The 911981-nt window shown below is 65.9% G+C and carries 834 protein-coding genes, 14 tRNA genes, 2 other RNA genes, 1 pseudogene and 1 riboswitch (2 of these 852 only partly in view); of the genes and pseudogenes, 451 read left to right on the plus strand and 400 right to left on the minus strand.

The features are described 5' to 3' along the window. Positions 1–823 carry the 5' portion of a hydroxymethylglutaryl-CoA lyase gene (locus tag ACZ1I2_RS12170; RefSeq protein WP_465173953.1) on the minus strand. 134 nt of this gene lie to the left of the window's left edge, so only the first 823 of its 957 coding nucleotides appear in the window; its start codon is at positions 821–823; the stop codon falls past the left edge of the window. Between the two features lie 106 nt (positions 824–929). Here ACZ1I2_RS12170 and ACZ1I2_RS12175 point away from each other — a divergent pair, with 106 nt between their 5' ends. From ACZ1I2_RS12175 to ACZ1I2_RS12190, 4 genes are read left to right on the plus strand one after another with little or no spacing between them, the layout of a single operon-like run. Further along, positions 930–2111: a CaiB/BaiF CoA transferase family protein gene (locus ACZ1I2_RS12175; RefSeq protein WP_465177060.1), complete on the plus strand. Its 1182-nt coding sequence runs from the start codon at positions 930–932 to the stop codon at positions 2109–2111. A gap of 2 nt (positions 2112–2113) precedes the next feature. Further along, positions 2114–3517: a 3-isopropylmalate dehydratase large subunit gene (locus ACZ1I2_RS12180; RefSeq protein ID WP_465177059.1), complete on the plus strand. Its 1404-nt coding sequence runs from the start codon at positions 2114–2116 to the stop codon at positions 3515–3517. After that, on the plus strand, positions 3514–4140 hold the full coding sequence (gene leuD, locus ACZ1I2_RS12185) for a 3-isopropylmalate dehydratase small subunit (protein ID WP_465177058.1): 627 nt from the start codon (positions 3514–3516) through the stop codon (positions 4138–4140). The genes ACZ1I2_RS12180 and leuD overlap by 4 nt, the downstream gene beginning before the upstream one ends. A gap of 23 nt (positions 4141–4163) precedes the next feature. Further along, positions 4164–4718 carry a cysteine hydrolase family protein gene (locus ACZ1I2_RS12190; RefSeq protein ID WP_465177057.1) on the plus strand — a complete coding sequence of 185 codons (555 nt, stop codon included), beginning with the start codon at positions 4164–4166 and terminating at the stop codon, positions 4716–4718. A gap of 80 nt (positions 4719–4798) precedes the next feature. Here ACZ1I2_RS12190 and ACZ1I2_RS12195 read toward each other — a convergent pair whose 3' ends face one another. Then, positions 4799–6496, minus strand: coding sequence for an ArnT family glycosyltransferase (locus ACZ1I2_RS12195; RefSeq protein WP_465177056.1), 1698 nt, complete (start codon positions 6494–6496; stop codon positions 4799–4801). 28 nt (positions 6497–6524) lie between these two features. Here ACZ1I2_RS12195 and rfbF point away from each other — a divergent pair, with 28 nt between their 5' ends. Beyond that, positions 6525–7298 carry a glucose-1-phosphate cytidylyltransferase gene (gene rfbF / locus ACZ1I2_RS12200; RefSeq protein ID WP_465173859.1) on the plus strand — a complete coding sequence of 258 codons (774 nt, stop codon included), beginning with the start codon at positions 6525–6527 and terminating at the stop codon, positions 7296–7298. Next, positions 7295–8374 carry a CDP-glucose 4,6-dehydratase gene (gene rfbG / locus ACZ1I2_RS12205; RefSeq protein ID WP_465177055.1) on the plus strand — a complete coding sequence of 360 codons (1080 nt, stop codon included), beginning with the start codon at positions 7295–7297 and terminating at the stop codon, positions 8372–8374. Before rfbF ends, rfbG begins: the two co-directional genes overlap by 4 nt. Here the strand turns inward: rfbG and ACZ1I2_RS12210 are convergent. From ACZ1I2_RS12210 to ACZ1I2_RS12250, 9 genes are read right to left on the minus strand one after another with little or no spacing between them, the layout of a single operon-like run. Next, positions 8350–8811, minus strand: a complete 462-nt coding sequence (locus ACZ1I2_RS12210) for a GtrA family protein (protein WP_465177054.1) — start codon at positions 8809–8811, stop codon at positions 8350–8352. The genes rfbG and ACZ1I2_RS12210 overlap by 25 nt on opposite strands. Further along, positions 8796–10616, minus strand: a complete 1821-nt coding sequence (locus tag ACZ1I2_RS12215) for a thiamine pyrophosphate-binding protein (protein WP_465177053.1) — start codon at positions 10614–10616, stop codon at positions 8796–8798. The genes ACZ1I2_RS12210 and ACZ1I2_RS12215 overlap by 16 nt, the downstream gene beginning before the upstream one ends. Continuing rightward, positions 10613–11626 carry an NAD-dependent epimerase/dehydratase family protein gene (locus tag ACZ1I2_RS12220; RefSeq protein ID WP_465177052.1) on the minus strand — a complete coding sequence of 338 codons (1014 nt, stop codon included), beginning with the start codon at positions 11624–11626 and terminating at the stop codon, positions 10613–10615. The genes ACZ1I2_RS12215 and ACZ1I2_RS12220 overlap by 4 nt, the downstream gene beginning before the upstream one ends. Then, positions 11623–12921 carry a hypothetical protein gene (locus tag ACZ1I2_RS12225; RefSeq protein ID WP_465177051.1) on the minus strand — a complete coding sequence of 433 codons (1299 nt, stop codon included), beginning with the start codon at positions 12919–12921 and terminating at the stop codon, positions 11623–11625. The genes ACZ1I2_RS12220 and ACZ1I2_RS12225 overlap by 4 nt, the downstream gene beginning before the upstream one ends. After that, entirely contained in the window at positions 12918–13901 is a 984-nt protein-coding gene (locus ACZ1I2_RS12230) for a glycosyltransferase family 2 protein (RefSeq protein ID WP_465177050.1), read from the minus strand. Before ACZ1I2_RS12230 ends, ACZ1I2_RS12225 begins: the two co-directional genes overlap by 4 nt. Beyond that, positions 13898–15007, minus strand: a complete 1110-nt coding sequence (locus ACZ1I2_RS12235) for a capsule biosynthesis protein (RefSeq protein ID WP_465177147.1) — start codon at positions 15005–15007, stop codon at positions 13898–13900. Before ACZ1I2_RS12235 ends, ACZ1I2_RS12230 begins: the two co-directional genes overlap by 4 nt. Before the next feature lie 2 nt (positions 15008–15009). Beyond that, positions 15010–16884, minus strand: a complete 1875-nt coding sequence (locus ACZ1I2_RS12240) for an SLBB domain-containing protein (protein ID WP_465177049.1) — start codon at positions 16882–16884, stop codon at positions 15010–15012. Beyond that, positions 16881–17678 carry an inositol monophosphatase family protein gene (locus ACZ1I2_RS12245; RefSeq protein ID WP_465177048.1) on the minus strand — a complete coding sequence of 266 codons (798 nt, stop codon included), beginning with the start codon at positions 17676–17678 and terminating at the stop codon, positions 16881–16883. The genes ACZ1I2_RS12240 and ACZ1I2_RS12245 overlap by 4 nt, the downstream gene beginning before the upstream one ends. 37 nt (positions 17679–17715) lie before the next feature. Continuing rightward, a complete protein-coding gene (locus ACZ1I2_RS12250) occupies positions 17716–18525 on the minus strand; it encodes an aldolase/citrate lyase family protein (RefSeq protein ID WP_465173850.1) in 810 nt (269 codons plus the stop codon). A 146-nt stretch (positions 18526–18671) separates the two neighbouring features. Here ACZ1I2_RS12250 and ACZ1I2_RS12255 point away from each other — a divergent pair, with 146 nt between their 5' ends. The 5 genes from ACZ1I2_RS12255 to ACZ1I2_RS12275 all read left to right on the plus strand — a co-directional run bounded on the left by ACZ1I2_RS12255 (position 18672) and on the right by ACZ1I2_RS12275 (position 24419). Next, positions 18672–19319, plus strand: coding sequence for a M23 family metallopeptidase (locus tag ACZ1I2_RS12255; RefSeq protein WP_465173849.1), 648 nt, complete (start codon positions 18672–18674; stop codon positions 19317–19319). Positions 19320–19417: 98 nt separating this feature from the next. Then, a complete protein-coding gene (locus ACZ1I2_RS12260) occupies positions 19418–19930 on the plus strand; it encodes an RNA polymerase sigma factor (RefSeq protein WP_465173951.1) in 513 nt (170 codons plus the stop codon). Positions 19931–19984: 54 nt separating this feature from the next. Continuing rightward, positions 19985–20914 carry a FecR family protein gene (locus tag ACZ1I2_RS12265; RefSeq protein WP_465173848.1) on the plus strand — a complete coding sequence of 310 codons (930 nt, stop codon included), beginning with the start codon at positions 19985–19987 and terminating at the stop codon, positions 20912–20914. Further along, positions 20898–23351 (plus strand): TonB-dependent receptor, encoded by a 2454-nt coding sequence (locus tag ACZ1I2_RS12270; RefSeq protein WP_465177047.1) that lies wholly within the window; start codon positions 20898–20900, stop codon positions 23349–23351. The genes ACZ1I2_RS12265 and ACZ1I2_RS12270 overlap by 17 nt, the downstream gene beginning before the upstream one ends. A 144-nt stretch (positions 23352–23495) precedes the next feature. Then, a complete protein-coding gene (locus ACZ1I2_RS12275) occupies positions 23496–24419 on the plus strand; it encodes an HPr kinase/phosphorylase (RefSeq protein WP_465173846.1) in 924 nt (307 codons plus the stop codon). Positions 24420–24425: 6 nt separating this feature from the next. On the opposite strand, the gene ACZ1I2_RS12280 is transcribed toward ACZ1I2_RS12275, so the two are convergent. Genes ACZ1I2_RS12280 through ACZ1I2_RS12290 form a run of 3 tightly spaced genes read right to left on the minus strand, consistent with a single transcriptional unit; the run spans position 24426 to position 31551 of the window. Then, the gene (locus ACZ1I2_RS12280) at positions 24426–24707 is read right to left on the minus strand and encodes a PqqD family protein (RefSeq protein WP_465173845.1); all 282 of its coding nucleotides are present in this window, start codon (positions 24705–24707) and stop codon (positions 24426–24428) included. Between the two features lie 16 nt (positions 24708–24723). Next, the gene (locus ACZ1I2_RS12285; RefSeq protein ID WP_465173844.1) at positions 24724–24876 is read right to left on the minus strand and encodes a hypothetical protein; all 153 of its coding nucleotides are present in this window, start codon (positions 24874–24876) and stop codon (positions 24724–24726) included. A gap of 36 nt (positions 24877–24912) precedes the next feature. Beyond that, on the minus strand, positions 24913–31551 hold the full coding sequence (locus ACZ1I2_RS12290; protein ID WP_465177046.1) for a beta strand repeat-containing protein: 6639 nt from the start codon (positions 31549–31551) through the stop codon (positions 24913–24915). A gap of 163 nt (positions 31552–31714) precedes the next feature. Here ACZ1I2_RS12290 and ACZ1I2_RS12295 point away from each other — a divergent pair, with 163 nt between their 5' ends. Further along, positions 31715–32047: a DUF6481 family protein gene (locus tag ACZ1I2_RS12295; protein WP_465177045.1), complete on the plus strand. Its 333-nt coding sequence runs from the start codon at positions 31715–31717 to the stop codon at positions 32045–32047. 41 nt (positions 32048–32088) lie between these two features. Here ACZ1I2_RS12295 and ACZ1I2_RS12300 read toward each other — a convergent pair whose 3' ends face one another. Then, entirely contained in the window at positions 32089–34137 is a 2049-nt protein-coding gene (locus ACZ1I2_RS12300) for an NAD(+) synthase (protein WP_465177044.1), read from the minus strand. Between the two features lie 45 nt (positions 34138–34182). Beyond that, entirely contained in the window at positions 34183–34692 is a 510-nt protein-coding gene (locus tag ACZ1I2_RS12305; protein ID WP_465177043.1) for a homogentisate 1,2-dioxygenase, read from the minus strand. Positions 34693–34793: 101 nt separating this feature from the next. On the opposite strand from ACZ1I2_RS12305, the gene ACZ1I2_RS12310 reads away from it, so the two are divergent. Then, entirely contained in the window at positions 34794–36197 is a 1404-nt protein-coding gene (locus tag ACZ1I2_RS12310; RefSeq protein WP_465177042.1) for a M20/M25/M40 family metallo-hydrolase, read from the plus strand. A 12-nt stretch (positions 36198–36209) separates the two neighbouring features. Beyond that, positions 36210–36656 carry a hypothetical protein gene (locus ACZ1I2_RS12315; RefSeq protein WP_465177041.1) on the plus strand — a complete coding sequence of 149 codons (447 nt, stop codon included), beginning with the start codon at positions 36210–36212 and terminating at the stop codon, positions 36654–36656. 142 nt (positions 36657–36798) lie between these two features. On the opposite strand, the gene ACZ1I2_RS12320 is transcribed toward ACZ1I2_RS12315, so the two are convergent. After that, on the minus strand, positions 36799–39345 hold the full coding sequence (locus ACZ1I2_RS12320) for a TonB-dependent receptor (protein ID WP_465177040.1): 2547 nt from the start codon (positions 39343–39345) through the stop codon (positions 36799–36801). A gap of 116 nt (positions 39346–39461) precedes the next feature. Then, positions 39462–40100: a TetR/AcrR family transcriptional regulator gene (locus ACZ1I2_RS12325; protein ID WP_465177039.1), complete on the minus strand. Its 639-nt coding sequence runs from the start codon at positions 40098–40100 to the stop codon at positions 39462–39464. A gap of 90 nt (positions 40101–40190) precedes the next feature. Here ACZ1I2_RS12325 and ACZ1I2_RS12330 point away from each other — a divergent pair, with 90 nt between their 5' ends. Continuing rightward, positions 40191–40856 (plus strand): O-methyltransferase, encoded by a 666-nt coding sequence (locus tag ACZ1I2_RS12330; RefSeq protein ID WP_465177038.1) that lies wholly within the window; start codon positions 40191–40193, stop codon positions 40854–40856. A 216-nt stretch (positions 40857–41072) separates the two neighbouring features. Here ACZ1I2_RS12330 and ACZ1I2_RS12335 read toward each other — a convergent pair whose 3' ends face one another. Continuing rightward, positions 41073–41675, minus strand: coding sequence for a TetR family transcriptional regulator C-terminal domain-containing protein (locus tag ACZ1I2_RS12335; protein ID WP_465173834.1), 603 nt, complete (start codon positions 41673–41675; stop codon positions 41073–41075). A gap of 102 nt (positions 41676–41777) precedes the next feature. On the opposite strand from ACZ1I2_RS12335, the gene ACZ1I2_RS12340 reads away from it, so the two are divergent. After that, positions 41778–42977 carry an aromatic ring-hydroxylating oxygenase subunit alpha gene (locus ACZ1I2_RS12340; RefSeq protein ID WP_465177037.1) on the plus strand — a complete coding sequence of 400 codons (1200 nt, stop codon included), beginning with the start codon at positions 41778–41780 and terminating at the stop codon, positions 42975–42977. Positions 42978–43075: 98 nt separating this feature from the next. Continuing rightward, entirely contained in the window at positions 43076–44689 is a 1614-nt protein-coding gene (locus ACZ1I2_RS12345; protein WP_465177036.1) for a phytoene desaturase family protein, read from the plus strand. Here the strand turns inward: ACZ1I2_RS12345 and ACZ1I2_RS12350 are convergent. Next, on the minus strand, positions 44661–45974 hold the full coding sequence (locus ACZ1I2_RS12350) for an amino acid permease (protein WP_465177035.1): 1314 nt from the start codon (positions 45972–45974) through the stop codon (positions 44661–44663). The two genes, ACZ1I2_RS12345 and ACZ1I2_RS12350, sit on opposite strands and share 29 nt — an antisense overlap. A gap of 70 nt (positions 45975–46044) precedes the next feature. On the opposite strand from ACZ1I2_RS12350, the gene ACZ1I2_RS12355 reads away from it, so the two are divergent. The 3 genes from ACZ1I2_RS12355 to ACZ1I2_RS12365 all read left to right on the plus strand — a co-directional run bounded on the left by ACZ1I2_RS12355 (position 46045) and on the right by ACZ1I2_RS12365 (position 54518). Continuing rightward, on the plus strand, positions 46045–47661 hold the full coding sequence (locus ACZ1I2_RS12355) for a tetratricopeptide repeat-containing sulfotransferase family protein (protein WP_465177034.1): 1617 nt from the start codon (positions 46045–46047) through the stop codon (positions 47659–47661). A 114-nt stretch (positions 47662–47775) separates the two neighbouring features. After that, entirely contained in the window at positions 47776–50352 is a 2577-nt protein-coding gene (locus ACZ1I2_RS12360) for a TonB-dependent receptor (protein WP_465173829.1), read from the plus strand. Positions 50353–50747: 395 nt separating this feature from the next. After that, positions 50748–54518: a LamG-like jellyroll fold domain-containing protein gene (locus ACZ1I2_RS12365; protein ID WP_465177033.1), complete on the plus strand. Its 3771-nt coding sequence runs from the start codon at positions 50748–50750 to the stop codon at positions 54516–54518. A 7-nt stretch (positions 54519–54525) separates the two neighbouring features. Here the strand turns inward: ACZ1I2_RS12365 and ACZ1I2_RS12370 are convergent, their stop codons facing one another. Next, positions 54526–55422, minus strand: coding sequence for a LysR family transcriptional regulator (locus tag ACZ1I2_RS12370; protein WP_465177032.1), 897 nt, complete (start codon positions 55420–55422; stop codon positions 54526–54528). A 104-nt stretch (positions 55423–55526) separates the two neighbouring features. Here ACZ1I2_RS12370 and ACZ1I2_RS12375 point away from each other — a divergent pair, with 104 nt between their 5' ends. Then, complete coding sequence (locus ACZ1I2_RS12375; protein ID WP_465177031.1) at positions 55527–57140, plus strand: family 43 glycosylhydrolase; 1614 nt, start codon at positions 55527–55529, stop codon at positions 57138–57140. 6 nt (positions 57141–57146) lie between these two features. Here ACZ1I2_RS12375 and ACZ1I2_RS12380 read toward each other — a convergent pair whose 3' ends face one another. From ACZ1I2_RS12380 to ACZ1I2_RS12410, 7 genes are all read right to left on the minus strand, one after another. Continuing rightward, positions 57147–58142 (minus strand): alpha/beta hydrolase, encoded by a 996-nt coding sequence (locus ACZ1I2_RS12380; protein WP_465177030.1) that lies wholly within the window; start codon positions 58140–58142, stop codon positions 57147–57149. A gap of 76 nt (positions 58143–58218) precedes the next feature. Beyond that, the gene (locus ACZ1I2_RS12385; RefSeq protein WP_465181455.1) at positions 58219–61086 is read right to left on the minus strand and encodes a TonB-dependent receptor; all 2868 of its coding nucleotides are present in this window, start codon (positions 61084–61086) and stop codon (positions 58219–58221) included. Between the two features lie 349 nt (positions 61087–61435). Further along, entirely contained in the window at positions 61436–62989 is a 1554-nt protein-coding gene (locus tag ACZ1I2_RS12390; protein WP_465177028.1) for a carboxylesterase/lipase family protein, read from the minus strand. After that, positions 62976–63983: a sugar kinase gene (locus ACZ1I2_RS12395; RefSeq protein WP_465173823.1), complete on the minus strand. Its 1008-nt coding sequence runs from the start codon at positions 63981–63983 to the stop codon at positions 62976–62978. Before ACZ1I2_RS12395 ends, ACZ1I2_RS12390 begins: the two co-directional genes overlap by 14 nt. Positions 63984–64050: 67 nt before the next feature. Continuing rightward, positions 64051–64809, minus strand: a complete 759-nt coding sequence (gene kduD / locus ACZ1I2_RS12400) for a 2-dehydro-3-deoxy-D-gluconate 5-dehydrogenase KduD (protein ID WP_465173822.1) — start codon at positions 64807–64809, stop codon at positions 64051–64053. A gap of 104 nt (positions 64810–64913) precedes the next feature. Then, the gene (gene kduI / locus ACZ1I2_RS12405) at positions 64914–65753 is read right to left on the minus strand and encodes a 5-dehydro-4-deoxy-D-glucuronate isomerase (protein ID WP_465177027.1); all 840 of its coding nucleotides are present in this window, start codon (positions 65751–65753) and stop codon (positions 64914–64916) included. Between the two features lie 90 nt (positions 65754–65843). Continuing rightward, positions 65844–66863 (minus strand): LacI family DNA-binding transcriptional regulator, encoded by a 1020-nt coding sequence (locus ACZ1I2_RS12410; protein ID WP_465173820.1) that lies wholly within the window; start codon positions 66861–66863, stop codon positions 65844–65846. 177 nt (positions 66864–67040) lie between these two features. Between ACZ1I2_RS12410 and ACZ1I2_RS12415 the strand changes: the two genes are divergently transcribed. Together ACZ1I2_RS12415 and ACZ1I2_RS12420 are read left to right on the plus strand one after the other, a co-directional pair. Continuing rightward, positions 67041–67835 (plus strand): 2-keto-4-pentenoate hydratase, encoded by a 795-nt coding sequence (locus ACZ1I2_RS12415; RefSeq protein ID WP_465181456.1) that lies wholly within the window; start codon positions 67041–67043, stop codon positions 67833–67835. A gap of 22 nt (positions 67836–67857) precedes the next feature. After that, positions 67858–69165 (plus strand): MFS transporter, encoded by a 1308-nt coding sequence (locus ACZ1I2_RS12420; RefSeq protein WP_465177025.1) that lies wholly within the window; start codon positions 67858–67860, stop codon positions 69163–69165. Positions 69166–69168: 3 nt separating this feature from the next. Here ACZ1I2_RS12420 and ACZ1I2_RS12425 read toward each other — a convergent pair whose 3' ends face one another. Beyond that, on the minus strand, positions 69169–70299 hold the full coding sequence (locus tag ACZ1I2_RS12425) for a nucleotidyltransferase domain-containing protein (protein ID WP_465177024.1): 1131 nt from the start codon (positions 70297–70299) through the stop codon (positions 69169–69171). Between the two features lie 262 nt (positions 70300–70561). Here ACZ1I2_RS12425 and ACZ1I2_RS12430 point away from each other — a divergent pair, with 262 nt between their 5' ends. The 9 genes from ACZ1I2_RS12430 to ACZ1I2_RS12470 all read left to right on the plus strand — a co-directional run bounded on the left by ACZ1I2_RS12430 (position 70562) and on the right by ACZ1I2_RS12470 (position 78873). After that, complete coding sequence (locus ACZ1I2_RS12430; RefSeq protein WP_465173949.1) at positions 70562–70855, plus strand: TrbC/VirB2 family protein; 294 nt, start codon at positions 70562–70564, stop codon at positions 70853–70855. A gap of 3 nt (positions 70856–70858) precedes the next feature. After that, positions 70859–71143: a VirB3 family type IV secretion system protein gene (locus ACZ1I2_RS12435; protein WP_272627477.1), complete on the plus strand. Its 285-nt coding sequence runs from the start codon at positions 70859–70861 to the stop codon at positions 71141–71143. Further along, a complete protein-coding gene (locus ACZ1I2_RS12440; protein WP_465177023.1) occupies positions 71122–73494 on the plus strand; it encodes a VirB4 family type IV secretion/conjugal transfer ATPase in 2373 nt (790 codons plus the stop codon). The genes ACZ1I2_RS12435 and ACZ1I2_RS12440 overlap by 22 nt, the downstream gene beginning before the upstream one ends. Beyond that, complete coding sequence (locus ACZ1I2_RS12445) at positions 73494–74759, plus strand: TrbL/VirB6 family protein (protein WP_465177022.1); 1266 nt, start codon at positions 73494–73496, stop codon at positions 74757–74759. Before ACZ1I2_RS12440 ends, ACZ1I2_RS12445 begins: the two co-directional genes overlap by 1 nt. Next, entirely contained in the window at positions 74756–75607 is an 852-nt protein-coding gene (locus tag ACZ1I2_RS12450; protein ID WP_465177021.1) for a VirB8 family type IV secretion system protein, read from the plus strand. Before ACZ1I2_RS12445 ends, ACZ1I2_RS12450 begins: the two co-directional genes overlap by 4 nt. Further along, on the plus strand, positions 75604–76299 hold the full coding sequence (locus tag ACZ1I2_RS12455) for a TrbG/VirB9 family P-type conjugative transfer protein (RefSeq protein ID WP_465177020.1): 696 nt from the start codon (positions 75604–75606) through the stop codon (positions 76297–76299). The genes ACZ1I2_RS12450 and ACZ1I2_RS12455 overlap by 4 nt, the downstream gene beginning before the upstream one ends. Next, a complete protein-coding gene (locus ACZ1I2_RS12460; protein WP_465177019.1) occupies positions 76299–77417 on the plus strand; it encodes a TrbI/VirB10 family protein in 1119 nt (372 codons plus the stop codon). The genes ACZ1I2_RS12455 and ACZ1I2_RS12460 overlap by 1 nt, the downstream gene beginning before the upstream one ends. A 62-nt stretch (positions 77418–77479) precedes the next feature. Next, positions 77480–78412: a P-type DNA transfer ATPase VirB11 gene (gene virB11, locus ACZ1I2_RS12465; RefSeq protein ID WP_465177146.1), complete on the plus strand. Its 933-nt coding sequence runs from the start codon at positions 77480–77482 to the stop codon at positions 78410–78412. A gap of 50 nt (positions 78413–78462) precedes the next feature. Further along, entirely contained in the window at positions 78463–78873 is a 411-nt protein-coding gene (locus ACZ1I2_RS12470; protein WP_465177018.1) for a hypothetical protein, read from the plus strand. A 330-nt stretch (positions 78874–79203) separates the two neighbouring features. Here ACZ1I2_RS12470 and ACZ1I2_RS12475 read toward each other — a convergent pair whose 3' ends face one another. Continuing rightward, the gene (locus ACZ1I2_RS12475) at positions 79204–79581 is read right to left on the minus strand and encodes a hypothetical protein (protein ID WP_465177017.1); all 378 of its coding nucleotides are present in this window, start codon (positions 79579–79581) and stop codon (positions 79204–79206) included. On the opposite strand from ACZ1I2_RS12475, the gene ACZ1I2_RS12480 reads away from it, so the two are divergent. Next, positions 79580–80362 (plus strand): DJ-1/PfpI family protein, encoded by a 783-nt coding sequence (locus ACZ1I2_RS12480; protein ID WP_465177016.1) that lies wholly within the window; start codon positions 79580–79582, stop codon positions 80360–80362. The two genes, ACZ1I2_RS12475 and ACZ1I2_RS12480, sit on opposite strands and share 2 nt — an antisense overlap. A gap of 40 nt (positions 80363–80402) precedes the next feature. Then, positions 80403–80606 (plus strand): hypothetical protein, encoded by a 204-nt coding sequence (locus ACZ1I2_RS12485; RefSeq protein WP_465173808.1) that lies wholly within the window; start codon positions 80403–80405, stop codon positions 80604–80606. 182 nt (positions 80607–80788) lie between these two features. Here the strand turns inward: ACZ1I2_RS12485 and pncB are convergent, their stop codons facing one another. Next, entirely contained in the window at positions 80789–82093 is a 1305-nt protein-coding gene (gene pncB, locus ACZ1I2_RS12490) for a nicotinate phosphoribosyltransferase (protein WP_465173807.1), read from the minus strand. Between the two features lie 58 nt (positions 82094–82151). On the opposite strand from pncB, the gene ACZ1I2_RS12495 reads away from it, so the two are divergent. From ACZ1I2_RS12495 to ACZ1I2_RS12520, 6 genes are all read left to right on the plus strand, one after another. Next, positions 82152–82736, plus strand: coding sequence for a cysteine hydrolase family protein (locus ACZ1I2_RS12495; RefSeq protein WP_465177015.1), 585 nt, complete (start codon positions 82152–82154; stop codon positions 82734–82736). Positions 82737–82834: 98 nt separating this feature from the next. Then, a complete protein-coding gene (locus ACZ1I2_RS12500; RefSeq protein WP_465173805.1) occupies positions 82835–83158 on the plus strand; it encodes an ArsR/SmtB family transcription factor in 324 nt (107 codons plus the stop codon). Next, entirely contained in the window at positions 83155–83565 is a 411-nt protein-coding gene (locus ACZ1I2_RS12505; RefSeq protein WP_465177014.1) for an SRPBCC family protein, read from the plus strand. Before ACZ1I2_RS12500 ends, ACZ1I2_RS12505 begins: the two co-directional genes overlap by 4 nt. Before the next feature lie 30 nt (positions 83566–83595). Continuing rightward, positions 83596–83805, plus strand: coding sequence for a hypothetical protein (locus ACZ1I2_RS12510; protein ID WP_465173803.1), 210 nt, complete (start codon positions 83596–83598; stop codon positions 83803–83805). A gap of 13 nt (positions 83806–83818) precedes the next feature. Further along, positions 83819–84220 carry a DUF1801 domain-containing protein gene (locus ACZ1I2_RS12515; RefSeq protein WP_465177013.1) on the plus strand — a complete coding sequence of 134 codons (402 nt, stop codon included), beginning with the start codon at positions 83819–83821 and terminating at the stop codon, positions 84218–84220. Positions 84221–84371: 151 nt separating this feature from the next. Then, positions 84372–85520, plus strand: a complete 1149-nt coding sequence (locus ACZ1I2_RS12520) for a VWA domain-containing protein (protein WP_465177012.1) — start codon at positions 84372–84374, stop codon at positions 85518–85520. Positions 85521–85591: 71 nt separating this feature from the next. Here ACZ1I2_RS12520 and ACZ1I2_RS12525 read toward each other — a convergent pair. After that, a tRNA-Arg gene (locus tag ACZ1I2_RS12525) sits at positions 85592–85668 on the minus strand. Between the two features lie 84 nt (positions 85669–85752). Between ACZ1I2_RS12525 and ACZ1I2_RS12530 the strand changes: the two genes are divergently transcribed. Both ACZ1I2_RS12530 and ACZ1I2_RS12535 read left to right on the plus strand, forming a co-directional pair. Further along, complete coding sequence (locus ACZ1I2_RS12530) at positions 85753–86496, plus strand: queuosine precursor transporter (protein WP_465177011.1); 744 nt, start codon at positions 85753–85755, stop codon at positions 86494–86496. Beyond that, on the plus strand, positions 86489–86830 hold the full coding sequence (locus tag ACZ1I2_RS12535) for a hypothetical protein (RefSeq protein WP_465177010.1): 342 nt from the start codon (positions 86489–86491) through the stop codon (positions 86828–86830). The genes ACZ1I2_RS12530 and ACZ1I2_RS12535 overlap by 8 nt, the downstream gene beginning before the upstream one ends. Before the next feature lie 14 nt (positions 86831–86844). Here ACZ1I2_RS12535 and ACZ1I2_RS12540 read toward each other — a convergent pair. From ACZ1I2_RS12540 to purS, 3 genes are all read right to left on the minus strand, one after another. Then, positions 86845–86916 (minus strand) — tRNA-Cys (locus ACZ1I2_RS12540). Positions 86917–87237: 321 nt separating this feature from the next. Further along, on the minus strand, positions 87238–87906 hold the full coding sequence (gene purQ, locus ACZ1I2_RS12545; protein WP_465177009.1) for a phosphoribosylformylglycinamidine synthase subunit PurQ: 669 nt from the start codon (positions 87904–87906) through the stop codon (positions 87238–87240). Continuing rightward, complete coding sequence (gene purS / locus ACZ1I2_RS12550; protein WP_465173797.1) at positions 87903–88133, minus strand: phosphoribosylformylglycinamidine synthase subunit PurS; 231 nt, start codon at positions 88131–88133, stop codon at positions 87903–87905. The genes purQ and purS overlap by 4 nt, the downstream gene beginning before the upstream one ends. A 143-nt stretch (positions 88134–88276) precedes the next feature. On the opposite strand from purS, the gene ACZ1I2_RS12555 reads away from it, so the two are divergent. Then, positions 88277–88426, plus strand: coding sequence for a hypothetical protein (locus tag ACZ1I2_RS12555; protein ID WP_465173796.1), 150 nt, complete (start codon positions 88277–88279; stop codon positions 88424–88426). 18 nt (positions 88427–88444) lie between these two features. Here ACZ1I2_RS12555 and purC read toward each other — a convergent pair whose 3' ends face one another. The 5 genes from purC to ACZ1I2_RS12580 form a co-directional block, all read right to left on the minus strand. Next, positions 88445–89224 (minus strand): phosphoribosylaminoimidazolesuccinocarboxamide synthase, encoded by a 780-nt coding sequence (gene purC / locus ACZ1I2_RS12560; RefSeq protein WP_465173795.1) that lies wholly within the window; start codon positions 89222–89224, stop codon positions 88445–88447. Positions 89225–89323: 99 nt separating this feature from the next. Further along, positions 89324–90121 (minus strand): DUF4349 domain-containing protein, encoded by a 798-nt coding sequence (locus tag ACZ1I2_RS12565; RefSeq protein ID WP_465181457.1) that lies wholly within the window; start codon positions 90119–90121, stop codon positions 89324–89326. Positions 90122–90275: 154 nt separating this feature from the next. Further along, a complete protein-coding gene (gene kynU / locus ACZ1I2_RS12570) occupies positions 90276–91490 on the minus strand; it encodes a kynureninase (RefSeq protein ID WP_465173793.1) in 1215 nt (404 codons plus the stop codon). Beyond that, positions 91487–92380 carry an alpha/beta hydrolase family protein gene (locus ACZ1I2_RS12575; RefSeq protein ID WP_465177007.1) on the minus strand — a complete coding sequence of 298 codons (894 nt, stop codon included), beginning with the start codon at positions 92378–92380 and terminating at the stop codon, positions 91487–91489. Before ACZ1I2_RS12575 ends, kynU begins: the two co-directional genes overlap by 4 nt. A gap of 46 nt (positions 92381–92426) precedes the next feature. Continuing rightward, positions 92427–92609, minus strand: a complete 183-nt coding sequence (locus ACZ1I2_RS12580) for a hypothetical protein (RefSeq protein WP_465177006.1) — start codon at positions 92607–92609, stop codon at positions 92427–92429. Between the two features lie 113 nt (positions 92610–92722). Here ACZ1I2_RS12580 and gcvA point away from each other — a divergent pair, with 113 nt between their 5' ends. Both gcvA and parC read left to right on the plus strand, forming a co-directional pair. Beyond that, on the plus strand, positions 92723–93622 hold the full coding sequence (gene gcvA, locus ACZ1I2_RS12585; protein WP_465173790.1) for a transcriptional regulator GcvA: 900 nt from the start codon (positions 92723–92725) through the stop codon (positions 93620–93622). A gap of 55 nt (positions 93623–93677) precedes the next feature. Then, the gene (gene parC, locus ACZ1I2_RS12590; RefSeq protein WP_465177005.1) at positions 93678–95930 is read left to right on the plus strand and encodes a DNA topoisomerase IV subunit A; all 2253 of its coding nucleotides are present in this window, start codon (positions 93678–93680) and stop codon (positions 95928–95930) included. Between the two features lie 18 nt (positions 95931–95948). On the opposite strand, the gene ACZ1I2_RS12595 is transcribed toward parC, so the two are convergent. The 4 genes from ACZ1I2_RS12595 to ACZ1I2_RS12610 are packed head-to-tail and all read right to left on the minus strand — an operon-like array spanning position 95949 to position 98857. Continuing rightward, complete coding sequence (locus ACZ1I2_RS12595; protein WP_465177004.1) at positions 95949–97154, minus strand: CCA tRNA nucleotidyltransferase; 1206 nt, start codon at positions 97152–97154, stop codon at positions 95949–95951. Further along, positions 97142–97744, minus strand: a complete 603-nt coding sequence (locus ACZ1I2_RS12600) for a CoA pyrophosphatase (protein ID WP_465177003.1) — start codon at positions 97742–97744, stop codon at positions 97142–97144. Before ACZ1I2_RS12600 ends, ACZ1I2_RS12595 begins: the two co-directional genes overlap by 13 nt. Then, positions 97741–98307, minus strand: coding sequence for a DUF1285 domain-containing protein (locus ACZ1I2_RS12605; protein WP_465177002.1), 567 nt, complete (start codon positions 98305–98307; stop codon positions 97741–97743). The genes ACZ1I2_RS12600 and ACZ1I2_RS12605 overlap by 4 nt, the downstream gene beginning before the upstream one ends. Positions 98308–98344: 37 nt before the next feature. Continuing rightward, a complete protein-coding gene (locus ACZ1I2_RS12610) occupies positions 98345–98857 on the minus strand; it encodes a GNAT family N-acetyltransferase (protein ID WP_465177001.1) in 513 nt (170 codons plus the stop codon). Between the two features lie 91 nt (positions 98858–98948). On the opposite strand from ACZ1I2_RS12610, the gene ACZ1I2_RS12615 reads away from it, so the two are divergent. From ACZ1I2_RS12615 to ACZ1I2_RS12625, 3 genes are all read left to right on the plus strand, one after another. After that, positions 98949–99581, plus strand: a complete 633-nt coding sequence (locus ACZ1I2_RS12615) for a glutathione S-transferase family protein (RefSeq protein ID WP_465177000.1) — start codon at positions 98949–98951, stop codon at positions 99579–99581. A 61-nt stretch (positions 99582–99642) separates the two neighbouring features. Beyond that, a complete protein-coding gene (locus tag ACZ1I2_RS12620) occupies positions 99643–100014 on the plus strand; it encodes a dihydroneopterin aldolase (protein WP_465173783.1) in 372 nt (123 codons plus the stop codon). After that, positions 100011–100352 (plus strand): Rossmann fold domain-containing protein, encoded by a 342-nt coding sequence (locus ACZ1I2_RS12625; protein ID WP_465176999.1) that lies wholly within the window; start codon positions 100011–100013, stop codon positions 100350–100352. Before ACZ1I2_RS12620 ends, ACZ1I2_RS12625 begins: the two co-directional genes overlap by 4 nt. On the opposite strand, the gene ACZ1I2_RS12630 is transcribed toward ACZ1I2_RS12625, so the two are convergent. Continuing rightward, positions 100349–101188 (minus strand): hypothetical protein, encoded by an 840-nt coding sequence (locus ACZ1I2_RS12630; protein WP_465176998.1) that lies wholly within the window; start codon positions 101186–101188, stop codon positions 100349–100351. The two genes, ACZ1I2_RS12625 and ACZ1I2_RS12630, sit on opposite strands and share 4 nt — an antisense overlap. 224 nt (positions 101189–101412) lie before the next feature. On the opposite strand from ACZ1I2_RS12630, the gene ACZ1I2_RS12635 reads away from it, so the two are divergent. From ACZ1I2_RS12635 to ACZ1I2_RS12655, 5 genes are all read left to right on the plus strand, one after another. Then, positions 101413–102072 carry an energy transducer TonB gene (locus tag ACZ1I2_RS12635; RefSeq protein WP_465173780.1) on the plus strand — a complete coding sequence of 220 codons (660 nt, stop codon included), beginning with the start codon at positions 101413–101415 and terminating at the stop codon, positions 102070–102072. Positions 102073–102158: 86 nt separating this feature from the next. Further along, positions 102159–102941 carry a MotA/TolQ/ExbB proton channel family protein gene (locus ACZ1I2_RS12640; protein ID WP_465173779.1) on the plus strand — a complete coding sequence of 261 codons (783 nt, stop codon included), beginning with the start codon at positions 102159–102161 and terminating at the stop codon, positions 102939–102941. Positions 102942–103033: 92 nt separating this feature from the next. After that, positions 103034–103519: an ExbD/TolR family protein gene (locus tag ACZ1I2_RS12645; RefSeq protein ID WP_465173778.1), complete on the plus strand. Its 486-nt coding sequence runs from the start codon at positions 103034–103036 to the stop codon at positions 103517–103519. A 27-nt stretch (positions 103520–103546) separates the two neighbouring features. After that, on the plus strand, positions 103547–103975 hold the full coding sequence (locus ACZ1I2_RS12650) for an ExbD/TolR family protein (RefSeq protein ID WP_465173777.1): 429 nt from the start codon (positions 103547–103549) through the stop codon (positions 103973–103975). 185 nt (positions 103976–104160) lie between these two features. Further along, positions 104161–104517: a tetratricopeptide repeat protein gene (locus ACZ1I2_RS12655; RefSeq protein WP_465173776.1), complete on the plus strand. Its 357-nt coding sequence runs from the start codon at positions 104161–104163 to the stop codon at positions 104515–104517. 28 nt (positions 104518–104545) lie between these two features. Here the strand turns inward: ACZ1I2_RS12655 and dcd are convergent, their stop codons facing one another. The 5 genes from dcd to ACZ1I2_RS12680 form a co-directional block, all read right to left on the minus strand. Further along, a complete protein-coding gene (dcd, locus tag ACZ1I2_RS12660) occupies positions 104546–105100 on the minus strand; it encodes a dCTP deaminase (RefSeq protein WP_465173775.1) in 555 nt (184 codons plus the stop codon). Positions 105101–105225: 125 nt separating this feature from the next. After that, positions 105226–105564 carry an RcnB family protein gene (locus ACZ1I2_RS12665; RefSeq protein ID WP_465176997.1) on the minus strand — a complete coding sequence of 113 codons (339 nt, stop codon included), beginning with the start codon at positions 105562–105564 and terminating at the stop codon, positions 105226–105228. Between the two features lie 265 nt (positions 105565–105829). Further along, positions 105830–106288 carry a cytidine deaminase gene (locus ACZ1I2_RS12670; protein WP_465173773.1) on the minus strand — a complete coding sequence of 153 codons (459 nt, stop codon included), beginning with the start codon at positions 106286–106288 and terminating at the stop codon, positions 105830–105832. Further along, positions 106285–106974 (minus strand): glycoside hydrolase family 25 protein, encoded by a 690-nt coding sequence (locus tag ACZ1I2_RS12675; RefSeq protein ID WP_465176996.1) that lies wholly within the window; start codon positions 106972–106974, stop codon positions 106285–106287. Before ACZ1I2_RS12675 ends, ACZ1I2_RS12670 begins: the two co-directional genes overlap by 4 nt. A gap of 4 nt (positions 106975–106978) precedes the next feature. Next, positions 106979–107461 carry a UPF0262 family protein gene (locus ACZ1I2_RS12680; RefSeq protein ID WP_465173771.1) on the minus strand — a complete coding sequence of 161 codons (483 nt, stop codon included), beginning with the start codon at positions 107459–107461 and terminating at the stop codon, positions 106979–106981. Between the two features lie 126 nt (positions 107462–107587). Between ACZ1I2_RS12680 and ACZ1I2_RS12685 the strand changes: the two genes are divergently transcribed. Beyond that, positions 107588–109078 carry a replicative DNA helicase gene (locus ACZ1I2_RS12685; RefSeq protein WP_465173770.1) on the plus strand — a complete coding sequence of 497 codons (1491 nt, stop codon included), beginning with the start codon at positions 107588–107590 and terminating at the stop codon, positions 109076–109078. A gap of 143 nt (positions 109079–109221) precedes the next feature. On the opposite strand, the gene ACZ1I2_RS12690 is transcribed toward ACZ1I2_RS12685, so the two are convergent. From ACZ1I2_RS12690 to ACZ1I2_RS12735, 10 genes are all read right to left on the minus strand, one after another. Next, entirely contained in the window at positions 109222–109977 is a 756-nt protein-coding gene (locus tag ACZ1I2_RS12690; RefSeq protein WP_465173769.1) for a phosphoadenylyl-sulfate reductase, read from the minus strand. Then, positions 109970–110395, minus strand: a complete 426-nt coding sequence (locus ACZ1I2_RS12695; protein ID WP_465173768.1) for a DUF934 domain-containing protein — start codon at positions 110393–110395, stop codon at positions 109970–109972. Before ACZ1I2_RS12695 ends, ACZ1I2_RS12690 begins: the two co-directional genes overlap by 8 nt. Before the next feature lie 122 nt (positions 110396–110517). Further along, positions 110518–112149 carry a nitrite/sulfite reductase gene (locus ACZ1I2_RS12700; protein WP_465173767.1) on the minus strand — a complete coding sequence of 544 codons (1632 nt, stop codon included), beginning with the start codon at positions 112147–112149 and terminating at the stop codon, positions 110518–110520. Between the two features lie 172 nt (positions 112150–112321). Then, entirely contained in the window at positions 112322–112618 is a 297-nt protein-coding gene (locus ACZ1I2_RS12705) for a DUF2849 domain-containing protein (protein WP_465173766.1), read from the minus strand. Continuing rightward, positions 112615–113403: a uroporphyrinogen-III C-methyltransferase gene (gene cobA, locus ACZ1I2_RS12710; RefSeq protein ID WP_465173765.1), complete on the minus strand. Its 789-nt coding sequence runs from the start codon at positions 113401–113403 to the stop codon at positions 112615–112617. Before cobA ends, ACZ1I2_RS12705 begins: the two co-directional genes overlap by 4 nt. A gap of 68 nt (positions 113404–113471) precedes the next feature. Beyond that, positions 113472–114800 (minus strand): glycoside hydrolase 5 family protein, encoded by a 1329-nt coding sequence (locus tag ACZ1I2_RS12715; protein WP_465176995.1) that lies wholly within the window; start codon positions 114798–114800, stop codon positions 113472–113474. Positions 114801–114866: 66 nt separating this feature from the next. Next, positions 114867–115526, minus strand: coding sequence for a DUF998 domain-containing protein (locus tag ACZ1I2_RS12720; RefSeq protein ID WP_465176994.1), 660 nt, complete (start codon positions 115524–115526; stop codon positions 114867–114869). After that, positions 115523–116038 carry a hypothetical protein gene (locus ACZ1I2_RS12725; RefSeq protein WP_465176993.1) on the minus strand — a complete coding sequence of 172 codons (516 nt, stop codon included), beginning with the start codon at positions 116036–116038 and terminating at the stop codon, positions 115523–115525. The genes ACZ1I2_RS12720 and ACZ1I2_RS12725 overlap by 4 nt, the downstream gene beginning before the upstream one ends. Continuing rightward, positions 116035–116628, minus strand: a complete 594-nt coding sequence (locus ACZ1I2_RS12730; RefSeq protein ID WP_465176992.1) for a hypothetical protein — start codon at positions 116626–116628, stop codon at positions 116035–116037. Before ACZ1I2_RS12730 ends, ACZ1I2_RS12725 begins: the two co-directional genes overlap by 4 nt. 4 nt (positions 116629–116632) lie before the next feature. Further along, positions 116633–117913 (minus strand): hypothetical protein, encoded by a 1281-nt coding sequence (locus ACZ1I2_RS12735; RefSeq protein WP_465176991.1) that lies wholly within the window; start codon positions 117911–117913, stop codon positions 116633–116635. Positions 117914–118068: 155 nt separating this feature from the next. On the opposite strand from ACZ1I2_RS12735, the gene ACZ1I2_RS12740 reads away from it, so the two are divergent. Continuing rightward, positions 118069–119232: a helix-turn-helix transcriptional regulator gene (locus ACZ1I2_RS12740; RefSeq protein WP_465176990.1), complete on the plus strand. Its 1164-nt coding sequence runs from the start codon at positions 118069–118071 to the stop codon at positions 119230–119232. A 69-nt stretch (positions 119233–119301) separates the two neighbouring features. After that, on the plus strand, positions 119302–120945 hold the full coding sequence (locus ACZ1I2_RS12745) for a hypothetical protein (RefSeq protein ID WP_465176989.1): 1644 nt from the start codon (positions 119302–119304) through the stop codon (positions 120943–120945). 29 nt (positions 120946–120974) lie between these two features. Here ACZ1I2_RS12745 and ACZ1I2_RS12750 read toward each other — a convergent pair whose 3' ends face one another. Continuing rightward, the gene (locus tag ACZ1I2_RS12750) at positions 120975–122159 is read right to left on the minus strand and encodes a cytochrome-c peroxidase (protein WP_465176988.1); all 1185 of its coding nucleotides are present in this window, start codon (positions 122157–122159) and stop codon (positions 120975–120977) included. A 715-nt stretch (positions 122160–122874) separates the two neighbouring features. On the opposite strand from ACZ1I2_RS12750, the gene ACZ1I2_RS12755 reads away from it, so the two are divergent. From ACZ1I2_RS12755 to ACZ1I2_RS12765, 3 genes are all read left to right on the plus strand, one after another. After that, positions 122875–123477, plus strand: a complete 603-nt coding sequence (locus ACZ1I2_RS12755; RefSeq protein ID WP_465176987.1) for a response regulator — start codon at positions 122875–122877, stop codon at positions 123475–123477. After that, complete coding sequence (locus ACZ1I2_RS12760; RefSeq protein WP_465176986.1) at positions 123474–125267, plus strand: ATP-binding response regulator; 1794 nt, start codon at positions 123474–123476, stop codon at positions 125265–125267. The genes ACZ1I2_RS12755 and ACZ1I2_RS12760 overlap by 4 nt, the downstream gene beginning before the upstream one ends. A 73-nt stretch (positions 125268–125340) precedes the next feature. Further along, positions 125341–125493: a hypothetical protein gene (locus ACZ1I2_RS12765; RefSeq protein WP_465176985.1), complete on the plus strand. Its 153-nt coding sequence runs from the start codon at positions 125341–125343 to the stop codon at positions 125491–125493. Between the two features lie 311 nt (positions 125494–125804). Here the strand turns inward: ACZ1I2_RS12765 and ACZ1I2_RS12770 are convergent, their stop codons facing one another. The 4 genes from ACZ1I2_RS12770 to ACZ1I2_RS12785 form a co-directional block, all read right to left on the minus strand. Further along, complete coding sequence (locus ACZ1I2_RS12770; protein WP_465176984.1) at positions 125805–128030, minus strand: ATP-binding protein; 2226 nt, start codon at positions 128028–128030, stop codon at positions 125805–125807. A gap of 245 nt (positions 128031–128275) precedes the next feature. Next, positions 128276–128815 (minus strand): DUF5681 domain-containing protein, encoded by a 540-nt coding sequence (locus ACZ1I2_RS12775; protein ID WP_465176983.1) that lies wholly within the window; start codon positions 128813–128815, stop codon positions 128276–128278. A gap of 425 nt (positions 128816–129240) precedes the next feature. Next, the gene (locus ACZ1I2_RS12780) at positions 129241–131655 is read right to left on the minus strand and encodes a TonB-dependent receptor plug domain-containing protein (protein WP_465176982.1); all 2415 of its coding nucleotides are present in this window, start codon (positions 131653–131655) and stop codon (positions 129241–129243) included. Between the two features lie 99 nt (positions 131656–131754). After that, positions 131755–133125, minus strand: a complete 1371-nt coding sequence (locus ACZ1I2_RS12785) for a protein adenylyltransferase SelO (RefSeq protein ID WP_465173752.1) — start codon at positions 133123–133125, stop codon at positions 131755–131757. Between the two features lie 37 nt (positions 133126–133162). Here ACZ1I2_RS12785 and ACZ1I2_RS12790 point away from each other — a divergent pair, with 37 nt between their 5' ends. The 11 genes from ACZ1I2_RS12790 (at position 133163) to queE (ending at position 143915) form a co-directional block, all read left to right on the plus strand. Then, positions 133163–134053 carry an alpha/beta fold hydrolase gene (locus ACZ1I2_RS12790; RefSeq protein ID WP_465176981.1) on the plus strand — a complete coding sequence of 297 codons (891 nt, stop codon included), beginning with the start codon at positions 133163–133165 and terminating at the stop codon, positions 134051–134053. A 34-nt stretch (positions 134054–134087) separates the two neighbouring features. Beyond that, positions 134088–134846, plus strand: coding sequence for an SDR family oxidoreductase (locus ACZ1I2_RS12795; RefSeq protein ID WP_465176980.1), 759 nt, complete (start codon positions 134088–134090; stop codon positions 134844–134846). Beyond that, positions 134843–135958: a glycoside hydrolase family 130 protein gene (locus ACZ1I2_RS12800; RefSeq protein WP_465176979.1), complete on the plus strand. Its 1116-nt coding sequence runs from the start codon at positions 134843–134845 to the stop codon at positions 135956–135958. Before ACZ1I2_RS12795 ends, ACZ1I2_RS12800 begins: the two co-directional genes overlap by 4 nt. Before the next feature lie 48 nt (positions 135959–136006). Further along, positions 136007–137143: a glycosyltransferase gene (locus tag ACZ1I2_RS12805; protein ID WP_465176978.1), complete on the plus strand. Its 1137-nt coding sequence runs from the start codon at positions 136007–136009 to the stop codon at positions 137141–137143. 66 nt (positions 137144–137209) lie between these two features. Then, positions 137210–138613, plus strand: a complete 1404-nt coding sequence (locus ACZ1I2_RS12810) for an NAD(P)H-dependent flavin oxidoreductase (RefSeq protein WP_465176977.1) — start codon at positions 137210–137212, stop codon at positions 138611–138613. 128 nt (positions 138614–138741) lie between these two features. Then, the gene (locus ACZ1I2_RS12815) at positions 138742–139914 is read left to right on the plus strand and encodes an acetylornithine transaminase (protein ID WP_465176976.1); all 1173 of its coding nucleotides are present in this window, start codon (positions 138742–138744) and stop codon (positions 139912–139914) included. After that, positions 139892–140839, plus strand: coding sequence for an ornithine carbamoyltransferase (gene argF / locus ACZ1I2_RS12820; RefSeq protein ID WP_465176975.1), 948 nt, complete (start codon positions 139892–139894; stop codon positions 140837–140839). The genes ACZ1I2_RS12815 and argF overlap by 23 nt, the downstream gene beginning before the upstream one ends. A gap of 126 nt (positions 140840–140965) precedes the next feature. Continuing rightward, positions 140966–141880 carry an Hsp33 family molecular chaperone HslO gene (hslO, locus tag ACZ1I2_RS12825; RefSeq protein WP_465173745.1) on the plus strand — a complete coding sequence of 305 codons (915 nt, stop codon included), beginning with the start codon at positions 140966–140968 and terminating at the stop codon, positions 141878–141880. A 95-nt stretch (positions 141881–141975) separates the two neighbouring features. Continuing rightward, positions 141976–142410, plus strand: coding sequence for a DUF3617 domain-containing protein (locus tag ACZ1I2_RS12830; RefSeq protein WP_465173744.1), 435 nt, complete (start codon positions 141976–141978; stop codon positions 142408–142410). A 172-nt stretch (positions 142411–142582) separates the two neighbouring features. Beyond that, entirely contained in the window at positions 142583–143272 is a 690-nt protein-coding gene (gene queC / locus ACZ1I2_RS12835; RefSeq protein WP_465173743.1) for a 7-cyano-7-deazaguanine synthase QueC, read from the plus strand. A 10-nt stretch (positions 143273–143282) separates the two neighbouring features. Further along, the gene (queE, locus tag ACZ1I2_RS12840) at positions 143283–143915 is read left to right on the plus strand and encodes a 7-carboxy-7-deazaguanine synthase (RefSeq protein ID WP_465173742.1); all 633 of its coding nucleotides are present in this window, start codon (positions 143283–143285) and stop codon (positions 143913–143915) included. A 9-nt stretch (positions 143916–143924) separates the two neighbouring features. Here queE and ACZ1I2_RS12845 read toward each other — a convergent pair whose 3' ends face one another. From ACZ1I2_RS12845 to lipB, 3 genes are all read right to left on the minus strand, one after another. Beyond that, positions 143925–144608 (minus strand): hypothetical protein, encoded by a 684-nt coding sequence (locus tag ACZ1I2_RS12845; protein WP_465173741.1) that lies wholly within the window; start codon positions 144606–144608, stop codon positions 143925–143927. Between the two features lie 161 nt (positions 144609–144769). After that, positions 144770–145021, minus strand: coding sequence for a hypothetical protein (locus ACZ1I2_RS12850; RefSeq protein ID WP_465173740.1), 252 nt, complete (start codon positions 145019–145021; stop codon positions 144770–144772). Positions 145022–145110: 89 nt separating this feature from the next. Beyond that, positions 145111–145791, minus strand: a complete 681-nt coding sequence (lipB, locus tag ACZ1I2_RS12855; protein WP_465176974.1) for a lipoyl(octanoyl) transferase LipB — start codon at positions 145789–145791, stop codon at positions 145111–145113. A 117-nt stretch (positions 145792–145908) separates the two neighbouring features. On the opposite strand from lipB, the gene ACZ1I2_RS12860 reads away from it, so the two are divergent. Beyond that, a complete protein-coding gene (locus tag ACZ1I2_RS12860) occupies positions 145909–146724 on the plus strand; it encodes a hypothetical protein (RefSeq protein ID WP_465176973.1) in 816 nt (271 codons plus the stop codon). Continuing rightward, positions 146721–147467 carry a hypothetical protein gene (locus ACZ1I2_RS12865; RefSeq protein ID WP_465176972.1) on the plus strand — a complete coding sequence of 249 codons (747 nt, stop codon included), beginning with the start codon at positions 146721–146723 and terminating at the stop codon, positions 147465–147467. Before ACZ1I2_RS12860 ends, ACZ1I2_RS12865 begins: the two co-directional genes overlap by 4 nt. On the opposite strand, the gene ACZ1I2_RS12870 is transcribed toward ACZ1I2_RS12865, so the two are convergent. From ACZ1I2_RS12870 to ACZ1I2_RS12880, 3 genes are all read right to left on the minus strand, one after another. Beyond that, on the minus strand, positions 147434–148030 hold the full coding sequence (locus tag ACZ1I2_RS12870) for a GNAT family N-acetyltransferase (RefSeq protein WP_465176971.1): 597 nt from the start codon (positions 148028–148030) through the stop codon (positions 147434–147436). The two genes, ACZ1I2_RS12865 and ACZ1I2_RS12870, sit on opposite strands and share 34 nt — an antisense overlap. A 4-nt stretch (positions 148031–148034) precedes the next feature. Further along, entirely contained in the window at positions 148035–148895 is an 861-nt protein-coding gene (gene hemF / locus ACZ1I2_RS12875; protein WP_465173735.1) for an oxygen-dependent coproporphyrinogen oxidase, read from the minus strand. A gap of 128 nt (positions 148896–149023) precedes the next feature. Next, positions 149024–149476 (minus strand): tRNA (cytidine(34)-2'-O)-methyltransferase, encoded by a 453-nt coding sequence (locus tag ACZ1I2_RS12880; RefSeq protein ID WP_465173734.1) that lies wholly within the window; start codon positions 149474–149476, stop codon positions 149024–149026. A gap of 46 nt (positions 149477–149522) precedes the next feature. On the opposite strand from ACZ1I2_RS12880, the gene ACZ1I2_RS12885 reads away from it, so the two are divergent. From ACZ1I2_RS12885 to ACZ1I2_RS12910, 6 genes are all read left to right on the plus strand, one after another. Beyond that, the gene (locus ACZ1I2_RS12885) at positions 149523–149660 is read left to right on the plus strand and encodes a hypothetical protein (protein ID WP_465173733.1); all 138 of its coding nucleotides are present in this window, start codon (positions 149523–149525) and stop codon (positions 149658–149660) included. After that, complete coding sequence (petA, locus tag ACZ1I2_RS12890) at positions 149661–150245, plus strand: ubiquinol-cytochrome c reductase iron-sulfur subunit (protein WP_465173732.1); 585 nt, start codon at positions 149661–149663, stop codon at positions 150243–150245. 10 nt (positions 150246–150255) lie between these two features. Then, complete coding sequence (locus ACZ1I2_RS12895; protein ID WP_465173731.1) at positions 150256–151545, plus strand: cytochrome b; 1290 nt, start codon at positions 150256–150258, stop codon at positions 151543–151545. A gap of 15 nt (positions 151546–151560) precedes the next feature. Then, positions 151561–152406, plus strand: coding sequence for a cytochrome c1 (locus ACZ1I2_RS12900; protein WP_465173730.1), 846 nt, complete (start codon positions 151561–151563; stop codon positions 152404–152406). Continuing rightward, a complete protein-coding gene (locus ACZ1I2_RS12905) occupies positions 152381–152968 on the plus strand; it encodes an adenine phosphoribosyltransferase (RefSeq protein ID WP_465173729.1) in 588 nt (195 codons plus the stop codon). Before ACZ1I2_RS12900 ends, ACZ1I2_RS12905 begins: the two co-directional genes overlap by 26 nt. A gap of 131 nt (positions 152969–153099) precedes the next feature. Then, positions 153100–153474 (plus strand): hypothetical protein, encoded by a 375-nt coding sequence (locus ACZ1I2_RS12910; protein WP_465173728.1) that lies wholly within the window; start codon positions 153100–153102, stop codon positions 153472–153474. Between the two features lie 19 nt (positions 153475–153493). Here the strand turns inward: ACZ1I2_RS12910 and ACZ1I2_RS12915 are convergent, their stop codons facing one another. The 5 genes from ACZ1I2_RS12915 to ychF all read right to left on the minus strand — a co-directional run bounded on the left by ACZ1I2_RS12915 (position 153494) and on the right by ychF (position 158228). After that, on the minus strand, positions 153494–153943 hold the full coding sequence (locus ACZ1I2_RS12915; RefSeq protein WP_465173946.1) for a MaoC family dehydratase: 450 nt from the start codon (positions 153941–153943) through the stop codon (positions 153494–153496). 2 nt (positions 153944–153945) lie between these two features. Next, positions 153946–155181 (minus strand): alkaline phosphatase family protein, encoded by a 1236-nt coding sequence (locus tag ACZ1I2_RS12920; RefSeq protein ID WP_465176969.1) that lies wholly within the window; start codon positions 155179–155181, stop codon positions 153946–153948. Positions 155182–155300: 119 nt separating this feature from the next. After that, positions 155301–156713 (minus strand): hypothetical protein, encoded by a 1413-nt coding sequence (locus ACZ1I2_RS12925; RefSeq protein WP_465176968.1) that lies wholly within the window; start codon positions 156711–156713, stop codon positions 155301–155303. Positions 156714–156766: 53 nt separating this feature from the next. After that, complete coding sequence (locus ACZ1I2_RS12930) at positions 156767–157087, minus strand: hypothetical protein (RefSeq protein ID WP_465173725.1); 321 nt, start codon at positions 157085–157087, stop codon at positions 156767–156769. 40 nt (positions 157088–157127) lie between these two features. Continuing rightward, a complete protein-coding gene (gene ychF / locus ACZ1I2_RS12935) occupies positions 157128–158228 on the minus strand; it encodes a redox-regulated ATPase YchF (RefSeq protein WP_465176967.1) in 1101 nt (366 codons plus the stop codon). A gap of 182 nt (positions 158229–158410) precedes the next feature. Here ychF and ACZ1I2_RS12940 point away from each other — a divergent pair, with 182 nt between their 5' ends. Then, positions 158411–159010, plus strand: a complete 600-nt coding sequence (locus ACZ1I2_RS12940) for a hypothetical protein (RefSeq protein ID WP_465173723.1) — start codon at positions 158411–158413, stop codon at positions 159008–159010. A 13-nt stretch (positions 159011–159023) separates the two neighbouring features. On the opposite strand, the gene ACZ1I2_RS12945 is transcribed toward ACZ1I2_RS12940, so the two are convergent. From ACZ1I2_RS12945 to ACZ1I2_RS12960, 4 genes are all read right to left on the minus strand, one after another. Further along, a complete protein-coding gene (locus tag ACZ1I2_RS12945) occupies positions 159024–159629 on the minus strand; it encodes a TIGR02466 family protein (RefSeq protein ID WP_465173722.1) in 606 nt (201 codons plus the stop codon). Next, positions 159626–160201, minus strand: a complete 576-nt coding sequence (pth, locus tag ACZ1I2_RS12950; RefSeq protein ID WP_465173721.1) for an aminoacyl-tRNA hydrolase — start codon at positions 160199–160201, stop codon at positions 159626–159628. The genes ACZ1I2_RS12945 and pth overlap by 4 nt, the downstream gene beginning before the upstream one ends. Before the next feature lie 93 nt (positions 160202–160294). After that, a complete protein-coding gene (locus ACZ1I2_RS12955; RefSeq protein WP_465176966.1) occupies positions 160295–160999 on the minus strand; it encodes a 50S ribosomal protein L25/general stress protein Ctc in 705 nt (234 codons plus the stop codon). A gap of 232 nt (positions 161000–161231) precedes the next feature. Continuing rightward, positions 161232–162134, minus strand: coding sequence for a TraB/GumN family protein (locus ACZ1I2_RS12960; RefSeq protein ID WP_465176965.1), 903 nt, complete (start codon positions 162132–162134; stop codon positions 161232–161234). A 230-nt stretch (positions 162135–162364) separates the two neighbouring features. On the opposite strand from ACZ1I2_RS12960, the gene ACZ1I2_RS12965 reads away from it, so the two are divergent. The 3 genes from ACZ1I2_RS12965 (at position 162365) to ppdK (ending at position 168477) form a co-directional block, all read left to right on the plus strand. Then, on the plus strand, positions 162365–163204 hold the full coding sequence (locus tag ACZ1I2_RS12965; RefSeq protein WP_465177145.1) for a glycine--tRNA ligase subunit alpha: 840 nt from the start codon (positions 162365–162367) through the stop codon (positions 163202–163204). A 199-nt stretch (positions 163205–163403) separates the two neighbouring features. Beyond that, complete coding sequence (gene glyS, locus ACZ1I2_RS12970) at positions 163404–165731, plus strand: glycine--tRNA ligase subunit beta (RefSeq protein WP_465176964.1); 2328 nt, start codon at positions 163404–163406, stop codon at positions 165729–165731. A 79-nt stretch (positions 165732–165810) separates the two neighbouring features. Next, a complete protein-coding gene (ppdK, locus tag ACZ1I2_RS12975) occupies positions 165811–168477 on the plus strand; it encodes a pyruvate, phosphate dikinase (RefSeq protein ID WP_465176963.1) in 2667 nt (888 codons plus the stop codon). A gap of 143 nt (positions 168478–168620) precedes the next feature. On the opposite strand, the gene ACZ1I2_RS12980 is transcribed toward ppdK, so the two are convergent. The 7 genes from ACZ1I2_RS12980 to ACZ1I2_RS13010 all read right to left on the minus strand — a co-directional run bounded on the left by ACZ1I2_RS12980 (position 168621) and on the right by ACZ1I2_RS13010 (position 175859). Continuing rightward, positions 168621–169607 carry a type II secretion system F family protein gene (locus ACZ1I2_RS12980; RefSeq protein ID WP_465173716.1) on the minus strand — a complete coding sequence of 329 codons (987 nt, stop codon included), beginning with the start codon at positions 169605–169607 and terminating at the stop codon, positions 168621–168623. Positions 169608–169629: 22 nt separating this feature from the next. Further along, positions 169630–170604 (minus strand): type II secretion system F family protein, encoded by a 975-nt coding sequence (locus tag ACZ1I2_RS12985; RefSeq protein ID WP_465173715.1) that lies wholly within the window; start codon positions 170602–170604, stop codon positions 169630–169632. A 102-nt stretch (positions 170605–170706) separates the two neighbouring features. Further along, complete coding sequence (locus ACZ1I2_RS12990; RefSeq protein WP_465176962.1) at positions 170707–171993, minus strand: pilus assembly protein CpaE; 1287 nt, start codon at positions 171991–171993, stop codon at positions 170707–170709. A gap of 1 nt (position 171994) precedes the next feature. Beyond that, positions 171995–172621, minus strand: coding sequence for a CpaD family pilus assembly protein (locus ACZ1I2_RS12995; protein ID WP_465176961.1), 627 nt, complete (start codon positions 172619–172621; stop codon positions 171995–171997). A 20-nt stretch (positions 172622–172641) separates the two neighbouring features. After that, positions 172642–174318: a type II and III secretion system protein family protein gene (locus tag ACZ1I2_RS13000; RefSeq protein ID WP_465176960.1), complete on the minus strand. Its 1677-nt coding sequence runs from the start codon at positions 174316–174318 to the stop codon at positions 172642–172644. A gap of 1 nt (position 174319) precedes the next feature. Next, entirely contained in the window at positions 174320–175336 is a 1017-nt protein-coding gene (gene cpaB, locus ACZ1I2_RS13005) for a Flp pilus assembly protein CpaB (RefSeq protein WP_465173711.1), read from the minus strand. 49 nt (positions 175337–175385) lie between these two features. Further along, positions 175386–175859 carry an A24 family peptidase gene (locus ACZ1I2_RS13010; RefSeq protein ID WP_465173710.1) on the minus strand — a complete coding sequence of 158 codons (474 nt, stop codon included), beginning with the start codon at positions 175857–175859 and terminating at the stop codon, positions 175386–175388. A gap of 48 nt (positions 175860–175907) precedes the next feature. Here ACZ1I2_RS13010 and ACZ1I2_RS13015 point away from each other — a divergent pair, with 48 nt between their 5' ends. From ACZ1I2_RS13015 to ACZ1I2_RS13035, 5 genes are all read left to right on the plus strand, one after another. After that, entirely contained in the window at positions 175908–176849 is a 942-nt protein-coding gene (locus ACZ1I2_RS13015) for an alpha/beta fold hydrolase (protein ID WP_465176959.1), read from the plus strand. 19 nt (positions 176850–176868) lie between these two features. Beyond that, positions 176869–177960 carry an NAD(P)/FAD-dependent oxidoreductase gene (locus ACZ1I2_RS13020; protein WP_465176958.1) on the plus strand — a complete coding sequence of 364 codons (1092 nt, stop codon included), beginning with the start codon at positions 176869–176871 and terminating at the stop codon, positions 177958–177960. Between the two features lie 47 nt (positions 177961–178007). Then, positions 178008–178181, plus strand: a complete 174-nt coding sequence (locus ACZ1I2_RS13025) for a YegP family protein (protein ID WP_465173707.1) — start codon at positions 178008–178010, stop codon at positions 178179–178181. A 229-nt stretch (positions 178182–178410) separates the two neighbouring features. Then, positions 178411–178812 carry a transposase gene (locus ACZ1I2_RS13030; RefSeq protein WP_465172448.1) on the plus strand — a complete coding sequence of 134 codons (402 nt, stop codon included), beginning with the start codon at positions 178411–178413 and terminating at the stop codon, positions 178810–178812. Next, positions 178809–179717, plus strand: a complete 909-nt coding sequence (locus ACZ1I2_RS13035) for an IS3 family transposase (RefSeq protein WP_465176237.1) — start codon at positions 178809–178811, stop codon at positions 179715–179717. Before ACZ1I2_RS13030 ends, ACZ1I2_RS13035 begins: the two co-directional genes overlap by 4 nt. 284 nt (positions 179718–180001) lie before the next feature. On the opposite strand, the gene rnhA is transcribed toward ACZ1I2_RS13035, so the two are convergent. The 3 genes from rnhA to ispH all read right to left on the minus strand — a co-directional run bounded on the left by rnhA (position 180002) and on the right by ispH (position 182637). Then, positions 180002–180454 carry a ribonuclease HI gene (rnhA, locus tag ACZ1I2_RS13040; RefSeq protein ID WP_465176957.1) on the minus strand — a complete coding sequence of 151 codons (453 nt, stop codon included), beginning with the start codon at positions 180452–180454 and terminating at the stop codon, positions 180002–180004. Then, positions 180451–181407, minus strand: coding sequence for a homoserine kinase (gene thrB / locus ACZ1I2_RS13045; protein ID WP_465176956.1), 957 nt, complete (start codon positions 181405–181407; stop codon positions 180451–180453). Before thrB ends, rnhA begins: the two co-directional genes overlap by 4 nt. 273 nt (positions 181408–181680) lie before the next feature. Next, entirely contained in the window at positions 181681–182637 is a 957-nt protein-coding gene (gene ispH, locus ACZ1I2_RS13050; RefSeq protein ID WP_465173704.1) for a 4-hydroxy-3-methylbut-2-enyl diphosphate reductase, read from the minus strand. A gap of 166 nt (positions 182638–182803) precedes the next feature. Here ispH and ACZ1I2_RS13055 point away from each other — a divergent pair, with 166 nt between their 5' ends. From ACZ1I2_RS13055 to ACZ1I2_RS13090, 8 genes are all read left to right on the plus strand, one after another. Then, positions 182804–183409 (plus strand): hypothetical protein, encoded by a 606-nt coding sequence (locus ACZ1I2_RS13055; RefSeq protein ID WP_465177144.1) that lies wholly within the window; start codon positions 182804–182806, stop codon positions 183407–183409. Then, positions 183406–184053 (plus strand): MOSC domain-containing protein, encoded by a 648-nt coding sequence (locus ACZ1I2_RS13060; RefSeq protein ID WP_465176955.1) that lies wholly within the window; start codon positions 183406–183408, stop codon positions 184051–184053. Before ACZ1I2_RS13055 ends, ACZ1I2_RS13060 begins: the two co-directional genes overlap by 4 nt. A gap of 78 nt (positions 184054–184131) precedes the next feature. Continuing rightward, positions 184132–184264: riboswitch (glycine riboswitch) on the plus strand. 170 nt (positions 184265–184434) lie between these two features. Further along, entirely contained in the window at positions 184435–185562 is a 1128-nt protein-coding gene (gene gcvT / locus ACZ1I2_RS13065; protein WP_465176954.1) for a glycine cleavage system aminomethyltransferase GcvT, read from the plus strand. 1 nt (position 185563) lies between these two features. Next, positions 185564–185935, plus strand: coding sequence for a glycine cleavage system protein GcvH (gene gcvH, locus ACZ1I2_RS13070; RefSeq protein ID WP_465177143.1), 372 nt, complete (start codon positions 185564–185566; stop codon positions 185933–185935). 132 nt (positions 185936–186067) lie between these two features. Beyond that, the gene (gcvPA, locus tag ACZ1I2_RS13075) at positions 186068–187426 is read left to right on the plus strand and encodes an aminomethyl-transferring glycine dehydrogenase subunit GcvPA (RefSeq protein WP_465173701.1); all 1359 of its coding nucleotides are present in this window, start codon (positions 186068–186070) and stop codon (positions 187424–187426) included. Further along, on the plus strand, positions 187423–187551 hold the full coding sequence (locus ACZ1I2_RS13080) for a hypothetical protein (RefSeq protein ID WP_465176953.1): 129 nt from the start codon (positions 187423–187425) through the stop codon (positions 187549–187551). Before gcvPA ends, ACZ1I2_RS13080 begins: the two co-directional genes overlap by 4 nt. Then, on the plus strand, positions 187548–189116 hold the full coding sequence (gcvPB, locus tag ACZ1I2_RS13085; RefSeq protein ID WP_465173699.1) for an aminomethyl-transferring glycine dehydrogenase subunit GcvPB: 1569 nt from the start codon (positions 187548–187550) through the stop codon (positions 189114–189116). Before ACZ1I2_RS13080 ends, gcvPB begins: the two co-directional genes overlap by 4 nt. A 64-nt stretch (positions 189117–189180) precedes the next feature. Next, positions 189181–189696, plus strand: coding sequence for a CcdC protein domain-containing protein (locus ACZ1I2_RS13090; protein ID WP_465173698.1), 516 nt, complete (start codon positions 189181–189183; stop codon positions 189694–189696). On the opposite strand, the gene ACZ1I2_RS13095 is transcribed toward ACZ1I2_RS13090, so the two are convergent. Together ACZ1I2_RS13095 and ACZ1I2_RS13100 are read right to left on the minus strand one after the other, a co-directional pair. After that, the gene (locus ACZ1I2_RS13095) at positions 189693–190160 is read right to left on the minus strand and encodes a methyltransferase family protein (protein ID WP_465176952.1); all 468 of its coding nucleotides are present in this window, start codon (positions 190158–190160) and stop codon (positions 189693–189695) included. The genes ACZ1I2_RS13090 and ACZ1I2_RS13095 overlap by 4 nt on opposite strands. A 64-nt stretch (positions 190161–190224) precedes the next feature. Continuing rightward, positions 190225–191118: a DMT family transporter gene (locus ACZ1I2_RS13100; RefSeq protein ID WP_465176951.1), complete on the minus strand. Its 894-nt coding sequence runs from the start codon at positions 191116–191118 to the stop codon at positions 190225–190227. An 83-nt stretch (positions 191119–191201) separates the two neighbouring features. Here ACZ1I2_RS13100 and proS point away from each other — a divergent pair, with 83 nt between their 5' ends. Further along, positions 191202–192737, plus strand: coding sequence for a proline--tRNA ligase (gene proS / locus ACZ1I2_RS13105; RefSeq protein ID WP_465176950.1), 1536 nt, complete (start codon positions 191202–191204; stop codon positions 192735–192737). A gap of 644 nt (positions 192738–193381) precedes the next feature. Here proS and ACZ1I2_RS13110 read toward each other — a convergent pair. Next, complete coding sequence (locus ACZ1I2_RS13110) at positions 193382–193948, minus strand: hypothetical protein (RefSeq protein WP_465176948.1); 567 nt, start codon at positions 193946–193948, stop codon at positions 193382–193384. 238 nt (positions 193949–194186) lie between these two features. Between ACZ1I2_RS13110 and ACZ1I2_RS13115 the strand changes: the two genes are divergently transcribed. From ACZ1I2_RS13115 to ACZ1I2_RS13130, 4 genes are all read left to right on the plus strand, one after another. After that, positions 194187–195344 (plus strand): DNA cytosine methyltransferase, encoded by a 1158-nt coding sequence (locus ACZ1I2_RS13115; RefSeq protein ID WP_465176947.1) that lies wholly within the window; start codon positions 194187–194189, stop codon positions 195342–195344. A 4-nt stretch (positions 195345–195348) separates the two neighbouring features. Further along, complete coding sequence (locus tag ACZ1I2_RS13120) at positions 195349–195765, plus strand: very short patch repair endonuclease (RefSeq protein WP_465176946.1); 417 nt, start codon at positions 195349–195351, stop codon at positions 195763–195765. A 64-nt stretch (positions 195766–195829) separates the two neighbouring features. Next, positions 195830–197164 (plus strand): ATP-binding protein, encoded by a 1335-nt coding sequence (locus tag ACZ1I2_RS13125; protein ID WP_465176945.1) that lies wholly within the window; start codon positions 195830–195832, stop codon positions 197162–197164. Positions 197165–197166: 2 nt separating this feature from the next. After that, on the plus strand, positions 197167–198120 hold the full coding sequence (locus ACZ1I2_RS13130) for an O-methyltransferase (RefSeq protein WP_465176944.1): 954 nt from the start codon (positions 197167–197169) through the stop codon (positions 198118–198120). A 256-nt stretch (positions 198121–198376) separates the two neighbouring features. Here the strand turns inward: ACZ1I2_RS13130 and hmgA are convergent, their stop codons facing one another. The 5 genes from hmgA to ACZ1I2_RS13155 form a co-directional block, all read right to left on the minus strand. Then, on the minus strand, positions 198377–199660 hold the full coding sequence (gene hmgA, locus ACZ1I2_RS13135) for a homogentisate 1,2-dioxygenase (RefSeq protein WP_465176943.1): 1284 nt from the start codon (positions 199658–199660) through the stop codon (positions 198377–198379). Positions 199661–199852: 192 nt separating this feature from the next. Then, entirely contained in the window at positions 199853–200926 is a 1074-nt protein-coding gene (gene hppD / locus ACZ1I2_RS13140; RefSeq protein WP_465176942.1) for a 4-hydroxyphenylpyruvate dioxygenase, read from the minus strand. 90 nt (positions 200927–201016) lie between these two features. Continuing rightward, positions 201017–201397 (minus strand): DUF427 domain-containing protein, encoded by a 381-nt coding sequence (locus ACZ1I2_RS13145; protein ID WP_465176941.1) that lies wholly within the window; start codon positions 201395–201397, stop codon positions 201017–201019. A 52-nt stretch (positions 201398–201449) separates the two neighbouring features. After that, the gene (locus tag ACZ1I2_RS13150) at positions 201450–202199 is read right to left on the minus strand and encodes an SDR family NAD(P)-dependent oxidoreductase (protein ID WP_465176940.1); all 750 of its coding nucleotides are present in this window, start codon (positions 202197–202199) and stop codon (positions 201450–201452) included. Between the two features lie 159 nt (positions 202200–202358). Next, entirely contained in the window at positions 202359–202937 is a 579-nt protein-coding gene (locus ACZ1I2_RS13155) for a TetR/AcrR family transcriptional regulator (protein ID WP_465176939.1), read from the minus strand. A gap of 82 nt (positions 202938–203019) precedes the next feature. On the opposite strand from ACZ1I2_RS13155, the gene ACZ1I2_RS13160 reads away from it, so the two are divergent. The 6 genes from ACZ1I2_RS13160 to ACZ1I2_RS13185 all read left to right on the plus strand — a co-directional run bounded on the left by ACZ1I2_RS13160 (position 203020) and on the right by ACZ1I2_RS13185 (position 212087). Then, on the plus strand, positions 203020–203472 hold the full coding sequence (locus tag ACZ1I2_RS13160; protein ID WP_465173685.1) for a MarR family winged helix-turn-helix transcriptional regulator: 453 nt from the start codon (positions 203020–203022) through the stop codon (positions 203470–203472). A 71-nt stretch (positions 203473–203543) separates the two neighbouring features. Further along, the gene (locus ACZ1I2_RS13165) at positions 203544–205631 is read left to right on the plus strand and encodes a malate synthase G (RefSeq protein WP_465176938.1); all 2088 of its coding nucleotides are present in this window, start codon (positions 203544–203546) and stop codon (positions 205629–205631) included. A gap of 81 nt (positions 205632–205712) precedes the next feature. Continuing rightward, positions 205713–207209: a flavin-containing monooxygenase gene (locus tag ACZ1I2_RS13170; protein WP_465176937.1), complete on the plus strand. Its 1497-nt coding sequence runs from the start codon at positions 205713–205715 to the stop codon at positions 207207–207209. A 541-nt stretch (positions 207210–207750) separates the two neighbouring features. After that, entirely contained in the window at positions 207751–209109 is a 1359-nt protein-coding gene (locus ACZ1I2_RS13175) for an EAL domain-containing protein (protein WP_465176936.1), read from the plus strand. A gap of 62 nt (positions 209110–209171) precedes the next feature. Beyond that, positions 209172–211634 (plus strand): ATP-binding protein, encoded by a 2463-nt coding sequence (locus tag ACZ1I2_RS13180; RefSeq protein WP_465181458.1) that lies wholly within the window; start codon positions 209172–209174, stop codon positions 211632–211634. A 63-nt stretch (positions 211635–211697) separates the two neighbouring features. Further along, entirely contained in the window at positions 211698–212087 is a 390-nt protein-coding gene (locus tag ACZ1I2_RS13185; protein WP_465173680.1) for a response regulator, read from the plus strand. Positions 212088–212099: 12 nt separating this feature from the next. Here the strand turns inward: ACZ1I2_RS13185 and ACZ1I2_RS13190 are convergent, their stop codons facing one another. Then, positions 212100–212942, minus strand: coding sequence for a class I SAM-dependent methyltransferase (locus tag ACZ1I2_RS13190; RefSeq protein WP_465173679.1), 843 nt, complete (start codon positions 212940–212942; stop codon positions 212100–212102). 44 nt (positions 212943–212986) lie between these two features. On the opposite strand from ACZ1I2_RS13190, the gene ACZ1I2_RS13195 reads away from it, so the two are divergent. The 5 genes from ACZ1I2_RS13195 (at position 212987) to ACZ1I2_RS13215 (ending at position 215580) form a co-directional block, all read left to right on the plus strand. Further along, positions 212987–213721 (plus strand): double zinc ribbon domain-containing protein, encoded by a 735-nt coding sequence (locus ACZ1I2_RS13195; RefSeq protein ID WP_465173678.1) that lies wholly within the window; start codon positions 212987–212989, stop codon positions 213719–213721. 31 nt (positions 213722–213752) lie between these two features. Then, positions 213753–214010: a glutaredoxin 3 gene (gene grxC, locus ACZ1I2_RS13200; protein ID WP_465173677.1), complete on the plus strand. Its 258-nt coding sequence runs from the start codon at positions 213753–213755 to the stop codon at positions 214008–214010. Then, positions 214007–214831 carry a carbon-nitrogen hydrolase family protein gene (locus ACZ1I2_RS13205; protein WP_465173676.1) on the plus strand — a complete coding sequence of 275 codons (825 nt, stop codon included), beginning with the start codon at positions 214007–214009 and terminating at the stop codon, positions 214829–214831. Before grxC ends, ACZ1I2_RS13205 begins: the two co-directional genes overlap by 4 nt. Beyond that, positions 214828–215274: a DUF1178 family protein gene (locus ACZ1I2_RS13210; RefSeq protein WP_465176934.1), complete on the plus strand. Its 447-nt coding sequence runs from the start codon at positions 214828–214830 to the stop codon at positions 215272–215274. The genes ACZ1I2_RS13205 and ACZ1I2_RS13210 overlap by 4 nt, the downstream gene beginning before the upstream one ends. Before the next feature lie 229 nt (positions 215275–215503). Beyond that, positions 215504–215580, plus strand: a tRNA-Arg gene (locus ACZ1I2_RS13215). Positions 215581–215626: 46 nt separating this feature from the next. Here the strand turns inward: ACZ1I2_RS13215 and ACZ1I2_RS13220 are convergent. After that, complete coding sequence (locus ACZ1I2_RS13220; RefSeq protein ID WP_272627362.1) at positions 215627–215899, minus strand: SWIB/MDM2 domain-containing protein; 273 nt, start codon at positions 215897–215899, stop codon at positions 215627–215629. 246 nt (positions 215900–216145) lie between these two features. Continuing rightward, positions 216146–218758 carry a TonB-dependent receptor gene (locus tag ACZ1I2_RS13225; RefSeq protein WP_465176933.1) on the minus strand — a complete coding sequence of 871 codons (2613 nt, stop codon included), beginning with the start codon at positions 218756–218758 and terminating at the stop codon, positions 216146–216148. Between the two features lie 230 nt (positions 218759–218988). Here ACZ1I2_RS13225 and folE point away from each other — a divergent pair, with 230 nt between their 5' ends. The 5 genes from folE (at position 218989) to ACZ1I2_RS13250 (ending at position 222665) form a co-directional block, all read left to right on the plus strand. Further along, positions 218989–219609, plus strand: coding sequence for a GTP cyclohydrolase I FolE (folE, locus tag ACZ1I2_RS13230; protein ID WP_465173942.1), 621 nt, complete (start codon positions 218989–218991; stop codon positions 219607–219609). Positions 219610–219615: 6 nt separating this feature from the next. Continuing rightward, positions 219616–220392, plus strand: a complete 777-nt coding sequence (locus ACZ1I2_RS13235; RefSeq protein ID WP_465176932.1) for an SDR family oxidoreductase — start codon at positions 219616–219618, stop codon at positions 220390–220392. Next, positions 220385–220762 carry a dihydroneopterin aldolase gene (locus tag ACZ1I2_RS13240; RefSeq protein ID WP_465173672.1) on the plus strand — a complete coding sequence of 126 codons (378 nt, stop codon included), beginning with the start codon at positions 220385–220387 and terminating at the stop codon, positions 220760–220762. The genes ACZ1I2_RS13235 and ACZ1I2_RS13240 overlap by 8 nt, the downstream gene beginning before the upstream one ends. Positions 220763–221303: 541 nt before the next feature. Continuing rightward, the gene (locus ACZ1I2_RS13245) at positions 221304–222101 is read left to right on the plus strand and encodes a phytanoyl-CoA dioxygenase family protein (protein ID WP_465176931.1); all 798 of its coding nucleotides are present in this window, start codon (positions 221304–221306) and stop codon (positions 222099–222101) included. A 72-nt stretch (positions 222102–222173) separates the two neighbouring features. Beyond that, positions 222174–222665, plus strand: coding sequence for a DUF3237 domain-containing protein (locus tag ACZ1I2_RS13250; protein WP_465176930.1), 492 nt, complete (start codon positions 222174–222176; stop codon positions 222663–222665). A gap of 114 nt (positions 222666–222779) precedes the next feature. On the opposite strand, the gene ACZ1I2_RS13255 is transcribed toward ACZ1I2_RS13250, so the two are convergent. Then, positions 222780–223625 carry a hypothetical protein gene (locus ACZ1I2_RS13255; RefSeq protein WP_465176929.1) on the minus strand — a complete coding sequence of 282 codons (846 nt, stop codon included), beginning with the start codon at positions 223623–223625 and terminating at the stop codon, positions 222780–222782. 177 nt (positions 223626–223802) lie between these two features. On the opposite strand from ACZ1I2_RS13255, the gene ACZ1I2_RS13260 reads away from it, so the two are divergent. From ACZ1I2_RS13260 to paoC, 5 genes are all read left to right on the plus strand, one after another. Then, positions 223803–226217, plus strand: a complete 2415-nt coding sequence (locus ACZ1I2_RS13260; RefSeq protein ID WP_465176928.1) for a S8 family serine peptidase — start codon at positions 223803–223805, stop codon at positions 226215–226217. Between the two features lie 117 nt (positions 226218–226334). After that, positions 226335–227507 (plus strand): (R)-mandelonitrile lyase, encoded by a 1173-nt coding sequence (locus ACZ1I2_RS13265; protein ID WP_465176927.1) that lies wholly within the window; start codon positions 226335–226337, stop codon positions 227505–227507. Between the two features lie 151 nt (positions 227508–227658). Beyond that, complete coding sequence (gene paoA, locus ACZ1I2_RS13270; protein ID WP_465173666.1) at positions 227659–228288, plus strand: aldehyde dehydrogenase iron-sulfur subunit PaoA; 630 nt, start codon at positions 227659–227661, stop codon at positions 228286–228288. Further along, positions 228285–229241 (plus strand): FAD binding domain-containing protein, encoded by a 957-nt coding sequence (locus ACZ1I2_RS13275; RefSeq protein ID WP_465176926.1) that lies wholly within the window; start codon positions 228285–228287, stop codon positions 229239–229241. Before paoA ends, ACZ1I2_RS13275 begins: the two co-directional genes overlap by 4 nt. Continuing rightward, positions 229238–231439, plus strand: coding sequence for an aldehyde oxidoreductase molybdenum-binding subunit PaoC (gene paoC / locus ACZ1I2_RS13280; RefSeq protein WP_465176925.1), 2202 nt, complete (start codon positions 229238–229240; stop codon positions 231437–231439). Before ACZ1I2_RS13275 ends, paoC begins: the two co-directional genes overlap by 4 nt. Before the next feature lie 18 nt (positions 231440–231457). Here the strand turns inward: paoC and ACZ1I2_RS13285 are convergent, their stop codons facing one another. The 8 genes from ACZ1I2_RS13285 to miaA all read right to left on the minus strand — a co-directional run bounded on the left by ACZ1I2_RS13285 (position 231458) and on the right by miaA (position 239674). Continuing rightward, positions 231458–231769: a hypothetical protein gene (locus tag ACZ1I2_RS13285; RefSeq protein WP_465181459.1), complete on the minus strand. Its 312-nt coding sequence runs from the start codon at positions 231767–231769 to the stop codon at positions 231458–231460. Between the two features lie 116 nt (positions 231770–231885). Further along, the gene (gene leuA, locus ACZ1I2_RS13290; RefSeq protein ID WP_465176923.1) at positions 231886–233544 is read right to left on the minus strand and encodes a 2-isopropylmalate synthase; all 1659 of its coding nucleotides are present in this window, start codon (positions 233542–233544) and stop codon (positions 231886–231888) included. Positions 233545–233703: 159 nt separating this feature from the next. Continuing rightward, a complete protein-coding gene (locus ACZ1I2_RS13295; protein ID WP_465173661.1) occupies positions 233704–234342 on the minus strand; it encodes a TMEM175 family protein in 639 nt (212 codons plus the stop codon). Continuing rightward, the gene (locus ACZ1I2_RS13300) at positions 234339–234950 is read right to left on the minus strand and encodes a YceI family protein (RefSeq protein WP_465176922.1); all 612 of its coding nucleotides are present in this window, start codon (positions 234948–234950) and stop codon (positions 234339–234341) included. The genes ACZ1I2_RS13295 and ACZ1I2_RS13300 overlap by 4 nt, the downstream gene beginning before the upstream one ends. Before the next feature lie 269 nt (positions 234951–235219). Further along, a complete protein-coding gene (gene ilvC, locus ACZ1I2_RS13305) occupies positions 235220–236239 on the minus strand; it encodes a ketol-acid reductoisomerase (protein ID WP_465181460.1) in 1020 nt (339 codons plus the stop codon). A gap of 153 nt (positions 236240–236392) precedes the next feature. Then, positions 236393–236908 carry an acetolactate synthase small subunit gene (ilvN, locus tag ACZ1I2_RS13310; RefSeq protein WP_465173658.1) on the minus strand — a complete coding sequence of 172 codons (516 nt, stop codon included), beginning with the start codon at positions 236906–236908 and terminating at the stop codon, positions 236393–236395. Further along, a complete protein-coding gene (locus ACZ1I2_RS13315; RefSeq protein ID WP_465176921.1) occupies positions 236908–238656 on the minus strand; it encodes an acetolactate synthase 3 large subunit in 1749 nt (582 codons plus the stop codon). Before ACZ1I2_RS13315 ends, ilvN begins: the two co-directional genes overlap by 1 nt. Positions 238657–238735: 79 nt before the next feature. After that, the gene (gene miaA / locus ACZ1I2_RS13320; protein WP_465176920.1) at positions 238736–239674 is read right to left on the minus strand and encodes a tRNA (adenosine(37)-N6)-dimethylallyltransferase MiaA; all 939 of its coding nucleotides are present in this window, start codon (positions 239672–239674) and stop codon (positions 238736–238738) included. 1 nt (position 239675) lies between these two features. Here miaA and serB point away from each other — a divergent pair, with 1 nt between their 5' ends. Beyond that, complete coding sequence (gene serB, locus ACZ1I2_RS13325; protein WP_465176919.1) at positions 239676–240557, plus strand: phosphoserine phosphatase SerB; 882 nt, start codon at positions 239676–239678, stop codon at positions 240555–240557. A 15-nt stretch (positions 240558–240572) separates the two neighbouring features. Here the strand turns inward: serB and ACZ1I2_RS13330 are convergent, their stop codons facing one another. Further along, the gene (locus ACZ1I2_RS13330; protein WP_465176918.1) at positions 240573–241025 is read right to left on the minus strand and encodes a DoxX family protein; all 453 of its coding nucleotides are present in this window, start codon (positions 241023–241025) and stop codon (positions 240573–240575) included. 58 nt (positions 241026–241083) lie between these two features. Further along, positions 241084–241362 (minus strand): BufA1 family periplasmic bufferin-type metallophore, encoded by a 279-nt coding sequence (locus ACZ1I2_RS13335; protein WP_465176917.1) that lies wholly within the window; start codon positions 241360–241362, stop codon positions 241084–241086. Between the two features lie 229 nt (positions 241363–241591). On the opposite strand from ACZ1I2_RS13335, the gene ACZ1I2_RS13340 reads away from it, so the two are divergent. The 8 genes from ACZ1I2_RS13340 (at position 241592) to ACZ1I2_RS13375 (ending at position 247816) form a co-directional block, all read left to right on the plus strand. Next, complete coding sequence (locus tag ACZ1I2_RS13340; RefSeq protein ID WP_465176916.1) at positions 241592–242128, plus strand: sigma-70 family RNA polymerase sigma factor; 537 nt, start codon at positions 241592–241594, stop codon at positions 242126–242128. Continuing rightward, complete coding sequence (locus ACZ1I2_RS13345) at positions 242125–242766, plus strand: DUF1109 domain-containing protein (RefSeq protein ID WP_465173651.1); 642 nt, start codon at positions 242125–242127, stop codon at positions 242764–242766. Before ACZ1I2_RS13340 ends, ACZ1I2_RS13345 begins: the two co-directional genes overlap by 4 nt. Before the next feature lie 92 nt (positions 242767–242858). Then, positions 242859–243122 carry a BufA2 family periplasmic bufferin-type metallophore gene (bufA2, locus tag ACZ1I2_RS13350; RefSeq protein WP_465173650.1) on the plus strand — a complete coding sequence of 88 codons (264 nt, stop codon included), beginning with the start codon at positions 242859–242861 and terminating at the stop codon, positions 243120–243122. A 191-nt stretch (positions 243123–243313) separates the two neighbouring features. Beyond that, positions 243314–244144 carry an MNIO family bufferin maturase gene (gene bufB / locus ACZ1I2_RS13355; RefSeq protein ID WP_465176915.1) on the plus strand — a complete coding sequence of 277 codons (831 nt, stop codon included), beginning with the start codon at positions 243314–243316 and terminating at the stop codon, positions 244142–244144. Then, positions 244141–244899 (plus strand): HvfC/BufC N-terminal domain-containing protein, encoded by a 759-nt coding sequence (locus tag ACZ1I2_RS13360; protein ID WP_465176914.1) that lies wholly within the window; start codon positions 244141–244143, stop codon positions 244897–244899. The genes bufB and ACZ1I2_RS13360 overlap by 4 nt, the downstream gene beginning before the upstream one ends. A 159-nt stretch (positions 244900–245058) precedes the next feature. Further along, entirely contained in the window at positions 245059–245775 is a 717-nt protein-coding gene (locus tag ACZ1I2_RS13365; protein WP_465173941.1) for an AAA family ATPase, read from the plus strand. Positions 245776–245779: 4 nt separating this feature from the next. Then, a complete protein-coding gene (locus ACZ1I2_RS13370; RefSeq protein ID WP_465176913.1) occupies positions 245780–246448 on the plus strand; it encodes a hypothetical protein in 669 nt (222 codons plus the stop codon). 21 nt (positions 246449–246469) lie between these two features. Further along, positions 246470–247816 (plus strand): SPOR domain-containing protein, encoded by a 1347-nt coding sequence (locus tag ACZ1I2_RS13375; RefSeq protein ID WP_465176912.1) that lies wholly within the window; start codon positions 246470–246472, stop codon positions 247814–247816. Between the two features lie 3 nt (positions 247817–247819). Here ACZ1I2_RS13375 and ACZ1I2_RS13380 read toward each other — a convergent pair whose 3' ends face one another. Continuing rightward, a complete protein-coding gene (locus tag ACZ1I2_RS13380; protein WP_465176911.1) occupies positions 247820–249670 on the minus strand; it encodes an alpha/beta fold hydrolase in 1851 nt (616 codons plus the stop codon). A gap of 286 nt (positions 249671–249956) precedes the next feature. Here ACZ1I2_RS13380 and ACZ1I2_RS13385 point away from each other — a divergent pair, with 286 nt between their 5' ends. Together ACZ1I2_RS13385 and ACZ1I2_RS13390 are read left to right on the plus strand one after the other, a co-directional pair. Beyond that, entirely contained in the window at positions 249957–250862 is a 906-nt protein-coding gene (locus ACZ1I2_RS13385; protein WP_465176910.1) for a diiron oxygenase, read from the plus strand. A gap of 22 nt (positions 250863–250884) precedes the next feature. Next, complete coding sequence (locus ACZ1I2_RS13390) at positions 250885–251448, plus strand: OsmC family protein (protein ID WP_465176909.1); 564 nt, start codon at positions 250885–250887, stop codon at positions 251446–251448. A 237-nt stretch (positions 251449–251685) separates the two neighbouring features. Here the strand turns inward: ACZ1I2_RS13390 and ACZ1I2_RS13395 are convergent, their stop codons facing one another. Both ACZ1I2_RS13395 and ACZ1I2_RS13400 read right to left on the minus strand, forming a co-directional pair. Beyond that, a complete protein-coding gene (locus ACZ1I2_RS13395; RefSeq protein ID WP_465173642.1) occupies positions 251686–252912 on the minus strand; it encodes a dihydroorotase in 1227 nt (408 codons plus the stop codon). Next, positions 252909–253898 (minus strand): aspartate carbamoyltransferase catalytic subunit, encoded by a 990-nt coding sequence (locus ACZ1I2_RS13400; RefSeq protein WP_465173641.1) that lies wholly within the window; start codon positions 253896–253898, stop codon positions 252909–252911. The genes ACZ1I2_RS13395 and ACZ1I2_RS13400 overlap by 4 nt, the downstream gene beginning before the upstream one ends. Positions 253899–254338: 440 nt before the next feature. Here ACZ1I2_RS13400 and ACZ1I2_RS13405 point away from each other — a divergent pair, with 440 nt between their 5' ends. Together ACZ1I2_RS13405 and ACZ1I2_RS13410 are read left to right on the plus strand one after the other, a co-directional pair. Next, on the plus strand, positions 254339–254857 hold the full coding sequence (locus ACZ1I2_RS13405) for a hypothetical protein (RefSeq protein ID WP_465181461.1): 519 nt from the start codon (positions 254339–254341) through the stop codon (positions 254855–254857). Positions 254858–255105: 248 nt separating this feature from the next. Further along, positions 255106–256011, plus strand: a complete 906-nt coding sequence (locus ACZ1I2_RS13410; protein WP_465176907.1) for a helix-turn-helix domain-containing protein — start codon at positions 255106–255108, stop codon at positions 256009–256011. 137 nt (positions 256012–256148) lie between these two features. Here the strand turns inward: ACZ1I2_RS13410 and ruvX are convergent, their stop codons facing one another. Both ruvX and ACZ1I2_RS13420 read right to left on the minus strand, forming a co-directional pair. Then, positions 256149–256613 (minus strand): Holliday junction resolvase RuvX, encoded by a 465-nt coding sequence (ruvX, locus tag ACZ1I2_RS13415; RefSeq protein ID WP_465176906.1) that lies wholly within the window; start codon positions 256611–256613, stop codon positions 256149–256151. Positions 256614–256755: 142 nt separating this feature from the next. Further along, positions 256756–257862: a DUF3089 domain-containing protein gene (locus ACZ1I2_RS13420; protein WP_465176905.1), complete on the minus strand. Its 1107-nt coding sequence runs from the start codon at positions 257860–257862 to the stop codon at positions 256756–256758. 129 nt (positions 257863–257991) lie between these two features. Between ACZ1I2_RS13420 and gatC the strand changes: the two genes are divergently transcribed. The 6 genes from gatC (at position 257992) to ACZ1I2_RS13450 (ending at position 264022) form a co-directional block, all read left to right on the plus strand. Continuing rightward, positions 257992–258279 (plus strand): Asp-tRNA(Asn)/Glu-tRNA(Gln) amidotransferase subunit GatC, encoded by a 288-nt coding sequence (gene gatC, locus ACZ1I2_RS13425; RefSeq protein ID WP_465173637.1) that lies wholly within the window; start codon positions 257992–257994, stop codon positions 258277–258279. Beyond that, positions 258276–259757: an Asp-tRNA(Asn)/Glu-tRNA(Gln) amidotransferase subunit GatA gene (gene gatA, locus ACZ1I2_RS13430; protein ID WP_465176904.1), complete on the plus strand. Its 1482-nt coding sequence runs from the start codon at positions 258276–258278 to the stop codon at positions 259755–259757. The genes gatC and gatA overlap by 4 nt, the downstream gene beginning before the upstream one ends. A 128-nt stretch (positions 259758–259885) precedes the next feature. Further along, positions 259886–261358 carry an Asp-tRNA(Asn)/Glu-tRNA(Gln) amidotransferase subunit GatB gene (gene gatB, locus ACZ1I2_RS13435; protein ID WP_465176903.1) on the plus strand — a complete coding sequence of 491 codons (1473 nt, stop codon included), beginning with the start codon at positions 259886–259888 and terminating at the stop codon, positions 261356–261358. Between the two features lie 119 nt (positions 261359–261477). Next, positions 261478–262221, plus strand: coding sequence for a hypothetical protein (locus ACZ1I2_RS13440; protein ID WP_465176902.1), 744 nt, complete (start codon positions 261478–261480; stop codon positions 262219–262221). Between the two features lie 138 nt (positions 262222–262359). Then, positions 262360–263403 carry a M48 family metalloprotease gene (locus ACZ1I2_RS13445; RefSeq protein ID WP_465181462.1) on the plus strand — a complete coding sequence of 348 codons (1044 nt, stop codon included), beginning with the start codon at positions 262360–262362 and terminating at the stop codon, positions 263401–263403. Positions 263404–263413: 10 nt separating this feature from the next. After that, positions 263414–264022 (plus strand): hypothetical protein, encoded by a 609-nt coding sequence (locus tag ACZ1I2_RS13450; protein WP_465176900.1) that lies wholly within the window; start codon positions 263414–263416, stop codon positions 264020–264022. Positions 264023–264028: 6 nt separating this feature from the next. Here ACZ1I2_RS13450 and ACZ1I2_RS13455 read toward each other — a convergent pair whose 3' ends face one another. Continuing rightward, on the minus strand, positions 264029–264235 hold the full coding sequence (locus ACZ1I2_RS13455; RefSeq protein ID WP_465176899.1) for a hypothetical protein: 207 nt from the start codon (positions 264233–264235) through the stop codon (positions 264029–264031). 12 nt (positions 264236–264247) lie between these two features. Next, positions 264248–264424: a hypothetical protein gene (locus ACZ1I2_RS13460; protein ID WP_465173632.1), complete on the minus strand. Its 177-nt coding sequence runs from the start codon at positions 264422–264424 to the stop codon at positions 264248–264250. A 95-nt stretch (positions 264425–264519) separates the two neighbouring features. Between ACZ1I2_RS13460 and ACZ1I2_RS13465 the strand changes: the two genes are divergently transcribed. Then, positions 264520–264604, plus strand: a tRNA-Leu gene (locus ACZ1I2_RS13465). 78 nt (positions 264605–264682) lie between these two features. Beyond that, on the plus strand, positions 264683–266323 hold the full coding sequence (gene tig / locus ACZ1I2_RS13470) for a trigger factor (RefSeq protein ID WP_465176898.1): 1641 nt from the start codon (positions 264683–264685) through the stop codon (positions 266321–266323). 57 nt (positions 266324–266380) lie between these two features. Here tig and ACZ1I2_RS13475 read toward each other — a convergent pair whose 3' ends face one another. Continuing rightward, the gene (locus ACZ1I2_RS13475; RefSeq protein ID WP_465176897.1) at positions 266381–266974 is read right to left on the minus strand and encodes a DUF4328 domain-containing protein; all 594 of its coding nucleotides are present in this window, start codon (positions 266972–266974) and stop codon (positions 266381–266383) included. Between the two features lie 105 nt (positions 266975–267079). Between ACZ1I2_RS13475 and ACZ1I2_RS13480 the strand changes: the two genes are divergently transcribed. From ACZ1I2_RS13480 to ACZ1I2_RS13505, 6 genes are all read left to right on the plus strand, one after another. Further along, a complete protein-coding gene (locus ACZ1I2_RS13480; RefSeq protein ID WP_465173629.1) occupies positions 267080–268033 on the plus strand; it encodes a glycosyltransferase in 954 nt (317 codons plus the stop codon). A 62-nt stretch (positions 268034–268095) separates the two neighbouring features. Further along, positions 268096–268797 (plus strand): ATP-dependent Clp endopeptidase proteolytic subunit ClpP, encoded by a 702-nt coding sequence (clpP, locus tag ACZ1I2_RS13485; RefSeq protein WP_465173628.1) that lies wholly within the window; start codon positions 268096–268098, stop codon positions 268795–268797. Further along, entirely contained in the window at positions 268797–270377 is a 1581-nt protein-coding gene (locus ACZ1I2_RS13490; RefSeq protein WP_465176896.1) for a hypothetical protein, read from the plus strand. Before clpP ends, ACZ1I2_RS13490 begins: the two co-directional genes overlap by 1 nt. A gap of 154 nt (positions 270378–270531) precedes the next feature. Continuing rightward, complete coding sequence (gene clpX / locus ACZ1I2_RS13495; RefSeq protein ID WP_372854985.1) at positions 270532–271800, plus strand: ATP-dependent Clp protease ATP-binding subunit ClpX; 1269 nt, start codon at positions 270532–270534, stop codon at positions 271798–271800. A 203-nt stretch (positions 271801–272003) separates the two neighbouring features. After that, complete coding sequence (locus ACZ1I2_RS13500) at positions 272004–272606, plus strand: GNAT family N-acetyltransferase (RefSeq protein ID WP_465173626.1); 603 nt, start codon at positions 272004–272006, stop codon at positions 272604–272606. Between the two features lie 3 nt (positions 272607–272609). Then, entirely contained in the window at positions 272610–273227 is a 618-nt protein-coding gene (locus ACZ1I2_RS13505; RefSeq protein WP_465176895.1) for a DUF4240 domain-containing protein, read from the plus strand. Positions 273228–273500: 273 nt separating this feature from the next. On the opposite strand, the gene ACZ1I2_RS13510 is transcribed toward ACZ1I2_RS13505, so the two are convergent. From ACZ1I2_RS13510 to ACZ1I2_RS13560, 11 genes are all read right to left on the minus strand, one after another. Continuing rightward, the gene (locus ACZ1I2_RS13510; protein ID WP_465173624.1) at positions 273501–273836 is read right to left on the minus strand and encodes an ArsR/SmtB family transcription factor; all 336 of its coding nucleotides are present in this window, start codon (positions 273834–273836) and stop codon (positions 273501–273503) included. Next, complete coding sequence (locus ACZ1I2_RS13515; protein WP_465173623.1) at positions 273833–274300, minus strand: SRPBCC family protein; 468 nt, start codon at positions 274298–274300, stop codon at positions 273833–273835. The genes ACZ1I2_RS13510 and ACZ1I2_RS13515 overlap by 4 nt, the downstream gene beginning before the upstream one ends. 57 nt (positions 274301–274357) lie before the next feature. Next, the gene (locus tag ACZ1I2_RS13520; protein ID WP_465173622.1) at positions 274358–275827 is read right to left on the minus strand and encodes an NCS1 family nucleobase:cation symporter-1; all 1470 of its coding nucleotides are present in this window, start codon (positions 275825–275827) and stop codon (positions 274358–274360) included. Positions 275828–275887: 60 nt separating this feature from the next. Then, entirely contained in the window at positions 275888–277918 is a 2031-nt protein-coding gene (locus ACZ1I2_RS13525; RefSeq protein WP_465176894.1) for an elongation factor G, read from the minus strand. 135 nt (positions 277919–278053) lie between these two features. After that, positions 278054–279055 (minus strand): LacI family DNA-binding transcriptional regulator, encoded by a 1002-nt coding sequence (locus tag ACZ1I2_RS13530; RefSeq protein WP_465176893.1) that lies wholly within the window; start codon positions 279053–279055, stop codon positions 278054–278056. A gap of 72 nt (positions 279056–279127) precedes the next feature. Beyond that, the gene (locus ACZ1I2_RS13535) at positions 279128–280258 is read right to left on the minus strand and encodes an esterase-like activity of phytase family protein (RefSeq protein ID WP_465176892.1); all 1131 of its coding nucleotides are present in this window, start codon (positions 280256–280258) and stop codon (positions 279128–279130) included. Continuing rightward, positions 280258–282642, minus strand: a complete 2385-nt coding sequence (locus ACZ1I2_RS13540) for a TonB-dependent receptor (RefSeq protein WP_465176891.1) — start codon at positions 282640–282642, stop codon at positions 280258–280260. Before ACZ1I2_RS13540 ends, ACZ1I2_RS13535 begins: the two co-directional genes overlap by 1 nt. A gap of 182 nt (positions 282643–282824) precedes the next feature. Beyond that, entirely contained in the window at positions 282825–283112 is a 288-nt protein-coding gene (locus ACZ1I2_RS13545) for a phytanoyl-CoA dioxygenase family protein (protein WP_465176890.1), read from the minus strand. Between the two features lie 108 nt (positions 283113–283220). Beyond that, positions 283221–283430, minus strand: coding sequence for a hypothetical protein (locus ACZ1I2_RS13550; RefSeq protein ID WP_465176889.1), 210 nt, complete (start codon positions 283428–283430; stop codon positions 283221–283223). Positions 283431–283492: 62 nt separating this feature from the next. Further along, positions 283493–284095: a methyltransferase family protein gene (locus ACZ1I2_RS13555; protein ID WP_465176888.1), complete on the minus strand. Its 603-nt coding sequence runs from the start codon at positions 284093–284095 to the stop codon at positions 283493–283495. A 10-nt stretch (positions 284096–284105) separates the two neighbouring features. Next, positions 284106–285824 carry a M1 family metallopeptidase gene (locus ACZ1I2_RS13560; RefSeq protein ID WP_465176887.1) on the minus strand — a complete coding sequence of 573 codons (1719 nt, stop codon included), beginning with the start codon at positions 285822–285824 and terminating at the stop codon, positions 284106–284108. A 132-nt stretch (positions 285825–285956) separates the two neighbouring features. Between ACZ1I2_RS13560 and lon the strand changes: the two genes are divergently transcribed. The 5 genes from lon (at position 285957) to ACZ1I2_RS13585 (ending at position 293604) form a co-directional block, all read left to right on the plus strand. Further along, entirely contained in the window at positions 285957–288353 is a 2397-nt protein-coding gene (gene lon / locus ACZ1I2_RS13565; RefSeq protein ID WP_465176886.1) for an endopeptidase La, read from the plus strand. A gap of 159 nt (positions 288354–288512) precedes the next feature. After that, complete coding sequence (locus ACZ1I2_RS13570) at positions 288513–288785, plus strand: HU family DNA-binding protein (RefSeq protein WP_272627303.1); 273 nt, start codon at positions 288513–288515, stop codon at positions 288783–288785. 143 nt (positions 288786–288928) lie between these two features. Next, positions 288929–289003: transfer RNA gene (locus ACZ1I2_RS13575), tRNA-Val, on the plus strand. Positions 289004–289240: 237 nt separating this feature from the next. Further along, positions 289241–290809, plus strand: a complete 1569-nt coding sequence (locus ACZ1I2_RS13580) for a hypothetical protein (RefSeq protein ID WP_465176885.1) — start codon at positions 289241–289243, stop codon at positions 290807–290809. Between the two features lie 77 nt (positions 290810–290886). Continuing rightward, positions 290887–293604, plus strand: coding sequence for a TonB-dependent receptor domain-containing protein (locus tag ACZ1I2_RS13585; RefSeq protein WP_465176884.1), 2718 nt, complete (start codon positions 290887–290889; stop codon positions 293602–293604). Between the two features lie 115 nt (positions 293605–293719). Here the strand turns inward: ACZ1I2_RS13585 and ACZ1I2_RS13590 are convergent, their stop codons facing one another. After that, positions 293720–294403, minus strand: coding sequence for a prolyl hydroxylase family protein (locus ACZ1I2_RS13590; RefSeq protein WP_465173611.1), 684 nt, complete (start codon positions 294401–294403; stop codon positions 293720–293722). Positions 294404–294539: 136 nt separating this feature from the next. Here ACZ1I2_RS13590 and ACZ1I2_RS13595 point away from each other — a divergent pair, with 136 nt between their 5' ends. The 14 genes from ACZ1I2_RS13595 to ACZ1I2_RS13660 all read left to right on the plus strand — a co-directional run bounded on the left by ACZ1I2_RS13595 (position 294540) and on the right by ACZ1I2_RS13660 (position 306999). Beyond that, positions 294540–295406, plus strand: a complete 867-nt coding sequence (locus tag ACZ1I2_RS13595) for a type II secretion system protein N (RefSeq protein ID WP_465173610.1) — start codon at positions 294540–294542, stop codon at positions 295404–295406. Then, entirely contained in the window at positions 295403–297598 is a 2196-nt protein-coding gene (gene gspD / locus ACZ1I2_RS13600) for a type II secretion system secretin GspD (RefSeq protein WP_465173609.1), read from the plus strand. Before ACZ1I2_RS13595 ends, gspD begins: the two co-directional genes overlap by 4 nt. Then, positions 297598–299184, plus strand: coding sequence for a GspE/PulE family protein (locus ACZ1I2_RS13605; protein WP_465173608.1), 1587 nt, complete (start codon positions 297598–297600; stop codon positions 299182–299184). Before gspD ends, ACZ1I2_RS13605 begins: the two co-directional genes overlap by 1 nt. Continuing rightward, on the plus strand, positions 299177–300403 hold the full coding sequence (gene gspF, locus ACZ1I2_RS13610; RefSeq protein ID WP_465176883.1) for a type II secretion system inner membrane protein GspF: 1227 nt from the start codon (positions 299177–299179) through the stop codon (positions 300401–300403). The genes ACZ1I2_RS13605 and gspF overlap by 8 nt, the downstream gene beginning before the upstream one ends. 19 nt (positions 300404–300422) lie before the next feature. Continuing rightward, positions 300423–300905 carry a type II secretion system major pseudopilin GspG gene (gene gspG, locus ACZ1I2_RS13615; RefSeq protein ID WP_465176882.1) on the plus strand — a complete coding sequence of 161 codons (483 nt, stop codon included), beginning with the start codon at positions 300423–300425 and terminating at the stop codon, positions 300903–300905. Beyond that, positions 300906–301418: a GspH/FimT family pseudopilin gene (locus ACZ1I2_RS13620; protein WP_465176881.1), complete on the plus strand. Its 513-nt coding sequence runs from the start codon at positions 300906–300908 to the stop codon at positions 301416–301418. Continuing rightward, positions 301418–301825 (plus strand): type II secretion system minor pseudopilin GspI, encoded by a 408-nt coding sequence (gspI, locus tag ACZ1I2_RS13625; protein WP_465176880.1) that lies wholly within the window; start codon positions 301418–301420, stop codon positions 301823–301825. The genes ACZ1I2_RS13620 and gspI overlap by 1 nt, the downstream gene beginning before the upstream one ends. Next, entirely contained in the window at positions 301822–302478 is a 657-nt protein-coding gene (gene gspJ, locus ACZ1I2_RS13630; RefSeq protein ID WP_465176879.1) for a type II secretion system minor pseudopilin GspJ, read from the plus strand. Before gspI ends, gspJ begins: the two co-directional genes overlap by 4 nt. Further along, entirely contained in the window at positions 302468–303454 is a 987-nt protein-coding gene (gspK, locus tag ACZ1I2_RS13635; protein ID WP_465176878.1) for a type II secretion system minor pseudopilin GspK, read from the plus strand. Before gspJ ends, gspK begins: the two co-directional genes overlap by 11 nt. After that, entirely contained in the window at positions 303451–304545 is a 1095-nt protein-coding gene (gene gspL / locus ACZ1I2_RS13640) for a type II secretion system protein GspL (protein ID WP_465176877.1), read from the plus strand. Before gspK ends, gspL begins: the two co-directional genes overlap by 4 nt. Next, positions 304542–305021 carry a type II secretion system protein GspM gene (gene gspM, locus ACZ1I2_RS13645; RefSeq protein ID WP_465176876.1) on the plus strand — a complete coding sequence of 160 codons (480 nt, stop codon included), beginning with the start codon at positions 304542–304544 and terminating at the stop codon, positions 305019–305021. The genes gspL and gspM overlap by 4 nt, the downstream gene beginning before the upstream one ends. Next, positions 305018–305746 (plus strand): type II secretion system protein N, encoded by a 729-nt coding sequence (locus ACZ1I2_RS13650; protein WP_465176875.1) that lies wholly within the window; start codon positions 305018–305020, stop codon positions 305744–305746. Before gspM ends, ACZ1I2_RS13650 begins: the two co-directional genes overlap by 4 nt. Positions 305747–305844: 98 nt before the next feature. Beyond that, positions 305845–305921, plus strand: a tRNA-His gene (locus ACZ1I2_RS13655). Positions 305922–305946: 25 nt separating this feature from the next. Then, positions 305947–306999 carry a Glu/Leu/Phe/Val family dehydrogenase gene (locus ACZ1I2_RS13660; RefSeq protein ID WP_465176874.1) on the plus strand — a complete coding sequence of 351 codons (1053 nt, stop codon included), beginning with the start codon at positions 305947–305949 and terminating at the stop codon, positions 306997–306999. 130 nt (positions 307000–307129) lie between these two features. On the opposite strand, the gene ACZ1I2_RS13665 is transcribed toward ACZ1I2_RS13660, so the two are convergent. Continuing rightward, positions 307130–308083, minus strand: a complete 954-nt coding sequence (locus tag ACZ1I2_RS13665; protein WP_465176873.1) for an amidohydrolase family protein — start codon at positions 308081–308083, stop codon at positions 307130–307132. A gap of 233 nt (positions 308084–308316) precedes the next feature. On the opposite strand from ACZ1I2_RS13665, the gene ccmC reads away from it, so the two are divergent. The 7 genes from ccmC to ACZ1I2_RS13700 all read left to right on the plus strand — a co-directional run bounded on the left by ccmC (position 308317) and on the right by ACZ1I2_RS13700 (position 313212). Beyond that, positions 308317–309039, plus strand: coding sequence for a heme ABC transporter permease CcmC (gene ccmC, locus ACZ1I2_RS13670; RefSeq protein WP_465176872.1), 723 nt, complete (start codon positions 308317–308319; stop codon positions 309037–309039). Further along, the gene (gene ccmD, locus ACZ1I2_RS13675) at positions 309036–309143 is read left to right on the plus strand and encodes a heme exporter protein CcmD (RefSeq protein WP_465173595.1); all 108 of its coding nucleotides are present in this window, start codon (positions 309036–309038) and stop codon (positions 309141–309143) included. The genes ccmC and ccmD overlap by 4 nt, the downstream gene beginning before the upstream one ends. Continuing rightward, positions 309140–309574 carry a cytochrome c maturation protein CcmE gene (ccmE, locus tag ACZ1I2_RS13680; protein WP_465173594.1) on the plus strand — a complete coding sequence of 145 codons (435 nt, stop codon included), beginning with the start codon at positions 309140–309142 and terminating at the stop codon, positions 309572–309574. Before ccmD ends, ccmE begins: the two co-directional genes overlap by 4 nt. Beyond that, a complete protein-coding gene (locus ACZ1I2_RS13685) occupies positions 309571–311538 on the plus strand; it encodes a heme lyase CcmF/NrfE family subunit (RefSeq protein WP_465176871.1) in 1968 nt (655 codons plus the stop codon). Before ccmE ends, ACZ1I2_RS13685 begins: the two co-directional genes overlap by 4 nt. Then, positions 311535–312062 (plus strand): redoxin family protein, encoded by a 528-nt coding sequence (locus tag ACZ1I2_RS13690; RefSeq protein WP_465176870.1) that lies wholly within the window; start codon positions 311535–311537, stop codon positions 312060–312062. Before ACZ1I2_RS13685 ends, ACZ1I2_RS13690 begins: the two co-directional genes overlap by 4 nt. Before the next feature lie 98 nt (positions 312063–312160). Continuing rightward, a complete protein-coding gene (locus ACZ1I2_RS13695) occupies positions 312161–312565 on the plus strand; it encodes a cytochrome c-type biogenesis protein (RefSeq protein WP_465176869.1) in 405 nt (134 codons plus the stop codon). Then, positions 312565–313212: a tetratricopeptide repeat protein gene (locus ACZ1I2_RS13700; RefSeq protein WP_465181463.1), complete on the plus strand. Its 648-nt coding sequence runs from the start codon at positions 312565–312567 to the stop codon at positions 313210–313212. The genes ACZ1I2_RS13695 and ACZ1I2_RS13700 overlap by 1 nt, the downstream gene beginning before the upstream one ends. A 174-nt stretch (positions 313213–313386) precedes the next feature. On the opposite strand, the gene ald is transcribed toward ACZ1I2_RS13700, so the two are convergent. After that, positions 313387–314493, minus strand: a complete 1107-nt coding sequence (gene ald, locus ACZ1I2_RS13705; RefSeq protein ID WP_465176867.1) for an alanine dehydrogenase — start codon at positions 314491–314493, stop codon at positions 313387–313389. Positions 314494–314622: 129 nt separating this feature from the next. Here ald and ACZ1I2_RS13710 point away from each other — a divergent pair, with 129 nt between their 5' ends. The 4 genes from ACZ1I2_RS13710 (at position 314623) to ACZ1I2_RS13725 (ending at position 317759) form a co-directional block, all read left to right on the plus strand. Further along, the gene (locus ACZ1I2_RS13710) at positions 314623–315063 is read left to right on the plus strand and encodes an Lrp/AsnC family transcriptional regulator (protein WP_465173589.1); all 441 of its coding nucleotides are present in this window, start codon (positions 314623–314625) and stop codon (positions 315061–315063) included. 198 nt (positions 315064–315261) lie between these two features. After that, positions 315262–317130 (plus strand): potassium transporter Kup, encoded by a 1869-nt coding sequence (locus ACZ1I2_RS13715; protein ID WP_465173939.1) that lies wholly within the window; start codon positions 315262–315264, stop codon positions 317128–317130. Continuing rightward, positions 317127–317636 (plus strand): 2'-5' RNA ligase family protein, encoded by a 510-nt coding sequence (locus ACZ1I2_RS13720; protein ID WP_465176866.1) that lies wholly within the window; start codon positions 317127–317129, stop codon positions 317634–317636. Before ACZ1I2_RS13715 ends, ACZ1I2_RS13720 begins: the two co-directional genes overlap by 4 nt. 46 nt (positions 317637–317682) lie before the next feature. After that, positions 317683–317759: transfer RNA gene (locus tag ACZ1I2_RS13725), tRNA-Met, on the plus strand. A gap of 33 nt (positions 317760–317792) precedes the next feature. Here ACZ1I2_RS13725 and ACZ1I2_RS13730 read toward each other — a convergent pair. Then, a complete protein-coding gene (locus ACZ1I2_RS13730; RefSeq protein WP_465176865.1) occupies positions 317793–318257 on the minus strand; it encodes an NUDIX domain-containing protein in 465 nt (154 codons plus the stop codon). Positions 318258–318420: 163 nt separating this feature from the next. Between ACZ1I2_RS13730 and ACZ1I2_RS13735 the strand changes: the two genes are divergently transcribed. The 3 genes from ACZ1I2_RS13735 to trxB all read left to right on the plus strand — a co-directional run bounded on the left by ACZ1I2_RS13735 (position 318421) and on the right by trxB (position 321442). Continuing rightward, complete coding sequence (locus ACZ1I2_RS13735) at positions 318421–319533, plus strand: S-(hydroxymethyl)glutathione dehydrogenase/class III alcohol dehydrogenase (RefSeq protein ID WP_465176864.1); 1113 nt, start codon at positions 318421–318423, stop codon at positions 319531–319533. Then, positions 319533–320369, plus strand: a complete 837-nt coding sequence (fghA, locus tag ACZ1I2_RS13740) for an S-formylglutathione hydrolase (protein WP_465176863.1) — start codon at positions 319533–319535, stop codon at positions 320367–320369. The genes ACZ1I2_RS13735 and fghA overlap by 1 nt, the downstream gene beginning before the upstream one ends. A 107-nt stretch (positions 320370–320476) precedes the next feature. Then, positions 320477–321442 (plus strand): thioredoxin-disulfide reductase, encoded by a 966-nt coding sequence (gene trxB / locus ACZ1I2_RS13745; RefSeq protein ID WP_465176862.1) that lies wholly within the window; start codon positions 320477–320479, stop codon positions 321440–321442. 37 nt (positions 321443–321479) lie between these two features. On the opposite strand, the gene ACZ1I2_RS13750 is transcribed toward trxB, so the two are convergent. Beyond that, positions 321480–321752, minus strand: coding sequence for an acyl carrier protein (locus ACZ1I2_RS13750; RefSeq protein WP_465173583.1), 273 nt, complete (start codon positions 321750–321752; stop codon positions 321480–321482). Positions 321753–321858: 106 nt separating this feature from the next. Here ACZ1I2_RS13750 and ACZ1I2_RS13755 point away from each other — a divergent pair, with 106 nt between their 5' ends. Then, a complete protein-coding gene (locus tag ACZ1I2_RS13755) occupies positions 321859–323511 on the plus strand; it encodes an acyl-CoA ligase (AMP-forming), exosortase A system-associated (protein WP_465176860.1) in 1653 nt (550 codons plus the stop codon). After that, on the plus strand, positions 323508–324728 hold the full coding sequence (locus ACZ1I2_RS13760) for a pyridoxal-dependent decarboxylase, exosortase A system-associated (protein ID WP_465176859.1): 1221 nt from the start codon (positions 323508–323510) through the stop codon (positions 324726–324728). Before ACZ1I2_RS13755 ends, ACZ1I2_RS13760 begins: the two co-directional genes overlap by 4 nt. Here ACZ1I2_RS13760 and ACZ1I2_RS13765 read toward each other — a convergent pair. The 3 genes from ACZ1I2_RS13765 to ACZ1I2_RS13775 form a co-directional block, all read right to left on the minus strand. Next, positions 324725–325153, minus strand: coding sequence for an MAPEG family protein (locus ACZ1I2_RS13765; RefSeq protein ID WP_465176858.1), 429 nt, complete (start codon positions 325151–325153; stop codon positions 324725–324727). The genes ACZ1I2_RS13760 and ACZ1I2_RS13765 overlap by 4 nt on opposite strands. 165 nt (positions 325154–325318) lie before the next feature. Beyond that, positions 325319–326368, minus strand: a complete 1050-nt coding sequence (locus tag ACZ1I2_RS13770) for a 1,9-bis(guanidino)-5-aza-nonane synthase (RefSeq protein ID WP_465176856.1) — start codon at positions 326366–326368, stop codon at positions 325319–325321. A gap of 137 nt (positions 326369–326505) precedes the next feature. Next, positions 326506–327726 carry a type III PLP-dependent enzyme gene (locus ACZ1I2_RS13775; protein ID WP_465173578.1) on the minus strand — a complete coding sequence of 407 codons (1221 nt, stop codon included), beginning with the start codon at positions 327724–327726 and terminating at the stop codon, positions 326506–326508. A gap of 134 nt (positions 327727–327860) precedes the next feature. On the opposite strand from ACZ1I2_RS13775, the gene ACZ1I2_RS13780 reads away from it, so the two are divergent. Next, a complete protein-coding gene (locus ACZ1I2_RS13780; protein WP_465176855.1) occupies positions 327861–328829 on the plus strand; it encodes a threonine ammonia-lyase in 969 nt (322 codons plus the stop codon). 2 nt (positions 328830–328831) lie between these two features. Beyond that, positions 328832–329032 (plus strand): hypothetical protein, encoded by a 201-nt coding sequence (locus ACZ1I2_RS13785; protein ID WP_465176854.1) that lies wholly within the window; start codon positions 328832–328834, stop codon positions 329030–329032. Between the two features lie 126 nt (positions 329033–329158). On the opposite strand, the gene ACZ1I2_RS13790 is transcribed toward ACZ1I2_RS13785, so the two are convergent. Then, a complete protein-coding gene (locus ACZ1I2_RS13790; RefSeq protein WP_465176853.1) occupies positions 329159–329815 on the minus strand; it encodes an alpha/beta hydrolase in 657 nt (218 codons plus the stop codon). Positions 329816–329924: 109 nt separating this feature from the next. On the opposite strand from ACZ1I2_RS13790, the gene ACZ1I2_RS13795 reads away from it, so the two are divergent. From ACZ1I2_RS13795 to ACZ1I2_RS13835, 9 genes are all read left to right on the plus strand, one after another. Then, entirely contained in the window at positions 329925–330995 is a 1071-nt protein-coding gene (locus tag ACZ1I2_RS13795; protein WP_465176852.1) for a cysteine desulfurase family protein, read from the plus strand. Beyond that, positions 330992–332086: a cysteine desulfurase family protein gene (locus ACZ1I2_RS13800; RefSeq protein ID WP_465177142.1), complete on the plus strand. Its 1095-nt coding sequence runs from the start codon at positions 330992–330994 to the stop codon at positions 332084–332086. The genes ACZ1I2_RS13795 and ACZ1I2_RS13800 overlap by 4 nt, the downstream gene beginning before the upstream one ends. After that, the gene (locus tag ACZ1I2_RS13805; RefSeq protein WP_465177141.1) at positions 332083–332415 is read left to right on the plus strand and encodes a 2Fe-2S iron-sulfur cluster-binding protein; all 333 of its coding nucleotides are present in this window, start codon (positions 332083–332085) and stop codon (positions 332413–332415) included. The genes ACZ1I2_RS13800 and ACZ1I2_RS13805 overlap by 4 nt, the downstream gene beginning before the upstream one ends. Before the next feature lie 44 nt (positions 332416–332459). Further along, positions 332460–332687: a hypothetical protein gene (locus ACZ1I2_RS13810; protein WP_465173570.1), complete on the plus strand. Its 228-nt coding sequence runs from the start codon at positions 332460–332462 to the stop codon at positions 332685–332687. A gap of 39 nt (positions 332688–332726) precedes the next feature. Then, positions 332727–332897, plus strand: a complete 171-nt coding sequence (locus tag ACZ1I2_RS13815; RefSeq protein ID WP_465173569.1) for a hypothetical protein — start codon at positions 332727–332729, stop codon at positions 332895–332897. Positions 332898–332936: 39 nt separating this feature from the next. After that, positions 332937–333034, plus strand: an RNA gene (ffs, locus tag ACZ1I2_RS13820) — signal recognition particle sRNA small type. 75 nt (positions 333035–333109) lie between these two features. Next, positions 333110–334762, plus strand: coding sequence for a DNA polymerase III subunit gamma/tau (locus tag ACZ1I2_RS13825; RefSeq protein ID WP_465173567.1), 1653 nt, complete (start codon positions 333110–333112; stop codon positions 334760–334762). Beyond that, positions 334759–335082, plus strand: a complete 324-nt coding sequence (locus ACZ1I2_RS13830) for a YbaB/EbfC family nucleoid-associated protein (RefSeq protein ID WP_465176851.1) — start codon at positions 334759–334761, stop codon at positions 335080–335082. Before ACZ1I2_RS13825 ends, ACZ1I2_RS13830 begins: the two co-directional genes overlap by 4 nt. A 54-nt stretch (positions 335083–335136) precedes the next feature. Then, entirely contained in the window at positions 335137–335376 is a 240-nt protein-coding gene (locus tag ACZ1I2_RS13835) for a hypothetical protein (protein ID WP_465173565.1), read from the plus strand. 121 nt (positions 335377–335497) lie between these two features. Here the strand turns inward: ACZ1I2_RS13835 and mtgA are convergent, their stop codons facing one another. The 4 genes from mtgA to ACZ1I2_RS13855 all read right to left on the minus strand — a co-directional run bounded on the left by mtgA (position 335498) and on the right by ACZ1I2_RS13855 (position 339550). Then, the gene (gene mtgA / locus ACZ1I2_RS13840) at positions 335498–336193 is read right to left on the minus strand and encodes a monofunctional biosynthetic peptidoglycan transglycosylase (protein WP_465176850.1); all 696 of its coding nucleotides are present in this window, start codon (positions 336191–336193) and stop codon (positions 335498–335500) included. A 150-nt stretch (positions 336194–336343) separates the two neighbouring features. Beyond that, entirely contained in the window at positions 336344–337633 is a 1290-nt protein-coding gene (locus tag ACZ1I2_RS13845) for a flavin monoamine oxidase family protein (protein ID WP_465181464.1), read from the minus strand. Between the two features lie 3 nt (positions 337634–337636). Then, positions 337637–338542 (minus strand): RNA polymerase sigma factor RpoH, encoded by a 906-nt coding sequence (gene rpoH / locus ACZ1I2_RS13850; protein WP_465173562.1) that lies wholly within the window; start codon positions 338540–338542, stop codon positions 337637–337639. Between the two features lie 57 nt (positions 338543–338599). Next, on the minus strand, positions 338600–339550 hold the full coding sequence (locus ACZ1I2_RS13855) for an RluA family pseudouridine synthase (RefSeq protein WP_465173560.1): 951 nt from the start codon (positions 339548–339550) through the stop codon (positions 338600–338602). Positions 339551–339651: 101 nt separating this feature from the next. Here ACZ1I2_RS13855 and ACZ1I2_RS13860 point away from each other — a divergent pair, with 101 nt between their 5' ends. After that, positions 339652–339966, plus strand: coding sequence for a Mov34/MPN/PAD-1 family protein (locus tag ACZ1I2_RS13860; RefSeq protein ID WP_465181465.1), 315 nt, complete (start codon positions 339652–339654; stop codon positions 339964–339966). A 309-nt stretch (positions 339967–340275) separates the two neighbouring features. Here ACZ1I2_RS13860 and ACZ1I2_RS13865 read toward each other — a convergent pair whose 3' ends face one another. Further along, the gene (locus ACZ1I2_RS13865) at positions 340276–340680 is read right to left on the minus strand and encodes a hypothetical protein (RefSeq protein ID WP_465176847.1); all 405 of its coding nucleotides are present in this window, start codon (positions 340678–340680) and stop codon (positions 340276–340278) included. Positions 340681–340911: 231 nt separating this feature from the next. On the opposite strand from ACZ1I2_RS13865, the gene ACZ1I2_RS13870 reads away from it, so the two are divergent. Continuing rightward, positions 340912–341709, plus strand: coding sequence for a DUF4198 domain-containing protein (locus ACZ1I2_RS13870; RefSeq protein WP_465176846.1), 798 nt, complete (start codon positions 340912–340914; stop codon positions 341707–341709). Here ACZ1I2_RS13870 and ACZ1I2_RS13875 read toward each other — a convergent pair. Then, positions 341706–342248: an MEKHLA domain-containing protein gene (locus tag ACZ1I2_RS13875; RefSeq protein ID WP_465176845.1), complete on the minus strand. Its 543-nt coding sequence runs from the start codon at positions 342246–342248 to the stop codon at positions 341706–341708. The genes ACZ1I2_RS13870 and ACZ1I2_RS13875 overlap by 4 nt on opposite strands. A gap of 67 nt (positions 342249–342315) precedes the next feature. On the opposite strand from ACZ1I2_RS13875, the gene ACZ1I2_RS13880 reads away from it, so the two are divergent. The 13 genes from ACZ1I2_RS13880 to ACZ1I2_RS13940 all read left to right on the plus strand — a co-directional run bounded on the left by ACZ1I2_RS13880 (position 342316) and on the right by ACZ1I2_RS13940 (position 354191). Next, positions 342316–343098, plus strand: a complete 783-nt coding sequence (locus ACZ1I2_RS13880) for a bestrophin-like domain (RefSeq protein WP_465176844.1) — start codon at positions 342316–342318, stop codon at positions 343096–343098. Positions 343099–343307: 209 nt separating this feature from the next. Further along, on the plus strand, positions 343308–343955 hold the full coding sequence (locus tag ACZ1I2_RS13885; protein WP_465173554.1) for a histidine phosphotransferase family protein: 648 nt from the start codon (positions 343308–343310) through the stop codon (positions 343953–343955). Positions 343956–344073: 118 nt separating this feature from the next. Continuing rightward, positions 344074–346377: a chemotaxis protein CheA gene (locus ACZ1I2_RS13890; protein ID WP_465176843.1), complete on the plus strand. Its 2304-nt coding sequence runs from the start codon at positions 344074–344076 to the stop codon at positions 346375–346377. Continuing rightward, a complete protein-coding gene (locus tag ACZ1I2_RS13895) occupies positions 346377–346808 on the plus strand; it encodes a chemotaxis protein CheW (RefSeq protein WP_465176842.1) in 432 nt (143 codons plus the stop codon). The genes ACZ1I2_RS13890 and ACZ1I2_RS13895 overlap by 1 nt, the downstream gene beginning before the upstream one ends. Before the next feature lie 74 nt (positions 346809–346882). Continuing rightward, on the plus strand, positions 346883–347248 hold the full coding sequence (locus ACZ1I2_RS13900) for a response regulator (protein WP_465173551.1): 366 nt from the start codon (positions 346883–346885) through the stop codon (positions 347246–347248). Between the two features lie 14 nt (positions 347249–347262). Next, positions 347263–348336: a chemotaxis protein CheB gene (locus ACZ1I2_RS13905; RefSeq protein WP_465176841.1), complete on the plus strand. Its 1074-nt coding sequence runs from the start codon at positions 347263–347265 to the stop codon at positions 348334–348336. Further along, entirely contained in the window at positions 348330–349181 is an 852-nt protein-coding gene (locus ACZ1I2_RS13910) for a CheR family methyltransferase (RefSeq protein ID WP_465176840.1), read from the plus strand. Before ACZ1I2_RS13905 ends, ACZ1I2_RS13910 begins: the two co-directional genes overlap by 7 nt. Positions 349182–349225: 44 nt before the next feature. Beyond that, positions 349226–350131, plus strand: coding sequence for a DMT family transporter (locus ACZ1I2_RS13915; RefSeq protein WP_465176839.1), 906 nt, complete (start codon positions 349226–349228; stop codon positions 350129–350131). Next, on the plus strand, positions 350128–350817 hold the full coding sequence (locus tag ACZ1I2_RS13920) for an N-acetylmuramoyl-L-alanine amidase (RefSeq protein ID WP_465176838.1): 690 nt from the start codon (positions 350128–350130) through the stop codon (positions 350815–350817). The genes ACZ1I2_RS13915 and ACZ1I2_RS13920 overlap by 4 nt, the downstream gene beginning before the upstream one ends. 49 nt (positions 350818–350866) lie before the next feature. Next, positions 350867–351231, plus strand: an RNA gene (rnpB, locus tag ACZ1I2_RS13925) — RNase P RNA component class A. Between the two features lie 64 nt (positions 351232–351295). Beyond that, positions 351296–353260 (plus strand): hypothetical protein, encoded by a 1965-nt coding sequence (locus ACZ1I2_RS13930; protein WP_465173546.1) that lies wholly within the window; start codon positions 351296–351298, stop codon positions 353258–353260. Positions 353261–353343: 83 nt separating this feature from the next. Further along, positions 353344–353886, plus strand: coding sequence for a J domain-containing protein (locus tag ACZ1I2_RS13935; RefSeq protein WP_465173545.1), 543 nt, complete (start codon positions 353344–353346; stop codon positions 353884–353886). Then, the gene (locus ACZ1I2_RS13940) at positions 353868–354191 is read left to right on the plus strand and encodes a hypothetical protein (protein ID WP_465173544.1); all 324 of its coding nucleotides are present in this window, start codon (positions 353868–353870) and stop codon (positions 354189–354191) included. The genes ACZ1I2_RS13935 and ACZ1I2_RS13940 overlap by 19 nt, the downstream gene beginning before the upstream one ends. A 180-nt stretch (positions 354192–354371) precedes the next feature. On the opposite strand, the gene ACZ1I2_RS13945 is transcribed toward ACZ1I2_RS13940, so the two are convergent. The 11 genes from ACZ1I2_RS13945 to ACZ1I2_RS13995 form a co-directional block, all read right to left on the minus strand. Then, complete coding sequence (locus tag ACZ1I2_RS13945; RefSeq protein ID WP_465176837.1) at positions 354372–354779, minus strand: SufE family protein; 408 nt, start codon at positions 354777–354779, stop codon at positions 354372–354374. A 226-nt stretch (positions 354780–355005) separates the two neighbouring features. Further along, positions 355006–355248 carry a hypothetical protein gene (locus tag ACZ1I2_RS13950; RefSeq protein ID WP_465173542.1) on the minus strand — a complete coding sequence of 81 codons (243 nt, stop codon included), beginning with the start codon at positions 355246–355248 and terminating at the stop codon, positions 355006–355008. Between the two features lie 17 nt (positions 355249–355265). Beyond that, positions 355266–355535, minus strand: a complete 270-nt coding sequence (locus ACZ1I2_RS13955) for a hypothetical protein (protein WP_465173541.1) — start codon at positions 355533–355535, stop codon at positions 355266–355268. A gap of 169 nt (positions 355536–355704) precedes the next feature. Next, positions 355705–355959 (minus strand): hypothetical protein, encoded by a 255-nt coding sequence (locus ACZ1I2_RS13960; protein WP_465173540.1) that lies wholly within the window; start codon positions 355957–355959, stop codon positions 355705–355707. Positions 355960–355991: 32 nt separating this feature from the next. Further along, positions 355992–356309 (minus strand): hypothetical protein, encoded by a 318-nt coding sequence (locus ACZ1I2_RS13965; protein WP_465173539.1) that lies wholly within the window; start codon positions 356307–356309, stop codon positions 355992–355994. An 11-nt stretch (positions 356310–356320) separates the two neighbouring features. Further along, complete coding sequence (locus tag ACZ1I2_RS13970) at positions 356321–356620, minus strand: hypothetical protein (protein WP_465173538.1); 300 nt, start codon at positions 356618–356620, stop codon at positions 356321–356323. Between the two features lie 26 nt (positions 356621–356646). After that, positions 356647–356937, minus strand: coding sequence for a hypothetical protein (locus tag ACZ1I2_RS13975; protein WP_465173537.1), 291 nt, complete (start codon positions 356935–356937; stop codon positions 356647–356649). 29 nt (positions 356938–356966) lie between these two features. After that, positions 356967–357347 (minus strand): envelope stress response membrane protein PspC, encoded by a 381-nt coding sequence (gene pspC, locus ACZ1I2_RS13980; RefSeq protein WP_465173536.1) that lies wholly within the window; start codon positions 357345–357347, stop codon positions 356967–356969. Position 357348: 1 nt separating this feature from the next. Next, positions 357349–357615, minus strand: a complete 267-nt coding sequence (gene pspB, locus ACZ1I2_RS13985; RefSeq protein WP_465173535.1) for an envelope stress response membrane protein PspB — start codon at positions 357613–357615, stop codon at positions 357349–357351. Between the two features lies 1 nt (position 357616). After that, positions 357617–358288 (minus strand): phage shock protein PspA, encoded by a 672-nt coding sequence (gene pspA / locus ACZ1I2_RS13990; protein WP_465173534.1) that lies wholly within the window; start codon positions 358286–358288, stop codon positions 357617–357619. A gap of 100 nt (positions 358289–358388) precedes the next feature. Further along, a complete protein-coding gene (locus tag ACZ1I2_RS13995; RefSeq protein WP_465173533.1) occupies positions 358389–358535 on the minus strand; it encodes a hypothetical protein in 147 nt (48 codons plus the stop codon). Between the two features lie 175 nt (positions 358536–358710). On the opposite strand from ACZ1I2_RS13995, the gene pspF reads away from it, so the two are divergent. Both pspF and ACZ1I2_RS14005 read left to right on the plus strand, forming a co-directional pair. Beyond that, entirely contained in the window at positions 358711–359754 is a 1044-nt protein-coding gene (gene pspF, locus ACZ1I2_RS14000) for a phage shock protein operon transcriptional activator (protein WP_465173531.1), read from the plus strand. 89 nt (positions 359755–359843) lie between these two features. Beyond that, positions 359844–360452, plus strand: a complete 609-nt coding sequence (locus tag ACZ1I2_RS14005) for a superoxide dismutase (protein WP_465173530.1) — start codon at positions 359844–359846, stop codon at positions 360450–360452. A 330-nt stretch (positions 360453–360782) separates the two neighbouring features. Here the strand turns inward: ACZ1I2_RS14005 and ACZ1I2_RS14010 are convergent, their stop codons facing one another. From ACZ1I2_RS14010 to mtaB, 3 genes are read right to left on the minus strand one after another with little or no spacing between them, the layout of a single operon-like run. Continuing rightward, the gene (locus tag ACZ1I2_RS14010; RefSeq protein ID WP_465176836.1) at positions 360783–361400 is read right to left on the minus strand and encodes a septation protein A; all 618 of its coding nucleotides are present in this window, start codon (positions 361398–361400) and stop codon (positions 360783–360785) included. Then, positions 361390–362331: a signal recognition particle-docking protein FtsY gene (gene ftsY, locus ACZ1I2_RS14015; protein ID WP_465176835.1), complete on the minus strand. Its 942-nt coding sequence runs from the start codon at positions 362329–362331 to the stop codon at positions 361390–361392. The genes ACZ1I2_RS14010 and ftsY overlap by 11 nt, the downstream gene beginning before the upstream one ends. Beyond that, positions 362328–363575: a tRNA (N(6)-L-threonylcarbamoyladenosine(37)-C(2))-methylthiotransferase MtaB gene (mtaB, locus tag ACZ1I2_RS14020; protein ID WP_465176834.1), complete on the minus strand. Its 1248-nt coding sequence runs from the start codon at positions 363573–363575 to the stop codon at positions 362328–362330. Before mtaB ends, ftsY begins: the two co-directional genes overlap by 4 nt. A gap of 23 nt (positions 363576–363598) precedes the next feature. Here mtaB and ACZ1I2_RS14025 point away from each other — a divergent pair, with 23 nt between their 5' ends. Further along, positions 363599–364180 carry a DUF924 family protein gene (locus tag ACZ1I2_RS14025; protein ID WP_465173526.1) on the plus strand — a complete coding sequence of 194 codons (582 nt, stop codon included), beginning with the start codon at positions 363599–363601 and terminating at the stop codon, positions 364178–364180. On the opposite strand, the gene ACZ1I2_RS14030 is transcribed toward ACZ1I2_RS14025, so the two are convergent. Then, positions 364155–365795 carry a putative bifunctional diguanylate cyclase/phosphodiesterase gene (locus ACZ1I2_RS14030; protein ID WP_465173525.1) on the minus strand — a complete coding sequence of 547 codons (1641 nt, stop codon included), beginning with the start codon at positions 365793–365795 and terminating at the stop codon, positions 364155–364157. The genes ACZ1I2_RS14025 and ACZ1I2_RS14030 overlap by 26 nt on opposite strands. A gap of 257 nt (positions 365796–366052) precedes the next feature. Here ACZ1I2_RS14030 and ffh point away from each other — a divergent pair, with 257 nt between their 5' ends. From ffh to rimM, 3 genes are read left to right on the plus strand one after another with little or no spacing between them, the layout of a single operon-like run. After that, a complete protein-coding gene (gene ffh, locus ACZ1I2_RS14035; RefSeq protein WP_465173524.1) occupies positions 366053–367555 on the plus strand; it encodes a signal recognition particle protein in 1503 nt (500 codons plus the stop codon). A gap of 27 nt (positions 367556–367582) precedes the next feature. Further along, the gene (gene rpsP, locus ACZ1I2_RS14040) at positions 367583–368284 is read left to right on the plus strand and encodes a 30S ribosomal protein S16 (protein ID WP_465173523.1); all 702 of its coding nucleotides are present in this window, start codon (positions 367583–367585) and stop codon (positions 368282–368284) included. Next, positions 368284–368763: a ribosome maturation factor RimM gene (gene rimM / locus ACZ1I2_RS14045; RefSeq protein ID WP_465176833.1), complete on the plus strand. Its 480-nt coding sequence runs from the start codon at positions 368284–368286 to the stop codon at positions 368761–368763. Before rpsP ends, rimM begins: the two co-directional genes overlap by 1 nt. Here the strand turns inward: rimM and ACZ1I2_RS14050 are convergent. Further along, positions 368753–369664, minus strand: coding sequence for an NAD(P)/FAD-dependent oxidoreductase (locus ACZ1I2_RS14050; protein ID WP_465176832.1), 912 nt, complete (start codon positions 369662–369664; stop codon positions 368753–368755). The genes rimM and ACZ1I2_RS14050 overlap by 11 nt on opposite strands. A gap of 104 nt (positions 369665–369768) precedes the next feature. Between ACZ1I2_RS14050 and ACZ1I2_RS14055 the strand changes: the two genes are divergently transcribed. Genes ACZ1I2_RS14055 through rplS form a run of 4 tightly spaced genes read left to right on the plus strand, consistent with a single transcriptional unit; the run spans position 369769 to position 371530 of the window. Further along, positions 369769–370041 carry an AbrB/MazE/SpoVT family DNA-binding domain-containing protein gene (locus ACZ1I2_RS14055; RefSeq protein WP_465176831.1) on the plus strand — a complete coding sequence of 91 codons (273 nt, stop codon included), beginning with the start codon at positions 369769–369771 and terminating at the stop codon, positions 370039–370041. Next, the gene (locus tag ACZ1I2_RS14060) at positions 370034–370411 is read left to right on the plus strand and encodes a PIN domain-containing protein (protein WP_465173519.1); all 378 of its coding nucleotides are present in this window, start codon (positions 370034–370036) and stop codon (positions 370409–370411) included. The genes ACZ1I2_RS14055 and ACZ1I2_RS14060 overlap by 8 nt, the downstream gene beginning before the upstream one ends. After that, positions 370408–371139: a tRNA (guanosine(37)-N1)-methyltransferase TrmD gene (gene trmD / locus ACZ1I2_RS14065; RefSeq protein ID WP_465176830.1), complete on the plus strand. Its 732-nt coding sequence runs from the start codon at positions 370408–370410 to the stop codon at positions 371137–371139. The genes ACZ1I2_RS14060 and trmD overlap by 4 nt, the downstream gene beginning before the upstream one ends. A 1-nt stretch (position 371140) precedes the next feature. Beyond that, positions 371141–371530, plus strand: a complete 390-nt coding sequence (rplS, locus tag ACZ1I2_RS14070; protein WP_465176829.1) for a 50S ribosomal protein L19 — start codon at positions 371141–371143, stop codon at positions 371528–371530. 613 nt (positions 371531–372143) lie between these two features. Here rplS and ACZ1I2_RS14075 read toward each other — a convergent pair. After that, complete coding sequence (locus ACZ1I2_RS14075) at positions 372144–372653, minus strand: lipocalin-like domain-containing protein (RefSeq protein WP_465176828.1); 510 nt, start codon at positions 372651–372653, stop codon at positions 372144–372146. 85 nt (positions 372654–372738) lie between these two features. Here ACZ1I2_RS14075 and ACZ1I2_RS14080 point away from each other — a divergent pair, with 85 nt between their 5' ends. Next, a complete protein-coding gene (locus ACZ1I2_RS14080; RefSeq protein ID WP_465173515.1) occupies positions 372739–373335 on the plus strand; it encodes a CGNR zinc finger domain-containing protein in 597 nt (198 codons plus the stop codon). Here the strand turns inward: ACZ1I2_RS14080 and ACZ1I2_RS14085 are convergent. The 10 genes and pseudogenes from ACZ1I2_RS14085 to ACZ1I2_RS14130 all read right to left on the minus strand — a co-directional run. Continuing rightward, positions 373336–373479 (minus strand): annotated as a pseudogene (locus tag ACZ1I2_RS14085) (VOC family protein); the annotation flags it as partial. A gap of 68 nt (positions 373480–373547) precedes the next feature. Then, positions 373548–375209 (minus strand): carboxylesterase/lipase family protein, encoded by a 1662-nt coding sequence (locus ACZ1I2_RS14090; RefSeq protein WP_465176827.1) that lies wholly within the window; start codon positions 375207–375209, stop codon positions 373548–373550. After that, on the minus strand, positions 375206–376492 hold the full coding sequence (locus ACZ1I2_RS14095; protein WP_465173513.1) for a spinster family MFS transporter: 1287 nt from the start codon (positions 376490–376492) through the stop codon (positions 375206–375208). The genes ACZ1I2_RS14090 and ACZ1I2_RS14095 overlap by 4 nt, the downstream gene beginning before the upstream one ends. A 22-nt stretch (positions 376493–376514) precedes the next feature. Beyond that, positions 376515–377399: a 3-hydroxyacyl-CoA dehydrogenase family protein gene (locus ACZ1I2_RS14100; RefSeq protein ID WP_465173512.1), complete on the minus strand. Its 885-nt coding sequence runs from the start codon at positions 377397–377399 to the stop codon at positions 376515–376517. After that, the gene (locus ACZ1I2_RS14105; protein WP_465176824.1) at positions 377380–378987 is read right to left on the minus strand and encodes an AMP-binding protein; all 1608 of its coding nucleotides are present in this window, start codon (positions 378985–378987) and stop codon (positions 377380–377382) included. The genes ACZ1I2_RS14100 and ACZ1I2_RS14105 overlap by 20 nt, the downstream gene beginning before the upstream one ends. A gap of 90 nt (positions 378988–379077) precedes the next feature. Continuing rightward, positions 379078–381735 carry a TonB-dependent receptor plug domain-containing protein gene (locus ACZ1I2_RS14110; RefSeq protein WP_465176823.1) on the minus strand — a complete coding sequence of 886 codons (2658 nt, stop codon included), beginning with the start codon at positions 381733–381735 and terminating at the stop codon, positions 379078–379080. 113 nt (positions 381736–381848) lie between these two features. Continuing rightward, positions 381849–382955 carry an AraC family transcriptional regulator gene (locus ACZ1I2_RS14115; protein WP_465176822.1) on the minus strand — a complete coding sequence of 369 codons (1107 nt, stop codon included), beginning with the start codon at positions 382953–382955 and terminating at the stop codon, positions 381849–381851. Positions 382956–383137: 182 nt separating this feature from the next. After that, on the minus strand, positions 383138–386317 hold the full coding sequence (locus ACZ1I2_RS14120; RefSeq protein WP_465176821.1) for an efflux RND transporter permease subunit: 3180 nt from the start codon (positions 386315–386317) through the stop codon (positions 383138–383140). 3 nt (positions 386318–386320) lie between these two features. Next, the gene (locus tag ACZ1I2_RS14125; RefSeq protein ID WP_465176820.1) at positions 386321–387451 is read right to left on the minus strand and encodes an efflux RND transporter periplasmic adaptor subunit; all 1131 of its coding nucleotides are present in this window, start codon (positions 387449–387451) and stop codon (positions 386321–386323) included. Between the two features lie 78 nt (positions 387452–387529). Continuing rightward, a complete protein-coding gene (locus ACZ1I2_RS14130; RefSeq protein ID WP_465173506.1) occupies positions 387530–387862 on the minus strand; it encodes a hypothetical protein in 333 nt (110 codons plus the stop codon). A gap of 248 nt (positions 387863–388110) precedes the next feature. On the opposite strand from ACZ1I2_RS14130, the gene ACZ1I2_RS14135 reads away from it, so the two are divergent. The 7 genes from ACZ1I2_RS14135 to ACZ1I2_RS14165 all read left to right on the plus strand — a co-directional run bounded on the left by ACZ1I2_RS14135 (position 388111) and on the right by ACZ1I2_RS14165 (position 396261). After that, positions 388111–389433 (plus strand): DUF418 domain-containing protein, encoded by a 1323-nt coding sequence (locus tag ACZ1I2_RS14135; RefSeq protein ID WP_465176819.1) that lies wholly within the window; start codon positions 388111–388113, stop codon positions 389431–389433. 38 nt (positions 389434–389471) lie between these two features. Further along, positions 389472–389984, plus strand: a complete 513-nt coding sequence (locus ACZ1I2_RS14140) for a DNA-3-methyladenine glycosylase I (protein ID WP_465181662.1) — start codon at positions 389472–389474, stop codon at positions 389982–389984. 168 nt (positions 389985–390152) lie between these two features. Further along, a complete protein-coding gene (locus tag ACZ1I2_RS14145; protein WP_465173503.1) occupies positions 390153–390695 on the plus strand; it encodes a hypothetical protein in 543 nt (180 codons plus the stop codon). Between the two features lie 93 nt (positions 390696–390788). After that, positions 390789–393032, plus strand: coding sequence for a S9 family peptidase (locus tag ACZ1I2_RS14150; protein ID WP_465176818.1), 2244 nt, complete (start codon positions 390789–390791; stop codon positions 393030–393032). Between the two features lie 360 nt (positions 393033–393392). Further along, the gene (locus ACZ1I2_RS14155; RefSeq protein WP_465176817.1) at positions 393393–394721 is read left to right on the plus strand and encodes a DUF418 domain-containing protein; all 1329 of its coding nucleotides are present in this window, start codon (positions 393393–393395) and stop codon (positions 394719–394721) included. A 72-nt stretch (positions 394722–394793) separates the two neighbouring features. Then, a complete protein-coding gene (locus ACZ1I2_RS14160) occupies positions 394794–395822 on the plus strand; it encodes an aspartate-semialdehyde dehydrogenase (RefSeq protein ID WP_465176816.1) in 1029 nt (342 codons plus the stop codon). 52 nt (positions 395823–395874) lie between these two features. After that, complete coding sequence (locus tag ACZ1I2_RS14165; RefSeq protein ID WP_465181466.1) at positions 395875–396261, plus strand: GFA family protein; 387 nt, start codon at positions 395875–395877, stop codon at positions 396259–396261. A gap of 173 nt (positions 396262–396434) precedes the next feature. Here the strand turns inward: ACZ1I2_RS14165 and ACZ1I2_RS14170 are convergent, their stop codons facing one another. From ACZ1I2_RS14170 to ACZ1I2_RS14180, 3 genes are read right to left on the minus strand one after another with little or no spacing between them, the layout of a single operon-like run. Continuing rightward, positions 396435–397970: a DHA2 family efflux MFS transporter permease subunit gene (locus ACZ1I2_RS14170; protein ID WP_465176815.1), complete on the minus strand. Its 1536-nt coding sequence runs from the start codon at positions 397968–397970 to the stop codon at positions 396435–396437. After that, positions 397967–399073, minus strand: a complete 1107-nt coding sequence (locus tag ACZ1I2_RS14175) for an HlyD family secretion protein (RefSeq protein WP_465176814.1) — start codon at positions 399071–399073, stop codon at positions 397967–397969. The genes ACZ1I2_RS14170 and ACZ1I2_RS14175 overlap by 4 nt, the downstream gene beginning before the upstream one ends. Further along, positions 399066–399512 (minus strand): MarR family winged helix-turn-helix transcriptional regulator, encoded by a 447-nt coding sequence (locus ACZ1I2_RS14180; RefSeq protein WP_465173496.1) that lies wholly within the window; start codon positions 399510–399512, stop codon positions 399066–399068. Before ACZ1I2_RS14180 ends, ACZ1I2_RS14175 begins: the two co-directional genes overlap by 8 nt. Positions 399513–399594: 82 nt before the next feature. On the opposite strand from ACZ1I2_RS14180, the gene ACZ1I2_RS14185 reads away from it, so the two are divergent. The 3 genes from ACZ1I2_RS14185 to ACZ1I2_RS14195 are packed head-to-tail and all read left to right on the plus strand — an operon-like array spanning position 399595 to position 402651. Then, positions 399595–400038: a GFA family protein gene (locus ACZ1I2_RS14185; protein WP_465176813.1), complete on the plus strand. Its 444-nt coding sequence runs from the start codon at positions 399595–399597 to the stop codon at positions 400036–400038. After that, the gene (locus ACZ1I2_RS14190; protein ID WP_465176812.1) at positions 400019–400780 is read left to right on the plus strand and encodes an alpha/beta fold hydrolase; all 762 of its coding nucleotides are present in this window, start codon (positions 400019–400021) and stop codon (positions 400778–400780) included. Before ACZ1I2_RS14185 ends, ACZ1I2_RS14190 begins: the two co-directional genes overlap by 20 nt. Positions 400781–400839: 59 nt before the next feature. Then, positions 400840–402651, plus strand: coding sequence for a M2 family metallopeptidase (locus ACZ1I2_RS14195; protein WP_465176811.1), 1812 nt, complete (start codon positions 400840–400842; stop codon positions 402649–402651). A 136-nt stretch (positions 402652–402787) separates the two neighbouring features. Here ACZ1I2_RS14195 and ACZ1I2_RS14200 read toward each other — a convergent pair whose 3' ends face one another. The 4 genes from ACZ1I2_RS14200 to ACZ1I2_RS14215 all read right to left on the minus strand — a co-directional run bounded on the left by ACZ1I2_RS14200 (position 402788) and on the right by ACZ1I2_RS14215 (position 405700). Then, the gene (locus ACZ1I2_RS14200; RefSeq protein ID WP_465181467.1) at positions 402788–403231 is read right to left on the minus strand and encodes a hypothetical protein; all 444 of its coding nucleotides are present in this window, start codon (positions 403229–403231) and stop codon (positions 402788–402790) included. Positions 403232–403330: 99 nt separating this feature from the next. Then, complete coding sequence (locus ACZ1I2_RS14205) at positions 403331–404785, minus strand: AMP nucleosidase (protein ID WP_465176809.1); 1455 nt, start codon at positions 404783–404785, stop codon at positions 403331–403333. Between the two features lie 95 nt (positions 404786–404880). Next, positions 404881–405102 carry a hypothetical protein gene (locus ACZ1I2_RS14210; RefSeq protein WP_465176808.1) on the minus strand — a complete coding sequence of 74 codons (222 nt, stop codon included), beginning with the start codon at positions 405100–405102 and terminating at the stop codon, positions 404881–404883. Positions 405103–405220: 118 nt separating this feature from the next. Beyond that, positions 405221–405700: a redoxin family protein gene (locus ACZ1I2_RS14215; protein WP_465173489.1), complete on the minus strand. Its 480-nt coding sequence runs from the start codon at positions 405698–405700 to the stop codon at positions 405221–405223. Between the two features lie 152 nt (positions 405701–405852). On the opposite strand from ACZ1I2_RS14215, the gene ACZ1I2_RS14220 reads away from it, so the two are divergent. The 3 genes from ACZ1I2_RS14220 (at position 405853) to ahcY (ending at position 409702) form a co-directional block, all read left to right on the plus strand. Next, positions 405853–406413: a YqgE/AlgH family protein gene (locus tag ACZ1I2_RS14220; protein WP_465173488.1), complete on the plus strand. Its 561-nt coding sequence runs from the start codon at positions 405853–405855 to the stop codon at positions 406411–406413. 97 nt (positions 406414–406510) lie between these two features. Continuing rightward, positions 406511–408061, plus strand: coding sequence for a TolB family protein (locus ACZ1I2_RS14225; RefSeq protein WP_465176807.1), 1551 nt, complete (start codon positions 406511–406513; stop codon positions 408059–408061). Between the two features lie 180 nt (positions 408062–408241). Further along, positions 408242–409702, plus strand: coding sequence for an adenosylhomocysteinase (gene ahcY / locus ACZ1I2_RS14230; RefSeq protein WP_465176806.1), 1461 nt, complete (start codon positions 408242–408244; stop codon positions 409700–409702). A 53-nt stretch (positions 409703–409755) separates the two neighbouring features. Here ahcY and ACZ1I2_RS14235 read toward each other — a convergent pair whose 3' ends face one another. Together ACZ1I2_RS14235 and ACZ1I2_RS14240 are read right to left on the minus strand one after the other, a co-directional pair. Then, positions 409756–411516, minus strand: coding sequence for a tetratricopeptide repeat-containing sulfotransferase family protein (locus tag ACZ1I2_RS14235; protein WP_465176805.1), 1761 nt, complete (start codon positions 411514–411516; stop codon positions 409756–409758). A gap of 133 nt (positions 411517–411649) precedes the next feature. Further along, positions 411650–414763 carry a TonB-dependent receptor domain-containing protein gene (locus ACZ1I2_RS14240; protein WP_465176804.1) on the minus strand — a complete coding sequence of 1038 codons (3114 nt, stop codon included), beginning with the start codon at positions 414761–414763 and terminating at the stop codon, positions 411650–411652. A 326-nt stretch (positions 414764–415089) separates the two neighbouring features. Between ACZ1I2_RS14240 and ACZ1I2_RS14245 the strand changes: the two genes are divergently transcribed. From ACZ1I2_RS14245 to trxA, 9 genes are read left to right on the plus strand one after another with little or no spacing between them, the layout of a single operon-like run. Next, positions 415090–417417: a sensor histidine kinase gene (locus tag ACZ1I2_RS14245; protein WP_465177140.1), complete on the plus strand. Its 2328-nt coding sequence runs from the start codon at positions 415090–415092 to the stop codon at positions 417415–417417. Between the two features lie 54 nt (positions 417418–417471). After that, on the plus strand, positions 417472–417726 hold the full coding sequence (locus ACZ1I2_RS14250) for a type II toxin-antitoxin system CcdA family antitoxin (protein ID WP_465173483.1): 255 nt from the start codon (positions 417472–417474) through the stop codon (positions 417724–417726). Then, positions 417726–418025, plus strand: a complete 300-nt coding sequence (locus ACZ1I2_RS14255) for a CcdB family protein (RefSeq protein WP_465176803.1) — start codon at positions 417726–417728, stop codon at positions 418023–418025. The genes ACZ1I2_RS14250 and ACZ1I2_RS14255 overlap by 1 nt, the downstream gene beginning before the upstream one ends. A gap of 1 nt (position 418026) precedes the next feature. Continuing rightward, complete coding sequence (tsaE, locus tag ACZ1I2_RS14260; RefSeq protein WP_465176802.1) at positions 418027–418473, plus strand: tRNA (adenosine(37)-N6)-threonylcarbamoyltransferase complex ATPase subunit type 1 TsaE; 447 nt, start codon at positions 418027–418029, stop codon at positions 418471–418473. Then, positions 418470–419441 carry an aminoglycoside phosphotransferase family protein gene (locus ACZ1I2_RS14265; RefSeq protein WP_465177139.1) on the plus strand — a complete coding sequence of 324 codons (972 nt, stop codon included), beginning with the start codon at positions 418470–418472 and terminating at the stop codon, positions 419439–419441. Before tsaE ends, ACZ1I2_RS14265 begins: the two co-directional genes overlap by 4 nt. Next, positions 419438–420199 carry a nucleotidyltransferase family protein gene (locus ACZ1I2_RS14270; protein ID WP_465176801.1) on the plus strand — a complete coding sequence of 254 codons (762 nt, stop codon included), beginning with the start codon at positions 419438–419440 and terminating at the stop codon, positions 420197–420199. Before ACZ1I2_RS14265 ends, ACZ1I2_RS14270 begins: the two co-directional genes overlap by 4 nt. Beyond that, the gene (addB, locus tag ACZ1I2_RS14275) at positions 420192–423161 is read left to right on the plus strand and encodes a double-strand break repair protein AddB (RefSeq protein ID WP_465176800.1); all 2970 of its coding nucleotides are present in this window, start codon (positions 420192–420194) and stop codon (positions 423159–423161) included. Before ACZ1I2_RS14270 ends, addB begins: the two co-directional genes overlap by 8 nt. Beyond that, positions 423142–426582 carry a double-strand break repair helicase AddA gene (addA, locus tag ACZ1I2_RS14280; protein WP_465176799.1) on the plus strand — a complete coding sequence of 1147 codons (3441 nt, stop codon included), beginning with the start codon at positions 423142–423144 and terminating at the stop codon, positions 426580–426582. Before addB ends, addA begins: the two co-directional genes overlap by 20 nt. A 50-nt stretch (positions 426583–426632) precedes the next feature. Continuing rightward, entirely contained in the window at positions 426633–426956 is a 324-nt protein-coding gene (gene trxA / locus ACZ1I2_RS14285) for a thioredoxin TrxA (RefSeq protein WP_465176798.1), read from the plus strand. A 397-nt stretch (positions 426957–427353) separates the two neighbouring features. Here the strand turns inward: trxA and ACZ1I2_RS14290 are convergent, their stop codons facing one another. Together ACZ1I2_RS14290 and argJ are read right to left on the minus strand one after the other, a co-directional pair. Further along, positions 427354–427965 (minus strand): glutathione S-transferase family protein, encoded by a 612-nt coding sequence (locus tag ACZ1I2_RS14290; protein ID WP_465176797.1) that lies wholly within the window; start codon positions 427963–427965, stop codon positions 427354–427356. 146 nt (positions 427966–428111) lie between these two features. Then, positions 428112–429341, minus strand: coding sequence for a bifunctional glutamate N-acetyltransferase/amino-acid acetyltransferase ArgJ (argJ, locus tag ACZ1I2_RS14295; protein ID WP_465173474.1), 1230 nt, complete (start codon positions 429339–429341; stop codon positions 428112–428114). A gap of 111 nt (positions 429342–429452) precedes the next feature. Here argJ and ACZ1I2_RS14300 point away from each other — a divergent pair, with 111 nt between their 5' ends. From ACZ1I2_RS14300 to secA, 3 genes are all read left to right on the plus strand, one after another. After that, entirely contained in the window at positions 429453–430055 is a 603-nt protein-coding gene (locus tag ACZ1I2_RS14300; protein WP_465176796.1) for an energy transducer TonB, read from the plus strand. Between the two features lie 64 nt (positions 430056–430119). After that, positions 430120–430386 (plus strand): hypothetical protein, encoded by a 267-nt coding sequence (locus ACZ1I2_RS14305; protein WP_465176795.1) that lies wholly within the window; start codon positions 430120–430122, stop codon positions 430384–430386. Between the two features lie 97 nt (positions 430387–430483). Continuing rightward, positions 430484–433228, plus strand: coding sequence for a preprotein translocase subunit SecA (gene secA / locus ACZ1I2_RS14310; protein WP_465176794.1), 2745 nt, complete (start codon positions 430484–430486; stop codon positions 433226–433228). Between the two features lie 38 nt (positions 433229–433266). On the opposite strand, the gene ACZ1I2_RS14315 is transcribed toward secA, so the two are convergent. After that, positions 433267–433842, minus strand: coding sequence for a CC0125/CC1285 family lipoprotein (locus ACZ1I2_RS14315; RefSeq protein ID WP_465176793.1), 576 nt, complete (start codon positions 433840–433842; stop codon positions 433267–433269). Between the two features lie 204 nt (positions 433843–434046). Here ACZ1I2_RS14315 and ACZ1I2_RS14320 point away from each other — a divergent pair, with 204 nt between their 5' ends. Next, positions 434047–434400 (plus strand): ArsR/SmtB family transcription factor, encoded by a 354-nt coding sequence (locus ACZ1I2_RS14320; RefSeq protein WP_465176792.1) that lies wholly within the window; start codon positions 434047–434049, stop codon positions 434398–434400. Beyond that, positions 434397–434852, plus strand: coding sequence for an SRPBCC family protein (locus ACZ1I2_RS14325; RefSeq protein WP_465173469.1), 456 nt, complete (start codon positions 434397–434399; stop codon positions 434850–434852). The genes ACZ1I2_RS14320 and ACZ1I2_RS14325 overlap by 4 nt, the downstream gene beginning before the upstream one ends. Positions 434853–434873: 21 nt before the next feature. On the opposite strand, the gene ACZ1I2_RS14330 is transcribed toward ACZ1I2_RS14325, so the two are convergent. The 5 genes from ACZ1I2_RS14330 to ACZ1I2_RS14350 form a co-directional block, all read right to left on the minus strand. After that, a complete protein-coding gene (locus ACZ1I2_RS14330; protein ID WP_465173468.1) occupies positions 434874–436079 on the minus strand; it encodes a hybrid sensor histidine kinase/response regulator in 1206 nt (401 codons plus the stop codon). Beyond that, positions 436076–436651, minus strand: coding sequence for a chemotaxis protein CheB (locus ACZ1I2_RS14335; protein ID WP_465176791.1), 576 nt, complete (start codon positions 436649–436651; stop codon positions 436076–436078). Before ACZ1I2_RS14335 ends, ACZ1I2_RS14330 begins: the two co-directional genes overlap by 4 nt. Next, positions 436648–437472, minus strand: coding sequence for a CheR family methyltransferase (locus tag ACZ1I2_RS14340; RefSeq protein WP_465176790.1), 825 nt, complete (start codon positions 437470–437472; stop codon positions 436648–436650). The genes ACZ1I2_RS14335 and ACZ1I2_RS14340 overlap by 4 nt, the downstream gene beginning before the upstream one ends. A gap of 8 nt (positions 437473–437480) precedes the next feature. Continuing rightward, positions 437481–440918: a response regulator gene (locus tag ACZ1I2_RS14345; RefSeq protein WP_465176789.1), complete on the minus strand. Its 3438-nt coding sequence runs from the start codon at positions 440916–440918 to the stop codon at positions 437481–437483. 166 nt (positions 440919–441084) lie between these two features. Then, on the minus strand, positions 441085–442065 hold the full coding sequence (locus ACZ1I2_RS14350; protein WP_465176788.1) for a LysR family transcriptional regulator: 981 nt from the start codon (positions 442063–442065) through the stop codon (positions 441085–441087). A gap of 188 nt (positions 442066–442253) precedes the next feature. Between ACZ1I2_RS14350 and ACZ1I2_RS14355 the strand changes: the two genes are divergently transcribed. From ACZ1I2_RS14355 to ACZ1I2_RS14380, 6 genes are read left to right on the plus strand one after another with little or no spacing between them, the layout of a single operon-like run. Then, positions 442254–444761 carry a GcvT family protein gene (locus tag ACZ1I2_RS14355; protein WP_465176787.1) on the plus strand — a complete coding sequence of 836 codons (2508 nt, stop codon included), beginning with the start codon at positions 442254–442256 and terminating at the stop codon, positions 444759–444761. Positions 444762–444766: 5 nt separating this feature from the next. Beyond that, positions 444767–446014, plus strand: a complete 1248-nt coding sequence (locus tag ACZ1I2_RS14360) for an aromatic ring-hydroxylating oxygenase subunit alpha (protein ID WP_465176786.1) — start codon at positions 444767–444769, stop codon at positions 446012–446014. After that, positions 446011–447264: a sarcosine oxidase subunit beta family protein gene (locus tag ACZ1I2_RS14365; RefSeq protein WP_465176785.1), complete on the plus strand. Its 1254-nt coding sequence runs from the start codon at positions 446011–446013 to the stop codon at positions 447262–447264. The genes ACZ1I2_RS14360 and ACZ1I2_RS14365 overlap by 4 nt, the downstream gene beginning before the upstream one ends. A 1-nt stretch (position 447265) precedes the next feature. After that, positions 447266–447580: a sarcosine oxidase subunit delta gene (locus ACZ1I2_RS14370; RefSeq protein WP_465176784.1), complete on the plus strand. Its 315-nt coding sequence runs from the start codon at positions 447266–447268 to the stop codon at positions 447578–447580. Then, the gene (locus tag ACZ1I2_RS14375; protein ID WP_465176783.1) at positions 447577–450438 is read left to right on the plus strand and encodes a 2Fe-2S iron-sulfur cluster-binding protein; all 2862 of its coding nucleotides are present in this window, start codon (positions 447577–447579) and stop codon (positions 450436–450438) included. The genes ACZ1I2_RS14370 and ACZ1I2_RS14375 overlap by 4 nt, the downstream gene beginning before the upstream one ends. Continuing rightward, positions 450431–450934 carry a sarcosine oxidase subunit gamma gene (locus ACZ1I2_RS14380; RefSeq protein WP_465173458.1) on the plus strand — a complete coding sequence of 168 codons (504 nt, stop codon included), beginning with the start codon at positions 450431–450433 and terminating at the stop codon, positions 450932–450934. The genes ACZ1I2_RS14375 and ACZ1I2_RS14380 overlap by 8 nt, the downstream gene beginning before the upstream one ends. 200 nt (positions 450935–451134) lie before the next feature. On the opposite strand, the gene eutC is transcribed toward ACZ1I2_RS14380, so the two are convergent. The 3 genes from eutC to ACZ1I2_RS14395 are packed head-to-tail and all read right to left on the minus strand — an operon-like array spanning position 451135 to position 455708. Next, positions 451135–451881, minus strand: coding sequence for an ethanolamine ammonia-lyase subunit EutC (gene eutC / locus ACZ1I2_RS14385; protein ID WP_465173457.1), 747 nt, complete (start codon positions 451879–451881; stop codon positions 451135–451137). Continuing rightward, positions 451874–453274, minus strand: a complete 1401-nt coding sequence (locus tag ACZ1I2_RS14390) for an ethanolamine ammonia-lyase subunit EutB (protein WP_465173456.1) — start codon at positions 453272–453274, stop codon at positions 451874–451876. The genes eutC and ACZ1I2_RS14390 overlap by 8 nt, the downstream gene beginning before the upstream one ends. Positions 453275–453332: 58 nt before the next feature. Continuing rightward, positions 453333–455708, minus strand: coding sequence for a TonB-dependent receptor (locus ACZ1I2_RS14395; protein ID WP_465173455.1), 2376 nt, complete (start codon positions 455706–455708; stop codon positions 453333–453335). Positions 455709–456014: 306 nt separating this feature from the next. Between ACZ1I2_RS14395 and ACZ1I2_RS14400 the strand changes: the two genes are divergently transcribed. The 3 genes from ACZ1I2_RS14400 to ACZ1I2_RS14410 are packed head-to-tail and all read left to right on the plus strand — an operon-like array spanning position 456015 to position 459615. After that, on the plus strand, positions 456015–458075 hold the full coding sequence (locus tag ACZ1I2_RS14400) for a phosphocholine-specific phospholipase C (protein ID WP_465176782.1): 2061 nt from the start codon (positions 456015–456017) through the stop codon (positions 458073–458075). Next, positions 458072–459124, plus strand: a complete 1053-nt coding sequence (locus tag ACZ1I2_RS14405) for an HAD family hydrolase (RefSeq protein ID WP_465176781.1) — start codon at positions 458072–458074, stop codon at positions 459122–459124. Before ACZ1I2_RS14400 ends, ACZ1I2_RS14405 begins: the two co-directional genes overlap by 4 nt. Then, the gene (locus tag ACZ1I2_RS14410) at positions 459121–459615 is read left to right on the plus strand and encodes a prolyl-tRNA synthetase associated domain-containing protein (protein WP_465176780.1); all 495 of its coding nucleotides are present in this window, start codon (positions 459121–459123) and stop codon (positions 459613–459615) included. The genes ACZ1I2_RS14405 and ACZ1I2_RS14410 overlap by 4 nt, the downstream gene beginning before the upstream one ends. 6 nt (positions 459616–459621) lie before the next feature. Here ACZ1I2_RS14410 and betA read toward each other — a convergent pair whose 3' ends face one another. Then, positions 459622–461280, minus strand: a complete 1659-nt coding sequence (betA, locus tag ACZ1I2_RS14415; RefSeq protein ID WP_465176779.1) for a choline dehydrogenase — start codon at positions 461278–461280, stop codon at positions 459622–459624. A 12-nt stretch (positions 461281–461292) separates the two neighbouring features. Continuing rightward, entirely contained in the window at positions 461293–463263 is a 1971-nt protein-coding gene (gene betB, locus ACZ1I2_RS14420; protein ID WP_465181468.1) for a betaine-aldehyde dehydrogenase, read from the minus strand. Positions 463264–463518: 255 nt separating this feature from the next. Between betB and choW the strand changes: the two genes are divergently transcribed. Both choW and choV read left to right on the plus strand, forming a co-directional pair. Next, positions 463519–465279, plus strand: coding sequence for a choline ABC transporter permease subunit (gene choW, locus ACZ1I2_RS14425; protein WP_465176777.1), 1761 nt, complete (start codon positions 463519–463521; stop codon positions 465277–465279). Next, positions 465276–466478, plus strand: a complete 1203-nt coding sequence (gene choV, locus ACZ1I2_RS14430; protein WP_465176776.1) for a choline ABC transporter ATP-binding protein — start codon at positions 465276–465278, stop codon at positions 466476–466478. The genes choW and choV overlap by 4 nt, the downstream gene beginning before the upstream one ends. Positions 466479–466610: 132 nt before the next feature. On the opposite strand, the gene betC is transcribed toward choV, so the two are convergent. Continuing rightward, positions 466611–468131 carry a choline-sulfatase gene (betC, locus tag ACZ1I2_RS14435; protein WP_465176775.1) on the minus strand — a complete coding sequence of 507 codons (1521 nt, stop codon included), beginning with the start codon at positions 468129–468131 and terminating at the stop codon, positions 466611–466613. A gap of 215 nt (positions 468132–468346) precedes the next feature. On the opposite strand from betC, the gene eat reads away from it, so the two are divergent. Then, complete coding sequence (eat, locus tag ACZ1I2_RS14440; protein WP_465176774.1) at positions 468347–469714, plus strand: ethanolamine permease; 1368 nt, start codon at positions 468347–468349, stop codon at positions 469712–469714. A 95-nt stretch (positions 469715–469809) separates the two neighbouring features. Beyond that, complete coding sequence (locus ACZ1I2_RS14445) at positions 469810–472137, plus strand: TonB-dependent receptor (protein WP_465176773.1); 2328 nt, start codon at positions 469810–469812, stop codon at positions 472135–472137. A gap of 49 nt (positions 472138–472186) precedes the next feature. On the opposite strand, the gene ACZ1I2_RS14450 is transcribed toward ACZ1I2_RS14445, so the two are convergent. The 3 genes from ACZ1I2_RS14450 to moaA all read right to left on the minus strand — a co-directional run bounded on the left by ACZ1I2_RS14450 (position 472187) and on the right by moaA (position 474093). After that, positions 472187–472261: transfer RNA gene (locus ACZ1I2_RS14450), tRNA-Asn, on the minus strand. A gap of 52 nt (positions 472262–472313) precedes the next feature. Next, complete coding sequence (locus ACZ1I2_RS14455; RefSeq protein WP_465173444.1) at positions 472314–473087, minus strand: NAD kinase; 774 nt, start codon at positions 473085–473087, stop codon at positions 472314–472316. A 10-nt stretch (positions 473088–473097) separates the two neighbouring features. Beyond that, positions 473098–474093 carry a GTP 3',8-cyclase MoaA gene (moaA, locus tag ACZ1I2_RS14460; protein WP_465176772.1) on the minus strand — a complete coding sequence of 332 codons (996 nt, stop codon included), beginning with the start codon at positions 474091–474093 and terminating at the stop codon, positions 473098–473100. Positions 474094–474297: 204 nt separating this feature from the next. Here moaA and ACZ1I2_RS14465 point away from each other — a divergent pair, with 204 nt between their 5' ends. From ACZ1I2_RS14465 to ACZ1I2_RS14475, 3 genes are read left to right on the plus strand one after another with little or no spacing between them, the layout of a single operon-like run. Then, the gene (locus tag ACZ1I2_RS14465; protein ID WP_465176771.1) at positions 474298–475947 is read left to right on the plus strand and encodes a putative bifunctional diguanylate cyclase/phosphodiesterase; all 1650 of its coding nucleotides are present in this window, start codon (positions 474298–474300) and stop codon (positions 475945–475947) included. Then, on the plus strand, positions 475944–476378 hold the full coding sequence (locus ACZ1I2_RS14470; RefSeq protein ID WP_465176770.1) for a YybH family protein: 435 nt from the start codon (positions 475944–475946) through the stop codon (positions 476376–476378). The genes ACZ1I2_RS14465 and ACZ1I2_RS14470 overlap by 4 nt, the downstream gene beginning before the upstream one ends. 21 nt (positions 476379–476399) lie before the next feature. Beyond that, a complete protein-coding gene (locus ACZ1I2_RS14475) occupies positions 476400–476564 on the plus strand; it encodes a hypothetical protein (protein WP_465176769.1) in 165 nt (54 codons plus the stop codon). Positions 476565–476864: 300 nt separating this feature from the next. On the opposite strand, the gene ACZ1I2_RS14480 is transcribed toward ACZ1I2_RS14475, so the two are convergent. Together ACZ1I2_RS14480 and ACZ1I2_RS14485 are read right to left on the minus strand one after the other, a co-directional pair. Further along, entirely contained in the window at positions 476865–477293 is a 429-nt protein-coding gene (locus ACZ1I2_RS14480; protein ID WP_465173439.1) for an acyl-CoA thioesterase, read from the minus strand. Between the two features lie 14 nt (positions 477294–477307). Next, complete coding sequence (locus ACZ1I2_RS14485) at positions 477308–479011, minus strand: AMP-binding protein (RefSeq protein ID WP_465176768.1); 1704 nt, start codon at positions 479009–479011, stop codon at positions 477308–477310. A 139-nt stretch (positions 479012–479150) separates the two neighbouring features. Here ACZ1I2_RS14485 and ACZ1I2_RS14490 point away from each other — a divergent pair, with 139 nt between their 5' ends. Further along, on the plus strand, positions 479151–479714 hold the full coding sequence (locus tag ACZ1I2_RS14490; protein ID WP_465173437.1) for a TetR/AcrR family transcriptional regulator: 564 nt from the start codon (positions 479151–479153) through the stop codon (positions 479712–479714). A 30-nt stretch (positions 479715–479744) separates the two neighbouring features. Here ACZ1I2_RS14490 and mfd read toward each other — a convergent pair whose 3' ends face one another. Both mfd and ACZ1I2_RS14500 read right to left on the minus strand, forming a co-directional pair. After that, entirely contained in the window at positions 479745–483203 is a 3459-nt protein-coding gene (gene mfd, locus ACZ1I2_RS14495; RefSeq protein WP_465176767.1) for a transcription-repair coupling factor, read from the minus strand. A 158-nt stretch (positions 483204–483361) separates the two neighbouring features. Continuing rightward, positions 483362–483628 carry an FAD assembly factor SdhE gene (locus ACZ1I2_RS14500; protein ID WP_465173435.1) on the minus strand — a complete coding sequence of 89 codons (267 nt, stop codon included), beginning with the start codon at positions 483626–483628 and terminating at the stop codon, positions 483362–483364. Positions 483629–483700: 72 nt separating this feature from the next. Here ACZ1I2_RS14500 and recG point away from each other — a divergent pair, with 72 nt between their 5' ends. After that, complete coding sequence (gene recG, locus ACZ1I2_RS14505; protein WP_465176766.1) at positions 483701–485761, plus strand: ATP-dependent DNA helicase RecG; 2061 nt, start codon at positions 483701–483703, stop codon at positions 485759–485761. A gap of 4 nt (positions 485762–485765) precedes the next feature. Here the strand turns inward: recG and ACZ1I2_RS14510 are convergent, their stop codons facing one another. From ACZ1I2_RS14510 to serS, 5 genes are all read right to left on the minus strand, one after another. Beyond that, entirely contained in the window at positions 485766–486086 is a 321-nt protein-coding gene (locus tag ACZ1I2_RS14510) for a PilZ domain-containing protein (protein ID WP_465173433.1), read from the minus strand. Between the two features lie 127 nt (positions 486087–486213). Continuing rightward, a complete protein-coding gene (tyrS, locus tag ACZ1I2_RS14515) occupies positions 486214–487449 on the minus strand; it encodes a tyrosine--tRNA ligase (RefSeq protein ID WP_465173432.1) in 1236 nt (411 codons plus the stop codon). A 36-nt stretch (positions 487450–487485) separates the two neighbouring features. Further along, complete coding sequence (locus ACZ1I2_RS14520; RefSeq protein WP_465176765.1) at positions 487486–488613, minus strand: peptidoglycan DD-metalloendopeptidase family protein; 1128 nt, start codon at positions 488611–488613, stop codon at positions 487486–487488. Between the two features lie 7 nt (positions 488614–488620). Continuing rightward, the gene (gene surE, locus ACZ1I2_RS14525; RefSeq protein WP_465173430.1) at positions 488621–489385 is read right to left on the minus strand and encodes a 5'/3'-nucleotidase SurE; all 765 of its coding nucleotides are present in this window, start codon (positions 489383–489385) and stop codon (positions 488621–488623) included. Next, positions 489385–490662, minus strand: a complete 1278-nt coding sequence (gene serS / locus ACZ1I2_RS14530) for a serine--tRNA ligase (protein ID WP_465176764.1) — start codon at positions 490660–490662, stop codon at positions 489385–489387. The genes surE and serS overlap by 1 nt, the downstream gene beginning before the upstream one ends. A 90-nt stretch (positions 490663–490752) precedes the next feature. Between serS and ACZ1I2_RS14535 the strand changes: the two genes are divergently transcribed. Continuing rightward, a complete protein-coding gene (locus ACZ1I2_RS14535) occupies positions 490753–491193 on the plus strand; it encodes a host attachment family protein (RefSeq protein WP_465173428.1) in 441 nt (146 codons plus the stop codon). Here ACZ1I2_RS14535 and ACZ1I2_RS14540 read toward each other — a convergent pair. Beyond that, positions 491180–491323 carry a hypothetical protein gene (locus tag ACZ1I2_RS14540; protein ID WP_465181469.1) on the minus strand — a complete coding sequence of 48 codons (144 nt, stop codon included), beginning with the start codon at positions 491321–491323 and terminating at the stop codon, positions 491180–491182. The two genes, ACZ1I2_RS14535 and ACZ1I2_RS14540, sit on opposite strands and share 14 nt — an antisense overlap. Before the next feature lie 74 nt (positions 491324–491397). Between ACZ1I2_RS14540 and dksA the strand changes: the two genes are divergently transcribed. After that, the gene (gene dksA, locus ACZ1I2_RS14545) at positions 491398–491862 is read left to right on the plus strand and encodes an RNA polymerase-binding protein DksA (RefSeq protein ID WP_465173426.1); all 465 of its coding nucleotides are present in this window, start codon (positions 491398–491400) and stop codon (positions 491860–491862) included. 96 nt (positions 491863–491958) lie between these two features. On the opposite strand, the gene ACZ1I2_RS14550 is transcribed toward dksA, so the two are convergent. Continuing rightward, on the minus strand, positions 491959–492114 hold the full coding sequence (locus ACZ1I2_RS14550) for a YdcH family protein (protein WP_465173425.1): 156 nt from the start codon (positions 492112–492114) through the stop codon (positions 491959–491961). Positions 492115–492290: 176 nt separating this feature from the next. Between ACZ1I2_RS14550 and ACZ1I2_RS14555 the strand changes: the two genes are divergently transcribed. After that, the gene (locus ACZ1I2_RS14555) at positions 492291–492488 is read left to right on the plus strand and encodes a YdcH family protein (RefSeq protein ID WP_465173935.1); all 198 of its coding nucleotides are present in this window, start codon (positions 492291–492293) and stop codon (positions 492486–492488) included. An 87-nt stretch (positions 492489–492575) separates the two neighbouring features. After that, positions 492576–493025, plus strand: a complete 450-nt coding sequence (locus ACZ1I2_RS14560; protein WP_465176763.1) for a DUF1465 family protein — start codon at positions 492576–492578, stop codon at positions 493023–493025. A 10-nt stretch (positions 493026–493035) separates the two neighbouring features. Here ACZ1I2_RS14560 and ACZ1I2_RS14565 read toward each other — a convergent pair whose 3' ends face one another. Both ACZ1I2_RS14565 and ACZ1I2_RS14570 read right to left on the minus strand, forming a co-directional pair. Next, a complete protein-coding gene (locus tag ACZ1I2_RS14565) occupies positions 493036–493512 on the minus strand; it encodes a DUF2141 domain-containing protein (RefSeq protein WP_465181470.1) in 477 nt (158 codons plus the stop codon). Between the two features lie 121 nt (positions 493513–493633). Next, positions 493634–495136, minus strand: coding sequence for a hypothetical protein (locus ACZ1I2_RS14570; protein WP_465176761.1), 1503 nt, complete (start codon positions 495134–495136; stop codon positions 493634–493636). A gap of 297 nt (positions 495137–495433) precedes the next feature. Between ACZ1I2_RS14570 and ACZ1I2_RS14575 the strand changes: the two genes are divergently transcribed. From ACZ1I2_RS14575 to ACZ1I2_RS14595, 5 genes are all read left to right on the plus strand, one after another. Then, positions 495434–496306 (plus strand): glycosyltransferase family 2 protein, encoded by an 873-nt coding sequence (locus ACZ1I2_RS14575; RefSeq protein WP_465176760.1) that lies wholly within the window; start codon positions 495434–495436, stop codon positions 496304–496306. After that, entirely contained in the window at positions 496281–497084 is an 804-nt protein-coding gene (locus ACZ1I2_RS14580) for a ChbG/HpnK family deacetylase (protein ID WP_465176759.1), read from the plus strand. Before ACZ1I2_RS14575 ends, ACZ1I2_RS14580 begins: the two co-directional genes overlap by 26 nt. Before the next feature lie 63 nt (positions 497085–497147). Then, positions 497148–497660 (plus strand): RNA polymerase sigma factor, encoded by a 513-nt coding sequence (locus tag ACZ1I2_RS14585; protein ID WP_465181663.1) that lies wholly within the window; start codon positions 497148–497150, stop codon positions 497658–497660. Then, on the plus strand, positions 497650–498588 hold the full coding sequence (locus ACZ1I2_RS14590) for a FecR family protein (RefSeq protein WP_465176758.1): 939 nt from the start codon (positions 497650–497652) through the stop codon (positions 498586–498588). The genes ACZ1I2_RS14585 and ACZ1I2_RS14590 overlap by 11 nt, the downstream gene beginning before the upstream one ends. Before the next feature lie 13 nt (positions 498589–498601). Continuing rightward, entirely contained in the window at positions 498602–500917 is a 2316-nt protein-coding gene (locus ACZ1I2_RS14595) for a TonB-dependent receptor (RefSeq protein ID WP_465176757.1), read from the plus strand. 39 nt (positions 500918–500956) lie between these two features. Here the strand turns inward: ACZ1I2_RS14595 and ACZ1I2_RS14600 are convergent, their stop codons facing one another. After that, entirely contained in the window at positions 500957–501919 is a 963-nt protein-coding gene (locus tag ACZ1I2_RS14600) for an NAD(P)H-dependent flavin oxidoreductase (RefSeq protein ID WP_465173416.1), read from the minus strand. A 121-nt stretch (positions 501920–502040) separates the two neighbouring features. Between ACZ1I2_RS14600 and ACZ1I2_RS14605 the strand changes: the two genes are divergently transcribed. The 3 genes from ACZ1I2_RS14605 (at position 502041) to ACZ1I2_RS14615 (ending at position 506418) form a co-directional block, all read left to right on the plus strand. Further along, positions 502041–504629: a M1 family metallopeptidase gene (locus ACZ1I2_RS14605; RefSeq protein ID WP_465176756.1), complete on the plus strand. Its 2589-nt coding sequence runs from the start codon at positions 502041–502043 to the stop codon at positions 504627–504629. A 71-nt stretch (positions 504630–504700) separates the two neighbouring features. Further along, positions 504701–505876 carry an RsmB/NOP family class I SAM-dependent RNA methyltransferase gene (locus ACZ1I2_RS14610; RefSeq protein ID WP_465176755.1) on the plus strand — a complete coding sequence of 392 codons (1176 nt, stop codon included), beginning with the start codon at positions 504701–504703 and terminating at the stop codon, positions 505874–505876. Between the two features lie 32 nt (positions 505877–505908). Continuing rightward, positions 505909–506418 carry a tetratricopeptide repeat protein gene (locus tag ACZ1I2_RS14615; protein ID WP_465173413.1) on the plus strand — a complete coding sequence of 170 codons (510 nt, stop codon included), beginning with the start codon at positions 505909–505911 and terminating at the stop codon, positions 506416–506418. A 39-nt stretch (positions 506419–506457) separates the two neighbouring features. Here the strand turns inward: ACZ1I2_RS14615 and rsmA are convergent, their stop codons facing one another. From rsmA to ACZ1I2_RS14635, 4 genes are all read right to left on the minus strand, one after another. After that, positions 506458–507285: a 16S rRNA (adenine(1518)-N(6)/adenine(1519)-N(6))-dimethyltransferase RsmA gene (rsmA, locus tag ACZ1I2_RS14620; protein WP_465176754.1), complete on the minus strand. Its 828-nt coding sequence runs from the start codon at positions 507283–507285 to the stop codon at positions 506458–506460. Beyond that, positions 507282–508277 (minus strand): 4-hydroxythreonine-4-phosphate dehydrogenase PdxA, encoded by a 996-nt coding sequence (gene pdxA / locus ACZ1I2_RS14625; protein ID WP_465176753.1) that lies wholly within the window; start codon positions 508275–508277, stop codon positions 507282–507284. Before pdxA ends, rsmA begins: the two co-directional genes overlap by 4 nt. A 12-nt stretch (positions 508278–508289) precedes the next feature. Next, positions 508290–509654 (minus strand): peptidylprolyl isomerase, encoded by a 1365-nt coding sequence (locus ACZ1I2_RS14630; RefSeq protein ID WP_465173410.1) that lies wholly within the window; start codon positions 509652–509654, stop codon positions 508290–508292. Between the two features lie 132 nt (positions 509655–509786). Further along, positions 509787–512024: an LPS-assembly protein LptD gene (locus ACZ1I2_RS14635; RefSeq protein ID WP_465173409.1), complete on the minus strand. Its 2238-nt coding sequence runs from the start codon at positions 512022–512024 to the stop codon at positions 509787–509789. Between the two features lie 160 nt (positions 512025–512184). Between ACZ1I2_RS14635 and ACZ1I2_RS14640 the strand changes: the two genes are divergently transcribed. From ACZ1I2_RS14640 to ACZ1I2_RS14655, 4 genes are all read left to right on the plus strand, one after another. Beyond that, on the plus strand, positions 512185–513651 hold the full coding sequence (locus ACZ1I2_RS14640; RefSeq protein ID WP_465176752.1) for a leucyl aminopeptidase: 1467 nt from the start codon (positions 512185–512187) through the stop codon (positions 513649–513651). Positions 513652–513691: 40 nt separating this feature from the next. Then, positions 513692–514132, plus strand: a complete 441-nt coding sequence (locus tag ACZ1I2_RS14645) for a DNA polymerase III subunit chi (RefSeq protein WP_465176751.1) — start codon at positions 513692–513694, stop codon at positions 514130–514132. A 90-nt stretch (positions 514133–514222) separates the two neighbouring features. Then, positions 514223–514645: a nucleoside-diphosphate kinase gene (gene ndk / locus ACZ1I2_RS14650; RefSeq protein WP_332718605.1), complete on the plus strand. Its 423-nt coding sequence runs from the start codon at positions 514223–514225 to the stop codon at positions 514643–514645. Position 514646: 1 nt separating this feature from the next. Then, complete coding sequence (locus ACZ1I2_RS14655; RefSeq protein ID WP_465176750.1) at positions 514647–515165, plus strand: GNAT family N-acetyltransferase; 519 nt, start codon at positions 514647–514649, stop codon at positions 515163–515165. An 83-nt stretch (positions 515166–515248) separates the two neighbouring features. Here the strand turns inward: ACZ1I2_RS14655 and ACZ1I2_RS14660 are convergent, their stop codons facing one another. The 4 genes from ACZ1I2_RS14660 to purM form a co-directional block, all read right to left on the minus strand. Continuing rightward, entirely contained in the window at positions 515249–515935 is a 687-nt protein-coding gene (locus tag ACZ1I2_RS14660; RefSeq protein WP_465176749.1) for a hypothetical protein, read from the minus strand. Beyond that, positions 515932–516309 carry an MmcQ/YjbR family DNA-binding protein gene (locus ACZ1I2_RS14665; protein ID WP_465176748.1) on the minus strand — a complete coding sequence of 126 codons (378 nt, stop codon included), beginning with the start codon at positions 516307–516309 and terminating at the stop codon, positions 515932–515934. The genes ACZ1I2_RS14660 and ACZ1I2_RS14665 overlap by 4 nt, the downstream gene beginning before the upstream one ends. Then, positions 516306–516827 carry a phosphoribosylglycinamide formyltransferase gene (gene purN, locus ACZ1I2_RS14670; RefSeq protein WP_465181664.1) on the minus strand — a complete coding sequence of 174 codons (522 nt, stop codon included), beginning with the start codon at positions 516825–516827 and terminating at the stop codon, positions 516306–516308. The genes ACZ1I2_RS14665 and purN overlap by 4 nt, the downstream gene beginning before the upstream one ends. 81 nt (positions 516828–516908) lie before the next feature. Continuing rightward, positions 516909–518003, minus strand: coding sequence for a phosphoribosylformylglycinamidine cyclo-ligase (purM, locus tag ACZ1I2_RS14675; RefSeq protein WP_465176746.1), 1095 nt, complete (start codon positions 518001–518003; stop codon positions 516909–516911). Positions 518004–518336: 333 nt separating this feature from the next. Between purM and ACZ1I2_RS14680 the strand changes: the two genes are divergently transcribed. From ACZ1I2_RS14680 to ACZ1I2_RS14695, 4 genes are read left to right on the plus strand one after another with little or no spacing between them, the layout of a single operon-like run. Further along, positions 518337–519596 carry a heavy-metal-associated domain-containing protein gene (locus ACZ1I2_RS14680; protein WP_465173401.1) on the plus strand — a complete coding sequence of 420 codons (1260 nt, stop codon included), beginning with the start codon at positions 518337–518339 and terminating at the stop codon, positions 519594–519596. Next, complete coding sequence (locus tag ACZ1I2_RS14685; protein ID WP_465176745.1) at positions 519593–520228, plus strand: HdaA/DnaA family protein; 636 nt, start codon at positions 519593–519595, stop codon at positions 520226–520228. The genes ACZ1I2_RS14680 and ACZ1I2_RS14685 overlap by 4 nt, the downstream gene beginning before the upstream one ends. After that, complete coding sequence (locus ACZ1I2_RS14690; protein WP_465173399.1) at positions 520225–522402, plus strand: RNA degradosome polyphosphate kinase; 2178 nt, start codon at positions 520225–520227, stop codon at positions 522400–522402. Before ACZ1I2_RS14685 ends, ACZ1I2_RS14690 begins: the two co-directional genes overlap by 4 nt. Before the next feature lie 5 nt (positions 522403–522407). Beyond that, positions 522408–523904 (plus strand): Ppx/GppA phosphatase family protein, encoded by a 1497-nt coding sequence (locus ACZ1I2_RS14695; protein ID WP_465173398.1) that lies wholly within the window; start codon positions 522408–522410, stop codon positions 523902–523904. A 17-nt stretch (positions 523905–523921) separates the two neighbouring features. Here ACZ1I2_RS14695 and ACZ1I2_RS14700 read toward each other — a convergent pair whose 3' ends face one another. Both ACZ1I2_RS14700 and rnd read right to left on the minus strand, forming a co-directional pair. Then, positions 523922–524209: an I78 family peptidase inhibitor gene (locus ACZ1I2_RS14700; protein WP_465176744.1), complete on the minus strand. Its 288-nt coding sequence runs from the start codon at positions 524207–524209 to the stop codon at positions 523922–523924. Beyond that, on the minus strand, positions 524206–525384 hold the full coding sequence (gene rnd / locus ACZ1I2_RS14705) for a ribonuclease D (protein ID WP_465176743.1): 1179 nt from the start codon (positions 525382–525384) through the stop codon (positions 524206–524208). The genes ACZ1I2_RS14700 and rnd overlap by 4 nt, the downstream gene beginning before the upstream one ends. A 103-nt stretch (positions 525385–525487) precedes the next feature. Between rnd and aspS the strand changes: the two genes are divergently transcribed. Together aspS and ACZ1I2_RS14715 are read left to right on the plus strand one after the other, a co-directional pair. Further along, positions 525488–527308: an aspartate--tRNA ligase gene (gene aspS / locus ACZ1I2_RS14710; RefSeq protein WP_465173396.1), complete on the plus strand. Its 1821-nt coding sequence runs from the start codon at positions 525488–525490 to the stop codon at positions 527306–527308. A gap of 87 nt (positions 527309–527395) precedes the next feature. Next, complete coding sequence (locus ACZ1I2_RS14715; RefSeq protein ID WP_465176742.1) at positions 527396–528172, plus strand: polyphosphate kinase 2 family protein; 777 nt, start codon at positions 527396–527398, stop codon at positions 528170–528172. 13 nt (positions 528173–528185) lie between these two features. Here the strand turns inward: ACZ1I2_RS14715 and ACZ1I2_RS14720 are convergent, their stop codons facing one another. Next, complete coding sequence (locus ACZ1I2_RS14720) at positions 528186–528815, minus strand: carbonic anhydrase (protein ID WP_465176741.1); 630 nt, start codon at positions 528813–528815, stop codon at positions 528186–528188. A 65-nt stretch (positions 528816–528880) separates the two neighbouring features. Here ACZ1I2_RS14720 and lipA point away from each other — a divergent pair, with 65 nt between their 5' ends. Next, positions 528881–529816 (plus strand): lipoyl synthase, encoded by a 936-nt coding sequence (gene lipA, locus ACZ1I2_RS14725; RefSeq protein ID WP_465173393.1) that lies wholly within the window; start codon positions 528881–528883, stop codon positions 529814–529816. Continuing rightward, positions 529816–530289, plus strand: coding sequence for a type II toxin-antitoxin system RatA family toxin (locus ACZ1I2_RS14730; RefSeq protein ID WP_465176740.1), 474 nt, complete (start codon positions 529816–529818; stop codon positions 530287–530289). Before lipA ends, ACZ1I2_RS14730 begins: the two co-directional genes overlap by 1 nt. Here ACZ1I2_RS14730 and ACZ1I2_RS14735 read toward each other — a convergent pair. Both ACZ1I2_RS14735 and ACZ1I2_RS14740 read right to left on the minus strand, forming a co-directional pair. Next, positions 530235–530750 (minus strand): CinA family protein, encoded by a 516-nt coding sequence (locus ACZ1I2_RS14735; protein WP_465177137.1) that lies wholly within the window; start codon positions 530748–530750, stop codon positions 530235–530237. The genes ACZ1I2_RS14730 and ACZ1I2_RS14735 overlap by 55 nt on opposite strands. Positions 530751–530752: 2 nt before the next feature. After that, positions 530753–531907 carry a bifunctional 2-C-methyl-D-erythritol 4-phosphate cytidylyltransferase/2-C-methyl-D-erythritol 2,4-cyclodiphosphate synthase gene (locus tag ACZ1I2_RS14740; protein WP_465176739.1) on the minus strand — a complete coding sequence of 385 codons (1155 nt, stop codon included), beginning with the start codon at positions 531905–531907 and terminating at the stop codon, positions 530753–530755. An 86-nt stretch (positions 531908–531993) separates the two neighbouring features. Between ACZ1I2_RS14740 and dusB the strand changes: the two genes are divergently transcribed. The 7 genes from dusB (at position 531994) to hflX (ending at position 541074) form a co-directional block, all read left to right on the plus strand. After that, on the plus strand, positions 531994–532995 hold the full coding sequence (gene dusB / locus ACZ1I2_RS14745; RefSeq protein ID WP_465176738.1) for a tRNA dihydrouridine synthase DusB: 1002 nt from the start codon (positions 531994–531996) through the stop codon (positions 532993–532995). Between the two features lie 4 nt (positions 532996–532999). Continuing rightward, the gene (locus ACZ1I2_RS14750) at positions 533000–534064 is read left to right on the plus strand and encodes a two-component system sensor histidine kinase NtrB (protein WP_465176737.1); all 1065 of its coding nucleotides are present in this window, start codon (positions 533000–533002) and stop codon (positions 534062–534064) included. Between the two features lie 10 nt (positions 534065–534074). After that, positions 534075–535529: a nitrogen regulation protein NR(I) gene (gene ntrC / locus ACZ1I2_RS14755; RefSeq protein WP_465176736.1), complete on the plus strand. Its 1455-nt coding sequence runs from the start codon at positions 534075–534077 to the stop codon at positions 535527–535529. 52 nt (positions 535530–535581) lie between these two features. Further along, positions 535582–537798 carry a sensor histidine kinase gene (locus ACZ1I2_RS14760; protein ID WP_465177136.1) on the plus strand — a complete coding sequence of 739 codons (2217 nt, stop codon included), beginning with the start codon at positions 535582–535584 and terminating at the stop codon, positions 537796–537798. A 3-nt stretch (positions 537799–537801) separates the two neighbouring features. After that, positions 537802–539175, plus strand: coding sequence for a nitrogen assimilation response regulator NtrX (gene ntrX / locus ACZ1I2_RS14765; RefSeq protein WP_465173384.1), 1374 nt, complete (start codon positions 537802–537804; stop codon positions 539173–539175). Positions 539176–539293: 118 nt separating this feature from the next. Then, a complete protein-coding gene (gene hfq / locus ACZ1I2_RS14770; RefSeq protein ID WP_443025211.1) occupies positions 539294–539785 on the plus strand; it encodes an RNA chaperone Hfq in 492 nt (163 codons plus the stop codon). Continuing rightward, a complete protein-coding gene (gene hflX / locus ACZ1I2_RS14775) occupies positions 539782–541074 on the plus strand; it encodes a GTPase HflX (RefSeq protein WP_465176735.1) in 1293 nt (430 codons plus the stop codon). The genes hfq and hflX overlap by 4 nt, the downstream gene beginning before the upstream one ends. 29 nt (positions 541075–541103) lie before the next feature. On the opposite strand, the gene ACZ1I2_RS14780 is transcribed toward hflX, so the two are convergent. From ACZ1I2_RS14780 to metG, 6 genes are all read right to left on the minus strand, one after another. Beyond that, positions 541104–541733: a hypothetical protein gene (locus ACZ1I2_RS14780; RefSeq protein ID WP_465173382.1), complete on the minus strand. Its 630-nt coding sequence runs from the start codon at positions 541731–541733 to the stop codon at positions 541104–541106. Positions 541734–541825: 92 nt separating this feature from the next. Continuing rightward, positions 541826–542545: a nucleoside triphosphate pyrophosphohydrolase gene (mazG, locus tag ACZ1I2_RS14785; protein WP_465181665.1), complete on the minus strand. Its 720-nt coding sequence runs from the start codon at positions 542543–542545 to the stop codon at positions 541826–541828. A gap of 151 nt (positions 542546–542696) precedes the next feature. Continuing rightward, positions 542697–542903, minus strand: a complete 207-nt coding sequence (locus ACZ1I2_RS14790) for a hypothetical protein (protein ID WP_465173380.1) — start codon at positions 542901–542903, stop codon at positions 542697–542699. Further along, on the minus strand, positions 542900–543664 hold the full coding sequence (locus tag ACZ1I2_RS14795; protein WP_465173379.1) for an MBL fold metallo-hydrolase: 765 nt from the start codon (positions 543662–543664) through the stop codon (positions 542900–542902). The genes ACZ1I2_RS14790 and ACZ1I2_RS14795 overlap by 4 nt, the downstream gene beginning before the upstream one ends. A gap of 10 nt (positions 543665–543674) precedes the next feature. Continuing rightward, a complete protein-coding gene (locus ACZ1I2_RS14800) occupies positions 543675–544451 on the minus strand; it encodes a TatD family hydrolase (protein WP_465173378.1) in 777 nt (258 codons plus the stop codon). Continuing rightward, positions 544451–545983, minus strand: coding sequence for a methionine--tRNA ligase (gene metG, locus ACZ1I2_RS14805; protein WP_465176733.1), 1533 nt, complete (start codon positions 545981–545983; stop codon positions 544451–544453). The genes ACZ1I2_RS14800 and metG overlap by 1 nt, the downstream gene beginning before the upstream one ends. 348 nt (positions 545984–546331) lie before the next feature. On the opposite strand from metG, the gene ACZ1I2_RS14810 reads away from it, so the two are divergent. Beyond that, on the plus strand, positions 546332–548785 hold the full coding sequence (locus ACZ1I2_RS14810; protein ID WP_465176732.1) for a TonB-dependent receptor: 2454 nt from the start codon (positions 546332–546334) through the stop codon (positions 548783–548785). Between the two features lie 145 nt (positions 548786–548930). Here ACZ1I2_RS14810 and ACZ1I2_RS14815 read toward each other — a convergent pair whose 3' ends face one another. The 4 genes from ACZ1I2_RS14815 to ACZ1I2_RS14830 all read right to left on the minus strand — a co-directional run bounded on the left by ACZ1I2_RS14815 (position 548931) and on the right by ACZ1I2_RS14830 (position 551849). After that, on the minus strand, positions 548931–550262 hold the full coding sequence (locus ACZ1I2_RS14815) for a HAMP domain-containing sensor histidine kinase (RefSeq protein WP_465176731.1): 1332 nt from the start codon (positions 550260–550262) through the stop codon (positions 548931–548933). Next, entirely contained in the window at positions 550262–550939 is a 678-nt protein-coding gene (locus tag ACZ1I2_RS14820; RefSeq protein WP_465176730.1) for a response regulator transcription factor, read from the minus strand. Before ACZ1I2_RS14820 ends, ACZ1I2_RS14815 begins: the two co-directional genes overlap by 1 nt. 200 nt (positions 550940–551139) lie before the next feature. Next, positions 551140–551523, minus strand: coding sequence for an antibiotic biosynthesis monooxygenase family protein (locus tag ACZ1I2_RS14825; RefSeq protein ID WP_465176729.1), 384 nt, complete (start codon positions 551521–551523; stop codon positions 551140–551142). Further along, complete coding sequence (locus ACZ1I2_RS14830; protein WP_465176728.1) at positions 551520–551849, minus strand: NIPSNAP family protein; 330 nt, start codon at positions 551847–551849, stop codon at positions 551520–551522. The genes ACZ1I2_RS14825 and ACZ1I2_RS14830 overlap by 4 nt, the downstream gene beginning before the upstream one ends. A gap of 137 nt (positions 551850–551986) precedes the next feature. On the opposite strand from ACZ1I2_RS14830, the gene ACZ1I2_RS14835 reads away from it, so the two are divergent. Beyond that, complete coding sequence (locus tag ACZ1I2_RS14835) at positions 551987–552706, plus strand: ArsR/SmtB family transcription factor (RefSeq protein WP_465176727.1); 720 nt, start codon at positions 551987–551989, stop codon at positions 552704–552706. A gap of 109 nt (positions 552707–552815) precedes the next feature. Here ACZ1I2_RS14835 and ACZ1I2_RS14840 read toward each other — a convergent pair whose 3' ends face one another. The 4 genes from ACZ1I2_RS14840 to ACZ1I2_RS14855 form a co-directional block, all read right to left on the minus strand. Continuing rightward, on the minus strand, positions 552816–553796 hold the full coding sequence (locus tag ACZ1I2_RS14840; protein ID WP_465176726.1) for an AAA family ATPase: 981 nt from the start codon (positions 553794–553796) through the stop codon (positions 552816–552818). Next, positions 553793–554422, minus strand: coding sequence for a dTMP kinase (tmk, locus tag ACZ1I2_RS14845; protein WP_465181471.1), 630 nt, complete (start codon positions 554420–554422; stop codon positions 553793–553795). The genes ACZ1I2_RS14840 and tmk overlap by 4 nt, the downstream gene beginning before the upstream one ends. Then, positions 554419–555588, minus strand: coding sequence for a D-alanyl-D-alanine carboxypeptidase family protein (locus ACZ1I2_RS14850; protein ID WP_465176724.1), 1170 nt, complete (start codon positions 555586–555588; stop codon positions 554419–554421). The genes tmk and ACZ1I2_RS14850 overlap by 4 nt, the downstream gene beginning before the upstream one ends. A 127-nt stretch (positions 555589–555715) precedes the next feature. Continuing rightward, positions 555716–556762 carry a lytic murein transglycosylase gene (locus tag ACZ1I2_RS14855; protein ID WP_465176723.1) on the minus strand — a complete coding sequence of 349 codons (1047 nt, stop codon included), beginning with the start codon at positions 556760–556762 and terminating at the stop codon, positions 555716–555718. Between the two features lie 93 nt (positions 556763–556855). Between ACZ1I2_RS14855 and ACZ1I2_RS14860 the strand changes: the two genes are divergently transcribed. Further along, positions 556856–556945 (plus strand) — tRNA-Ser (locus tag ACZ1I2_RS14860). Between the two features lie 139 nt (positions 556946–557084). Here ACZ1I2_RS14860 and rpmE read toward each other — a convergent pair. The 14 genes from rpmE to ACZ1I2_RS14930 form a co-directional block, all read right to left on the minus strand. Further along, complete coding sequence (gene rpmE / locus ACZ1I2_RS14865) at positions 557085–557315, minus strand: 50S ribosomal protein L31 (RefSeq protein ID WP_465173366.1); 231 nt, start codon at positions 557313–557315, stop codon at positions 557085–557087. Between the two features lie 92 nt (positions 557316–557407). Next, complete coding sequence (gene fabZ, locus ACZ1I2_RS14870; RefSeq protein ID WP_465181666.1) at positions 557408–557830, minus strand: 3-hydroxyacyl-ACP dehydratase FabZ; 423 nt, start codon at positions 557828–557830, stop codon at positions 557408–557410. A 50-nt stretch (positions 557831–557880) separates the two neighbouring features. Continuing rightward, the gene (locus ACZ1I2_RS14875; protein WP_465173364.1) at positions 557881–558585 is read right to left on the minus strand and encodes an OmpH/Skp family outer membrane protein; all 705 of its coding nucleotides are present in this window, start codon (positions 558583–558585) and stop codon (positions 557881–557883) included. Next, positions 558585–561335: an outer membrane protein assembly factor BamA gene (gene bamA / locus ACZ1I2_RS14880; protein WP_465176721.1), complete on the minus strand. Its 2751-nt coding sequence runs from the start codon at positions 561333–561335 to the stop codon at positions 558585–558587. The genes ACZ1I2_RS14875 and bamA overlap by 1 nt, the downstream gene beginning before the upstream one ends. 64 nt (positions 561336–561399) lie before the next feature. Beyond that, on the minus strand, positions 561400–562533 hold the full coding sequence (gene rseP, locus ACZ1I2_RS14885) for an RIP metalloprotease RseP (RefSeq protein WP_465176720.1): 1134 nt from the start codon (positions 562531–562533) through the stop codon (positions 561400–561402). Continuing rightward, positions 562530–563687, minus strand: a complete 1158-nt coding sequence (locus tag ACZ1I2_RS14890; RefSeq protein WP_465176719.1) for a 1-deoxy-D-xylulose-5-phosphate reductoisomerase — start codon at positions 563685–563687, stop codon at positions 562530–562532. Before ACZ1I2_RS14890 ends, rseP begins: the two co-directional genes overlap by 4 nt. Then, positions 563684–564478 carry a phosphatidate cytidylyltransferase gene (locus tag ACZ1I2_RS14895; RefSeq protein ID WP_465176718.1) on the minus strand — a complete coding sequence of 265 codons (795 nt, stop codon included), beginning with the start codon at positions 564476–564478 and terminating at the stop codon, positions 563684–563686. Before ACZ1I2_RS14895 ends, ACZ1I2_RS14890 begins: the two co-directional genes overlap by 4 nt. Then, complete coding sequence (locus ACZ1I2_RS14900; RefSeq protein WP_465177135.1) at positions 564475–565200, minus strand: isoprenyl transferase; 726 nt, start codon at positions 565198–565200, stop codon at positions 564475–564477. Before ACZ1I2_RS14900 ends, ACZ1I2_RS14895 begins: the two co-directional genes overlap by 4 nt. A gap of 14 nt (positions 565201–565214) precedes the next feature. Continuing rightward, complete coding sequence (frr, locus tag ACZ1I2_RS14905) at positions 565215–565772, minus strand: ribosome recycling factor (protein ID WP_372854200.1); 558 nt, start codon at positions 565770–565772, stop codon at positions 565215–565217. Beyond that, positions 565759–566502, minus strand: coding sequence for a UMP kinase (pyrH, locus tag ACZ1I2_RS14910; protein ID WP_465176717.1), 744 nt, complete (start codon positions 566500–566502; stop codon positions 565759–565761). The genes frr and pyrH overlap by 14 nt, the downstream gene beginning before the upstream one ends. A 206-nt stretch (positions 566503–566708) precedes the next feature. Continuing rightward, entirely contained in the window at positions 566709–567629 is a 921-nt protein-coding gene (gene tsf, locus ACZ1I2_RS14915) for a translation elongation factor Ts (RefSeq protein WP_465176716.1), read from the minus strand. A gap of 86 nt (positions 567630–567715) precedes the next feature. Continuing rightward, positions 567716–568597: a 30S ribosomal protein S2 gene (gene rpsB, locus ACZ1I2_RS14920; protein ID WP_465173357.1), complete on the minus strand. Its 882-nt coding sequence runs from the start codon at positions 568595–568597 to the stop codon at positions 567716–567718. 400 nt (positions 568598–568997) lie between these two features. Next, positions 568998–569852, minus strand: a complete 855-nt coding sequence (locus ACZ1I2_RS14925; RefSeq protein ID WP_465173356.1) for a CDP-alcohol phosphatidyltransferase family protein — start codon at positions 569850–569852, stop codon at positions 568998–569000. A 10-nt stretch (positions 569853–569862) separates the two neighbouring features. Then, positions 569863–570594 (minus strand): phosphatidylserine decarboxylase, encoded by a 732-nt coding sequence (locus ACZ1I2_RS14930; RefSeq protein WP_465176715.1) that lies wholly within the window; start codon positions 570592–570594, stop codon positions 569863–569865. A 157-nt stretch (positions 570595–570751) separates the two neighbouring features. On the opposite strand from ACZ1I2_RS14930, the gene ACZ1I2_RS14935 reads away from it, so the two are divergent. Then, on the plus strand, positions 570752–571972 hold the full coding sequence (locus ACZ1I2_RS14935) for an NADP-dependent isocitrate dehydrogenase (RefSeq protein WP_465173354.1): 1221 nt from the start codon (positions 570752–570754) through the stop codon (positions 571970–571972). A gap of 145 nt (positions 571973–572117) precedes the next feature. Next, positions 572118–573893: a cation:proton antiporter domain-containing protein gene (locus ACZ1I2_RS14940; RefSeq protein WP_465173353.1), complete on the plus strand. Its 1776-nt coding sequence runs from the start codon at positions 572118–572120 to the stop codon at positions 573891–573893. Here ACZ1I2_RS14940 and ACZ1I2_RS14945 read toward each other — a convergent pair whose 3' ends face one another. Then, positions 573894–575633: an alpha/beta hydrolase family protein gene (locus ACZ1I2_RS14945; RefSeq protein ID WP_465176714.1), complete on the minus strand. Its 1740-nt coding sequence runs from the start codon at positions 575631–575633 to the stop codon at positions 573894–573896. 122 nt (positions 575634–575755) lie between these two features. On the opposite strand from ACZ1I2_RS14945, the gene ACZ1I2_RS14950 reads away from it, so the two are divergent. After that, complete coding sequence (locus ACZ1I2_RS14950; RefSeq protein ID WP_465173932.1) at positions 575756–576517, plus strand: NRDE family protein; 762 nt, start codon at positions 575756–575758, stop codon at positions 576515–576517. Between the two features lie 9 nt (positions 576518–576526). Here the strand turns inward: ACZ1I2_RS14950 and alaS are convergent, their stop codons facing one another. Both alaS and ACZ1I2_RS14960 read right to left on the minus strand, forming a co-directional pair. After that, positions 576527–579184 carry an alanine--tRNA ligase gene (gene alaS, locus ACZ1I2_RS14955; RefSeq protein WP_465176713.1) on the minus strand — a complete coding sequence of 886 codons (2658 nt, stop codon included), beginning with the start codon at positions 579182–579184 and terminating at the stop codon, positions 576527–576529. A gap of 258 nt (positions 579185–579442) precedes the next feature. Beyond that, on the minus strand, positions 579443–580663 hold the full coding sequence (locus tag ACZ1I2_RS14960; RefSeq protein WP_465173931.1) for a M24 family metallopeptidase: 1221 nt from the start codon (positions 580661–580663) through the stop codon (positions 579443–579445). A gap of 133 nt (positions 580664–580796) precedes the next feature. On the opposite strand from ACZ1I2_RS14960, the gene ACZ1I2_RS14965 reads away from it, so the two are divergent. Beyond that, the gene (locus ACZ1I2_RS14965; RefSeq protein WP_465176712.1) at positions 580797–582089 is read left to right on the plus strand and encodes a dicarboxylate/amino acid:cation symporter; all 1293 of its coding nucleotides are present in this window, start codon (positions 580797–580799) and stop codon (positions 582087–582089) included. A gap of 368 nt (positions 582090–582457) precedes the next feature. On the opposite strand, the gene ACZ1I2_RS14970 is transcribed toward ACZ1I2_RS14965, so the two are convergent. The 3 genes from ACZ1I2_RS14970 to recA all read right to left on the minus strand — a co-directional run bounded on the left by ACZ1I2_RS14970 (position 582458) and on the right by recA (position 585247). Further along, the gene (locus ACZ1I2_RS14970) at positions 582458–583090 is read right to left on the minus strand and encodes a glutathione S-transferase family protein (RefSeq protein ID WP_465176711.1); all 633 of its coding nucleotides are present in this window, start codon (positions 583088–583090) and stop codon (positions 582458–582460) included. Positions 583091–583103: 13 nt separating this feature from the next. Further along, positions 583104–583937, minus strand: coding sequence for a class I SAM-dependent methyltransferase (locus tag ACZ1I2_RS14975; RefSeq protein WP_465176710.1), 834 nt, complete (start codon positions 583935–583937; stop codon positions 583104–583106). Positions 583938–584152: 215 nt separating this feature from the next. After that, positions 584153–585247, minus strand: coding sequence for a recombinase RecA (gene recA / locus ACZ1I2_RS14980; protein WP_465176709.1), 1095 nt, complete (start codon positions 585245–585247; stop codon positions 584153–584155). 173 nt (positions 585248–585420) lie between these two features. Here recA and ACZ1I2_RS14985 point away from each other — a divergent pair, with 173 nt between their 5' ends. Next, the gene (locus ACZ1I2_RS14985) at positions 585421–586431 is read left to right on the plus strand and encodes an adenosine deaminase (protein ID WP_465176708.1); all 1011 of its coding nucleotides are present in this window, start codon (positions 585421–585423) and stop codon (positions 586429–586431) included. Next, positions 586428–586943 (plus strand): phosphoribosyltransferase, encoded by a 516-nt coding sequence (locus ACZ1I2_RS14990; RefSeq protein WP_465176707.1) that lies wholly within the window; start codon positions 586428–586430, stop codon positions 586941–586943. Before ACZ1I2_RS14985 ends, ACZ1I2_RS14990 begins: the two co-directional genes overlap by 4 nt. Positions 586944–587073: 130 nt before the next feature. Here ACZ1I2_RS14990 and ACZ1I2_RS14995 read toward each other — a convergent pair whose 3' ends face one another. The 6 genes from ACZ1I2_RS14995 to mutL all read right to left on the minus strand — a co-directional run bounded on the left by ACZ1I2_RS14995 (position 587074) and on the right by mutL (position 595500). After that, the gene (locus ACZ1I2_RS14995; RefSeq protein ID WP_465176706.1) at positions 587074–587427 is read right to left on the minus strand and encodes a response regulator; all 354 of its coding nucleotides are present in this window, start codon (positions 587425–587427) and stop codon (positions 587074–587076) included. A 37-nt stretch (positions 587428–587464) separates the two neighbouring features. Beyond that, on the minus strand, positions 587465–589861 hold the full coding sequence (locus tag ACZ1I2_RS15000; RefSeq protein ID WP_465176705.1) for a hybrid sensor histidine kinase/response regulator: 2397 nt from the start codon (positions 589859–589861) through the stop codon (positions 587465–587467). 41 nt (positions 589862–589902) lie between these two features. After that, entirely contained in the window at positions 589903–591954 is a 2052-nt protein-coding gene (locus ACZ1I2_RS15005; protein WP_465176704.1) for a M13 family metallopeptidase, read from the minus strand. A gap of 84 nt (positions 591955–592038) precedes the next feature. Beyond that, positions 592039–592548: a DUF2062 domain-containing protein gene (locus ACZ1I2_RS15010; RefSeq protein ID WP_465177134.1), complete on the minus strand. Its 510-nt coding sequence runs from the start codon at positions 592546–592548 to the stop codon at positions 592039–592041. Positions 592549–592594: 46 nt separating this feature from the next. Further along, positions 592595–593077: an SsrA-binding protein SmpB gene (gene smpB / locus ACZ1I2_RS15015; protein WP_372854156.1), complete on the minus strand. Its 483-nt coding sequence runs from the start codon at positions 593075–593077 to the stop codon at positions 592595–592597. Positions 593078–593685: 608 nt separating this feature from the next. Then, positions 593686–595500, minus strand: a complete 1815-nt coding sequence (gene mutL / locus ACZ1I2_RS15020; protein ID WP_465176703.1) for a DNA mismatch repair endonuclease MutL — start codon at positions 595498–595500, stop codon at positions 593686–593688. Positions 595501–595658: 158 nt separating this feature from the next. Between mutL and ACZ1I2_RS15025 the strand changes: the two genes are divergently transcribed. From ACZ1I2_RS15025 to ACZ1I2_RS15050, 6 genes are all read left to right on the plus strand, one after another. After that, complete coding sequence (locus ACZ1I2_RS15025; RefSeq protein ID WP_465173339.1) at positions 595659–596705, plus strand: rod shape-determining protein; 1047 nt, start codon at positions 595659–595661, stop codon at positions 596703–596705. A 56-nt stretch (positions 596706–596761) separates the two neighbouring features. Further along, entirely contained in the window at positions 596762–597631 is an 870-nt protein-coding gene (mreC, locus tag ACZ1I2_RS15030) for a rod shape-determining protein MreC (protein WP_465176702.1), read from the plus strand. Next, on the plus strand, positions 597628–598140 hold the full coding sequence (mreD, locus tag ACZ1I2_RS15035; protein WP_465173337.1) for a rod shape-determining protein MreD: 513 nt from the start codon (positions 597628–597630) through the stop codon (positions 598138–598140). Before mreC ends, mreD begins: the two co-directional genes overlap by 4 nt. Continuing rightward, positions 598137–600224 (plus strand): penicillin-binding protein 2, encoded by a 2088-nt coding sequence (gene mrdA / locus ACZ1I2_RS15040; RefSeq protein ID WP_465173336.1) that lies wholly within the window; start codon positions 598137–598139, stop codon positions 600222–600224. Before mreD ends, mrdA begins: the two co-directional genes overlap by 4 nt. Beyond that, the gene (gene rodA, locus ACZ1I2_RS15045; RefSeq protein ID WP_465173335.1) at positions 600221–601333 is read left to right on the plus strand and encodes a rod shape-determining protein RodA; all 1113 of its coding nucleotides are present in this window, start codon (positions 600221–600223) and stop codon (positions 601331–601333) included. Before mrdA ends, rodA begins: the two co-directional genes overlap by 4 nt. A gap of 103 nt (positions 601334–601436) precedes the next feature. Continuing rightward, a tRNA-Lys gene (locus ACZ1I2_RS15050) sits at positions 601437–601512 on the plus strand. 42 nt (positions 601513–601554) lie between these two features. Here ACZ1I2_RS15050 and ACZ1I2_RS15055 read toward each other — a convergent pair. After that, complete coding sequence (locus tag ACZ1I2_RS15055; protein WP_465173929.1) at positions 601555–602007, minus strand: Lrp/AsnC family transcriptional regulator; 453 nt, start codon at positions 602005–602007, stop codon at positions 601555–601557. Between the two features lie 112 nt (positions 602008–602119). Here ACZ1I2_RS15055 and phhA point away from each other — a divergent pair, with 112 nt between their 5' ends. From phhA to ACZ1I2_RS15080, 5 genes are all read left to right on the plus strand, one after another. Then, the gene (phhA, locus tag ACZ1I2_RS15060; RefSeq protein ID WP_465173334.1) at positions 602120–602986 is read left to right on the plus strand and encodes a phenylalanine 4-monooxygenase; all 867 of its coding nucleotides are present in this window, start codon (positions 602120–602122) and stop codon (positions 602984–602986) included. Further along, positions 602983–604200, plus strand: coding sequence for an amino acid aminotransferase (locus ACZ1I2_RS15065; protein ID WP_465176701.1), 1218 nt, complete (start codon positions 602983–602985; stop codon positions 604198–604200). Before phhA ends, ACZ1I2_RS15065 begins: the two co-directional genes overlap by 4 nt. Positions 604201–604207: 7 nt before the next feature. Then, on the plus strand, positions 604208–605524 hold the full coding sequence (fahA, locus tag ACZ1I2_RS15070; protein ID WP_465176700.1) for a fumarylacetoacetase: 1317 nt from the start codon (positions 604208–604210) through the stop codon (positions 605522–605524). Between the two features lie 86 nt (positions 605525–605610). Next, positions 605611–605925, plus strand: coding sequence for a Rieske (2Fe-2S) protein (locus tag ACZ1I2_RS15075; protein WP_465181472.1), 315 nt, complete (start codon positions 605611–605613; stop codon positions 605923–605925). Continuing rightward, positions 605903–606196 (plus strand): 4a-hydroxytetrahydrobiopterin dehydratase, encoded by a 294-nt coding sequence (locus ACZ1I2_RS15080; RefSeq protein ID WP_465176698.1) that lies wholly within the window; start codon positions 605903–605905, stop codon positions 606194–606196. The genes ACZ1I2_RS15075 and ACZ1I2_RS15080 overlap by 23 nt, the downstream gene beginning before the upstream one ends. A gap of 5 nt (positions 606197–606201) precedes the next feature. Here the strand turns inward: ACZ1I2_RS15080 and ACZ1I2_RS15085 are convergent, their stop codons facing one another. The 11 genes from ACZ1I2_RS15085 to ACZ1I2_RS15135 all read right to left on the minus strand — a co-directional run bounded on the left by ACZ1I2_RS15085 (position 606202) and on the right by ACZ1I2_RS15135 (position 619058). Further along, on the minus strand, positions 606202–606657 hold the full coding sequence (locus ACZ1I2_RS15085) for an acyl-CoA thioesterase (protein ID WP_465176697.1): 456 nt from the start codon (positions 606655–606657) through the stop codon (positions 606202–606204). After that, positions 606650–607234, minus strand: coding sequence for a carboxymuconolactone decarboxylase family protein (locus tag ACZ1I2_RS15090; protein ID WP_465176696.1), 585 nt, complete (start codon positions 607232–607234; stop codon positions 606650–606652). Before ACZ1I2_RS15090 ends, ACZ1I2_RS15085 begins: the two co-directional genes overlap by 8 nt. 1 nt (position 607235) lies before the next feature. Next, positions 607236–607988 carry an SDR family oxidoreductase gene (locus tag ACZ1I2_RS15095; protein ID WP_465173327.1) on the minus strand — a complete coding sequence of 251 codons (753 nt, stop codon included), beginning with the start codon at positions 607986–607988 and terminating at the stop codon, positions 607236–607238. After that, a complete protein-coding gene (locus ACZ1I2_RS15100; protein ID WP_465173326.1) occupies positions 607985–609763 on the minus strand; it encodes a hydantoinase B/oxoprolinase family protein in 1779 nt (592 codons plus the stop codon). The genes ACZ1I2_RS15095 and ACZ1I2_RS15100 overlap by 4 nt, the downstream gene beginning before the upstream one ends. 3 nt (positions 609764–609766) lie before the next feature. Beyond that, positions 609767–611821 carry a hydantoinase/oxoprolinase family protein gene (locus ACZ1I2_RS15105; protein ID WP_465173325.1) on the minus strand — a complete coding sequence of 685 codons (2055 nt, stop codon included), beginning with the start codon at positions 611819–611821 and terminating at the stop codon, positions 609767–609769. Position 611822: 1 nt separating this feature from the next. Further along, entirely contained in the window at positions 611823–612755 is a 933-nt protein-coding gene (gene kce / locus ACZ1I2_RS15110) for a 3,5-dioxohexanoate:acetyl-CoA acetone transferase (protein WP_465173324.1), read from the minus strand. 19 nt (positions 612756–612774) lie between these two features. Further along, a complete protein-coding gene (locus ACZ1I2_RS15115) occupies positions 612775–614100 on the minus strand; it encodes an MFS transporter (RefSeq protein ID WP_465173323.1) in 1326 nt (441 codons plus the stop codon). Then, positions 614100–614867 carry an SDR family NAD(P)-dependent oxidoreductase gene (locus ACZ1I2_RS15120; protein ID WP_465173322.1) on the minus strand — a complete coding sequence of 256 codons (768 nt, stop codon included), beginning with the start codon at positions 614865–614867 and terminating at the stop codon, positions 614100–614102. The genes ACZ1I2_RS15115 and ACZ1I2_RS15120 overlap by 1 nt, the downstream gene beginning before the upstream one ends. Then, a complete protein-coding gene (locus ACZ1I2_RS15125) occupies positions 614864–616003 on the minus strand; it encodes a serine hydrolase domain-containing protein (RefSeq protein ID WP_465173321.1) in 1140 nt (379 codons plus the stop codon). Before ACZ1I2_RS15125 ends, ACZ1I2_RS15120 begins: the two co-directional genes overlap by 4 nt. Before the next feature lie 2 nt (positions 616004–616005). Then, a complete protein-coding gene (locus ACZ1I2_RS15130; RefSeq protein ID WP_465176695.1) occupies positions 616006–618105 on the minus strand; it encodes a TonB-dependent receptor in 2100 nt (699 codons plus the stop codon). A gap of 200 nt (positions 618106–618305) precedes the next feature. After that, entirely contained in the window at positions 618306–619058 is a 753-nt protein-coding gene (locus ACZ1I2_RS15135; RefSeq protein ID WP_465176694.1) for a GntR family transcriptional regulator, read from the minus strand. A gap of 88 nt (positions 619059–619146) precedes the next feature. On the opposite strand from ACZ1I2_RS15135, the gene ACZ1I2_RS15140 reads away from it, so the two are divergent. Together ACZ1I2_RS15140 and ACZ1I2_RS15145 are read left to right on the plus strand one after the other, a co-directional pair. Continuing rightward, complete coding sequence (locus ACZ1I2_RS15140) at positions 619147–620634, plus strand: AMP-binding protein (RefSeq protein WP_465176693.1); 1488 nt, start codon at positions 619147–619149, stop codon at positions 620632–620634. Positions 620635–620637: 3 nt separating this feature from the next. Continuing rightward, a complete protein-coding gene (locus tag ACZ1I2_RS15145) occupies positions 620638–621849 on the plus strand; it encodes a malonyl-CoA decarboxylase (protein WP_465176692.1) in 1212 nt (403 codons plus the stop codon). A gap of 68 nt (positions 621850–621917) precedes the next feature. Here ACZ1I2_RS15145 and ACZ1I2_RS15150 read toward each other — a convergent pair whose 3' ends face one another. Next, a complete protein-coding gene (locus ACZ1I2_RS15150) occupies positions 621918–622691 on the minus strand; it encodes a response regulator transcription factor (protein WP_465173316.1) in 774 nt (257 codons plus the stop codon). A 407-nt stretch (positions 622692–623098) separates the two neighbouring features. Between ACZ1I2_RS15150 and ACZ1I2_RS15155 the strand changes: the two genes are divergently transcribed. The 23 genes from ACZ1I2_RS15155 to ACZ1I2_RS15265 are packed head-to-tail and all read left to right on the plus strand — an operon-like array spanning position 623099 to position 655100. After that, complete coding sequence (locus ACZ1I2_RS15155; RefSeq protein ID WP_465173315.1) at positions 623099–623443, plus strand: hypothetical protein; 345 nt, start codon at positions 623099–623101, stop codon at positions 623441–623443. After that, positions 623443–624036 carry a Pvc16 family protein gene (locus tag ACZ1I2_RS15160; protein WP_465176691.1) on the plus strand — a complete coding sequence of 198 codons (594 nt, stop codon included), beginning with the start codon at positions 623443–623445 and terminating at the stop codon, positions 624034–624036. Before ACZ1I2_RS15155 ends, ACZ1I2_RS15160 begins: the two co-directional genes overlap by 1 nt. After that, entirely contained in the window at positions 624033–624926 is an 894-nt protein-coding gene (locus ACZ1I2_RS15165; RefSeq protein WP_465176690.1) for a hypothetical protein, read from the plus strand. The genes ACZ1I2_RS15160 and ACZ1I2_RS15165 overlap by 4 nt, the downstream gene beginning before the upstream one ends. Positions 624927–624941: 15 nt before the next feature. After that, positions 624942–627227, plus strand: coding sequence for a phage tail sheath family protein (locus ACZ1I2_RS15170; RefSeq protein ID WP_465176689.1), 2286 nt, complete (start codon positions 624942–624944; stop codon positions 627225–627227). 12 nt (positions 627228–627239) lie between these two features. Beyond that, positions 627240–627695, plus strand: coding sequence for a phage tail protein (locus ACZ1I2_RS15175; RefSeq protein WP_465173311.1), 456 nt, complete (start codon positions 627240–627242; stop codon positions 627693–627695). Between the two features lie 3 nt (positions 627696–627698). After that, entirely contained in the window at positions 627699–630530 is a 2832-nt protein-coding gene (locus ACZ1I2_RS15180; protein ID WP_465176688.1) for a phage tail sheath C-terminal domain-containing protein, read from the plus strand. After that, entirely contained in the window at positions 630530–631006 is a 477-nt protein-coding gene (locus ACZ1I2_RS15185; RefSeq protein ID WP_465173309.1) for a phage tail protein, read from the plus strand. The genes ACZ1I2_RS15180 and ACZ1I2_RS15185 overlap by 1 nt, the downstream gene beginning before the upstream one ends. Next, a complete protein-coding gene (locus ACZ1I2_RS15190; RefSeq protein WP_465176687.1) occupies positions 631003–631830 on the plus strand; it encodes a CIS tube protein in 828 nt (275 codons plus the stop codon). Before ACZ1I2_RS15185 ends, ACZ1I2_RS15190 begins: the two co-directional genes overlap by 4 nt. Positions 631831–631840: 10 nt before the next feature. Then, positions 631841–631993, plus strand: coding sequence for a hypothetical protein (locus tag ACZ1I2_RS15195; protein WP_465173307.1), 153 nt, complete (start codon positions 631841–631843; stop codon positions 631991–631993). Positions 631994–631996: 3 nt separating this feature from the next. After that, positions 631997–633064 carry a phage late control D family protein gene (locus ACZ1I2_RS15200; RefSeq protein WP_465181473.1) on the plus strand — a complete coding sequence of 356 codons (1068 nt, stop codon included), beginning with the start codon at positions 631997–631999 and terminating at the stop codon, positions 633062–633064. Next, positions 633061–633786 carry a phage baseplate assembly protein V gene (locus tag ACZ1I2_RS15205; protein WP_465173305.1) on the plus strand — a complete coding sequence of 242 codons (726 nt, stop codon included), beginning with the start codon at positions 633061–633063 and terminating at the stop codon, positions 633784–633786. Before ACZ1I2_RS15200 ends, ACZ1I2_RS15205 begins: the two co-directional genes overlap by 4 nt. Continuing rightward, entirely contained in the window at positions 633783–635867 is a 2085-nt protein-coding gene (locus ACZ1I2_RS15210; RefSeq protein ID WP_465176686.1) for a hypothetical protein, read from the plus strand. Before ACZ1I2_RS15205 ends, ACZ1I2_RS15210 begins: the two co-directional genes overlap by 4 nt. Then, a complete protein-coding gene (locus ACZ1I2_RS15215) occupies positions 635864–636253 on the plus strand; it encodes a GPW/gp25 family protein (protein WP_465176685.1) in 390 nt (129 codons plus the stop codon). The genes ACZ1I2_RS15210 and ACZ1I2_RS15215 overlap by 4 nt, the downstream gene beginning before the upstream one ends. A 10-nt stretch (positions 636254–636263) precedes the next feature. Continuing rightward, complete coding sequence (locus tag ACZ1I2_RS15220) at positions 636264–638531, plus strand: baseplate J/gp47 family protein (protein ID WP_465176684.1); 2268 nt, start codon at positions 636264–636266, stop codon at positions 638529–638531. Next, positions 638531–641293, plus strand: a complete 2763-nt coding sequence (locus ACZ1I2_RS15225) for a phage tail protein (RefSeq protein ID WP_465176683.1) — start codon at positions 638531–638533, stop codon at positions 641291–641293. The genes ACZ1I2_RS15220 and ACZ1I2_RS15225 overlap by 1 nt, the downstream gene beginning before the upstream one ends. A gap of 60 nt (positions 641294–641353) precedes the next feature. Next, a complete protein-coding gene (locus ACZ1I2_RS15230) occupies positions 641354–642619 on the plus strand; it encodes a hypothetical protein (RefSeq protein WP_465173300.1) in 1266 nt (421 codons plus the stop codon). Next, complete coding sequence (locus tag ACZ1I2_RS15235; RefSeq protein ID WP_465176682.1) at positions 642616–643890, plus strand: hypothetical protein; 1275 nt, start codon at positions 642616–642618, stop codon at positions 643888–643890. The genes ACZ1I2_RS15230 and ACZ1I2_RS15235 overlap by 4 nt, the downstream gene beginning before the upstream one ends. Positions 643891–643908: 18 nt before the next feature. Next, on the plus strand, positions 643909–645195 hold the full coding sequence (locus ACZ1I2_RS15240; RefSeq protein WP_465173298.1) for a hypothetical protein: 1287 nt from the start codon (positions 643909–643911) through the stop codon (positions 645193–645195). 46 nt (positions 645196–645241) lie between these two features. Next, a complete protein-coding gene (locus ACZ1I2_RS15245; RefSeq protein ID WP_465176680.1) occupies positions 645242–647386 on the plus strand; it encodes a hypothetical protein in 2145 nt (714 codons plus the stop codon). An 8-nt stretch (positions 647387–647394) separates the two neighbouring features. Further along, positions 647395–649176, plus strand: a complete 1782-nt coding sequence (locus ACZ1I2_RS15250) for a hypothetical protein (RefSeq protein WP_465176679.1) — start codon at positions 647395–647397, stop codon at positions 649174–649176. Further along, complete coding sequence (locus ACZ1I2_RS15255) at positions 649173–651125, plus strand: ATP-binding protein (RefSeq protein ID WP_465176678.1); 1953 nt, start codon at positions 649173–649175, stop codon at positions 651123–651125. The genes ACZ1I2_RS15250 and ACZ1I2_RS15255 overlap by 4 nt, the downstream gene beginning before the upstream one ends. Before the next feature lies 1 nt (position 651126). Beyond that, positions 651127–654510: an eCIS core domain-containing protein gene (locus ACZ1I2_RS15260; protein ID WP_465176677.1), complete on the plus strand. Its 3384-nt coding sequence runs from the start codon at positions 651127–651129 to the stop codon at positions 654508–654510. Next, positions 654426–655100, plus strand: coding sequence for a GAD-like domain-containing protein (locus ACZ1I2_RS15265; protein ID WP_465173293.1), 675 nt, complete (start codon positions 654426–654428; stop codon positions 655098–655100). The genes ACZ1I2_RS15260 and ACZ1I2_RS15265 overlap by 85 nt, the downstream gene beginning before the upstream one ends. 18 nt (positions 655101–655118) lie before the next feature. Here the strand turns inward: ACZ1I2_RS15265 and ACZ1I2_RS15270 are convergent, their stop codons facing one another. Next, entirely contained in the window at positions 655119–656216 is a 1098-nt protein-coding gene (locus tag ACZ1I2_RS15270) for a ComEC/Rec2 family competence protein (RefSeq protein WP_465176676.1), read from the minus strand. Between the two features lie 297 nt (positions 656217–656513). Between ACZ1I2_RS15270 and ACZ1I2_RS15275 the strand changes: the two genes are divergently transcribed. Continuing rightward, a complete protein-coding gene (locus ACZ1I2_RS15275) occupies positions 656514–656867 on the plus strand; it encodes a c-type cytochrome (protein ID WP_465176675.1) in 354 nt (117 codons plus the stop codon). Positions 656868–656917: 50 nt separating this feature from the next. On the opposite strand, the gene ACZ1I2_RS15280 is transcribed toward ACZ1I2_RS15275, so the two are convergent. Continuing rightward, on the minus strand, positions 656918–658648 hold the full coding sequence (locus ACZ1I2_RS15280; protein WP_465176674.1) for an outer membrane protein assembly factor BamB family protein: 1731 nt from the start codon (positions 658646–658648) through the stop codon (positions 656918–656920). 435 nt (positions 658649–659083) lie between these two features. Between ACZ1I2_RS15280 and ACZ1I2_RS15285 the strand changes: the two genes are divergently transcribed. The 4 genes from ACZ1I2_RS15285 (at position 659084) to ACZ1I2_RS15300 (ending at position 665726) form a co-directional block, all read left to right on the plus strand. Further along, on the plus strand, positions 659084–662005 hold the full coding sequence (locus ACZ1I2_RS15285) for a TonB-dependent receptor domain-containing protein (protein WP_465176673.1): 2922 nt from the start codon (positions 659084–659086) through the stop codon (positions 662003–662005). A gap of 161 nt (positions 662006–662166) precedes the next feature. Beyond that, the gene (locus tag ACZ1I2_RS15290) at positions 662167–664092 is read left to right on the plus strand and encodes a pyrroloquinoline quinone-dependent dehydrogenase (protein ID WP_465176672.1); all 1926 of its coding nucleotides are present in this window, start codon (positions 662167–662169) and stop codon (positions 664090–664092) included. 464 nt (positions 664093–664556) lie between these two features. Next, on the plus strand, positions 664557–664922 hold the full coding sequence (locus ACZ1I2_RS15295) for a hypothetical protein (RefSeq protein WP_465173287.1): 366 nt from the start codon (positions 664557–664559) through the stop codon (positions 664920–664922). A 69-nt stretch (positions 664923–664991) separates the two neighbouring features. Next, entirely contained in the window at positions 664992–665726 is a 735-nt protein-coding gene (locus ACZ1I2_RS15300) for a GDSL-type esterase/lipase family protein (RefSeq protein WP_465176671.1), read from the plus strand. A gap of 110 nt (positions 665727–665836) precedes the next feature. On the opposite strand, the gene ACZ1I2_RS15305 is transcribed toward ACZ1I2_RS15300, so the two are convergent. After that, complete coding sequence (locus tag ACZ1I2_RS15305) at positions 665837–667378, minus strand: glucuronyl esterase domain-containing protein (protein ID WP_465176670.1); 1542 nt, start codon at positions 667376–667378, stop codon at positions 665837–665839. 163 nt (positions 667379–667541) lie between these two features. Between ACZ1I2_RS15305 and ACZ1I2_RS15310 the strand changes: the two genes are divergently transcribed. Then, positions 667542–668066 (plus strand): gamma carbonic anhydrase family protein, encoded by a 525-nt coding sequence (locus ACZ1I2_RS15310; RefSeq protein ID WP_465176669.1) that lies wholly within the window; start codon positions 667542–667544, stop codon positions 668064–668066. 9 nt (positions 668067–668075) lie between these two features. Here ACZ1I2_RS15310 and guaB read toward each other — a convergent pair whose 3' ends face one another. Beyond that, positions 668076–669533 (minus strand): IMP dehydrogenase, encoded by a 1458-nt coding sequence (guaB, locus tag ACZ1I2_RS15315; RefSeq protein WP_465173283.1) that lies wholly within the window; start codon positions 669531–669533, stop codon positions 668076–668078. A 173-nt stretch (positions 669534–669706) separates the two neighbouring features. Here guaB and ACZ1I2_RS15320 point away from each other — a divergent pair, with 173 nt between their 5' ends. Both ACZ1I2_RS15320 and ACZ1I2_RS15325 read left to right on the plus strand, forming a co-directional pair. Further along, on the plus strand, positions 669707–670681 hold the full coding sequence (locus ACZ1I2_RS15320) for an SPFH domain-containing protein (protein ID WP_465173282.1): 975 nt from the start codon (positions 669707–669709) through the stop codon (positions 670679–670681). After that, the gene (locus ACZ1I2_RS15325; protein WP_465173281.1) at positions 670678–671127 is read left to right on the plus strand and encodes an NfeD family protein; all 450 of its coding nucleotides are present in this window, start codon (positions 670678–670680) and stop codon (positions 671125–671127) included. The genes ACZ1I2_RS15320 and ACZ1I2_RS15325 overlap by 4 nt, the downstream gene beginning before the upstream one ends. Positions 671128–671466: 339 nt before the next feature. Here the strand turns inward: ACZ1I2_RS15325 and ACZ1I2_RS15330 are convergent, their stop codons facing one another. From ACZ1I2_RS15330 to ACZ1I2_RS15350, 5 genes are all read right to left on the minus strand, one after another. Beyond that, positions 671467–672375 (minus strand): IS3 family transposase, encoded by a 909-nt coding sequence (locus ACZ1I2_RS15330; protein ID WP_465176237.1) that lies wholly within the window; start codon positions 672373–672375, stop codon positions 671467–671469. Beyond that, the gene (locus ACZ1I2_RS15335) at positions 672372–672773 is read right to left on the minus strand and encodes a transposase (RefSeq protein WP_465172448.1); all 402 of its coding nucleotides are present in this window, start codon (positions 672771–672773) and stop codon (positions 672372–672374) included. The genes ACZ1I2_RS15330 and ACZ1I2_RS15335 overlap by 4 nt, the downstream gene beginning before the upstream one ends. A gap of 209 nt (positions 672774–672982) precedes the next feature. Beyond that, complete coding sequence (locus ACZ1I2_RS15340; RefSeq protein WP_465173280.1) at positions 672983–673342, minus strand: hypothetical protein; 360 nt, start codon at positions 673340–673342, stop codon at positions 672983–672985. A gap of 38 nt (positions 673343–673380) precedes the next feature. Further along, positions 673381–673833 carry a hypothetical protein gene (locus ACZ1I2_RS15345; RefSeq protein ID WP_465176668.1) on the minus strand — a complete coding sequence of 151 codons (453 nt, stop codon included), beginning with the start codon at positions 673831–673833 and terminating at the stop codon, positions 673381–673383. 39 nt (positions 673834–673872) lie between these two features. Beyond that, complete coding sequence (locus ACZ1I2_RS15350) at positions 673873–675480, minus strand: phosphoenolpyruvate carboxykinase (RefSeq protein WP_465173278.1); 1608 nt, start codon at positions 675478–675480, stop codon at positions 673873–673875. A 194-nt stretch (positions 675481–675674) separates the two neighbouring features. Between ACZ1I2_RS15350 and ACZ1I2_RS15355 the strand changes: the two genes are divergently transcribed. The 9 genes from ACZ1I2_RS15355 (at position 675675) to ACZ1I2_RS15395 (ending at position 685077) form a co-directional block, all read left to right on the plus strand. Then, entirely contained in the window at positions 675675–676382 is a 708-nt protein-coding gene (locus ACZ1I2_RS15355; RefSeq protein ID WP_465176667.1) for a response regulator transcription factor, read from the plus strand. Beyond that, on the plus strand, positions 676351–677919 hold the full coding sequence (locus ACZ1I2_RS15360; RefSeq protein ID WP_465176666.1) for a sensor histidine kinase: 1569 nt from the start codon (positions 676351–676353) through the stop codon (positions 677917–677919). The genes ACZ1I2_RS15355 and ACZ1I2_RS15360 overlap by 32 nt, the downstream gene beginning before the upstream one ends. Beyond that, complete coding sequence (locus ACZ1I2_RS15365) at positions 677916–678338, plus strand: HPr kinase/phosphorylase (protein WP_465173275.1); 423 nt, start codon at positions 677916–677918, stop codon at positions 678336–678338. The genes ACZ1I2_RS15360 and ACZ1I2_RS15365 overlap by 4 nt, the downstream gene beginning before the upstream one ends. Beyond that, on the plus strand, positions 678335–679303 hold the full coding sequence (gene rapZ / locus ACZ1I2_RS15370) for an RNase adapter RapZ (protein ID WP_465173274.1): 969 nt from the start codon (positions 678335–678337) through the stop codon (positions 679301–679303). Before ACZ1I2_RS15365 ends, rapZ begins: the two co-directional genes overlap by 4 nt. Beyond that, positions 679300–679707 (plus strand): PTS sugar transporter subunit IIA, encoded by a 408-nt coding sequence (locus ACZ1I2_RS15375; protein WP_465173273.1) that lies wholly within the window; start codon positions 679300–679302, stop codon positions 679705–679707. The genes rapZ and ACZ1I2_RS15375 overlap by 4 nt, the downstream gene beginning before the upstream one ends. Further along, positions 679707–679979, plus strand: coding sequence for an HPr family phosphocarrier protein (locus ACZ1I2_RS15380; RefSeq protein ID WP_465173272.1), 273 nt, complete (start codon positions 679707–679709; stop codon positions 679977–679979). Before ACZ1I2_RS15375 ends, ACZ1I2_RS15380 begins: the two co-directional genes overlap by 1 nt. A 7-nt stretch (positions 679980–679986) precedes the next feature. Then, a complete protein-coding gene (locus ACZ1I2_RS15385; protein ID WP_465173271.1) occupies positions 679987–680796 on the plus strand; it encodes a TrmH family RNA methyltransferase in 810 nt (269 codons plus the stop codon). A gap of 60 nt (positions 680797–680856) precedes the next feature. Next, positions 680857–681561, plus strand: a complete 705-nt coding sequence (locus tag ACZ1I2_RS15390; protein ID WP_465173270.1) for an META domain-containing protein — start codon at positions 680857–680859, stop codon at positions 681559–681561. 147 nt (positions 681562–681708) lie between these two features. Then, positions 681709–685077 (plus strand): PAS domain S-box protein, encoded by a 3369-nt coding sequence (locus tag ACZ1I2_RS15395; RefSeq protein ID WP_465176665.1) that lies wholly within the window; start codon positions 681709–681711, stop codon positions 685075–685077. 16 nt (positions 685078–685093) lie between these two features. On the opposite strand, the gene ACZ1I2_RS15400 is transcribed toward ACZ1I2_RS15395, so the two are convergent. Next, positions 685094–686491, minus strand: coding sequence for a DNA recombination protein RmuC (locus ACZ1I2_RS15400; RefSeq protein WP_465173268.1), 1398 nt, complete (start codon positions 686489–686491; stop codon positions 685094–685096). A 158-nt stretch (positions 686492–686649) separates the two neighbouring features. Here ACZ1I2_RS15400 and ACZ1I2_RS15405 point away from each other — a divergent pair, with 158 nt between their 5' ends. Next, positions 686650–688314, plus strand: a complete 1665-nt coding sequence (locus ACZ1I2_RS15405; RefSeq protein WP_465177132.1) for a formate--tetrahydrofolate ligase — start codon at positions 686650–686652, stop codon at positions 688312–688314. Positions 688315–688335: 21 nt separating this feature from the next. Here the strand turns inward: ACZ1I2_RS15405 and def are convergent, their stop codons facing one another. Both def and recR read right to left on the minus strand, forming a co-directional pair. After that, entirely contained in the window at positions 688336–688866 is a 531-nt protein-coding gene (def, locus tag ACZ1I2_RS15410) for a peptide deformylase (protein ID WP_465176664.1), read from the minus strand. Positions 688867–688897: 31 nt separating this feature from the next. After that, complete coding sequence (gene recR / locus ACZ1I2_RS15415) at positions 688898–689494, minus strand: recombination mediator RecR (RefSeq protein WP_465173266.1); 597 nt, start codon at positions 689492–689494, stop codon at positions 688898–688900. Positions 689495–689547: 53 nt separating this feature from the next. Between recR and fmt the strand changes: the two genes are divergently transcribed. Next, on the plus strand, positions 689548–690453 hold the full coding sequence (gene fmt / locus ACZ1I2_RS15420; protein WP_465176663.1) for a methionyl-tRNA formyltransferase: 906 nt from the start codon (positions 689548–689550) through the stop codon (positions 690451–690453). Then, positions 690450–691190 (plus strand): tRNA pseudouridine(38-40) synthase TruA, encoded by a 741-nt coding sequence (gene truA / locus ACZ1I2_RS15425; protein WP_465176662.1) that lies wholly within the window; start codon positions 690450–690452, stop codon positions 691188–691190. The genes fmt and truA overlap by 4 nt, the downstream gene beginning before the upstream one ends. On the opposite strand, the gene ACZ1I2_RS15430 is transcribed toward truA, so the two are convergent. The 7 genes from ACZ1I2_RS15430 to ACZ1I2_RS15460 form a co-directional block, all read right to left on the minus strand. After that, positions 691187–692371: a class I SAM-dependent RNA methyltransferase gene (locus ACZ1I2_RS15430; protein WP_465176661.1), complete on the minus strand. Its 1185-nt coding sequence runs from the start codon at positions 692369–692371 to the stop codon at positions 691187–691189. The two genes, truA and ACZ1I2_RS15430, sit on opposite strands and share 4 nt — an antisense overlap. Beyond that, positions 692368–693759, minus strand: a complete 1392-nt coding sequence (locus ACZ1I2_RS15435; RefSeq protein WP_465173262.1) for an NAD(P)H-hydrate dehydratase — start codon at positions 693757–693759, stop codon at positions 692368–692370. Before ACZ1I2_RS15435 ends, ACZ1I2_RS15430 begins: the two co-directional genes overlap by 4 nt. Positions 693760–693804: 45 nt before the next feature. Further along, complete coding sequence (ilvD, locus tag ACZ1I2_RS15440; RefSeq protein ID WP_465173261.1) at positions 693805–695526, minus strand: dihydroxy-acid dehydratase; 1722 nt, start codon at positions 695524–695526, stop codon at positions 693805–693807. A gap of 7 nt (positions 695527–695533) precedes the next feature. Next, positions 695534–696268, minus strand: a complete 735-nt coding sequence (locus tag ACZ1I2_RS15445) for an N-formylglutamate amidohydrolase (RefSeq protein ID WP_465176660.1) — start codon at positions 696266–696268, stop codon at positions 695534–695536. Between the two features lies 1 nt (position 696269). Next, positions 696270–697097 (minus strand): 4-(cytidine 5'-diphospho)-2-C-methyl-D-erythritol kinase, encoded by an 828-nt coding sequence (locus ACZ1I2_RS15450; RefSeq protein ID WP_465176659.1) that lies wholly within the window; start codon positions 697095–697097, stop codon positions 696270–696272. Continuing rightward, positions 697094–698575 carry a tetratricopeptide repeat protein gene (locus tag ACZ1I2_RS15455; RefSeq protein WP_465176658.1) on the minus strand — a complete coding sequence of 494 codons (1482 nt, stop codon included), beginning with the start codon at positions 698573–698575 and terminating at the stop codon, positions 697094–697096. The genes ACZ1I2_RS15450 and ACZ1I2_RS15455 overlap by 4 nt, the downstream gene beginning before the upstream one ends. Positions 698576–698690: 115 nt before the next feature. Next, a complete protein-coding gene (locus ACZ1I2_RS15460; protein ID WP_465176657.1) occupies positions 698691–700346 on the minus strand; it encodes an electron transfer flavoprotein-ubiquinone oxidoreductase in 1656 nt (551 codons plus the stop codon). A 116-nt stretch (positions 700347–700462) separates the two neighbouring features. On the opposite strand from ACZ1I2_RS15460, the gene ACZ1I2_RS15465 reads away from it, so the two are divergent. From ACZ1I2_RS15465 to moaB, 3 genes are read left to right on the plus strand one after another with little or no spacing between them, the layout of a single operon-like run. Then, positions 700463–701203, plus strand: coding sequence for a uracil-DNA glycosylase (locus tag ACZ1I2_RS15465; RefSeq protein WP_465173256.1), 741 nt, complete (start codon positions 700463–700465; stop codon positions 701201–701203). After that, on the plus strand, positions 701200–702996 hold the full coding sequence (locus tag ACZ1I2_RS15470; RefSeq protein WP_465173255.1) for a lytic transglycosylase domain-containing protein: 1797 nt from the start codon (positions 701200–701202) through the stop codon (positions 702994–702996). Before ACZ1I2_RS15465 ends, ACZ1I2_RS15470 begins: the two co-directional genes overlap by 4 nt. Continuing rightward, entirely contained in the window at positions 702986–703513 is a 528-nt protein-coding gene (gene moaB, locus ACZ1I2_RS15475; RefSeq protein WP_465176656.1) for a molybdenum cofactor biosynthesis protein B, read from the plus strand. Before ACZ1I2_RS15470 ends, moaB begins: the two co-directional genes overlap by 11 nt. A gap of 245 nt (positions 703514–703758) precedes the next feature. On the opposite strand, the gene ACZ1I2_RS15480 is transcribed toward moaB, so the two are convergent. Beyond that, complete coding sequence (locus ACZ1I2_RS15480; protein ID WP_465176655.1) at positions 703759–704295, minus strand: YbjN domain-containing protein; 537 nt, start codon at positions 704293–704295, stop codon at positions 703759–703761. A 42-nt stretch (positions 704296–704337) separates the two neighbouring features. Then, a complete protein-coding gene (locus tag ACZ1I2_RS15485; RefSeq protein ID WP_465176654.1) occupies positions 704338–704682 on the minus strand; it encodes a VOC family protein in 345 nt (114 codons plus the stop codon). 63 nt (positions 704683–704745) lie between these two features. Here ACZ1I2_RS15485 and ACZ1I2_RS15490 point away from each other — a divergent pair, with 63 nt between their 5' ends. Further along, a complete protein-coding gene (locus ACZ1I2_RS15490; RefSeq protein ID WP_465176653.1) occupies positions 704746–705843 on the plus strand; it encodes a PA0069 family radical SAM protein in 1098 nt (365 codons plus the stop codon). A gap of 15 nt (positions 705844–705858) precedes the next feature. Here ACZ1I2_RS15490 and ACZ1I2_RS15495 read toward each other — a convergent pair whose 3' ends face one another. The 6 genes from ACZ1I2_RS15495 to rutB all read right to left on the minus strand — a co-directional run bounded on the left by ACZ1I2_RS15495 (position 705859) and on the right by rutB (position 711218). Next, a complete protein-coding gene (locus ACZ1I2_RS15495; protein ID WP_465176652.1) occupies positions 705859–706668 on the minus strand; it encodes an EF-hand domain-containing protein in 810 nt (269 codons plus the stop codon). Positions 706669–707060: 392 nt separating this feature from the next. Further along, entirely contained in the window at positions 707061–708128 is a 1068-nt protein-coding gene (locus ACZ1I2_RS15500) for an SGNH/GDSL hydrolase family protein (RefSeq protein WP_465176651.1), read from the minus strand. Between the two features lie 14 nt (positions 708129–708142). Continuing rightward, positions 708143–709210: a pyrimidine utilization protein A gene (gene rutA / locus ACZ1I2_RS15505; RefSeq protein WP_465176650.1), complete on the minus strand. Its 1068-nt coding sequence runs from the start codon at positions 709208–709210 to the stop codon at positions 708143–708145. Between the two features lie 4 nt (positions 709211–709214). Continuing rightward, complete coding sequence (gene rutD, locus ACZ1I2_RS15510) at positions 709215–709988, minus strand: pyrimidine utilization protein D (protein WP_465176649.1); 774 nt, start codon at positions 709986–709988, stop codon at positions 709215–709217. Further along, entirely contained in the window at positions 709988–710371 is a 384-nt protein-coding gene (locus tag ACZ1I2_RS15515) for a Rid family hydrolase (RefSeq protein ID WP_465173247.1), read from the minus strand. Before ACZ1I2_RS15515 ends, rutD begins: the two co-directional genes overlap by 1 nt. A gap of 118 nt (positions 710372–710489) precedes the next feature. Then, entirely contained in the window at positions 710490–711218 is a 729-nt protein-coding gene (rutB, locus tag ACZ1I2_RS15520) for a pyrimidine utilization protein B (protein WP_465181474.1), read from the minus strand. 142 nt (positions 711219–711360) lie between these two features. Here rutB and ACZ1I2_RS15525 point away from each other — a divergent pair, with 142 nt between their 5' ends. Further along, the gene (locus tag ACZ1I2_RS15525) at positions 711361–712056 is read left to right on the plus strand and encodes a cyclic nucleotide-binding domain-containing protein (protein ID WP_465176647.1); all 696 of its coding nucleotides are present in this window, start codon (positions 711361–711363) and stop codon (positions 712054–712056) included. Here the strand turns inward: ACZ1I2_RS15525 and ACZ1I2_RS15530 are convergent. Next, positions 712035–713627: a long-chain fatty acid--CoA ligase gene (locus tag ACZ1I2_RS15530; protein ID WP_465176646.1), complete on the minus strand. Its 1593-nt coding sequence runs from the start codon at positions 713625–713627 to the stop codon at positions 712035–712037. The genes ACZ1I2_RS15525 and ACZ1I2_RS15530 overlap by 22 nt on opposite strands. A gap of 154 nt (positions 713628–713781) precedes the next feature. Further along, positions 713782–717405, minus strand: coding sequence for a DNA polymerase III subunit alpha (gene dnaE / locus ACZ1I2_RS15535; protein WP_465176645.1), 3624 nt, complete (start codon positions 717403–717405; stop codon positions 713782–713784). Positions 717406–717500: 95 nt separating this feature from the next. Here dnaE and ACZ1I2_RS15540 point away from each other — a divergent pair, with 95 nt between their 5' ends. Next, positions 717501–717974, plus strand: a complete 474-nt coding sequence (locus tag ACZ1I2_RS15540; protein ID WP_465176644.1) for a MarR family winged helix-turn-helix transcriptional regulator — start codon at positions 717501–717503, stop codon at positions 717972–717974. Positions 717975–717978: 4 nt separating this feature from the next. Here ACZ1I2_RS15540 and ACZ1I2_RS15545 read toward each other — a convergent pair whose 3' ends face one another. Continuing rightward, positions 717979–718872 (minus strand): LysR family transcriptional regulator, encoded by an 894-nt coding sequence (locus ACZ1I2_RS15545; protein WP_465176643.1) that lies wholly within the window; start codon positions 718870–718872, stop codon positions 717979–717981. 123 nt (positions 718873–718995) lie between these two features. Between ACZ1I2_RS15545 and ACZ1I2_RS15550 the strand changes: the two genes are divergently transcribed. The 3 genes from ACZ1I2_RS15550 (at position 718996) to ACZ1I2_RS15560 (ending at position 721272) form a co-directional block, all read left to right on the plus strand. After that, complete coding sequence (locus ACZ1I2_RS15550) at positions 718996–719400, plus strand: (R)-mandelonitrile lyase (RefSeq protein WP_465176642.1); 405 nt, start codon at positions 718996–718998, stop codon at positions 719398–719400. Between the two features lie 109 nt (positions 719401–719509). Next, positions 719510–720499 (plus strand): aldo/keto reductase, encoded by a 990-nt coding sequence (locus tag ACZ1I2_RS15555; RefSeq protein ID WP_465176641.1) that lies wholly within the window; start codon positions 719510–719512, stop codon positions 720497–720499. 32 nt (positions 720500–720531) lie between these two features. After that, complete coding sequence (locus ACZ1I2_RS15560; protein WP_465176640.1) at positions 720532–721272, plus strand: SDR family oxidoreductase; 741 nt, start codon at positions 720532–720534, stop codon at positions 721270–721272. A gap of 41 nt (positions 721273–721313) precedes the next feature. On the opposite strand, the gene ACZ1I2_RS15565 is transcribed toward ACZ1I2_RS15560, so the two are convergent. The 4 genes from ACZ1I2_RS15565 to ACZ1I2_RS15580 form a co-directional block, all read right to left on the minus strand. Continuing rightward, positions 721314–721793 (minus strand): glutathione peroxidase, encoded by a 480-nt coding sequence (locus ACZ1I2_RS15565; protein WP_465176639.1) that lies wholly within the window; start codon positions 721791–721793, stop codon positions 721314–721316. Between the two features lie 48 nt (positions 721794–721841). Next, positions 721842–722516: an ABC transporter ATP-binding protein gene (locus ACZ1I2_RS15570; protein WP_465173236.1), complete on the minus strand. Its 675-nt coding sequence runs from the start codon at positions 722514–722516 to the stop codon at positions 721842–721844. After that, positions 722509–723759, minus strand: coding sequence for a lipoprotein-releasing ABC transporter permease subunit (locus tag ACZ1I2_RS15575; protein ID WP_465176638.1), 1251 nt, complete (start codon positions 723757–723759; stop codon positions 722509–722511). Before ACZ1I2_RS15575 ends, ACZ1I2_RS15570 begins: the two co-directional genes overlap by 8 nt. 355 nt (positions 723760–724114) lie before the next feature. Beyond that, positions 724115–726628 carry a TonB-dependent receptor gene (locus ACZ1I2_RS15580; RefSeq protein ID WP_465176637.1) on the minus strand — a complete coding sequence of 838 codons (2514 nt, stop codon included), beginning with the start codon at positions 726626–726628 and terminating at the stop codon, positions 724115–724117. A gap of 256 nt (positions 726629–726884) precedes the next feature. Between ACZ1I2_RS15580 and ACZ1I2_RS15585 the strand changes: the two genes are divergently transcribed. Further along, on the plus strand, positions 726885–727355 hold the full coding sequence (locus tag ACZ1I2_RS15585) for an Hsp20 family protein (RefSeq protein WP_465173233.1): 471 nt from the start codon (positions 726885–726887) through the stop codon (positions 727353–727355). A gap of 187 nt (positions 727356–727542) precedes the next feature. Further along, a complete protein-coding gene (locus ACZ1I2_RS15590) occupies positions 727543–727725 on the plus strand; it encodes a hypothetical protein (RefSeq protein WP_465176636.1) in 183 nt (60 codons plus the stop codon). Positions 727726–727776: 51 nt separating this feature from the next. On the opposite strand, the gene ACZ1I2_RS15595 is transcribed toward ACZ1I2_RS15590, so the two are convergent. Together ACZ1I2_RS15595 and secG are read right to left on the minus strand one after the other, a co-directional pair. Beyond that, a complete protein-coding gene (locus ACZ1I2_RS15595; RefSeq protein WP_465173231.1) occupies positions 727777–729411 on the minus strand; it encodes a CTP synthase in 1635 nt (544 codons plus the stop codon). 87 nt (positions 729412–729498) lie between these two features. Beyond that, positions 729499–729861, minus strand: coding sequence for a preprotein translocase subunit SecG (secG, locus tag ACZ1I2_RS15600; protein WP_465173230.1), 363 nt, complete (start codon positions 729859–729861; stop codon positions 729499–729501). A gap of 217 nt (positions 729862–730078) precedes the next feature. On the opposite strand from secG, the gene ACZ1I2_RS15605 reads away from it, so the two are divergent. The 8 genes from ACZ1I2_RS15605 (at position 730079) to eda (ending at position 737451) form a co-directional block, all read left to right on the plus strand. After that, on the plus strand, positions 730079–730399 hold the full coding sequence (locus ACZ1I2_RS15605; RefSeq protein ID WP_465173229.1) for a MarR family transcriptional regulator: 321 nt from the start codon (positions 730079–730081) through the stop codon (positions 730397–730399). A 118-nt stretch (positions 730400–730517) separates the two neighbouring features. Next, on the plus strand, positions 730518–730709 hold the full coding sequence (locus ACZ1I2_RS15610; protein WP_465176635.1) for a hypothetical protein: 192 nt from the start codon (positions 730518–730520) through the stop codon (positions 730707–730709). Beyond that, a complete protein-coding gene (gene argC / locus ACZ1I2_RS15615) occupies positions 730706–731635 on the plus strand; it encodes an N-acetyl-gamma-glutamyl-phosphate reductase (protein WP_465176634.1) in 930 nt (309 codons plus the stop codon). The genes ACZ1I2_RS15610 and argC overlap by 4 nt, the downstream gene beginning before the upstream one ends. 86 nt (positions 731636–731721) lie before the next feature. Further along, on the plus strand, positions 731722–733182 hold the full coding sequence (gene zwf / locus ACZ1I2_RS15620) for a glucose-6-phosphate dehydrogenase (protein WP_465176633.1): 1461 nt from the start codon (positions 731722–731724) through the stop codon (positions 733180–733182). Between the two features lie 171 nt (positions 733183–733353). Further along, complete coding sequence (gene pgl / locus ACZ1I2_RS15625; protein ID WP_465173225.1) at positions 733354–734064, plus strand: 6-phosphogluconolactonase; 711 nt, start codon at positions 733354–733356, stop codon at positions 734062–734064. Further along, a complete protein-coding gene (gene edd / locus ACZ1I2_RS15630) occupies positions 734061–735878 on the plus strand; it encodes a phosphogluconate dehydratase (protein WP_465176632.1) in 1818 nt (605 codons plus the stop codon). The genes pgl and edd overlap by 4 nt, the downstream gene beginning before the upstream one ends. Before the next feature lie 2 nt (positions 735879–735880). After that, positions 735881–736849, plus strand: a complete 969-nt coding sequence (gene glk, locus ACZ1I2_RS15635; protein ID WP_465177131.1) for a glucokinase — start codon at positions 735881–735883, stop codon at positions 736847–736849. Further along, complete coding sequence (gene eda, locus ACZ1I2_RS15640; RefSeq protein WP_465173222.1) at positions 736846–737451, plus strand: bifunctional 4-hydroxy-2-oxoglutarate aldolase/2-dehydro-3-deoxy-phosphogluconate aldolase; 606 nt, start codon at positions 736846–736848, stop codon at positions 737449–737451. Before glk ends, eda begins: the two co-directional genes overlap by 4 nt. A gap of 317 nt (positions 737452–737768) precedes the next feature. On the opposite strand, the gene mltG is transcribed toward eda, so the two are convergent. From mltG to fabD, 6 genes are all read right to left on the minus strand, one after another. Further along, on the minus strand, positions 737769–738737 hold the full coding sequence (gene mltG / locus ACZ1I2_RS15645; protein ID WP_465173221.1) for an endolytic transglycosylase MltG: 969 nt from the start codon (positions 738735–738737) through the stop codon (positions 737769–737771). A gap of 6 nt (positions 738738–738743) precedes the next feature. Beyond that, complete coding sequence (fabF, locus tag ACZ1I2_RS15650) at positions 738744–740003, minus strand: beta-ketoacyl-ACP synthase II (RefSeq protein WP_465173220.1); 1260 nt, start codon at positions 740001–740003, stop codon at positions 738744–738746. Between the two features lie 159 nt (positions 740004–740162). Beyond that, positions 740163–740399 (minus strand): acyl carrier protein, encoded by a 237-nt coding sequence (locus tag ACZ1I2_RS15655; RefSeq protein ID WP_272627031.1) that lies wholly within the window; start codon positions 740397–740399, stop codon positions 740163–740165. A 106-nt stretch (positions 740400–740505) separates the two neighbouring features. Then, a complete protein-coding gene (gene fabG, locus ACZ1I2_RS15660) occupies positions 740506–741243 on the minus strand; it encodes a 3-oxoacyl-[acyl-carrier-protein] reductase (protein WP_465173219.1) in 738 nt (245 codons plus the stop codon). A 1-nt stretch (position 741244) separates the two neighbouring features. Further along, complete coding sequence (locus ACZ1I2_RS15665) at positions 741245–741670, minus strand: GxxExxY protein (RefSeq protein WP_465176631.1); 426 nt, start codon at positions 741668–741670, stop codon at positions 741245–741247. Between the two features lie 144 nt (positions 741671–741814). Continuing rightward, positions 741815–742750, minus strand: coding sequence for an ACP S-malonyltransferase (gene fabD / locus ACZ1I2_RS15670; RefSeq protein WP_465176630.1), 936 nt, complete (start codon positions 742748–742750; stop codon positions 741815–741817). Positions 742751–742923: 173 nt separating this feature from the next. Here fabD and ACZ1I2_RS15675 point away from each other — a divergent pair, with 173 nt between their 5' ends. From ACZ1I2_RS15675 to rplI, 4 genes are all read left to right on the plus strand, one after another. After that, complete coding sequence (locus tag ACZ1I2_RS15675; protein WP_465173217.1) at positions 742924–743331, plus strand: RcnB family protein; 408 nt, start codon at positions 742924–742926, stop codon at positions 743329–743331. A gap of 166 nt (positions 743332–743497) precedes the next feature. Continuing rightward, positions 743498–743920, plus strand: a complete 423-nt coding sequence (gene rpsF, locus ACZ1I2_RS15680) for a 30S ribosomal protein S6 (protein ID WP_465173926.1) — start codon at positions 743498–743500, stop codon at positions 743918–743920. 14 nt (positions 743921–743934) lie between these two features. After that, positions 743935–744159, plus strand: a complete 225-nt coding sequence (rpsR, locus tag ACZ1I2_RS15685) for a 30S ribosomal protein S18 (protein WP_034158365.1) — start codon at positions 743935–743937, stop codon at positions 744157–744159. Between the two features lie 12 nt (positions 744160–744171). Further along, positions 744172–744780 carry a 50S ribosomal protein L9 gene (gene rplI / locus ACZ1I2_RS15690; protein ID WP_465173216.1) on the plus strand — a complete coding sequence of 203 codons (609 nt, stop codon included), beginning with the start codon at positions 744172–744174 and terminating at the stop codon, positions 744778–744780. 101 nt (positions 744781–744881) lie between these two features. Here rplI and ACZ1I2_RS15695 read toward each other — a convergent pair whose 3' ends face one another. Continuing rightward, complete coding sequence (locus tag ACZ1I2_RS15695) at positions 744882–745136, minus strand: hypothetical protein (protein ID WP_465173215.1); 255 nt, start codon at positions 745134–745136, stop codon at positions 744882–744884. A 31-nt stretch (positions 745137–745167) separates the two neighbouring features. Between ACZ1I2_RS15695 and ACZ1I2_RS15700 the strand changes: the two genes are divergently transcribed. Then, entirely contained in the window at positions 745168–745821 is a 654-nt protein-coding gene (locus tag ACZ1I2_RS15700; RefSeq protein ID WP_465176629.1) for a CAP domain-containing protein, read from the plus strand. Between the two features lie 9 nt (positions 745822–745830). Here the strand turns inward: ACZ1I2_RS15700 and ACZ1I2_RS15705 are convergent, their stop codons facing one another. Together ACZ1I2_RS15705 and dapA are read right to left on the minus strand one after the other, a co-directional pair. Next, entirely contained in the window at positions 745831–746325 is a 495-nt protein-coding gene (locus ACZ1I2_RS15705; RefSeq protein ID WP_465176628.1) for a hypothetical protein, read from the minus strand. Between the two features lie 4 nt (positions 746326–746329). Further along, positions 746330–747211, minus strand: coding sequence for a 4-hydroxy-tetrahydrodipicolinate synthase (gene dapA, locus ACZ1I2_RS15710; protein ID WP_465176627.1), 882 nt, complete (start codon positions 747209–747211; stop codon positions 746330–746332). Positions 747212–747300: 89 nt separating this feature from the next. On the opposite strand from dapA, the gene ACZ1I2_RS15715 reads away from it, so the two are divergent. From ACZ1I2_RS15715 to ACZ1I2_RS15725, 3 genes are all read left to right on the plus strand, one after another. Further along, entirely contained in the window at positions 747301–749292 is a 1992-nt protein-coding gene (locus ACZ1I2_RS15715) for a lytic transglycosylase domain-containing protein (protein WP_465176626.1), read from the plus strand. Positions 749293–749400: 108 nt separating this feature from the next. Next, positions 749401–749883 carry a GreA/GreB family elongation factor gene (locus ACZ1I2_RS15720; RefSeq protein WP_465173211.1) on the plus strand — a complete coding sequence of 161 codons (483 nt, stop codon included), beginning with the start codon at positions 749401–749403 and terminating at the stop codon, positions 749881–749883. 77 nt (positions 749884–749960) lie between these two features. Further along, a complete protein-coding gene (locus ACZ1I2_RS15725; protein ID WP_465173210.1) occupies positions 749961–750341 on the plus strand; it encodes a DoxX family protein in 381 nt (126 codons plus the stop codon). Here ACZ1I2_RS15725 and ACZ1I2_RS15730 read toward each other — a convergent pair whose 3' ends face one another. After that, positions 750342–751304, minus strand: a complete 963-nt coding sequence (locus tag ACZ1I2_RS15730; protein ID WP_465176625.1) for a hypothetical protein — start codon at positions 751302–751304, stop codon at positions 750342–750344. It abuts the gene before it with no gap. Position 751305: 1 nt separating this feature from the next. After that, positions 751306–751983, minus strand: coding sequence for a DUF3108 domain-containing protein (locus ACZ1I2_RS15735; RefSeq protein WP_465176624.1), 678 nt, complete (start codon positions 751981–751983; stop codon positions 751306–751308). 263 nt (positions 751984–752246) lie between these two features. Between ACZ1I2_RS15735 and ACZ1I2_RS15740 the strand changes: the two genes are divergently transcribed. After that, positions 752247–752513, plus strand: a complete 267-nt coding sequence (locus ACZ1I2_RS15740) for an acylphosphatase (protein ID WP_465173207.1) — start codon at positions 752247–752249, stop codon at positions 752511–752513. 9 nt (positions 752514–752522) lie between these two features. Here the strand turns inward: ACZ1I2_RS15740 and ACZ1I2_RS15745 are convergent, their stop codons facing one another. From ACZ1I2_RS15745 to ettA, 3 genes are read right to left on the minus strand one after another with little or no spacing between them, the layout of a single operon-like run. Next, positions 752523–752969, minus strand: a complete 447-nt coding sequence (locus ACZ1I2_RS15745) for a nucleoside deaminase (RefSeq protein WP_465176623.1) — start codon at positions 752967–752969, stop codon at positions 752523–752525. 49 nt (positions 752970–753018) lie between these two features. Further along, a complete protein-coding gene (locus tag ACZ1I2_RS15750; protein ID WP_465176622.1) occupies positions 753019–753558 on the minus strand; it encodes a CYTH domain-containing protein in 540 nt (179 codons plus the stop codon). Further along, positions 753558–755237, minus strand: coding sequence for an energy-dependent translational throttle protein EttA (gene ettA, locus ACZ1I2_RS15755; protein ID WP_465173204.1), 1680 nt, complete (start codon positions 755235–755237; stop codon positions 753558–753560). Before ettA ends, ACZ1I2_RS15750 begins: the two co-directional genes overlap by 1 nt. Positions 755238–755480: 243 nt before the next feature. Between ettA and ACZ1I2_RS15760 the strand changes: the two genes are divergently transcribed. Together ACZ1I2_RS15760 and ACZ1I2_RS15765 are read left to right on the plus strand one after the other, a co-directional pair. Continuing rightward, on the plus strand, positions 755481–756812 hold the full coding sequence (locus ACZ1I2_RS15760; protein WP_465177130.1) for a M20/M25/M40 family metallo-hydrolase: 1332 nt from the start codon (positions 755481–755483) through the stop codon (positions 756810–756812). A 130-nt stretch (positions 756813–756942) separates the two neighbouring features. Then, the gene (locus ACZ1I2_RS15765; RefSeq protein ID WP_465173203.1) at positions 756943–757179 is read left to right on the plus strand and encodes a hypothetical protein; all 237 of its coding nucleotides are present in this window, start codon (positions 756943–756945) and stop codon (positions 757177–757179) included. Positions 757180–757557: 378 nt separating this feature from the next. Here ACZ1I2_RS15765 and mgrA read toward each other — a convergent pair whose 3' ends face one another. From mgrA to ACZ1I2_RS15785, 4 genes are all read right to left on the minus strand, one after another. Then, on the minus strand, positions 757558–758601 hold the full coding sequence (gene mgrA, locus ACZ1I2_RS15770) for an L-glyceraldehyde 3-phosphate reductase (RefSeq protein WP_465177129.1): 1044 nt from the start codon (positions 758599–758601) through the stop codon (positions 757558–757560). Positions 758602–758696: 95 nt separating this feature from the next. Further along, positions 758697–760148: a tryptophan halogenase family protein gene (locus ACZ1I2_RS15775; RefSeq protein ID WP_465181475.1), complete on the minus strand. Its 1452-nt coding sequence runs from the start codon at positions 760146–760148 to the stop codon at positions 758697–758699. Positions 760149–760167: 19 nt separating this feature from the next. Beyond that, complete coding sequence (locus ACZ1I2_RS15780; protein WP_465176620.1) at positions 760168–760902, minus strand: DUF6445 family protein; 735 nt, start codon at positions 760900–760902, stop codon at positions 760168–760170. Between the two features lie 157 nt (positions 760903–761059). Further along, positions 761060–764218, minus strand: coding sequence for a TonB-dependent receptor (locus ACZ1I2_RS15785; RefSeq protein ID WP_465177128.1), 3159 nt, complete (start codon positions 764216–764218; stop codon positions 761060–761062). Positions 764219–764491: 273 nt separating this feature from the next. Between ACZ1I2_RS15785 and ACZ1I2_RS15790 the strand changes: the two genes are divergently transcribed. Genes ACZ1I2_RS15790 through ACZ1I2_RS15815 form a run of 6 tightly spaced genes read left to right on the plus strand, consistent with a single transcriptional unit; the run spans position 764492 to position 773219 of the window. Beyond that, positions 764492–766042, plus strand: coding sequence for a tryptophan halogenase family protein (locus ACZ1I2_RS15790; RefSeq protein WP_465173199.1), 1551 nt, complete (start codon positions 764492–764494; stop codon positions 766040–766042). An 11-nt stretch (positions 766043–766053) separates the two neighbouring features. Beyond that, the gene (locus ACZ1I2_RS15795) at positions 766054–767556 is read left to right on the plus strand and encodes a tryptophan halogenase family protein (protein WP_465176619.1); all 1503 of its coding nucleotides are present in this window, start codon (positions 766054–766056) and stop codon (positions 767554–767556) included. Next, the gene (locus ACZ1I2_RS15800) at positions 767553–769088 is read left to right on the plus strand and encodes a tryptophan halogenase family protein (RefSeq protein WP_465176618.1); all 1536 of its coding nucleotides are present in this window, start codon (positions 767553–767555) and stop codon (positions 769086–769088) included. Before ACZ1I2_RS15795 ends, ACZ1I2_RS15800 begins: the two co-directional genes overlap by 4 nt. Next, positions 769085–770593, plus strand: coding sequence for a tryptophan halogenase family protein (locus ACZ1I2_RS15805; protein WP_465176617.1), 1509 nt, complete (start codon positions 769085–769087; stop codon positions 770591–770593). Before ACZ1I2_RS15800 ends, ACZ1I2_RS15805 begins: the two co-directional genes overlap by 4 nt. Position 770594: 1 nt before the next feature. Continuing rightward, positions 770595–772427: a glycoside hydrolase family 9 protein gene (locus ACZ1I2_RS15810; protein ID WP_465176616.1), complete on the plus strand. Its 1833-nt coding sequence runs from the start codon at positions 770595–770597 to the stop codon at positions 772425–772427. Further along, a complete protein-coding gene (locus ACZ1I2_RS15815) occupies positions 772428–773219 on the plus strand; it encodes a 3-keto-disaccharide hydrolase (RefSeq protein ID WP_465181476.1) in 792 nt (263 codons plus the stop codon). It begins immediately after the preceding gene. A 74-nt stretch (positions 773220–773293) separates the two neighbouring features. Here ACZ1I2_RS15815 and ACZ1I2_RS15820 read toward each other — a convergent pair whose 3' ends face one another. The 3 genes from ACZ1I2_RS15820 to ACZ1I2_RS15830 all read right to left on the minus strand — a co-directional run bounded on the left by ACZ1I2_RS15820 (position 773294) and on the right by ACZ1I2_RS15830 (position 776440). After that, on the minus strand, positions 773294–774202 hold the full coding sequence (locus ACZ1I2_RS15820) for a hypothetical protein (RefSeq protein WP_465181477.1): 909 nt from the start codon (positions 774200–774202) through the stop codon (positions 773294–773296). A gap of 46 nt (positions 774203–774248) precedes the next feature. Beyond that, positions 774249–775286 carry a cupin-like domain-containing protein gene (locus tag ACZ1I2_RS15825; protein WP_465176613.1) on the minus strand — a complete coding sequence of 346 codons (1038 nt, stop codon included), beginning with the start codon at positions 775284–775286 and terminating at the stop codon, positions 774249–774251. Between the two features lie 77 nt (positions 775287–775363). Beyond that, on the minus strand, positions 775364–776440 hold the full coding sequence (locus ACZ1I2_RS15830; RefSeq protein WP_465173192.1) for a LacI family DNA-binding transcriptional regulator: 1077 nt from the start codon (positions 776438–776440) through the stop codon (positions 775364–775366). On the opposite strand from ACZ1I2_RS15830, the gene ACZ1I2_RS15835 reads away from it, so the two are divergent. The 4 genes from ACZ1I2_RS15835 (at position 776361) to ACZ1I2_RS15850 (ending at position 780703) form a co-directional block, all read left to right on the plus strand. Next, entirely contained in the window at positions 776361–776573 is a 213-nt protein-coding gene (locus tag ACZ1I2_RS15835) for a hypothetical protein (protein WP_465174042.1), read from the plus strand. The two genes, ACZ1I2_RS15830 and ACZ1I2_RS15835, sit on opposite strands and share 80 nt — an antisense overlap. 77 nt (positions 776574–776650) lie before the next feature. Continuing rightward, positions 776651–777859, plus strand: a complete 1209-nt coding sequence (locus ACZ1I2_RS15840) for an endo-1,4-beta-xylanase (RefSeq protein WP_465176612.1) — start codon at positions 776651–776653, stop codon at positions 777857–777859. A 39-nt stretch (positions 777860–777898) separates the two neighbouring features. Further along, positions 777899–778504 carry a hypothetical protein gene (locus ACZ1I2_RS15845; protein WP_465173190.1) on the plus strand — a complete coding sequence of 202 codons (606 nt, stop codon included), beginning with the start codon at positions 777899–777901 and terminating at the stop codon, positions 778502–778504. A 39-nt stretch (positions 778505–778543) separates the two neighbouring features. Further along, positions 778544–780703, plus strand: coding sequence for a beta-glucosidase (locus tag ACZ1I2_RS15850; RefSeq protein WP_465176611.1), 2160 nt, complete (start codon positions 778544–778546; stop codon positions 780701–780703). A 342-nt stretch (positions 780704–781045) separates the two neighbouring features. Here the strand turns inward: ACZ1I2_RS15850 and ACZ1I2_RS15855 are convergent, their stop codons facing one another. After that, a complete protein-coding gene (locus ACZ1I2_RS15855; protein ID WP_465173188.1) occupies positions 781046–781396 on the minus strand; it encodes a winged helix-turn-helix transcriptional regulator in 351 nt (116 codons plus the stop codon). Between the two features lie 95 nt (positions 781397–781491). Between ACZ1I2_RS15855 and ACZ1I2_RS15860 the strand changes: the two genes are divergently transcribed. Next, complete coding sequence (locus ACZ1I2_RS15860; protein WP_465173187.1) at positions 781492–782271, plus strand: SDR family oxidoreductase; 780 nt, start codon at positions 781492–781494, stop codon at positions 782269–782271. Between the two features lie 81 nt (positions 782272–782352). On the opposite strand, the gene ACZ1I2_RS15865 is transcribed toward ACZ1I2_RS15860, so the two are convergent. Further along, positions 782353–783384 carry an oxidoreductase gene (locus tag ACZ1I2_RS15865; RefSeq protein WP_465173186.1) on the minus strand — a complete coding sequence of 344 codons (1032 nt, stop codon included), beginning with the start codon at positions 783382–783384 and terminating at the stop codon, positions 782353–782355. Positions 783385–783396: 12 nt separating this feature from the next. Then, positions 783397–783900 carry a hypothetical protein gene (locus tag ACZ1I2_RS15870; RefSeq protein WP_465173185.1) on the minus strand — a complete coding sequence of 168 codons (504 nt, stop codon included), beginning with the start codon at positions 783898–783900 and terminating at the stop codon, positions 783397–783399. A gap of 159 nt (positions 783901–784059) precedes the next feature. On the opposite strand from ACZ1I2_RS15870, the gene ACZ1I2_RS15875 reads away from it, so the two are divergent. Both ACZ1I2_RS15875 and ACZ1I2_RS15880 read left to right on the plus strand, forming a co-directional pair. Beyond that, positions 784060–785331, plus strand: coding sequence for an MFS transporter (locus ACZ1I2_RS15875; protein ID WP_465176610.1), 1272 nt, complete (start codon positions 784060–784062; stop codon positions 785329–785331). After that, complete coding sequence (locus ACZ1I2_RS15880) at positions 785328–786962, plus strand: glycoside hydrolase family 43 protein (RefSeq protein WP_465176609.1); 1635 nt, start codon at positions 785328–785330, stop codon at positions 786960–786962. Before ACZ1I2_RS15875 ends, ACZ1I2_RS15880 begins: the two co-directional genes overlap by 4 nt. Before the next feature lie 64 nt (positions 786963–787026). Here ACZ1I2_RS15880 and ACZ1I2_RS15885 read toward each other — a convergent pair whose 3' ends face one another. Together ACZ1I2_RS15885 and ACZ1I2_RS15890 are read right to left on the minus strand one after the other, a co-directional pair. Then, positions 787027–787629, minus strand: coding sequence for an NADPH-dependent F420 reductase (locus ACZ1I2_RS15885; RefSeq protein ID WP_465176608.1), 603 nt, complete (start codon positions 787627–787629; stop codon positions 787027–787029). A 62-nt stretch (positions 787630–787691) separates the two neighbouring features. Further along, the gene (locus tag ACZ1I2_RS15890) at positions 787692–788426 is read right to left on the minus strand and encodes an SDR family NAD(P)-dependent oxidoreductase (protein ID WP_465176607.1); all 735 of its coding nucleotides are present in this window, start codon (positions 788424–788426) and stop codon (positions 787692–787694) included. A gap of 179 nt (positions 788427–788605) precedes the next feature. Between ACZ1I2_RS15890 and ACZ1I2_RS15895 the strand changes: the two genes are divergently transcribed. Together ACZ1I2_RS15895 and ACZ1I2_RS15900 are read left to right on the plus strand one after the other, a co-directional pair. Further along, positions 788606–789502 carry a LysR family transcriptional regulator gene (locus ACZ1I2_RS15895; RefSeq protein WP_465176606.1) on the plus strand — a complete coding sequence of 299 codons (897 nt, stop codon included), beginning with the start codon at positions 788606–788608 and terminating at the stop codon, positions 789500–789502. A 137-nt stretch (positions 789503–789639) separates the two neighbouring features. Then, positions 789640–790620 (plus strand): DUF808 domain-containing protein, encoded by a 981-nt coding sequence (locus tag ACZ1I2_RS15900; protein WP_465176605.1) that lies wholly within the window; start codon positions 789640–789642, stop codon positions 790618–790620. On the opposite strand, the gene ACZ1I2_RS15905 is transcribed toward ACZ1I2_RS15900, so the two are convergent. The 9 genes from ACZ1I2_RS15905 to ACZ1I2_RS15945 all read right to left on the minus strand — a co-directional run bounded on the left by ACZ1I2_RS15905 (position 790602) and on the right by ACZ1I2_RS15945 (position 801101). Then, the gene (locus ACZ1I2_RS15905; RefSeq protein WP_465176604.1) at positions 790602–791216 is read right to left on the minus strand and encodes a ParB-like protein; all 615 of its coding nucleotides are present in this window, start codon (positions 791214–791216) and stop codon (positions 790602–790604) included. The genes ACZ1I2_RS15900 and ACZ1I2_RS15905 overlap by 19 nt on opposite strands. Next, entirely contained in the window at positions 791200–792849 is a 1650-nt protein-coding gene (locus ACZ1I2_RS15910; protein WP_465176603.1) for a SulP family inorganic anion transporter, read from the minus strand. The genes ACZ1I2_RS15905 and ACZ1I2_RS15910 overlap by 17 nt, the downstream gene beginning before the upstream one ends. 51 nt (positions 792850–792900) lie before the next feature. Beyond that, positions 792901–792977, minus strand: a tRNA-Pro gene (locus tag ACZ1I2_RS15915). A gap of 49 nt (positions 792978–793026) precedes the next feature. After that, positions 793027–793770 (minus strand): SDR family oxidoreductase, encoded by a 744-nt coding sequence (locus ACZ1I2_RS15920; RefSeq protein WP_465176602.1) that lies wholly within the window; start codon positions 793768–793770, stop codon positions 793027–793029. Positions 793771–794057: 287 nt separating this feature from the next. Further along, positions 794058–795203, minus strand: a complete 1146-nt coding sequence (locus tag ACZ1I2_RS15925; RefSeq protein ID WP_465176601.1) for a hypothetical protein — start codon at positions 795201–795203, stop codon at positions 794058–794060. Continuing rightward, positions 795200–796078, minus strand: coding sequence for a DUF4437 domain-containing protein (locus ACZ1I2_RS15930; protein ID WP_465176600.1), 879 nt, complete (start codon positions 796076–796078; stop codon positions 795200–795202). The genes ACZ1I2_RS15925 and ACZ1I2_RS15930 overlap by 4 nt, the downstream gene beginning before the upstream one ends. Positions 796079–796184: 106 nt before the next feature. After that, entirely contained in the window at positions 796185–797297 is a 1113-nt protein-coding gene (locus ACZ1I2_RS15935; protein ID WP_465176599.1) for a DUF4437 domain-containing protein, read from the minus strand. Then, complete coding sequence (locus ACZ1I2_RS15940; protein ID WP_465176598.1) at positions 797294–799483, minus strand: TonB-dependent receptor; 2190 nt, start codon at positions 799481–799483, stop codon at positions 797294–797296. The genes ACZ1I2_RS15935 and ACZ1I2_RS15940 overlap by 4 nt, the downstream gene beginning before the upstream one ends. A 301-nt stretch (positions 799484–799784) precedes the next feature. Then, a complete protein-coding gene (locus tag ACZ1I2_RS15945; protein WP_465176597.1) occupies positions 799785–801101 on the minus strand; it encodes an MFS transporter in 1317 nt (438 codons plus the stop codon). A 216-nt stretch (positions 801102–801317) separates the two neighbouring features. Here ACZ1I2_RS15945 and ACZ1I2_RS15950 point away from each other — a divergent pair, with 216 nt between their 5' ends. Next, positions 801318–802091: a GntR family transcriptional regulator gene (locus ACZ1I2_RS15950; RefSeq protein WP_465173171.1), complete on the plus strand. Its 774-nt coding sequence runs from the start codon at positions 801318–801320 to the stop codon at positions 802089–802091. A 142-nt stretch (positions 802092–802233) separates the two neighbouring features. Here the strand turns inward: ACZ1I2_RS15950 and ACZ1I2_RS15955 are convergent. Continuing rightward, positions 802234–802310: transfer RNA gene (locus ACZ1I2_RS15955), tRNA-Ile, on the minus strand. A gap of 78 nt (positions 802311–802388) precedes the next feature. Next, a complete protein-coding gene (locus ACZ1I2_RS15960; RefSeq protein WP_465176596.1) occupies positions 802389–804125 on the minus strand; it encodes an ATP-binding protein in 1737 nt (578 codons plus the stop codon). A gap of 224 nt (positions 804126–804349) precedes the next feature. Between ACZ1I2_RS15960 and ACZ1I2_RS15965 the strand changes: the two genes are divergently transcribed. Beyond that, the gene (locus ACZ1I2_RS15965) at positions 804350–804817 is read left to right on the plus strand and encodes an Lrp/AsnC family transcriptional regulator (RefSeq protein ID WP_372853614.1); all 468 of its coding nucleotides are present in this window, start codon (positions 804350–804352) and stop codon (positions 804815–804817) included. A 56-nt stretch (positions 804818–804873) separates the two neighbouring features. On the opposite strand, the gene ACZ1I2_RS15970 is transcribed toward ACZ1I2_RS15965, so the two are convergent. Both ACZ1I2_RS15970 and ACZ1I2_RS15975 read right to left on the minus strand, forming a co-directional pair. Further along, entirely contained in the window at positions 804874–806166 is a 1293-nt protein-coding gene (locus tag ACZ1I2_RS15970; RefSeq protein ID WP_465176595.1) for a tetratricopeptide repeat protein, read from the minus strand. 53 nt (positions 806167–806219) lie between these two features. Then, entirely contained in the window at positions 806220–807473 is a 1254-nt protein-coding gene (locus ACZ1I2_RS15975) for a tetratricopeptide repeat protein (RefSeq protein WP_465176594.1), read from the minus strand. A gap of 182 nt (positions 807474–807655) precedes the next feature. On the opposite strand from ACZ1I2_RS15975, the gene yaaA reads away from it, so the two are divergent. From yaaA to ACZ1I2_RS16010, 7 genes are all read left to right on the plus strand, one after another. Next, positions 807656–808408, plus strand: a complete 753-nt coding sequence (yaaA, locus tag ACZ1I2_RS15980) for a peroxide stress protein YaaA (protein ID WP_465176593.1) — start codon at positions 807656–807658, stop codon at positions 808406–808408. Continuing rightward, positions 808405–809091, plus strand: coding sequence for an SDR family NAD(P)-dependent oxidoreductase (locus ACZ1I2_RS15985; protein WP_465176592.1), 687 nt, complete (start codon positions 808405–808407; stop codon positions 809089–809091). The genes yaaA and ACZ1I2_RS15985 overlap by 4 nt, the downstream gene beginning before the upstream one ends. 109 nt (positions 809092–809200) lie before the next feature. Then, the gene (gene gyrA / locus ACZ1I2_RS15990; protein ID WP_465176591.1) at positions 809201–811969 is read left to right on the plus strand and encodes a DNA gyrase subunit A; all 2769 of its coding nucleotides are present in this window, start codon (positions 809201–809203) and stop codon (positions 811967–811969) included. A gap of 71 nt (positions 811970–812040) precedes the next feature. Further along, positions 812041–812220, plus strand: a complete 180-nt coding sequence (locus ACZ1I2_RS15995; protein ID WP_465176590.1) for an antitoxin — start codon at positions 812041–812043, stop codon at positions 812218–812220. Next, positions 812208–812492, plus strand: a complete 285-nt coding sequence (locus ACZ1I2_RS16000; protein WP_465181478.1) for a type II toxin-antitoxin system RelE/ParE family toxin — start codon at positions 812208–812210, stop codon at positions 812490–812492. The genes ACZ1I2_RS15995 and ACZ1I2_RS16000 overlap by 13 nt, the downstream gene beginning before the upstream one ends. Before the next feature lie 60 nt (positions 812493–812552). Beyond that, on the plus strand, positions 812553–812897 hold the full coding sequence (locus ACZ1I2_RS16005) for a DUF952 domain-containing protein (RefSeq protein WP_465173162.1): 345 nt from the start codon (positions 812553–812555) through the stop codon (positions 812895–812897). Positions 812898–812928: 31 nt separating this feature from the next. Next, the gene (locus tag ACZ1I2_RS16010) at positions 812929–813600 is read left to right on the plus strand and encodes a GNAT family N-acetyltransferase (RefSeq protein ID WP_465176588.1); all 672 of its coding nucleotides are present in this window, start codon (positions 812929–812931) and stop codon (positions 813598–813600) included. 9 nt (positions 813601–813609) lie between these two features. Here the strand turns inward: ACZ1I2_RS16010 and ACZ1I2_RS16015 are convergent, their stop codons facing one another. Genes ACZ1I2_RS16015 through ACZ1I2_RS16030 form a run of 4 tightly spaced genes read right to left on the minus strand, consistent with a single transcriptional unit; the run spans position 813610 to position 815509 of the window. Further along, positions 813610–813996, minus strand: a complete 387-nt coding sequence (locus ACZ1I2_RS16015) for a VOC family protein (protein ID WP_465173160.1) — start codon at positions 813994–813996, stop codon at positions 813610–813612. An 18-nt stretch (positions 813997–814014) separates the two neighbouring features. Further along, positions 814015–814446 (minus strand): DUF488 domain-containing protein, encoded by a 432-nt coding sequence (locus tag ACZ1I2_RS16020; protein ID WP_465173159.1) that lies wholly within the window; start codon positions 814444–814446, stop codon positions 814015–814017. Further along, on the minus strand, positions 814421–815086 hold the full coding sequence (locus tag ACZ1I2_RS16025; RefSeq protein WP_465173158.1) for a lysoplasmalogenase family protein: 666 nt from the start codon (positions 815084–815086) through the stop codon (positions 814421–814423). The genes ACZ1I2_RS16020 and ACZ1I2_RS16025 overlap by 26 nt, the downstream gene beginning before the upstream one ends. Positions 815087–815128: 42 nt before the next feature. Beyond that, the gene (locus ACZ1I2_RS16030; protein WP_465176587.1) at positions 815129–815509 is read right to left on the minus strand and encodes a VOC family protein; all 381 of its coding nucleotides are present in this window, start codon (positions 815507–815509) and stop codon (positions 815129–815131) included. A 105-nt stretch (positions 815510–815614) separates the two neighbouring features. On the opposite strand from ACZ1I2_RS16030, the gene ACZ1I2_RS16035 reads away from it, so the two are divergent. The 5 genes from ACZ1I2_RS16035 to trmFO all read left to right on the plus strand — a co-directional run bounded on the left by ACZ1I2_RS16035 (position 815615) and on the right by trmFO (position 820405). After that, positions 815615–816163 carry a GbsR/MarR family transcriptional regulator gene (locus ACZ1I2_RS16035; RefSeq protein WP_465173157.1) on the plus strand — a complete coding sequence of 183 codons (549 nt, stop codon included), beginning with the start codon at positions 815615–815617 and terminating at the stop codon, positions 816161–816163. 321 nt (positions 816164–816484) lie between these two features. Further along, positions 816485–816865 (plus strand): hypothetical protein, encoded by a 381-nt coding sequence (locus ACZ1I2_RS16040; RefSeq protein WP_465176586.1) that lies wholly within the window; start codon positions 816485–816487, stop codon positions 816863–816865. Further along, positions 816862–817311: a hypothetical protein gene (locus ACZ1I2_RS16045; protein ID WP_465176585.1), complete on the plus strand. Its 450-nt coding sequence runs from the start codon at positions 816862–816864 to the stop codon at positions 817309–817311. Before ACZ1I2_RS16040 ends, ACZ1I2_RS16045 begins: the two co-directional genes overlap by 4 nt. A 76-nt stretch (positions 817312–817387) precedes the next feature. Beyond that, on the plus strand, positions 817388–818221 hold the full coding sequence (locus ACZ1I2_RS16050; protein WP_465176584.1) for a helix-turn-helix domain-containing protein: 834 nt from the start codon (positions 817388–817390) through the stop codon (positions 818219–818221). An 867-nt stretch (positions 818222–819088) separates the two neighbouring features. After that, positions 819089–820405 carry a methylenetetrahydrofolate--tRNA-(uracil(54)-C(5))-methyltransferase (FADH(2)-oxidizing) TrmFO gene (gene trmFO / locus ACZ1I2_RS16055; RefSeq protein ID WP_465176583.1) on the plus strand — a complete coding sequence of 439 codons (1317 nt, stop codon included), beginning with the start codon at positions 819089–819091 and terminating at the stop codon, positions 820403–820405. A 289-nt stretch (positions 820406–820694) separates the two neighbouring features. Here the strand turns inward: trmFO and ACZ1I2_RS16060 are convergent, their stop codons facing one another. Together ACZ1I2_RS16060 and ACZ1I2_RS16065 are read right to left on the minus strand one after the other, a co-directional pair. Beyond that, positions 820695–821159: an EF-hand domain-containing protein gene (locus ACZ1I2_RS16060; protein ID WP_465173150.1), complete on the minus strand. Its 465-nt coding sequence runs from the start codon at positions 821157–821159 to the stop codon at positions 820695–820697. 41 nt (positions 821160–821200) lie between these two features. Beyond that, the gene (locus ACZ1I2_RS16065) at positions 821201–821878 is read right to left on the minus strand and encodes a squalene/phytoene synthase family protein (RefSeq protein WP_465176582.1); all 678 of its coding nucleotides are present in this window, start codon (positions 821876–821878) and stop codon (positions 821201–821203) included. A gap of 169 nt (positions 821879–822047) precedes the next feature. Between ACZ1I2_RS16065 and ACZ1I2_RS16070 the strand changes: the two genes are divergently transcribed. The 3 genes from ACZ1I2_RS16070 to ACZ1I2_RS16080 all read left to right on the plus strand — a co-directional run bounded on the left by ACZ1I2_RS16070 (position 822048) and on the right by ACZ1I2_RS16080 (position 825264). Then, positions 822048–822719 (plus strand): TadE/TadG family type IV pilus assembly protein, encoded by a 672-nt coding sequence (locus ACZ1I2_RS16070; RefSeq protein ID WP_465176581.1) that lies wholly within the window; start codon positions 822048–822050, stop codon positions 822717–822719. Then, a complete protein-coding gene (locus ACZ1I2_RS16075) occupies positions 822692–823387 on the plus strand; it encodes a TadE/TadG family type IV pilus assembly protein (protein WP_465173147.1) in 696 nt (231 codons plus the stop codon). Before ACZ1I2_RS16070 ends, ACZ1I2_RS16075 begins: the two co-directional genes overlap by 28 nt. A gap of 95 nt (positions 823388–823482) precedes the next feature. Beyond that, on the plus strand, positions 823483–825264 hold the full coding sequence (locus ACZ1I2_RS16080; RefSeq protein WP_465173146.1) for a pilus assembly protein TadG-related protein: 1782 nt from the start codon (positions 823483–823485) through the stop codon (positions 825262–825264). A gap of 61 nt (positions 825265–825325) precedes the next feature. Here the strand turns inward: ACZ1I2_RS16080 and ACZ1I2_RS16085 are convergent, their stop codons facing one another. Together ACZ1I2_RS16085 and pdhA are read right to left on the minus strand one after the other, a co-directional pair. After that, positions 825326–826726, minus strand: coding sequence for a pyruvate dehydrogenase complex E1 component subunit beta (locus ACZ1I2_RS16085; protein WP_465173145.1), 1401 nt, complete (start codon positions 826724–826726; stop codon positions 825326–825328). Further along, positions 826726–827769, minus strand: a complete 1044-nt coding sequence (gene pdhA / locus ACZ1I2_RS16090; protein WP_465173144.1) for a pyruvate dehydrogenase (acetyl-transferring) E1 component subunit alpha — start codon at positions 827767–827769, stop codon at positions 826726–826728. The genes ACZ1I2_RS16085 and pdhA overlap by 1 nt, the downstream gene beginning before the upstream one ends. A 150-nt stretch (positions 827770–827919) precedes the next feature. Between pdhA and ACZ1I2_RS16095 the strand changes: the two genes are divergently transcribed. The 3 genes from ACZ1I2_RS16095 (at position 827920) to ACZ1I2_RS16105 (ending at position 831713) form a co-directional block, all read left to right on the plus strand. Beyond that, positions 827920–829203, plus strand: coding sequence for an MFS transporter (locus ACZ1I2_RS16095; protein WP_465176580.1), 1284 nt, complete (start codon positions 827920–827922; stop codon positions 829201–829203). Then, positions 829200–830120 (plus strand): cysteine synthase A, encoded by a 921-nt coding sequence (cysK, locus tag ACZ1I2_RS16100; protein ID WP_465176579.1) that lies wholly within the window; start codon positions 829200–829202, stop codon positions 830118–830120. Before ACZ1I2_RS16095 ends, cysK begins: the two co-directional genes overlap by 4 nt. A gap of 240 nt (positions 830121–830360) precedes the next feature. Next, positions 830361–831713, plus strand: coding sequence for a cell wall hydrolase (locus ACZ1I2_RS16105; RefSeq protein WP_465176578.1), 1353 nt, complete (start codon positions 830361–830363; stop codon positions 831711–831713). 144 nt (positions 831714–831857) lie between these two features. Here ACZ1I2_RS16105 and ACZ1I2_RS16110 read toward each other — a convergent pair whose 3' ends face one another. From ACZ1I2_RS16110 to hisI, 4 genes are read right to left on the minus strand one after another with little or no spacing between them, the layout of a single operon-like run. Beyond that, a complete protein-coding gene (locus ACZ1I2_RS16110; protein WP_465176577.1) occupies positions 831858–833660 on the minus strand; it encodes an acyl-CoA dehydrogenase C-terminal domain-containing protein in 1803 nt (600 codons plus the stop codon). Positions 833661–833664: 4 nt separating this feature from the next. Then, complete coding sequence (locus tag ACZ1I2_RS16115) at positions 833665–834093, minus strand: MerR family transcriptional regulator (RefSeq protein WP_465173139.1); 429 nt, start codon at positions 834091–834093, stop codon at positions 833665–833667. Positions 834094–834131: 38 nt separating this feature from the next. Further along, entirely contained in the window at positions 834132–834644 is a 513-nt protein-coding gene (locus tag ACZ1I2_RS16120; protein ID WP_465176576.1) for a hypothetical protein, read from the minus strand. Then, complete coding sequence (gene hisI / locus ACZ1I2_RS16125) at positions 834641–835003, minus strand: phosphoribosyl-AMP cyclohydrolase (RefSeq protein WP_465176575.1); 363 nt, start codon at positions 835001–835003, stop codon at positions 834641–834643. Before hisI ends, ACZ1I2_RS16120 begins: the two co-directional genes overlap by 4 nt. Positions 835004–835134: 131 nt before the next feature. Between hisI and purF the strand changes: the two genes are divergently transcribed. Together purF and ACZ1I2_RS16135 are read left to right on the plus strand one after the other, a co-directional pair. Continuing rightward, positions 835135–836592, plus strand: coding sequence for an amidophosphoribosyltransferase (purF, locus tag ACZ1I2_RS16130; RefSeq protein WP_465173136.1), 1458 nt, complete (start codon positions 835135–835137; stop codon positions 836590–836592). Positions 836593–836725: 133 nt separating this feature from the next. Next, positions 836726–837436: an SDR family NAD(P)-dependent oxidoreductase gene (locus ACZ1I2_RS16135; RefSeq protein WP_465176574.1), complete on the plus strand. Its 711-nt coding sequence runs from the start codon at positions 836726–836728 to the stop codon at positions 837434–837436. 95 nt (positions 837437–837531) lie between these two features. Here the strand turns inward: ACZ1I2_RS16135 and ACZ1I2_RS16140 are convergent, their stop codons facing one another. The 4 genes from ACZ1I2_RS16140 to ACZ1I2_RS16155 form a co-directional block, all read right to left on the minus strand. Next, positions 837532–838839: a dicarboxylate/amino acid:cation symporter gene (locus ACZ1I2_RS16140; protein WP_465181479.1), complete on the minus strand. Its 1308-nt coding sequence runs from the start codon at positions 838837–838839 to the stop codon at positions 837532–837534. A 95-nt stretch (positions 838840–838934) separates the two neighbouring features. Beyond that, positions 838935–840092 (minus strand): serine hydrolase domain-containing protein, encoded by a 1158-nt coding sequence (locus ACZ1I2_RS16145; RefSeq protein ID WP_465176572.1) that lies wholly within the window; start codon positions 840090–840092, stop codon positions 838935–838937. Between the two features lies 1 nt (position 840093). Beyond that, positions 840094–841365: a class I SAM-dependent methyltransferase gene (locus tag ACZ1I2_RS16150; RefSeq protein WP_465176571.1), complete on the minus strand. Its 1272-nt coding sequence runs from the start codon at positions 841363–841365 to the stop codon at positions 840094–840096. A 46-nt stretch (positions 841366–841411) separates the two neighbouring features. After that, positions 841412–842785, minus strand: a complete 1374-nt coding sequence (locus ACZ1I2_RS16155; RefSeq protein ID WP_465176570.1) for a cryptochrome/photolyase family protein — start codon at positions 842783–842785, stop codon at positions 841412–841414. Positions 842786–842928: 143 nt separating this feature from the next. Between ACZ1I2_RS16155 and ACZ1I2_RS16160 the strand changes: the two genes are divergently transcribed. Next, positions 842929–844101, plus strand: a complete 1173-nt coding sequence (locus ACZ1I2_RS16160; RefSeq protein WP_465176569.1) for a JmjC domain-containing protein — start codon at positions 842929–842931, stop codon at positions 844099–844101. 9 nt (positions 844102–844110) lie between these two features. On the opposite strand, the gene fdxA is transcribed toward ACZ1I2_RS16160, so the two are convergent. The 4 genes from fdxA to ACZ1I2_RS16180 all read right to left on the minus strand — a co-directional run bounded on the left by fdxA (position 844111) and on the right by ACZ1I2_RS16180 (position 848501). Continuing rightward, entirely contained in the window at positions 844111–844452 is a 342-nt protein-coding gene (fdxA, locus tag ACZ1I2_RS16165) for a ferredoxin FdxA (protein ID WP_465176568.1), read from the minus strand. A gap of 17 nt (positions 844453–844469) precedes the next feature. Beyond that, positions 844470–845504, minus strand: a complete 1035-nt coding sequence (locus tag ACZ1I2_RS16170; protein WP_465176567.1) for a 2-oxoacid:ferredoxin oxidoreductase subunit beta — start codon at positions 845502–845504, stop codon at positions 844470–844472. Further along, the gene (locus ACZ1I2_RS16175) at positions 845501–847492 is read right to left on the minus strand and encodes a 2-oxoacid:acceptor oxidoreductase subunit alpha (RefSeq protein WP_465176566.1); all 1992 of its coding nucleotides are present in this window, start codon (positions 847490–847492) and stop codon (positions 845501–845503) included. The genes ACZ1I2_RS16170 and ACZ1I2_RS16175 overlap by 4 nt, the downstream gene beginning before the upstream one ends. A 94-nt stretch (positions 847493–847586) precedes the next feature. After that, positions 847587–848501 carry a histone deacetylase family protein gene (locus ACZ1I2_RS16180; protein ID WP_465177127.1) on the minus strand — a complete coding sequence of 305 codons (915 nt, stop codon included), beginning with the start codon at positions 848499–848501 and terminating at the stop codon, positions 847587–847589. Positions 848502–848558: 57 nt separating this feature from the next. Between ACZ1I2_RS16180 and ACZ1I2_RS16185 the strand changes: the two genes are divergently transcribed. The 10 genes from ACZ1I2_RS16185 to ACZ1I2_RS16230 all read left to right on the plus strand — a co-directional run bounded on the left by ACZ1I2_RS16185 (position 848559) and on the right by ACZ1I2_RS16230 (position 858799). Next, positions 848559–849533 (plus strand): alpha/beta hydrolase, encoded by a 975-nt coding sequence (locus ACZ1I2_RS16185; RefSeq protein ID WP_465176565.1) that lies wholly within the window; start codon positions 848559–848561, stop codon positions 849531–849533. Further along, the gene (locus ACZ1I2_RS16190) at positions 849530–850009 is read left to right on the plus strand and encodes an RNA pyrophosphohydrolase (protein WP_465176564.1); all 480 of its coding nucleotides are present in this window, start codon (positions 849530–849532) and stop codon (positions 850007–850009) included. Before ACZ1I2_RS16185 ends, ACZ1I2_RS16190 begins: the two co-directional genes overlap by 4 nt. Before the next feature lie 2 nt (positions 850010–850011). Further along, the gene (locus ACZ1I2_RS16195) at positions 850012–850935 is read left to right on the plus strand and encodes a DUF481 domain-containing protein (protein WP_465176563.1); all 924 of its coding nucleotides are present in this window, start codon (positions 850012–850014) and stop codon (positions 850933–850935) included. 356 nt (positions 850936–851291) lie between these two features. Next, positions 851292–852500 (plus strand): hydrolase, encoded by a 1209-nt coding sequence (locus tag ACZ1I2_RS16200; protein WP_465176562.1) that lies wholly within the window; start codon positions 851292–851294, stop codon positions 852498–852500. After that, complete coding sequence (locus tag ACZ1I2_RS16205; RefSeq protein WP_465173122.1) at positions 852497–853513, plus strand: arginine N-succinyltransferase; 1017 nt, start codon at positions 852497–852499, stop codon at positions 853511–853513. Before ACZ1I2_RS16200 ends, ACZ1I2_RS16205 begins: the two co-directional genes overlap by 4 nt. Continuing rightward, the gene (locus tag ACZ1I2_RS16210) at positions 853514–854767 is read left to right on the plus strand and encodes an N-succinylarginine dihydrolase (RefSeq protein ID WP_465176561.1); all 1254 of its coding nucleotides are present in this window, start codon (positions 853514–853516) and stop codon (positions 854765–854767) included. A 65-nt stretch (positions 854768–854832) separates the two neighbouring features. Continuing rightward, on the plus strand, positions 854833–855051 hold the full coding sequence (locus tag ACZ1I2_RS16215) for a hypothetical protein (protein ID WP_465176560.1): 219 nt from the start codon (positions 854833–854835) through the stop codon (positions 855049–855051). Positions 855052–855117: 66 nt separating this feature from the next. Beyond that, positions 855118–856020, plus strand: coding sequence for a sulfate adenylyltransferase subunit CysD (gene cysD / locus ACZ1I2_RS16220; RefSeq protein ID WP_465173119.1), 903 nt, complete (start codon positions 855118–855120; stop codon positions 856018–856020). A 101-nt stretch (positions 856021–856121) separates the two neighbouring features. Further along, complete coding sequence (cysN, locus tag ACZ1I2_RS16225) at positions 856122–858065, plus strand: sulfate adenylyltransferase subunit CysN (RefSeq protein ID WP_465176559.1); 1944 nt, start codon at positions 856122–856124, stop codon at positions 858063–858065. Then, positions 858062–858799, plus strand: a complete 738-nt coding sequence (locus ACZ1I2_RS16230; protein WP_465173117.1) for a 3'(2'),5'-bisphosphate nucleotidase CysQ — start codon at positions 858062–858064, stop codon at positions 858797–858799. The genes cysN and ACZ1I2_RS16230 overlap by 4 nt, the downstream gene beginning before the upstream one ends. Before the next feature lie 161 nt (positions 858800–858960). On the opposite strand, the gene ACZ1I2_RS16235 is transcribed toward ACZ1I2_RS16230, so the two are convergent. The 6 genes from ACZ1I2_RS16235 to kdpF all read right to left on the minus strand — a co-directional run bounded on the left by ACZ1I2_RS16235 (position 858961) and on the right by kdpF (position 866482). After that, a complete protein-coding gene (locus ACZ1I2_RS16235; protein ID WP_465176558.1) occupies positions 858961–860976 on the minus strand; it encodes a TonB-dependent receptor plug domain-containing protein in 2016 nt (671 codons plus the stop codon). 155 nt (positions 860977–861131) lie between these two features. Next, a complete protein-coding gene (locus tag ACZ1I2_RS16240; RefSeq protein WP_465176557.1) occupies positions 861132–861821 on the minus strand; it encodes a response regulator in 690 nt (229 codons plus the stop codon). Between the two features lie 8 nt (positions 861822–861829). Beyond that, the gene (gene kdpC, locus ACZ1I2_RS16245; RefSeq protein ID WP_465173114.1) at positions 861830–862414 is read right to left on the minus strand and encodes a potassium-transporting ATPase subunit KdpC; all 585 of its coding nucleotides are present in this window, start codon (positions 862412–862414) and stop codon (positions 861830–861832) included. Between the two features lie 77 nt (positions 862415–862491). Continuing rightward, positions 862492–864522 (minus strand): potassium-transporting ATPase subunit KdpB, encoded by a 2031-nt coding sequence (gene kdpB, locus ACZ1I2_RS16250; protein WP_465176556.1) that lies wholly within the window; start codon positions 864520–864522, stop codon positions 862492–862494. Between the two features lie 155 nt (positions 864523–864677). Continuing rightward, positions 864678–866381: a potassium-transporting ATPase subunit KdpA gene (gene kdpA / locus ACZ1I2_RS16255; protein WP_465176555.1), complete on the minus strand. Its 1704-nt coding sequence runs from the start codon at positions 866379–866381 to the stop codon at positions 864678–864680. A gap of 11 nt (positions 866382–866392) precedes the next feature. Beyond that, positions 866393–866482 (minus strand): K(+)-transporting ATPase subunit F, encoded by a 90-nt coding sequence (gene kdpF / locus ACZ1I2_RS16260; protein ID WP_465176554.1) that lies wholly within the window; start codon positions 866480–866482, stop codon positions 866393–866395. 473 nt (positions 866483–866955) lie between these two features. On the opposite strand from kdpF, the gene ACZ1I2_RS16265 reads away from it, so the two are divergent. Then, positions 866956–869553, plus strand: coding sequence for a DUF4118 domain-containing protein (locus tag ACZ1I2_RS16265; RefSeq protein ID WP_465176553.1), 2598 nt, complete (start codon positions 866956–866958; stop codon positions 869551–869553). Between the two features lie 61 nt (positions 869554–869614). Here ACZ1I2_RS16265 and ACZ1I2_RS16270 read toward each other — a convergent pair whose 3' ends face one another. Together ACZ1I2_RS16270 and ACZ1I2_RS16275 are read right to left on the minus strand one after the other, a co-directional pair. Beyond that, positions 869615–870145, minus strand: a complete 531-nt coding sequence (locus ACZ1I2_RS16270; RefSeq protein ID WP_465176552.1) for a dihydrofolate reductase family protein — start codon at positions 870143–870145, stop codon at positions 869615–869617. A 209-nt stretch (positions 870146–870354) separates the two neighbouring features. Continuing rightward, positions 870355–870431: transfer RNA gene (locus ACZ1I2_RS16275), tRNA-Arg, on the minus strand. A 92-nt stretch (positions 870432–870523) separates the two neighbouring features. Here ACZ1I2_RS16275 and ACZ1I2_RS16280 point away from each other — a divergent pair. Next, a complete protein-coding gene (locus tag ACZ1I2_RS16280; protein WP_465173109.1) occupies positions 870524–871024 on the plus strand; it encodes a hypothetical protein in 501 nt (166 codons plus the stop codon). A gap of 426 nt (positions 871025–871450) precedes the next feature. Here ACZ1I2_RS16280 and ACZ1I2_RS16285 read toward each other — a convergent pair whose 3' ends face one another. The 4 genes from ACZ1I2_RS16285 to hemB form a co-directional block, all read right to left on the minus strand. Further along, positions 871451–873682 carry a spermidine synthase gene (locus ACZ1I2_RS16285; RefSeq protein WP_465176551.1) on the minus strand — a complete coding sequence of 744 codons (2232 nt, stop codon included), beginning with the start codon at positions 873680–873682 and terminating at the stop codon, positions 871451–871453. Next, positions 873682–874215, minus strand: a complete 534-nt coding sequence (locus tag ACZ1I2_RS16290) for a GNAT family N-acetyltransferase (RefSeq protein ID WP_465173108.1) — start codon at positions 874213–874215, stop codon at positions 873682–873684. Before ACZ1I2_RS16290 ends, ACZ1I2_RS16285 begins: the two co-directional genes overlap by 1 nt. Continuing rightward, positions 874212–874688 (minus strand): GNAT family N-acetyltransferase, encoded by a 477-nt coding sequence (locus ACZ1I2_RS16295; RefSeq protein WP_465181480.1) that lies wholly within the window; start codon positions 874686–874688, stop codon positions 874212–874214. The genes ACZ1I2_RS16290 and ACZ1I2_RS16295 overlap by 4 nt, the downstream gene beginning before the upstream one ends. Positions 874689–874750: 62 nt before the next feature. Next, complete coding sequence (hemB, locus tag ACZ1I2_RS16300; RefSeq protein WP_465181481.1) at positions 874751–875743, minus strand: porphobilinogen synthase; 993 nt, start codon at positions 875741–875743, stop codon at positions 874751–874753. Between the two features lie 133 nt (positions 875744–875876). On the opposite strand from hemB, the gene ACZ1I2_RS16305 reads away from it, so the two are divergent. Then, a complete protein-coding gene (locus ACZ1I2_RS16305) occupies positions 875877–876692 on the plus strand; it encodes an SIMPL domain-containing protein (protein WP_465176548.1) in 816 nt (271 codons plus the stop codon). A gap of 9 nt (positions 876693–876701) precedes the next feature. Here ACZ1I2_RS16305 and ACZ1I2_RS16310 read toward each other — a convergent pair whose 3' ends face one another. From ACZ1I2_RS16310 to ACZ1I2_RS16345, 8 genes are all read right to left on the minus strand, one after another. Further along, positions 876702–878162 carry an MATE family efflux transporter gene (locus ACZ1I2_RS16310; RefSeq protein WP_465176547.1) on the minus strand — a complete coding sequence of 487 codons (1461 nt, stop codon included), beginning with the start codon at positions 878160–878162 and terminating at the stop codon, positions 876702–876704. A gap of 106 nt (positions 878163–878268) precedes the next feature. Beyond that, entirely contained in the window at positions 878269–880929 is a 2661-nt protein-coding gene (locus tag ACZ1I2_RS16315; protein WP_465176546.1) for a valine--tRNA ligase, read from the minus strand. A gap of 127 nt (positions 880930–881056) precedes the next feature. Continuing rightward, complete coding sequence (locus tag ACZ1I2_RS16320; protein ID WP_465176545.1) at positions 881057–883108, minus strand: S9 family peptidase; 2052 nt, start codon at positions 883106–883108, stop codon at positions 881057–881059. Between the two features lie 56 nt (positions 883109–883164). Continuing rightward, positions 883165–883677, minus strand: a complete 513-nt coding sequence (locus ACZ1I2_RS16325) for a DUF2497 domain-containing protein (protein ID WP_465176544.1) — start codon at positions 883675–883677, stop codon at positions 883165–883167. Positions 883678–883717: 40 nt separating this feature from the next. Beyond that, positions 883718–885226, minus strand: a complete 1509-nt coding sequence (locus tag ACZ1I2_RS16330; RefSeq protein ID WP_465176543.1) for a TolC family outer membrane protein — start codon at positions 885224–885226, stop codon at positions 883718–883720. 15 nt (positions 885227–885241) lie between these two features. Next, positions 885242–885910 carry a protein-L-isoaspartate O-methyltransferase family protein gene (locus ACZ1I2_RS16335; protein WP_465176542.1) on the minus strand — a complete coding sequence of 223 codons (669 nt, stop codon included), beginning with the start codon at positions 885908–885910 and terminating at the stop codon, positions 885242–885244. 464 nt (positions 885911–886374) lie between these two features. Continuing rightward, the gene (locus ACZ1I2_RS16340; protein ID WP_465173099.1) at positions 886375–888057 is read right to left on the minus strand and encodes a flotillin family protein; all 1683 of its coding nucleotides are present in this window, start codon (positions 888055–888057) and stop codon (positions 886375–886377) included. Positions 888058–888080: 23 nt separating this feature from the next. Further along, complete coding sequence (locus tag ACZ1I2_RS16345) at positions 888081–888710, minus strand: OB-fold-containig protein (protein ID WP_465176541.1); 630 nt, start codon at positions 888708–888710, stop codon at positions 888081–888083. Between the two features lie 136 nt (positions 888711–888846). Between ACZ1I2_RS16345 and ACZ1I2_RS16350 the strand changes: the two genes are divergently transcribed. Then, positions 888847–888920, plus strand: a tRNA-Cys gene (locus tag ACZ1I2_RS16350). 78 nt (positions 888921–888998) lie between these two features. Here the strand turns inward: ACZ1I2_RS16350 and gdhA are convergent. Then, positions 888999–890354 carry an NADP-specific glutamate dehydrogenase gene (gdhA, locus tag ACZ1I2_RS16355; protein WP_465176540.1) on the minus strand — a complete coding sequence of 452 codons (1356 nt, stop codon included), beginning with the start codon at positions 890352–890354 and terminating at the stop codon, positions 888999–889001. Positions 890355–890525: 171 nt separating this feature from the next. Between gdhA and ACZ1I2_RS16360 the strand changes: the two genes are divergently transcribed. The 7 genes from ACZ1I2_RS16360 (at position 890526) to ACZ1I2_RS16390 (ending at position 904354) form a co-directional block, all read left to right on the plus strand. Next, the gene (locus ACZ1I2_RS16360; protein ID WP_465176539.1) at positions 890526–892172 is read left to right on the plus strand and encodes an acetolactate synthase large subunit; all 1647 of its coding nucleotides are present in this window, start codon (positions 890526–890528) and stop codon (positions 892170–892172) included. 92 nt (positions 892173–892264) lie between these two features. Next, entirely contained in the window at positions 892265–893698 is a 1434-nt protein-coding gene (locus tag ACZ1I2_RS16365) for an aldehyde dehydrogenase family protein (protein ID WP_465176538.1), read from the plus strand. Between the two features lie 138 nt (positions 893699–893836). Further along, on the plus strand, positions 893837–895228 hold the full coding sequence (locus tag ACZ1I2_RS16370) for a multiheme c-type cytochrome (RefSeq protein ID WP_465176537.1): 1392 nt from the start codon (positions 893837–893839) through the stop codon (positions 895226–895228). After that, positions 895225–897189 carry a heme-binding protein gene (locus tag ACZ1I2_RS16375; RefSeq protein ID WP_465176536.1) on the plus strand — a complete coding sequence of 655 codons (1965 nt, stop codon included), beginning with the start codon at positions 895225–895227 and terminating at the stop codon, positions 897187–897189. Before ACZ1I2_RS16370 ends, ACZ1I2_RS16375 begins: the two co-directional genes overlap by 4 nt. A gap of 135 nt (positions 897190–897324) precedes the next feature. Beyond that, positions 897325–899145: a hypothetical protein gene (locus ACZ1I2_RS16380; RefSeq protein WP_465176535.1), complete on the plus strand. Its 1821-nt coding sequence runs from the start codon at positions 897325–897327 to the stop codon at positions 899143–899145. Continuing rightward, positions 899145–903095: an LVIVD repeat-containing protein gene (locus ACZ1I2_RS16385; RefSeq protein ID WP_465176534.1), complete on the plus strand. Its 3951-nt coding sequence runs from the start codon at positions 899145–899147 to the stop codon at positions 903093–903095. Before ACZ1I2_RS16380 ends, ACZ1I2_RS16385 begins: the two co-directional genes overlap by 1 nt. A 302-nt stretch (positions 903096–903397) precedes the next feature. Continuing rightward, positions 903398–904354, plus strand: coding sequence for a glycosyltransferase (locus ACZ1I2_RS16390; RefSeq protein ID WP_465176533.1), 957 nt, complete (start codon positions 903398–903400; stop codon positions 904352–904354). On the opposite strand, the gene ACZ1I2_RS16395 is transcribed toward ACZ1I2_RS16390, so the two are convergent. From ACZ1I2_RS16395 to ACZ1I2_RS16410, 4 genes are read right to left on the minus strand one after another with little or no spacing between them, the layout of a single operon-like run. Beyond that, a complete protein-coding gene (locus ACZ1I2_RS16395; RefSeq protein WP_465176532.1) occupies positions 904318–905685 on the minus strand; it encodes a hypothetical protein in 1368 nt (455 codons plus the stop codon). The genes ACZ1I2_RS16390 and ACZ1I2_RS16395 overlap by 37 nt on opposite strands. Beyond that, positions 905672–906526 carry a hypothetical protein gene (locus ACZ1I2_RS16400; RefSeq protein WP_465176531.1) on the minus strand — a complete coding sequence of 285 codons (855 nt, stop codon included), beginning with the start codon at positions 906524–906526 and terminating at the stop codon, positions 905672–905674. The genes ACZ1I2_RS16395 and ACZ1I2_RS16400 overlap by 14 nt, the downstream gene beginning before the upstream one ends. Continuing rightward, complete coding sequence (gene lanM, locus ACZ1I2_RS16405; protein WP_465176530.1) at positions 906527–909427, minus strand: type 2 lanthipeptide synthetase LanM; 2901 nt, start codon at positions 909425–909427, stop codon at positions 906527–906529. Continuing rightward, positions 909349–909996, minus strand: coding sequence for a Nif11-like leader peptide family natural product precursor (locus ACZ1I2_RS16410; RefSeq protein WP_465176529.1), 648 nt, complete (start codon positions 909994–909996; stop codon positions 909349–909351). The genes lanM and ACZ1I2_RS16410 overlap by 79 nt, the downstream gene beginning before the upstream one ends. 39 nt (positions 909997–910035) lie before the next feature. Here ACZ1I2_RS16410 and ACZ1I2_RS16415 point away from each other — a divergent pair, with 39 nt between their 5' ends. Continuing rightward, positions 910036–911343: a hypothetical protein gene (locus ACZ1I2_RS16415; protein WP_465176528.1), complete on the plus strand. Its 1308-nt coding sequence runs from the start codon at positions 910036–910038 to the stop codon at positions 911341–911343. 42 nt (positions 911344–911385) lie between these two features. Here ACZ1I2_RS16415 and ACZ1I2_RS16420 read toward each other — a convergent pair whose 3' ends face one another. Further along, positions 911386–911981, minus strand: partial view of a phosphodiesterase gene (locus ACZ1I2_RS16420; RefSeq protein WP_465176527.1) — the 3' portion only. 253 nt of this gene lie beyond the right edge of the window; 596 of the gene's 849 nt are visible here — the last part of the coding sequence; its start codon lies off the right edge, out of view; the stop codon is at positions 911386–911388.

The raw sequence follows: 911981 nt of genomic DNA on the forward strand, positions 1-911981 counted from the left end.
CGATATCGATGCCGGTGCGCAGGCCCATCGCCTCGAGCATGAAGACGAGATCCTCGGTGACGATATTGCCGGATGCGCCCGGCGCAAAGGGACAACCGCCCAGGCCACCGAGCGACGAATCGAGCGTGGTGAGGCCGCATTCGAGCGCAGCGAGCGCGTTGGCAAGGCCGAGGCCGCGCGTGTTGTGCAGGTGAATGCCGGTGACGGCATCACCGCCGACGGCATTCCGCACCAGCGCGATCAGCCGCTTCACCGCCGCGGGATCGGCATAGCCAGTGGTGTCGGAAATGCCGACCTCGTCGCAGCCAGCCGCCATCAGCCCCTCGGCGAGGCGGGCGATCTGCGCATCCGGAATCGGGCCTTCGAGCGTGCAGCCGAACGCGGTCGACAGGCTCCCTTCGAAATGCGGACGGCGCCCCGCCGGCAAGGCAGCGATCATCGCGGCGATTTCCCTGGCACCGGCCAGCACCTGTTCGTGCGTGCGGCGCAGATTGGCCAACGAATGCGTTTCGGATACCGACAGCGGCAGGGTGATCTTGTGCGCGCCGGCCTCGATCGCGGCCTGCGCGCCGCGCACGTTGGGAACCAGCACCGCGACGGTCAGGCCCGGGATGGTAAGCGCGTGGGCGACGATCTCTGCGGTGTCGGCGAGCTGGGGCAGGACGCTGGCCGGCACGAAGCTGCCGACCTCGATCTCGCGCACGCCGGCTGCTGCTTCAGCGCTGATCCACGCCTTCTTTGTCTCGGTCGGCATGATCGGCGAGATGCTCTGCAACCCGTCGCGCGGGCCCACCTCGCTGACCAGAATGTCGATGCCGTCCATGACGTTCACTGGAGGACCTTTCGTTGCCCGTTGCGTTATTTGTCTTACGTCTATATCAAATGAAACGCGCCATTCAAGGCGTGCTTACAGCAATATCGAGATACGAATGAAGCAGAGCGCCTTACCGCTGGCCGGCCTGAAAGTCGTCGAATTCACCCATATGGTGATGGGGCCGGCGGTCGGCGTGATCCTGGCGGACCTTGGTGCCGAGGTCGTCAAGGTCGAGCCGATCGGCGGCGACCAGACGCGCGAGCTGCTGGGTTCCGGCGCGGGCTATTTTCCGATGTTCAACCGCAACAAGCGCAGCATCTGCCTCGACCTGAAGAGCGAAGCCGGGCTGAAGGTGGCGCGCCAGCTGGCCGTCGACGCCGACATCCTGATCGAGAATTTCCGCCCCGGCACGCTTGCGCGGCTGGGCCTGTCCTACGAATCGCTGAAGGCGGAAAATCCCGGGCTGATCTATTGCTCGGCCAAGGGATTCCTTGCCGGCCCCTATGAGAACCGCACGGCGCTCGACGAAGTGACTCAGATGATGGGCGGGCTCGCCTATATGACCGGGCCTCCCGGCCGGCCGCTTCGCGCGGGTTCCTCGGTAATCGACATCACCGGCGGCATGTTCGGCGCGATCGGCATCCTTTCCGCGCTGGAACGTCGCCACCACACCGGGGAGGGGGGTGAGGTGCGCTGCTCGCTGTACGAGACCACTGCCTTCCTGGTCGGCCAGCATATGGCACAGGCGGCGGTGACCGGGCAGGCGGCGCGGCCGATGCCGGTGCGCATCTCGGCCTGGGCGATCTACGACGTGTTCGATACCGCCGTGCCGGACGAGCAATTGTTCGTCGGCGTGGTGAGCGACGCGCAATGGGTGGCGTTCTGCGCCGCGTTTGGACTGGACGCGCTGGGGGCCGATCCGCGCTTCGCCAAAAACAACCAGCGCGTGCTGGCGCGCGACGAGATAGTGCCGCAGATTCGCGCCTTGTTCGGCGCGATGCCGCGCGCCGAGCTGATCGCGAAAGTGGAAGCGATCGGCCTGCCGTTCGCCCCGATCGCGCGGCCCGAGGATCTGTTCGACGATGCGCATCTGAATGCGGGCGGGCTGATCGAGCTGACTCTGCCCGATGGCCGCACGACCAAGCTGCCGGGCCTGCCGGTCGAGCTGGACGGCGCGCGGCTTGAGCTTCAGCGCGACATTCCCCGGATCGGTGCCGACAGCGATGCCGTGCTGGCCGAGCTTGGCTATGGGGCGCCGGCGATCGCCGAGTTGCGGGCGAACGGCGGAGTCGCCTGACCATGGGCCGTACGCTGTTCGACAAATTATGGGACCCGCACACCATCGCCGATCTGGGGGAGGGGACCGACCTGCTCCTGATCGACCGGATATTGCTGCACGAACGCACCGGCAGCGTCGCGCTGGAGAGCCTTGCCGAGGCGGGCCGAGCGGTAGCCGTGCCGGCCCAGGTATTCGTGACGATGGACCATATCGTCGATACGCTGCCGGGGCGGGGCGATCGCACGATCATGCCGACCGGCACGCAGTTCATCACTGCCACGCGCAAGGCCGCGCTGGACGCCGGGCTGACCCTGTTCGACATCGGCGACCCGCGGCAGGGCATCGTGCATGTGATCTCGCCCGAGCAGGGCATCGTGCTGCCGGGCCTGTCGCTGGTCTGTCCGGACAGCCATACCTGCACGCAAGGGGCGCTTGGCGCGCTGGCCTGGGGCATCGGATCGACCGAGGCCGAACATGCGCTGGCGACTGCGACGCTGCGGGTGCGCAAGCCGAAGACGATGCGGATCACCGTCCGCGGGCGGCTCGGCACGGGCGTGACGGCGAAGGACCTCGCGCTGCACATCGTCTCGCGGTTCGGATCGGCCGGGGCGAGCGGGCATCATCTCGAATATGCCGGTGAGGCCGTTCGCGCGCTCGACGTCGAGGGGCGGCTGACCCTGTGCAACATGGCGACCGAGCTCGCTGCCTTTTCCGCCATCATCGCGCCGGACGAAGTGGTGTTCGCCTATCTGCGGGGGCGCAGCTATGCGCCCGACGCCGCGGCGTGGGACGGAGCGGTGGCATTCTGGCGCACGCTGAACTCCGACGAGGACGCGGTGTTCGACGCAGATCATGTCATCGACGCGGCCGATGTGCCGCCGATGGTGTCCTGGGGCACCAGCCCGCAACAGGCGCTGGCGCTGGGCGAGCCGGTGCCGGCCTTCGATGCGCTGGCGTGCGGCACCCAGGCGGCGCATGATCGCGCGCTCAGCTATATGGGGCTTAAGCCCGGCGACCGGCTGGAGACGCTGCCAATCGATGCCGCGTTCATCGGATCGTGCACCAATGCCCGTATCTCCGACCTGCGGCGCGCGGCGGACATCTTGCGCGGGCGCAAGGTGGCCGCAGGCGTGAAGGCGATCTGCGTGCCGGGCTCGACCGCCGTCAAAGCCGCGGCCGAAGCCGAGGGGCTGGACCGGGTGTTCCGCGACGCCGGGTTCGAATGGCGCGAGGCAGGGTGCTCCATGTGTTTCTTCGCCGGGGGCGAGAGCTTCGGTTTCAGGCAGCGTGTAATCACGTCGACCAACCGCAATTTCGAAAGCCGGCAGGGGCCGGAGACCCGATCGCACCTCGCTTCGCCGGAGACGGTGGCGGCCTCGGCGATCGCCGGGCATATCGCCGACCCGCGGGTGCTGGCGGCATGAGCGCGGCCCCGTTTCGCTCGCTCGCCGCCGTCGCGCTGCCGCTGGTGCGCGACAATATCGATACCGACGCGATCATCCCGTCGCGCGAGATGAAATCGGTATCGAAGAAAGGGCTGGCGGACGGACTGTTCGCCGGGTGGCGCTATACGGCGATCGGCGGGCGCGAACCCGAGCCCGGTTTCGTGCTCAACCGGCCTGAATTTGCGAACGCGCGGATTCTGATTGGCGGTGCGAATTTCGGTTGCGGATCGAGCCGCGAACATGCCGCCTGGGCGTTGGCCGAATATGGTTTCCGCGCAGTGATCGCGACGAGCTTCAACCCGATCTTTCGCGGCAATTGCGTACGCAACGGCATCGTGCCGGTCGAACTGACCGAGGAGGCGGTGCGCGTGATCGCTGATATAGTCGAGGCGAGCGCTGGCGGCGAACAGGTCACGATCGATCTGGAGGCTCTGCGCGTGACGGTGGCGGATCGCGACTGGACCTTCCGGATCGACGACGAGGCGCGGCGGATGCTGTTGTTCGGCATCGATGCGATCGACCTGACGCTCGAACGCGGCGCCGACATCGCAGCGTTCCAGGCGACCGACCGGGCGCTCAGGCCCTGGGCCTATCTCGGCTGACCCGGCCCAACAGGAGTTTCCCCATGTCGAACGCCCGTACCGCCTTGCTACTGATGGATTTCCAGGCCGACATCGCCGAGCATTCGCGCGCGGCCGGCACGGTGCAGGTCGCGCTCGACGCGTTGGCGGCGGCGCGGGCCAGCGGTGTGAGAGTGATCTTCGTCAAGGTGGGCTTCCGCGACGGCTATCCGGAAATCGGCGAGGAGACTCCGGTCTTTTCCGGGGCGAAGGCGGCGGGCCGGTTCAGCGGCGCATCGTCGCGGCTGCTGGAGGAATTCGTGCCGCAGGAAGGCGAGCCGGTGATCGACAAGCGCCGCTTCAGCGCCTTTGCCGGCAGCGGCCTGGAACTGGTGCTGCGCGCGCACGACATCCGCGATCTGGTGCTGGCCGGCGTATCGACGGGTGGCGTGGTGCTCTCGACGCTGCGCCAGGCGTTCGACATGACCTATCGCATGACCGTGCTGTCCGACGGCTGTTTCGATCCGGACGCCGAAGTGCACGACGTGCTGGTGCGGAAGATATTCCCGCGGCAGGCCAGGGTGGTTTCGGGCGCCGAATGGACGGCTGGCCTGGGATGAACCGGACGACATGGTCGACCCGCCGCGATGGATCGCCGGATCGCTGATCCGGTCGAGATCGCGGGAGTCGCGATCAATCGCTACCGTGTGGGTCCAGCCCGTCTCGGTGAATTCGGGTGCCTGAACGTGGTTTGCGTGCGGGCCAGGCGCATGATCCGCACGACCGGCCCAGTGCGCGAGCCGGGTTGCGGGCGGAAAACGGCCAATTGCCTGCCTCCCCGAAGCAACAGCGCGTAGCGACTCAGTTCATCCTGGAAAAGCGCTGGATCGGCCCGATAGCCGTCATAATGGGACAGGATTGCGATATCGGCATGGCAGGTCGGGATCTGTGCCGCATCCACATGCGCCAGATCGACCACGGCGCGCCCCGATCGCACGGTCTCGACCTTCGAATAGCGGATTTGCCCCGCGAGGATGGCGCGGGCATCGACACAGCCGAGCGAACCGAGCGGGAAGAGGAAGCGCCATGGCCCCTGCAGCAGATCGAAGGCGGCAGGTTCCGTCACGATCGTGCTGCCGCGCGGGACGTTGGCGCGGATCCAGGCGCTGGCGACCTGGCGCGTGTCCTGCGCGCGCTCGACCGCGCCCACCCGCGCGGCTTGCAGCATCGGGATCAGCAGCAGCAGCGCCGCTGCAGCGTCGAGAAAGGGCAAGGGGCGATTCAGCCGGGCCCGCGCCCAGTCGGCCAGCCAGCAGAGCGCGGCCGCGGCGGCGAGCGCGGCGAACGGCAGCATCGGCACGATCCAGCGCTCCCATAACAGGGCCTGTCCGCCGATCACGATCATGAAGGCGAGGCCCCCCGGCAGGACCGCCGCGGCGATCCGGGGGCGGGACAGCGCGCCCAGGGTGCCGGCCCCGACCAGCGCTAGCCCCACCGGGCCGAAGGAGCTCCGCAGCGGGTGCCAGACATACCAGACGAGATTGGCGAGGAAGCCGCCGCCCGTGGCGCCCGGATGGGCCGTACGTGCTTCTCCGGCAAGGTTGTGCAGCATCGTTGCGTGATCGAGCACCAGATAGGGCGAGGCGATCAACAGGGCGGCGAGCGCGGCCGCGGGCAGCAGCGCCAGGCGGTGCAAATCGCGGCGATCGGACATAGCGCGATAGAGGCCGGCGCAGAGCGGATTGAGGATGATGATCACCGCGGGCCATTTGGTCGCGCAGGCAAGGCCGGCCCAGACGCCCGCCAGCACATAGTCGCGCGGGCGGCCCTTGCGGGCGATCGCCACGGCCGATTGCGTGCACAACAGCATGAAGATGGTGGCGTGCACGTCGGTGCGGATGATCTGCGAATACTGGATATGGACGGCATTCACGGCGAGGAAGGCGGCAGCGATCAGGCCGAGGCGCGGCCCGCCCAGCTTCCTGCCGAGCGACCAGAGCAGCCCCACACAGGCAATGCCGCACGCGACGATGAACAGTCGCCCGGGCAGGAACAGGATGCCGGGATCGGCATAGGCCGCCGCCATCAGCGCCGGGCCATCGGCAAAGCGGCCCGTGGCGATGCCGATGCCGCCGACCGCTAGGCTGACCAGCGCGAGGCAATAAAGCGTGGTCGTGCCGGGATGGCCGAACCAGCCCGGATTGAGGCTGTGGTTCCGCAGCATCTCGAGCGCGGTCATCATGAACAGCGGCTCGTCCGGGTCGTTGAGCGAGGGCAGGCCGAAGTCCACGCCGTGAATCCTGAGCGTAGCCGCCACCGCGAGAATCAGCACCAAGGCGCCCTTTTCGGCCCATCCATGGGGTCGCCCGTTACGGGCCGGGGCGATCGGTTTCGTCATGCTGGTGAAGACATGACGTGGAGCGACGATGCGAACCGTAATCCTGGCTGGCGGATTGGGCACCCGGCTCGGCGAAGAAACAAATGTGCGGCCGAAACCGATGGTCGAGATCGGCGGCATGCCGATCCTCTGGCACATCATGAAGATCTATTCCGCGGCCGGATTCAATGACTTCGTCATTTGCCTCGGCTACAAGGGCTATCTGATCAAGGAATATTTCGCGAATTATTTCCTGCACACGTCGGACGTCACGATCGACCTGCGCGGGGGCAACGGCATGGAAGTGCATTTCGCCCGCAGCGAACCGTGGCGCATCACCCTGGTCGATACCGGCGCGGAGACGATGACCGGCGGCCGGCTGGCCGCGATCCGCCACCACCTCGATCCCGACGAGCCCTTCTGCCTGACCTATGGCGACGGCGTGGCGGACATCGATGTCGGCGAACTGGTGCGCTTCCACAAGGCGCATGGCCACCGCGCAACGATCACCTCGGTCACGCCGCCGGGCCGCTTCGGCGCGCTCGAGTTCGACGGCGATCTGGTGACCGATTTCCGCGAAAAGCCGGCGGGCGATGGCGGGCGGATCAATGGCGGCTTCTTCGTTGCCGACCCCTCGGTGCTCGATCTGGTCGACGGGCCGGAGACCGTGTGGGAATCCGGCCCGCTCGAACAGCTGGCGCGGCGCGGGGAGCTGATGAGCTATCGGCATGACGGCTTCTGGCAGCCGATGGATACGCTGCGCGACAAGATGCAGCTCGACGAATTGTGGCGCGCCGGCAACGCGCCGTGGAAGCGCTGGTGAGCGGCGCGTGGCGCGGTCGCCGGGTGCTCGTCACGGGGCATACCGGCTTCAAGGGCAGCTGGCTCAGCCTGTGGCTCCACATGATGGGCGCCGAGGTCACCGGCTTCGCGCTGGCGCCGCCGACCGGGCCGAGCCTGTTCGAGGCAGCGCGGATCGGGGGGGTGGTCAGGCATGTCGAAGGCGATGTGCGCGATCTCGCCGCCATGCGCGCGGTGGTCGAGGCGACCCGACCGGAAGTCATCTTCCACCTTGCTGCCCAGCCGCTGGTCCGGCTGTCCTATGCCGAGCCCGTGGAGACCTACGCGACCAATGTGATGGGCACGGTGCACCTGCTGGATGCAGCGCGGCGCACCCCCGGCGTGAAGGCAATCGTCTGCGTCACCAGCGACAAATGCTATGAGAATCGCGAATGGATCTGGCCCTATCGCGAGAGCGACCCGATGGGCGGGCACGACCCTTATAGCAGCAGCAAGGGCGCGGCCGAACTGGTCGTGGCGGCCTGGCGCCGCTCCTTCTTCGACCATGGCGGGCCGCTGCTCGCGTCGGTCCGCGCGGGCAATGTCATCGGTGGCGGCGACTGGGCGGCAGATCGCCTGTTGCCCGATCTGGTCCGCGCCTTCGAGACGGGCGTGGCGCCGCTGATCCGCGCGCCCGATGCGGTGCGGCCATGGCAGCATGTGCTCGAAGCGCTGGGCGGCTATCTGACGATCGCCGAGCGGCTGCTCGCCGGCGAGCGGCAGTTCGCTGACGCCTGGAATTTCGGTCCGTCCGACGAGGATGCCCGGCCGGTGTCCTGGATCGTCGAGCGGATGCGCGCGGCCTGGGGCGGCGGCGCGGCGGATGCGCTGCCCGATACCGGCCCACGGCCGCATGAGGCGGGATTGCTGCGGCTCGATTGCTCAAAGGCGCGCGCCGCGCTTGGCTGGCACCCGGCGCTCGCGCTGGACGAAGCGCTCGACTGGATCGTGAACTGGCACAAGGCCGTCGCCCGCGGTGCCGATGCGCGCGCCGTCACCCGCGGGCAGATTGCCGATTATCAGGCCACCACTGGCTACGCGATCCGATCGGCCGCCTGAGCGGGCCTCGGTTCCGCCGCCTTCCGCTCGTCCGTCCGGCGGAAGGTGACGTGATTGTGCCAGAACCAGCTGCCAACGATCAGCACCGCGGTAAAGCCGAGCTGTGCCAGTACCGGCGGCAGGCCGGCGACCTCGACCAGCAGCGGCAGGGTGGCCCAGTTGGCGGCATAGTTGAACAGGTAGAAGCTGGAGAAACTGCCGAATTCGCGCAGGATGTTGCCGCGCGTGCGGAAGACGCCGAGCTTGTAGGTCGTAAAGGCGAAGCACAGGCTGACCGCCTGGGCGATGCCGAGCGCGATCAGATAATGGCGGTGGAGCACAGGCGAGCTCCACAGCAGTAGCGGATAAATGGCGAAGCCGAACGCCGTGTTCGCCGCGCCCGCCACAAGGAAGCGCAGCGGGCGCCGCGCCCCGCCCGCGATCACGATTCTTCCCATAGCGGGATTCGCATATTCTCGCGCAGCACCTCGCGCGGCAGGAAGGGCGACAGATCCTCCAGCGCAGGCGAGGTGATCCGCCCGTCGGGATGCGCCTTTGCGCCGAGCTTGGGCGCGAAGGAGACATGCTCGTCGACGAACAGCTCGCACAGTACCGGGCCTTCGGTCGCCAGCGCCGTGGCGATGGCACCGGGCAGTTCGTTATGCGTGTCCGCCCGGAAATAGGCGAAGCCGAACGCGCCGGCGACCTTGGAGAAATCGGGAAAGGTCACGTTGCTCTTGGGCCCGCCGCCCACTTCCACACCGTTGAAGAAGTTGCGGTGAGTCTGGAAGATCGAGACATAGCCACTGTTGTTGATCAGGAAGATCTTCACCGGCAGGCCGTAACCCGCGATCGTCTGCAACTCCTGCAGGTTCATCATGATGCTGCCGTCGCCGGCGATGGCGATCACGCGCTGCTTGCCACCGGTCGCGGCGCACACGCCGATCGCTGCGGGCAGCTCGTATCCCATCGTGGCGCAGCCCGAATTGGTCCAGAGCCGCTGGCCGCGCTTGATCTCCGCCGCCTGGAAGCTGACGACGCAGGCGCTGCCATTGCCGGTGACGACCAGATCGTCCTCGCCCAATTGCCGGAACAGCGCGTCCATCGCGACATAGGGGTGCATCAGCGGCCCATGGTCATGATATTCCGGCAGCACGACCGGGAAGCGCCGGACCCGCTCGCGCGCCCACTCCATCCATTCGCGGTGATCTTCATTGGGGCCGGCATAGGGCTGGTCGAGCAGCGCCGGGATCAGTCCGGCAAGGTCGGCGACCACGGGCATGTCGGGCACGACATTGGGCTTGCGCAGTTCCACGGGGTCGATGTCGACCCAGATCTTGAACGCCGCGCGCGCGAAGCTCTGCCAGTTATAGCTGACCTGGCGGATGTTGAGCCGGCTGCCGAGTACCAGCAACAGGTCCGCGCTCTGCGTGACCATATTGCCCGCGCGGTCGCCCACCGTGCCGGGGCGGCCGGCATAGAGCGGGTGATCGTTCCACAGCACGTCATGCGCGTTCCACCCGGTGACGACGGGCACGCCGAGCTTCTCGATCAGCTTCAGGAAATCGTCATAGGCGCCCGACAGCCGTACGCCGCCGCCGGCGAACACCACTGGGCGTTCGGCGCCGCGGATCAGGTCGAGGATCGTGCCCGCGACGGCTGAGTGGTCGATATCCGTCCAGGGTTCGTCCAGCTCGGTCGGGTCGAAGCCCGGCAGCGTCTCGGGATCGATCTTCGACGCCTGCACGTCGAGCGGGATGTCGAGCCAGACCGGCCCCGGCCGCCCGCTGGTCGCGAGATGAAGCGCCTTTTCGAGATGATAACGGATCGTCTGCGGATCGTTGACCATCGTCGCGTACTTCGTGATCGGCCGGATCAGCTCTTCGATGTCGAGCTCCTGGTCGCCATATTGCCGCAAGGGCAGGCCCGTCGCGCGCACCGTGGTCTCGCGCTTCACCTGGCCCGACAGCACCAGCATGCCGATCGAATCCACATAGGCGCCGTACACCCCGGTGATCGCATTGGTGCCGCCCGGCCCGGAGGTCACGTTCACCACCGCCAGCCGATTGGTCAGCCGGTAATAGGCCTCCGCCGCCATCGACAGCGCCTGCTCGTGATGCGTGAAGGTCGTGGCGAGATCGGGATGCGTGCCGAGCGAGTGGTTGAGGTGCATCGCCCCGCCGCCGGTGAGCATGAAGACATGCTCGATGCCATGCCGGGCCAGCCGTTCGGCCACCCAGTCGGAGAGTTTCATCAGGGTCATGGTGTCCATCCGTTCGAAAGCGCGGTGCGCCGGATCGCCTCGTCGAGGCCAATCATGGGGGTAAGGCCGAGCGCGCCGCGGATCGCTGCGGTCGATGGCACGTAGCGGCCGGGGTTCCAGCCGGGATCGGGCCGGCCGAGAATCTCGACATCGGGCGCGCCGAGCAGGGCGGCGGTGCGCGTCGCCAGATCGGCGATCGAGACGGCTTCCTCCGACCCGACATTGAAGACCGCGCCGTGCTCGCCGGCGATCAGCAATGCCCACAGCCACACCGTCAGGTCGGCGGCATAGAGATAGGATCGTACCGCGGTGCCCGCGCCCTCGACCCGAATGGTCCGGCCGGCGATCGCATCGCGGATGAAATTGCCGGCGGCGAAGTGGATGTCGAGCGAGAGGAGCGGGCCAAGCAGCGCGAAGATGCGGGCGTTGACCGTCTCGAGCCCGAACTGCTTGCCGTAGATGGCGCAGAGCATCTCGGCGGCGCGCTTGCCCTCGCCATAGGCGGAGCGTGGATCGCGCGGATCGGGGCCGCCCATCCAGTCCTCGCTCACATGCGTGATGTCCCCGGGCTGCGCGCCATAGACCGCGCCCGAGCTGAGGAAGAAGAAGCGCTCTGCGCCGCGGTCGACCGCGAAGTCGAGCGCGCGGCGGGTACCGGTGACGATCGTGTCGAACATGCGGCGCGGATCATTGGCGTTGAGCGCGGCGCTGGCGTCGGTCGCGGCGTGGATCACATGCGTGAACCGGCCGCCGGGCGGCGCAAAGTCGGTGACGTCGCCCGCGACGAGCTGGAAGCGCCGCGCGAGATGCGGCACCCTGGCGGCGAAAGAGGCCGGGTCGCGGCTCAGGAGGGTCACTTCGATATCGGTCTCGGCGCGGGCCAGTGCTTCGAGCATCCAGCGGCCGATGAAACCGGTGCCGCCCGTCATGAAGATGCGCGCGCCGGCGAGGCGCCACCAGAACGGCGCGAGCGCAGTGTGCACCGCATCGAGATCCTGCTCCAGGATCATGCCGGCATCAGCCCGAGCGAGGGGCGGTGAAGCGCGTGCGCGCGGACCACCCGGGCGATGCTGTCGAGCGCGAGCGACCAGAGGATCAGCGCGACCAGGCCCGGCCGGACGAAATGCCCGATGGCGAGGCCGAAGCTCGGGCTCACCGGACGCCCGCCGAGCCAGCTGTCGAGCGACAGGTCGAGCACGGTCGACAGCGGCCAGTCGGCGACCAGGCAGAGCAGATAGGCGCAGACGATCGCGGTGATCCGCCCAACACCGCGCCAAGGCTCGAGCAGCACGAGGAACAGCAGGAACGCCTGGGTATAGCCACCCGGCGACTGCGTCACGAGGAACGCGCCGAGCAGGATCGTCGCGATCCGGTGCGGCGGCAGCGCGCGGGGCTGAAGCCAGGCGGCGGCCAGTGCTAGGACCGCGACGCCCTGGCTGGCGCGGATCAGGAGCGGCACGATCCGTTCGATCGTCTCGACCGTGCGCGACGGCACGAAGTCGAGCACCGGGATCTGCGCGTTGCGGACCTGGAGCAGCGGCGCATAGCTGGTCGAATAATGGATCTCGTTCCACACCTGCCCGCCCTGGAAGACGACCCAGTTGGCGGTGTTCGCCGCGATCTCACCCGGCGTGCCGCTGCCGATGAGTGCCAGCGTGACGAGATAAAGCGCGATAGTGGCGAGACCCGCCAGTTCGAGGCCGCGCCAGTCGCGCTTCACTGCCTGGGCCAATACCGGGAGCAGCAGATAGGGTTTGAAGTTGATCGTCGCGGCGGCCGCGAGCGCGCGCCACGCGCTCGATCGGACGAGTGGCCCGTGTGCAATGATGAAACAGGGCAGGGCGACCAGGATCAGGTTGCCGCGCTCCAGCGTGAACAGCAGCGGCAGGCCGAGACCGAAAGCGATCGCGCGGATCGGCGCGGTGCGCGGATCGGCGCGGTGGAAGCTCCACCAGACCAGCACCACATCGAGCAGATAGAAGCCGATGATCGTCGAGCGCGCGAACCAGTCGCAGTCGCGCGCGTAAAAGGGCGACTGGAGATAGCAGCCGGGCAGGCTGAACAGGTCGAGGAACACGAAGGACAAGGGCGGATAGACCGTCCGCCACACCGAGAAGGCGCCGGGATGATTCGCCCAATAAGCGGTGTTGAACCAGTCCATGAACGTGTCGTTGGTGTCGAACACGAAGGGCTGGGGCAGAAAGCCCGTCTCGCGGAACTGCATTGCGGTCCACGCGACGCTTGCCACCACGGCAAGCGCCAGAGCGATCTCGGGCAGCAGGGAAAGCCGCGTCCGGGTGCTCATGGCCCGCGCACCAGCGTCCGCGCGGCGGGCCGGGCGCGGGCGGCGGGGAAGTTGAGCCGTTCCTCCTCGATCACCAGCGGCACGTTGCGGCTGCGCTCGGCGAGCATGCGCACCTGTTCGCCGATCAGGCCGAGGAACAGGAGGATGATCGCGAACATCGCGGTGGCGATCGTCAGGCCGAACAGCGGCCAGGCGCTACCGCCCATGATCGCGGTTGCCACCGCGCCCGCCGCAAGCGGCACGACTGCTGCGGCCGCCAGGAAGGCAAGCGGGATCGGCAGACGCAGCAGCGACTTGGCCGATCCGGCAAGGCCGGACAGCGCGAAGGAATACAGCGCGGAGAGATTGTTCTTGGTCTCGCCCGCCGCGCGTTCTGGCCGGTCGAACGGCAGGATCGCCAGGCGGTACCCGCTCTCGACCAGCATGCCGCGGAAGAACGGCTCGGGCTCGTTCCACGCCGCGAGCGTGTCGACCACCTCGCGCGCATACAAGCCGAAGCCGGTCGCGCCGGGGATCACCGGATAGTCACCGTAACGATTGAGCAAGCCGTACCCCAGCCAGCGCGCAGCCGTCAGCAAAGGCGGCGTCCGCTCCGATCGCCGCTGCGCCAGCACCACCTGAGCGCCCGCACGCCATTGCTTGACGAAGGCCCCGATCATCTCCGGCGGATCCTGGAAATCGGCGCACATGCCGATCACCGCCGCGCCCTCGGCCTGGTAGATGCCATAGGTCGGCGATCGCATCTGGCCGTAATTGCGGTTGTTGAAGATCACCCGGATGCGCGGGTCCTCGGCGCAGAGATGCCGCATCAGCAGGCGGGTGCGATCCGTCGAATCATTGTCGATCAGGATGATCTCGTGCGACCGCACATGGCGTTCCGCCTCCGCCGTCACGGCGGCGCAGATCGCCAGGACATTCTCCTCCTCATTGTAACAGGGGATGACGATCGAGAGCTCGATCCCCCCATCGCTCGAGGTCATCGCGCACCATCCTCGCGGCGTTTCAGGCCCAGGTCGATGCCGGTCGCTGGTGCGTAGATCTCGGTGAACAAGGCCGCCAGGATCGTCAGGACAAGCAGGGCAACCGCGGAGATGTTGTACTTGCGATCGGCATCGAGGCGCGGCGCCTCGATCACCTGCACGTCCGACGCGGTCTCCGAGGCGAGCGTCTCGACCGCCACTTCCTCGGACGACCGGGCATAGACCTCGTACAGCGCCTGGGCGAAGCGATAGTCGCGATAGAGGTTGAGATATTCGCCCGAGACCTGCGACAGGCCGGCGACGTTCGGTCCCGTGACCCCGACCTTCGCTTCGGCCGTACGCGCGATCTGGGCGCGGATCGAGGCGACTTCCGACTGGACCGACTGGAGCTGCGGATTGTCCGGCCCCTGGAAACGCTGCAGCGTCTCCAACTCGACCAGCTTGGCTTGGAGCTGTGCTTCGAGCCCGGCGCGCAGCGACAGCGCGGAGCCGAGCTGCGCTTCCGGCTCGGCCAGGTTGTTGCGCCGGCGGAAGCCGTTGAGCGCCGCTTCGGCGGTGGTCACGCGCGTGGCGGCTTCCTTGAAGCGGTCCTGCACCACGTCGCGCTTGCGGCGGACCCGGTCGCGGCCCAGCGCGATGATCCGATCGCTGATCGCCTGGACATAAGCGCCGGTCAGCGCCTGCGCTTTGGCCGGGTCGTGCATGCGGACCTCGACCTCGACGATGCCGCCGGTCAGCGAATGCACGTCGACCTTTTGGGCCAAAGCGAGCCGAGCCGCATCGGCGCTGGCATAACCCTCTGGCCCGACCAGCTTCAGGCGCCGGATCACGTCGTCGGTCACTTCGGTGCCGCGCGAGATGGCGAGATACATGTCGATCGGCTGCTTGGCGCCGCCGAGCAAGGCGGCGAACCCCTGGAGCTGGCCGCCGAGCGCGTTCATCATCGATCCCAGCCCGACACTGTTGCTGTCCTGCGGCACCAACTTCGCCCGGGCGACATAGGGGCGCGGGAAGACGCACAGCGCCGCCAGCAGCAGCGCCAGCACCATATAGCCGAGGCGCCGCGAGCGCGGATCGCGCACCGCGTCGGTCACGCTCGCGATCATCGTCAATTTGCCAGTCCCTTGATCGACGCCGCACCGACCAGGCCGCCGAACAGGCTGCCCGTGATGTCGCGCAGCCGCGCCCAGAACTCGCCGCGATTGGCGTCGATCGGCACATAGACCAGGTCGCCCGGCAGCGCCGGCGCGTGCACTATCTTCTTGCCGTTCGCCAGCACGGTGCCGTTGGCGCGCACCACGAAGATTTCGCTCTTGTCGCCGAGTTGCTGCACGCCGCCGGCCGACCGGATGAAGTCGCCGATCGAACTGCCGTCGCGATAGGCGAAGGAGGCGGGGCTCGGCACCGCGCCGAACACGCCCACCGTCACCGGCCGCGGCGGCACATAGATGGTGTCGTTATTCTCGACGATCACCTCGCCGGGCAGCGCGGGCGCGGTGACCGGCAGGTCGAACACCAGCCGTCCGCTCGGCTCGCGCGTGCGGAGTTGCTCGACGATCGAATGGACCAAAGCGAGATTGCCTGGCTGGGCCAGCTGCGCGCGATTGGCCGAGACGACCGGCTGGGCCGTGAGCTGAAACTCCATGTCCTTGATCGCTCGGTCGAAGCTCAGCTTCTGCTGCGCCTTCACACTCTCGCGCGTGATCACGCTGGCATAGGGAAAGGCCTGGGAGGTGAGGCCGCCGGCCTGAGTCACCACGTCTTCGAGCCTGGTGCCCGGACGGAAATAATAGCGGCCCGGTCGCGCCACTTCGCCGCTGATCGTCACCAAAACGGGTTGCTGGTCGATCGGGCGGGCGATGCCGACATCGGACAATACCCGTACGATATCGCCGCGCCGCGCCTTGCGGCTCCGCGCCTCGGTGGCGGTGACCTGCCGCCAGCCCGATTCCGACTTGCCGAGCGAATCGAGCACCATCAGCCGGCTGTCGTCGGCCACGGTGTTGACGCCGCCGGCATAAAGGACGGCATCGTTGAGCGTCTCGCCTGGCGCGATCTCGAAAATGGCTTCGCGATTGACGCTGCCGATCACGGCGACCTGCTCGCCGGCCGGTGCGACATGGATGACGTCGCCATTTTGCAGTGCCGCGTCGCCGGTTTTGTCGCCCTTGAGCAGCAGGTCGTAGAGGTCGAAGTCGGAGACCAGTTTTCCGTCGCGGCGAAGCTGGATCGAACGGAAGCTGCCGCCCGAGGAAGGTCCCCCGGCCGCGAGCACGGCATTGACCAGGGTCGACAGGCTGCTGACGGTATAGGAGCCCGGCGTCGCCGCGAAGCCCGTCACGTAAACGGTGATGCCGTGGAGCCGCCCGGCCGACACCTGCAGATCGAATCCGCGATACTGGCGCGAAACCTGGCGCGCGATCACGTCGCGGACATCGCCATAGCGCATGCCGCCGACCGTGATCGCGCCGACGCGCGGCACGAAGATCCGGCCTTCCTGGTCGATCGTCAGCCGCAGATCGGCGGCCTGCACTGATCCGGTCAGGCCGAGCAGCAACTCGTCGCCGGGGTTGAGGCGGTAATCCGGCGGCACGGTGGTGGTGGGCGCAACCGTGAAGTCGCGCGCGCCGGGCACCAGCAACTCGGCCCCGAAGCGGCGCAGCGGCTTGCCCGCCGCCTCGGAGACGAAGGCCTCGAACTCGTTCGCTACTCGAGGTCCCGGTTGCTTCTTCGTCACGACATCGGCCGCGCTGTCGGGCGGCGGCGCGCCGGGCCGGCTGTCGATGACGGTCGGCTCGTAAGGCCGGACTTCCGCCTGCGGCACGGCGACTTGCCCAGCGGCCGCCCCGCGCGAGATGGCATCGGCGCCACCCTGTTGCCCGGTGGACGACACGGGCGGGGAAAGCTGCGCGCCCGCCTCGGCCGGGATCAGCGGCAGCGCGAACACGCAGCCGAGCAGCACTCGCTTCCAGGACGTCATCATATGGGGCAATCTTCTCTTTCGATCAGGCCGGCCGCCGGCCCGAGCAATATCTCGGCACCGGTCGCCCAGAGCCGCTCGTCGGCGGCGGCAAGGATGCCGCGGCCGCTGCCGACCCGGTACGGCGTGCCGTTCCAGTCAGTGACGAAGCCGCCCGCTTCGGTCAGGAACAGCGCGCCTGCGGCATGGTCCCAGGGCAGGGTGCGCTGGAACAGCGTCAGGTCATTCTCGCCGAGCACCAGTCGTGGATAGCTTTCGGCGGCACAGCGCGGCACGGGCACGCGCTCGAACCGCGTATCGGCGAGATCATGGACGCGCTCGCGACGTTCCGGCGTCATGAAATGCGTGCCCAGCGCCGCGACCGGCATGGCATTGCCCGTCGGCCTGCTGCGCACGGGCACGCCGTCGCAGGTAGCGCCGGCACCCCTTGCGGCATGGCACATCCGCCCGCTGAGCGGGTCGAGGATCCAGCCGGCGAGCGGCACGCCTTCCTCGACCAGCGCCACCATCATGCCGAAGGGCGCGCGGCCCGCGGCGAAATTGGCGGTGCCGTCGAGCGGGTCGATCAGCCAGACCAGCCCCTCGCCGATGCCGTCGAGCAGCTCGGGCTGGTGCTCCGCCGCTTCCTCGCCGACGATGCGGGCGGGGATACCGATCAGCTCCAGTCCTTCGTGCAACAGCCGCTCGGCCTCGCGGTCGACGCTGGTGACGATCTCGCCCGGGCTCTTCTCCGCGATCTCGCTGGCAGCGAGCGTGCGGAAACGCGGCGTCACCGCGGTCGCGGCAACGCCTCGCATCAAGGCGGCAACTTCCTCCTTCAGCGACATGTCCGGATCAGGCAGCGACGCTGGCCAGCCGACCGCGCGCGACGACGGCCATGCGATCCTGGATCATCCGGATTCGCGACTGGTCCTCGTCGGCGATGGTGCGATAATAATCGCGCTTGTTCTCCAGCCAGGCGAGCTCGAACGCGACCGCATTGCTGATCGCCGCCTCGAAGCCGGGCATGTCGGCGGCGCTGCCGTCGAAGATCACCTTGCGCGTCTCGAACCGGTCGAGGCGGATGCGGCGCATCTCGCGCAGCGCGGGCCCGGATTCGACCGCGACCGACCCGCCGACCACCAGTTCCAGCCCGTGCTCGGCGCAGGACCTGGCGACGGTGAGCACCGCGTCAGTGATCCCGCGATCGTTGATCGCGCCGCGCGGCAGGCCGCGCGACAGGGTGAAGTCGACCCGGCCGAACACCACGCCATCCAGCGCCACCTTCGCGAGCGGTAGCATCGCTTCGAGATTGCGCAGCGTCGTTTCGGTCTCGAGGTTGAACAGAAACTGCGTGTCGCTGTCGTCGCCATAGACCTTGGCCTTGGCCTCGACGAACTTCGACAGGGCATAGGGCGTCTCGACCATCGGCGCGATGATGTAATTGGCGCCGTAGAGTTTCGAGGCGAGCAGGTCCGACACCGCTTCGCAGCCACCGATCTTGAGCGCGACCTTCAGGTCGGCGCGATAGGCGAGCTCGAGCAGGCGCAGCAGCTCGTCGGGACGCGTGCCTTCCGCTTCGAATTCCGCCTTCACCGCGACGACGCCGAAGCGGTCGCGGCCTTTCTTGAGCATGTCGAGCATGCGGCGTTCGGTCGAATTCACCCTTCGTCTCCTGAGTGCAGCCGTTGTTGGTGAACTGAGGGACGGAGCGCCGCGGCCATTCCCGCAGCCGAAACGGGACCGCAAAAAATAATTGAATCAGGCTTACGGGACGGGCGGAAGGTCTCCGTCCTTCAGACATAATGCCAGTGCTTTCCGCCCTTCCGCTGACCGGTGCCTTGTGGCTTTTGGGCAGCTCGGGGATGGCGGCGGCCGATAACGACAGGCTACCCGGCGGGCATGACGCGGTTCTGCACGAGCCTGTGGCCGAGTCCGCGGCCTTGCCGGAAATGCCGGTCTCGGCGCCGAAAACATCGGTACCGGTCGACCTGCCGCGCTTGTCCTCCGGGTTCGGCTGGCGCGTTGATCCGATCCTGGGCCGGCCCGCCCTGCACAGCGGCATCGACATACCCGGGCCGCTCCGTTCCCCCGTGCTGGCGGCCGCGGGCGGCGTGGTGCATTTCGCCGGCAAGGCGGGTGGCTATGGCAACATGATCGAGGTCGATCACGGCGGCGGGCTGGTGACGCGCTACGCGCATCTTTCCCGGTTCATGGTTGGGCCCGGCATGCACGTCGAGCGCGGTCAGGAGATCGCGATGATGGGCTCCACCGGCCGCTCGACCGGCAGCCATCTCCATTTCGAGGTGCGGCTGAACGGCCAGCCGACCGGCCCGCTTGCATGGCTCAGCGGGGAGCCGGCGGCGGCGCGGGTTTCGCTGGGTGGGGGGGAGCCCCATATCTCCGCTTTTGCCCGCGCTCGCGCGGAAACGGAGTCAGTGGTTGGAGCAGGTCTCTGATGCTTGTCGGGGGACCGGTCCCGACGTCGCGACAGGCTGGCCCTGCCGCGCGGCAACCGGGCTTGGCAAGCCCCTCCCCGGATGCTTTGCGTAACGCCATGGAGGGTGAGTCGATCGACGGCCTGCAGCGCGTCATCTTGAACGAGCGTGCGCGGCTTTTGCGCTTCCTCGCCGCGCGCGGCGCCGGCGACGAAGCGGAGGATGTGCTGCACGACCTGTGGCAGCGCGTCGCCATCGCGCCCGGACAGCCCGTGGCTGATCCTGTCGCCTATCTGTTCCGTGCCGCCGAGAATCTGATGCGCGATCGCCGCCGCTCGCTGGTCAGCCGCGAGCGTCGCCAGATGGACTGGCACGACGCCGGCCCGACCCCCGAGGACGAGCCGCTGGGCGAGCGCGTGCTGATCGCGCGCGAACGTGTCCGCCAGGCCGAAGCGATGCTGGCCGGGCTCGGCCCGCGTGTCGAGCAGGTGTTTCGCCGCTATCGCCTCGACGGCGTCGGCCAGGCCGCGATCGCCCGCGACCTGGGGGTCAGCCTCAGCTCGGTCGAGAAGGATCTGCAAAAGGCCTATCGCGCCCTCGCCGAACTCAAGGAACAGTTCGATGCGGAATAGCGAAAGCGAGTCCGTCATGTCAGTGAGGTGGGCATGATGGAACAAGGGTCTGGTATGATTGGAGAAACAGCGCGGCTCTGGGCGATCCGTGCCCATGACGCGTCCTTCGCCGATTGGGACGGGCTCACCGCATGGCTGGAGAGCGATCCCCGCCACCTGACCGCTTATGAGGTGGCTCTGGAAGACGATTCCTGGGCGGCCCAGCTCTTCGCCGCATCCCCTGTTGCGGCGTCGACAGCGCCCGCGCACTCCCCCCTGCGCGGGCGCTGGTTTGCCGCCGGCGGCGCGATCGCGGCGGCGCTGGTGGCAGTGGTCAGCGGGACGGTGATGCTGCGCGATGCGCCCGTGCACGAAGTCGCGACGGCGCAGGGCGAGCACCGGACGATCGATCTCGCCGATGGCTCGCGCGTCATGCTGAACGGCGACACGCGCGTATCGTTCGATCCCGATGCGCCGCGCCAGGTCACATTGGCCCAGGGCGAAGCGCTGTTCGACGTGAAGCATGATGCGAAGGACCCGTTCGTCGTGGTCGCCGATGGCACGCGGCTCGTCGATATCGGCACTGTCTTCAACGTGGTGCGGAGCGGTGATGCCCTTGACGTGGCGGTCGCTGAAGGCGCTGTCGACTATGAGGCAGGCAAGCAGCGCATCCGGCTCAACCAGGGCGACGCGCTGTCCCGGGCCGACCGTGATGCCGCGCCGGCGCTACGCAGGGCCAGCCCGGAAGGAATCGGCAGCTGGCAATCGGGCCAGCTCCAATATGACGATGCGACGCTCGATCAGGTCGCGCGCGATCTCTCCCGTAATACCGGACGCTCGATTCGGGTCGCAAACGGGGCAGCACGCCTTCGCTTCACCGGTACGCTGGTGTTGCGAGGGCCTCCGCGCGAAGTGCTGGCGCGCGCGGGCCCGCTTCTCGGCGTGACCTTTGCCGAGCGGGGCGATAGCTGGACGATGACCCCAGCCAATGTCCGGCGGCACTAACACCGCTCTCTCCCTTCCCCTGATCGCCGCAGTCCTGCTGATCGGCGCGCCTGCGCATGCCCAGGAGCAGGCGGCGGATATCGACATTCCCGCTGCCCGGCTCGACCAGTCGATCCGGCTGCTCAGCCGTCAGAGCGGCACCAGCATCGGCTTTCGCGACTCCCGGCTGGCGACGCAGCGGGTGAAGGCCGTGCGCGGCAAATTCACCGCGGCCCAGGCGCTCGAGCGGATATTGCTTGGCACCCGCCTCGCCGCCCGGCGGGTCGCGACCAACACCTTTCTCATCGAATATGTGCCGCTCCCGCCGCCACCCGTACGCGTCGCGCGCGGGGCGCCGCGGCAACCGGTCACCGTGCCGGACGAGACCGCCACAGCGGAAATCGTCGTGACGGGATCCAAGCGCAGCGTGCCGCTCAGCGTCTATCCCGGTGGGGTGCAGATCATCGACGGCGACACCGTGTCGAAGGCAGATGGCGCGCGCGGCACCGACGCGATCGGCGCGCGCGTCGCCAGCGTCGTCTCCACGCATCTTGGCCCCGGCCGCAACAAGCTGTTCATCCGCGGCATCGCCGATTCCAGCTTTGTCGGTCCCACCCAGGCCACTGTCGGCCAATATTGGGGCAATAGCCGGATCACCTACAGCGCGCCCGATCCCAGCCTGCGCCTCTACGACATCCGCAGCGTCGAAGTGCTCGAAGGACCGCAAGGCACGCTCTATGGCGCGGGGTCACTCGGCGGCGTCGTCCGCGTGGTGCCGCGCGCGCCCGATCTGAACCTGACCGGCGGCACGATCTGGAGTGGCGCACAGGCCGTGCAGCATGGCCAGGCCGGGGTCGATGGCGGGCTCATCTTCAACGTGCCGATCGTCGACGACCGGCTCGCCTTTCGCGCGCTTGCCTTCGGCTCCGTCGACGGCGGCTATATCGACGATACCGGCCGCGGACTGAAGGATGTGAACGACGTCCGCACCATCGGCGGCCGCGCCGCCCTGCGCTTCGTGCCGGCGGACGATTGGACGATCGACCTCAGCGGCGTCGGCCAGCGCATCGACGGTGCCGACAGCCAATATGCCGAACGTGGCGGCGACGGCCTTACCCGCAGCAGCGACGTGGCGCAGCCCTATCGCAACGATTACTGGCTCGGCGACCTGGTCGTGCGCAAGCAATGGGGTAATCTCGAGCTGACCTCGTCGCTCGGCTATGCCCATCAATATGTCTTCGAGCAGTTCGAAGGTGCGGCACTGGCGGACCCGCTCGACCCGGTGGTGAAGCCGGTCGTGGACGCCGCGGCCGCCGCCTATATCCAGACCGACCGCATCTCGATGATTACCGCCGAGACCCGGCTCGCGCGCCGGGGCCCGGACGGGACGGGGTGGGTGATCGGTCTCAGCGTGCTCCACAATGAGGCACGGGTGAACCGCCTGATGGATGTCGGGCCGCTCACCGCGATGCTGACCGGCGTGCGCAACCAGGTGGACGAACAGACGCTCTATGGCGAGACGTCGGTCGAGCCGGTCGACCGGCTGACGCTGACATTCGGCGGGCGGCTAACCCATTCCCGTCTGGCGGGCGATTCCGAGGATGCGCTCCGCGCCGTCGCCTTGAGGGTCGATCCGGGCGCGAACAGCGACCGATCGGAAACCCGGTTCCTGCCCTCCGCCGCGCTCGCCTGGCGCGCGACCGACCGGCTGACGCTGTTCGCCCGCTACCAGCAGGGCTTTCGCCCTGGCGGGATCGCGGTGCGGCAGGATTTCGTGCAGCGCTTCAAGGGCGATCGGGTCGCCACCACTGAAGGCGGCGCTCGCTATAGCGGCGATACTTTCAGCCTGTCGCTGAATGCGTCCTGGTCGCGCTGGAACGATATCCAGGCCGATTTGATCGATGGCTTCGGCTTCCCCACCACGGCCAATGTGGGAGATGGCCGCGTCCTGTCAGTCGGGCTGTCGGCACGCTGGCAACCGCTTCACGGCCTGTCGTTCGACGCGTCGATCTATCTCAACGACAGCAAGGTGACGACGCGCGATCTGAGCAGCTTCGTGATCGTCGGCGGGACGACCACCTTGCCGGCCGATCTCGCCCAGACGAATTTCGATCGCCTCCCCAATGTCGCCGATGCCACCGGCCGGCTCGGCTTCGCTTATGCCACGCCGCTGTCGGACAAGCTCGATTTCGAGGTGAACGGCTATGGCCGCTATGTCGGAAAATCGACGCTCGGGATCGGCGCGATCCTCGGGCAGCTCCAGGGCGATTATCTCGATACCGGCCTCGAATTCAGGGTTGGCAACGCAAAGCGCGCGGTGACATTGTCGCTGACCAACCTGCTCGACGCCCGCGGCAACCGCTTCGCGCTCGGGTCGCCTTTCCTGGTCCGGGACCGCAACCAGATCACCCCGCTTCAGCCGCGCAGCATAAGGCTTGGCTTCGACGTCGCATTCTAGGGTCGCGTTGATTGTGTCTGAATGCGCGGGGGATTTTCCAAGCGCTGGTCTCATCCTGTCCGCCACCTCATTCAGGGCGAGTCGACAAGTGACGCGGCGGCGCATAGCAGGGCCGGGTTTGGACCAGGGAGTGCGCGCCGGACCATGACGGACCTTCCCGGCGACCGGCTCGTTTATCGCTATGCGCTGTTCGGCCTGACCATCAGATCGGAAATGGCGCTGCCCGAACTTCACCCCGCGCCGGGCGAAGGTGCCGATGTCTCTATCCGTTTCGCCGATCTGGGCGTTGCGCGTTCCGACGTCCAGGAGCTGGTGGTGAGCGGGAAGGGGGCCGTGCTCCATGTGCCCGGCATCGCGCGCTACGGCATCGAACAGGGTTGCCGGATCCTCGTCGACCCAGTCGACGGCGCTTCGCCGCGCAACATTCGCCTGTTCCTGCTGGGCTCCGCGTTCGGCGCGTTGCTGCATCAACGCGGCCTGATGCCGCTCCATGCCAATGCGGTGGCGATCGGCGACCGGGCGATCGCGTTTACCGGCGCCTCCGGTGCCGGCAAGTCGACCCTGGCGTCGCTCTTCCACGACCGCGGCCATGCGCTGTTGTCGGACGATGTGTGCGTGATCGGGGCCGACGATGCCGGCAGGCCGGTCGCTTATGCCGGCATTCCGCACATGCGGCTCTGGCGCGATTCGCTCGAGCGGTCCGGCCGCACCACTGACGGCTTCGAACGGGCGCTTGACGGGCGGGATAAGTATAACGTGCCCGCGCGTCGGGACGGCGCACCCGCGCAGATGGAGCTTGGTGCCATCTTCGTGCTCAGGCGCGCCGAGGAGGCGCGGCGCGTGGCCATCAGGCGGCTGCGCGGCGCGGAGGCGCTGAACGCGGTGCTCGCGAATACCTATCGCGGCCGCTACATCGCCACGCTTGGCCATACGCGACGCCATTGGGTCGCCTCCGTCGAACTGATCGGCAGGGTACCGGTGCTTGAATTGGAGCGGCCGTGGAGCCCGGACTGGTTCGCGCCGACGCTGGACGCGGTGCAAGCCCATCTGGCCGCGGACATCGATTGACCGGCGTCAGGCGGGGCCGGTCTCCAGCACGGCAAGGCCATCCTGTTCCAGGTCACGGAGCATGAGCAAGACCTGTTCCCCGCAGGTGGCGGGATCGATGTCGAATTCGGTGGCCAGGGCGTTGCAGATATCGGCGACGCTCCTGGGGCGATCGAGCAGTGCCCAGATACGCGCCGCGGTCGCGTTGAAGCTGTAGCAGGTGCCATTCTCGATATGGAGCGCGACGAGCTCGCCATCGACTTCCGCCTCGACCACTCCCGGCAGACGCCGCGCCACGAGCGCGTTCATCGCGGCACCCGGCGGATCAGGAGCCGAAGCTGAGTGCGCCGTCCGGGATGATCGGATCGAAGCTGTTTTCAGCGTCGCCGGCCTTCATCTTCTCGACTCGCGGAGCCACCCAAACGCGTCGCGGCTGCAAGGCGGGCTGCGTCCCGGTTGGCTTGACGACCTGCTTCATCCGAGTTTCCCCTGTAAAACCGTGACGATCTGCCACCTATAAGACAAAATCGCTCCCCGTGAAGCTGTATGCGCCAAGTGTCGTGACGGCGATCGCGAAATCGGCGATGCCATCCCCGTCCACATCGCCCTCGACCGTCCAGCTGGTGCCGGAGCCCGACACGCGAAGCTCGCCCGCGACATGGTTGAATGCGCTGCCCCCGATATAGGAAAAGGCGTCGTTGCCGCCGGCCGCGGTGCTCGCGTCGATCACCGAAAGATCGATATGATCGCCGGCATTGAAGTCGGTGATCTGATCCATCGCGCCGGTGGTCGATTCAGTGATGGCGCGGAAATAGAAGGTGTCGTTGCCGCCGCCGCCGGTCATCACATCCTGGCCGAGCCTGCCCCAGAACTGGTCGGCATTCGCGCCGCCGGTCATCGAGTCGTTGCCGGCGCCCATCATGAAGCGGAAGGAGCCGTCGGTCTCGGCCGAGCCGTCGAACGCCACGTCCTCGCCGGCTTTTAGCGCATTGGCGGAAATGGTCAGCACCTTTCCGGCGCCGACATTCGCGTCGTCGAGCTTGATATCGTAATCGAACGCCGTGCCCGGCGCCGCGAACCGCGCATCGGTCGCCGATATCAGCACCAGCGTTTCGATGTTGGTCATGGTCGTGGCGAGGAAGGTGACTCCGCCCGAATAATCGCCGCGCAGACCAAGCTGGTCATCCAGGCCTCCCTGGCCGTCGACCTGGTCAGCCGCCGTGAAGCGCCCGTCATCGCCGAAGAAGAAGGCGTCGCTACCCTGGCCGCCGGTCAGGTCGTCCTGGCCCTGGCCGCCATAGATCAGGAAGGAGCCGTCGGTTTCCGCCGCGCCGTCGAAGGTCAGGTTCTCACCGGCCTGCAGCAAATTGGCGTTGACCGTGAGTGTCTTGCCCGCCTCGACATTGGCGTCGATCGTGGTCAGGTCGTAGCTGTACTGGCTGCCGCTCGTGTCGCCGAAGCTCGTCGTGTTGCCGGAGAAGATCACCAGCGTTTCGATGCCGACCAGGTTGTTCGCGCCGAAGGTCAGCGCGTTCGGGCCAGTATAATCACCCTGCAACCCGACCTGGTCGTCCGTGCCGGCGCCTCCATCGACATTGTCGGTCGAATCCAGCGCGGCACCGAAATAGAAGCCGTCATTGCCGCCGCCGCCGGATGCGCTGTCGGTGCCGCCATGCTGGAGCATGTAGAGGTCGGCAGTGCTTCGGCCGAGAAGCACATTGGCGCCGGTATCGCCGGCCAGCCGGTCGTCGGCGGAACTCACGCCGTTGATGGTCACCGAGACCGTGCCGGTGTCGCCACCGTCCAGCGTATAGGAGAAGCTGTCGATCGCGCTGGTGTTGACCGCGCCGGTCGCGGTCGCGGTTGCGAGGTCGATCAGGCTGTTGAACGCCCCATGCGGATCATAGGTCAGCGTGCCGTCGCTGTTGAGCGACACCCGCGCGCCCGATGCCAGAGTGGTGAAATCACCGGGGTTTACGAGCGTCGCGCCATTGACCGTCGCCAGCACGGGCGCCGGACTGTCCACATCCGTGTCGTTGGCCAGCACGTCGACGATCACGGTCGCGTTCTCGAACAGAGTGAAGCCGGTATCGTCCGTCGCCACCCCGGCATCGTCGACCGGATCGACGGTAATGCCGACAATGGCCGAGACGCCTGAGCCGCCCGGACCGCCGATGCTGTTGTTGTTATAGGCGCTGAGCGTGCCGTCCAGCATATTGGCGACGATGATGTCCAGGTCGCCATCAGCATCGGGATCGCCCAGGGCGATCCCGACCGGCATCCCGTCGCTGCCGAGATCGACCGGCGCCTGGAACGTGCCGTCGCCATTGCCCGCAAGGATCGAGATCGTGCCCGGATCATTGCCGTTGGTGACGACCAGGTCGATGAACCCATCCCCATTGAGGTCGGCCGCGACGATCTGGGCGGGGGTGCCGTCACTGGTGGTGGTATAGCCGACCGCGGCGGCGAAGCTGCCGTCGCCATTGCCCAATGCCACCTGCACCCCGCTGATCGAACTCGGATCGGACGGGTCGGCGATCGAGGAAAAGGCGATGTCGAGCGCGCCATCTCCGTTGAAATCGCCAAGCACCAGATCGGTGATATGGGAAGCGCCGCTCAATATCTGGGTCGCCGATCCAAAGGTACCGTCGCCATTGCCGAGCAGCAGATCGATCGCGCCCGGCGGCGTCATGCCGGGCAAGGTGCCGGCACTGCCCGCGAGCAGGTCGAGAAAGCCGTCGCCATTGACGTCGCCGACCGCGACCGAAGCGATGAACTGGCTGGTCGTCGTCGAATAGGCCGGCGGCTGGAAGACGCCGGGCGCGCTTTGCAGCATCACGCCGACACGGCCATTGTCGGCATCGGTGACGATCAGGTCGGTCAGGCCATCGCCGTCCAGATCGGCCGCCACGAGGTCGAAGGCATAGGGGACCGCCGCGATCGTCTCGGTGTCGCCGGTGATCGACGAGACATAGCCGACATAGCCGCCGCTGCCCGCGCCCTCGCTGGAGAATGCGATATCGGTCACCCCATCGCCGTCGAAATCGCCAAAGGCGAAGGCGCGAGGCGAGCCCTCGGGTATCCCGAAGCCGCCACTGAACGTGCTGCCGAACACGATGATGCCGCCCTCGACTCCGATCACGATCTCGGCGGCGGAATCGCCGTCAAGGTCAGCGAAGCCGAGCGCGGTGGGCGGAGTGCCGACGGGCAGCGACGGGAAGGGCGTGAAGGAGATGGGCGCGCCTGAATTGACCGCGACGGCGGAGATGTCGAGCTCGTCAGGCCCGTTATAATCCTGATCGCCGAGATAGGTCAGGCCGTTCGCCGCCGCGAGCGTCGCGTTGATCTGATCCTGGGTACCGGTGAGGGTGATGGTGTTCGAACCGTCGGCGCCGCCGGTGATGGCGCTCGCGTCGATGCCGCCCGCCACGTCGGTGCGGATGTCGAGCGTGCCATGCGCAACCTCAAGGGTGACCGTCACCAGGCTGGCCGTCGGGTCGGCTGCGACGCCGTCGACGACGATGCCGGTCAGCGCGATCGCTATGTCCTCGTCGCCGGTCACGTCCGGGCCGGTCAGGATCTCGGCATAAGGGAGGACGTCGAGCGCGACGGTCGCGCTGGCGGTCTCGGCGCCGTCGACGAAGCTGAACGTCACGTCGCGCGTGCTGGCGGCGGTGAGATCGTCGATATTCTCGTAGAGGATGCTGGCGGCGAGCAGTTCGATCGCGCAGGCGCAGGCATCGGCGTTGAAGGTGACGACCAGCGGGGCGCCATTGACGCCGCCGCTCCACGTGCCGACCACATCGCCTTCATAGGTGATGTTCGATCCGTCGACACCGAGCTCGCCGGGGCCAGTGCCGACATCCTCGATGGTCAGCTGATCGCCAGCGGTCGCGCCGGCGATCGAGATGGTCATCGTCGCGCCGTCCCACTCTTCATTGTCGTCGTCGAACACCGCGTCGAAGGCGAGATAGACCGGTCCGTCGCCTTCCGTGAAGGTGGCGACGGCATTGTTGCCCGAGGCGAAATAATCGAGATCGAGCTGAGGCGCGTCGTTGATCGCGGTGATGACGATATTGGCGGTCGCGCCGCCGCTCTGCTCGCCGCCGTCGCCGCTGTTGCCGCCATCATGGATGTCGAGCATCAGCGTGGCGCTCGACGGCGGGAAATCGTCGTCGGCGGTGTAGGTCACGACGCTGCTGGCGTCGCTGTTGAGCAGGGCGTTGATCTCGTCGATCGTGCCGGTCAGCGTCACCTGCCAGCTGTCATTGTCCGTGATGACGACGCTCGTGCCGCCCGCCTCGACATGCAGCACGCCGTAGTCGACGCCGAGGGTCACCGTCACCTCGCCGGTGCCGGCATCGGGGTCGGCGACCGAAAGGCCGCTATTCTTGATGTCGAGCGCGACCTGCTCGGTGGCGGCATAATCGGTCAGGGGCGCGGTCGCGGTCGGCGCGTCGTTGATCGCCACCACGTCCAGCACGACCTGCGCGCTGCCCGTATCGAATCCGCCGAGATCGGTGCCGCCGCCATCCAGCAGGCTGAAGTCCAGGGTGCGCTGGTCAGTCGTGGGCGTATCGGAACTGGTGAAGAAAGCGATGTTCTGCATCGTCGCCTGGACCGCGCAGCCACACGCATCGGCATTGAACACCACGATCAGCGGGCCACCATTGGTGCCGCCGTTGAGCGTGCCGACGATCGTGCCCTCATAGCTGAGGGTGAGGCCTGACACGCCGATTTCACCCGGCCCAGCCCCGACGTCATTGACGGTAAGCTGGTCGTCGGCCGTGCCGTTGTTGCTGATGGTCACGGTCAGCGTGGCGCCGTCATAGCTCGTATTGTCGTCGGTGAGGGTCGCAAAGGGCGCCAGGCCGGTCAGCGGGTCGCCCTCATAATAGGTCGCGACCGCGTCGTTGCCGGCTTCGAAGACATCGAGATCGAGGACCGGCGCGTCGTTCACCGCCGCGACGGCGACGGTAACGCTGCCCGTATCGGTAACCCCGGCGCCATTGCGCGTGACATAGTCGAAATGGGCGTCACCGACGAAATCGGCATCGGGCGTGAAGGTGACGCTGCCGTCCGCATTAAGCACCGCGCTACCGCCCGATATCGCGGTGACGCTGTCGATCGCCAGCGTTTCTCCGCTGGCGACGCCGTCATTGCCGAGAATGTCGGCAGCGGCGAAGGTGATCGGGGTGTCCTCGGTTGCAGCCAGCACGTCATCGATTGCCTCGACCGCCGGGTCGACAACAAGCAGAACGGCATAGGTGCTCGAGGTCTCGGTCGCGGATGGGTCAGCGGTCTCGACGCTGGTCGCATTGAGCTCCAGCTGAAGGCCGCCGCTGAAATCGGCGGCTGCCGTTATGGCCAGATGCGCGGTACCGGCGGCCAGCGCATCGAGAAACGCCGCATCGCCCGGGTCGCTGCGATCGATCACCCAGGCGCTGGTGGGATCGCCGCTGTCCGCGCGATGCCCTGCCGACAGCGTGAAGTTTTCGGGAAGCTGGCCGATCGTTACCAGGTTCAGCATCTCCGACCCGTCCTGATCGGCGAGCGTGATGGTGGTCGGCAACTCGACCGTGTCTCCGGCCCGGACGTGAATAAACTCCGGGGTCGGATCGAAGTGACGGATGAAGATGTCCTGGTCGGTGCCGCCGCTGGCGCGGAGCTGCAGCCAGCCGACGGTGAAGGTGCCGTCGTCATTGACGGTGATGGTCGGCTGCGCGTCCTGGATCGGCTGACCCGAACCGTTCATGCCGGTGTTGCTGACGTTCACCGCGCCCCCCGCCGCCGGAGTGCCATTTCCTGAGAAGACCTGTGTGAAGATATCGTTGGTGCCGTCGACGCCGTTATTGCCGATCCAGGCAAGGACGAACCGGCCGTCGGGCAGGCCGGCGACATCGACCGAGAATTCTGCGGAAGAGGCCAGGTTGAGCGGGGTGAAGTCGAGCACCGCCGCGGTGCCGTCCCAATGGAACAGGGTGACGTGCAGTTCCTCGCTGCCCGAGCCGTCGTCCTGCTGCCACACCACCACGAAATCGCCGTTCGCCAGTCCGGTCACGGCCGGCAGCGTTCCGCCGCTGCTGTTCGCCGGGGTTTGCGGGCCGGGGGTGTCGGTCTCGTCGACTCGCGTCGCGACGATCATCCCGCCGCTCTGGGCCGCGACGACAAAGGCGCCGTCATCCCCCACCGCCGCGACATGGTGCGCCGGGGGATCGAAACTGGATCCGGAGTTGAAGCCGGGATCAGCACCGGTCATGACCAGGAAGGGGCCGCCATCGGTGGTGCCGTCCGCCTCATAACGCTGGGCATAGATGTCGGCCGCACCGGCATTCTCCACTGCCCAGGTGACGACGAAGCCGTCACCGACCGCCGTCACGGTCGGATCGGCCTCGCGTCCCGTGCTGCTCGCCGCCGTCGTCACGACAAGCGCCGGCGTCGTCGTTCCGGCGTCGTAGAAAGACGTGACGATGTCGCCGCCGCCGGTCGACCCGCCATCGACGACCCAGGCGATGGCGAAGCTGCCATCCGGCCGCCCGGCGGCGGATGGCTGGATCTCGTTGACTCCGCCGCTGGCGGTAACGGCAAAGGCAGCGCCTTCGGGCGCTCCGCTCGCATCATATATGCGTGCGCTGACGCTGCCGGGGAACAGGCCCTGCTGCCAGACGACGAGCGTGCGACCGCCGTCGAGCGCGGTGACGATCGGGCCATTCTCCTGGCTGGACGTGCCGGTCACGTTCTCGGCCGGCCCGAGCACGTCGGGCTGATCGTTGATATTGACGTCGATCAGCGGCGCGTCGGCGACGGGATCCGCCGTGATCGTCGCGGTTGACGGAGCGGAGACCTCCGAATCGCTATCGACCGCGACATAGTGAAAATCAGTGACGCCGCTCCAGTCGAGATCGGGCGTGAAATAGAGCACGACGGTCCAGAGCCCGGTATCGGGTTCCAGATAGTCGGCAACGTAATCCGCCCCGACGGTTACGGGATTGCCCAGGTAATCCGTGAGCGTGCCGTTGGCCGGCAGGTCGTCCAGGCGGAAAATGGGGGGAGTCGAATCGCCATCGTCCTGATCATAGGCCCGGAGAGTGACGAAGATGATTCCATCTTCCGTGCCGACCGCATCGATATCGTCCGATACTGGCGTTGCCATCGACTATCCCCCGCATTGGCGATCCGCCCCCGCGGATTCGTCTCCACATCGTATAATCAAATTACGTCAATACGTCATGAAAATTAATGGCATTCATCGTGCCAATATAATCTTCAATTCCTGTGGCATTTCCTATCGCGCGAAAAGTCTCTAAGGGGCGCCGATGGCATCGTATAAAGAACCCTCCTTCAAGGACCGCGCCGCGCTTTCCGCGCAGGCCAAGCAGGCTGCTCTCGAAAAACTGAAGGCGAAACCGCCGGTCGACCCGGCTGTCGCCGCCGAGCGTGCCGCCGCCCGCGCGGCCAAGGAAGCCGCCGAAGCGCAGAAGCGCGCCGACAAGAAGGCCGCGATGGAGCAGGCCCGGCTCGACAAGATCGCCAAGGCCGAAGCCGCGAAGGCCGAGGCCGAGCAGGCCGTTGCCCGCTCGCAGATGACCGAAGCCGAGAAGAAGGCGGCGCGCGATGCGCGCTACGCCGCGCGCAAGGCGCGCAAGTAGCTCTTCGGCAGACGGCCCGCGGGGCCGCTGCTACTTCCACGCTAGGGCAGATTCTTCGCCAGCTCGTCGAGCCACGGCTTCGCCGTGCCGTCCGACGGCGCACGCCAGTCGCCGCGGGGGGAAAGCGCGCCGCCGGCCGAGACCTTCGGCCCGTTCGGGATGGCCGAACGCTTGAACTGGCTCGTCACGAAGAAACGGACGAGGAATTTCTCCAGCCAGCCGCGGATCGTCGCCAGATCATAGGCATGGCGCGATGCCGGCGGGAAGTCGCGCGGCCAGCGGCCCGCCGCGGCGTCGCGCCACGCATGGAGCGCCAGGAAAGCGATCTTCGACGGCGCCATGCCGTGCCGCACGACATAATGCAGGAAGAAATCGTTGAGCTCGTACGGCCCGATCCGCGCTTCGGTGCTCTGCATCGCGCCGTCGGCGCCGGCCGGGACCAGCTCGGGCGAGATTTCGGTCGCCAGGATCGCCTCGAGGATCGCATCGGTCTCGCGGTCATACTGATCGGTCCGGATGCACCAGCGGATCAGGAACTGGATCAGTGTCTTGGGTACGCCCGCATTGACCGCATAATGGCTCATCTGGTCGCCGACGCCATAGGTGCACCAGCCAAGCGCCAGCTCCGACAGGTCGCCGGTGCCGACCACCAGCCCGCCGCGCTGATTGGCGAGGCGGAAGAGATAATCGGTGCGCAGGCCCGCCTGGACGTTCTCGAAGGTCACGTCATAGACCGGTTCGCCCTCCGCGAAGGGATGGCCCATATCGGCGAGCATCTGCCTGGCGGCGGGGCGGATATCGATCTCGTCGCCGTCGACGCCCAGGGCGCGCATCAGCGCCCAGGCGTTACTCTTGGTATGCTCGCTGGTGGCAAAGCCCGGCATGGTGAAGGCGAGGATGCGGTTGCGGGGTAGCTCGAGCCGGTCCATCGCCTTGGCCGCGACGATCAGCGCATGAGTCGAATCCAGCCCGCCCGACACGCCGATCACCAGCCGCTCGGCCCTGGCCGCCTCGAAGCGCTTGAGCAGTGCCTCGACCTGGATGTTGAACGCCTCGTAGCAATCGGCGTCGAGCTTTTCCGGGGTGTTGGGCACGAAGGGGAAGCGACGAATGTCGCGCTTCAGCCCGATATCGGCATAGTCGGGCTTGTGATCGAAGGCGATGCGGCGGAAGCGCGTCTCGGGATGCCCGGCCAGCACCGCTGAATCGTTGAACGTGCCGGTGCGCATCCGCTCCTGACGAATGCGGCCGCAATCGACATCGGCGATCAGCATGCCCGGCTTTTGCGGAAAACGCTCTGATTCGGCGAGCAGCTCGCCCAGTTCGTGCACCATGCCCTGGCCGTCCCAGGACAGGTCGGTGGTGCTTTCTCCCGGCCCGGCCGCCGAGAAGACATAGGCGCAGACGGCGCGCGCGCTTTGCGAGGCGCAGAGCAGCGCCCGCTCGCGCGCCTTGCCGACGACGATGTTGGAGGCCGAGAGATTGCAGCACACCAGCGCCCCGGCGAGCGCGCCCATGGTCGAGGGCGGGGTGGGCGACCAGAAATCCTCGCAGATCTCGGCATGGAAGACGAAGTGGGGCAGGTCGCTCGCCGCGAAGATCAGGTCCGGGCCGAACGGTGCCGTCTGCCCGGCGATCGCGATCTCGCCGGACTGGCCCGCGCCGCTCGCGAACCAGCGCTTTTCATAATATTCGCGGTAGTTCGGCAGGAAGGTCTTGGGCACGACACCCAGCACCTGTCCGCGCGCGATGACCACCGCGCAATTGTAGAGCCGGTTGTTGCGCGGGATCGCCGCGCCGACCAGCAGCACCGGGCGCAGCCTGGCGCTGGCCGTGACCACGGATGCCAGCGCGTCCATCGTCGCGCGCTGCAACGCATCCTGCAGATGCAGGTCGTCGATCGCGTAGGAGCTGATGTTGAGCTCGGGGAAGACGAGCAGGTCGGCGCCGCTTTTGTGGCCCTGCTTCGCCAGCGCGATCGCTGCCTCGGCATTGGCCATGGGATCGCCCACCGTCGCGCGGGGCGTGCAGGCACCGACGCGGATCAGCTCATGGCTGTGGATCGAGTGGAACGGATGTGCCTTCGCCATGGCAAGCGCTTAGCGAGCTTTGGTTGCCAATGCCATGTTCGCCGCTCAGGGCAGTCTGGCGATCAGGACGCCGGCCACAGCATCCTTGCCGCCTTCGATCTGCAGCACGTAATTGCCCGGGGTCAGCGCGAAATCGACCATCTTGCGGATGCCGGTGCAGCTCAGCTTGTGCGTGTGGGCGGTGGACGCGAGGAATTTCCCGTCCTGCGCGATATTGATCCAGGCGCTGGTGCCGAGCGCCACGCGATAGGTACCGGCGCTCGCCACGCTGAAGATCGCCATGCCGCTATGAGTGGTGAGGGCCGGGGCCTTGTTCGGCATGGTGGCGAAGGTCACCTCCGGGGTCGGCGCCAGCGCCAGGTCGGTGCGGCTGCCGATCTTCACCAGCGCCTTGGCCAGCCCGCCGGGCGTGGTAGCCGCGGCAAGCGGGGTGCCGTTCGCCCAGCCGGCGAGTTCGGCGGGCAGGGCGGGGCAGGGGGCAGGGCTTGCTTCCTGCGCCATGGCGGGGAGCGCCGCGAAGGACAGAGTCAGCGCGAACAGGGCGGCAATTTTCACGGGTCACCTCGCAATCGATCGATCATCATAACGCCCCGCCGCCCGCTTGACGACCCGGAGCGCGCCGTTACGCACATGTTTCAAGCAATTGGAGTCGGGCGATGAACATGAAGCGGGCAGCAGCGATACTGGCACTGGGCACTGCCTGCACGATCGGCACCGGCGCGGCGGCGAAGACCGTGGCGCACCCCCAGGCCGAGGCGCAGGCGCTAGACCTGGCGAAGAAGGCCATCGCGCTGCGCTCGGTGCGCGGGCCGGGCAATGAGACCGACAAGGTTGCAGCCCTCTACAAGGCCGCCCTGGTCGAGGGCGGTTTCGCTGACGGCGATGTCGAGATCACGCCGGTCGAGGACACCGCCTATCTGATCGGGCGCTGGCGCGGTTCCGATCCCAAGGCCAAGCCGCTGGTGATTTCCGGCCATATGGACGTGGTCGAGGCCAAGCCGTCCGACTGGCAGCGCGATCCGTTCACCCCGGTGGTCGAGAATGGCTATCTGTTCGGCCGCGGCGCGACTGACATGAAGCTCGACGGCACCATCGCCATCGCCGCGCTGATCGAACTCAAGCGCTCGGGCTACAAGCCGAAGCGCGACATCGTCATCGAATTCTCGGGCGACGAGGAAACGACGATGAAGACCTCGGGCATCATCGCCGACAAGCTCTCCAATGCCGAGATCGTGCTCAACATCGATGGCGGCGGCGGGCTGCTCGACGAGAAGACGGGCAAGCCGGTGCTGTGGACCTGGCAGGGCGCCGAGAAGACCTATGCCGATTTCGAACTGACCGTGACCAATCCGGGCGGCCACAGCTCGGCGCCGCGCAAGGCCAATGCGATCAACCAGCTCTCGGCGGCGCTGGCGCGGATCGGCGACTATCAGTTCAAGCCCGAGGTCAGCGACCTGACCCGCGCCTATTTCGTCGAGGCAGCGAAATATGAGGATGCCGAGACGGCGGCGGCGATGCGCGCCTTTGCCGCCGACCCGACCGACAAGGCGGCGATCGCCACGCTGACTGCCAACCCGGCGACGATCGGCAAGATCGGGACGACCTGCGTCTCCACGATGGTCAGCGGCGGCCATGCGCTGAACGCGCTGCCGCAAAAGGCGACCGCCAACATCAACTGCCGCATCTTCCCCGGCCACAAGCCTGCCGACATCATGGCCGAGCTGCAAAAGGTCGCGGCCGAGCCGGCGGTGACCTTCAAGGATGTGACCGAAGGCTCGGTCGCCACCGACGCCTCGCCGATGCGGCCCGATTTTATCGCGGCGGTGAACAAGGCGATGAAATCGGTCTATCCCGGCGTGCCGGTATTCCCGAGCATGGCGTCGGGCGCCAGCGATTCCATGTGGTTCCGCTACAAGGGCGTGGACAGCTATGGCGCGAGCCCGACCTTCAGCAAGGATTCGGACGATTTCAGCCATGGCCTGAACGAGCGGGTCCTGGTGTCGAACATCGCGCCGGGGATCAGCTATTATCTGTCGCTGTTCACCGACCTGTCGAAATAGGGAGCGAGGAGAGTGGCGGAGCAGGGCGCGATCACGGACGATCCGGTCGTCGCCCGGCTCCTTCGCCACCCGAGCGGGCTCAAGGCGGGCGGCCTTCCCTCGGCGCATGAGGTGCTGGCGACCTATTGGTTAGCGGCGGGGGCAGCATCGTTCGCCTTTTGCCGCCACGGGTTGTTGCTGAATCCGGGCGCGGCGGAACGATATATCCCGTTCGTCGAGATCGATGATGCCGGCTATTACAACCGCGAGATGATCGAGCGGGCAAAAAGGGCCAGGGTCGATGGCGGCCCGGCCAACCTCGTCATCCGCTTGCGCTCTGGCGAGAGCATCGAGCTTACCCTGGAACGGCGTGGCGAGAAGAGGCCGGACTTGCCGACGATCGCCGGGCTTGTGCATCAGCGCGTGGTGATTCACCGTGCTGAGCAGGAGAGGGCCTCCCGGCCGAGCGATCCCGCATGAGGATCACCGAACAAATGATCGCGGGTTACCGGGCGGGCGATTTACTCGGTTTCGTGCCGCTCGATGGGTCTCCGCTCTCACTCAGCGGCAGGCGAGGCCTCGATGAACGAAACCTCGCCTGCCGTTCGAGTTCCCACCGGGGTCAGTAAGCGGCCGACAATGTCAGGAACCACTGGCGCGGCGCGATCGGATAGGCGGAATAGCTGTTGGTCGCCGATCCGATCGACAGGGTCGATACCCCCTTCTTGTCGGTCAGGTTGGTGACGTTGAGCGCAAGCTCCACCTTGCGCAGCGGCACGATGTTCTCCGGAAGCCGTGCGGCGAGGCGCAGCGACGTCAGGAAATAGGATGGCACGCTGGCGTCGTTGGTGAAGGTGCTGAAGCGGCGGCCGACATAGTCGCCGATCAGTTGTGCCTCGATCGGGCCGACCGATACCGTCGCGACCGTCTTGTTCATCCATTTCGGCGTGCCGGGCAGTTGCTTGCCGCAGGTCGGCACGACGCCGGCAGTGACGATATAACCGCCAATGCAGCTGTTGGTGGCGTTGCCGATGCCGAGCGCCGCCGAAGTATAGTCACTCTGATATTTGGACAGATTGTACGAGGTCGCATTGTAGAGCGAGAAGGCGCGTCCGACGCGGAGCGTGAAGGCGGCATCGACACCGTCCGTCTTGACGTCGCCGACATTGACCAGGATCGAGGTGCCGCCGGTGATGTTGCCGCCTGCGATGCCGCCCGGGTTCGTCGAGATCGCCAGAAGGCGGTCGTTGAACACGACGTGGTAATAGTTGATCTGCGCGTCGAACCCGATGTCGCCGGAGAAATTGCGGCGAGTGCGCAGGCCGCCTTCATAGGTCCAGCTGCTCTCTGGCTTGCCCTGGTCGGCAAAGGCGTCGAATGCCGCCTGGCTTCCCGTGAACCACGGGCCGCCACCGCCGGCCAGATATGCCTGATATTGCCGCAGGTTCTTCTGGACGTTGAAATAGACCTCTTCATGGCCGTTGAAGTCATAGGTCGCGCCGATCGCCGGCAGGAACCAGCGCAGCGTATTGATCTTGCCCTGCGGCAGGCCGCCCGACAGGCCCGACAGGGACCCGGCCTTGGGCTGGACTGGGAAGCGCCCGTCCGCCCATTGCGCGCTGGTCTTCACGCCGCCCTGGACGATCAGCCGGTCGGTGACTTGCCACGTGTCCTGGATATGCAGCTGCAGCTGGTTGATGCTCGCCTCGCCCTGATATTGGGTGAACAGCGGCGTCGCGACCTCAAGCGGGCGGATATAAGGCGTGCTCGATGCCGGATTGTTGACGTCGACGCCGTACCACCGGCGCCACTGCGTGGTGCTGTTATGCTCGAACCAGCCGCCCAGCTCGATCTTGTGGTTGCCGACATCGAGATTGAGCGCGGAGATCACGCCTTCGCGGTCGATGCGATATTCCGTGGTGCGGGTGATCAGGCCCGAGCCACCCGTCGCCTTGACCAGCGCGGCACCGGCCGCGGCCGCCTGGGCATCGGTCAGCGCCGTGCAGGCGGTGGGCCGGATCCCGTTGGCGTTGGCGCCGAAACGGCAATTGGCCGGGAGCGTCGCGTAATTGGGGTCGAGATAGGGCTGGGCCGTCGTGATCGACTGGCCGAGCGGACCGGCAACCACGCCGGCGCCGTCATTGTGATGGAAATAGGCGGTCGTCGACCAGGCGACATGGTCGGAGAATTTCGCGTCGTAGCGAAGATAGCCGAGATAGTCGGTCCGCTGCGCATCCGAATAATAGTTGCGATAATTGCTGCCCTGGGCGGCCGGGGAATTGCCCATCGCGCTTAGATAGGAGGTCCGGTACCCGTCGAAACCCGGATAGAAGAACGGCTTGGTATAAGGAGTATAGAGCTGGACCGGGGTCGCCGTGGCGCCAGCGGAGGGCTTGAAGAAGACGGTCGCGTCTTCGTTCGGCTGAGTCATGTCGTTATAATCGAAATACAGGGTCAGCTTGCCGATCGCGCCGTCGTGCACGAACTTGGCGTTCGCCTGGTAACCACCCTGCGTACCGTTGAAGTCCCAGGCCTTGGCATGCTGGCGCGCCGCCGAGATATAGCCCGACGTCGTGCCGCCGCCGAAGGTGCCGGTGTCGATGCGGACAAAGGTGCGCGAGGTATCGTAGCTGCCGAAGGTCTGCGCGGCCTGGACGCCGAAACTGCTCAGCGGGCTCGACGAAAAGGTCTCGACGGTGCCGCCGAGATTGCTGTTCGAGGCCGTGGCGAGATCGCCGGCGCCGGTCGACACGACGACGCGGCCGACATTCTCCGAAATCACCGCGCGTTGCGGGGAAAGGCCGTTGTAATTGCCATAGCTCTGGTCGCCCAGCGGAATGCCGTCCATCGTGTAGCCGAGCTGGTTCGCCGCGAAGCCGTGGATGAAGATCTGGGCGTTCTGCTCGTTGTAACCCCAGGGATCGGCGGTGATGTACAGCACGCCGGGCAGCGTCTGGATCGCCTTCAGCGGCGACACGCCCGGCAGGATCTTCTGGATCTCGCTCTGGGGGATCGCGGTCGACGAGCGCGTCGATTTGGCGGCGGTGACGACGATCGTCTCGTCCGACTGGCTGTCGCTCGAATCGACGACGGCCGTCTGCGCACAGGCTGCGTTGGCGTAGAAAAGCGCGCCCGCGAGCGCGAGCAGGCTGGAAGTATGTCGAATCACGGCAGGGCCCCCTTGGTGCAGTCGTTGCTGCGATGCAGCGACGCGCCCTGTGCGCCCGGACCATGCCAGTTTCGCGACGTTTCGGTTGCGATGGTGTGACAGTGGCCGATCTGGTCTTAACTGCCCGCGACTCCCAGCCGCTCGAGATAGGCGCACAACATGTCCGCCAGCGCGTCAGCATAGGCATGGATTTCCTCCGCCGTGCGCGGCGTGGCGGAAAAGCTGCTGCCCACCTCGCTCAAGGTCGTCTCGACGAGATCGCCCGTCAGCGATCGCCTGCTCTCGGTGGCGTCGGGCAGCAGTTCCTGCAGGAAGGACTGGAAGGCCTGCGCGCTCGACGCATGGACATCGATCGCCTCGGGCGCGTCGCGATACAGGGGGGCTGCGTCGTTGAGCGCGCCGCGGATCTCCGCTTCTTCGCATTCCGAGCGGATGAACATCTGCACCAGGGTGCGGACGCGTTCGAGCGGCGGCTTCGTGCGATCCTCCAGAATGTCGCGCATCAGGTCGCTGGTGGCCCGCCACTCGTCGCTCTGCAGCCGGAACAGGATCGCCGCCTTGTTGGGAAAATATTGGTAGAGCGAGCCGACGCTCACCCCCGCGCGCTCGGCGACTCGGGCCGTGGTGAATCGCTGCGCGCCCTCGGTCCTCAAAACCTGAACAGCGGCATCGAGGACCGCTGCGACAAGGTCGTTGGAGCGGGCCTGTTTGGGCTGTTTGAGCAAGGAGACACGGGCACTTCGTCGGGTCGTCATCTGCGGTTTCGCCAATGCGAATAGGAAAGCTGACGAACTAGTCGTATTTTTGACGGCGAGCAAATAGCTGCTCGAAACCGGAGAAAATCGATGACCATCCTTACCAGCGCGCCGGTGGCGCCGCTGCTCGATCGCCTGTTCGCTGAAGCCGAGGCTGCGCACCCGTCGATGAGCCCCGTCTTCGCGTCCTTCTCTGTGGAGGAGCGACGTCGAGTCATGATGAGCAAGACCGATTATCGCGAGCTGTATGACAGGCTGAAGGACTTCGCGCTTCCCGTCTCGCGCGAGACGGGCAAGCTCCTCTATCTACTGGCGCGGGCGGGCAATGCCCGATCGATCGTCGAGTTTGGCACCTCGTTCGGCCTCTCGACCTTGCATCTTGCGGCGGCGCTACGGGAAAATGGCGGTGGACGACTGATCACCAGCGAGTTCGAACCGTCGAAGCTCGCCAGGGCCAGGGAGAACCTAGCGGCCAGCGGTCTGGCTGACCTGGTCGAGTTCCGCGAAGGCGACGCGCTGGACACGCTGGCGTCGGATCTGCCCGAGACGATCGACCTGCTCCTGCTCGATGGCGCCAAGTCGCTCTATCTGGACGTGCTGGCGTTGGTGGAGAGCCGGTTGCGGCCGGGCGCGGTGATTATCGCCGACAACACCGATTATTGCCCCGACTATCTCGAACGCGTCAGCTCGGTCGCGAACGGCTATTGGTCGATGTCGTTCACGGACGACGTCGAACTGTCGATCCGGCTCGCCTGAGGCGCCTCGATGTCACCGGCGACTGACATTTTGTTCAGTCGCCGATGACGCGATTTCACATAAGTATCTTAAAAATATAAAAATAATTAACACACCTTGTCGGGTAAGCGCAAAATGTCAGCGACCCTCATGACATTCCAACAGACGGTCGATTCAATCGCCGCCCGGCAGGCGCTATCGAGGCGATCGCGGCGGCGATCACCGCCTGGCTCTTTCTCAGCGCTGGAGAGGTAGTAGCGCGTCGATATGGCGCTCGGCGATCGCGCTCGCCTCGGCTGGGGTGAAGGCGTCGGGGGCGAGGCAGAGTTCCAGCCACAGGCCATCCACGATCGCACTGATGCCGATCGCGGCGAGGCGGCGCTCCGGCCCGGGCATGTCGCAGGCGGCGAGCAGGGTTTCGAGATCACGCCGGTACGCGCCGTAAAGGTCGCGGTGCAACCGGGCGATGTCGTCATTACTCTTCACCAGGCTCCAGAAGGCGATCCAGGTCGAAAGCAGGCCGGGATCGGCGATCGGCCTGGCGAAGCTGGCGGTGACATGCGCGAGCAGGCGCGCGCGCGGCTCCGGTCCGGCGGCGGCCATGGCGGCCTCGAAGGCAGTCGAGACCTGCGCGTCGACATGCGCATAGGTCGCCGCGATCAGCGCATCGATACCGTCGAAATAATGGCCGAGCAAGCCGGGCGACACGCCCGCCTCGGCCGAGATGGTACGCACCGACACGCCCGTCGCGCCGTGGGTGGCAAGCACGCGCGCGGTTGCCTCGATCAGGCTCAGGCGGCGCGCATCTGGCTCGGCGCGGGTGAAGGCGGGTTTGTGCACATGCCCCTTCTCCCGTTCGTGTCGAGCGAAGTCGAGACACATTCGCGTTGCGCCTCCGCCTTTCTTGTTATACGATCGTTCAACAAGGAAACGGAGGCCGGCATGGCGCATCGCTACGCGGACACTGGCGAAGGCAAGGGGGCGGAAGGGCATGATCCCGACGCCGACTTCAGCCTGCCGGGCTGGCTCTACACCGATCCCGAATATTTCGACGTCGAGGTCGCGCGGGTGATCCGGCCGTCATGGCAGATCGTCTGCCATGTCAGCGACATCCCGAAGCCGGGCGACTATCACACGCTCGATTATATCGGCGAAAGCGTGATCGCGGTGCGCGGCGAGGACGGCACGGTGCGCGCTTTCGCCAATGTCTGCCGCCACCGCGCGATGCGGCTGGTCGAAGGGCCGGCGGGCTGCGCGAAGAAGCTGGTCTGCCCCTATCACGCCTGGGCCTATGAGCTCGACGGGCGGCTGACCGGCGTGCCGATGAAGGGCGATTATCCCGCGCTGGACATGGCGAAGAACGGCCTGGCGGCGGTCGATCTCGAGATCTGGAACGGCTTCGTGTTCGTGCGGCTCGAGGATGACGGCGGCCCGTCGGTCGCCGGGATGATGGCGCCGTACGAAGCCGAGATCGCGCCTTATCGTTTCGAGGAGATGCGCACGCTCAGCCCGGTGCGGCTGCGCGAGCGGGCGGTGAACTGGAAGAATGTCGGCGATAATTATTCCGACAATCTGCACATCCCGGTCGCGCATGCCGGGCTGACCCGGCTGTTCGGCAAGAGCTACGCGATCGAGGCGCAGCCCTGGGTCGACAAGATGTCAGGCTACCTCGCCGACAAGCCGTCGAACGACCGGTGGGAGCGGCTGTACCAGGCCCATCTGCCGCGCGCGGAGCATCTGCCCGAGGCGCAGCAGAAGCTGTGGCTCTATTACAAGCTGTGGCCGAACATGGCGTTCGACATCTATCCCGATCAGGTCGATTTCATGCAGTGGTTGCCGCTCTCGCCCACGACCTGCGTGCTGCGCGAGATGGCCTTTGCGCTCCCGGATGACCGGCGCGAGATGAAGCTGGTGCGCTACGCCAACTGGCGGATCAACCGCACGGTCAATGCCGAGGACACCTGGCTGATCACGCGGGTGCAGCAGGGCATGGCGTCGCAAAGCTACACGGTCGGCCCGATCGGCGCGAGCGAAGTGTGCCTGCGCAGCTTTGCGAAGAAGATCCGGCGGCTGATCCCCGAGGCACGGCTGCACAAGGCGCCGGCGCCGGGGTGGAGCCGGCGACCGCGCCCGGTGGACTGACGATCCCACCGCCGTTCGTGTCGAGCGAAGTCGAGACACGGCCACGGACGCGCCAGATGCGGTTTCTCGACTTCGCTCGAAACGAACGGGTGGTTTGAATGACGAAAAAATACGACGCGCTCATCATCGGCGGTGGCCATAACGGCCTGGTCTGCGCCTTCTATCTCGCGCGCGCCGGCCTCAAGGTCCGGGTACTGGAACGCCGCGCGATCGTCGGCGGCGCGGCCGTCACCGAGGAGTTCTACCCCGGTTTCCGCAACTCGACCGCGAGTTACACGGTCAGCCTGCTCCGCCCCAAGGTGATCAGGGACATGCGGCTGCACGAACGCGGCTGGCGCATCATCGAGCGGACGATCTCCAACTTCTTCCCCAACGAGAAGGGCTATCTGAAGCTCGGCGGCGGCGAGGATCGCACCCGCGCGGAGTTCGCGCGCTATTCGCAGAAGGACGCAGACACCTTCCCGAAGTACGAGGAAGCGCTCGAGCGTGTCGCCGAGGTGCTGCGCGACATGGCGCTGAAGACTCCGCCCAACGCCGGCGGCGGCATCCGCGCGCTGATCGCGGCGGCAGCGCAGGGCAGGCGGCTCGCCGGCATGGGCATCGAGGCGCAGCGCGACGTGATGGACCTGTTCGTCAAGTCGGCGCGGGACTTTCTCGATAGCTGGTACGAGGACGAATATGTGAAGGCCGCGTTCGGCTTCGACGCGGTCGTCGGCAATTATGCCAGCGTCGACACGCCGGGCTCGGCCTATGTGCTGCTCCACCACGTCTTCGGCGAAGTGAACGGCAAGAAGGGCGCCTGGGGCCATAGCGTCGGCGGGATGGGCGCGATCACCCAGTTCATGGCGGAGGCCTGCACCGACATGGGCGCCGAGATCAGCCTCGAGACCCCGGTCGCGAAAGTACTGGTCGACGGCAATCGCGTGACGGGCGTGACGCTGGAAAGCGGCGAGGAGATTGCCGCCGATATCGTCGCGGCCAATGTCGGCCCGGCGCTGCTGTATCGCCAATTGGTCGACCGCAGCGACATGACCCCGGAATTCGCGCGGCGGATGGACAATTTCAAGACCGGCTCGGGCACCTTCCGGATGAACGTCGCCCTCTCCGAACTGCCCGACTTCACCGTGCTGCCCGGCAAGGACGTGGCCGAGCATCACACCTGCGGCATCATCATCTCGCCGACGCTCGATTATATGGACAAGGCCTTCACGGACGCGAAGGCCAAGGGCTGGTCGGACGAGCCGATCGTCGAGATGAAGCTGCCCACGTCGATCGACGACAGCCTGGCGCCCCCGGGCATGCACATCGCCAGCCTGTTCTGCCAGCAATTCGCGCCGGAACTGCCCGACGGACGCTCATGGGACGACGAGCGCGAAAAGGCGGCGGACCTGATCATCGACACGGTCACCAGGCACGCGCCGAACTTCAAGGGCGCGGTCATCGCGCGGCAGATCCATTCCCCGCTCGACCTGGAGCGCAAGTTCGGGCTGATCGACGGCGACATCATGCACGGGCATATGTCGCTCGATCAGCTCTGGGCGTCCCGGCCGGTGCTCGGGCATGGCGCCTACCGGTCACCGATCAAGGGCCTTTATATGTGCGGTGCCGGCACCCATCCGGGCGGTGGCGTCACTGGCGCGCCGGGCCATAACGCAGCGCACGAGATCATCGCCGATCGCGGCATCATGGGGCGGTGGCGGCGCTGGAAGTGACCCGCTCGCGGTGGACCATCCAATAAACCGGCAGGCCGAGCAGCAGCAGCACAAGGCCCCATAGATCGGCCTTGAGACCAAGGCCGTAGACCATCCAGACCACGAACGCCGCGGCGATGGCGGCCGCCAGCTTGAGAGGAACATCGTCGGGCAGCAGCCGGATCGCCGCCAGCGCGCAGGCGAGATAGGCAAGCATGCCCGACGCCAGCGAGATCGAGGCGATGTCCTGGAACAGCTGCCCCATCGATCCGGTATAGTTCATCAGGGTCACGATGGTGACCAGCACGCCCGAGACGAGATGGGCGCGAGCCGGGGTGCCGCGGCTGCTTTCCTTCGCCAGCCAGGCGGGAAACACGCCGCCGCGCGCCATCGCCCAGGGCACTTCGCCCTGCAGCAGGATGAAGCCGTTGAGCGCACCGAACGCGCTGATCGCGGCGAACAGCGCGACGACCTCGGCGGTGCCCGATCCGAAGCCGCGACCCAGGAATTCAGCGATCGGGGAAGGGGAAGCGGCCGTGATCGCGGCGGGCATCAGGAACATCGTGGCGGCGGAGACCAGCACATAGACGAGGCCGGTCAGCACCGTGCCGATCAGGGTCACGCGCGGCACGATGTGCGCCGCATTCTCCACCTTGTCGGCCGGGACGGTCGCCGATTCGACGCCGAGAAAGCCCCAGAAAGTAATCGCGGCGGCTCCGGCGATCGAGCCGACACCGAGCGGTACCGGCGTATAGGGCGCGATGGCGCCGCTGCCGTCACGCAGCAACAGCCAGGCGGCGAGCAGGATCACGCCGACCAGCGGCAGCAGCTTCAGGACGGTGGTGACGAACTGGACCTTGCCCGCCAGCGCCACGCCGCGGATATTGACCGCGATCAGCGCCCAGATCGCGACCAGCGCAGCGATCGCGGGCAGCCCCGGTGTCGACCCGAGCGCGGGAAAGATCAGGCTGAGCGCGCTGACCACGGCGACCGCGACCGCGGCATTGCCGCACCAGATCAGCACCCAATAGCTCCAGGCCACTGCGAAGCCGGCAGCGGGCCCGAACGCGGCCCGGGTAAAGGCATAGGGCCCGCCGGCACAGGGCAGCTTCGCGCCGAGCCGGGCAAAGACGAAGGCGAGGCACAACGCGCCGCCGATCGTGACGAACCAGCCGATCATGCCGTTCCAGCCGAGCGGCGCGAGCGTCGCCGGGAGCATGTAGACGCCCGATCCGATCATGTTGCCGACCACCAGCGCCAGACAGGTCCAGAACCCCAGGGCGGCGCGTGACGGCGATGTGGACATAGGCGATCTCCCCGATAACGCACTCTACGGCTTGATCGGCGGCGCGCACCATGTTTCTTGGGCGCACCTCATGGCAAGCATTCCCCCCTCGCAATCCTCCTGGCAGCCCGAGAGCAGCCGCTGGCCGCCCCGGCTGATCGATGCGGCGCTCGCGCTGCACGACAATGCGCTGTCGGTCGCCGAGCCGCTGCTGCGCGCGCATCTCAAAGAGGATCCGTTCGACGTCGCCGCGATCCGCATGCTCGCCGAGCTGGCCGGGCGGATCGGGCGTTACAAGGATGCCGAAACGCTGCTGCGCCGCGCGCTGGAGCTGTCCCCCGCATTCACCGCCGCGCGCGCGAACCTCGCCATCGCGCTCTACCGGCAGAATCGCCCGACCGAGGCGATCGCCGAACTCGATCTGGTGCTCGACGACGAGCCGGACAATCCCGGTCATGCCAATCTCAAGGCCGCGGCGCTCGGCAGGATCGGCGGGTTCGACGAAGCGATCGAGCTGTACGAGGCAGTGCTGAAGAGCGCGCCGACACAGCCCAAGGTCTGGATGAGCTATGGCCATATGCTCAAGACGGTCGGGCGCCAGGCGGACGGCGTGGCCGCCTATCGTGAGGCTATCGCGCTGAAGCCCGAAATGGGCGAGGCATGGTGGAGCCTCGCCAATCTGAAGACCGTCAAGTTTGACGAGGCGGATATCGCGGCGATGCAGGCGGCCCTGGCGCGCGACGACATATCGGACGAAGACCGGTTCCATCTTGATTTCGCGCTGGGCAAGGCGTTCGAGGATCGCAGACAGGCGCCCGAAGCGTTCGATCATTATGCCGCGGGCAATGCGCTGCGCCGGACGAAGATCGACTATGACGCCGACGAGACCGGGACGTTCGTCGACCGCAGCATCAAGCTGTGCACGCCCGCTTTTTTCGACGCGCGGGCGGGGCAGGGCTGCGATGCGCCCGACCCGATCTTCATCCTCGGCATGCCCCGCGCCGGATCGACCCTGGTCGAGCAGATCCTGTCGAGCCACCCGTTGGTCGAGGGCACCTCCGAACTGCCCGACATCCCCGCCCTCGCGCTGGCCGTGTCCAATTACCCGCAGCGGCTCGAGGCCCTGGCGCCGGAGCGCCTCGAGGCGCTGGGCGCTGAATATCTGCGCCGCGCCAGCGTGCAGCGGCGCACCGACCGGCCCTATTTCATCGACAAGCTGCCCAACAACTGGGCGCATTTGCCCTTCATCCACCTGATCCTGCCCAACGCGAAGATCGTCGACGCACGGCGGCATCCGCTCGGGTGCTGCTTCTCCAACTTCAAGCAGCATTTTGCGCGCGGCCAGGCGTTCAGCTATTCGCTCGAGGATATGGGCCGCTATTACCGCGATTATGTGCGGCTGATGGCGCATATCGATACGGTGCGACCGGGCCTCGTTCATCGCGTGATCTATGAGCGGATGGTGGATGATACCGAGGCGGAAGTGCGGGCGCTGCTCGTCGCGTGCCGTCTGGAATTTGATCCCGCATGCCTCGATTTCCACAAGACCGAGCGCGCCGTGCGCACCGCCAGCTCGGAACAGGTGCGTCAGCCGATCTTCCGCGAGGGCACGGAAAGCTGGAAGCCGTTCGAGCCATGGCTCGATCCGCTCGAGACAGCTCTGGGCGATGTCCTCGACGCCTATCCGGAAGCTCCCGCCTTCCACTGAACGTTGCAAAACTGTCACGATGCGGCGGCGAAATGATTTCGTGTGCTGCGCCCGATTGACGGATGTTGCGAGTGCGAACAGCATCGCTCCAGATACATAACATCGGGGGCTACGATGCTCGTCACCAAGCGTAAACTCGCCGTCACTGCCCTGCTGGCGTCCGTTGCCGGCATCGCGACACCTGCCTTCGCGCAGTCGACCGACACCCAGGCGGCGCCCGCCGAGCAGGACGACATCATCGTCACCGCGCAGAAGCGCGAGGAGAATATCCAGAACGTACCGATCAGCATCCAGGCGATCGGCACCAAGAAGCTGGATCAGCTCAACATCGCCAACTTCGCCGAATATTCCCAGCTGTTGCCGTCAGTGTCGTTCCAGGCGCTTGGCGGCACGCCCGGCACCAACGTGGTCTATATGCGCGGCGTCGCCTCGGGCGGCGACGGCAACCATTCGGGCTCGCTGCCTTCGGTCGGCGTCTATCTCGACGAACAGCCAGTCACCACGATCGGCGGCAATCTCGACGTGCATGTCTACGACATTGCCCGCATCGAGAGCCTCGCCGGCCCGCAGGGCACGCTCTACGGCGCCTCGTCCGAGGCCGGCACGATCCGCATCATCACGAACAAGCCCGACACGAGCGGCTTTTACGGCCGCGTGGATGGTGAGGTGAACTCAGTCAACAAGGGTGGCGTCGGCGGCAAGGCGGAAGGGATGATCAACATCCCGATCTCGCCCGACATCGCGTTCCGTGCGGTCGGCTTCTACCAGAAGGACGCCGGCTATATCGACAATGTGCCCGGCTGCCGCAGCTTCCTGCCCGAGACCAATCCGCTGGGCTGCACCGCGACCAATGGCGGTATCACGGTCAACAATTCGAAGTTCGTGAAGAAGGATTATAACGATACCGAGCTGTGGGGCGGCCGCGCCGCGCTGAAGATCGATCTCGACGAGAACTGGACGGTCACGCCGACCGCGATCTACCAGGATACGCGCTCGCACGGCAGCTATGGCTATGATCCGCGGCTCGGCGACCTGAAGGTCCAGCATTTCTTCCCGGAATATCGCCGCGACCGCTTCATCCAGGCGGCGCTGACGATCGAGGGCAAGCTCGGCAACTGGGATCTGACCTATGCCGGCGCTTATCTCGACCGGAAGACCTTATCCTCGAGCGATTATACCGACTACGCCGAGGCTTATGATACTCTCTACCAGTCGTACCACGGCATCAGCAGCTACTTCTATTTCCACGATGCGGCCGGCAACACGATCGACCCGCGCCAGAAGGTGATCGGTAGCGATCACTTCAAGAAGATGAGCCAGGAATTCCGCGTCGCCTCACCGCAGGGTGAGCGGTTCCGGGTGGTGGCCGGTGCTTTCTACCAGCGCCAGAGCAACGAGATTCACCAGGATTATCAGGTCGCTGGTCTCGCGCCCGAACTGTCGGTGAACGGTTCCCCGGGCACGCTCTGGCTGACCCAGCAGCACCGCGTCGACAAGGATTACGCGGTGTTCGGGGAGGCGGCGTTCGACATCCTGCCGAACCTGACTCTGACCGCCGGCGGCCGCGCCTTCATCTATGACAACTCGCTGATCGGCTTCTTCGGCTTCGGACGCAATCCGGGCAATGGCTTCTCGGACGGGCCGCCCAACGCGGCGGGCAGCAACCGCACCGGTGTTGCGCAGTGTTTCACCACGTCCGGTCAGCGGCTCTACGACCGCGATACCGATACCTATAGCAGCTCGCTCACCCTGCTGCCGGCGGCGGTCGCGGGCAGCCCCTGTACCAATCTGGCGGTCTATGCGGTCGGGCGCGGCTTGCAGCCCGTCAACACTCAGGGCCAGGGTTTCACGCACAAACTCAACCTGACGTGGAAGCCGGTCGAGGACGTGCTGCTGTACGGCACCTGGTCGCGCGGCTTCCGGCCGGGCGGCATCAATCGGCGCGGTACCATCCCGCCCTATGCCGCCGACTTCCTGACCAACTACGAGATCGGCTGGAAGACGACGCTGGCGGGCGGCAAGCTCCGTTTCAACGGCGCGATCTATCAGCAGGAATGGAAAGCGTTCCAGTTCGCCTTCCTCGGCCAGAACAGCTTCACCGAAATCCACAATGGCCCCGATGCGCGCATCCGCGGTGTCGAAATGGACGCCAATCTCAATCTCGGCCCGCTCGTGCTGACGGCGGCGGGCTCCTACACGGACGCCAAGACCAAGAACAATCTGTGCCTGTATGACGATCCGACCTTTGCCTGCACACTGCCGGGGCCGGGCGGACAGGATAATTTGATATCGGCACCTGCCGGCACCAGGCTTCCGGTTACGCCACGCGTCAAGGTCAACGGCACGGCGCGCTATACCTTCGACCTCGGCACGCTGAAGCCCTATCTCCAGGGCGTGGTCGCCTACCAGAGCTCGGCCTCGTCCGATATCCGCACTGCGGTCATCCAGGCGGGGACGTTCGCGGTGGTCAATCCAGCCGCGCTGCAGGGACGCCTGCCGGCTTACACGACCGCGAATTTCGCGATCGGCGCCGAATTCACCAACTACACGCTCGAACTGTTCGTGCAGAACGCGTTCGACGAGCGCGGCCAGCTGTCGCGCTTCCAGGAATGCGGAAGCTGCTCGCAGCGGCCTTATATCGTGCCGATCAATCCGCGCACGATCGGGGTGAGGGCCGGCGCCAAGTTCTGATGAAAGGCGGCGGGCCGTGTCCCGCCGCCGCTTTATGAACTTGATATCCGTTTGAATCTAAGTACCTGAAATTAATTGGAATAACGGAGATCTAGGCGATCGGGAGCCGTAGGGAGATATGAGACACATGGTGTCCCATATCTCTCGCCGCTCGTCTCCCATTCGCGCTCTGCAGCGCTTCGATTCAACTCATATCGTTCCCGCGTTATCCCGATCTCGATCATCGACAGTGGTAAGGGGACAGCGCCAATGCGTTTTCTCGGCAATGACACGGCGTTCGCCTGTTTTGGCTAGGAGAGCGCTCCAGATACTCGAACGCACGTTGATACCGGTGTCATTGACTGCCATAGTAGCGATAGGAAGGCGGATGTAACCGCCTCCATTGGAGAGCGCGTGTGACATTGGGGCTTCGTACATCCTGGATCGCCTTGGGAATTGCGCTGGCCGCGGGCAGCGCGCACGCTCAGGGAGCGCCCGACCCCACCGGCCTGCTGTTCCGCGCTCCCGCCGACAAAAACCTGATCGCCGAGCCTGCCGGGGGTGAGGCCGAGCCCAATTTCCAGAGCAACGTCGCGATCGTGCCCACCGGCAAGTCGGGCGGAGCGATCCAGTGGGAGGATGACGGTTATGTCGCCTGGCGCGCGCCGGGCAACATCCTGGCGCAGCGGGGCACGCTCTCCTTCTTCTGGCGGCCCCGCACGCCGGTGGGTGAGGCACCGTTCGCGATCTTCCGCGTCGGCTTCGCCGATCATTCGAGCTGGGACATGGCGTTCCTGCGGATCGACTGGAACGGGCACGGTTTCGATGCCTTCGTTACTGACGCCAATCTGGCGCGGAGCCGGGTGTCGTTCCGCCTCGACCCGCTTCCGGCGGCGGACCGGTGGAAGCATATCGCCTTTTCCTGGGACGAGGGCGTCGGCGTGCGGCTGTTCGTCGACGGCAAGGAGGTCGCGCGCAAGGACGGCAAGGCCGATCTCGATGCCGGGCTCGACCAGTTCGGCCTGGCCGGGCGCGTCCTGTCGCCGCATCAGGTGCAAAGCCGCTACAATTTAATGCGCGGCAGCGATGTCGACGAGATTCGCGTCTATGACCATATGCTCGGCGCGGCCGAGGTGGCCGCGCTGGCTGACAATGCGGAGCCGGCCGCCGCGCCCGCACCTTCCGAAGCATCGCGCCACGCCGCCTGGCTCCACCGCTTCGGCTGGGACACCGCGTCGCCGCCCGCGCTGACCGGCGACACCACCAGCATCCGCAAGGTCGAGTTCGCCGATGCGAAGGACCTGAAGCAGTGGAACTGGAAGGGCGTGGACGGGATCCCCGAGACGACCTGGCCGGGCGTCTACAACCGCTCGCGACTGGCCGGGCGCGACGATTATTTCATCCTGCCCGACTGGAACACCTATGTGGAGGGCGGCAAGGCCTATGATCTGGCCGTGCCGGCTGGCGTGTCGTTCAACCGCGTCGAGATCCGCGGTGCGGCCTATGGCGCGCTGAGCTGGTCGGCGGATGGCGGTTCCTGGGCGACGCTCGCGCGGCGGCCGCAGGGCGAGGTGCGCAGCGTCGACAGTTTCGGGCGGAAGACCGGGGGCCGGCTGCGCTTCGCCAATACGGCACAGGAAACCCCGATCCAGGAAATCTGGGCCTATGACATAACCGATGCGGCAGAGCCCGCGGGCAGCTTCAAGCTGAGCTACACGGTGCAGGCCAATGCGGCACCGGCTTTCGCCACGCTCGCGTCGCTCAACGATTACATCGCCGGCCGTTACGCACCCGACGAACGCACTACGGTGGTCGCCCTTCCGGCGGGCGCGCGGGCCGCCGCCGGCGCGGGCAATGCCGCGGCCACGACCGCGATCGAGCATCGCGCCGATGCCGCCCCGATCGTCCATGTCCTGATCCCGTCCGGCTTCGGCGAAGCCTTTCCCGGCAAGCCATCCGCGCGGTCGTGGAATTATGGCTGGGAGAATGTCCATGACGGGCTCGACGGCATCGCGATCGACATACCCGCCCTGAAGGCGACGCCGGGCGCGGATGGGCTGATCCCGCTCAACATCCGGGTGAAGGACCCGATCTGGCCGGGCCGCGACATGATCGATGTGTCGGTGTCGGTCAGGCCGGGGCAGAAACGCACGGTCTGGCTCGACCTGCGCGACCGAATCCTGACCGATGACAGCCTGTTCCTGAGCATCGCTTCGGCCGCGCCCGATTTCGGCGCGGCGTCGCTGGACGGGATGCAAATTCGGCTGGTGTTCAAGGATCGCGCGGCGGCGCTGCCCGAGCATATCGCCGACCGGTTCAACCAGGTGAAGGACAATTGGGGTTTCCTGGTCGAGGAACATACCTCGTCGAAGCGCGCTGGCCTCTATCGGCGCCTCTATGGCGATATCTCCGACCTGCTCAGGGTCGATCCCGACAATGTCGAGGGGCGGCGCTATTGGGCCGACATCAGCTATGGCGAGCAGAATCTCCCGGCCTTCACGCAGCCCCAGGCGCCGGCTGGCGTGCCGCTCTGGGCGTTCCGGCAGCTCGAGGACCTGAAGCTGGTCCGCCAGTTCGTCACCTGGTGGATCGACAACCGGCAGGTGCCATACGGCGATTTCGGCGGCGGCATCTCCGACGATACCGATCTGGTGCAGCAATGGCCGGGCCTCGCGCTGATGGGCGTGGAGCCCGACAAGATCAACGCGTCTGTCCGCGCGCTGTCCGATGCGGCCCATGCCAATGGCATGATCACCAACGGACTGGGCACGATCACCACCGACGAACTCCACGCCTATGAGGAGGGGCTGAACAGCGACGCCGAGCGGCTCTACCTCAACTGGGGCGAGCCAAAGGCAGTCGAACGGCTGATGGCGACGACCCGGGCGCTGGGCGGCGTGATCCTGAAGAACCCGGCCGGGCACCTGCATTTCGCCAGCAACTGGTATGGCGGGCAGAAAATGTACCGCGAGGGACCATGGGAATGGCAGAAACCCTATAGCTTCACCGTGATGCACGGCCCGATCCTGATGGGTCTCTATAACGGCAATCCGTCGGCCCGGGGGCTCGTGACCGGCGTGGTCGATGGCTGGATGGCGCATGGCCGGCAGGACAAGGACGGCAACTGGGCCTATCCCAATGAGATCAACTGGCGCACCGATGCCGAGCGCGTGGGTGATGGTGGCGGGGTGGCGACGCCGCTGCAATCGGCCTGGGCGGCGTGGCGCTTCACTGGCAACGAGACTTATCTCCGGCCGATCCTGGCGCGGACCGCGAAGAGCGGTCCGGGCTCGCTTGCCGATATCAACGAGAATGCGGTCGACGCGCTTGGCCGGGGGAAGGACTGGGGCAAGGCATTGACCGCCAGGGCGGGCGGCGGCGGGGCGTTCGAGCGCTATGCGGCGTGGAACGCGACCGGCGACACCAAATGGCTCGACGCGCTGCATGCGGATGCCATCGCCGACAAGGCGCAGCATCAGTATATGTACACCGAGGGGCATTGGTGGTCAGACCGGGTCGATCAGCCCAATGAGATCCTGCAGCGTGAACGGCTGGGCGGGGTGGCCCTGCGCCGCAACCAGAACTGGCCGGGCAACAGCGTGAGCTGGCGTTTCGCAGAGCCGGGCGCGGCGGAGCAGGTCGCGATCCTGGTGCCGGGCGCGACCATGGGCAGGTTCAAGGTGATCGCCTGGAACGCCAGCGGCCGCCCGCAGAGCGTCGCCATGACGGCGTGGAACGTGACCGCCGGGCGCTGGACGATGAGCGGGCCGGCCGGCGCGTGCGAGGTCGCGCTCGAACGCAGCGCGTCGATCCCGCTGGTCTTTGCGCCGGGCGAGAATGTCTTCGAGTTCGCGCTGGCGACGCCGGGCCTGCCGACGGAGCGGCGCGCCGATCTGGGTATCGGCGTCGACGATGTGGTGGTGGCGAAGCGGGCGGTGACGGTGACCGTGCACAGCCTCGGCGCGATCGACGCGGTGGGCGGGACGGTGTCGCTCGAGGATGCGGGCGGCAAGATGCTGGCCACGGCACCAATACCCCCGCTCGCCGCGCCGCTGGATCTTCAGCCGAAGACCGCGAAAGTGAAACTGGCGCTGCCCGCTGGTGCGGTGCGGGTCCGCGTCGCACTGGCGGGCAATGCGCCGGAGACGACCTTGCTCAACAATGTCGTCGTGCTCCCGGTCAAATAGGCCCGTGTCAGGTCAGGCTGGCCCAGAAACGCTCCGCCGCGGCGGCTTGCGGCGCGATCGGGCGGAACAGGCCGATCTCGATCGGCACATCCCAGTCCGGCCCGCCGGCGCGAACCAGCATGCCGCTCGCCATTTCCTTCGCCGCAAGCCCGGCGGGAAGCCAGGCGATGCCACGGCCCTCGCGCGCCTTGCCGAGCAGGGTGGCGGCAAGCTGCGCGGCGAAGACGCTTTCCAGCGCGGGCACGCGATCGGTGATGCCATGCGCGGCGACGATCTGGCCGAGCCCGGATTCCGCGGTGTAGGACAGCAGGGGCAGGGTGCCCGTCGTCCTGTCCAGCGACCAGCGGGGCGACCCGGCCGGATCGGGCGCCACGAGCGGCACCAGCGAGTCCATGCCGACCACGATCGAGGTGAACTGGCTTGGCTCGAACCGGCTCGTCGCCAGTGCGTGGCGGTGACAGAGCAGGAATTGCGCCTGGCCCTGCAGCATCAACTCCTCGCACGCGGCAAGGCTGTCGGAAAACAACCGCATGGGGCCGATCGGTGCGCGCTGTTCGATCTGCCGGATCCAGCCCGGGAAGAAGGAGAAGGCAAGCGCGTGAGTCGCGGCGAAATGCAGCGTGGTGGTATCGCTGTCGCGCGCCTCGCCCACTTGCCGCGCGTCCCGCCGCAGCCGATCGATCGTTTCGATCAGGCCGGCCGCGCCGCGTTCGAACTCGAGGCCGGCGGCCGTCATCGTCACGCCGCTGGACGAGCGGATGAACAAGGCGGTGCCGATCCACTCCTCGAGCGCGCGGATGTGGCGGCCAAGGGTAGGTTGTGCGACACGGCGTGCCTCCGCCGCCCGCGAGAAACTGCCGCTTTCGGCAAGCGCGACGAAATCCTCGATCCACGCCAGTTCCACGCCGTTCCGACCTCGCCTTGCCCCGATCGGAAGTGGAATAGCAGGATGCGGTACGGAGGCCTAACGGTGCTGAAAGCGCGCGCTGCGGACATGGGAGCCCGATGATGACGGACGACACTGGCGGCGGGATCAACCGGCGCGACATGTTCGGCACGGCCTTGGCCGGTACCGCGGTCGCGCTGATCGGCCCGGCTGGGGCAGAGGCCGCGACCCGGAAGCCGGCGGTGCCTGACTGGCGGCGCGGCTATGATCGTCAGCGCGTCGCTGACCTGGGCGACGAGCGCTTCCTCAATCCGCTGCTGGCCGGCGACCATCCGGATCCGGCGATCCTGAAAGACGGCAGCGACTATTACATGACCTTTTCCAGCTTCGATTCCTATCCGGGGCTGACCATCTGGCATTCGCGCGACTTGGTGAACTGGCAGCCGCGCACCGCTGCGCTGACCCGCAATATCGGGTCGGTATGGGCCGTCTCCCTGGAGAAGCATGAGGGGCGCTATTTCCTCTACATCCCGGTCAAGGCGACCCCCAATTCGATCTGGGTGATCTGGGCCGATCATGTCGACGGCCCATGGAGCGATCCGGTCGATCTGGGGCTGCACCGCCATATCGACCCCTGCCATGCGGTGGGCGAGGACGGATCGCGCTGGCTGTTCCTGTCGGGCGGCGACCGCATCCGGCTGAGCGCCGACGGCCTGTCGACGGTCGGTGAGGTCGAGCATGTCTATGACCCATGGCACTATCCCGACGATTGGGATGTGGAGGGCTTTTCGCCGGAGGGACCCAAGCTGGTCCGCCATGGCGGCTGGTTCTACATGATCACAGCAGTGGGCGGCACCGCCGGCCCGCCGACCGGACATATGGTGATCGCGGCACGGTCCCGCTCGATCCACGGCCCATGGGAGAATTGCCCGCACAACCCGCTGGTCCGCACCGTCGACAATGAGGAGAAATGGTGGTGCCGCGGCCATGCTTCACTGGTCGAGGCGCCCGACAAGAGCTGGTGGTCGATCTATCACGGCTATGAGAACGGCTTCTGGACGCTCGGCCGGCAGGCGTTGCTCGACCCGATCGAATGGACTGCCGATGGCTGGTTCCGGATGAAGGGCGGCGATCTCTCCGCGCCGATCGCCAAGCCGAAGGGCGGTCAGGCGCTGCCGCATGGCCAGCCCCTGTCCGACGATTTCAGGACGCTCGCGCTCGGCGGTAAATGGAATTTCTTCAAGCCGGGGCCCAAGGAAAGCATCCGCGCCCGGGTCGAGAACGGAACGCTGATCCTCACCGCGAGCGGCGTGGCGCCCGTCGATTCATCGCCTTTGCTGCTGATCGCGGGCGATCTCGGCTATCAGTTCGAATGCGATATCGAAATCGCGCCGGGCGGCACGGCCGGGCTTGTGCTGTTCTACGACGAGAAGCTCTATTGCGGCCTCGGCTTCGACCAGGATCGCTTCGTCACGCACCAATATGGCATCGAGCGCGGCAGGCCGGCCAATCCGCACGGGCGCAGGATACGGATGCGGATCTCCAACAAGCGCCATATCGTTGCGATCCACACCAGCGGGGACGGGGGAAGGACCTGGGCACGCTTCGATCGCGGCATGGAGGTGTCGGGATACCACCATAATGTCCGTGGCGGTTTCCTGATGTTGCGGCCCGGCCTCTATTCGGCCGGAGCTGGTGAGGCGCGCTTCTCCAACTTCACCTATCGAGCGCTGTAGTCACCATCAGGCGAAGCCCTGAGTCCTGGCCCAGTCGACGAACAGCTCGGGCCATGCCGCGACCGGCTTGCCGATCGTCTTGCGCAGCCCGAAGCCGTGGCCGCCATTGGTGAACAGGTGAGTCTCGACGGTCACGCCCTGCGCCTTCAGCGCGGCGCGGAACATCAGGCTGTTCTCGACCGGCACCGTCGGATCGTCCTCGGCATGGAGCAGGAAGCAGGGCGGGGTCTGTTTCGTGACATTGTCCGCGGGCGTGTGCGCCCTTTCCAGTGCCGGACTCGCGTCCTTGCCGATCAGTTGCTCGCGTGAGCCCGCATGGGCGACCGGCAGGCTCATCGACTGCACCGCATAGATCGGCGCGGCGAGGAACGGGCGCGCGCTGAGCCGGTCGGCGGCATCGACCGGATCATAGGTCTTTGCCGCAAAGCGCGTGGCGAGATCGCAGCACAGATGGCCACCGGCGGAAAAGCCCATCGCTGCGACGCGCTCGGGATCGATCGCGAACTCCCGCGCGCGCGACCGGATCAGCCGCATCGCGCGCTGCGCATCCGACAGCGCGACGTCAGGTCCGGCCTTCCATCCGTCGCCCGGCAGGCGATAGAACAGAACGAACACCGTATAGCCGCGTGCGCTCAGCCAGCGGGCGATCTCATACCCTTCCTTGTCGACCACGATGCGGACATAGGCGCCGCCCGGCATTGCGAGCACGGCGGCGCCATTGGGGATGCGCGGCCTGAACACGACCAGGCGCGGGCGCGTGATGCCGCGGACCGCACGATCGGGAAGGTCGGGATCGGTGCTGCGCTGATCGACCGCCTCGACCGGCGGCGTGGCGGGCATGCCCGGTGCGCCCTTCGGCCATAGATCGATCGTCTCCACTGGATCGGGCAGACCGGGCACCGGCGCGTCTCCCGCCTTGGCCGGGGGCGGGGTCTGCGACCGCGCGCTGGCTGCCATGCTTGCGGCAAGAGTCCCGAGGATCAGGTCGCGACGATCGAACATGGAACCTCCAAAGAAAAAGAAACGGACGCTGCCCGTATAGGCAAGCGTCCGTCAGGATAGTCCAGGGGAGGCGGACTTACATCTTCACGCGCGCGCCAACCAGGATCGTGCGCCCGAAATGGTTGTTCTCGTAACTGCGGTTTGCGTCGTTGTCGTTGTAGCGATAGCGATATTCGTCGGTCAGGTTCACGCCTTCGACTGACATTTCGAGCCATTCGGTAAAGCGATAGCGCACCGAGGCATCAATGTTGATCGTCGAGCCATAGCCTTCGAATAGGTTGCCGTTGGCGCTGCCCTGATCGACATACGGACCGCGGTAGCTGACCGAGCCGCGTGCGCTGAACTTCTTGTCTTCATAATAGAGCGTGCCGTTTATGGCGGTCTTGGACAGTCCATACAGAGTCGTCGAGCGTGTGGTCGCGACGTTCGGCCCGAACGCGCCGGTCGCGGTCTTCACCACAACCACTGGGCCAGCCAGTGTGTAGGATGCGCTCGATTCGATAAACGTGGCGTTGGCGATGCCGCCGAAGTTCGAGAGGAAGCCAGGCAGGAATTTGAAAGGCGCCTGGATCGACAATTCGATGCCTTTCAGGCTCGCGCCCGACCCGTTCACGTTGCCGGTAATCGTGTAGATCTGGTTTGGATCGAAGTTGATATAGGCCGGTGAACTGGTCGGCAGCACCGACTTCGGGAGGCCAGTAGACGCGAACGTCCCGCTATAGGTTTGCGCAACCGGGAAGCTATCAACATTCTTCTTGAAGACCGCGACCGACGCGATCGACTGCGGCGCGAAATACCATTCGAGCGCGAGGTCGTAGGCGGTCGCCCGGAACGGATTGAGCAGCGGATTGCCGAAGGTGATGCGATAGTTGAACCCGTCGACCGAACCGCCCGGTGTCAGATTGCCCAGAGTTGGGCGCGTGATGACCCGCGAGATCGCGCCGCGCAACACGACGCTTTCGGTCGGAAATAGCGCGACGTTCACCGACGGCAGCCAATCGTCATAATCGCGCGTGACCGTTACGCCGGTTCCGCTGTTCAGGCCGAACGAAGACTGGTCGGTATGGGCATAACGAACGCCGGCATTGGCCGCATAGCGCAGGCCGAAGAGATCGCCCTTCACATCGACCTGGAAATAGCCGCCCTTCACCGTCTCGGTCACGCTTCGGGTATTGCCCGCGTCGACCAGTGGTGTGCGGCTGTACAGCTTGGTCAGGTTCGCCGCGGCGTCGATATTGGGAACGAGCCAGGTCGTGGTGGTGCCCGCTGGCTGGCCGGCATCGCCCAGTTTGACGGTGTCGGACAGCGCCGATGTCGCCTGGAAGCCGTAGATCGCGCTTGGACCGAACACCGTGTTCGCCGAACAGGTCAGGGTGCCCAGCACCAGGTCGGCACCGCCATTGCCGCACACTGCGGTGTCGCGCAGGAACCCGGCGGTGTTGAAGCTGAAGCGGCGATAGACCCCGCCCGCCTTGAGTGTGAAGCCCTCCGTCACGTCCCACTCCGTGCGCAGCTGAGCGGTGCGGAACTTGTTGGTCGTGTTCGACGGGCGATCGCGGATTTCGGCGAGCTGGAAGTTGGCCGGATCTGTCACGCTCGTGCCGAAGGTCAGCACCGGGGTGGCCATGTTGCTGTAATCATATTTGTACCCGGCGGCGTCCCGGTCGTCATAGACGAAGGTCGTCTCCACCGGGATGTCCGCGCTGGACTTCGAGAAGCCGCCGAGCAGGGTGAAGCGGAAGCTGTCGGTGACGTCCTGATCCCAGGTGCCGCCGAGCTGGTAGAATTCGGTCTGCGACTTGCGCAGATAATGTTCGGTGCGGACCCAGGCGTCGTTCAGCGTCGCCGAGATCATGTTATTGTTGCCGTCATAGACGGGGTTGAGCACGTCGATCGAGCGTTCGTTGCTGCGCAGCAGGACCTCCGCCCATTTCTCTTCGCGCTCCTCCTTGAAGCGCGAATAGAGGCCGTCGATCGAGATCTTGGTCGAATCCGTGGGCGCGAACTGGACGCTGGCGGTGATGCCGAGGCGCTCGCGGCGGTGATCGACCACGCCGTAGCGCGGGATACGCGGATGGAAGGCGAGCGCCGCCTTGTCGCAAGCCGCGTTCTGGAAATAGGTGCCGCCGGTATTGGTCTTGGCGGTCGTCGGGGCGCCGGCTGCATTGGTGTTGAAAAAACACGGCGTGCCATCGACCGAGTCGAAGCGGGCCTGCGCCCAGCGAACCGAGTTGTTGCCGAGCTCTAGCGTGTTGATCTTCGAATAGGCGGCGGAAACCGATGCACCGAAGGTGCCGGCATCGTTGCGCCACGACAGCAGACCGGCAAAGCGCGGACCGACATTGTTGCTGAGATCGTTATACGACGCCTGGGCGGAGAGGGCGCCGGTAAAGCCGACCTTGCCGGCAAGCGGGTTGCCGGTGTTCAGGTCGACCACGGCGCCGAGCGAGCCCTCGTCAAGCGAGGCCTCGGCCGTCTTGTGGACGACGAGCGAGCTGAACAGCTCCGAGGCGAAGACGTTGAAATCGAAGGCGCGGTCGCGGTTGGCGCTGGCGCCGTCGGTCGAGGTGGCGACCGTCTCCATGCCGTTGACGCGGACTCGGGTGAATTGCGCGCCGAGACCGCGCACCGTGATCGCGCGGCCTTCGCCGCCGTCCCGCTGGATGGTGATGCCCGGGATTCGCTGCAGCGACTCGGCCAGGTTCTGGTCGGGGAACTTCGCGATATCCTCGGCAACGATCGCGTCGACGGCGGAAATCGAGTCGCGCTTCAGGGTCAGCGCTTGTTCGAGCGAGCGGCGGAAGCCGGTGACGACGATATCCTGTTCGTCGGTCGCGGGCACGTCCTGCGCCGCGGCATCCTGCGCGGCGACCGGCTGGGCCGTGGCTGGAACGGCCGCTGGTTCGGCTGGCTTGAGCTCGGCCGCGAAGGCCGCCGCCGGCATCAACAGGCCGATCGCCAGCGCGCCAAGCGAAGCGCCTGCAATATTGCGAGAAATCGCGCCTCGCGAGGCCCGGACTGCATTCCCCATTTACCCACTCCCCATCTGCGTCGCTTTGCGACGTTGCTGACACCGGTAGCCGGAGAGAGCAGTTCAGCTGCTCGTCCGGGCCGTCGGCACGTCAGGAGAGGGGAGGCCATAATGTGGCCAGCGATTCGCCCTCTCCTTCGGTGACCAATCTCCGTTGATCTTCCTCGGCCCCAACTTGTCGCCTTTGGTAACCGGTGTCAATGGCCAGAGACAATGATCTGCGTCAGTCGATAACGGGCGATGTTGACCGGCTGCGAAGGGTTCAGGTTCCCGGCTGGATATAGGGAATGCGCGCAAACAGCTCGCGCTGCCATTGGCGCGGGTCATTCCCGACCCGGCTGCGCGCGTCGAAGATCATCGTCGGACGGCGGACCAGGTCATAGACCGGCCATTTCGGCAGCCCGGCATGGTTCGGATTGCCGGTCTTGGTGAAGGCGACGAAACTTTCCTGCATCGCGGCCGAGGCGGCGCGGGCATCGGCCGCGGTGCCGGTCTGCGAGCCCTTCGCGCCGAGCGTACCGAAGACCAGCGCGATATCGAGGGAGTGATAGGCGCCCCGCCGCGGATCAGTGCGCGAGGTGAAATCGAGTTGATAGACCCAGGCATTCGTCTTCGCCCGGGCTCGCTCCTCCGCCTCGATCACCTGGCCGCGCCAGCTCCGTCCGGCGGTGGTCGCCCGGTAGAAGATCTCGGTCGGCGACCAATCGGGGAATTTCGCGCGATATTCGGCAACCACCCATTCAGGCAGCACATCGATCCGCAACTCGGGTGCGATACGTTCGGCGAGATTGTCCCAGTTCAGCGTCTGCACCCGGGGCGAATCGGGCGAGATGAAAGCGCGCGTTTCGTCATGGGTATTGCCGAGGATCATCGGGATCGCGTTCGACTGCGGATTGGCATCGGGCCAGAAAGGGTGACGGACCAGCCATTTCATATCGAGCACCGGCCCGAAATAGACGCCGCCGCCGAGGATCGGGTCAGTCGCGTCGAGCGCGTCGACCAGCTTTCCGGCCGGCATGGCCAGAAGCGTGGAGAGATCGGCAGTGCCGAGCTTCGCGAGATAGGCCTGGGCGCGGCGGGTGGCGTTGAGCGGGCCGGAGGCGGTGACCTGCTGGCCGCTCATCGTCGCGGCGCGGTGGAACAGGCCTTTGGCGGCGGGCATGCCCATCATCGTCGCGATCTTCGCGCCGCCGCCCGACTGGCCGAACACCATCACGCGCGAGGGATCGCCACCGAACGCCGCGATATTGTCGCGCACCCATTGCAGGGCGAGGATCAGGTCGAGCTGGCCGTTATTGCCGCTGTCCGGGAAACGCGGGTCGAGCCGCGCGAGATAGAGATAGCCGAAGGCGTTGAGCCGGTGGTTGACGGTGACGACCACGACATCGCCGCGCGCGGCCAGCACCTGCCCGTCGTTCAGCGCATCGGTGCTGCTGCCGTTCGAATAGGCGCCGCCATGAATGTAAAGCATGACCGGCTTCTTCGCGGCCGGCCCGGCCTCCGCGGTCCAGATATTGAGGAACAGGCAGTCCTCGCTCTGCGCGCCGTAGCGATCGTCCTTTTGCGGCGCGACCGGGCCAAAGGCCCGAGCGGTGATGGTCTCGCCCGGGCGCGATACCGGGCGGGGCGGCTGGAAGCGCTCGGCAGTGCCGTAGCGGATACCGCGAAAGACGAGTACGCTGCCCTCGGTCGATCCAACGAAATTACCTGACGGCGCCCGAACGCTGGCCGATGGGGCAGCCCGAGCCGAGCCGGCAAGGATCAGCGCCGCGCCGGCGCCGATCACGCCGCGTCGGGAGACGTCAGCGGCGGACATCGAGCCCGCCGGAGAGATAGGCGTCGATATCGGCCTGGCGGAACAGGCTGGCATCGCCGGGCAGCGAATGCTTGAGCGCGGTAAGGGCGAGCCCGGTACGCGCGGCCTCAGTGATATCGCCCCCCGACCGGAGCGCATGAAGCACACCGACGGCGAAGGCGTCGCCCGCGCCGATCCGGTCGACGATCCCGGCGAGCAGCACTTCGTCGGTCTGGGCATGCTCGGTGCGGCCATCGATCCGGGCCGAGAGGCGGTGCCGGTCGGCATCTTCGACGTGACGCGCGGTGGAGGCGATCAGCTTGAGCTTGGGGAAGGCGGCAAAGGCCGCCTCGGCCGAGGCGAGGCGCCGATCCTCGCCGTCGCCGCCGAAATCCTTGCCGAGCAGCAGCGCGACGTCGCGGTGGTTGCCGAACATGATGTCGGCATGCTGCACCAGCCTGGTCAGCACGCCGCGCGGATCGCTGTCCCAGCTTTCCCAGAGGCGCGCGCGGTAATTGCCGTCGAACGAGATCGGCACGCCGCGGGCGCTCGCGGCTTCGGCGGCGGCGATGGCGGCTTCGGCCGGAACCGGGCCAAGGGCAGGGGTGATGCCGGAGAGATGCAGGCGGTCGGCGCCTGCGAGCAGCGTGTCCCAGTCCCAGGCGCTGGCGGGCGCCTCGGCGAAGCTGGAGCCGGCGCGGTCGTAGACGACGTCGGTCGCGCGCATGCCGGCGCCGCTGGTGACGAAATACAGCCCCATGCGATCGCCACTGAACTGGATAGCCGAGCAATCCACGCCGTTTGCCCGCAGGCCGGAGATGGCGGCGCGGCCAAGATCATTGTCGGGGACGGCGCTGACCAGGCTGACATCATGGCCGAGGCGGGCAAGGCCGCTCGCCACATTGGCTTCGGCGCCGGCGATCCACACGTCGAACCTGGGCGTCTGGAGCAGCAATTCCCGCCCCGGAGGCGAGAGGCGCAGCATGATTTCACCAAAGGCGACGAACTTACCCATTATCCACCTGCTGCTCCGTTCGGACCGAGCCTGTCTAAGCCCTTCTCTTCGGCGGAAGTGCAAGAGTTCATCGCGCCAGCCAACCGCCGTCGACCGCGAGGATATGGCCCTGGACATAATCCGCGCCGGCCGATGCGAGGAAGACCGCCGCACCGCCAAGATCGCTTGCATCGCCCCAGCGCCCGGCGGGAATGCGTTCGAGGATCGAGCGGTTGCGCGTCTCGTCGGCCTGAAGTGCGGCCGTGTTGTTGGTCGCGATATAGCCGGGCGCAATCGCGTTGACGTTCACGCCCTTGCCCGCCCACTCATTGGCGAGCAGCTTGGTGAGTCCGCCGATGCCCGATTTGGAGGCGGTATAGCTCGGTACGCGGACGCCGCCCTGGAAGGTGAGCATCGATGCGATGTTGATGATCTTGCCGTGACCCTGACCGATCATGTGGCGGCCGGCCGCCTGGCACAGGAAGAAGACCGATTTCAAATTGGTGTCGACCACCGCATCCCAATCCTCCTCGGTGAAATCGACCGAATCAGCGCGGCGGATGATGCCGGCATTGTTGACCAGAATGTCGAGGCCGCCGAGCTTCTCCAGCGTTTCGTCGATGACGCGCTGGACCGGCTCGATGGTGGAGAGATCGGCGGAGACGATTGCTGCCCTACGGCCCAGGGCGCGGGCCTTCTCAATGGTTTCCTCCGCAGGCGTACGGCCGACCGCCGCGATATCGGCACCGGCGGCGGCAAGGGCGAGCGCGATCGCCTGGCCGATGCCGGTATTGGCGCCAGTGACGATGGCGACCTTGCCGGTGAGGTCGAAGGGGTTGGTGGGCATCCTAAATCCGTTCGTTTCGAGCGAAGTCGAGAAACATGTCCTGGCGCGCCGTCACAGTGTCTCGACTTCGCTCGACACGAACGGAGAAGGGATTCCTTCCAGCGTTACGCCAGCTGGCAGATATCCAGCACGTTCATGTCGGTATAATCCTGGTTCTCGCCCGCCATCGCCCAGATAAAGGCATAGGCCTTGGTGCCGGATCCCATGTGGATCGACCAGGGCGGGCTGATCACCGATTCCTCGTTGGCGACGACGATGTGCCGCATCGCCTCGCCTTCGCCCATGAAGTGCATGACGCGGTCATTGGGACCGTCGAGTTCGAAGTAGAAATAGATCTCGCTGCGGCGCTCATGGATATGCGGCGGCATGGTGTTCCACACGCTGCCGGGCTTGAGCACGGTCAGGCCCATGACGAGCTGCGCCGAATCGCACACGCCGGGGATGACGAGCTGGAAGATGGTGCGCTCGTTCGATTCCTCCAGGCTGCCGCGCTCCAGTGCATTCGCATCGGCGATCGAGAGTTTGCGCGTGGTGAAGCCCTTATGCGCCGGGCAGGAGGCGAGATAGAAACGCGCGCCGGCGCCGGAGAAGACGACCTCCTTCGCGCCCATGGTGACGTAGAGGCAGTCCTTGTTGCCGAGCGTGAAGCTCTCGCCATCGACGAGGACCGTGCCATCCACCTTGCCGACATTGACGATCGCCAGCTCGCGGCGTTCTAGAAAGGGATGGCCGACGGCTGAGGCAGGCTCGGTCTGGTCGGGCAGTTTGACCGGCGTCTCCGCCACCTCGACCCCGCCGATCACGAAGCGGTCGGCATGGGTATAGTTGAGTACGCACTCGCCAGCGCGGAACAGGCCCTGGATCAGATAGCGGTCGCGCAGCTCGTCGTTCGAGACGCACTCCATCATGTCGGGGTGCGTGGCGTAATAGGTACGATCGAACATCAGGGTCCCTCCAGCTGCGCCTTCGCAGCGCATGATTCTTCGACACGCGGGGTAACCGGTGTCAGCCCCTTTCGCAATATCAGTCGCGGATCAATCGCGGGGCGGTGCGACGGAACCGCGGCGAATGAGCGTCGAGCGGAACATCGACGGTTCCTCGACCACCTCGTCACCGTCCGCGGTGAGCTTCAACGCGGCGGAGCGGGCCATGGAAATGATCGGCCAGCGCACCGTCGTCAGCGGCGGCCAGATATGCGCGGCGATCGGCGTATCGTCGAAACCGATGATCGACAGGTCGCGCGGCACCTCGATCCCGCGCTGGCGCGCGGCATGGAGAACGCCCGCCGCCATCTCGTCATTGCAGGCGAAGATCGCGGTCGGGCGCGGCATCAGGTCGAGCAGGCGATCGGCCGCCATCACGCCGGATTCGAAGGTGTAATTGCCCTCCGCGATCATCGAGCGGGGCAGGGTGATCTTCGCGGCGTTCAGCGCCTGCTCGAAGCCCTGGCGCCGTTCGCGCGCGGAGCGGAAGCCGTGCGGGCCGAGCACCAGGCCGATGCGCTTATGGCCCTGGTCGATCAGATAATCGACCGCTGCCGTCACCGCCTCGCAGTCGTTGGACGCCACCATATGCGCGGGGTCGTCAAGCTCGGCCGATCCCATGCGGACATAGCGGCAGCCGATATCGTCGCACAGCTTGGCAAGCTGATTGTTCTCGCTGACCGGGGGCAGCAGGACGACGCCGAATAGCCGTTGCCGCTCGAGAAAGTTGCGGACATCGTCGAGCATCGTCGCCGATCCGCGGTCGATCGGGCGGACGACCAGTTCGAACTCCGTGCCGTGCAGCGATTCGAGAATGCCCTGCTGGACGTTCATCACCATCTGCGCGTTCGGATTGTCGTGGATCAGCCCGATCAGGAAATTGCGCCGTAGCGCGAGCGCGCGCGCCTGGGGATTGGGGACATAACCGAGCCCGCTGATCACCCCTTCGACATGCTTGCGCGTGTCGTCGCTGAGCAGCGGCGACCGGTTGATCACCCGGCTGACCGTCTTCTTCGAGACGCCCGCGATGCGCGCGACGTCGTTGATCGTGGGAAGGCCCGTTTTACGCATCATGAGAGGGCATAGCGCCTATCCCGGCAAATCGCCAAATGCGCGTCGCAACCGCAACAATCCGCGCTGTCGGAAGGGCGATGGCGAAACAGCCAGAACCGGTCCTTGTCATTGACACCGGTTTACCTTAGGGTCCTATATGAAAGCGTCGGGAGCGCGTGCGGGAGGGTTACCAGGGTGGATTCCACCGATTTCGCCCATGAAGTGGGTCATATTGCTCAATCATTCGTCGAGGCGCGCCGCGCCGGGCGGTCCTTGCCGGACTATCCCGGCACCGTGCCGGTCGCCCTGGCCGATGCCTATGCCGTGCAGGACGCGGCGATCGCGCTGAACGAGGCCGAGATCGGCGGCTGGAAGGTCGGCCGGATCAATCCGCCGATCGACGGCGTCGACCGGCTCGCCGGCCCGATCTTCACCAGCCAGATCGTGGCAGCCACTGACGAGCCCGTGGCGATGCCCGTGTTCGTCGGCGGTTTCGCCGCGGCCGAGGCCGAATTCCTGCTGCGGATCGGTGCCACGCCGCCTGCCGGCAAGACTCGCTTCACGCATGCGGAAGCAGCCGCGCTGATCGATGCGGTACATGTCGGGATCGAGATCGCCAGTTCGCCGCTGGCGGCGATCAACGATCTGGGCGCCGCGGTGACGATCTCCGATTTCGGCAACAATAACGGCCTCGTCATCGGGGCCGCGATCCCGGACTGGCGCAACGCGGATATCGATGGCTGGCCGCTCGCGGTGGCGATCGATGGCGACGTCATCGGCACCGGCAAGGCGGCGGACATGCTCGACGGCCCGGTCGGCGCGGCGCGATTCCTGTTCGAGCTGATGGCGGCGCGAGGCATCGCCCTTAAACCCGGACAATGGATTTCCAGCGGCGCGGTAACCGGCGTACACGCGGTGAAGATCGGCGAGCGGATCGAGGCGCGTTTCGGTGCGGATCTCGCGGTGGAATGCACCATAAAGGCCTCGTGAAGGGGCTGTTCGGGAGAGAGTGATGGCTGAATCGGCGATGCCGGAGATGACTGGGCCGGAGGTCGCCGACGCGGCGGCAAGCCGGATGGGCCGGTATCGCTGGGTGATCTGCGGGCTGCTCTTTGCGGCCACCGCGATCAACTATGTCGACCGGCAGATGATCGGCGTGCTCAAGGCGCCGATCTCGCAGGATCTCGGTTGGAACGAGACCGACTTCGCCACCGTGATCATCTGGTTCCAGGCGGCCTATGCCCTCGGCTATGTCAGCTTCGGCTGGTTCATCGATCGGCTCGGTGCGCGCATCGGTTATTCGGTCGCTTTCATCATCTGGACGCTCGGCCATACCTTGTGCGGCTTTGCCGGCAGCGCGGCGCAATTCTCTGCGGCACGGTTCGTGCTCGGCATCGGCGAATCGGGGAACTTCCCGGCCGGCATCAAGGCGGTGTCCGAATGGTTCCCGGCGAAGGAACGCGCGCTCGCCACCGGCATCTTCAACGCGGGCGCCAATATCGGCGCGATCGTGACGCCGGCGGTCGTGCCATTCATCGTCGTGTCGATGGGGCTCGGCTGGCGCATGGCCTTCATCATCACCGGCGCGGCCAGCCTGGTGTGGCTGGTCGCCTGGATCGCGATCTATCGCCGCCCACGCGAACAACCGCGCGTCTCCGCCGCCGAGCTTGCCTATATCGAAAGCGATCCGGCGGATCCGCCGGAGAAGATCGGCTGGGGCCGCCTGCTCGGCTATCGCGAGACCTGGGCCTATGCGCTGGGCAAGTTCCTGATCGACCCGATCTGGTGGCTCTTCCTGTTCTGGACGCCCGATTTCCTGTCCAAGACCTATCATCTCGACCTGAAAAGCTTCGGGCCGCCGCTGATCGTGATCTATCTGATCTCCGATCTGGGCAGCGTCGCCGGCGGCTGGTCGTCCTCGACGATGATGAAGCGCGGCTTCTCCGCCAATATGGCGCGCAAGCTGACCATGCTCGCCTGCGCCTTTCTGGTGATGCCGATCTTCTTTGCGCAATATGTCGACAATCTGTGGCTCGCGGTCGGTATCGTCGGGCTGGCGACGGCGGCGCACCAGGCATTCTCCGCCAACCTCTACACTATCCCGTCGGACATGTTTCCGCGCGGGGCGGTAGGGTCGGTTGTCGGCATCGGCGGCACGGTCGGCGCGATCGGCGGCATGGGGATGGCCTGGTTCACTGGCTATATCCTGCAGACCACCGGCAGTTACACGCTGATCTTCGCGGTCGCGGGCAGTGTCTATCTGATCGCCGTCGGGGTAGTGCACCTGTTGTCGCCGAGGCTCGCCCGGGTCCAGCCCTGAGGATCAGGCGGGCCGTTTGCGGGGCGACCAAGGGGATCTTTTCCAGATCCACAGCGGCAGCCGCAGCACCGGATAGAGAATGCCGAGCCCCGCCGGCAGTCGCAGCAGTGCCACGTCCTCGGCGGGAATCGCGATTCGCCGGAGATGCGCCCAGGCATCGCGCCAGCGCGACAGGGTCAGCAGCGTCGCGCTTGGCTCCACCACTGAGTTCCACGGTGTGTCGGCCAGCTCGCGCGCACCGCCGCCGGCCGCCATTACGCGCAGGGCAAGCGCGTTCAACAGCCTGAGCCGGATCGACCCGGGCTCGACGAAATTCGGGGGCAGGGGCGTGCCGAACACGGCATTGGCCAGCATGATCGCCGAGGCAGCCGGCCGCGCAGCGCCGCCGGCCTGCGCTGCCGCCCATAGTTCCGTGCCGCCGTCCTGGCTGGTGCCGAGCAACGCGGCGATGTCGGCCAGCCATTTCAGCCGTGCCCAGGCATGGCCCGAACCATGCACGCACAGATAAGCGAACAGCGGAGGGTCGGCGAGCGTGCGCAGCGCGCCGGCACCCGGTATCGTGACCATTTGGTGCTCGCTTGCCGGGGGCATGCCACGATCGCCGGCAGCATCGGAAAGCCGCCAGTGGAGCTCGATCGACACCTTGCGCTCGCGGTGACGATGCGCGCTGTCCTTCGAGATCGCCTGATAGGTTCTGAGCGCACCGGGCGGGAGCGGCCGGGCCGGCGCGGTCATCACATAGCCGGCCTGGTCGAGCACCTCCCAGGCGCGGGCGACGTCGGCGGATGGCACGACCATGTCGATATCGATCGAATCGCGGACGGCGATCGAGCCATAGGCGCGTACCGCCAGCGCAGACCCTTTGAGGAACAGCGGCTCGATCCCAGCCCGTTCGAGCAGGCCCTGAAGCCGCAGGGCCTCGCCCGTATTTCGCAGTGCCGCTGCCATGGTCCGGTACGCGCGTTCGGTGATGCCCGGCGGCACGGCAAGGCCGGCATTGGCCAGGCCTTCGCTGACCAGGCCGGCCACGCGGTGGCGCGCGGCGATGCGCTCGACAAATCCCCAATCCACCCCGGCCGCCGCCATCGCGACGATGCGGTCAGTGCGCTCATCCGAGAACGGTCGAATGACCAAAGCGCATACAAGCGCGAATTCGGGGGATGTATCGAGGCGAATTGTACGTGCTGCCTGATCTTGCGACGGGGTGGGTAGCGTCTAGCATCGCCGCTGAAAAAGGGCGATTGGCAATCTTCCGGGACGGTTTCGCCATCAGAAACCCGTCGCCGAAAGCTGTTGGCAAGTGCCAAGCCAGCGCGCAAAGTCGAAATCGGGCGAATCAGACTGTTACGCGGGGATGTAAGGGTTGAACGGCAAGAAAGTACGCGGCGGTGGCTGGTTGGCCGCTGCCTGGGCGACGATCCAGTCAAGTGCCGCACTGGCGCAGGATTCGCTCGCCGACCCGCAAGGCTCGGGCGCGATCGTCGCTGCCGTGCGCTGGCTTCAGGGCACCTTGCTCGGCACGGTCGCGACGGTCGTCGCGGTGATCGCGGTCGCCTCGGTCGGTTTCCTGATGCTGACCGGACGGATTAACTGGCGTTACGGCGCGACCGTGATCCTGGGCTGTTTCATCCTGTTCGGGGCGGCCAGCATCGTCGCCGGCATCCAGTCCACCGCCAGCGCCGGATACTGAAGCATGAACGGGCTGGAGCGGGACCCGCTGTTCGTCGCGCTCACCCGGCCACAGATGTTCGCCGGCGTCACCTATAGCTATTTCGTGTTCAACGCGGTCATCGCGACCGAGCTGTTCCTGATCTTCCACGCCTTCTGGGTGCTGGGCGTTGCCCTGATCGTGCATCTGGTCGGTGTGGTGTTGTGCGTGCGGGAGCCGCGCATCTTCGACCTGTGGCTCACGCGCCTCGGCCGCTGCCCGCGCGTGCGCAATCACAAGATCTGGCGATGCAACTCCTACCGCCCCTGACATCCGACCCGCGGGCGGTCGCCCGCGAGAAGTCAGCGGGATCCCATCTTCCCTATGCACGGCACGTCGACGATCACACGATCGAGACGCGCGACGGGCTGCTCATGCAGTTCATCCATCTGCGCGGGCTGTTGTTCGAGACGGCGGACACTGACGAGATCAATTACCGCAAGGTGCTGCGCGACGCGATGTTGCAGGCGATCGGGTCGTCGCGCTTCGCGCTCTACCACCACGTCATCCGCCGCCAGGCCGAGGTGGAACTGCCGGCCAAGTTCCCGGACGCGTTCTCCGGCCGGCTCGACGCCGCCTGGCGGGCGCGGCTGGCGGGCAAGCAGCTTTACGTCAACGACCTGTTCCTGACCCTGATCCGCCGGCCGCTACAGGGGCGAGTGGGGGTCGCCGATCGGGTGCGCGGCATGTTCGGGCGGGCAACGACCACGTCGGAGGCGGTGTCGGCCAACGAACTGCGCCAGCTCGACGGTGCACGCGACGCCTTGTTGGCGCAGCTCGGCAGCTACGCGCCGCGCCTGCTCGGGGTGTATGAGACCAAGCAGGGCGTGTGCTCGGAACCGGTCGAATTCCTGTCCGCGCTTTATAATGGCGAGATGCGGCCAGTGCTGATGCCGATGCAGGATGCCGGCAGCTATATTCCCTATCGCCGTATCAGCTTCGGCGAGGAGACGGTCGAACTCGGGCCGGCGGGCAACACGCAGCGCGGATTTGTCGGCATGGTCTCGATCAAGGATTACCCCGCGCAGACCGCGCCGGGCATGCTCGACGAGTTGCTGCGGTTGCCGTTCGAGTTGACCGTATCGCAATCCTTCGGTTTCGTCGATCGCCAGGCGGCGCTGGGCAAGATGAACCTCGCGCTGCGCCGCATGCGCTCGGCCGAGGATGAAGCAGTGAGCCTGCGCGGCGAGCTGTCGAGCGCCAAGGATGACGTCGCGGCCGGGCGTGCGGGTTTTGGCGAGCATCACATGACGGTCGCGGTGCGTGGTGATTCGCCGGCCGCTGTCGATGCGGGCGTGGCCGAGGTTCAGGCGTCGCTGGCCGATCTCGGCATCATCGCGGTGCGCGAGGAGATTGCGCTGGAACCGGCCTTCTGGGCGCAGTTCCCGGGCAACTTCAAATATATCGCGCGGCGCGGGCTGATCTCGACCGGCAATTTTGCCGGGTTCGCCAGCAGCCATAATTTCCCGCTCGGGCGTGCCGAGGGCAATCACTGGGGCGACGCAGTGACGTTGCTCGAGACGACCGCGGCGGGGCCTTATTATTTCAACTTCCACCAGGGCGATCTGGGCAATTTCACCGTGATCGGACCGTCGGGCTCGGGCAAGACGGTGGTGCTCAATTTCCTGCTCGCCCAGGCGCGGAAATTCCATCCGCGCGTGATCTTCTTCGACAAGGATCGCGGGGCCGAACTGTTCATCCGCGCGATCGGCGGGCGCTACGATCTGTTGCGGCCGGGCGAGGCATCGGGCCTCAATCCGCTGCAGATCGAGGATACCCCCCCCAACCGCCAGTTCCTGATCGACTGGGTCCAGCAGCTTGCGGGCGGCGCGGACATCGATGAGGTCGCGAAGATCAAGGATGCGGTCGACGCGAACTTCGCCCAGCCGCGCGAGCATCGCCGGCTGCGCCATTTCGCCGAACTGTTCCGCGGCGGGCACCGCCCGCACGCCGCCGATCTCTGGGCGCGGCTGCGGCCGTGGTGGGGCGAGGGCGAGCGCGCCTGGCTGTTCGACAATGACGAGGATCTGACCGATCTGTCCGCCGAGGCGGTCGGCTTCGACATGACCGCGATCCTCGACGATCCCGCGGTGCGCACGCCGGCGATGATGTATCTGTTCCACCGCGTCGAGGAACGGCTCGACGGGACGGCGGCGATCATCGTCGTCGACGAGGGGTGGAAGGCGCTGGACGACGAGGTGTTCGTCCGCCGCATCAAGGATTGGGAGAAGACGATCCGGAAACGGAACGGCATCGTCGGCTTCGCGACCCAGAGCGCGCAGGACGCGCTGGAGAGCAGGATCGCCAGCGCGATCATCGAGCAGGCCGCGACTCAGATCTTCATGACCAACCCGAAGGCGCGGGCGGCGGATTATGTCGACGGCTTCGGCCTGACGCCGCACGAATATGAGATCGTGCGGACCTTGCCCGACGACGCGCATTGCTTCCTGATCAAGCACGGCACCGACAGCGTGGTGGCACGGCTCAACCTGTCGGGCGAGCGCGATATCCTGACGATCCTGTCGGGCCGCGAGCGCACCGTGCGGCTGCTCGACGAGATCCGCGCCGAGAGCGGCGACGATCCGCAGAGCTGGATCCCGCGTTTGCTGGAGCGTGCCTGATGGCATGCCCGTCGATCTCGCCCGGCGGCCCCTTTCTCAGCGGCGTGCTGAGCTATGTCGATTGCCAGGCCCAGACGATCGGCGAGAATGGCTATCACGCGCTGACCGCGCCGGGATCGACCGTCGCGGTGCTGCTGACCGGGCTGCTGACGATCTTCGTCGCGCTGTTCGGCTATCGCATGATCCTGGGCCAGACGCCCGGCACGCGCGAGGGCGTGATGGCGCTGGTCAAGATCGGCGTGGTGCTGGCGCTGGCGACGAGCTGGCCGGCTTTCCGCACGCTGGCCTATAATGTCGCGATGCATGGCCCGGCCGAGCTGGCGGCGAGCATCGGTGGTTCGGCGGGCCTGCCCGGTTCGGATGGTGGTCTGGTCGGGCGGCTGCAGGGGGTCGACAATGCCCTGGCCGAACTCCAGCGGATCGGCACCGGCAAGCCGGCGGATGCGGAGGAGATTGTCGGGCCGACCCAGCCGCTGACGCCGCAGCAACAGCAGCGGGAGTACTCGCGGCTGCAGCAGCTCCAGCAGAAGCCGCGCTGGGACCCGACGCGCGATGCGACGATGCTCAGCGAGTCGCGGACGCTGTATCTGACGGGGGCGATCGCGTCCTTTGCCTCGGTGCGGGTGGTGGCCGGGCTGTTGCTGGCGCTCGGGCCGTTGTTCGCGTTGTTCCTGCTGTTCGATACGACGCGCGGGCTGTTCGAGGGCTGGGTGCGCGGGATCGCCGGCGCGGCGCTGGGCGCGCTGTCGACATCGATCGTGCTCGGCGTCGAACTGGCGCTGATGGAGCCATGGCTGATCCAGATCCTGGAGCTTCGGCGTCAGAATATCTCCACGCCGTCAGTGCCGACTGAGCTGCTGGCGCTGACCCTGGTGTTCGCGCTGACCCTGCTCGCGGCGCTGATCGCCACGGCGCGGGTGGCGCAGGGGTTCCGGATGCCGGCGGCCGTGCGCAGCGCCGCGTCGCGCTGGGCCGAGGCGATCAAAGAGCGCGCGCCGCAGCCCGCGCTTGCTGGCGCAGGACAGCACGAGATCGCCGATCCGCGGACGCGCGCGCATTCAGTCGCCGATGCCGTCGCCGCCAGCCAGCGGCGGGAGGCGGGCATGTCGCCGCCGCCCTCGGCGCAACTTGCCCATCAGGGGACAACCCAGGCGGTATCGCGTGATATTCCGGTGGCGGCGCCGGTGCCGCTCGGCCAAAGCTATCGGCGCCGCACGCGCGGGCGCGTATCGGCCGGCGCGTCCCGGCGGGACAGGAACGCATGAAGAAGACCTCACGAGACTCGCTCGACGCTTATTACCGGGAGGCGGAAAGCTGGGCGAGCGACCGGCAGGACCTGCTGCGCGCTTCGCGCCGCACTGCCTGGATCGTTGCCGCGTCGGCCTGCACGATCGCGGTGTGCGAGGCGATCGCGCTGATCGTGCTGATGCCGCTCAAGACGGTCGAGCCCTATACCTTGCTGGTCGATCGCCACACCGGCTTCGTCGAGGCGCTGAAGCCGCTCGATGCCAATACGATCGCGCCGGATAGGGCGCTGATTCAGTCTTTCCTCGTGCAATATGTCATCGCGCGCGAAAGCTTCGACATCGCCGCGCTGCAGGCGAATTATCGCAAGACGACCCTGTGGTCGGCCGATCCGGTCAAGGCGCAATATGTGGCGAGCGTTCAGGTGTCGAACCCGGCCAGCCCGCTCGCGCGCTATCCGCGTTCCACCATCGTTTCCACGCGGGTGAAAAGCGTAACGCCGCTGGGTGGCAATTCTCAACTCGTCCGCTTCGATACACAACGCCAGGATGCCGGTGGCCGTGTCCTGCCCGCCCAATCCTGGGTCGCGGTGATCCGGTATCGCTTCTCGGGCGAGCCGATGACGCGTGAGGACCGGTTCGTGAACCCGCTCGGCTTCCAGGTGACCGGCTATCGCCGCGACGCCGAGGACGTGACGCCGGTCGAGCCTGCGGCGCCGGCCACGACGGTGATCGATTCCTCGACCACCACGACCACGACGACCACCGAGGTCCCGGTGCGGAATGGCGTGCCGGCGACGGCGCCGCCCAGTTTCCCGCCGCCGCAGCGGGTGCCGAACCGACCCTCGCGTCCTGAGGTCGAGCTTTGAGAATCGCGACGATCCTGCTCGCGCTGCTCCTGCCGGTGGCGGCGACGGCGCAGGTGCGTCCGACGGCCGGGCCGGGCGACCCGCGCATCCAGACCGTGCCCTATGATACCAACCAGGTCGTGCAGCTCCAGGTGGCGACCGGCTATCAGCTCACCGTCGAGTTCGCGCTGGACGAGCGGATCGAGAATGTCGCGGTCGGCGACAGCGGCGCGTGGCAGGTCACGTCGAACAAGCGCGGCGATCACCTGTTCATCAAGGCAGTGCAGCCGGGCGTCACCACCAACCTGACCGTGCTGACCGACGCGCGCAGCTATATGTTCGATCTCGCGCCGCTCTACGGCCCGCTGCCCGACATGGCCTATACGGTGCGCTTCACCTATCCGCCGACCGCGGTGGCGACCGTCGCCGATGCGGCGCCGGTCGTGGAACCGGGCCGCTACAAGCTCGGCGGGACGCGCGCGATCCGCCCGTCGCAGATCGATGACGATGGCGAGAAGACCTATATCGTCTGGCCGGCCGACAAGCCGCTACCGGCGGTCTTCGCGATCGATGAGAAGGGGCGGGAGATGCTGGTCGACGGGCATATGCGCGACGGCGAATATGTGATCGACAGCGTCAAGCCGAAGCTGCTGTTTCGGCTCGACAAGGATCTCGCAAGCGCCGTGCGCGTGAAGCCGAAGGCGAAGCGCTGATGGCGAGTTCGCTCCCGGCCAATGGCGGCGATCCGCGGATCGGCCCCGATGGTGAAGCCAGCGTCCGGCCGGTCGTCGCCCTGCCGTCGGCGGGCATGCCCTGGTGGGTGTTCGCGATCGGGCTGGGTGTCTTCGCGATTCTCCTGTTCAGCTTCCTCGACATGCGTCGCCGCGCGCTGACCGCGCCCCCGACCAAGCCGGGCTTCGCAGAAAGTCTCGGCGGGGCGGCGCCCCAGCCCGCGCCGCTGTTCATCCCGCCCGAGCCGGCACCGCCGCCGGTAGCGGTGGAAACTCCGGCACCTCCGCTGCCGCCCCCGCCACCGCAGCGGATCCAGCAGCCGCAGATCGTCTATGTGCCGCAGCCCATGCCGCAACCGCCCATGGCGGCCCCGCCGCCGGCCCCGTCGCGCGCGACCGGCGATCCGGCGCTGATCATCGATACGACGACGGGCGAGGCGGTCGCATCGCCCGTTGCCGCCGATGGCGCGGCGGGCGCCACCGCGACCGGCGACAGTGGCGGCGCGGCGCTTGCCACGCGTGCCCGGGCGACGGTGATGCGCCACCGCCCGACCACGGTGCCGCAGGGCACGCTGATCCCCGCCGTGCTGGAGACGGCGCTCGATTCGACCCGGCCCGGCCTGGCGCGCGCGCTGGTCCAGCGCGACGTGCGCGGCTTCGACGGCAGCAAGGTGCTGATCCAGCGCGGCAGCCGGCTGATCGGTGAATATCGCGCCGATCTCCAGCCCGGCCAGAATCGCGCGACGGTGATGTGGACCCGGCTCGTTCGTCCGGACGGGGTGACCATCGCGCTTGGTTCGCCCGCGGCCGATCCGCTTGGCCGGGTCGGCATCAAGGGCAAGGTCAACAGCCATTTCTTCGAGCGATTCGGCTCCGCGATCCTGCAGTCGACGCTCGATGTCGGCGTCAATCTCGCCTCGCGCATCGGCAATTCCAATTCGCCGGTGATCGTCGCGTTGCCGAGCACTTTGCAGAATGCGACGGGCGGGCTGACCCAGACTCAGCAGATCCAGCCGACCCTCAAGGTGAAGCAGGGCACCGCGATCAGCGTGTTCGTCGCGCGCGACCTGGATTTCACCGGCGTCGAGACCAAGCGGTGAGCGCGCCGGCGCGGGACGACCGCCCGGTCTATCTGCGCAGCTATCTGTCGCCGCTGGCGGGCATGCTCGAGCGCGCCGATGTGACCGACATCTATGTCAACCGGCCGGGCGAGATATGGGTCGAAACGACCGGCGGCACGATCGAACGGCACGAGGCGGCCGGGCTCGACGAGGCGACGCTGTCGCGGCTCGCGCGCCAGATCGCGGCCTTATCGCACCAGGGCATCAGCCGAGAGCATCCGCTGCTCTCGGCGACCCTACCCGATGGTGCGCGCGTCCAGGTGGTCGGGCCGCCGGCGACGCGCGGGCCGCTCGCGCTCGCGATCCGCAAGCATGTCTCGCCCGATCTGTCGCTCGGCGATTATGTGTCGAGCGGCGCTTTTGCCGAGACGCGGCATGGCGAGGAAGACACGTCGGACATCGACCGGGTGCTGACGATGATGCTCGACGCCGGTGATATCGCGGGCATGCTCGCGACAGCGGTGCGGGCGCGCAAGAATATCCTGGTGTCGGGCGGCACCTCGACCGGCAAGACGACTTTCCTCAACGCGCTGATCCGCGAGATCCCGGCGGACGAACGGCTGATCCTGATCGAGGACACGCCCGAGCTCCATCTCCGCCACGACAATGCCGTCGGCCTTCTCGCCGCGCGCAGCGCGCTGGGTGAGGCGCGGGTGAGCGCCGACGATTTGCTCGGCGCATCCCTGCGCATGCGGCCCGACCGGATCATCCTGGGCGAGCTGCGTGGCGAGGAAGCCTATGCCTTTCTGCGCGCGGTCAATACCGGCCATCCGGGATCGATGACCACGGTCCACGCCGACAGCGCGGAGCGCGCGGTCGAGCAGATCGCGCTGCTGGTGTTGCAGACCGGTACCCGGCTCAATCGCGACGACGTGCTCCACTATGTCCGCAGCACGGTCGATGTGTTCGTCCAGCTCGCCCGCGCGGGCGGGCGGCGGCATGTCGCCGAGGTGGTGCTGCGGCGGCGGGTTTAAGGATTTTCCGTTCATGTTGTGGTCGGGTTGCGCCGGTCTATAAGGCAGGGATGACCCGTTTGATTTCGCTGCGCTATCGCGCGCTCCCGATCGCACTTGCCCTTGGTGCGGGAGCCTCCTGCCTGTCGACGGCGTGCTTCGCGCAGTCCGCGCCGGCTCCCGAGTCGGCGCCTGCACCGACAATGGCGCAGCCGGTGCGTCCTTCGACCGGTGACACGATTCGCCTGACGGACGAGCAGCGGGACGCAATACTGAACAACAATACGGTCGAAAGTGCCGCCGCCGCACGTGGCGAACTGAGGGACTCGGAAATCGCCAGGCCGGGTATCCATGGCGAGGTCGGCGTCATGATCGGATCGCAGGGCGCGCGCGGCGTCTATGGCACCGCGGACATTCCGCTGGGCGAAAACGCAGGGGCCACCGTGTCGTTCGAAAGCAGCAGCTTCGGGCATCGGCGATAGGCGGCATCGCGAGACCGGCGCTCGATGGTCAAATTCCCTGTTATTGCCGATTAACAGGGAATTTCTTTTTCTTTGGCCTTTTTCGGCGATTCTGCGGCACTATTTCCTTATATATCTGTGCCTTGCAACGAATTCCCTGTTATCGAAGAACAGGGAATTTGAATCAAGGAACAGGGAATGTCACAACCCGAGCAGGGAAAATTCCTGCGGAACAGCGAAATTCGATATCGATCACCAATGAGAAAAAGCCTGGACGGAAGCGTTCGCCCGACGGGACCCTGCGCCTTTTTTCGCGCCGTTTGAATCGATCTCGGGCGCGCGGGGCCGGGATCAGGCTTCGGCGCGGCTCCGGCGAGGGCGCAGCGGGTTGCGCGGCCGCAGGATATGCGCGCAGGCGGCATGGCCGTTCGCCTTGTCGGACTCGTCGCCGGGGATCCGGCCCGTATCGGGGATCGCCATCCAGGTGATGCCCTGCGCGGTGCAGACCTCGACGAAATGCGCCGCGGGGCCGGTCGCCTGAACCGGGGAGGCGGACAATGTCAGGAGCGCAGGCCCGACCAGCAGGAGACCCGTCCGCTCGCCGGAAGGGCGGCGGCGCACATGGCTCGCCTCCTCGTCGCAATGAGTCTCTTCCCCGGCCGGCACGCAAGGCCCTTTCCCGAAACGGCGGCGATCCGCGGTCGCCGCGCCGCTGACCGGCGTCACCATGAAGCGCTTTGCGCCGTTCTACGACCGCAAAAAGCCTCGATATGGCGTCAACGTCGCACCGGCCGGGCCGGCAAGGCGCTATGCTTTGCCGGTCAGGGTGGAGGATGCGGTGATGGACGCCAAGGGCAGCAAGCCGATCATCGGCATACCGGTATATGATTCAGTCGACATGCTCGACGTCTGCGGGCCGTATGACATGTTCGTCTGGGCCGGGTTCCAGGTCGAGCTGGTCGCGGCGGAAAGCCGCATGCATTGTTTCCGCGAAGGCTTTCGCTTCGAGGTGGTCAAGAGCTTTGCCGAGGCGAGCCCCGACTATGCGGCCTTGTGGGTGCCCGGTGGCGACCCGACCGCGCTGAACGCGCAGATGAAGAACGAAACCTATCTCTGTTTCCTGCGCGACAAAGCGGCCGTCACGCCCTTGGTCGCGTCGGTGTGCGAAGGTGCGATGCTGCTCGCTGCGGCGGGGCTGCTCGACGGCTATGAGGCGACGACTCACTGGGCCTTTATTCCGTGCCTCAAGCGCTTCAAGCATGTGAAAGTGGTCGAGGGCCATCCGCGTTACCATCTCGACCGCGACCGGCTGACCGGCGGCGGCATCTCCTCCGGGCTGGACGAAGCATTGCGGCTGATAGAGTTGCTGATGGGGACCGCCGCCGCAGAGCAGGTCCAGCTCACGACTCAATATTTCCCGTGCCCGCCGGTGGGCGGAGTAATTCCTGACACCAGGGATTGTCCGCTCGATGAGGCCGGCGACCAGGTGCCGCTGTGCATTCCCTGCTGACGGGCTTGCGATCGGCCGGCGCGCGCCGCATCAAGCGCTGATGCGAACCACCTCCGACAGCGTTTCCGTGCGCCTGTATCATCTGTCCGACGGCCATGACGGGGGAGGGGCGTCGACCCTGTTCTACGGGCCGCTCGGCGAGGCGATGGCGATCGCCGCGGCTCAGCCGGAGGAAGTGCAGGAGGGGCTTTTCCTGGCGACCGACAATGACGTGGTGGCGTATCTGGATCTGATCGAGGGGTAGGTCGTCCTCGGCTGAGATCAGTCGCTTGTCTGCACCCTTTGGCTTACCCGGCGAAGGCCGGGGCCCAGTCGGGGGACGATCGTGGCAAGGTGCTGTGTGTCGTTACAACTACCTTTCCAGCTGGGCCCCGGCCTTCGTCGGGGAGCGGGAAGTGGCGGTCGCATCGGCGCGGCGCGGCCCGACTAGACGACAACCTCACTCTCGACGCGGCCCGCATCGCCGAACACGCGCAGATAGCGCGCGATCTCGGCCGGATCGCCGGTCGCCTTGGCGGGATTGTCGGAGAGCTTGACCGCCGGGCGGCCATTGGCGCTCGTTACCTTGCACACCAGGGAGATCGGCTCGAGCCCTTCATTGCCGCGCGGATCGCAGCCGCGGAAATCATTGGTCAGGTTGGTGCCCCAGCCGAAGCTCATGCGCGCCCGGCCGTGGAAATGGCGATAGGTGCGCTCGATCGAGTCCACGTCCATCCCGTCGGAGAAGATCAGCAGCTTCTCGCGCGGATCGACGCCGTGGCGTTGCCACCAGGCGATGATCTGCTCGCCGGCCTCGATCGGCGGGGCGCTGTCGGGGCGGAAGCCGGTCCAGTCGGCGACCCAGTCGGGCGCATCGGCCAGGAAAGCGGTCGTCCCGAAGGCGTCGGGCAGCACGATCAGCAGGTTGCCGGCATAATGCTGGCGCCATTCCTCCAGCACACGATAGGGCGCGGCGGCGAGCTCGGCATCGTCGCGGGCGAGGGCGGCGGCGACCATCGGCAATTCATGCGCGTTGGTGCCGATCGCCTCGAGGTCGCCATCCATCGCCAGCAGCACGTTGGAGGTACCGATGAAGCGATCGCCGAGCCCTTCCTTGAGCGCCTCGACGCACCAGCGCTGCCAGAGATGGCCGTGGCGCCGCCGCGTGCCGAAATCGGAAAGCACGAGATCGGGCAATTGCTTCAGCCGCTCGACCTTGTCCCAGAGTTTCGCCTTGGCGCGGGCGTAAGTGACGTCGAGCTCGAAGCGGCCATGGTTGCGCAGGGTCGCGCGCGAGCGAAGCTCGTTGATGATGGTGAGCGCCGGGATTTCCCACATCGTCGTATGAGTCCAGGGCCCGGCGAAGCGCAGCTCGTACTGGCCGTCGACGACATGGAGCTCATAGGGCGGCAGCCGGAACTCGGCGAGCCAGGCGATGAAGTCCGGCGCGAACATCCGCTCCTTGCCGTAGAAACTGTTGCCGGCGAGCCAGATCAGCTCCTTCTTGCCGAAGCGCACGGTGCGGGCATGGTCGAGCTGGGCGCGCAATTCGCCTTCGTCGATCGTATCGGCCAGCCTGATCGTCTTCGTCCGGTTGAGGACCGAGAAGGTCACCTCTACATCGGCATGCAGATGCCGGATCATCTGCAGCATGAGCAGCTTGTAGAAATCGGTGTCGAGCAGGCTGCGCACGATCGGATCGAGCCGCCAGCCGTGATTATAGGTGCGCGTCGCGATATCGGTCAGGACCATGACAGGCTTTTCCCGGCAAATGCCGCGGGCGTCTACCCAACAAATGCCGGAGCATGAGATGAAGAAGATCGTGATCGTCGTCGATACCCAGGCCGATTTCATGAACCCGGACGGTGCGCTCGCGGTGGCCGGCGCCGATATTCTGGCCGGACCGATGAACGCCTGGCTCGGCGCGCTGCGGCCTGACGACACAGCTTCGGTGCTGTTCACCTTCGACACGCATTTCGCCGATACCTATCCGCTGTCGGAAGAAGCGAAGGAATTCCCCATTCACTGCGTTCGCGAAACACCCGGCTGGCGCAATGTGCTCGACCCGGGCCTGGTCGATCCGGCGATCCCGACCTGGCGGCTGGAAAAGGGCGTGTTCGCGATGTGGCAGGAGGATGGGCTGAGCGTCGAGCCGATCGGCGGCGGCGCGCCGGTGGATCGCGATGCCTTTTTCCGCGACCTGAAGGCGTCCGGCGTCGAGGAAGCGACCGTGATCGGCGTGGCCGCCGATTATTGCGTGCGCTGGGCGATCGACGGGCTGGTCGAGCGCGGTTTTCGCGTGACCGTGCCGGAAGCCCTGACGCGCGGCATTGCCCGCCCGATCAATCAGGTGCTGGCCGAGGATTTCGCGGGGAAGGACGTCGCCCTGGCTTGACGGCGGCAACGGCGCGCCCGGCCGGCCGTCCCGCGCTTGACTCATTCATAGCCCGGCAGTTATGCGTCAATCAATAGCCACGGGGTTATCGATTGCGGATGACGGACGCGCAGGACATGCTTTTCAGGACGCTCGCCGATCCGACGCGTCGCGCGCTGTTCGAGCGGTTGTGCCGCGACGGGGAGCAGACCGTGCGGGCGCTGACGGCGCGCGCGGGGGTCTCGCAGCCGGCGGTCTCCAAGCATCTCGGTGTCCTGAAACAGGCCGGGCTGGTGCGCGACCGGCCCGATGGGCGTCTGACGCATTATAGCGCCCAGCCTGGCGCGCTGGCGCCGCTGATCGACTGGACGAGCCAGATGGCCGGATTCTGGCAAAGCCGGTTCGACGACCTCGAAGACCTGCTCAAAAGGATGGACCAATGACCGATACCGCGATTGAAACGCGCACCGTCACCGTCGAGCGCGACATCGCCTATCCGCCGGAAAAGATCTGGCGCGCGCTCACCCAGCCGCATCTGATCGAGGAATGGCTGATGAAGAACGACTTCAAGCCCGTAGTCGACCATCGTTTCCATCTCAGCGCCGACTGGGGCGGCGTCGACTGCCGGGTGCTCGAGGTCGAGCCCAACCGGACATTGTCCTACACCTGGGATGGAATGGGCCTCGAGAGCGTGGTCACCTGGACGCTCAGCCCCATAGCGACCGGCACGCGCCTGCGCATGGAACAGACCGGCTTCAAGCCGGACCAGCAACAGGCCTATTTCGGCGCCAAGGCCGGGTGGCCGCGCTTCTTCGGCAATCTGGAGCAACTGCTGGCCCGGGCCGACTGAGGTCGGCGCCGTGCTTCGAAAGGAGACGCCATGTTGAGCATGTGGATCCGCCAGGCCCATCGCTGGCTGTCGATCATCTTCACCGCGACGGTGATCGCCAATTTCGTCGCGATGGCATTGGGCACGCCGCCGCCCTGGATCGTCTATTCCCCGCTGCTGCCGCTTTTCCTGCTGCTGTTCAGCGGCCTGTACATGTTCGTGCTGCCCTATGCCCGGCGGCGTGGCGGACGAGCGGCATGAGGAGGAACGGACGATGAGCGCGAGCGAAACCGAGGGCGCCGATCCCTCCCGCCTGATCGACGCGCGGATAACGGAGCTTGGCGACTGGCGGGGCGAGATGCTCGCCCGGCTGCGCCGCCTGATCCTTCAGGCCGATCCCGGCATGGTCGAGGAATGGAAGTGGCGCGGCGTGCCCGTGTGGTATTGCGGCGGCATGATCTGCACCGGCGAGACCTACAAGAAAGTCGTGAAGCTGACCTTCGCCAAGGGTGCGTCGCTCGATGACCCGACTGGCCTGTTCAATGCGAGCCTGGACGGCAATGTCCGGCGCGCCATCGATTTCCAGGAAGGCGATACGGTGAACGAGGCTGCGCTTACGGCGCTGGTCAAGGCCGCCGTTGCGCTGAACGCATCGGCCGCGAAGCCCCGGCGTTAGCCCGCTGCGCCGGGGGAACGCTGACGCGGCGGTTCCATGTCTGCAGGCGGGTGTCTCTGCTCCATTGCCGCCTGACACATCTACGCAGTGCGCACGGGCCGCACCCGATTCCGATCCAGCGGCGTTATTGTCGGTTGTTTAGGGAAACGTCATGCCTCGCTTGATTCATGCCCGATCGGCTGCACTGCTTGCCCTGGCGCTCGCGCTCTGCGCTTGCAGCGGCAAGAAGGACACGGACTCCGCGAAATCCCAGGCCGCGACCGATACCGCGCCCGCCGATCTCCACGCGGCCGCGCGCGCCTATGTCGACAGCTTCATTACCGAAGACCCGGACCGTTGTTTTGGAAAGGTCGAGCTGGAGCACGCGGTGCTGGAGGGACGTCGAAGCTCGATCGGCCCGACCGTGCCGCCGACCCGCGTGATCATCGCGATCGACGGGTCGGGCTCGATGGCCGGCCGGATCGGCGGCCAGACCAAGCTGGAGCTGGCGCGGCAATCAGCGCTGGGCTTCATCGACGGCCTTCCGTCCACCGTGCAGGCCTCGCTGCTGGTGTTCGGCCAGCAAGGCGACAACAGCGAGGCCGGCAAGGCGAAGTCCTGCCGGGGCGTCGACATACTCGCGCCGATGTCGACCGATCGGGTGGGGCTTGCCGCGGCGGTGAAGCAGGTTCGCGCCACCGGCTGGACGCCGCTCGCCGCCGGGCTCGAGCGCGCGCAGTCGCTGCTCGGGACCGCGGCCAAGCCGGGCGAACAGGTTATCTATGTCGTCTCCGATGGCGAGGAGACCTGCGGCGGCGATCCCGTCGCCGTCGCGCGGCGGATCAACGGAGGCACCACGCGCGCGGTGGTGAATGTCATTGGCTTCGGACTGCCATCAAAAGCAGCGGCGGCGCTCAAGGGGGTCGCCGATGCCGGGGGCGGCGGCTTCGTCAACGTCTCGACCCGCGCGGACTATGATCGGACCATCGACACGGTGCGCGACTCGAATCGCCGGGCGGCCAACATCGTTCGCACGAGCGACGCGATTGCCCACAACGCGGTCAATAGTTCCGACGTGAGTGCCCATGCCTCGACGTGCGTCAGCGATCTGCTGGATGGTGAAAGCAAGCGCATGAGCGATGATCTTTCGGTTCGATGGAAGCGCGGCGAGAAAGTGCCGTTCGCGGGCGAGGCGCTGACGCTGCAACGGCAGCGCCATCGCGCGCTGCTCGACCGCGGCATGGCGTTCTCGAAGCAGCTGAGCGGTGACGCGGACGCGGCCCGGGACCAAATGGATGCGGCAGCGAACGCGGTTCGCTGAAATGTGATGGAGCCGGCTTTCACCGAGCGGAAGCGCGCTCTGGCGCAGGTCTCGTCCATCGATTGAAGAACTGGCGCGCCCGGCAGGAGTCGAACCTGCGGCCTCAAGATTAGAAGTCTCGTGCTCTATCCAACTGAGCTACGGGCGCGCGATGGCGCGGGGATTAGCGCGGATTGCGCGGAGGCGAAACCGGCTTCATAAAATGCCTGCACGAACTTGGGGGAAAGCCGGCATGGCGGATGGTGGCGGGCTGAAGGCGGTCAGCGCGGGGGAGGTGGCCGGAGGCCATTTCCGCTATTATGATTTCGTGATGGCCGCCTTCGTCGCGATCATCCTGCTGTCCAACGTGATCGGCGCGGGCAAGGTCGCGGTGATCGACCTGCCCGGTATTGGCCTGTGGCCGTTCGGGGCCGGCATCCTGTTCTTTCCGATCAGCTACGTCATCGGCGATGTGCTGACCGAGGTCTATGGCTATGCCCGGGCGCGCCGCGTGATCTGGGCGGGTTTCGTCGCGGTCGCCTTCATGGCCTTCATGTCCTGGGTCGTCGTCGCGCTGCCGCCGTCGCCCGACTGGAAGAACCAGGCGGCCTATGAGGTGATCTTCGGCCAGGTGCCGCGCATCGTGTTCGCCTCGATGATCGCCTTCTGGGCGGGCGAGTTCGTCAATTCCTATGTCCTCGCCCGGATGAAGGTCTGGACCGGGGGCAGGCATCTGTGGACCCGCACGATCGGCTCGACGATCGTGGGGCAGGGGGTGGACAGCCTGATCTTCTATCCACTGGCCTTTCTGTATGCCGAGGGCTGGACCAACGACCTGGTGCTGAAGGTGCTGGTCACGCAATGGGTGCTGAAAGTGTCCTGGGAAGTGCTGCTGACGCCGGCCACCTATCTCGTCGTCAATTTCCTGAAGCGTCGCGAGGGCGTCGACGTGTTCGACGACGGCACCGATTTTACGCCGTTCAAAGCGCGTGTTTGATCATCTCAGCGCCTTCCAGCAAGGCAAGCTCTGGCTGACCAACCATACCGGCCTCTCCAAGGATGCGCTGCACGTCTATATCGGCCTGCTGATCCTGCTCGGCGCGGCGCGGCTGTTCAAATGGCGCGTGGGCGACTGGCGCCCTTTTCTGGTCGTCGCCGCCCTCGCTCTGGCTGGAGAGGCCTGGGACCTGCGCGACCTGCTCGTGATCAATGCCAGGCCCGATTTTCCGGCGAACTGGCACGATATCTGGAATACCTGCTTCTGGCCGGCCGCGCTCACGCTGATGCTGCGATACACAAACCTGTTCCATCGCCAGGAATTAACCGAATAGGTTCCGTGCAAGGGAGTCCGAGGCCGGGATCGAACCGGCTCATGGCGGAGTTGCAATCCGCTGCGTTCCCATTTCGCCACTCGGACGGCTGCTGCCCTCAGGAGTGACCGGTGGGATTTGCACCCGCTAGCACCGGAATCACAGACCGGCCGCGCACTCTATTGCGTTCGGCCACGCCTGAAGGCAGCAGAATTCAGGGGTTTTTTGAAGATCGGGATGGAGATGCGAGGTGTCGCTGGCGAAGCGCTATCCCAATCCCGCCACGGCCCGGAAAATGGGCGCGGCTATGCGAGCGTCAATGTCGACAGCTGGCGGGGCGCGGTTGCGCGAAAATCATGGTGATAGCCATGGCGTGGCTATGCCAGTAGGCAATCCGGAATGCAAGAGCCTATTTGGCTAAATCGGCCTCAAGCCCCGACCGTTTCCAACAGGCCCTCGAACAGCCGCCGGCCGTCCACGCCGCCATGCGCCGCTTCGATCCGGCGCTCCGGATGCGGCATCATGCCGAGCACATTGCCCGCGGCGTTGAGCACGCCGGCGATCTTCCGCGCGGAACCGTTGACCTGGCCGGCATAGCGGAAGGCGACGCGGCCTTCGCCCTCGAGCCGGTCGAGCGTCTCGGCATCGGCGAAATAATTGCCATCATGATGCGCCACGGGGACGGTGATCGTCTCGCCCTGGCCATAGCGGCTGGTGAAGGTCGACTGGGCGTTGGCGACGGTCAGTTCCACGTCGCGGCAGACGAAATCCAGGCCCTCGTTGCGCATCAGCGCGCCGGGCAGCAGGCCCGCCTCGGTCAGCACCTGGAAGCCGTTGCAGATGCCGAGCACCGGCAGGCCGCTGTCCGCCGCCTCGATCACCGCGCGCATGATCGGCGATCGCGCGGCGACTGCGCCGGAGCGGAGATAATCGCCATAGGAGAAGCCGCCGGGCAGCGCGACCAGCCCGGTGCCGTCGGGCAGGCTGGTCTCGCCATGCCACACCATGGCCGGCTTCACGCCGGTCACGGCTTCCAGCGCGACGGCGATGTCGCGGTCGCAATTGGAGCCCGGAAAGACGATGACCGCTGTCTTCATGCCCGTTCCACCCGGTAGTTTTCGATCACGGTGTTGGCGAGCAGCTTGCGGCACATCTCGTCGATGCTCGCGTCGCTGGTGCCGTCGTCCACATCGAGCTCGATCAGCTTGCCGGCGCGGACATCGTTGATCCCGGCAAAGCCGAGGCCGTCCAGCGCCTTGTGGATCGCCTTGCCTTGCGGATCGAGCACGCCGTTCTTCAGCGTGACGAAGATGCGAAGCTTCATGAGCGTTTCCTGGGCTTGGGAGTGGTTGGCGACCCTATGGCGAGCGCAACGCCCTGCCGCAAGCTTCATGGAAAATTTACGTGAGTAGCCCAGCCTTTCGGCGGCGCTCTCTCTGGGGCGGGGCGCGACAAGGAGTTTCGGCCATGGCCGGTCTGGCAATGATCATGTTCATCACGCTGTTCGCGTTCGGCGGGCAATATTTTGGCTGGAGCGATCCGGGCGGTCGCGTCCAGCTCGCCCTGTTCAGCGCCTATGTGTTCGGCATCATCTGCGGGTACCGCGTGAAGGGCTGAAGCCCGGACGGCCGGGGCTTATTTGCCCTTGCTGAGCCGGTGCTTTTCGAGATCGAGGACCGCGCCGTCGGCGCCTTCGGGTAGCAGGCCGAGGCGGCGCGCGACCTCTTGATAGGCCTCGACTTCACCGCCGAGATCGCGGCGGAACCGGTCCTTGTCGAGCTTCTCGTTGGTTTCCATGTCCCACAGGCGACAGCCATCGGGGCTGATCTCGTCGGCCAGGATCACCCGGGCATATTCATTGTCCCAGAGACGGCCGAATTCCAGCTTGAAGTCGACCAGCCGGATGCCGATCCCGGCGAACAGGCCGCACAGGAAATCGTTCACGCGAATGGCGAGGTCGGCGATGTCGTGCATCTCCTCCTGGCTCGCCCAGCCGAACGCGGCGATATGCTCGTCGGTGATCATCGGATCGTTGAGCGCATCGTCCTTGTAATAATATTCGATGATCGTGCGGGGCAGCTGCGTGCCCTCCTCGATGCCGAGGCGCGTCGACAGCGACCCCGCCGCAACGTTGCGGATCACCACTTCGACTGGGATGATCTCGACCTGACGGATCAGCTGCTCGCGCATGTTGAGGCGGCGGATGAAATGGGTCGGCACGCCGATATGGCCGAGCAGGGTGAAGATATGCTCGGAGATGCGGTTGTTGAGCACGCCCTTGCCGCTGATCGTGCCCTTTTTCTGGGCGTTGAACGCGGTTGCGTCGTCCTTGAAATACTGGATCAGCGTGCCGGGTTCGGGACCCTCGTACAGGATCTTGGCTTTGCCTTCGTAAATCTGGCGGCGGCGAGCCATGATGGCGTTACCCTCGGAAAATGAGCAGCCCCGGCGGCGCGGAAGCGCAGGCCGGGGCCGGAAGACCGGCGCTATATCGGAAGGGGGACGGTGGTGCAATCAGCTTGGCGGCGGCTCCGCCCTCGATCCTCGCCCGAAAGACCGGGGCATGCGCGCGCCAAGCCGCCGCCATAGCCACCATCCCAGTGCGGCGAGGACCAGCCAGGGGGCGAGGAAGATGAGCAGGCGCAGGATTGCGCCGATTCCGATCAGGAAAGCGCTGGCTGATGCGACGAAGGTGTCGCCGATCCCGTTGCCGACATGGCCCGCCGCCGCAGCAGCAGCACTATACTCGATATCGATCGTCGACATCGCGACCCGGCCCTGTAGCTCGGCAAGCCAGCCGCGCGCCTGGTCGATCTCCTCCTGGGCCGCAGCGACGCTGCGTTCCGCCTCGACCAGTTCGGCGACACTTCCCTTGCGGGTGCGCAAGACTTCGGTCAGCCGCTCGACCAGCATTTCGCGTTGCCGCAGCCGCGCCTGCGTGTCCGACAGGGCCTTCGACACATCCTCGGCCGCGATCGACTGGCTGACCGCGCGACCGCCGGCTCCCGAAACGGCCTTTTCGAGCGCGGCGCCGAACTGACGGGCCAGGGCGCTCGCCACGCGAATCTTGAGGGTCGCCTGGGAGATGCTTGCGTCGGCGGCCTGATTGTCGAGCGCGAGAACCTGACACCGCGCCGCGCCAAGTTGGTCGCAGAGCGCGACATGGGCTTGCTGGGCTTTCGCGATGGACGTTCCGGGCAGGACGAACGCATATTTGTAGCTGTATGCCATCTTCGGAACGGACACCGCGATGGCTGCGGGCGCCCCCGATGCGGCGGATTTGGCAACTGCTGCCGTTGCCGGTTCAGCCACGTCATGGCTACTCGCAGCCTGGTCCGGGGCGTCGGACGGTTTGGAACAAGCGCCGAGGCACAGCGCCAACAAGATCACGTACCGCATCGCCGCTCTCCCGATCGACTGTTACACTGTCACATCGATAGAATATTGTGTCAATGCCGCCGCGGCATCAGGTCACTGCGTTCCGATTCGAAAAGACCGGGTCGCGATAGGTGCCGGTTATGAGCAGGTCGCGCAGTTGATCTCCTGCGCGCGCGATGTCCTCGAAACCGAGATAGAGCGGGGTCAGCCCGAACCGCAGGATATCGGGATCGCGAAAATCGCCGATCACGCCACGGGCGATCAGGGCCTGGCACAGCGCATGGGCCTCGGGATGACGAAAGCTGATATGGCTGCCGCGCTGCGCCGCATTGCGGGGCGAGACGCACTCCAGCCCGAGGTCGTCGCCGATCGCGGCGAAGGCGTCGAACAGCGCGGCGCTTTTGGCCCAGACCCTGTCGGCCGGCACGGCGGACCAGATGTCCACGCCGGCCTCCAGCGCAGCGAGGCCCAGGATCGGCGGCGTTCCCGTCAGCCAGCGAGTCATGCCTGGCGCCGGGCGATAGCCGTCCTCGAACTGGAACGGCGCGGCATGGCCCATCCAGCCCGACAGGGGGTTGGTCAGCCTTTCCTGCCATTGGCGGTTCACATGCAGGAAGGCGGGCGCACCGGGACCGCCGTTCAGATATTTATAGCCGCAGCCGACCGCGAGATCGGCGCCGGCCCCGTTAAGGTCGACCGGTACCGCCCCCGCGCTATGGCTGAGATCCCACAGGACGAGCGCGCCGGCGGCGTGCGCGCGCTCGGTCCAGGCGGCCATGTCGAACCGCTCGGCGGTCTTGTAATGGACATGGGTGAGCAGCAGCAGCGCGGTGTCGTCGCCCAACGCCGCGCCGATCGCCTCGCGCGGCACCGCCTTCAGGGTCGCGCCGGGCACGCAGGCAACCGCGCCTTCCGCGATGTGCAGGTCAGTCGGGAAATTGCCGAGCTCGCTCACCACCACGCTGCGCGCCGGGTCGAGCCTGAGTGCCGCGACGATCAGCCGGAACAGATTGGCCGAGGTCGAATCGGCGACGATCACTTCGTCCGCCTCGGCGCCGATCAGCGGGGCGATCTTCGCGCCGATCCGGCGCGGTGCCTCGATCCAGCCCTCGTTCCAGCTCCGGATCAGCCGCTCGCCCCATTGCCGCTCGACCATGTCGTCCAGCGCCGTGATGGTGGCACGGGGCAAGGGGCCGAGCGAATTACCGTCGAGATAGATCACTCCCTCGGGCAGCGCGAACCGGTCGCGGAACCCGCGCAGGGGATCGGCGGCGTCACGCGCCAGCGCATCGTCCAGCGTCACTGGTCGAACGCCGCGCGGATCAGCCGGCGGGTTTCGAGCCAGGCCGACGTGTCGGGCGTCACCAGCTCGACATGGCCAGTCGCGGGCACGAAATGCAGCGCGACCGGATCGCCGGCCTGTCTCGCCCGGGCTTCATAGCCGGTGGCCAGCCTGAGCGGAATGATGCGGTCCTCGCGGCCATTGACGAGGTCCTGCGGTACCCCGATCGGCAGCAGGCGTGGAACCGAGGTGTCGGCATAGACGTCAGGCCGGGTGCCCGGCGCGCCGACGAGCTGGGCCACGACATCGACGCCACAGCCATTGTCGGGGCTTGCGGCGGTCGCTTCGAGATCGGGAAGGCCGCCCAGGCTGATGACATGCGCGATCGGGAGCGGCGCGGCGTTCCGTAGCGGGCTGGCCTTGGACAGCTTAGGCCGCGCAGCGAGCCACAATGCGAGATGGCCGCCGGCGGAATGCCCGACCGCGACGATACGCCTGGTATCGAGGTGAAAGCGTTCGGCGTTCGCGGCGAGCGCGTCGGCCGCCGCGGCCGCATCCAGAAAGGTGCCCGGATAACCGCCGCCCGGACGGTCCACGCCGCGATAATCGATGTTCCACACCGCGATCCCGTGATTGCGGAGATCGCCGGCGATCCAGTTCATCAGGCTGCGATCGGCGATGCTCGTCGTCCAGCAGCCACCATGAACCATCAACACCGTCGGAAAGGGGCCTTTGCCGGCGGGCAGCCAGACATCGACCTTCTGCATCTCGTCGCCACCATAGGCGATCGTCGCGTCGGGTTTGGGTCGGGGACGGGCCGAAAGATCGTCCCAGGTGAGCAGGGGAGGGTCGGTCGCGGTCATCACCGCGGGGATCAACGCGAGAAGCGCGATCGAGGCAAGCCGTAACATGCTCCCCCGATACGCGCTTCACACCATACTGTCCAAGCCGGTCGCCTCAGGCGGCATGCTCGCACGCTGCCTTGTCGCGCTTGCTCCGGCGGACGAGCCAGGGCGCCTCGAACTGATAGGCGGTGAGCTTGTCGAAGGTCTCGGCCACAGCGCGAACCAGCTTATGGATCGTACTGCTCAGCTGGCGGTGATTTTCGGCCCAGGCCTGGCTATGGAAATCGTCGCGCATCGCCATTCTCCTCTTTGCTCTGGCGTTGACCACAGGATGGCTATGCGTCCGTTCGTAACGCGACGCCAACAAATCGTTGGACATGATCCATAAGGCTGCCTTATCCGTCGGACATGCGCCGCATCCCCCCTCTCTCCGCCGTTCGCGTGTTCGAGGCCGCCGCTCGGCACGAGAATTTCACGACCGCCGCGGCCGAACTCGGCATGACTCAGGCAGCCGTCAGCTATCAGGTGAAGCTGCTCGAGGAGCGGCTCGGCGTGCCGCTGTTCCGCCGGGAAAAGAAGCGCGTCGTCCTCACCGAGGCGGCACGGCGGATCGCGCCACAGGTCGGCCGCGCCTTCGATGCGCTCGATTCGGCCTTCGCCACGATCCGGGCGGAGGATGAGGGGCTGCTGACCGTCTCCACCTCCAACACATTCGCCAATACCTGGCTGGCCTGGCGGCTCGGCAGCTTCCAGATGGCGCACCCCGACATGGCGGTGCGCCTGCTGACCAGCGACGCCCTGTCCGATTTCGCCACTGACGATGTCGATATCGCGATCCGCGCCGGCCGCGGCCCCTGGCCCGATCTGTCGCAGGATCTGCTGCTCCCGATCGATTTCACCCCGATGTGCAGCCCCGGTTTCCTCCGGCGCCATGGCCCGAGCTTCGAGCCGGCGGATCTGCTGCGCCTGCCGCTGATCAGCCCGCACGACCCCTGGTGGTCGCATTGGCTGAGGGAGGCCGGTGTCGATGCGCCGGACACGCTCCCGCGGCCCGGCGTCAGGCTCGATTCCCAGGCGCATGAGGGGCACGCCGCGATGGCGGGGCAGGGCATGGCGATGCTCACGCCCTTTTTCTGGCGCAACGACCTGGCCGAGGGGCGGCTGGTGCGGCTGTTCGACCAGGTCTCGACCCGTGGCTACGCCTATTGGCTGGTCTGCCCGGAACCGCGGCGCAGCGTGCCCAAGATCAAGCGATTCCGCGAATGGCTGCTCGCGGAGCTTGCCCGCGACCTCCCCAGTCCAGTCTGACGACGATCGCGTGTGACGGTAGCGTCAGCGGACTCGGCCTGCTAACCGGGGGCCAATGCCTACCGACATCCTAGAGCCCGATCCCTTCAATGCCATTGTCGACGCGCCGTTCGACAGCGCCTTGTCCGAGCGATATCTCGTCTATGCGCTGTCGACGATCACCGCGCGCTCGCTGCCGGATGTCCGCGACGGGCTGAAGCCGGTGCACCGCCGCCTGTTATGGGCGATGCGGCTGCTGCGGCTCGATCCGGCGCAGGGCTACAAGAAATGCGCGCGCGTCGTCGGCGACGTGATTGGTAAATATCATCCGCATGGCGACCAGTCGGTCTATGATGCGATGGTCCGCCTCGCCCAGAGCTTCGCCATGCGCTATCCGCTGGTCGACGGTCAGGGCAATTTCGGCAATATCGATGGCGATAACGCCGCTGCCTATCGCTATACCGAGGCACGGCTGACTCAGGTCGCGATCGACCTGATGGACGGCCTCGACGAAGACGCCGTCGATTACCGCCCGACCTATAATGGCGAGGAGCAGGAGCCCGAGCTGTTCCCGGGCATGTTCCCCAACCTGCTCGCCAATGGCGCGGCCGGCATTGCAGTGGGCATGGCGACGAGCATCCCGCCGCACAATGCCGCTGAATTGTCCGAGGCGGCGATCCTGCTGATCGACCAGCCCAATGCGAGCGACGCGCAGGTGCTGGAGCATGTCACCGGCCCCGACTTCCCGACCGGCGGCCTCGTCGTCGACAGTGCGTCGGCGATCGCCGAAGCCTATGCCACCGGGCGCGGCGGTTTCCGCGTCCGCGCGCGCTGGCATGTCGAGGATCAGGGGCGCGGCACCTGGAACGCGATCGTAACGGAAATTCCGTACGGCGTGCAGAAGGGCAAGCTGATCGAGCAGATCGCGACGATCATCAACGACAAGAAGCTGCCGATCCTCGCCGATGTCCGCGACGAATCCGATTCCGAGGTCCGCATCGTCATCGAACCGCGCAGCCGCACGGTCGACGCGACGATGCTGATGGAAAGCCTGTTCCGGATGAGCGACCTGGAGAACCGGGTCAGCCTGAACCTCAACGTGCTGGACGCGCGCCGCACGCCGCGCGTGATGTCCCTGCGCGAAGCGCTGCTCGGCTGGGTCGATCACCAGTTTATCGTGCTCCAGCGCCGCACCGCGCATCGGCTTGCCAAGATCGCCGACCGGATCGAGCTGCTCGACGGCTATATCATCGCTTTCCTCAATCTCGACCGGGTGATCGCCATCATCCGTACCGAGGACGAACCCAAGCCGGTGATGATCGCCGAGTTCGAACTCAACGACCGCCAGGCCGAGGCGATCCTCAACATGCGCCTGCGCTCGCTGCGCCGGCTCGAGGAAATGGAGCTGCGCAAGGAACGCGACGGACTGGAAACCGAGAAGGCAGGACTGGAAGCCTTGCTCGGCAGCGACGCGCGCCAGCGCACCCGGCTCAAGCGCGATTTTGGCAAGCTGCGCGACCGCTATGGCCCGGAGACAGTGCTGGGCAAGCGCCGCACCACGATCGAGGAAGCCGCGCCCGCCCGCGAGATTCCGCTCGAGGCGATGATCGAGCGCGAGCCGATCACTGTGATCCTGTCGCAGCGCGGCTGGATCCGGGCGATGAAGGGCCATATCGAGCCCACCGCCGCGGCCGAACTGAAGTTCAAGGAAGGCGATGCGCCCTTCCTGCATTTTTCGGCGCAGACCACCGACAAGATCCTGCTCGCGGCCGAGAATGGGCGTTTCTACACGCTGGCGGCGGACAAGCTGCCCGGCGGACGCGGCTTTGGCGAGCCGGTGCGCGCGATGATCGACCTCGACGGCGATGTCGGGATCGTCGAGCTGATGCCGGCGAGCCGGACGGAGAAGCTGCTGGTCGTCGCGACGGACGGGCGCGGCTTCATCGTCAAGACGGCGGATACGATCGCCGAGACGCGCAAGGGCAAGACGGTCGTCACGCCGCGCCTCGGTGCGAAGCTCAAGGTCGTCCGGCCGGTCGATCCCGAGGCGGACTATGTCGCGGCGATCGGTGACAATCGCCGGATGCTCGTCTTTCCGATCACCGAGCTGGCCGAACTGGCCCGCGGCCAGGGCGTCCAGTTGCAGCGTTATCGCGACGGCGGCCTGTCCGATGCGATCACCTTCATCTTCGCCAATGGGCTGAGCTGGGCGATGGGTGGCGAGACCGGGCGGACGCGGACCGAGACCGATCTCGCGCCGTGGCGCGCGGCGCGGGGCGCGGCGGGGCGCATGCCACCCACCGGTTTCCCGCGCGACAATCGCTTCTGAGGCAAAGGAGCCGCGCGCTTATCCGCTGCCGGCGGAGCGCAGGGCTTCCTCGGCCGCCGCGTCGGCGATCTGATTGACGCGCGCGGCATCGGGGAAGCCCTCCGCGATCCACTGCTCTTCCACCAGACGGAGCGTTCTCGCGACCTCGGGCCCCTTGCTCAGCCCCCGTTCGACCAGCGCCCCCCCCGTCAACGGCAGGGAAGGGGCCTTCCATTCGATCAGTGATGCAGCCTCGTCCTCGGGCCGATCCGACAGCAACAGCCGGTCGATCGCCAGATCGGCGCCGATCCGATAGCCGATCACCGTCGCTGGTTCGGTTCCGGCCGGTTCGGTGGCGCTGATCAAGCGGCGCCGCTCGACCTTGGACAGCTTCAATCTGGCACCGATATCGTCCGCCACCCGTGCGTCGGCCGGAATCAGCGCCGCCAGCCGACGGATCGGGTCAGGCGCGATTCCCGCCGCCGCTTCGCGCTCGGCCAGTCGTTCCAGTCGCCGGACGCTGGTGATCTCCGGCAATACGGGCACGAAGATGCCGCGGTCGATCATCAGCTCGACCACCCGTATTGCGTGCACCGCGACCAGCAGACGCAGCAGTTCGGCGGCGATCCGTTCGCGCGAGAGCGCCATCAGATCGTTCGCCCGCGCGGAACAGGCGTTGAGCCCGGCCGCATCCGGCGCGTCGCCGAACCGCGCATGGAACCGAAAATAGCGCAGGATGCGCAAATGATCCTCGGCGATGCGTTTCAGCGGATCGCCGATGAAGCGGACCCGCCGCGCCTCGAGATCGTCGATCCCGCCGAAATAATCGAAGATCGCGCCGGTCAGCGGATCGGCATAGAGCGCATTCATCGTGAAATCGCGCCGCGCGGCATCTTCCTTCCAGTCGTCGGTGAACGCGACGGTGGCATGCCGCCCGTCCGTCGCGACGTCGCAGCGCAGCGTCGTCACCTCGATCGGCCCGCCCGGCAGCACCACCGTCACCGTGCCATGCGCCAGGCCGGTCGGGACCACCTTGATGCCCTTGTCCTTGAGCAGCGCCATCACCTGTTCGGGCGAATAGGTTGTCGCCAGATCGACATCGGCCACGTCGATCCCCAGCAACGTGTCCCGCACCGCGCCGCCGACGAAGCGCACCTCGCCCTCCGCCGCGCCGAGAACCCGGCAAAGGTCCGTCAGCCCTTCGCGCGTCCGCCATCCGGCGTGGGGTAGGGTCACCCGTTCCATCGCAGCCGCCGGGAAAGGTTGACGATCATCGCGGCGGTCGCGCCCCAGATGCGGTGCCCGGCCCAGTTGATCTCGTAATAATGCCGGTTGCGGCCCTGCCATTCGACAGTCGCCTCGACATGGTTGGCGGCATCGAGCACGAAATCCAGCGGGACCTCGAACACCTGCGCCACTTCGCCGGCACTGGGCACCAGGATCAGGTCGGGCGGGACGATGCCGATCACCGGGGTCACCTCGAATCCGGTGACGGTGCGATAGCGGTCGGCCTCGCCGATCACGATCACCCGGTCGCGCGGCAACGCGATCTCCTCCTCCGCTTCGCGCAAGGCCGCGTCGATCGCGCCGCTGTCGCCGGGATCGATCCGGCCGCCGGGAAAGGCGATCTGGCCGGGGTGGCGCGACAGGGTATCGGTACGCTGGGTCAGAATCACGCCGGGCTCGGGCCGGTCGGTCACGGCGACCAGCACCGCCGCGTTCATCAGCGGCGCGGACTGGTCGAGCTCGAGATCGCGGTGATCCCCGGTCAGCAGCACCGTGTCGATGCCATGCCCGGTCTCGAGCGCGTGGCGGAGGCGATCGGCAAGGCTCATTCGGACGGCTCCAGCGGGAAAAAGGCGCCGTTGCTCCACACGCCTGGCGGCACATCGTCGTGCGCCAGCGCCATCGCGGCGAGATCATAATAGACGGAACGCGCGACCAGCGCCTCGAGCCCGCCGCGAACATGCAGATAGGGACGGGGACCGTCCTCGCGCTCCTCGAAGCGCAGCGGATGGTCGCCACCGGCGGTCACCAGGTCGCCGGTGTTCAGCCGGAACGCCAGCCGGGTATCGCGCCCTTCGCCTTCGGCTTTCATCTCGACCGCGACAAAAGGGGCGTCCTCCACCGCGATGTCGAGCTTCTCGACCGGGGTGACCAGCACATAGCTGCCATCCGCCTCGCGCCGCAGGATCGTCGAGAACAGCCGGACCATCGCCTGGCGCCCGATCGGCGATCCCTGATGGAACCAGGTGCCGTCGCGCGCGATGCGCATCTCGCTGTCGCCGCAATGCGTTGGGTTCCAGTGTTCGACCGGGGGAAGCTTCCGCTCCTCGGCCAGGCGCGCGATATCGGCGAGCGACAGCGCGGCAAGATCGGGAAGCGGGTCCATCGGCATTGGTTCGCGGTAGGACAGCCCCGCCCGGGCGTAAAGCTCAGGCGAGCGCGGCGACGCGCGGGCCGAGCATCCCCGCGCCCGTCGGCACCGAATCGCCCAGCGCCAGCAGCCGGCGCTGCTCGACTGGCCCCGGCACGCGCCATTTGGCGGTCCGGTCGGCGGTGAAACCGAAGAAGCGGCCATAATATTCCGGATCGCCGATCAGCATCAGCGACTCCGCCTCGCCCGTGGCGACCGCTGCGTTCAGCGCGCAGAGCATCAAGTCGCGCCCGATGCCGTCGCGCTGCCGCGCCGGCTCGACCGCGACCGGGCCGACCATCACCAGCGGCACGTCGCGGCCGTCATCGCCGCTGAACAGGATCGGCCAGCACTGGATCGTGCCGACGAGCGCGTCCTGCTCGAACGCGGCGAAGCTCAGCCGGGGAATCGCGGGCATGCCCTCGCGAATCCGATAGGCGGTTCGCTCGTGCCGGTCCGTGCCGAACGCGCGGTCGAGCAACTGCTCCACCGCTTGCGGTTCAACTTCGGAAATCGGCGCGATCCTGATCAATGGAGTGGCTCCTGCGAGTCCCGGCATGGACGCACGGGGCCGCGCGCTTTAGCCTCCGTCAGCCTGAACGCAAGCCGAATTGAGTCGTCCGATGAAGCTGTACGATGCCGAATTCGCCCCAAGTCCGCGGCGCGTGCGCATCTTCCTGGCCGAGAAGGGCATCGAGATCGAACGCGTGATGGTCGATCTGCGCCGGAACGAGCAGCTCGCCGATCCCTATCTCGCGGTCAATCCACGCGGCGCCGTGCCCGCGCTGGAGCTCGACGATGGCGAGGTCATCTGCGAATCGGCCGCGATCTGTCGCTATTTCGAGGCGGTGCAGCCGGCGCCCGCGCTGTTCGGCACCACGCCGCTCGATATCGGGCGAATCGAATCCTGGACCAGGCGAATCGAATCGGACGGCTATGCCGCCGCCGTCTATGCCTTTCGCAATGCGCATCCCGCCTTCCAGGATCGCGCGGCGCCCGGCAAATGGCCGGCCATGCCGCAAATCCCGGAGCTGGGCGCGCGGGGCCTCATCATGTGGGGCGCCTTTATCGACTCGCTCGACGCGCGGCTGGCGGATCGCGAATGGATCGCGACCGACGCCTTCAGCTTTGCCGACATCACGGCGCTGGTGACGATCGATTTCGCCCGCGCCGCCAAATTCAAGGTGCCCGAGGGCTGCCGGGCGGTCGCGCGCTGGCATGCGGCGGTGAGCGGCCGGCCAAGCGCCACCGCCTGACGCGGCTTTCCACCGCGCCGCCATCTGCTATGGCGCCCGCCAAATTATGAAAGGTCCGCGCTTGGACGATCGTCTCAGCCTTGAAGTGCATGATCTCGAGGTACCGGTCCTGACCGGCATCTATTCCGAAGAAACCCATTTGCCGCAGCCGCTGCGCATCTCGCTGACGGTCGATCTCGATTGTCCGGCGCATTTCGCTCCGGATTCGCCGCTCGGCGCGACCAAGAACTATCTCGACCTGAAGCGCGCGGCGACGACGGCGCTGCCCCCGGGCGTGCATTTCACCCTGGTCGAGGGCGTCGCCGATCATATCGCCGAGACATTGTTCCTGCAGGACCGGCGCGTCGCGCGGGTCAAGGTGAAGATCGTCAAGCTCGCGATCGCCGAGGACGGCGAATCGATCGGCATCACGCTCGTCCGCCACCGGAAATGATCCTGGAGGAAGCCGTTCGCGATTCGCTTGCGACGGTTTCCGGCGCCACCCTGGTCAGCGCCCGGGCCGGGCAGGCGGGGGAGGTCGTCGAAATATTGCGCGGGGCGGAGGGTGAAGTCATCCTGTTGCTGATCGATTCGTCGATCGCGCCGATCGAGCGTGCCATGCTGCTCGCCGCGATCGGCGCGCTCGCGGTCGAGCTGGCGCCGGATGCCCGAATCGGCGCGATCGACGTGGCGGCTGGCGCCGCGCCGGACGACGTGATCGCCGCGGTCCGGTTTCTCGCCACGGCGCGCTCCACCACGGGCCAGGTGCTGACGGTCGCGGGGTCAGCCTAGCGAGTGCACGGACCGAGCGAGCGAAGCACCAGGCGATAATCCTCGCGCGCGATGGCGGCGTCGCTTTCAGCCAGCGATGCGAGGCTGGCGGCGGGCAGGGCCGGCGGCAGCGCGCAGGCGAGGCGGTACCACAACAGCGTATCGCGCGCCGGCGGGCCTGCGCCGTCGCCCACCAGCTCGCTCAGTGCCACGGACCAGCGCGGCGGCTCGCCCTGAGTGCGCTGGATGCCCAGCGAAACGGGCCGTCCGTCAGCGGTGGTGAGGAATATCTGAGTCTCGCCCGAGCCGGGCAGGTCACCCGTCACATGGAAGGCGTTGCCGATGCCCGTCACCTTGGGCGGGGCATCGGGGCTGAGCGTTTCCTGAATGATTCGCCGGGTCAGCGCGTCGGCCGTGGGCGTCCAGTCGCGCTGAGCGTCAGGCCGTACCAGCTGGACGAGCGCCGGATTGCCCGCGACCGGCCGGGCGAACAGCAATACCCGCAGCTTGCGCAATTTGGGCAGCTGCCCGCGCGCGTTGACCGGCACGTCGAGGACATAGGCGATTCGCTGCGGCGATGCTGCAGCGCCGCGAATCAGTGCCAGGACATCGGCCTCTATATAAAGTCGGGCACTGCCGGTCGCGACGCCTGCCGCATCCGGGCCTTTCAGCCGGGTGGCGCTGCGGATGGTCGCGTCGACGATCGTCGGGGACGCCAGGACGAGATCGGCATAGTCCGCGTAAGGTGGTGTAATTACCACCGAATCGGCGGGAATCGGCGGGCGCTGCTGGGCCGGGGCTGCGGTTGCGACGACCGCGAGGGCCACCGCGAGGGCGATTTTGGGAACGGGAATCATCGGCCAAGAGTTAGGCTTTTGTACCGATTTTATACAGAAATAATTCTGCCACGTTGGGTTTGTACGTTTGTTGCGTGAGACAAAGCGTTTGCGTCAGGGTTTGGGGGGTCATATAGGATCGCCCCTGTCCAAGGATACATCAGCCCATGACAGGCGGATCGAACGAACGGACGTTACGGATCGGCGATACGCGTCGTGTACGGATAGAGGAGTTTCGTTTCTGAATGGCTTATGCTGACCGTAATGTAAGCGGCAACCGCGTGGTGGCGATCGTGATCGTGTCGGTGATCGTCGCCGTCATGGGTTACGCCTTCGTCACCGGTCTCACGTACAAGTACGTGAAGGCTATGTCGGAGAAGTTAAAGACCTTCGACGTCGAGGAGCCGCCGCCCCCGCCGCCCGATGAGCCGCCGCCCCCGCCGCCAGATCAGCCGCTCGAGCCGCCCCCGGTCGTCTCGCCACCGCCGATCGTGACGACGAACGCGCCGCCGCAAGTCGTCATCCAGACGGTGCAGACTCCGCCGCCGGTATTCGTGCCGACGCCGGTCGCTGCGCCACCGCCACCGCCGCCGGCCCCGCCACGCGTTTCGCAGGCAGCCGGACTCAAGGGTAACCCGGGCCAGTTCTTCAACAATGATTCCTATCCGTCGGAAGCGATTCGCGCCGGTGCCCAGGGTCGTGTTGTTGCAAGGCTGACCGTCGGTACCGATGGCCGTGTGACCGCGTGCACGATCTCCACCTCGAGCGGTAACAGCTCGCTGGACGATACGACGTGCCGCATCGCGCGGAGCAGGGTGCGCTACACCCCGGCAAAGGACGAGAATGGCCAGCCCATGGTCTCGACCGCCAATCTGCCGGTCAAGTGGGTGCTGCCCGAGGATTGAGGGTAAGAGTCGGCCCGGCGCGTCGTGCCGGGCCGTTTCTCGATGATATGACAGTTAAAAATACAGCCTAGAGGAAACCAACCAAAATGCTCACCACCATCCTTGCGGCCGGCGCCGCAGCAGCCGCCCCCAAGGGCGACAACCCGTACGGCCTGGTCCCCGCCCTTCGTGAAGGCGGCCTGATCTCGCAGACCGTGTTCGGCATTCTCGTGCTGATGCTTTTCGTCTCGCTCTACATCCTCTTCACCAAGCTGTTCGAGCAGCAGAAGGTGATCAACCAGCACAAGCGCGTCAGCGGTGGCTTCTGGAACGCCAGCAGCCTGCGTGAGGCTTCGGCGAAGCTCGAGAAGAACTCGGCCTACAAGCAGATCGTCGATGACGGCCTGTCGGCTCAGGAGCAGCACACCCGCCTGACCGATCCGGTCGAGGCTCATGACTGGCTGCACGGCTCGCTGGCGCGTTCGGAAGCGTCGATCAACTCGCAGCTGAACTCGGGCCTGGCGTTCCTCGCGACCGTCGGCGCGACCGCACCGTTCATCGGCCTGTTCGGTACGGTTATCGGCATCTACCGCGCGCTCATCAAGATCGGCGCTGCCGGTCAGGCATCGATCGACGCCGTCGCCGGCCCGGTCGGTGAGGCGCTGATCATGACCGCTCTCGGTCTCGTCGTCGCCGTTCCGGCGGTGCTCGCCTACAACTGGCTGCAGCGTCGCAACAAGTCGATCGCCGAAGACCTGAACGCGTTCTCGAACGACGTGCTTGGTTACCTGGCGTCGGACGGCGCGGTTCGCCCGGCGGTTGCAGTCCGCAAGGGTGCGGCAGCTCCGGCAGCGAAGCCGGCCGCTGCGACCACCACGGCAGCACGCTGATGACGGGGCGGGGCGGCGCTCATTGGCGTCGCCCCGCCTCCTCGCCGCCGGAGTTTCCCGGTGGCGCAGTTGCAAGGATAGGATAGTCCTCAATGGCAATTAGCGTTGGCGGCGACGGCGCCGAAGAAAAGCCGATGTCGGACATCAACACGACTCCCATGGTGGACGTCATGTTGGTTCTGCTCATCATCTTCCTGATCGCGGTGCCCGTCGTGTTGCAGTCGGTGAAGCTGAAGCTTCCCGATATTCGTTACGACCCCACGACCACGAAGCCCGAGAATGTATCGCTCTCGATCCTGCAGAAGCCCGATGGCACCTGCGGCATCTATTGGGGTACCTCGCCGGTGACTCATACGGAACTGCTCGATCGCGCGGTGGCGAAGCTGAAGGCTGAGATTGCGCGCCAGGGCGGCGTCGGCAATCCCGATCTCGAACTTCCCGAAGCGCATATCCGCGGTGACGTGAACACGCCGTATCGCTGCGTTGGCGGTGCGATCTACACGATGCAGATGGCAGGCTTTGCCAAGGTCGGCTTCATTTCCGAGCCCCCGCCCGGCGGCAACGCCGAGCGGATGTGACCGGTCAGAGCTTAGGAGTAATTTGATATGGCAATGAGCGGTGGCTCCGATGACGGCCAGCCGATGATGGATCTGAACACGACGCCGCTTATCGACGTCATGCTCGTGCTCCTCATCATGTTCATCATCACCATTCCGATCCAGACGCATGCGGTGAAGGTCGATCTTCCGATCAACGACCCGAACAACCAGCCGCCGCCGATCGATCCGCAGAAGAACAAGGTCACGATCGATCCGGCGGGCACGATCGCCTGGAACGGCGCGCCGGTCGACAAGGTCACTCTCCAGCAATATCTGGAAGCGACCAAGGGCATCAACCCGGAGCCGGAGCTGCATTTCCAGCCGGATCCCCAGGCGCGTTACGCGCGGGTTGACGAAGTTCTTGCGGTCATCAAGCGCTCCGGCGTGACCAAGCTCGGGTTCATCGGCAACGAGCAGTATCGCAACGACTTCTGATCGATCTGATCGGACGAAAACGGGAAAGGGCGGTCCTCAGGGACCGCCCTTTTTTTGTTGCCTGAAAACCCGCGCTGCATCTGTAACCGTTCTGTCGCAAAACTGTTGCGGCAGAGTCATTGAAGTGACACAACAGTGTCATAAAAATGAAACCTTTCGTGGAAAGGTCGGTAAGGAGAAGAGCAATGCGTATCGGTTTTGGAGTGCTGATTGCCGGAATTGTCCTGGCTGGTGCGGGCAGCGCAGCTGTCGCGAGCGACCGCACCGGATTCAGCGCGATCAAACAGGGCGATTTCAATACGGCTGAGCGAACCCTGCTCGCCGAGCGCCGCATCTATCCCTCACGTCCCGAGCTGATGCTCAACCTGGCGGCGGTCTATCGCAACACTGGCCGGCAGGACGAAGCACGGGCGCTGTATCAGGCGGTCCTGGCTCAGCCGGATGCGCTGATGGACGTCACGGCCGAACGGACGGCCTCGTCCCATTCTCTCGCGAACGCGGGGCTTTCCCTGCTCAACGCGCGGCAAATGTCCTCGCGCTAGGCGTGGCGCATCATGATCGTGCCGGGGCTCAGAGCCTCGGCAGGGTCACCCCGCGCTGGCCCATATATTTGCCGGCTCGGTCGGCATAGCTCGTCTCGCAGGGCTCGTTGCCCTCCAGGAACAGGAACTGGCAGGCGCCTTCGTTCGCGTAGATCTTCGCGGGTAGGGGGGTGGTGTTCGAGAATTCGAGCGTCACATGCCCCTCCCAGCCGGGTTCCAGCGGCGTGACATTGACGATGATCCCGCAGCGCGCATAGGTCGATTTGCCGAGGCAGATCACCAGCACGTCGCGCGGCACCCGGAAATATTCGACGGTCCGGGCCAGCGCGAAGCTGTTGGGCGGGATGATGCAGACATCGGTCTTGCGATCGACGAAGCTGTTCGCCGCGAAGTCCTTCGGGTCGACGATCACGCTGTCGATATTGGTGAAGATCTTGAACTCGTCGGAAACGCGCGCGTCATAGCCATAGGATGACAGGCCGTAGGAGACACAGCCGTCGCGCTTCTGGCCGTCCACGAACGGCTCGATCATGCCGTTGGCGAGCGCCTGCTCGCGAATCCAGCGGTCCGACATGATCGACATAAAACGCCTCCCTTTAGCCGTCCGCTTTCGCGGGAATGGCCGTCCGGGGCAAGACCGATCCGCGCAAAACGACAACGGCCGACGCGCCTCGCGAGGCGGCCGGCCGTCATGCGTATCGTAAGTGTTTACTGGGTCAGGATGCTGGCGATCAGCCCAGTCGCGACGGCGACGAGCAGATAGTCACCGCTGTTGTTGTTCTCCCGCACCCATTGATATCCGCGCGGCGGCGTGCGCAGGCCGCGACGGTTCCAGTCGCTGACCACATAGCGGCGCTGATTGCGCGCGAGCTTCTGCCCCTTGCGCCATTTGTGGCCGCGCGAGGCGCTGACCTCGCGCCAGGACGGGCGCTGCTGCTGGCCATGCGCCTGCGGATGGGAAGGCTGGCGATGCTGCGCCATGGCGGGCACGCTGACGGACGTGGCGAGCAACGCGGCGATGACGCCGGCGCGAAAGATGTTCTTCATGGGGGAGGTTCTCCTGATTGACCTGCTCAATACGACCTCGGGGACAGGACGTTCCAAAAGGCCCGATAGGGCCGTTTTATTTCGCTATAATAATGACATGTGGACGGGCGATCCCGGCAACTGGCGGGGTGGAATTTCGCGAGCCGATGATGTCACGCGAAGGCGCGAAGATTTTGGACGAGGTGTCTCGGGGTTTCTCGGCGCGGCAAACAGTACAACAACCGTGACGCCTGAGGCCGTCGCAGGAACAGCAACACCCTGACAGTCAGTCGATTCCCAGATCGCCCGGCCCGAAGGCGTGCGGCAGCAATTCCGACAACAGATGCCGCTCATGGGCGTCGCCTTCAGCGCCCGCGCACCACACCACGATATCGCGCTTGCCGAGTTGCGCCGCCTCGTTGATCACCTGGCGACAGCGGCCGCACGGCCCCACGGGCTTGGTGCCGGTGGGCTTGCCCGCCGAGTCCATCACGCCGCCGATCACGCCGATCGCGACCACGTCGCGCAGCCGCCCCTGGGCATTGGTCGTGGCGAGCGCGACCGTCTCGGCGCAGAGCGACAGGCCGTAGCTCGCATTCTCGAAATTGGTGCCGGTCACCACGCTGCCGTCGGTCAGCAGCACCGCGGCGCCGACGCCGAAGCGCGAATAGGGGGCATGGGCGTGGAGCGCCGCCTCGCGCGCGGCGGCGATCAGGCGATCGCGCTGGGCGGTCTCGTCCGTCACGGCGCCACCACGTCCCAGCGCACCGGCCCGTCGATCCCGTCGATCCGTCGCATGTCGTTCGCCTGCCACATCCGCCACGGCCTTGCCGTATAATCGGGCGGAATGAAATCCTGCACTGCCCAGATGGTCCGCGGGATCGCGCCGGTCACCTGATAGGCCGCCTCGAACCGCCGGCTGATCTTGATCAGCGCCGGCTTGCCGCTGTGCGCCTCCACCATGGTCAGGAAGCGCCGCAATTCATCCAGCACGACATCGCGCGCCGGCCGGACGCCGCAATCCGGCGCGAAATCGATCTCGACCGCCGGGGGCAGGGCGTCGCTGTCGCGCGGTACCGTGGTGATGAAGTTATTCGCTTGGGCAGCGCCGGGCCGGCACAGCGAATAGACGTGCAGCGCTCCACGGCGCATGCCCGACGCCTGGATATCCGACCAGTTGGTCGCGAAGCGTGCATCGCGCCCGTTGGAACCGAACGTCGCGCGCAGATAGGCGAAATCCGCGCCCCCGGCCTTCACCGTCGACCATTCGACCGCGCCCTGCTGCTCGGATATATCGACGCCCTGAAAATCATATCTGTCGGATGGGCGCCAGGCGCGTGCGCCGATCCAGCCGGCCGTCGCGGCCAGCAACAGGCCGACAACGACCATCCCGGCGCGCCGCAGCCGGTTGCCCCAGGTGCGTCTGGCCATGTCGTCAGCCCTTGATGTGCAGCACGCAGATCAGGGTGAACAGCCGCCGCGCGGTGTCGAAATCGATCTCGATCTTCCCCTCCAGCCGTTCCTTGAGCAATTCGGCCGCCTCGTTGTGGATGCCGCGGCGCGCCATGTCGACCGTCTCGATCTGCGCTGGCGTCGCGTGCCGGATCGCCTCGTAATAGCTGTCGCAGATGGCGAAATAGTCTTTGATCGGTCGCCGGAAGCGCCCCATCGCAAGCACATAGGTCTCGAGATGCGATTCGTCTTCGCGGTGAATCGCGATCGCCAGCCGGCCTTCCTCCACCGCCAGCGCGATCCTGAACGGCCCCGCATAGCCATCGGGATAGGCGCGCTGCGGACAGAAATAATTGCCCTCGACCAGGTCGAAGATCGCGATTCGCCGTTCCTGCTCGATATCGGCCGAGCGCCATAATATGGTGCGCTCGTCGAGGGATACGGCGATGATGCGCGGGTCGGCCATGACGTTCCCGTAAAGGGGAAGGCCGCCGGGAACAACACGCTCGCTTCACCGGGCGCCGGGAACTTATCCCCGTTATTGTACTGCGCGGTCACTTGAGCCCGCGCGTGACCTCTGTGAAAGACGGCCATGGCCACAGCGATCCTTCCGACCCCGATTCTACCCGAAGCCCAGACTCTCCCCCAGAATGTCGAGGCCGAGGCGGCGATGCTCGGCGCGATGATGATCGACAACCGGCTGGCCGACGATCTGGTCGACAAGCTCGAGCCCGACCATTTCTACGAGCCGGTGCACGGCCGTATCTTCGCGGCGATCAAGCAGGCGCGCGGCAACGACATGCTCGCGACCCCGGTCACGCTGCGCCCGATGTTCGAGGCGGACGAGGGCATGAAGGAACTGGGCGGCCCCAGCTATCTCGCTCAGCTCACCGGCTCGGGCGCGGGGCTGATCGGCGCGCGCCAGTTCGCGCAGCAGATCTACGATCTCGCCATGCTGCGTACGCTGGTGACGGTCGGTCGCGGCCTGGTCGATCGCGCGCTGGACACCTCGGAAGAGGTCAATCCACGCCTTCAGATCGAGCTCGCCGAAGAGGAGCTGTTCAAGGTCGCCGCCGATGGCGGCACCGAAAGCCAGGTGAAGAGCTTCGCCCAGGCGACCACGCTCGCAGTAAAGATGGCGCAGCGTGCGCTCAACTCGGGCGGCAACCTGTCGGGCGTCACCACCGGGCTCGATTCGGTCAACGCCAAGATGGGCGGCATGCACCATTCGGATCTGATGATCCTCGCCGGTCGTCCCGGCATGGGCAAGACCTCGCTCGCCACCAACATCGCCTTCAACGCGGCGCAGCGCTGGATGCGCGACATGCAGGACGGCATTGCGCCCGAGGAATCGGTCGGTGCCAAGGTCGCCTTTTTCAGCCTCGAAATGTCGGCCGACCAGCTCGCGACGCGTATTTTGTCGGAACAGGCCCGGATCAGCTCGGAGGCGCTGCGCATGGGCAAGATCAGCCGCGCCGAATTCAACCAGCTCGCCGCCGCCGCCGCCGACCTTGAGAATCTGCCGCTCTATATCGACGATACCGCAGGCCTCAGCATCGCCGCGCTGCACACCCGCATGCGCCGGCTGCAGCGGCGCCACAACAACCAGATCGGGCTGGTGGTCGTCGATTACCTCCAGCTGCTGACCGGCTCGGCCAAGGCGTCGGGTGACGGCCGCGTGCAGGAAATCTCCGAGATCAGCCGCGGCCTGAAGACATTGGCCAAGGACATGAACGTGCCGGTGATGGCGCTCTCGCAGCTCAGCCGCGCGGTCGAGCAGCGCGAGGACAAGCGCCCCCAGCTATCGGATCTGCGCGAATCGGGCTCGATCGAGCAAGACGCCGACATCGTGATGTTCGTGTACCGCGAGGATTATTACGTCGCCGCCAAGGAGCCCAAGCGCCCGGTCGAGGGCGACAGCGCGAAGATCTTCGAAGATCACGCGCAATGGGCGACCGACATGGAACGCGTGTTCGGCCTGGCCGAACTGATCATCGCCAAACAGCGCCACGGCGCCACCGGCAAGGTAATCCTCAAGTTCGAGCCGAGCGTGACGCGGTTCTCGGATTTCGTGGGCTATTAAATTCTCCCTCTCCCCTTGTGGGAGAGGGAAGGGGCCCAAGCGAAGCTTGGGAAGGGTGAGGGGGACACTCGATTGTCTCGAACCTCACTCCCCCTCATCCGGCGCTGCGCGCCACCTTCTCCCACAAGGGGAGAAGGGAAGATTCAGAAAACCGGCTCTTCGCCCGGCTTGTCGACATGAATCCCGCACTCGACCTTGTCCCACCCGCGCCAGCGCCCCGCGCGGGGGTCTTCGCCCGGCTGCACCTTGCTGGTGCAGGGCTGGCACCCGATCGACAGATAGCCTTCCGCCTCGAGCGGATGGCGCGGCAGGTCATGTTCCGCGAAATAGGCTTCCAGATCGGCCTTCACCCAATCGCCGAGCGGATTGATCTTCAGCCGCCCGTCCTCGACCTCGAAGCGCGGGATGTTCTGGCGGGTGACTGACTGGAATGCCTTGCGGCCCGAAATCCAGCTGTCGAGGCCGGCCTTGGCCCGCTTCAGCGGCTCGACCTTGCGGATGTCGCAGCAGCCATCGGGGTCGTAGGACCAGCGCAGCCCCTTGTCGTCCTTCGCCGCGAGCACCGCCGCGTCGGGCTCCACCACCCAGCTGTTGGTCAGCCCGAAGGCTCGCACCAGCGTTTCGCGGTATGCCAGCGTCTCGGGAAACATCTTCAGCGTATCGACGAAGATCGCCGGCACGCTGGGGTCAGCACGGGCGACGAGGTGCAGCAACACCGCGCTTTCCGTACCGAACGAAGAAACGACCGCCGTCGTGCCGAGCGTGCCGTCGGCGAACAGCGCCTTCAGCATGGTCAGCGTATCGACCCCCGCGAAGCGCGCGTTGAGCGCGTCCGCATCCGCCTGCGTAAAAGCGGGCCGGGCATCGATGACGTCGATCTTCCGCGCGGCTTCAGCCATGCCGCAATTTCCATACCGGCACGGCGCCGTCCGCCGCTGCCTGATAGACATGCTCGTACCGCGCCAGCGACGCCTGCAGCGTAGCCGCGTCGATCTCCGCCTCGGGTGCGAAGCTGTCGAAGCCGCAGCGCTTCATCAGCGGGATCTGGTCGACCAGCACATCGCCCGCCGCGCGCAGCTCGCCGGTATAGCCCGCCTCGCGCAGCACCCGCGCCGAGGAATAGCCGCGCCCGTCGCGGAACTTGGGGAAGCTCACTTCGATCAGCGCGATTTGCCCCAGATGCGGGATCAGCGCGCGCGCATCGTCGCCCGCTTCGATGCGGACCGCGGTGGCGTTGGTCTGCCCCATGAAGGAATCGAGCGTGACTGCGGGCTCGTCATGCGCGGCGTCGTCGCGAAAGCGGAGTAGGTCACCCATGATAAGACTCCGTCCCCATCCGTTCGTGTCGAGCGAAGTCGAGACACATTGAGCGCACGCCCGCTGCCTGTTTCTCGACGTCGCTCGAAACGAACGGAGAAGGGAGAGCGAAAGGAAGCCGATCACCCATAGATCGCCTCCTTGAACGGGTCGATGCCGACTCGGCGATAGGTGTCGAGGAAGCGTTCGCCCTCTTCGCGCAACAGCACATAACGATCGGTCACGCGCTCGACCGCATCGACGATGCCGTCCTCGTCGAAGCCGGGGCCGGTGATCTTGCCAAGGCTGGCATCTTCCGCCCCCGATCCGCCGAGCAGCAGCTGGTAATTCTCGGTGCCTTTCTTGTCGACGCCGAGGATGCCGATATGACCGGCATGGTGATGGCCGCAGGCATTGATGCAGCCGCTGATCTTGAGTTTCAGCTCGCCCAGGTCGCGCTGGCGCGCCGGATCGGCGAAGCGGCTGGCGATCTTCTGCGCGACCGGGATCGAGCGGGCATTGGCCAGGCTGCAATAATCCAGCCCCGGGCAAGCGATGATGTCGCTGATCAGGTCGAGATTGGCCTCGGCCAGCCCGCCCTCGCTGAGCGACTGCCACACCGCGTACAGATCGGCCTTGCGCACATGCGGCAGCACGATGTTCTGCGCATGCGTCACGCGCAGCTCGTCGAACGAATAGCGCTCGGCCAGCGCCGCCATCAGGTCGATCTGCTCCGCCGTCGCGTCACCCGGGATGCCCCCAGCCGGCTTCAGGCTGATATTGACGATGGCATAGCCCGGCTGCTTGTGCGGCTTGACGTTCTGGTCGAGCCATACCGCGAAATCAGGGTCGCTGCGGCTGACCAGCTCGCTTGCGCCCTGCTCGAAGGCGGGCGGCGCGAAGAAGGCAGTGATGCGGTCGAACTCGGCCTTGGGCGGGTCGATGCCCAGCGCCTTCACCGCGAGGAATTCCTCTTCGACCTGACGGCGATATTCGTCGGCGCCCAGCTCATGGATCAGGATCTTGATCCGTGCCTTGTACATATTGTCGCGCCGGCCATAGCGATTGTACACGCGCAGGCACGCCTCGACATAGCTGAGCAGATCGTCGGCACCGACGAAATCCTTGATCTCGGGCGCGACCATCGGCGTGCGCCCCATGCCGCCGCCGACGAAAATCTTGCCGCCCAGTTCACCGTCCCGCTCGAGCAGCTGGATGCCGATATCGTGCAGCCGCATCGCCGCGCGGTCCTCATCGGCCGCGATCACCGCGATCTTGAATTTCCGGGGCAGATAGCTGAATTCCGGATGGAACGTGCTCCACTGGCGCAGCAGCTCGGCCCAGGGGCGCGGATCGGCCACTTCGTCCGCCGCGGCGCCGGCATATTGATCCGACGAGATGTTGCGGATGCAATTGCCGCTGGTCTGGATGGCATGCATCTCGACCGTAGCGAGATCGGCCAGGATATCCGGCGCATCGGCCAGCTTGATCCAGTTATACTGGATGTTCTGCCGCGTGGTGAAATGCCCGTACCCGCGATCGTACTTGCGCGCGATGTGCCCGAGCATGCGCATCTGCCGTCCGTCCAGCGTGCCATACGGAATGGCGACACGCAGCATGTACGCATGAAGCTGCAGGTACAGGCCGTTCATCAGCCGCAACGGCTTGAACTGGTCCTCGGTGATCTGGCCGGCAAGGCGGCGCTTCACCTGGTCGCGGAATTCCTCGACGCGGGCATCGACGATCGCCTGGTCATATTGGTCGTATTTGTACATGGCTTTTCCTAATTCCTCCCTCGCGCAGCGGGGGAGGGGGACCGCGAGCCGAAGGCGAGGGGTGGAGGGGGCGCGAGCGAAGCGAGCGTCCCGCAATCTCCCCTCCACCACGCGCTGAAGAAGCGCGCGGTCCCCCTCCCCATCTGCGATGGGGAGGAATTGACAGTAAGGCTCATATCACCCAGCTCCCCGCGGCCGGATCGGCGGGCTTCAATGTCAGGTCGAGCCGCACCGTTGGCCCCAGCGCACGGACGCGGTCCTTGATATGCGCCGGGCGGGGCCCCTCGGGCGTCGCGGTCGCATCGATCACATAGGGTGCGTTGACGCGGCGGGCGCCTTCCTCGGCGCCGGCGATCGCCTCGCCCTGGTCGCCGACATCGACCGACTCCTCGACATGGCGCGACCAGCCCTGGCCGGTCCACCAGATCACATCGCCGGTCGGCAGGTCGTTCCCGGTCAGCAATTTCACGCGACACTCTCCGCAATTCGGGCCCAGCGGCCGAGCTTGTCCTCGGCATCCGACAATTCCACGACTTCGCCCACGACGATGATCGCCGGGCTCGCCACCTTCTCGCGATCGACCATCGAACCGAGATCGGCGAGCAAGGTCTTGATCGCGCGGCTGCCCGACAGCGTGCCGCGCTCCAGCACCGCCACCGGCATGTCCGGTGCCACGCCGTCGCGCATCAGCTTGTCGGCAATGTCGTTCGCGGTCGCGACGCCCATATAGATGACGAGCGTGCGGCCCTTGCCGGCCAGCCCCGACCAATCCTGCTCGGTCAGGCCCTTGCACTGGCCCGCCACGAAGCTGACAGCGCTGCTATGGTCGCGGTGCGTGAGAGGCAGCATCGCCTCGGCCGCGCAGCCCAGCGCCGCCGACACGCCGGGAATCACTTCGACCGGCAGCCCGGCCGCACGAACCGCTTCGACCTCTTCACCGCCGCGCCCGAAGATGAACGGGTCGCCACCCTTCAGCCGCACGACGATCGCGCCGGTCTTCACATGCGCGACGATCAGCGCGTTGATCGCCTCCTGCGGCAGCGTATGCCGCGCACGCTGCTTGGCGACCGAAATGCGCTGCGCCGAGGCGGGCGCGATATCGAGCACGCGCGAATCGATCAGCCCGTCATGAACCAGAATGTCCGCGGTCTTCAGCGCCTCGACCGCACGCACGGTCAGCAGCCCGGGGTCGCCCGGGCCGGCACCAACAAGGATCACGCGCCCACGCGCGGAAGGATCGAGAAGGCTTGCCATGGGGAGTGCAGATGGTCCCCGGGCGGGCAGGCCGCAACGGATGCTTGCTTGGGGCGCCCTTAGCGAATCTATGCCACTGGTGTGGCGATCGCCGCAGCGTGCGCGCGGATGATCGCGCGGGTCGAGGCGTCGCTGTCGAATACCCCGTACCAGCCCTGCGGCTCATGCGGCGGATCGCCCAGCCAGGCCTTGTCGCCGGGCACGAAGCGATGATCCGCATGCGCCGCCCGGCCTTCGCCCGACCAGGCCCAGAAGTTGCTTCCGGCGACCGGCCCGCCGCGCGCGACATCGGCCTCCACCGCGCCATAGATCTGCCGGTAATAGCGGTCCTTGAAGGCCGTCGCCGCGGACGGATCGTAACTGCCCCCGTCGCGCGGATAGCCGAATTCCTCGATCACCAGCGGCTTGCCCAGCTCGGTCGCGATACGGACATGCCGCGCGATATAGTCCGCCACCTTGACCGCGCCCGCGTCCTCCGTGCCCGCCAGGTTCTTCGCATCGACCCAGCCCCAGTTGAGCGGCCAGATATGGCAGGTGAGATAATCGATCTCAGGGATCCGATGTTCCGCCTTCACGATCGCCTCGCGCTCCAGCGCCCCCTTCAGCCCCTCGCTCCCGGTCGAGACGAGCTGGCGCGGCGCGAGGCCGCGGATCAGTCGCGCGGTGCCCTGCACCCAGGCCTGGAAGGCAGGCAGGGCGGCCAGCCCCACCGCGTCGCTGCCCGCCGGGCGTGGCTCGTTGGCGAGCTGCCACGCCATGATCGTCGGGTCGTCCGCATACGCCATGCCGGTGACCTTGTTGGTGCGCCCGACGATCGCGCGGATATGGCGGTGGTACAGCGCGACCGCATCCGCCCTGTCATAGAAGCGCGAGACATGATCCGGGAATTCCGGCCAGGGATGCGCCGGATCGTTCATGTTGATGAAGCGGCCCTGGTCGACATAGCTGAGATAGGTCATCATCCCGCCCGACCATTCCCAGAAATTGGTCAGGTACAGCACCGCGCGCATCTGCCTTTTGCCCATCTCCGCCAGCAGGAAATCGAGCCCGCCCAGCAGTGCCGGGTCATAGTGACCGCGCCCATCATGCATCGCCGGCTCGACCGCGTTGAGCAGCGGCGATTTCTCGGAAGAGGCCAGCACGCGCAGATTGGTCACGCCCATCGCGGCCAACGCATCCAGCTCGCGCTTCAGCCGCGCTCGGTCTCCATAAGGCGCATCGGCCCCGAGCCACGCGCCGTACCACATGTTCGCGCCGGCATAGCGATAGGGCTCGCCGCCGATGGTAAAGCGGATCCCGTCGCGTTTTACGAAGCGATCAGGGGCTTTCGCCGCTACTGCCGGACCCGCGAGCGCCAGCGTGATACCGGCACCGACCACCTCCCTCCGCGTGAACATGATCTCTCCCTTGTCTATCGTTGGACAAAGGATAGCGCGGCGGTCAGAAATTGGAAGGGAGGGTGATCAGGGGTCGGATGGCCTCATGGTCGCGGATTGCCGAAGCCATAAGCAGGTCGACAGGAGCCAGAACATCAGAACGGCCACGAAGACGCGGTTGGCGATGCCATAGGGCGCACCCCGGTGAAGGGTAAGGAACTGGGCGACGAATGCGGCGGCCAGGAACGCCGCAAGGCCGAGCGCGGGCCCCTTTCGGCGCTGCCAGGTATCGTTGCCACCGTAACTCAGCCCCAGGAAAATGGCCGAAAACAGGACGCTGACGACGTTCACGAGAAAGCTGAGCGTGTGGATATCCCCGGTCCGCGTCGAAGGGGCCGTTTCGAGGTCCGTTGGGAAAATTGCCGTGGCGACCAGACCCGCCGCAGCCACGATCAACGCAGCCGCGCCGAGCCGGTTGAGCCACGACGTCGGCTCGTCGCGGAACATGCCGATCGCCAGCGCCAGGCAGCCGGCGGCTACCGCGAGAAAGGCAGTCGTCATGATCCAGCCGAAACGTTCCACCGCATAGTCGCTGATCATGTGGTCGACGACCGTGTAGTCGGGTCGGATCATATGCAGCAGCAGAAGGGTGATGATGAAATAGCAGAAGCAGCTCGCCGCGACCGTGGCGAGCAGGGTAGAGGGTAGGCCGTGAGGACTTTTGCGTCGATCGTTTCCAGACGTCACCAGAATCGCCCCCCATAAAGGTTCAGCCCCGATGCCCCCGCGGCCGGCCCGCCATCGCGGATCGTCGCTGCCTCCCGCGTGAGCGCGATCGAACGGGGCAGCGCGTCCAGCACGCGCTTCGCGGTCGCGCGGTCACCGACATTGACGCTGAGCAGGCGGGGCGGGGCGGCGTTGAGGAACAACAGGTATACGCTGCCGAACCAATCGCGAACCTCGATATGGTCGATGGTCGCAAAGGGCAGCCGGCCTTCCCGGAACAGCTTGAAATGGATGGCATCGGGCGCGATCGCGAAGCGGGGATTGATGCTGTTGTGCGACTTGCTGCCAAGCAGGCCGCCCTGGTACCGGTACAGCGCGCGAACGGCTATGGTGATCGTCCCGTCCGGCGCGGTAACGGGCGGCGCGGGCTGCGATGTCTTCCCCCTGCGCAGGATCACGACGATGCCGATGGCCGCTAACGGTAGCGCCGTCGTGACGCTGTGGAACAGGAACTGGCTCGCCGCCGCGCTCATGGCCGGACCGGATCGGGTTCCACCAGCTTCATCCGGGCGAGCATGGCACGGGCCTCGGGCGAGTCGGCGACCGGCTCGAGCCGGGGCGAGGTGCGCACCAGCCCCATCGACGTCCGGATCGCGAAGATCATCACAGCGCCCGCCACGACATCGATGTTGAGCGGCGCGACCGCCGAGGGGCCGGGCGCGCCGGGAATATCGGCGAAGAGGCGGTGCGTGCCCGCCGGCAATGCCATCATGGTGAAACGCTTCGGCATCAGCTGGGCGATCACCTCATCATCGACCGATACGTCGAAGCCGATCGACCCCGCGGCATTGCTCCTGTCGCGCATCATGACGACCCAGCCGGCCCCGGGCGTTGGCGGAAAGGCGAGCAATGCCGCTTTTCGGGCATCGTTCGCCACTGGCATCCGGCGATTGCGCGCCAGCGCGTTCAGGCCGGTGAACAACCCCGAGCCGAGGACCATCGGCAGCACGAACTTGGTCGCGCCGAGGTCCAGGCCCGGAGTACTGGCCTCGGCGAGGATCAGTAGCGTGAAGAGACCGCCGCCGACGGCGAGCGCAATCGCGAGATTTCCGAGCGTCTTCATCGCTCTAGAGACCAAAGCTGATGCCGACGCGCCCGGCGGTCGATCCGCGCACGGTCGACCCGCCGACGCCGGCATTGATATAGACCTTGGGGCTGACGCGGCCGACGACCGATCCCGAAAAGCCCTGTTGTCCGCGATAGGTCGCCAGGTTGAACGACATCGAAATATTGCTGTCCGGCACGATCATCGTACCGCCCAGCGCCACGGCCGCCGCGATGCCGCCATTGGCTTCCTGGATGTTCCGGCGCAGCCCGTTGACCGACGTCTGCAGCCCGCCGACCTGATCCTGCAAGGTCCCGATCTGGTTCGACTGGATGGTGTTCACTGCCTCGATCGCCGTCATCCGCGCATCCTGGCTGACATTCCTGGCCTCGACCGAGGTCAGGCGCGTGTTCTGGGTGACGTTCTCGGTTTCGACTCCGGTCAGCCGCGTATCCTGCACCGTGTTGACGCTCTCGACACTGGTCAGTCGGGTGTTCTGCACGGTGTTGACGTTCTCGACATTGGTCAGCCGCGAGTCCTGCTGGACGTTCGTCGCCTCGACGGCGGTGATGCGCGTGGCCTGATCGTTCACCTGGTTGGTCAGGTTGGTGACGTTGCCGGCCACGCTCCCGATGGCATTGTCGACATAATCCTTGTTCGCCGCGTCGGTCCCCGCGATTGGCGCGCCGACATTCTGGATGCGGTTTCCGCCGGCGTCGATCGTGGTGCCGGGGGTGATGGCCAGCTTGCCGCTGATCGTCATCGACGAATTGAACGTCGATTTCGCCACTCGGAGCTCGGTTATCTCGGCGAGGCCGGTCGCAAAGCTGTTCGAAGACAGCGATCCCCCGAAACTGCCGTTGCCGGTGGCGGCGAGCGACCCTGTGTTGATGCTCTTGGTGGCCAGGTTGCCGGCGTTGCTGATGGAGTTCGTATTGAGCTGGTCCACGGTCGTGAAACCGGCGAAATGCGCCTGGCCGTTGAATTGCACGCCCTCGTTGAAAATGGCGCCCCCGTTGAAGGTCGCCAGGCCGTCGGCACCATTGAGAATGATTTCCCGCCCGGCGGGGCCGACCGTGATCCTGGTGTCGTTGGAGTAGATCGGGAAGCTGTCGCAGCCATCCTCGTCACCAAAGCCGATCATGCCGTTCGAGGAGCAGATCGCCTGCTGGCCTCCTCCCGCGGCTGGCTCGATCCGGACCTGGGCCGCAGCGGGCAGCGGGACGAGCGCGGCGGCGAGTGCGAGGCCGCCCAGGCCGGCCGGCCAGGCGCCATGGTGACGCAGCCAGAATTCATTGATCATCGACGAAGCCTTTCCCAGAATTGCGCGGGTTACTGACTCCCGAACTCTCCCTGGCGGACGTCTCGCCGCCGGATTCATTCGGTCGTTGCCTGGCTTATGGTCGGGCGGTACCGTGCTCCGCGCTCTTCGTTTGGGTAGGAGGTTGCAAAATCGCCATGCAGTTTGTGGTCGCCAATGCCCTGCCCGATGACCGGTCTCATCAGGATCGGCTGCCGCTTGCATGGGAGACGCTCGATCGGCTGATCGGCCAGATCTACGAATGCGCGCTCGACCCGTCCCAGTGGAACGCGACGCTCGAGCAGATCAGGCTGGCGCTGTGCCCGCCCGAATGGCGATCCGCCTTTCTGATGCTGGAACGACGCAATCCTCCCAGCGCCAGGTTCATCGCATGGACCAATATCGGGCCGGGCGTCGAGGCCATGTACAGTGCGGTCTTCGCCTATAACAATCCCTGGTCGCAGCGCGCCTGGCCGGCGCGCAACGGGCAGTTGATCGACACCGACGAGATCCTGCCGCGTGAGGAATTCCGCAAGACCGGCATGTACCGGAATTTCCTGGCGTCGATGAATGTGGACCGGACATTGTGTCTCATGCTCGATCGTCGCGAGGGCGAGCGTCTCGGCTTGTTGCTGATCGGCCCGGGCGATGCCGATCTCGTGCTGCTGCGGCGCAGCCTTCGGGTTCTCGGCCCGCATATTCAGCGCGCGGTGCGGATCAGCCACCGCATCGCCAGCCTCGAAGTGGCGGCGGGGGCGGCGCGGGCGGCCGCTAACCGGTCGCGCTACGCCCTGATCAGCCTCGACAGGGATTTCGCCATCCTGTCGGTCAATGATCGCGTCGCGCACTATGAGGCAACCGGCCTCATCACGACCGCGGGCGGCAGGCTGGCCTTTGTCGATCCGGCCAGCCAGCAAAAGCTGGCCGCCATGGGCTCGAGCCCGTCCCGGGACGACCTTGCCTTCCACGCGACGGACCGGGCGGGGCGGGAGCATCCGGTGCTCGGCGTGCTGATCGTGCCCAAGACCATTCCCTATATCGGCGGCGCCATTCCCGATGCCGCGATGATCGTCACCATCGGCAGCGGGGTGGGCGAGGGGCCGGTCATGAGCATCGACCGGCTGGCGCAATGGTTCGGGCTGACACCGACCGAGGCGCGCGTCGTCGACGCGCTGGTCGACGGGCAAACCCCGCAGGATTATGCCAGCCGCAATGGCATCAGCATCAACGCGGTGCGGTTCCACCTGAAGCACATCTTCCTCAAGACCGAAACGGCCAGCCAGGCGCAACTCGTCGCCCGGATCGCGAACATGCCCCGGTGATTCGCCGGTAGGTTGTCACCCGCACGGGAAGCGGTGCATTTCGTGCGACGGAGGCGTAAGCTGGCGCGCATGAGCCACGATCCAGTCCTGCCCGGTCAGCTTTCCGACCCACTCGTTTCCCGTCGCAGCACGCTGGCGATGTTGTCGTCGACCGTGCTGCTCGCCGCCTGCGGCAGCAGCGGCGGGTCCCCCACGCCCACGCCGGCCCCCGCACCGACGCCGACTCCGACACCCACGCCGACCCCGACGCCCGGGCCGGTGACGGGTCCCGCCTGGTTCGGCTATGGCCATGACGCGCAGCACAGCGCGGTCAGCGCGATCGCGTCGCAGGATCTCGGGCGTGTCGCATGGTCGTCAGCCGTCGACCTGGCGCCGCAATATACGGCGGGCGGTGCGCTGCTCACGCATTATGGCTCGCCGGTGGTGACGACTCACAACACGGTCGTGATTCCAGTGAAGACGGCTGCCACCGGCGGTTACCGCGTCGAAGGGCGCAACGGGGCGAACGGCGCGCTGATCTGGTCGGCGACCACTGACTATGTCACGCCGCCGCATAATTGGGTGCCGCCCTACAACGCGCTGCTCACGCAGCAGGGGCGGCTATATGCGCCGGGCGCGGGCGGCAAGCTGATGATGCGCGCGGATGCGGATGCCGCCACCGGCACGCTCGCGGCGCAGCTTTTCTATGGCGCGACTACCTATAACGCCAATCCCGCGGCATTCGACGGCACCGTGTTCGTCAACACGCCGCTCACGGCCGATGCGCTGGGCAACATCTTTTTCGGTTTCCAGGTGACCGGCACCAACCCGGCGGGACTGGTCAGCGGCATTGCGCGAGTCGCGCCCGACGGCACCGGCATCTGGGTTGGCGCGGCTGCGGCGGCCTCGGATTCGTCGATCCAGAAGCCCGTAACGAATTGCGCGCCGGCGCTCTCGGTCGACGGCGGCACGGTCTATATCGCGGTGAACCGAGGCTCGACGAGCGCGACGCAGACGGGTTTCCTGCTCGCGCTCGACAGCACCACGCTCGCCACGCGCGCCAGGGTCGCCCTGACGGATCCGAACCTGCTCGCGCCCGCGCGCCTCAGCGACGACGGCACGGCAACGCCGGTGGTCGGGCCCGATGGCCGGGTGTTCTACGGCGTGCTGGAATCGGTGTTCCCGTCGCATAATGCGCGCGGCTGGCTGCTGCAGTTCGACGCCCTGCTCAATCCGGTGGGCGTGCCGGGCAGCTTCGGCTGGGACGTGTCGCCCAGCGTGATCCCGGCGTCGATGGTGCCGTCCTACACCGGTACGTCGACCTATCTGCTCGCGCAGAAATACAATAATTATGCCGGGGTGGGCACGGGCGACGGGCTGAACCGGATCGCCGTGCTGGATCCGAAGACGGGCCAGGCCGATGCGATCGTGCCGGGCGTGCAGGTGATGCGTGAAGTGCTGACGATCCTCGGGCCCACGCTGGACGGCACCACGGCCACGTCGCGGCGCGAATGGTGCATCAACACCATGGCGGCCGATCCGGCGCGCAAGTCGATCCTCGCCAACAATGAGGACGGGGTGCTGTATCGCTGGGACCTCGCCACGAACACGCTGTCGCAGAGCGTGCGGCTCAACCCCGGACTCGGCCAAGCCTATACGCCGACACTCGTTGGCGCCGACGGTGCGGTCTACGCGATCAGCAACGCGACCTTGTATTCGATCCGCGCGATTTAGCCTTGCGCCCGGTCAGGCGGTGGGCGTGCTCACCGCCGGAACGGGTCGCCGAAGCGCGCATCCGTCGTGAGGACGGGGTCGCTCAATGTCATCAGGAACGCCACCAGCGCTGCCCGATCCGCCGCGCCGAGGTTCAGGCGCTGCGGCCTGCCGCCGCGTCGCAGGCGATGGTCGAGCGCCGGGCCTTGCTGGACACCGTGATCGTAAAAGTCGATCACGTCCGCCAGCGTCGTGAACCGTCCGTCATGCATATAGGGCCCGGTCAGGCCGACGCTGCGCAGCGATGGCGCCTTGAACAGCCGGGTCTCGCCGGCGTCCAGCCCGTTGCTCCGCGCGTCGGCCGCCAGCGCGAAGGTCGGGGGAAGGTGGCAGGCCGAACAGCCGGCGCCGCCCCGCGCGACCCCCGTCATGAACAGCTGCCGGCCACGATTTTCCTGCGGCGTGAAGTTCGGCAGGTCGACATCCAGCGCTCGGTTCGGCCGGGTGGGCGAAAAGACCTGCGCATAGCCACTATCCCACCGGCTGGAGCGCGAAACCATCGCGCGCACGAATTGCGCGAGCGCCTGCTGGATGCGCGGCTCGGTGACCGTGGGGCTGCCGAACGCCCAGGTGAACAGCGCCGGATAATAGGTCGTCGCACCCATCTTGCGGATCAGCGCATCGAAACCGCCCGCGGCACCACCCCAGCCCAGTTCGACCAGGCTGTGGAACGGGTGGCTCGCCTGCGCTTCCACGCTCGCCGCGCGCCTGTCCCAGAACATCGAGCCCGGTCGCCAGTAGCGCAGATTGCCCAGCCGCATCGCGTGGAAGTCAGTGGTGGCGGCGCTGCTGATCCCGTTGCTGAACCGCATCGAATCGGTAAAACCGAACGCCTGCCGGTGGCAGGAGGCGCACGAGGCTCTGTCGTTGGTGCTCAGCTTCAGGTCGTAGAACAGCACCCGGCCCAGCGTGGCCACCCGATCATTGACGGGGTTGGACGCCGGGCTGTGGTCGAGCGCCGTCACCGACCGGTCGAAATAGGCGGGAAGCGTCGGCGCGGCATAATTCGCGACATGAGCGAAATCGACCGTGGTGGTCCGTGCGACACCCGCAGGGGTGACGGGCTGCCGATCGCTCCGCCCGTCGCCGCACCCGGCCAGCGCCAGAATGAAGGCGCTCGCGGCCAGACGTCCGATCCACCCGCGCGTCTTGGCCTCGTGCTCGCGGTTGATCATGACGGATCCTCTCGTACGGCGCATTCCCTGACAATGGCCGGCTCTCCCCCAGCTCGAGGCCCAACTCGTGACGGAAATCGACCGCCGCGCCGCGATCTTCGACGACGACGCCGATATTGTCCATGCGTTTGACCGCCACCGGGCTCGCCTCAATGGCCCTGGCTTGCCCCGTCAAAGCCATGGAGGGTTGCATCGGGGAACAATCGTTACGGCCTGCGCATGCCCCGCCGGAGTTCTCGATGTTTGAGCCGAAGAGGAAATTGCTGTTCACGAGCGATCGTGGAGAAATTCCCTAATTGAAAGGCGGCGATCGAACGATGGCCGTGTCCCTGCCTTCTTTACTCTTTCGCCATTTTTTGCGCGATCGGCGGTGAATGAGCGAACCGCAAACGGTACAAGTGCCGATATAGTACAGGCCATCCCATTTCACCCTGTTCCGATCAGGAGTATGCCGGTTTAGCCCGCACAGAATAAGGCGTATCACTGAGAGGGGCACAAATACTTCCTTGCCGAAAGCGATGCTACGTGCGCCTCGACTCTCCGCCATCACGTGACCTGCGGACGTGCGCCTGCCGCCTCCTGACGGAAACCAGAAAACCGGTACCGAGCGAGACGTCGAAGCGTTTTTACATCGGCTTGAAAACGCTCGCTATAGTCCATCTGGACTGCCTTGTGTTGGGGACTATCGCCGCCGATCGCGTTACAGTCGCTTTCCATGGACGAGCCCATTGTTCTCATCATCGACGATCATGCGCTGTTCCGCTCGGGCGTCGCCGCCTTGCTTTCCATCGGCCTGCACAATGCAAGGATCTGCGAGGCGGGCTCTCTCGAAGAGGCGCTGGCCTATAGCGGGATCAACCCGTCGATCCTGATCCTCGACGTCCAGTTGCACGGCATCAGCGGCCTGCAGGGCATGCCTTCCCTGCGCCGCAAATGGCCCCATGCCAGGGTCCTGGTGGTGTCGGCGTTCGACACCCCCGATGTCATCGCGGATGCCCTGGCGCTGGGCGCCGAAAGCTTTCTCGCCAAGACCGAACGTCCCGACCGGATGATTGCGGCACTGCGCCGCATGCTGGACGGCCCGGCCGGCAAGCCCGTCGCGCGACCGGCGGACATGACACGAACCTCCCTCACGCCACGCCAGACGGAGGTGCTCGATCTCGTGTGCCAGGGATTGTCCAACAAGATGATCGCGCGGCGCCTCGGCCTTTCCGAACATACCGTCCGCGGCCATGTTCAGGCCCTGCTGGCGTCGCTCGGCGCGGCGACCAGGACGGAAGCTGCCTTTGCGGCCCGCCGCCTGGGGCTCATTCGGTGACGGCGCTGGCCCGCGGCGCCGTGCGCACCGAACAGGTGCGGATGGTGCTTGAAGGGGTCGGCGCGTCCCTGGCCGTCGGCATCCTGCTTCCCAGTCTGCTGGTCCTCGTGCTCAAACAGTCGGCGCCCCACCCATTGCTGGCAAGCTGGTATGTGGCGTTTCTCGCCGGACGCTGGTTGATGGTGCTGGCCGCGCGGCATCTGCTGCGGTCCGGCGACTATCGCCGCCTCGGCCGGCGCGTCGAATTTGGTCTGGCGCTGCTGAAAATCTACGAAGGCTGTCTGTGGGGCGCGCTGCTCTGGATCGCGCTTCCCGCGTCGGACCCGGCGATCAGCATCGTGCTCCTGTCGCTGCTGTGCGCCATTTGCGGCAATGCGGTGGCATTGCTCGCGCCGCTACGGGATCTCTACCTGGCGCTTGCCCTTCCGATGCTGGCCTTCGGGTTCACCCGATTCTGGTCGATGGGGACCACGCCGTACCGCGCGCTCGCGCTGTGCTGCATCCTGTATGTCGCCGGCCTTTACGGCCAGTCGCGTCTTGCCAATCGTCGCATTCGCGACGTCATCATGCTGCAGTTCGAAAACGACCGCCTGGTCGATCAGCTGCGCCGCGAAATGGGCCTGGCGCAGGAGGCGCGCTTCGAAGCGGAGCGCGCCAATACCGCCAAATCCCGTTTCCTCGCCGCCGCTAGCCACGATCTTCGCCAACCCGTGCACGCGTTGGGGCTGTTTCTCGAGGCGCTGGCGCACAGCCGCCTGACTCCGGCGCAACGCCAGACCGTGGAGAGCGCGCAGACGGCAAGCCTGGCCTCGTCCGAGATGCTGAACACGCTGCTCGACTTCTCGCGCATCGAGGCTGGCGTGATCGTGCCCAACATCCGTGATTTTCCGCTTCAGCCGCTGTTCGACAAGCTGGAGAATGAGCTGGCGCCGATGGCCGACGCGAAGCAGCTGATCTACCGGTCGCCGCAGACGCTGGCCTGGGTGACCTCCGACAGCGTGCTTCTCGAACAGATCCTGCGCAATCTCATATCCAACGCCATCCGCTACACGATGCGCGGCGGGCTGTTCATCGGGTGCCGCCGCCGGTCCGGCGCGGTGTCCATCGAAATCTACGATACCGGCATCGGCATCGCCGAACATGCGCAGGCCGACATTTTTTGCGAATTCCTCCAGCTCGGCAATCCGGAGCGCGACCGTCAGAAGGGCCTGGGGCTGGGCCTCGCCATCGCACACCGGCTGGCCGCCTCGCTCGATCATCCGCTGTCCCTGTCGTCCGTGGTCGATCGTGGCAGCGTTTTCCGTGTCAGGGTGCCGCTGACGTCCCCAAGCGACGAAGCCCTTGGGTCCGGGCAGCTTCCCGACCCGGTTCCGCTGGGGCAGCTTGCCGGGCGGACGTTCCTGGTGGTCGACGATGACGCGATCGTGCGGGCCGGCATGCGCCACCTCCTGCGCAGCTGGGGCTGCGAATGCCACGCGGCGGAATCGCAGGGTGCGGCCATCGATCTGTTGTCGCACTATCCACGGCCGGACGCGATCATCTGCGATTATCGCCTGCAGGACGGGCAAACCGGCGCCGATGTGGCGGCGACGCTCCGCCACTATCTCGGCGGCGACATTCCCGCCTTGCTGATCACCGGCGATACCGCCCCCGAGCGGCTGCGCGAGGCAATGCTCAGCGGGCTGCTCCTGATGCACAAGCCGGTCTCGCCGGCGCAACTATATCAGCATCTCTGCCGGCTGGTGGCCGAATCTCCCGCGACCGCTGTGCAAACGCCAGCGGTGACATGATGGAGATGGCAGGGCGGGGACATTTCGCGGTAATCGGCGTGTTTTGGATCCGGCCCGAGTCTCAATCGCCTATATGGCGCGCGAGATCATTCCATTCGGTTCCTTCAAAGCGGCCGACATTGCAAAGATCGGCCCAGCGGTCGAACATGCGCGCCGGCACGCCGACATTGCCGGCGCGACCGATGATGGTCGTCGCCACGAAGCTGTCCGCCTGAGCGTGCTTTAAGCGGCCCATTCCAATACTGTCTCCTGACGCATCCTGTTCGCTAGCGAACTGCCGGCGGCGGTAGGCAGGTAGCGGCTTTGGCTGGGGAGGTCCCGAACGGTTTCGCCAACGAAGGTCATACCTTGGAGCTCAAGCGCTTTGGAAACGGCGGCTGAGTTCCTGATGAAGACGCCTTTGAGCGTAGAGTTGCCGACGACCATAGTTGCCACACTGCCCGATTTCAGCACGCGCTTCACCTCCGAAGCGAGCGACAGCCTCAAGGGCGTCGAGCGGGATAGCGCCATAGGTAACTGTGTATTCCAGCAGTCTGCCTAGATCGGCCGCCCGCATTGGCGTGACCCCGACCTGTTCGCAGCGGACCGAGAGCGCACCTTCCTCGAAGCCGGCGCTATCACCAGCGCATACTGAGCCCCGAAACGCTTGCGGTGCTCCTGCAGGCCGTCGAGCGAAATATTGCCGGTCTTTGCCGTTGAATGCTTCGACGACTTCGCGTCGTACGTTAGCTTGTAAAGAGGCGGTTCGGGGTCTGTTTCCGTTGGAGCGGGTTGCTGCGGAGCGGAAAAGGCGTAGGCGCTTGCGACGCCCTCAGGGTCGCCCGATTTACCCAATTCTTTCACCACGAAACCGATATAGCGAAGCGCATCGCCAACGACGGCTTCGAGTTCTTTGCTGGAGTCACTCTTGTGCTGGGTGGCGAGAAGCAGCTTGGCGATGTGCGTGCCTGATTGACGACGCTGGAGCGCGCGGAACCGCATGAGCTGGTCTCGGTACGTGCGAATGCCCTCAACCTTAGCTGGCTCGATCCCCGTTTCCAGGGCGTAGATATCGGTCAGGAAGTTTACCATGGCGATAGTGCGGACGAGTTCTTTTTCGGCTTTTGTGCGCGTGTGCTCCGCGACGAACGGATGCTCCTTGTTGACGACGATGGTGCTGTCGTTGATGCGAAACTTCACGAAGCTGTCGTCGTCAGCCTTCTCGTACCGTACCTTACCAAGCGCGTTCTGAATGTGGTCAGCGGTATTTTTTCGCCAGTCGGCGCGCTTCTGCTCGCGGTTCAAAATTCCCGCCTCGTCGAACATTCCTGGAATCGGTGGCTGCGTGCGCAACGCTTCTGAGACGGCGCTGCGCAACGGTGCGAGAGACACAACGCCGAGTGAGCGGACGAGAACGTCACCGCCGTCGGGTAGTTCGGCGTTAGCGTCGCTGTCGTATGCCGAACGGGCCATATTGAACGCGCGGCGGAGAAAGGCGCGGAAGATGCGTAGCGCTTTCTGGTCTCTGAACTGTTCGCGATTGGTGTTGAGATACGCGTTCAAGCCATCGGCGCGGACCGTCATCCGGAACCGAGCCCAAGCCGCGTGGCTAAGGTTCTCGGCGCCAAAGCTCGGATCGGACTGGTTCACGACACGCCCCAACACATTGACGTAGAAGCCGTTGGACGACCCCCTCTCCTCAGCCTTTCCGCCGCTGATCTTTTCGTCGTAGAGTCGGATTTTGCCAGTCACCTTACCAATGAGCGGCAGTTCCACGTAGGGGTAGGGCGAACTACCGGCCGCAATCCTGATCTTTTCACCGGCTGGTTTTTCGTCGGTCGTGGCCTCGCTCGGGTCGCGATCGTCTAGATCGATCTCCTCAAGTTTCAGATCTGGCCCGATCGTCCATTCGCGTGCGACGACTGCACCGAGCTTGGTTGGCTGAAGCAGATCGCCGTTGATACGGATTACCATCTCGCTGCTGAGCGGTAGCGCGGCTTCTAGCATTCGCCTTAGCACGCCCACCTTCAATTCGCGCCCGGTCGGCTTGAGACCCGAAAGGATCACGAGTGTCCAAGTATCGCTGCTCTGTCGTTGAAGAGCAGATGCGGGTGCGCCGAAATCGTCGTCCGAATGGTGTCCGCTTTCCGTCTGGACCCCCTTACTAATAATGTTGAAGAGTTCATTCCCTTCGGCGATCGAGCCGATCGCGGTCTCCAGTTCGTCTTCGCGGACTTCGAACAGGTCAAGGGTCAAATCGCTTACGAGCTTGTCAGCTAAGGCGGTCCGGTCGACCTGACCGTAGTCCATCGTAACCCGCCGGATCTTCCCATCTGCTGCCTTGCAGATGTAGGTGAGCCGGCTGGCGAGAACGTACGTGGCGAGCTTACCGATGCCGAATTTGCCTACGACGGCCCGGCCGTGTTGGTTGGGATTGTCACGCTTCGGCGAGAAGGCGATGTGCCACAGGTCTCGCAGTCCCTGCTCATTCATCGAGACGCCGTTGTCGAGGATGGCCATCGTCGCGTCTGCTGCGGCGAGATCGTTGGGGATGCGAATGTCCACGAAGTCAGCGCCTGCGTCCCAGCTATTCGAGATCAACTCCTCAAACGACTTCTGCGGAGACGAATATAGCTGCTCACTAAAGTGCTCAAGGAATCGAGTGCTAATTTCGACGGGGATCGTCGTTGTGGCGTGGCCGATCTTCTCGGCCTGCACGGACGTTGGCACCTCGGCGGTGGGCTGGGCTGACCCAAGTTTGGAAGATTCAGGCGCGTCGCTCATCCGCGAGCTATAGACACAGAGTCGATGATCGAAAATGGGCAAGTGTTGAGCGGTTCCGCTCGCCCTAATGACCGACGTCCATGGCTGCGGTCGAACTCGAAACCTGATAGACCGGTAACCGCCAAGCGCAGAACTATCCGGGGATCGCAGATTTGCCAACGGCGGTTCAATCTGCGATTTCGCCACACACACCTCCAACCAGCCCCCAACGAACCCGATGCCGTTTAACCTGCCCCAGCCCCAGATCACCCCTCGTCCCCATCCCCGACGTCCCGGATCACCACCGACCCAGACCGTGCGTCGATCACGATCTCCTCCGCATAGGGATCATAACCCTTGTCCCCGTCGCGTTCCCGCCGCTTCGCCGCCCATTCCTTGTCGGCGCGTTCGGCCACGTTGAAGATCGCCAGCTGTGCGCGCTTCTGCTGCGCCTCCGCTTCCTGCACCAGCGCGGCCCAGCGGCGTTGTGCGCTCGCATTGCCGCTGAGCGCCGCGGCGCCGATCGCGCGGAGCACGGCCCGGTTCATCGGCATCCGGGTCACGGTGTCGCCGTCGCGCACCTCGACCATGCGATAGGCTTCCTCCAGGATCAGCTGCCGCGTCGGCTCGGTCGCCCCGCGCAGCCGGTCGCCCGGCGCCCCGGATCGGCGCGGCGGGCGGCCCGCCGGATTGCCCGATTGCCCCGGCTGGAACTGGTATTCGACCGGCGGCTTGTCCCGCTCCGCACGCCGGGTCCCGCTCGCGGTCGTGCCGGGCTTGCTCGATTCAATGCTCTGTCGCGTCATGTCATCGTCCCATGGATGAAGGATCGCAGCATGAAGCCAGCTTCCGCCGGACATTTGAATCGACGCGCAGCGTTCGTCACCGGGTCATGCCCTGTTCCGCCCGGGCACGTGCGCTGTTCCGCGCCTTTCCTGCCCTGTTATCGCGGAACAGGGCATCGTCCACATAAGGTACTGATATATAAAGATAATATCTCCAACAAAGTTGGAGGTAACAGGGCAGGGAAAATATCGCTGCCCTGTTTCGCCCTGTTCCTGTCGGCAGCAGCGCGCGGGAACTGCCTCCGGGCCTCGCGACTCGGCCACCCGGCTTCGCGCGTCCGCATGCCAATCGAATCGCCTGAACCATGGCGTCGGTCGACATCCGTCCGCAAACATCGGGCTTCGGCGCACCGATGCCGCCGATCGCGAAAGCCTAACCGCGCGCCTCACCGGAAGGCGAGGGTCGCCCGCGCGTAATAATAACCGCCGTTCACGCCGAACGCCGAGAAATTGGGATAGACCTCCACCGCCGGGCTGCCGGCCAGCGCCGCCACGCGCAGGCCGTCCTCGTTCACGCGCTTCGGGCGCTTGTCGAACAGGTTGTTCGCGCCCACGCTGAGCGTCAGCGCCTTGCCCAGCCGGTGCGAGAGGTCGAGGTCAGTGATGAACGCCGTGCCCGTCCGGTCGAGATAATAGGTACCGTCGCCGGGGTCGGCATAGCGCGCGGCATCGCCATACAGGCTTTCCTTCAGCGCCACCGTCCAGGGGCCTTTGGTGTACACACCGGCAAGGATGATCTTGTATTTGGGCGACGCGGTTTCCAGAGTCGACAGCGCCACCTTGTCGAACAGGCTCTGCCCGGACGCGGCCAGCTGGGCGGGGGTTGCGCGGATCTTGGTCACTACGGTCTCGCTGTAATTGCCCGCGAGCGACCAGTCGATCCGGCCCGCATCGCCCAGCCCGGTGGCGACGTTCAGCACCACGTCCACGCCGCGCGTACGCGTGTCGATGCCGTTGGAAAAGACGTTGATCCCCGAAAAGGGCACATTCTCCAGCACATTGCCATTGGCGACGATCGCGGCGTTGACCGCCGCCGATCGCACCACGCCGGCATAGGTGCCGTACAGCGTGCCGCTGGCGACCACGCGGTCACGGATGCCGATCTGATAGGCGTCGATGGTAAGCGTCGCGCGCGGCGCGATCGTCGCCACCATGCCCAGGCTGACATTGGTCGAATGCTCGGGCGCCAGCGGATCGATCCCGATCAGCCGGGCAGCGGCGGCATTGGGCGGCAGCTGGACGAAGGCGGAATTGGGCTGGACATTGGTCGCCGAATAATAGGCTTCCGCCAGGGTCGGCGCCCTGAAGCCGGTGCTCGCGGTGCCGCGCAGCGCGACGGTCGGCGACACGGCATAGCGCGCACTGATCTTGCCCACCAGCGTCTCCCCGAAATCGGAGAAATGCTCCAGCCGCCCGGCCAGGTTGACGGTCAGGTCGGTTACGGGCTTGATCGACGCCTCGGCATAGAGCGCGGCGTTGCGGCGGCTATGGCTGCCGGCATCGGTCAGCGAGAAGCCGGGAAAGGATTGCGAGCCCGCCTTGTAGCGCGAGGCCGCATCGCCCTCCTGCAAGCTGTAGGTCTCGCGCCGGTATTCGGCGCCCAGCGCCAGCCCGACCGGCTCGCCGAGGCCGATCTCGATCTGGCGGCGCAGGTCGAGATTGGTCGTCCACTGAGTCGCCTTGAATGCCCCGGCATCGAAATCGGTCGGCGTCTTTCCGGTGTCGTTGAACAGGTCGATATTGGCCGATCCGGTCACCGCCACCCGGTTGTCGTTGACGCCATAGGTGCTGCTCAGGTCCCATGCCCATCCGACCAGGTCGCCGCGCCCGCCGATCGTGGCGGCGGCATCGTCGGTCTTCAGCCGGTCGACCGGGTTGAACCCCTGGGGATAGAGTTGCGGCAATCGCGTCGGCAGCCGGAAATTGGCCCAGCCGCCCGCCTTTTTGTGGCCATAGGTGCCGAACGCGTAGATTTCGACATCGGGCGAGATGTGAAAGCCCGCATTCGCGCTCAGCAGGTGCAGCGTGTAGCGCGCATCGCCGAACACCCGGTTGAGATAGGGGTAGCCCGGCAGGGTGCGCCATTCGGGGTGCGCGCCCGATGTGATCGCCTGTTCGACCCGTGCATCGGGGCCGCCGGCATTGCTGTAGTCATGGAACCGCGTCTCCGCGGTCAGGTTGAGAAAACCCTGGTCGCCCAGTGCCAGGCCGAGATTGGCCGAGGCACCGATGGTCTCGCCATCGCCCTGGAAATATTGCCCGGCATGGACGCTCGCCCTGCCGCCCGACGCAGAATCGTCCAGGATGATGTTGACGACGCCGGCAATCGCGTCCGATCCATATTCCGCCGCGGCCCCGTCCAGCAGCACTTCCACGCGCTCGACCGAGGCCATCGGAATGAAGCTCAGGTCCGGCGCCGCGCCGCCCTGGAACGCGCTCGACAATACAGACAGGTTGGCGGTGCCGTGGCGCCGCTTGCCGTTGATCAGGATCAGCGTGTGGTTGGGCGACACGCCCCTCAGCCGCGCCGCCAGTGTCTCGTTGGCGAGGTCGTTGCCGACCGCCTGGGTGTTGAACGAGGCGAGCGTGGTCGACAGCGCGCCCATCAGGCTCGGCGATCCGGCGCGGTCCAGCGTTGCGGCGTCGAGCACCTGCACCGGCGCCGGGCTGTCGATCGCGCGCAGGCCGGTGGTCCGTGTCCCCGTGACGATCACCGGGCTCTGTTCGGGTTCTTCCTGGCCGAAAGCGGGTTGCGCCGATCCAAGCACCGCTACCGCGGCACCCAAGCTGATCCTGATCATCGATGTCCCCCAACCCCAATGGCCGGGGGAGTAGCTGATCTTGCGCCCTAAATCGCCCTATTTCGGATCACGCACGTGACGGCGCGTCATGCAGCCGGGTCAGCCGCCCGACAGCGCCTCGCCCATCGCGCGTATCGCCGCGACCTTGGCGTGAAGCACGGACCAGTCGTCGCGCGCGTCGATCGCCGACCAGATCTCCTCGACTTCCTCGATCAGCATCGAGCATGGGGCGCCGCGCCAATAGGCATGGCGGCGGTCGCCGCGCGCCTGATAGGGGCCGAGGATCGCGCGCACCTCGTCGAACGTCGCATCATAGCTGTCGGGCAGCGCCCCGCCGAACGCGTCGAAGAAGAACCGGTCGATCGCCATGTTCCCGCTGCGCAGCGCGCGCTCCACCGCCTGCACTACGGCGCGGTCGCTCTCCGGGTCGCGCGGCACCAGCCCCAACCGCCACAGGATCGCATCGGACACCGCGGGCTGATAATGCTCGCCGAACCGCTCGAGCACGGCGATCAGCGGCTCCGCCTCGCTGATCAGCCGCAGCGACACCGCAAGCTGCATCGCGTCCCAATGGATCGCCTCGGGCTGGCGCCCGAAGGCGTACAGCCCGGCATGGTCGAAATAGGCCGCGGTGAAGCCCGGGTCCCAGGTCGGGGCGAAGCGCCACGGGCCGTAATCGAAGCTCTCGCCGGTCACGTTGATATTGTCGCTGTTGAGCACCCCGTGGACGAAACCCGCCGCCATGTAGCGCGCCGCCAGCCGCGCCGTGCGCCGCACGACATGGTCGAGCAGCCTCACCGGTGCGTCGTCGCCCGCCTCCTCACCATAATAATGGCGCAGCACATAAGCGGTCAGGCGGCGGAGGCCGTCCTCGTCGCGGTTGTAGGCCAGCCGCTGGAACGTGCCGATGCGGATATGCCCATGGCTCAGCCGCACCAGCACCGCGGAACGGGTAGGGGAGGGCTCGTCGCCGCGCTCCAGCGCTTCGCCGGTCTCGATCAGCGAGAAGCTGCGCGAAGTCTCGACGCCCAGCGCCTCGAGCATCTCGGTCGCCAGCACCTCGCGCACGCCGCCCTTCAGGGTCAGCCGCCCGTCGCCGAACCGGCTCCACGGCGTCTGGCCCGATCCCTTGGTGCCCAGGTCCATCAGCCGCCCGCGATCGTCCCGCAGTTGCGCGAACAGGAAGCCGCGCCCGTCGCCGATATCGGGATTGTACACGCGGAACTGGTGTCCGTGATAGCGCAGCGCCAGCGGCTGCGTCAGGCTGCCCTCGAGCGGCTGGAACCGCCCGAAATGCGCGATCCATTCGGCGTCGCTCAGCCCGTCCAGCCCAAGGCTCGCCGCAGCCCGGTCGTTGCGGAAGCGCAGCCGGGTCTCGGGGAAATCGGCCGCGGCGACCGGGTCGTAAAAGCCGTCCCCCAGCTCCAGAATGGCGGTTTCGGGCCGATATGCTTGCGGGGGCAGGGTCATCCGGCGATATGGGAGGCGCAAAGCACAGGATGCAACCATGTCGGCGCCAGAAAATCTTACATGGGTAAATCGATATTGGTGGTCGAACGATGGCCTGCGCCTCCACTATCGCGATTATCCGGGGCGCGAGGATCGCCCGCCGATCCTGTGCCTGCCGGGACTGACGCGCAACGCGCGCGATTTCGAGGATCTCGCCGCGCGGCTGTCGCCCGACTGGCGGGTGATCGCGGTCGATCTGCGCGGGCGCGGTGAAAGCGCCTATGCCAAGGACCCGATGAGCTATGTCCCGCTCACTTATGTCCAGGATGTCGAGGGGCTGCTCGGCGAGCTCGGCGTGTCCTCCTATATCGCCTTCGGCACCTCGCTCGGCGGCATCGTCACCATGCTGCTCGCCGGCACCGCGCGGGAGAAGATCGTCGGCGCACTGCTCAACGATGTCGGGCCGGAGATCGAGACGGCCGGCCTGTCGCGCATCCGCACCTATGTCGGCAAATCCAATACCTGGCCGACCTGGATGCATGCCGCCCGCGCCGTGGCGGAGGCCAATGCCGACGTCTATCCAGCCTACGATATCGAGGAGTGGCTGGCCATGGCCAAGCGGCTCTACCGGCTCAACAGCGCCGGGCGCATCGTGCTCGATTACGACATGAAGATCGCCGAACCCTTCCGCGTTCCCGGCAACGAGGCCGGGCCGGACATGTGGAGCGCGCTCGCCCGGCTGAAGCAGGTGCCGACGCTGATCCTGCGCGGCGGCCGCTCGGACGTGCTCGGCGCGCGGACCGCCGAGCGCATGGCGGCGACGCTGGACAATGCCGAGCTGGTGACGGTCGACGGCGTCGGCCACACCCCGACGCTCGACGAGCCGGAGGCAGCGGCCGCGATCGATCGGTTGCTCGACCGGACGATGAGGGAACCGGCCACCGCCTGAACGCGTCTACCTCCCACATCAGCGGGAGGCTTTCATGCTCGATCTGTCGGATGCCCATACCGAGGTCGTCGGCCTTGCCGGCAAGCGTGCCCTGATCACCGGCGGCACCACCGGCATCGGCCGCGCCATCGCGGTGCTGCTCGCGTCCGAAGGCGTGCGCGTCTTCATCTGCGGCCGCGATCCGCGGCATCTCGACGACGCGCTCGCGCGCATCCGCGAAGTGGGGGAGGGCAGCGGCATCGCCACCGACCTCGCCGATCCGGACAATGTCGCTGCGTTTGTCGACAAGGCCGTGGCCTGGCTCGGCGGCCTCGACATCGCCGTGGTCAACGCGGCGATATCGGCCGAGGGGCTCAGCGACATGTCCGAACAGGACCTGCGTTACGCCATCGCGACGGATTTCACCGCCTATCTGCTCACCGCGCACGCGGCGGTGGAGAAGCTCGACGGGCAGGGCGACATCGTGCTGATCGGCTCGATGAGCGCCCATAAGCTGGGCCCGCACTCGACCGTCTATGCCGGCATCAAATACGGCATCCAGGGGTTCGCCGAGGCGTTCCGCCGCGAGATGGGGCCGAAGGGCGTGAAGGTGGCGCTGGTCGAACCCGGCAAGACCGGCGCCGACATGCAATTGCCCGACATCCCGCCCGAGAAGCAGCGCGCGATGATCCACAAGGACGAGATGCTGCGCGCTGAGGACATTGCCGTCGGCGTCCACTACATCCTCACTCAACCCAACCGCGCGGTCGTCCAGCAATTGACGATCACGCCACGCATGCAGGCTGATGAATGACCTTTTCCTTCGACCGCCTCGTCTTCGCCCCCACTGACATCGACCTGTCGCGCTCGCCGCTCGCCGGCAAGCTCGGCGCGGAAACCTATATCCTCGGCGCCTTCAACCCGGGGATGACGCGGCTGCCCAACGGCAATCTGCTGATGATGGTGCGTGTGGCCGAGGCGCTGCGGACCCCGATCTCGGACGGGCATATCCATGCGATCCGTTGGGAAGACGGAGGTTATAAGCTCGACGCCTGGCCGCTCGACTTCGTCGACACCTCCGATCCGCGCAAGTTCATGATGCGTGGCGGCGGCTGGAAGGTGATGGCGCTGACCTCCTTGTCCTGGCTGCTTCCGGTCGAGCTCTCCGCCGACGGCCGCGGCGTCGTCGCGGTGCATTACGACCGCGCGATCACGCCCCGCGCGCCCTACCAATGTTACGGCGTGGAGGATGCGCGGATCAGCAAGGTCGGCGACCGCTATCTGATGACGACCTGTTCGGTCAGCCCGGAACGCCACTCGACCACGCTCTATTCCTCGGACGATGCGATGGAATGGACGCTCGAGGGCATCGTGCTCGACCATCAGAACAAGGACATGCTGATCTTCGAAGGCCTGATCGGTGGCAAGCACTGGGCGCAGACCCGGCCGCTCGGCGACCTTTATTTCGCCTATCCGCCCGGCAGCGAATGGCGTGCCGGCCCGTCGATCAACCTCGCCACCTCGCCCGACGCGTTGCACTGGAAGCCGTACGACAAGCCCGGCATCCGCCCGCATTCGGCGACCATGGCGACCACGCGCATGGGCGGCGGCACGCCGCCCATCCTGACCGATGATGGCTGGCTCAGCCTGTGGCACGGCGTCGAGCCGCTCGGCGTGGTCGGCATCTACCGCACCTATTGGTCGCTGCTCGACCGGGACGATCCATCGAAGGTGATCCGCACCAGCCATGATCCGCTGATCGAGCCGGCGCCCACGCTGACCGATCCGCTCAAGGAGCTGATGTACCTCGACAATGTCGTGTTCACGACCGGCATCGCGGACGCGCGCGATCACTATATCGTAGCGAGCGGCGAGGCCGACCTGGCCTGCCGCATCACCCACATCCCGAAGACCGCGTTCGCTTGAGCGGCAGGTAATGACGCACTCCTGTTTTCCCGCTAACGCACCCTCCCGATGCCGCAGCCCGTCAACATCCTGCACCTGCACTCGACCTTTGGCCCCAGCGGTGAGGCGGCGCGCGCGGTCCGGCTGATGAACGCGTTCGGCGGCCATGCGCGCCACACCATCGTCTCCGGCATGCCCGACCAGCTCGGCGCGCGCGACGCCATCGCAGCGGGCATCGCCCATGAGATCGCGCAGAACCCGCCGCCGCTCACCGGCAAGCCCTCGGTCTCGCGCTACGAGGCGCTGGCCAGGTTCATGCGTCGCTTCGATCTGGTGCTGACCTATAATTGGGGCGCGGTCGACGGCGTAATGGCGCGGCGCGTCTTCTCGAAGGGCATGCCCCCGCTGGTCCATCACGAGGACGGCTTCGATGCCGATGAGGCGGGCGGGCTGAAGATCGAGCGCAACATGTACCGCCGCCTCGCGCTGCCCGCGGCGCACGCGCTGGTCGTGCCGTCGCAGACCTTGGAGAAGATCGCGCAGAAGAGCTGGAAGCAGCCCGAAAGCCGCGTCCACCGCATTCCCAACGGCATCGCCACCGCGCTCTATGCGGCGAAGCCCGACCCGAAGGCGATCCCCGGCTTCCGCCGCAAGCCCGGCGAAGTGGTGATCGGCACGATCGCCGACCTGAGCGCGGTAAAGGATCTGCCCGCCCTGGTCCGCGCCACCGGCGGTGTCTCCGCGCGCGTCCGGCTGGTCATTGTCGGGGAAGGGCCGGAACGCGAGCGCATCATGGACACCGCCGAGGCGATGGGCATGGAGGATCGCCTCCATCTGCCCGGCTTCCTGCCCGATCCGCACCGCTATATCGGCCTGTTCGACATCCTCGCGCTCGCGTCGAAGAGCGAGCAATTCCCCATCGCCGTGATCGAGGGCATGGCCGCCGGCCTGCCGATCGTCGCGCCCAAGGTGGGGGACATCCCCCGGATGGTCGCGCCCGAGAACCAGGTGTATATCGTCGATCGGGGCGAGGTCCGGTTGCGGGATTCGCTCCAGGCACTCGCTGGATGCACGCCCGCCGCGCGGGCTTTTGTCGGCGCCCGAAACCGGGCAAAGGCCGTCGCGGAGTATGACGAAACTGTCATGATCGCTCGATACAGGGCGCTTTACGAAGAGGCGATGGGCAGGCCAGGGGCCTTGGGCTGAGTCGCAATTCGCTCGCTAAGCGCAACCCAGACGCTATATCGAACGTATGTTAAAGTTGGAGGTCGTGTGTTCAAAGGTCTGAAGCCCATCATCTATAACGGTCAGGAAGTCTGGCCGCTGGTGGAGGGTGGAAAAGGCGTTGCCGCGACCAACCACGCGTCGGCCGGCGCCTGGGCTGCGGCCGGCGGAATCGGCACCGTTTCCGCCGTGAATGCCGACAGCTACGATCCCGACGGCAAGATCATCCCGCAGGTCTACCGCGCGCTCAATCGCCGAGAGCGGCACGAGGAACTGATCGAATACGCGATCGAGGGCGCTGTGCAGCAGGTCAAGCGCGCGTTCGACATCTCGGGCGGCAAGGGCGCGATCAACATCAACGTGCTGTGGGAAATGGGCGGTGCCCAGCGCATCCTGCACGGCGTCCTGGAACGGACCCGCGGCATGGTCGCGGGCGTCACCTGCGGCGCGGGCATGCCCTACAAGCTGTCCGAGATCGCGGCCTCCTATAACGTCAACTACCTGCCGATCATCAGCTCCGGCCGCGCCTTCCGCGCGCTGTGGAAGCGGGCCTATTCCAAGGCGTCGGACTGGCTGGCGGCGGTAGTCTACGAGGATCCCTGGCTCGCCGGCGGCCATAACGGCCTGTCCAACGCCGAGGACCCGCTCAAGCCGGAGGATCCCTATCCCCGCGTCAAGGCGCTGCGCGAGACGATGCGCGAGGGCGGCATTTCGGACGATGTGCCGATCGTGATGGCCGGCGGCGTCTGGTATCTGCGCGACTGGAACAACTGGATCGACAATCCCGAGCTCGGCAGCATCGCCTTCCAGTTCGGCACCCGCCCGCTGCTGACTCAGGAAAGCCCGATCCCGGAAGGCTGGAAGGCCAAGCTGACGGATATCGAGGAAGGTGAAGTCCTGCTCCACCGCTTCTCGCCCACCGGCTTCTATTCGAGCGCTGTGCGCAATCCTTTCCTTCGCCTGCTCGAGGCACGCTCCGAGCGGCAGATCGCCTTCTCCACCCAGGAGGCCGGTGACCACATCTTCCAGCTCGACGTGGGCGTGAAGGGCAAGAACTTCTGGGTGACCCGCAACGATCTGTTGCGCGCGCGTCAGTGGTTCGGTGAAGGCTTCACCGACGCACTCAAGACTCCCGACAACACCCTGGTCTTCGTCACGCCCGAGGAAAAGGGCGTGATCCGCAAGGACCAGGCCGATTGCATGGGCTGCCTCAGCCAGTGCGCCTTCTCCTCCTGGGCCGACAGCGAGACCAACTCGACCGGCCGCCTCGCCGATCCGCGCAGCTTCTGCATCCAGAAGACCCTGCAGGACATCGCGCATGGCGGGCCGATCGAGCAGAACCTGATGTTCGCCGGACACGGTGCCTATAATTTCAAGAAGGACCCCTTCTATTCGAACGGCTTCGTGCCGACGGTGAAGCAGCTCGTCGACCGGATCCTGACCGGCGACTGACCGCGTTCGGGCCACCTCGTCTGCAATATTGACGCAGGTGGTCCCACCCTCGTAAACACCCGCTCCGGGCGGCCCGGCTGGGCCGCCCTTTTCTATTGAGGAGACCTGCGGTGCCCATCACCCCACTCATGCCCGTCTATCCCCGCAGCGGGGTGCGGCCGGTGCGAGGCGAGGGCTGCTACCTGATCGGGGAGCAGGGCGAACGCTATCTCGATTTCGCCAGCGGCATCGCGGTCAACGCGCTCGGCCATAGTCATCCCAAGCTGGTCAAGGCGATCGCCGATCAGGCCGCGACGCTGATGCATGTGTCGAACCTGTACGGCAGCCCGCAGGGTGAGCATCTCGCGCAACGGCTGGTCGACGCGACCTTCGCCGACACGGTGTTCTTCACCAATTCGGGCGCCGAGGCGGTCGAGTGCGCGATCAAGACCGCGCGCCGCTACCATTATGCCAATGGCAATCCGCAGCGTCACACGCTGATCACCTTCGACACGGCCTTTCACGGCCGCACGCTCGGCACGATCAGCGCGACCAACCAGCCCAAGATGCGCGACGGGTTCGAGCCGTTGCTGCCGGGTTTCGCCTATGCGCAGTTCAATGATCTCGAAGGCGCGCTGGCGCTGATCGACGACAACACTGCCGGCTTCCTGGTCGAGCCGATCCAGGGCGAAGGCGGTATCCGCGCGGCGACCGAGGAATTCCTCCAGGGCCTGCGCAAGGCCTGCGACGAGCATGGCCTGTTGCTGGTGCTAGACGAGGTGCAGGCCGGCTATGGCCGGACCGGCAAGTTCCTGGCGCACGAGAATTACGGTGTGACGCCGGATATCGCCGCGGTCGCCAAGGGCATTGGCGCCGGCTTCCCGCTCGGCGCCTGCCTAGCGACCGAGGAAGCGGCCAAGGGCATGGTAATCGGCACGCATGGCTCGACCTATGGCGGCAACCCGCTCGCCATGGCGGCGGGCGAGGCAGTGCTCGACGTGATCCTGGAGCCCGGCTTCCTCAACAATGTCGTGACGATGGGCGACCGGCTGCGCCAGGGGCTCGAACAGATGATCCCCAACCACGATCAGTTGTTCGACAGCGTGCGCGGCAAGGGTCTGATGCTCGGCGTCAAGCTCAAGTCCGACAGCCGCCGCTTCGTCGCGCACTGCCGCGACAATCACGGCCTGTTGCTGGTCGCGGCCGGCGAGAATGTGGTGCGCATCCTGCCGCCGCTGGTGATCGACGAGAGTCATATCGCCGAGTGTATCGAGAAGCTGTCCGAGGCCGCGCGGGTCTATGTGCCCGCGTCAGACGACTAGCGTGTCGCTCCGCCACTTTCTCGACCTGTCGGACGCGGGCGCTGACGGCATCGCCGCGATGCTGGCCGACGCGATCGATCGCAAGGCAGCGCGTGCCGGCTGGCCGAAGGGCAGGGCGGATGCCGACGCCCCGCTCGCCGGCCATACGCTGGCAATGGTGTTCGAGAAGAACTCGACCCGAACTCGTGTGTCGTTCGACATGTCGATCCGCCAGCTCGGCGGCAGCTCGATCGTGATGGATGCCGGCACCACGCAGCTCGGTCGCGGCGAGACCGTGGCCGATACGGCACGCGTGCTCTCGGGCTATTGCGACGCGATCATGATCCGCACCGACGACCACAGGAAGGTCGAGGAAATGGCGGCCTATGCCAGTGTGCCGGTCATCAACGGCCTGACCGACTGGTCGCATCCGTGCCAGCTCGTCGCCGACCTGCTGACCATCGTCGAAAGCGGCAAGGCGCTGCCCGGGCTCAAGGTCGCCTGGCTGGGCGACGGCAACAATGTCCTCAACTCTTTGGTCGAGGCGGCGTCGCTGCTGCATTTCGATGTGATCGCGGCGTGCCCTCAGGGGTTTCAGCCGGACGAAGGCGTGATCGAGCGCGCCGCTGGCCGCGCCCGTGTCGTCGCCGATCCGCGCGAGGCAGTCGAGGGTGCGGATGTCGTCGTCACGGACACCTGGATATCGATGGGCCAGCTCCATGCCGAGACGAAGCTCGCGGCGATGATGCCCTATCAGGTCACCGAGGCGCTGATGGGCATGGCGAAGCCCGAGGCGAAGTTCCTCCACTGCCTGCCGGCGCACCGCGAGGAGGAAGTCGTCTCGGCGGTGATCGATGGTCCGCAGTCGCTGATCTGGGAGGAGGCGGAGAACCGGCTTCACGCCCAGAAGTCGATCCTGCGCTGGTGCTTCGGCCAGATCGGTTGATCGGCGCTCCAGCGCACCTATCTTCCTCGTACCAGAATCCCGTTCGCCCCGAGCCAGTCGAGGGGCCGTTCTCTCTTCGCTGAAGAAAGAACGGGGCTTCGATCAGCTCAGCCCGAATGGTATGGAATGACTCAGACAGAATCCCAGGACCTCGACCGCGCGCTCGGTTTCACCCTCCCGGGACGTCATGCGCGCGGCCGGATCGTGCGCCTTGGGCCGGTGCTCGACGAGATACTCGGCGCCCATGCCTATCCGCCGGCGATCGAGGCGTTGCTTGCCGAAGCACTGACCTTGGCCGCGCTGATCGGATCGACGCTCAAGGACGCGGGCGGGCAACTCACGCTTCAGGCGCAGACTGAGGGCGGTGTCGTCAGCTTGCTCGTTTGCGACTATCGCGGCGGCGAGTTGCGCGGTTATGTCCAGTTCGACGAGGACCGGCTGGCGGAAGGGCCGGAGGACCCGACCCTGTTCGCCCTGTTCGGTCAGGGCTATCTCGCAATCACCTTCGATCAGGCGGCGACCCAAGAGCGCTATCAGGGGATCGTCCCGCTTGACGGTGCGACGCTGGCCGAAGCGGCGCAGAATTATTTCGTGCAGTCGGAGCAGATCCCGACGCTGGTCCGGGTCGGCATCGCGCGCGGGGCCGATGGCCGGCACGTCGCGGGCGGCCTGTTCCTCCAGCATCTGCCGGAGGGCGAGGACGGGCGCGAGCGCCTTCATACCCGGCTCGACCATCCCGAATGGGAGCATGTCGCGTTGCTCGGCCAGACCATGGGCGCCGATGAGCTTGCCGATTCGTCGATCTCGCTCGACACGCTGATCTGGCGGTTGTTCAACGAGGAGGATGAGGTCCGGCTGCTGAGCGACGCCCCGCTGGTGCGCGGCTGCCGTTGCTCGCCCGACTATATCGCATCGGTCCTGTCGCAATTTCCTCCCGAGGAACAGCGCTCGATGGCGGACGAGAATGGCATGATCGTGGTCGACTGCGCTTTTTGTGCGCGCAAATTCCCGGTGCCGGTGACCGATCATTACGCTGCCTGAACGTTGTTGAATCTCGTTCGCAACTGCGGCAGACAAGGGTGAGGGTCGCTGGCGTGATGCCCTGCAGGGGGCACCTGTAGCGAGCGAGGTTCTAAATGATCGATGTTCAGCGTATCGCGCGGCGTGCATTGGCCGGCCTGCTCCTTGCGGCAGGTCTCGGCACGGCAGCCCCTGCGCGTGCGCCTCAGCTCGCCGTGCTGACGCGCATCGAGACCGGCCAATGGCTGCTCCGCGAAGCCGGGTCGACCGCGCCCGGGCGTTCACTTTGCGTGTCCGATCCCGCGATATTGTTGCAGGTCGGCCATGTCGGCGCACAATGCTCGCGCTTCGTGATCGCTGACGCGGCCGATAGCGCGACGGTCCATTATACCTGCCCCGGGGCCGGCCATGGCCGCACCGCGCTGACGCTGGAGACCCCACGCCTGCTGCATCTGCAGACTCAGGGCATCGCCAGCGGCGCGCCGTTCGATCTGGATTACGAGGCCCGCCGCACCGGCGCCTGTGCGCCCAGACCGCCCGCCACGCGTTAACGCGTTGGTTACCGTGTCCTGCTAGACAAGGGGCGTGTCATCATCATCGGCACGGGTTTCTCCCTTTTGGCTCCGAGGAGCATCACTGGGTCGCTCAAGGGCGGCCCGTTTTTTGTGAGAGGGCGGCGCGGGATTGCGGAGCCGTGATGCAGGCCCTACCTCTCGGCCCATCATGACAAGTGCAACGACCCTGGCGGTCGCCCTGGTGTCGGGCGGTCTCGATTCGATGGTGGCGGCGGCGCGTGCTCGGGAGGACGGGCATCGGCTGCTCGCGCTGTCGGTCGACTATAATCAGCGCCACCGGCTCGAGCTCGATGCGGCACGGCGCGTCGCGGCGCTGCTCGAGGCCGAGCGTCATATCGTGCTGCCGCTCGATCTCTCCGCCTTTGGTGGTTCGGCGCTCACCGCCGACATCGCCGTGCCGAAGACTGGCGTAGAGGAGGGGATTCCCGTCACCTATGTCCCTGCGCGCAACACGATCTTCCTCAGCCTAGCGCTGGGCTGGGCCGAGGCGGCGGGCGCGCGCGACCTGTATATCGGCGTCAATGCGCTCGACTATTCGGGCTATCCCGATTGCCGCCCCGAATTCATCGCGGGGTTCGAGAAGCTCGCCGAACTCGCCACCAAGGCGGGGGTGGAGGGGCATCCGTTCCGCATCCATGCGCCGCTGCAGCACATGACCAAGGCGGACATCGTGCGCGAGGCGGCGCGGCTCGGGCTCGATGCCGGGATCAGCTGGTCCTGCTATGATCCGGCGCCGGGCGGCGTGCATTGCGGGCTGTGCGACAGCTGCCGCCTGCGCGCCAAGGGGTTCGAGGAAGCTGGTCTTCCCGATCCCACCCGCTACGCCGAAGTCGGCTGAGGCGCTCGCGATGAGCTATGCGGTCAAGGAGATGTTCCTAACCCTTCAGGGCGAGGGGGTGAATGCCGGGCGTCGCGCGGTGTTCGTGCGTTTCGCCGGCTGCAATCTCTGGTCGGGACGCGAGCAGGATCGCGCGACCGCCGTATGCCGTTTCTGCGATACCGATTTTGTCGGCACGGACGGCGCCGGCGGCGGCAAGTTCGCCGATGCCGGCGTGCTAGCCATGGCAGTCGCGGATCATTGGGGCGATGGCGCAGCCGAGCGCTTCGTCGTGCTGACCGGTGGCGAGCCGATGCTGCAGGTCGACGATGCGCTGGTCGATGCGCTCCACGCGGCCGACTTCACGATCGCGATCGAGAGCAACGGGACCATCCCCGCGCATCCCGGCATCGATTGGGTCTGCATCAGCCCCAAGGCGGGCAGTGTGGTCGTCCAGCGCTCGGGCGACGAGCTGAAGCTGGTCTGGCCGCAGGCCGGTACCGATGTCGAGGCGATCGAAGGATGGGACTTCCGCCATTTCCTGGTCCAGCCGATGGACGACGCGCGGATGGCAGAGAATCAGGCGGCCGCGATCGATTTCGTGCTCGCCCGGCCGCATTGGCGCCTGACCCTGCAGGCGCACAAGGCGCTGGGATTGCGCTAGAACGCCAGCCTAGTTGATCGCGCTCAGCTGGAAGGCGCCGCATTTCCTGGCAACCCAAAGGCCCTTCTTGTCCCAGCATTTCTGGTCGAAATTAGGCAGGCTGCCCGACTGCCGCACGAACAACATGCCACGCGGATAGCGCTGGTCGCCGGTGGGGATCAGGCTGTTGCGAAGCTCGCGGGTGCGGCCCTCGGCAATCGTGTAGAAGGAGCCGCGCGGTGCGAAGATCGCGTCGCGAGCGATCCGGGCCGCAGTCTGGCAAAACCCATATTGGGCGGCGACGGTGGTGAAGCTGGAATAGGTGCGGGTGCCGAACTGGTCGAGCGCGGTCTGCCCAGCCTTCACGGTCTTGCCGGTGCGAGCAAAATATTTGGTCAGCGTGTCGTAGGATTTCTTCAGCTCATCCCCGTGATTCATCAGGATCACATTGTAGTTGGCCTGAGTCATCAGCGTAGGTTCGAACTGGCATTGTAGCGCCGCCACGTTGAGCGCGGCGCGCATGTTCCACACCAGCGCCGCGCGCTGCTCCGCCTCGGTCGCACCTGGCAGTTCCTGGCCGAGGCCGGTCTCATGGCCACGTACCGCAGCCCCGCTCATGTCCTTTTCGACCAGGAAAAACTGCGCCGAAGCAGGCGCGGCGGCGAAAGCGCCAAGCGCCACGGCGGACGAACAAAGGATATGCAACAGCTTCATATTCGCCTCGTCACCCTCTCGAAGACACTATGCGGCGTGGTTAAGGCTTTTCGATTCCCAACCCAAGCCTTTTCCTTCCTAGCACTTTTTGGTCGCGGTTGAATCGAAAGGGCCGCCCGGTCGCCCGGACGGCCCCTGAATAATCAAACCCTGACGGGTGATTACTGGACGTTCGTCGTCGTCGTCGAGGTCTCGTTGGTCACGACGGCGGTGTCGTTGCCGAGCATGTTGCCGTCCATCGACGTGCTGTCGACGGTGGTCATGTTGTCCGAGATCGTGGTCTCGTTGCCCATCTCGGTGATGGTGGTGTCGTTGGTGGTGGTCGTCTCGGTCTTCGGGCCGCAGGCCGAAACCATCAGCGCCGCGCCGGCGATCATCGAACCGGTAACGACCTTGGAAATGAATGCACGCATTGGAAAGCTCCCTAGATAGTGGATTTGGAAGGCCTCGAGACCCTTAATACCCAAACCGTGGTGGACATTAGTCTGATATCGACCGCCCCTCAAGCCTCGTTTTGCCGGGGACAAGAAAGAGTGTGCAGGAACGCAGGACAGGTAAACGCGAGCGCTGAGTCAAAAGTTGCAAAATCCGAAGGCTTGCCGAGCGCCGCGGCGCTCGTCACCGGATAGTCGGGCAGCCCGCACGGCACGATCCCGGCGAAGTGCGACAGATCGGGCGAAAGGTTGACCGAGAAGCCGTGCAAGGTCGTCCAGCGCCGGACCCTTACCCCGATCGCGCCGATCTTGGCCTCCTCCGTGCCGCCGAGGGGTGAGGGCAGGTTGGTCCAGATGCCGACGCGGCCGGGCGCGCGGAAGGCATGGATGCCGATCTCCGCCAGTGCCGCGATCAGCCATCCTTCGAGGCTGTGGACGAAATGCCGCACGTCGCGACCGCGCTTGTTGAGATCGAGGATGAGGTAGCCGATCCGCTGTCCAGGCCCATGATAGGTGTAGCGCCCGCCACGCCCGGTCTGGACGACCGGAAAGCGCGGATCGAGCAACTCGGCGGGGTCGGCGCTGGTACCGCCGGTATAGATGGGCGGGTGCTCGAGCAGCCAGATCAGCTCGCGCGCCGCGCCGGCGGCGACGGCCGCCGCGCGCGCCTCCATGGTGGCGATCGCGTCGTCATAGGGTATTGGCGCCGGCTCGACGCGCCATTCGATCTCGTCGGGAAGGGAAGTCACAAGGGCCCGATTGCGCCAGTCGCGCGTCTAGCGCAAGGATTGGCGTGCCGCGGGAAGCTGCGCTAACAGGGCCGCGGCGCCGATGCGCCATGGGAGGGCGCGACGTTTATGGTAAGCATGGGAACGGTCTGGGATCGCACGACCGACTTCTTGGGGGACAATCTCTCCACGATTCTGCCGATTGCCTTCCTCGCGATCTTCCTGCCTTATGTCGCGCTAACACTTGCCATGCCGATCGCAGCTGCGGACGCCAGTCAATGGGGACTCTACGGCGTCGTGCTGCTGTGCTTTGTCGCGATGTCGTGGGGCAACCTGGCCCTTGTCGCTTTGTCGCTCAATCCGTCGGACGGCGCAGGGGGCGCGAAACAGGCAGCGGCGCGTCGCCTTCTCCCTACCCTGATGTTGTCGCTATTGCTTGCGGTGGCCATGATCGCCCTGCTCGCCGTTGCGTTGGCGGTCATCCTGCCGCTCAGCGGAATCGATCTCCAGCGCGCCATGTCGGGCGGCCCGGCGGACATGCCGTCAGGCCGCGCCGGGGTCCTCGGCCTGGGACTGCTTGCTGTAGTCGTGTGTCTGCTGTGGCTCTATGCCCGATTGGTGCTTTTCAGTCCGATCATGATCGCGGAGCGACGGGGAATTGGGGTGTTTTCGCGATCTTTCGCTCTGACCCGCGGCCTTGGCTTGAAGATCATGGGGGTATTGCTTCTCTATTCAATCGTCTCCTGGGTGGCAGCGAACGCGACGAAGTTCGTGTTCGGCTCGATCCTGCGCCTGCTCGACGAGCATGGCGGTGTCCTTACGCTCTCGACCATCGTCACGACGATCCTCGTCAGCCTGGTGACGACGGTCTTCCTGGTCCTCGCAGCCGCCTTTACGGGAAAGCTCTACCTGGCAGTGCGCGATGTGCGCGAGGCGATCGTCGACTCGCTATGACCCTTGATGTGAACGGCGTCTTCAGTGACGCCTGGCGGCTGTGGAAGCGCGATCGAGACCTGCTGATCGGCGTGGCGGGGTTCTTCCTGTTCGTGCCCGAACTGGCGATGAAGCTGTTCGTCGCCCTGCCGCCGGATCCGCCGAGTCCGCTCGACAAGGCGGCGCTCAAGGCATGGCTCGACGCCCTCGAATCCTGGTCTTCCCAGTTCAGCCTGATCGTCATCCTGCTGTCGCTGATCGCCTTGTTCGGGACCGTCACGCTCTTCACCCTCTATCTCGACCCGGAACGGCCGGACGCGAGGCGTGCCATGGCGCGCGCGCTGCGTCTGTTCCCGCGCTTCCTGCTGCTCTCGTTCCTCGTCGCGGTGCCGGTCTATTTCGGCCTGATGCTGCTGTACCTGCCGGGCTTCTACGCCCAGGGGCGCCTGATGCTGGCTTTCCCCGTGGTCGTGGCCGACCAGCCCAAGGGAGCGCGCGGCGCGATGTCGCGGAGCCTGATACTGACTCGCGGTCACGGCCTGGTGCTGGCCGGGTTCGCCTGCGTGACGTTGCTTGGCGGCAACCTGCTTTCCTGGCCGTTCGTGGCGCTCGGCAAGGCGCTTGACGGGGCCCCGATGGCCAATCCCGTGGTCGCCGTGCTGCTGGATATCGGCGCGGCGGCCGGCGCCACGGTCGGCGCGCTCGCCGGAATCCTGATCCAGATCGCGCTTTACCGGCGGCTGAGGTCCAGCCGGGGAATCTGAGGCGCCGCGTCCGCCGGCAGCACGCCGATCGCGCGGGGATCGGCAAAGGTCTCCACCGTCCGCGAGATCGCGGTGAAACCCGACGCGCGATAGAAACCGAGCGCCGAGGGATGATCGAGCGTGCAGGTGTGTACCCAGACCCGCTCGATCCCCCTGGCCCAGCCGCGCGCGAGCGCCTCGGCCATCAGCCAGCGGCCAAGACCTTGCCCGGCGAGTTCCGGAATCAGGCCGAAATAGGAGATCTCGCATTGAGCAGGGGTGCGAAAATCGAGCTCGAGCATGCCGACCTCGAGGCCGGCCGAATCGACCGCCGCGAAGATCGCGATGCCCGCGTCATGGATGATCGCGGTGAGGGCGGCATCGTCCATCACCAGCCGCGAAAACCAAAGCCAGGGCGCGCCGATTCGTTTGAACAGCGCGCGATATTTGTCCGGCGAGGGGGCGGGCCAGGCGACGAGGCGCAGGCGGGAAGCGGGCATCGGCCGCAGCGGCGGCCGCTGGCGCATCTCCAGCGTGGTGACGACCGTCGCCACCTCGTGCGAAGGGACCGGTATCAATCCCACCCCATCACTCCCATGTGGCGACCGGCGGCAGGCTCATCAGGATCGCGTCGATATTGCCCCCGGTCTTGAGGCCGAACAGCGTGCCGCGATCATAGACGAGGTTGAACTCGGCATAGCGGCCGCGCCAGGCGCGCTGCGTGGCGAGATCGGCATCAGTGAACGTATCGCCCATGCGCCGCCGCACGATTCGCGGGAACGCGTCGAGAAACGCGCGCCCGACATCCTGGGTGAAGGCGAAGTTCGCCGCGAAATCCCCTTCGAGATGATCGTAGAAGATACCGCCGACGCCGCGATGTACCTGGCGGTGCGGGATGTAGAAATAATCGTCGGCCCATTGCCTGAAGCGCGGATAATGCGCGGGGTCGTGCCGGTCGCACGCCGCCTGCAGCGTGGCGTGGAAGTCCTCGGTATCCTCGGCTCGGGGCAGGGGCGGGTTGAGATCCGCGCCGCCGCCGAACCACCGCTTCGTCGTGACGAGGAAGCGCGTGTTCATGTGCACCGCCGGCACCTGCGGATTCGCCATGTGCGCGACCAGGCTGATGCCGGTCGCGAAGAATCGCGGATCATCTCCGGCGCCGTGGATCGACTTCGCGAAATCGCCTTCGAAGGTACCGCCGACGGTCGAGACGTTGACGCCGACCTTTTCGAACACCTTGCCCTTCATCACGCCCCTTACGCCGCCACCGCCGGGCGCGCCCGACGGATCGGTCCGGTCCCAGGCGAGATAGTCGAACCGCGCGTCCGACCCGGCCTCGGCCTCGATCGATTCGAATTCGGCGCAGATCCGGTCGCGCAGGCTTTCGAACCAGGCGCGGGCGGTGGATTGTTCGGAGTCGAGTAAAAACGCGTCAGTCAAAAAGGTCACCGTTCGTCCCGAGTGCCATCGAGCCTGTCGAGATGGCGTATCGAAGGACGTGTGTCTCGATACGGGTTCTCGACAAGCTCGAACCCTACTCGACACGAACGGAGTTAGAATCAACCCAGAGTTGAAACTCAGTGCTTCGGCCAGCCCCTGGTCTGGCGCAGCGCCTCGCCCAGCGCGATTCCCGCGGCGACCGCGACGTTCAGCGACCTTCTGCCCGCCGCCAGCGGAATGCGGACCGCCAGGTCGGCGCGCGCATGGACGTCCGGCGGCACCCCCGCGCTCTCGCTGCCGAGGAGAAGCACGTCGTCCGCCTGGAACGTGGCTTCGTCGATACGAACGCCGCCGCGTGTCGTCAGCAGCACGATCCGGCCGGGCACCCGTGCCTCGAACGCCGTCCAGTCGACATGGCGGACCACCTGCGCGGCATCGAGATAGTCCATGCCCGCCCGGGCGAGCGCGCGGTCGCCCCAGGCGAATCCCATCGGTTCGATCAGGTCGACCCCTACCTCGAGACAGGTGCAAAGCCGGAGGATCGTGCCGACATTGCCGGCGATATCGGGCTGGTAAAGGGCCACACGCATGCCGCTCGCATAGGCCTTTGTGCGCTCGCGTAACAACAGGGCTAAAATGCTGTTGGCAAAGCGTGCCGCCCGCGTCTATCAGGCCGCCAGCCTCCGTGGGGACGGAGGATCGGTGGGCGTGCGCGGACCAATCGCAACGCGCTTCTCCGAACGTCGCCGCGACCTGAAGTGCAAGGGCAAGTGAATGGCAATTGTTGATACCGCCGTACCGCCTGGGGAAGACCCGGCACCGTTCCATGAGGAGGTGGAAGATCCCCGCCGCCGCGATTTCATCAATATCGCGGCTGTGGCCTGGATCGGCGTCGGCGGCGCTGTCGTCGTGCTGCCCCTGCTCAACCAGATGAATCCGTCGGCCGACGTGCTCGCGCAGTCGACCACCGAGATCGATCTCGCGAAGATCCAGCCCGGCCAGGCGATCAAGACCTCGTTCCGCAAGCAGCCGCTGTTCGTGCGCAACCTGACGCCGAAGGAAATCGCCGAGGCCGACGCGGTCCCCGTGAGCGAGCTGCGCGACCCGCAGACGCTGGCGCAGCGTACCAAGGAAGGCCACAAGAACTGGCTGATCACGCTGGGCGTGTGCACTCATCTCGGCTGCGTGCCGCTGGGCGCGGGCGAAGGCGAGAATCGCGGGCCGTTCGGCGGCTATTTCTGCCCGTGCCATGGTTCGGCCTACGATACCGCAGCGCGCATCCGCAAAGGCCCGGCCCCGAAGAATCTGGCGGTGCCCGACTACACCTTCAATTCTGCCACCACCGTAACGGTCGGTTGAGGTACGCATCATGAGCTTTCCCTGGGCCAAGCATTACGCACCCTCCAACCCGCTGATGAAGTGGGTGGACGAACGGCTGCCGGTTCCGCGCCTCGTCTATAACGCCGTGGGCGCCGGCTATCCGGTGCCGCGCAACCTCAACTATTTCTGGAACTTCGGCGTGCTCGCCGGTGCCGCGCTCGGCATCCAGATCATCACCGGCATCGTGCTCGCCATGCATTATGGCGCGACGGCCGACGGCGCGTTCAACTCGATCGAGCACATCATGCGCGACGTGAACGGCGGCTGGCTGCTGCGGTATGCGCATGCCAACGGCGCGGCGATGTTCTTCATCGTCGTCTATATCCACATCTTCCGCGGCCTTTATTACGGTTCCTACAAGGCGCCGCGAGAGATGGTCTGGCTGCTCGGCGTGGTCATCTTCCTGCTGATGATGGCGACCGCCTTCATGGGCTATGTTCTCCCCTGGGGTCAGATGAGCTTCTGGGGCGCGCAGGTGATCACCGGCTTCTTCTCGGCGATACCCGTGGTCGGCGACTATATCCGCATCTGGCTGCTCGGCGGCTTCGCGCCGGACCAGGCCGCGCTGAACCGCTTCTTCTCGCTCCATTACCTGCTGCCGTTCGTGATCGCGGCGGTCATCATCCTGCACATCTGGGCGCTGCACATTCCGGGTTCGAGCAACCCGACCGGCGTCGAAGTGAAGGGCGAACAGGACACGGTGCCGTTCCATCCTTATTACACCGCCAAGGACGGCGTCGGCCTCGGCGTGTTCCTGGTGCTGTTCGCGGTGCTGATCTTCCTGGCGCCGAACTATCTCGGCCATCCGGACAATTACATCCCGGCCAACTCGCTCTCGACGCCGGCGCATATCGTGCCCGAATGGTATTTCTGGCCGTTCTACGCGATCCTGCGCGCCTTCACCTCCGACTTCATCCTGCCGGCCAAGCTGTGGGGCGTGCTGGCGATGTTCGGCTCGATCCTGCTGCTGTTCTTCCTGCCCTGGCTGGACAGCTCGCCGGTGCGTTCGGCCAATTACCGGCCGACCTATCGCACCTTCTTCTGGATCCTGGTGGCCGACGTCCTGATCCTGGGCTGGTGCGGCGGTTCGCCCGCGACGCCGCTCTACGTCATCCTCAGCCAGATCTGCGCAGCCTATTATTTCGCGCATTTCCTGATCATCGTGCCGATCATCTCGCGGGCTGAACGCCCCGCGCCGTTGCCGAACTCGATCACCGAGGCGGTGCTGGCGAAGCATGGTGGCACCTCGCCGGCGCAGACCGCGCTCGCGGCCGAATAAGGGGCAACAGGTACAATGGTCCGCAATCTTGCAATGCTGGTCGGTGCGGCGTTCGTCGTCGTGCTCGGCTGGGCTCTCTCCTGGACCGTCTGGGGCCAGATCACCGATCCGGCGGCACCGTCGATCGAGACGAGCGAATGGCACAAGCACCCCAAGGAGCTCGAGCTCGAGTCCAACGGCGTGTTCGGCAAGTTCGACAACCGCCAGCTGCAGCGCGGCTTCCAGGTGTTCAAGGAAGTCTGCTCGGCCTGCCATTCGCTGCATCACGTCTCGTTCCGCGACCTGCAGAAGATCGGCTATAGCGAAGCCCAGGTGAAAGCGATTGCCAACCAGTGGGTGATCGAGCAGCCCTCGATCAACCCGGATACCGGCGAGCCCGCGACCCGCAAGAACATCCCCTCGGATCATTTCCCGTCGCCCTTCGCGAACGAGATCGCGGCGCGTGCCGCGAACAACAACGCGAACCCGCCTGACCTGTCGCTGATGACCAAGGCGCGTCATGACGGCCCGGCCTATGTCTATTCGCTCCTGACCGGCTATCAGCCGCAGTCGGCCGAGATGCTCAAGCAGTTCCCGGACGTGAAGACGCCCGCCGGCCTGCACGCGAACCCTTATTTCGCGACGATGAACATCGCCATGCCGCCGCCGCTGACCAGCGAAGGCCAGGTGACCTATCTCGACGGCACCAAGCCGACCGTCGACCAGATGGCGAAGGACGTCGCGGCGTTCCTCGTGTGGACCGCCGAGCCGAACCTCACGGCGCGTCATTCCTATGGCTGGCCGGTGATCATCTTCCTGCTGATCTTCGTCTTCCTTGCCTGGGGAGCGTATCAGAATGTTTGGCGCGACATTAAGCACTGAGACCGCCAGTTCCGGGATCGGCGCGCCTGGCGCCAATGACGATCTCAGGGCGCTGATCCGCACGATCCCCGACTTTCCGAAGCCGGGGATCATGTTCCGCGACATCACGACCTTGCTGCTCGATGCGAAGGGGTTCGCCCTGACCATCGAGCGCATGGCCGCCCAGGTGGAGGGCAAGATCGATCTGGTCGCCGGGATCGAGGCCCGTGGTTTCCTGTTCGCGGCCGCGCTGGCGGCGCCGCTGAACGCGGGCGTGCTGCTGATCCGCAAGGACGGCAAGCTGCCCGGCGCGACGATCGCCGAAGACTATGCGCTCGAATATGGTACCGACCGGATCGCGATGCACGAGGATGCGCTCGCGCCCGGCGCCAGCGTGTTGCTGGTCGACGACCTGATCGCCACCGGCGGCACCGCGCGCGCCGCCGTCCGGCTGCTGCGCAAGGCCGGGGCCGTGGTGACTCAGGCCAGTTTCGCGATTGATCTGCCCAAGCTTGGCGGCGCCGACGCGTTGCGCGCGGATGGGATCGCGGTTCGCTCACTGGTGGCATTCGACGGCCATTGATCGGCGCGCCCTCACGGGCGTCGTTTCTTCGCGTTTGGCGCGTCGGAACCGTCGTCGGTTTTTCCCGTTGATGGCGCATCGAAGCGCCGCTGCCGCACCACATCGGCGCTCCCATCATGGGAGTTGCGTCAATGTCACCCTTCAAGCTTTCCGTCGCCAGCCTTGCCCTCGTCGCCGGGCTCGGACTCTCCGGCTGCGCCACCGATGGTTATGGCGGCGGTTATGGCAGCATGTCGGTCGGCTATGCCGGCGGCGACTGGGACCCCTATTATGGCGGCTATAGCGGCAGCCCCTATTGGGGCTGGAACAACGACTATTATTATCCGGGCACCGGCTATTACGTCTATGACCGGCAGAACCGGCGCCATCGCTGGAACGACAGCCAGCGCGGCTATTGGCAGGGCCTGTCGCAGAGCTGGCAGCGCGATCGCCGCGACATCCGTCCCGTCTGGCGCGACTATGGCGTGAACCGCGGCACCTATGGCGGCGGTCGCCGCCGCCGCTGATGACGGCGCGCCCGGCGGCTCAGCCGGCCGGGCGAGTCCGGATGAGGCCGATCGAGATGAAGGTCATCACCGGGACATCGTCCTGGTTGAGCACCGTCATCCTGCTGCGATAGCTGCCCATCTCGGGCCGGCTGTTCGAGGCGCGCTTGTCGAGGATCTCGGTCTCGCAGCGCAGCACGTCGCCGGGATAGACCGGTTTGAGCCAGCGCAGCTCATCGATGCCGGGCGAGCCAAGCCCGGCCTGCTTGTTTGCCTTCAGATTTGCGACGACCATCGACATGGTCATCGCGCAGGTCTGCCAGCCGCTGGCCGAGAGCCGCCCGAAATGCGTGGTCGCGGCTGCCTCGTCGGACAAATGGAAGGGCTGGGGATCATATTTCGAGGCGAATTCGATCACCTCGTCGCGGGTGACCTCGTAGCGGCCGAAGCGCGCCGTTGCGCCGACCACGATGTCCTCGAAATATTGCATGGTCACTTTGTCTCCGTCGGGGCGAGCAGAGGCGCGAGCGTGGCCGCGTCCCCGTCATTGGGCAAGGGCGCGACGCCGATCAGGCGCGCGAGCATGGGGTAGAGATCGACATTGTCGAATTTGGCGGGCACGCGACCATCACGGCGGAAGGCAGGGCCATTGACCAGGAACATGGCAGTCATGTCGGGATCGTCGGGCTCATAACCATGATCGCCCTTGTTGGTCGGCATGCCGGGCATCACTTCGCCGCCCGCAGCGGCCTGGCAGACAAAGGCGCCGACCCGGGGATTGGCGCCGTAATGGAATTTCGCGGGGACCTCGGCCTTGCGCCAGCAGGTCATGTCCGGGTTGGGCGCGAGCAGGACGCGGGCGACTTCGTCCTCATGGCCCGGCATCGGATCGAGCGTGGCGAAGGGACCATAGCTTGCCAGTCGATAGCTTTCCTTCGGCAGGATCTTGTCGAGCGAGACGGTGCGTTCCGGCTGGATCGCGCGCATGCCGTGATCCGAGACGATGACGAGGTTGACCGGCTGGCCCATGCGATCGAGCCCCGATTTCAGGTCGCCGATCAGCCCGTCGATCAGCCGCACCGCATCGCGCGCCTCGGGCGCGATCGGGCCGAACTTATGGGCCGCCTTGTCGACATCGTCGAAATAGATCACCACGAAACGGGGACGGATGTCGGCCGGGCGCCGCATCCAGTCGGTCACGGTCCGCACCCGTTGCGCGCTGGTGAAATTGGGGTCGAACCGGATCCAGTCGAATGGCCGCATGTCGCCATGCGCGGCTTCCTCGCCCGGCCAGAACATCGTGCCGGCATGCACGCCGTTCTTCTCCGCGGTGATCCACAGTGGCTCGGATTCGGCCCACCAGAAGGGATCGGAGCTTTCCAGTTCCTTGCTGTAGAAGCGCTGGCCGGGCCTTTTCGGGTCATACATGGTGTTGGCCACGATGCCGTTGCGATCGGGCCGCAAGCCAGTGACGAGCGTCGTATGGTTGGGGAAGGTGAGGGTCGGGAAGCTCGGCCGCATCGTCGCGCGGACGCCCTGCTTCGCCAGCGCGTCGAGCACCGGCGTATTGCCGCGGTCCATATAATCGGGCCGGAACGCGTCGATCGAGATCAGGATGGTGACGGGCGCGCGTTGCCCGGCCGCGGCCTGCACGATCGGGGCGGGGGGTGGCGTGGCGGCACAGGCGGAAAGCGCCAGTGCCGCCAGCGCCACGACCCATCCCGTCATGCCGGACCTGTTCCGGCATCCCCTTCGCGGCTCGGCGTCCTGGCTCATCAGTCCTCCAGCGCCCGCCGCTCGATGGACCCCGGGACAAGCCCGGGGTGACGGTGGGATTCGCGGTTCGCCTATTGCCCGAGCGAGAGCTTGGCGAACAGCGTATAACTGACCGGCGCGTCGCCATAAGCCGCATCGAGCGCGGCCGGCTTGGCATAGGCCGCGAGCGCCCCGCCCAGCGCCAGTCCGAACGGCCCCGGCAGCGGCAATCGATAGGCGTAACCGCCCTCGACCTTGCTCACCCGGAACATCCGGTCGTGCAGCGGATCGGCATGGTCGGGGAAGAGTTCGTCATTGGCGACATTCTCCGCGCGGCCGAACAGGGTGTGGTGCTTGCCGATGTTCCAATTGGCCTCGGCCAGCCACGCCGTCGAGGTGCGGCCAGGCAGCGCCTTCTTGGCGGAAAAGGCGACCAAGGTGGACAACCCGCCCTTGGCATATTGCACGCTCGCCGTGGTGCGGGCTTCGTCGCGGGTGGGTTCGAGCTGTTCGGGCCTCTTGATCCGGCCATGGCTGAGCTGAAGTGCCCATTCGGGCGAGGGCGTCCAGGTCGCGCGGACGCTCCAGCTGTCGAGCTTCGGCGATTCGATGTTCCAGCGATACTGGTCCGGCTCGCGCCCGCGAAAGGCCGACGCCTCGAGCTGGAAGCGTGGCGTCGCCACGCCGGCCGTCACCACGCCATAAGTGATGTGCGTGCTGTCGAACCAGTGATGCGTGATCGGTGCGAGCGGCAGATATTGCGCCGACGCCCGGTGCATGAAGGCCGAGGGGCCGAGCGCCGGTTCCGCCACCGGCCCGCCATAGAGGAACAGGCTGGTGCCGGGCGCGACGTCCAGATCGACCCGGCCGGACAGTTCCATGAACAGGTCGTGCGGATGCTGGCGGTCGACGAGATGGGTGACGCCGTCCGCCGTCTCGCCGGTGGCGAACAGGCTGGGATAGCCCTTCGCGCCCATCAGCGGTTCGAGGCTCAGCATGGTCTGGAAGCCCACCCTGACGCCGGGCGCGACCGGCCCCGCCGCGGTGACCATCGCCATCGACTGGACAAAGGCCATGTCGTCGCCGCGCGGGCCGCCCTGGTCGGTCCAGGCGCCCCAGGCATAGCCGTGCAGCATCACCATCCAGTCGCCGGCCGGAAGATGCACGCCGTGCATCGCGCCTTCATTGGCGGGCAGGCGCGACGTGCCGGAACCATAGGCGATGGCGGGCATCTCCATCGCGGGCGCATCGCCGGGCATGGCCATGCCGGGATGATGGCCCTGATGCTCCTGCGGCGCCTCGGGGGCAGGCGCGGGGGCAGGAGCCGGCATCGGCATGTCGGGGTCCATCGCCGGATCAGTCTGCGGCGTGGCCGGTGTGGGTATGCGTGCGGGTGTAGGGGTGGGCGCGGGCATGTGCATGCCATGGTCCATGGTCTGCGCTGACGCAGCCATGGGGATCAGCGCCGCCGCGGCCGTGGCCGCGCGCAACTTGAATCGATTCATCGTCTGGAACTCTCGCAAGGAGGAACGTGATCGGGGCAGGGCTGCCCCACGGATCATGCCTCGGCGCGCGGAGGCGGTGTGTCGGGCGCGGGCGCCTTGCCGGGATCGAAGGTGGCGGCGCGCGCGATGCAGATTTCGACGGTCCTGAGTTCGGGCCCATCCCAGACGCCGCTTTTCAAGGTCGATGGCGGAATGCAGCCGATACAGGCATGCCCGACCACGGCCTTGTCGTCATGCGCAGGCGCGACCGGCATCGGCGCGTCGTGATGCGACATCGCCATCCGCGGAGCCGGCGCATCATGGCACGACGCCGCGGCCATCGCGGGAAACGCAAGGGCGGCGAGCAGCAGCGACAGGATCAGCCGGGCGAGCATCAGGTCAGCAAAATAGGCCGGCGTAGAAGCATGAGCAACCTCAGACGTTGAAGCGGAACAGCATCACGTCGCCGTCCAGGACGACATAGTCCTTGCCCTCCGACCGCAGCTTGCCCGCGTCGCGCGCGCCGGCTTCTCCCTTGAACGCGACATAATCGTCGAAGGCGATCGTCTCCGCGCGGATGAAGCCGCGTTCGAAATCGGTGTGGATCTCGCCGGCCGCCTGCGGGGCCCTGGCGCCGACATGGACGGTCCAGGCGCGCGCTTCCTTCGGGCCGACGGTGAAGAAAGTGAGCAGGTGGAGCAGCTTGTACCCGGCGGTGATCACGCGGGCGAGGCCGGTCTCTTCCAGGCCCAGTTCCGACAGGAACTCGCCGCGCTCGTCGGGCGCCATGGTCGCGATCTCGGCCTCGATCGCGGCCGAGACGACGACAGCTTCGGCGCCTTCGGCCTTGGCCTTTTCGAACACCTTGGCCGACAGGGCATTGCCGTTGGCGGCATCACCCTCATCGACGTTGCAAACATACAGGACGGGCTTGGACGTCAGCAACTGGGCCTGAGCGAAGACGCGTGCTTCCTCCTCGTCCTTCGGCCTGGTCAGCCGGGCGGGCTTGCCTTCGCGCAGCAGCTCGAGCGCCTGGCCGAGCACCGAGACGGCGATCTTGGCTTCCTTGTCGCCCTGCGCGGCCTTTTTGGCGAAATTGGGCACGCGCTTCTCGAGGCTTTCCAGGTCGGACAGCATCAGCTCGGTCTCGACCGTCTCGGCATCGGCGATCGGATCGACCTTGCCCTCGACATGCGTGACGTCGCCATTCTCGAAGCAGCGCAGGACATGGACGATGGCGTCCACCTCCCGGATATTGCCGAGGAACTGGTTGCCCAGGCCCTCGCCCTTGGACGCGCCGCGCACCAGGCCGGCGATGTCGACGAAGCCGAGCTGAGTCTCGATGATCTTGGCCGAGCCGGCAATCGCGGCGAGCTGATCGAGCCGCTTGTCCGGCACCGCGACGTTGCCGACATTCGGCTCGATCGTGCAGAACGGATAATTGGCCGCCTGCGCCGCCGCCGTCTCCGTCAGCGCGTTGAAGAGGGTGGACTTGCCGACATTCGGCAGGCCCACGATGCCGCATTTGAAACCCATATCGTCCCGCGATGAAAGTGAAGCGCGGCCTTTAAGGCGTGACGCGCCGAAACGCCAGCGACCTGCGTGTCGCGCGGATGCCTTTATCGTTCGCGCCGGTGAGGATCGGGTCGGTCGGTATCGTCTAACGGTACAAGCCAGGCTGAGCGATCATGCCGGGCGCACGGGGCGGGGGGCCGACGATGCGCGTAACTTTGGGGTTGGCCGTGATGGCCATGGGTGTGGCGACGCAACCGGCATGGTCGCAACAACAGGCGGCGCATCGCGCGGGGGCACCGCTTACCCTTCTCGTCGCGGGTCCGATCGTGCCCGGTCAGGGCGTTGCGATCGCGCCGAACGTCAGCCTGCGGGTGACGACGCCGCCGCTGATCGGCCGCGATCCCCTGGTTTACACCGACGGTCGCTTTCAGGAGCGCGTCGACAGCTCGATGATCGATTTCTTTCCCCTGGGCGAGGGGCTGCATCTATCGGCCGGCATGCGGCTGTTTGCGCGCCAGAATGCCGACCGGACCTATCGTGGCCTGGTCTATAGTCCCAGGGGGCGCGGGCTCGGCGGGATCGGCGGGCGCCGCTTCACCCCGGCCGCGACGATCGGCTATATGCGCCCCGTCGGCCCTGGCACGATATTGGGGTTCGAAGCGGGCGCGGTGATGGGCCGGCTGAACTCGGGCATGTCGGGGCGGCTGCGGCAGGCGGACGCGGACGGGAACGGGATGAGCGGACTCAAGCCCGTCACGGGGATCAACCGGATCGCTCACCTTACCTTCGGGTACAGGTTCTAGAAGCCGCGAGGGGCTACCAGCGATAGTTGAAGCTGATGCTGATCCGCTCGTCCTTCGAGGTGCCGGCCGGTACCTCGTGGCGCAGCCAGCTCTCCCATAGCAACACGCTGCCGGGCTCGGGCTCGACATAGACGAAGCTGCGCAGATCCTCCGGCGCGTCGTGGAGGCGAGTCGGGGCGGCCATCATCAGCGGCAGGCGCGGATCCTCCAGCTTGAGCGGCCCGGCACCCGGCGGCACCGCGATATAGGCCGTGCCCGACACGGCGCTGTGCGGATGGATATGGCCGGAATGCGTGCCGCCCGGCTTCAGGACGTTCACCCAGAAGCTGTCGAGTTTCAGCTTGCCGCCGCCCAGATCGAACGCACACTCGGCCGCGAAGGACGCGACATGTTTGTTGAGCCGCTTGACCAGCTCGCCGAAGGTCGGGTCGCGCTGCGGCAGGTCGTTGAGCGAGGCATAGCTGGTATAGCCACGATAACCGTTCGCCTTGGACCAGTGCCGTCCGGCCCGGTCGTCCTCCGCCAGCACGCGGCAGGCATGGTCCAGCTCCGCCACGAAATCGGGGTCGCCCAGCACGCCCTCATACAGCCGCGTCGCGAACAGGCTGCGCACCGTCATTTCGATTCTCCCAGCCGCAGCGCGACATCGCTCATGAAGCGGGCGTCATTGCCCTCGGCGAGCCATTTCGCCTCGGCCGCGACCGCGCCGAGCAGGTCGGCGAGCGAGTCCATCTCCGCCTTGGCGTAATTGCCCAGCACATAGGGGCTGACCTTGTCCTTGTGGCCGGGATGGCCGATGCCGATGCGCACGCGGCGGAATTCATTGCCGATATGCGCCTCGGTCGAGCGCAGGCCGTTATGCCCCGCGGTGCCGCCGCCGATCTTCACCTTGACCTTGAAGGGCGCGAGATCCAGCTCGTCATGGAACACGGTGACGTCGCCGACATCGAGCTTGTAGAAACGCATCGCCTCGCCGATCGAGCGGCCGCTCTCGTTCATGAAGGTCGCGGGCTTCAGCAGCAGGATCTTCTCGGGGCCGATCCGGCCTTCCTGAGTCCAGCCCTGGAACGCCTTTTTCACGGGGCCGAAATCATGCATGTCGGCGATGGTGTCGGCCACCATGAAGCCGACATTGTGCCGCTGCAGCGCATATTGCGCGCCGGGATTCCCAAGGCCGACCCAGAGTTGCATGAAGCTCCTTTACCCAAAGAAAAGGGGCAGGGAAGCCGTTGCTTCCGCTGCCCCCGATCCTGTCCCGCGCCGCCGAGGGCACGGATCGTTCGTTCAGCCTTCCGAGGCTTCGTCGTCGGTCGCGGCTTCGGCAGCAGCTTCCTCGGCTTCCACTTCGGCGACATGCTCGTCATGCGCTGCTTCGGCCAGGGCCTCTTCTTCGGCGACCTGTTCGAGCGTCTCGGACTTGAGCGCCGACGGTGCGATCAGCGTGGCGATGGTGAAATCGCGGTCGTCGATCGCCGAGGTGACGCCCTTGGGCAGTTTCACGTTCGAGATGTGGATCGAATCGCCCACATCGGTGCCCTTGAGCGAGATGGTAATCTCGTCGGGGATCTCGGACGCGTCGCAGATCAGCTCGAGCTCGTGGCGAACCACGTTGAGCACGCCGCCGCGCTTGATGCCGGCCGACTCTTCCTCGTCAACGAACACCACTGGCACGTTCACGTGCACGGTCGCGTGCTCGGAGATGCGCAGGAAGTCGACATGGACCGGGCGATCGGTCACGACGTCGAAGGCGACGTCCTTGGGGAGGGTGCGCACGGCCTTGCCGCCGACGTCCACCATCACCACCGAATTCATGAAATGACCCGTCATGAGAAGACGCATCAGCGCCTTTTCCTCGACATGGATCGAGGCGGGGTCTTGCTTGTTGCCGTAGATCACGGCGGGTACGCGGCCTTCACGACGAAGCGAACGGGAGGCTCCCTTGCCAACCTGTTCACGCGTCTCGGCTGCGAGCGTAAGCTGATCGCTCATTGCAGTCTCCGATATGCTTGGTTCAAATCTCCGGACAGGCCTCCAGGGATGACCCTGACCGGAAGCGGGCGCCTATAGGGGAACAAGGAGTGAGAGGCAATCCCTTCACACCTCTCCCATCGGGAGAGGGAGGGGCCCAAGCGAAGCTTGGGAGGGTGAGGGTGACCGCAGTAGATTGTTACTCACCCTCATCCGGCGCTTCGCGCCACCTTTTCCCACGGGGAGAAGGGTTTTAGTACTTCACCCGCTTTGCGTTGAGCCGATAGCCGCGGAGCTGCTCGATCACGCTGTCCTTGCCCGCCAGATGCCCGGCGCCGACCGCGATGAACACCGTGCCCGGCTGCTTCATGCGATTGCTGATCCAGAACGCCCAGCGCTTGTTGCGATCGACCAGCAGCGCCTTCTTCACCTCGGGCGAGGCGTCGAGATCGTCGTTGAGCGTGCGGCCCAGCGCATCGGGGTCGCCTTTTGCCCAGCTGTCGACCATCGTGTTCATCGTTGCATCGAGCTTGGGCATCTCGTCGATGGTGTTGGTCAGGAAAGCGACCTGCGCCGGCATCGACAGGCTGTCGAAGATGTTGAGCTGCTCTTCCGCCGTCTCCAGCCCGGTCACTGGCTTGCCCTGCGCGGCGGCCGCCTTGCTGATCGACTGTTCCGGGCCGTTGCTGACGTCATAGCCCTTTTTCAGCAGGGGCAGCAGCGACAGGTTGGTCGCGGCATACCAAGGCTCCATCGAGTCGAACGCGGTCGCGGGCAGACCGAGATCGGTCAGCGCCTTGGCCAGCGCGGGGCGTTTCGCCTCGGGCAGGCGCTGAGTCAGCGGGATGCCGTCATGCGCGATGCCCTTGGCCATGACCAGCGCCTGCATGGCCGCGGCATCGGGCATCACCAGCTCGAGCACCACTTCCTTCGACGAATCGAACGCCTTCTTCACCCCGTCGTCGAACCAGCTCAGGCCGGGCTTCAGCACATGGATGGTGCCGAACAGATAGATGGTCGTGTCCTTGTCCCTGACCACCCACAACGCCGGATCGGCATCGCGCGGGGCGACGGGGGCTGTAGGGGCGGGCTGGGCGCAGGCCGGCGCCGCGAACAACAGAGTCAACGGCGCGATCAGCTTGCCGAACATCTTCATAAGGGGGTTCCTGAAAGGGATCTGGCGCGTGCTTATCGGCAATCCGGGCGGCACTCCACCCGCTTAACCCCGATTTCGCGGATGGCGCGTCCGGCGCGCCTCAAAGCGTGATTGCCATAGCCGGGGGCGGTTGACCCTTTTCGGGGCATGCGCCAAAGCGGCGGAAAGAGTTATACTGCATCTGCGAAGGGTTTTCCCGCACCGTGACCGAGCCGCTGAGCTTCCAGCGCATGATCCTCACGCTCCATGACTATTGGAGTGAGCGCGGCTGCCTGATCCTGCAGCCTTACGACATGGAGATGGGGGCAGGGACCTTCCACACCGCGACGACGCTTCGTGCGCTCGGCCCGGACACATGGAATGCCGCCTTCGTCCAGCCCTGCCGCCGGCCGACCGACGGGCGTTACGGCGAGAATCCCAACCGGCTGCAGCATTATTACCAGTATCAGGTAATCCTGAAGCCGAGCCCGCCCGATTTGCAGGAACTCTATCTCGGGTCGCTCGCGGCGATCGGGATAGATTTCACGCGGCATGACATCCGCTTCGTCGAGGACGATTGGGAATCGCCGACGCTCGGCGCCTGGGGACTGGGCTGGGAAGTCTGGTGCGACGGCATGGAGGTGACTCAGTTCACCTATTTCCAGCAGATGGGCGGATTCGACTGCAAGCCGGTCGCCGGCGAGCTGACCTATGGGCTGGAGCGGCTGGCGCTGTACCTCCAGAACAGGGACAGCATCTACGACCTGGCCTATAATGATGCTGGCGTGACTTATGGGGACGTGTTCCTCGAAAACGAGATCGAGCAATCGACCTGGAATTTCGAGGTCGCGAACACCGAGGCGCTGTTCGACCTGTTCCGCAAGGCGACCGCCGAGTGCGAGAATTGCCTGGAGGCGAAGCTGCCGATCCCCGCCTACGAGCAGGCGATCAAGGCGAGCCATGTGTTCAACCTGCTCCAGGCGCGGGGCGTGATCTCGGTGGCGGAACGCCAGGCCTATATGGGCCGCGTGCGTGATCTGGCGAAGGGCAGCTGCCAGGCGTGGATGGACAAGAACGGGTGGGCGGCGTGATGCGGCGCGCGACATCTCAGTTCCTCCCCGGAACGGGGAGGGGGACCATGCGTAGCATGGTGGAGGGGCTTGGAGCGCGGGCGGCTGCGTACCGAGTGTCGTCGCGAATTGAGATGGAAGCTCTGGAGCAAGCATATCGCGCTCCAATCCCCTCCACCGCCTTCGGGGGTCCCCCTCCCCGTTCCGGGGAGGAACTATAATGACCGACTTCCTCCTCGAACTCCGCTCGGAAGAAATCCCCGCGCGCATGCAGGACAAGGCGCGGGACGATCTCGCGCGGCTGTTCGCGGCCGAGCTCGGCAAGGCCGGCCTGCGCGCCGACGCGATCGTCTCCTTCGCGACGCCGCGCCGCCTGACCCTGATCGCCCGAGACTTGCCGGCCGAAACCGAAGCGACCAGCGAAGAACGCAAGGGCCCCCGCGCCGATGCGCCGGCCCAGGCGCTGGAAGGCTTCCTGCGCTCGACTGGCCTGACCCGCGACCAGCTCGAGGAGCGCGACGACGGCAAGGGTAACAAAGTGCTCTTCGCCGTCACGCAAAAGCCCGGCCGCGCAACCGCGGACGTGCTGGCCGAGGCGATTCCGGCGATCATCCGCGCCTTTCCCTGGCCCAAGTCGATGCGCTGGGGCGATGCCTCCAGCTCGACCGAGAGCCTGCGCTGGGTGCGGCCGCTGCAGGGCATCGTCGCGCTGCTCGGCGACGATGTGGTGCCGTTCGAGATCGCCGGCATCGCCTCCGGCGCGGCGACGGTCGGCCACCGCTTCCACCACCCGGGTGTCATCACCATCGGCAACGCCGGCGACTATGCCGACAAGCTGCGTGCCTGCCACGTCCTGGTCGACCAGGACGAACGCCGCACGATCATCCACGACCGCGCCAAAGCGCTGGCGGCTGAGGCCGGGCTCGAGCTGATCGAGGACGAGGGTCTCGTTGCCGAGAATGCTGGCCTCACCGAATGGCCGGTGCCGCTGCTCGGCCGTTTCGATCCCGAATTCCTGAGCGTTCCGCCCGAGGTGATCCAGCTGACTGCGCGGGTGAACCAGAAATATTTCGTCTGCCGTGGGGCGGACGGGAAGCTCGCCGATGCGTTCATCTGCACCGCCAATATCGACGCGGTCGATGGTGGCGCGAAGATCGTCGAGGGCAACCGCAAGGTGCTCGCGGCGCGGCTGTCGGATGCGAAGTTCTTCTATGAGACGGACCTCAGGGTGCCGCTCGACGAGCAGGCGAAGAAGCTCGAGAAGATCGTGTTTCACGAGAAGCTGGGGACGCTCGCAAACAAGGTCGAGCGGGTGGCAAGCTTGGCGCGCTGGCTGGTCGAGCAAGGCATCGTTAAAGGCGCTGATCCCGCGCAAGCGGAACGTGCAGCACGCTTGGCAAAGGCCGACCTGGTCACGGGTATGGTCGGTGAGTTCCCCGAACTTCAGGGCCTGATGGGAGGCTATTACGCCCTTGCACAAGGTGAGCCGGCGCAAGTTGCTGACGCTGTGCGTGATCATTACAAACCGGTTGGGCAGGGTGATTATGTGCCCACCGCACCGCTGACTGTGGTGGTGTCGCTCGCGGATAAGCTAGATACAATATCGGCTTTTTTTGCCATCGGAGAGAAGCCCACCGGGTCAAAAGATCCGTTTGCGCTTCGCCGCGCGGCAATTGGTGTACTCCAGATACTGTTCAGCAATCAAACTCGAGCTCCCCTTCTTCCAATTGTTGAGCTTGCAGCGGCAGGCGTAGGATTTCAGAGCCAGGTTGCTCCAATCTTTCGAGTGTTACCAGTTCTCGACGCGATTGGCAGCTTAGGAACTAATCTCAAATGGGGTGAAGTGTTTGATCATTTGATTGCGGGTGCGTCAAATCAGGCGAATGCTGATGCCTCCAAGTTCATTCAGGGTGCGCGAGTTACATCGAAGGAGGTCCTCGACTTCTTCGCCGACCGCCTCAAGGTCCAGCAACGCGAAGCCGGCGTCCGCCACGACCTGATCGACGCCGTCTTCGCGCTAGGCGGCGAAGACGATCTCGTCCGCTTGCTCGCCCGCGTCCACGCGCTCCAGGCCTTCGTCACCACAGAGGACGGTACCAATCTCCTGGCCGGCTACAAACGTGCGGCGAATATCCTCAAGAAGGAGGGATGGGACCAAACCCAAACCGTTCGTGTCGAGCGAAGTCGAGACACCTTGTCGGGCGAGACCTCTCCGTCGAACGATGTTGCGAAGCCGGCCCACGGCTTCTCGACTTCGCTCGAAGCGAACGGAGGGGAAGAGCTGCCTTACGTACCCGAACCAGCCGAGGCGGCGTTGATCGCTGCGCTCGACGACGCCGCGCCGCGCGCCGCAACAGCCGTCGAGGCCGAGGATTTCGAAGCCGCCATGGCAGCGCTCGCCTCGCTCCGGGCACCGATCGACCGCTTCTTCGACGACGTGACCGTCAACGACCCAGACCCCGCAAAACGCGAAGCACGCCTCGCGCTGCTCGCCCGGGTTCGCGATGCGGTCCATTCGGTTGCCGACTTCTCCAAAATCGAGGGCTGACGACACGCATCTTCGCCCCGCCGACACCAGATTGCCTCGCCTCCCCAGCGAAAAAACCAGGCACACAGAGGACTGAGCAATGACGCAGTACGTTTACCGCTTCGGCGGGGGTGTTTCCGACGGCGGCAAGGGCGACCGGAATCTGCTCGGCGGCAAGGGCGCGAATCTGGCGGAGATGGCGTCGATCGGCCTGCCGGTCCCGCCCGGCTTCACCATCTCGACCGACTTCTGCGCCGTCTATTATGACGAGGGCGGGCAATTCCCGGAGGGGCTGCGCGCCGAAGTCGCCACCGGTATCGGCCATATCGAGGGCGTGACGGGGAAGAAGTTCGGCGATGCGGCCGATCCGCTGCTCGTCTCGGTCCGCTCCGGCGCCCGGGCGTCGATGCCGGGCATGATGGACACGGTGCTCAATCTCGGCCTCAATGACGAGACGGTGCAGGGCCTCGCCGAGACCTCGGGCGATGCGCGTTTCGCCTGGGACAGCTATCGCCGCTTCATCCAGATGTATTCGGATGTCGTGCTCGAGCTCGATCATCACAGCTTCGAGGAAGCGCTTGAAATCGCGAAGGAAGACAAGGGCTATTTCCTCGACACCGACATGACCGCCGAGGACCTGCAGGCGCTCGTCGTCGAATACAAGGCGCTGGTCGACCAGCAATGGGGCAAGCCCTTCCCGCAGGACGTGCATGACCAGCTCTGGGGCGCGGTCGGCGCGGTGTTCGGATCGTGGCAGTCGGAGCGCGCCAAGGTCTATCGCCGGCTCAACGACATCCCGGCGAGCTGGGGGACGGCGGTCAACGTCCAGGCGATGGTGTTCGGCAATATGGGCGATACCTCGGCGACGGGCGTTGCCTTCACGCGCGACCCGGCCAAGGGCGACCGGGCCTATTATGGCGAGTTCCTGATCAACGCGCAGGGCGAGGACGTCGTCGCCGGCATCCGTACCCCGCAATATCTGACGCTCGCCGCGCGCGAGGCCGCGGGCGCCAAGCCGGCCTCGATGGAAGAGGCAATGCCGGAGACCTTCACCGAGCTGGCCAAGGTGTTCGACCTGCTCGAGACGCATTACCGCGACATGCAGGACATCGAGTTCACGGTGCAGCAGGGCAAGCTCTGGATGCTTCAGACCCGATCGGGCAAGCGCACCGCCAAGGCCGCGCTGAAGATCGCGGTCGACATGGCCGAGGAAGGCCTGATCACGCGTGAGGAAGCCGTCGCGCGGGTCGATCCCGCCGCGCTCGACCAGTTGCTCCACCCGACGCTCGATCCCGCCGCGACGCGCGACGTGATCGCCAAGGGGCTGCCGGCCAGCCCCGGTGCGGCCTCGGGTGCGGCGGTGTTCGACAGCGATACGGCCGAGAAGCGCTCCAACGCCGGTGACAGCGTCATCCTGATCCGGGTCGAGACCTCGCCTGAGGATATCCACGGCATGCATGCCGCCCGGGGCATCCTGACCGCGCGCGGCGGCATGACCAGTCATGCGGCGGTGGTCGCGCGCGGCATGGGGCGTCCCTGCGTTTCCGGTGCCGGCACGATCGCGATCGACGCCAAGGCGGGGATCATGCGGGTCGGCGGGCGCGAAGTGAAGGAAGGCGATATCGTCACCATCGACGGCTCGACCGGCGAAGTGATGATGGGCGCGGTGCCGACCGTCCAGCCCGAGCTGGCCGGCGATTTCGGCACCTTGATGGTCTGGGCCGATGGCGTGCGCCGCCTGAAGGTCCGCGCCAATGCCGAGACGCCGCTCGATGCGAGAGTGGCGCGCGAGTTCGGCGCCGAGGGCATCGGGTTGTGTCGCACCGAGCATATGTTCTTCGACGCCGCGCGCATTACCGCGGTGCGCCAGATGATCCTGGCCGAGGACGAGAAGGGACGGCGACTCGCGCTCGACAAGCTATTGCCCGAGCAGCGCGCCGATTTCATCCAGCTGTTCGAGGTGATGGCGGGCCTGCCCGTCACCATCCGCCTGCTCGATCCGCCGCTGCACGAATTCCTGCCGCATGAGGAAGCCGAATTCGCCGAGGTCGCCAGCGCAGCGGGCGTCGCGGTCGAGGTGCTGAAGCGCCGCGCGGCGGAACTGCATGAGTTCAACCCCATGCTTGGCCATCGCGGCTGCCGCCTCGGTGTGACCTATCCCGAGATCTACGAGATGCAGGCCCGCGCCATCTTCGAGGCTGCGGTCGAAGTGGCCGAGAAATCGGGCGCCGCGCCGATCCCCGAGGTGATGATCCCGCTGGTCGCGACGCGCCGCGAGCTCGAGCTGATGAAGGCCGTGGTCGACAAGGCCGCGGCGGCGGTGTTCGCCGACAAGGGCAGGACGATCGAGTATCTCGTCGGGACCATGATCGAATTGCCGCGCGCTGCCTTGAAGGCGGGCGAGATCGCGGAGGTTGGCGCCTTCTTCTCCTTCGGCACCAATGACCTGACGCAGACGACCCTCGGTGTCAGCCGTGATGACGCCGCGCGCTTCCTGACGACCTATGTCGAGCGGGGGATCTATCCAAAGGACCCCTTCGTCAGCCTCGATGTCGAGGGCGTCGGCGAACTGATCGAAATGGCGGCGGAGCGGGGCAGGGCGACACGGCCCGACATCAAGCTCGGCATCTGTGGCGAGCATGGCGGGGACCCGGCGAGCATCGCCTTCTGCGAGTCCATCGGGCTCGATTATGTGAGCGCGTCGCCATACCGGGTGCCGATTGCGCGGCTGGCGGCGGCGCAGGCCGCGCTGGCGGCACGGGGCTGAACCTTCCGTTTCGCTCCTGGAAGAGTGGTCAGCGATGCGCGGGGCTCAAGGCACGGCTCGGGCTGCGGAACGTGGTGCAACGAGCCTTTCGGCCCGTGCACCCACCCCCGCCCCTCCCTCTCGGGACGGGGCGTCGGGACGCGCTATTTGAACGCGTCGGAGATCGAGCAGGCCGCGGGGCCGAGAATGACGATGAACAGCACCGGCAGGATGAACAGGATCAGCGGCACGGTCATGATCGCCGGGAGCCGGGCAGCCTTTTCCTCGGCGCGCATCATGCGCTCGTTGCGAAACTCGGCGGAGAGCACGCGCAGCGCCGACGCGAGCGGCGTACCGTATTTCTCGGTCTGCACCATGGTGGTGACCACACCTTTCAGTGCGTCGAGCTTGACCCGCATGGCGAGGTTCTCGAACGCCTGGCGGCGCTCCGACAGAAAGCCCAGCTCGATCGCGGTGAGGGTGAATTCGTCGCCCAGTTCGGGATAGGCGCGGCCGAGCTCGCGGGCGACGCGGTTGAACGCGGCGTCCACGGTCAGTCCCGCCTCGGCGCAGATGACGAGCAGATCGAGCGCATCGGGCAGGCCTTTGCGGATTGCCTTGGAACGCTTGTCGATCTTGTTCTTCAGGAAGATGTCCGGCGCCTTGTAGCTCATGATGAAGCTGATCGCGACGATGCCGTAGCGCTTCAACGCGCTATATTCGGCGAACATGTCGGTGCCGTAGACGAGGTAGAGCATCAGCCCGCCGAAGATGATCGGCAGCACGAGGCGTCCGAAGATCACCGCGACGGCATATTCCTTGGATCGTATTCCGGCCTGCATCAGCTTGATCTGCGCGACCTTGACCTGGCTGTCCTGCAGCACCTTCAGGCCGGACAGGATCGACTTGATCCGGTCGGTCGTCTCGTTCTTGGTGACGAGTTTCGCGCGGCGTTTGGTCGAGGCGGTGATGCCGGCCTTGAGCTGCTCGCGGCGGTCGTTCAGCGCCTTGACGCGCTTGGCCATGGGGTCACGCGCGGTGGTGGCGGCATAGATCGCCAGCAGCACCGCGAACGCGGCGACACCGGAAAGCAGCGTCGCCACCCACATCACGTCGACCCCGAGGATCGTTGGTCCAGCCGTTTCGCCCATGGAAGTGCCGCGTCGCCCTTGTTCAGATTTCGAAGTTGATCATCTTGGCCATGATCCCGGCGCCGATGCCCATCCAGATCAGGCCGCCACCGCCCGCGACCATCAGCCGCTGATCGATGAAGAAATTCTGCATATAGCTGCCGTTGATCATCCAGATCATGCCGAAGACGATGAAGGGCAGGGCGCCGATGATATAGGCCGACGCCTTGGATTCGGACGACATCGCCTTGATCTTCAGCTTCATCTGGCCGCGCATGCGCAGCACATTGGCGAGATTGGCGAGCGTTTCGGCGAGATTGCCGCCGGTTTCGCGCTGGATCGCGATGGTGATGACGAAGAACTGGAATTCGGGCGTGCCGAGCCGGTCAGCGGTTTCCTGCAGCGCGACGTCCATCGTCCGGCCGATCTTCATCTTGTCGGTGATCGACCGGAACTCGACGCCGACCGGGCCTTCGACCTCATGGCCGACCACACCGATGGTCTCGCTGATCGGCAGGCCCGAGCGCAGGCCCCGGACGAGCAGCTCGATCGCGTCGGGGAATTTCGCGTTGAACTTCGCGATGCGGCGTTTGATGAAGAAACTCACCGTGAAATGCGGGAGCCCGCCGCCGAGCATGATGCCGAGAAGCAGCGACAGCAGGATCGGCAGGCCCTGCAGCGCGAGCAGCAGGCCAAAGATCACGGTGATGCCCAGCGTGGCCATGCCGTACTGGCCGACCGTCCAGGTCTTGCCCGTCATCGCCAGCCGCTTCTTGAGCAGGGCAGGGCGAGGGAGGAATCGCATCGCCGCCGCGTCCATCCGGGTCGCGCGGCTCGCGGTGATGCGGCGCATCTGCGCTTCGACCAGCGCGTTGGAAGACTCGCTGTGCCGCGCGCGGACGGCCGTCAGGCGACGTTCCCGCGCGCGTTCCGGTGAAGGCCCGGCAAGGGCGAACGCCATCAGCACCAGCACCGTGGCCGCGCCCCCGAACAGCATGATGAACGGCATCAGTTCCATCACGGTATCAAGCGCCCCGTTTCGTTGACGGACGGTTTACGTCCGCGCATTTTTCCGCCCGGCGGCGCGCGCCGGCACCATCCCGAGCAGGCACCGGCCAGCTCATTTCTTCGCCGGACGCTTTGGCATCATCGACTTGAGGTCGGCGAACTTGCCCATCAGCGATCCGCCCCGTTCAAGCGGCTTCTTGCGGGCCTCGTCCTTGCCGGCGGCTTCGCCGACGCCCATCAGCTTCGTCGCCAGCTCGACCATCGGCTGAGTCGTCTTGGATCCCTTGCCTGTCTCGGCGAAGGGTTTGCCCAGCTTGGCCGCCTGCGCGCCCAGCTTCTGGTCGAAGGGGATGACGAAATCGATCTTGCGCTCGATCGAGCCCTCGAAATCCTTGCGGCTGATCTCGAGCTGGCCGTTGACGTGCATCTTGTTGGCGACGACGAACACCTGGGTCTGGGGCGCGTTTGTCTTCAGCCAGGACAGGATCCGGATCGAATCCCGCGCCGCGGCCAGGGTGAGCTCAGTCACCACCACGGCGACCTGCACGTCAGTGATGAGATGCGGATGCTGGACCAGCATGTTGCGCGGCAGATCGACAATCGTGCACTCGAACGCGGCGCGCATCTCCTCCTGAAGCTGGTAGAACGCAGCGCCATCGGTCAGGACCGGGGCGTTGATCGGCGCCTCGGCGGACAGCACCGACAGCGTCTGGCTTGCCTTGACCATCGCGCGCTCGATGAACAGGCCGTCGATGCGGCTCGGGTTCTCGATCGCGTCGGTCAGCCCGCGGCCCGGTTCGAGGTCGAGCGCCAGGGCGCCGGTGCCGAAATGCACGTCGAGATCGAGCAGCGCGGTGGTCCGCGCGCCCTTTTCGCTGAGGATCCAGGCAACCGACGTCGCCAGCGTCGAGGCGCCGACACCGCCCCGCGCGCCGATAAAGGCGGTGGAGCAATGGGCCCGTTCAGTGCCGGCATCGAGCAGCTTGGGTGCGTTGAGGATGGTCTGCGCGTGCGTGAATGCCTCGCGCAGCATGTCCGGGGTCAGCGGCTTGAGCAGATAGTCCTGGATGCCGCTGACCACGAGATCGCGGTAGAGGCGGACATCATTGACCTGGCCAGCGGCGATCACGACCGTGCCGGGCTCGCACACCTCGGCGAGCCCGTTAATGTCGGCCAGCGGATCGCTCGACTCGGACAGGTCGACGAACAGAATCTGGGGGCTGGCCGAGACCGACAGGGACTGGACCGCGTTGCGCAGCCCCCCCTTGTTCACCTTGTCCGCGACCCAGCCCATTTCGATGGCGACGGGGCGGACAGCCTCTGCCGTGGTTTCGTCGCAGACAAAGGCGACAAAGGGTTCGCGATGGCCGACGCGGCCGCTGTTGAAGGGGGCGTTCATATCATTTGCTCCCGGCATCTTTCAGGCCGCCCGTCCCGGTGGGCGTTGCCTTGCGATAGTTTCCAATGGCGCGGGTGGAGACCGCGGGGTCATTGACCTCGGCACCAGGCTGGCCGCGCACGAGATCGGCCGGATTGGCGATCATCGCCGCCAGGTTCGTGTTGATCGCGCATCCCTGATTGGATGAGGTGTTGCTCTCGAACTCGGGCTGGGAAGGGCGGCTGAAGTCCGGGCATCCGGGCACCGACGCCTTCATGCGGCTGACCACGATCCGCGCCGTGCCGGGGGCGACGGTCGCGCCGGTGACGGGCGCATCGTCCGACAGCAACATGCCGTAATGCGCGATCTCGGCCGAGACCTCGTCGCGAATGCCACCCCCATAGGGGTTGGGATCGTCGATCGCGACGCGATCGCCGTAACCGAGCCGCAGCGAGGCCATCCAGCCGGCCAGGCGCTTCGCCTCGCCCGGGGCCAGCGTGTTTCCGCTGGTGTTGACGTCGAACACATAGTCGGTCCGGCTGACCACCGGCTGGTGGACCGATTCCAGGGCGCGGTTCGGCGTTCCGCACGCACCCAGAAACAGGGCCGGGGCGAAGGCGGTTGCGAGGAGGATCGTACGCTTGATCATGGGTCTATCCCTCGAGACGCTCAATTGAAGCTGAAACCGGGTGCGGCGCTCGCACTCTTTTTCGACCTTGGACTGGCTTCGGGCAGTGCGGAATTGCCGGCCTGTTCCTCGCGGCGTTGTTGCGGTGAAGGCGCGGGCACCACCGGGACCGGGGCCACCGCGCCGAGCGCGGGCGCGGCGCCGGTGGGCGGGGCCATGCTCGGCTTGGGCCGGGCGCCGCTAGGGGTGGTGCCGGTCAGCTGGCCAAGCAGGATGCGGTCCAGGTCGGTCGGCGCCTTGTAGCCGTCGGTCGGCAGGGCGATCTCGTTCGCATTGACTGGCTTCACCAGATACGGCGTAATGACGATCACCAACTCGGTCTCGTTGCGCTGGAACGCGTTGGAGCGGAACAGGGCGCCCAGGATCGGGACGTCGCCGACACCCGGCGTCTTGTCGAACGAGTTGTTGTGGTTGTTCTGCAGCAGGCCGCCGATCATGAAGCTCTGGCCCGAACCTAACTCGACCGTGGTCTCCGCGCGGCGGGTGATGAAGCCGGGAACGCGCGTGGTGCCGATCGCGACCGCGTTCGAATAGTCAAGCTGCGACACCTCCGGCCGCACGCGCAGCGAGATCCGCCCGTCGGCCAGCACGGTCGGCGTATAGGCCAGGCTGACGCCATATTGCTTGAATTCAACCGTCGCCGTGCCGAGGCCCTGCGATATCGGGATCGGCACTTCGCCGCCGGCGAGGAAAGTGCCGGTTTCGCCCGACAGCGCGGTGAGGTTCGGATTGGCCAGCGTCGACACCTGGCCGATCGTCTCGCCCAGATCGATCGCGCTCAGCAGGTCGAGCCCGAACAGCTTGCCGGCAAGGCCGAGCGTCGTGCGCTGCGAGCCGTTCAGGAAAGTGAAGGACGTGCCGGTCCCCGGCGTCGTCGGGGTTGGCGGTACGCCAGGGGTGATCGTGCCGGGATCGCGGCCGGAGCCGATGCCGAACAGGAAGCCGCCTGTCGAGTCGAGCGACTTGAGGTTGACGCCGACATTCTTGATGAAGCTGCGGCTGACCTCGGCGAAGCGTACCTGCAGATTGACCTGCAGCGGGGTCGCGGTGCGGAGGCGATTGAACACGCCGATCTTGAGCGTCGCGCCGGGCGTCGAAGCGTCGACCCCGGGGTTGAGCAGCGACGTCACCAGCCGTTCCGCCTGAGCGCTGTCATCGGGCGCGGCGACGGTGCCGGTCAGCACGGCGATCTGTCCGGTGGTGGAGACATGGATATCGGCCTCCGGCATCGCGAGCTTGAGCATGCGATCGATCGAGGTGATGTTCTGGCTGACCCGGACGTTCGCCGAATAGATCACGCCGCCCGCCGCGTTGGTCGCGAACAGCGTCGCCTCGCCGAATTCCTTGCCGAAAAGGTGGATCTGGCGCGGGTTGCTGACATAGACGTCGGCTATCCCCGAGTTGGACACCCACACATCGGCGACGTCGGCCGGCAGGGTGATTAGTTCACCCTGGCCGATCGAGAGCAACACCTCGCGGGTCGGCCGCTGCGAGCCGACCGGGGGCCTGCCCACTCGGGCGGGACGTCCGGCGATCGAGCGCGGCTTGGCCTGGCCGGCCTTGGCGGCGCCCGCGATGGCGGTGGCCGGCAGGCTGGCGACCATGGCCGCCGCCGCCGTCACCGCAACCGAGCGGTGCAAGAGGTTCGTGATACGCATGCTACTTCTTCCCCCCGACCGGAACATCGGTCACCGAATTTCCCCGCGCGACGCGCACCATCGGGCCGACCGGCGCGGCGGCGCCCGGGAAAGCCCCGCTTCCACCTTCGGCCGGTGTTGCGGACGCCTTGCCGGGGACCGTGCTGCGCTGGAAGCGCGACACGTCGGCACCCGTGGCGATCGTCGAACTGCCCGCCTGGGGCTGACTCGCGACCTGCATCAGCATGGCCTTCTCCGCCTTGGGGTCATTGCCCTCGGGCACCGTGACGTCGCCATTGGCGATCGCTTCCTCGAGTTCGCTGGCATTGTCGGCGATCGAGCGCAGCGACAGGGAGAGCGAGCCGAGCGTCTGGGCGACCGCAATCTTCTCCGCGATCTTGGGCGTTGCCTCGATCGTCACGTTCGAGAAGGTGTGAACCACGGTCTTGCCGTCGTCGCCCACCGTATTGTCGGTGCGCTGGTCAGTCGCCAGCACGCGCAGGTTGCGCATCACCGTCTCGGCCACCTTGAGCGGCGGGCCGTCGCCGCCGCCAGGTACCGTCTGGGTCAGCACCAGATCGATCCGGTCACCCGGGAAGACGAAGCCGGCGACGCCGGTCTGCGCCGACACGGGGAAGGTGACGGCGCGCATGCCCGGCCCGAGCGCCGCCGCGAGGAAGCCGCGATCGCCCGGCTTGACGAGCGCGCCCTGCGTGACCGGCTGGCCAGCGGTGATCGCGTTGCGGACGACCGTGCCCTGCAGCGACTGCAGGTTGGTGTCCTTCTTGATGAAATAGGCGTTGTCGACCAGCTCCTTGGGCCAGGGCTGGAACTTCAGCGCGGTGGCATCCAGGATCGTCCCGACCGGCAACGCGCGGGTGGCGACGAGCACCTCCGGTCCATCGACCGGCGCGGCGACCGCCGTGGCGGCGCCAGCCTGGGGGGCGGCCCCGCCCAGGATCAGGCTGCGCGCCATGAACGCGGTGATCGCAGCGACGATCAGGGCGCCCACCAGGAGAATGATCTTGCGACTATCCATGACTTTTCAAGCCTTTCCGGCGCGGGACGATTGAACCCGCGTTAAGCATTCACAGGAACTGATTAAGAATCGGTTCGCGAAGCGTGAGCAGCGCGGCGACCGCGATCGCCACGCCGTAAGGGATTTCCGGCCGTTCGGTTTTCTTGCGGATCGCGCGCTCGATCATGAGCAGCAGCGTGAGCGCGCCGCCGAGCAGCGACATCACGATCAGCATCCAGACGAGCGTGTCGAACGGGAACCACAGGGCGAGCGCACCGATCATCTTGGTGTCGCCGCCGCCCATCCATCCCATGGCGAACGCGCCGATGAAAAAAGCGAAGACGATCGCCGCGACGCCGACCTGGATCGCGATGTCCGGCCAGATCGCCCAGCCATTTGCCCACCACCACAAGGGTGCGAGCAGCGCGATCGCGAGGTTCTTCCAATTGGCGATCTCGCGGGTGCGCGCATCCTGGATCCCCGCGGAGACAAGGAGCAGCGCAAGCGCGCCGATCAGCAAAGCGTTTGATATTCCCCCAACCATCAGCAATTTACCTAGACGACATGGCTTTCCAAAAAGTAACCAGCGTGAATGGTTTCCCCGCAGCTGTATCGCCGCGCGATTCCGGCCACTGCCCGGATCACGTTCTGGACCGCCCCGGACGGCTGGCGGCTGCGGCGTTTCGACTGGCCCGCCGAGGGGCATCCGCGCGGCAGCATCCTGTTCCAGGGCGGCCGGGGCGACATCTTCGAAAAATATCTCGAGGCGTTCGCGCACTGGCATGGCCAGGGCTGGTCGATCACCGCGTTCGACTGGCGCGGGCAGGGCGGATCCGGGCGGCTGTCACCCGACCAGCATGTCGGGCATATCGAGACCTTCGACACCTTCATCGACGATTTCGCCGCCTTCTGGACTGAATGGTCAGCCGAGGCGGAGGGTCCGCAGGTGCTGATGGGTCACTCGATGGGCGGGCACCTGGTGCTGCGTGCGCTGACCGAGGGTGTCGCGCGGCCCGCCGCGGCGGTGCTGGTCGCGCCAATGCTCGGTCTGCACAGTCCGCTCGGCGCCGGGATGGGCGAGCGGCTCGCCAGGGTTCTGAACCGAGTCGGCAATCCGGCGCGCGCCGCCTGGAAGGTCAATGAGCGTCCGGCGACCACCGCCACGCGCCAGGCGCTGCTGACTCACGACCCCGCCCGTTATGAGGACGAACTATATTGGCAAGCGAGCAAGCCCGAGCTCGTGCTTGGTCCGCCGAGCTGGCGCTGGGTGTTGAAGGCGTTCGAGTCGACCCGGCGCCTGCGTGACGATCCGCGACTCGCGACGATGAGGGTGCCAGTGCTGATGCTCGTCGCCGAGGCGGACAAGCTGGTCAGCGCCAAGGCCGCGCTGAAGGTCGCCGAGAGATTGCCCGATGTGCAGGTCGAGCGGTTCGGGCAGGAATCGGCGCACGAAATCCTGCGCGAGGCGGATGGGGTGCGCCATCGCGCGATCAGCACGATCGACCTCTTCCTCGCCGCGCGCGTACAGCGCTGACGCTCGCGGGGACGGAATCGTGAAGCGGTACGATATCGCGATCGTCGGGGCCGGGATCGCCGGGGCGAGCCTTGCAGCGGCGGCGGCGCCCCATGCGTCGGTCCTGCTGATCGAGGGCGAGCATGCGCCGGGCTATCACGCCACCGGCCGCTCGGCTGCCTTCTGGTCGGAAAGCTATGGCGGCCCGGGCGTGCAGCCGCTTACCACTGCCTCGGGCCCAGTGCTGGCGGCGGGCGGTTTCCTGGCGCCGTTGGGGTCGCTCCATATCGGCCGGGCCAGGGACGCGGCGGCGATCGATACCTTTCTCGCCGAGTTCGAGGGGATCATCGCGCTCGATCGCGTCGACCCGGCGACCCTCGTTCCCGGGTTGCGCGACGACTGGACGCTCGGCGTGATGGAGGCGAGCAGTGCCTATATCGACGTCGCCGCTCTTCATGCCGACTATATCGCCCGTGCCCGCCGCGCCGGTGCGGAGATGATCCTGAACGCGCCGCTTCAAACCGCTGGGCGCGCTGGCGGGCAGTGGCGGCTCACCACCCCCGCGGGAGACGTCGCCGCGACGATCCTGGTCAATGCCGCCGGCGCATGGGCGGACGAGCTGGCGCGGATCGCGGGCGCGATGCCGGTCGGGATCCAGCCCTATCGCCGCACCATGACTCAATTGCGGACCGATCCCGCCGCGCCCGCCGGGCTGCCGCATGTTGCCGACATCTCGGGCAATTTCTATTTCAAGCCGGAGGCGGGCGGGCGCCTGTGGCTCAGCCCGCATGACGAGACCCGAGTCGCGCCGTGCGACGTCCAGCCCGAGGAAATCGATGTGGCGATCGCGATCGACCGGTTCGAGCAGGTGGTCGACTGGCGCGTGACCGCGGTCGAGCGGCGCTGGGCTGGCCTCAGGAGTTTCGCGCCGGACCGGCTGCCCGTTTACGGGTTCGATCCGCGGCTTCCCGGCTTTTTCTGGTGCGCCGGACAGGGCGGATTCGGCATCCAGACCGCGCCCGCCGGCGCGATGCTGGCGGCCGCGCTGCTGCTCGGGCGGCCGGCGGACCCGGCGGTCGCTGCGATCGATCCGGCCCGATATGCGCCGGACCGATTCGCCGCACTGGTATAACGCGGCAACCAAGCCTAACCTGCGTCAATCAGCCAGGGAGAGAAGACATGGCGCATAAGTTCGTGATCGAGCAGAACAAGGCCGGCGAGTATGTCGCCAAGTTCAAGTACAACAGCGAAATCATCTTCTGGACCGAGGGCTATTCGAGCAAGGCCGGCGCGAAGAACGCGATCGAGTCGGTGCTGAAGAATGGACCGGGCGCGCCGATCGAAGAGGGTTGAGCCTTTTCTGACGATCGCGGGCTGCGCTTGGCAGCCGGTGGATCGACGATGGGACCACCGAAATTCCCTGTTCCGGCCGCGGAACAGGGAATTTTTTTGTTTTCGGGCCTGTTCTGGGTGCATTTTCTCCGAAATATCGATGCGAAAACATAGTGTTGAAGATCGTTTTGGAATGCCCCCCTAGACTGAGACATGAAATAAGAGAGAGCTCTCTGGATGGAGGGCAAGAATGTCGAAGGACCATCGACGACGGCACGACCGGGGGTTCAAGCTGTGGGTTGTGGGTCGGATTGAGTCGGGCGAGCGGGTGTCAGCCTTGTCGCTCGAGTTGGGGATCAGGGATAATCTGCTGTACCGGTGGCGCAATGCGGTGCGGGCGGGCGGGGAGCAGGCGCTGCGCGATCCGGGTCGTCCGGGGCGCGTAGCGGATGCGATGGCTAGCCAGGCGGCGGTTGGTGAGATCCGCGATGTTGCCACAGCGCAGCGTCAGATCGAGGCCTTGCAGCGCAAGATCGGCGAGCAGCAGGTGGCGCTGGATTTTTTCAAAGGCGCCTTGCGGCGTATCGAGGCGTCACGCCAGCCGAGCGACGGTGCTGGCGAGACGACGTCTTCGCCGAGATCCAGGCGATGACGGGTTCGCAAGGCGAGGGATCGGCGCTGTCGACAGAGGCGCTGTGCCAGTTGGCCGGGGTAAGCCGGGCCAGCTATTACCGGCGCTGGCGCGAGCATGCGCCAAAAGTGGAAGAGACGGCGCTGCGCGATCAGGTGCAGCGGCTGTGCCTGGCGCAGCGCTTCTATGGCTATCGCCGGATCACCGCGCTGCTCAGGCGTGACGGTTGGTGCGTCAACCACAAGCGGGTGGCCCGGCTGATGCGCGAGGACAATCTGCTGTGCCTGCGGGGTCGGACGTTCCGGCCGGCGACGACGGATGCGCGGCACGGCTGGCGGGTGTGGCCCAATCTGGCGCGCGCGATGCAACCGATGGCGATCAACCAGCTATGGGTGGCGGACATCACCTATGTCCATCTGGCCGAGGCGTTCGTCTATCTGGCGGTGATCCTCGACGCGTTCAGCCGCAAGGTGGTCGGCTGGGCGATGGCGGACCATCTGCGCGCCGAGCTGGCGCTCGAGGCGCTCGCCATGGCGCTGGAGCGACGCAGGGTGACCGCGGACGGTCTGGTCCATCACTCCGACCGAGGCGTGCAATATGCTTGCGGCGCGTACATCGCCCGGCTCGAAGCCGCCGGCATCATCCCCAGCATGAGCCGTGCGGGCTGCCCTTACGACAACGCCATGGCCGAGAGCTTCATGAAGACCCTGAAGCAGGAGGAGGTCGACGGTACCGGCTATCGCGACCTCGCCGACGCACGCGAGCGGATCGGGACCTTCATCGAGCAGGTCTACAATCGCCAGCGCCTGCACTCCGCCTTGGCCTACAGGTCGCCCGACGAGTATGAGGAAACCATGCGAAGGGCTGCTGCGCAGCAGCCCTTCAAACAAGCAACCGAGCTCTCTCTAATTAACGTGTCTCACTAAAGGGGGTCACTCCAGTTTCCCTGTTTCCGCAGAACAGGGAAATTCCGGCGCGGAACAGGGAATTGGTTTGGGTTGATCAGGGAATTGGCGCCCTGCCGCCGTGGCGCGCCGATGTGATCGAAGGGCTGCATTGGAGGGGGGAGCAGGCGCGGTCATTGCCCATGGATGGCAGATTCAGGCGCTGTGTTGAATCATGTGAGCGTTGGCGAATGCAGCGCTACCCCTCATCGTCCAGATTTGCGGCGCGATGGCCGGGAACAAGTCCGGGGTGATATCAGGAGGCGCTAACCCCGCGCCGCCGCCACCGCGGCGTCGCTGGCCAGCTTGTCGGCGCGTTCATTGTCCGGATGTCCGGCATGCCCCTTTACCCAGAGCCATTCGATGCGGTGCGGCTTGGCGGCGGCCAGCAGCGCCTGCCAGAGGTCGGCATTCTTGACCGGCTGTTTGGCAGCGGTCTTCCAGCCATTCTTCTGCCAGCCTTTGATCCATTTGGTCAGGCCGTCCATGACATAGCGGCTGTCGGTCGAGAGGACGACATGGCACGGGCGCGTGAGCGCGTTCAGGCCCTCGATCGCTGCCCTGAGCTCCATCCGATTGTTGGTGGTCAGCTTTTCGCCGCCCGAAATGTCGCGCTCGCGCGTGCCGGCACGGATCACCGCGCCCCAGCCGCCCGGCCCCGGATTGCCCTTGCACGCGCCGTCGGTGGCGATTTCGACTTTGGTGAGTTCCGTCGTCATGCGAATTGCCCCGCGCCCTGCGTCTCATAGGCCCTGAGGCGGCGGAGATAGGCGAGCGGATCCTTCCGCGTGACCAGCGCATCAGCCGGCGTGTTGAGCCAGTCCCAGGCGCGCGACAAAAGGAAACGGATACAGGCGCCCTTGGCGAGATGGATCAGGGCTGCCCGTTCTTGGGGCGTGAGATCGATCGACTGCGTGTAGCCGTCGATCAGCGCGCGCCCGACCGCCCAATTGGCGTTGCTTCCGGTCGCGTCGAACGACCAGGCAGTGTGCATGACCGCAAGGTCATAGGCGCGGATGTCGGTGCAGGCGAAATAGAAGTCGATCAGTCCGGTCACGGCATCGCCGCGCATCAGGACATTGTCGGGGAACAGGTCCGCATGGATCGCGCCGACCGGAAGGTGGGTGGGCCAGGCGGCGAGAACCGCGTCGAGCGCGAAACCGACATCGTCGTACAGCCCCGGCGCGATGCCATCCAGGTCGCGGCCACAGCGTTCGAACAATGGCCGCCAGGTATCGACGCCCATCGAATTGGCGCGCGTCAGGGGGAAATCGGCCAGTGCCTCATGCATCCGGCCCATCGCGGTGCCGGCGGCAAAGGCCTGTGGGATGGTGGGATGCGAGACCGAGACGCCGGTAAGGAACTCGATCAGGCAGGCGGGCCGGCCTTCGAGCTGATGGATCACGGTGCCGTCGCGGTCGGGCAGGGCGCGCGGCACCGGCAGGTCGTGTTTCCCGAGATGATCGATCATCGAAAAGAAGAAGGGCAGATCGTCCAGATGCACACGCTTTTCGTAGAGCGTCAGGATGAAGCGGCCGGCGGTCGTATCGACCAGGTAATTGCTGTTCTCAACGCCCTCGGCGATCCCCTTGGCGGAGACGAGTTCGCCATGGTCGAAACGCGACAGGAAGGCGCCCAGCGCCTCCGCTGAAACCTGAGTATATACCGCCATGGACTAGGGCCTGCAAGTGCAGCTGGAGGGGGTCGGGACGAGGCGAATTTTGCCGCCCGGGTAGGAGCAAGGAGGGAGCGATGGATATTCATCGTGACCGACGCGCGACGCCGCCGGGCGGCAAAAGGCGCCCCGCCCCGAAGGGGTCGCTCGGAGAGGGCCGCCGGACGGCGTCGCGCGGCTTGGACGGGCTACCGGCCCGCCCTGCGCCACGCTCCTTGCCGGCGACCCTCTCCGAGCGATCACGACCCCCTCCAGCTGCACTTGCAGGCCCTAAGCCGCGACTTCGAGGCCGCGGGGCAGCTTGAAGGAAATCGTCTCGCGCGTGGTCTCGACTTCGAACTCGCTGACCTCGAACCGCTCCGACAGCCGGTCGACGAGTTCGCGGACCAATACTTCGGGGGCCGAGGCTCCGGCGGTGATGCCGAGTGTCCGGACGCCTTCGAGGAAGTCGAAATTCAGGTCGCTCGCGCGCTGCACGAGCAGGGCCGGCGTGCCCTCGCGCACCGCGACCTCGACCAGCCGGACCGAGTTGGAGGAATTGGGTGCGCCGATCACCAGCATCGCGTCGCAAGCGCCGGCGATCTTCTTGACCGCCGCCTGACGGTTCGACGTGGCGTAGCAGATGTCCTCGCCACGCGGTGCCTGGATCGCGGGAAAGCGGCGCTGCAGCGCCTCGACGATGGCGGCGGTATCGTCGACCGACAGCGTCGTCTGAGTGAGGAAAGCGAGATTGGCGGGGTCGGACGGCGTCATCGTCTCGACATCGGCGACGGTTTCTACCAGCGACATCGATCCTTCGGGGACCTGGCCGAAGGTCCCGATCACCTCGGGATGGCCCTCATGACCGATGAAGACGATGTGGCGGCCGGCGGCGACCAGCCGTTCGGCCTGGCGATGCACCTTGGAGACGAGCGGGCAAGTGGCGTCGAGATAGGAGAGGCCGCGCTGCGCTGCCTTGGTCGGCACTGCCTTGGGCACGCCGTGCGCGGAAAAGACCACCGGCACGCCATCCGGCACTTCGTCAAGCTCCTCGACGAAGATCGCGCCTTTCTCGCGCAGCGCATCGACGACGAACTTGTTGTGGACGATCTCGTGCCGGACATAGACCGGCGCACCATATTTCTCGATCGCCAGCTCGACGATCTGGATCGCGCGGTCGACGCCAGCGCAAAAGCCGCGCGGCGCGGCAATGAGCAGTTCGAGTGGCGGTTTCTGGAGATCGGTCATCACGATGGGCTCTACGCGATTGCTTGCGTGCGCGAAAGCCGGTTCCTATGGTGCGCGTCGTTCCGGGGCCGGTGCGCGCGAGCGCGAGGCCCCTTCCTATGTGTTCCCATGTGATAAGGTGCGTGTGCCCGTGACAGCCCGGAAAATTGCCGTTCCCGCCATCCTGATGCTGCTGGCCGGCGGCTGCTCCACCACCGGAGACATTGACGAAACGGGTGGCATCACGGCGATCCGTTCGGCCTGTCCGACCGTCGGCGTTCCCGCGGCGACCGGCGATATCACCCTGTTCGATCCGCCGGCCAGTACCGCGGCGACCGCGATCGACGTTGCGGCGGTGATGACCAATGTCCGCTCCACCTGCGCCGATGCGACTGACGACATCGTCACCACCGTCACCTTCGATATCCAGGCGCGCCGGGCGCGCACCGATACGGCGCGCGACGTGAGTCTGCCCTATTTCATCACCGTCGTGCGGGGCGGCACCGCCGTTATCGCCAAGCGCGTCGGCCATGTCTCCGTGCATTTCAATGCCGGGCAGGACCGTGCGACGGCCAGCGGCCAGGCGAGCAGCACCATCTCCCGCGCGGCGGCCAGCCTTTCTGAAGATGTCCGCAAGAAGCTGACCGAAAAGCGCAAGGCGGGCGGCAGCGACGCCGCGGTCGACCCGCTGACTCGTCCGGAGATTCGCCAGGCCGTGCTGCGCGCTACCTTCGAGGCGCTGGTCGGCTTTCAACTGACCGACGATCAGCTCAAGTACAACGCCACCCGGTGACCGAGGTCCGGGCCTTTGCCCTGCTGACGGGTAAGGCCCGGTACCTCGGGCGGGGTGAAAACAGCGCCATCGCCAAGTCTCCCGTCACCGGGCCGGTGAAGATCGGCTTTCTTGGGCTGGAAGGCGACGAGCAGGCCGATCCGACCGTTCATGGCGGACCGGACAAGGCGCTGCATCATTATCCCCATGATCATTATGCGCGCTGGAGCGAGGACAGGGTGGACGATCCGGTGCTCGCGGCGCCGGGGGCCTTTGGCGAGAATATCGCGACGCTCGGGCTGACCGAAGATCAGGTCTGCATCGGCGACCGGTTCCGCCTGGGCCGCGCGCTGATCGAGATCAGCCAGGGCCGGCAACCCTGCTGGAAGCAGGCTGAACGGCTGCGCTGGCCGGCTCTCCCGGCACTGATGGTCAAGGAACGGCGCAGCGGATGGTATTACCGCGTGATCGAGGAAGGCGCCGCCGAGCCGGGCGAGGCCCTGGCGATGGTCGAGCGCCCCTTGCCAGGGTGGACAGTCCGCCGCGTCTTCGGTCTGCTCATCGCCGGGGACCATCGTCACGACCCGGCGGCGCTTCGTGACCTTGCGGGTATGGAACTGCTGTATGACGGATGGCGGCACCGTGCCCTCAAATTGATGGCTTAGCTAAAAGCGTTACCAAGGCCGATTGACTCGCATGCTGCACCGCGTCACACCGGGCATGTCGATGGAGGGCAACTTCCATAGGCACGCGCGGGAGAGACCCCGGACGTGGGACCCTTGTCAAAGCAATGGCTTGGCATGGAATCCCTGATCCAGGGCGCCGAAGGAGCAACCGCCCCGGAATCTCTCAGGCACACCGGACCGCGCGGGCTATCGACACTCTGGAAAGCGGCCGAGGCGATGTTTGCCCGGCCCACCGAAGGGGTAAGCCATCCTGCGCAAGCGGGTGGTCAAAGCTCTCAGGTTCCCGTGACAGAGGGGGCGGCGAAACGCGGCGTAAGATGCGCTGCGTAACGCCGTGACACCTTGTGACGGAGACCGGCATTGAGTGACAACGAAGGCCCCGAAATCGAGATCCAGACGCTGCCGCTCGATGCGTGGCACCGTGCGCGGGACGGCCGGATGGTCGAATTCGCCGGCTATCACATGCCCGTCCAGTATGAAGGCATCATGGCCGAGCATCTGTGGACGCGCGACTCCGCCGGTTTGTTCGACGTCAGCCATATGGGCCAGCTGCTCTTTACCGGCGACTGCGCCGATGCCGCGCTCGAAGCGCTGCTGCCGGGCGACATCAAGGGGCTTGCCCCTACGAAGATGCGCTATTCGCTGCTGCTCGCGGAGAATGGCGGCATTCTCGATGATCTGATGGTCACGCGCCGCGAGGACGGCATCTACATGGTCGTCAACGGCGCGACCAAATATGACGACATCTCCTATCTCCTCGATCACCTGCCCGAGGACATCACGATCAACATCATGGACGAGCAGGCGCTGCTCGCGCTCCAGGGCCCCAAGGCGGTTGACGTGCTGTCGCGGCTGGTGCCGGGCGTCGAGGCGTTGGTGTTCATGACCGCGGGTGCGTTCGAGTGGAACGGCACGCCGCTGTGGATCAGCCGCTCGGGCTATACCGGTGAGGACGGGTTCGAGATTTCGGTGCCGGCCGAGGCTGCCGAGGCACTCGCCGATGCGCTGACCGCCGAGGCCGAAGTGAAGCCGATCGGGCTCGGCGCGCGCGATTCGCTGCGGCTCGAGGCCGGCTTGCCGCTCTACGGGCATGATCTCGATCCCAAGACCACGCCGGTGATGGCCGATCTCGGCTTCGCTTTGTCCAAGCGCCGTCGCGAGGAAGGCAATTTCATGGGCGCCGAGCGTATCCTGCTCGAGCGCGAGCAGGGCGCGGCGGTCAAGCGCGTCGGCCTGGTCGTCGAAGGCCGCCAGCCAGTGCGCGAGGGCGCGGCGGTGGTCGATGCGGAGGGTTCCGAGGTCGGCAAGGTCACCAGCGGCGGTTTCGCCCCGAGCTTCGGTGCGCCGATCGCCATGGCCTATGTGCCCGCCGCGATGGCGGCGATCGGCACCGTCATCCAGATTACGCAGCGTGGCAAGGTCCACCAGGCGACCGTCACCGCGATGCCGCTGATTCCACACCGCTATGTCCGAGCAGGAGGCAAGTAAGATGAGCCGTTACTTCACCGAAGATCATGAATGGGTCGATGTCGACGGCGACATCGGCACGGTCGGCATCAGCGAGTACGCGCAAGGCCAGCTCGGCGACATCGTGTTCGTCGACGTGCCGGCGGAGGGCAAGGAACTGGCGAAGGGCGACGAGGCCGCGGTGGTCGAATCGGTCAAGGCCGCATCGGACGTCTATTCGCCGGTCTCCGGCACCGTGCTTGAAGGCAATGCCGCGCTCGGCGACAATCCCGGGCTCGTCAACGAAGATCCCGAGGCCGAGGGCTGGTTCTTTAAGCTGACGCTCAGCGATCCGGAAGAACTCAAGGGCCTGATGGATGAGGCGGCCTACGCCGCTTTCGTCGCGAAGCTTTGATGTGACGTACTCCCCTCCCGCTTGCGGGAGGGGTTGGGGGCGGGCTCGCGCTTTCCTCCAACGCTCCGCCCGGAATTGGCCGGGCGCCCACCCCCGACCCCTCCCGCAGGCGGGAGGGGGGAGATTGCTTGAATGCGGTATTTGCCCCTTACCGACAATGATCGTCAGGCGATGCTCGCCACGATCGGCGCCAGGTCGATCGACGATCTGTTCGTCGACGTGCCCGCCATTGCCCAACTCGACGGCCCGATCCACGGCCTTCCGGGCCATGCGAGCGAATTGGCGGTCGAACGCCACATGTCGGCGCTGGCGCGCAAGAACCTGGCGGCGGGCGACGCGCCCTTCTTCCTCGGCTGCGGTGCCTATAAGCATCATGTGCCGGCGAGCGTCGACCATCTGATCCAGCGCGGCGAGTATCTGACGGCGTACACGCCGTATCAGCCCGAGATCGCGCAGGGCACGCTGCAGATGCTGTTCGAGTTCCAGACCCAGGTCGCGCGGCTGCTCGGCACCGATGTGGCGAACGCGTCGATGTACGATGGCTCGACCGCCTGCTGGGAAGCGATCGGCATGGCGCGGCGGGTGACCAAGCGGGCCAAGGCGATCCTGTCGACCGGGCTTCACCCGCATTATGTTTCCGTCGCGAAGACCATGGCGAAGTTCACCGGTGATGTGCTGGAAACCGGCACACCGTCGCTGTCGGCCGGGACCGACATCGCCGACCTGATCGCGGCGATCGACAACGATACGTCCTGTGTCGTCGTCCAGTATCCCGATATCCTCGGCCGGATCGACGACCTGTCCGAGCTGGCCGCCGCTTGCCACGCCAAGAAGGCGCTGCTGATCGCCGTGGTCACCGAGCCCGTGGCGCTGGGTGCGATCAAGTCGCCGGGCGAGATGGATGCGGATATCGTCGTGGGCGAAGGCCAGTCGATCGGCGTCGGGCTTCAGTTCGGCGGGCCCTATGTCGGGCTGTTCGGCTGCAAGGAAAAATATGTCCGCCAGATGCCGGGCCGGCTCTGCGGGGAGACGCAGGACGCGGACGGCCGTCGCGGTTTCGTGCTGACGCTGTCGACGCGCGAGCAGCATATCCGCCGCGAAAAGGCGACGTCGAACATCTGCACCAATTCCGGTCTCTGCGCGCTGGCCTTCTCGATCCACATGACCCTGCTCGGCGAGGCCGGACTGCGCGCGCTGGCCGAGACCAACCACGCCGGTGCGGTCGCCGCAGCGGAGCGGCTCGCGCAAATACCGGGCGTCGAACTGGTCAACGAGACCTTCTTCAACGAATTCACCCTGAAGCTGCCGGTCGAGGCGCGGCCCGTGGTGCGGACGCTGGCCGATCGCGGCATCCTGGCCGGCGTGTCGCTCGGGCGGCTCTATCCCGGCGAGAGCGATCTGGCGAACGGCCTGGTCGTCGCGGTGACCGAGACGACCACCATGGAGGATGTCGAGACACTTGCCTCCGCGCTCCAGGAGGTGCTGGCATGACCACTCCTCCTTCCGTTCGCCCTGAGCTTGTCGAAGGGCTGTTCTTTTCTTTCAACCGTTCAAAAGAAGGGCCGGGCTTCGACAAGCTCAGCCCGAACGGGTTTGTGCGAGGAACCCAGGCATGACGATCAACGCAAGCGGCTGGCGCCCGGAGCGCCCCGAGGCCGGTTCCGCCACGGCCCCGACCTTCACCGGCAACAAGGCGCTGATGCTGGAAGAGGCGCTGATCTTCGAGATCGGCTCGACCGGGACCACGGGTGTGGAAGTTGCGGCCCCGGCCAAGGTCGCCTCGCGGCTTGGCAACCTGAGTCGGTCGGCGCCGATTGGCCTTCCGGGCCTGTCCGAGCCCGAAGCGGTGCGCCACTACACGCGCCTGTCGCGGCAGAATTACGCGATCGACCTCGGCCTGTTCCCGCTCGGTTCGTGCACGATGAAGCACAACCCGCGGCTCAACGAGAAGATGGCGCGGCTGCCCGGTTTCGCCGATATCCACCCGCTCGCGCCGGTCGATACGGTGCAGGGCGCGCTCGAGGTGATCCACCAGCTCGCGCACTGGCTGGTGACGCTGACCGGCATGCATTCCGTCGCGATGAGCCCCAAGGCGGGCGCGCATGGTGAGCTTTGCGGGATCCTGGCGATCCGCGCGGCGTTGGAAGCGCGGGGCGAGGGGCACCGCAAGGTGATCCTGGTGCCGGAGAGCGCGCATGGCACCAACCCGGCGACCGCGGCCTTTGCCGGCTATTCGGTCGAGGATATCCCCGCGACCAGCGAAGGCCGGGTCGATCTGGCGGCGCTGACCGCGCGGCTGGGGCCGGACGTGGCCGGGGTGATGATCACCAACCCCAATACCTGCGGGCTGTTCGAGCGGGACATGCGCAAGATCTCGGACGCGGTCCACGCGGCGGGCGGCCTGGTCTATTGCGACGGGGCGAACTTCAACGCGATCGTCGGGCGTGTGCGTCCGGGCGATCTCGGCATCGACGCGATGCACATCAACCTGCACAAGACCTTCTCCACGCCGCATGGCGGCGGCGGACCGGGTTCGGGGCCGGTGGTGTTCTCGGAAGCGCTGGCGCCCTATGCGCCACTGCCCTTCGTCGAGAAGACGGCGGACGGCTTCCGCCTCGTCGAGGAAGAGACCGCCGAGGAGCATCATGCGGGCAGCTTCGGGCGCATGGTCGCCTTCCAGGGGCAGATGGGCATGTTCACCCGCGCGCTGACCTATATCCTCAGCCACGGCGCCGATGGCCTGCGGCAGGTGGCGGAGGATGCGGTGCTCAACGCGAACTATATCCTGCGCTCGCTCGACGGCACGCTCGATGCACCGTTCGGGGCGTCCGGGCCGTGCATGCATGAGGCCCTGTTCTCGGATTCGAACCTGGCCGAGGGTTTCTCGACGATCGACGTGGCCAAGGGGCTGATCGACGAGGGGTATCATCCGATGACGATGTATTTCCCGCTGGTGGTGCACGGCGCGATGCTGGTCGAGCCGACCGAGACCGAGAGCAAGGCGGCGCTCGATCAGTTCATCGGCGCGCTGCGTTCGGTGGCGGAGCGGGCCAAGGCGGGCGATGTCGCGCTGAAATCGGCGCCGCATTTTGCGCCGCGCAGCCGGCTCGACGAAACGCTGGCCGCGCGCAAGCCGGTACTGGTGTGGAAGGATCAGGAGCTCGCGCAAGCGGCGGAGTAAGGGCGGTCACGAACCCGTCACAGTGACGGGGCATCGTGGGGCGCATAGGGAGTGGGGGACGGGGATGCAGGTTCATACCGGGCAGCCGCAAGGCTGGATGCAATATGCCATCCCGATCGCGATCTTCGTTCTGGTCTTCGCCTTTCGCGCCCGGCGGCTGAGCCAGCTTCGACCGCTTCGGATCGAGCGGCTATGGATTTTCCCGGCCATCTATCTGGTGGTCTGCCTCGGCATGCTGGTCCAGTTTCCGCCGACGCCGGTGGGATGGGGGCTGTGCGCGGTCGCGCTGGCGGTCGGCGCCGCGCTTGGGTGGCAGCGCGGCAAGACGATGCGGATCACCGTCGATCCCGACACGCATCAACTCAACCAGAAGGCGTCGCTGGCCGGCATCGCCTTTCTGTTCGGGATCGTAGGGCTGCGTGCCGCTGCGAGGGCGGGGAGCAGCGCGTTGCACCTGAACGTCGCGATGCTGACGGATATGCTCGTCGTCCTGGCGCTCGGCCTGTTCGCGGTGCAGCGCGTCGAGATGTATCTGCGCGCGACGCGGCTGCTCGATGAGGCGCGGGCGGCGAAGGTCTAGAACCAGCGCGGGACGTTCTGCTTGTAGGCGTCATAGTCCGCGCCGAACTTGCCGAGCAGATAGCGTTCCTCGCGCGCGATGACCTGGGTGCGGATCAGCAGGATCGCGACCGGCAGCAGCAGGAGCGCGGTGAAACTGTCGAACAGGATGGCGAACCCGGCATAGAGGATCGCCATGCCGAGATACATCGGGTTGCGGGTGACGCGGTAGATGCCGGTCGTGACCAGGCGGGTCGAGGATCGCCAGGGCCTCGTCGCGGTGCCCAGCCTGCGGAATCGTTCCGAGCCCGCCAGGATCACGCCGGCACCGAGGAGGAGGAGCGTCCCGCCGGTCATGATCGACAGCGTGCCGGCGGGGCCGAGCCGGCCGGTCAGGCCGGTCCAGGCGAACCCCAGGAGAAGCACGCCGAGATAGATGAGAGGGGGCGGGAAGCCCACTTTCGCGCTGTCCGGATCAATTCGCATGGCTCTCTCCGATGATCGCCGCGCATCATGCGGGGAGGGATGCAGCGAACGCAAGGCCCCGGCGCTAGACGATCGCCTGCTCGGTCTCGGTCTGCCGTCGGACATGTTCGCGCCACACGATATAGAGCCCGCTGCCGATGACGATCGGCGCCCCGATCCAGGTCGAGAGACCGGGAAATGTCCCGAACAGGAGCCAGCCGTACAGCGTCGCCCAGAGCAGCGACGAATAATCCATCGGCACCACGATCGAGACCGGCCCGAGCTTGAGCGCGGTGGTCAGCGCGATCTGGCCGAGATTGCCGATCACGCCCACGCCGATCAGCAGGAGCCAGACCTCCAGCGCGTGCTTCTGGTGATCCATCGCATAGACGATGCTCAGCGGGATCATGGACAATGTCGCGAACCAGAAGACCGTGGTGTAGGGACTTTCCGTCCGCCCGATCCTGCGCAGCTGGATCGAGACGATCGCGGCGAGGAACCCGGCGGAGAGGCCAGCGACCGTGCCCCAGAGGACGAAATGGCCCGTCCCCGGACGCGCGACGATCAGCACGCCGACGAATCCCGCGACGACCGCGAGCCAGCGATGCCAGCCGGTCGGCTCGCCCAGCACCAGCGCGCCGAGGATCGTGGCGAAGATCGGCACGGTGAACTGCAAGGTGGTCGATTCGGCGAGCGGCAACAGCGTCACCGCGATGAACAGGCAGCTCATGCTGCTCAGGCCGACCACGGCGCGGAAGACATGCGCCCCGAGCTGGGCGGTGCGGATCGTCGCGAGCCCGGGGCCCAGCGCGATCACCGTCGCGACCAGCGGAACCCCGACCGCCTGGCGGAAGAACAGGATCTCGGACAGGTGGGCGCCGCGATATTCCGCGAGCTTGATCAGCGCCGTCATCGTCGCGAGGCACACCACTGACAGGAGGCGGAGCGCGATGGCGGGAAGGATGCGGTCAGTGGTCATCTGGTCGCTCGCTCTTGCGGAAGAGTGAGCCGAGGAACAAGTCCGGGGTGACGGATTAATCCGGAGCCGCTATCCGGCCTCGCATGATCAAGCATGCTCTCCCCGTCACCCGCGAGGCCGATTTCTCGGCCTGGTACCAGTCCGTCATTTCGGAAGCCGATCTTGCCGAGGAATCCGGCGTGCGCGGCTGCATGGTCATTCGGCCATGGGGGTATGGCATCTGGGAGCGGATCCAGCGCCTGCTCGACGACCGGATCAAGGCGACCGGCCATGAGAATTGCTATTTCCCGCTGTTCATCCCGCTGTCCTATTTCGAGAAGGAAGCGGAGCATGTCGAAGGGTTCGCCAAGGAGATGGCGGTCGTCACGCATCACCGGCTGGTGAGCGACGGCAAGGGCGGGCTGATGCCCGATCCGACCGCGAAGCTGGAAGAGCCCCTGGTCGTGCGGCCGACATCGGAGACGGTGATCGGCACCGCCTTTGCGCGCTGGGTGCAGTCGTGGCGCGACCTGCCCGTGCTGATCAACCAATGGGCGAACGTCGTGCGCTGGGAAATGCGCACGCGCATGTTCCTGCGCACCAGCGAGTTTCTCTGGCAGGAAGGGCATACCGCGCATGCCACCGCCGAGGAGGCGCGCGAAGAGACGCTGAAGATGCTGGAGGTCTATCGCAGCTTCGCCGAGGATTGCCTGGCGCTGCCGGTCGTCGCGGGCGAGAAGCCGGAGAATGAGCGCTTCCCCGGCGCCGTCGCGACCTATTCGATCGAGGCGATGATGCAGGACGGCAAGGCGCTCCAGGCGGGCACCAGCCATTTTCTCGGCACCAATTTCGCGAGCGCGCAGGGCATTCGTTTCCAGAATGCCGCGGGCGAGCTGGAGCTGGCCAATACGACGAGCTGGGGCGTCTCCACGCGCATGATCGGCGGCGTGATCATGGTGCATGGCGATGACGACGGCCTGCGCGTGCCGCCGCGTATCGCGCCGTGGCAGATCGTGATCGTGCCGATGCTGCGCGACCAGCCCGAGGACGCGGAGATCGTCGATTATTGCAAGGCGCTGCAGGCCGAACTGGCAAAGCTGTCGGCGTTCGGCGAGCCGGTGCGCGCGCTGCTCGATCTCAAGCCGGCCAAGGCCGCGACCAAGCGCTGGGGCTGGGTGAAGAAGGGCGCGCCGATCGTGATCGAAGTCGGCGGCCGCGATGTGGCGGGCGGCAACGTCTCGGTGATCCGGCGCGACCGGCTGTACCGCGAGGACGGCAAGCTCGACAGCGCCGTGGTGGCGCAGGCCGATTTCATCGGCGAGGCGGTAGCTACGTTGGAGGGCATCCAGACGAATCTGCATGCCGAGGCACGCGGGCGGCTCGAGGCGAACATCGCGCGCGATGTGACCGATTTCGCCGGGATCGAGCGGGTGTTCGCCGAGAGCGAGAAGAACCCGGGCTGGGTCGAAGTGCAATGGTCGAAGCCGACCGGCACCGCGCTCGATGCCGTGGTGGAGCGGCTGAAGGCGCTCAAGCTGACGATCCGCAACGCGCCGATGGATGCGGCGGCGATCAATGGCGCGTGCCTGTTCACGGGCGAGCCGGCGGTGGAACGGGTTCTGGTGGGGCGGTCCTACTAGGGCCTCACCTTTCCTGTCGCACCGCCGGCACTCCGTAGCGCCGCGCGTGATGCGGTAATGGATCGGTCATGGGAAAGAGCGGGACAGGATGATGCTCACGCGCCATCCTGCCTCGTCTTTGCATGCATGGTGGTGCCGTTGAATCGATCGGTGGTCGAAGCGGGTTGAGTCACGATTTTCGCGATGTATCCGGCGATCCGGATGCAGCCGATTGGGCGGGCCCGTGGGTGCGATAGTCATCGTGCCGGCTGTTGGAACCATGGCGCAGTATCGCGGTGGAACAGCTTTCGGACATTGCCGGGGGGGCTTCGATTCCGGCAAGTAACCGGCGATTTATGCGAGGCACCTGCGAACGGGGCGGAATCGAGCGGTTCTTGGCGGTCGCGCGAGAATTATTACAGGTCACGGGTTGCGAGGTGCATAGCGACTGAGAGCGCGGGGCGTGGGTGGGCGTAGCGTATTGCGACGCTATTGTCATTTTACTCGCAGAATTTTGCAGGGGGTATCGGTTTTTCATCGCGCTTATCTTTGTGCTGGAATCGGATACTTGGCGGTTTGCTCCGGATGGATTGGCCTAGTTGTTCGGGAGATTTCAGCACGAACGAGCGGGGGCTTGAATCGGGGCTAGTGGGTAGCGATGGCAACTAGGGTCTCAGCCGAAAGAAGAGAAATGCGGGCTCGTCGCGGGGGCCGATGATATAGGCGGCGTCGATCCCGTCGCCGTTCGCGAAACGGCGGCACGCGTCGATGCGGATCGGCTCGCGTGCGACCGTCACCAGGCACGCGGCGGCATGGTGGCATTCATCCCGGTGGACGCACTCAACATCCAAGAAGGCCTGTTTAAGGCGCTGTCCCAGGTAACCTACCGTCACGGGCCGTCGCGTCCGCTTGAACTCGAAGGAGTAGCAGCGACGGCCGGTGTCGAACCAAAGGTCGGCCCTACCGCGTACCTTGGTGCGTTTGTCCGACCGGCCGCGCTTGAAGATGTCGTATTCGTTCATTGGCAGATATCCCGCCATCGCGGCGGCGTTGGCCAAGAAACCAACGGACGCGACTTCGTGATAATCGAAGGGCGAATCCCCATCCAGGCGGTTAGCGAAGCGCCCGTAGAGTTCGTCGGCGCTGCGAAGCCATGCCTCCCAGTCGGACAGGATACCCGTCCGACGGGCGTCGGCGACCCTGATGCATTCGTAGCTCAGGCCAACCTCCATATCGTGGCCGGCATCATCGACCGTCGACCCGACTACACCGCGTCCCGCAAATAGTGCCAGCCTCCAGCGGAGCCCGAGGGCAGTGCGAAGGTCAGCCGCTCTTGAATCTCGATCACGCGACGGAGCTTACGATTGAACATGATCGTATCTCGGCTGCCGAGATTGTCCACATTTGGGGATGCTGTATCAACGAGTTGTGCTAGTGCATCGCCTCGAGATGGAGGATGACGCGGGATCGATGAAGCTGGTTGAACTATTCTGCGGGACAGGCGGATTTTCGCGCGGGGCGCACGCGGCCGGTTACGATGTTGCCGCCGCCTACGATGTCGACCCGATCCTTTCCTCGTCTTACCCGTTGAATTTCCCCGACACGACGCTCCTGCATCGCGACGTCTCCCTTCTGTCCGGCGAACAGATCCGCAGCGACATCGGCGGGGAAGCCTTCGGTGTTTTCGGCGGCCCCCCGTGTCAGGGCTTCAGCGAGATGGGCAAGCGAGATGCGGACGATCCCCGCCGGGCGCTGCTGGGTCACTTCTTCCGCATCGTCGCCGAACTCGATCCCGTTTTCTTCGTGATGGAAAACGTCCGAGGGCTGGCGTACCCGGACTCCCGCCCGGTACTCGACGAAGCTTTAAAGTACGTCGACGAGCGATACGATATCCTCGGCCCCCACGTCTGGGACGCTTCGGAATTCGGCGCGGCGACGAAGCGCCATCGCATGTTCGTGATCGGCATCCGCAAGGATCGCAAGGCGCCACCGACGCTTGCCGATATCGAGGCGCGCAAGCGACCCGCTGCGACCGTCCGCCAAGCCCTTGCCGATCTGAAATACCTGAAGCCGATCGAGGAGCATCCTGATCTGCGCGGTTTCGACCGCTGGAAGATCGATCGCGGTGGCAGAGGAACGGATTACGCGAGCAAACTGCGCGCCAAGGATGGGGTGACTACCGGCCACCGTCCGACGCAGCACTCGCCTGCCGTGGTGAAACGCTTCCGCAGCGTTCGTGCAGGCGGCTTCGACCGGATCGGGCGTCACCCTCGACTGAAGCTGAGCGGTCTGTGCCCTACGATCCGCGCCGGCACCGGGTCAGACAAGGGATCGTTCCAGGCAGTGCGCCCTATCCACCCCGAGCAACACCGCGTGATTACGGTTCGGGAAGCCGCACGGCTGCAGGGCTTTCCCGACGATCACCTATTCCACCCCACCGTATGGCACAGCTTCCGCATGATTGGGAACAGCGTTTCCCCGATCATGGCCGAGGCGGTGTTCGTCGCGGTTCGCGATCGTCTCGCCCGCGCTGAAGAAGAAATCGCCGCCGCCGAACGCGAAGAATGCGAAACGGTCGAGATCGACGACGTTGCAGGCGAGCGGCTAGTTGCCAAGGCTGCGGAGTAGCGCGGTGGTCGACCGGCTTACACCCGAACGCCGCTCGTGGTTGATGTCCCGCGTGCAGGGAAAGAACACAACACCGGAAATGCGCGTCCGGCGTGCCGCTCACGCGCTCGGTCTCCGCTTTCGCCTGCACCGCAAAGATCTGCCCGGCAAGCCCGATCTCGTGTTACAGAAATATCGGCTAGCGATCTTCGTGCACGGCTGCTTCTGGCATCGTCATCCGGGTTGCAAAAAGTCTTCCTCTCCTAAGACGCGTGTTGAATTTTGGGAGGCCAAGTTCTCCGCCAACATCGCACGTGACGCGTGGGTTACCAGCGCACTTGAGGCACTTGGATGGCGAGTGAAAACTATTTGGGAGTGCGAAACGCGGGATCCCGCGGCCCTCGCCGCCACAATCGACGAGGCACGTTATTTTTCTCGCTGAGGCTTCAGCTATCTGTAGCAAATTTTTTCCAAGCTGATAGCTTGCCGGAGGGGGGAGACTAGCTGTGGCTAAATTTGTCGCGAGCAATGATCCGAATAAGGCGGATGCGTCGCCGACCAAACGATTTTTCGTGGATATTATCACTCGCGATATCCAGCTCGACGAGGCCATCCAGGACCTTGTCGACAACTGCGTCGACGGTGCGAAACGTCTTCGCCCCGATGGCAACTTCCGTGGCCTGCACGTAAAGATCCAAGTGACAAAGCAGAAGTTTTCGATCGTCGACAACTGCGGCGGGATTCCCCTGATCATAGCACAGAAGTACGCGTTCAAGTTCGGCCGGGCCGATGGATTCGAAGAGACGAGCCATTCGGTCGGCCAGTTCGGTATAGGTATGAAACGAGCCCTGTTCAAAATGGGCAATCAATTTACGGTTGAGTCCACAGAGCCGAACGCCAAGTTCGAGATTGACGTCGATATACCGGCTTGGCTTGCCGACAACGAGAACTGGGATTTCTCGATCTCTGGGCTCGAACAGCGGCCCTTCCCCGTTGAGCAAACAGGCACCACTTTGACGGTTACCAGTCTGGGCGTCGGGGTTCCCGACCGATTCGAGCAGACCACGTTCCTCACGTCTCTTTCTAACGATTTGCGGGTCGCGCACGCTGAGCCGATGGCCGCAGGATTGGAAATCACGCTCAACGACCAAGCGATTATTGCGAGCGTCTGGGAATTGAAGTTCTCGGATTTGATACAGCCCGTCGTCAGACGATACGAGGACGATCTCGGCGGAAGCGCTCCATTAATTACCCGTTTGCACGCGGGAATAGGCGATTCAAGTCGTCAACACGCAGGTTGGTACGTGTTCTGTAATGGCAGGAATATCCTAGAAGCCAGTCAGGATAGGATCACCGGCTGGGCCGAGGTCGACGAAGGCGTTGCGATCCCCAAGTATCACGGACAATTCGCGCGCTTCCGTGGCTATGTTTTCTTGGATTCGAACGATGCAAGCCTGTTGCCATGGAACACCACAAAGACAGGATTAGACCTAGAGTCGGCGGCTTACCGAAGACTCAAGCCGCGCCTCATCGAAGCGATGCGTCCTATCATAACCTTTCTGAATGCCCTCGACGGCGAGAAGGATCTCGAACCGGCGGATCGTATCTTCACAGCAGCTGTGTCCTCGGCAGCACCTCTGCCCCTGGCTCGCCTTCCGCAACGGGACGCTTTCCTCGTTCGGCAACCGGCCAAACGAGGGCCGCCCATGTCTCGCATCAGTTATCAAAAGCCGAAGAGCGAAGCATTGAAGCTGATGGAGGCATTCGGGGTAAAGAAGAGCGGCGAGCTGGGAGAGCGGTCGTTCGACTTCGCCTACGAAAACCTCGTCGAGGAGGACTGATTTTGGTCGGTACCTTCAAAGCGATCGACTATCGTCTGCGCCCTGCGAAGCACGCCGAACGATCGATGCTAGTCGATCTGTATAAACATCTGCGGTTCGCCCCGATGGGCGGTTATCAGTATGTCGGTTTCGGCTCTGTGGCCTTCGTCGACTTCCGCATGGTGCATCGGGCGCTCGGTATCAACGACCTGCTCAGCATTGAAGGCACCGACGATCCTGACGAGCAACGTCGTTTCGACCACAACAAGCCTTACGACAGGATCGATCTGCGCTTCGGACACTCAACGGCTATCCTTCCCGCCGTCGATTTTGACAGGCATTCGCTTGTCTGGCTGGATTACGATCAGCCGGCTCGTCGCTCCATGGCAACCGACCTAGCCTCGGTAGCCGGCAAGGCCAAAAGCGGTACGTTCGTCGCAATAACCTTTACCAACGACTTTCCCGCTTCCGGTAAGGGTGTGGAAACCGCTATGACGCATCTGAAGAACGGTTTCCCCGAATTCGTCGCGGACGACGCCAAGCCAATTGCCTTTCAGGGGCCGCGATATGCCGAATTCGTCCGCGGCACCTTCGGCGCGTTGCTGAATACGGCATTGGCCGACGCCGATGCTGGCAACCCAGATCCATTGGCAAAACGGACCGCCATTCAAGTCTGCTTTTTCAAGTACAAAGACGGCGCAAAGATGGCCACGATCGGCTGGATGATCGTTGCGAAACGCGATCACCACACCTTCGATGGCTGCCGTCTCGACACGCTGCCATTCTATCGATCAGGGGCCGACGCCTTCAATATCGTTATACCGAAAGTTACACCCTTCGAGGTTCGCGAAATGGAGCGTCGTCTGCCTTTCCCAGAAACGGCCGCCGATCTCGACTGGATACCGATCGAAGAGCGACTCGCGTTCGCCCGAACCTACCGATACCTCCCGAACTTCGCTCCGGTCGAGGCAGTCTGACTTTGAGCAGCGTGATGTTTTTCAGCTGTCACATCTGGATCGCGACTGATACTAAGCGCGCTTCGAATATTGCCTAGCGGCGGCTTCGACCTCGTGTCCAGAAGTGGACGGGCCGCTTAACACCAGCAATTTTGATCGCCGCGCCGTGAGCGAGCCTCGGTTTTCGGGGTCAGCGTCAGGGCAGACCCGCGATCAAGTTTAGGGCACAAAAAAGCCGTTCGTTCCAGGGGGCTCCCTCGTTCCCCAGCCGGCCCGCCTATCCCGGCAGCTGCGCCTTCGGAAACCCCGTCCAGACCTGGTCGTAATCCTCGTCCAGCGCGCCGGTTTCCAGCGCATAGTCGGTCGGGTGGAACACCCAGCGGCTCTCGATCATGAAGGCCATGGTGCCGTCGATCTTGTGGGGTTTCAGCTCCGCCTCGCTTGCGCCCTTCCAGCTCGCGACATCGGGGCCGTGGCCGCTCATCTGGTTGTGCAGCGACAGCGCGCCCGGGTTGAAGCCGTCGGCCTTGGCGTCATAGGCGCCGGCGATCAGGCCCATGCATTCGCTCATCGTGTTGCGGTGGAACCAGGGCGGGCGGAAGGTATTTTCCGCGACCATCCAGCGGGGCGGGAAGATCACGAAATCGACATTCGCAGTCCCGGGCACGTCGCTGGGCGAGGTCAGCACGGTGAAGATCGACGGATCGGGATGGTCGAAGCTGACCGAGCCGATCGTGTTGAAGCGGGCGAGGTCGTATTTCCACGGCGCGTAATTGCCGTGCCAGGCGACGACGTCCATCGGCGAGCGGTCGAGATTGGTGGTCCAGAGCGATCCCAGGAATTTCTGGACCAGTTCGAATTCGCCTTCGCGATCCTCGAACCAGGCGACCGGCGTCTCGAAATCGCGCGGGTTGGCGAGACCGTTGGCGCCGATCGGGCCGAGATCGGGCAGGCGGAAGGGGACGCCGTGATTCTCGGCGACATAGCCGCGGGCCTTGCCCTCCGGCAGCGCCACGCGGAAACGGACGCCGCGCGGGATCAGGGCGATCTCGCCGGGCTTCACGTCGATACGGCCAAGCTCGGTGAACAGGGTGAGGGCGCCCATCTCGGGCAGGATCAGCAGTTCGCCGTCGGCCGAGACGAAGGCGCGGTCGACCATGTCCTTCGAAGCGCGGTAGAGGTGCATGGCGACGCCGGCCTGGCTCTTCGGGCCGTCGCCGGCGACGACCATTGTGGTCAGGCTGTCGAGCCAGTCCGTGTCTTCGAGGTCGAGCGGGCCCCAGCGCAGGCGGTTGGGGGCGAGGGGCTGCTGGCTGATGCCGGGGGCGAAGCGATTGGCGCCGGTGTAGCGGGTGAAGGCGGGGTGCGCGGCGGAGGGGCGCAGGCGGTAGAGCCAGGAGCGGCGATTCTCGTGGCGTGGGGCGGTGAAGGCGCTGCCGCTGAGCTGTTCGGCGTAGAGGCCGAACGGGGGCTTTTGGGGCGAGTTGCGGCCGATGGGGAGGGCGCCGGGGACTGCCTCGGTCGCGAAGTGGTTGCCGAAGCCTGATTGGTAGTCGGACATCGCCTTATCCTTCTCTCATGCCACCGCAACGGACTGTGTAGGGAAGCGAGGTTGCCGACATTGCACCGTCATGCCGGACTTGTTCCGGCATCCATGTTTCCGCCGGCGCCGCCGATGGTGCGTGTGCGGAACGATGGACCCCGGAACAAGTCCGGGGTGACGGTGTGGAGTGCAAGCAACCCTTCGGGGTCTTTACGCCTCGACCTTACCCGGCACCACACCGCGCCTGATCTGGTCCAGTTCGATGCTCTCGAACAGCGCCTTGAAGTTCCCCTCGCCGAAGCCGTCATTGCCCTTGCGCTGGATGATCTCGAAGAAGATCGGGCCGACCATGTTCTCGGTGAAGATCTGCAGCAACAGGCCGCCGCCCGTTTCCGGCGCGCCGTCGATCAGGATGTCGCGCTTGCGCATTTCCTCGACGTCATGGTTGTGGCCGGGCAGGCGCTTGTCGATCAGGTCGAAATAGGTCTGCGGCGTCGTCTGGAAGCGGATGCCGTTGGCGCGGAGCGCATCGACCGTGGCGAAGATGTCGTCGGTCGCCAGCGCGAGATGCTGGATGCCTTCGCCACGATAGTCCTTGATGAACTCCTCGATCTGCGAATGCTCGTCCTGGCTTTCGTTGAGCGGGATGCGGATCTTGTCATCCGGCGCGGTCATCGCCTTGGAGAAGAGGCCGGTCGCCTGGCCCTCGATGTCGAAATAGCGGATCTGGCGGAAGTTGAAGATGCTCTCGTAATAATGCGCCCAATAATCCATCCGGCCGCGCTGGAGATTATGGGTGAGATGGTCGAGCGTGTGCAGGCCGACACTATGCTGGTCGGGCGAAGCGCCTTCGACGGGCTCGAAATCGATGTCGTAGATCGTCGCCGCGCCGCGGCGGTCGACCAGATAGAGGTTCGCGCCACCGATTCCCTCGATCGCCGGGATGTTGAGCTCGGCCGGGCCGACCTTGCCCTCGACGGCGACCGCGCCGCGCTCGACCGCGAGCTTCAGTGCCTTGGCCGCATCGGCGACGCGGAACGCCATCGCATTGGCCGACGGGCCATGCTGCTCGCGGAAACTCGCGACCTGGCCGTTCCCGTCCATGTTGAGCAGGAAGTTGATGTCGCCCTGAGCATAGCGGCGGACATTCTTGGAGCGGTGCGTGCCGACATGGGTGAAGCCCATCTTCACGAACAGGTCCGCCAGCGCATCGGGATCGGGCCCGGTGAACTCGACGAACTCGAAGCCGTCCAGGCCCATGGGATTGTCTTGGCGGTCGGTCATCGCGAATCTCCGAGGAGCAAAGTGGTAACAGATGAAACTACATAGGGCAGCTTCATCCGTTCGTCCACCTCTCAACGCGGCCATGCGCGATCAGGACGCGGGCAGATGCTCGATCGTGACGCGGTCCGTGTAGAAAGCGAGGTGATCCCTGATCCCGGCCACTGCGTCATAGGGGGATTCATAGGTCCAGATCGCGTTCTCCGCCTTGTCGATGCCGGCGGGGAGCGAGAAATAGGAGGCATCGCCCTTGTACGGGCAGTAGGTCGAATGAGCGGTGCGCGAGAGCAGCGCCAGGTTGGCGTCCTTGCGCGGGATGTAGAAGACGGCCGGATAATTGGCCTCGCGCAGGACGAGCGCCTCGGTCGTGTCGGCGATCACCTGGCCGCCCGCCGTCACCTTCACGCGGCCTGCGCCGGGCTCGATGGTGATGGGATGATCGGGACCGGGGATACGGATCGGCTTGTCGGTCATGGCGGTATCCTCACGAAAAAGGGCGGCCCCGAAGGACCGCCCGAGATTGTCATCAGAGGGCGGCGCGCTTGCCGCCATCGACGTTGACGACATGGCCGGCGATGAACGAGGCCTTGTCGGAGGCGAGGAAGACCACTGCCTGGGCGATCTCGTCCGGTGCGCCGGTGCGGGCGAGCGGGATGGTGGACGCGAGCCCGGCCTTGCCCTCTTCGCCGCCGGTGAAGCGGTCGAGCATCGGGGTGTCGATCGGTCCCGGTGCGACGGCGTTGACGCGGACGCCGAACGGCGCGCCCTCGAGTGCCGCGGCCTTGGTCAGGCCTTCCACGGCATGCTTGCTGGCGGTGTAGAGCGCCGCGTTGGCGTAAGCGGCCTGGCCGAGCACCGAGGAGATGTTGATGATCGAGCCGGAACCCTGGGCCTGGAGCACGCGAAGCTCGTGCTTCATGCTGAGCAGCACGCCGAGCACATTGGTGTCGAACATCGCGGCATAGCTTTCCGGGGTCTGGTCAGTGATCGGGCCGAACTGGCCTTCGGTGCCGGCATTGTTGACCGCGACGTCGAGGCGGCCGAATTTGGCGACGGTGCCGTCGACCAGCGCGCGCAGATCGTCCTCATGGCGAACGTCAGCGCGGATGAAATGAACCTCGCCACCGAGATTGCTCAGTTCGGCGGCGACCGCTTCGCCGGTTTCGGCATTGCGGCCCGAGATGACGACCTTCGCGCCCTCACGGGCAAAGGCCTCGGCGGTGGCGCGGCCGATGCCGCTAAGGGCGCCGGTGACGAGGACGACGGGTGCTGTCATGGTAGTGATCCCTGATGAACGCTGGCGGGGCGGAGTGCCCTGCGGTCCATCAAATATGTACGTACGTATTATCTACAAGGGTGCGGACTATGTCCGTACGTATTTATTTCACAAGATACTGAGAAGCAGTGATTTTTAATTCGACTGAGTAGGGGCGTATCAGCGCAGCAGGCTGTTCAGGGTAATCCGCTTGAGCCGTTTCAGCGGCTCCGCGTTGCGCTCGACCTTGGCGAGCAGGTTCGATCCCTGCAGCGCCGAGACCAGGAAAGCGGCGATGTCGTCGCAATCGAGATCGGCGCGAACTTCGCCCGCCGCCACCGCCGCCGCGAGGCAATAAGAGATCGCCTTTGCCACTTCGCCGAAATTCTCGACGAGATGGGGCCGGATGCTATCGTTGCCGCTGGTCTCGATGGCGAAATTGCCCATCATGCAGCCATTGCACCCGGTCTCGCCGGCGGCGCGCGCGATATTGGCATCGAGAAAGGCCTCGAAACGCTGGAGCGGCGGGAGCGCGTCATTGCGCAGCGTTTCGGCAATGAGCGTGAGCCCTTGCTGGAAATACATATCCAGCACTTCGAGCCCGAACGCCTCCTTCGAGACGAAATGATTGGTGAAGGAGCCCTGCGGCACGCCCGCCGCCTGGACGATATCGCGCACGCTGGCGCCGCCAAAGCCGCGCTCATGCACGACCCGGACACCAGCGGAGAGGATTTTGTCGCGGTTCGAGACCTTTGCCATGGCAATAATATGGACGCCCATAGTTTAGTGTCAAGTGTTACAACGGGGTGACGGCGCGGCTGGAGCGCGCTAGCGAAGGCGCATGCCAAGCCTGAAGCTCGATCAGTTCCTGCCGTATCGCCTGTCGATCGCGTCGAACCGCGTCTCTTCGGCGATCGCGACGGCCTATCAATCGCTGTTCGGACTGCGCATCCCCGAATGGCGGCTGATCGCGGTGATTGCCGAGAGCGACGGACTGACTCAACAGGCGCTCGGTGTGGCCACGCGGATGGACAAGGTAACGGTCAGCCGCGCCGCGATCGCCCTGGTCGACCGCGGGCTGGTGCAGCGGCGACCCAATCCCGACGACCAGAGATCGCACCTGTTGTCGCTGACCATGGCCGGGCAGGCGCTGTACGAGAGCGTCGCGCCCAAGGCGCTCGAACTCGAGGCGCGGGTTTTTGCGGGTTTTTCCACAGCGGAAATCGCCGCGTTCCGGGCGATGCTCGACCGGATCGAGGCATCGGCCGCGCCGCTCGATCCCGAACAGGCTTGATGACTGGCCCCGGCCTGTCCTAAGCGCGGGGCAGCTCTCCCCAGGCAGTCGCGACTTTTCCAGGAGGCCCAATGCCCGAAATGCTCGATCGTGCCGGTTTGTCCGTTGCTCCGCAGCTTGCGTCCTTCGTGGAGGAGCAGGTGCTGCCGCCGCTCGGCATCGACCCCGGCATCTGGTGGCAGGGTGTCGCCGAGATATTCGCGCTGTTCTCGCCCGAAAATGTCGCGCTGCTGGCGAAACGCGACGAGCTGCAGGAACGAATCGATTCGCGCTACGCAGCGGGTGGCGCGGCTGACGAAGCCTTTCTGCGCCAGATCGGCTATCTCGTGCCCGAGCCCGCGCCCTTCACCATCGGCACCATCAATGTCGACCCCGAGATCGCGACCATGGCAGGCCCCCAGCTGGTCGTTCCGGTGCTCAACGCCCGTTTCGTGCTGAATGCAGCCAATGCCCGCTGGGGCAGCCTGTACGACGCGCTTTACGGCACCGACGCGCTGCCCGGCATGGCGGTGCCCGGCGGGTATGATCCCGTGCGCGGCGCCCAGGTGATCGACTATGCCAAGGCCTTCCTCGACCAGGCCGTGCCACTGGCGGGCGAAAGCTGGACCGCATATCGCGGCGGCACACCCGATCTGGTGGATCCGGCGCAGCTGGTCGGTCGCAAGGGTGACTCGCTACTGCTCAGGCACAATGGCCTGCATATCGAGGTGGTGATCGACCGGACTTCCGTGATCGGTGGCGGGGATATCGGCGGTATCGCCGACGTCATCCTCGAATCGGCGATCACGACGATCGTCGATCTCGAGGATTCGATCGCGGCGGTCGATGCCGAGGACAAGGTTGCGGCCTATGCCAACTGGCTCGGGCTGATGCGCGGCGACCTGGTCGAGAGCTTCGACAAGGGCGGCAAGACGATCACGCGCAAGCTGAACGCTGACCGCACGTATGATTCGATTGAAGAGGGCTCACTCACCCTGCCGGGCCGCAGCCTGTTGTTCGTGCGTAATGTCGGTCATCTGATGACCACGCCCGCGGTGAGGCTGGCGGAAGGGAACGAGGCGCCGGAGGGTGTGCTCGATGCGATCATGACCGCGACGATCGCGCTCCACGACCTGCGCGGGCTGGGCCAGCACCGCAACAGCCGCACCGGCTCCTTCTATGTCGTGAAGCCCAAGATGCATGGGCCAGTGGAAGTCGGCTTCACCAACCGGCTGTTCGATGCGGTCGAGGACCTGCTCGACCTGGAGCGCCACACCATCAAGGTTGGGGTGATGGACGAGGAGCGCCGGACCTCGGCCAATCTCGCCGCCTGTATCGAAGCGGTGAAGGACCGCATCGTCTTCATCAACACCGGCTTCCTCGATCGCACCGGCGACGAGATGCACACAGCGATGCGCGCCGGGCCGATGATCCCCAAGGCCGAGATGAAGGCGAGCGACTGGATCAAGGCCTATGAGGACCGCAATGTCCGCATCGGCCTTGCGCATGGCTTTTCGGGCAGGGCGCAGATCGGCAAGGGCATGTGGGCAGCGCCGGATCGCATGGCCGACATGATGGAACAGAAGATCGGTCACCCGAAATCGGGCGCGAACACCGCCTGGGTGCCGAGCCCGACCGCGGCGACCTTGCACGCGATGCACTATCACCAGGTCGATGTGTTCGCGCGGCGCGAGGAGATCGCGCGCGAGGCCATTCCGGGCCTGACGCCGCTGCTGACCGTGCCGGTCGCCAAGGGGCGCAACTGGACACCGGACGAGGTGCGGGCCGAGCTCGACAATAATGCCCAGGGTATCCTCGGCTATGTCGTGCGCTGGATCGATCAGGGTGTGGGCTGCTCCAAGGTGCCCGACATCCACGATATCGGCCTGATGGAAGACCGCGCCACCTTGCGCATCTCTTCCCAGCACATGGCCAACTGGCTGCTCCACGGGGTCGCAACCCGGGCGGATATCGACGCGGCCTTTGCGCGCATGGCCGCCAAGGTCGACGTGCAGAATGCCGGCGACCCGCTGTACCGGCCGATGTCGGGGCATGAGGCGACCAGCCTGGCCTATCAGGCGGCGCGGGCGCTGGTGTTCGAAGGGCTGACTCAGCCCAATGGCTATACCGAGCCGCTGCTCCACGCCTATCGCGCGCGGGCCAAGGCGGAGGCCGCCTGACCCTTAAAAGCATTGCGGATCGAAACTGATCTTTGCGTCCCCGCGAAAAATCGAATATCGGGTATCGCGGGAGAGCGATATATGGGCCTTGAGCATTTCGACGTCGTGGTGGTCGGTGCCGGCATTTCCGGCATCGGTGCGGGCTATCATCTGCGGAAGCTGTGCCCCGATCGCAGCTATGTGATCCTCGAAGGCCGCGCGGCGATGGGCGGGACCTGGGACCTGTTCCGCTACCCCGGCATCCGCTCCGATTCCGACATGTACACGCTCGGCTATTCCTTCCGCCCCTGGACCGAGGCCAAGGCCATCGCCGATGGTCCGTCGATCCTGAAGTATGTCAACGACACCGCGCGCGACGCCGGAATCGACCGGCGCATCCGCTATCGCCACCATGTGAAGCAGGCCGCCTGGTCGACGCCGGACGCGCGCTGGACGGTCGAGGCCGAAGGGCCGGAGGGGCCCGTCCGGTTCACCTGCAATTTCCTCTTCATGTGCAGCGGCTATTATAATTACGCCCGCGGCCATACGCCCGACTTCCCCGATGCGGAGAGCTTCGCCGGACGCATCGTGCATCCGCAATTCTGGCCCGAGGATCTCGACTACACCGGCAAGAATGTCGTGGTGATCGGCAGTGGCGCGACTGCGGTGACCCTGGTGCCGGCGATGGCCGACAAGGCCGCGCATGTGACGATGCTGCAGCGATCACCGACCTATGTCGTGTCGCGCCCGGCCGAGGATGGTTTCGCCAACTGGCTGCGGCGCAAGCTGCCGGCGATGCTGGCTTACGACATCACGCGCTGGCGCAACGTGCTGTTCCAGATGCTGTTCTACAATCTCGCGCGGAAACGACCGGAAAAGACCAAGGCGCGCCTGCTCGACATGGTGCGCGCCGAGCTTGGCCCGGATTATGACGTCGCGACGCATTTCACCCCGCGCTACAATCCCTGGGACCAGCGCCTGTGCCTGGTGCCCGATGGCGACCTGTTCGCGTCCCTCAAGAAGGGTACGGCCTCGGTCGTCACCGACACGATCGAGCGCTTCACCCCTGCGGGCATCAGGCTGAGCTCCGGCGCGGAACTACCCGCCGATGTGATCGTCACCGCGACCGGGCTCGAGCTGCAATTGCTGAGCGACGTTGCCTTCAGCGTCGACGGTGCAGCCGTCGATCTGGCGCAGACGTTCAACTACAAGGGCATGATGTACAGCGACGTGCCGAACCTGGCCTCGTCCTTCGGCTATACCAATGCGTCCTGGACGCTGAAGGCCGATCTCACCTGCGCCTATGTCTGCCGGCTGCTCAATACGATGAAGAAGCGCGGGCTGCGCCAGGCGACGCCGCGGATCGGCGACGAGGTGCTGACGCCCGAGCCATTCCTCAGCTTCACCTCGGGCTATGTCACGCGGGCGATGGAGAAGTTTCCCAAGCAGGGCAGCAAGAAGCCCTGGAAGCTGTATCAGAACTACGCGAAGGACGTGGTCTCGCTTCGCTTCGGCTCAGTCGATGACGGCATGGAATTCTCCAATCCCGTGCCGCGTTCGCAACCGGCTGCGCCGGTACGCGAGCCCGTGACCGCCTGAGGCGCGTCCATCCAATATTCCGGCCCGTCCGGACGGAGAAATAACCGATCTGGACGCAAAGCCTACCGGATTTCCACGACACCCGTATCGGGATGGGAGCGGTATCGCCATCGTTGGCGATTCGTCATGTGCATTCTGGGAGGGGCAAAGTGGGATATCGACCCGACCTCCGACCAACCTTCGCTAAAGTCAGGCCGCTTCAGTCGGAGATCGGGTCGGGTGACTGGTTACCAGGGACGAATGCCCTCGCCGTAGATCAGCGCAATAATGAACTTAAGCACTTGCTTTCTCCCTTGTGCACTCAGGCGAGTGCATGGATTAATTAACGAAAAATTAAGGATAAGGCAATCGGATTTCCGGGGTTTTTGCGGTCCGCCGCGGCAGGTTTAAGAGTTCGTTTAGCCATCGGCGGCTATCGCTGACGGTCATGGGGCGCGGCTCACGTACATATATCCCGGTAAACGGGCCCAGGGCGCGGGGCGCGCGATTGCCCTTGTCCGTGGCGCTTCGCCATCGTGCCGACCGCGATGACGGCGCTACCATGGCATTTACCGAGCTGCCGTCCGCTGGCTTCGGGCATCTGGAGAACCATGAGCCGTCGATGCCGGAAGCCCTGGTGGCATCGTCGGATGAGAACGCCACCATCGCGCGACCCCGGCCAAAAGCCTGGCAGTTCCTTTGCCTCGCCGAGATCGCCAATTTCCCGGCGCTGCGCCGCCATCTCGGCCGCTACGACGCCGACCGCCTGCCGGTCGCCGTTCGCGAACGGATTGGCGCCAGTCTGGAGGGTGCCCGCGTCGAGGTGATCGGGCGCAATGTCGTCGAGATCCTCTTCGAAGGGGATTCGCTGACTGATCTTGCTGCGGCGCTTGGCTGTTTGACCGCCGATTTCGATCTGCCGCTCGACCTCGATGGAGAACAGCATCGGCTGGACATGCATTTCGGCGCCGCCGCGGCACCGCTCGACGGTGCCGAGGATGTGCGGCTCGCGGAAGAGGCCGAGAGCGCGCTCGAGCAGGCCCGGGGCGAGGCCCATGCCGTCATCCGCGATCTTTCCGCTGGCACGCCGGCCTTCGACCGGCTGACGCTGACGCGCGAGCTGCCGGCCGCGATCTGCAATGGCGAGATGTTCCTGCAATATCAGCCCAAGGTGCATGTCCGCCGCCAGGAGATCGCGAGCGCCGAGGCGCTGGTGCGCTGGCAGCATCCGACCCGCGGGCTGATCCTTCCGGGAGACTTCATCACCGTCGCCGAGGAAGCGCGCGAAATTGCCGCGCTGACGCTGTGGACGCTCGACCAGGTGATCGCCGACCAGCGGTTGCTCGCCGCCGACGGCAACGACCTGACCATCTTCCTCAACATCTCCGGCCAGCTGCTGGCCGATGTGCGGTTCGTGAAGCTGGCCTGCGCCAAGGTGCTCGAAAGCGGCGCACGGATCGGTTTCGAGATCACCGAGACGTCGGTCATTCGCGATCCGCAAAGCGCCATCTTCAACCTCAGGGCGTTTGCCGATGTCGGCATCACCATCGCGATCGACGATTATGGCGCCGGTCTGTCGTCGCTCGCCTATCTGAAACAGCTCCCGGCCAAGGAGCTGAAAATCGACAAGATGTTCGTGCTCCAGCTGACGAGCAGCAACCGCGACCCGCTGATCGTGCGCTCGACCATCGATCTCGCGCATGCGCTGGAGATGGAGGTGACCGCCGAGGGGGTCGAGACCCAGGCGGCGATGGCGCTGCTCAGCGTGATGGGCTGCGACATGGTGCAGGGCTATCTGATCAGCCGCCCCGTCTCGATCGAAGCGTTCCGCCAATATCTGCGCGACGACAAGGCGCACCTGCCCGAACGGCCGGGCCATGCGATGTTCCGGCGCCCGGCCAGTTTCTGGAAAAGCGCCTGAGCCATCGTCATCCCGCGCCTTAGCGCGTATTTAACATGTCCCGTCCACACAGGCGCTCGATCATGGGGCTCATTTTTCGTACCTTGATGGCCGCAGCGCTGCTTGCGCTGATGAGTCACGGCGTGCCCGTCACCGCGCAGGTGTCTGACGCGGGTTCCCGCTTCGACGCCATGGTAGCCGATGCCAAGGCAATGATGCTGGTCGATCCCGGCAAGACGATCGACAAGGCCAGGGCGGCCGAAGTCGCGGCGAGATCATTGCAGCACCGCCAGCGGACGGTCGCGATCGCGACCGCGCAATGGCTCCAGGGCGAGGCTTATCTCCGTCTCAACGACGTGGACCATGCGAAGCCCCTGATCGACCGCGCTTATGCCGCGGTCGCGGGCAGCGCGCCGACCAAGCTCACTGGCGACATCCTGCTGTCGCGGGGCGGCCTGCACACCGCCAAGGCTGATGTCGCGGCGGCGCTTGCCGATTATCAGGCAGCGCATGCCGTGTTCCGAGACCTTGGCGAAACGCGCAGCCGCGCGGTCGCGCTGCTGAGCATCGCGCTGCTCTATCAGGAAGCCAAGGACTATGAGAACGGCCTGCGCTATTCCAGCCAGGCGATCGAGGTCTATCATGGCGATCCGTCCCTGCTGCTGGCGATCTACAATAATCGCGGCGTGTGCCTGAAGGAGCTTGGCCGCTTCGCCGAGGCCGAGAAGCAATATAATGAGGCGCTGTCGCTCGCGCGGACGATGAAGAGCCCCGGCCGCGAGGTGCAGATCCTGCGGAACATCGCGCGCGCACAACTCGCCACCGACAATCTTGCCGCCGCGGATCGCACCATCGCCGATGTGTCGCGGGTTTCGCGGGCCGCCGGCATGCGGACCGACAGCCAGGACCTGGGGCTGGAGGCCCAAGCCGCGCTTCAGCATGGCGATCCCGCGCGGGCGGCGGCGCTGATCGAACGCAGCTTCGCGGGAGTCGACCTGCGCACGACCACGCTCGCGTTTCGCGAAGGACATCAGACCGCCTATACGCTGTTCAAGAGGACCGGCGACGAGACGCGGGCGCTGCTTCATCTCGAAGCGCTGAAACGTCTCGACGACCAGACGTCGACGCTCGCCGCGTCGACCAACACCGCGCTTGCCGCGGCCCGTTTCGATTTCGCCAATCAGGAACTCAAGATCACCCGGCTGCAGGCGGCGGAGGCGCAGCGCAAATATGAGGCCGAACAGGCCCGCGTGCAGACTCAGCGGATCATTTTCACCGGTGCCGCGCTGGCGACCGCCATCATCGTTTCGATGCTCGGCGTCGGTCTCTTCACCATCCGCCGCAGCCGCAACGAGGTGCGCGCGGCGAACATCGATCTCGCTGCGACCAACAGCGCGCTGGAAAAGGCGCTGGCGGCGAAAACCGAGTTCCTCGCGACCACCAGCCACGAGATCCGCACACCGCTCAACGGTATCCTCGGCATGACTCAGGTGATGCTGGCGGACGAGAAGCTCGGCGAGCCGATGCGCGACCGGATCGGGGTGGTGCACGGTGCGGGGCTCAGCATGCGCGCGCTGGTCGACGACATTCTCGACGTCGCCAAGATGGAAACCGGCAACATGACGATCGAGCGCGAGGCGTTCGACCTCAAGGACGCGCTGCGCGACGTGGCGTGCATGTGGGAGGAGCAGGCGCGGGGCCGCGGCATCGCGTTCGCGCTCGATCTCGCCGATTGTCCGGACAGGATCGACGGCGATGTCGGCCGGTTGCGCCAGATCATCTTCAACCTTCTGTCCAATGCGCTGAAGTTCACCGACAGCGGTGCGGTGAGCGTGCGGGCCTTTGCCGACGACCGGGACGGCGCGTCGAGACTGAAGGTCGAGGTGACCGATACCGGCATCGGCATCCCGAGCGACAAATATGAACTGATCTTCGAATCCTTCCGCCAGGTGGACGCGGGCACGGCGCGCAAATTTGGCGGCACCGGCCTGGGCCTCGCCATTTGCCGGAATCTTGCCCGGGCGATGGGCGGCGACGTGACGGTGCGCAGCGCGGTGGGCAGCGGCTCGAACTTTACCCTCGACCTGCCGCTGGTTCGCGCCGCCGCGGCGGAAGCGGCCGGGATGGGGGCCGACATCCGCGCGCTGGTGATCCTCGATCGCAACCCGATTTCGCGCAGCATGCTGCGTGCCGTGCTCGAGGCGCGATCCGGGAACATTGTTTTCGCGGGGACGGTCGATGAGGCGATCGGGCTTATCGTCGCGGGCAGCATTTCCCGGCTGCTGGTCGACGACGCGACTCTGAAGGCAAACGCCGATATGTCGGGCGCGATATCGGCGCTGGTCGCGGCGGCGCGCGATGCCGGTGTCGTCTCGGCGCTGCTCTGGCCAGCCCCGAGCGAGCAACAGAAAGCGGAATTCGCCACCGCGGGATTCGATATCGTGATCGCCAAGCCGATCTCTGGCGCGGCGTTGGCCGAAACGCTCTTCCCTGCGGGTAAAAGCGACGGCGACAACGTCAGCCATCTTGTAACGCGTGCGGCATGATCAGATAGAGACATCCATTATGGTTCTATTTTTCCAGTCGGCCAGCGCCGCGGCCTCCAAGCCATGAACATCCTCTTCATTGAGGATGATCCGATGAATCGTCGGGTTGTGAAGGACATGCTCGATGTGGCCGGTGCGTCGATGGTCGGTGCGGAAAGCGGAGAGATCGGTCTTCAACTCATCGACGAGCAGGATTTCGACATTGTCCTGGTCGACCTTCGAATGCCCGGAATGGATGGATTCGAGGCAATCAGGCACATCCGCGGCCGCACCGATGCCAAGGCAAGGCTGCCGATCATCGTCGTGACTGCTGATACCGCGATCGATCTTCGCCAACGCTGCCTGAGCGGGGGCGCCGACGAAGTGTTGTTCAAACCCGTTGCAATGGATTCGCTGTTCGACGCGATTGGCCGCATGCTCGCCCGGGGTTCGGGTGACGCCGTGATCGGCTAGCGAGCCGTTGCCCTAGGCGGGCGGCATGCGCTTGAGCGCTTCCGCCAGCGAGGCCGTCGCGCTGCCGCGTCGGGCCGGCTGAGGTTGGGACGGGGCGGGGGCCCAGCCCGTGAGAAAGACGATCTCGAAACGCTCAGCCACGCGCCCGTCCGGGTCAGCCAGTGCCGCAAAGGCATCGGCCGCGCGGGCGAGCGTATCGCGGCGAAGCGGCGTGCGACCGACCAGCAGGTTCGTCGCCGCCATGCCGCGCAGGTCCGCCAACAGTCCGGCGAGCCCGGCGTAACGGACGGTCAGCGATTCCACATCCGCGACGGGCAGCGCGAATCCAGCCCGAACGAGCAGGTCGCCGGCCGACCGAACGTCGATCTGCGGGTGGATGCGGGCGGCAGGGCGGTCACGTTCGGCCTCGCGCAGGGCAGCGCGCAGGGTCGACAGGCTGCCCGCGCCAGTGAAGGCGGCGACGAACAGGCCGTCGGGCCTCAGCGCGCGCCGGATCAGGCTCAGCGCGCCCGGCAGGTCGTTGACGCTGTCGAGCACGCCGGCGGAGACGACCAGGTCGAACGAGCCATCCGCGAAAGGCAGCCGATCCTCATCGGCCTGAACCCCCGAGGCCGAGCGCGCAAAGGCCAGGCCAGCGTCGCAGCGGACGATGCGCGTACCCGGCGGAGGCAGGAACGCACCGTCGAAGCAGCCGAGATCGAGCACGTCCCCGAAGGCGCGCACGACGGCGCCGAGCCGCTCCTGGATACCGTCGAGCATCGCCGCCCGCAGAAAATCATGCCCGGCAAACCCGTCGGCGGCGCGGTCGCGGCGGATGCGCCGGGCGGTACGGTCAAAGATATCGGGGACGCTCACCGCCCGGGCTTGTGCCGCCGGACGGGCGGCGCGACAAGAGGGACGTGAAGCGGCTCCTCGCTCCCCTTCGTGTCGCCGCCGATCTCGCGCTGCCGCCGCGATGCCCCGGTTGCGGCGCGGTGACCGGGGAGGACCATCGCTTCTGCGCTGCCTGCTGGGGTGAATTGCGCTTCCTCGGCCCGCCCTGGTGCGCTGCGTGTCATGCGCCCTTCTCCTATGATCGCGGATCCGGGGCGCTTTGCGGCGCGTGCCATGAGCGGCCGCCGCGCCATGCCGGCGTGCGCGCGGCGGTCGCTTATGGCGATGTCGCCCGCACCGTCGCGCTGCGCCTCAAATATGGCGGGCGCACTGCCTTTGCCGAGACGGTGGCGCGGCAAATGGCCCGACTGATGCCGGACGGTGCCGATCTGCTCGTGCCGGTTCCGTTGCATCGCTGGCGGATCTGGTCGCGCGGGTTCAACCAGGCAGCGCTGATCGCGCGCGCGCTGACTCGCGCCACCGGCGTGGCGAACGACCCGATGCTGCTGCGCCGGGCGCGTGCCACCCCGCCGCTCCGTGGAATGGGCGCACGGGGCAGGGCAAAGGCGGTCGCGGGCGCCTTTCGCGTTCAGCCGGGGGCGAAGCAGCTGCTGAAGGGCAAGGCGGTGGTGCTGATCGACGACATCCATACCAGCGGCGCGACCAGTGACGCCTGCACGCGCGTTCTCCTGCAAGCGGGCGCAGCCAGCGTGACCATATTGTGCTGGGCGCGGGTGCTCGATCCGGCAGCGGACGATTGACAAGCGGCGGGGTCGCCCACATTTCAGAATCATGGCAAAGATCGAAATCTACACCAAGGCCTTCTGCCCCTATTGTACGCGGGCGATGCGGTTGCTCGACAGCAAGGGTGTGGAGGTCGAGGAATTCGACATCACCATGGGCGGGCCGAAACGCGCCGAGATGCTGCAGCGCGCGAACGGCCGCAGCACCGTCCCGCAGATTTTCATCGACGGGCGGCATGTCGGCGGATCGGACGATCTGGCGGCGCTGGAACGCGAGGGCAAGCTCGACGCCTTGCTTGCGGCATGAGGATCGCGCTGCTGCAGATGACGACGGGGATCGACCCGGTCGCCAATGCCAATAGCCTCACCCAGGCGGTTGCCGATGCGGCAAAGGGTGGCGCGGCGATGCTCTTCACACCCGAAATGTCCGGCCTGCTCGACAGCAATCGCGCGCGGGCCGCGGCCAATCTCCATCCCGAAGCTGAGGATCCCGTCCTGTCGGCGGTACGCAAGGCAGCATCTGAGCACGGCATCTGGGTTCATCTCGGCTCGCTCGCGGTGCGCGGCGACGACGGCAAGCTGGCGAACCGCGCCTATGTGATCGACCCCGAGGGCAAGATCCGGGCGCGCTACGACAAGCTTCATCTGTTCGACGTCGATCTGCCGACCGGCGAGAGCTGGCGCGAATCCGCTTCCTATACGCCGGGCAGCGGCGCCGTGGTGGTCGATACGCCGGTCGGGCAGGTCGGACTGGCGATCTGCTACGACATGCGCTTCCCCGACCTGTTCCGGGCGCTGAGCGATGCCGGCGCGACCATATTGGCGGTGCCGGCGGCGTTCACGCGGCCGACGGGTGCTGCGCACTGGCATATATTGTTGCGGGCCCGGGCGATCGAGGCAGCGGCCTTTGTCGTCGCCGCGGCGCAGACTGGCGTGCACGAGGACGGTCGCGCGACCTATGGCCATTCGCTGGTGATCGATCCCTGGGGCGAAGTGCTGCTCGACATGGGCGAGGACGCCGGCCTCGGGTTCGCCGAGATCGATCCGGCGCGCACCGCCGATGCCCGCGCGCGCATCCCGGTGCTGGCGCATCGCCGCGCGATCCCGGCGGTCGAGATCGCGCCATGATCGTCTTCGACCTGCGCTGTTCGCGTGAGCATGTGTTCGAGGCATGGTTCGGCTCGAGCGGGGCGTTCGAGGACCAGCGCGCGCGAGGGCTGTTGTCCTGCCCGCTATGCGGCGACGGCGACGTGGGCAAGGCGGTGATGGCGCCGAACATCCCGGCCAAGGGCAACCGGCAAAACGCGCCCGTCCAGAACGAGACGCCGTCGCCCGATGTGATGAAGGCAGCGATCCGCGCGCTGGCCGAGGCGCAGGCCAGGGCGCTGGAAAAGTCCGAATGGGTGGGCAGGGCCTTTGCCGACCGTGCCCGCGCGATGCATGCCGGCGAGACCGATCATGCGCCAATCCATGGCGAGGCGACGGTGGGGGAGGCGAAGGCGCTGGCGGATGAAGGCGTGGCGATCGCGCCGCTGCCGTTCCCAGTGGTACCGCCCGAGGCGATCAACTGAGGCACCAGCCCGCGCGAATGACCGTGAATTCAGTCGATCCGGAGAGGCGCTGGAGTAAAGCGCGGTTTCATGACCGCACATCAATTCCGTCTGAGAGCTGTAGCGACAGGAACGCCTGGTCCGTCCGTGCTGGTCCGGGGCAGCTTTCCCCGAGCTCTTTGTTCCGGGCCGGTTTCCGTTGCGTTGTCGATTGACCGGAGAGTTGGGGAAATCTAGGGCTTTGGGCGCTGCCCCCGTAGCTCAGCAGGATAGAGCGACGGTTTCCTAAACCGCAGGCCGGTGGTTCGAGTCCACTCGGGGGCACCAGCACCGCTTGCGCAGGCGATGCCACCCGGAGTGGCCCGTTGAGCGCTTACGCCTTGACGTGCTGCGCGATGTACTTGTTCATTTCGAACATCGTGACCTTGTCACGACCGAACACCTTCTTCAGCTTGTCGTCAGCGAGGATCTCCCGCTTGTTCGCCGGGTTCTGCAGGTTGTTGGACTTGATATAGTCCCACACCTTGCTGATGACCTGGCTGCGCGGCAGCTTGTCGTTGCCGACGATCGCGCCCAGCTCGGGGGACGGCTGCACCGGCGCATGGATGCCGCCGGTTTTCGGAGCTGCCGTGGGTTCTTTCGCCATAAATTGTCCTTCCTGATGTGTCGTTCATGTCGACATCGGTTTCACGCCTGCTTCAGCGTGCGTCGCTTGTGCGCCGCCTTTTTGGGATTGTCACGCCTTACAGTGCCGGATTCCCCTTCGTAGCGGCTGATATCGGCCGGTTTTCGACAGGGATGCGACGACCCGCGCCGTTTTGGGATCGGGGACAAGGAAAAACCCCCTCTTCCGCGAGGAAGAGGGGGCCGATTCCCTGGCGTGCGCCTGTGGTCAGAAGCTCTTGCGGAGCGTCGCGCCATAGGTGCGGGGCTGGTTGGGATAGCCGCTATAGCTGCCGTCCTGCGCGACCGTCGGGAAGGTCGAGATCAGGAAGTTGTTCTTGGTCAGGTTGCGGACCCAGAACATCAGCTCGAGCTTGTTGGCCTTGCTCTCGATGCCGAGGCTGGCGTTGACGTTTTGCTGGCCATAGGTCGACAGGTTCGGCGGCGTCGTCTCGGTGAGCTGGAACTTGCTCATATAATCGAACTCGCCGCGGATATAGGCGCTGATGTCGCCCGTGAAGTCGTGCGACAGGGTGGCCGAGGTCGAGAAGCTCCAGGTCGGGATGCCGGCCGGCTTCTCCCCGGACAGGTTGCGGAACGACGGACGAAGGCCCGTTGCCGGATTGACCGGGCAGCGCACCGTATCATAGTTCACGCAGGCCGCGCCGGTGAAGGAATCATATTTCGGGTCGAGATAGGTGACCGCGCCGGTAAGGGCGAGGGCGGGGACGGGATTGTAGGCCGCGTCCACTTCGAAGCCGCGCACCGATTCCTTGCCGGCGTTGACCAGGCTGTAGCCGAGACCGGTAAAGGCGTTGGACTGGAAGCCCTTGATCTCCTGCTTGAACACCGCGAGGTTGAAATAGCCGCCGCGGAACTTTGCCTTGGCGCCCGCTTCATAGACGGTGACTTCCTCCGGCGCGGCCGAGCGGCCCACGCCGTTCAGCGGCGGGCGGCTGTCCGACGACAGGTTGATCGCGCTCGCCTTCCAGCCCGTCGAATAGCTCGCATAGACGTTCACGAAATCGAGGTCATAGGCGATCCGGGCGGCATAAGTGACCTTGTCGCCGGTGAAGATGCCCGATTCATTGGCGTTCGGATAATTGACCGGGCCATGGTTCGGCGTGTTGGCGTAGAAGAATTGCAGCGCGTTGAGCGCGAACGGATTGGTACCGGCCGGGGACGCCGGGCAAGGCGCGGAGCCTGGCCCGGGCAGTGACGGGCCGAGGCTGCCGCTGAACAGGTTGACCGGCACGCGTCCGCCGGTCGATGCCGGGTTGAATCCTTTCTGCAGGAGGCACCCCGAGATCGAGGTCGGAAGCGCGGCGAAGGGAATGAACGCGAACGCGGCCTGGTTCGACAGGTCCAGCGCCGAGAATTTGTCGTTCATCACGACGTTGGAGACCACGGCCTTGCGATCGTTGAGATAGGCGAGGCCGCCGGTAATGGTCAGTCGATCGGTAACCTTGAAATCCGCCTGGCCGAACAGCGAATAGGAACGCTGTTTCATTTTGTAGTTGTCGGAAAGGCCCTGGCCGGCGCCGAAATAGGTGCTGCCGGGGACAATCCCCGGCGTGCCGACAGCGGCCTGGAGCGATTCCAGCGCGAACAACAGTCCCTGTGGTCCGCCGGACAGCGCGTTCACGAACGCGCGGGTATCCTTGCCGAAGCGGATGTCGCGGCCCGTGTCGAGCTTTTCATCCTGGTAGAAGCCACCGATCAGCCAGCTGAGCGGACCGTCGCCGGTCGATGCGAGGCGGAGTTCCTGCGTGAAAGTCTTGGCCTCGTTGGCGGTCCGGTTCCTCGAGATGGCCGCGCCGGTGAAATCGATGTCCTGGTCGGACTGGTTGACCTGGTTGCGATAGGCCGTGATCGAGGTCAGCTTCGCGAAGCCGACATTCCAGTCGACCTGGCCCGAAACGCCCTTGCCGACGATGCGGTTATAGGGGTCCTCGTTGAAGATGACGTTGCGGTCGAAGATCTTGGTCGTGTCGGAAACCGCAAAGCCCAGGGATTTGATCGCCAGCGTGGCGGGGCCGTTGAAGATCGAGGTGACGCCGCAGCAGATCTCCTTGATCATGTTATAGTCGCCGATGACGCGGATCGAGAAGTCCGACGACGGCTCGAACAGGATATCGCCGCGGACCGACCAGCGATGACGATCATTGACGCCGGTGCCGGTCGTCAGGTTCTTGAAATAGCCGTCGCGCTCATTGAGGCTGCCGGACACGCGAAAGGCGAGGCTGTCGGTCAGCGGGCCGGTGAGCGTCGCCTTGGTCTGCATCTGGCTGTAATTGCCGACGGTGACCTCTGCCTTGCCGCCCCAGTCGAACGACGGGCGTTTGGTGACGATGCTGATCGCGCCAGCCGACACGTTCTTGCCGAACAGGGTCGATTGCGGACCGCGCAGCACCTCGACACGCTCGATCTCGGGAAGATCGTCCAGCGCCGACGCCGATCGCGAGCGATAGACGCCGTCGATGAAGACGCCGACCGAGCTTTCGATACCGTCATTGCCATTGCCGTTGCCGAAGCCGCGGATGATGAAGTTGGTCTGGCCGGCGGCGTTGAACTGCGCGACCTTGAGCGAGGGCACGACCGACTGGAGATCGATCAGGTCGCGGATCTGTGCCTTTTCGATCGTCGCGGCGCCGGTGACGGACACCGAGATCGGCACGTCCTGCAGCGTCTGTTCGCGCTTGGTGGCGGTAACGATGATGTCGTCGCTGTCGTTGAGGACGGCCTCGTCCTGGGCAGCCGGTACGGGAGTCTCTTGCGCCAGCGCTGGCGTGGCGTAGAGCAGCGCGATAGCCGACGCTGCGAGCAGTTCGAATTTCTTCATGGATGATCCCCTCTTGGCCAGCCCGTCGGTTCTATGCCAACTGAGCGTCGTTCGTATTCTCGGTATGCGAATTCTGCGTCCACCTGAATCAGCCGTCAATGCCGGAATCGTAGGAAAACAGCGGGGTTGCGCAGTTGTTGCCCAAATGAGACAGTTTCGAAATCGAACTGAACTGGCTCAAAGCAAGGTTGCCGTAACGTCAGGTTCGAATAAGGCGTAATGAAATGAGTATGGAACATCGTCCGGGCGGACCCGAAAATGGCGATCTCGTCGCCGAAACGCCCAAAATCCCGGTCCCGGACGAAGTAGCCGAGGCCGTCCGGACCCTGATCCGCTGGTCCGGGGACGATCCGGCGCGCGAAGGATTGCTCGATACGCCGCAGCGCGTCGCGCGCGCGTGGAAGGAATATTGCTCGGGTTATCGCGATGATCCCGCGCATCATCTGTCGCGCGTCTTCGAGGAAGTCGGCGGGTACGACGAGATCGTGCTGCTCAAGGACATCCCGTTCCAGTCGCATTGCGAGCATCACATGGCGCCGATCATCGGCAAGGCGCACATCGCGTACCTGCCGGGCAATTATGTCGTCGGTATCTCCAAGCTCGCCCGCGTGCTGCATGCCTTTGCCCGCCGCCTGCAGGTGCAGGAACGGCTGACCGCCGAGGTGGCGGACTGCATCTGGGAGAATCTGAAGCCGGTCGGCGTCGCGGTGGTGATCGAGGCGAGCCATGCCTGCATGACCGCGCGGGGCGTGCGCACGCCCGGTGTCTCGATGGTGACGAGCCGGATGATGGGCGTCTTCCGCGAGGACGATCGCAGCCGCAAGGAAGTGCTCGCGCTGATGGGTTATTGAGTCGCCGTGAAGGAGGCCGACCGCACCATATTGGTTACCGGCGCGCCGCGGCGGATCGGCGCGGCGATCGCGCAGCATCTGGCGGGGCAGGGATGGCGGGTCGCGATCCACCATCATCATTCGCCCGAGGCGGCGGAGGCGCTCGCCGCCGAACTGCCCGGAGCGTGCGTGCTGACCGGCGATCTCGCCTTGCCGGAGACGCCCGCCCATCTGGTGAAGCAGGCGCGCGCCGCCTTTGACGGGCCGCTGACGGCGTTGGTCAACAACGCCTCGCTGTTCGCCTATGACCGGCCGCCGCTCGCCGAGCCCGGGATGCTGCGCGATCATCTCGCGGTGAACCTCGACGCGCCGGCGCTGCTCGCCTCGGCGCTCGCGGCGCAGGAGGATCTCGCGGCGGGCGCGGTGGTCAATATCCTCGACCAGAAGATCGCCAATCTGAACCCGGATTTCTTCTCGTACAGTTGCGGCAAGATCGCGCTGGCGGGCGCGACCGTGATGCTTGCCCAGGCATTGGGGCCGCGCGTCCGGGTCAACGCCGTGTCGCCGGGGCTGTCGCTGCCGAGCCTCGACCAGAGCGACGCGGAATTCCGCGCGGTGGCATCGGAGAATCTGCTGCGACGCCCGGTCGAGGTGACAGCGATCGCCGAAGCGGTCGATTTCCTGCTGACGGCACGGGGCATCACCGGGCAGAACCTGTTCGTGGACAATGGCCAGCATTTCCTGCCGCGCGACAGCGACGTGATGTTCGAGACGCGCCGGGGAAACAGGCACGCACATGGCTGAGGGCGTGCGCTTCGCCACGATCCTGGAGGGGCTCGAACTGGTCATGGGCCTGGGGATCCATGCCGAGGAACTGGCCGGGCCGCAGCGGGTGATCGTCAACGTACGGATGGAAGTCGACTATCCCGCGCCGCCGTCCGACGACCGGATCGAGGAAGTGCTCGATTACGACTTCATCCGCGACGACATCCGGGCGCTGGTCGCCGGGCGGCATTTCCACCTGCAGGAGACCTTGTGCGAGGCGATCGCGGGCCTGTGCCTCAAGGATCGCCGTGTCGCGCTGGTGACGGTGCGATCGATGAAGCCCGATATCTACCCGGATGCGGCGGTCGGCTGCGAAATCATGCGCGGCAGGAGTGCAGCCTCCCAGTAACGCGCATGACGCGGTGTTGGAGACCGTAGCGACCCGCACCAAACCGCCAAGCATTCGCCGATTTTCGCGACCCACCTGCGAGAGGGGCGAATCGGAGCGATTCTTGCCAGCTGCGCCGCGATTATTGAAGATCTCTACCACAGGTCTAACCCATTACCAGGCGACGGCGGCCGTAACCGTCGATCTCAATTGCGTGTTTTCTACACGAGTTTTTGAATATTTCAGCGAGGGGTATCGGATTCTCTACCGGCTTTACTTGGACTGACATGACACGCTCCTCCTGCTCATCCCGGTTCAACCGCGGGCTGCGACAGTTCAGCAGGGAATGGGGCCAGATTGAATCAGCTCGGGCGCGCGCGCCGGATCGTGCTTTCCCGTTCGCCCTCCGCCGGTATAGAATGGCGGCATCATGACGATCTTCGCTCTCTCCTTCGCGGCCGCGTTTCCGCTGGCCTGACCGGCCAGCCGAACCCGATCCCGTCGCCTTGATCGAGGCTCCGCGCGGAGGCGCGGGGCGCGGTCGCTTATTCGAGAGTTTCCCATGACCCATGATCCCGCGCGCTCGCTGAGCGCGGACAGCATCCACGCCTTCATCGCTGACGGCGTCGTCCGCATCGATCACGCCTTTCCGCGTGGCCTGGCTGACGAAGCGCGTGCCATTTTGTGGCGTGACACCGGCTGCGATCCGGACCACCCGACGAGCTGGACCAGGCCAGTGATCAGGCTCGGCCATTATGGCCAGCGGCCGTTTCGCGAGGCCGCCAACACGCCCGTCCTGCACCGCGCGTTCGACCAGCTTGTCGGCCCGGGCCGCTGGCTGGCGCCGCGCGCACTCGGCACCTTCCCGGTGCGTTTCCCGTCGCCGGACGATCCGGGGGACGCGGGCTGGCATGTGGACGTGAGCTTCGGGACCGAGCATCCCGATTTCCTCGACTGGCGTGCCAATGTGGAGAGCCGGGGGCGGGCGCTGCTGATGCTCTTCCTGTTCTCCGATGTCGGCGAGGACGATGCGCCGACGCGACTCCGGCTGGGGTCGCACCGCGACATCGCCCGGCAACTGGCGCCGGCGGGCGAGGCGGGGCTGACCTTGCGGGAACTGGCGGCGGACGGCTTTGCCGGATCGGCCGGCCGGCCCGAGGCGCTGGCGACGGGCGAGGCGGGGACGGTGTATCTGTGCCACCCGTTCCTGGTTCATGCGGCGCAGCCGCATCGTGGGACGATCCCGCGCTTCATGGCGCAACCGCCGCTGCTTCCGGCCGAACCCCTGTCGCTGCGGCGGGCGGATGGGGGGTATAGTCCGGTCGAGGCGGCGATCCGGGAAGCGCTTTCCGACGGTTGACGGCTTGAAGGAGCGGCCGCCGGCTGCCTATGCGTGTCGGATACCAACGGCGGCCCAAAGGATGATGCGGACATGACTCAGCCAGGCGACGATCTTCCCGAGACCCTGCGATCGGTGCGGACCCGGCCGCTGTTCGTACTGCGCCTCGATGTGAGCGCGATGCATGCCGTCGGCGGTCCGGAAGGGTCACCGCGGCGTGTCGCGATCGTGCCCGGCGGGAGGTTCGAGGGCGATCGGCTCTCCGGCACCGTGCTGGACGGCGGCAGCGACTGGCAGATCCTGCGCGGCGACGGGGCGGCCACGCTCGATGTGCGTCTCGTCCTCCAGACCGGGGACGGCGCGCTGATCGGCATGATCTATACCGGCCTGCGCCACGGCCCGGCCGAGGTCATGGACCGGATGGCGCGGGGCGAGGCGGTCGACCCGGCCAGCTATTATTTCCGGTCGAGCGCGAGCTTCACCACGTCGGATGCGCGCTACGAATGGCTCAACCGGATCATCGCGATCGGCATCGGCCACCGGATCGCGACGGGGCCGGTCTATAGTCTGTTCGAGGTGCTTTGAGCGCGAAAGACGCGGGCACCTGCCGAACCTCGAGGGCATGATGATCGACCAGATCGGCGCGGTGCCGGGCGTGATTCGCTGTTGGGGCGACACGATCATCGACGACGGGACCGGTTAAGCGGGAGCCTCCGAACGAGGCAGCTCGGACAGGACCTGTCGGCCGCTCTCGATGAGCTCGCTCAGCTGCCCGGCATAATGCAGCGCGATGGTTTGCCCGCCCGCGGCCTCGGTGATGAGGCGGCCATGACCATGATAGATGAGAAAACCCTCGTCCTGCGCGCGTTTCAGCAGGCGCCGGACATGCAGATGCGTCACGTCGAAGCGGCGCGACAGATCGCTCAGCGACACGGTGACGGGCTCGTGCGTGTCGATGAGCGTGAGCGTCCACAGGAATTGCGAGCCGGCATAGGGATGGAGGAACGCCCGGCGCAGCGCGGGGAACGGATCGTGCATGCGCGACAGGGCGTGGAGCCGCGCGGCCTGAATGACGAGCAGCCGTTCGAAGATGGCGGGCTGGTCGAGCAGGTCCGGCAGGGGCGCCAGCGTCGGTTCGATCATGGCCGCCGCGTCGATCGCGGCCTGCAAATGCCGGCGCCAGGCAGCGAGGAACAGCGCGGTCGGCCGATAGGTCGATGGCCCGCTCAGCTCCAGATAGCCGATATACTGCAGGAACTCGACGATCGACCTGGCCCTGCCCGCGCTGAGGAAGCCGGAATCCGCGCAGATCTGCTTGAAAAGCGGCAGGGTCAGGCCGCCCATACCGTGCAGATAGGCCGCCGACATCGCCGCGATATAGCGGCCGGCATCCTTGAAGACGGAAGCGAGCCGGCGGTCGTCGTCGCACAGATCGAGCATGTTGGCGGCCAGCCGGCGCGACGCCGCGCTGAATGCCGCGTGACGGCTGACCTCGCCCCAGGCCGCCGGCACGGCGGGATCGGTCGACGGGATCGTCGCGTGCATCAGCCCTCCGAACTTTTCCCGGCGCGCCGACATATCACGGCGTCGGGCGCGAACAAATTTGTTCAATTGCCGTAACGATCTCCCCGTCTCACGGTCGACCGGCTCGGCCAAGGACGATGCGGGAGGGGACCGCGGCGCCATTCGGCCGGGCGTCGATCTGTCGTTGGGGAAATGCCGATGCCGACCATCAGGGCCTGCCTCCGGACGCTTCGCTGGATCCGGTTTCTGCCGGCCGCGGCGGCGCCGGTCGCGGCATGGAGCCAGACTCCGCCCGCCAAGCCGCCAAGCCAGCCGGCCGATGCCGCCGGCGTGTCGGCTGCGATGAGGCAGCAGCTGCTGTCGGCGCAACGCCAGCTGCTCCCGCGCACGCCGGCCGAAGCCAAGCTCGACTCCGGCCTGCTGCTCGCGGCGCGCGGGCCCGTCGTGACTCAGGCCGGTGGGGCGCCGCTTAGAGCTTATGCCGCCTTGCCCGGCGGCAAACCGTCCACCGGCGGTGAACTCGTCGTGATCAAGGGGGACATAACCCCCGCGCTGCATGATTTCATCGTCAGCCAGGGTGGCACCGACATCGCCGAAATTCCCGAATATCATAGCATGTCGGTGCGGCTGCCCTTGTCGAGCCTCGCGGCGGTGACGGCGCGGCCGGAGGTGCGCAGTATCGCGCTTGCCCGGCCGCCGGCCGTCAACCAGGCGACCCCCGCGCCGGGCCAGGGCGCCAATTGGGATGGCGACGCGGCGCATGAAGGGGCGTTGCTGCGCGGCACCTTCAAAGCCGACGGCACCGGCATCAAAGTCTGCGTCATCTCGGACAGTATCGATCACCTCGCCGAATCCCAGCAGAACGGCACGCTCGGTGCCGTCGAGGTGCTGGCCGAGCCCGCGGGCGTCCCGACTCCCCACGGACATGGCGAGGGCACCGCGATGCTGGAGATCGTGCACCGCATTGCCCCGGGCGCCACGCTCGCCTTTGCCGATATGGGCGACACGCGCGTGCGCATGGCGATCAACGTGGCGCGGCTCGCGCTCGACCATTGCACCATCATCGTCGACGACATCACCTATTCCGACGAGACGCCGTTTCAGGATGGCGAGATCGCCCGGGCCGCCCGCGCCGCGACGGACAATGGCATCCTGTTCTTCTCGTCGGCCGCCAATAGCGGCAATCTCGCCCAGCATACGAGCGGCACCTGGGAAGGCGATTTCAGCCCGAGCACGAGCACGATCCAGCTACCGTCGTTCGACCCGGCCACCAACCAGATCACCAATATCACCTACCGCTTCCATCAGTTCGCGCCGGGGGTCGTGTTCGACAACGTCACTCAGGCCAATCCGGGCGCTCCCAATGCGCAACTGACCTGGAACGACCCCGTCAGAGACTCGCCGGACACCATCAACGACTATCTGTTCGCGGCGTTCGACGAGGCGGGGCAGCTGCAGACGCTCGCCTCCTCGGTCGATGACGTGCCGATGATATCGGTCGACCTCAGGCCGCATTACCGCCTCGCCGTCCTGAAGGCGGAAACCGACGCCGCGCGCGTCGTCCGCATCGTCACCAATCGCGGCAGGCTGGCCTATGCCACGGACGGACAGACCTTCGGGCACAATGCGCTTGGCGCCGCGAAGGCCTTCACGATCGCCGCGGTGACGGCGCAGCAGCGGACGGCACCGTTCCGGTCGAACGGCTATGATCGCGGCGCACCGACGCTCGACGTCGAATCCTTCAGCTCGGACGGGCCGCGCCGGGTCTATTATGACGGTGCCGGGCAACCGCTCGCGTCCGGCAGCCTGACCTATGCGGGGGGCACGATCCTGCGAAAGCCCGATTTCGCCGCGGCCGACTGCGTGGTGAATTCAGTCCAGGATCCGGCCTTTCAGCCCATGTTTTGCGGCACCAGCGCCGCCGCGCCGCAGGCCGCCGCGATCGCCGCGCTGATCCTGTCGGCCGCGCCCAAGGCCGATGTCAAAAAGGCGTTCGCTGACAGCAGCCTGCTACTGAAGGACATGTCCGGGCCCTCGGGACTGGGCGCCGCCACCTGGACCGACAGCCAGGGACTGGGCCTGATCAATCCGGTCGTCGCGCTGCGCAGCGCGCTTGACGATCAGGGGATCGCCATCGAGTCCTTCACCGAAATCGCGCCGCTGGGCGGCGTGTCGGACTCGAGCGGCCATCGGTGCGGGCTGACCGCGGCGTCAGGCGGCGCGGTGCCGACCCTGAACGGGGCGACACCCGGCTGGACATTGCCGCCCAATGCGTCGGTGTCGATCGTCTGCAAGAACCTGCCGGCCGACGCAGTGCGGATCGAGGCGTTGCTCGGCTTCGAATATAGCTCACCCACCGCCGATGCCGTGTGGCGAGTCCACACGGTCGCCCGAAATGCGGCAACCCGGGCCGAGGTGCGCACCAACAACTGGACCGGCTCCTGGGGCCCTGGATATAATCACAATCCCGGCGTCGGCAGGGTCTGGTCGGAGAATATCCCGGAACTGCCCGCCGGCACGCGGATCGACTATCAGTTCGACATCTCCAATGCGGGGAATCTGCGGACCCTGTTGCTGCGCCGGTTCCGGATCGGACCTCTGGCGGCGTTCTAGAGACGGTGCGAGGCTGGGGCATTCATGAATCTCCTGCATGATGACATGCCGGTTTGATGGGGTAATCGTGCGGCGCCCGGGCGCGTAGGCTGCAGCGGCGCGCAAGGGAGACCCATGATGAAACCGATCGTCGCGACCACGGCGGCGCTGCTCCTGGCAGGGCCCGCGGAAGCACAGCGACCAGCCTCGGTCGCGCCCAGGGCGATGCAGGTGATCGCGCCGGCGCTGGCGGATTATACCGACGCCATCTTGTTCGGCGATGTCTGGAAAAGGCCCGGCCTCGCCGCGCGGGATCGCAGCCTGGTGACGCTGTCCGTGCTGGTCGCGACCGGCAAGACCGCGCAGATGCCGGGGCATCTCAACCGCGGGCTCGATAACGGCGTCCGGCCGACCGAGATTGCCGGGCTGGTCACCCACCTCGCTTTCTATACCGGCTGGCCCAATGCGGTATCGTCGCTCGAGGTCGTGGAAAAGGCGTTTGCCGCGCGGGAGATCGACCCGGCGACCTTGCGGGCCGACGCCGCGCCGTTGCCCGTACCGTCATCCGACGCCGCCCGTGCCCGATCGGTCCAGGAGAATGTCGGGCCGGTCGCGCCCAAGCTTGCCGAGCTGACCAACGACGTGCTGTTCGGCGATCTCTGGCGGCGGACCGATCTGAGCCCGCGCGATCGCAGCCTCGTCACCATCGCGGCGCTCGCGGCGATCGGGGCCGACGACCAGCTTGCCTTCCATCTGCGGCGCGGCGTGGACAACGGGCTGACGCGCGACCAGATCGGCGAGGCGCTCACGCATCTCGCTTTCTACGCCGGCTGGCCGAGGGCGATGGCGGCGGTCGCGGTCGCCGGGAAGGCGCTTGCCGGGGGTGCCGCAGCGAGCGATCGCGCCGATGGGTTGAGCGTGGTGCGGCCCGGCGGGCAACCGGTTCCGGGATCGGCCGCCAATTTCACCGGATCGGCCCTGGTCACCTCTCCGTTCAAGGGCAGCGGCGATGCGCGGGTGGGCGGGGCGACCGTCACCTTCCAGCCGGGTGCGCGAACGCTCTGGCATCGCCATCCGCTCGGACAATTGCTGATCGTCACCGCAGGACGAGGCTGGGTGCAGGCCGAGGGCGAGCCGGTGCGCGCGGTCGGCCCGGGCGATGTCGTCTGGACCGGGCCGGGCGTGGCGCATTGGCACGGCGCGACGCCGGCCAGCGCGATGACTCATGTCGCGGTGGCGGAGACGCTGGAAGGCAAGGCGACCGAGTGGCTCCAGCCCGTCAGCGACGCGCAGTATCGCGGGCCCGACTGAGCCCTCCCGCCACTCATGAAGCAGAATCATGATGTCATGCCGGATACGGCATCAATCGCGCGCATCGCGACCCGGTTTCGTGCGTTGAGTTCCGAAGTGACCGCTACACTCTCTCTGTTTTCCGAGACGCTGAAAAGGAATGGATCCCGATATGGCTGGCGATCTGGAAATCTCCCGGCGTGGCGTTCTGGCGGCGACCGCCGCCACCGCCGCGCTCACTGCCGTCCCCAAAGCGGAGGCGCAGGGCGTCCCGCCGCGCACCACGCCGTCGATGATGACGGTGGCGATGGAGGTGAACGGCAAGCGCCGCGAACTCGAGCTCGACACGCGCACGACGTTGCTCGACGCGCTGCGCGAGCATCTGCAGCTGACCGGCACCAAGAAAGGCTGCGACCATGGCCAGTGCGGCGCCTGCACGGTGCTGGTCGAGGGCAAGCGCATCAATTCCTGCCTGAGCCTGGCGGTGATGCACGAGGGCGACAAGGTCACCACGATCGAGGGGCTCGGCACCCCGGGCGACCTGCACCCGATGCAGGCGGCCTTTATCAGGCATGACGGCTATCAATGCGGTTATTGCACCCCCGGCCAGATCTGTTCGGCGGTGGCGGTGCTCGGCGAGATCAGGGCCGGCGTGCCGAGCCATGTGTCGGCGAGCCTGACCGAGCGGCCGCAGGCCACCAATATGGAGATGCGCGAGCGGATGAGCGGCAATATCTGCCGGTGCGGCGCCTATTCCAACATTGCCGAAGCGATGGCGGACGTTGCGGGAGGGGCGGCATGAAACCGTTCAGCTACGAACGCGCCGAAACGCCGGCCGCCGCTGCCGCTGCCGTCGCACGGACGCCCGGCGCCAAGTTCATCGCGGGGGGCACCAATCTGCTCGACCTGATGAAGCTGGAGATCGAGGCGCCGCAGCATCTCGTCGATGTCGGGCCGCTGAAGCTCGACCGGATCGAGAAGACCGAAGCCGGCGGGGTCCGGATCGGCGCGCTGGTGACCAACACCATGCTGGCGTCGGACGATCGCATCCGGCGTGACTATGGCGTGCTGACCCGGGCGATCGTGGCGGGCGCGAGCGGGCAGCTGCGCAACAAGGCGACGACCGCGGGCAATCTGCTCCAGCGGACGCGCTGCCCCTATTTCTACGACACCAACCAGGCCTGCAACAAACGCAAGCCGGGGTCCGGCTGCGCCGCGATCGGCGGGTTCAGCCGGCAGCTCGGCGTGATCGGGACCAGCGACGCCTGCATCGCCACCTATCCGGGCGACATGGCGGTGGCGATGCGGCTGCTCGACGCGACGGTGGAGACAGTCGACGCGGCGGGGGTGGTGCGGACCATTCCGATCGCCGATTTCCATCAATTGCCGGGCAAGACGCCGCATATCGAGACGGTGCTGAAGCGGGGCGAACTGATCACGGGCGTCACCTTGCCCAGGCCGATCGGTGGCACGCATCTCTACCACAAGGTGCGCGACCGAGCGTCCTATGCCTTTGCGCTGGTGTCGGTGGCGGCGGTGATCCGGCCGGACGGCACGGGGCGCGTCGCGATCGGCGGCATCGCGCCCAAGCCCTGGCGGGTCGAGGCGGCCGAGGCGGCGATGCCCCGCGGGGCGAAGGCCGTCGCCGCGCACCTGCTGGCGGGCGCTAAACCCACCCATGACAACGCCTTCAAGGTGCCGCTGGTGGAGCGAACCATCGCGGCGGTGATGAGCGACGCGAGGAGCCGGTCATGAAGTTCGACACGCCCGCGGGCACCAATCCGATCGACCAGCTCAAGGTGATCGGCAAGCCGACCGACCGGATCGACGGGCCGCTCAAGACCACCGGCTCCGCGCCCTATGCCTATGAACGGCATGATGCGGTGGCGAAACAGGCTTATGGCTATCTCGTCGGCAGCGCGATCGCCAAGGGCCGGATCAACCGGATCGATACCGAGGAAGCGAAGGCCGCGCCCGGCGTGCTGGCGGTCGTCACCACGCTCGACATGCCGAAGCTGGCCAGGGGCAATTTCAACACCGCCTCCCTGTTCGGCGGGCCCGAGGTGCAGCATTATCACCAGGCGGTCGCGATCGTCATTGCCGAGACGTTCGAACAGGCGCGGACCGCGGCCAATCTGGTGCGTGTCGATTACGCGCGGGCGAAGGGCAGTTTCGATCTGGCCGCGCTCGCGCCGACCGCGCCCTATACCGGCGACGGCGATGCCAAGATCATGCGCGTGGGCAATTTCGACGGCGCGTTCGCCACCGCGCCGGTGACGCTGGACGCGACCTATACGACGCCCGACGAATCGCATGCGATGATGGAACCGTTCGCAACGATCGCGGCGTGGGAAGGCGACAAGCTGACCCTGTGGACGTCGAACCAGATGATTGCCTGGACCAAGGCGGATCTGGCGAAGACGCTGGGCATTGCGAAGGAGAATGTGCGGCTGGATTCGCCGTTCATCGGCGGCGGGTTCGGCGGCAAGCTGTTCCTGCGCGCCGATGCGGTGCTGGCCGCACTCGGTGCCAGGGCAGCGAAGCGTCCGGTCAAGCTGGCGATGACTCGCCCGATGATGATCAACAACGCCACCCACCGGCCGGCGACGATCCAGCGCATCCGGCTGGGCGCGACGCGCGAGGGGCGGATCACCGCGATCGCGCATGAAAGCGCGTCGGGCAATTTGCCGGACGGCAAGCCCGAATCGGCGGTGCAGCAGACGCGATTGCTCTACGCTGGCGAGAACCGCCTGACTGCGATGCGCCTGGCCGAGCTAGACCTGCCCGAAGGCAATGCGATGCGCGCGCCGGGCGAGGCGCCCGGCCTGATGGCGCTCGAAATGGCGATGGACGAGATGGCGGAGAAGCTCGGCATGGATCCGGTGCAGTTCCGCATGCTCAACGACACCCAGGTCGATCCGGCAAAACCGGAGCGGAAATTCTCGCAGCGGCAGCTGGTCGAGTGCCTGCGCCTCGGGGCTGAACGATTCGGCTGGGATCGCCGGAACGCCAAACCGGCCTCGGTGCGGGAAGGGCGCTGGCTGATCGGCATGGGCGTGGCCGCGGGTTTCCGCAACAATCTGCTGATGAAGTCGGCGGCGCGCGTCCGGCTCGACGGCAAGGGCGTGGTGACGATCGAGACCGACATGACCGATATCGGCACCGGCACCTACACCATCCTGGCGCAGACCGCGGCAGAGACGATGGGCATCGGGCTCGACAGGGTGGTGGTGAAGCTGGGCGATTCCGATTTTCCGGTCTCGGCGGGATCGGGCGGGCAATGGGGCGCCAACAATTCCACCGCCGGCGTCTATGCCGCCTGCATGAAGCTGCGCGAGACGGTGGCGCAGCGGCTCGGCTTCGATCCGGCGACCAGTGCCTTCGCCGATGGCAAGGTGCGGGCCGGCAAGCGCAGCGCCGCGCTGGGCGAGGCGGCGCAGGGCGGCGAGATCGTGGTCGAGGACGGCATCGAATATGGCACGCTCGACAAGCAATATCAGCAATCGACCTTTGCCGGGCATTTCGTCGAGGTCGCGGTGGATGGCTTCACCGGCGAGACGCGGGTGCGGCGCATGCTGGCGGTCTGCGCGGCGGGGCGGATCCTCAACCCCAAATCGGCGCGGAGCCAGGTGATCGGCGCGATGACCATGGGTGTTGGCGCCGCGCTGATGGAGGAACTGGCGGTCGACAAGCGTTTCGGCTTCTTCGTCAACCACGACCTCGCCAGTTACGAGGTGCCGGTCCATGCCGATATCCCGCACCAGGAGGTGATCTTCCTCGACGAGGTCGATCCGATTTCCTCGCCGATGAAGGCGAAGGGTGTGGGCGAGCTGGGCCTGTGCGGGGTCGGGGCGGCGATCGCCAATGCGATCTACAATGCGACGGGGGTGCGGGTACGCGATTATCCGATCACGCTCGACAAGCATCTCGATCGGTTGCCGGAGATGGCCTGAAGCGGTGTTCGCTGGCGGTTATTTGTGCGACGCGACGGGCCGCATCTTGAAGCCGGTGATTTTCGTCCCGTAGCTGCACTCGAACGAGCGTCGTTGCTTGCCGTCGTCCACCGTGCCCCAGACGACGATCTTGCTCGCGCTGCGCTGCTCGACGTCGATGAGGCGCACTGTGCCATAGGACGACGCGCGGGTGCTGCAGTCGGTCGCTGCCGCGCCGTGCGACTGTTCGTTGTTCTTCGGTGTGCCTGCCACGCCGCGGGCTGCCATGCCGGCGGCGCCGACCGCGAGGCCGGCGACGCAACCGCCCAGCGCGAATGCGGTCCCAGCCAACAGCGCTGATGCGATTATGCGAGTCATCCCGGTCGAGGCCCCATTGCCCGCGGCATCGGCGCCACGGCCGGCAACCTATGATGGCACTTCACAGGGCGCAATGGCGCCGAGACAAGCTAGACGGCGTTGGCCGCGCTGAGCACCGCCCTGACTGACGCCGTGGCGATATCCGCGTCGATGCCGACGCCGAACACCGTGCGGCCGTCCGACGTGCGGCATTCGACATAGGCCGCCGCCTGCGCATCCGCCCCGTGGCCGATCGCGTGCTCGCTATAGTCGACCACGTCGAGCTGCGGGCCGGTCGTCTCGCCGAGCGCGGCGATGACGCCCGAGATCAGCCCGTTGCCGCGGCCCGAGATCGAGCGTTCCTCGCCGCCGATCGCGACGCGGCCGACGAACAGCCGGTCCCCCGACGCGCCACTCTCATGATAGTCGAGCAGGGTGAAACGATCGTCGGGCTTGGCGAGATAGGCCTTGTGGAAGGCGTTCCAGATATCCTCGGCGTTCAGCTCCCGGCTCGTCTCGTCGGCCATGGCCTGGACGTGACGGCTGAGATCGGCCTGGAGGCGCTTGGGGAGCTTTAGCCCCTTGTCCTGCTCGATCACCCAGGCGACACCGCCTTTGCCGGACTGTGAGTTGACCCGGATCACTGCCTCATAGCTGCGACCGAGATCGGCCGGGTCGATCGGCAGATAGGGGACTTCCCAGAACTCGTCGTTGCGCGCGGCCTGGGCAGCGAAGCCCTTCTTGATCGCATCCTGATGTGAGCCGGAAAAGGCAGTGAACACCAGCTCGCCGGCATAGGGATGGCGCGGATGGACGGGGAGCTGATTGCAATAAGTGACGGTGTTGATGATCTCGTCGATGTCCGAGAAATCCAGCTTTGGATCAATACCTTGCGTGTACATGTTGAGCGCGACCGTCACCAGGTCGCAATTGCCGGTGCGCTCGCCATTGCCGAGCAGGCAGCCCTCGACGCGGTCGGCGCCGGCCATCAGGCCCAGCTCCGCCGCCGCCACGCCGGTGCCGCGGTCATTGTGCGGATGCAAGGAGATCACCACGCTGTCGCGGTTCCGGATATTCTTGCCGAACCATTCGATCTGGTCGGCGTAGATGTTGGGCGTGGCGCACTCGACCGTCGCCGGCAGGTTGAGGATCAGCGGGTGATCGGGGGTGGGGCGCAGCACCTCCATCACGGCCTCGCAGACCTCTACCGAGAAATCGAGCTCGGCAGTGGAGAAGGTTTCCGGGCTATATTCGAAAAACCAGTCGGTATTCGGCTGGGCGGCGGCGCAGTCGCGCAGGATCTTCGCGCCGTCGACTGCGATCTGGCGGACTTCGTCGCGGCTCATGCCGAACACGATCTTGCGCCAGGCCGGGCTGACCGCATTGTAGAGATGGACGATCGCCCTGGGCGCACCGCGCAGGGATTCGAAACTCGTCTCGATCAGGTCGCGGCGGGACTGCGTCAGGACCTGGATCGTCACGTCGTCCGGGATGCGGCCGGTTTTCACGAGGCCGGAGATGAAGTCGAATTCGGTCGCGCCGGCGCTGGGGAAACCGACCTCGATCTCCTTGATGCCGACCTTGCAGATCAGGTCGAAGAAGCGGGTCTTCTTCTCCCCGTCCATCGGATCGATCAGCGCCTGGTTGCCGTCGCGCAGATCGGTCGAGAGCCAGCGTGGCGGCTGGGTGATGGTTCGCGACGGCCATTCGCGGTTGGGCAGATCGATCTGCGGGAAGGGGCGGTATTTGGTCGAAGGGTCACGCAACATGGGTCTAATCTCGCTGCTCGCGGTCGTCGTTCGGGTCGGTTGAGGCCCTTAGGCGGGTCGCGCGCGCCAAAGGCGCACGGCGGAAATCGCGCCTAAGGGCGCGTAAGTCGAAGCAGCGAAAGGCGCAGCGCCAGCGTCATATGAATGCGCGTTACCGCGTCACCGCGCCTCATGTCCAGCCTGTCCTTCGAACAAACGGTCGAGCGGGCCTTCGGGCAGGAACCACAGGACCGCAACGAGCGCGGCGCAGGTGACGCCAAGCCAGGGCGAGAGGAAGGTGAGGGGGATGCCTGCCAGATAGAGCAGCCCGGCAAAGCGGCCCTTGCGGCCGTAGCTGCGATAATAGGCCTCCGCTGCCGGGCCCTGCCTGCCGGTGCGCCGGATGACCGACTGGAGCCACATATAGGCGACCGACGGCAGCAGCATCGTCACGAGATAGAGCAGGGTCGCCTCGCGGTTGAAATGATGCTCGCCGAGATAGGAGGTGGAGAAGGGCACCAGCGAGAGCGCGAACAGCAACAGGATGTTCGACCAGATCAGCCCGTTGGTGACATGAGTCGCATGGGTGAACAGGCGGTGATGATTGACCCAGTAGATCGCGACATAGGCATAGCTCAGCACATAGGCGAGAAACACCGGCCAGAGCGTCCAGAGCTTGTCCATCCCCTCGGAAATCGGGGGATGAAGCTCGAGCACCATGATGGTGACGATGATGGCGACGACGCCGTCCGAGAATGCTTCCACCCGGCCGATGCCCGGCCGGCCTTCCTCAATCGCGGACGGCGCCGGGTCGGTCACTGCGCGACGAAGCCGGCGTTGATGGTCAGATCGACCTTGTCGGATACGGCGGGGACCAAAAAGGTGATTCCGAAATCGCTGCGCTTGATGCTGGTGGTCGCAGCGAAGCCGAAGTTGAGTTTCTTGGCGCCCTGGGTGGCGTTGCCCGCGCCGACGAAGCGCGCGGTGAGCACGACTGGCTTGGTCACATCCTTCAGGGTCAGGTTACCGGCGATCGTCGCGGTGGTGCCGTTGATCGTGACCTTGGTCGAGACGAACTTGGCGGTCGGGAATTTCGCGGCGTCGAAGAAGTCGGGCGTCTTCAGATGCGTGTCGAGCGCGGGGAGCGTGGTGAGCACCTTGTCGATCGGGATGGTCACGTCGACCTTCGAGTTGCCCGGGTTGGCGGTGTCGACCACCAGCGTACCGGTCGGCTGGGTGAACTGGCCGGTATATTCAGTGAAGCCGAAATGGTTGACCGTGAACAGGATTTGGCTGTGGCGCGGCTCGACCTGATAGGTGCCGGAGACGACTTTCGTGGCGTCGAGCGTACCGGGAGGGCCGGCCGGGGTTTGCGCCAGCAGCGGGGCGGTCGCGAGCGCCAGGACGGCGACAAAGGCATAGCGCATGGGAAATCTCCGAGAGAAAAGGGCCGCGCCAAGATGACGCGGCCCCCTATGAATGCAAGCGCCGAAGCGGAAACGATCCGTTGGCTGTGAGTGCCCTTGACGCCACTAACCCCACATCCGTTCGTCCCGAGTAGCCATCGAGCCTGTCGAGATGGCGTATCGAGGGACAGGCGTTTCGTGCGTAACCTGTACCTCGATACGCGCCCTCGATACGACTTCGCCTACTCGGTCGCTACTCGGCACGAACGGGTGGTGAAATTGTAGCGCGCTCAGTTCTTGTCCTTGTCCACCAGCTTGTTCGCGCCGATCCAGGGCATCATTGCGCGCAGTTCGGTGCCGACCTTTTCGATCGGATGCGCCGCTGCCGCCTTGCGGGCTGCCTTGAGCTCGGGCTGGCCGGCGCGGTTGTCGAGCACGAAGTTCTTCACGAAACGGCCACCCTGGATGTCGGCGAGCACGCGCTTCATTTCGGCCTTGGTCTCGTCGGTGATGATCCGCGGGCCCGTGGTGATGTCGCCATATTCCGCGGTATTCGAGATCGAATAGCGCATGTTGGCGATGCCGCCCTCATACATCAGGTCGACGATCAGCTTCACTTCGTGAAGGCACTCGAAATAGGCCATTTCCGGGGCGTAGCCAGCCTCGACCAGGGTTTCGAACCCGGCCTGGATGAGATGGGTGAGACCGCCGCACAACACGGCCTGCTCGCCGAACAGGTCAGTCTCGCATTCCTCGCGGAAATTGGTCTCGATGATGCCCGAACGGCCGCCGCCGACGCCCGACGCATAGGCCAGCGCAATGTCGTGCGCGTTGCCGCTCTTGTCCTGGTCGATCGCGATCAGGCAGGGCACGCCGCCACCGCGGACATATTCGCTGCGCACGGTATGGCCCGGGCCCTTGGGCGCGATCATGATCACGTCGAGATCCTCGCGCGGCTCGATCAGCGCGAAATGCACGTTGAGGCCGTGCGCGAAGGCGATCGCCGAACCCTTTTTCAGGTTCGCGTGCAGATCATCGGCGTAGATCGCGGCCTGGTGCTCGTCGGGGGCGAGGATCATGGTGATGTCGGCCCAGGCGGCGGCCTCGGCATTGGTCATCACCTTGAAGCCGGCACCTTCGGCCTTTTTCGCGGTCGCCGAACCGGGGCGGAGTGCGATCGCGATCTCCTTCACGCCGGAATCGCGCAAATTCTGGGCATGGGCATGGCCCTGGCTGCCATAACCGACGATCGCGATCTTCTTGTCGGTGATCAGGTTCAGATCGGCGTCGCGATCATAATAGACACGCATTGTATAAGCTCCTTCGTTCGATTTTTGCGCGTCATGCTGAACTTGTTTCAGCATCCAGGCGCGGTCAGCTGATCCAGGAGCGACGCTCCCGAGGCGATTGGCCGCGCATGGACCCTGAAACGAGTTCAGGGTGACGGTGTGTTTGTGGCGCGGTTACGCGGCTTCTTTCCCCCGCGCGATGGCGACGATGCCGGTGCGGGCGACCTCGATCAGGCCGACTTCACGCATCAGCGTGATGAAGGTGTCGATCTTCTCCGGCCCGCCCGTCACCTCGAACACGAAGCTCGACGTGGTCGCGTCGACCACGCGGGCGCGGTAGACATCGGCGAGGCGCAGCGCCTCGATCCGGTGGTCGCCGGTGCCGCGGACCTTGACCAGCGCCAGCTCGCGCTCGACATGCGGGCCCAGCGCGGAGAGATCGGTCACCGAATGCACCGGCACCAGCCGGTCGAGCTGGGCGAGGATCTGCTCCATCACATGATCGGACGCCGAGGTGACGATGGTGATCCGGCTGACCGCCTTGTCGGCGGTGACGTCCGACACGGTCAGGCTTTCGATATTATAGCCGCGCGCGGTGAACAGGCCGGCGATCCGGGCGAGAATGCCGGGCTCGTTATCGACCATGATCGCCAGCGTGTGGCGCTTCGCGGTTTCTTCCTTGATGTGCATCAGACCAGTGCCTTCGCCTCGTCGTCCATCTCGCCCGAGACTTCGGCGGCCTGGAGAATCATGTCGGTATGGGCAGCGCCCGAGGGGATCATCGGGAAGCAGTTGGCGAGCTTCGCCACCATGCAGTCCACCATCACCGGCCCGTCATGCGCGAGCATCTCGGCGATGCCGGCCTCGAGCTGGTCGGGGTGCTCGATGCGGATGCCCTTCCAGCCATAGGCTTCGGCCAGCTTCACGAAGTCCGGCAGGGAATCGCTGTAACTCTCGGAATAGCGGCTGGAATAGGTTAGTTCCTGCCATTGCCGGACCATGCCCATATATTCGTTGTTGAGGATGAAGATCTTGACCGGCAGCCGGTATTGGGTGGCCGTGCCGAGCTCCTGGATGTTCATCTGGATCGAGGCTTCGCCGGCGATGTCGATGACCAGCGCATTGGGGTTGCCGAGCTGCGCGCCGATCGCGGCGGGCAGGCCATAGCCCATCGTGCCGAGCCCGCCCGAAGTGAGCCATTTGTTCGGCGCCTCGAAATCGAAATGCTGCGCGGCCCACATCTGGTGCTGGCCGACCTCGGTGGTGATGATCGGCGATTTTTTGTGCGTCGCCTCCCACAAAGCCTTGATCGCGCGCTGCGGCATGATCTCAGTGGCGCTGTCGACGAAGTCGAGGCTCTTCACCGCGCGCCAGCCGGCGATGCGCTGCCACCAGTCGGACAGATCGGGCTTGGGATGGCGCCGCGCCTTGTAGACGCGGACCATGTCCTCCAGCGCGTGGCCGACATCGGCAATGATCGGCAGATCGACGCGGACATTCTTGTTCACCGACGACCGGTCGATATCGATATGCACCTTGCGGCTGTTCGGGCTGAAGGCGTCGAGCCGGCCGGTGACCCGGTCGTCGAAGCGCGCGCCGAGGCAGAGGATCAGGTCCGCCTGGTTCATCGCCCAGTTCGCTTCATAAGTGCCGTGCATGCCGAGCATGCCGAGCCACTGGTCGGAGGTGGCGGGGAAGGCGCCAAGCCCCATCAGGGTCGAGGTGACCGGCGCGCCGGTGATCCGCGCCAGTTCACGCAGCAACTGGCTCGCTGCCGGGCCGGCATTGATGATGCCGCCGCCGGTGTAGAGGATCGGCCGTTCCGCCGCGGCGAGCATGTCGACCGCCTGCTCGATCAGCGCCTGGTCGGCCTTCACCTGCGGGCGATAGGTCTTGTGCTTGATCGGGCCCGGCCTGACGTAGCGGGCGCTGGCGACCTGAACGTCCTTGGGAATATCCACGACGACGGGGCCGGGGCGGCCCGAGGTGGCGATGTGGAATGCCTCATGGATGACGTCGCCGAGCTGCGCCGGGTCCTTCACCAGATAATTATGCTTGGAGCAGTGGCGCGTGATGCCGACGGTATCGGCTTCCTGGAACGCGTCGGTGCCGATCAGCGCGGTCGGGACCTGGCCGGTGATGACGACCATCGGGATCGAATCCATCAGCGCGTCAGTGATGCCGGTGACGGCATTGGTCGCGCCGGGGCCCGAGGTGACGAGCACGACGCCAGGCTTGCCGGTCGAGCGGGCATAGCCCTCCGCGGCGTGAGTCGCGGCCTGTTCGTGCCGGACCAGGATGTGCTTGATCCGCTTGCTGCGGAACAGCGCGTCATAGATCGGCAGGACGGCGCCGCCGGGATAGCCGAACACGACCTCCACGCCGAGATCGCACAGCGCCTCGACCAGGATATCGGCTCCGCTCTTCTCGGTCGTCATATCGTATCTGCCTCTTATGGCCCGGTGCGACGCAACATTGCTTCGCGAAGGGCGCCGTTAATGATCGAAAATTTGTCCGTCAAGCTTCTTGTAGAAATCTAGTTTCAAAATCGTCCAGCAGCACGCATGTTTCTGTCGCTGCCACGCGGGGCCACATAGCGGGAGGCTGGTTCCGAAACCACGTAAATTGTCGTTTGGCATATTGGCGCGTCGCCAGTTGCGCCGCCGCCAGCGCCTGATCGGGCGTCATGGCGCCGGCCAGCATCGCGCCGATCTCCGGCACGCCGATCGCCAGGCGGACGGGCGCTGAGGGCAGGATATCGGTCCGGGCGAGCACCGCGCGTGCCTCTTCAATGCCGCCTTTTCCGAACATCGTCTCGAGCCGCAGATCGCAGCGCGCGAGCAGCCAGTCGCGATCTGGCAGCATGATCATCGGCATCAGGTCGATCTGATTGCCGATCCCGCCGGTCTTTTCCTGCTGCCATGTCGCCAGCGTCCTGCCGGTGGAGCGAACGACCTCGAGCGCGCGCGCGACCCGAGTGGTGTCGGCGGGCGCAAGCCGGGCGGCGGCGGGCGGATCCAGTTCCCCAAGCTGCGCATAGGCCCGGGCGACGGGCAGCGCGCGCACCTCGCCGCGGATCGCCGGATCGATCGGCGGCACAGGGGCGATGCCGTCGAGCAGGGTACGCATATACAGCCCGGTCCCGCCGGCCAGCACCGGCAACAGGCCCGCTTCATGCGCCCGGTCGATTTCCGCCTTCGCCTCGATCGCCCAGCGCGCGGCGGAATAAATGTCGGCGCCATCGACATGGCCGAACAGCCGGTGCGGCACGCGGGCTTCTTCCTCCACGCTCGGCCGCGCCGACAATATGCGCAGATCGGCATAGACCTGGGCTGAATCGGCGTTGATCACCACGCCGCCATGCTTTTGTGCGATCGCCATGGCGAGCGCGGACTTGCCGCTGGCGGTCGGCCCTGCAATGAGCGCCACGCGCGGCTTACGAGGCAGGGGAGACATCATGTTCATCGCAACGCTGATAGCAGCGGGAAAACTCGGCGGGGATGATATTTCCGCCGCGCAGCACCGGCTCGACGCGGCGGGTTGCCTGCCCGCGGCGCATGTCTGGCTGGACGAGGGATCTGCCGCCGACATCATGTTCGGACTCGCGCCAGAGGCAGCGCGCAGCGCGCTGGAGGGCGTGTTCCCGGATATGGACGTGGTCGTGCAACTGGCCGAGGGGCGCGAGAAGAAGCTGCTCGTCGCCGACATGGATTCGACCATGATCACCGTCGAATGCATCGACGAACTGGCCGATTATGCCGGCATCAAGCCGCAGATCGCCGCCGTCACCGAGGCGGCGATGCGCGGCGAGCTGGATTTCGAATCGGCGCTGGATGCGCGCGTGGCGCTGCTCAAGGGACTGGACGAGGGTGTCATCGCCCGATGCCTCGCCGAGCGCGTGACGATCATGCCCGGTGCGGTGGCGCTGATCCGCACGATGAAGGCGCGCGGCGCGATGACGATCCTCGTGTCGGGCGGCTTCACCCGCTTCGCCGAGCCGGTCGCGGAGATGATCGGCTTCGACCGCGCGATCGCCAACCGGCTGGAGATCGCGGACGGCGCGCTGTCGGGAAAAGTGACCAAGCCGATCGTCGGCTCCGACACCAAGGAGCGCACCTTGCTGGACGCGACCGCCGAGCTTGGTCTGCCGCCCGAAGCGACGCTCGCGGTGGGTGACGGCGCCAACGACCTGGCGATGATCAAACGGGCAGGGCTGGGCGTCGCCTATCACGCCAAGCCGATCGTCGCCGCCGCCGCCGCCGCGCGGATCGACCATAATGACCTGACCGCTTTGCTCTATGCGCAGGGGATCGCCCGGAAGGACTGGGTCGAAGCCTGACCCAGTCCGCCCGTCTCACGGGCGGACGAATCGCGCTGACAGTAACCGATCGATCGACCACGCGCCGCCGCCGCGTGCGATCAGCGGCAGCAGGATCGCCGCCCAGCTGAGATGCGTGGACCACGCATCGGGATAGACGAAGATCTCGATGGTCAGCGTCATCAGGAACAGGGCCAGCGCCGAGAAGCGCGTCGCCAGCCCGAATACCAGCAGGATCGAGAAGAGGTGCTCCGACACGGTCGCGGCCACCGCGGCGATGTCGGGCGGGACCAGCGGCAGGGCATATTCGGTACGGAACAGCTCAAAGGTGCTGTCGGTGATGGTCAGCAGGCCCTCCACTTTGGTCCTGCCCGACAGGAAAAAGACCGAAGCGATGCCGAGCCGCGCGACGAGCAGCAGCAGGGCATCGGGCAGCAGCGCCGAGGCACGGTCGACGGTGCGTCGGTATAGCGAGACAATTGGGACCATGATGGCTCCATTGGGAGGTGGCCGGGGCGCGATCGTGCCGCGCCCCGGCGGATGCGGCTTATGCCTTGGGGGTCAGCGAGCCCGCGCCCTTGGGGGTCTTGATCGTGGTGCAGGTGCCGGCCTTGACCAGCTTCCACGCATCGCCCTGATAATTGACCTTCGACGTGCCCGCGCAGCTCGTACCGGCGCCGGCCTTGCAGTCGTTCTTGCCGGCGAGCGAGACGCCGTAGCATTTCTCCATCGCGGGCTTGGTCTGGGCCGAGGCGGCGGTGGCGAGAGTCGCGCCGGTGATGGCGAGGGCGAGCGTGGCGGCGATGGTGGCGTGGGTCGAACGCATGGTCTTTTCCTTCGATTTGGGGGCCTCCGGGGCGCGCGGCGCCGCCGGGGGAAGGGCGCCGCCGCGCGGTGCCCGGGTAGAGGAGGCTGGAATGCCCGGGTCACCCTGCCAGTTCGGCGGCGATGCGCCGGCGGTTACAGATATCGCCCTCGAACAATTTTTTCGGGGATCGGCCGCGATGCTGTAACCAATCGCGCGGACGCCGCGAATTCTTCCCGAGGGAGCGCGAATGCGGGCAAGCGAGGCAGAATTGCGCGGATTGATGATCAGCGGGCTCGACGGCAATGCCGGCGATCACGCTGCACTGCTGCGCCTGCTCGTGCCCCTGCTGCGCGGCTTCTATCGGCGTCGATCCGGCGGCGACGACGATATCGAGGATCTGGTGCAGGAAACGCTGATTGCGGTGCACACGCGCCGCGCCACTTATGACCGTGACCGCGCCTTCACCGCCTGGCTGTTCGCCATCGCGCGCTACAAGATGATCGACCATTTCCGCCGCCACCGCCGCTTCCAGCCGATCGACGGGCTGGAGGACATCCTGGTCGCGGAAGGGTTCGAGGATGCGTCGAGCGCCCGCATGGATGTCGCCGACCTGCTCGACTCCTTGCCGGCCAAGCAGGCGCGGATGATCCGCGCGACCCGGCTCGACGGGCTGAGCATCGCCGAAGCGGCCGAGGCCGACGGGATCGGCGAATCCGACGTGAAGGTCTCGGTCCATCGCGGCCTCAAGACGCTGATGGCGCGCATCCAGGGAGGCCGGCGATGAATACCGACGACCTCATCACCGCGTTGTCGAGCGACGTCGCCCCGGTTCGCCGCGGCGCGGTCGGCCGGCGCGTGCTGCTCGGCCTGGGCGGAGGAATGTTGGTGTCGCTCGGTCTGGTTGTGGCGTGGATGGGCATTCGGCCCGATCTCGGCACCGCGATGCACGGCTTCGCCTTCTGGATGAAATGGGCCTACACCATCTCGCTGTCGATCGCCGCGCTTGCAGTGACGATCCAGCTCGCCAGACCCGAGACCACGCGGCTGCGCGGCCTGTGGCTGGTCGCCATCCCGGCGGTGTTGCTCACCGGCCTGGGCGCAATGGAGCTGATCCGGACGCCGCCCGGCGACTGGCTGCGGATGTGGCTCAGCTATAGCTGGATGCAGTGTCCGTGGCGTGTCGTCGCGCTGGCGATGCCGATTTTTGTCGGGTTGCTCTGGTCGTTCCGGCGGCTCGCCCCAACCCGGTTGCGCGCGGCCGGTGCGGCCGCGGGGCTGTCGGCGGGGGCCTTTGCCGCGACGGTCTATTGCCTCCATTGCCCCGAGGTGTCGGCGATCTTCGTGCTGACCTGGTATTCGCTCGGTATCCTGCTCGCCACTGCGATCGGAGCGCTACTTGGGCCGCGCCTGCTGCGCTGGTAGATTTTTGGGGTAAATTTCCCAGCGCTGTAACCCGCCACGCGACCCGCCCGAATGACGGAAGCCAATCCGGCATCCCCCATTCGGAGACCATCATGACCATCCTTCGCACCGGCGTCAGCTTCGCCGCAGCCGCCGCCGTCGTCGCCATCAGCGCCGCCGCTCCCACCGTTGCCGTGGCCAAGGGAGCCGCCGCCAAGGTCCATTGTTACGGCATCAACACCTGCAAGGGCACTTCCGACTGCAAGACGGCGAAGAACGACTGCAAGGGCCAGAATGACTGCAAGGGCATGGGCTTCAAGGAACTCTCGTCCAAGCAGTGCAAGGCCGCCGGCGGCAGCCTGACCGCGCCCAACTGATCGCGCGACGGCCCGGCGGTGTCAGCGCCGTCGGGCCGGTTTTCTCTCTGACGTCCCCAAAAACATTGCTTCCCCGGCGAAGAGTGCCGGGTCGGATCGTCCCCCGGACGATCCTTGAACATGCGGGGCATGTTCAACCCGGCACTCTTCGCCGGGGAAGAAGACAAGGCGATATTACTGGAAGACCCTTCATGATCTCCCCTTTCTCCGGCTATGGCCTGGGCCTGCGCAAGCCGCATTATGCCGACTTTCTCGATCACCGTATCGGCGTCGATTTCGTCGAGGTGATCTCGGAGAATTTCATGGTCCCGGGGGGGCGGCCCCGGCAAATCCTTCGCGACGTCCGCGAGCGCTATCCGGTCGCGCTGCACGGCGTGTCGATGTCGGTCGGGTCGGCCGACGGGCTGGACGGGGCCTATCTCGCGCGGCTGCGGCAGCTGGTGGAAGAGATCGAGCCGTTGTTCGTCTCCGATCATCTGAGCTGGTCGCGGATCGAGGGGTTCAATTCCCACGACCTGTTGCCTTTGCCCTATACGGACGAAGCACTCGACCTCGTCGCGGCCAATATCGCCCGCGCGCAGGACACGCTGGGCCGCCCCATGCTGATCGAGAATCCGTCGACCTATATCGATTTTCCCGGCGCCGACATGACCGAGTGGCAGTTCCTTGATGCGCTGTGCGCGAGGACTGGCTGCGGGCTGCTGCTCGACGTCAACAATGTCTTCGTCAGCGCGACCAATCACGGGTTCGATCCGATCGCGTATCTCGATGGAATCCCCGCAGGCCGCGTCCGCCAGATCCATCTCGCCGGCCATAGCCAGGGCGCGGCGTTGTTGATCGACACGCACGACCGGCCGGTGCCGCCCTCGGTCTGGGATCTCTACGCCTATATCCTGCCGCGACTGGGTCCGGTGGCGACGATGATCGAGCGCGACGACGCCATTCCGCCGCTCGAGGAACTGCTCGCGGAGCTGGCCATCGCGCGGCGCATCGGCGGCCGGGCGCTGCAGGCAGCGGCATGAGCCTGCTAGACCTGCAGCGCGACATGCGCGCCTGGCTCGTCAGCGAAGACGAACCGGCCGCGGCCCGCCTCGGCACGGGTGTCGCGCCGGGGCTACGCGTCCATCAGAATAACTACCGCGCTCAGCTCGTCGCCTGCTTGGCCGACAGCTTTGCGCGGACACGTGACTGGATCGGCGCCGAGGCATTCGACGCAGCGGTCGCCACCCATATCGACCGCGTGCCGCCGAGCAGCTGGACGCTCGACGCCTATCCCGGCGATTTCCCGGCGACCCTCGCGTCGCTCTACCCCGACGACCCCGAGGTGACCGAGCTCGCCTGGATCGAGAATGCGCTCGGCGAAGCCTTTGTCGCCCACGACGCCACGCCGCTGACGCGCGGGGACCTCGCCGATATCGACTGGGACCGGGCAGTGCTCGCCTTCACGCCGACGCTCGATCTCGGCGAGCTGACCAGCAACGCCCCGGCGATCTGGTCGGCGCTGGCCGAAGGCGAGGCGCCGCCCGCAGCCGTGCTGCTGGCAGAACCGGGCGCGATCCTGGTCTGGCGGCAGGACCATGTGTCGCATTTCCGCGCGATCGATCAAGTGGAGCGTCAAGCGCTCCTCTGGGCGCGTGCCGGCTTGCCGTTCGCCGGTTTATGCGATCGCATGGTGGCGTCCTGGGGCGAAAGCGACGGGATCGCCCGGGCGGGCGGCATGCTCGGCCAGTGGATCGCCGATGGATTGATCGTCGGGTGGCGTTTCACGGCGACCTGAGCCGGCTGCCACCGCTTCCAAGGGCGCGGCTCCGGCCAGCGTTGCCTCGGCGATTGACGCTACTGGCCGGCCCCGCGACAACCCCTATGGCCCGTTAACTGCTTCTTGACGTCTGCGGTGGCATTCCTCCCCCTCGAACAGTGGGAGTTGATGGGGCACATGCGCGTTCTCGCGATGGCATCGCAAAAAGGCGGATCCGGCAAGACCACTTTGTCGGGGCATCTGGCCGTTCAGGCGCAACTGGCGGGCGCTGGCCCGGTCGTGCTGATCGATATCGATCCCCAGGGGTCCCTGTCCGATTGGTGGAACGAACGGCACAGCGAATTTCCGGCCTTTGCCCAGACCACCGTCGCGCGGCTTGCCGCCGATCTGGAGGTGCTGCGTCAGCAGGGCTTCCGCCTGGCGATGATCGACACGCCGCCGGCGATCACCATGGCGATCCAGAGCGTGATCGCGGTGGCCGAGCTGATCGTCATCCCGACCCGCCCGTCGCCGCACGATCTGCGCGCCGTCGGCGCCACGGTCGATCTGTGCGAGCGCGCCGGCAAGCCGTTGCTGTTCGTGGTCAACGGCGCGACGCCCAAGGCCAAGATCACTTCCGAAGCCGCCGTCGCGCTGTCGCAGCACGGCACGGTCGCGCCGATCACCGTCCATCACCGCACGGATTTCGCTGCATCGATGATCGACGGCCGCACGGTCATGGAAGTCGATGGCAACGGCCGGTCGAGCCAGGAGATCCAGCAGCTCTGGACCTATATCTCGGATCGGCTGGAGCGGAATTTCCGCCGCACCGTCTTCTCGGCGCCGACGACGCAGAATGGCTATGCGTCGCAGCGTCCGGCAGCAGGCGGTTTCGGCCGCCGCGTGGTGGGGTGAGAGGATGACGATGTTAGGGCAGTCCAAGCCGTTCGCTTCGCTCTCCTCGACGTTGCTCGCCCGCAAGGGCCAGGCACGTCCCGCGATGCGCCCCCAGGGTTTTGGTGGCTTCGGCGCCATTCCGGCGCCGCACGACGATCTCGGCTGGAACGACATGGGAGAGCCGGAGGGTCATGGCGCCGATGCCTATGCCCCGCCCGCCATCGTGCCGCCCGTGCTGCGTCAGCGCGAGGCGCTGCAGGAGGAATTCGAGGCACCACAGGTCGCGCGGTGGCCAGAGAGCGAGCTTGGCTCTCACGAGTCCGAACCGACTCATGAGGTTGTGCGTGACGAGCCTGAGGCAGCTCAGAGTCCCGACCCGGAAGCCGAGCCCGAGCCCGAATTCGAGTCGGCCTCGCTGCTCGCGATCCGCGTCGCCAAACCAGTGCCGGCGCCCGTTGCCGTGTCGGCGGCCGTCGTCGCGCGGATCGGGCATGAGGCGCAGGCCAAGGCCGGCAAGGCGGCCTTCACGCTGCGGCTCGACCATAGCCGGCATCTGCGCCTGCGCCTCGCGAGCGCGCTGCACAATTGCTCCGCTCAGGTCCTGGTGACTCAGGCGCTGGACTCGTTCCTGCAATCCCTGCCCGAGGTGGAAGAGCTGGCCAGCCAGCTGCCGCCCCGCGCGACACGCTGAATTGAATTTGGGGGAGTTCCGATGAAGACCCGGGCGATCGTCACTCTTGGGCTCACCGCGCTTGTCGGCTGCGGCGCGCTGGCCGGCATCACTTCGCATGGCGGCATCGCCTTCGCCAGCGCGCGCGACGAATCGCGTGCCGAGCGCAAGGCGGCGTCGGAAGCGGGCAAGGCGCGCGCGGCGCTGAACCGGGGCAAGACCGGGCAGGCGGTATTCCATGCCGAAGTCGCTGTCGGGTTGCGCCCGCAGGTCGCGAGCTTTCGCGCGCTGCTGGCTGAAAGCTATTTGCGCGCCGGCCGGTTCGATTCCGCGCGCCAGGCCTTTGCCGACGCGACGACGCTCGATCCCGGCAACGGCAAGCTGTCGCTCAACCTCGCGCTGGCGCAGATCGCCACGGGCGACTGGGGCACGGCGCGTCAGACGCTCGACACCCACAAGGACATCATCCCGGTCAGCGACCGGGGGCTGGCAATGGCGCTGGCCGGCGATCCCGCCGGCGCGGTCGACGTGCTGAACGCCGCGGTGCGCTCGCCCGGCGCCGATTCCAAGACACGGCAGAATTTCGCGCTCAGCCTCGCGCTGGCCGGCCGCTGGCAGGAAGCGAAGACGATGGCGTCCTTCGATCTCGCACCCGACCAGATCGATCAGCGCATGCTGCAATGGGCCGCATTCGCGCGCCCGACATCGGCCTATGATCAGGTCGCCGCGCTGCTCGGCGTCAGGGCGGTGATGGATCCCGGCCAGCCGGTGGCGCTCGCGCTCAACCGTTCGATGCCGGGCACCGCGCTGGCCGCCGCGGCCCCGGTCGACGCATTCATGCCCGGCCAGGCGGACAAGGCGCCTCAGGCGGCTCAAGATGTGCCCGCCGCGCCTGCGGCCGATGTGGCGGCCGCCGCGACGCCCGTCGACGCCGCCCCGGCGGCCAAACCCGCCTTTGCCAATGTCGTGTTCGGCCCGCGCGAGGAAGTCGTTCAGCGTCTCCCGGCGGCCACGCTCGCCTCGCGGCCCGTTCGTATCGCGAGCGCGAAGGCGAAGCCGGTCGAGGCAGCGGTGACGCGTGCGCCGGCGAAGGGTAATTATTTCGTCCAGCTCGGCGCATATCAGAACGCCGCCGTGGCAAAGGATGCCTGGGGACGGGCAGTCCGCGGCAATGCGACCTTTGCCGGGCAGATGCCGTCGGGCGTCAGCATCACATCGGGTGCCGGCAGCTTCTACCGCCTCTCGGTCGGCGGCTTCGCCCGCGCCGAGGCCGACGCGTTGTGCCGGCGCTTCAAGGCCAGGGGCGGCACCTGCTTCGTCCGCGTCCAGGCCGGCGATCAGGTGGCGTCCTGGGCGCGTCCCGCCGGCCGGCAGATCGCGTCGCGCTGAGCCTCAGGCTGGTGTTGCGCCGTTCCCGGTTGCGCCGGGAAATCCGCGCAGACTCTGCATAAAGACCGGCCATGCCGGCTCGTCCGCCAGCAGCATATGGCTCTCGCTGTCGCAGGACAGCAGCCGCGCGCCCGGGATCAATCGCGCCATTTCCTCGGCGCAGGCGTGCGGGATGATGCGGTCGCCCCGGCTATGCGCGATCAACGTCTCGGCGGTAATCGCGCCGAGCTCGCCGCGCAGGTCGAGCGAGCGGAAGACATCCTGCAGCGATTCGTTCAGGCCCATGATCGTGCCGAGCCGATCGTTGAACCAGTCGATCATCGCGCCGCGCGCATCGGGCCAGTAGAGCGCCCCGAGCATGCGCCCGAACACGTCGCGACCGCCGTCGCGGTAGATGCGGCCCATGTCGAGCAAGGACTTGCGCCGCTTGATCTCCTCGGGATCGCCGCGCACCTCGAAGCCCGCGGCATAGCCGCCATACAGTATCATGCGGCGCACACGTGCCGGGTGGCGCGCGGCATAAGCGAGCGCGACTAGTGAGCCGTGCGACAGGCCGAACAGGTCGAACCGGTCCACCCCCGATGCGTCGACAACCGCCGCGAAATCCTCGAGCAGCGCGTCGAACGTCCAGCGCGGCGGATCGCGGTCCGACCGGCCCACGCCACGCAGGTCGCTGCGGATCAGCCGCCGGCCTCGGCGTGCCTCGCTGACCCAATGCTGCCAGGCGACCGAGGCACGATCCTCCTCGATCTGGTGGAACCACACCGCGGGCTGGAGCAGCGGGAAGCCTTCGCCCATGTCCGACCAGCCGATGCGCGTGCCGTCGGGCGAGGTGCAGACGGCGATCCTCTCGTCCGCCTTCGCGGCGGCGGATGGCGCCGCCAGGTCGCTGTCGCCGGCAGCATCGGGCCGGGCCAGCCGGCGTCGCCACGCGCCGGGCGGATCGCCATATTCGCGCTTGAAGGCGCGGGTAAAGGCTGCCTCCGAATTGAAGCCGACATCATAGGCGATGTTGGTGCTGCTTGCCCTGCCGTCGCGCAGCATGTTCGCTGCGACCCGCATGCGCCAGCGCGCGCAATAGCGCATCGGCGCCTCGCCGATCAGCGCGGTGAAGCGATCGGCAAAGGCGGAGCGCGACATGCCGACCTCGCGCGCCATGCCGGTCACGTCGAGCGCCTCGGCATAACGATTGTGGATGATCGACAGCGCCCTGGCGACGCCGGGATCGCGCAGGCCGGTGAGCCATCCGCCCTCTCCCTCGGGCAGGCCCTCGATGTAACGGCGCACCGCTTCGCCGAACAGCAGCTCGGTCAGGCGCGCGACGACCATCGGCGGCGCTCCGGCATATTGCTCCGCGGCGAAGCGGAGCGAGCTTTCGAGCCAGTCCTTGGTGGAAGGGTCGCCGGCGTGAATCAGCATCATGCTGGGCAGGCTCTGGATCAGCGCATTCTCGGGCGAGCGGCTGCCCAGAAAGCCGCAATAGAGCATGGTCTGCTCGCCCTTGCCCGCGACGCGGATTCGCGCGGGCTCCCCGCTCGGCCCCGGCTCGATCAGATCCTCGGACGCAACGGGCGACAGCCCTGGTTCGGAATAGAGCAGATGCTTGTCGTTGCGCGGCAGCAGGATGACGCATCCGGCCTCGGCCTCCACCGGCGGCTCGCCCGGGACCTCCACCCAGATCCGGCCCGACCGGACATAATGATAAGCGATCACATGCGCCGGTTCGGCAAAATAGGCCGCGCAATGTTCCTTGGTGAACTGGGAGACAAGGCAGGACGGCCCGCCGAGCTCGGCGTCGATCACGACGCCGCCGCTCAGGCGCATCGACGACAATATGTCGGCCAGTACATCCATCGCCGGATTGTCGTCTTTTCCGGCGTTTCGATCAATTGTTTCGGTCGCGCGATCATTCAGCTCAGGGCCGAACCGGCCTAATTCACCGTCAACGATAAGAACCTGGTCGCATTTTCGGGCACCCCCCGCCCGCATCCAGGAGTAGAAAAGACAGTGAACATCATTCCCCCGCCCGACGTGACGAAATTGCTGTTCGTCACCTGCGGCACCTTGATCTGCGGCGGCTTCACGCTGGCGCTGGCGCTCACGCCGTTCGGCGTCGCCTGACCCTTCACGGAGATTTTCCATGTATCGCGACTTTACCTACGCGGAGGTGCTTGCCTCCTCGGAGCGCGCCGGCTGGCGCCTCGACGACGTGCTCGGGCCGGACGACCGGCTCGACTTCACCGCCCGGTTCATGCCTGAAGCCCTGGCACGTACCGACACCGCGCCCGGCCTGGACGCGGCGGCGCGCACGCTGCTCAACCAGATCAGCGGCCATCAATATCTAAGCCTGTTCGGCGTGATCGAGGAGTTCATCCTCCCGTTCGTGCTCGATCATGTCCGGCCGCTGCTCGATGCGGACGATTACCGCGTCCGCGCGCTGCTCCAGTTCGCTGGCGAGGAGGCGAAGCATATCCAGCTCTTCCGCCGATTCCAGGAAGCCTATGCGGCCGGATTCGGCGCGCCCTGCCAGGTGATCGGCCCGGCCGAGGCGATCGCGGCGGAGGTGCTGCGGCACGATCCGCTCGCGGTGGCGCTGGCCATCCTGCACATCGAGTGGATGACGCAGAACCATTATCTGGACAGCGTCCGCGACGATGCCGGGCTCGATCCGCTGTTCAAGAGCCTGTTGCGGCATCACTGGATGGAGGAATGCCAGCACGCCAAGGTCGACACCCTGATGGTGGAGGCGCTGGCCGATGGCCGCAACGATGGCGCGATCGTCGCCGCGGCGGGCGAATATCTCGAGATCGTCGCCTTTATCGACGGCGGGCTCGGGCAGCAGGCGGCGTTCAACGTCGCCGCGCTGGAGCAGGCAACGGGCCGCCCGGTCGCCGACCGCATGGCGCTGATCGCGCAGCAGCACCAGGCCGCGCGCTGGACCTATCTCGGTTCGGGCATGGCGCATCCACAGTTCGTCGGCACGCTTCAGGCAATTTCGCCCGCCGCGCTCGCGCTGGTGAATGCCGCCGCGCCGCAATTCAACTGATCATCAACCAAGGAGAATTCCCATGCTGGACATGGTTTCGAACAAGAACATCAACGACATCGATCTGACCGCGCTGGGGGAGGTCGTCGAGGCGATCCAGGCGGAGCCCGCCCGGGCCAAGGCCGGCTTCCACGTCACCAGCCGGTGGACGGGGCAGACCCGCAGCGAAACGACGGTCGAGGAAATTACCCTGGGCGGCGAGCGGATCGCGCGCGATTTCCGGATCGTGGCGGACGAGCCGACCGAATTGCTCGGCACCAACACCGCGCCGAACCCGCAGGAATTGCTGATGGCGGCGGTCAACGCGTGCATGATGGTCGGCTATGTCGCCGGCGCTTCGATCGCCGGGATCGAGCTCGACCAGCTTGAGATCGAGACGCGGGGCGAACTCGATCTGCGCGGTTTCCTTGGGCTGAGCGACTCAGTGCCCGCCGGATATCGCACGATCGACTATGATGTGCGGATGAAGGGCAATGGGACCGCGGAGCAGTTCGCGGCGATCCACGAAACGGTGATGGCGACCTCGCCGAACTATTTCAACATGAGCCGCCCGATCCAGATGAACGGCCGGCTGGTCGTCGGCTAAATTTCTGGTTCGTATTGAACGGGGAGGCCCTTCTACCGGTCGGTGGGAGGGCCTTTTCGCGCCTGGAACAGCGCGCGGGAGATCAGAACCGTTCGTCCTGAGTAGCGGCTGAGCTTGCCGAAGCTGCGTATCGAAGGACAGTTGAAGCGCGTAAGGCCTGTCCTTCGATACGCCATTTCGACAAGCTCAATGGCTACTCAGGACGAACGGAGGTGGTTCGATTCAGAGCTCGCCGCTCTAGCGAAGCTCGCTGCCGCCCTTGAACAGGCGCAGCACCTTGCCCTGCACGGGCAGCTTGTCGAACGGCGTGTTACCGGCCTTGGCGACCATGCGATCGGTGTCGATCTGCCACGGCGCTTCCCAGTCGAGCAGCATGAAATCGGCAGGCGCGCCTTGCGTAAGCGTGCCCGCTTCAAGCCCCAGCACCTTCGCCGGATTGGCCGCCAGCAGCGCGAACAGCCGGTCGATCCCGATCACGCCGTCACGCACCAGCCCGAGCGATAGTGCCAGCAGGGTCTCCGCACCGGCCATGCCCGCCGAGGAATCGGCGAAGGGCAGGCGCTTCTCCTCGGGCCCGCGCGGATCGTGGCTCGAGCACAACAGGTCGATCGTGCCGTCGGCCACCGCCGCGAGCGCTGCCTGGCGGTCGCTCTCGCTGCGCAGGGCGGGGGAGAGATGCGCGAAGGTGCGGAAATCGCTCATCGCATTGTCGGACAGGAACAGATGCGCCGGCGTAATGCCGCAGGTCACCGGCAGGCCGCGCGCCTTGGCGCGGCGGACCAGGTCGAAGCCGGCCGCGGTCGTCACCTGGCGGAAATGCAGCCGGGCGCCGGTTTCCTCGGCCAGGATCAGGTCGCGCGCGATGGCCAGCGCTTCGGCGGAAGCGGGCGCGGAAGGCAGGCCCAGGCGGGTCGCGGTCTCGCCTTCGGTCGCAGCCGCCGCGCCGACCAGCCCGGCATCCTCGGCATGCGTGATCACCGTCAGGTCGCAGTCGTGCGCATAGGCAAGCACGCGGCGCATCACGCCCGAATCGGCGATCCAGCGCCGTCCGGTCGCGACCGCGCGGGCGCCGGCATCGCGGGCGATCGCCATTTCGGCGAGGTCGGTGCCGGCCAGGCCGCGCGTCGCGGCGGCGATCGGGTGGACCCAGATGTCGGGCTTGCCCATGTCGGCGGCGCGCTGGATGATGCCGGGGTCGTCGAGCACCGGCGACTGATCGGGCATCAGCCCGACCCGCACGATGCCGCCCGCGCGGCAGGCGGCCTTGTCGACCGCGAAGACGCCGAGATCGATGATCGCAGGAGCGACGAGCACGGAGCGGCCAAGCGTGGCGCAATCGGTGAGGTCGGCGCCCGCGGGCGCGTGGCCGCCGATCGAGACGATCTTCTCGGCGTCGATCACCAATGTCGTTGGGCCGTCCGCCTGTGCGCTCACCAGCACGGCGTTGGAGAAGGCGCGGATCATGCCCAGCCCTCCACTTTCCGCGCTCGCCTCGTCAGCACATCCAGGCACGCCATGCGCACCGCGACGCCCATCTCGACCTGTTCGGTGATCGCCGATCGCTCGACATGGTCGGCGACGTTCGAATCGATCTCGACGCCGCGGTTCATCGGGCCGGGGTGCATCACCAGCGCATCGGGTCTGGCGCGCGCGAGCCGCTCCAGGGTCAGGCCGTAGCGCATATGATATTCGCGGGTGGACGGCACGAAGCCGCCCGACATGCGCTCGGTCTGCAGGCGCAGCATCATCACCACATCGGCACCGTCGAGCGCCGCGTCGAAATCGGTGAAGGGCGTCACGCCCATCCGCTCGATCGCGGCGGGCATCAGGGTCGAGGGCGCGCAGACCCGCACCTCGGCGGCGAGCGCGGTCAGCGAAAGGATGTTGGAGCGCGCGACCCGGCTGTGCAGCACGTCGCCGCAGATCACCACGCGCTGCCCCGCGACAGACCCGCGACGGCGGCGGATCGTCAAGGCGTCGAGCAGTGCCTGAGTCGGATGTTCATGGCTGCCGTCGCCGGCATTGAGCACCGGACAATCGACCTTGTCGGCGATCAGCCGCACCGCGCCCGAGCTCATATGGCGGATGACGATCACATCGGCGCGCATTGCGTTGAGCGTCATCGCCGTGTCGATCAGCGTCTCGCCCTTCTTCACCGAGGACTGGGCGGCATGCATGTTGACCACATCGGCGCCGAGCCTTTTGCCCGCGATCTCGAACGACAGCAGCGTGCGCGTGCTGTTCTCGAAAAAAGCGTTGATCTGGGTGAGACCTTCGAGCCTTTTGTCGCTCTTGGCGCGGCTGCGGTTCGCCTCGACCCACTGCTCCGATTCGTCGAGCAGGAACATGATCTCGTGCGGCTGCAATCCGTCGATCCCGGTCAGGTGCCGGTGCGGAAAGACGGCGCTGCCCTGGATGAGGGTCGCGGGGCGGTGATCTGATGCTGGCATTAAAGGGGTTCGGTAGCGAGGGGTGGGGCAGGGCGCAAGATGGCGCCACGCGGACAGGGGCCTGGAAAGAAACGTCCAGAGACCCGCATATTATGGCAGGATCGTCATTCGATCACGCCCCAAGGCAATGAAATATTGAGAGTTTCCACTTGGAGGCTGGCCCACTCCGCGAAACCATCCATTTGGTGGTGAATCCAGTTCGGCTTGGTACGCACGACATGAATTCCACGCGATCTATCGATCGTCCCGCGAGCACTCGGTTTAGGTGATCTGCGCTTGCCTGCTCGCTGCGCCGAAGGATATTGATACCAAGAATTCCGCCGCCGTTTAACTAACCATCGGTTCGCGAACGAGATAGCTGCCGCTCTTTGCCGCATAAGGCGGTAATTGTTTGCCATCCAAGGGGGCGCGCTCCGCATTACCATCAAGGCAGTCTGACCATGGGCAAATCCGCAATTGTCATAGTAATATCAATGGCTTGTGTCATATTGCCGGGAACGGTGTGGGCCGTATCTGACACATCAGCCGCTATTTCGGAGGCGTTGCGCCGGGCGGACAGGATCGAAATCCTCGTCATCAGGCCGGATCTGGAATCACCGGTTCGGATTAACCAAAATACGCTGAAATCCTATGCGTGTCATATCGAGTTGAGCCGAGGGACGCGCACCATGTCGGATTTCTCCCATGCATTATCGACTCGATCGATCCGCTATGAGTTTGGTCGGAACTCTGGTGGAGATTTGCGCATCGGCGTGATCATCTGGAAAGATGGTCAGATGATAAAGCAGATTTACTCAGCAGGGGTGGCGGGGGCCGATGGCAGAACAATCGCCGTCGTCGACGGTGGGGCCGCGACAATATCGAGCAGTTTCGGAGATGTGGTGCGTCACTATTTCCGATCTTACACGGGCCCGAAAATGCCTGCTCCGGGCTCAGCGCCTACCTGTCGGACATTATAGGTTGTTTGATGACCTGCGCGGGAGCATCGCGCAAATTGCAGACCCGATCAGCGTAAATATCCGTCGAGCCGATTGTTTGCGTCCAGTCGAGTATCGACGGCGCATCGCACAAGGTCATCCGGAGGACTCGACGCGCGCTTGGCTGGTTAACATGTAATGCACCAACGCACGGCTGAATGTGTCTCGACCTCAGGCACTTGCCGTGTAGGATCATGGTACATCCGGGTCGCGGGTCGGTGGGGAAACGAGTGACGAATGACGATGCGGGGGCGGCTTTTGGCCGGCTTGTGCCCGATGTGCGGTTCCATCTGCCGGCGCCTGAACTTCGTGATCTGATCACTGCCTATGTCATCGTCGAATCGACGTTGCCGCTCTGCGATTTCCTTCATCCCGAATGGGCGAATGTCCGGTTCGTGCTGTGGGGCGAATGGGAGATTCAGGATCTCGCCACCGGCGCGATGGTTCCGGCCTTCGCGCCGGCGCTGTTCGGCCCGACTGATCGCACCCGCCAGTTTTCGAGTCCCGCCGGCGGGCTGCTCGGCGTCGGGCTGACGCCATTGGGATGGGTCAGGCTGATCGGCGGTAATGCGGGCGCGGTCGCGAACAAGGTGGTGCCGCTCGGCGACGGATTCGGCATCGATGCTGTGGAACTAGCGGCCACGCTTCGCGCCTGTCCCGACGATGCGTGTCGCGTGGCGCTGCTCGACCGCACGCTCATTCGCCGCTCGCGGCATGGCGGCAAACAGGACCCGCTCGCGCTCAGGGCGCATGACGTGCTCGTCTCCGGCTCGGCGGCCGATGTCGCCGAATTCGCCGATCAGCTCGATGTTCAGCCGGCCAAGCTCAGCCGGCTGTGCCTGCGCGTGTTCGGCTTCACTCCCAAGCGCCTTCTCCGACGCCAAAGGTTCCTGCGGACCCTGGGCGCGGTGCGCAATGCGCTGGATCAGCCGCTGACCGAGCTGATCGATCCCGCCTATTACGACCAGGCCCATTTCAACCGCGATTTCAAGGCGTTCATGGGCACGAGCCCGCGGGCCTATTTCAAGTCGCCGCGCGAGGTGTTGCGCCGCGCGATCGAGGAACGACTGCGCGTGGTCGGCGCGCCCGTCCAGGGGCTTCACCCGTCGAAACGGAACGGTGAGAATGAACCCTAGCGATTGAGAAAAGGTGCATTGAATACCTCCGTCATGCCGGACTTGTTCCGGCATCCATTTCCCCTCCCGCGCTGACGGTATTCGTTGCGCGATGGTCCCCGGAACAAGTCCGGGGTGACGGTTGGGTAGGTCGGATTCTAGCCGCTCACCAGCGCGTCGATCGCGCCCTGCAGGATGTACGCCGCCGCCATCTTGTCGACCAGTTCCGCCCGTTTCGCACGGCTGGCATCCTGCTCGATCAGGGTGCGGGTAACCGCCTGAGTCGACCAGCGTTCGTCCTGGAGGAAGATCGGCAGGCCGAGATCCTCCATGTTACGGGCAAAGGCGCGGCTCGACTGGCTGCGCGGGCTTTCGCTGCCATCGGTCAGGTTGAGCGGCAGGCCGATGACGATGCCCTTGACCTGCTGCTCGACGATCAGCGCGGCGAGCGCGGTCTTGTCCTTCTGGAACTTGGTGCGGCGGATCAGCAGGGCAGGGCTGGCGAAGCTCCACCCCGCATCGCACAAAGCGGTGCCGATCGTCTTGGTGCCGACGTCGAGACCGATCAGGCGGCCGCCCATGGGCAGCGCCTCGCGGAAGACGGCGCGGTCGGCGGTGATCATGAAAGGGCATACCCCAAACCGTCACCCTGAACTCGTCTCGGGATCCGTGCGCGACCAGCTGCCTCAAGAGCGGCGCCGGTGGGGCAAGTGAACGCGCATGGATGCTGAAACAAGTTCAGCATGACGAGTGGAGGAATATCAGTCATTTTCGCGCCTCGAACGCCGCCAGCCGCCGCGCGGCATCGGCGCGGACATTGGCCCAGAACAGGCTGTAATCGTACACATGATAATTGTTGCCCGGCAGCACATAGCTGCCGAGGTCGGGCGGCGTGCCGATCATCAGCAGCCCGCGCCCCTCGCATCGCGCCGGAACCTGGCCGGCCTGGATCGTCGCGGCACCCAGATCCTTGTCGGGCACCAGGGTGCCGAGATTGGCCGTCGCCGGCGCGGCTGCATTGGCCGTGCCGGTGATCGGGTTGGTGCAGACCATCGCGGTGCCCCGGCGCGGCGCGCCGGTGAAGCCGCTGGTCGCGTCATAGGCGTCGAGGATCAGCGCCGGATCGGCCGGCTCGGCAAAGCTCTGCCAGGAAAGGATGCAGCCGGCCTGGTCGGCCGCGGCGCATTCCGGCAGGCCCATGCGCGGCAGGTCGGCGGTCTTCGAGACCGGCCAGCCGACCACATACGCCGCGACGATCCGCTTCGCGAGCGGCGTGCCGGCGATCCGCTCATGCAGCAGCCGCGTCAGGTGGAGCGCGCCCTGGCTATGACCGGCAAGGATGATCGGGCGGTCGCCCGCCTCTTTCAGGAACTGGTCGAAGGCGGCGGCGACATCGCCATAAGCGAGATCCAGCGCCTTTTGCGCCTCGGCCTTGGTGGTCAGGAACGCCCCGAAGGTTGCCTGGCGATAGCGCGGCGCCCAGATCGCGCCGGCCTCGTTGAAGGCGGTCGCCTGGGCCCGCAGGAACAGCTCGGCCCGGGCATTGGCATCCGCATCGTCGAGCGGCGCATTCCAGCGTTGTCCGTTCAGGAAGGATGTCGGGTGGATAAAGAATATCGCTGCCTCGGGCGCCGCGGCCGGTTGATACCCCGCAGGCGTCCATAGCGCCGGATTGCCGCGCTTGTCGGGCCGGGCGAACCACATCTTGGCATCGGCATAGCTGTCGGCTGCGACCGGGGGTTGGGCCTCGAACACCGCCTTGGGCACGAAGGTCCAGCGCGTCATTTCGATGCCGTAGAGCCGGAAGACGAACAGGCAGGCGATTGCGAGCACGATCAGCACGGCGATCAGATAGAGGAATTTGCGGGCCATGGAGCGCCCGTGCCGCAGGATCGCGGCGCTTGCAATCGGGTTCGGCGGCGCGGGCGCCGGCGAACAACCTGATCGCGTACGGCGCCTTTTGGTTGCGCGCCTTGGCCGCGCTCTGCTAGCCGCGCGGCCATGTCCGTAGATATCGCAACCGTGAAGAAGATCGCGAGCCTTGCCCGCATCGCGATCACCGAAGAAGAGGCCGCGCGCATCGCGCCGGAGCTCGACAACATCATGGGCTGGATCGAGCAGCTCGGCGAGGTCGACACGTCGTCGGTCGAGCCGATGACCGCCGTCATCCCCAACCATCTGCGCCTGCGCGACGATGTCGTCACCGACGGCAATGTGCGCGATGCGGTGCTCTCCAACGCCCCGGCGGCGGAGCATGGCTTCTTCGCCGTGCCGAAGGTGATCGAATGACCGAGCTGACTGATCTGGGCGTCGCCGCGATCCGCGACGGCGTGCGCGAGGGCGGCTTTTCCGCGCGCGAAGTGGCCGACGCGTTCGTCGCCAAGGTAAGCAAGGCCAAGGCGCTCAACGCGTTCCTCGTCGAAACGCCCGATCATGCCATCGCCGCGGCCGACGCGGCCGATGCGGCGCGGGCAGCGGGCGAGACGCCGAAGCCGTTGGCCGGCGTGCCGATCGGCATGAAGGACCTGTTCTGCACCAAGGGCGTGGCCTCCACCGCGGCGAGCCATATCCTTGAGGGCTTCACGCCGCCCTACGAGTCCACCGTGTCCGGCAAGCTGTGGGATGCGGGCGCGGGCATGCTGGGCAAGCTCAACATGGACCAGTTCGCCATGGGCTCGTCCAACGAGACCAGCTATTTCGGCAACGTCATCTCGCCCTGGCGGCGTGCGGACGGCGGCAACGCCGCGCTGGCACCAGGCGGCTCCTCGGGCGGCAGCTCGGCGGCGATCGCCGCGCGGCTCTGCCCGGCGGCGACCGGTACCGACACCGGCGGCTCGATCCGCCAGCCCGCGGCGTTCACCGGCATCTCGGGCATCAAGCCGACCTATGGCCGCTGCTCGCGCTGGGGCGTGGTGGCGTTCGCCTCCTCGCTCGACCAGGCCGGACCGATGGCGCGCGACGTGCGCGACTGCGCGATCATGCTGGAGGCGATGACCGGGTTCGATCCGAAGGATTCGACCTCGCTCGATCTGGATGTGCCGAAATGGGAAGCGGGCCTGTCGTCCAGCCTCGCCGGCAAGCGCATCGGCATCCCGAAGGAATATCGCGTCGACAGCATGCCGGCCGAGATCGAGGCGCTGTGGCAGCAGGGCATCGACTGGGCGCGGGATGCCGGCGCGGAGATCGTCGAGGTCTCGCTGCCGCACACTATTTATGCGCTCCCGGCCTATTACATCATCGCGCCGGCGGAGGCCTCATCCAACCTCGCCCGCTATGACGGCGTGCGCTATGGCCTGCGCGACCTGCCCGAGGGCGCCAACCTGCAGGACATGTACGCCGCGACCCGCGCCGCCGGTTTCGGCGACGAGGTGAAGCGCCGGATCATGATCGGCACCTATGTGCTCTCGGCCGGCTTCTACGACGCCTATTACACCCAGGCGCAGAAGGTCCGCACGCTCATCGCGCGCGATTTCGAGCGCGCCTGGGAAAGCTGCGACCTGCTGCTCACGCCGACCGCGCCGTCCGCGGCGTTCGCGCTTGGCGAAAAGACCGATCCGATCGCGATGTACTTGAACGACGTGTTCACCGTGCCCAGCTCGCTTGCCGGCCTGCCGGCGATGTCGGTGCCCGGCGGCCTCGACAAGGCGGGATTGCCGCTCGGCCTGCAGATCATCGGCAAGCCGCTCGACGAGCAGGGCGTGCTGAACGCAGGGCTGGCGCTGGAAGAACGCGCCGGCTTCGTCGCGCGGCCGGAGGCGTGGTGGTAGGATGGGGCTGCTGGTCGAATTACTGTTCGAACCGGCGCTCCATTTTGGCTGGCGATTGATCAAGTTTCTTTGTCGGGAGCCCGAGCCGCGACGGCGGCGATGGCCCGACCAGGACGAAAGCGAATGAAATGACTGAAGCCGCATACCGCATCCGTGGCGCCACCGGCGATTGGGAGGTCGTGGTCGGCCTCGAAGTCCATGCCCAGGTGACCTCCAACGCCAAGCTCTTCTCGGGCGCGGCGACGGCGTTCGGTGCCGAGCCCAACACCCAGGTGTCGCTGGTCGATGCCGCGATGCCCGGCATGCTGCCCGTGCCGAACCGGGAATGCATTCGCCAGGCGGTGCGCACCGGCATGGCGATCGACGCGCAGATCAACAAATGGTCGCGCTTCGACCGCAAGAACTACTTCTACGCCGATCTGCCGCAGGGTTATCAGATCAGCCAGCTCTACCATCCGCTGGTGGGCGAGGGCGCGATCGACATCAGCCTCGACGACAAGAACCCGGACGACGCGACCAAGCGCATCGGGGTCGAGCGCATCCATGTCGAGCAGGATGCAGGCAAGCTGATGCACGATCAGCATCCGACCCAGAGCTATGTCGACCTCAACCGGTCTGGCGTGGCGCTGATGGAGATCGTCAGCCGCCCGGACATGACCTCGCCGGCCGAGGCCGGGGCCTATCTGCGCAAGCTCCGCTCGATCCTGCGTTATGTCGGCTCGTGCGACGGCAATATGGAAGAAGGCTCGATGCGCGCCGACGTGAACGTCAGCGTGCGCAAGCCCGGCGATCCGCTCGGCACCCGCACCGAGACGAAGAACGTCAACTCGGTCCGCTTCGTCATGGCCGTGGTCGAGCAGGAAGCGCTCCGCCAGGTCACCGCGCTGGAGGCTGGCGAACGCATCGTCCAGGAAACGCGGCTTTACGACCCCGACAAGAATGTGACCCGGTCGATGCGCTCCAAGGAGGATGCGCACGATTACCGCTACTTCCCCGATCCCGACCTGTTGCCGCTCGAACTCGACGACGCGTTCCTCGAGGAATGCCGTGCGAGCCTACCCGAGCTGCCCGACGCCAAGCGCCGCCGCTACGAAGCGCTGGGCATCACGCCTTATGCCGCTGCCGTGCTGACGGCTGAGGTCGAAGCGGCACGCTGGTTCGACGCCTTGCTGGAGACGGGTGCGAAGCCGGTCGCCGCGGCGAACTGGGTGACGTCGGAGTTGTTCGGCGCGCTCAACCGCATCGGCAAAGACATCGAGGAGTCGCCGGTCAGCCCGGCCCAGGCCGGCGAGCTGCTGGGCCTGGTCGCTGACGGCACCCTGTCGGGCACGCTCGCCAAGCAGGTGTTCGAGATCATGCTGGAGACGGGGCAGGGCGCCGGCGCGATCGTCGAGGAACGCGGCCTCAAACAGACCAGCGACACCGGCGCGATCGAGAAGGTCATCGCCGAAGTGATGGCCGCGAACGAGGACAAGGTCGCCGAATATCGCTCGGGCAAGGATAAATTGTTCGGCTTCTTCGTCGGCCAGACGATGAAGGCGATGGGCGGCAAGGCCAATCCCGGCGTGGTCAATGATCTGCTGAAGAAAGCGCTGGGATAGCGATACTTTCCACCATTGTGGAGGAAGTCAGGCGCAAATACCGCCTTGCGTCGCCCTGAGCGATATGAAAAATACCGGTAGCCGCACTTCGGGGAAGAATGCGGCACCGGGGGGATGCAATGTTGCGTGGTGTAGTGGCGGCCGCCTTGGCCGTGTTGTTGTGTGCCGTAGGAATGCCTTCGGCACAGGCGCAGGAAAAGTCGGGAACGAAGGAGGGCTTCGTTCTCAAGGAAAAATCCGCCAAAATCCTTCTGATACGTCCAACCATCAAGGTTGGCGCCCAGTCTACTGGCGGCATGTTCGAACCCAATGCGGACTGGACCGCTCAGGCCAAGGAAAATCTCGGGGCCGCGCTGGACGTTGCTCAAGGTAAACTCGGCAACGCCGTAATCCGCGCCGAAGAACCGATCGGCCGGCAAGCCGAGACCATGGCAGACTATCAATCCCTGTTTTCGGTGCTGGCCGATTCAGTCATCAACTATCAGTTTTTCACGGGGAACCGACTTCCCACGAAGAAGCGGAAAGGGTCCTTCGAATGGACTATGGGGCCGGGCGTTGCTGAAATAGCCAGGGACACCGGTGCGGATTACGCGCTCTTCATTTATACTGAAGACCAATATGGCTCTACCGGCCGCAAGATTTTGCAGCTTTTCGCCGCGATGGCCTATGTTTCGGTGAAATCGGGTGAGCATAAGGGCTTTGCCGGGCTCGTCGATCTGCGGACCGGTGACCTCGTCTGGCTGAATGCCGATCTGGCGATGGGTGGTGACGTACGGACGCCGGAAGGCGCGCAAAAGCGCGTGGCCCAGCTTCTGGAAGATTTCCCGGGTAGCGCGCCGCAGCTTGCGGTCGCGGCAAAATAAGTGCGAGTGCTTCGCCTTTTTCTGGCGACAACCTGTCTTCTAGGACTGTCCCCGGCATACGCCAAAGATGCCATACCGACCTTGCCGCCCTATAGCGGAGCCTATCAGCCCCAGGGAGTGGATGAGCGCGGGGTCTGGATGCTCGCCGATGAAGCCGAACGGAGCCTGCGTGATTCCAAGGCTGTCATCAACGATCCGGATCTTAATAAATATTTGCGCGATGTCGTCTGTCGCATCGTCGGCAACGACAGGTGTGGAAGTGCACGCATCTATGTCGTGCGAGACGCTGATTTCAACGCATCGATGACGCCCAACGGAACGCTCGTTGTCAACACAGGGCTCTTGCTGCGCGTCCGCGACGAGGCGGAGCTGGCCGCTGTTCTCGGCCATGAATTCGCCCATTTCGAGCTGCGCCACAGCTTGATCGGCTTCAAGCGGCGGCGAACGGCCGGGGATATCATCGCGTGGGCGGGGGTCGGCGCCGCCGCCGCAACCACCTATAGCGGCGTACGCGCCTATCAATCGATCCAGATCGCTGCCTATGGGGCGGTGCTCGCCAACGACCGGGACCAGGAACGCGAAGCCGATCTTCTGTCGATGGCCTATTTGAAAGCCTCATCCTACGACCCGCGCTGCTTTGCGGATATTTGGGATCGCTTGATGGACGAGGCGGATGCTACTGCGCATGGCCGCAAGCAGCGCAGCACGCGATATGATCGGGTAGCGTTCTTCGCCACCCATCCCACCACGCTGGAACGGGCCACCTATTTGCGGGATATCGCTCTTGCGACAGGCAAGACGGGCGAGGATGATATCGTCCGGTTCCGGGATGCAATGGCCGTCTGGCGTCGGGAATTCCTTGCGGACCAGCTCAAGCTGAACGACTTCGAAGGAACCGACTATCTCATCGGAGAATTGGCGGGGTCGCAATGGACGGCGGATCTGCTGTTTTCTCGCGGCGAACTTTATCGCGCCCGCGGAAATCCGCGCGACCTGGTGTCGGCGATAGGATTCTACCGCGATGCGCTTCAGCAGGATCCCGCGAATGCCGAGGCATATCGCGGCATGGGGCTGGCGCAGCTGCGAAGTCGCGATCCCGCAGGCGCCGAGACGTTGAGGAAATATCTCGACATGAAACCTGACGCTCCGGATCGAGCGATGATTTCTACCCTTCTACAGTGAGAATGATGACATGAGGCACAAGATCCTGTCGGCAGTGGTCGCATCGGCGCTATTCTCGACCGCACCCGCGCTCGCCGGCAACAAGCTGGTTGCCCAGGGCACCAGTGTGGCCGTCGCGAAATCCCTCCTCACCATCACGCCGGATCGTGAATGGAACAAGATGGGTGCCCGTCCGGGAAGAAATTCGGAAACCTGGACGCTCGACGGCGACGGCCTCAACGACGTGACCTTCTATGGCGGCATCGAGAATGACCGCACGCTCTTCCGCGAGGTGGACAAGCGTGCAAAGCCCTTGCCGCGCTTCTCCTCGACCATGCTGCTCACCGATTTGCCGGTCCTGTTCGAGAACAGCTACAGCATCGCGCTCAGCACGCAGCTGATGAAGATCGATTCTGTCGAACCCGTCACCTTTCTCGGACAGAAGGGGATCCATTTTTCGTTCACGTTCAGCCGGCTGAACGAGGAAGTGCGACGCAAGGGAGAGGCTTCGGCCGCGATCGTCGGCGGGAAACTGTACATGATCACGTTCGAAGCCCCGGACGTATTCTATTATGAGCGCGACTTGCCCGCCTATCGCGCCATCCTCGCCAAAGCGACGATGGCGGGCGGAAGTCGCTGAGGCGCTCTACTGCGTGTCGTCCTGGTTCTTCGTCACGCCGCCGGTGCCGCCGACGCCATCCGGAATGCCGGAGGAGGTGAAGGCGTCCGGCTCGCGTCCGCCTTCGCCGCGTTCGACCGCGTCCTTGCGGGCATCGACGATCTGCTCGATGTCGCTGCGGTTGTCATTGTCCGCCTCGGGCGGGCTGTCGGGGTGCGGGTCTCGATCGGTCATGGGGTCGTCCTCTCAACGGAAATCGGTGCCGCCGACCGGCTGGCCGGGCGCGAAGCCCGGATCGCTGTCCGGCTGGGGCGCGGGCACGTCGATGTCGGGGGCATTGGGCCCAACCTCGGGCGGCGGTGCCTCGGGCTGCGCCGGCTGGCTCGGCTCGGGCGGCAATTCTTGTGGCGGGGTAGTGGCCATTGGCATTCTCCTCGACTACATAACGCGCTTGCACCGCGCCGGGTTGCTACGCCCGTGCGAGTTGCTATAGACGCCGCCGACCGGCGGTGTCCCATGCGGGCGTGGCGGAACTGGTAGACGCGCCTGGTTTAGGTCCAGGTATCGCAAGATGTGGGGGTTCGAGTCCCTTCGCCCGCACCAGTCTCGTCGCGCTGGGCGAGGGGTGCCGCGACCCAGATCCCCTGAAAAGGCCCAGAGCTAAAAAAGGCAAGTGTTGAAATGCAGACTGTCGAGACGTTGAACGAGGGCCTGAAGCGCGCCTACACGCTGAAGATCACGGCAAAGGACATCGATTCGAAGGTCGATGCCGAACTGAAGCGTGTCGCGCCCCAGGTGCGCATGCCCGGCTTCCGCCCCGGCAAGGTGCCTGCCAATCTGGTCCGCAAGATGCACGGCCCCGCGCTGCTGCAGGACGCGCTCAATACCTCGATCCAGGAAGGCGTCCAGACCCTCCTCACCGAGCAGAAGCTGCGCCCCGCGACTCAGCCTGCGGTCAGCCTCGACGAAGGCTATGAGCTCGGCCAGGACGCCGAGGTCAAGGTCGAGCTCGAAGTGCTCCCGGACGTCCCGACCCCGTCGATCGACCATCTGAAGCTCGAGCGGCTGACCGTGCCCGCCGACGATGCGGCGCTCCAGGCGCAGCTCCAGAAGTTCGCTGACCAGCAGAAGCGCTGGGACGATGCCAAGCCGACCTACAAGGCGAAAGAGGGCGACCTGGTCGTCATGGACTTCGTCGGCAAGGTCGACGGCGTCGCCTTCGACGGCGGCACCGGCACCGACATGTCGGTCGAGCTTGGCTCGGGCCGTCTGATCCCGGGCTTCGAGGATCAGGTCGTCGGCGTGAAGACCGGCGACGAGCGCCAGATCAACGTGACCTTCCCCGCCGATTATCAGGCGAAGGACCTGGCCGACAAGGCAGCGACCTTCGACCTCAAGATCACCGCGGTGAAGACCGCCGGCGAGACCAAGATCGATGACGAGCTCGCCGTATCGCTCGGCCTGAAGGACCTGGATCAGCTCAAGGAGCTGCTCAAGGGCCAGATCGAGCAGGAGTTGAACCAGCTCACCCGCACGCACATGAAGCGCAAGCTGCTCGATCAGCTCGCCGAGGGCCATGATTTCCCGGTCCCGCCGTCGATGGTCGAGGCCGAGTTCGCCCAGATCTGGCAGCAGCTCGAGCATGAGGCCACGCACGAGGCCGATCCGGAAGCCGCGATCGCCGAGATGGAATCCGAGCGCGACGATTATCGCGCCATCGCCGAGCGCCGGGTGCGCCTCGGTCTGCTCCTGTCGGAGATCGGCCAAGCGAACGGCGTCGAGGTCAGCCAGCAGGAAATGAACCGCCTGATCGCGCAGGCAGCGTCGCAATACGGCCCCGAGGACCGCACCCGGTTCATCGAATATGTCCGCTCGGAGCCGATGGCCGCCGCTCAGCTGCGCGCCCCGCTCTATGAGGACAAGGTCGTCGACTGGCTGTTCGAAAAGGCCGACATCAGCGACCGCGAAGTGACGCGCGAAGAGCTGGAAGAGGCGATCGAGTCCGAGGACGGCTTCGCCAGTGGCACGCATCATCACGATCATGACCACGACCATGATCATGATCACAAGCCGAAGAAGAAGGCTGCCGCGAAGAAGGCCGCTCCCGACGAGGCAGCAGACGAGGCTCCCGCCGAGGAAGCCAAGCCCGCGAAGAAGGCCGCTGCCAAAAAGGCCGAGCCTGCTCCCGAAGCGGCCGAAGAGCCGGTGAAGAAGCCGGCTGCCAAGAAGGCGGCCAAGCCGGCGGCGGAAGAGGTCCCGGCCGAGGACGCCGCACCGGCCAAGAAGACGGCGGCCAAGAAGGCGCCCGCCAAGAAGGCCTGATCTATCTGTGGGGCGTCGCCGCGAGATGCGGCGACGTCCCGCAACCTTTAAGACCTCTCAGGCGAAGACTTCTGCCAGATTGGATCCGTCGAGCCCGCTCTGGCCCTGCGTGATACCGCGAATCAGCAGGATCGCGACAATGGCCTGGGCGATATCGATCGCACTGCCCACGCCGAGAATGATGGTGTTGTCGCCACCTCCGCGGGTAGCCGCGTTGAGGATCAACGCTGAGACGTTGGACACCAGCCATAGCGCCCACCAGGTGGCGACGAGGCCATCGTTGGTGTCATACGGCATCACCCCGCGGCTGGCGTTCCACAATTCGCGCATGCCTTGGAACGGCTTGAACAGGCTGGCGATCGGCACGGCGAACCACCAGATCCGCGAGGCCGGCGTGAACTCGAGATCGTCGATATTCGCTGCGATCAGGTTGCGTCCTGCCCGATAGATCCAGAAAGCGAACACGATCATCGTGACGATCTTGAAGACGAGCGCGGACATATCGACTTCCGTGGCGATCGGCATGATCAGCGCCTGGAAACTTCCCGGCAGCAGATACGCCCAGAGCAACACGACCGGAGTCCACAGGGCGTCGATCACCACCATGGCCGCAACGACCGCCGTCAGCGGCCGCAGGTCCCGAATTTCCATTGATATTCCCCCCGATGCTCCCGGTGGCGATCATCCGGTGCCCGGGGGAGATCGTCAAACGACAAAATGGTCGAACCCGGACGAATTCGTCCCTATGGCTGCGGCATGACGTCCCGCATTGCTGTCCTGCTGCCCTGCTACAATGAGGAAGCCGCCATCGCGCAGACGGTGGCCGGTTTCCGCGCCGCGCTGCCCGACGCGACCATCTACGTCTATGACAATAACAGCCGGGATCGCACGGTCGAGGTGGCGCGCGCCGCGGGGGCGATCGTCCGCACCGAACGCATCCAGGGCAAGGGCAATGTCGTCAGGCGGATGTTCGCTGACGTGGATGCCGACATCTATGTAATGGCCGACGGCGACGCGACCTATGATGCGGCCTCGGCGCCGGCACTGGTGGCCCGCGTGCTCGAGGAACAGCTCGACATGGTCGTGGGTGCCCGCGTTACGCAGGCGGATGCGGCGTACCGGCGTGGTCACAAGATGGGCAATGCGCTGCTCACCGGCATGCTCGCGCGGCTGTTCGGGCGCAGCTTCACCGATATCCTGTCGGGCTACCGCGCCTTTTCGCGCCGCTTCGTGAAGAGCTTTCCCGTGCTGTCCGCCGGTTTCGAGATCGAGACCGAGATCAGCGTGCACGCGCTCGAACTGAAAATGCCGGTCGCCGAGATCGAGACGCCCTATTTCGCGCGGCCCGAAGGCTCCGAATCGAAGCTCAGCACCTATGGCGACGGGTTCCGCATCCTGCGCACGATCGTCCAGCTCTACCGGATCGAGCGGCCGGTGCTGTTCTTCGGCAGCATCGGCGCGCTGCTGGCGGGGCTGGCGGTAATCCTCGCGATTCCGCTGATCATCACCTATATGCATACGCATCTCGTGCCGCGCTTCCCCACCGCGATCCTCGTGACCGGGCTGGTGATCCTCGCCTCGCTCAACCTGTTCACGGGGCTGATCCTCGATACGGTGGTGCGCGGCCGGCGCGAGGTTCGGCGCCTCGCCTATCTGGGGCACCGCGCGCCGGGCGGTGAGGATCGGCGGAGCGGCGGGTACGGGGGTTGAACTCGTTTCCGCCAGCGCCGATGTAAGGCATCTACTGGGGCATAAGGATTCAAAGGCACACTATGCATAACCCGTTCGAGACCGGCGACTTCATGCGCCCGCTCACTTCCAATGGTTTCACCACCCAGGCGCCGCAGGCTGGCCTGGTTCCGATCGTGATCGAACAGTCGAACCGCGGCGAGCGCAGCTTCGACATCTATTCGCGGCTGCTGCGCGAGCGGATCATCTTCGTGACCGGCGGCGTCGAAGACCATATGGCCTCGGTGATCAGCGCCCAGCTTCTCTTCCTGGAGTCGGAGAACCCCAAGAAGGATATCTTCATGTACATCAACTCGCCGGGTGGCGTCGTCACGGCGGGCATGGCGATCCATGATACCATGCAGTATATCCGGCCGCGCGTCGGCACGGTCTGCATGGGCCAGGCCGCCTCGATGGGCAGCTTCCTTCTGGCCGCCGGCGAGCCGGGCATGCGTGTCGCGCTCACCAACGCGCGCATCATGATCCATCAGCCTTCGGGCGGCGCGCAGGGCATGGCCAGCGACATCGAGATCCAGGCACGCGAGATCCTGCGTATCCGGCACCGGATGAATGAGCTCTATGCGCATTACACCGGCAAGCCGATCGGCGAGATCGAGCGCGCGATGGATCGCGACAAGTTCCTGTCGGCGGATGAGGCCAAGGAATTCGGCCTGATCGACGAGGTGTTCGACAAGCGTCCGGCGATTGCGGACGATAGCGCTACCCCGATTCTGCCCGCATCCTGATGCGGACCGGCCATGTCGCCGGCGTCGTGGCGATGTTCGCCCTGGCGCTGGCGACGGGTTCTTCGGTTGCCGGGGCGATGGCGCGTCATTCGGGCGGCGCGCAGAGTGACGACCGGCTAGTCGAGCAGACTGACGACCGAGCGCTCGGCAAGACGCCTGATCAGGCGACGCTCGATGCCATCGACGACGCTATAGCGCACAAGGATGCAAACCTGGCGCGCGACAGAATCGCCAGGGCGCTAGCCACGCCATCGCTAGATCGCGACGCCGTGATCGGCCTGCTGAGACTGAGGGCGATCACGTTTTCCTGGGGGAACGATACCGCAGGCTTGCGCGATTCGCTTGCGCGCCTGGAAACGGCGGCGCCCGATGATCCGGAGCAAGCGGCGTTCGCAGTTGGCCTGCTCGGGCATATGATCAGCCCGCAACTCGGATCGGAAGTCCTGGGCCGGTTCATCACGCAATTCCCCGACAAGATCGGCCTGCTGGATGCTGGCTATACGTCTACGCTTGTCGGGCGTATCCGCCGTGGCGGGCTGGCCAGGGAGGCGGACGACGCAACGCTGTTCCTGGCGGAACATGGATTTTCTGCCACCTCGATGGATATTCGTACCGCGTTCCAGCGGACGGCGGCGGGTGTCGCCATCGCCAGGGGGCAGGTCGATCGTGCGATCGCACTGGTCGCCGATGTGCATGATCGGGATGCGCTCACCTTTCTCCTGACCGATCGCCGGTTTGCACCGTTATGGCCGGCACTCTCGACGCGTGTCGGGCCGCATATGCGCGCGGCCGAAGCCGCGAACATCGCGGAGACCAAGGCTGTGCTGGCGCAGTCGCCCGACGATCCGGAAGCCAAACGGAGCCTGCTCGACGCCTATTTCTCCGCGGGCCAATTCGACAATGCCGATGCGATCGGCGCCAGTTTCGGCGCCACGCCGGAAGCGCTGCAGTCGTTGAACGAGGCCGATAGCTGGGTCGTCGTCGATCACGCCTATTCATTGTATATCCGCAATCGCCAGGCCGAATCGGATGCGCGGTTCGCTTCGGTCACTAACCGGGATATCGCGCGCAATTTCTGGATCATCAACGCGATGATCACGCGGGTGGACATGCTCGTTCGAACGGGCCGCTTCGAGACGGCTGCGCCCTTGTTGGACCAAGTGATTCCATTGACGGAAACATCGGCCACTCCGGCAGCGCGGCAGTTTCTGCGGCGCGGGAAGATATGTTCCGATCGGGCGCTACGCCCGGGCATCGACCAGTCCGCCATCATCGCCCAGCTAGAGGCTCATGCGCGCGATGCCCCGATCAGTACCGTCGAGGGCCTGTTCTGTATCGGCGAGCCGGACAAGGCGGCGGCGCTGATCCTATCGATGCTCGCCGATCCGGAGCAGCAGCCTGATGCAATCGCCTGGCTTCAGCCGGACGGCGTCTTCCGGCTCGGGCCTCCCTCGATATGGTCTGCCGACTGGAATTTACTGCGTGCACGCCCCGACGTGCACGCCGCGTTCGATCGCGTGGCGAGGACATTGCCGAAGGACCTGTGGCCGTCGGATGCGTCCGAGAAGCCTCTGCGCTGATCGCAATGGGTTGTTTCCTGTTTCCTGCGTGAACATATTGGCTATCGTCGGCGCGGAACTATCATTAGGCTGTTTCGCCGGACGATAGTGAAAGCGGCTTGAACGCCCTCGCGGCTGCGACGGGTTTGCGTAATCGAATGAAGGTATCTGGTTTATGACGAAGCTCAGCGGTGGCGACTCGAAGAGCACGCTGTATTGCTCGTTCTGTGGCAAGTCGCAGCACGAGGTACGCAAGCTGATTGCCGGGCCTACCGTGTTCATCTGCGATGAGTGTGTCGAGCTCTGCAACGACATCATTCGCGAGGAAACCAAGTCCGCGCTCGTCTCCAAGAAGGACGGGGGCGTGCCCACGCCGCAGGAGATCTGCGACGTGCTCGACGACTATGTCATCGGGCAGAAGCGCGCCAAGCGAGTCCTCTCGGTCGCCGTGCACAATCACTACAAGCGCCTCAACCACGGCCAGAAGGGCGCGGATGTCGAGCTTGCCAAGTCGAACATCCTGCTCGTCGGGCCGACCGGCTGCGGCAAGACCTTGCTCGCCCAGACGCTCGCGCGAATCCTCGATGTGCCCTTCACCATGGCCGATGCCACCACGCTGACCGAGGCGGGCTATGTCGGCGAGGATGTCGAGAACATCATCCTGAAGCTGCTCCAGGCCTCCGACTATAATGTCGAGCGGGCGCAGCGCGGCATCGTGTACATCGACGAGATCGACAAGATCAGCCGCAAGGCCGAGAACCCGTCGATCACGCGCGACGTGTCGGGTGAGGGCGTTCAGCAGGCGCTGCTCAAGCTGATGGAGGGCACCACGGCCTCCGTCCCGCCGCAGGGCGGGCGCAAGCATCCGCAGCAGGAATTCCTGCAGGTCGACACGACGAACATCCTGTTCATCTGCGGCGGCGCGTTCTCGGGTCTCGAAAAGATCATCGGCGATCGCCTCCAGGGCAAGTCGATCGGGTTCGGCGCCTATGTCGCTTCGCCTGAGGAACGCCGCACCGGCGAGACGCTCAAGTCGGTCGAGCCCGAGGATTTGCTGAAGTTCGGCCTGATCCCCGAATTCGTCGGCCGTCTGCCGGTGATCGCCACGCTCGAGGATCTCGACGTGCCGGCGCTGGTGACGATCCTTACCGAGCCGAAGAACGCCCTGGTCAAACAGTATCAGAAGCTGTTCGACATGGAGGAAGTGAAGCTCGGCTTCACCGACGACGCGCTGGTCCAGGTCGCCAGAAAGGCGATCGACCGCAAGACCGGTGCGCGGGGGCTGCGTTCGATCCTCGAGGGCATCCTGCTCGACACCATGTTCGACCTGCCGGGAATGGACGGGGTCGATGAGGTGATGATCGACAAGGACGTGATCGAAGGCCGCAAGGAACCGATCCGCGTCTATGCCAAGAAGGACAAGGCGGGCGCCGGCGCCGCTTGATAACGAGGCAGGCATCTCAAATCGCGATGCCTGTCTTCTTCTCCCTCTCCCCTTGTGGGAGAGGGAAGGGGCCCATCGCTCTTGCGATGGGAAGGGTGAGGGGGACACGCGTAGTTGCGGTTTTGAACCTCACTCCCCCTCATCCGGCGCTTCGCGCCACCTTCTCCCACAAGGGGAGAAGGGTATAGGCGCCTCATAACGGCATGCCTGAACACGCCAACCCAACTATCCGAGTCGCCGCCACCAGCGACCGCACCGCCATCGCGGCCATGCTCGCCCGCGCCTTCGTCGACGACCCTGCGACCAGCTACATCTTCCCCGACCCCGCAGAGCGCGCCAAACGCCTGCCCCGAATGTTTGCCCTGTTGTTCGACGAGGACGCGCACGGCATGCGCCTCGTCACTACGGGTGGCGAGGCGGCCACCTTATGGCGGGCCCCCGGCCACAATCGAACGACCCTGCTCGATCTGCTGCTCCACGCGCTGCCGCTGGTGAGCCTGTTCGGCACCGCACTCGGCCGTGCGCTGGCGGTGTCCAACGCGATCGACGCGCATTTTCCCGCCGGTGACTATTGGTATCTCCACATCGCCGGGTGCGATCCCGCATCGCAAGGCAAGGGCCTTGGCGGCGCCACGATCCGATCGGGATTGGAACGTGTCGCGGACAGCGGATTGCCGGCCTATCTCGAGACACCGAGTGAGAAATATATCGGCTTCTATCGCGGACTCGGCTTTGACGTGATCGGCGAATGGGCCGTGCCCAAAGGCGGCCCGCGCTTCTGGTCGATGATGCGGCCGGCGGATTGATCCATGCGAGCACTCGCCATCCTTGCCCTCGCTCTCTCGTCGGTTACTGCCATGCTCTCCGCACCGCCGGCCAATGCCCAGCAGGAAAGAAGGCCCAGCGAGATGAACGAAGCGCGTTTCTGGCAGATCGTCGGCGGATCGGCGCGCAATGAGCCGGATCCGCAGAGCCAGGCGACTGCTTTGCGCGCGTCGCTCGACCGCCTGACGCCGCAGGAGATCGAGGCCTTCGCCGACATCTTCGACGAACTGATGCGCCGATCCTATCGCTGGGACCTATGGGGCGCCGGCTTCGTCGTGGAAGGCGGCATGTCCGATGACGGCTTTGAATATTTCCGCCGCTGGCTGATTTCGCGAGGCAAGACCGCGTTCGAAAAGGTCAGCGCGGACCCGGACTCCCTCGCCGACATCATACCGGACGATCATGACGGCGAATTCGAATTCGAGGAATTCCGCTATGTCGCCGACGAGGCCTGGGCGAACAAGACCGGCCGCAGCGCCGAGGCGATGCCGCGCAAGGCTCAGACGTACAGTTCGGACCCGTCGGGCACACGGTTCACCGAGGACCCTGCAGCCCTCAAAAAGCGCTATCCGAAACTATGGGCGCGGTTCGGCTCGGATTGATCGATTCAACTTTACCCTCGACCATTGCAGCAACGAGCTGGGCAGAATGCTGCAAGCATCCGCCCCGCTCTTTCACATGGTGAAATGTTGGACGATTCCAGCCGCCGATGAGCGGAAAGAACAGCGCGTTTTGTCGTCTGTTATCCGCTGTTACTGCGTAACAGGGAAAACGCAGCGCAAGCAGTTGATCCGGCTCCGGAAAATCGAGCCGAAACTCCAACATAACAGCGGAAGAAAAAAACATCGCCCGAACAGGGGCATTGTTGGAGCGAATCAGGACTCCGCCAGGAAGTCGCCGAGCCGGTCCAGCCGCCGCTCCGCCGGTGAACGTCGATCGCGGATCCATTGTTCGAGGATCGAGAAGCCGCCGGGCACCAGCTGGCAGCTCCGCACGCGCCCGACCTTCTCGGTGCGGACCAGCCCGCATTCCTCGAGCACCTGCAGATGCTGAGCCACCGCGGTCAGGGTGATGCCGAGCGGAGCAGCCAAGGTGGAGACGGACAAGGGCCCTGCGGTCAGCCGCTCGACGATCGCCAGTCGCGACGGGTCGGCAAGCGCGCGCAGCACGCGCTCGACCCTGGCCGCCGGCTTGGTGTCGGGAATCGTCACGCCTCCGGCAATATCGCCCCAAGCCGGTCGAACAAGGCGTTCCACCCATGCTCGCGCATCTCGGGGCCGTCCGCGCCTTCGAGGAACACGGCCTGATGCGTGCAGATCAGGTCGGTGCCGCTGTCGGTCGCGACGAGTTCGATGGTCAGCAGCGCGACCGAGATGGGCTTGCCGCCGATCGTCATGGTGGCGGCGCTGACGATGCGCTGGTCGGGGACGATGTTGTGGAAATATTCCTCGTTGGCGAGTTCCACGCCCTCGAACGGCGTATCGGGGCCCATGCGCGATCGGGAGACGGAGCGGCCGCCAACGCGGAAGTCCATCTCGAATATGGCGCCTTCGCGATCGGCGTACCAGCGGCGCTTCCGATCTTCCTGGCTGAGCGCGGCGAACACGCGCTCCCTCGGAACAGGATAGCTGCGCTCGATCACGAAGGTGCTGGGAAGGACGGGCAATGTGTCCATGATGTCACGACTCCATAGTGAAGTGATGGCTTCACTATGGCGAAGCTCGCGTAACAGTCAAGTCATCACTTCACTATTGGTTCGTGCATGGCGCATCAGCACTGCATAGGTCCCGAGCGCCAGGAACAGCCCGGTGAACCAGGCATATGCATAAAGCCCGGTCCAGAAGCCGCCGAGCCAGCCGAACGTTCCCGGCGCCACGGTCGCGAGGAAACCCGGCAGATTGGGCAGCACGCCTGCCGCGAAGGCGATGAGGGCGCGGCCGTTCCACCCGCCGGCATAGGCATAGCGTCCGCCCTCGCGGTACAGGTCGTCGATATCGAGCCGGGTCCGCCGGATCAGCCAGTAATCGGCGATCAGGATGCCGGCGATCGGGCCGAGCAGCGCGCTGTACCCGGTCAGCCAGACGAAGATGTAGCCGCCGGTCGTCGCGAGCAGCTTCCACGGCATGATCAGCACGCCAATCACTGCGGTAATGAGACCTCCCGTGCGATAGGAGATCTTCCCAGGCGCGAGCGACGAGAAATCATAGGCGGCGCACACCAGGTTCGCGGCGATGTTGCACGAGATGGTGTCGATCGCGATGACGATCAGCCCGAGCAGCACCAGCGGCCCGGCCAGCGTGCCCGACAGCGCGACCGGGTCCCAGATCGCATGGCCGTAAATCACCACCGTCGCCGAGGTGGTGATGACGCTGGCCAGCGCGATCAGCCCCATGCCCGGCGGCAGGCCGATCGACTGGCCGATCATCTGGTCGCGCTGGCTCTTCGCGAAGCGGGTGAAGTCGGGGATGTTGAGCGCGAGCGTCCCCCAGAAGCCGACCATCGCGGTGAGCGATGGCCAGAACACCAGCCAGAACTGCCCGTCGCGCGCGCCGCCGGGCACGAAGGCGGAGGGGCTGGCGAAGATCGGACCGAGTCCGCCGGCCTTGTCCACCGCCCACCAGACGAGCGCGACGCACACCAGGATCTTGATCGGGGCGGTCCAGGTCTCGAGCCGCCGGATCGTCGTCAGCCCCTTGCTGACGAAGAACAGCTGCAGCGCCCAGAAGGTCGCGAAGGACAGCATCTGCCCGACGCCGATGTCGAGCACGGGCACGACCGGCCCCTTCAGGCTCTGCCCGACGAACACGCCGAGCAGGGTCAGCAGCGCCTCGCCGCCGATCCAGGTCTGGATGCCGAACCAGCCGCACGCGACCAGCGCTCGCGCCACCGCGGGCAGGCGGGCGCCCCTGGTGCCAAACGACGCCCGCGCCAGCACCGCATAGGGGATGCCGTAACGCGCGCCGGCATGGCCGATCAGCAGCAGGGGGACGAGCACCACGACATTGCCGAGCAGTACGGTCAGCGCGGCCTGGCCCGCCGACATGCCTTGCTCGATCAGGCCGGAGGCGAGCATCCAGCTGGGCACCGCGACGATCATGCCGATCCAAAGGGCCGCGAAATGATACCAGCGCCAGGTTCGCTGCGTCGCGTCCGTCGGCGCGAGATCGCGGTTCCAGAGCGAATCCGTGGCGTGATCGGTCATGTGCGTTCCCCCGTCGGGGAGTTGGCCGCAATTCGCGCAGCGGCGCAAGAGCGGGAAGGATCAGGCCGGTTGCTGGATCCGCTGCACGATGTCCTCGGCGACCTTGCCCGCGACCGGGGCGAAGTGGTCGAAATGCGCCGTGTAGCGCGCCATGCCCTGGCTCAGCGATTGGAGTTCGGCATCGAGATCGTGCAGCTCGGCATCGGGCAGCAGCACCTCGATTACGTCCCAGCGCGACCAGCCCGCCAGCGGCGTCATGCCGAGCATCTGTCCGCGCCGGCTGGCGACCGCCGAGGTGATGCGCGAGCTGGCGCTGCCCGGCGCGTGAATCGTCACCTGCGCGATCGGTTCGAGCAGATAGGGCGACGCGGCGGCGAGCGCTTCCGCCATGGCGATCCGCCCCGCGGTGCGGAACGCCAACTCGGAGCTGTCGACCGCATGGAACGACCCGTCGACCAGCGCGACCGCGACATCCACCACCTCGACGCCGAGCGGTCCTTTCGCCATCGCGTCGCGCACGCCCTGCTCGACGGCGGGGATCCATTGCCGCGGGACCGCGCCGCCGGTGATGCGGTCGTCGAAGCGGAAACCCTGTCCGCGCTCCAGCGGCGCGATCTCGATCACCACATCGCCATATTGGCCATGCCCGCCCGACTGTTTTTTGTGCCGGCCGCGCTGGCTGGCGGCTTTCCTGATGGTCTCGCGATAGGCAACCGCGGGCGGCCGCGCCGAGATCGCCACGCCGTAGCGCCGCTTCAGCCGGTCGAGCGCGACCGCGAGATGCTCGTCGTTGATTCCTCGCAGCAGCGTCTCGCGCGATCCCTCGTCCTGGCCCCAGCGCAGCCCGGGATCTTCCTCGGCCAGCTTGTTCAGCGACGTGGACAGGCGGACCTCGTCCTTGTGATCCTTGACCGCAATGGCCAGCGCATGGTTCGCGGTCGGCACCGGGGAGGCGGCGGCTACCGCCCCGGGACGCGCGGCGATGCCGATCAGGTCGCCGGCCCTCGCCGCATCGGCCTTGGCGATGCCGACGATCTCGCCCGGCTCGGCGCGCTGGATTCGCGTCGCCGCGCCACCCTGAAGCGCGAACAGCGCGCCCGCACGCATCGCCTCGCCATCGCCCCCGACCAGTTCGGCGCCTTCGCTCAGCGGCCCGCCGAACACCCGCGCGATCGCCAGTCGGCCGATCGTGCTGCCGTGCGAGATCTTGAGCACCTGCACCGCCGGACCGGCGATGCCGATCCGCTCCGCGGTCCGCGCGGCGGTCGGCGTGTCGTGGCGCAGCATCTTGAGCAACCGGCGGATGCCGAAGCCGTTGAGCGCCGAACCGAACAGCACCGGCACGACCAGCCCCGCGGCGGTCTCCCGCGCTAGGTCGCCAAAGATCGTCTCGAGGCTCGGCACCTCGTCCGATAGCAGCTGTTCGAGCAGCACATCGTCATGATCGGCAAGCTGCTCGAGCATATGGAAACGCGCCGCCGCCTCATCCTGCCTGAGATGCGCGGCGAGGGGGACCTGCTCGGAGCGTTTGCCCGGTTGGTAATGATAGGCGCGTTCGAGCGCGAGATCGACGAACCCGGCGGTGCGCTCGCCGGCGCGGATCGGGATCTGGCGCGCGACCAGCGCGGCGGCGCTCATCGGCTGCAGTGCGGTCAGCAAATCCTCGATGCTGCCCCGCGCCTGGTCGATCTTGTTGACGAACAGCGCGTGCGGGATGCCGATCGCTTCCAGCCGCCGCAGCGTGGGCTCGATCAACGGCGCCCGCGCCGGATCGGGATCGATCACGACCAGCGCCAGATCGGCGGCGGCCAGCGCCATCTCCATGTCGGTTACGAAGGCCGGAGAGCCGGGCGCATCCGTGATCAGATAGCGGTCGCCCATCCAGTCGAAGCGCAGCAGGTTGAGTTCGGTCGATCCGCCCCTTGCCCGCGCCTCGGGGCTGGCATCGCCGACACAGCTGCCGGCATCGACCGCGCCCAGCCTCGGGACGGCGCCGGCGGCGAACAACAGGGCTTCGCCAAGGCTGGTCTTGCCCGCGCCGGCGGGGCCAACAAGCGCGATCGCTCTCGCGCCTCTGCGGATCTCGTCCACTAACGCTCTCCTCGTCCTGCCGGCCTTTCGTAGCGAAGGTCGGTCGTCGGGAGTCGCGACGGTCTGCCTATAGCGCCCGGAACGCAAGAGCGGGGCGGGATTTCAGTCGCCGATCCGGCGGCAATGCATTCCGCCCTATGTCAGGAACGCGACCGACGCCCGAGGCACGAGACCGGTCCCGATCATGAAGATCTCCGCATCATGCGGCCGCGGCGCGGCGATCCGTTCGACCAGCATGGAGAGCGCGCGCTCCGCCATTTCCTCGACCGGCAACTCGATCGTCGAAAGCGATGGCAGGCTCTGCTCCGCGAGCGGGATATCGTCGAAGCCGAGGACGGAAAGGTCTTCCGGAACACGCAAGCCGCTTGCCTGCGCATGGCGCAGCGCGCCGATCGCGATGACGTCGGCGGCCGCGAAGACGGCGGTGGCGCGCCCCGTCGTGATCGCCGCGCGCGCCTCGGGCTCCAGGTCGACCGAAAAGGCATTGCGCACCCGAAAGGCGAGCATGCCCTCGGCGCGGATCAGCGCCTCCGCGCCGTCGCAGCGGTCACGCATGCTGGCGATGTCGGTCGGGCCCGAGATGATCCCGATCCGGCGATGCCCGGCGTCGAGCAAATGCCGGGCGGCGATCCGGCCGGCACCGAGATAGTCGACTCCGACCGTGGCATAGCCGGGCAGCGTCCGATCGAGAACGACCGTCGGGGTATGCGCGAGCACGCCCTGCGACGTATCCTTGTCGCGGATCGGGAACCAGACCAGGCCGTCCACGCCCAGGTCGGTCGCCTTGGCGAGCGCAGCATGTTCGAGCGCTTCATTGCCCTCGGTATCGATCAGGAACATTGCATGGCCACGGCTCCGCGCCGCACGGAACATGGCTTGCGCCAGTGCCGGGAAGAACGGATTCGCCAGGTCGGGCAGCAACAGCGCCAGGGTGCCCGATCGGCCCGTCTTCATCGCCCGCGCGGCGACGTTCTGGCGATAGCCGATGCGCTGCGCCACCGCGAGAATGTGCGCGCGGGTCTGCTCGCCGACCGATCCGTTGCCGTTGACGGCGTAGGAAGCGCTTGCCAGCGAGACCCCGGCTTCGCGGGCCAGGTCCTTGAGCGTCGGTCGCCGGCTGGAAGGAACGTCAGGCATGGGATGGGGCGCACTCGGGAAGCTGCCGACCGGCATAGGGTCGCATGCCGCCACCAGCAACCGTCACGCTGGTCAGGGCGCCGGTGCCGGCAGCGCGGGGTTGAGCGCGAGAATTATCAGCCGCGTCGGCGCATCCTCGACGAAATTGTTGTCGTTGACCAGCACGATCCGGTCGCGCCTCGGCGAAGGCCACCAGGCCATGCCTTCCAGATTGCCCATATTGCCGGGAAGATCGTCGAAGTCGATCAGCAGTCGCTTGGCCGCGACCGTGATCGCCGCCCGTTCGAGGCGCGCGACCGCCGCGACGTCCGTCGCGACCGTGAAGTCCGCGAGATAGAGCCGGCAATGGAAACGGTAACGCCCGCCGCCGACGGGCGCGCCCGAGCGTTCGAGCACCAGCATGCGCCGATCGTCGAGCGCGAGGATCTCGGAAATGCCATTGTCCGCCTCCTTGCCCGTTGCGCGAGGCGGAACCGCATCGAGGCGATAGGCGAATTGCCGCGTCGGCGCGCCCGCCTCCAGCCTGGTGAAGCGAACCAGCGCGCCGCGGCCGTCTCCGGCAGGCAGGCCATCCTCGATCAGCGGTGCCTCCATGGCGAGCCACAGGGCGCCGTCCGGGGTGAAGTCCAGGCCCTCGATCGTCCGATTGTCACGCGGCCCGGATCGCCCGGTCGGGTCGGGCGCGAGGTTGGCCGGCAATGCCGCCTGGCCCTGTGTTCGCCCCTGTCGGTCCATCCAGCGTATCGCGGGGCCATAACCATGGTTGATATCGCCCTCGCTCGACCAGATCAGCCGGCGGCCATCGGGGGCGACCCGGACTGCCTCCGGATCGACGGCTTCGCGCCCTTGCCCCGCCGACGGAAAGACCGCGCCTCGCGCATCCTTCAGCACCACGCTCCCTCGGTCGGTCACGCGCCAGTGGCCATGCGCGGCGCGGACGAGCCGTGCCGTGTAGAAGCGAGCGGGCGCATGATCGGAACGGTCGTCGCTCAGCAACAGCCAGCGCCGCCGCCGGACGTCATACTCGATCCCCGAGATACCCCCGAAACCCTTGTCGAAACGACGCGGGTCGAGCTCGATCGTATCGACCAGCCGGACGGCGGGCGCCGCCAGCGCCGCCGGGCGCTCCTGCGCGCCGCCCTGCGTGGCCAGGACCAGCAGGGCCAGTGCCGGCAAGGCGGCGCCGCGCGCTAGGCGTCCCATCAGAACTTGACGCGGAACGACAGCGTATAGGTGCGTGGCGCGCCGAGGAAATAGCGGTCGAGCGTGATCGCCGGCAGGCTGAATTCAGGCTGGGTCGCGGTGGAGCTGGAAACCGATCCGATATACGCCTTGTCGAACAGGTTATCGACGTTGAACTGTAGCGTGACCGCGTGGAACGGCCCCGTATCGCGCAGCGTGTAGCTCGCGCCGGCACCTGCCACGGCATAGCCGGGAATGGTCTCCACGCCGACTTCGCGAAAGGTCGTAGCGGCGACCAGGTGCCCGCCGACGCGATCGCCGACATAACGCAGATTGGCCTGGATGCGCGCGCCTTCGATCGGCGTCACGCCGATCTCGCCATAGGCACTGTGGCGCGGGATATTGCGCACCCGCTCGCCCGCGATCACGCCCACCGCGGCAAGCGCCGCGCGCTCGGGAGACCCGACCGGGAAATCATCGTGCCTGGCGTCCTGGTAGGAATAGCTCGTATAGAAATCGACCGGGCCGAAATTGCCCAGCGCGGTCGCTTCGATGCCGCGCGTGCGCTGCCCGGCGATGTTGGCGGCGCGAGTCGCGACATTCCCGCGGATGATCTCGTCCGGCTCAGTCGCGCCGGGATCGTTGGGGACGATGCCGATATTGTTGGCGAGATCGACGGAATAGGCCTGAAGCGAGAGCGCGAGGCGATCCGTCGTGTAGCGCACCCCGAGATCGATATTCTCCGACTGGATCGGGTCGAGCGCGCCTGGACTGATCACGGCGGTGGAACCGAGGAACGCATCCTCGGGAATGCCGGCGAAGTTCCGGGCATAACCGCCATAGACCTCGATTCCGCGTATCGGGGTCAGGGTGAAGCCAAGCTTCGGGTTGATGTCCGAATGCTGCGAAAAGTCGAGTTCGGCCTTGTATTCGAGCGGCGAGCGCGCCTTGTATTTCACGTTGATCCAGTTGGCGCCCAGTTCGACGCGCAGCAGGCCCGGCACCAGCGCAACCGAATCCTGGGCGTAGAGCATCGTCGTCTCGATGCTCGTCCAGCGCCGATATTCGACATAGTTGAGCGCGCTGCGGTTATAGGTGATGCCCGAAGCGGGATCGATCAGGCGATAGAATCGCCGCTCCTCGCTCGACTCGCCGCCTTCCCACCACCCACCGATGCGGACGCGGTTGCCGGCGATCAGATCGTCGAGGCGGAGTTCGGCAGTGGCGCCATAGCGGTCGCGATCACGCGGCGTGACCCGCATGTCGGCGGGGCCGCCCACGACGTTGCTGTTGCGCAGGGTCGTGAGCGCCGGGCGGATCGCGCCGCCGCTCGCATTATAGCCGGTCACCGCATAGGGATCGCCGCCCGCCAGGGCGCGGGCACGATCCTGATAGCGGAAGGATTCACCGCGCAATGTCTGGTAATAGGGATTGACCGTCAGCAGCACCTTGTCGCTGACCTCAAGCCCCATATTGGCATAAGCGAGCAGATCCTGGCGCGTGCCGCCAAGTGCGCCGCCATAGTTGACGTCGATCGCCGGAATGCCGCTCAGCCTGTCGGTGGCCTGGTCCGAGCGTGGAGCGGCACGGAATTCGGCGAGCGAGATGATGTTGAAATCATTATCCTGCTGGTCGTTCCAGCTCACGCGCGCCTTGATGAAGGATCCGCCCTCGAAGGTCTTCACGGCCTTGAATTCGGCATGCTCGCGGTGCGAATGGCGGTTGGCCGGGCCGGTCCAGACATCGTTCGCCTGATTGGAATAGCTGGCATAGGCGGACAGGCCGGGCGCGATCTCGCCGGTATCGACGCGGAAATAGCTGCGCCAGAAATCATAGGACCCATAGCCCGCCTCGAACGCGGCGCTTGGGCGCAGCGACGGATCGTCGGTGGTGAAGTCGACAAAGCCGCCCAGCGCGAAGCGCGAGGGCGCGCCGAGATCGCCGGCGCTCTGCGATACGGTGATGCGACGGATATTGCTCGTTTCGATAAAGCGCTGGGGCGGCGAGCCGCCATTGAAACGCGCGTCGCCCGTGGGAATGCCGTCGAGGGTGAAGCCGACCTGCTCCTTGTTGAGCCCGCGCATGGCGAATTCGAACGAGAAGCTGCCACCGCGCGCGTCGCCGGTCGTCGCCTGGACGCCGGGGATCTTGTTGAGGCTCTGAGTGATGTCGGCGCCGAACGGACGGCTGTCGATATCGTCGCGGCCGAGCACCAGCACGGCACGGCTTTCGCCGGCGCCCACACGCGCCGCGGTCACGACGATGTCGTCCTGTTCCCTGGCGGCCGGCACGGGCGGAGACGTCGCGTCCTGCGCCTGCGCCTGCCCGGCGGCGAGCGCGGCCAGCGTCACGCCAAGCAACAGGCGGCGGGGCGAGAGCGGAGCGGAAAGGAATAGATCGGGCATGGTCGGCGTTCCCCCTGAAGGTCTGATGGGGCGCCTCTCGCATGGTGATGTGACTATTTAGTGAAACGTTTCACTAAAAATGGGACGGCCGTCGTGAAGCCATCGATTTGCACTGACTTTGGACCTGAAATGGATTGGGCAGGGCTCTAGCTACCTTGCGTAAACCGCCATGCTGGGCGGGGTTAAATGCCCAGCCATGCAAGTCCCCCCGGCAGCGTCTCCGGGGCATAGTCCACCTGCAGAACCCGCCGTCGCCGGGGGTGAACGGCCGCATCGGACGCATGAAGGATTGGCGTGGCATACAGCCAGACATCGCCATCGTCCGCGAGGCATTCGGCAATCCCGCACTCGGCCACTACGGCATCGATGTCGTCTTCCGCCACCCGCCCAAAGCGATGCGATCCCGGCGCGACGAGCAGTGGCGCATTATCCGGACCGACGGGGTCGAGATGAACCCGCAACGTCACCATGCCCGCCAGCAGCTCGAACGGTGGCGCGACATGAAGCAGCCCGGCCTTGACCGTCCACGGCCCGAAACCGGCGACGTCGCGCCGCTCGGCTACGACGATCGTCCGGTCCTAATGCCAGCCCAGCGCCCAATTGGTGGCGGCGGTCTTGTCGAACAGGATCGCGCGAACCGGGCGCGCGCCGGCGCCAATCGCATCGGCGGCGATCCTGGCGATCGGGCCGGCGGGATCGAGGACGCCGCGTAACCCCTCGATACCGTGCAGCCGGATGCCGGCGCGGTCGGGATCGAGAGTCGTGACGATCGCCTCGATCTCCGGCAACGATGGGGCTGCCGCGGAGGGGAAGCGCTCGGCACCGTCCCTCGCGAAGGTCAGCTTCTCCGTCAGAAAACCCCCGGCACGAATCGCTTCACCCGCGCCGCATAGGCGTCGTAGTCCGCGCCGAACTGGCCGCGCAGCAGCCGTTCCTCATGCCGCACGCGCAGCCAGGTTCCGATGGCATAGACCGGCACCGCGATCATCAGGTTGCGGGTGTGGCCATAAGCGACGGCCATCGCGATCATGAACAGGAACAGCGCGATATAGATGGGGTGGCGCACCACCGCGAAGGGACCGGTCTGCACCAGCTGATGATCCTCGCGGGTGCGTGCGACCAGGCTCCAGTTCTTGCCCATCGTCCGCGAGGAGGCGTGGAACAGTCCAACCGCGCCGAGCATCAGCACGAATACCGCGACCCCCTCGATGATCGCCCTGGCCGACATCGGGTCGAGCGATACGTCGATCCGGCCATAACCGGCGATGGCGATGCCCAGGCCCTGCACGGCGATCCAGATCCAGGACGCCTGGTTGCTGCTCGCATCGGCCACCTTGGGCATTTTGGTCGCCCGGTACCGCGCGGCCATCAGCGCCGTGAAGAAGGCGAGGAAGCCAAGGGCCAGCGCCGCGAGGCCGGGTAGTCCGACCGGATCGATGGGGAACAGGGTCATCGCGCTCCTCCTAATATTTCGCTTTCCCGGGCGCTGCCTTCCACGCCTTATATTCCTCCAGCGCCCTGGAGCGTTTGAGGATTCGGGCAGCCGGGTCGATCACGACATGCGCGCCGGGCGCGACCGCGATACTGTCCTTGCCGCCGGTCATCGCCAGCCGCTCGACCTCGTCATCGATCTGCACCTCGACCGGCATGGGGAAGGGGAGGCCGTCGGGCGCCTTCCAGCTCAAGTTCAGCATGCCGACGTCGCGGGTCTCGACCAGCTCGGGGAGCGCGGCCTTGCGCAGATAGACATCGAAGAACCAGCCATAGTCCTCGCCGGTCACCTGCTTGACGAAGCCCTCATATTCCAGCGACGATCCGAAGCGCGGCGAGAAATTGCCCGGCTTCGGGTCGATCCGGCCATAGACGGCGAGCCGGGTCACGTCGCGAAATGCCGCATCGCCGATCAGGTTGCGCAGGGTGTGGAGCATCCACGATCCCTTGTAATAAATGTCCTGGGCCGGACCACCCTTGGCGGTCTCATAGACCTCCTCCTCGGTGCGGACTTTGCCGGAGATGAGCGGCTGGAGGTTGGCGATCTTGTTGCGTTGATCGTCGAGCATCGTCGCGTAGCGCGCGCTGCCCTCGCGCCACAGCCCGTAATAGGGCTGCATGTACGAGCCATAGCCTTCGTGCAGCCAGTAATCGTCCCAGTTCGCCGCGGTCAGCTGGTTGCCGAAATATTCATGGGCGAATTCATGGTGGAACAGCCAGTCGAACCCTTCCGGCGCCTTGGCATATTCATTGCCATAGGCATTGATCGTCTGGTGCTCCATGCCCTTGTGCGGCGTCTCGACCACGCCGAGCTTCTCGTCGCCGAACGGGTAGGGGCCAATCTCGCTCTCGAAGAAGTCGAGCGTGGGGGCGAATTCGGCGAACAAGGCCTTCGCCTTCGCCTCCTCGCCCGGCAGATACCAATAGAACATCGGGATTTCGTTGCCGTAGCGGCTCTTGTAGATGCCCGAGATCTCCTCATACGGTCCGACGTTCAGCGCGATGCCATAGGTGTTGGGCTGGCGCACGCTCCAGTTCCAGGTGGTGCGCCCGTCCGGCAGCGTATCGACCCCGATCAGCTTGCCGTTGGACGGCGCCTTCAGTCCCTTGGGCACGGTGATGTGCAAGGTGACGTTCTCGGGCTCGCCGGTGGGGAAGTCGAGACAGGGCCAGAACAGGTCGCAGCCATAACCTTCCGCGGTGGTCGCGAACCAGGTGCGGCCGTCCGGCGTCTTCGCCCAGACCATGCCGTCGTCCCAGGGCGCGTTCACCGCGACATGTGGTGTGCCGCCATAGGTGATCGTCGCGATGACCTGCTCGCCAGCGGCGATGGTTTTCGGCAGCGTGATCGTCAGCCGGCCGTCCGGGTCGGAGAAATCGCTCCGCGGGAGCGGCGTACCGTCGATCGCGACGGCGCTCGGCGCGATATTCTTGTCGAGGTCGATCAGCAGCCGCGTCAGCGGTGCCCTGGCGGTGAAGGTCAATGTGGCGAGTCCATGCAGTTCCTGCGTCGCCGGCAGCACCTCGAACTTCAGGTCGGCATGGTCGAACTTCAGCCTGGCCTGGTCGGGGTCGATGACACCGCCCGATCGTTGAGTCTGCTCGGTGATCGGCGGCTCGCCTTTTTTCGGGAGGGCGGTCGCGGCGGTGAGCGACAGCGCGGCGAGCGCCAGGGCAGGTTTCAGGAGCATGGGAATTTCGTACCTCAGCATTCGGTAAGCACAGTCGATATGGCCGCTAAAAACGTTCGGCGATTGATGGATTGGTCAACAGCACCATATAAGGGAGAACTGGCGCCTCGTTCAGGCGCTGCCGGAGTATCCATGACCCAATCCTACCCAGTCCTGCCGCTTCGCGATATCGTCGTCTTCCCGCACATGATCGTGCCGTTGTTCGTTGGTCGCGACAAGTCGGTCGCGGCCCTTGAAGCAGCGATGGCTGCCGACAAGGAAATCTTCCTCGTCGCCCAGCTCGATCCCGCCGAGGACGATCCAGAGCGCGAGGACCTCTACGACATCGGCGTCACCGCCACCGTGCTCCAGCTGCTGAAGCTCCCGGACGGCACCGTGCGCGTGCTGGTGGAGGGCAAGGTTCGCGCGTCGCTCGACACCTTGTCGGCGACCGACACCTATCTGACCGCGACCGTCGCGACCGTCGACGAGGCCGTTGCCGAAGGCAATGAAGTCTCGGCGCTGATGCGCTCGGTGGTCGACCAGTTCGAGAATTACGCCAAGCTCAACCGCAAGCTGCCGGCCGAGACTGCGGTGCAGCTCGGCGAGATCGAGGATGCGTCGCGCTTGGCCGACGCGGTCGCTGCGAATATCTCGGTGAAGGTTTCCGACAAGCAGTCGCTGCTGGTCGAAGCCGATCCTTCGCGCCGCCTGGAAATGGCCTTCGCCTTCATGGAAGGCGAGCTTGGCGTCCTGCAGGTCGAGAAGAAGATCAAGAGCCGCGTCAAGCGCCAGATGGAGAAGACGCAGCGCGAATATTATCTCAACGAGCAGCTCAAGGCGATTCAGCGCGAGCTGGGCAATGAGGGCGAGGAAGGCGAGGGCGACGAGATCGCCGAGCTGACCCAGAAGATCGCGACGCTCAAGCTCTCCAAGGAAGCCCGCACCAAGGCGACCGCCGAGCTCAAGAAGATGAAGACGATGGCGCCGATGTCCGCCGAGGCGACCGTCGTGCGCAATTATCTCGACGTGCTGCTGGGCATGCCCTGGGGCAAGAAGTCGAAGATCAAGAAGGACATCTCCGCCGCGCAGGCGATCCTCGACGAGGATCATTATGCGCTGGAGAAGGTCAAGGACCGGATCATCGAATATCTCGCGGTCCAGGCGCGCACCAACAAGCTGAAGGGTCCGATCCTGTGCCTCGTCGGCCCGCCCGGCGTGGGCAAGACCTCGCTCGGCAAGTCGATCGCGAAGGCGACCGGGCGCGAGTTCATCCGCCAGTCGCTCGGCGGCGTGCGTGACGAAGCCGAGATTCGGGGCCACCGGCGGACCTATATCGGCTCGCTACCGGGCAAGATCGTGACCAACCTGAAAAAGGCCGGCACGTCCAACCCGCTGTTCCTGCTCGACGAGATCGACAAGCTCGGCCAGGATTTCCGCGGCGATCCCGCCTCGGCTTTGCTCGAGGTGCTCGACCCGGAGCAGAATTCGAAGTTCCAGGATCATTATCTCGAGATCGATATCGACCTGTCGGACGTCATGTTCGTGACGACCGCCAACACGCTCAACCTGCCGCAGCCGTTGCTCGACCGCATGGAGATCATCCGGCTCGAGGGCTATACTGAGGACGAGAAGGTCGAGATCGCGGAGCGGCACCTGGTCGCCAAGCAGGTCGAGGCGCACGGCCTGAAGGACGGCGAGTTCACGCTCACCACCGAGGGGCTGCGCGCGCTGATCCAATATTATACGCGCGAAGCCGGCGTGCGCACGCTCGAGCGTGAGATCGCCAAGCTCGCCCGCAAGGCGCTGCGCCAGATTCTTGAAGGCAAGACGACGAGCGTGACGATCACGCCCGACAATCTCGCCGAGTTCGCGGGCGTGAAGAAATATCGCCACGGCCTGGGAGAGGAAGAGAATCAGGTCGGCGCGGTGACGGGTCTCGCCTGGACCGAAGTTGGCGGCGAGCTGCTGACGATCGAGAGCGTGACCGTGCCGGGCAAGGGTTCGGCCAAGGTCACCGGCAAGCTCGGCGACGTGATGAAGGAGTCGATCGAGACCGCGTTCAGCTTCATCAAGGCGCGGTCGCCCAGCTATGGCATCAAGCCTAGCGTGTTCGCCCGCAAGGACGTGCACATCCATCTGCCCGAGGGCGCCGTTCCCAAGGACGGACCGTCGGCGGGCATCGGCATCGTCACCGCGATCATCTCCACGCTGACCGGCGTGCCGGTGCGGCGCGACGTGGCGATGACGGGCGAGGTGACCCTGCGCGGCCGGGTGCTCCCGATCGGCGGGCTCAAGGAGAAGCTGCTCGCGGCCTTGCGCGGCGGCATCACCACCGTGCTGATTCCGCAGGAGAATGAGAAGGACCTGGCCGAGATCCCGGCGAACATTCGCGAAGGGCTGACCATCATCCCCGTCGCGCATGTCGACGAGGTGCTGCGGCTTGCGCTGACCGGTCCGCTGACGGCGATCGACTGGACCGAGGCGGATGACCTAGCCGCCCAGCCTCCGGCCGGCGTGGCGCCGATCGGCGGCGAACTCCATCATTAATCAAGCTGTCAAGCGAAACGGCCTGAATTTCGCCCCTTTAGGCGAAATTTTAGGTCGTTTTGCTTTGACAGCCCCGGATTGAGCCGCCTTACTGTACCACCGGCTATGCGCCGCGACTCATTTCAATGTATCATTTTTCAAGACGGGGGTTCTTTCGGCATGAACAAGCAGGAATTGATCGGATCGGTCGCCGACGCGTCCGGACTGGGCAAGGGCGATGCCAGCAAGGCGGTCGAGGCAGTGTTCGATGCGATTTCGGCTGCACTGAAAAAGGGTGACGAGGTTCGTCTGGTCGGTTTCGGCACTTTCTCCGTCAGCAAGCGCAAGGCGTCGACGGGCCGCAACCCGCGCACCGGTGAGCCGATGACGATCAAGGCGTCGTCGCAGCCCAAGTTCAAGGCGGGCAAGGGCCTGAAGGATTCGGTCAACTGATCGACGAATGATATGGGCGCCGGGGCTGGACAAGCCGCGGCCCCTTTTCTAAGGCGATGACATCAGGGGCGGCGGCGACGCCGCCCTATTCCGTTGGCGGCAACGCCGGCGAAGACATTGCGGCCCTTTCGGGGAAACGCGATGGGCGCGTAGCTCAGCGGTAGAGCACACCCTTCACACGGGTGGGGTCACAGGTTCAATCCCTGTCGCGCCCACCAGTTTTTCAAACCCGCCGGTCGTTGGCGACCGGCGGGTTTTTCGCGTCGCGCTCTCTGGCACGTCATCTATCTGCAACATCAGTCATCAATCTGACACGATATTGTCTCCGTTGAGTCTTCGAATCCGCACCGAGGAGTCACGGGCCGTCCCTAGCGGGGGCTCGTGGTCGACAGGGGGAACACCGAGTCGATCCGGAGAGCGTGCCCGCTCTCACCCACAGATCGAACGGAGACCTTATGGCCAGCTTCAAGCGCGTTAGCCTCATTCTTTTGACCAGCTGCGCGGCGGCAGCCCTTTCGGGTTGCGGCGCGAGCGACATCGCTTCGCCAGGCGAAGGCGTGATTGTCGTTCCGGCTCCCACCCCGGCTCCCGCGCCGACCCCGACCCCGACGCCGACCGGCCCCGTGCTGGTGACCCCGGCCGCTGCCTGCCCGGCCATCCCGGGCCCGGATCAGCTGATCAATGCCGGCACCATTTCCGGTCCGACCGGCGAATATCGCAACTGCGCCTTCCCGGCCCGCTTCACCGCCAACACGCAGATCGCCCGCACCACCGGCGTGATCTACTCGCTACCTGGCCGTGTCGATGTCGGCACCGATCAGGGTGCGGCGAGCACTGGCAACAACGTCACGCTGACGATCGATCCGGGCGTGGTGATCTTCGGCGCGACCGGCGTGTCCTTCCTGGCGGTCAACCGCGGCAACCGCATCGACGCGGTCGGTTCGGCGACCCGCCCGATCATCTTCACCGGCCGCGGCAACGTGACCGGTTCGGCGACCGACGATACGTCGCAGCTGTGGGGCGGCGTCGTCCTGCTCGGCCGCGCGCCGATCACTGACTGCCTTGCACCGCTGGCCACGCCGGGCACCACCACCTGCGAGCGTGACACCGAAGGCACCAGCAACGCGCTCTATGGCGGCGCGACCCCGGCCGACAACAGCGGCCGCATGCAATATGTCCAGATCCGCTATTCGGGCTTCATCCTCTCGGCGGCGTCGGAACTCCAGGGCCTGACCCCGTCGGGCGTCGGCAGCGACACCGTGCTCGACCATATCCAGGTCCATAACAGCTCGGACGACGGCATCGAGATCTTCGGCGGCCGTCCGAACCTGAAATATCTGGTGCTGACCGGCAACGAGGACGACAATCTCGACACCGATGTCGGCTACAAGGGCTTCATCCAGTTCGTGATCGCCGCCCAGCGCACTGGTCTCGGCGATGCGATGATCGAGGCTGACTCGGACAACACGCTGGAAGAGAATACGCCGCGGCAGAACACGCGCCTCGCGAACTTCACTTTCATCCAGCGTTCGACCACCGGTGCCGACCTCGCGGCGATCCTGTTGCGCGGCAGCACCGACTACACGATGGTCAACGGCGTCGTCGTCAGCCCGAGCCTGGCCTGCCTGCGCATCAGCCGTGCGAACACGCTCCGTGCCGCCGATGCGGCCCTCGACGAAGCCGGCCCGCCGGTGTTCCACTCGATCAACATGCAGTGCGCAGCCAATCCGTTCCTCGGGAACAGCGGCGTGACCGATGCACAGGTTCGTACCGCATTTGAGGCCGGCACCAACAACAGCTCGACCTACACGCCGAGCCTGACCAGCGGCTTCATCAACGGTGCCAACGAAACCGCTCGTCCGGCCTTCGCGGCGGCGACGCTCGGCAGCTTCTTCACCTCGCCGGGCTATGTCGGCGCGGTCAAGGACTCGACCGACACCTGGTATGCCGGCTGGACCTGCAACTCCTCGACGCTGAACTTCGGCGCGACGAGCCAGGCCTGCACCACCCTGCCGACCAGCTGATCGCCGATCGGTCAAACGGGGCGGCGCGGTTGCGTCGCCCCGTCATTTCTCAAGTAAACCTACCCGGGGGATAATACATGTCGAAGCCGCTTAGCCTGGCGAGCTTGCTCCTCGTTTCCACCGCTCTGGTGTCCCCGGCCGCTTTCGCTCAGACGGCACCTGGCGCGACGCAAAGCACGACTCCTGCCGCTGATCCCGCAACGGCCGCCGATCCGGCGCCGCAGCAGGAAGAGCAGGCCGATGTTTCCATTCCCGGCGGCGGTGACGATACCGGCCCCGACATCGTCGTCGTGGGCCGCAACGTGCCCAACGTCGTGCGCGCTACCCCGCAGGTCGCTTCGGTGCTGTCCAGCGCCGACATCGCGCGGACGGGCGAGGGCGACATCGCCGGCGCGCTGACTCGCGTCACCGGCCTCAGCGTGGTCGGCAACGGCTATGTCTATGTGCGCGGTCTCGGCGACCGCTATTCGCTCGCCCTGCTCAACGGCTCCCCGCTGCCCAGCCCCGAGCCGCTCAAGCGCGTCGTTCCGCTGGACATCTTCCCGACCAGCGTGATCGCCTCCTCCTATGTGCAGAAGAGCTATTCGGCCAATTTCCCCGGCGAATTCGGCGGTGGTGTCGTCAACCTGACGACCAAGGCGATCCCGCGCGAGGCCTTTCTGTCGGTCGGTGCCTCGGTCAGCGGCGATACGGTGACCACCGGGCAGCTCGGCTACACCTATGCGGGCAGCCGTCTCGACTGGACCGGCTTCGACAATGGGACGCGCACGCTCCCGACCAACTTCCAGAACGCGCTGGACAGCGGCAAGCTGATCACCGTCGGCCCGGACTTTTCGGTCGAGCAGATCGGCCTGCTTGCCTCCAGCCTCGCGAATGCGCGGACCACCGTCCTGCAGCGCAACGACAATATCCCGGTCAACTTTTCGGGCGATCTGTCGGGCGGCGCCTCGATCAATCTGGGCGATACGCTGCTCGGCGTGATCGCGTCGGCCAGCATCGCCAATACCTGGCGCACCCGCCAGTCGCTGCAGCAGACCGCCGGTGCTGCCGACCTGTCGGTGCCCGACAACAACTTCAACCGCGTGATCACTGACAATCGCGTCGTGGTGAGCGGCCTGCTCGGCCTTGGCCTCGAATTTGACGAGAACAAGGTCCGCTGGACCAACCTCTATATCCGCGACACCCTGAAGCAGGGTCGGCTCGGCGTCGGCAACCGCTTCATCTCGGCCAATCGCGACCTGATGGTTCAGGACACCGGCTGGTACGAGCGTCAGCTGATCGATACCCAGCTGACCGGCGAGTTCCGCTTCGACAATCTCAGCCTCGATCTGCGCGGCGGCTATGCGAACACCCAGCGTGAGGCACCTTACGAGCGCAGCTTCACCTATGTCCGGACCAACCAGCCGCTGACGTCGGATCCGACGGGCAACAAGTACGTCAACGATCTGGGCGGCAACAACCAGGAAGGTACCGCGACGGTATCGTTCAGCGACCTCAACGAGAATCTCTATTCGGGCGGCGCCGACCTGTCGTACAAGTTCACGCCGGAGATCACCGCGACGGTCGGCTATGCCTATTCGGATACCGACCGCACCTCGACTCGCCGCGACTTCACCTATCGTGGTTCGAACCTGCCGATCAGCGTGCGCCAGCTGCGCCCGGACTACCTGCTGTCCGACTATACGATCCAGTCGTTCGATATCGTCCTGCTCGAAACCTCCGGTTCGGCCGGCACGGCGGCGTTCGAGGCCAAACTGCGCACCCATGCAGGCTATGGCCAGATCAAGGCCGAGGTCATTCCCGGGCTGAAGTTCGACGTCGGCGTCCGCTACGAGACGGCGAAACAGACGGTGCTGCCGATCAACCTGTTCGGCACGGTCAGCACCGCGATCGTCGAGACTAACCTGAAGAACGATTACTGGCTGCCGGCTGCTACCCTGACCTGGGAAGTCGCCAACAACATGCAGGTGCGCGCGAGCGCGTCGAAGACGATTGCCCGGCCGCAATTCCGCGAACTCGTGTCGCAAATCTATCTCGACACTGACTCGAACCGTCAGTTCCGCGGCAACCCGTCGCTGGTCGACAGCAAGCTGACCAATGCCGAGGCGCGCTACGAATGGTTCTTCGCACGCGACCAGCGCGTCATGCTCGGCGGCTTCTACAAGAAGATCGATCGCCCGATCGAGGCCTTCTCGTCCTTCAACTCGGACGGGTCGGTCAACACCAGCTTCGCCAATGCTCCCGAGGCGACTCTCTACGGCGCCGAGTTCGAGGCGCAGAAGCATTTCGACATGGCTGACTGGTTTGGCGGCAATTTCTTCGCCAGCCGCCGCCTGGTGGCGATCGCGAACTACACCTATTCGAAGTCGAAGCTGAAGGTCCAGGCGGGTGATCTCGCGGTCGTGAACGGCGTGCCACTCGCCGCCGCCAGTTTCTTCCGCGATGGCGCGCCGATGACTGGCCAATCGGAGCACCTCGTCAATCTGCAGCTCGGCATCGAGGACAAGGAAAAGCTGTCTCAGTTCACCTTCCTCGTGAACTATGCCAGCAAGCGCGTGACGAGCCGCGGCCCCTCGGGCCAGCCGGACATCTACGAACAGCCGGGCGTCGATTTCGACTTCGTCGCGCGTCAGGGTGTGAAGCTGTTCGGGCTCGATACGGAGCTGAAGTTCACCGCGCGCAACATCCTGGGCACCAAATATCAGGAGTTCCAGGAGCTCGGTGACAACCGGATCTATTACAACCGCTACGATGTCGGCGCGAAATTCTCGCTGGGGATCGGCATCAACTTCTGATCACGCCAGAAAAGGGGAAACTGACCCCGGCCGCGCCGCCGCGCGGCCGGGGTTTTTCTGTGATCGCCGGTCGCGCGGATCGGCGCCGAATGACGCCCCGCCTGACGGACCTCCGTTACGCCCAGCCCCAGGGCTTTTCCCGAAACCATTTCGTGATCACATATTTCACGCCGCTGCGCACTTTCATGCCTTGATGGATCGTCGCCGGGTTCAGGCTGCCGTCCGGGCGCCGGTTGTTCCAGGTCAGCAGCTTGCCCGTTTCCGGCTGGACGATCTTGTCGATCGCCTTGAACCGGGTCGCGCCGCCGGCCTCGGGCTCGTTGAGGTAGATCATCACCGTCCAGGTGCGATTGCCGGCGACCCCGCAATAGCGCTGATAGTCGATGCCGGACGGCTCGAAATAATCGGTATGGCCCTTGAATTCCTGGCCGACGGCATAACGCTGGCCCTGCATCGGCTCGCCGAACACGGGATCGAGGCCGGTAAAGGCGATGATCCTCGCCTCGACCTCTGCCACCACGGGATCCAGCGGGTCGAGATCGCCGGTTTCGCTGGTGCGGAAGGCCGCATCGCCATTGGGATCGGAGATAGTCGACGGCCGGCGTACGGAGTCGATTCGGTCGATCACCGCAGCGCAGGTCGCGGGATCGAGGAAGCGGCGACGCAGGAACAGATTCAGCTTCGGGCTCGGCACGCGCTGTACGCCGGGTTGTCCGGTGAGATGCGCGGTCAGGCCTTCGGACGGCAGGCCCGAACCAAAAGGGCTGGGCAGGGCGGTGGTTTCCGGGGCATCGGCCATGGTGGCGCTGATGCCAAAAAGCCCGGGTCTTTTCCAGTATGACAAGCTATACATGTCGTGTCTCGGAAGGTTCACAGGGGCGACCTACGACTGTAACAATCGCCGCCTAGCAGGTGCGCGATCGGGGATTTTCCGCATGCGTTTGGTTCTGGATGCGCGGGCACGCGCGCTGCTGCGGCGGTTGCCCCGCACCACTGTCTATACGGCGCTTGAGCTGCTGCTGCTCGCGCTGCTGGCGGTGCAATGCGCCCGGCTGATCTGGGTGCTGGTCACGCCCGTCGGGGCGCTCGGCCCGTGGCAACCGGTGCGGCCTGGCTTTACCGGTTCGCCGACCGCGCTGCTGCAGGGTTTCGATCCATTCTTCCGGCTGAGCGGCGGCGCCGACAACAAGACCGTGGTGGTGACCTCGCTCCAGCTCAGCCTGTTCGGCACGCGCGTGAACGAGGCGATGGGCGGTGGTTCTGCGATCATCGCCGGTCCCGACGGCGTGCAGCAGAGCTTCGCGGTGGGCGACGAGATCAGCCCGGGCGTGAAGCTGAAGGCCGTTGCGTTCGATCACGTCACGATCGATCGCGGCGGCGCCGCGGAGGATCTGTTCCTCGACCAGAGCGGCGCGGTCGAGCCTGTCGCTCCATCGCCGCCGTCGGGCGCCACGCCGTCCCTGCTGCCGAACCCGCCGAATCTGCCCGGCCTGCCTAACGCGCCCGGCCCTAGGGTCGGCCTGACACCGGCCCAGCTACGCGCGGATATCGGTTTCATCCCCCGCGTCGATGGCGGCAAGATCAGTGGTCTCGTCGTGCGCCCGCAGGGCTCGGGCGCCGCCTTCCGTCAGGCCGGTCTGCGCGAAGGCGACGTCATCACCGCGATCAATGGTCGCGCGGTGACGGGGCAGGGCGATATCGAGCAACTCGGCACGCAGATCGGCAAGGGCGGCACCATCCCCGTCACGGTCGAGCGCGGCAACGACACACTTTCCCTCACCCTTACGATCGCGGGCCAATGAAAAAGCTACTTCTTGCACCCGTCCTCGCGGCCGTGCTGGTCGGCACGGTAACCGCGCAGACGACGATGAACGTGCGCGATGCCGATATCCGCGCCTTCATCGCCGATGCGGCGCGAGTCACCGGGCGGACCTTCATCATCGATGCCCGGGTCCAGGGCAAGGTGACCGTCGTCACTGACCGGCCGCTGTCGCGCTCCGAATATTTCGAGGTGTTCCTCTCGACGCTCCGTGCCAATGGCCTGGTCGCGGTGCCGACCTCGAACGGCGCGTTCCGCATCCAGCCAAGCGACAATTCGGCCTCCCAGCCGAGCCGGATCGGCTCGAGCGGCGCCGCGCGCAACAGCCTGGTCACGGAGATCGTCCGACTCCGCGCGATCGATGCGGCGTCGGCGGTCGACACCGTCCGGGCGCTGGTCAGCGCTCAGGGGTCGGTGACGGCCAACCGCGGCGGCAATTCGATCGTGATCGTTGATTTCGCCGACAATGTGCGTCGCGTGCGCGAAGTGCTGCGCCGGATCGACACCGACAATAATTCGACGCGGGTGATCGCGCTCAAGAATGCCGGCGCGCGGGAGATCGCGACCGCGCTCCAGGCGCTGGTGGGATCCGGCGGGCAGGGTACGGCGCCGGGCAGCGGCCAGAGCGTCAGCGTCGTGGCGATCGTCGGCTCGAACTCGGTGGCGCTGCGCGGCGACCCGTCGTCGGTGGCGCGGCTGGCAGTAGTAGCCGAGGATCTCGACCGGCGTGCCAAGAACGGCACCGAGATCAAGGTCGTCTTCCTCGAAAATGCCGATGCCGAGCAGCTCCTGCCCGTGCTGCAGCAGCTGGTCGGCCAGACGCCGACTCAGCCGACGCAGAGCAACACATTGTCGCGCTCCAATTTCGGCGGCACGGGCAATAACGACAGCCAGACCTCGAACACGCCCGCGCCCGTGCAGCAGGCGGCCCCGGCTGCCGCCGGCGGCGGAACCGGCCAGCCTGCGATCGTCGCCGAGGGCGGCCGTACCGCGGCAGTGGTGACTCGCTTCACCGGCGCCAATGCCATCGTCATTGCCGCGCCCGCCGAAGTGCAGCGTCAGCTTGCTGAGGTCGTGCGACAGCTCGACACGCGGCGCGAGCAGGTGCTGGTCGAGGCGATCGTCGCCGAAGTCTCCGACGCGACCGCCAGCAAGCTGGGCGTCCAGTTCCTGCTCGCCGGTCTGCCGGGCAGCGGGGTTCCGACCTTCGCCACGGCATACAGCAACTCGGCGCCCAACCTGCTGACCATCGCCGGTGCAATCGGCGCGCGTTCGCTCGCCACAAGCACCACCACGGTCAACGGCACCACCACCGTCACCACCAACGGCAGCGCGGTGGGCGATTCGCTCGCGCAGTCTGCGCTGAACTCGATCCTCGGCGCCTCGGGCGGCTTTGGCGGCGGTGCGTTCAACATCGGCAAGGACGCGATCTTCGGCACGATTATCAGTGCGGTGAAATCCGACACCACGTCGAACCTGCTCCAGGCGCCGTCGCTGACCACGCTCGACAACCAGCCCGCCCGCATCCTGGTCGGCCAGGAGATCCCGATCACGACCGGCCAGGCGCTCTCGACCAATTTCGACAATGCGTTCCGCACCGTCCAGCGCGAGAATGTCGGCATCCAGCTCGAGGTGCGGCCGCAGGTCAATTCGTCCGGCGCGATCAAGCTGTTCCTGCACCAGCAGGTCAGCAGCATCGCCGGCCCGGTGTCGAGCGATAATAGCGACCTCATTCTCAACAAGCGCGAGGTCGAAACCACCCTGACCGTCGATGACGGTCAGATCGCGATCATTGGCGGCCTGCTCAGCGACGACGAGCGGCGCACGATCGAGAAGGTGCCGTTCCTGGGCGATTTGCCCGGCATCGGCCAGTTGTTCCGCTCCAAGGCGAAGCAGCGCACCAAGACCAATCTGATGATCTTCATTCGCCCGACCGTGCTGCGCACGCCCGAGGATAGCCGCAGAGTGGCCGAGCGGCGCTATGGCTATCTGCGCCTCCAGCAGGCCGGGCAGAATCCTGAGTCCGAGCCCAGCATCGATCAGCTGGTACGCGACTATATGGGGGCCGCAGCACCCCTGCCGGCGGCGGGTACGCCGGGCGGGATCGAGGATCCGCGGGTCGCCGTGCCGGTGATGCGCAATTCGACTAAAGTCATCCGGCCGAGGGACAAGTGATGCAGATCGCTCCAGGCAATGCGGAGGATGCGGTGGAACCGCTGGTGCTGGCTGAAGGCAGTGCGCTGCCCGATCGCATGATCGCGATTCCCTATGGCTTCGCCCGGCGCTTCGGTGTCGCGCTGGACATCGGGGAGGGCAGCCACCTGTCGATCGCCATGCGCGAGGGGTCGGACCCCAAGGTCCTGCTCGAGCTGCGCCGCCATCTCGCCCGCCCGTTCGATGTCAGCTTCGTGACGCCCGAGGATTTCGACCGACTACTGTCCGATCGCTATGCGATGGACGGCCAGGCGGCGGCGGTGGCCGCCGGCACGCTCGGGCTGGGCGACGAGCTCGATCTGCTCGCCGGCGACCTGCCGACCGCAGACGACCTGCTCGACACCGCCGACGATGCGCCGGCGATCCGCCTGATCAACGGCATCATCGCCGATGCCGCGCGCCACGGTGTGTCGGATATCCATATCGAGCCCTACGAAACCGGCCTGGTGGTGCGCATGCGCATCGATGGCGTGCTGCGCGAGACCCTGCGCATGCCGCCGCACGTCGCGCCGGTGGTGGTCAGCCGCGTCAAGGTCATGGCGCGCCTCGACATTGCCGAACGCCGCATCCCGCAGGACGGCCGTATCGGCCTGACGCTCGGCGGCAAGCTGCTCGACGTCCGCGTCTCGACTCTGCCGAGCCGCGCCGGCGAGCGCGTGGTGCTGCGAATCCTCGACAAGGAGAATGCCGGGATCACGCTCGACGTGCTCGGCATGACCAATGCGATCAACACTATGCTGAAGGGCGCGCTGTCGGAGCCCAACGGCATCATCCTGGTCACTGGCCCCACCGGCTCGGGCAAGACGACCACGCTTTACGCCGCGCTCCGCCTGCTCAACGACGGCAGCCGCAACATCCTGACGGTCGAGGATCCGGTCGAATATGCCATGGACGGCATCGGCCAGACTCAGGTCAACCCCAAAGTCGGCCTGACCTTCGCTGCCGGCCTGCGCGCGATCCTGCGCCAGGATCCCGACGTGGTGATGGTCGGCGAAATCCGCGACCGCGAGACCGCCGAGATCGCCGTCCAGGCCTCGCTCACAGGCCATCTCGTGCTCTCGACTGTCCACACCAATGACGCGGTCGGCGCGATCACCCGTATGCGCGACATGAAGGTCGAGCCGTTCCTGCTCGCCTCCACCTTGCGCGCGGTCATCGCCCAGCGCCTCGTGCGCAAGCTGTGCGAGCATTGCCGCCGTCCGGTCCAGGCCAGCGGATCGGTCTCGGCGCTGCTCGGCTTCGACGTCGGCGCCGTGGTCTATGAGCCGGTCGGGTGCGAGCATTGTCAGGGATCGGGCTTCAAGGGCCGGATCGGCGTGTTCGAAGCGATCCGCGTCGACGAGACGATCCGCCGCCTGATCAATGACGGCGGCGACGAGGCGATCATTGCGCGCCACGCCTTCCTTCATTCGCCCAATCTCGGGTCGGCCGCACGCCAGCTGGTGCGCGAGGGCCTGACCACGCCCGAGGAAGCAGTCCGCGTCTCGCGCCGCGACATGGCCGATGTCGAGGCACCGCTGGTGGTGGACGCGCCGACGAATGGCTGATTTCGACTATCTGGCCATCGACACGCGCGGCCGTGAGACTCGGGGGCATATCGCCGCCGAGTCGATCGACGACGCGCGTGTCCTGCTGGATCGAAAACGCCTCTATGTCGTGAAGGTGGAGGCCGGATCCGGGGCGGCCCCGCGCGGCAAGCCGCTGCTCGCCGATCTGCGCTTCGGCGCGAGGAAGATGAGCGCGAAGCAGCTTTCCCTGTTCACCCGCCAGCTGGCGACGCTCAACCGTGTCTCGCCGCTGGAGGAATCGCTCCGCACCATCACCCGCCAGACCGAGCAGGAAACGGTGCGCACGATCGTCTCGCAAGTCCATGCCGGCGTGGTGGAGGGGCGCCGCCTCGCCGAGGCAATGGGCCGCGAGCCCAAGAGCTTCCCGCCGCTTTATCGCGCGATGGTTTCGGCCGGCGAACGCTCCGGCTCGCTGCCGATCATCCTCGAACGCCTCTCGGTCCTGCTCGAGCGCCAGGCCGAGATCAACGGCAAGATCATCACCACGCTTGCCTATCCCGCCGTGCTCGCGGTGGTTGCGATGGGGGTGGTCACCGCGCTGATGATGTTCGTCGTGCCGCAGGTGGTCGAGCAGTTCGACACGGTCGGGCAGGAGCTGCCGTTGCTGACCAAGATCGTCATCGGCATCTCCGCGGTGCTCGTCGGTTATTGGTGGGCGATCCTCATCGCGATCGCGCTCATTGCCTTCGCGGCGTGGTGGGCGCTCAAGGATCCGGGGATCAGGCTTGCCTTCGACAGCTGGCTGCTCCGACTGCCGCTGCTCGGTCGCCTGATCCGCGATCTCCACGCAGCCCGCATGGCGCGCACGCTCGCGACGATGGTCGCCAGCCGCTTGCCCTTGCTCGAGGGCCTGACCCTGACCGCGGGCACGATCCACAATCGCCGGCTCAAGCTCGCCTCGGACGAGATCGTCGAGTCGATCCGCGGCGGCGGCAGCCTTTCGGCGGCGATGCGCCGCGCCGGGGTGTTCCCGCCGCTGCTGACCTATCTCGCCGCGTCGGGCGAGACGGCGGGGCAGCTCGACGACATGCTCGAGCGCGCGGCGGATTATCTCGAACGCGAGTTCGACCGCTTCACCGCCACCGCGCTGTCGCTGCTGGAACCCGCGATCATCGTGCTGATGGGCGGAATCGTCGCGACCATCGTTCTTTCCATCCTGCTGCCGATCCTGCAGCTCAACACGCTCGCCGGCCAGTGAAGCCATGATGAGGACTGCCATGAACACCCCCCGCAAACCCACCAACCGCAAGCGCCGTCAGGAAGAGGGATTCACGCCCGTTCGGCGTTCCGCCGAACACGGCTTCACGCTCGTTGAGCTGATGGTCGTGATCGTGATCCTCGGCCTGCTCGCGACGATCGTCGCGATCAACGTCATCCCGAGCGGCGAGAAGGCCAAGGTCATCAAGGCTAGGACGGACATCTCGACGATCGAAGGTGCGCTCGACAATTACAAGCTGCAGAATGACGTCTATCCGACTACGTCGCAGGGGCTTCAGGCGCTCGTCACCGCGCCCGACGGCGCTGATCCCGCCAAATATCAGCGCGGCGGCTATATCAAGCGCCTGCCGGACGATCCCTGGGGCCGCCCCTATCTCTACGCCTCGCCGGGCCAGCATGGCGACGCCGACATCTGGACGCTCGGTGCCGACAACAAGGAAGGCGGCGAGGGCGCCGACGCCGATATCGGCAGCTGGCAGTAATTGTCGCGACCGACCGCCTTTGAACTGCGGCCCCACCGCAACGATCGCGGCTTCGAGCCGTGTCGGCGTTCCGCCGAACACGGCTTCACGCTGATCGAACTGATGATCGTCATCACGATCATCGGACTGGCCTCGGCTGCGGTGGTCTGGGCGCTGCCTGATCCGCGTGGGCGGCTGCTCGACGAGGCGACGCGCTTCGCGGCACGGACGCGCGCGGCGCAGCAATCGGCGGTTGTCGGCGCGCGGCCGGTGAGCGTGTGGGTGTCCGGCGGCGGCTATGGTTTCGACGAGCGCACGCACGGCAAATGGGTGCCCGTGGCGGAGAAGCCGCTGCGCGTGACCAGCTGGGGCAAGGGCACGCGCGCCGTGGTGACCGATACCGGCGGGCGCCAGCGCATCATGTTCGACACGACCGGCCTCGCCGATCGCCCGCTCGACGTTCGGCTGAAGCGCGACGCGGAGGAAGTATCCGTCCGCATCGCCCCCGACGGCTCGGTCAAGGTCGGCGGCTGATGAAAGTCCGGGGGTTCATTCTTCGTTGGCGTTCCGCCGAACACGGCTTCACGCTCATCGAGATGATGGTCGCGCTGGCGGTGTTCAGCCTGGCCGCGCTTGCCCTGATCCGGCTCGAGGGGGCGACGATCCGCGGCACCTCGATCCTCGATTCGACGCTGACCGCGCAGATGGTCGCGCGCAATGTCGCGATCGACGCGATGACCGACGCCAAGCCGCCCACGGTCGGCATCGCCAGGGGCGTCGAACAGAATGGCGGAAAGGCGTGGACTTGGACCCGCGAAACGCGCGCGACGGCCGATGCGCGCATCCTGCGTATCGATGTGCAGGTCGCCGACGCCGCAGGCAGCCGCCAGGGTCACCTTACCGTGGTGCGTGTCGCGACGATCGGAGGCGCGGCGTCATGAAGCGCGCTACGGAACAGGGCTTCACGCCCGTGAGGCGTTCCGCCGAACACGGCTTCACGCTTGTCGAGGTCATGATCTCGCTGATGATCTTCGGCCTGCTCGCGGCGGCGGGCGTGGCGCTGTTGTCGTTCAGCGTGCGCGCGCAGGCGGCGACCGACCGGAAACTCGACGACGTCCAGGCGCTCAACCGCCTCTCCTCGGCGCTGGCGGGCGATCTCGCCCAGGCGACCGAACGCCAGACGCGCAACGAGGCAGGCGATCTTCTGCCCGCCTTTTCTGGCGAGGCCGGATCGGGCAGCACGCCGATGCTCCGCCTCGTCCGCGCCGGCTGGAGCAACCTCGACGCCGCGCCGCGTCCGGGCGAGCAGAAGGTCGAATATCGCCTCGCCAATGGCGCGCTCGAACGTGTAGCGTATCCGATGCTCGACGGGGCGCAACCGCTTCCCGCAGCGGTGATGCTCACGCACGTCCGCCAGGTGTCGCTGCGCTATCGCATCAACGGCGCCTGGAGCGACCGCTGGCAGGGCACGCCGATCTACGCCTTGCCCCAGGCAATGGAGATGCGCGTGCTGCGCGACGACGGAGTCGAGTTCCGCCAGATGTTCCTGGTCGGCGCCGGCTATGGCAAGCGGAAGGCACCCGATGGGAGCTGAGCGCGCCTCCGAACGCGGTGCGGCGCTGCTCACGGTGCTGCTGCTCGTCGCGCTGATCGCGGTACTGGCCGGTACCGCATTGGAAAAGCTGCGCCTCGCGACAAAGCTTGGCGGCAATGCCATCGCGATGGACCAGGCCCGCGCCTATGGCCTCGCCGCCGAGACGCTGGCGCTGACCAAGGTCAGCGACCTGCTCGCGCGCGACGCCAGCCGCGTGACGCTCGCCGGCGGCTGGAGCGGCCGCGCGATCCCGCTGCCGGTGCCGGGGGGGCTCGCCACCGCCCGGGTCGTCGATGGCGGCAATTGCTTCAACCTCAACAGCCTGGTGGTCGAAACCGCGCCCAGCACCTATTCCTCCTACACGCCCGCGCGCATCCAGTTCGCCCGGCTGATCCGGCTGGTAGGCGGGCCCAGCGCCTCGGCCGAATCGATCGCCGCCGCCGCGTCGGACTGGATCGACAGCGACACCAGCCCGATCGATCTCGGCGCCGAGGATGCGAGCTATAGCGGCCAGTCGACGCCCTATCGCACCGCCAACACGCTGATGACGGATCCGAGCGAGCTGCGCGCGGTGGCAGGTGTCACACCGGCGATCTATGCAAAGCTCCAGCCTTGGCTCTGCGCGCTGCCGCTGGCCAAGCCCTCGAAGATCAACGTCAACACCTTGCTCCCGGAACAGGCGCCCTTGCTCGCGATGCTGATGCCCGACACCATGACCGTCGAGGCCGCCCGCCAGGTGCTGCTGCGCCGTCCGCCAGGTGGTTATGAAAGCCCCGCCGCTTTCTGGAAGCTGCCCTCGCTGAGCGCGATCACCCCGCCGCCTGACGCCTTTGCGCAGACCGCCGTCACGACGGGCTGGTTCGATCTGCGGGTCGATGTAACGCTTGGTGGGTCGGAACTCGAACAACATGCGCTGATCGACGCGACGGAGCTTCCCGCGCGGCTCGTCTCGCGGCACTGGGGCGAGCCGTCATGACCGAGTCGCTCACCCTCTTCCTGCCCACGGGCACCACGCCCTGGCGCTGGCTGCGCATCGCCGACGGCTCGGTCGCGGCGCGGGGCGAAGGTCTGCCCGATCTCCCCGATGCGGATGCCGCGCCGCCGATCGTGGTGGTGCCGGCGGAAGCAGTCACGCTGCACTGGGCGGAACTGCCCGATCGCTCGACTGCCCAGGCAGTCACGGCGGCGCGCATGCTGGTCAGCGACGCCAGCGCGGCGCCGATCGGCGAGCTGCATGTCGCGGTGGGCCGGGAGGGCGACAATGCCGAGCGTCCGATCGCGGTCGTCTCCGTCGCCCAGATGCGGGCATGGCTCGAAACGCTCGCCGCGCACGGCATCGATCCGGCGATGCTGGTGCCGTCGCCTATGCTGTTGCCCCGGCCGGACCAGGGATATCTTCGCGCCGATCTGGGCGGCGAGGGGGTGGTGCGCGGCCCGACCAGCGGTTTCGCCGATGAAGCGCGGCTGACGGAATTGGTCACGGGCGGCGTCGCGCCGACGGTGCTCGGCCGCGACGAACTGGAGGTCGCGATCGCCGCTGCGCTGGCCTCGCCCGCGCTCGACCTTCGCCAGGGTCCGTTCGCGCGGCGCAAGCGTTTCGCGATCGATTGGGGCCTGATCCGCCGGCTTGCCTGGCTGTCGGTCGCGATCCTCAGCGTCACGCTGCTGATCAGCCTGGTGCAGATCATGAAATACAGCTTCGCCGCCGATTCGCTAGAGCGCCAGGCCGATCTGGCCGCGCGCCAGGGCCTGCCGCGCGGCGAGACGGCCAACAATGCCGATCGCCAGCTCGATGCGCGACTGTCGGGCCTGCGCGGCGGCGGGGCAGGGTTCAGCCGCACCGCGGCCGCCGTTTACGCCGCCGTCCGGTCAGTGCCGGGCGCTGAGGTCCGCGCGGTGTCCTTCCAGGCCAATGGCGATCTGCGCGTCTCGGCCGCGACCGAGAATGAGGGTCAGGTGAACGACCTAAAATCGCGGATCGAGGCTTATGGCTTTGTCGTGAAGGCGGGCGTGTTTCAGTCCAACGCGGGCCGGGTGACGGGCGAGATGACGGTGAGTGCGCGATGACCGAGCGATTCCGCCTCTGGTTCGCCGGGCGCTCCTTGCGCGAACGACGGATGCTGCTGGTCATGGTCGCGCTGCTCGCGCTGACCATCGTCTGGGGCGGGATCATTCGCCCGGTGACGGACGGTCTGTCGTCCGCGCGGGAACGCCATACCGACGCATTGATCCGCCTTGCCGAGGCCCAGGCGCGCGTGAAGGAGCTCGAGACAGTCCAGCGCCAGCGGCCAGCACCACTCGAGGCGCAGCTCGACACCGTAATCCGCGACCGGGCGAACGAGGCTGGCTTCGCGCTGGCCAGCGTCACGCCGGACGGGCCGAATCGGGTGCAGATCACCATCGCCACCGCGCGGCCCGGGCCGCTGCTCGGGTGGGTCGCCGGCCTGGAATCGGCGGGTATCCTGGTCGACTCGCTGTCGACCACTGACAATGGCGACAAGACAGTGTCGGCGCAGCTGTCCCTGAAGGTGCGCGGGCAATGAAGCGGATCCGCCTGACGACCGGTCCCCGGGCCTTTTTCGGCGCGGCCCTGGTGATCGCGCTGATCGTCTTTCTGCCGTTGCGCCTCGCCATGGGGTGGTTCGATCTCGGCAATACCGGGCTCACCGCGCGCGAGGTCAGCGGCAGCATCTGGTACGGCACCTTGCGCGAGGCGAGCTTCGGCGGCGTCGCCCTGGGCGATCTGCGGGCGCGCCTGTCGCCGATCCAGCTGCTCGTCGGACGCGCGCGAATCGATCTCGCGGGGCCGGGCAGGGGCACGGCCCAGCCGTTCCGCGGTGCGATCGGCGTCAGCCGCCACAGCTTCGGTGTCGACGATCTCACCGCGACATTGCCGGCGGGCAATGTCTTTGCCCCGGTGCCGGTCTCCGCGCTCGATTTCGACGATGTCAGCGTGCGATTCCAGGACGGCAATTGCCAGAAGGCGGAAGGGCGGGTGCGCGCGACGATCTCGGGCGATCTGGCCGGCATAAGTCTCGGCCAGGGCATGACCGGCACCGCGCGCTGCGATGCGGGCGCGCTGCTGCTGCCGCTCGCTAGCCAGGCTGGCACGGAAACGGTCGCGCTGCGCCTCTGGAGCACCGGGCGTTTTCGGGGCGAACTGACCGTGCAGCCGCCGGCGGACCCCGCCGCGACCGAGAAGCTCGTGCTCGGCGGCTTCCAGGCAACGCCCGCGGGTTATGCGCTTTCGATCGAGGGGCGCTTCTGACGCTGGGGCGGACACAGCGGCGACGGGTGGCGCCGCGATAGGGAAAAGGCTAATCTTGACGATGCCATGTTTCGCCCGCTAGGGGCGCTGGCTCTGCGGCGATCGTAGTTCAATTGGTTAGAGCGTCGGCTTGTGATGCCGGATGTTGCGGGTTCAAGTCCCGTCGGTCGCCCCATTCTTTCATCAGCCAGGAAAATCGCGTGACCAGCGGCTGGGGCTTCCCCGATTTTGACGACCATGAGGGCGTGCACCTCTTCACCGATCCGGCTTCGGGCCTTCAGGCGGTCATTGCGATCCACTCGACGGCGCTGGGTCCTGCGGCCGGCGGCGTGCGCTTCTGGCATTATGCCGACAGCGACGGGGCGATAACCGACGCGCTGCGCCTGTCGCGCGGCATGAGCTTCAAGAACGCCATGGCCGGCCTGCCCATGGGCGGCGGCAAGGGCGTCGTGCTTGCGGCGAATCCGGGTGATTCGATCACCGTTCCCCAACTCGAGGCGTTCGGCCGCGCGGTCGACTCGCTCGGCGGCCGTTATGTGACCGCCGAGGATGTCGGCATGTCCGAAGCGAGCATGAAGACCATCGCCACGATGACGCGTCACGTCTCCGGCCTGCCGGTCGCGGCGGGTAGCGCCGGTGGTGATCCGGGACCCTTCACCGCGATGGGCGTCTATCTCGGGGTGAAGGCAGCGGCGAAGCGCGGTCTGTCGGCCGATTCGATGAAGAAGGTGCATGTCGCGATCCAGGGCGTCGGCAGCGTCGGCGGCGGCCTCGCCCGGCTGCTGGCGAAGGATGGCGCGCGCCTGACCCTCGCCGACGTCAATGCCGACAGGGCGGCGGCGTTGGCGGCCGAGCTCGGAGCCGAGACGGCGTCGGCTGACGCGATTCTCGGCATCGAGGCCGACCTGGTCAGCCCCAACGCCCTCGGTGCGATCCTGACCGCCGAATCGATCGCCGCGCTGCGCACGACGGTCGTGGCCGGCGGCGCTAACAATCAGCTCGCCACCGGGGAAGACGGCGCACGCCTCGCCGAGCGCGGCATCCTCTACGCGCCGGATTACGTCATCAACGCCGGCGGCATCATCAATGTCGGCCTCGAATATCTCGGGCACGGCGACCAGGCGGAAGTCGAAGCCCGCATCGCGTGCATTCCCGATCGCCTGATCGAAGTCTGGGACGAAAGCGACCGCACCGGCGCGCCGGCGTCCGACGTGGCGGACATGATCGCGCGGCGGTTGATCGGGCGAGGCTAAATCCCGGCCACCTCAGCACTTCTTTGCTGGGGCGGCCCGATACCGACCTTGTGTCCCCGCGAAGGCGGGGACCCAGTCTGGGCTCCCGCCTTCGCGGGAGCACAAGGGGCGATCGCGGCATGGCTTGGCCTCATGCCAATTTATAAAACCGCACCGCATTATTATAGAAGATATCCCGCTTCTGTTCCTCGCTGAGGAACGCGGCTGACTCCACCCCCTCAATGGCCAGGCCGATCGCGTCGGGCCAGTACATATGGTCGGAGCCGAACATGATGCGCTTGCCAAAGCCGGCATCGACGAATTTGCGCAGATAATCGTGGAAATGAGGGCGCGGCATGAGCCAGTCGAGCGCCCCGGTATCGATGTTCACGTTTGGGTAGAGCATCAGCATGGCCAGCGTATCGTCGAGATAGGGCCAGCCGCCATGCATCAGGTTGATCCGCAGCTTCGGATGGCGGTTGAGCGCTTCCTCGATCAGACCGGGATTGCCGAAGCGCGCCCGGGCCGGCCGGCAACAGGGATCAAAGGGCGTTCCTTCCGGCATCGTCCCGGTGTGGAGCGCCACGGGAATGTCGAACGCCTCGGCCAGCGCCAGATAGGGCTCATAGGACGGGTCGCTGAGCGACAGGCCGGCATATTGGGAGGTGACTTCGCCGAGCACGCGCAGCTTGCCTGTGGAAAAGGCGCTCCGCAACATATCGAGCGGCGGCAGCGGCGTGTCTTCCGACCCGCGTATGCCTGCCCCGGCGACGAAACGATCCGGATCGCGGTCATGCCAGTCGATCGCCGCCTGCAAGCGGTCGCCATCGCCACCGCTGACGATCCCCTTCACCACATTGTGCCGCTTCATCTCGGCGATGCACGCCGCCAGGTGACCCGCGCCGTTCCGGATCGGGCTCTTGGCGCCGGTGATCGGATTGACGATCGGGTTGGGGAACGGCGTGGTGGCCGGATAGGCATGCATATGCACGTCGATGATCGGCCGTGCCCCATTGGCATCGGAGGCGATCAGGGCGCCGGGCAGGGCGACGGAGGCGATACCAGCCCCGCTCAGTTTCAGGAAATCCCGGCGCGCGATCTGCATTCCAGTCCTCACTCGATCCTGTAGCAATGTCGGCGGTTCGATGGCCTCCGACAATCGGGAGCTATCCCGCGCATTGCCCGCGCGAAATGACCTCGGAGGTCATGTCTCCTGAAAATTAGCCTTCGATAATGCGTGCCGGGTGGCCCCCGCCGCGGATTTGCCGCCCATGCGGTGGCATCCACGCAACGCGCAGTTGAGTAGCACCCCAACTGTCTCTAGACGCGGAGGCCAACGTGCCGAGCCTCCATGCCTTCGCCAATCCCGCGCGCTTCCTGAAGCTCGCCAGGCCACTCACCCCGATCCTGTTCTGGTCGGGGCTCGTGCTGCTCGCGATCGGCCTGTGGGGCGCGCTGTTCCGTATCCCGCCCGACTATCTCCAGGGCGAGACGGTGCGGATCATGCACATCCACATCCCGACCGCGTCGCTCGGCATGGGCGCCTGGGCCGGGATCGCGCTGTCGTCGATCGTCTATCTCGTCTGGCGCCATCCGCTGGCGATGGTCGCGGCACGCGCCATCGCGCTTCCCGGCGCGGTGTTCTGCGGCCTGTGCCTCGTCACCGGATCGATCTGGGGCCGGCCGACCTGGGGCACCTGGTGGCAATGGGATGGCCGGCTGACCTCGATGCTGTTGCTGTTCTTCGTCTATCTCGGCTTCATGGCGCTGACCCGCGCCGATGCGGAGCGCGGCGGGGACGGGCGTATTCCGGCGATCTACGGCATTGCCGGGTCGGTGCTGCTGCCGATCATCCGCTATTCCGTGGTGTGGTGGAACACGCTGCATCAGGGGCAGAGCATCAGCCTGACCAAATCGACCATCGACAATTCCATCCTCTGGCCACTGCCCTTCACCTTGCTCGGCTTCTCGCTGATCTTCGCGGCGGTGGTGCTGATGCGGATGCGGACCCTTCTTGCCACGGCCAAGGCCGAGGCGCGCATGCGGCGGATGGCGGCATGAACCCCTGGCCGTTCGTTTTCGGTGCCTATGGCATCACCCTCGCCGCGGTCACCGCCCTGGTCCTGTGGAGCTGGGTCGCGATGCGACGGAGCGAACCTAAATGAAGGCCAAGCATCAACGGCTGACCCTCGCACTGCTGGCGGTCGCGGCGGTGATCGGCGCCGCGCTGCTCGCGCTGTCGGCGCTGAAGGACCAGGCCGCGTTCTTCTACGCGCCGGGAGACGTGAAGAAGGGCGAGATGCCGCTGGGCCGTGCTGTGCGGCTGGGTGGCATGGTCGAGGCAGGCTCGATCGCGAAGCTGCCCGACGGCGTCTCGATCCGTTTCGTCGTCACCGACGGCATCGCCAAGGTGCCGGTCGCGTTCAAGGGCATCGTGCCCGACCTGTTCCGCGAGAAATCGGGCGTGGTGGCGGAAGGCAGCTTCAACCCCGACGGCAGCTTCACCGCGACCAACCTGCTCGCCAAGCATGACGAGAAATACATGCCGCCCGAAATCGCAGGCAAGATGCACGAGACGAAGTCGCTCGAACAATGATCGCTGAAGCAGGCCTGGCCGCGCTCTGGTTCGCTGCCGCGCTCGCGGCGTTGCAGCTTGCGCTGGCGGCGGTGGGCGTTCGCCGCGCGATATTCTCCGGCTCGTCCAAGGCCGGCGCCGACGATGTCGCGCTGACCAACCAGATCCTCTCCGCCGTGCGCCCGGTCGCGGTAGTGCAGGGCCTGCTCGCCGGCCTGGCGCTGCTGCTGCTGATTACCGTGTTCGTCCGCTCCGACATGTCGGTGTTGCTGGTCGCCACCAACAGCCATTCGGACAAGCCGCTGCTCTACAAGATCGCCGGTGCCTGGGGGAACCATGAGGGCTCGATGCTGCTCTGGGTCACCATCCTTGGGCTAGCCGGCGGGGCGGTCGCGATCCTCGAGCATCGTCTCCAGCGTGCGACCCTGATCGCGACGCTCGGCGCGCAGGCGATGATTGCGCTGGGTTTCTATGCGTTTCTGCTATTTTCCTCCAATCCGTTCGCAAGGCTGTATCCGGCGCCGGTCGACGGCAACGGGCTCAACCCGCTGCTGCAGGACCCGGGCCTGGCCTTCCATCCGCCGACGCTCTACATCGGTTATGTCGGAATCTCGGTCGCTTTCTCCTTCGCGGTCGGCGCGCTGGTGACGCGCGATGTCGGGCCTGCTTTCGCCCGCGCGATGCGTCCCTGGGTGCTCGGCGCCTGGATCTTCCTGACTCTCGGCATCACCGCAGGCAGCTATTGGGCTTATTATGAGCTCGGCTGGGGCGGCTGGTGGTTCTGGGACCCGGTCGAGAATGCCTCGCTGATGCCGTGGCTCGCCGCGACCGCGTTGCTTCATTCGGTGACGGTGCTGGCCACGCGCGACGGTCTGCGCGCCTGGACGGTGATGCTGGCGGTGGTCGCTTTCTCCATGTCGATGATCGGCACTTTCCTGGTGCGCTCGGGCATTCTGACCAGCGTCCATGCCTTTGCGGTCGACCCCAAGCGCGGCGCGTTCATCCTCGTGCTGCTCGCGCTCTATATCGGCGGCGCGCTGTTGCTGTTCGCGGCGCGGGTCGGCACGGTGCGCCAGGGCAATACCTTCGAGCCGGTCAGCCGCGAAGGCGCGCTGGTCGCGAACAATCTGCTGCTGAGCGTTGTCTTGGGCATCGTGCTGATCGGCACACTCTATCCGATCGTCGCCGCGGGCATGGGCGTGCAGCTCTCCGTCGGCCCGCCCTTTTTCGACAAGACCGCCGGGCCGATCGCGCTGATCCTGGTCGCGATCATGGGGGCGGGGCCGCTGATGCGCTGGCGTCGCGACGAGCCCAATGCCGTGCTCGGTCGCATGACCGTGCCCGTCGCGGCTACCGGTATCACCTTTGCGGCCTTTGCGGCGCTCGGCGGCGGGATCGGCATTCTGCCGCTGCTCGGCCTGTCGCTCGCGGTCGGGGCCGGCACCGCGAGCGTCGCGCCGTTGTGGAAACGCAATCTGCGGCGCACGCCGCTGTTCACCTGGGGGATGGTGATCGCGCATCTCGGCATCGCGGTGAGCCTCGCCGGCATGGCGTCGGACAGTGCCTTCACCAAACAGACGCTCGTCGCGGCGCGGATCGGCGAGCCGCAGCGCGTCGGCCCGTTCACGGTCACGCTCGACCATATCCGGCCGGTGATCGGCCCGAACTGGTCGGCGCTCGAAGCGACGCTGACCGTGCGGCGCGGTGACGGCACGGCCTTCACCCTGCGCCCGCAGTCGCGCTTTTTCGCCTCGCCGCCGACCGTGACCAGCGAATCCGCCATCGCGACGAAGATCGACGGCCAGCTCTATACCGTGCTGGGCCAGGAGGACGAGCAGGGCCGCTGGCAGCTCCGCCTGTGGTGGAAGCCGTTCGTCACGCTGATATGGTTTGGCGGCGCGCTGATCGCGCTCGGCGGGGCATTGTCGCTGCTCGGTCGCCTGCGCCGTGAGCGCCGCGTCGTGGCGCGGGAGGAGGAGGCATGAAGCGGATGCTGCTCTGGGTGCCGTTCGGGGCATTCGCCCTGTTGTTCGCGGTGGTGGCAAGCGGGCTGATCGCGCCGGCCGATCGCACGGTGAAATCCGCGATGGTGGGCAAACCCCTGCCGAAATTCACGCTACCGGCGATCATCGAGACCAAGCCCGGCCTCGGCACCGAGACCTTCCAGCAGGGCAAGCCGCGCCTGCTCAACGTCTTTGCCAGCTGGTGCGTGCCGTGCATCGCCGAAGCGCCGAACCTGATGCGGCTGAAGGCGATGGGCGTGCCGATCGACGCCATCGCCATTCGCGATACCGGGCCGGCGATCCGCGGCTTCCTTCAGCGCAACGGCGATCCTTATGAGCGCATCGGCGACGACAAGGTCAGCGCGGTACAGCTTTCGCTCGGCTCGTCTGGCGTGCCCGAAACCTTCGTGGTCGACGGCCAGGGGCGGATTGTGAAGCAGCATATCGGCGACATCCGCGCCGAGGACATTCCCGCGATTCTCGAAGCCCTGCAGGCGGCGAAATGACGCCAACTCACAGCCGTCATGCCGGACGTGTTCCGGCATCCATCGAGCCGCAAACGCTGCTGCGTGTGCGGAAGCGTGGACCCCGGAACACGTCTGGCGTGACGGCAGGTTTGTTGGGATTGCTGCTCCTCGCAGCCCCGCTCCAGGCCGACAGCGGCCTCCCACCCGCCGCGCTTGCCAATACGCAGCTCCGCGATCCGGCGAAGGAGGCAAAGGCGCAGGCGCTGATGATAACCCTGCGCTGCCTCGTCTGCCAGGGCCAGTCGATCGCGGACAGCGATGCGGACATGGCAGGCGACATGCGCGCTTTGGTGCGCCAGCGTATCCAGGCCGGAGAAAGCCCGGATTCGGTGCGGCGCTGGCTGATCGAACGCTATGGCGACTATGTAACCTACGACCCGCCGTTCAATGGCGTGACGGCGGGCCTGTGGCTGGCGCCGCTCGCAATGCTCGCCATCGGGGCGTGGCTCGCGCGCGGCAGCTTCAAGAGGAAACGGCGCTGATGGGCTGGATCATGCTCGCCCTGATCGGCTTGGGCTCGGCGGCCGTGCTGTGGTTCGCCGGCGTCGCACGATCGCTCTGGACCTTTGTCGGCGCGGCGATGATGCTGGGCGCGGCCGGTTATGCGCTGCAGGGCGATCCGGTGCTGCCGGGCCATCCGGTCGCGGCCAATGCCGAGCCGATCGAGGTCGATACCGCCCTGACCGAGCTGCGCGATTCGATGCTGGGGCGCTATACCGCCGAGGGTGCCTATCTGATCGCCGCTGACGGCGTGACGCGCACTGGCGATACCCGAAGCGCGGTCCAGGCGGTGCTCGGCGGAATCAACAAATATCCCCGCAGCCTGGCGCTGTGGACCGGGCTCGGCTCAGCGCTGTCGGTGCACGACAATGTCGTGTCGCCCGCCGCACTCTACGCCTTCCGGCACGCCGCCGGGCTCAATCCAAAGCACCCGGCGCCGCCCTATTTCCTTGGCCTCGCCTATATTCGGGCCGGCGAATATGCGGTGGCGCGGCCCTATTGGGCGAAGGCGCTGGAGCTGTCGCCGCCCGAACAGCCCTATCGCAAGGAGATCGAGGCTCAGCTCACGCGGCTCGATGCCTTCCTCACCATGGCCGAGCGCGGCCAGCTTCAGGCGCCCGCCAACTGATCGCTGCGTCTGGTAGGTTTGTTAAGCAACATATTGTAATATAGAAATAATTTTACGTATCTGACTTGGCCCTCGGACGAGAAGATATGGGACAAGCTGGTGTCCCATATCTCCCTCGATTCAAGATAGCCGATACGGGCCGTACCCAGTTGCGATGTCGTCCGTAAAAGCCTGTCAGCCCTGCCATGCCTCGAACGGCAGATCGAGCGCGTCGGCGACGGCCTGATGGCGGATCTTGCCGCCCGACACGTTCAGGCCATTGGCGAGATGCGGATCGGCCTTCATCGCTGCCTCGGCGCCGAGCCTGGCGAGCTTCATCACGAAGGGCAAGGTCGCGTTGTTGAGCGCGAAGGCCGAGGTGCGGGCGACCGCGCCCGGCATGTTGGCGACGCAATAATGGATCACGCCGTCGACCTCGAACACCGGGTCCTCGTGCGTGGTGGCATGCGAGGTCTCGAAGCAGCCGCCCTGGTCGATCGCGATGTCGACCAGCACCGAACCGCGCTTCATCGTCTTGAGCATCTCGCGGGTGACCAGCTTCGGCGCCGCGGCACCCGGCACCAGCACCGCGCCGATCACGAGATGCGCGTTCTTCACCGCCGCAGCGATCGCCGCCTTCGAGGCATAAGCCGTCTTGATCTGGCTGCCGAAGAACATGTCCAGCTCGGCCAGCCTGGCGTTGGAGATGTCGTAGATCGTCACATCCGCGCGCATGCCGACCGCCATCTGCGCCGCATTCACGCCCGAGACGCCGCCGCCCAGGATCGCGACCCGCGCCGGCGCCACGCCGGGCACGCCGCCGAGCAGCACGCCGCGACCGCCCTGTTCCTTCTCCAGATAATGCGCGCCGACCTGGATCGACATGCGGCCGGCCACTTCCGACATCGGTTTGAGCAGCGGAAGGGAACGGTCGTTCGCCGTCACCGTTTCATAAGCGATGCAGGTCGCGCCGGACTTCATCAGGCCCTCGGCCTGCGGCTTGTCGGCGGCGAGATGGAGATAGGTGAAGAGCAGATGACGCGGCTCCAGCATCGCCACTTCGCCCGGCTGGGGCTCCTTGACCTTCACGATCATGTCGGATTGCGCAAAGACGCTCGCCGCATCGGGCAGGATCGTCGCGCCCGCCGCGACATAGTCGGCATCCTCGAAATCGATGCCGAGGCCCGCGCCGGTCTGGACGAACAGCTCGTGCCCGGCCTCGGTCAGCTCGGCGACCGACGGCGGGGTGAGACCGACTCGGTACTCGTGGTTCTTGATTTCCCTGGGAACACCGATGCGCATGAAAGCTCTCCTGGATTTTGCCTGCATATACACCAGCGGGGCCGGGAAGTGCTTGCAATCTGCTGGTCGGCTGGCCCCGAGTTGCAATCGCATTGCGTATATGCCGCGATTGGCGCAATGGATTCCCGCATGGACAGCATAGATCGCAAGATCATCGCACAGCTTGGCGAGGAGTCGGGTATCACCAGCGAGGAGCTGGGCGAGCGAGTAGGCCTCTCTCCCTCGGCCGCGCATCGCCGGGTGAAGACACTGGAACAACTGGGGTTGATCCAGGGTTATCGCGCCCGGCTGTCGCGTGCCGCGCGCGGCAATCCATCGACGGTGTTCGTCTCGGTCACGCTCACCGACCAGCGTCAGGCGACGATGATGGCGTTCGAGCACGCGCTGTCATCGACCGCGCAGGTCAGCGAGGCGCATCTGATGAGCGGCGAATCCGATTATCTGCTCAAGGTGCTCGTCCGCGAAGATGACAGCTATGAGCGGATTCACCGCGAAGTCCTGTCGGTGCTGCCGGGCGTCCACCGACTCGTCACGCAGTTCACCATCCGCACCCTGGCGACGGAGGAATAGGATGCGCCCCAGCCCCAATCTGGGTGGCGTTGCCGGGGCATTGGCCCCGTGCTACTGCGCCGCCTCTTCGAACGCAGGGGCGCAGTTCGTTTCACCCATGACCTATGTATTTGAAAACCGGGCAAGATTGTCCCGCCCGTGAGCAGTGACTCGCCCAGCGTGGACGAGTCCGCGCCCGCGGAGGCCACGGCATCCGCCATTCATCATCATAAAGACGGGCTCGCCAAGCTCGCGCTCGGCGCGATCGGCGTCGTTTTCGGCGACATCGGCACCAGTCCGCTCTACGCCTTTCGCGAGACCTTTGCCGGTCACCACAAGCTGGCGCTCGATCCCGCGCACATCTGGGGCGTCGTCAGCCTGATGTTCTGGTCGATGACGGTCGTGGTGACGTTCAAATATGTCTCGATCATCATGCGCGCGGACAACAAGGGCGAGGGCGGCAGCCTGGCGCTGCTCGCGCTGATCAACGGACAGACCAAGACCCGGCGCTGGTCGAACGGCATCATCCTGCTAGGCGTGTTCGCGACGGCTTTGTTCTACGGCGACTCGATGATCACCCCGGCGGTGTCGGTGCTGTCGGCCGTCGAGGGGCTGGCTGTTGCGGCGCCTGCGTTCGGCAGCCTGGTGATCCCGATCGCGGTGCTGATCATCATCGGCCTGTTCATGATCCAGCGTAACGGCACGTCGCGCGTGGGGCTGTTCTTCGGGCCGATCATGCTGGTCTATTTCGCGGTGATCGCGACGCTGGGCCTGCTGAGCATCGTCCACACGCCCGCGATCCTCTGGGCTTTCTCGCCGCATTATGCGGTCGAGTTCTTCATGCTCGATCCGATCCGCGCCTTCCTCGCGCTCGGCTCGGTCGTGCTCGCAGTGACGGGTGCCGAGGCGCTTTATGCGGACATGGGGCATTTCGGGCGCAACCCGATCCGCGTGTCCTGGCTGTTCTTCGTGCTGCCGGCGCTGATGCTGAACTATATGGGGCAGGGCGCGCTGCTCTTTCGCGAAGGCGATCACGCTTTGCGCAGCCCGTTCTACATGCTGGCGCCCGAGCATCTGCAGCTCCCGCTGGTCGTGCTCGCCACGGCGGCGGCGGTGATCGCGAGCCAGGCGGTTATCTCGGGCGCCTTCTCGGTGACTCAGCAGGCGATCCAGCTCGGCTTCATCCCGCGTCTCCGCATCGAACATACCAATGCCGCGACCGCGGGGCAGATTTATATCCCGCTGGTCAACTGGGCGTTGCTGGTGATGGTGCTGCTGCTGGTGATGTTCTTCCGTACCTCGTCCAACCTCACCTCGGCCTATGGCATCGCGGTGACCGGGGCGATGCTGATCGACACCTGCCTGCTCTCGGTCGTGCTGTTCCGGCTGTGGCATTGGCCGAAATATTACGCGATTCCGCTGCTCGCGGTCTTCTTCCTGGTCGACGGTGCCTATTTCGCCGCGAACCTGACCAAGGTGCCCTCGGGCGGCTGGTTCCCGCTACTGGTCGGCTTCATCATCTTCACCTTCCTGACGACCTGGTCGAAGGGGCGGCAGCTGATGATCGACCGGATGCGCGAGGCGGCGATGCCGATCAAGGTGTTCATCCAGTCTGCCGCGACCTCGGCGACTCGGGTGCCGGGCACGGCGGTATTCATGACCTCCTCGCCCGAGGGCGTGCCGCATGCGCTGCTGCACAACCTCAAGCACAACAAGGTGCTGCATGAGCGGGTGATCCTGCTCACGGTGAAGATCATGGACGCGCCCTATCTGCCCGAATCGGAGCGCTTCATGCTCGAGAATCTGGGGGACGGTTTCCACCGCATGATCCTGCGCTACGGCTTCATTGAGGAGCCTGACGTGCCGGTCGCGCTCTCCCGAGTGCATCAATGTGGCGCCGATTTCCGTATGATGGACACCAGCTTCTTCCTCGCACGGCAGACGCTGTTGCCCTCGGCGCGGCCGGGCATGATGATCTGGCGCGAGAAGCTGTTCGCCTGGATGCTCCGCAACGCGGAAAGCGCGATGGAATTCTTCCGCCTGCCGACCAACCGCGTGGTCGAACTCGGCAGCCAGCTCGAGATTTGAGCGAGGCCGCGCCGATTATCGTGACGGCTTTGCTCGGCAAGGCCGATGCGGCGTGGCTCGATGGCCTGCGCCGCGCGCATTTCCCGCCGGAGCGGAATCAGTTGGAGGCGCATCTCACGATGTTCCACCACCTCGCGCCCTCGCTCGAGGCCGAGCTGAAGCACCGGCTGGCCGGCGAGACTCGCGGCGTGAAGTCGCCCCAGGCATGGGCGGCTGGCCTGGTCTCGCTTGGCGGCGGCGTCGCCTTCCGGATCGAGAGCCCTGAACTGGCCGATATCCGCGACCGGCTGGCCGAGGCATTCGCGCCGATGCTGATGCCGCAGGACCGCGCCGGCTGGCGCCCGCATGTGACGATCCAGAACAAGGTGCCGCCACAGCAGGCCAGAGCGTTGCTGCGGGTGCTGGAGGCCGATTTCCGGCCGCGGCCGGTCGTGATCGCGGGGCTGGCGAGCTGGTGGTATCGCGGCGGACCATGGGCGCCGCTGTCGCGTCACATGTTCGCTTGACCAGAACGGGCGAGCGCTCCTATAGGCGCCGCTCTCGAATGGCTGGGGCGGAGTAGCTCAGCTGGTTAGAGCACGGGAATCATAATCCTGGGGTCGGGGGTTCAAGTCCCTCCTCCGCTACCATATCGTAGTGGGCCCACCTGCCATTCGCGATCCTCACAGACTGACCGAATCGATCCAGCGCCGCGCGCGCCGGGAGATGTCGGCCGGCAAGTCGGCCGGGTCGGCCTCGATGACTCCCTCGATCTCGATCGACCAGCGCTTCGGCCGGTAGATCACGTTGTGCACGAGGAAGAGTGAGGCGCGGTCCTGGCGGTTATGGAGTGGCTCTTCTACCTCGAAAACCAGGCTCGGCGCGTCATGCGCCGTCATGCCGATTTCCTCGCGCAACTCGCGCAGCACATTCTGCTCGGCGCTCTCCCGAGGCTTGCGACCGCCGCCTGGAAGGTGCCAGCCGCGCGCATAGCTCAGTTTCACGAGGATGATCCTGCCCGCAGGGGTGATGGCGACGGCATGCGCCCCATCGACATCGGGTCTAGTCAGAGCCCAGAGGCGACCGCGCCCATATTGGAAACCGCCGACCAGGAGCCGGAGTGCCTTCCGGTACAGGGTGTGGATCAAGGATCTTCCCTCAGACCGCCGCTCGTGGCGGGAAGTGCCGCGACTTGGCGCTGACATGCTGTTTTGGCATCAAGGAAGCAATGCGCTTGCCGAATTCATATTGGCCTCCGCCTTTTCTGCCCTCCGCAATTCGGCTAGCGGAGCCTGATCCGAGGAGATGCCCATGAAGACCCGCGCCGCCGTTGCATTCGAGGCGAAGAAGCCGCTTGAGATCGTCGAGCTCGACCTCGAGGGCCCCAAGGCCGGCGAAGTGCTGGTCGAGATCATGGCGACGGGCATCTGCCACACCGATGCCTACACGCTGGACGGGCTCGATTCGGAAGGGCTGTTCCCGAGCGTGCTCGGCCATGAGGGCGCCGGGATCGTGCGCGAGGTCGGCCCCGGCGTGACCAGCGTGAAGCCGGGCGACCATGTCATCCCGCTCTACACGCCCGAATGCCGCCAGTGTAAGTCGTGCCTCAGCGGCAAGACCAACCTGTGCACCGCGATCCGCGCGACCCAGGGCAAGGGCCTGATGCCCGACGGCACCAGCCGCTTCAGCTACAAGGGCCAGACCATCTTCCACTATATGGGCTGCTCGACCTTCTCCAACTTCACCGTGCTGCCCGAGATCGCCGTCGCCAAGATCCGTGAGGACGCGCCGTTCAAGACCTCGTGTTACATCGGCTGCGGCGTCACGACTGGCGTCGGCGCGGTGGTGAACACTGCCAAGGTGCAAGTCGGCGAGAATATCGTGGTGTTCGGGCTCGGCGGCATCGGCCTCAACGTGCTGCAGGGCGCGCGGATGGCCGGCGCCAACAGGATCATCGGTGTCGACATCAACCCCGACCGCGAGGAATGGGGCCGCCGCTTCGGCATGACCGACTTCATCGACGCCCGCGGCAAGTCGCGCGAGGAGACGATCGCGGCGATCCTCGCCCTCACCGATGGCGGCGCCGACTTCACCTTCGATTGCACGGGCAATACCGAAGTCATGCGCACCGCGCTCGAGTCGTGCCATCGCGGCTGGGGCACCAGCATCATCATCGGCGTGGCGGAAGCGGGCAAGGAGATCAGCACGCGGCCGTTCCAACTCGTCACGGGCCGCAACTGGCGCGGCACCGCATTCGGCGGCGCCAAGGGCCGCACCGACGTGCCCAAGATCGTCGACTGGTATATGAACGGCAAGATCGAGATCGACCCGATGATCACGCATGTCCTCAGCCTCGAGGAGATCAACAAGGGCTTCGACCTGATGCATGCCGGCGAGAGCATCCGCAGCGTCGTGGTCTACTGATGGAGACCGTCAGCACCAACAGGGCCCATGGCGGCGTGCAGGGCGTCTATCGCCACGCATCGACCGTGACGGGCACGCCGATGACCTTCTCGGTGTTCGTGCCCGAGCATGACGACGGCGCGAAGCTGCCGGTGCTCTGGTATCTGTCGGGGCTGACCTGCACCCACGCCAACGTCACCGAGAAGGGCGAGTACCGCGCCGCCTGTGCCGAGCAGGGCGTGATCTTCATCGCGCCCGACACCTCCCCCCGCGGCGACGAGGTGCCGGACGACGAGGCCTATGACTTCGGCAAGGGCGCAGGCTTCTATGTCGATGCGACCGAGGAGCCCTGGTCAGCGAATTTCCGCATGCGCAGCTATATCGAGGACGAACTGCCCGCGCTGATCGCGGCGGAGTTCCCGATGGCTGATCTGACGCGCCAGGGGATCACGGGCCATTCGATGGGCGGGCATGGCGCGCTGACCATCGCACTGCGCAACCAGGGGCGGTTCAGGAGCGTCTCCGCCTTCGCGCCGATCGTGTCGCCGCTACATTGCCCCTGGGGCGAGAAGGCGCTGACCGGCTATGTCGGCGCGGACCGCGAGGACTGGCGGACCTATGATGCCTGTGCGTTGATCGCCGATGGTTTCCGTATGCCGGAAATCCTTGTCGATCAGGGGGATGCCGATAGTTTCCTCCCAGAGCAGCTCAAGCCGGAATTGCTGCGCGAGGCCTGCGCCCAGGCCGGGATCGACCTGACCTTGCGCATGCAGCCCGGGTACGACCACAGCTATTATTTCATCTCCAGCTTCATGGCTGACCATGTCGCCTGGCATGCCACCCGGTTGAAGGGCTGAAAGCAAAACTGCACCTCCCGGCCATTCCGCCGGCGCCACGCCGACGCCATGTTGCCAGCGGACACTGATCGCCCCTAGATGCGGGCGACCTCATCACGGACGATTCCATGACCACCCTATCGACCCGCATGCTCATCCTCGGCTCCGGTCCGGCCGGCCTTTCCGCCGCCATCTATGGCGCGCGCGCCGGCCTGGCGCCGATCGTCGTCCAGGGCATCCAGCCCGGCGGCCAGCTGATGACCACGACGGACGTCGAGAATTATCCGGGCTTCAAGGACGTGATTCAGGGCCCATGGCTGATGGAGCAGATGCAGGCCCAGGCCGAGCATGTCGGCACGCGCATGATGTGGGACACGATCGTCGAGATCGACCTGTCGCGCCGGCCCTTCCGGCTGATCGGCGACAGCGGCGACGTCTATCAGGGCGACGTGCTGGTCATCGCGACGGGCGCTCAGGCCAAGTGGCTGGGCCTCGACAGCGAGGAAGCGCTGAAGGGCAAGGGAGTCAGCGCCTGCGCGACCTGCGACGGCTTCTTCTTCCGCGGCAAGAAGATCGCGGTGATCGGCGGCGGCAACACCGCGGTCGAGGAAGCGCTGTACCTGACCAATCACAGCCACGACGTCACCTTGATCCATCGCCGCGACTCGTTCCGCGCCGAGAAGATCCTTCAGGACCGGCTGTTCGCGCACAAGAACGTGAAGGTGCTGTGGAACAAGGAAGTCGAGACCTTCGTCGACGGCGGCGGCAACGCCGGACTCGTCGCGCTCGACCTGGTCGACACCGTCACGGGTGAGAAGTCGCGGCTTGATGTCGAAGGCGGCTTCGTCGCGATCGGGCACCATCCGGCGACAGAGCTGTTCCGCGGGCATCTGGAACTCGACAGCGACCATTATATCAAGGTCCAGACCGGCTCGACCAAGACGAGCGTGCCGGGCGTGTTCGCGTGCGGCGACGTGATGGACAAGGTCTATCGCCAGGCAGTGACGGCGGCGGGAACGGGCTGCATGGCCGCGCTGGATGCCGAGCGCTTCCTTGCCGAAGCCGATTTCGAGGTTGCCGAAGCGGCCGAGTGACGCCCTGAGGGCCGCGCGACTCTCGAACTTATCGGTGTTACTGGTTCGCCTTGCTCGCAGCGAAGCGGACCAGGGCCCCGAAAGTCTCCAGCATCTCGCCATCGACCTCGTCATCCTCGATCAGGATGCCCAGCCGTTCCTCCAGTTCCGTCAGCATGCCAGCCACGGCCATGGAATCGAGTTCCGGCAGCGCGCCGAACAGCGGCGTCTCGCTGCGAAAGGCGCCGACGCGCTCCTCGCTCAGGCCAAGCACATCGCGCAGCACCGCGCGGACCGCGGCATCGATTTCGGCATTGTCGTCAGGAAGCACTATGAACCCCGGTTTCATCCCTTGTTGGCTTCGCCGTTAGAGACTGGGCGGTAGGATGCCAAGTGCGGGCCTTGGCAGCACAGGTGCGCGGTGCGTATCAGGAAGCATGATACCGCTAGATCCCGTGCCGCAGCCGATCGACGCATTGCCCGCGCGCGGCGCGACGGGCGATGTGGCGCTGGTCGATCGGGCCGGGAGCCTGGATTTCGCCGAGCTCGAAGTGCTGACGGGGGCCTTGGCGGCATGGCTGGCCGGGCAGGCCCTGCCGCCAGGGGCACGTGTCGCCTCCTGGCTGCCCAAGACGCGCCTTGCCTGTGTGCTGCCGATGGCGGCGCCGCGCGCGGGCCTGATCCATGTGCCGATCAATCCGGTGCTGAAGCGGGCGCAGGTCGCGCATATCCTTGGCGACAGCGGCGCGGCATTGCTGGTGACTCAGGCGGTGCGTGAGTCCTCGCTCGAGGCCGGCGACGTGCCGGGCGAGTGCAGGCTGGCGCTGGAGGATGAGGCAGTCAGCGATGACGTCATCCCGCCATCCTCCGCCGATACAGATGCGTTGGCGGCCATCCTCTATACCTCGGGTTCCACGGGCCGGCCCAAGGGCGTGATGCTGAGCCATGCCAATCTGTGGCTGGGCGCGATCTCGGTCGCGCATTATCTTGACCTCTCGCCTGCCGACCGCGTGCTGGGCGTGCTGCCGTTGAGCTTCGACTATGGCCAGAACCAGCTCTTTTCGACCTGGGCCGCGGGCGCGTCGGTGGCGCCGCTCGACTATCTCACTGCGCGTGACGTCATCAAGGCGGTCGACCGGGTCGAGGCGACGAGCCTGGCGGGCGTGCCGCCGCTCTGGGTACAACTGCTCGAGGCGGAATGGCCGGTCGACACCGCGGCGCGGCTGAGGCGGCTGACCAACTCAGGTGGCGCACTGACGCCAGGCATGATCCGGGCGTTGCGGCAGCGTTTTCCGCAGGCCGATCTTTATCCGATGTACGGGCTGACCGAGGCATTCCGGTCCACCTATCTGTCCCCCGAACTGGTCGATACCCATCCCGAGGCGATCGGGCAGGCGATTCCCTTTGCCGAGGTGATGGCCGTGCGCGCCGACGGGTCGCGTGCCGCGCCGGGCGAGCCTGGCGAACTGGTCCATGCCGGGCCGCTGGTCGCACAGGGTTATTGGGGCGATGCCGAGCGGACCGCGCTGCGCTTCAGGCCGGCGCCCGGCTGGGCTGAGCATGGTGGCACGGCCGTGTGGTCGGGCGATACGGTGATCGAGGGCGTGGACGGCCTGTTTCGCTTCGTCGGGCGCGACGACGAGATGATCAAGAGCGCCGGCAACCGGATCAGCCCTACCGAGGTCGAAGAGGCAGTGCTGTCGGGCGGCGAGGTGGCCGAGGCGGTGGCGATTGGCGTGCCCGATGCCCGGCTCGGCCAGGCGATCGTGGTGGTGGCGCGGGCGAACGGTGACGCGGGCGCGGCGGAAGCGGGGTTGCGGGAGCGTCTGCGACGGGAGTTGCCGAGCTTCATGCAGCCCGCGCGTTATGAATGGCGGCAGGAATTGCCCAGAAACGCCAATGGTAAGCTGGATCGAGCGGCCATCACATACTCCGTTCGCCCTGAGCTTGTCGAAGGGCTGCCTTCTTCCTCGGGCCAAGGGAAAGAGCAGGGGTTGGCCTCCGGCCGCCTTCGGCCCGACAACCCCGGATCAAGTCCGGGGCCGAACGGTGGGGTAGGTGCTGCGTCCGATAATGGGGTGACGTCATGAAGCCTATGGGCACGATTCCCAGGGAATTCCGTGGCGACGGGCCGCTGGTCGTCGCGGGCAGGACAGCCGAGGAATGGATTCAGGTGGCCGGCGATACGCCGCTGTTCGTCTATGATGTCGGCATGGTGAAAGCACGGATTGCGCGGCTTCGCGCGGCGATGCCGGCGGCGCTCGATCTTCATTATGCGATCAAGGCCAACCCGTTCGCGCCGCTGATTGCCGCCATGGCGCCGCTGGTCGACGGTCTGGACATCGCCTCGAAAGGAGAGATGGCGCTGGCGCTGGCGGCGAAGCCGGGCAGCGCGATCAGCTTTGCCGGGCCGGGCAAGCGGGACGACGAGATCGCCGCGGCGATCGAGGCGGGGGTGACCCTGAACCTGGAATCAGAAGGCGAGGCAAACCGCGCGCTGACCGCAGCGGAACGGCTCGGCGTCACGCCGCGGCTTGCGATACGGGTCAATCCCGCGATCGAGCTGCGCGGATCGGGCATGCGCATGGGCGGCAGGGCCTCCCCCTTTGGGGTGGACGCGGAGCGGGCGGGCGCGCTGGCGAAGCAGGTGATCGCGGCCGGGGCGGACTGGCGCGGATTCCATATCTTTGCCGGATCCCAGGCGCTTGACCCACAGGCGATCATCGAGACCCAGGCCGAGACGCTGGCGCTGGCCGGACGTCTGGCGGACGAGGTCGGGGTCACGCCACCGCTCGTCAATCTCGGCGGCGGGTTCGGTATTCCCTATTTCCCCGGCGAGGTGCCGCTTGACGTCGAGGCGATCGGGGCGGCGCTGGCCGAGCGCCTGACGTCATTGCCGGATGCCCTGGAGGGTACGCGTTTTGCGATCGAGCTTGGGCGCTGGCTGGTCGGGGAGGCGGGCGTCTATCTGACACGCGTGATCGATCGGAAGGAAAGCCGCGGCGAGCTGTTCCTGGTGGTGGACGGCGGGCTGCACCACCAGCTCGCGGCCTCGGGCAATTTCGGCACGGTCGTGAAGCGAAACTATCCGGTGGCGGTCGCCTCCGCCAGGAAAGATGCGCCCGTCGAGACCATCAGCGTCGTCGGGTGCCTGTGTACGCCGCTCGACCGCCTGGCGGACCGAGTCGTGTTGCCCGCCGCCCGGCCCGGGGACGTGGTCGCCATTTTCATGGCTGGCGCCTATGGCCTTTCCGCGAGCCCCGCCGCATTTCTGGGGCACGACTTGCCGCGCGAGATTCTCGCCTAGAAGACCACCATTGCCGCGCGGACGGTCAGCGCGACCAGGCAGAGGGTGGCCAGGGTGAAGATCGAGAAGCGGACGATCACCCGATTCACCGTGACCTGAACGATGCTGTGCACCACGCGCAGACCGACATAGGCCCAGGCGACCCATAGCGCATTGCCATTGCCCATGCCGCTCAGCGCCAAAGTCAGTGCGACGGCGTAGAACAGAGTCGGCTGTTCCATGAGATGGTTGTAGTTGTCGGCTGGCCACTGCGCCTCGGCCGGGATGCGCGCACGCAGATCGGCGCCGTTGCCGCCAACCAGGTTCCTGGTGTCGATCTTCGCGGCGTTCATTGCCGGAATGCGCTTCGCGTACATCCAGAGCCACATCACGAGGCTCCAGGCAACCAGCGCGACAACGGGCGCAAGGATCCGATGTTCGGTCATGACGACAGTTCCCCTCCTGTTATGCGGAGAAGCTGCCTCAATCGTGACGGAGGCGCAATACTGGCGCCACGGGGTCGGTCACGCCCTTACAAGTAACAAGGGGTCGGAACGACCGTGTGCGGCGTTCCGACCCCTGTCAGCGCTCGTCGATCTCGGGCGCGCCGATCAGTCGAAGCTGGCGCCCCAGCGGCGCTTGGTGCGGGTCTTCCACAGGCCGCGGTGATAAGCGTCCGACGCCAGCAGCGGCATGACCGAGCCCGCTTCCGCGAACACCATCTGCTCGATGCCGGTGTTGACCTTGCCCCAGCTCGCGGCCTCCTGCAGCGTCGAGGACGAGCAGGCGCCGTCGCGCACGTCGGCGACGGTGATCTGCACCGCATATTTGTGTACCTGGACGTCGTCATGGCCGAGGATCTCGGCGCAGACCACGGTGTCCTGGATGAAGTTTTTCGGCACGCCGCCGCCGATCATCAGCAGGCCGGTGGTGCCGGCCTTGATCTTGATGTCGGTCAGCTCGCGGAAGTCGGCGATGGCGTCGAGCACCATGTACGGCTCGCCTTCCTTGGCGCGGTCGACCTGGTGCTTGACCAGCCCGAAGCCGGCCGAGCTGTCGACGAACGCCGGGCAGAAGATCGGCACGTCATGCTCATAGGCGAGCTTGACCAGGCTGTTATCCTTCTTGCCGTTCTCGACGAGATACTTGCCCATCGCGCGGATGAACTCGCGGCTGGAATAGGGGCGCGGCTCGAGGCCGTTCGCGATCTCGTAGATCGTGTGGTCGCAATCCTGGAGCTGCTCTTCGTCGATATAGGTGTCGTAGATGCGATCGATCAGCAGCGAGCGCAGCGTGTCGTCGTCCGGCACTTCGAGCGCCTGATAATGCTTGTGGCCAAGGCCCTCGAAGAAATCCATGTCGACGATCGACGCGCCCGTCGCGACCACACCGTCGATCATGTTGTTGCGCAGCAGCTCGGCGTACAGGTCCATGCAGCCGCCCGCCGAGGTGGACCCGGCGATTACCAGGAAGATCGAGCAATCTGGATCGGCGAGCATCTGGTTGTAGATGTCGGTCGCGCGGCCGAGATCGCGGCTGGTGAAGCTCATCTTCTTCATCGCGTCGACGATCGGGCGCGCGTCGAACTTGGTGATGTCGATATGCTCGACCTGAGTCGAGAGCAGCTCTGCCTTACGGGTGTCGTTGATGGCTTCGGTCATTACAGTCTCCTCATTCCCCTCCCGCTTGCGGGAGGGGTTAGGGGAGGGCAGGTCGCCACAACCCCAATGAATACAGGCCCTCCCCCGACCCCTCCCGCGAGGCGGGAGGGGGGAAGAAGAGCGGTAGTGGTTGCTAGTTACAGCGTGACGACGTTCGAAGCGACCTCGCGCTCGTCGCTGACGTACAGGGACGCCATCGGTTCGTCCTCGACGATCACCGTCTCGTCCGATCCAAAGCCGTTGAACGCCGTGCGCATCGCGCAGCCATAGGCCCCGAGCATGCCGATCTCGATATAGTCGCCGGCACGGGTGTCGGCTGGCAGCAGGAACGGGCCGGCCATGTGATCCATATCGTCACAGGTCGGGCCGTAGAAGCTGAACTCCATCAGCTTCGCCCGGCTGTCAGGCTCGCGCAGCAGCTCGACCGGGAAACGCCAGCCGATATGCGCCGCATCGAACAGCGCGCCATAGGCGCCGTCGTTGATGTAAAGCTCGTCGCCACGGCGACGCTCCACCCGGACGATCAGCGAGCTGTATTCGGCGCACAGCGCACGGCCGGGCTCGCACCACAGCTCGGACGAATAGCTAACCGGCAGGCTCTCGAACGCACGGTGGATCGTCTCGAAATAACGCTCCAGCGGGGGAGGCTCCATGCCCGGATAGCTGGACGGGAAGCCGCCGCCGACGTCGATCACGTCGACCGTGACCGCCGCATCGACGATCGCCGCACGGACGCGCTCGAGCGCGTTCGCATAGGCTTCCGGCGTCATCGCCTGCGAGCCGACATGGAAGCAGATGCCCAGGGCATCGGCCGCCTGACGTGCCGCGAACAGCAGCGCCTTGGTCTCGCCGGGTGCCGCGCCGAACTTCGACGCGAGGCTGAGCTTGGAATGCTCCGACGACACGCGCAGGCGGACACAGAGCGTCAGATCCTGGGCGCCACGGGTGGCGCGGACGATCTTGTCCAGCTCCTCGAGCGAATCGAGCGAGAAGACACGGACGCCATGCGTGAAATACGCCTCTTCGATCGCTTCCTCGGCCTTGACCGGGTGCATGAAGCACAGGGTCGCGCCGGGAACGGTGCGGGCGACGAGCCGTACCTCGGCAATCGAGGCGACGTCGTAATGCGTGATTCCGCTCTCCCACAGGACCTTGAGCAGGTCCGGCGAGGGATTGGCCTTCACGGCATACATCGAGCGGCCCGGAAACTTCTCGACGAAGAAGCGGGCGGCACGCGATGCGGCGTGCGGGCGAATGAGCGTTACCGGCTGAACCGGTCCGTGCTTAGCGATATCGATGCCGCGAACGGCGTTCGAAAGGGTGGTCGCTAACCCCAGCGCGCTATGATGCTTGTGCAACTCAAGGGACCTCCAAGTGCCTAATGGCGGACGAAAGCTGCCTTGCGGTTGGAAGTCCCATGGGGCAGCGGGAAGCGCGAAATAGGGTCGACTTTCTTCAATGTAAAGTGGAATTGGACCCACGGAGGCATGATGTGACATTTTTGCGACAACCTACCCGCGCAGGCGTGCGCGACGCCGCAGCAAAGATCGCGGCAATCCTGCCGCCGTCGCCGCTGCTCGTTACAGAAATCCGTGGAATTCCAGTAGCTTTCAAGGCAGAGTCGTTGCAGCCGGTCGGCGCGTTCAAGCTGCGCGGGGCGTGGCATCGGCTCACCGCAATCGACGAAGAATCACGCCGAAAAGGGGTGGTCGCCTTCTCTTCGGGCAACCATGCGCAGGGTGTCGCCTGGGCTGCGAAGCGGCTCGGCATGCCGGCGGTGATCGTGATGCCGGCCGATGCGCCGAAATCGAAACGCGACGGGACGCTCGCGCTGGGAGCCGAGGTGGTCAGCTACGACCGCGCGACCCAGAGTCGCGAATCGATCGCCGCGCAGCTGGCCGAGGCGCGGGGTGCGGTGCTGGTGCCGAGCTTCGACGATCCGTGGATCATCGAGGGGCAGGGCAGCGCGGGGATCGAGGCCTCGGCGCAGATGATCGAGCGCGGGCTGGGCGAGCCAGTGCAGGTGATCGTGCCGTGCGGCGGTGGCGGGCTGGCGGCGGGAATCGCTCTGGGGCTTCGCGATGCTTTCGTCACGGTGGTCGAGCCCGAGGGCTGGGACGATATGCGCCGCTCGCTTGAGGCCGGGTGGATCGAGGCGGTAGGACCGAATCCACCGCCGACGGCGTGCGACGCGCTGCAGACGACGCTGGTCTCGCCGCTGACCTTCGACGTGCTGTCGCGACGCGGCGTACAGGGCGTGGCGGTGAGCGAGCGCGAGATTCGCAACGCCCAGCGTTGGGCGGCGGAGAAATTGCGGTTGGTGGTGGAACCGGGCGGCGCGGTGGCGCTCGCCGCCTTGCTGGCGGGCAAGGTCGAGATGGCGCACGGAACGCTGGTCATCCTGTCCGGCGGCAATGTCGATCTGGCGGCATATGGCGCCGTGCTGGCCGGGGGCGACTGAGCATGGACGGCTATCTCGGCGCGCTGGGTGGAGTCGCGCAGGCGATGTCGGCGATGGCGCCGGCGATCAGCATGCTGGCGGTGTTCGCGCTGATCTTTGGCGGGATCTATCTGCTGGTGAAGAAGCGCGAGCGGCAAAAGGGCATCTTGATGCTGGTGCTGGCGGTGGTGATCTTCGGCAACGTGGTAATCTGGACGCTGTAAATCCTTCTCCCATCGGGAGAAGGTGGCGCGTAGCGCCGGATGAGGGTGATTGGCCCATCACTCTCACCCTCACCCTCCCGCCGCTTCGCGGCTCCTTCCCTCTCCCGCTGGGAGAGGGAAAAGAAGTCACCGGATCGGCGAGTTCGGGTCGAGCCGCATGTCGAGATACTGATCCACCGACCCCATCAGCTCGGGCATTTCATGCTCGAAGAAGTGGTTCGCCTTCGGGATCGTGTCGTGATGGATTGTGATGTGCTTCTGCGTGCGCAGCTTGTCGACCAGCTTCTGCGTCGCGAGCGGGGTCACGACTTCGTCGGCTTCGCCCTGGATGATGATGCCTGAGGCCGGGCAGGGCGCGAGGAAGGTGAAGTCGTACATGTTCGCGGGCGGCGCGACCGAGATGAAGCCGCGGATTTCCGGGCGGCGCATCAGGAGCTGCATGCCGATCCACGCGCCGAAGCTGACGCCGGCGATCCAGGTGGTCGAGGCTTCGGGGTGGAAGCTCTGCACCCAGTCGAGCGCGCTGGCGGCGTCCGAAAGCTCGCCGACACCATTGTCGAAGGTACCCTGGCTCTTGCCGACGCCGCGGAAGTTGAAGCGCAGCGTCGCGAAACCGCGGCGCTGAAAGGTCTTGTAGAGTTCCTGCACGATGCGGTTGTTCATCGTGCCGCCCGAGGACGGGTGCGGATGCAGGATCATCGCGACAGGCGCGCGCGGGCGCGGCGCAGGAGCGAAACGGCCTTCGAGACGGCCGTCGGGACCGGGAAAAATGACTTCTGGCATGGGACCTGCTGACAAAAATTCGGTGAGCGCGTGGGCCGCGCGGAATTGGGCGCTATATAGGCATGACGCGCCCCGGCGCAATCATTGTGCCCATGAGGACCCCCGACACTTGGCCGACCGCATCTATCTCGATCATGCCGCGACGACGCCGATGCTGCCCGAAGCGGTGGCAGCGATGGCCGATGGCATGGCGCGCTGGGCCAATCCGTCGTCGCCGCATGCCGAAGGGCGGGCGGCGCGGGCGGCGCTGGAAGAAGCGCGCGGACGGATCGCGGCGGCCTATGGCTGGACGGGCGAGACGATCCTGACCAGCGGGGCGAGCGAATCGCTGGGGATCGCGCTGAACCGGTCGGTGGCGGCGCGGCGCGCGATCTCCGCGGTGGAGCATGATTCGGTGATGCGGGTCGCGCTCGACGCAGCGGTGCTGCCGGTGGATGCGACGGGTGTCATCGACATGGCGGCGCTGGCCGAGGTGCTGAGGGGGCCGGGGCGAACCCTGGTTGCGGTGCAATGGGCGAACAGTGAGACGGGCGTGCGCCAGCCGGTCGCGGCGATCGCCGAGGCGGTGCACGCGGCGGGGGGCCTGTTGCTGGTCGATGCAGCGCAGATGCCGGCGGGGGCGGACAGCGATGTGACGGTGCATGCCGATTTCGTGGCGATCTCGGCGCACAAGCGCGGCGGACCACCGGGTGTCGGCGGGCTGCTGGTGCGGGACGTTGCCGCCTTGATCCCGACCGGTGGGCAGGAGCGCGGCTATCGCGCCGGGACCGAGAATCTGCCCGGCGTGCTTGGGTTCGCGGCGGCGCTGGGCGTGGTAGAGGATGTCGAGCGGCTGACGGCGCTCCGGGAGAAGCTGGACGATGCCATTACGCGGTCGGGTGGCGATGTGGTCGCGCGGGGCCAGCATCCGGCGATCGGCGCCTATCGCATGCGCGGGCTCGCCGCGACGACTCAGCTGATCCGGTTCGACATGGCCGGGATCGCGTTGTCGGCGGGCAGCGCCTGCTCCTCGGGCAGCATGAAGCCGAGTCATGTGCTCGGTGCGATGGGCTGGAGCGTCGATGCGTCGCGCGAAGTGGTGCGGGTGAGTTTCGGGCGGTCGACCACCGAGGCGGATGTCGATGCGTTCATCGGCGAGTGGCGCAACGTGTCGCGCGCGGCGCGGGCGTTCGCGGCATGATCTATCTCGACTATCAGGCGACCACGCCGCTGGCACCCGAGGCGTTGGCGGCGATGCTGCCCTGGCTGCAGAACCAGCACGCCAATCCGCATTCGGCGCATGCGCCAGGGCGGGCAGCGAAGGCGGCGGTCGAAGTGGCGCGGGACGCGGTCGCGGCGTTGCTGCCGGCGGGGGGATCGCTGAGTTTCACCGGCGGGGCGACCGAGGCGATCAACTGGGCGATCAAGGGCGTTGGTGCCGGGCGGATCGTGACGCTGGCGACGGAGCATGCGGCGACACTCGACACGGTCGAGGCACTCGCGCGGGCGGGCAGGGCAATCACCGTGCTGCCGGTCAAAGCCGACGGACTGGTCGATCTGGAAGCGGCACGCGCGGCAATCGGGCCGGGGACGGCGCTGGTTACGGCAATGCTGGTCAATAACGAGATCGGCGCGATCCAGCCGATCGCCGAGCTGGCGGCGATCGCGCATGAGGCGGGCGCGCTGTTCCTGTGCGATGCGGTGCAGGGTTATGGCCGGATGGCGATCCCCGACGGGTGCGACCTGATCGCGATCTCGGCGCACAAGATTCATGGGCCGAAAGGCATCGGCGCGTTGTGGATCCGTGACGGGGTGACGATCGAGCCATTGCTGCACGGGGGCGGGCAGGAGGCGGCCGGTCGGTCCGGTACGCTGTCGCCCGCCTTGTGCGCCGGCTTTGGCGCGGCCGCGACGCTGATGCGCGATTATGGCCATGACGATGCGCTTCATATCGCCCATCTCTGGGATATGGCGATCGAGGCGCTGGGAGATGGCTGGGCGATCAACGGCGCGGTGAGGCAGCGCTATCATGGCAATCTCAATATCCGTCGCGACGGGCTCGATGTGAATCGGCTGATGTCGGCATTGCGCGATATCGCCTTTTCGGCCGGCTCCGCCTGTGCCAGCGGGTCGGGCCGGTCGAGCCATGTGCTGCGCGCGATCGGGCTGAGCGAGGCGCAGGCGCGGTCGAGCATCAGGCTCGGCTTCGGGCGGTATACGACGGAAGAGGAACTGGTGATCGCCATCGACCGGATCAATGCCGCCGCGGCGGCGCAGCGGATCGCCGCCTGATGCGGGTGCGCTTCATCCGGATCGACGGATCGATCAGCGAGGTCGAGGCGAAGGCCGGCGACCGGCTGCTCGAGGTGGCGCAGGCCGATGCCCAGCCGCTCGAAGGGACCTGCGAGGGGCAGATGGCCTGCTCGACCTGCCACGTCATCCTGGACGCGGCCGATTTCGACCGGTTGCCGCGCCCGAGCGAAGAGGAAGAGGACATGCTCGATCTCGCGGCGGGCGCCACGCGGACCAGCCGGCTGTCCTGCCAGATCTGGCTCGACGAGACGCTCGACGGATTAACCGTACGGATTCCGGGTGAAGTTCGGAACATGCAGGGCCGTTGATCATTCCGCTCCCGTGCCTTCATGGCACGCAGGAGAAGAAACCCATGAAGATCTTGGCTTTGATGGCAGCAGGCCTGATTGGTGCCGCCGCCCTGACCCCCTTGCCGGCGGCCGCTGCCGGTAGCGGACAAGTGGTGGTGCATGAGCGGACCACGGTTCGCCACGTCAGCACGAACCGCCACAATCGCTGGCGCTGGAAGACGGTATGCCGCACCAAATGGCGCAACCATCATCGGACGCGGGTCTGCAGAAAGGTTCGCACTCACTGGTAACCGCACTTTCCGGGAGATCATCCAAGGAAAGGAAATTTCATGAAAACGATCGCTCTCATGTCCGCCGCGGCGCTTGCCGCAATCGCCATGGCGCCGGTGACGGCAACGGCCGCGCCGCATCATGGCTGGAAATGGAAGACGGTCTGCAAGACCGGCTGGCATCACGGCCACAAGACGCGCGAATGCCACAAGGTCCGTACCCGCTGGTAAAGCGGGCTTGATCACTCCGCCCGACTCCCCCATATGCGCCGCGGGAGTCGGGCGGACGTGGTCGTCGCCAACCCGGTCAGGTCCGGAAGGAAGCAGCCGCAACGATTTCGCCGCGGGTCGTTCCGGCTCCCACCCCGCCCCATCTAAAAAGCGCGGATCTAAAACCTGGCGATCTCTGGCGTCGCGGAGCGCGACCGCCTAGATTGATCGCAATGTCCGACTCCTTCGATCTTGGCGAACCGCCCCAGCCCGCAAAGGCTGAAGTCTACCGCGTCCTCGCGCGCAAATACCGGCCGCAGACCTTTGCCGAGCTGATCGGCCAGGATGCGATGGTCACCACGCTGGCCAACGCGATCAAGCGCGGGCGGCTGGCGCATGCATTCCTGCTGACCGGCGTGCGCGGGGTGGGCAAGACCTCGACCGCGCGGCTGATCGCCAAGGCGCTCAACTGTATCGGGCCCGACGGCAATGGCGGGCCTACGATCGACCCGTGCGGTGTGTGCGAGCCGTGCCGCGCGATCGCCGAAGGCCGGCATATCGACGTGATCGAGATGGACGCGGCAAGTCATACCGGCGTCGACGATGTGCGCGAGATCATCGACGCGTCGCGCTATTCGGCGGTGTCGGCGCGGTTCAAGATCTACATCATCGACGAAGTCCACATGCTGTCGAAGAACGCGTTCAACGCGCTGCTCAAGACGCTGGAAGAGCCACCGGCGCATGTGAAGTTCCTGTTCGCCACGACCGAGGTCAACAAGGTGCCGGTAACGGTGCTGTCGCGGTGCCAGCGGTTCGACCTGCGGCGAATCCCGGCGGACAAGCTGGCGGCGCATTTCGGGTGGGTCTGCGAGGCGGAGGGTGTCGAGGCCGAGCCCGAGGCGCTGGCGCTGATCGCGCGGGCGGCCGAGGGCTCTGCGCGCGACGGGCTGTCGATCCTCGACCAGGCGATCGCGCATGCGGGCATCGAGGGCGAGGGCGTGAAGGCCGGCGCGGTGCGCGAGATGCTGGGCCTGTCTGATCGCGGCGCGATCCGCGACCTGTTCGGGCTGGTGCTGAGCGGGGACGGGCAGGGCGCGCTGGCGGCGCTGCGGCGGCAATATGATTTCGGGGTGGACCCGCTCGGCGTGCTGCGCGCGATGCTGGAGACCGTTCATGCCACCACGCTCGTCAAGCTGGGCACCGCGCCCGAGGCCGGGCAGGCGGTGGAGGAGCGCGAGGCGCTGGCGGGGTGGGCCGGCAAGCTGAGCTTCGCCGCGCTGCACCGGCTGTGGCAGCTGCTGCTCAAGGGCCATGACGAGGTCGCGCGCGCGGCGCTCCCGATCGAGGCGTGCGAGATGGCGCTGCTACGGCTGATCCATGCTTCGACCCTGCCCGATCCGGGCGAGCTGGCGCGGATGATCGCGAACGGCGCACCGCTCGGCGGCGCCGCACCTGCCGCGCCGGCGGCGCGGGCGTCGGCCCAGCCGGTCGAGGCGAACCTGCCCAATAGCATCCGCGATCTGGTCGCGTTCCTCGAGGACCAGGGCGAGCATGCGCTGGCGGTCAAGATGACGCGCAGCGCGAGCGTCATTCGCTTCGAGGCGCCCGAGCTGGTGCTGAGCTCGTCCCGGCCCTTGCCGGCGGACCTGATCCGCGAGCTGAATGTTGAACTGAAGCGGCTGACGGGCAAGCCGTGGAAGGTCACGTCGGAAGACGCCCAGGGCGCGCCGACCATCAAGGACGAGGAAGAGGCGAAGCGCGACGCGATGCGCGCCGCCATCCTCGAAACCCCGGTGGTCAAGGCCGCGTTCGAGGCGTTTCCCGATGCCGAATTTCCCGAAACCGAACTCGACCGCCTGATGGCGGCACAACGGAGCGTATCATGAAGAATATCGAAGACATCATGGCCATGGCGCAGAACGTCCAGGCCGAGCTGACCAAGGCGCAGGCCGGCCTCGACGCGATCGAGGTCGAGGGCGCGGCCGGTGGCGGGCTGGTGAAGGTCAAGGCCTCGGCCAAGGGCCGGATCATCGGCATCGATATCGACGAATCGCTGCTCGCGGCGAGCGAGAAGCAGATGCTCGAGGACCTGATCGTCGCGGCGTTCAACGACGCCAAGGTGAAAGCGGACGCGGCATCGAGCGCCGAAATGTCCAAGATGACCAGCGGTATTCCGCTGCCGCCGGGGTTCAAGCTGCCTTTTTAAGGGAACAATCCATCGCACCTTCTTGTTACGCACCCAGCAAAACAGGAGGATGCCATGGCTGACGATCGTGTAACCGAAACCCCGCATACCACCGTGATCGAGAAAAGCGGCGGTGGCGGCGCAGGTATCTTCATCGGGATCATCCTGCTGATCGCCGTGGTGATCGGCGGCTTCTATCTGATGAACCAGAGCAAGAACGACAATCTGAAGACCGATGCCGTGACCAGCGCGGCGAAGGATGTCGGCGACAGCGCCAAGAAGGCCGGCGACGCGGCCGAGAAGGCGGCGCAGTAAGGCCAATTTTCACCGTTCGTGCTGAGCTTGTCGAAGCACTGTTCTTCTTTCGCCCGTCGAGAAGAAGAGCAGCCCTTCGACAGGCTCAGGGCGAACGGGAAGGGGTCTCTTCTGCGAGAATTTACCGCAAGCACCCGTCGAGTCCATCATTGCGCACCACGCCGACCTGGCGGGTGAGGACATTGCCGTGGCGGCGGGTGAAGCCCTTGGCGCCGATCACGGCGCGTTTCTTGGGAAGCGGGAAGATGGCGGCGAGACGGCCGGCCTCGGCGGGCGTCATGGTCGATGCGTCATGGTTGAAATAACGGATCGACCCTGCGTTCACGCCATAGGTGCCGATCCCGGTCTCGGCCACGTTGAGATAGACCTCCATGATCCGCCTTTTGCCCCAGATCGTCTCGATCAGGACGGTGAAATACGCCTCGAGCACCTTGCGGGGATAACCGCCGCCCTGGATCAGGAACACGTTCTTGGCGGTCTGCTGGCTGATCGTCGAGCCGCCGCGGATGCGGCCGCCCTGGGCGTTTCGGGCATAGGCCTTGGCCAGCGCCGCGAAATCGAACCCGTGATGCGTGCAGAAATTCCCGTCCTCTCCGGCGATCGCCGCGCGCGCCATGTCGGGATCGATGCGCGACAGCGGCATCCAGGATTTGGTGATGCCATGCCCGCTCACCGCGTCGCCGAGCATGGTGAGTGTGACCGGCGGCGGCACGAAACGGTAGAGCACGACCATGAACACCGAGATCAGGACGAAGGCGCCGATCAGCTTGAAGAACCAGCCGATCAGGCGACGCAGAAACGAGCGGCGGGGTTTCATGGGTAAGGCAGGTTCCGGATCGTCTATCGGCGCGTAGTGCGCGCTTCGGTTGCTGGTTTGAATCGACGCGGGAGGCGCGGTGGGGCGCGGCCGTATGGGGTCTGCCCCGAATTCCAATGGCGGCCCCCGCTCGTCGCTCATTTCCCTCTTCTAGGCGAGCGAGGCGGGCGCGGCAAACCGGCCGGTCGCGGGCAGTGTCGCGATCAGCGCCCGAGCTGCCTCCACCCCTGTTTCATAAGCGCCGTGCGCGGTGGAAAAGTCAGTGCGCGAGCAGGCCTCACCGGCGAAGAACAGGCGATCGTCGACTGGCGCGGCGAGTACCGCGCGCTGCGGCGCTCCGCCGACGCGCGCGTGCGAATAGGAGCCGTGGATGTGCGGCTCGGCACGCCAGCGCGTCGTGACGATCGGCGTCATCCGGTCGCGCCAGTCGCTGCCGAGCAGCGCGACCAGCTCGCGAATGGCGAAGTTCGCGGCGGCGCCGTCGCCCTCGTTCTCCAGCGCCTCGGCGCAGTCGCCGCCGAAGAAGCATTCGATCAGCGGCAGGCCGAACAGGCCGAGGCGGTAGCTCGCGGTGCAGTTGCTGTGGGGATTGCCGATGAGATGGCCACTGTTGGGAAGCTCGATACCGTCGATGCGCAGATAGACCTTGTCGGCAAGACCGAGCGGGAGCGCGGCCGCGGCTTCATGCTTGGCGGGGAGCGGCGGATCGAAGACGATCCTTTCCTCCCCCAGTGCCGTCGTCGGCACGCTAAGGATGACTCGACGGGTTTCGATCGTGCCGCGGTTGGTTTCGATCTTCAGCGCGGGGCCGCGATGGTCGATGCGGCTGACGATCGTGTCGAGCTGCACCGGAACACCTGCCGCATGATGCGCGATCAGGGTGCCGTAGCCCTGAGGCACCGTCCAATTGTCGTCGGTCGACGCATCCTCATAAGCGGCCCAGTCGTGCAGCGAGACCTGCGCCAGCGGGGCGCCGTTGACGTAGCCCGAGATCGCATCGATCAGCGGACGCCAGGGATCGTCGGGGGCGATGAAGGCGGAGAGCGGCTGGTCGGGGCCGGAAAGCGCGGCATGGGCCGCTTCTTCCCAGCGTGACCAGGCCCTGGAATAAGCCTCCTGTTCCTCGGGCGGGAAGCCCAAGTTGCGCCATTGCGAGCGCCAGTTGGAAGGGGAGCGGTCGACGGTAAGGCCGTAGTGCTCGGCGAGTTGCGTCCAGGGGTTGCGTTTGGCGGAGTGAAGCCAGGCGCACCCTAGATCCACTATCATCTCCCCCCGCGAAGACGGGGGAAGAGAGGAGGGCAAGGCAACACTATGCGCTCGCCCGCCGAGGCGGCTGCCCGCCTCCACCAGCAGGACGTCCAGCCCCGCGTCATGGAGTGATCTCGCGGCGGCGATGCCGGCCGCGCCGGCGCCGACGACGATCGCGTCAGCACCGGCCATGGCTTACGCCGCGACCAGCATCCGCTTGTCGCCGGCGAGGCGCATCATCGCCTTTTGCAGCTTCTCGAAGGCGCGGACCTCGATCTGGCGGACACGCTCGCGGCTGACGCCATAGACCTGGCTCAGTTCCTCGAGGGTCTTGGGATCGTCGGTCAGGCGACGCTCGGTCAGAATGTGCTTCTCGCGCTCATTGAGGTCGTCCATCGCCGAGACGAGCATGTCGTGGCGCACGTCCGCTTCCTGCGCGTCGGCGACGACCGAGTCCTGCAAGGGCGCATCGTCCTGCAGCCAATCCTGCCACTGGCCTTCGCCGTCTTCACGCATCGGCACGTTGAGCGACGTGTCGCCGCCCATCGACATGCGGCGGTTCATGCTGGTGACCTCTTCCTCGGTCACCCCCAGATCCTTGGCGATCTTGGCGAGATGCTCGGGGCTCAGATCGCCGTCCTCGAACGCGTCGAGCTTCGACTTCATCCGGCGCAGGTTGAAGAACAGCTTCTTCTGCGCGGCGGTGGTGCCCATCTTCACCAGGCTCCACGAGCGCAGGATGAATTCCTGGATCGAGGCGCGGATCCACCACATCGCATAGGTCGCAAGACGGAAGCCGCGATCGGCCTCGAACTTCTTCACGCCCTGCATCAGGCCGATATTGCCCTCCGAGATCAGCTCGGACACGGGCAGGCCATAGCCGCGATAGCCCATCGCGATCTTCGCGACGAGGCGGAGGTGGGACGTGACGAGCTGCGCCGCCGCGTCTGTGTCGCCGTGCTCCTCGAAGCGCTTGGCGAGCATATATTCCTGCTCGGGCGCGAGGATCGGAAACTTCTTGATCTCGGACAGGTAGCGGTTGAGGCTTGCCTCTCCGCCGAGGGCGGGGATCGTCGCCGGGACGTTGCTGCCGCTTGCCATGATCAAATCTCCCTTACTGATGCGCCGTCCCTACTATGAGGCGACGCGCGCTTGAACCTATACGTAGAGTCTATCGAACAGTTCCTGCATGTCGGCCGGCATATCGCTATCGAATGCCAAAGCTGTGCTTTCGACGGGGTGAATGAACCCGAGCCGGGCCGCGTGCAATGCCTGTCGGTGGAAATCCAGGGTTTCCAAAATGGACCGGTGGACTGGTTTTGTTCTACCATAGACCGGGTCCCCAAGCAAGGGATTTCCGATCGAGGCCATGTGAACACGCACCTGATGGGTGCGGCCGGTCTCCAGCCGGCATTCGACCAGAGCGGCTTCCTTCAGCCGTTCCAATGTCTTGTAATGCGTGACCGCGCGCTTGCCGGTCGGCACGATCGCGATCTTCTTGCGGTTCGCGGGCGACCGCGCGAGCGGGGCGTCGACGGTGCCCTCCGACGGAAGCGGGCGGCCGGTGACGATCGCCTTGTAGCGGCGATCGATGCTGTGGTCGTGAAACTGCTTCGCCAGGCCTTCATGCGCCCGGTCGGTCTTGGCGGCGACCATCAGCCCCGACGTATCCTTGTCGATGCGGTGGACGATGCCGGGCCGCGCCACGCCGCCAATGCCGGACAGGCGCCCGGCGCAGTGATGGAGCAGCGCATTGACCAGCGTGCCGTCGAAATTGCCGGCGGCGGGATGGACGACGAGGCCGGCCTGCTTGTCGATCACGATCAGGTGATCGTCCTCGAACACCACGTTGAGTGCGATATCCTGGGCTTCGTTATGCGCCGGCGTCGGCAGCGGGACGGCGATGGTGAAAACGCTGCCGGCAATGGCTTTACGCGACGGATCGCGCGCGAGTGTGCCGCTTTCGTCGATCACGGCACCGGAGGAGAGCAGGGCCTTCAGCCGCTCGCGCGACATGGTCGGCACTGCGTCAGCCAAAGCGCGATCCAGACGCCAGCCACCGGCTTCGTCCGAGATGCGTGCTTCGATATTTGTAACCCCCCGGTCCATGCCGTAGCGATGTGGGAATGGAGTACGGAATTTCAAGCACTCTCCTGGGTAGACTGCTAACCGACGCGAAAAATTCCCCGGACGCGGAGGTTTGCGGGCTGTTGTTCGGCGGGGAAGGGCGGATCGAGGCGGCCGAAGCATGCGCCAATGTGGCGGCCGAGCCGGCGCGGGCGTTCGAGATCGATCCGGCGGCGCTGTTCGCGGCGCATCGGCGCGCACGGGGCGGCGGGGCGCGGGTGATCGGGCATTATCACTCGCATCCTTCCGGCGAGGCGGTGCCGTCGGCGCGGGATGCGGCGCAGGCAATGGGAGACGGGGCGCTGTGGCTGATCCTGACGGCACGCGAGGCGCGGCTATGGCGGACGGAGCATGTCGGGGCGTTCGAGGCGGTGCGACTGGCGGTGAAAGACGCGTGAAGTAAAACGCGTCGGGGCTGCCAAAAATCGGACAGTAAAAGGGGATTTTTGCCAGCCAACGTCGACCCCGATTTTTCGGGTGTGCCCTGCGATGCAGTGCGTAATGGAACTGACAAACCGGTGCGACCGTATCCGATGTGCCGGATTTCCCAGTCATCGTTCGCTGCAGACGTGGTTTAATAGTCATCGACTATTTCCCGATTTATGAGAACCGATCATGGCTATTGCCGGGTTTCGTGATTGTCGCGCGCTTGCCCGCACAACTTGAGCGGCGTTCTTGCCGGGCGGACCGGCCTCGCCGCGGGCAGGTCAATCCGACTTACGGCCGGGTCGCCGACGCCGCGCCTTGAGGCGCCACTCCTCCGGCCGGCGATTGCGCAGCCAGCGCAACGCGACCCTGGAGTCGGCGAGGACATGGTGCCGGCAGTCGGCATAAAGCGGCGTGTCGCTGTTGCGGTCGAAGACGTGCTCGGCCTGATAGGCATAGCCGATCGCGCGTCGGAACATGCTCGGTTCCACCAGCCCGGCATGGTCGCCGCGGCCCATCGCGACCGCGAGGCCGAATTCCGGATATCGGTCGAGCCAGCGGTACAGGGTTGCGATGCTGACCGAGAAGCATTTGGCGAGCGCCGCATTGTCGGTGCCGAGCCGGCAGAGCAGGCGCGCCTGCCGGGCGAAGGCGGGGTCATAGCGGGTGGGGCGTCCTCTTTTCATGGGACGAGGATGAGGGAGGGACGTCGAGATTTGAATCGATGCCGGAAATCCGTGACGTTTGCGCCTGGCCCCAGACATGTCGCCGCTCGGAGCGGTGTCGCCCCGGCCATGCGGGCTCCGGGCATCATCGATCAATCAACGCGCGGATTGGAGTCTCGTGCAGGAATCTGGAATTGCAAGTAATTCGCAATAGCTCTAAAGCAGCGTCTCCGTTCATCAAGGGGTGACACCGTGAAATTGATCCTGAGACGCCTCGCCGTCGTCGCCGCGAGCGTGCCGTTGGTCCTTGCCGGGGCAGCGCAGGCACATATGCCCTATGTCCTGCCGACGGTGTTCGATGTGGGCCAGGGCGATCATGTGACGGTCTCCTCGTCCTTCGCCGAGACCGCCTTCGTTCCCGAGATCGCGATGCGCGACGCGCCCTTTCATCTGATCCGTCCGGATGGCAGTCGTGGTGACGTCGGCCCGGTGACCTATCTGCGGGACCTGTCGATCTTCGAGGCCGACCTGAAGGCGGACGGCACCTATCGCATCACCAGCGGCCAGCGTGCCGGGCGGAAATCCACCATGTACCGTGATGGCGAGAAATGGGTGATCCGCGGCGAGGACGGTGCGGAAACCCCGCCGGGGGTCATAACGGTTGCCGTGCAGAGCATGACGCTGGCCGATGCCTATGTCACGCGCGGCCCGCAAAATGACACGGCGCTCAAGCCCTTCGGCCAGGCGCTGGAAATCCAGGCCGTGACTCACCCCAACGCGATCAGCGCGGGCAGTGAAGCCCGTTTCGTGCTGTTGTTCGACGGCAAGCCGCTCGCCAATACCGATGTCACGCTGTTCCGCAGCGCCGGGGTCTATGACGGCCGGAAGGTCGCGGTGGAGACCAGGAGCGATTCAGGCGGCGCGTTCACGCTGAAGATCGAGGACGCGGGCGCCTATCTCATCATGGCACGGCACCGCGCGCAGGCGCCGGCCGGGTCCGAAACGCCGTGGCGGAGCTATACCTACACGCTGGCCTTCGACGCGGCCTAGACGTCGCACCATGAAGCGAAGGTCGCTGCCTGGCCGTGCAGGACGCCGTCCGGGTCGATCAGCTGCCAGACGACCCCGTTGTCGATGCGGAAGCGGCGGCCGGATTTTGCGACGCGTATGCCGGAATAGTCGGCGACGAAGCCGTTGCGGGCCACCTCGTCCAGCAATCGCTGCCGCTCCGCTCGATCCGGCGCCTCGGCCGACAGGCGCGAGGGCAGGGTGACGAACGCGTCCCACGGATATTCGAAACAGGCCTGGGCGGTACGGTTGGCGTAGATGAACCGCGGATCGGGGTCGGTATTGTGCGCGAGCACTACAAAGGGGGATTCGTGATAGAGCCAGCCGGCGTCACGGTCCGCTGCCAGCGGCACGCCTACCAGGCGCGCATAGCTGCCTGTGAGCAGGTCGAAAAAGGCCGGGTCGACGGAGAGGTTTGCGGAGGAGCCGGGGGCGATCTGCATCTGGTTATGTCCTTCGAGCGTGCCGATCAGGCCGGCCATATTGACCATGACCAGGTTCGGCCACGTACCTTGTCGCACGGTGGCGGCAACCAGATTTCCGTCGAGGTCGCTTGACCGGTCGAGATGGTGGGATAGTCATTCCGCCATGGCAACGATGTTCCTGCACTCGCCCGCGCTGTTCGGCGCCCTGTTGTTCGCGGCGCTGCTGCTGGCCGTCGAGATCGGCCGCCGGCTCGGGCTGCGCTGGGCGCCGCGCGAGGGCGGGGCACATGGCGGGACCGCGGCGCTCGACAGCGCGGTGTTCGCGCTGTTCGGGCTGCTGATCGCTTTCACCTTTTCCGGCGCGGCGTCGCGCTTCGACGCGCGGCGTGACCTGATCGTGCAGGAGGCCAACGCGATCGGCACGGCCTATCTGCGCGTCGACCTGATGCCGGACGCGGACCAGCCGGCGATGCGGGACGATTTCCGGCGCTATGTCGACTCTCGGCTGGCGGCCTATCGGGTGGTTTCCGATCCGATCGCGTTCAAGGGCGCGCTGGATCGATCGGCCATCCTGCAGAACCATATCTGGAAGCAGGCGATCGTCGCCACGCTGGAAGCGGGCGCATCGCCGGCGATCGGCACGCAGTTGCTGCCGGCGATCAACGACATGATCGACATCACCACGACCCGCGCGACGGCGACCCAGATGCACCCGCCGACGATCGTCTATGTGCTGCTGCTTGCCCTGGCCTTTGCGAGCGCGCTGCTCGCCGGATACGGCGTGGGCGAGGCGCATGCACGGCACTGGCTGCACAGCGGCATCTTCGCGGCGATCCTGACCGTCACCCTCTATGTCATCGTCGATTTCGAGCATCCGCGCATGGGCAGCATGCGAGTCGACAATTTCGACAGCCTGCTGGTCGATATGCGCGCGTCGATGACCTGATCCCCCGCGCCGACGCTTCATCGTGCCGCCGCCGTCCGGGCGTCGGACAATGCCTGCTTCATCGCCACCGCGAGCAGGGGCGGGCGCATTCTGTGCCGCGGCAACCATCGGTCTCGGGCCGGCCAACATCACGATACCGGCGCGACTTGCACAGTCGCGCCCGCATCGCCAGAAGAGCAAACCCATTTTCCCCGGAGCAATTTCATTCCATGACCATCAGCCCGGTCGACTTCGCCAGCCTGTTATGTTCCCGCCTGTGCCACGATCTGCTGAGCCCGGTGGGCGCGCTCAACAACGGACTCGAATTGCTCAACGACGAGCAGGACCCGGATATGCGCGCGCGCTGCCTGGACCTGCTCGGAGAGAGCGCCAGGGCGTCTGCGAACAAGCTGAAATTCTTCCGGCTCGCCTTCGGCGCGGCGGGCGGCTTCGGCGAGACCGTCGACGCGCGCGAGGCGCGGGCGGCGATCGAGGGGCTGTTCGGCGACAATCACCGGGTCAATCTCGGCTGGCTGGTCGAGGACGCGACCTTGCCCAAGGCAGCGATCAAGGTCCTGCTCAACCTGGCGCTGATCGGCGGTGATTCGCTGGTCCGTGGCGGGCAGCTCGATATCGGGGCTGAGGCACTGGACGGCAATGTCGAGATCGTGGTGCGGGCGGATGGGCCGCGCATCGTGCTCGACGACGAATTGCGAACCATGCTGCAGAGCGGGCAGCAGGACGACGAGACGATCACGCCGCGCGGGGCCGCCGCCTATCTGGTGCATTCGCTGGTCGCCGAGGGCGGCGGCACCGTAAAGGTATCCGATCCCGGCGAGCCGGTGCTGCTGTTCGGGGCGACATTCCGGGTCGGGTGACGAGTCAGCGACCAAAAGAGACCGGCGCGAGGTTCGCTGAAAAGCAAGAATCGAAGCCTCGTTAAACGCACCCTTAACCAGTGCCTTGCCATGGTCGCCCCCGCATCCCCGGGGGCCCATGGACGATCTTCTTCAGGAATTCATCGCCGAGACGCGCGAGACGCTTGAGGCGCTCTCGGGCGAAATCGTCGCGTGGGAAGCGTGCCCGGACGATCGCGAGCGGCTCGATGCCATTTTCCGTTTCGTGCACACGGTGAAGGGGAGCTGTGGTTTCCTGGATCTGCCGCGCCTCGCCCGCCTCAGCCACGCCGCCGAGGACGTGCTCGCGGCGGTGCGGTCGAACGAGCGCCTGCCCGACACGCGGCTGGTCAACGCCGTACTGGCGATCGTCGACCGGATCGGCGAGCTCGTCGAGGCGATCGATGCCGGCGTGCCGATCGAGGAGGATGGCGAGGACGAGCTGATCGCGGCGCTCGAGGAAGGATCGGCGCTTGCCATCCAGGCGCACAGCGCGAACGCCACGCGCAGCCCGACGCGCAGCGTGCGCCTCAATGTCGACCTGCTCGACAGGATGATGAGCGGCATGTCCGACATGGTGCTCGCGCGCAACGAGCTGGCCCGGCGCCTGCGCGACGACGGCGCCGACCCGACGGTGGAGGCAGCGCTGGAGCGGCTGTCGCTGACCGTCGCGGAGATGCGCGACACCGTCACGCGGACTCGCATGCAGAAGATCGATGCGCTGTTCTCCGCCCTGCCGCGCATGGTGCGCGACACCGCGGCCGAGCTCGGCAAGTCGGTGGCGCTGCGAGTCGAGGGCAGCGATGTAGAGCTCGATCGCGAGATGATCGAGATGATGCGCGACCCGCTGGTCCATATCGTCCGCAACGCGATCGACCATGGCCTCGAATTGCCCGCCGAGCGCCGCAAGCTGGGCAAGCGCGAGAGCGGCCGGCTGACCATCTCCGCGCGGCAATCGGGCAACCAGATCATCATCGAGATCACCGATGACGGGCGCGGCATCGACACCGACCGGCTGATCGCCAAGATCGCCGCCAAGGGCGTGCGCAGCGCCGAGGAGCTGGCGGCGCTGAGCGACAAGGCGAAGCTCGCTCTGGTGTTCGAGCCCGGCGTCTCGACCAAGGACGCCGTCACCGCCATTTCCGGCCGCGGCGTGGGCATGGATGTGGTCCGCGCCAATGTGGAGCAGATCGGCGGGCGGATCGAGCTGTCCAACACGCCGGGCAAGGGCCTGCGCATCGCCATTCACGTGCCGCTGACCCTGTCGATCATTGCGACGATCGGCGTCGGGGTCGGCGATCAGCGGTTCGCGATTTCCCGCCAGGCGATCGAGGAGATCGTGCGGGCGGGCGGCGATGCCATCCGGGTCGACATGCTCGGCGGCACGCCCGCCGCCACGGTGCGCGACCGCCGCATGCCGCTGGTCGATCTGGGCGGGCTGCTCGGGCTTTCGGGCAGACGCGACTCGACGATGCTGGTGATCGTCGGCGTGCCCGGCGGAAGCTACGCGCTCGCGGTCGAATCGGTGCTCGATCATGAAGAGCTGGTGATCAAGCCGGCGGCGCCGGCGGTGATGGCGACCGGGGTCTATGCCGGGCAGACGCTGCCCGACAGCGGCCTGCCGATGCTGCTGCTGGACTGCGCCGGCATCGCGACCATGGCGGGCCTGCAGTTCGGGGGCGAGGTCGCCGTCGACGAGGTAGCCGCGGAGGTGGTGGCACCGACCGTGTCCGCCCTGTTGTTCGACGATCTGGACGGCGAGCGCCGGCTGGTGCCGCTGACCATCATCGACCGGATCGAGCCAGTGCCGGTCGAGGCGATCCGCTTTTCCGGCGGGCGGCTACGGCTGTCGGTCGAGGGGCGGATCATTCCGCTCGCGGTGCAGGGCGAATGGGACAGGCGCGACATGGTCTCGGTGCTGCGCCTGCGCGACGGCGATGCCGAGATCGGCTATGCGATCAGCGACGCGATCGACATCGTCACCTTGCCCGAGACGGTCGTGCCCGCGCGCGAAGCCGGCCCGGTCGCCGGCGTCGTCTCGATCGACGGCGAGCAGATCGAGCTGCTCGATCTCCACTGGCTGTTTGCGAGTCATGGCGCCGAACTCGGTGCCGCCGCGCCGCCGGTCTGCCTGATCGACGGCGCCGAATCAGCCTGGATGACGACCTTCCTCAAGCCGGTGCTGGAAGGCGCCGGGTATCGGGTGGCCACGGGCCTTAAAACGGGCGAGGCGGCCGCTGTGGTGCTGACCATGAGCGCTTCGGGCGCGCCGGTGCAGGGCAATGTGCCGGTGGTGCGGCTGCGCCGCGACCGGGCCGTAGGCGGCCCCGCCGATACGAGCATCTATCGTTATGACCGGGACGGCCTGCTCGCCGCCCTGGCCCGGTCGGCGGGAGGCCGCTGATGTCCGATCTCTTCCTTATCGCGCATATCGCCGGCCGCGCCGTGGCGATCGATTCCCGGCAGGTCGAATCGGTCGTCGATATCGGCGCGGTCGTGCCGGTCCCTGGCGCCGATCGCCAGGTGCGGGGCCTTGCCGCGTTGCGCAGCCGGGTGGTGACGGTGATCGACACCCATGCCGCCCTCGGGCTGCCGACGCCGGGGATCGAGGCGACGCGGGCCGTCATCACGCATGTCGAGGGCCATCATTATGCGATCCTGGTCGACTCGCTCGAGGATGTGGCACCGTTCGAACTGGCGCCGCTCTCGCCCGGGATCGTGCTCGACCCGGGCTGGCGCACGACCGGCTGCGGCATCGTCGAACGCGGCGGCGAGCCGATCCTCGCGATCGACCTGCGTGCGCTGGTGCCCGGGCTGACGGCGATCGCCGCATGACGATCGGTTAACCCGAAACTCACGGGTTTCCGGCAAACAGGCCGCTCGACCGGGCGGAAACAGGGTGAGACTCGATGAAGACGTGTCTTGTGGTGGACGATTCGAAGGTGATCCGCAAAGTGGCGCGTCACATTCTGGAAACGCTGGATTTCGAGGTTTCCGAGGCCGGCGACGGACAGGAGGCGCTCGATTCCTGCCTCGCCTCCATGCCCGACGTGGTGCTGCTCGACTGGAACATGCCGGTGATGACCGGCATGGAATTCCTGCTGGCGCTGCGGGACCGCACGCCATCGCCCCGGCCCAAGGTCGTGTTCTGCACCACGGAGACCGGCCTGGCGCATATCCGCGCCGCGATGGACGCCGGCGCCGACGAATATGTGATGAAGCCGTTCGATCGCGAGATGCTGGAGAGCAAGCTTCAGATCGTCGGCATGGCCTGAACGGCCTGTCCGCCATGCCCCTGGGATCAACCCTCAAGGCCGGCCGCACCGTCGAGAGCCGGGACCGGCCGCGCATCCTGATCGTCGACGATTCAGCGGTGGCGCGCGCGGTGATCGCGCGCGCGATCGACCTGAGCGGCAAGTTCCTGGTGGCGGGCGCCGTGCCGCACGCCCGTGCAGCGCTCACCTTTCTGCAGGGGCAAAAGGTTGATGGCATCCTGCTCGACATCGAGATGCCCGGGATGAACGGCCTGGTCGCCTTGCCCGAGCTGCTCGTGGCGGGCGCCGGCGCCAAGGTGCTGGTGGTTTCGTCGTCCTGCGGCGAGGGGGCGGCGGCGACGATCGAGGCGCTGTCGCTCGGCGCGGCCGATACGCTGGTGAAACCCGATATCGGCGACTTCGCCGCGCGTTTTTCCGTCGCGCTCGACGAGAAGCTGGAACGCCTGTTCGAAAAGACCGAGGCCGTTGCCGGGGAGATGCGGCTGGCGACGGACCGCGCCGTCGGCGGCGGATTCGACATCGTGGCGATCGGCGCATCGACCGGCGGCATTCATGCGCTCAGCCTGTTGTTACGTGAAATCCCGGCGAGTTTCCAATTGCCGATCCTGATTACTCAGCATCTCCCGGACAGCTTCATGACCTATTTTGCCGATCAGGTAGCGACCCTTGCCGGGCGGCCATGCGATGTGGCGACCGATGGGATGCGGATCCAGCCAGGTCGTGCCATCGTCGCGCCGGGTACCGCGCATATCCGGGTGGTCGCCACGGGCGAGGGCGCGGCGTTGCGCCTGTCGACCGAGCCGGCGAAGAGCGGTTGCACGCCGTCGGTCGACCCGATGTTCGACAGCCTGGCCAAGGTGTTCGGGTCGCGCGCGCTCGGCATCGTGCTGAGCGGCATGGGACGCGACGGCGCTGACGGCGCAAGGCGGATCATCGAACGCGGCGGCAGCGTCGTGGTGCAGGACCAGGCAAGCTCGGTCGTGTGGGGCATGCCGGGCGCCGTCGCGACCGGCGGCACCGCCAGCGCGATCATGCCGCCCGCGGAAATCGGAAAAATGGTGGCGTCACGCCGGAGGCCCGGATGTTGACACCCGCACCCCGTACCAGGCCGGCAGGCGCGCTCAACGTGCTCGCCGCGCTGCTCGAATCCCGCACCGGGCAGCAGATCGCGGCCAATCGCGAATGGCGGATCGAGAGCGCGCTGAAGCCGCTGATGCGCGAGCGCGGGCACGAGACGCTCGACCAGCTGGTCAATGACGTGCTGCGCCTGCCCAGCGTCGGCGAACAGGTGGTCGACGCGCTGCTGAACCAGGAAAGCTCGTTTTTCCGCGACTCCGCGGTGCTCGACATGATCGCCGACGCCGTCGACGCGATGCGTGCCGAGGGGCTGACCCGGCGCGTGCGGATCTGGTCGGCCGGCTGCTCGATCGGGCAGGAACCGCTGTCCCTCGCCATGCTGTTCGCCGAGCGCGACGCGGCGGACGGGGCGCTTTCACCCGAAATCATCGCCACCGACGTTTCCGAAACCGCGCTCGCCCGCGCGCGTTCGGGACGCTATTCGCAATTCGAGATCCAGCGCGGACTGCCGGTGCGCCGCATGATGCAATGGTTCGATCCGGTCGGCGGCGACTGGGTCGCCAGGCCCGAGCTCGTCCGCCAGATATCCTTCCGCAAGCTCAACCTGGTCGCCGATCCACTGCCGATCGGCCGCTTCGACATCATCCTGTGCCGCAACGTGCTGCTGTATCTGTCGGCCTCGCTGCGCACCCGGGTGTTCGACCGGCTGGCCGAGGTGGCGCGCCCCGGCGCGCTGCTGGTGCTCGGGGCGGGCGAGACGGTGATCGGGCAGACCGAAGCGTTCCGCCCGAGCCAGCGCTATCGCGGGCTGTACGAGCCGACCGGCGCTCCGTTCGTGCGCGCCATCGCGGTCTGATCGACGGTTTACATTCGCCGGGACAGGCCGCAAGCGGCCCCGCGATGACTCAGGCGATATCCGGGGAAGGGCAGGCCAGGGGGTTCGGCCCGCACGATCTCATCGTCGTGGCGGGCATGAACATCCTGTGGGGCTTCAACATCATCGCGGTGAAGATGGCGGTGAGCGGGATCGCGCCGCTGACCGCGGGCTTCCTGCGGCAGCTGCTCGTCCTGATCGTCTGCCTCGGCTCGCTCCGCATCATCCGCGGCCGGATGCGGGCGCTGACCGCGCTCGGCATCCTGTCGGGCGGCGCCTTTTATGTCGCCACCAACCTGTCGCTCGCGATCACGCATCATGTCGGCGCGCTGGCCATCGCCGGGCAGCTTGGCGTGCCCTTTTCGCTGTTGCTGGCGATTATCGTGTTCCGCGAGAAGATCCGCCTGCCGCGGATCGCCGGCATCGTGCTGTCGGTCGCGGGTGTCGGCCTGCTGGTGTTCGACCCGGCGATGGTCGAGGAGATACCGGGGCTCGCGCTGACTGCGCTGGCGAGCTTCATCTGGGCGATCTGCTCGCTGATCCAGCGCAACCTGATCGGGGTGCCGGTGCTGACCATCTATGCCTGGATCGGGCTATGGGGATCGATCATCCTCGGTACGACCGCGCTGGTCGTCGAGACCGAGGCGATGTGGGCGATCCCGCAGATTCCGCTCCGGACATTCGGCTGGGTGGTCTTTTCCGCCATTGGATCGACCGTGCTGGGGCAGGGAGCGATGTCCTGGCTGCTCCAGCGCCATCCGGTCAGCACCGTCACCCCGCTCACGCTCGCCTCACCGATCATCGCGGTGTTCGCGACGGGGTGGTATTTCGACACGCCGCCGACCATGCTTATGCTGACGGGCGGTGCTATCGCGATGGTCGGTGTCGCCATCGTCACCATCCGGACCGCGCGCGCAGGGGACACGCCATGACGATCATCGACACGCCCTCGCCCAATTTCGACGAGCGCCGCCTGGGGATCTCGATCATCGTCCTGCATTATACCGGCATGCAGGACGCGCAGGGCGCGATCGACCGGCTGCGCGATCCGGCGGCCAAGGTCTCGGCGCATTATCTGGTGGCGGAGGACGGCACGATCCTGCGCATGGTGGCGGAGGACAAGCGCGCCTGGCACGCGGGCAAGGCGCGCTGGCGCGGGATCGAGGACGTCAACAGCGCGAGCATCGGCATCGAGATCGTCAATCCCGGCCATGAATTCGGCTATCCGCCCTTCCCGGAGCAGCAGATCGACGCGTTGCTGCCGCTGGTCGCGGAGATCAAGGAGCGCCACGGCATCACCCGCGGCAATATCGTCGGCCATTCGGATGTCGCGCCGACGCGCAAGCAGGACCCGGGCGAGCTGTTCCCCTGGAACCGCCTCGCGAGACTGCGCCTTGCCCTGCCGCGGCCGACCCGGAACCTGATGGACCCGATGTGGACCGACGCCGGCTTCCTGATCGCGCTGGAACGGTTCGGCTATGACGTGTCGGACAAGCTGGCGGCTGTCGTCGCCTTTCAGCGTCGCTACCGCCCCGAGCTGATCGACGGCGAGATCGACGGGGAGTGCCGTTCGATCCTGCTGGCGCTGTTGTTGCCAAAACCCGCCGGAGACGATTGATTTTTGTGTCCGCTTTCGCACGAGTGAAACTCGCGCTACAGGGCTCCGGCCAGAGGGTCGGGCGGCCGCGTCACGTGCAAGCGTGCCGAGGAAAGTCCGGGCTCCGCGAAACGACGGTGCCGGGTAACGCCCGGCGGGGGCGACCCCAGGGAAAGTGCCACAGAGAGCAGACGGCGAAGGCTTCGGCCCCGCCACGGTGAAAGGGTGCGGCAAGAGCGCACCGCGCGACTGGTAACAGGAGCGGCACGGCAAACCCCACCGGGAGCAAGACCGAATAGGGGCGGCATATGGGCTTCGTTTCAGCTCGTCGCCCGGGTTGGTTGCTTGAGCCCGCATGCAAATGCGGGCCTAGAGGAATGGTCGCCCATCCCTGAAAAGGGTGGACAGAACCCGGCTTACAGACCCTCTGGCATTTTTCCGAAGCGCTTCTTTACGCTGCAATATTATCGCCGCATAACCGTCGAAAGGCGGGGATATCATGCGGGCACTCAAGGCAGGAATTGCAGGCGTCGCGTTGATCGCCGCGGCGGCACCGGTTGTCGCGCAGCAGGCGACCATGACTGTCCAGCAGGATTTCGAAGCGGCCGCCGCCCTCGACGCGGGCACCGACAAACGAGCGGCGCTCAACGCCTGGGATGCGCTCGAGCGCCGCACGGTGAAGAACAAGCGCAGTCATGCCATCATGCTCGTGCGCAAGAGCGCGGCACTCTTCGCGCTCGACCGCAAGGACGAGGCCGTGGCGGCCGCGCGGGCCGGCCTGGCCGACTTGCCGGCCAACGACGCCTCGCTGAGCGATGACCGTTACCGTGCCTATCTCAACCTCGGGCGTATCGCGCAGGAGGCAGTCGATTATGCCAGCGCGATGGCGGCTTATCGCGATGCGGCCGGCGCGAGCGATTCGGCGGCCAACCGATTTGCGGCACTGCTCGGCCTCGTCCAGACAGCCACTTATGTCGACCCCGCCGTTGCTGCGGACGCGCTGGCGAAGGGCAAGGCGATCATGGCGACGGCCAAGGTCGACCCCGTGGTTTCGGCGGAGTTCGCCCGGCGCGAGGGTCTGTTGCTGCTCAACAATGGCGACTTCGCGGGTGCCCGCGCGAAATCGGCGGAAGCGGTAAAGCTCCTTGGTGGCCTGACGACGCGTGTCGACCTGCGCGATGTCTCGGCGCGGTCCGACACCGCGATCGCCGCGCTGCTTGCCGGGAATTCCGAAGAGGCCCGAAAATATATGGCCTATACCGGGGCGGGCCGCCTGCCCAAGGGAACCTTCGATCCGGCCGTGCAGATGAAGGCACCGGCTTGCGGCGGAGAGGGCGGGCTCAAGCCGGACGACATGGCCGTGGTCGAATTCAGTATCGGCGATGACGGAACGGTGATTTCGAGCACGCCGATCTACGCGGCGGGCGGCGGCCCGGTGGCGCTGGAATTCGCGCGCGCGGCGCTCGCCTGGTCGTGGACGCCCGAACAGGTGAAGACGCTGCCGCGATTCTTCCGTTACAATATCCGGATCGAGATGCGCTGCTCGACGGAGTTCGAGCGGCCGTCGATCGGCAATTTCCTCTCGGCCAGCCTGGAAAACTGGCTGGTGGAAAAGCATCTGACGGTTCCCGCCAAGGATGGCCTGTCGGATGCGCAGGCCCTGCCGCGCCAGCGCGTCGCGCTCGTCGCCGCCGAGGCGAAGGGCGCGGAGTCGCTCCAGACGCTGCCTGCGCTGTACCGGTTGGTCGACAATGTCGTCCTGCCGCGTGAAGAGGCCAATGTCCTGGCACGCCGCGCACTCGCCATCGCGGACGCGAACGGCGTGCCCGCATTGCCTCGTCTGGCGTTGGACCTCGCCGAGCGCGGTTCGGCCCGCGCCACCGGCAAGCGCGGGAGCGATTTCGCACACGAGGCGATGCCCCTTCTGGCACAGCCATCATACGCGAATGATCCGCAGGCCAGATCGGCTTTGCGACTGCTGATCGCGGATGCCGATGAGCGATCAAAGGGATCGCGGACGCGTGAGTTGCTGCGTCAGGTGGCAGAGGATGCCGCTCTCGTCGCGAACGACCCGATGCGAGTCGGCGCGTTGGTCCGCATCGCCTCGATCGAGCAGCAATCGGGTAATGCGGAGGCGGCACGGGCTGCGTTCGAGCGATCGGGGCTGGCGGCCAATCAATGCGGTATCGTCGATTCGCCGCCGAAGTTCCTGAGCGCCGGGGGCACTTTTCCGCAGGAAGCCATGCAATGGGGCTTCGAGGGTTGGACCCAGACCCAGTTCGACGTGTCGGCGGAGGGGCGGGTGGTGAACGAGCGGGCCATTCTCAGCTATCCGCCGTTCGTCTTTACCAAGGCTGGCGTACGCACCATGGCGGGTGCACGCTATGCGAAGTCATATCGCCCCGACGGGTCGCTCGGATGCGGCGCGAGCAGCCAGCGAGTCCGATTCACCCTTGGTTTCTAGAATCCTGGCTGTGACCGGGGCTCGGGTACGATAATCACCATTCTCGCGGTTGCGCTCCCGATTGCTTCCCCTATGTCGGGCCAATGGCGCGTTCCTCCTCCCGATCGGTCGACTGGGGCTTTCCCCGCTGGCGCGGCTATGGCGCCGGGCGCGAGGCGACGACGGTGCGGCTGTGCGACCGGCACGGCTGCGACGCGCCGGGCAACTGCCCCGCGCCGAAATCGCCCAACAGCCCGGAACGCTGGTATTTCTGCCAGGATCACGCGGCGGAATATAATCGCGGCTGGAATTATTTCGAAGGCCTGACCGCCGAGGAAGCCGCGAAGCGTGAGGCCGACGAAACCCGCACGGCGGATGGCTATGCCGAGGCGAAGCATTATGGCTGGGCGGGTCCCGGCGACGGCAGCCGATCACGCGACGAGATGCGTGCGCTGGAGGTGCTCGAACTCGAGGCCGACGCCGATTTCGACGCGGTGCGCGTGGCCTGGCGGCGGCTTGCCAAGTCCAATCATCCCGATGTCCGCCCTGGTGACAAGGAAGCAGCGACCCGGTTCCAGGCGATCCAGGCGGCTTATGACGTGCTGCGCACCGCCGAGGACGCGCGACAATGGAAACCCGCCGGTTGAAATCGGTCCGGTCGGCCTGGTCGAGCACGCTGCTGGTCTGCAAGAAATGCTCGAAGAAGCTGGATGGCGGCTTCGGTCCCAAGGGGCGGACGCCGCTCGCCAAGGCGCTACGAAAGCATCTCGGACTGAAGAAGGGCCGCAAGGGCAGGGCCGGCATTGTCGAGGTGAAATGCCTTGGTGTCTGCCCACGCGGCGCGGTGACGATGGTCGACGGCGCTGCTCCCGGCGAGTGGATGCTGGTGAAAGCCGGGACCAATCTCGATGCGGTTGCCGAGGCGGTCGGCCTGACGACGGCGACCGCGTGAGCCGCGACACCAGCTTCTATGTGAGGGCGAAGACGGTGAGTGATCTCGTTGCGGTGCAGAAGCGGCTGCGCCCCGGTGATGCAGTGCTCTACGCCGATCTAGACTGCGGATGCCGTCCGGGCGACCCGTGAGGGATCCCGACCGTCTGGTCGCGGCATTGCGCCAGATCGTGACCGCGCCTCAGCCCCTGTAGCGTGCCGCGGTCTCGCGGATCAGGGCGATCATGTTGGGTATGCCCTGAGTGCGGTTCGAGCTGAGCTGGTTCTTCAGGTCGAAGGGCGCCAGCGCCGCCTCGATATCGGCCGTGAGGATCGCGGCGGGGGCCTGATCCTGCACCGTCAACAGCACCAGCGCGATGATGCCCTTGGTGATCGCGGCGTTGGAATCGGCGAGGAAATGGAGCCTGCCGTCATCCTTTGCCGTGGGATAGACCCATACCGACGCGGAACAGCCGCGGACCAGCGTGGTGTCGGTCTTCAGCGCCTCGGGCATCGGTTCCAGGTCCTTGCCCAGATCGATCAGCAGACGGTAGCGATCGTCCGCATCGAGGAAGCTGTATTCGTCTTGCAGGTCAGCGAGGCTTTGCATGAGGTGGGCGCTAGGGCCTGTGCGGACCAAAATCAAACCGATGTTCCTTCCCCGGCGAAGGCCGGGGTCCAGTTGGGAAGGCCACTCGACGGCACGCATCGCCAGTTACAACCGTCCCCCAACTGGACCCCGGCCTTCGCCGGGGAAGTAGAAGAGCGAGGGTGTCCTTCACTACATTACCGCGCCGCTTCGCACCTGAGGATGTGCGAGGTGCGGCGCAGCCAGGTCAGAGATCCACGCCGGCGGCGATCGCCTCGAGCTTGCGGATGCGTTCCTTCAGGTCGGCAATCTCGATGCGGGCGCTGGCATTGGGCATCGAAGGGGCGGTGTGCAGGTCGCCCTGCAGATTGAGCTCCTGGCGCTTCAGGGCGAGCCAGCCGCGCCAGCCGGTGAGGGCGACGAAGCTCAGCATGCCGAGGCCCGCCAGCGTGGTCATTGCCATGGTGATGTAGAAGTTCGGATCGGTCATGATCCCTGCTCCCTCGGTCAAGTGCGGTCGCGCAGCTTTTCGATCTCGCGATCGAGGCGTGCGCCGCTGGTGTCGTTTTCGGTGGCGAGCCGTTCGAGGACCGCCAGGCGCTCCTTCATGGCCCGGAGTTCTTCGCGCAGCCGCTGGTTCTCTGCCTGGGCCATGCCGTCGTCGCGGACGCTGTAGTCGTTGCCCTTGCGGTCGCGGCCGATGCCGTAGCGAGCGCGGAGCACGCTGCCGATCGTGGCAATGACGACGATGGCGACAACCATTTCAAAGGGGTTCATGTTTCAACTCCCTGTTTCGAAAACGGGTGCTTCAGAGGGCCTTGCCGGCCTCGCGCTCGAGGCGGCGGCGGGGGGCATCGACCCGCTCGCAGAGGTAGACGGCGACGCCGGCAACAGCGGTCATCACGGCCAGGAAGATAATCATCGCGAAATCCTTCTATTCAAAAGTTCAGTTGAGCGGGGGCTGGTTCCGGAGCTTCTCGATCTCGTCCGCGACGTCGATGCCGCGATCCGTGACGATCCTCTCCAGCACACGCACCCGTTGTTCGAGGCCGCCGGTCTGGGACGCATATTGCGCGGCCTTCTCGGCGATCATCTTGGCTTCGAGTTCCATTTGCTTCTCGCGGTGGGCGAGCCACGGCTTTACGATCACGCCGCCGACCACTGCCACCAGTCCGACCATGATCGCGAGGATCGGGATCATGAAAACGATATTGGGTTCCACAACCTGTCTCCTCAGTTTGCCTTCAGCCGGAGCTGTTCGATCTCGCGATCAAGGCTGTGCGCGCCGTCCGTGACGATGCGTTCGACATTAGCGAGCCGATCCTTAACCGCGCCGATCTCGGCGCGAAGCTGGCTGTTCTCCTGGGTCAGCAACTTGACCCGCTCGATCGTTTCCTCGCCTGAGCTCGGATAGAGCGTCTGCCCGTTGCTTCCCGTGAGCGGATAGCCGTGGCGGACCTTCATCCAGGTGGTGACCAGCCAGGCGCCGATCGCGATCAGCGTCAGCAGCGAAACCGGCTTGATCAGCTCCATGATCAGATGTTCGTTCATTGGTGCTGCTCCTAGCGAAGGGCGTCGATTTCGCGAGCGGTGCGCTCGGCGGGATCGGTGGCGATGCGTTCGAGGACGGCGATCCGCTCCTCGAGGCGGGAAACCTGGCCCACCAGCCGCTCGTTCTCGGATGAGAGGAGGTGGATCTTGCGTTCGGCGTCGGGACCGTCGTCGGCGTAGCGATCGCGGTACCGGCGGCTGCGGCGTGTTTCGATCGGCAGGCCGTGCTGGGCCCGGATCCACATCTTCGCGACACCGCCGAGCATGGCGAGGGCGATGATCGCGAGGACGAAAATTTGACCGTTGTGCATCGTTCTAACTCCTGAGCCTGTGCGCTTCAGCGCAGCTCGTCGATCTGGCGGGCAGTGCGTTCGGCGGGGTCGGTTGCGATGCGTTCCAGCACTGCGATCCGTTCCTCCAGCCGGCTGATCTGCCCGGCCTGGCGCTCATTCTCCGTCGTCAGCAGCTGGATCTTCCGTTCCGCGTCGGGGTCTCCCTTCGCGCTCTTGCCGGACCACTCATCCTCGAGAGGATAGCCGTGGCGGGCGCGGACCCAGTTGTTGATGATCCAGCCGGCATAGGAGATCGCGATGATCGCGATCACGAAGCCCGGTCCACCCCAAGTCATTGTCATTCTCCCCTGTTCGGCGGCGAGGTTCAGCGCAGGCTGTCGATCTCGTCGGCGAGGCGGCTGTTGCGGCTGGTGTACATCATCTCGATGTCGGCGAGCCGGCGATCGATGTCGCGGAACTTGGAGCGGACCTCAGCGGTCGAGCGCTTCGGGTTCGAACGGACACCCTGCCAGAACTTCGCGTCTTCCGGGGTTTCGTACAGGCCGTAGGGCTTGCTCTCGGCCATCCAGGCGACCAGCCAGTAAGCGAGCAGCGTCCAGGGGAAGCCGCCGGCGATGGTGAGCAGAACGGCGCCGACGCGGACCCAGGTGACATCGACCCCGGTGTAATCGGCGATCCCGGCGCAGACGCCCAGCCATTTGCGGTTCTGCTTGTCGAGATAGAATTTGGTGCGGCTTGCGGACATCTCAGTTGCTCCTGGGAAGGTCGTTGCTGGTCGAAGGCGTCATCGTGCCGGGGCGCCACTCGGGGTGGTCGGCGGCGACGATGCGCTCCACGGTATTCAGGCGGTCTTCGAGCCGGCGGGCGAGATAGTGCAGCTCATCGAGCAGATTCTCGTCCTCGGTGGTGATCTTCGGCGCCTGCTTCCACTTGGTCACATAGTGGAGGATCACCCAGGGCATGCCGATGAACAGGATGCCGCAGACGATCGCTGGGATAAGGACGTCTTCCATCTCAGACTTCCTTCGAGCCGGCGGCGCGCGCCTTCATCGCGGCGAGTTCCGCCTCGACCTTCTCGCTTGCCTTCAGCTCCGCGATCTCCTCCTCGAGGCTCTTCGGGACGCCCATGCCGGCGACTTCGGCGCGGCCCTCGGCCATGTCGACCCGGCGCTCCATGATCTCGAAGCGCGAGAACGCGTCCTGCATCTTCGGGCCGGCATACATTTCGCGCAGCTTGTAGCGGTTGTGCGCGGTCTCGAGCCGGGTGACGATCGAGTTCTGGCGGGTGCGGGCCTCGCGAAGCTTGGTCTGCAGCTTGTTGATGTCCTCTTCCGAGGCGCGGAGCGCTTCGTCGAGCACCGTGATCTCGCCGGTCAGCTGGGCGGCCATGTCGGCGGCCTTCTGCTTTTCGACCAGGGCGGCCTTGGCCAGGTCCTCGCGGCCCTTGGACAGGGCCAGCTCGGCCTTTTCGGTCCAGCTTTCCTGAAGCGATTCGAGCTTCGAGATGTGGCGGCGCATTTCCTTCTGGTCGGCAATGGTGCGCGCGGCGGAGGCGCGGACTTCAACCAGGGTCTCCTCCATCTCGAGGATGATCATGCGGATCATCTTGGCGGGGTCTTCCGCCTTGTCGAGCAGATCGGTGAAGTTGGCGGCGATGATGTCGCGGGTTCGGGAGAAAATGCCCATCTCGAAAACTCTCCTAATAGGTACGCAGGATACTGGGTGAGGGTTGAAGGGGTGCCGGGGCGGTGCAAGGGGTGGCCGCCCCGGCAGCGCCGCCTGACGATCAGGCGGCGGTCTGGGTGTAGAGGGCCGCCGGAGCGGCCTGGGCCGGCGCGACGGCGCCGAGCAGGAAGGTGGAGCCCAGCACGACCGCACAAGCGACGGCTGCGACGGTGTGGCGGAGGTCGCCGGCTTTGTAGCGGTTCTTCATGGCGTAATTCCCTGTAACTGGTTGTCCGTGTCGCCCTGTTGGGCAGATGCCAGGAGTATTGCAGGGAGCGTGCCAGTTTCTAAAAGCTCGGTTTTCCGCCATTTTCGGCTGAACGCCACATGAACCGATCTAAAATATCTTGCCAAGCCTTGGGAATTTACGCCAAGGCTTGGGCATGGATCGCACTACCCAGGTCATCGGCCAGTCGAACGTTTTTCTAGAGACGCTGGAGCGCGCCAGCCGCGCGGCCGCGCTCGACCGCCCGGTGCTCGTCATCGGCGAACGCGGCACCGGCAAGGAGTTGGTCGCCGAGCGTCTCCACCGCCTGAGCCCACGTTGGGACCAGCCTCTGGTGGTGATGAACTGCGCTGCCTTGCCCGAGACGCTGATCGAGGCCGAATTGTTCGGGCATGAGGCAGGGGCCTTCACCGGCGCGACCAAGTCGCGCGTCGGGCGGTTCGAGGAAGCGCATCGCGGAACCCTGTTCCTCGACGAACTCGGCACCTTGTCGATGGGCGCGCAGGAAAGGCTGCTGCGCGCGGTCGAATATGGCGAGATCACCCGGATCGGATCCTCGCGACCGTTGCAGGTCGATGTCCGCATCGTCGCGGCGACCAACGAGAATCTGCCCGACAAGGTGGCGCGGCACCAGTTTCGCGCCGATCTGCTCGACCGGCTGTCGTTCGAGGTGGTGACCCTGCCGCCGCTCCGTGCGCGTCCCGGCGACGTGATGGTGCTGGCCGAGCATTTCGGGCGGCGCATGGCCTCCGAAATGGGCTTTGACGACTGGCCCGGATTCGGCCCCAACGCGATGGCGGCGATGGTCGACTATCAATGGCCCGGCAATGTGCGCGAGTTGCGCAACGTCGTGGAGCGCGCCGTCTATCGGTGGGAGCAGGCAGGGCCGATCGATGCGATCGAGTTCGACCCGTTCCATTCACCCTATCGGCCGGCACCGGCCGGCGCGCCCCTGACGCCCGCGCCGGTGTTGACGGCGCCGCCGGAAAGCGCGCAGCCCGTGACGGCACCGGCGGAGGAGGCCGATGAGGCACCGTCCGACTTCAAGACGCGCATTGCCCGGTTCGAGCGCGATCTGCTGACCAAGGCGCTTGGCGAGCATCGCTTCAATCAGCGCGCCACCGCGGAAGCGCTTGGGCTGAGTTACGACCAGCTTCGCCACGCGTTGAAACGCCATGGGCTTATTTCCGCCGGGGCGTGACGGAATCGGTTGCGTAACGAGGCTGTCGGACCCATTTCACCGGCTCGGCGTTGCGTCAGTGACCCGCGCATTTCCAAGGAGGATGACTCATGGCTTTCGAACTGCCCCCGCTTCCCTACGCCTATGACGCGCTGGAGCCGACCATCAACGAAGAGACGATGAAGTTCCATCACGACAAGCACCACAAGGCCTATACCGATAAGCTCAACGAGGGCGTCGAAAAGGACCCCTCGCTGGCCGGCAAGACGATCGAAGAGATCCTGGCCGTGATCTCGACCCAGCCGCCGCTGGTCCGCAACAATGGCGGCGGTTTCTGGAACCATGACTTCTTCTGGAAGATCATGACCCCGGGCGGCGGCACGCCGTCGGGCAAGCTGGCGGAGGCGATCGACGCCTATGGCGGGCTCGACAAGCTGAAGGAAGATTTCAACGGCAAGGGCGCCGGCCAGTTCGGCTCGGGCTGGGCATGGGTGATCGCCGACGCCGATGGCAAGCTGCAGGTCACCAGCACGCCGAACCAGGACAATCCCCTGATGGACGACGTTGCCGTGAAGGGCACGCCGATCCTGGGCAATGACGTGTGGGAGCACGCTTATTACCTGATCTATCGCAACGACCGCCCCGGCTATCTCAAGGCGTGGTGGGACGTGGTGAACTGGGACGAGGCGGGACGCATCTACGACGGCGTGGTGGGCTGATCTACGGAATTCCTCCCCTGAGCGGAGCTCAGGGGAGGGGGGCGTAGCTGCGATCAGCGACATGCCGGGGGCATGTCGCGGCAGCGAAGCCGGGTTGCGGAGCAACCCGTGGCGAAGCTGGCGGAGGGGTTTGGAGCGCGGTGAACGCGTCTAAGTAGGAACGGTGAGAGTTGCGGCGTTCGCGCGGAGCCGGTCTATGCCAGGCCCCGCCCGACCAGCCCCTCCACCGCCTTCGGCGCGTTCGAGCGAGATCCTATTCCCCGGATAGGATCTTGTTCTGCCGGGGGCAGAACAAAGCTCGGACGCCCTCCCCGTTCCGGGGAGGAGTTTTTATCCCTCAGGCGGGACCGGCGGCTCTTGCCCTGTATTCAGCCCGTGCTTCATCAGCATCGGCACATTGGCGACCGCGAAGACCAGGGTCAGCGGAATCGCACCCCATAGCTTGAACGCCACCCAGAAATCGGTGGTGCTGTTGCGCCACACAACCTCATTGAGCACCGCCATGCAGGCGAAGAAGATCGTCCAGTTGATCGTCAGCTTGCGCCAGCCCTGTTCGGTCAGACCGGGATAAGCGGTCTCCAGCAGCGACTGGAGCAAAGGGCGGCCGGTTGCGAGGCCGAACGCCAGGATCGCCGCGAAACTGGCATAGACGAAGGTCGGCTTGATCTTGATGAAGGTCTCGTTGTGGAAATAGAGCGTGGCGCCGCCGAACACGAGCACCAGGGTTCCGGTCATCCACAGCATCGGCGAGATGCGGCCGGTCTTCCAGCGCGAGACGACCATCGCGATCGCGCTCGCGACCATGAACGCCGTCGTCGCCGCGAGCAGCCGCGCGATCTGCGGGCCGCCGCTCATGAAATTCACGACGAAAAAGACCGCGAGCGGCGCGACGTCGATCGCGAGACGGAGGCCGGGGCCGACCGGGGGAAGCTTGGTTTCACTTGCCATGGCGAACCCCTTCCACACCCGCGATGATCCGCGCAACCTCGTTCGCATCGAACGGCCGAAGATCGCCCATGCCCTCGCCGACGCCGATGGCGTGAATCGGCAGGCCATATTTCTCCGCCGCCGCGACCAGCACGCCGCCGCGCGCGGTGCCGTCCAGCTTGGTCATGATCAGCCCGGTGACGCCGGCGAATTCCTTGAACACCTCGATCTGATTGAGCGCGTTCTGGCCGGTCGTCGCGTCCAGCACGAGCAGGATGTCGTGTGGGGATTCCGGGTTGATGCGGCCGAGCACGCGGCGGATCTTGGACAGCTCGTCCATCAGCTCGCGCTTGTTCTGCAGGCGTCCGGCGGTGTCGACGATCAGCGCGTCGATCCCAGTGGCGGTCGCCTGCTTCACGGCCTCATAGACGATGCCGGCTGCGTCGCCGCCTTCATTGCCCGAGACGATCGGCACGCCGACCCGGCCCGCCCAGGTGGCGAGCTGGCCGATCGCGGCGGCGCGGAAGGTGTCGCCGGCGGCGAGCATGACACCATAATCCTGCTCGGTCAGATAATGCGCCAGCTTGGCGATGGTGGTGGTCTTGCCGGAACCATTGACGCCGATGACCAGGATCACCTGAGGACGTGGAAACGCCGCGATCTCGAGCGGTTTGGCGACCTTCGCCAGTACCTTCTCGATCTCCTCCGCGACGACCAGGCGGATGCCGAGTTCCTCCATGTTGCGCTCGAAGCTGCCCTCGGCGAGGCGCGCCCGGATGCGCGCGGCGGTCTCGGGGCCGAGATCGGAGGCGATCAGCGCTTCCTCGATCTCGTCAAGCGTCGCCTCGTCGAGGCGCGCGGCACCCAGGCCGGCGAGATTGCCGATCAGGCGATCGGAGGTGCGCTTGAAGCCGCCGAGCAGTTTGTCGTGCCAGCTTGGAGTAGTGCTCATGCAGGGATTCCGGTGAGGGTGGTGGTGCTGGCGCCGGTGATCAGGATGGGTTGGATACTCCCAACCTCCGTTCGTGCCGAGCCAACGGGGAGGGGAAAGCGTACTTCCGCGAAAGCCGGGGCATGGCCGCGGTCGCCGGGGCGCTCCACCAGGACCGGCTGGACGGTGCCGACCAGGTTTTGCTGCCAGCTCGCGCGTCGTACCGTGCCAGCCTCGCGCAACATCGCGGCGCGGCGCTTGCGCACTTCCGGCTCGACCTGCGGCATCCGTGCCGCGGGCGTGCCCTCGCGCGGCGAATAGGGGAAGATATGCGGGTGGACGATGTGGCAATCGTCGATCAGCGCCAGCGTGTTGCGGAACATCGCCTCGGTCTCGGTCGGGAAACCGGCGATCAGGTCGGCGCCGATCGCGATCTCGGAGCGCGCCGCCTTGAGCCGTTCGACCATCCGGACGCTCTCCGCGCGGTTGTGGCGCCGCTTCATGCGTTTCAGGATCATGTCGTCGCCCGCCTGGAGCGAGAGATGGACGTGCGGCATCATGCGTGGCTCGGTCGTCAACAGCTCGAACAGCCGGTCGTCGATCTCGATCGAATCGAGCGAGGACAGGCGCAGGCGCTCGAGCGTCGGGACATGGTTGAGGATGCGTTCGACCAGCAAGCCGAGAGAAGGCGTGCCGGGCAGGTCGGGGCCGTAGCTGGTCAGGTCGACTCCGGTCAGCACGATTTCGCGGTGTCCGGTATCGACCAGTGTCCGGATCCGGTCGATCACCCCGCCGGCCGGAACCGAGCGGCTGTTGCCGCGCCCGAACGGGATCGCGCAGAAGGTGCAACGATGGTCGCAGCCATTCTGCACCTCGACGAACGCGCGGGCGTGCGCGGCAAAGGCGGCGGCAAGATGCGGCGCCGTCTCGCGCACCTGCATGATGTCGCCGACCATCACCTCATCATGCGCTTCCCAGGCTTCCGGTTTCAATTTCTCGGCGTTGCCGATCACCCGGTCGACCTCGGGCATGGCGGCGAAGCTCCGCGGATCGATCTGCGCGGCGCAGCCGGTCACCACGATCTGCGCCCCCGGCCGGTCGCGGCGCGCGCGGCGGATCGCGCTGCGCGTCTCGCGCACCGCGCTGTTGGTCACGGCACAGCTGTTGACGACCACCATGTCGCGGGCGCCGACGAGCGTACGGATCGTCTCGCTTTCCGCGATGTTGAGACGGCAGCCCAGGCTGATAATGTCGGGCTCAGCCATCAGGGAGGCCGGAACGGTGGTACATGCGCGGTGATCTAGGGGCGGGTTCGGACGAAGTCCATGAAAAGGCCCATGCGATACTATCCTTCTGGTTTGACGAGGTTCCGGCGAAGAAGCGTTTCGGCAAGGATTTGGCGCTCGACCGCGAAATCGCCCAACGGTTCGGTGCATTGCGCGACGCGGTGCTGGCAAGCCAGGCGCGTGGCTGGCGGGACGACCCGGAGACTTTGCTGGGGGCGATCATCCTGCTCGATCAGTTCTCCCGCAACATCCACCGCGACACGGCGGCGGCGTTTTCCGGTGACGCGCTGGCGCTCGACCTGACGCGCGAGGCGATCGAGCGGGGCTGGGACGAACGGCTCGACCCGGACGAGCGGCGGCCCTTCCTCTACATGCCGCTGATGCACGCGGAGAGCCGCGAGGCGCAGGCGCTGTCGGTCGGCTGTTTCGAGCAACTCGGCAACGAGGAGAATCTCTCCTACGCCCATGACCATGCCGATGTGATCGCGCGGTTCGGGCGATTTCCGTCACGCAACGCGGCCCTCGGCCGGCAATCGACGCCCGATGAACAGGCCTATCTCAAACAGCCAGGCGCTGGCTGGTAGAAAGGCCGGCAGTTATCTCTCTGATATCGCCGGCAGCCGGCTGAAGCAGCAGGCGCCGCTCGGCGAGCAGGCGACGGGTGTTGGCGATGCTCATCGGCCGGCCGTAGAGATATCCCTGGCCTCTGGAGCAGCCAAGCGCGCGCAGCCGCTCCTCGATCGATGCGTCCTCGATACCTTCCGCGGTGATCGGCAGGTTGAGGCTGTCGCCGAGCCGGGTGATGGCATTGACGATCGCCGCGCTTTCGGAATTCTCGGTGATCGACATGATGAAGCTCTTGTCGATCTTGATCCGGTCGAAGGGCAGGGCGCGGAGATGCGCCAGCGACGAATAGCCGGTGCCGAAATCGTCGAGCGCGAGCCTGACACCCTGGTTCTTCAGGCTGGCGACGATCGACTGGGCGAGCGGCAGATTGTCGAACAGCGAGCTTTCGGTGATCTCGATTTCGAGCCGGGTCGCCGGGAAGCCGGTTTCGGTCAGGACCTTGATGATCTTCTGCGCGAGCCAGGCGTCCTTGAGCTGCCAGGGTGAGATGTTGACCGAAATCGACAGCGCCGGATTCCAGTCCTTCGCCGCCGTGAAGGCCTGGCGCATGATCGAGAGCGAGAGATCGGCGATCATGCCGGTTTCCTCGGCGATCGGAATGAAGGCCTCGGGCCCGACCAGGCCGCGTTGCGGATGCTCCCAGCGCGCCAGCACCTCGAACCCGCCGAGCCGGCCGGTGGTGAGATCGATCTGCTGCTCGAAATAGGGAACCACCTCCTGCCGCGGGATCGCGCCGCGCAGGCCGGCCTCGAGCTCGTTGCGTGCCTGGAGCTCGCGCTCCATCGACAGGTCGAACCAGGCGAACCGATTGCGGCCCGAATTCTTCGCGGCGTACATGGCGATGTCGGCAGAGCGAGTCAGTGCATCGATGGTCGCGCAATCGAAGTCCGAGCGGGCGATACCGAGCGAGACGCTGATATGGAGCTGAAGCCCCTCCGCCCTGAACGGCTGGGCGAGGCGCGACACGATTCGCTCGGCGATGCGTTCGACCGTGTCGGGATGGGCGGGGTCGAACAGAAAGGCGCAGGCGAACTCATCGCCGCCGAAGCGCGCGGTCAGCGCGATCGAGGGCATTGCGGCCGCGATCTCCACCGCGACCTCGCGCAATAGCGTATCGCCGATCGCGTGGCCGTGCATGTCGTTGATCGTCTTGAAATGGTCGAGATCGAGCATCATCATCGCCATCGCCTTGCCCCGGCGTTCGGCACGGGCGAACATCGCCGCACCCTGCTCGCCAAGGCTGCGGCGATTGAGGAAGCCGGTCAGCGGGTCCTTGGCGGCGAGCTGGTGCGCGCGTTCCTCGGCGGCGGCGCGGACCGTGACCTCGCGGGCGAGTTCGCGGTGGCGGCGCCAGCCGAACAGGATCAGGGCGACGTTGAGCAGCAGGGCGATGACCAGAGTCTGGTCTGTGCCTTCCCCACCGGAGAAATAATGCTGAAGCGTCGAGGACAGCACTGAACTGCCCGTGCCAATGAACAGCAGGATCGAGGCGACGGTAATTGCCCCACTGATCGAGTCGCCACGCGTGCTGGGCACTTCCAGCCCCGAGTCGTCGCCGATTTCACCCACCATCCCACGTGCCCCACGGATACTCATGCACCCCCTTTCCACGACAGGCGTATAGATCGGGTTAAGCCCGGTGCATGCAAATTGCCGGCGCGCACCGAGGTTGCGCGATCATGTGCGGTGCGCTAAGGGCCGCCGCGATCGTTTCCGTCATGGGATTCGTGAAGGGGTGCCCATAGGGCTACGCCGGCCGACGAGGTTTCGTCCGCCGGCGTTCTTTGCGTTTCTCGGGCCGGATGTCGATCCGGAATGAAAGGTTGTTGATGTTCGAGAGCCTGAGCGACCGTCTTGGCGGTGTGTTCGATCGACTGCGTGGGCGTGGTGCGCTGACGGAGGCGGACGTGCGCGCCGCGATGCGCGAGGTGCGCGTCGCGCTGCTCGAGGCTGACGTGGCGCTGCCCGTCGCGCGCGATTTCGTCGACAAGGCGACCGAGAAGGCCGTCGGCCAGAATGTGCTGCGTTCGGTCACGCCGGGCCAGCAGGTCGTCAAGATCGTCAACGACGCGCTGGTCGAGATGCTCGGCTCGGACGCGTCGGAGCTGGAGCTGGGCGTTACCCCGCCGGCCGTGATCATGATGGTCGGCCTGCAGGGCTCGGGTAAGACGACCACCACCGCCAAGATCGCGCTGCGGCTGGCGAAGCGCGAGCGCAAGAAGGTGCTGATGGCGTCGCTCGACGTCAATCGCCCGAACGCGCAGGAGCAGCTGGCGACGCTCGGCACTCAGGCGGAGGTCGCAACCCTGCCGGTCGTGCCGGGCCAGCAGCCAGTCGATATCGCGCGGCGCGCGATGCAGGCGGCGAAGCTGCAGGGCTATGACGTCCTGATGCTCGACACCGCCGGCCGTCTCCATGTCGACCAGGCGCTGATGGACGAGATGAAGGCGGTTGCCGACGTCGCCAGGCCGGCCGAGATCCTGCTCGTCGTCGATGCGCTGACTGGCCAGGACGCGGTCAATGTCGCAAGCAGCTTCTCCGCACAGGTGCCGCTGACCGGCGTGGTGCTGACTCGCATGGACGGCGATGCGCGCGGCGGTGCTGCGCTGTCGATGCGTGCCGTCACCGGCAAGCCGATCAAGTTCGCCGGCATGGGCGAGAAGCTCGACGCGCTCGAGGCGTTCCATCCGGGCCGTGTCGCGGGGCGCATCCTCGGCATGGGCGACGTGGTCGGCCTGGTCGAGCGTGCCGCCGAGGCGATCCAGCAGGAAGACGCCGAGAAGATGGCGGCGAAGCTGGCCAAGGGCCAGTTCGACATGAACGACCTGCGCGCCCAGCTTGGCCAGATGCGCCGGATGGGCGGGCTCGGCGCACTCGCCGGCATGATCCCCGGCATGAAGAAGGCGCAACAGGCCATGGCTTCGGGCGCGGTCGACGAGCGGATCCTGCTCCGGATGGACGCGATGATCACCTCGATGACGCCCAAGGAGCGCGCCAAGCCGGAGATCATCAACGCCAAGCGCAAGATCCGCGTGGCGAAGGGCAGCGGCACGACCGTGCAGGACGTGAACAAGCTGCTCAAGATGCACCAGGAAATGTCCACCGCCATGAAGAAGATCCGCAAGATGGGCGGGTTGAAGGGCATGGCGGCGATGCTCGGCCGAGGTGGTCCTGGGGGCGGCATGGGTGGCCTCGGCAATGCCCTTGGAGGCCCCGGCCTCGGCAACATGCTGGGCGGCAACGGCCCCGTTGGCGGCCCCGGATTGCCGGGGCTGGGCGGCGGACAGGCCAATCTGCCCCCCGGTTTCGAGAATTTGATCAAGAAGAAATAACGTAATCGAAAGAAGGAAGAAGAAGTAATGGCACTCAGCATTCGTCTGTCGCGTGGCGGCTCCAAGAAGCGTCCGTACTACCGCATCGTCGTGGCGGACGCCCGTTCGCCCCGTGACGGCCGCTTCATCGAGAAGCTCGGCACCTACAACCCGCTGCTCGCCAAGGACGATGACAAGCGCATCGTGCTCGACGGCGAGCGTGCGAAGCATTGGCTGAGCGTCGGCGCGCAGCCGACCGACCGCGTTGCCCGTTTCCTCGACGTCGCGGGCGTCCGCGAGCGTCCGGCGCGCAACAACCCGAACAAGGGCAAGCCCGGCGAGAAGGCCACGGAGCGCGCCGAAGAGCGTGCGACCAAGCAGGCCGAAGCCGATGAGGCAGCCGCTGCAGCCGCCGCCGCGCCGGCACCCGAGCCTGAGCCCGTTGCCGAGGAAGCTCCCCCGGCGCAGGACAGCAATGAGGAAGCCGAGGCCGTGATCGCCGCCGAGGTCGAAGCAGCGACCGAAGAGCCGACGCCGGAAGCCGAAGCGGTTGCCGAGGCAGTCGCCGAGCAGACCCCGCCGGTCGAAGCCGAAGCAGCTCCTGAAGCGGCAGCCGAGGAAGCCGCTCCCGAGGCAGCCGCCGAGGAGGCTCCCGCAGCCGAAGCGAACGAGGCGACCCCGGACAGCGATGCCGGCGACACCGACGAGACCGCCGAGGGCAAGTCGGCTCAGGCTCCGGCCGAGGGCTGATGCCTAAGGACGCCCCCGTCACGCTCGCCGTCATCATCGGCGCGCACGGCGTGACGGGGGAGGTCCGTCTCAAGGTCTTCACCGAGGACCTGAAAAGTTATCAACGCTTCAACGACGGCACGCTGACGCTCAAGTCGGTGCGCCCGGGCAGCAATGGCGCCATCGCGCGCATTGCCGAGATCAACGATCGCAACGCCGCCGAGGCGCTGCGCGGCACCGAATTGACGGTGCCGAGATCGGCGCTGCCTCCGCTCGAAGAGGGCGAATATTACCATACCGACCTGTTGGGCCTGCCGGCCGTCTCGACGACGGGCGAGGACCTCGGTCGCGTGGTCGCGATCGACGATTTCGGGGCGGGCGACGTGATCGAGATCGAGCGGCCCGACGGCAAGCGCTTCATGGTGCCGATGCGGCCCGAGGCAGTGCCTGAGTGGGACGCCGAGCGCATGGTCGTCGCTGCCGAGTTCGTCACCGCCTGATCGGGCGGCGCTCGTCGAGCAGGTTGCGGATCGTCGTCGCGGCGACGCCTGCTTCCCCCATCGCATGGCTGATCTGATCCAGCCCCTTCACCACATCGCCCGCCGCGAACAGGCCGGGGACCGAGGTGCGCTGATGGTCGTCGACCTCCAGGCACCCATCCTCCGAAGCCCGCGCCCCGGCCGCCACGGCGAGGCCCGAGCGGATACGCGAGCCGAGCGCGGGGTAGATGCTGTCGAAATGCAGATCGCCAGCGGGTGTCGTCGCGACGATCGTGTCCGTAGCCACTCGCAGGGGCGTGCAGGGGCCGTCGACATGGAGGATGCCCGCCTCTTCCAGCTTGGCGCGGCAGGTCGCGTCGAGATCGTGCGCGGCGCCGGGCGCGATCAGGGTGACGTCGTCGGTGTAGCCGCGAAGGAACAGCGCCTCGCGCATGCCATGCTCGCCGGTGCCGATCACGCCGACGCGCTGGTCGGTGACCTCATAGCCGTCGCAGATCGGGCAATAGCGCAGCAGCCCGCGCGACAGCGCTGCGTCATGCTCGTCGGCGGGCATGTCGGGGCGGTTGTTGAGCACGCCGGTTGCGAGCAGCACGGTACGGGCGCGGAAGACGGTACCGCCCTGGCCGACATGGACCTCGAACCCGTCCTCCGACGGGACGATCGCCGAGACCTCGGCCAGTTCGCGCCGGGCGCCGAAGCTTTCGGCCTGGGCCAGCATCAGGGCGAGCAACTCCTTGCCCGCGATGCCGCCCGGAAAGCCTGCATGGTTGTGCGTGCGCGGGATCAGCGCCGCGCGGCTGGAGCCGCAGTCGAACAGGCGGATCGAGAGATGGAAACGGGCAAGGTAGATCGCGGCGGTCAGCCCGGCGGGGCCGGCCCCGATGATGATGCAGTCTTCCATGCCCAGCCTTAAAGGTCGGCGGCGAGGATGGTTCCCGGCAGGTGGCAACGATTGACGGTATGAACATCGGAATGTATATACATTACGTATATACGGAGACTGATATGAACGCTCCACGCAAGTCGCGTACCTTCAAGTCGGGCAACTCGGTTGCCCTGAGGCTGCCCAAGTCGCTCGGCATCGAAGCCGGGGTCGAGATGACCGTGCGCGAGGAGAAGGGGCGGTTCATCGTCGAGCCGGTTGCGGCCGAACCGCGCAAGATCGATTTGACCGGCATCTATGGATCGATTCCGGGGCTGAAGTTGCTGACTTCCGAGGACCGTGAGTTCGAGGAGCGGGAACTCGACTGGGAAGGGAAGCTGCTGAAGCGTGACTGACCCGAAGTTTCTGCTCGACAGCAATATCCTGATCTATCTTCTCGGTGGTCTTTCTCTCGAAGCAAAGGCGCGAGTCGAGGAGCGTCCTGTCGAAACGATCGCAACCTCGGCAGTTGCGTTTGCCGAGGTGATGCTCGGAGCGAAGGCACTCGATGCGGAGCGGGAAGCGCGGCGGTTGTTCGCCAACCTTCAAGTCCTGCCGTTCGACGCCGAGGCAGCGCTTGTCTATGCGAGGTTGCCGTTCAAGCGCGGGCGCTTCGACCGCTTGATTGCGGCGCAGGCTCTGGCGCTGGGCCTGACCCTCGTCACCAACAACGAGCGCGATTTCGCCGACATCCCCGGCCTCAAGATCGAGAACTGGACCATATGACCTTCGCCGCCACCGTCCTGACGCTCTACCCGGACATGTTCCCCGGGCCGCTCGGCGTGTCGCTGGCCGGGCGGGCGCTGGGCGAGGGGAAATGGTCGCTCGATGCGGTCAATATCCGGGACTTCGCGGCGGACAAACACCGCACCGTCGACGATACGCCGGCCGGGGGCGGCGCAGGGATGGTTCTGCGCGCCGATGTACTGGCCGCGGCGATCGACAGCGTCGCCGATGACCGACCCATCCTGGCCATGACGCCGCGGGGCGCGCCGCTGAGCCAGGAGCGGGTCCGGGCGCTGGCCGAGGGGCCGGGCGTCACCATTTTATGCGGCCGGTTCGAGGGTTTCGACGAGCGGATCTTCGAGGGACGGCAGGTCGAGCAGGTGTCGATCGGCGACTATATCCTCTCCGGTGGGGAGATGGGCGCGCTGGTGTTGCTCGACGCTTGCATTCGGCTGCTTCCCGGCGTAATGGGCGCGGCTTCCAGCGGTGTGGACGAGAGCTTCGAAACGGGGCTGCTCGAATACCCGCAATATACCCGACCTGTTGAATGGGAAGGGCGCACGATCCCCGAAGTGCTGCGATCGGGGGATCATGCGAGGATCGAGGCATGGCGAAAGCTCATGGCCGAGACCGATACACGGCTAAGGCGGCCGGACCTTTGGGAGCGCCATGAGGGTGCTCGGGTCAGGTCGCCCTCTGGTGCGCGGCGACAGACGAAGGACGAATGAGATGAATCTCATCCAGACGATCGAAGCCGAGAACATTGCCAAGTTTCTCGAGAACAAGAAGATCCCGGAATTCCGCCCGGGCGACACGCTGAAGGTCGGCGTGAAGGTCGTGGAAGGCGAGCGCACCCGCGTTCAGAACTACGAAGGCGTGTGCATCGCGCGTTCGAACAAGGGCATGGGCTCCAACTTCACCGTGCGGAAGATTTCGTTCGGTGAGGGCGTCGAGCGCGTTTTCCCGCTTTATTCGCCGAACATCGATTCGATCGAAGTGGTCCGCAAGGGCGCCGTGCGTCGCGCGAAGCTCTATTATCTGCGTGGCCGCACCGGCAAGTCGGCACGTATCGCCGAACGCCGCGACACGCGTCCGGCCAAGGTTACCGCTGCCGAGTAATCGGTCAGGCATTTTCGCCGAAGTTTCGAACGGGGCGTGGGGACGATGGTTTCCACGCCCCGTTTCGTTGTGCCTGGAAGGGCCGGCGATCTCCAACAGCGACTCGGCTTTTGCGCTGTTGCGCGCAGCGCATTTTTTCTTTCCGCTGTTATGTTGGATTTTGGATCCGGATTTCCCCAATATTTATAGAGACTTGAGAGGCGATACCGCTGTTAAGCATAACAGCGGTAAAATCGGCCGAAAACAGCGGGAAAGTTCCGCTGTTTTCCGCTGTTACCGCGGTAAAAACATGCCTGAAATGATATCACGATGAGAAGGAGCGGGCCGGCGCAGATGCGCGCACCGGCCGCGCCTGCTGCCACACCGCGCGCGTGGGTTGAATCGAGCAGAGCTGACGATCCCCTATTCGATCCGGTCGTCATCGAGAAAATGGAAGCGCCGGCGGGCTCGTATCACGAGGGGCGCGGCGGCGATGGCTTTCGTGCCCGTTTTGCGTGCCGCGCAAATGCTTAACGCACGCGCATGAGGATGGCGGCGATCGTCCCGGAGAGCCGGGTGTGATGCTCGACCCAGGCGGCACTATGGAAATCATCGTGCATGGCCGCAGGCTTCGTCACGGACTCGCCCGTTTCCACACCGAATAGGCGATGGTGCCATTGCCCGAAGCGCTCGCCGGGACGGCATAGGACAACAGGTCGTTCGCGTAGGTGTAGTCGCGGACCTGCTTCCTGCCTTCCCAATTGGGGAAGGACGCTGCCTGGATGTCGAACAGCAGCTGGTGCCGCGCACGATCGACCGTCACCCGGCCGAAATGGGTGCTCGATCCCAATACGGCCTGGCGATATTCGTCGGGCGATCCGCTGGTCTTGTCGCCCGAGGCGAATTTGGGGCGGTCGACCCGAAAGATCTGCAGGCTGTAACGGCCCGACGCATCGACCGTCAGCAGCCCTTGGGGATGCTCGCCATAGCCCGTCACGCGTGTGCCGTCGGCGCGTATTTCGTAAGCGGATTCCATCGTCCAGGTGCCGGTCAAGGACAGCGGCGCGGGATCAGGGGGCGAAACGGCGGAGGCCGGTGCCAGAAGGAGCCAGCCCGCCAGCAGCATCGTGATGGGTGTCGACATGATCAGCGCCTTTCAGTGAGTAACCGACTCAGCAGGTTACACGACATGTGTTGCGACGGCGCCGGTAACCTGTCAATGGGGTTTCATGAGCCGGCAGAAGATACGACCTCCGTCATTGGCCACATCCGAACTGCGCGACGGTTTCCGTTTCCGCGGAGGCCATGCGGCGCTCGATTTTGCCGCGACGCTGGCCGCCCGGATGAAGCCTTCGCCGCGCGACCTGATCGCGACCCCGACCGATCTCGATCGATGGCTCGCGGCCGCTGGCCTGGCCTCCCGGCTGCCGTCGACGGCGGACGACCTTTCCAGCGCCCGCGCGCTGCGCGAGGCGATCTATGCGCTCTCCACCGCGGTGATCGCCGGCGGGCCCATGCTTCCCGACGCCGTCACGACGCTGAACCGGATCGCGCAGGCGCCGTCGGCCGTGCCGCATTTGGGAGAAGATGGGAGCCTCCGTCTCGACGGTTCGCCGGGCGCCTTCCTCGCCACGCTCGCGCGCGACGCGATCCAGCTGTTCGGCGCAGATCCGGACGGGCGCCTGCGCCAATGCGAATCCGACGGTTGCGCGCTGCTGTTCCTCGATACCTCGCGGGGTGGCGATCGCCGCTGGTGCTCGATGACCGGGTGCGGCAACAAGGCCAAGGTCGCGGAGTTCAGGCGGCGGAGGCGGGAGGCCTCCTGATTACCCGTAGCTGACGATCTCATATTCGATCCGGTCGTAGTCGAGGAAATAGAAGCGCCGGCCGGGTTCGTAATCGCCGTGCGAGAAGGGTTCGAGCCCGGCGGCGACCACACGGCGTTCGATCTCGTCCAGGTCGTCGACCACGGCAGCCGACGGACGGCGATCAGCAACAGCTTTGCGCCTGTCGACGCAATACCGTAATCCCTAAGCGATTATTGCGCGCATCCAGGGGCCGGAGCCGGCAGAACCGGCGCACTGCTCCCCGTGCGCCAGGTCCAGGACTGGCTGCCTTCCGCGCGGCGTCGGCACATCACCTGCTCGTGAAGCGCGTACATGCCCGGCATGAACCCGGTCGAGGCGTTCGCGCTTTCGCCGAAGTGCATGAAGGCGCTTGCGGTGCCGAACGGCGCCCAGGCCGGTCCGTTGGGGGACGAGGGCGTCCCGTTGCGGGCAAAGCCGGTCCAGTAATCGAGCATCTGGTCCGAGATGCGCCGTTCAGTCGTGGTGTTGGGGATCGCCGGCCAGAAGGACGGGGTATTGGTCATCGTCCCGAACACGAACGGCACCTCGCTGGCGTGGAAGCCTGTCATGTCCGCGGCGTCCGCGCTCGGATAACTGTGGCTGAAATAATAGAGGTATGCCGGCTGGCCGAGCGCGGCCTGCTTGCGCACAAGCCGTTCCGAGGCCCAGCCGAACACTGCGTCGCGCGTGCTGTCCAGGCCGTTCTGGGCGAGGTCGCGGGACGTGGGGTAGAGGCGCAGATAGGCGTCGGCGAGGTCGCCGTACCGCGCCTTGATCTCGTCCGCATAGGCCTGCGCGCTTTGCGGAACCGGCGGCAGCAAGTGGCGCAGGGTGCGGATTTCGCCGCTGTTGAATCCGGCGATGAGCGGCACCGGTGCCTGCTCGCCGCGATCGAAGGTGTCGACGAGCTGGCGCTTAAGGATCTTGCCGTCGATCGTACCATAGGGAACATAGCCTGTGGCGGCGGACGCATCGGCGAGTTGGCGCGCGTCCATCGCGCGCAGTGCCGCGAGATTGGGCGCCTGCAGCTTGCCCGCCAGCCAGACGCCGATGTCCTCGGCGGCGAACTCTTCCCCGCGCTTGCTGCGCAGCTCGGGCATGGTGAACAGATAGCCGCTCTCGACGATGGCCCGGTCGAACGTGCCGCGCGCCGTTGGCGAGGCGAGCAGATATTCGGTGCTGAGCGCGCCCGCCGATTCGCCGAAGATCGTCACGTTGCGCGGATCGCCCCCGAACGCGGCGATGTTCCTGCGCACCCATTGCAGCGCCTGGATCTGGTCGAGCAGGCCGTAATTGCCGGAGACGCCTTCCGACGATTCCTTGCTCAGTTCGGGGTGGGCGAGATAGCCGAACACGCCGAGGCGATAGTTGATCGAGACAAGCACGACGCCGCGTTTGGCGAACGCCCCGCCGTCGTACATCGGCGAATGGCCCGAACCCCAGATCAGCGTGCCGCCGTGAATCCAGACCATGACCGGCGCATTGCGCGCGTTCGCCGGTGCGGTGACGTCGAGCGTGAGGCAATCCTCCGACATCGCGACCTTGCCGCGATCATAGGGACCGGCCGCCATTGGCGGCTGCATGCAGGCGACGCCCATCGTCTTTGCCGGCCGCACGCCTTTCCACTGCGGCATCGGCGCGGGTGCGCGCCAGCGGCGCTCGCCCACCGGGGGCAGCGCATAGGGGATCGCGCGGAAGACATCGGCATCGCCCTCGCGCAGGCCGCTCACCGACCCAGCCGGGGCCTTGACCACTGGTGCCTGGCCGGGCGGCGACGCGCCTGCGTCGGCGGGTATGGCGAACGCCCCGCAGGTGGCGATGGCGACGATCAGCAGGTGCGACAGGCTCTTCATGACAGGGCTCCTTCGTGGAGACGTTCGTTGCGACGGATCAGGCGACCCAGGACCAGAAAGAGCGCGGCTCCGATCAGGTACATGGGGGCGAGGGCGTAATAAGCGGCCTGGAGGGCGTGGCCGCCATGCGTCGGCCGGAAGAAGTCGCTGGCCATGCCGACATAGGTCGGGCCGAGGCCGAGGCCGATGAAGTTCATCACCAGCAGCAGCAGCGCGCCGGAGATCACGCGCCGCTCGGCCGGAACCTCGCCTTGCACGAAGGTGACGGTCGCAGACAGGAAGAAGGAATTGAGGAACATCGGCACGCACAGAAAGGCCAGGGCCAGCTGCCAAGTCGGCGCCCAGACGAAGCCGAGGAAGAAGGGCAGGGCCAGCAGCAGCGAGATGGCCGGGACCGTGGCATAGGCCGCCTTGCTGCGTGCCGCGAACCGATCGACGATCCGCCCCGAGGCGAAGATTCCACCCCCCATGCCGATCCCGACGACCAGCGCATACCAGACCGCGACGTCGCCCAGCGCCATGCCCTTTTCGCGCATCAGGAACAGCGTCGTGAAATTGAGCAGTCCATAGGTGATGAAATTGCCCGCACCGCTGGCCAGCGACGCCATCAACAGCAGCGGATTGCGGAAGAAGTGCGCGATCGTCGCGACAAGTCCGAGCGGCTTGGTGCCGGGGGGTGATGCCTCTGACGGCGCGTCCTTCTGCCCGCGCGCGGGCTCCCGGACGATGAACCAGACTCCCAGCGCTGCGACCACGCCGATCGCGCCGATCACGTAGAAAGGCGTGCGCCAGTCGAAGGCCGCCGCCAGCGTCGCTCCGAAGGCAACGCCCAGCGCCGACCCGATCGGCGGGCCGAGATTGAAGATCGCCATCGCCGTGGTGCGCCGCTCGCGCGGGAAGGAGTCCGAGATGATCGCGTAGGATGGCGGCACGCCGCCTGCCTCGCCGATGCCGACCATCATCCGCGCCGCCACGAGCTGGCCGTAACTGCCGGCCAAACCGCAGGCCGCGGTCGCCGCGCTCCAGATCGCACAGGCGACCGACAGGACATGGACCCGATTGGTGCGATCGGCGAGCCAGCCGATCGGGATCGCGATCACGCAGTAGAAGCACGCGAAATAGAAGCCGGTGATCATGCCCAGCTGGCCATCGCTGACGTGCAGGCCGTCCTGGATCGGCTTGGCGAGGATCGAGATCAGCTGGCGATCGAGGAAATTGAGGACATAGACGAAACACAGCATCGCCAGCGTGATGGTGGCGCCCCGGCTCGATCGAGTAGTCATTGGCTGTTCCACGCGTCTCTCCTCAAGCCTTGCCGAGCCAGCCCGGCTTGCCCCGCCCGCCGGCATAGCCGGCGGCGACACGCTGCTTGAGCAGGGGCGGCGGGCGGAAGCGCTCGCCGTAGGAATCCAGCAGGATCTCCTGGACCTGGACGCACAGGCTAGACGTCACAGCGTCCATCAGGGCGAATGGCCCGATCGGATGGCCGAGCCCCAGACGGCAGGCCGTGTCCAGGTCCTCGGGCGTCGCGACGCCTTCCTCGACCAGCCGCACTGCCTCGATCAGCATCGCGTGCAGCATCCGGTTCACCGCGAAGCCGGCGACGTCCTTGACCGCGATCGGTTGCTTGCCGACGCGGGCGAGCAGGGAGAGGGTCCAGGCGAGGATGTCGGGATCCGTGTCGAAGGCCGGGACGACCTCGACCAACTGCATCCGCGAGACCGGCGAGAAATAATGGGTGCCGAGGAATCTCGCCCTGCGCTCGGGCGGCAAGGCCGCGCTGAGCGTCGAGATCGGCAGGGTGGAGGTATTCGATGCGATGATGCATGCCGGCGGGCAGGCATGGTCGAGTGCGGTGAGGACCGTGCGCTTGACGTCGAGCGATTCGAACACTGCCTCGGTCACCAGGTCGCGGTCGCCGAAACGGGCGAGATCGGGCGCGGGCTGCAGCCGTTCGAGCGCCAGGGTGCGCTGATCCGCTGTGTAGAATCCGCGCGCGATGCCGCGATCCAGGACTGTGCCGAGCCTTGCCATTGCGGCGTCCAATGCCGCCGGATTGCTGTCGTTGAGCAGCACGTCCATGCCCGCCAACGCGAAGACGAGCGCGATCTCCGCGCCCATCAGGCCCGCGCCGACGACACCGATCTTCAGGTCAGGGCCGATCTTCAGTTCAGGGGCGAGCGGCGACATAATGGTCGAACTCCCCTTGCGCATGAGCGGTGCGGAGCCGGACCTTGTCGATCTTGCCGGTCGCCGCCAGCGGCATGCGCGGCAGCTGAATGATTTCATCGGGCAGCCACCAATCGGCTACTCTGCCGCGCAGCGCCTCGATCAGCGCCCAGGCGTCGCCGGTGTCGCCGAGGCTGAGCTCCACCACCAGCACCGGGCGCTCGCCCCATTTAGGGTGAGGCTTGCCGATCACCGCGACCTGGCCGACGCGCGGATCGCGGCCGATGATCGCTTCCATCTCCGCCGGGTTGATCCACTCGCCGCCCGACTTGATCAGGTCCTTGGAGCGCCCGCAGATCGTCAGCGCGCCGCTTTCGTCGATGGTGGCGAGATCGCCGGTGTCGAAATAGCCTTCCGGATCGAGCGCGCTGTCTGCCGCGTTGAAATAGCGGTCGATCACCGCAGGTCCCTTGACCTTCAGATGCCCGATCACGCCGCGTTGCTCCGGCAAGGTGACGTCATCGGCATCGGTGAGCCTGAGATCGACGCCGAATGGCGGGCGGCCGGAGGACCGCTCGGCAGCCGGCGGAAACTGCACCGAATCCACGGTGCCGAGCGGCGACATCTCGGTCATGCCCCAGGTCGTCTGGACGCGCGCGCCCAGCCGCTCCTCCATGCGCCGGATCAGCGCCTCCGGGCATTTCGATCCGCCGATGATGAGGCGCTCGAGGCTCGGCACGTCCTCGCCGGTGGCGTCGAGATGGTCGAGCAGGCCGATCCAGACGGTCTGCACGCCGCCGGCGATGGTCACTTTCTCGCTGCGGATCAGCGCCGCCAGGCTTGCGCCGTCCAGCTCGCGCCCGGGCAGCACCAGGCTCGCGCCCACCGCAGGCGCGGAGAAGGGGAACCCCCAGGCATTGGCATGGAACATCGGGATGGCGACGAGAATGATGTCCTTCGCCGACAGGCAATAGGCGTCGGGCTGAATCGACATCAGCGTGTGGTGATAATTGGAGCGGTGGGTGAACACCACGCCCTTGGGCTTGCCGGTCGTTCCCGAGGTGAAGCACAGGCCGGCAGGGCTGGTCTCGTCGAACTGCCCCCATTCGAGGGCGCGGCCATGTGCCTCGACCAGGGCGTCGAGCCCCTCGACCGGCACCGCGCAGCCGGCGACAAGGGCCGGATCGGCAGGCGCATCGAGCATGATGACTCGCTCGACCCTCGGGCAAAGCGGCAGCACTTCCGCCAGTATCGGTGCGAGGGTCGCGGCGATCGCCAGCACGCGGTCCTCCGCCTCGTCGATCATCGCCGCGAGCTGCGCCGCGGTAAGCCGGGGATTCAGCGTGTGGCACACCAGGCCGGCATTCATCGTCGCATAATAGAGCTCGAGATGATGCTGCGTATTCCATGCCAGCGTGCCGACGCGGTCGCCGACCCGGAGCCCGATGGCCAGCAGCGCGCCGGAGAGCCGGTTGCTGCGCGCGCGCAGGTCGGCATAGCCGGCACGCTGCAGGACCGCGCCGCGCGATGCGGTCGCGACCGTGCCGGCCCCATGCCATTTGGCGGCATGGTCGATGAACTTGTCCAGGGTGAAGGCGTGATGTTGCATCTGGTGGAATACTTGCCGCTGGTGCGAGGGTCGGGAGGGCCGAAGGAGACCGCGACCATCGCCGCGATCTCCGGGTGCCCGTTCGATCGGTCAGAATGCCTTTCGCAGGCTCATCGCGGCATAGCGCCCGATGACATTGTAGCCGCCGCCGATCCCATCGGTGGCCGGGAAATAGGGCGGCGTCGCGTCGAACAGATCGTTGATCTGCAGCGACAGTTCCGTGCCTTTCGCAAGGCCGACATTGGGCAGCCGCACGGACAGCCGCAGATCGACGGTGGTGTACCCCTTGGCGGTGTAGACGCTCGATCCGGTCGGGGTCGCATAGGGGCCGGTCACGCCGCTGCGATGATTGACGAAATTGACCAGGGTGACCGGACCGGCCGTGACGCCCAGGGTCGTCCGCAGCGTCGTGCGCGGGATACCGGCATCCAGCGAGTTGCTGACGATGGAGGTCGCCGAGAACTGCGTCTTGTAGGTGAAGATGTAGTTGCCGGCGACGCCGGCGAACGCCGAACCGAACGAGGTCTGACGGCGATAATTCACGTCGAAGTCGAGGCCGTTGGTCTTGCGCACCCCGAAATTGCCCTGGCGAAGATCGAGGAAGTTCCCGACCGTCGGGACCGCGGCGAAGGTGAAGTAGAAGGGCACGGTATTGCTGATGCCGCTGGCCACCTGCGCGGCCGACGGATTGCGGAGGACCCGCGACGCGAAGGTCGGATCGGTGAAGATCAGCGCGCCCAGCCCGTATGGCGTGCCGATCACGTCGTTATAGACGATGTCGTAGAAGGTTACGCTCGCGCTGAAGCCGGGAAGGAAGGTCGGCCGCAGATCCGCGCCGAACGAGAAGGTGCGGGCCTTTTCGGGCTTTAGCGACTTGTTGCCGCCGAGCAGCAGGATCGTATTGACCTGGGTTGCGCCGCGCGAGGGATCGCGAACGCCAAAGGCGTCGACCAGAGAGGCTGCCGCGTAATAGGAGCCGACGGTCGAGCCCAGATCGCGCAGCCCCGGTGCGCGGAACGAGCGTCCGTAGGTGCCCCTCAGGGTAAGCCCGTCTAACGGCGCCCAATCGATGCCGACCTTCGGATTGGTGGTGGACCCGAAATCGCTATAATGGTCATAGCGCCCCGACAGCGACAGCGAGAGGCTGTGCATGAAGGGTGCTGCGTTCCCTTGACCGAAGAACGGCACGAACAGTTCGCCGTAGAGCGAGCCGACGTTGCGATCGAGATCTTCGGGGAACCCGACACCGCCGCTGGAGCCCCGCTGGTCATAGGTCTCGCGGCGATATTCGGCACCGGCCGCGATCTTGATCTGCCCGCCGGGCAGTTCGGCCAAGGGGCCGTCGATCCTGACAGCGCCCAATTTGGTGCGCTGGTGATTGATGAAATCGGTCGGGTTGTTCAGGATCGCCGCGACGACCGCCGGGCTGGTGCCGGTTCCGAACGGATCCAGTGCGGTCGCGCGCGTGGTTCCGGCTGCGGCCGCGGTCAGCGCCGTGGTGTTGATCCCGGGCTGGAACGTGTCGTTGCGCGACCAGTTGAAGGTGCCCGAGGCCGTCAGCTTGAAATCGCCGAGTTTCGCATCGACACCGACCGACGAATTGCCGCTTCTGACACGATAGGTCTGATCGAAATGGTCCGCGCCGACGAGGTTGTCGGGCCGGAAATCGACATATTCATACCCCGCCGCGGTGCCGGGCGGCGCGCGGTAGAACGGGTTTGACGGAAGAATGAGGACGAAGGTCTGACCGGGCAATGCGGCCTGGACCGTGTCCTTGCGATCTGAATAGAGGACTTCGCCCCATAGCGTCACGTTCGTGGCGACGTCCTGGCGCGCGGTCAGGAACGCGCTGTGCGTGCGATTGGCGGGAAGAAGGTCGACGGGCCCTCTCGGGTCACAGGTGTTGGTCCCTGGCGCAAGGCCGGGCGCGGCGTAGATGGTTCCAAGGAACAGATTGACGTTTGCCGCCGGGCACACCGTCGCGCGGGTGTCCACACCGCCGGCCGCCCTGAAATCGAGCGAGCGATAGCGCCGGTCAGCACCGGTGATGTTGTTGCTCTCCGCATATTGGTACGACGCCGCGATCGATCCGCTGCCCCAGTCCTTGCCGACGATGCCGCCGGCACTGAACGTGTGATAGTCATCCGCCATGCCGTAGCGGGCGGTGGCCTCGACACCGGAAAAGTGATTGCGCGTGATGAAGTTCACCACGCCGGCAACGGCGTCCGAGCCATAGATGGCCGAAGCACCGTCCGCGACGATTTCCACCCGTTCGATTGCCAGTTCCGGCAGGAAGGGAAAATCGGGATTGGTTTGCTGCGTGCTTCCCGAGATCAGCCGATGCCCGTTCATCAACGGCAATGTCGCGCTCGACGGCAGGCCGCGGAGGCCGGGTGCGAAAGAACCCAGTCCGCCGTTGCTGGTCCGAGGTGCCGTGTTGAAGCTGTTCAATTGCGGCACGGTGGCGAGCAGATCGGGCGTGGTCGCCGCGCCGATCAGCTTGATATCGTCCCGCGACAGCCGGATCAGGTTGGACCCGGTGGGCCGAACGCCGCGAATGCTGGTGCCCGTGACGACGATGTCGGGGGCATCGCCATCAGCCGCGCTTGTATCGGATGGAGAAACCGGCGTGTCCGATGCGGCGCCGGTGTCCGTGCTTTGAGCCCATGCCGGCGCGGCTGCGCACAGCATCGCGGCGAGTGCCGAGGTGCCGAGCAGGCGCGCGTTGAGATTCCGATTACCGGTCATGACATCCTCCCATATTTTTTATCTTGGGAGCATGTGGTCGATCAGGCGGCTCCGTGGCGATGACCAGTGTGACAGGAAGATTTAACGCAAGTGACCAGCTGGTCGCCGCGAGTCTAGGCGGTTGTCCGATCGCTGAGCAGCAGCGTTGCCGCGGTGACTCGTCCGCTGTCCGACTTGTAGCGCGCGCGGTAGTCGCTCGGCGTCACGCCCGCCCATTCGGCGAAGTTGCGCGTGAAGCTGCCGGGCTCGCTGAACCCGACGCGGTAGCCGACTTCGGTTATCGGCAGCTCCGTCGCCAGCAGATAGGCCGCCGCAAGCTCGCCGCGGAGTCGCGTCCTGATGTGCTGGAAGCTCTCACCCTCCCGCGCGAGATCGCGCCGGAGCCGGCGCGGGCGGCTGCGCAATCGCGCTGCGACGGATTCGATCGGGGCCGACCAGATTTTTGCGCGCTGAAGCTCGACGAGCGCTTGCTCGGTTTGCGCGCGCCAGGTCGAACGGCCGATCGGCGTCGCGAACCAGTCGGGATTGCTCGCATTATATTCTTCGAATTCGGCGAGCGTGCGGTGGACCAGCGGCGCGCCGAGATCGGCGCGATCATAGCAAAGCGCATCGATCGGCGCCTCATATTCGATCGGACAGCCGAACAGAGCGAACCGATCGAAGCCGTTCGCCTGCACCGGCCGCGCGGCGCGCACGCTGACGCCGCGGAGGCGCAGCGGACGTCCGATGAGCCAACTGAACCACTGGAAAATCCATACGAAGCGCAGCCAGACGAAGATGTCGCGGTCCACGCCATCGACGGTGTGATAGACGCAGACATGCTTGAGGCCGGCATGGTCTTCGACGAGCTGGGGGCCAATGTCTCCCGACAATGCCTGGGTGAAGCGGATGCTGACCCGGATCGATTCCCCGAATGTCTCGCAGTGCAGATAGGTGAGCGTGCGTTCCAGCTCGAGCGCGAGCCGGAACCGCTCCGCGAAGAAGCCGAAAAAGGAATCATCAAGCGCGATTTGAGCCTGCCGCACCAGGCGAAACAGGTCGCGGCCATCGATCGACGCCTGGTCGTTGCCATACACTGCCGGGTCGATGCCCGCTTCGCGGAGCAATGCGTGCGGATCCTGCCCCTTCAACACGGCCCCGCCGAGGAGGCGTTCCACGGCAATGCCGTCCAGCCCGGCCAACCGCTTGGGCGCGGTGTGTTCCAGCGCTATATCGGGCATGTCGGTAACATCGGCCATCGGAACCAGAGACTTTCACGATCGCCCGCAACGCGCGGCACAACCAGGTGAGCGACCGTTGGATCGGCCATCTTCGACCGCTTAAACTACGCGTTCGATCGAAAAGCTAGGGATGCGCTGCTGCGAGGCACGCAGGGTCCGGCCCTGAACGGATAGCGGTCGCCCTATGATGCAGGCCCCGCCGCGCCGAACCGCCGGTAGAGCGTCGGCAGCAGGAACAGGGTGAGCAAGGTCGCGCTGACCACGCCGCCGATCACCACCGTGGCAAGCGGCTTCTGCACTTCGGCGCCGGCGCCGTGACCGAGCGCCATCGGTACGAAGCCGAGACTCGCCACCAGCGCCGTCATCACCACCGGGCGCAGGCGCGCCAGCGCACCCTCCCGTGCCGCTGACGCACGGTCGTGCCCCTCGGCAACGAGCTGCTGGATCGAGGTGAGCATGACCAGTCCGTTCAGTACTGCGATGCCCGACAATGCGATGAACCCGACCGCGGCGGAGATCGAGAAGGGCATGCCGCGCAACAGCAGGGCGAGCACGCCGCCGACCAGCGCGAGCGGTACGCCGGTGAAGACGATTGCGGCATCGCGGATGTTGCCGAGCGCGCCGAACAGCAGCAGCATGATTAGCGCGAAGCATGCAGGCACGACCAGCGCGAGCCGGTCGCGTGCCGAGGCCAGATTTTCGAACTGGCCACCCCATTCGAGCCAGGTGCCGGCGGGAAGCTGAACCTCGCGTGCGATCGCCGTGCGCGCTTCGGCCACGACGCTCGCCACGTCGCGGCCGCGGACATTGGCCTGCACCACCACGCGGCGCTTGCCGTTTTCGCGGCTGATCTGGTTCGGGCCGTTCAGGACCTGGATGTCGGCGACCGAGGTGAGCGGGACGAAGCTGCCGGCCGGGGTCGGTACCGGCGTCTGGCCGAGCGTCTCGAGATCGGCGCGCGCCGCATCGGCGAGGCGGATGACGACGGGGAAGCTGCGGTCGCCTTCGAAGATCCGCCCCGCCTCGCGCCCGCCCACCGCGGTGGCGACGGTGTCGGCGACGTCCTGAGCGCCGACGCCGACCCGCGCGGCGCGATCCTGCGCATAAGCGATGTCGAGCATCGGCAAGCCTTCGGTCTGCTCGACCTTGACGTCCTCTGCGCCGGGCGTGCGGCGAAGTACGGCGGCGATCCGGGCGGCGGTGGCATTCATCTCGGCAAAGTCCTCGCCGAAAATCTTGACTGCCACATCCGATCGCACGCCGGCGATCAGCTCGTTGAAGCGCATCTGGATCGGCTGGGTGACTTCATAGGCATGGCCGGGCACCTGCGCGATCCGTGCCTCGATCCGCTTCACCACCGCGGCCTTCTCCTCGGACGGCTTCGGCCAGAACCTGCGGTCCTTGAGCATGATGAAGGTATCGGTCGCGTTGGGCGGCATCGGATCGGACGCGACCTCCGCCGTGCCGGTGCGCGAGAAGACGGTGCGGATCTCGGGCATGCCTTTCAGCGCGTGTTCGATCTGGGCTTGCATCTTCTGGCTCTGCTCGACCGAGGTGCCCGGCACGCGGAAGGCGGAGACGAGCACGTCGCCCTCGTCGAGCTGGGGCAGGAATTCCTGGCCGAGCGTGGTGTAGGCGCCGGCCGCCAATGTCAGCGCGCCGATCGCGATGCCGATCGTCAGCTTCGGCCGCTTCATCGCGCGGTCGAGGCCGGGTTCGTAGCGCCGGCGCAGCCAGCCCAGCACGCGCCCTTCCTTTTCCTCGACCGGGCGTGACAGCGCGACCGCGATCGCCGCGGGAACGAAGGTGAGCGACAGGATGAAGGCGAAGATCAGCGCCATGATGACGGTGAGCGCCATCGGCTCGAACGTCTTGCCCTCCACGCCGGTGAGGGTGAGCAGCGGGACATAGACGAGGATGATGATCGCCTGGCCATAGACGGAAGGGCGGATCATCTCGCGCGCGGCGGCGGTGATGGTGGCGAGCAGCTCCGGGAGGAGCAGCGGTCGTCCTTCGGCATGCTGGCGCCCGGCGATGCGGCGCAGTGCGTTCTCGACGATGATCACCGCGCCATCGACGATCAGGCCGAAGTCGAGCGCGCCGAGGCTCATCAGATTGGCCGAAACGCCGAGGCGGAGCATGCCGAAGCCGGTGAGCAGCATGGTGATCGGGATCACCAGTGCCGCGATCAGCGCCGCGCGGAAATTGCCGAGCAGCAGGACCAGCACGATAATGACGAGCAGGGCGCCTTCGGACAGATTCTTCGCGACCGTCGCGATGGTGGCGTCGACCAGCCTGGTGCGGTCCAGCACCGGTTCGATCACGATGTCGCGCGGTAGTGAAGGCGCGATCGCCTTGAGCCGGGCGTCGACGCCGGTCGACACGGTGCGGCTGTTCTCGCCGATGCGCATGATCGCGGTGCCGGTGATCACTTCGCGGCCATTTTCCGAGCCGGCGCCCATGCGCACGCCCTGGCCGAGCCGCGCTTCGGCGACCTGATCGAGGGTGATCGGCACGCCCTCTCGCGTGGCGATGACCGTGCCGCGCAACTGGGCGAGGGTGCGGATGCGCGCGTCGGCGCGGACTGCCAGGCCCTCGCCGTTGCGGTTCACCGTGCCGCCGCCGGTCGCGACGTTGTTGCGTTCGAGCGCGGTGGCGAGATCGGCGAGCGACAGTTTCAGCGCGGCGAGCCGCTGGACGTCGGGGACGACGAGATATTCCTTCTCGTATCCGCCGAGCGAGTCGATCCCGGCGACGCCGTCGATCGCCTTGATCTGTGGCGCGACGATCCAGTCCTGCACGGTGTGGAGATAGGTCGCCTTGTCGGCCTCGCTCGCCAGCCGGTCGCCTTCGGGGGTGATATAACTCCCGTCCGGTTGCAGGCCGGGTTCGCCCGGGCGGTGCTGGTCGTGCGCGCGTTCGGCATAGCGCAGGGTCCAGATATAGACTTCGCCGAGGCCGGTCGCGATCGGGCCCATTTCCGGCCGGACGCCCGAGGGCAATGTTTCCTGCGCGGCGGTCAGCCGTTCCTGTACCTGGGCACGGGCGAAATAGATGTCGGTCGAATCCGAGAAGATCGCGGTGACCTGCGCGAAGCCGTTGCGGCTCAACGAGCGCGTGCTTTCCAGCCCCTTGATGCCGGCTAGCGCGGTCTCGATCGGGAAGGCGACCTGCTTCTCGATCAGTTCCGGCGACAGAGCGGGCGCGATGACGTTCACCTGCACCTGGTTGTTGGTGATGTCGGGCACGGCGTCGATCGGCAGGCGCGCGAGCGAGATGCTGCCGATGGTCGCGGCGATGGCGGTGAGCAGCAGGACCAGCCAGCGCCGGTCGACGGCCCATGTGACGATATGGTCGATCACGGGTCAGTCCTCATGCCCGGCTTCGGCGGCGCCGAGCGCCGACTTGAGCGTGAAGCTGTTGGCCGCGGCGATCTTCTCGCGCCCGTTGAGGCCGGCGGTCACGACGACCGCGGCGCCATCCTGCCGGCCGAGCGTGACCGGTGTCGCGCGGAAGCCGGTGCCGGTGCGGGCGAAGACGATGGTCTTGCCGTCGAGCGTCTGGACGGCGGTGGAGGGTATGCGGATCGTGGCGTCGTTGCCGCCCGGAAGCTGGATCGAGGCCGTGACCGGCTCGCCGGCACGCCATTGCCCGGCTCGATTGTCGAGCATGGCGATGGCGGGCACCTGGCGCGTGGCGGCGTCGAGCACGGGCGAGACGAAGCTGATGCGGGCGGACTGGCTTCGGCCCGGTGCGGTGACCTGCACGGTGACGCCCGGCCGCACGCGCCCGGCATCGGCGGGCGACAGCGACAACGCGACGCCGAGGCGATCCAGCCGGGCGATACGGAACAGCTCGGTATCGGCTGCGTCCGCCGCGAAATTCCGGCCGAGAATGGCGGGCCTCGCGATGATCCTGCCCGATATCGGCGCGGCGATGACGATGCGGTTGTAGCTGCCACCGCGCGCGCCGCTGGCGGCGACCTGCTCGCGCGCGAGCCGCAGCGCCACGTCGGCCTGTCGGGCGGCGGCGCGGGAGATGTCGACCTCGCGGCGGGGCCGGAAGCCTCTCGCGTAGAGCGCTTCGTCTCGCGCGAGCGTCGTGCGTGCGAGATCGGCGCCGGCGGCGGCACGTTGCACCTCCGCCTGAAGACCGGCGGCCTCGCGGCTTTCCAGCACCGCCAGGGTCTCGCCGGCACGCACGCTGTCGCCGAGATTGTGGCGCAGCTCGACGATGCGGCCGGGCAAGGTGGCGGCGACGATCCGCGTTGCCTGCGGATCGCTTTCGAGCAGCGCGGGCAGCTCGATGGTGCCGCCATTGCCGCCGATCGTCGGGCTGCTGATTTCGATGCCTGCGGTGGCGATCTGTTTGGGGGTAAGCTGTACCATGCCGTCGTCATGGCGGGATTCCGCCTCGGCATGGTTTTCGGCAGGGGGGCTCGCACCGCCACAGGCAGCGAGGGCAAGCGGGAGCAATGCTCCAACGATGATTTTCATGACGATTTTCCTGGGGCAGCGGGAAGCCCGCGCCGACCGAGTTTCAGGGCCTGAGCGAAAGCGCGAGCGCGCTGTCGATCAGGCGCGGGGCGGCTTGAAGGCTGGACCGATCAGGCGCCGTGCGACGCGGGACGTGCCGGATGCGTCGGGCGCCTCGCGCGCGATCAGGCCCGGCTGGAGCGTCGCGGACGCAACCGGTGCACCGAGGCTGTGCCCGTGACAGGTGCCGTGATGATGGGGAAAGGGCTGGTCGGCGTCCGCCGGCACCTGATCGGCATCGCCGTCGACATGGGCGGTTCCGCCGCAGGAGGTCTCCGGGGCGGCATAGCCCTCCTGCGCGCACAGGGTCGCGGTCGCCAGCAGAGACGACGTAAGCAGGCACAAGAGCAGGAGCCATCCACGACGGAGCATCGATGCCGGGATAGCGGCTCGCGCCGGCCCTGTCATCGCAAAGCCTTTGGCGGCGTCGATCCCGCGTTGCCGTGGAGTCGTTTCACGGAAGTGATCGCCATGATCGGGCTCCGAATCTGTGGGCGATCGCCTCCATGCACCCTGAAGTCGCTACAGGGTCAAGCCACGAAGCGACATGTTGTGTATTATCATTGCAACACACTCCGTCCTGCGCTACCCAAAGGCTTCCAGCCGTTGGGGACCAGGCGATGACCGAGCAGACGACAGCCAGGGTCGAGGAACCGGACGGCGCGCCGCGTATCGCGGTGCTGGACATCCTGCGCGGGGTGGCGATCCTCGGCATCCTGTTCATGAACGTCAACGACATGGGCGCGTCGTTCCGCGCCGGGGGCGATGTGCGGCATTTCGGCTGGGCGCCGGTCGACCAGGTCGCCTGGTGGCTGCGCGAGGTGTTCGCCAACGGCACGGCGCGCTGCCTGCTCGAGATGCTGTTCGGCGCGGGCATGGTGATCCTGACGAGCCGCGCGGCCGAGGCGGCCGGGCGCTGGCAGGTGATGCGGCGTTATTATTGGCGCAACATCGTGCTGGTGGCGTTCGGGCTGGTGCACATGTTCATCCTGCTGTGGGGCGGGGACATCCTGCACACTTATGGTTTGGCCGCGCTGGTGGTGTTCTGGTTCCGCAGGCTCGGGCCGCGCTGGCTGATCGCGATCGGCCTGCTCATGGCGGTGACGCAACTCGGCGGTGCCGGCTATTTCGGCTATTATCGCGGCGTGCAGCAGCAGGCCCAGCTTACCGAGCTGAAGGCGCGGAGCGCGGCCGGCCAGGTGCTGAGCAAGGACGACAAGGCGGCTTTGGCAAAGGCGCAGAAGCGCGAGGCCGAGCGGACCAAGGACCGCGCGGAGCGCCAGGCGGAGATCGCCAAAGAAGATGCCGACCGGTCGAGCACGACCGTGCGCTGGGTGAGCGAGCAGGTGCGGATGAGCGCCGAGCGCCTGTTCGGTCCGGGCGAGCTGTTCGCGATATGGGAATCGGCGAGCCTGATGCTGATCGGCGCGGCGCTGTTCAAGCTGGGCATCTTGCAGGGGGAGCGGTCGCGGCGCTTCTACTGGCGGATAACGATCGCGGCCTATCTGGTCGGCGGATCGCTGCGCATCTTCGGCGCCGAGGAGATCATGCGCTTCGATGATGCGCCGCACATCAGCTGGGCGACACAGGAGATCGCGCGGCAGGCGATGACGCTGGGTCATGTCGGCCTGATCAACCTGCTGGCGACGAGCGTGATGGGCGCGCGGCTGGTGCATCCGCTGGTCGCGGCGGGACGGACGGCGCTGTCGATCTATGTGCTGCAGACGATCATCTGCCTGTGGATCCTCTATCCTCCCTTCGCGCTGGCGCTGTACGGGACTCAAGGATGGGCGGCGATGATGGTCACGGCTTTGGTCATCAATATCGGCCTGTTGTGGCTGGCCAATGTCTATGTCCGGCATTTCCGCATCGCGCCGGTCGAATGGGCGTGGCGGTCGATCGTGGAGGGGCGGCGGCTGCCGTTTCGCAAGGTGGCGGGGTGACTCTCCAACGTTGCGCCTGGGCCGGCAACGACCCGCAGATGCGCGCCTATCATGACGCGGAATGGGGCGTGCCCGAGCGTGACAGTCGGGCGCTGTGGGAGAAATTGATGCTCGACGGGTTCCAGGCGGGGCTCGCCTGGATCACGATCCTGCGCAAGCGCGATGCGTTTCGCGAGGCGTTTCAGGGGTTCGATCCCGAGATGGTTGCGCGGTTCGGTGAAGACGATGTCGCGCGGTTGCTCGGCGATGCGGGAATCGTGCGGTCGCGATCCAAGATCGAGGCGACGATCGGCAATGCCCGGGCCTATCTGGCGATGCGCGAGGCGGGCGAGGATTTCTCCGCATTTGTCTGGGGCATGGCGGGCGGCGCGCCGATCCTGGGCGACGGCGTGCATCTACCGGTCAAGTCGCCGCTGTCGGAGCAGATGTCGGTCGCGTTGAAGAAGCGCGGGTTCAAGTTCGTCGGGCCGGTGATCGTCTATGCCTGGATGGAGGCAGTGGGGATCGTTGACGATCATGCGGCGGGGTGTTTCCGGCGGAACAAGGGGTAGATGGCGTACAACTACTTCCCTCCGTTCGCCCTGAGCTTGTCGAAGGGCTGTTCTTCTCCGCCCGGGAGGAAGAGCAGGGCTTCGACAAGCTCAGCCCGAACGGGGATAGGTTGCGATCTTTCGCCTTAGGCGCCAGGCTTGGCCTATTCGTATCGCGGGGAAAGAGCGATGCCGACGGTGGTTCGCGACCTGCCATTGCTCGAGGCGATCCTGTCGGAATGGCGGGAGACGATCGGCGACGATTATGCCGGCTATCGCAACCATGTCTGCCGCGTGGTGAACTTCGCCTTCGCGCTGGGCGACTGGAGCGAGGAGCAGAAGCGGCGGATCGTCATTGCCGGGGCGTTCCACGATCTCGGTATCTGGTCGGCGGGGACGGCGGATTATCTGCCGCCGTCGATCGCGCTGGCACGGGCCTGGCTGGTCCGGGAGGGGTTGGAAGCCTGGGCGGAGGAGATCGCGCTGATGATCGACCTGCACCACAAGATCACGCCCTATCGCGACCCGCGCTTTCCGCTGGTCGAGGTGTTTCGCCAGGCCGATCTCGCTGATGTATCGCTGGGGATCATGCGCCGGGGACTGCCGCTCGCCTTTGTCGGCGCGCTCAAACGGGCCTTTCCCAATGCCGGCTTCCATTGGCGGCTGGTGAAGCTGGTGGGGCAGGGGCTCGCCGCGCATCCGCTCAACCCGATCCCGATCTTCCGCTGGTAGCGCGCCTCTTTACGACAATGCGACACCCCGCAATAAGCGACGGCATGCGCCCGCATCCGCCGGGCTTTGAATTATCGGGACTGGAGATGATCGATGCCGAAATCCTGGCTGCTGGCGGGCGTCATGCTCGCCGCACTGGCGACCCCTGTCATGGCCGCTGAGCCCGGCGCGCCGGTGACGGCCGCGCCCGCCGATGCGGCGGCGAAGAAGCTGACGCTCGAACGCCTGTTCTCCAGCCCCGACCTTGCCGGCGCGCAGCCGCGCGCACTGAAGCTGTCGCCCGACGGGACGTTGCTCACCTCGCTCAAGCCGCGGCCCGACGACAAGGACCGGCTCGACCTGTGGGCGCTCGACACCAGGACCGGCAAGGAGCGCATGCTGGTCGATTCCAAGAAGGTCGGCAGCGGCGCCGAGCTGTCCGAAGCCGAGAAGATGCAGCGCGAGCGCGCGCGCATCGGCGGGACACGCGGGATCGTCGCTTATGACTGGGCGCCCGACGGCAAGTCGCTCCTGGTGCCGCTCGACGGCGATCTGTATCTGGCGACGCTGGACGGCAAGGTCTCGCGCCTGACCAACACGCCCGATGGCGAACTCAACCCGGTGGTCAGCCCGAAGGGTGGTTTCGTCAGTTTCGTGCGCGACCAGAATCTTTTCGTCCAGCCGCTCGGCGGTGGTGCTGCGAAGCAGGTGACGACCACTGGTGCCGGCACCGTGCACTGGGGCGAGGCGGAATTCGTCGCGCAGGAGGAAATGGATCGCACCACGGGCTATTGGTGGTCGCCGAACGACGCGCGCATCGCGGTCGAGCGGTTCGACGAAGCGCCAGTGGGCATTGTCACGCGCGCTGCGATCGGGGCCGACGGGACCAGGGTTTATAACCAGCGCTATCCCGCCGCGGGCACGCCCAATGTGCTGGTCGAGCTGTATGTGATGAATGCCGATGGGACCGGCCAGGTGAAGGTCGATCTTGGCAATGATCCCGACATCTATCTCGCCCGGGTCGACTGGACGCCCGACGGCCAGACCCTGTTGGTCCAGCGCGAGAGCCGCGACCAGAAAACGCTCGATATGCTGAAGGTCGATCCGGCGACGGGCAAGAGCACGATCCTGTTCACCGAGAAATCGGGCGAGCGGAGCTGGATCAACCTGTCGGACGCCTATCATCCGATGAAGGACGGCAGCCTGATCTGGCGCTCCGAGCGTGACGGCTATGGCCATCTCTATCGCTTCGCCAGGGGCAAATGGACTCAGCTGACCAAGGGCGAATGGACCGTCCAGGCGCTGAACGGGGTGGATGAAGCCAAGGGCCGGATCTTCTTCACCGGCAACAAGGACGGCGCGCTTGAGCAGCATGTCTATTCGGTGGATATCGCGCGGCCCAACGACATCACCCGCCTGACCGAGCTGGGCTGGTGGAACGCCGGCAAGATGGACAAGGCAGCGAGCCGGCTGATCGTCACCCGTTCCAACCCGACCCAGCCGCCCCAGACCTTCCTCGCCGATGCGGCGGGCAAGCGCATTGCCTGGGTCAACGAGAATGCGGTGGTGCCGGGGCATCCCTATTATCCCTATCTCGCGAGCCACCAGGCCAAGAGCTTCGGTAGCTTCAAGGCGGCTGACGGCACCACGCTTTGGTACGAGATGATCACGCCGACGCTCGAGCCGGGCCGAAAATATCCGGTGTTCTTCGAACATTATGGCGGCCCGGGCACCGGCCAGCAGGTCACGCGCGCCTGGCAGAGCCCGCTGGCGCAATATGTCGTCAGCCGCGGCTATGTCTATTTCCGCATCGACAATCGCGGCTCGAACAACCGCGGCAAGGCGTTCGAGGACCATATCTATCGCGCGATGGGTACGGTCGAAGTCGAGGACCAGCTGACCGCCGCAAAATGGATCAAGACTCAGCCATTCATCGATCCGGCGAAGGTCGCGACCTATGGCTGGTCCTATGGCGGCTACATGACCCTGAAGATGCTCGAGGCGAACCCGGGCGTCTATGCGGCGGGCATTTCGGGCGCACCAGTGACCAAATGGGAATTGTACGACACCCATTATACCGAGCGTTACATGGGCGACCCGAAACGGGACGCGAAGGCCTATGCTGCGTCCGACGCGATCGACGATGCGGCGAAGATCAGGGATCCGTTGCTGCTGATCCACGGCATGGCCGACGACAATGTCGTGCTCGACAATTCGACCGCGTTCGCCGCCAAGATGCAGGCGCAGAATGTGCCGTTCCAGATGATGTTCTACCCGGGCAAGACGCACAGCGCGGGCAAGGACGTGCATGTCTGGACGACGATCTTCGATTTCCTCGACGAGAAGCTCGGGAAATAGACGGCACTGCGCTGGCCGGGGCGGGACCAAGGGAGAATCGCCGTCCCGGCCAACGAGGATGACGGCGATTATTCGCCAATGGCGCGGAGAGCTCGTGCTCCCGCGACCGCCGTCATCAAATCTATTCGGCCTGTTGCATTAACTGACTCCCGCCATTGTATTGCAAGGGGAGTCCGAACCATTTTCGCGATGAATTCATAACGGCTGCGATATAATATCGGTATATCGAACAATATTGGTCCATGACGATCGATCGAGAAGACTTGTTTGCATCGCATTATCGTGAAAATCCGGAATCGCCCTTCGTTGACCTTGTTCGGGGCGTGACATAGCCTTGGCGCTTCCCGGGGGGAGACGATCATGACCGACACGGTTCACCTGGCGCCGGTGCGTGGGCGCGCGCGGATCGAGATTCTCGACGTGCTGCGCGGGATCGCGATCCTCGCGATCTTCTACATGAACATCCCGTTCCAGGCGCAGTCGGTCCTGACCTTCTTCGCCGATGTCAGGCTGGTCGGCTGGACGCCGGCCGATCAGGCCGTATGGGCGGGCACGCAGATATTCCTCGACGGAACGCAGCGCTGCCTGCTCGAATTCCTGTTCGGCGCCGGCATGATGGTGCTGACCGCAAAGGCGATGGAGCCGGACGGGCCGGTCGCGATCGCCGATCTCTATTACCGCCGGACGATGTGGCTGTTGGCGTTCGGGCTGTTCGACATCTTCATCATCCTGTGGCCCGGCGACATCCTGGCGACCTATGCGCTCGCCGCGATGTTCCTGTTTCCCTTCCGCAAGCTCGGGCCGAAGACGCTCGTCGCGCTCGGGCTGGGCTTCGCGCTGTTCACGGCGATCGGCGGAGCGGGGCAATATGCCGAGCGCGCGGCACTGGTCGACAAGGTGCATGCGGTGGAGGCGAAGCAGGCGAACGGTCAGGCGGCGCCGCAGGATAGCGAAACGATGAAGGAATGGCGGCAGGCGCAGGATGCATTGCGCGTCACGCCGGAAGTTCAGAAGCAGATCGATTGGGAGCGCCAAGCGCACGCTGCCGGAGTGGCGGATTATTATGGCTTCTACTGGACTGTCTGGCAGCGCTTTTTCATCGGCGAGGGGCTGTTGTTCATGACCGTGCTCGAAGCATTCTTCGCCATGCTGATCGGGATCGCCTTGTGGAAATGGGGGATCATCCAGGGGCAGCGCAGCGGGCTTTTCTATGCCGTGCTCGCGCTTGCCGCTTATGGGTTGGGTGTCACGGCGCGGTCCATCGGGGTGAGCGAGGCATTTTCCTTCGCGCCGATCCCCAGGACGATCTGGGCGACCAGCGAACTCGCGCGGCTGGCCATGGGGCTGGGGCATCTCGCGCTGATCAACCTGCTGTACAAGGCGGCGATCGGGCGGACGATCCTGGGACCGTTCCGGGCGGCGGGCCGGGTCGCCTTCTCGCTCTATTTCCTCGAACAGATCATCGGGCTGCATATCCTGTTCTCGTCTTACGGACTGAACCTGTGGGGCCGTTTCGGCTGGGCGGGCATGGCCGCAATCGCGACCGGGGTGATCCTGCTGGTGCTGATCATCGCCAATATCTGGACGCGCTATTTCGCGATGGGGCCAATGGAATGGGCGTGGCGCAGCCTCGCCTATCTGGAGCGGCAGCCGTTCCGGAAGGTGCAAGGCGCTGCTTCCCCGGGCTGATAGATTTCCTGTACTGGACAAAATGTCGGGGGCGCGTATGCGACCGCTTCGTCTTCGGACTGGAGTTTGGACATGGGTTATCGGGTAGTAGTCGCAGGCGCGACCGGGAATGTCGGGCGGGAGATGCTCAACATCCTGGCGGAGCGCGAGTTTCCGGCGGACGAGATCGCCGTCGTCGCATCGTCGCGGTCGACGGGCGACATGGTCGACTATGGCGAGACCGGCAAACAGTTCAAGGTCCAGAACATCGAGCATTTCGACCCGACCGGGTGGGACATGGCGCTGTTCGCGATCGGATCCGAGGCGACGAAGATCCACGCCCCGCGCTTCGCCGCGGCCGGCTGCACCGTGATCGATAATTCGTCGCTGTACCGGATGGACCCGGACGTGCCGCTGATCGTGCCCGAGGTGAATCCCGAGGCGATCAACGGCTATACGCGCAAGAACATCATCGCGAACCCGAACTGCTCGACCGCGCAGATGGTCGTCGCGCTGAAGCCGCTGCACGATATCGCGAAGATCAAGCGCGTCGTCGTCGCGACCTATCAGTCGGTGTCGGGCGCGGGCAAGGCGGGCATGGACGAGCTGTTCGAGCAGAGCCGCAACATCTTCGTCGGCGATCCGGCGGAAGCGAAAAAGTTCACCAAGCAGATCGCGTTCAACGTGATCCCGCACATCGACAGCTTCCTGGACGACGGATCGACCAAGGAAGAGTGGAAGATGGTGGTCGAGACCAAGAAGATCCTCGACCCGAAGATCAAGGTCCACGCGACCTGCGTCCGCGTGCCGGTGTTCGTCGGCCATTCGGAAGCGATCAATATCGAGTTCGAGAACGAGATCTCGGCCGAGACCGCGCAGAAGATCCTGCGCGAGGCGCCCGGCGTGATGCTGATCGACAAGCGCGAGGACGGCGGATACGTCACGCCGATCGAATGCGTCGGGGAATATGCGACCTTCATCAGCCGCGTCCGCGAGGATCCGACGGTCGAGAACGGCCTCGCTCTGTGGTGCGTGTCCGACAATCTCCGCAAGGGCGCCGCGCTGAACGCGGTGCAGATCGCGGAACTGCTCGGACGGCGGCACCTGCAAAAGGCGGCGTGAACCAGTGATCGAGGGCGGCTGCCGCTGTGGCGCGTGTCGCTACACGCTGGCCATGGAGCAGCTGCCCCCGGTCTATTGCTGTCACTGCCGCGATTGCCAGACCTGGTCGGGCAGCGCCTTCACTGAACAGGGCGTGGTGCGCGAGGAGGCGATCGCCGCGACCGGGCCGATCGTCGAGTATCGCTTCACCAGTCCGAGCGGGTCGGAATCGCGTCAGCGGCTGTGCGGGACCTGCCATACGCGGTTGTGGAACACCAACAGCGCACGCCCCGGTATCGCGGTTGTGCGGGCGGGGACGCTCGATGCGAGCGACGGGCTCGAGCCGAAGTTGCATATCTGGGTGAAGCGCAAGCAGCCCTGGGTGGTGCTGGCCGCGGATGTGCCGGCGTTCGAGGAAAGCGCGTCACCGGCGGAGTTTGTGGCGATCCTGTCGCGCTAACCTCGCCCCCCTTCTTCCCCGGCGGAGGCCGGGGCCTAGTCGGGGGACGATCATGGCTGGCGCTGCGAGCCGTTACATCAACCTTTCCAACTGGACCCCGGCCTTCGCCGGGGAAGGAAGAGGGGGAGCGGAACCGCGCCTTCTTTAGCTCGGATTTGGCGCGAGAGTTCCAGCTACTCCGCCAGCACCGCCTCGACCTTGCCCTTGGGCTTCTTCAGGAAGAACACCAGCGGCAGCACCGCGATCGAGATTCCGGCCATCAGGTAGAAATCGTCGATATAGGCGATCATCGCCGCCTGGCGGTTGATCATCGCATCGGCATAAACGAACACGGTGTCCGACAGCGCCCCGAACCGGTCCACCGCGCTGAGATCGAGCGACGGAATGGTCTGGGCGGTGACGTGGCTCGCCAGGTCGGCATGGCTGGTCTGGATATTTCGGGCGAGCAGCACCGTCACCATCGAGATGCCGGCCGACTGGCCGACATTGCGGAACAGGTTGAGCAGGCTGGCGCCATCGGTGCGGTAATTGTGGCTGAGCGTGGCGAAGGCGAGCGAGTTCAAGGGCATGAACACCAGCCCCATGCCCAGGCCCTGGACGAAGCCGCTGATGATCACCGGCCAGAAATCCATTTCCAGCGACCAGGTCGACATCTGGTAGAGCGAATAGGCGAAGATGATCAGCCCGACGACGATGACGAGGCGGGTATCGACCTTGCCCATCATCTGGCCGGCGAGGAACATGGTGAGCAGCACGCCGACGCCGCGCGGGGCGAGCATCAGCCCGGTATCGACCACCGGATAGCCGAACAATTGCTGGAGCATCGAGGGCAGCAGCGCCATCGGCGCCATGGTCGAAATGCCGATGACGACCATGAAGATCATGCCCATCACCAGGTTGCGGTTCTTGAAGATGGCGCGGTCGAACAAAGGCTTGTCGGCGGTGGCGAGATGCACGATCGCCATCCACAGGGCGGCGGCCGCGATCAGCGCCTCGATCATGATCTCCCAGCTGGCGAACCAGTCGTCATGCTGGCCGCGGTCGAGCATCAGCTGAAAGGATGCCACCGCGATCGAGATCATCGCAAAGCCCATCGCATCGAACGAGCGCTTCGCCTTGGGCCTTGAGGGGAGCAGGAACCAGAGGATGGCGAAGGTCAGCAGCCCGACCGGCAGGTTGACGTAGAAGACCCAGCGCCAGTTATAGCTCTCGGTCAGCCAGCCGCCGATCACCGGGCCCATGATCGGGCCGACCATCACGCCCATGCCCCAGACCGACATGGCCTTGGCGGCGTTTTCCGGTGGGTTGATGTCGAGCATCGCGGTCTGCGAGAGCGGGCCGATGAACGCGGCGAACACGCCCTGGGCGACGCGGAACAGCACCATTTCCTCGAGGCTGATCGCGGTGCCGCATAGCATCGAGGCAATGATGAAGCCGCCGACCGCGAACAGGAACAGGTTGCGCGAGCCGAGCCGGTCCGACAGCCAGCCGGTCGCAGGGATCGCGATGGCCGAGGCGACGATATAGCTGGTCAGCACCCAGGTAACCGTCTCGCCGGTCGCGCCGAGGCTGGTCTGCATGTGCGGCAGGGCGACATTGGCGATGGTGGTGTCGAGGATCTGCATGATCATCGCCCCCATGACGCCGACGGTCAGGAGCCCGCGGTTCCTGACCGGCAGCATCGCCTTGCCGGGCGGATGATCACTCACTTGGTGCCGCCAGCCTTTGTATCGATGGCGACGTCGGCGCTGAGGCCGGCGATCATGGCGCGCGGCGGCGTGCCCTCGATCGCGATGCGCACCGGCACGCGCTGAGTCACCTTGACCCAGTTGCCGGTCGCGTTCTGCGCGGGGAGCACCGAGGATTGCGAGCCGGTAAGCGCACCGATGCTGGCGACATGGCCGCGCACCTTCAGGCCGGGATAGGCGTCGAACTTGATCTCGGCGGGCTGGCCGACCGCCATATGGTTGAGATCGGTTTCCTTGTAGTTCGCCTCGATCCAGGCCGCCTGGCTGACCACGATGCTGACCACCGGCACGCCACTGGGCATGATGTTGCCGACCTGTAGGCGGCCGGTCTGGCTGGCGATGCCGTCCTTGGGCGCGCGCACCTCGGTGCGGGAGAGATCGAGCGCTGCCTTGGCGCGCTGCGCCAGCGCGGCCTGCACCGCGGCGGGGGAGCTGGAGGCGGCGGTGCCGCTGCCGAGCTGGTTGCGGGCATGCGCGGCATCGGCCTGATATTTTGCGAGCTGGGCCTTGGCCGCCGCAACGCCGTGTCGGGCGGCATCGAGGCTGGCGCGGGTGGTGAAGCCCTGCTTCATCAGCGCGGCCTGACGGTAAAAGGTCGCCTGGGCGAGCTGGATATCGGCCTGGGCGCTTTCGATATCGGCCTGCGCGCCGCCCATGTCGGTCGACATGGTGTTTACCTGCACCCGCGCATTGGCAAGCGCGGCGTCGGCCTGGGCGAGCGCGATCCGGAAGGGCTCGGGGTCGATGCGGAACAGCACGTCACCCGCCTTGACCGGCTGGTTCTCCTTCACGTTCACCGCGACGATGCGCCCGGTGACGTCGGGGCTGACCGAGATCATGTCCTGTTCGACATAGGCATTGTCGGTCGAGACGTAGCGGCCCGAGGTCAGGTAGAAATAGCCGCCGACCAGGGCGAGCAGCAGCGGCACGCTGAGCATCAGCACCGGACGCAGCCAGTTGCGGCGCTTTGCCGGGGTGGGGGTCGGAGCGGGCGCCGTGACCTCCTCGATCGGATTGATCGTGTCGGCCTTGGTCTGGTCGATCCTGGGGTCTGCATCAGCCATGGTTGGCCTCGTCGCTTTCGAACTGGGTGTTGAGATTGGTGCGGATGGTGGTGAGCGAGGCCATCAATTGGTCGCGCTGCGCGGTGTCGAGGCCGAAGAGCGCGGTTTCGATCATGCCCTCGGCCAGGACGCGCAACTGATCGAGGATCGGCAGCGCCTTGGGCGTCAGGAAGATCTGCCAGGCACGGCGATCCGCGGGATCGGGCCGGCGCTCGACCAGATTCGCCTCTTCGAGGCGGTCGATCATGCGGGACAGGGTGATCGGCTCGACTTCGAGCAGATCGGCCATGCCGCCCTGATTGATGCCTTCGTGGCGCTTCAGGGTAGTCAGCGTTCGCCACTGAGTTCGCGTTACGCCCATCAGGCGCGCGCGCTCGTCGAAACGCCGGCGCATCAGGCGCGAAACATCGCTAATCATGAAGCCGACCGAGTCACTCATGGGCGCGCATATAATAAGCATGCTTATATAATCCTAGCCCTGTCCGGGCGATTATTTTGCATCGCAACATGCAGGAGGCAGAATGCGACAGGAGATGGCTGGCGGATGCCAATGCGGACGCGTGCGGTATCGCGCGACGATCGATAATCGCGACGCCTATCTCTGCCATTGCCGGACGTGCCAGCGCGCGACCGGCGGCGTGTCGATCGCCTTCAAATATGTGCTGAAGGCGGACGTGACCTGGGAGCGGGAACCCGACCGACACGCCTCGTCACCAATCGCGGTGCGGGGTTTTTGCGCGGCGTGCGGGACGCCGCTGACCTATGAGGCGCATGACAGCGACCATCTCGACCTGACGGTCGGCAGCTTCGACGATCCGTTCGGTTTCGTGCCCACCCAGCATTCGGGGGCGGAGAGCTGGCACGAAGCGTGGCTTGACACGACGGGGCTGCCCGCCGAACGGACTGACCAGAACCACCGCCTCGTGCAACGCTGGATGGACGCCATTGGCAAGTTCCCCGATTGAACCCGACTATTTCGAAAGCTTCGACGGCGCGCGGATCGCGTGGCGCGAGATGGGCGAGGGGCGGCCGGTCGTTCTGATCCATGGCTTCTTCTCGGACGCCATGACCAACTGGATCCGTTACGGCCATGCGGCGAAGATCGCGGCCCGGGGATTCCGGGTGATCATGCCCGATCTTCGCGCGCATGGATCGAGCGCCAAGCCGCATGATGCCGCGAGCTATCCGCCCGATGTGCTGGCGCAGGACCAGTTCGCGCTGATCGCGCATCTCGGGCTCACCGACTATGATCTCGGAGGGTATTCGCTCGGCGCGCGGACGACAGTGCGCATGCTGATGAAGGGCGCCACGCCGGGGAAGGTCATCCTGTCGGGCATGGGCCTGTCCGGTCTGGTCGGCACCGCGCGGCGCGGCGACCATTTCCGGCATATCCTGACCAATCTCGGCAAGCATGAGCGCGGCACGCCGGAATGGTTGGCCGAGGCATTCCTGAAGACGACCAAGGGCGATCCGGTCGCGTTGCTCCGGATCATCGATACCTTCGTCAACACCGATAAAGCCGATGTCGTGGCGATCCAGGAGCCGGTGCTGGTCCTGACGGGCGACGAGGACAATGACAATGGATCGGCGGCGGAGCTGGCAGCGGCGCTGCCCCATGCCATTTTGCGGACGACGCCGGGTGGCCATATGAGCGCGGTCACCAAGCCCGAGCTGGGGCAGGAGATAGCGGACTTCCTCGCCGCTTGACCGTGGCGCGGGGGCGTCACAACGTGGCGCATGACCCGATTTTATCGAGGACCTTCCGCATGATCCGCACTGGAATTTCGACGCTTGCCCTGGCCCTGTCGCTCGCCGCGATGCCGGCGCTGGCCCAGACCAAGCTCACCGCCGCCGATGCCGACGCCTTTGTCGCGAAGACCGAAAAGGCGCTCGCCGACTTCTCGATCGTCGCCAACCAGGCCCAATGGGTCAACGCGACCTATATCACTGACGATACCGACGCGATCGCTTCGCGAGTCAATGCGGAGCAGACCGAACTTCAGGTGAAGGCCGCGCTGGAAGCGGCGAAATTCGACAAGGTCGCCGGGCTCTCGCCCGACACGCGGCGCAAGCTCGACCTGATGCGCAACGCCATCACCCTGCCGGCGCCGACCCGGCCCGGCGCGGCGGATACGCTGCAGACATTGGTGACCGGCATGTCCTCCTCCTATGGCAAGGGCAAGGGGACGCTCGACGGCAAGCCGATCAACGGCAGCGACATCGAGGCGGCGATGGGCACGGAGCGCGACCCGGCCAGGCTGAAGGAGATGTGGGTCAGCTGGCACGACAATGTCGGCGCCCCGATGCGCGGCGATTATCAGCGCATGGTCTCGATCGCCAATGAGGGCGCGGTCGGCCTCGGCTACAAGGATACCGGCACGCTGTGGCGCTCGGGCTACGACATGGACCCGGCGGCGTTCGCGAAGATGACCGACACGCTGTGGAAGCAGGTCGAGCCGCTCTATCGTTCGCTGCACACCTATGTCCGCTGGAAGCTGAACGAGAAATATGGCGACGCGGTGCAGTCCAAGACCGGTCCGATCCGCGCAGACCTGCTCGGCAATATGTGGGCGCAGGAATGGGGCAATATCTACGACATCGTCGCGCCTTCCGGGGCGGGCGATCTCGGCTTCGACACCGGCGAGCTGCTCAAGGAAAAGGGCTATGATCCGGTCAGGATGGTGAAGACCGGCGAGGGCTTCTATTCCTCGCTCGGCTTCGCGCCGCTGCCCGAGACCTTCTGGACGCGCTCTCAGATCGTCAAGCCGGCGGACCGTGAAGTGATCTGCCACGCCTCGGCCTGGGACGTCGACAACAAGGACGATCTGCGCATCAAGATGTGCACCAAGGTGAATGGCGACGACTTCGTCACGATCCATCACGAGCTGGGACATAATTATTACCAGCGGGCGTACAACAAGCAGCCCTTCCTCTACGAGAACGGTGCCAATGACGGCTTCCATGAGGCCATTGGCGATTTCGTCGCGCTGTCGATCACGCCCGATTATCTCGTCCAGATCGGGCTGCTCGGCGAGGCAAAGGTGCCGAGCGCGGACAAGGATATCGGTCTCTTGCTACGCCAGGCGATGGACAAGGTGGCGTTCCTGCCGTTCGGCCTGCTGATCGACAAATGGCGCTGGGGCGTGTTTTCGGGATCGATCCGGCCGAACGGTTACGAGGCGGCGTGGAATGCACTGCGGCTGCAATATCAGGGTGTCGAGCCGCCCGTCGCGCGTGACGAGACCCGCTTCGACCCCGGCGCGAAATATCATGTGCCGGCCAGCGTGCCTTATACGCGCTACTTCCTCGCCCGGCTGTTGCAGTTCCAGTTCTACAAGGCGGCATGCGACCAGGCGGGCTGGAAGGGGCCGCTGCATCGCTGCTCCTTTTACGGGAACAAGGAAGTCGGCGCGAAGCTGAACGCGATGCTGGAGCTCGGCCAGTCCAAGCCGTGGCCGGATGCGCTCGAGGCGTTCACCGGCAGTCGTGAGATGTCGGGCGAGGCGATGGTCGCGTATTTCGCGCCGCTGAAGGCGTGGCTCGACGAGCAGAACAAGGGCAAGCCGACCGGGTGGTGACGGTTTCCCTCTCCCAGCGGGAGAGGGGGAGCGGCGAAGCGACGGAAGGGTGAGGGTGACGCTTATGGCCGCTCTCACCCTCAGTCACCCTCATCCGGCGCTTCGCGCCGCCTTCTCCCACAAGGGAGAAGGGTTCTCAGGCGATGATGCGGTTGGGGATGGTGCCTTCGTCGGCGATCCCGGCCTCGAACGACGCCGAGGAATCCGTGCCGTCGGCCTGATGCGCGCCGTCGCGATGCAGCAGCGAGTCCAGATCGGTCGGGATCTTGTCGCGGAAGGCATAAAGCGCGGCAGTAGCGGCGGCGCCGACCGCGGCGACACCGCCGACGATCGCTGCGGTGCCCCAATGGCTGCCCGACTTCTTGGCGAAGGTGCCGTTCTTGCCACGAACCGGCGTTTTGCGCGCCGCTGGCTTGGCAGCGGTCTTAGGGGCCACGGTCTTGCTGGCCGCAGCAGGTTTGGCAGCAGCGGGTTTGCGGGGGGCGGTCGGCTTCTTTGCGGCGGTAGCCATCACATGCTCCTCAAGAATGTTGAGCAGCCGTAACGCACGAAACGCAAAGGGTTTCCAAGGGCCGGCCACATCCAGCCTATGCCCGCCTGCAAAGCGCGATTTCCTGCGCTCCGATGGTAGGAAACCACGTTTTCGGCTCGGCCTGACCGAATGTCGCCCGACCCTCGTTTACCGGAAAGGCGGCTCGTTGAAGGCGCGCAATTTGCGCGAGTGGAGCTTGGCACCCTCGCGGCGCAATTCCTCGCAGGCCTGGATGCCGATGCGCATATGCTCGCTGATCGCGCGCTCGTAGAAGCGATTGGCCTGGCCGGGCAGTTTGAGCTCGCCATGGAGCGGCTTGTCCGACACGCAGAGCAGGGTGCCATAGGGCACGCGGAAGCGATATCCCTGCGCGGCGATGGTGGCGGATTCCATGTCGATGCCGACCGCGCGCGAGAGCGAGAAGCGCAGCGCCGATCGGGCATAGCGGAGTTCCCAGTTGCGGTCGTCGGTCGTGACGATCGTGCCGGTGCGCAGGCGGCGCTTGAGTTCCTCGCCCGACTGGCCGGAAACGGTCTCGGCCGCGCGGGCGAGCGCGAGCTGGACTTCGGCGATGGCCGGGACCGGGATCTCCGGCGGCAGCACATCGTCGAGCACATGATCGTCGCGCAGATAGGCGTGAGCGAGCACATAGTCGCCGATGCGCTGGCTCGGGCGCAGGCCGCCGCAATGGCCGATCATCATCCAGGCCTCGGGACGGACGACCGCCAGGTGATCGGTGATCGTCTTCGCATTGGACGGGCCGACGCCGATATTGACGAGCGTGATGCCGGTGCGGTCGTCCGCCATCAGGTGATAAGCGGGCATCTGGTGGCGGCGCCACGCGCTGCTGTCGGCCAGCATCGCCTCGACATCGTCGCCCGCGCGCATGATCGTGCCGCCCGCGCCCGAGACCCCGGTGAAGCGGCTGGGATTCCCGTTTTCATCGGGCCCAAGCTGCTGGCAGGCCCAGCGCACGAACTCGTCGACATAACGGTGATAATTGGTGAACAGCACATAGCGCTGGACATGCTCGGGCGGGGTGCCGGTGTAGTGGCGCAGGCGCGCGAGCGAGAAATCGGTGCGCAAGCCGTCGAACAGGGCCAAGGGTCGCGTGCCGTCGGCGTCCGTGTAGAGCCCGTCGGCGATCTCGTCGCCGATATAGGCAAGCTCGGTCGCCGGGAAATGGCGCGCCAGGTCGAGCGCCGAGACTTCGTCCAGGCTCATCGCGTGCCCGGCATCGAGCACATAGGGGAAAGGGATTTCCTGCCGGCCGGGCACGGCTTCGACGAAGACGTCATAGTCCTCGATCAGCAGGGTGAGCTGCTCGGTCAGATAATCGGCGAAGATCGCCGGCTTGGTGACGCTGATGCGATATTCGCCCGGGGTGACGAGCCGGCCGAACGAGCGCATCGGGGTCGGGCGATCATTGTCGCCGCGATAGCGCAGCCTGATCTCGGGATAGGCGAAGCTGCCGTCATGCCGCGCGTCGCGCGAAGGAACCGAACCATCGGTGAGATAGGCTGTTAGGGCCGCCTGCAGCCGCTCGACCGATGCACGGTAGAGGGTGTCGAGCTGGGCGACGATATCGGAGGCAGTCGTCATCCTTCGTGGCTAAAGCACGCGCATGACGCTGGCAAGACGGCCGGGGAAGGGGAAATGAAACGGGGCGCCGGTGAGAGCGCCCCGCTCATGTCAGGTCAGGATTTGTCGTCTTCGCCGTCGTCCAGCAGTTTGCTGATGCCGTAAGCGGCACCGGCGACGGCGGCAGTCGCGCCGGCCGCGATGGCCGCCGCCGCGGCGGGATGCTCCTTGACCGCTTCGACGGTCGATTCGACCGCTGATCCGATCGCTTCCTGGGCGCGTTCGAGGAAAGACTTCTCGTCAGTCTTCGCGGCGGTGCTGTTGGTCTCGTCGGTCATCTATGCCTCCATGGTCGATCGCAATTCCCGAACGGGGAAGGAACGTGCAAGTTCCCGGCGGGGAGGCGGATCGTTGCCCGCCCGCGCCCCGCCGAGTGGCGACCCGAGTCTCAGACCTTCAAAGGTCGTTTAGCATGTGCTCGGCCGAGGATACGTTGAATTCGCCGGGAGCCTCGACATTGAGCTGCTCGACGACGCCATCATTGATGACCATCGAGTAACGCTGGCCGCGCGTGCCCAGGCCGAACTTCGAGCCGTCCATGGTCAGGCCGACTGCTTCGGCGAAGGTGCCGTTGCCGTCGGCGAGCATGGTCACCGCATCGGCGTCGTTCGCCTTGCTCCAGGCGCCCATCACGAACGGGTCGTTGACCGCGGTGCAGGCGATCTCGTCGATGCCCTTGGCCTTCAGTTCCTCGGCCTTGTCGATATAGCCCGGCAGGTGCTTGGCCGAACAGGTCGGCGTGAAGGCGCCGGGCACGGAGAACAGGGCGACCTTGCGGCCCGCGAAATATTCGTCCGAGCTGACCTGCTCGGGGCCATTCGCCGTCGCCTTGACGAGAGTGGTGCTGGGCAGCCGATCGCCGACGCTGATGGTCATGTTGGAATCCTCCTGGAGCGCGCATTGTTCTGGTCGCCGCGGGACCGCGGCGGGATCGATCGCCGCGAAAAACGCGACGGAGCCTACCTCGTGCAGGCGCGTTCGGATTTCAAGCATGGCGAGCGCCGATGGCTGCGCTATGATGGACGACGATGGATAAAACGGCGAATCTCACGGGGCAGCTTCTGCTCGCAATGCCGGGAATCGGCGATCCGCGCTTCGAACGCGCGGTGATCGCGATCTGCGCGCACGACCCGAAGGGCGCGATCGGCATCGGTATCGGCCAGACGATTCGCGGGCTGGGACTGCACGAGGTACTGGCGCAGTTCGGCATCGAGCCGGGCGCCGCGCCCGACGCGCCGGTGCATTCGGGCGGCCCGGTGGAGCAGCGTCGCGGCTTCGTGCTTCATTCCAACGACTGGAGCGGGCAGGACACGATCGATGTCGCCGGGCGCTGGGCGCTGTCGGGCACGATCGACGCGCTGAAGGCGATCGCCGATGGATCCGGGCCGAGCCGCTGGCTGGTCGCGCTCGGCTATGCCGGCTGGGGCGAGGGGCAGCTGGACGAGGAACTGACCCGGCATGGCTGGTTCAATGTCCAGGGCGATATCGAGCTGCTGTATGACACGGACGCCGCGATCCGGTGGGAACTGGGATTTGCCGAGGCGGGGATCGACCCGCGCCTGCTGGCGACCAGCACCGGAACGGCCTGAATTTCTCCTCGAGCCTCTCGCTTCCGCTGAGCGGTACCGCTACCATCCTATAGGAAATCCGGGCGGCCTGCCGATCCGGAAAAAAGGAGTGGGTGGCATGAAGCCGAGCCGGATCGTCGCGCTATGCGCGTTCATCGGGGTGGCGCTGTGGGGCAGCGCGACGTCTCACGGGCAGATAAAGCCACCTGCCGGGTTGTTCGAGCAGAGCGTCGATATCGGCGAGACCGCGTTGCGTGGGTCGGTGCTGTGTGACGCGGCGACGGACAGCTATCGGGTCACCGGCGGCGGGGCGAATATCTGGGGCGGCAAGGACGCCTTCCATTTCGTGGCGACGCGGCGGCCGTCGGGCGATCTTTATGTCGCCGCGGACGTGGCCTTTGTCGGGACCGGCGGCGATCCGCATCGCAAGGCGGGGCTGATGATCCGCGAGAATCTGACGCCGGGATCGCGCTATGCCGATGTGATGGTGCATGGCGACGGGCTGACGGCGCTGCAATATCGCGAGGTGCAGGACGGGCCGACCCGGCAGATCATGTCGAACGTCAAGGCGCCGCGCGGGATCAGGCTGGAGCGGGAAGGGGAATATGTCTTCTTCTCGGTGCGCGGGGCGGACGGCATGTGGCGCCATGCCGGCGGCAATTTCCGGATCGCGCTGCCCGAGGCCTATGTCGGGCTCGCGGTCTCGGCGCATGACAACAAGGTGAGCGAGACCGCGATCTTCTCCAACGTGTCGCTGGCGGTGCCGGTGCTCGCGCAGGTGCCGGACACGGGATATCCGGCCAAGGTCGAGAGCACGCTCGAGACGATGCAGGTCGCGGGCGAGCAAAGCCGGACCGTGGTGCGCCATTTCGTGGGCAAGATCGAAGCGCCGAACTGGACGCGCGACGGCGCCGCGCTGATCTACAACAGCAATGGCCGCATCTATCGCATCCCGGCGACGGGCGGCGAACCGGTGGCGATCGATACCGGGCGGCACATCAAGAACAACAACGATCACGGCCTGTCGCCCGACGGCACGCAGCTGATCATCTCCGACCAGATCGAGCCCGACAATCTCTCGCGCATCCATGTCCTGCCGCTCACCGGATCGGCCGAGCCGCGCGAGGTGGTGAGCCATGCCGATGCGCGATCCTACTGGCATGGCTGGTCGCCCGACGGAAAGACGATTGCCTATGTCTATGTCCATACGAAGAACGGGACCTATGACATCCGCACCCGGCCGCTGGCGGGCGGGCCGGACACGATGCTGATCAGCGGACCGGGCACCGACGACGGGCCGGAATATTCGCCGGACGGGCGCTGGCTCTATTTCAACTCGACCCGGTCCGGATCGATGCAGATCTGGCGGGCGAACGCGGCGGACGGGACCAATCCCGAGCGGATCACGCAGGACGAGGCCTATCGCGACTGGTTCCCGCATCTCTCGCCCGACGGGAAGTGGATCGCGTTCATTTCGTTCGGGCTGGATGTCGCACTGGGCGATCATCCGCCGAACCGCGACGTGCTGCTGCGCATCATGCCGGCGGACGGCAGCGCACCGCCGCGCGTGCTGACCCGGCTGTTCGGCGGGCAGGGGACGATCAACGTGCCGTCCTGGTCGCCCGACGGCAAATCGATCGCGTTCGTGAGCTATCGGCTGGTGCGGTGACGTAACGCTGTTCGCGGGCGACGTGAATCCAGCAGGTAATCGAGATGTGCGAATCCCGAAACCGGCTGGGCTAATCATGCCATGGCCTCCGGCGTCACCTCCTCGCCTGTCGACCGGCGATCGTGGAAGCCATAACATATAAAGACATCTTTATATTTGATTTGGGGGCGCCGGGGGCCTATGTGGCCGCTATCCATTAGCCTATCCGGAGACACCTACGTGGCCACCGCACTCGCCGACCGCGCCCAAGACTATGTCGTTGCCGACATCGATCTCGCCGATTTCGGCCGCAAGGAAATCAACATTGCCGAGACCGAGATGCCCGGTCTCATGTCGCTGCGCGAGGAGTTCGGGGCGTCGCAGCCGCTGAAGGGCGCGCGCATCACCGGCTCGCTGCACATGACGATCCAGACTGCGGTGCTGATCGAGACGCTGACCGCGCTCGGCGCCGATGTCCGCTGGGCGACCTGCAACATCTTCTCGACCCAGGACCATGCCGCCGCCGCGATCGCCGCGACCGGCGTGCCGGTGTTCGCGGTCAAGGGCGAGAGCCTGGCCGACTATTGGGACTATGTCGGCGACATCTTCAACTGGGGTGCCGGCACGGACGGTACCACCGCCAACATCATCCTCGACGATGGCGGCGACGCCACCATGTTCGCACTGTGGGGCGCCAAGCTCGAGGCCGGCCACACGCTGGGCGAGCCCGAGAATGAGGAGGAAGTCGAATTCCAGCGCGCGCTGAAGGCGTTCGTGGCGAAGTATCCGGGTTACCTGACCGAGACCGTCAAGAACCTGAAGGGCGTGTCGGAAGAGACCACCACTGGTGTTCACCGCCTGTACGAGATCGCGAAGAAGGGCGAGCTGCCCTTCCCGGCGATCAACGTGAACGACAGCGTGACCAAGTCGAAGTTCGACAACCTCTATGGCTGCAAGGAATCGCTGGTCGACGCGATCCGCCGTGCCACCGACGTGATGCTCGCCGGCAAGGTCGCGACCGTCGCCGGCTTCGGTGACGTGGGCAAGGGCTCGGCCCAGTCGCTCCGCAACGGTGGCGCGCGCGTGCTGGTGACTGAAGTCGACCCGATCTGCGCGCTGCAGGCAGCGATGGAGGGCTTCGAGGTCGTGACGATGGAAGAGGCGGTGACGCGCTCGGACATCTTCGTGACCGCGACCGGCAATGCCGACGTCATCACCGCCGATCACATGAAGGCGATGAAGCCGATGTCGATCGTGTGCAACATCGGCCACTTCGACAGCGAGATCCAGATCGCGGCGCTCAGCAATTACGAGTGGACCGAAGTGAAGCCGGGCACCGACCTGGTGAAGTTCCCGGACGGCAAGCAGATCATCGTGCTGGCCAAGGGCCGCCTGGTGAATCTGGGCTGCGCGACCGGCCACCCGTCCTTCGTCATGTCGGCCAGCTTCACCAACCAGACGCTGGCGCAGATCGAACTCTTCACCAAGGGCGAGAACTACAAGAACGACGTGTACGTCCTGCCGAAGCATCTCGACGAGAAGGTCGCGGCGCTGCACCTCGAAAAGCTCGGCGTGAAGCTGTCGACGCTCACCGCAAAGCAGGCCGGCTATATCGGCGTGCCCGTCGAGGGCCCGTTCAAGCCGGACCATTACCGCTACTGATCGATCGCAAGATCGCTAGGGAAGGGGCCGCGGAGCAATCCGCGGCCCTTTTGTTATCTGGCAGGCGCCAGCGGAGCGAGCGCTGTCTTCAGTTCGTCGAGCCAGGGCTCGTACGATTTCCACAGATCGACTGCATCGCGATTGAGCGGGCGCCTGACCTGCTCGGCGCTGGGAGTGCGCACCGGGCGGGCATTTTCATGGAAACGGAGGCAAGCTTGATCGAAAGGGAGGCCGATTCCATCGAGCAGGCGGCGGACCTCGCGTTCGGGATCTTCGAGCAGGTCTTCATGCTGGAGGCGAATGACGCGGCCGGGCAGGACTTGATCGAAATGGTCCATCAACCGGACATAATTGCAATAATAATGTCCGACATCCGCGAGGGAGTAAGCGAAGCTCTGGCCGCGGGCGAAATGCTGTTTGAAATTGGCAAAGCAGCACGCCATCGCCTCGCGTCGCGCGTCGATAATGGTCGCGTTGGGCAGGATCAGGTGGATCAGCCCGACGTTCATCCAATTGATCGGCAGCTTGTCGATAAACAGCGGGCGCGCTGTCTTGCGATGCGCGGCGGTGGCGCGAAGATACTCCTCGCCAAGCGCCTTTATCGCCGCACCGTCCAGATCTTCCAGCAGATCGGGATACCGTGTGCCGACGTCACGCCAGCGGTCGCCCAGCAGGCGACGGATCATCGCCGGAATCTCTGGCAGTTCCGAGGTCCCCTCGATCTGTGGATGGCTGGACATTATCTGCTCGATCAAGGTCGATCCGGCGCGCGGCATACCGACGACGAAGATCGGGTCTCGCGCCGTTGCACCGTCGCTGGCATGGCGCGCGAAGAAGTCGGCACTGAAGAAGGTGATGGCTTGATCGACCTTTTCGACGACCTTGTCCGGATCGTGCGGGACCAGTCTGAGGCGTTCGCAATTGCCAGCGGCGTAGTGCCGGAACGACTGCTCAAACTCCCCGCTATCCTCCTTAGCCTTGCCCAGCGCGAAGTGGAGGTACATTTTCTGCGCGTCGGTGGTGCCCGAAGCAACAAGCACCTCCATCCGTGCGACATCACCCGCATCGAGCTGCCGAACCTTCATGTTGGATAATGACCACCATGCCTCGGCACAGGCAGGGTCGAGTTGTATCGCCCGCCGGTAAGCCTGGATTGCATCAGCCGACCGGCCCACCGTCTTCAGGGTATTGGCATAGCCGACCAGCGCATGAGGCGTGTCGGGCTCCAGCCTGAGCAGTTCTTCGTGGAACTCGATCGCGAGATCATAGTCGCCGATCTCGCCCAGAAGCCGGATCTTCTCTTTTAGCGCATCGAGATTGCCAGAGTCGCGTCCGAGCAGATTGTCGAGCGCGTCCAGCGCGTCGCGTGTACGGCCCTGTGCGTGGAGTACGCTGACCAGCTTCATCCAGGCGTCCTCGAACGCCGGGGCGACAACCAGGGCCCGCCGAAGAAACCGTTCCGCCTCGTCGTGGATGGTCAGGCGATGGGCGAGGTCTCCCATCATCATGAGCGCGAGGGCATCTTCGGGCTGTTCTGCGAGACGATGACGGATCAACTTTTCCGCGTTGCCCAAACGGCCATCGGTCAGGTGACGAATCGCCGCGTTCATCGCCGGCTCACGGACCGACTGCATGATCGCTTCGTTAGATGCGGCGTCCGCCTCGGCGGTTCGGCCGAGCGCATAGAGCGCGCTGCTCAGCGCGCGAAGAGCCGAACCGTCGCGCGGATCGGCGGCAAGAAGTGCCCGGGCTTGCCGTTCGATCGACCGCGCATCTTCACTTGCCTCACGAGAAGCAGAGCCGTCAGGTCTCATTGAGCATCATCCGCCATCCGATCGGCGTCATTGTTACGCCGTGATATCGGCCCAGGCAAAGCAATCGCCGCCCGGGTAGACCGAGCGGCGATTGGGAGGCTGTGCCGCAGCGCCGACACCGTAAGCGTTGCGATCAGAACTTGGCGACGAAGCCGGCATAAGCAAATGCACCGAGATTCGTATAGATTCCGCTGCCTTCGCCTGCACCTGTCAAGCCGAAAGGCGGACGCTTGTTCAGTAAATTGTCCACGCCGATATACATATTGTATCGTTTGTTGACGTCGACCTGGAGACGCACGTCGTGATAGGCGACGGGCTTGTAATATTCGATTGGATAAGCGTCGGCATTCTGTGGAGCACGATCCTGCACGCCATGAGCATCTTCCCAGAAGCCGGGGACCATGCGGCCAATATAACGGAATTTATAGCCGAACGTGACCGGGCCGGTCTTGAACGAGGTTTCGATATTGAAGGTGTTTTTGGGGTCCCCAAGTTCACCAAGTATCTGATCGTAACGCCCCGGATCGGTCGGATCGAGATAGGAGTTGTTCTGAAGCGCGCGCGTGTAGATACCATGGATCGACAGATGTCCGATCCCGCCGATATCGCGTTCATAGCCGAGATCAAAATCGACGCCGCTCACTTGCAGCTTCGCATAGTTCAACGGCACGAGGTGCAAACTGTTGTTGAGGATCTGGCCCTGGACTTCGCCCGCCGGCCCGATTCCAGTGCCGGTGTAGCGTGAGAACAGGTTGCAGAACTGGTTATTCAGGTTCGCTGCATCATAACACGCATTGAGAACTTCCTGAGTCCCGGGCGACGTGATGACGTCATTCACCGTTATGTTGTAATAATCGGCTGAAAAGGAGAAGCCGGGCAGGAAAGTTGGCTGGAAGACGCCACCTATCGTGAAAGAATCCGATTTCTCGGCCTTCAAATCCGAGTTGCCGCCCGAAAGATACCCGATCGAGCTGATATATTCGAAATTATAGGCCGCTGGCACGCCGTCGGAATGACAATTAGCCGCGCGCGTCGTCGATCCGGCGCCGATATGGGTATTGTCACAAGGATCGTAGACCGTATCGAAATTTTGCCCGAGCGGAGTGTAGAGATCGCTCAGATTTGGTGCACGAACCGCCCGCGCATAATTGCCGCGCAGCCTCAACGATCGGACTGGCGACCATTCGACGCCGCCATTGTAGGAGAGGACAGTGCCCGTCGAGCCCTTGTAGTTGGCGACTCGCAACGCACCGCTGACAGTCAGTTCGTGGAAGAACGGAACGTCCTTCAGGATCGGCAAGCGGAGCTCGCCATAAGCTTCCTTGACCTCGAAGGAGGGCGGGTTGAATTCCGGTATCGCGTTGTAAAAGGTCAGGGCGGCGGCAGTGATATTGTCCTGTTGGTAGAATGCCGTTTCCCGGCGATATTCTCCGCCGACCGAGAAGCCGACTGGGCCACCTGGCAGGTTGAACCACTCGCTCGTATCACCGGTTACGAACCCTCCGAGTACGAGCTGAGTGATCTTGCCGTCTGCGTAAGAGTTCTGAAGAATATAGTTGCGTGCCGCGTCGGTGACCTTGCCCGAACCGAACAGATTAACGGGCACGCACTGCGCGACATCATTTGCAAGAAGCGACGACGCGAAGGAGGAATTGTTGGCACCCTCGAACGGCAAGGCGGCACTGGGATCGATCTTCGAACGGCAGACGATATTCCCGTTAGGTGTGCCATTCTGGTATTGGCCCTGGTCGACGGCGTCGATCGAGAGAAGATAGCGTTGCAGGTTCACGTTGCCGAGAATTGCGGTGTGTTCGCGAAATTCGCCATAATTGGCAGAAATTTCGTAGTGCCAATCCTCGTTGAAATCGCCGCGGGCGCCGAGCACCGCCCGGTATGTTTCGCGTCGCGCGGTTTCGACTCGGTTGGTCAGGTCGACGGCATTCTTGTAGATTTTGACACCGCATTGACCGCCCTGGCGATCCGCATCCGGAACGCCATCGCCACCCGATACATAATAGCAGTTCGAATCATATGAATCCTGCTGAAGGAAAAGGTCGCGAGCTTGCTGCGTCAGATATGGGTTGTCGCTGAAATATGCCTCGCGAAGCGACCCGGAGGAGGACGTGAAAAAGGGACCGCTTGCGCTGCCGATGGAATCCGTCCGCGTATAGCTTCCCTCGATAAAGGGAACGAACGCTCTGCTGAATTCGAAATGACCAATGATGTTGGCGCTATAGCGATCGAGCTTCGGCTGGAACGCGAACTGCGTTCCGTCGCGGAAGTTGTCGCCGTTCCCGCCGACATAGCTGGGCGTGAACGACAGCGCATTGGTGATCGTGCCCGTCTGAGGCGTCAAGGTGCCGTTAGGCTGGAAAATATAGGGCTGATAGGCGATGCCGTTTCCGCCACCGGTTCGGCAACACAGCAGGAAGGTGCCGGCATTGCTGTAGGTGCCACTCCGCAGATCGCGCACAAATGCCCTGTCCGGGATGCCGTCACTGCCGTTGGGAGTGCCGGCCGGATCTGAATCCACGGTGATGAAAGCGTCATTCCGGCGCGAGTAATCGCGACCGGACGCGTAAAAATCCTCCTGGTGCGCATATTCGAGGTTGATCGCGATATTGCCGCGGCCATCCGCGAAGTTCGTGCCGGCAAGAGCGCTGAGATAATAGGACCCGGCATCGCCATATTTGCTGGCGCCGCCCTGACCGCGGATTTGCACGCCTTCGTAATTGTCCTTGAGGATGAAGTTGACGACGCCCGCCAGCGCATCCGATCCGTAAATCGCGGAGTTGCCGCCGGTGACGACGTCGACGCGTTCGATGAGGTCCGTTGGAATGGTGTTGGTGTCCACCGATGTTGCGGTGCTCAGAATGTCGCTCGCCACATGGCGCCGGCCGTTCACCAGCACGAGCGTACGTTGTGTGCCGAGACCGCGCAGATCGAGCAGGTTGAGGCCGGACGTGCCGAGGAAGCGAGTGGAGTTTGCCTGACTGAACGTGCTGCGCAAGGCAGGGAGGTCGTTCAGCACATCGCCGATAGACGTCTTGCCTGTCTGAAAGAATTCCTCGCCCTGCACGCTCGTGACCGGGATCGGCGAGCTGAGGTTCGGGCGCCTGATGCGCGAACCGGTGACGACGATGTCGCCGTCGTCGCTGGCCGCCGTATCCGCCGGCTGGTCAGGCTGCGCGATGTTAGGTGCTGCAGGGTCCGCCGCGGTCTGCGCTGCGGCGGGTGCGGTGATCATGAGCGCGCCGACAAAGGTGATTGAACACAAGGCGCTCGACGAACGAAATTGGTTCTTTCGCATTACTTTGGCCCCTTTTCTGGGCCCCCCGACCGGTAGTTTGCGAAAAACCACTCTTACGTTCAAGAGCTGTTCATCAATTATAACTTTTCAATGTCATCGGTGTTTCGCAAATATCACACATTGCCCCAATGTGACCTCGTTTTCGGGCCTTCCATGGTTTTTGAAATTGCACGGGGGATGTCCTAGGACAGGCCTCGTGAAGCGCCCGCTGTGCGGTCGGGTCAAAAGGGGCTGTGGTGAGTCAGATTTCGACGGTCGCAGGCATGGTGGCGGGAATAGTGCTCGCCGTGCTGATTGCCGGTGCCTGTGCCGCGCTCTATGCCGGCTTCAGGGCGCGCCGCGACGCGGTGGCGACATTGGAGGCGAATGCGCGCCTGGAGGCCCTGGTCGGCTCTGCCCCTGCGCTGGCCATGATCGTGCGGGCCGATGGCCGGCTGGAATTGTCGGATCGACTGGCAGGCTGGCTGGGCCTGTCGCCGATGCCCCGCTATCTCGACGATCTGGCCGGACAGGACGGCGGCCTGACTCCGGAGGACGCACATGCCATCGCCGCTGACGTCGCGGCGGCTCAAAAGTCCGGACGCAGCTTTTCGCGGTCGATTCGCGCGCGCGGATCGTCGCGCGCGTTGATGATCAAGGGCCAAAGGGCGCCGCGCGACCTGCAGGCGCCGGGCGGCGTCGTGCTCTGGATATTCGATGCGACGGAGAGCGAGGCGGAGATCGCCAGACTCGACGCGGAGCGGGCGGACGCACGCGCCGCCTTCGATGCCTTGACCGGGCTCATCGAAGCGGCACCGCTGCCGATGTGGTATCGCGGGCCCGACCTGCGCCTGGCCATGGTCAATTCCGCCTATGTCGAGGCAGTCGAAGCACCCGATGCCGCGGACGTCATCCGACGCGGCGTGGAGCTGGTCGAGGGATCCGGCATCGGCGGACCGCTGGCGAACGCGGTGGTCGCGCGCGATACGGGCAAGCCGCAAATGCAGAGCATGCCCGCGACGATCCGGACCATGCGGCGGATGCTGTGCGTTTACGACGTGCCCTTGCCGACCGGTGGCGTGGCGGGCTTTGCCGTCGATATCGAGGAGCTGGAGCAGGCGCGAAGCGGCATCAAGCGCTTCGCGGAGGCGCAACGCGCGTTGCTCGACCGGCTGTCCGCCGGCGTGGTTCAGTTCGGCGCTGATCGAACGCTCGCCTTTTGCAACCAGCCCTTCCGCCGGCTGTTCGCGATCAACAGCGAGTGGCTCGCGGATCGGCCGGAATTCGACCGGGTGCTCGAGCGCATGCGCGAAGCGAACCGCTTGCCGGAGGTACGGGACTTCCCGGGCTGGAAGGCGGAGCGGCGGGACTGGTTCCTGGAGGCGGACGGTGCGATCGAGGAGCATTGGCATCTGCCGGGCGGCGTGCATCTGCGTGTCGTGGCGCAGCCCTTGCCCGATGGGGGCCTGTTGCTGATCTTCGAGGACCGCACCGAGCAGGTCCAGCTCGCCAGCGCGCGCGATACGCTGCTGCGGGTGCGCACCGCGACATTCGACAATCTCTACGAAGCGCTGGGCGTGTTCGCCGCGGACGGGCGGCTGCAGTTGTGGAACAACAAGTTCCGCGCGCTCTGGGGTTTCGACGAGGAATTCCTGACCAGCCATCCCGGCGTGGACAAGCTGGCGGAGGCCGCGGCGCGGCAACTCGCCAAGCCGCGGCGCGCCTCGCTGATCGGCGATCTGGTGCGGGCGGCGACCGTCGAACGGCAGCAGCGCGGCGGCGAGCTCGAATTCGCCGACGGGCGCTTCTTCGAGCTGGCCGCGGTGCCGCTGCCTGACGGCAACGGCTTGTTCACGATGCTCGACATCTCGGACGGCCGCCGGATCGAACGCGTGCTGCGCGACCGCAACGAGGCATTGGAAGCGGCCGACCGGGTCAAGACCGCGTTCGTGGCCAATATGAGCTATGAGTTGCGCACCCCGATCACGTCGATCAGCGGCTTCGCCGAGATGCTGGCCGAGGGTTATGCCGGCAAGCTGAACAAGGATGCGCATGACTATGTCGCGGCGATCCTCGAATCGGTCGAGCGGCTCGGCTTCTTCGTCGACGAGGTGCTCGATCTCACCCAGAATGAGGGGCGCACGCCCGTGCTGGAGATGATCGAGGTCGATCTGGACGGCGTCGCGCGCGCGGCCGCGGCGGCGGTCGAACCGCTGGCCGCGCGCAAGCAGCTCGATTTCGCGGTCGAGATTTTGCCTTCGGCCGGCGCCGTGAAGGGCGATGCAAAGCGCTTGCGCCAGGTGGTGGAGCATTTGCTGAGGCACGCCATTGGCGGCACCGCGGAGGGCGGCCGTATCCTGCTCCATCTCGACGGCACTGCGGCAGCGGCGCGGATCGTGGTGTCGGACGACGGGGCTGGCATGACGCGCGAGGCGGTCGCGCATGCGTTCGACCGCTTCGCGGAGCCGGGCGTCTCGCCCGGTGGCGAGCGGTCGCTGGGGCTCGGCCTGCCGCTCGCCAAGCAGTTCGTCGAGGCGCATGGCGGAACGATCGACCTGGTATCGGAGCCGGGCGAAGGGACTTTTATCACTGTCACATTGCCGCGGCGCTAGCTTGAATGTGCATGGTTATGCGCATACTATATGCGCATAGATTGGAGGCTTTCCATGACGCGATCTACCGTCCGTGAAACGAAGACGCCGTTTCGGCGGCCGACCAACGTCTCGCTCGATGCCGCGATGATCGAGGACGCCAGAGAACTGGGCATCAACATTTCGCGCGCTTGCGAAGAGGGGCTGGCGAAACAGATTTCCGAAGAGCGCGGGCGGCGCTGGCTCGAGGAAAATCGCGAGGCGATCGAGGCCTCAAACGCCTATGTCGCCGAACACGGCTTGCCACTCGAGAAATACCGCCTCTTCTGATGGCCCGATTCGATATCTATCAACGGCACGGCGAGCGCGGATACCTACTGGATTGCCAATCCGACCTGCTCCGGAATCTCGATACGCGCTTCACCGTGCCCCTGTTCGTGTTCGAGGATGCGCCCAAGCCGGCGGGCCGGCTCAATCCAATTTTCGCCGTTGAAGGGCAACGGGTCGTGATGATGACGCAGTATGCGTCCGCCATCGGGAAGAATCTCATCGGCAATCGGGTCGGAACGCTCGAGCGGGAGCACGACGCCATCATGGGTGCGCTCGACATGCTGATGATCGGCTACTGAAATGGCGATAACGCTTGCCGACCCCGCCGCGACCGAGGCTCTCGGCGCGCGTCTCGCCGAACTCGCCGGACCGGGCGATGTCATCGCGCTGACCGGTCCGCTCGGTGCCGGAAAGACGAGCATCGCGCGTGGGTTGCTCGCTGCTTTGGGGCTCGAGGGCGAGGCGCCTAGCCCGAGCTTCGCGATCGTGCAGCCCTATGCGCCGCCCGAGGTGCGGTTTCCGGTGCTGCATGTCGATCTCTACCGGATCGACGACCCCGACGAGATCGAGGAGCTCGGGCTCGACGAGGCGCTGTCCGATTCGCTGCTGATCGTCGAATGGCCCGAACGCGCGCCCGGCATGTGGCCCGAGGCGCTGGCACTGAGCCTGACGATCGAGCCCGATGGCACCCGCGCCTTGACAGCCGGGGTGCCGGCGGCTTGGAGGGCGCGATGGCAGCAGATATGACCCCGCCGGCCGCCGCGGCCGATTTCCTCGCGGCGAATGGCTGGGAAGGGGCTGACATCCTCCCCGTGGCGGGCGACGCCTCGTTCCGCCGGTATTTTCGCGTCGTCGCGGGCGATCGCAGCGCGATCCTGATGGATGCGCCGCCGCCACAGGAAGATCCGCGCCCCTTTATCGACGTCGCGCGATGGCTGGGCGAACGGGGGTTCGCCGCACCGGCGATCCACGGCGTCGACCTCGACCGGGGCCTGGTCCTGCTCGACGATTTCGGCGACATCCGGATGCGCGAAACGGTCGACGCGCAGGCCGGGCGCGCGACCGGCCTGTACGAGGCCGCGATCGATATCCTGATCCGGCTTCACCAGCACGAGGCCGGGCCGCTGGCGCCTTATGACCGTCCGGTGCTTCACCGCGAGGCCAATCTGCTGACCGAATGGTATTGCCCGGCGGTCGGCATAGAGGCCGATCAGGCGGGCTACGACGCAGCGTGGGACAAGGTGTTCGACGCGGCGCTCGCCGGGCCGGTCGTGACGGTGCTGCGCGATTATCATGCCGAAAATCTGATGCTGATCGGTGGGACCGACACGCTCGGCCTGCTCGACTTCCAGGATGCGCTGGCCGGCCATCCCGCCTATGACTTGGTCTCGTTGTTGCAGGACGCGCGGCGCGATGTGGATCCGGCGCTCGAAAGCGTCATGCTTGCGCGGTACACGCGGATCACCGGCGCCGGGGAGGATTTCGACATCGCCTATCATGTCCTGGGCGCGCAGCGGAACGCGAAGATCGTCGGCATCTTCACCCGGCTGTGGAAGCGCGACGGCAAGCTGCGCTATTCGGCGCTGTGCCCGCGCGTCTGGCGCTATCTCGATCGCGACCTGGCGCATCCGGCGCTGGCACCGGTCAAGACGTGGTTCGACGCCAACATCCCTGCCGACAGGCGCGGCGACCCGATGGTGATTTCCGGCCAATGACGACCAAGCGAACTTTAGCGATCCGCCCCGACCCCGGCGGCGACGTTCCCGAAACCGCGATGGTGATGGCGGCGGGCCTGGGCAAGCGCATGCGCCCGCTGACCGCCACGCGGCCGAAGCCGCTGGTCGAGGTGGCGGGCAAGCCGCTGATCGATCATGTGTTCAACCGGCTGCGCAGCGCCGGCGTGAAGCGCGCGGTGGTCAATGTCCATTATCTCGCCGATGCGCTCGAAGCGCATCTGATGAATCGGGTCAAAGGCATTGAAATCGCCGTATCCGATGAGCGTGGCAGGCTGATGGAGACAGGCGGCGGCATCGTTCAGGCACGCGACCTGATCGGCGACAAGCCGTTCCTCGTCGTCAACAGCGACAATCTCTGGGTCGATGGACCGGCCGACGCGATCCGGCTGCTCGCCGCGCGGTGGGACGATGCGGCGATGGACGCGCTGCTGCTCATGGTGCCGCTCGCCAAGGCGTATAATCATGGCGGGCAGGGCGATTTCCATCTCGCGCCCGATGGACTGATTACCAAGCGTCGCCAGCCCGGGCGGCCCGCGCCGTTCGTCTATACCGGGGTGCAGATACTGTCGCCGCGCGTGATCCAGGACTGGCCGGAGGGACCCTTCTCGACGATGGTCTTCTGGGAACGCGCGATCGCCGCAGGGCGCGCTTATGGGTTGGTCCATCAGGGCCTGTGGTTCGATGTCGGTACGCCGGGCGCGATTGGGCAGACCGAGGCGATCCTCGCTGATGGCTGAGGCCGTCAAACCGGCCCTCTTCACCATCCCAGCGCACCGGGCCTTTGCCGACGCGCTCGCCGCCGGGTTGATCCGGCGCTTCGGCGGGGAACCGCTGGGGCTCGCGCGCGGTCTGGTGCTGCTGCCCAACAATCGCGCCAAACGGGCGATGACCGACGCCTTCGTGCGCGCCAGCGAGGGCGGGCTGCTGCTGCCGCGGCTGGTGTCGATCGGCGAACTGGACGAAGCCACGGGCGCAGCGCTCGATCCGGCGGACGACAGCGATCCGGTGCCGCCTGCGGTACCGCCACTCCAGCGCCGGATGATCCTGGCGCGGCTGGTGGCCGAGGAGCGGGCGCGGACGGGCCAGCCGGTCGACGCCGCCGAAGCGGTGCGGCTGGCGGGCGATCTGGCGCGGACACTCGATCAGTTGCTGGTCGAGGAGGTGGCGCCGGCGAAGTTGCGCGACCTGGAACTCAGCGAGGAGCTGTCGGACCATTGGCGTCGGGCGCTGGCGTTGTTCGGCATCGTGCTGGATCGCTGGCCGGGCGAGCTGAAGCGGCTGGGCAGGATCGACCTCGCCGATCGGCGCGGACGCTTGCTGCGCCGGCTGGCCGCGCGGTGGAAAGACATACCGCCGGCCGGCTTCGTGTGTGCCGCCGGCATTACCGATTCCGCGCCGGCCGTGGGGCTGCTGCTGCGCTGCGTGTCGGAGCTGCCGTGGGGCATGGTGGTGCTGGCCGACCTGGCGACCGGCATGGACGAGGAGGAATGGCAGGCGCTCGGGCCGCACGAGCCCGATCCCGTCACCGGTTTCCGCCGCCGCTCGATCGAGACTCATCCGCAATTCCATCTGAAGCTGCTGCTCGGGCGGATGGGCGTGAACCGCGACGAGTTCCTGCCCTGGCGCGACGGCGGCGGGCATGACGCGACCGCGGCGCGCGGACGTGCCATTGGCAACGCACTGGCGCCCGCCGAATTCACCGGGAAATGGACCGGGCTCGAAGCGGAGGATCGCCGGCTGTCGGGCATCGCCGCGGCCGAACTGGCGACACCGGCCGAGGAAGCGCAGGCGATCGCGTTGGCGTTGCGCGAAGTCTTGGAGATGCCGGGCCGCACCGCCGCCCTGGTAACGCCGGATCGCGCGCTGGCGCGCAGGGTGGCGGCGCATGTGGCGCGCTGGGGAATCGAGATCGACGATTCCGCCGGTCGGCCCTTGTCGATCCTGCCCTCGGGCACCTTGCTGACCGCGCTGGCCGAGGCCGCGACCCAGCGGTTCGCGCCGCTCGCGCTGCTGACCTTGCTCAAGCATCCGCTGGTGCGTTTCGGCGAGGGGCGTAGCGCATGGCTCGAAGGGGCGCGCGCGCTCGACCGGGTGTTGCGCGGGCCGCGGCCGGCGGCGGGGCTGGCGGGGATCGACTCTCATCTCGCCAATCCATCGGAGCGGGAACGGCGGTTGTTCGCCGAAGCGGCGGCCTGGTGGCCCGAGGCGCGCGCGCTGTTGGCGCCGATTGAAGCGGTTTTCGACGGCGACGCGCAGCCTTTGGCGATGCTGGTCGCCGCGCTCCGCGAGACGGCGCAGGCGCTGTGCGGCGATGCGCTGTGGAGCGGCCCGGCCGGGCGCGCCGCGTCCGAACTGCTCGCCGATCTCGAAGCGGAGGCCGATGCCGGCCCTGCCAGCGTCGATCCTGCCAGCCTGGCGCCACTGCTCAAGACCCTGATGGATGAGACGGCGGTGCGTCCACCCCAGGGCGGCCACCCGCGCCTGGCGATCTACGGCCTGATCGAGGCTCGGTTGCAGACCGCCGACCTGATGATCCTCGGCGGGCTGAACGAAGGCACCTGGCCCGGCCAGCCCGCGCCCGACCCATGGCTGGCACCGCGTATCCGTGCGGAACTCGGCCTGCCTGGCCTCGAACGCCGTGTCGGCGTGTCGGCGCATGATCTGGCGGGAGCGCTGGGCGCTCCCCAGGCGCTGATCACGCGAGCGCGCCGTGATGCCAGCCAGCCGGCGATTGCCTCGCGCTTCTGGCTGCGGCTGCAGGCGCTGGCCGGCGAGCGGTTCGAGCGCGCGCTGGCGCTGGAGCGCTGGACCCGGGCGCTCGACCGCCCGGATACGCACGAGCCGGCGGATCAGCCCGCGCCGTCGCCGCCCGCGATCCTGCGGCCGAAGCGCATTGCCGTCACCGATGTCGACCGGCTCAAGGCTGATCCCTACGCTTTTTACGCCAAGCGCATCCTGCGACTGATGGCGCTGGATCCGGTCGATGCCGATCCCAGCGCGGCATGGCGCGGCACGGCGGTGCACGAGATCCTCGAGGTGTGGGCCCGCGAGGACGATTGCGCGCCCGATACGCTGCGCCGGCGCGCACTGGCGATGCTGGCGGACGAGCGCACCCACCCGATGATGCGCGCACTGTGGCAGCCGCGGCTGATGGAGGCGATAGACTGGATCGCAGCTGAGATCGCGCGCGGATCGGCGCTGGGCCGCAAGGTGCTGGCGGTCGAGAAGGAGGGGAAGATCGACATTGCCGGCGTCACCTTGACCGGCAAGTTCGACCGGATCGACCGACTGCCCGACGGTTCGCTGTCGGTGATCGACTACAAGACCGGCAAGGCACCGTCGCCAGCCTCGGTACGCGCCGGGTTCAGCCTGCAACTTGGACTGCTCGGCCTGATCGCCGAGCGTGGTGGGTTCGAGGGCATAAGCGGCGAGGCGCGGGGCTTCGAATATTGGTCGCTGGGCAAGCGCAACGACAGCTTCGGTTACATCACCTCGCCGGTCGATCCGGCAGGCAAGGCGGATAAGGTGCGCCCGGAGGATTTTCCCGCGCTCGCCGCGCATCATTTCACCGAAGCGGTGGCTGCCTGGCTGACCGGCAGCGAGGCGTTCACCGCCAAGCTTCACCCCGAATATGCGCCCTATGCCGACTATGACCAGCTGATGCGGCGCGACGAATGGTATGGCCGTGAGCGGGGATAACCGGCCTCTTCCGCATCTGAAGGGCAACCAGGCCGCGGCGAGCGCGCCCGACGCGCATGTCTGGCTGTCCGCCTCGGCCGGCACCGGCAAGACTCAGGTGCTGACGGCGCGCGTGTTCCGCCTGTTGCTGCGCGGCGTCGATCCGGGTGCGATCCTGTGCCTGACCTTCACCAAGGCGGGCGCGGCGGAAATGGCGGGGCGGATCAGCGCCCGGCTCGCCGCCTGGGTGCGCATGCCCGAGAACGACCTGAAAAAGGATCTGTTCGCGCTGGGCGAGGACCATCTCGATCCGCGCCGCACTGCCTATGCCCGCACCCTGTTCGCCAAGGTGCTTGATGCGCCGGGCGGCGGCCTGCGTATCCAGACGATCCACAGCTTCTGCCAGGGCCTGCTCGCGGCTTTTCCGGTCGAGGCGGGGCTGGTGCCCGGCTTCCGCCCCCTTGAAGGGCGCGAGGAAGCGGTGCTGGCGCGCGAGGCGCTGGCCGAAATGCTGGTCGACGCGGATCACGACGGCCGACTCAAGCCGATCGAGACGATCGGCCGGCTGAGCGTAAGGCTAGGCGAGGGCGAGGCGGAGAATTTCCTGCGTGCCTGCGCCCGTGCGCCGAGCGCGATGGAGGAATTGCCGCGCGGTGACGGGCTGCGGCCCTTCATCCGTCGTGCGCTTGATTTGCCGACGGGCGATATCGAGAGCGTGATCCTCAGCGCCTGTGGCGACGACGTCGTGGATCACGAAGCGCTCGACGCGATCGGCGGCATGAATAGCGGCTGGGGCACTAAAAGCGGGATCGAGCGGGCCGGGATCATCTATGGCTGGCTGGAAAAGCCGGTGGTCGAGCGCGCCGCGTCGCTGGCCGATCTCCACAAGATCTGGGCGAAGGCGGATGGCGATATGCGTTCCTTCAGCAAGGGGCAGGCGCCGCAGGAAGAGGATTATGCCGAGCTGGCGGGTGGCCTTTATGGCTGGTGCGCCGAACTGCTCGATCTGCGAGTGCGTGCCGTCTACGCCGATCTGCTCGCGGACGCGCTCGACGTCGGGCGCGATTATGCCGCCGCCTATGCGCGCGCCAAGCGCCGGGTCGGCGGGGTCGATTTCGACGATTTGATCCGCGCGACGATCGACCTGCTCGGCCAGCCCGGCATGGGCGAATGGGTGCGCTTCAAGCTCGATCAGGTCACCGAGCATATCCTGATCGACGAAGCGCAGGACACCAATCCCGAGCAATGGTCGATTATCCGCGCGCTCGCCGACGAATTCTTCGCCGGGCTCGGCGCGCATGACGAGCGGTTGCGGACGCTGTTCACGGTGGGCGATTACAAACAGGCGATCTTCGGCTTCCAGGGCACACACCCGATCTATTTCCAGGCGGCGGAGCGACATTTCGGCGGGCTGGCCGAGGATGCGCAGGGGCCGGACGGGGAGGGGCTGCGTTTCGACCGGCTGTCGCTCACGCACAGTTTCCGCTCGACCCGGCCAGTGCTCGAATTCGTCGATGCGGCGATCGAGGCGATCCCGGAGCCGGGGCTCGGCACCATCGCCGAGCGCGAGCCGCATGCCAGCGAAGTGGAAGGGCCGGGGACCGTCACGCTCTGGCCGCTGACCATCGCCGGCGGCAGCGAGGAGGATGAGGAAGGCTGGATCGCCGATTCCACCCGTGAGCTCGCCAGCCGGATCGCCAGGCAGGTCAAGGCCTGGATCGGCACTTTGGTGTTGGAGAGCCAGGGCCGCACCCTGCGCCCCGAGGATGTGATGATCCTGGTCAAACGGCGCGGCGAACTGGCCTCGCTGGTCGTCGCGCGGCTTTATGCCGAGAATGTGCCGGTCGCGGGTGTCGACCGGCTCCGGCTCAACGCGCCGCTGGCGGTGCAGGATCTGCTCGCCGCGATCCGGTTCGTGCTTCAGCCGGGCGACGACCTGTCGCTCGCCAGCCTGCTCGTCTCGCCGCTGATCGGCTGGAGCCAGGAAAGGCTGATGGAGGCGGCCCCGCGCCAGGCCGGCAGCCTGTGGCGGCATCTGTCGCGCACCCAGCCGCGCGACGCGCTCGATCCGTTACACCGGATGCTCGACCGCGCGGATATCGCCACGCCCTATCAATTCCTGGAGGAGATGCTGTCCGGCCCGCTCGACGGGCGGCGCAAGCTGATCCGCCGACTGGGGCAGGAGGCCCGCGATCCGATCGAGGAACTGCTCAACGCCGCGCTCAACTTCGAATCGCTCGGCACGCCCTCGCTGCAGCGCTTCCTGGACTGGTTCGATCGCGGCGATGTCGACATCAAGCGCGATCCTTCCGCGCCGCTCGACGCCGTGCGGGTGATGACGGCGCACGGCGCGAAGGGCTTGCAGGCGCCGCTGGTGATCCTGGCCGACGCGGCGGTCGATCCGACCAAATCGCCGCGCTCCACGCTCGACTGGACACCGGAGGGCATGGCGAACGCGCTGCCGATCTTCCGGCCGCGCGCGAGTGAGCGCGGTGGCCCTTTGGGCGAGGTGCTCGAGGCCGATGCGCAGCGCGAGCTGGAGGAGCATTGGCGGCTCTTCTATGTCGCGGCGACGCGGGCGGAGGAACGGCTGGTGATTGCGGGCGCGCTGGGGCCGCTCGCCAAGGGCGAGCCGCCGCCGTCGAGCTGGTACGCCGCCGCCGAGCGGGCGATGACCGCGCTTGAGGTGCCGCCTTCGTCGGAAGCGCGCAGCTTCACCGGGATCGTGCCGCAACGCGCGGTGCCTGTCTCGACCAGGAAAGCGGCCGAGGTCGAGGACGAGACTGCGCTGCCTGCCTGGACTCAGCAGCGCGCGCCGGTCGAAGCGCGCCCGCCGCGCCCGCTGGCGCCGTCGTCGCTGGGCGAGGATGCGGTGGCCGATCCGCCGCCTACCCCGGCGATGCGCGTTGCCGCGGAGCGTGGCAAGCTGATCCATGCGCTGTTCGAGCGCTTGCCTGCGGTGGCGCCTGACGAGCGCAAGAGCGCAGCGGATCGCTGGCTCGACCGGGTCGGCGGGGTCGCCGATGCCAATGCGCGGACGGATATCGCGCGGACGGTGCTCGCTGTCCTTGAAGACACCCGTTTCGCTGAGCTGTTCGGTCGGGACTCGCTGGCGGAAGCGCCGATCGCGGCAGTGACCGGCGGCGGCGTCGTGGTGTCGGGTACCGTGGACCGGCTGCGCGTGACGCCCGAGCGGATCCAGGTGGTCGATTTCAAGACGGGGCGCCAGATCCCGCTGACGCCCGAGGAGATCCCGCCCTATCACGCACGCCAGATGGCGGCCTATGTCGAGGCGCTCGGGGTGATCTTTCCCGGCCGCGTCATCGAGGCCGCGCTGCTCTACACCAATGGGCCAAAACTGCTGATCGTGCCGGACGCTTTCCTCGCGATGCACAAGCCCGGCTATGCACCGACGCAACAAAGCTACGACCTGCCGGGTTGAGTGCTTTGGCCGGGCTCCCTAGATTGCCGGCAACACAGGAGATTCCCGACATGGCAACCAAGCACATCACCGACGACAGCTTCCAGGCTGACGTCCTCAGCTCCGACAAGCCGGTGCTGGTCGATTTCTGGGCTGAATGGTGTGGTCCCTGCAAGATGATCGGCCCGAGCCTGGAGGAGATCTCCGAGGAACTCGGCGAGCAGGTGACCATCGCCAAGCTGAACATCGACGACAATCCCGACGCGCCGGGCAAATATGGCGTGCGCGGCATCCCGACGATGATCCTGTTCAAGAACGGCGCCCCGGCCGCGACCAAGGTTGGCGCGGAGCCCAAGGGCCGGATCAAGGCTTGGCTCGAGGGCGAGCTCGCCTGATCTGAGCTGTCGAAATGGATCGGGGCCGCGCGGCAGAGGCTGCGCGGCCCTTTTTTCATCAGCGATGATCATCATGGCGTTCCGCGCCATCAATGCGATCGATCGATTCAAATCCTGATCCGATGTCTCCACTATGACGTCGGACGAAGCCCGGCCTTGCTTCGGCCGGCTCTTTCTCATGGCGATGTGGATGGTGCGCGCCCCGCACGCGAATTTCGCTGTTATGCGGACGGAATTCCCTGTTAATCCGGAACAGGGAAACCCAATCAAGTGATTGTAAAATAATCTATATTTTGGTAGAACTGGCGAACTTCAGGCCCGAAAAAATGGAATTCCCTGTTAATTTCCCTGTTATCGCGCAGGAACAGCGAACTTCCTGCCCTTGCCGCGTGGCGACTCAGGTGAGCGGGATCATTACCTGGCTGGCGTAACCGGCACGCGCCTGGAGGCCTTCGTACCAGTCCGCCAAGTTTGGCAGGTCGGGGCGCTCGATGGGCAAGGTGAACCAGCTATGGACATAGACGCCCATCGGTACGTCTCCGATGCCGAAGGCGTCGCCCGACAGCCAGGGGCTCTGCGCGAGATGCGCGTCGAGCACGGCCATCTTCTTCGCGCACGCCTCGGCCGAGCGCCTGATCGCGTCCTCGTCGCGCTGGTCCTCGGGCCGGCGGATCAGGTTGAGGAACGCGTCGCGCTGGGCCTCGGCATAGTCGATCTGCCAGTCCATCCAGCGATCGGCCATCGCCCGCGCCGCCGGGCTGGCGGGCCAGAAGCGATCGGGGGCGTGGCGTGCGGCGAGATAACGCAGGATCGCGTTGGATTCCCACAGGGTCACCTCGCCATCCTCGATCGTCGGGATCATCGCATTGGGGTTCTTCGCGAGATACCCGGCATCCATGCCGAATTGGCCGCCGACATCGTGGCGCACATAAACCAGGCCTGCTTCTTCCGCGAACCACGCGACCTTCTTTACGTTATGCGAGTTGAGGCGGCCCCAGATGGTCAGCATTGCGTCGGCCTTTCAAAACTACCTTCCCCGGCGGAGGCCGGGGTCCAGTCGGAGAGGTCGTGGTAATTGAGCGCGGCGCTCAACCATGATCGTCCCTCAAATGGACCCCGGCCTCCGCCGTGGAAGGAAGGGGAGGTAAACAGAGTTCAGCTCCGGTAATCCGCGTTGATCGCGATATAGCCGTGCGTCAGGTCGCAGGTCCAAACCGTCGCGCGGCCGTCGCCCAGGTCGAGATCGACGCCGATATCGATCTCGCTGCCCTTGAGATGCGCCGCGACGGGCGTCTCGTCATAGCCCGTCACTGCCAGGCCATCGCGCGCGACCTGAGTCTCGCCGAAGCGAATCGACAATTTGTCGCGCTCGGCGGGCTCGCCGGCCTTGCCGACCGCCATGACGACGCGGCCCCAATTGGCGTCCTCGCCGGCGATGGCAGTCTTCACCAGCGGTGAATTGGCGATCGACAGGGCGATCACCCGCGCGCTGCGGTCGCTCTCGGCGCCAGTCACCTCGACCGTGATGAACTTCGACGCGCCCTCGCCGTCGCGCACCACGAGATGGGCGAGCTGGAGGCAGAGATCGGCCAGCGCGGCGCGGAAGGCGTCGGCGCCGGCATCGTCGGAGGAAGTCAGCGGCGCATTGCCTGCCGCACCCGTTGCAAAGGCAAGCACCGTGTCGCTGGTCGAGGTATCGCTGTCCACCGTGATGCAGGAGAAGCTCTTCACGTTCGCGTCCGACAGCGCCGCCTGCAGGAAGCCCGGCTCGACGGCGGCATCAGTGAAGATGAAGCCGAGCATCGTCGCCATGTCGGGCATGATCATGCCCGATCCCTTGATGATGCCGACCAGGTTGACCGTCCTGTCACCGATCACGGCCTGCGTCACCGCTGCCTTGGCGAAGGTGTCGGTGGTCATGATCGTCGCCGCGGCTTCTTCCCAGCTGCACGGATCGGCCTGGAAGGCAGCGTCGAGGCCCGCCTCGCTCTTGTCGATCGGCAGCGGCACGCCGATCACGCCGGTCGAGGCGACGAACACGTCCGAAGGCTGGCAACCGAGCCGCGTGGCGACGCGCGCGACGAGATTCTCGACGGCCTCGCGCCCCCGGTCGCCGGTGAAGGCGTTCGAATTGCCGGCATTGACTACCAGCGCGCGTGCCTGGCCGAGCACCAGTGCCTTGCGGCACCATTCCACTTCGGGCGAGGGGCAGCGGCTCTGGGTCAGCACGCCGGCCACGACGGTGCCCGGATCGAGCGTGACGAAGGTCAGGTCGCAGCGATCCCAGGTCTTGTAGCGCGCCCGGGCGATGCGCGGTGTGACGCCGGGAATCGCGGGCAAAACAGGGAAGCCTTCAGGCGCGAGCGGGGAGCGGGTGCTGGACATGCGCGCCCTCATAAGGCGCGCCGTGCGCGAGGCAAATGGCATCGCGGCCAAAACCATGGCGACCGTGCAATTTGGCGGTATCATCGCCGGGGCGGCGATGGAGGCGAGGTGATGATCGGACAAGGCAGGACAGTCACCCTGGTGGTGATGGCGACCGTTTTCGCCCTGCTCCTTTTGCTGGTCGTCATTATCGTGATGGGCATTGAGGAATATGGCTCCAAACTCCCGGGTGTCTTCGGAGGGGCGCCGGAATCGGCGCGGGCCGTTGCCGACCGGAAAGCGGTACTGGCAGAAAGCCGGGCCGTACCAACCACGCCGCGCTTGCCCGACGGCTCGATCGGGGATCCGGGAACGACGAGCATGGACAATTTGGTGACACGGGGAAGGCCGGTGCCGCCTCCCGACCGAGCGCGTGCCGGCGCCAAGGCAATACCAACGGTAAATCCGGGCAGCTGGTTCACCGCTGATGCCTATCCCAGCGACGCGATCCGCGCAGGAGCGCAGGGGCGAGTGCTGGCCAGACTGGCGATCGATCCCGCGGGTTCGCCGAGGGCATGTACCATCCTCGCCAGCAGCCGATCGGCCAGCCTGGACGCGACGACCTGTTCGATCCTCATGAAACGTGCGACGTTCAAACCGGCACGGGATCGAAACGGTGTGCCGACCGTTGGCGATTATACGGTGCCCGTCCGCTGGGTATTGCCAGAGAATTGAACGGCCTTTCCCCATGAGCAATTGCTGGACGCCCGCAGCGCGACTCACTACATCGCACGGCTCGATGGAACTGCTTCTCATCCTCACTGCTCTGCTGAGCGCGCTGACCGGCGCGATTTCCGGCGTGCGGGCGCCCGAGGTGCGGTTGCATCAGTCAGTGGTCGAGGCATCGTCCGCGGCCCGGACGAGTGCTCCGGCCACGGTGCGCGTCGCGGCCCGGCCGATCGTCCAGGCCGTGCCGACACTCGTCGCGACCTCGTTCTTCGGCGTTGAGCCCGTCTTTGCGCTCGATGCCGTCATCCCGCTTTATGCGGAGCGCCGTCGCGAATAGCGCGGCTGCCTGATCCGGCTGTCGCCGGCTCCATTCATATCCATTTCGCCGCCCGGCACGACCCGGCGGCCATGTCTTTACAGATCGGGAATTCTCCATGCTCGGCGGCTTTGCCAAATCGCTTTTCGGTTCTTCGAACGACCGTTACGTCAAATCCCTCGGCACCATCGTCGCGAAGATCGCGTCGTTCGAACCGACCATCTCGGCGATGAGCGACGCCGAGCTCGCCAACCAGACCGTGCTGTTCCGTGAGCGGCTGGCGAACGGCACCAAGCTCGACGACCTGCTGCCCGAGGCGTTCGCCACGGTGCGCGAAGCGGCGAAGCGGACCCTGGGACAGCGCCATTACGACGTGCAGATGGTCGGCGGCATCGTGCTCCACCGCGGCGAGATCGCCGAGATGCGCACCGGCGAGGGCAAGACGCTGGTCGCGACGCTCGCGGTGTATCTGAACGCGCTGCCCGGGACCGGCGTCCATGTCATCACCGTCAACGATTATCTGGCGGCGCGCGACGCCGACTGGATGAGCCAGATCTATAGCTTCCTTGGCCTGACGACCGGCGTGATCATCCCCAACCTGACCGACCAGCAGCGCCGCGACGCGTATGCCGCCGACATCACCTATGGCACGAACAACGAGTTCGGCTTCGATTACCTGCGCGACAACATGAAGTATGAGCGCGCCTCGATGGTGCAGCGCCCGTTCGCCATGGCTATCGTCGACGAGGTCGATTCGGTGCTGATCGACGAAGCGCGTACCCCGCTGATCATCTCCGGCCCGACCGACGACAAGTCGGACCTGTATCGCAGCGTCGACCTGGTGGTGAAGCAGCTGGCGGCCGAGGATTACGAGAAGGACGAGAAGCAGAAGTCGATCATCCTGACCGAGGACGGCACGGAGAAGGTCGAGCGCATGCTCGAGGTAGCCGGGCTGCTCGAGGGCGCGAACCTCTATGATTTCGAGAATACCCAGGTGGTGCATCACCTGAACCAGGCGCTGCGCGCCAACATGATGTTCAAGCTCGATACCGACTATATCGTCAAGGACGGCAAGGTCATCATCATCGACGAGTTCACCGGCCGCATGATGGATGGCCGGCGCTGGTCGGACGGGCTTCACCAGGCGGTCGAAGCCAAGGAAGGCGTGCAGATCGAGCCCGAGAACCAGACCATGGCCTCGATCACCTTCCAGAATTATTTCCGCATGTACCCCAAGCTGTCGGGCATGACCGGCACCGCCGCGACCGAAGCGGCGGAATTCTACGACATCTACAAGATGAACGTCGTCACCATCCCGACCAACGTGCCGGTGCAGCGCGTCGACGAGGAAGACGAATTCTACAAGGACACCGCCGACAAGTTCCAGGCGATCGCCAAGAAGATCAAGCATCACGCCGATCTGGGCCAGCCCGTGCTGGTCGGTACCGTCTCGATCGAGAAATCCGAGCTGCTGTCCGACTTCCTGGTCAAGGAAGGCGTGAAGCACGAGGTGCTGAACGCCCGCCAGCATGAGCGCGAGGCGCATATCGTCGCGCAGGCAGGCCGCAAGAGCGTCGTCACCATCGCGACCAACATGGCGGGCCGCGGCACCGACATTCAGCTTGGCGGCAATTTGGAATTCCGGGTGAACGATGAGCTCTCCGAAATGCCCGAAGGGCCGGAGCGCGAGGCCGCCATCGCCGCGATCAAGGCGGAGATCGCCGCCGAAAAAGCCGAGGTGCTCGCCGCGGGCGGCCTGTTCGTGCTCGGTACCGAGCGCCATGAGAGCCGTCGCATCGACAACCAGCTGCGCGGCCGTTCGGGTCGCCAGGGCGATCCCGGCCTCAGCCGCTTCTATCTGAGCCTCGACGACGATCTCCTGCGCATCTTCGGCCCGGACACGCTGTTCGCGCGCATGATGCGCTCGAACATCGGCGACGGCGAGGCGATCGGATCGAAATGGCTGTCCAAGGCGATCGAGACCGCGCAGAAGAAGGTCGAGGCGCGCAACTACGACATCCGCAAGCAGGTCGTCGAATATGATGACGTGATGAACGATCAGCGCAAGGTCATCTATGAGCAGCGCGCGGACATCATGGATGCGGATACGGTCGGCGACGTCGTTGCCGATATGCGCACCGAACTGGTCAATTCGATCGTCGGCGAGGCTTGCCCGCCCAATAGCTATCCCGAGCAATGGGATGTGGAGGGCATGCGCGCGAAGCTCGCCGAGACGCTCGCGCTCGAGCCGCCGATCGACGACTGGCTGAAGGAAGAGGCGATCGATCCGGAAGTGGTCGAGGAACGCGTGCGCGAGGCGGCCGATGCGATGGTCGCCGAAAAGGCCGCGATGCTCGAGCCGGACCAGTGGGTGCAGGTGGAGAAGTCGATCCTGCTGCAGAATCTCGATCATCACTGGAAAGAGCATCTGGCGACGCTCGATGCGCTGCGCCAGGTCGTCCATCTGCGCGCCTATGCGCAGAAGACGCCGATCAACGAGTATAAGCAGGAAGCCTTTTCGCTGTTCGAGCGCATGCTCGGCAATATCCGCGAGGACGTGACCCGCACCATCGCGCATGCCCAGTTCCAGATCCAGGAAGCGCCGCCGCTGCCTGACCTGCCTGACTTCATCACGACTCATTTCGACCCGTTCAGCGGTGACGATGACAGTGATGATATCGATGCGGGCACGCGCGGCCTGCTGACCACGACCCTGCCGCCGCTATCGATCCCGCGCCCGATGGGCGACGAGGTTGGCGAGGATCCGGCTGAATGGGAAGGCAAGGTGAGCCGCAACGCACCATGCCCGTGCGGCTCGGGGCGCAAGTACAAGCATTGCCACGGCGCGGTCGGCGTGGCCTGACAAAGAGGCTCCCCCGCTGGCGCGGGGGAGCCTTTCTTTTATTTGGGCATCACGATCGACGGACCGAGGTTGTTCATCACCTCGCGCGCGTCAAAGGCGCGGACATTGTCACGCGGCTTGGGGCCTCGGCCGAGCACGATCTCGGCATTGGCCTCATATTTGTCGACCGTGTTGATATCCACGCTGCGGTCCCAGAAGGGATCGCCCCAGAACGGATCCCAGCTGCGCCAGCCAAAGCCGCGGCCGCGATAGCGCCAGCTCGGTCCCCAATAGCCATACGGTCCGGGGCCGAAAGCGCTCGGCGTGGTGTAGGTGCGGGTGCGCCGGTCGGTGTCGCGATCGGCCAGGATGAAATAGTCATACCCATGTTGCACCGTCAGCTCGGCCGACCGGTAGAGCAGATACCGCTCGACCGTGTCGCGCGAGGTGTAGCTGTTGCCGGCGAAGCTCACCATGTAGCGGTTGGCCTCGATCATCCGGTCGCTATAGCCCGCGCGCGCGAAGCCCGTGCCGGTCGCCGGGCGATAGGCCGTTTCGGTGGCGCAGCCCGCCGTCATCAAGGTTGCGGCAGCCAGCGCTGCGACAAGGGCGGCCCGCGAGATTCCTGTCTTCATGTCTTCCTCCAGCACGTTCCGATGCGACAAAGCGTGCTGCATCGGCCGTCAGATGTGGAACGTACGACTCAGCCCAAGTGTCCGTGACAAATACGTAAGTATGCCGTCATGGACGCAGTGGTCCGGCGCCGCTGATTCCTGTCGAGAAGACGTTGCGGCAGCGTCACGCCCGTAAAACCTAGCCATTGAGCTAAGCGATGGTGCATGATACTTAGCCTTATGGAACAGTATCACGACCAGCTGAACGGGGTTTTCCAGGCTTTGGCCGATCCTACCCGCCGCGCGGTGCTCGGGCGGCTGGGCAGGGGGCCTGCCAGCATCAGCGAACTGGCGCAGCCCTTCGATATGGCGCTGCCGTCCTTCATGAAACACATCCACCTGCTCGAGAAGAGCGGCTGGATCCGCACCCGCAAACAGGGCCGGGTGCGCACCTGTTCGATCGAGAAGGCGACCTTCGCCGCGATCGACGACTGGCTCGCCGATCAGCGCGCCCTTTGGGAGGAACGCACCGACCGGCTCGAACAGTTCGTCACCAGTATTGAGGAGAAACCGCAATGAACCCCGACCTCGACCTGACCATCTCCCGCATCATCAAGGCGCCGCGCGCTGCGCTGTGGAATGCCTGGACCGATCCGGCGAAGTTCGCGCAGTGGTGGATCCCGGCGCCGACGCTGTGCAAGGTCGTGGCGATGGACCTGCGCCCCGGCGGCGCGTTCACCACCTTGATGAGCGAGGATGGCGGAGATTTCGTGCCGCATCTCGACGCCTGCTTCCTCGCGGTGGACGAGATGGAGCGGATCGTCTTCACCAACTGCCTGCTCGGCGGATGGCGGCCGGCCGAACGCGGTTTCATGAGCGCCGTCATCACCTTCAGGGACCATCCCGAGGGCACCGACTATCACGCCCATGCGATGCACAAGAACCGGGCCGACCGGGATACCCATGAGAAGCTGGGCTTCCATGACGGATGGGGCACCGTCGCGGCGCAGCTGGCGCGACTGGTGGAATAAGGCTTCAGCGCACGCCGGCCATCATATCTCCGCCGTTGCAAGATCGCTCGTCCCATCCGCATCGCGGCGGGGCAGCGTTGCGGGATCGTCGCTGAGCGGGAGCCTGACGCAGAACATGCTGCCCTTGCCCTCGCCATCGCTCTTCACCTCGATCGATCCGTGGTGAAGGGCAATGATCTGGCGGACCAGCGCGAGGCCGATACCGAGGCCGCCGGCGGCCTGTTTCCGATGATCCTCCACCTGGGTGAAGATCTGGAAGATCCGGGACTGCATGTCGACCGGGATGCCGATGCCGTTGTCGCTTACCCTGATCTCGACAGAGCCGTCCGCGCAGCGTGCAGTGAGCGAGACGGCGCCGCCGGCCGGGGTGTATTTGGCCGCGTTGTTCAGCAGATTGGCCACCACCTGGGCGATCCGGGTGTGGTCCGCGTCGATCCATACCGGCTCCGATGGCAGATCGACGGTGAAGCTGTGCTGCGCGGCATCGAGGTTGAGCTGGCTCGCCTCGATCGCTGACCGCAGGACCGTGTTCAGCTCGATCCGTTCCTTGCGGAGCGAGATCTTCCCCTCGCTGATTCGCGATATGTCGAGCAGATCCTCGACCAGCCGGGAGAGATGGAAAAGCTGGCGCTCCATCTGCTCGCGAATGGCGTCGGCCTGGTCGGACGATGCCGCACGCTTCTTCAGCAGATGCAGGCCCGCGCCGAGCGCGGCGACCGGGTTGCGCAGCTCATGCGCCAGGACGGCAAGGAACTCGTCCTTGTGCCGATCGGCGTTCCTGAGCGCCTGTGATGCTTCCTTCAACTCGTCGCGTTGCGCGGCGATCTGCCCGCGCTGGCGATACAGGTCGAAGAAGATGGTCGCCTTGCTGCGCAGGATATCGGCTTCGATCGGCTTCTGGATGAAGTCGACCGCGCCCGCTTCATAGCCACGAAAGCGGCGCTGGTTATCGGCGCTTCCCGCGGTCACGAAGATGATCGGAATATGGCGCGTCCGTTCGTTCCCGCGCATGAACTCGGCGAGCTCGAACCCGTTCATGCCCGGCATCTGCACATCGAGCAACGCGAGCGCGACATCATGGCGCAGCAGCAGTTCCAGCGCTTCGTCGCCCGATCGCGCCTTGAGCAAGACGAGACCCTCACGACCGAGCAGGGCCTCCAGCGAGAGAAGGTTTTCCTCGAGATCGTCGACGAGAAGACAATGCACCGGGCCCATTACGCTCGTCATACCGCACATTCTTTCACCAGATAGTCCGCGATCGCGGTAAGCGGCATGGCGCGTGCCGTGGCGCATTCGTTCAGGGCTGCCATCGGCATGGTGTTCACATAAGCCGATAACGGGTCTTCGACGAGCGCGGTTCCGCCTGCGTCCGCGACCGCCTTCAGGCCCTTTGCGCCGTCTTCATTGGCACCGGTCAGAACGATGCCGACAAGCGCCGGGCCGAAGGCATCGGCAGCGCTCTCGAACAGGACGTCGATCGAAGGGCGCGAATACAGGACCAGATCGTCGGTTGATAGCGACAGCGTGCCCTCGGCCTCGACCAGAAGGTGATAATCGGGTGGCGCGAAATAGATCACGCCACCAAGGGCAGGCTCCTTGTCCTCGGCCTCGCGCACCACCATCCGGCATTTGGCCTGGAACAAGGGCGCAAGCATGTTTTTGCGGTCAGGCGGAATATGCACCACGATCAGGATCGGTAGCGGATAATCGGCGGGGAGTGCCGGCAGGATGTGCGACAACGCCTCGACCGCGCCCGCCGACGCCCCGATCACGATCGCACGTGCGGCAACATCGCTCATGGCTCGCGCCTTTGGTAGATCTTCTCCTCGCGGACGAATTCGCCAAAGGCAGCGGCATGCGCGGAAAAGCGCAGGCTCTCCTTCGAGCCCAGCCCGAGGAACCCGTTTCGCGGCAGGGAGTCGCGGAACAGGCCGATGGCCCGATCCTGCAATTCGCGATCGAAATAGATCAGGACGTTGCGGCACGAGATCAGGTGCATCTCGGCAAAGACGGCGTCGGTGACGAGACTGTGATCCGAAAACACCACCCGGTCGCGCAGGGTCTTGTCGAACGCAGCACCTCCATAAGCGCTGCTGTAATAGTCGGAGAGCGACGATTTGCCGCCCGACAGCCGATGATTTTCCGTGAACGCCTTGATCCGGTCGAGCGAATAAATGCCCTTCGATGCGGTATCCAGCGCGTCCTGGTTGATGTCGGTCGCATAGAAGATCGTGCGCTCTTCAAGCCCTTCCTCACGGAACAGGATGACGAGCGAATACAGCTCCTCCCCGCCGCTGCATCCTGCGATCCATATCCTGAGCGATGGATAGGTGCGCAGATGCGGCACGATCTTTTCGCGGATCGCCCGGAAATAGGCGGGATCGCGAAACATCTCGCTGACCTGGATGGTGAGATAGTTCAGCAGGCGCGGCAGCATCGCTTCGTCGTGCAGAAGCCGTTCCTGCATCGCGGAGAAATTGGCGAATCCCATCTGCGTGCGCGCCTGACGCAGGCGCCGCTTGATCGACGCCTGCGCATAGTGCCGGAAATCATAATGGTAGCGCTGATACAGCGCCTCCAGCAGCAGCCGGAATTCGATATCCTCGGTCTCGTTGGGCATGAGCGGGCCTATCGCGGCATCCAGACCCGGACGAGCGAGAGCAGCTTGTCCACGTCCAGCGGCTTGGCCATGTAATCGCTCGCACCCGCCTCGATGCAGCGCTCCTGATCGTCGGGCATCGCCTTGGCGGTCAGCGAGATGATCGGGAGCTTCTTCCACCGCGCATCCTTCCGGATCTCGCGCGTCGCGGTAAGGCCGTCCATTACCGGCATCATCACGTCCATCAGCACCAGGTCGATCGCGTTTCCGCCGTCCGCGGCGGATTTCTCCAGCGCGTCGATCGCTTCCCGGCCGTTGCGGGCAATCTCGACCAGCGCGCCGCGCGGCTCGAGGATATTGGTCAGCGAATAGACATTGCGGACGTCATCCTCGACGATGAGAATGCGCCGTCCCTCGAGGATCGCATCGCGATTATGCGCCTTCTGGATCATCTTCTGCTGCTCGGGCGACAGCTCGGTCACCACCTGGTGCAGGAACAGCGAGACTTCGTCGAGCAGCCGCTCCGGCGAGCGGGCGCCCTTGATGATGATCGAATCCGAATAGCGGCGCAGGCGCTGCTCGTCGTCCGCCGACAGGTCGTGCCCGGTATAGACGATCACGGGCGGGAAGCTGTGTGCGCCGTCCTCGCTCAGCTTCTCGAGCAACGCAAAGCCCGACGAATCCGGCAGGGTGAGATCAAGGACCATACAGTCGAACGTCTCTTCCTGCAGGCGCTGGAGGCATTCGGCGGCGGTGCGCGCGCCCACGGTTTCGACCACCCCTGAGGCGAGCAGCCTGCTGACGGCGTCGAGCTGTACCGGATCGTCCTCGACGATCAGGACTCGGCGGACCGTGCGCGCAAGCTTCGAGGACAGCGCCTCGAGAACATCGACCAGTTCCTCGCGCTTCACCGGCTTGACGAGATAGCCGATCGCACCGAGCGACAACGCGGTCTGGCTATGGTCGCTGCCGGAGACGACATGGATCGGGATGTGCCGCGTCTCGACGTCGCGCTTCAGCCGGTCGAGCACGGCAAGGCCCGACTGGTCTGGCAGACCGACATCGAGCACCACGGCGCTCGGCTTGAATTGCCGGGCTAGGTGCAGGGCTTCTTCAGCGGTGCCGGCGACGAGGCATTGGAAGCCCATCTCGTGCGACAGGTCGCGGACGATCCCGGCAAAGCTCGGATCGTCCTCTACCACGAGCAGGACCCGGTTCGATCCGGCAAGCGTGTCGCGATCGTCCTCGACCCTGCGCGGGAGCTTCGCCGCTTTGGGCGGGTTGGCCGGTGCCGAAGCGGCGGAAGCCTCGCGTGGCGCGGGCACGCGCTCGTCCCGCGGCGCCACCATCGCCGGATCGTACGCCAGAGGCAGCGTGAGGGTGAAGCTGCTGCCCTCGCCCGGCGTGCTGGCGAGCGCGATGCTGCCGCCAAGCAGGCGTGCCAGCTCACGCGAGATCGACAGGCCGAGGCCGGTGCCGCCATATTTACGGCTGATCGTGCCGTCGGCCTGGCGGAAAGCATCGAAGATGTCGCGTTGCTGCTCTTCCGCGATGCCGATCCCTGAATCCGTGACGGCGAAGGCGACGCGTTCACCGTCGAGACAGTCGATGGAGAAACGTACGCTGCCTTGCTCAGTGAATTTGAAGGCGTTGGACAACAGGTTCTTGAGGACTTGTTCGAGACGCTGTCGATCGGTGTCGATCGTGGTCGGGCAATGCGCCGCGACCGCAATGTCGAACTGCAAGCCCCGCTCGCCGGCGATCGGCTGGAACATCTGCCGCATGTCAGTCGCCAGCCGCTCCAGCGCCACCGTTTCCGGCCGCACCTCGATATGGCCAGCCTCGATCTTGGAGAGATCGAGAATGTCGTTGATCAGCGACAGCAGGTCGTTGCCCGAGGACTGGATGGTCCGGGCATATTTGACCTGCTCCTCGGACAGATTGTCGTTCGGATTGTCGCCGAGCAGCTTGGACAGGATGAGCAGCGAATTGAGCGGCGTCCGGAGCTCGTGCGACATGTTGGCGAGGAAGTCGGATTTGTAGCGGCTCGCCTGCTCCAGCTCGCGCGCCTTCAGTTCGACCGCGGCGCTCGACCGCGTCAGGTCGTCGCGCTGCGCTTCGAGGAGCTGGGCCTGCTCCTCGAGCTGGGCGTTGGTCTGTTCGAGCTCGACCTGCTGCTGCTCCAGCCGGACCTGGGATTCCTTGAGCGCGCGGCCCTGCTCCTCGAGCTCTTCGTTCGAAACCCGCAGCTCCTCGCTCTGCACCTGCAGTTCTTCGGACTGGCGCTGCGTTTCTTCGAGCAAATTCTGCAATTCGGTCCGGATGCGCGCCGAGCGCAGCGCCACGCCGATCGATCCGGACACCTGTTCGAGAAAGGTGAGTGCATGCTCGCCGACCGGATGCAGGAAGCCGAGTTCGATCACGCCGTGCACCACATCGTCGGCGACCGCCGGCGAGATCGTCAGATGGCGCGGCTTGTCCTGGCCGAGTGCCGAACCGATGGTCAGATAGCCATCGGGAATGTCGCTCAGCATGGTCGGCACGCGGTCGGCCGCCACGCGGCCCAACAGGCCTTCCTTGAGCGAGAAACGATCGACGATCTTCGCATCCGCCGGCACGCCGTCGACCGCGATGCGGCGATAATGGGCTCCCTCGCCGCCAAAGACGGCGCCGCCCTGCGCGCCGAGGAAACTCGTCAGGAAGGTGAGGATATTCTCGCCCAGCTGCTCGGTCGCCTGGTCGCCCAGCATGGCGGAGGCAAGGCTGGCCTGGCCGGTCTGCAACCATTGCTGCCGTTCGCGCGCAATGGAGGCGCGGCGGATGAGGAAACCGATAACGAGCGTCAGCAGGACGCCGAGCAGGCCCGACAGCACGCCGCTGACCCATGCCGTGCGGTAGGCAGCGGCCATTTCGTCGATCCGGATCTGGCGCAGCCGGCTCTCTTCCTGCTGCATGAGATCGAGCTCGGCGCGGATCGCGTCCATCTCGATCTTGCCGCGATCGCTCGTCACGATCGCGAGGGCGGGGACGAGACCGGCATTCTGGCGCAGATCGATGGTCCGTTTCAGCTCGGCGAGCTTGGCGGCGATATGGCGCCGCAACGTGGCGATCCGCACCTGCTGCGAGTCATTGTCCCGGGTGAGCGACATGATGTTGGTGAGTTCGGGCGCCACACGCGCCCGGGCGTCTTCATAGGGCGCCAGATATTTCTCGTTACCGGTGAGCAGATAGCCGCGCTGACCGGTCTCCGCATCCTGTACGGTCGAAAGCAGATCATAGAGCGACGTAATCACGTCATGCGAGTGCCGGATCTTCGTATCGTCTTCGCGCAACACGTTGATGTTGGAATAGGCGATCGCGCCGCTGATCAGGAAGAACAGGATCACGATGGCGAGGCCCACCACCACGCGCGCGTCCATCCCGGGTTTCGGCGCCGTCGGGGCGCGCGCGATCGTAAGCGAAGTCATTCACGTCTCTGAGCTGGAGTGGTCCTCAACCGGCCTATCGCCGATCCGCAATCGAATCAAAGGCATAACGATTAACGTCCATCAGGGCGCAAGCCGATCGCGGCCACCGGGGCGTGCACGCGGCGACCGGGTCGTTTTTCCGTGGCGTGGGGCACTTGACCGGCACCTAGGGCGACGGATCTTCGGTTTCGGACGGCCAGTGCAATGCCGCGCTTATCCAGGGCAGCTCCTCCGAAAGTCGCTTGAGCCGGCCGTTCCGAAGGCTTTCGCGCGACAGCGCGGCGATGTCGCGCGGGAGCGCGCCGAACTCGCCGCGCCGAACCAGGAGCTGGACATGGCGCCGGAATTGCGCGCGGCGCATCGGCGCTGCCTGAAGCGCCGGCAGGAGGTCGATATGGCTTGCAAGGCACAACGGCGTGGTGATGCTCCAGCCGACGCCGGCGGCGACCGCGGAAAGCTGCTGCATCGTCGAATCCACTTCGACGATATTCGGCAGTTTGAGCCGGAGCCGCGTCATCTGGCGCTCGATCCGCTGGCCCATTGCCGACAGCAGCGAATAGCGGACGAACGGCATGCCGGCGAGCGCCTCGATCGGGTCGAGCGGGCCGGGGTGATCGGCCGGGGCGATCAGGATGAAATCCTCGGTCATGATCGGGAAATGCTCGATGTCCTCGACCTCTTCGAGCTGGCTGCTGCCGGTTATCAGCATGTCCAGCTTGCGGGCGAGGAAGTCGTGGTGCTGCAGCATCGAAATGCCGGATCGCAATTTCCATTGATGCGCGCGCGGCCCCATCTCCTTCAGGAGCGGTGCGGTCAAATGATTGGCCATGCTTTCCGCCATGGCGATGGTGACGCAATCGACCACGCGTTCGCCGCCCTCGCGGACCTGGCGCGCCAGGCCGCGCGCCGTGGCGACGAGGGTCACGCCGTCGCGCAGCAGGACCTTCCCGCTGGGGGTAAGCGCGAGCGGCCGCATCGCGCGATCGAACAGGCGCACGCCCAACGCGGCCTCGAGCTTCGAGATGGTTTGCGACACGGCGGACTGAGTCATGCCGAGATGCCGCGCCGTCTGGGTCATGCCGCCGAGTTCGGCGGTGAGGACGAACACCTCGATCGAATTCAGTTCATATCCGGGCGGCAGCTTCATGATCTCAGGCAGGTCCTCGCACGATCGACGTCAGCATGCCCGCCATGTCCCGGCCCGTCGAGCGGGGGAGCATAGCCTCGGCGGCCGTTGGATAAGCAACACTAATCTCGCATATCAGGCCATCGCCCCTGAAAAGGAAGGCCGACGACCGGAACACCCGCATTTCCTCAGCGATCGGAAAACATGCCTTGAAAACACATGCTCGTGTCGTGGTGATCGGTGGTGGCGTCGTCGGGGTATCGACGCTGTATCACCTGGCGAAGCTGGGCTGGTCCGACGTCATGCTGATCGAGCGCAAGGAACTGACTTCGGGGTCGACCTGGCACGCCGCAGGGCTGCTGCCGCTGTTCAACCTGAGCTATTCGGTCGGCAAGATGCACCAATATTCGGTCGGCTTCTATCCGACGCTTGAGGCCGAGACGGGGCTCAATGTCGGCTTCTCCAACGTGTCGAACATCCGCCTTGCCTGCACCCCGGACCGGCTCGACGAATATCTCTATTATGCCGGGGTCGCGCGCACGATCGGCGTCGATGTCGACATGCTCACGCCGGACGACGTGAAGGCGTTGTGGCCGCTGGCCGATATGACCGGCGTGATCGCGGCGATCCGCCACCCCGCCGACGGCTATATCCAGCCCGCTGACCTCACCCAGGCGCTGGCCAAGGGCGCGCGCCAGCTTGGCGCGGAGATCAACCGCAACACCGTGGTGACCGCGATCGCGCAACAGCCGGACGGCTCATGGCTGGTCTCGACCGACCAGGGCGATGTCCTGTGCGAGCATGTCGTCTCCGCGAGCGGCAATTTCGCGCGCGGGACCGGCGCCATGGTGGGGCTCGACATTCCGGTGATCCCGGTCGAGCATCAATATCTGGTCACCGAGCAGCATCCCGCGATCATGGAACGCAAGCGGGCCGGCCTTCCCGAGATGGGCGTGCTGCGGGAATCCGACGCCAGCTATTATATGCGCGAGGAAGCGGGCGGCCTTCTCCTCGGCCCTTATGAGGTCGGTGCGCCGGTCTGCTATCCCGAAGGACCTTCGGCCGAGTCCGAATATGAATTGTTCCCGGAGGATCTGGAGCGGCTCGAGCCGCATATCCTGGCGGCGATCGCCCGCGTGCCCGCATTCGGCGAAGTCGGCATCAAGCGCGTCTATAATGGCGCGATCGCCTATACCCCGGACGGCGGCCCGATCGTCGGCCCGGCGCCGGGGCTCAGGAATTTTTGGCTGAACGAAGGCCATAGCTTCGGCATCACCGCGGCGGGCGGGGCAGGGTGGCAGCTCGCGCACTGGATCGTCGACGGCGAGCCGACGATCGACATGATGGGCGTCGATCCGCGTCGCTTCGGCGATTATGCCGGCAAGGGTTATCTCACCGCCAAGAATGAGGAGGCCTATGCCAAGGTCTTCACCGTACATTATCCGGACGAGGAGCGCGAGGGCGCGCGCGGCCTGCGCCGCACGCCCTGCTATGACCGGATGAAGGAAAAGGGCGCGGTGTTCGGGACCGTTTTCGGATGGGAGCGGCCGAACTGGTTCGCGCCCCCCGGCTATGAGCTGAGCGCGGATGACCTGGTCCGGCCCGACGTCCTGCTCAACCGCAACTATCCGGTGCCGCAAGGCGATGCGCCGATCCGCGAACAATGGTCGTTCCGCCGCTCGAACTACTTCGAGCATGTCGGGAATGAATGCCGCCATGTCACTGAAAAGGCGGGGCTGCTCGACATGAGCGCCTTCGCGAAATGCGAGATTTCCGGGCCCGGCGCGGAAGCATGGCTCGACGGGTTGCTGACGAACGCGGCGCCGAAAAAGATCGGGCGCGTCACCTTGTCGTACCTGCTGACCGCGCGGGGCGGGGTGCGCAGCGAGTTCACCGTCTACAAACAGGGGCCGCAGCGTTTCTACCTGGTGTCGGCCGGGGCCTATGAGAAACACGATCATGACTATCTGAAAAAGGCGATGCCGCGGGACGGCTCGGTCGCGTTCGAGCGGCTGACGACGGCAATGGGGGTGCTCGTCCTGGCTGGCCCCAGGTCTCGCGAGATCCTGGCCAAGGTGACCGGGACCGACCTGTCGAGCGCCGCCTTCCCCTGGCTCACGGGCAAGACCATCAGCATCGGGGTAGCGCCGGTCGAGGCGCTGCGCGTGAATTTCGTCGGCGAACTGGGCTGGGAGATTCACCACCCGATCGAGATGCAAAACTACATCTTCGACCTGCTGTTCGAGGCGGGCGGGGACGATCTCAAGCCATTCGGCATTCGCGCGATGGATTCGATGCGACTGGAGAAGGGCTACAAGCTGATCCCGCGCGAGCTTTCGGTCGAATATTCAGCCTATGAGAGTGGCCTGGCGCGTTTCATCGGCACGAAGAAGCCGGACTTTTTCGGCCGCGCGGCGCTGTTGGCGCGGCGCGACGCCGGGGAGCCGAACGCGCTCGTCACGCTGGAAGTGCACGGCGTGACCGACGCGGACGCGCGCGGCGCGGAACCGATCCTTGTCGGCGACGAACTGGTCGGGCGCGCCACGTCGGGCGGCTATGGCTGGCGGACGGGCAAGTCGCTGGCGCTGGCGATGGTCAGGCCGGATCTCGCCGAGGCGGGCAGGGACCTGGATATCGTCATCCTGGGCAAACGCCACCGCGCCACCGTGATCGCGGATTCGCCGTTCGATCCCGAGAATGACCGGCTGAGGAGCTGATCCTCATGTCCGGCTATGAGAATATCGCATCGCTGCTCGAACAGGATCGCCCCGGTTATACCCTGCCGCAGCAGCTCTATGTCGGGCGCGAGGCGTTCGAGTTCGACATGCAGGTCATGCTGAAATCGGTGTGGCTCTACGCCTGCACCGTCGCGCATGTGAAAAAGCCCGGCGACTATTACCTGTTCGACCTCGCCAACAACTCGATCATCATCGTTCGCGGCCGCGACGGCGAGGTTCGCGCCTTTTACAACAGCTGTCGTCATCGCGGCGCCCGCATCTGCTCGGCGCCATCGGGCAGCGCGCCGCGGCTGATGTGCCCCTATCATATGTGGACCTATGGTCTCGACGGCCGGCTTCTCGCCGCGCGCGACATGCCCGAGGATTTCGACAAGCAGCTATTCGGCCTGACGCCGGTGGCGCTCGAAAATATCGGCGGCCTGATCTTCCTCTGCCTCAGCGACACACCGCCGCCGATCGACCGGGTCAAGGCGGATATCGCGGCGCAGATCGGCATGTACGATCTCGAGCATTGCAAGGTGGCGGTCCAGGACGATCTGATCGAGGACGCCAACTGGAAGCTCGTGATGGAGAATAATCGCGAATGCTATCACTGCGACGGCAACCATCCCGAACTGACCTCGTGCCTTGGGTCGAGCGGTTTCGGCAAGGGCCTGCCCGAAGACGCGGTCCTAGACGCCGACGACCTTGCCTCGCAGGCACGGATCGCGGCCGAGCGTGAGGAGTGGCGGCGGCTCGGCATCTATCACGACCTGATCGAGTTTCCCGGCGACTGGTGGCACCGCGTCGCCCGGCTGCCGCTCGCCAATGGGGCAGTAAGCCAGACGGTGGACGGGAAGATCGCCAGCACGAAGCTGCTCGGCCCGTTCACGGAGCCGAATACGTCGAGCCTTTCGGTCTGGACTCAGCCCAATAGCTGGCACCATTTCTGCTGCGACCATATCGTCACCTTCTCGTTGACGCCGCTTGCGCCCGACAAGACGCTGCTGCGGACCAGCTGGCTGGTGCGGGAGGATGCGGAGGAAGGCGTGGATTACGACCCGGCCAATCTGACCGCGGTCTGGCGCGCGACCAACCGCCAGGACAGCCATCTCTGCGCGATCAACCATCTGGGGATCATGACCGACGGCTATCGCCAGGGCCCTTACTCGCGCGAAGAGAAGCTGGTGGGCAATTTCAAGAGCTTCTATCTTGATCGGGCGCGCGCCGCGCTGGGGGCAAGGGGCGCGTGATCCGGTATAATGTCGCGACGCTGGTCGCCAAGGCGATCGGCCATCACAAGAGCTGGCCGGTGCAGTTTCCGGACGCCGCGCCAAAGCCCGCTTATGATGCCGTGATCGTGGGCGCCGGCGGGCATGGCCTGGGCGCTGCCTATTATCTCGCGAAGAAGCACGGCATCACCAATGTCGCGGTGATCGAAAAGGGCTGGCTGGGCGGCGGCAATACCGGCCGGAACACCACGATCATCCGCTCTAATTACCTTTATGACGAGAGCGCGCATCTCTACGACCATGCGGTCAAGCTGTGGGACGGGCTGTCCGCCGAGCTCAATTACAACGTCATGTATTCGAAGCGTGGCGTGATGATGCTCGCCCACAACGTCCATGACGTGCAGAGTTTCAAGCGGCACATTCATTCGAACCGGCTGAACGGCGTCGACAATGAATGGCTCACGCCGGAACAGGCGCAAGCCTATTGCCCGCCGCTGTCGATCGATCCGGGCGCGCGGCACCCGGTGCTCGGCGCGGCCCTGCAGCGGCGCGGCGGCACCGCCCGGCACGATTCCGTTGCCTGGGGCTATGCCCGGGCGGCCTCGGCGCTCGGGGTCGATATCATCCAGAATTGCGCCGTCACCGGCATCCGGCGCGGCGCCGACGGGGCGGTCGAGGGCGTGGAGACCGAGCGCGGTTTCATTGCCACGAAAAAGATCGGCGTGTCGGCCGCCGGCAACAGCTCGGTGGTGATGGAGATGGCGGGGTTGCGCTTCCCGCTCGAGAGCTTCCCGCTCCAGGCGCTGGTATCCGAACCGGTTAAGCCCTTTTTCCCCTGCGTCGTCATGTCCAACACGGTGCACGCCTATATGAGCCAGTCGGACAAGGGCGAGCTGGTGATCGGTGCCGGCACGGATGCCTATGTCAGCTATTCGCAGCGCGGCGCGATGCACATCGTCGAGCACACGCTGGCGGCGATCTGCGAGATATTCCCGGTCGTCCGGCGCATGCAGATGCTGCGCAACTGGGGCGGGATCGTCGATGTGACGCCCGATCGATCGCCGATCCTAGGCAAGACTCCGGTGAAGGGTCTGTACGTCAATTGCGGCTGGGGCACGGGCGGCTTCAAGGCGACTCCGGGCGCGGCGGACCTGCTCGCCTGGACGATCGCGAAGGATGAACCGCACCCGATCAATGCGCCTTTCAACCTCGAGCGCTTCCGGTCCGGGCAGCTGATCGACGAAGCGGCCGCCGCCGCGGTGGCGCACTGAGATGCTGCTGATCCACTGCCCCTATTGCGACGAACGCCGGCCCGAGATCGAGTTCGGCTATGCCGGAGAGGCGCATATTGCCCGGCCGGCCCAGCCCGACACGCTGAACGATGCCGAATGGGAGGGTTACCTGTTCCAGCGCACCAACGCGCGCGGCCGGCATTTCGAGCGCTGGCGCCATATCCATGGCTGCGGCCGCTTCTTCAACGCGGTGCGCGACACGGTGACCGACCATTTCGAGCGGACCTACAAGGCCGGCCTGCCGCGCCTTGGCGAGGCCGATGCCTGGACCGACGAGACCGGGGGAATCACGTGAGCGGGTTCCGCGTCGAGGATCGCGGCCGGATCGACTCCGCTCGGATGCTGACCTTCCAGTTCGACGGCAAGGCGATGACCGGGCTGGCGGGCGACACGCTCGCCTCCGCGCTGCTCGCCAATGGCGTGCATCTCGTCGGGCGGTCGTTCAAATATCATCGCCCCCGCGGCATTCTCGGGGCGGGGGTCGAGGAGCCGAACGCCCTGGTCGGGATCGATCGCGGGCCGAGGCGCTACACGCCCAATCTGCGCGCGACGACGGTCGAGCTGCATGACGGCCTGGTCGCCGAAAGCCAGAATCGCTGGCCGTCGCTGGGCTTCGATCTGGGCGCGATCAACAATGTCTTCTCGCCGCTGTTCCCGGCCGGCTTCTACAACAAGACCTTCATGTGGCCGCGCTCCTTCTGGGAGAAGCTCTACGAGCCGGCGATCCGGCGCATGGCGGGGCTGGGCGCGGCGCCGACCACAGTCGATGCGGATCGTTATGCCGCCACCAATGATTTCGTCGACCTGCTGATCGTCGGCGCCGGGCGGGCCGGGCTGGAAGCCGCGCTCGACGCAATCGGCAATGGTGAGCGCGTCATGATCCTGGACGAGCAGGCCGAGTTCGGCGGCAAGCTGCTGGCCGAGCCCGATCGCGCGGCCTGGCTCGCCGACGCACTCGCCCGTCTTGGCGCGGCGCCCAACCTGACTTGCCTGTCGCGCACCACCGCGATCGGCCTCTATCATGACGGTTTCGTCGGCGCGGTCGAGCGGCTGGCCGATCATCTGCCTGTCGGCGCGGCGAAGGGCCCACGCGAGCGACTGCGCCGCATCCGCGCCGGGCGGATCCTGTTAGCGACCGGCGCGATCGAGCGGCCGCTCGTCTTTGCCGACAATGATCGCCCCGGCATCATGCTGGCGAGCGCGGCGCGGACCTATCTCAACCGCTATGGCGTCGCGGTCGGGCGGCGGGTCGCGCTGATGGCGACGCACGACAGTGGCTACCAGGCGGCGTTCGACCTGGCCGAGGCCGGGGTGGGCATTGCCGCGATCGTCGATCTGCGCGACACGATCGATCCAGCGCTGGCGGTGCGGGCCGAAACGCTCGGGATCGAGCTGCTCGCCGGCCATGCGGTGACCGGTACTAGCGGCGCGAAGCGGGTCCAGGCGATCACGGTCGCCGCGACCGGCGGTGCCAGGGAACGCACGATCGCCTGTGACGCGCTGCTGATGGCGGGCGGGTGGACGCCGACGGTGCATCTCTGGTCGCATGGCAAGGGCGCGCTGGCCTGGCGCGAGGAGCTAGGCGCGTTCGTGCCCGACGGCGCCGTGGACCTGGTGACCTGTATTGGCAGCTGCTCGGGCGCGATCTCCGGCAGCGGCGTGAGCGTCGAGGCCTTGCCCGGTCCGCACGATCCGACCCACTTCAAGGCGTTCGTCGATTTCCAGAACGACGTCACCGCGCGTGATATTCGTCTCGCCGTGCGCGAGGGGTTCCGGTCGGTCGAGCATATCAAGCGCTACACCACCAACGGCATGGCGACCGACCAGGGCAAGACCAGCAACCTCAACGGGCTGCAGGTCGCGGCAGGCGCGCTCGACCGTACCGCGCCGCAGGTCGGGCTGACTACGTTTCGTCCGCCCTACACGCCGACGACCTTCGGGGCGTTGGCCGGCATGGCCAAGGACGCGCTGTTCCAGCCGGTCCGCAAGACCGCGATCGATGGCTGGGCGGAAGGGCAGGGCGCGGTGTTCGAGAATGTCGCCCAGTGGCGCCGCGCGCGCTACTTCCCGCAGGCCGGCGAGGACATGCGCGCCGCGGTCGCGCGCGAGTGCCGCGCGGTGCGGGCGGGGGTAGGCATGTTCGACGCCTCCACGCTCGGCAAGATCGAGGTGGTCGGCCCCGATGCCGCCGAGTTCCTCAACCGCATGTACACCAATCCGTGGAAGTCGCTGGCGCCGGGGCGCTGCCGCTACGGGCTGCTGCTGCGGGAAGACGGCTTCATCATGGACGATGGCGTTGCCGCGCGCCTGGCCGATGACCGCTTCCACGTCACCACCACCACGGGCGGCGCAGCGCGCGTGCTCAACATGATGGAGGATTATCTCCAGACTGAATGGCCCGACCTCGATGTCTGGCTCACCTCGACCACCGAGCATTATGCCGTGATCGCCCTGCAAGGGCCCCGTACCCGCGACGTGATCGCGCCGTTCGTCGGCGGGATCGACCTGTCGCCCGAAGCGCTGCCGCATATGAGTGTTGCGGAGGGCACGATCTGCGGCGTGCTGACGCGCCTGTTCCGGGTGAGCTTCACGGGCGAACTCGGCTTCGAGGTGAATGTGCCTGCCGGCTTTGGCCGCGCCGTGTGGGACGCGTTGTACGAGGAAGGACAGAAGCACGGGATCGTGCCTTACGGCACCGAGACGATGCACGTGCTGCGCGCCGAAAAGGGCTATATCATCGTCGGCCAGGACACCGACGGCACGCTGACCCCGGACGATGCCGGGCTCGGCTGGGCCGTGGGCAGGAAAAAGCCCGATTTCGTCGGCCGCCGCTCCCTCGCGCGGCCCGATATCGTGGCGCCGGGGCGCAAGCAGTTCGTCGGCCTGCTGACGGAGGATCCGGCGCTGGTGCTGGAGGAAGGCGCGCAGATCGTGCCCGATCCCGCCGCGCCGATGCCGGTGCCGATGATCGGCCATGTCACCTCCTCCTACTGGAGCGAGGCGCTCGGCCGGTCGATCGCCTTGGCGGTAGTGGCCGACGGGCGCGCCCGGATCGGCGAGACCCTGTTCGTGCCGATGCCGGAGGGCGTGCACCGGGTGACGGTCGCGGACAGCGTCTTCTACGACCGCGAGGGAGTACGGCTGCGTGATTGAGGGGCTGGAACTCGCTTATCCCGTGCCGGTGGAGCCGGCGCGCCACCTGGGCGTGACGCTGTCGCTCGCGGCGCCGCTGGCGCGGTACAGTGTGCGGACGCGCGCGCCGGCCGGGCTGCCGGGCAAGGTAACGGCAAGTTCCGCGTTCGGCGGCGGGACTGCCCTGTGCCTTGGTCCGGACGAATGGCTGCTGCTCCTGCCCATGGGCGCGGCCGCGCCTGCGATCGAGGGCGTGCACGCGCTGACCGATATCGGCCATCGCAACCTCGGCCTCACCGTCGAAGGACCCATGGCGGAGGTGCTGCTCCTCACCGGCTGCGCGCTCGATCTTCAGCGGGCCTTTCCGACCGGCAAGGCCACCCGTACCTTGTTCGACGGCGTGGAAATTATTCTCTGGCGGACCGGCGAACAGTCCTTCCATCTCGAGGTGTGGCGCTCCTTCGCCGCCTATCTCTGGGAGGCGCTGGATCTCGCGGCGAGCGATTTCGCGCTTTAGCCCGACAGCGTTACGCCAGGGCTATCGGACACGCTCGCGCTTCCTCCTTTCTGCTTCCCCGGCGAAGGCCGGGGTCCAGTTGGAAAGGTCATTATAAAGGAAACTCAACGCCTTATCACGATCGTCTCCCAACTGGACCCCGGCCTTCGCCGGGGAAGATCGCCCCCTCACGAACGCTCCGTGAGATTAATGCGCGTGGCTTAACCGGCGGGCGGCAGCGCGGTCGGCGCGCCGGTCTTCAGCAACACGCCGGTCAGTCCCGCGGCGCGGGCGGCGTGCAGGATCGCAGCGATCTGGTCGGCCGCATCGTCGTAAGCGAGGCCGTACGGCGGGCGGATGTTCGAGATGCAGTTGCGCGCGCTGTCGCGCAGCCCCGGTTGCGGCGCCCAGGTGATATAGGCGCCGACGCTGTCCGCCGCGCTCAGCCCGGGCCGCTCGCCGATCAATATCACCAGCATTTTCGCGCCGAGCGCGGCGCCGATCTCGTCGCCGAGCGCAACCCGGCCATGATGAGCGATCACGATTGGTGCGATGCGCCAGCCCGGCAGGCGCTCGATCAGCGTCTCCACGAGCGGGGCGGCATGTGTGAGCACGGCCGTGGCCGACAGGCCGTCCGCAATCACCACGGCAAGATCATGCTCGCCCGCGAGAAGCGCGTCGCGGTCTTCCGCATGGAGGCGGCGGCCGAGGTCCGGCCGCCGCAGATAGTCCGCGCGCGTCCCGGCCTGGCTGCGGACTTCGATCACCGGCCGTCCGGCGATGCTTTCGCCGAAGCTGCCCGGCGCCAATTCCGCCTGCACCGCGTCGCGGGCACGGGCATGGGCGAGTTGGAAATCGAGCGATGCGCGCGTCGGCAGCGCCGTGCCGATCCGTCCGAGCCCGACACGCGCGGTGGTCGCGGCGCGCAGTCGCGACGGGAGATCGGCGGGGGCCGGCGGCTCAGCCACGCAATCCCGCCAGGGCCGCGACGGATCGGCCGGGCAATAATGGCCGGCCGTTCTCGATCAGGCGGCCGCGGTCGTCGGCCAGGCCGACCCGGCTCAGCCAGGTTTCGAATTCGGGCGCGGGCCTCAGGCCAAGTACGTGGCGCGCATAGAGCACATCGTGGAAGCTGGTCGATTGATAGCCGAGCATGATGTCGTCCGCCCCCGGCACGCCCATCACGAAAGTCACTCCCGCGACGCCGAGCATCGTCAGGATGGTATCCATGTCGTCCTGATCGGCCTCCGCATGGTTGGTGTAGCAGATGTCCAGTCCCATCGGCAGGCCCATCAGCTTGCCGCAGAAATGATCCTCCAGCGCGGCGCGCAGGATCTGCTTGCCGTCATAGAGATATTCCGGGCCGATAAAGCCGACGACCGAATTGACCAGCAGCGGCCGGAACGCGCGGGCGACGGCATAGGCGCGGCATTCCAGTGTCTGCTGGTCGACGCCGTGATGCGCATCGGACGACAGGCAGGAGCCCTGGCCGGTCTCGAAATACATCACGTCGCTGCCGATCGTGCCGCGCCCCAGGCCCAGGGTCGCGTCCTGCGCCTCGCGCAGCAGGACCAGATCGATCCCGAAACCGCGATTGGCTTCCTCGGTCCCGGCAATCGACTGGAAGCAGAGATCGACCGGCGCGCCGCGGCGGACGAGCTCGATCGTGTTGGTGACATGAGTCAGCACGCAGCTTTGAGTCGGGATATCGAAACCCTCGCGGATGTCGTCGATCATCGCGAGCAACGTGCCCACCCGCTCGACATCGTCCCCGGCGGGGTTGATGCCGATCACGGCATCTCCGGCGCCGAGCAGCAGCCCGTCGAGGATCGAGGCGGCGATTCCGGTCGGGTCATCGGTCGGGTGATTGGGCTGCAGGCGAACCGAAAGGCGACCGGGCAGGCCGATCGTATCGCGAAAGGCGGTGATGACCCGGATCCGGCGCGCCGCCGCGACCAGATCCTGGTTGCGCATCAGCTTCGAGACGGCGGCGGCCATTTCCGGCGTGACGCCGCGCGACACGGTCGAGATCGCCGCGTCGTCGGTGTCCTCGGCCAGCAGCCATTCGCGAAAGCCGCCGACCGTCAGATGCGCGATCGGCGCGAACGCGGCGCGATCGTGCGAGTCGATGATGAGGCGCGAGACCTCGTCGGCCTCATAGGGAATCGGCAGGTCTTCGAGAAAGACAGCGAGCGGCAGGTCCGCGAGCAGCCAGCGCGCGGCGACCCGTTGTTCCGCGCTTTCCGCGGCGATCCCGGCGAGCTGGTCGCCCGAGCGTGGCGGCGTCGCCGCGGCGAGAACCTGGGCGAGGCTCTGAAAATGGTAGCGGGTGCCGGCCAGATCGACTTCATAGGCTGGCATTAGAGGCCTCCGGACGATCGACGGTGGGATGACCGCGGGCCATCCCACCGCAACCGTATCAGAAGCCCTTCTTCACCGTAACGAAGAACTGGCGCGGTGCGCCGGCCAGCAGCGTCTGGTTGTCGCCGAGCGCGGTGAAACCGTTCGAACCGATCGTCGCGATATATTTCTTGTCGGTCAGGTTGGTCACGTTGCCGGTGATCGACACGCCGTGCAGCGCGCCTTCTCCGCCGAAGCGATAGCCGATGCTGGCGTCCATCGTCAGACGCGCCGGGACGAACTGGTCGTTGAGATAGGTGAAGTAGCGCTTGCTCATATAATCGGCGCCGACGCGGGCGGTGAAGCCATATTGGTCATAGACGATCTCGCCCTTGAGCATGTGCTTCGGGCTGTCGACGACCGTCTTGCCGGCCGTCGCGGAGAGGACGACACCCTTCGAGTCCTTCACATCATCCTGATATTTTGAATCATTGTAGGAATAGCTGGCGAACAGGGACAGCGCCTGCATGAAGCGGTAATTCGCGGAAATTTCGCCGCCATAGGTATGGACGCTGCCGGCATTGTTCAGCGTGGGCGGATTACCGACGATGCCCGAACCGATGGAGAACGCCAGCAGGCGATCACTGAAGTTGACATAATAGCCGACGGCCGAAGCCTGCAGGCCGCCGGAGCGGAAGCGGATGCCTCCTTCGATCGTCTTGGAGGTTTCCGGCTTTAGCGTGTTCTTGATCGCGTCGAAGGTGACCTGCGTGCCGGAATAAGGCGCCGCGCCGCCCGAGGCGACGAAGGCGCGCATATTCTCGGTATAGCTGACGAAGAGCTCGGTGCTGGGCGTGGCATGATACAGGATGCTGGCCTGTGGCTGGAACCAGTCCTTCGCCTCGAGACGACCCGAGGCGAGCGTGCCGACGCGCAGGACGCCTTTGTTGACGACACGAACGCCCTTCCAGCCGCCATTCAGGACGAGGTCGTCCTCGAGTAGCTTGATCGTGTCCTCGACATGATATTGCACCGTCTCGGTGTCGTATTTGCCGTCCCATTGAATGAAGAAGGGGTTGCTCTGGTAATCGATCGCCGGGCGATTGGAGGTGGTGCCTGCGGTCATGCCGTAGAACCGGCGTGATGCATTGAAGGTATTGCTCTCGTACCAGCCGCCAATTTCTAAGGTGTTGATGCCACTCTCATAGCTGACCGAGGTGAGCGCCCCGCCACGGTGCATGCCGTATTCCGTGGTGCGGAACGAGATTGCGGCGGGGTTGGTGATCGGCGTGCCGTCCACATTTGGGGCGCCCAGAGGAGTCGCCGTATAAGGCGTGATCCAGGAGCCTTGGCCCTTGTTGACATGATAATAGCCGGTGGTCTTCATGGTTAGACCAGGGGCGAGATTCGCGTTGACCGTGACCCCGCCGAGATAGTCGCGGCGTAGGCCAGCTGCGTCATAATAAGCGTCGTCGACGGTGCCGAAACCGGCGGGAAAGGTGAAGCCGATGCCCGCATAGGGCGCCGTAAAGCCCACGGAAGAACCGTTATGGGCTGCCTGATAGGCGGCGAGCGCAGCTTGATTCTGATAGACCTGAGCCAGTTTCAGCGCAGTGCCATAATCATCGCTGATATTGTCGTCGTTGAGGCCGCGCCGCTTGATGATGTCCAGGCTGAGATCCTGATAGTCGTTTTCATGCCGGTCGGAAAAAGCGAAATAGGCCGAGATGTCGCCCAACGGCCCGAGATCGGCCATTAGCTTGGCGTTTACCTGCTGCTGGCGCTGTTCGCCGAACCCTTTCCACTTGTCGGTCTTGTAATAGGCATAGCTGACATAACCCTTGAACCGCTCGCCGATCAGCCCGGAATCGAGCCGGGCATAACCACGCCAAGTGTCGTCCGACCCATAGGTGCCCGAACCGGTTACGTTGGGTGTGTCCCTTGGGTTGTCGCTGTAGAACTGGATGGTGCCGCCGAGATTGCTGGTCGACGCGGTGCCCAGCGCGCCCGCGCCCTGAGCCACTTCGGTTCGGCTGATATTCTCCGAGATGATGGCGCGGCTGATGTGCAGCCCGTTGACGTTGCCATAGCTCATGTCGCCGAGCGGGATGTTGTCGAGCGTGAAGCCGAGCTGGTTCTGGTTGAAGCCGCGCAGCGAGATGCGCACCGCCCATTCGTAATTGCCGAAGGCGTCGGCCGACTGGAAGTTCACGCCGGGCAGCTTCTCGATGGCCTTGAGCGGGCTGGCGCCGGGCACGATCCGCTCGATATCGATGGCGCTGACGCTCTGCACCTGACGGCTCTGGCCGAAGCCGAGCACGACGATGTCGGGGGTTTCCTCGCTGGGCGCGGCTTGTGCCGCCGGCTCGGTCGCCTCCTGGGCGAAGGACGCCTGGGGCAGGATGATCGCGCTCAGCATGGAGCCTGTAAGCAGCACAGTCTTCGAAAGGCGCATGTCACTTATCCCCTTATGGCCCGGATTGAAGTGCGAGGTCCGGCGATGGCGCGAAGTCTGTTGCTGCGTCGCAACAGAATCAAGCGAATTCGCCGCGCGCCGTCGCTTGATTGAAGCTGGTTTCAAGCTGTGGCGCGAAAGCAACAGATTTGGCCTATTACTAGGAGAATTATGCCATTTTGATGACAGCCCCGGGTCGTTCGATGCGCCGCCGCCGCAGCGCAACATCGAATCGCTTGCCAACATTGATAGGTGGTTCAATGTGTCCGGGACGGTTCGTCACGATCGAGGATCAAGGGAGTCGCCATGCCGCTGCGTGACCGCCGACAGATATTGAAGACCATAGCGGGATTGAGCGCGGCGGGCGCCGTGCCCGCCTCGATCGGCCGGGCGCTGGCCTTGCCCGCCAACCGCCGGACCGGGTCGATCGCCGATGTCGAGAATGTGGTGATCCTGATGCAGGAGAACCGCTCGTTCGATCATTATTTCGGCACGTTGAACGGCGTGCGCGGCTATGGCGATCCACGCCCGGTGAGATTGCCCTCGGGCGACAGCGTCTTCCGCCAGCCCAGGCCTGACGGCGCGGGCCATGTCCTGCCGTTCCTGATGGACAGCCGGACGACGAGCGGCCCGTTGATCAAGAGCCTGGACCATAGCTGGAAGGGCGATTGGGCGGAATGGGCGCGCTACGATTGCTGGATCAAGCACAAGACTCCGCTGACGATGGGCTATTTCCGGCGCGCGGACATCCCCTTCTACCACGCGCTCGCCGATGCCTTCACCGTGGGCGACGGCTATTATGCCTCGATCCACGGACCGACCAATCCCAACCGCATGTACCTGTTCACCGGGACCAGCGGATTGACGGTCGGGGACGCGGGCCGGCAGGCGGTCGACAATGCCGATGACGGCAACTGGACCGGCGATGCCGCACGCGACAGACCGGGCTTCAAGGCGGCCGGCTGGACGACCTATGCGGAGCGGCTGCAACAGGCCGGCATCAGCTGGCGCGTCTATCAGGAATTCGACAATTTCGGTGACAATTCGCTCGCTTATTTCAAGGCCTTTCGCGGCCTGAAGACCGACGACGATCTCTATGTGCGGGGCAGGGCGATCGTCCCGGGATCGACCGCGGCGAACGCGAAGGAGAGCGAAGCGCAGCATCTGGTATCGGCCTTCGCGGCCGATGTCGCGGCGAACCGGCTGCCCCAGGTCTCCTGGATCGTCGCCTCAGCCAAATATTCCGAACATCCCGAAGCGCCGCCCGCCTGCGGGGAATCGCTGACCGACCGCCTGCTCGCCGCGCTCACCGCCAATCCCGAAGTGTGGGCCAAGACCGCATTCATCATCAACTATGACGAGAATGACGGATTCTTCGATCATATGCCGGCGCCGCTGCCGGCGACCGACCGCAGCATGGGGCTGAGCACGGTCGACACGGCCGGGGAGAGCTACAAGGGGCAGGCCGTGGGGCTTGGCGTGCGCGTTCCGCTGCTGATCGTCTCGCCCTGGACGCGTGGCGGCTGGGTCAATTCGCAGATCTTCGATCACAGCTCGGTGATCCGTTTCCTCGAGCGGCGCTTCGGGGTGATGGAGCCCAATATCTCGCCATGGCGGCGCGCGATCACCGGCGACCTGACCTCGATGTTCGACTTCGCCGATCCCGATGCCTCGGCGATGCGCGGCTTCCCCGGCACCGCCGATTATATCGCGCGCGTGACCTTCTCTTCCAAACTTCCCGCACCGGTCGTTCCCGCGACTCAGGCCTTGCCCAAACAGGAGACCGGCCAGCGCCCGGCGCGCGCCTTGCCCTATGCGCTGGACGTGCATGCGGTCGCTGACGGCAAGCCCGGCCTGACGCTCGCCTTCGTCAACAGGGGCACGGCGGCTGCGGTCTTCAACGTCTATGCCGCGGGCGGCACGGCCGGGCCGTGGTTCTACACCGTCGGCCCGGGCGAAACGATCACCGATCAGCTGCCGGGCCTGCCATCCCCGGAGACGGCGCTCGCGGTGCACGGCCCGAACGGCTTCCTGCGGGAGTTTTCCGGCGCCGGCGCCGGCGCCGAGGCGATGGTCGAGCCGAGCGCCGATGGCGGCACGCTGCTCGTCAAGCTGGCCAATAATGGCCTCGCGGCATGCCGGCTCACGCTTCGCCCGCTGGCTTATGGCAAGGTGCCGGTCCGGTCGGTCGATCTCGCCGCCGGCGCGTCGCGCGTCATCCGCTATCCGATCGCGCGCAACGATCATTGGTACGACCTGCTCGTCGAAATGCCGGGATCGACCTGGCGACGGCGCTTCGCGGGCCATGTCGAGACCGGCAAGCCGAGCAAATCGGATCCCGCCATCGGCGCGCAGGTGCCGGCGTGACCGCGCGTGGTGTCGCCGGCCTTCTCGGCATGGCCGCAGGGCTTGTCTTCTCCGGCAGGGCCCTGGCCGCGGACCTCGATCTCTGGCCGGCGGCGGCCCGCGCGCAGATCGAAGGCGTCGTCGCCAAGGCGCCGCCGGGCTCGTACGCGACCTTCGATGCCGACAACACCTTGTGGAAGAACGATGTCGAGGAAGGCCTGCTGCCGTTTCTCGAAAACAAGGGCGTGCTGTCGGTCGCGACGCTCGATCCCTCGCTAAAGCCGATCCCGCTACTGCCGGGCGAGAGCCTGTACGGCTATTATGAGCGGATGTGCGATATCGACGAGAAGCTCTGCTATCCCTGGATCGCGCAGGTCTTTGCCGGCCGGCCGCTCGCTGCCCTGAAGCGCGATGTCGACGCGATGATGGTGTCGAAGGCGCCGATCCTGGTGCGCCATGCCAGGGACGGCAAGCAGGTCGACGGCACGGTGTTCGCGCCCGCGATCTTCCCGGCGCAGCGCCAGTTGATGGCCTATCTGCGCGCGCACGGCATCAAGGTCTATGTCGTCAGCGCTTCGCTGGAGGAACTGGTCCGGGCGATCGTGTCCGATCCGGCCTATGGCTTCGATGTCGCGCCGGAAAATGTGATCGGCGTCACCCAGTTGCTGCGCAATCCCGACGATAACAGCGTGACCACCGCGCGCCAGCAGATCGCCAACGGCCATTATCTCGACGCGCAGTATCCGGCGGCGTTGAATGCCCGAATGATCCTCACCTCGACACTCTGGTCGCCGCTGACCTGGCACGAAGGCAAGGTCGCCGGCATCCAGGCCTATATCGATCCGGTCCGCCGCCCCCTCCTCGCGGCCGGGGACAGCCGGAGCGACTGGCCGATGCTCTATTATGCCGGCGGCGTGCGGATCTGGGTCGACCGCAAGGGCAGCGCGACGCCCGAGCTGGCGCAGAAGCGGGTTGCGCGCGCCGCGATGGAGCGCGATGCCGGCCTCACCCCGCCGATCGCCGCCGATACGGGCTGGGTGACGGTAACACAAAGCGAGCTTGGCCAATGACGCCCGACGAAACCCGCCTGATGGCCGATCTCGATGCCGCCGGCATCGCGTGCACCGTCCACGAACACGAGGCCGTCTTCACCGTGGACGAAAGCGCCGGCCTGCATGATCGCATCGCCGGGGCCCACACCAAGAATCTGTTCCTGAAGAACGGCAAGGACCGTTTCTGGCTCGTCACCATGCCGCATGACCGGCGCGCCGACCTGAAGTTCATCGGCCAGCAGACTGGCGCGGGCAAGCTCTCCTTCGCCCGGCCTGAGCATCTGTTGCGGCTGCTCGGCGTCGAGCCCGGTTCGGTCACGCCGCTGGCGGCGATCAACGATACAGGTGGCGACGTATCGGTCGTGCTTGATGCGGCGTTCGATCCCGCGGGCACGATCAACGTGCACCCGCTGCGCAACACCGCGACCCTGTCGATGGCGTTCGCTGACCTGGTCGCGATGCTCGATCGCTGGAATCATCCGCCGCAGGTGGTGGTGCTGCAGCCGTAACGCCGGTCAGCGCTGCGCCGTTTTCCACTCAGGCGTGGTATAGAAGGGCGCGTTGGAGGCCGGGGCGAGCGGCCGCCCGAGGATGTGATCCGCGCCCTTTTCGCCGATCATGATCGTCGGCGCGTTGAGATTGCCGGTCGTCACCGACGGCATCACCGACGAATCCACCACGCGCAATCCCTCGACGCCGCGCACGCGCAATTCGGCATCGACCACCGCCATGGGATCGTCGTCGCTGCCGATCTTGCAGGTACAGGACGGGTGATAGGCGCTTTCCACATGATCGCGGACAAAGGCATCGATCGCTTCGTCGCTGGTCACGTCCTCGCCCGGCTGGATCTCGCGCCCCGAATAGGGCGCGAGCGCTTCCTGCGCGAAGATCTCGCGCGTCAGCCGGACACAGGCGCGCATCTCCGCCCAGTCGTCGGGATGGCTCATATAGTTGAAGCGGATGACCGGCTTGTCGCGCGCCTCCGCCGACGCCAGCGTGACATTGCCGCGGCTCTTCGATCGCATCGGCCCGACATGCGCCTGGAAGCCATGGCCTTTCGCCAGCGAGCGCCCGTCATAGGTCACCGCGAGCGGCAGGAAATGGAACTGGATGTCGGGATAGGGGATGCCCGCCCGGCTGCGGATGAAGCCGCAGCTCTCGAAATGGTTGGTGGCGCCGAGCCCATCCTTGCGCAGCAGCCAGCGCGCCCCGATCGCCAGCTTGGCCAGCGAGTTCATCGACGAATAGAGCGTGATCGGCTGCAGGCATTCCTTCTGGAAATAGAATTCCAGATGGTCCTGCAAATTCTCCCCCACGCCGGGCAGGTCATGGAGCACGGCGATGCCGTGTGCCTTCAGCTCCACCGCCGGGCCGATGCCCGAGAGCTTGAGCAATTGCGGCGAATTGATCGGGCCGCCCGAAAGAATGACCTCGCGCCGCGCCTGTGCCTGATGCTCGGCGCCATGCTGGCGATAGGCGATGCCGACCGCGCGGCGACCCTCGAACAGGATGCGCGTGGCGAGCGCATGAGTCTCCACCGTTAGATTGGGCCGGCCCATCGCCGGCTTCAGATAGGCGTTGGCGGCGCTCGCGCGGCGGCCGCGATGGACGGTCATGTCCATCCGGCCGAAGCCTTCCTGCTGCTCCCCGTTGATGTCGTCGGTCAGTGGATAGCCGGCCTGTTCGGCGGCCAAGAGGAAGGCCCGATAGAGCGGGTTGGTCATTGGCCCGTAGCGGGTGTGGAGCCGGCCTTCGTCACCGCGATAGAGGTTACCGCCTTCCTCGCGCGTCTCGGCGCGCCGGAAATAGGGGAGGACATGGCGATAGCCCCAGCCGGCCGCGCCTTCTTCCTCCCAGCGCTCGAAGTCCATCGGATTGCCCCGGACATAGACCAGCCCGTTGATCGACGAGGAGCCGCCCAGCACCTTGCCGCGCGGCGTATGCATGCGCCGCCCGCCGAGATGCGGCTCGGGCTCGGACTCATATTGCCAGTTATACTTGGCCTTGTTCATCGGGATCGACAGCGCGCTCGGCATCTGGATGAACACCGACCGGTCGGATCCGCCAAATTCGAGCACGAGCACGCGGTTGGTCCCATCGGCGCTCAGCCGGTCGGCCAGTACGCAACCGGCCGATCCGGCGCCGACGATGATGTAATCGTATTCCACCTGCATTCCCGAATGGCGTCAGTAAGGGCAGTCGATATCGGCCATGGCGACATAGACGCTCTTCAGCTGCGTATAATGTTCGATCGCGGCCAGGCCATTCTCGCGGCCCAGCCCCGACGCCTTCATGCCACCGAACGGCATTTCGACCGGGGTTATGTTGTATTGATTGATCCAGCACGTCCCGGCCTGGAGACGCGCGATGACGCGGTGCGCCCGGGTCAGGTCCGCCGTGAACACCGCCGCGGCCAGCCCGAATTCGGTGGCGTTGGCGCGGGCGATTACTTCCTCCTCGTCGTCGAAGGCGAGGATCGTCATGACCGGGCCGAACACCTCGTCGCGCACGATCGCCGGGCGATCGTCGGCCGCCTCGAAGATGGTCGGTTCGACATAATAGCCGCTAGCCATCGCGCCCTCGACCCGCCGCTGGCCGCCATGGACCAGGCGCACGCCGGCATGCCGCGCGCGCGCGATATGGGCGAGCACCGATTCCATCTGCGCTTCGCTGACCAGCGGGCCGATCTGCGTATCGGGGTCGAGCGGATCGCCGATCCGCAGTGCGCTGGTGCGCGCGACCAGCCGGTCGAGAAAGGTTTTCAGGATCGACCGCTGCACGAAAACGCGGGTGCCGTTCGAGCAGACCTGGCCGCTCGAATAGAAATTGGCGAGCATCGCACCCGACACCGCATTGTCGATGCCGGCATCGTCGAACACGATCAGCGGCGATTTTCCGCCCAGCTCCAGCGTCACGGCCTTCAGGCTGCGCGCCGCGTCCGCCATCACCAGCTTGCCGGTCTCGACCGAGCCGGTCAGCGAGATCTTGGCGATGTCGCGGTGGCCGGTCAGCGCGCGGCCCGTTTCGCCGAACCCCTGCACGACCTGGAAGACCCCGTCGGGCAGCCCGGCTTCGCGGAAGACCTCCTCCAGCTCGATCGCGGTCAGCGGCGTCTGCTCGGCCGGCTTGAAGATCATCGCGTTCCCGCAGGCGAGTGCCGGTGCCGCCTTCCAGCAGGCGATCTGCAACGGATAGTTCCACGCGCCGATGCCCGCGACGACGCCGAGCGGCTCGCGCCGCGTATATGCGAAGGCGCCGGCGCCCAGATCGAGATGCTGGCCCGCGATGGTCGCCGCCACGCCGGCATAATATTCCAGGCAGTCCGCCCCGGACAGGACGTCGACGGCAAGCGTTTCCTGGATCGGCTTTCCGGTATTGAGCGTCTCGATCCGTGCGAGCCGGTCGTTGCGGGCCCGCAGGATATCGGCGGCGCGGCGTAGGATCCGGCCGCGCTCGACCGGCGGCATCGCTGCCCAGCCGATCTGTGCTGCCTTTGCCCGGGCAACCGCCGCATCCACCGCCGCCAATGGCGTGACCGCGATCCTGGCGAGGATCTCGCCCGTGGCCGGATTGATCGGCGTGATCACCGTGCGCGGCACTGGCCTCGCGGCGGCAAGAGGCGGCAGGTCGCTGAGATAATTGTCCACGAACGAGGTGAGCATGGAGCGCGCCGTCTCGCTGTCGGTCTCGACCCAGCCGGAAAGGGCGCCTCGCAGCCAGACGCCATCGATCATCGCGGCGATCATCGCGGCGAGCTTGGTGGCGTCCGCCGGCGGCACGAGCTGGCGCAACGCGTAGCGCAGGTTCGACAGCATGCGCTTCTGATAGACGCGCTGGATGCGGCCCAGATGCGGCGCGTGAAGCACCTGGCCCCAAAAGGCGAGCCACACCGTGCTGGTGCGCGGATCGAACTCCTCCGGCGCCAGGTTGGCGTCGATCACTGCCTGCAACCGGGCACGGGGGCCCTCGGCACTGGCCAGCCGGACGAGCAGATTCTCCCCCAGTCGACCGGCCAGGAAACGGAATGCCGCCTCGAGCAGACCGTTCTTGTCACCGAAATAATGGGCCACCAGACCAGGCGACACCCCGGCACGCCCGCCGATCTCCGCCAGCGTGGTTCCGACGAACCCCATCTCGGCGAGGCTGTCGATCGTCATCTCGATCAATTGGCGCGCGCGCCGATCGTCGCTCGATACCGCCGTTGAAGCAGCCGAAACCAACACTTTCCGCGTCTCCTGAATCACCGTTCAATCGATAATATGCACGCCAATATCAGGCGTTGCAAAGATAATGCGCTCGAACAGACATAGCGCTTGCACATCCGTTGAACATTTAGTCAACTATGCCAGCTTGGGCTTTCGGGGAAAACGCCAATGGCAAGGGGCTGGTTTAGCAGGTCGGTAGTCCTTGCCATGTTTCTTCTACTCGGCTTTCCCGCCGCAGTCGAGGCGGCGGGCGATCCGCCACTGTGCCGGCAGGTGAGGCTGGCGGATGTCGGCTGGGCCGACGTGACCGCTACTACCGCTCTTGCATCCCAGCTTCTCGGCGGCTTGGGGTATGAAGGGCGCATCACCGTGCTGTCGGTGCCGGTCACCTTCAACGGCATGCGCAACCGCGACATCGACATCTTCCTCGGCAACTGGATGCCGACTCAGTCGGCCGATCAGAAGCCCTTTCTCGACGATCATTCGATCGATGTGGTTCGCGCGAACCTGGTCGATGCCCGCTACACCCTGGCGGTCCCGTCCTATCTCTACGATGCCGGGCTCAAGAACTTCGACTCGATCCAGCGCTTTGCCGGCCCGCTCGGCGCGAAAATCTACGGGATCGAGCCGGGCAATGACGGCAATCGGCTGGTGCTCGGCATGATCGGCAAGAACCAGTTCGGGCTCGGCCAGTTCAAGCTGATCGAAAGCAGCGAGCAGGGCATGCTTGCCGAGGTGGAGCGCGCGGTGCGCAATCATCGCTCGATCGTCTTTCTCGGCTGGCAGCCGCACCCGATGAACAGCCGCTTCAAGATGCGCTACCTGTCGGGTGGTGATGCCGTGTTCGGACCGAATTTCGGCGGCGCCAAGGTCTATACCAATGTGCGCTCGGGCTATCTCGAACAATGCCCCAATGTCGGGCGCCTGCTCAGGAACCTGGTCTTCGAGGTCGGCGACGAGAATGCCTTGATGGAGACAGGTGTCGAGAAGGGCAGTCCGACGATCGCCGCGCGCGACTGGCTGCGGGATCACCCCGACAAGGTGCGAACCTGGCTGAAGGGCGTGACGACGTTCGACGGCAAGCCGGGCGACGCGGCTGTGATGGCGGCGCTCGCCCCGGCGGCGCGGGGCAGCTTCATCACCGAGCACAAGATCCCGGTCGGGGCCTGGATGAACGATCTGGTCGAGGGCATTAAAACCCATGCCGCGATCTTCGCGCTGATCACGACGGTCGTCGGGTCGTCGGTCAATGCGCTGACCGCGGTGCTGATGTTCATCCCGCCGTTGCTCTTCGTGGCGCTGATGGCGGGGCTTGCCTATTATCTGCGGCGCTCCGTCGCGCTTGCGATCTTCGTGCCGCTCGCGTTGCTGTTCATCATCAACCAGGGCTATTGGGCAGCGACGATGGAGACGCTGTCGCTGGTGATGTTCGCCGCCGCGGTCTCGACCGTGATCGGGGTGCCGATCGGCATCTGGGCGGGGCATCGGCCGCGGGCGTTCGACATGCTCCGGCCCGTGCTCGATCTGATGCAGACGCTGCCGACCTTCGTCTATCTGATCCCGACGCTGGTGTTGTTCGGGCTCGGCGTCGTGCCCGGGCTGATCTCGACGATCATCTTCGCCTTGCCCGCGCCGATCCGCCTGACTCAGCTCGGCATCATGTCGGTGCCGACACCCTTGCTGGAAGCGGGCAAGTCCTTCGGGGCGACCAATTGGCAGCTGCTCACCAAGGTGGAATTGCCCGCGGCCCGGCAATCGATCGTCGCCGGCATCACTCAGTGCATCATGCTCAGTTTGTCGATGGTGGTGATCGCCGCCCTGGTCGGGGCGGGCGGGCTGGGCGTGCCGGTGGTGCGGGCGCTCAACACGGTCCAGGTCGGCATGGGCTTCGAGGCCGGGTTCGCCATCGTGCTGCTCGCCATCATCCTCGACCGGATCACACGCAACGACGCGAAGGGAACGCCATGACCGTCGCGCTCGAATTCCGCAACGTCGATATCCTGTTCTGCAAGGGGCAGGGCAGGCGGCACGACGACAGTCTGGCGACCGCGCTGAAGCTGCTGGACCAGGGTGCCGACCGTGCCGAGATCGCGCGGCAGACCAATGTCGTGCTCGGTGTCACCAATGCCAGTCTGGTGGTCGAACAGGGCAAGATCTCCGTGCTGATGGGGCTGTCCGGCTCGGGCAAATCGACTCTGTTGCGGGCGGCCAACGGGCTCAACAAGGTGACGCGCGGGCATGTGCTGGTGCGCGACGGTCTGGGCTCGAAGGATATCGCCGATTGCGACGAGGCGACGCTGCGCCATATCCGCCGCAACCGGGTGGCGATGGTGTTCCAGCAATTCGCGTTGCTGCCTTGGCGCACCGTGCGCGAGAATGTCGCCTTCGGCCTCGAGCTGCGGGGCACGCCCAAGGCGGAGATCGCCGAGATCGTGGACGAACGCCTCGCCCTGGTCGGTCTCGACAAATGGGCCGATCGTTATGCCGGCGAGCTTTCCGGCGGCATGCAGCAGCGCGTCGGCCTGGCTCGTGCCTTTGCGACGGACGCCGATATCCTGTTGATGGACGAGCCTTTTTCCGCGCTCGACCCCCTGATCCGCGCCAAGTTGCAAGACGAGTTGCTGACCCTGCAGGAGCAGGTCCAGAAGACCATATTGTTCGTCAGCCACGATCTCGACGAGGCATTGAAGCTAGGCGACCAGGTGACGATCCTCGAAGGCGGGCATATCATCCAGAGCGGCTCGGGAGAGGATATCGTGCTGCGTCCGGCGACCGACTATGTCGCCGAGTTCGTGCGCCACATGAACCCGCTCAACGTCATGAACGGCGCATCGGTGATGCGCCCGGCGGCTGGACTGGTCGCGCGGGACGGCGAAATCCATCTCGACGAGCATGGCCTGTACCGGCTGGTGGAAGGTGAGGGACTGGGTAGCCTGACCATCGCCGGCGAGGCGCATGCCATTACCACGATCGATGATCCCGATGCGCACCACGCCTTTCCCGACGCCGTCGTCGCATGCCCGGCCGGCATCTCGGTGCGCACGCTGATCCGCATCTGCGCCGAATCCGCCCATCCGGTGCTGCTGGTCGAAGAGGGCCGGCTGGTCGGTATCTGCTCGGGCACCGACATCCTGCGCGCGCTCCGTCAGAGCCCCGCCGGGGTCTGACGGACGCACCGCCTCCACCCTTCTTGTTCCCCGGCGAAGGCCGAAACCTGGTGTCCTGAACCTGAAGTTCGTTCCCTGACAAACCTGCCGTGACAAACCTGCCGTCATGCGGAACTTGCTTCGGCTGGATCGTTATTCGCCGCGAACCCGCGGGAATCGGGCCGAGGCTTCGAGCTCTTCGAGGTCCATATGTCCTCGCACATATTCCTGCGAAGCATCACGGCGGGGCTGATAGTCCCAGGACGTCCTTTTGCCCTCGGCCATCGCGGCGGCGACCAGGCGGCGGCGCCGCTGGCTCGCCAGCACCTCAGCCTCGATCCGGCCAAGATCCCAGCGCGCCGTCACCTCGCGCCGGAAGTCGGCCACCAGTACCGCATGGTCGGGCGACGGCGCGAGGTTGACCAGTTCGTCCGGGTCGGCGGCAAGATCGAACAGCTGGTCGGGATCGACCGGCGAGTGGATGAACTTGAACGGTCCGCGCCGGATCATCACGATCGGCGCGATTGCGCCCTCGCCGAGATATTCGCCCAGCACCAGGTCATGGCCGGGCTGGCCGGCCAGATGCGGCATCAGGCTGGTGCCGTAGTGCGGGGTGCCGGCGTCGTCGTCGCCACCCGCGAGATCGATCAGCGTCGGCAACAGGTCGACCAGCGACACGCTCTCCGCCACGCGCCCTGGGGCGAATCTGTCCGGCGCATTGACGATCATCGGAATGCGCGCGCCGCCCTCGAAGAAGTTCATCTTGTACCAGAGGCCACGCTCGCCGAGCATTTCGCCATGATCGCCGATCAGCAGCACGATCGTGTCATCGGCCATGCCCGTCTGGGCGAGCGTTTCGAGGGCAGCGCCGATCTGCTCGTCGACAAAGCTGATCGCGCCATAATAGGCATGCCGCGCGGCGCGGACCTGCTCGTCGGTGACGTCGTCCAGGTCGAGCCCGCAGACATGCCGCAGCCGAAGCGAATGCGGGTCCTGCCGCTCGATCGCGATGCTGACGCGGGGAAGCTCGATCTCGGCATGGTCGTACAAATCCCAGTAACGCTGCGGGATCGCGAAGGGATCATGCGGGTGGGTGAGCGACATCACCATGAAGAACGGCCGGTCGTCGCTGTCGCGCGCGATCTCGAACAGCTTGCGGCGCGTGACGAAGCTCACTTCCTCGTCATAATCGAGCTGGTTGGTTCGGATGCACGGACCTGCGCTCAGCACCGAGTCCATCGAATGATACCAGCTCGGCCGTTCGTCGAACCGGGTCCAGTCGGGCGTCCAGGCGAAATCGGCCGGGTAGATGTCGGTGGTCAGCCGCTCCTCGAACCCGTGCAGCTGGTCCGGGCCGACAAAGTGCATCTTGCCGGCAAGGATCGTGCGATACCCGCGACGGCGCAGATGATGCGCGACGGTCGGGCGATCGGCCGGGAATTCGCAGGCATTGTCATAGCCGCCGATGCGCGACGGCAGCAGGCCCGCGAGGAACGAAAAGCGCGACGGCGCGCAGAGCGGGCTGTTGCAATAGGCTGAATCGAACACCACGCCGGTCTTGGCCAGCCGGTCGATGTTCGGGCTTTTGACGATCGTGTTGCCATAGGCGGGCAGGGCGCCTGGCGCCATCTGGTCCACCATCAGGATCAGGATATTGGGTTTGGCGCCAGCCATGCACTGATCCCGATGCGAGCGAAAAGCCGATGCTTGGCGCTTGCCCTTGACGCTGTGAAGTCGGCTTTCGTTATACCCCGCATAAGAAGCGCTTTTACTTCGCTGCGCCGCACAACAGGCCTTTCCAGCAGCGGCGGACGCGATGATACTCCATCGATGGGGTGTCCCTGGTGGTGCGAGGCAGATGGCCGCTCCCGGGCGCCCGGGGGACATCGATGCACGACCGTCAGGACGTCACGCTCGCCAAGAATCTCAATGCCTTCCATCTCTGGGGCATCGCCGTCGGGCTTGTCATCTCGGGCGAATATTTCGGCTGGAGCTATGGCTGGGCGACGGCCGGGACGCTCGGGTTCCTGGTCACGACGATCGTCGTCGCGACGATGTATGTCGCCTTCATCTTCAGCTTTACCGAACTGACCACCGCGATTCCGCATGCGGGCGGGCCATTCGCCTATAGTCACCGCGCTTTTGGGCCGGTCGGCGGTGCCGTCGCGGGCTTCGCCACGCTGATCGAATTCCTGTTCGCGCCGCCGGCGATCGCGCTGGCGATCGGCGCCTATCTCAACGTGCAGTTTCCCGGGCTCGACCCGAAGCATGCCGCACTCGGCGCCTATGTGGTCTTTGTCCTGCTCAATATCGTCGGGGTACGAATTGCCGCCACCTTCGAGCTGTTCGTGACGCTCCTGGCGGTCGGCGAGCTGCTGGTGTTCATGGGGGTCGTGGCGCCGGCATTCAGCTGGACCAGCTTCGCCGCCGACGGCTGGGGCGGTGCCGCCCATTTCACGATCGGCTCGATCGGCGGCATCTTCGCCGCGATCCCTTTCGCGATCTGGTTCTTTCTCGCAATCGAGGGGGTCGCGATGGCCGCCGAGGAAGCGCGCGAGCCGCGGCGCACCATCCCGATCGCCTATATCGCGGGCATCTTGACGCTCACGGCCCTGGCGTTCGGGGTGATGATCTTCGCGGGCGGGTCGGGCAACTGGAAGGCGCTGTCGAACCTCAACGATCCGCTGCCCCAGGCGATGAAGACGGTGGTCGGGTCGTCGAGCGGCTGGCTGCACATGCTGGTCTGGCTCGGCCTGTTCGGCCTGATCGCCTCGTTCCACGGGATCATCATGGGCTATGCCCGGCAGATATTCGCGCTGTCGCGCGCGGGCTATCTGCCCTTGATCTTCGCGCGGCTGCATCCGCGCTTCCGCACGCCGCATATCGCGACGGTCGCCGGCGGCGTGGTCGGCGTCGCGGCGATCTACAGCGACAGCCTGATCGGCATCGCCGGCCAGTCGCTGACCGCGAGCATCGTCACCATGTCGGTGTTCGGCGCGCTGGTGATGTACATGATGAGCATGGCCAGCCTGTTCCGCCTGCGGAAGACCGAGCCAGCGCTCGATCGACCCTATCGCGCGCCGCTCTATCCCCTCGCGCCGGGGTTCGCGCTGGCGATGTCGGTCGTCGCGCTGGCGGCGATGATTTACTACAACGGGGCGATATTCCTCGTGTTCCTCGCATTGATGCTCGTGGCGGTCGCCACGGCACTTCTCGTCAAGAGGCCGGCGCCCTCGGCATCCGCGATGTCCGGATGAGGTGCGCCGTCGACCAGAGCTGCGCGGTGAAGCGGCAGGCTTCGATCAAAAGCGGAGTGGGGTAATCCGACGACTAAAGGGGCATGGAAATGGCAATGAAAATGACCGATCTGCGCGGCCCATGGCTGGCGAGCGCATCGATTGCCGGGCTTCTGGCGATAGTTCCGAACGGCGCGGCGGCGCAGACCACGCCGGCCAGCCCGGCTTCCGAAAATCCCGCCGACATCGTCGTCACCGCCCAGCGCCGCGAACAGAAACTGCAGGACGTCGGTATCGCGATCACCGCCTTGTCGGGCGATACGCTGCAGAAGTTCAACATCAACAATGCGACTGACCTGACCCGTGCGGTCCCTACGCTCAAGATGAACGCCTATTCGTCGGCGCAGGTGGTGTTCAACATTCGCGGCGTGTCGCAGAACGATTATGGCGACCAGCAGGAACCGCCGGTCGCGGTCTACCAGGACGACAGCTACTCGAGCTCGATCAACCTGGCGAGCTTCCCGACCTTCGATCTTGCCCGGGTCGAGGTGCTGCGCGGGCCGCAGGGCACGTTGTTCGGACGCAATGCCACCGGCGGCGCGGTGCAGTTCATTTCCAACCAGCCCACGAGCAGCTTCGGCGGTTATGCCACGGTCACCGTCGGCAGCTACGGTCAGATCGTCACCGAGGGCGCGGTCTCCGGGCCGATCACCGATACGCTGCAGATCCGTCTCGCCGGCATCCGTGATCGCGACAAGGGCTATATCGAGAACATCAATTCCGGCATGCCGGCGCGTGGCGCCAACAATCACTGGGCTCTGCGCGGCATCGTCGCATGGCAGCCGACGGAGAGCATTTCGACACGCCTGACACTTCGGTACATGCGCGCGCCGCGCGAGCGCCAGGCGGGCCTGTATTCGCTGGTCGCAAGCTGCCCCAATGCGCAGTTCCAGGGCGAAGTACTCGGCGCGAACGAGAGCTGCGCCTATTGGGGATCGGGCCCGGGAGAGACGGGCGCCGGCTATCGCAACGATGCGATCAACCCGACGCGTGGCGGCGATCCGTACAAGACCGCGGCAACCGATCCGAGCTATGTCGATCGCAAGGTGTTCGGCGCGACGCTGCGGGTCGAAGCGAGTCTCGCCGATGGCCTCGATCTCATCTCGATCACCGATTACCAGCACGGCACCAAATTCTATGTCGAGGACGGGGATTCGTCGCCAGCCGACGGCGTGTTCTTCTACCAGGGGTCGAAGCTCGACCAGGGCTCGCAGGAAGTGCGGCTGCAGGCGCACCTCGGCGCCAATGAACTCACCGTTGGTGGATACGGATTGATCGTCAACGGCCATTATACCGGCAAATATGCCGATCTGTTCTACGGCTATGATCCCCTGGTCGCCTTTTCGCAGCGGACGGAATCCTTCGCCTTCTTCGCGCAGGACGAATGGGCGGTCACCGACAAGGTCAAGCTGATCGGCGGTCTGCGCTACTGGCATGATTCGCGCCGCGGCAGCTATTTCGGGTCGGAGCCGAGCACTGGCGTCTCGATCACCTTCAACCCGCGCGAGGTATCCTACGGGTCGTTCGGCGTCACTCAACCCGCGACCGGGGTCGTCACGACGCCGGCCAACGCGACGCCGACATTCAACGGCCTCACCGCGCGCGCGGAGATCGATTACAAGCCGGTCGATCGATTGCTGCTCTATGCGAGCTACAACCGGGGATCGAAGAGCGGGGGCTTCACCTTTTCGACCGGCACGCCCTTTCCGAGCGCCGAAGTCGCGACGCTCAACGGCATTCCCTATCGCCCCGAAAAGCTCGATGCCTATGAGCTTGGGGCGAAGGCGACCCTCGCGCCCGGCACGACGCTGAACATCGCCGCCTTCCACTATGAATATCACGACTATCAGGCCTTTGCCCAATATGGCGCGGTGCAGACGGTGGTGAACCTCCCCGCGAAATCGGAAGGCATCGAGGTTGAATTCGCGACGCGACCGCTTCGCGGCCTCACGCTTCAGGCAAGCGGTTCGGTGCTGCACAGCGAGGTCCGCAACGTCGCGCTGCCGGATCTCGCGACGATCGAAACGCATGACCTGCCCCAGGCACCGGGCTTTTCCGGCAATGCGCTCGCGCGGTACGAATTCGCCTTTATCGGGGGCATGGCGTCGGTGCAGGGCGATTTCCAGCATAGCGGCAGCTTCTGCTTCACCGTGCTCTGCGCACCCGTCGAGCGGGAAGGGGCCTATGACGTCGCCAATGCGCGGATCGGCTATGTGTCGCCGGGCGGTCTCTGGGAGGCGGCGTTCTTCGTGAACAACATCTTCGAGGAGCGCTACCGCGTCTATGGCTATGACAACACGCTGTTCGACGGCACCGTCGCGGGCGTCTACGCGAAGCCGCGGACCTGGGGTCTCACGGGCACGGTGCATTTCGGCGCGCGTTGACGGCAGGTGCGTGGCGCTATCGCTTCATCCGTTCCTACTGGTGGAACGGTGGCTCCCTGAGTTGGATTCGAACCAACGGCCGCTCGATTAACAGTCGAGAGCTCTACCGCTGAGCTATCAGGGAATACCGTGCGGAGGCGGGCTGTATAGCCTGCGATTCAGACGATGCAACCCCATCAGGCGATGAATTGTTCCATCGTGATGCGGTCGTCCAGAGCATGTTCCGGATCGAACAAAAGCGTGAGCTCGCGGGCGCGGTCGATCGCGATATCCACCTTCGCGACTTCGCGAATCTCGCGCTGATCGGCGACCGCGCTGACCGGGCGCTTGGCCGGTTCGAGCACGCGCAGCGAGATGCGCGCCTTGTCCGGGAGGATCGCGCCGCGCCAGCGCCGGGGACGGAACGGACTGATCGGGGTCAGCGCCAGCATGGCCGAGCCGAGCGGCAGGATCGGGCCGTGAGCGGAGAGGTTATAGGCGGTCGACCCCGCGGGCGTCGCGACCAGGATGCCGTCGCAGGCGAGTTCGTCGATCACCACCCGCTCGTTCACCGTCACCTCGAGCTTGGCGGTCTGGCGGGTTTCGCGCAGCAGCGAGACCTCGTTGATCGCGGGCAGCTTGAAGACCTCGCCATTGGCCGTCTCCGCCGTCATGCTGAGCGGGATGACCTTGAATTCCTTGGTGCGCGACAGGCGCTCGTCCAGCCCGTGGCGGCGCCATTCGTTCATGAGGAAGCCGACGGTGCCGAGGTTCATGCCGAACACCGGCACCACGGGCTTGCGCCGCTCGAGCATGGCGTGGAGCGTCTGCAACATGAAGCCGTCGCCGCCGAGCGCGACGATCATCTCCGCATCCTCGACCGGCACCCAGTCATAGGCATCGGCAAGCTCCGCCGCCGCTGCCTGGGCGGGGGGCGTCGGGGAGGCGACGAGCGCCCGGCGAATGCTCATTGGGGCAGTCTCATCCGCCGGTGACGCTCATATGGCGCGACACCGCCGGCGCCGCGGCGGCGATGTCGAAATCATGGCGGGCGGGCTTGGTCGCCATGGCCCGGTCGAGCGCGGCATCGAGCCCGGCCAGACCGCCGTCGCGCAGCGCCTGCTTCAGGTCGACCTGATCGTCATGGCCGAGACAGGTGTAGAGCACGCCTTCGGTGGTCAGGCGCACCCGGTTGCAGGTGTCGCAGAAATTGGCGGTGAGCGGTGAGATCAAGCCGAGGCGCGTGTCCGTGCCCGAGACCTGCCAATAGCGTGCCGGCCCGCCGCTGCGATATGTGTCGCGGACGAGCGCGAAACGCGCGGCCAGAGCGTCGAACACCGCGGTCAGCGGCAGGAAGCGGTCAGTGCGGTCCTCGTCGATCGCGCCGAGCGGCATCGTCTCGATCAGCGACAGGTCGAACCCGTGCGCCACGCACCATTCCAGCATCGGGGCGATCTCGGCCTCGTTCAGGCCCTTGAGAGCGACCATGTTGATCTTGACCGACAGGCCGGCGTCGCGCGCGGCGAAGATGCCGCCGATCACGCGCGCCACGTCGCCATGGCGGGTGATATAGCGGAATGTCTCGGGATCGCGGCTGTCGAGGCTGACATTGATGCGACGGATGCCGGCGGCGGCCATGTCGGCGGCATGATCGGCGAGATGGTTGCCGTTGGTCGTCATGGTCAGCTCGTCGAGCCCCACGCCGACATGACGTCCCAGGCGCCGCACCAGATCGCCGACATCGCGACGGACGAGCGGCTCGCCGCCGGTGAGCCGGATCTTCGTGATGCCGCGCGCGATGAAGCGCTCGGCGATCAGCGCGATCTCCTCCAGGCTGAGCAGCGCCGCGCGCGGCAGGAAGGTCATCTGCTCGGCCATGCAATAGCGGCAGCGCAGGTCGCAGCGATCCGTCACCGAGATCCGCAAATAGCTGATCGTGCGGCCATGGCGGTCGATCAGGGCGGGGGCGCTGGCCATGTGCAGGAGCTAAGCCTTTGCGGAGGCGCTAACAACCCCGTTCGGGATTTTTGGCACGGTCTCCGCTCCGGTCCGGGAGCGTGCAAGCCTTGTTCTTCACCGCCAAAGCCTGGATGAAGGATCGGTCCCGCGACAGGCGCGGGACGAACGCAACGGGAGGCCCCGATCGACCCCGAGACCAGCCATGGCACCGCACCGCTCTTCATGCTGTCGTTCCGGCAGGATGACGAACTCGGCGGGCTTGCGGCGGGCGCCGGCTGGCGGGTCGTGTCGGCGCGCGAGGCGGCCGGTGCCGGGCAACGGCTCGCGACAAGCGGGGCGGCGGTCGCGGTGATCGACGCCCGTGATGCACCGCGCGAAGCGCGCGCGGCCGCGTCGACGCTGGGCAGCGCGATCGCCGCCAGTGGCGGAGCGCTGCTCGCGCTCGTCCCGCAGGACGACCTCACGGCGATCGGCGATTTCTACGATGCGGGGGCGACGCATTTCCTGACCGTCCCGTTCAGCGATGACGACTTCCTCCAGGCGCTGCGCTACGCCGCGCGCCACGCCGAACGCCTGGCCGGGAACCGGCGCGCGACTGCGCCGGCCGAACCGCTGGGAGACGCCGACGCGCTGACCGGCATCCGCGACACCGCGGGCGCGCGGGACTGGCTCGAACGGCGGCTGGCGCATGCCGATGCGCGGCCACTGACCGCGATGCTAGTCGCGCTCAACCGTTTCGAGATGGTCAATGCCGCCTATGGCCGCGCCGTGGGCGACGCGCTGCTCCGCGCTGCGTTCAGGCGGGTCGAGGATGTCGCTGCGGGTGCCTTGATCGCCCGGCTCGACGGACCGGAATTTCTCGTCGCGATCGAGGATGACGGCGCCCGTATCGACCTTGCCGCGCAAAGGATCGCGAGCGAACTGGCGCGACCATTCCTGACCGGCGACACCATCGCGGTGCTTGGCTGCCGGATCGGCATTGCCGGGCGCGAGCCGGACGACACCGCCGTGAGCCTGATCCGCCGGGCGAGCGAGGCGCTGGCCAATGCGCGTGCGTCGGACAGCGCCACGGTGCGGATCGCGGAGGCAGGCGGCGCCGAGGAATCGATCGACGCTCTCGCGGTCGAGCTGCGCCATGCGATGAGCCGGGGCGAGATCGACATCCTGTTCCAGCCCCAGGTATCGGTCGCGACCGGGGCGATCGTCGGCGTGGAAGCGCTGGCGCGCTGGGATCACAAGACATTGGGGACGATCGGCGCGGAGATCCTGTTCGCGGCGGCGGCGCGTGCCGATCTCGAAGTCGGCCTGTCCGACCATATCCAGCGGATCACGCTAGAACGGGCAGCGGCCTGGCCGGCACCGCTGGACGGCCTGCGCCTGTCGCTCAACCTGACGGCCGCCGATATCGCGCGGCCGGGCTTTGCCGATCTGTTCCTCGATCGCGTCCACACCAGCCGCTTTCCGGCGGCGCGTTTGACGGTGGAGATCGTCGAGAGCGGGCTGATCGAAGATCTGGCCGTCGCCGCGACGGCGCTCGCGACCTTGCGCGGCGCGGGCGTACGCGTCGCCATCGACGATTTCGGGACCGGTTATTCAAGCCTCGTCTATCTCAAGTCGCTGCCGCTCGATTATCTCAAGATCGACAAGCAGCTGGCGCAGGACATCACCGGCACGCCGCGCGACCGGGTGGTGGTGCGCGGCGTGATCGACATGGCGCGGGCGCTGGGCCTGGTCGTCATCGTCGAAGGGGTGGAGACGCAGGAGCAGCTCGATCTGCTCGCCAGGGAAGGGTGCCAGATCTATCAGGGCTTCCTGCGCTCCGAAGCGATCTCGACCGAGGCGCTGGTGGCGCTGATGGAGAATCCGGCATGAGGATGATCGCCGCCTTTGCTGCCGCCGCGCTGGTGGTGCCCGCTACGGCCGCGCCGCGGCAGGATGCGCATGCGGCGATCATGGCGGCGATGGCCGACAGCGCGGCGGGATGGACGGCCGGCGATCTCGGCCGCTTCATGGCCGTCTATGCGGACGACGCGACCTTCGTGGTCGGTGACGGCATGATCCGGGGCAAGGCCGCGATCGCCGCGCGCTATGCTCCCCGCTTCTCGGGTGACCGCGCGGCGAAGCGCGGTGCGCTGACTTTCGCGGAGATCGATTTCCGCCTGATCGATGCTTCCCACGCCTTGCTCGTCGCCCGCTATCGATTGAAGATCGATGGCGCGGCTGACCAGACCGGCCCGACCTCGCTGCTGTTCGAGAAGAAGCGCGGGGCCGGCTGGAAGATCGTCGCCGATCACAGCAGCTAAAGGGAAGGCGCCGAGGCTGGTTTGCCGACGGAACGGGTCGGACAAGACGATGGTGCCCCGGATGAGCATCCTTATCATCCCGGCTATTACGCTGCTTTCTTCCTCGATCCGGACGGCAACAATATCGAAGCGGTATTTCACGGCGAGGCGGCGCGTAGCGCATCCTCGGTGACGATCCGTTTCTGACGCGCGGCGGCATTCGGCGAGCGATCGGTTGGTGGGAATTCGCTGTTCCGGCCGATTAACAGGGAATTTAGCAGGGAATTGAATTTTTCGCGCGTTTCGGGCCAATTTCTTACCATTAAATCTTTGAAATAATTGTCTTTAATCGGGCATTCCCTGTTATCACGGAACAGGGAATTCCCGCTCGGTAACAGGGAAATCACGCCGTCACTGAGAAAGAGCGGGACGAGCCGGCAACGACTCGTCCAATCCCTGTTGCGCCAGTCACCCGGAATGTTGAATCGATCGCCCCGAGGTGACGCGTCATGCCGCCACCGCAACGGGGGCGATCGCATCGAAGCGGGCGCGCAACGTCTCGGGAAACGGGCAGGAACGCCGTATCCGTCGATCCATATGGATGCCGGTGATGGCGCAGGTCGCACAGACTTCTCCGGTCTCCGCATTGTACATGGTGTGGGCGAACCGGATGATCTTTTCGCGAAGCTCGATCACCTCGCTGCGGATCTCGACGATGTCGCCGGCAAGCAGTTCGCGCTTGAACGTCGTGGCCTGTTCCAGCGCCGCCATGCCGCAATGGCTCTCGCGCAGATAGGAGGGCGTGATGCCGAGCTGGCCGAGCAGGTTCCAGCTCGCCTCGTCGAACTTGCCTGCGTACCACATGTTGTTCATGTGCCCGACATGGTCGCAATGCCACGGGTAGACGGCACCGCGATAGGTCAACATTCTTTCCATAAAAGACATCCGATTCAAGCCGTTGCCAGCGCGTGCGCGCCGAGTTCCTCCGCGATGCGGGCACGTAGTTCGGTCTTCCGCACCTTGCCCGAGACCGTCATCGGAAACGCGTCGACGAAGCGGACATGTTTCGGAATCTTGAAATGGGCGATCTTCCCCCGGCAGAAATCCCGGAGCTGCGCCTCCGACGCCTCATGGCCCGCGCGCAGCATGACGAAGGCGCAGAGCTCCTCTCCGTAACGCTCGTCCGGAACGCCGACGACATGCACGTCCTGGATCGCGGGGTGGCGGTGGAGATATTCCTCGATCTCACGGGGATAGATGTTTTCACCGCCCCGGATCACCATGTCCTTGGCGCGTCCTACGATGTTGCAATACCCCTCCGCATCGATCGTCGCGAGATCGCCGCTGTGCATCCAGCCGTCCGCATCGATCGCCTCGGCGGTGCGCGCCGGATCGCCCCAATAACCGCGCATCACGGAATAGCCGCGCGTGAGCAGTTCGCCCTTCACGCCGCGCGGAACGGTCGCGCCCGCGGCATCGACGATCCTGACCTCGACATGAGGATGCACGCGGCCGACCGTGGACACGCGGCGTTCCAGCGGGTCATCGACCGCGCTCTGGAAACTGATCGGCGCGGTTTCGGTCATGCCATAGGCGATGGTGATCTGGGCCATGTGCATGCGATCGATGACCTTGCGCATCAGCTCGATCGGGCAGGGTGCGCCGGCCATGACGCCGGTGCGCAGGCTCGACAGGTCATGCCGGGCGAAGCCGGGCGCCTCGATCATCGCGACGAACATCGTCGGGACGCCGTGCAGCACGGTGCACCGTTCCCGATGCACCGTGGCGAGCGTCGCTTCGGCGTCGAAGGCCTGACCGGGAAAGACCAGGGTGGCGCCGTGCGTCAGGCCGGCAAGATTGCCGATCACCATGCCGAAACAGTGATGGAGCGGCACGGGAATGCACAGCCGATCCTCGGCGGACAGGCGCATCGCATGGCCGATCAACATGCCGTTGTTCAGGATGTTGCGATGCGTGAGCGTCGCGCCCTTCGGGTTGCCGGTGGTGCCCGAGGTGAACTGAATGTTGATCGGGTCGTCGGGCGACAGGGACGGCAGGATCGCATCTGGGCAGGCGACGCCCTCATTCGGTGGGAAATCGATCAGATCCTCATAAGCCAGCATGCCGGGGATCAGGTCATCTCCCAGGGCGATCACGTGGCGCAGCGCCGGCAAGCGCGCCGAACGGAGCTCGCCCGGATGAGCGGTCGCGAGTTCAGGCGCGATCTCGCGCAACAGCGCGTCATAGTCAGTGCCGCGATAGCGCGGGACCAGGACCAGCGCGCGGCATTCGACTTTGGTCAGCGCATATTCGAGCTCGTGGGTGCGATAGGCCGGATTGATCGTGACCAGGATGATTCCGACCTTCGCGGTCGCGAGCTGGACCACCACCCATTCCGCGCAATTGGGGGCAAGAATGCCGAGCCGGTCGCCGCGCTCAAGGCCTAGCCGCGCGAGCGTGGCGGCAAGGCGATCGACGCGCCGCTTCAGCTCGGCATAGGACCAGCGGACCTGTTGATGCGGCACTACCAGGGCTTCGCGCGCGGCGTGAGCGGTGGCGATCCTGTCGAAACAGGCGCCGATCGTTTCCTCGACCAGCGGGGGCGAGGATTCCCCCCGAACATGACTGAGCAATAGCTCCACGATCTTCTCCATGCTTCAATTTCGGAAAGATGCCGTCATGCGACCCGCGGCATCGGCGCGATCGTTTACTTTGTCGCGCTGCGTGATACGGTGCCGTATCGAGTCGCGCGGCATAAGTCAATACGGTGCCGTATCAGAAAAGGAATGGTGAATGGACGACGGGTCTCAGGCGTGGGTCGACGCAGCGCTGGAAGAGATGGCGCATGGGCTCGATCAGGTAAGGGTCGAGGTGATCGCGCAGCGCCTAGGGGTGACGAAAGGTGGTTTCTATCGCCGGTTCAAGGACCGGCGCGCGCTGCTCGACGCGATGCTGGAGAAATGGACGGCCGGCCGCATCGCGGCGATCGAGCAGCAGACCCGGCTGGTCGACGACGGACCGGCGGACCGGCTACGGTCCCTGCTCGACCTGTTCGCGGCGCGGCTGAACACTCAGGGTCTGGCTATCGAACTTGCCGTACGGGAATGGGCGCGGAGCGACGAAGCGGCGGCCGCGGCGGTGCTGCGCGTCGACGAGGCCAGGCTGGCGCATGTCGCGGAGCTGTTCGAGCAACTCGGCCTGTCGCCCGAGGCTGCGCGAACGCGGGGCGTGCTGTTCTACGGCTTCGTATTCGGGCAGAGCTCGCTGGTGCTCGCGCCGACCGTTGCGGCACGGACCGCGCTGATCCGGTCGTGCGGGGACCTGCTGATCGTGCCGCCGCTCGGCGTGGCTGCCTAGCGCCATCCAATCAGGCGCGGGCGCGACGCGTTACCCGGCGGCTGCCTTGGCCAGTCCCTTCGACAGTTGCAGCGCGCCGTTGAGCCGTGCCTTGGGGTCACCCCAGCTACGGTTGATCACCAGCTTCGAGTCAGGCCGGAGCTTCGCGACCCCGTCGAGGCGCGCGATCCAGGCGAGCAGCCCGTCGATATTGGGCGGCTTGTCGTCATGGAAGCTGACCAGGGCCCCGCGCGGACCGACATCAATTTTCGCCACACAGGCCTTTTTGGCGTTGAGCTTGATCTCCATGAGGCGAATCAGATTCTCGGTCGGATCGGGCAGGGGGCCGAACCGGTCGATCAGTTCCGCCGCGAACGCCTCGACCGCCTGGGATTCGTCGAGATCGTTGAGGCGGCGATACAGGCCCATGCGCAGGTCGAGGTCGGGGACATATTCCTCCGGGATGAGGATCGGCGCGTCGACCGTGATCTGCGGCGAAAAGTCGCGCGGGCGCTGCGCCATGCCACCGGCTTTGGCGTCCATGATCGCCTCTTCCAGCATCGACTGGTAGAGTTCGTAGCCGACTTCCTTGATATGCCCCGACTGCTCGTCGCCAAGCAAATTGCCTGCGCCGCGAATGTCGAGATCGTGGCTGGCGAGCTGGAAACCAGCCCCGAGGCTGTCGAGATCGCTCAGCACCTTCAACCGCTTCTCCGCCGTCTCGGTGACGATGCGGTCGGGCGGGGTGGTGAGATAGGCATAAGCACGCGTCTTCGCCCGGCCCACGCGGCCGCGCAGCTGATAAAGCTGGGCGAGGCCGAAGCGATCGGCGCGGTGGATGATCATCGTGTTGGCGCTCGGGATATCCAGCCCGCTCTCGACGATGGTGGTGGAGATCAGCACCTCGAACTTCTTGTCGTAAAAGGCCGACATGCGCTCCTCGACCTCGGTCGGGGACATCTGGCCGTGCGCGGTGACGGCGCGGACCTCCGGCACCTGCTCGCGCATGAACTGTTCGATATCGGGGACGTCGGCGACGCGCGGCGTGACGAAAAAGCTCTGTCCGCCGCGATAATGCTCGCGCAGCAGCGCCTCGCGCAGCACGACCGGATCCCAGGGCATGATATAGGTGCGCACCGCCAGGCGATCGACCGGCGGGGTCTGGATCACCGACAATTCGCGCAGGCCCGACATCGCCATCTGCAACGTGCGCGGAATCGGCGTCGCGGTGAGCGTGAGCACATGGACGTCAGTCTTCAGCGCCTTCAGCCGCTCCTTGTGGGTGACGCCGAAACGCTGCTCCTCGTCCACGATGACGAGGCCGAGCCGCTTGAATTCGACCGATTTGGCGAGGATCGCATGCGTTCCGACGATCACGTCGACCGTGCCATCGGCCAGGCCTTCGCGGGTCGCCTTGGCTTCGTTCGCCGTGACGAGGCGCGACAGGCGGCCGACCTTCAGCGGGAAACCCTCGAAGCGCGCCGTGAAATTCTGGAAATGCTGGCGGGCGAGCAAGGTGGTCGGGCAGACAATGGCGACCTGAAGCCCGGACATCGCCGCAGCGAAGGCGGCGCGGAGCGCGACTTCGGTCTTGCCGAAGCCGACATCGCCGACGACGAGCCGGTCCATCGGCGTGCCCGCGGCGAGATCGCCGAGCACGTCGTTGATCGCGCGGTCCTGATCGTCGGTTTCCTCATAGGGGAAACGATCGACGAAGCTGGCATAGCCTCCCTGGTCGGGCTCGATCACATCGGCGGGGCGCAGCGCGCGTTCGGCGGCGGTCGCGATCAGCTCGCCGGCGATCTCGCGGATCCGCTCCTTCATGCGGCTCTTGCGGCGCTGCCACGCCTCGCCGCCCAGCCTGTCGAGGCTCGCGCCCTCGCTGTCCGATCCGTAGCGCGACAGGACTTCGAGATTTTCGACCGGCACGAACAATTTGTCGCCGCCGGCATAGGTCAGCGCGACGCAATCATGCGGGCTCTGGCCGACCGGGATTGAGGTCAGGCCTTCATAGCGACCAATGCCATGATCGACATGGACCACGAGGTCGCCCGGCGTGAGCATCGCCAGTTCGGCGAGGAAGGCGTCGGCGGATTTCTTGCGCTTCTGGCGGCGGACGAGCCGGTCGCCGAGCATGTCCTGCTCGGTGAGCAGCGCGACGTCGGGCGTGGTGAAGCCGTGATCGAGCGGGAGGACGATGAGGGCGACACCCTTGTCCGCGACGCCGAGCGCTTCCTGCCAGGTGTCGGCCTTCCCCGCGCCCTTAAGGCCGTGGTCGGTGAGCAGGGTCGACAGGCGCTCGCGCGCGCCGCCCGAATAGCTGGCGAGGATCGGCTTGCGACCCTGCCGGCGCAGCTTGGCGACATGTTCCGCGACCGCCTCATAGACATTCGCGCCGCTCGACCGTTCCGCGCCGAAATCGCGCGGGCCATCGACGTTGAAGTCGAGAACGGTCGCACTTTCCGGCTCGTGGAATTGCGTGGTGAGATGGGCAGGTGTTTCTTCCAGCCGCTCGGCAAAGTCCTTCGCGGTCAGATACAGCGCATCGGGCGGGAGCGGCCGGTAGCTGCCGGGATCGCTCGACTGCGCCTTGACGCGGTTCGCGTGATAATCGGTGATCGCCTCGAAACGCTGCTCCGCCGCGCCGAGCACGCCGGCGTCGCGCACCACCACGGCATCGCCGCCGAGATGGTCGAACAGGGTCGCCAGCTTCTCCTCGAACAGCGGCAGCCAATGTTCCATGCCGGCAAGGCGCCGACCGTCGCTGATCGCCTGGTAGAGCGGATCGCCGGTCGCAGTGGCGCCGAAGCGTTCGCGGTAGCGGCTGCGAAAACGCTTGATGCTCTCCTCGTCGATCAATGTCTCTGAGGCCGGGAGCAGGGTGAAACCGTCGATCCGGCCGGTGGTGCGCTGGTCGGCGGGATCGAAGGTGCGGACGCTCTCGATCTCGTCGCCGAAGAAATCGAGGCGAAGCGCCTGGTCGGCACCCGAAGGGAAAAGGTCAACCAGGCCGCCGCGCACGGCGAACTCGCCGGAATCGGCGACGGTCTCGACCCGGACATAGCCGTTTGCCTGGAGCTGTTCGGCGAGACGATCGCGGCCGATCCGTTCCTTGGGCGCCAGCGTGGCGACGAGCTGGCGGATGCGGAACGGGGTTAGGGTCCGCTGCGCGGCGGCGTTGGCGGTGGTGACGAGGAGCTGCGGGCCCTTGGCGGGTTGCTGCAGGCGGTGCAGCGTCGCCATGCGCTCGGCCATGACATGCAGCGTCGGCGAGGCGCGGTCATAGGGAAGGCAGTCCCAGGCGGGAAAGGCTAGGACTTCCAGCTCGGGCGCGAACATGGCCGCCGTCGCGGCGATGGCGCGCATCGCCGCTTCGTCCGGCGCGATGAACACCGCGCGGCTCTTCGCGGCACGGGCAAGGTCGGCGAGCAGCCACGGCTCGAACCCCGTCGGCACGCCGGCGAGGGTGAGGGGCGTCTTGGCCGAGAGGATCGTCTTCAGGTCGGGCATTCTATCTCCCCCCTCCCTGAAAGGGAGGGGCTTTGGGGCTTCGACGATTTTCGTCGTGCCGGACTTGTTCCGGCATCCATGTCTCCCGATGCACCACGGCGGTTGCGTTTGCGGATCGATGGACCCCGGAACAAGTCCGGGGTGACGGAGAATTCAGGTCATTTCTGGATCGGTACGTAGCTGAGCACGCGCATCGCTTCCATGATCGGGCCTTCGTAACGCGCCGGGCAGATATCGGTGCCGATCGCCCAGGCCATGATGTCGACATCCTGTTCCTCGAGCAGTTCCTCGAACAGATCGATCTCGGCGTCGCTCCAGCCTGAAGCAGCGGCGTCGCAGAAGCCGCCGATCAGCAAATCGGCTTCACGGGTGCCACGGTGCCAGGCACGGAAGTGCAGGCGTTTCAGGCGGGTCTCTCGATCCATATATTTCCAACGGCGATTGGCCGGCGGTGCTTGGAGCAACCGTCGGCTGGGACTAGATAGGCCCAGATAGTCATGCGGCCCGATATCCTCAATCCATTGTTCGCCGAGATCACGGCATTGAAAGGCGTCGGCCCCGGGCTGGCCAAGCCGCTGGACAAGCTTGGCCTGCACCGGGTCATCGATATGGCGTTCCATTTGCCGACCGGCTGGATCGACCGGGTGCCGCGCGAGGAGCTCGACATGGCGGATGCCGGGCGGACGATCGCGATCACCCTGACCGCGGTCGAGCATCGGTCGGGCAATGGCCGCGGGCCAGCGCGGGTGCGCGCGGTGGACGCCAAGGGGAACTATGTCAGCCTGATCTATTTCGGCGGGCATCCGGGCTGGTCGAAGAAGCTGCTGCCGACCGGCGAGCCGCGGCGCGTCTCCGGCCGGCTTGAGATGTACGGGCAGGAATTGCAGATGGTCCATCCGGACTATGTGCTGCCGCTCGACGAAGCACCGGACGTGGGCGAGCGCGAGGCGATCTATCCGCTGTCGGAAGGAATCACCTCGCGGCGGATGGGGCAGCTGACCGCGCAGGCGGTCGAGCGCGCGCCCGACCTGCCCGAATGGATCGAGCCGGGGCTGCTGGCGAAACATGGCTGGCCCGCGTGGCGCGAGGCACTGGCGCGGGTGCATGCCGATCCGTCCAACGCCAAGGCGAAGGAGCGGCTCGCTTATGATGAGTTGTTCGCCAACCAGCTCGCGCTGATGCTGGTACGGCAGTCGTCCAAGGCGCGGCGGGGCAGGGCGCTCGCCGGCGACGGGCGGCTGCGCGACGCGCTGGAGCTGCCTTACACGCTGACCGGCGCGCAGGCGCGGACGGTGCGCGAGATCGAGGGCGACCTGCAACAGTCCCAGCCGATGTTGCGGCTGCTCCAGGGCGATGTGGGATCCGGCAAGACGCTGGTCGCGGCGATGGCACTGCTGATGGCGGTCGAGGCCGGCGCGCAGGGTGCGTTGCTGGCGCCGACCGAGATCCTGGCGCGGCAGCATTACGAAACGCTGCGGCGCCAGCTTGGCGGCCTGCCGGTCGAGATCGCGGTGCTGACCGGGCGCGACAAGGGGCGCGTGCGCGAGGCGACGCTGATGGGGCTTGCCTCGGGCGCGATCCATATCCTGATCGGCACGCATGCGATCTTCCAGGAGGCAGTGACCTACAAGGATCTCGCGCTGGTCGTGGTGGACGAACAGCACCGCTTCGGCGTGGCGCAGCGCATGATGCTGCAGGCCAAGGCCGAGCGGCCGCCGCACCTGCTGGCGATGACGGCGACGCCGATTCCGCGCACCCTGACGCTCGCCAATTATGGCGAGATGGACGTCAGCCAGCTCGACGAAATGCCGCCGGGCCGCCAACCGATCGAGACGCGGGTGATTTCGGAGGAGCGCCTGCCCGAGGTGGTCGATGCGCTGGCGCGGCATCTGTCCGATGGCGGTCAGGCCTATTGGGTATGCCCGCTGGTCGAAGAAAGCGAGAAGAGCGATCTCGCCGCTGCCGAGGACCGGGCGGAGACGCTGCGCGCAAGGTTCGGCGACCGGGTCGGGCTGGTGCATGGGCGGATGAAGGGGCCGGAGAAGGACGCAGTGATGGCGGATTTCGCCGGCGGGCGGACCGGCGTGCTGGTCGCGACGACGGTGATCGAAGTCGGCGTCGATGTGCCCAATGCGACCCTGATCGTGATCGAGCATGCCGACCGCTTCGGCCTCGCCCAGCTCCACCAGTTGCGCGGGCGGGTCGGCCGGGGAAGCGGGCGGTCGATCTGCCTGCTGATCCGTGGCAACCAGCTCGGCGAAACCTCAAGGGCGCGGCTCGCGCTGATGCGCGAGACCAATGACGGGTTCCGCATCGCCGAGGAGGATCTGCGCCTGCGCGGCGCGGGCGAATTGCTCGGCACGAAGCAGTCGGGCGAGGCTGGGTTCAAACTCGCGACGGCGGAAACGCTCGAGGCGCTGCTGCCGGCCGCGGCCGCCGATGCACGGCTGCTGATCGATCGCGACGGCGGGCTGGAGGGGCCACGTGGGCAGGCGGCGCGGACGGCGCTGTATCTGTTCGAGCGCGACGCCGGCGTGGCGCTGCTGCGCTCGGGTTGAGATATCACCGGCCGCGCAGCACGACCGCGAGCATATCATAATAGTCGGCTAGTTCGATCGCCGTATCGAGCTCGCAGCCGATCCGTCCGCCAAGGAACCAGCGGATTTCCGCCGAGACCACGCCCACCACGGGCAGCGTGATCGTCAGCCGGTCGCCGACCTTGTAGGGCATGTCGCACCGCGCCATCAGGCCGAGCGCCGAGATGCTGACGACCAGCAGGTTCAGCGGGCGGGCATCGGGACCGAACGCACGAGCCCGGAAATGCACCTCGTCGCGCGGCGCCTCGAAATCGTCCACTGCTCTCGCATTGCCGGATGCCGCCATCGCCCCCTCCCTCGAAGCCGCGAGGCTAGAATAAAAGAGTGAATCGGGTCGCAACGAAATTGTTTAACGCTGGCTTGCGCCGGCACGAAGCATTTCCGGATCAAGGGCTTGATCCAGGACCCCACGATTAACCCTGGTCGAGGACCAGAAGGCCGTGATGCTTCTTGCCCGCGGCGATCCGCACCGGTTCGGCACCGACCTTGATCGTCAGCGTCTCGTCGACGACCTTGTCGGGCCCGACACGCGCGCCGCCGCCCTTGATCAGCCGCCGGGCCTCGCCCTTCGAGGCGCAGAGACCGAGCGCGACCAAGGCGTCGACGATGCCGATCTCGCCGCCGATAACCGTATAGGTCGGGAGAGAATCCCCGGCCGCGCCCTCTTCGAAGGTACGGCGCGCGGTTTCGGCTGCTTCGGCGGCGGCGGCGGGGCCGCGGCACATCGCGGTCGCCGCATCGGCGAGGATCTTCTTCGCCTCGTTGATCTCCGCGCCCTCGAGCGATTCCAACCGGGCGATCTCGTCGAGCGGAAGATCCGTGAACAGCCTGAGGAAACGGCCGACATCCCGATCGTCGGTGTTCCGCCAGAACTGCCAGTAATCATAATGCGGCAGCTGGTCCTCGTGCAGCCAGACCGCGCCGGACATGGTCTTGCCCATCTTGCCGCCATCGGCAGTGGTGATGAGCGGGGTGGTGATGCCGTACACCTCGGTCGAATCGACGCGGCGCGACAGCTCGATGCCGTTCACGATATTGCCCCATTGATCCGACCCGCCCATCTGCAGCCTGCACCCGGCGCGGCGCGACAGTTCCAGGAAATCATAGGCCTGGAGGATCATGTAGTTGAATTCGAGGAAGCTCAGCGACTGCTCGCGATCCAGCCGCAGCTTCACGGAATCGAAGCTCAGCATGCGATTGACCGAGAAATGCTGGCCGATGTCGCGCAGGAACGGAATATATTCCAGCGCGTCCAGCCACTCGGCGTTGTCAAGCATGATCGCGTCGGAGGGTCCGTCGCCAAAGGTCAGAAATCGCTCGAAAATCCGGCGAATGGATGCGACGTTGCCGGCGATGCCGTCCTCGCTCAGCAGCTTGCGTGCCTCATCCTTGAAGCTCGGATCGCCGATCTTGCCGGTGCCGCCGCCCATCAGCACGATCGGCTTGTGGCCGGTCTGCTGGAGCCGGCGCAGCAGCATGATCTGGACGAGGCTGCCGACATGCAGCGACGGCGCCGTCGGATCGAACCCGATATAGCCGGGCACGACCTGCCTGTTCGCGAGCGCATCGAGGCCGGCGGCGTCGGTGAGCTGGTGAATATAGCCGCGCGTCGACAGCAGGCGGAGCAGATCGGAGGTGAAGTCAGTCATGATGCGGCGGCGCTTAGCATCGCTCCGCGCGTGTCGCTAGCGGGACGGCAATTGCCCCAGCGGATCGACCGGGGTCCGGCCCTTGCGCATCTCGAAGTGTAGCTCTGGCCGGTCGACCGAGCCCGTATCGCCCGATGAGGCGATTGTCTGCCCTTTTTTTATGGACTGGCCGCGCTGGACGAGCAGCCGGCTGGCATGGCCATAGACGGTCGTCCAGCCATCGCCATGCTTCAGGATCACCAGCCCGCCGAGATTGGCCACCTCGTTGCCGGCATAGGCCACCACGCCGTCCGCTGCGGCCAGGACCGGCGTGCCGATCGGCGCGGCGATCTCGATGCCATTGTACCGCTCGCCGCTCGCGCCCGGGCCGAAGCGCGCGACGATATCGCCCCGCATCGGCCAGGCGAAGGCACCGCGCAGCCGCACCGGTTCAGCCAGCGCGGCCGAGGAGGGCAGGACGCGCGCGGGCGAACTGCTCGGCCTCGCCGGACGCTGGTTGGAGGCGAGCGCCGGCTCGCCGCCGGTGACGATGTCGTCGACGTCGAGGGTGAAGGCCGCGGCGCGCTCCGCCAGGGTCCGCGGGCCGCCGGGGATCAGCACGCGCATGCCGACTCGCAGCGTATAGGGCTCGCTCAGATCGTTCGCCGCGATGATCTGCGACCAGTCGACGCCATAGGCCCGCGCAATCGCGATGCCGGTCTCGCCCGCGCGGACCAGATGATAGCGGCCGGCCGGGATGGCGAGCCGCTGGCCTGCCCGGATCACGAACGGCGGGGTGAGGCCGTTGGCGCGGGCGATCGCTTCCGATCCGGCGCCGGTCCGATCGGCGACGCCGCGCAGCGTGTCGCCGGGCTTGACGACGTAGCTGCCTGCCGCGACCGTCTGTGCCGTGGCGGCGACCGGGCGCGCCTGCCAGGCGGGGGGCGCCGTGATGGGGATGCGCACCGAGCGGTCGATGCGCTCGCGCTCAGGCTCGACCGGGCGTTCGACCCTGGGGCGCGCGCGCGGAACCGGTCGATCGATGGTTTCGCGCTCGTATCGGACGGGCGGCGGTGGCGGAGGGGAGGACTCAGGCGGCTGACCCGGCGGGATACAGCCGGTAAGCAGGGCGAGCAGAAGCACGGGCATGATGTGGCGCGCGACGCTTTCGTAAGGCCCTGCCATGCGCACCTCAGCGATAGGCGGTGTTGAGCATCGCCAGGGATTCCGCATGCGTCAGGTCGAGATGCAGCGGGGTTACCGCGACATAGCCGTCGGCGATCGCTTCCAGATCGGTGGAATGTGCCGGAGTCTCGACCGTCGGCCCCAGGGCGAACCAGTGATATTCATACCCCCGCGGATCGCGGTTGGTGACGATCTGCAGCCGTCCATAATCGCGCAGGCCCTGATTCGCGACGCGGATTCCCTTCACCGCGTCGGCCGGCCCGGCGGGGAAATTGACATTGACCAGCGTGCGCGGCGCCAGCGGCGCGTCGACCAGCGGGCGCAGCACGCGCTCGCCCCAGGCAGCGGCGGCCTCGAACGGCACGGTGTCGCCCATACCCTCGCGCGAATAGACCTGGCTGAGCGCGATCGAGCGCACGCCGGCCAGCGCGCCCTCCATCGCCGCCGAGACGGTGCCCGAATAGGTCACGTCCTCGGCAAGGTTCGCGCCGCGATTGACGCCGGACAGGATCAGGTCCGGCGGCGAGTCCTTCATGATCCGCGCCAGCGCCATCATCACGGCGTCGGTCGGGGTGCCCGCCACGGCAAAGCGCCGGTCGGAGAAGCGCCGTACACGGATCGGCCGGGTCAGGGTCAGCGAGTGGCCGGCGCCGGACTGTTCTTCGGCCGGGGCGACGATCCAGATGTCGTCGGAAAAGGCCGATGCGATCTCCTCCAGCACCTTGAGACCGGGGGCGTGATAGCCATCGTCATTGGTGAGGAGGATGCGCATCAGGCGGGCTCCAGCCGGTTGAGGCCGCGCAGATAGGGTTGCAGCGCTTCGGGGATGGCGACCGATCCGTCCTCCTGCTGGTAATTCTCCAGCACGGCGACCAGCGTGCGGCCGACCGCGAGGCCCGACCCGTTGAGCGTATGGACGAAGCGCGTCGCCTTCTCACCCTCCGGCCGATAGCGCGCATTCATGCGCCGCGCCTGGAAATCGGTGCAGGTCGAGCAGCTCGATATCTCGCGGTAACGCCCCTGGCCGGGCAGCCACACTTCGAGGTCGTAGGTGCGCGCGGCGGTGAAGCCCATATCGCCGGTGCACAGCTTCATCCGGCGAAAGGGAAGGCCGAGCCCAGTCAGGATGCCCTCGGCGCAGGCGGTCATCCGCTCATGCTCCGCTTCGGACGCATCGGGCGTGACGATCGAGACCATCTCGACCTTCTCGAACTGATGCTGGCGGATGAAGCCGCGCGTGTCGCGGCCCGCCGCGCCCGCTTCGGAGCGGAAACAGGCGGTGAGCGCGGCGAAGCGCAGCGGCAATTCGCCCTCGGTCAGGATCTTCTCGCGCACGATATTGGTCAGCGAGACTTCGGCGGTCGGGATCAACCAGCGGCCGTCCGTGGTACGGAACATGTCCTCGGCCGCCTTGGGCAGCTGCCCGGTGCCGAACACGATCTCGTCCTTCACCAGCAGGGGCGGCACGACCTGCTCATATCCGTGATCGCCGCAGAGCTGGTCGAGCATGAACTGGCCGAGCGCGCGGTGAAGGCGCGCCGCGGCACCGCGCACCAAGGTGAAGCGAGCCCCGGCAAGCTCGACCCCGGTTTCGAAATCCAGGCCGAGCGCCGGGCCGATCGCATCATGTTCCTTCGGTGCAAAAGCGAAGGTCCCGGGCGTGCCATGCTCGGCGACCAGGGCATTGTCGTCCTCGTCGGCCCCTTCGGGTACGTCGGCGAGCGGCAGGTTGGGCAGGATGGCGAGCTTGCCGTGCAATTCCTCGCCGAGTGCCTTCTCCTCCGCCTCGATCGCGGGGAGGCGTTCCTTGAGCGCCGCGACCTCGGCCATCAGCGTGGCGGCGGTGGCCTCGTCCTTCGAGGCCTTGGCCGCACCGATTGCCTTCGAGGCTTCGTTGCGGCGGGCCTGGCCGGCCTGCGCCTCAGTGATCAGCGCGCGGCGGCGCTCGTCCAGGACGACCAGGGAATCGGCTACCGGCGCAAGCCCGCGGCGTGCCAGGGCGGCGTCGAAGGCGGCAGGGTTTTCGCGGATCAGGCGGATATCGTGCATGGCGGCAGGCTATGGCGGCGGCTCGGCGCGCGCGCAACCCGTGGCGCCGTCCGGGCGTTATCCTTTGCCTTACAGCCGAAAGGACGCTCGATGCAGATCCCCCACAACGCCGCCGTGCTCGTCGCCGATGGGCGCAAGATGCTGTTCCTGCGCAACGAGGGCGACGAGGCCTATCCGAACCTGGTGGTCGAGCATGCCGAGGCCCAGTCCAATCCCAAGGACGGCGACCAGAAGAGCGACGCACCGGGCCTGTCCTATTCGAGCGCCGGCAGCGGGCGGAGCACGATGGACGAGACGGATTTCCATCAGCTGGGGGAAGATCGTTTCGCGTCGGATGCCGCCGAACTGCTCAAACGCCGCGCGCTGGCGCATGAGTTCGAATCGCTGATCATCGTCGCACCGCCGCGGACGCTCGGTGAACTGCGCAAACATTATCACAGCGAGGTGAGTTCGCGGATTGCCGGAGAACTCGACAAGGACCTGACCAACCATCCGATCCCGGAAATCGAATCGGCGATCAAGGCCGCGTGACCGAGGCAATGTCCGCATGACGGAAAACGTTGGACAATTCACGAAAATGCAATGTGCTGACCGCTATGGCGCTCTCCGCAAGCCAGGCTTCAATTTCGACAAGGCCTTGCTTGTGATGGTCGAGCGGCATGGTTATAGGCCCGCTCCGGATGGGACGGCGGTGAAGGTGCTCAGAAGGCATCGTATCGCCGGCGGGAGAGTGGGATGGCGACGGTCTTGAATCGATTGGACGAATCCGAAAAGTTTCAGCCGCCCGCGGGCGAGGGTGGAGATGGCTATCGGCCAAGTGCCGAGGAGCCCTTCATGAATCCGCGCCAGCAGGCATATTTCCGCGACAAGCTGCAGGCGTGGAAGGAAGCGATCCTGCGCGAGGCAGCGGGCACTCTGTCTCAGCTGCAGGTCGATTCGCTGCGTGAGGCCGATCTCACCGATCGCGCGTCGAGCGAGACCGACTGGTCGATCGAGCTGCGGACCCGCGATCGTCAGCGCAAGCTGATCTCCAAGATCGACGCGGCGTTGCGGCGAATCGAGGAAGGCGAATATGGCTACTGCGAAGTGACCGGCGAGCCGATCTCGCTCGCACGCCTAGAAGCCCGCCCGATCGCGACGATGACGGTCGAGGCACAGGAGCGCCACGAGCGGCACGAAAAGGTCTCTCGCGAAGATTGATGCCGGTCGCGACGATTCGGGCGACCGGATCAGCTCTGGCATCGATGCAAGGCGCGGACGCCTCACGCGGGCAACCCCGCGCGAGGCACCAGGCACCTAGAGTTCGGACATTTCCTCTTTCAGGCGCAGTTTCTGCTTCTTGAGCGCCGCGAGGGTCACGAAGTCCGGCAATGGGCGCTGCGACTCGGCACAGATCTTTCGATCGAGCACGGCATGCTTGGCCTCAAGGGCCGAAAAATGCGCGGTCTGCATGGAAGCGTTCCTCCTACATTGCTGGGCGGGGTTGGGAGTAGAACACGCTCGCCCCCGATTGTCTTCCATATTTTTGGACATAATCGACATGCCGAAGGTATTTGCGCGACAGCTTGTTTTTGCGGCTCGCGGGTCCCGTGCAATTTGCTAAGGGCAGTGGTGTGAACGGGGAAACCATGGACGACACGCAAATCGCCAAGCGTCTGGAAATCCTGCGTATCGAGCATCGCGATCTCGATTCAGCGATCGCGGCCCTGCTGATGACGGGCTCGACCGACCAGTTGCAGGTCGCGCGCCTCAAGAAACGAAAGCTGCGCCTGCGCGATGAAATCGCCATGCTCGAGGACCAGATGATTCCCGATATCATCGCCTGAGTCGCCGCGACTCGGGCGCTGACGTCACCAGCCCGGAGTCGTTGACGTCGCCATTATGACGGCTAGTGTGAGCGTGACCGGAGGAACATGAGCGAACCCCGCATTCATCGTCGGCTGATCGACATGCTGTACATCGATGCGATGGTGCTGGCCGACGAGGCGCGCGGTTATTTCGACGAGGGCGGCAAGGCGGAACGCGACCAGCTCGATCCGATGGCGCGCGTTTCCTTTTCCTGCGAATCGCTCAAGGTCACCACGCGGCTGATGCACGTCATCGCCTGGCTGCTGACTCAACGGGCGGTCGATGCGGGCGAGATGGCGCCCCGCGATGCACTCGATCCGTCGCGGCGCCTCGGCACCGCGCCGATCAGCGAACGCGACGCGGTCGAAGCGATGCCGCCCTTTGCGCAGGGGTTGATCGAGGCAAGCAACGATCTCTATCGCCGCGTCGAGCGGCTCGATCAGGCCCAGGCGGCCAATGATGCCGCAGAGAGCCCGGCCCGATCGATGCTGGAGCGCCTGGCGGCGGCATTCTGACCCGCATCGCCTAATTCAGCGGCGAAAACCCCAGGCCGCGCAGATACTGGACCTTGATATTGACCATGGTAACGCCGGGACCGGCGTTGACCGCTGCCTGCTCGAACGTCGGCCTGGCGCGCCCCAGCGACCGGTTGGCGGCGACGCCCGCGCCATCGCTCCAGATCGAGAATTTGTCCCTGCCGACGCGGTTGTGCCGCAGCATCAACGAATAGCGACCGGGATGGGGGACACGCACGCAGATGGCGACCTCGCCCGACGCGGGCGTTCGGGATCGGGTGCGACGGAATACCCTGCCTTCGGCGACGAGCGATTCGTCGGGGCGCAGGAAATCGGCCTGGGTGGCCGGATAGAGTTCCAGCCAGATCTCCCCGACGCGGTCCTTCAGGCCCAGCACATTCACCTGGATCGCGGGGCCATGGCCGGCAGTGCAGAAGGGCGCATCCTCACCGACCATTTCGGCGCCCAGCGCCGAAGGAATAGCCACGGCCAGGGCAAATACGACACTGGCAAAGGGAGTTGGCGTCATGAAAGGCGTGTCCGACCGTTGAGGAAATGCCTGCATAGACGTCGCACCGCGCCATGATCCGCACCCCGCCATGGCGCATTCACGGTGTCAGCCGGCGGTAGACGAGCAAATGACCGGTCCCGCGCGGCGCCGCGAGGGTAAGGCGGTAATCGCGCGCCAGCGCGGTTGTGACGATGCGTTCGCTTTCGGCATTCCAGGGCGCGAGCGGCTGATCCATGGTGACCACCACCGGCGGACGGCGAGCCATGATCCGCCGGACTTCCGCTGCCTCGTCGATGCCGGTCGAACCCTGTTCGGCCTGATAGGCGAGCGTCGACGGGAAGGCGTACGCCGTCGGGATGCAGGCGTGCGACAGGTGGTAGAGGATCGAATCGCCCGCGAACACATAGGGGCATTCGCCGGTGCCGTGCGCCGTCATGATCCGCGCTACCGCGCGCACCGATGCTTCGTCGGTCGGTTGCAGCGCGACACGGCAACCGAACAGGACGAGCCCCGCTCCGAGCGTCCCCGCGAGCGCAAGGCGGTGTCGCCCCAGCACGGGCGCGGCGATGATCGCCAGCGGCGCCATCAGCGGGAGGGCATAATGATCGAAGAACGCGCCGATCATCGCGAAGGCGATCAGCGCGGCAGCCAGCCATCCGAACGCCAGCAGCTTGACCGCATCGCGCGGCCGAGTCCGCCAGGAGAGCACGGCACAGACGATGAACGGCGAGAGTTGCGCGGTCGTCCCGGCCAGCCGGGCGACGATCTTCACGGCGGGATAGGATTGGCGCAGTGCCACCGAATAAAAGTTGGAAAACAGGAACGCCTGAAACACGGCAGGCCCGCGCAGGGCGAAATCGACCATGACCAGGGCGGTCGGGAGGATGCCGAGAGATGCCCAGAGCAATCCGGCAGCGCCGAGCGCGGGCCAGCTTCCGCCGGCGCGGCGAAGATACCATAGGTGGACGGCCCCGAAATAGGCGCCCTCCACGACTGGCGTATATTTGGTCTGGATCGCGAGGCCGGCGAGCAGACAGGCGGCCATGCCGTTCAGGATGATGGCGCGCCGCGCGCAACGGGCGGCGAGATCCGGCAGTCCGAGCGTCAGCACGGCCGCGCCGGCGACGAACAGATTGTAGAACACCGGCGATTGCCCGCCGCGCCCGCTGAGCAGCGACAGCCAGATGAGATAGCCGATCGCCGCGGCGAACGAACCACCTGGCGTCGCGCCCAGCCGCCTGCCTCCCACTACCACCAGCCACGCGGTGGCCGTGGCGAACAGGGTGGCGACGATCTGATAGGCCAGGATGCCGTCGCCGGGTAACAGCCTGATCGCCGCGAAGATCAGGAACAGGCCGACCGGCTTGCGATCCCACAGATCGACATAGGGAATCGCCCCACCCAGCATCCGGTCGCCGACCAGGAGATAATATTGCTCGTCGACATGAATGGCCGGATTGCCGAAATCGCGGCCGCGCAGCGCGATCGCGACCGCCAGCAGCAGCGCGACGAGCAGGAACGGAGTCAACCGAGGAAACCACGTGCCGGCACCGGGCGTGTCGCGATCGATCGCCGCGGATCCGAAATATTCCGTCGTCACGGAAAGTCCAATTAGGCGGAAGTTCGGGTCGCGTCATTCGGCATATTTTTTCCGTGATGGTGCGGAAATATCATCGCGCATCGTCTCCGAAACAGCCCCGGCGGGCTGGCGGCACCGGTATTCTCGCCGATTTTTCTGCACGTGCCTGGTGAGGGTGGCGCGTGATCATGTCGTCTTGTGATCGGGGGGACCGGTTGGTGCCAGGGCGAGGTTCGCGAGCATCCGGGGGAGGGTGGTCGCACAGTGCCTCGGCTGGCGTCGATCGATCGAACCTTCCCGGTTTCGATGGATGCACGCATGTATTTCAATCTCGTCTCGGCTCGCACCGCCCAGGCAGCACCAGTCGCCGGGCGATCCGCGCTGTCATGGACCGTCCTGATTCCCTTTTTCAACGAACGCGATTTCCTGGCCGATACCATTGCCAGCCTGGCGGAACAGACTCGTCCCTTCAGGCTGGTTCTTGTCGACAACGGATCGACGGACGGCGGCGCCGAGATCGCGCGCGCGGCGTGCGACCGGCTGGCACTCGACTATATGCTGCTTACCGAACGCGAACCGGGCAAGGTCGCCGCGCTTCGCACCGGTCTCGGCTGGGTGCGGTCCCGGTTCGTCGCCACCTGTGACGCCGACACCCTCTATCCGCCGCATTATCTCGCCGAGGCGGAACGCTTGCTGGGCGAGGAAGGGTGCGTTGTCGCGGGTGCCTTCTTCGTGACGCGCGATGCGATGCCGAGCGACATCGCGGCGATGGGGCGCAAGATCAACGGCGCGGCCAGGCTGTTGCCGCGCCAATGCCATACCGGCGGCGCCGGTCAGGTGTTTCGCACCACCGTGTTGCGCGCGGCCGGGGGCTTCGACCCGGAACGCTGGAATTATGTGCTCGAGGATCATGAGATCATTCACCGCGTGATGAAGTTCGGATCGATGCGCTATTCGCACGATCTGTGGTGTGTGCCGTCGCTACGGGAACGGGACCGCGCTTCGATCCGCTGGACTCTGGTCGAGCGGCTCACTTATGCGGCAACCGCTCCCTGGGCTGGAGACTGGTTCTTCTATCGTTTTCTGGGACGCCGCTTGCGGCACCGCCATCTGCTCAGCCACCATATTCGCGAACGGCGCTATCAGGACATGGAAGGGGCGATTTTTGCCACGACTAATCCTGTGTTCTGACGACTTCGCGTTTTCGCGCGAGGTAAGCCTGACGATTGCCGAACTGGCCCAGACGGGCAAGCTCAACGCCATCAGCTGCATGGCGGTCATGCCCGGTTGGGCGACGGACGCCGAACTGTTGCGCGACGTGCCCGATCATGTCGAAATCGGCCTGCACCTCACGCTGACGGGCGAAAAGCCGCTTACGGCGATGCCGGTGCTAGCGCCTCGAGGTCAGCTGCCGTCGCTTGGGGATCTCGCGCGGCGTGCGCGGTCGGGCACGGCGCCGCTCGACGAGATAACGCAGGAGATCCGCGCGCAATTCGACGCGTTCGTTCAGGCGATGGGTCGCTCACCGGCCTTTGTCGATGGCCATCAGCATGTTCATGCGTTGCCGGGTATCCGCGATATCGTTCTCGAGGAAACCGCGCTGCGCGCACCGGACGCCTGGATTCGCTGCTGCACGGACAGCCTTGTGGCGATGATGGCCCGTCCGTTCCTCGGCAAGGCGCTCGGCAGCGCGTGGCACTCGCTCGGTCTGAGGCGAGATGCCGCCAGGCATGGTCTGCGCTGCAATGACAGCTTCGCCGGACATTATGATTTTTCAAAGAATTATGATGACTTCTTTCCGCAATTTCTGAGAAGGCCGGGGCCAGTGCATCTGGTCATGTGTCACCCCGGGCGGGGCGCTCGCGCCGAAGACGAGATAGCCTCCGCACGCGTGCGTGAGGCTGCGGCCTTGCGCGCATGGTCGATCGCGGACATGGCTGCTGCCGGCGGGCTGGCGTTTCCGGCCTGATCAAGGGTCGGATCGACAGTGGCTGACGGCGGTCTCAGGGCCATTTTCCTCGAACAGCGGCCGATGCTGCTGCGGCTGCTGGTCGCGCGCCTGGGCAATGGCGATGATGCCGAAGACGCGCTGCAGGATATGTGGCTGCGCATCGACCAACTCGCCGACCGTCCCGTCGCCCAGCCCAAGGCGTTCCTCTATCGGATTGCCGCGAACCTCGCCACCGATCGCCGCATCGCGGCGGGCCGGCGCGGCGCGCGGGATGCCGCCTGGCTTGGCAGCCAGCCCGGCGCGGATGACCTGCCCGACGCGGAGCGGGCGTTGATCGCCAGCGATCAGTTGAAGACGGTCGCGGCAGCGATCGACGCCATGCCCGAGAGGATGCGGATCGCGCTCCACCGATTCCGGATCGAGGGCCGGTCGCAACGCGCCATCGCCGACGAACTGGGTATCACCGTCAGCGGCGTGGAGAAGCTGCTGCAGCGCGCCTATCGCCAAATTCACGATCGGCTCGAGCCGCTTGGTGTGGATATCGTGCTGCCATATCGTCTATCCGGGGAAAGGGGCACGAACCGTGCAGGGTGACGAGTCCATTATCATCGACCAGGCGATCGCATGGCATCTCCGCCAGACGGAGATGTCGGACCGCGACTGGGAGGCGTTCGTGACGTGGCTGGAAACGAGCCCGGCGCACGCCATGGCCTATGATCGAGTCGCGGCGGAGCAGCGCTTGGTCGACCGGATCGATTTCCCGGCCGAGGCAGCGAACGACCGATCGCCGGCACGCCGCTGGCCCTGGACCGTCGGCGGCATCGCTGCCGCCGCCGCTGCCCTGGCCGTGCTCACACCTCTCGTCATGCCCGCCGCACCCTCCACCTATACCGTCGCGACCAGCGCCGGCGAGCGTCGCACGCTGCAGCTGACGGATGGTACGCGGATCGAAATGAGCGGTGGCACGCGCCTGCGACTCGACCGCAGCCGGCCGCGCTTCGTCGACCTCGAAAGAGGCGAGGCGACGTGGCACGTCCGGCATGACCCCGCCAATCCGTTCACGGTGACGTCGGGCGACCTGACCGTCCGCGACCTGGGCACCGTCTTCAACCTCGCGCGCGATGGCGACCGGCTCTCGGTCGAAGTGTCTTCGGGGTCGGTATTGTTCCAGCCCGGTCGCGAATCGGTCGAACTTGCACCGGGGGACGCCCTGGTCGTCCGCGAGAAGAGGGGCACGATGACCAGGGCAAAGATATCGCCCGGGTCGGTCGGGGGCTGGCGCAGCGGTGCACTGAGTTTCGACGGCGAACCGCTCGGCAATGTTTTTGCGACCATCCATCGTCTCTACGCGACCCAGGTCGTCCTGGAGGGCAGCTTGTCGCAACGGCCGTTTACCGGCATGGTCCGGCTTACGGGAGCCGCCGATCGGGACATACCCCATCTGGCCGGCCTGATCGGGGCAAATTGGCGGCGTGACGGACAGCGGTGGATATTGGCGGGCGACGCGACGCCTTCGCGCTAGGCTGAGTACAGTATTGCTGCTCGCAGCGACGGGCATCCCGATACCGGCGGCGGCGCGTGACCTGTCCATTTCGGTGCCGGCGACCTCGCTCGACAAGGCGCTGACCGCGCTGGCACATGAGACGAATGCCGAGATCATCAGTACCGAGGCCGGGTTGCGGGCGATCCGGACGCCGGCCTTGCACGGAACGATGTCGGTGCGGACCGCGCTGAGGCGCCTGCTCGCGGACACGGGCTATCGCGCGGTGCGGGTCAGTGGCGGCGGCTATCGGATCGTGCGTGCGCCGTCGCCGATGGCCCGGCGCATCCGGCCGGTGCCGATCGTGCCGCCGGCGGATCCTGCCGATATCGTCGTCACGGCAAGCAAGCAGCGGGTGCCGCTGCTGCGCTACCCGGGCAGCCTGACCTCCATCACGGGCACGTCCACCTTGTCGGCGAACGAGGTGGGGGACATGGCCGATGTGGCGGTCATCACCCCCGTCCTGCAAAGCACTCAACTGGGTGCGGGCCGGAACAAGATCTTCATCCGCGGGATCGCCGACAGCAGCTTCAACGGTGCCAGCCAGTCCACCGCGAGCATCTATCTCGACGATGTCCAGCTCAACTATTCCGGGCCCGACCCCGGGCTTCGGTTGTACGACATCCGCAGCGTGGACGTGATGGAAGGTCCGCAGGGCACGCTTTACGGTGCCGGTGCGATCGGAGGGGTAATCCGCCTGACGTCGAATCCGGTCGATCTGGCCGCTGTTCACGCGTCGATGGCGGGCGGCGTCACGGCGACTGATGGGGGAGAGGCCGGGTTCGACGTCGCCGGCATGGTGAATATGCCGCTCAAGACCGACCTGATCGGGGTGCGCGCGGTGGGATACCGCATCCGCGACGGCGGCTATATCGACGATCGCGGCCGGGGCCTGTCGAATATCAACCGCACCGATACATTGGGCGGACGTCTGGCGCTCCGCGTCGATGTCGGCGACGGATGGCGGGTCGATCTGAGCGCCGCCGGCCAGCAGATCGATTCGCGGGACGGCCAATATGCCGAGCGGTCAGCGGGCCCGTTCGCGCGACGCTCCCTGCTCGCCCAGCCATTTCACAGCCGCCTGCTGTTCGGCCGGCTGGTCCTGACGAAGGATTGGGACACCGGATTGCGGCTGGTGTCGGCCTCCGGGATAGCGACGCTCGACACGTCCGAGATGTTCGACGCGAGCGTCGGCGTGCCGCCTTATTCCATCCCCGCAAGCTATGACCTCGACAATTCGAAGCTGTTGCTGACTCAGGAAACGCGGCTGTCCCGTTCGCTGAGCAATGGCGGATCCTGGGTGGCCGGGTTCGCGCTGCTGAGCAATCGCGACATCTTGTCGCGCACGCTCGGGTCGCCGGGCAACGAGGCGACGATCATCGGCGTCACCAACGTGACTCGCGCTGCGTCGGCCTTCGCGGAGGCGACGATTCCACTTCGCCCGAATCTCTCGGTGACGCTCGGCGCACGCGCGACCGAGGCGCGGATCGACGGCGAACCGTCCAGCAGGCCCAGGTCGAATGCCTTTGTGAAGGGGCGCTCGACTCAGCGGATCGACCCCACCATCGCGATGTCGTGGCTGATACTGCCGCAGGTCGCGGCCTTCGCGCGCTTCCAGACCGGGTATCGAACCGGCGGCCTAGCGGTTGCGCGCGGTGTCGGGCGCGTCGCGGACTATGGCGCGGACTCGATCATGGTGGGGGAGATCGGCGTCCGCCGCCTGCGTGCGGGCGAGACGGGCGTGACCTTTTCCGGCAGTATCTCGGCTGCGCGCTGGAGCGACGCCCAGGCCGATCTGATCAATCGCCGCGGGCAGCCCTATACGGTCAATCTAGGCGACGCCCAGATCTATACGGCGGAAGGCATGGTCGACTGGACTCCATTGCCCGGCCTGAACGCTACCGGTACCTTCCTCTATACCCGCAACACCGTCGACGATGTGACCGGTGCCCAGCCAACCGCGATCAACAGATTGCCCGAGACGCCTCCCGTCGCGGCGCGGGCGGGCCTGTCCTATGAATGGCCCGTCCGCGACCTGATCTTCCGCTCGGAGGGGACGCTCGGCTATGTCGGCTGGTCGACGCTCGGCATGGGCGATCTGCTTGACGTCCGACAGGGCAATTACGTCACCCTTGACCTGTCGGGCAGCGTGAAGTGGCGCAATATCGAGGTCTCGCTGGCGATCGCCAATGCGACGAACCGGTCGGCCAATCGCTTCGCGTTCGGCAACCCCTTCACGCTCTGGACAGGGGACCAGACGACGCCGCTGCGCCCGTTGAATGCCCGGCTGGGCGTGGCGGTCAACTGGTAGGAGGGGTTTTGCGGGGAAGGGCGATCCTTCCCGGCCTGGTCAGGCGAGCGCCAGCCGCGTTCGCGCCGCCCGGTATTCCCGCTCGAGCCGGTCCACCCGCACCGCGACCGATTCGACGCGGTCGACCACGCCGATGCCCTGGCCCGATCCCCAGATGTCCTTCCACGCCTTGGCCTTGCTGCCATTGCCGCCCCCGAAGTTCATCGTCGACAGGTCGCCCTCGGGCAAATTGTCCGGATCCATGCCGGCCGCGACGATTGATCCGCGGAGATAATTGCCGTGCACCCCGGTGAAGAGGTTCGAATAGACGATATCGGCTGCCTTGCCCTCGACGATGCCCTGCTTGTAGCCGGCTTCCGCATTGGCCTCGTCCGTCGCGATGAAGGGCGATCCGATATAAGCGAGATCCGCGCCCATCGCCTGTGCCGCCAGCACCGCGTCGCCCGTCGCGATCGATCCCGACAGCGCGAGCGGCCCGGCGAACCATTGGCGGATTTCCTGGACAATCGCGAAGGGCGACAGCCGCCCGGCATGCCCGCCCGCGCCGGCTGCGACGGCAATCAGGCCGTCCGCGCCTTTTTCGATGGCTTTGCGCGCGAATCGGTCATCGATGATGTCATGCAGCGTAATCCCGCCCCAGCCATGCACTGCCTGGTTGAGATCCTCGCGCGCGCCGAGCGAGGTGATCACGATCGGGACCTGCCATTTGGCGCAGGTCGCCAGATCCGCCTCGAGCCGCTCGTTCGAGCGGTGGACGATCTGGTTGACCGCAAAGGGGGCAGCCGGCCGGTCTGGATTGTCGCGATTATGCTGCGCCAGTTCTTCGGTGATGCGATGAAGCCATTCGTCGAGCACGCCCTGCGGCCGGGCGTTGAGCGCCGGGAAGGATCCGACGATTCCCGCCTTGCACTGGGCGATCACCAGTTCGGGGCCGGAGATGATGAACAGCGGGGACCCGATCACGGGAAGCCGCAGACGATCGAACAGGGGCGGAAGGCTCATCTGCGTTTCATAGCGCAACTGAAATGACTGTCCAGCAAGGCGCGATTTGCCTTCACCAGCCAATGCCTTATGAGGCCAACACACCGGGATACATTATATCTGCTTTCGGAGTCCCTTTTTCATGAAATTCGTTATCGCGTCGCTGCTGCTCGGCGTTTCCACGCCCGCTCTCGCCGTCGGCCAGCTCCCCGCTGCCGTCGCTCCCATCGCCTATGACATCACGGTCAAGCCCGACGCCAAAGCGATGACCTTCAGCGGCACCGAGACGGTGACGATCCAGGTCAAGCAGGCGACGACCACCATCATTCTCAACGCGGCCGAACTGAAGCTCGGCAAGGTGACCTTCGACGGGAAGAATGTGCCCTTCACCATCGACGACACGAAGCAGCAACTCACCGTCACATTGCCCGCGCCGGCCAAGGCCGGCACGCACAGCATGAGCTTTGCCTGGGACGGCAAGATCAACACCACGTCCGCCGGGTTCTTCGCGATCGACTATACCAACCCGGATGGGTCGGCCGCCCGCATGCTGGCGACGCAGTTCGAGGCACCCGATGCGCGCCGCTTCGCGCCGATGTGGGACGAGCCCGCGTTCAAGGCGAAGTTCACGCTCAGCGCGATTGCGCCGGGCAACCAGACCGCCTTTTCCAACATGCCCGCCGCGACGGTGACCAACCTCACTGACGGTACGAAGAAATATACCTTCCAGCAGTCGCCGATCATGTCGAGCTACCTGCTGTTCCTCGGCATGGGCGATGTCGAGCGCAAGACGGTGATGTCGGGCAAGACCGAGATCGGCGTCATCACCCGTCGTGGCGTGGTCGACCAGGGCGACTATGCGCTGGCCGAGGCGAAACGCCTGCTGGCCTATTACAATGATTATTTCGGCCAACCCTATCCGCTGCCCAAGCTCGATATGATCGCTGGCCCCGGCTCCAGCCAGTTCTTCGGCGCGATGGAGAATTGGGGCGCGATCTTCTATTTCGAGCCCGAATTGCTGTTCGATGCCAAGCGCGCGACCCAGAGCCGGCGCGAACGCATCTTCACCGTCGTCGCGCATGAAATGGCGCACCAATGGTTCGGCGATCTCGTCACCATGTCCTGGTGGGACGATCTCTGGCTCAACGAGGGCTTCGCCTCGTGGATGGAGAACAAGAGCAGCCGCGACCTGAACCCGACCTGGGACGCACAGGCGAGCGCGGTGGCGTTCGATCGCGAAGGGGCGATCGGCCTCGACGCTACCTCGGCGACTCATCCGATCATCCGCCATGTCGAGACGGTCGATGAGCTGGGCGAGGCGTTCGACACCATCACCTATCAGAAGGGCCAGGCCGTCATCGGCATGATGGAGTCGACGCTTGGCGGCGACGTGTTCCGCAAGGGCATCCGCAGCTACATGGCGAAGTACAAATATGGGAACACGGTGACGGACCAGCTCTGGACGGAGCTGGGCGCGGCGGCGGGCAAACCGGTCGTCGATATCGCGCATGATTTCACCCTGCAGGGCGGCGTACCGCTGGTGAAGCTGACCGGCGCGACCTGCGCGGGCGGCGTCACCCAGGCGACCATGACCCAGGGGCGGTTCGGTTATGACGAGGTCTCGAAGAAGCCGCAGACCTGGCGTGTACCGCTGACGCTCGGCCCGATCGGCGGAGCGGTGACGAGTGCGATCGTCCAGGGCGCAGCGCCGACCACCGTCGCGGTGCAGGGTTGCGGCACGCTCGTGCTCAATCGCGACAAGGGCAGTTATGTACGCGTCCAGTATGACGATGCCGGCCACGCCGCGATCGTTCGGGATTTCAGCAAGATGGCGCTGACCGATCAGGTTGGCACGCTCGGCGACGATTATGCGCTCGGGCTGAGTGGCGATCAGCCGCTCGACCGCTATTTCGCGCTCCAGGCGGCCGTGCCGGTCGATGCGAGCCCGCTCGACTGGTCGGTGGTTGCCGGCAATCTCGGCGCGCTCACCACCCTGTTCCAGGGCACGCCGCTCGAAGCGCCACTCCGTGCGCGCACCATCCAGGTGCTGTCGCCGGTGATGAAGCGCGTGGGCTTCGACGCGCAGGCAGGCGAATCTCCGCTAACCACCAACCTGCGCGAGACGTTGGTCGCGCGGCTCGGCCATAGCGGTGATCCGGATGTCGCGGCCAGGGCGCGTACTTATGTGGCGGCGCTGGCAACCGATCCCAATGCCATTCCGGCGTCGATCCGCATGCCGATCCTCGGTGTCTATTCAGCGAACGCCACACCCGCGGAATGGGAGGCGCTGTTCGCCCTCGCCAAGGCAGAGAAGAACCCGGTGGAGAAGAACACCTATGTCAGGCTGCTCGGCAATGCGCGCGACGACGCCCTGGCGCAGCGTGCGCTCGGCCTGCTCAGGACCGATGACTTCACCGCCCCGCAAAAGGCCGCGCTGATCCGGGCCGTCGCAACGCGTCACCCGGAAATGGCGTTCGATTTCGCCGCGGCCAATATCGATCTGGTCAACGGCCTGCTGGAAACCAGCACCCGCGCCGGCTTCATCGTCGGCCTGGGCACGGCTTCGAACGACTCTGCCATGCCCGGCAAGATCACGGCCTTTGCCGAGAAGAACCTGCCCGAGGCATCGCGTGGCGGCGCGGCCAAGGCGCTTTCCGCCATCGCGGTGCGCAAGCAGGGTGCCGATCGGGTGCGCGCGGATGTCGCGAAATGGGTGGGCGCGGGGAACTGACCTGCCCCGGCTGGTGTGGAATAAGGCGCGCGATCGTCTCTTCCTGTATAGAGGCGTGAAGGAGTGACCCGATGACCCCAGCAGCCCGCGTCCAGGCGGCGATCGATCTGCTTGATTCGATCGTCGCCGCGGCCCGCGATTCCGGCGCGGCGGCGGATACGCTGATCGCCCGCTATTTCGCCGAGCGCCGCTATGCCGGCAGCAAGGACCGGCGCGCCGTGCGCGAACTGGTCTATGCCGCGATCCGTCGGCTGGGCGAGCGCCCGGCGAGCGGTCGCGCGGCCATGCTGGCGCTCGCGGAAACCGACGCGGAGATCGCGGCCCTGTTCGACGGCGTCGGCCATGGCCCGGCACCGATCGGCGCGAGCGAGCGGGCGGCAATCGCCGGCATCGCGCCCGACTGGATCCTGACGAAACTGCGCGAGTCGGGAGTCGATGGCGACGAGCTTCCCGTCCTGATCGACCGCGCGCCGCTCGATGTCCGGATCAACTGGCTCAAGGACGCGCCCGGGCCGATTGAGGGCGCCGAACCGATCCCGGGCCTGCCCGATGCCCTGCGTCTGCCATCGGGCACCAATATCGAGACGCTCGACGCCTATCGGGACGGCGCGATCGAGGTGCAGGACGCCGGCAGCCAGATCGTCACCCTCGCGGCAAGCGCCATCCCGGGCATGCGCATCGTCGATCTCTGCGCCGGTGCCGGCGGCAAGACGCTCGCGCTCGCCGCCCTGATGGGCAATGAAGGCGTGCTGCTCGCGACCGATACCGATCGCGCGCGTCTTTCCCGCCTGACACCGCGCGCGGCGCGCGCAGGCGCGACGATCGTGGAGACCCGGCTGCTCAACCCGGGCCATGAGGCGGAGATGCTGTCCGACTGGGCGGGGAGTGCCGATTGCGTGCTGATCGACGCGCCCTGTTCGGGCACCGGCACCTGGCGCCGCAATCCCGAGGCGCGCTGGCGCCTGACGCCGGAGCGGATCGAGCGGCTCACCCGCACCCAGCGTCATGTCCTGGAAATCGGCACCACCCTGGTCAAGCCAGGCGGCGCGCTGGTCTATATCGTCTGCTCGCTGCTCGATGAGGAAGGCGCTGGGCAGGTCTCGGTCTTTCTCGCCGACCATCCCGAATGGACGGCGGACGTGCTCACGCTTCCGGCCGGCCGCACACACGGTGCGGGCGTTCGGCTCACCCCGGCGCATGATGCGACGGACGGGTTTTTTGTCGCAAGACTGCAACGTGCATGCTAGCCACAGCTATCGTGCCGAGACTGGAGTTGATCATGCGTTATTCGTCCGTCGCCGCCGCTGCTGCGCTGACGCTTCTTGCGATCTCCACTTCCCTGCACGGCCAGCGCCCCGACGATCAGATCGACCCGCGCTCGATGGCGCTGCTCGCCAAGGGCAAGGCGGCGCAGGCTGCCGGCAATCTCGATGCGGCGACTGACTCGCTCGAATCCGCGCTGGCGGTCGATCCGCGCAACCGCGTCGCCTTCGTCACCCTGGGCCAGGTCGCCGAGGCGCGCGGGCTGCCGGGCAAGGCGATCCGCCTCTATCGCGAGGCGCTGCTGCTCGAACCCAATGACGTCTCGGCGCTGAAGGGGCAGGGCGAGGCCCTCGTCGCCAAGGGCGCCGTCGCCCGGGCGAAGGACAATCTCGCGAAGATCCGCACCATCTGTGGCAAGGCCGGCTGCGCCGACGCTACTGTTCTCGCCGCGACGATCGCCAAGGGCCCGCCAATCGCGACCGCTTCGGTCGAGGTGCCCTCGGCCAAGCCGGCGGCGAAGGAATAGAGCCTCTCGTCACCGTTCGTTTCGAGCGGAAAATCCGGGCTAACTCAGTACCCTCGCCAATGCGACGAACGACGCCACGCTGACGGTCTCGGCGCGGCGGGTCGGCTCGATCCCGACGGTCTCCAGCGCCTCCAGCGCCCCGGGGATTGATTTCAGGCTCTGCCGCAGCATCTTGCGGCGCTGGCCGAACGCCGCTGCGGTCAACCGCTCCAGCACGGCGAAGGTCACGCCGTCGGGCGCCTCGTCGGGCGTGATGTGCACCACAGCCGACATCACCTTGGGGGCCGGCGTGAAGGCCGAGCGGTGCACCGGCATCGCCAGCCTTGCGCTGCTGCGCCACTGGGCGAGCACGGCGAGGCGGCCATAATGGTCGTCGTCGGTCTTCGCGACGATACGCTCGGCGACTTCCTTCTGGAACATCAGGGTCAGGCTCTGCCACCAGGGCGCCCAGTCGGCCGACAGCCAGCGCACCAGCAACGCTGTGCCGATATTATAGGGCAGGTTGGAGGCGATATGCGGCTTGTTCCCGAACAGCGGCGCTGCGTCGATCTCCAGCGCATCGCCCTCGATCACGCGCAGCTTGCCGGGATAGTGATCGCCAAGCTCGGCCAGCGCCGGGATACAGCGCCGGTCCCGCTCGATCGCCGTTACCCTGGCGCCCGCCGCGAGCAATGCCCGGGTCAGGCCGCCCGGTCCGGGGCCGATTTCGAGCACGTCGGCATCGCTCAGGTCGCCCGGGATGCGCGCGATCCGGGCCAGCAGCTGCGCGTCGAGCAGGAAATTCTGCCCCAGCGCCTTGCTCGCGTTGAGCCCGTAACGCGCGATGACGTCGCGTAACGGCGGTAACGGGGACGGGGGAGGGGTCACGCCCCCGCTGCGGCGCGGCGCTCCGCGGCGCTCGCGGCAAGGCTGATCGCAGCGATCATCGCGCCCGGCTCCGCCACATCCTTGCCGGCGATGCCGAAGGCAGTGCCATGGTCGGGCGAGGTGCGCACGATCGGCAGACCCAGCGTGATGTTCACGCCCTCGTCGAAATGCAGCGTCTTCAACGGCACCAGCGCCTGGTCGTGATAGCAGCACAGGGCCGCGTCATAGGTGGCACGGGCGCGGCCATGGAACATGGTGTCGGCGGCGAACGGCCCGGTCGCGTCGATGCCCTCGTCGCGCAACAGGTCGATCGCCGGGATGATGAAATCGATCTCTTCCCGTCCGATCGCGCCGCTCTCGCCGGCATGCGGGTTGAAGCCGGCAAAGGCGAGCCGTGGCCTGAGAATCCCGAAATTGCGGAACAGCCCACGCGCGGTCGCACGGCCCTTGGCCACGATCAGGTCGACCGAAAGCAAGCCGGAAACGCTGGCCAGCGGCACATGCGTGGTGATCGGCACGACGCGCAAGGACGGACCCGCCAGCATCATCACGGCATTCTCGCCGGCAATGCCGCAGCGTTCGGCGACGAATTCGGTCTGGCCGGGATGGGTGAAGCCGATCTGGTAGAGCTGGGCCTTGGAAACCGGTCCCGTCACCAGCGCGCGGGCGGTGCCCGACCGGGCGAGCCCGGCGGCGATCTCCAGCGCATGCAGCGCACAGCGCGCGCCGTCGACATCCGGCGTGCCGGGTGTGATCTCGCCGCCATCCTCGACATTCAGCACCGGCAGCGCGGTCGCGAACACGTCATTCGCTTCGGCCGGATCGAAGATGCGCTTGACCGGTCCTTGCCACACCGCGCTGATCGCACGCGCATCGCCCACCGCGAAGAAGGGCGCGAGCTGTTCCTTTTCGCGCGCGGCCCAGGCCTTGGCGATCACTTCGGGGCCGATCCCGGCAGGGTCGCCCATGGAGACCGCCAGTGGCGCGATCATCGCAAGCGCCCCTTAGCGATATTCGATCACCGCATCGCGGCGAAGATCGCGCAGCACGCCCTGCGCGCGCAGGTTGACGCGTGCCTGCTCCATCTGTGTCTGGACCTGCTCGGCCTGAGGCGCGGCGGCGACCTGCGGGTCATCGCGACCGCACAGCACCAGCGTACGGACGCCTTCCGTGGGCGATCCGAACCACGGCGTCGCCTCGCCGACCTGCATCTTCAGGATCATCTCCTGCAGACGGACGGGCAAGTCGCGCGCCTTGACCGAGGCGTTATCGACCACTTCGGCATTCAGCTCGGCCGCGACCTTCGCCACGTTGCCGCACCCGCGCATCGCCCGCGTCGCGGTTTCCAGCGCCGACACGCGGCTGGTAGCCGATGCCTGAGTCGTGCCCTCGGGGAATTTCACCGTGAGCTGCTTGAGGGTCAGCTGTGCGTCACGCGGATCGGCCATCAACACCTGCCGCTTGTCGACGAGATACAGGATGGAAAAACCGCCCGGGACCTCGATCGGCCCGGCGACTTCGCCGACGCCCATCTTCTGCGCTGCTTCCGACAGGCTCGCCGGCAGATAGGTCAGCTGGCCGGTGCCGACCCAGCCGAGATCGCCCTGCGTGCTGCGGGTCGAAGCTTCCGAAAATTGGGTATAATATTCAAAGGGTTTTCCGCCCTTTTCGATATCCTGGATCATCTGGCGCATATTGTCGAAGACCTGCTGCGCCCGGTCCGGACCGGCGGAGAGATAAATCTCCTTCAAATGATATTCGTTGGTACCCTTCGCTGCGTTGATGCGATCGATGGTGCCTTGCACCTCTTCCGCGCCCACGTTGACGAAGGGCTCGACCCGCCGGCGCAAATACCGGTTCCAGGCCAGATCGGCCTCGATCTGGCGCCGCAGCGACCGATCCGACGACCCGACGCTGCGCAGATAGGCCCGCATGTCGGGCACCGATTTGCCGAACTGCTGCGACACGCGCGCGAAGCTCTGGTCGATCTCGTCCTTGGTAACCTCGATCTCGTTAGTCTTGGCCTGCTGAATCTGCAGCGTCTCGTCGATCAGGCTGCGCAGCACCTGGAGACGAAGGCGGCCCTGATCCTCCGGGCTCAGCTTCAGCTGGTTGGCCGCCACGATCAGGCTTACGCGCTGGTCGACATCGGTGCCGGTGATCACCGTCTCGTTGACGATCGCGGTCGCCTTGCGGACGTTCGGATCGACCTTGCCGAAAATCTCCATGTTCTCGGGGATGTTGAGCCCCGACGCCGGCACGCTGCCGTCAGTCGTTTGCGCCGGCAGCCCGCTGGTCGCGGCGACGATCGCCAGCAATCCCGCACCGGCCAGGCCGATCCTGCGCCCGATACCGGTCGCCTTGTTCATCGAAATCATCACGTTTTTCAAAATCCCATCCCGCGCCGTCACGACCTGGCTATCGTTCACCATTGCTGAACCCGCGCTTAGCGGTCCAGATCGCCGTCGCTCTTACAGAAGCTCAGTTTCCTGGAGTATCGTCTAGCGCCCCAGATTCTTGAACGCCAGTGACAACAGGAAGCTGTTGCCGCTCCGGGCGTCGCCGGTATCTTCGTAATTGCGCCGCCAGGTCAGCCCGATCCTGAGGCAATCATCCTCATATTGCACGCCGAGCCGATGCCGGATCGGATCGAAGCCATCGGACAGCGACAGTGGATCCTCGTTGCGATCGGTCAGGTCGATTACCGTCGATCCGAAGACCGACCAGAAGCGCGCGAACTGGAGCCGGCCCGCAAGCCGGGCTTCCTCGCGGTCCTGCAGATCCTCCGCCGTGGTCCCGATATTGCGGTTGAGCCGGAGATAGCCCAGCAGCACATAGGTGCTGCGTGATCCGATGGTCGCGTCCACCTCGTTGCGGCGGATCGCGAGATTATCCTTGTCGAGCCGGTAGCGGTGCGTGATCGAGACGAAATCGCGAAAGCGCAGCTCGGTGCGGCCGACGATGTCGGACGTACGGTCGCTGAGGCCAGTGCCCTGCGGGAAGATCGCGGGGCGGCTGTCCAGCCGATAGCTCTGGCCGACCGACGCATCGAGCGAGAAGCCCGGCAGGTCGACTGCCCAGTCGACGCCATAGGTGAAGCGCGTCGAATCCTCGAACCGGTCATATCCGGCGAAGCGGTTGAGCGCGAACAGGTTGGAGTCTTCCAGATCCACCGCCCGTGCGTCCTCATTGGGGATGCCGAGATTCTCGGTCTTGGGCGCGGCCACGATCTGGAATCGCGGCGTCAGTCGCTGGGTACCGCCCAGGAACGAGCCGATCAGCGGATATTTGACGTCCACCGCCAGCGCGCCGATCGCCCGGGCCTGGAAACCCTCGTCGCCACGATAGCTGGTGACCGCCGTCGTCAGCGTGTCATTGGCATTGTAGACATCGCCGCGGGCATAGGCGGTAAAGGTCACTTCCTGGCCCCAGGGGGTCAGTTTGCGCAGGTCCCAGCGCGCGCTGGCAAAGGCGCGCTGCGTATCCTGGCCGGCGCTGCGGGTGATCGCCAGGCTGTTGAGCTGGAGTTCGATCTTGCCGCCAAGCACGCCCTCGTTGATTCGCCGGCGATAGTCGATCTCGGGCAGGGCGATCGGCTGCATGCCCTGCCGGTCGTTGACGCGCAGCGTCTGCACGTACCAGCCGGTCACCGCGAAATAGCTGTCGGGGTCGATCCGTTCGATCTTCGCCGTGGTGCGCAGGCGGTCGTCGTTGGAGATGTCGTAGCGGCGCAGGAAGGTACGGTCGGTGGTCAGCCTGAGCGATCCGCTGACGCTCCAGTTCGGGTCGAGCTGATACCGCGCGACGCCGTCGAGATAGCCGCGGAACGCCTGTTCGGTGCTGGTCGGCTGAGTCGTCAGCAGATCGTCGCTGCGACGGCTGATCGTGCCATAGGCGCTGACCTTGAACGCACCCTTCTGGTCCAGCGCGCTGTAATCCGCCTGGAGCATCGGCAGGACGTTGGTGAACAGGCGCGGCGTGACGGTAAGCTGCCGATTCGGGCCGAGCGCGAAGAAATAGGGCAGGGCGAATTCGAAGCCGTTGACGGCATTGTAGCGGAAGGTGGGGCTGAGCAGCCCGGTATCGCTCTCTCCCCCCGCGGGATGCGAGAAATTGGGCAGCGGCACGGTCGGCAGGCCAAACAGATTGATCCGCGCGCCCTGATAATAGATCCGGTTCTTCTCCGGCCGGTAGGTCACCCGCACCGCGGTGATCTTCCAGGAAGGCTCCTTGGGGCAGCCGGTCGAGGTGGTGACGGTGCACGGCGTATAGGCCGCATCCTCCAGCGTCACCGTCTCGTCCAGCGCGCGCGTGCCGCGCCGCGCCGCGAGCCTGCCGCCACGTTCGAGCACGACCAGCATGTTGTCGACCACGCCGTCCTTCAGCGAATCGGTCAGCTCGATCGAATCGCCATAAGCGGTGTCGCCGCCCGGATTGACCACGACGATGTTGCCGGTCGCCACGACCTTGCCGGTCTTGCGGTTCCACGTGACCTTGTCGGCGCGCAGCCGGTCTCCGCCGCGATACATGCGGACGTCGCCGGTCGCGATGACCGTCTCGTCGTCGATGACATATTCCAGCTCGCCGGCGCTGAACTGTACCTGGTCCTCCGCTGCCTGACTCTCGGCGGGCGGCGGCAACGGGACGGCGGGGATCTGCAGGTCCTGCCCATGCGCGGCCGAGCCGATGCAGAGCGCGAAGGGAAGGGCGCAGGTCGCGAGAAGATCGGAACGCTTCACGTTGGAAAAAACACCTCCAAGCGCGCCGGATGCGGTCGCGATGATGCCGCCCTATCGCACCCGATGCCCCGCGCTGCAATCGGGGGCGTGTTTTGCCAGCGCCGTTCCGCTGGCCTAGAGCATCCCGACTCAATCTCCGACGTCGAAAACCGAGGTTTCCATGCAGATCAGTTTCTCCGCCGCTCCTTCCAACGCCGCGCTGGCGCTTCCCGTGGACAAGGACGGCCTCGATCGGCTGACGAGCGCCGTGCTCGATGCCGATGCGCTCGCGGTGGTGAAGGGTGCTGCCCGCGCGAGCCGATTCGAGGGAGAAGCCGGCAGCGTGGTCGAGGCATTCGTGTCGCAGCCCGACGGCGTTCGCCGGGTCCTGCTGCTCGGCACCGGTGCCGGCGGCGAAGGCGACTATGAGCGCGCCGGCGGGGCGCTCACCGCGCGGTTGCTGACCTCCGGCGTGGAAGCCGCCGCGGTCGATTTCGGGTCGGCCGCGGCGTCGCCCCAGGCAGTGGCGCGTTTTGCCGGCGGCGCGGCACAGCGTTCCTGGCGGCTCGACCTCTACCGCACCCGGCTGCCCGAAAAGTCGAAACCGACCCTCGCCTCGATCGCCCTGCTCAACACGCCCGAGGGCAGCGAGGCGGCCTGGGCGCCGCAAAAGGCGCTGACCGAGGGGCTCGAACTGACCCGCACGCTCGTCGCCGAACCGCCCAATGTCATCTATCCCGAAAGCTTCGTCGCCCGCGTGCTTGCCGATACCGAGGGCCTTGGCCTCGAAGTGACGGTGCTCGGCGAAGCCGAGATGAAGGAGCTGGGCATGGGCGCGCTGCTCGGCGTCAGCCAGGGTTCGGCGCGCGACGCGCGTCTGCTCGCGCTGAAATGGAGCGGGGCCGGGGTCGGCGATCCGACGCTGGCACTGGTCGGCAAGGGCGTGACCTTCGATACCGGCGGCATCTCGCTCAAGCCCGGCGCGGGCATGGAAGACATGAAGTGGGACATGGGCGGCGCCGGTGCGGTGGTCGGCACGATGAAGGCGCTCGCGCTGCGCAAGGCGAAGGCCAATGTCATCGGCGTGTGCGGGCTGGTCGAGAACATGCCCGACGGCAACGCCATCCGCCCGGGTGATGTGCTGACATCGATGTCGGGCCAGACGATCGAAGTGCTCAACACCGATGCGGAAGGGCGGCTGGTGCTGTGCGACGCGATCACCTGGGTGCAGCGCACGCATCACCCGAAGACGATCGTCGATCTGGCGACCCTGACCGGCGCGATGATCATCGCGCTCGGCAACGAGCATGGCGGTTGCTTCGCCAATGACGATTCGCTTGCCGACCAGTTGCTCGCCGCGGGCAAGGCCTCGGGCGACCTGCTGTGGCGCTTCCCGCTGTCGGATGCCTATAACAAGCTGATCGATTCGCCGATCGCCGACATGAAGAATGTCGGCCCGCGCGGCGCCGGCTCGATCACCGCGGCGCAGTTCATCCAGCGCTATGTCGAAACCGGGGTGCGCTGGGCGCATCTCGACATCGCCGGCATGGTCTGGGCCGACAAGCCCGGTGCCACCTGGGACAAGGGCGCCACTGGCTATGGCGTGCGCCTGCTCGACCGGTTCGTCGCCGACAATTTCGAGAGCTGAGTCCCGCCCGGAAACGGTCGTCGCCCGGACGGAAAGTGACATGCAGGTCGACTTCTATCATCTGACCGCCCAGCCGCTCGACCGCGTGCTGCCCCGCATCGCGGAGCGCGTGGTCGACAGCGGCGGCCGTCTGCTGATCGTGGCGGACAGCGAGGTGCAGCGGTTGGCGATCGACAAATTGCTCTGGACCTATGCGCCCGAAAGCTTCCTCGCCCATGGTCTGGCGGGTGGGGCGGGCGACGCGATCCAGCCTATCCTGATCGCGGCGACCCCGGTGGCCGCCAACGAGGCGCGCAATATCGCGCTGGCGGACGGCGTCTGGCGCGAGGAAGCGCTCGGTTTCGATCGTGCCTTCCACTTCTTTGACGGCGATCGAATCGTCGAGGCGCGACAGGCGTGGAAAGCACTTGCCGACCGCGACGGAATCGAACGCCGCTACTGGAAGCAGAACGACTCGGGCAAATGGGAACAGGCTGCCTGAACCAGCCCGGGATGCTTGCATCCGGGCCCGCTCCCGCCTAGGGGAGCCGCGACTTTTCCGCCCCATCACATACAGGAGCCCGTGACCGTCATGGCCGCGAACCGTACCTTTTCGATCATCAAGCCCGATGCCACCCGCCGCAACATCACCGGCGCCGTCACCAAGATGCTGGAGGACGCCGGCCTGCGCGTCGTTGCCTCCAAGCGCATCCAGATGACCAAGGACCAGGCCGAGGGCTTTTACGGCGTTCACCGCGAACGTCCCTTCTTCAACGACCTGGTGTCGTTCATGATCTCGGGCCCGGTCGTCGTGCAGGTGCTCGAGGGCGAGAATGCCGTTCAGCGTAACCGCGACATCATGGGCGCGACCAACCCGGCCAATGCCGATGCCGGCACGATCCGCAAGGAACTGGCCGAATCGATCGAGGCGAACTCGGTCCATGGGTCGGACTCGGACGAGAATGCGGCGATCGAGATCGCCTATTTCTTCAAGCCGGAAGAGATTGTCGGTTGAGATGAGCTGGCGGGTGCGACAGGCCGGGGCAGCGGACGCCGCCGCCCTGTCGCTTGTCGCTTCCGCCACCTTTCTCGAAACCTATGCTGGCCTGATCGATGGCCGGGATATCGTCGCCTATTGCGCGACGAACAACCTGCCCGACAGGTTCGCTGCCTGGATAAACGACGCCCTCGGCGCGGTGACCATTGCTGAAGCCGCGATGGGCGGTGCGCCGGTCGGTTATGCCGTGCTGACCGAGCCCGACCTGCCGGTGGAGGCCGGCCCGGCGGATATCGAACTCAAGCGAATCTACACGCTCTCGCTGATGCACGGTTCGGGCCTCGGCCCGGCCCTGATGGACGCCGCGGTGGAAGACGCCGCGAGGCTTGGCCGCAAGCGCATCCTGCTTGGCGTGTACGGCAAGAACCCGCGTGCCCAGAGCTTCTACAAGCGCCAGGGCTTCGAGGTCATCGGCGAGCGGCAATTCCTGGTGGGCAGTACGCTCCACGACGACCTGGTTCTGGCACGCGACATCTGATCCTGAAGCGGGACGCGTAAACGCTCCGGCTTTCTCCTCCGCGCGCTTTATCTCCGGTCGACGCGAACGCTGGGAGGCCTACTTCAGGGCTTCGGCTTCTCCCGGGCCCAAAGCGCTTCCAGCCGCGCCGGCTGCGACGTTCGCTCCCGTAGGACGATCCCCTTCAGGCTGAAAGCTCGGCTCCGCGCGATTCGGCCGTGGGTCTCCCAGATCACGTCATAAATGGCACTGTCGCTGCGTTGTTTGTCGGCATCCCAATAGCTGCTGGTGATCAGCACGGGCAGTCGGCCTTCGCGCGCGTCGGGCCCGCCGTCGGTCGCCGCCAGGATCGCTCCGGAGAACCAGTCGGCCTGGATGTGCGGCTCGAGCACGCTTGATTGATTGCTTACGCCGAGCGCGGTGGGGAAGCGCACATCGATACTCTGGATCGGATGCGCCTCATCCTTGAGCGCGAGCCGCGAACCGCCATGTTCAGGCGTCGCGGTCAGCAGCACCAGGGTGCGCGCCTTGCTCTCGCTCGCCTTCTCGGCCTGCTTCTCCTGCTCGTCGGCGCGCCTGTCGGACCAGCTCATCCACAGGCTGAGCGCGGCGATGATCAGGCCGGCCACGCCGACCAGCTCCGCCAAGGTCACCCAGCGCCGCCGCGTCGCCGCCGCCTCCGCCCGCTCGACCGCCTGTTGCGCGGCGTTCTGGAGTGCCGGGTCCGGCGGAGGAGGCGCGGGAGGCGGAACGGGCTCGGGGACCGGCGGAACAGGGGTCTCGTCGCTCATCGTCCACCAGCCTCCAGTAATTTACGCGGCGCCACCAGCTCCAAGCTGATCGCGATCCGGTCGCCGACATGGTCCCAGTCGGTCTCGCCGGTGTCGAGCCGCATCCCGATCCAGCCCGCATGGCCGATATAGGCCGGCACATAATAGAGGTCCGGATCCATCTCGACGAGCATCGCCTGCTCCTCGAGCCCGCTCGTCTTGACCTGTACCGCCGTGCGATCGTCGCCATGATGGTTGTGCGAGAAATAGGCGAAGACCTTGCCCTTCTCGATGAAGAAGGTCGGTGCACCGTGCGAAATCTTTTCGGCGGCGCAAGGCAGCGCCATGCAGATGGTGCGGATTTTCGCGAGAACGGGCTCCGGGTCTGGACTCATCGCGCCGCGAAGTCTGCCAGAACCCTCGGGTAAAGGCGATGCTCTTCGGCGAGCACGCGCGCGGAAAGGGTGTCGGCGGTGTCGCCGGGCAGGATAACTATCTCTGCCTGGCCGAGCACCTCGCCGCCGTCGAGTTCCTCGGTGACGATATGCACCGAGCAGCCGGCGACGGCATCGGCGGCATCGATCGCGCGCTGGTGGGTGTCCAGACCCTTGTACTTCGGCAGCAGCGAGGGATGGATGTTGACGATCCGCCCGCGCCAGCGCGCGACGAAATCATCCGAGAGCAGGCGCATATATCCGGCAAGCGCGATGATTTCGACGCCGGCGGCGCGAAGCGCGGTGTCGATCGCGGCTTCATACTCGGCCTTGGGCATGCCCTTGGGCGATTGAGCAAAGGTGTGGAGGCCAGCGTCGCGCGCCCAGGCGAGGCCGGGCGCGTCGGGCTTGTCGGAGGCGACGATGGCGATTTCGTAGGGAGAGGCGGGATCGCGCGCTGCTTCAGCCAGCGACATCATGTTCGAACCGCGGCCCGAGATCAGAATGCCGACGCGCCGCTTCACTTCTCCCATCCCGCTCGCGGGAGGAGGCGGGTCCCATCAAGCCTCATGCGTTGCCGACCAGGCAGCCCGTGCACTCCACGCCTCATCGCTCCCGAACACCGTGCACCCACGCGTGCCAGCCTCGATCTTCCCGATCGCAAACACCGTCTCGCCAGCGGCCTCCAGCGCTGCCTTCACCCCGTCAGCCTGATCGGCAGCCACCACCGCCACCATCCCGATCCCGCAATTGAAGGTCCGCGCCATTTCCTCAGGTTCGATCGCACCCTGGCCCTGGAGGAAACCCATCAGCCGCGGCTGCGGCCACGCATCCGCATCGATCCGCGCATGCACGCCCTCGGGCAGCACCCGCGGCACATTCTCCAGCAGCCCGCCGCCGGTGATATGCGCCAGCCCCTTGATCCTTTTCCCGGCGAGCAGCGGCAGCAGCGACTTCACATAGATTCGCGTCGGCGCCATCAGCGCCTCGATCAGCATCACGTCCTGATCGAACAGGGCAGGACGGTCGAGCTTCCAGCCACGGTCCGCCGCGAGCCTGCGCACCAGCGAAAAGCCGTTCGAATGCACGCCCGACGAAGCGAGGCCGAGCAATATGTCGCCCGGCGCGATCGCGGCACCCGTCAGAACCCGGTCGCGCTCGACCGCGCCGACGCAGAAGCCCGCCAGGTCGTAATCGCCCTCGGCATACATGCCCGGCATTTCGGCGGTTTCTCCACCGATCAGCGCGCAGCCCGCCTGCTTGCAGCCCTCCGCGATCGAGGCGACGACGCGCTCGGCCACCGCTGCGTCCAGCTTCGCGGTCGCATAATAATCGAGGAAGAACAGCGGCTCGGCGCCCTGCACGATCAGGTCGTTGACGCACATCGCGACCAGGTCGATCCCGACCCCGTCATGGCTGTTATGGTCGATCGCGAGCTTCAGCTTGGTGCCGACCCCGTCATTGGCCGCGACCAGCAGCGGATCCTTGAAGCCGGCCGCCTTCAGGTCGAAGAACCCGCCAAAGCCGCCCAGATCGGCATCCGCGCCGGGTCGCCGAGTTGATTTCGCCAAGGGCGCGATCGCGCGCACCAGGGCATTGCCGGCTGCGATGGAGACGCCCGCCTGGGCATAAGTATAGGGTTCAGTGTCGCTCATTGTCGCCGCCCTAGGGTCCGCATTCAGTATTCGCAACAGTCGCGATCGCCCGGAGAGGGGCGCTGGCAAGGAGCGTGGCGCAGGGCGGGCCGGGCAGCCCGTCCAAGCCGCGCGACGCAGTCCGGCGCGCCTCTCCGGGCGACCCCTTCGGGGCGGGCGGCTTTTGGCGTGACGCGGCGTCGCGCGTCGGTCACGATGGAAATCCATCGCTCCCTCCTTGCTCCTAGCCTCACGCCAAAATCCGCTCCGTCGCGGCTGTTGCGAATATTGAATGCGGACCCTTTGCCATATCCTGCTTGGATTTCCACGCCTGCTTCGCCAAAAGGGCCCGCAATGACTGCCCGTCGCCTTGTCCGCCTGCTCCCGGTCGCCCTGCTGATCGCCGTCACTGGCGGAATCGTCGCGGCACAGGGTGATGAAGATGGCAGCCCCGCCGTATCGGCGGGCGATGGATCGGGCAGCTATGAGGTTGGCGGCGTCACCGTCGACGTGACCGCCAAGACCGCGGAAGCGGCGCGCACCGGCGGATGGCGCCTCGCCCAGCGCAAGGGGTGGCAGATGCTCTCGCAGCGTCTCGGCGGGGATGGCAGCCTCGTCTCCGACAGCACGCTCGACGCGATGGTGTCGGGCATCGTGGTCGAGAATGAGCAGATCGGCCCCAATCGCTACGTCGCGCGGCTGGGCGTGCTGTTCAGCCGCGCGCGCGCTGGCGCGCTGCTCGGCGTCGCCGGGCAAACGGCACGCTCGGCGCCGATGCTCACCATTCCGATCGAGTGGTCGGGTGGGGCGGGGCAGGCCTTCGAGCAGAAGACGCAGTGGCAGGAAGCGTGGAGCCGCTACCGCACCGGCAACAGCGCGATCGACTATGTCCGCCCCGCCGGTTCCGGCCCCGATTCGCTTCTGCTCAACGCAGGGCAGACCGGGCGGCCGAGCCGCATCTGGTGGCGTACGATCCTCGATCAATATGGCGCATCCGACATCCTGGTGCCCGTGGTCCGGCTCTCCCGCCAATGGCCTGGCGGCCCGATCATCGGCGTGTTCGAAGCGCGGCACGGCCCTGACAATCACATCATCGCGCGTTTCACCCTGCGCGTCGGCAATGGCGACGCGCTCCCGGTGCTGCTCGACGCCGGCGTGAAACGGCTCGACGAGGCCTATCAGGCGGCGCTGCGGAGTGGTGTGCTCCGCACTGACTCCGGGCTTTCCAGCCGCCCGCCCGAGCCCGAGGCAGTCGTCGAGGACGAAGCCCCCGGAGAGGCGCCGGTGGAGGCGACCGACGCGCTGCAGGTCACCACTGGCGCCGCGATCAGCGTTCAGGTCGACACGCCCGGGGCCGCGTCCGTCTCGGCGACCGAGGCCGCGTTGCGTGGCATTCCGGGCGTGCGGTCAGCGCTCACCACCAGCCTCGCGCTCGGTGGCGTGTCCGTGATTCGGGTCAGCTTCGATGGCGATCCGGCGGCGCTGCGGCCATTGCTCGAAGCTCGGGGGTGGACCGTACAGGGCAGCGGCACGACATTGCGGATTCGCCGTGCCGGCACCCCGTCTCAAGGTGGCGCCGCCGCACCGCCACCGGAAAACGCGACCGAGGGATGAGCCAGATCGCGCTGCCATTTGATTGGCCGCCGGACCCGCGCGACGACGAATTCCTCGTCAGCGACTCGAATGCCCGTGCCGTGCAGCAGCTCGAACGTTGGAGCACCTGGCCGGTGATGGCGGTGGTGCTCAGTGGGCCCCGCAAATCGGGGCGAAGCCTGCTTGCGCGAATCTTCGCCGCGAAGAGCGGCGGCGAGATCATCGACGATGCCGAGCGGCAGAGCGAGGCGGCGATCTTCCACGCCTGGAATCGCGCGCAGGAGACCCGGCATCCGCTGGTCATCGTCGCCGACGCGCCGCCGCCGGAATGGACGATCAAGCTGCCGGATCTTCGCTCGCGCCTCACCGCGAGCCCGAGCGCGCGAATCGGTCCGCCCGACGAAGCGTTGATGCAGGCCCTGTTCGAGCGACAGTTCCTCCGGCGCGGCCTGGATGCGCGTCCCGACCTGATCCAATGGCTGATTCATCGGGTCGAGCGCAGCCATGTCGCCCTCCTGCGCACCGTCGATATCCTCGATCAGGCGGTCCTCGCGCGCCACAAACGCTTGTCGATTCCGCTCGCGCGGGCCACATTGAGTGAAGCGGGGCTGATCGCCGGTCGCGCACCCGAATTACCGATCGAGAACCTATGACACGGCCCGCCCATATCGTGCGTCTGGACGATGACGATGACCCCTTCGTCAGCGGCGAGGGCAGCGAACGCTACTTCAATCGCGAGCTTTCCTGGCTGGCCTTCAACCGGCGCGTGCTGGAGGAAGCGTGCAATCCGGCGCATCCGCTGCTGGAGCGCGTGCGCTTCCTGTCCATCTCGGGCTCGAATCTCGACGAGTTCTTCATGGTCCGTGTCGCCGGCCTGAAGGGGCAGCAGCTCCAGGACGTCGACCGGCTTTCGGTCGACGGCATGTCTTCGCGCCAGCAACTCGCGGCGATCGTGGCCGAGGCCGATGAGCTGGTGGAGAGCCAGCGCTCGGTCTGGCGGGATCTGCGGCACGAACTGGCCGCGACCGGCATCGTCGTGCTCGGCTCCAAGACCATCGATGCGGCGGTCACGCCCGAGGAACTGACCTGGCTGGAAACCCATTTCCGCGAGCAGATCTTCCCCATCCTGACGCCCCAGGCGCTCGATCCCGCGCATCCTTTCCCGTTCATGCCCAACAAGGGTCTGGCGGTGATGTTCGATCTGGTCCGCCTGTCGGATAACGAGCCGATTCGGGAACTGGTCATGCTGCCGGCGCCGATGGCGCGGTTCATCCGGCTGCCGGGCGAAACGGCACGGTACGTCGCGGTCGAATCGTTGGTGAAGCGATTCTCGTCGCTGGTCTTCCCGGGTTACCGGGTCGAGGGCGGAGCCGAATTCCGCGTGCTGCGCGACAGTGATATCGAGATCGAGGAAGAGGCGGAGGATCTCGTCCGCTACTTCGCCAACGCGATCAAGCGCCGCCGCCGCGGCCGAGTGATCCGGCTCGAGCTGGAAAGCGGCATGCCCGAAGGCTTGTCCAAGGCCCTGCGCGACGAGCTGGGCGGCGCGGATGCGTTCGTCACCGAGAGCGGCGCGTTCCTCGGTGTCGGCGACCTGGAATCGATCGTCGACGAGGATCGCCCCGACCTGAAATTCCCGCCCTACAGCCCGCGTTTCCCGGAGCGGATCCGCGAGTTCAACGGCGATTGCTTCGCGGCGATCCGCGCCAAGGACATCGTCGTCCATCACCCGTACGAGACCTTCGACGTGGTGCTGGCGTTCCTGCGCCAGGCAGCGGCCGACCCGGACGTGGTGGCGATCAAGCAGACGCTCTACCGCGCCGGCAAGCAGCCCGCGGTGATCAACGCGCTGATCGCGGCGGCCGAGGCCGGCAAGTCGGTCACCGCAGTTGTCGAGCTCAAGGCCCGTTTCGACGAGGAGCAGAACCTTCTCTGGGCCTCGGCGCTCGAACGTGCGGGCGTGCAGGTCGTCTATGGTTTCATGGAGTGGAAGACTCACGCCAAGGTCTCGATGGTCGTCCGGCGCGAATCGGGGCAGTTTCGCACCTATTGCCACTTCGGCACCGGCAATTATCATCCGGTTACGGCGAAAATTTATACCGATCTCAGCTTCTTCACGGCCGATCCTCGCATCGGGCGCGATGCCGCGCAGATGTTCAATTACGTCACCGGCTATGTCGAGCCGCACGACATGGCGCTGGTCAGCCTCTCGCCGCGCGACATGCGGCCGCGGCTGATGGGGTTGATCGACACCGAGATCGACTTCGCCAGGGCCGGCAAGCCCGGCGCGATCTGGGCCAAGATGAACTCGGTGGTCGATCCTGCCGTGATCGAGAAACTCTATGAGGCCAGCGCCGCAGGCGTGCGGATCGACCTGATCATTCGCGGCATCTGCTGTCTGAGGCCGGGCGTGCCGGGCCTGTCCGAGAATATCCGGGTGAAATCGGTGATCGGGCGCTTTCTCGAGCACAGCCGCATCTGGGCATTCGGCAACGGCAAGGCGTTGCCCAATGACGGCGCGAAGATCTTCATCTCCTCGGCCGACTGGATGCCGCGCAATTTCGACCGCCGCGTCGAATATATGCTGCCGATCGAGAATCCGACGGTGCACGACCAGATCCTCGACCAGGTCATGGTCGCCAACCTGATCGACAACGAGCAGAGCTGGGAGCTCCAGGCGGACGGCAGCTATGTGCGGGCGGAGCCGGGCGACCGGCCATTCAACCTGCATCGCTATTTCATGACCAATCCGTCGCTGTCCGGGCGCGGTGCCGCGCTGTCGGCCAGCGACGCTGTCCCGAAACTTTCGTTGAGCCGCAGGCGTTAGGGGGCGTGGCCACCCTTCTTTTCCGCAAGCCCCGGGCCGAAACGGCCGGGGAACCGCGCACCGGCATCATCGACATCGGGTCGAACTCGATTCGTCTCGTCGTGTATCAGGGGCCCGAGCGGCTGCCCGCGATCCTGTTCAACGAAAAGGTGATGGCCGGCCTCGGTCGCGGCCTGGCCGAGACGGGTGCGATCGCCGAACCCGCGCTCGAGGTGGCAAGCGAGGCGCTGGCCCGTTTCGCTGCCGTCGCGCGCGAAATGGAGGTGACCCGGCTCCGCACCGTGGCCACGGCGGCGGTCCGCGATGCGTCCAACGGCCAGGAACTGCTCGATACGGCGCGTGAACTGGGGTTGCAGGTCGAATTGCTCTCGGGCGAGCAGGAAGCGACCGCCGCCGGGCACGGCGTGCTGTCCGCCATTCCCGATGCCGACGGCATCGTCGGCGATCTCGGCGGCGGCTCGCTGGAACTGGTCCGCGTTTCGGGCGGCAGGGTGCGTGACCGCGTGTCCTTCCCCTTCGGCGTGCTGCGCATCGGTGCGATGCGGGCGAAGGGACAGGGCGCGCTCGAGCGACAGCTGTTCAAGTCGCTCAAGGCCGCCGGCTGGCTTGGGCGGGGCAGGGGGCTGCCGCTCTATCTCGTCGGTGGATCATGGCGCGCGCTGGCGCGGCTCGACATGCACCTCAACAATTATCCGCTGCCGGTGATCCACCAATATTCGATGACATTGCCCGCGGTCGCGCGCATGGGCCGCACGATCAGCCATGTCCCGAAAAGCTGGCTGCGTGCCATTCCCGGCCTCTCCTCGGGCCGCGCGGCGACGCTGGGCGATGCCGCCGCGCTGCTCGCGGTGCTGCTCAAGCATCTCCAGGCCGAAACCACGATCGTCTCCGCCTTCGGCCTGCGTGAAGGCTTGCTCTACGGCGCGCTGGACGCTCCGGTCCGCGCGCAGGACCCGCTGATCGTCGCCGCACGCGACGAGGGGCAGCGCCACGGCCGTTTCGCTGAGCATGGCGATCTGCTCGACCACTGGATTGCTCCTCTCTTCGCCCGCGACACGCTGGCGCAGGCCAGGTTGCGGCTCACCGCTTGCCTGCTTGCCGATGTCGGCTGGCGTGCCAATCCCGAGTTCCGCGCCGAACGCGGCGTCGAGATCGCGTTGCACGGTAATTGGGTGGCGATCGACGCGCGCGGTCGCGCCATCGTCGCCCAGGCGCTGTTCACCAGCCTTGGCGGCGGCACCGACATTCCGGTGCCGCTGGAGTCGCTCGCGCCGGCCGACGACCTGAAACGCGCGATCAGCTGGGGTCTCGCGATGCGGCTGGGCCAGCGACTCAGCGGGGGCCTTGCTGGTCCACTGCGCCGCTCGCGTCTCACCGACGATGGCGAGATCGTGACGCTTCACGTCACCCCGGACGACCTCGCGCTGTATGGCGAGGCGGTGGAACGACGCCACGCGGCGCTCTGCACCGCGCTCGGCAGGAAACCGATCGTTACCGCCTGAGGTCTCAGCCGCCCCAATCAGCCACAATGAACGCGGGTGACGACATCCTTCTCGTCGAGATCGACGTTCAACCGGTCGACCCGGAAATCCATCGTCACCGCAGTGCCCGGCCGGATCACGCGCACCGTTCTCGATCCGGATGCGATTCGTGCCTGTTCGACGGCATCGGCCGCATAGGGCTTGCCGACCAGACCGTTCGCGGCCCCGGCGGCACAACTGGCTGGCGCGGGCGTCTCGGCGGGCGTCTCCGCCGGCGGCACCGGCGCGCAGGCCGTCAGCGCGGCGAGCAGAACGAGGACTCTCATGCCTCCACATCCTCCGTGCGAGTCATCTTCAGCTTGCCGTTGACCACGGCAAAGGCAAGCCGTCCTTCGACGAGATCGAGCGCATCCCGGCCGAACTGATCGAAGCGCCAGCCTTCGAGGATCGAAATCCCCTCGCGCTGGCCCGCCGCGAGCGCCTCGAGATCCTCGCTCCGCGCCAGCAGCCGCGCCGCGACGTCGATTTCCTTGGAACGGATCTTGAGCAGCAGCTTGAGCAGGTCGGCGACCAGCGCGCCGTCCTTGCCGAGCCCCGGCTTGCGATCGTCGCGCGCGGGCATCTCGTCCGCGCTCATCGGCGTCGCCGCCTCCAGCGCCGCCATCAGCCGCGCGCCGATATCGTTGCCGGCCCAGGTCGCCGAGAGGCCGCGCACCTTGGCCAGATCGGCTTGCTTGCGCGGCGCATGGCCGGCCAGGTCGGCGAGCGTCTCGTCCTTGACGATTCGGCCGCGCGGCAGGTCCTTGCTGCGCGCTTCCAGCTCGCGCCACCGCGCCAGCGCCTTCAGCCGGCCGAGCACATCGGGCTTGCGCCCCGCGATGCGCACGCGCTTCCACGCCTCGTCCGGGTCGTTGGCATAGTTTTTCGGATCGCCGAGCCGCTCCATCTCCTGGTCGAGCCAGGCCCCGCGCCCGGTCCGGCGCAGCCGCTCGAGCATCTTGGGGAAGATTTTCGCAAGATGGGTAACGTCGCCGATCGCATATTCGATCTGCCGTGCATCGAGCGGCCGCCGGCTCCAGTCCGTGAAGCGCGCGCCCTTGTCGACCTGGATGCCGAGATAGGCATCGACCAGGTTGGAATAACCCACCTGCTCGCCTTGCCCCAGCGCCATCGCCGCGACCTGCGTGTCGAACAACGGGTGCGGCGTCTTGCCGGTCAGATTGTAGATGATCTCGAGATCCTGCCCGCCGGCATGGAAGACCTTCAGCACGTCCTCGTTATTGACCATCAGCTCGAGCAGCGGCGTCATGTCGAGTCCCGGCGCCATCGGGTCGATCGCCGCCGCCTCGTTCACATCGGCGATCTGGATGAGGCAGAGCTCCGGCCAGAAGGTGTTCTCGCGCATGAACTCGGTATCGACGCAGACGAAGTCGGCCTGGCCGAGTCGGGTGCAGAGATTGGCGAGCGTCGCGCTGTCGGTGATTAGCGGATGGATATGCATCGTGACGCCATAGACATGTGTCGCCGCCTTGACAAAGCGGCGTATGACGGGGAAGCGCGCGGTTTCACGCCCATCGGCATCCACTCGTTCGAAAAGACAGATCATGCACGCCTATCGCACCCATCATTGCGCCGAGCTGCGCCCCGAACAGGTCGGGCAGGAAGTCCGCGTTTCCGGCTGGGTCCACAAGAAGCGCGACCATGGCGATCTGGTATTCGTCGATCTGCGCGATCATTACGGCATCACCCAGATCGTCACTGACGTGAGCGGCCCGGTCTTCGACGTGATCGAGTCGCTCAAGAATGAGTCGGTCGTCACCATCACCGGCATCGTCGTCGCACGCGCTGCCGAAGCAGTGAACCCCAACCTCGCCACCGGCGCGATCGAGGTCCGCGCGTCCGCGGCGGTGGTCCAGTCGGTAGCCCATGACCTGCCGATGCCGGTCGCGAGCGAGAATGAATATCCCGAGGAGATTCGCCTCCGCTATCGCTTCCTGGATCTGCGTCGCGAGCGGCTTCACGCCAACATCATGCTGCGCAGCCAGGTCATCACTTCGCTGCGCCAGCGCATGATCGGCCAGGGCTTCACTGAATTCCAGACCCCGATCCTGACCGCGTCCAGCCCCGAGGGCGCGCGCGATTATCTCGTCCCATCGCGCGTCCATCCGGGCAAATTCTACGCGCTTCCCCAGGCGCCGCAGATGTTCAAGCAGCTGCTGATGGTCGCCGGCTTCGACCGCTATTTCCAGATCGCGCCCTGCTTCCGCGACGAGGATGCCCGCGCTGACCGCTCGCCTGGCGAATTCTACCAGCTCGATTTCGAGATGAGCTACGTCACCCAGGACGATGTGTTCGCCGCGATCGAGCCGGTGCTGCACGGCGTGTTCGAGGAATTCGCTGACTGGCAGGGCAAGGGCCGCACCGTCTCGGCGCTGCCGTTCAGGCGCATCCCCTACCGCGAATCGATGCTGAAATATGGCAGCGACAAGCCGGATCTGCGCAACCCGATCCTCATTTCGGACGTGTCTGATCACTTCAAGGGCTCAGGCTTCGGCCGCTTCGCTGGGATCGTCGAGGCGGGCGATGTCGTCCGGGCCATCCCGGCACCCGGCACCGCCGACAAGAGCCGCAAATTCTTCGACGACATGAACAGCTGGGCACAGAGCGAAGGCTTTGCCGGCCTCGGCTATGCCACGCGCAAGGCCGGCGTGTTCGGCGGCCCGATCGCCAACAATCACGGCGAAGAAGGCATGGCGAGGATCGCCGAGGCGCTCGGCCTCGGCCCCGATGACGGCGTGTTCTTCGCCGCCGGCAAGGAAGGCCAGGCCGCCAAGCTCGCCGGGCTCGCGCGCACCCGCGTCGCCGACCAGCTCGGCCTGATCGACCAGAACCGCTTCGAATTCTGCTGGATCGTCGACTTCCCGATGTTCGAATATGACGAGGACGCGAAGAAGGTCGATTTCAGTCACAACCCCTTCTCGATGCCGCAGGGCGAGATGGAAGCACTGGAGACGAAGGATCCGCTCGATATCCTCGCCTACCAGTACGACATCGTCTGCAACGGCGTGGAGCTGTCGTCCGGCGCGATCCGGAACCACAAGCCGGAGATCATGTACAAGGCGTTCGAGATCGCCGGCTATACCCGCGCCGATGTCGACACCAATTTCGCCGGCATGATCAACGCCTTCAAGTGCGGCGCCCCGCCGCATGGCGGCTCGGCGCCGGGCGTCGACCGCATCGTGATGCTGCTCGCCGACGAACCGAACATCCGTGAAGTCATCGTCTTCCCGATGACGCAAAAGGCCGAGGATCTGATGATGGGCGCGCCCAACTTCGCCACGGAAAAGCAGCTGCGCGAACTCAACATCCGCACGATCGAGGTCGCGACGGCCAAGCCCGCGGTCGAGGCGGTACGCCCCGAATAATCGGGAACCACCATCCCGTCCGTTCGCTTCGAGCGAGGTCGAGAAGCCTCTCTCGCTTCGCGCGACACGAACGGATAGGGATGCCGGATGACGATCAACCTCTCGGATTACGAAGCCGGCGCCAAATACAAGGGCGACTATGACGACGATCTGGCGAAGCTGCAGGAGCGGCTCGCCCATATCCAGGTCGCGCATATCGTCCACAAGCGCCGCGCGCTGATCCTGCTCGAAGGCTGGGATGCGGCGGGGAAGGGGGGCATCATCCAGCGGCTCACCACGGAATGGGATCCGCGCAACTTCCAGGTCTGGCCGATCAAGGCGCCATCGCCTGACGAGCTCGCCCGTCATTTCCTCTGGCGCTTCTGGGAGAAGCTGCCCGGCAACGGCAATATCGCCGTGTTCGATCGCAGCTGGTACGGCCGCGTCCTCGTCGAGCGGGTCGAGGGCTTCGCCAAGGAAGCGGAATGGCGCCGCGGCTATGACGAGATCAACGAATTCGAGGCGCAGCAGGGCGATTCGGGCACGACGATCGTCAAGCTGTTCATCCACGTCACGCAGGCGGAACAGGACGAGCGGCTCAAGGGCCGGCTCGAACATCCTTGGAAGCGCTGGAAGACCGGGCTGGAGGATTATCGCAACCGCGACAAGCGCGGCGACTATCTCGACGCGATGGCCGAGATGTTCCGCCGCACCGATACGCGCTGGGCGCCTTGGCATGCGATCGACGGCAACAACAAGAAAGCCGCTCGCATCGCCGCTTTGACCGTCATCGCTGACCGGCTGGAGGCGAATGTGCCGATGGACGCCCCGCCGCTCGATCCGGAGGTAGAGAAGCTGGCGCGCAAGGCCCTTGGGCTAAAGTAACGCTGCCCTCCGTCTAGGCCGGTGCGAAATTACCGTCCTGGTCCATCAGGTGCAGCACGCCGTCCGCGATCGCGAAATAGGCGCCGCGCAGGGTGAGGGTCCCTGCCGATTCGCGTTCCGGGATGCAGGGAAAGGTACGCAGATTGGCGATGCTGACCCGCACCGTTTCCAGCTCCATCGCCCGCGTCGCTTCCGGTCCGACGCCATATTCAGCGATGATCCGGTCACGGGCATCGTCGAGCATGTCGACCCAGTGCGCGATGAATCCGCCGTCACCCGCCGGCTTGCCGACGAAGCGCTGCGACAGCGCCGCTTCGACGCCGCCGCACGATCCGTGGCCGAGCACCACGACCTCGGACACTTCCAGCTGAGTCACCGCGAATTCGAGCGCTGCCGACACGCCGTGCCGTCCGCCGCCCAGTTCGAACGGCGGCACGAGGTTGGCGATGTTGCGCACGACGAAAATCTCGCCCGGCGAGGTATCGAAGATCTGCGCCGGGTCGACTCGGCTGTCGGAGCAGGCGATCACCATGACGCTCGGGTTCTGGCCCTGGCCCAGCTCGGCCCATCGGCCGCGCTGATGCGCCCACCCGGTGCCACGAAATCGCTGATAGCCGTCGAGCAGGTCGGAAAAGCCGGTCATGGCGCCTCCATTTGCACTCCCAACAAGGGGTGGCAAGGGGGCCCCGCAATCGCTATCTGGCGCTCATGAACGAGATGACACCGCTCGCCGCGCCGGCACCGCGCCAGCGCAAGCCCGACTGGATCAGGGTCAAGGCTCCGACCAGCACCGGTTTTGCCGAGACCAAGGCGATGATGCGCCGTCTCAACCTGAACACGGTGTGCGAGGAAGCGGCCTGCCCGAATATCGGCGAGTGCTGGACCAAGAAGCACGCGACCGTGATGATCCTCGGCGACACCTGCACCCGGGCCTGTGCCTTCTGCAACGTGAAGACCGGCATGCCGCGCGCGGTCGACGCGCTCGAACCGCAGCATACCGCCGATGCCGCCGCCGAGCTCGGCCTCGAACATATCGTCATCACCTCGGTCGACCGCGACGACCTGCCCGATGGCGGCGCGTCGCAGTTCGTGAAGGTGATTCAGGCGCTCCGCCGCACCACGCCCAAGACCACGATCGAAATCCTGACCCCCGATTTCCGCAACAAGGCGCAGGCCGCGGTCGAGTCGATCGTCGAGGCCGGCCCCGACGTCTACAATCACAATCTCGAAACCGTCCCCCGGCTTTATCCGACGATCCGCCCGGGCGCGCGCTATTATGCCTCGCTGCGCCTGCTCGAATCGGTCAAGCGCCACGACCCCTCGATCTTCACCAAGTCGGGTGTGATGGTGGGCCTTGGCGAGGAGCGGCTCGAAGTCCATCAGGTGATGGACGACATGCGCTCGGCCGACATCGATTTTCTCACCATGGGCCAGTATCTCCAGCCGACCCCGCGCCACGCCAAGGTGCTTGATTTCGTCACGCCCCAGGCGTTCGACGCCTATGCCGCGATCGCCCGCGCCAAGGGCTTCCTGCTGGTCGCCGCCTCGCCGCTGACCCGGTCGAGCTATCATGCCGGCGACGATTTCGCGAAGATGCGTGCCGCGCGCGAGGCTCAGCTTTCGAAGGGGCTCTCGAAGGGCTGATGCCGCGTCACTCGGAAACCCGCCGGCTTCCCTATTCGCGCGAGCAGATGTTCGATCTCGTCGCCGATGTCGGCAGCTATGCGCAGTTCCTGCCCTGGGTCACCGCCGTTCGTATCCGATCGAACAGCGATACGGAAATGGTCGCTGACCTGATCGTCGGCTTCAAGGGCCTGCGCGAGACCTTCACCTCCAAGGTCGCCAAGACCCGGCCCGATCGCATCCATGTCGATTATCTCGACGGCCCACTCAAATATCTGCGCAACGACTGGGTGTTCCGCGCGCATGCCGATGGTAGCGAGATCGATTTCAGCGTCGATTTTGCCTTCAAGAATCGCGTATTCGAGATGCTGGCCGGGCAGGTGTTCGGCGCCGCGCTGCGCAAGATGATCGGCGCGTTCGAGGAACGCGCGACAAAGCTCTACGGCGCTTCGGACGCCGGGAGCAGCAGTTCGAGCGCGCACAGGGCCGCCTGAAGCCGGATACCGCCGCGCCCGAGATCGCCGAAATCCTTGCGATCCGCGACGACATGCCCCGGATCGCCGCCTTTTTCCGCCCGCGCGAACACCACGGTGCCGACCGGCTTCTTCTCCGTTCCGCCGCCTGGACCCGCCACGCCGGTGATCGCCACCGCGACATCGGCGCCGCTCTTTTCGAGCGCACCCTGCGCCATGCTCCACGCCGTCGCGATCGAGACCGCGCCAAAGGTTTCGATCACGTCGGAACTCACCTTCAGCATGCTGATCTTGGCATCGTTCGAATAGGTGACGAAGCCGCTTTCGAAGATTTCGGACGATCCGGGGATTTCGGTCAGCGCGGCCGAGACCAGCCCGCCGGTGCAGCTTTCCGCGACCGAGATATGGCGCCCGATCGCCTTGTTGGCGTCCACCACGCGTTGCGCGGCGGCGACCAGCTCGGCGGGGAGGATGGTGTCCATGCTCATGCCCAATCCCCTGCTATCCGAATGGTGGCGATCGCCTGCGCGGCGATGCCCTCGCCGCGACCGGCAAAGCCGAGCCGCTCGGTCGTCGTCGCCTTCACGCTGACCTGATTCGGCTTGAGCCGCAACAGTGCCGCGATTCGGGCGCGCATCGCCTCGCGGTGCGGCCCGATCTTGGGCGCCTCGCAGATCAGGGTCAGGTCGATAAAGTCGATGATGCCGCCCTGCGCTCCGACCAATGATGCGGCATGTTCCAGGAACTGCGCCGAATCCGCCCCGCGCCATTTCGGATCGCTCGGCGGGAAATGCATGCCGATATCCCCATCACCGATGGTGCCGAGCAGGGCGTCGGTGATGGCATGGAGCGCGACATCGGCGTCGCTGTGCCCGGAAAGGCCCTTGTCGTGCGGGATCAGCACGCCCCCCAGCCACAGCTCCTCGCCTTCGACCAGCCGGTGCACGTCGAAGCCGGTCGCGCTGCGCACCCGCATGCCGGCGGCATGGCGCGCCTCGGCGGCGGCGAAGTCGGCCGGATAGGTGATCTTCTCCAGCATCATGTCCCCCTCGACGATCGCGACCGTGCCGCCCGAGGCGCGCAGCATCTGGGCATCGTCGGTCGGTTCCTCGCCCCGCCACGCCTTGTGCGCGGCAAATATTGCATCGAAACGAAAGGCCTGGGGTGTCTGCACGCGGTACATGCCTTCGCGCGGCACGATCTCGCCCAGGGTCTCCCCACCGCGCGCCAGCGTATCGGCAACGGGCAGGGCAGGGATGGCGCCCTCCTGCGAGTCGAGCGCGGCAAGCAGCCGGTCGATCAACGCGCCGCTCAGGAACGGGCGCGCCGCATCATGAACCAGCACGCGATCGGGCTTGCCGTGGGCCAGGGCCTCCAGCCCGGCACGAACCGATGCGCGTCGAGTCGCGCCGCCCGGTACATGGTCGACATCGCCCAGTGCCGCCGCCAGCGCTTCTTCCTGTCCCGGCCCGATCGCCACGATCACCCGCGAGATATCGGGATGGGCGGCCAACGCCGCATAGCTATGCGCGATCATCGGCTTGCCGGCGAGCGTGGCGAACTGCTTGGGCACATTGCCCCCGCTCCGCACACCCTGCCCGGCGGCGACGATCAGCGCTACGGTGCCCCCTTGCGTCATCGCGCTCGCCTAGCCCAAGCGGCCGGCGACCGCCAGCCTTGCCGCCGCCGCCATCCTCCCCTATAGGCTGCCCGTTTTTCAGGCACATGACTCAGACCCTCGCCCCCATCCAGATCGGACCCGTCCGGATCGAGCGCCCCGTGATTCTCGCGCCGATGACGGGCGTCACCGACATGCCGTTCCGCACGGTCGTGCGGCGCTTCGGCTCGGGCCTCAACGTGACCGAGATGGTCGCGAGCCAGGCCGCGATCCGCGAGACCCGCCAGTCGCTGCAAAAGGCGGCCTGGGACCCGGTCGAGGAACCCGTGTCGATGCAGCTCGTCGGCTGCACGCCGCACGAGATGGGGGAGGCGGCCAAGCTCAGCGAGGATCGCGGCGCCGCGATCATCGACATCAACATGGGCTGCCCGGTGCGCAAGGTAACCAGCGGCGATGCGGGCTCGGCGCTGATGCGCGATCTCGACAATGCCGGCGCGATCATCCGCGCGACGGTCGACGCCGTCAGCGTGCCGGTGACGGTCAAGATGCGCATGGGCTGGGATCATTCGAGCCTCAACGCGCCGGGCCTGGCGAAGATCGCTCAGGACCTCGGCGCCAAGATGGTCACGGTGCACGGCCGTACGCGCAACCAGATGTACCGCGACACCGCCGACTGGGCGTTTATCCGCCGGGTGAAGGATGCCGTGTCGATCCCGGTCATCGCCAATGGCGATATCTGCTCGATCGAGGATGCCGAGACGGCGCTCGAACAATCCGGCGCGGACGGCGTGATGATCGGCCGCGGTGCTTATGGCCGCCCCTGGCTGCTTGCGCAGGTGATGGAATGGTTCGCCACCGGCCGGCGCATCGCCGATCCGACGATCGAGCAGCAATATGACCTGATTACCGAGCATTATGATGCGATGCTCTCGCATTATGGTAATGAGGTCGGCGTCAATATGGCGCGCAAGCATATCGGCTGGTACACCAAGGGCCTGCACGGCTCGGCCGAGTTCCGCAATCGCGTGAACCAGATTCCCGATCCCACGACCGTCCAGGCGATGCTCGCCGAATTCTACGCGCCGTGGCGCAGCCGCGCGGCGGCGTGACGTCATGACCGAAAAGGCGGGGCCGAGCTTCGCCGCTCTCTTCGCCGCCCTACCGGTCGCCGTCATGGTGATTGATCCGGAGGGGCGGGTCGCCTTCGCCAATGCTGAATGCGAGGCCCTGCTCAACCTGTCCGAGCGCGCGATGCGCGGCCAGCCGCTCGACAGCGTGCTGACGCCGCCGGGCGAGCCGAGCCGACGCGACAATCAGGGCTTTTCCGCTTTCGATGCCGAAATCGAGGTCGCGCGTAGCGGCCGGATCATGGTCGACTATATCGAGGCGAGGGTGCCCGATCATGCCGGGTGGCGGTCCATCACGCTGCATCATGGCGCCACCTCGCGGCGGATGGGCCAGTCGGTCGATCGCGCGTCGGCGGCGCGCGCAGCGATCGGCGCAGCGGCGATGCTCGCGCACGAGATCAAGAACCCGCTCTCCGGCATTCGCGGCGCGGCCCAGCTCATCGCCGGCGATGGCGACGGCACCGAGGAACTGACCACGCTCATCACCACCGAGGTCGACCGGATCGCCGCGCTGATCGACCGGATGCAGGACTTCACAGATACCCGCCCGCTGAGCCTCAACCCCGAGAATATCTATCCGCTGCTCGATCACGCCCGCCGCGTCGCGCTGGCCGGGTTCGCCCGGCATGTGACGATCGACGAACGCTTCGATCCGTCGCTGCCACCGGTGTTGACGGACCGCGACGCTATTCTCCAGGTCGTGCTCAATCTCATCAAGAACGCGACCGAGGCGATGTCCGAACAGGCGGATGCGCGCATCACGCTTGCCACTGCCTATCGTCACGGCATGGCGGTCAGCCCGGCACCGGGCCGGCCGCGCCAGCCGCTGCCGATCGAGATCTGCGTGATCGACAATGGCCCCGGCGCGCCCGAGGACATTGCCGACCATCTGTTCGACCCGTTCGTTTCGGGAAAGCCCGAGGGGCAGGGGCTTGGCCTTGCGCTGGTCGACAAGCTGGTGCGCGACATGGGCGGGATCGTGCAATATGCCCGGGAAGGATCGCCGCCCCAGTCGGTGTTCCGCATCCTGCTGCCCCGAGGATCAACGTGAAGAGCACCGCATGAAGAACCAGGGCACCATCCTGGTCGTCGACGACGATTCGGCGATCCGTACCGTCGTTGCACAGGCGCTGCGCCGTGACGGCCACCGCGTCACCACCGCGGCGAGCCTGGCCGAACTGGACGTACAGCTCGCGGCGGGGCTGCCCGACGTGCTGATCACTGACGTCGTTCTGCCTGACGGCAATGGCCTCGACCGCGTCGAGCGGCTGACGGCCGACTATCCCGGCCTGCCGGTTATTGTCTTTTCCGCCCGCAATACCCTGACCACCGCCGTGCGCGCGACGGAGGTCGGGGCTTACGACTATCTCCCCAAGCCGTTCGATCTCGATGTGCTCGCCCGGGCAGTCCAGGGGGCTCTCGCCCGAGGCCCCGGCGCGCCGGAGGAAGGCCAGGACGAGGTCGATTCGGCGCTCCCGCTGATCGGCCGCTCCCCGGCGATGCAGGATGTCTACCGGATCATCGCGCGCGTCGTCTCGAACGACCTGACCGTGCTGATCTCGGGCGAATCGGGCACCGGCAAGGAACTCGTGGCCCGCGCTATCCACGATCTTGGCCCGCGCCGACGCTCGCCTTTCGTCGCGCTAAACATGGCGGCGATCCCGCGCGAGCTGATCGAGGCCGAGCTGTTCGGCCACGAACGCGGCGCCTTTACCGGGGCCCAGGCGCGCTCCGCCGGCCGATTCGAGCAGGCGGAAGGGGGCACACTCTTCCTCGACGAAATCGGCGACATGCCGATGGAAGCCCAGACCCGGCTGCTCCGCGTGCTTCAGTCGGGCGAGTTCACCACCGTCGGCGGCGCACGCACGATCCGCGCCGATGTGCGCATCGTCGCCGCGACCAATCGCGATCTTGCCCAGCTCGTCGCGACCGGCCTGTTCCGCGAGGATCTGTTCTACCGCCTCAACGTCGTGCCGGTCAGTCTCCCGGCGCTCCGCGCCCGGCGTCAGGACATCGCGTTGCTCGCGCGCCATTTCCTCGATCGCGCTGCGGAGGGCGGCCTGCCGCGCAAGCAGCTCGATGCGGCGGCCATCACGTCGCTCGAAAGCTATGACTGGCCCGGCAATGTCCGAGAGCTGGAGAATATCATGCGTCGCATCGCCGTGCTGAGCCGCGACGAACGGATCGGCGCGGACGAGGTGCGGGCGATGATCGGCGCGTCATCCTCTTCGCAGCCGGCCATGCCCGGCGATCCGGGCATCGAAGCGGCGATCCACGCCCGACTCGAACGGCTCGCGCGAGAGGAACCGGCGGCGCTCGACGACGGCAGCCTCTACGATCGCATCATCGGCGAGGTCGAACGCCCGCTGATCGAGGCGCTGCTCGCTCGCCACGGCCAGAACCAGTTGCGGGCTGCCCGCGCGCTCGGAATCAACCGGAATACCTTGCGCAAACGCCTCGATACCTTGGGCATCGATCCCGATGCTGGGCGATCGGGCGGTAGCGATACGGGTTGACCCGTGCGGTTTGTGTGTTTTCCTTGCAACAAAATGTTGTATTGAAGACACGATGACGGCCGACGCGGCTCCCGCGAAAATCAAGAAACCGCTGGGTTTGCGCTTCAGCGTGACGCCGTTCGTCGAATTGCTGGTGCTGGCCGGCGCGGCCGTGATCGCCACCATCAGTTATTTCGTCATCAGCGGCGGGGCGAATTCCCCGACCTTGCTCACGCCGTCGCTCGTTGCCTTGCTGCTGGTGTCGAACCTGCTGCCGGGTGTTGCCCTGCTCGTCCTGCTCGGACGGCGCATCGCGATGCGCCGCGCCGCCCGGTCGCCGATCGGCGGCAAGGGGCGGCTGCACGTCAGGCTCGTTGCGCTGTTTTCGGTGATCGCCGCGGTGCCGACGCTGCTGGTGGTCGTGTTCGCGTCGCTGCTGTTCCAATATGGCGTCGAATTCTGGTTCTCTGACCGGGCTCGCGGCATGCTCGAAAACGCGTCGACCCTGGCGCAGGAAAACTATCGCGCGGAACTCAACCGGGTCAGCAACGAAACGACGACGATGAGCGGCGACCTGGCCGATTATCTGGGCGCCAACCCGCTGGATGAGAAGCGTTTCTCCCAATATTACGGCTATCAGGTCTATCGCCGCAACTTGTCCGAGGCAGTGATCGCGAGAGTCGGCTCGGATGGCCAGACGCGTGTGCTCGCGATGGTCAACCTGTACGATCGGCCGCTCGACAAGGTCATCACGCCGCAGATCGTGGCCAGGATCAACGCCGGCGCGCCGAGCGTGATCCTGCAGAGCAAGGACCGTGCAGCAGCGGTGGTGAAGCTCGCTTATGGCGACGATACGTACCTGTACGCGGCCCGCATCTTCGATCCCCAGCTCAGCAATCAGCTCAAACGCGGCCAGACGATCCTGACCGATTATCGGACGCTTCAGACTCGGTCGCGGTCGCTGCAGCTCAGGTTCAACGCAGCCCTGCTGTTGATCTCCCTGCTGATCGTCGGTGTGGCGGTGTGGATCGCGCTGGAAGTCGCCGATCGTCTGGTCCGCCCGGTCGGCGAGCTTGTCGCCGCGGCGCACCGCGTCGCGACCGGCGATCTGACGGCACGCGTCCCGATGCCCAAGACCGATGACGAGGTCGGCACGCTCGGCACTGCCTTCAACCAGATGACGGGACGCCTCGAGGAACAGACCGGCGCGCTCGAAAGCCGGCGCGCGCTGATCGAGGCAGTGATGTCGGGCGTCACCGCCGGCGTCATTTCGATCGCCGGCGACGGCACGATCCGCCTGATCAACCGCTCGGCCGCGATGCTGCTCCATACCGGCGATGAGGATCTCGTGGGCCGCCCGCTCGCTGCGATCTCGCCCGAGCTCGACGCGCTCATTCGCGGCGAGTCACGCGAATCGATCGTCGAAGTGGATGTCGAGGGCGAGGCTCGCACGCTCGCGGTGAAGATCGCGCGCGCGGATGAAGGGCCGATCCTGACCTTCGACGACATCACTGGCCAGTTGCTCGACCAGCGCCGCGCCGCCTGGGCGGATGTCGCCCGCCGCATCGCGCACGAGATCAAGAACCCCTTGACGCCGATCCAGCTCGCCGCAGAGCGGCTCCAGCGCCGCTACAACAAGCAGCTGCCGAACGACGACGGCACCTTCACCCGCCTGACCGAGACGATCGTCCGCCAGGTCGGCGATCTCCGGCGGATGGTCGACGAATTCTCGTCCTTCGCGCGTATGCCCAAGCCGACCTTCCACGACGAATCGCTGCTCGATATCGCGCGGCAGACCTTGTTCCTGCACGAGGTCGCGCATCCTTCGATTCGCTTCGACCTGGTGCACGAGGATACCGGGCCAATGCTGGTGTGCGATCGCCGCCAGATCGGCCAGGCCTTCACCAACATCGTCAAGAACGCCGTCGAGGCGATCGACGCGCGCGGGGAGGGGGAAGAAGGCGCCATCACCATGACGCTCGCCCAGAAGGACAATGCGGTGATCGTGTCGGTCGCCGATGACGGTGTCGGCCTGCCTGCGGCGCGCGAGCGCCTGGTCGAACCCTATGTGACGACCCGCGCCCGCGGCACCGGCCTCGGCCTCGCGATCGTCAAGAAGATCGTCGAGGAACATTGCGGCACGATCGGCTTCACCGACCGCGAGGGGGGCGGCACGGTGGTCATGATGATCTTCGACACGGCATTGCTGGCGGCAATGGATACGGGGGGCCGTGACACGGCCGAGGAGGAAGACCGCCGCACTCCTGAACTCACGCGAAATCGGACCTGAATCATGGCACTCGACATCCTCATCGTCGACGACGAGCACGACATCCGCGAACTGGTGGCGGGGGTCCTGGAAGACGAGGGCTATGAAACCCGCGGCGCGGCGGACAGCGATGCCGCGCTCGAAGCAATCTCCGCCCGGCGCCCCTCGCTGGTGCTGCTCGACGTCTGGCTTCAGGGCTCGCGCCTCGACGGGCTCGAACTGCTCGACGAGTTGAAGCGCCGCGATCCGTCGATTCCGGTGCTGGTCATTTCCGGCCATGGCAATCTCGACACCGCCGTCGCGGCGATCCGGCGCGGTGCCGCCGATTTCATTGAAAAGCCGTTCGAGGCCGAGCGCCTGTTGCTGATGGTCGCCCGAGCGACCGAGACCGAGCGGTTGCGGCGCGAAGTGGCGTCGCTACGCGCCTCGGTCGGCGCCAATAACGATCTCACCGGCAGCTCGGCCGCGATCAACGGCGTGCGCGCCACGCTGAAACGCGTCGCCTCGACCGGCAGCCGCGTGCTGGTGATGGGCGCGGCCGGCGTGGGCAAGGAAGTTGCGGCGCGCCTGCTCCATGGCTGGAGCCAGCGCGCCGGCGCGCCCTTCGTCATCGTCAGCGCGGCGCGCATGACGCCGGAGCGAGTCGAGGAAGAGTTGTTCGGGGTAGAGGAGGGGGGGCAACTCGTCCGTTCCGGCCTGCTCGAACAGGCGCATGGCGGCACCCTGTTCCTCGACGAGATCGCCGACATGCCGATCGCGACTCAGGCGCGCATCCTGCGCGTGCTGACCGACCAGAGCTTCACCCGCGTCGGCGGCCAGCGAGTCGTGAAGGTCGATGTCCGCGTCGTCTCGGCGACGGCGCGCGACCTCACGCATGAAATTGCCGAGGGCCGGTTCCGCGAGGATCTCTATTACCGGCTCAACGTCGTGCCGGTGCTGATCCCGGGCCTTGCCGAGCGGCGCGAGGATATTCCCGCGCTGGTCGCGCATTTCATCGCGCACTACGCCTCGGAACGCCGCGTGCCGACGCCGGAGATCGCGCCTGACGCCATGGTCGCACTGCAGAGCTATGAGTGGCCCGGTAATGTCCGCCAGCTCCGCAACGTGGTCGAGCGGACCGTCATCATGGCGCCCGGCGACCGGATCGGCCGGATCGATCTCGACCTGTTGCCCGCCGAAGTGCTCGGCGATCCCGGCGAGATGGGCGGCAGCACCAATGCGATCATGGGCTCCCCGCTGCGCGAGGCGCGCGAGACGTTCGAACGCGAATATCTCCGCATCCAGATCCGCCGTTTCTCCGGCAACATCTCCCGCACCGCGAGCTTCATCGGGATGGAGCGTTCCGCCCTCCACCGCAAATTGAAGCTGCTCGGGATCACGGAAACGCGCGACGAGTAGTGGACGAAAGCGGCCTTCGTCCCTAGATTGGTCCTACCGCGCTCAGGGAGCGCGCATCCGACGCCGGGAACCCGGCGCATCGCGGGAAAACCACCCGCCAAGAACAAAGGATCGACCGATGGCCGACAAGCAGACTTCGCTGCAAGACCTGTTCCTCAACGCCCTGCGGCGTTCGAAAACCCCGGTGACGATGTTCCTCGTCAAGGGCGTGAAACTCCAGGGCATCGTGACCTGGTTCGACAATTTCTCGGTGCTGCTCCGCCGCGACGGCCAGTCGCAGCTGATCTACAAGCACGCCATCTCGACGATCATGCCCTCGGCCACGGTCGATGTGGCGGCGATCGTCAATGCGGTGGGCGAAGCGCAGAAAAAGGCGCCGCTGCTTCAGGAGATCTTCCTGAACGCAGTCCGCAAGTCCGACGACAATGTCACCATGTTCCTGGTCAATGGCGTCATGCTGCAGGGCCAGATCGCCGCGTTCGATCTGTTCTGCATGCTGCTCCAGCGCGATGGCATGTCGCAGCTCGTCTACAAGCATGCGGTGTCGACCATCCAGCCGGCGCATCCGTTGAATTTGGCTGATGAAACAGCAGGTTCGGAAGACGATTGACCACAGGTTTCGAACGTGATCGCGACGAGTTCGCGCGGGGTGCGCGGGCCGTCGTGGTCTATCCCGAGCATGGCGTATCCTCGCGCGACGCCGCCGCGCGCCTTGAGGAGACTGCCGGTCTCGCCGAGGCGATCGGTGTGGTCGTGGCGGAAAAGGTCGCTTTCCGCGTCCGCCAGGCCAAACCCGCGACCCTGATCGGGTCGGGCCAGGTCGAACAGCTCGCCGCGACGATCCGCATGGAAGAGGCGGGGCTCGTCGTGTTCGACGCGCCACTCACGCCGATCCAGCAGCGCAATCTGGAAAAGGCGCTCGAAGCCAAGGTCATCGACCGCACCGGCCTGATCCTCGAGATCTTCGGCGAACGCGCCGCGACCGCCGAGGGGAGGCTGCAGGTCGAACTCGCGCATCTCGACTACCAGGCCGGCCGCCTCGTGCGCAGCTGGACTCACCTCGAACGCCAGCGCGGCGGCTTCGGCTTTCTCGGCGGCCCGGGCGAAACCCAGATCGAGTCGGATCGCCGCCTGATCCGCGACCGCATGGCGCGGCTGCGCAAGGAACTCGACCAGGTCACGCGCACGCGCGGCCTGCACCGCGACCGGCGCCAGCGCGCGCCCTGGCCGGTGATCGCGCTGGTCGGCTATACCAATGCCGGGAAATCGACGCTTTTCAATCGGCTGACGGGCGCTGACGTCATGGCGGAAGACCTGCTTTTCGCCACGCTCGACCCGACCCTGCGCCAGATCTCGCTGCCCGGGATCGACAAGGCGATCCTGTCGGACACGGTGGGCTTCGTCTCCGAACTGCCGACTCAGCTCGTCGCCGCGTTCAAGGCGACGCTCGAGGAAGTGATCTCGGCCGACCTGCTGATCCATGTCCGCGACATCGCGCATCCCGACAGCGCCGCCCAAAAGGCCGATGTCGAAGCGGTGCTGACCGAAATCGGCGTGGCCATCACCACGCCGCGGATCGAAGCGTGGAACAAGCTCGACCTGCTCGACGAAGACGAGCGCACCGAACGGGTGGGGGAGGCGGAGCACCGCGCCGACGTCGTGGCGCTCTCGGCCATGACCGGGGAAGGGGTCGACACCCTGATCGACAAGGTCGCCGCGCTGCTGACTCAGGCCCATCGCCGCTACCGCATCGAGCTGGCGGCATCCGACGGGGCGGGGGCTGCCTGGCTGCACCAGCATGGCGAGGTGATCTCGCAGGAAATCGAAGACGACAGCGCGGTTTACGAAGTCCGCATGGCGGAACGCGACTTCGAACGCTTCAACCAGCGCAACGATTGATTCGGCGCGCCGCGCCAATCGACTGACGATTAGCGGTAACGCTGCGGGTCAATTTTCGTCAAACCTCCTAAGCGAGCGACCTCGTCCACAACCGGCATCAATTTCGTTGGTTGATTGCACCCAATAAATACCGATGAGTAGCGATAGTCCTTGCCCGTAGCCATTTCCATTTCAAGTAACTGACAATGAGAAACTATCTCGTCTGGGTCGTCCCAAGACTCCATGGAAAATTCCCAGAGTTTAGCCTGTGCGACCAGCATATTCAGATCCGCCATTTGCTTCTCGGATAGGGAAGAACGGCGGACTGGAATAGGGTCCCACCTGTTTTCGGTGCGGCGATTGGTGCCGCCTGTTCTGATGTCGCCTGTGCCGTCGAGATTTTCCGTAATGAAGACGTATCGGTAGAAAGCGCTATGGCCTTCGGTAAACACGAAGCGCATGACCCGCTTATGCTTTCCAGCAAAATCTCGCCATAGCGGCCGCTGCCCTTGATGCTTCAGGCGGCAAGCGGACCACCCTATTTCCGGAAAGTTCTCATAAGCCTCATCGGGGTAGATGCCACATCCCCTCTTTGCCTGTGACTGGCTAGCTGAACCCAAGGCCAGGAAAGCAAAGGCCAAGTAGCCAAAAATTCTAACGGGACGAATAACGGTTTTCACCCTGCCAAACCCCTGGAACTACTCAGTCGCCCAAGATGTTCACATTATGTTCGCACGGTCAAGTGTGATTGAGGCCGCGTTTGCGTAACGCCTCATGATTTCTCCGCGCGCTTCGCCGACACCCAAAGCTCTTCCTTGGCCTCCAGATCCAGCCCGGCAAACGCATCGCCGGCCTCAGCCTCCATCGCCTTGAAACGCCGCTCGAACTTAGCGTTCGCCAACCGCAACGCCGCCTCGGGGTCGACGCCGAGATGCCGGGACCAGTTCACCACCGCGAACAGCAGGTCGCCAATCTCTTCCTCGCGCTCGGCGGAAGAGGCTGCTTCGATCTCGGCGATCTCCTCGTCGATCTTGGCCCGCGCGCCCGATGGATCGGGCCAGTCGAACCCGGTGCGCGCCGCGCGCTTCTGCAGCTTCTCGGCGCGGAGCAAGGCGGGCAAGCCGACCGCGACGCCGTCCAGCGCGCCGGCATCGCCCTTGGCTGCGCGCTCGACCGCCTTCAGCCGCTCCCAATGCTGCTCATGGCCGCCACCGCTGTCGCCGACGACATGCGGGTGCCGGCGTTCCATCTTGTCGCTGATCGACGCCACGACGTCAGGCAAAGCGAACAGCCCGGCTTCCTCGGCCATGCGGCTGTGGAACACGACCTGGAACAGCAGGTCGCCAAGCTCGTCCTTGAGGTCGGCCATGTCGCCACGCGCGATCGCGTCGGCGACTTCATAGGCTTCCTCGATCGTGTACGGCGCGATCGTGGAGAAATCCTGCGCGACATCCCAGTCGCAGCCATGCTCCGGATCGCGCAGCCGCTCCATGATCGCCACGAGACGCTCGATGTTGGAAGGGCCGATATCGGAAGGACGGCTCACGGACGGGGGAGTCCTGCCCCGGCCATATCCGCTAGTTCGATAATACACATTATGTTAAATTCAGACAGGATCAAAATAGCCCCCTCACGGTGCCTCATCAGCCGAACAGACCGCCAATCGCGGCCCCGGTGCCCATCGCTTGCTGCCACAGCACCACCAGAAGGAACGCGACGCCGAAGATCGCGACCCAGGCCAGCGCCATCTTGAACACGTCGCCGATCGGCAGCCGACGCGCCATCAGCGCGGACAGCGGCAGCAGCAGGATCAGCAGATAATAGATCACATCGGCGGACTGGTCGGTCACGGCATCACCTCCATGCCGTCATACCCCGGTTCAACCCCGGCCGGAAGCGCGGCGCGCAAGGTCGCATAGTCCATCGACTGATCCATATGGATGAACGCGGCCCGGCGCGGCTGCAGTTCCTCGATCCACCCAAGCACGGTCGGCACATCGGGATGAGTCGGGTGCGGCCGATAGCGCAGCGCATCGACGATCCACACGTCCAGGCCCTCATAGAGTGTCCGCATATCGTCGGTCATGATATTGAAATCGGTGGCGTATCCGATCGATCCCGCGGCCGTGTCGAAACGCAGACCCGCCGACAGGATCGTCCCGTGCGGCTGGTCGGTCACCCGCACGGTGATGTCGCCGATGGTGATCGCATCGGGCAGCGCCTCCATCGCGACGGTCGGCGGATACTCGTCATGCCCGAGGAACGCATAAGCGAAGCGCTGGACCAGCGCGTCCCAGGTCGCGGGCCGCGCCAGCCCGCGCACCGGATGGCCCATCGCGTGATAGACTTGCCGCAGATCATCGACGCCGTGGCAATGATCGGCATGGTCGTGAGTCCAGATGACCGCATCGACCGTCGAGACATTGGCCGCGAGCAGCTGCTCGCGCATGTCCGGGCTCGTATCGATCAGGATCCGGGTGGTGTCGGTTTCGACCAGGATCGAGGCCCGCGACCGCCGGTTGCGCGGCTCAGCCGGATCGCAGGCGCCCCAGTCATTGCCGATTCGCGGCACCCCAGACGAGGTGCCGGATCCGAGGATCCGGACCTTCACGCCCCTGCTCTCACGCGCGGGTCTTGGCGAACAATGTGTGGAAGTTCGCGGCCGTTCGCTCGGCCAGCACTGACAATTCCTCGCCGCGCAGCTTCGCTAGGAAAGCCGCCGTATCCGCCACGAATGCCGGCTCGCCCGTCTTCCCGCGATTCGGCACGGGTGCGAGGAAAGGCGCGTCGGTCTCGATCAGCAGCCGCTCGATCGGCAGCCGCGCCGCGGTCTCCTGCAGATCCTTCGCGTTCTTGAACGTCACGATGCCGGAAATCGAGATATAAAGGCCCAGGTCCAGCGCGATATCGGCAAAACCGCCGCTCGCCGTGAAACAATGGATCACGCCGGGATAGGCGCCCTTCCCCATCTCCTCGCGCAAGATCTCGGCCGTATCCTCCTCGGCGTCGCGCGTGTGCACGACGATCGGCAATCCGATCTCGCGCGCGGCGGCGATATGCGCGCGGAAGCTCGCGCGCTGCCGGTCGCGGTCGCTGTGATCATAATAATAATCGAGCCCGCTCTCGCCGATCCCGACGACGCGCGGATGCGCCGCGCGCTCGATCAGCTTCGCCGTGCCGACATCGGGATGCTGGTCCGCCTCATGCGGATGGATGCCGACCGTCGCCCAGACGTCGGGCTCGCGCTCGGCCGTGCCGATCACCGCGTCCCATTCGCTCTCGCGCGTCGCGATGTTGAGCATCGCCGAGACGCCCCGGGCCCGCGCCCGCGCCAGGATTTCGGGCTGCTGCTCGGCCAGCCCCTTATAGTTGAGGTGACAATGGCTGTCGGCGAACATCAGGCCTCCGTCAGCTCCAGCCGCGGGAACACGCCGCTCGGCGCCGGCAAGGGCGTGCCCGCCACCACCGCCATGCCCAGCGCGTCGAAGTCGCGCGCCGCGGCGTCCTGGCCCAGCAGGTCGAGCAGCCGGTCGGCACCGTCCGGGATCGCCCAGCGCGCCATCACCGCGATCCGCCGGATCGCCTCGATCGTCAGGTGCAGAATGGCATCGGCGCGTTCCGGATCGGTCTTGCGCACGCTCCACGGCGCCGCATCGGCAAAATACTGGTTGGCGTCCCGCGCCGCGGACCACACTGCCTCGAGCGCATTGTGGATAGCCAGATCCTTCATCGCCTCGTGCAGCGCCGCCTCGGCTGCGGTAACGCTGGCAAGCAGCGCTTCGTCGGCTTCGGTGCGCGCACCGGCGGGCGGCACCTTGCCATCGCAATTCTTCGCGACGATCGACAGGCATCGCTGCGCCAGATTGCCGAGATTGTTCGCCAGGTCCGCATTGCACCGCGTCACGATCGCTTCTTCCGAATAGCTCCCGTCCTGGCCGAAGCTCACTTCGCGCAGCAGGAAGTAACGCAAGGCATCGACCCCGAAACGCTCGACCAGCTCCATCGGGTCGGTGACGTTCCCGACGGATTTCGACATCTTCTCGCCCCGGTTGAGCAGGAAGCCATGCCCGAACACCTGTTTCGGCAGCGCCAGCTTCGCCGACATCAGGAAAGCCGGCCAATAAACGGCATGGAATCGCACGATATCCTTGCCGATCACGTGCAGATCGGCCGGCCAGTAGCGCGCCATGTCGGCATCATTATCGGGATAACCCGCCCCGGTCAGATAATTGGTCAGCGCGTCGACCCAGACATACATCACATGCCCCGGGCTGCCCGGCACCTTCACGCCCCAGTCGAAGCTGGTGCGCGACACCGACAAATCGGAAAGTCCGCCCTCGACGAAGCGCATCACTTCGTTGCGCCGCGCCTCGGGCCGGATGAAATCGGGCTGGGATTCGTACAGGTCGAGCAGCGGCTGCTGATATTTCGACAAGCGGAAGAACCAGGTTTCCTCGACCGTCCATTCGACCGGCGTGCCCTGGGGAGAGACTTTGCCCCCTTCCCCCTCCACGAGTTCCTTCTCGTCGTAGAACGCCTCGTCGCGGACCGAGTACCAGCCCTCATATTTGTCCCTATACAGGTCGCCGGCCGCTTCCATCGCCCGCCAGATCGCTGCGCTGGCGGCGTGATGGCCCGGCTCGACGGTGCGGATGAAGCGATCGTACGAGATGTTCAGACGATCATCCATTTCCTTGAAATAGGACGACATTTCATCGGCGAGCGCGCGCGTCTCCACATCGCGGTCGCGTGCCGTCTGGACCATCTTCAGGCCATGCTCGTCGGTCCCGGTCTGGAACCGCACGTCGCGCCCCGCCTGGCGGTGATAGCGCGCGATCGCGTCGGTCGCGATCGCCTCATAGGCATGGCCGATATGCGGCCGCCCGTTCGGATAGCTGATCGCGGTGGTGATGTAATAAGGCTGACCCATGCCCGGCCTCCTAGCGCGGTTGCCGGGCGATTAGAACACCCAACGGGTTTTGGTGGTTAAGGGAATCGGATCAAGTCGGCGGCATGTTGAGGCCGATCTATCCGGCGAACAGATATTAAATCCACTATCGGATACGAATGTTATTCGAAACAATACCGTGAAATAATCCGGCATATCGTCAGCCTTATCCACAGATTCATGAAGATGTCTGGCTTTATTAAATAAAAATGATGCGAAAATGACAAGGTTGTATTGATTGTGTTACAGTCACTGTAACATTTCTGACCATCATCATCTGTAGCGGCCTCGGAACCGGGACGGGATGTCCCGCTTAAAGGGATTCTACACATGCATGATCGCAAAGCCTTCCGGGTTCAGCTGCTGTTGGGCGGCGCCCTGCTGGCAACCCTGGCAGTACCGGCTTTCGCCGAGACCGCGCCTGCGCCCGCCGCGGCGGCCGCCGCGGACGAGACCAAGCCCGCCGACGCGCCCGAAGCGGATAGCGGCCAGATCGCCGATATCGTCGTGACCGCACTCAAGCGCGAAACCAATCTCCAGCAGACGCCGATCGCCATCTCGGTGATCAGCCCCACGGTGATCGCCGATCGCCATGTGCAGAGCCTGATCGACCTGGCCGACGGCGCCATCCCGTCGCTGCGCATCGCCACCTTCGAGGCGCGCCAGTCGGCGCTGACCGTCGGCATCCGCGGCATCGTGCCGTTCGACGCGAACCAGACGGCGCGCGACCAGGGCGTCGGTGTCTATATCGACGGCGTCTATCTCGGCCGCCAGCAGGGCCTTAACGCCGCGCTGTTCGATGTCGAGCGCGTGGAAGTGCTGCGCGGCCCGCAGGGCACGCTGTTCGGCCGCAATACTGAAGGCGGCGCGCTCAGCATCGTCACCAAGGCGCCGACCGGCGAATTCGACGGCCGCGTCTCCGCCGGCATCGGCAATTTCGGGCAATATGACGGGCAGGTCCATCTCGACCTCCCCGCCTTCCACAATTTCGCGGTCAAGCTCGACGGCGTGATCCAGCATCAGGATCCCATGGTGAAGGATCCGCTCGCTGGCCAGATCGGCTGGAACGCCTATAATCGCGTTGGCGGCCGCATCTCCGCGCGCTGGCAGCCGTTCGACGGCTTCACCGCGGACTTCTCGTTCGACAAGGCCAAGGACGAAAACACGCCCTTTTACAGCCAGCTGATCAACTACAACCCGCTGGGCCGCACCGTCGGCGTGTACACCGGCACCACGCTCGGGCCGCCCCCCGGCGGCACCTGCACCCCCGCCTGCATCGCGCCGCTGCCGCCGCTGGTCGGCGTCCATCCGGATCGACAGGACGTCGCCGATGTCGGCGTCCCGCAGCAGTACAGCGTGGACCGGACCAGCGGCGAAAGCGCCAAGCTTTCCTACAAGATCTCGCCCGCGCTCGAGCTTCGCTCGATCACCGCGTGGCGCAAGGTTTCCGCCAACCAGTGGGACAATTCGGGCGGCCCGGAGCGCGTGCCGTTCGTGCCCAACGGCAAGTTCAGCCGCTACAGCCTCTCGGACCTGTATCAGAGCCAGTTCAGCCAGGAATTCCAGGCCGTCGGCAGCATCCCCCAGTTGGATTACGTCGCGGGCCTCTATTATTTCAACGAACAGGCCCGGGAATCGGCGGCGACTCCGTCGTCCAACCAGTGGAACGCGACCGGCACTTCCTACACCATCCTGCCGTCCCAGGTGTTCGGCGCGATCAATTCGGGCAATCAGGGCTGGGACTATAATTCGCGCTTCCTGCAGCGCGCCAGCTTCGCCCGCACCCGCAGCTATGCCGCCTTCGGCCAGGCGACCTACACGCCTGACTTCGCCGATGTGCTGCACCTGACGGTCGGCGGCCGCTACACCAAGGACAAGCGCGACGGCGTGCTCTACCTCGTGTCGGGCGTGCCGACCAATTACCAGCTCCATTATGATCGCGGCCGGTTCGATCCGATGGTCACCCTGGCGTTCGACGCGACGCCGGACGTCAACCTCTACGCCAAATATTCGACCGGTTTCCGCGCCGGCGGCGCGAACGACCGTTCGTCGAACTTCTCGGCTTTCGGGCCGGAATCGGTGAAGGCCTATGAGATCGGCGCCAAGATGGACCTGCTCGATCGCAAGGTCCGCATCAACCTTGCCGGGTATATCATGGATCGGTCGGGGACTCAGATCGACTTCGACAATGTCGATACCAACCAGTTCCTGCCCGGCACCACGACGCCCAACCCGAACTTCAACCTGCACACCGAGAATACGGCGAATGCGCCTGGCATGTCGAAGATCCGGGGCTTCGAGGCGGACGTTACCGTGCGCCCGATCGAGCACCTGACGCTCGGGGCATCCTATGCCTATACCTACACCAAGGTGCCGCTGACGCCCAACCCGAACCCCGGGCCGACCTTCGGCGTGCCGACTCAGGTGTTCGTGGTCTATACCCCGCCAAACGCCGCGTCGGGCTATGTCGACTATGAGGTGCCGGTCGGCGGCGACGACATGAAGGTCCGCCTGCACCTGGACGCCAATTACGCTGACGCGGACTACAGCTTCCAGGCGGAAAATGTGAAAACCGACTCCAGCTTCATCGTGAACGGCCGCCTCGCTTTGGCGGACGTCCGGATCAGCGAGGCGAACAAGGCGACCTTCTCGGTCTGGGCGCGCAACCTGCTCGATGAGCAGCACATCTATCGCCGCTCGGGCGCCAACGACGCCGTGCTCGGCAGCTATGCGAACTTCAACCCGCCGCGCACTTTCGGCGGCGAAGTGAGCGTCAACTTCTGATCGATCTTCCGGGCACCCGCGCGGTGCCCGGATCGCCCGGGAACAGTCGACCCGGACCGACCATCGCGTCGGTCCGGGTCGATCTGTCTCTCCTATTCAGCTTACGCCTTTCTACTCTTCCCCGGCGAAGGCCTTATGATGCCCCTCACCGATGCAGCGGCAACACCACCACCGCGCGCAACCCAGGCCCCGCATCCTCCAGCACCAGCCTGCCATCATGCAGGCGCGCGATCGCGTCGACCAGGGTCAGTCCCAGCCCCTGCCCCACCGGCTTGCCCTCGGCCTCGAGCCGCCCAAACCGTCGGATCACGGTATCGTGCGCGGCCGCCGGAATGCCCGGCCCATCATCCGCCACGCTGACCGCGACCGAATGCCCGCGCCGCTCCACGCCCACCATGATGCGCGTGCCCGCCGGCGTATGCCGGATGGCGTTCTCGACCAGGTTGACCAGCATCTGGCGCAGCAGGTTCGGGTCGCCGCGCACGCTCAGCCCGTCCAGGATATCGAGCTGCAGCACGTGCACGTCGTCCTCGGCGACGTGCAGCAACGCCTCCCCGACATCGCGCACCAGGTCGCTCATCGCCACATCGGCAAAGCGCTCGCGGCGATGACCGCCCTCGATCTCCCATAGCCGCAACAGGCTGCCGAACAGCTCGATGATCTGGTCGGTCTGCTCCAGCACATCGGCGATATCGGCGCCGATCGGGTCCTCTTCCGATCGCCGGGCGATGGCTGCGACGCGCGCGCGCAAACGGGCCAGCGGGCTTTTCAGCTCATGTGTCACGTCCTTGGCGGCATGCTTGATGTTCGCCATCAGCTCGTCGATCCGGTCGAGCATGCGGTTGAACGCCGCCGCCTGTCGGTCGAACTCGCTGCGCGATCCGTCGAGCGGCACCCGGCTCTTCAGATCGCCCTCCATCACCGCATCGACCGTGCGCTGCATCGCGCGCATCCGCCCGCCGATCACCATCATGATGCCGATCGCGCCGCCGATCACGATCAGCGCGGTGATGCCCAGCCCGATCAGCTGGACGCGGAACAGCATCCGGTCGAAATCGTCGACGACGTCATTGTCGGACACGACGACCAGCGTGTCGCCGCCCCCCACCCTGCGCGCCAGCGCCCGGCCATGCGCGACGCCTTCGACCGCGGCATCGTCGCCGAAATCGGAATAGCCGATCGGCGGCAGTCGCTTCAGCCGCAATTCCCCGGCGATCCGCCGGCCGCTCCCGTCGACGAGCATGTAGAACAGGTCGGCGGTGTCATGGTCGTCCTGCGCGGCCTCGATCCGCTCGATCATCGCTCTGCGGGAGATGCCGCCGCTGATCGCGCTGGCTTCGCTCGCCAGGCGGCGATCGACCTCGCGGCGCAACGCGTCGCTGTCGATCCGGTAGCTGACGATGCGGATCGCCACCAGCGCGACCAGGAAGACGACCACATAGACCGTCATGATCGCGCGGAGGGACCGGGGCCGCATCAGCTCTTGTCGGTGATCATGTATCCGACGCCGCGAATCGTGACGATCGGGTCGATCTCGCCCGGCTTGTTGAGATGCAGCCTCAGGTGGCGGATATAGGATTCGATGATGTTGGTGGTCGGTTCGAAATCATATTTCCAGACATTCTGGTAGAACATCTGCCGGGTGACGATGCTGTTCGCGTTGCGCACCAGCTCGCACAGCACCTGGAATTCGAGCTTGGGCAGCACGAGCTGGCGGCCGGCGCGGGTGGCGCGGTACTTGATCTCGTTCACTTCGATGTCGCCGACCCGCATGATGCCGGAATCGCCCGATCGCGCGGCGCGGCGGACGATCGCGCGCAGGCGCGCATCGATCTCGGCCGGCGCCGCCGGCTTGATCAGATAGTCGTCGGCGCCCGCGTCGAGCCCGGTCAGCCGCTGGTCGAGATCGGCCAGCGCGGTCAGCATGATGATCGGCACCTCGATATCGCGCTCGCGCAGCAGCTTCGCGACGCCGACCCCATCGACATAGGGCAGCATCACGTCGAGCAGCACGGCCTCGAACTTGCCCTCGGTAACCGCCACGATCGCGGCCCGGCCATCCGCCGCGACCATCGTCTCGTGCCCCAGCTCCTCCAGGTCGGCGACCAGCTGTTTCGCCGCGCGCGGATCATCCTCCACGACCAGAAGTCGCATGTTTTCGGCCCTCAATGGGAAGTCGGTGACGCTCCTCCCTTATCCTTTACGCAGCCGATCTCAACCGGTCAGTGCGGGCGTGACGCCAACAGGCTTTCGGCGCAGTCGAGGATCGCCTCCCTGGCCGGGCGCGGCGCGAATCCAAGCATTTCCCATGACGTCAAAGGGTGAAGCGTGTTCGGGAAAAAAGCGCATCGTGTTCAAGCGGAGAAAGAGCAGGACCGCGCCCGACGCCCCATGCTCGCATGGGCAGCAAGGCTGTCTGTCGGAGCCTCTGCGCGATCCTGCATGCCGTAATCGCGGATGACGCTCGCGACGCGAAGCCTGTAGGTCGCGAAAACACCCGCACGTCCCCGGACTTGTGCGGCGCGATGGGCGGTCGTGTTTCGCCATTGTTGGACAGCCTGTTCGTCCCGGAAGAACGACAGGGAGACCATGCGGTTTGGAACGGACATGCTCTGAAAACGCTCGACCGACAGGAATCCGTCGACCGCCGCCAGTTCATCGCGCAACGCCGCGGCGAGCGCGAGATATTGGTCCATCCGGCCTTCGGCCAGATCGACCTCGAAAATCACGGCGATCACCGCTGCACCCGCAGCGCGTGGGGTGCAGATACACGGCGAAGGAATGTCCGGTCCTCACGCCTTATGAAGCGCTCGCGCCTGGCGAACTCGTAATTTTCCCGGCCCAGGGGATCGTCCCTGAGGCGGGCACGATAGGCCTCATAGGCAGCAAGATCATCCACGTTGTAGAGCCCATAGGCGGTCGTGGCCGACCCTTCGTGGGGTGCGAAATAGCCGATCAGATCCGCCCCGCATCGCGGTATCGCCCGCTCCCAGTTGCGGGCATATTCTTCGAAGGCATCGATACGAAACGGATCGATCTCGTAGCGGATGAAGCATGTAATCATGAACGGCCTCCCGGCTGTTGTTGCCGGGGTCTTCGTAGATCGTGCATATGCGGCTATGCTTCGGCCGCTGTCGAAGCATGAGCGGCGCCTTTCGTGCGAAGCCCTCTGTAATGTCACCTGTTCCGTCTGGACGATCGATGCTGACCACAAGCGGGATTGCCGAAATTGCCGCGCTGGTAGGCGATCCCGCCCGTACCGCCATGCTGGTCGCCCTCATGGCCGGTCGTGCGCTGACCGCGACTGAGTTGGCGAACGTCGCAGGGATCATGCCGCAAACGGCAAGCAGCCATCTTGGCCGCCTGACCGATGCCGGGCTGCTGACGGTCGAGCGGCAAGGGCGGCACCGGTATCACCGGCTCGCCTCGTCGACCGTCGCCACCATGATCGAGGGAATCATGGCGGTAGCGGCAGAGCCGGGAAACCGCCCAAATCGCACGGTGCGGACAGGGCCTCGCGACGCGGCGATGCGGCGGGCACGCTCCTGTTACGACCATCTTGCCGGGGAAATCGCCGTCGCGATGGCCGATCGCATGGGCGAGCATGGTCATATCCGACATTTGGCCGACGGCGGCGAGCTGACTGTCGGGGGTGTCGCCTTCCTTCGATCGATCGGGGTCGATGTGAATACCGCGCTGGCGCGGGTTACCCGGCGTCGGCTTTTCTGCCGCCCCTGTCTCGACTGGAGCGAACGCCGTCCGCATATCGCCGGCACGATCGGTGCCGCCTTGTTGACTGCCTGTTTCGAACAGGGGTGGATGCGGCCGATCGACGGTTCCCGGGCGGTCACGATAACGCGCTCGGGTACCCGCGCGCTCGACGCCAATTTCGGCATCGACCATGACGGCAGCGCGGATTGATGACCAGGAGCGGTGATACGCTGAGCCATAGGGCGAGCGCGTTCAATCCCGTGGCTGACTATCAGTGGCGGCGCCGCACGTTGAACACCGAGCTGCCAGGACCGAAGATCTAGGCTTCGCCCAGTTTCGCCACCAGCCCGGCCATCTCGTACACCGTCGCCTGCGAATCGAGCGACAGGCCACGTGCGCTCGCGGCCAAGGCTCGCGCCGCGTCATAGCTGTCGAGCGCGGTCTGCAGGCGCTTTCCCTGCCGTGACGGCGCGACCGAGGCGATGAAGGCGGGCGCCCGGTCGAGGAACGCCTCGTAGCGCGGTTGGGCCGCCTTGAGGGCGAGCAGCTTGGCAAGCTTGGTCCGCCGCGCATTGCCCGGATCGCCATCGCGCGCGATCGCGGCCAGGGCATCGTCCAGCTTGGCCAGTTCGAGCCCGGCAAAGCCCAGCGCCCGGCCCGGCGCACCCTGTCCGGCCTTTACCAGCGCGGCGATCTCCGCGTCGTCGCACTGCGGGAGTTCCACCCGCAGCACGCCGGTCATCACCTTGTCGTCGAGCGGATCGAAGCGCAGCAGCCGGCAGCGCGACCGGATCGTCGGCAGCAGCCGGCCCGGCGCATGGCTGATCAGCAGGAAGATCGTGCCCGCGGGCGGCTCCTCGAGGTTCTTGAGCAGCGCGTTCGCCCCGCCCCGCTCGAGATCGTCGATCGCGTCGATCAGCACCACGCGCCGCGACGACATGGACGGCGTCGTCGCGAACATCGGCTGGAGCGCGCGGACCTGCGCGATGGTGATGCTCCGCGCGAGATCCTGTCCCGGCTTGTCGGCATCCTTGGGCTGGCGCGCCAGTTCACGATAATCGGGGTGCGATCCGGCCGCGATCAGCGATCGGGTGCGATTGCCCTCGGGGACGTCGAACCCCGGCGGCAGGGTGCCGGGCGAGGCGCCTTCCGCCAGCAGGCGCAGCGCCGCCGCTTTTGCAAAGCTGGCCTTGCCCACGCCTTCGGGCCCGGCGAACAGCCAGGCATGGTGCAGCGCGCCGCTCTCCATCGCCGCCGCGAAGGCCGCATGCGCCGCGTCGTTGCCGGCCGGCAAGGTCACGGCAGCAGGTCTTCCAGATTGGCAAGCAGGGCCTCGGTCACCGTGTCGGGCGTGCCCGATGCGTCGATCAGCCGTACCCGATCGGGCTCGTGCTCGGCGAAACGCCGGAACGCTGCCGCGACATCGGCATGGAAGGCATCGCCCCGCGCCGCGAAGCGATCGGCTCCTGCCCCATCGCGGATCTCGGCCCGGGCGCGCCCCTGTTCGGGCGGGACTTCGAGTATGAAGGTCCGGTCGGGCAGCAGCCCGCGCGAGCCGAAAGCGTGCAGCGCGAGCACGGCGGCATCGTCGATCCCGCCCGCCACGCCTTGATAGGCGCGCGAGCTGTCGATGAACCGATCGCAGATCACCCAGGTCCCGGCGCCGACCGCCGGGCGGATCATCTTCTCGACATGGTCGGCGCGGGCGGCGGCGAACAGCAAAGCTTCGCTATGCGCGCTCCAGCGTTTGACCTCGCCCTGCATCAGCAGGCCGCGGATCGCCTCGGCGCCCTCGCTGCCGCCGGGCTCGCGGGTCACCAGCGTCTCGATGCCGCGCGCGCCCAGCGCCTCGGCCAGCCGCTTCGCCTGAGTCGATTTGCCGGCCCCCTCCCCGCCCTCGAGCGAGATGAAGCGACCAATGGTCACCCGCCGAACAGGCCCTTGAGCCCGGCCCATGCGCGACCGAAAAAGCCCGCCTCGGCGACGTCGTTCTCGGCGACCAGCGGCAGCTTCTGGGGCTGCATGTCGGGGGTCGTGACGATCAGGTCGGCGATATGCTGACCGGCCTTGATCGGGGCCTTGATCGGGCCGTCATAGACGACGCGGAGCTGGAGCTCGGGTGCGACGCCCGACGGGAGCGTGACGGTCAGATTGTCGGGCGCGACGAGGCCGACCGTATTGGCGCTGCCCAGCTGGACCTCCGCGGTCTCGACCTTGCGGCCCTTCGCGACGATCGGCTTGGCCTGCCAGGCGCGGAAGCCCCAGTTCATGAACTTGACCGATTCCTCGATCCGCTGGTTCGCGCTGGTCAGCCCGGCCATCACCATGACGAGGCGGCGGCCATTCTGCTGGGCCGATCCGGTGAAGCCATAACCCGCTTCCTCGGTATGGCCGGTCTTCAGCCCGTCGGCACCCGCGACGCGGCCAAGCAGCGGATCGCGGTTCGCCTGGGTGATGTCGGCGCCCGCGCCCAGGGTCTTGCCCCAGGTGAAGTTCGGCAGGGAGTAGAACTTCTTGTAGAGCTGCGGGTGATCCTGGATCGTCGCCGCCGCCAGCTTGGCCAGATCACGCGCGGTGACATAGGTCACGCCCTCGTCAGGCCAGCCGTTCGAATTGCCGAAATGGCTGTTGGTCAGGCCCAGCTTCGCCGCCCGCTGGTTCATCAGATTGGCAAAGGCTTCCTCGGTCCCGGAAATGCCCTCGGCCAGCACGACGCAGGCGTCATTGCCCGACAGGGTGACGATACCCTTGAGCAGATTCTCGACGCTCACCTTCTCACCGGGGGAGAGGAACATGGTCGAGCCCGCTGCGGGGCCATGCCATTTCTTCCAGGTGTCGGGGCTGACGTCGAATTGCTGGTCGAGCTTCAGCTCGCCGCGCTTGATCAGGTCGAAGGCGACATAGACGGTCATCATCTTCGCCATCGATGCGGGCGGCATGCGGCGATCGGCGTCCTTGGAAAAAAGGATCGCCCCCGTGGACAGGTCCGTCAGAAAGGCGACGGGCGCCGGCGTCGGGAAATCCGGCGCGGCGGCGACACTTGGGCAGGCCATCACGATCGCAAGGGCGGAGGCGGCGAGCAGTTTCTTCATGACAATAGTCCGTGACGCTAGGGGTTACTCGATAGTGCAGGATACGGGCATAGCCGCGCCGAAGCGCCTCGTCACGCCCGCGCTGGGCCAACGTGTCGTGGCCGGAGGGACGATCGCGACCATGCCGCTATTGTTCGACGGCATCGGCGAGCAGCCCCACGGAAAGCGCGTAGAAATTGGAGCAATTATAGTCGAGGATCACCCGGTAATTGCCCGTCAGCAGATAGGCGGTCTTGCCTGGCCCGTCCGGCTCGATCAGCGTCGCCTGAACGCTGTCGCCCGGCCAGCCGCGCGCTTGCGGTACCAGGCCCATCGCACGCCACTCCGCCATGGTCTTCCAGCCGCTGTGCCGCGCGAACACCCGCGGACAGCGCGGCGAGATCGTCCGGTTGGCGACGAGGTTGCGGTCGAAGCTCCCCGGCACGCTCACCGCCAGCCCCCAGGGCTGGCCAGGCCGCCAGCCGGCATTGGCGAAATAATTGCCGATCGAGGCCAGCGTGTCCGCCTCGCTCGTCCAGATATCGGCGCGCCCGTCCCCATCCCCGTCGCGCGCGAGGCGCAGATAGATGGACGGCAGGAATTGCGGTCCGCCGGTGGCACCCGCCCAGCTACCCTTGAGTTGAGAGATCGGCACGCCCCGGTCGACCATCAGCAGCGCGGCGATGAATTCGTCGGCGAACAGGTCGCGCCGCCGGCCTTCATAGGCAAGCGTGGCGAGCGCGCGCGGCAGGTCGAACCCGCCCATCACCTTGCCGTAATTGGTTTCATGCCCCCAGATCGCGACCATGATCGATTCGGGCACGCCGGTTTCGCGTTCGATCCGCGCCAGCCGCCCCCGCTGGGCAAGGAAGGCCTGTCGCCCGCGCGTGATCCGCGCCGTATCGACATGCTGTGCCTTGTAGGGCGCGAAGTTGGGGACGGCCGAGGGATTGCTGGCGCTCCCCGGCTGGGCCCGGTCGAGTTCGATCACGCGGGTGTTGAGCGTCATCCCGGGCATCACGGCGTCGAGCGTGGCCCGGCTGACGCCCCGCGCCTCCGCCTGGCCGCGCAGCGTACCGAGGTAGGACTGGAAGCCGGCCTCGTCCTGCGCGGTCGCCGGATTACTGGCGGAAAGGCACAGGATCGCGGCAAGGGCCACGCCCGTCCTGCTGAAATATGTGGATAATCCCGGCATGGCCGGACTCTGCCACAGCCCCCGCGCGACATGAACCCCTATCGTCGCAGGCCTTGCACAAAAGAGCCTGCGCGCATTAAGCGCATTGCGAGCGGAGAGGTGGCCGAGTGGTTTAAGGCAGCGGTCTTGAAAACCGCCGTGGGTGCAAGCTCACCGTGGGTTCGAATCCCACCCTCTCCGCCAACCGCTCACCGACGCTCCAGCGGCCCGACAAGGGTGTTCCACAACTGCAGCGGACACAGCTTTTCCCCCGCCGCGGTATCGCGACGAGGGAAAGCCTGGTTCATCGATGGTCATCGCGCCGATAGCGGCGCGCGACCTCTTACTTCTTGTTGAGGGTAAGCCCGCCAAAGCGCTTGTTGAAGCGCGCGACCTGGCCGCCCGAATCGAGCATCGTGCCACGGCCGCCGGTCCATGCCGGATGCGCGAGCGGATCGATGTCGAGCGTCATCAAATCGCCTTCCTTGCCCCAGGTCGAGCGGGTCTCGAACTGGGTACCGTCGGTCATCTGCACCTTGATGGTGTGATAATCGGGATGGGTATCTTTCTTCACGTGCAAATCTCCGGGAATGCCGCTGGTTTCCGACCAGCAGCGAAGGCGCGGCCCCTAACAGAGCCTGCCAGTGAGTGCAACCTGCGGGATTGTCAGGCCTTGGGCGGATCCGTGATCATCGCCATGAACTTCGCTTCGGCGGCGAGCTTGCCGTCGACCGTCGCGCGTCCGGCAAATTTGGTGGCGCGGGCGCTCTTCTGCACGATCTCGACCTCGAGACGCAGCAAGACGCCGGGCTCCACCGGCTTGCGGAATTTCACCTCGTCGATCGACATGAAATAGACCAGCTTGCCCGAGCCCGCGAGGCCGAGCGATTCCACCGCGAGGATCCCCGCAGCCTGCGCCATCGCCTCGACGATGAGCACGCCCGGCATGATCGGCCGCCCGGGGAAATGCCCCTGGAAGAACCCCTCGTTGATCGTCACCGCCTTGATTGCCGCGATCGACCGGTCGAGGACGAGTTCCTCGACGCGGTCGACCAGCAGCATCGGGTAACGATGGGGAAGCGCCGCCATGACCCGCCCGATATCGAGCGGACCCAGCGTTCCCGTCGTCACCGCGTCGGTCACCGGCCCTGCGGCCTCGGGGTCGTCGGCGCGGGGCGGCCGGCGGGTGCGGCCGGCGCCGGAGCGCCGGCTGCGGGAGCTGCTGCCTGACCCTGCTGACCCTGAGCCTTGGGCTGCCAGGCGACCGGCGGCGGCACGGCGACGCTGGTCAGGGTGCGATCGATCTCGGCGCTGACCGCAGGCGTGATGTCGGCGGTGGCATCACCCAGCATCAGCACGGCTTCCGGCTTCACGATCAGGCCGACCTTGCGCGTCTTGACGACGCTGGTCACCGCATCGGGAACCTTGGAGCCGACCTGCTCCTGCAGATACAGGCGCGCGCGGGTGACGGGCTGCAGCATCCGGCCGAGCTCGGCCTGGCCTGCGGCCTGCTTCTGCTCGATCTGGGTCAGTTCCGGGCGCTTGCTGTCGCGCGCGCGCTGGATCTCGTCCTGCGAGAGCTGGCCGTCATTGTTCGCGTCGAGCGCCTTCAGCAGCGGCTGGATCTCGGCGTTGATCGCATCGTTGCGCGCCTTCGCCTGGTCGATCTGCGCCTTGTAGGTGGTGTCGATCGTCGTCCAGGTGCTGGTCCAGACCTTCGAATTCTGCATGGCAGCATCCGGATCCAGCATCGCGACGGTCTGGGCCTGGGCGCCTGCCGCGGCAACCAGCAGGCCGGGCGCGACGAGCGCCGTGGCAAGCAGAACCTTCTTGTACGTCTTCATTAGAACTGTGTCCCTACGTTGAATGTGACGAGTTTCGTATCGTCGCTCGGGTTCTTGAGCAGGGCGTAGGCAACGTCGATGCGAAGCGGCCCGAACGGCGAATTCCAGTTGACGCCAGCACCCACCGAGAGGCGGGGCTTGGCCGAGTCACCACCGAAGCGTTCGAAGAACGGCGACGTGGGGCTCGTATAAACGGAGTTGATCGAACTGCCGGCGCAATCGGTGCCACCGAGCGTCGCCGAATAGCCGACCGTACAGGTGGTGGCGAGGCCGGCATGATCCGCGTCGGTCGAGGGCACCACATACAATGGGCGCCCGCTGCTGTCGAACTGCGGGGTCTGGAGCGGCAGGACGGTCACCCGGCCGGTGACCGGGTCAGTGACCGTCGGGAAGGTCGCGGTCGGCGGCGGACGGGTGATGCCGAACAATGCGCCGGCCTGAAGATAGATGGACGGCCGCAGCCCCATTTCGCGCGCGCCCGCGCCGAGCGGAATCTCGAGCTCGATCCGGCCGAGATAATAAGCCCGGCCGCCGAGCGCGTCGTCGATAAACTGCGTGCGGTCGGTCTGCAGAATCTGATTACCGGCGCTGTCGGTGGTATAGCCGATGCGCTGAATGCGCGGGCCTACGCCGCGGATGTCGAAACCACGGAAATCCGGTTCACCCAGATAGAAGCGGTCGGTGATGCGGACCTTGTCGATCCCGTCGCCACGGCTCTTTTCGAGCGAGCGGATATAGCCGCCCTCCCCATTTGCCGACAGGATGAAGCCGCTGCCGACATTCCAGTATTTGGCGCCTTCGAACCGGGTGCGGACATATTTCACATCGCCGCCGAGCCCGGCGACGTCCGTGCTGAACACCAGGCGCTTGCCGGCGCTCGGGCGCAAACGGCTGTTCAGGCTGTCGTTGATCAGCGAGAAGCCGACCGACGACGTCACGCGGTTGCCGATCGCGTCGCACAGATAGCGTCCCGCAACCAGGTTGTTGCAGGTGCCCGCCGCCGTGAAATAGCTCGAGTCGAGCCCGACCTGATCATAGGAAAGGCCGTAGCGACCCGATAGCGACCAATATTCGGTAAGCGGCAGGCCGGCGCGGATCTGGAAGCCGGTCGAAACCTGCGTGTAGGTCGTCTGGCGCTCGTTGTTGATGCCGTAGTTGAACGCATTATAGTCGCGCCGGAAGATGTCGCCGCCAACGGCGATGTTCTTGTCGAACAGATAAGGCTCGGTGAAGCCCACTTCGACTGACTTCGAATAGCTCGAATAGTTGACGCTCGCGCGCAGCTCCTGGCCCTTGCCGCGGAAGTTGCGCTGACGGACCGACGCCTGGATGATGAAGCGCTCGAGGCTCGAATAGCCCGCGGAAAGCGACAGCTCGCCGGTCGACTTTTCCTCGAGATCGGCGGTGAGCACGACGCGGTCGGGCGCCGACCCCTGCGCCTTCTTGATCTCGAACTTCTCCTGGAAGAAGCCGAGCGAATTGATGCGGTCCTGCGAACGCTTGAGCTGGAAGCTGTTGAAGGCATCGCCCTCGGACAAGCGGATCTCGCGGCGGATCACCTTGTCCTGGGTCTGGGTGTTGCCGTTGATATCGATGCGCTCGACATAGGAGCGCTGCGCCGCCGCGATGTGGAAGTTGATCCCCATCGTCAGCGTGTCTTTGTCGCGGTTGTACTCGGGATTCACTTCCGTGAAGGCATAGCCGAACAGGCCGGTCGATTCGCTCAGGGAGTCGATCGCATCCTCGACCTGCTTGGCGTTGTACCATTCGCCCTTGTGCATCGGCAGCGTCGCGGCCAGCCGCTTGTTGTCGAAGTCGCGGATGTCGCTGTCGACGGTCACGTCGCCGAATTTGTAGCGCGGGCCCTCCTCCACCACATAAGTGATGATGAAGTCCTTCTTGTCCGGCGTCAGCTCGGCGACGGCCGAGGTCACGCGGAAATCGGCATAGCCTTCTGTCAGGTAGAACTGACGCATCTTCTGCTGGTCATAGGCCATACGATCCTGGTCGTAGCTCGTGTTCGAGCTCAGGAGCGTGGTCAGGCGGGCCTGCTTGGTTGCCATCTCGCCGCGCAGCTTGCCGTCGGAGAACACCTCGTTGCCGAGGATGTTGATCTGGCGGACCTTCGACTTGGGGCCCTCGGTGATCTCGAACACCACATCGACGCGATTCTGGTCGAGCGCGACCATCTTCGGTTCCACGACCGCCGCGAAACGGCCCTGGCGCCGATACAGTTCGATGATGCGGCCGACGTCCTGCCGGACGGCGGTGCGGGTGAAGATCTGCCGCGGCGCGAGCTTGATCTCCTTCTTGATCTTGTCTTCCTTCAGCCGCTTGTTGCCCTCGAGCAGCACGCGGTTGATCACCGGGTTTTCACGGATGCGCAGCACGATGTCGCCCGATTCCGCGCCGCTGATCGACACATCGGCGAACAGGTCGCTGGCGTAGAGATCCTTGATCGCCTGATCGAGCGTCTCGTTGGTGAAGGCGGTGCCTACCCGGAGCTTGGTGTAGGACAGCACGGTGTCGGATTCGATGCGCTGCGATCCCTCGACGCGCAACGTCTTGATCGTCCGCGTCACCGGGGGGGCGACCTGCACCTCCGGCAAGGCTGGCGTCGTGGCGGCGGGTGTCGCGGGTGCCGGAGTCGTCTGGGCGCTCACGGCCATCGGCACGCCAGACAGCATCGTCCCCGCGAGAAGCAGGACGGTGGCGCGGGCGCCGAAACTTGAAACCTTGATCGCTGTCACTATCCCACCCCAGTCGGAGAAATTACGCGGGCCGCTCTTGAAAGCCTGCCCTGCCTCAACCACGTCAGCCGATCAACCCGGCCAATTTGTTCCACAACCCGAACGATCCGAGATCGTTGAACGTCACCAAGACCATCAGCGCCAGCAACGCCGCAAGGCCGCCGCGGAACGCCCATTCCTGCACCTCGGGGCCGACCGGCTTACGACGGGCCGCCTCGATCGCGTAGAAGAACAAATGACCGCCATCCAGCATAGGAACTGGCAACAGGTTGATGAATCCCAGATTAATCGACACCAGCGCGATCAGCCAGACAAAGGCCGGAAGACCGAGGGAAAGCTGCTCGCCGGACACTTTTGCGATGCTCAGTGGACCGCCCAGCTCCTTCACGGAGCGGCGGCCGGTGATGATCTGGCCGATCGTCTCGACCATCATGCTGACGATTTCGCCGGTCTGGCGCACCGCCACCTGAGGCGCCTCGGTCAGGCTCACCTGCACGAGTACCGGTTGCGAATTCTCGATCCCCAACCGGCCGATACGATACTCGTTTCCGAACCGGTCACGCTGGAGTTCCGTCGCGATGATCGCATTACGCTTTATCGGTGTCGTGCCCCGCACGAAATCAATGGTCACCGGTTCACCGGCCCTGATCTGTACGTAGCGAACCATGTCGCTGAATGTTTCGACCGGGCGGCCGCTCAGCGCGACGATCCGATCGCCTGGTTGCAGGCCCGCTTTCGCGGCGGCACCGTTTGCGACGATTCTGCCGACAATGGTCGGCGTGCGGCTGTCGCCATAAGCAAGCGCGAACCCGGCCAGGATCAGGATGGCGATGACGAAATTGGTGACCGGCCCCGCCGCGACGATGATCGCCCGCTGCCATACCGGCTTCGAGGGGAAGGTCCGTGCGCGTTCCTCGGGCGGCAGCAACAGCCAGTCCGCGTCGGGCACGCTTGCCGGGTTCATGTCGCCGGCGAAGCGCACATAGCCGCCAAGCGGAAGCCAGCCGAACTTCCAGCGCGTACCGCGCTTGTCGGTAACGCCGAAGACCTCACGCCCGAAACCGATCGAGAAGGCCTCCACCTTCACCCCGAACAGCCGCCCGGCAAGGTAATGGCCCATCTCGTGAAGGAACACGAGCGGCCCGATGACGAGCGCAAAGGCGAGGATAGTCAGCAACAGGCCGGGGCTGTGGATCAAGCGACGCAGTCCTTTACACGCTCGCCCGCAAGCCTTCGTGCTTCAGCGTCCACGGTCAGGACGTCATCAAGCGTTGCGGGGGCGGGCGGATCGTAGCGATCGAGGGTATCGGAGACGATTGCGGCAATTTCGAGGAAGCCGATGCGCCGCGCCAGGAAGGCGGCCACCGCGATCTCGTTGGCCGCGTTCAGGATCGCCGGCCGGGCGCCACCGGCGTCGAGGGCGCGGCGCGCCAGCGCCAGCGCCGGAAAGCGTTCGGGGTCCGGCGCCTCGAAATCCAGGCGCCCGATCGCGACCAGATCGAGCGGGGCCATCGGCGTTGCCATCCGGTCGGGCCAGGCAAGACAATACGCGATCGGCGTACGCATATCGGGCGGCCCGAGCTGCGCCAGGGTCGACCCGTCGACATATTCGACCATCGAGTGAATCACCGACTGCCGGTGGAGGATGATCTCGATCCGGTCGGACGGCACCGGAAACAGGCGCGCGGCCTCGATCAGTTCCAGGCCCTTGTTCATCATCGTCGCCGAATCGACCGATATCTTGGCCCCCATCGACCAATTGGGGTGCGCGACCGCCTGCTCCAGCGTCACCGCGCGCATCTTCTCCGTCGGCCAGTCGCGGAACGGGCCGCCGCTGGCCGTCAGGATGATGCGCCGGACTCGTTCGGGCCGGCTGAAATCGAAGCACTGGAAAATCGCATTATGCTCGGAATCGGCCGGCAGCAGCGTCGCGCCGTGATGCGCCGCGGCGGCGAGTACGACATCGCCGGCTGATACCAGTGGTTCCTTGTTGGCGAGGATCACGGTGCCGCCCTGCCCGATTGCCGCCATGATGGGTTCGAGGCCGGCGCAACCGACGATCGCGCCCATGGTGATGTCGGCACCCATCGCGGCCGCCTCGCACAACCCCGCCCGCCCGCCCGCCGTTGCGATGCCGGAGCCGGCAAGTGCCGCGCGCAAATCGGGCAGGCAGCTTTCGTCCGCAACCACCGCGATCCGCGCATTGGTGCGGATCGCTGCCCTGGCGAGCTTTTCAGCGTCGCAATTGGCGGTCAGCGCCAGAACGTCGAACCGTTCGGGCTCGCGCTCGATCAGATCCAGTGTGGACGTACCGACCGATCCGGTTGCGCCGAGAATGGTGACGGTTTTCACCGATATAACTCCGGCAAAATGACGAGCAACGCGGCGAGCGGTGCGACCGGCACCATCCCGTCAAGGCGATCGAGGATGCCGCCATGGCCGGGCAACAGGTTGCCGCTGTCCTTCACCCCGGCACGGCGTTTCAGCCAGCTCTCGAACAGGTCGCCGGCCTGTGCGACGATCGCGAGCAGCGGCGTCGCCAGTGTCAGCCGCCATGGCAGGCCGTGCAGGAAATGCAGTGATACCGCGAACATCGTCGCGAGCAGGACGCCCCCCGCCAGGCCGGCCCAGGTCTTGTTGGGGCTGATCATGGGGGCAAGCTTCGCGCCGCCGATCGCGCGGCCACTGAAATAGGCGCCGATATCGCACACCCATACAAGGGCGAGCGCCCAGAAAGTGAAGACGATCCCGTCGTCCTGCTTGCGGATCAGGAGGAGCGCGAGGATCGGCAATCCAACATAGACCGCTCCCAGCGCGAGGGTCGGGCGCCGCTGGACGATGACGATGAAGAAGGCGGCCGCCGCGATCAGCCCCAGCGCGAAGAAATCGGGGCCGGCCGCTATCGGCGCCATGATCGCCAACGGCACGGACAAGGCGAACTGGGCCAGCCGTTTCTGCGATGCCGAGGCGCCGTCGAGATCGGCCCATTCGGCCATCATGAACAGCCCGAGCACCGAACATAATATCCAGAAGACGATGCCGCCGAGCCACAATGCCACAAGCGCGACCGCGACCAGGGCCAGGCCGACAACGGTGCGAAGCGCCAGGTCGGACGGTCGCTTGGTCGGTGAATCGGTGTTCACAGGCCTCCGAAGCGGCGCTGGCGGCTGCCGAACGCCGCCACTGCGTCCGCCAGGGTCGCGGCGTCGAAATCGGGCCAGAGCGTATCGACGAACAGCAATTCGGCATAAGCCGCCTGCCACAGCAGGAAGTTCGACAGCCTTACCTCCCCTGAGGTCCGGATCAGCAGGTCGAGCGGCGGAAGGTCGCTGGTGTCGAGTTCGGCCTCGATCGCGTTCGCGTCGATCTGCGATGGGTCGAGCGTCCCGTCACGCACCTTTTCAGCCAGGCGCCGCGCGGCAGTCGCGATTTCCGCCTGTGCGCCATAGTTGAGCGCGATCACCAGGATCGGGCCGGTATTGGTGGAGGTTCGCGCAATCGCGTCGTCGACCAGCGTCACCAGATCGGGCGAAAAGCGCCGATAATCGCCGATCACCCGCAGCCGGACATTCTCCTGCGCCATCTCGTTGAGATCGGTGCGGATGAACAGCCGCAACAGGCCCATCAGGTCGCTGACCTCGTCCTCGGGACGGCGCCAGTTCTCCGACGAGAAGGCGTAGAGCGTCAGCGCCTCGATCCCCATCGCGCGGGCAGCACGGGAGACGCGACGGACCGCCTCGACGCCCTGACGATGCCCGGCGATGCGCGGCAAATGCCGCTTCTTCGCCCAGCGGCCATTGCCGTCCATGATGATCGCGACATGGCGCGGCAATATGGTCGCGCCTCCGGCCGGGATCGGTGCCATGGCGGGCGACGAGCTCACTTGCCCAGGATTTCCTTTTCCTTGGCGGAAGCCGCGGCATCGATATCGGCAATCGTGCTGTCGGTCAGCTTCTGGACCTCGGTTTCGTGGCGCTTGCGCTCGTCTTCGGAGAACACGCCCTTCTTCTCGTCGGTCTTCAGATTGTCATTGCCATCGCGGCGCACGTTGCGCGCGGCGATACGCGCCTTTTCGGCATATTGGCCGGCGAGTTTCGCCAGTTCCTTGCGGCGCTCCTCGGTCAGGTCCGGGATCGGCAGGCGCAGCGTAGTGCCGTCGACGATCGGGTTGAGGCCGAGGCCTGCCGAACGGATCGCCTTGTCGGCCGGGCCGACATTGGACTTGTCCCATACCTGCACCGAGAGCATGCGCGGCTCCGGCGCCGAGACGGTCGCGATGGTGTTGAGCGGCATGTGCGAACCATAGACCTCGACGGTCACCGGATCGAGCAGTGAAGTCGAGGCACGGCCGGTGCGCAGACCGCCCAGATCGTGCTTCAGTGCCTCGACCGCGCCCGCCATGCGGCGTTCGAGATCGGCCTTGTCATAGGCGGCCATTGGCTTCCTCCTCTTCGTTGCGGACGATCGTCGATGTGCCCTCGCCCCGCAGGACGGCGGCGAGATTGCCCTCGCCGCGGATGTTGAACACGACGATCGGAATATTGTTCTCGCGGCACAGCGCCACGGCGGCTGCGTCCATTACCTTGAGATTGTCGGCAAGTACCCGGCCGAAGCTCAGGCTCTCATAGCGCGTGGCGCTCGGCACGATCTTGGGATCGGCATTGTACACGCCGTCGACGCTGGTGCCCTTGAACAGCGCGTTGCAGTTCATCTCGGCGGCGCGGAGCGCGGCGGCAGTGTCGGTGGTGAAGAACGGATTGCCGGTGCCGGCCGCGAAGATCACGATCCGGCCCTTCTCGATATGCCGTTCGGCGCGCCGACGGATATAGGGCTCGCACACGCTGGCCATCGGGATTGCCGACTGGACCCGGGTCTGCACCCCGATCTTCTCCAGCGCGTTCTGCACGGCGAGCGCGTTCATCACCGTCGCCAGCATGCCCATATAATCGGCGCTGGTCCGGTCGAAGCCCTTGGCCGCCGCCGCGAGGCCGCGAAAGATATTGCCGCCGCCAACGACCAGGCACAGCTCATGCCCGGCCTCCTTGGCGGCCTTGATCTCGCCCGCGACGCGGTCGACGGTTGCCGGGTCGATACCGAACTGGTTCGGGCCCATCAGGACCTCGCCAGACAATTTCAGCAGGATGCGTTTGAAGCGAGGTGTCGTCACAAGTTCCAACATGCTGAGGGTCTGGGCGGCGCGGACCTTAGTATCGCGTCATCGCGATGCCAAGCGATGATACCGCTCGGGAACGGTGCAAATCCGATGCATGATTTGCCCGGAATCGTTATATCACAGATACTTAAGCTGCAACATATGAGAAGGGCGAGGTCGGCACTGCCGAACCCCGCCCCTCTGATGCGATGTCGAAGCGATCAGACGCCGGCTGCGGCCGCGACTTCAGCCGCGAAATCGCTGACTTCCTTCTCGATGCCTTCGCCGAGCTGAAAGCGGACATAGTCTTTCAGCACGATCGGCTTGCCGGCTGCCTTGGCGGCGTTGGCGACGACGTCGGAGATCTTGGTCTTGCCGTCCATCACCAGCAGCTGGCTGACCAGTGCGTTCTCCTTGCGGTACTTGGCGATCGCGCCTTCCACCATCTTGGCGATGATATCCGCCGGCTTGCCCGATTCGGCGGCCTTTTCGGTCGCGATCGCGCGCTCGCGAGCGACGATCTCGGGGTCGAGGCCGTCCTCGTCCAGCGCCAGCGGAAAGGCAGCCGCGATGTGCATCGCGATCTGCTTGCCGAGCGGCTCGAGGATGTCGGCGCCGGCCTCGCTCTCGAGTGCGACGAGCACACCGATCTTGCCGAGGCCGGGAGCGGCCGCGTTATGGACATAGGGAACGATCGCGCCCGCGGTCACTTCGAGGCGCTTCGCACGGCGAATCGTCTGATTCTCGCCGATCGTCGCGATATTGTTGGTCAGGATCTCTTCGACGGTCTTGTCGCCGAGCTGCGCCGACTTGATCGTGTCGAGCGAATCGCCCAGTTCGAGCGCGACCGAGGTCACGTCGCGCACGAACGTCTGGAACTGCGCGTTCTTCGCGACGAAATCGGTCTCGGAATTGACCTCGACCGCGGCGCCCTTGGTGCCGGAAACCTCGACGCCCACCAGGCCCTCGGCCGCGGTGCGGCTGGACTTCTTGGCGGCAGCGGCCAGGCCCTTGGTGCGCAGCCAATCGATCGCGGCGGTCATGTCGCCGCCGGTTTCGGTCAACGCCTTCTTGCAGTCCATCATGCCGGCGCCGCTCTGCTCGCGCAGATCCTTCACCGCTGCTGCCGTGATCTCGGCCATGTCTCTTGTCCTCTTGTGCTTCGGATATGGTTGCGGACGGGGAAAGGCCTGCGCCCTACCCCGCCCGTATTTCAGTTCAGCGACGCTCAGGCGTCGAGCTGACGCTCTTCCTCGGCGGCAGCTTCGGACGCCACGGCTTCGTCAGCTGCCGGAGCAGCTTCAGGGGCCGGCGTGAAGTCGATCGCCTCGACTGGCTCGGCGGCTGGCGCCGGCTCGACCGTCAGGGCTTCCTCGACCGGCGGCGCGTCCATTGCGCCGACATCGACGCCGCGGCGAGCGACCTGCTCGTTGCCGCCACGGGTCGCGGCGATCGCGATCGCCTCGCAATACAGGCGGATGGCGCGGCTTGCGTCGTCATTGGCGGGAACCGGGAAGGCGATGCCGTCCGGCGACACGTTCGAATCGAGGATCGCGACCACCGGGATGCCCAGGGTGTTGGCTTCCTTGATCGCCAGCTCTTCCTTGTTGGCGTCGATCACGAACATCACGTCCGGGATGCCGCCCATGTCACGAATGCCGCCGAGCGACAGCTCGAGCTTGTCCTTCTCGCGGGTGAGCTGGAGCACTTCCTTCTTGGTCAGGCCGTGCGTGTCGCCCGAAAGCTGCTCCTCGAGCGTCTTGAGGCGCTTGATCGAGTTGGAGATGGTCTTCCAGTTGGTGAGCATGCCGCCCAGCCAGCGATGGTTGACGAAATGCTGGCCCGAACGGCGGGCCGCGTCGGCGACGGGCTCCTGCGCCTGGCGCTTGGTACCGACGAACAGCACCTTGCCGCCGGCCGCGACCGAGGCATTCACGAATTCGAGCGCGCGCGCGAACAGCGGCACGGTCTGCGAGAGATCGAGGATATGGACGCCGTTGCGGTCGCCAAAGATGTAAGGCTTCATCTTCGGGTTCCAGCGATGGGTCTGGTGGCCGAAATGCGCGCCCGTTTCGAGCAATTGCTGCATGGTGACGACTGGTGCCGCCATAAGATAGTTCCTTTCCGGTTGTGCCTCTGGGAAGCGAGTAATCCGGATTGCTCCGGACACCGGCGATGTGTGCTTCCCATGCGGTGTGAAGGCGCGCCACTTAGCGAAGCCCTTCGTGTAAATCAAGCATTGACAATAAGAACACTAAGAGAACATATAGTGCTCACAGCGGGCACATGGAACGGAACACCGGCTCGCCCGGTTTTTTGAATCCGGTTTCTGCCCACGCAATCAGGGAGTTGGGCGATGATGACGGTTCTCGGTATCCTGGTTTTCGCCGGCGCCCTTGCGGCTGCCGTTTCGGTGTTCGCGTTCACGCTGGTTCCGGCGCTGCCGCGAGTCATTGCCCTGCTCCGCGGCGAAGCCGATCCGGCTTATGCTCCCGCACCGATGCTGATCCTCAGCGATCGTCGCCTTCGCGCCCGCCTTCGCTCGGTACCGGCAGGAGCAATTGCGGGTCGGCGGCAGGCGCTCCGCGCAGCCGCCTGACCCGCCGATAGGCATTGATGCTGAACGGCATGGTCGCGAGATAGGCAATGCAGACCAGCGACAGCGTATGCCATGGCGCCGAGATCAGCGCCGCGCCCAGGATCACGACGATCACGATCGCCTCGAACCGGATATTGTTGCGCAGCTTGAGCGACGACCAGCTGTACGTCGCAAAGCTCGACACCATCAGCGTCGCGACGAACCCGACCCAGGGCGCCACCAGCAGGGGCGAGCGCAGCCAGGGCAGGTCATTCCAGAAAGACAGATAGAGCGGCAGCATCGCCAGCCCGGCGCCCGCCGGTGCCGGAATGCCGGTCAGGAAACCCGCCGATTTGTGCGGCTGCTCGGTCACGTCGATATTGGCGTTGAACCGGGCAAGACGCAGCGCGCAGAACACGGCGAAGACCAGCGCGACCAGCCAGCCGACGCGCGGCAACTCCTTCAGCGACCAGAGATAGAGGATCAGTGCCGGCGACACGCCGAACGAGATCGCATCCGACAGCGAATCGAGTTCGGCACCGAACCGACTCTCCCCCCGCACCAGCCGCGCGACGCTGCCGTCGAGCCCGTCGAGCACGCCGGCGATCATGATCATCGTTACCGCCAGTTCCCAATGGCCTTCAGTCAGGGGCAGGCCGCTGCTCGCCGAGATGGCGAAGCGGATGCCGGTCAGGCCAAAGCACAGGGCAAGCGCGGTGACCGCATTGGGGGCGACCGCGCGTAGCGGCAGGCCGCGCGGCGTTCGCCTGGCGAGCGGGCGCCTCATCGGATGCCCGTCATTGCGCGATGCCGGTCGCGGCGCTCATGCCTGGCCGGCCGAGGACGGTCTCGCCCGCGACACTGCGCTGGCCGAGCGCGACCTGGGGCGCGATATCGTCGGGAAGATAGACATCGACCCGGCTGCCGAAGCGGATCAGGCCGATGCGCTGACCCGTCGCGACCATGTCGCCAGGCTTCACGAAGCCGATGATGCGCCGCGCGACGAGGCCGGCGATCTGGGTGAAGCCGATGCGACGACCGTCCCGCCCCTCGACCACGATATGCTGACGCTCATTCTCTTCGCTCGCCTTGTCCAGGTCGGCGTTGAGGAACTTGCCCGAGATATAGACGACCTGGCGGATCGTGCCCGCGATCGGGGTGCGGTTGATATGCACGTCGAACACCGACATGAAGATCGAGACGCGCACCAGCGGCGCATCGCCCAGGCCGTTCTCGCCGGCCAGCTCGCGCGGCACCGGCACACGCTCGATCATGGTGATCAGCCCGTCGGCAGGCGCGATGATCAGCCCCTCCCCTTGCGGCGTGACGCGTACCGGATCGCGAAAGAACGCCGCGACCCACACGGTCAGCCCGACCAGCGGCCAGGCCATGAACCAGCCGAACCACCACAGCGCCAGCAACGTGACCGCGCCGGACAGGAGAACATATTTGCGCCCCTCGGGATGCATGTCGGGAAAGCGCCATTTGATCGCGGGCGTGCCCGACGGCGGCGTGTCTAGTGAAGCCATCGACGCGGTCTATCTCGTGCGCCCCCTCAAGACAATGATGCCCGTGGCCGACGGCCGAAGACGACCGGTGAGAAAAGGTCGCCACGACGATGTTGATCCGCGCGTGCCTTCCTCCTAGACGCACCTCGAAACCTCCCCCTCTTGAAAGCGAGTATCGATGGCGAAGATCAAGGTGAAGACGCCTGTCGTGGAGATCGACGGCGACGAGATGACGCGGATCATCTGGCAATGGATTCGCGAGCGCCTGATCCTCCCCTATCTCGACATCGATCTCGATTATTACGATCTGGGCATCCAGAAGCGTGACGAGACCGACGACAAGATCACCGTCGACAGCGCCAAGGCGATCCAGAAATACGGCGTCGGCGTGAAGTGCGCGACGATCACCCCGGACGAGGCGCGCGTCGAGGAATTCGGTCTCAAGAAGATGTGGAAGTCGCCCAACGGCACGATCCGCAACATCCTGGGCGGTGTCGTGTTCCGCGAGCCGATCGTGATGAAGAACGTGCCTCGCCTGATCCCGGGCTGGACTCACCCGATCGTCGTCGGTCGCCACGCCTTTGGCGACCAGTATCGCGCGACCGATTACCGCGTCCCCGGCCCCGGCAAGCTGCGCCTGGTGTTCGAGGGCGACGACGGCACCGTGATCGACGAGGAAGTGTTCCAGTTCCCGTCCTCGGGCGTCGCCATGGCGATGTACAATCTCGACGATTCGATCCGCGATTTCGCCCGCGCCTCGATGCATTACGGCCTCAATCTCGGCTGGCCGGTCTATCTCTCGACCAAGAACACCATCCTCAAGGCCTATGACGGCCGCTTCAAGGATCTGTTCGCCGAGGTTTTCGAGAGCGAATTCAAGGACAAGTTCAAGGAAGCTGGCATCGTCTATGAGCATCGCCTGATCGACGACATGGTCGCATCGGCGCTGAAATGGCATGGCGAGTTCGTCTGGGCCTGCAAGAATTACGACGGCGACGTCCAGTCGGACCAGGTCGCGCAGGGCTTCGGCTCGCTCGGCCTGATGACCTCGGTGCTGCTCACGCCCGACGGCAAGACGGTCGAGGCCGAAGCGGCGCACGGCACCGTCACCCGCCACTTCCGCATGCACGAGCAGGGCAAGGCGACGTCGACCAACCCGATTGCGTCGATCTTCGCCTGGACCGGTGGTCTCAAATATCGCGGCAAGTTCGACGGCACCCCCGAGGTTACCGAGTTCGCCGAGCTGCTCGAGAAGGTCTGTGTCGACACGGTCGAGAGCGGCAAGATGACCAAGGATCTCGCGATCCTGATCGGCCCGGATCAGCCCTGGATGACCACGGAACAGTTCTTCGAGGAAGTGCGCATCAACCTCGAACAGGCCATGGGCGCCTCGAAATAACGGCACCTGCCGGAAGCGCTGACACCGCCCGCTACATCCAACGGGGTGTAGCGGGCGGTTTTTTATTGGAGCCGGGCGCGGACAATCGACACTTAAGCGTCCTTCACCGGCTGACAAACCGTCCCCGGGGTGGTTAAGTACCCCCATGGCAATGGGATTGGATAATAAGGGCTTCAGCGATGCCCTGGTAATTTTGGGGGCCGCGGGCCTGGTCATTCCGGCATTTGCGCGGTTGAAGATCAGCCCGGTCATCGGGTTCATCCTGGTCGGGCTGCTCGTCGGCCCGTCCTGTCTCGGGGCGCTCGTCGGCGACTATCCGTGGCTTTATTACCTAACCATCTCGGATCCGCATTCGATCGAGCCCTTCGCTGAATTCGGCATCATCCTGCTGCTCTTCTCGATCGGACTGGAGCTGTCGCTCAAGCGATTATGGTCGATGCGAACTCTCGTGTTCGGCACCGGCGCGGCCGAACTGATCGGCTCGGGCCTCATCATCGGCCTGGCGATCCATTTCACCGGCTTGGGCTGGGCCGGCTCGATCGGCCTCGGTTTCGCCCTCGCTCTCTCCTCCACCGCGCTGGTGCTGCCGATCGCCGGCACGAGCAGTCCCGTCGGGCGCTCCGCCTTTGCGATGCTGTTGTTCGAGGATCTGGCGCTTGTCCCGATCATCTTCGTGCTGGCGGCGCTCGGCCCCGGCGCGGGCGATGGCTGGGCGCCGGTCGTGCGGGTGATCGGCGGCGGTGTGCTGACCATCGCCGTCATGTTCATCGGCGGCCGCGTGGTGCTGCCCCGCCTCTTCGCTCAGGCCGCGCGGACCAAGAGCCCGGAACTGTTCCTTGCCGCCTCGCTGCTCGTGGTCATCGTCGCCAGCCTGGCGACGGCCGCGGTCGGCCTGTCGCCGATCGTCGGCGCCCTGCTCGCCGGCGTGCTGATCGCCGAGACCGACTATCACAGCGAAGTCGAAGTGATGACCGCGCCGTTCAAGGGCCTCGCGCTCGGCGTGTTCCTCATCACCGTGGGCATGAGCCTCGATCTCGGCTCGATCATGGAGAACTGGCCGGCGCTGGCCGCGGCGATCGTCGCGGTGGTGGCGGTGAAGGCGTTGGTCACCTTCGGCCTGCTCAAGCTTGCCGGCATCCGCAACGGCGTCGCCGCGGAGACCGGCCTGTTGATGGGCAGCCCCTCCGAGACCACGCTGATCGTGCTCGGCACCGCCGCGGCGGCCGGCCTGATCCTGCCCGCGACCGCGAGCTTCTGGCAGACGGTCACCGCGATCGGCCTGACCATCACGCCCCTGCTCGCCTGGCTCGGCCAGAAGGTGGCGCGCCGGATCGAACTGCGCGCCGGCGGCGACGCGCCCGAGGCGGAGATATCCGCGGAGGGGCCCGGTACGGTTGTCATCGGCTTCGGCCGCGTCGGGCGCATGGTGGCGGACATGCTCAAGGTGCACGGCCAGCCCTTCATCGCGGTCGAGGCCGATATCGACGCAGTGAAGGCAGCGCGCGCCGACGGTTATCCCGTCATCTTCGGCGACGTCGCGCGGTCGGAGCTGGTCGACCGCCTCAATCTCGGCCGTGCCAGGGCGCTGATCCTGACGATGGACGATCCGGTCCTGTCGGTGCAGCTGACGCGCCGGGTGCGCGGCTGGGTGCCCGACCTGACCATCGTCACCCGCGCCCGCGATACCGCGCACGCCGCCGAACTCTACCGCGCCGGCGCGACCGACGCGGTGCCCGAGACGCTGGAGAGCTCGCTGCAATTGTCCGAGGCGCTGCTGGTCGATCTCGGCATCGCCGTCGGCCCGGTCATCGCCTCGATCCACGAGAAGCGCGACGAACTCCGCAAGGAGATCAAGGAAGCGGCCGACATGGTACGCGAACCGCGCCTGCGCCGCGCGCGCAAGGCGACTGTCGAAACCTGATCAGCCCTGGGTTGCCGTCCCGGCCACGACATAGAGCGTGACCAGCATCCCCGCGAGCACCGCGCCGGGCCGATGGCTGCCGGTACGGCTCCACCCAAAGGTCATGATGGCACCCACAGCAGCCAGCACCGGCACGAACTGGATCGCGATGACGGTGGTCAGCGGATCGAAGCCGGTCACCAGCGTGCCGGTCGCGAAGAAGGTGCCGTAGACGAGGCCCAGCAGCACGACGAACCCGCCGCACAGGATCAGCATGGCCGAGACATATCGGCCCAGAGCTCCGTCGCGCATGACCGTCAGCGAGCGCAGCACGCGCCCGGTCATCAGGAAGGCCAGCGTGATCGGCACGACATAGATCAGCGCGATCAGCCATTGCCGCGCGCTTGGCGGCTTCACCGCCACGACCCAGAAGCGGAGGTCCGTCAACAACAGTCCCTGCACTACCGCCAGGACCAGATAGGCGGCCAGCGTTACCAGGAGTGCGAGCAGGATCGTCCTGACCCAAGCCGCCCCCGGCTCCTGCCCGGCAAGGCCCCGCCGCCCGAACAGCCAGGTGAGCCCCGCCCCGACCAGCGCCCACACCGTGACCTGAGTCGTCACCGTCTGCGGCAGGATCGCCGTCGCCGGCACCAGCAGGAAGATCGCGATGAAGGCCGGGAAGAAGGTCAGCATCGGCACGCCGGCGGCGATGATGACCCTGCGCCACCATCGCGCATCCCGGCCCGGCCCTGCGGCAACGGCATTGCCCCGCAGCGAGGCGAAGAACGGCGCTGCCAGTAGCAGGTCGAACAGCCCGAGCACCAGCGGCACGAATCCGAGCAGGCCGATACCCGTCCCGATCTCCTTCCAGAACCAGATCTGATCGGCGACGGGGCGCGGATGGCCGCCGGTGAGGGTGTGCGCAAACCAGTCGGTCGCGTCCCCGATCGCCGTCGTCGAGATGTGATCGCCCGGGTGCGTGGTAGAGGGCTGTACCAGATAACGCGCCGTGCCCGCCGGGATCGACCCATAGAGCTTTCCAGGCTGCACCGTGCCCGCCGTGCCGAACAGTTGCTTCAGCTTGGCGCTCTGCCCGACATCCATGGCACGCGGGGCGCCCCACATCAGCTGCGAGAATTCGTCGTAGCGGCTATAGACCAGCCCGAGATTGCGCGGCCATGCGGGCGTGCCCTCCTTGGCATAGGGCGCGCCGGTGGACGATCCTTCAAGCACGATCGCGCGATAGGCGTCAGGCATCGCCGCCGCCGCGGCGAGCACGGTCCAGCCACCCATGCTGTGCCCCTCCAGCCCGATCTGGTCCTTGTCGACGAACGGCAGCGAGCGGAGATAGGCGAGCCCGTCCGGCCCGCCAAAGCCGTTCGAGAATGCCTTGCCGCCGCTATAGCCATGCCCGGTCTGGTCCATCGCCAGCACGACATAGCCGCGCCGCGCGAACTCGATCGCAAAGCCGTCCTGCATTTCGCGCGAATTGATATAGCCATGCACCGCGAGGATACCGGGCGCCGGCCTGGCCGGGCTCGCGGCCGCCGGCACATAAAGCAGCGCGCTCATCTCCGTGCCGTCGGCGCCCCTGAAGCGGATATCGCTCACGCGCGTGCCGCCGGAGGTCTGGATCGCGCTGGCGAGCAGCGCTCCGCCAAGGATCATCGCCAGCCCGATCGCCGCCAGTATCCAGCCCGGCCAACGCCGAACCGCCGAGGGCGAATCGAGATCGGCCGAAGCCTGCTGCTGGCTGTCCATTACATCCCTCCCCCATCGGGCCCGGTCGCACGGCGCCGGCGCTCTCGGACGATGTCATGCGCCACCGGACGAACCCTGTCGAGACGATGTCAAATTTGCCCAAGCCACTCTATTGGACCTGCATGTGTGTCCTGGCCTTTGCGTGGCAAGCGCATCCCCGCTGGCGGCTTCTGCTCGCCGGCAACCGCGACGAACTCCATGCCCGACCGGCGCAGCCGCTCGAGCGCTGGCACGAGCCCGACCATCTCCTTGCCGGCCGCGATCTCCAGTCGGGCGGGACCTGGCTCGGCGTGTCCGAACAAGGCCGGTTCGCCGTCGTTACCAACCTGCGCGGCTTCGGCGCGCCGGTGGCGGGCCTCGCCTCGCGGGGCGCATTGGTGACGGATTATCTGGCGGGAGCTGGTGCCTACGCCGATCCGCTCGCCGCCGATCTGTCGGCCTTCAATCCGGTCAATCTGATCGTGGCGGATCGGCAAGGCGCGCATTTCCTGTCGAACCGACCGGACATCACGCGGAGCGCCCTCGCCTCGGGCCTGTACGGCCTGTCCAACGGCAGGCTCGACGAACCCTGGCCCAAGACGATGCGGCTGAAATCATGCCTGCTCGACTGGATCACCGGCGATGCGCGCGACCCGGAGCGGCTGTTCGAAGGCCTGCACGAACAGGTGCTGCCCGATATCGGCCTCGAACCGCGCTCGCCTTCCGATGTGCCACAGGAACCGCTTCAGTCGCCGATCTTCATCCGCAATCCGGTCTATGGAACGCGGTGCAGCACCGTCGTCGCGATCGACACACAGGGCCGCGGCGTCATCATGGAACGGCGCTTCGCGGCGGATGCCAGCGAAACGGGCAGGACGAGCCTGACCTTTTCCTGGCCCGACTGACCCGACGGTTCAGGCCGTTGCGGGCTGCTCGGCCAGCGCTGCCCTGATCGCCTCGACCGCTTCCGCGCCCTTCGACCCATCCGGCCCGCCGCCCTGCGCCATGTCGGGCCGGCCGCCCCCGCCCTGCCCGCCCAGCACGGTGACGGCGCGGCGCAGCAGGTCGACCGCGCTATAGCTCGCGACCAGATCGTCGGTCACGCCGACCGCGATCGAGGCGCGGCCTTCATTGACCGCGACCATCACCGCCACGCCGGACCCGATCCGCTGCTTGGTCTCGTCGACCGCGCCGCGCAGGCCCTTGGCGTCGAAATCCTGGACGACCTGGCCGACGAAATTGACGCCGCCGACCTGCTCCGGCCCCGCCGCGGCGGATGAGCCGCCGCCCAGCGCCAGCGCCTTCTTCGCCTCGGCCAGTTCGCGCTCCAGCCGCCTCCGGTCCTCGACCAGCGCCGCGACACGCGCCGGCACTTCGTCGGGCGACGCCTTCAGCGCCGCCGCCGCCTCGCGCAGCTTCTCGTCGCGCGCCGTGAACCATTGCCGTGCCGCCTCGCCGGTCAGCGCCTCGATCCGGCGGATGCCGCTCGACACCGCACTCTCGCCAACGACCTTGAACAGGCCGATATCGCCGAGCTGCTTCACATGCGTGCCGCCGCACAGCTCGAGCGAATAGGTCTTGTCGCCTTCGCGGCCCATCGAGACCACGCGGACCTCGTCGCCATATTTCTCGCCGAACAGCGCCATCGCGCCTTCGTTGATCGCCTCCTCAGGCGTCATCAGCCGAGTCGAGACGTCGCCATTCTCGCGGATATGCCGGTTCACATCGGCCTCGACCTCGGCGATGCGCACCGGCTCGATCGCCGTTGGCTGGGAGAAATCGAAGCGCAGGCGGTCGGGCGCGACCAGGCTGCCCTTCTGCGCGACATGCAGCCCCAGCCGCTGGCGCAGCGCCTCATGCAACAGGTGAGTCGCCGAATGATTGGCGCGGATCGCACCGCGACGGCCATGGTCCACCGTCAGGCGCACTGCATCGCCCACCGAGATATCGCCCGCCTCGACATAGAGGCGGTGCGCCCAGAGGCGGCCGAGATGCTTCTGGGTGTCCTGGATCGACCCGCGCAGACCCTTCTCGCTGGCGATCGACCCGGCATCCCCCACCTGGCCACCGCTCTCGCCATAGAAAGGCGTCTGGTTGACGACGAGGTCGACCGTATCGCCCGGCCCCGCGCGATCGACGCGCGCACCATCCTTGATCAGCGCGAGCACCTGGCCCTCGCCATCTTCAGCCGAATAGCCGAGGAATTCGGTGCTGCCGGTTTCCTCGGCGATGTCGAACCAGATGTCGTCCGACGCGCGGTCGCCCGAGCCCTTCCAGGCCGCGCGCGCCTTGCGTTTCTGCTCTGCCATGGCTTCGTCGAAGCCAGCGCGATCGACGCCGAAGCCCTGCGCGCGCAGGGCATCCTCGGTCAGGTCGTACGGGAAGCCGAACGTGTCGTAGAGCTTGAACGCCGTCTCGCCCGCGAGCGTCGCGCCGGGCCCCATGCCGGCGGTCGCCTCGTCGAGCAGGCGCAGCCCGTTGGTCAGGGTGCGGCGGAACTGAGTCTCTTCCTGCAGCAGGGTCGCCTCGATCGAGGCCTGGGCGCGCAGCAGCTCGGGATAGGCGGAGCCCATCTCGGTCACCAGCGCAGGCACCAGCCGATGCATCAACGGCTCCTTGGCGCCGAGCAGATGCGCATGCCGCATCGCGCGGCGCATGATCCGGCGCAGCACATAGCCGCGGCCTTCGTTCGCCGGCAGCACGCCGTCCGCGACGAGGAAGCCCGAGGCACGGAGATGATCGGCGATGACGCGGTGGCTCGCCTGGGTGTCGCCCGTGCTCGGCGTCCGGGTCAGCGCGCTCGATTCGGCGATCAGCGCCTTGAACGTGTCGGTATCGTAATTGTCGTGCACGCCCTGCAGCACCGCCGCGACGCGCTCCAGCCCCATGCCGGTGTCGATCGACGGGCGCGGCAAATTGGTGCGCGTGCCGTCGGCCGACTGCTCGAACTGCATGAAGACGAGGTTCCAGATCTCGACGAACCGGTCGCCATCCTCGTCCGGGCTGCCGGGAGGGCCGCCGAAGATATGGTCGCCATGATCGTAGAAGATCTCGGAACAGGGGCCGCACGGCCCGGTGTCACCCATCGACCAGAAATTGTCGGAGGTCGCGATGCGGATGATCCGGCTCTCCGGCAGGCCCGCGATCTTGCGCCAAAGGTCGTACGCCTCGTCATCGGTATGATAGACGGTGACGGTCAACCGGTCGCCCGAAATGCCCCATTCCTTCGTGATCAAATTCCAGGCGAGCGAGATCGCGCGTTCCTTGAAATAATCGCCGAACGAGAAATTGCCGAGCATCTCGAAGAACGTGTGATGACGCGCGGTATAACCGACATTGTCCAGGTCGTTATGCTTGCCGCCGGCGCGCACGCACTTTTGCGAGGAGGTCGCGGTCACATAAGGCCGGGTTTCCAGGCCAGTGAACACGTTCTTGAACGGCACCATCCCGGCGTTGACGAACATCAGCGTCGGATCGTTCTGCGGCACCAGCGGCGCGGACTGAACGCGGGCATGCCCCTCGGCTTCGAAATAGTCGAGAAAGGATCGGCGGATGTCGTTGGTCGATGTCATGCTGGCGACTTAAGGCCCATCCATCGTTCCCGCAACGGTTCTGACGGTGGCCTGCCGTGCGGCGATCCGGTACGCTGGCACGATCGAGCGAGGCTGGCACGGCGGCAAAGCGGATCCATTCGCTAAAACGTGCCAGAGCCACCTCCCTCGTTCGTTTCGAGCGAAGTCGAGAAACAAACCGCAAAAGCTGATTACGGTTTCTCGACTTCGCTCGAAACGAACGGAAGGATAGAAATCGCGCTCCGGCTGAACCTGAGCCTACCCGAACGGCCGCTCGATCGATGGCGGCGGCGCGCTGAACCATTTCGGCCCGGCTTCGGTCATGTGGAAACAATCCTCCAGCCGCACCCCGAACTTGCCCGGCAGGTAAAGCCCCGGCTCGTCCGAGAAGCACATGCCGGGCGCGAGCGGCGTCGTCTCGCCATGGACGAGGTTGACCGGCTCGTGCCCGTCCAGCCCGATGCCGTGGCCGGTGCGGTGGGAGAGGCCGGGGAGCTTGTAACGCGGGCCATAGCCCAGGCTCTCGTAGAGCCGTCGCACCGCGTCATCGACACTGCCCGCCGGCGCGCCCAGCTTCGCCGCGGCAAAGGCCGTCGCCTGCCCCTGATGGACATGATCCCACACCGTGCGCTGCTCGGCATTCGGGGTGCCGAAGACGAAGGTGCGCGAGACGTCGGACTGATAGCCCTGCACCGTGCAGCCGCAGTCCATCAGCACCACCTGGCCGTCGGCCACCACCTGCGGCGCGCGGCTGCCATGCGGATAGGCCGCCGCCTCGCCGATCAGGATCAGCGCGAATTCGGGGTCACCCCCCAGCTTTTCGGTCGCGGCGTTCATCAGCGCGCCGATATCGGCCGGCTTCATGCCCTTTTCGATTCGCGGATGAGTCCAGCGATAGGCAGCGATCGTCACATCCGTCGCGGCCTGCATCAGCGCGATCTCGGGCGCGGTCTTGATCATGCGGCAGCCGCGCACGACCGGATTGGCGGAAACGAGTTTAGCGCCCGGCAGTGCCCTGGCCAGGCCGTTGACCGCGAAATAGCGCAGGGTCTCCTCAATGCCGATCGGGCGCGTGGCCAGCTTGCGGTCCTTCAGGAAGCCGGCGACGACCACCAGCGGGTCCTCATCCTCCTGCCATACCCGAACCTCGGCCGGCACGCCGAGCGTCTGGCGCACCGAGGGTTCCTCGAAGAACGGCGTAACGATGCACGGATCGCCCTCGACCGGCAGTACGGCCGCGGTCAGCCGCTCGCTGCGGCCCCAGCGCACGCCGGTGAAATAGATCAGCGACGATCCCGGCTCGATCAGCACCGCGCCGATGCCGTTCGCCTTCATCAGCCCCTGCGCCCGGGCGATCCGCGCACGGCGCTCGTCGGCGCCGATCGGGGCAGTCCCGCCGGTAATGGCGTTCAGTGCGGAAAGATCGGGTTCCGCCGCGCGCAGGATCGACGGCACCGCGAGCAACGAAAGACCCGTCATCGCGCCGCCGAGCAGTTCACGTTTCGTCACGCGCATGGGGCGCCCTTTCCGTTTGTTGCGCGCGGACATAAGGCGCTTGACCGCGCCGCCGCAATCCCCTTCCCTGCCGCGCAAATCTCCCGGGGACATCTTCATGGCCAAGCGCCTTACGCTCTACATCATCATCGGCCTGGTGCTTGGCCTGGTCGTCGGCTGGGGCCTGCATGTCGCGATCGACGACGGCACGCCCGCCTCCGCTGCGGCGCTCGAGAAGATCGCCGGCTATTTCTCGATCATCACGACGCTGTTCCTGCGCCTGATCAAGATGATCATCGCGCCGCTCGTCTTCTCCACGCTCGTCGTCGGCATCGCGCATATGGGCGATACCGGCGCGCTCGGCCGGGTCGGGCTGCGCTCGCTCGCCTGGTTCATCTGCGCCAGCCTGTTGTCGCTGACGCTCGGCATGATCCTCGTGAACCTGCTCCAGCCGGGCGTCGGCCTCGGCCTGCCGATCCCGCCCGCCAATGCGGATGCGGGCATCGTGAAGACCGCCTTCAACCTGAAGGACTTCGTCACGCACGTCGTGCCGTCGTCGATGATCGAGGCGATGTCGACCAATGAGATCATCCAGATCGTGGTCTTCTCGGTGTTCGTCGGCGTCGCGATCACCGCGGTCGGCGACAAGGCCGCGCCGCTCGTCCGCGCGCTCGAAGGCCTGGTCGCGGTGATGCTGCAGATCACCAATTACGTGATGCGCTTCGCCCCTTTCGCAGTGTTCGCGGCCGTCGCCAGCACGCTCGCCGAGCGCGGGCCGGGCGTACTCGCCGATCTCGGCTATTTCATTCTCACTTTCTATATCGGGCTGGTGCTGCTCTGGCTGCTGCTGATCGGGATCGGTTTCCTGTTCATCGGCAAGCGCACCGCGCTCCTCGTCCGCTATATCCGCGATCCGCTGATCCTCGCTTTCTCGACGGCGTCGTCCGAGGCGGCCTATCCGCGCACCCTGGAGGCGCTCGACCGGTTCGGCGTGCCGCCCAAGATCGGCAGCTTCGTCCTGCCGCTCGGCTATTCGTTCAACCTCGACGGCTCGATGATGTACATGACCTTCGCGTCGCTGTTCATCGCCCAGGCGTACGGCATCCATCTCTCGCTCGGCGAGCAGATCACCATGCTGCTGGTGCTGATGGTCACGTCCAAGGGCATTGCCGGCGTGCCGCGCGCGAGCCTGGTGGTGATCGCGGCGACGCTGTCGCTGTTCAAGATCCCCGAAGCAGGCCTGTTGCTGATCCTCGCGGTCGACCATTTCCTCGACATGGGCCGCTCCGCCACCAACGTCGTCGGCAATGCGATCGCGGCGAGCGTCGTGGCGAAATGGGAGGGCACCCTCGATCCAATCGAGCCGCCGGATGTGGAACCGCCGCATGCGCCGTCAAAGGGCGTGCTGTAGGGCATCGCAAGCGCCTAGAGTAGCTTGCATTAAATCAGAGCCACCACCGCCCGTTCGTCCTGAGTAGCCATCGAGTAGCCGCGCAGCGGCGTATCGAGAGGGCGTATCGAAGGACAGGTTCCGCGCGACAACCTGTCCTTCGATACGGGCTCTCGATACGCCTTCGGCACCTCGATCCCTACTCAGGACGAACGGATCAGATTTTACGCTCGCCGCTCTAAAGCCTGCTCCCCAATCACCGTTCGTCCCGAGTAGCTATCGAGCTTGTCGAGATGGCGTATCGAGGGACATGAGTCTCGGTACGGGTTCTCGACAAGCTCGAACCCTACTCGAGACGAACGGCATTGGTCGATCCCAGCGAGTTCGCCTCAGGCGTAAGCGTAAGGCCCGCCCTTCGCGAGCGCCGCCTGATAGGCCGGCCGCGCATGGATTCGGTCGAGCCAGGCGATGGTATGCGGGCGCGAGGTGTCGAGCCCCGCGCGGTTGCGCGCGGCTTCTAGCGGGAAGCTCATCATGATGTCGGCGCCGCTGATCTCCTCGCCGGCGAACCATGGACGCTGGGCCAGTTCGGATTCGACATAGTCGAGATGCACGTCGATCATCGGCTGGATGCGCTTCGCGACCTTCTTGCCGAGGAACGGGATGCGATTGACGACGAGCTTCACCAGCAGGGGCGGCATCATCGATCCTTCCGCATAATGCAGGAACTGGCGGTAGCGGAGCACTGAATCGCGATGCGGCTGCGGGCCGAGCTGGCCATCGGCCTTCTCGACCAGATAATCGATGATCGCGCCGGTCTCGGCGATGACCCGGCCGTCGTCGCTGTCTTCGATCACCGGCGACTTGCCGAGCGGGTGCACTTTCTTCAGCTCGGGCGGCGCAAGCATGGTCTGCTTGTTCCGCTCGTACCGCCTGACTTCATAGGGCATGCCCAGTTCCTCGAGCATCCACAGGATACGCTGCGAGCGGGAATTTTCGAGGTGGTGCACGATGATCGTCATGGGCGATCCTCTCCTATCTGTTGTGTGCCGACCATAACCACGCCGCGGCCGGGAAATCCACGACATCGCCGGAACGGTGACGCGCGATGACGGCCTCGACCCGGCCCAGCATCGCCGCCCGCTCCCCGGCCGGCGCCTGGCGGAGCAGCGACGCAGCCGGCCCGATCCGCTGCAACAGGCTCAGCGCATCGGCGAGCGGATCGATCCCCTGTCCGGCGCGATAGGCGAAATCGACCGGTCTGGCCTCGATCCGCGACCATCCCGCCGCGTCCAGCATGGCACGCACGAAATCCGGATCGGCAAAGGCGAAGGGGCCGGGCACGTAACCCTCAGGCGCCGGCGGCATGTCGCCGATGGCGGCGGTGACGAGCTCGGTCGCCCAGGGGTTGAGCGCCGTTTCCCGGAAACAGGAAAAGATCAGGCCGGCGCCGGGCTCCGTCGCCTCGCGCAAGGTCGCAAAGGCCGTAACGGGATCGGGGAAGAACATCACGCCGTGGCGCGAGACGATGAGATCAACGGGTGCGAGACCGGCGAGATGATCCTCCGCCGGGCCGCACCGGAAGGAGAGATTGTCCAGGCTCCGCGCCCGTTCCGTGGCGATCGCGATCAGCGAGGGCGAGATGTCGATCCCGACCACCTGCCGCGCCGGCAGTGCCCCGGCTGCGGCCAGGCTGGTGGCGCCGGCGCCGCAGCCGATATCGACGATCGTCTTGCTGCCCGGCGGCGCCATGTCGAGGATCGCGGCATTGAGATGCACCGCCAGCCCGGCGAGGCAGCGGTCGGTCCGCTGCCATTCCTCCGCCCAGACATCGCCGACGGTACCCGACCAGTCGTTCGCGCTCGTCATGCTTTTCCGTCTCCACGCCGCGCGATCAAGGCCCGGTCGGGGCCGCTCTATCCCGCATCCGCCGGGCGAACCAGCATGGCGAAGGGAAATCGCAGCCCGCAATCCCAACCCGAAATCCCCGGCCAAACCCCTGTGCCCCACAATATGAAAGGCCCGCCGACGCGGGCGGGCCTTTCCGGGTTTTGCGACGGGGAAACGCCGCGTGAAGTCAGGTCTCAGAGATCGCCGTCATCGTCCTCGGGCTCGGGGCCGGCCATCATCTCTTCGGCGACCTTGTCGGTCCGGGCCCGGATCGCCTTTTCCAGGCGATCGGACATTTCGGGGTTTTCCTTGAGGAAGGTCTTCGAATTCTCCCGGCCCTGGCCGATGCGGACGCTGTCGTAGGAGAACCAGGCGCCCGACTTCTCGACCAGCCCCGCCTTCACGCCGAGATCGAGGATTTCGCCGATCTTGGAGATGCCCTGGCCGTACATGATGTCGAATTCGACCTGCTTGAACGGCGGCGCGACCTTGTTCTTGACGACCTTCACCCGGGTGGTGTTGCCGATGATCTCCTCGCGGTCCTTGATCTGGCCGGTGCGACGGATGTCGAGGCGGACCGAGGCGTAGAATTTCAGCGCATTGCCGCCCGTCGTGGTCTCCGGGTTGCCGTACATCACGCCGATCTTCATGCGCAGCTGGTTGATGAAGATCACCATGCAGCGCGAGCGGCTGATCGAGCCGGTCAGCTTGCGCAGCGACTGCGACATCAGCCGGGCCTGAAGGCCGACATGGCTGTCGCCCATCTCGCCCTCGATTTCCGCGCGCGGCACCAGAGCCGCGACCGAATCGACCACCAGCACGTCGATCGCGTTGGACCGCACCAGCGTGTCGACGATCTCGAGCGCCTGTTCGCCGGTGTCGGGCTGCGACACGATCAGCTCGTCGATATTGACCCCCAGCTTCTTGGCATAGACCGGGTCGAGCGCATGCTCGGCATCGACGAACGCCGCCGTGCCGCCGTTCCGCTGCGCCTCGGCGATGACGTGGAGCGCGAGCGTGGTCTTGCCCGAGCTTTCCGGCCCGTAGATCTCGATCACGCGGCCGCGCGGCAGGCCGCCCACGCCGAGCGCGATGTCGAGCCCGAGCGAACCGGTCGAGATCGCCTCGACCTGCATGGTTTCCTTGGAGCCCAGCCGCATGGCCGAGCCCTTGCCGAATGCGCGGTCGATCTGAGCGAGCGCCGCGTCGAGTGCCTTGGCGCGCTCGGAGCTCGCCTTGTCGTTGGAGACTGCCATTTTGTTGTCGATGACCTTCAAAGATGCCGCCATTGGAGCCTCCGTCGCTAGACTGATCGTGTCACGCATTCAATGCGTGTTGGAAGCTTCGTACACAGTTTGTTCTACAAGAACAAGAGTGGAACGATGTTTTTCCTCGAGATGCTGATCAGCCTACCCGACGCTGACGGGCTTGCCCCCCTGCCCGCGCCGCGCGATGAAGCGTCATGACCCAGGATTTCATCGCCGGCCTGCCCAAGGCGGAACTTCACCTCCATATCGAGGGCAGCCTCGAGCCCGAGCTGATGTTCGCCCTCGCGACGCGCAACGGCATCGCCATCCCCTATGCCAGCGTCGAGGAGGTCCGCGCCGCCTACAGCTTCTCCCGGCTGCAGGATTTCCTCGACATCTATTATGCCGGCGCGGCCGTGTTGCAGACGCAGGAGGATTTCCGCGACCTCGCCACGGCCTATTTCGACCGCGCCGCGGCGGACGGTGTCGTCCATGCAGAGATCATGTTCGATCCCCAGACTCATACCGATCGTGGCATCGCCTTCGGCACGGTGATCGAGGGCCTGCTGGCGGGCATGGACGCCGCGAAAGCCCGGCATGGCATGACCACGAAGCTGATCCTCTCCTTTCTGCGCCACCTCGACGAGGACGCGGCGTTCGCCACGCTGGAAGCGGCCGAGCCCTGGCTCGACCGGATCGACGCGGTCGGGCTCGATTCGTCCGAGCTCGGCCATCCGCCCGAGAAATTCGCCCGTGTCTTCGCCGCCGCGCGTGCCAGGGGGCTGCGGCTCGTCGCCCATGCCGGCGAGGAAGGCCCGCCCGATTATGTCTATCAGGCGCTCGACCTGCTCGATGTCGACCGGCTCGACCATGGCAATCGCAGCCTGGAGGATCCGGTGCTGACCGCGCGCCTCGCGCGCACCGGCATGACCCTGACGGTCTGCCCGCTATCCAACCTGAAGCTGTGCGTGGTCGACGACATGGCCAACCACCCGATCGACCGGATGCTCAAGGCGGGCTTGCGCGCCACGATCAATTCGGACGATCCGGCCTATTTCGGTGGCTACATCGCCGACAATTACCGCGCGGCGGCGGCAGCGCGCGGGCTCGACCGGGAGGATCTCGCGATGCTCGCGCGCAACTCCTTCCTCGGCTCCTTCCTGCCCGACGATGCGGTGGCGGCGCATCTCGCCAGCCTCGACGCCTATCTGGAGGCCAGCCGATGACCGTCTTCACTGACATCCCGCACGACGAGTTCGTCGCCGCAGTCCACGCGCTCGCCGCGCTGCTGGCCGATGACGACTGGAAGCCCGATTTCATCATCGGCATCGGCCGCGGCGGTCTCGCCCCGGCGGTGTATCTCAGCCACGCGACCGGCATGCCGATGCTCTCGGTCGATTATTCGAGCCAGGTGAAGGATTTCGCCGACGAACCGCTGGCGAAACTGGCGCGCCGCACCCAGACCGGCGAGCGGCTGCTGTTCCTCGACGACATCAATGATTCGGGCCGCACGATCGGCCATCTGCGCGACGTGCTGGGCGCGGCCGGCGCCGCGCCCGGCAGCATCCGCTTCGCCACGCTGATCGACAATGTCAGCTCGGCGCAAAAGGTCGACTATCGCGCGCGGACGATCGACCGGACGGTGAACAAGGACTGGTTCGTGTTTCCCTGGGAGGCAGTGGCCCCCGCCCAGTCGCTGGTCGAGGATGCCGCGGCAGTGCCGGAACGGATTGCCTGAAGTCGTATCCCTGGGCGGTATCACCACCCCGTTCCTTTCGAGCGACGTCGAGAAACCGGCCCCATCGCCAGCCAATGTGTCTCGACGTCGCTCGACACGAACGGGGAGAGAAATCGCGCTTGGGTGAGGTTTAACCCAGAGCGTCGAGCGCCCTGGACACCGCGTCCATGGTGAAGGGCTTGGGCAGGGTCGGCCGGTCGCGATAGGCGTCGGCCAGGCTGTCGGCCGATCCGCCGGTCGCGAAGACATAGGGAATACCCCGCGCCGTCAGCGCATCGGCGATCGGCCAGCTCTTCTCCCCGGCGCGCAGGTTCACGTCGAGGATCGCCGCGTCCACGCCGCCCGCCTCGATCACCGCCAGCGCGTCGGCCACCGTGTCGGCACTGCCGGCCATGGTCTTGCCGAGCACGTCGAGGAAATCCTCGAGCATCATCGCGATCAGTGGTTCGTCCTCGACGACAAGAATATTCTGCGGACCGCTCATCGCCGCTCCTTAATCGCCAGCACCCGTCCCCGCCAAGTCATTTCGCTGCCAGCGCGTCCCGCGTGGCCTCGGCAAGCTGTTGAACCGAGAAGGGTTTGGCCAGGAACGAGACATTGTCGAGATCGATCGACCTGCGCAGCTGCTCTTCGGCATAGCCCGACATGAACAGGATCGGCAGGTCGGGATAGCGCGCGCGGACCTGGCGGACCATGGTCGGCCCGTCCATCACCGGCATCACCACGTCGGAGATGAGCAGGTCGGGCCGGTCGTGCCGCTCCAGCAGGTCGAGCGCGACTTCGCCATTCTCCGCGGTCAGCACGGTATAGCCCTGCCGCGCCAGCGCCCGCTCGGCGACCGCGCGCACCATGTCCTCGTCCTCGACCAGCAGGACGGTGCCGGTGCCCCACAGGTCGCTAGGCTTGTCCCGGTTTTTCATGGGCACGGTCGGCCTGGCCAGCTGAGACGCGGTATGGACGGGGAGGTAGATGGTGAAGATCGCCCCCTGGTCCTTGTTGTCGGCGAAGATATAGCCGCCCGACTGCTTGACGATGCCGTAGACGGTCGACAGGCCAAGCCCGGTGCCCTTGCCCACCTCCTTGGTGGTGAAGAAGGGCTCGAAGATCTTGGGGAGATATTCGACGGGAATGCCGCCGCCGGTATCGGCCACCTCGAGCGCGATATAGTCGGCGATCGGCAGGATGTCCGACCCCATCCGCCGCACGTCGGTCGCGCTGACTGCCTTGGTCTGGATGGTCAGCGTCCCGCCGCCGCGCGGGTCCTTGGCCAGCATCGCGTCGCGCGCATTGACCGCGAGATTGACCACGACCTGCTCGAGCTGCCCCGGATCGGCCCGCACCGGGCCCAGGTTGCGGCCATGCTTCACCGTCAGGATCACCGTCTCGCCCAGCAGGCGCTTGAGCAGCTGCGACACTTCGGAGATCACGTCGGGCAACTGCAGCACCTGCGGCACCAGGGTCTGCTGGCGCGAAAAGGCGAGCAGCTGGCGGGTCAGGCTCGCCGCGCGGTTCGAATTGGCGCGGATCTGCTGGATGTCGTCATAATCGCTGTCGCCCGGCGAATGGCGCATCAGCATCAGGTCGCAGTGCCCCAGGATCGCGGTCAGGATATTGTTGAAATCATGCGCCACGCCGCCGGCGAGCTGGCCGACCGCCTGCATCTTCGTCGCCTGCGCCACCTCGCGCTTCAGCCGGGTCTCCTCGCTATTGTCCTTGAGGCTGAGCAGCACCGCGGCATCGCCCAGCCCGCGCGCGCCCGCGATCGACAGGGCGACGGGCTCTTCGGGATGGTCCTTCAGCCGGACCGCGAGGTCGGTCGAATGAGTCGCGCCGTGCGCGAACCGCCGGATCGCATCGGCGACGACGCCCTTGTCCTCGCGCACCAGCAGGTCGCCGGGGTAGAGTGGCGGCGCGGCGGGGTCGACCGCGGCGGCGCGGGCAAAGGCGTCGTTCATCTGCAGGAACCGGCCGTCGCGGTCGACCAGCGCCATGCCGAACGGCATCAGCGAGACGAGGCTGCGCACATGCGCGCTGGCGCTGGCGCCGATCGCCGGTGCGCTCGCCCCGCTTTCCTCGTCGAGCATCACCACCAGCATCGGCGCGTCGTCGCCGTCGAGGAACGGCACCTGCAGCACTCGCAGGGCGCTGCCGGTCAGTCCCTCGCGCTCGAACCGGACCAGCCCATGGCTGTCGGTGATGAGGAAGCGCGCAAAGTCGCGGCCGGTCACCACATTTTCCTCATGGCCCATGGCGCGGGCGCGCAGCACGCGATTGGCGGCGCGGATCCGGCCGTCCGGGCCGATCAGCGCGGCCATGACCCCGGCCGCCGCGAGCCGGTCGCCGGTCGGGCCGCCGATCAGGCTCTCGACGGTGGCCGCGAGGTCGAGCGCCTCGACCCCGCGGAACCGCCAGACGAGCAGATCGTCGTCCACCCCTGCCCGCTCGATCTCCGCCCGGAGCGGCGTGCCGCGCCCGAGCAGCCGGTCGATCGAGGCGCTGCCGTCGCGCCAGGCCGCGCGGCCGGCGGCGCCAAGGTCGCTGACTCCCGTTTCGTGCACGGGAACGGCCGGCGGCGTCGGAAAGCCGGCGAACAGGTCTTCATATCGGTCGTTCGCGCACACCAGCCGCCCGGCGCGATCGGTGATCGCGACCGCATCGGGGCTGCTTGCCGCCAGCACGCGCGCGACGCTCCAGTCGGGCTCGGCGGTGTCGCCCCCGGCGGATGGAAAAAGGCGGCTGAACAGCAGCAGGGCGCCGACGATCACCAGGCAGGTCGCAAGGAAGGCGGCGGCCGCCACAAGGCTCCCGACCACGGCAAGAATCAGCAGCGCCGCGACCAGTCCGCAGGCACCCGCCAGCAGCGCGGCGACCAGCACGGGCGCGCGCGTCGCGGTGGAAGAGACAGGAAATCTGGCCATCCCGTTTCTCTTTGGCCGCCCTCAGGGACGCGTCAAGCCGCTTACCAGATACGAACGCGCTGTTCCGGCGCCAGATAGAGTTTCTGGTCGGGCCCAGGCTGGAACGCGTCATACCAGGGATCGAGATTGCGCACGATCCAGGCGCGCTGCCGTGAAGGAGCATGGGGGTCGGTCAGCAGCCGGTTGCGCATGTCCGCCTCGCGGTAGCTGCGCCGCCACACCTGCGCCCAGCCGAGATAGAATCGCTGGTCGCCGGTATAGCCGTTGATCACCGGCGCCGGCTTGCCGTTCAGCGAGGCATGATAGGCGTCATAGGCGGCGCTCAGCCCGGCGAGATCGGCGGTGTTCTCGCCCAGCGTCAGCCTGCCCTTCACCTTCATGCCCGGCAGCGGCTCATAGGCGTCATATTCCGCGACGAGCGCATCGGTGCGCTTGTTGAAATTCTCGACATCCTGCGGCGTCCACCATTCGGTCAGTCGGCCGTGCAGGTCGAAGCTCGCGCCCTGGTCGTCGAAATGATGGCTCATCTCATGGCCGATCACCGCGCCGATGCCGCCATAATTGACCGCCGGATCGGCCTTGGGGTCGAAGAAAGGCGGCTGCAGGATCGCCGCCGGAAAAGTGATCGCGACCAGCGTCGGGTTGGCCTGGGCGTTCACCGTCATCGGGGTCATGCCCCATTCCCAGCGATAGATCGGCTTGCCGAGCTTCCTGACATTATAGGCATGCGCCCATTGGTTGGCGCGCCGGGCATTGCCGAAGGCGTCGCCGGGCACGATCTTCAGCGCCGCATAATCCCGCCACTGGCTCGGATAGCCGATCCTCGGCGTGAACGCGGCCAGCTTGGCATGCGCCTTCACCTTGGTCTCGGGCGTCATCCAGTCGAGCTTGTCGATCCGCGCGTTCATCGCCGCGATGATGTTCTTCACCAGCGCATCCGCCGCCGCCTTGGTCTCGGGCGGAAAATATTTCGCGACATAGAGCTTGCTGACATCGTCGGTCAGGATCGCGCTGACATGGTCGACCGCGCGCTTCCAGCGGTCCGGTTGTTCCGGCGTGCCCGAAATCACCGTGCCGAACATCGCGAAACGCTCGTCGTCGAACGCCTTGGGCAGCACCGCCGAATAACCATCGAGCGAACGCAGCAGCAGCTGGTCGCGCAGCACGCCGATCGGCGCCTCGCCGATCAGCTTCGCGATTCCGGCAACGGCGGTGGGCTGCGCCACGATCACCGTGTCGACCGGCGTGCCGACGCCCTTGAAATAGGCCGCGAAGTCGAAGCCGGGCGCGATCTTCTTCAGGTTCGCAACCGACATCTTGTTATAGGTCTTGTTGGCATCGCGATTGTCGATGTTGCTCCAGCTGACCTTGGCGATCGCCGTCTCGAACTCGACGATCGCCCTCGACCGCGCCTCGGCATCGGGTTCGCCGGCAAGCGTGAACATCCTGGCGATATGGGCCTGATAGGCTGTCTTGGCCTCGGCGAGCTTGCCGTCGGTCGCGAGATAATAGTCGCGGTCCAGCGCCAGCCCGCCCTGCCGCATCTGCAGCGCATAATGGTCGGGGTCCTTGGCGTCCTGGCCCACGCCCGCGACGAACGGCACGGGCACGCCGTTGACATCGGCCTCGGCGGCAAGCCTCGCATAGCCCGATCTGGCGTTCAGCGCCTTGATCCGGTCGAGCCAGGGCCTGATCGGCGCAAGCCCCTTCGCCTCGATCGCCGCGGTGTCGAGATAGGCGGCATAAGCGGCGCCGATCTTCGAGCCCCTCGCTTTCTCCGCCTCGAGGATGTCATGCGTGCGCTCGCGCGACATGTCCTGCAGCCCGTCGAACGCGCCGTAATTGGCCTTGTCCGCCGGGATCGGCGTGTTCTTTTCCCAGATGCCGTTCACATAGCCGTAAAAATCGTCACCCGGCGGGATGGTTCTGTCCATGCCGGCCTCGTCCACGCCGAAATCGCCAAAGGCCGGCCTGGCCGCGGGCGCCGCCGCGGCGTCGGCCGGGGCCGGCGTGCGCGGCGCGGGGCTCGCCGCGGACAGCCCCGCCAGCATCGTGGCGGAGAGCAGCAAGATCGTGAAGGCGGGTCTGGGCATGGAGCATCCTGGACGGGAATAGGGATGCGCGCGTGTTCTAACCCGATAACACGGCCAGTCAATTTCGCGGTAGCGAACGGCGCGTTATTTCGGCCGAGCGTGCGCGCGGGCGCGCCATTTCCGGGCGACCCTCCAGCGCCAGCCAAGGGCTGCCACGGCATAGCCGACAACCGAGAAGGTCAACGTGATGATGAACAGCCCGACCACCGTCGCTGGTCCCGCCGTGGACAGTAGCCAGTGCAGCCAGCTCGAATTGGCCGCGACCTGAGTCGCGATCGGTGCCCCCGGCACCTTGGCATCGAGATGCAGCACCCATTTGCCGATCCAATAGGCGGCGACCCAGAGCGGCGGCGTGGTGAACGGGTTGGTGATGAAGGTCATCGCCGCCGCGACCGGGATATTGGCACGGATCGGCAGCGCCAGCACCGCCGAGAAGGCGATCTGCGCGACCGGGAACAGGATGCCGGTGACCATGCCGAGCGCCACGCCGCGCGGCACGGAGCGACGCGTGAAGCGCCAGAGCGCGGGCGCAAGCACGCGGTGCGCCACCGGCCGCAACAGCCGGTTCTGCTCCATGCTCTCGCGCGTCGGCATGGTGCGCTGCCACCAGTCGGCGACGCGCTGCGAAAGGCCGGGCTTGTCAGCCACGATCACGCATGATCCTTCCCTGCTCGCGCTTCCAGTCGCGCTCCTTGATCGTCGCGCGCTTGTCGTGATCCTTCTTGCCCTTGGCCAGGGCCAGTTCCACCTTCGCGCGACCCTTTGAATTGAAATAGATCATCAGCGGCACCAGGGTCATGCCCTCGCGCGCCACCGCGCCGTGCATCTTGTTGATCTCGCGCTCGTGCAGCAGCAATTTGCGCGCACGCTTCGGTTCATGGTTGAAGCGGTTGCCATGGCTGAATTCCGGCACGTTGGAATTGATCAGCCAGACCTGCCCGTCCTTCACCTCGGCATAGCTTTCGGCGATCGACCCGGTGCCGCTGCGCAGCGACTTCACTTCGGTCCCGGTCAGCGCGATGCCTGCCTCGTACACGGTGTCGATGGCATAATCGAACCGCGCCCGCCGGTTCTCGGCGACGATCTTGGTTTTCTCGAAGACAGGGGGCTTGGGGCGGGACATGGGACGGGCGATGTAGGCGTTTGATCCAGAGAACGAAAGCCGGTTGGCACGGACCGAGTCGTATTTCCGTCACTTTGTTGCAGTGCGGGCAACAGAGCTGATGACCATGAGTCCCTGGCCCGCTCTCACCGGGGCGGATCGTTCGACCTCAATCGACGGATCCAGGTCGAGCCATTGCGAGCGAACGGGGTGGTCAGGTTCACCTCAGGCTTCGGAGACCATCCCTCCGGCGAGCGCCATACGAAGCTTTTTATCCTCGATTCAACCTCTCCTCTCGTCGACTTAGCATACGCTCATGACCGTCCTCACGCCGCAAACCGCCACGACCAGGCAGCCCCATATTAGGTGGACCCTTTCGCTGTTATGCTCCCGCTCCTTCCCTGTTCCGCGCGACACCTTTCCCTGTTATCAACTATCAGGGAAAATCCAACTATCCTATTGATAGTACTGGCTAATATCTCCAACGAATCGCCTGAATCCAGGCCAGAAAAAAATCGCTTCCCTGTTCTTCGCTGTTCCGGGCCGATAACAGCGACGAGTCACGGCCGCCCGGACGGCGTCTCGACGGTGCCGCGCGGCGGATCATCCATCTGCCTGTCCGTGCGCCCTCACTTCCGCCCGAACAGCTTCTCGATATCGCCATGCGCCAGCTTCACCCAGGTCGGGCGGCCATGGTTGCACTGGCCCGAATGCGGCGTGATCTCCATCTCGCGCAGCAGCGCGTTCATCTCGGTGACCGAGAGGATGCGCCCTGCCCGCACCGATCCGTGGCAGGCCATGGTCGCCGCGACATGGTCGAGCCGCTCCTTCAGGCTGAGCGCTTCGTCGAACGCGGCCAGTTCGTCGGCGAGATCGGTGACCAGGCCGGTCACGTCGCTTTGCCCGAGCATCGCCGGAACGCTGCGCACCAGCATCGCGCGCGGGCCGAATCGCTCCAGATCAAGCCCGAATTCGGTCAGCTCGGCGGCCCGCGCTTCGAGGCGGTCGCAGGCCGGCTCGTCCAGCTCGATCACTTCGGGCAGCAGCAGCGCCTGTGCCGCGACACCGCCATTGGCCATCGCCTTGCGCATCCGCTCGAGCACCAGCCGCTCATGCGCCGCATGCTGGTCGACCAGCACCAGCCCGTCCTCCGCCTCGGCGACGATATAGGTCCTGGCCACCTGCCCTCGCGCCACGCCGAGCGGGAAGGAGATGGTCTCGGGTGGCGGCGCATAGGCTGGCTCGGCGCGTGCCATCGGCGGGGCGATGAAGCCCGGGCGGCGTTCGAACACGGCGTTGGGGCGGCCACCATATACATGCCCCTCCCCTTCAGGGGAGGGGTAGGGGGTGGGGGAAGTCTCACCGAGACCAGCGCCAGTCCACAAATCGGCTGGAGCAAACCCGATCGGCTCCTGCTGCCACGCCGCCAGCGCCGTCTCGCTTGGCCGCTGCACGCTGCGATGCCCCGCCTCGTCGAGGGCGCGTTTAAGGCCGCTGACGATCATGCCCCGCACCATCGCCGGCTCGCGGAAGCGCACCTCGGTCTTGGCCGGATGGACGTTCACATCGACCATGTCGGCCGGCACCTCGAGGAACAGGGCGACCACCGCATGCCGGTCGCGCGCGAGCAGCTCGGCATAGGCGCCGCGCACCGCGCCGACGAGCAGCCGGTCCTTTACCGGCCGGCCGTTGACGAACAGATATTGATGGTCCGCCACGCCGCGGTTGAACGTCGGCAGCCCGGCGACCCCGCCCAGCTTCAGCCCCTCGCGCTCGAGATCGATCGGCACCCCATTGTCGATCAGCGCCCGGTCGGTCAGCGCGGCGACCCGGTCGGGCAGGCTCTCGCCCGCCGGGACGGACAGCGAGCGGCGCCCGTCATGCTCCAGGCTGAAGGCGATATCCGGCCGCGCCATGGCGAGCCTGCGCACCACGTCCAGGCTCGCGGCATATTCGGAGCGCGCCGAGCGCAGGAACTTGCGCCGCGCCGGCACCCGCTCGAACAACGCCTCGACCCGCACGCGCGTGCCGGGGGGAATCGCGGCGGGCCCCTCCGATACCAGCACGCCATTGTCCACCACGCGAGACCAGCCTTCGCTACCCCGCACCCTGCTCTCCACCGTCAGGCGCGCGACGCTCGCGATCGAGGGCAACGCCTCGCCGCGAAATCCCAACGTCACGACGTTCTCGATGGCTTCGTCGGGCAGCTTGGAGGTCGCGTGCCGCTCCAGCGCGAGCGCCATGTCGGCGGGGCTCATGCCGCATCCGTCGTCCGTCACCTCGATCAGGTCGGTGCCGCCGCTGACGAGGCGAATCGCGATGCGTCGCGCGCCCGCATCGATGGCGTTTTCGACCAGCTCCTTCAACGCGCTGGCGGGGCGTTCCACCACTTCACCGGCGGCGATACGATTGACGAGATGTTCAGGCAGTCGGCGTATTGACATGGGTGTAGCTCTAGCCCAAGCGACGCCATCCCGCGACCCGCATCTACTCGGCAAACAGAGCGTGGAATTTCCCGCTCTGGCCGGGCCATAACAGGTGTTGGGAAGCGACAGTGCGAACTGCCGGACCGTATAGCGGCCGGCCTGGAACGGAACGATCAATGGGCTTCTTCTCGCGTTTCTTCAGACTCATGTCGCACGATATGGCGATCGACCTCGGAACGGCGAACACGGTGGTATATCTGCGCGGACGCGGCATCGTGCTGAACGAGCCGTCGGTCGTCGCGGTGGAGACGATCAACGGCGTCAAGCGCGTCAAGGCGGTCGGCGACGACGCCAAGCTAATGATGGGCAAGACCCCCGACAGCATTCAGGCGATCCGCCCGCTGCGCGACGGTGTCATCGCCGACATCGACGTCGCCGAGCAGATGATCAAGCATTTCATCCACAAGGTGCATGGCGGGCAGCGGCGCTTCATGCGCTGGCCGCAGATCGTGATCTGCGTGCCATCGGGCTCGACCTCGGTCGAGCGCCGCGCGATCCGCGACGCCGCGTCGAACGCCGGCGCCTCGCAGGTGTGGCTGATCGAGGAGCCGATGGCGGCCGCGATCGGTGCCGACATGCCCGTCACCGAGCCGATCGGCTCGATGGTCGTCGATATCGGCGGCGGCACGACGGAAGTCGCGGTGCTCTCGCTGCGCGGCCTCGCCTACACCACCTCGGTGCGTGTCGGCGGCGACAAGATGGACGAGGCGATCGTCTCCTATGTCCGCCGCAACCACAACCTCCTGATCGGCGATTCGACCGCGGAGCGCATCAAGCAGGAGGTCGGCGTGGCAAAGCCGCCGCCCGACGGCATCGGCCTGACCATCCACGTCAAGGGCCGCGACCTGGTCAATGGCGTGCCCAAGGAAATCCAGATCAACCAGGGCCAGATCGCGGAAGCGCTCTCGGAACCGGTCGGCCAGATCGTCGAGGGCGTGCGCATCGCGCTGGAGAACACCGCGCCGGAGCTGGCGGCGGACATCGTCGACCAGGGCATCGTGCTCACCGGCGGCGGCGCGCTGCTCAAGGGCATCGACGAGGTGCTGCGCGACGAAACCGGCCTGCCCGTGACGATCGCGGACGATCCGTTGACCTGCGTTGCGCTTGGCACCGGCCGCGCGCTCGAGGACCCGATGTTCCGCGGTGTGCTGCACAGCGCCTGATCAGATGGTGAAGCGCCGGTGCCGATGGGCGCTCCGGACCTTCGATGAGGGGCAATATGGCGCCGTCTCGTAACCGGCCCGGTTTCTCGCGGCGGGCGCAATACAGCCTGTTTCTGGGATATGTCCTGACCGCCGCGGGCGCCCTCGTGGCCGCGGCGCTGCTGGCGTTCGCGACCTTCGATCCGGCCAGATTCGCGGCGTTTCGCGCGACCGTGGCGGAGGTGACGACTCCCGTCTCGTCGGGCACCGCGGCGATCGGGCGCGGCATTGCCTCGATACCGGCATCGGTGTCGGACTATATCGGCGTGCGCAAACAGAATGAGCAGCTCCGCAAGGAACTGGCCGACAACCGCGCCTTGCTGATGCGCGCGCGCACTTTGTCCTACGACAATCGCCGCCTGCAGGCGCTGCTTCAGCTGCGGGAGCGATCGGCCGATCCGGTGGTGGCGGCGCGTCTGGTTAGTTCCTCGGCCTCGAGCACACGCCGTTTCGCCGTGCTCAACGCCGGTTCCTGGCAGGGCGTGAAGGCCGGTCAGCCGGTGCGCGGTCCGGAGGGCCTGATCGGTCGCGTTCTCGAGACCGGGCCCAACACCGCGCGCGTCCTGCTCCTGTCCGATCCGGAAAGCATCGTGCCGGTACGCCGGACGCGCGACGGCCTGCCCGCGCTCGCCGCCGGTCGCGGCGACGGATTGCTCGACATCCGCTCGGCGTCCGTCGCCAATGTCGGCTTCGAACCGGGCGACATCTTCGTGACCTCGGGCATCGGCGGGATCTACTCGCCCAATATCCCGGTCGCGCGCGTGCTGAAGCGTGCCCGGGATACGGCGCTGGCCCGGACCTTCGCGCATCCCGACACGCTCGATTTCGCGCTCGTCCAGCAGGCATTCCTGCCGGTCACTGTCCCAGCGGCCGCGCCGGCACCATGAGGCAGCCCAGCCGCGGCCCGTTCGACGCCGCGCCTCCGCCCGCGGCCGCACGGCTCCTGCCGCCGGTGTCAGTGCTGCTCGGCTCGCTGGCGACCACCTGGCCGTTCGTCGCGACCTTTCCGGTTCTGCCGCCGCTCGGCCTGATGATGCTGCTTGGCTGGCGGCTGAGCCGCCCGGATGTGTTCCGCATCTGGGCGCCCCTGCCGCTCGGCTTTTTCGACGATCTGGTCAGCGGCCAGCCGCTCGGCAACGCGATGCTGCTCTGGACCCTGTGCTTCTTCATGATCGACCTGATCGACCAGCGGCTGGTGTTCCGCGACTTCTGGCAGGACTGGCTGATCGCGACCGGCTCGATCGGTTTCTGCCTCATCGTGGGCCGGCTCGTCGCGTCTCCTATCGGCGCGCATGTCGATACCGTGCTACTACTCCAGATCGTGATCTCGACGATGCTCTTTCCTCTGGTTGCGCGATTCTGCGCCTGGCTTGATCGCAAGCGCGGGGCGGAATGAACCGGCCGACGCGCGTGATCACCGAGGCGACGCAGACCTACAGCTTCTCGCGCCGCGCGCTCGTGCTGGGCGCCGGCCAGGCAGCTGTGGGGCTGCTGCTCGCCGGCCGCATGAGCTGGCTCGCGGTTGCCGAGAATGAGCATTACAGCCTGTTGTCCGAGAGCAACCGGGTGAACATGACTCTGGTCCCGCCCCGGCGCGGCTGGATCGTCGACCGCAATGGCGTGCCGATCGCCAACAACCGCACCGATTTCCGCGTCGACATCATCCCGGATCGGCTCGAGGACAAGGAAAAGACGCTCGGGCTGCTCAGCCAGATCCTCAATCTCCCCCCCGAAGAGCTGGACCGCATCCGGACCGACCTGAAACATGCGGCGGGCTTCCAGCCGGTCCAGGTTTCCGAGAATCTCGATCTGGAAAAATTCTCGGCGATCAGCGTTCGTCTGCCGGAATTGCCCGGTGTCGCGCCGTCCCGAGGCTTTGCGCGCAGCTATCCTGCGGGGGCGGCGGTCGCGCACCTGACCGGCTATGTCGGCGCCGCCTCGGCGGAACAATATCAGAAGGTCAAGGACCCGCTGATGGTCACGCCCGGCTTCAAGCTGGGCAAGGACGGCCTGGAAAAGACGCTGGAGCAGGGCCTGCGCGGCAAGCCGGGCGCCAAGCGAGTCGAGGTAACGGCGCGCGGCAAGCTGGTGCGCGAACTGGCGACCAAGCCGGACGAACCCGGCACGACGGCGCGCCTGACGATCGATGCCGGCCTGCAGGAATATGCCGCGCGCCGCCTCGGCACCAATTCCGGCTCGGCGGTCGTGATTGATTGCCAGAATGGCGAGATTCTCGCGATGGTGTCGATGCCGGCCTATGACCCGAACAATTTTTCCGACGGGATCAGCCACCTGGAATGGAAGATGCTGTCCGAGGACGATCATGTTCCACTGATGAACAAGGTGCTGCAGGGGCTCTATCCGCCCGGCTCCACCGTCAAGCCGATGAACGCGCTGGCGCTGCTCGAGGCAGGTGTGCACCCCGACGACCGCGTGAGCTGTGGCGGCGCCTTGCGGGTGGGCAACGGCATTTTCCATTGCCACAAGCGCAGCGGCCATGGCGCGCTCGACATGAAACATGCCGTCATGCAGAGCTGCGACATCTATTTCTACGAAATGGCGCGCCGGCTCGGGTATGACAAGATCGCACCGATCGCGCGGACCGTTGGCCTCGGACAGAAATTCGACCTGCCCTTTTCCACGCAGCGATATGGCACCATGCCCGATCCGACGTGGAAGCTGCGCCGGTACAAGCAGGCCTGGACGGTCGCGGATTCGCTCAATGCCTCGATCGGTCAGGGCTATGTCCTCGCCAATCCGCTGCAGCTGGCGGTGATGGCCTCGCGCATAGCCTCCGGCCGGGCGTTGATGCCGAGTATCCTCGCCAACCATGTTCATCACGGGGCCCAGCCCCTGCCCGTATCGCCCGACAATCTCGCACTCGTGCGAAACGCGATGTACGGCGTGGTCAACGAGGGCGGAACCGGCGGAGCATCCCGCATGCAGGTCCCCGGCATTACGCTGGCCGCAAAAACCGGCACGGCCCAGGTTCGTCGCATCACGATGGCGGAGCGCAGTTCGGGCGTCCTGAAAAATGGCGCTCTGCCCTTCAAGCTGCGCGACCATGCATTGTTCGTGTGCTTCGCACCTGCGGACAACCCGCGCTACGCGGCTGCCGTGGTGCTTGAACATAATGGTCACATCATCCGCAACCTGGATACGCCACTGATCGGGCGGGACATCATGACCTATTTGTTCGACCGGGATCGCGCCCTGGCTGCTCTGACGGAGGTCGAACCGACCTGGGGCGGTGATATCAAGACCCGGATGGCAGCGCAGGCGGCGGAGTATCGCGCCGCCGCCAACGCGCCGACTCCTATTGTCGCTGCACAAACGGAAATGAACGCTACCGCGCCGACGGATGCGCCCGCGGTGGAGGCCGCGACCAGTGCCGCCGATGCGAGCGCCGATGCCATCGCCAACGCGACCATGCGCGGTGACGGCATCGCCCAGACCGGCTCGACGGAGAGCGACCGGTGAGCGGCCTGAGCTTCGTTCCGGCGCCGCTCGCGCAGCTTCCGTGGAAGATCATCCTTTTGGTCCTGGCGATCGGCGTGTTCGGGTTGCTGGTGATGTATTCGGCCGCCGGGGGCAACCTGCGTCCCTGGGCGCTGATCCAGGGCATCCGTTTCTTCGTCTTTCTCGCCGGCGCCGTCGCATTGTCGCGCGTGCGCGAATCGGCCTGGCAGGCGCTGGCGATCCCGGCCTATGTGAGCCTGATCGTCATGCTTGTCCTTGTCGAGCTGATCGGCGCGGTGCGCGGCGGCGGGCAGCGCTGGCTGGACCTCGGCATCATCCGCCTGCAGCCGTCCGAGTTGATGAAAGTGTTCATCGTGCTCGCGACCGCGCGTTTCTATCACGCGCTGCCTCCCAACGAGACACGGCGCTTTTCAGCGATCTGGCCGGCGGCGGTATTGATCCTGATCCCGGCCGCTTTGGTCATGAAGCAACCAGATCTCGGCACCGCCCTCATGATCACCGTCGGCGGCGCGACGGTGATGTTCCTCGCCGGCGTGCCCCTGCGCCTGTTCATCGGCGGCGCGCTGGCGCTGGGCGCTGCGATCCCGCTCGCCGTGAACTTCGTTCTGCACGGCTATCAGCGCAACCGCATCCTCGTCTTCCTCGATCCGGAAAGCGATCCGCTGGGTATCGGCTATCATATCAGCCAGTCGAAGATCGCGATCGGATCCGGCGGCATCTTCGGCAAGGGTTTCCTCAATGGTACCCAGAGCCATCTCGACTATCTGCCTGAAGGTCATACCGATTTCGCGCTGGCGACGATGATGGAGGAATGGGGCCTGATCGGCGGGGTCCTGCTGATCGTCGCCTTCATGATCATCATTCAATGGGGCGTGTCGGTCGCCCTGCGCGCGCAGACTCGTTTCGGCCGGCTCTCCGCGGCGGGCATCGCCACCACGATCTTCTTCTATGTCGCCATCAACATGGCGATGGTGATGGGCCTGGCGCCGGTGGTGGGGGTTCCCCTGCCGCTGATCAGCTTCGGCGGATCGTCGCAGATGACCATCATGCTGTGCATCGGATTCCTGATGTCGATCGATCGCCAGAACCGCCAGACGGTGCGCTGGTAGCGAACCGGCAAAAAAAGGGTTTGCAACTCCGGCGACGGGTGCTAACGGGCGCCCTCCCCGATGCGGCGGCGCCTTCCAACGCGCCACTTTAGCTGCCCGGTATGGACGCATAGCTCAGTTGGTAGAGCAGCTGACTCTTAATCAGCGGGTCCTTGGTTCGAGCCCAAGTGCGTCCACCATTTTTGTTCGGCAATTCGATCGCTTCGGTTCATCCGTTCGCGCTAAACGGGCACCACCGTCGTATATTTCGTCAGCGACAGCGCGAAATGCGACGATGCCCCGCCGACTGACGGATGATCGAGCAGCGTGCGCATGAGGAAATGCTCATAGTCGGCGACATCGGCCACGACGACGCGCAGCAGATAATCCCATTCTCCCGACATCGAGAAACACTCCATGATCTCGGGCCGGGAGCGGACAAAGTCCTCGAACCGGACGATGCTGTCGCGCGCATGGCTCTTCATCCGCACGTCGCACAACACGTTGACGCCGCGCCCGACCTTTTCGGCATCGACCAGACGCACCGTCGCGGTCAGCACCCCTGCCGCCTCGAGCGCCTTGATCCGGCGCCAGCAGGACGCGGTCGAGCTGCCGACCCGCTCCGCAAGTTCGGCGCTGCTGAGCGATGCGTCGGCCTGCAGCTCGCAAACGATCCGTTTGTCGATCGCATCCATCATGACATTTTGTTTCAGAAATAACCCCAAGCTGATCGCGATCGATCAATAATCCGCTGAAACCACCCCATTTTGGAAAGCATGCCCGCGCTTCCCGTGCAAGATATCCATCATGGAAAATCTTCAGGCAAGACATCCCGACGGCGCCGCTCCCGACTGGACCATCCCGCAGGACTGGCACCGCTATACGCCGGCCGAGCATGCGATGTGGGACAGGCTGTTCGAACGCCAGGCCAGGCTCCTGCCCGGCCGCGTCGCCCCCGAGTTCATCGACGGGCTTGATGTACTGCGCATGTCGAAACCCGGCATTCCCGACTTCGCCGAATTGTCCGACCGGCTGATGCGGGCGACCGGCTGGCAGGTCGTCGCGGTGCCCGGCCTGATCCCCGACGACGTCTTCTTCGATCACCTGGCGAACCGCCGTTTCGTCTCTGGAAACTTCATCCGCACGCCCGAGCAATGCGACTATCTGCAGGAACCCGACATCTTCCATGACGTGTTCGGCCATGTGCCGCTGCTCGCCAATCCGGTCTTTGCCGACTACATGCAGGCTTACGGCCAGGGCGGCCAGCGCGCGGCCGGGCTCGGCGTCATCGCCAACCTGTCGCGGCTCTATTGGTACACGGTCGAGTTCGGCCTGATCCGCAACGGCGACGATCTCAACATCTACGGTGCCGGGATCGTCTCCTCTCATGGCGAGACCCGGTTCGCGCTCGACGATCCCTCGCCGAACCGGCTCGGCTTCGATCTGACGCGCGTGATGCGCACGAAATACCGGATCGACGACTATCAGCAGACCTATTTCGTCATCGACAGCTTCGAGGATCTGCTGCGGCAGACGCTCGATACCGATTTCGGCCCGGTTTATGCCGCCTTGGCCGGCCAGCCCGACATCGAGATCGAAACGATCCTGCCCGACGATCGCGTGATAACCCGCGGAACCCAGGCCTATGCGCGCGGCAAGCAGGTGGCGGCATGACCGCCCAGCCCGCCCTCGCGGTGATCGAAGGACAGGCCGCGCTGTTCGACCCGCTGCGGCCGCAGCCAGCCGATGCGCTGCTCGCCCTGATCGGCGTGCACCGCGCCGATCCACGCCCCGACAAGATCGATCTCGGCGTGGGTGTGTACCGCGACGCGGCCGGCGCCACGCCGGTCCTGCGCGCGGTCAAGGCGGCTGAAGCCGCGCTGGTGCGTGATCAGCCGACCAAGGCCTATATCGGCCCGGAAGGTGACGCCCGCTTCACCGAGTTGCTCGCCCCGATCGTCTTCGGCCCCGCCATGGCGGCGTCGGACCGGCTGACCGGCGTTCAGACTCCGGGCGGAACCGGTGCGCTGCGGCTCGGCGCCGATCTGCTCCACCGCGCGGGCATGACCGGCCGGGTCTGGATCGGTACGCCGACCTGGCCCAACCACGCCCCGATCTTCGAGGCGGCCGGCCTGACGGTCGCGGCGCACACCTATTACGACAGTGCCACCTCGACGCTCGATTTCGCGGCGATGATGGCCGATCTCAAGCTTGCGGTGCGCGGCGATGTGGTGCTGCTGCACGGTTGCTGCCACAACCCCACCGGCACCGGCTTCTCGATCGCCGAATGGCGCGCACTGGCCGAGGATTTCTCGGCACGCGGCATCCTCCCGTTCGTCGACCTGGCCTATCAGGGGCTGGGCGATGGCCTTGAGGAAGACGCCGCCGGCATGCGCATCCTGCTCGAGGCCGTGCCGGAAGCGTTGATCGCCTATAGCTGCGACAAGAATTTCGGCCTCTATCGCGAACGGGTGGGCGCGCTGTGGGCCCTTTCGGCAGGCGCCGCGTCAGTTCCCGCGGTTCGCGGCAACCTGCTCGTACTGGCCCGCAGCCTCTGGTCGATGCCGCCGGATCACGGCGCGGCCGTGGTGCGCCTCATCCTCGAAAATCCGGGGCTGACCGGGCTGTGGCGCACCGAGCTGGAGGAGATGCGCGTCCGTGTCGGCAGCTTGCGGACCGCGCTGGCCGAGGCCGAGCCGCGTCTTGCCGCGATCGCCGCGCAGCGTGGCCTGTTCGCCATCCTGCCGATCGACCCGGCCGCGGTTGCGGCGCTGCGCGCGGATCACGGCATCTACATGGCCGGTTCCGGCCGGATCAATGTGGCCGGGCTGCACCTCGACAGCATCGGCCGGTTCGCCGCCGCCCTTGCCCCCTATCTGCCGGCGTAAGCCTGGAGTGTTCAGCGTGCTCGACGATACCCATGATCCCGGCCGGACAAGCTGGGTCGCCACTGCTGCCGGCCATGCGGACTTCCCGATCCAGAACCTGCCGCTGGGCACCTTCTCGCTGCCGGGTGAAGCACCGCGCGGGGGGATCGCGATCGGGGATTCGATCCTCGACCTGAACGGGCTCGCCGCCGGCGGCCTGCTGGAGGGCGATGCCCTTGGTGCAGCCCAGGCGGCAGCCGGTCCGGCGCTCAATCCGTTGCTGGCCCTTGGTGCCGGACCGCGCCGGGCGCTCCGCGCGCGGGTGTCGATGCTGCTGTCCGATCCGGACCACGAGGCTGCGATAGCACCGCTGCTGTACGAGGCCGCAACCTGCACGATGCACCTGCCGGCAACGATCGGCGACTATACCGACTTCTATGTCGGCATTCACCATGCGACCAATATCGGGCGGCTGTTCCGGCCGGACAATCCGCTGCTGCCCAACTACAAGCACGTCCCGATCGGCTATCATGGCCGGGCGTCGTCGATCGGCGTATCGGGCGCAGCGGTGCGGCGGCCCAATGGCCAGCTCAAACTCCCCGATGTGGAAGCGCCGGTCTTCGGCCCCACCGCCCGGCTCGATTACGAGCTCGAAATGGGCGTCTGGATCGGGCCCGGGAATGTGCCGGGCGAGATGATCCCGATCGCGGACGCTCCCACGCACATTGCCGGATTGTCGCTGCTGAACGACTGGTCGGCTCGCGACCTGCAAGCCTGGGAATATCAGCCGCTCGGCCCGTTCCTGGCCAAGAGCTTCGCCACGACGATCTCGCCCTGGATCGTGACGGAGGAAGCGCTAGCGCCGTTCCGGATCCCTCAGCCGGCGCGGCCTGCGGGAGATCCCCGCCCCCTGCCCTATCTCGACGATGCGGCCGATCAGGCGCGCGGCGCTTATTCGATCACGCTGGAGGCGTGGATCGCAACGGCCCGGATGCGCGATGCCGGGCTCGCCCCGCACCGCCTGAGCCACGGCCCGGCAAGCAGCATGTACTGGACGGTCGCGCAGATGGTCACGCATCATGCCTCCAATGGCTGCAATCTCAACCCCGGCGACCTGCTCGGCACCGGCACCATCTCGGCCCCGACCGAAGACGGCTATGGCAGCCTGATCGAACTCAGCCGGGGCGGGCAGCAGGCGATCGCCTTGCCCGGCGGCGAGACCCGCCGGTTCCTGGAGGACGGCGACGCCCTCATCCTGACCGGCCGGATGGCGGCGGAGGGTTTCGTCCCGATCGGGTTCGGTCCCTGCATGGGCATCATCGGCCCAGCCGCGTCGCACCCGTGACGGGCGCACGCCTTTCCGCGACCCCCGCGGGGATAGGATTATGCGCCCTTGACGCGATTCCGTCGGGGACGGCGCGCAATTTCGTCGTGCAGCTGGAAGGGGGCCGGTTCCACGGCTTCGTCGTCCGGCGGGGACGGGAGGTCAGCGGCTATGTCGACCGCTGTCCTCATGCCGGCATGCCCCTCGCCCATGCGCTCGACCGTTATCTGACGCCCGACGGCACGCTGATCCAGTGCGACTGGCATGGCGCACTGTTCTCGATCGACAATGGCCGGTGCATCGCCGGCCCGTGCAAGGGCGCTCGGCTGACGGCATGGCCGGTCGCCGTCAAAGACGATCTGATCAGAACGGCCAGTGCGCCGGGAGAGGAGCCGCGCGATGGACGCACTGACCGAGCATGAGCGCGACGCCGCGCTGCGCGGCTTGCCGGAATGGAGCTATGACGAGCTGCGCGGCGCGCTCTACCGGCGCGTTGTGCTCGCCGATTTCTCGGCCGCCTTCGGATTGATGACCCGGATCGCGCTGGCCGCGGAGAAGAGCGACCATCATCCCGAATGGTTCAACGTCTATAACCGGCTCGAGATCTGGCTGACGACGCATGACGCCGGCGGCGTCTCGGTGCGCGACACCGCAATGGCGGCTATGATCGACCGGCTGCTCCAGGCCGGCTGACGGCGTCAGGCGGGGATATTGGCCGATCGCTGCTCGGGCAGCACACCGAACAGGTCGGCGGCGCGCTCGATCAGCGCCGGCGGCAATGGGCGCGACCGGCGCGCGGCGAGATCGAAACAGACGGTGCGCGCCACCAAGGTCGCGCACAGCCGATCTTCCGACCGGGCGAACAGGCGCAGCTCGGTCGTGATGGAGCTACGCCCCAGCGCCTGCACGCGACCGTCGATCCGGATCAGGGCGCCCGCAGGCAGCTCGGCACGATACTCGAGCTCATGCCGTACATCGGCCCAACCCTGCTGTGCGACCTTCCCGGCCGCCGGGTCATAACCCAGCGCCGCGAAGAGCTGATAGGAAGCATCGTCGAAAAAGGCGAGGTAATGCCGGGTCGTCAGATGCCCCATGGCATCGCACAGCCACGGATGGACCACCCCGAATCCGCACTCGACATAGGTGTCAGCCATGATTGCCGACGTCCCACCCATGCGCGGTAATCGTTGCCTGGGCGAAGTTCAGCGGCGTGGCTTCGAGCGGGATCGCCAGGCTGTCGTTCCAGCGATTGAAGAAGCCGTACAGCGCCACGACCGACAGCAACTCGACAATCTCGATGTCGCTATAGTGCCGCTTCAGCTCGGCGACGTCCTCGTCCTGTACGCCCGAGGGCGCCTGGCCTGCCAGCTGCGCGAAGCGCAGTGCGGCGCGCTCGGCCTCGCTGAACAACGGGCTGCGCTCATAGTCCCAGACCGCGGCGACCTTCTCCGAACCAGCGCCGTGCGCCGCGTTGCTCGCGGTATGCGCCGAACAATAACGGCACCCGGCCGACATGCTCGCCAGATAACCGGCGAGATATTTGAGCTCGGCAGGGAGCGAGCCCGCCCCCATCACCGCCTGCCACAGGACAAGCGTGCCCTGCAGGATATCGGGGCGATGACCGAGCGTCGCGACGCTGCCGGGCAGCTCGGCGAAATCCTTCAGGAACGGCGATACGTCGACGCCGCGCTCCTGCAGCTGATCCATGCTCAGCATCGTGATCCGTGACATCCTATCCCTCCCATTCAGCATTGCCGTCGACGCCGACGATCTGGCCAGTGATGTGGTGCGCGGCGTCCGAGGCGAAGAACCATGCCATTTCGCCGATCTCGCTCGGCTGGATCTTGGTGCGCAGCGAGATATAACCGAGCGCCTCGGCCTCGACCTCGGGCACGGTGCGGCCGCTCCGTTCCGCCGCGCGCGCCATGATCCCGCGCATCCGCTCGGTATCCATGAATCCCGGCCGGATCGCGTTGACCCGGATGCCGGCCGGACCAAGCTCGCGCGCGAGCGTCCGCGTCAGCCCCTCGAGCGCCCATTTCGACGCGACATAGGCGGACCGCCCGGGGAGACCCGTCACGGTCGACGCGGTGGAGATGTTGATGATCGTGCCGCCCCCCGCCGCGCGCATCGCCGGGACGACCGCCCGGATCATGTGGAAGGCACCGTGGACATTCACCGCGAAGCAGCGCGCCCAGTCGTCGGGATCGTTGGTCTCGATGCCGCCCACCGGACCGGCCACGCCGGCATTGTTGATCAGGACCTCCACCGGACCCGCCTCAGCGACCAGCCCAGCAACTGCGGCAGGATCGGACACGTCGGCCCGGATCGCGACCAGTCCCTCCAGTTGCCCGGCCGCGCTGTCGAGCGCTGCCTGATCGACATCGCATACGATCACGCGATCGCCGCGGGCGACGAAGACCTCGGCAATGGCCAGACCGATCCCGGAAGCGCCGGCGGTGACGAGCACCGAACGGGCGCTCATGCCATCGCTTCCCGGGCCTGAGCCGTCGCCGCCACGGCGACCGTGCCGTCGGGCGACAGCACGACGCCATAGATCGAATGCGCGCGATCCACGCTGATCAGCCCATCGGCGACATCCTCCGCGACCCGGTCGGCCGCGCGGCCCGCCGGCGGCCCATAGCCACCGCCCCCGCACGATATCGCAATGATGCGCTCGCCCTGTCTGATGCGGACCTGAGCGCACGCCTCGAGCGCACCCCTTATGCCGTCACGATCGATCAGATATTGATCGGCCCCGCCGCCCCTGCCCCCGCCGCGAACGCCGGTGGGGGGATTGCTGTGACCGTCGGACAGATAGCCGATATCGATATCGGCGCCGAGCGGACCGAACTCGACGATGGTCGAGGGCGCGCCGGTATTCGTCCCGGCGCCCTCGGTATCGGGCATGAAGCCGCGGGCATGGACCACGATCGGCTGCGACAGCTCGGCCAGCTCGACGCCGTCGATGCAGCACAGGCCGGCATTGCCGACATGTCCGATCGTCCACCACGCGTCGCTCGCCGGGCTGGCGGCGCCGCCGCTCATCGCCAGGAACATCTGGTTGACGAAGGGCTGGCCCGAGCGGGGATCGATCCCCGAGACCACGCCGGCGGACGGCGCGATGACCGATCCGACCTCCGCCATGCCGATCCCCTCGCCCAGCGCGGCCAGGCCGGTCTGCACGCTGTTGGCGACGCGGTCGGCGATATTGGTGGTGGCGGCCGAACAGGAGAAGGGATGGATCGGGATACCGGCGATGCACCCCTCGCGCAGGGCCACATCGATCCGGCGGAACGATCCCGCATTCTTCGGCACGCGATGATCGATGCTGTTGAACACCCCGATCATCGCTGCGGTGCGCGCGCAGGCCTCGGACAGGTTCATGCCGCACGGCAGGCAATCGGGATTGTCGGTGAGATCGACGGCGACGCGGCCGCCGACGGGATCGACGTCGATCCTGGCCTGAATTTTCAGGCCCTCGGCCGGCAGGCCGGGAAAGGGATCATGCGTGCTCGATCCGGTGACCGATCCGGCCGGCAGCTTGCCGATCGCTTCCGCCATCAGCGTTTCGGAATAATCGAACCACTGGCCGGAAAAAGCCTCGATTCGGTCCCAGCCGATTTCGCTGGCCAGCTGAGTCAGCGCTTTCTCGCCGATGCGCACCGCCCCGACGGTGGAGAGATAATCGCCGCGCCATTGATGCGGCACGCGGATGCGCATCTCGCACATGCGGATGATATCGTCGATGTCCTGCCAGCCGCGCTGCACCTGCACCGCCGGGAAGATCAGCGCGCCCTCATGATAGACGTCACGCGCCTCCGCCATGTAGGTGGTCGGCTGCGAATTGCCGATGTCCGCCTGATGCGCCTTGGCAAGGACGGTGAAGCGGTGGTTGCCGGCCTCGTCCATCACTGGCGCGATGACCGTCAGATCGGCCGGATGCGAGCAGCCATGATAAGGCGAATTGTGCAGAAACGCGTCGCCCGCCCGCTGATCGGGATGGAACAGCGCGACCGATCGCGCCATCAGGTCGGGGCCGGACAGGACATGGATCGGCAGGCTGTCCGCCGCGCTGAGCAGCTCGCCGGCCCGCGTCAGCAGGCAGCAGGAGAAATCGCGCGCGCGGTTGAGCACGCCCGACCGCCCGGTCCGCAGCAGCGTGTTGGACATCTTGCGCACGATCCCGTCCAGGCGGCTGCGCATCACGGCCATTTCCGCGCCGTTCATCACCGCGCCCGGGGCAACAGCTTGGTTCATCGTTCAGGCCTCGATCAAAAGCGCGCCGGCGACCGACCGGCGGAAACGCGCGGGCGGATCGACGACGACCGTGGTGAAGGGAGATTCGATCAGGGCCGGCCCGTCAAAGTCCCTATCGGCGGGGATCGCGTCCCAGCGCAGGATCGGCGTGTCGATCCAGCCCGCGCCGGCGAAATAGACGGGTCGGGTGCGCAACGACGATTCCGTTGCGGGTGCCGGCTTGAGCAGGAAGGGAGCCTCGGACCGTGCAGCACAGCGGATGCGGGCGCGCAGCCCGATCAATTCCACGTCGGACGCTTCGTCGCGAATGGTGAAGATTTGCTCATGCATCGCGTCGAAGGCAGTGCGAAACGCCGCGACATCGTCAGCAGTCGCGAACTCGGTCGAGGCCAGCGGCACGTCGATGTCCCAGGCCTGGCCTTCATAGCGCGCCTCGGCGATGAATTCGGTCACGCCGGGCAAGCCGGTGCGGACCGCGAACGCGTCCGCCTCGCCCCGCAACCGGTCGATCGCGGCATTGGCTCGTCCGCTGTCGAACGCGGCCGTGGAGGTGTGCGCCGTCACCGCGAATTCGCTGGTGATATCGGAGATCATCGCGCCGGCCGCGCTCATCGCCGCGCCGGTTTCGGGGATGAGCAGCCTGCGGCAGCCGAGCCGTCGGGCGATGAACACCGAATTGAGCCCGGCCGCGCCGCCGCCGCCGATCAGCACTGCTTCGGCCGGGTCGATGCCCTGATTGACCGTCAGTTCCTGGATTGCCTGGACCATATTCTCGGTGGCGAGATCGAGGATGCTCCAGGCAGCTTCCTCCACGCTGGTGCCGAGGCGCCCGGCGACGTCGCGCGCGATGGTCTCCCGGGAGGCCGCCGCATCCAGCTTCATCGAGCCGCCGAGGAAATAGTCCGGATCGAGATAGCCGAGCACCATGCAGGCATCGGTCACCGTCGGCCGGGTGCCGCCACGGCCGTAACAGGCGGGGCCTGGCGTCGATCCGGCGCTGTCCGGCCCGACATGGAGCAGGCCCGCACCGTCGAGCGACGCGATGCTGCCGCCGCCGGCACCGACGCTCTTCACATCGACTGACGGATAACCGGCGAGATGGCCGCGATAGGGTTCCCCGATCCACAGGTCGCGGGTCATCGGGATACGCCCGTCGCTGACCAGGCTGATGTCGTAGGTCGTGCCGCCCGTGTCGGCGACGATGGCGGTACGCCAGCCGCCTTCGCGCTCGGCATAATGGCGCCCGGCGACCGGGGCCATGGACGGCCCCGAATTGATGATCCGGATCGGCGCGGCCGCCACCTCGGACGCTTCGACCATGCCGCCCGCGCTTGTCAGCACCATCACCTCGCCGGCAAAGCCTTCCGCCGCCAGGCGAGCCGAAAGGCTGCCGAGATAGCGCGTCATCAACGGCTTGAGCGACGCGTCGATCGCCGCCGACGACGCGCGGCGGAATTCGCGCAGCGTGGCATTGACCGCGTGCGACAGGCTGTAGGGGATACCCGGCAAATGCGTTTCGATCAGTTCCCCGATGCGCAGCTCATGAGCGGGATGCACGGTCGACCAGAGGAGCGACACGGCGACCGCTTCGATCTCGAGGCTGCGCATCTGTTCGAGCACCGCGATCACCGCCGCTTCGTCGAGCGGGACCAGCACAGTCCCGTCCGCCAGCAGCCGCTCCGGCGCCTCGAAGGTGAGCGCGCGCGGGATATAGGGCTTGGGATAGGGAATCGTGTGGTTGAACGGCTCGGTCCTTCCGCCTTCGCGAAACAGCAGGATGTCGCGGTGGCCGGCCGTCACGATCAGTCCGGTGCGCGCGGCGCGTCCGGTGATGATCGCGTTGATCGCATGGGTGGTGCCGTGGATGAAGCTGTCCGCCCTGGCGAGCAGCGCGCGCAGGGTCAGCCCGCGCGCCTCGGCCGCGACGGCCAGCGCGTCGAGCACGCCCGCGACCGGATCGGACGGAATGGTGGATGCCTTGTGCAGGGTGATCGAGCCGTCATCGTCCTCCACCACCAGATCGGTGAAGGTGCCCCCCGTGTCGGTTGCGAACCGCATCTCAGAAAGTCACCGCGTCGGCGCCCTTGAGGCCAAGCATGACGCGGGCCTCGGCCGGAGTCGCGACGTCGATCTCCAGCGCGTCCAGGATCGACCGGAGCTTCAGCACCTGCTGGGCGTTGCTCGTCGCCAGCTCGCCCTTGCTGATATAAAGACTGTCCTCAAGCCCGACCCGGACGCTGCCGCCGACCAGCGCGCACTGGGCGAGGAACTTCATCTGCGGGCGGCCGACCGCGAAGCAGGACAGCATGTAATCATCGCCGAACAGGCGATCCGCCGTCTGCTTGAACATCATGAAATTTTCGAGATCGGCGCCGATCCCGCCAAGGATGCCGAAAATCCCCTGGATCAGGAAGGGCGGCTTGATCAGCCCCAGATCGGCAAAATGCTTGACGTTGTAGAGATGCCCGATGTCGTAGCATTCATATTCGAAACGCGTGCCATGCCCCTGCCCCAGCTCGACCATGATGCGTTCGATCAGCGCGAAATTATGGTTGGCCGGAAACCGCTTCGACCCGAGCATCAGCTCGCGTTCCCAGTCGTGCTTCCAGTCGAATTTGTCGGCGAGGCCGAAAAAGCCGAAATTCATCGATCCCATGTTGAGCGACGTCATCTCGGGGCTGGCGCGCAGCGGGCCCGCCAGCCGGTCTTCCTCGCTGAAGCCCGGTGCGCCGCCCGTCGTGATGTTGATGACGACGTCCGACGCCTGTTTGATCCGGGGCAGGAACTGCATGTAGAGCTCGGGGTCGGGGGACGGCCGGCCATCGGCCGGGTCGCGCGCGTGCAGATGCAGGATCGCCGCGCCCGCTTCGGCCGCCGCGATCGCCTGTTCCGCGATCTCGTCCGGCGTGACCGGCAGATAGGGCGACATCGAAGGGGTATGGATCGACCCGGTCACCGCGCAGGTGATGATGGCCTTGCCGGTCTTGCGCATGGAAATACTCCTGGTTGAATCAGCGCGCGGCCGCGGTGAGCGCGGCGGTGCGTTCGAAGGGGCGCTGGCTGGCGAGCGCTAAGACGATGCCGATCCCGGCAACGCCGGAAATGACGATCATTAGGGCATTGCCGAGCTCGAGCGGCCCGCCGGCGAGATCGCTGCAAATGCCGATCAGGGCCGGGCCGATGCCGATCCCGACGAGCGTCGTGACGGCGAGGAACATCGAGGTGACGATGCCGCGCAGCCGATCGGGCGTCAGCATCTGTACGCCCGCCAGCGATGCGGGCGCGGCCAGCGTGGCGAAGAAGCTGAGCAGCCCATAAGCCGCCAGCGAGACCGGCAGGCTCGAACTCGTCACGAACAGCACCACGCTGGGGATCGCGCAGGCCAGGCCGATCACGATCACCGGCGCCGCCGGCGACGGCCAGCGCCGCGCCTGGAACCAGTCAGTCAGCATGCCGCCGGTCAGATGGCCGAGCGGCGCCGCAATCAGGATGACGGATCCGATCGCGAGGCCCGCCTGGGGCGCCGTCATATGGAAAAAGCGCACATAGAAGGATGGCGCCCAGGCACCCAGCGACTGGATGGTCAGCACGACCAGGGCAGACGCACCGGTATGGCGGACAAAGGCCGCGCGGTGAGCGACGACGTAGCGCCAGGCCTCGGCGATGCCGGGCCGGGCGATCAGGCTCGCGGTCCGCGCCGGTTCCCGCACGCTGAACATCAGCAACGCCAGCACGATGCCGGGGATCGCCATGATGACGAAGGTCCCCTGCCAGGGCGCCAGTCGGCCGAAACCAACCAGGTCGAGGCCGCCGGCCGCCGTCAGTACGGCGAGGACCGCCCCGCCGCCGATCAGCGCCGCGCTCTTGCCGAGCGACGCGCCGGTGGTGAACAGCGATACGGCGCGGCCCAGCTGCTGCCGCGGAAAATAGGCGGCAAGCAGCGACATCGCCGCCGGCACCAGCGCTGCCTCGCCGAAACCGACCCCGATGCGCGCGGCGAAGAGCCAGCCGAAGGACGAAGCAAGGCCGCACATCGCGGTCGCGAGACTCCAGACGAGAATGCCCGCGACGATCAGGTTGCGGCGATTGACCCGATCGGCGGTCAGCCCGAGCGGCACCGCGACCAGGGTATAGAGCACCACGAAGCCGGTTCCCTGCAGGAGCCCGAGCTGCGTGTCGCTGACGCCGAGATCCGCCTTGAGCGGCTCCATCATCAGGCTCATCAGATAGCGGTCGATGAACGACACCAGGTGCGCGGTGGCGAGCAGCAGCGCGACATACCACGCATAGGCCGGCGCCGAAGGCGCGACTGGGAGACGGTCCGCCGCGATCGCCATCACCCGATCGCCGCCGAAATGCCTTCGTCGGCAAGCCAGACCGCGCCGTGAACCGGCCGCGCGCGTTCCGACAGAAGGAACAGCACAATGCCGGCAATGTCGGCGACATCGCTAAAGGCGGTGCCGCTGGGGGTCATCTGTCGCATGCCCTCGGCCATGGCCGGGTCCGCCCGCACTCCGGCGTTCATCGGCGTCGCCGTGTTGCCCGGCGCCACGGCATTCACCGCGATATTGTCGGGCGCGAGTTCGGCGGCGAGCGCGCGGGTCATCATCGCGACCGCGGCCTTGCTCGCGCAATAGAGCGCAAAGCCCTTGATCCCGACAAAAGCAGCGACGGAAGCGAGGTTGACGATCCGCCCGCCGCCGCGCCGCTGCATCGCCGGAACCGTTGCCGAGATCGCATTCCACAGGCCCGAAACGTTGATGTCGATCATGCGCGCACCCGCGGCCGGATCGCCATCGGCGACCGGCGTGGGATAGAAGACGCCGGCCGCGTTGACGAGGAGATCGACCCCGCCGAAGCGCTGCTCCACCGTCGCGACCAGCGCCGCGAACGCGGTCGCGTCCCGCACATCGGCGGCCACGCCGATCGCGCTGCCGCCATTGGCGACGATCGCGCCGGCGACCGCTTCGGCCTTGTCGAGGCTGCTGCTCGCGACCACTGCGACATGGGCGCCGCCGGCCGCCAGCGCCTCGGCCACGGCCTGGCCGATACCGGAACTGCCACCAGTGACGATCGCCACCTTGCCGGCGAATTCGCCGCTCATGCGTACACCGCCGAGGTCAAAGCGAGGCAGCGCTCACCAAGGCCGCCCCCGGCGCACATCAGCGATGGGCTATACGAAAAGGCGATGCCGTTTTCGGGATCGGCGAAGCCCAGCGATCCACCGGCGCCCGGATGCCCGAAGGCACGCGGATTGGTGCCCATCGGGGACATCAGCGGCTCGTTCAAGAAGAAGCCATAGGCATAACGGAAAATCCGATCAGTCATTTCACAGGGTCCAAACCAGCTTTCGGTGCGCATCCGGTCGATCGTCTCCGGCGAGACGAGGCGGACGCCGTCGAGCGTGCCGCCCGACGCGAGCGCGGCGTAGATGCGGGCAACGGCGCGTGCATTGCCGTGCCCGTTGGTCGAGGGCAGCAGCCCCGAACGCATCCGCGCGTCATTGTAATGGTCGGGCGAATCCGGCCGCATCCGCCATGCCCGACCCATCTTGGTCGAGGGATCGCGCGACTGGACGAAGGTGTGGCTGTCCTGGTTGGGAATGATATCCGCCACCCGGTCCGGATCGGCCCAGGCCGCGCCATAACCATAATCGGCGCCGAGCGGCGCGGTCACTTCCTCGCGCAGGAACTGGTCGAGCGGACGGCCATCGACCTGGCGAATGAGCTCGCCGAACAGATATCCGGCAGTTGCCGAGTGATAGCCATGGGCGGTGCCCGGTTCCCAGGCCGGTTCCTGACGCTCGAGCGCGTCGATCATCACGTCCCAGTCATAGCCGGCACCAGCGGGAGCGTGATCGGCGTAGAGCAGGCCCGCCTTGCCCGCCAACAAGGTCCCGACCGTGATGGAGCCCTTGCCGGCTTGCGCGAAGCCCGGCCAGTATCTTGCCACGGGTGCGTCGAGATCGATCAACCCGCGATCGATCAGCATCCAGACGCCTAGGGCCGCCATGCCCTTGCCGACCGACATCATGCAAACGATCGTATCCTGCTGCCAGGGACGAGTCTGCGCGGCATCGGCCCAGCCGCCCCATAGATCGACCACCTTTTGCCCATGCCGATAGACGGCGACCGCGGCCCCGATTTCTCCCCGATCGCGAAAATTCGCGGCGAAGGTCTCGCCGACTTTCGCGAACGCCGGGTCGCAATATCCGCTCATGGGGCCGGGCGCCGTCGTCATGGTCAGAACTTCGCCACGGCGCGGACGCCGTAGGTGCGCGGCTCGCCGACCCGGCCGACAATGCCGGAGGCGAAGCTTGCCGTGCTCGTCACATATTCACGATCGGTGAGGTTGCGGGCGAACGCCAGCAACTCGAAATGCTCGCCGGGAAAGGTGTAGCCGATGCTGGCGTTGAGCAGACCATAGCCGGCCTGCGTATCGAGCCCGGAATTGGACGCGGTGAAAAATTGCCGCGTGCGATAATTATACTCGCCGCGGATGAACCCGGAGCCGGCGCCGATCGCGGTATCGGCCTCGGCGAATACCGAATAGGACCATTTGGGCGCGAGGTTCAGCCGGTTGCCCGAGGCGTCATAAGGAATGTTCCCGGGCAGCAGGGCGGACGTGTAATTCTTGTAGCGCGCGTCGAGATAGGCGAGGTTGCCGCCCAGCTTGAGCCATTTAGCCGGCCGCAGCTGCGCTTCGAATTCGACGCCGTCGACCTTCGCATCGGAGGCGTTGGTGATGTCGACCACGCCCGGCGAAAGGAAGGACTGCACCTGCAGATCGTTATAGTCGTAATGGAAGACCGTCGCGTTCAGCCGCAACAGGCGCTCCAGCAGATCGAGCTTGGCGCCGGCCTCGTAGCTCCATAGCGTCTCGGGACCGAAACCCTGGGCCGCATTGGCGCTGGAGAAGTTGAAACCGCCCGATTTGAAGCCCTTGGTCGCCGAAGCGTAGATCAGCACGCCGTCGACCGGGCGGAATTCGACGCCCAATTTCGGGGTCCAGGCCTTGTAGGTGTTTTCCGTGCTGTAAGTGCGCGGATAGGTCGCATTCGGCAGGCCGGTGACCAGCGAGAAATTGGTCGCGATCTGGTCGAACTTCTTCTTCTCGCTCGTGTAGCGGATGCCCGCGGTCAGCGTGATCTGCTCCGTGAGCGCGAAGCTGCCCTGCGCGAAGCCGGCGATCGCATCGGTGTTGATCGTCGGATTGAAATTGGCCCGGACGTTGGTGGCGTAGGTCGTCACGCTCGAATCGACCAGGATGTGCTCGTTGAAGTAATAGGCACCCAGGATGTAGGTCAGCGCACCCGCCTTGCCGGTGAGGTTCACTTCCTGCGAAAACTGGTGCTGGTCCTCGAACTGATCGGTTCGCCGGCCATTCAGCGCCGTGCCGTCGGTATCGCCGACCTGAGTCAGGCGGTTCGCCCGATAGGCAGTGAGCGATTTCAGCTGCAGGCCATCCGTCACGTCATAATTGACTTCGGCCGCGGTGCCCCATTGCCGGCGGTTCGAGGCGGGGCGGATATTGACTGCGATCTTGCGATAATCACCCAGCGTGCTGTTCGCGAGAGGATCGGTGGTCGTCTGCAGCAGTTTCACATAGCCGGCGAGCGCGTCGTCCGAATGGATGTAGTCAGCCCGTAAAATGATCTCGAGCGGCGCACTGGGCGTGAAGCGAAGTTGCCCTCGGCCGCCGATCGTGCGCTCGTTATCGGCATCGCCGACGCCCGGCACGATATTCTTGAGATAGCCGTCGCGGCGCGAACCGATGAACGAGATCGACGCAGCGAGCTTGTCCTCGATGAGCGGACCGCTGACATAGCCCTCGGCGCGCGCGAAATTATAATTGCCATAGGTCGCCTGGATCCGACCGACGAACTCGTTGCCAGGCTTGCGGCTGATCACGTTGATCGTGCCGCCGACTGAGTTGCGACCATAGAGCGTGCCCTGCGGGCCGCGCAGGACCTCGATCCGCTCGACGTCGAGGAAATTGGTGAGGTAGCTCGCCGGTCGGGCGAGATAGACGCCGTCGAGGTGAATCGTCGACGATGGGTCCGATCCGCCAAAGACGTTGTTGGAGCCGATGCCGCGGATATAAATCTGCGAAAAGGACGCGTTCTGCGTAACCAGAAGATTGGGCGTGACCGCTGCGAGATCGCGCACATCCTTGACGCCGGTCCGCTCGAGCATCTCGGCGTTGAACGCCGTCACCGCGAAAGGGGTATCCTGCAACAGGGTGGCGCCGGTCTTGCTCGCGGTGACCACGATGTCGCCGGTTTCCGCACTGTCCTGATCGGGCGCCGTCTGGGCATGCGCCGCCGCGCTTGTGAGAAGCAAAGCTGCGCCAAAGCGCAACGTGAATCCAGTCGCCGCCATGTCCTGTTCCCTTTCGTGACCGGACCTGCCGTTCCTGGCCTCGCCCGATAATGGGAAGAGATCATGATTTCAGGCAGCACGCAAGCGATTGTCGACGATTCTTTTAAAAGGCATGGCAAAAACTGCCTGACTCGCTCGAAATCCTCGTTTATCGTCGACAATTATTGCCCGTCAGCCGCTTTTGGGTCGAGCAGGGAGACGCACCAGTCAGCATGATACAGCATGATCGCCTCAGCCGATCTCGCGTCTCCGGCGATCAGCGCGTCGGTGATGCGTTGATAATTCGCGACATATTTGCCCGCGTGCCGATCCAGGTCGATCGCCGCGGCCAGCAGCCTGTTCCAATATTCGATATTGACCGCGCGCAGGACGAGATCGACGTGCGGCTTCTCGGCGATCGCGTTCACGAGATAGTGGAATTCGTTGAGCACCAGGAAAAAGCCGAAATTCGACGGCGTGTCGTCGCCCGCGGCCCGGATCGCCGCCATCGCCGCGCGGACCCGCTCGGCATTGTCGTCCAGATCGATCCGCCGCGCAGCCTCGCGCAGGCCGATCGCGGCGACCGGCGCGCTCACTTCGTAGATCGCCGCCAGGTCGCGCACGCTCATCGGCCGCAGCATGGCGCCGCGATCCGGCAGCAGCTCGACCAGCCCCTGCCCTGCCAATACGGCCAGCGCCTCGCGCACCGGTGCCCGGCTCAGGCCCAGCCGCGTCGCGAGTTCGGAAGCGATGATCCGGCTGCCCGGGGTCAGTTCTCCCGCATCGAGCGCTGCCATGATCGTTTCGTAGACCAGCTGGACCAGCGAGGTCTTCAGGCCGCCATCCGAATCCTGCTTGGGCGATCCGAATGGCAGCCCGCTCGGCCCGGCAAATTCGCGGTCGGCATCCTGCGGCGTTCTCTTGGGACGAGTCATGGTTCGTTCGCAGCCTTTTGTCCGGATGTTCGACAATCCTCTTACCGGCCCATGCGACGCAGGGCCACCACCTCCCGGAGACGACCGCATGGCTGACGAAACCTCATCCCTTTATGGTGCCATCGCCGCGGCGCTGATCGCGACGGGCGATCGCATCGCGATCGTCGACGATGGCCGCTCCTTTAGCGGTGCGGCACTGCTTGAGGGGGTCGAACGATGGGCGGCCGGGCTCGCCGCGCTGGGCGTCGGCGCGGGTGACCGCGTCGCGGTGCAGGCTGACAAGTCGCTCGACCTGGTGCAGCTATATCTGGCGACGCTGCGCCTCGGTGCCGTCTCCCTGCCGCTCAACAGCGGGTATCAGGTCGCCGAGATCGGCTATTTCCTCGCCGACGCGAACCCGGTGCTGTTCGTATGCGATCCGGCGCGGGCAGCCCTGTTTGGCGACAATGGCATCCCGATCGCGACTCTCGATGCCAATGGCGCGGGCAGTCTCGCCGAAGCGGTCGCGGCCGCGCATCCGCCCGCGCCGCCGCACGAAGCGCAGGGCGGGGATCTCGCGGCGATCATCTACACTTCCGGCACCACCGGTCGCTCCAAGGGCGCGATGATCACCCATGGCAATCTCCTGTCCAATGCTCGGGCGCTGATCGCCGCCTGGGGCATCGGGCCGGACGACGTGCTGCTCCACGCGCTGCCGCTGTTTCACATTCACGGGCTGTTCGTGGGGCTCAACCCGCTCCTCCTCGCCGGTAGCGAGATCCGGCTCATGCCTGGCTTCGACAGCGCAAGCGCGATCGATCGCTTCCCTGGGGTGAGCCTGTTCATGGGGGTGCCGACCTATTACACCCGGCTGCTGGCCGATCCGCGGCTCGACCGGAGCAGCACCGCCGACATCCGCCTGTTCATCTGCGGCTCGGCGCCGCTCACTGCGGCAAGCTTCGACGCGTTCGCGGCGCGCACGGGCCACCATATCCTCGAACGCTATGGCATGTCTGAATGCGGCATCATCTGTTCCAACCCGCTCGCCGGACCGCGCCTGGCCGGCGCGGTTGGTCGACCGCTCGACGGCATCACCGTCCGGATCGCCGACGGCAAGGAGATCGGCGTCCTCGAGGTGAGCGGCCCCAATGTCTTTGCCGGCTATTGGCAGCAGTCCGAAAAGACCCGGGCGGAATTCCGCGACGACGGCTTCTTCATTACGGGCGACATTGCCAGCATCGACAGCGACGGTGTCGTCCGCATCGTCGGGCGCGACAAGGATATGATCATCGCGGGCGGACTGAACGTCTATCCCAGTGAGATCGAGAGCCTGATCGACCAGTTGCCCGGCGTGGAGGAATCGGCGGTGATCGGGTTGCCTCATCCCGATTTCGGCGAAGTCGTCGCGGCCGTCATCCGGCCGGCACCGAGCCACGCCGTCGATCCGGCCACGATCGTCGCGGCGCTGCGCCCGCAGCTCGCCGGGTTCAAGCTGCCCAAGGCGGTGTTCGTCGTCGAGGATCTGCCACGCAATACGATGGGCAAGGTGCAGAAGGCCCTGCTCCGCGCCGAATATTCAACCTGGTTCGAGGGCTGACCCATGCATTTGCGGCTCTTCCGGCGGACGCCGGTCTCCTCGCTCACCCATGCCCGCCACCTGTCCGAAAAACTGATCGGCCGTGCCGGCGAGGCCGAAGGCACCAGCCTCGCCGCCAGTCTGGCCGAGCGGTGCCGGTCGTTCGACGACGGAGAAAGGCTGACCTATTTCCACTGGCTGGTCGATGCGCTGCCGCCGCTGCAGCCGGCATTGCTCGACGCCGCACGGGCGTTCACCGCGGATCCCTCGGTGGCCAATGCCGCGATGCTCACACGGCATGCCGAACCCCGGCGGCAGAATCTGCTGCGTCGGCTGAACGCCGCGCCAGGCGGCACCGCGCTGATCGTCGCCCTGCGCGCGCAGCTCCAGCGCCTGCTGCCCGACCATCCCGAGCTGCAACCGCTCGAAGACGATATGCGCCATCTCCTGGTCTCATGGTTCAACCGCGGGTTTCTCGATCTTCGCCGGATCGACTGGAACAGTCCTGCCGCGATCCTGGAGAAGCTGATCGAATATGAGGCCGTCCACGCCATCAGCGGCTGGGACGATCTGCGCGGCCGGCTCAGCGGCAGCCGACGCTGCTACGGTTTCTTCCACCCTGCCCTGCCGGGCGAACCGCTGATCTTCGTCGAGGTGGCGCTGACCGACGGCATCAGTGACTCGATCGGGCCGCTGATCGATCCAGCCGCGCCGGCCGGAAGTTCCAAGCCGACAACCGCGATCTTCTATTCGATCAGCAATTGCCAGCACGGCCTGCGTGGCATCAGCTTCGGCAACCTGCTGATCAAGCAGATCACGACTCAGCTCAAGGCCGAGCATCCATCGTTGCGAACCTTCGCGACACTCTCCCCCGTGCCCGGATTCCGGCGCTGGCTGGATGCCAGGGACGGCAACCGGACGCCCAAGGACGATGAACTGCGCCAGTTATGCGCCATGTATCTGTGCGGCGACGATGCGGCTGGGCGGCAGACCAGCGATCCCGTCGCCAAATTCCATCTCTCCAACGGCGCGCGGCTCGAACGGATCAACCTCGCCGCCGATCCCTCGGACAAGGGGCTAGCCCAGAGCCATGGCGTCATGGTCAATTATCGTTACCTGCCCGAGCAGATCAACGCGAACGTCCAGCGCTTCCTTGCCGAAGGACAGGTCGCTGTGTCCCCGCCGGTCGCCAGGTTGCTCGGTCGCCCCGCGGCGCTTCACGAAGGGCGATTGTAGCGTACCGCCGCAACATGGGCCCCCCGGTGTCGGGTTGTTCGCCCGAGAGGGCAATGCGCCGCCGCAAACTACGCGGCAGTCGAATCATACATTGCCCGCGCCACCCGCGCGACACGGCTCGTGCTGCCGAGCATCAGCATCCGCCGCTGCGGCAGATTGAGCTTGTCCAGGATCATGTGGACATGGTTCTTGACCGTGGCCGGACTGATGCTGAGCGCGCAGGCAATCTCCTTGTTCGACATTCCCTCTTCCACCAGAGAAGCGATTTCGCGCTCGCGTCGCGTCAGTTGCGCGTCTCCCACGGGTCGACCGCGCGTCGCGAGTTGCGCGACACGCTGCAACAACCGCGTGGTGAGTTGGGGCGGGCACACCGGAACGCCGCTTAGCGCGCGCTTGGCTGCCTGATTCAGGTCAGTGATCGTGCCGTCATGGTCGACGAACGCCGTCACCCCGGCTTCCGCGCCCGCCAGCCCTTCGTCCTCGCTGGTCATGCCGAAACCGATCACCAGCACCGGCGGCGAGAGCGCGCGTGCAGCCCGTGCCGCTTCCCGGGAACGCTCGTGCGAAATATCGACAAATACGATCTCCACCGTGCTCGCGGCGAGCGCGCCGGAAAGTTCCTCCGCCGAAATGGCGCCCACCACCTCGAGGTCGCCGATCCGCGCCAATCCCGCCGCGATTCCTTCTCGATAGATCAGGACGTCGCTCACCACGAGCGCGGGTGGTCGCTTCCTGTTGCCTGCGTCGCCGTCGCGATGGCGCTCCATCCCTGAACTCCTTCTGATTACGCCGCTCCGGCCGACTTCAATAAAGCCGATCGGCCAATGGCGGGGCCGGACCAATACTCGCCGGGGGAAATAATCCTGCCCCCAACATTTTGATTAACGCCGTGTTATTCACGGAGCGCGCGACCTACCGAGCCAAGAAAAGTCCTTGGCCGTCGCTAAAGAGCAAAGGAAACCCCAAGCAACCAGGTGGCGATGATCATAGTCCCGATCCGGCCAATCGAAAACTGGATTTAAGATCAATACGGTGTTTTCGACGATTCTCTGTCGCAGAGCGGTCGACTTCCCGTCGGCCAATTGTACGGATGCGACATTATAGGCCAAATGGTCCGGACCATGGTTCGGACACAGGTCCAGCTGATGACCCCAGGCCGTTGACCCGGGCCTTCCTCCCCACCCTTCAGTTCATGCACGCACCGCCGACATGAGCCTAGCTTGCCTCCCTGACCTCAAAGGGATGCGCAATGACGATCCGCGTATTGCTCGGCGCTTCCACGGCGATGGTCAGGTCCGCGCTGCACGGCGCGCTCGCAGAATGTGAGGATATCGAACTGGTCCACGCCGCCACTCCCGAAGCCGATATCGTGACTGGTGATGTCGACGTCGTCATCCTTCACCAGGCGGCGATGCGCGACTTCCCGGACGCGCTCCGAGTGATCTTCGACGCGCCGCATATCGGCGTGGTGGCGATCGGCGAAGACGGACAGGCGGGCGATCTCTACCGCTTGGATCGTCAGGGGTGGCGTTTCGGCACCGGGGACCAGCATGGACTCGCCGATGCGATCCGCGCCGTGGCACGGGCCGGCTGATGGCCCAGCATCAGGCCATCGCCGCGGTCACCGCCGCGATCCGCGGTCTGATCCGCGAACGCTATCCGCGCGACGCGTTCAATTCGCTCACCGTCGAGATGTACCAGGCCAAGGACGTCGAGAAGGGCCTGACCGGTGATGGCTTCGCGATCCTGCCCTGGCGCGTGACGATCAACACGCAACGCCGCGCCCGCGGGCCGCGCGTCGACATCTTCGGGCGCCGTTTCAGGCCCTCGCTGCCGATCGACGTCAGCTTCCTGATCATCCCGATCGCTTCATCGGCGGAGAAGCAATTGCGCATGCTCGGCTGGGTCATGCGCGCGCTGGAGGATGCCGGGACGATCACCGCCGCCCAGCTCAACGACTATCTCACCGAGGACGACATCTTCACCATCGAGGAAGATATCGACCTGGTCTGCGATCCGCTTGCTCTCGCCGACCAACTCAACATGTGGGATCGCATCCGCAAGCACCCGCTGTTCGTCAATTATCTCGTCCGCATGGTGCTGATCGACAGCAACCAGGCGCTCGACGACAGCGGCGAAGTGCTTGAGCGCGGCTTCGGCGTCGGGGTGGCCGAGGAAGCGATATGACGCTGGTCCTCGTCTCGCCCGACCGCTTCACGCGCCACGTTCCGCTCGGCTTCGCCTTCCGCGACGCGTCGGATCTCGGCCTTGTCGGCGATGGGCTCGACATACGCATCGTCGATGCCGGGCGCCCGTTTCGCCAGGCCGTGCTCGGCCCGACGCCCAGCGGTACCTGGATGACTCCGCGCCTGCCCGGGCTCAGTTTCGAGCTTGCCCAGAAGCCGGCCGACTGGCCCGCCAAGGCGCGCAACTTCAAGGTATCGGTCGACGATCCCTTCCAGCGCTTCCTGCCGCTGCGGTTCGAGGCGGCCTTGCCGGTGCGTGGCCGGTTCATCTGGCCGGCCTGGGCCGGGCTCGACCAGGCGAAGATCGCTCCGTTGCTGCCCGCCGGTGCCCCCGCCGGATACAAGCCGAACTATCTCCCCCTCTTCCCGTCGATCGCCTGCCCCGCATCGGGGCCGCGCTCTACCGTCCGGGCTCAGCTCGCCGAGCGCCAGGCGGACGGCACCGACAAGCCCGCGGCCTGGGCCGTGATGACGGTGACGGTCGACGGCAAGATCATCGCGCTCGGCATCGCCGGGGCGAACGGCTCGATCGCGGCGATCGGGGGCTATCCGGCGCTTCCATCCCAGACGCCGGAAGAAGCGACCGCCGGCCGGGACGCAGTCACCTGGAGTGCGGAGATCGCCGTCTATTGGGACGAGCTCACCGACGAGTTGCCCAAACTCGACGCGATCCTGGGCCAGCTTTCGAGTCCAGCGCGCATCGCCCTCAAACAACTCAACAAGGACGATCCCCTGCCTGGCCAGCCGCTCACGCTCGGTCGCCCGCTCACGCTCGTCTCGCTGAAGTCGGCGAACGTGCGCCTCTCAACGCTCTACCTCAAGCCGAATTGATCGAGGAGACTGCCCATGCCTGAATATCTCGCCCCCGGCGTCTTCGTGGAGGAAGTCTCCTACCGGGCCAAGTCGATCGAAGGTGTCAGCACCACCACCACCGGGTTCGTCGGCGCGACGCGCTTCGGCCCGATCGACATCGAGCCCGACGTCATCACCTCGCTCGTCGAGTTCGAGCGAATCTATGGCGGCCGCCAGCAGCTCGAATTCGTCGGCACCACGCTCGACAATTACATGTGGCACGCGGTCCGCGCCTTTTTCGAGGAAGGCGGCAAGCGGCTCTATGTCGCCCGCGCTTTCCAGGGGAATATCGACACTGCCTGCGCGAAGGTCGCCGGCGCGTTGGTCCCCCCGGCCAATGTCGCGATCCGCGCCCGCTTTCCGGGCAAGGCGGGCGAGGCCCGGGTGCGGCTGCAATTCTGGGTAAGCCAGAACCGCCTGGTACTGGAGCCGATCCCCAACAGCGGCGGCAAGCACAAGGCGATCCTGCGCTCGTCGTTCGATCGCGACACCGTCTATGTCGGCAACGATGCCAAGAAGGGCATCTATTTCATCTCCTACGACATTCAGAAGGACCTGTGGAATTTCGAGAACCAGGACGGCACGGCCAAGTTCGAGCTGCAGGAACTTGCCGAAACCAACGCCACGATCCGCACCATCACCGCAAGCGTCTATGTCGAGCCCAGCGAGCCCGGCCTGCCCTTCTTCGCCGTTGCCAATCTGGCGCTCGACCGCGGGCACAGGACAGGCGGCGCGCCTGATTCGATCTTCGACTATTTCGCCGCCGAGCCGGCCAATCTGTCGGCGTCGCGCTCGATCCCGATCGTCGTCGCCGCGCTGACGGCGGAGGACGCGCAGATCGAGAAGACGGCCGCCGACAAGGTCAAGGCCGATGCGGACAAGGCCGACAAGGACGCCAAGAAGGTGGTCGACGCCGCCAACAAGGCGGTCAAGGACGCGCAGGACGAAAAGGACATCGCCGACGGCAAGCTCGACACCGCGCTCGATCATCAGGCCAATCCGCAGCCGGGCGACGTCCAGGCTACTCTGGATGCGGCGGTCGTGGCCGCCCAGGCGGAGGTCGACGCGGCCCAGGCCAAGATCGACTTGGCGCTGCCGAAGGTGCAGCCAGCGATCGACGCCAAGGCAGTGACGGCTGCCGCGCTCGTCGAAGCGACCGAGCGCGCCAAGGTCGCCGCCGACATCTTCGCGACCGCCGGGGACGACAATCCGCCGCGCAACGGCGCCAGGATCGCCACCGACTATCTTGCCGGCAACAAGGCGGACAATCGCTTCGTCATCACCGATCTCGAAGGCACGGGCAGCGACGCGGCCAAGGCGCGCAGCGAAGGCAAGGCGCCTTTCCTCGACGCGGTGTTTTTCCTGGCCGGGGGCAAGGACGGCGAAGTGCCCGGCCCGGACCGCTATGTCGGTGAGGAAAATCCGACGACCAATCGCAAGTCGGGGCTGAAGGCATTCGAGGATATCGAGGATATCTCGATCGTCGCCGCGCCCGGGTCGACTTATGGCCTCGCAGCCAGGATCAACGCTCAGGCGACCGCCAACGCGCTGATCAGCCATGCCGAGCGCATGCAATATCGCATCGCGGTGATCGACAGCATCAAGGGCCAGTCGATCGCCGATGTCCGGGCCTATCGCGCCATGTTCGATAGCAGCCACGCGGCGTTCTATTACCCGTGGGTCCGGACGATCGATCCGAACACCGGGCTGGAGAATTATTTCCCGCCATCGGGCTTCGTCGCCGGCATCTATGCCCGCAACGACATCGAGCGGGCGGTCTTCAAGGCACCTGCCAACGAGGTGGTGACCCTGGCCCTCGGCTTCGAGAAGCTGATCAACAAGGCCCAGCAGGAAGTGCTTAATCCCGAGGGGGTCAACTGCTTCCGCTTCTTCGAGGGGCGCGGCATGCGGCTCTGGGGCGCACGCACCATGAGTTCCGATCCGGAATGGAAATATGTCAACCTTCGCAGATACTTCGCTTATCTCGAGCGCTCGATAGACAAGGGCACGCAATGGGCCGTGTTCGAACCGAACGGCGAACGGCTATGGGCGAACGTGCGGCGCACGATCGAGGATTTCCTGCTCAACGAGTGGCAATCCGGCGCGCTGCTCGGCGAGAAGCCAGACCGCTCCTTCTTCGTGAAGTGCGACCGCTCCACCATGACCCAGAATGATCTGGATAATGGCCGGCTGATCTGCCTGATCGGGGTCGCCCCGTTGCGTCCCGCCGAATTCGTCATCTTCCGCATCGGCCAGTGGACGGCCGACCGCAAGTCATAAGGGGTCATTGTCATGGCAGTGCTGAGAGCGAAACGGCCATATGTCCAGTTCAACTTCCTGGTTGATCTGGGCGACGGCAATCCGGAGAGCCCGGAGGCGGGCTTCCAGGAAATTAGCGGCATCGGAATGGAGGTGACCGTCTCCGAATACCGTGCGGGCAACAGCATGGAACCTTCGGTGATGAAGATCACCGGCATGAACAAGTCGACCGACGTCACCTTGAAACGCGGCGTGATCGGCTCGCTCAACCTCTACAAATGGCTCGATCAGATCCGCAATGGCGACCAGGACGCGCTACGCACCGTCACCATCACGCTCAAGAGTGAAGACCATAGCCAGGACGTCCAGGTCTGGAAGCTGCTCCGTGCGCGCATCATCAAGCACACCAGCGGCCCGCTGAACGCCAAGGGCACCGACGTGGCGATGGAGGAACTGGTCCTCGCCTATGAGCGGCTGGAGATGGAATAACCCATGTTCGCCGGCGACGCCCTTCCCGGCATTCGCGTCGACATCGCCCCGGCGCCCGTTGCCGAGGCGCTGCCGCGCATGGACGTCGCCGTGTTCGCGGGGTTCGCGCAGCGCGGCCCCTGCCATGTGGCGATCGCCATATCCAGCGTCGCCGCCTATGAGGCCGTGTTCGGCGGCGACTGCCCGCTGGCCTATGACGAGGACGGCGGGCGGCGACTGAGCGGCAACCTCGCGCCAGCGGTGCGTGCTTTCTTCTCCAACGGCGGCACACGTTGCTGGGCGATCCGCCTGGCCGAGACGACCGAGCTTGCCGACATCCGCGCCACTGAACTGGGCGCGCCGGATCCAGGGTCGAGCCCCGCCTCCGCAGGTAGCTTCCTGATGCCCGGCCTGCTGTGCCGGCTCCCTGCGATCGACGACAATGCGAGCATCATCCTGCCGGCCAGCCTGAACGCCGCCAGCCTCGGTTCATGGTCGGACGCGATGCAACTCGCGGCGCGTGTCTCTCGCCGGCCGGTGACGATCGCTGGGCAGAGCAAGCTGCGCTACGGGCTGCGCTTCGCCGATCCGGGCGTGCTGACGCCGGGCGATCTGATCGAGCTGACCGGCGGTAGCGGCGTGGTCAGGCGCTACGCCAAGGTGGTGCGCCTGGCGGACGGCGATGTACTGGCGCTGTGGATCGCGTCCTTCGCCCGTATCGTCGAGGCCGGGAGCGGCCCGCCGGTGGTCAAGCAGGGCCATGCCATGATCGCGGGCGAGACGGGCAGCTTCGAGGCCAGTCTTACCGAAGGCACGGTCTGCACGCTTGTCTTCACTGACAAGAATGTGCCGCTCGTGCGTGGCCGCTGGGTGCGTTTCCAGCATCAGGGCGAAGCTGATTGGCTGCGCATCGACGCGCTGCGGGTCGATGCCGTGCAGGACAACAAGGCGTTCGGTCCGGCTTGGCAGCAGGTGGCATCGCGCATGCCGGCCGGCCCGCTCGCCGCGTCGAAGGTCACGATCGATATCGCCGAGCACCGCCCGGGTGCGGATCGGGTCCATACCGGGCTTGCACTGACGCCCGAAAGCGCCGGGGCGATCCAGGGGCTTGTCGATGCCGACCTGTATCACCGCGACCGCACCAACCGTACCGCGGCGATCCGCCCCGGATTCGCCGTCACGGGCGAGGAAACCGATCGCATCACGCTCGCTTATGGCCAGGCCGATTTCACCGAGATCGCTGCCCGGTTCGGCACCCAGGCCTTCACCTCGGCGGATCGCCTGGCGCTCCGCTCCGCCTGGCTGCCGGTCGGGCTCGATGCCGACTTTGCCGAATCGTGCGGACCTGTGCCCCGCCCCGAAGATCCGCTGGTGCGCGACGGGCTGTCGCGCTTCGACGAGCGGCTGTTTCTCGACCCGCGTCTTGCCGGCTTGCGCGGTCCGACGCTGGTCGAACGAGTCCAGGCGATCCGCGACCTGGGCGAGCAGCCCGTTTTCGGAGTCCATGCTGCGTTCGACATCGACGGCGACCTGTTCCCCGAACCAAGCCTGCTCGCCGTTCCCGACGCGATTCAGCCGGGCTGGGAAATCGACGGTACGACCGACAATTTCCCACCCCCCAAGCCGGGCGCCCCGGTCCTCGCCAATTGGCGCAACCATTCGGGCGGATGCGCGCCCACTACCATGCCCGAGCTGACAGAGCCGGATTTCAGCGGCTTCCTGGATTGCTCGACCCGTTGGCTTGCTCCGCCCGAACTCGACTCGCTGCAGAATCCGATCGCTACGGACGACTTCACTTTGTCCTGGTCTCCCGGCCCGGCGGGCAGCGTCGCCGTGCTGGAAGAGGCTGCGCAGCCGGATTTCACGGACGCGGTCGAGCTTCTGCGCGAAAAGAACGTCTCCGCCTACGCCATCCCCGGACGCGCCCAGGGCGTGCATTATTACCGCCTGCACTTCGAGCTGGACGGAAATGTCTCGGCCTATGCCGCCGTCAAGGCAGTGCTGCGCAAGGCACGCTTTGCCGCGACCCGGGCAGAGGTCAAATCGCCGCGCCTCGCCGAGCTCCACACGGCGATCCTGCGCATCGCCGCCGCCAATGGCGACTTCTTTGCAATCCTCTCGCTTCCCGCGCATTTTCGTACCGCGGATGCGACGGGCCACGCCCGTGCCCTCGCCACGCTCGCTCCTGGAGCAGGGTCGTCGGGCCAGCTCGGCGCGGACGAAGCGCGGCTTCTCTCGCACGGGGCGGTCTATCATCCCTGGCTCGTCGCCCGGACCGGCAACGGCCTGCTCTCCGCACCGCCCGACGGCGCCGTGGCTGGCCTGATGGCGACGCGCGCGCGTACCCGCGGCGCCTGGATCGCACCCGCCAATGATCCGCTGCTCGACGTGGTCGGGCTCGACCCCTCGCTTCCCGAACCCGATCTGCTGTCGCTCGACCGCGCGCGCGTCAACATGATCCGCCAGTTGCCGGCCGGTTTCATGCTGCATGACGCCGATACGCTCTCGCCCGAGCGTGAATGGCGTCCGATCAACGTCCGCCGGCTGATGATGCTGCTCCGCCGCACCCTGCTTCGCCGCGGCATGACCTATGTGTTCGAACCCAATGGCCCGGTGCTGCGTCGCGCGGTCGGGCGCAGCCTGACCGAGACGCTCGACGACCTTCAGTTGCGGGGCGCCTTTGCCGGCGCGAGCTCGGAGAAATCCTTCCGCGTCGCCGTGCAGCAGAGCGAAGCCGATATCGACGCCGGCCGGCTGATCGTCGAGGTCGGCGTTGCCCCGTCCCAGCCGATCCGCTTCCTCACGCTCCGCCTCGTCCAGCAGGGCGCGCGGCTTTCGATCATCGAGGAGGCGTGATGGTCGACGTTCCGCGCCCCTTCATCGCCTTCAACTTCGCGGTCGAAATTTATCCCGACGGCAAGAGCGATCCGCTCGCCAAGGCGAGCTTCGCGGAATGCGACGGGCTGGAGATCACGCACGAATTCAAGACGATCCGCTCGGGCGGCGCCAATGATCACGCGTACCGCGTGCCCGGCATGATCAGCTACGCCAACCTCACCCTGAAGCGTGGCCTCACCGACAATTTCGATCTCTGGAAATGGGTCGCCGACTCGGTCGCCGACCCGTTCCTGCGCGCCAATGCAGAGGTGGTGATGTTCGCCGCGGACGGCAGCACCGAACGCGCGCGCTTCCAGCTCAGCCGCTGCATTCCAGCCAAGATCAAGGCGCCCGCGCTCAACGCCAAGGACGGCACCATCGCGATCGAGGAATTCGCGATGGCTTATGAAAAACTCCAGCTCGCCATGCCGGCCCCGGCGGGAGGTAAAAAATGAGCGAGCAGGTTCTCGTCATGGCGCAGATGATCGAGCTCAAGCAGGACCTCTCGATCGAGAAGCCCGGCGGCAAGAAGGTCTTCGTCCAGTTCAATCCGGAATCGATGAAGGTCACCTTCGCCAATCAGGTCGCCGAGCCCAAGGGCGGCGACCAGAAGGCAGGCACCGCTGGCCGCCAGTTCGTCGGCGCAGGCACGACCAAGCTGGCCCTGACGCTCTGGTTCGACGTGACCGCAATGGCCAAGAACCCGGTCGACGATGTCCGGCGCCTCACCACCGAGATCCTCTATTTCATGACGCCGCAGGAAGCGGAGAGCGACAAGAAGAAGCTTGCCCCTCCCGGCACGCGCTTCTCCTGGGGCTCGTTCATCTTCGACGGCATGGTCGAGGCGTTCGAGGAGAGTCTCGAATTCTTCTCCACCGCCGGCAAGCCGCTCCGCGCGAGCGTCACCCTGACGCTCGCGCAGCAGAAGATTCTGGTCACTGACTATTCCAAGACGACCGGCCTGGTGCCGTCACGCCCCGGCCAGCGGCCTTTCACTCCGGCGCCGCAGAATGCCAGCCTGCAGAATATGGCGGGCGCAGCGGGCAAGGATGACTGGCAGGGCGTCGCCGCCGCCAACAATGTCGAGGACCCGCTGCGCATGCCGCCGGGGGCGCTGATCGATCTCGATGCGAGTGTCGGTGTCGGCGGCAGTGCCGGCTTTGGTGGCGGTGCGAGCTTCGGCGTCGGGGTTGGTTTCGGCGCGAGCGCGTCGATGGCGCCGCCGAGCGTCGATGCGGGCGCCGCGATCTCGTTGTCCCCGAAACTGTCGATCAATTGAGGAGCGGGCAATGGCTGTCGTCATCGACGAATTCGAAGCGACCGGGGAACCGGCCAACGACGCCAAGGGCGATGCCGGTCCGCCGCAGGAACCGCGCCCACATGAAACCCGGCGCCGCGTCCGCGCCGTCGCCATCCGTGCCGCCCGTGTCTGGCCGCGTTGATCGATGAGCGCCGAAGTCGCCCGTTTGCCGATGCGCCCCGCGCGGCCCTCGATCTTCATCGAGGGCAAGCGCAATGCGCAGCTCGAAGCCGGCCTGCTCCGCTACGAGCTGAGCGACAGCATCGAAGGCATGGCGCGTGCCGAGATTTCGTTCGGCAACTGGGGCGGCGAGGACAAGCACGGCTTCCAGTATTTCGATCGCAAGGTCCTGGATTTCGGCAAGAAGCTGAAGGTCGGCGTCGGTGATTCCGATGTCCTGTTCGAAGGCCGCATCACTGGCATCGCCGCCGATTTCCCCGAGGGCGAGGCCGCGCGCATCACCGTTTTCGCCGAGGACCGGTTGCAGGATCTGCGCATGACCCGGCGCACCCGCTGCTTCACGCAATCGTCGCTCGGCGATGTCGTCCGCAAGATCGCGCGGGAGCATGGGCTCGACGCGCAGGTCGATACCCAGGCGCCGGCCGTGCCGCTGCTCGCCCAGCTCAATCAGACCGATCTGGCTTTCCTGTTCGATATCGCGCGGCGCTTCGATGCCGATATCTTCATCCACGGCACGGCGCTCCACGCAGCGCCGGCGCGCACCCAGGAAGGCGTGAAGCTGGCCTGGGCCGGCACGCTGCGCTCCTTCAGCGTGCTCGCCGATCTCGCCCACCAGCGCAGCGGCGTCGTCGCATCCGGCTGGGACGTGAGCGAGAAGAAAGGCGTCAGCCACAAGGGCGCCAAATCGGCGATCGAGTCCGAACTCAACGGCGATATCGCCGGCGGCGACATCCTGGTCAAGGCGCTCGGCGAACGAGTCGATACGCTCGCCCACGGTGTCCCGCGCTCGGCCGATGAAGCGAAGCAGCTGGCCGAGGCGAGCTATCGCCACATGGCCCGCGGTTTCGTCACCGGAGAAGGCGCCTGCGAAACCGACCCGAAGCTGCGCGCTGGGGTGAAGCTCGATCTGACTGGCCTCGGCCCGCTGTTCGACGGCAGCTACCGCGCGATCTCGGTCACCCATCTCTACGACCCGGAGCATGGCGCGCGCACTGAGTTCCGCTGCAACCGTCCGGGGATCAAGCCGCAATGAACGCGCTGACTCTCCTCGAGGGCGATCGCCGCCAGGCCCAGCTCGACGAGCGCATGCCGTTCGGCCTGGGCGGCATCTGGTACGGCGTCGCGCCCGCCACGGTGATCGACATCTCCGATCCCGACGGGACTGGCCGGGTACAAGTCACCCTGCCCTGGTGTCCCGATTCAGCCGGTGGCCGCTACGAGGCCTGGGCACGCATGGCGACGCTCTTCGCTGGCAAGGATCGCGGCAGCTGGTTCATGCCCGATGTCGGCGACGAAGTGCTCGTCGCGTTCGAGCATGGCGACCCCTCGCGCCCCTATGTGCTGGGCGGCCTGTGGAACGGCACTGATTCCCCGCCGGAAAGCGCGAGCAGCCAGAACAACCACAAGGTGATCAAGTCGCGCAACGGCGTCACCGTCACGCTCGACGACACCAACGGCCAGGAGAAGCTCATCCTCGAAACCCCGGGCGGCCAGAAATTCACTCTGAAGGACGGCCCCGGCGCAGTCGATATCGAGGACTCCAACGGTAATTCGATCAAGCTCGAAACCGCCGGCATCACCGTCACCGCAGCGGCCAAGGTCACCGTCAACGCCTCGCAGGTCGCGATCTCGGCCGGCATGGTCCAGGTCGATGCCGGCATGTCCAAATTCTCGGGCGTGGTGCAGGCCGATACGATCATCACCAACTCGATCGTCTCGGCCAGCTATACGCCGGGCGCGGGGAATATCTGGTGACCGTGCTCGCCCATCCGCTGACCTGGGCCGCGCCGCGGCCGATGTGGCGCGGCGCCGCCTCGCCCGGTCGCGCGCCAACCATCCTGCGCTTCGCCAATGACGAGTTCATGGAGCAATTGCTCGGCTTGCTCGAAACCGATCCCGGCGCGCTCGCCGATCATGTCGCCCGCCACGAGACCTGGCGCTCGCCCCAGTTCGACCACCGGACCGAGGATCTGGTCGAACGCGTGCCGCTCCCCGCGCCGCTCAAGCTCGCCCGGCTCAAGACCCGCCTCGGCCGCGCGCCGAAGCCGGTCGCCGCGGTGCCGGCCAATACCCCGCGCCTGAAGCTCTATCAGCCCGCGCATCAACGCTTCTACGTCGCCGCCGCCACGCTCGCCTGCGCCATCCCCGGCCTGCCCGACCGCAAGCTGGCCGGCAGCCACGAGCAGGTCGGCTTCGTGCTGCGCCGCCTGATGCCCGCGAGCAAGGACGCCCAGCCCGGCAGCCCGCTCCATGAATATGGTTTCGTCAAGGACGCGACCGGCGCTCGCTGGCAGCGCGTCGCCGAGGGCGATGAAGGCGTGCTCGTGCCCGGTGAAGAACGCCTGCCCGCCTTCCCGCTCGCGCATCAGGACGGCCATGGCCTGAAACGGACGATGTGGGGGGGCCTCATCCCGGTCGGCCGGCGCGAACAATATCTGAGCGCGACCATCACCCGTACCGCACGCCGCCTCGTCGAAGGCCAGGCCGAGGCCCTCACCGGTGCCGCGCCCGTCTCACCGCGCAACTCCAAGCTGGCGCGGACCACCGAATTCAAGATCGACTTCGCCGAACCGTGGAAGGCGCTGATCCAGGCGGCGATGAAGGCCGCGAGCGATATCAACCTCGACAATGGCGACAAGGCGACGCCGGCCAACAAGCAGCTCAGCATCCGCAAGCGCAACTGGGGCTATCAGTCGCAGAGCTGGCTGTTGCTGCTCGATTTGATGGCCTTTCTCGACCGCCATCTCCCCACTGTCGCCCAGGCGGTTCGTCAGTCCTCGGCCGGCACCCTCTCCGGTGACAAGCTCGCGCTCTTCACCTGGCTATCGGGCCAGATGTCGACCGGCGACCGCGACAAGCTCAACAATGGCTTCAAGCCCGACGATGGCGACAATACCGGCCGTCCGGACCATGTCCGCAGCCTGGCCGAGGCGCTGCGCCAGGTCGCCAAGCCCGGCGTCGCCGCGCTGCTCGAAGGCGTCGAGACCCAGTATCGCGATCACAAGGACGATCGCGCCAAATGGCCGGCCTTCCACTATCTCCTCGCCGGCATCGCCACCAGCGACGGCGCCGGCAACGGCATCGTCTCGGCGGGCGCCTTTCGCAGCTTGCCGCCGGCCAACCCCGGGGCCGTGCCCGATGCGGAAATCGACGCGCTCACGGTCTCGCTCGACGCCCCGCCCATGCCGGGCCTCTTCGACATCAACCAGGTCGACAAGCTGACGGTCCTCGTCGCCCGCGCGCTCGACACCAGCGACGAGGCGACCGCTCGCGCCCTGCCCTTCGCCCAGCAACTCGCCCAGACCATGGCGGACAGCATCGGCGATACCGGCCAGTTCCGCCTCCGCTTCGTCCACCTCAACGCCGATTGCGGCCCGGTCCATCCACCCACGCTGTCGCAACCCAGCGTGCCCTTCGAGCTGGCCAGCTTCTTCGATCCCGACGCGCCCGCACGCCCGGTGCGGATCAGCCTGCCGATGGACACCAGCCCCGCGGGCCTGCGCAAGCACGCGCGCGGCACGGCCTTCGTCCTGTCCGACATGCTCTGCGGCCAGGTTCAGCGCGCCAAGGGCATGGGCTTCATCGATCTCGTCCTCCAGGTCCTGCCCTGGCCGCTCCACAAGGAGATCGACACCGGCGACGGCGGCGGCTGCAAGAACGGCAATCAGCTCGATATCGGCATGATCTGCTCGCTGTCGATCCCGATCGTCACGCTCTGCGCGCTGATCCTGCTGATCATCATCGTCAGCCTGCTCGATTTCATCTTCCGCTGGATGCCGTTCCTCGCCTTCTGTTTCCCGGTGCCCAGGTTCAAGGGGAAGGGAAGCGGCGGATGAGCAGTCCCTTCGGCAAAGGCTTGGCCTTCCCACCGCGCGTCGACGCCTCCGGCCGGATGCTGTGGTCGCAGGGCGAACGCAACATCCAGGAATCGATCGCGATCATCCTGCGGACCGACCTGAACGAGCGCGTCCAGCTGCCCGGTTTCGGCACCAGCCTGAACGCCTTCCTGTTCGAGCCGAACAATGCTGCCACGCATGCCCGCATCGCGCACGCCATCGATGCCGCGCTGAAGAAATGGGAGCCGCGCATCACGGTCGAAGCAGTCGATGTCGCCGCCGACGCGAAGGCGACCGAAACCGCGATCGCCACCATCACCTATCGCCTCGTCGCGACCGGCGCTGCCCAGCGCGTCGCGATCGATGTCCCGCTGGCTACGAGCTGAGGAGGATCGGATGCCGCTCCCCGTCCCCCCCACCGACAACCGGCGCTACCAGGCACTGGTCGACGAGCTGATCGCGCGCATTCCGTCGCACACGCCGGAATGGACCAACTTCACCCAGTCCGACCCCGGCGTCACGCTGATCCAGCTCTTCGCCCACGTCACCGAGAGCCTGCTCTACCGCACCAACCAGATCCCCGAGCGCAACCGCGCCAAGTTCCTCCAGCTGCTCGGCGTGCCGCTCGCGCCGGCGCGGGAAGCGCGCGGCCTGGCCGCCTTCGTCAATGAACGCGCGCCGGCCGAAACGCTGATGATCCCGCGCGGCAGCGAGCTGTTCGCCGGCACCATCCCCTTCCGCACCGCGACATCGCTCGACGTCCTGCCGGTCGAGGCGCGCTATTATGTGCGCCGCCCGATCACTACGCCGACCCAGGAGCAGAAGGATTATTATGCCCTGCTCTACGCCTCCTACGACAAGCCCGTTCCGCAGACCCTGACGCTGTACGAGACCGTTGAGGTGGTGAATGGCGAAGGTGTCGATCTCGCCCAGACGGTCGATCACAGCCTGTGGGTCGCATTGCTCGGCCGCAAGGACGACCAGAAGATTACGCCGGCCGATCCCGGCGGCTGGGACGATCTGCGCGGCAAGCTGGCCGGCCGCACGCTCTCGCTCGGCCTCATGCCCGATCAGGGTGCCGAGCAGATCGTCGCCCGCCCCGGCACCCCGCCGCCCGCTGCCGACGGCCTGCTCCGCTTCGAGGTGCCGAGCGCCGGCCCCGTGGCGCTTGACGGCACCGGCCGCCCTTCTCCCACCTATGTGCGCCTCACCGCACGCGCCGATTTCGATCCGCTGACTCAGCCCGGCATCGTCGAGCTTGGGCTGCCCGGCACGGGTGCAGGCATCGACTATTGGGACAATCTCGATCCGCTCGAGGCAGGCGTCGGCGACCTGCCGCCCGCAGTCGACGCACCCGATGTGTCCGGCCGGCTGGTCACCTGGCTGCGCGTCCGCTCGGGCAGCAGCACGGACGTCAAGCTCCGCTGGATCGGGCTCAACGCGGCACAGATCCGCCAGCAATTGCTGATCAGCGCCGAACAGCTCGTCCCCGGCGACGGCGCGCCCGACCAGGCCCGCCAGCTTCGCCAGTCGCCGGTCCTCGCCGGATCGGTGACGGTGACCAGCATCGAGAACAACAATCGCCACGACTGGAAGGAGATCGACGATCTCCGCGCCGCCGGGCCCGAGCTGCCGATCACCGGCGCACCCGACATGGGCGACCCGGTCGAGGTCTTTTCCTGCGACGCCGAAGCGGGCCTGATCCGCTTCGGCGACGGCCTTACCGGCCGCCGGCCGCGGCTCGATGAGGCGCTTTATGCCAGCTATGCCTGCACGGAAGGCGCCGAGGGCAATGTCGCTGCCTTCATGCTCAAGGCTGGGCCGATGCTGCCCGCGGGCGTCAGCGCGACCAATCCGGTTCCGACCTGGGGCGGCGCCGAAGCCGAGAGCGTCGCGGCGGCAGAAAAGCAGATCCCGCGCTTCGTCACGCACCGCGACCGGCTGGTCACCGCCGACGATTTCCGCGCCATCGCATGGCGCACCCCCGGCGTGGCGATCGGCCGGGTCGAGGTACTGCCCGCCGCGCATCCCGATATCGCGCCGCTGACGATCGGATCGGCCCCCGGCGCGGTGACCCTGATGGCGATCCCGACGCGCGATCCCAACTACCCCGAGGCGCCCCGCGCCGACTGCCCCTTCCTCAATGCCCTGTGCACCTATCTCGACCCGCGCCGGCTGGTCACGACCGAACTGGTGCTGCGCGGGCCCGATTATGTCGGGATCTGGATCTCGATCGGGATCGAGGTCGCGGGCGGCTATGCCGTGGCCGAAGTGGTCGACGCAGTGAAGGCGCGCATCAAGGCCTATCTCAGCCCCCTGCCCGCACCGACCACGCCGATGCCGCAGCTGCCGATGCTCTACGGGCCCGATATCGACCCTGCACTGCGCGGCTGGCCGCTGGCCCGCCCGGTCCACTCCCGCGCCCTGCTCGCCGAAGCGGCACGCGCGGCCGGTGTGGTCGAGGTCGCCGATGTGCTCCTTGCCCAGGGCAGCAAGCCCGGTACTGATTCCGTCGATCTGTCTGGTCTCCAGCTGCCCGAGATCCTCGGCATCTCCGTGGTTGCCGGGCCGCCGCTCCCGCTCGACGTGCTGCGCGGCGTCACCGCCACGCCGTCGGTCGGCGTCAGCCGCCTGCCGGTCCCGATCCTGGCGGAGACCTGCTGATGAACGTCAACGGCTCCCGCTTCCACATGCTGCTCGGCAAGGACGATTGGGGCGCGTGCACCAGTGCCACGCCCGATGCCGTGCCGCTGAAGGACCAGTGGGACGAGCTTACCGCAAGCCCGCTCTTCCCCGCCTTCGACAAGGCAAGCGGGCAGCTGACTCTGTTGCCGATGGTCCAGCCGATCGCCGACACCCCCGGCGAGCAGCGCTTCACCGCCGCCGACCATCGCGATGCCGCCGCCGACCGCAACGGCAATCTCTATGTCGTCGCCGACGATCGTCGCGGCCTGCTGGTGCGCTCGGCGGGAGACGGCCGCGTCACGTCCTTCTGGCCGGCGACGCCTCGCACGCACCGCATCACCCGCGCCTTCACCGACGCAACCCCGGATACGCCGGCTGACGAGGTCTTTGCCGGCTTGGCAGTTACCACCGGCGATTTCCTGGTCGTCGGCACGATCGGCGACGCAGGGGGTCTGCTTCGCTTCGATCTGGTCGGCGGCGGCGCGCCGGAGCGCATGACGCTCCCATCCGGTATCTTCCCTGCCTCCCTCGCCCCAACCTGCGACTGCGGGTTGTGGCTGCTCGATGCCGCAAGCCCGCGCCTGTTCCGGCTCGATCCCGACCTTCGTCTGGCTTCGCAACCGGTCAAGGACGTCGCTCCAGCGTTCGCGCCCGAAGATGCCGACCCCAAGGCCGATCATTTCCGCGCCGAGCTCGTCATGATCGACGTCAGCGCCGCAACCGCTCCCGTCGCGATCGCCACCCTGTGCGATGGCAGCGTCATCCTGCTCGACGCGCCTGCGGCTGCCCCGGCGTCGCTCCACATCGTCGATCCCGGCAAGACCGCGCTTCGCCTGCTCCGCACGCTGAAATTCAGCGCGAGTTGCTTTACTGCGACCACGCTCGACAAGGCGCCCGTCCTGCTCCTCGCCGAAACGGGCGGCAATCAGGCGCGCCGGGTCCGCCTCGTCGAGCAAGCCGGGCAATGGGAAGCCGAAGAGCTGCCCGACACGCTCCCGCTGCGCCGCTTCGGCGGTCGCGCGCTCGTCACGATCAAGGACAAGGCCTGTTACGACAGCGGCGGGACCGATCCGATCTGGGTCCCCGTCGTCGAGGTCGTCCATCGCCGTTTCGCGAAGAGCGTCAGCTTCCTCACCACCATCTATGACGGCGCCGTGCCGCAATGTGTGTGGGATCGCATTCGTCTCGACGCCTGCATTCCGCCCGGCGCATCGGTCACCATCGAAGCGCGCGCCGCTGACGAACGCTCGGCGCTTGCCACCCCCGCTACCGCCTGGGTGAAGCAGCCTGCTTTGGTCCTGTCGCCAAGCGGCCCTGAGCTTCCGGGCAAGCGCGCCATCGCCGCAATCGCCACCGACGCCGCGGCCGGCAGGGGCAGCTGGGATCTGCTGCTCCAGAATATCACCGGCCGTTATGCACAACTCCGCATCACCCTGAGCGGCGACGAACGAGTCACGCCCCGGCTCCGCGCATTGCGCCTCTGGTATCCACGCTTCTCCTGGGTCCAGCGCTTCCTGCCCGGCGTCTATCGCGAGGAACCGGCCTCGGCATCATTCCTCGAACGCTTCCTCGCCAATTTCGAGGGCATCGAGACCGGCATCGAGGATCGCATCGCCGGCGCCGAAGCATTGCTCGACCCGCGCACCATTCCCGCCGAGATGCTCGAATGGCTGTCGAGCTGGTACGAAGTCGCGCTCGATCCGTCCTGGGACGAGCGCCGCCGACGGCTGTTCATCGCCAATGCCGCGCGTTTCTTCGGCTGGCGCGGCACGAACCGCGGCCTGCTCCTCGCGCTGAAGCTCGCGCTCGACACCAAGGTCACCGCGCAGGATTTCGATCTGGAGCGTCCCGCCTGCCCCTCGGCCAAGGCAATCCGCATCGTCGAAACCTATGTCAGCCGAACGCGCGGCCGCGTCTTTCCGCCCGCCGATCCGATCACCACCCCCGGCATCCGCAGCCTCGACGGCGATTGGATCCCGGAGGAAGGTGCCGCCGGTCTCTGGGCACGCTGGCCCGAACAGCCGGCCCCAACCGGCCGCTTCCCGCTCTTCCCGCCTGTCGGCAAGGAAGCCATCTGGACCACGCTGGTCCAGGCACAATTCGGCTTCGTGCCGATGGTCGGCCAAGGCGAGCGCGCGCGCTGGCAGGCATTCCAGGGCGCGATCGGCATCGCCTCGCCGGCACCCGATCTTCCCATCGCATCGAGCGAGCCATGGCTGCGCTATGTCGGGCTGCCCTCTTATGATCGCCGCAGCTGGCAGGACTTCCTCGTCAGCCGTTATCGGACGCTCGACCGGCTCAATGCTGCGCACAACAGCGGCTGGGACGACTTCTCGTCCGTGCCCCTCCCCGACTATCTGCCGGGTACCGCGACCGCCGCCCGCGATTGGCTGGCTTTCGAAGGGCAGGAGCTGCCGATCAGCCGCGCCGCCCACCGCTTCGCCGTGCTGCTTCCACGCACCAGTGTCGATGCCGATCCGGCGAAGGAAGCGGCCGACCTCGCGCTCGCGCGTCGCATCGTCACCCTGGAAAAGCCGGCGCACACCATTTTCGACGTCCGCTTCTTCTGGGCGATGAACCGCGTCGGCGAAGCCCGGCTCGGGCTCGACAGCGCCATCGGCCAGGGCAGCCGCGCACCAGAGCTGGTGCCGGGCGCCGTGCTCGGCCGCGCCTATGTCGGTGCCTCGTTCGTCGGCGGACCCGATACCCCGCGGCAAGGCAGGGAGCGGATCGCATGCTGAGACAACACACCACCCAACAGGGGGAGCCATTTCATGGGATGCTGTAGCCCATTCACGGCCGTGGCAACGGCCTCAGCGGCGGACCCCGGCCGCCACGTCAACTTCGTGCCCGGCATGGTCCTGGGCGCTGACGATTACCGTCAGGAGTTCGCCTATCATTCGGCGCGCGACAAATGGATCGTCCGCGACTTCCTCGGCTACGGCACGCTGTCGGGCCTCGCCGTCTCGGTCGAGGACGACGGTGCGAACGGCCCCCGCGTCCGCGTCACCGCCGGTGCTGCCGCGGCCCCGAGTGGCCAGCTGATCTGCGTCGGCCGCGAGCAATGCGGCAGCCTGAACTCCTGGCTGGCGCGCGACGAGATCAAGGAGAAAATCCGCCTGATGCTGGCGGATCCCACGGTGGACCATACCAGCCTCAACCTCTTCCTCACCCTATGCTATGTCGACTGCGCCGTCGCCGAGGTGCCGATCCCCGGCGAGCCGTGCCGCAGCGACGAGAACCTGATGGCGCCGTCGCGCATCGCCGACGATTATAGCATCAACTTCGCTTTCGAGGCGCCGCCGATGACCGAAGTCGAAGCGATCCCGGCGCTCGACACGTTCCTCGCGCAGCTCGGCACGGACAACGGCAAGACCAATGACGCCGCCGGGCTGGCCGAGGCACTGCGGATCGCCGAAATCCAGCTCCAGCTCGCGGTCGGCATTTATCCGCCCGACGCGGCTGAGCCGGCCGCCGGCGATATCGCGCCGCTGCTGATCAATCCCGACATGGGCATTCGCTTCCGCACTGCGCTCAAGACCCTGTGGGTGACGAAGATCCGCCCCAGGGTCGCGGCGCAGCGCTGCAACGCGGCGTCAGTGCCGGCGAATGACTGCGTCCTCCTCACCCAACTCTGGTTCCCGATCGTCAAGACCGCCGAAACCTGGTCGGTCGACGGAGACTTCACGGTGGTGGCCATCGACGACAGCAGCCGCCCGGTGTTGCTCTCGGCCGGCGTCGCGCAGTCCACCTTTGGCGGCGTGGTCGTCGCTGATTCCACTGGCCAGGGCTTCGAGGTTCTCACGGCGAAAGGCGCGATCTCCGGCAAGACCCGGACCGCCATCGTGCGCTCCGACGTGCCGATCATCGTCACGGTGCCGGCGGCGTCCAAGAATTTCGGGGCGGAGCTCAGCATCAAGGCTGGCGGCAAGGCGGAGATCACCGTCGGCACACCCAACAAGACAAGCATCGACGGCAAACCCGACCTCAAGCTCGCGGTACGCGGTGCGGTCAGCCTGGTGTCGGACGGCGCTGGCACCTGGCACATCACGGGCCTGGTCAAATGAGCGGCGGCGATTTCCTCGCGCTCGAGCAGCCGGTCAGCGACGGCGGCATCGAAAGCGTCAACTTCTTCAACGGTCGCCTGCTCACCGGCGGCGACATGCAGCGCGAGCAGCGTGCCCGCCGCGGCAGCGAGGCGCGGCTGGGCGAAGCGCTGGGGGACGGCATCGCCTTCGGCCTCGACGTCTCGGCGCTGCCGCCCGACGCGGACGACACGCTTGCGTCGATCAAGGTCCAGCCCGGCCTCGCGATCACCGCCACCGGCCAGTTGCTGCGCCTGACTCAGCCGGAGCGCATTCGCCTGTCGCGCACGGACTCCACCAGCTACGCCACCGGCGGCTGCGCCTTCGACGATTGCGTGCCGCTCGCCGGCGGCACCTATGTCGCGGGCGAGGGGCTGTACCTGCTCACCATCGCGCCCGCGGAAACTGCTGCCGGCCGCGCGCCCTCCAACGGGCTCGGCGCGACGGGGGCTCCGTGCGACGTCGACCGGCGCATCGACGGCGTTCGTTTCCGCCTGCTGGAGGTCCCCTCGGCGCTCTATGCCAGCCTGAATGTCACCGCCCCCGATTTCCGCAACGCACTTGCCTATAAATGCTTCGGCCCCGGCGTGCTGGTGGACTGGGCGACGGCGCTCGTCGCGGGTGGTGCGCGGACTGATCCGCTGCTCGACGCGATGGCGGCGCATGGCTTGTCCCAGCAGGAAGTCGCGCTCGCGCTGATCGGCTTCAAGGGAGCGGCCGAACTGACCCTGCTCGACAATTGGGCAGTCCGGCGGCCCCTGTCGCTGGCGGACTCACCCGCTGCCTTTTTCGGCACCACTGCGCCGCGACGCATCGCGACCGGGCGCGCGATGCTGGCTCAGTTCCAGGCGCATTTTGCCGATCTGCGCGCCGCCAACACGCCCGCGCTCAAGGCCCGGACTCATTTCCCGCATTTGCCGCCGGTCGGGGTCCTGCCGCGCATGAACCCTGACCAGGCCAAGGACTTCCTCGGCGGGATGACGGTGCGTGGGCCGATCCACATCAACAGCGCCACGGTCGAACAACTGATCCGCGAAAGCCTCGCTTTCCCCGCGATCCGCTCGGCCAGCACTGAGGTGGTCTGGCTGTATTCGGTGGCCGAAAATCTGATCGCCGGCGTGAAGGCCGCAGCAGCCTCCGACAAGCCGGACCCGTTCGTCCTCTTCTCTTCTGCGAACATCGCCTTCCGGGGTGACGCTCGCTTCAATCTCCACCGCTGGAATTACGCCAACTACGCGCTCGGCAGCGGCTGACGCTGGAAAGGATCGATCATGGTTCAAACCACTGCAGATGCCGGTGCCATCTCGGTCCCGATGTCGAGCATCCTCGATGCGCTCGAAGGCGTGCTGACCGAGGCCGAACGCACGGCCCTGTTCCAGCAGCTGATCGGTCTTCGTCCCTCGGGCGTCGCCCCCGGCGACCTGATCACGGCCGAGCTGTTCAACCAGGTGCTGAGCGACGTCAACGATCTGGCCAAGCGCGTCGCCGTGCTCGAGGGCGCCGGCGACCCCATTCCGCACAAGCCGGTGATCACCCAGATCGTGCCAGGGCTCGTCAAGACCGGGCAGGAATTCACGGTCTTCGGCGAGAACCTCAATGCCAATCTGCTGAGCCGGATCGACGTCGACGACACCAATATCCCGCTCGACCGGATCAAGGACGGCAGCAGCCCGACGCGCCTCGTGCTCGATGCGCCTGCCATTATCGGCCTGCCCCAGGGCGGCGGCACCGTCGTGCTCTCGGTCTCCAACCCGGCCGGCAGCGACCAGGGCAGCTATGTCCAGCTTCCCGGCGTGGCCGCCAATATCCAAGCGACCTTCTCCTTCGTGCTGAAATCGGTGACGCCGAACGAAGCGATCAAGGCCAACAAGGCCTATGATTATACCTTCGAGCTTCAGGTGCAGAGCTCGCACGACGAGAAGTTCGTGGTGTCTCCGCAGGTCAGCGGTCAGGGCTGGAGTGCGGTCAACAAGACGGCAGGGACGATCGACGTCACGCCGGCCTCCGCGCTCAATGCCGTCACCGTTACCCGCGTCGTCACCGTCACCACCGGCCCGAGTGGTACGGGGACGTTGCTGATCAACGTCAATGGCACCAACTTCCCCGACTTCAACGCAAGCTCGCTGCCGACCCAGATCGCGATCGCCGCGCAGCAGGACATCCCGACCGACAAGATCAAGGTCAACACCATCACCGCGATCGGCCCGAATGCGAAATTCGCGAACAATACCCTGTCCATAAAACGGACTCCGCAGGGCGTGCCAGGGACGATCACCCTCTCCGTCCAATATGAATTCCAGCTTGCCGGCACCTTCCAGATCGGCACCCCCGCGGCCAGCCCCAACGCGGATTGGACGGTCGTGCGCAACAGCGCCGCCGCGCTCAATATCGGCGCGCCCGGCGGGACAGGAATGGTCGCGCTCAAGATAACGCCCAAGAGCAACGGCACGCAATTCACTGCCGCCGACGGCCAGTTCGATTTCGTCGTCCAATCAAGCAACGGCGTGGAAAAGCTCCCCTTCTCCGCGCAGCTGCGCATCGTCGACGTGCTTCCCTGAACCAGGAATGCCGGAGTTTCCCGCATCACATCAAGAGGATAAGGCAATGACCGCAACCATTCTCCGCAAGTCCCGCCTGCTCGGCCAGGTCTTTGGACTGGGCGCCCTCTCGCTCCTGCTCGGCGGCTGTCCGGGCGGCGGCGCGGTCGGGGCCAACTACAATGCGAACGAGAAACTCGCTTTCCCAGTGACCAACAGCGCGGTCGCAATCGATGGCATCGCCGGTGCGGCGGAATGGAACAAGAGCTTCAAATTCTACCTGGAAGACGGCGCGTCGACGGCCGCCGCGTTCATGCGGGGCATGTCGGATGCCGAAAATCTGTATCTCTATTTCGAAACCGAGGACACCGGTGGTTTCGACGCCAACGATGCCGTCGTGCTGGCCTTCAATCCCACCAACGCATCGAACGACTATAAGCGGCTACTGATCTACCCCTGCCAGGATCATCCGTGCATATCCTCCGCTTCCGGTGCCGATCCGCATGTGAGTTATGGCCCCGGGAGCGAATCCGGCGGAGTCGTCACCTGGGGCGCCATCACCGAGGGGCTGCCGCCGGGAGTCACCGTCAAGGCCAACGCCGCGCCAAATGGAATGAACGGCCGCTGGACGGTCGAGATCAAGATCGCGAAGGCGAACTATCCGTTCCTCGCCAACAACTTTTTCGGGATGTTCGCGGACGTGATCGCGACCAACCTGAATCTCGGCGAGGGTTACCAATATACCTGGCCCGCCGGCGGCTATATCGGCGACGACCTGTTTTCTCCGCTTGTCGACGCGAAGCTGCCGCTACCGCGCTGGGGCAACGTCACGCTGGATACCAGCCTGTTCCCGGCCGGCCTGCAGATCACCGGTTTCGGTAATGTCGGTACCGACCCGAGCAAGATTTCGCTGACCGGCAATAACGAGTTCTTCGCGACCGTGGCCAACTCCCCCGCCGGAACCGGCGCGGAACCGGATTCCACCGGAGTCACCGCCACCTTCAAGATCAACAATATCGGGCTGAGCCCGAACTGGGCCTGGACCGACATTCCCTCGACCAGCAATCCCACCAGCCCGCCCGAAACGGTCAAGTCGCGCGAATATATGGCGCTCTCGTCTGGCGACTGGCCGTTGCTGACGACGGGCAATTATCAGGGCTCGGGCATGTCGCAACACGACTTCTTCGCCGCCAATCCGCATCAGTGCGTGCGTGTCGACGTCGCCCATTCGGGTGGCGGATCACCGATCACGCGCCAGTACAACATGAACTTCGTGACGGTGAATTCGCCGTTCGACGTCGCACCGCAGATCTCGACCGGCGCATGGCGAAAATTCTTTCCACGCGCGCAGAGCGTTACGTTGCAGGAGCAGTTCCTTAACGGCGGGCGCGGCTTCGAGTGGGAGAGCAGGTTCGAAGGGGCCGAGCCGGCCGGGCCGCATCGCTGGGTGATCAACTCGCTAAAGGACGAAACCCGGATGCTTCGCACCTCGATCCTGGCCGGGCCCTCGCTGAAACTCCCCAGCCAGCAGTTCAAGCTGGATCCGGCGGCGATGTCGGCCGGCAAGACGGTGGATATCCCGGTACGTGGCGGCTCGGTAGTAACGCTGCTAACCGACGGCGAAGCCACTATCGGCAAGGCGCGTTACGGTGCGGCCGGCATGACCGAGGAGGCCGCCAAACGCGCCGAAATCAAGGCCGAGATCGTTCGCGACAGCCTCCGCCCCGGCCTGACGGCGCGGGTCGGCGCCCTGCTCGGTTCGTTCGACGATTTCCGCACGAGTTTCCAGATCGGCACGGGTTCGACGATCTTCGTCCCCTTCAACGCGCAACAATTGCGGCTGCGCTTCGCGAAAGGCGTGCCTTTCTCCGGCGGCGGTTTCGATCTGCAAGTCGTCATGACCGAGGCCAACCCCGTCGCGCTGGACGGCGCTTCGCTCGCGGACATGCGCGCGGCGAAGGGGCCGGTCCTGCTGCCGCTGGGCATGAATCTCCCGATGCATATCGTTCGCGGGACGCTCAACACCGGCATGGGCGTTTCGATCGGGGGCAAGAAGTTTACTGTCGGGGTGCCGATGGGCAGCTATGGTTCGCTGGTGCGCAGCGTGCGCGGCTCGGGTCCGGACCGCCCCGATGGTCCGCAGATCAGGCGACCGCTCGACACGCTGACCGTCCGCCCCGCCCCCGCGGCAACCGCCGTCGCGCCGCGATAAGGCAGGCGGTGCTGCCTCGGCTCTCCCTCGGCGCCGATCTCGCCGTTCACCGCGCGCGCGTCACCGGGTGGCGCGCGTCGCGGGGAGAGGCCGAGCGCTGGCTGGAGGGGGTGCCGGTCGCGTCGCTCGGGCTCGATCCGGACGAGATTCTCTACGTCCCGCGGCTGCGCGTCCGCGCCCCTGCTTCCGGTATAGGCGCGGCGCGGATGTCCGACCGCATCCTTGCCGAACTGCGCACGGTTCTCGGAGAAGCGGAGACCGGGTGGGGTCGGGGCTTCGTACCCGACCGCCCCTATCGCTTCACCAGCCGCGGCAAATATTCGGCTTGGCTGATCCGCTTGTGGATTGGCGAGAGTTCGACTGCCGCAAGGGAGGCGTTCCGCAGGGCGACCGGCCAGCCGAGCCTCGTCCAGTGGCAACGCACCACCCTGCTCCGCGATGGCCCCGCACTGCTGACGACGATCGCCCGCCTGGCCGAGATCGGCATTGCCGCCCGCTGGATCGCACGCTTCGAACCAGCCGACATCGCGCTGGCGCACCGCGCGATCGAGGCGAGCTTCGCACTGCCGCTCTCCGCCCCGACCAGAACGGATCGTGACGCCCCGCCGCTCGATAGCCTCCGCCCGCGAACCAACCCCTTCACGGCCCCAGTTGCATTGCTTCGCGAAACCGCCACCTGGCTGGTCGAGCATCGCAACGAGTGGCGGGCCCTGCCCGAGCCCGCACGCGCCCTGCTCCTCGCCACGGCGGCGCTCGCACGCAAACCCGCCATCGCATCCCGAGATCCCGAGGCCGTCGCGACGGCGATCCTGGCCGTCGCCGCTGAGCCGGCGCTTCTCACCCCGGAACGCAAGGTTGATGCGGCGACACCACCGCCCGCTGGCGCCCGAGCGCAACCGCGCCCCAATGTCGCGCCCGCGCTACGGCCGAAGCCAGGGCTGGTTCCATCGATGGATTTGCGGCATGCGGCCAGCCCGCGCCACGACATGGACGTCAGTTCGCTTCCAGGTGCCTCGAAACACATTGCGCGCGCCCCGAGTGACGCGGTCGTGCAGCACTTCCTCCCGCAAACTGCGACCGCCCCGGAGACGCGCCATCACATCCGGCAGCCTGCCCTCCCCGCCACGCTCCTCGCGCCCGACGTCCGATTCTCGACGGAGTTCGGTGGCCTGTTGTTCCTGGTGAACGCCTTTGTCGCGCTTGGTCTCTACCCCGATTTCACCCAGCCAAAGGGCAAGCGTCTCGAGCCATCGCCCCTCTGGCTGGCGGACCGTATCGGCCGCTACTGGTTCGGCACGCGCTATCGACGCGATCCGCTTGCCAACTGGATCGCCGCTCACGCCGAAAACGGTCGGCTCCCACGGAAATGGCGCATCGAGCGCGACTGGCTCGCCGGTTTCGAAACATCCGCGCCTCGCCGCATGACACGTCGCCGCGACCACGCCACCGTGTGGCATCCCGCTGGCTTCCCGCTCTTCGATGGCCGCGAACGCGATCTGCAACCACGAGAGCGTCGTGCCCGCCTCGCTTCGAGGTCACCTGCACGCCTTCCGCTGATCGACCGCTGGGCGGCTTGCCTCGCGCTATATCTGAACGCCCGCATCGAGCATCTCACCGGTGCCGGCCTGGCGCTCCTGACCCAGCCTGCCCGCATCGAAAGCTGCGATCTCGATCTGCGGGCAGTCTTCGGCCTCGATCGGCACCCGATCGAACTCCGCCTCGCCGGGCTCGATCGTAATCCAGGCTGGCAGCCGGCGGAGGGGCGCTCGATCGCCTTCGCGTTCGAATGACCAAACGATTCACCTCACTCGCTCCGGGCATCGCGAGCCATTTCCGGCTCACTTTGTTCGGCACCGTTCTGCGCCTCGCCGAGCTGATCGCGCCGGACGATCGCCCGGCCTTCCTCACCGACTATCTCGACGAATGTGCCGAACTCTGGGGTGGGCCGCGCTCGCCCACCGCCGCCGAATGGGCTGATGCCATGGACAGCTGGGCAAGCGCCTCTCCCGGCCTTCCCTTCACACGCCTGACGTCCGGCCGCCCGGCGCTGCACCGTCATCTGATCGCGACCATCGCGCTGATCGAGGAAGATCCCGGCTTCGCCCTGCTGGCCGAAGCAACGCCAGGCTTTGCCACGCTGGGCGGCCTCACCGCGCTGTGGCGCGAGGCAGTTCCCGGCCGCGAGGGCGGCGCCGTGCGCGATCTGCTGCTCGAGATGATCGCCGGGGGTGTCGTTACCGTCACCGATCCCCAGGCGGCGCGTCCCGACTGGCAGTTGCGCCTCGCCAACCCGCTGCTCGACCTGTTGTCGGGTGCACTTCCCCGCCTCGATGGCGCGCTGTTCGAGCCGTGCGGCACTCTTTCCGATCCGGCAGGCTGGGTCGGCGATCCTGATCCCGCCAACCTCGCCCAGATGCTCGCCGCGAACCGCAGCACCCTGTTGCTGGTCCGCGGCCCACGCAACAACGGCCGGCGCACGTTGCTCCGTACCGCCGCGCGCCGTGCCGGACTGAATGTGCTGACGGTCGCGCCCGCGCTGCTCACTGATCCGGCCTTGTGGCGCACCGCCGGCGCGCTCGCTCATGCCGGCAACGCCCTGATCCTCGCCGAACTCCAGCCTGCGCCGGGCGAGACGATAGAACTCCCGTCGCACCCCCTGTTCGCCGGCCCGATCGGCGTAGTGACGGGCATGATCGGCGGCGTCCGCGCTGCCGGCACCGCCCCGACCATCATGATCCCGCGCCCCATGCCCGACGCTGCCGATCGCGAAGCCCAATGGCGCGCCCTCGGCCTGGCGCCGCTCGCCGTCACGCTATCCGAGCTCTCCCTCACCTCAGGCAATATCCGCCGCGCGGCCGAAGGCGCCGCCAGCCGCGCAACCCTTGCCGGCCACCCCGCCATCGCGCGCGACGACGTAATCACCGCCCTGCGCGACCTGCGTGACGCCGGCCTGGACGCGCTCGCCACGCCGATCGAGAACGGTGCGCCCGAGCCGCTCCAGCTCGAAACCCAGGACGCCGCCGAGTTCGACGCGCTGATCCTGCGTTGCCGTCACCGCGAGGCATTGGGCGAGCCCGGCGGCGGACGCGGCGTCCGCGCGCTGTTCGCCGGCCCCAGCGGCACGGGCAAGACGCTCGCCGCGCGCCACATCGCCGCATCGCTCGGCAAGGACCTGTACCGCATCGATCTCGCCGCGACGGTCAGCAAATATATCGGGGAGACCGAAAAGAGCCTCGAACGCGCGCTGTCCGCGGCTGAATCGCTCAATATCGTGCTGCTGCTCGACGAAGGTGACGCCCTGATGGCGCGGCGCACCGACGTTTCTTCGTCGAACGACCGCTACGCCAATCTCGAGACCAACTTCCTGCTGCAGCGGATCGAATCCTTCGACGGCATCCTGGTCGTCACCAGCAACGACGCCGACCGGATCGACCCCGCTTTCTCGCGCCGCATGGATGCCGTTCTCGCCTTCCGACCGCCCGACGAAATCCGGCGCCACGACATCCTGCGCCAGTTGCTCGGCGAGCACCGCGTGTCGCCTGGACTGCTCCATGACATCGCCTGTCGCTGCGCGCTGAGCGGTGGCCAGCTGCGCAACGTGGCAATGCATGCCCGGCTGCTCGCCTTCGACGCCGGCCTGCCGATCGGCGACGCCGATCTTCGCCAGGCAGTGGTGCGCGAATATCGCAAGACCGGCGATTATTGCCCCCTGAAGCTGCCGCTCGCGGCCGTCGGCTGACATGGCCGAAAGTGCGCGCCAGGCGAAGGCCGAAGAGACGCGCAGCACCGTGCGCGCCATCCAGCCGGCCCGTGCGACCGTCGCCCGCTCGGCACTCGACAACAGCCGCTCTACCCTGCTCAGCAAGCGCACCATCCAGCCCTCGATGCGCGTATCGCAGCCAAGCGACGCGGCGGAGGTGGAGGCTGACCGGGTCGCCCGGGCCGTCGTCTCGATGCCGGCGCCCGCGCCAGATGCGACTCATCGCAGTGGGCCGATGCTCCACCGCGCCGCCGCGCCAGCCGCGAAAAAGACCCCGAGAGCCGGCGCCGACCCGGATGTCGAGAAGGAAGTCCGCAAGGCCGCAACCGGCGGCGCCGCGCTGCCCGCCAAGGTCCGCAAGACGCTGGAACCCCGCTTCCGTGCCAGTTTCGCCGGGGTGCGCATCCACACCGACGGCAATGCCGCCAAGCTCTCCGCCAAGCTCGGCGCGCGCGCCTTCACCTTCGGCAACCACATCTTCTTCGGCGGCGGGGCGTATGACCCAAACAGCAAGGGCGGCATGGAGTTGCTCGCGCACGAGCTGACTCACACCATTCAGCAGGGCGAGACGATTCAGCGCAAGGCGGACCCGGCCGCCGAGACCCGTGTGGAGCAGCGCACCGAACGCCAGGCCAGCCGCCTGGGTCTCAGCGACGCGCTCAACTTCTTTGCCGACGCCGCCAATGCCATCCCCGGCTTCCGCATGTTCACCATCCTGATCGGCGTGAACCCGATCAACATGAGCGCGGTCGAGGCGAGCGCCGCCAACATCCTGCGCGCGATCGTCGAGTTCCTGCCCGGCGGCAACGTCATCACCCGCGTGCTCGACAGCTACGGCATCTTCGACAAGGTCGGCGGCTGGATCGAAGGGCAGCTCAAGTCGCTCGGCATCAGCGGCGCCTCGATCAAGGCCGCGATCGACAAGTTCCTCGAATCCCTCAGCTGGAAAGACATCTTCAACCTCGGCGCAGTGTGGGAGCGCGCCAAGTCGATCTTCACCGATCCGATCAGCAAGATCATCTCCTTCGCCAAGTCCCTGTTCAGCGAAATCCTGCGCATGGTCCGCGAGGCGGTGCTGCGACCGCTCGCCGCCCTTGCCGAAGGGTCGGCCGGCTATCCGCTGCTCAAGGTGGTGATCGGCTTCGACCCCGTAACCGGCGAAGCGGTCCAGCCGACTGCCGAGGCAGTGATCGGCGGCCTGCTGACCCTGGTCGGCCAGGAGGAGCTGTGGGCGAACATCCAGCGCGCCAAGGCGATCCCGCGCGCCTGGGCCTGGTTCAAGGGCGCGATGGGCGGCATCAAGGCGCTGGTCTCCAGCATCCCCAGCCGCTTCATCGCCGCGCTCAAGGGCCTCGAGATCATGGATTTCGTGGTGCTGCCCAGCGCCTTCATCAAGCTCGCCAAGGTGTTCGGCAACTTCATGGTCGATTTCGGCTCATGGGCGCTCGGCACCGTGATCGACCTGCTCAAGATCATCGTCGAGGTCGTGGCACCGGGCGCAATGCCCTACATCGCCAAGGCCGGCGCTGCCTTCAACAAGATCCTCAAGAACCCGGTCGGCTTCGTCCAGACGCTGGTCCGTGCCGGCAAGCTCGGCCTCAACCAGTTCGCCGGCAATTTCCTTACCCATCTCAAGGCGTCGCTGATCGGCTGGCTCACCGGCGCGATGGGCGGTGCCGGGGTCTATATCCCGCAAGGTTTCTCGGCCGGCGAACTCCTGAAATTCGCGCTGTCGGTGCTCGGTCTCACCTGGGGGCATCTCCGGCCGAGACTGGTGGCGCTGAGCAGCGAGACCATCGTCAAGGGGCTCGAAGAAGGCTTCGCACTGGTCAAGACTCTGGTGAAGGAGGGTCCGGCCGCGGCGTGGCAACAGCTCGTCGAGACGCTTACCAACCTCAAGGACATGGTCATCGACCAGGTCATGGCGTTCGTGAAAGGCAAGATCGTCGAGGTGGCGATCACCAAGCTGGCGATGATGCTGAGCCCGGCGGGCGCGCTGATCCAGGCGATCATCTCGATCTACAACACCGTCATGTTCTTCATCGAGCGGCTGCAGCAGATCGGTCAGGTCGCCGCCAGCTTCATCGATTCGATCGCGACCATCGCCGCGGGCAATATCGGTCCCGCCGCCAACCGCGTCGAGAAGACCATGGCGGGACTGCTGACGCTGGTCGTCAGTTTCCTCGCCCGGTTCGCCGGGTTCGGCAAGGTCGCCACGGTGGTCAACAATCTGATCGAGAAGGTGCGCGCGCCGATCTTCAAGGCGTTCGACCGTGTCGCGGGCTGGATCATCGCGCAGGCGAAGAAGCTCGGTAAACTCATCGCCGGCGGCGCCAAAAAGGCCGTCGCTGCCTTTACCAAGCCGGCCGACGGCGAGGTCGGATCACGCGAAAGCTTCAGCGGCGGGGACGAAAGCCACAGCATGTGGGTCGATGTTTCGGGTGGTTCGCCCCGCCTGATGATGGCCAGCGTCACCAAGCCGCTGTCCCAGCACCTGATCGATTTCGGCAAGCGTGCGAAAAACATCAAGGCGAAGAAGAAAAAAAGCGACACGCTGAAATGGATTGCTGACATCACGCCCGATGTCGGTGTCATCGAGCAAAAGGCCGCCAAGGCCGCGCCCTCTTCGACTTTGCCCGTCGCCAAGAAGACCGACCTCGATGCCGAGATCACCAAGCTGGAGAAGAAGATCGCCGACAAGCTCGGCAAGATTCTCGCCAACATGAAGGAGACAGTCCCCGAAAAGGTCGATCCTCCGATCTCCGTGAAGTTCAAGATGGGCGACAAGCTCAACCCGACCGACCACAAGAAGGAATATGACCGGCAATTGCTCATGCAGGAGAGTGCCATCAAGGGCATGACGATCCGGCAATGGATGTCGAACCGGGCGCGCTTTGCGAAGCGCGGTCGCGATCCGCGGTCGGCCGGTGCGCAGCGGAAGGAGCGCGAGGTCATCCAGGTCGCGATCGAAGCGCGCCTCACCAAGCCCGCCAAGAGCCCGACCACCAATCCGAAGCTCGGCGATCACGAGAAGAATGGCATCAAGGCGATCTTTGCGGCCGGAACCGACGACCAGCGCAATAACGGGTTCGGCGCTGTTGCCGCGGCCAATCGTGCCGCCACCTGGATGAGGGGACAGCGAGCGCTCCATTCGCCAGACCAGGTCGGCGGCGGCGAACATGACGACCTGACCGGCATGGGCCTCACCGCAGTCAATTCCAGCATCGGGTCCAACTGGGGCCAGGGCTTGGCCGACAAGCTGGAGGCAGACACCAAGGCATGGCTCGGCGGCACCGGTCCGGGCCGGCCGGTCGACGAAGAATGGTATCATTTCGTCAAGATGGGCGTTTCGCTAAAGCTCTGAGGAGAATTGCCGTGCCCGCACCGTTCGACCCCATCGCAAAATTCGACAAGCAGTTCGGCAAGCCGACCAGCGTGACTGGTTTTGCCGCGGCTGACGAGAAACGGCTCGGAAGGCGCCTTCCGGAAACGCTGTTGAAGCTTTTGCGGCGCGATGGGTTCGCGTCCTATTCGACGCAACTGCTGTGGACATGCGATCCGGACGAGTGGAACGGGCCGGTCGGGCCGTGGCGGCCATCGAAAAAGGCCGAAGTCTTCATGCGATCGTCCTTTGGTCATTTTTTTCTGTGGGACGGGCAATATTGCTGGTTCGCGGACGCGCCAGAGGCGGAGACGACCTTCGCCACGGACGATATCGACTGGTTTCTCGGCAGGTTTCTCAACAAGCCGTTCCTGGATGATCTGGGGCTCGTCCCCGATACCGCCCGGGCTCACAAGGAAGCCGGCGACCTTGCCGAGGACGAGATCTACATGTGGACGCCAGCACTTGCCCTTGGCGGTTCGAAAGCAGAGTCGACGATCGAGAAGTCGCAGGCGAAGCCCGGGCTTGCGCTCCTCGCCGATCTGACCTCGATCTCAATCGAGAAAATCTGACGTTACCGGGCAGGTCGATCACCGCGGTGCTGGGTAATTCTCGCCTTCCCCGGTTCGCTGATTGATCACCCGCATGCGACGATCGGGCCAGATCGACACGTCGAGCGAATAGCCGCCGTCCTCCGCCCCCTCAGGGTTCGCGATGAAGTCGGCCGGCCGGTTCACTTCGGGGCTCTTGGTCGCATAGTGAAGCTGCCACACCACCGGGTGTGACGGCGCCGCCGCGATCGTCTGGAACACGCGCGCATCGCCGCCCTTGGTCGCGCCATTGGCCATCAGCGCGACACGCGGCTGAAGCGCCGCCAACAGTGGCGGCGTGGTGCTCAACTGCGATCCGTGATGCGACACGACCAGCAGGTCGGCGCGGCCTAGCCGGTTGACCGGGCAGACCAGCCCGATCTCCACATCGGCGGTAAGGTCGGCCAGGCTCACGATCCGCGCCTTGCCATAGCTGGCGACGACGCCGATCGAGCGGGGATTCTCCTCGCCGCCATTGCCCATGTCGGGCAGCCTCGGTGCATCGCAACCCGGCGTCGGCCCGCCCGCTCCCTTCAGCGCGCCCGGCACCAGACCGCGATCCGCCGAGACGATATCGAGCGTGAGCGGCCCGACCGTGATCCTGTCGCCCGCCTTCACGCTGCGGTGTTTGCGCCCACCCAGCAGCGCCTCGTAGCGCGCGTAGAGCGACGCCGTCGCCGTCGGCCCCGGCACCGTGCCGGCCGGCGCCAGTTCACGGTTGGGGCCATGGTCGATGATCTCGCCGACCGGCATCGCCGCGAGCAGGTCCTGCACGCCACCGACATGGTCGAGATGGTAATGGGTGATGATCAGATAATCGATCCGACTTATCCCCAGCATCTTCGCCGCCGCGGCGATCCGGGTCGCGCTCGATTGATCCACCGGCGTGCCGCGATTCCCGGCCGGCCAACCGGTATCGAGCAGAACCGACTGACCCTGCGGGGTAACGAACAGCGTGCCGCCCCCGCCCTCCATGTCGATCGATACGACACGGAGCGGCTTGGCCGGCGCGGCAACCGCCGACACTGACGCTGTCGCGGCAAGCAGCAACATCGCCGCCAGCGCGCGCGCCATGTTGCCATGTCGGATAGTCGTCACAGGCGTACTCCCCTCGAGCCTCCGGTCGCATCGCCGGCACGGTTTGCTCATCCTACTAGCGCACCATGCACATCACAATCCTTGTATACAACAATGACGCCGTGTTCATGATTGCTGAAACGCGACGACATTCTCTCCAATGTCCCGTACGACCTTGCAAAAAACCGCCAATCGTCGTTCCATCCTTGTGCGATACACCTCTTGTCCGTTCAGCGTTGTGCAACCTTGCATACATGAATAGGAGGCAAGGCGCGGCGACAAGCCCCGGGAAGCTGTCCCTCACTGGAGTTCATGACAATGCGGATCAAGCGTGGTTTTGCAGCAGGTGCTGCCCTTCTGACCCTTGGGCTCCTGGCGGGCCACGGCCTGTCGGCCCAGCCACCGGTCGCGATGCCGGATGCCCAGGTTCCCCCGCCTGGCCCGGGCCTGGACCTCATCAACAAGAATTGCAGCGGGTGCCACACCACCGCGACGATCTTCTCGCAGCGCAAGAGCGCGGATGACTGGGCCGCCACGGTCCAGCTGATGGTCGATCGCGGCGCCGAGCTGAAGTCCGAAGAGCAGGACGCCGTCATCGACTATCTCACGAAGAACTTCGCCGACTCTCCCGCTGCCCCCAAGGCTGCGGCACCGGCGACCCCCGTTACCTGAGATCAAAAGGGGCGGGTCCGCTCGCGCGGCCCCGCCCCCATCCGTTTCCGCTATTTGCGAACGCCAAGCGCGTAGACCCGCGCATCGTGCGACACGAGATACACCTTGCCTAGTGCCACAACCGGCTGGCTAAAATGGGTCCAGTCCTTGATCGCGTCCTTGCTCGAATAGAGCTGCTTTCCGCTCTCGGCATCGAATGCATAAAGGATCATGTTGCCGACCGGCGTCGATCGGTATTTCGCTGACGCCGCCGTCGCGCTGTTCAGGCGTGATCCGTCCGACAGGGTCGGGTTCTGTATCGCCTGGCCACCGGTCTGGGTGGCGTAGACCACGCCGTTCGCCACGACGGGCGGATCGGGCATGATCATGTTGCCGGAGATCCATTCCGGGCTCAGCGAGATCTTGTCGCCGTCGTTCACCACCTGGAACGCCATGATGCTACCATTGGGCGATTCCCCGGCATCGCTCCTGAACGCCGGCGCGAATTTGGAGCGCGGGCCCCACATCGGCAGATAGAGGTACCGCTTGCCCTCGGGATTCTCATAGGTCGTGACCGCACCCCAGACGCCCTGGCTCGGGTCGGTGCCGGCCGCCGCGTCATTGCCGAGTTGCGGCGACTTGTAGACGAACTGCTGGTGGTTCTTCGCCTGCCCGCCGCCCATGTCGTTGGCATCGAGCAGATAGAGGATGCCTTCCTTCTGCGCGGTCGCGACCAGGGTCTTGCCGCCGAACGGAAACACCACCGGGCTGGCCGAACCCGCCAGATCGTGCGCGAAGATATATTTGAAATTCTCCGGCGTGAACGAATCCGCCACGCGCGTCGCCTTGGGCGTCAGCTTCATGATCGTGTCGCCCCAGCTTCCCGCCGGCGGATCGTACAGCCCGTCCGAGGTCTGGAAGATCACCGTGTTGCCCGGCCCGCGCGCAAGCCCGCCACGGCCCCACGGGCCGGCCGGCCGGCCACCGCTGGTGTAGAAACGCGTTAGCTCCGGCTTGGCGAGGTCGCGCACATCGACCGCGGTGACGGCGGACGGATCAGTCATGACCGGAGGCCCGGCCGGAGCCGCCGCCGCCGCCGCGTTCCGCCGCACGATCGGCGCGACCGCCGATGCCATGGCTGACCGCGGATCCTGCACTTCGCCACAGGCGCGGCCGCTGGTGGTGTAGACGATGTCGTCGATCAGGTTCAGGCTCCAGGCGCGCGTGAAAGGCGCCACCATCTCGATCGGCGCCATCTTCTCGGCGCCGTCGCCCAGGCTCAGCGCGCGCAGCTTGCCGTCGCTCGGAATGAAGAAGATCAGGCCGCGCGCCTTGTCGACCACCGGGGTCGCGTTCGCCGTGTTCGGGCAGAGCCAGGTGGCGTTCTTCTTCGCCGTGATCGGGTTCGGGAAACTCTTCTGCCACAGTGCCGCGCCGCTATCGGCATCGAGCGCGAACAGCGTGTCGTCGGCGCCGAGCAGGTAGATGACGTTCTTGGCGCCCTGCGGCGTCTCGACGCCGGCGGCAATGATCGGCGACGTCAGCGTCGACAACACCACGTCGGTAACCGGTGTCGAAAGCTTGGTGCTCCATTGCAGCTTCAGCTTCGCCACATTCTTCTTGTCGAGGGTCTTTTCGCCCCGGTTCCACGCGCTCCGCTCCTGGTCATATCCCCAGGTCGTCCAGTCGTTCGCCGCCTCGGTTGCGGCTGCAGCGGGTGCCGCCTGTTGCGCCTGCGCTCCGGCGGGAACGGCAAGCGCGGCGATCATGACCGGAACGAGCGGAAGATATTTTCTGGACATCGCTGCCTCTTGTGACGGGTGAAGTACGCCGTGAGAAGGAGTCCCTCAGGGCGACGCGAAACGCTCACCGGCGGCCTGTCCATCCGGTATACATGTTTTGATGAGGCACTCGGTTTTTGATGTCAATGTTGTTGTCCGAAGGCCGGTTTCATGGATTCCGGAACCTGATTTTTCGTACCGCGCCTGAAAATGAGAGCGGTAACGGCTGGCGCTCGTATTTAGGCCTAATGGCAATATATATGTTTGATAAATAATAATATATAGCACCACAAATGGCGACAAATCCGGGGATTTGACCGCACCTTGTGGCCCTAAAACCACACTATTTCACCCCGTTCCGAAAGCTCGAACACGTGTGTTGACGCCTCACTTTCGGGATGTATACAAGATTCGCGAACAGGCCGAATCCGGTCAAATCCAGGTAGGGGATGCACGTTGTCGAAGGTATTGATGAATCTCGCCCGTGGTGGATCGAAGATGGCGCTGGGCACTGCCCTGTGCATCGCCGCCATGCCGGCCTGGGCGCAGACGGCGCCAGGCGCGGAGGCGACCCAGGTGACGCCGGCGGCACCGCTCCCCGCCGCCGATGACGAGAGCGCCGCAGAACCCCAGCAGGACATCGTCGTCACGGGTACCAGCATCCGCGGCGTCGCGCCGATCGGGTCGAATCTCGTCGCGGTCGGCGCGGAAGCGCTGCATGACACCGGTGCACAGACTGTCACCGGCGCGCTCGCCTCGGTCCCGTCGCTCAGCGGCATCACCGGTCAGGGCAACACCTCGGCTTTCTATCAGCCCAGCATCCACCAGCTCGGCGCCAGCGCCAGCAACTCCACCCTGGTGCTGATCGACGGCCATCGCGGCCCGACGGGCGGCACCAACCATACGTTCCTCGATCCCAACATCGTGCCCAACATCATGCTGGAGCGCGTCGAGGTCCTCGCCGAGGGCGCGTCTTCGGTCTATGGGTCGGACGCGGTCGCCGGGGTCATCAACTTCATCACGCGTAAGCGCTTCGACGGCGTCCAGGCCGAAGGTTCGGTCACCCTGCGCAATGGCACGACCGGCTATCAGGCGGGCCTGCTCGCCGGCCAGACCTGGGATCGCGGCTGGGCCGTGATCGGCGCGCAGTACAGCTATCAGGACAATCTGCGGAACGCCGACCGCGACTTCACCAATCCGAACCATATCCCGCAGGGTGGCACCAGCTTCCTCACGCGCAGCTGCTCGCCGGCCGGCGTCCAGCCCAACGGCGCGGGCGGCATCTATTACGGGCCCTATACGGGCACGGCGCAGCCGAATGCCGCGGCTAGCTACCCCTGCACGAGCTGGGGCGTGACTGACCTTGTCGGCAAGGAAGAGCGCCAGAGCGTGATGGGCAAGGTCAGCTTCGATGTTACCGACAAGCTGACGATCGGCCTCGACCTGCTCTATGCCCGCCGCCGCAACGATACGCTGCAGGGCGCCGGCACTGTCCAGGCCACTGTCTTCCGCACTGGCGCGCAGGCGAACCCCTTCTATGTCAACCCGACCGGCGTTACCGGCGCCGCGGCCGACAAGCAGACCGTCACCTGGGATGCGACCGATCTGGTCGGCCCGGCCCATGGCCGCTCCGATTCCGACTCGATGTATGCCAACTTCACGGCGGCCTACGAGATCACTGACGACTGGCATGCGGACTTCCTCGCCAGTGTCGGCCGCGACGAGAGCACGACCTACACCACTGGCGCGATCAACAGCAGCGTCGCCAACCTGGCGCTGAACGGCACCACCAATGGCGCTGGCTCGCTAACCCAGATATCGATCCCCGGCACCACCACCATCGTCACGCAATTGCCCCTGACGGCGGACAATGCGCTCGACGTGTGGAACCCGGCCGGCCCGACCAACCGCACGTCGGCGGCGACGATCGCGCGGCTGCTCGACAACGCCAACCGCCTCCGTGCGACCAGCGGCTATCAGCAGATCCGCGCCAGCGCGAGCGGCTCGCTGTTCGATCTGCCGGCTGGCCCCGTCAAAGTCGCGTTCGGCGCCGAGCTGCTCAAGACTCAGCTCAGCCAGTTCGTGTCGCGCGCCAACAACAGCGGCCCGGCCTCGCTCGGCTCGCAGCAGCTGTTCTTCCCGTTCGATCGCACCGTCTATTCGGGTTTCGTCGAGTTGAACGTGCCGATCGTTTCGCCGGAGATGGATACGTTCATCCGCCGCTTCGATATCTCGCTCGCCGGCCGCTACGATCATTATGACGATTTCGGCGAAACGACGAACCCGAAGATCGGCTTCAACCTCGAGCCGATCCAGGGCCTGCGCTTCCGCGGCAACTGGTCGACCTCGTTCGTGGCACCGCCGCTGACGATCATCGGCGACAAGTTCGGCGCCTTCGGCACTGCCGGCTGGAACACCCAGACCAACAACATCTCGGTGCCGACCGCCGCCTATCCCGACGTCGTCAAGATCCTGCCCGGCTGCGCCGGCCAGGCATTGTGCAACATCAGCACGCTGCAGGGCATCCAGAACACCACCGGCGACCCCAATGCCGGTCCGCAGGAAGGCAGCGGCTGGTCGCTCGGCTTCGATGTCGAGCCCTCGCTCGTCCCCGGTCTCCATGCCGCCTTCACCTATTGGAACACCGAGTTCACCGGTGGCGTGACCGGTCCGCAGCTCGCCAACGTGATCAACACGGCGTCGGCGCAATATCTGCTGACCTTCTACCCGAGCTGCGCCACCCCGGCGCAGATCGCGGCGGTGACGCAGGGCATTCCGCAGACCAACGTGACCGCGGCGTGCACCAGCTACATCTTCCACACGCTCAACACGAACTGGCTGAACCTGGACATCTCGGGCATCGATTACCAGATCGACTATGACTACCGCACCGACAGCGCCGGCACGTTCAGCATCGGTCTTTCGGGCACGGAGTTCACCAAGTTCGATCAGTCCTTCGGCTCCGGCCCGAAGTACAGCGTGCTCAACACCGCAGGCAACAACGGCACCTTCCCGTCGCTGAAGCGCAAGGCGCGTGCGTATCTCGGCTGGGCTGGCGGTGCCTTCTCGGCGCGCCTGTTCGCCAACTATACCGGCGGCTTCCGCAACTGGTCGTCGAGCACGGTCGCCCCGCTCACGCGGGACGCCAATGGCAACCCCAACGGCGGCGGCGACAAGGTGAAGGCACAGACCACGTTCGACTTGAACATGGCCTATGAATTCAAGGGCGGTTTCCTGAACGGCTCGCGCCTCTCGGTCTCCGGCCTCAACATCTTCGATCAGGACCCGCCCTTCTACAATACCGGTGCCGGCTATTACAGCCTGATCCACAACCCGTTCGGCCGCACCGTCACGGTCGCGCTGAAAGTGAAGTTCTAAGCGACCCCCCTCATGGCCCGCCTTCCCGATCCGGGAAGGCGGGCTTTTTTTGCTCTCCGGCGCTCGCGGAGTGAGGGAAGGTCCACGGAACCACACTGTAGGGGCTTCGGCCCCATGCTATTGAAGGCCCCCGCGCCGGCACGGTGCAACAAGGTGGATAGATGCTGAAAATCGGGTTCCTGGGCCTTGCCCTGCTTTCCACCACGGCCCTGGCGCAGGACGGCACCGACTGGCCCACCTATGGGCACGACAAGGGCGCGATGCGCCACTCGCCGCTCGCCCAGATCACGCCCGCCAATGTGAACGACCTGCAGATCGCCTGGGTCTATCGGATGAAGCCGGCCAATACCGAGGCGGCAACCGATATGGGCGAAGCTGCCCGCCGCGCCGCCGAAGGGGCCGGCGCCCAGCGCGCCTCGCAATTCGCCGGTTCGGAGATGACGCCGCTGGTCGTCGGCAACCGCATGTACATCTCCACCCCCTATTCCCGCGTCGCCGCGCTCGACGCGACCACGGGCAAGGAAATCTGGGTCCGCGAGATCCCCGGCCCCGGCCAGCCCTCGCTGCGCGGCGTCGAATATTGGGCCGGCGACGGCAGGACCGGCCCGCGCATCTTCTTCGGCACGCGCGACGGCCGGCTGATCGGCCTCGACGCCGCCACCGGCGCCTATGCGCCCGGCTTCGGCGAGAAGGGCGTCGTCAATCTGAAGACCGACGAGATCATGAACGGGTCGCCCGCCGCACAATATGGCATGACGACCCCGCCGATCGTGTTCAGGAACCTGATCATCACCGGCTCCTCGGTGCAGGAGAATCCGGCGCTCGGCGCGCGCGGCGACGTCCGCGCCTGGGATGCGCGCACCGGCAAGCTCGTCTGGACCTTCCACACCGTGCCCCGCAAGGGCGAGCTCGGCTACGACAGCTGGGCGCCGGGCAGCACGGAGAAGCGCTCGGGCGTCAATGTCTGGGGTTTCATGAGCCTCGATGCGAAGCGCGGCATCGTCTACCTGCCGATCGGCGCGCCGACGCATGATCGGTATGGCGGCGACCGCCACGGCGACAATCTGTTCGGCACGTCGCTGGTCGCGGCCGATGCGGCCACCGGCAAATATCTCTGGCACTTCCAGGTCGTGCATCACGACATCTGGGACATCGATCTCGAATCCGCGCCCCTGCTGTTCGACGCGAAGGTCGGCGGCAAGACCGTACCCGCGGTCGCGGTCGTCGCGAAGAACGCGCTGCTGTTCATGCTCAACCGGGTCACCGGCAAGCCGATCCATCCGGTCGAGGAGCGCCCCGTCCCGGCCAGCACCGTGCCGGGCGAGCGCGCCGCCCCTACCCAGCCCTTCCCGGTCACCCCGCCGCTCGCCCGCACGACCTTCTCGATCGAGAAGGACATCGCCGACGTCACGCCCGAGCTGAAAAGCTGGTGCGAGACCTGGATCAGGACCAACAACATGGCGGAGGGCGTGCAGTATCAGCCCATGCTGCCCGATCGTCCGCTGATCGTCTTCCCGGGCACCGAGGGCGGCTCCAACTGGGGCGGCGCGACCTTCGATCCGAAGACGGGCTATATCCTCGTCAACACCAACAATTTCGGCCAGGTCACCACCATGGTGAAGACCGACGGCCCGGTCGCCTGGATGCCCGGCGGCATCGGCGGTCGTTTCCAGCAGCCCGGCACCGGCCTGATGTGCCAGCGCCCGCCCTGGGGCCAGCTCAGCGCGGTCGACAGCAGGACCGGCAGGATCGTCTGGCAAAGCACGCTGGGCGTCACCGACAGCCTGCCCGAGGGCAAGCGCGACACCGGCCGCCACGGTACCGGCGGCGCGATCACCACCGCAGGCGGCCTGCTGTTCATCGGCTCGACCGACGATTCCCGCTTCCGTGCTTTCGAGATCGCGACGGGAAAGGAAGTCTGGACTCACAAGCTCGAGGCCTCGGCCCATGCGACGCCAATCTCCTATCGCGGCACTGACGGCCGGCAATATGTCGCGGTGGTCTCGACCGGCGGCAGCTATCACAACAGCCCGCGCACCAGCGACGCGCTGACGGCGTTCGCGCTGCCGAAGGGGCTTGCCCGCTGACGACCGGGACGCAGCGATTCAACGGAGCGAGATTTTGGTGCAGCCTTCCGGACATCCCGGGGGTGACTCGCATCCTGGCGGCTTTTCCTCATGCTCGACAGGTTGGAAATTTTTCGTTCGCCGCAGCGGAAAAACAGCCCCTGTTTCGGCCCCGATTGATGCTTTTTCGCAGCCTGTTTTCCGCTGTCATGCCGTAACAGGGAAAATCGACCATAACTCCTTGTAAATTCAACGCTTATTTGTCTTGAAAATCCAACGTTACAGCGGAAGGAAAAATGTCGGCCGCGTGGCGACCGAAAATGGGCGAAATGCCTCCGAAACCGGTTGGAAAGCCGCGCTGCTGTCTTGCCGGTGTAACCGGATCGGCGTACCGCCTGCGAACAAGTCGCAAAAAGCGGCAACGCGTAAAGGGGTCTCAGGAAGGATGTACGATGAGTCCCGTTATAGCTGTGCCTGCCCCATCCATGACAGCGGCGATTCTTGAGGCAGTGCGAAGCTGGCGCGTCGCGCGCGACACGGGTAATTCGATCCAGCCTGCCTTGTACGCGCCGCTCGAAACGCGGGGTTACGGCCTGCTCGCCCCGGTGCTGGATGGCCTGCTGACTCTGTTCGAGGCAGCGTCCCGCCGCCGTTTCGATGCCGGCGCACCGTCGGACAGCGCGATCACGCACGACGAGCACCGGCTGCTCGATCTGCTCGAGGGCGATGACGTGGCACCGCCGACCGACCAGCTTCGCCCCGATCTCGTCGCGGCGTTGCGGGTTGCGGTGCGCTCCTGCCGGATCATGCTGCGCTCGATGATCCGCCCGGAGACCGCCGCGCTCGCCTGACGTCGCTTCGCGCGTGCATCCGCACGCCGATCCCGATAGGTTTCGGCAACCAACAAATGGGAGAGATGCATGCGGGCCCTCGTCACTGTCAGCCTGATAGGCGCGGTTGCGCTGTCCTGCGTCCAACTCTCGGCGCAAACCACGCCGGCGCCCGCCGCGAAGCCGCCGGTCGGCCAGGGCGAGAATGGCGACTGGGCGTTCATCAACCGCTATCGCGAGGCGAACCAGCCGCTGCTTGCCGCTGCAGATCCGAAACGCGTCGTGTTCATGGGCGATTCGATCACCCAGGGCTGGGCCGAGCAGCCCTTCATCAAGGGCAATGCCCATTTCGTCGGCCGCGGCATTTCCGGCCAGACCACACCGCAGATGCTCGTCCGTTTCCGCAGCGACGTGGTCGCGCTCAAGCCGGCGGTCGTGCACATCATGGCCGGCACCAACGACGTCGCGCAGAATACCGGCCCGACCACGCCCGAGGAGACCGAAGGTTATGTCGCCGGCATGGTCGAGATCGCGCGTGCCAATGGTATCAAGGTCGTGCTCGCCTCGATCCCGCCCGCGATCGAATTTCCCTGGCGCCCGGGCCTCGAGCCCGCGCCGAAAATCAGGGCGCTGAATGCCTGGCTAAAGGACTATGCCGCGCGAAAGCACGTGGTCTATGTCGACTACTGGCCCGCTATCGCCACGCCGGAGGGCGGGATGAAACCGGGTTACGCGCATGACGGCGTCCATCCCAATGCCGAGGCCTTTGCCGCGATGGCCCCACTCGCCCAGGCCGCGATCGACAAGGCAATGCGAACACGATGACCCAACCACACCGTTCGTCCTGAGCTTGTCGAAGGACTGTTCTTTCTTTCGTCCGGCAAGAGAAAGAGCAGGGCTTCGACAAGCTCAGCCCGAACGGAATTGGGTGGCTGCTACGGCGCCTTCCATCCGATCTGCCGGTCGGCCCAGGCGATGAAATATTTCATGTTCGGCGCATCGGTGTGCCCGCCGTCATGCTGGCGCCAGGCGAGTTGCCCATCGAGCATGTCGGTCAGCACCGGCGGCTTTTGCGCGGTACGATAATCGTTACCGAGTCCAAGGTCCTTCGCGCCGAGCAAGGTCCATGCCTGCCCTGCCGCAACGGTCGCCATATAGCTCCCCTGCTGGTCGAGCCAGTTGGCGTCGCCCTTCTCCGGCACGCCATAGCTGATGAAGGTCGGCCGCGGTGCGCACAGCGCGATCAGCTGATGCGCATCGACCGGGATGTCGCCTGGCGTCTTCGCCCCGAACGTCGCCTTGGACGCGCCATATTTCAGGAAGTTGCCGGCCATCCAGTGATAGCCGCCAGTGCCCGTGAGGTTCTCGACCGCCTCGCCGAAATTGCGGCGGTGCGGCTTGGCCCCGCCCTCGCCCGACGATCCGACCAATACCATCGCGAACCGCTGGTCGAACGCCATGGTGATCAGCGCAGCCTTGCCGTAACGCGACACGCCTTCGATCCCGACTCGCTTCGCGTCCACCGCCGGCACCGTCTCGAGATAATCGAGCGCCCGGCTCGCACCCCAGCCCCAGGCCCGGAGCGCACCCCAATCCTCAGGCTTGCGCGGATGGCCCTTGTTGGTCAGCCCGATGATCCCGCTGCGCAGCCCGGCGCCATTGTCGCCCTGGATGCTCCCCGTATCGACCAGCGCGACGCCCCAGCCGGCGGCGATCAGGTCGGAGATGCGACCGTCGCTCGGCGGCGCCGGAAAGAAGCTAGGCGGACTGACGAAGACGAACCCGGGATGCGCCTGGAACGCCGCGGCCAGTGAGGGGTCGCGCGCGACGAGATCGGCCTTCATCGCCGCGTCGATCTTCGCCGCTTCGTCGGCGGTCGGCTGGCTCGGCGCCGGATAGCGCGCCGCGCCGAACATGATCAGCACCGGCACCGGTTTGGTCGTCTCGGCCGGCAGCACCAGGGTCATCCGGATGCCGACCTCGATCGCCGGATAGGCGCTGTTGTCGACCCGGCCGATCAGCTGCTTCGCGACGATACGCTTGCCGCTGATATACTCATTGTCAGTGCTCGCGACCGACCAGCTGACCTTGGGCACATTGGACGGGATGCGCCCGACCACCTCGCGCTCGAACGCCTCGACGATCTCGGGCCGGCGTTGCTTCCACCAACCATCCGCGGTGGTGACCTTCCTGCCGTTGTTCAGCGTGAGGATCTCGGGCCAGTCGGGAAAAGGGTTCGCCCTGGCGGGATCGTAATTGGCCGGGTTCGGCCCATCGGGCTGGCCGCTATGGCCGGGGCGCAGGGTCTTGATGCCGAGCTGGTCCATCATGTTCTGATGGTCCTGTTCCGCGGTCCACGGCGTCACCGCTCCCTGTTGCGACCCGCCTTGCTGCGAGAGGGCCGGCGTCGATCCGGACATCGCCGAGCCGGACAGCATGGCGAGAGCGCAACACGAGCGCAGCAACGCGATTTTCATGGCAATCCCCTCCAGGGTGGACGCCTGCGCGCCTCACATCATATAGGATATACGGCGAGGACATGATTGCAATCGCGATTGTCGGCAAGTCGACGGGGTGGGCCATATTCTCTCCCCCTCGCCCTCGCCGCACGCTATGCGACGCGAAACGAGGAGGATGCCAATGCCGCTTTACGCCATCGACGGAAAACAGCCCGTGGTCGGAACCGACGTATGGGTCGCGCCCAGCGCGGATGTGATCGGCGACACGCATCTGGCCGATGAATCGAGCGTCTGGTTCGGCGCTGTCATCCGCGCGGACAACACCCCTATCGTCATCGGCACGCGCAGCAACATCCAGGAAAGCGCGATGTGCCATTCCGACCCAGGCGCGCCGCTGACGGTCGGCGCCGACTGCACCATCGGCCACCACGCCATCCTCCATGGCTGCACCATCGGCAACAATGTGCTGATCGGCATGGGCGCGATCATTCTCAACAACGCCGTGATCGGCGATGGCTGTATCGTCGGCGCGAACGCCCTGGTGACGGAGGGTAAGGTGTTCGAGCCGAACAGCCTGATCGTTGGCAGCCCGGCCAAGGCGATCCGCACCCTGGACGAGGATGCCGCGGCGATGCTCAAGGCGTCCGCCCAGCATTATGTCGACAAGGGCAAGGCGTATAGCGCGGGGCTGACCAGGGTCGGGTGATCCGCGCGATTACCGCGTCGGGTAATTCGGCGCCTCGCGCGTGATCGTCACGTCATGGACATGGCTCTCGCGCAGGCCCGCGCCGGTGATCTGTACGAACCGCGCGCGCCGCTGCAGGTCCTCGATCGTCGCCGATCCCGTATAGCCCATGGCGGCGCGGATGCCGCCAACCAGTTGATGGATCACGTCGCGTGCGGGGCCTTTGAAAGCCACCTGGCCCTCGATCCCCTCGGGCACCAGCTTGAGCTGGTCCTTGATGTCGCCCTGGAAGTAACGATCCGCTGAACCGCGACCCATCGCGCCAACCGAGCCCATGCCGCGATAGGATTTATAGGCGCGTCCCTGGTACAGGAAGCTTTCGCCAGGGGCTTCTTCCGTGCCGGCGAGCAGCGAGCCGATCATGCAGGCCGATGCGCCCGCCGCGAGTGCCTTGGCGAGATCGCCCGAGGTACGCAGGCCGCCATCGGCGATCACCGGCACGCCGGCCTTTAGCCCGATCTCGGCGCAATCCATCACTGCGGTGAGCTGCGGCACGCCGACGCCGGCGACGACGCGCGTGGTGCAGATCGAGCCCGGGCCGATGCCGACCTTGATGCCGTCGGCACCCGCATCGATCAGGGCGCGTGTCGCCTCGGCGGTGGCGACGTTGCCGGCGATGACCTGCACTGAATTGCTCAGCCGCTTCACCCGCTCGACCGCGCGCGCTACGTCGCGATTATGGCCATGCGCGGTGTCGATGACGACGAGATCCAGCTCCGCGTCGACCAGCGCTTCGGTCCGCTCGAACCCCTTGTCCCCGACCGTCGTCGCCGCCGCCACGCGCAGCCGCCCGGTCGCGTCCTTGGTCGCGTTGGGATAGGTCACCGCCTTCTCGATATCCTTCACCGTGATCAGGCCGATGCAGCGGTAAGCCTCGTCGACGACGAGAAGCTTCTCGATGCGGCGCTGATGCAGCAGGCGGCGCGCTTCCTCCTGGCTCACACCCGGTGCGACGGTCGCGAGATTCTCATGCGTCATCAGCTCCGCGACCGGCTGGCGCGGATTGCCGGCAAAGCGAACGTCGCGGTTGGTCAGGATGCCGACCAGCTTGCCGCTTGCCTCGACCACGGGGATGCCGCTGATCTTGTTGCGCGTCATCAACGCCTGCGCTTCCGCCAGCGTTGCCTCGGGCGCGATGGTGATCGGGTTGACCACCATGCCGGATTCGAAGCGCTTCACCGCCCGCACCGCCGCGACCTGTTCGGCGACTTCGAGATTACGGTGAAGCACACCGATACCGCCGAGCTGCGCCATGACGATCGCCATGTCGGCCTCGGTCACCGTATCCATGGCCGAGGAAAGGATCGGGATGTCGAGCGCGATCTCGCGCGTCACTCGTGTCGCCGTGTTGGTCTGGCTCGGGACGATGTCGGACTCCGCCGGCACGAGCAATACGTCGTCGAAGGTGAGGCCGAGGCGAATGTCCATGGGGTGCCAGTTTCCTGCGGGGAGCGAGTCGTGGCGGTCCATGTAAACAAGGGGCCGCTGCTGCGCTAGGGGCCCCGCCACTCGTGTCGCATTTCGCTATAACGGCCCCGCCAATCTGCTAATCTGAAGATGGCGGCCGTGCCTCTCGCGGCTCATTGTCGGGGTTTCACAGCATGACTCTCACGCTCGCCGGCCTGGTTCTGGTCGCCGTCATTTTCTACTTCATGACCAGCATCAAGGTCGTCCGCCAGGGCTATCAATACACCATCGAACATTTCGGCCGCTTCACCACCGTCGCGCGGCCCGGCCTCAACTTCTATCCGGCCTTTTTCTACCGGGTCGGCCGGCGCGTGAACATGATGGAGCAGGTGCTCGACATTCCGGGCCAGGAGATCATCACCAAGGACAACGCGATGGTCGCGGTCGACGGCGTCGTGTTCTTCCAGGTGCTCGACGCTGCCAAGGCCGCCTATGAGGTCAGCGATCTCTATCTCGCGATCATGCAGCTCTCGACCACCAATCTGCGCACGGTGATGGGTTCGATGGACCTGGACGAAACGCTGTCGAAGCGCGACGAGATCAACACAAGGCTGCTCCAGGTGGTCGATCAGGCGACCGAGGCATGGGGCGTGAAGATCACGCGCGTCGAGCTGAAGGACATCCGGCCGCCCGCCGATATCGTCAACGCCATGACTCGCCAGATGAAGGCCGAGCGCGAGAAGCGTGCGACCATCCTCGAATCCGAAGCGGCACGGCAGAACGAGATCAACCGCGCCGAAGGCCTGAAACAGGCGCAGATCCTCGAGGCCGAGGGGCGCAAGGAAGCCGCCTTCCGCGACGCCGAGGCGCGCGAACGCTCGGCCGAGGCCGAAGCGACCGCGACCAAGATGGTGTCCGACGCGATCGAGGCCGGGAGCAGCCAGTCGCTCAACTATTTCATCGCGCAGAAATATGTCGAGGCGGTGGGCAAGTTCGCCACCTCGCCCAATGCCAAGACGATCCTGTTCCCGGTCGAGGCGACTCAGCTGATCGGCACGCTCGGCGGCATCGGCGAGCTCGCGCGGGATGCCTTTGCCGACCGCGCGTCACCGCCCGCACCGCGTCCGCCGGCACGCCCGCGCGGTCCGTTCGAAGGAGGCCCGCAATGATCTTTCTCGGCTTCGTCTGGAGTCATGGTGCGCTCTGGCTCGCCGCCGCGCTGGCGCTGGCCATCGCGGAGTTGATCGCGCCGGGTTTCTTCATGATCTTTCTCGCGGCCGGCGCGGCGCTGACCGGCTTTGCATTGCTCGCGCTGCCGGGATTGCCGCTGCTGGTGCAGGCGGTGCTGTTCGCCCTGTTCACCACCGCGGCGGTCGGGCTGGGCCGGCGCTGGTACCACCAGAGCGAAGTCGCGACCGAAGATCCACTGCTCAACGACCGCACCTCTCGCCTGATCGGGACGACGGCCGAAGTGTGCGACGCCATCGCCGGCGGCGAAGGCCGCGTGAAGGTGGGCGACGGCGCCTGGAAGGCCCGTGGTCCTGACGCGGCCGCGGGCGCGCTGGTCCGGATCGTCGGGGCGACGGGCAGCGTTCTGCTGGTGGAGCCTGCCTGACGATTTGGGCTTGATTCAAATGCGGCGGAGATTGTCGCATGAGGCGCTGGACCGGATGCGTTGCGACGGTCCTGCTCTTTCTTATCGTTGGTCCGGACGCTCCCTGGGTTCCGGCTCCTCACCCCACGCATCGCCCCGGACGTGTTCCACGGTCCACCGTGCCGCGTACAACGGGTTTTCGCACTTGTGGGGGTTTTCGCACTTGTGGACCGGTGGATGCCGGAACAAGCCCGGCATGACGGACGTAATCGATGCGCTCACCCGTTTGGAGCAGCCTCCATTCCCTGATCCATCCGAAAATTCCCTGTTATGCCGTGCAGAATTCTGGAGTGACCCCCTTTAGTGAGACACGTTAATTAGAGAGAGCTCGGTTGCTTGTTTGAAGGGCTGCTGCGCAGCAGCCCTTCGCATGGTTTCCTCATACTCGTCGGGCGACCTGTAGGCCAAGGCGGAGTGCAGGCGCTGGCGATTGTAGACCTGCTCGATGAAGGTCCCGATCCGCTCGCGTGCGTCGGCGAGGTCGCGATAGCCGGTACCGTCGACCTCCTCCTGCTTCAGGGTCTTCATGAAGCTCTCGGCCATGGCGTTGTCGTAAGGGCAGCCCGCACGGCTCATGCTGGGGATGATGCCGGCGGCTTCGAGCCGGGCGATGTACGCGCCGCAAGCATATTGCACGCCTCGGTCGGAGTGATGGACCAGACCGTCCGCGGTCACCCTGCGTCGCTCCAGCGCCATGGCGAGCGCCTCGAGCGCCAGCTCGGCGCGCAGATGGTCCGCCATCGCCCAGCCGACCACCTTGCGGCTGAACGCGTCGAGGATCACCGCCAGATAGACGAACGCCTCGGCCAGATGGACATAGGTGATGTCCGCCACCCATAGCTGGTTGATCGCCATCGGTTGCATCGCGCGCGCCAGATTGGGCCACACCCGCCAGCCGTGCCGCGCATCCGTCGTCGCCGGCCGGAACGTCCGACCCCGCAGGCACAGCAGATTGTCCTCGCGCATCAGCCGGGCCACCCGCTTGTGGTTGACGCACCAACCGTCACGCCTGAGCAGCGCGGTGATCCGGCGATAGCCATAGAAGCGCTGCGCCAGGCACAGCCGCTGCACCTGATCGCGCAGCGCCGTCTCTTCCACTTTTGGCGCATGCTCGCGCCAGCGCCGGTAATAGCTGGCCCGGCTTACCCCGGCCAACTGGCACAGCGCCTCTGTCGACAGCGCCGATCCCTCGCCTTGCGAACCCGTCATCGCCTGGATCTCGGCGAAGACGTCGTCTCGCCAGCACCGTCGCTCGGCTGGCGTGACGCCTCGATACGCCGCAAGGCGCCTTTGAAAAAATCCAGCGCCACCTGCTGCTCGCCGATCTTGCGCTGCAAGGCCTCGATCTGACGCTGCGCTGTGGCAACATCGCGGATCTCACCAACCGCCGCCTGGCTAGCCATCGCATCCGCTACGCGCCCCGGACGACCCGGATCGCGCAGCGCCTGCTCCCCGCCCGCCCGCACCGCATTGCGCCACCGGTACAGCAGATTATCCCTGATCCCCAACTCGAGCGACAAGGCTGACACCCGCTCGCCCGACTCAATCCGACCCACAACCCACAGCTTGAACCCCCGGTCGTGCCGTCGTCGATGGTCCTTCGACATTCTTGCCCTCCATCCAGAGAGCTCTCTCTTATTTCATGTCTCAGTCTAGGGGGTCATTCCAATTCCCTGTTATCCAATAACAGGGAATTCCGGATCAAGATCCTGATATACAGACATAAAATCTGCACAAACACGCGCGAAAACGGGCAAAAAAACGAAATTCCCTGTTAATCGCCCATAACAGGGAATTTCCGGCTCGCGCCTGACCCTCAGCTCTTGCCGAACAGGCCCTTGGCGAAGCCGGCAATCTCGTTCATCGGATTGCCGTCACCGTCCTGGTCGATCATCCCGCCGACCTTGCCGAGCATGCCCGAGCCTTCCAGCAGGCCGGCGAACTTCCCCAACGCGCCTTCGCCGCCGATATGGCCAATGATCTGCTGCAGCGTGTCCTCCGGCAGGCCGGTGGACGCGGCCGCCGTCGCGACCGTATCGGTGGGTGCCGTATGCGCCTGGCCGAGCGCGGTCACCGCGCTCTCGACCTGTTCGGGGGTCAGCCCGACCTTGGCCGCGAGGTTCTTGATGTCGACATTCTGGGCCACTTGTCCCAGCAGTCCGTCGAGCAGTCCCATGATGCGTTCCTAAGGCCATTTGATGTTCGGCCAGTGTATCACGGTACCGGAAGCAGCGCGAGGTCGGGTGCCGCGAATTTGCGCCGGGCCGCCACGGAAAACAGCCGGTTGCGGCTGTAGAAGCCAAGCGGCCAGTCGCGCGTGCCCATCGGACTCGCGAGCAAGGCATTGACGGCGTCGACAAGAGGCTCGTTCGCATCACGGCCGGCAAGGTGCAGGCGAATGCCCGCCACGAACACATGCGTGATCGTATCGTGATAGCCCTGGGTGTCGTCATTCACGCCGCCAACGCTCTCATTGTAGCGCGCGATGATCTCGCCGATCCGCGCATCGGCATCCACATCGGGGCGGTCGCGGATCAGCCAGAGCGTGGCGGCGAGATGCGCCTCGTGAGTCCATTCGGCGCGCGGCAAGGTGCACGCGAGCAATCCTTCCCCGATCCGGCGGATCGAGGCGTCGTCAGCAAAGGGTCGGTACGAAAGGTCGGTCATCGATCGGGCTTTCTCTGGCCCGATCGATGACCGGGTCGGTTACGCGGCTTCTGCGGTCCTGGGAGCGGCCTGGCGCACCCCCTCGTCCACATCGTCCGCGAATTGCGCGAAATTATCGACGAACAGGTCGACCAGTCTGGCCGCCGTCGCGTCATATTCGTCCTTGTCCGGCCAGGTTTCGCGCGGATCGAGGATCGCGGTGTCGACGCCCGCGACGCTGACCGGGACCCGGAAGCCGAAATTGGGATCGGTACGGAATTCGGCGTTGTTCAGGCTGCCGTCCAGCGCGGCGTTGAGCAGGGCGCGGGTCGCCTTGATCGGCATGCGCCGGCCGATGCCGTATTTCCCACCGGTCCAGCCGGTATTGACCAGCCAGCAATCCACGCCGCCCTTGGCGATCCGCTCCTTGAGCAGATTGCCGTAGACCGACGGGTGCCGCGCCATGAACGGCGCGCCGAAGCAGGTCGAGAAGGTCGCATCGGGCTCGGTCACGCCGATCTCGGTGCCGGCGACGCGCGCCGTGTAGCCTGAGAGGAAGTGATACATGGCCTGTTCCGGGGTCAGCTTCGAGATCGGCGGCAGGATGCCATAGGCGTCCGCCGTCAGCATCACGATGTTGCGCGGCACCGGCCCCATATTCTCTTCCGAGGCATTGGGGATGAAGTCGATCGGATAGGCGCCGCGGCTGTTCTCGGCGAGGCTGGCGTCGTCGAGGTCGAGCTGGCGCGTGACATTGTCCATCACGACATTTTCGAGGATCGTGCCGAACCGCTTGGTGGTCGCGAAGATTTCCGGCTCGGCATCGGCCGACAGGCGGATCATCTTGGCGTAGCAGCCGCCCTCGAAATTGAATACCGCCGTGTCCGACCAGCCATGCTCGTCGTCGCCGATCAGCGTGCGCGACGCATCGGCCGACAGCGTGGTCTTGCCGGTGCCGGACAGGCCGAAGAACACCGCGGTGTCCCCCTTTGGCCCGATGTTGGCCGAGCAATGCATCGGCATCACGCCGGTCGGCGGCAGCAGATAGTTGAGCAGGCTGAACACCGACTTCTTCATCTCACCCGCATAGCGCGTGCCGCCGATCAGGATCAGCTTCTCGGTGAAGCTGACCGCGATCACGGTCTCGCTGCGGCAGCCATGGCGCGCCGGGTCGGCACGGAAGGTCGGCAGGTCGATGATGGTGTATTCGGCCTCGAAGCCGCGCAGCTCGCTCTCTTCCGGGCGCACCAGCATGGTGCGGATGAAGCTGTTGTGCCAGGCAAGCTCGTTGACGATGCGCACGCGGACGCGGTGTTCCGGCTGCGATCCGCCGAACAGATCCTGGATGAACAGGTCTTCCTTTTCCTTCAGGGCGGCAATGAAGTCGGCCTTGAGCGCCGCGAAATGCTCCGGCGTCATCGACTTGTTGCTCTTGCCCCACCAGACGGTGCTCTCGGTCTCGGCGTCGCGGACGATGAACTTGTCCTGGGCCGACCGGCCGGTGTGCTGGCCGGTCTCGACGACCAGCGGGCCCTCGGCGGACAGCTTGCCCTCGCCGCGCGCGACGGCGGCCTCGATCAGGCGGGCCGTGACCAGATTCCAGTGCAGGGTAGCGCGTGTTTCAATGCCCTGCGCTTCGAGGCCTGCATCGGGAATACGATCGCTCACGGTCCTTGATCTCCTGTTTCGGGCGTGCGGTCGACACCGCTGGAATACTATCGTGACACGAGTCGCGCATATCGCCAGGAACGGGCAATTGTCCAGTCGAGACAATCGGACTGGGTAACCATATTTCGCATTGAGTTGAGCCCTGGGTCAGTTTGGACTAGTCCACCCGCAACAGCACAAGGGTTGCACCGCCGATGACGGCTTCGATCGCGCTCGTCGACGACGACCGCAACATCCTCACCTCCGTATCGATCGCGCTCCAGGCCGAAGGATTCGTCACCCGGGTCTATTCCGATGGAGAAACGGCACTGAAGGCGCTGATCGAGAATCCGCCGGACCTCGCCATCTTCGACATCAAGATGCCGCGCATGGACGGGCTCGAGCTGCTCCGGCGGCTGCGCGAGAAGAGCACCACCCCGGTGATCTTCCTGACATCCAAGGATGACGAGCTGGACGAGGCGCTCGGCCTGGCGATGGGCGCCGACGACTATATCTCCAAGCCCTTCTCGCATCGGCTGCTGATCGCCCGGATCCGTGCGATCCTGCGCCGATCGGAGCTGGCTGTGGCGGGCACCGCGGGCGAGGATGAGAATCCGGGTGGCACGCTGGTCCGCGGACGGCTGTCGATGGACACGGCCAGGCACAGGGTGACCTGGAACGACGCCGGCGTGACCCTGACCGTCACTGAATTCCTGATCCTGGAAACGCTGGCGCAGCGACCGGGCATCGTGAAGACGCGCAATCAGCTGATGGATGCCGCCTATCACGACGACATCTATGTCGACGACCGCACGATCGACAGCCACATCAAACGCGTGCGCCGCAAGTTCCGGCAGATCGACCCCGAGTTCGATGCCATAGAGACCTTATATGGCGCGGGTTACCGATTCTCCGAGGAATGACGATCGCGAGCTGACGCTTCGCTGGTCAGGGCAGGTATCGCTCACGCCGCGCATCCTCGCGGTCAACATCATCGCGCTGGCGATGCTGGCCGGCGGCTTTTTCTACCTCGACAGTTATCGCAGCCGGATCGTCGACAACCGCGTGGCGCAGGCGAGCCGCGAGGCGCGGTTGATCGCCGAGGCGATGGGCGCGGTCACGCCGGATCGCCACAATATCCTCGCCCTGCGGCTGGCGCGCGACACCGGCGCGCGCATCCGGGTTTATGACAACCTGGGCAAGCTGGTCACCGACACGCGCGCGCTCGGCCTTCGCAACGTCGTGCTTCAGGATCCCGACAAGGAGGATTGGCAGCAGGACACGGCACGCTTCCTCGACGCGGTGATCGACACCGTGGTCGGCGCGCCTCGGGCGCCCCTGTACCGCGAGCGCGCCGAGGGCCTGGAATGGCCCGATGTCCATACCGCGCGCAGCACCGAGAGCGCGCCGGCGACAGTATGGCGCGCACCCGATCGGACGCCGGTGATCACGGCGGCGGCGGCCCTGCCGACCGGCGGCGTGGTGATGACCACGGTCAACGCCCGGGATATCACCCAGACGGTGCGGGTCGAACGCTTTCGCCTCGGCGTCGTGCTGGCGATAGTCTCGGCGATCTCGATCCTGCTCTCGCTGTTCCTCGCCCGGACGATCGTGCGCCCGTTGCGGCGTCTCGCGCGCGCCGCGGTGCGGGTGCGGCTGGGGCGCGCGCGCGAGGTCGTGGTGCCCCGCCTGCCCTCGCGCCGCGACGAGCTGGGCATGCTCGCCCGCGCCTTGTCGGACATGAGCCTCGCGCTGCGCGCGCGAATCGACGCGACCGAGGCCTTTGCCGCGGACGTGACGCACGAGATGAAGAACCCCCTCGCCTCGCTGCGGTCGGCGGTCGAAGGGCTCAATTCCGTCAAGGACCCGGAACTGCAGGAGCGGCTGCTGGCGATCGTGCGCGACGATGTGCACCGGCTCGACCGGCTGATCACCGACATTTCGGAGGCCTCGCGCCTCGACGCGCAGCTCAGCCGCGCCAAGTTCGAGGATGTCGATATCGGCGCGATGATCGCCGCCCTGCTCGATCAGCGCGCCGAACGCGGCGTCGAGCGCGACATCCAGATCCGCTTCGACCAGCGCAAGGGCGAGACGCTAATCGCGATGGGCGAAGGCGGCAGGCTCGAGCGTGTGTTCGAGAACCTGATCGAGAACGCCGTATCCTTCTCGCCCGATGGCGGCCTGATCGTGGTGTCGGCGGCGCGGGACGGCGACGAGCTGGTCGTGCGGGTCGAGGACGAAGGCCCCGGCGTACCCGAGGAAGCACGCGAGCAGGTGTTCAGCCGCTTCCAGTCGCTCCGCCCCGATGGCGAAGAGTTCGGCAAGCATAGCGGGCTGGGCCTCGCCATCGCCCGGACCATTGTCGAAGGCCATCAGGGCGCGATCTCGGTCGAATCGCGCGAAGACCGCCTGAGCGGCGCGGGTTTCGTCGTGCGCCTGCCTATATCGGACAGAAGATGAGCGAGACGATCCATGCCTCGACCGTGGCGATCGGCGGCTATGCGGTGCTGATCGAAGGACCGTCGGGCGCCGGCAAGTCCGATCTGGCCCTGCGCCTGATCGATCGCGGCGCGGTGCTGGTGAGCGACGATTATACGATATTGGCCAGGGCGGACGACCGGTTGCTCGCCAGCGCACCCGCGACGATTGCCGGACGGATGGAAATCCGCGGCGTGGGAATCATCTCCGTTACCCATGTTGAGCCTGTGCCGGTGGCGCTGCTGATCCGGCTCGGCGCGCAAGTCGAACGCCTGCCGGAACCCGCGCCGCGCTGGTTCGAGGGCGTACTGGTACCGGCGATCGCCCTCGATCCGCGCGAGGCTTCGGCGCCGATCAAGGTGGAACTTGCCTTGAAGCACCTGCTAGAGCGCGCGCCATGAAGCGCGACCCCAAGGATATATTGCTCGTCACCGGCATGTCGGGCGCGGGCAAGTCGACCGTGCTGCGGACGCTCGAGGATCTGGGCTGGGAGGTGGTGGACAATCTGCCGCTGCTCCTGCTCGACCGGCTGCTTGGCGCCCCTTTGCCCGAAGGGGCCGAGCGGTCCTCGCAGCCGCTCGCCCTCGGTATCGGTGCCCGCACCCGCGATTTCGACCCCGATCGGATCGTGAAGCGGATCAAGAAGCTCCGCGAGGAACACGGCCATGACATCGGCACCCTGTTCCTCGATTGCTCTGGTGGCGAGCTCGAGCGGCGCTATTCGGAGACGCGCCGGCGCCATCCGCTCGCGCTCGATCGCCCCGCCTCGGACGGCATCGCACGCGAGCGCGAGTTGCTCGCGCCGCTGCGGCGCTGGGCCAACCGGCTGATCGATACCACCAACCTCACCGGCAATGAGCTGGCGCAACAGGTGCGATCGACCTTTTCAGGCGAGGGACTTGGCGAACCGACGCTGTCGGTGATGTCGTTCGGCTATGCCCGCGGGCTGCCGCGCAACGCCGATCTGGTGTTCGACATGCGCTTCCTGCGCAATCCCCACTGGGTACCGGAGCTTCGTCCCGGAACGGGTCTGGACAAGGATGTCAGCGCTTATGTCGCGGCCGATCCGGCCTATGATATGGCGATGACGCAGATCGAGTCGCTGCTGCTGTTCCTGCTCCCGCGTTACCGGGCCGAGGGGAAATCCTATGTCACCATGGCCTTTGGCTGCACCGGCGGGCGGCACCGTTCCGTGCATGTGGCGGAGCGAGTGGCCGCAAGGTTGCGCGACGAAGGATTTTCGCCCACGGTCGCGCACCGCGATCTTGCTGCAGCGCCGCAAGACTCGCTTGAGGGTGCGGCAGAAAATGCCCAAGGGGACGGTCTTTCAGTGAGTGAAACTGCAATGAAAGAGTCGGGGCAATGATAGGCCTGGTTCTGGTGACGCACGGACGCCTCGCCGAGGAATTCGTGACCGCGATGGAGCATGTCGTCGGCAAGCAGGAACGTATCGCGACGATCGCGATCGGCCCTGACGACGATATGGAGGCGCGCCGCGCCGACATCGCCAAGGCGATCGCCGCGGTCGACAGCGGGCGCGGCGTGATCGTGCTGACCGACCTGTTCGGCGGCACGCCCTCCAATCTTGCCATCTCGCTGATGGAGCGCGGCCGTATCGAGGTCATCGCGGGCATCAATCTGCCGATGCTGATCCGGCTCGAATCGGCCCGCAAGGCAATGAAAGTGGTCGATGCCGTCGCGGCAGCGCGCGAGGCCGGGCGTAAATATATCTCGGTAGCCTCCGAGGTTCTTGGCGAGGCGGCTGCCTGATGCCGGTCAGTCGCACGGTCCTGATCACCAACAAGCGGGGGCTCCACGCCAGGGCAAGCGCCAAGTTCGTCACCCTCGCCTCGACTCAACCCGTCGAAGTCGCGGTGGAGAAGGATGGCGCCGGCAGCGTGACCGGCACCTCGATCATGGGCCTGATGATGCTCGGCGCGGCGATGGGCGATTCGATCGTCATCAGCGCCGAGGGCGACGGTGCCGAACAGGCCGTCGGCGCGCTGTGCCAGCTGGTCGAGGCCAAGTTCGGGGAGGAGTGAGCCTCCCATGCCCCGCGAGATCACCGCTTATTCCAACCCGCTCATCAAGCGCGTGCGCGCGCTTCGCGAGAAGCGGCACCGGCGCGAGGAAGGCCTGTTCCTCGCCGAGGGCCTGCGCATCCTCACCGAAGCGCGCGAGAGCGGCCGCCTGCCCCAATATCTGTTCTTCGCCCGCGACAGCGCCAACCACGCCCTCGTCCGCGCGCTGATCGCCGATGTCGAGGCGGCGGGCGGCGAAGCGATCGAGACGGTGCCCGACATCCTCTCCAAGCTGTCCGGCAAGGACAACCCGCAGGCCGTGGTCGGCGTCTTCGCTGAATTCGCCACCAGCCTTGAAAAGCTGGACCGCTCGAGCGCGACGATCTGGCTGGTCGCCGAGCGGCTGCGCGATCCCGGCAATCTCGGCACGATCCTGCGCACCGGCGATGCCGTCGGCGCGGGCGGGCTGATCCTGATCGGCGAGTGCGTCGATCCCTTCTCGGTGGAGGCAGTACGCGCGAGCATGGGGGCCCTGTTCACCGTGCCGATCGTCCAGGCCGGCTGGGCCGACTTCGTCCCCTGGCTCCGCGCCGGCCTGGGGCAGCTGGTCGGGCTGAGCCTCGACACCGAGCACGACTATCGCGCCGCCGCCTACACCGCCCCCACCTTCCTGCTGACCGGCAACGAAGCGCAGGGCATGCCGGCCGATTACGCCGCCGAATGCGACCTGCTGGTGAAAATCCCGATGCTCGGCAAGGCAGACAGCCTCAATGCTGCTGTCGCGACGGCGGTTATGGCCTATGAAGTACTCGCACAGACAAAGCCTTCGCGCGGCTGAACGGGTGCGTAACGACCGGTTCAGCCTGGCTTGCCTATCCGGCGGCCGAGGAGACCCGAGATGAAGTTCGCGCTTGCCCTGATCCCCGCCCTGCTGATTGCAGACGCCGCCGCCGCGCAGCCGCGCGAGGTGCCTTACAAGGCCGTCGGGACCGAACCAGGATGGGCACTGACCATCGAGAAGGGCCTGATCCGCTATGTCGGCGACTATGGACGCACTCGTGTGACGACCGCCGCGCCCGTGCCCCGGCCGAGCTTCAACGGCCTGCGCTATGTCACGCCGCGGATCACGATCGACGTCACGCGCGCGCGGTGCAGCGACGGGATGAGCGACCGCGACTATCCCGACAGCGTGACCGTGACGGTCGGTCGCAAAACCGTGCGCGGTTGTGGCGGTGATCCGATCGTCAGCGCACCCCACGCCCTGGTGATCGAGGGCAATTGGGAGATCCAGGCGATCGAGGGCCGCATGGTCCGCGGCCCCCGCGCGGCGACGATTTCCTTTTCCGGCAATACGATCAGCGGCAACAGCGGGTGCAACAGCTTCCGCGGCTCATTCCGTTTCGAGCGCGGCTATCTGGTCACCGGCCCGCTGATGTCCACCAAGATGGCGTGCATGGGCCCGGCGATGGTGCAGGAACAGGCGATCATGTACCTGCTCGGCCAGCGGTTGAGCGTGATCAGCAATCGCGACGGCAAGCTGGTACTGAGCGCCACTGGTTTGCGCACTCTGGTGCTGGTGAAAGCTGGGCCGCGCATCCACTAACCCTGGCGCCGCACATATCGCCGGAACCTCGAACCTTGCCCTATCGTTGAGCCCTGCAATAATTGCAGAGGGGGGCTCGATGACCGCGCGAAAGATAGTGGATCCGGCCGACCAGAACGGGCCGCTGAACCGGCGCGGGCGCGCCTGATGGGCCTCCCGTCGAACCAGGGTTCGGACGTCTTCATCGGCGCCAGTGAAATGGCGTCGCTGATGCGCGCCAAGGATTGGTCGCAAACCTCGCTCGGGCCGGTCGCCCACTGGCCCGAGGCGTTGCGCGTCGCCGTCCGCATTCTGCTTACCAGCAAGTTCGACATGTGGATCGGCTGGGGTCCCGACGTCGCCTTCCTTTATAATGACGCTTATCGCCCCACGCTCGGCCTGAAGCATCCGCGCGGCCTGGCGACGCCGACCTCGGTTCTATGGTCGGAAATATGGTCGGATGTCGGGCCGTTGATCCAATCGGTCTATGAAACCGGCGAGGCCACCTGGAGCCAGGCGCTGCTGCTGTTGCTCGAACGCAGCGGTTATAGCGAGGAGACCTATCACACCTTCTCCTACAGCCCGATCTTCGACGATAGCGGCGCCGTGGGCGGCCTGCTGTGCGCCGTGGTCGAGGAAACCGATCGCATCATCACCGCCCGCCGGCTCGAAACGCTTCGGGCGCTTGCGTCGGACCTGACCGGGATGGACACGATATCGGCGGTAACCAGCGCCACCAGTGCGCGCCTGGCCGGCAACCCGCACGACCTCCCCTTCACGCTCCTCTATCTGTTCGAGGACGACGTCGCGCGGTTGATCGAGCAGACCGGCTTCGGCGCACCGCACGCCGCGGCCCCCACCAGGATCCGGCTCGACGAAATCTCGCCCTGGCCACTTGCCGGGGGCCAGGCGATCGTGTCGCTGGCCGACAGCGAGGCACTCCCGCGCGGCGCCTGGAACAAGCCGCCCGAGCACGCAGTGGTGCTTCCGTTACAACGTAGCGGCAGTGAGTTTCCGGTCGGCGCCCTGGTAGTCGGGCTCAACCCACATCGCCGCGCGGATGCCGACTATCTCGGGTATCTCGACCTTCTCGCCGGTCAGATCTCGTCCGCGCTGGCCAGTGCCGAGGCTTATGAAAGCGAGCGTAGTCGTGCCGCCGCTCTTGCCGAAGCCGGCCGACTCCGCGAGGCCGCGGCGGAGGCGTTGCGGCAGGTCAATGCACGCCTTGCCTCGGAGGTCGAGGCCCGCACGCACGAACGTGACCGCCTTCGCGCCCTGTTCCAGCGCGCGCCCGGCTTCATGTGCGTGCTGCGTGGCCCCGACCATGTGTTCGAGTTCATGAACGAAGCCTATCTCCAGCTGATCGGCCACCGCCATGTGCTCGACATGCCGGTGCGCGAGGCGCTGCCGGAGATCGGCGGCCAGGGTTTCTTCGACCTGCTCGACCAGGTCTATCGTACGGGCCAGCCTTTTGTCGGGCAGAACATGGCGGTCGACCTGCAGCGGGAGCCGGGCAGTCCACTGGAGAAACGTTTCCTCAATCTCGTCTACCAACCGATCGTCGAAGGCGACGGGACGATCACCGGCATTTTCGCCGAGGGTCATGACGTCACCGATCAGGTCCGCAGCGAAGAAGCCCTGCGCGCGCTCAACGCCGATCTCGAACGTCAGGTGATCGAGCGTACCCAGGCACGCGGCATGACCTGGCATCTCAGTCCCGATCTTCTCGGTGCACTGAATTCACAGGGTTATTTCGAAACGTCGAACCCGGCGTGGAAGAGCCTGCTCGGCTGGAGCGAGGAGGAGGTCGCAGGCATGTCGATCTTCGAAATGCTTCATCCTGACGATGTCGAACGCACGCGTGGCGGCTTCCAGCTGACTCAGCAGGGCGAGCCGGCGATCCGCTTTCCCAACCGCTATCGCTGCAAGGACGGCGGCTATCGCTGGATTTCCTGGGTCGGCATCCCCGAAGACGGCATGGTCTATTGTAGCGGGCGTGACATCACCGAGGAAAAAGCCGCCGAGGCCGAGCGCGACCGGTTATGGACGCTGTCGGAGGACATGCTGGCACGTGCCGACTATCAGGGCGGCATGGTGGCGGTGAACCCCGCCTGGACCAAGGTACTGGGCTGGTCCGAGCAGGAGCTGCTGACCAACCCCTATGCCGATATCATCCACCCCGACAATGTGCCGGCCGTGACCAGCGCGCTGGAGGAAATGGGCCGGACGGGGCAGCCGACCCGGTTCGAGAACCGCATCCTGTCGGCCGACGGCGAGTGGATTCCGATCGGCTGGACGGTGTCGCCGGAGCCGGACGGCGTCCATTTCATCGCCGTTGGACGCGACCTGAGCGAGGACAAGGCTCGCGAACGCGAACTGCAACTGGCGCAGGAGGCCCTTCGCCAATCGCAGAAGATGGAGGCAGTGGGTCAGCTCACCGGCGGTATCGCCCATGATTTCAACAATTTGCTCGCTGGTATTGGCGGCAATCTCGAACTGCTCGAGTTGCGCATCGGCCAGGGTCGGTTGGCCGGACTGGAACGGTATATCGGTGGCGCACAGGACGCGACCCGTCGCGCCGCGTCGCTGACTCAGCGCCTCCTCGCTTTCTCCCGCCGCCAGACTCTCGACCCCCGGCCTACTGACGTCAATCGCCTGATCGCCGGTCTCGAGGACCTGATCCGCCGTACCGTCGGCCCCAGCGTCGACGTGGAAGTCGTCGGCGCGGGCGGACTATGGCTGACCCGGGTCGATACCTCCCAGCTCGAGAACGCGCTGCTCAATCTGGCGATCAACGCGCGCGACGCGATGGCGGGCCATGGGCGCATCACGATCGAGACCGCCAACAAATGGCTCGACGATCGCGCCGCGCGTGATCGGGAATTGCCGCGCGGCCAATATGTATCGCTGTGCGTGACCGATACCGGATCCGGCATGACACCGGATATCGTGGCCAAGGCGTTCGACCCGTTCTTCACGACCAAGCCGATCGGCCAGGGGACGGGGCTCGGCCTGTCGATGATCCACGGCTTCGTCCGCCAGTCGGGCGGACAGGTGCGAATCTACTCGGAGCCGGGCAAGGGTACGACGATGTGCCTGTATTTCCCGCGTTTCACCGGGGAACTCGGCGCAGGCGACGAAGGCGAGCAGGAATTTGCAGACCAGGGTCATGGCGAAACCGTGCTGGTGATCGACGACGAGGCGATCGTGCGACAGCTCGCGGTCGAGATCCTCGAGGACGCCGGCTATGCCGTCATGGAGGCCGTGGACGGGCCCGCGGGGCTGAAAATCATCCAGTCCGCCGCGCGCATCGACCTGCTGGTCACCGATGTCGGGCTGCCCGGCGGGTTGAACGGCCGCCAGGTCGCGGACGCGGCGCGCATCACGCGGCCGGACCTGAAAATTCTCTTCATCACCGGCTATGCCGAGAATGCGGCCGTCGGAAACGGCCTGCTCGACCCGGGCATGGAAGTGATCACCAAGCCCTTCACTGTCGTCGCGCTGGGCAACAAGGTGCGGGAGATGCTCGACCGGTAGATGCTGCCTCGATTGGTTACTCCGCGGCTTCGTTCAGCGAACCATCGATCAGGATCGGCGTGTCGCCATAGCGCGCCAGTGCTTCGACCGGTTCGACACCTTCGATCTCACGCGCGCCGGGCTCGATATTGAGGTCGCGCAGCTTGCGGGCGGTCACCAGAGTCCGGCTTTCGAAGCTGCTGACGAAAACATTGTAGTTGTTCACCGCTGACGTCAGTCCGCCACCCACCTTGCGCAGATCGCCCGCTGCCTTCGCCAGCCGATCATACAGTTCCTTGCCCAGTTCGCCGATCTGGCGCGCTTCCTTGGCGAGTCGTTCCTGCCGCCACACGGCGGAGACAGTGCGCGCGATCGCGATCAGGTTGGTCGGTGTGGCCAGCAGCACGCGCTTCTCGAAAGCGAAATCCCACAAGGTCGGATCATGTTCGAGCGCGGCGGAGAGGAAATGCTCGCCCGGCACGAACATGATCACATAATCGGGCGCATCGGCGAACTGGCTCCAATAGGCCTTGTTGCCCAGGCCGTTGACGTGCGCGCGCATCGAGGCGGCGTGCGCCGCCAGGCCGATCGTCCGCTGCGCCTCGTCGACCGAGCCGAACGCGTCCTGATAGGCGTTGAGCGAGACCTTGGCGTCGATCACCAGCGATCGCCCGCCCGGCACCTTGATGATGGCATCCGGGCGAAGCCGCCCACCCTCGTCGCCGCCGGAAATGCTGACTTCAGTCTGGAAATCGGTATGTTCGGATAACCCACAAGTTTCCAACACATTCTTGAGCTGCTGCTCACCCCAGCGGCCGCGCGATTTCGGCGCGTTGCGCAGTGAGTTGACCAGCTTGGCCGCTTCGCTGCTGACCTTCTCCTGCCCGACGCGCAGGCCCTCTAGCTGGCCCTTGAGCTGGTCGAACGCGCCCTTGCGCTCATTCTCCACCTTGGTGACGGTTTCCTCATATTTCAGCAGGCGGTCACTGACGGGCTGGAGCATCGATTTGAGGTTCTGGCCGGCCGTCTCTTCGGATTGCTTGAAGCGAGCCTCGGCGCGCTCGAGGAACTGCCTCTGCGCGTCGTTGAGCAGCTTGGCGGCGGTCTCGTTGAAATGGCCGGTCATCGCCTCGCGCGAGTTCTTGAATTCAGCCAGCCGCGCCTCGAACGCCTCGGCATGAGCGCGAAGCGTGGCGTTCTCGGTACGGAAACCGTCCCGCTCCTCGCGGGTGATGTCGAGCTGGTCGCGAAGCTGCGCCGCCGTGCGAGCCCGTTCTTCCGCCCCCGCCAGGTCGATGATCGCGCGCTTGAACTCCTCGGTACGCGCGTCGAGTTCGGCCCGGATCTCGGCCACGCCGCGCTTGCCCAGCCACCAGCCGATGGCCAACGCCCCCAGGATGGCAAAAACGATAATGACGAGGGTAATCGGGTCCAACTTCTGCTCCTCCGGAACGAAGCGCGAACTTACCGCCCCGGGGCCGCGTTAACAAGTGCCGCGGGTTTCGGTTGGCCGCGCCGATCATGGCCGAGTCGTCGCAAAATAGGATCATGCCGAGCTTGCGGCCGGCCGGCCGTTCGCTACGACTGCGCGCCATGCTGACCGACATCGCCATCTCGCGCGCCACCACCCTGAAACCCATCAACGACATCGCCGCCCGGCTCGCCATCCCGCCCGAGGCGGTCGAGCCCTATGGGCATTTCAAGGCGAAGATCGATCTGGCGCGCGTTCCCGCGACCGGACAGGTCGGCAAGCTGATCCTGGTCACCGCGATCAGCCCAACGCCGGCCGGCGAAGGCAAGTCGACCACTTCGGTCGGCCTCGCCGACGGCCTCAACCGCATCGGCCGCAAGACGGTGCTGTGCCTGCGCGAGCCATCGCTTGGCCCCTGTTTCGGCACCAAGGGCGGCGCGACCGGCGGCGGCTACGCTCAGGTAGGGCCGATGGAGGACATCAACCTCCATTTCACCGGCGATTTCCACGCCATCACCAGCGCGCACAACCTCCTCGCGGCGATGATCGACAACCATGTCCATTGGGGGAATGCGCTCGACATCGACGTTCGCCGCATCGTGTGGCGTCGCGTGCTCGACATGAACGACCGGGCGCTGCGCGACATCGCCCAGTCCCTGGGCGGCCCGGCCAATGGGTATCCGCGCGAATCCGGCTTCGACATCACCGTCGCGTCGGAAGTGATGGCCATCCTGTGCCTGGCGAGCGGGCTGGAGGACCTTGAGGACCGGCTCGGCCGGATCGTTGTCGCCTATACACGCGACAAGCGCCCGGTGACGGCGCGCGACCTCAAGGCGGACGGCGCGATGGCGGTGCTGCTCGCCCAGGCGATCAAGCCCAACCTGGTGCAAACGCTGGAGGGCAATCCCGCCTTCGTCCATGGCGGACCCTTCGCCAATATCGCGCATGGCTGCAACTCGGTGATCGCCACGCGCGCGGCACTCGGGCTCGGCGACTATGTCGTGACCGAGGCCGGCTTTGGCGCCGATCTGGGCGCGGAGAAGTTCTTCGACATCAAATGCCGGCAATCGGGCCTGAAACCCGCCGCCGCGGTGATCGTCGCGACGGTGCGGGCGCTGAAGATGAATGGTGGCGTGGCCAAGGCCGATCTCGCCACACCTGATGTCGAGGCAGTGCGACGCGGCGGCGTCAACCTGGCGCGACATATCGAGAATGTGCGGCAGTTCGGCGTTCCGGCGGTCGTCGCGATCAACTTTTTCGGGACGGACACCGAGGCCGAGATCGACGTGATCCGCGATATCGCGGCCAGCCACGGGTCCGAGGCGGTCCTGTGCACGCACTGGACGGACGGCGGTGCCGGTGCGGAAGCATTGGCCGCCAGGGTCGCCGATCTGTGCGACCATGCCACGCCGCAATTCGCGCCGATCTATGACGACGATCTGTCGCTGTTCGAGAAGATCAACACCGTCGCGACGCGCATCTACCGCGCCGAGGAAGCGATCGCCGATCCGAGTGTCCGCGCGCAGCTCAAGCGCTGGGAGGATGCCGGGTTCGGCCATCTGCCGGTGTGCATGGCCAAGACTCAGTACAGCTTCTCGACCGATCCGGCGAAGCTGGGGGCGCCGACCGGCCATGTCGTGCCGGTACGCGAAGTGCGTCTGGCGGCCGGCGCGGGCTTCGTGGTGGCGATTTGCGGGGAGATCATGACGATGCCCGGCCTGCCGCGCGCGCCGGCAGCCGAATCGATCCGGTTCGGGGTCGATGGGGAGATCGAGGGCCTGTTCTAACGACAGGCCCGGCGAGTAAGATCAGGCGGCCTTGCGGGCCTTGGCCAGCTTCTTCAGCACCATGTCGCGCTTCAGGCGGGAGATGTGGTCAATGAACAGCACGCCGTTCAGATGGTCGATCTCATGCTGGATGCAGGTCGAGAGCAACCCATCGAAATCATCCTCATGGACGGTCCCATCGAGGTCCAGCCATTTCACCCGGCACCGCGTCGGGCGCTCGACCTCGGCATATTGCTCCGGAATCGACAGGCAGCCTTCGTTGTAGACCGACGTCTCCTCGCTGACCGAGACGAGCTCCGGATTGATATAGACCAAGGGCGTGCGGACGGGCTTGGCGTCTTCCGCGTCGCTTTCGGGTTCCTGCAAGTCGATCACGACGATGCGCTGCTCGATGCCGACCTGAGTCGCGGCAAGGCCGATGCCCCGTGCGTCATACATGGTGTCGAACATGTCGGAGACGATCGCGCGGACAGCGTCGTCGATCGTGTCGACCGGCTTGGCAACGGCGCGCAGGCCCGGATGCGGGACTTCGAGGATTTCCAGAACAGACATGCAGGCGAGCTAGGAAAGCGCGGGCCCGCCGTCAAGCGACAGGTCGACGAGCCCGCAGTGCCTGGGCCAGCGTGCCCTCGTCGAGATAGTCCAGCTCGCCGCCGACCGGCAGGCCGTGCGCGAGCTGCGTGACGCGGATCGGGAAGCGCTCGATCCGTTCGGCGATGTAATGCGCCGTGGTCTGGCCCTCCAGGGTGGCGTTCATCGCCAGCACGACCTCGTCGATGCCGCCGGCCTCGATACGTCGGACCAGCGAATCGATGCTCAGATCCTCCGGGCGAACCCCTTCCAGCGCCGACAGCCGTCCGCCAAGAACATGAAACCGCCCCGGGAACAGCCGCGAGCGGTCGAGTGCCCAGAGATCGGCCACTTCCTCCACGACGCAGAGCGACCGCGCATCGCGGCGCGGGTCGGCGCAGACCCCGCAGGGATCAATCGTATCGATATTACCGCAAATCGAACAGGTTGAGAGCCTTTCCTCAACCGCGGTGAGGGCAGACAGCAATGGACCGAGCGCGACCTCGCGCTTCTTGAGCAGGTGAAGCACCGCGCGCCGCGCCGATCGCGGCCCGAGACCGGGCAACCGGGCCAGCGCTTGAGTGAGGGCTTCGATCTCGGGAGATGCCATGGAGAACAGATAGGGGGTTGCGTGCCCCTCTGCCAAGCGGCCAGAGCGTAACCATGCGGATCGTCTTCATGGGAACGCCCGAATTCTCGGTGCCAGTGCTTCAGGCGCTGGTGGATGCAGGCCATGACGTCGTCGCGGCGTACAGCCAGCCACCGCGCCGTGCCGGGCGCGGCAAGGCGCTGACGCCCTCCCCCGTCCAGGCGCGTGCCGAGGCGCTCGGCATCGCCGTGCGAACGCCGGTGTCGCTCCGCGATCCTGACGCCCAGGCCGAATTCGCGTCGTTCGGGGCAGATGTGGCGGTGGTGGCGGCGTACGGCCTCATCCTGCCGCGCGCGGTGCTCGAAGCGCCATCGCTGGGCTGCCTCAACGTCCATGCCTCGCTCCTGCCCCGCTGGCGCGGTGCCGCGCCGATTCAGCGCGCGATCCTCGCCGGCGATGCCGAGACCGGTGTCGGCATCATGCAGATGGAAGCCGGGCTCGATACCGGGCCGGTGCGGCTCGAGGGGAGGACGCCGATTGACGGCAAGACCGCCGGCGCCATGACCGACGAACTGAGCGCGATGGGGGCAATGTTGATGGTCGAGGTGCTCGGCAACCTGACCGCTTATCCTTCGGTGCCGCAACCCGAGCAGGGCGTGACTTACGCCCCCAAGATCGACAAGGCCGAGGCACGGATCGACTTCTCCCGGAGCGCGGCCGACGTCGAGCGGCAGGTTCGGGCGTTCAACCCAGTCCCAGGCGCCTTTTTCGAGCTCGGCGCGGAGCGAATCCGGGTACTTGCCGCCGATGTGCTGCCCGATCGCGGCACGGAGGGTCGGGTTCTCGACGAGCGACTGGCCATTGCCTGCAACGACGGCGCAATCCGTCCGACGCTGCTGCAACGCGCGGGACGCGGCGTCATGACGTCATCGGAGCTGCTCCGCGGTTTCACGATACCACCCGGAACCCAACTCTCATGACGCGCTTTGCGCTGACCGTGGAATATGACGGCCGACCTTTCATGGGCTGGCAGCGCCAGGCGCACGGGCCGAGCGTGCAGGAAACGATCGAGGCGGCCGCGCTGCAGATCACCGGCGAGGCCGTAGCGGTCCATGCCGCCGGGCGTACCGATGCCGGTGTCCATGCGACCGGCATGCGCGCGCATGTCGATATCGAACGGACGATCACGCCGTTCCGCCTGATGGAAGCGCTGAACGCCGTCGTGCGCCCGGCACCGGTCGCGGTCCTGGCGTGCGAGATCGTACCGGACGAATGGCATGCCCGTTTTTCCTGCCTGGCGCGTCATTATGAATATCGCATCGTCACTCGGCGCGCGCCGCTGACCTTCGAGAACGGACTGGCCTGGCGCGTTCCGACACCGCTCGATGCGGGCGCCATGGCAGAGGGTGCCGCGCGCCTTGTCGGCCGGCACGACTTCACCACCTTCCGCTCGGCACATTGCCAGGCGGACAGCCCGTTACGGACGCTGGATCGGTTGGACGTGGTGGCCAGTGGCGACCGGATCAGCGTGTTCGCTTCGGCCCGATCGTTCCTGCATCATCAGGTAAGGTCGATGGTTGGCTGCCTCGGGCTGGTCGGGCAGGGAAAATGGTCGCCCGACGACATGCAGGCAGCTCTTGAGGCGCGGGACAGGTCGCAACTCGGTCTCAACGCGCCTCCCGATGGACTATATTTCCTGCGGGCGGACTATCCCTAGCGGCTGAACTTTGCCGCCAGTTCCACATGCGTCGACCAGCGGAACTGCCCAACCGGCTGAATCCATTCCAGCGTATATCCACCCTTGCACAATATCTCCGCGTCGCGCGCGAAGCTGCTGGGATTGCACGAAACATAGGCAATGACTGGCGTCTTCGCCTCGGCCAGTTGCACCACCTGCTCGCGCGCGCCTGCCCGGGGCGGATCGAGTATGATCGCGTCGAACCGGTCGCACTCCGCCGTCGTCAGCGGCCGGCGAAACAGGTCGCGATGATCGGCAAACAGTTGCCGCCCGGCGCGAGCGCCCGCCCCCTTGAGTGACAGGATGGCGTCACGCGCCGCCTCCGCCGCATAGACGCGCGCCGATAGCGCCAGCGCGAAGGTGCCGAGGCCGGAGAAGAGATCGGCCACCGTCCCCGCTCGCCCGATCGCCTCGCGCACCGCGGCGACCAGCGATGCCTCCCCTTCTCGAGTCGCCTGGAGGAAGGAATTATGCGGCAGCGGCACGGGAATACCCGCCAAGGTAATGGTGACGGGCTCGGGTTCCCACCGCGTTTCCGGGCCCAGGCCATTGTCGATCGACAGACGCGCGACGCCGTGGCGCTGGCAAAACGCCGTGATCGCCTCAGCCGCCTCCAGCCCTTCCGCCTCAATGCCCTCGATCAGCAGGTCGATGCCCTGATCCGCTTCGGTGAGATGCAGCCGGGCGCGCCGATTGGCCTTGAGAAAGCGCCCCAGCAGCCCGCGCAACGGCGCCACCAGCGCGAACAAGGTTGGCGTCAGTATCCAGCACTCCTGGAGATCGACCAGCGCATGGCTCGATCCTTCGCTGAAGCCGATCCGGATGCGCCCAGCCTTGGCCTCGGCCTGCAGCGCCGCGCGGCGCCGGGTGTGGGGCGGCGACAGTGCGGGGGGCCGGATATCGCCGGCCAGACCCTGCGCCTCGAGCGCCCCGGCGATGCGATCGCCGATAAAGCGCGCATAGCTCTCATCGTCGAGATGCTGGAGCTGGCAGCCGCCACAGGTCGGAAAATGGCGGCATGGCGGGACCTGATGATGCGGGCCGGGGACAACCTGCCCCTCCGCCGTCAACATGTCGCCGGGCGCCGCCAGCGCCGCATGCCGACCATTGGCGGTGATGCCGTCGCCCCGCGCGGCGACCCGGACGATCGTGTCGCTCACAACGTGGCCCGAGCGGCGCTGAGGGCCTCAGCCAGATCGTCAGCGATAAAGGCGGCGCCCAGCCTTGCGGCAGCCGCGCCGTGAAGCCAGACGCCGGCTCCGGCCGCATCGATCGCCGAGCCGGGCCGCGCCGCCAGCATCGCACCGATGGCGCCGGCCAGCACGTCGCCGGTTCCGGCGGTTGAAAGCCATCGGCTCGCGCCTTGGGCAACCCGAACCTGACCGTCGGGCGCAGCGATGACGGTGTCGGCCCCCTTGAAGACGATGATCGCACCGATACTCGCCGCCGCCGCGCGGGCACGGTCGATCTTGCTGCCGTCATCCTTGCCGAACAACGCATCGAATTCGCCCGCATGGGGTGTCAGCACGACCGGGGCGGCATGGGCGCGAAGCCTTGCCAAGCGGTGCTCGTCGAGAAGGTGGAGCGCGTCCCCGTCGATGACGAGGGGGCGGGACGACGCCAGCGCCAGATCCAGCCGCGTTCCGGCGACCGCGCCCCGCCCCAAGCCGACCCCGATCACCACCGCCCCGATGCGCGTGTCGTTCAGTGCCTCCGCCGCGAACCGCCTGCGAACGATCGCATGCGGGTCTCCGGCAGTGCCGTCGGCCAGCAGCAGGACATAGCCTGCCCCTGCCCGCATCGCCGCCAGAGCCGCGAGTTCGGCCGCGCCCGGCATCTCCCCGCCGATGATGGCAACCATGCCGCGTGTATATTTGTGGGAGTCCGGTCCCGGCGCGGGCAGGCGCGGCTCGCCGAGGATTGCGGCGTTGCTCGATACCGGCACGCCGATGTCGAGGACGCGAACGGTGCCGCAATGGCCCGCCGCGGGATAGAGCAGATGCGAAGGCTTGGCCGCACCGAGTGCCAGCGTCAGGTCGAACGCCGGAATCCGGTTCAGCACGGCCCCGTCATCGGTCGCGACGCCGCTCGGCAAGTCAACCGCGATCGCCAGCCTTGCCCGGTTGCGCAATCGGACAAGATCGGCGACGATCGCCTCGTCGAGCGCGCGAGACAGGCCGGTTCCGAACAGCGCATCCACGAGGATCGGCGCTGGCGCGGCCCTATCTAGCGTCTCGACCTCCCCGTTCCACCGCGCACGGGCGTGTTTCGCGGCATCGGTGCGGGGCTCAGCGCTGGCCGCGACACGGACCGGCACACCGGCTTCATGCAGGGCGGCTGCGGCGACATAGCCGTCTCCGCCGTTATTCCCCGGCCCGCACAGGACAAGCACATCGTTGCCCGAGCCCAAGCGCCGGACCATCTCCGCGACCTCGCGGCCGGCGCGATCCATCAGGCCCTGCACCGTGGCTCCATGGACAATCGCCGCTTCCTCCGCAGCCCGCATGTCCGCGGCCGTCAGCAGGGGCTTGCCGGCAAGCGACGTCATGGCATCTGGTTCGACGGCCCGCGCAGGGCCCCAAGCACCGCTCCGCTAGATATCCGCGTAGACATGGGTTTCGGCGCTCGCTCCAGGATGCGTGATCGCGCCCTTATAGGCAGGGCCGACCGTGGCCGCATAGCGCCAGAGCGCGCCGGATTGATAGTCGTGCGTGCGCGGCACCCATTTGGCGCGGCGCTCGGCGAGCACATCCTCAGCCACATCGAGGTCGATCGTACCGGCTTCTGCGTCGATGCTGATGATGTCGCCATTCTCGACCAGAGCGATCGGGCCGCCATCGGCCGCCTCGGGTCCGACATGGCCGATGCAGAACCCGCGGGTTGCGCCGGAGAAGCGCCCGTCAGTGATCAGCGCCACCTTCTCGCCCATGCCGAGGCCGTACAGCGCAGCGGTGGTGGACAACATCTCGCGCATGCCGGGGCCGCCCTTGGGACCTTCATAGCGGATGACGACGACTTCGCCTTCGTTGATCTCCCGCGCCTCGACCGCGGCGAAGGTGTCCTCCTCGCAGTCGAACACCCGCGCCGGACCGCTGAATTGCAGCCGGTGCATGCCGGCGACCTTCACGATCGCGCCATTGGGCGCGAGGCTGCCGCGCAGGCCGACGACGCCGCCAGTCGGGCTGATCGGCGCCTTCACATCGTAGATGACCTTCTGGTCCGGGTTCCACGTCACCTGATCGATATTCTCTCCCAGCGTCTTGCCGGTGACCGTCAGGCAATCGCCGAACAACAGGCCATTGGCGAGCATCGTCTTCATCAGCATGTAGACGCCGCCTGCCTCGTACATGTCCTTGGCGACATACTTCCCGCCAGGCTTCAGGTCGGCGATGTAAGGCGTTGATTTGAATATCTCCGCGACGTCGAACAGGTCGAAATCAATGCCTGCTTCGCTCGCCATGGCGGGCAGATGCAGCGCGCCGTTGGTCGAGCCCCCCGTCGCCGCCACGATGCGCGCCGCGTTGATGAACGCCTCGCGCGTGCAGATGTCGCGCGGGCGGATATTGGCGGCGAGCAGTTCCATCACCTGCGCGCCTGCCGCGACGGCGATCTGCTCGCGCGTCGTGTAGGGCGCCGGCACCATGTTCGAATTGGGCAGCGACAGGCCGATCGCCTCGCCGACGCACGCCATGGTGTTGGCGGTGTACTGGCCGCCACAGGCACCGTGGCCCGGGCACGCAACCTTTTCCAGCTCGGTCAGGTCCTTGAGCGGGCAATTGCCGGCGGCGTGCTGGCCGACTGCCTCGAACACGTCGACCACGGTGACGTCACGGTCGTGATAACGGCCCGGCAGGATCGACCCGCCATAGACGAAGATGCTGGGCACGTTGAGGCGGAGCATCGCCATCATCATGCCCGGCAGCGACTTGTCGCAGCCGGCAAAGCCGACCAGCGCGTCGTAGCAATGGCCACGCACGCTGAGCTCGACCGAGTCGGCGATCACTTCGCGGCTGACCAGCGAGGACTTCATGCCCTGATGACCCATCGCGATACCGTCGGTAACGGTGATGGTGTTGAAGCGCCGCGGCATGCCGCCGCCCTGAATCACGCCGGCACGTGCCGCATCGGCCTGCGCATCGAGCGTGGTATTGCACGGCGCGCTGTCGTTGCCGGCGCTGGCGAGCGCCACGAACGGCTTGGCGATATCCTCCTCGGATATGCCCATCGCATAATAATAGCTGCGGTGCGGGGCGCGCTCGGGGCCGACCGAGACGTGCCGGCTCGGGAGCTTGGATTTGTCGAACTGGTGAGTCATGCGGCGCCTATGTCGCCAGAGGGGCCTTTCGCGCAAGACTATTGCTGATTTTTATCAGAATAGGCCCGAGAATGTCGGTCCAGCGCGCCAAACCCGCTGCATCGCGGATCAGATCGTTGCGGATTTCGATGGCGAGACTCGGGATACCATTGGCCTCACCATGCCGGTTGAGCGTCGCATTGAGCACCCGGCCGGAATAGGGCTCGTTGTCGCCAGTCTCGATTCCTTCGGCCTGCAACATCGCCACGGCGAGGTCGGCGGCGCGGCGATCACGATTGTACAGGATGCCGGCATGCCAGGGCCGAGCCCCTCCCCCGCCACTTTCCAGCTCGGGCGTGAAGCTGTGGATCGAGGCGAGCAAGGTCGGCCGCTGCGCCTTGATCAGCGCCGCCAGCGCACGGTGATAAGGTGCGTGGAAGCGCACGATCCGATCCGACCGGTCTGCATCGATATTGCCCGGGATCGCATGGCCGTCGCTCGTGGCCGGGATCAACGAAGGATGATCGGGCTGGCGATGGAGATCGATCACCAGCCGTGAGACCGTCGCGAGGATCGCAGGCGCCCCCAGCCGCGCGGCCAGCGCCTCGGTCAACGGCCCCGCCCCGATATCGATCGCGATATGCTTGTCGAACAGAGCGGTACCAATGCCGAGGTCGACGCCCGCCGGCACCGCATTCGAGGCATGATCGCAGATCAGCAGGATGCCGCCGGATGCGCCGGGCCGGATGATCGGCGCGCTCATATCACGCGAGCGTCGATTCGAGGCACCACCAGCCGGGACGCATGGCGCGGATGGCGCGCGCCGCGGTGGCGCGGTCCTCGGGCCGGTCATACAGGGCAAAGCAGGTGGCGCCCGAACCGGACATCCGCACAAGCCGCGTGCCGTCGCTGTCGAGCAGCAGCGCCAGCGCCTCGCCGATCGCCGGCGCGATCTTGCGAGCGGGTGCTTCGAGGTCGTTGCGGCCAAGCAAGGCGCGGCCGAGCAGGGCCCCCTCGCCGATCGGCCCGCGGTCCCGCCCATCCCAGGCAGCAAAGACTGGCCCGGTCGAGACCGCGACGCCCGGATTGACCAGCAGCACCGGCATGCCGGTCAGGCCGTCCACGGGCTCGAGCTGTTCGCCCCTGCCCCGCCCCAGCGCGCTGCGGCCGAGCAGGCAGGCGGGCACGTCCGACCCGAGCCGGTCAGCAATGTCGAACAGACGCGGATCGTCGAGCGCCACGCCGTCCCGCCGCGCCAGTGCCCGCAACGCCGCGGCAGCATCCGCCGATCCGCCGCCGATGCCGGATGCCACCGGCAAGCGCTTCACCAGGGTGAATGCCCCTTCGGCCGGAGCGGAAAAGGCCGTGGCATAGGTATAGGCCGCGCGCGTGACGAGATTGTCGCCTTCGCCCGCCAGCGCGCCGGCAAAGGGACCTTCCACGGCGAAGGACGGCGGTCCCTCGGCAAGCCGAACCTCGTCGCCGTCCTGCAGAAAGGCGAACAGGGTCTCGATCTCATGATAGCCGTCGTCGCGCCGCGCGCGGACGTGCAGCGCCAGATTGATCTTGGCCGGAGCCTGTTCGACGATCACGGTTTTGCGCGAAGCCCGTTGGCGATCTTGGCGGCGATCCGCGGCCCGTCCTCGGCATCCGCGACGATCGCAGCCGCCTGCCACGCGTAGCGCGCCTCGTAACGGCGCCCGAGCGACCAATAGGCGTCACCGAGATGCTCGTTGATCGTCACATTGGCCGGCTGTCCGCGCGCGGCCAGTTCCAGCATCGGCAGCGCCTTGCGCGTGTCACCGCGCCGGAAATAGGCCCAGGCGAGCGAATCGATGATCGATGCGTCGCCCGGCTGGAGCGCATTCGCCTTTTCCAGCAGCGCGATCGAGGCAGCGGGTTCCTCGCCATGCTCGAGCCGGGCATAGCCCAGATAATTGAGCGCGACCGCCTCGTCGGGCGCCATGTCGACCGCGCGCTCCAGTGCCTTGCGCGCCTCGGGCCAGCGGCCGGCCTGATCCAGCGCGCCGCCAAGTTGCAGGAACAGAGTCCAGGACGGCGCGTCTCCGGAGCGCTTGATCGCGAGCGAATAAGCGCGTGCCGCGTCGTCGAAACGCCCGGCGCTGGTCAGGAGATCGCCGACCCGCGCCGCGTCCATGCTGGTGGCATCCTTGCGACCGGACAGGGTTGTCGCCGCCGCCAGCGCGCCGGCGCCCTCGCCTGCGCCGCTCAGTACCGCCACGCGCTCCTGCAGCGCCGCCTCATGAAACGGACTGGATGGCTCGACCTGCTCGAGCAGGGTCAGGGCCCGATCGCTCGCCCCGCCCCGTGCCAGCGACTGGGCGAGCAGGACACGCGCCCGGTCATTCGCCGGATCGAGCCGAAGTGACGCCCGTGCCAGCGCCGTGACGATCGGAGACGGCTCGCCCTCCGACAGATCGGCGGCAAGCCGCGCAAACAGCCGCGAGGCACCGAAGGCGCTCGACGGCGGCACGCCATCCCCGATCGTCCGGCGAAGCGCGACCACCGCGCTGTCGCTGCCGGTGAGCAGCGCCCTGGCGATATCGGCCCGCCCCTTGGCCGCGAACAGTTCAGCAGCATTGATCCGCAGGTCGAGGCTGCCTTGATCGGCACCGAGCAGCGCCTGAAGGGCAAGGGCGCCTTCATCGACCTTGCCGGTCGCGATCAACAGCAGCGCGCGGTTTTCCGCAGTGTAGCGACGCGCGACCGCATTTGCCTTGCCTTCGCTGAGCTTGGCGACGGGATCGCCGCCGGCGTCGAACGCTGCCCAGGCACCGAGCAGGTTCGCCACGAAATCGAACGGCCCCGCGCCGATCCGCGTCAGGATCGAGGCGGCAGCCGCCTTGTCCCCCGCGCGCACCGCCCCGGCATAGCTGAACAGGATTGCGTCCGGCGGTGCTGCGCGCGCCGCATCCAGGGTCACGATCGCACGGTCGGCCAAGGCATCGTCGCCGGCCTCCATCGCCTCCCGATAAGCCCGGCGCGCGATGGCTAGATTGCCCGGCGCGCCGGACAGCGCAGTGGCATAGCCCGCCGCGGCCTGCTCCACCCGGCCGTCGCCATCGGCGGCGCGGGCGCGGGCGTAGGCGGCCAGATCGTCCGCACCGCGGTCAGCCCAGGCGGGCGTCGCGACGGTCAGCGCCAGCAGCGTCAGGCCCAGTCGATCACATGTTCGGATAATTCGGTCCTCCGCCGCCTTCCGGCACCACCCAGTTGATGTTCTGGGTGGGATCCTTGATGTCGCACGTCTTGCAGTGGACGCAATTCTGCGCGTTGATGACGAACTTCGGATCGCCGCTTTCCTCGCCCACGATCTCGTAAACGCCCGCGGGGCAATAACGCTGCGCCGGCTCGTCGTACATCGGCAGATCATAGGCGACCGGGATGGTCGGGTCCTTGAGCGTCAGATGGACCGGCTGGTCCTCCTCATGATTGGTGTTCGACAGGAACACCGAGGAAAGCCGGTCGAAGGTCAGCACGCCGTCGGGCTTGGGATAATCGATTTTCTTGACCTGGTCCTTGCGCCACAGGCTCTCGTTGTCCGGGTGATGCTTGAGCGTGAACGGCATCTTGATGCCGAAATTCTCCAGCCACATGGTGATGCCCGACAGGCCCGATCCGAGGAAATCGCCGAAGGTCTTTACCAGCGGCACCACGTTGCGGACGATCGAGAGCTCCTTCTTCACCCAGCTCTGCTCGAACGCCTCGGGATAGGCGGTCAGTTCGTCGCTCGTCCGCCCGGCCTGGATCGCGTCATAGGCCGCGTCCGCCGCCATGATGCCGCTCTTCACCGCGGTGTGGCTGCCCTTAATGCGGGGCACATTGAGGAAACCGGCCGAATCCCCGATCAGCGCACCGCCCGGGAAGACCAGCTTCGGCACCGACTGAAGGCCGCCGTCGCTGATCGCCCGCGCGCCATAGGAGACCCGCTTGCCGCCCTCCAGCATCGACGCGATCGCGGGATGAGTCTTCCAGCGCTGCATCTCCTGGAACGGCGAGACATAGGGGTTGGTATAGTTGAGCCAGGTGACGAAGCCGATTGCGACCTGCCCGTTCGCCTGGTGATAGAAAAAGCCGCCGCCGCTCGTGCCGTCGGACAGCGGCCAGCCCTGGGTGTGGATGACGCGGCCGGGAACATGATGCTCCGGCTTGATGTCCCACAATTCCTTGATGCCGAGACCATAGACCTGCGGCTGCGCGTCCTTCGCCAGGTCGAAGGTGCGGATCAGTTCCTTGCTCAGATGCCCGCGCACGCCCTCGCCGAGGAAGGTGTACTTGGCGTGGAGCTCGAGGCCTGGCGTATAATCGGGTTTGTGCGTGCCGTCGCGCGCCACGCCCATGTCGCCGGTCGCGACGCCCTTGACCGACCCATCCTCATTGAACAGCACCTCGGCCGCGGCGAAGCCAGGAAAGATCTCGACGCCGAGTTCTTCCGCCTGGCCGGCCAGCCAGCGGCACAGATTGCCGAGCGACCCGGTATAGGTGCCCTTGTTGTGCATGAAAGGCGGGGTGAGACGATGCGGCAGGCCGAACTTCTTCTTTTTCGTCAGGATCCAGTGCTGGTTGTCGGTGACCGGCACCTCGGCCAGCGGACAGCCCTTGTCGCGCCAGTCGGGGATCAGTTCGTCGAGCCCCTTGGGATCGACCACCGCGCCGGACAGGATATGCGCGCCGACCTCCGAGCCTTTTTCGAGCACGCAGACCGAGATTTCGCCGCCCTTTTCGGCCGCCAGCTGCTTCAGCCGGATCGCGGCGGACAGGCCAGCAGGCCCGGCGCCGACGATCACGACGTCATAGGGCATGGACTCGCGTTCGCTCATTATCGTCTCCAATAGGGACGAAGTGCGCGCTCTCGTCGCGCCACAGCAACGTCCTGTCCATTCAGCGGTGCCAGCGAATTGACCGCGTCGTCAACACTCGACTCTATAGGAACATCATGGGGGCGGACCAAAATATCGATTGGCGAACGGCAGCAGCAAGCGCGCTGGATTGGTGGCGCAACGCCGGCGTCGATGCGTCGATCGACGAGGCGCCGCGCGACTGGCTGGCTCCAGTCGAAGCGCCCAAGCCGGTCCGGCACGCGCAGGCCGTAGCGGAACCGGCGGTCGCGCTGCCGATGCCCGGCACGCTGGCCGCGTTCGAGGCCTGGCGGATCGGGCCGGACGCGCCGGAGGCCGGCTGGCCCGGCCAGCCGATCGCGGCGCAAGGCTCTTCCGCATCCGATATCATGGTGCTGATCGACGTGCCCGAACGCGAGGATGCCGAATCGGGTCAATTGATGAGCGGCCCGGCCGGCCGCCTGTTCGACCGAATGCTCGCCGCGATCGGCCGGGACCGGGCTTCGATCTATCTCGTGCCGGTCTGCGCGACGCGACCGGTTGCCGGGCGTATCGCCCCCGAAATCGAAGAGCGGCTGAACGACGTCGCGCGCCATCATGTCATGCTCGCGAGCCCCAAACGGCTTTTGCTGCTCGGCAATGCGCCGAGCCGCGCGCTGCTCGGCGCTGACATGATGGGGATGCGCGGCACGGTGCACAGGGTTGACCTTCACGGCGATGACGCTGCTGCGCCGCAGGCGGTGGCGAGTTTTCATCCCCGCTTCCTGATCGAGCGACCGGCCGCCAAGGCCGAAGCTTGGAAAGATTTGCAGATGCTGACCAGGGATCTGGAAAAATGACCGCAAAATTCATCCTGGCCTGCGCGATCGCGCTGGCGCCGCTCGGCGTGGTGCACGCCGCCGATGTGGAGCGTACCGGTCCCATCGCTGTTCGTGCCGTGCCCGACCAGCTCGATGCCGAGCAGCGCGCCGGCTACCGCGCCGTGTTCAAGAGCATTCGCGACCAGAAATGGCTCGACGCCCAGATCCAGCTCGATTCGATGAAGCCCGGCCCGCTTCACGCCATCGCCCGCGCCGAGCTGCTTACCGCCAAGGGCTCGCCCAAGGCCGATCTCGATCCGCTGGTGAAGCTGCTGAGCGAGGCCCCGGAGCTTCCCCAGGCGCAGCAGATCGCCGTGCTGGCGAGTTCGCGCGGGGCCGTCGGACTTCCGCCCCTGCCCGAAGCGCGCAGGCTCACCTGGATCGACGGTGCCCCTGCCCGTCTGCGCGCCAAGAGCATCAAGAGCGACATGGTCGCGGCCGAGCTCGCCATCCGCATGCAGCCCTTCGTGAAGGCCGATGACGGCGTTTCGGCCCAGGCGCTGCTCGAATCGATGAGCAGCCTGTCTCCCGACGCGCTGACCGAGTGGCAGCAAAAGGTCGCCTGGATGTATTTCCTGGCGGGCGACGACAACAACGCCCGCACCATGGCGACCAGGGCGTCGGCGGGGACCGGCGACTGGTCGGTGCAGGGCGAATGGGTCGCTGCACTCGCCGCTTGGCGCCAGCGCGACTGCGTCGCCGCCGGTCAGGGCTTCGCCCGGGTCGCGGCGCGCGCCAATGATATCGAGCTGCGCGCGGCGGGCCTTTATTGGGCATCGCGCGCCGACATGCAGTGTGGCCGTCCCGACCTGATCGAAGGCCGATTGAAGAACGCCGCGCAATATCGCGAAACCTTTTATGGCCTGCTCGCCCGGCAGACGCTCGGCATCCGCGATCCGGCCGGTCGCCCGGCCGATGTCATGCTCGCCAATGACTGGCAGACCCTGGCGCGTCGCCCGAACATCCGCGTTGCCGCCGCGCTGGCCGAGATCGGCGAAAATGCACTGGCGGACGAAGTCATCCGCCAGCAGGCAAGAATCGGCGATGCCGCAGAATTTCCGGCCCTGGTCCGGCTGACGGGCGCGCTCAACCTGCCTTCCACCCTGGTCTGGCTCTCGCATAACGGCCCGGTCGGTGCCACGCCGCCGGTGGAGGCCCGCTTCCCCGCGCCGAACTGGACGCCCGATGGCGGCTGGCGCGTCGACAAGGCGCTGGTCTTTGCCCACACGCTGCAGGAATCCCGTTTCCGCACCGATGTGGTCAGCTCGGCGGGCGCCTACGGCCTGATGCAGGTCCGCCCCGGCGCCGCGACCGACATCGCCCGCAAGCAGGGCCGCACCTTCGATCGCTCGGCGCTGAGCAACCCCGGCACCAATATGGAGGTCGGCCAGAGCTATCTCGAGCAGCTGCGCGACCAGCCCTGCACTGGGGGCCTGCTGCCCAAGGTGATCGCCGCCTATAATGCCGGACCGCTGCCGGTCGAGGCGTGGAACGCCCAGGCGCGCGATGGCGGCGATCCGCTGCTCTACATCGAATCGATCCCGTTCTGGGAGACGCGCGGCTATGTCATCACCGTGCTGCGCAATTACTGGATGTATGAGGGACAGACCGGCAAGACCGCGTCGCCCAGCCGTGTGGCGCTGTCGCAGGGCCTGTGGCCGCGCTTTCCCGGCATGGCCGGCGCCAGCTCCGTGCGCCTCAGTTCCAGCGCGACCAATCCCAACGCGCTGAGTTCCGTCTCCGTACCCGCCTCGGTCGCCAGTGCCAATTGACGAGAACGCCGCGTTCCTTCCGGTCAGGATCGCGGTGCTTACCATCTCCGACAGCCGGACCCTGGCCGACGACCGATCGGGCGACACGCTGGTCGCGCGGCTGAGCGCGGCGGGGCATGTCCTGGCGGATCGCGCGATCGTCACTGACGACGTCGCCGCGATCGTCAGCCGTCTCCACGCCTGGATCGACGATCCGCAGGTCGATTGCGTCATCACCACCGGGGGCACCGGCGTGACCGGGCGCGACGTGACGCCCGAGGCGATCGAGCGAGTCCAGGACAAGCCGATTCCGGGCTTTGGCGAACTGTTCCGCTGGCTCAGCTACCAGACGATCGGCACCTCGACCGTCCAGTCGCGCGCCTGCGCCTGCGTGACGCGCGGCACCTATATCTTCGCGCTGCCCGGATCGACCGGCGCGGTGAAGGATGGATGGGACGGCATCCTCAGGGACCAGCTCGACAGCCGTCACCGGCCCTGCAACTTCGTCGAGCTGATGCCGCGCCTGATGGAGCGCTGATCCTCGCCACGGTCCGGCGAGCAGTTTCCCGGTTATCGCCGGTGGGATCATGGAAAATTGTGGGGCGACCAGCGGCATTGATGATTGCAACGATTAGAAAGAGCTGACCCGGATCTGGCAGACTGGCGGCAATGCGCGTGCCTGATCGAATGTTGAATCGATGCCCTGCGTAAGAAGCGTGTTTCGTCACCTGGATAGGTGTAAATTCACTCTGACCCCTTTTCCCCCGCGACTCAGCATGAGACCTAGGTTCCAGGCTTGCTTCCAGCCGCAGCGTCGCGCTTCTCCTTGATGAATCCGCTCAATTCGGAGTCCATCGAGGCGTACCAGTCGATATAATCCTTGAAATTCTCGTATGTCATGTTGCCCAGGGCCGAGACGTAAAGATATTCGGCAAGGTCCCCGTCGCTGTCGATGGCAACCTTCAGGAAGCGCTTTTTCACATTCCACTCGTTCGCCATGTCGGCTGAGAAGAAGGGCTCTTTCTTGAAATAACTGTAGAATTCGAAGGAATTACACCCCGTATCGTTTTTGCAGCCGTAAAAATTCAGCTGGAATCCACTGCCGTTGGCGCCGCTCGTTATATAGCTGTCGCCGTCATCGCCCTTCTTGATCTCGGCCTTGTACCCCGCTTCCTGAAGAAGCGCGGCAACGCCCTTCACGCTGCTGACATCGACCACCCGATCGGCGGCCATCGCCGTCGAAGGCGCCGTCACCGCCGCGAGCGCGAGCGCCAATAGTCGAATCCGCATATCCCTTTTCCCCCAAAGCCCGACCGGCATGACCAGATCATATGATGCCCGATAACGACATGCCACCCGCCGCTATGCGGGTGCGTCGGGCTGCATCACGGCAAGCTCATGGCCCGCCGGATCCCGGAAGTGGAAACGCCGGCCGCCCGGAAAGGCGAAGATCGGCAGGGTAAGCGTCCCGCCGGCCGCGCTCACCGCCGCTTCGGCCGCCTCGAGATTATCCACTTCGATCACCGGCAGCAGCTGCGCGGTGGATTGCGACGAATCGCCGTTGAGGCCGAGATCGGTGTCGCCGGTCATGGTCGCGGCATAGTCCGGCCCGAAATCGGTGAAGGTCCAGCCAAAGGCCGATGCGTAGAAGGACTTGACCGCAGGCACGTCGCGCACGGGCAGTTCGAGATAGTTGAAACGAGCCATGAAGCCTCCTGAAATGGCAAGACTGTTCTTGCTATGTTCTCATCGATCCTCTATGCCGAGTCAATGCCAAATTCCGGGCCGAAACCAGGCGTCAAATCCCGTGCCGTCCGCGGCGCTACGTTGAACCAGGAAAGTAGCAGGTTCAACCTGCCGGAGCGCGAGGCGGATGGCGACTGGCTCGACGATCGCGAATTGCTTGACGAAGGACCGCCGCCGCTGCGGACCATAGTGACGGTCGAGATGCCGCGCACGATCATCACCCGGAACAGCTCGCCGGACATCGGTTTCGATCGTTCGATCAACCCCTATCGCGGCTGCGAACATGGCTGCATCTATTGTTTCGCGCGGCCGACCCACGCGTTCCACGACCTGTCGCCGGGCCTGGATTTCGAAAGCAAGTTGTTCGCCAAACCGGATGCCGCCACCCTCCTCCGTGCCGAACTGGCCAAGCGCGGGTATGTCGTGCGGCCGATCGCCTTCGGGACCAATACAGACCCCTATCAGCCGATCGAGGCCGACTGGCGCATCACCCGGCAATGCATCGAGGTGCTCGCGGAAACGGGGCATCCGCTGACCATCACCACCAAGTCGGACCGGGTCACGCGCGATATCGATCTGCTCGCACCGATGGCGGCCAGGGGGCTCGCCGCAGTCGCGGTGTCAGTCACGTCGCTCGATCCGCACATTGCCATGACCGTCGAGCCGCGCGCGCCGGCACCGGGACGGCGGCTGGCCGCCGTGCGCAAGCTCGTGGACGCCGGCATTCCGACCTATGTTTCGATTGCCCCGGTCATCCCGCAGATCACCGATCACGAACTGGAGCATCTAGTCGAGCGCGCGGCGGAGGCAGGCGCACACGGCGTCACCTTCCTTCCCGTACGCCTTCCCCATGAAGTCGCGCCGCTGTTCAGGGCCTGGCTCGACGCGCATTTCCCGGATCGCGCCGGCAAGGTCATGGCGACGATCCAGTCGATCCGCGGCGGGCGCGACAATGATCCGAACTTCCACACGCGCATGCGAGGGAGCGGCCCCTGGGCCGAGCTGCTCCGGACTCGCTTCAAGATCGCCTGCCGCAAGCACGATCTGGTCGGCGCCTGGAAGCCGCTCCGCACCGACCTGTTCAGGCCACCGCCGGGGCGTCAGGGCGATTTGTTCGGCTGAACCCCGGCCAGTGCCTCAGGGAGCAGTCCCCGGCCGGTCGGCCGGCGGCGCGTCCCCGCCGACCGGCACCGCGCCCGGCCGGCCGCGCCCGCCGCCGAGCCCGCTGGAGATCCGCGGCAATTCCTTGCGCTCGATCTTCCCGTCACCATTCTTGTCGAGCATCGCGAACCGGGTTTCGGCCGCGCGCTGGAATTCGGCCGGGTCGACTCCGCGATTGAAATTGGTGTCGGCGATCGTCACCGGCTCCGGAAAGTCGAAATAGCTGAACCGGGCAGCGCCCTGCTTGCCATAGGTAACGCGCGTCTCGCCGCCGCCCTGCGCGCCGCCTTCGCCACCGCCGCTACCGCCACCACGATGGCCGCCGCCACCGCCGCCGCCCCGACCACCGCCACCGCGATGCCCCCCGCCGCCGCGGCCAGCGCCGCCCGCGAAACGGCCGCCGCCCCCGCCCCCACCGCCGACGCGGATTTCAGGGGCCAGGACGGTCTCGTAATAGTCGATATCGTCCGGATCGATCTCGCCGTCATGGCCGCGATCGAGCACGGCGAAAAACCGCGACGCGTCCTTCGCGAATTCGGCCCGGCCCAGCGCGCCGTCATGATCGGTATCGGCATTCTGGAACCAGATGTCCGAAGGGTCGCCACCGCCCCGGTCACCGCGGAACGGCTCGCCCATCGGACTGATGAACAACCGGCCGCGCGGCCCCTCGCCTTCCGCGCCGCCACGGTGAAACCCGCCCGGTGGGCCATGCCGGAATTTGGGGTGCTCGCTGCCCGCGCAGCCGGCGGTCAGCAGGACGAGAGAGGTCAGAAGGACAAGACGCATAAACTACCCGCTCACTTGAGGAGCCCCCGGGATCTGCGACAAGCGACCCGATCTGTGGCGATTTCAAGGAGCGAAGGACCGCTTTGGACCAAAGGGCCGGTCGCCAGTTTCGCTGTTCCGGGCAGAGAACAGGGAAGTTAACAGGGAAATTGTCTTTTTCTCCGGCGCTTCGGTCGAAATACTCGTGGTTTATCGATTTATATCAATATCTTGACCCATGTTTCCCTGTTCCGGAATAACAGCGAATGTCGCCGACCGAACAGCGAAGTCGATCGCAGGAACAGGGAAGTGCGTTTCACCTGGCTTGACCATGAAAAAGAGCCGGGCCCCGGTAACACGCCGCGCCCGACATCGTGCTGCGCCGATTGCGCGCCATGTTGAATCGATCCGGCTCAGGAAGCAGGAGGCCAGGACGGACCGATCCTGGCCTGAAGCAGGCCGGCGAGACGCTGGTGGTCCTTCAGCGATGGGTGCCCATCGCAGCCGTCCAGATCGAGGCCCCCGAAATGGACGGTCTCGATCCGCCCCGGCGCGCCGCGCATCAGCTCGGCCGCAACCTGCTCGACATCGGCGATAAAGGCGTCCGACCCCATCAGGATCAGCCTGGCCTGTGGCTGCCGTGCCATCACATCGCGCGCGAAGCCGACATAACGCGCCCGATAGGCAGCGTGCAGCGCGGCCTGGTCCTTCCAGGCCTCCCCGGCGTGGAGCGGCGTCGAGAAATCGTTGGTGCCCAGATTGATGACGATGATCTGAGGGCGCCAGCCGCCCGGATCGGACTCCACCGCCGACGGATCCGAAGGGATGAGCCTGGGATAGAGACCAGGCATGGTTTCGCCCGCCCGGCTGCCGTCATAATTGCGCACGATGCCGAACCCGGAATAGGCGTTGACGCGATAATCCGCGCCGAAGCGTCGCGCGAGCAACGGGCCAAAGGCGCGTTGCGTATCAGTGGCCCGATGCATCTCGGCGTTCGTGCAGGTCGGCACCGGTGAGCTGTCGCCGTATCCGACCGTGTAGGAATCGCCGATGAACTCGATCTGCCGCCCGGTCCTGGCAGGCGGTGCGAGCGGTGCGCCGCTCTTGCCCGGATAGAACCCGATCAGGCGCGTGACGTCGCTCTGGGTCTCGCTGAGCTTTTCCAGCCGGACGTCATGCTGCCGATCGCCGAGGCGGTCGATCGTGACGTCGATGTTTCCCGGGCTTTCGAACCGCTGCCGTTCCACCCCGTCGATCAGCAGCCGCAGGCGACCATAGCCGTTGCGCAACCGGACCGTCAGGCTGGTTCCGGTGAAGCGCCCCTCGACATAGACGCCCGGCCAGCCGAACAGCGTCGCCCCGTCCGGTTCGACCACGGCGCGGCCGCCGACATAGACCGGCAGCGGCGCGCCGTAATCCTTCGCGCCGCAGCCGGTGGCTACGAGGAGCCCGATGGCGACAACGGCGAGGAGGTTGCGCATCCCCGAGCTGCCGTTCAAGCCGTGCCGGCGCGGCACTTCATCAACGGCTGGATCCGGGTGCCAAAGGCTTCCACGCCCTCGATGAAATCGTCGAAGGTCAGCAGGACACCGCCTGTATTCGGCACTTCGGCCATCTCGTCGAGCATGCGCGCCACGCTCTCATAGCTGCCGACCAGGGTTCCCATATTGATGTTCACCGCGCCTTCCGGCGCGGCAAGCTGGCGGACATTGGTGGTGGCGTTATGCTTGTCGGCCGCGCCCTGATCGGCGAGCCAGGCGATCGCCTCGAGATCGACGCCGTCATTGTAGGATTTCCACTTCGCCATCGCCTCCTCGTCCGTCTCGGCGGCGATGATCATGATCAGCACGAAGATGGAGACGTCGCGGCCGGTCTTCGCGGTCGCGACGGCGAGGCGCTCGTTGTTGGCGGCAAAGGCCTTGGGCGTGTTGACGCCCTTGCCCAAACAGAAGGCATAGTCCGCCCATTTGGCCGAGAAGGCGAGCCCCTCGTCCGAGGAGCCGGCGCAAATGATCTTCATGTCCCCGGTCGGCGTCGGCCGCACGCGGCAATCGTCCATCTGGTAATAGTCGCCCTTGAAGTCCGAAACGCCCGTCCCCCAAAGCTCGCGCAGGATGCCAGCATATTCGTCCAACATCTGGTATCGATTGCGGAAATGGTCGTCCCCGGGCCACAGACCCATCTGACTGTACTCGGGCCGCTGCCAGCCGGTGATCAGATTTAGCCCGAACCGCCCATGGCTGATCGAGTCTATCGTGTTGCACATGCGCGCGGCGAAGGCGGGCGGGATGACGAGGGTGGGACAGGTCGCATAGATCTTGATCTTCTCGGTGACGGCGGCGAGCCCGGCCATCAGGGTGAAGCTCTCCAGCCCATATTCCCAGAACTCGGTCTTGCCGCCGAACCCGCGCAGCTTGATCATGGAGAGCAGGAAATCGAGCCCGTGCTTCTCGGCGCTCAGCGCGATCTCCTTGTTCATGTCGAAGCTCGGCTTGTACTGCGGCGCGTTCTCCGAGATCAGCCAGCCATTATTGTTGATGGGCACGAAAACGCCGACTTGCATGTGCTTAGCTCCCCAGAAATTCGAGCACGAGTGAAGTGAAACCATCGGGATCGGTGACGTTGCAGGCATGACCACCCCACGCCATGGTCGCGAGCCTGGCCTGTGGCAGCCGATCGGCGAGATTCCGCGCGCAACGCGACGGCACGAGCATATCGTCCTCCGACGCAAGCACCAGAATATCTGCCGCCACATCGTCGGGGAGTTCGAACGCTTTCGCCGCGGCGATGCGCTTTTCGAGGATGTCGGCCGGCGGAAACTGCGCCAGCTGATGCACGCCCTCGGCATCGAGCTGCGCGCTATTTTCCGAAATCCAGTTGGCCGGATAGAGGAAGAGCGGCTGCGCGCGGACATAAGCGGCCGGCCCGCTTTTGTGCAGCAGCTCAAGCCGCGTCTCGAAACACCGCTCGAAATGCGGATCCAGGCTCGCCCAGCCGTTGATCACGACGACCTTGCCGATCCCCGGGAAGATCCGCGCCAGCTCCAGGCCGATCAGCCCGCCCAGCGCATGGCCGACAAAATGCGCCTGCCCGATGCCGAGCTCCGCAAGGAGCGCCAGCACGTCCGTTGCCATGGTGGCAATGGTGACCTCACCCGCCAGCGTCCGGTCGCTCCGCCCCGTCCCGCGATGATCGTAGAGCAATATGCGGTAGTCCGCGGCGAGCGCATCGAGGTTGGGCGCCCAATATCCAGCCGAGCCGCCCATGCCGGGCGACAGGACGACGACCTCGCCACGTTCGGGTCCATGCCATTCATACCAGAGCCCGGCCGCGTGAGGCATCAGCCGATATGCGCCACGCTGGCAATCTCGACCAGACAATCGGGCTTCACCAGATCGCATCTGATGCAATAGCGCGCGGGCTTCGCGCCGGGGAAATACTCGGCATAGACCGCGTTGAACGCGGCATAATCCGACAGGTCCTTCAGGAAGATGTGGTTCATCGCCACATCCTCCAGCGTCGCGCCGCCCGCCTCGAGCGTGATGCGGATGACGTCGAGCACATGCCGGGTCTGGCCTGCGACATCGCCGACATGGAGCACGGCACCGCCCTCACCCAGCGCCAGCACGCCCGAGACATAGACCGTGTTGCCCGCCCTGGCGCCGGCCGAATAAGGCGCGATCGGGGTCGGGAATTGCGGCGGATTGATCGGTTCGAAGGGCATTTCGGTTCCTCGCTCTGTCAACCGTTCGCTCCAAGCTTGTCGAAGCGTTCTTCTTCTTCGCGACGTCGCAGAAGAAAGGACAGTGCTTCGACAGGCTCAGCACGAACGGGGATAAATTTCATTTCTCGGGAACCTGGCCGAAGCTGCCGCAGAAATCGGCGACGGTGGAGACCCAGCCGAAGAATTTCTCGACATTGTAGACGGTGGCCTGCTGGATGAATTCGGGCCCGAGATGATGCGTCGCGTCCTCCAGCATCACCCCGAAATATTCGAGGTGGAAGCCGTCGCGCAGGGTCGATTCGACGCAGACATTGGTCGCGATGCCCACGAACACGATGTTGCGAATGCCTCTCGCGCGGAGCGTGCTGTCGAGCTGCGAGTTGAAGAAGGCGGAATAGCGCGTCTTGTGCAGGCTGATATCGCCCGGCTGCGGCTTCAGCGCGTCGACCAGGTCATAATCCCACCCACCCCGCGCCAGCAGCGTGCCCGCGAGTTCGGGCCGCTTGCGCATCGTCTTCAGCGCGTTGGACTTGTGCCAGTTCGGCGATCCCGGCCCGCCCGCCTCGACATAGTCGGGATCCCAGCCATTCTGCAGATAGATCACCTGCACCCCCGCGCGCCGCGCCGTATCGAGCACCGTGGCGATCTTTCCGATCGTCCCGGCCGCGCCTGAAATGTCGAACCCGGCCTGATCGACATACCCGCCGGGCGAGGCATAGGCGTTCTGCATGTCGATCACGACGACCGCAGTCTCGCCCGGCGACAGGCGCAGCGCCTCGGGCCGGCCCGGCAACGTCACCGCGCCGGCCGCGTTGCCCACATTCACCGTCGCGCCGTCGTCCGCCACACATCGCTCCCCAATGCCAGGATCATGAATCCAGCCGGGGAACTTGAACCACTCCCGCCTCACCCGCAAGCGGTGCTTGCCCGGCGCTCACGCTTTGCCCATGATGCCATGACGGGTCGCTTTCCAACGAGGGAGCGCACGCATGATATCAACCGACACCCTGGTTCTTCAGCTGAGCTATGCGCTGCTGGTCGTCGCGCTGTTCGCGCGGACGCCGCGGCATATGCGGATGTTGATCGCCGCTGCGGGCTTCGCGACGCTGGTGCATGCCGTGCTGCGGTCCGATTACGCCGCGCTCGGCTGGATGCTGTTCCTGCTCGGGATCTGGCTGGTCAAGCTGTGGGGCGACCGGAACGAAGGCAGGAAAATCCGCTTCACGCCGGCAGAGGAGTCGATGCGTGGCACCTGTCTCGACCAGCTGCCCCGCGGCGCCGCGCGGCAGTTCATCGATCTGGGCCTGTGGCTGCACGGCGACGCCGGCGACGTGCTGACCCGGGAAGGCGCGCCGGTGGCCAACCTCTATTATCTGATCAGCGGCGAGGCCCGCGCGACGATCAGGGGTCGCGAAGTCGGCGCCTGCCGTGCCGGCGACCTGATCGGCGAGGCGACCATTTTGACGCGCGATGACGCGACCGCCACCGTCACGCTGACCGGGCCCGCCACCTTCTGGTGCGCGCCGACGCCGACGGTCACGCGCTTCCTCGACGATCATGAAGGGCTGCGCAGCGCGATCGAGCGGAGCTTCTCCAGCGCGGTGAAGGATAAATTGCGCGCGACCAACCTCGCCATCGCCGAGACCAACCCCGCCGGCCAGGATCAGGCGGCCGCCAGCTTGTGATCCTTGAACCGGGCGCGCAGCTCGGTCTTGAGCAGCTTCCCGGTGGCGGTGTGCGGCAGATCGTCGACAAAGACGATCTCGTCGGGGAGCCACCATTTGGCGACATGGTGCGACAGATGCGCGGTGATCTCGCCCGGCGACACCGCGCTGCCCGCCTTGCGGACCACCAGCAACAAGGGCCGCTCGTCCCATTTGGGATGGTATATGCCGATCGCCGCGGCCTCGGCCACGCCCGGACAGCCAACCGCCGCGTTCTCCAGATCGACCGAGCTGATCCATTCGCCGCCCGATTTGATCACGTCCTTGGCCCGGTCGGTGATCTGCATCGTCCCGTCGGGATGCAGCACCGCGACATCCCCGGTGTCGAACCAGTTCTCCGCATCCACCGCATCGGCATCGGCCTTGAAATAGCGCTTGATCACCCAGGGCCCGCGGATCTGCAGCCGGCCGGAACTCGTCCCGTCGCGCGGCAGCACGACGTCATCGTCATTCACCACGCGCAGCTCCACGCCGAACGGAACCTGGCCCTGTTTGGAGACATGGTCGAGCTGATCCGACAGGCTCATCTCGTCCCAATCCGGCGGCGGCGCGCCGGCCGTGCCGATCGGCGAGGTCTCGGTCATGCCCCACAGATGCTTGACCGTCACGCCCATGCCCATGATTCGCTCGATCATCGCGCGCGGCGCCGCGGAGCCTCCGATCGTCACCTGCTGGAGATGGCGCGGCGCCTCGCCGGTCGCATCCATATGCTGGAACATGCCGAGCCAGACGGTCGGCACGCCCGCCGAATGCGTGACTTTCTCCTGGTTCATCAGCCGGCACAGGACCACCGGGTCGTTGACCGCCGCATAGACGAATTTCGCCCCCGCCAGCGCGCCTGCGAAGGGCAGGCCCCAGGCGGCGGCGTGGAACATCGGCACGACCGGCAGCACCACGGAGCGCGACGAGAGATTGAACACCGCCGGCGCCACCTCGGCCATCGCATGGATCATCGTCGAGCGATGCTGATAGAGCACGCCCTTGGGATTCCCGGTGGTGCCGCTGGTGTAGCAGAGCATGCAGGGATCGCGCTCGGGGCCCTCGACCCAGGCATAATTCCCGTCCTCGCCGGCGATCAGCGCCTCGAACCCGTCCTCGCCGTCGCTGTCGAACACCACATAGCGCTCGATGCTGGTCCATAACGGCTTCAGGCGGTCGACGATCGGCTGGAACACCTTGTCGTAGAACAGCACCCGATCCTCGGCATGATTGGCGATATAGACCAGCTGCTCGTCGAACAGGCGCGGGTTGATGGTGTGGATCACCCCGCCCATGCCGATTGCGCCATACCAGGCGACGAGATGGCGGCTATGGTTCATGCCAAGGGTGCCGATCCGCTCGCCCGGCTTGCAGCCCATTTTCTCAAGGGCTTGCGACAGCTTTCTCGCGTCGCGTGCGATGCCGGCCCAGTCAGTCCGCGTTTCCTGCCCATCGGCCCAGACGCTGACGATCTCGCGCCCGCCATGCTCCCGCTCGGCATGCTCCAGCAATCGCGGCACCCGCAGCTCGAAATCCTGCATTCCGCCCAGCATTCGCCCTCTCCCGGCTTGTTCCACCGGTACTGTCGTCCGCTTTGCGCCCGTTTGTACAGTCCCGGCCCCGCGTCGATCGATAACGGTTGACGCGAACGTCATGCATGTCGGCCGCGTCGTCAAGCTGGACACGGCCCGGCAACATGCTTCCCGCTCAGCCGACCAGCGCGAGCCTCGTCTCCGAGGTCTTCAATACGACATTGCTGATGCCGTCCAATGTCTCGATCCGCGCGGCCAGCTCGCCATCGAGCAGAAAATCCCGGCCGAGCAGCACGCGCGCGGCACCGCCTTCGGGCAGCGCGGCGTTGACCCAAACCTCGCCGCGTGCGCCACGCGCCTCGGCGAGCAATGCGCCCAGCGTCGCCATCGCCGCCGGCGTGCCGACCGACAGCTCGACCACGAAACGCGCGGTGTTGGCGAGCGACTCGAAGGGCTGAATGCGCTTGATGCTGACGCGGGGGCTGTCCTCGCCCGGCCGGCGATCGAGTTCGACTGTCAACAGCCCGCAGCCGCCATTGCGCGCTGCCTCTTCCAGGTCGGCCGCCGCCGCATCGTCGAAACAGGTGGCGACGAACTGGCCCGAGGGATCGGACAGCGTCGCCATCATATAGCGCTTGCCCCGCGCCGAGGTCCGCCAGCGCGCATCCTCTACCAGAGCCGCCATCGTCGCACCGGCGCGCGTGCCGTCGTCGGGGATGGACAGTTCGCCCAACGCGGCGAAGCTGCGCGCGCCGTGCATCTTCGCCAGATGGCCATGCCGGTCGACCGGGTGCGCCGAGAAATAGAAGCCGAACGCTTCCTTTTCCTGATCCATGCGCTGCGCCAGGGTCCAGCGCGCCGACAGCGGCAGCTTGATCGCCGGCTCGACCGCGTCGGCGGTACCGAACAACCCGCCCTGCCCGCTGGTCTTCATGTCGTGCACGCGCGCCGCCGTGGCCAGGATCGTCTCCGCCGTCGCGAAGATGCCGGCGCGGTTCGGGTCGATCGAATCGAACGCGCCCGCCGCCGCCAGCGTCTCGAGCTGCCGTTTGTTGAGCAGCCGCGGATCAACCCGGCGGGCGAGATCGTCGAGTGTATCGAACGGGCCATTCTCGTCGCGTTCGGCGACCAGTTTCTCCATCGCGCCTTCGCCGACGCTCTTCAGCGCAGCCAGCGCATAGCGCACCGCCAGCCCGTCCTCGGTGCTCTCGACCGAGAATTCCGCTTCGCTGCGGTTGATGTCGGGCGGCAGGCAGGCGACGCCCATGCGCCGCATATCATCCGCGAACACGCCGAGCTTGTCGGTCAGGGTCATGTCGAAGCACATCGACGCGGCGTAGAATTCTTCCGCATAATGCGCCTTCAGCCAGGCCGTCTGATAGGCGAGCAGCGCATAGGCGGCGGCGTGAGACTTGTTGAAGCCGTATCCGGCGAACTTGTCGATCAAATCGAACAGCTCGTTCGCCTTGCCTGCCGGGATCTTGTTGACCGCCAGGCAGCCCTCGACGAACCCGGCACGCTGCGCGTCCATCTCCGCCTTGATCTTCTTGCCCATCGCGCGGCGCAGCAGATCGGCCTGGCCCAGGCTGTAGCCCGCCAGGATCTGCGCGGCCTGCATCACCTGTTCCTGATAGACGAAGATCCCATAGGTTTCGGCCAGGATGGTTTCGAGCAGCGGGTGCGGATAGGTGATCTCCTCGCGCCCGTTCTTGCGCGCGCCGAAGCTCGGGATATTGTCCATCGGACCCGGGCGATAGAGCGAGACGAGCGCGATGATATCGCCGAAGTTGGACGGGCGCACCGCCGACAGCGTGCGCCGCATGCCTTCCGATTCCAGCTGGAACACGCCGACCGTGTCGCCCTTCTGGAGCAGCTTGTAGACGCCCTCGTCTTCCCATTCGAGCGCATCCAGATCGATGATGACGTTACGGGCCTCGAGCAGCTGAACTGCCTTTTTGAGCACCGACAGCGTCTTCAGACCGAGAAAGTCGAACTTCACCAGGCCCGCGCCCTCGACATATTTCATGTCGAACTGAGTGACGGGCATGTCCGATCGCGGATCGCGGTAGAGCGGCACCAGCTCGGCCAGCGGCCGGTCGCCGATCACCACGCCGGCGGCGTGAGTCGAGCTGTGGCGCGGCAGGCCCTCCAGCTTCATCGCGAGGTCGAGCAGATGCTTCACCCCGCTGTCGCTCTTATACTCGGCGAGCAGTTCCGAGACGCCGTTCATCGCCCGCTCGAGCGTCCAAGGGTCGGTCGGATGGTTTGGCACCAGCTTCGCCAACCGGTCGACCTGGCCATAGCTCATCTGCAGCACGCGCCCGGTATCCTTGAGCACCGCGCGTGCCTTCAGCTTTCCGAAGGTGATGATCTGCGCGACCTGATCGCGGCCATATTTCTCCTGGACGTAGCGGATCACCTCGCCGCGACGGGTTTCGCAGAAATCGATGTCGAAGTCGGGCATCGACACGCGTTCCGGATTGAGGAAGCGCTCGAACAGCAGGCCCAGCTTGATCGGGTCGAGATCGGTGATGGTCAGCGACCAGGCGACCACCGAGCCCGCGCCCGAACCGCGGCCCGGGCCGACCGGGATGTCATGATCCTTCGCCCATTTGATGAAGTCCGCGACGATCAGGAAATAGCCCGGAAAGCCCATCTGGATGATGACGTCGAGTTCGAACTCCAGGCGATCCCGATAAGCCTGGCGCCAGTCTACCGGGGCGCGCCACTCCCCGTTCGTTTCGAGCGACGTCGAGAAACCTTGCTCAGCGCCGGCGGCCTGTTTCTCGACTTCGCTCGAAACGAACGGAGTCGATGTGGCGGTTCGGGCCGGTGCGGCCACGGGGGTCGCATGAAGCGACAGCTCCTCGATCCGCTTGAGCCGCTTCTCCAGCCCCGCCCGCGCATCGACGCGCAGCGCCTCGGCCTCGGCCGTCGGATCGCCGGCAAGGCTGGGCAGGATCGGCTTGCGGTACGGCGCCATGACCGCGCAGCGCTGCGCCACCACCAGCGTGTTGGCGATCGCCTCGGGCAGGTCCTCGAACAGCATGCGCATGTCCTTGGCCGGCTTCATCCAGGCGTCGGGCGAACTGCGCGGGCGGTCCTCGCTCGCGATATAGGTCGAATTGGCGATGCACAGCATCGCGTCGTGCGCGTTGCCGAATTCCTGGTCCGCATAGCAGCACGGATTGGTCGCGACGATCGGCAGGTCGCGGGCATAGGCCAGGTCGAGCAAGCCCGCCTCCGCCCTGCCCTCGGTCTCGTCGAGCCGGCGCACCAGCTCGATATAGAGCCGGTCGTAGAACAAGGACTGGAGCCGGTCGGCATAGGCCATGGCGCGCTCGGTCTGCCCCTCGGCGATCAGCCGGGTGAGCCCGCCTTCGCCGCCCGCGGTCAGCGCGATCAGCCCGTCGGTCCTGCCCTCCAAAGCTGCGAAGTCGACATGCGGCGACAATTCCAGCGGCCGGTCGAGATGCGCCCGCGATACCAGCGCACAGAGATTCTCGTAGCCGCGCTCGTCCTGCGCGTAGAGCGCGATCCAGTCGATCGGGGCGTCGACGCCCTCGGGCATGTCGGGGCGGGCGATGCCCAGCATCGCGCCGATGATCGGCTGCACCCCGGAAGACTTGCACGCATCGGAATAGGCCATTGCCGCATACAGGCCGTTGCGATCGGTCAGCGCGGCGGCGGGAAAGCCCAGTTCCTGCGCGCGCTTGGCGATCGCCTTGGGCTCGATCGCGCCGTCGAGCATCGTGTAGGACGAAAAGATACGCAGGGGCACGAAGGCGGAATGCGGCATCGTGTCACTATGGGTCCCCGGTCCGATTCTGGGAAGTGTCACAGGTGAAATAGCTGTGGATTGCATTCGATGTCGTGACAACGTAAATGGTTGTCATGACATTAACTATCCACAAACATACGGATCGGGTGCTCCATTGGCACGATCGGGTATCGCAGGTCGTGCAGGGCGACCTCGAACGCCGCTTCGCGGCTTTCGGCGTGACTCCAGCGCAATTCCGCCTGCTCGCGGTACTGGCACGGCGCGATGTCGACACGGTTCGCGGCATCGCCGCGGCGCTGCTGCTCGACGGCGCGGCGGTCACCCGCCTGGCCGACCGGCTCGAGGCCAAGGGTCTGGTGGCGCGGCAGCCCGATCTTACCGATGGCCGCTCCGTGCGGCTGTCGCTTACCGAGACGGGCGTGGATCTAGTGCCCAAACTCGATGCCGAGGCGACCGCGCACGAACGCGCCTGGTTCGGATCGCTCAGCTTTGCCGAGCTGCGCCAGTACAAGCTCGTTCTCGCCAAGCTGCTCAAGCGCGCGGATGAAGGCCCGGATGAGGTCTGGCTCCGGCGCGCGCTGTATTGAAGCGTCAGTCCCGATAGCGCAGCGCCTCGACCAGCAGGCTGAACGCGGCCGAAGGCTGTCGCCGGCTCGGATAATAGAGATGATAGCCCGCAAAAGCCGGGCACCAATCCTCCAGTACGCGGACCAGACGCCCGTCGGCCAGGTGCGCGGCGACGTGATTCTCCATGACGAAGCCGAGGCCGAAGCCCGCCTCGGCAGCCCGGACGATCATCGTCGTGCTGTTGAAGGCGAGCTGCCCCTCGACCCGGACCCGCACTTCCCGGCCGTCCTTCTCCAGCTCCCAGGCATAAAGGCCGCCCGAGCTCATCATGCGCAGGTTGATGCACATGTGATCGGCCAGATCCTGTGGCGTGCGCGGCACGGCACGGTCAGCGAAATAGGCCGGTGCCCCGACCACCGCCATGCGGAGATCGGGCCCGATCTTCACGGCGATCATGTCCTTGGCCAGCGCCTCGCCCAGCCGCACGCCGGCATCGAACCGCCCCGCGACGATGTCGGTGAAGCCGGAGTCGACATCGATCTCGACATGCACGTCCGGATAGCGCCGCAGCAACGCCTCCAGCCGGGGCCAGAGCACCGTGTCCACCGCATGCTGCGCGGCGGTGATGCGGATCGTTCCCGCCGGCTTGTCGCGCAGGTCGCCCAGCGAGGCGAGTTCGGCACCGATATTGTCCAGCGCAGGCCTGAGCGTGGCGAGCAGGCGCTCGCCTGCCTCGGTCGGCGCGACGCTACGGGTCGTCCGGGTCAACAGGCGCACCCCCAGCCGCGTCTCGAGCCGCCGGATGGTATGACTCAGCGCCGATTGCGACGTGCCCAGCCGGGCCGCGGCACGCGTGAAGCTGTGCTCCTCGGCCACGGTCATGAAGGCATTGAGATCGACCAGCTCCTCGCGGCGCATTCATGAACTCCGGATATGACTATATGCGCTTTGTAGCGCCTAATCGCCCGGCCCTGTCGTCCTTATTTTACCAGACACCGGGCGCCCGCGCGTTTCCGGTCGGCAACCACAGGGAGCAAGGCAATGGATATCAAACGCAGCGGCGCCCAACCCTCGGCAAAGGGATCTGCCGATTATTTCACCGGGACGGTGCGCATCGATGCGCCCTTCAAGGGCAGCGGCTCGCTGAGCGGCGCCATCGTCACCTTCGAGCCCGGCGCGCGTACCGCCTGGCATACCCACCCGCTGGGCCAGACCCTGCTGGTCACCGCCGGGCTGGGGCGGGTGCAGCGCGATGGCGGCCCGGTCGAGGAAATCCGCCCAGGCGACATCGTCTGGTTCGAACCCGAAGAGAAGCACTGGCACGGTGCCGCGCCGGACTGCGCAATGACTCATATCGCGATCGCCGAGATGAAGGACGGCAAGGCGGTCGACTGGCTCGAGAAGGTCAGTGACGCCGATTATGGGGTCGCCGAACCCCATTCATGATTACTGCGCATAATAGCATGCCGATCTGATGATCTAATCGTCGCAGTGACGGCCGCCTATTTTCCGGCGCACCAATCGTCGAACGCCTGCGGGCGGAAGGAAGAATGACATGGAAAAGCGAATTCTCGGCAGGAACGGTCTCGAGGTCTCCGCCATCGGCTTCGGCTGCATGGGGCTGAACTTCGGTTACGGCACCTCGGTGAGCAAGGAGGAAGGCATCAGCCTGATCCGCGCCGCGGTCGAGCGCGGCGTCACCTTTTTCGACACCGCCGAGGTCTATGGCCCCTTCACCAACGAGGAAATGGTCGGCGCGGCGCTCGCGCCGGTGCGCGACCAGGTGGTGATCGCGACCAAGTTCGGCTTCAAATTCGAGGACGGCAAGCAGGCCGGGCTCGACAGCCGGCCCGAGAATATCCGCAAGGTCGCCGACGCGTCGCTGAAACGCCTCGGCGTCGACTCGCTCGACCTGTTCTATCAGCACCGCGTCGACCCCGCCGTGCCGATCGAGGATGTTGCCGGCGCGGTCAAGGAGCTGATCGCGGAAGGCAAGGTCAGGCATTTCGGCATGTCCGAACCGGGCGCCGAGACCTTGCGCCGGGCCCATGCCGTCCAGCCGGTCACCGCGCTGCAGAATGAATATTCGCTCTGGACGCGCGGGCCGGAAACCAATGGGACGCTCGCCGCCTGCGAGGAGCTCGGCATCGGCTTCGTGCCCTACAGCCCGCTCGGCAAGGGGTTCCTCACCGGCGCGATGAGCAAGGACACGAAACTGGGCGACAAGGATTTCCGCGCGATCCTGCCGCGCTTCACGCCCGAAGCGATGGCGGCGAACCAGACGCTTGTCGACCTGCTCAAGCGGATCGCGGAGGAAAAGAGCGCGACCCCCGCACAGATCGCCATCGCCTGGCTGCTCGCGCAGAAGCCCTGGATCGTACCGATCCCCGGCACCACCAAACTGCACCGGCTGGAGGAAAATCTGGGCGCGGCGGATGTGGTGCTGACGGCCGCCGACCTCGCCGAGATCGAGCGCTCGGCGGCGCAGATCGACATTGAAGGCGAACGCTACCCCGCCCATCTGATGGCGACCGTGGGCCGCTGAAGCACCGCCAGACCTTTTTATTGGAGCGAGACATGACTCAGAACATCACCAACAAGGTCGTCGTCATCACCGGCGCAAGCAGCGGTCTCGGCGAAGCGACCGCCCGGCACCTCGCGGCCAAGGGCGCCAGGCTCATACTCGGCGCGCGCCGGCTCGACCGGCTTCACACGATCGCCGCCGATATCGGCCTGCCGCCCGAAGCGGTGATCGAAACCGACGTCAGCGATGCGGCCCAGGTCAAGCGCCTGGTTGATTCAGCCGTCGCCGCGCATGGCCGCATCGACGTCCTCCTGAACAATGCCGGCCTGATGCCGCAATCCCCGCTCGAACGCGGCAAGATCGACGAATGGGACCGGATGATCGACGTCAACATCAAGGGCGTGCTCTACGGGATCGCGGCCGCCCTGCCCCATATGACCGCGCAGAAGAGCGGACACATCATCAATGTGTCGTCGGTCGCCGGGCACAAGGTCCGTCCGGGCAGTTCGGTCTATGCCGCGACCAAGGCCGCGGTGCTGATGCTGTCGGAAGGGCTGCGGCAGGAAGTGAAGCCTTACAATATCCGCACCACGGTCATCTCGCCGGGCGCGGTCCAGTCCGAGCTGCCGAACACCATCACCGATCCCGATGTCGCCCAGCGCATCAACGACTTCTACGAAGCCTATGCCATCCCGGCCGACAGCTTCGCGCGCATGGTCGCCTTCGCGATCAGCCAGCCCGACGATGTCGACATCAACGAGATCCTGTTCCGCCCGACCGCGCAGGATCTTTGAGCTTGGGCGTCGCTACCGGTTGGGTGCATCGAACGTCGTCCCTATAGCAGCTTCTCGATATCGCTCTCGATATCTTCGGGCTTGGTCGTCGGGGCGTAGCGCGCGACCGTCTTGCCGGTGCGGTCGACCAGGAACTTGGTGAAGTTCCACTTGATCGAGGTCGAGCCCATCAGGCCCGGCGCTTCCTTGCGCAGCTTCTCGAACAGCGGATCGGCGTTGGAACCGTTGACGTCGATCTTGGCGAAGACCGGGAAGGTCACGTCATAGGTCAGCGTGCAGAAATTGGCGATCTCGGCCGCATCGCCGGGCTCCTGCGCGCCGAACTGGTTGCACGGGAACCCCAGCACCTCGAACCCGCGGTCCTTATACTTCCGGTGCAGCGCCTCCAGCCCCTCATATTGCGGGGTGAAGCCGCATTTCGACGCGGTGTTGACGATCAGCAGCACCTGCCCCGCATAGGCCGACAGATCGGCGGGTGTGCCGTCGGCTGCCGTCACGCTCATCTCGGTAATCGCGCTCATCGCTGCCTCTCCTTGTGACGCGCCATCAGATAGGGCGGGTTGGCGCGCTCATGCGAGCCTGCCCTCGTGCAGCCTCACCACCCGGTCCATCTTCAGCGCCATGCGTTCGTTATGGGTGGCGACCAGCGCCGCCGAGCCTTCGCCGCGCACGAGGCGCAGGAACTCAGCCAGCACCACGTCGGCGGTCGCTTCGTCGAGGTTGCCGGTCGGCTCGTCCGCCAGCACCAGAGCCGGCTTGTTGGCGAGCGCCCGGGCAACTGCCACGCGCTGCTGCTCGCCGCCCGAAAGCTGGCTCGGCCGGTGCGTGAGCCGGTGGCCGAGGCCGAGCGAGGTCAGCAGCGATATGGCCCGCTCGTCAGCCTCGGCGCGAGTCCGGTCGCGGATCAGCTGGGGCAGCACGACATTCTCGGTCGCGTTGAAATCGGGCAACAGGTGGTGGAACTGGTAAACGAAGCCCAGATAGTCGCGGCGCACCATGGTGCGGCCATGCGCGTCCAGCTTTGCCGCTTCCTCCCCGGCGATGCGGATCGATCCGCTGAACCCGCCTTCGAGCAGCCCAACTGCCTGAAGCAGGGTCGACTTTCCCGAACCCGACGGGCCGAGCAGCGCGACGATCTCGCCCTCTCCCACCGTCAGATCGACGCCGCGGAGCACCTCGATCGTGGCGTCGCCCTGGGTGAAGCTGCGGGTCAGGCCGGTGACGGCCAGCACGGGATTACTCATAACGCAACACCTGCACTGGGTCGGTGCTCGCCGCCTTGAAGGCGGGGTAGAGCGTGGCGAGGAACGTCAGCAGGAACGCGATCAGCACGATCGCGATCATCTCGAACGGGTCGGTCTTGGACGGCAGGATCGTGAGGTATCGGATCGTCGGATCCCACAGATTCTGCCCACTGATCCACTGGACGAAATCGACCACGTCCTGCCGGAAGATCAGGAAGGTGAAGCCGAGCACCAGCCCCGCGATGATGCCGAGCGTCCCGATCGTGGTGCCCACCGTCATGAAGATCTTGATCATGCCCTTCCGGGTCGCGCCCATGGTGCGCAGGATCGCGATGTCGCGGGTCTTCGCGCGCACCAGCATGATCAGCGACGACGCGATGTTGAAGGCAGCGACGAGGATGATGATGCACAGCACGCAGAACATCACGACCCGCTCGATCGCCAGCGCCTCGAACAATTGCGCGTTCATCTGCCGCCAGTCAGCGATCACCCCCCTGCCCGCGACCTTGTCCGCCAGCGGCGCCAGGATCGTGCCGACCTGGTCGGCATTGACCGTCTGCAATTCGATCATTCCGACCGAATCGCCCATCATCAACAAGGTCTGGGCATCCTGCATCGGCATGACGACATAGGCTTTGTCGTAGTCATAGACGCCGATCTCGAAGATCGCGCCGACCGTGTAGGAAACGATGCGCGGTACCGTGCCGAATGGCGTGGTCTGGCCTTGCGGGCTGATCAGCGAGATCTCGCTGCCGACCTGCGCGCCAAGCACCTCGGCCAGCCGCGATCCGATCGCGATCCTGTTGCTGCCGTCGGTCAGGCTCGCGAGCGAGCCTACCACGACCTTGGAGCTGATGATCGGGTTGCGCCGGATATCCTCCACTCGCATGCCGCGGACCAGCACCGCTTCGACCCGCCCGTTATAGCTGGTCATCAGCGGCTGCTCGATCAGCGGCGTCGCGCTGGTCACGCCCGGCGTGGCCTTTGCGAGCTGAACGATGTTGCGCCAGTCGGGCATCTGGCCGCCAATGCCCTGCACCACCGCATGGCCGTTCAGCCCGACGATCTTGTCGAACAGCTCGGCACGAAAGCCGTTCATCACGCTCATCACGATGACGAGCGCGGCGACGCCGAGCATCACGGCGCCGAGGCTGAAGCCGGCGACAAGCAGGATGAACGCCTCGCCCTTGCCCGGCAGCAGATAGCGGCGGGCAATCATGCGTTCGTAGCGCGACAGGATCATGATGTTGGGAACAACCCGCCCGATGGTGATGGTCCGACCGCTCTAAGGCCGGTGTGCATTGCTGGCAACTGAACGCGCGTGTTGCGCAATCGCCACAGGGTCGCCGCAATCCGTTCGGCGCCGCCACATTCCCGGTGACAATCGCCGGGTCCGCTCCTAGCAGTCACCTCACTGAGACACAGGCAACGGCCGTGGTTCGGGGAATGCTTTCAGCGCCGCCCTCAGGGGCCGGGTTGCGGAAGCGGGACAAGGGGGCTGACGAGCAGTCGTCACGCAGGCGCCCGGGCTGGAAACAGCCCGGGCGTTTCGCGTTCCGGGTCCCCTCGCCCGTCATCCGACGGGCGAGGGAAGTCGATCAGAACGACTTGCTGATGGTGCCGCCAAAGGTCCGCGGATCGCCCGGCTGACCGACGATCAGGCCGGTGCTGCCGGACTGAGTCGAGAGCAGCTCGAAATAGTCCCGGTCGAACGCGTTGCGGACCCAGGCAAAGACATTGAAGCCGTCCTTGCGGTAACCGGCACGGAAGTTCGACAACGACCCGCCTTCGATCCAGGTATAGGCGGATGGCGACGGGTTGGACGAGAAACGCGAGCGATAGCTGCCGTCGTAACCGACATAGACCTCACCGCCCGATCCGCCCACCGGCACATTATATTCACCGCCGAAGGACAGGGACCATTTGGAGATGCCCGGCAAGCGCTGGCCGGAGATGTCGCAATAAGCCGGGCTGCGGCCACCCGCCGTTCCCGCAGGGTCGGTTACGCCGCCTGGCGCGGTCGCCGTGCCGCCGGACAGTTCGGGCGGGCATGGCGCGTTGGTGAACTTGACATATTTGGCGTCCGTGAACGCCCCGTTGAAGTACAGGTTGACCCGCTGGCTTGGCCGGAAGCTCGAGTCGAATTCGAACCCGCGCGAGCGCACCTTGCCCGCATTGGCGAGGTAACCGCGGATCACGTTGATCGCGTTGTTGTTCACCGTCGCCTGGTAATCGGTGATGTCAGTCCAGAACCCGGCCAGGTTCAATGTCAGGCGGCGGTCGAGGAACTGAGTTTTCAAGCCCAACTCGAACGCATTGACCTTTTCCGGCTTTACCGTCTGCGTGGTGAGGTCAACGCCGGTGCTGGTCGAGTTGAGCGGCAGACCTGAAAGGTTGATGCCACCGGACTTGAACGAGCGTGAGTAGGTCGCATAGCCGTGGACGTCGCGCGCGAAGTCATAGGATGCGGTGATATCGCCCGAAACGTTCCAGGCACTGAATTCGGGACTGTACCGCTGTGGGGCAAGCGTATTGATCTGATTCTGGAATGTCGTGCGGGCAGCGCTCGGGTTGGGTTTTGCAGCGAGCAGCGCCGCGACGTTGTCCGCCGTGGCGACAAAGTCATACTGGCTGTTGTGGATGCTCACGACCGCTTCGTAGAAACCGGACTTCTTGTCATAATTGACGCGCAGGCCAGGCTGAATGTGGAAGCCGTCAAAGGCCTCCCAGTTGAGCTTGCCGAACACGGCGAAGCTGGTGTTGTCGAAATTGATCGTGTTGGTCGACGTCAGGCCGTTGAGCACATTGGGATTCGACGCGTCAGCGCCGGACAACAGCCATCGGCTCGCGGCTGCCCCTTGAACCTGGGAGCCCTGGGTGTTGATCGTCTGATGGAAGAAGAAGGCGCCGAGCGTGTAGTCCAGCTTGTTCGAACCGTTCGAGGCGAGGCGGAGTTCCTGCGAAACCTGCTTTTGCTGTGACGGGTTCTGCGACACGGTCGTGATGGGCAAACCGATAAAGTCGCGGTCGTTCTGCGGTTGCCAATCCCAATAGCGCCATGCGCTGACTGAGGTCAGGGTGGCGAAACCGACATCCCAATTGGCCACCAGGGAGACACCGCCGATTTCCTGCCGTGAATTGATGCTGGCATCGAGATCGGTCACCCGATCGAACGGGTTCTTGCTCGGCGGCGTGTAACCCAAAGCGGCGGCGAGCGCGTCATATTGGCGGGCGGTCGGCCGCTGGGTGGCACCCACCCGCGCATAATATTGCACGCAGCAATCGGGGCTCTGCACGTTGAAATCGCCCGAAAGGGTCAGGTCGATGGTGTCGGTCGGCTTCCACAGCAGCGCGCCGCGCAGGCCCAGGTTCCGCTGACGGTGCAGATATTCGTCCGACTTCACATTGTAGATCGTGCCCTTGCGCGTCGTCCCCGAGGCCGAGAGTCGCACCGCGAGATTGTCGGACAGCGGACCCGATGCCGAGACCTTGGCCTGAACGAACTCGTAATTGCCGCCGCTGATCTCGACTTTCGCCTCGGGCGAGAAACTCGGCGCGCGTGTGGTGATGTTCAGCGCACCCGAGGTGGTGTTCTTGCCGTAGAGCGTCCCCTGCGGGCCGCGCAGAACCTCGACCTGCGCGACATCGACGAAATCGAAGGTCGAGGCGCCGATCCGGCCGATATAGACGCCGTCGACATAGAAGCCGACGCCCTGCTCGATGCCGTCGTTGGTCAGGCCGAACGGCGCGCCAAGACCGCGGATGTTGATCGCGGAGTTGCGCGGGTTGCTCGAATAGAATTGCAGCGAAGGCTGTTGCTGCTGGAGCCGGTTGACGTTGAACGCCCCGGTCTTTTCGAGCTCGGAACCGCCGATCACCGACATGGCGATCGGCACTTCCTGTGCGCGCTCCTCGCGCCGGCGCGCGGTGACGACGACATCGCCTGACGCGGCCGGCGTCTCGCCAGCCTGGTCCTGCGCCGGGTCATCGGCCACTGGCGCGGCAGCGGCAGGCGCGGCGGCCGTTGACACTGCGCCTGCTTCCGTAATCGCCACCGTCTGGGAGGCGAGCGCTGTTTGGGCAAGCAGCAGCATAGGCAAGGTAGCGAGCATTGGTGTCCCCTTTAGAGCTCGTAGTTCGAGTCGCGACTATAATTCCCATCTAATCGCTATGGTTTCACCATCGTAAGAACTTGCCGAACGCAAAGCTGAGCTTTCACCCACGCAAATCGGCCATTTCAGCTCTTGAACCGGCGCCAGGACGCCCCAGATCTGCGGTGTGCGGTGCCGATTGGGCCGCGCGAAAAGCGGGTGTCGCGCCGTTGCGGGCACCCATGACGTCCAACTCGCTTTGAATGAGGAGACCAACATGCGTCAGTTCGATTTGACCCCCTATCGCCGTTCGACGATCGGCTTCGACCGCCTGTTCGACATGCTCGAAACCAGCGCGCGTCAGTCGGCGGCGGACAATTATCCGCCCTTCAACCTCGAAAAGGTCTCCGACGACCGCTACCGTATCACGCTCGCCATCGCCGGCTTCGGGCGTGACGAGATCGAGATCGTCGCGCAGCAGAATCTGCTCCAGGTGAAGGGCAACAAGGCCGAAAAGGAAGGTGCCAGCGGCTCTTTCCTGCATCTCGGTATCGCCAACCGCAGCTTCGAGCGCCGCTTCGAGCTGGCCGATTTCGTTCGCGTGGACGACGCGCGGCTCAATGACGGCCTGCTGACGATCGACCTCGTCCGCGAAGTACCCGAGGCGATGAAGCCGAAGACGATCGCGATCAAGACGGGCGCGCCGCTCGCAGCGATCGATGGCGGCAAGGATAGCGAGGCGGCGTAATCCCCCAACGCCGCTCGCGCGGAAGAGGCGCCCGGGCCAAGTGCCTCGGGCGCCTCTTTTTTCATCCGAATCGGAACCGTTGATTCAGAACGACGTTCTTGCCGGATAGAAGGTCTGTTCGATCCGGGGGAATCCGATGAGAGCGCGTACCGACTCCGTAACTTCGCCGGCCGATCCGGCTCTGCTGGTGGCCACTGGACCCGACACGATGCTTGCCGAAAATCCCGAAATCGAGACGCTGCACCGAAAGGCCGACCGGTGTCGCCGGCTCGCCCTGACGGTTGGCGACCGGCATACCGTCGAGACGCTCATCGCCATGGCGCGGGAATATGAGGCCCAGGCCGATCAGGTGGCCGAGACCGCCCACTGAAAGCATGCCGCGCGTAGGTAGCGCCGCGCACGACCGTTCGCGACGATTGCCTCAGACGAGCCGCGACTGCCGCACCGCCGCTTCGATGAAGCTCGCGAACAGCGGGTGGGGATCGAACGGTTTGGACTTCAGCTCCGGGTGAAACTGCACGCCCACGAACCAGGGATGGTCCGGCCGCTCCACGATCTCCGGCAACATGCCGTCCGGCGACATGCCCGAAAAGACCAGGCCGCCCTTTTCGAGCGCGTCGCGATAGCCCGTATTCACCTCGTAGCGATGCCGATGCCGCTCCGAGATGTCGGTGCCGCCATAGATGGAGGCGACCACGCTGTTGCCGTCGAGCTTCGCGTCATAGGCGCCGAGCCGCATCGTGCCGCCCAGGTCGCCGCCCTCTTCGCGCTTCTCGATGCCGGCTTCGGTCATCCACTCAGTGATCATGCCGACCACCGGCTCGTCGGTAGGGCCGAATTCGGTCGAGCTGGCATTCGTGATGCCCGCGAGGTCCCGGGCGCCCTCGATGCATGCCATCTGCATGCCGAAACAGATGCCGAAATAGGGGATTTCCCGTTCGCGCGCGAAGCGCACGCTGGCGATCTTGCCCTCGGCACCGCGCTCGCCGAACGCGCCGGGCACCAGGATCGCGTGCAGCGGCTCGAGCTTCGCCGCGACATCGCTGTCCTTGGCCTCGAACAACTCGGCATCGATCCACTCGATATTGACCTTCACGCGATTGGCGATGCCGCCATGCACCAGCGCTTCGTTGAGTGATTTGTAGGCATCCTGCAGGCCGACATATTTGCCGACCACGCCGACGGTGACCTCGCCTTCCGGGTTGGTCAGCCGATCGACGATGTCGGACCAGCGCGACAGGTCGGGCGCTTCGCCGGGCTCGATGCCGAAAGCACGCAACACTTCGGCGTCCAGGCCTTCAGCATGATACTGCATCGGCACGGCGTAGATGCTCTTGGCGTCCAGCGCCGGTATGACCGCTTCCTTGGGCACGTTGCAGAACAGCGCGATCTTGGCGCGGTCGCTTGCCGGCAGCGGCTGTTCGCAGCGGCAGACCAGCACATCGGGCTGGACCCCGAGCGCGGCGAGCTCGCGCACCGAATGCTGGGTCGGCTTGGTCTTCAGCTCGCCCGCGGCCGCGATGTACGGCACCAGCGTCACATGGATGCTGACCGACTGGCCCCGGCCCAGATCGTTCCGCAGCTGGCGGATCGCCTCGATGAAAGGCAGCGATTCGATGTCGCCGACCGTGCCGCCGATCTCGCACAGCACGAAATCGAGATCCTCGGTCTCGGCCTGCGCGAATTCCTTGATCGCGTCGGTGACGTGCGGAATCACCTGGACGGTCGCGCCCAGATAGTCGCCGCGGCGCTCGCGCGTGATGATCTGCTGATAGATGCGGCCGGAGGTGACATTGTCCGACTGGCGCGACGCCACGCCGGTGAAGCGCTCATAATGACCGAGATCGAGATCGGTCTCCGCCCCGTCGTCGGTCACATAGACTTCGCCATGCTGGTACGGCGACATCGTGCCGGGATCGACGTTGAGATAGGGATCGAACTTGCGGATCCGCACGCGATAGCCGCGCGCCTGCAGGAGAGCCGCGAGGCTCGCCGCCATCAAACCCTTGCCGAGCGAGGAGACCACGCCGCCGGTGATAAAGATAAACCGCGCCATGGGAGAAAAGGCCTAGCGTCATCATGGGTCGCGCGACAAGCGCGCGACTCCAATATCGTTACAAAAAAGTGGCGAAGGGGCTCGCGCTTACTGCGCGAGCGGGACCGCGCTGTTCCCGGCTGGTGCGCCGGGTGCGGGTGCCGTCGTCGGCTGGGGCGCCGGCGGGGCGAGCTGACCGGCTGCCGGGGGCGTCCGGGCCAGGCTGGGGTCGATCTTGGCCGTGCTGTGGCCCATCGAGGCAATCACCGCGAGCAGAATCGCCAGGCCGACGAACAAGGTCGCGAGGACCGAGGTGGCGCGCGTCAGGAAATCCGCCGCGCCGCGTGCCGACATCAGTCCGGAGGGGCTGCCGCCCATGCCAAGCCCGCCGCCTTCCGAGCGCTGCATCAGGATCACGGTCACCAGACTGGCGGCGATGATCGCATGGACGACGAGGAGGAACTTGAACATGAAAAGGCGCAACCTGTGGCTTGGGAAGGCGGGCACATAGGCGAGCCGGCGCTTCCGATCAACCGCCAGAGGGAACGTCGTGCCGGACATTTCGCTTCCGCACTGAAACCAGCCGCGATTATGAACGTTATGTGTCCAGGTGCCCCAACGTGCGGGGCCTGGGCAAATCGTGGAATTTTTCGTGGCCACACTACCTGATCGATCGCTGGGCGGCTGGATGAGGACCCTGGTGGATTATGTGCGATCGGGCGAGCCCGATCTGACCAATCGGCAGATGGCGCTGTTGCTGGTGGTATATCTCAATCCGGGGCCGCATACGGTGCGCGGGCTTGCCCGTGTGCTGAACGTTTCAAAGCCGGTTGTGACGCGCGCCTTGAACAGGCTCGGTTCGCTCGGCTATCTGCGCCGACAGCGCGACGAAACCGACAAGCGCAACATATTCGTCGCGCGCACGTCTGAAGGGGCAGAATTTCTTGAAGAGTTTGGCCAGTTTATCGGCGACGCCGAGCAGCCAGTCGCCAGGCGGGCCTCCGCGTAGGAGCTTCGCGCTTCTCGGCCCGTCCGCCGTCCTGGATCCGCGGCATGACGCCGTAAGGCGCGACGTGGCGGACATCCGCCTCGCCGACCGCGTTTTTGCGCCTCATTATGCTGCCCCCATGCCGCGCCGAATCGCGAGCCAGGCGTCGCTGCTCGCCACTGATGCGGACGATGCGCCGATCCTTGCCGAACTTCGCTTAGGCGAGGTTTTCGAGGTCCTGGATCTCGCCGGCGGCAAGGCCTGGGGGATCGCGGTCGGTCACAATCTGGTTGGTTATATCGACGCAGCGGCGCTAGAGCCGATCAAATGACGGCAAAGGTCTTTATCGATGGTGCTGCTGGCACCACCGGCCTGGAGATTCGGGAGCGGCTGACCGGTCGTGACGATATCGAGCTGCTGAGCCTGAGCGAGTCGCGCCGCAAGGACGCGAAGGCGCGGGCCAAATTGCTCAACGACGCCGATTTTGTGATTTTGTGCCTGCCCGACGACGCGGCGCGCGAAGCGGTCACGCTGATCGAGAACGACCATACGCGCGTCATCGACGCCTCGACCGCCCACCGCACCGGTGACGGCTGGATCTATGGTTTTCCGGAGCTGGAGCCAGGTCAGATGGCGGCGATCGCGGAAGCGAAGCGTGTCTCCAACCCGGGCTGCTACCCGACCGGTTTTCTCGCGCTCGTCCGCCCGCTGGTGCGCGCCGGGCTGATTCCGGTCGACTGGCCGATCACCGTCAATGCCGTCTCCGGCTATTCCGGTGGCGGCAAATCGATGATCGCCGAGTTCGAGGGCTCTAATCCGCCACCCGCCGCGCGTCCCTACGCACTCGGGCTCGCGCACAAGCATGTGCCCGAGATGCAGAAGCATGCGCGCATGGAGCACCCGCCGATCTTCATGCCCTCGGTGGTCAACACTTACCGTGGCATGATCGTCGAGGTGCCCCTGCCCCTCCACATGTTCGTAAGGCGCCCCACGCTCGTCGCCCTCGAGACGACCTTGCGCGAGGCCTATAAGGATTCGCCGATCGTGCGGGTCGTCGATGCCGACGTGGATACCGTCGCGATCGAGGACGATGCCGGTACCGACCGGCTGACCCTGCGCGTCTGCGGCAATGCCGAGACCGGTCAGACCCGCCTGATCGCGACACTCGACAATCTCGGCAAGGGCGCCGCCGGCGCGGCGGTCCAGAACCTCAATATCATGGCGGGATTCGATCCCGTGGCCGGATTGACGCTTTAATCGTCAGGGGCGACTGCGTATTGACCTTGGCCCGGCGCACCCGCGTCTGTTAGTCGCACGGGCGACATCGCCATCCAGGAGACATTATGCGCGATCCGGTAGGCAAGCTGCTGCTGTTCGGCGCGACGGGAGACCTCGCGCAACGCATGTTGCTGCCGTCGCTGTACGGGCTGCATGCCGATGGGCTGCTGCCCGAAGGCCTGACGATCACCGGCACGGCCCGGTCGGAGCATGACGATGCGAGCTATCGCAAATTCGCCAAGCACGCGCTCGACGAATTCCTGCCCGAGGACCGCAAGGACGAGAAGGCCATCAAGACCTTCCTCGAACGCATTGGCTATCAGGCGCTCGATGCGACCGACCTCGCGCACTATAATCTGCTGGCGAAGAAAGTCGGCGATGTCGCGGGCGGCCTCGCCATCTTCCTGTCGACGGCGCCTTCGCTGTTCGAACCGGTGATCCGCGGGCTCGAAGCGGCCGGGCTCGCCGGAGACACCGTCCGCATCGGCCTGGAAAAGCCGCTGGGCTATGATCTGGCGTCGAGCCGAGAGATCAACGACACGGTCGCGAGCGCCTTTCCGGAGAACCGCACCTTCCGGATCGACCATTATCTCGGCAAGGAGACGGTCCAGAACATCCTGGCGCTGCGTTTCGGCAACAGCTTCTTCGAGCCGGTATGGAATGCCCAGGGGATCGACAACGTCCAGATCACGATCTCGGAAACGGTCGGGCTGGAGGATCGCGCCGGCTATTACGACACCGCCGGCGCGCTGCGCGACATGGTCGCCAACCATATGCTTCAGCTGCTCGCGCTGATCGCGATGGAGCCCCCTGCCCGCTTCGACGGCACCGCGATCCGCGACGAGAAGGCGAAGGTGTTCCGGTCGCTGCGCAAGATGAAGCCGGAGGATGTGCCCCACGTCACCGTCACCGGCCAGTACACCAAGGGCGCGGTCAACGGCGAGATCGTGAAGGGCTATATCGAGGAACTGGGCAAGCCCTCGACCACCGAGACCTTCGTCGCGATCAAGGCGCATGTCGACAATTGGCGCTGGCAGGGCGTGCCCTTCTATCTCCGCACCGGCAAGCGCATGCCGAACCGCCATTCGGAGATCGCGATCCAGTTCAAGGCAGTGCCGCATTCGATGTTCGCCAGCCGCGGCGGCCTGCTCCAGCCCAACATGCTGATCATCCGGCTTCAGCCCGAGGAATATGTCCAGCTGCTGGTGATGGCGAAGGAGCCGGGCCTCGACCGCGAGGGCATCCGCCTGCGCGAGGTGCCGCTGAACCTCAGCCTCGACGCCGAATTCGCCGGCACCCGCCGCCGCATCGCCTATGAAAGGCTGCTACTCGACCTGATCGAGGGCGATCCGACCCTGTTCGTCCGCCGCGACGAGGTGGAGGCGCAATGGGAGTGGATCGACGCGATCCGCGCCGGCTGGGTGGCGAACGACGTGAAGCCGAAAGGCTATGGCGCCGGCACCTGGGGCCCTTCGGCGGCGATCGCGCTGACCGAACGCGACGGGGTGACGTGGCAGGACGATTGAGCGACCGGATATGGGCCGAATAATCCCCTATCCGTTCGTGCTGAGTAGGGGCTGAGCTTGTCGAAGACCCGTATCGAAGCATAAGCGCTTGGGGCGCTGTCCTTCGATACGCTATTTCGACAAGCTCAATGGCTACTCAGGACGAACGGGATATTGAATCAAGGACGAGACATGAGCGAAGAAATCGAATGGTGGGATTATGACGACGCGGCCGAGATGGCCGCTGCCGTCGCGGGCGATATCGGCTTCGTGATCGAAAGCGCGATCGACGCGCGCGGCGGGTGCGTCATCGCGCTCGCCGGCGGCAAGACCCCGCTGCCGATCTACGAGAAGCTCGCCGCGACCAAGCTCGACTGGAAGCGCGTGACGATCATCCCGACCGACGAACGTATCGTGCCGCTGGGCGATCCGTTGTCCAACATCACCGCGATCGGCAAGACCTTCCTGCCCAAGGGCGCCCGGGTCATCCCGATCGTCAGCGAAGCCGCGAAGGATTATCGCGCCGCCGGCAAGGCCGCCGATGCCAGGCTCGCCGACCATCACTGGCCGCTCGATCTCTGCCTGCTCGGCGTGGGCGAGGACGGCCACACCGCCTCGATCTTTCCCGGCCCGGATTTCGAGGAAGCGATCAACGGCCCGCGCGAGCGCCGCGCGCTCGGCGTGATGCCCGATCCGATGCCCGCCGACGCCCCCGTCGCGCGCATCACGCTCAGCCGCGCCGCGATCGTCTCGGCCAAGGCGCTGATGATCGCCGTCACCGGCGACAAGAAGCGCAAGGTGATCGAGCAGGCGATCAAGCAGGGCCCCTCGTCCAGCTACCCGATCGGCCGCGTGCTCGCTGACGCCGAGCTGCCGGTCGACATCCATTGGAGCCCTGCATGACCCTTCATGCCGATGTGAGCGCGGTTACCGACCGGATCATCGCCCGGTCGAAGCCGACCCGCGACGCCTATCTGGCGCTGATCCGGCGCGAACGCGACAACCATATCCACCGCCCCGCGCTCGGCTGCGCCAACCTCGCGCACGGCTATGCCGGCACCGAGGAGGACCGCGACACGATGAAGGCCGGCGGCGGCATGAACATCGGCATCGTCACCGCTTACAATGACATGCTCTCGGCGCACGCGACCTATTATCGCTATCCGGAGCAGATGAAGGTCTGGGCACGCGAGGCCGGCGCCACGGCGCAGGTCGCAGGCGGCGTGCCCGCGATGTGCGACGGCGTGACCCAGGGCTATCCGGGCATGGAGCTGTCGCTGTTCAGCCGCGACACCATCGCATTGTCGACCGCGGTGGCGCTCAGCCACGGCATGTTCGAGGGCGCGGCGCTGCTCGGCATCTGCGACAAGATCGTGCCCGGCCTGTTGATGGGCGCGCTGCGCTTCGGGCATCTGCCGATGATCCTGATCCCCGGCGGCCCGATGCGCTCCGGCCTCGCCAACAAGGCGAAGGCCGCGGTGCGCGAGCAGTTCGCCGAGGGCAAGGCGACGCGCGAGGATCTGCTCGAGGCGGAGATCTCCGCCTATCACTCGAAGGGCACCTGCACCTTCTACGGCACGGCCAATTCGAACCAGATGATGATGGAGGTAATGGGCCTCCACATGCCCGGCGCCGCCTTCGCCAACCCGGGCACCAAGCTGCGCCAGGAACTGACCCGCGCCGCCGTCCATCGGCTCGCCGGGATTGGCTGGAGCGGCGGCGATTATCGCCCGCTCGGCGAATGCGTCGATGAAAAGGCCATCGTCAATGCAGCCGTCGGGCTGCTCGCGACCGGCGGATCGACCAATCACCTGATCCACCTCCCCGCCATCGCGGCGGCGGCGGGCATCGTGATCGACTGGGAGGATTTCGACCGCCTCTCCCGCGCGGTGCCGCTGATCGCCCGCGTCTATCCCAATGGCTCGGCCGATGTGAACGGCTTCGAGGATGCGGGCGGCATGCCCTATGTCATCCGCGAGCTGCTTGACGGGGGAATGCTTCACCGGGACTTGATGACCGTCGCCGGGGATGACATGACAACGTACGCCAAACGCCCGGCCATCGAGGATGAGGCGCTGGTTTGGGGGGACGCCGGTGCCAGTGGTGACGAAACGATTCTCCGCCCGGTCACTGCGCCGTTCGCGCCCGAGGGCGGCTTTCGTATCCTCACCGGCAATCTCGGCCGGGCCTGTATCAAGGTGAGCGCCGTCGACCGCGATCGCTGGACGATAGAGGCGCCGTGCCGCGTCTTTGCCGACCAGTCCGAGGTCCAGACTGCGTTCAAGGCGGGCGAGCTCGACCGCGATGTCGTCGTGGTGGTACGCTTCCAGGGCCCGCGCGCGAACGGCATGCCCGAGCTGCACAAGCTTACCCCGCCGCTCGGCGTGCTTCAGAATCGCGGCTTCCGCGTCGCGCTCGTTACCGACGGGCGCATGTCCGGGGCGAGCGGCAAGGTGCCGTGCGCGATCCATTGCTCGCCCGAGGCGCTCGGCCAGGGCCCGCTCGCGAAGCTGCGCGACGGCGACGTCATCCGCATGTCGGCCGACACCGGCGAACTCGCCGCGCTGGTCGATCCGGCGGAATGGGCCGCACGGTCCTTTGTCGAGGCGCCACCGGCGGCCGAGGGCATGGGCCGCGAATTGTTCGGCCTGTTCCGCGGCCGGGCGAACGAAGCCGAAAAGGGCGCATCGGCCATATTGGCCGCAATGGGATGGTAAGCATGGAAGTTGTGGCGGTGGATATCGGCGGAACGCATGTGCGCTTCGCCATCGCCGAGGTTGCGGACGGTCGCGTCGTCGCCCTTGGCGAACCCGAGACGCTCAAGACCGCCGAATATGCCAGTCTGCAGACCGCGTGGCAGGCGTTCGGCGCTTCGCTCGACCGGCCCCTGCCCCGATCCGCCGCAATCGCGGTCGCGTCGCCGATCGGCGGCGAGATCATCAAGCTGACCAACAATCCCTGGATCATTCGGCCGGCGCTGGTGCAGGAGCGGCTCGAGGTCGACACTTTCTCCCTGATCAACGATTTCGGCGCGATCGGCCATGCGGTGGCGCAGGTCGGCCCGGACTATTTCCAGCATCTCTGCGGGCCCGACACGGCGCTGCCCGATCACGGCTCGATCACCGTCTGCGGGCCGGGCACCGGCCTGGGCGTCGCGCAGGTCCTGCGGGTGCGAGACGGCTATCATGTGATCGAGACCGAGGGCGGGCATATGGACTTCGCGCCGCTCGACAATCTGGAAGACGCCCTGCTGAAGCGCCTGCGCAAGGCCTATAATCGCGTGTCGGTCGAACGGATCGTCGCCGGCCCCGGCATCGTCGCGATCTATGAAACGCTGGGCGAGATCGAAGGCCGCGCGCTGCAGCGGCTCGACGACAAGCAGATCTGGAGCCTCGCGCTCGACGATGGCGACAGTCTTGCCCTCGCCGCGCTCGATCGCTTCTGCCTCAGCCTGGGCGCGGTCGCCGGCGATCTGGCGCTGGCGCACGGCCCGAAGGGTGTGGTGATCGCGGGCGGGCTCGGGCTCAGGCTCAAGGATCGGCTGCTTCAATCGGGCTTCGAGCAACGATTCACCGCAAAGGGCCGTTTCCAGTCGCTGATGAAGTCGATACCGGTAAAGCTCATCACCCATCCCCAGCCCGGCCTGTTCGGCGCCGCGGCCGCCTTTGCCCAGGAGCATGCCCGATGAGCGGTATCGAGACGATCATGCGGACGAGCCCCGTCATCCCGGTGCTCGTGATCGAGGACGCCGCCACGGCGCGCCCGCTCGCCGAGGCGCTGGTCGCCGGCGGCCTCAAGGTGCTTGAGGTGACGATGCGCACCGCCGCCGCGATCGACGCGATTCGCGAGATGAAGCAGGTGCCGGGCGCGATCGTCGGCGCCGGCACGGTGGTCACGACCGAGCAGTTCGAGCAGGTGATGGACGCGGGCGCCGAGTTCATCGTCTCGCCCGGCCTGACCGAGCGGCTCGCCCAGCCGATCATCGCCAGCGGCGTGCCCTATCTGCCGGGCATCGCGACCGCGGGCGACATCATGCGCGGGCTCGATCTGGGGCTGGAGCATTTCAAATTCTTCCCGGCCGAAACCTCGGGCGGGATCAAGGCGCTCAAGGCCCTCGCCGCGCCCTTCTACCAGTGCACATTCTGCCCCACCGGCGGCATTACCGAGGCGAGCGCACCCGACTGGCTCGCGTTCGGCCCCGTGCTGTGCGTCGGCGGCAGCTGGGTGACCGGCGGCACCATGGCCGAGGTCGAAGCCAAGGCACGCGCCGCAGCGGCGCTGGCGCGATAGGAGCGCCTATATCCCTGTTCCGGTTGTCGCGTTCCCTGTTCTTCCCTGTTCCGCGTATTATTTTTGTTTTTCGTCGTTTTTGCCCGCGATTCAGCTCGAAAATAGGGATTTTATCTTTATATAACAATATCTTATTGGTATTTTCCCTGTTATCGCGGAACAGGGAGAGAGCGCGCCGGGAACAGGGGTGACGAGGTCGTTGCCGAAACTGAGAAAGAGCCGATCCGGATCGTACGCGCACGCACTGGACCGCTCAGCACGGTAGCAGGGCTTTTCTATGATTGAATCGACGACAGCGCAGCGCGCCGGCGCCGGCATCACATCTCGCCGCGCGCGCGCCTGATCGCATACCATTTCTGGACGTTCGCATTGTGCTGCTGGAGCGTATCGGCGAACACATGGCCGCCCGTCCCGTCGGCCACGAAATAGAGCGCGTTGGACTGTTCCGGATCAAGCACCGCGTCGATCGACGCGCGGCCGGGATTGCAGATCGGGCCCGCGGGAAGGCCCGCCATCGCATAGGTGTTGTAGCCGTTATTGGCCTGAAGCTCCGAGCGGAGGATTCGCCGGCCGAGCGGCCGCCCCTTCGTGACCGGATAGATCACGGTCGGGTCCGCCTGGAGCGGCATGCCGCGCTTCAGCCGGTTGGAATAGACCGCAGCGACCAGGCGCCGCTCGCTGGGTTTGCCGGTTTCCTTCTCGACGATCGAGGCGAGGATCAGCGCCTGCCGCGGCGTGCTCACCGCGATACCCGGCTTGCGTTTCTCCCAGGCGCCAGCGAGGTAGCGAGTCATCGCCGTCTGCATGCGGCCGAGCATGAAGGCCTTGGTGTAGCCGCGCTCGAAGCTGTAGCTGTCCGGCAGCACGCTGCCTTCCTCCGGCACGGCGACCACACCCTGCAGCCCGGACGTCTTGTCCAGCGCGTCCTTGACCATCACTGACGGCCATCCCTCCGGCACCGTCACGAAGCGCTGCAGCGTCTTCCCGCCCTGGAGCACCTTCAGGATGTCCGACTGGCTGAGACGCGGCGGAAGGCGATATTCGCCTGCCTTGATCGGATCGTCCGAGCCGAGGAAGCGCGCGAACAGGCGGAATTGCCGGGCGGACCGAATCGCCCCCGCCTTTTCCAGCTGAGTCGAAGCGGTCGCCAGGCTGGTGCCGGATGCGATCTGCACCGTGGTGGTCCGCGCCAGCGGCCCCGGCCCGGCCCATCGCTGCAGCCCGATGAACCCCGCGATGACCGCCGCGAGGACGATCAGCAGGCCGAGACAGCCGAGCCTGCGCACGACTCCCTAGACGGCCCGCATGACGAGGCTGGCATTGGTGCCGCCAAAGCCGAAGCTGTTGTTGAGCACTGCCTTGATCGACCGTTTCTTGGCGACATGCGGCACCAGGTCGACGCCGGCGCAATTCTCGCTGGGATTGTCGAGATTGAGCGTCGGCGGCGCGATCTGATCGCGCAGCGCGAGGATGCAGAAGATGCTCTCCACCGCGCCGGCACCGCCGAGCAGATGCCCGATCGCCGACTTGGTCGAGCTCATCGACAAGGTGCCGATATTGTTGCCGAACAAGCGGCGCACCGCGTTCAGCTCCAGCTCGTCGCCGAGCGGCGTCGAGGTGCCGTGCGCGTTGATGTAATCGATGTCCGACAGCGCGAGACCCGATTTGCGCATCGCCATTTCCATCGAGCGGAACGCGCCCGACCCTTCCGGATGCGGCGCGGTGACGTGATAGGCGTCGCCCGACAGGCCATAGCCGATCACCTCGGCATAGATTTTCGCGCCGCGCGCCTTGGCCCGCTCATATTCCTCGAGCACGACCACGCCGGCGCCTTCGCCCATCACGAAGCCGTCGCGATCGACGTCATAGGGGCGGCTGCCCTTCTCAGGCGAGTCGTTGAAGTTGGTCGACAGCGCGCGCGCCTGGGCGAAGCCCGCGATGCCGAGCGGGCAGATCGCGCCCTCGGCGCCGCCCGCGAGCATTACGTCCGCATCGTCCATCGCGATCATCCGTGCGGCGTCGCCGATCGAATGCGCACCGGTCGAGCAGGCGGTGACGACGGCGTGATTGGGGCCCATCAGGCCATATTTGATCTGCACCTGACCCGTGATCAGGTTGATCAGGCGGCCGTGCACGAAATGCGGCGACACGCGGCGCGGGCCCTTTTCATGGAGCACGATCGATTCGCTGGCGATGCCCGGCAGGCCGCCGATTCCAGCACCGATCGAGCAGCCCGCGCGGAAGCGCTCTTCCTCGGTCATGTCGGTCAGGCCGGCGTCCTCGAGCGCCTGGCCGGCCGCATCGATGCCGTAGATGATGAAGGGATCGACCTGGCGCTGCACCTTGTGATCGACACGCTTGCCGGGGTCGAAGCCATATTCATGCTCCGGCGGCTTCACTTCGCAGGCGATGCGGCAGGCATAGTCGGTCGCGTCGAAACGCGTGATCGTGCCCGCGCCCGATTTGGAGGCGATGATGTTCGCCCATGCGGTTTCCACATCGGCACCCAGCGGTGTCACGAGCCCGAGCCCGGTTACGACAACACGGCGCATGGCCATCTCCGTTCTTCATTCGTCAAATTGGGTTCGTCAAATAGGAACGGCCCCCCGCCCCTGTTGGTTGCCCTGGGACGGGGAGCCGTTCATGCATTCCTGCCCGAAAAGGGCCAGGCGGGGCGCCGGAGCGCCTTCCGCCAGATCAGTCCCATCAGATCAATCTTTGTGCTCGTCGATGAAGGTGATCGCGTCCTTGACGGTCGTGATCTTCTCCGCGGCGTCATCGGGAATTTCGACTTCGAATTCTTCCTCGAAAGCCATCACCAGCTCAACGATATCGAGGCTGTCCGCGCCCAGATCGTCGATGAAGCTGGCGTCTTCGGTGACCTTGTCGGCTTCGACGCCGAGATGCTCGACGACGATCTTCTTAACCCGGTCTGCGGTCTCGCTCATTGTTATCGTCCCTCTATCGCTGGGGGTTTCATTTCCTGAACGCACGTAGAACGCGCTTGGTGCCCTTGCAAGGGGGAGCAGCCCCGGGAAAGAGCACCGACCGCGATCAGATCATCGCCATGCCGCCATTTACGTGCAGTGTCTGACCGGTAACATAGCCGGCCTCGCGGCTGGCGAGATAGACCACCGCCGCGCCGATATCCGCGCCTTCGCCCATATGGCCGGCCGGGATTCGGCCGTTCAACGCATCCTTCTGCGCATCCGGGAGGATGTCGGTCATGGCCGTGCGGATAAAACCCGGCGCCACGCAATTGACCGTGATGCCGCGGCTGGCGAGTTCCTGCGCCAGGGCCTTGGACATGCCGACCAGCCCCGCCTTCGACGCGGCATAATTGGCCTGGCCGGGGTTGCCGGTCGTGCCGACCACCGAGGTGACCGAGATGATCCGGCCGAACCGCGCCTTCATCATCGGCCGCGCGGCGGCGCGCGCGATGCGGAACGCGGCCTCCAGGTTGACGCGGATCACCTGATCCCATTCGTCGTCCTTCATGCGCATGACGAGATTGTCGCGGGTGACGCCGGCATTGTTGACGACGATATCGAGCTTGCCCAGCGCCTCGACCGCGCTGGGCACCAGCGCATCGACCGCGGCGCCGTCGGAAAGGTCGCATGGCAGCGCGACATGGTCGCCGCCGAGGCTGTCTCTGAACGATTCGAGCTTCGCCGCATTGGACCCGGAGACCGCGAGCCGCGCCCCCTGCCCCGCCAGCGCCTGCGCGATCGCCGAGCCGATCCCTCCGGAAGCGCCAGTCACCAGCGCGGTCATGCCAGTCAGGTCGAACATGTTACTCTCCATTTATTTGATTCACGCGAAGCCGCGAAGACGCAAAGTCCGTGTGGCTGTTGACGATACGCTGCAATCCTTCCTTCAGCGTGGCACCGCCAAAATTCATGAGCAGCCCCAGTGGCTGATCGGTGAGCCTGAGATAGGTCAGCAATTGCTTGGCATGAACGGCATTCAGCCGCTCGACCGATTTGATCTCCACCAAAAGGCTGCCGTTCACGAGCAGGTCGATCCTGAACGCCGCCTCGAACCGCAGATCGTCATACTGAATATCGATCGCTTGCTGGCGGCGGATGTCATAGCCAAGCTTTGCCAGCTTGGCAGCGAGGATCGCCTCGTAAACACTTTCGAGGAGTCCGGGTCCGAGGCGGCGATGCAACTGAAGTGCCTGATCGACGACATCCGCAGCGATTGTCTCCAGATCCATCCGCCCCTCCATTTTAGAAGAAATGATTCACGCGAAGACGCGAAGGCGCGAAGAGATTTGGTGCGGAGGACGGCCTCCAAAAAATCTTCGCGCCTTCGCGTCTTCGCGTGAAAATTCTTCTGCTATTCGCAAATTCAGGAAGAATTACAGCGTCTTCGCCAGCGCTTCGATATCGTCCATCGAGATCACGCTCGAGGCATCCACATCGGCCGCGATGCGCTTGACCATCGGCGCCAGGACTTTGCCGCCGAATTCGATGAAACGCTCCACGCCCGTATCGGCCATCGCCAGCACCGATTCCCGCCAGCGCACCATGCCCGTGACCTGCTCGACCAGCAGCCGGCGGATCGAGTCGACATCGCCGACCGCCGTCGCGGTGACGTTGGCGAAGACCGGCACCAGCGGCGAATCGATCCGCGCCTCGGCCAACGCCTTTTCCATCGCATCGGCGGCGGGCTGCATCAACGGGCAGTGGAACGGCGCCGACACCGGCAGCACTATCGCGCGCTTGGCGCCATATTCCTTCGCGATCGCGACGGCCCGCTCGATCGCGCCGCGATGGCCCGAAATCACCACCTGCGACGGATCATTGTCGTTCGCGACGGTGCACACCTCGCCCTCGGCCGCGGCATTGGCGATGATCCGCGCCTTTTCGAGATCGGCACCGAGCAATGCCGCCATCGCACCCACACCGACCGGCACCGCCGCCTGCATCGCCAGCCCACGATGCTTGAGCAGCAGCGCGGTTGTCGGCAGGTCGATCGCCCCTGCCGCGCACAAAGCGCTATATTCGCCGAGCGAATGGCCCGCGACATAATCGGCCTTGTCGGCCAGGCGGATGCCGCCTTCCTTTTCCAGCACGCGCAACGTGGCGATGGCATTGGCCATGATCGCCGGCTGGGCATTCTCGGTAAGCTGCAGCTCATCCTCCGGGCCTTCGCTCATCAGCTTGAAGAGATGCTGGCCCAGCGCCTCGTCGACTTCCTCGAACACCGCGCGGGCGACGGCGCTGGCTTCGGCAAGGACGCGGCCCATGCCGACCGCCTGGCTGCCCTGCCCGGGAAAGATGAATGCACGCATGGCCGGCTCCTGTGAGATCAGGCGGGTGGGACTAGAAAGCTGAACGGACTTAGGCAAGCCGCGACACTTCGCGACCATTTCGGCCGCTTTCCGGCACGGGCCTGCGACAACCGACTCCTAGATAGGTGTTCGACGCCAAGCGAGGCGCCTGACAACACCGAGGAGTGAGTATCATGAAGAAGTTCATCCTGAGCGCGATCGCCGTCTCGATGGTCGCAAGCCCGCTGGCCGCCACCGCGGCGTCGGCCGGCCAGTATCAGCCCCAGCGCCAGACCGAGCAGCGCCACGAGACGATAGTCCGTCATCAACCGGGCAGGACCGTGGTCGTCCAGCGCGACGTCCGCGATAACCGGTCCGACTATCGCAACGGCCACCAGAACAGCTATCGCAGCAACTGGCGCAAGGGTGAGCGCTTCGACTATCGCCAGGCACGCAATTACCGCGTGATCAACGATTATCGCGGCCGTCACCTGAAGGCCCCGCCCCGCGGCTACCGCTATGTCCAGTCGGGCAATGACGCGCTGCTGGTCGGCATCTCGAGCGGCGTGATCGCGGCCATCCTGGCCGGCGCGCTTCGCTAACACCCAAAGACCGGGCGGAAGGCTTGCCTTTCGCCCGGTTTCCGCTATGGAGCCGCCATCGGGGTGGGAAGCGCACGCTTTCCGCCCCGGTTGCTTTGAGACGACAGCCGGAGGGGCGCTACGCATGGGGCGTACGTCAGCGATCGGCCAAGAGAAGGTAAGAACCATGGCTCTATACGAGCATGTGTTCCTTGCGCGCCAGGATCTGGCACAGGCGCAGGTGGACACGCTGGCGGAGAACGCCACCAAGATCATCGAGGACAACAAGGGCAAGGTCGTGAAGACCGAGTCCTGGGGCCTGCGCAGCCTCGCGTACAAGATCGCGAAGAACCGCAAGGCGCATTACGTGATGCTCGAAATCGACGCGCCGGCCGGCGTGGTCGCCGAGCTGGAGCGCCAGACCCAGATCAACGAAGACATCATCCGCTATATGACAGTCAAGGTCGACGCTCTCGAAGAGGGTCCGACCGTGATGATGCGCAAGAGCGATCGTGACCGTGAGCGTCGTGGTGACCGCGAGGGCCGCGGCGACCGTCCGGACCGTGGTGACCGGCCCGAGCGTCCGCGTCGCGACTTCGACGGCGAATAAGGAGCATATAGACAATGGCACGCCCATTTTTCCGCCGCCGCAAGAGCTGCCCGTTCTCCGCCAAGGATGCCCCCCGGATCGACTATAAGGACGTCCGGTTGCTGCAGGGCTTCGTGTCCGAGCGTGGCAAGATCGTCCCGAGCCGCATCACCTCGGTGAGCGGCAAGAAGCAGCGCGAGCTCGCCCAGGCGATCAAGCGCGCCCGTCATCTGGGCCTGCTGCCCTACATCGTTAAGTAAGGAGCCGGACTCATGGATGTGATCCTGCTGGAACGAGTTGAGAAGCTCGGCAACATCGGCGACGTGGTGAAGGTGAAGGACGGTTTCGCCCGTAACTTCCTGCTGCCGAACAAGAAGGCGCTTCGCTCGAACGAAGCCAACCGCAAGGTCTTCGAGAAGAACCGCGAGAAGATCGTGGCCGACAACGCCGCACGTCGCGGCGAAGCCGAGACCGAAGCGAAGACGATCGACGGCATCACGCTGACGCTGATCCGCCAGTCGTCCAACACCGGCCAGCTTTATGGCTCGGTCGCGGTGCGCGATCTGCTCGAACTGCTCGAGAGCGAAGGCCATAAGGTGCCGAAGTCGGCGATCGTGCTGAACAAGCCGATCAAGGCCATCGGCGTCTATGACGTCAAGGTCTCGCTGCACGCCGAAGTCGCCGTGACCATCAAGGTCAATGTCGCACGCTCGCCTGAAGAGGCCGAGATGCAGGCGAAGGGTGTCGACGTGATGACCGCGATGTTCGAAAAGGACGAAGCCGGCTTTGTCGAGGATTACGATCCGAACGCAGAGCCGGGCGCGACCGCCGAGGTCCAGTCCGAGCCGGCAGCCGAAGCGGAAGAGTCGGCCCAGGGCTGAACACCTGCCAAGGTTAGCATAGAAAAAGGGCCGTCCGGAGAAATCCGGGCGGCCCTTTTGCGTTGTCCCGCCCTGAAGCGGGGTATCGGGTTATTTGGGCGTTACGGCGCTGCGACGCACGCACCCACCACCGCGACCAGCGGGATCAGGGCGAGAAAGATCGGAACGACGGATTTCATGGCCTGTTTCGTTTCGTGTTCGTGGAACTTGAAAGGAAAAATGCGCACGGGCGCCAAAGGTTTCAACAGGATGAACGGGAATATTTTTACGACGAAGCGGAACTTTCCAGCGGCGAACTGAATCGTCGAATGCTTCATTCGCCGGGCGAGATTCCGTAACGCATTGAGATCCGTCACGATGATGCGATGGATGCGGGGCGCGTGCGAAATGGGAATTGGTCGGACAGTCGCATCGCTTGGCCTGGGGTGGCTCGCCCTTGTCGCGGCTGACCGGCCCCCGTCGCTCGAGGCGGCGGTGCTCGACGAACTAAACTATGTCCGCGCCAATCCGCAGCGATATGCCGACGAACTGCGCGACTATCGCGCGCTGTTCGACGGGCGCGTGGTGCGCTTGCCGGGCGATCCGGTCGGCGAGGTGACGCGCGAGGGCATCTATGCGGTGAACGAGGCCATCGCCTTTCTCGACCGGCAAAAGCCCCTGCCCCCGCTCGAACGTGGCGAGTTGCTCGAGCGTGCCGCGCGCGACTTCGCCGAGGAACAGGGCGAGACCGGCCGCAACGGGCATCGTTCAGCCAATGGCGCCATGCCGGGCGACCGGGTGAAGCGCCGTGGCGGCGACATCTTCGTCAGCGAGACCATTTCCTACCGCTATGACGAGCACCACGCCGTGGTCCGCCAGCTCGTCATCGACGACGGCGTGCCCGGCCGCGGCCACCGCGCCCTGATATTCGCGACGGGCAACCGCTTCGCGGGCGTCGGCTGCGGGGCGCATCCGACGGTGCGCTACCTGTGCGTGATCGATTATAGTGCCACCGCCAATGGCGGGCCGCAGCTGCCGACCTTCGTCGCCTCCGGCCACTAAGCGCACAGCCTACAGGTCTTCCTGGCGATCGGGCCGTTCCCGCTCGAACCAATAACCCTTCTTGCCAAGCGTTTCTGCGAGGGCTTCTTGCCTATCCAGCGCCTGCGCATGGGGCAGGAGGTCGAAGTGATGGGCGGAGAAGGCGCCCTCGAAGTCGATATCCCGCTCATGGAGGGGAAAATAGCAACCATCCAGATAGACCACGATCTCACCGAGGCGCAGCGGCTCCATCGCATCGGCCATCCATTGCGCCAGTCCCTCTAACTCGTCCGCTGGAAGATCGTAACCACGCCGCCGGAAGTCCGCGCCGACTATCTCGTCATAAGTGCGGTCGACATCCACGACCTCGGCAAACACGAACGCCTTCCCGCAATCCATGCAGCAGATCAGCCAGCCGCAGCCGCACCAGGGGCAATCGAGTTGCGACGGGCCCGCGGCCAACGGCTTCTCGCAGGTGCAGAAGGACAGGACGTCGTTGTTCGCCTTGGCCAGATATTTGGTCACGGCTTTAGATCAGTCCAGCCTTCGCCAGCCCCGCATCGACCGCCCGCTGGCTCGCCTCGCCCGGCCAGGTCATCGGCAGGCGCAGCGCCTGCGGGAAGCCCGGGCGCACGCGGCTCAGCGCGTATTTGACCGGCCCGGGCGACGCGTCGGTGAACAGCGACACGTGCAGCTGGAACAGGCGATCCTGGTAATCGAGCGCCTTGGCATACTCGCCGGCCTGGCACGCCGCCTGGAAGTCGGCGCACAGCTTCGGCGCGACATTCGCGGTTACCGAGATGCAGCCCCTGCCCCCGGTCGCGTTGAACGCCAGCGCCATGTCGTCGTTGCCCGAGATCTGGCAGAAATCGGGGCCGCAGGCATCGCGCTGCGCGGAGACGCGCTGGATGATGCCCGTCGCGTCCTTGACGCCGACCACGCTGGGAAAGGCCTTTGCGATACGCCCCATCGTCTCGACCGCGATGTCGGTAACGGTGCGGCCCGGCACATTGTACAATATGATCGGCAGGTTGCAGCTGTTGGCCACGGCCTCGAAATGCCGGAAGATGCCCTCCTGGTTGGGGCGGTTGTAATAAGGCGGGACCATCAGCGCCGCATCGGCGCCCGCGTCCTTCGCGGCCTTGATGTTCTGGATCGCGACGCGCGTGTCGTTGGAACCCGCGCCGGCGATCACCGGCACCCGCCCCGCCGCCTGCTCGACGCAGACCCGCACGGCATGGAAATGCTCCTCGGCCGAGAGAGTCGCGGCCTCGCCGGTGGTGCCACATGGCACCAGGGCGGCCGATCCTTGCTCGATCTGCCAGTCGATGAAATCGCGATACGCACTCTCGGCGAAGGCGCCGTCTTCCTCGAACGGCGTGACGAGCGCCGGGATCGATCCCGAAAACATGGTTGATCTGCTCCTGGGCGGCGGTGATTCCGTCGCATTTTCGTAATTTGTTCAGCGACAAATAAGGTCCGCTGCCATATCCTGTCCACATGATACCGTCATTGATCAAGTCGGGATTGCTGTTCGCCGGTGTTTCGGGCCTGGCGATGACCTCCGGGGCAGCGCAGGATCAACTCGGCTGGGGCCGCGCCCAGCAGGTGCTGGAGGGATCGGCCGCCGCCAATAGCGCGCTCTCCGCCACGATCACTGAATGGAAATCGCTGCAGGACAGTTCGAGCTATCCGTTCGACACCTATGCGCGCTTCCTGCTCGCCCATCCCGGCTGGCCCGGCGAGATGGCGATGCGGCGCAGCGCGGAGAATGCGCTGTCCGCCGGCACATGGTCGCCGGGCACCGCCGTTACCTATTTCCGCCGCTATGCGCCGCTCACCGGCGCGGGCCGGACTCGCTTCGCCGAGGCGCTGGCTGCGACCGGGGCGCGCCAAGAAGCGACCCTTGCCGCCAAAAAGGCCTGGGTATCCGGATCGCTCTCCGCGCTGGACGAGGCCAAGCTGATCGGCGGCTTTTCCGGCGCCCTGACCCCGGCCGATCATGACGCCCGCATGGACATGCTGCTCTGGCAGGGTTCGATCCCGTCGGCGCAGCGCCAGCTGGCGCTGGTCAGCCCGTCGAAGCGCCCGCTGTTCGAAGCCCGGCTCGCCCTTCGCACCAACGCGGCCAATGCCGCGGATCTCGCCGCCGATGTCAGCGGCATGGGCGCGGGCGACCCCGGCTATCTGGCCGACCGCGCCGCTTGGTTCCGCAACAACAACGCCTCGCCCAGCGCGCGCAGCCTGCTCGCCCGACGCCCGGCGCTCACTGCGCGCCCGGGGAGCCCGGAAAAATGGTTCGAGGCGCTGCTGACCAACGCGCGTGGCGCCGCGGCCGATGCGCAATATTCCACGGCGTTCGACATCGCGCGCCAGCTCGACGACGCCTATCCGGCCGGCACCGACATCAGCGAACAGCCTTATGGCGAGCGCGACGACTATACGAGCCTCGCCTGGCTCGCCGGCCAGACCGCGATGAGCCAGCTCGGGCGGCCCGCCGACGCGATCGGCATGTTCACCCGCTATGCCGGTGCCTCGAAGACCCCGACCACTCAGTCGAAGGGTTTCTACTGGGCCGGGCGGGCAGCGGAAGCGGCCGGCCGCCGCCAGGAAGCCAATGGCTATTATGCACGCGCGGCGGGTTTTCGCGACCTGTTCTACGGCCAGCTGGCGACCGAGCGGCTCGGCCTGGCGCTGACGCCGCCGGGCAGTCCGTTGATGAAGCCGGTGGATCCGCAGGTCCGCGCGGCCTTTTACGGCCGCGAGACGGTGCGCGCGGCGCAATATCTCGGCTCGGTGGGCTCGTGGCAGGATCAGACCGCCTTTGTCCGCCAGATCGCGATCGACGCCAAGACCGACAGCGATCATGTCCTGGCGAGCGAGCTGTCGCGGACCCTGGGCCGCCCCGATCTCGGCGTGATGGTGGGCCGCAGCGCCCTGCAGAACGGCCTCAGCGAATATAGCACGCTGGGCTTCCCCAATGTGCGCGTACCGGCCTCCAGCCAGGACAGCTGGACGATCATCCACGCCATCGCGCGGCAGGAAAGCCAGTTCGATCGCGCGGCGGTCAGCCATGCCGGCGCGCGCGGGCTGATGCAGCTCATGCCCGGCACCGCGCGCGAGACGGCGGGCAAGCTGGGCATGTCCTATGATCCGGGCTCGCTGACCAGCGACACCGACTACAACATCATGCTCGGCTCGAGCTATTTCGAGCGGATCTACCGGCTCTATGGCAGCTATCCGCTGGCGGTGGCGGCGTATAATGCCGGCCCGGGCAATGTGAACAAATGGCTGAGAGCGAACGGCGATCCGCGCACGCCCGGCGTCGACATGATCGACTGGATCGAGGCCATCCCGATCTACGAGACCAAGAATTACGTCCAGCGCGTGCTGGAAAATGCGGTCGTCTATGATCTGATGAATCCGTCGCGCTCGCGCAGCAGCGGGACGAAACGGATCAGCTGGTATCTCGGGAAAAGCACGCCGGGCTGAGCAGGTCCGTCGCCCCGGGCTTGTTCTGGGGTCCATCGTGCCGCACACCTATCGTTCCGCGCCTGCGGAACAGTGGATGCCGGAACAAGTCCGGCATGACGGAAGATCATGGACCGCCCCAACTACATCACCCCCGCCGGCTACAAGACGCTGAGCGCGGAATATACCGCATTGCTGAGCGACGAACGCCCCAGGCTGGTCGAGGTGATCTCCTGGGCGGCCGGCAATGGCGACCGCTCCGAGAACGGCGATTACATCTATGGCCGCAAACGCCTGCGCGAGATCGACCGGCGGCTCGGGTGGCTGGCCAGGCGGATGAAGGCAGCGGTGGTGATCGATCCCGCCGCCCAGCCCGACCACGCGCGCGTCTGGTTCGGCGCCACCGTCACCATTGCCGATGAGGACGATGTCGAACGCGTGCTCACCCTGGTGGGCGATGACGAGACCGACGCGGCGATTGGCCGGATCGGCTGGAATGCCCCCCTCGCCCGCGCCCTGCGCGGATCGGCGGTCGGCGATCTGCGCCGGGTAGCCCTGCCCGCGGGCGAGCGGGAATATGAGGTGATCGCCATCTCCTACCCGGCAACCTAGCGTTTCCGGCGGGCCGATTGACGCCACCCGCCCATCATGAAACGATCGGTCAACGAAACGACCCGAGAGGAACCGTCATGCCGATCCCCGCGACCTGGTCTTCCCAGCTTCTCAGCCTCCTGCGCATCGTTGCCGGGCTGGGTTTCCTCCAGCACGGCGTCTCGAAATTCTTCGGCATTCCGCCCTTCCCCATGCCGCTCAATCCATTGCTGACCACAGCCGGCGTGCTCGAACTGGTCGGCGGCACGCTGATCGTGATCGGGCTCTTCACCCGCCCCGTCGCGTTCGTCCTGTCCGGCATGTGTGCGGTCGCCTATTTCATGGCGCATCTCCCACAGGGCTTCTTCCCGGCCGCCAATGGCGGTGAACCGGCGATGCTCTATTGCTTCATCTTCCTCTACCTCGCAGCTGCCGGTGGCGGCGTGTGGAGCGCTGACGCGGCCCGCACCAGGGCGTGATCACCCCCTGGGGGGTGCGGGGCAAGCCCCGTTCCCGGCGAGCGCCTGTTCGAGCAGCGGCCTGACCTTGGCCGGCGGCAGATGCGCCATCTCGATCAACGGCATCGTCGTGCCGATCTTCTGCGCGAGCAGATAGCCGAGATAATAGCCGAAGCGTGGCGGGAACGGCCCCTTGCTCGGCCGGTTGAAGAAGAAGGGCGCGAAGTCCGCCTGCTCGGTGGCGTCGAACTTGGCGCGGGCCAGGCACATCGCCTCCCCGAGCCGGGGATTGACGGCGGCGGGCAGCGGTTCGGGGATGGTGAGCAGCAGCTGGCGCTCGCTCGCCCCCGGGTTCATCCGCGACGCGACATAGACCGCCATGCCTTCCTGCCATAACGAGCACCACAGCGCGTCGCAGTCGGGAAACCAGGTGGCGTGATAGAGATGGAACAGCTCGTGATCGAGGAACGGCGCGATCGTCGTCTCGTCATGGATCTTCGCAATGACGTCGGCGCCGAACACCATCACGTTCCGCCCGTTGATGGTCCGCGATCCGCCATCCATCTGGCCGAGCGAATGGACCAGATAGACCGGCATGTTGAGCTTGTAGTCGGGAAAGGTCTTGCGGAAGCGGGTCTGGCCGGTCGTGAACGCCTGAGCGAAGGCATCGGACGCGGCCGTGTATTTCACGCGGATGGTGGGAAATCCGGCCAACGCCGCCGCGACGCTGGCGTCATATTGCGCCTCGGTCCGCCCATTGGGTTGGTAGAAGCCCGGGAACAGGGTGTTGAAGCGGGTGCGGAACAACCGGACGCGTTCCGCTTCCGGCATCGCCGCTGTCTCGTCGACAAACGCGGCGAAGGCGGCGGTATGAGAGGTGAAGTCCGCGGACGCCGCTACCGGCGCCGCTTTCTCTTGCGGCATCGCGGGTGTCGCGCTGGCCTGCACCGCCAGCGCAGCCGCCATCATCGTCGCAAGGACCACGCTATTCCAGCCCCGCGCAATCGCCGCCGAGGCGCGTGGCAAAACCCGGCGCCCGGGTACCGAGTTCGGCTCCGTCGGCCTTGGCGATGAGATAGGTGACGCGCCGGTCTGGGCCGGTGCCCGCATCGACCGTCCACGCCGCGACCTTGCCGCCCGGCGTCTCGACGGTCTCGCTGCCCGTCACACGCAGCGTGAACGTCCCGAAGCCCTTGTCATATTGATAGAAGGGCAGCGTGTACGCACCACCGTCCCCGAGCGGCAGCGCACCGAAGGTCACGCCCCAGAGATTGCCCTCCCAGACCGGTTCCGGCGCGGCCAGATCGACGGGCACCGCGACATCCTTGTCCATCCGCGATCCGGTGATCCGGCCATCGGCATAGCGCAGCCGGACATGCTCCTTGCCGAGCTTGCGGCTGTCGAAGGCGATCGGCCGCAGATCCTTGCGCGCCAGCACGAAGTGATCGCGCAGATCGAAGGCGCCGTTGGCGACTCGCTGATGGACGACGATGTCCCATGCCGGCTGCCCCGCCACCTCGGTCTGGCGAATGCTCTGCCATGTCGCGCCGATCACCGACGCGCCCGCCGGCGTCTCGCGCACGATCGCGTAACAGGCAGTGCCGGCCTTCAGCCTGTCGCCGTCAGGGAGCGCGGCGACTGTCAGCAACATCGCTACTATCATTCCTGGGTTTCCTTTGCGATCAGGCCGTATTGTTCGCGCAATACACCACGTACGCCTATTCGCAAAGCGGCGGGGATCGTCTCAGAAGCCAGCGCTAACCATCTCGAAAATCAGTCATCTCACGCCGAAATCTGCTGGAATCGCGGCGAATGAGGGCGTGCCGGGCTATTGGCCGGATCGGGCGCTGTTAGGGTTTGCGCTGGCCGGGCGGGGGTCGCACGGTCGTGTAAAGCGAGAAACGACAAATGAGCGCGACACAGAGAATGATCGTGAGCGGGAAGGTTCAGGGCGTTGGGTATCGCAACTGGACGATCTGGACGGCGAATGCACTGGGCGTGACCGGCTGGGTGCGCAACGTCCAGGACGGCCGGGTCGAGATCATGGCATCGGGCGAGGACACGGCGCTGAATGCTCTGGTCGAGGCGTGCCGCCAGGGGCCGCAACTCGCCCGCGTCGACGATGTCGAGGTTCAGGCGGTTGGGGAAATCCATCTCAAGGGCTTCAACAAGCGCCTCGGCATCCAGGCATAGCGGAGCGGGTCAGCCCTCGGCGATATCCTCGTTCCACAGCGCCGGATGCTCGGCGATGAAACGTGCCATCAGGTCGATGCAGCGGGGATCGTCCACCACCTCCACGCGCACGCCGCGCTCGCGCAGGAAATCCTCATTGCCGCCGAAATTCCGGTTCTCGGCGATCACGACATGGGGAATGCCGAACTGCACGATCGTGCCCGCGCACATCATGCATGGGCTGAGCGAGGTATAGAGGATGGTGTCGCGATAATGCGGCCGGCGGCCGGCATTGCGCAGGCAGTCCATCTCGCCATGCGCGATCGGGTCGCCCTGCTGGACTCGCCGGTTATAGCCTTCGCCGATGATCCGCCCGTCGCTGACCAGCACCGATCCGATCGGCAGCCCGCCTTCTGACAGGCCCTGTGCCGCAAGATCGAAGCAGCGGGTGACGAAGGGGGCATGGAGATCGCTCATCGGCGCAGGCTATCGCTCTCAACGCGTCCGGTCGAGAGCGATGAACGGGCTATCTTGGAACTGCGAGGATCGCCGCGACATCGTCCAGATGCGCCAGCTGGTCGCCATTGTACCGTTGGTCGCTACTAACGTCCACAATTGCCCATGAAGGCGCAGGCAGGCCCCTCAGCGCGGCGTCATCCGCCAACTCGATCTCGGCCAGCTCCAGCCCCTCCAGAACGCCCTCGAACAGGTCGATGCCGAACGTCCCGTGCGGCGTTATCACTGGATAGCGCCGCTTGCTCAGGATCCTGGCAGGCAGCGAGACGAACACGTCATATTCGGCCTCGCTCAGATAGGCCGTCACGATCGGCCGCGCGAGAGGGTCGGCAGACTCGTATTTCTTGGTCAGCTTGTGCACGACCTGTCCGGTCGCGCTGTCGGACATCCGGCGCAATCGCAGCCGTGTGTCCGTGACATAACGATCCTCGATCCGGACGAACGGCAAGCCGCCCAGTTCAGGCCGGCTTGCGCGATCGACGAGGAAGCGGCGCTCCCGTTCGATATGCGCGTATTTCGGCGAGCGAGCTTCGTCGCCGCCGCCGCGCATTACCGCGTCAGCTTCTTGTACGCCAGGCGCGTCGGCCGGTCGGCCGCGTCGCCCAGGCGGCGGCGCTTGTCCGCCTCGTAGCTCTCGAAATTGCCCTCGAACCACTCGACATGGCTGTCGCCCTCGAAGGCGAGGATGTGGGTCGCGAGGCGATCGAGGAAGAAGCGGTCATGGCTGATCACCACGGCGCAGCCGGCGAAGCTCTCCAGCGCCTCTTCGAGCGCGCGCAGCGTCTCGACGTCGAGATCGTTGGTCGGTTCGTCGAGCAGCAGGACGTTACCGCCCTCCTTCAGCATCTTGGCGAGATGGACGCGGTTGCGCTCACCGCCGGATAGCTGGCCGACCTTCTTCTGCTGGTCCTGGCCCTTGAAGTTGAACGCGCCGACATAGGCCCGCGTGCCCAGCTCCTGCTTGCCGAAGCGGAACACCTCGAGCTTGTCCGAAATCTCTTCCCAGACATTCTTGTTGGGGTCGAGATCGTCGCGGCTCTGGTCGACATAGCCGAGCTTGACCGTCTGGCCGACCTCGATCGTACCGCCATCGGGCTGCTCTTGCCCGGTGATCAGCTTGAACAGCGTGGACTTGCCCGCGCCGTTCGGCCCGATCACGCCGACGATGCCGCCCGGCGGCAGCACGAAATCGAGATTCTCGAACAGCAATTTGTCGCCATACGCCTTGGTCAGGCCCTTGGCTTCGATCACCTTGCCGCCAAGCCGTTCGGGCAGCTGGATCAGGATCTGCGCCTTGCCGACTGAGCGGTTTTCCTGCTTCTCCATCAGCTCGTCGAACGCACGGATACGCGCCTTGGACTTGGTCTGACGGGCCTTGGGGGTCTGGCGCATCCAGGCGAGCTCGTCGGCGATCGCCTTGGCCTTGCCCTGCTCCTCGCGCTCTTCCTGCTCGAGCCGCTTCACCTTCTTTTCGAGATAGCCCGAATAGTTGCTCTCATAGGTGTAGTAGCGGCCGCGATCGAGCTCGAGCACCCAGTTGACCACGTTATCGAGGAAATAGCGGTCATGGGTCACCAGGATGACGTTGCCGGTATATTCCTTGAGGTAATTCTCCAGCCACTGGACGCTTTCCGCGTCGAGATGGTTGGTCGGCTCGTCGAGCAGCAGGATATCCGGCTTTTCGAGCAGCAGCTTGCACAAGGCGACACGGCGCTTCTCGCCGCCCGACAAATTGGTGACCGGGCTGTCGCCAGGCGGGCAACGCAGGGCCTCCATGGCCTGCTCCAGCTGGCTGTCGAGCGCCCAGCCATCGGCTGCGTCGATCTTCTCCTGAAGCTCGCCCATCTCGGCCATCAGCGCATCGAAATCGGTGTCGTCCTTGGGGTCGCCCATCTCGGCGCTGATCGCGTTGAAGCGCTCGACCATCGTCGCGACGGGCCCGGCGCCCAGCTTGACGTTCTCCAGCACCGTCTTGGTCGGGTCGAGTTGCGGCTCCTGCGGCAGATAACCGACCTTGATACCTTCAGCGGCCCAGGCCTCGCCCGTGTAGTCGGAATCGATCCCGCCCATGATCTTCATGAGCGTCGACTTGCCCGACCCGTTGGGGCCGATGATCGCGATCTTCGCGTCACCAAGGAACTGGAGGTGGATATTGTTGAGCACCGGCTTGGCGGCACCCGGGAAGGTCTTGGTCAGACCCTTCATCACATAGCTGTACTGCACGGCCATCGCCGATTGGCTCCGTCTTCTGAATGCGGGGAATTTCGCTGGCGCATGTAGTGATTGCGAGGGCGATTGGCAAACCGGATCACCATCAAAAATCCGCTGGCGCGCCGCTTGTGGAAACACCGGCCTTGCTTCTAAGCGACGAAGCAACGGCCCTGCGGCTTTTCAGGGCGAACGGAGGACCCGATCGTGCGTAATCTCTCCCTTTTTGCAGCCCTTGCCGCCTCCGCCCTCGCTTTCCCGGCCATGGCGCAACAGGTCCCGCTCGATCCGGCCATCGGGAAACTGCGCGACGCGGCGCTGAAGGACGAGGTCGCCTGGGACATCGTCGAGGGCCTGACCACCGAGATCGGGCCGCGCCCGGATGGATCGCCGCAACAGGCCAGGGCACGCGATTGGGGCGCGGCCAAGCTCAGGAGCCTCGGCTTCAAGAACGTCCGTATCGAGACCTATCAGCTCGATACCTGGGTGCGCGGGCTGGAGAGCGCCGAGGTGGTTTCGCCCTTCCCGCAGCCGCTGCGCCTCACCGCGCTCGGCAATTCGGGCGCCACGCCGCCCGAGGGCCTGACCCTGCCGATCATGTTCTTCCCCAGCATCGACGATCTGCGCGCGGCCCCGGACGGCAGCCTGAAAGGCAAGATCGCCTTTGTCTCCAACACCATGCAGCGCACCATGGACGGCTCCAGCTATGGCAGCCAGGGCGCGGCACGGCGCCAGGGACCGAACATCGCCGCGAAAAAGGGGGCGAGCGCGATCGTCATCCGGTCGATCGGCACCGATCACGGCCGCGGGCCGCATGCCGGCGTCACCAATTTCGAAGCCGGCGTCGCGCCGATCCCCGCCGCTGCCCTGTCGGTGGCGGATGCGGCGAATCTCGAACGCATGGTCAAGCGCGGCAAGCCCGTCACGCTCCATCTGCTGCTCACGCCGAAGCGGTTCGGCATGCGCGAGTCCGGCAACGTCATCGCCGAAGTGCCGGGCACCGATCCAAATGCCGGAATCGTCCTGATCGGCGGCCATCTCGACAGCTGGGATCTCGGCACCGGCGCGATCGACGATGCCTCGGGCGTCGGCATCACCACGGCAGCGGCGAAGATGCTGCTGGATTCGGGCAACCGCCCGCGCCGCACGATCCGCGTCGTCTGGTTCGGCGACGAGGAAACCGGCGGCTTCGGCGGCGAGGCCTATGCCAAGGCGCATGCCGGCGAACGCCATGCGATCGCGACCGAATCCGATTTCGGCGCTGACGGGGTCTGGCGGTTCGAGACCAACCTGCCCGACGGCGCGAAACCGGTCGCTGACCGGCTGGCGGCGGCGCTAACTCCGATCGGCGTGATCCGCGGCCAGGGTGTCGCCAATGGCGGCACCGACGTCGAGCCAGTGCTGGCGACGGGCGTTGCCGGGATCGACCTCAACCAGGATGGCTTGCGCTATTTCGACTATCATCACACGCCCGAGGACACGCTGGACGTGATCGATATCGAGCAACTCCGCCAGAATGTGGCCGCATGGACCGCGATGCTTGCCGTGGTTGCGAACGCGCCAGAGGAGATTGGTCCGGTTCCAGGCAAGAAATGACGGAAAACCGTGATCGAAGCTTTCTGCCAGATGAATTGCGATTGACGCACCTGCAACGTCCGCTATGAAAAGCGGCTCGTGGTAGCAATCGGGCTGGCCGCGAAGTTTTGCTATGCTTGGGAGCATCCGCATGAAGAAGATCGCCTTTGTTCTCGCCGCCGCCGGCCTGATGTCGCTCGCCGCCTGCACGAAGCCCACTCCTGCCGAGAACAACGCGGAAGCAGTGGCCGACAACCTGGACGCAGCTGCCGACAATCTTGACGCGATCGCCGACAACACGTCGAACGCTGTTGCTGCCGACGTTCTCGAGAACGCCGCCGACAACCTGCACGACGCTGCTGACAACGTCACGGCGAACGTAAAGTAATCGGCTCGGCCGGGCTTCGGCCCGGTCAGTTGTTTCGAGAGGGCGTCCCTTCGGGGGCGCCCTTTTCGTTTGCGGCCTCTCGGCGACGCCAGTCCGGCGCATTCGCCGCTTTGCGGCGCCGTTCGGCAATGGGAAACAGCACGCCGAGACGTCCGGCAGCGAGTCCATGCGAGACCCTGTGTCAGGATTGAATCATGGCCGGGGCGGAACTCCAGCACCTCGCGGCCGGGAGATATGGGACACCAGCATGTCCCATATCTCCTGTCCCCTCCGCGATGAAGGATATGGAATAATATCTTTTTATATCAAAATATTATGAAAGGTTCTTCGAGCTCTTTCGAGCGCTGAGCGACTGCCCCCTCACTCGCGTTGCACGGCCTAAAGGGTTGATGACACTTTCCACAGATCGATCCCGCCCTCTCCCGCATATTGATCGATCTCGCGCAATTCGGCCTCGTCGAATCCAAGCCGATTGACCGCATCGAGCGAATCATCGAGCTGTTGCACCGTCCGCGCCCCGACCAGCGCCGAGGTGACGCGCGGATCGCGCAGCACCCAGGCGATCGCCATCTGCGCCAATGTCTGGCCGCGCCGTTCGGCGATCGCGTTCAGGGCACGGATTCGCCCGAGATTGTCGTCCGACAACATGCGCTGGCCGAGCGACCCGGCCTTGCTCGCGCGCGCGTCCGCGGGGACGCCGCCGAGATATTTGTTGCTCAGCATGCCTTGCGCGAGCGGCGAAAAGGCGATGCAGCCGGTGCCCAGTTCTTCGAGCGTGTCGAGCAGCCCGTTCTCCACCCAGCGATTGAGCATCGAATAGCTCGGCTGATGAATCAACAGCGGGACGCGCTCCTCGCGCAATATCGCGGCCGCCTTGCGCGTCAGCTCCGGCGAATAGGAGGAGATGCCGACATAGAGCGCCTTGCCCTGGCGATGGAGGTGGGCGAGCGCGCCCATCGTCTCCTCGAGCGGGGTCTTCGGGTCGACGCGGTGCGAATAGAAAATGTCGACATAATCGAGCCCCATGCGCTTGAGGCTCTGGTCGCAGCTTGCGATCAGATATTTGCGCGATCCGCCGACATCGCCATACGGCCCGGGCCACATGTCCCATCCGGCCTTGGAGGAAATGACGAGCTCGTCGCGATGCCCGGCGAAATCGGTGGCGAGCACCCGGCCGAAATTCTCCTCGGCCGATCCGTAAGGCGGGCCGTAATTATTCGCGAGATCGAAATGAGTGACGCCCCGGTCGAACGCGCGGCGCAGCATCGCCCTGCCCGTCTCGAACACGTCCTCGCCGCCGAAATTCTGCCACAGGCCAAGCGAGATCGCCGGCAGATCGAGCCCGCTCCGGCCACACCGGCGATAGGGCATGCGTCCGTCATAGCGGGCGGGATCGGCGGTATAGGGCGTGGGATAGGGCACCATGAACTCCTGTGGGTCGAATCGGGGCATTCAGCGCCGGGCGGCGCGGTCGCTATACCATCTCGCTCGCCGGTCGAACGCTGTTTGCGCGCCGGTTATGGCCGGTATGCGCAGTGGCGGGCAAGATAGGCGGCATGACCGGGCATGGTCTCGGCCGATTGCCTGAACAGTCCGGCCAGGCGGAGGAAATTCTGCTGCGCGCGCGGAATGTCGATCGCATCGGCCAGCGGATCCCATGACGCGGGGAGCACGCCCCGCCCGATCAGCACCGCGAGCCAATCCGCCGGACCAAAACCGTCCGCGTCGCGCGGCCGCAGCCGCCCCCGGCCACTGAACAGCTCGATCCGTCGCGTCAGGCTATCGGGCATCGCGCGCGCTTCGCCGCCAATCCGCAGGACCGGCTTTCCCTGTTCGAGCGCGACACGATGAAGCAACGCAAGATCGCGCTGCTCCTCGATCGACGCAGTCATGACTCGGTCGAACTCATCCGCTTCCGCCACGGCGGCGCCCAGGTCGGGAAACAGCGACAGGAGCGTGACGATGCCGTTGCCGGCGCTATCCAGCTCGCCGGCCTCGATCGGCTCGATCGACGCCGCGGCGGCACCCAGGGCAACGCAATTGGCGGCCCAGAACCGCTGCCTTCGTCCCCTGCGATGGATCGTGAAGCGCGGTTCGCCTTCGCCCCGGCCCAGGGTCGCAAGTGCCTCGTCATCCCCAATCTGGTCTGGAGCGTAACCAAGGCTGCGCCAGGTCCGGTGCTGCAAGGGCAACTGCCGCGACCAACCTGACCGGTGCGCGACTGCATTCGACAGCGGGGGCAGGTCCGGCAAAGCCGCCGCGTCGACCACAACGTCGCGGCTGCCGGGAAACCAGCTGCTCCAGTTCTCGAATCCAACATCCAGCGCTTCCATCAATGCCGCGCGCATGCCGGTGCCATCGACGAAGAAATCGCCCTCGATCGAGCGCCCGTCCCGGAGCATGATCCGGGCGATCAGCCCGCCCGCGCCGTCGCGGCCGACCGAGCCGATCTCTCCGGCCGCGCACGCCACCCCCTGGGCCAGCGCCAGTAATTTGAGATGCGCGGCGTACAGCGCCGTATCGAGATGATAGCCATAGTCCATCATCGCCCGCTTGTCGGCGGCGGGCCGCGCGAAACGTCCCATCGTCGCGGCGATCGCCGCGAGATTATAGTCGTCGAGATCAACCTGCTGACCCGCCGCCCGCGCGCGCAACCACAGCTGGTAAAAGGCGACCCCGCCGACATCGAGCCCGACATCGCCAAAGGCGTGCAGATATCCGTCCGGTCGCGCGGGATCGGCGAAGCGGGTGCCCAGCCGCATCGTCCCGCCGCACCGCGCCAGCATCTCATGTTCGTCCAGGCCGATCAGCGCGTGGAAATCCCTGAACGCCGGCAGCGTCGCCTGGACGGCGGCATCATCGACCGGGCAATCGATCACCGTCACGCGCATCATCGGCGCGAAGCGCGCCAGCGCGGCGGCCGTCATCCAGCCGACAACGCCGCCCCCGGCAATGACAATGCTGCGCAACCGCTGCGGCTCGCCCATCTCAGCGCGGCCGGTAATTGAGGAAGATATTGGCGGTCAGCCGTCCGGCACGCGGGTCGGCGACGAGCGGCTTTTCTTCGCGGATATGCCCCGAGTGAAGCAGGCAACTACGATAGATCGCCATCCGGTTGAACACCGCGTCGCAGCCACCGATCCGGGCGTAGTGGCCGGTGTCGTCGCCGACATAATGCTGCGGCGGCGCTTCCTCGGCCAGCTCGCGCGCGCGCACCGCATCATAGGTCACGGCGCATGCCTCATCGATCGTCTCATAGCCGGTCGCGCGGTGGCGGTAGAAGGAGGTGCCGCCATAATCCGGATCGCACAGATAATGCAGCAGCGCGAACTGCAGCGGATAGACCGTGTCGATATGCGGCGTGCGCTGCTGCACCGTCAGCTGCTCGGGCGGGGTCGTCGTAAGCGAGAAGCTGCATTCGGCGTTGGACAGTGTGACATCGTCCAGGCCGAACGCCCGCTCCATCAATGGGCTGAGCGCACGCACTACGCCTTCGACATAGTTGAGCGGTGCGGGCGCGCGAACGCCGGGATAGCCGCCCTCAGGATTGCCCGCCGGGGTGAACGCCACTTCCCAGGTCGCATAGTCGATCAGCGCGGCCGGATGGTTGAGCAGCCCGTCCACGATCAGCACCGGCTCCCGCACATTGCCCACGCGATCGAGCCTCACCGTCGGGCGCGGGTTGACACTCAGGTCATAGGTCGGGGCCGTCACGGGCGTCATCGCGATCTCATCCGCAAGGTCTATGGCGCTTGCCGAGCTCCGGCAAGCATCGGCCGGGGCCGAAAAAAGGGGCTCCAATCCCGTTGGATTGAAGCCCCAAGATTCTCCGCCGGTGGCGTTGCCTCCCCCAGCGGAGGCATTGCCGACGGCGGGCCCCCTACCCTCCGAACTTGGCGCGGATCGAGAAGATGATGCGCCGGTCATTCATGAACCACGACCGTGGCCTGGTAATGAGATCGTTGTTGATCACCTGGGTGGTCCTGAGCGTCGAGTTGAGCAGGTTCACGCCCTGGAAGCCCATCTTGATGTTCGGTGTGACACTGTAGAACGCCGATGCATCGAGCTGGCCGGTCGATTCATTGAACACTGGCGCAAAAGGCACGATCACGTCGCGTACGGTCAGCAGATAACGCGAGCGCCAGGAATAGGCGGCGCGGAGCTCCCACCCGCCAGCCTGATAGAAGGGCGCGATGTTGAAGGTGTATTTCGATAGACCCTGCAATGGCAGCTTGCTGGTATCGACATTGGCGATGCGGCCAGCCGCGACGTCCGGATCGGTGCCGGAAAGCGTGCTCTGCCGCACACCCTTCGAATCGACATAGGTGAAGTTCGCCGCAAGGCCGAGACCACTGAGGAAGCCCGGCAGGAAGGTGTAGGTCTGCTGATACCCCACCTCCACGCCCTTCACGCGCCCGGTCTCGGTCGAGTTAAGCGGCGTCGTCACGATCGCCCCGAAGGTCGCCCCATTGTTGGTGAAGTTGAGCCGGTCCGTGCCGTTGGTCAGCACGCCGCGCAGGTCCTTCTTGAACAGCGAAACCGTCAACTGGCCCACGCTCGAGAAATACCATTCGGCGGTCAGGTCGTAATTGTTGGACCGGATCGGTTTCAGATAGGGGTTGCCGACGTTGAACAGCGCCCTCGGCCCGCCATTGTTGACGATCGTCGCATCGGTCGTGTCGAGGATGATGTTGTAGAAGGCGCGCGTCAGACCGAAATCAGGCGGCGCGATCCCCTGATTGAACGCTGCGCGGAACTGGAGCCCGCCGCCTGCATCCAGCTTGAGGTTCACGCTGGGCAGCCAATATTCGTACGAGAGCTTGGCGTTGATCGGTGTGAGTGCGCCGTTCTGGAACGCGTTGGCGGCAGCCAGTACAGCCGGCCCAAGCGCGCAGAACGGCGTTGGCGGCTGATTGTTCTGCGGCGGTGTGCAGGTGAAGCTCCGTTGTGGGAAGGAGTAGTAACCGCTCGCCTCGCGCGAGGTTCGCGAATAGCGCAGGCCGAGGTTACCGCTCAGGTTGAGGCCGCCATTGCCGAGCCGATTGCCGAAGCGGATCATGGCGTAGGCGGCATTGTTGCGTTCATGCACCGGATTGATTTCGCCCGGCAGGAACGGCGTTCCGGCGACCACGCCGCAGCGCTGGGCCAGCGGCACCCAGTTTTGCGGGCAGCCATTGGCCAGCCGGTCACGCCATTCGTCACCGATCGCGAGACCGGCGGCACCAGCCGCCTGATAGTTCCTGATCAGCTCGTCGGGGACGAACAGGCGGCCCGCGCCCGTCGGCAGGTTGACGGTGCCGCGGAAGAAATTCGAGAAGAGATAAGGCTCGCTCGGTCCCGGCGCGCCACCGGCGGTGTTCGGGTTGCCGTTGACTGGCTCGTCGAGCCACACCGGCCCGGTCCCGCCCCAGATCTCGCTGAGCACGCCCCAGTTATAGGACGAGAAGCGCGCGGTGTTTTCGCGATCGGAGAAGCGATAACCGGCACGGATCGAACTCAGCCAGCTGTCCTCGGGGAAGCTGTAATCGAGGTCGATGCGCGCGGCGTCCTCATTGCCGTCGCTTTCCTCGATATGGTCCATCGCGGAACGATAGAAGCTGTTGTACGGATCCAGATAGCTGCTGTGCTGCGGATTCATGTACAGCGAGCCGGCATTGCTGAGCGGCAGGAACTTCACCGTCGCCGGGTTGTCCCCATCCATATGGATTTCGGCATTCTGGAAGGTCGACGCCCAGATGCCGAAATCGGTGTTGGTCACGCGCGACTTGGTGTGCTGGTAATCCAGGTTGACGCCGAGCCGATCGGTTACCTTCCATTTGAAATTGGCGCCGTAATCGTCGGTCAGATAGCGCTGGTTCACCGAGCGGGTGATGTTGTTGCTCTGCAGGCCGTTGAGCGGCGTGCGGACATTGTCGGCCGCCCCCCATTGGTCGGCACGGTAGCCGTTCGGCGCGGTGATCGTGCCGTCCGTGAAGATGTTCTGGCTGTCGAAGCTGAAGCTGGTGCCCGGCAAAGGTTGTGAATCGCCATTGCTGGTGACGTTGTCCGTCGCGATCTCGACCGCATGCTCGGTCCAGGTCTCGCGCGAATCCGACCGCAGGAACTGGAAGGTCGCGGTCATCGATTCGTCATTGCTGCGCCACTGCGCCGCCGCCGAATAGCCGTAGCGGATGCGCTGGGTATCCGTGCTGCGGATCGCGGCGCCGCGCGGGATATAGACCACCGTGTCGCCCGGGCCCGCCGGCAGCTGACCGAAGGTGCCGTTGGCGTGGCGGGTGCGCGCGCCCCAGTTGGAAATCTGCAGGCCGTCCGAGCGCGAGAGGAGTTCAGATCGCACGAAGCTGCCCATCAGGCCGAACTCGCCGGCGCCGGTCTGCCATCGATCGCTGGCCAGCACGGAGACCGTCGGCGCCGAGCGGTGCGTGAAATCGCCGTAATTGACCTCGAGCGATCCCGCCAGCAACAGGCCCTTGGCATCGAACGGCACGCGCGTGCGGAGGTTGACGGTGCCGGCGATGCCGCCCTCGACCATGTCGGCCGATGGGCTCTTGAACACGTCGACGCCCGCGAGCAGTTCGGACGGAACGTCGGCATAGCTGAGGCCGCGCCCGTTATTGGCGGTGAAGGTGTCGCGTCCGTTCAGTTCGGAGCGGGTATAGGTCAGGCCGCGGACGACCACGCCGGACCCTTCGACTGAAAAGTGATCGGGATCGACGCCCGCCGCGAAGCGGCTGATCGCGACGCCCGGCACGCGCTGCAGCGCCTCGGTGACCGAGCGGTCGGGGAGCGCGCCGATATCCTCCGACGAGATCGAGTCGCTGACGATTTCCGCATTCTGCTTCAGCGCCTGTGCCGTCTTGAGGCTCTGGCGGATGCCGGTGACGACGATATCCGTCTCATCCTTCGACGGCGTGTCCGACGTTGTCTGTCCGGACGCGTCCTGAGCGCCAGAGGCGGGCTGAGCTGAATCCGTAACTTTGGGAGCCACTTCGGCTGCCCAGGCCGGCGTCGCCATCGAGAAAGCGCAAAGCGCTACCATCGACACGCCACTTCTCAGCGAACGGCCGATTCCGCCGCGATTCGCGATTCCATCAATGCGCGCAAGGTCACTCATCAGACCGTCCCCCTCCTGTGTTACCGCTACCAATTTTTGGTGCGATTTGTTCTTGGCTATCTTCGTAGCTGCGGTCATGATGCCGTATCGGACATAAAAAGCAATAGGCGCCGCCGCAAAAAAGTCTCACGTGAGACATTTATGACAGATATGTGATCGGAAACGCTCATTGTCTGCGGTGAGGCACAGGGAGGGGCGATGATCGACGCACAGGCGGCAAGGGCCGACTCGGACAGGCGACTCCGTCGACTGGTCATCGTCGGCGGCGGAACCGCCGGCTGGATGACCGCGGCATCGCTTGGATGGGCCTTGTCGGCGCTTCCGATCGAGGTCGTGCTGGTCGAGTCGGAGGAGATCGGCACCGTCGGTGTCGGCGAGGCGACCGTCCCGCATATCCGCTTCTTCAACCAGCGCCTCGGCATCGACGAAGCCGATTTCATGCGGCGGACCAACGCCACCTTCAAGCTGGGCATCGAGTTCCGCGACTGGGCGCGGATCGGCGACAGCTATATCCACCCGTTCGGCGATTATGGCCGCGATATCGCCGGCCTGCCCTTCCACCAGCACTGGCTGCGGCTCACCCGCGCCGGGCGCACGGACAAGCCGCTAGAGGCTTTCTCCCTCCCCATCCTGGCAGCGCGCGCGGACCGGTTCGCCCCGCCCTCTCCCGATCCGTCGACGATCGAATCGACCTTCTCCTACGCCTATCAATTCGATGCCGGCCTCTATGCCGCCTATCTGCGCCGCTATGCCGAACAGCGTGGTGTGCGGCGGGTCGAAGGCAAGGTGATGTCGGTCGACCAGGACGGCGAAACCGGGTTCATTCGTTCGGTCACGCTGGAAAGCGGCGAAGAGCTGGCCGGCGACCTGTTCGTCGATTGCTCGGGCTTTCGCGGCTTGCTGATCGAGGGCGCGCTCAAGGCCGGCTATGAGAGCTGGACTCACTGGCTGCCCTGCGACGCGGCGCTCGCGGTGCCGTGCGAGCATGGCGGCCCGCTCACCCCTTATACCCGGGCGACGGCGCGCGATGCCGGCTGGCAATGGCGCATTCCACTCCAGCACCGCGTCGGCAACGGCCATGTCTTCAGCACCGCTTTCACTGATGTGGAATCGGCGCGCGATCTGCTGATGGCGAATCTGGAGGGCGCGGCGCTGGCCGAGCCCAAATTGCTGCGTTTCGCCACGGGCAAGCGCAAGATGCAGTGGCTCGGCAATGTCGTCGCGATCGGCCTGTCCTCTGGCTTCCTCGAACCGCTGGAATCGACCAGCATCCACCTGATCCAGCTCGCCATCACCAAGCTGATCGAGCTGCTGCCGCTCGACGGCTGGGATCCGCTCGACGCCGCCGAATTCAACCGCTCGATGGCGGTCGAATATGAGCGAGTCCGCGACTTCCTGATCCTGCATTATTGCGCGACCGAGCGGACCGACACCGACTTCTGGAACCATTGCCGGACGATGAGCCTGCCCGACTCGCTCCAGTACAAGATGGCCGCCTTCCGCGAGCGCGGCGTGGTCGTGAAATATCGCGAGGGCATGTTCCTCGAGCCGAGCTGGCTCGCCGTCTATTACGGCCAGCGGATCGAACCGGACCGGGTCAGCCCGCTGGTCGAGGCACTGCCGATCGACGAAGTCGCCGCCCGCGCGGAGGCGATGGCGGTCGCTTTCCGCAGCGCCGCCGAGGCGATGCCCGATCACGCTTCCTATCTCCGCCAGCTCTCTGGCCTTGCCGATCCGGTGCGCGCATGATCGGGGGCGAGATGCGCACCATCGCAATCCTCGGTGGCACCGTGGCAGGCTGGATGGCCGCCGCCACCCTCGCCCGCCGCCTGCCGCGCCGGCACTACCGCGTCCTCGTCGTCGAAACCGATCGCGACGGTGACGGCCTGGGCGATTTCGGCACGACATTGACAGCGTTGCCGTCGATCAGGCCCTTCCACGACTCCCTTGGCATAGACGAAAATCTCATCCTGCGCGCCACGCGCGGCAGCTTCGCCCTTGGCGGTGCCTTTGCCGGTTGGGCCGAACCGGACTCGGCCTATTTCCTGCCCTTCGGCGCCGTCGGCGCGCCGCTCGGCCCGGTCGCTTTCCACCAGTTGCTGACCCGGTTGCGGCAGCATGGGCGCACCGTCCGGGCGGCGGACTATTCGATCGCGGCGATCGCGGCGCAGGCCGGCCGCTTCGCCCGCCCCTCGACCGACCAGCGCGCCATCATCTCGCAGTACGCCTATGGCCTGCATCTCGACGCCTGGGGCTATCTCGCGGCCATGCGCGCGACCGCGGAGGCGCACGGCGCGCGCGCTGCTGCGGCGCCGTTCCGTCAGGCGCTGCTGGGGGCTTCGGGCGAGATCGCGTCGCTCGAACTCGCCAATGGCGACTCGCTCGCCGCCCTGCTGTTCGTCGATGCGACCGGCACCGACGCGCTGCTGAGCCGGGGAACCCTCGGCGTCGGTTTTCAGAGCTGGCGACACTGGCTCCCCTGCGACCGCGCAATGGCCGCGCGCCTCGCCGATCCATCCGACCCCCCACCGCTCGGCCATGTCGAGGCGCTGCCGACCGGCTGGCGCAGCACCACGCCACTTGCCGGCGAGACGGGACGCCTGCTCTGCTGGAGCGACGCCTTCGGCGATGCGGGCGGCGCGACGGCCCTTGGCGTCGAAGGGGGCGAACCGCCGCACATGGTCTCGTTCGAGAATGGCCGCAGCGCTGCGCCCTGGTATCACAACTGCGTCGCGATCGGCGCTGCCGCCTGTGTGCTCGAACCACTGCATCCGGTCGCGCTCCACCTCGTGCAGAGCGCGCTTGCCCGGCTTGTCACCTTGTTCCCCGATACGGCGGAAGCGCCGATCGAAGCGGCCGAATATAATCGCATGACGATCAACGAGACCGAAAGCGCCCGCGACTTCCTGATCGCGCAATATGCCACCAACGGACGCCTCGGCGATCCCTTCTGGAATGCGGTCCGCTCGGTCCGCCCGCCCGACCGCCTCGCCTACAAGCTCACCCAGTTCGCCAGCGCCGGGCGCATGCCGATGTATGACGACGACATGTTCGAAGATGCCGACTGGATTGCCCTGCTCGACGCCCAGGGCCTCCACCCGCGCCGCCACGATGCACTGGCGGGCAGCGTGCCGATCGAGCGCATCGACCAGCATCTCGCCCGGCTGCGCGAGGCGATCATCGCAGGGGTGAAGACGATGCCGTCACACGGCGACTATCTCCGCCGCGCCTATGCCGCCCCGCCGCGCGGCGCTGCCGCATGACCGCGCCCACGCCCATCCGCAGCGTCGTCATCGTCGGGGGCGGCACCGCCGGCTGGATGGCCGCCGCCGCGCTGTCGCGCCTCGTCCGTACCGGCGTATCGGTCACGCTGGTCGAATCCGATGCGATCGCCACGGTCGGCGTCGGCGAGGCGACGATCCCGCCGATCCGCAACTTCAACGGCCTGCTCGGCATCGACGAGAACGACTTCCTGTCCAAGACCCAGGGCACGATCAAGCTCGGCATCGATTTCATCGACTGGACGCGCGAGGGCCATCGTTACACGCACCCGTTCGGCGAGTTCGGCTTCGACATCGAGGGCGTGAAGTTCCACCATTTCTGGCGAAAACTCTACGCCGCGGGCCAGGCAAGCTGGATCGAGGACTATAATCTCTGCGCCACCGCACAGAAACTCGGACGCTACACCACCCCCGTCGCCGATCCGGCCTCGGTGCTCTCGCGCCTGACCTATGCCTATCAGTTCGATGCGTCGCTCTATGCCGCCTATCTGCGCGCCTATGCCGAGGCGCGCGGCGTGGTGCGCACGGAGGGCAAGGTCGTCGAGGTCGCGTTGCGTGGCGAGGACGGGCATGTCGAGGCGATCCAGCTCGAGGGCGACCGCCGGATCGAAGGCGAGTTGTTCGTCGATTGCACCGGCTTTCGCGCCCTGCTGATCGAGGACGCGCTGCAGACGGGCTTCGAATCCTGGAAGCACTGGCTGCAATGCGACCGTGCAATTGCGGTGCCGACCGCGAACACGAGCCACGCGACCACCCCTTACACGCGCGCGACCGCGCGCCGCGCGGGCTGGCAATGGCGCATTCCGTTGCAGCACCGCGTCGGCAACGGCTTCGTCTATTGCAGCGACGATATCGGCGATGACGAAGCGACCGGAACGCTGCTCGCCCATCTCGACGGCCCGACGCTCCGCGATCCGATGCTGATCCGGTTCGAGGCCGGCCGGCGCAAGCTCGCCTGGAACCGCAACGTGGTCGCGCTGGGCCTGGCCTCGGGTTTCGTCGAGCCACTCGAATCGACCAGTATCCACATGATCCAGACCGGCGTCTCGAAGCTGATGGCGCTGTTCCCCGACCGGGGCTTCTCGCCGGTCGTGCGCGACGAATATAACCGCCAGAGCCAGCTCCAGATGGAGCAGGTCCGCGACTTCGTGATCCTGCACTATCACGCCAATGAGCGGACCGACGGCGATCTGTGGCGGCGCGTGCGCGAGATGGAGGTGCCGGAGACGCTTCGGCGCAAGATCGACCTGTTCAGGGGCCGTGGCCGGTTCTTCCGCTACGATGACGAGCTGTTCGCTGAATCGAGCTGGGTCGCGGTATTGCTCGGTCAGAACGTCATGCCCGCCGGCTGGGATCCGCTTGCCGACGCGGTCGACCCGGCGCTCGTCCGCCAGCGGCTCGACCGCATCCGCGAGGTATTCCGCCGCGCCGCCGAGGCGATGCCGCGCCATGAGGACTGGATCGCGCGCAACTGCCCCGCTCCCACCGCCGTTCCGTCGAGAAAGACCGCATGACCGACAACCGCATCCGCAAGATCGTCATCGTGGGCGGCGGCACCGCCGGCTGGATGGCGGCGGCGACCTTCGCCAAGCTGCTGAGCACTGACTATACCGAGATCACGCTGATCGAATCCGACGCGATCGGCATCGTCGGGGTGGGCGAGGCGACGATCCCGCAAATGGCGATCTTCAACCGCATGCTCGGCATCGACGAGGACGAGTTCCTCCGCGAGACGCGCGGCACGTTCAAGCTCGGCATCGAATTCGTCGACTGGGGACGGATCGGGCACACCTATTTCCACCCCTTCGGCAAGTTCGGCGTGGATATGGCGGGGGTATCGTTCCACGCGCATTGGCTGCGCGCGCATCATGCGGGCGATCCCCGGCCGATCGAGCAATATTCGCTTCAGGCGCTTGCCGGCGAGCGGGCGAAGTTCATGCGCTCGATCGACAATGGCAAGAACTCGCCGCTGAGCGAGATCGCTTATGCCTATCATTTCGACACCGCGCTCTACGGCCCCTATCTGCGGCGCTATTCGGAAGCGCGCGGGGTCGTGCGGCAGGAAGGGAAGATCGTCGATGTCGCCCTGCGCGGCAGCGACGGCTTCATCGAGGCGGTCGTGCTGGAGGACGGCACCCGCATCGAGGGCGATCTGTTCATCGACTGCTCCGGTTTCCGCGGGCTGCTGATCGAGCAGGCGCTGGACGGCGGCTACGAGGACTGGTCGCACTGGCTGCCCTGCAACCGCGCCGTCGCGGTGCCCTGCGCGCATGGATCGCATTTCAGCCCCTATACCCGCTCGACCGCGCACAGCGCCGGCTGGCAATGGCGCATCCCGCTGCAGCACCGCATCGGTAACGGCCATGTCTTTTCGACCGATTATATGAGCGAGGACGAAGCGACCGCGATCCTGCTCGCCAATCTCGACGGGGAAGCGCTGGCCGAGCCGCGTGCCATCCCGTTTCAGAGCGGCCACCGGCAGAAGATGTGGATCAAGAACTGCGTCGCGCTTGGCCTTGCCTCGGGCTTCATGGAGCCGCTCGAATCGACCAGCATCTGGCTGGTGCAGAGCGGACTCGCCCGCCTGATGGGCATGTTCCCCGATCGCGGCTTCGCGCAGGGTACGATCGATCGTTACAACCGCATCCTGCTGAACGAATATCGCCAGATCCGTGACTTCATCATCCTTCATTATCACGCCACCGCGCGCGACGATTCGCCTTTCTGGGATTATTGCCGGACGATGGAGATTCCCGAACGCCTCAACGAGAAGATGCGCTGTTTCGAGGAATATGGCCGCACCTTCCGCGACGATGACGAATTGTTCAACGAGACGAGCTGGTTCGCGGTGATGAACGGCCAGGGCATGAAGGCCGCCACGCACGATCCGGTCGCCGACACGCTGAGTCCGGAAGTGCTGGAAGCGCGGCTGACCAACATCCGCGAGACCATCGCAGCCTCGGTCGGCTATATGCCGGGCCACCGCGCGTTCATCGACCGCCACTGCGCGGCGGTCTGAGATGCGAGCCGGGCTCCGTGCGGCGATCCTTGCAGCCCTGGCGCTTGCCGTCGCGGCCCCGTCGCGGTCGGCCGATACACCGACGACGGCGATTCACCTCAACCAGCTCGGTTTCGACCCTGTCGCGCCCAAGCGCGCGATCGTCGCCGATCCGGCAACCGCGCCCCTGCCCTGGCGCCTGATCGACGCCGGCGGCGCCACCGTGGCTCAAGGCAGGAGCCAGGTCACCGGCGATGATGCCGCGTCGCGCGATCATGTCCATGAGGTCGATTTCAGCGGGGTCGGCATGCCCGGCACCTATCGCCTGAAGGTCGGCGACGTCAAAAGCCGCCCCTTCCGCATCGCGCGCGGCCTCTACGCCCCGCTCAAATATGCCGCGCTCAACTATTTCTACCAGACCCGCGCCGGCATCGCGATCGAGGCGCGCTATGCCGGCGGCGCTTCATGGGCGCGCCCTGCGGGCCATCCGAGGGAAATCGCCCCCTGTTTCTCGGGCAAGGACGAGAAGGGCAATGACTGGCCCGGCTGCGACTATAGCCTCGACGTGACTGGCGGCTGGTACGACGCCGGCGACCACGGCAAATATGTCGTCAACGGCGGTATCGCGCTGTGGACGCTGCAAAATGTCGCAGAGCGCGAAGCGGCGAAGAAGGGTCCCTCGGCCTTTGCCGATGGCAAGGCAAAGCTGCCCGAGGCCGGCAATGGGGTGAACGACCTGCTCGACGAGGCGCGCTGGCAGATGCGCTTCCTGCTCGCCATGCAGGTGCCCGACGGCAAGCATCTCCGCGTCCCCATCGGCCCGCAGGCGCCCGGCGCGGCGCTGGTCTTCACCGATATCGACGCGTCGGGCATGGCCCACCACAAGGTCGCCGACCGGGCCTGGACCGGGCTGCCGATGCGGCCGGCGGACGATCCGCAGCCGCGCCTGCTCTATCCGCCCAGCACCGGCGCCACGCTCAACCTCGCCGCTACCGCCGCGCAATGCGCCCGAATCTGGCGGAGGATCGATCCGGCCTTCGCCGCCCGTTGCCTGAGCGCGAGCGAACGCGCCTTCAACGCGGCGCTGCGCAACCCGGAAGTCCATGCGCCCGACACCTTCACCGGCAGCGGGGGTTATGGCGATCGTAGCCTGGCCGATGAATTCTATTGGGCCGCGGCCGAACTGTTCGTGACGACCGGAAAGCCCGCTTACCGCGAGGCAGTCACGCATATGGCGCAATTCTCTGCGCCCTTGACCGAACCCGGCTGGCCCAGCACGGCCGCGCTCGGCACGATCACGCTGGCCACTGTCCCCAATTCGCTGTCGGCGAAGGAGCTGGAATCGCAGCGCGGTCTGATCGTCGACGCGGCGCGGCGTTTCCTCGCCGAGGAAGAGCGGTCGGGCTATCGCATTCCCTATGCCACCACGGCCTATCCCTGGGGCTCCAATGCGACCATCCTCAACCGTGCGATCATCCTGGCGCTGGCTGCGGACTTCAGCGGCGAGGCGCGCTTGCGCGGCGCCGTGGTCGACGCAATGGACTATGTGCTCGGCCGCAACCCGCTCGACCAGAGTTATGTCAGCGGCTTCGGCGCCAATCCGATGCGCCACCCGCACCATCGTTTCTGGGCGCCGTCGCTCGACCCGAAACTGCCGGGGCCGCCGCCCGGCGTGCTGTCGGGCGGCCCGAACTCGACCGCGATGGCGGACGATGTCGCGAAAACGATGAAGGGCAAATGCGCCCCGCAGCGCTGCTGGCGCGATGACGTCCATGCCTATGCGCTGAACGAAGTGGCGATCAACTGGAACGCGCCGTTGTTCTGGGTGACGGCGTATCTGGATGAGGAACGCTAGATGATCAGAAGGCCAGGCATCGGTTCCGTAACATGGGCGCTGTTGCTTTTGCCCATCATCGCAATGACCGGGGCCGCGCCCGCGCCCAAATGGCAGCCGATCTTCGACGGCCGGACGCTCGACGGCTGGACGCCGAAGATCACCGGCCGCGCCGTCGGGGAAGATCCGCGCCACATGTTCGTCGTGGAGCATGGCGCGATTCGCGTTTCCTATGCGGGGTATCCGCGGTTCGAGGGCGAGTTCGGCCATCTTTTCTGGAAGACTCCGCTGCATGCCTATCGCCTGCGGTTCGACTATCGCCTGTTCGGCGAGCCCCTTCCGGGCGTGAAGATATGGCAGCAGACCAATAGCGGCCTGATGTTCCACGCCCAGGCACCCGAAACCATGCGGCGCGACCAGGCCTTCCCGGTCAGCCTGGAGATGCAGCTGCTCGCCGTGCCGCGCGCCGTGCGGGAACCGACCGCCAATGTGTGTACGCCGGGCACGACCGTCGAGATCGCGGGGAAGCTGGATCCGCGCCATTGCGTCCTGTCGTCCTCGCCGCTGATGCCCAGAGAGCAATGGACTCACGCCGAACTGGAGGTCCTGCCGAGTGGTCAGATCACGCACCGCATCAACGGGAAAATCGTCCTGCGCTACGCCAATCCCCAGCTCGACCCTGACGATGCGGACGCCAAACCGCTCATCGCCGCAGCGGGCGGGGCTTTGACGTTGCGTCGGGGCTATATCGCGCTGCAAAGCGAGGGGAACCAGGTCGAATTCAGGAAGATCGAGCTTCAGTCGCTCGACTGACGATGCCATCCTGGTCGATGACCGTGGTGCCGCCGCGATCTGGCATCTCATTCGAAGATGGCGATCGCTGATCGTCAGTCGATGAGATGCGACAACCAGTGCAGCGTGTTGAGCGCGAATTGCTGATCGTCGTCGGTCGTCAGACCGATATGCCTGGTGGCATGGGTCGGGCTCATCACCACCTGCGCCGAGAACATCGCGGCCTCGCCAGCGATTACCACCCTGCCCTTGCCGACCGTCATCGCCAGCGCCTGAACCCTGGCGCCAACGGCCTTGCCCGGTACAGTCTCGCCCTTCATCAGCCCGCCGGCTTCCACTGGCGTCGCCACTTCCAGGGCATCCTCGGGAAGGTCGAGCAGCCCGACTCCGCCCTCCGGGACACCGAGCGATTGTCCCGTGAAGCTGCGTACCTTCCGCACCTCTTCCTTGTCCGATCGGCCGTGAAGGATCGGATGATCGCCGAGATGCGCACCGGCATACTCGATCGCGAAGGTGACTTTGCCATCCTCCTGCGTGGCGACATAGCCCTGTCCCATCTCCACGCCGAAGGCACCGGCGAGATCGGCCGCCGCGCCACCGAACGGCGCATGGTCGGCAAGTAGCAGGAGCGATCCGCCGGCCTCCACCCAGTCATGGGTCGCGGCGATCTCCTCGGGCGCAAAGGCCGACGTCCCGGGTGTCTCCGATCGGGCATTGGCGATCACCAGGACATTCACGCCGGCGAGGGTCTCGATGGAAAGCGGAGTCGTGAGGGCGGACACCTTGTAGCCGTCAGCCTCGAGCAGCTTGCCGAACGGCGCGTACCGTCCGTCCAGCGTATGGAAATTCCGGTGTGCGCCGTCGAGCGCGACATGCGGCCCCTGTTCGACATAGGCGGGACTCTCGAGCTTCGGCGCATAGTCAGGGTCCGCCACCTGCTGCGCCGTCGCGGGAGCCGCCAGGCAGAGAAAGAGGGCGCCAGCGGCAAGCACATGTCCAAGCATCGTCGTTGACTACCCCGGTTGCGCGGACGTGACGAGAGGCAAATCCCTATCCCCGCGCGGACAGCATCCCCAGCAGATAGGCGCGAATCCGCTCGTTACGCTCCTTGCCCGCCGCGCCCAGCACGCCGCGCACATGCTCGGGCAGATGGTCGCCGGCATGCTCGGCATCCTCGCCGAAGACGAGATGGTCGAACCACGCCTTCCACGCCCGCTTCTCGGCCGGCGGCAAGTCGCGCACGCTCATCAGCGCATGGACCATGGCGACGAAGGGCGTTGCCGACGTGTCATAGGCCCACCAGTAATTGACCAGGACGTTGATCCGGTCGAACGCGCGGACATGATGCCACCAGATCGCCGGGATGAAGAGCATGTCGCCCGGCCCGAGCTCGGCGACCTGGGCATGGCGTAGCGCCTCGGCGAAGCGCGGATAGCGCTCCAGGTCCGGCTCGTCCGGATCGACCATGCTCGCCGGCGGCCCCGCCAGCGTGCGGTCGAGCGGCCCGACATAGAGGTTCGCCACCTGCTCGGGCGGAAACAGGGTGAAGCGCCGCCGCCCCGCCACGACGGCGGCAAGATTGGGCGAGGCATCGTAATGCGTCGCCACGCGCGTCGCGTTGCCGATCCATACCCGCGGCGTCGCCCCGGTCGCCGGCAGGCCCAGCCGGTTCGCCTCGCCCCAGCCGGGGAGATGATCGGGGGCCGCGGCGGCATTGGCATAGATGGCCGGCGGATCCGCCGTCCTCTCCTCGGCCAGCTGCAGCAGCTGCGCCATCAGCGCCGCCAGCGGCACCTGCTGGCGGGTGAAGTTGAAGCCCCGCATATCGTCGCGGTAGAAGAAGCGGCCGGCGATCTCGGGCGGTCCGAGCAGCACCTCGAGCGGCTTGCCGCCCGCGAACCCCGCCACATAGTCGGCCAGCGCCCGTTCCCCGCGCCTGCCCGCCGCGACCGCCGGCCAGTCGGCCACCTGTCCGCGCAGCACGACCGGCGCATAGCTCGGCGCGATCTCGCGGGCGAAGGTCTCGGCATCGACCGCCGGGCGCTCGGCGACGCGGGTATCGGTGACGGCTTTGACATCGAGGGACATGAGTGTCTCTTAACTCCAGGCGCGAGCGCGCGCCATCGCCTCGCCGCACATAGCTGTTACCGCTAACGCACGGCAGTTCAGGCAGGGCGTGCCGACCTGGAGGGCGGCCGGCGTCGCGGCGCGGCGTCCGACTGGCGCCGGACCAGCGTGAAATCGAGCACGACATGCTGCTGCTTCTCGTCATTCGCGCGCGGGCGGCGAATCGTCGAGACCAGCATCTCGACCGCCGCGCGCGACATGTCGGCGATCGGCTGGTGGATCGTGGTCAGCTCGGGCCAGATCGCGGTCGCCAGCGTCGTATCGTCGAAGCCGCACACCGTGAGATCGCCGGGCACATCGAGCCCGCGGCGATGCGCCACCGCGACGCAGGCAGCTGCCATATCGTCATTGCTGGCGAAGATCGCGGATGGCGGGTCCGCCACGTCGAGCAGCTTCTCCGCCGCATCCAGGCCCGAGCGATAGGTAAACAGACCTTGCACGATCAGCGCCTCGTCCATCGCGATATGCGCCTTGGCCAGCGCATCACGATAGCCGCGCAGCCGCTCGTCGCTGGCAGTCTGTTCGGGATTGCCGATGACGAACCCGATACGATGATGGCCGAGCGAGACGATATGCCCCGTCATCGCATAGGCGGCGGAATATTCGTCGACGCTGACCGCGTTCAGCTCCGCCGCGGGGCGGCCGCTGCCGACCAGCACTGCCGGAACGCCCTCGTCGGCGATGGTCTTGATCAGCTTCAGGGAGTCGCACAGGGGCGATGGCAGGATCAGCCCGTCGATCCCGCTGTCGATCAGATGCTTGGCCACCTCGATCTCGTGATCGCCCAGCTCGCATTTCTCGATGATCAGCTGCACGTCGCTGCGGCTTGCCTGGTCCAGGCTGCCGACGAGGAACTCGCTGAGATAGGCGGCGCTGGGATTGCTGTAGAGCAGGCCGATCCGCACGGGCGCCGCGCCGGCAAGACTCCGCGCGGCGGGGTTGGGCGAATAGCTGAGCGCGGCAATGGCGGCATTGACGGCGTCACGCGTGGTCGGGCGGACATTGGCTTCGCCATTGATGACGCGGGAGACGGTCATGGACGAAACCGACGCCATACGGGCAACGTCTCTGATCGTCGGCGCCGTTCTACGGCGGCGGGAGTTCTTCTCGTTCACGGTACTATCGGTCTCCTCCTGCCCGCTAATAGCCTATTATTTCGATTCCGCACCATATGTGCATGCAAGATCGCAGCCGCGTGACGGACAGGCATGCCGCCGCGCCGATCGCCACGCCCGCCGCTCCTATTGACAAGGTTGGTCAAACCGCCATCATGATACCGCTATCAGGGCCGTCAAGACCGTGAGGCGGGGCAGCGGAGAAGCAGGATGGGCGGAATATCGCGGCGCGAGGGGCTGATGATCGCCGCCGGGATGGTGCTGACCGCCTGTGCCGGCAGCGGCCCCACTTCGGCCAGCGGCGCCTTGCCGGGCCCCGGCCCGACGCCGGCGCCACCGCCCACACCCACCCCATCGCCGGCCCTCTCGCTGAACGAGACCGCTCGCGCGAAAGGCATGCGTTTCGGCTCGGCCTGTGCGTGGAGTGCGCCGGGCGCCGACCGCGGGTCGTTCGCCAACCCGTCCTATGCGGCGCTGCTGGAGGCCGATTGCGGCATCCTCGTTCCCGAGAACGAGATGAAATGGCAGTTCATCCGCCCGAGCGCGACCAGCTTCGACTTCACGCGGTTCGACGCGATGATGGCCTATGCGGAAAGCAAGGGGCTCGCCATGCGCGGCCACAATCTGCTCTGGCACCAGCCCAAATGGATGCCGGCCTGGGCCGAAAGCCATGACTATGGCCCCAACCCCGCGATCGAGGCCGATCGGCTGCTGACCGAGCATATCCGCACCGTCTGCGCCCGCTACGGCGCGAAGATCGCAAGTTACGACGTGGTCAACGAGGCCGTGAACCCGGCCGATGCCAGCCTGTACGAAACCGCGCTGTCGCGGGCATTGGGCGGCGCGACGGCGACGCTCGACCTCGCTTTCCATACCGCCCGTGTCGCCGCGCCGCACGCGCGGCTCGTCTATAACGACTATATGAGCTGGGAGCCGGGCAATGCGACCCATCGTGCCGGCGTGCTCCGCCTGCTCGAAGGCTTCAAGACGCGCGGCACCCCGATCGACGCGCTCGGCGTTCAGTCGCATCTCATCACGCAAGGAACGGACATCGCGGCCGGCGTTTCGGCACAGCAGGCCGAGTGGCGGCGATTCCTCGATCAGGTCGTGGCGATGGGCTACAAGTTGCTGATCACCGAGTTCGACGTGCGCGACAATAATCTGCCCGCCGACATCGCCGTACGGGACCGCGCAGTGGCTGATTACGGCCGCGCCTATCTCGATGTGATGGTCACCTATCCGCAGCTGTCCGACGTCCTCGTCTGGGGCATGTGCGACCGGTACAGCTGGATCGAGGGGTTCGAGCCGCGCGGCGACGGGGCGAAGCGCCGCCCCTGCCCCTATGACAGCGATTTCAAGCCAAAACCGATGCGCACCGCCTTCGCCGAAGCGTTCGCGGCCGCACCGGCGCGAACCTGACACGAGCCGCGAAAGGTGGCCATCAAAGGAGCGGAGGATATGCGACAGGTTTTGACGATCTTTCTTGCCGGCAGCGCAGCGATGCTCGCCCTGCCGGTGGTCGCGCAACAGGCGGCGGCCCCGGCGGCGAAGAGCGATGCATCCGACGACATCATGAAAAAGGCAGTCAACCAGCCCGGTACCAACTGGCAGGTCTATGGCCCGAACCAGAAGGCCAAGGCGCTGAACGATGGTGGAGTGCCCGGCGGACAGGTGATCCGCGTGACCGTGTCGGCCAAGGGCGCCAATGCCTGGGACGTCGGCTCCAGCTCGCCGATCCAGAAGCCGATCGCGGCGGGCGACACGATCCTGGTCGCAATGTACCTGCGCGCGCCCGAGCTGAAGGACGGTGAGACCGCCTCCATCCCCTATATCGGCGCGAATGGCGTGGCGGCTCCTTACGAGAATCTCGTCGGCAACGGCGTGACGATCAACAAGGACTGGAAGCTCTATTATGCCTCGGGCAAGGCAGCGAAGGCCTTTCCCGGCGGTACCATGCGCGCCACCGCTCATCTCGCGGCGGACAAGCAGGTGATCGATCTCGGGCCAGTGTTCGTGCTCGATTTCGGCCAGAATTACGATCCCGCCAAACTCCCCAAGAACTGAGGAAAAGAAACGATGAAGCGTGCCTGTGGAGCGGCCCTGATGGTCGCATTGTTGACGAGTGCAGGCACGCCGATCGCCGCCGCGCCGAAAAAGGCCAGGGTCGCGGTGCCCTCTTCCGACAGCCGCGCCGCCGCGCTGGTCAGGCGGATGACCCGCGAAGAGAAGCTGACCCTGGTGTTCGGCTATTTCGGCACTGACTTTCCGTCGAAGAAATTCCTCACGCCCAAGGAATCGCGCGCCGGATCGGCCGGCTATATTCCGGGCATCCCGCGCCTCGGCATTCCGCCGCAATGGCAGACCGATGCGGGTGTCGGCGTCGCGACTCAGGGCGGCGCGGCGGTGAAGCGCGAGCGGACCGCCCTGCCCTCGGGCCTCGCCACCGCGGCGAGCTGGAACACCGCGCTCGCCTTCGCCGGCGGCGCGATGATCGGCAAGGAAGCGCGCAACTCCGGGTTCAACGTGATGCTGGCGGGCGGCGTCAACCTGATGCGCGAGCCGCGCAACGGCCGGAACTTCGAATATGGCGGGGAGGATCCGCTGCTTGCCGGCACGATGGTCGGCGCGCAGATCGCCGGCATCCAGTCGAACCACATCATCTCGACCGTGAAGCATTATGCGATCAACGATCAGGAGACCGAGCGGTTCGGCGGCAATTCGGTGCTGGGCGAAGCGGCGATGCGCACCTCGGACCTGCTCGCCTTCCAGTTCGCGATCGAGCGGTCGAACCCAGGTTCGGTGATGTGCTCCTACAACCGGGTCAACGGCATTTATGCTTGCGAGAACGACTTCCTGCTGGATCAGGTGCTGCGCAAGGACTGGAAATGGCCGGGCTATGTCATGTCCGACTGGGGCGCGACGCACAGCACGACCAGCGCGGTGAAGGCCGGGCTCGACCAGGAATCTGGGCACCCGTTCGACGACGCCCCTTATTTCGGCGAGCCACTCGCCAAGGCCGTCGCGAGCGGCGCAGTAAGCGAGACGCAGCTCGATACGATGGTGACGCGTATTCTGCGCTCGATGATCGCGCACGGCCTGTTCGAGCATCCTGTCGCCGAAGCCCCGATCGACTATGCCGCGCATGCCGTGGTGACGCGGCAGGATGCCGAGGAAGGCACGGTCCTGCTCAAGAATGCCGGCGCCGTCCTGCCGCTCTCGCCTTCGACGAAGCGGATCGCGATCATCGGCGGCCATGCCGACAAGGGCGTGCTCGCGGGTGGCGGATCGTCTCTGGTCTATCCGCGCGGCGGCAACGCCGTGCCCGGCCTGAAGCCGACGAGCTGGCCCGGCCCGATCATGTATTACCCGTCCTCCCCGCTCGCCGCGATCGCGCAGCTGGCCCCGGGTGCGACGGTACGCTTCGCCGACGGCAGCGATCCCGCCGCAGCCGCGGCGCTGGCCCGCGACAGCGACGTGGCGATCGTCTTCGTCACGCAATGGGCCGGCGAATCCTTCGACGTGCCGCTGACCTTGTCCGACAATCAGGACGCGTTGGTGGAGGCGGTCGCCGGCGCGAACCAGAAAACGGTGGTGGTGATGGAAACGGGCGGCCCGGTCCTCACCCCCTGGATCGACCGCGTCGCGGGCGCCTTGGCCGCCTGGTATCCCGGCACCGAGGGCGGCGCTGCGATCGCCAACCTGTTGTTCGGCAAGGTCAATCCCTCGGGCCGCCTGCCCGCGACCTTCCCGCGCAGCCTCGATCAGCTGCCGCACCCCGCCGAGCCCCACAAGGGCGACGTCACGTACAGCGAGGGCGCGGCGATCGGCTATAAATGGTACGATGCGAAGGGCCTCGACCCGCAATTCGCCTTCGGCCACGGCCTTTCCTACACGAACTTCTCCTTTGCCGGGCTCAGTGCGGCGCCATCGGCCAACGGCATCAACGTGCGCTTCACCGTGCGCAACTCCGGCAAGGTGGCGGGCAAGGCCGTGCCCCAGATCTACGTCGCTGGTGCCGGCTGGGAAGCGCCGAAACGGCTTGGCGGCTTCACCAAGGTCGCGCTGGCGCCGGGCGCCTCGAAGCAAGTGACCTTGCAGGTCGATCCACGCCTGCTCGCGACATGGGACCAGGCCGGGCACCAATGGCGCATCGCGGCGGGAAGTTACGATGTTATACTTGGCGCTTCCTCCCGCGATATTGCACAAAAGACACGGATTCGGCTCCCGGCTCGGGTTTTTCCGGTGGGATGGTCGCCACAGTGAGGTGAGCGGCCAAGTATCGACAAAGGTGCGGGCGTCCCCGTCGAAGCAGCGTTCAAGCACGGCTTTGCGCGGCGGCGATTTATGCGACCCACCTGCGAAGGGCCCCGAATCGCGTCCAACAAATACTGCCTTAGTAAAAATTCGGCATCGGCATCGCAGTGATTTCCCGTGCCAGCCGCCCGAGAACCAGTGACATGGCCATTCGGGCCATCGAAAAAACTCGCAAGTAATGAATTTTGCGAGGGGTGTCCTGAGCACTATCGATTCCGCCGAAGCATGGGATCCTGAACCTCGATAAGGCGGACTATGCGACGTTTGAATCATCGACCTCGAGATCGGACCCTATCGCGTCGCCACCCCGTCGCCGAGGCTCTCGCGTTGCGCAGCCCATGTCAGCAAGGCGTCCAGTGCCGGGCACAGCGCCTGACCCCAATCGGTCAGCCCATATTCGACCTTGGGCGGCACTTGATGGTGTACGATACGCCTGACGATGCCATCCCGCTCCATCTGTCGGAGCTGCTGGATGAGCATCTTCTGCGACACGAGCGGGATCGCTCGCTCCAGTTCCGAGAAACGCAGGACACGCCCACCGAAAAGGTGAAACAGGACGACCAGCTTCCACCGGCCCTCGAGCAGCTTGAGCGCATTCTCCACGCCTTCGGCCGCCGTTTCGCGGGAATATTGCTGCGACATACTTTTTGGTTAGTACCTTACTTTTTCGTGCGTTCTTGTCATCTGGCAGGGTACGGGCGATGTCGCCGGCACACAAGCTCAGCCGGAGACCGATCATGAGTTTCGACCTTGGCCTGGAAGGCAAGCGCGCGCTGGTCAGCGGCGGAACCAAAGGCGTTGGCGCGGCGGTTGTGCAAAGCCTGCGCGACGCCGGTGTCGGCGTGATTGCCGCTGCGCGGAGCGTCCCCGAGAGCAACGACGATCTCGACTATATCGCCGCCGATCTCATGACGGCCGAAGGATGCGCCGCTCTCGCGGAAGAGGTGCTGTCGCGGTTCGGGGGCGTGGACATCATCGTCAATGTGCTCGGCGGATCGAGCGCCCCTGCAGGCGGCTTTGCCGCGCTCAGCGATGCCGAATGGCTGAAGGAACTCAACCACAATCTCCTGCCTGCCGTGCGGCTCGACCGGGCGCTGCTCCCATCGATGATCGCGCGGGGTTCGGGCGTGATCATTCATGTGACATCGATCCAGCATGAGCTGCCCCTGCCGGAATCGACCACCGCCTATGCGGCGGCCAAGGCCGCTCTTTCGACCTACAGCAAGAGCCTGTCGAAGGAAGTGACGCCCAAAGGCATCCGCGTGGTCCGTGTGTCGCCCGGCTGGGTCGAGACGGACGCCGCCGTCGCGCTGGCCGAACGGCTCGCGAAGGACGCCGGCACTGACTATGAGGGCGGCAAGAAGATCATCATGGACTCACTGGGCGGTATTCCGCTCGGACGCCCGGCCAAGCCATGCGAAGTCGCCGACCTCATCGCCTTCCTTGCGTCGCCGCGCGCCGGCGCGATCAGCGGCACCGAATATGTCATCGATGGCGGGACGGTGCCGACTGCGTGAAACGCGGCTGGCCGGCATCCGCGCCGAGCGGGATGGCCACGGCAGGGCACCAAGGGCCGACGGCGCTCCCGGCGTTCCCGCTCAGACTTGCAGCCTGCGCCCCTCCGCGGCACTCCGCCGAGCAAGGGCGATCAGGTTGAGCCCGATCAGCGCATCCGCCGGGTCGACCGGCGGCGGCGCGCCATCGAGGATCGCGTCGGCCACGCCCTCATAATAACGCCGCCAGTCGCCGCGCACCGAGGGCACCAGCTCGGGCTGGCCCTCGGCGACGGTCAGGGTGCCGAACGCTTCGGGCGCTTCCTCGCCATAACCGGCGTCATTGGCGGTCGCGCCGGCGCGCAGCATCGCTTCCTGCGGATCGAGGCCGAACTTCACGAAGCTGCCCTTGCTCCCGTGCAGCGCGAAGCGCGGCCGCGGCGCGACGATCAGAGTCGAAGCGGACAGGATCACCCGGCGTTCGCCATAGTGCAGCGTCAGCTCGAAATAATCGTCGACCACCACGTCAGCGCGTTGCGCGGCGATGTCGGCGGTGATCGCCTCCGGCGTGCCGAACAATTGCAGCGCCTGGTCGATCAGGTGCGGCCCCAGATCGGCGAGCATGCCCCCGCCCTGCTCCACCGTCGCTTCGCGCCAGCCGGGCTTGATCGCCGGACGGAACCGGTCCCAGCGCAGCTCGGCCAGCATCACTTCGCCCAGCGCACCACCACCGAGCACATCGAGTACCGTCAGGAAATCCGCGTCCCATCGCCGGTTGTGGAACACCGACAGCACCAGCCCGCGCGCGGCCGCCAGCTCGATCAGCGCGACGCCATCGGCCGGGTCGACCGCGAAGGGCTTGTCGATCACGACATGCTTGCCCGCCTCGAGTCCCGCCCTGGCCAGCGGCGCGTGCAGTTCATTGGGCGTGGCGATCACGATCAGGTCGATCGACGGATCGGCGATCAGCGCTTCCGCGGTCGGCACCACCGCGACACCGGGAAAAGCATCGGCGACCTCGTCCACGCGCGAGGTGACGATGGCCGCGAGCTTCAGCCGCTCGACCGCGTCGATCAACGGCGCATGGAAACTCTTGCCGGCCAGCCCGAACCCGATCACCCCCACCTTGATCATCATGTCTCCTCTCGATCAGCCATGCTGCGTCGACAGGATTTTCGGGTCGCTGGCAAGAGAGTGGAGATAGGCGTGACGCTCGGGCGTGCCCGACCGGAGCTTCGACAGATGGTCGCGCTGCTCCTCGGTCAGGCGGAAACGGACATAGCCCAGCGAGGTCAGGCATTTTTCGAGCGTCGATTTCTGCAGCGCGGCGATCTCGCGGAAACGCTGTTCCGGCCGCGCGCCCTGCACTGCCATGGTGATCGCTTCGACCCCCGACATCGGCTGCAACGCATTCTCGTTGATGTTCGAGGCGAGATTCTCGATCTGGCTCGACGCCCGCACCAGCGCCTTGGCAGCCGGCGTGTCCGAAACATCCAGATAATAGGCCTGGCGACCACACAGCACGGCGTCCTCGCGATACTGATCGAGCGAAACGCCGGCCTTGCCCCAGCTCTCCCGCGGTGCGCGCGCTGCGTCGGCGGCGGACGATAGCAGGATGGCGCCAAGGGCAACCGGCAACAGGGCACGACGCATTTCCGCTCTCCCGAACAGGCCCGCAAATTGTATCACCTGGCCATCCTCCCCGCAAATCGGCCGCGACCGCCCCGCGATCTTGCCAGCACGGGCCAGATCGTTATCGCTACCATCAGCGATCGAGCCACAACGGCGCCCGACGCGCGGGGAGGAATCGCGATGCGGATTGGCAGGATGATGAAGATCCGCTGGTGGATCATCGGGCTGGTGATGATCGGTACCATCCTGAACTATCTGACCCGCAGCATCATGGGCGTCGCCGCGCCGACCGCGATGACCGAGCTGCATATCAGCACTGAGCAATATAGCTGGATCACCGGTGGCTTTCAGCTCGGCATCATGCTGCAGCCGATCGCCGGCTACATTCTCGACATGATCGGGCTGAAGACCGGCCTCGCGCTGTTCGCCGCGGCCTGGGGCGTGATCACCATGGCGCACGGCCTGGCGACCGGCTGGGTCAGCCTCGCCGGCCTGCGCGCGCTGCTCGGCTTTGCCGAGGGCACCGCCCATCCTGGCGCGCTGAAGGTCATCTCCGAATGGTTTCCGGCCCGCGAGCGCGGCTTTGCCGGCGGCGTCTACAATATCGGCGCCTCGCTCGGCTCGGTGCTCGCCCCGCTTCTGGTGGCGGGCGCGGTCTATGTGTGGGACTGGCGCGGCGCCTTCATCGTCGCGGGCATCTTCGCGCTGATCTGGGCCGCCTGCTGGCGGCGCCTCTATCATTCACCCGAAACCCATCCGACCGTCTCGCCCGAGGAAAGGGCCGAGATCCTCGAAGGCCAGGAAACCTATCTCCGCGCCACCGAGGACAAGCCGCCGCTCAGCCGCCTCCTGCGCCGTCGCAACCTGTGGGGCATCGCGCTGCCCCGGTTCCTCGCCGATCCGGTCTGGGGCACGCTGACCCTGTGGATGCCGCTCTATCTCACCACCGTCCGCCATTTCGATCTCGGCCAGATCGCGATGTTCGCCGGCCTGCCCTTCATCGCCGCCGATCTCGGCTGCCTGTTCGGGCCCGCCGTGGTGCTATGGCTGCAACGGCGCGGCGTGAGCCTGATCAACGCGCGGCGCGGCGCCTATACGCTGGGTGCGGTGCTGATGACCGGCATGATGTTCGTCGGCCAGGTCGAAAGCGCCGCCGCGGCGGTCGCTTTGCTCTGCCTCGGCGGCTTTGCGCACCAGACTCTGTCCGTCACCTGCATTACCATGGCGTCCGACCTGTTCCCACGGAACGAAGTCGGCACCGCGGCGGGCATTGCCGGCACCATGGCCAATCTCGGCGTGCTGATCTTCTCGCTCGCGATGGGCCATTTCGTCGAGACGATCGGCTATGGCCCGTTCTTCGTCGCGCTCGGCATCCTCGACCTGTTCGCCGCCGCCGTGATGTGGATTCTCGTCCGCGCCCCCGAACCCCAGAAGGACCCCGAGCCCGCATGATCCGCAATCCCATCCTCCGCGGCTTCAACCCCGACCCGTCGATCGTCCGCGTCGGCGAGGATTATTATATCGCGACCTCGACCTTCGAATGGTTTCCCGGCGTGCAGATCCACCATTCACGCGACCTGGCGACCTGGACGCTCATCGCCCGTCCGCTGGCCCGTGCGAGCCAGCTCGACATGCGCGGCGATCCGGATAGCTGCGGCGTCTGGGCGCCCTGCCTCAGCCATGACGGCGATCGCTTCCATCTGATCTACACTGACGTGAAGCGCTATGGCCGCACCACCACCGGCGGCGCTTCGGGCGCGTCGCTGCGCGATTTCCACAATTACCTGGTGACGAGCGAGACCATCGAGGACGACTGGTCCGATCCCGTCTATCTCAACAGCAGCGGCTTCGACCCCTCGCTGTTCCACGACGATGACGGCCGCAAATATCTCACCAACATGCTGTGGGACCATCGTCCCGGCCGCAACCGGTTCGCCGGCATCGTGCTGCAGGAATATGCGCCCGAGGCCAGCGCCCTGGTCGGCGAACCGCGCCTGATCTTCGAAGGCACCCCGCTGGGCCTCACCGAGGCTCCGCACCTCTACAAGCGCGACGGCTTCTATTATCTCATCACCGCCGAAGGCGGCACTGCCTGGAACCACGCCGTCACCATGGCGCGCTCGCGCTCGCTGACCGGCCCCTATGAACTCCACCCCGACACCTATATCCTCAGCGCGCGCGACCGCCCCGATGCGCCGCTGCAGCGCGCAGGCCATGCCGATCTGGTCGAGACCCCCGAGGGCGAACCCTGGATGGTCTATCTCTGCGGCCGCCCCCTCCCCAATCGCGGCCGCTGCGTGATGGGCCGCGAGACCGCAATCCAGCCAATGCGCTGGGCGGACGACGGCTGGCTCTACACCGCGAGCGGCGACAGCATTCCGGTACTCGACATCCCCACACCGGCGCTGGATGCGCCGACCCAGACCGCGCCGGCGCGATCGGACTTCGACGACGACGTGCTGCCGATCGACTTCCAATGGCTCCGCTCGCCCGAGCCGGAAAAGCTGTTCAGCCTCACTGCCCGCTCCGGCCATCTCCGCCTGTTCGGCCGCGAGTCACTGGGCAGCCTGTTCGAACAGGCGCTGGTCGCGCGCCGGCAACAGGCCTTCTGCTATTCGGCGGAAACGATCGTCGAGTTCGCCCCGCAAAGCTATCAGCAGGCGGCGGGCCTGGTCTGCTATTATAACGGCTCGAAATATCATTATCTGTTCGTCACCGCCGGTGACGATGGCCGCCGCCAGATCCAGGTCATGTCGGCCCTGCCCGACTCTCCCCAGGGCGACGCCTTTTCGCAAATCCACCCCGTCGCGGCGGAAGGCCGGATCCACCTCCGCGCCGAGGTCGATTACGAACGCCTCCGCTTCGCCTTCCGTATCGAGGGGAACACCGAGTGGACCTGGCTGCGCGAGCAGTTCGACGCCAGCATCCTGTCCGACGAAGCGAGCGCGCCGGGCCTGCCCAACTTCACCGGGGCGTTCGTGGGGGTCGCCTGTCAAGACACATCCGGCCGGCGGCTGGCGGCGGATATCGACTGGTTCGACTATCGCGAGCGCGCCTATCTCGCGGACTGTACAAAGACCTGATCAGGAGACAGCGCCGTCACAGCCGCCATGTGGTGAGCCGTTTCTGACAGCAGCGGCAGATCCGTTACTGCTCCTTCTTGAACAGGTCCTGGAAGATCAGCGGCCCCCAGATGCGGCCGCGTGCGTGGACCAGCGCGCCACCTTCATTGAGCTTGCCCAGCGTGATGGGGGCGAAGCCGAGTTGCCTGGCCAGGGCCGCCACCGGCGCGACCGCGTCCTCATCGTCGCTCGACAGAAAGACGACCCGGTGCCCGCCCTTGACGACCGGATCGGTGGCCAGGGTGGCCGCGATCAGGTGATTGAACCCTTTCACGAGCCTGGCGCCAGGGAACGCCTTCGCAACGAAGGCAGAGGACGGGAGACCGTCCAGCTCTTCCGGGGGAACGCCGTACGTGTTCGTCGCGTCGATGATGGTCTTGCCGTCCCAGCTCGGCAGGGCCTTCGCAACCTCGCCATGCTCCCCGAACGGGACCGCCAGGATGATCGTGTCGGCCTCGAGCGCAACCTGCAGCGACCTGGCGACGACCATGGGCCCGATCGCCCGAGCCTGTGGCGCCAGTGCCTCGGGCGGCCGGCGGCTCGCGACAGTCACCGCGATGTTCTTGCGGGCGAAGGCATGGGCGAGCGCCTGGCCGATCTTGCCGAAGCCTATGATTGCATAGCTCATGATAGTTCTCCGTTTCGTGTTGATAGTGATTTCTTGGGCCTCAACGGCGCCAGGCCAGCGCGTCAGAGCTGGGCAAGGCCGCCGTCGACGGCGAGTTCGCTGGCGGTCATGAAGCTGCTGTCCGACGACGCGAGAAAGGCAGCCGCCGCTCCGATCTCCGCTGGATCGGCCATGCGCTGGAGCGGCGTCATCGCGGCGAAGACCTTCTGGCCCTCCTCGCCCAGCGCGTCCTTGGCGAGCTCGGTCGCCGTCGCCCCGGGCGACAGCACGTTTACCCGGATGCCGGTACCCTTCAGGTCCTCCGCCCAGGTCCGCGCAAGATTGCGCACGGCCGCCTTGCTCGCGCTATAGGCGCTCATCCCCGGGGCACCCGTGGTGCCGGCGCTCGATCCGGTCAGGATGATCGAACCGCCCGCGCTCATCAGCGGCAGCGCCTTCTGGACCGTGAAGATCGTACCCTTCACATTGGTGTCGAAGGTTTCGTCGATGTGCTCGGCGGTGATCTTGCCGAGCGCAAGCTGGCTTCCCGCCCCGGCATTGGCAAAGACGATGTCGAGGGTTCCGCGCTCGGCCTTCACCGCCGCGTAAAGCCGGTCGAGGTCGGCCAGCTCGGAGACCGAGCCCTTCACCGCACGGGCATTGGGTCCGAGCGCGGCGATAGCGGCGTCGAGCGCTTCCCGCCGACGGGCGAAGATGAAGACGAAGGCGCCCTCCTCGATGAAGCGCCTTGCAGCGGCAAGGCCGATGCCGGTAGCGCCACCCGTGATCACGGCGGTCTTTCCATTCAGTCTGTTCATGTCGTGTATCCCTGGTTGGAGCGTTCGGGAACGCCCCCGAGGACCACCAGATGGGGCCGCCGGCGTCAGGCGTTCAGTGCAAAAACGCGCACATCGGTGGTGCGAAATTCATCCGGCTGGATGGGCTCTCGCCAACAACGACAGTTGATTGGGCGCACTCCGCGGTGCAGGATCGCACCATGATCGACTGGGATGACGTTCGTTATTTTCTCGCCGTCGCGCGCGGAGGCTCGGTGCGCGCGGCCGCCCAACGCCTGGGCGTGAACCACTCGACCGTGTTGCGACGCATCGCCCAGCTCGAGGAGCGCCTCGGGGCGCAGATTTTCGAAAAACTGCCTGCGGGCTATCGCCTGACGGCCGCGGGCGAGGAGGTTCTCGAGCTCGCGAACCAGATGGAAGCGTCGTCGCACCAGCTGGAGACGCGAATCTTCGGCCGCGACCAGAGCGTGCGCGGGCTTTTGCGGGTGACGCTGGCGCCGCCCCTCGCCACTCACCTGCTCATGCCGGCCTTCGCCGATTTCGCGCGCCTGCACCCGGACATCGAGATGGAAATCCTGTCGTCCGGCGAGCTGGCAAATCTGACCAACCGCGAGGCTGACGTGGCGATCCGCGTCGTCTATGACCGCAAGACCCTGCCGCTCAATCTTCACGGCCTGACGGGGCCGGAGGTCTTCGGTGCCGTCTACATGTCCCGCGATCGACTGGCCGCATGGCGTGCGGGCGCGCCTGATCCCATGCGGTGGATTGTCATCAGCATGCACGGCATTCCGGACTGGGCCAGCGCGGGGGAGGTTCGCACCACTGGGGTTCCGTTCAGGGTCACGGATGCCGAGGCGCAACTCGCCGCGGCGCGACAGGGGCTCGGCATCACGACACTGCCGTGCTTCGTCGGAGATGCCGAGCCGCTATTGGTGCGGGTACCGGGCACCGACCTGCACCAATATGGCGCGGTTTGGCTTCTCACTCAGGGGGAGACGCGCAAGACGAAGCGCGTGCGGCTCTTCACGGAGTTCGTATCCCGCAGGCTCGCCGCCTACGCGCCGCTTCTCGCCGGGCTGTCCATATCGCGCGACTGACCCCAAGGCCGCGGCCGTCCTCGCCAGCCTGGGTCATGCGAGGATCTGCCGAATTTCAACATCGCGGCGCCCCGATCCACTGGCGCTTCGCGTCGAATGCGATACCAACGGCCCGCACCACAGCTGAAAGAGATCGAATGCCCGGAGGCCTTGTAGCGCTGCTCGACGATATCGCGATGATCGCGAAGCTGGCCGCGGCCTCGGTGGACGACGTCGCCGGCGCGGCGGGCCGGGCGGGCGTGAAGGCAGCGGGCGTGGTGATCGACGATACCGCGGTCACGCCGCGTTATGTCGTCGGCCTGACGCCGGACCGCGAGTTGCCGATCATCGCCAAGATCGCGATCGGATCGCTGCGCAACAAGCTGTTGTTCCTGCTGCCCGCCGCGCTGCTGCTGAGCAGCTTCGCGCCCTGGGCGATCACGCCGCTGCTGATGATCGGCGGCGCCTATCTCTGCTTCGAGGCGACCGAGAAGATCTTCGAGATGATCGTCGGCGAGCATCACGCCGACGAAGTCGCCGAGATCCACGATCCGGCCGAACTGGAAAAGCGCCAGGTCGGCGGCGCGATCCGCACCGATTTCATCCTGTCGGCCGAGATCATGGTCATTGCCCTGTCCGACATCCCCGAACAGTCGGTGGTGATGCAAGGCGTGGTGCTGGCCGCCGTCGGCATCGCCATCACTGTCGGCGTCTATGGCGTGGTCGGACTGATCGTGAAGATGGACGATATCGGCCTGCACCTGGCCCAGCGCAGATCGGCCGGCGTCCGCGCCCTCGGCCGTGGGCTGGTCAAGGCGATGCCCTTGCTGCTTGAGGGCCTGTCGACGCTCGGCGTCGCGGCGATGGCCTGGGTCGGCGGCGGGTTCATCGTACATGGGCTGGAGGAATTCGGCCTCGGCGTGATCTCGCACGGGCTGCACGATGCGGCTGAGGCAGTCGGTCACGCCTCACCGGTGGCGCAGGGTCTGGTCGAATGGCTGGTCGGCGCACTCGGATCGGCGGTGGTCGGCATGATCGTCGGCGGCGTCATCGTCGCGGTGCTTCACCTGGTTCCGCGCAAGGGTGGCCACGCCGCGAAGACTCATGGCTCAGCGGTCGATCAGAAGGTCCCGCAATAACCCGGCAGGTGCCTCGCCTCCTCGCCATGCGCGATCTCGAGGGCCTTGTTCACTGCCTTTTCGAACCTGTCCGCCACCCTTTTCGCTGGAATCCGTCCACGGAGAAAGTCGGCCCAAAGGAATTCGGCATAGGGCGTGTCGGTCTTGGCATAGCCGCCGGCCTGTCGCACCGCCCCGGCCAGGGAGCGGTACGGATCGTCGACAAGCTTGCCCAGCGAGCGCGGGATGTCGGCGACGTCGCACCTTCTGCCCTTCGCGTCATAGGGGTGGAGCCAGTTGCGATTGTCCATGAAGGTGAGGAATTCCGCCTTGCGCAGATGGCACAGCCTCGCGACCACGCTGACCAGCACATGCTCGACCCCTTCGTCGTGCAGCGCGCGCGCCAGGTGATGATGATCGATCAGCCACGGAACCTGCTTCGGCCCCAGCACCACCGGGATCATGTGGCTGCCGAGGAAATCGGGGCCGTCCGCGGCGACATGCCCCTGCCATTGCCGTCTCTTGCGGTCCACCTCGATCATGCCGACCGTCATCTGCGTCGGGCGCAGCGCGGCGAGCGGAACGGGCTGCAGCCGTGGCTCAAGCAGATTGTACATCGTCGTTCCCTTTTCCCGCCTTCACCGCGCGCACCGCGTCCGCGACACTGAACGAGGCGCCGTTCGCCAGGCGATGGAACCCGGCCGCCACCAGCACGTCGCGAACGCGATCATGCGCCCGCGCAAGCTGCAGGGACAGGCCTTTCGCCGCCAGCAGCTTCTCGAACTCGGCGATCGCCTCCAGCGCGGTGCTGTCGAGATCGTCGCTCTCCTCCAGGCTCAGCACGACATGGGTGTCACCGCTTCTTGCCAGCGCCTTCGCCGCGATGGTGCCGAGCGACTGTTCGGCATTGGCGAAGAACAGCGGCGCATTGGGGCGAAAGATCACCATGCCCTCCACGCCCCTGGCATCGGGATGGCGCGCCCGGTCGACGAAATCATGGCCGCCATCGAGATAGCCCAGTTCGCTCACCACGGGATGGGCGAGCCGGTTGAGCAGCGCCCCGATCGACAGGGCCACCGCGATCAGCATGCCGTCGAGCACCCCGAACAGGATCACGCCGCAAGCCGCCGCGAGCGCGATCCACTGGTCGCGGTCGATCATGAACAACCGCGTGAGCGGCGCGGGCGACAGGGCGTGCGCCAGTGCCGCGACCACCACCGCCGCCAGCAACGGCTGCGGCAGGGCCTCGATCGTCGGGCCGGCCAGCCATGCCGCCGCCGCGAGGGCGATCAGCGCGGTGATCGCGGCGAGCCGGTTCGTCGCGCCGGCGGATTCGGTGGCCGACGCTGCGGAAAAGCCGGCCCCGACCGGCATGCCCTGAGCCAGCGCGGACAACAGGTTCGCGCCGGCCAGCGCACTGAATTCGCGATTGGCGGACAGCGTATCGCCATGGCGCAGCGCGAGCGTTCGCACGGTGCCCCAGCTTTCGGCGAACAGGATCAGCGTCAGCGGGGCAGCGAGTTGCGCGAGGCGCGACCAGCGCGCGAAACTGAAATCCGGCATCGTCCAGGCGGACAGATGGAAATCGATCGGCCCGACCGATGCCACGCCCAGCGCCGGCAGGTCGATCATCCGTGCCGCCGCGACGCCCAGCACCAGGGCGATCAGCGCGGCGGGAAGACGAGTCGTCGCGCGCAGGCCAAGCAGCAGCGCCAGGGCGACCGCCCCGATCGTGAGGCTGGCGAGGTTCGTCCGGCCGAGATTCGCGGCGATGTCGGCCAGCAGGGCCAGGGTGGAGGACGAGACGAGCTTCAGCCCGAGCAGATGCGGCACCTGGCGGATGATGATGTTGATCGCCAGGCCGAAGGCGAAACCGCGCAGCACCGGACGGGCGATGAACGCCGACAGGCTGCCGAGACGAAACAGGGCGATCAGCGCGAATAATATCCCGACGATCGCGGCCATCGCCATCGCCATCGCGCCGCGCTCGGCCGGGCTGCCCGGCAACGTCGCCAGCGCGGCGGCGAGAATGGCGGCCGAGGAGGAGGTCGGCGCGACGATCGCGAAGCGGCTGCGGCCGAGCACCGCATAAGCCGCGCCGCCCGCGAGCGCGGCGAGGATGGCCCGCCCGGGCGTGAACCCGGCGATGCCCGCATAGGCGACGGCCTCGGGCAGCATCAGCCCGGCCACGGAAAGACCGGCCACGACGTTCATGCCGGTCTGCGCGGGGATGCCGAGGATCGTCTTCACGCAACCACACTAAAGAGCGGCGGGCGGGCGCTGCAATCTATTCCGGGGTGATGGTCGGGGAGACAGGATTCGAACCTGCGACATCCTGCTCCCAAAGCAGGCGCGCTACCGGACTGCGCCACTCCCCGACGGACGGGTCGCTTAGGCTGGACCGGGGTGCGACGCAAGGCCGCTCGGTCATCCCCGGCCGAACAGGGGCATATTGGTCGCCATGATCGTCATGAAGGGGATGTTCGCGTCGAGAGGCAGCGCCGCCATATGGACGACCGCACGAGCGACATTGCCGACGTCCATCCTCGGCTCGGCGCGGATGCTGCCATCGGGCTGCGGCACGCCCTGACCCATCGCCGCGCTCATATCGGTCACTGCATTGCCGATATCGATCTGCCCCGCCGCGATACCCCAGGCGCGGCCATCGAGCGCGATCGACTTGGTCAGGCCGGTGATGGCGTGCTTGCTCGCCGTATAGGGCGCGGAATGCGGTCGCGGCCGGTCGGCGGAGATCGATCCGTTGTTGATGATCCGCCCGCCCTGCGGCGTCTGGCGCTTCATCGCCCGCATCGCCGCACGCGCGCACAGGAAGCTGCCGAGGATGTTGATGTCGAGCAGCGACCGGATCGCGTCGACGTCCAGTTCGTCGAGCGGTACCGGTGGCGCCAAAATGCCGGCATTGTTGAACAACAGGTCGATCCGGCCGAATTCGGCAATCGCCGCGTCGAACAGCGCGTCCACCGACGCCGCATCGGCCACGTCGCACGGCACCGCGAGCATCGACCCGCCACCCAGCGCCGCGGTTTCGACAAGGGCCTCGTGCCGCCGCCCGCCGAGCACGACGCGCCACCCGGCCTCGCCCAGGGCAAGCGCCACGGCGCGGCCGATACCGCTTCCGGCGCCCGTCACGATCGCGACCCGATTGTCCATAGATACTCCCCGACTGGCTGAACGCCCTCGCGAGAAATCGGTGGGCCCGGCCCCTCCTAAAATAAAGAGCTATATTTTGACAAACGAAGGGAAATTTCCTTCGTTTTTCGGCGACACCTCAACCGATAGCTCCACGCTTTTGGGGCATCGGCGCAAGCGAGATCGCAGCAAGTCGCCAGCAGGGCGCGCCAAACGTCCTTGGGCATACCTCTGACGGCGCGCCACGGTCGCTGATCGCAAAAAAGGGCCGCCGAAGCGGCCCCTGAGGCTGGTCAAGAACCCGGAATCTAGTCGTGCGGCTCGTAGCGCGGCACGTCGTAATCATATTTCCGCCACGCGCCGCCCATATATTGAATGCCGGTCTTGTAGCTGCAATCGGTGACATAGGTCGCCCATAGCCGGGTGCCGGTGCGGACCAGCGTCCAGCCCCAATTCGCTTCGCCGTTACCGGCCTTCAGATTACCGTCGCCATCGCGTTCGCCGGGAGGCGCCTGGGCAACGGTGCCGTGCGCGACGCCAGCGGCGCGCCAGAAATAGCCCCGCGTGCCGTGCTTGTAGGACGAGATGCCGCCTTCCACGCACTCGCCGCCATAGACGGCGCGCGTCGGTCCACGCTCATCGGATGTGGCGACCCGCGTGCCCTCGGGAATGTAATATTCCTCGAAGCTGGGATGAATCTCGGCGCCGCCGCCGAAGATGCCGGGCTTGCTGCTGGGGGGAGCGGGAATGCTGTAGACGAAGGTCATCCACGTCATCTCGCCGGTGTCCGGGTCCTTGCGGATAAGACTGTGGAGATAACCGGGGAAGTTTCCACCGGTGCGATAGGCCGGGAACGGCTCATCGACATACCAGGCATTCTTGTAACGGTTCCAGTCGCGAACTCGTGCGTAGGTGCGTGCGCCCGCTTTGCCGGTGCTGGAGGCGACGAACTTCGGCGGCCCCTTGAACCATTGCAGCAGCACGGCGCCCTGGCGAGACTTGACTGGACCGCGCAGCATGCCCGCAGGCATGTAGCTATAGGAATATTTGCTGAGCTTCTCGATCGACGGCCCTTCGCCGATGCTGAGATCGCCATCGAGAACGATGATCTCGTTATCAACTTCGTCATAGCCCATGGGCTGGCTCCAGCCAGCGGGGACATAGGTGATCTGCGCGACCGCATCCATGCTCGGCGACTGACTCAGCAGCCGCCGCTGCAGGCCGGAGGGGAAACCCGGAGGCGCGAATGGCTCCCACTTCACGAACTCGATATTGGGCACGTTCTGCATCAGGCCAGGTCGGCCTTCGACCTCATAGCCCTTGTCGGGAACCGGGAAGGGCGGGCCCTGCTTGACGGTGGGCGGTCCGAATTGCTGGGCGAATGCGGGCGCGGCGAAGATCGTAAGGCCCAGCACCAGCGCCATCGGCAGGTGGAATTTGGCTTGCGCGCTCATTGTGCACCTCCCTTGGCGGGCGCGGACGGCTCTGCGCACGTATTGCGATACGTTTCCCAATGGCCGGGGCCGGTGCGGTACAGCCATACTGCAAAGGTGTCCGAGTAGAGGCTGAGGCCGCCATGGGCGACGCCGGCAGGCCGGAAGAAATAGCCGTTCGGTGCGTAGGTGCCGGCCACCTGGCCCTGCGGCAGGCATTCCGCGACCGTCATGTCGCCGGCGAGCAAATACCCTTCCTGCCAGCTCTTGCTGGAGGACCAGAGCGGCAGCTTGCCTTCTCCGCTCATCACCGGATAGCCCCCCGGTGTCATCACGATCCAGGTCTTCTGCCCGGTCTTGGCATCGAGGTGCAACAGCCGCACCTGCACCGGCGAGTTTTCCATGACCGGCTCGTCGCGGAACTTGGGCAGGCTGCTCGGCTCCTTGATCGCCACGTCGTTATAGAGCAGCCCGTCAACGGCGCTGGCGGTGTCGGTGCCGGCGCGCGACTTGGCGCTGGCGACGTAATCGGGGGCACCGCTCCAGAACATCAGGACAGTCGCGCCTTCCGCGGTGCCGAAGCTATGGGCATAGCCCGCCGGGTAATAGGCATAGGAGTAGCGCCCCATCGGCTTGTCCGAAATGCTGATGCCGCCTTCGACGACGAACATTTCGAGGTCCGCCGAATGATAGCCAGGCGGCTGCTTCCAGCCGGCCGGGAGCTTGGCGAGGATTGTCCGCGCGCCGGTCTTCTCGTCGAAGCTAAGCTGCTTGAACTCGGCGCCCGCAAGACCCGGAAAGGTGAGCGGACGCAGGTGCAAGGTGCTTGGCTGGACGAAACCGACGAACTCGCTCGAACGGTCGCGCGATTCCGGTATCCGGATGTCCTGTGCCAATGCTGTCGAATTCAGTAGCAACGCGCCACCCAGCGTAAGGCATGATAGGAGTCGATTGCTTATTGGCATTGGTAGCTCCCAAATTGTTGGATCATTTGACGCTAAGCTATTCGTGTACCTTGTACCGCGGCACGTTATAGTCGTACTTCTTCCAGCTGCCATTCTTGTACTCGAGGCCGGTCTTGTACGTGCAATCTGTCACATAGGTCGCCCATAGGGGCGTGCCGGTCCGGACGATCGAGATGGTATAGCCCGGGGCATCGGCGCTGCGGCTCAGATGTCCGCCATGCGCCACCCCGCCGGGGCGCCACCAATAGGTATTGTTGCCGTAGACGGCCGGGGTTTCGCCCTGCGCCAGGCATTCGCCGATGACCGTGTCATTGTCCTTCTCGAGGAAGAAATATTCCTCGAAACTGGGATGCACTTCATAACCGCCGCCGAAATTGCTGGGCTTGCCGCTGGGCGGGGCGGGAATGCTCGCGCCGAACGTTATCCACGTCATTTCGCCGGTGTCAGGATCCTTGCGAAGCAGCTTGTGCAGCGCCCCCGGAAAATTGCCGCCGGTACGATAATCCGGAAACGGCTTGCCGATATGCCAGGCCGCGTCGAACTGATTCCAGTCGCGAATGCGGGCATAGGCGCGCGCGCGCCTCTTGCTGGTTCCTGACGCAACGAACCTCGGTGCGCCTTTCCACCACTGCAGAAGCACGGCGCCCTGCCGCGACGTGACCGGCCCATGCCCCACGCCTGCCGGCATATAGCTGTAAGAGTATCTCGTGAGCTTCTCGTCGCCGATGCTCAGATCGCCATCGAGCACGACAATCTCGTTATCGACGTCATCATAGCCCGCCGGCTGGGTCCATCCCGCGGGAACATAGGTGATCTGCGCCACTGCTCCCATGCTCGGCGACTTGCTCAGGAGCCGCCGTTGCAAGCCCGCCGGGATACCGGGGGCCGCGAACGGCTCCCAGGAAATCAGATTTGGGTCATAGTGCAGGACGAACCCGGAGCCGGGATCCCCCGGCCGCCCTTCCACGGCATATCCGTCATCAGGCACCGGAAACGGTGGCGCCTGCTCGACTGATGGCGGACCGAAGGATTGGGCAAAAGCCGGGGTCGCGAGACAAGTGGAGCAGGCCGAAAGGGCGGCTGCCAGATACAGCTTCATGCAACGCGAAAACGCTTCGCATGACCCGTCCGCTCGGCCCGCGTCCCTCATTTGAAGGAGAAGCCGAGGCGGAACATGATCTGGCGGGGTTCCGCGACATACCCCACGACAGAGGGCTTGACCGCATTGGAACTCAGCAGGCCGGCGCTCAAATAATGTTTGTTCGCCAGGTTGCGTCCCTCGACAGAGGCCGTCCAGGCGCCATCGTCACTGCGCCAGCCGATCGACGCATTGAACAGATCCAGCGTCCGCGTCTGCACCAGTTCCGGCTGATTGGAGATATTGTTGTAGACCTTCGACGTGTGGTCCCAATTGCCGTTGAGCGACAGCGCTCCGGGCAAGCCGTCCAGCGTCGGCGTGAACCGAAAGCCCAGGCTGACCTTGGCCTTGGGCAGGCCCTTGATCTCGTTGTTCGTGCAATCGGTATAGACGCCGAACTGGTTCGCGCAGGTGAAGGACTTGGTATATTTGCCGTCGTTGAAGGCCATGTTGCCATATAGGTTCAGGCTGTCGACCGCCTGCCAGCTCGGCTCCAGCTCGAGACCCCAGACCCGTGCGGCACCGGCGTTGAGCGTTGCCAGGAACGTCGAGTTGGGAATGATCGTCGTCAGCTGGAGGTCGCTGTAATTGGCGAGATAGGCGGTCGCGTTGATCCGGAAGCGGTACTCCGGCAGGTTGATCTTGACGCCGAGCTCATAGCTGTCGACCCACTCGGCACCATAAGGCGTCGGCACCAGCGCCGCGGTGATCGGATCGCGCGAGTTGAATCCGCCGCTTCGCGTACCCTTGGTCCAGGAAAGATAGGTGAACAGGTCGCTGTTGATCTCCCAGTTCAGGCCCAGCTTGGGCGTCAGCGAGGAGAAGGTCGACTTGCCAACCTGCGAACCGGCCACGGACCCGACCGTCAGCGCGAAGTAATCGGTGGTCTCGCGAGTATAACGGAGCCCACCGAGAACGCTGAACCCGCCGCCGAGAGTATAGGTCGCCTGCGCAAACACTGCTGGCGCCTCGACCTTGTTGGACGCGTCGTCGGTCTGGCTGCCGCTGCGCGCACCCTGCTGCGTGCCCTTTTCGGTGAAGTAATACAGCCCGGCGACAGCCTTGAGGCGCTCGCCCGTGTAGATCAGGTTCAGTTCCTGCGTAAACCAGGTGCTCTTGAGTTGCACCTGGTCCGAATTCGCGACAACCAGCTTCCCGCCATTTGCCGCAATTTTCGCCGCTGACAGCGAGGTGTCATTGCCCAGGCTTTCCTGCCTCAGCTCACCATAGCCGCTGATCGAACCCAGTTCGAGTTCGTCCGTGAGGGAATAGGTGGCGTTGAGCGTCGCGCCCTTCTGAAGAATCTTCTGATCGAAGTTCGCGACCAGTTCGTTGATCGTCAGATCGCGGTTGGGCACCGCATACGGGTCCACCACGCCGCTCGGCGTGATCAGCGGGATCGGGACAATGCTGTCGGAATGATCCTGCATGGCATAGGCCGAAAACTCGAATGTCAGCTTTTCCGTCGGCTCGAACAGGATTTTGAGGCGCTCAGCGCTGCGTTCCAGATCGCCGACGCGCTGACCGGTCGGCAGATTGTAAACGAACCCGTCGCGCTTGCGGTAAAGACCGCTCAGCGAGAAGGCGAGCTTGTCCTCGATGATCGGGCCGCTGATATAGGCCTTCCCTTCGAGCGCCTGATAATTGCCCGCGGCGACCTGTCCTGCGCCGGTCCAGTGATAGGTCGGGCGCTTGGTCACCAGCTTGATGGCGCCCCCCGAGGTGTTACGCCCGTAGAGCGTGCCCTGCGGACCGCGAAGGAACTCGACGCGCTCGATGTCGAAGAAATCGAAGAAGGCGCCGTTGGGACGCGGCTGGATGACGTTATCGATATAGACGCCGACAGTGCCGTTGGCACGGATGCCGCCGGTCTCGGTGCCTGCGCCGCGGACCACGATCTTCATCTGGGACGACCCGGCCGTCGCCTGCGAAAGCGTGATGCCTGGAACCTGGTTGGCGAGGTCGCGGACGTCGCGGGTCTGCCGCTCCGTCAGCAGTTCCGCACTGAGGGCAGTCACCGAAATCGGCGTGGTCCGCACCGTGCCCCCGTAACGCTCGGCGGTGACGACGATTTCGCCATTGTTGTCGCCGTTGCTGTCGGGCGAAGCGTCCTGGACCGCCGTTTCGTCCACCGGCTTTTCAGTGGTCGCAGGTGCCGTCTGCGCCCAGGCGGGCGTTGCCAGGATTGCGGAGCTCAACAAGGTGGCGAGAAAGATTTTACGCGATGTCGGTCTGTATGCGAGCGTCATGATCAACCCCCTTTTTCCGGCCCGAAGCGAGCCAGCCCGTCCTCCGCCGCGCTTTTTGAGCGCCTTGTCGAGGTCTGATCAGGCGTTGTGAAAAAGCCCGTTCCCAGCCCCATTTGTTATGCATCCATATCAAATCACGAGTCGCCGGGGTCCGCAAGCGATTTGTTATACATATATGGTAATTGGGTGACTGAAAGTGTCACGACCGTCACGGCCCGAGCAAGATTCCGCCAGGCGCCGGATGAATCGGTCAGGCAAGATCCGCCCTGTGGCGCACGAACGCAGCGAGTATCCCCGACAGCGCGAGCGGGATCGCGAAGCACAGGAACACCACCCATAGCGGCAGGTGCTGGCCGAGCAGGAAACCGCCCATCAACGGGCCGATCACCGATCCGCCGCGGCCAATGCCGATCGCCCAGCCGATGCCCGAACTGCGCACCTCGGAGGGGTACATCTGCGCCGCCAGCGTATAGAAGCCGCTGAAGCCGCCCTGCACCGTCAGGCCCATGCCGATCGCCACGATCAAGACCAGCACGAGCGGCATCGGAATGCTGAAGACAACGAGCAACACAGCGCCGAACAGCATGTAGGCGCGGATCAGCCAGCTGATATCGCGCCTGGTCGCCAGCCAGCCGATGCTCGTCGTGCCGATGATCCCGCCGACATTGAAGACCGATCCGGCCCAAAGCGAATTGGCGGCGCTCAACCCGGCCTCGGTAGCCAGTTTGGGGATCCAGCTCGTCACGAAATACAGCACCAGAAAGCCGAGAAAGGTCGATAGCCACAGCGTGACCGTCGATTTCCACAGGCCGTTGGCGAACAGATGGCCAAGCTTCGGCGCGGCGCTTCGACTACGCGGCGGCGGCAGGCGGTCGAGCGGCATCAGGTCGAGACGACGACGCAGCTTGTTGATCTCGGCAAGCGCGCCGGCCGGCTGGCGGTTCATCAGAAAGTCCAGCGATTCCGGCAGCAGGAGGAAGGCGACCGGCAGAATCAGCGCGCTTACCACGCCGGCGCCAAGCAAGGTCGGCTGCCACCCAAACTGCGGAATAGCCCAGATCGCCGCCAGCCCGGTGAACACCGCCCCGACGGGATACCCCGCCTGGAACGCACCGATCGCGATGCTCCGTCTGCCAGCTGGCGCATATTCGCTGGCCAGGGTCGCGACGCTGGCGAGCAGCGTGCCGATGCCGATGCCGGTCACCAGTCGGAAACCGACGAATGCAGGGACAGCGCTGACGAGGCCGGTCCCGAATGCGCCAATCGTGATCAGCACCAGCGCCCCAAGCACGATCGGGCGGCGGCCGATGCCATCGGCCAGCGGCGCAATCAGCACGCAGCCGATCATCATGCCGACCAGCCCGGCGCTGAAGATCATGCCGAGCGCCTCGAAGCTGACGCCCCAATCCTTGGCCATCGCCGGGGCGACATAGGAAATGATCAGCACGTCCATGCCGTCGAGCGCGTTGATCACGGTGCAAATCGCGACCACGATGATCTGCAACCTGGTCCAACCGACCAGACCGGTCGAGGGCGCGTCGAATTCGCCTGGTATGCCTGCCGCCATTGCCACCCCCTGAGTCCGTGGAACGATATTACGCAGGTGTGACAGAGCGGCAAGGTATTTGTTATAATGTTATAACTTTTAATCAAATCACCACCACTTATGTGCTATGCGCTTCCCTCGGGTGGAATTCTCAAGTTATACGGACGACCCCGGCCTTCGACCGGCGGGTCGGCCCGGTCGTCAGGACTGGAGCTGCATCGTGCGGAGAGGGATTGGATGATCGGCGTCAATCGGGAAATATCCAGCGTCGATCGCAAGACGGCCGTACCGCTTTATCATCAGATCTTCCTGCAACTGCGCGACGACATAGTTTCGGGCGCACGCGCCTTTGGCTCGTCGGTGCCGACCGAGCAGGAATTGTCGGAAAGCTTCGGTGTTTCCCGGATCACCGCGCGGCGCGCGCTGGACGAACTGGCGCTGCAGCACCTGGTCGAGCGCAAGCGCCGGGTGGGAACCCGCGTGATCTACAATCTGCCGGTCCGTCCGATCGTGGCCGATATCGGCAAGGCCGTCGATTCGCTGGTAACGTTCGGGCGCAAGACGAAGGTCACCGTTCTCGAAATTACGCGCGAGGAAGTGCATGACCCGGTCGCGTCGCTGCTCGGGGTAAAGCCGGGCACCCGTGTTGTCCGCGCCGTGCGTTTGCGCTGGCTCGACGGCGAACCACTAGGCTGCACGATCGCCCATGTCCCCGAGAATCTCGGCTTCATGATCACCGAGAAGAGCCTGAAGGAAATCCCTATCGTCAGCCTCGTCCAGCAATCCGGCCGTAAGTTCGGCGGCGCGGCGCAGACGATCGCCGCGGTGTCGGCCGATTCGGCGATGGCAGCTGCGCTCAAGATCGATTCGATGGCACCGCTGCTGCGCATCACCCGAGCCTTTCACGATGAGGATGGCGGCCCGATGCTGCTGACCCAGGCCTATTACCGCGCCGATCGGTACCAGATGCGCTTCGATCTCCAGTCGAGCACGATCCAGGCGGAGGTCTGACTCTTTCTTTTTGCCGGCCCGCCGCAAAAACCATCGCGCGGCACTTCGAGGGCGGCGCCGGATCGATGAACCCATGGCGGCCCCGGAATCGATTGAGCAAAATGGTTTTCCGACACCCTCTCGAAGAGATGAACGGTAGCTTTGGTGGGCCCGGCAGGACTTGAACCCGCAACCTACCCGTTATGAGCGGGCAGCTCTAACCAGTTGAGCTACAGGCCCCACCAAGCCGCTCGTTAGCGGAGGGCGTGCTTGGGTGGCAAGGCCGCCGCGCCGATGAAGGCGCGGATTGACTTGCGATCAGCTAGAAGAAACCCGTCCTGCGCGATCGCCGGGCGCCGCAGGCAGCCGCAACGTCAAAATCTTGTCGCCAATGGTCAGGGTGCCACGCAACTCGATCGCGAGATTGCAGGCCAGCCGCAGCGCAAAGCCAGTGCCGAGCAGCGGCGCGCCCTCGCGGTCGTTATCGATTTCCGCGTCGATCGTCAGCAGCTCGTCACCGGCATAGTCGGCAAGCGCCCCCGGCCGATCGAACACGACCGCGACCACCGCATCGGCATCGCGCATCGCAGCGATGCCGATCCGCTCGCCCTGCCCGCTCGACGCCACCAGCGTCGCGGCGAGCCGGGAGATCAGCCGCCCAACCGCGCGGTCATCGCCGGCAAGGGCGAGGTCGCTGTCGCCGAGATGGAGATCGATCGTCGTGCCGCGCAGCGCCGCCAGCGGCTGGAGTTCGCCCACGACGCGCTCGAGCAACGGCACCAGCGGCACCTCGCCCGGGCGCAGATCGAGCGCCCTGGCGTCGATCCGCGCGGCCATGTCGATATCGTCGATCGCGGTCAGTAGCCTGCTCGCAAGGGCCCTTATCTCGGCCGCATGCGCGCGATAGGCCTCGGATACGGGACCAAGTGTCTGCGATTCGATCATTTCCGCAAAGCCCGCGATGGCGCTGGTCGGCGTGCGCAATTCATGGACGAGCTGGCGCAGCGCATCGGAAGCGGGGTTGGGATCCGGATAGCGCTCGGCCGTCTCGTCGGGGCGCGGACGGCGCGCGGTGCCGCGATAGCCGGTAAAGCGTCCGCTTTCGTGGTCGAACACCGGGATGCCGGTGATCCGCCATGGCCCGGCAGCTTCCGAGTCGCCGCCGATGACGAGCCGCGCATCGGTAAAGCCCGTGCGCTGGCGGAATGCGCCCGCAGCGGCCCCGTCCACCTGCGATTGGCCCTGGATCGCCATCGGATTCAGCGACAGGCCGATCAGCGGCGCGCGGGCGGCGCCTTCGATCCAGCGGACCACGCCCGCCGCGTCGGTCTCGAACCGGAAACCCTGCGCGCGCACCGAGCCGGGCGCGAACAGGTCGGTCTCGACCGGCAGGCGAATCGGCGTGACGGGCGTCTGCTCGCGCCGCTGTCGATAGGCGTCGATACGGGCAACCATCTCGGCGATCTGGAACGTGCCGCTCGCCGCTTCCTTGGGTGCCGGCAGATAGGCGAACTCGATCACATCGGCGCCAGGTTCCGGCGCATCCGCAGCGTCCTTCGCTTCAGCCTCGTCATGGGCAGGCACTTCGGTGACGACCGGCAGACCAGGCGCGATGCTGGCGAATGAAAGCGGCGATTCGCCAACGGGCTCGGCGACCGGCTGATGCGGAACGGCCTCCCATGCGGAATCGACGCTGCCGAAGCTCTCCAGCAGACCCGCCAAGGCCGGCGAGAGGTCGCCGCGATGGCGCAGGACCGCGCGCGCGTCGGGCGCCATGACCGGCAGCATCGCAATCCATTCGTCGTCGCGCAGCCTTGCGCTGCGGAGCAATGGCGCGGCAATGGTCGGCTCGTCTTCGACGAAGAGATGGACGAGCGCGGCGGGCGGGTCTGCACCCTCCGCGCCCCGTGCGCTCGCCGCGCGAACAGAGGGCGGCACGAGCGGGCGAATCGCCTTGAGTCGTTCGATCACGTCAGTCTCGGGCGCGATACGGCGGCGGGCAATCAGATCGACCAGCTGCCGCCAGGCCGATTGCGCGCCGAGCGGGCTTGACATGTCCGCCGAAAGAACCGTTTCGAGGCTGTCGTCGAAGCGCAAAGATCGAATTCCCACCGGTCGCGAGGGCCGCGCCGCGGGACGTGCTTAGACGCCTGGCATGGCCCGCGAAACACCTGTTTTTGACGCGTAGCAATGTGGGACAATTGCGTTCGCCCGCAATTATCTTATGCTGAACGCCGGCCGCTCGCCACAAAGACAGAGCCGGCGGGGAGCTTTGCGTAATGGCGTTTGATTCGATCGACCGGCGGATTCTGGGATTGCTGCAGGATGATGGCCGGATGACGAATGTCGATCTGGCGGAACGAGTCGGTTTGACCGCCCCACCCTGCCTGCGCCGGGTCCGCACGCTGGAGGAAGCCGGCGCGATTCGCGGCTATCATGCCGAGCTCGACGCGGCGACCCTGGGCTATCCGATCACGGTTTTCGCGATGGTCAGCCTGCGCAGCCAGGCCGAGCATGATCTCGCTGCGTTCGAGGATCATGTCGCGCAGATTCCCGAGATCCGCGAATGCCATATGCTGAACGGCGAGATCGACTTCATCCTCAAGATCGTGGCGACTGACCTGAAGAGCTTTCAGGAGATCCTCACCACGCATCTGACGCCGGCGCCGAACGTGGCGAGCGTGAAGACCTCGCTGACGATCCGCACCGCCAAGGCGCTGCCCGGCATCCCGGTGCGGCAGGACTGACGCGAAAAGGGGCGGCCACGCCGCCCCTTCCCGACCGCACCATCCGCCGGCCACTGCTATACGGCGGGTGGAGTATCCAGCCAGATCTTCCACAGCGTCGCCGTGTCGCTGTCCGGCGCGGTGGCGACCGTCGCCAGATCAGCGCGCGCGCGCTCCTTGTCGCCGGCGAGCGCCAGCGCGATCCCGCGGTGAAGGCGCACATCGTCACCATCCTTGACGCTCTTTGCCAGCGCGAGATCGTACATCTCGACCGCCTTGGCATAGGCGCCCCTGCCGATGCTCATATTGCCGAGCTGTGCCGCCAGCTCGCCATTTGCCGCCTTGCGCGCGGCGGCTTCGGTCGGGCCAGCCGCCGGCGCCGCCTTGCCCTTGGCGGGCACGGTGCCGAGCAGGCGGATGCTCTCCGGGTCCTTGGGCGGGATCGCGCCCGAGGCGAGCCCTTCCTGGATCACCGATTTCACTTCGTCCTTCAGGCCGAGATTGTTCGCCCGCCGGGCATATTCCAGATATTCCTTCTGGCCGGCCAGGCTCTTGGTCGCGCGCATCAGGCGGAACAGGTCGACGAACCGGGTGTCGCGGTCCTTGCGCTCGGCCGCGCTCAGCTTCGCCTCGTCCTCGTCCTTGAAGCCGTTGAACGCGATCGCGTCATGCCAGTTCGCCTTGGTGCCATAGGCAGCGAGCCATTTGCCGGTCCAGGCCGCCGTCTCCGGCGCCTTTTTCAGCCGGAGCCGCTGAGTCGTGAAACGATACCAGCTTTCCGGCGGTTTCTTGCCTGCCGCGACCTGGGCCGCGATCAGGGCGTCGACTTCGGCCGCGCCGGCGGAAACCTGCCCGCCTTCCATGTTCGCGCGCACGATCTGCAGGTTCAGCTCGTCGTCGCGCAGGCCGTTCTCGCGAGCCTGGCGATAGAATTGCACCGCTTTGGCATAATCCTTCCGCGCATAAGCGAAATCGCCGAGCGTGTAGTTGTACCGCGCCGCGTCGTCCTTCGACGTGCGCGGATCGGCGATCAGTTCGGTCAGCGGCTTGACCATCGCCGTCTGGGTCTGGACCGTCACCGGCGATGCGCTGAGCAGCCTCACCCGGAGGGTCCGCCCGACAAAGCGCTCGCTGTCGTTGCTCGCGCTCCGCTCGATCGTCGAGATCGCGCCTTCGGCACCCGCCAGGTCATTGGCCTTCAGCGCCAGCGTCGCCGCCGCCGCCGAATCCCGCACCTGCTTGGACAGGACGAAGCTCGCCGGACCGTCGGACGCCGGCTGTTCCTTCTTGCCCGCAGCGGTCGCCGCGAACGGGATTGCCGCACTCGCGGTCAGCAGCGCCGCCAGCGCCATCGTCGAAATCGTCTTCATTACTGATACTCTCCAAAACCGGCGCTGGCGGTCGCGCTCTTAGCTCCTGTGAATCACGCCAGCGGCGGCGAGTCCAGCCAGATCGTCCACAGATGCGCGATCTGGCTCAGCGGCGCGGTGGCGACCTTGGCGAAAGCGGCCTTGGCTTCGTCCTTGCGGCCGAGATTGGCGAGCGCCATGCCGAGATGCATGTTCACCGTGCTCGCATCGGCACCGGCCTGACCGGCGGCCGCCGTGTAGCTTTCCACGGCCTTCGCATAATCGCCCGCGGCATAATAAATGTCGCCGGCGACGCTCGGCTTGGATTTGCCCGCGGCGCTTGCCGCCGACACTTCGGACTTTATCGCTGTCTGAGCCGCCGTATAGACGCGCGCGATATCGGCATCGCCCGCCGGGATCTTGCCGGCCGCGCGGCCCTCGTCGATCACCGCGGCGGATTCCCACGGCAGGCCCGAATCCAGCGCGGCCTGCACATAGCCATAATAATCGTTCGGATCGCTCAGCACCTTGGTGCTGCGCATCGTGCGGTACAGGTCGAGCTTCTGCGCCTTGGTGAACTTGGTGTTGGTCGGATCGGTCACCTTGCGGAAATTGCCGACCGCGGTGCGCCAGGTGGCGACCTTCGGATAAGCCTTGAGCTGGCGCACGAGCCAGTCCTCGGCGGTCGGAACGTCGTGCGCGGCATAGCTGTTGCTCACGGCATAGGCGTACCAGGATTCAGGCGCCGTCCGGCCAGCCGCCGTCTCGGCGGCGACGGCCTTGTCGAGCTCCGCGATCGCGTCCTTGGTCCGGTTGGTCGAGCCGTACGCCTGGGCCAGCGATACCGAGAGGTCCGACTTGGCATAGCCGAGTTCGCGCGCCTTCAGCAGGAAGGGAATGGCCTGCTCGTTCTGCTTCGCGTCGATCGCGATCGTGCCGCGCACGAAATTATAGGCGGGAAGATCGGCCGGCGGAGTCTTCGGGTTCACGATCAGCGCATCGAGCGCGGTGGCCAGCGTGGCGTTGTCCTTCTTCTCGCTTGCGATGTTCAGCCGGAAGATATTGGCGAAATACCGGTCGTCGTCCGTCGTCGCGAGCGGGTCGGCGATGGCGAGCTTGGCTTCGGCGGTTGCATAATCCTTGGCGTCGAGCGCCTTCTTGACCTCCTGCGCGGCCTTGCCGAAGGCCGGGCTCGCGGACAGCTTGGGCACGCCTGCCTCCGCCTTGTCGTCCTTCTTGTTCTTCTGCGCAATTGCCGGCGTGGCAACCATGGCGGTGGCACCAAGCGACAGCATCAGGGCCAGGGCGACGTTCGGAAGCAACTTCATCAAGAAAAACTCCTAAGCGGATGGACGTCCGGTCAATTCGCAGACGCCTCTAATGTGGGGGGCACCATGGTTCAAGCGCACGGATTACCCGTTTGGTTCGCATTCAGGCGCTGAACGCTGCTTTAACGCGCCGGATCCCGGCCCCTTTGACTTTCGCGCGGCGCAGGGACTAGGCCCAGCGGGTGATTGCCCTTCTCTCCCCCGCCAAGACCCTCGACTATGAACGGCCCCTGCCGCCGGTCGAGGCCACCGTGCCGCGTTTCGCCGAAGAGGCAAGCTCCCTCGCCGCATCGGCTTCCCATCTCAGCCAGAAGCGCCTGGCCGAGCTGATGCAAATCTCGAAGAAGCTCGCCAAGCTCAACGCCGACCGTTTCGCCGGATTCGACGCCCAGCCGGAGCGCCCCGCGCTCTATGCCTTTGCCGGCGACGTCTATCTCGGCTTCGAGGCGCGCACGCTCGACGAATCGGGCGTCGCCTTCGCGCAGGATCATGTGCGCATGCTGTCCGGCCTCTACGGCCTGCTTCGCCCGCTCGATGCGATGCGGCCCTATCGCCTGGAAATGGGCACGCGCTGGGCACCGCGCCGCAAGAGCCTCTATGCCTGGTGGGGCGATCGCATCGCCCAGGCCGTGCGCGACGATGTCGCGGCGGAGGGCTCGGGTGTGGTGCTCAACCTCGCCAGCCAGGAATATTTCCACGCCGTCGCCGACAAGCTCGCGGGTCTGCGCGTCATCCATGTCGATTTCCGCGAGCCCGGCCCCGATGGCCCGCGCTTCGTCAGTTTCCACGCGAAAAAGGCGCGCGGCATGATGGCGCGCTGGCTGTGCGAGCACCGCATCACCGACATCGACTCGATGAAGGACTTCGACAGCGCCGACTATCGCTTCGATGCCGCCGCGAGCGCGCCCGACAGCTGGCGCTTCGTCCGCGCATGAGCAGCGCCGTCGTGTTCGGCGCGTCGGGTGGCATCGGCGGCGCGCTCCGCGACGCGCTCGAGGAAGAAGGCGCCTTCACGACGGTCCACGCCTTTTCCCGCAGCGCCACCGGCACCGACCTGACCGACGAAGCGAGCATCGCCGCCGCGGCCGCCATCGTCGCCAAAGGCCCCGCCCCGACTCTCGTCATCGTCGCGACCGGCCTGTTGCACGAGAAGGGACAAGGCCCGGAAAAGGCCATGCAGGAGCTCGATCCGGCCTGGCTCGCCCGCACCTTCGCGGTGAACGCGATCGGCCCGGCGTTGGTCGCCAAGCATGTCCTGCCGCTGATGCCGCGCACCGGCCGCACCGTCTTCGCGGTCCTGTCGGCACGGATCGGCAGCATCGCCGACAACAGGCTCGGCGGCTGGTACGGCTATCGCGCGTCCAAGGCCGCGCTCAACATGATGGTCCGCACCCTCTCGATCGAAGAGAAACGCCGCAACGACCGCTCGATCGTCGTCGCGCTGCATCCGGGCACCGTCGACACCGATCTGTCGCGCCCGTTCCGCGGCAATGCCGCGCCCGGCACCCTGTTCGATCCGGCCCGGGCGGCGATGCAGTTGCTGGATGTGATCGACGGCCTGAAGGCACCCGACAGCGGAAAGCACCTGGCCTGGGATGGCGCGGAAATCGCGCCCTAGCGTCCCTCGCGTACGCGCGCACGCGTGACGCACGCGCGTGACAAAGGCGGCAGGCTGGGCTAGACCGTCATCGAACAGACATACACACCATTTCCGAAAGCCTTGAAACTTGACCGACGAGACACTCCTCGCCGACCCTTCCGATATTTCCCCGATCTCGATCGTCGACGAGATGCGCTCGAGCTATCTCGATTATGCGATGAGCGTGATCGTCAGCCGCGCGCTGCCGGACGTGCGCGACGGGCTGAAACCGGTGCATCGCCGCATCCTCTTCGCCAGCCAGGAGGGCGGCTTCGTCCCCGGCCGGCCGTACCGCAAATGCGCCAAGATCGTCGGCGACGTCATGGGCAATTACCATCCGCACGGCGACAGCTCGATCTACATGGCGCTCGCCCGCCTCGCCCAGGATTGGGCGATGCGCGTGATGCTGATGGACGGCCAGGGCAATTTCGGATCGATGGATCCGGATATGCCCGCGTCGATGCGCTACACCGAGGCGCGGCTGACCAAGGCGGCGATGGCCCTGCTCGAGGACATCGAGAAGGACACGGTCGATTTCGCGCCCAATTATGACGGGTCGCGCGAGGAGCCGACCGTGCTCCCGGCGCGCTTCCCCAACATCCTGGTCAACGGCGCCGGCGGTATCGCCGTCGGCATGGCGACCAACATCCCGCCGCACAATCTCGGCGAAGTCGTCGATGCCTGCCTCGCCTATATCGAGCGCTCGCTCGACGGCGGCGACGCGATCACGATCGACGAATTGATGGAGATCGTGCCCGGTCCGGATTTCCCGACCGGCGGCATCATCCTCGGCCGCGCCGGCTGCAAGAGCGCCTATCATGAGGGCCGCGGCTCGATCATGGTGCGCTCGCGCCACGTCGTCGAGGAAGGGCGCAACGACAAGCGCTCGATCGTGCTCACCGAGATCCCCTACCAGACCGGCAAGAACGCCCTGGTCGAGAAGATCGCCGAGGCCGCCAAGGACAAGCGGATCGAGGGCATTTCGGACATCCGCGACGAATCCAACCGTCACGGCGTGCGCATCGTCATCGACCTCAAGCGCGACGCGACGGCCGAGGTCGTGCTCAACCAGCTCTGGCGCCACACGCCTGCGCAATCGAGCTTCCCGGCCAACATGCTCGCCATCCGCGGCGGCCGGCCCGAAACGCTCAACCTGCGCGACATCATCGAGGCCTTCGTCAAGTTCCGCGAGGAGGTCATCACCCGCCGCTCGAAGTTCGAGCTGGCCAAGGCGCGCGAGCGCGCGCACATCTTGCTAGGCCTGGTCGTCGCGACGACCAATCTCGACGAGATGGTCAAGATCATCCGCGGCTCGTCCAGCCCGCCCGTCGCGCGCGCCGCGTTGATGGCGCGCGAATGGCCGATCGCCGAGATTCTGCCCTATATCAAGCTGGTCGAGGCAGTCGAAAAAGAGGTCGAGGGCGACACCTATCGCCTGTCCGACATCCAGGTCCGCGCGATCCTCGACCTGCGCCTGCACCGCCTCACCGCGCTCGGCCGCGACGAGATCGGCGAAGAACTGAAGACGCTCGCCGAATCGATCACCGAGCTGCTCGCGATCCTGGGCGATCGGGCGAAGCTCTACGGCTTGATGAAGGACGAACTCGCCGCCGTGCGCCTCGCCTTCGCCACCCCGCGCAAGACCGAGATCGCCGCCGCCGCCGACGGCATCGACGACGAGGACCTGATCGAGCGCGAGGACATGGTCGTCACCGTGACCATGCAGGGCTATATCAAGCGCACCACGCTCGACACCTTCCGTGCCCAGCGCCGCGGCGGCAAGGGCCGCGCCGGCATGGCGACCAAGGACGAGGATATCATCACCGAACTGTTCGTCACCTCGACGCACACCCCGGTGCTGTTCTTCTCCACGCTCGGCAAGGTGTATCGCATGAAGGTCTGGCGTCTGCCCGAGGGCGGCGCCGCCACCCGCGGCCGGCCGATGATCAACCTGCTGCCGCTGGCCGAGGGCGAGACGATCTCGACCGTGCTCGCGCTGCCCGAGGACGAGGCGGAATGGGGCAAGCTCCATGTCATGTTCGCGACTGCCCGGGGCACCGTCCGCCGCAACTCAATGGATGCGTTCACCAACGTACCCTCGAACGGCAAGATCGCGATGCGCTTCGACGACGAGAGCGACGACCGGCTGATCGGTGTGGCGCTGCTCAGTGAGCATGACGATGTGCTGCTGGCCACCCGCCAGGGCAAGGCGATCCGCTTCGCCGGCGACGACGTCCGCGAATTCCAGAGCCGCACCTCCACCGGCGTGCGCGGCGTGACCTTGAAGGGCGACGACGAAGTCATGTCGCTGTCGGTGCTGCACCGCGTCGGCACCAGCCAGGAGGAGCGCGAGGATTATCTCCGCTTCGCCCCCTGGAAGCCGGAGCGCCCCGATCGCGAGGATGTGCCGACCCTGTCGCAGGAGCGCCTGGAGGAACTGGCGCAGCGCGAGCAGTTCATCCTGACGGTCTGCTCCAACGGCTATGGCAAGCTGTCGAGCGCCTATGAATATCGCCGCACCAATCGCGGCGGCCAGGGCATCACGAACATCGACAACATCGCCCGCAACGGCCCCGTCGTGGCAAGCTTCCCCGCCTCCAAGGGCCATCAGCTGATGCTGGTGACCGATCAGGCCAAGCTGATCCGCATGTCGCTCGGCGACCTGCGCGTGATTGGCCGCGGCTCGGCTGGCGTGAAGCTGTTCGATGTCGGCAAGGACGAACATGTCGTCTCCGCCGCGCGCATCGAGGAAACCGAGGAAGAGGCCGAGGTCGATCTGTCCGACGGCCCGATCGCCGGCGCGCCGACGCCCGACGGCGACACAAGCGAGGATCTGGCCGACGGCGGCGAGGCCTGATGGGATGACGTCCGCCGCTTCGGGCGGCGGGCACCCTCGCAAGGCCGGCTGGATCATGCTATATTCCGCCTATGAAGGCTGAACGCGCGATATTCGAGCAGACGGATCCTGATGCCGAGACGGCAGCCGACGCGCGGGCAGACGCCGATATCAAGGCGGGGCGTACCGTCGATCACGCGGAGGTGGTCGCGTGGCTGGCCAAATGGGGCACGCCAGAAGAGACTCCCGCGCCGCCCGAATGGCTCGCATAGTCTGGACGCGGGAAGCGCTCGCCAATCTTGAGTTGATCCGCTCCTACATTCACCAATTCGATCCACAGGCAGCGCGACGCATGGCGCGTCGCCTGATCGTGGCGGGCGACAGTCTGCAGACCTATCCGCATCGCGGTCGCCCGGCGTCGGGAGGAAGGCGGGAACTGGTCACGATCCAGCCCTATGTCATTCGGTATCTGGTTGACGGCGACCGGGTCTTTATCGTGGGAATTCGCCACAGCGCGCAGCTTCAAGACGACCAGGAAGCTTGACCGTTGTATGCGCGGTCCCTCGGGTGACTCACAATCCGTTAGTTTTGGAGAGGGAATCGCATGACGTCGTTAACCGCCTACAAGGTCCTGACCGCCGATCAGATGGCCGTGCTCGAAACCGGCAGCTTCGCCGGCGCGCCGATCGACCTGGCCGATGGTTATATCCACCTCTCCACCGCCCGGCAGCTCGACGAGACGGTCGACAAACATTTCGCCGGTCAGGCCGATCTCCACATCGCCGCGGTCGATCTCGAGGCGCAGGGCGAGACGCTGAAATGGGAGCCATCACGCGGCGGCCAGCTGTTTCCGCACATCTATGGCCCGCTGCTGCTGGAAACGGTGATCGCCTATGGCCCGATGGAACGGGACGACCAGGGCAAGGTCAGGCTGCCCGTCGCCGGCTGAACGCGACGGTTGCGATGTTCCTTTCGGCATCATGGCGCTCGTGCACGAGATGAAGGACCATTCGGCACTTTCCCCGGTCGATCCGTTGCTGGTGAAGGCCTGGCTGACGGCGCGATCGCTGGCGCGCGGCCTGCCCCCGCCGGTCGAGGATCATGGCGGCTGGCGGGTCGACACCAACCTCCCGGCCGAAACACAGCGCTTCGTCTTTGCGCAGGCCGGCGAGCCGATGCGGGCGCTGGCGGAATCGATCGTCGCGCCCCTGATTTTCCTCAAGCTCTGCGGACCGGCCGCGGCAATGCGCCCGCTGCTGCCCGCGCGGTGGCATATCCAGGGCGGCGGCTATCTGATGACCTGCGAGAAGCAGCCGAATGCGCCGGCACGGCCCGGACCGGGATATCGCGTGGACGTGTCCTGCACCGGCGCCGTGACTGCCGTGCGGATCGTTACCGATGACGGCGCGCTGGCAGCGAGCGGCTTTGCCGCGGAGGCAGGCGGCCTGTTCGTCTATGACCGCATCGCGACTGAACCGGCGCACCGCCGTCGGGGGCTTGGCAGCGCGGTGATGACGACCCTGGGCGCGGCACGGCGCCAAACCGGGTCGAAACAGGTGCTGGTCGCCACCGAAGACGGCAGAGCACTTTATTCCGCGCTCGGTTGGGCCGTCCGCTCGCTCTATACGAGCGCGTTCATTCCGGCCCCCTGACGCCGCCGCCTATTCCGGCCGGTGGCAGACCGCCTCGACATTGATGCCGTCGGGGTCGAACACGAACGCACCGTAATAATTGGGGTGATAATGCGCTCGGATGCCCGGCGCGCCATTGTCCCGTCCGCCACTCGCCATCGCCGCTTCGTAGAAGGCGTCCACCTCGGCACGACTGTCAGCGGTGAAGGCGACATGCATACCCGCGCCCCGCGGCCCGCCGTTACCGACCCAGAAAGACGGCTTGCCCTGCTTGCCCAGCCCGAGCCCGTGATAGCCGCCGCTTTCCTCGGGCGTCACCTCCATCATCAGCCCGATCCCGAGCGGCGCGAGCGCTGCCTCGTAGAAGCGGCGGGAAGCGTCGAAGTCCGACGCGGCGATACCCATATGATCGATCATCGATTGTCCTTTCAGGGTTCAGGCGAACAAGTCCACGATTTCGGCGTCTCCGCCCACCGCGTCGAGCAGCAAGGTGCGGTGGCATACACAGGGATCACGCTCGAAACACAACAGGGCGCTCGGCTTCTCCGCGGCCAGATCCAGCATCTGCGCCGCCTGGGCCTGCGCTTCGGGCAGTTCGAGCTGCCCGGCATAGACTTCTTCCAGCGTCGCCCGGTCGCCCTTCTTCGCGGCATCCCGGCCCCGCTTCGGCGTGCCGAGTTGCTTGAGATGGACATAGCCGATCCCCGCTTCCAGCAGCGAGGCCGCGAGCGACGATTTGGAGAAACCCGGCCGCCGCGACAGCGGCAGCGCACGCACGTCGATCACCCGCTCCACCCCCGCCCCTTTCAGCGTAGCGAGGAAGTCGGCCATGGTCGTGCCTTCATAGCCGATGGTGAAGATCTTCATTCCGCTTCCTCGCTTCGAGGGTCCTGAGCACGCCGTACGCAATCAACGTCTGGCCGCCCAGATAGAGCGGCCAGATCGTCAGGACCGGCAGGATCGAGTCCTTCAACGGCCCGAGCTCAGCGAAGATCAGCAGGTCCGACGCAGCGAACATCAGGGCGCCGGCCGCGACCAGCGTCCGCGGGAAACGGCTGTACCAGGCAGCACCCGCCATCCCGCCCAGCCCGGTCGCATAGACCGTCGCGCCGGCATCCCGGGTAATGGCGAAGGCAGCGGCCGGTACCGCCACGGCAATCGCGATCGCCACCGCGCCGCCCTCCTTCCGACGGTTGGAGAGATAGAGCAGGATCGAGACGAGATGCCCCGCCAGAAAGGCCGCCCCGCCGACCACGATGCCGGAGGTTTCCAGCACCACATCGCCCAGCGTTCCCAGCGCCAGCAGCGCGGTGAGCAGCCAGCCATTGCGCTCGCGCGCGGCGAGACCGGCGCACAGCGTCAGCAGCCCGACACACACGCCCTTCCAGGCCACGAACAGCGCGCCGGACAGCCCCATATGGCTCGCCGCCCAGAAGGTCGCGCCCGCAAGGATCGCGGCCGGGAAGAGCCAGAAGTTCGGGAAGGGCGGTGTTCTGGTCTCGGTCATCGCAACGGTATCGCGCTCCGCGAGGGATCGCGCAATCCGTCCTCATCCGGGCAGATGGCAGACAGCCTCGACATTGATCCCGTCGGGATCGAACACGAACGCCGCATAATAATGCGGATGATAGCGCGCCCTGATGCCCGGCGCGCCATTGTCCCTGCCGCCCGCCGCGATCGCTGCCTCGTAAAATCCGTCGACCTGCGCTCGCGACGAAGCCCGGAACGCGACATGCGTGCCCTCGCCCGGCTGCTCGTTGTCGGCGAACACGAAAAAGGGCTCGCTGTCGCCCATCATCACCGCGGTACCGCCGGCCTCGTTCTCGTCGATCACCTCCAGCACGGTGATGCCGAGCGGCGCCAGCGCGGCTTCGTAAAAGGCGCGGGACTTTGCCAGGTCGGTCACCGCCAGGCCGATATGATCGAGCATGCTGCCTCCTCCTTCGATATCTTCCCACCGTGGGCCCAACGCACGAGCCCCATTGACGCAGCCCCCAATATCTAATATTTCTGTCTTTACAGAAAAGAGAAATACATGACCCTCACCGATTATCCCGACGTCAAGGCCTTCATCCTCCATTGGGGGGAGATGGGCACGCAATGGGGCGTCAACCGGTCGGTCGCGCAGATTCATGCCCTACTCTATCTGTCCGACAGGCCGATCGATGCCGAGGCGATCGTCGAGGCGCTCGGCCTCGCCCGGTCCAACGTCTCGACCGGCCTCAAGGAACTCCAGGGCTATGGCATCGTCCGCCGCGTCCATGTCGAGGGCGACCGGCGCGACCATTTCGTCGCGGAAACCGATCTGTGGGAAATGCTGATGCGCATCACCGCCGAGCGCAAGCGCCGCGAGATCGACCCCACGCTGGCCCTGCTCGCCGAGCTGTCCGAGCGCATGAAGAACGACAAGGCCGCGCCCGCTCATGTCCGCGAGCGGGTCACGCGGATGCATGAATTCATCTCGACCCTGGGCGGCTGGTACGACCAGGTCCGCACCCTGCCGAAACCGACCTTGGTCACCTTGATGAAACTCGGCAGCAAGGTCGCCCGCTTCATCCCTGGGGCGAAGGCCAAAGCGGATTAGGTCGATGGGCGGTCGGCACGTCACCCGCCCCGTCAGAAGAATTTTTCACGCGAAGCCGCGAAGACGCGGAGGAAATAGGCGAATGGCAGCGCGATTCAAATCTGCGAGACGTGCTCCTCGGCCCGAAGCCGGATTGCTCCCGCCCGACACGATTTCTCTTCGCGTCTCCGCGGCTTCGCGTGAATCAAATCGTCCACCAGCCCCGTTTGAAACCTCGCTTTCGATCACCTCCAACACCCGCCACTGAGGACTAAAAATCGTCGCAGAAGGGCAATTTCACGCCACTCTATTTCTCAAATTACAGAAAGAAAGGAAATAACCATGGTCGAGACCGTCTACATCCTATATCTCGCGATCACGCTGGCGATCACCATCTGGGTCGCGCGGACTCTGTCCGGCAACGGCGTCGTGTTCCTCATCCAGTGCTTCGGCCAGAACGAGACGCTGGCGCGTTCGACCAACCATCTGCTCGTGGTCGGCTTCTACCTCGTCAATATCGGCTTCATCACCCTCACCCTCAGCCTCGGCCAGGAACCGACCACCATCACCGGCGCAATGCGCTTCCTCAGCGGAAAGGTCGGCCTCGCGGTGATCGTGCTGGGCGCCATGCACTTCTTCAACATGGGCGCGATCGCGCAGTTCGGCCGCAAGGTGAATGGCTGGCTCGATGATCGCGACCACCGCCGGCCGACCGTCGCATGACCCGCGCGCAGGAGGCGCGGACGGTGGCATATGCCTCGATCAACACGTCGAGCATCACGCTAGCCTCGGTGGCTGCCGGACCGCTCTTCCTGCTGGGCATCGGCATCGGTCTATGGGCCGACGATCCCGGGACAGCGCGCTCGATCGATCTGACCGGGTCGATCATCCCGGCGACACCCCTGATCGCGCTGTTGACGGTATTTTTCGGCGCGATCGTCGCGGTGTTGCCCAATCTCCTCGGTGCCTGGCTCATGACCTGGCTGGGCAATCGCAACGACGCCGCTCGTCTGCCGGTGATGTGGGCATTGGCCGGGGCGCTTGCCTCCGCCTTTTTCGTCGTGGCCGCCGATTCCAGACCGGCCGGCGAACCGTCCACGACTCTCGTCGCCTTCACTTTCACCGGTGCCTGCTGCGCCTTGATCTGTCGCCGCCGGATCACCTGGTGACGGGGCTCCGCGACCGGGCGGGGCTATATCGCGCCGCCCGAACCCGGCTATCCTGCGACGAAAGCGGGAGGACGCCTTGGCCACACATGCGACAGACGACGCCTATCCGCCCATCGGCATGCTGCTGCGCGAATGGCGCGCGGCACGCCGCATGAGCCAGCTCGACCTCTCGCTCGAGGCCGGCATCTCGACCCGGCATCTGAGCTGCATCGAGACCGGCAAGGCCAGGGCGAGCCGCGAGACGATCTCGCGGCTCGCCGATACGCTCGCCATGCCGCTGCGCGAGCGCAACGTCCTGCTGCGGGCCGCAGGCTATGCGGCGATGCACCCCGAACGCGATCTCACCGCGCCCGCGCTCGACCGGGTCCGCCAGGCCGTCGAGCTGATCATCGCGCATCAGGAGCCTTATCCCGCCTTCGTGATCAGCCGGCACTGGGACGTGCTGATGACCAACGCGGCGGCCGTGCGCCTCAACACCCTGCTGACCGGCGGCCGCCAGAGCCCGCACGCCAATCTGCTCCACCAGCTGTTCGACCCCGCCGATTTCCGCTCGGTCATCGTCAACTGGCCCGAAGTGGCCGGGCGCTTCATCCGCCACCTGCACGACGACCTCGCCGCCAACCCGACCGATCGCCGGACCCGGCAGCTGCTCGACGAGGTTTTCCAGTACACCGGCGTGCCGCAGCGCTGGCGGCTGCGCGATCTCGGCGAGGAGCCCGCGCCGATCATCACCTTCACCTTCGCCAGCCCGCGCGGCGAGCTGCGCTTCTTCGAAACCTTCACGACCTTCGCTGCACCCCACGACGTAACGCTCGACGAAATCCGGATCGACTGCACCTTCCCCGCCGACGAGCACACTGCCCGGGTCTGTGCGGAGCTTGTCGAAGAGGAGAAGGCTGCGGCGGAATAGGTCCGAGACCATAAATGGAACGACCGCTATTGCCTTTTGGACGTTCGATGTGCCGTCAGTGGCACCCGAAACTTGTCGTTCGTTCAGCGCGTCCTGAATCTGGAATTCGTTCCATGACAAACCTGCCGTCATGCTGAACTCGTTTCAGCATCCAACGCTCCACAAGCGGCGGCATTGCTTGTTGCAAATTAGATGCTGAAACGAGTTCAGAATGACGGAATTAAAAATATTATCAAACGAACTTCATTCTAGAAACGATCTGCCGCGTATAAGGCTGTCCGCCATCCATTTGAAGTCAAATACATAAGGGCTTGATCCTCTCGCCAAACGCCCGAACCAGATTCGTTTTCATTCCTACTTGAGGTCACAATTGATTCAAACTGACAGACGAGCGCTTGCCTGACCTTGATGTTGACAGGCACAAGTTCCGCGACATTTGCTGCACGACAATGCTGCTTGCGGACCTGAACCGTATCGATGGTGATAATGGGACAGCCATCGTCAGGCCCGGGACCGGCGCAGCGATCGTCGAAGCGTTCAAGCGTTAAAGCGGTGCCCAACTCCAATGGTGAGGGTTGTATGGACTCCGTGAGCGCTTGAGGTGTCGCTGCCGCTAAAGTGACAAAAGCTATTGCGAGCGGTAACATCAGCCGTGTGGATCATATTTCCGCAAAGTCGGCAATGATAGCTTGATACGTTCTGCGGACTGTGCGGAGCGGCAGCGATAACTCCTTCGCCTCTCGAAAACCGACGGCTGCCTAACCAACAGTTCCTGCGTTCACGTTTGATGAGTTTACAACCCAAGCCCCCTCCCGGGACGGGGACCCCGCTGGCCCATCGCCGGACACGCTGCTATCTGCCCGCGCCATGACTCATGACATCCATATCATCGGCGGCGGCCTCGCCGGTTCCGAAGCCGCGTGGCAGCTTGCCGAGGCCGGCTTCAAGGTGAAGCTCTCCGAAATGCGCGGTTCGGGCGAGATGACGCCGGCCCACCACACCGACGGCCTGGCCGAGCTGGTCTGCTCGAACAGCTTCCGCTCCGACGACGCGGTCAGCAATGCGGTCGGCCTGCTTCACGCGGAGATGCGCGCGCTCGGCTCGCTGATCATGCGCGAAGGCGATATCCACAAGGTGCCCGCGGGCTCCGCGCTCGCCGTAGACCGCGACGGATTCTCGGCGGGCGTGACCGCTGCCATCACCACGCACCCCAACATCACCGTGGTGCGCGAACGGGTCGACGCCCTGCCCGATGACGGCCTCGCCATCATCGCAACCGGCCCCCTCACCGCTGCCGGCCTCGCCTCCAGCATCGGCGCCGCGACCGGCGCCGATGCGCTCGCCTTTTTCGATGCGATCGCGCCGATCGTCCATTTCGACTCGATCGACATGGAGACTGCCTGGTTCCAGTCGCGCTGGAACAAGGGCGAGGGCAAGGATTACATCAACTGCGCGATGGACAAGGACCAGTACGCTGCCTTCCACGCCGGGCTGATCGCGGGCGACAAGACCGACTTCAAGGAATGGGAGAAGGACACACCCTATTTCGAGGGCTGCATGCCGATCGAAGTGATGGCGGAACGTGGCTTCGACACCTTGCGCTTCGGGCCGATGAAGCCGGTCGGCCTCGACGATCCGCGCACCGGGCGCTGGCCCCATGCCGTGGTCCAGCTTCGCCAGGACAATGCCCAGGGCAGCTTGTGGAACATCGTCGGCTTCCAGACCAAGCTAAAGCATGCCGAGCAGGTGAGCCTGTTCCGCACCATCCCCGGGCTCGAGAATGCTGAGTTCGCGCGATTGGGCGGTCTTCACCGCAACACCTTCATCCGCTCGCCCGAGCTGCTCGATCCGACATTGCGCCTGAAGAACAAGCCCAATATCCGTTTCGCCGGCCAGATCACCGGCTGCGAGGGCTATATCGAGAGCGCCGCGATCGGCCTGCTCGCCGGCCGCTTCGCCGCGGCCGAGCTGGGCGGGCGGGCGCTCACCCCGCCGCCGGTCGAGACGGCATTCGGGGCACTGCTCCACCACATCACCGGGGCGGCGGTCGCCGAGACCTATCAGCCGATGAACGTCAATTTCGGCCTGATGCCGCCCATCCCCGGCCGCACGAAGAAAGCGGACCGCAAGAAGATGTATACCGATCGCGCGCGGGCGGCATTCGAGGGATGGATCGCGGCCTGATCGTCACCATCGATTCAATGGCCGATGGGATCGTGGCAGCACAAGCGCGTCGACGTCGCTTGCTTCATCGTCATGTCGGACTTGTTTATTGTGTCCCCGCGAAGGAGTGTCGGGTCGCCCCTGCCCCGCAGGGTGCAAGGATCGTCCGGGGGACGATCCGGCCCGACACTGACCCAGTCTGTGCTCCCGCCTTCGCGGGAGCACAAGGAGACTTTCAGCAATATCGCGTACCTGGCTGAAGGGGGACAATCACCGAACAAGGTCCGGAATAACGGCAGGATTCGACCTTTCAGGTCTCCTCGTCCTCGCGCGGCGCCTGAGCCGGCGGACAATTGGGCTGCCGTTTGACGGTGCGTTTCGGCGCGGTGGTGGCGAACTCGACCGGGGTCATCGCGCCCGATTTGTCCTTGTCGGCCTCCGCGAACTTGGTCGTCGTCTTCACCGCCCATTCGTCGAACGAGAGCTGTCCGTCGTGATTGGCATCGAGCTTCGCATAGGCCTTGCGGCGCTGCGCGAGATATTCCTCGCGCGTCACCTGCGCGTTGCGGTCCTTGTCGTAGCGGTCGAAGCGCTTCTGCTCGCGCGTGCGTTCGCTCGCCTCGGGCACGCCGGCGGGAAGCGGACCGTCCTGCGCGGCCGCCGCGACAGGCGCCGCGGCCAGCGGCGATGGCGGGCGGGCCTTGCCAGTCGACAGCATGATCCCTGCGGTTACCAGCAGCAGCGCCGACCCGGCGCCCGCGACATAACGCCACATCCCCACTCTCCTCCCGATCCGTGTTGGAAAGCTATCGTCTTCTAGCGGCCGGTCAATCGGTGGAGCAGCAAGCGCGCCACGCGCCGGGGAGCGCCCGTCGGTATCGGCTGATCGAACGGGATGTCGAGGTTGAGACGCGCGATGTGCGCCAGCGCACCAAGCGGCCTCGCCTGCCGGCTCCAATTCCGGCGAGTCGCCTGGGTCAGCGGCGCAGCGGCGCGCGCCAGGACATGATCGGCGGTGGGGCGATCGCTCAGATGCCGCGCGAGATCGGCCAGTGCCCACCCCTCGCCCGCCGCGACCAGCGGATCGGTCTCCGCCGCGTCGAGCAGCAGCCCGGCCATCTCGAACAGCTTGCCGCCGCGCCGCGCGGCGTGGCGGGCGATTGCGTCGTCGTCCAGCTCCGGCTCGAGCAGCTCCTCCCAGCCCTCGATCATCCACGCCAGCCGGGCGCCCGAGATGCCATTGGGTACGACATGCAGCGCCAATGCCTGCAGCACCGGCTCGGCCGGTGGCGGCGCGGTGTCGAGGCGGGTCAGCGCCTCATGCCACCAGGTCAGCCGCATCTGCCCGACCATCGGTTCGCGGGTCGTGCGCAGGATCTGGGCAAGGCTCGAATCGAGCGCGAACAACGCCTCCAGCGCGGGCAACGCGGCGCGCGGCGCATAAAGCAGCGCGAGCCGCAGTTCCGGGTCGCGCATCGGGCCGTCCGCACTCATGCCGCGCAAATACCGCGCAAAAAGCCGAAGATGCTGGCGATGACGCTCTGTTTCATGCGCCGGATGTACATCACTGGGATACCGCTGCAACGCCCCAGCCGCCCGGCGTTACGGGCCGTTTACGAAATCTGAACGTCGTTCCCGGAGAAGGGACTCAAGGAGGCCATGCGTGGCGATTTTGCGCAGTATCATTCGTGTACGGAGCCCGGGGCACCGATTCCGCACGAATCTGTGGAAAAACCAGGAGGGCATGGCCGTCCTGGAGTTCGCCATCGTCGGGCCGGCCTTTATCGCGCTGCTGCTCGCGGTCTTGTACACGATGCACATCTACCTCGCGCAACAGATGCTGGAAACGGCGGCCGAGAGCGCGGGACGCCTGCTGCTGACCGGCTCGGCTCAGACGGTGCAACTGGCTAACGGCCATGTCGGCATGTCGGCGAGCGACTTCAAGAATGCCATCTGCAACGGCGTGTCCGGCACCGGCTCCAATGGCCAGGCTATGACTATTCGCCCGCTCTTGCCCCCGACGCTCTCCTGCTCCCGGCTTACGGTCAACGTTACCACCGCAAATGCCTATAATATCGCCAGCACCGCTTCACCGACATTCACCTATAACAGCAATGGCGTGCTGACCTCGACCGGCACCGGCTACAATTACCAGTCGAACGGCCAGGGCAAGAACCGCATCGTCGTCCTGCAGCTGATCTATCTGTGGCCGACGGGAAAAGGGCCGCTCGGTCTGAACCTGATCGATGAGCCCAATGCCAATCACAAACTCGTGGCGACGTCGGTGTTCACGACGGAGGACTATTCATGCAGCGCGTCGCAGACTTCGTGCTGAAGCGCTTCGCCCGGGATTCGCGCGGCGCGGTGATCGTGGAATTCGCGTTCTGCGTGCCCGTGCTCCTGCTCATGTACACGGGCGGATGCTGTTTGTCGGACATGCTCTCCTGCAGTCGCAAGGTGACCGTCGCGACCCGGTCGCTGGTCGACCTCACCAGCCGGGCCATGTCCCCCGCGATCATCTACAACGACCCGCTGGGCGCCAGTGCGAGGTCCTATCTCAGCGCCAGCGCGGTCGTCCTGGCGCCCTACAAGCTCAATAACGCGACCGAGCAGATTTCGTTGATCAGGGTCTGCGACGCCACCCATGCCTATGTCGTCTGGACTCAGGCCCAGACGCAGAACGCTAATGGCAGCGTCGTCACGCCCACCACCTCGGGCCACATAGCGGGCACGCTGCCGACGAATGCGGCGCAGTCGGCCAACAACATCATCTCCATCCCGAGCGACATGATCACTTCCACGATGGTGCCGGCATCGCCCGACGGCTCGAACATATGTGGCAATCTTGCTCCCGGCACCAGCACGAAGACTCAGGTCGGCACGGCCGGGGGTTGGCTGTTCATGGGCAAGATTACCTACAATTTCACGCCGGTGGTCGGCTTTGTCGCCATCGAACCCACGGCACTGACTCACACCATCTATATGGTCCCTCGCCTTTACTAGGTGCTGACATGATGAAGAAACGCCTCTCCTTCAGGCCTTCGGCCCTATTGGCCGGACTTTTCGCTCGGCTGAAGGCCGATCGGAAAGGCGGGGTCATGATGATAACCGGCTTCGCGATCATCCCGGTGACCTTCGCGCTGGGTTTCGGCCTGGATTATTCTCGCGCCATGAGTCTGCAGACTCACCTGAACGCCGCCGCCGACGCTGCCGCGCTGGCGGCTGTCGGGCCCGCGATGATCCTCCAGCCGAACAGCACGTCGACCGACGCGGCAAGGCACATGTTCGACGCGCAAGCCGGGCTGCTGACCGGTTACGAGAATCTGGTGGTAACGCCCGTGGTGGTCGACGGCACCTCCGGGAGTAGCGGCGCGCTGGGCTACCTTCGAAAGGCTACCGTCAGCTACACGGCTGAGTCGATCAACGTGTTCGGTGGGATTCTTGGGGCCCACACGCTGACGATAAGGGGAACCTCAACGGCAAGCGCCGCTCAGCCGCCCAATGTCGATTTCTACCTGGCAATGGACAATTCACCCTCGATGCTGCTGCCCGCGACCTCCGATGGGATCAGCAAGATCATCGCGGCGACCAAAATATCCCAGAAGCCGGACGGCTGCGCCTTTGCATGTCATGCGCAAATGCCGAAAAGCGACAACATCTACATCAGGGATACGCAATCCCGCCATATATTGCTGTCGTTGGGCTATTATACCTCCGGCTCATCGACGCAGAATGTCTATTATCGGTGGAATTCGACGGCCAACCAGGTCTATGACAGCGCCGGCAATCTCATGACTTCCTCCTCGACATCGGTGTCGGGACCGACCAGGACGACGTCCGGAACCGGAACCACCAAGAAGAACATCGACACGACCGTGACCACCGTCGCGGTCACTACCTATACGGTCACCGACAGCACCACCGGTCCCGCGACCGTTTACAAGAAGGTGACGTCGACGCCGACCACGACAGTCGTGACCACCCCTGCCAGTGGCGGCACCTCGACCACCACCACGACCACGGGCAACGCCACCACGACCAATACCGTCTATGACACCGGCTACTGGGCCGACGGATATTGGCTGACCCACAATTACGGGCAGATCTACGGCACCCCTGCAAGCATCGTCCTGCGCAAGGACGAGGTCGTTTCGGCCGCGTCGCAGCTGATTCCCTTCGCTGCCAACCAGGCCTCGCAATATCATGTCACCTACCAGGCGCAGATGTTTTCCTTCGACTGGACGCGATCCGGCGGCTCTTCGCCCGTCAAGACGCTCAATACGCTGACCGATGTCGCGTCCTACGGCAGCGGCTTTTCGGCAGCCTCCCTGTTCCCGGTCGACGATTATTGGTGGAAGAATTCCCAGCCCACCAACGGCACCAGCAACGACGACCGGTCCACCGAAGTGACCAATATGCTCACCAAGATGAAAGACACGATCCCCAATGCCGGGACCGGCGCTCCCGGCGCCACGCCGCAAAAGGTGCTGTTCATCATCACTGACGGCATGCTGGACCAGCCGGATGGGGGCGGTCGCTATTTCGGGCCGATGCGGACGGCCGACCTGACTCAATGCACCGCCATCAAGGCCAAGGGCATCAAGATCGCCATCCTCTACACGCAATATCTGCCGGAATCACTCGCCGGCGACAGCTGGTCGCAGACGAACATCGCGCCGTTTCTGCCGGCTCCCCCTTCGCCCTATCCGGCAGGGAATGCGGGGACCTCCGATCGGGTCGTCACCGCGCTGCAGAGCTGCGCGTCGCCCGGCACCAACGGCTCGCCGCTGGTCCAGACGGTGACGGCAAACGAGAACATCACCACTGCCCTCCAGCAGCTGTTCTCCACGGTCCTCCAGTCAGCGCGACTGGTTCAGTAACAGGGAACGGTGGTCACCGAGTGACCGGGAGGCGAGGTACCGACCTCGCCTCCGTCATGGGTCAACCGCGATAGGTGACCTTCTTCACCGCCGCGACGATCTTGTCGGCGTTGATCAGCGCCAGCTTTTCGAGATTGGCGGCGTAGGGGAGCGGCACGTCCTCATTGGTCACGCGCAGCACCGGCGCGTCGAGGTCGTCAAAGCCCTCTTCCATCGCGATCGCGACGATCTCCGAGCTGATCGAGCAGGTCGCCCAGCCCTCTTCGACCACCACCATGCGGTTGGTCTTTTTGAGGCTCTTGAGCACCGCTTCCTTGTCGAGCGGACGCAAGGTGCGCAGGTCGATCACTTCGGCCTCGATGCCTTCAGCCGCGAGTGCCTCGGCCGCGTCGAGCGACAGCCCGACACCGATCGAATAGCTGACGATGGTGACGTCCTTGCCCTCGCGCATGACCCGCGCCTTGCCGATCGGCAGGACGTAATCGTCAAGCGCCGGCACCTCGAACGTGCGCCCGTAAAGCAGTTCGTTCTCGAGGAACACGACTGGATCCTCGCTGCGGATCGCTGCCTTGAGCAGCCCCTTGGCATCGGCCGCGTCATAGGGCGCGATCACGATCAGGCCCGGCACGCTGGCATACCAGGGACCATAATTCTGCGAATGCTGCGCACCCACGCGGCTCGCCGCGCCGTTGGGACCACGGAACACGATCGGGCAGCGCATCTGGCCGCCCGACATGTAATTGGTCTTCGCGGCCGAGTTGATGATGTGGTCGATCGCCTGCATCGCGAAGTTGAAGGTCATGAACTCGACGATCGGGCGAAGCCCGCCCATCGCGGCGCCCGTGCCGACCCCGGCAAAACCATATTCGGTGATCGGCGTGTCGATCACGCGCTTGTCGCCGAACTCGTCGAGCAGCCCCTGGGTGACCTTGTAGGCACCCTGATATTGCGCGACTTCCTCGCCCATCACGAAGACGCGGTCGTCCTTGCGCATCTCCTCGGCCATCGCATCGCGCAGCGCTTCGCGCAGCGTGATCTTCACCAGCTCGGTACCTGCGGGCACTTCGGGCTCGGGCGTGCTGGTCTTGATCTCGAGCGGCTCGGGCGTCGCCGCGCCGTCTTCCTCTCCGTCGGAAGCGGCAGGCGCGGCTGCGGGTGCCGCCGGTGCCGGGGCCTCGGCGGCCTTGGCCGGCGCGGGAGCAGCAGGCGCCGCCTCTTCACCCTCGACGTTCAGCGTCGCGATGACGGTGCCGACCTTCACGTTATCGGTACCCTCGGCGACGAGGATCTTGCCGATCGTGCCTTCGTCGACGGCTTCAAACTCCATCGTCGCCTTGTCGGTCTCGATCTCGGCCATGATGTCGCCGGACTTGACCATGTCGCCTTCCTTGACGAGCCATTTGGCGAGCGTGCCTTCCTCCATCGTCGGGGACAGCGCCGGCATCTTGATCTCGATCGCCATCAGTATTTCTCCACCAGCACGTCGGTGTAGAGCTCGGCTGGCTCCGGTTCAGGCGTCTGTTCGGCGAAATCGGCGGCTTCGTTCACGACCTTGCGGATCTCCTGATCGACCTTCTTGAACTCGTCTTCCTTCGCCCCGAGCTCCTCGAGCAGCTTCTTCACATGCTCGATCGGGTCGGACTTGTCGCGAACGGCCTGCACCTCCTCGCGGCTGCGATACTTTGCCGGGTCGGACATCGAATGCCCGCGATAGCGATAGGTCTTCATCTCGAGGATGATCGGGCCCTTGCCCGCGCGGACCCAGGCCAAAGCCTCTTCGGCCGCGCCGCGGCACGCCAGCACGTCCATGCCGTCGACCTGGATGCCGGGGATACGGAAGCTCTCACCGCGGCGATAGAGCTGGTCCTCGGACGAGGAGCGGTTGACGCTCGTGCCCATGGCGTACTGGTTGTTCTCGATGACGTAGATGACCGGCAGCTTCCACAGCTCGGCCATGTTGAAGCTCTCGTACACCTGGCCCTGATTCGAGGCGCCGTCGCCGAAATAGGCGAGGCACACGCCACCATCGCCCTTGTATTTATGGCTGAAGCCAAGCCCGGTGCCGAGCGAGACCTGCGCGCCGACGATGCCGTGGCCGCCATAGAATTTATGCTCGACGCTGAACATGTGCATCGAGCCGCCCTTGCCCTTCGAGATGCCGGCCTGGCGCCCCGTCAGCTCGGCCATCACGTCCTGCGGCGGGATCCCGCACAACAGCATATGACCATGGTCGCGATAACCGGTGATCACGCTGTCCTTGTCGGTCAGCGCCGATTGCAGGCCGACCGCGACGGCTTCCTGCCCGATATAGAGATGGCAGAAGCCGCCGATCAGGCCGAGGCCGTAGAGCTGCCCCGCCTTCTCCTCGAAGCGGCGGATGAGCAGCATCTGCTTGTAGAAATCGAGCAGTTCTTCCTTGGACGCCTTGTAGGGCTTGGGTTCGTCGGGACGCTCGCGATTGGGCGTCAGGGGCTCGGCTTTCCGAGCAGCAGGGGCTTTGGCCACGTGAGGGAAACCTCGTTTCCGTAGGGGAGGACGGCGAGCCTATAGGCCCGTTTCCTCTCGGACATCAATCGTCTGAGCACAACAGAAGTTTCACCTACCAAAGCAATCGGAGATTGCCCCCTCAAGGATCGCGCGCCTAAAGCCGGCGCAATGGATTCGCCTCCTCACCCGTTCCGCATCGCCAACTTCCGCGCCTATTGGGCCGCCCGCTTCTGCATGACGCTTGCGCAGAACGGCATGATCATCGTGATCGGCTGGCAGACCTACACCATCGCGCGCGAGACCATGTCGCCCGCCGGCGCCGCGGCTCAGCTCGGGCTTATCGGCCTGTTGCAGTTCGTGCCGCTGTTCCTGTCGACTCCGGTCACGGGCTGGGTGGCGGATCGTTTCGACCGGCGCTGGATCACGCGCGTAACCGTCGCGCTGCAGATTCTCTGCGCCTTCATCCTCGCCATGGCGACCTATGAAGGCTGGATGTCGCTTCCCGTGCTGTTCTCGGTCGCGGTGCTGCTCGGCATCGGTCGCGCTTTTGCCGGCCCCGCCTTCTCTGCCCTCGCGCCGAATCTCGTGCCGCGCGAAGTGCTGCCGACCGCGATCGCGCTGAGCTCGATCTCGTGGCAGGTCGGCACGATCATCGGGCCGGCGATCGGCGGCTTCGCCTATTCACTCGCGCCGTCCGCCGCCTATTTCCTCGCGACCGCGCTGTTCAGCGGCGCGCTGGTCTGCCTGCTGGCGATCGGTCCGGTCGCGCGCACCATCGCCGTCAGCACCGCGCACCCGCTGAAGCAGATCGCTGACGGACTCGCCTATGTCTGGCAGAACAAGATGATCCTGGGCACGATCACGCTCGATCTGTTCGCCGTGTTCCTCGCCGGTACGAGCGCGCTGCTGCCGATCTATGCCCATGATATCCTGAAAGTCGGGCCGCAGGGTCTGAGCGCCCTCGCCGCCGCCCCGGCGGTCGGGGCATCGCTGACCGCCTTGTTCTTCTCCTTCCGGCCCTTGAAGACCAATGTCGGCCCGAAGATGCTCGGCGCCGTGCTGGTCTATGGCTCCGCCACCGTGATGTTCGGCCTGTCGACATCGATGCCGCTCAGCCTCATCGCCCTGTCCGTCGCCGGCGCGGCCGACATGTTCTCGGTCTATATCCGCCAGTCGCTGATTCAGCTCCACACGCCCGACGACAAGCGCGGCCGGGTCGGCGCTGTCTCGCAGCTGACCATTTCCGCGTCCAACGAGTTGGGGGAGGCCGAATCGGGCTTCCTCGCGTCCGCGCTCGGGCCGGTCGGCGCGGTGCTGGTCGGCGGCGGCGGCGCGATTGTCGTGACCATCCTGTGGACCTGGCTCTTCCCGAGCATCCGCAACGCCCGTACATTCGACCCACCCGCGACGCCCCAGGACGCCGCAGATATTGAGATGGAGGCCGCACGATGAAAGCCAACACGATCCTCGACACAATCGGCAACACCCCGCACATCCGCGTGCAGAAGCTGTTCCCCGGCGCCGAGGTATGGATCAAGTCCGAGCGCTCCAATCCTGGCGGCTCGATCAAGGACCGCATCGCGCTCAGCATGATCGAGGCGGCCGAGAAGTCGGGCGATCTCAAGCCCGGCGGCACGATCATCGAGCCGACCAGCGGCAATACCGGCGTCGGTCTGGCGATGGTCGCCGCGGTGAAGGGCTACAAGCTGGTCCTCGTCATGCCCGAGAGCATGTCGCTCGAACGCCGCCGCCTGATGCTCGCTTATGGCGCGACCTTCGATCTCACCCCGCGCGAAAAGGGCATGAAGGGCGCGATCGAGCGCGCGCTCGAACTGGTATCGCAGACGCCGAACAGCTGGATGCCGCAACAGTTCGAGAACCCGGCCAATATCGACGTCCATGTGCGCACCACCGCGCAAGAGATTCTCAACGACTTCCGCGATTCGCCGATCGACGTGATCATCACCGGCGTCGGCACTGGCGGCCACATCACCGGCGTCGCCGAGACGTTGAAGAAGGAATGGCCGCACCTCAAGGTCTATGCGGTCGAGCCCGAGGCGTCGCCCGTCATCTCGGGCGGCCAGCCTGGGCCGCACCCGATCCAGGGCATTGGCGCCGGTTTCGTGCCCGCCAATCTTCATACCCAGGCGATCGACGGCGCGATCAAGGTCGATGCGGCCGTCGCCAAGGACATGGCGCGCCGCGCCGCCCGCGAGGAAGGCATGCTGGTCGGCATTAGCTCGGGCGCGACCCTGGCCGCGATCCTGCAGAAGCTGCCCGATCTGCCCGACGGCGTTCGGGTGCTCGGCTTCAATTACGACACCGGCGAGCGCTACCTGTCCGTGCCGGACTTCCTGCCGGAAAGCTGATCTCGCGCGCACAGCCGGCCTCGGCCACGTTTCACTGGTCGAGGCAGGCAGGGCAATGCTCGGGAATGTCGTCGAGCGTCGCGGCTCGGGCGCAGTGTCCCACCGCGCCGCGTTCGCCTTGGGCCGCGAACCATTTCGTATCCGAAGCGTTCTGGGCTAAAGGCCCCTGCTTGTCGTCGCCAGGAGCCGCTCTTGCCCCCCTTTCGCGTCGCTCCCTTCATCGCTGAAACCCCTTCGCCCATGCCCCAGCCCTCCGCCCCGCCGGGCAATCCCGGTCCCGGCCTGAACCTCCTGCTGTCGCTGGTCGCGGTCATCGCGATCGCGGCGCCGGCGCTCATCGTCCGCAATGCGCCGCCGGTCGTGCCGCACCATGTGGTCAAGCGCCTGCCGCAACGCGTGGTGCCGAAGGCGGAACTGCCGCCGGTCGAGCCGGTCGCGTTCCAGAATCTGGACCCGGACGACGCCCGCGCCTTCAACGCCTCGGTCCCCTTCTCGACCGGCCCCAATCCCGCGGCCCGGCCCTTCAAATTCGTCGGCACCGACGAGCAGCGCGCGCGGGCGATCGACTGCATGGCCGCCGGCGTACTCTACGAGGCCGGCGACGATACGCTGGGCCAGCGCTCGGTGGCACAGGTCGTGATCAACCGGGCACGCCATCCTGCCTTCCCCAAGACGATCTGCGGCGTGGTGTTCCAGGGGTCCGAACGCGTGACCGGATGCCAGTTCACCTTTACCTGCGACGGCGCGCTGGTGCGGCACCGCTGGTCCGATGCCGCTTGGGTGCGCGCGCGGGAAACCGCAACGCTGGCGCTGAACGGCGCGGTCTACAAGCCCGTCGGCTATGCGACTCATTACCATACCGACTGGGTCGTACCCTATTGGCAGTCCAGCCTCGACAAGATCGCCCGGGTCGAGACTCATCTGTTCTTTCGCTGGACCGGCTGGTGGGGCACCCCGCCGGCGTTCAACCGGCACGTCTCGTCAGACGAGCCGGTCATCGCCCAGCTTGGGCTCTATTCCGATGCGCACAAGACGGGTGCCGCGCTGGTCGATGCCACCGCCGCGACCGTCGAGGCCGCCGCAGCGGGTGCGGCGCTGCCGCCTGCGCTGACGACCGACACCAACAGTTTCCTGCTGACGCTCGACCCGCGCATGCCAGCCGACGCCTTTGCCTTGCTGGCGGCGCGTACGTGCGGCGACCGCCCCTATTGCAAGGTCATGGGCTGGACCAGCAAGGCGAAGACGCCAGGTGCGCTACCGCTTCAGCCGAGCCAGATCGCGGCGATGTCGTTCAGCTATCTGCGCGACAAGAGCCGCAACTACGACAAGGCGCTGTGGAACTGCACTGAGTTCAAGCGCGCCGATTTCAGCCAGTGCATGAAGCTGCAGGTGCTGGTGCCCGTCGCGCGGCAGGTCGACAATTTCAAGCTGGAGAGCCTCACGGGCACCACGAAGGTCGCGCCCCCGCCCGCGACGGCGACGATCAAACCGGTGCCGGAGCTGTCGGGCGTGCGGCGCAAGGCGGAGACCCCGTCGCCGGCCAGGCCAGTCGCCGCACCGCAAGTGCCTGCAACACAACCGCCGGTGCGTTAGGGAGCGATCCCATCATCCAACGTCACCCCGGACTTGTTCCGGGGTCCATCGCGCCGCGTACGACACGCGTCGGCCCCTGGCGCGCGATGGATGCCGGAACAAGTCCGGCATGACGGAATTGGCTAGCTACCGCGACTATCGAACTCAGGCCGCGACAAACATCTCCGGCGGCAGCGTCATCAGCGCCTCCGCCCCACCCTCGATCTTGCGGCGCAGCGCGCCGGCGTCCGGCATGATCCGCTCGGCGAAGTAACGCGCGGTCACCAGCTTGGCGTCGAGGAAGGCTGCATCACCCTCGCCCGCCGCCTTCAGCTTCGCGGCAGCAGAGGCCATGCGCAGCCACATCAGGCCGACCGCGACGATGCCCATCAGGTGCAGATAGGGCTGAGCGCCCGCGCCGACATTGTCGGGGTTCTGCATGCCGTTCTGGAGAAACCACAGGGTCGCCTGCTGCAATTCGCCATTGGCCTTTTCGAGGCGCGCGGCGAAATCGGCGGTGGCCGGATCGGCCTTGCCGGCCGCGACATCCTCGCCGACGACCTTGAAGAACGCCTGCACCGCCCGGCCGCCGTTCATGGCGAGCTTGCGGCCGACCAGGTCCATCGCCTGGATCCCGTTGGTGCCTTCATAGATCATCGAGATGCGGGCATCGCGGACATATTGCTCCATGCCCCATTCGGCGATGTAGCCATGGCCACCATAGACCTGCTGCGCATTGGTCGCGATCTCATAGCCCTTGTCGGTGCCATACCCCTTGATCACCGGGGTCAGCAGACCGACCAGATCCTCGGCGAGCTGGCGCTCTTCCTCATTTCCCGCGGCGTGTTCCAGATCGACCTGGAGCGCACCCCAGAGGCACAAGGCGCGCAGGCCTTCGGTCAGCGCCTTCGCATCCATCAGCATGCGGCGAATGTCGGGATGCACGAACAGCGGATCGGCCTTTTCCTGCGGCTCCTTCGCACCCGTCAACGAACGACCCTGGCGACGGTCATGCGCGTACTGCACGGCATTCTGATACGCCGTTTCCGCCACGCCGAGACCCTGAAGGCCGACGCCGAGGCGGGCGGCGTTCATCATGATGAACATCGCGGCGAGGCCCTTCATCTCCTCGCCGACCAGCCAGCCGGTCGCGCCGTCATAGTTCATCACGCAGGTCGAATTGGCGTGGATGCCCATCTTGTGTTCGATCGAGCCGCACGACACCGCGTTGCGCGCACCGAGCGATCCGTCGTCGTTGACCATGACCTTCGGCACCACGAACAGCGAGATGCCCTTGGAGCTTTCCGGTGCGCCCGGCGTCTTGGCCAGGACGAGATGGATGATGTTCTCGGTCAGGTCATGCTCGCCCGACGAGATGAAGATCTTCGTGCCGGTGATCGCATAGGAGCCGTCAGCCTGCGGTTCGGCGCGGGTCCGGATCAGCCCGAGGTCGGTGCCGCATTGCGGCTCGGTCAGGTTCATCGTCCCGCCCCATTTGCCCGAGACCATATGGGGGACGTATTTCGCTTTCTGCTCCTCGGTGCCCTTGACCAGCAGCGCGGCGATCGCGCCGTGAGTCAGACCCGGATACATGGCGAACGCCATGTTCGCGGAGATCATATATTCCTGGAACGCGGTCGAGACGACGTGCGGCATCTCCTGTCCGCCGAACTCGGCCGGCGCCGACAGCGTGCCCCAGCCCGATTCGACGAACTTGTCGTACGCTTCCTTGAAACCCTTGGGCGTCGAAACCGAACCGTCCTCGTGACGCGTGCAGCCCTCGAGGTCGCCCGACTGGTTGAGCGGGAACAACACTTCCGCCACGAACCTGCCGCCCTCGTCGAGCACAGCGTCGACCACATCGGGGGTGGCGTTGGCGAAGCCGGGCAGGTTCGCATAGCGATCGAGGCCGACCACATGCTCCAGGATAAAGCGGGTGTCGCGGACGGGCGGGGTATATTGCGGCATGATATCAGTCCTTCAGGCGGCCTTGCGCGCCGTGCGTTTCGAGCAGGGTGATGAAGTCGTTGAGTTCGTCGATCGCGGCATCGATATCCTGCTTCTGTGACGTCAGCAGCGACACGCGCTCGCGACAGCGATCGATCGTGACGGCGCGCTGCACCTGACGGCCATCGCCGATATCGTAAAGGTCGATCATCTCGCGTATCTCGGCGAGGCTGAAGCCGACGCGCTTGCCGCGCAGGATCCAGGCGAGCCGCGCGCGGTCGCGCTGCGAATAGATGCGGGCGGTGCCGCGCCGTTCGGGCGCGATCAGTCCCTCGTCCTCATAGAATCGAAGCGCCCGTGCGGTCACGCCGAACTCGGCTGACAGGTCGGAGATCGAGAAGTGATCGCGATCGGGGTGGCGCTCGATCGCGGCATAGGCGGCGACTGTGGACATGACCCGAAAACTAGATGCCGTTTACGTGAACGTCAAGCTCATCCACCGCTGCCGCAGAGCAGTTTGCCCCTGCCGTCGCGCAAGGTCGAGGCCTCTGACACCGACTCGCTCAACTGAGTCACGTCGAGCCCCGCCATCGACGCGCGCTGCGCGCAGAGCTTCTGGCAGGCACTGGGCAAGGTGCCCGGAAACTGGATCCTGTCTCCATCGAATTGCGCGTCGAACCCGCACCCTTTTGCCCCATAGAACTCGAGATGGAGCTTCTCTCCCGTCCGGGTGACGGTGCCTGCGCCACCGCAATTCATCTTGTCGCCATAGTCGACAAACACGCCGATCCGGAAGCCAGTGGCGCCGGGCACGATGCAGACTCGATCGGTATCATGTGCGTAGAGGCCGCTGATGTCGGTATTGTCGGGGTCGGGAATGACCCCAGCCTCGATCGCGGCAGCCTCGAGGCCTGTCGCCGCAACGGCATTGCTGGCGGCCTTCTGCTCATCGCCCCGGCAGCCGGTGACGAACAGCATCAATACCAGCGACAGCCCGAGTCTCATTCAACCGGCGCGAGTCGGTCGCCATCGATCCGGCGATAGAAGCAGCTGCGCTCCCCCGTGTGACAGGCGGGGCCGGCAGCATCGACGATCAGCCACACCGCATCCTGATCGCAATCGATCCTGATATCGGCGACTCGCAGAACATGGCCCGAGGATTCGCCCTTCTTCCAGAGCCGCCCGCGGCTGCGCGACCAGAAATGGGCCTCCCGCGTCGCAACGGTGGCCGCCAGCGCCTCCGCATTCATGTGGGCGAGCATCAGCACCTCGCCCGTGGCGCGGTCAGTCGCCACGGCGGTGATCAGGCCGGCGGCGTCAAATTTCGGGTCGAGCACAAGGCCGGTATCGCGGGAATCGGGCATGGCGAGCACTTAGCGCGACGCACGCAAAACCGCCAATGCGACGGGTGGCGATTAATCCTTGTTACAAAAGCGCGACAAAGCCGAAAGCCGCCCCTATATGGCGGGCGACGCTACTCCCCCCGAAGGGCGCCATGCTTACTACGAATCCATTCGATGACGACAAGCTGCGCGAAGAGTGCGGCATTTTCGGCGTATCCGGCAGCGACGGCGCCGCGGCGCTGGTTGCGCTCGGCCTGCACGCGCTGCAACATCGCGGCCAGGAGGCGGCCGGCATCACCAGCTTCGACGGTGCCGAGTTCCACACCCACCGCGCGATGGGCCATGTCGCCGGCAATTTCGACCGCGACGACATCATCGGCGCCCTGCGCGGCACCGTTGCCTGCGGCCATGTCCGCTATTCGACGACCGGCGAAACGGCGCTGCGCAACGTCCAGCCGCTCTACGCCGATCTCGCCTCGGGCGGTTTCGCCATCGCGCATAACGGCAATATCTCCAATGCGATGCGCCTGCGCCGCGATCTCGTCCAGCGCGGGTCGATCTTCCAGTCGACCTCGGATACCGAGACGATCATTCATCTCGTCGCGACCTCCAGCTATCGCACCTTCGTCGACAAGTTCATCGACGCGCTGAAGCGAGTCGAGGGCGCCTATTCGCTGATCGTGATGACGCCGGAGGGCATGATCGCCTGCCGCGATCCGCTCGGCATCCGCCCGCTGGTGATGGGCACGCTCGACGGCGCGGTGATCTTCGCCTCGGAGACGGTGGCGCTCGACGTGGTCGGCGCCGAGTTCGTCCGCTCGATCGAACCCGGCGAGCTGGTAATCGTGCGCGGGACGGAGATCAGCTCGCACCGCCCCTTCCCGCCGGCCTCGGCACGGCCGTGCATCTTCGAATATGTCTATTTCTCGCGGCCCGATTCGATCTCGGAGGACCGCAGCGTCTATACCGTGCGCAAGGAAATCGGCGCCCAGCTCGCGATCGAGAGCCCGGTCGACGCCGACATCGTCATCCCGGTGCCCGATTCGGGCACGCCCGCGGCGCTCGGCTATGCCCAGCAGTCCGGCATTCCGTTCGAACTCGGCATCATCCGCTCGCATTATGTCGGCCGCACCTTCATCCAGCCGGGCGACAAGGTCCGCCATCTCGGCGTGAAGCTGAAGCACAATGCCAATCGCGCGCTGATCAAGGGCAAGAAGATCGTGCTGATCGACGATTCGATCGTGCGCGGCACCACCAGCCTGAAGATCGTTCAGATGATGCGCGAAGCCGGCGCGGCCGAAGTGCATATGCGCATCGCCAGCCCGCCAACGCGGCACAGCTGCTTCTACGGCGTCGATACCCCGGAACGTGCCAAGCTGCTCGCGGCGACCAAGAATATCGAGGAAATGAACACCTATATCCAGGCCGACAGCCTGGCGTTCGTTTCGATCGACGGCCTGTACAAGGCGCTCGGCCAGCCGCGCCGCGCCGATATCCGCCCGAGCCATTGCGATGCCTGCTTCACCGGGGATTACCCGACGACCCTGACTGACCAGGACGAGGTCGCCTCGGTCGACCAGTTCGCGCTCCTGGCGGAACGGGTGATTTAATCAGACCCGTCATGCTGAACTTGTTTCAGCATCCATGCGCGGCCCCTTGCATCATGAGCGCCGCTCGTGGATCAGCCGACCGCGCATGGACCCTGAAACAAGTTCAGGGTGACGCACGATTTTGGAATTTCGGATGACCGACAAACCCCTCGCCAACCAGATCGCCCTCGTCACCGGCGCCAGCCGCGGCATCGGCGCCGCGACCGCCAAGGCCCTCGCCGCGGCCGGGGCGCATGTCGTCATCACGGCGCGCACCGCCAAGGACCTGGAGCAGGTCGAGAGCGACATTTTCGACGCCGGTGGCAGCGCGACCATCGCCCCGCTCGACCTGACCGAGACCGACAGCATCGCCCGGCTCGGCGCCGCGATCGGCGAGCGTTGGCCGCAGCTCGACATCATGGTGATGAACGCTGCGACGTTGGGCAGCCTCGCCGCCGTCCCGGCGATCGATCCCAAGGAACTGGCGACTGTCCTGACGCTCAATGTCAGCGCCCAGGCCGCACTGATCACGGCGTTCGACCCGATGCTGCGCAAGTCGAAGCGCGCCCGAGTGGTCGGCATCACCTCGAGCGTCGGCCGCACGCCCCGCGCCTATTGGGGCCTGTACGGCGCCTCCAAGGCAGCGTTCGAGACGCTGGTCGGCGCCTATGGCGACGAGATGGAGCATATCAGCAGCATCCGCACCGCCATCGTCGATCCCGGCGCGACGCGGACCAAGATGCGCGAGCGGGCTTATCCGGGCGAGGATCCGGCTTCGGTGAAGGCGCCGGAAGTGGTTGCGGACCGGCTCGTGGCGCTGATCGCCGGCGATTTTGAGAACGGCCATTTCGAGCGGATCGACTGACCCGTCTTGTCCCTTTTCCAGCCGGTCAGGCCCGAGTCGGTTCAAAGCTGACAAGCACGCCGGGTCATACGACGGAGCCACCGAGCGTGAGCTCGTCAGGCAGCGTCCAGGTCGAGCCGTGACGGGTCTTCGTGTTTGCGCTCGAGCTTCGCAACTGTCGCGGTGACTGTCAGATTGCCGCTGGCGCTGGCGACGGTGCGCGTCATATCCAGAAGACGGTCGAACGGCAGGATGAAGCCAACAACCAACGCGGTCTGCGCGCTGTCGACGCCGATCGTCGAAAGCACCGCAGCGAGCATGAACAGCGAGGCGGACGGTACCGGGGCCGTGCCGAACGCCGCCAGGCTGCCGGCGACCAGGATCACCATAAGGTTGGCCGCGGTCGGCTCGATCCCCAGCGCCTGAAGACTGAAGATGCTGATCAGGCCGACATAGGCGGCGGTGCCATCCTTGCCGACGCTGGCACCGAGCGGAAGGATGGTCGACGCGACTGGCCGCGGGACGTCGAGATTCTCGACGGCGCAACGCAGCGCGACCGGCATTGTCGCGGTTGATGACGCGGTGGAGAAGGCGATCGTCAGCGCCTCAGCGATACCGCCGTAGAATTTGACAACGGATCGCCGCGCGATCAGCGCGAGGACGGTCGCATGGACAATGACAATCTGCAGGATCACGCAGAGCACCGTACCGAGCGCCAGCCACTGGACATTCGCGATCACGGCGACGCCATTCGCCGCAACGGCATTCGCGACCAAGGCGAAAACGCCGAACGGCGTGAGTTCCATGACTAGCGAAACGACCTTGAGAAGCGCCGCCGAAGCCGATTGAAGGAACGCGGCAAGCGGCTTGCCGGCATCACCCGAAAGCAAGGCACCAACCCCGATCAGACCGGAAAACAGAATCAGCGCCAGCATATTGCCCGCTGCCATTGCCTCGAAGATGTTGGGTGGCACGATGTCGAGCGCCTGTTGCGCCAGGCTCTTGGCGACCCCGAGGTCGTGCGGGGGCAGATGATGGCCCAGCGGATTATTGGCGCCGGGCCGCAACAGCAGGCCGACGACCATGCCATTTGCCATTCCGATCACCATCAGCGCGGCGAAAAGGCCGATGGCGCGTCCGCCGACCGTGCCCAGTCGCCTGGGATCGCCTAACTCGGTGACACCGGCAGCGATCACGACTAGCAGCACCGGCAAGACCAGCAGCCGGATCAGTCGCAAGAACAGCTCGCCGATGAGCGATATCCACGGCGCGGCGGCGGGAAAAAAAGCCCCGAGCAGGATGCCGAGCACGAGCCCGGCGAGCACGCGCTGCCACAGGGGGAGAACGCTCCAGGCGCGAAAAATGGTCATCGGCTTCCCCCGCTGGCTAACGCGACGATGATCACATGTGGCGCGGGGTATCAAGAACGGGCTCCGGCGGGAGGCACGTGCCTACGCGGCTAAGCGCATGATGTTCACCATCATTCCCCGCCCGTTACCGGGAAGGAATAGACACCCGACTACTTCGCCGCCGCCATCAGCTTCTCGAAAAACGCCAGCCGCGCGAGCGTCAGCGACCGCTCGCTTGCCTTAGGCGCAGCGCTGACCATCGCGATCACCAGCTTCGACTTGGGATCGATCGTGATCATCTGCCCGAAAATCCCCTGCGCGCCATATCGGCCGCCCGGATAAGTCCACCATTGATAGCCATAGCCGAACCCGCCCGGCGCCACCTCGGCATGCGCCCTGGTCGCTTCGGCAAACCAGCCCGGCGCGACCACGCCCTTGCCGCCCTCCAGCGCGAACTGCCCGAACCGTGCATAATCGCGCAGCGACACCGACAGGCAGCAGCCGCTGACCTCCGCCCCGGTCTGGTCCTTCATCCAGAAGCCGTCGCGTTCCATGCCGGCGGGTTTCCAGATCTTCTCCTCGGCATAGGCCGCCAGCGTCTTGCCCGTCGCCCGGCGCACCAGCACGCCGATAAGATTGGTCTCGCCGGTCTTGTAGACCCATTTGGTGCCCGGCGCGGTCTCGCGCGGCAGCTTGCGCATGAAATAGACCGTGGGATCGACGCCCGCCGGCACCGGCTCCAGGAACATCCGCGCCACGTCGGATTTGGGATCGGTATAATCCTCGTTCCATTTGACGCCCGAGGTCATCGTCATCAGCTGCGCCACGGTCACATCGTCATAGCCGCTGCCCGCCAGATCGGGGATGTAACGCGTCACCGGATCGTCGAGCGATTTGATGAAGCCGTCCTTGATCGCCGCGCCGACCAGGGGCGAGGTGAAGGACTTGGCGACCGAGAAGCTTGTCCAGCGGCCTTCCGCGGAGAAGCCGCGCGCATAGCGTTCCAGCCGCACCTTTCCGTCCTGCAGCACGATCAGCCCCGCGACGTTCATCGACGCGATGAAGGCATCCACATCCGCCGCCGCGATGGGCAGCGGCTTGCCCGCTGGCAGCTTGCGCGCCTTCGCAGGATCGGCCTTGATGACGTTGCCCGGGAAGATCTTCTCCATCGCCGGGAAGTTCGAATCGCGCTGCGCCTGCGACCAGAACAGCACTTCCGCGCCGACCTGACGCTGAGTCGCCTCGGCCGGCTGCGCCTGACCGAAGCCCTGCGCCGGAATCATCGCGGCGCCCGCCAGCGCGAGCGCACCCAACACCTGCCTCTTCATCTCATCCCCCCTTTATGAGCGTGACCTGCGCGACATGTATCCCGCCGCCTCTGAATCCGCCCTCGCAATACATCAGATAATATCGCCACAGATCGACGAAATGGCGATCGAATTCGGCGGGCAGCCTTCCCGCCGCCACAGCAAGGTCGAACGCCTTACGCCAGCGCTTTAGCGTCTCGGCATAATGAAGGCCGAAATCATGCTGGTCGTGCCAGCTCAGGCCATTTGCTTCGGCAATCGCACGGAATCGGCTTTCCGACAGCAGCATGCCGCCCGGAAAAACGAAGCGCTGGATGAAATCGACATTCGCGGCATAAGCCTCGAAGATCGCGTCATCGATCGCGATATACTGGATCGCGGCGCGCCCGCCCGGCTTCAGCGCCCGCGCGACCGCCTGCAGATAGGCCGGCCAATATTCCTCGCCGACCGCTTCGACCATCTCGATGCTGGCGACCGCGTCATACTGCCCCGCCACGTCGCGATAATCGGTCAGCGAGACCGTGACCCCGTCCAGCCCCGCCTCCGCCATGCGCGCCTCGACGGCGCGCTTCTGCTCGGCGGACAGGGTTATGCCATGCACCTTCACCCCCGCTCGCGCCGCGACCTCGGCGAAAGAGCCCCAGCCGCAGCCGATCTCCAGGATGGCATCACCGGGCTTTGTCGCGGTGCGATCGAGCACCGCGCGAAGCTTGGTCGCCTGCGCCTCCTCCAGCGATTGCGCCGCTGCAATCGGCTCCTCGAACAGCGCGCTCGAATAGGTCATGCCCGGGTCGAGCCACAGGCTGTAGAAGTCGTTGCCCAGATCGTAATGGAATTCGATGTTCCGCCGCGCCCCGCTGCGATGATTGCGGCGCAGCAGGTGCCAGAGCCGTCGCACTGCCCGCATCGGCCCGCGCGATCGCCCCGCCTCGCCCAGCGGGCGGCGGTTGCGCATGAACAGGTCGAACAAGGGCACCGGATCGGGGCTGCGCCATTCGCCGCGCGACCAGGCGACAAACCACCCGGCCGACCCACCCATCGCCAGCCGGATCAGCGCGCGCCAGCTCCTGATCTCGACGATCGCGACCGGCCCCTCGCCCCGCCCGCCAAGCACGCGATCAGTCCCGTCGGGCAGCGATGCCTCGATCGCGCCGGCCTCGAGGCCCCGGTCGATCCGGTCGAGCAGGCGGTGGAACATGCCGGCAAAAGGGGCCAGCAGCCGGTCGACGCGACCAGTCGCCGGTCTTGCGCGCGTGCCGAAGCGACGGCCCCTGTTCGGCGCTGGAACGTTCATCAGGCGGCTCTCATGCACCCGGAGCGAGTGCGGGAAAAGCGATTCGTCACCGCGCCCTTGCCGCCGCGGCGAGCGCTCGCTCGCGTGCCTCACGGTGCCCAATGATCTTCGCCGGATAGGCCTCGGGACGACTCCCTGCCGCATCCGGATCATGGATCGCCGCATCCGGGAGATGCGCGAGCTCCGGCACCCAATGCCGGATATAGTCGGCCGCATCGAATTTCTCGGACTGAGTCAGCGGCGCCATGATCCGCACGAACATGTTGGAATCGATCCCCGTCCCGGCGGTCCATTGCCAGTTGACGCTGTTGTTGCCGTAATCGGCATCGACCAGCGTGTCCCAGAACCACGCCTCGCCCTCGCGCCAGTCGATCAGCAGATGCTTGATCAGGAAACTCGCCGCGATCATCCGCACCCGGTTGTGCATCCAGCCGCTCGCCCAGAGCTGCCGCATGCCGGCATCGACGATCGGATAGCCGGTGCGGCCTTGCTGCCAGGCGCGAAGATCGGCATCGGCTGCTTTGCCAGTACGCCACGCGAGCGCATCCAGCGCCGCGCGCCCGTTCCTCGATCCATAATCCGGGAATTGCAGGATCACATTCTGCGCATAGTCCCGCCAGGCGACTTCCTTGAGGAAGGTCGTCGTGTCGCCCCGCGCCTTCTCGACATGGTGCCAGACCGTCGCCGGCGAGATCTCCCCGAAATGCAGATGCGGCGACAGGCGCGAGCTGCCTTCGTCCGACGGCAGGTTGCGGTCCACGCCATAGGCGGCGGCCTTGGGCAGGAAATCCTCCAGCCGCTCCGCCGCGCCCTGCTCGCCCGGCGTCCATTCGGCGCGAAAGCCGCCGGCCCAGTCGGGTTTCACCGGCAACAGCGTCCAATCTTCCAGCCGATCGCTCTCCGGCCATGTCCCGGGAACGGGGATGCTGTGCGGAACCCGCGCAGGAGCAGGCGGCGGCATATGCTCGCGCAAGGCGCGCCAGAACGGCGTGTAGATCTTGTAAGGCTGCCCTGCCCCGGTAGTGACCGACCCGGGCGGCGCGAGGTAATTGCCGTCATGGCATATCAGATCGAGCATCTTCGCCACCGCCCGCTCGGCATTGCGCCACCACGGCTCGTAATGGCGCAGGCAATGCACCCGCCCGGCCCCCGTCGCCTCCGCCAGCTTCGCCAGTTCGACCGCCGCATCGCCCCGCCGCAGGATCAGCCGCGATCCCTTGTCGCGCAAATGCTGGTCGAGTGTCTCCAGGCTGTGATGCAGCCACCAGCGCGACGCCGCGCCCATTCGCCGATGCTTCGGCGTCTCGTCGTCGAGCACATAGACCGGGATCACCGGCCCCTCGTCGACCGCCGCGATCAGCGCGGCCTGATCGGTCAGCCGCAGATCGCGGCGAAACCAGAGGAGCGTCGGCGCGGTCAACAGCGGCGGCGGGTTGGAAAGCTGTACATGCCACCGACATGCCCGCCGCCCGCCATACCCGCAAGCGCCGCAGGCGAACCGCTTCCCAACGCGGCCGATCCTGGTCTAGTCACGGACCACAGCAGCGGGAGTGGCTCCAGCACATGATAACCGACCTGCGCAGCCTGGTTGCGCCGCACCCGCTCGCCACGCTCACCGATGCGATGGTCGGCGAGCAGCGCCTTCACCTGCAAACGACTCACCAGGCCGATTTCGCGCGGCTGCTGCCATGGCCCGCCTTCAATGCCCTGATCACCTTCGATCGGCTCCAGCGCGGGCAGGTCCGCGCGATCCGCAACGGGCACGACGTGCCGCTCGGCATGTTCACCGCACGTGCGGGCCGGTTCGACAATCAGGAACTCGCCCCCGATTCGCTGCAATCCATGGCGGATATGGGCCTCAGCCTCGTGATCAACGACATCCACCGGCTGGTGCCCGGCATCGGCGCTATCGCCGCGATGGTCGAGCGCCATCTCCGCGCCCGCGTCGGCGTCAACGCCTATGTCAGCTTCCGCCAGGACAGCGCGTTCGGGGCGCATTGGGACGATCACGACGTGCTGGTGCTGCAGGTCCATGGGCGGAAACGCTGGTTCGGTTACGGCCAGCGCGACGCCTATCCGATGAAGGGCGCCCCGGCGGTCACCAAAATCGGCGATACCGAGGAACCGGTCTGGAGCGAAATGCTCGAACCCGGCGACCTGCTCTATATCCCGCGCGGCGAATTCCACCGCGCCGAGATCGAGGACGGTCATTCGCTCCATCTGACGATCGGCCTCGCCTTTCCCCGCGGCGACGATGTGGTGCGCTGGATCGGCCGGCGCTGCCTCGAGGACGCGCTCTTCCGTCGCGACGTCTCGACCCTGGCCGGCCCCGAAGCGCTGGCGACGCGGCAGGAAGACCTGCGCGCGGCGCTCCACCGCGCGGTGGACGATCTCGACCTGAACCGCTTCCTCGCGACAGCGGATCGCCAGCGCGAGTCGCTCAAGGTTCTCAACCTCGGCCTGTCCGATCCGCTCGACCCGGCCGTGGTGATCCGACCGACGCTACGCCGTCGCCTGCCCCTTCCCGAGGGCATGACCCAACTGCGCCACGGCCCGGCGACGACGACGCTGAGCCCCACCGAACGCATAGTCCTGGCCAATCTGCTCGACCGCGACGCCTCCACCCTCACTGGATTGATCGAGGCCCTGCCGGACCTGCCCGCGCACGATATCAGTGCCGCCGTGTCCGGCCTCGCGCGCAAGTCACTGGTGCTGCTATCCGACGAGCCCGCCTGACGCCGGGTATCAGTCGCCCTTACCGGGCTCGGCCGAGAAATACTTCTCGAACTTGCCCACCACGCCGTTGAACGCCTCGGCGTCGTCCGGCGTCTGGTTGAGCTTGCGCGACACCAAAGGCCACAACGCCGCATAAGTCTTGTTCAGCTCGATCCAGGCCGTCGCACCGCTTTCGATATCGGGCAGGATCGCGTCAGCGGGGCATTCCGGCAGGCAGAGATTGCAGTCGATGCACTCGTTCGGATCGATCACGAGCATGTTCTGCCCCTCGCGGAACGCCTCCACGGGACAGACCTGGACGCAGTCCATGAACTTGCACCGGATGCACGCATCCGTGACGACGAACGTCATTGCCGGCCTCCGCCCGCCTACATCGTGTGCGGCTGCTTCTCGACCTGCCAGGTCTGGCCTTGCGACAGGAGCTTTTGCAGGTTCGGCGTCTTGCCCGTGCTGGCCTGCGCATTCTGCGCGACTACCGCGCTCTCGAAGGTCGGGGCCGGATCGTCATAGAGTACGCCCAGCGCCATCGGGAATGCCCCGAACGGCATCTCGACCAGCATATGCGCGACAGCGCGGTTGGTCTGGTCGTGCACGATCACATGCGCCGCTTCCCAGTCGCCGTCCACGACATCGACCACCTTCAACGTCAGCCGCTCGGTATCGAGCGCCAGCCCCTTGGTGCCGCCCTCGAACAGCAGGGGCTTGCCCTGCTCGACCCAGAGCTGCCCGGTCGCGGCGTTCTTCTTCTCGGTGAAGGGCGCGAACACATCGTCATTATAGACGATGCAGTTCTGGAAGATCTCGACGAACCCGGTGCCCTTATGGGCATAGGCAGCTTTCAGCACCGCCGGCAGGTTCTTGTTCACGTCGATCGCCCGCGCGACGAAGCGAGCGCCGCTGCCGAGCACGAACGCGCACGGCGTCAGCGGCCGGTCGAGCGAGCCGAACGGCGTCGAGGGACTGCGCGTGCCGACATGGCTGGTCGGCGAATATTGGCCCTTGGTCAGGCCATAGATCTCGTTGTTGAACAGCAGCACCTGGCAATCCAGGTTGCGGCGGATCAGATGCATGGTGTGGTTGCCACCGATCGACAGCGCATCGCCGTCGCCGGTGATGATCCACACATCGAGATCGGGATTGGCCAGCTTCACGCCCGTCGCCACCGCCGGCGCGCGGCCATGGATGGTGTGGAAGCCGTACGTCTCCATATAATAAGGGAAGCGCGACGAGCAGCCGATGCCGCTGACGAACACGGTGTTCTCGGGCCGCGCGCCGATCTCCGGCATGGTGCGCTGCACCGCCTTGAGGATCGCATAATCGCCGCAACCCGGGCACCAGCGCACTTCCTGATCGGTTTCCCAATCCTTGGGGCTGGTCTTTTCGATCGGGGTCATGTCGTTCATGAGCGTGGTTCCGGATTGCGGTTGGCACCGATATGGATCGCGGCCGTATCGAGATCCTCGTCGCCCAGCGACGTCGGCAGTTGATGCGTGTCCGCCGGCACTTCGCTGTGCGTCGTCCCGCCACCGAGCGCCTCGGCGATCGCCGCTTCGATCTCGGCGATCATGAAGGGCTGACCCGAAATCTTGTTGAGCGGCTTGGCGTCGACCAGATACTGGTCGCGCAGCACGGTCTTGAGCTGGCCGGTGTTCATCTCGGGTACGAGGATCTTCTCGTAACTCTTCAGAAGCGCACCGAGATTTGCCGGCATCGGCCAGATATGGCGGATATGGATGTGGCTGACATCCAGCCCCCGCGCACGCGCACGCCGCACCGCCTGATGGATCGGGCCATAGGTCGATCCCCAGCCGACGATCGCCAGCTTGCCGCTCTCCGTGCCCATCTCGACCTTCTGGTCGGGCACATCGATTCCGAGCACCTTGTCGCGACGAATGTCGGTCATCGCCTGGTGGTTGGCGGCGCCATAGTCGATATTGCCCGTGCCGATCTGCTTCTCGATGCCGCCGATGCGGTGGAGCAGGCCAGGCGTGCCCGGCTTCACCCAGGGCCGCGCCAGCTTCTCGTCACGCGCATAGGGCAGGAAACCACTCTCAGGCGCTTCCTCGAGATAGGTGACCGGGAACGGCGTGTAGCTGTCCATGTCCGGCACCAGCCACGGCTCGGCGGCATTGGCGATATAGCCGTCGGTCAGCAGCATCACCGGGGTCATGTACTGGACCGCGATGCGCACCGCCTCGATCGCGCAATCGAAAGCATCGGCCGGCGAGCGCGCGGCGATCACCGGCATCGGCGAATCGCCGTTGCGGCCATAGACGGCCTGATACAGGTCGGACTGCTCGGTCTTGGTCGGCAGGCCGGTGGAGGGCCCGCCACGCTGCGAGTTGACGATGACCAGCGGCAGCTCGGTCATGATCGCCAGCCCCATCGCCTCGCCCTTGAGCGCGATGCCCGGCCCCGACGAGGAGGTGACGCCCAGTTGCCCCGCATAGGAAGCACCGATCGCGCTGGCGATCGCGGCGATCTCGTCCTCCGCCTGGAAGGTCGTGATGCCGAATTCCTTCAGCCGCGACAGATGATGCAGGATCGCCGAGGCGGGCGTGATCGGATAGCCGCCGAAGAACATCTTCACGCCGGCCAGCTGCACGCCCGCGACCAGCCCGAGCGAGATCGACTCCGCGCCGGTGACCGTGCGGTACAAACCCGGCTCGGCCGGCGCCGCCGCGACATGATGCTGCTTCATCGGCCCGGCCAGTTCGGCCGTCTCACCGTAAGCATGGCCGGCGTTCAGCGCGGCGACATTGGCCTCGACCAGCGTCGGGTTCTTCGCGAACTTGGCCTTCAGCCAGTCGATCAGCGGCTGGCGGTCACGATCGAACATCCAGAGCGCGAGCCCCAGCGTCCACATGTTCTTGCAGCGCAGCGCTTCCTTGTTGCCGAGGCCGAAGGGTTTCACCGCGTCGAGCGTCAGCTGCGAGATGTTGAACGCCAGCACCTGCCATTTGGCCAGGCTGCCGTCATGCAGCGGGTTCACCGCATATTTCGCCTTGGCGAGGTTGCGCTCGCCGAACTCGCCCTCGTCGGCGATGATCAGGCCGCCCGGCTTGAGCGCATCGACATTGGTCTTCAACGCCGCCGGGTTCATCGCCACCAGCACGTCGGGCGCGTCGCCCGCGGTCTCGATCGCGGTCGACCCAAAATTGATCTGGAAAGCGGAGACGCCGAACAACGTGCCCTGTGGCGCCCGGATTTCCGCGGGGAAATCGGGGAACGTCGCCAGGTCGTTGCCGGCCAGCGCCGTCGACAGGGTGAATTGCCCACCGGTGAGCTGCATGCCATCACCGGAGTCTCCGGCGAAACGTACAACGATCGATTCTGCGGCGGGATGTGCGGACGCCTCGGCGGGCGTCAATTCGTGAACGGCGGATGCCATCAATATGTGTCCTGCGGATTTATCCGACGCCCTCTATGCCCGGAGCGTTGACTGGCCAACCTAGTTTGATCGGAGGCGCCTGCAAATGGTTCTTTTAAGCAAAGGCCCCGTGGCCGCCGGGCGCGAGCACTGATCCGAGCGCCAAAATCGCCGAGACATGGCGCCGCGCCACGGCATGAAGGTCTTCGTCATAACCCCCGCCCACCGTGCTGGCGAGCGGAATGCCATGCTCCCGCGCCAGTCGCGCGACCAGTCGGTCGCGGGCGATCAGGCCCTGATCGGTAAGTGACAGGCGCCCGAGTCGATCGCCGCCAAAGGGGTCGACCCCTGCCTGGTATAGGATCAACCCCGGCCGCTGCTCTTCGATGAGCGGCGCGAGACTCGATTCCAGCGCGTCCAGATAGGCGGCGTCCCCGGTGCCGTCGGGCAATGCCACGTCGAGCGTGGAGCGCGCCTTGCGCACCGGGAAGTTGCGCTCGGCATGGATCGAATAGGTGGCGATGCCCGGCCTGCCCGCGGTCAGCGCCGCGGTGCCGTCGCCCTGATGGACATCGCCGTCGACGATCAGCACCCGCGCGACCGTGCCGTCCTCGACCAGCCGCACCGCCGCGATGGCGAGGTCGTTGAGCACGCAATAGCCCGCCCCGGTGGTCGCCAGTGCGTGATGGCTCCCGCCCGCGCTGTTCGCCGCGAAACCGCGCTCCAGCGCGATCCGCGCCGCCAGCCAGGTGCCGCCCGCCACGATCTGCGACCGGAGCGCCACGGCTTCGGTCACCGGGAAACCGATCCGCCGCTCCTTCTCGCGCGGCACCCGCGCGCTCAGCACTTCCTCGACATAATCGGGGTCATGGACTGCCTCGATCCATCCCCGCGGAATCGGTTCGGGCTCGATCCACTCGATCCCATCGCCTTTTTCGAGGAGCAGGTCGCGGATCGCGGCGTTCTTCGTCAGCCGTCCCACCTGCCGGCCGGCGGTGAGATAGGCGGGGTGATGGACGACGGGGATCATCGCCTCTAGGTAGTCGGCCGACACCCGCAGCGCCAATGCGGGATATGGGAGAACGCCGTGACCGAACCCTTTGTCCGCCCGGATGTTCGTGGATTTCTCGCCTATCTCAACAACCTGCCCGGTCCAAAGATGCACGAGCTGGAGGCGCCAGCGGCGCGCGCGGTCTATGCCGCGATGAAGGATGTCGCCGATCTGCCCGTCGGTGATCTTGCCACCATTACCGACCTGTCCATCCCCGGCCCGGCCGGCCCGATTCCCGCGCGCCTGTTCGATGCGAAGGCCAGCCGGGAGCCCGGTCCGGCACTGCTGTTCTATCATGGCGGCGGTTTCGTCATCGGCAATGTCGAGACTCATGCCAGTTTCTGTGCGGAGATCGCCCGGACCCTCGATATCCCGGTCATCTCGGTCGATTACCGCCTCGCCCCCGAAAATCCCTGGCCCGCCGCCCCCGATGATTGCGAAGCGGCGGCGCGCTGGGTCGCGGGCAACCCGGCCGACCTCGGCCGCAAGGTCACCAGCCTCGTCGTCGCCGGCGACAGCGCGGGCGGCAATCTGGCGATCGTTACCGCCATGGCGTTGCGCGACGCGCCCGCCGCCGTGCCGGTGATCGCGCAATTCCCGATCTATCCGGCCACCGACGCCTCGAAGGACTATCCTTCCTACGCCATTTTCGCCGAAGGCTTCCTGCTCACCCGGGACAGCATGGACTGGTTCCAGGCCTCTTATGAGGCCGAAGCCAGCCATATCCGCACCTCGCCATTGATCGGCGATCTCGCCGGCATGCCGCCCGCGGTGGTGATCACCGCCAGTCTCGACCCGATCGGCGACCAGGGACGCGCCTATGCCGGCGCGCTCGCGGTGGCGGGCGTGGCCGTGATCTTTCGCGAAGCGAAGGGGAACGTCCACGGCTTCGTCACCTTGCGCAAGGCCATCCCCTCTTCGGCCGGCGACGTCGCCGGCGCGCTGGCGGCCCTGAAGACGGTGATCGTCGAGGCCGAGGGCGACCGTGTCATGGCGCAGGCGGCGGGATGATCGACCCGGCCACCCTTCCCTATCGCCCCTGCGCCGGTGTGATGCTGATCAATCGCGCCGGGCAGGTATTCGTCGGCCAGCGGATCGATACGACGGTCGAGGCCTGGCAGATGCCGCAAGGCGGGATCGATGACGGCGAGGATGCCGAGACCGCCGCGATCCGCGAGCTGGGCGAGGAAACCGGGGTTCGGCCCGACAAGGTCGAGTTGATCGCGGAGGCGCCGGAAGAACTCTATTACGATCTGCCACCCGACCTGGTCGGCAAGGTCTGGAAAGGCAAATGGCGCGGTCAGCGCCAGCGCTGGTTCCTCTATCGTTTCCTCGGCGAGGACAGCGATGTCGACATTGCGACGGAGCACCAGGAATTCCGCGCCTGGCGCTGGGTCGATCCGGCCGAGCTTCCCGAGGTCATCGTGCCCTTCAAGAAGGCGCTCTACGAGAACGTTCTGTCGGCCTTCGCCGCTCAGCTCGGTTGATCGTGAAAGCGGACGCGCGCTATTCGCAGACCATGCTGTGCCGCCCGCTCCTGCTCGCCATGCCGTTGCTGCTCGCCAATGCGGAGCCGGCGCAGATTCCGCAGCCCGTCAAGGCGATGCTCGACGCGGCCATGGCCTCGGGCAGCGAGACCGAGGTGGCGACCGTCTCCAAATATGCCCGTGCAGCCGCGCCCGATTCAGCCGATGCCATCGCGCGGCTGGTAGAGGACTGGGCCAAGGTCCGCGCCGCGAAGCGCGAGGCGACATTGCGCGATGCCGGCCTGCTCGATCTATGGAGCGGCCGCGCCGAGCTTGGCGGCTATCTAACCACCGGCAACACCCAGGATGCCGGTGTGAGCGGCGCGATCGACCTGACGCGCGAATCCCTGCGCTGGCGTCATAAGCTGCATCTCGCCGCCGATTACAAACGCAGCGCCGGCGTGGTCAGCCGCGAACATTATCTCGCGGCCTATGAGCCGAACTTCAAATTCTCGCCGCGCGGATATGTCTACGGCGCCGCCCAATATGAGAGCGACCGTTTCCTCGGCTATACCAGCCGTTATTCAGCATCGCTCGGCGCCGGATACAGCGCGATCAAGCAGCCCGGCGTGACTCTCGACATGGAACTTGGCCCGGCTTATCGCGACACCTCCTACACGGATCGCACCCGCGAAAGCAGCCTGGCGGCCCGCGGATCGATCGATTTCGACTGGCGGCTGACGCGCGCGATTTCGATCAGCCAGGACGCCTCAGCCTATCTCCAGCATTACAACAGCACGGTGAGCAGCACGACGGCGCTCAATGCAAAACTCATCGGGCCGCTCGCCGGCAAGATTTCCTATGCCGTCCAGCATGAAAGCATGCCGCCGATCGGGCGGGTCGGCACCGACACGACAGGCCGCGCGTCAATCGTCTACAGCTTCTGATCGTCCGGCACACGCGCGCCCGTGGTCCAGAAGGCGCCGTCGCTATCGATTCACATCTTCGCGCCGTCATGGCAGCGATGATTCAGGGCATGAACCTCAATGTCCGCGCGAACCAGGGACTGCTTTTTCCATGACGCCAGCGGTGCCTGTTACGGTTCTCACCTGCCCTGTTATCCGGCGCGAATGCCCTGTTATTGCGGAACAGGGCAAATGCCCTTCAAACCCATGAAAAGACATGAAATAATCTCCAACAAAGTTGGAGCTAACAGGGCAGAAAAAATTTTATCCTGTTTTGCGACGATAACAGGGCGGTCGCCGCGGTTCCCGCGCCGCTCGAATCGGACTAACACCGACTGATGACCGCGCTTTCCACCGTGGAGCGGGACGCCATCGCGGCCCTCTCCGACGCCCCGATGCTCGCCCAGGTGCAGGACTGGGCCATGATCAACAGCGGTACCCGCAACATGGCCGGCCTCGCTGCCATGGCCGGCAATCTCAGCGACGCCTTCTCGGTCCTGCCCGGCGAGATCGATCTGGTCGAGCCGGCGCCGGTCACCAGCGTCGGCGCGGACGGCACCGTCTCCGATCTCGCCCATGGCCGGCACTTCCATCTCGCGGTGCGCCCCGACGCGCCGGTGCAGATGCTGTTCACCGGCCATATGGATACGGTCTATCCGGTCGATCATCCTTTCCAGGCGCTGACTTTCCTCGACGAGGCGAGGCTCAACGGTCCGGGCGTCGCCGATATGAAGGGCGGCATCGCGACCATGCTCGCCGCGCTCGAGGCGGTCGAGGCATCGCCGCTCGCCGGCCGCATCGGTTATGAAATCGTGATCAATTCGGACGAGGAGACCGGCTCCTTCTCCTCCAGTGCCCTGCTTGCCCGGGCGGCGCGCGGCAAGGTTGCCGCGCTCACCTATGAGCCCGCCTTGCCCGACGGCACGCTCGCCGGCGCACGCGGCGGCACGGGCAATTTCTCGATCGTGGTACACGGCAGGAGCGCGCATGCCGGCCGCAACCCCGACGAAGGCCGCAACGCGATCGTCGCCGCAGCCGATATCGCGCTCCGGCTGAGCAGGGTGCGTGGCGCCGGCCTCGCGGTGAACCCCGCGCGGATCGAGGGCGGCGGGCCGAACAATGTCGTGCCCGAGCTCGCCATTTTGCGCATCAATTTCCGCCCCGCCGCGCAGGACGAGATCGCCCGGGCACAGGCGGCGATCGACTCGGCGGTCGCCGCGGTCGCAGCCGAGCATGATGTGACGATCCACGTCCATGGCGGCTTCAATCGGCCACCCAAGCCGATCGACCCGGGCGCCGCGAAGCTGTTCGAGCTGGTCAAGGCCGCCGGCGCCGATCTCGGGCTCGCCATCGCCTGGCGCGCGACGGGCGGCGTGTGCGACGGCAACAACATCGCCGCCTGCGGTGTGCCGGTGGTCGACACCATGGGCCCGCGCGGCGGCCTGATCCATTCGCCCGACGAGTTTCTCGTCATCGACAGCCTGGCCGAGCGTGCCGCCCTCTCCGCGCTGACCGTCCTCCGCATCGCCGAAAAGGGTTCTTTATGAGCTTCCGTATCCGCTCCGCCCGCGACGAGGATCTGCAGCCGCTGTACGAGATGGCCAAGCTGACCGGCGGCGGATTCACCAACCTCCCGGCCGATCGTACCGCGCTCAAAGCCAAGCTCGCCCGCAGCCACGAGGCGTTCGACCGCACCGACGACACCTTGTCGGACGATCTGTTCGTGCTGGTGCTGGAGAATGTCGAGACCGGCGAAGTGCGCGGCACCTGCCAGATCTTCACCCAGGTCGGACAGCGCTACCCATTCTACAGCTACCGCCTCGGCACGCTGACTCAGCACAGCGCCGAGCTCGGCCGCACTTTCCGCGCCGACCAGCTCTCGCTCACCACCGATCTGGAAGGGTGCAGCGAGGTCGGCGGCCTGTTCCTCCATCCGGGCGAGCGCGCCGGCGGTCTCGGCATGCTGCTCGCGCGCAGCCGCTATCTGTTCATCGCCCGCCACCGCGCGCGCTTCGCCGACCGGATCCTGGCCGAACTGCGCGGGATCATCGACGAAGCCGGCGGATCGCCCTTCTGGGACGGCCTGGCCGGCCGCTTCTTCGGCATGAATTTCCAGGACGCCGACCAGTTCAATGCGGTGCGCGGCCACCAGTTCATCGCCGATCTTTTCCCGAAGCACCCGATCTATATCGCGATGCTGTCGGAACACGCCCGCGCCACGATCGGCCTGCCCCATCCCTCCGGTCGCGCCGCGATGCGCATGCTGGAGAATGAGGGCTTCGCCTTCGAGAATTATATCGACATCTTCGACGGCGGCCCGACCATGACGGCCAAGACCGATCAGGTCCGCACCATCCGCGAGGCGCAGTCGACGACGGTCACCGCGATCGACAATGACGGCGGCGAACCGGCGCTGATCGCGACCGGCCGCCTCGCCGATTTCCGCTGCGCTTATGGTCGCCTGCGCCCCTGCGGCGAGGGCGTCGCGATCGACCGCACCTGCGCGACCGCGCTGGCGGTGACCGAAGGTGCCGAGATCAGCCATGTCGGACGGGCGTAAATGCTGAAAGAGATCAACTTCGACGGCCTGATCGGCCCGAGCCATAATTATGCCGGCCTCAGCCCCGGCAATCTCGCCGCCACCCGCAACGCGGGCAAGGTCGCCGCCCCGCGCCGCGCCGCGCTGGAAGGCATCGCCAAGATGCGCGCGAACCTCGCGCTCGGCCTGACCCAGGGCGTGCTGCTACCTCTCGTTCGCCCCGACCATGCCTGGCTCGACAGCCTCGCCACCAGCTATGCCGAGGCCGCGCCGCATCTCCAGGCCCAGGCACTGTCCGCCTCCGCGATGTGGGCCGCCAATGCCGCCACGGTCTCGCCGTCGCCCGACACCGCCGATGGTCGCTGCCATCTCTCGGTCGCCAATCTCGTGACCATGCCGCATCGCAGCCATGAATGGCCCGGTACGCTCGCCCAGTTGCGGCTCGCCTTCGCCGATCCGTTCTTCGCGGTGCACGGCCCCGTCCCCGCACCGTTCGGCGACGAAGGCGCGGCCAATCATATGCGGCTTTGCGCCGCGCATGGTGAGCCGGGCGTCGAGGTCTTCGTCTATGGCGTGTCGGGCGGTCCCTTCCCCGCGCGCCAGCACCGCGAGGCGAGCATGGCAGTCGCGCGGCGGCACCGGCTCGATGCGGATCGCACCCTGTTCGTCGAACAGTCGGAGGAGGCCATCGCCGCCGGAGCGTTCCACAATGACGTGGTCGCCGTCGCCAACGAACGCGTGCTGTTCGCGCACGAACTGGCCTTTGCCGACAGGGAAGCGTTCTACGCCGATCTGCGCGACATGCTCCCCGAGGTCGAGATCGTCGAAGTGCCGGCCGCCCGTGTGAGCCTTGCCGACGCCGTCTCCTCCTATCTGTTCAACGCTCAGCTCGTTACCCTACCCGACGCCACCATGGCGCTGATCCTGCCCGAGGAAGCGCGCGAGAACGCCGCCGTCTGGACCTGGCTTCAGGAGATGATCGCCGGCAACGGCCCGATCCGGCGGCTGGAGGTGGTCGATGTTCGCCAGTCCATGGCCAATGGCGGCGGCCCGGCCTGCCTGCGCCTGCGCGTCGTGGCCGATCCCGCCGCGATCGACCCGCGCTTCCTGGTCGACAACGCCCGGCTCGATCTGATCGCCGGCGTGGTCGAGCAACATTGGCCCGAGGAAATCCCGTACGCCGCCATCGCCGATCCGACGCTGGTCAAGGCGGTCGAACGCGCCCGCACGGCGCTGCTCGAGGCGCTTGGCACTGTCGAGTTAATTGACAGGTAACCATCATCGTTAAGGCAAGAATCGCGCGAATCCGCGATTGGCCCGCTCATTGCTTAACGAATAGCATGTGGACGAAATTCACCCGGCTGTTCGTCATCAAGACCAAGTTCGAAGCCTTTGTGGTCATCTATGGCCTGGGCCTCGGCTCGGTTGAGCGTGGCGTGCATTATCTGCAGCAATATCCCGGCATCGGCGGCTGGATGCTCTTCTCGGTCTGCCCGATCGCGGTGTTCATGGCCGGCGCGCGCATCCTGGATTCGGTCGAGCGCTCGCACGCCGATTGAGCGAACTTTCGCGCCCAACAGGATAAGTTGATCGCTCTTGGCGCTTACGCCACTATCTGGGCGAGAATGAACGTCGCTCTGACCCATCTCCAACGCCTTGAGGCGGAGAGCATCCACATCATGCGCGAAGTGGTGGCCGAGGCGGAACGCCCGGTCATGCTCTATTCCGTGGGCAAGGATTCGGCCGTGATGCTGCACCTCGCGCGCAAGGCCTTTTTCCCGGCGCCCCCGCCCTTCCCGCTGCTCCATGTCGACACGACCTGGAAGTTCCGCGACATGTACGAGCTGCGCGATCGTGCGGCGGCCAGCGCCGGCATGGAGTTGCTGGTCCACCGCAACCCGGAGGCCGAGGCGCGCGGCATCAATCCCTTCGACCATGGCAGCCTCCACACCGATATGTGGAAGACCGAAGGGCTGAAGCAGGCGCTCGACAAATACGGTTTCGACGCGGCCTTTGGCGGCGCGCGGCGCGACGAAGAGAAGAGCCGCGCCAAGGAGCGCATCTTCAGCTTCCGCTCCGCCCGCCAGCGCTGGGATCCGAAGAACCAGCGCCCCGAGCTGTGGAAGCTCTACAATGCGCGCAAGAGCCGCGGCGAAAGCATCCGCGTCTTCCCGCTGTCCAACTGGACCGAGCTCGACATCTGGCAATACATCCTCGCCGAGGGCATCGAGATCGTCCCGCTCTATCTCTCCGCGCGGCGCCCGACCGTCGAGCGCGACGGCCTGTTGCTGATGGTCGATGACGACCGCTTCCGCCTCGAACCCGGCGAAGTGCCGGTCGAACGCTCGATCCGCTTCCGCACGCTCGGCTGCTATCCGCTCACCGGCGCGGTCGAGAGCGAAGCCGCAACCCTCTCCGAAGTGATCCAGGAGATGCTGCTGACCACGACCAGCGAACGCCAGGGCCGCGCGATCGACCATGATCAGACGGCGAGCATGGAGAAGAAGAAAGCGGAGGGGTATTTCTGATGGGCGTTTCGACCCCGGCAAGCACGCCTTCTTCTCCCCTCCCACTTGTGGGAGGGGTCGGGGGAGGGCCTGTCACAACATCAAGCCCCACCCTTGCGGACATGCCCTCCCCCACCCCCTCCCGCGAGCGGGAGGGGAGTTATGAAACCGACGCCCTCATCGCCTCGGACATCGACGCCTATCTCACCCTCCACCAGAACAAGTCGCTGCTCCGCTTCATCACCTGCGGCTCGGTCGATGACGGCAAGTCCACCCTGATCGGCCGCCTGCTCTACGATTCGAAGATGATCTTCGAAGACCAGCTCGCCGCGCTCGAGGCGGACAGCAAGCGCGTCGGCACCCAGGGCCAGAACATCGATTTCGCCCTGCTCGTCGACGGCCTCGCCGCCGAGCGCGAGCAGGGCATCACCATCGACGTCGCCTATCGCTTCTTCGCCACCGAGAAACGCAAGTTCATCGTCGCCGACACGCCCGGCCATGAGCAATATACCCGCAACATGGTCACCGGCGCGTCGACCGCCGATCTCGCCGCGATCCTGATCGACGCGCGCAAGGGCGTGCTCACCCAAACGCGCCGCCACTCCTATCTCGTCAACCTGCTCGGTATCCGCCACATCGTGCTCGCGGTGAACAAGATGGACCTGGTCGGCTATGATCAGGCGACCTTCGACGCGATCGTCGAAGACTACCGCGCCTTTGCCGAATCGATCGGCATCGAAAGCTTCACCGCCATCCCGCTCTCGGGGCTGGCCGGCGACAATATCGCGTCGCGCTCCGATGCGATGGACTGGTACACCGGCCCATCGTTGATCGAGCATCTCGAAACCGTGCCGCTCGGCACCGACGCCGCGCAGGACCGCGCGTTCCGCCTGCCGGTGCAATGGGTCAACCGCCCCGACCTCGATTTCCGCGGTTTTGCCGGCATGATCGCCTCGGGCGTGGTGCGCCCCGGCGATGCCGTGCGTATCCTGCCCTCGGGCAAGACCAGCAAGGTCGCCCGGATCGTCACCATGGATGGCGATCTCGACCAGGCCGTCGCCGGCCAATCGGTGACGCTCACCCTCACGGACGAAGTCGACTGCTCGCGCGGCGACGTGATCGCCACCGCATCGTCCCCGCCCGAGGTCGCCGACCAGTTCAAGGCGACGATCGTCTGGATGGCCGAGGACCAGCTCCTCCCCGGCCGCACCTATTGGATGAAGATCGGCACCCAGACGGTCGGCGCGACCGTCCAGCCGCCCGATTATGCCGTCGACATCAACACGCTCGCCGAGCTGTCGGTGAAGACCTTGGGCCTCAACGATATCGGTGTCGCCCAGCTTTACACCGACCGGCCGATCGTCTTCGAGGCGTTCGACGAAAGCGCCGATCTCGGCGGTTTCATCCTGATCGACCGCGCGACTAACGCCACGGTCGCGGCGGGCATGCTGACCTATTCGCTCCGCCGCGCGCAGAACGTGCATTGGCAGGCGATCGACGTGACCCGCGAGGCGCATGCCGCGCAAAAGGGTCAGCACCCGAAGGTCCTGTGGTTCACCGGCCTCTCAGGCTCGGGCAAGTCGACCATCGCCAATCTGGTCGAGAAGAAGCTCCACGCGCTCGGCCGCCACAGCTTCCTGCTCGACGGCGACAATATACGGCATGGCCTCAACAAGGATCTCGGCTTCACCGATACCGATCGGATCGAGAATGTCCGCCGCATCGGCGAGGTCGCCAAGCTGATGGCCGATGCCGGGCTGATCGTGCTGACGGCGTTCATCTCGCCTTTCCGCGCCGAGCGCGAGCTGGTGCGATCGATGCTGCCGCATGGCGAGTTCGTCGAGATCTTCGTCGACACCCCGCTCGCCGAGGCGGAGAAGCGCGACGTGAAGGGCCTCTACGCCAAGGCACGGAGCGGCGAGATCGCGCATTTCACCGGCATCTCCAGCCCCTATGAGGCGCCCGAGCGGCCCGAGGTCCGAATCGACACGACGCGCGAAAGCCCCGAGGCGGCAGCGGAGCGGATCGTCGAGCACATCATGGGCGTCTGGAGCCCCGATCTGTGACCGACGCTGAAGTCGCCCGGTCGGTCGCGCTCCAGGCGGCCGCCCTGCTGCGCGAGCTGTGCGCCACCGGCAATTGCATTGATGCGGATCTCAAGCGGCGCGGCGATGCCGAAGCCAATGCCCTGATCCTCGACCTGCTCCATGCCGACCGTCCCGACGACTTCGTCCTGTCGGAAGAGGCCGCCGACGACCGCACCCGTTGCGCCGCCAGCCGCGTCTGGATCGTCGACCCCCTCGACGGCACCCGCGAGTTCGGCGAACGGCGGGAGGATTGGGCTGTCCATATCGGCCTGGCGATCGATGGGGCGCCGGTGACCGGCGCCGTCGCCCTGCCCGCGGCGCACCGCATCTTCGTCACCGACGACGCGCCGCCCGTCTGGCCCCCGCTCCCCGCCCGCCCGCGCATGGTGGTCAGCCGCACCCGCGCGCATGCAATCGTCCAGCAGGTAGCGGAGACGCTCGGCGCCGAGCTGGTGCCGATGGGCTCGGCGGGCGCGAAGGCGATGGCGGTGGTCGACGGCCAAGCCGAAATCTATCTCCATGCCGGCGGTCAATATGAATGGGACAATTGCGCGCCGGTCGCAGTCGCGCTGGCGGCCGGCCTGCATGCCTCGCGCATCGACGGCAGCCCGCTCGTCTATAATTGCGCCGATCCCCTTCTCCCCGATCTGCTGATCTGCCGCCCCGAATATGCCGAGGCGGTGCTGGCCGCGGTGGCCGCGACAGCTGCCTGAACCGCCGGCGGGCGGACAGATCGATTTAAATCTGGTCCGCGCATGTCACTATAGCCTTGCGGCGATTGTCTTGCCTCGACCGGCTCTTTCTCATGACTGGAGATATCGAAGGCCCGGGCCTGTTCCGCACCTTTTATCGAGGGAACAGGTGATAGTTGGATTTAGCTGCCGAACTTCACGCCGATCCACAGCGTGCGTGGCGTGCCGAGGTCCATCGATCCGCCTGCGTTGCGCGTGATGACCGTCTCGTCGAACAGATTCTCCGCGCGCGCCACGATGGTGAAATGCCGGCCGATCGGCAGTCGGGCGACGGCGTCTACCGTCGTCGCCGCCGGCAGCACGCCGGTCTGCAGATCGTCCTCATATTGCTTGCCGACATAACGGACGGTGGTCGAGAAGGAGGGACCGGCCTTGGGCTCCCATGCCAGGGTGGCGCTCGCCGCATGCTGCGGGCTCTGCGCCGGAATCAGGCCGTTGAGCGCAGCCGAGGCGCCCGACGCACGGACATGGCTGTCGCTGAGCGCATAGGAGCCGTCGAGCGACACCGCACCGTGGCGAAGACCGGCGGTGACCTCGATCCCCTTTGCGACGATCGCATCGACATTCTGGCGCTGGCGCAGGTTCGTGCCGATCGTCACATTGGCGATGGCATTGTCGAGCCGGTTATAGAAGCCGGTCAGTCCGATCGAGATGCCCGGCGCCGGCGTCAGGTCGATGCCCCCCTCGACCCCTTTCAGCTTCTCCAGACCAAGATTTTCATTGGCCTGAGTCAGGATCGGAAAGACCTGGAAGGGGCGGTACAGTTCGTTGAGTGTCGGCAGCCGGAAGCCGGTATACCCCGCCGCCCGCAGCGCGACTGCGCTGGTCACATGATAGAGCGCCCCGACCCGGCCGGTCGCCTCGAACCCGTCGCGATCGGCGAAGCGATTGTCCTTGGCGATCGCGCCGGCCCCGGAAAGTTCGCGGATGAAGCCGTTGGTCAAGGTCCAGCGGTCGCCGCGCACGCCACCGGTCAGCACGAGATGGCCGATCGTCCAGTCGTCCTCGATAAAGGCGCCGATGGTGCTGCTGTTACCGCCCGCGTTGCGGCGCGTGGTGACGGCACCGCTGGCGGCGTACGCGTCCTCATACAGCTCGCCATCCGCAAGCCGCGCATCGACACCGACGCGGAGCACATGGTCGGCGCCGATCGGGGGCCGCACCTCGATCTTGCCGCCCAGGCCGGTAGACGGCGTATTGCGCTGGTCGAGCGTCAGCTTGAAACTGGTCGCGCTGATCACCTTGTTGGTGAAGTTGCGCGCCTGGACATAGGCCAGCGCATCGATTGCCCAGTCGCCGCGATGGACCAGACGGATGCTGGCATCCTGCCCTTCCGAGCTGCTGTCGGCGCCCTTGAAGCGCAAGGTGCGGTTGTCGCGGAACACGAGGCCCCGCGCCTGGATCTCGGTCTCGGCATCGACCGGGACGACCGCGCGGACACCGCCCGACCAATCCTCGAACCGCGCGCGCGAATCGGCGGGCGTGCGCTGCGAATCGGGCGTGGTGCGATAGCCGTCGCTGCGTTCCCACTTGCCCGAGACGGACACGAACCCGCCGCCCAAATCGGGAGTCAGGCTGGCCGTGACGTTCTGCGAATCATAGCTGCCGTAAAAGGCGCTGCCCGCCAGGAGCGGCAGGTCGGCCCGCGTCGCGCTGGCCAGCTCGACCGTCCCGGCGACGGCGCCCGCGCCGAACGCGCCCGCGCCGCCGCCGCGCGTGATGCGCACGCCCGAAAAGCGATCGCCGACCAGCGCGTTGAACGGGATGTAGCCGAAGAACGGATCGGCCAGCGGCACGCCGTCGAGCAGCACCAGCGCGCGGCTCGAGGCGTTGCCGCCCAGCGCGCGCAACGTCACACCCTGTGCCGACGGATTGGCCGAGCGACTGTCCGACCGGCGGAACTGCTGCAGCCCGGCGACATCGGCCAGCACGTCCTCGACCCGGCCCGAGGCGTCGTTGGTCAACCGGTCGCGGTCGATCACCACGGAGCCATAAGCGGGCGTACCGGGCGGGAGCGGCAGGCCGGAGCCGAGGACGACGATATCGGCTGGGTTGGCGGCGTCAGGCGTGGTCTGCTGCGCGAGCGCCGGAACGGGGAGCAACAGGGCAACAAGAGGGAGAGCGTAAAAGCGACGCACCGGCAACTATCCTCGTCCGTGAATGATCTTGGCGCATCCTATATGATTCGGAGGCGCAACGGCCCACCTAGGGGCTTTAGGCCGCGCGCGCTACATGATCGGCGGCGGCGCGGCGCGCAATGTCATTGATTTTCGGGAATGCGCTAACGCCTCGACTAGGCCGCGCCGGTCAACCGATACCCCACGCCGATCTCGTTGCGAATGATCGTCGGCTGCGCGGGGTCCGGCTCCAGTTTCTGGCGCAGGTTGCGAATGACGATACGCAGATACTCGACCCGGCTCTCCTGCGCGGGTCCCCACACGTCACGGAGCAATTGCGCGTGGCCGACGATCCGGTCGGGCCGCCGCGCCAGTTCCGCCAGCACGCCATATTCCTTGGGCGAGAGATGGACCTCCTCCCCTGCCCGCAGCACGCGGCGGCTGTCGAGATCGATCACGACTTCGCCGATCGTCACCACCGGCTGTGCCGTCTGGTCGGCGAGCCGGTGGCGCAGTGCCGTGCGGATGCGGGCAAGCAGTTCCTCGGTGTCGAACGGCTTGGTCAGATAATCGTCGGCGCCGAGATCGAGCGCCGCGACCTTCTCGGCGGTATCCTCGCGCGCCGAGACGACGATCAGGGTCGCGCCGCGCGCCTTGATCAACTGGATCAGCTCGAGCCCGTCGCGGTCGGGCAGGCCGAGATCGAGCAGCACCATATCGGGCTTGTCGATATCGAGCAGCGACAGCCCTTCCCGGGCCGTCGCCGCCTCCCCGGCCTTGTAGCCGGCGCGTTCGGCGGCGACGCGCAGCAACCGGCGGATATGCGCGTCGTCCTCGACGATCAGGACCTTGGCGGCGATCGGCATGCCCCTTGTTACGGCCGCGACGCCGCGCGGTCGAGCGCCCGGTTGAGCGCCAGCACATTGACGCGCGGCTCGCCGAGGAAGCCGAGCAGCGGATGCTCGACCTGTGCCTCGACCAGCGCGCGCACGGCGTCGGGCGTTACGCCCCGCGCCTTCGCGACGCGATCCACCTGATAAAAAGCCGCCTCGGGGCTGATATGGGGATCAAGCCCCGAGGCGGAGGACGTCACCAGATCGGGGGGGACCCTGTTGCTTCCTGGTGAAGGGGGATTGGCGGCGACATCCGCCTTGACGCGGTCGGCGAGTGCCTGGGACGCCGGGCCGAGGTTGGACCCCGACGAGGCGCTGGCGTCATAACCCTTGCCCGCGGCGGAGGGCCGGCCATGGAAATAGCGGTCGCTGGCAAAGCCCTGGCCGATCAGCTCCGAGCCAATGACCTTGCCCTTCTCGGTGATCAGGCTGCCATTCGCCTGGGCGGGGAACAGCGCCTGGCCGACGCCGGTCAGCGCGAGCGGATATGCGAGCCCGAGCAGTAGCGCGTACCCAATGGTGAGCGCGAAGGCGGGGCGTAGAGCGGATTTCAGGTCGATGAGCATGTCTTCAGTTCCTTATGTGCTCCCGCGAAGGCGGGAGCCCAGACTGGGTCCCCGCCTTCGCGGGGACACAAGAAGAGCTAGGCGAGGTGCAGGGCGGTGACGGCGAGATCGATCAGCTTGATCCCGACGAACGGCGCGAGCAGGCCGCCCAGCCCGTAAACGGCGAGGTTACGCGCCAGCAGCGGCCCAGCCGGCATCGGCCGATACGTCACGCCCTTCAGCGCCAGCGGCACCAGCATCGGGATGATCAGCGCGTTGAAGATGATCGCCGACAGGATCGCCGATTGCGGCGTCGCCAGCCCCATCACGTTGAGCAGGCCAAGCCCCGGATAGAGCGCGACGAACATCGCCGGGATGATCGCGAAATATTTCGCTACATCGTTCGCCACCGAGAAGGTGGTCAGCGCACCGCGCGTCATCAGCAACTGCTTGCCGAGGCCGACGACCTCGATCAGCTTGGTCGGATCGCTGTCGAGATCGACCATGTTGCCGGCCTCGCGCGCCGCCTGGGTGCCGGTGTTCATCGCCACGCCGACATCGGCCTGGGCCAGCGCGGGCGCGTCGTTGGTACCGTCGCCGCACATCGCGACCAGCCGCCCGCCCTGCTGTTCCTTGCGGATCAGTGCGAGCTTGTCCTCGGGCGTCGCCTCGGCGAGGAAATCATCCACGCCCGCCTCGGCGGCGATGGCGGCGGCGGTCAGCGGGTTGTCGCCGGTGATCATCACCGTGCGGATGCCCATCTGGCGCAACTCCCCGAAGCGTTCGCGGATGCCAGCCTTGACCACGTCTTTGAGCGCGATCGCACCGAGCAGCTTGCCGTCGCGCGACACGGCGAGCGGCGTTGCGCCGGACCGGGCGATCTCCTCGGTCACGCGGCGCAGTTCGGCCGCGACGGGGGTGGTGCCGAGCCCAGGATCGGCCCGCAGGATCGCATCCACCGCGCCCTTGCGGATCGTGCTGCCGCCGGTGACGATGCCCGACACGCGCGTCTGCGCGGTGAAGGGGATGATTTCCGCATCGGCCGGCATGGTGCGGGTCGGGACGGCATGGCGCTCGCGAGCCAGCACGACGATCGAGCGGCCCTCGGGCGTTTCGTCGGCGAGGCTCGCCAGCGACGCAGCGCTCGCCAGCGTATCGATGTCGATCCCGCCCACGGGCACGAACTGGCTCGCCTGGCGGTCGCCGATGGTGATGGTGCCGGTCTTGTCGAGCAGCAGCACGTCGATATCGCCCGCCGCCTCGACCGCGCGACCCGATTTGGCGAGCAGGTTGAAGCGCACCAGCCGGTCCATGCCCGCAATGCCGATCGCCGAGAGCAGCGCGGCGATGGTCGTCGGGATGAGGGTGATCAGCAGCGCCGCGAGGATCGCCACCGGCACGCCGCCGCCCGCATAGGAAGCGAAGCCCGGAATGGTGGCGACCGCGATCAGGAAGATGATCGTCAGGCCGACGAGCAGGATGGTCAGCGCGATCTCGTTCGGCGTCTTCTGCCGCTCCGCACCCTCGACCAGCGCGATCATGCGATCGAGGAAGCCGTGCCCCGGCTCCTGGGTGATGCGGACCTTGATCCTGTCCGAGATGACGCGGGTACCCGCCGTCACGGCCGAACGGTCGCCACCTGCCTCGCGGATCACCGGCGCACTTTCGCCGGTGATCGCGGCTTCGTTGACCGAGGCGACGCCTTCGACGACTTCGCCGTCAGCGGGGATCAGGTCGCCGGTCTCGACCAGAACGAAGTCGCCCTTTTCGAGCTGGGTGGCGAAGGCGATCTCATAGGTATCCCCGACGCCGAGCAACCTCTTGGCCTTGAGATCGGCCTTGGTTGCGCGGAGCGAAGCAGCCTGGGCGCGGCCCCTGCCCTCGGCCAGCGCCTCGGCGAAGGTACCGAACAACACGGTCAGCCACAGCCAGACGATCAGCTGGATCTGGAAACTGAAACTGAGCGGCTCGCCGCCGATGACCAGCAGCACGGTTAGCAAGGTCGCCACCACGGCGGTGGTGAACATCACCGGGTTCCTGATCAGCTGGCGCGGATCGAGCTTCCGGAACGAGTCGCCGATCGCCGGGACGACCAGGCTCGCGGTGAAGATGGAGGTTGGTGCGGACATGGATCAGTCCCGATCGAGGATGAAGGAAAGGCGGATGCCGAAATCTCTGCCGTCACCCCGGACTTGTTCCGGGGTCCATCGCGCCTCAGGCGTTGCGGCGCGTGAGGAGGGATGGATGCCGGAACAAGTCCGGCATGACGGTTGGGATAGCGCGCTCATGACAGCGTGCCGTTGATCATCGCGAGATGGTCCGCGATGGGCCCCAAAGCGAGCGACGGCAGGAAGGTCAGGCCGCCCATGATCAGGATGACGCCGATGAGCAGCCCCACCCAGAGCGGTCCGGTCGTCGGGAAGGAACCCGAGGACGGCGGCGTGTATTTCTTGGCCGCGAGGCTGCCGGCGATCGCCAGCATCGGCACGATCATGAAGAACCTGCCACCCCACATGCAGATGCCCAGCAGCGCATTGTAGAAGGGCGTGCCCGCGGTCAGACCGGCAAAGGCGGAGCCGTTGTTCGCGACCGCCGAGCTGAATGCGTAGAGGATCTCCGAGAAACCGTGCGGCCCCTTGTTGAGCGGCCCGGCCAGGCCGGCCGACATCACCGAGGCGATCATCGTGCCCCCCAGGATGAGCAACGGCAGCACGGCGATGGCGAGTACCGCGAACTTCACCTCGCGGCCCTCGATCTTCTTGCCGACATATTCAGGCGTGCGGCCGACCATCAGCCCGGCGACGAACACCGCAAGGATGGCGAAGAGCAGGAAGCCATAGATGCCCGCACCGACGCCGCCGACGACGATCTCGCCCAGTTCCATGTTGATCATCGGGATCATGCCGCCGAGCGCGGTGAAGCTGTCGTGCATGGCGTTGACCGCACCGCACGAGGCGGCCGTGGTGACGCTGGCGAACAGCGCCGAGGCGGCGATGCCGAAGCGGACTTCCTTGCCCTCCATATTGCCGCCGGCGACGTGGAGCGAATGCAGCACTGGGTTGCCGGCCGCTTCCTGCCAATAGGCGACACCGGTGCCGGCGACGAAGATGATCAGCATCGCGGCAAGGATCGCCCAGCCCTGACGCGTGTTGCCCACGGCCTTGCCGAAGGTCCAGGTGAGCCCGACGCCGATCAGGAAGATCGAGAGCATCTGGATCAGGTTGGTCATCGCGGTCGGGTTCTCGAACGGATGCGCGGAGTTGGCGTTGAAGAAGCCGCCGCCATTGGTGCCGAGCATCTTGATCGCTTCCTGGGAGGCGACCGGACCGAGCGCGATGGTCTGCTTCACGCCTTCCAGCGTGGTCGCATCGATGCTCTGCGCGAAGGTCTGGGGAACACCGCTCCAGATCAGATAGACGGCATAGACGATCGAGATCGGCAGCAGCAGATAGAGCGTGACGCGCGTGACGTCCGCCCAGAAATTGCCGATCGCCCTGGACTCGCGCCGCGCGAAGCCGCGGAACAGCGCGAAGGCGAGCGCGATGCCGGTGGCGGCGCTCAGGAAGTTATGGATGACCAGCCCGAACATCTGGCTGAAGTTCGAAAGCGCGACCTCGCCCGAATACCATTGCCAGTTGGTGTTGGTGGTGAAGCTGATCGCGATGTTCCACGCGCCATCGGGCGCAATGCCGGGATAGCCACGCGGGTTCATCGGCAGCAGGTCCTGGAAGCGGACCACGAAATAGGTGAGCAGCAGGAGCGCGAGGTTGAACGCGATCATGTGCACCGCGTAGCGGCGCCAGCTCTGCTCGGCATTCGGGTCGATCCCGCCGAGCTTGTAAAAGCCCTTCTCCACCGGCCCGAAGACAGTGTGGAGCGGTGTGCGGCGGCCCTCGTAGAGCGCGAACAGCCACATGCCCATCGGCTTGGCCAGCGCGACGAGAATGGCGACGAAGAGGGCGATCAGCCCCCAGCCCTGAATATCCATGGCGATACCGATCAGAATCGCTCGGGCCGCAGGAGCACGGCCACGAGGTAAAGGAGGAGAGCGGCAGCGGTGATCGCGGCCAAAATGAGATGCAGCGTCATCGCCTCACGCCTCGTCGCACAGGCGGATATAGGCGAGCGTCAGCGCGAACAGCCCGGCGAGCGCGCCGAGCCACAGGATATCGGTCATGGGGCTGTGCCTCCGATCGGCCGGCGCGGTGTGGCCGGGTCGGAAAGGCAGATAGGCGCGCGGTGCGTTAAGGTGCGACGGCGAATGGGACCGAAACGCGTTAAGTTCGCATATAGATTGGGGCGTGGGCGTAGCGTTTGCCGATGGGGAAGGTCATATCCCTCTTGGCCGGTTCTCCCTTCTCAACCCCTCCCCTTCAGGGGAGGGGCAAGGGGTGGGGCAGCGACGAGCGGGGCTCGATGCCCCGATCGGCGCTTCGGGCTTGGCGAAGAGTCTTTATGAGCGTGCAGACGCACGCCCCCACCCCCAAACCCCTCCCCTGAAGGGGAGGGGCTTAAGTGAGAAGGTTGGCGCGATAACCGACAAACGCCCCTCGCCCGACGCCTTGCTCCGCGCCGCGGAGCGGGAAGCACGCGGGCAGCTCAAGATCTTCCTTGGGGCAGCCCCGGGCGTCGGCAAGACCTATGAGATGCTGAGCGAGGGTGCTGCCCGCCTTCGCTCCGGTACCGACGTGGTGGTCGGCGTGGTCGAAACGCATGGCCGGGCCGAGACCGAAGCGCTGGTCGCGCCGTTCGACGTGATCCCGCGCCGCACCATCGATTATCGCGGCCAGGCGCTGACCGAAATGGACCTGGACGCTATCCTCGCGCGTCGTCCGGCTCTGGTGCTGGTGGACGAGCTTGCACACAGCAATGTCGAGGGCAGCCGCCATCCCAAACGCTGGCAGGACATCCAGGAACTGCTCGATGCCGGGATCGACGTGTTCTCGACGGTCAACATCCAGCATGTCGAGAGCCTCAACGACCTGGTCGCCAGCTTCACGCGCGTGCGCGTGCGCGAGACCGTCCCCGACAGCGTGCTGGAGGAGGCCGAGATCGAAGTCGTCGACATCCCGCCCGACGAGCTGATCGAGCGGCTGAAGGACGGCAAGGTCTATATTCCGGCCGAGGCGACACGGGCGCTCGGGCATTTCTTCTCCAAGGCGAACCTGTCGGCGCTGCGCGAGATGGCGCTGCGCCGTGCGGCGATGAGCGTCGACCGGCAGATGCTCGAGCATCTCGACGCGAGCGCCCTGCCCGGCGCCTTTGCGGCCGGGGAACGGGTGCTGGTGGCGGTCAGCGAGCTGCCTGGAGCCGAGGCGTTGGTGCGAACGACCAAGCGCCTGGCCGATGCGCTGCGCGCACCCTGGACTGCCGTCTATATCGAGACGCCGCGGGCGGAAGGCTTCGGGACAGAGGAGAAGGCGCGGATCGCCGCCACCCTGCGCCTCGCCGCCAGCCTGGGCGCGACCATCGCGACCGTGCCGGCCGAGAGCGTGATCGACGGCCTGCAGGCTCAGGTCGAAGGCATGCGCGCGACTCAGCTGGTGATCGGCAAGTCCCGGCGGAGCTGGTGGTTCGAGATGCGCCACGGCTCGGTGGTCGAGAAGCTGCTGCGCAACGTCGAGGGGCTAGCGATTCATGTAATCCCGGCCGATGTCTCCGCGCCGGCTCGAAGTGCGCGAGCGGGTTTCCGTTGGGACGCGCGGCCGGCGGTCTATGCGGCAGTCGTCGCGCTCGTCGTGGGGACGACCCTGCTCGCCAAGCTGGTCGAGCCGTGGATCGGCACCGGCGCCATCGATCTGCTCTATCTGCTGCCGGTGGTCGCCGCGGCCAGCCGCTACGGGTTGAGACCAGGGCTGGCGGCAGGCGTGCTGGCCGCGCTTGCCTTCAACTTCTTCTTCCTGCCGCCGCTCTACTCCTTCACCATCACCGAGCCGCAGAGCGTGCTGACCGTACTCGTGCTGATCGGCATCGCTGCCTTCACCAGCCGGCTGACCGGCGGCATGCGCTCGCGCGCCGCGATCGGCGTGCGCAGCGCGCATGAGAATGCCGCGCTCGCGGCCTTCGCCCAGGCGCTGACGCGCGTGTCGGACGCGCAGTCGACCGCGGACACGGTATGCGTCGAGGTCTCGCGGCTGCTCGACGTGAACGCCGTGCTGCTGGCGGAGCGCGATGGCCAGCCGGCGATCGTCGCGGCGGCCCCGCCCGCCAGCGACCTGACCCCGATCGACGTCGCGGCGGCCGACTGGGCGTTCAAGCGCGGCGAGACCGCCGGATATGGCACGGTGACGCTCAATGCCTCGGACTGGCAGTTCCATCCGCTCAAGACGTCGATGGGCGTGCTGGCGGTGCTGGGCGTCGCGCGGAACGACGGGAGCGACCCGGTGCCGTCCGATCGGGCGGTGCTGCTCTCCACCCTGGTCGGGCAGGCGTCGCTGGCGCATGAGCGGCTGCGCCTCGACGACGAGATGCGCGAGTTGTCGGTACTGAAGGAGCGCGACCGCCTGCGCGCCGCGTTGCTTTCCTCAATCGGCCACGACCTGCGCACCCCGCTGACCGCTGTGACGACGGCGATCGAGACCGTGGCTACCGAGAACCCCGAGTCGGCGGCGATCCCCGTCGCCAGGGCCGAGATGCAGCGGCTGCGGCGCTTCCTCGACAATCTGCTCGACATGGTGCGGCTCGATACCGGCGCATTGAAGCTGTCGATCGAACCGATCGACCTGACCGACGCGGTCAGCGGCGCGATCCACGACCTGAAGGACCTGCTGCGCGGCAAACATATCGACTTCCAGGTGCCGGCGAACCTGCCGCTGGTCCGGGCTGATGCCACCCTGCTGCATCACATCCTGATCAACCTGCTGGTCAATTCGGCCCAGCATGGCGGCGCCACGGGCACGATCACGATCGAAGGGCGTCGGACCGCCGATGCGGTGACGATCGCGATTCGCGACGACGGGCCGGGGCTGACGGCGCCCGACCACGACCTGTTCCAGGTCTTCACACGCGGCACGGGCAGCGACCGTGAGGGCGGCAGCGGGCTTGGCCTCGCCATCGTGAAGGGATTCGCCGACGCAATGCAGGTCGGCGTGCGGGCCGGCAACCATGCCGAGGGCGGCGCCGTATTCACCCTCGCGTTCGTTCCGGTCGCCGCTGACTGACGGGCACGTCAACGTCTCAGCTCATACGCCCCTTGGGTACGCCTTGCGGCGAAGCACGCGATCAAGCGGGGACATAGGTCAACCGGATCACATCCTCGGCAATCCGGTCATGGGCGACGAGACGGAGCGGTGGCCGTGGTCCGGCGAAATATGGCTTGCCGTGACCAATCACGACTGGGTGCAGGTAGATTCGATATTCGTCGATCAGGCCGAGATCGGTGAGGCTTTGCGCGAGATCCGGACCGGCTACTTCAATTTCCCCCTCGCGCTCGGCCTTCAGCGCGCGGATGGCGTCCTCAAGGTCTTCCCCGACGAGCCTGGCGTTGGGCCCGACCGACGTCAACGAGCGCGAGACGACCCATTTCGGCTGCTTCCGCCACGCCGCGGCGAAGGCGCGTTCGTCCGCATTCCATTCAGGCTGCTCGTCATCCCAGTAGCGCATGATCTCGTACATCTGACGGCCATACACACTGCCCGCCTGCCCCTGAGCCTCCTCGACGAAATGGCGGAAGAGCGCAGGACCGGGCGCGAACGCCATATGGTCGACATAGCCGTCCAGGGACTGGTTCATTCCGAACACGAGCTTGGCCATCACCCTTCCTTTCCTCACGCCGCGCATCCGCGCAGTTCTGGTTGCGCTCTGCAATCAGTCTGAAGCTAGTGCGACCGATTTTGCGATGCAAGTGGCCGTCGGGGCCGGCGGCGGGGCCGTGATCACGATTCAATGTGGAGAGGTGGAACCGGCGCCGACAGGCCGGAAAAACAAACCCCCGCCAAGTCAGTGACTGTGGCGGGGGATGTTGGCGCGCCCGGAACGATTCGAACGTCCGACCCTCAGATTCGTAGTCTGATGCTCTATCCAGCTGAGCTACGGGCGCTTGGGAAGTGGGCACATAGAGGCGTCTTTCGCGGGGCGCAAGTGCGTTGCGTGCGTTGCGTACCTCTTATTTGCCGCATAGAGCGAGGGGGCATGAAACGCGCCCTCCCCTTCACCTGCCTCGCCCTGCTCTGCGGTTGCGCCGAACAGTCGACCGGCCGCTATCCCTCCTTGCTGCCGCGGCCGATCGAGACGACCAGCCTTGCCGAGCCCGAATCGCCCCCACCCGCACCAGTGGTGGCCGATCCTGCCATCGATGCGAAGCTTGCGACGCTGAAGGCCACTCTCGGCGAATCGGCGACTGCCTTCGCCCCCGCCGCCGAGCGTGCCGAGCGGACCGCGGTGGCGGCCAAGGGCCAGGCTGCCGGCAGCGAGGGCTGGATCACCGCCCAGTCGGCACTGGCCGAGCTGGACGGCTATCGCGCCACGACATCGGCGACCCTGACCGATCTGGAGGATCTGGCGATCGAACGCGCCACCGCCGGCCAGCCGGATTATCCGGGAATCGAGGCGTTGCGGACCGAGGCCAATGCCCAGCTTCAGCTACAGTCGGCGCGAATCGCCGCGATCCAGGCGATGCTGCCTGAGGCCTGAGGCGGCCCGTCCGCGCGCGAGTCGAAGGCCTGATTCCGCGGTTCCGCGGGAAACAGCGGCGGGACATTTTTCTTTCCGCTGTTATGTTGGATTTCAGGGCCGGATTATACCCATGTTTCCAGCGGCTTAGGTAGCGATTTACCTGTTACGGGATAACAGCGGAAAAAACGCGGGATAATGCGGCGTTTTTCTGCTGTTTCGGAGCCGATTCGCCGCTGAATCGGCGAGGCAGTGCCTGCGTTATACAGACGATGAGAAACAGCGTGGCGAGAAGCAGTCAGTGCCCCGCCGGCCTGACTTTGAGATATCGCTTCGTCTTGTTGAATCGACCGCAAGCGAGGGTGCCTCAATACGAGCCCTAGATACGCGCCTGCGGCGCTACTCGGTCTCTACTCGGCACGAACGGGTGAACTCAAGTCATCGGACCTAAGGCTTGCGAAACAGCTTCACCAGCGGGACGATCGTCGAATAATCGTCGGTCCAGGGCGTGAACGCCGGATAGTCGTTCAGCGGCTGCCAGGTGGCATCGCGCGCCTTCAGCGCCTCGATCGTCGCCGGATCGTGCGACAGCGCCACCCAGAAGGAGACGGCGCGGGGCTGCTCGACATTCGGTCCCGGGAAATACAGCAGCTTCGCCGAGCTCCACCCTCCGGCCTTCGCCGCGGCCGACACGACCGGCTCCAGGTCGAGGAATTTGTTGGAGATATGGAAGAGCAGCACGCCGTCATGCGACAGCACCCGGCCATAAGTATCGAACGCTTCCCGCGTCATCAGATGCATCGGCACCGCATCGGACGAGAAAGCATCGAGCGTGAGCAGGTCGAGCGAGCCGGTCGCTTCGGCGGCGAGATTGAGCCGCGCGTCGCCCACCTCGATTGTCGGGTCGGGCAGGCAATTCTTCAGAAAGGTGAATTGCCCCGTGTCGCGGGCAATGCGCACGACGGCGGGATCGATCTCGTAGAAGCGCCAGCTCTGACCGGGCTTCGCATAACAGGCAAGCGTCCCCGCCCCGAGGCCGACGACACCGATCCGGGCATGATCGCCAAACAGCGCCGGCACCGCCTGCATTGCCTGCCCCACGCCGGAGCCAGTGACATAATAAGCAGTCGGCGTACGCTCGCGATCGGCGCTGCCGAGCAACTGCGTGCCGTGCACGGTGGTGCCGTGCTGGAGCTGGCGCACCTCCTTGTTGGCGCGAATCGTATAGACGCCGAAATAGCTGCGGGTCCGGGCGCCGGGTTCCATCGACAACAGGATCGAGCGGTAGCCGCCGAACACGATCAGCGCGCCGGCCAGCGCGCAGACGAATGCGCCGCGTGCGCCGATGGTGAACACCGCCACTGCAACCATCACCACGAAAACCATCGCTTGCAGCGGCCCCGGATCTTCCGATCCGGCGCTCGGGCTGTTCATCACCACGAGGATCAGCAGCCACATCAACAACCCGACGGCGACCGTGATGAACCCCCGGTACTGCGCATGTCGCGCCCACAGCGTGCCGATCACCGGGACAAGGAAGCTCTGGGGCGCGAGCACGCCGGCGGCAAGGACCAGCAGCGGATATTCATAGGTCCAGTCGAACACGAAGGGCGCGATCAGTGCGGCAAACACGCCGCCGAGCGCTCCGCCGACCGACATGGCGAGATAGAAGCCGGTCAACCGGTCGGCCTCAGGCCGGAGCCGGTACATCTTGGTGTGGAGCGCGACGGCGGCCATGAACAGCAGGATGAGGGCGAGCGCGGCGTTGAGCCAGGGCTTGCCCTGGAGTTCACCGACGAGCACCCCGCCGATCAGCAGGATGACAATGGGCGCGAGCCAGGTAAGCAAATCCGCCGGACCGCGCCGCGTCGCGAAGGCGACGGTGAAGCTCAATAGATAAAGCCCGAGCGGCAGCACCCAGAGCAGCGGCATCGCGACGACGTCAGTGGTGATATAGGTCGAGGTCGCGAGCATCAGGCCGGAGGGCACGAAGGCCAGCACAATCCAGTGCGCGACGCGCTTGAGGGTCGGCGCCGGACTTTCAGCAACCGGCCCCTCGACGATCTGCATCTTCATCCTGGGCAAGGTCATCGCACAGACCGCGACGAGCAGGCCTAGGATGATGTAACCAGCGGTCCACAGCCGGCTCTGGCCCGCCAGGGCAAGCCCCGGCTCGACGAAGATCGGATAAGCGATCAGGCCGGCAAAGCTGCCGAAATTGGAGGCGGCGTAGAGCGCATAAGGGTCCTGCCCCTTGCTCGACACGCTGAACCAGCGCTGGAGCAGCGGCGCCTGCGCCGAGATGACGAAGAACAGCGGCCCGATCGACGCGCCGAGCAGCCATGGCACCCAGATGGCGGGCTGCGCGTTGGCGGGGAGCTGAGTCGCCATCAGCCCGATCGGCAGCCACAGCGCCGCGACCAGCAATAACGCGAGGTGGATCGCCGCCTGAAACCGCGGCGTCACCCGGCCGAGCCAGTGCGCATAGGCATAGCCGCCGAGCAGCAGCGCCTGATAGACCAGCATCGCCGAATTCCACACGGCGGGGGCGCCGCCGAGCCGGGGCAGCGCCATGCGCGCGACCATCGGCTGGACGAGGAACAGCAGGAACGAGCCGGCCAGGATAGTCGCCACGAACAGCGGCCGGGCGAACCGCGCCGGCACGGCGATGCGCGCCATCAGGCCGGGCGCGCGATTCGGTAAAGGATATGGCGCTTCAGCGGGCTGCCATCCGGCACTGCGGGATGATCGAAGTCTCCATCCACGACTCGGCTCATGCCGATGCGCTCCATTAGCCCCCAGCTTGGGCTGTTGTCCTGAACGGTGATGGCCGCAACCCGCGGCGCATCGGTATGCGCCCAGGCCCAGGCCAGGCTCGCCTCCGCAGCTTCGCGGGCATATCCCTTCCCCCAATAGGCCGGGGCGAAGCGCCAGCCAATCTCCATATCCTGCGCGATCGGCGTGTCGGGTGCGCCCGGCTTCACGCCGCAAAAGCCCAGAAGCGCACCGTCCTCGCGGCGTTCGACCGCCCAGAAGCAATAGCCATGACTCTCGAGATACCCGTTCTGCCGATCGAGTGCGGCATCGGTCTCGGCCCGAGTCATCAAGGGCCCGAGATACCGCATGACCTCCGGATCGCTGCAATGCGCGTGGAAGACCGGGCGATCCTCGTCCCGCCAGTGTCGCAGGATCAGGCGTTCGGTATCAATCACGACACTGCTCCCGGCCGGTCAATCGCGAAAACCACGCTGTTTCCCAAGCGGTCGCCCGGCGCGAACAGGGGGTGGAAAAAGTCGCTCTCCGGCTGCCGCGCCATGCCGAGGCGCTCCATCAACATCCGGCTGCGCGTGTTGCGCTCGGCGGTGATCGCGGTGACCCGCGGCGCCGCGCTATTCGCCCAGGCCCATTCCAGCCAGGCGGCGGCCGCCTCCCGCGCATAACCCCTGCCCCACCAGCCGCTGGCCAGGTTCCAGCCAATCTCGACTTCGCCCTCGATCGGCGTGCCCTCCGCTCCCGGCTTCAGCCCGCAAAAGCCGATCGCGTCATGGCCGTCGCGCAGTTCGATCATATGGAAACCAAATCCATGGCTGACTCCATAGCCCGCGTGACGCGCGATCGCCGCGTCGCTCTCTTCCGGCGATTTGACCGGACCGAGATTGGCCATGACGAGGGGATCGGCCCACATCGCGTGCAACATCGCGCGGTCGGACTCGGTCGGCCTTCGTAGAATCAGACGCGCCGTTTCGATCACGCGTTCAAGAGACGCGCCGCATGCGCCGCATGATAGGTGAGCACGCCCGAGCAGCCGGCGCGCTTGAACGCCATCAGCGTTTCCAGCACCACGCCGTCGCGTTCGGCGGCGCCGGCAGCGACGGCCGCCTCGATCATCGCATATTCGCCGGACACCTGATAGGCGAAGACCGGCACCTGGAACTCGCTCTTCACCCTGAGGATGATATCCAGATAGGGCAGACCCGGCTTGACCATCACGCTGTCGGCGCCCTCCGCCAGATCGAGCGCGACCTCGCGCAACGCCTCTTCGGCATTGGCCGAGTCCATCTGATAGGTCTTCTTGTCGCCCTTGAGCAGGCCGCGCGAGCCGACTGCGTCACGGAACGGCCCGTAAAAGCCGCTGGCGTACTTGGCCGAATAGGCCATGATCTGGACGTTGGCGCGGCCGTCACCTTCCAGCGCTGCGCGGATCAGGCCCACCCGGCCGTCCATCATGTCGCTCGGTGCAATGATGTCGGCGCCCGCCGCCGCCTGGTTGAGCGCCTGACCGACAAGAACCTCGGCAGTCTCGTCGTTGAGCACATAGCCCGTCTCGTCGAGCAAGCCGTCATGACCATGGCTGGTATAGGGATCGAGCGCGACGTCGGTCAGCACGCCGATCTCGGGCACTGCGTCCTTCAGCGCGCGGATCGCGCGACACATCAGATTGTCGGGATTGAGCGCTTCCTCGCCGCGATCGGAGCGGCGATCGGGCTGGGTGTTGGGGAACAAGGCGATGCACGGAATGCCGAGATCGCGCGCTTCCTTCGCCCGGGCGACGATACCATCGACCGACCAGCGCGACACGTCGGGCAGGCTGGCGATCGGCTCCTCCACGCCCTGCCCTTCGGCAATGAACAGCGGCCAGATCAGGTCGGCGGGCGTGAGCACGGTCTCGGCGTGCATACGCCGGCTCCATGCCGAAGCGCGGGTGCGGCGGAGACGAAGCGCGGGGTATTGGGCGGACATGCGCGGCTTGTGCTGGATCAGCCGTCAGCGTGCAAGTGCAACGACTTTACGCCGGGGCTCAACCACGATATCTAAGGTGACGTTATAACATTTAACAAAGCGAGAGACTGAGATGCGTTGCACCAAAGCGTTCATGGCAGTGGCACTGATCCCAGCCCCGGTGTTGGCCCAGACCGGGCGAGAGGCGAAGCCGGCCACGATCATTGTTTCCGCGACCGGCAATGTGGAAACAATCCCCGACAAGGCTACTCTGTCGATCTCTCTACGTGGCGAAGGCAAAACTGCCGACGCAGCCTCCGCTGCGCTCGCGGCACGGCAGAGGGCCGTAATCTCGGGCCTGCGCTCGCTCGATCCGAAGGTCGAGTTGCGAACCGGCGCCGTATCGATCCGCGAGGCCTATGCCGGCAGCTGCGACAATGGCGATCACTTCTCGATGATGTCCGACGATCCGGAAACCATCGCCGACACTCTCGAGACCGTGGCGGTTTCGATGGCGGCGGATGACACGCTGGATGGCGCCCCACCGCAAGGCCGCAAGAAGGACTGTACGGTGGTCGGCCGGGTGGCGCAGATCGAGACCTCCGTCATCATGAATTCGATAAAGGACGCCGGCACCGCTGTTGGGCTCGCTGGCCGGCTTGGAGCGAGCCGGGCCAGAATCGATGATTTCGGATTGCGTGACGATTCGACCGCCTCCAATCGCGCGATTGCAAGAGCGATGGAAAATGCGCGCGCCAAGGCCGAAGCGATCGCGGCAGCCTCAGGGGCGAAGCTCGGCGGTATCATATCCGTAAATGACGGCAGCGAGCGAGACGCCATTGATGGGTACAGCATGGATTCGGCCCGGTCGCCTGTCATGGCGATGGTTCCGCCGGTCGTGATCGACGTCTCGCCAAAGCCGGTGGAGACCAGCGCTCGCTTGACCGTTACCTTCGCGATCGAACGGTAACGGCCTCGTTCAGCCGGTCGGATGCTGCCGCCCGGCCGGTTCGCCCGTGGCATGGGCATGCTCCTCCGCCACTTCCGGCTCGGGCGGTACGATCAGCACCTGCTCGCGCCAATGCGCGCTGCGATAATAGAGGATCGCGAGCGACAGCGACACGAGCGAGCCGAGCGGAAAGGCATACCACAAGGCGTCCGGGCCGATGAGCCGCGGGCCGATCACCGCGAAGCCGATCCTGACCGGATAAAAGGCGATCGCCAGGATGATCAGCGGCGCCATCGTCGCGCCATTGGCGCGGACCGTGGAGAACAGCACCATCGTCGCGCCGAACATGACGAAGGTCCAGCTTGAGATCAGCTGGATGTGGCGTGCGATGGGGATTGCCGGGCTTTCGCTGCCGACGAACAGTGCCATGACCTGCCGGTCGAACAGGATGATCGCAATGATCACCACCAGGGTGATGACGGTATTGTAGATGATCCCGGCGCGGGTGATCGCGTTCACCCGTTCCCATTTGCCCGCCCCGATATTCTGCGCCGCCATGCTGCTGACGGCGACGCCGATCGCCATCGCCGGCATCTGGATATAGGTCCAGAGCTGCTGCGACACCGCATAGGCAGCGGCCGTGTCGACGCCGAGGCGGTTGACCAGCCCGACCATGGTGAGGCCCGCGCTCGACATCACCAGCATCTGCGCGCCCATCGGCAGGCCCTTGGCGACGATCGTCCTGACCAGCGCCGCTTCGGGGATCAGATAGCGCAGTTCGCGGCCGCGCAATCGGATCGGGAGGTCACGCCAATAGACATAGACGAGCAGGCCGGCCGAGGAGACGATTCCGGCCAACAGGGTCGCCGTCGCCGAGCCGGCGATGCCCATGCGCGGGAATGGGCCGATGCCCTCGATCAGCAGCGGGTTGAAACTGCTGTCGATCACCACGCTGAGCAGCATGAACCAGAGGGGCGTCAGCGAATCGCCGGTGCCGCGCAGGCTCATCTGGATCAACACGCCGAGCATCGAGAAAGGCAGGCCGAGAAAGATCACGCGCAGATAGTCGCGCGCCATGTTCTGCGCCTCGCCCGGCGTGGCGAGCAGGCGGAGGATCTGCGGCGTGAACAGCCAGCCGAGGATCGAGATCGCCACCGCCCCGCCCACCACCAGCCCGACCGTCGAGCCGAAGGCGCGCCGCGCCGCCTCGATATCGCGGCGCCCGACCGACTGGCCGATCAGGATCGTCGCCGCCATGCCGAAGCCGAACACGGCTGAGAACATCAGGAACATGATGATGTTGGCGTTCGACGTCGCGGCGAGCGCGCTTTCGCCGAGAAAGCGCCCGACCCAGATCGAGTTGATCGACCCGTTGAGCGACTGAAGGATGTTCGAGCCCAATGTCGGCAGCGCAAAGGCGAGCAGAGTCGACGCGATCGACCCCGTGGTGAGGTCGCGCTGGCCGGGACGGGTGGTTACCTTCTTCGTCATGCCGGGCTTGTTCCGGCATCCATGGTTCCACAAACACAATGACCGTGGCGCATGCGGGACGATGGCCCCCGGAACAAGTCCGGGGTGACGGGTTGGTTAGGGTCGCTCATCCCAACCGCGCCAGCGCCGCCGTCAGCCGTTCGGCTTCGGCTGACTTCTCGGCATGATCCGCACGGGTCTTCTCGACCGCTTCGGGTTTGCCCTTTTCCACGAAGTTGGCGTTCGCCAGCTTGCCGGCGAGCATGTCGCGGTTCTTCGCGGCCGCTTCGATCGCCTTGGTGAGGCGCGCCCGCTCGGCGTCCAGATCGATCACGCCTGCCAGCGGTAGGACGAAGGTCGCCTCGTCGATCACGACCTGGACCGCGCCACTCGTCGGTGCTTCACCCTCGGCCCGGTCGATCCGCGCCAGCCGCGCGATCGCCGGCGCCTGACGGCTCAGCCGGTCAAGGGTCGCGGCGTCGGCGTCGCGGACGTGGAAGGGCATGCGCGCACCGGGCGAGACATTGAGCTCGTTGCGGGCCGCGCGGACCTCGCCGACCAGGCGGATCAGCCAGTCGATTTCCTTGCTTGCCTCCGGATCGATCGCACGCGCATCGGCCATCGGCCATTTGGCGACGATCAGATCGGAGTCGCGATCACCAAGGGCGTGCCACAGCTCCTCCGTGATGAACGGCATGAACGGATGGAGCAGGACCAGCATCTGATCGAGCACCCAGCCCGCGACCTTGCGTGTCTCTTCCGCTTCGGGGCCGGTCGCCGGGCCATCAGCATTGCCGAGCAGCGGCTTGATCAGTTCGAGATACCAGTCGCAGAAACGGCTCCAGACGAACTGATACACGGCGTTCGCGGCGCCATCGAAGCGGTAGTCGGCCAGCGCGAGATCGACCGCCTGCACCGTCTGGATCGTCTCGGCGATGATCCAGCGATTGACCGCGAGCTTCGCCTCGGGTGCTTCCAGTGCAACGCTCGCGCCGATGCCGTTGGACTGGCAGAAGCGCGCCGCGTTCCACAGCTTGGTCGCGAAGTTGCGATACCCCTCGACCCGCTTCTCATCCATCTTGATGTCGCGGCCCTGGCTTTCCATCGCCGCCATGAAGAAGCGCAGCGCGTCGGCGCCATATTTGTCGATCAGGCCGAGCGGATCGACGGTGTTGCCCTTGGACTTGGACATTTTCTGCCCGTCCGCCGCCCGGACCAGACCGTGCAGGTAGAGGGTGCGGAACGGCACGTCCTTCATGAAGTGCATGCCCTGCATCATCATGCGGGCATCCCAGAAGAACAGGATGTCGAAGCCGGAGATCAGCACGTCGTTTGGGTAGCGGCCGTGGAGGGTCGGATTGCCGTCCTCGGGCCAGCCCATCGTGGCAAACGGCCAGAGCGCGGAGGAGAACCAGGTGTCGAGCACGTCGCTGTCCTGGCGCAATTCGACGCCCTCGCCCGCCTGCGCCCGGGCACCCGCCTCATCCATGGCGACGAAGATGCGGCCGTCCTCGGCGAACCATGCCGGGATTCGGTGCCCCCACCAGAGCTGGCGCGACACGCACCAGGGCTGGATGTTCTCCATCCAGTTGAAATAGGTCTTTTCCCAGGTCTTGGGCACGACCTTGACCGCACCGGTTTTGACCGCCTCGATCGCCGGCTTCGCCAGGGTCGCCGCGTCGACATACCATTGGTCGGTCAGCCAGGGCTCGATCACCGCGCCCGAACGGTCGCCGAACGGAGTCTGGATTACGCGATCCTCGACGCGTTCGAGCAGGCCAGCCTCATCCAGCAGCGCCACGACCCGCTTGCGGGCGTCCGCGGTGGACAGACCGATCAGATCGTTCGGGATCAGCTCGTCGGCGGTCTGCTGTACCCACGCCCTGGCATCGAGCATGTTGAGCATGTCGGCGGCCTTGAACCCGGCGCGCTTGCCCACTTCGAAATCGTTGAAGTCGTGGCCCGGCGTGATCTTCACCGCGCCGGATCCGAGCTCGGGATCGGCATGCTCGTCAGCGACGATCGGGATCAGGCGGCCGGTGATCGGCAGGCGCACATTCTTGCCGATCAGCGCGGTGTAGCGCGCATCGGTGGGATTCACCGCGACCGCCATGTCGGCAAGCATTGTCTCGGGGCGCGTGGTGGCGACCGAGATGAAGCCGGAACCATCCTCCAGCGGATAGCGCAGATGCCAGAACTGCCCGTTGATCTCCCGTGTCTCGACCTCGAGATCCGAGATGGCGGTGCCGAGGCCCGGATCCCAGTTCACCAACCGCTTGTCGCGGTAGAGCAGACCCTGATTATAAAGGTCGACGAACACCTTCAGCACGGCCTTGCTGAAGCCTTCGTCCATGGTGAAACGCTCGTTGGCCCAGTCCATCGAGCAACCGAGGCGGCGGAGCTGCTTGGTGATGATCCCGCCGCTCTCCGTCTTCCATTCCCACACCTTGGCGATGAATTCCTCGCGGGTGAAATCGGTGCGCTTCTGCTGGTGGAGCGCCATGTTGCGCTCGACCACCATCTGGGTGGCGATGCCCGCATGGTCAGTGCCGACCACCCACAAAGCGTCCTTGCCCTTCAGTCGCGCGTGGCGGACCAGAATGTCCTGCAGCGTGTTGTCGAGCGCATGGCCGATATGGAGGTTGCCCGTCACGTTCGGCGGCGGGTTGACGATCGTCCAGGGCTCGGCGCCCGGGCGATCGGGGTGGAACAGGCCCGCACCTTCCCAATGGGCGTACCAGCGGGATTCGATGTCGGCGGGGTCGAAGGTTTTCGGGAGTTCGGTCATGGTGCGACGCCTCTACAGAGGTTTTGCCCCGAAAATAAACCTTCGTTCGCCCTGAGCCTGTCGAAGGGCTGCACTTTCTTCGCCGGAAGAAGGGCAGTGCTTCGACAAGCTCAGCACGAACGGGAAGTTAATCGCCCTTCTTGCCCGTCCATTTGTCCATCCAGCCGAGCACCTCGCGGTACCATTGGCGGCTGTTCTTCGGCTTCAGCACCCAATGATTCTCATTCGGGTTGACCAGCAGGCGCGACGGGATGGCGCGGCGCTGGAGCGCCGTGAAGGCGGCGAGGCCCTGAGTGTACGGAATTCGGAAATCCTTCTCGCCGGTGATGACCAGCATCGGGGTCTTCCACTTGTCGACGAGATTGACCGGGTTCCATTTCTCGAACGCGGCGGGATCCTCATAATAGGTTTTCCCGCCATGCTCCCATTCGTCGAACCACAGCTCCTCGGTCTCGTACGCCATCGCGCGGGCGTCGAACACGCCGTCATGCTGGACGATGCACTTGAACCGGTCGGGCCACCGGCCCTCGAACCAGTTCATCATATAGCCGCCGTACGACGCGCCCAGCGCGCAGGCATTGTCGCCGTCGAGCCAGGTGAATTTGGTCGTCGCGGCGGCGAGGCCCTTTTGCAGGTCCTCGAGCGGCCAGCCGCCCCAATTGTCGAGGATCGCATCGGTAAAGGCCTGGCCGTAGCCGGTCGATCCGTGGAAATCGACGGCGACCAGCCCATAGCCGGCGCCAGCGAACACCGCGGGATTCCAGCGATAGGACCAGCTGTTGTTGCTCGATCCCTGCGGGCCGCCATGGACCATATAGGCGACCGGCAGCTTCGCGCCCTCGGCGAGGCCGGCGGGTTTCACCGCATAGCCCCAGACGGTGTCGTTGTTCGCGCCCGTGAAGCTGAAGCGCGTGACGGTCGGCATCTCGATATCGGCAAGCTTCGAGGCGTTGACCGAAGTAAGCCGCGTCGTCTTCTTGCCCGAGAGCAGGTAGAAATCGTCGGGCGCGGTCAGGCTGTTCATCGCCAGCACCAGCCCCTTCGGCGAGACGGTGAGCGACGAGACATGCCCCTGCTGAGTCAGCCGCGTGACCTTGCCGCTGGCGGTATCGACCGCGAAGGCGGGCGTTTCCTGCGTGTCGTCGGCGGTGACGTAGATGGTCTTGCCGTTGGCGGCCCAGGCGATCGAGGCGACGGACCGGTCCCAGGCTTCGGTCAGCGCGCGGACCTGGCCCGTCGCGAGATTGCGCAGCATCAGCACCTGGCGATCGGCTTCGTAGCCGGGGCGCTTCATCGAGAAATAGGCGAGCCATTTGCCGTCGGGCGAGGCAGTCGGGAGATTTTCCATCCCGTCATTGTCGGGCGTCAGGTTGGTCGGGGCGGCGGAGCCGTCGGCGGGCGCCGCGAAAATATCGAGATTGGTCGAGGTCGCCTCGATCCGGCCTGCCTCGCGGAGCGCGAAGAAGATTGTCTTGCCGTCGGCCGACCAGTCGAGTTCCTCGCCGCCGCCCATCGGCTTTGACGGGGTGTCGCCGACGAGTCCGCCTTCGATGGCGACGCCGTTGCCGATGGCACCCTCGGCAGTCAGCGGCAGGACGAAAAGCTGCGAGCGGGTGCCGTCGGCCCATGTGTCCCAGTGACGGACGAAGAGCTGATCATAGGTGCGGCCGGCACCCGCGTTCGGGTCCTTCTTGACCATGGCCGGCTCGAGGCTCGGCGCGCCGGGACGGCGATCAGCCCAGACGAGCAGCTTGTCGCCGGTCGGCGCGACCTTGAAGCCGCTGAAGCCGCCGGTGAAGCTGGTCACCTTTTTCGGCGCGCCACCGGTCGCGGCAACGACCCAGACGGCGTCATCGCCGCCCTTGTCCGACTGGAAATAGACCGCACTGCCGTCGGGTGAGAATTGCGGGCTGGTTTCGTTGACATCGGCCTCGGCGGCGAGCTGTTCCGGGACGGCGCCCTTTTTCGTCAGGTCGAGCCGCCACAGGTCGAACCGGCCGCGATCGGCAGCGAGATCGGCCTCGCGCTGCTGCCAGACGAGCCAATGGCCGTCCTTCGATACGGTGGGCGATGCGACACGCGAGAGCATCGTCACATCGTCGATGGTGAGCTGGCGGGCATGAGCGGGCGCAGCGGCGGCGGCAAGCGCGAGGACACTCGCGGACAGGAGCATTTTCATGGGCGCCGATAGAGCAGAACGCCGCGCCGCCCGCAATCGCGCGGGCATCGGATCGATCAGCGCGCGCCGGTGATCCGGGCGATCTCGCGCGAGACCAGGGTCTCGACCATCGCCGGCAGATTCGCGTCGAGCCAGTCGCGCAACATCGGGCGAAGCATCTCGCGCACCAGAGACTCGAGCGTGTCGCTGCCCTGCACGTCGGGCTTCACGATCACGCGGGACAGGGCGTCGAGCGAGCCGCGGCTCGCCTCGGCCGCGCGATAGGACAGGATCGGGTCCGCCGGAGCGCCGGGCGCGGCCGATATTTTCTGAGGAGAGGCCGTCGAGGCTGCAGCCGGCGCAGATTCCCCGTCAGCCCGGGGCGCTCCCGCTCCGGAGAACCGCACCGGGTCGCTGAGTTCCAGTATTTCGTCATGTCCGAACGACCCGGGCCCGGCCTTCGACATGGCCGTCCCGGCCATCGCGCGGCGGGCGCGGATCGTCGCCGCGCTCTCGCCCTCTTCAGCGATGATGCGTTTGATCGACGAGAGGATATCCTCCATCGAAGGCTCGGCGCTGATATCTCCCATCGAACGAACCTCGTGACCGAAGACCGCTCGTCAGCGGCCTTTACCTGACGCCACCTGCGGGATTCGGCGTCCCTGTGTCAACCGCGGGATAGGTCGGCGCGTCGAGGATCGGATCGAGCGGACGCGTGACGACCGAGCCCTGAGCAGGCGTGCTGGCGGTGCTGGTGCTGGTCGAGACGGGATCGGGCTCGGAGCCGTAATCCCAGATCTTGCCGCGCACGCTCTTGTAATGCGCGACCGGATCATAGAGCGGGCCGCCTTCCAGTCCGAGATCCTTCGCCTCGGCATCGCCCATCGCGGCGAGCAGCGCGAAGCCGGCGACATAGGCGTCGCGCCGTGCCGTCACCAGCGTGACCTGCGAGTTGAGCAGTTCCTGCTCGGCGTTCAGGATGTCGAGGATGGTGCGGTTGCCCACGCTGTTCTCGGCGCGGACACCCTCAAGCGACAGCTTGTTGGCGTTCACCGCGACTTCCGACGAGGCGATCACCTCGAGCGACGACCGCCAGACCGCATAGGCCGAACGCGCCTGCGAGATCACGCCGCGCTCGGTTTCCGTCACCTGCTCGTTCGCCTGGGCCCGACGCTCCTGCGCCTGACGGACCTGCGCCGCGGGACGACCACCCTGGAACAGCGGCACCGTCACGCCGAGGCCGACCGTGCCGGCCGACCCGGAATTGGGCAGGCCGACCGAAGTCCCGACCGAATCGAAGTAATTGTAATAATTGCCGCCGACATTGACGTTGACTCTCGGCAAGCGATTGGCGCGCGCAACATTGATGTCATAGCCCGCAGCGTCGCGGCTCTTTTGCGCGGCGAGCAGGGTCGGGTTGTTCTTCAACGCGACATCGACCGCGGTATCCGGGCTGGCGGGGAGATTGGGCAGCTCGGGCGGCACCTCCAGTTCGCCCGGAGGCGTACCGACCAGACGGATATAGCTTTCCCGGCTGGAGATCAGCCGCGCCTGCGCCGATTGAAGCTGGCTGCGCGCCACGGCCAGGCGGGCATCCGACTGGGCGACGTCGGTGCGAGTCAGGTCGCCGACCTGGAAGCGATCCTTGGATGCCTGCAGGTTGACGTCGAGGACCTTCACATTCTGCTCGTTGAGCGAGACGATCGCTTCGTCGCGGATCACGTCCATGTACGCGCCGACGACATTGGTGAAGAGGTTGGCCTCGGTACCGCGCAGGCCGAACTGGCCGGCATCGACACGAGTCTCGGCCGCGCGCACTGAATTGCGCACGGCGCCGCCGCTGAAAATCGGCACGGTGAGCGTGGTCGCGGCGGTGAGCTGGCGGTCCGGCGACGTGATGCTCGGCGAGGAATCGAGCACATTCTCGGTATAGCCGCTGGTCAAATTGACGCCCGGCAATCCGGAAGAGCGCGCGATCGGTACATTCTCGTCGATGGCGCGCACATTGGCACGCTCGGCCGCAAGCGTCGGGTTGGTGTTATAGGCCTTCACCAGCGCACCGCGCAGCGTCTCCGCCGCCACTGGTGCCGTCGTTGTCAGCATCACCGCAACACCGGCTAGCAAATGGGTCCGTCGCATGGTTGGCGGCATCTTTCAGAAGGTGAAGGTCTTGGGCCGGGAAAATCCCGGAAGTGGAACGCAATCGATGTCGGCGAAGTCGAGCAGGCCGAAGCCCGCCTGCGACTTACGGCCCGAGGCGAGCCGGGTAACGGCGCGGTCGGCGATGCCGGTCACGACCCGCCCGCCGGCGGCGAGCTGGGCAATCAGCGCATCGGGCACATGCTCGACGGCACCGTCGATCACCAGCACGTCATAGGGCGCTCCGCCCTCATGGCCCGCGCCGAGCGGGCCCTCGATCAGCGTGACATTGGCCTGACCGGCCAGCGCTTCGCGCGCCTGTGCGGCGAGCGCGGGATCGCTCTCTACCGCGACGACATGCGCGACCAACTCGGCGAGCACGGCGGCGGTGTAACCGCCCGCGGCGCCGATCAGCAGCACCCGGTCCGCCGGCAGCAGATAAGCTTCGGTCAACAGCCGCCCGGTCGCGATCGGCACGTTCTGGAAGCGGCCATGGCCGAGCGGAACCGCGGTATCGCGATAGGCGATCTCGCGCACCTCGGCCGGCAGGAACGCCTCGCGCGGCACGCGGGCCATCGCCGTCACGATGCGCGGATCGCTCACCGCATTGGTGCGCAACTGGCTCGCCACCATCGCGTGGCGCATCGTCTCGAAGCGAGCTGAATCGATTCCGGTCATTTCCATCGGGTCACCCTGTCGCACAACTGTTTTAGTCATGCAATACACATGTTGTCGCTGCGCGGCTTGTATCGTGCGCATGGCCTCGCGCCAAGCGTAGCAGCAGCGATATTATCGAAGCGCGCGAAGGCAGGACAAATGGCGGCGGAAAGAACGAATTCCGGCACGAGTTCATTCAATCGTCAGTCGCTTGTCATTTCCATTGTGCTATGCAGCAAGAACGGGGTCGAGTCAGGTGGTGGGAGGCTCCAGATGAACCTTATGCAGCTTCTTCGATGTGCGACGGGGCATCATGTGCGATCGACCAGGCACTCGCGTATCGTCGATGGTCGCCGGGAAAGCGTGTGCCGCGGTTGCGGGCGCCGCATGGTGAAGGATGACTTCGCGACTCGCCTCGTCATAACCGAAGACGGTGCACCCGCCCGGGGGGACGCGCTCTAGCCGAGTGCGCCCAGCCCGTCAGGTCGCTCCTATTCCGCCGGGTCCCCCTTCTCCGTGACGATCACCGGCGCGGCGCCGCCGAGCAGGCCATTGAGCGTGGCGCCGCCCATGCCGAGTTCCGCCATCAGTGCGTCGATCAGCGGGCCGCCGACCCGGTAGCGCATCGCCGCAGCCACGGCGGCGTCGGCCAGATTGCCGCCTCCTTCCCCGCCATCCGCGCCGCCGGGGTTGCCGTGCAGGCCCCGCGCGTCGAGGATGCTGATCTTGTCGATCTGCTCCATCGGCTTGCTCGCTGCGGCGATGATGCCGGGCAGCGCCTCGAGCATCGCCTTGCGGATCAGCAACGCGGTCTGCGCGTCGTTGAGCACATTGGTGGCCTCGTTGATCGCGGTCTGGCCGGCGGCATCGACCTTGAACGCGGCGGCGCGACCCTCGGCACGGGCCTTTTCGGCATCCGCATCCGCCGTCGCCTCGGTCCGCAGCGCGATCGCGCGCGCTTCGGCGGCTTCCTTCTCGGCACGGGCAGCGACGGTGATGCCGACCGCCTCTTCCTCGGCCTTCTGAGTCGCGGCGATGACGGCGACGTTCTTGGTACGGTTGGCGATTTCGGTCGCTTTTGCCGTCGCGACGCTTTCCTCGGCGCGGACGGCATGCGCGCGCGCCTCGTTGGCGGCGGCGGTAGCGGTCGATTCCTCTTCCGACTTTTGCGCGGTCTGCACCGCGGTGGTGATGCGGGCGAGTTCGATATTGCGGTCGCGCTCGATCGTCGCGGTCTGGACAGCGCCGTCACGGGCGATGGTCGCGGTCTGGATGACCTTGTCGGCTTCGGTCTGCGCCACTGTCTGCGCCTGTTCGGCGGTGATGCGCGCGATTTCGGCGAGGCGAGTCTGTTCGGCCTCCGCGGTGGCGATCGCGGTCGCCTGTTCGGCGCGGCGGGCGGCGAGCGTCTGTTCCTGGGTCAGCCGGGCCTGCTCCGCCGCCTGCGCGATCTCGAGCGACTGGTTGTTGGCATCGAGGTTACGCTGCTCGATCTCGACACGGTTGGTCGCGACGATGTCGTTGCGGATCTTCTTGCGCTCCTCGATCGTGCGGGTGAGCACGGTCAGGCCCTCGGCGTCGAAGGCGTTGTTCTCGTTGAAATGCTCGAAGGCGGTCTGGTCGAAATGGGTGATCGACACCGATTCCAGCTGGAAGCCGTTCATGTCCAGGTCGGTCATCAGCGCTTCCTGCACCTTCTGGATGAAGTCGGCTCGGTTGGCGTGGAGATGCTCCATCGTCATCGTCGCCGCGACCGAGCGCAGCGCCGAGACGAGCTTGCCGTCGAGCAATGCCTTCACCGCATCCGGGCTGTTGACCGATTCGCCCAGCGTCTGGGCGGCGGCGGCGATCGACTGGGCGTCGGGCTTCACCTTGATGTGGAACAGGCCAACCACGTCGACGCGAAGCTTGTCCATCGTGATCAGCGCATCCTTGTTGAGGCGCGACACTTCGAGCTTCACCGTGGTCAGCCGGACCTGCATCAGTTCGTGCAGCACCGGGAAGACCAGGATACCGCCATTGAGCACGACCTTCTCGCCGCCAAAGCCGGTGCGGATCAACGCCACGTCCTTGGTCGCGCGGCGATAGAGCCGCGTCAGGATGAGCATGATCACGATCAGGCCGACAATGGCGATGCCTGCGTAGATCAGGATGTTCAGCAGCGATGCGGGCACGGGATTCTCCTAGGGGCGATTTGTTATAGCAGCGGGCGCAGGGTCGGATGGTTTTCCGGCAATGCGTAGAAGATCACGCCTTCGCGGCGGACAAGCAGGACGGTTTCGCCCTGGGCGATGGTGTCGGCGTCTTCGTGGGGTTCGACCATGACGTAATGCGCCTGGTCGTGTTGGTCGACGACCCGGACCCGGGCGGGAAAACCGCGGCGTGCGGTGCCTTCCAGGATGGTGCCGCGACGGCGCAGCAGGTCCCCGGGATCGATGACGCTGGATTCATAGCCAGGCAGGATCCGCCCGAGCCCGCGCGCCGCAAAGATGTTGGCGAGACCGCCGGTGCCGAGCGCGGCGGCCGACGCGATACCCCAGTGAAGGGGTGCCCCGACAAGTGCAGTCGCGATCTGCTGGACAGCGATGCCCGCGATCGTGAAACAACACAGGAGCGAGGTGAGCCAGATCAGAAGCGGCAGCCCGCCGCCAAGGCCCAGCCACTCGAATACGCCGTGCGCATCCAGTTCGGCATGGCCGTCGATACCCGGATCGAGATCGAGATGGCCCAGCCCGAGACCGACTGCCTCGACCAGGCCGATCCCCAGCATGACGACGAAAGCGACCGCGAAGGGAAAATAGTCCGACGTCAGAAAGATCGAGAACATGGTGGGATCATCCAGTGCGCGGGCGGCCCGCGTCAAGCGGGATCGGCGCCATTTCCACGGCTTGATGGTGAATCGCCCCCGCCCGTACAAGCACGGTTGACCCCGCGACAAAAAGGAAGCATCTGCGCCCGCCTCTGGCCCGATGGCGGAGTGGTGACGCAGAGGACTGCAAATCCTTGCACCCGGGTTCGATTCCCGGTCGGGCCTCCACTTCCTTTGCAATCCCTGCCCCACCCGGCGACGATCGTCGTTCGTGGCGGCGGGGTCGACCGTACCGTCCAGCCGCTCTCAGACGACACCGAATGCGAGCATCGCGTCGGCGACCTTCTTGAAACCGGCGATGTTCGCGCCCTTCACATAATCGATATAGCCGTCGGGCTCGCGCCCATAAGCGACGCACCGATCATGGATGCCCTCCATGATGTCGAGCAGCAGCTGTTGCAGCTCGGCTTCCTTCCAGGCGCGGCGTTCGCTGTTCTGGCTCATCTCGAGGCCCGAAACGGCGACGCCGCCGGCATTGGCCGCCTTGCCCGGCGCGAACAGGATGCGCGCCTCCTTGAAGACATGCACGCCCTCGAGATTGGTCGGCATGTTCGCGCCCTCGGCCACCGCGACACAGCCGTTCCTGACCAGCGTCCGCGCATCCATGCCGAGCAGTTCGTTCTGCGTCGCGCAGGGCAAGGCGACGTCGCAGGGCACGCCCCAAGGCGTCTTGCCCTCATGGAAGCGCGCGCCGGTGAACTCCTTCGCATAGTCCGAGATGCGGCCCCGCCGCTTCGTCTTGTGGGTCTTCACCCAGTCGATCTTCTCCTGATCGAACCCGTCGGGATCGTGGACGAAGCCTTCGCTGTCGGACAGGGTCAGCACCTTGCCGCCGAGCTGTGCGATCTTTTCCGCCGCGTGCGTGGCGACGTTGCCCGAGCCGGAAATGACCGCGGTCTTGCCCTCCAGGTCGGTGCCGCGGGTCTTCAGCATGTTCTGCAGGAAATAGACCGCGCCATATCCGGTCGCCTCGGTCCGGATCAGCGAGCCGCCATATTCCAGGCCCTTGCCGGTCAGCACGCCGGTGAACTGGTTGGTGATGCGCTTGTACTGGCCGAACATATAGCCGATCTCGCGCGCGCCCACGCCGATATCGCCGGCGGGCACGTCCACATCGGCGCCGACATGACGGTAGAGCTCGGTCATGAAGCTCTGGCAGAAACGCATCACTTCGTGATCGCTCTTGCCCTTGGGATTGAAGTTCGCCCCGCCTTTGCCGCCACCCATGGGCAGGCCGGTCAGCGCGTTCTTGAAGGTCTGTTCGAAGGCGAGGAACTTGAGCACGCTCTCGGTGACCGAGGGGTGGAAGCGGATGCCGCCCTTGTACGGGCCGATCGAATTGTTGTTCTGCACCCGCCAGCCGCGCTGGACGCGGATATTGGCGTTGTCGTCCTCCCAGCAGACGCGGAACGACACGATCCGGTCGGGTTCGGCGATACGGCGGAGGATCTGATAGTGATGATATTCCTCCTTGTCGGCAATAAACGCGTAGATATCCTGTGCTACTTCCTGAACCGCCTGAATGAATTCGCTTTGTCCTGGATTACGTTTCTTGACGCCTTCCATGAATGTCGACAGGTCGACATGGTCGGTCATTGCCATTTCCGTCCTCCCCTTGTCGGCTGATCAGCCAAGGTTGACGCGACCGGCCGCTTCGAGTCGCGGCTTTCTATTCGCCGGAGAATACACTATTTCGAACCGGCAAGTCGTCCGACAGAGTCGACTCACGCTCAGGTCGTTTTGTTCGGTGACACCGCCAGGGGGAAACGATCGATGAAAGCCTCCGACCTTTTCGTGAAATGCCTGGAGGAAGAAGGCGTCGAATACGTCTTCGGCGTGCCGGGCGAGGAGAATCTCGATTTCCTCGACAGCCTTTCGCGTTCCCCGATCAAGCTGATCCTGACGCGGCACGAACAGGGCGCGGGCTTCATGGCCGCGACCTATGGCCGGCACACCGGCAAGACCGGCGTGTGCCTGGCGACGCTCGGGCCCGGCGCGACCAACCTCGTCACCGCGGCGGCCTATGCCACGCTGGGCGGCATGCCGATCCTGATGATTACCGGGCAGAAGCCGATCAAGAAATCCAAGCAGGGCCGGTTCCAGATCCTCGACGTGGTGGCGATGATGGGTCCGATCACCAAATATACCCATCAACTCGCCAGCGCCGACAATATCCCGAGCCGGGTGCGCGAGAGCTTCCGCCTCGCCGAGGAAGAAAAGCCGGGCGCTACCCATCTCGAATTTCCGGAGGATGTCGCCGAGGAGGTGACCGAAAGCCGTCCGCTCAAGGCCAGCCTGTGCCGCCGCCCCTCGGCCGAGCCGAAAGCGGTACGCGCCGCGGTCAAGCGGCTCGAACAGGCGCGATCGCCGGTGCTGGTGATCGGCGCGGGCGCCAATCGCAAGATGACCGGGCGGATGCTGCTCCAGTTCGTCGAGAAGACGGGCATTCCCTTCGTCACCACGCAGCTCGGCAAGGGCGTGATCGATGAGATGCATCCCAGGTTCCTCGGCTGCGCGGCGCTGTCGGCGGGCGATTTCGTCCACCGCGCGATCGAGGCGGCCGACCTGATCGTCAATATCGGCCATGACGTCATCGAGAAGCCGCCCTTCTTCATGAAAGCGGGCGGGACCGAAGTGATCCATGTCTCCAGCCGGTCGGCCGAGGTGGATCCGGTCTATTTCCCACAGATCGAGGTACTGGGCGATATTGCCAATGCCATCTGGCAGATGAAGGAGGACATCGTTCCCTCCGCCGGCTGGTCGTTCGACGCGATGCATGCGGCGCGGGCGGCAGAACTGGCGCATACCGCCTCGCTCGACGGGGACGAGCGTTTCCCGATCTTCCCGGCGAGCCTGGTGCGTGCGGTGCGGGCGGCGATGCCGAGCGACGGGATCATCGCGCTCGACAATGGCGTGTACAAGATCTGGTTCGCCCGCAACTATCCGGCGCGCAAGCAGAATACCGTGCTGCTCGACAATGCGCTGGCGACGATGGGCGCCGGCCTGCCTTCCGCCATGGCGTCAGCGATGGTCTGTCCCGGGCGCAAGGTCATGGCGATCTGCGGCGATGGCGGTTTCATGATGAACAGCCAGGAGATGGAGACCGCGGTCCGGCTGAAGCTCGACCTGACCGTGCTGATCCTCAACGACGGCAGCTATGGCATGATCCGCTGGAAACAGGCCAATATGGGTTTTGCCGATTTCGGCCTGACCTATGGCAATCCCGATTTCGTCAAATATGCCGAGGCGTACGGCGCGATCGGGCACCGGGTGGAGAGCGCGGCGCATCTGCCCGAATTGCTGAAGCAGACGCTGGCGACGCCGGGGGTGCATCTGATCGATTGCCCGGTGGACTATGCCGATAACGACCGGATCCTGAACCATGAGATCAAGGAGCTGAGCGCGAAAGTTTCGGCTTAATCGTAGCGCGGCGCGAACTGCTCCGGAGAGATATGGGACACCATCGTGTCCCATATCTATCTTCAACGAGCGATGCCATTCAGGAGCCAGCGATGATCCAACTTAACTCCGTTTATCCGCTATATCTCAATAACAAGGCGGCCCAACCTAATATTGATCTTGAAGTCACTGACAAATTTAGCGGTGAGGTGGCATTCCGCGTTGCCCAAGCTGATACAGCTACCATCAACGAGGGAATCGCGGGTGCCGTCCGCGCGGCCGAGCCGATGGCACGGATGGCATCCTACGAACGCCAGGCGGTGCTCCAGCACTGTGTCGACCGGTTCAGGCAGCGGTTCGACGAACTTGCCTATGCGCTGTGCGTCGAGGCGGGCAAGCCGATCAAGGATAGCGAGGGCGAGGTCGGGCGGCTGATCGACACCTTCCGCATCGCCGCCGAGGAATCGGTGCGGATGACCGGCGAAGTCCAGCCGCTCGACATTTCCGCGCGCGCCAAGGGGTATCAGGGCATCTGGAAGCGGGTGCCGATCGGTCCCTGCTCGTTCATCTCGCCCTTCAACTTCCCGCTCAACCTGGCCGCGCACAAGATCGCGCCGGCGCTGGCGGTGGGCTGTCCGTTCGTGATGAAGCCGGCGAGCCGCACGCCGCTCGGCGCGATCATCATCGGCGAAGTGCTGGCCGAGACCGATCTGCCCGAGGGCGCCTTCTCGATCCTGCCGGCACACCGCGAGGGCGCCGACCTGTTCACCGAGGACGAAAGGCTGAAGCTGCTGAGCTTCACCGGCTCGCCCGCCGTCGGCTGGAACCTGAAGGCGAAGGCGGGCAAGAAGAAAGTCGTGCTCGAACTTGGCGGCAATGCCGCGGTGATCATCGACCAGGACGCCGATCTCGACGATGCGCTGGAGCGGGTGATCTTCGGCGCCTTCTACCAGTCTGGGCAAAGCTGCATCGGGGTGCAGCGCATCATCATCCATGAGGCGGTGTATGACCGGTTCCGGGACATGCTGGTCGCGAAGACGAAGACTTTGGTGGCGGGCGACCCCAAGGACCGGTCGACCTTTATCGGGCCGATGATCTCCGAGGGCGAGGCGCGGCGGCTCGACGAGTGGATTCAGCAGGCGGTGTCTGGTGGCGCCCGGCTGCTCTGTGGCGGCAAGCGCGAGGGCGCGATGCTCGAGGCGACGTTGCTGGAGGAAGTCGACCGGTCGAGCGCGGTGTACCGCGAGGAGGCGTTCGGGCCTGTCGCCTTGCTCAGCAAATTCAATGATTTCAGCGCCGCTCTTGCCGAGGTGAATGATAGCAAGTTCGGCTTGCAAGCGGGCATCTTCACCCGCGACCTGTTCAAGATGTTCGATGCGTGGGACCGGCTCGAGGTCGGCGGTATCGTGATCAACGACGTGCCGAGCTACCGCGTCGACAATATGCCTTATGGCGGGGTGAAGGATTCCGGCCTCGGCCGGGAGGGCATCCGCTTTGCGATGGAGGACATGACCGAGATCCGCAATCTGGTCATCCGCAGACGCTGAACCGCCCTTCTCCGCGTTGATAGGCACGTTTTATGCTATTCTGAACAGGCCGTTTCGGGCAGAGACGAAACGGGTTGCACGCGTTTCGACACGCTGCCGAAGCGCAAAGCGCCGGCGGCCAAGGGGACTGAGCGCTGCATGGCGATCGGGGGCCAATTCGTCGGATTGCGGATCGGCGCGCTCGTGACGAGCGTCGCCGTTGCGGCCGTGCTTGGCCTGGCACTGATCATTGGCTCATCGGCCTCGCTGGCTGGGCAGACCGCACGCGAGACGAGCGGGCTGGAAGGCGTGGCGAGCTGCGCCGGCACGACCTGCCACGGTCGGATGGAAGCGGACGGCGTGATCGTCCGGCAGGACGAGCTGATGCGCTGGCAGGAGCCCTCCACGCCGGGCGGCGCGCATAGCCGGGCTTTCGCCGTGCTCTCCTATCCTCGCGCGCGCCAGATCACCGCGACGCTCGGCCTGGGCGAGCCGAGCGCGGCTCCGGCCTGTCTCGGCTGCCACACCACGCCGGTGAGCGGGGCGACGGGGCGGCGCTTCCTGAGCCGGGACGGCGTGGGCTGCGAGGCGTGCCATGGCCCGGCGGCAGGCTGGATCGCGTCGCACTACACGGTGGGAGCGAGCCATGCGGCCAATGTCTCGCGTGGCATGACGGCGCTCGACCGGCCGGCGATACGGGCGGCCGTGTGCCTCGATTGCCATTTCGGCAGCAGCAAGCCCGGCCAGTTCGTCTCGCACCGGATGATGGCGGCGGGGCATCCGCGCATCTCGTTCGAGCTCGACCTGTTCTCGACGCTGCAGCAGCATCACGACGAGGATGCCGATTATATCCAACGCAAGGGCCGGACGGACAGCGTGCGCATGTGGGCAGTCGGCCAGGCGATGGCGGTCAACCGCGCGCTGACCCTGTACGCCACGCCCAAGGGGACCGAAGGCGCGTTTCCGGAATTCTATTTCTTCGATTGCCATAGCTGCCATCGCCGTATCTATGACGGAGACGAACGGACCAGGACCGGGGAGAGCAATCCCGACCGTCCGATCCCGGCGGGCATGCCGCCATTCAATGACGAGAACATGATCCTGCTTGCCGCTGCCGCGAAGGTGGGGGCGCCGGGTTTGGCGGCACGGCTCGACAGCGACAGCCGGGCGTTCCACGCGGCGCTGGCGAAGGATCGAGGGGCAGCGGTGGCGGCAGGTGGGCGGCTCGCCGCCACGGCCACCGCCCTCGCCTCCGCCCTGTCTTCGGCCGGCGGGGGCGAGACCGCCTTTGCGATGGTCGATGCCATTGCCGGGCCGGGCATCGCGCCGCGCTTCACTGACTATGAGGGGTCGGTGCAGGGCGTGATGGCGATCGACACGCTGCTCAACGCGCTGGTCAAGGAGAAGCGCGTGACGATCGGCGCGGCGGCTGGCATCCGCGCCAATATCAACCGCGCCTATGCCGCGGTGAAGGACCCCAACGGCTATCGTCCTGCCGATTTCCGCGCATCGCTCGGCCAGGCGGTGCGCAGCATCCGGGCGTTGCGATGAAGCGGCGGCTCACCGGCCTGATGACGAGCGCCGCGCTGATCCTGTCAGCGTGCGGCGGCAGTGGTGGCGGTTCGGGTGGGGGATCGCCCGCGCCGACCCCAGCGCCCGCCCCTGCCCCGACCTCCACGCTCTACGCCGTGCCCGCCGCGGAGGCGCTGAGCGTCGCCGATGTGCAGACCGCGATCGCCCGCGCTGCAGCCGAGGCGAATGCGCGGCATCTGCCCGCCGTCATCGCCGTGGTGGACCGGGTCGGCAACGTGCTCGCGGTGTTCCGCATGACCGGCGCGGCGGCGAATGCGACGACCAGCGCCGCGCCCAATGGCGTCAATATCGACGCGCAGAACCTGACCGTGCCTGCGGAGGCGGGGGCGATCGCCAAGGCCATCACGGGTGCCTATCTGTCGAGCGGCGGCAACGCCTTCTCCACGCGCACCGCCAGCCAGATCGTCCAGAGTCACTTCCCGCCTGCGCCGTCCACGGTCGGGCTGGAGAGCGGGCCATTGTTCGGGGTGCAGTTCAGCCAGTTGCCCTGCTCCGATCTTGCAGCACGCTACGGCGCGGGTGGCAGCATGGCGTCGATCGGACCCAAGCGTTCGCCGCTGGGACTTTCCGCCGATCCGGGCGGCTTTCCGCTCTACAAGGACGGGGTGGTTGTCGGCGGCATCGGGGTGATGGCTGACGGGGTTTATGGCTTCGATCCGAACATCCTCGATGTGGACAATGACCCGGAGGAAGCGATCGCGCTGGCCGGCACGGTCGGGTTCGAGGCGCCTGCCGCGATCCGCGCCGACCGAATCTATGTTGACGGGACACAGCTTCGTTTTTCCGATGCGAGCTATGCCGGACTGATCGCAACCGGCACGCCGAGCTACGCCGCCACCAATCCCGGGCTGGGGACGCTGGTAGCGGTACGAGGCTATTTCGGCATACCGACACCGGCAATCCTTACCGGAGCTACCTATGGAAGCGAGGTGTCTGGCATAAGACCTTCCACTACCGCAGAATTTTCCAATCGTGATGCCTTTGTGCTGACGGACGGATCAGGCGTCGACCGTTTCCCGATCCGCGCCGGCACCGATGGGGCGGATATCGCCCAGCCGCTCACCGCCGCCGAGGTCCGGGCCGTGCTCGAAGAGGCCTTCGCGGTGATGAGCCGCGCCCGGGCACAGATCCGCCAGCCGCTCGACAGTCGGGCGCAGGTCAGCATTTCGATGGTCGACACGCGCGGGGCGGTGCTGGGGCTGGTGCGATCGCCCGATGCGCCGATCTTCGGGACCGACGTGTCGCTGCAAAAGGCGCGGACCGCGGCCTTCATGTCGAGCCCCCATGCCGGCGCACAACTGCTCGGCGATCCGAGCGCAGACGTGCGCAGCTTCGTCGCGGCGACGCGGACGTTCCTCGGCGATCCCAATGCGCTGACCGGGACCATCGCCTTTGCCGACCGGTCGGGTGGGAACCTTGCCCGGCCCTATTTCCCCGATGGCGAGGTCGGCCGGCCCAATGGCCCGCTCTCCCGGCCGGTGGCGCAGTTCAATCCCTTCTCGACGGGGCTGCAATCGGCCCTGGTGTTGACCAATCTCGGCCAGCATCTCGCCTTCGTGACGGGCGCGAGCGGGACGGATACGCCGCAGCGCTGCAGCTTCATCCCCGATGCGGCGCTGGGCCAGAACCGGTTGCAGAATGGGCTGCAGATCTTCCCGGGATCGGTGCCGATCTATCGCGGCAATGTGCTGGTCGGCGGGATCGGCGTGTCGGGCGACGGGATCGACCAGGACGACATGATCAGCTTCCTGGGGCTGCACAATGGCGGGCTGCGTGTGGGGAGCATCGGCAACGCACCGGTGGCGATGCGAGCGGACCAGGTGGTGGTCGCTCCCTCGAATGTAAGGCTGCGCTACATCAATTGTCCGTTCGCGCCGTTCCTCGATAGCGCGACGCAGAATGTCTGTGCGGGGCTTTAGGGTGGTGGCGTCTCTCCAGGCGTCATGCCGGACTTGTTCCGGCATCCATCGAGCCGAAAGAGACGCGACGTTTTGCTTTGCGGTGCGATGGACCCCGGAACAAGTCCGGGGTGACGGTGTGATTGGGGCGAGCGCGTGAGCCCCTTTCTGCCCTCGCTGTTGCTTATTGCGCAGGCGGCCAGCCCGCCGCGCGAGCAGGCGCAGGAACCCCCACGCAAGGAGGAAGCCTCCCCGGTCGAGACGATCGAGGGCCGCCGTCGCCCGGGATATGAGAAACCCCTTCCGGACCCGGTCACCCAGAACAATATCGGCGCGGTACGGCCGCCGCCGCCCGAGGCGTTTCCGACCGATCAGATTCCGGTGCCCGACCGCTGGCGGCTGATCCAGTCGCTCGGGCTGGTCAAGGAGCGCTGGTTCGATCCGTACAACCAGAACACCCTGAAGGGCGACCGGCCGATCGATCCGCACAAGGTGCCGTGGCTGCCGATTCACGGCGAGGATTGGTTCTTCGCCGCCAGCGCGGTCAGCGATACCGTGCTGGAGCCGCGCACCTTCCCCATTCCCGTCGGCGTGCAGACGACCGAGCGGCCGCAGAGCTTCGATATCTTCGGCAAGGATGCGAGCTACGTCTTCTCGCAGACCTTCATCCTGGGCGCGTCGCTGTTCAAGGGATCGACCGCGTTCAAGCCGCCCGAGATCGAATATCGCATCGCCCTCGCCTTCAACCTCAACCATGTGAACGTGCCCGAGCGTCGCGTGCTGTTCGTCGAGCCGAGCAGGCCGAGCCACCGTACCGACAGCTTCGTGGGCGTGCAGGAATTGTTCGTCGACTATCATTTCCGCAATACGTCCGATCGTTATGATTTTGAATCGATCCGTATCGGGATCCAGCCGTTCCAGAGCGACTTCCGCGGGTTCCTGTTCAACGATCAGCAGCTCGGCGTGCGCTTTTTCGGCAATCGCGACAATAATCGCTTCCAGTTCAACCTCGCGGCGTTCTGGCGGCTGGAGAAGGACACGAATTCCGGGCTGAACAGCGTGATCGAGCGGCCGCGCGACGATTTCGTGTTCGTCGGCAATGTGTACCGCCAGGACTTCCTGATCCCGGGCCTGACCAGCCAGGTCACCGCGGTCTACAATCGCAACCGCGAGGCGGGCCGGATCGAGGTGGACGATAACGGCTTTCCGGTCCGCCCCGCCTTGCTCGGCGACCTGCGCGGGCGGGACTATGACGTGGTCTATCTCGGCTATAATGCCGACGGGCGGATCGGGCGGCTCAACCTGACCGCATCGCTCTATGGCGCGCTGGGGCAGGATCGGAACAGCTTCTTCACCAGCCGGCCGGCGCAGATCCGGGCCTATTTCGGCGCGGCGGAGCTGAGTTACGACAAGGACTGGATGCGCTTCCGGCTTTCCGGGCTTTATGCGAGTGGCGACCGGCATCCGTATGACAATGTCGAGAACGGGTTCGATGCGATCTTCGAGAACCCGATCTTTGCCGGCGCCGATACGAGCTACTGGATCCGCCAGACCATCCCCTTTGCCGGCGGCGGGCGGGCGGTGGCAATCAGTGGGCGCAACGGCATCCTGAACTCGCTGCGCTCCTCCAAGGAACAGGGCCAGTCCAACTTCAACAATCCGGGGACGGCGCTGGTCGGTGTCGGCGGGGATTTCGACATCACGCCGACGACGCGGCTGTCGACCAACGTGAACCATCTCTGGTTCGCCGATACGGCCGTCCTGCAGACGCTCCGCAACGAAGGGAGCATCCCGAAGGATATCGGCTGGGACCTGTCCGCCGCGGCGATCTGGCGGCCCAGGGCGACGCAGAACATCGTGGTGCGACTATCGGCCGCGGTCCTGGTACCGGGTAGCGGTTTTCGCGACCTGTTCGCGGCGCGTGATCGGGACCGATCCTATTATTCGATCCTCGCCAATATGATCCTGAGCTACTGATGCGCAGGCTCCTCTTCCTCCTGCCGATCGCGATGGCGCTTGTGCCGGCGGCGATGCTGCGCGCGAGCGACGAGGAGAAGCCGGTCGCGCGCACCTATGCGCCGATGCTGACGGCGCCGATGAGCCAGACGCCGGAGCAGGTCTCCGCCAAGTCGGACGGCTGCGCCTCCTGCCATACTCGCACCGACGAGCCGTCGATGCATGCGAGCCCGGCGGTCCAGCTCGGCTGCACCGATTGCCATGGCGGCGATGCAGCGATCCGGGGCAATCCCGATCTGGGCTTCAACGACCCCGCCTATGTCGCGGCGCGCGAGAAGGCGCATGTGCTGCCGCGCTATCCGCACAGCTGGAATTATCCGGACTCGGCCAACCCCAAGGGAAGCTATACGCTGCTCAACAAGGAGGCGCCCGACTATATCCGCTTCGTGAACCCCGGCGATTACCGGGTGGCGCGCAACAGCTGCGGGGCCTGCCATCTTGAGGTGATCGAGGCGGCGGAGCGGTCGCTGATGGCGTCGGGGGCGATGCTGTGGGGTGGGGCTGCGTACAATAACGGCATCGTGCCGTTCAAGAACTACGTGTTCGGCGAGGCCTATACCGACAAGGGCGAGCCGGCGAAGATCGTCTCGCCCGGGTCGCCGCCGGGCACGGTGACCGAAGCGGAGGCGAAGCGCGGCGCGCTGGCGGCGATGTATCCGCTGCCGACCTGGCAGGTGACGCCGCCGGGCGACGTCTTCCGGGTGTTCGAGCGCGGCGGGCGGAATGTCAGCACTCAGTTCGCGGAAGTAGGGCTGCCCAATCCCACGGGCTCGATCCAGCGGCTGGAGGAGCCGGGGCGGCCTGACCTGAAGCAGTCGAACCGCGGGCCGGGCACGGGGCTGCGTGTCGCCATCCCGGTGCTCAACATCCACAAGACCCGGCTCAACGATCCGCTGATGTGGTTCATGGGGACCAACGAGCAGCCGGGCGACTATCGCGGATCGGGCTGCACCGGCTGCCATGTGATCTACGCCAACGACCGCGAGCCGCGGCACAGCCTGATCTATGCCGAGTTCGGGCGCGACGGGCAGAGCGCGACGGTCGACCCGACCATTGCCGCGAAGACCGCTAACGCAGGCCATGGCGGCCTGATCGCGCCGGGCACGAAGGAGAGCGGCCACCCGATCCGCCACGCCTTCACCCGCGCTATCCCCACGGCACAATGCATGAGCTGCCACATGCACCAGCCCAACATCTTCCTGAACTCCTACCTTGGCTACACGATGTGGGATTATGAATCCGACGCCCCTTCGATGTGGCCGAAGGAGCAGAAATATCCGACCGCGGCCGAGGTGCGCGCGAGCAACGATCGCAACCCCGAGGCGGCCGCCGCGCTGGGGAGGTGGAGCGACCCGGATTTCCTGCGCAACGTCTATGATCTCAACCCGGGCCTGAAGGACACCCAGTTCGCCGATTATCACGGCCATGGCTGGAATTTCCGCGGGGTGTTCAAGCGCGACCGCGAGGGCAATCTGCTCGATGCCGAGGGCAAGATCGTCTGGCCGGACGATCCCGAGAAGTGGCGCAAGAAAGGCGAAGGCGCCTTCGTGCCGCCGGGCAGCAATCCCGGCAAGGCAGTGCACCTGATGGACATCCATGCCGAGAAGGGCATGCAGTGCGCCGACTGCCATTTCTCGCAGGATAGCCATGGCAACGGGCTGATCTATGGCGAGGTAGCCAATGCGGTCGAGATCGGCTGCAAGGACTGCCACGGCACCGCCGATGACTATCCGACCCTTAGAACGTCGGGGCCGGCGGCAAGGCCTCAAGGTAACGACCTGTCGATCCTGCGGAATCCCGACGGGCAGCGCCGTTTCGAATGGATCGGCAAGCCGCTCGGGCCGAGAGTGCTGATCCAGCGATCGATCGTCGATCCGAAGCTCAGCTGGGAGGTTCGGCTGGTCAAGGACAGCGTCGACCCGGCCAGCAGCCACTTCAACGCCAAGGCGGCGCGCGCGAAGCTGATGAGCCGCTATGGCGGGGAGGACGGGAAATTCTCGTTCGGGCCGGGCATCCCCGCCGTCGACCGGGCGCATGGCGAGGACAAGGTCACCTGCTACACCTGCCATCTGAGCTGGACGACGAGTTGTGGCGGCTGCCATCTGCCGATCGAGGCGAACTGGAAGACCTCGACCCACCATTTCAAGGGCGAGGAGACGCGCAACTTCGCGACCTACAACCCGCAGGTGGCGCGGGACGACATGTTCCAGCTCGGGCGCGGCATGACGACCAAGGGCAATGTGGTGACGCCGGTGCGCAGCTCCTCGGCGCTGGTGCTGTCCTCCACCAACGTCAATCGCGAGCGCATCTATATCCAGCAACCACCGATCAGCGCGATCGGCTTTTCCAGCCAGGCCTTTGCCCCGCATTTCCCGCACACGGTGCGCACCACCGAGACCAAGACCTGCACCGACTGCCATTTGTCGGCGAAGGACGACAACAACGCGATCATGGCGCAGCTGCTGCTGCTCGGCACCAATAGCGTCAACTTCGTCGGACTGAACGCCTGGACCGGGCTCGATCGCGGGTTCGAGGCAGTGCGTGTCACCGAATGGGAAGAGCCGCAGGCCGTGATCGGCTCCTATCTCCAGCGCTACGCCTATCCCGATTACTGGCGGATGCATGTCGAGGGGAACAAGCGCGAGCTGAAGAACTGGGTGCGCGGCAAGACCTTCGACAAAAGCTTCTCCGGCGAGACCCGGCCGAAGGAGGAGTTCCGCAACGTGGTGCAGGGCACGTCGGACCGGGTCGGGTGCCTGCAATTGCGCGGCGAGTACATGTACGTCGCGGAAGGACGCGGCGGTTTCCGGGTCTATGATGTCGCCTCGATTGCCAACAAGGGTTTCTCCGACCCGATCGTCTCGGCGCCCTTCTCGAAGCTCGGGCAGAACACGCGCGTCGCGTCGACAAACGCGACCTGCATGGCGCTGCCGACCGGTCAGCCGATCAACCCGCAGCGCAACACGCCCGCCATGCGTGCAATGAATCAGGAACAGGCGTTCCTGCCGATCTACAGCTATGCCGCCGTCACCGATGCGGTCGAGGGGCTGATCCTGGTCAATATCGAGACCATGGCGGACGGCGAGTTCCGCAACAATTTCCTGAAGCGCGCCGTGACCTGGAACGAAGGCGGCGTGCTGAAGGGCGCGCGGCACATCGTGCTGGCGGGGTCGGTCGCGTACATCACCGCCGATGCCGGGCTGGTGGTGGTCGACCTGGCCGATCCGCTCCGTCCCCGCCTCGCCGCCGTCCGGCCGCTCCGGGATGCGCGGGCGAGCGCGATTCAGTTCCGCTATCTCTGGGTCACCGATGCCGAGGGCGTGAAGCTGTTCGACGTGACGAAGCTGCTCGATCCGGTCGCGGTGCCCTCCGGCACGATCCCGCTGGCCGATGCGCGGCGGCTCTATGTCGCGCGGACCTATGCCTATGTCGCAGCGGGCGCCGAAGGGCTGGTGATCGCCAATGTGACGAACCCGACGCGGCCGACGATCTACCGGAAGGTGACCTTCGACGGGCAGCTCAACGATGCGCAAGACGTGATCCTGGGCAGCACCAACGCCTCGCTGTTCGCTTATGTCGCCGACGGGCGGAATGGGCTGAAGGTGCTGCAACTGACCTCCCCCGACAGCCAGCGCAATTTCTACGGCTTTTCGCCGGCGCCGATGCCCGAGCTGATCGCCTGGGCGAAGACGCCCTCCCCTGCGCTCGCCCTGTCCAAGGGGCTCGACCGCGACCGCGCGGTGGACGAGACGGGCGGGCAGATCGCGGTGTTCGGGCGGCTCGGCTCGCGGCCCTTCACCCGGCCGGAGATGGAGAAGCTGTTCCTGACCAGCAAGGGCGTGCCGTGGAAGGTGAGCGATGCGGCGGACATGAAGGACTGGCGCCCGCCGCTGCTCGCGCCGAAGCGGTAGCGTCCAACAAGAGCGCGATTTTTCGCCTCACTTTTTCTTTCGCTGTTATGTTGGATTTTCAGCGGCATTTTGTCGTTGCGTACCAATGGCTTGGGGCAGGTTTTCCCTGTTATGACATAACAGCGGAAAAACCCGCCGGAATTACGGGAAAAGGACGCAATTTTACCGCTGATCGGCGGGAAACGCCTCCAACATTCGACCGACAATGAGAAGGAGCCGGGCGGTTGGCCGATGGCGCAGCCGGGCTGCATCCTGCATTGTTCGCGCAAGCGTTGAATCAGGCCTATTCCCGGCGCGAACGCATGGATCAGACGAAAGAGACGATGGCTTCACGACACCGCCTGTTGCTGATCCGACACTTCGGCGCACCCACCGGGGGCAACGTCAAGGTGCGCGATTATTATCTGCACGCAGCGGCGCACCCGTCGATCGACGCCGCGCTGTGGTTTTCGCCCGGGTCGCGTCACCGTGAAAGCGACATCTGGGACGGCGTCGCCGACGCGGCGATCGTCAGCGATCCTGGCGCCGATCTTGCCGACGCGCGGTTTGTCGCCCTGAACGGCAAGGACTGGTCGCTGCTGCCGGACTGCGCGTCGGGCCCGGAAATTCTCCATTTCACGCAGCATCCCGGCTATCTCACCGAGCCGGTGCTCCGCGCCTACCTGGCCCGGCCGGCGCGGCGCATCTGCACGACCCCTGCCCTGCTCGACGCGCTCGCGCCTGCCGCGTGCGGGCCGATCCATCTGGTCCCGATCGGCGCCGCCGACGGGTTCTTCGCGCGGCGATCGGACAGCAAATCGATCGGCGTGACGATCCTGTCCGGCAAGCAGCCCGCGCTTGCCGAAGCGCTCGCGGAGCGTCTCCGGCGTCGCGGGCTTGCGCCGGTCCTCGCCGGCGTCCCGCGCTTGCCGCAGACGGCGTATGAGGCCTTGATCGGGGCGACGGATGTGCTGGTCGCCTTGCCCAATGTCGTAGAGGGATTCTACCTCCCCGCACTCGAGGGAATGGCGGCGGGATCAGTGGTGGTCACCAACGATGCCGGGGGGAATCGCGGCCATTGCCGGCCCGAGGCAACCTGCCTGATCGCGCCGCGCGACGACCTCGACGCGCATGAGGCCGCGGTGATGCGCGCGCTGTCCGACGCGTCGCTTCGCGACAGGCTACGCGCGGGCGGAGACGCGGTGGCGAGCAGGCACACGATGGCGGAAGAGCGTCGCGCTTTTCACGCGGTGCTCGATATCGCACTGGCCGAACGCTGACGCCCGGCGGAAGCGGCATCAGGCATGGCGCGGAAGAAGGCGTGCTTGGATCCCGAGCTCGGCACGAGCCTGCCACCGAGCGGGCCGGCAACCAACCAGTCACCAAGTCGCGCAAGGTCATCGGCAACGATCTGGGCCGTCGGAAAGGGCGCACCCGGCACCGTACCGATAAACTCGATCTCGACCTGATCGAGTCGTCCCTGCCCTGCGGTGCAGCGGTCCAGGCTGACCAGATAGGCACGCCTCTCGGGAAGAGCGAAGGGGATCTTGGTCTGCGCCTTTTCGAACATGGCCATGTGTGTCCAGCCAAGGTCGCGGGTGAACTGGGCGACCGGGCACAGCGCGCCGTCGGTATCGGTAGTACGCGACGCGATCGTGTCGCGCAGCAAGGCCGATCCGAGCCGGCGTTCGCCCTGCTTGCGCTTGGCCGACAGGCGACCGGAGGCAGTCTCGACCACCGTGCACTCCGCGCCGGCATCACCGTCCTGGCAGACATGGTAGCGCCGCACGCGCTCGATCCGGCCCGGTGCCGGCAGCAGCACCTCGAACGTGTCGGCGATCGCTTCAGCGACCGCATCGGCATCGTCGTCCGCAAGCCCGCCGGGAACGTCGAACTTGATCTCCATCTCCGGAAAGCCGGCGGGTGCCGGGTCGATCCTCTGCCGCAGCACGTCCTGGAAGAGCAGCGCCAGGGACGCGTTCGGCCGAACGCGAATGGCGCCGCCCGGATCGAGCGCCCGCCGGACGGTAGCGACCGCGGCGCGGGTCGGCGCCTTGATTTCCAGACGCGGGCCGAGATCGCCGAGAGACGTAACCGTTCCTGCTGCCGGGTCGATACGGAACAGCGCGCGTGTGCGATCGACCGTGATCCGGCGTCGCTCGGCGGCGGGCCCGAATGGCGGCGCCGCTCCGGGCGAGAAGCTTCGGTGCTCGCGCGCCGAAACCCGCACCGAATGGACGCGGTACACCCGGCCGCGCGACGTGAGAACCGGCGCGCCGCCATCGGGCATCGTGCGGAGCAGGACCGGGCCCAGCTGCTCTATTTTGCCCAGGGGTGATTTTGCCTGAAGCTTGCCCTCCACCCCGGACGACAGCACCGCCGCCACGGCGTCGGCCGACACTTCGGGCAAATTCCGGTAGGCGCGCATCCGGATCGCGGTCGCGACGTCCCAGTCGCCATCGACCGGATGCAGGAAGAAGGTCAGCGTGTGCTCGAACGGGCGCGGGATCAGCGGCCATGCCACCAGCCGCGCGGAAACCTCATCAAGGTCAGCGACGAACAGATCGCCGCGCCATTCCACACGGCGCATGCCGGCTTCAGTGCCAGACATGGTGCGCAGCGGGGTAGATCTTCATTTCCACCGGCCCGCCAGGCCGCGCAACCAGCTTGGCGTGATTGAGCGTCCGCACCACCCCGCTTCGCGCGTTCAGCAGCTGACCCGTCCACCGCGCCCAGTCCGGCAGATCGTCGACGACCGGGCCGGCCGCCTCGCCGGGCCAGGAGAGCCAGCGCGCCACGTCCGCGTCGCTGCACCAGCCGCGCCGGCGGCATAGCCCAAGGAAGCGCTCCCAATCCTTCACATAACATTCCAGGCCGACCCGATCGGATAGCGCACCGCGCGTCACATCGACGCTCCCCACACAATAACTGGTGACATCGGCCACGCTCGCCGCGAGTTGCTCCAACGGTGCAACACACAGGATTCCCGCGGCCAGAAGATTGAGACGGAGAAGAGAAGGTGAGCGCGCGGGCATTGCCGCCATATGCGAAACATAGGGCGCCAGGTCGTCGGGGACCTGCGCCCCCGGTACGACGAGGCTCGCGACCGCCCGCGCGGCAGTCTCGCGGGCCGGCAAGTCAGTGCGCAGCCCGACAAACACGCCCGGCGCATCGGTGTAGGGAGCGTCGAACTCGAGATACACGCTCTGCACGAACGCCGCGCAAGCCGCGTCCTCGTCGAGGCACGCGGCGAGGATTCGGGGGTAGAACCGGCGCCACTCCCCCCTGCGCGGCGGCACGTGGGCGCAAAGGCTGATCGAGTCCGTGTCGCCGCTCCGTAGCTCGAGCGCGATGTAGGAGGAGAAAGGAAGCGTCGCCGCCATGCGCCGGAGTTCCGGCGCGTTGCGACCAAAGGGCAGAAGGTCGACCAAGGGCAGGAGCGAATCCGGCACCTAGTCGAGGGCCAGCACGCAGGGCAGCGTACCCGGACGGGCGCACCGCAACAGGCTGTAGCCGATCCCCGCCGAACCGCGAAAGAAACCCGGCTTGACGTCGTCCGCCGCTGCGTTCGCCAGCAGGCGGAACCCGCCATTCTTCTCCGCGCGCCGGCTCAGAAAAACGCTCGCCGCCACGGCCTCGTCGACGATCGCGGCACGCCCCTGGCGCACGCCCGCTTCGAGCAGCCAATCGATCCGACCCATGGTGCCGCAACAGACATAATCGGGTCCCTGGATGCCGAACCGCCGCGTCGCGTCGATTGCCGCGTCGATCTCTCGGGCACTCGCGGCCTGCTGACCCCCCAGTCGCGACAAGCCGATGCCCGGGGCACCGTGACACCAGGCGGTCGAGAAAGCAGGCGTATCCCCCACCTGGAAGACATCCCGAAGATCGGGCCAGTTGCTCTGATCGGCGCTGAACAGGCTCTGCTCATAGGCGCGCGCTTCCGCCGCAGCCTCTGCCATTCGGGCGTCGCCGGTGACCTCCGACAAGCGAAGCAGCGCCATGGCGATTCCGGCCGCGCCATGGCCCATGCCGGTCAGCGGCACCGCAGCGAAGGTCCGCCACGCGCGCCGGCCATCTTCGCCCGTCCGGTGCCGCAGCAGATGGTCGCCGCACGCCACCGCGCGGGCCAGTAGCAGGGGGTCGGGATTCATCTTCCAGAGCGCCAGCAGCGCGCACAGCGTACCGGCACTGCCGCTGGCGATGTCGTAATAGCGGTCTTGCTCAATCCGCTCCGGCGTGATCAGCCGCGCCGCCTCGCCTGCCGCGCTGACCAGGTCCGTATCGCCGAGGATGCTGCCGACCCGCGTGAGCGCATACACGACCGACCCGATGCCGCTCAGGCCGCCGGCGGGCACGCTTCGACCGAGCGCCTCCCGCAAGGTCGCATCGTCGGACGTCAGGGCACGGCGCAGCGGCTCGACCGTTTCCCGGGCGGCGGCGACATAGCGGTCGTCGCGCAGCACCGTACCGGCGGCGGCCAGGAATATCGCGATGCCGGACGTGCCGCCATACAGATCGAACCCGACCGGTTCGACCTGGAAGCACGGTGCCGGCGACCTGTCCTGCAGGGCGATCCAGCTTCGCCCACCATCGACCAGGAAGCTGGCCTGTAACAGCCGGTCGGCGATCGTTCGGGCAGCGCGCAGCAGCACGGCCTCACCCGCCGAACCGTCATGCTCGGGAAAGGGCAGCGGTGGTTCGACGAACGGGACGGGTATGGCGGCCAGAGCGCGGAGCGCGCCCCTGACGATCGCCTTTTGACGGCCAAAGGCCTCATCGTTCCAATGCCGGAGCCGTGCACCAACGTCGTTCCAGGCCGAATCGCGAAAAGGCAGGGACGAGGACGCGAGGGTCGAGGCCCCGCACGCCACGGTGAACAGCGGGACGTCGCGCCGCCGCAGCGCCGCGCGTTCCTCTTCGGCGAGCTTCCGCTCCGCGACGGGATCGCAAAGGACCTCCAGCGCCTTGTCCAGCACACCGAACGCCTGTTCCTGCGCTGCGGGCGACTGCAGGCTCTCGGGCTGGGACGCCTGCCAGAGCAGTTCGGCATAGAGCTGTGTCGGCCGATAGATGAAGCGCGTCGTCAGCGCGGCGAAGGCCTGCAAGGGCAAGTCGTCCCTTGCGCTTTCCAGGGCGCGCCACATCTCCTCGAACCCCGCCTCGACCTCGGCCTGCCAGTCGGCAGCGCTGGTCGCAGTGCCGTCCAGCCGGGCCAGGTTCGGCATCGGCCGCAGCGGCAGGTCTCCCCAGGTCAGCCGCATCGCGTCGGTGTTTGCCTCCAGCCACACAGGGCCTCGGGCTGCGGTATCCGCGCCGCCGCTCAGACCGCTCACGTCCACCAGGCGGCCGGTATCGGTCAGTTCCCAGCGCGGCAGATAGCCGGACCGCGCGACCGTATCCCAGCCCCGCGGATCGGCGATTTCGTAGAGGCCGGTTGCGGGCAGTGGCGGCGTGTAGCGCGGCTGCAACAAGGTCTCCGCGTCGACGAGCACCGGATATGGCCCATGCGCGACGACATTCTCGCAATGGCAGTCGGTCGCCCCCAGCAGGTACAGCAACGCGGCGAGCCCACCGGCACGTCGGTAGAAGTGCCGGACGTCGTGCGCCTCCGTGCAAGGGAGCGTCTCGACATATTCCATCCAGCCATAGCCGGCCTCACTGCGGACCCACGGCACGTACCAGTCGAGACCCGGCAGGGCCGGATTGCGGTTGCACCAGTCGAGCAAGGCGGAGAAGGCGTGTTCCATCGCCACGCTGCGCGGCTTGTAGATCATCGACTCGCCGCCGGTCATGAAGAGCCGCACGACTTCGCGGCCGCCATTGTGCGGGTCCGAGCCGGCCATGCGCAGGCCCGCGACGGCCGTCGCGGGGAAATCCGCCCGCACCCGCATCGCGAGTTCAGAACAGAAATGCGTCCAGTCCCGGATCAGCCCCGCCATGACCTCCGCGAGAACGGGATAGTCCGCATGGACCTTGCCCCAGCCATCGCCGAGCAGCCACGCCACGAAGGCGCGGTAGCGGAAATCGGCGGGTCGCGACGTTTCGGCCGAGACGAACAGCGACACCAGGCGCGCGCCCGGAGCGGCGAATTGCTCGAACGCGCGCTGCAAGACCGGCGCCGAGGCGGCCGACAGCCTGCGCACGAGATGATCGGCCAGCACATCCCGCGCCGCGGGATGAAATGCCGTGAAATCTACCCCGGCGAGCGCCGCCTCCCGCAACCGCCGCAGCGCGTGGTGAAAAGGAATATCGGCACTCTCCGGGCTTTCACTCAGAGCGTGCAAAGGCAGTTCTGCGTCGTGAACCCGCACTGCATCGAATAGCCCGAAGCCGTACTGGGCGAGCTGCACGGCGACGGTCCAGGGCTGGGCGAAGGACCAGGGGTGGGCGGCGGCCCCGGGGGTTCCGGCGACGGCGGAGGTGCTGGAGGCGGCGGTGGCAAGGGCGCCGGCGGCGGCGGGGGCGGCGGCCCCGGGGGCTCCGGCGACGGCGGAGGCGGCGGCGGTGACGGCGGCAGGGGCGCCGGCGGCGGGGGTGGAGGCGGCCCCGGGGGTTCCGGCGACGACTGCAGATACTGGATAGGATCGGCCTGCGGCACGGTATCGTCGCTCACCGCCCGTCGTTGCTCCAGCGTTGCGATGTGCGCCTGAAGCTGGTCCCTGGTGAAGGCGTAGCCGTGATCGTTGCCTAGCTGGACCGCCGCATCGAGGAACGCGTCGTGCGATTGCGCGCGCGCCAGCGTTTCCTGCAAGGCGGGATCCCGGAGCAATATGCGCTGGAACTGCTCGATCGGCGGGAGTGACTGGCTGACCGGTTCGGCGCCCGACGTCTCGCCCTGCCCCGTCAATGCCTGTCCGCCCGCGCGCGCGGCCCCGGCTGGATCGTTGGGTGACTTGGCACCCTGTTCGTCTTCAGCCATCGTTCCGCTCCCCGATTGGTAATTGAATACCACCCTATCATGGAAGGAAGCAGAGTCGAGATGCCGGGCGAGACGATACCACCGCCTTGCCCCTTGTTTCGCGACACCGTGATTCCGCGCCGCATCGGCGACTTGGATGACGATGGCCTTCGACCCGACACCGCGCTGCCGCTCGCCGAGGCGCGCCTCGTCTTTGCCGATCATGCCTTGTTGCAGAACGACTTCCCCTCATTGCGGGACGATGCCCTGGCAGCGGGCGGTTGCCCGCTAGGTGAATACGACGCCGTGCGCGAAGCGTGGCTGCTCGAGCACGCCGCGCTCATCTCGGTGACGCAGGCGGCGCAGGACATCACGAACACGCCGGTCGCCACCCGCGACGCGCCTCGCCGGGTGTGGCGGCCCACGCGCTATGGCCGCGCCTTTCTGTCGGACACCGGATGCGGACTGCTGGATCTGAAGGGCACCGGCCGGGAACCGAATTGTGCGCCCGCGCTCGACGTGCACAGCAACGGCCTGTTGCTGATGCGCGACGGATTGCGCGAGATCCTGTTCCAATGGATCATCGAGGCCGTCTTTCGGCATGCGGCGCCCCATTTCTCCACCGTGCCGGTCTATGGGTTCATCGACACGGGCTTCGGCGCGACCTCGCGGTCCGGGGCCGTCGAGCCCGCGGGGATCATGGTGCGACGCGCCCATCGTCGGGCACGGGGCAATGTCGATCTGCCTATCAGCGGCTCGCGCGACGAGGCGGTGAAGGTCGAGATCGAGCTGTTGCTGCGTCACTATGGGATCACCTCGGCGAACCGCGGCACGCGCTTCCTGTTTCACGACGAGGAGGAACTGATCGCTTCCTACGCCGGAACGCTCGTGCCGAGCCTTTCGTCCGACGATGCGGCGACGGTGCGCGGCTGGATGCGGGGTGCGCGCCGGCTCGCCGGGGACGGCATGAACATCCAGACCGTGCGCGCGCCGGACGACCGGACATCGTTCGACGCGCAGCTGGTCGATTTCGGCCAATATCAGGTGCGCGGGCGTTTCGACGATCCGCTGGTCAGCATGGGATATGGGCGCCTGCTGAACTGGAGCGCGGGATTGTGGCCCAACGACCCGCATTTCGTGCAGCCGGTTCCGGCGCTTGCCCTGTCGGTCGAGCGATGGGGGTTTGGCGCACACAGCGCGACCGGTCCCGAACGAGGGAAGCGCAAGGACGGCGAAGGAGCGACGCTGTTCACGGCGGCGCTCACGCGCGATTTCCGCGATGGCCGGCTTACCGGTGGCGAGGTGCACCGGGCGATGCGCGATTATATCGCGGATACGGTGCGCGCATGGCCCGGCGTTGCGGCGTGAACATGGGCGAACCGCGCGACGCCGGTCAGGCCGGACGCTCCCTCAACCCGACCGTTCCTCGAACATCTGCCGCACCAGCGGCTGCATGCCGTCGTCGAACGCCGCGAGGATGGCATGGTCCTGCACGGTATCGAAATGGCTTGCCAGGCGTCCCCCTTCCCAGCGGTGCAGCGTGTAGCCGGGCGGACCGTCGCTGACCATCGGGCGGCCGTCCGGACGGTCGGGGTCGATCGGCGAAAGGTCGAGGGACAGTTCCGCCCCGGTGGCGCCACCGATGGTGACGGCGATCCCGTTCCACAGGGTGACGATCGGCCGGTGGAGATGGCCGCACCAGATCGCGCGGATCTGGCGATGTCCGGCGATCGCGTCGGTGAAGCGCGCGATCCAGGGCTGGTCCGGGCCCGGATCCATCCATTCGATGCCGACATCGAGCGGCGGGTGGTGCATGACGATCACGGTCGGGGTGTCAGGCTGCTCGGCGAGGCAGACCTTGAGCCATGCCGCCCGCACCTCGCAGAAGCCGCCGCCGTGCCGCCCAACCTCCAGCGTATCGAGGACGATGATGCGCAGCCCCGGCAGCATGATGCCGTACTGAACGAAGCCCGCGACCGACGGCACCTGCGGGAAGGCCCGGGCGA

It is taken from the genome of Sphingomonas sp. BL-S-29, assembly GCF_055521495.1.

Coding starts and splice junctions, on each gene's coding strand:
- ACZ1I2_RS14925 (WP_465173356.1), bottom strand. CDS start 569,852: ATGAGGCGCCCGCTCGCCAGGCGAACGCCGCGCGGCCTGCCGCTACGC.
- ACZ1I2_RS16320 (WP_465176545.1), bottom strand. CDS start 883,108: ATGAAAATGCTCCTGTCCGCGAGTGTCCTCGCGCTTGCCGCCGCCGCT.
- dapA (WP_465176627.1), bottom strand. CDS start 747,211: ATGTTTTCGGGATCGATCCCGGCGCTCGTCACGCCGTTCGAGGAAGAC.
- ACZ1I2_RS15085 (WP_465176697.1), bottom strand. CDS start 606,657: ATGGCTGACACCTATGTCGAGTGCGGATTCGGGGTGGTCCATCCGTGG.
- ACZ1I2_RS13895 (WP_465176842.1), top strand. CDS start 346,377: ATGTCCGATCTCTTCCTTATCGCGCATATCGCCGGCCGCGCCGTGGCG.
- ACZ1I2_RS12580 (WP_465177006.1), bottom strand. CDS start 92,609: ATGCGCGACGATTTCCATAGCCAGGCCTGGGCCGAAAATCACCGCCAG.
- ACZ1I2_RS16205 (WP_465173122.1), top strand. CDS start 852,497: ATGAGCTTCCGTATCCGCTCCGCCCGCGACGAGGATCTGCAGCCGCTG.
- ACZ1I2_RS12640 (WP_465173779.1), top strand. CDS start 102,159: ATGCTCACCACCATCCTTGCGGCCGGCGCCGCAGCAGCCGCCCCCAAG.
- ACZ1I2_RS15565 (WP_465176639.1), bottom strand. CDS start 721,793: ATGAGCGCGATTACCGAGATGAGCGTGACGGCAGCCGACGGCACACCC.
- ACZ1I2_RS14735 (WP_465177137.1), bottom strand. CDS start 530,750: ATGGACACCATCCTCCCCGCCGAGCTGGTCGCCGCCGCGCAACGCGTG.
- ACZ1I2_RS13995 (WP_465173533.1), bottom strand. CDS start 358,535: ATGAAGAACCGCTACAAAGCCGGCGACCTCCGCCACACCGTCGCAGCC.
- ACZ1I2_RS14655 (WP_465176750.1), top strand. CDS start 514,647: ATGAGCTGGCGGGTGCGACAGGCCGGGGCAGCGGACGCCGCCGCCCTG.
- lon (WP_465176886.1), top strand. CDS start 285,957: ATGACCCAATCCTACCCAGTCCTGCCGCTTCGCGATATCGTCGTCTTC.
- ACZ1I2_RS12240 (WP_465177049.1), bottom strand. CDS start 16,884: ATGATGACGTCCTGGAAGCGAGTGCTGCTCGGCTGCGTGTTCGCGCTG.
- ACZ1I2_RS15865 (WP_465173186.1), bottom strand. CDS start 783,384: ATGATGATCAAGGTGGGGGTGATCGGGTTCGGGCTGGCCGGCAAGAGT.
- ACZ1I2_RS12325 (WP_465177039.1), bottom strand. CDS start 40,100: ATGACGACCCGACGAAGTGCCCGTGTCTCCTTGCTCAAACAGCCCAAA.
- ACZ1I2_RS14445 (WP_465176773.1), top strand. CDS start 469,810: ATGAAAATGACCGATCTGCGCGGCCCATGGCTGGCGAGCGCATCGATT.
- ACZ1I2_RS15355 (WP_465176667.1), top strand. CDS start 675,675: ATGACGGCTTCGATCGCGCTCGTCGACGACGACCGCAACATCCTCACC.
- ACZ1I2_RS15345 (WP_465176668.1), bottom strand. CDS start 673,833: ATGACCGACCTTTCGTACCGACCCTTTGCTGACGACGCCTCGATCCGC.
- ACZ1I2_RS14835 (WP_465176727.1), top strand. CDS start 551,987: ATGCTGACCACAAGCGGGATTGCCGAAATTGCCGCGCTGGTAGGCGAT.
- ACZ1I2_RS13110 (WP_465176948.1), bottom strand. CDS start 193,948: ATGGAGGTTGGCCTGAGCTACGAATGCATCAGGGTCGCCGACGCCCGT.
- ACZ1I2_RS12780 (WP_465176982.1), bottom strand. CDS start 131,655: ATGATCAGGATCAGCTTGGGTGCCGCGGTAGCGGTGCTTGGATCGGCG.
- ACZ1I2_RS13755 (WP_465176860.1), top strand. CDS start 321,859: ATGATACCGCTAGATCCCGTGCCGCAGCCGATCGACGCATTGCCCGCG.
- kdpA (WP_465176555.1), bottom strand. CDS start 866,381: ATGGATATTCAGGGCTGGGGGCTGATCGCCCTCTTCGTCGCCATTCTC.
- ACZ1I2_RS12355 (WP_465177034.1), top strand. CDS start 46,045: ATGGCAAGCATTCCCCCCTCGCAATCCTCCTGGCAGCCCGAGAGCAGC.
- ACZ1I2_RS13815 (WP_465173569.1), top strand. CDS start 332,727: ATGAAAACGATCGCTCTCATGTCCGCCGCGGCGCTTGCCGCAATCGCC.
- ACZ1I2_RS13165 (WP_465176938.1), top strand. CDS start 203,544: ATGCCCGAAATGCTCGATCGTGCCGGTTTGTCCGTTGCTCCGCAGCTT.
- ACZ1I2_RS12790 (WP_465176981.1), top strand. CDS start 133,163: ATGTCGGCGCCAGAAAATCTTACATGGGTAAATCGATATTGGTGGTCG.
- gspL (WP_465176877.1), top strand. CDS start 303,451: ATGACCGAGTCGCTCACCCTCTTCCTGCCCACGGGCACCACGCCCTGG.
- ACZ1I2_RS13585 (WP_465176884.1), top strand. CDS start 290,887: ATGTCGAAGCCGCTTAGCCTGGCGAGCTTGCTCCTCGTTTCCACCGCT.
- ACZ1I2_RS13760 (WP_465176859.1), top strand. CDS start 323,508: ATGAAGCCTATGGGCACGATTCCCAGGGAATTCCGTGGCGACGGGCCG.
- ACZ1I2_RS13830 (WP_465176851.1), top strand. CDS start 334,759: ATGAAGAATATCGAAGACATCATGGCCATGGCGCAGAACGTCCAGGCC.
- ACZ1I2_RS13890 (WP_465176843.1), top strand. CDS start 344,074: ATGGACGATCTTCTTCAGGAATTCATCGCCGAGACGCGCGAGACGCTT.
- ACZ1I2_RS15160 (WP_465176691.1), top strand. CDS start 623,443: ATGGCCCAGCATCAGGCCATCGCCGCGGTCACCGCCGCGATCCGCGGT.
- ACZ1I2_RS12555 (WP_465173796.1), top strand. CDS start 88,277: ATGGCCGGTCTGGCAATGATCATGTTCATCACGCTGTTCGCGTTCGGC.
- ACZ1I2_RS12410 (WP_465173820.1), bottom strand. CDS start 66,863: ATGCGTAAAACGGGCCTTCCCACGATCAACGACGTCGCGCGCATCGCG.
- ACZ1I2_RS14165 (WP_465181466.1), top strand. CDS start 395,875: ATGGAGCAGCTGCCCCCGGTCTATTGCTGTCACTGCCGCGATTGCCAG.
- ACZ1I2_RS13490 (WP_465176896.1), top strand. CDS start 268,797: ATGCGGACCGGCCATGTCGCCGGCGTCGTGGCGATGTTCGCCCTGGCG.
- ACZ1I2_RS13570 (WP_272627303.1), top strand. CDS start 288,513: ATGAACAAGCAGGAATTGATCGGATCGGTCGCCGACGCGTCCGGACTG.
- ACZ1I2_RS13300 (WP_465176922.1), bottom strand. CDS start 234,950: ATGCGCTATGCCTTTGTCGCCGTCCTGGCGCTCGCGACCGCCCCGCTG.
- ACZ1I2_RS16280 (WP_465173109.1), top strand. CDS start 870,524: ATGAAACGCGCCCTCCCCTTCACCTGCCTCGCCCTGCTCTGCGGTTGC.
- fdxA (WP_465176568.1), bottom strand. CDS start 844,452: ATGACGTTCGTCGTCACGGATGCGTGCATCCGGTGCAAGTTCATGGAC.
- ACZ1I2_RS15000 (WP_465176705.1), bottom strand. CDS start 589,861: ATGGCCAGATTTCCTGTCTCTTCCACCGCGACGCGCGCGCCCGTGCTG.
- ald (WP_465176867.1), bottom strand. CDS start 314,493: ATGCGCATCGGTGTTCCCAGGGAAATCAAGAACCACGAGTACCGAGTC.
- ACZ1I2_RS14005 (WP_465173530.1), top strand. CDS start 359,844: ATGGCTTTCGAACTGCCCCCGCTTCCCTACGCCTATGACGCGCTGGAG.
- ACZ1I2_RS14480 (WP_465173439.1), bottom strand. CDS start 477,293: ATGGAAAGAATGTTGACCTATCGCGGTGCCGTCTACCCGTGGCATTGC.
- ACZ1I2_RS16390 (WP_465176533.1), top strand. CDS start 903,398: ATGGATCAGACGAAAGAGACGATGGCTTCACGACACCGCCTGTTGCTG.
- ACZ1I2_RS14760 (WP_465177136.1), top strand. CDS start 535,582: ATGACGGCCGACGCGGCTCCCGCGAAAATCAAGAAACCGCTGGGTTTG.
- hppD (WP_465176942.1), bottom strand. CDS start 200,926: ATGACCGACCGCCAAGACAATCCCATGGGCCTGGACGGCTTCGAGTTC.
- ACZ1I2_RS15090 (WP_465176696.1), bottom strand. CDS start 607,234: ATGTCACGGATCACGATGCTGAGCATGGATCAGCTGCAGGAGCGCGGC.
- betA (WP_465176779.1), bottom strand. CDS start 461,280: ATGCAGGTGGAATACGATTACATCATCGTCGGCGCCGGATCGGCCGGT.
- ACZ1I2_RS15795 (WP_465176619.1), top strand. CDS start 766,054: ATGCGCACCATCGCAATCCTCGGTGGCACCGTGGCAGGCTGGATGGCC.
- ACZ1I2_RS14155 (WP_465176817.1), top strand. CDS start 393,393: ATGACCGACACGGTTCACCTGGCGCCGGTGCGTGGGCGCGCGCGGATC.
- ACZ1I2_RS14740 (WP_465176739.1), bottom strand. CDS start 531,907: ATGACGCAAGGGGGCACCGTAGCGCTGATCGTCGCCGCCGGGCAGGGT.
- ACZ1I2_RS16175 (WP_465176566.1), bottom strand. CDS start 847,492: ATGGCATCCGCCGTTCACGAATTGACGCCCGCCGAGGCGTCCGCACAT.
- ACZ1I2_RS13475 (WP_465176897.1), bottom strand. CDS start 266,974: ATGGAAATTCGGGACCTGCGGCCGCTGACGGCGGTCGTTGCGGCCATG.
- ACZ1I2_RS13000 (WP_465176960.1), bottom strand. CDS start 174,318: ATGCGTATCACGAACCTCTTGCACCGCTCGGTTGCGGTGACGGCGGCG.
- ACZ1I2_RS14875 (WP_465173364.1), bottom strand. CDS start 558,585: ATGAAGACGTACAAGAAGGTTCTGCTTGCCACGGCGCTCGTCGCGCCC.
- ACZ1I2_RS16060 (WP_465173150.1), bottom strand. CDS start 821,159: ATGTGGCGTTATGTCGCGGGCGCCGGGTCGGCGCTGCTGCTGGTAACC.
- guaB (WP_465173283.1), bottom strand. CDS start 669,533: ATGGACATTCGCCTCGGCCTCACCTTCGACGACGTATTGCTCGTGCCG.
- ACZ1I2_RS13520 (WP_465173622.1), bottom strand. CDS start 275,827: ATGACCGATCACGCCACGGATTCGCTCTGGAACCGCGATCTCGCGCCG.
- ACZ1I2_RS15180 (WP_465176688.1), top strand. CDS start 627,699: ATGTTCGCCGGCGACGCCCTTCCCGGCATTCGCGTCGACATCGCCCCG.
- ACZ1I2_RS14630 (WP_465173410.1), bottom strand. CDS start 509,654: ATGAACAAGGCGACCGGTATCGGGCGCAGGATCGGCCTGGCCGGTGCG.
- ACZ1I2_RS15890 (WP_465176607.1), bottom strand. CDS start 788,426: ATGAACAGACTGAATGGAAAGACCGCCGTGATCACGGGTGGCGCTACC.
- ACZ1I2_RS14575 (WP_465176760.1), top strand. CDS start 495,434: ATGTATTTCAATCTCGTCTCGGCTCGCACCGCCCAGGCAGCACCAGTC.
- ACZ1I2_RS13480 (WP_465173629.1), top strand. CDS start 267,080: ATGACGTCCCGCATTGCTGTCCTGCTGCCCTGCTACAATGAGGAAGCC.
- ACZ1I2_RS15975 (WP_465176594.1), bottom strand. CDS start 807,473: ATGAAGTTGCTTCCGAACGTCGCCCTGGCCCTGATGCTGTCGCTTGGT.
- ACZ1I2_RS12980 (WP_465173716.1), bottom strand. CDS start 169,607: ATGGGCGAAACGGCTGGACCAACGATCCTCGGGGTCGACGTGATGTGG.
- edd (WP_465176632.1), top strand. CDS start 734,061: ATGACCCTTCATGCCGATGTGAGCGCGGTTACCGACCGGATCATCGCC.
- ACZ1I2_RS13960 (WP_465173540.1), bottom strand. CDS start 355,959: ATGATCCCGATCCTCGCGATCATGGTCGGACTGGTGGCAGTGGTCGGC.
- purF (WP_465173136.1), top strand. CDS start 835,135: ATGCTTACTACGAATCCATTCGATGACGACAAGCTGCGCGAAGAGTGC.
- ACZ1I2_RS15300 (WP_465176671.1), top strand. CDS start 664,992: ATGCGGGCCCTCGTCACTGTCAGCCTGATAGGCGCGGTTGCGCTGTCC.
- rimM (WP_465176833.1), top strand. CDS start 368,284: ATGCCTAAGGACGCCCCCGTCACGCTCGCCGTCATCATCGGCGCGCAC.
- ACZ1I2_RS12480 (WP_465177016.1), top strand. CDS start 79,580: ATGAAGCGCTTTGCGCCGTTCTACGACCGCAAAAAGCCTCGATATGGC.
- ACZ1I2_RS15675 (WP_465173217.1), top strand. CDS start 742,924: ATGAAGAAGTTCATCCTGAGCGCGATCGCCGTCTCGATGGTCGCAAGC.
- ACZ1I2_RS13420 (WP_465176905.1), bottom strand. CDS start 257,862: ATGGCCCGCAAATTCCTCTATCTGATCGCCGTGCTGATCGTGCTCGCA.
- ACZ1I2_RS13015 (WP_465176959.1), top strand. CDS start 175,908: ATGGTTTCCCCGCAGCTGTATCGCCGCGCGATTCCGGCCACTGCCCGG.
- ACZ1I2_RS12690 (WP_465173769.1), bottom strand. CDS start 109,977: ATGGCTGAAGCCGCGCGGAAGATCGACGTCATCGATGCCCGGCCCGCT.
- ACZ1I2_RS12515 (WP_465177013.1), top strand. CDS start 83,819: ATGAGCGCGAGCGAAACCGAGGGCGCCGATCCCTCCCGCCTGATCGAC.
- ACZ1I2_RS15945 (WP_465176597.1), bottom strand. CDS start 801,101: ATGGCGGCAGGCATACCAGGCGAATTCGACGCGCCCTCGACCGGTCTG.
- ACZ1I2_RS13035 (WP_465176237.1), top strand. CDS start 178,809: ATGACGGGTTCGCAAGGCGAGGGATCGGCGCTGTCGACAGAGGCGCTG.
- ACZ1I2_RS14585 (WP_465181663.1), top strand. CDS start 497,148: ATGCTGCTGCGGCTGCTGGTCGCGCGCCTGGGCAATGGCGATGATGCC.
- ACZ1I2_RS15835 (WP_465174042.1), top strand. CDS start 776,361: ATGGACGAAACCGACGCCATACGGGCAACGTCTCTGATCGTCGGCGCC.
- ACZ1I2_RS12745 (WP_465176989.1), top strand. CDS start 119,302: ATGAGCCACGATCCAGTCCTGCCCGGTCAGCTTTCCGACCCACTCGTT.
- gspJ (WP_465176879.1), top strand. CDS start 301,822: ATGAAGCGCGCTACGGAACAGGGCTTCACGCCCGTGAGGCGTTCCGCC.
- mutL (WP_465176703.1), bottom strand. CDS start 595,500: ATGTCAATACGCCGACTGCCTGAACATCTCGTCAATCGTATCGCCGCC.
- ACZ1I2_RS15760 (WP_465177130.1), top strand. CDS start 755,481: ATGGCGCAACAGGTCCCGCTCGATCCGGCCATCGGGAAACTGCGCGAC.
- ACZ1I2_RS16305 (WP_465176548.1), top strand. CDS start 875,877: ATGGCAGTGGCACTGATCCCAGCCCCGGTGTTGGCCCAGACCGGGCGA.
- ACZ1I2_RS15575 (WP_465176638.1), bottom strand. CDS start 723,759: ATGATCCTGTCGCGCTACGAACGCATGATTGCCCGCCGCTATCTGCTG.
- ACZ1I2_RS16310 (WP_465176547.1), bottom strand. CDS start 878,162: ATGACGAAGAAGGTAACCACCCGTCCCGGCCAGCGCGACCTCACCACG.
- ACZ1I2_RS13590 (WP_465173611.1), bottom strand. CDS start 294,403: ATGGCCGATGCCCCGGAAACCACCGCCCTGCCCAGCCCTTTTGGTTCG.
- ACZ1I2_RS13975 (WP_465173537.1), bottom strand. CDS start 356,937: ATGACTTGGGGTGGACCGGGCTTCGTGATCGCGATCATCGCGATCTCC.
- ACZ1I2_RS16180 (WP_465177127.1), bottom strand. CDS start 848,501: ATGATCCCCGTCGTCCATCACCCCGCCTATCTCACCGCCGGCCGGCAG.
- ACZ1I2_RS14645 (WP_465176751.1), top strand. CDS start 513,692: ATGCAGGTCGACTTCTATCATCTGACCGCCCAGCCGCTCGACCGCGTG.
- ACZ1I2_RS14325 (WP_465173469.1), top strand. CDS start 434,397: ATGAACCCCGACCTCGACCTGACCATCTCCCGCATCATCAAGGCGCCG.
- ACZ1I2_RS16395 (WP_465176532.1), bottom strand. CDS start 905,685: ATGTCTGGCACTGAAGCCGGCATGCGCCGTGTGGAATGGCGCGGCGAT.
- ACZ1I2_RS12275 (WP_465173846.1), top strand. CDS start 23,496: ATGACGGACCTTCCCGGCGACCGGCTCGTTTATCGCTATGCGCTGTTC.
- ACZ1I2_RS15665 (WP_465176631.1), bottom strand. CDS start 741,670: ATGGATCTGGAGACAATCGCTGCGGATGTCGTCGATCAGGCACTTCAG.
- ACZ1I2_RS14800 (WP_465173378.1), bottom strand. CDS start 544,451: ATGTTCGCCGACAGCCATTGTCACCTCAACTATAAGGGGCTGGCCGAG.
- thrB (WP_465176956.1), bottom strand. CDS start 181,407: ATGGCGGTATATACTCAGGTTTCAGCGGAGGCGCTGGGCGCCTTCCTG.
- ACZ1I2_RS12695 (WP_465173768.1), bottom strand. CDS start 110,395: ATGGGTGACCTACTCCGCTTTCGCGACGACGCCGCGCATGACGAGCCC.
- ACZ1I2_RS13905 (WP_465176841.1), top strand. CDS start 347,263: ATGCCCCTGGGATCAACCCTCAAGGCCGGCCGCACCGTCGAGAGCCGG.
- ACZ1I2_RS13345 (WP_465173651.1), top strand. CDS start 242,125: ATGAATACCGACGACCTCATCACCGCGTTGTCGAGCGACGTCGCCCCG.
- ACZ1I2_RS15200 (WP_465181473.1), top strand. CDS start 631,997: ATGAGCGCCGAAGTCGCCCGTTTGCCGATGCGCCCCGCGCGGCCCTCG.
- ACZ1I2_RS16120 (WP_465176576.1), bottom strand. CDS start 834,644: ATGAGACTCGGGCTGTCGCTGGTATTGATGCTGTTCGTCACCGGCTGC.
- ychF (WP_465176967.1), bottom strand. CDS start 158,228: ATGGGTTTCAAATGCGGCATCGTGGGCCTGCCGAATGTCGGCAAGTCC.
- ACZ1I2_RS13445 (WP_465181462.1), top strand. CDS start 262,360: ATGCTCGCCGATGAAGCCGAACGGAGCCTGCGTGATTCCAAGGCTGTC.
- ACZ1I2_RS15140 (WP_465176693.1), top strand. CDS start 619,147: ATGGCTGACGAAACCTCATCCCTTTATGGTGCCATCGCCGCGGCGCTG.
- recR (WP_465173266.1), bottom strand. CDS start 689,494: ATGGCATCTCCCGAGATCGAAGCCCTCACTCAAGCGCTGGCCCGGTTG.
- ACZ1I2_RS13025 (WP_465173707.1), top strand. CDS start 178,008: ATGGCGCATAAGTTCGTGATCGAGCAGAACAAGGCCGGCGAGTATGTC.
- metG (WP_465176733.1), bottom strand. CDS start 545,983: ATGGGTCAGCCTTATTACATCACCACCGCGATCAGCTATCCGAACGGG.
- kduD (WP_465173822.1), bottom strand. CDS start 64,809: ATGCCCACCAACCCCTTCGACCTCACCGGCAAGGTCGCCATCGTCACT.
- ACZ1I2_RS14940 (WP_465173353.1), top strand. CDS start 572,118: ATGGCAATGGGATTGGATAATAAGGGCTTCAGCGATGCCCTGGTAATT.
- ACZ1I2_RS15745 (WP_465176623.1), bottom strand. CDS start 752,969: ATGAGCGATCTCCATGCCCCCTTCGTCACCCGCTGCTTCGATCTTGCG.
- ACZ1I2_RS13940 (WP_465173544.1), top strand. CDS start 353,868: ATGGAAACCCGCCGGTTGAAATCGGTCCGGTCGGCCTGGTCGAGCACG.
- ACZ1I2_RS12725 (WP_465176993.1), bottom strand. CDS start 116,038: ATGAGCGCGGCGGCGAGCCAGTTCCTGTTCCACAGCGTCACGACGGCG.
- ACZ1I2_RS15385 (WP_465173271.1), top strand. CDS start 679,987: ATGCCCCGCGAGATCACCGCTTATTCCAACCCGCTCATCAAGCGCGTG.
- ACZ1I2_RS14500 (WP_465173435.1), bottom strand. CDS start 483,628: ATGGATCGAGAGACCCGCCTGAAACGCCTGCACTTCCGTGCCTGGCAC.
- ACZ1I2_RS12740 (WP_465176990.1), top strand. CDS start 118,069: ATGCAGTTTGTGGTCGCCAATGCCCTGCCCGATGACCGGTCTCATCAG.
- ACZ1I2_RS13330 (WP_465176918.1), bottom strand. CDS start 241,025: ATGGTCCCAATTGTCTCGCTATACCGACGCACCGTCGACCGTGCCTCG.
- ilvC (WP_465181460.1), bottom strand. CDS start 236,239: ATGCGTGTCTATTATGATCGCGACGCCGATCTGAACCTGATCACCGAC.
- ACZ1I2_RS13915 (WP_465176839.1), top strand. CDS start 349,226: ATGACTCAGGCGATATCCGGGGAAGGGCAGGCCAGGGGGTTCGGCCCG.
- ACZ1I2_RS15700 (WP_465176629.1), top strand. CDS start 745,168: ATGGGAATTGGTCGGACAGTCGCATCGCTTGGCCTGGGGTGGCTCGCC.
- ACZ1I2_RS12385 (WP_465181455.1), bottom strand. CDS start 61,086: ATGCCGGCGGCGGCCTTCGCGGCCGAGCTCAAGCCAGCCGAACCAGCG.
- ACZ1I2_RS12895 (WP_465173731.1), top strand. CDS start 150,256: ATGAGCTTTCCCTGGGCCAAGCATTACGCACCCTCCAACCCGCTGATG.
- ACZ1I2_RS12805 (WP_465176978.1), top strand. CDS start 136,007: ATGCCGCAGCCCGTCAACATCCTGCACCTGCACTCGACCTTTGGCCCC.
- ACZ1I2_RS16135 (WP_465176574.1), top strand. CDS start 836,726: ATGACCGACAAACCCCTCGCCAACCAGATCGCCCTCGTCACCGGCGCC.
- ACZ1I2_RS13605 (WP_465173608.1), top strand. CDS start 297,598: ATGCAGATCGCTCCAGGCAATGCGGAGGATGCGGTGGAACCGCTGGTG.
- ACZ1I2_RS16160 (WP_465176569.1), top strand. CDS start 842,929: ATGATAACCGACCTGCGCAGCCTGGTTGCGCCGCACCCGCTCGCCACG.
- ACZ1I2_RS15275 (WP_465176675.1), top strand. CDS start 656,514: ATGCGGATCAAGCGTGGTTTTGCAGCAGGTGCTGCCCTTCTGACCCTT.
- ACZ1I2_RS12360 (WP_465173829.1), top strand. CDS start 47,776: ATGCTCGTCACCAAGCGTAAACTCGCCGTCACTGCCCTGCTGGCGTCC.
- ccmD (WP_465173595.1), top strand. CDS start 309,036: ATGAACCCCTGGCCGTTCGTTTTCGGTGCCTATGGCATCACCCTCGCC.
- ACZ1I2_RS14130 (WP_465173506.1), bottom strand. CDS start 387,862: ATGCTCCGTCGTGGATGGCTCCTGCTCTTGTGCCTGCTTACGTCGTCT.
- pspA (WP_465173534.1), bottom strand. CDS start 358,288: ATGGGCATTTTCTCCCGAACCCGCGACATCATCGCCGCCAACTTCACC.
- ACZ1I2_RS14140 (WP_465181662.1), top strand. CDS start 389,472: ATGCGCGCCTATCATGACGCGGAATGGGGCGTGCCCGAGCGTGACAGT.
- ACZ1I2_RS14270 (WP_465176801.1), top strand. CDS start 419,438: ATGACGACCAAGCGAACTTTAGCGATCCGCCCCGACCCCGGCGGCGAC.
- ACZ1I2_RS14220 (WP_465173488.1), top strand. CDS start 405,853: ATGGATAAAACGGCGAATCTCACGGGGCAGCTTCTGCTCGCAATGCCG.
- ACZ1I2_RS12730 (WP_465176992.1), bottom strand. CDS start 116,628: ATGAAGACGCTCGGAAATCTCGCGATTGCGCTCGCCGTCGGCGGCGGT.
- cysD (WP_465173119.1), top strand. CDS start 855,118: ATGAACGTCGCTCTGACCCATCTCCAACGCCTTGAGGCGGAGAGCATC.
- ACZ1I2_RS14400 (WP_465176782.1), top strand. CDS start 456,015: ATGCCGCTGCGTGACCGCCGACAGATATTGAAGACCATAGCGGGATTG.
- ACZ1I2_RS14700 (WP_465176744.1), bottom strand. CDS start 524,209: ATGAGAGTCCTCGTTCTGCTCGCCGCGCTGACGGCCTGCGCGCCGGTG.
- ACZ1I2_RS15265 (WP_465173293.1), top strand. CDS start 654,426: ATGGCTCGGCGGCACCGGTCCGGGCCGGCCGGTCGACGAAGAATGGTA.
- ACZ1I2_RS12645 (WP_465173778.1), top strand. CDS start 103,034: ATGGCAATTAGCGTTGGCGGCGACGGCGCCGAAGAAAAGCCGATGTCG.
- ACZ1I2_RS14235 (WP_465176805.1), bottom strand. CDS start 411,516: ATGAGACCTGACGGCTCTGCTTCTCGTGAGGCAAGTGAAGATGCGCGG.
- choW (WP_465176777.1), top strand. CDS start 463,519: ATGTTTCTTCTACTCGGCTTTCCCGCCGCAGTCGAGGCGGCGGGCGAT.
- ACZ1I2_RS12865 (WP_465176972.1), top strand. CDS start 146,721: ATGACCCTTGATGTGAACGGCGTCTTCAGTGACGCCTGGCGGCTGTGG.
- ilvD (WP_465173261.1), bottom strand. CDS start 695,526: ATGACTCACCAGTTCGACAAATCCAAGCTCCCGAGCCGGCACGTCTCG.
- argF (WP_465176975.1), top strand. CDS start 139,892: ATGTGCCCGCGTCAGACGACTAGCGTGTCGCTCCGCCACTTTCTCGAC.
- ACZ1I2_RS15105 (WP_465173325.1), bottom strand. CDS start 611,821: ATGCGGTTCGCAACCGACACGGGGGGCACCTTCACCGATCTGGTGGTG.
- ACZ1I2_RS12600 (WP_465177003.1), bottom strand. CDS start 97,744: ATGAGCCTTGCCGATCGCCTCCGCCACGCGCTCGAGACCGGGCATGGC.
- ACZ1I2_RS14490 (WP_465173437.1), top strand. CDS start 479,151: ATGGACGACGGGTCTCAGGCGTGGGTCGACGCAGCGCTGGAAGAGATG.
- ACZ1I2_RS14245 (WP_465177140.1), top strand. CDS start 415,090: ATGGTGGCGGGAATAGTGCTCGCCGTGCTGATTGCCGGTGCCTGTGCC.
- ACZ1I2_RS15810 (WP_465176616.1), top strand. CDS start 770,595: ATGCGAGCCGGGCTCCGTGCGGCGATCCTTGCAGCCCTGGCGCTTGCC.
- ACZ1I2_RS14250 (WP_465173483.1), top strand. CDS start 417,472: ATGACGCGATCTACCGTCCGTGAAACGAAGACGCCGTTTCGGCGGCCG.
- serS (WP_465176764.1), bottom strand. CDS start 490,662: ATGCACGATATCCGCCTGATCCGCGAAAACCCTGCCGCCTTCGACGCC.
- ACZ1I2_RS14970 (WP_465176711.1), bottom strand. CDS start 583,090: ATGACGATCATCGTGCACCACCTCGAAAATTCCCGCTCGCAGCGTATC.
- ACZ1I2_RS12445 (WP_465177022.1), top strand. CDS start 73,494: ATGGCATGCCCGTCGATCTCGCCCGGCGGCCCCTTTCTCAGCGGCGTG.
- gspM (WP_465176876.1), top strand. CDS start 304,542: ATGACCGAGCGATTCCGCCTCTGGTTCGCCGGGCGCTCCTTGCGCGAA.
- ACZ1I2_RS15375 (WP_465173273.1), top strand. CDS start 679,300: ATGATAGGCCTGGTTCTGGTGACGCACGGACGCCTCGCCGAGGAATTC.
- ACZ1I2_RS14560 (WP_465176763.1), top strand. CDS start 492,576: ATGAGCGAACCCCGCATTCATCGTCGGCTGATCGACATGCTGTACATC.
- ACZ1I2_RS13865 (WP_465176847.1), bottom strand. CDS start 340,680: ATGAAAAGAGGACGCCCCACCCGCTATGACCCCGCCTTCGCCCGGCAG.
- surE (WP_465173430.1), bottom strand. CDS start 489,385: ATGCGCATCCTCCTCACCAATGACGATGGCTATCACGCCCCCGGTCTC.
- ACZ1I2_RS14265 (WP_465177139.1), top strand. CDS start 418,470: ATGACCCCGCCGGCCGCCGCGGCCGATTTCCTCGCGGCGAATGGCTGG.
- fabF (WP_465173220.1), bottom strand. CDS start 740,003: ATGCGCCGTGTTGTCGTAACCGGGCTCGGGCTCGTGACACCGCTGGGT.
- ACZ1I2_RS15840 (WP_465176612.1), top strand. CDS start 776,651: ATGGGCGGAATATCGCGGCGCGAGGGGCTGATGATCGCCGCCGGGATG.
- ACZ1I2_RS15595 (WP_465173231.1), bottom strand. CDS start 729,411: ATGGCGCGGTTTATCTTTATCACCGGCGGCGTGGTCTCCTCGCTCGGC.
- ACZ1I2_RS15585 (WP_465173233.1), top strand. CDS start 726,885: ATGCGTCAGTTCGATTTGACCCCCTATCGCCGTTCGACGATCGGCTTC.
- ntrC (WP_465176736.1), top strand. CDS start 534,075: ATGAAGAACCAGGGCACCATCCTGGTCGTCGACGACGATTCGGCGATC.
- ACZ1I2_RS14540 (WP_465181469.1), bottom strand. CDS start 491,323: ATGCCGCTCGACCATCACAAGCAAGGCCTTGTCGAAATTGAAGCCTGG.
- ACZ1I2_RS16345 (WP_465176541.1), bottom strand. CDS start 888,710: ATGTTCTCGATCTTTCTGACGTCGGACTATTTTCCCTTCGCGGTCGCT.
- eat (WP_465176774.1), top strand. CDS start 468,347: ATGCACGACCGTCAGGACGTCACGCTCGCCAAGAATCTCAATGCCTTC.
- paoC (WP_465176925.1), top strand. CDS start 229,238: ATGAAGTTCGACACGCCCGCGGGCACCAATCCGATCGACCAGCTCAAG.
- ACZ1I2_RS14730 (WP_465176740.1), top strand. CDS start 529,816: ATGCCGCGTCACTCGGAAACCCGCCGGCTTCCCTATTCGCGCGAGCAG.
- ACZ1I2_RS13560 (WP_465176887.1), bottom strand. CDS start 285,824: ATGCTCCTGAAACCTGCCCTGGCGCTCGCCGCGCTGTCGCTCACCGCC.
- ACZ1I2_RS12680 (WP_465173771.1), bottom strand. CDS start 107,461: ATGGCCGACCCGCGCATCATCGCCGTATCCCTCGACGAGCGCACCATA.
- ACZ1I2_RS13315 (WP_465176921.1), bottom strand. CDS start 238,656: ATGACGACCGAGAAGAGCGGAGCCGATATCCTGGTCGAGGCGCTGTGC.
- ACZ1I2_RS14100 (WP_465173512.1), bottom strand. CDS start 377,399: ATGTCGCCGCTCGCCCCTGAACTGAAGATCGGCCCTGACCTGAAGATC.
- ACZ1I2_RS12340 (WP_465177037.1), top strand. CDS start 41,778: ATGGCGCATCGCTACGCGGACACTGGCGAAGGCAAGGGGGCGGAAGGG.
- ACZ1I2_RS14535 (WP_465173428.1), top strand. CDS start 490,753: ATGCAGATCCCCCACAACGCCGCCGTGCTCGTCGCCGATGGGCGCAAG.
- ACZ1I2_RS12930 (WP_465173725.1), bottom strand. CDS start 157,087: ATGCTCGCCCGGCTGATCCTGTCGCTGCTGCTCGCCGCCCTTGCGTTT.
- ACZ1I2_RS12495 (WP_465177015.1), top strand. CDS start 82,152: ATGAAGAAGATCGTGATCGTCGTCGATACCCAGGCCGATTTCATGAAC.
- gcvPA (WP_465173701.1), top strand. CDS start 186,068: ATGCGGTATTTGCCCCTTACCGACAATGATCGTCAGGCGATGCTCGCC.
- ACZ1I2_RS15515 (WP_465173247.1), bottom strand. CDS start 710,371: ATGCCCTTCGAACCGATCAATCCGCCGCAATTCCCGACCCCGATCGCG.
- ACZ1I2_RS16325 (WP_465176544.1), bottom strand. CDS start 883,677: ATGGGAGATATCAGCGCCGAGCCTTCGATGGAGGATATCCTCTCGTCG.
- ACZ1I2_RS14715 (WP_465176742.1), top strand. CDS start 527,396: ATGACGATCAACCTCTCGGATTACGAAGCCGGCGCCAAATACAAGGGC.
- ACZ1I2_RS13770 (WP_465176856.1), bottom strand. CDS start 326,368: ATGACCGAAGCCATCAACGACACCCGTAAGGCAGAGCTGCTCTCGACT.
- ACZ1I2_RS13095 (WP_465176952.1), bottom strand. CDS start 190,160: ATGCGAATTGATCCGGACAGCGCGAAAGTGGGCTTCCCGCCCCCTCTC.
- ACZ1I2_RS14110 (WP_465176823.1), bottom strand. CDS start 381,735: ATGACCGGTAATCGGAATCTCAACGCGCGCCTGCTCGGCACCTCGGCA.
- ACZ1I2_RS12900 (WP_465173730.1), top strand. CDS start 151,561: ATGGTCCGCAATCTTGCAATGCTGGTCGGTGCGGCGTTCGTCGTCGTG.
- ACZ1I2_RS13700 (WP_465181463.1), top strand. CDS start 312,565: ATGGGCTGGATCATGCTCGCCCTGATCGGCTTGGGCTCGGCGGCCGTG.
- ACZ1I2_RS14640 (WP_465176752.1), top strand. CDS start 512,185: ATGCAGATCAGTTTCTCCGCCGCTCCTTCCAACGCCGCGCTGGCGCTT.
- ACZ1I2_RS12440 (WP_465177023.1), top strand. CDS start 71,122: ATGCAACTCCTACCGCCCCTGACATCCGACCCGCGGGCGGTCGCCCGC.
- ACZ1I2_RS12395 (WP_465173823.1), bottom strand. CDS start 63,983: ATGGGTAAGTTCGTCGCCTTTGGTGAAATCATGCTGCGCCTCTCGCCT.
- ACZ1I2_RS14850 (WP_465176724.1), bottom strand. CDS start 555,588: ATGAAGAAACTGCTCGCCGCCTCCGCCCTTGCGATCGTGATGGCCTGC.
- ACZ1I2_RS15195 (WP_465173307.1), top strand. CDS start 631,841: ATGGCTGTCGTCATCGACGAATTCGAAGCGACCGGGGAACCGGCCAAC.
- ACZ1I2_RS15825 (WP_465176613.1), bottom strand. CDS start 775,286: ATGTCCCTCGATGTCAAAGCCGTCACCGATACCCGCGTCGCCGAGCGC.
- ACZ1I2_RS15925 (WP_465176601.1), bottom strand. CDS start 795,203: ATGAGCGCGCAAGCCAAATTCCACCTGCCGATGGCGCTGGTGCTGGGC.
- ACZ1I2_RS15800 (WP_465176618.1), top strand. CDS start 767,553: ATGACCGCGCCCACGCCCATCCGCAGCGTCGTCATCGTCGGGGGCGGC.
- purQ (WP_465177009.1), bottom strand. CDS start 87,906: ATGAAGACAGCGGTCATCGTCTTTCCGGGCTCCAATTGCGACCGCGAC.
- rfbF (WP_465173859.1), top strand. CDS start 6,525: ATGCGAACCGTAATCCTGGCTGGCGGATTGGGCACCCGGCTCGGCGAA.
- ACZ1I2_RS14810 (WP_465176732.1), top strand. CDS start 546,332: ATGCATGATCGCAAAGCCTTCCGGGTTCAGCTGCTGTTGGGCGGCGCC.
- ACZ1I2_RS13965 (WP_465173539.1), bottom strand. CDS start 356,309: ATGAACGAACATCTGATCATGGAGCTGATCAAGCCGGTTTCGCTGCTG.
- ACZ1I2_RS13100 (WP_465176951.1), bottom strand. CDS start 191,118: ATGACCACTGACCGCATCCTTCCCGCCATCGCGCTCCGCCTCCTGTCA.
- addA (WP_465176799.1), top strand. CDS start 423,142: ATGGCCGTGAGCGGGGATAACCGGCCTCTTCCGCATCTGAAGGGCAAC.
- ACZ1I2_RS14750 (WP_465176737.1), top strand. CDS start 533,000: ATGACCGAAAAGGCGGGGCCGAGCTTCGCCGCTCTCTTCGCCGCCCTA.
- ACZ1I2_RS16330 (WP_465176543.1), bottom strand. CDS start 885,226: ATGCGACGGACCCATTTGCTAGCCGGTGTTGCGGTGATGCTGACAACG.
- ACZ1I2_RS15125 (WP_465173321.1), bottom strand. CDS start 616,003: ATGACGACGGCGCCCGGCCCCATGAGCGGATATTGCGACCCGGCGTTC.
- ACZ1I2_RS12520 (WP_465177012.1), top strand. CDS start 84,372: ATGCCTCGCTTGATTCATGCCCGATCGGCTGCACTGCTTGCCCTGGCG.
- ACZ1I2_RS13690 (WP_465176870.1), top strand. CDS start 311,535: ATGAAGCGGATGCTGCTCTGGGTGCCGTTCGGGGCATTCGCCCTGTTG.
- ACZ1I2_RS15985 (WP_465176592.1), top strand. CDS start 808,405: ATGAGCAGCGCCGTCGTGTTCGGCGCGTCGGGTGGCATCGGCGGCGCG.
- queC (WP_465173743.1), top strand. CDS start 142,583: ATGACAAGTGCAACGACCCTGGCGGTCGCCCTGGTGTCGGGCGGTCTC.
- ACZ1I2_RS13180 (WP_465181458.1), top strand. CDS start 209,172: ATGGGGCTCATTTTTCGTACCTTGATGGCCGCAGCGCTGCTTGCGCTG.
- ACZ1I2_RS13800 (WP_465177142.1), top strand. CDS start 330,992: ATGATCTATCTCGACTATCAGGCGACCACGCCGCTGGCACCCGAGGCG.
- mtaB (WP_465176834.1), bottom strand. CDS start 363,575: ATGGCTGAGCCCGACATTATCAGCCTGGGCTGCCGTCTCAACATCGCG.
- mfd (WP_465176767.1), bottom strand. CDS start 483,203: ATGCCCGACCTGAAGACGATCCTCTCGGCCAAGACGCCCCTCACCCTC.
- ACZ1I2_RS15115 (WP_465173323.1), bottom strand. CDS start 614,100: ATGGCGATCGCGGCGGACCGTCTCCCAGTCGCGCCTTCGGCGCCGGCC.
- rpoH (WP_465173562.1), bottom strand. CDS start 338,542: ATGGCAAGCGGCAGCAACGTCCCGGCGACGATCCCCGCCCTCGGCGGA.
- ACZ1I2_RS14950 (WP_465173932.1), top strand. CDS start 575,756: ATGTGTGTCCTGGCCTTTGCGTGGCAAGCGCATCCCCGCTGGCGGCTT.
- ACZ1I2_RS13765 (WP_465176858.1), bottom strand. CDS start 325,153: ATGACCGAACATCGGATCCTTGCGCCCGTTGTCGCGCTGGTTGCCTGG.
- ACZ1I2_RS13115 (WP_465176947.1), top strand. CDS start 194,187: ATGAAGCTGGTTGAACTATTCTGCGGGACAGGCGGATTTTCGCGCGGG.
- ACZ1I2_RS14025 (WP_465173526.1), top strand. CDS start 363,599: ATGCGCGGTGATCTAGGGGCGGGTTCGGACGAAGTCCATGAAAAGGCC.
- ACZ1I2_RS15805 (WP_465176617.1), top strand. CDS start 769,085: ATGACCGACAACCGCATCCGCAAGATCGTCATCGTGGGCGGCGGCACC.
- leuD (WP_465177058.1), top strand. CDS start 3,514: ATGAGCGCGGCCCCGTTTCGCTCGCTCGCCGCCGTCGCGCTGCCGCTG.
- ettA (WP_465173204.1), bottom strand. CDS start 755,237: ATGGCCGTGCAGTACAGCTATGTGATGAAGGGTCTGACCAAGACCTTC.
- ACZ1I2_RS13370 (WP_465176913.1), top strand. CDS start 245,780: ATGACGATGTTAGGGCAGTCCAAGCCGTTCGCTTCGCTCTCCTCGACG.
- ACZ1I2_RS15485 (WP_465176654.1), bottom strand. CDS start 704,682: ATGGCTCGTTTCAACTATCTCGAACTGCCCGTGCGCGACGTGCCTGCG.
- ACZ1I2_RS15095 (WP_465173327.1), bottom strand. CDS start 607,988: ATGAGCGCCCGTTCGGTGCTCGTCACCGCCGGCGCTTCCGGGATCGGT.
- ACZ1I2_RS12280 (WP_465173845.1), bottom strand. CDS start 24,707: ATGAACGCGCTCGTGGCGCGGCGTCTGCCGGGAGTGGTCGAGGCGGAA.
- ACZ1I2_RS14410 (WP_465176780.1), top strand. CDS start 459,121: ATGACGCCCGACGAAACCCGCCTGATGGCCGATCTCGATGCCGCCGGC.
- ACZ1I2_RS16000 (WP_465181478.1), top strand. CDS start 812,208: ATGGCTCGCATAGTCTGGACGCGGGAAGCGCTCGCCAATCTTGAGTTG.
- ACZ1I2_RS15215 (WP_465176685.1), top strand. CDS start 635,864: ATGAGCAGTCCCTTCGGCAAAGGCTTGGCCTTCCCACCGCGCGTCGAC.
- rnhA (WP_465176957.1), bottom strand. CDS start 180,454: ATGACGACGGAACTCACCAAAGTCGAAATCGCCACCGACGGCGCGTGC.
- ACZ1I2_RS15135 (WP_465176694.1), bottom strand. CDS start 619,058: ATGACTCGTCCCAAGAGAACGCCGCAGGATGCCGACCGCGAATTTGCC.
- ACZ1I2_RS16200 (WP_465176562.1), top strand. CDS start 851,292: ATGACCGCGCTTTCCACCGTGGAGCGGGACGCCATCGCGGCCCTCTCC.
- kdpF (WP_465176554.1), bottom strand. CDS start 866,482: ATGACGCTGCATCTCATTTTGGCCGCGATCACCGCTGCCGCTCTCCTC.
- purM (WP_465176746.1), bottom strand. CDS start 518,003: ATGAGCGACACTGAACCCTATACTTATGCCCAGGCGGGCGTCTCCATC.
- cpaB (WP_465173711.1), bottom strand. CDS start 175,336: ATGGATAGTCGCAAGATCATTCTCCTGGTGGGCGCCCTGATCGTCGCT.
- bufB (WP_465176915.1), top strand. CDS start 243,314: ATGATCTCCCCTTTCTCCGGCTATGGCCTGGGCCTGCGCAAGCCGCAT.
- ACZ1I2_RS14205 (WP_465176809.1), bottom strand. CDS start 404,785: ATGACGACTGCCTCCGATATCGTCGCCCAGCTCGACACCCTCTACCGT.
- gcvA (WP_465173790.1), top strand. CDS start 92,723: ATGCGCCGCATCCCCCCTCTCTCCGCCGTTCGCGTGTTCGAGGCCGCC.
- ACZ1I2_RS15530 (WP_465176646.1), bottom strand. CDS start 713,627: ATGCTGGGCGGAATGCAGGATTTCGAGCTGCGGGTGCCGCGATTGCTG.
- ACZ1I2_RS15470 (WP_465173255.1), top strand. CDS start 701,200: ATGACCGCAAAATTCATCCTGGCCTGCGCGATCGCGCTGGCGCCGCTC.
- ACZ1I2_RS13945 (WP_465176837.1), bottom strand. CDS start 354,779: ATGCAAAGCCTCGCTGACCTGCAAGACGAATACAGCTTCCTCGATGCG.
- trmD (WP_465176830.1), top strand. CDS start 370,408: ATGACCTTCGCCGCCACCGTCCTGACGCTCTACCCGGACATGTTCCCC.
- ACZ1I2_RS13030 (WP_465172448.1), top strand. CDS start 178,411: ATGTCGAAGGACCATCGACGACGGCACGACCGGGGGTTCAAGCTGTGG.
- ACZ1I2_RS12595 (WP_465177004.1), bottom strand. CDS start 97,154: ATGGAACGGGTGACCCTACCCCACGCCGGATGGCGGACGCGCGAAGGG.
- ACZ1I2_RS14660 (WP_465176749.1), bottom strand. CDS start 515,935: ATGAGCGACGAGACCCCTGTTCCGCCGGTCCCCGAGCCCGTTCCGCCT.
- ffh (WP_465173524.1), top strand. CDS start 366,053: ATGTTCGAGAGCCTGAGCGACCGTCTTGGCGGTGTGTTCGATCGACTG.
- mrdA (WP_465173336.1), top strand. CDS start 598,137: ATGAACCGGCCGACGCGCGTGATCACCGAGGCGACGCAGACCTACAGC.
- dusB (WP_465176738.1), top strand. CDS start 531,994: ATGACTCAGACCCTCGCCCCCATCCAGATCGGACCCGTCCGGATCGAG.
- ACZ1I2_RS16240 (WP_465176557.1), bottom strand. CDS start 861,821: ATGCCGATCGCCGCCAAGGTCCTGATCGTCGAGGACGACGCGCATATC.
- ACZ1I2_RS12300 (WP_465177044.1), bottom strand. CDS start 34,137: ATGGCGAAGGCACATCCGTTCCACTCGATCCACAGCCATGAGCTGATC.
- ACZ1I2_RS15380 (WP_465173272.1), top strand. CDS start 679,707: ATGCCGGTCAGTCGCACGGTCCTGATCACCAACAAGCGGGGGCTCCAC.
- ACZ1I2_RS16170 (WP_465176567.1), bottom strand. CDS start 845,504: ATGAACGACATGACCCCGATCGAAAAGACCAGCCCCAAGGATTGGGAA.
- ACZ1I2_RS12845 (WP_465173741.1), bottom strand. CDS start 144,608: ATGAAGCTGTTGCATATCCTTTGTTCGTCCGCCGTGGCGCTTGGCGCT.
- ACZ1I2_RS13950 (WP_465173542.1), bottom strand. CDS start 355,248: ATGACCGATCCGAACTTCTACATCACCATGGCAATGACCACGCTGGCG.
- ACZ1I2_RS13405 (WP_465181461.1), top strand. CDS start 254,339: ATGGGCAAATCCGCAATTGTCATAGTAATATCAATGGCTTGTGTCATA.
- queE (WP_465173742.1), top strand. CDS start 143,283: ATGAGCTATGCGGTCAAGGAGATGTTCCTAACCCTTCAGGGCGAGGGG.
- ACZ1I2_RS13250 (WP_465176930.1), top strand. CDS start 222,174: ATGACTCAGCCAGGCGACGATCTTCCCGAGACCCTGCGATCGGTGCGG.
- gdhA (WP_465176540.1), bottom strand. CDS start 890,354: ATGGCAATGACCGACCATGTCGACCTGTCGACATTCATGGAAGGCGTC.
- ACZ1I2_RS15900 (WP_465176605.1), top strand. CDS start 789,640: ATGCCCGGAGGCCTTGTAGCGCTGCTCGACGATATCGCGATGATCGCG.
- ACZ1I2_RS12915 (WP_465173946.1), bottom strand. CDS start 153,943: ATGCAATATTTCGAGGACATCGTGGTCGGCGCAACGGCGCGCTTCGGC.
- tsaE (WP_465176802.1), top strand. CDS start 418,027: ATGGCGATAACGCTTGCCGACCCCGCCGCGACCGAGGCTCTCGGCGCG.
- ACZ1I2_RS14195 (WP_465176811.1), top strand. CDS start 400,840: ATGATCCGCACTGGAATTTCGACGCTTGCCCTGGCCCTGTCGCTCGCC.
- ACZ1I2_RS14455 (WP_465173444.1), bottom strand. CDS start 473,087: ATGAGCATTCGCCGGGCGCTCGTCGCCTCCCCGACGCCCCCCGCCCAG.
- ACZ1I2_RS14240 (WP_465176804.1), bottom strand. CDS start 414,763: ATGATCACCGCACCCGCCGCAGCGCAGACCGCGGCGGACCCTGCAGCA.
- tyrS (WP_465173432.1), bottom strand. CDS start 487,449: ATGACTGACTTCACCTCCGATCTGCTCCGCCTGCTGTCGACGCGCGGC.
- ACZ1I2_RS16095 (WP_465176580.1), top strand. CDS start 827,920: ATGGATTCGCCTCCTCACCCGTTCCGCATCGCCAACTTCCGCGCCTAT.
- gcvH (WP_465177143.1), top strand. CDS start 185,564: ATGAGCCGTTACTTCACCGAAGATCATGAATGGGTCGATGTCGACGGC.
- trxB (WP_465176862.1), top strand. CDS start 320,477: ATGACCACCCTATCGACCCGCATGCTCATCCTCGGCTCCGGTCCGGCC.
- ACZ1I2_RS14685 (WP_465176745.1), top strand. CDS start 519,593: ATGAGCCAGATCGCGCTGCCATTTGATTGGCCGCCGGACCCGCGCGAC.
- ACZ1I2_RS12215 (WP_465177053.1), bottom strand. CDS start 10,616: ATGACCCTGATGAAACTCTCCGACTGGGTGGCCGAACGGCTGGCCCGG.
- ACZ1I2_RS13170 (WP_465176937.1), top strand. CDS start 205,713: ATGGGCCTTGAGCATTTCGACGTCGTGGTGGTCGGTGCCGGCATTTCC.
- ACZ1I2_RS15245 (WP_465176680.1), top strand. CDS start 645,242: ATGACCGCAACCATTCTCCGCAAGTCCCGCCTGCTCGGCCAGGTCTTT.
- ACZ1I2_RS12940 (WP_465173723.1), top strand. CDS start 158,411: ATGCGCGTAACTTTGGGGTTGGCCGTGATGGCCATGGGTGTGGCGACG.
- ACZ1I2_RS12655 (WP_465173776.1), top strand. CDS start 104,161: ATGCGTATCGGTTTTGGAGTGCTGATTGCCGGAATTGTCCTGGCTGGT.
- ACZ1I2_RS13055 (WP_465177144.1), top strand. CDS start 182,804: ATGCTGCTGGCCGGCGGCTGCTCCACCACCGGAGACATTGACGAAACG.
- ACZ1I2_RS15080 (WP_465176698.1), top strand. CDS start 605,903: ATGGACGCACTGACCGAGCATGAGCGCGACGCCGCGCTGCGCGGCTTG.
- ACZ1I2_RS12755 (WP_465176987.1), top strand. CDS start 122,875: ATGGACGAGCCCATTGTTCTCATCATCGACGATCATGCGCTGTTCCGC.
- ACZ1I2_RS15340 (WP_465173280.1), bottom strand. CDS start 673,342: ATGGGACTGCTCGACGGACTGCTGGGACAAGTGGCCCAGAATGTCGAC.
- ACZ1I2_RS13400 (WP_465173641.1), bottom strand. CDS start 253,898: ATGCCAGCATCAGATCACCGCCCCGCGACCCTCATCCAGGGCAGCGCC.
- ACZ1I2_RS14305 (WP_465176795.1), top strand. CDS start 430,120: ATGGAACTGCTTCTCATCCTCACTGCTCTGCTGAGCGCGCTGACCGGC.
- ACZ1I2_RS12905 (WP_465173729.1), top strand. CDS start 152,381: ATGTTTGGCGCGACATTAAGCACTGAGACCGCCAGTTCCGGGATCGGC.
- ACZ1I2_RS15305 (WP_465176670.1), bottom strand. CDS start 667,378: ATGAAAATCGCGTTGCTGCGCTCGTGTTGCGCTCTCGCCATGCTGTCC.
- ACZ1I2_RS13650 (WP_465176875.1), top strand. CDS start 305,018: ATGAAGCGGATCCGCCTGACGACCGGTCCCCGGGCCTTTTTCGGCGCG.
- ACZ1I2_RS16065 (WP_465176582.1), bottom strand. CDS start 821,878: ATGAGTGCGGACGGCCCGATGCGCGACCCGGAACTGCGGCTCGCGCTG.
- ACZ1I2_RS12675 (WP_465176996.1), bottom strand. CDS start 106,974: ATGGCCAGACGCACCTGGGGCAACCGGCTGCGGCGCGCCGGGATGGTC.
- ACZ1I2_RS12285 (WP_465173844.1), bottom strand. CDS start 24,876: ATGAAGCAGGTCGTCAAGCCAACCGGGACGCAGCCCGCCTTGCAGCCG.
- ACZ1I2_RS14975 (WP_465176710.1), bottom strand. CDS start 583,937: ATGACGAGCGCGAACGACTGGTCGGGTACCGTCGGCGATGTCTGGGCG.
- bufA2 (WP_465173650.1), top strand. CDS start 242,859: ATGACCATCCTTCGCACCGGCGTCAGCTTCGCCGCAGCCGCCGCCGTC.
- folE (WP_465173942.1), top strand. CDS start 218,989: ATGGAACATCGTCCGGGCGGACCCGAAAATGGCGATCTCGTCGCCGAA.
- ruvX (WP_465176906.1), bottom strand. CDS start 256,613: ATGATCACCGCCGACCGCGCCGTCTTCCGCGAGGCGCTGCCCATGGGC.
- ACZ1I2_RS12985 (WP_465173715.1), bottom strand. CDS start 170,604: ATGGAACTGATGCCGTTCATCATGCTGTTCGGGGGCGCGGCCACGGTG.
- ACZ1I2_RS15325 (WP_465173281.1), top strand. CDS start 670,678: ATGATCTTTCTCGGCTTCGTCTGGAGTCATGGTGCGCTCTGGCTCGCC.
- purN (WP_465181664.1), bottom strand. CDS start 516,827: ATGATGTCGCTGGCTGAAGCAGCGCGCGATCCCGCCTCTCCCTACGAA.
- mazG (WP_465181665.1), bottom strand. CDS start 542,545: ATGGAGCGGCTGCGCGATCCGGAGCATGGCTGCGACTGGGATGTCGCG.
- ACZ1I2_RS16030 (WP_465176587.1), bottom strand. CDS start 815,509: ATGCTCGATCATATCGGCCTGGCGGTGACCGACCTGGCAAAGTCCCGC.
- ACZ1I2_RS12485 (WP_465173808.1), top strand. CDS start 80,403: ATGCGAACCACCTCCGACAGCGTTTCCGTGCGCCTGTATCATCTGTCC.
- trxA (WP_465176798.1), top strand. CDS start 426,633: ATGGCAACCAAGCACATCACCGACGACAGCTTCCAGGCTGACGTCCTC.
- fabG (WP_465173219.1), bottom strand. CDS start 741,243: ATGTTCGACCTGACTGGCATGACCGCGCTGGTGACTGGCGCTTCCGGA.
- ACZ1I2_RS16115 (WP_465173139.1), bottom strand. CDS start 834,093: ATGTCCACAGTCGCCGCCTATGCCGCGATCGAGCGCCACCCCGATCGC.
- ACZ1I2_RS13265 (WP_465176927.1), top strand. CDS start 226,335: ATGAAACCGATCGTCGCGACCACGGCGGCGCTGCTCCTGGCAGGGCCC.
- ACZ1I2_RS14350 (WP_465176788.1), bottom strand. CDS start 442,065: ATGAAGCTGCCGCCCGGATATGAACTGAATTCGATCGAGGTGTTCGTC.
- ACZ1I2_RS12290 (WP_465177046.1), bottom strand. CDS start 31,551: ATGGCAACGCCAGTATCGGACGATATCGATGCGGTCGGCACGGAAGAT.
- ACZ1I2_RS14720 (WP_465176741.1), bottom strand. CDS start 528,815: ATGACCGGCTTTTCCGACCTGCTCGACGGCTATCAGCGATTTCGTGGC.
- ACZ1I2_RS14105 (WP_465176824.1), bottom strand. CDS start 378,987: ATGCAACATCACGCCTTCACCCTGGACAAGTTCATCGACCATGCCGCC.
- rnd (WP_465176743.1), bottom strand. CDS start 525,384: ATGCATATCCATCCGCTAATCACCGACAGCGCGACGCTCGCCAATCTC.
- ACZ1I2_RS12850 (WP_465173740.1), bottom strand. CDS start 145,021: ATGCGTGCATTCATTTCCAAGGTCGTTACCGGTTCGATGATCGCCGGC.
- alaS (WP_465176713.1), bottom strand. CDS start 579,184: ATGACATCGACCAACGACATCCGCCGATCCTTTCTCGACTATTTCGAA.
- ACZ1I2_RS15525 (WP_465176647.1), top strand. CDS start 711,361: ATGATATCAACCGACACCCTGGTTCTTCAGCTGAGCTATGCGCTGCTG.
- ACZ1I2_RS12965 (WP_465177145.1), top strand. CDS start 162,365: ATGATCCTCACGCTCCATGACTATTGGAGTGAGCGCGGCTGCCTGATC.
- ACZ1I2_RS13240 (WP_465173672.1), top strand. CDS start 220,385: ATGGCTGAGGGCGTGCGCTTCGCCACGATCCTGGAGGGGCTCGAACTG.
- ACZ1I2_RS15320 (WP_465173282.1), top strand. CDS start 669,707: ATGACTCTCACGCTCGCCGGCCTGGTTCTGGTCGCCGTCATTTTCTAC.
- ACZ1I2_RS14930 (WP_465176715.1), bottom strand. CDS start 570,594: ATGGCTTCACTAGACACGCCGCCGTCGGGCACGCCCGCGATCAAATGG.
- ACZ1I2_RS14225 (WP_465176807.1), top strand. CDS start 406,511: ATGAAGCCGAGCCGGATCGTCGCGCTATGCGCGTTCATCGGGGTGGCG.
- ACZ1I2_RS14180 (WP_465173496.1), bottom strand. CDS start 399,512: ATGAGTGACTCGGTCGGCTTCATGATTAGCGATGTTTCGCGCCTGATG.
- ACZ1I2_RS12715 (WP_465176995.1), bottom strand. CDS start 114,800: ATGTTCACGCGGAGGGAGGTGGTCGGTGCCGGTATCACGCTGGCGCTC.
- ACZ1I2_RS14610 (WP_465176755.1), top strand. CDS start 504,701: ATGACCCCAGCAGCCCGCGTCCAGGCGGCGATCGATCTGCTTGATTCG.
- ACZ1I2_RS14550 (WP_465173425.1), bottom strand. CDS start 492,114: ATGCAGACCGCGCATTTTTCGGCCCTTGAGGCCAAGCATGCCGTGCTC.
- ACZ1I2_RS14465 (WP_465176771.1), top strand. CDS start 474,298: ATGCTGTCGTTCCGGCAGGATGACGAACTCGGCGGGCTTGCGGCGGGC.
- ACZ1I2_RS12920 (WP_465176969.1), bottom strand. CDS start 155,181: ATGACGGGATGGGTCGTGGCGCTGGCGGCACTGGCGCTTTCCGCCTGT.
- ACZ1I2_RS15490 (WP_465176653.1), top strand. CDS start 704,746: ATGCCAAATTCCGGGCCGAAACCAGGCGTCAAATCCCGTGCCGTCCGC.
- ACZ1I2_RS14360 (WP_465176786.1), top strand. CDS start 444,767: ATGTCCGGCTATGAGAATATCGCATCGCTGCTCGAACAGGATCGCCCC.
- ACZ1I2_RS13360 (WP_465176914.1), top strand. CDS start 244,141: ATGAGCCTGCTAGACCTGCAGCGCGACATGCGCGCCTGGCTCGTCAGC.
- lipA (WP_465173393.1), top strand. CDS start 528,881: ATGAACGAGATGACACCGCTCGCCGCGCCGGCACCGCGCCAGCGCAAG.
- gspF (WP_465176883.1), top strand. CDS start 299,177: ATGGCTGATTTCGACTATCTGGCCATCGACACGCGCGGCCGTGAGACT.
- ACZ1I2_RS12615 (WP_465177000.1), top strand. CDS start 98,949: ATGAAGCTGTACGATGCCGAATTCGCCCCAAGTCCGCGGCGCGTGCGC.
- ACZ1I2_RS14125 (WP_465176820.1), bottom strand. CDS start 387,451: ATGAAAATCATCGTTGGAGCATTGCTCCCGCTTGCCCTCGCTGCCTGT.
- ACZ1I2_RS15655 (WP_272627031.1), bottom strand. CDS start 740,399: ATGAGCGAGACCGCAGACCGGGTTAAGAAGATCGTCGTCGAGCATCTC.
- ACZ1I2_RS13555 (WP_465176888.1), bottom strand. CDS start 284,095: ATGACCCTGTTCCCCATCGATCCGGTCGGACTACCCGGCCTCGCGGCG.
- ACZ1I2_RS13595 (WP_465173610.1), top strand. CDS start 294,540: ATGCGTTTGGTTCTGGATGCGCGGGCACGCGCGCTGCTGCGGCGGTTG.
- ACZ1I2_RS15205 (WP_465173305.1), top strand. CDS start 633,061: ATGAACGCGCTGACTCTCCTCGAGGGCGATCGCCGCCAGGCCCAGCTC.
- ACZ1I2_RS14145 (WP_465173503.1), top strand. CDS start 390,153: ATGCCGACGGTGGTTCGCGACCTGCCATTGCTCGAGGCGATCCTGTCG.
- ACZ1I2_RS15190 (WP_465176687.1), top strand. CDS start 631,003: ATGAGCGAGCAGGTTCTCGTCATGGCGCAGATGATCGAGCTCAAGCAG.
- ACZ1I2_RS13155 (WP_465176939.1), bottom strand. CDS start 202,937: ATGGCAAAGGTCTCGAACCGCGACAAAATCCTCTCCGCTGGTGTCCGG.
- ACZ1I2_RS12230 (WP_465177050.1), bottom strand. CDS start 13,901: ATGACCTCGAGCGATGGGGGGATCGAGCTCTCGATCGTCATCCCCTGT.
- pdxA (WP_465176753.1), bottom strand. CDS start 508,277: ATGATCGCGCCACTGGCGGTCTCCATGGGCGACCCTGCCGGGATCGGC.
- fghA (WP_465176863.1), top strand. CDS start 319,533: ATGGAGACCGTCAGCACCAACAGGGCCCATGGCGGCGTGCAGGGCGTC.
- ACZ1I2_RS13255 (WP_465176929.1), bottom strand. CDS start 223,625: ATGCACGCGACGATCCCGTCGACCGATCCCGCCGTGCCGGCGGCCTGG.
- secA (WP_465176794.1), top strand. CDS start 430,484: ATGCTCGGCGGCTTTGCCAAATCGCTTTTCGGTTCTTCGAACGACCGT.
- ACZ1I2_RS12770 (WP_465176984.1), bottom strand. CDS start 128,030: ATGAGCGACGCGCCTGAATCTTCCAAACTTGGGTCAGCCCAGCCCACC.
- ACZ1I2_RS16075 (WP_465173147.1), top strand. CDS start 822,692: ATGCAGCGCGTCGCAGACTTCGTGCTGAAGCGCTTCGCCCGGGATTCG.
- ACZ1I2_RS14160 (WP_465176816.1), top strand. CDS start 394,794: ATGGGTTATCGGGTAGTAGTCGCAGGCGCGACCGGGAATGTCGGGCGG.
- ACZ1I2_RS15905 (WP_465176604.1), bottom strand. CDS start 791,216: ATGTACAATCTGCTTGAGCCACGGCTGCAGCCCGTTCCGCTCGCCGCG.
- ACZ1I2_RS12605 (WP_465177002.1), bottom strand. CDS start 98,307: ATGCCGATGGACCCGCTTCCCGATCTTGCCGCGCTGTCGCTCGCCGAT.
- ACZ1I2_RS12750 (WP_465176988.1), bottom strand. CDS start 122,159: ATGATCAACCGCGAGCACGAGGCCAAGACGCGCGGGTGGATCGGACGT.
- ACZ1I2_RS15960 (WP_465176596.1), bottom strand. CDS start 804,125: ATGTCAAGCCCGCTCGGCGCGCAATCGGCCTGGCGGCAGCTGGTCGAT.
- ACZ1I2_RS12435 (WP_272627477.1), top strand. CDS start 70,859: ATGAACGGGCTGGAGCGGGACCCGCTGTTCGTCGCGCTCACCCGGCCA.
- ACZ1I2_RS15935 (WP_465176599.1), bottom strand. CDS start 797,297: ATGAGGGACGCGGGCCGAGCGGACGGGTCATGCGAAGCGTTTTCGCGT.
- ACZ1I2_RS15280 (WP_465176674.1), bottom strand. CDS start 658,648: ATGTCCAGAAAATATCTTCCGCTCGTTCCGGTCATGATCGCCGCGCTT.
- ACZ1I2_RS15885 (WP_465176608.1), bottom strand. CDS start 787,629: ATGAGCTATGCAATCATAGGCTTCGGCAAGATCGGCCAGGCGCTCGCC.
- ACZ1I2_RS14175 (WP_465176814.1), bottom strand. CDS start 399,073: ATGGCTGATGCAGACCCCAGGATCGACCAGACCAAGGCCGACACGATC.
- ACZ1I2_RS16010 (WP_465176588.1), top strand. CDS start 812,929: ATGGCGCTCGTGCACGAGATGAAGGACCATTCGGCACTTTCCCCGGTC.
- ACZ1I2_RS14135 (WP_465176819.1), top strand. CDS start 388,111: ATGACCGAGCAGACGACAGCCAGGGTCGAGGAACCGGACGGCGCGCCG.
- ACZ1I2_RS13970 (WP_465173538.1), bottom strand. CDS start 356,620: ATGCACAACGGTCAAATTTTCGTCCTCGCGATCATCGCCCTCGCCATG.
- grxC (WP_465173677.1), top strand. CDS start 213,753: ATGGCAAAGATCGAAATCTACACCAAGGCCTTCTGCCCCTATTGTACG.
- ACZ1I2_RS15560 (WP_465176640.1), top strand. CDS start 720,532: ATGACTCAGAACATCACCAACAAGGTCGTCGTCATCACCGGCGCAAGC.
- purC (WP_465173795.1), bottom strand. CDS start 89,224: ATGGCTCGCCGCCGCCAGATTTACGAAGGCAAAGCCAAGATCCTGTAC.
- secG (WP_465173230.1), bottom strand. CDS start 729,861: ATGTTCAAGTTCCTCCTCGTCGTCCATGCGATCATCGCCGCCAGTCTG.
- ahcY (WP_465176806.1), top strand. CDS start 408,242: ATGTGGCCGCTATCCATTAGCCTATCCGGAGACACCTACGTGGCCACC.
- ACZ1I2_RS12795 (WP_465176980.1), top strand. CDS start 134,088: ATGCTCGATCTGTCGGATGCCCATACCGAGGTCGTCGGCCTTGCCGGC.
- glyS (WP_465176964.1), top strand. CDS start 163,404: ATGACCGACTTCCTCCTCGAACTCCGCTCGGAAGAAATCCCCGCGCGC.
- ACZ1I2_RS12815 (WP_465176976.1), top strand. CDS start 138,742: ATGCCCGTCTATCCCCGCAGCGGGGTGCGGCCGGTGCGAGGCGAGGGC.
- ACZ1I2_RS16035 (WP_465173157.1), top strand. CDS start 815,615: ATGACCCTCACCGATTATCCCGACGTCAAGGCCTTCATCCTCCATTGG.
- ACZ1I2_RS13955 (WP_465173541.1), bottom strand. CDS start 355,535: ATGAACCCCTTTGAAATGGTTGTCGCCATCGTCGTCATTGCCACGATC.
- ACZ1I2_RS16150 (WP_465176571.1), bottom strand. CDS start 841,365: ATGAACGTTCCAGCGCCGAACAGGGGCCGTCGCTTCGGCACGCGCGCA.
- ACZ1I2_RS15225 (WP_465176683.1), top strand. CDS start 638,531: ATGAACGTCAACGGCTCCCGCTTCCACATGCTGCTCGGCAAGGACGAT.
- ACZ1I2_RS14960 (WP_465173931.1), bottom strand. CDS start 580,663: ATGACGGGTCTTTCGTTGCTCGCGGTGCCGTCGATCCTGCGCGCGGCG.
- ACZ1I2_RS14830 (WP_465176728.1), bottom strand. CDS start 551,849: ATGATTACATGCTTCATCCGCTACGAGATCGATCCGTTTCGTATCGAT.
- ACZ1I2_RS16415 (WP_465176528.1), top strand. CDS start 910,036: ATGGAAGGAAGCAGAGTCGAGATGCCGGGCGAGACGATACCACCGCCT.
- ACZ1I2_RS15405 (WP_465177132.1), top strand. CDS start 686,650: ATGCTGACCGACATCGCCATCTCGCGCGCCACCACCCTGAAACCCATC.
- ACZ1I2_RS14210 (WP_465176808.1), bottom strand. CDS start 405,102: ATGACCGACGAGACCAACAGCACCGCCGCGAAGACTGACGAGAAGTCT.
- ACZ1I2_RS16335 (WP_465176542.1), bottom strand. CDS start 885,910: ATGGAAATGACCGGAATCGATTCAGCTCGCTTCGAGACGATGCGCCAC.
- gatA (WP_465176904.1), top strand. CDS start 258,276: ATGACCGAGCTGACTGATCTGGGCGTCGCCGCGATCCGCGACGGCGTG.
- ACZ1I2_RS12575 (WP_465177007.1), bottom strand. CDS start 92,380: ATGTTACGGCTTGCCTCGATCGCGCTTCTCGCGTTGATCCCCGCGGTG.
- gspD (WP_465173609.1), top strand. CDS start 295,403: ATGAAAAAGCTACTTCTTGCACCCGTCCTCGCGGCCGTGCTGGTCGGC.
- ACZ1I2_RS12265 (WP_465173848.1), top strand. CDS start 19,985: ATGATTGGAGAAACAGCGCGGCTCTGGGCGATCCGTGCCCATGACGCG.
- ACZ1I2_RS13790 (WP_465176853.1), bottom strand. CDS start 329,815: ATGCCAGAAGTCATTTTTCCCGGTCCCGACGGCCGTCTCGAAGGCCGT.
- ACZ1I2_RS14370 (WP_465176784.1), top strand. CDS start 447,266: ATGCTGCTGATCCACTGCCCCTATTGCGACGAACGCCGGCCCGAGATC.
- hslO (WP_465173745.1), top strand. CDS start 140,966: ATGACTCAGACAGAATCCCAGGACCTCGACCGCGCGCTCGGTTTCACC.
- purS (WP_465173797.1), bottom strand. CDS start 88,133: ATGAAGCTTCGCATCTTCGTCACGCTGAAGAACGGCGTGCTCGATCCG.
- ACZ1I2_RS15365 (WP_465173275.1), top strand. CDS start 677,916: ATGAGCGAGACGATCCATGCCTCGACCGTGGCGATCGGCGGCTATGCG.
- gspG (WP_465176882.1), top strand. CDS start 300,423: ATGAACACCCCCCGCAAACCCACCAACCGCAAGCGCCGTCAGGAAGAG.
- ACZ1I2_RS15545 (WP_465176643.1), bottom strand. CDS start 718,872: ATGCGCCGCGAGGAGCTGGTCGATCTCAATGCCTTCATGACCGTGGCC.
- ACZ1I2_RS12955 (WP_465176966.1), bottom strand. CDS start 160,999: ATGAGCGATCAGCTTACGCTCGCAGCCGAGACGCGTGAACAGGTTGGC.
- ACZ1I2_RS12735 (WP_465176991.1), bottom strand. CDS start 117,913: ATGATCAATGAATTCTGGCTGCGTCACCATGGCGCCTGGCCGGCCGGC.
- ACZ1I2_RS15790 (WP_465173199.1), top strand. CDS start 764,492: ATGATCGACGCACAGGCGGCAAGGGCCGACTCGGACAGGCGACTCCGT.
- ACZ1I2_RS15845 (WP_465173190.1), top strand. CDS start 777,899: ATGCGACAGGTTTTGACGATCTTTCTTGCCGGCAGCGCAGCGATGCTC.
- ACZ1I2_RS14990 (WP_465176707.1), top strand. CDS start 586,428: ATGACCGTCTTCACTGACATCCCGCACGACGAGTTCGTCGCCGCAGTC.
- ACZ1I2_RS15335 (WP_465172448.1), bottom strand. CDS start 672,773: ATGTCGAAGGACCATCGACGACGGCACGACCGGGGGTTCAAGCTGTGG.
- ACZ1I2_RS15855 (WP_465173188.1), bottom strand. CDS start 781,396: ATGTCGCAGCAATATTCCCGCGAAACGGCGGCCGAAGGCGTGGAGAAT.
- ACZ1I2_RS16020 (WP_465173159.1), bottom strand. CDS start 814,446: ATGAAGATCTTCACCATCGGCTATGAAGGCACGACCATGGCCGACTTC.
- cysN (WP_465176559.1), top strand. CDS start 856,122: ATGCCCTCCCCCACCCCCTCCCGCGAGCGGGAGGGGAGTTATGAAACC.
- ACZ1I2_RS15580 (WP_465176637.1), bottom strand. CDS start 726,628: ATGCTCGCTACCTTGCCTATGCTGCTGCTTGCCCAAACAGCGCTCGCC.
- fabD (WP_465176630.1), bottom strand. CDS start 742,750: ATGCGTGCATTCATCTTTCCCGGGCAGGGCAGCCAGGCGGTCGGCATG.
- ACZ1I2_RS12380 (WP_465177030.1), bottom strand. CDS start 58,142: ATGTTCGATCGTCGCGACCTGATCCTCGGGACTCTTGCCGCAAGCATG.
- ACZ1I2_RS13845 (WP_465181464.1), bottom strand. CDS start 337,633: ATGGCCGGTGCTGACGCGATCGTCGTCGGCGCCGGCGCGGCCGGCATC.
- smpB (WP_372854156.1), bottom strand. CDS start 593,077: ATGTCCCGCCCCAAGCCCCCTGTCTTCGAGAAAACCAAGATCGTCGCC.
- ACZ1I2_RS15310 (WP_465176669.1), top strand. CDS start 667,542: ATGCCGCTTTACGCCATCGACGGAAAACAGCCCGTGGTCGGAACCGAC.
- ACZ1I2_RS12625 (WP_465176999.1), top strand. CDS start 100,011: ATGATCCTGGAGGAAGCCGTTCGCGATTCGCTTGCGACGGTTTCCGGC.
- pgl (WP_465173225.1), top strand. CDS start 733,354: ATGAGCGAAGAAATCGAATGGTGGGATTATGACGACGCGGCCGAGATG.
- ACZ1I2_RS12630 (WP_465176998.1), bottom strand. CDS start 101,188: ATGATTCCCGTTCCCAAAATCGCCCTCGCGGTGGCCCTCGCGGTCGTC.
- petA (WP_465173732.1), top strand. CDS start 149,661: ATGGCAATTGTTGATACCGCCGTACCGCCTGGGGAAGACCCGGCACCG.
- ACZ1I2_RS13580 (WP_465176885.1), top strand. CDS start 289,241: ATGGCCAGCTTCAAGCGCGTTAGCCTCATTCTTTTGACCAGCTGCGCG.
- ACZ1I2_RS13185 (WP_465173680.1), top strand. CDS start 211,698: ATGAACATCCTCTTCATTGAGGATGATCCGATGAATCGTCGGGTTGTG.
- ACZ1I2_RS12765 (WP_465176985.1), top strand. CDS start 125,341: ATGGCGCGCGAGATCATTCCATTCGGTTCCTTCAAAGCGGCCGACATT.
- kdpB (WP_465176556.1), bottom strand. CDS start 864,522: ATGTCCGCACCAACCTCCATCTTCACCGCGAGCCTGGTCGTCCCGGCG.
- ACZ1I2_RS15720 (WP_465173211.1), top strand. CDS start 749,401: ATGGACCGCCCCAACTACATCACCCCCGCCGGCTACAAGACGCTGAGC.
- ACZ1I2_RS13710 (WP_465173589.1), top strand. CDS start 314,623: ATGGACAGCATAGATCGCAAGATCATCGCACAGCTTGGCGAGGAGTCG.
- ACZ1I2_RS14615 (WP_465173413.1), top strand. CDS start 505,909: ATGCGTTATTCGTCCGTCGCCGCCGCTGCTGCGCTGACGCTTCTTGCG.
- ACZ1I2_RS12330 (WP_465177038.1), top strand. CDS start 40,191: ATGACCATCCTTACCAGCGCGCCGGTGGCGCCGCTGCTCGATCGCCTG.
- kduI (WP_465177027.1), bottom strand. CDS start 65,753: ATGTTCGATCGTACCTATTACGCCACGCACCCCGACATGATGGAGTGC.
- ACZ1I2_RS16375 (WP_465176536.1), top strand. CDS start 895,225: ATGAAGCGGCGGCTCACCGGCCTGATGACGAGCGCCGCGCTGATCCTG.
- tig (WP_465176898.1), top strand. CDS start 264,683: ATGCAGACTGTCGAGACGTTGAACGAGGGCCTGAAGCGCGCCTACACG.
- ACZ1I2_RS12635 (WP_465173780.1), top strand. CDS start 101,413: ATGGCTTATGCTGACCGTAATGTAAGCGGCAACCGCGTGGTGGCGATC.
- ACZ1I2_RS16145 (WP_465176572.1), bottom strand. CDS start 840,092: ATGAAGAGGCAGGTGTTGGGTGCGCTCGCGCTGGCGGGCGCCGCGATG.
- ACZ1I2_RS13380 (WP_465176911.1), bottom strand. CDS start 249,670: ATGGATGTACTGGCCGACATATTGTCGTCGATGCGCCTGAGCGGCGGC.
- ACZ1I2_RS15995 (WP_465176590.1), top strand. CDS start 812,041: ATGAAGGCTGAACGCGCGATATTCGAGCAGACGGATCCTGATGCCGAG.
- ACZ1I2_RS15875 (WP_465176610.1), top strand. CDS start 784,060: ATGCGGATTGGCAGGATGATGAAGATCCGCTGGTGGATCATCGGGCTG.
- ACZ1I2_RS13735 (WP_465176864.1), top strand. CDS start 318,421: ATGAAGACCCGCGCCGCCGTTGCATTCGAGGCGAAGAAGCCGCTTGAG.
- ACZ1I2_RS15735 (WP_465176624.1), bottom strand. CDS start 751,983: ATGATAGTAGCGATGTTGCTGACAGTCGCCGCGCTCCCTGACGGCGAC.
- ACZ1I2_RS12650 (WP_465173777.1), top strand. CDS start 103,547: ATGGCAATGAGCGGTGGCTCCGATGACGGCCAGCCGATGATGGATCTG.
- ACZ1I2_RS15445 (WP_465176660.1), bottom strand. CDS start 696,268: ATGAGCGCGCCGATCATCCGGCCCGGCGCATCCGGCGGCATCCTGCTG.
- ACZ1I2_RS12830 (WP_465173744.1), top strand. CDS start 141,976: ATGATCGATGTTCAGCGTATCGCGCGGCGTGCATTGGCCGGCCTGCTC.
- ACZ1I2_RS13245 (WP_465176931.1), top strand. CDS start 221,304: ATGACCCATGATCCCGCGCGCTCGCTGAGCGCGGACAGCATCCACGCC.
- rplS (WP_465176829.1), top strand. CDS start 371,141: ATGAATCTCATCCAGACGATCGAAGCCGAGAACATTGCCAAGTTTCTC.
- ACZ1I2_RS15220 (WP_465176684.1), top strand. CDS start 636,264: ATGCCGCTCCCCGTCCCCCCCACCGACAACCGGCGCTACCAGGCACTG.
- ACZ1I2_RS12220 (WP_465177052.1), bottom strand. CDS start 11,626: ATGATCCTGGAGCAGGATCTCGATGCGGTGCACACTGCGCTCGCGCCG.
- ACZ1I2_RS15850 (WP_465176611.1), top strand. CDS start 778,544: ATGGTCGCATTGTTGACGAGTGCAGGCACGCCGATCGCCGCCGCGCCG.
- def (WP_465176664.1), bottom strand. CDS start 688,866: ATGTCTGTTCTGGAAATCCTCGAAGTCCCGCATCCGGGCCTGCGCGCC.
- ACZ1I2_RS13390 (WP_465176909.1), top strand. CDS start 250,885: ATGCTGGACATGGTTTCGAACAAGAACATCAACGACATCGATCTGACC.
- ACZ1I2_RS15555 (WP_465176641.1), top strand. CDS start 719,510: ATGGAAAAGCGAATTCTCGGCAGGAACGGTCTCGAGGTCTCCGCCATC.
- ACZ1I2_RS16040 (WP_465176586.1), top strand. CDS start 816,485: ATGGTCGAGACCGTCTACATCCTATATCTCGCGATCACGCTGGCGATC.
- ACZ1I2_RS12685 (WP_465173770.1), top strand. CDS start 107,588: ATGGCCACAGCGATCCTTCCGACCCCGATTCTACCCGAAGCCCAGACT.
- ACZ1I2_RS14010 (WP_465176836.1), bottom strand. CDS start 361,400: ATGGCAAGTGAAACCAAGCTTCCCCCGGTCGGCCCCGGCCTCCGTCTC.
- ACZ1I2_RS15920 (WP_465176602.1), bottom strand. CDS start 793,770: ATGGACAATCGGGTCGCGATCGTGACGGGCGCCGGAAGCGGTATCGGC.
- ACZ1I2_RS13505 (WP_465176895.1), top strand. CDS start 272,610: ATGCGAGCACTCGCCATCCTTGCCCTCGCTCTCTCGTCGGTTACTGCC.
- pth (WP_465173721.1), bottom strand. CDS start 160,201: ATGCAACTCTGGGTCGGCCTTGGGAATCCCGGCGCGCAATATGCGCTG.
- ACZ1I2_RS15240 (WP_465173298.1), top strand. CDS start 643,909: ATGGTTCAAACCACTGCAGATGCCGGTGCCATCTCGGTCCCGATGTCG.
- ACZ1I2_RS15780 (WP_465176620.1), bottom strand. CDS start 760,902: ATGACGCCCGTGACGGCCCCGACCTATGACCTGAGTGTCAACCCGCGC.
- clpX (WP_372854985.1), top strand. CDS start 270,532: ATGACGAAGCTCAGCGGTGGCGACTCGAAGAGCACGCTGTATTGCTCG.
- ACZ1I2_RS15540 (WP_465176644.1), top strand. CDS start 717,501: ATGACATTAACTATCCACAAACATACGGATCGGGTGCTCCATTGGCAC.
- ACZ1I2_RS12260 (WP_465173951.1), top strand. CDS start 19,418: ATGGAGGGTGAGTCGATCGACGGCCTGCAGCGCGTCATCTTGAACGAG.
- rpsF (WP_465173926.1), top strand. CDS start 743,498: ATGGCTCTATACGAGCATGTGTTCCTTGCGCGCCAGGATCTGGCACAG.
- frr (WP_372854200.1), bottom strand. CDS start 565,772: ATGGCCGCCTATGACAAGGCCGATCTCGAACGCCGCATGGCGGGCGCG.
- choV (WP_465176776.1), top strand. CDS start 465,276: ATGACCGTCGCGCTCGAATTCCGCAACGTCGATATCCTGTTCTGCAAG.
- ACZ1I2_RS15145 (WP_465176692.1), top strand. CDS start 620,638: ATGCATTTGCGGCTCTTCCGGCGGACGCCGGTCTCCTCGCTCACCCAT.
- ACZ1I2_RS14555 (WP_465173935.1), top strand. CDS start 492,291: ATGGACGACACGCAAATCGCCAAGCGTCTGGAAATCCTGCGTATCGAG.
- ACZ1I2_RS15235 (WP_465176682.1), top strand. CDS start 642,616: ATGAGCGGCGGCGATTTCCTCGCGCTCGAGCAGCCGGTCAGCGACGGC.
- ACZ1I2_RS15965 (WP_372853614.1), top strand. CDS start 804,350: ATGGCGTTTGATTCGATCGACCGGCGGATTCTGGGATTGCTGCAGGAT.
- ACZ1I2_RS14315 (WP_465176793.1), bottom strand. CDS start 433,842: ATGAAGACAGGAATCTCGCGGGCCGCCCTTGTCGCAGCGCTGGCTGCC.
- cobA (WP_465173765.1), bottom strand. CDS start 113,403: ATGGCAAGCCTTCTCGATCCTTCCGCGCGTGGGCGCGTGATCCTTGTT.
- ACZ1I2_RS13935 (WP_465173545.1), top strand. CDS start 353,344: ATGGCGCGTTCCTCCTCCCGATCGGTCGACTGGGGCTTTCCCCGCTGG.
- ACZ1I2_RS15290 (WP_465176672.1), top strand. CDS start 662,167: ATGCTGAAAATCGGGTTCCTGGGCCTTGCCCTGCTTTCCACCACGGCC.
- ACZ1I2_RS12500 (WP_465173805.1), top strand. CDS start 82,835: ATGACGGACGCGCAGGACATGCTTTTCAGGACGCTCGCCGATCCGACG.
- hmgA (WP_465176943.1), bottom strand. CDS start 199,660: ATGTCCGACTACCAATCAGGCTTCGGCAACCACTTCGCGACCGAGGCA.
- ACZ1I2_RS14080 (WP_465173515.1), top strand. CDS start 372,739: ATGAGCCGGCAGAAGATACGACCTCCGTCATTGGCCACATCCGAACTG.
- ACZ1I2_RS15065 (WP_465176701.1), top strand. CDS start 602,983: ATGACCGCCCAGCCCGCCCTCGCGGTGATCGAAGGACAGGCCGCGCTG.
- ACZ1I2_RS13010 (WP_465173710.1), bottom strand. CDS start 175,859: ATGGTTGGGGGAATATCAAACGCTTTGCTGATCGGCGCGCTTGCGCTG.
- ACZ1I2_RS12350 (WP_465177035.1), bottom strand. CDS start 45,974: ATGTCCACATCGCCGTCACGCGCCGCCCTGGGGTTCTGGACCTGTCTG.
- ACZ1I2_RS13930 (WP_465173546.1), top strand. CDS start 351,296: ATGCGGGCACTCAAGGCAGGAATTGCAGGCGTCGCGTTGATCGCCGCG.
- ACZ1I2_RS12860 (WP_465176973.1), top strand. CDS start 145,909: ATGGGAACGGTCTGGGATCGCACGACCGACTTCTTGGGGGACAATCTC.
- ACZ1I2_RS12785 (WP_465173752.1), bottom strand. CDS start 133,125: ATGACCCTGCCCCCGCAAGCATATCGGCCCGAAACCGCCATTCTGGAG.
- ACZ1I2_RS13885 (WP_465173554.1), top strand. CDS start 343,308: ATGACCATCAGCCCGGTCGACTTCGCCAGCCTGTTATGTTCCCGCCTG.
- ACZ1I2_RS12345 (WP_465177036.1), top strand. CDS start 43,076: ATGACGAAAAAATACGACGCGCTCATCATCGGCGGTGGCCATAACGGC.
- ACZ1I2_RS12175 (WP_465177060.1), top strand. CDS start 930: ATGAAGCAGAGCGCCTTACCGCTGGCCGGCCTGAAAGTCGTCGAATTC.
- rpsP (WP_465173523.1), top strand. CDS start 367,583: ATGGCACTCAGCATTCGTCTGTCGCGTGGCGGCTCCAAGAAGCGTCCG.
- ACZ1I2_RS12925 (WP_465176968.1), bottom strand. CDS start 156,713: ATGAATCGATTCAAGTTGCGCGCGGCCACGGCCGCGGCGGCGCTGATC.
- ACZ1I2_RS14255 (WP_465176803.1), top strand. CDS start 417,726: ATGGCCCGATTCGATATCTATCAACGGCACGGCGAGCGCGGATACCTA.
- ACZ1I2_RS15725 (WP_465173210.1), top strand. CDS start 749,961: ATGCCGATCCCCGCGACCTGGTCTTCCCAGCTTCTCAGCCTCCTGCGC.
- ccmE (WP_465173594.1), top strand. CDS start 309,140: ATGAAGGCCAAGCATCAACGGCTGACCCTCGCACTGCTGGCGGTCGCG.
- rplI (WP_465173216.1), top strand. CDS start 744,172: ATGGATGTGATCCTGCTGGAACGAGTTGAGAAGCTCGGCAACATCGGC.
- glk (WP_465177131.1), top strand. CDS start 735,881: ATGGAAGTTGTGGCGGTGGATATCGGCGGAACGCATGTGCGCTTCGCC.
- phhA (WP_465173334.1), top strand. CDS start 602,120: ATGGAAAATCTTCAGGCAAGACATCCCGACGGCGCCGCTCCCGACTGG.
- ACZ1I2_RS13665 (WP_465176873.1), bottom strand. CDS start 308,083: ATGCAGATCGCGCGCCGGGATTTCCTGAAACTGAGCGGGGCTGGTATC.
- ACZ1I2_RS16370 (WP_465176537.1), top strand. CDS start 893,837: ATGGCGATCGGGGGCCAATTCGTCGGATTGCGGATCGGCGCGCTCGTG.
- ACZ1I2_RS13385 (WP_465176910.1), top strand. CDS start 249,957: ATGTATCGCGACTTTACCTACGCGGAGGTGCTTGCCTCCTCGGAGCGC.
- ACZ1I2_RS16045 (WP_465176585.1), top strand. CDS start 816,862: ATGACCCGCGCGCAGGAGGCGCGGACGGTGGCATATGCCTCGATCAAC.
- ACZ1I2_RS13810 (WP_465173570.1), top strand. CDS start 332,460: ATGAAGATCTTGGCTTTGATGGCAGCAGGCCTGATTGGTGCCGCCGCC.
- parC (WP_465177005.1), top strand. CDS start 93,678: ATGCCTACCGACATCCTAGAGCCCGATCCCTTCAATGCCATTGTCGAC.
- clpP (WP_465173628.1), top strand. CDS start 268,096: ATGCATAACCCGTTCGAGACCGGCGACTTCATGCGCCCGCTCACTTCC.
- ACZ1I2_RS14690 (WP_465173399.1), top strand. CDS start 520,225: ATGACACGGCCCGCCCATATCGTGCGTCTGGACGATGACGATGACCCC.
- ACZ1I2_RS14320 (WP_465176792.1), top strand. CDS start 434,047: ATGATACTTAGCCTTATGGAACAGTATCACGACCAGCTGAACGGGGTT.
- hfq (WP_443025211.1), top strand. CDS start 539,294: ATGGCCGACAAGCAGACTTCGCTGCAAGACCTGTTCCTCAACGCCCTG.
- ACZ1I2_RS14150 (WP_465176818.1), top strand. CDS start 390,789: ATGCCGAAATCCTGGCTGCTGGCGGGCGTCATGCTCGCCGCACTGGCG.
- ACZ1I2_RS13090 (WP_465173698.1), top strand. CDS start 189,181: ATGCAGGTTCATACCGGGCAGCCGCAAGGCTGGATGCAATATGCCATC.
- ACZ1I2_RS12245 (WP_465177048.1), bottom strand. CDS start 17,678: ATGCGAGGCGTTGCCGCGACCGCGGTGACGCCGCGTTTCCGCACGCTC.
- ACZ1I2_RS13920 (WP_465176838.1), top strand. CDS start 350,128: ATGACGATCATCGACACGCCCTCGCCCAATTTCGACGAGCGCCGCCTG.
- ilvN (WP_465173658.1), bottom strand. CDS start 236,908: ATGCACATCAAGGAAGAAACCGCGAAGCGCCACACGCTGGCGATCATG.
- ACZ1I2_RS15170 (WP_465176689.1), top strand. CDS start 624,942: ATGCCTGAATATCTCGCCCCCGGCGTCTTCGTGGAGGAAGTCTCCTAC.
- gcvPB (WP_465173699.1), top strand. CDS start 187,548: ATGACGATCAACGCAAGCGGCTGGCGCCCGGAGCGCCCCGAGGCCGGT.
- ACZ1I2_RS14605 (WP_465176756.1), top strand. CDS start 502,041: ATGAAATTCGTTATCGCGTCGCTGCTGCTCGGCGTTTCCACGCCCGCT.
- recA (WP_465176709.1), bottom strand. CDS start 585,247: ATGGCGGCATCTTTGAAGGTCATCGACAACAAAATGGCAGTCTCCAAC.
- rutD (WP_465176649.1), bottom strand. CDS start 709,988: ATGCCTCACGCGGCCGGGCTCTGGTATGAATGGCATGGACCCGAACGT.
- ACZ1I2_RS15970 (WP_465176595.1), bottom strand. CDS start 806,166: ATGAAGACGATTTCGACGATGGCGCTGGCGGCGCTGCTGACCGCGAGT.
- mreC (WP_465176702.1), top strand. CDS start 596,762: ATGGCGCCGTCTCGTAACCGGCCCGGTTTCTCGCGGCGGGCGCAATAC.
- gspI (WP_465176880.1), top strand. CDS start 301,418: ATGAAAGTCCGGGGGTTCATTCTTCGTTGGCGTTCCGCCGAACACGGC.
- pspF (WP_465173531.1), top strand. CDS start 358,711: ATGGATCGCACTACCCAGGTCATCGGCCAGTCGAACGTTTTTCTAGAG.
- ACZ1I2_RS15715 (WP_465176626.1), top strand. CDS start 747,301: ATGATACCGTCATTGATCAAGTCGGGATTGCTGTTCGCCGGTGTTTCG.
- ACZ1I2_RS14510 (WP_465173433.1), bottom strand. CDS start 486,086: ATGGCGGCATCCGGCAATGCGAGAGCAGTGGACGATTTCGAGGCGCCG.
- ACZ1I2_RS14090 (WP_465176827.1), bottom strand. CDS start 375,209: ATGAAGAGCCTGTCGCACCTGCTGATCGTCGCCATCGCCACCTGCGGG.
- pspC (WP_465173536.1), bottom strand. CDS start 357,347: ATGTCCGCAAGCCGCACCAAATTCTATCTCGACAAGCAGAACCGCAAA.
- ACZ1I2_RS15605 (WP_465173229.1), top strand. CDS start 730,079: ATGAGGACCCTGGTGGATTATGTGCGATCGGGCGAGCCCGATCTGACC.
- ACZ1I2_RS14030 (WP_465173525.1), bottom strand. CDS start 365,795: ATGGTGGGTGAAATCGGCGACGACTCGGGGCTGGAAGTGCCCAGCACG.
- ACZ1I2_RS13205 (WP_465173676.1), top strand. CDS start 214,007: ATGAGGATCGCGCTGCTGCAGATGACGACGGGGATCGACCCGGTCGCC.
- ACZ1I2_RS12665 (WP_465176997.1), bottom strand. CDS start 105,564: ATGAAGAACATCTTTCGCGCCGGCGTCATCGCCGCGTTGCTCGCCACG.
- ACZ1I2_RS15740 (WP_465173207.1), top strand. CDS start 752,247: ATGATCGTGAGCGGGAAGGTTCAGGGCGTTGGGTATCGCAACTGGACG.
- ACZ1I2_RS14340 (WP_465176790.1), bottom strand. CDS start 437,472: ATGCCCAACGAGACCGAGGATATCGAATTCCGGCTGCTGCTGGAGGCG.
- ACZ1I2_RS14815 (WP_465176731.1), bottom strand. CDS start 550,262: ATGCGGCCCCGGTCCCTCCGCGCGATCATGACGGTCTATGTGGTCGTC.
- ACZ1I2_RS15120 (WP_465173322.1), bottom strand. CDS start 614,867: ATGAGCGGCGAATTCGCCGGCAAGGTGGCGATCGTCACTGGTGGCAGT.
- ACZ1I2_RS14935 (WP_465173354.1), top strand. CDS start 570,752: ATGGCGAAGATCAAGGTGAAGACGCCTGTCGTGGAGATCGACGGCGAC.
- ACZ1I2_RS14345 (WP_465176789.1), bottom strand. CDS start 440,918: ATGACTTCGCTTACGATCGCGCGCGCCCCGACGGCGCCGAAACCCGGG.
- ACZ1I2_RS13500 (WP_465173626.1), top strand. CDS start 272,004: ATGCCTGAACACGCCAACCCAACTATCCGAGTCGCCGCCACCAGCGAC.
- ACZ1I2_RS14855 (WP_465176723.1), bottom strand. CDS start 556,762: ATGCCGGGATTATCCACATATTTCAGCAGGACGGGCGTGGCCCTTGCC.
- ACZ1I2_RS15295 (WP_465173287.1), top strand. CDS start 664,557: ATGACAGCGGCGATTCTTGAGGCAGTGCGAAGCTGGCGCGTCGCGCGC.
- betB (WP_465181468.1), bottom strand. CDS start 463,263: ATGACGATCGACAGCCTCGCCGAGATGGGGTTCGTCGGAACCACGCTG.
- ACZ1I2_RS15550 (WP_465176642.1), top strand. CDS start 718,996: ATGGATATCAAACGCAGCGGCGCCCAACCCTCGGCAAAGGGATCTGCC.
- ACZ1I2_RS14820 (WP_465176730.1), bottom strand. CDS start 550,939: ATGCGACTTCTGGTCGTGGAGGATGATCCGCGCGCGGCGAAACAGCTG.
- ACZ1I2_RS12475 (WP_465177017.1), bottom strand. CDS start 79,581: ATGGTGACGCCGGTCAGCGGCGCGGCGACCGCGGATCGCCGCCGTTTC.
- fabZ (WP_465181666.1), bottom strand. CDS start 557,830: ATGGCGGCGCTTCCCCATCGTTACCCGATGCTGCTGGTCGACCGCGTC.
- gatC (WP_465173637.1), top strand. CDS start 257,992: ATGTCCGTAGATATCGCAACCGTGAAGAAGATCGCGAGCCTTGCCCGC.
- ACZ1I2_RS14470 (WP_465176770.1), top strand. CDS start 475,944: ATGAGGATGATCGCCGCCTTTGCTGCCGCCGCGCTGGTGGTGCCCGCT.
- ACZ1I2_RS12800 (WP_465176979.1), top strand. CDS start 134,843: ATGACCTTTTCCTTCGACCGCCTCGTCTTCGCCCCCACTGACATCGAC.
- truA (WP_465176662.1), top strand. CDS start 690,450: ATGACGCGCTTTGCGCTGACCGTGGAATATGACGGCCGACCTTTCATG.
- ACZ1I2_RS15465 (WP_465173256.1), top strand. CDS start 700,463: ATGGGGGCGGACCAAAATATCGATTGGCGAACGGCAGCAGCAAGCGCG.
- ACZ1I2_RS13080 (WP_465176953.1), top strand. CDS start 187,423: ATGACCACTCCTCCTTCCGTTCGCCCTGAGCTTGTCGAAGGGCTGTTC.
- ACZ1I2_RS13785 (WP_465176854.1), top strand. CDS start 328,832: ATGGACGGCTATCTCGGCGCGCTGGGTGGAGTCGCGCAGGCGATGTCG.
- ACZ1I2_RS16015 (WP_465173160.1), bottom strand. CDS start 813,996: ATGATCGATCATATGGGTATCGCCGCGTCGGACTTCGACGCTTCCCGC.
- ACZ1I2_RS16410 (WP_465176529.1), bottom strand. CDS start 909,996: ATGGCTGAAGACGAACAGGGTGCCAAGTCACCCAACGATCCAGCCGGG.
- ACZ1I2_RS13160 (WP_465173685.1), top strand. CDS start 203,020: ATGCCAAGCCTGAAGCTCGATCAGTTCCTGCCGTATCGCCTGTCGATC.
- ACZ1I2_RS13535 (WP_465176892.1), bottom strand. CDS start 280,258: ATGGGACGCCTAGCGCGCGGCGCCGCCTTGCCGGCACTGGCCCTGCTG.
- ACZ1I2_RS16105 (WP_465176578.1), top strand. CDS start 830,361: ATGCCCCAGCCCTCCGCCCCGCCGGGCAATCCCGGTCCCGGCCTGAAC.
- ACZ1I2_RS13440 (WP_465176902.1), top strand. CDS start 261,478: ATGTTGCGTGGTGTAGTGGCGGCCGCCTTGGCCGTGTTGTTGTGTGCC.
- cysK (WP_465176579.1), top strand. CDS start 829,200: ATGAAAGCCAACACGATCCTCGACACAATCGGCAACACCCCGCACATC.
- ACZ1I2_RS16215 (WP_465176560.1), top strand. CDS start 854,833: ATGTGGACGAAATTCACCCGGCTGTTCGTCATCAAGACCAAGTTCGAA.
- ACZ1I2_RS15055 (WP_465173929.1), bottom strand. CDS start 602,007: ATGGATGCGATCGACAAACGGATCGTTTGCGAGCTGCAGGCCGACGCA.
- ACZ1I2_RS13685 (WP_465176871.1), top strand. CDS start 309,571: ATGATCGCTGAAGCAGGCCTGGCCGCGCTCTGGTTCGCTGCCGCGCTC.
- eda (WP_465173222.1), top strand. CDS start 736,846: ATGAGCGGTATCGAGACGATCATGCGGACGAGCCCCGTCATCCCGGTG.
- ACZ1I2_RS12990 (WP_465176962.1), bottom strand. CDS start 171,993: ATGAACGCCCCCTTCAACAGCGGCCGCGTCGGCCATCGCGAACCCTTT.
- ACZ1I2_RS12460 (WP_465177019.1), top strand. CDS start 76,299: ATGGCGAGTTCGCTCCCGGCCAATGGCGGCGATCCGCGGATCGGCCCC.
- ACZ1I2_RS12390 (WP_465177028.1), bottom strand. CDS start 62,989: ATGTCCGCCGCTGACGTCTCCCGACGCGGCGTGATCGGCGCCGGCGCG.
- ACZ1I2_RS14900 (WP_465177135.1), bottom strand. CDS start 565,200: ATGGCACCGATCCCGGCCGGAGGCGCGACCATATTGCCGCGCCATGTC.
- ACZ1I2_RS15860 (WP_465173187.1), top strand. CDS start 781,492: ATGAGTTTCGACCTTGGCCTGGAAGGCAAGCGCGCGCTGGTCAGCGGC.
- ACZ1I2_RS13335 (WP_465176917.1), bottom strand. CDS start 241,362: ATGCGTTCGACCCACGCCACCATCGCCGCCACGCTCGCCCTCGCCATC.
- rapZ (WP_465173274.1), top strand. CDS start 678,335: ATGAAGCGCGACCCCAAGGATATATTGCTCGTCACCGGCATGTCGGGC.
- ACZ1I2_RS15100 (WP_465173326.1), bottom strand. CDS start 609,763: ATGAACCAAGCTGTTGCCCCGGGCGCGGTGATGAACGGCGCGGAAATG.
- aspS (WP_465173396.1), top strand. CDS start 525,488: ATGCACGCCTATCGCACCCATCATTGCGCCGAGCTGCGCCCCGAACAG.
- ACZ1I2_RS15155 (WP_465173315.1), top strand. CDS start 623,099: ATGACGATCCGCGTATTGCTCGGCGCTTCCACGGCGATGGTCAGGTCC.
- ACZ1I2_RS12235 (WP_465177147.1), bottom strand. CDS start 15,007: ATGATCGCGAGCGTGACCGACGCGGTGCGCGATCCGCGCTCGCGGCGC.
- ACZ1I2_RS15175 (WP_465173311.1), top strand. CDS start 627,240: ATGGCAGTGCTGAGAGCGAAACGGCCATATGTCCAGTTCAACTTCCTG.
- ACZ1I2_RS13365 (WP_465173941.1), top strand. CDS start 245,059: ATGCGCGTTCTCGCGATGGCATCGCAAAAAGGCGGATCCGGCAAGACC.
- ACZ1I2_RS16365 (WP_465176538.1), top strand. CDS start 892,265: ATGATCCAACTTAACTCCGTTTATCCGCTATATCTCAATAACAAGGCG.
- hemB (WP_465181481.1), bottom strand. CDS start 875,743: ATGTCCGCCCAATACCCCGCGCTTCGTCTCCGCCGCACCCGCGCTTCG.
- ACZ1I2_RS16025 (WP_465173158.1), bottom strand. CDS start 815,086: ATGACCGAGACCAGAACACCGCCCTTCCCGAACTTCTGGCTCTTCCCG.
- ACZ1I2_RS12195 (WP_465177056.1), bottom strand. CDS start 6,496: ATGACGAAACCGATCGCCCCGGCCCGTAACGGGCGACCCCATGGATGG.
- ACZ1I2_RS14600 (WP_465173416.1), bottom strand. CDS start 501,919: ATGAGCCTTCCGCCCCTGTTCGATCGTCTGCGGCTTCCCGTGATCGGG.
- paoA (WP_465173666.1), top strand. CDS start 227,659: ATGGCTGGCGATCTGGAAATCTCCCGGCGTGGCGTTCTGGCGGCGACC.
- ACZ1I2_RS12420 (WP_465177025.1), top strand. CDS start 67,858: ATGGCTGAATCGGCGATGCCGGAGATGACTGGGCCGGAGGTCGCCGAC.
- ACZ1I2_RS12700 (WP_465173767.1), bottom strand. CDS start 112,149: ATGTACAAATACGACCAATATGACCAGGCGATCGTCGATGCCCGCGTC.
- ACZ1I2_RS14395 (WP_465173455.1), bottom strand. CDS start 455,708: ATGCGCCTTTCGAAGACTGTGCTGCTTACAGGCTCCATGCTGAGCGCG.
- ACZ1I2_RS15330 (WP_465176237.1), bottom strand. CDS start 672,375: ATGACGGGTTCGCAAGGCGAGGGATCGGCGCTGTCGACAGAGGCGCTG.
- pspB (WP_465173535.1), bottom strand. CDS start 357,615: ATGGAAGACGTCCTTATCCCAGCGATCGTCTGCGGCATCCTGTTCATC.
- pncB (WP_465173807.1), bottom strand. CDS start 82,093: ATGGTCCTGACCGATATCGCGACGCGCACCTATAATCACGGCTGGCGG.
- ACZ1I2_RS14095 (WP_465173513.1), bottom strand. CDS start 376,492: ATGACTACTCGATCGAGCCGGGGCGCCACCATCACGCTGGCGATGCTG.
- ACZ1I2_RS13540 (WP_465176891.1), bottom strand. CDS start 282,642: ATGCCCGATCTATTCCTTTCCGCTCCGCTCTCGCCCCGCCGCCTGTTG.
- ACZ1I2_RS14050 (WP_465176832.1), bottom strand. CDS start 369,664: ATGGAAGACTGCATCATCATCGGGGCCGGCCCCGCCGGGCTGACCGCC.
- ACZ1I2_RS14115 (WP_465176822.1), bottom strand. CDS start 382,955: ATGCCCGATATAGCGCTGGAACACACCGCGCCCAAGCGGTTGGCCGGG.
- dksA (WP_465173426.1), top strand. CDS start 491,398: ATGGCGACGGTCTTGAATCGATTGGACGAATCCGAAAAGTTTCAGCCG.
- ACZ1I2_RS14300 (WP_465176796.1), top strand. CDS start 429,453: ATGATCGGACAAGGCAGGACAGTCACCCTGGTGGTGATGGCGACCGTT.
- ACZ1I2_RS14945 (WP_465176714.1), bottom strand. CDS start 575,633: ATGGACAGCCAGCAGCAGGCTTCGGCCGATCTCGATTCGCCCTCGGCG.
- ACZ1I2_RS13825 (WP_465173567.1), top strand. CDS start 333,110: ATGTCCGACTCCTTCGATCTTGGCGAACCGCCCCAGCCCGCAAAGGCT.
- ACZ1I2_RS12530 (WP_465177011.1), top strand. CDS start 85,753: ATGGCGGATGGTGGCGGGCTGAAGGCGGTCAGCGCGGGGGAGGTGGCC.
- ACZ1I2_RS13900 (WP_465173551.1), top strand. CDS start 346,883: ATGAAGACGTGTCTTGTGGTGGACGATTCGAAGGTGATCCGCAAAGTG.
- ACZ1I2_RS14485 (WP_465176768.1), bottom strand. CDS start 479,011: ATGGAGAAGATCGTGGAGCTATTGCTCAGTCATGTTCGGGGGGAATCC.
- ACZ1I2_RS16285 (WP_465176551.1), bottom strand. CDS start 873,682: ATGGCGCGCATCGCCGTGCCGGCGCGGTTCGCCCGGCCGCTGTTCGTG.
- ACZ1I2_RS12960 (WP_465176965.1), bottom strand. CDS start 162,134: ATGAAGATGTTCGGCAAGCTGATCGCGCCGTTGACTCTGTTGTTCGCG.
- ACZ1I2_RS14680 (WP_465173401.1), top strand. CDS start 518,337: ATGACTGCCCGTCGCCTTGTCCGCCTGCTCCCGGTCGCCCTGCTGATC.
- ACZ1I2_RS15495 (WP_465176652.1), bottom strand. CDS start 706,668: ATGCGTCTTGTCCTTCTGACCTCTCTCGTCCTGCTGACCGCCGGCTGC.
- fmt (WP_465176663.1), top strand. CDS start 689,548: ATGCGGATCGTCTTCATGGGAACGCCCGAATTCTCGGTGCCAGTGCTT.
- ACZ1I2_RS12450 (WP_465177021.1), top strand. CDS start 74,756: ATGAAGAAGACCTCACGAGACTCGCTCGACGCTTATTACCGGGAGGCG.
- ACZ1I2_RS16210 (WP_465176561.1), top strand. CDS start 853,514: ATGCTGAAAGAGATCAACTTCGACGGCCTGATCGGCCCGAGCCATAAT.
- ACZ1I2_RS14335 (WP_465176791.1), bottom strand. CDS start 436,651: ATGAGCGATGTTGCCGCACGTGCGATCGTGATCGGGGCGTCGGCGGGC.
- ACZ1I2_RS12510 (WP_465173803.1), top strand. CDS start 83,596: ATGTTGAGCATGTGGATCCGCCAGGCCCATCGCTGGCTGTCGATCATC.
- ACZ1I2_RS15765 (WP_465173203.1), top strand. CDS start 756,943: ATGAAGAAGATCGCCTTTGTTCTCGCCGCCGCCGGCCTGATGTCGCTC.
- mreD (WP_465173337.1), top strand. CDS start 597,628: ATGAGGCAGCCCAGCCGCGGCCCGTTCGACGCCGCGCCTCCGCCCGCG.
- moaA (WP_465176772.1), bottom strand. CDS start 474,093: ATGGCCAGCGCCCCCGCCCTGATCGACCGCCATGGCCGCACGATCAGC.
- ACZ1I2_RS15435 (WP_465173262.1), bottom strand. CDS start 693,759: ATGACGTCGCTTGCCGGCAAGCCCCTGCTGACGGCCGCGGACATGCGG.
- argC (WP_465176634.1), top strand. CDS start 730,706: ATGACGGCAAAGGTCTTTATCGATGGTGCTGCTGGCACCACCGGCCTG.
- virB11 (WP_465177146.1), top strand. CDS start 77,480: ATGCTCGAGCGCGCCGATGTGACCGACATCTATGTCAACCGGCCGGGC.
- ACZ1I2_RS16270 (WP_465176552.1), bottom strand. CDS start 870,145: ATGGCCAAGCTCGTGTTCGGAATGAACCAGTCCCTGGACGGCTATGTC.
- ACZ1I2_RS15005 (WP_465176704.1), bottom strand. CDS start 591,954: ATGCCCAGACCCGCCTTCACGATCTTGCTGCTCTCCGCCACGATGCTG.
- proS (WP_465176950.1), top strand. CDS start 191,202: ATGATCAAGCATGCTCTCCCCGTCACCCGCGAGGCCGATTTCTCGGCC.
- ACZ1I2_RS15395 (WP_465176665.1), top strand. CDS start 681,709: ATGGGCCTCCCGTCGAACCAGGGTTCGGACGTCTTCATCGGCGCCAGT.
- ACZ1I2_RS13545 (WP_465176890.1), bottom strand. CDS start 283,112: ATGGTGACGTTGCGGGTTCATCTCGACCCCGTCGGTCCGGATAATGCG.
- ACZ1I2_RS12775 (WP_465176983.1), bottom strand. CDS start 128,815: ATGACGCGACAGAGCATTGAATCGAGCAAGCCCGGCACGACCGCGAGC.
- ACZ1I2_RS15025 (WP_465173339.1), top strand. CDS start 595,659: ATGGGCTTCTTCTCGCGTTTCTTCAGACTCATGTCGCACGATATGGCG.
- ACZ1I2_RS15895 (WP_465176606.1), top strand. CDS start 788,606: ATGATCGACTGGGATGACGTTCGTTATTTTCTCGCCGTCGCGCGCGGA.
- ACZ1I2_RS13375 (WP_465176912.1), top strand. CDS start 246,470: ATGAAGACCCGGGCGATCGTCACTCTTGGGCTCACCGCGCTTGTCGGC.
- zwf (WP_465176633.1), top strand. CDS start 731,722: ATGCGCGATCCGGTAGGCAAGCTGCTGCTGTTCGGCGCGACGGGAGAC.
- ACZ1I2_RS15820 (WP_465181477.1), bottom strand. CDS start 774,202: ATGCTTGGACATGTGCTTGCCGCTGGCGCCCTCTTTCTCTGCCTGGCG.
- ppdK (WP_465176963.1), top strand. CDS start 165,811: ATGACGCAGTACGTTTACCGCTTCGGCGGGGGTGTTTCCGACGGCGGC.
- ACZ1I2_RS15010 (WP_465177134.1), bottom strand. CDS start 592,548: ATGCCGACGCGCGAGAGCATGGAGCAGAACCGGCTGTTGCGGCCGGTG.
- kdpC (WP_465173114.1), bottom strand. CDS start 862,414: ATGCTCATCGACCTGAAATCCGCTCTACGCCCCGCCTTCGCGCTCACC.
- ACZ1I2_RS14390 (WP_465173456.1), bottom strand. CDS start 453,274: ATGCCAGCCTATGAAGTCGATCTGGCCGGCACCCGCTACCATTTTCAG.
- leuA (WP_465176923.1), bottom strand. CDS start 233,544: ATGTTGCGTGACCCTTCGACCAAATACCGCCCCTTCCCGCAGATCGAT.
- rpsB (WP_465173357.1), bottom strand. CDS start 568,597: ATGGCGGCACCAGTCGTCACCATGCAGCAATTGCTCGAAACGGGCGCG.
- ACZ1I2_RS14185 (WP_465176813.1), top strand. CDS start 399,595: ATGCGACAGGAGATGGCTGGCGGATGCCAATGCGGACGCGTGCGGTAT.
- ACZ1I2_RS14965 (WP_465176712.1), top strand. CDS start 580,797: ATGGCCAAGCGCCTTACGCTCTACATCATCATCGGCCTGGTGCTTGGC.
- ACZ1I2_RS14665 (WP_465176748.1), bottom strand. CDS start 516,309: ATGAGTCCAGACCCGGAGCCCGTTCTCGCGAAAATCCGCACCATCTGC.
- kce (WP_465173324.1), bottom strand. CDS start 612,755: ATGCGCAAGACCGGCAAGGCCATCATCACCTGCGCGGTGACCGGGTCG.
- ACZ1I2_RS13260 (WP_465176928.1), top strand. CDS start 223,803: ATGCCGACCATCAGGGCCTGCCTCCGGACGCTTCGCTGGATCCGGTTT.
- ACZ1I2_RS12190 (WP_465177057.1), top strand. CDS start 4,164: ATGTCGAACGCCCGTACCGCCTTGCTACTGATGGATTTCCAGGCCGAC.
- ispH (WP_465173704.1), bottom strand. CDS start 182,637: ATGACCGATCTCCAGAAACCGCCACTCGAACTGCTCATTGCCGCGCCG.
- ACZ1I2_RS12945 (WP_465173722.1), bottom strand. CDS start 159,629: ATGACGGTGCGCAGCCTGTTCGCGACGCGGCTGTATGAGGGCGTGCTG.
- ACZ1I2_RS13460 (WP_465173632.1), bottom strand. CDS start 264,424: ATGGCCACTACCCCGCCACAAGAATTGCCGCCCGAGCCGAGCCAGCCG.
- miaA (WP_465176920.1), bottom strand. CDS start 239,674: ATGTCTCCCCTGCCTCGTAAGCCGCGCGTGGCGCTCATTGCAGGGCCG.
- tsf (WP_465176716.1), bottom strand. CDS start 567,629: ATGGCCGAGATCACGGCAGCAGCGGTGAAGGATCTGCGCGAGCAGAGC.
- addB (WP_465176800.1), top strand. CDS start 420,192: ATGGCTGAGGCCGTCAAACCGGCCCTCTTCACCATCCCAGCGCACCGG.
- gatB (WP_465176903.1), top strand. CDS start 259,886: ATGACTGAAGCCGCATACCGCATCCGTGGCGCCACCGGCGATTGGGAG.
- ACZ1I2_RS15260 (WP_465176677.1), top strand. CDS start 651,127: ATGGCCGAAAGTGCGCGCCAGGCGAAGGCCGAAGAGACGCGCAGCACC.
- ACZ1I2_RS15185 (WP_465173309.1), top strand. CDS start 630,530: ATGGTCGACGTTCCGCGCCCCTTCATCGCCTTCAACTTCGCGGTCGAA.
- ACZ1I2_RS13175 (WP_465176936.1), top strand. CDS start 207,751: ATGGCATTTACCGAGCTGCCGTCCGCTGGCTTCGGGCATCTGGAGAAC.
- hisI (WP_465176575.1), bottom strand. CDS start 835,003: ATGCCCGATTCCCGCGATACCGGCCTTGTGCTCGACCCGAAATTTGAC.
- ACZ1I2_RS12885 (WP_465173733.1), top strand. CDS start 149,523: ATGCTGTTGGCAAAGCGTGCCGCCCGCGTCTATCAGGCCGCCAGCCTC.
- ACZ1I2_RS13515 (WP_465173623.1), bottom strand. CDS start 274,300: ATGGACACATTGCCCGTCCTTCCCAGCACCTTCGTGATCGAGCGCAGC.
- ACZ1I2_RS16315 (WP_465176546.1), bottom strand. CDS start 880,929: ATGACCGAACTCCCGAAAACCTTCGACCCCGCCGACATCGAATCCCGC.
- ACZ1I2_RS15870 (WP_465173185.1), bottom strand. CDS start 783,900: ATGCGTCGTGCCCTGTTGCCGGTTGCCCTTGGCGCCATCCTGCTATCG.
- ntrX (WP_465173384.1), top strand. CDS start 537,802: ATGGCACTCGACATCCTCATCGTCGACGACGAGCACGACATCCGCGAA.
- ACZ1I2_RS13340 (WP_465176916.1), top strand. CDS start 241,592: ATGCGGGCAAGCGAGGCAGAATTGCGCGGATTGATGATCAGCGGGCTC.
- ACZ1I2_RS12375 (WP_465177031.1), top strand. CDS start 55,527: ATGACGGACGACACTGGCGGCGGGATCAACCGGCGCGACATGTTCGGC.
- ACZ1I2_RS12995 (WP_465176961.1), bottom strand. CDS start 172,621: ATGATCAAGCGTACGATCCTCCTCGCAACCGCCTTCGCCCCGGCCCTG.
- ACZ1I2_RS15815 (WP_465181476.1), top strand. CDS start 772,428: ATGATCAGAAGGCCAGGCATCGGTTCCGTAACATGGGCGCTGTTGCTT.
- ftsY (WP_465176835.1), bottom strand. CDS start 362,331: ATGAGCACTACTCCAAGCTGGCACGACAAACTGCTCGGCGGCTTCAAG.
- ACZ1I2_RS13225 (WP_465176933.1), bottom strand. CDS start 218,758: ATGAAGAAATTCGAACTGCTCGCAGCGTCGGCTATCGCGCTGCTCTAC.
- ACZ1I2_RS14290 (WP_465176797.1), bottom strand. CDS start 427,965: ATGCTGACCATCTGGGGCCGCCTCAACTCGCATAACGTAAAGAAGGTC.
- ACZ1I2_RS14520 (WP_465176765.1), bottom strand. CDS start 488,613: ATGGCAGGGCCTTACGAAAGCGTCGCGCGCCACATCATGCCCGTGCTT.
- ACZ1I2_RS15785 (WP_465177128.1), bottom strand. CDS start 764,218: ATGGTAGCGCTTTGCGCTTTCTCGATGGCGACGCCGGCCTGGGCAGCC.
- ACZ1I2_RS15880 (WP_465176609.1), top strand. CDS start 785,328: ATGATCCGCAATCCCATCCTCCGCGGCTTCAACCCCGACCCGTCGATC.
- ACZ1I2_RS12210 (WP_465177054.1), bottom strand. CDS start 8,811: ATGGGAAGAATCGTGATCGCGGGCGGGGCGCGGCGCCCGCTGCGCTTC.
- ACZ1I2_RS12880 (WP_465173734.1), bottom strand. CDS start 149,476: ATGCGTGTGGCCCTTTACCAGCCCGATATCGCCGGCAATGTCGGCACG.
- argJ (WP_465173474.1), bottom strand. CDS start 429,341: ATGTCCAGCACCCGCTCCCCGCTCGCGCCTGAAGGCTTCCCTGTTTTG.
- ACZ1I2_RS15570 (WP_465173236.1), bottom strand. CDS start 722,516: ATGAGTAATCCCGTGCTGGCCGTCACCGGCCTGACCCGCAGCTTCACC.
- ACZ1I2_RS13210 (WP_465176934.1), top strand. CDS start 214,828: ATGATCGTCTTCGACCTGCGCTGTTCGCGTGAGCATGTGTTCGAGGCA.
- ACZ1I2_RS12225 (WP_465177051.1), bottom strand. CDS start 12,921: ATGAGCACCCGGACGCGGCTTTCCCTGCTGCCCGAGATCGCTCTGGCG.
- ACZ1I2_RS14215 (WP_465173489.1), bottom strand. CDS start 405,700: ATGACCATCAGCGTCGGCGATCGGCTGCCCAGCACCACTCTCGTCAAG.
- ACZ1I2_RS14330 (WP_465173468.1), bottom strand. CDS start 436,079: ATGACGAGCGTAATGGGCCCGGTGCATTGTCTTCTCGTCGACGATCTC.
- ACZ1I2_RS12180 (WP_465177059.1), top strand. CDS start 2,114: ATGGGCCGTACGCTGTTCGACAAATTATGGGACCCGCACACCATCGCC.
- ACZ1I2_RS16110 (WP_465176577.1), bottom strand. CDS start 833,660: ATGCCGCAATATACCCCGCCCGTCCGCGACACCCGCTTTATCCTGGAG.
- ACZ1I2_RS13145 (WP_465176941.1), bottom strand. CDS start 201,397: ATGACCGACAAGCCGATCCGTATCCCCGGTCCCGATCATCCCATCACC.
- ACZ1I2_RS13450 (WP_465176900.1), top strand. CDS start 263,414: ATGAGGCACAAGATCCTGTCGGCAGTGGTCGCATCGGCGCTATTCTCG.
- ACZ1I2_RS13395 (WP_465173642.1), bottom strand. CDS start 252,912: ATGATCCGCGCCTTCTCCAACGCCGTGCTGGTGAGCGCACAGGCGGAC.
- ACZ1I2_RS16360 (WP_465176539.1), top strand. CDS start 890,526: ATGAAAGCCTCCGACCTTTTCGTGAAATGCCTGGAGGAAGAAGGCGTC.
- trmFO (WP_465176583.1), top strand. CDS start 819,089: ATGACTCATGACATCCATATCATCGGCGGCGGCCTCGCCGGTTCCGAA.
- ACZ1I2_RS14995 (WP_465176706.1), bottom strand. CDS start 587,427: ATGAGCGGTCCGCAGAATATTCTTGTCGTCGAGGACGAACCACTGATC.
- recG (WP_465176766.1), top strand. CDS start 483,701: ATGCGGCCCGATATCCTCAATCCATTGTTCGCCGAGATCACGGCATTG.
- ACZ1I2_RS16295 (WP_465181480.1), bottom strand. CDS start 874,688: ATGTGGGCCGATCCCCTCGTCATGGCCAATCTCGGTCCGGTCAAATCG.
- betC (WP_465176775.1), bottom strand. CDS start 468,131: ATGGCTGGCGCCAAACCCAATATCCTGATCCTGATGGTGGACCAGATG.
- ACZ1I2_RS12270 (WP_465177047.1), top strand. CDS start 20,898: ATGTCCGGCGGCACTAACACCGCTCTCTCCCTTCCCCTGATCGCCGCA.
- ACZ1I2_RS16080 (WP_465173146.1), top strand. CDS start 823,483: ATGATGATAACCGGCTTCGCGATCATCCCGGTGACCTTCGCGCTGGGT.
- ACZ1I2_RS14985 (WP_465176708.1), top strand. CDS start 585,421: ATGACCCAGGATTTCATCGCCGGCCTGCCCAAGGCGGAACTTCACCTC.
- ACZ1I2_RS12505 (WP_465177014.1), top strand. CDS start 83,155: ATGACCGATACCGCGATTGAAACGCGCACCGTCACCGTCGAGCGCGAC.
- ndk (WP_332718605.1), top strand. CDS start 514,223: ATGGCCGCGAACCGTACCTTTTCGATCATCAAGCCCGATGCCACCCGC.
- ACZ1I2_RS15610 (WP_465176635.1), top strand. CDS start 730,518: ATGCCGCGCCGAATCGCGAGCCAGGCGTCGCTGCTCGCCACTGATGCG.
- ACZ1I2_RS16005 (WP_465173162.1), top strand. CDS start 812,553: ATGACGTCGTTAACCGCCTACAAGGTCCTGACCGCCGATCAGATGGCC.
- ACZ1I2_RS15390 (WP_465173270.1), top strand. CDS start 680,857: ATGAAGTTCGCGCTTGCCCTGATCCCCGCCCTGCTGATTGCAGACGCC.
- ACZ1I2_RS16085 (WP_465173145.1), bottom strand. CDS start 826,726: ATGGCGATCGAGATCAAGATGCCGGCGCTGTCCCCGACGATGGAGGAA.
- ACZ1I2_RS16190 (WP_465176564.1), top strand. CDS start 849,530: ATGATCGACCCGGCCACCCTTCCCTATCGCCCCTGCGCCGGTGTGATG.
- ACZ1I2_RS12295 (WP_465177045.1), top strand. CDS start 31,715: ATGGCATCGTATAAAGAACCCTCCTTCAAGGACCGCGCCGCGCTTTCC.
- gspK (WP_465176878.1), top strand. CDS start 302,468: ATGGGAGCTGAGCGCGCCTCCGAACGCGGTGCGGCGCTGCTCACGGTG.
- ACZ1I2_RS13835 (WP_465173565.1), top strand. CDS start 335,137: ATGGCTGACGATCGTGTAACCGAAACCCCGCATACCACCGTGATCGAG.
- ACZ1I2_RS14075 (WP_465176828.1), bottom strand. CDS start 372,653: ATGTCGACACCCATCACGATGCTGCTGGCGGGCTGGCTCCTTCTGGCA.
- ACZ1I2_RS12310 (WP_465177042.1), top strand. CDS start 34,794: ATGAACATGAAGCGGGCAGCAGCGATACTGGCACTGGGCACTGCCTGC.
- rpsR (WP_034158365.1), top strand. CDS start 743,935: ATGGCACGCCCATTTTTCCGCCGCCGCAAGAGCTGCCCGTTCTCCGCC.
- ACZ1I2_RS13455 (WP_465176899.1), bottom strand. CDS start 264,235: ATGACCGATCGAGACCCGCACCCCGACAGCCCGCCCGAGGCGGACAAT.
- ACZ1I2_RS15460 (WP_465176657.1), bottom strand. CDS start 700,346: ATGAGCGAACGCGAGTCCATGCCCTATGACGTCGTGATCGTCGGCGCC.
- rutA (WP_465176650.1), bottom strand. CDS start 709,210: ATGCAAGTCGGCGTTTTCGTGCCCATCAACAATAATGGCTGGCTGATC.
- ACZ1I2_RS13220 (WP_272627362.1), bottom strand. CDS start 215,899: ATGGCGAAAGAACCCACGGCAGCTCCGAAAACCGGCGGCATCCATGCG.
- ACZ1I2_RS15480 (WP_465176655.1), bottom strand. CDS start 704,295: ATGCCGGTCGGGCTTTGGGGGAAAAGGGATATGCGGATTCGACTATTG.
- ACZ1I2_RS15165 (WP_465176690.1), top strand. CDS start 624,033: ATGACGCTGGTCCTCGTCTCGCCCGACCGCTTCACGCGCCACGTTCCG.
- ACZ1I2_RS13275 (WP_465176926.1), top strand. CDS start 228,285: ATGAAACCGTTCAGCTACGAACGCGCCGAAACGCCGGCCGCCGCTGCC.
- ACZ1I2_RS13150 (WP_465176940.1), bottom strand. CDS start 202,199: ATGACAGCACCCGTCGTCCTCGTCACCGGCGCCCTTAGCGGCATCGGC.
- ACZ1I2_RS16385 (WP_465176534.1), top strand. CDS start 899,145: ATGCGCAGGCTCCTCTTCCTCCTGCCGATCGCGATGGCGCTTGTGCCG.
- mtgA (WP_465176850.1), bottom strand. CDS start 336,193: ATGAAACCCCGCCGCTCGTTTCTGCGTCGCCTGATCGGCTGGTTCTTC.
- ACZ1I2_RS13530 (WP_465176893.1), bottom strand. CDS start 279,055: ATGCCTGACGTTCCTTCCAGCCGGCGACCGACGCTCAAGGACCTGGCC.
- dnaE (WP_465176645.1), bottom strand. CDS start 717,405: ATGCCGCATTCCGCCTTCGTGCCCCTGCGTATCTTTTCGTCCTACACG.
- ACZ1I2_RS13880 (WP_465176844.1), top strand. CDS start 342,316: ATGGCAACGATGTTCCTGCACTCGCCCGCGCTGTTCGGCGCCCTGTTG.
- ACZ1I2_RS13855 (WP_465173560.1), bottom strand. CDS start 339,550: ATGGACCGGGGGGTTACAAATATCGAAGCACGCATCTCGGACGAAGCC.
- serB (WP_465176919.1), top strand. CDS start 239,676: ATGTTCATCGCAACGCTGATAGCAGCGGGAAAACTCGGCGGGGATGAT.
- ACZ1I2_RS15360 (WP_465176666.1), top strand. CDS start 676,351: ATGGCGCGGGTTACCGATTCTCCGAGGAATGACGATCGCGAGCTGACG.
- ACZ1I2_RS14055 (WP_465176831.1), top strand. CDS start 369,769: ATGAACGCTCCACGCAAGTCGCGTACCTTCAAGTCGGGCAACTCGGTT.
- ACZ1I2_RS15255 (WP_465176678.1), top strand. CDS start 649,173: ATGACCAAACGATTCACCTCACTCGCTCCGGGCATCGCGAGCCATTTC.
- ACZ1I2_RS12910 (WP_465173728.1), top strand. CDS start 153,100: ATGTCACCCTTCAAGCTTTCCGTCGCCAGCCTTGCCCTCGTCGCCGGG.
- ACZ1I2_RS15500 (WP_465176651.1), bottom strand. CDS start 708,128: ATGCGCAACCTCCTCGCCGTTGTCGCCATCGGGCTCCTCGTAGCCACC.
- dcd (WP_465173775.1), bottom strand. CDS start 105,100: ATGTCGATCATGTCGGACCGCTGGATTCGCGAGCAGGCGCTCGCCAAC.
- ACZ1I2_RS13910 (WP_465176840.1), top strand. CDS start 348,330: ATGTTGACACCCGCACCCCGTACCAGGCCGGCAGGCGCGCTCAACGTG.
- ACZ1I2_RS12470 (WP_465177018.1), top strand. CDS start 78,463: ATGACCCGTTTGATTTCGCTGCGCTATCGCGCGCTCCCGATCGCACTT.
- ACZ1I2_RS15750 (WP_465176622.1), bottom strand. CDS start 753,558: ATGCGCGGCGGCGGCGACGAAGCTCGCTCGCCGAAATACGCGCATATC.
- ACZ1I2_RS15950 (WP_465173171.1), top strand. CDS start 801,318: ATGATCGGCGTCAATCGGGAAATATCCAGCGTCGATCGCAAGACGGCC.